Below are 864,115 nucleotides of genomic sequence, written 5' to 3'. Positions count from 1 at the left end.
TTCCTGCGCTACGATCACTGAAGCATCGGTAGCATTCTGAAAGCTGATGTTGTGTATCTTTTCAAAACGCGTTTCTTCAAACTTTCCCGCGGGTTCATATTTGATCAATGCTGAATCTTTAACCTGTAAATCCATATCTACTGAATGAGTTTTGCTGACTTTAAAAATGTTTAGAAAAGCTAACTTTTTTTGAAATTTCTACATCACCGCGCTACAATATCTAGCTTTCTAAGGATGAAATTCCCAATTTTCTTAACTATTTCAAAAAAGATTCGATAGACAACGGCTGTAAGAGGCTAAATAACATCAATTGCAGGGCTCTGGTATTTGCAATTTGTTATCAAATTGCAAAATATATTGAGCATCTTACTCAAAAATCACCTCCCCGGCATTCACCCATTCTTTATGCGTGATTGCTTGTTTTTTGATAGATTTTCCGCCGATTGAAAAACCAGCAGAGACCTTTGTTGGGTTTTCTGAAACATTTTGTATCACCAAGGTGTCGTTAGCATAAAAATCAGAATTCAAATGAATAGTCACCTTGTTGAATTGCGGTGCAGAAAGTGTATAGGTCGCTTCGCCCGGAGTCATCGGGTAAAAGCCCATCATCGCATAAATGAGCCAGGCGCTCATAGTTCCTGTATCTTCATTACCCGGAAGCCCGGCAGGATTATTAGTAAAATACGTATCGATCAAATCAGCTACTTTTTCACGGGTTTTATAACTCTTCCCCGGAAGATAATTGTATAAAAACGGATACGCAATATCAGGCTCATTAGCCATATCAAACTGATCTTCCGCAAAAAGTGCATCGAGCTTAGCCTCAAAATTTTTGGCACCTCCCATCAACTTGATCATTCCCTTGATGTCGTGTGGCTGCATAAATAAATACTGCCACGCATTACCTTCTATAAAGCCCGGATTCTCGGTAAAATTAGCTCCCGCAAGAGGATCAAATGGTTCGTACCAAGTGTCGTCAGACATTTTAGGTTGTAAAAATCCAGATGTTTTATTGAACAGTTTTTTATACGAAAGCGCGCGCTTCGTAAAACGCTTAGCATCTTCTTTTTTTCCTAGCGCTTCAGCCAATTGAGCGATACTAAAATCTGCAATATTATATTCCTGAGTGGTAGAAACAGGACCCGCAACGTCTGAGTCAACACTTACATAACCTTTATCAATGTACTCAGCTATACCCGGGCGCAACGGATTATTCTCTCTTGCGTCAGCACTTTTGAGCATTGCCGCGTATGCTTTTTCCACATCAAAACCAGTGATTCCTCTTTGGTATGTATCTGCTAAAACTACTGCTGCCGGATCACCAACCATCGTAAATGTTTCGGTTGCATTAAGTTCCCACTTAGGCAGCCAGTCATTTTGATCATAGATCTCAAGCATAGAATTCACCATATCTAACTGCTCCTGCGGATACAGCAAACTCATCAACTGGTGGTAATTACGATAGGTATCCCATAGCGAAAACACCGTATAACGGGTACCGTCTGTTTTTTTAGTCGCCCGGGTTTTCATCGCGGGGTACTCCCCATTACTGTCATTCAAAATACTTGGCGCTATCTGCGTATGATACAAGCCGGTATAGAAAATGGTTTTGTCGTCTGCATCATCCCCTTCTACTTCAACAACGCTCAATTTATCATTCCATGCATTTTTGGTTTGTTGATATACCTCATCAAAAGTAGCATCACCTACTTCCTTATCAAGATTCTCTCGCGCGTTTGCAATGCTCACGTAAGACACACCAATTTTCATCACGACCTGCGTGGGCTTTTCAAAATCATACTGCACATAGGCACCGATGCTATCTCCCACCACTTCGCGCATAAATTGTTCTTTGAGACGTGTCTTCCCGTTGTAACCCATCCACTGTGCTTCTACTCCTTCATAACTTGCCGGTTTATCCCATATTCCAAAATTCTCAGGTGCTTCAGAAATGCGCGCAACGAAATACACCGGATACGCACTTTCAGCATTATTGTAGCAAAACGCTCCAACCATTCGGTAGCCTTCAATCTCTGTAGGCGAATTGAATTTAAGCATCGCACCGTGCTCATTAGTAAGACCGAGACCTAAATTCAATAAAAGATTAGCCTTTCCGGCAGGAAAACTATACCTGCTCACACCCACGCGGGTGCTTGCGGTCAGCTCCGTTTTCACATCATATTTATCTAATTCAACCGAATAATATCCAGGTTTTGCTTCTTCGTTTTTATAGGTCGTTCCATACTGTAAATGCTCTGTTTTGAGTTCACCAGTGGTTGGCATACTCAAGATCACACCTAGATCAGGACAGCCCACACCGCTCATATTGAGGTGGCTAAAACCGGTTAAGAAGGTATTCTCGTTCACATAAGGATTAGACAACCAGCGGCTGTCTTTTTCTAATGCATTTTGACTTCCGGCGACATTAAACGGAGAAACGCTCGCCATCCCACGCGGAGCGATCGCTCCCGGATGCGTCGCCCCAAAATTAGAAGTTCCTATAAATGGGTTTACATATTGTGTGTAGTCTTTTTGTTGGGCCGTTGCTAAAAAACTAAAGCATAAAGCGAGCAACAACGCTACTCTTGAATACATCATGGGATTCTATGTTCTATTAATTCACTAAAATTTCATCAACAAATAACCAAGCGCCGCCTCCTTTTGGAGTTTCGCTCAATGGTTTTATAGTCACTCGAAGATACTGCGCCTGCTGCTTTTTAAAATCGAGTTTGAAATTTTCAATTTTTGCACCGGGATTCGTCTGATAATCTCGTGTTGTTTCAGCTACTTGCTGAAAATTTGTTCCATCCTGAGAAACTTCAACTTTCAGCTCCTCCGGAAAATAAATACCGGTTCCCTGCTCTTCTAAAGTTCCTACAACCACTTGCTGCACCTCTTTCAATTCCTGGAGATCGATCGTAACCACCGCAGAATTGTTAATCCATCCCTGCCAGCGGCCGTCTTTAAAATATTTGCTTCCGCGCAGCACATCGACCAAAGCCGTCTCACCCGTTGAGGGGTAACTCGCGCTGTATTCAAATTTATAGGTTACCGGCTTTGCAACCGCTTGATGAAAGTCAAAAAACTTATTCATCGTATCGCCCATTTGCTTTCCGTTTTCAAAAACTGCCGCTTTTACACGTGTCGTACTATCAATTTTTAAAGGTGTTTGATAAAGAGCTGCTTCTGGCGTCAGCTCTGCTTCACCCAAAACATATCTAATTTCAGTATCCGGGAATTCTGAATGTAAAGCCACGGTGATCTCTCCGGTTTCAAGATCAATGGTAGATTCTTGCTGAACGGCAAAGGCACTCTTAGCATAATTGATCTCCATCACATCAAAACGCTGCATCATTTTACGCACACGGTGTGTATAATTTTCCCAGTCAATCTTTTCTTTGGGACTCCAGATCACTTCTGCTAGAGCTGTCAATCTTGGGAATAGCATATATTCTGAATGTGCTTCAGTAGAAATATATTCTGACCATAAATTGGCCTGACCTCCCAAAACGTGTTTCTTTTGTTCGACGCTCATCGAATCTACCACCGGATTAAACTCATATACTTTCTCTAACGGAAGAAACGCATTAAAGGCTACCGGTTCGTGATCAGGACTGCCTTGATAATAATCAAAATACATATGGCTTACCGGCGTCATAATCACATCGTGGCCCGCCTTGGTTGCTTCCCAGCCTCCTTGAAAACCGCGCCAACTCATCACCGTTGCTTTTTGTGGTAAACCACCTTCGAGGATCTCATCCCAACCAATTAAGGTTCGATTATGCTCACTGAGAAATTTCTCGATTCGCTTCATAAAATAGCTTTGAAGTTCACCGGTGTCAGCAAGGCCTTCTTCTCGCATTAATTTTTGACAAGAAGGGCAAGTTTCCCAATTGGTTCTCGTGGCTTCATCACCGCCGGCGTGAATGTACTCTCCCGGAAAAAGCGCCATCACTTCAGTTAGCACATCTTCTAAAAATTCAAAAGTGGTTTCTTTACCGGGACAGTAAATGTCTGTAATAGGCCAAACGCCACCAGACGGAACCGCAATAGGCTCATCGGTGCACGATAACCACGGGTACGCCGCGATCGCACTCATCACGTGCGCCGGCATTTCAATTTCAGGAATTACGCGAATTCCTTTTGCTTGCGCGTAAGCGACAATCTCTTTAATATCTTCTTGCGTGTAAAAACCACCGTAAGTTCCTTTTTCCTCAGGGTCGTTTTTAGTACGGGCATTCCAATGTTTATCTTCTTGATCTACGCGATAAGCACCAACTTCAGTAAGCTTAGGATATTTTTTGATCTCAATGCGCCACCCCTGATCGTCTACAAGGTGAAAGTGAAACGTATTCAGTTTTAAAAACGCCATACGATCCAAATGCTTTTTGATGTATTCTTTACCAAAAAAATGTCGAGAAACATCTAAATGACTTCCACGATAGGAATATTGTGGTGCATCGTTAATGCTAACATTAGGAATATACAAGGCTAAATCTGAAACCTGCGTTTTGCTTTCTACCTCCTTCGGAAGCAATTGCCTGATGGTTTCTAATCCATAGACAAAACCCAATTTTGAATTGGCTTCTAAAAGTACTTTTTCTGCAGTCACCTCTAGTGTATATGCTTCTTCTTCCAATTCAGAATTAATACTTAGCTGAATGCTGTTAGCAGTTTCTTCTGAAACAACATCTAAGCTAAAGCCCGCAGAATTTGAGAGTAAATCATTGATGATCCCCGTCAATTCCTTTAAACTACCGTTTGCAATTACAAAGCGGGTTTCTCTAGTGATCTCAAAACTGCCCGAATGTAATTCCAAAGATTTAGGCTGTGGAATCAAAACCAGATCAGCTTCGGTGAACGATGGATTTTTACTTTCGGCACAGCCTAGTAAAGCGATACTAAAAAAGAAAAAGAGCGTTTTTATGAGTTTCATCAAAAAGAAATTTAGTGTTCTATTCTACTTATAAACCTGATCAGGTTTTGGTATTTCTAAACGTTGGTCAGTAGCGTCAGCGGTCATTTCAAAAAGCAGTTCGCCACCATTGGTTATTTCGCTATGCGTGATAAAGCCACGTTTTAAAGGTTTTCCGTTGAGAAAAATCCTCTTTACGTAGGTGTTTTTATCAGAAAAGTTTTGTGCTGAAATGATAAACTTCTTATTGCCAGGAAGCTTGATCTCAGCTCTTTCAAACAGCGGAATACCCAAAATATATGCGCCCTGCGCCGGATTTACAGGATAAAAACCCAATGCGCTAAAAACATACCACGACGACATCTGCCCACAATCTTCATTACCACAATGCCCGTAAGGTTCATTTTTATATTGCGTTTTTAAAATTTCGCGAATGCGTTCCTGCGCTTTTGAAGGCTTCCCTACATAATTATAAAGATATGCCACGTGATGACTAGGCTCGTTACCGTGGTTATACTGCCCGATCATCCCGGTACTAAAGATTGGGAGTTTATCGGTAGGCTTGGGATACAAGCTAAACATTGAATCAAGCTTTTGCTCAAAAGCAGTGCTTCCACCGGTTTTTTTAATCAAGCCTTGAATGTCCTGAGGCACAAACCAGTAGTACTGCCACGCATTACTCTCGCTGTAAAAACGGGTATATTCTTTAGCTACAAAGGGCTCAACAAATTTGTTTTCAACTGTTTTAGGTCGGAAGAAATTGGTTTTGTTATCGTGTAATTTTTTCCAGTTTTCCGCACGTTTACTGAAGTATTTATAATCTTCTTTTTTACCCAAAGCCTTTGCAAATTGTGCGATACACCAATCGTCATAGGCATATTCTAAAGTTTTAGAAACACTCCAATCTTCGTTTTCTTCCGTTGCCGGGACGTAGCCCAATTTGCTATAAATAGGAATGCTGCGATCTGCGGCAGTTGCACTCGCTTTGCAGGCTTCGTAAGCTAATTCCGCATCAAAATCAAAACCTTTAAAATAGGCATCAACAACCACAGGAACGGCGTGATAGCCCAACATCATATTCGTCTCGTTGCCTTGCATCGACCAAACCGGAAGCAAACCCGTTTCTTTATAATGTGCTAACAGCGACTGTACAAAGTCCGGCAGACGCTCTTGCTGAATGATCGTATATAAGGGGTGTGCTGCGCGAAAAGTATCCCACAAGCTGAAGGTATCAAAACGGTCAAAACCTTGAGCAGTATTCACCTCATTATCTGCGCCTTTATAAGCGCCCTTAGGATCGCTTAAAAGTGTAGGCGCCAACATAGATTGATACATCATCGTATAGAAGAGTGCCTTCTGATCTTGATCTTCGGTGGTGATCTTAATCTTACTCAACTGGTCTTCCCAGACTGCTTCGGTTTGTTTTCGGTAGGCATCAAATTCAAAATGCGAAGCTTCGGTGTTCATGGAAGCATAAGCACCTTTAATATTTGCCGTGGATAAAGCCGTTTTTACCACCAGCTGCTCCGCTTCCGCGGTAGCGTAATTGAGTATGATTTTAGTATTGACTCCCGTTGCTTCTTGATCTACTTTATTTTTTCCTTCAAAAAGGGTATAGCTCTTAAAAGGTTTAGAAAACTGCATCACAAAATAGATACGCTCGTCTTTAGCCCATCCGGTTGATTTGCGATAGCCTTCTAGCGTCGTATTGTTTACAACTTTAATATAGGTGTCAGTAGCACGATCCCAGTTGAGCGCATACCCCAGGTCTACATACACTTGCGAGGCGCTATCCTTTGGAAACGTATACCGCTGAATTCCCACACGCGGCGTTGCAGTAAGTTCGACGTTGATCTCATAATCGGTCAATTCTACCTGATAATATCCTGCCGAAGCCGATTCCTGCTGGTGATTAAACGCAGAAAACGGGCGATACCCGTTTGCTTCAATGCGTTTTGATGATTTACTATTGACAGGCATCACCAGGATATCATATAAATCTCCGGCTCCGGTGCCTGTTAAATGCGTATGCGAAAAACCGCTAATAATGCTGTCTTGATAAAAATATCCTGCAATGCGGTCCCAACCCGGCGTACCAATATCCGGACTCAGTTGCACCATCCCATAGGGTGCAGTCGCCCCGGGATAAGTATTCCCGGGGCCATCTGTACCTATAAACGGATTTACACTAGAAGTTAGGGATTTCTGTGTAAAGCCATACACACTAATAAAAAGACTTAAACTTAGAAGGAGGTATTTCATTAAATCTCGTTTGCTTCTTTAATCACCGCAAGGAGCTCTGGCGTAAGCGCATTACCATCAAAGAACGATGCGCCTTTTGCACCATTTTCTTTTGCTAGCTGAATCGCTTTTGCTAAGTCCTCCGCGCTCATTTCCGGCACATAGATACCGGTATGCAATTCGGTACCCGTTCCTTCAAGATCTTTTACACCCTGACCGGTAGCAAAGCCAATCCAGTCGATTTCTTCGTTATAAAAGTTGTGGTAGATCATTGGTAGAACCACATCAATATTCCATTTATCCCAACGTTGACGCACCATATGATCTGCCATTTCAGGATAAGGAAACACTGCTCCTGTTAATAATTTTCCATTTTTATGGGCTACTTCATAAGCATCATCAACTACGGCTTTGATCTGATTTAAACGGAATTGCTTCCATTCCATATCAATTGCAGTATTATGTGATTCTAACGGATTTTTATGATGTTCTTCTTCAAACTTTGCAATACAAGCATCGCAATAGCAGAAATCATATTCAGGCAACTCTGTATCTTGAACCAAGTCGTATTTTGGTAACAGACCTATTGGCAAGAACACATCTGGATAGCGAATGTAATCTAGATGAAAACTGCTCACTCCTTCTACCTTGGTCAGCTTATCGATCAAGCCTAAAATGTGATTACGCGATCCCTCACGAGTAGGGCATAAAAACTGGTAATAATCTACATAGGGTCGATGGTCAAATGTTGACTTTCCTTCTTTACTCACAGCATACCACTCCGGGTGTTTTAGCGCCACAGTGTCTCCGGGGCGGTTCATCGTAAACATCCACGCATGAACTTCGAGACCTTCAGCGGTTGCTAAAGGAGTAAGACGCGCCAATAACTCAGCATCTGCATTGGTGTTGATCAAAACGGCGTCAAGACCATTTTCGGCATATTTTTTAAATTCCTCTACATAAGAATCATCGCTGCGTTTGGGATCTGCAGTCGTCCAGGTCCAGAATTTAAAATCTTCAGAAACTGAAGAATCCTGCGTTTTTTCAGCTTGATCTTTATTTCCCGCAGGATGCATATTATCAATACAAGAAGTAGCCACTATCGCTACCAGCAGTACAATGAGGTGTTTTAGTTTCATAGGTTTCCTTAATTAAGTTTTGAATATTTGCCGTCTTCCTGAATACGGTAAACTGCATCTGAAAACGGACTTTCAACAGTAATTGACCAACCGTAGGTGTGGTTTTCTAAAACCGGAGTTATGGTTTTATTCTCTAACTGAAATGTTTCTGCTTTTAGCGCATCAAGCGAAGTAGCCCACGTTTTATTTTCAGAGAAATACGCTTTTTGAGCACGATAAAATTCATACAACTTCCAGCGGATCTGCTCATCTTGCGGAATCGTAAACGCAACTTCTTCCGAAACCGGCTTGGTAGAAAAATACACATACCCCCAATGCTCCGGTTCGTGCATATTGATCACGCCTTGTGGCGACCACACCCAGTTATATTCCGGTAGAAATTTCCCGGAAGCATCTTTTTTACGGCTGTAAGTGCTTCCATCTAAATCGTGATCCCAGTTGACCCTCGAGAAATTTATGCGCCAGAAACTATCTGCCGGTACGTCGTTACTACCGCTCGCTTCTTTTAATACTTCCCAAGGCATCGCGATCTCAACGCTCCAGCTTTTATCTGTATCTGTGGGGTCGTTTAAAGTACCATTGATTGATACCGCGGTTTGCAAGCCTTGAATATCCCAACTATCAACCACAGGAGCCGACTCGCGGTAAGGTTTTACTAAAAGTAAATCCCAAACCGTATTGAGCGCATTCATCTCAAACTCATAATAGTTGTGCGTATCACCATCAGGGTCTATAAAAATCTCAAAGTCATTATTATAAAAAATCACGGTGTCCCGCTGCTTTAAGGTCGCCCAAATATGAGGTTCTTTAAGCTCTGCATAGAAATACAGATTTTCATCATCCCACAACATTTTTACCCGTGTATCGTATTTGGGGATCTTGACACCTTCGATGTCTATAAACGATTCTGAAAATGGGGCTGCTTCCCAAACTTCTTCCTCTGCTTTTCCGTCAATTGTTAACGGTGCATCAATATGATGCGTAACATAAGAACGAGGTTTCACTTGGGCGAAACTTCCGTAGCTAATCAAAAGCAAGAATATAGAAAGGGCAGTTTTAATCATTTTACAGGCTGTTATTTTTAACGAAATCAATGATCTCGCTGAGTTTTCCAAAAGCCACCGAAGTTACGGTATCTGCCGCTCCATAATACAAGGCCACCTTATCTTCTTCTACTGAATGTAAAGTCGCACACGGAAACAACACATTAGGCACATCGCCTACCAACTCGTACGGTGCAGCCGGTGCCAGCAAATATGGCTGACTGCGGTACAATACTTTATCTGGGCTATCCTTATCTAAAATCGCCGCTCCCACCGAATATCTAAATCCGTTGCAGGTGTTGATCACGCCGTGATAGAACAGTAACCAACCTTCATCGGTTAAGATAGGCACAGGTCCTGCACCAATTTTTGTACACTGCCAAGCGCTATCTGTAAACGGCGCAACTTTCATCACACAACGGTGCTCGCCCCAATATTTCATATCAGGACTGTAGCTGATATAAATGTCACCAAAAGGCGTATGCCCATTATCACTAGGACGGCTCAACATTGCGTATTTCCCATTTATTTTCTGCGGAAGCAACACACCGTTTCTATTAAAAGGAAGAAAGGCATTTTCGCACTGAAAGAATTCTTTAAAGTCAAAAGTGTACCCAATACCAATAGTTGGCCCGTGATAACCGTTGCACCACGTGATCCAATAGCGGTCTTCAATAAAACAAACGCGTGGGTCGTATTTATAATCAGAATCGATCATTTCAGTATTTCCGGCACCAAATTCGATAGGATCGTGATTGATGTCCCAGTTGATTCCATCTTTACTGAAGCCGGCAAAAATATTCATTTGCACCGCTTTGTTATCGCATCTAAAAACTCCGGCGTAGCCATCTTCAAAAGGCACAACAGCCGAATTGAAAATACTGTTAGAACTGGGGATCGCATACCTGTCTATAATAGGATTTGCATCATAACGCCACATTACATCAGTGCTGTTTGCCGGTCTGTCTTGCCAAGGAATTTGCGTTGTACTCATATATTGTATTCTATATTTTTACCCGTTTCGGGTGTTTTGTATTGATTTTAATTGTTCAGTTTTTTGACTTTATCCAGCCAAGTAAATTTTAAAATAAGGGTAGTCACTCCAAAAACCAGTATGCTTATCGCGGTCTTCTCATAGTCGCGCACCACCAGATAAATAGGCAGTAAGATCATACTGGATTGCCAAACGATCCCCACGATACAGTTGAACATATCCAGGCCAAAATCTGTATTCTTGCCCACTTGTTCTTCTTCGGTTAACTGCTCGCGCACCGGTTTCCACCAACCCCAAGGATGTACAGAAGTGTAGAAACTTTTTAAGGTCTTTAATGCCGTAGGTGGAGTTAAATAAGTACCTAAGAACGAACCTAAAAGTGAAAATCCTAGAATTATGGGGAATAGATAAATCGCCGGAATATGCGAATACCAGAATAGGAAGCTTCCTTCGGTATAGGTTGATGCGCCTTGATCTATCATAAACTGAAGCGTAGCGATCACCAGACCGCTTAACATTCCCCAGAAATAACCCCAGCCGTTAAAACGCCACCAAATCCATTTTAGGAAATTAGCCGCAACGTAGCCACCATACAGCGAACTTGTAATCCACAACGTGATCGAGTTGATCGATTCTGCAAAGAAGCCCATAATCACTCCTAAAGTTACTACAGCGAAAGACGCGATGTGACTTGCTTTTACATAGTGTTTATCAGTCGCTTCAGGTTTAAAATATTTCTTATAAATATCATTAACGATGTAGGCAGGACCCGCGTTTACAAAAGCCGAAAAAGTTGACATAAAAGCAGCTAACAACCCGGCAAGCAACAAGCCTTTAATTCCTACAGGCACGTGATTATTGATCACTTGGGGAAGAATAACTTCAAGATCATTACTGGTTACGCCTCCTGCATTTGCAAGTTCAGGAGCGATGTAAACCAAGCCCAACACAACGATTGCCGCGATCATTAAATACCTAGGAATAAATAAAACGAGGTTGGTAAATCCGCTCATATAGGCCGCATCTTTTGCCGTGCGCGTTGATAAAATACGCTGCATATCATAGCTAGGCGTTGGCCCGGCGATACTGGCAAAAAAGCCCTTAAATAAACTCATACCTACAAAAGCGCCAAACATCTTGTAGCCCTGTGTATCAATAAGTCGGTTAAATTCTTCAAAGTCGCCCGACCAAAATCCGGTGAGTTGACTACCGAAGGTAACTCTGGTCCATTCTTCAGGAATCAGCGCTGTGATTTCCGCATCGGTAAAGGAGAAAAAAGTGTATCCTGCAACAAGTATTCCTGCCAGAACCATTATCCCAAACTGCAATACTTCGGTAGAAACTACAGAGAACATTCCACCTTTAATCGTATAAATCGTTGTGAGCAAGATCAAGATCAGCGCATAGACTTGTTCTGCATTCAGCAGCGTGAGATCACCAACAACGAGGCTTACATCCCAAGGTAAGATCACGGTCATAAATTTACCGGCACCTTCAAAAAAATAGGCTATAAATCCTACTGAAGCCACCACGGCAAAAATCGCCACGATCAAGTGTGAAGCGCGGCCGGCTTTATCGTCGCCAAAACGAGAAAGAATCCATTCTGAACCGGTCATCACATTAGATCTGCGAATCCAAACCGCCAAGAACATCATCACAAAGACTTGGTTAAAAATGGGCCACATCCACATAAACATGAAGCTCTTCACGCCATACAAAAACAGGATCCCCACCATCCAAGCCGTACCCGAAACATCAAACATTCCTGAGCCGTTACTCAAGCCCAGATAATACCATTTGATGCTTTTTCCGCCCAAAAAATAAGAATCGAGTCCTTTTGAAGCTTTTTTAGCCACGTAAACTCCAATCCCAATGGTGAGCAGCAGGTATATCGCAATTATGATTACATCAATACTCTCCATATTATTCTGCGTCTGCTGTCACACCCCAAGATTTGTTAGGTGTTGCTCCCATTACTAATTTGAGCTCACCACCAGCGGTGATCTGCTCGTGCGTAATGCTGGTTTGATTAAATTCCTCGCCATTCAAAGTAGCCGACTGGATGTAGAAATTTTCTTCGGAAACGCCTTCGGCTGTAATAGTAAAGGTTTTTCCTGACGGAAGATTGATCGTTGATTTTGCATAAACCGGACTACCTATTTCATAAGCGGCACTTGCAGGATTAAAAGGATATAACCCCATAGAACTCCACACATACCAAGCTGACATTTGACCGGCATCTTCATTACCACTCAAGCCATTTGGAGTAGTGTTGTATTGTGTTTTAAGAATGTGGTTGATCCAATATTGTGTTCTCCAGGGTTTCCCCGCACGGTTGAACAAATAAGCAATGTGATGACTTGGCTCATTACCGTGTGCGTACTGCCCAATTAATCCCGAAATATCTGCAGAAGTAAAATCTCCCGTGATCTCAGAACTTTCAGTAAAAAGCTGCTCAAGCATTCCGGTAAACGGCTCAGTGCCGCCGTGTAGTTTAATAAAATTATCAGTATCGTGAAGCACAAACCAGCTGTGTTGCCACGCGTTACCTTCGGTATAATCTGTGTTTTCACGGTGTCTCGAGAACTTAGGATCAAACGGCTCGTGCCACTGTCCTGTAGAAGATTTTCCGCGCATAAAGCCGGTTTCAGGATCGTATAGCTTTTCGTACGACTTAGAACGCTCGTTGAAGTACTGATAATCTTCTTCATGACCTAAAGCTTTGGCCATTTGCGCAACGCACCAGTCGTTATACGCGTATTCTAAATTAAAAGTGACGCTTTCATCAATTTTATCAAAAGGAATATAACCGTATTCTTTTAAGAATTCGAGTCCGCGCTCATCACGCATTTGGGTGTTTTTCATCGCCTCATACGCCTTTTCCGCATCAAAACCTTTAATCCCTTTAAAGTACGCATCAGCAATAACCGGAATCGCGTGATTACCCGTCATCGTGTTGGTTTCGTTTCCGTAGAGCGTCCAGACCGGCAAACTTTTATGCACCTCATAATAGGTAAGCATGGAGTTTATGATATCGCTAGTTTTTTCAGGCTCTAAAAGACTTAACAATGGATTTTCGGCACGGAAGGTATCCCAAAGCGATAAGGTAGAATATGCGGTAAAATCTGCGTCGATGATACTGTCATTTTCCTGACGGAATTGCCCATTAACATCGCTAAACGTTACCGGAGCGATCTGCGTATGATATAAGGCCGAATAAAAAATCGTCTTTAAAGAATCGGTTGGAGTTTCAACAACAATATGCTCAAGTTGCTTTTCCCAGATCTTTTTAGCTTCGGTTTTTGCAGTTTCAAAATCAACATCGGCAGCTTCAGCAAAATTCTCTTTGGCGTTAGCTACACTTACAGAAGAAACCGAAACCTTAACAGTAACATCGCGGCTTCCATCTATATTGAAGAAAAACTGTGCTGCGGTAGTTTTTCCGCTTACACTATCTGCGTCAACCACTTTTTTATCTGCAACCAAAATATGTCGCGCAATAGGTTTTGAGAATTGGGCTACATAAAACACTTTTTGATTTTTTGCCCAACCCGTACTGTGGCGGTAACCGCTAATCGTAGTTTCATTTTCGATCGTGATCGCGGTTTCTGTTGGTGCGTCCCAATTGATCGCAAAACCAAGATCTAACACTACCGAAGCTTCACCGGCACCTTCGTAATTGTATTTTTGAAAACCGGTGCGTTTAGTAGCAGTAAGCCCTACTTTAATCTGCGGATCTTCAAGGTAAACCGAATAATAACCCGGTTCTGCGCTTTCGCGCTTGTGTGAATAGGTCGAGGCATACGGGCGGTCTGCCGGCTTCTCATAACTTCCTGATAGATCAACCTCTTTGTTAGTAGGCATAAACAAGATGTCAGCAAGATCCCCAATTCCGGTTCCGCTTAAATGCAAGTTGCTAAACCCGGAAACAATAGAATCAGAATAGTGATAACCGGAACACCAATCCCAACCGTTAGTACCGTTATCAGGACTCACCTGAACCATCCCGAAAGGTACGGTAGCACCGGGATACGTGTGCCCGTGGCCGCCGGTACCGATGAACGGATCTACCTGCGCGGTAAGATTCAAGTCCGTTTCAAGTTCGGTTTGTGGTTCTGCATCATTCTTACACGAAGCAAGGGTTAAAATTGCGATTAAGAAAAAGGATTTCTTTAACATTTGAATACGTTTTTTAGCCTGCAAAGGGTTAATCTGTTAAGATTTTTAATAAATATGTGATATATTATCCCCGTTTCTGACTTTTATTAGACTAACGACAGTTCTCAAAAGCTAAACAGCTTAAAAACCAACTTTTGACTTATGCCCCTACGCAATTCTTTCAAAAATAACTTCTTGCTTAATGCAACTACGGGTTATAAAATTAACCTGACGCATCACGTGATTTTTTGGTTGGTCTATTTCCTGTTTAATTTTTTGCGTTGGGGAAGTTATTACAATGATTATTTCTACTCGTTTAAAGCGAATCTTCTAGGCTTTCCCATTCACATAAGCCTCACGTATTTTACGATCTATGTACTCATCCCGATGTTTATCTACAAGCGTAAATATGTACTTTTTACGTTGAGCCTTATCAGTGCTATTTTTATAATGGTGATCATAAAATACGAGCTTACCTATTTCTTGATTAGCAATAACGTATGGCCCGAAGGTCCCGAAGAAACTACCAGTCTGGGTGTTAATTATGTGGTGGTGATGATGCTGGGAGAATTGTATGTGATTTCCTTTGGTACTGCCATTAAGATCACTATAGATTGGCTTCGCGAAAGACAACTTGCAGCAAGTTTAGCTAAATCAAATCTGGAGACCGAACTGCGCTTTTTGCGCTCGCAGATCTCCCCACATTTTTTCTTCAATACTTTAAATAACATCTATTCTTTAAGTCTTGAAAAGTCTGAAAGCACTCCCGAAACTATCTTGAAACTTTCTGACTTGATGCGGTATTTACTGTATGAGACCAAAGAAAAAAGACAGCCTCTGGTCAAAGAGATCAAGTTTATTCAAAATTATCTCGACTTGGAGCGGATTAGATACAACAAAAAACTGGATCTAAAGTTTGAGGTTACAGGCAATCCTAAAGGCAAAAAAATTGCTCCCATGCTGCTCATTCATTTTATTGAAAACGGCTTTAAGCACGGTGCGAGTAAAAATATTGGCAAGGTAAAGATCACGATCGATCTCACGATAGAAGGTTCTTTTCTATATTTTAGAATGAGTAATACCCTGCCTCAAAAAGAGTTGCAAAACAAAATACCAAATGCCGGCGGAATCGGTATCGAAAATGTTGAAAAACGCCTTAAATTGGGCTACGGCGCTCAAGATTACGCGCTGAAGATTTACGAAGAAGACGGTGAATATAAAGTATATTTAAAATTAAGATTATTATGAGTTTAAGATGTGTGATCATAGACGATGAACCCCTAGCCATCAATGTGATTAAAAATCATATTGCACAACTTAAAGGTCTGGAAATTATTAAAACATTTGACAATGCGATCGAGAGCCTAGACTTCTTACGCACCACTGAGATCGATCTGCTGTTTCTAGATATCAATATGCCGGTACTTGACGGACTAAGCTTTTTAAAAAGCCTAGACAATAAGCCTATGGTGATTATAACCACGGCGCACGAGGAGTACGCCGTTGAAGGTTTTGAACTTGAAGTACTTGACTATCTCGTAAAACCCATCTCTTTGCCTCGCTTTTTAAAGGCTACCAATAAGGCGATCGCAAAAACTCAGGAGGCTCCTAAAAGCATTACGGAAAACGAATCGATCTTTGTTAAGGTTGATAAGAAGAAGATGAAAAAAGTATACCTTGACGACATTCTTCTAGTAGAAAGTCTCAAAGATTATATCAAGATAATTACCCTAAATGGCAACTACGTGGTCCATCAAACCTTGGGAAGTTTTACTGGCGAATTACCTAGCACTCAGTTTGTGCGTATTCACCGCTCCTACACCGCCAATATCAATAAAGTTGATGCCGTTGAAGGCAACAGTGTTGAGATTGCAAACAAGCGTTATACCATAGGTCGTAATTATTTAGAAGACGCAAAAAATGCCATACTTCGCAATCAGTCTGGCAATTAAATTGTTAAAGTTTTAAAGCTAAAGCAAAGAATTCAAAGGTTTTAGGATGTTAAAATAGTTAACATTCTGCCAAGGGTTATTTCGCTATTTTTGGTTTTAAACTTTAACCGTATGAATAACCTTAATAAACTATATCTAATTCTAGTCTGCACATTTTCAGCGCTTGGCGTGCAGGCACAAGATCAAGTTTCGTTACAAATTATAAAAGAGCGCGATTCGTTACTGCTTAACCTTAACAAGCAATTAGAAGATAATGCGATTAAACTGAAATCGCTTCAAGGCGAGTTTTCTGACCTCAACCCTAACCGCACCAGTCAACGTCTGGGAAGTTTAGACAGTATCATTTCTAAACAGGAAAACCGAATTACTCTACTTGAGAATTCAAGAAAAATTCAGCTAAAACTGAATGGTCAATTGGCCTTTACCGAATTGATGAGCATTCATCGCGATATAAAACCCAGTAACCTGTTACTGTCTTCTCAGGAATTTTTCAGCAAGATCGCGGCGATCAATAACCCAATGAATTATCCGGCCTATGAAGCATGGTTTAAAGAATATCAAGAATGGTATGAGCGCAAAAAAGGTAAAGACAATTGGCTAGATCTGATCAACAAAAGTATTACCGTGCTCAACGAACCGGCTAGTAATGTACCGCTTTACGGATCGCTTTTTCAGACGTTTTCTACCGGAATCACTTCAGCAATGGAAATTGTGGGCGGAACAGGCAGAGACTTACGTGATAAAACTCCAGAAATGCTCAACGTGCTCAACACGGCAAGTCAATTCAGCCAGCAACAAAGCATTATAGACAACGAGTGGAAAAGCATCAACGAGGAGCTTAATAAGCTTGAAAATGAATACAACCGCTTACTTGAAGAGCAAGCCAAATATTACGGCCTAGATATGAGCGCGGTAGCTCAGTATCAGAACGCGACTCTAGACAGCGAGCGTGAAACCCTTAAAAATAAATTCAGAAAATCTATCAATAACAAAATCTCTGAATGGGAAAAGCAAGGCAATAAAGACTGGCTAACCGAAGTAGAGCGTTTTATGGTAAAAACGCAGTCGTTGCGTCAACGCTTTGGCCAACTTACCCTGCGTATGAAAAGCAATATTGGCAAATATCAAGAGCTGATCACGCATTTTTCTAAAAACGACAGTTTTGCCGAAGAGTTCAGAACCAAACTAAGAGATCTGGAGAGCAGTATTGATCAGGTAGATTCTAACTTCAATGCAGTGTTTAATCCTTCAAAATATATCGAAGATTCTGCGGTAATGTATATCACACAATAAACAATCTGGCTATGAAAAAACTACAGAAAGAAGACATTAAACAAGAAGTTTTTGACCTTTATGATGCTTATGCACACAATAAATTAGAGCGAAGAGAATTTGTTGAACGGCTTTCTATGTTTGCCGTAGGAAGCATCACGGTGCCTGCCTTACTGAGTTTTTTGATGCCTGATTATGAAACCACCAGACGCATCGCTGCTGACGACCCTAATCTGGATTCTAAATTCATTACTTACAATTCACCAAAAGGCGGCGGGGAAATTAAAGCCCTGCTTTCTAAACCTAAAAACACTACTGAAAAATTAGGCGGAATTGTAGTTGTGCACGAAAACCGCGGTCTAAATCCGTATATCGAAGATACCGCCCGCATCGCCGCACTAGAGGGATTTATAACCATCGCACCTGATGCTTTGAGTCCGCTTGGTGGCTATCCCGGCAATGATGATGACGGTCGTGCGATGCAGCGCAAAAGAGACAGCAAAGAGATGCTTGAAGATTTTATTGCGGCTTATGAGTACCTGATGAATCACGAGGATTGCAACGGAAACGTCGGTGTGGTAGGTTTTTGTTTTGGCGGTTCTATCTCTAATATGATGGCGGTAAAAGTGCCTACTTTAAAAGCTTCGGTGCCTTTTTACGGCGGTCAACCTACAGAAGATATTGATCAAATTCAAGCCCCGCTTTTGCTACAGTATGCCGGGCTAGACGAGCGCATTAATGCCGGTTGGCCAGACTATGAAGCCAAACTGAAAGAGCACAACAAAGAATATGGGATGTTCTTATATCCTGATGTAAATCACGGTTTTCATAACAATACCACACCACGCTATGACAAAGCAGCCGCTGAACTGGCTTGGGAACGTACAATAGCCTTTTTTAAAGAGCATTTGTTTTAGAAGACCAAAATCAGAAATTGCTTATTTCTCATATTTTAAACGATTTCGTTTCCATTTATTAGCCAAAAAGCGCTATTAGTCGAATTAGTTCTCAGGTTTTAAGATGCTTTATAATATTTACAGCATCCTAATCAACCATCCCATGAGACGTAACTTTCTGTATTTTTCCTGTTTTCTATGCCTTTTAAGTATTCAAGTTTTAAGTGCTCAAGAGCGCTATGAATTGAATACAGATTGGTTTTGCAATCCTATCAGCGATACCAAAGAAAACGGCAACACAATCTCCCAACCTGATTTTAAGCTAAAAAGATGGATGCCTGCGACCGTTCCGGGAACAGTGCTAACTACGTTGCTTAATAATGAAAAAGTTCCTGATCCGTTCTACGGAATGAACAACAACAAGATCAAGGATATTTATGATACCGAACGGGAATATTACACCTACTGGTTCACTAAAGATTTTGAGGAAACCGCAGCTCCGGGCGAACAAGTCTGGTTAAAATTCAGAGGAATCAACTACAGCGCTGATGTATATTTAAATGGTAAGAAAGTAAATCAAACGCCCTTTAAAGGAATGTATCTGCGTAGGGAATTTAATATCACTTCCCTTCTCAATAAAAGCGGCAAAAACAGACTTGCTGTTTTAGTACATCCGGCAGATGAAGTGGGCAATCCTAACGGAGGTCAAGGTGGCGACGGAACCATTGCTAAAGGTGTAGCGCTGCAATACACCGCCGGCTGGGACTGGATTCAACCGGTACGGGATCGTAACACCGGGATTTGGGATAAAGTGTTTATCGAAAAAACAAAATCGGTAAACCTTAAGAATCCACATATTGTGACTTTGGTTCCCGGAAAACGCTTGCCGGGCGAAACGCAAGAACCTGCTACACTACAAGTTTCAGCCGAATTGCAAAACACACAAAACACACCGGTAAGCGGGACATTACAATACCAACTCAACGGTAAAACTATTAAGACACCGGTAACGCTTTCCGCGAAAGAAACTAAAGAAATCGCACTTCCTGATTTCAGTTTAGAAAACCCAAAATTGTGGTGGCCCAGTGGTTATGGCGCTCAAAACTTGTACGATTTAAATCTTGAATTTGTTGTCGCAGATCAAGTTTCTGATAGCGAACACTTACAATTTGGGGTACGTGAAATACAAACGAGCTGGAATGCGCATACCCGCAGTAAAGAGATCGCCGTCAATGGACAAAAAATCTTTATTAAAGGAGGTAACTGGATCATTTCAGATGCGATGCTTCGGTTTTCTGAAGAACGTTATGATGCAGAGATTCGTTTTCATAGAGATATGAACTTAAACCTGATCAGAATTTGGGGGGGAGCTTTGCCGGAGCGTCCTGAATTTTATGAGGCTTGCGACAAATACGGCTTGCTGGTGATTCAGGATTTCTGGATGTCTGGCGACTGCAACGGGCGCTGGGTTGACCCTATGAAAAAAGAAGATCAGTGGACGCGCAGACAATATCCTGACGATCATAATTTGTTTATCGAGTCGGCTGCAGATGCTATCAAAATGCTCCGCAATTACGCTTCATTGGCGATCTGGTGTGGCGGTAATGAGATCACTCCGCCAGCCGATATTTTAAGCGCGCTTAAAGATTCAATCTTGCCAAAATACGACAATACCCGTTGGTTTATAGACTACTCAAATTCTGATGAAATGTCGTACAATTTTAAAGGCGGAAACGGCGATGGACCCTACGGCATTCAAAACATCAACACCTTCTGGGGTGAGCGCACGTGGCCTTTTAATTCTGAAGTAGGCTCGGTAGGAACCGGTGACGCGGTCTCTTTAAAACGCTTTTTACCGGAAGATCATCAAGTGATTCCGCAGGAATTAGAAGGTACCGAAAAAGTGGAAGACGAAGTATGGAGCTACCATAAATACATAGATTATGGCGACGCTATGGAACCGTACGGAAGTCCGAAAGATATGGATGATTTTGCCACCAAAGCGCAACTGGTAAATTACAACCAATATCGCGGTTTAATGGAAGGCTTTTCTTCTCATATGTGGGATTGGTATACCGGTGTGATCATCTGGAAAACCCAAAACCCGTGGACTGCCTTACGCGGTCAGATGTATGATTATTATCTGGATCCTAACGCTTGTTTATATGGTTTACGTAGCGGGAGCGAACCTGTACACGCGATGTATGATCCTGTTGAGCAAAACATAATGATCGTCAACAACTCGTTTGTGCAACAGCACGATCTTATGCTGCGTTTAACTGCCTATGATATGGAAGGCAACAGCAAAATGATCACGCAAGTTTTTAATTACATTGAGCCTTCAAGCGTGCGTCAAATTATGTCTATAGCGCGTTATATTAAAGTACTTGGGGCTGAAGAGGGGATGTTTTTATCAGTTCAATTGCTTGATGTAGACCAGGAATTGGTGAGTGATAATTTTTACTGGCTGCCTGATGCTAGCGGAACTTATTCCGGATTACAAAGTATGGACAAGGCGCAACTTTCAGCTAAAGCAAAGAAAATCTCAGCTACTGAAATTGAATTAACGCTAACCGCTGCTGAAGAATTTCCGGTGGCATTTTTTAACAGAATTTCGTTGATCGATGCTAAAACCGGCGAGCGCTTACTACCCACATTTTTTAGTGACAACTATGTATCTGTAACCCCCGGCGATGAAAAGAAAATCACCCTGAGCTTTGATCAACTTAAAAATACTGACGCAAAAATTGAGATCGAAGGGTGGAATGTACCAAAACAAACCCTCGACCTCAACTAAAATATACGACACACTAAGATTTAAAAAGTCGGCAGCAACGCCGGCTTTTTTTTGTTGGCATTAAACTTTAACCTCAATTTAAAATAGAACAACTGCGGGCTGCATAACTTTAAATACAAAAGAAAACTTATGAAATTTAATTATGTAGGCGATACCGGTCTTATGGTATCTGAGCTGTGTTTTGGGACAATGACCTTTGGCGGAGTAGATGCCGGAACGTGGAGCCAGATCGCATCGGTACCTCAAAAGGAAGTAAACCAGATGCTCAAAGCAGTATTTGACGCCGGAATCAATTTTATTGACACGGCTAATGTGTATTCCTTTGGGCAATCAGAGCAATTACTAGGACAAGGACTGAAAGATCTGGGAATCAATCGCGATGAAGTTGTGGTCGCAACTAAAGTTTTGGGACCTATGAGTGAAAGTCCTAATGACGTAGGTCTTTCTCGCTATCATATCTTCAATTCGGTTGATGCGAGTTTAAAGCGTTTACAGCTGGATCACATTGATATTTTATATGTGCACGGTGTAGATGCCAAAGTGCCGGTAGAACAAATTTTACAATCGCTGAATGATATCGTCGCTACCGGAAAAGTGCGTTATATCGCCATTTGCAACTGGCCGGCGTGGATGGTGGCTAAAGCACAAGCCATCGCAGCGCATAAAGGCTGGCAAAAATTCATCGGACTGCAATATTATTACTCGGCTGTTTCAAGAGATATTGAGACCGAATTGGTCCCGATGGCTCAAGATCATAATCTGGCGATTTTTCCTTGGAGTCCGTTAGCGGGTGGTTTCCTTACCGGAAAATATTCTCGAGAAGGCAGCAGTGAAAAAGGATCCCGAAGAGCCGACTTTGACTTTCCGCCTATTGATAAGGACAAAGCGTTTAACTTGGTTGATGTGATGCAAGAACTCGCAACTGTGCATCAGGTTTCCGTAGCAGAAATTGCCTTAGCTTGGGTGCGCCATCAAAAAGGCGTGACCAGCACGATCATTGGCGCAAAAACCATAGACCAACTTCAATCAAACATCAAGTCTACCAAAATCAATTTAAGCAAAGAAAATCTAGAAAAAATAGATGCGGTAAGTCCAAAACCAAAGCTGTATCCCGGTTGGATGGTACAACGCCAATCTAGGTACAGACAGTAAGCTTTTATAAACAAAAAAACCTCTGATTTTCATCAGAGGTTTTTTTTGTACAGGCGGAGAGACTCGAACTCTCACACCTTGCGGCACTAGATCCTAAGTCTAGCGTGTCTACCAATTCCACCACGCCTGCATACTATTTTTAACGTACTTAGGACTCCCGTTAAAAACTTGCATCTTTATCTCTAAAAATGCGAGTGCAAATATAGGAAAGATTTTGAATATGAAAATCATTTTTGAAATAAATTTTTATGCTTTGTTTATATAATTTTTAGCAGTCTCTTATTCAGCAGCCTTCAAGACCTAATTAAGCTTTGTAGATTTGTTAGGAAATCATTCCTTAGCCATTCTGTATTTTTGCAACCAAGCACATAAAACATATGAAAGACATAAAAACTTACGTAGATAAACATCAAAAACGTTTTCTCGACGAACTTATAGCACTCCTCAAAATTCCTTCTATCAGCGCAGATAAAGCCTATAAAAAGGAGGTGTTTAACACTGCAGACGCCGTAGCAGAACGCCTTAAAGAAGCGGGTTGTGACCTTGTAGAAATTTGTGAAACTCCCGGTTATCCCATTGTCTATGGAGAGCTAATTAAAGACAAAAACCTACCTACCGTCTTGGTTTACGGGCATTATGACGTACAACCGCCAGATCCATTAGACTTGTGGGACAGCGCTCCTTTTGAACCCGTAATCAAAAAAACAGAGCTGCATCCCGATGGAGCTATTTTTGCACGTGGCGCCTGTGATGACAAAGGGCAGATGTATATGCACGTCAAGGCCTTAGAATATATGACGCAGAATGACGACCTGCCGTGTAACGTGAAGTTTATGATCGAAGGCGAAGAAGAAGTAGGTAGCGAAAACCTGGGTTGGTTTATTGCCCGCAATCAGGAAAAGCTAGCCAACGACGTGATCTTGATCTCAGACACAGGAATGATCGCTAAAGATACACCAAGCATCACCACCGGTCTACGCGGACTCAGCTATGTGGAGGTTGAAGTTACCGGGCCTAACCGCGATTTACATAGCGGACTTTACGGCGGTGCGGTGGCAAATCCTATTAACATTTTGACCAAAATGATTGCGTCACTTCACGACGAGAACAACCACATCACCATTCCCGGATTTTACGATAAGGTTGAAGAACTAAGCGCCGAAGAGCGTGCAAAAATGGCTGAAGCTCCTTTTTCACTAGAAAACTATCAGAAGGCGCTTGATATTGATTCGGTTTATGGGGAGGCCGGCTATTCAACTAATGAACGCAACAGCATCAGACCTACGCTCGATGTGAATGGTATTTGGGGTGGTTATATTGGTGAAGGTGCAAAAACCGTAATCGCCAGTAAGGCATATGCAAAAATAAGTATGCGCCTGGTTCCCGATCAGGACTGGAAAGAAATCACCGAACTTTTCAAAAAGCATTTTGAGAGCATTGCACCAAAAGGCGTGCGTGTAAAGGTTAAACCACATCACGGCGGACAAGCCTACGTAACCCCAATAGACAGTTTAGGCTATCAGGCTGCTGAGAAAGCGTACGAAAAAACCTTTGGTAAAACCCCTATCCCACAACGTAGCGGCGGAAGTATTCCAATTGTATCGTTGTTTGAGCGCGAACTCAACAGCAAAACCATTTTAATGGGCTTTGGTCTGGACAGCGATGCGATCCACTCGCCTAACGAGCATTTTGGCGTATGGAATTTCTTTAAAGGCATTGAAACGATTCCGCATTTTTACCACGAGTTTACCAAGCTTAAAATGGCAGAGAAGTAAATTAAAGATTTAGGCGTGACCCCTCGAAAATGCGGGGTCGGGCTTTTGGCAGTCGCTTTTTGCAAAAAAGCAAAAGAGCTCCAACAATGCCTCAATCCCTCACGCAAGGTTTCGGTAATCAGTGTCGGTTTTCAATTTTCGGCACTCAGATCCTTTAAACCTTGACTTGAAATAAAAATGGATCTCGACTGCGCTCGATCTGACATTGAATAACTGTAATACATCAGATTTCTAAACTAAAAAACCCGTATAATGTACGGGTTTTTTAATTTTCAATTTTGAACCTTGAATTCTAAATCCTTATCTGTGCATATTTCGCTTGGATAAACATAAACACGGCATAAGCGACAAGACCGAGCGCTACGATACCCATCACAGCAGCGCCAAAATTATCTTGTAAAAAATCAAAAGCAGCTACTTTTCCGCCGGCATCTGCTCCGTTTCCTAAGGCTACTTTGAAAAATAAAAAGGCTAAAATTCCGGAAACGATTCCTCTTGAAGTAAATCCGATTTTCCCGGCACGAATTAGAGCTTTACGCTCTTTTTGACTAAGACTGCTTTCTTTAACGTCTTCTCTAAATTTACCCGAGTAGGCTTTGTAAATTTGAAAAAGTGCTTTTCCTAAAAGACAAAGCGCCACAAAACCGATTATATAAGCTCCGTAAGGTTTTGACATCAAGGTAGAAACCGCAGAATTACCACCAGATCCAGAACTACCGGAAACAATCATTTTAGCAGCTGTAAAGCCTAAAGCTCCGTAGAATATTCCACTTACGATAAAACCGGCGCGTTTTATAAAACCTTTGGCTTCACTCCAAGAAGCCCCGGGACCATTGACCGGCTCATAAATACGATAGAACGCGTAGCCAAATAAACCAATCGCCAAAGCGCCTAACAAAACCTGACCAAAAGGTTGCCCCGCAAGAAATTGTAATGCATTATCACTGCCACTTTTAGAACCGCCTAAATTAAACGCGGCCATTGCAGTTAAAACACCTATTAGTGCATACACCGCACCCTTTGCTACCATCCCTGCTCGGGCAAGTTTTTCTTTTTTATTATTCATCGATTTGGAAATTAGTTAGTTACCGCCAAACTATTGATTGTCGTCAATATCTGCTCCCAATCCGATGTTATAATAAACTAAACGAAGTGCTAAATCTTCTTTACATAATCTGTCACCAAGACGATTTGCTGTCCGTCAACTTTACCTTCAATATATTTTTCATTTTCGTGATCTAGCGAGATTCGGCGTACAGCGGTACCTTGTTTAGCCACCATACTGCTACCCTTGACCTTAAGATCTTTAATCAACACCACAGAATCGCCTGCTTCTAAAACAACACCGTTACTGTCGCGATGTACCAAACCTTTGGTTTCCGTTTCATCAGAAATTCCGGCTTTTGCCCAATCTTTTACAGTTTCTTCCATATACATCATATCTAGCAAATCTTGCGGCCAACCTTCGGCTCTTAGTTGGTGTAGCATACGATAAGCTACGACTTGTACCGCCGGAACCGTGCTCCACATACTGTCGTTTAAACAGCGCCAATGATTGGGGTCTATTGCGGCTTTATCTTCAAGCTGCATGCGACATGTTTCTGAAATAAAAATATGGGTTTGCACCTCGGGTAGATCTGGCGAATTAGGAACCGCATAAATATCAAGATCCTCGGTGCTTCCACTCAATTCACATACATTACCACTACGGTCTCTTAAGTCTTGTTCTAGGCTCATAAATGAAATAATTGTTCAAAACGTAAAAGTACAGCTATTGTAAAAGTTGGCGTTAAGGAATGTATTTAAAAGCATCCAGCTTTTTTATGGTCGCCAATTTGCGGTTAAAAGTGCCTGTACTTCCTAAGCTTTTGCGAATTTCAAGAAGTAAAACCCTGTACATCAATAAAATATTTTACTCTACATTTGTAGAATTAAAATTTATTTCTACATTTGTAGAACACATTCTAAAAATGTAGAAGCTATGAGTCTTTCTAATGCCGAAGAACAATTGATGCAAATTTTATGGAAATTGGATAAAGCCTTTATGAAGGAACTCATAGAAGCCTACCCCGAACCTAAACCGGCAACTACCACTGTGGCCACTTTGCTTAAACGAATGCAAGACAAAGGTTTTGTAGATTATGTGCAATATGGGAGATCGCGAGAATATTTTCCGCTAGTAAAGAAAAACAAGTATTTCTCAAAGCAAGTCAATGGAATGATCAAAAATTTCTTCAACGACTCTGCCGCGCAGTTTGCTTCGTTCTTCACGCAAGAAACCGATTTGACGCAGCAAGAATTAGAAGAACTTAAAAAACTGATTGATGAACGCTTAAAATCTCAAAAGTAATGGCAGCCTACCTCATCAAATCTATATTGTGCCTTCTGGTTCTTTGGGGCTTTTATAAAGTAGCTCTAGAGCAAACCGCTGCGCACCACTTTAAACGCTTCTATTTATTGGGAAGTTTGGCAATCTCGGTCGCATTACCCTTAGTCACTTTTAGTTATACGGTTGAAGTTGCACCGCAACCCGTTGGAGCCGAGACCCATTTTGAACCGGCTGCTTTTACAGAAGCTCCAATTACCACACGAACTGCCCAATCAACAAATTGGCTGCTCCTTAGTTTAGCACTCGTTTATGGTGCAGGTGTGCTGCTTTTGGGTTTCCGGTTTTTGTGTAATCTGTTGCGCTTACGCGAAAAGGTGCGCCGTAACGAGCACATCAAAGCGACCTCGCATATCAATGTACTACTGCTAGAACAAGTGGTTCCGCATTCGTTTCTAAAGTATATTTTTCTACCGAAAACCGACTTTAAAAACAACACGCTTCCTGCCGAAGTCTTACACCACGAGCAAGCGCACGTTATTCAAAAACACAGTTGGGACATTCTTCTTATCGAATTTCTTCAGGTCGTGTTTTGGTTCAATCCGGTGTTGATGTTACTTAAAAAAAGTGTGGCGCTCAATCACGAATTTCTGGCAGATCAAGCTGCTCTAGACCAAAATAATAACCTTACTAATTATACCAATCTTTTATTTAACTATTCGGGAGGTGCTCATCACACCGCGTTAAGTAGCCCGATCAATTATTCATTAACTAAAAAACGAATTCTTATGTTATCAAAAACCCGTTCGGTCAAAAAGCTGACCGCCCGTATCGCACTCTTTGTGCCCGTTCTTGCGCTTTGCGTTTATTTCTTTAATCAAGAAATTGTGGCAAAGCCGGTAGTACTAAAAGAGTCTAGTTCTATGTTGGGAAAATGGATTGATCGAAAAAACGAGTTTACGCAATTCACAATCTACAATCAGAATGAACAACTCTGGATGAAGTTTCATAAAGATACTTTTGAATTGAGTCCCGAAGGGAAAAACCTTTATAATTTAGTTTGGAAGAATAAACCAAGTTCAGCTAGTAAAAAGCAGTTATTCTTAAGCTTTAAACCTGAAAACAACGAACTCCTCTTAAATGACAACAGCTTTATTCGCCCTGAAAATACCTATGGAAAAATTTTTACTGGTGATTGGGAGGGTATTGATATTGATCAGAAATTCTATGTACGTTCAGAAAACGGTAGCACCATCTGGACTATAGAAGATCAATTTGGCACAAATAGGTATTATCCAATCTTAACTTCCACAGGGTTTTATTTTACTTATGGCAACAAGGATGTTTACTTTACAGTTGATGGAAATCGTATGACGAGCTCAGAAGGCTTTACTTATAAAAAGGTCAAAGAAGCTCCTAAGCTTATAACGGTATATGTTATAAATAATCGCGTAAGTCTAATTAGCCAGTCAAGTTCAAAAGATAAACTTGTAGAGCATCTGAATGCAATTACAGCAGACTGGTCACCTGAAAGCTACAAAAACTATATCCTTGATGTAAAAGCACAGGACGGAATGAATCGATTTCTTAAAGAACTGAATAAGGAATTTCTAAAGACTAATCTATACAAAATCAATTCATCTCAAGACTTATTGTCTGAAACATCAACCATCCAAACTGAAAAAGTCCTTAACATCACCGTTACCGGCTCTGATGTTTATCTAAATGGAAAGGAAACTACCGTTGAAACTTTTGCAAACGACATTGATGCCTTGAGTAAAAACTGGACCTTAAGCGAAAAGAAAAATTACAGCGTACACGTGCGAACATCAAATCCTGCGGCCAATCTTTGGCAAAAACTACAAGAAGCTTTTGAAACAACTGCATTATATAAGGCTAATCCCAAAGGTTTGGTTCCACCTCCGCCACCACCTGCGCCTGCACCCCCAAAGGCCGGTTCTATTCCTCCGCCTCCACCACCGCCGTCAACTAATTCAATTTTTGAAGAGGTGACCGTACAAGGTCTTCCTGCACCACCACCTCCACCGCCTGCACCTAAAGAAATGGTACGCTTAGCGAAAGACAACATTTACTATAACGACAAAAAGATTTCTGCTGAAAAAGCTCAGGAACTTATTGAGAACAGTGATGCTTATAACTTAATGTTTAATTCTAACAAGGGTAGTCATGTATTGATCATCAAAGACAAGAATTAAAGCGTTCAACACATCGCAGTCGCATCAAAAACTTACCTCTTCTGGGGTAAGTTTTTTTTATCACAATACTTTCCTACGTTTCAGCGTTTTAGCATTTCACCATTTGCTTTGAATTTTAATTACTAATCGCGACTTTTAACACTCATCAATCATCATATCATGCTTAAAAAATTCTTTATTCTTTGCTCAGGAGCAGACCATGTGCTTCTAGATTCTTGTGCTCCCGGCGAGCAAAATAAATATGCCGGTATTGGCGCTACCGTATTTTTCACTGCGCTAATGGCGTTCATCGCTTCAGGCTATGCATTGTACACGGTTTTTGACAGTATTTCAATGGCAGTAGCTTTTGGTTTTGTCTGGGGATTACTCATCTTTAATTTGGATCGCTTTATTGTTTCCACCATTAAAAAACGGGATAATTTCTTAGACGAATTTCTCCAAGCATTGCCGCGTTTGATTCTTGCCGTAATAATCGCTGTAGTGATCTCAAAACCACTCGAACTTAAAATTTTTGAGAAGGAAATTGATCGTGTGTTATTAGAACAGAAAAACGACCTAACCCTCGCCAATCAAAATCAGATCGCGGACCAATTTACTCCGGCTGTCGCTGCTTTAGATTCCGAAATTGAACAATTAAAAGGCGAAGTCACTACCAAAGAAGCAGAAGTGAATGCGCTCTATGATATTTACATCACAGAAGCCGAAGGTACTTCCGGTACCGGAAAACTAGGTAAAGGTCCGGTTTATCAGGAAAAACGAGAAAAACACGATGCCGCTCTGGCAGAACTGCAACAGTTGAAGCAAACCAATGCTGAAAAGGTCGCTGCACTCGAACTCGAGAAAGACAACCTAGCTGCTGATTACGAAACCCGCGTAACCGAAACCCAGCCCATCATTGATAATTTTGACGGTTTAATGGCGCGTATTGACGCTTTAGAAACCTTGCCTTGGCTCCCATCATTTTTCATCTTTTTACTGTTTCTAGCCATTGAAACCACACCGATTTTTGCCAAGCTTATTTCCCCAAAAGGAGAATACGATCTTAAGCTATCAGATGCTGAAGGCGAACTCAAATCGTGGACGACGCAAAAAGCCAATCAGCGTAAAAACCTTATTGACGCAGACAACGTCATTAATGATAAAGTTTACGGCGACCTTACTGAGGAAGACGAACTCTACAATTACAAGAAGAAAATGGCTCGAGATCTGATGCAAAAACAGCAAGATGCGTTTTACAAGCGGCAGAGTAAATTACTTTAATTAATACTTTAGATCTATCTCCGGTCGCCCGATAAACAAAGCCTTCTCCATAAAGAGAAGGCTTTTAATTTTAGTAAACTACCTTAGGGCAAGCCTCGGAGTATTAAACCCTTTGGCGGCGCCAATAAAACTCCAGCTCTTAAAATCTACGATCAGGATTGTAAACGCTTAGATCTAACGAAGCTTTTTTGCCATCAATGATTTCTGAAACCAAGAGTCCGGTTCCCGGGCCTAAGCTCCATCCCATCATCGCGTGACCTGCGGCGATGGTTAAGTTTTTCCATTTTGAAGGTCTGCCTATGTACGGTAATCCATCTGGAGTTACCGGTCTCAAACCGCATTGGGCTTCGTCTTTTTCCTGCTCGGAGATCACTACATTATTAAAATACCGTGGCACCGCTTCGGCGATCGCTTCAACACGGGTTTTATTGATGTCGTGATTGATTCCAGCGATTTCCATGGTTCCTGCAAAACGCGTAAAACCATTCATAGGCGTTACCGCAACTTTTGCTTCGCACAAGATCGAAGGTAAGGTGATTCCGGTTTCGGTTGTAGAATTGATGCGGTAGCCTTTACCCGCTTGCATCAAAATTTTCAAGCCTAATTTTTTATTCAACTCGCCGGCCCAAGCTCCAGTTGCCAATATCACTTCATCAGCAACAAAAGTCTTTCCTGATGCGGTTTTTACATTAGAAAGCGTACCGCTTGACGAATCAAAACCGGTTACTTTTTCGTTCTTAACAAAGTGGACTCCTTTAGCCTGCAACAGTGTTTTCAGCTCTTCCATAAATTCGCCCGGAGTAGTATGATGATCGCACTCATAAAACGCCGCACCTTTGATATCTAATTTTGCATTAGGCATTTTTTGCTGAACTTCTTCCGCTGAAAGCATACGCGCTGGCAAACCTTCTTTATTGGCTAAAGCCAAAACATGTGCCTCTTCTTCGAGCATATGTTCGGTTTTGCACAACATAAGTAAACCGTCTTTCTTAAGCTGAAAATTGAAATGTTCTTCTTCTTTAATATCTGAATACAAGTCGCGGGACAACAAATTGATATCTCGAATCGCCGGAATGGCTTTAGTAACGTTTTCTTCTGAACACGAATTGTTGAACGCCATCGTCCACTTGAGAAAATCGGCGTTTAAGCACGGTTTAATATACAACGGACTCTTGCTGCTGAACATCCACTTGATGCCTTGTTGCATCACACCGGGAGCCGCTAACGGAATAATATGGCTAGGTGTCAAATACCCGGCATTCACGTAGGATGCACCAGAATCCATACTTCCTTGGTCGATCACCGTTACTTCGTGCCCCGCTTTTTGAAGATAATAAGCCGAAGACAAGCCTATAATTCCACCTCCAATAATCACACATTTTTTGCTCATAGTTAGTCCAGATTAAAGCCCCAAAGGGTTTGTTTGTCTAGTAAGTTCTCGATGAAATAATTCCATCTTTTTTTCTGAAAATAAGTACTGTATTTCCCGGTATAGCCGTGTCGCTGACTCGGGATGATCAACATATCAAATTGCTTATCGGCTTTGATCAAAGCTTCAGCCAATTTAAATGTCGCTGAAGGGTTTACGTTATCATCGATCCCGCCGTGCACCAGCAAGAGTTTTCCCTTTAAATTAGGTGCCATCGTGATGTTTGAAACTTCCTCGTAACGCTCATCAACAGGATATCCCATATACATTTCGGGCCACCAGGCTTTTTCCATTCTAAAATCGTGATCCCCGCTACTCGCCACTGCCACTTTATAAAAATCAGGAAAAGCCAATACCGCATGCGCCGCATCAAAACCACCTGCAGAATGCCCAAAAATCCCCACACGCTCAGCATCTACATAGGCGTACTTTTCACCCAAGTATTTAATAGCATTCACGTGATCGCGCAGATTATCTCCCATATTCATATAAGAAACATCCCGAAAAGCTTTAGATCTTCCCGCTGTTCCTAGGCCATCAATTGCCACCACGATAAAGCCCAAATTAGCCATCGCCTGATTGCTCAACGCCTGACTGAAACTTTTGGGGAAACGCTGTGTATGCGGACCAGTATAGGTTGCATCAATAACCGGATATTTTGTTGAACTGTCAAAGTTTACCGGCTTCCAAAAGGCGCCATAAATAGGAGTTTTGTCATCTTTACCGGTTAATGTAAATACTTCGGGCATCTGCCAGCCTTCCGCTTCAATTTGTGCTGTATTGGCTGTGGTTAGAGTTGCTGTGATCTTTCCATTCTTCTTGCTGCGCAATACCGTTTTTGTAGGTTGATCTACTTTGGAGATCGCGTCTACAAAATAATCAGCATCCTCAAAAAATGTGATCTCGTGATTTGCATTTTCAGGGGTTAGTTCGCTTATTTTTCCTTTTAAAGAAACCCGATACAATTTCTGATGGTACGGATTCATTGCCGCATCTACACCCGAAGCGGTGTAATAAATCACTTTGTCTTTTTCATCGATGTGCACAATATCGTTTACCACAAATTCCCCGTTAGTCAAAGGCGTGATTTTACCGCTATCCTTATTGACTAAATACAACTGCTTCCAACCCTCACGTTCTGAAATCACCACCAGATCATCCCAACCTTCGATCTCGCGATAGTTAAAATTATCAATACTGGTTTGAGTAGATTCTTCATAAAGCGGCTGTACGGTTTCTTCATCAAGATCAACCACTTTTAAAAATTGCTCTTTATAACCGCGAGAACGATAGGAAGCAATCATTTTATGCGGTTCCTTATCTTGAAATTTCAACCAAATCCCATTGACGTGCACTTTTTTAGGAAGGTCGATTGCCAGCTGCTTTTGGCTTTCTACATCAAAAAATACCGGTTTATACGTCACCATCGTCGTGTCTCCCGGAGAACCGCGATAGTAACTTAATAATTTGGGTTTGTATAAACTGTCTATGCTGTAATCCAGCAGGTACATTTTTTCTGCATTGCGCGTATCTACAACTTGCGTCACGAGGTATTTAGAGTCTGGCGACCATTGCACGCCAAAATGCTTAGGGCGCTCGGTTCCTTCGCCTTCTATGATGTCAAACCAGCCAATACTACTCGCATAATCATAACCCTTTTGACCATCGGTCGTTAACTGAATTTCCTCCTCTGTTTGAGCATCACGAATAAATAAATTATGATCTCGGGTAAAGGCGATCCACTTTTTATCTGGAGATGTGGACTCCATTTGATTGCGCCAATCACGAGAATTTTTAAAAGTTTTTTCTTTACTTTCCTCTAAAGATGTTCCATCCCAGGTGAAGCGTGTATTCTCAAATTCAAAGCTTAAGCCATCATTGGTTTTTTCAATTTTTGAGACCGAAAGCTGAGCTGCATCCTTATCTTCATTCAAAATTTCACTTAAAGCTTTTGCTAATTTTGACTGATCAAAAAGCGGTTGTACTTCAAGATTTTTGAAAGAGAGCGTTTTATATTCCTTACCTGCTTCGGTATAGTTCACAAACCAAATCCCCGAATGATCTTCAAATTCAGCTACTGAAGTCGACAGGTTAAAAACCTTTTTATTCCAAAGGTTAGCATATGTATACGCATTGGCTTGCTCATAATCTGCTAAAGTCATTTGCTCTTGGGCAACACTAGAAAAACTGCTGAACAACAGCCCCACAACAAAGAATAAACTGAATTTTACAAACTTCATAAGCTACATATTTATTGGCAACGCCATAAGATTTAATATTCCGAATTTGTATCCTTACAACACTTGAAAACCGAATGCGTAAGGATCTTCGGTATCAATAGTCATTGTATTGTGACCATACACTCTGGCCCAACCTTTTATACTTGGGATCACCGCTTCAAAATCCCCTACTCGGGTGACTTCTTCTACCCGACCTGTAAATTTTGAACCTATAAAACTCTCGTGAATAAAATCGGTATGCGGCTGAATGATCCCTTTGGCATGCAATTGTGCGATACGTGCCGAAGTTCCCGTTCCGCAAGGAGAACGATCGATGGCTTTATCTCCATAAAAAACCGCATTACGCCCCGAAGAAGAAGGATCGAGCGGGTTACCGGTCCACAACATGTGGCTTACGTCACGTATGGTTTCATTTTCAGGATGCACAAAATGATCTTTGTATTTTGCATTAATCTTTTCCCGTAAAATCTTGCTTAGGCTAATGATCTTCGAAGCATTATAATCGTGTACACCACTAAAATTCTCCTGTGGGTCAACGATCGCATAATAATTTCCTCCATAAGAAACATCAAATTTTAAAGTCCCTAATTCATCACAATCTATCGTCAAATCACGAGCAGCCAGATAACTTTTTACGTTGGTCAGTTTTACCCAATCTACCTTTTTACCGGTTTGTTGATATTCAATCTCTACCAAGCCGGCAGGAGCTTCCATTCTGATTTTACCGGGGGTTTTAGGGATGACTAGGCCTTCTTCAATGGCGATGGTAATGGTTCCGATGGTGCCGTGGCCGCACATAGGAAGGCAACCGCTGGTTTCAATAAACAGAATCGCAAAGTCATTTGCCGGGTCGTGCGGCGGAAACAAAATACTCCCGCTCATCATATCGTGACCGCGCGGCTCAAACATTAATCCGGTGCGAATCCAGTCATATTCTTTCAGAAAATGCTGGCGTTTCTCGCTCATGGTTTTGCCCGCTAATGCAGGGCCACCCGTTTTTACCACACGCACAGGGTTACCACAAGTGTGCGCATCTATACATTCAAAAGTGTGTACAGCCATTCTTTAATTCACGTATTATATGTTCTATTTTACTAATGCTTCTTTTGCTTTGCTTATGTACGCATTAACCTGTTCTTCTAAAATGGGTAAAGTCACCGTACCTTCACCTAAGATCACTTCGTGAAACGCACGTATATCAAAGTCTTCTCCCAATTCATTCTTCGCTTTTTCGCGCAGCTCACGTATTTTGAGTTCGCCTATTTTATAACTCAACGCCTGCCCCGGCCAACCGATATAACGATCAGTCTCCGTATTGATCTCGTGGATCGAAAGCGCGGTATTTTGCGACATATAATCTACCACCTCTTGGCGCGACCAACCCATAGCGTGAATCCCCGTGTCTACCACCAAGCGGCACGCCCGCCACATCTCATAGGTAAGCTGCCCAAATTTCTCGTAAGGCGTGCGATAAATTCCCATCTCATCAGCGAGGTATTCGGCGTATAAGCCCCAACCTTCACCGTAAGCAGACAAGTATAAATTGCGTCTAAACTGCGGAATACTATCACTTAACTCTTGGTTGAGCGCTCCTTGAATATGATGTCCCGGTGCGGCCTCATGCGCTGTTAATGCCGGAAGCGTATACAGCGTACGACTGTCTAATTTGTAAGTGTTTACTAAATAATGCCCCGCCTGTGTCCCGTTTATACTACTGCCAGAATATCTTCCGCCTGTGTATTTTGGAGCGATAGCGTCAGGAACTTTGATCACTCCGTAAGGTTGTCTGGGTAACTTGGAGAAAAATGCCGGTAACTCATTATCTACTCGCTTGGCAATATCTCTGGCGTGCATCAACAACGCATCTTCGGTAGTTACAAAAAACTGATCATCAGTGCGTAAAAACTCTAAGAAGTCTGCAAACGAACCTTCAAAATCTACTTCTTCGATGATCTTTTCCATCTCAGCTTTGATGCGCGCAACTTCTTTCAACCCTAATTCGTGAATTGATTGTGCAGTGTAGTCTTTTGAGGTTGTGTAAAAATCAATTCGATTCTGATAGAATTCCTTTCCGCCGGGACGAGAAGAAACACCAATTTCGTCTCGGGTTTGCGGCAAATATTCGGTTTCAAAAAAGGTTTTGATCTTTTTGAAACTCGGTACCACACTATCTGCAATCACTTGCTGCGCCGCATTTAAAAGCGAATCTTTTCGTGCTGCGGAAATACTTTCCGGCAAGGCTAAAAACGGCGAGTAAAAATAGCTTTCGGTAGGATCTTCAACAATATGCGTATTGTAGGTAGACTCGTAGCCGTTGAAAATAATCTTAGGCTGATTGATGCCTTCTTTTAAGCCTTTTCGCATCAGCGCAAATTGACTTTCCGTAAAGTAAGGAATGGCTTTCAACCGGTTTAAATAACCCACAGCCTGCTGATAGCTGTTGATAGGCCGCACCTGATAATTGAGATTCAAATGAAATCCCTGATCGGCTTGTAAAGGGTTAAGATACATCTTATATGTATACTCATCGATCTGATCTTGAAGTATAAACTGAAGTAATTTATACGATATGGTCTCACTTCTATTCAAAGCAGAAGCATCAACCTTTGTGAGCTTATTTAGCAATACTTGAGCAAAATCTGCTCTTTTTTTAGGCACTTCTTCATCATAGCGCCCTAACGGATAATCTTGCCAATTATAATCACGTTGACTTTGATACTCAGTAATGATGCTATCTAGGGAAACAGCATCCTGAGCTGAAACTGAAAGAGTTAAACTTGAAATAATAAAAAGAAGTAAATAGTGTCTCATACGTTTAATTATTTGATTAATAAGATACAGTAGTACTTTAAACTACTGTATCTCTTGTCTAACTCGTACTAGTTGAAGCTATCAAGCTTTACTATAGTTCCCATCAACCTTGCGAAAAATACCTAACGGATTCTCTTCTTTTAAAGCATCTGGAAGTAATTCTTGCGGCCAGTCTTGATACGAAACCGGACGTACCCAACGGTAAATCGCATCGTTACCTACCGAAGTAAATTTGGCATCAGAGGTAGATGGAAATGGCCCACCGTGATGCATTGCAGGACAAACCTCAACACCGGTAGGAACACCATTAAATAAAATTCTACCCACACGCGAACGCAAGGCATCAATCACATCTGTATATGCTGCAACTTCTGAAGTTTCCGCGATAAGCGAACCAGTAAGTTGGCCTTCTAATGCATTTAAAACCTCAAGCAGTTGTGCCTTTGAAGTACAGCTTACCAAAATTGAAAACGGTCCAAAAACTTCTGCATGCAGCATTGTATTCGCTAGAAAATCATCTCCTGTTACTTTTACCAATGCCGGTTTACCATCATTTGCACCTTCTGCTTCTAAAGTAACTGCAAGCACTTCGGTTCCTGCCGCGTCGATCATATTCTGTTTTCCGTTTTCATAAGCCGACTGAATATTAGGATGCAACATGCAATGCGCAGGTTGCTCGCCTAAATGCGCAGCCAGATTCTTACCAAACGTTTCTAATTCGTCTCCTTCAATCCCTAAGATCAAACCGGGATTGGTACAGAATTGTCCTGCGCCAAGATTGATGCTTCCTGCATATTTTTGCGCCCAGCTTTCACCATTGACTTTTAAGGCTTCCGGAAGGATCACCACTGGATTTATACTTCCCATTTCGGCATAAACCGGGATGGGCTCTTCTCTGTTCGCCCCAAGTGCAACTAAGGCTTTCCCCGCTTTTATGCTTCCGGTAAAACCAACACCTTTGATCGCAGGATGCTTAACCAGCTGCTCTCCTACTGCAATTCCTTTACTGTTCAGGTTAGAAAAAACGCCTTCTGGCATTCCTGTTTTCTGCGCTGCTTTGATAATTGCTGAAGAGACCAATTCGCCCGTCGCTGCGTGCATTGGGTGACTTTTCACCACAACCGGGCAACCAGCTGCAAGCGCGCTCGCAGTATCTCCGCCAGCGGTTGAGAACGCAAACGGAAAATTACTTGCCCCAAAAACAGCGACAGGTCCGGTCGCGATTTGCATTTTACGCAAATCAGGTTTTGGTGCAGGAGTACGCTCGGGATTACCGTGATCAATGGTGGCTTGCACCCAATCTCCTTGTTCTAACAAAGAAGCAAACGCATTAAGCTGACCTATAGTTCTACCGCGCTCTCCCATCGCACGACCTTCGGGAAGGCCCGATTCGGTGGTGTAGGTGTCGATCAATTGCTGACCTAAAGCTTCGATCTCTTCGCCAATTGCTCTTAAGAATGTTGCACGTTCTTTATCAGACTTATGTTTATACACTTCAAAAGCTTCCGCAGCTAATTGTGCGGCAGCATCAACTTCGCTCTCGGTAGCTTCGGTAAATTGCCACTCATTCTCAATATTGAGCTTTGGGTTGATCGTTGTATAAGTCGTTTTTCCCTCCGCAGAAATTTTACTTCCTATATAATTCTTTCCTGTAATCATTTGTATCAATTTCTTTTTAATCGCTTAAACTGCCTTAAGCTTGTTTACGCCAAAAGCACCACAGTTGCGGTGCTTTTAATTAAACTATAATTTGTGCTTTAAAAGGTTTTATAAAACCTCAAAAAAAATGAGTCGTCAGCTATTATGTCAAGTCTTGAAAATCGCCAAACCGTTGATAGCTAAACTTAAAATCTAATTTTAAACGAACGCAGCCTCCGACTCATTTTATCCACCAAATAATCTTTTAATTTATATTGAATTACGCCAGCTCTTGCTGCGTATTAAGGCCTTTGTATTCTGGTAAAGTAGGTCTGTTTGCTAAACCTTCTTCAATAATTTTTATCACTTCTTCGCGACGAGTACCAGCTAATGGTAAACGCGGTGCGCGCACGTGCTCAGAACCAATTTTAGTATACACTTCTGCAAGCTTGATATTTTGTACAAGTTGTGCGTCGATATCTAATTCTAAAAGTGGTAAGAACCAGCGATAGATCGCTAAAGCCTCATCAATACGACCTGCTTTTTGTAATTCGTAGATCGCAACCGTCTCAGCAGGGAATGCACAAACCAAACCGGCTACCCAACCGTCTGCGCCCATCAACAAGCTTTCTAACGCCAAAGTATCTACACCGGTCATAATCTTTAAACGATCACCAAAACGGTTTTTAATACGGGTTACATTAGAGATGTCTCGTGTAGATTCTTTCACCGCCTGAATATTTGGCTCTTCAAGCAACTCTTCAAACATATCAAGCGTCACTTCAATCTTATAGTCAACCGGGTTGTTATACACCATAATTGGTAACGACGTACTTTGTGCAACCGCTTTAAAATAAGCGACAACCTCACGATCGCTCGCTTTATAACGCATAGGAGGCAACATCATTAAACCTGCAGCTCCATCTTCTTCTGCTTGTTTTGCTGCAGCAATAGCCCCTTTTGTAGTTTGCTCTGCGATGTTCATCATTACCGGCACAGAACCCGCAACGATCTCAACAGTTTTACGTGTTAAAATACTTTTTTCCTCGTCAGTTAAAGTACTGGCTTCGCCTAGGGTTCCACCTAAAACAATTCCGTGAACGCCAGCATCAAGCTGGGCTTTGATGTTTACCTTAAATAAATCTAAATCCAGTTTATCGTCTGCTGTAAACTTTGTCGTTACTGCGGGCATCACACCCTCCCAATTGATCTGCATCGTTTCTTATGTTTATTATTGATGGTACAAATGTAGCAGGCTTCACTTCCTTTAGTTTTGTAGTATTTAACCAAAACATTGCATATTTTAGCGCAATTACACATTTTCGCTTAAAATCAACGTCAAATTCTAACCATTGAAGGTTTTACCATTTAAAATACCGAAGTCTGGCAATAACGCACTAATCCTTCAGGAAGATTTGGAGCCCTTGTTTTATGACAAGCTGCATCAGCATCCTGAAATCCAGATGAGCTATATTCTTTCAGGCACCGGGACGCTTCTTGTGGGCGATACAGTAAGTAGATTTAATCCGGGAGATGTTTTAATATTTGGTGGAAACTTACCGCACGTTTTTAGAAGTGATCCTAATCCCGAAGGACTATCCCATATGCTCACCATATTTTTTAACCGGGAAAGCTTTGGTGCGTCTTTTTTTGAGACCGAAGAATTAAAAGAGTTTGACCTGTTCTTTAAGCAAGCGGCTTCGGGTTTTAGAATTATTGATACGCAGTCACGCTTTAAAAACTACTTTACATCCATAGCCAGCGCACCCAATTTAGAGCGCTTTATGCGTTTTATGCAACTGCTTTATGCCATTTATAGCGCTCCCAAAGAACTGCTTTCTAACTTCACTAAAAACACTAAATATACCGACACCGAAGGGCAGCGTATGAGTAATGTGTTTGACTATTGCCTGAGCAATTTTAAAGAACGTATTAGTCTTGAAGAGATCGCAGACGTTGCGGTGATGAGCCCTACTGCCTTTTGCAGGTTTTTTAAAGAACGCACCAACAAAACCTTTAATCAGTTTCTGTTAGAATTGCGTATCGAGCACGCCTGCCAATTGTTGCGTACTCCAGATTCTGCGGAGTCGATTGCCAGTATTGCCTATGCGTGCGGTTTCAACTCGGTCTCTAATTTCAATAGGTATTTTAAAAAACAAAAAGGTGTGAGCCCGCGCACTTACAAAAGCGCTGAAACTACCGGATAATTTTTGTAACAATCTGAAATTCTGAGCTACTAACACCAAAACTTTTAATTATGAACAAAGGTGTTTTTGCGATGGTTATGAGTATTTCACTTTTTGCTGCAAATCTTATCGCGCTTCATTATTATCAAATTTCAGACTTCTTCTACGGAATAGGTATTGGTATCAGCCTTGGGTTGATGCTTGTCGCCTTAAAAAGGATTGCGCTTCTTAAAGGCTAATTGCAACGATTATTATTAATAATAGTCTTTATGGAAAACTTTTAGATGATACTTAACCTGCTGAATTTCTGTTATAGAAAACTTCTCCCTTTGATTATTATTTGTCTGGCCAACACAGATTTGCAAGCGCAAATTCATCCGGAAAATGAGAGCACCAAATCGAAACTAACTTTTGATCAAAATACCGATTTAACGATCTATGAAAATTTAGGGTTCTTCAGAAAATTTAAAAACACACTTACTTTTTATAATAATAAATTAGAAATGAGTTTCAGCGGAAATCTCGTTGAACAAGGACTTGCTAATTCATTTATCTCACCAGACCTTCAGTTACAGGCAGAACTTGAACTTACTTATAAATTAAGAGATAACCTTTCTATTAATAGTTTTGGGAAGTATATAACTAACCCTTTAAATAACGGCGGTAACGGACAAACGCGTTACAACCCCTTATTTGAACAAAGCGAGATAGGTTTAGAATTCAAAACCGAACTTCAAAAAAATATACAACTAGAAGTTGGCGACAAAATACTCTTAGATAACAACAATTTAAATCTTAAATCTCCGATGCGAGTGTATACTCGATTACTAAAAAAATTCTAGTATTTTATAAAGAATTAAGCTTGCCCCCATCAATAGGAATCTGCGTTCCCGTGATGTATCCCGCGCGATCAGAAGCCAAAAAGGCAACTAGATAGCCGTATTCGGCGGGATCTCCTATACGCTTAACAGGAACCGAAGCTTCTAATTGCTTTAAAATTTCTCCTTCAGAAACACCTTGCTCTTTTGCTTTTTTAGCATTTAGTGAAGTGATATTGAAATAGCCGGTTAAAATACTATTTACAGTAATGCCGAAAGTACCAGCTTCGGTAGCCAGACTTTTTGCCCAAGTCACTACAGCTGCTCGTATAGAATTGGATAATACCAAAAACGAAAGCGGTTCTTTTACAGATACTGAAGCTACATTGATGATACGTCCCCATTGCTTTTCTTTCATTGAAGCTAAAGCAAGTTCTGTAGTAAGCACCACCGTCTTAAACAACAGGTCAAAAGCCTGCTGATAATCTTCAACCTTTTTTTCAAGCGCTGTTCCCGACGGCGGACCTTGTGTATTATTTACCAGAATATCTACTGAATTCTTTACGAAATAAGCTGTAATGTTTGATTTAAACGCAGCATAATCAGTAAAATCAACCTGAAGGATTTGATGCTGCTGACCATTTTCAGTCGAGAGGCTTTGCTTAACGCTTTCTAATTTTTCTAACGAACGCGACATCAAGGTAACCCTCGCACCACTCGCCGCCAATTGCATAGCGATCGCTTTACCAATTCCTGAGGTACTCGCACCAACAAGTGCCTTCTTTCCGCTTAAATCAATATTCATAGTATTACAATTAGTAGTGTTACTTTCCAGCTTTCGATAAAACTGGTCTCGACTGCGCTCGACCTGACACGCATTTTGCTACTTATATTCTTCTCTTGTCGGACTAAACACATCTAGTAATTTACAAGGTGTTAAGGCTTTTCCGCTATGCGAAAGGTGCGGAGCGATCACCACAATATCTCCGGGATGATACACTTTGGTCGTTCCGTCAAGGGTGAACTCAAATTCTCCTTCAATCACGTGCATGATTTGCTCATTCATATGACTGTGCTCGGGTACTTGAGCCCCTTCCTCAACTTCCCAAAATGCGAGTGACGTATTTTGAGTATGTACGAGTTTGCCGTGATATCCCGGCATAATTTCTTTAGGTGCTATTTCTGAAAGTTTATACTGCATCGTATTATTTTTAATCAATGATATTTTAATTCTATATCTCAAGTCTAGTTTCCCCAGATCCTGCTCCACAAGCTCTTCAAAACCTGCTTCATCGCTTCGGGATCTCGTTCTGCTTCTTGTATTTTTAAATCGTCACCCGCAGGAATCAATTGATAACTGAAGACAAAGCGCAAATCTTTTGCATCCAGATCATAAACCCCAAACCGAAGATCATTATAATACAAATCGCCATCACGTTTCTCGATCGCATACCAACCATTTGAAATTTTATCAAGTCGCTCGATAGTTTCCGAATTCCTAAGATCACCTAATAACTGGGGATCTTTAGGTACGTATTTGAAGCTTATAGGTTGGCTATCAAAAAACGAATAATCGCCTAGCAAATACGCATCGCCTACATCAATATTGGCGTGCCACAAAATTGTATTAAACGCTGCCGGTCGCGTATCGATTTGTGTGTATTCAATCTTTTCATTTGCTAAGGCTTCTGTGAATTTCTGATAACTGATTCCTTTAAAAACTAAAGTCAGCACCATATACGCTGAACTTATTATGAGTCCGAGATTATTCCATTTTCGGCGTTTTCTGGAAGCTTTTGGTAAGCGCATTGCGAGAATTAAAAAGATCAAAAATGGCAAGGTATATAGCGGATCGATCACAAATATATTTTGGTACGCCAACCTAAGATCCAACGGCCAAAACAGCTGCGTTCCCCAAGTAGTATGCGCGTCCAAAAGCGGATGCGTCACCAATCCCCAGAAAAAGAGCCAGGACCAATCTTTCCAACCGGCTTGTGCTTTTTTATGTAGTTGCGCCACGAGCCAACCTAAAATGGGCGCCATCACAATACTAAAAATGATAGAATGACTTATTCCTCTGTGAATTTCTATCGCAGTAAGCGGATCGAGAAATTTACCCCAAATAGTATCAAGATCAGGAATTGTACCGGCGATTGCACCGTACAACATCGCTTTGTTGCCCACTTTTTTTCCTAAAACGGCTTCTCCTACCGCAGCACCCAGAACGATTTGCGTCAACGAATCCATCTATGCATCTATAATTTGCATCTTTCTGAGTAAGAAAGACGCGTTCATATTCTGGCAAATCCCTTTCTTAAAGGTGTAGTCAAAAAACAACTCGTCGTTGATGATCAGCGCATCAAAATAATAGTTCTTTACATCGTCGAGTTCGTCTGCAGCTTCACACAAACTCAGGTCGTGCGTAGCGATAATTCCGGTAGAGTTTGAAGCCACCAATTTCTCAATGAATTTTCGGGAGCCGATAGCTTTATCAGTACTGTTGGTTCCTTTTAAAATTTCGTCCAGAATGATAAAATAGGTATCCGTTTTTATCGCATTTACAATAAACTGCAAGCGCTTCAATTCTGAAAAGAAATACGATTCATCATCGGTAAGCGAGTCGCTGGTACGCATACTGGTGATCAATTTTATAGGATCATAAACCGCTTCTTTGGCACAAATAGGAAGCCCTGCATTGCTCATCACAATACTCAGAGACACCGTGCGTAAAAAGGTACTTTTACCAGCCATGTTAGCGCCGGTGATAATAAAGAACTGTTCGCTATCAATATCAAAATCGTTAGCAACCGCCTTCTTAGGATCGAGTAACGGATGCGCCAGCGCTTTTGCAGTTAGCGTATGTTTTCCTTTTTTGATTTCCGCGAAAGCGTAATCGGGATGATTAAAACTGAAATTGGCCAGGCTGTTTTGCGCATCAAAAAATGCAATCACTTCAAACCAGTTGGCAACCTCATCTGCATTCAATGCAATCCAGCGTTCTATGCGATACGATTGCCTTAAATCTGAAAGAAAAAAGGAATTTATAAATACGCCTACTAACATATTAGAGCGCTGATCAAGAATACCCAGCATTTTTGAAAACTGCTCAATTACCGCCGAAGCTTTTGCCTTTTGAGACTTAACCTTATCCTGCTCTTTTTTGAGGTAAACCGACGTAAACTCTTGCTCTTCTAACAACAGCATCAATTTGAAATACTGCTCAAAAGTGGTTTGCGTTTTACCGGCTTTGTCCCAAAGGTCATTTACTTTCTTTACAAAAAACCCGTTAAGGATAAGTCCGGCAAAAAACCAATACAACACCACGGTTCCTGGAATGAGATCAAGATACGCCAACACAAAAAGAATCAGTGAAATGCCGGTAAATATGTTAGGCAGCCACTGCATGATTTTAGGTGCAAAATTGGTGTAGCCTTTAAGCCAGTTTAAAATATGCCGCGTGTCATAATTGACTTTTACCAGCCGCGCCGTAGCTCTAAATTCTTGTCGCCAGTCAGATTGTGTTGCAAGTTCTTTAACCGCTTCCTGTTTCTGCGGAATATCATCGATGTCATTGGCGGTAAGCAAGGCTGCCAATTTTTGCGCTCCACTAGCTAATCCCGTTCTGTTTAAATATTGAAAGAAAGATCCTCGCCCAAAAAGATCAATATCCTGACTAAACTCGTGCCCCGGATCTTTAAACGTATCGCCATCTGGCAAATCATAAAAATCACGATCGAGCACTCGGAGTTCAGTTTCATTAATAGCTATCATCTCCTGTAGAAAATCCCGCTTGTATTTAAGTTGTGAATGCCTCGAAACCAAGAACAGAAACAGGGCGATCTCTGCAACAATAATCGCCAGAATAACGCGCGTGTTTCCCCATAAGAAGTAAATAGCTGCAACACCCATTAAAAACACTGCGAGCCGTATCATACTGCTCGAAAGCAGTAAGGCTTGCATCTTTTTTAGCTGCTCTTGATAAATGGTAATTTTTGAGGTATAGTGGGCTCTGGGATCTTGCTGCATGCGTTAGATTGAAAATGATTAGTGTAAAGCTATATATTCAGAATCAATCCAGCCTTTTTAATTCTTCTTTTAGCTTTTTGGTAAGACTGCTTACGATGAGCTCGTAACTGTGATCAATGAATTCCTGTAGCTCTTTTGTAGTTAATTCCCCATTAAGTACCACAGTATTCCAGTGTTGTTTGTTCATATGGTATCCCGGCAACACACTCTCAGGATATTTTTCTCGTAATAGAACGGCCTCTTCAGGATCGCATTTAAGATTGATGCGCGGCTCACCGTTTTCCCAACTCGTCAAACTGCTTAGCGCAAACATTTTACCCATCACTTTAAATACCAGCGTATCTTTATCAAAAGGAAAATGCTCGGTGGTTCCGAGTTTCTTAAGGCAGTAGGTTCTATAGCATTCGATGTTCATCTTAAAACGGGTAATACATTATATGATCTTCCATCAGATAACCCTTACCGATGTCAAAATCTTCAGAATACATATTTTTAAAACCGTAGTATTCATAAAACGAAGTAGCCTTGTTATCCCGATTAACGTTAAGCGTTACACCAAGGGCTCCCGTTTTTTTAGCTTGCGCGAAAGCAAAATCCATCAAAAATCGTCCGGCTCCGGTTCCCTGTGTTTTGGGCAACACATAGATCTTATCTACTTTAGTGATTGTACCTCTCGTAGTAAGTTTTTCATTTGTATACTGTGGAATGATCGCCAGATACCCACAAGGCGCATCATTACTGTAAAGAATATAAAATATGCTGCCGGTTTCGGTTTGTTTTTTTAATGAAGCGACGCTGTACATCATCTCCATCATATAACTGATCTGCGCTTCAGAAAGAATATCTTTAAAAGTAGCGGGCCAGACCTCATCGACCAGTTGCTTTAAGACCGGCCAGTCTTTTTCTTGAACCTCTTTTACGCTAAATTGCTTTGGACTCATTCTTGTCTTTTAATTGAGGTTTTGTTGCGGTCTCCAAGGCTTTGTAATCCAATTTCCAACCGATGGTTTGCACCAGATTTTCCATCAGAGCGACCGTGCTGAGCGCTTGATTAGATGCTTCGCCAAACAATCCACTTTGTGGAACTTTATCTACAATATGCTGTTTGGCTTCGCGGTTGATTTCGGTGAGATCTGTGGATGTAAAAGGGTTTGCCCAACCTTCCTTCTTATCGTAGTATTTAAAATCCGTTTCTATGCTGAGCAATTCCGGCTGCGGGAAATCGGTTAGAATGATCGTCCTGTTTTTAATATCGGGCTGCATTTTGATTTTGGTCAGATCAAAACCTACATAGGCTTTCGCATCAATAAGCACCAAAGCTTTTTTGCTCCCTAAAAAGAGATTGAGCCATTTATCTTTTACATTCTGGTAGTGATAGATCTCAGAGAAGTCACCTTCCACCGTAATGAATTTACACACGCTGCGTATTTTTTCCATCAAAACCACAGACTGCTCTTGAGCATTTTGCTGCTTTTTAGTTTTGTTGAATCGCGTGAATATAAAATAGGCTACAATGCTTCCTATTGCTAAACCAATGAATAAATATTCCATAAAACAAAGATAAGGCTAGTTGCCAATCTCACCCAAATGCGTAAACTTAAAACCACGCTCATATTTAAGCCCGTAACCCAATATGCGATCAAAAGCAGCGTGCGCAAAAAGAATGATCCCTGCCAACTGTAAATACTCAAAATCTAAAAGAATACCGATTAAGTAAAGTGCAACTCCTAAGCTTTTTAAGTGAAACATATTGTAGCACCAAGCGCCCACTTTAGGACTCACCAAATAGCCTAACATGCCTATATCTGGCACAAAGAATAAACCTATAAACCACCACCAACTTAAGTCCAGAGTAGAAAAGAGGTATACCGCTAGAAGCAGCGCGCCGAGTTCTTCAAGTTTCAGAAGTGTTTTCACCATTAGCTCTCTAAAGTATACAGGATAGGTTTACTTGGCGCAGCATCATTCTCAAAAGAGGCGATCTGCAAATTGAGAATATAGCTACCGTCTTTAACCGTATGAGGCACGTAGATCATTTCGGTGATTGTAGCGTCAAAACGTATTTTTCCCCCGGTATACCACCAGGCCTTATGACTTGCTAAAACACCTTCGTCACGCTCGCGATCTACACTAGGCAGATCTATAAGCAAATGCTTCACGCCACACTCTTTTATGTAAGCGGTTGCATCTGCCATAAGGTAGGGCCAATTAGTATGCGACCATTTTCTGCTTTTTTTACTGCTCGTATTAGGCAACGTGCGTATTACCAGTGCTTCGGGAGTATTTGATGCCAAAGCTTTTGCCACTTGCTTTTTAGTGAACACCAAATCGTCTGCAAAAGACTCCGGCACTAACGTGATCACTTCCGCAGTAAACATAAATGTTTTTAAATGCTCGTTGATGCTGTGTACCTTTTCGGTGATGTGCCCTACACACTCGGTATGTGTGCCGTGCGCGTGCGGATTGAGATATACATTATTAAAATTCACCACAGATCCCTGCTCTACAGCTGCCACCCATTTACCTTCTTTTACCGGTTCTATTTTCGGAGCCTCCAAATACCAGGCAACGGGATTTTCTTCACCGCTAATTACAGGTATGCTCAGGTCTATGGGTTTTGAAAAGTCTACGGAATATTCAGTCTGATTTATAGTAATTTTCGCTTGCATAGGCTTGTTCTGGCTGGTTCACCTGAATAAGTTACTATTTTCGCAGATTGTTACAGTAAAATCTCAGGAAAGATTGAGTATAAATAAGTCACTCGCTAGACCATCACTTAAAAACTTTCCTTTTTTAGTCACCACAATGCGGTCATCATCTAAAAACAATAGATGTTCCTCTATATGCTTTTGCGCTTGCTGCAACACATAGGTTCTAAATTTTAAACCGAAATCCTTCTCGATCTTTTCTAGCGAAACTCCCCAAATCGTGCGCAACCCGGTCATCACATACTCGTTATATTTATCTGTAGTTGAAAGGGTTTCTCGCTCTATCGGAAGCGAATCAGCAGCAATGGCTTTTATGTATTTAGGGTTGTTATTGATATTCCAGCTGCGGGTGTTACCATCGAAGCTGTGCGCCGATGGACCAATCCCCAGATAAGGCTTCCCGGTCCAATACGCCGTGTTATTCTGCGAGAAATAACCCGGTTTTCCAAAATTGGAAAACTCATAATTCTCAAATCCGGCTTGCTCCATTTTTGCGAGCAAAATTTCAAAATGCCGTTGTGCTACCGCATCATCAACCGGTTTTACCACACCTTTCTCAATAAACTTTTGTAACGCCGTATTAGGCTCTACCGTCAATGCATAACTTGATATATGCGGAATACCCAGTGCGAGGGCTTGATCTAGATTCTCTTGCCAGCGTGCATCGCTCATATCAGGCATTCCGTAAATAAGGTCTATCGAAATATTATCAAAATACTGCTTCGCAAGTTGCAAACAACGTAAAGCTTCAGTGGCATTGTGCGCACGATTCATCAACTTGAGATCTTCTTCAAAAAAAGACTGCACCCCAATACTGAGTCGGTTAATGCGAGAAGCTGCAAGCATTATAAGTTTAGCTTCGGTAAGGTCATCAGGATTGGCTTCGAGTGTGATCTCCGGTGCTTCTACTACCTCAAAATGATCGTCAATGGTTTTAAAAATCTGCTGAAGATCTTCAGCGTCTAATAAACTTGGCGTACCACCACCAAAATAAATGGTTTGCAAGGGCCCGCGGATTTCCTCCTTTCGCAGAACCATTTCTTTGCATAACGCATTGACGAGTTCGCTTTTCTTTTTTAACGACGTCGAAAAATGAAAATCGCAATAGTGACACGCCTGTTTGCAAAAAGGAATATGAATGTAAAGCCCCGCCATAACTACTAATCGCTACTTTTTTACACGCTTTTCATTCTGCTTTACAAAAGCCTCCCAACCGGTGTAACTTTTGCCGGCAACGGTTTTCCCAGAGTTGAAATGGTGACACACCGCAGCGGCCAGACCATCTGTACTATCCAAATTTTTAGGTAATGTTTTTAAACCTAAAAGGCTTTGTAGCATTTTTGCTACCTGTTCTTTACTGGAGTTTCCGTTACCGGTAATCGCCATTTTTATTTTTTTAGGAAGATATTCAGTCACCGGAATTTGGCGTGACAAGCCCGCAGCCATCGCGACGCCTTGCGCACGACCCAGTTTTAACATCGACTGTACATTTTTTCCAAAAAACGGCGCTTCGATCGCCATCTCATCAGGATGATAGGTATCAATCAGCTCCACCGTACGTTCAAAAATAAGTTTGAGCTTCACATACGGATCGTCATATTTTTTTAGCATCAACTCGTTAAGCTGCATAAACTGCATCTTTTTATCAACCACTTTGATCAGGCCAAAACCCATAATGGTCGTACCGGGATCGATTCCTAAAATGATTTTTTCTGATTTCAAACGCTAATTTTTTACATCTTTGAAGCTTTCGCAAAGCTAAACATTATAAGCGTGATCCTTGTTGCAGCCTTCATATTCCTATACACAATTCTCATTGCCGCACTTTGTGTTGGTTTTTTTAGATGGAAACCATTTTTACCAGAACAGGTTTCTACTGAAAACGCCACCTGCTTTTCGGTGATTATTCCGTTTAGGAATGAAGCCAAACACCTTCAGGCGTTATTAGAATCTTTAAATAATCTGAATTACAACGACCAACATTTCGAGGTGCTCTTAGTCAACGATGCTTCTACCGATGCTTCTTTAGCAGTGATTGAAGCATTCCAGAACACGAGCAAGTTGCACATAAAAGTTTTAGACAATGAGCGCTTTTCGGCTTCTCCAAAAAAAGACGCGCTTACCAAAGGAATCTCACAAGCCAAATTTGAGTGGATCATTACCACCGATGCAGATTGTACGATTGCTCCCGGCTGGTTAGCTATGTATCATCAGGCTATAATTCAAAAATCTGAATTGCAATTTATCGCCGGACCTGTACTTTTTTCAAATGCAAAAAACAGTCTTCTGGGGAGCTTTCAGCAATTAGATTTTTTAAGTCTGCAAGGCGCGACGATAGGCAGTTTTGGTTTAGGCCAGGCCTTTATGTGTAACGGCGCCAATCTTGCGTTTGCTAAAACCCAATTTCAGCAGTTGAATGGATATCAATATACAGATCACATCGCCAGTGGAGATGATGTATTTTTAATGCAAAAATTCATTAAAAATGATGCTAAGCAGGTAGGTTATCTAAAAACTTCAAAAGCTTTGGTGATCACAGCTCCTCAGCTGCATTTAGCTGCACTGATCGCTCAAAGAAAAAGGTGGGGCGCAAAAGCCAGCGCCTATACCAGTGTCTTTGCCATTTTGACCTCAATAGTTGTTTTCACAGGAAACCTTGCCGTTTTGTTGCTTCCTTTTTATGCTTCAGCAGGGTGGATTTTACTTTTGAAAGTTGGTATTGATGTGGTTCTAATCACACAAACTGCGCGTGAGTTCAATCAAAAAAAACCGCTATGGCATTTGATTTGGGTTGTTTTTGTGTATCCCTTTTTTACAGTGTTTATTGCACTTGCAAGTCAAACAGGAAGCTTTGTATGGAAAGGGCGTACTTTTAAAAAGTGAGATCAGTCCACTTTGACAACCACGGGCATTTTAAAAGCAGTTTTTACAGGAATACCGCGTTTATTTGCTGCGGAAATTTGAGGCAAAGAGTCCAGACTATCTTTAAGCCAGCGTTCTAATTCAGGGAGTTGTAGCGCAATGGTATCTGGTATTTCAGCACGGTCGATATTCAGGTTTCCTACTTCAGAAATACTTAAATACAACCAGATCGTATCGTTTAATTCTGACTCAACGATCACCATTTTGTTGGAAAGCTGTCGTTGAAAGTTAAGTGCCAATTCGGTTTTAAAGCACTGATATCTTGCATTTTGATCTTCTAACGTATCGCAACTCGCAAAAGAGGGATATTCATCCACCTCGCTCATATTGATCGCCTTGAGTTCTTCTTCTGCCAAAACCTCTGAAGACACTTTTTTGGTCTCAAGGTCTTTACAGCCTGTTACGCAAACGGCAATCGCCAAAAGAACTAGAAATCTAAACATGTAAAATCTCGAAAATCTTGCACAAAGATGTGAAAACGTGCGGTATAAAACTAAACAATATCTGTTTTAAAAACGATATCCCAAGCTAAATTCTACGCCTTCGGCCTTTGCGCCGTGTGCTTTTACCGTTACCGCAGCAAAAACATCATCGGTAAAATAACGCTTCAGCCCCAGGCGATTATACAATCGGTTTTCAAACTCGTAAGGATAATAAATATAATACCCCAAATGCGAAACAAACGCAACCTTATTAAAGCGCAGCTCGTGCCCGATAAAAAGCCCAACCCGTTTCCAATCTTCATCGCCGCTCACGCCCAACTCAGGGAACGATGCAGCCTGAAGCTTGATCAGCTCTTTAAAGAAATAGGCAAAAAACACATCTGTACCGGCGACCAGCGTGCTTTTGTGATTGATGCGTTTATCTGCAAATGCTGAAACCACAAAAAATGGAAACTGCCCCTGCCCTACAATATCGCTTTCATTAGCCCCGCCACGCAAAACCAAATTATAATGAACAGGTTCAGTAAATTTTGTACGCTCACCTTCTGGAATATGATCAGGAAATTCCTCGTAATCGAGATTGTAATTGACACCAACGTTAAAGGCAAACGTATTGGTACTATTATTAGGCGCACGCAAGTTTGCATTGCTATAGTGAATGATCGTAAAACCCGTATTCAAGCCAAATCCTTTGTACAAATTCTGCTTGTTGTATTGAAGCGCTATGTACGTTGAGCTAAGTAATTTGGTCCCATAAGCGTTGTTGATGTAATTGGTTTCAGGATCGTACGGGCTGCCGGCAATAGCAACACCCTGACCAATCCTGAAATACGCATTTCGGTTTAAAAAATAGAAATTGAAATGTCCATAGAAGCTTATATTCTCGCCCAGATATTCGTTATGCAGATCCTGATAGGCCATTGAAAATCCCCAATCAGGATAATTATAACGACGCTCCCATTCATTAAATCCGTAAGTTTTTCGGTTGTAACTTAAAATAAAACCTGTAGGATGTCCCGTGATCAAATGATTGATATCAGGATTATGCTCAAGAATGCTTCCATAGAAAAAAGAAGCATCTAGCGAAACCGGCTTTTTTTCTTCAGTAAAATCTAGTTCTTGCGCACTAAGGCCAAAAGAGAACATCAGGACAGCAAGAAAAAGAATTCTCATAAAGCGTTAATCTTCAAAAATTAATCGGCCCGTGTAGCGCTCTTCAACGTCTACTATTGGCGGGCGATTTACTGCGATCACATCACCGGTACCCGTGATAACTCCGGTTAAACTTTGCTGCGGATTCACGATCATTTTATTGGGAGCGCGGTGATAAATATCAATATTCTGAACCACAAAATCCCGACCTTCAAAACGCGGGTTCTCATTTTGAAACCCGAGATTCATATTTTCAGCTTCTCCTGTCATGTAAAACACACTTTTACCATTGGCATCAATGCGTAAATTTTCGGTATCCAGATCTAAGTGAAACTCCCCATTCTTTCGTAAAATCACATCAAGGTTGATCGAAGTATTGCTCACCAAATACAGTTCAGGAAACACTAAAGTCCCGTCGCTGTAAATCTCTCTTGAAGAATTATGACGGATTTCGGTAAGGTTAGGCACGGTTACAAAAACCTCAAAATTGCCATACTCGCGCACCAGATTGCAGCGGTTATCATTGCGCAGCACCAAAACCCCATTTTGCACTTCAATAAGTGCCTCGTTTACCAGATTTTTACCGGTGCGCAACAGCACTTTATACTCCTCGCCCTGTTTGATGTGCACGATCACCTCAGCCTCAGCTCTCAGCTTAGTAAACTCAGGAACTTCGTATTCAACTTCTACCGTCTCGCCAGAAGTCTGAAAGCAATCTTCGGCATTTTCAGAATTACATGAAACAAGCACTATAAACAGCACTAAAATGATCTTTTGCATGTATCAACAACTTTTGTGAGCAAATTACGGCAAAAAGAAGCAGAACCCCGCATTTATATTTTAAGCTCAAAAATAAAATGAGAATATAAACCCGCCTTTTAGGAGATTTATTGAAATTTGGCGCTGTAAATAGTTTTTATTTTGACGAAAAAATTCTACTTCGTTTTAGCCTCGATCTTTATCGTGATGCTCGTGGGCATCAGCCAAGGCGGACTCACAGAAAGCAGTGAAGCTCGCTATGCCGAAATTGGCAGAGAGATGGCATTAAGCAACGATTTTTTGCATCCTAGAATGTTAGGCATAGGCCATTATCATAAACCGCCCGTTACCTATGCGATAACGGCTCTTGGTTATAAGGTCTTTGGTTTTAATGAATTTGGAGCACGCTTTTTTCTAGCGGTCGCATTACTGCTTCAGCTGTTGCTTGTTTATAAAATGGGTAAACTTTGGTTTGAAGATCGCAAAACCGGAATTTTTGCCGCGCTGATCTATTTTACCTTTCCTATAGTACTGGCGAGTGTTTTAAACCTTACAACAGACGCCTATCTCAACACCTTTATTTTATCAAGTATTTACTGCTTTCTTGTTGCTAAACTCAAGAAGAAGAAAGGCTTTTTATATCTGGGCTACGCGCTTCTAGGTATCGCTTTTCTAATCAAAGGTCCGGTGGCATTTTTACCCGTCGCCCTATTTATGATCTGTTATAAAATAAGCACAAAAGAGCCGATAAAACCTTCTAAACACACGGTTTTAGGCATCCTTTTATTATTGGGTATTTCTGCATCTTGGTTTATCGCTATTGTTTTAGAAAAACCTAATCTGCTTGATCATTTTATTGAAGATCAAATCGTAAAACGCAGTGTTGATGCTTCGCAATTTAAACGCAGTAAACCCTTCTGGTATTACCTTGCTTTTGCGCCATTGCTCTGCCTACCTTGGACTGTACCATTTGTTTACGTACTTATCGCAAAGCGGAAGCGCTTAACTTTCACTCCACAACTCAAAACTTTAGGATTTTCCTGTTTAGCGATTCTTCTGGTGTTCTCACTGTTTTCTTCAAAACTCATTTTTTATATTTTACCGCTGTATCCTTTACTGGCGCTATTTTTTGCCGGTGTTTACAAACAGGTCTTAGAACACGAAAAAAACTATTTTCTACTAACTTACAAAGTAGGCTTTGGAATTTTAACCGGAATGGCAATCGAATTGCTCTGTATTCCCACATTTGAATACAAAATTTGGTTTAGCATACTTGCGCTAGCAGCAATAGGAAGCTATTTCTACTGGTGGAATTTTAAAACTAAAGCCTCAAAAAGCACACGGCTCTTTGCCTTAAGTACAGGGGCAACACTCATTTTATTGCTGTTGTATTTCAGTTTTGCACCTCAAAACGAACTCTTATTACGCAGTTTTAAACCGCAATATGCTTTTATCGAAAAGCAAAGAAAGGACACAAAGGATTACAAAGTGATTGTCTACGATTATCGCCTACCTTCTGCGGCATTTTATTTGGGAGATCGCATCGTCACTGTGACCAACACCAATTACGAGTCGTTACGCGATACGCGATTTGAAAGAGATTCTAGCTGGACGCAATCCTACATTGATCTTAGAGATCCAAACAACTATGAGCGTTTTAAAAGCTTACTGAAAGACTCTACAAATATTATAATCACAAAAGATCGCAGGCCTATTCCTGATAGTTTAGAATATCTGACCAAGCATTTTGAGGTTGAAGCATTTGGCGACTGGCGCGTGCACTATTAAAGTCTGATCCCTATCCCAAACTCAACAGCTTCGGCTTTTGCACCGTGAGATTTTAAAGTAATCGCTCCAAAAATATTCTCGGTAAAATGACGCTTGAGTCCGCCTCTAAAATATACGCGGCCCTCAAAATCATAATCGTAATAGGCATAATAACCAAACTGCGTCACGAAAGAGTTTTTATTAAAATGCAATTCGTGCCCTACAAAAACTCCGGCGCGCTTCCAATCTTCATCACCTTTAGTACCATATTGCTGGGCAAAAGCAATGGATTCATACTCGATCTGATCTTTTAAAAACGGACTCAAAAACAGATCGGCTCCTACCATTAAACTGCTTTTATGCGTTATACGCTTATCTAAGAAGGAAGAAACCACCAGAAATGAGCGGCGCCCTAAACCTATGTAATCACTTTCATTAACACCGGTACGCAAGGCTAAATTCCATTTTATGGGCTCAGTATACCGGCTTTTAACTTTAGGAATATATTCCGGGAACTCGTCATCGTCCAATTGGTAATTCAATCCAATATTGAAGGTAAAAGAATTGGTACTCGCATTAGGAGCCCGCACATTTGCGTTAGAGTAATGTACTAGCGTAATCCCTGTTTGCAAGCCAATACGATCAATGATATTAGGCTGCTGATAATTGAGCATCACATATGTTGAACTCAACAAAGTGGATCCGTAGGCATTATTTCTAAAGTTATCGTCAATATCAAAAGGCTTTGTGGTAAAGGCAATTCCTTGTGCAATACGCACCATCAAATGCCTGTTGAGCGCATAAAAATTAAAATGCCCGTACAAACCATAATTCTCTCCTAAATATGGATTCTTCTGATCTTGAGACACAAAAGAAAACCCATAATCAGGATAGTTATAGCGTGCTTCCCAATCATTAAAACCGTAAGTTCTTCGGTTGTAGGCTAAAATAAAACCCGTGGGATGCCCGGTTATAAGATGCGAAATATCTTTATTATGCTCGAGAATGCTTCCGTAGGTATAATTAAGATCAAAACTATAAGGTTTTACTTCTTCCTGGCTGTATACCGAAACAAAACACAATAAGGCAACAATAAACTTGTAATTCATTCTCTAAAAGATATCCGGCAAATGTATCAAATATTATGAGTATTCGATCTAAAACAATTCTGAAGCGATCGCTTTAATATTATCGCTTTTACCCATAGAGTAATAATGCAACACCGGCGCACCTCCATCCATCAACTCTTTTGATTGCTGAATCGCCCACTCAATACCCACCTGACGTACATCGGTATTGGTTTTACACGCTTCAACCGCATCGATCAACTCTTGAGGCAGATCTATTTTAAACACCTGCGGAAGCAATTGTAAATGGCGTTTTACCGCAATAGGCTTAATCCCCGGAATGATAGGAATATCAATACCTTCTGCACGTACCAGATCTACAAATTCGAAGTATTTTTTATTGTCAAAAAACATTTGAGTAACCACGTATTCTGCACCAGCCTCTACTTTTTGCTTCAGTCGTTTGAGATCTGTTTTTAGAGAAGGAGCTTCCAGATGTTTCTCAGGATACCCTGCAACACCAATGCAAAAATCAGAACAGTCTGAAGTTTCCACCATCCCGTTAAGGTAGCGGCCTTTATTCATCTCAGCAATTTGCTCTACCAAGCCTAATGCATACTCGTGACCGCCCGGCGTAGGCTTAAAATATTGCTCCTCACGCATAGCATCACCACGTAACGCCATAAGGTTGTGAATGCCTAAATAGTGACAATCTACCAGCAGATACTCGGTTTCTTCTTTAGTAAAACCACCGCATAACACGTGGGGCACAGTGTCAACATTGTACTTATGCTTGATCGAGGCACAAATACCAATAGTTCCCGGGCGCATACGGGTCACTTTTTTATCTAAAAGGCCGTCTTTCTCAATATACACAAACTCTTCGCGAGACGTGGTAACATCAATAAAGGGAGGTTTAAACTCCATCAACGGATCAATATTGTTATAAAGTTCTTGTATGCTTTTTCCTTTTCTAGGCGGAATCAACTCAAAGCTGAATAACGTCTTCCCGTTTGCGTTTTTTATGTGGTCTGTAATTTTCATAAGCATCTACCTGGTACACTTCAACGTGTTTTCAGGTTTTGTTTTGGTTGTATTAGTTGTTTTGGTTAATCGTCAGAAATATTAGGGTTGAGCCATTTTTCTGCGAGGCGTGTTTCAATATTTTTCCGATTTGCGAAATCACTTACTTGGTCCATTTTAATTTTCCCCAGCCCGAAATAACGCGCCTGCGGATTCGCAAAATAATACCCACTCACCGAAGCTGCCGGCCACATAGCCAAGCTTTCGGTCAATTCAACACCTATGGTTTCTTTCACTTGAAGCACATCCCAAATAGTTAGTTTTTCTAAGTGATCAGGACAAGCAGGATACCCCGGCGCAGGACGTATCCCTTTATATTCCTCTTTAATTAACTGATCATTATTTAAGGCTTCATCGCTAGCATAGCCCCAATGCTCCTTACGCACACGTTCGTGCAAGTATTCGGCAAAGGCTTCAGCAAAACGATCGGCCAGCGCTTTTACCATAATACTGTTATAATCGTCGTGTTCCGCCTCATATTTGACAGCCAATTCTTGTGTCCCAAAACCGGCGGTAACACAAAAACAGCCCATATAATCCTGTTTTCCGCTTTCTTTAGGAGCAATAAAATCTGAAAGTGCAATATTGGGTTTTCCGGAAGCCTTTTTGCTTTGTTGTCTCAAGGTTCTGAAAATGAATTTTTCTTCGTTCTCAACTGCGCCAGAAGTGACAATCTCGATATCGTCGTTATTGACCGTATTGGCAGGAAACAGTCCGAAAATTGCTTTAGCCTTCAGTAATTTTTCGTCTAAAATCTTTTTAAGAATCTCCTTTGCATCTGCGAATAATTCTTGTGCTTGAGCGCCCACAACATCGTCTTCCAGAATATCAGGATATTTTCCGTGCAGATCCCAACTGCGGAAAAACGGCGACCAGTCAATATACGGCACAAGTTTATCAAGGTCAAACTCTTCAATAACCTGTATTCCTAATTGATTAGGCTTATACGCTTCAAAAGCATCCCAATCTAACTTCCATTTATTTTCACGCGCCTGCTCGATCGTTAGAAAATCTCGCTTTTTTCCTCGTGTTAAAAAGCGCTCTCTAAATAGCGCGTATTCTTCTTTGATCCCGGCTTTATAGGTTACTGAAGAATCAGGATTGAGCAGATCGCCAACTACGGTAACGGCTCGTGAAGCGTCATTTACGTGAACAACCGACTCCGGATATTCAGGATCGATTTTAACTGCGGTATGCGCTTTACTTGTGGTTGCACCACCAATGAGTAATGGCACTTTAAAGTCTTGACGCTTCATCTCTTTTGCGAGAAAAACCATTTCATCAAGAGAAGGCGTGATCAGGCCACTAAGACCTATGATATCAACATTTTTTTCTTTTGCCGTAGCAATAATTTTTTCCGGCGGAACCATGACGCCAAGATCAATGATCTCATAATTATTGCAGGCCAAAACTACACTTACAATGTTTTTACCTATATCGTGCACATCGCCTTTTACGGTCGCCATCAACACAAGGTTGGACTTCTCTTTTTCTGAAGCCGGCGGCGGGTTTTTCAGCTTTTCTTCTTCGATATACGGCAATAAATAAGCAACGGCTTTTTTCATCACCCGTGCCGATTTTACCACCTGGGGAAGGAACATTTTTCCGTCACCAAAAAGATCACCCACAACGTTCATACCAGTCATCAAGTGCCCTTCGATCACGTGCAAAGGTTTTTCTGAAGCCAGACGGGCTTCTTCTACATCTTCAAGAATATAAGCGTCAATACCTTTTACCAAGGCTCGTGTAATACGATCTTGTAAAGGTTCTTCTCGCCAAGAAAGATCAACGGTTTTTTCTTTGGCCGTTCCTTTTACGCTTTCGGCAAAATCTAAAAGACGCTCAGTTGCATCATCACGACGGTCTAGAATCACATCTTCAACGTGTTCTAAAAGATCTTTAGGAATATCATCATAAACCTCAAGCATCGTAGGATTTACGATACCAATATTCATCCCGGCTTTAATCGCGTGATATAAAAACACGGAGTGCATCGCTTCGCGCACCACGTTATTTCCTCTAAAACTAAAAGAAACATTGCTCACCCCACCACTTACATGGGCGTGCGGCAAGTTTTCTTTCACCCATTTTGTAGCTCTGATAAAGTCAAGAGCGTTGAGGCGGTGTTCCTCCATACCGGTTGCTACCGGAAAAATATTTAAGTCAAAAATGATATCCTCCGGCGGAAAACCAACTTGGTCCACAAGGATGTCATAACTACGCTTAACGATCTCGATACGACGGTCATAATTATCGGCCTGACCTACTTCGTCAAAAGCCATAACGATAACCGCTGCGCCGTAGCGTTTTATTTTTTTTGCGTGATCAATAAATTCAGCCTCACCTTCTTTTAAACTTATAGAATTCACAACACACTTACCTTGTACAACTTGCAAGCCTGCTTCGATAATATCCCATTTTGAACTGTCGATCATAATGGGAACGCGTGAAATATCAGGTTCGGCGGCAATAAGATTTAAGAAAGTCACCATCGCCTTCTTTCCGTCGATAAGTCCGTCGTCCATATTGATATCAATGATCTGCGCACCACCTTCTACCTGATCACGAGCGATATCTAAAGCTTCGTCAAACTTTTCTTCATTAATAAGTCTTAAGAATTTTCTAGATCCAGCGACATTAGTACGCTCTCCAACGTTAACAAAGTTGCTTTCAGGAGTTACAATAAGCGGTTCTAGACCGCTTAATCTTAAGAACCTCGCCGTTTCATTCTTTTTAGCTTTATTCAAATCAGCTTCCATATTCAATCTTAATTCGTATCCGTTCGCTAGGCGTTAGTAGCCTGTGGCAACGGTCTTGGCTTATATTCTTTAACGAGTTGTGCAATCGCACTAATGTGTTCTGGAGTGGTCCCGCAACAACCGCCAATGATGTTGATCAATTGTTTGTCTAGATATTCTTTAATTTGCGCTGCCATTTCCTCTGGAGTCTCATCATATTCTCCAAAAGCATTAGGCAGACCGGCATTAGGATAAGCCGATATCGCAAAATTAGATTTGCCTGAAACCACTTCTAAATATGGTGTGAGTTGCTTTGCCCCTAGAGCGCAGTTGAATCCCACAGACAGTAAAGGAAGGTGACCCACTGAGATCAAAAAAGCCTCAGCAGTTTGCCCGGAAAGGGTGCGCCCGGAAGCATCAGTAATTGTACCGCTGACCATCACCGGAATTTCAATATTACGTTCTTCTTTAATCTCTTCAATCGCGAATAATGCAGCCTTTGCATTAAGCGTATCAAAAACCGTTTCAACCAGAAGAATATCTACGCCGCCATCAATTAAAGCTTTGGCCTGTTGCTTATAAGCAATGCGTAGCTCATCAAACGAAATTGCTCTAAAACCGGGATCATTTACATCTGGAGACATACTCGCAGTTTTATTGGTAGGACCAATAGCTCCTGCTACAAATCGCGGTTTTTCTGGCTCTAGCGCAGTAAACTCAAGCGCTACTTTCTTGGCAATTTTTGCAGATTCAAAATTGAGTTCGTACACAAATTCTTCCATCCCATAATCTGCCATGGCTATGGTGGTACCGCTAAAAGTATTGGTTTCTACAATATCTGCTCCCGCCTCAAAATATTTGGCGTGTACTTGCGCGATCGCATCGGGCTGGGTGATACTCAACATATCATTATTACCCTGTACAGGAGTAGGCCAATCTTTAAAGCGCTCTCCTCTAAAATCTTCTTCGGTGAACTTATAGCGCTGAAGCATGGTTCCCATTGCTCCATCTAAAATTAGAATGCGCTTTTTAAGTTCCTCTTGAATGTTATTCTTACTCATAATCATTTCCTCCAAAAGTCTTTAGACTATTACTAAGGTCTAAAAACACAACTTTCATTCTTGTATAAATCAATACTACTCTAGATCTTAGAGCAGTTTGCAAAATTAGGTTATTAAGAAAGCATATGGAAAGCCGATGAGACTTGTTTTTGTTATCTATCGCTGATGTAGCGTAGAATGTAGCACCTTCTCCAAGAGGAGGGTTGCTAAGGTTTCATCGGGTCTAATCCCTCTACCTTTCTTGATAACAGCAATAAATAATGAACTAGGATGCAAATATTGTAAATCGCATTGACAAAATGCAATTTTAAGAGCATAAATATTGTCATTTTTTAGGTCTGATTTTCGACGAAGAACGCTATAACTACGAGTAAAAAATAACTTGTAAATCTTAACTAAGTTAAAAAAACCAACTAACATTCTGATTTTTAGTAATTTAATTAATGATAATAAAATGTATATTTAAAAGTTAAATTTTGTTTCTTTACACAACCCAAATTCTAAGCTTATGAGCAATACAACTACCTCACAATCATCACGTTTTAAAATCGTTAACTATGAGGATGCCACTCCCGAGGTTCAGGCGATTTATGATGATACCAAACGAACGTTACAATTACCTTTTGTTTTAAATTGGTTTAAATGTCAAGGTTCAAACGCAACATTACTTAATGGAAACTGGACCAAGCTGAAGTCTACCCTGATGATGGGAGATGTGCCTAATGTTTTAAAGCAGCTTATCATCTACAAAGTTTCTAAGGAGCGTAATTGTGAATATTGTGCACATGCACACGGTATTTTTGCCGACAGTATGAGCGCTATGATTTCTGACAACCCTAGTTTTAGAGCGACAGAAGACCTGGAAAGCCCTCTTATTCCAGAAAGCTTTAAAACCGCAATCAAAATCGTGACCAAAGCTGCTTTACACGCTAATCAAATAAGCGATGCAGATTTTAAACAGCTACAAGAAGTAGGCTTTGACGAAGGTGAAATACAAGAGCTTATGGCGCAGGCTGATTTAGTCAATATGCTGAATACCCTTGCCGATGTTTCAGGTATTAAAATTGACAATGAGCTCATGGAAGCTCAGGCCTAATCATCTTTAGTTTTGAATCTTTCGGGCGCAAAGTATCGTATTACTTATGAAGCCTTTTCTAAATTCTCCGGAAACTTAAGTAAAGTTGAGTCGCTAGAAGAATTAGGCAAAATCATAAGTAGGCATTTAAAATATCTGTTTAACTACAAGGTATTTAAAATCATGATTTTACATGAGCAATCTCTTGCGGGGTATACTTTCCTCCCCGGCAAAACGATCACGCATACCCAGCAACAAGATCTTGAACCCTATGAGCGCCTATTGCTTAAGGACAAAATTCCCTTTGTAAATTCAATTGATTCAACAGAATTACCAGAATACCTTAAAGATGTAAAACTCAATAATGGCAATTTATGGGGTTGGTTTTTAGCGTATTCTGAATATCAGATCTGTATTTCTCTTGTCTCTGATGATGACACGTATTTTAGTAGTTCAGACGTAGATATAGTTCATCTTTTAGCCGATAGTGTTGCGTCAAAATACAGGCAAATCAGCCTAAGCGAGATCTTACAACAGAATAATATTCATTTGGAATCACTGGTTACAGAGATCGCTTGTAAAAACAAAGAGATCAAAGCGATTAATGACAATCAACAACTTGTCATTGAAGCACGTACGGAAGAACTTCTACAAAAGAATAAGAAACTTTTTGAACTTTCTAGATTGAATGCGCACGATTTGAGAGAACCCCTAAGCCGCGTTTTAGGCTTACTCGAACTGGCTGAACATTTACCACAAGACGAACTGCGCTCTTCTATATTACCAAAAATCAAAGAAGCCTCCGGGCATTTAGACCAAGTTATACAGCGCGTGGTCACTCAAAGTGAAAAAGAGCTCATCAATATTAAATCATCTCAACCCTAATGACTACAAAGCCCCTAAAAGTGATGCTGGTTGATGATCAGAAAATGGCCAACTTTATCAATAAAAAATTGATAGAGATCAGTGGTTTCTCTAGTCACATTATTGACTACACCATTCCTAATGCAGCGCTCTCAAATTTAGACAAAGACCAACCTGATCTTATATTTCTAGATTTAAACATGCCCGAAATTAACGGCTGGACGTTTTTAGATATTCTTGAAAAAGATGAGCGCCCTACGCGTGTAGTTATCGTCACTTCAAGTACGAGTAGTATTGACAAAGAAAAGGCTCAGAAGTATGCTCGGGTTATTGACTTTTTAACTAAGCCACTTACCAAGAACACCATTCTAAGCCTTAAATCTAAATTGGATCTAGCAGGGTAGACTACTCAATAGCCTGCACAACTGCTTTCTCTGCTTCTTTTCTTGATCCATCAAAACCATCTATACCACTCACCGTAGTATACTTCATCACATAGCGTTTTCCTGGGTTGATAATTTTATAGGCAGATTGACACATCATTGTTGCCTCGTGGAAGCCACATAAAATTAACTTTAATTTACCTGGATACGTATTGACATCACCAATGGCAAAAACACCGGGTATATTGGTTTGATAATCTAAGCTGTTATCTACTACAATAGCATTCTTTTCAATCTCAAGACCCCAGTTTGAAATAGGACCAAGTTTTGGCGAAAGACCAAATAAAGGAATAAAGGCATCTGCTTCTACCGAAATTTGCTCTTCGTTCTTCTCTATTACCACTTCTTTAAGTTCATCTACACCACCAAGACCTACAACCTCAGCCGGCGTGATCAAGTTGATCTTACCAAGCATCTTAAGCTCACGAACTTTTTCAACAGAATCTAAAGCTCCTCTAAATTCATTTCTTCGGTGTACTAAAGTCACCTCTTTTGCGATATCAGCAAGATAGATACTCCAGTCTAATGCAGAATCACCACCTCCGGCAATTACTACTTTTTTATCACGGTATACTTCAGGATCTTTGATCATATAAGCGACCCCTTTATCTTCAAACTCGTGAATATTAGGTATAACCGGCTTACGTGGCTCAAAACTTCCTAAACCACCGGCAATAGCCACTACAGGAGCCTGGTGTTTAGTTCCTTTAGTAGTAGTTACAATAAAACTACCATCTTCTTGTTTTTCTATTGTTTCTGCACGCTCACCCAGTGTAAAACCTGGTTGAAATTGCTTTCCTTGCTCAAGAAGGTTATCTACTAATTCTCCGGCTCCAACTTCTGGAAATCCGGGGATATCATAAATAGGTTTTTTAGGATATATCTCAGCCAATTGTCCGCCAGGTTGTGCCAAGGCATCAATCAAGTGGCACTTCAGTTTTAAAAGTCCGGCTTCAAATACAGTAAATAGTCCGGTTGGTCCCGCTCCAATAATGAGAATGTCTGTTTTAATCATCTTCTTTAATCTTTGAGCCGAAGCTCATCATTCAACTTAAACTTTAATTTTTGGAAATCAATCCTTTTGTAAATTCATTGAGGGTTTCAACTTTCTCTTCAAAATCCCCTTTAATCGTTTTTCTATATTCATTCAAATTTTGAACCAAATCATCAATGTTATCGGGAATGACTTCTTCAAAAAACTGTCTTAAACGCTTTGCTGTCGTTGGCGACTTTCCGTTAGTAGAGATTGCGATTTTCACGTTTCCTTTAGTAACGATTCCGCCCATATAAAAATCACAAAGTTCAGGTACATCTGCGATATTGCAAAGTAAGAACCGCTTTCTAGCCGCTCTATACACACGCTGATTAACCGCAGGGCTATCTGTAGTTGCTATGACCACGTGGCGCTTTTTAAGCATAGAACGCGTAAAGCGTTTCTTTGTGATTTTTACATTAAACTTTTTTGCCATTTCTAGAGTTTCTTCTCTAAAAAAAGGCGCTACCATTTCCACAACCGCATCCGGACTCGATTTTGTCAAAAACGTGAGTTTTTCTAAAGCCACGTTACCTCCACCTACAATGAGAACCTGCAGGTTACGTACTTTTAAAAAAACCGGATAAAGATTATTTCGCTCAGCAGCCATATTATGAGGTTTGCGCAAGTTCTACTTGCAAATTAAGCAATTGGGCTCTATTTCGTACCACCTCCCCAATAACAATAATTGCAGGATTGCTCAACTTTAACTTTTCAACTTCTTCCTGAATGCTATCTATCGTCCCCACAGCAACGCGTTCTTCGGGTGTTGTACCGTTCTGAATGATTGCAACCGGAATATCTTTTTTCCCGCTTTCGCAAAAAAGCTGTGTGATTTCAGGTAGTTTACTCATCCCCATCAAGATAACCACGGTAGCCGAAGACTGCGCCGCAATCTTTACGTCATTAGACAATTTATGATGTCGCGTAGTACCCGTGATTACCCAAAAACTCTCTGAACTCCCCCGTTTAGTAAGAGGTATATTCTGATACGCAGGCACGGCTAGCGAAGAAGAAATCCCAGGAACCATAGCAACTTCGAGTCCGGCTGCTGCGGCAACCTCCATTTCTTCAGCTCCACGGCCGAAAATAAACGGATCTCCACCTTTAAGTCGCACCACGTGACCATGACTTTTAGCTCTGGCAATGATCAAGTCATTGATTTGCTCTTGCTGATAGGCATAACATCCTTTACGCTTTCCAACAAAAATCAATTCTGCGTTGTTAGCATATTCCAACAATTCTGGATTTACCAAAGCGTCATACAGCACCACATCTGCACTTTCGAGCGCGCGAATACCTTTTAAAGTAAACAGCTCTACATCACCGGGTCCTGCTCCAACAACTGTTAATTTTGGATTCTTAATTTGCATGTGCTAATTGATTTTTTCTGAACGCATCTACACGATCAAAAAATGCATTGGCATTAGCGATGTATGCTTCTGCAAATTCCTGTGTAGGCTCATTATTTTGAATTTGGTAAACCAAATCTGCAAATGACGTTTCAGCTTTTAATACCGCATCTTCACCAAAAGTTTTATCAAACTCAGCGATGATATTGGCTTGCGTGTTGGTTTTTACATTTTCAGACAATAGAATTGCTTTTGCCCCATTAACCAGACTTGCATAAGTATGATAAATACTGTCTGCCCAATTCTTACTTTCAAAGGCTTCAATGGCGTTTCCTAGCTTTTCTTTAGCCTCAAGCAGCAAGGTTTGCACAAGATCGATCACGACTCCAGCACATTCTCCTACACCCACTTCCTGAATGTATTTTTCATCATTCCCCCAGTCAACGAAGTCTGATTCTACCAGATTATCAGTTTCAGAAAGGGGCTTTAAGAAATCATAAAAATAACGCTGTCCCTTCTCATCATAATAACTCAAGAAATCCTGACTGCCTGCATTTGCTTTAAAATCATCAAGAATTGCACGTAAGGCTTGTGGCCCACGTTTACTAGGTATCTTGATCACCTTATCTGCAAATCGGCCATCACCATTTCCTAAAACTCCACCACCTAAAAGCACTTGTAGTGCAGGCGCTACCAATTTTTCTGGCGTACGTACAGACATACCTTGAAAACCTATATGAGCCATATTATGCTGACCGCAGGCATTCATACAACCACTAATTTTAATAGTGATCTCTTTATTATTTAAATACTCAGGATATTCTTCTACAAGAACATCTTCAAGCTTATCTGCGATACCGGTACTACTCGCAATCCCTAAGTTACAAGTATCTGTACCGGGACACGCAGTAATATCTGTTGTTGTTTCATATCCCGGACGGGCAAAACCTAGGTTGGCTAGTTGTGAGTAGAAGAATGGAATTGCCCCTTCCGGTATATGTCTTAATAATATATTTTGACGCAGGGTAAGTCGCAGCTCATCTCCCCCGTATTTTTTGATCAATGCCGCTAATGCACGTGCTTTTTCAGTTGAAAAATCACCCAAACGCACTTTGATTCCAATAGCGTATAGACCTTCTTGTTTCTGTTTAAACACGTTGGTTGCTTTCCAAGCTTCATAAGCTTTAACATCCTCAATAATAACTTCCGGGGCTTCGGTTAAAGGTGCTGTAACCGGCTTATCATAAGCCGAAGTATCAATCTCGTAAGTTTTATAGGATAGCGCTTTTTTCTCTTCAGCAACCAAATCCATAAACCCTTCTAAACCGAGGTCTTTAATTAAGAATTTCATACGCGCCTTAAGACGTCTTGAACGTTCTCCGTGACGATCAAACACTCGTAATACTCCTTCGATCGTTGGAATAAGTTGGTTTACCGGCAAAAATTCGGTTAAAACATCTGCGTGACGTGGCTGGGATCCTAAACCACCCCCAAGCATCACTTTAAAGCCTTTTTCTCCGTCTTTGATTTTTGGAATAAACCCTAAATCGTGAATGAATGCTAAAGCGGTATCATCATCAGTTGACGAAAAAGACATTTTAAACTTTCGCCCCATTTCTTGACAAATAGGATTTCTCAAGAAAAACTGAAAAGTAGCGTGTGCATAAGGCGTTGCGTCAAAAGCCTCGTCAGGGTTGATTCCTGCATCAGGACTCGCCGTCACATTTCTTACGGTGTTTCCACAAGCTTCACGCAGAGTTACATCGCTCTTTTCAAGTTCTGCCCACAACTCAGGAGTTCTATCTAAACTCACATAGTGAATCTGAATATCCTGACGTGTGGTAATGTGAAGCTTTCCGCGAGAGTACTCATCAGAAACATCAGAAATACGCAACAACTGATCGCTGGTCACCTTTCCGTAAGGCAATTTGATACGTATCATTTGCACGCCTTCTTGACGTTGCCCGTATACTCCACGAGCCAAACGAAGACTTCTAAAACGTTCTTCATCTATCTTCCCATCCTTAAAAAGCTTGATCTTGCGTTCTAGCTCAATAATGTCGCGTTCTACAACCGGATTTTCTATTTCTGTTCTGAAGCTTTGCATAGCTTGTATTTTTTTATTTATTTCATTTTAATCCTATCGGAAAAATAGGATTTAGGTAAAAAAACTATTTAAACTGAATCCCGCACTCTAAGTTTGACTTTGGTTTTGTTGGGTCAAAATAAATGAACTCATTAGGCAAATTATGTTGACTTAAATAAGCTCTCAACTCTGTATCTGACCAATAATAAAATGGACTTACTTTTAAAATTCCATCATTTGTAAGGCTCAGTATATCTAAAGTGTCTCGATAAGCTGTTTGACCCCTTCTAATATTTGTAAACCACACATCAGGATTATGTTCGGTCAAGGCTCGCTTAAAAGGCTCCAGTTTTACATCGTTCACAAAACTTTGAAAAGCTTCTCCAGATTCTGAGGGCAATTCATTCTCACTATACCTTTTACTAGGCTGGTACCTTTTTAATTGAATTGGTAACGATTGTTTAATGCGATCAGCAAAACTCAAAGTTTGTTGCGTATTAAAGCCTGTATCGCACCAAATAAGAGGTATCCCATTCTTTTGTTTAGACACGGCGTGTATCAAACTTGCTGAATAAGGCCCAAAATTACTGGTTAAAATTGGCCTTTTTGAACTGCTCAAAATAAACCTAATAATATGCTCGGGACCTTTATCCCTTAGCATTTCATTATATTCATCTAAATGTGCCTTAATATATAGAAGCTGATCGTCAGTCATAACATAATATTTAAATCCTATCGGAATAGTAGGATTATAAAGCAAAAGTATATCTACTTCGCTTCTTGACCAAATCTTTTGGCGTTTTTTTGAAATTTTTAAGTGATTTTCAGCATTTAAGCTAAATCTTCGGAATTACTCAGCAATCAGGTCTGCAAGCGTGTTTTTATTCAATACCGCCAGATTGCTATCTCTCAATTGCACCATCAAACTGTGTACAGAACACGTTGTTTCATCAGGGCAATCATCGCATTTTTCGTAGAAATTGAGGCTTACACAAGGTACCATAGAAACAGGCCCCTCAAGTATACGCATCACTTCAACCATTTTGATTTCTTCAGGTTGTCTGCGCAAATAATAACCGCCGCCTTTACCCTTTTTGCTTCCCAAAAAACCGGCTTTACGCAATGTAAGCATGATACTCTCTAGAAATTTCTGAGAGATATTTTCGCTTTTAGCAATGGCTCCTATCTGCACAGGATCCTCTCCCTTATGCTTAGCAACATAAGCTAATGCTTTTAGGCCATATTTGGTCTTTTTTGATAACACGGCCTAAAAGTATGCAAAATTGTTAGAAATCTATGCGTTCAATGCTTGATCAAGATCGGCGATCACATCTTCTACATGTTCTAGACCGACAGAGCAACGCACCAAACCGTCAGTGATGCCAACTTCAAGACGATCTTCTTCAGCCAGTTTACTATGTGTTGTGGATGCAGGGTGCGTCACAATGGTACGCGTATCACCTAAATTCGCAGAAAGCGAACACATTTTAATTGAGTTTAAAAACTTACGGCCGGCATCGATTCCGCCTTTGACTTCAAAAGCAACGATGTTTCCGCCGTGACGCATTTGTTTTTTAGCCACCTCATACTGCGGATGCGACTTTAAGAACGGATATTTCACCATATTCACTTTGTCGTGCCCTTCTAAAAATTCGGCTACTTTTAACGCATTTTCGCAGTGCCGATCTGCTCTAACATGTAGAGTTTCCAGACTTTTTGAAAGTACCCAAGCGTTGAAAGGAGACAAAGCCGGACCAGTATTGCGTGAAAACAAATAGATCTCTCTGATCAAATCGGCACGACCAACACTCACGCCACCTAACACACGGCCTTGACCATCGATCATCTTTGTTGCAGAATGAATGACGATATCTGCACCAAATTTAATAGGCTGTTGCAAATAAGGGGTTGCAAAACAATTATCAACCACAAAAATGAGGTTGTGCTTTTTCGCAATATTTCCCAAATGCTCAAGATCTAAAACGTCGCAACCCGGGTTTGTAGGTGACTCTACATAAAGAATTTTAGTTTCCGGCTTAATTAGGCTTTCTACTTGATCTACTTCGTCCACTTTGAAATACGAGGTTTCAATATTCCATTTTGGGAGGAATTTTGTAAACAAAGAATGGGTTGAACCAAATACCGATCGGGCCGACACAATGTGATCGCCACTATCAAGCAAGGCAGCAAATGTTGAAAAAACCGCTGCCATCCCCGTTGCAAACGCATAACCGCTTTCGGCTCCTTCCATCTTGCAAATTTTATCTACGAATTCGCTGGTGTTAGGATTGGTAAAACGGCTGTAAATATTACGCTCCTTTTCTTCTGTGAAGGAAGCACGCATATCTTCAGCATCTTCAAATACAAAACTTGAAGTCAAATAAAGTGGCACAGAATGCTCTAAATATTCGCTTCGGTTCAATTGCGTGCGTATCGCTTCGGTTTCAAAATGTTTACTCATTGTATTTAGATGTTAGACTTTAGACGATAGATTTGAGATGACTTTTATGCTCAAATGCGTTGTTTAAAATCTGATATTGTTTTCTTAGTTATTAGGAGGTTCAAAATTCAATAGCTGTCTTACACTTCTTTTCTCTCTACTCTTATTTCTTTATTCTAAAATCTCATGTCTTAGATCTCAAATCTACTCCACTTCTTCCCCGTTTAAAAACACCTTGTAAGTCACTTCAACACCTGCCTGGAGTGTGATAGAAACCGAACAGTATTTTTCAAAACTAAGTTGTGCTGCGCGTAAGGCTTTTGCCGGCGGAATATCACCCTCAAGATACACGTGTACACGCATCGCACTAAAGGGCTTTGCCTGGCCTACCTCTTTGCGGTCTCCCTCAACCTCTACGTGATACGTGTCGATCTCGAGTTTTTGTTTTTTCAAAATCGAAATAATATCGATCGCACTGCAACCGCCAACACCCATCAACAAAAGCTCCATCGGGCTGCTGCCTTTTACTTCATCTACAGTTTTATTATCGATCATTACCGAATTGCCTGAAGCACCTTTAGCTTCAAACAGATAATCGTTGTTTTTACGGTCGAGTGTAACTTTCATTTTATTTATTATTATTTCTATTGCTATTAACTATTCCGTTCTGCGAGTTTTAAAATATCTCCAAAAACACCACGTGCTGTAACTGCTGCACCGGCACCGGCTCCTTGAATCACCAGCGGATTTTCGCCATAAGATTCGGTATAAATCTCAAAAATACTGTCGCTGCCTTTTACCTGGCCTAAAGCGGAGTTTTTTGAAACGGTCACCAATTTTACTTCGAGCGTACCGCCATCTTCCTGAGATAAATCTCCGTAAAGGTCGCCAACATAACGCAGAACTTCGCCTTCTTTTAAGGCTTTTTTACGCGCTTCAAAAACCGGGTCTAACTCTTTTAATCTTCCTAAGAAATCTGAAGCGGCTCCTTCACGCAATGGCTCCGGAATTAAATTTTCGATCTGCACATCGCTAAATTCTTTATGCAAGTCCAGTTCCCGAGCCAAGATCAATAATTTACGACCTACGTCATTTCCGCCCAAATCTTCACGCGGATCAGGCTCTGTAAATCCTTTGTCAATCGCTTCCTGTAGCACCTCTGAAAAAGATTTATCTTCCACAGAAAAGGTATTGAATAAATAACTTAACGAACCACTAAATACACCCTTAATACGTGTAATATTATCTCCGGAAAGATGCAACAACCTAATCGTATCAATCAATGGAAGACCCGCGCCTACGTTGGTTTCATATAAATAGCGCTTATTATTATCATCCAACACCCGACGCAGTTTTTGATAAAAATCAAACTCGACCGTATTGGCGATCTTGTTTGAAGAAACCAGATCAAAACCATTTTTGGCCAGATCAATATAATTTTTGATAAAAGTTGCACTCGCCGTATTATCGATCGCGATCAAGTTAGCCAGATGATTCGCTTTCGCGAAAGCGATAACCTCTTGAATCCCACCTTCTGTAGCTTGAGCATCAAAATCAGTTTTCCAGGATTCTGAAACGCCATCTTTATCGAACAAAATTTTCTTTGAATTGGCTACCGCAAAAATATTAAGCGCGATGCCTTTGCGGTCTTGAATAGCTGCCGCCGAAGCAACGATCTGGTCAATCAAAGTTCCGCCCACCAAGCCGTGACCGAAGATCGCAATATTGATCTTTTTAGCAATCCCAAAAATCTCACCGTGCACCACATTTAAAGCTTTGGTCAATTGCGGTTTGCGCACCACCACACTCACGTTTTTACCAGTCACGGTGTTGTTGAATAATAACGGCACAATTCCGTTTTTTATGAGTTCGCTATACGGTTTATGAAAACTGCTCAAATCCTGACCGACGATCGAAATCACCGCAACTTCGTCTATGATTTCGATACGGTTTACATCCTGATTCTGAAAATCGGCTTCAAACTCAAAACGCAAAGCGGAAATTGCCAATTGCGCTTGTTTTGCTTCAACCACAAGACCAATGCCGCGCTCAGAAGATCCCTGCGCAATGATGCTCACACTCACACCGCTGTTTCCAAGAGCTCTAAAAATACGCGCATCAACACCCACTTTTCCAAGGAGTCCGCGTCCTTCTAAGTTTATCAACGCCATTTCGCTTAAAACAGAAAGCGATTTAATTCCTTCTTTTTCTTCTTGAGCGGTGATCAAAGTTCCGCTGTCATCTGCGTTGAACGTATTTAAAATACGCAACGGAATATTCTTTTCAATTAGTGGAATAATCGTCTTTGCATGCAACACCGAAGTACCAAAATTTGCGAGTTCATTTGCTTCGCTATACGTCAATCGTTCGATCTTCTGCGCTCCCGGAACCAAGTCTGGATTTGCTGTGAAAATTCCGTCAACGTGCGTATAGTTTTGAAGTTCACCGGCATCTAAATAATTAGCAAGCAGAGAAGCGGTATAATTGCTCCCGTTACGGCCCAACGTGGTGGTTTGATTGTTATCATCACTAGCGATAAAACCGGTTACAATATTAACCGTATCGCCGTTATATTTAGTGAAGTGTTTTACCACTTGCTCTTTAGAAAGCTTGTCGTTAGGCTGCGCATTACCAAAAACGCCGTTGGTTTTTATAAGCTTACGCGAATCTGTAAACTGTGCCTTTACACCCTCTTTTTTCAATAAATGCGTCACTGTTTTTACCGAAATCAATTCTCCAAAAGACAGCACCTCATCTTTCACTTTTTTACTGTAATCGCCTAAAAGTGCGACGCCATCAAAAAGACGTTGCAGTTCTGAAAATTCTTCAGTAAGATCAACATCGAAGTCACTTTGTTGATACGACTTGAATGCTTCGATCTGATGTTTATAGGCTTGTCCTGAAGCTGCTGCTTCAAGAATCGCTTCCAACTCATCGGTAGCACCGCCACGTGCAGAAAGCACTGCCGCGATATGTTCGCCGTTGGCTACTTTCGATTTAATAATATTTAAAACGGTGTCTAGACCTTTTCCGTTTGCGAGAGATTTTCCACCGAACTTTAAGATCTTCAGCTTTGCCGTATCTTCTCTAAACACAGGATACAACAGCTGCTCGAGTTGCTCAAATTCGATCAAAAAAGCATCGTGACCGTGCACGGAATGAATCTCTCCATAAGTCACATTGTTTTTATGTTGCGCCAGTTGCTTGTAGGTTTCTCTGTTTTCCGCAGGTGTAAAAAACAAATCAGAATCCACACCAATGATATGAATATTCGCCTCAACCGTACTCAGAATTTCATTGAACCCTTCACGACCACGCGTCACATCAATCGTCTTTAAAAGCTGATTCATCAACTTATAAGCAGAAACCTGAAAGCGATCTTTCAGTTTATGGCCATGATGATCTAACCAACTCTCTACATTGAAAATATTGAGATCCTCATTGGTACTGCGCTGAAATTTGTTCTTGAACGATTCCGGTGTGCGGTAACATAGCATCGCATGCATACGCGCATCGTGAACCGGCTGTGAGGAATTATTCAATATCTGTTCTTGAATCTGGCAGTTTGCAATAAGCCAATCGGTAGATTTCCAATCGGAAGCCACAGGAATAAAATGCGCTGTGATTGCCGGCTGAAGCGTGAGCATTTCCCAACCGATTCCGCCTCCCAAGGAACCACCAATAATTGCAAAAAGTGATTCGATCTCAAGAAGCTCTAATCCCTTTAAGAAAACGCGGGCAACATCTTGCGCAACAAATTCTTTATAGTTTTCGATCAAAAAACCATCATAACCATTACCGGGAATGTTGAAGGAAAGTATGCTGTATTTACGCGTATCTATACACTTATCATCGCCTATAATCTCATTCCACCAGCCCTCTGGGCCGCTGACGTGAGAATTACCTGTTAAGGCGTGATTTACCAGAATTACAGGAGCTTCACCCAATTGTTGACCAAAAGTTTCATAGCTCAATTGCAAATCCAATTGATAACCCGATTGGGTTGTAAAATTTTCTATTTTCAGTTTTTGTAACATAATAATCTATCGTGGCTTTAGCCGCAAAACCGAAAAATGAAAGCAAGAAAGTGGTGAGGAAAATATCCTTTTGCGTTATCTATTCTGCAAAAACAGATAGAATGTAGCACCTTCTTTCGAGAGAAAGGGTTGCTAAGGCTTCATCGGGTCTATTCCCTCCGCCTTTCTTGATAACATCTCAGTACGTGTTTGAACTTTGTGAGCGCAAAGATTGCAAAACGTTTTAAAGATATGCAAGTAAAACACGGCAATTTTTTAAAGGGTCATAAAAAATCATAAGATTTCAAAACCCGTTTTGTAATATCTTCTAAAGTTATACATTTGTCCTCTCAAAAGAGGAAAGATTTGACTGATTGCAACCTCTTATGCTGAAACATCAGCGTAAAAAATGCTAAAGGCAGTACCTTACTACCATTTATCAGGCATTCGTCAAATCCTTTTGTATTAAAATTTCATCCCACTGGCGGGAATCAAAAAAATGCTGAAATGGCTTACCTATTTACCTCAGAAAGTGTGTCTGAAGGACACCCTGATAAAATCGCAGATCAAATAAGCGATACCTTACTCGATAATTTTTTAGCTTTTGACCCTGAATCAAAAGTTGCTTGCGAAACCCTTGTTACTACCGGCCAGGTGGTGCTTGCGGGAGAAGTAAAAAGCGACACGTACATCGATGTTCAAAACATTGCTCGTGGCGTGATCAACGATATTGGTTACACTAAAGGTGCGTATCAATTTAGTGGCGACAGCTGTGGTGTTATTTCTTTAATTCACGAGCAATCACAAGACATCAATCAAGGGGTTGACCGCGCTTCTAAAGAAGAGCAAGGTGCCGGCGATCAAGGGATGATGTTTGGTTACGCAACCAAAGAGACCGAAAATTATATGCCGCTTGCGCTTGACATTTCGCATCGCATTATGATCGAATTAGCTAAGCTGCGTAGAGAAAATAAAGACATCACTTATCTGCGACCTGATGCAAAAGCACAGGTAACGATAGAATATTCTGATGATAACGTGCCTCAAAAAATCGTAGCTATTGTAGTTTCTACGCAGCACGATGAGTTTGATGAGGATGAAAAAATGCTGGCTAAGATCAAGGAGGATATTATTTCGATTTTGATTCCGCGTGTGAAGAATGATCTACATCCGGAGCTTGCTAAGCTTTTTAATGATGATATTGTTTACCACATCAACCCAACCGGAAAGTTTGTAATTGGTGGTCCTCACGGAGATGCCGGACTTACAGGACGTAAGATCATCGTGGACACGTATGGCGGAAAAGGCGCTCACGGTGGTGGTGCATTTTCAGGAAAAGACCCTAGTAAAGTAGATCGTTCTGCGGCCTATGCATCGAGACATATAGCCAAAAATCTTGTTGCTGCCGGTGTTGCTGATGAAGTATTAGTTCAGGTTTCTTACGCGATTGGTGTTGTTAAACCTACTTCGATATTCGTTGATACTTACGGAACTTCTAAAGTTGAATTGAGCAATGGGCAAATCGCTGCAAAAGTACGAGAGCTTTTTGATATGCGTCCTGCGGCGATTGAAGACCGCTTGAAACTTCGTAATCCTATTTATAGAGAGACTGCGGCATACGGGCATATGGGTAAAGATCCTAGAACTATCACTAAGGTTTTTGAAAGTCCGTACAGCGGTCGAATCGAGAAAGAGGTTGAACTTTTTACCTGGGAAAAACTAGACTATGTAGATCAGGTTAAGGAAGCCTTCGGTCTATAGACGTTATCAAAATACTAAACCCTTAAAAATGCCACCTACAACGAGTGGCATTTTTTATTTTTACGGGACACCTAAATGTATACTATGGCACTTTTACTCATCAGAAATAATAAAGATTATCAACCGTGGATCGAGGCTTTACACAAGGCCGATCCTTCCATTGAAGTGGTTACCCCGGAAACTATTAAAGATCCCGCAGATGCGAAGATGGCGATTACCTGGAAAGCACCAAAAGGTAGTTATGCTAAGTATCCCAACTTAAAAGTAATAGGTTCTATGGGAGCCGGTGTTGACCACCTATTTGAAGATGAGTCGCTACCTAAAGATGTAATCCTTACCCGCGTGGTAGACGATAAATTGGCAAGTGATATGCAAGAATTTGTCGCTGCCCTGTGCCTAAATCACATCAGAAATTTAAAAACTTACGCTCGTTTACAGAAAGAAAACACCTGGAAACCTACTGACTATAAGCGCGCAAAAGATGTTACCGTAGGAATTTTAGGCTTCGGCACTTTAGGGCAAGCCGTGGGGACTATGCTGAAAGCAATCGGGTTTAATGTACTTGGCTGGTCTTCTTCAGCAAAAAATGTTGACGGTATTAAAAGCTACACTGAAGATGAACTCGACACTTTTCTTTTAAAATCTGAAATTTTGGTGTGTTTGCTTCCGTTGACAGAAAACACCAAGGGAATTTTGAATAAAGATTTATTCAAAAAACTTCCACAAAGTGCTTACCTCATCAATGTTGCACGCGGCGGTCATCTTGTAGATGATGACTTGATCGAAGCATTAAATAACAAGCAATTAAGCGGAGCTGCGCTAGATGTTTTTCATAACGAACCTTTACCTGAAGAACATCCTTTTTGGCAAACCGAAAATATTATTATCACCCCGCATATTGCAAGTATGAGCAATGCGGCTTCAGTATCTGGTCAGGTAACTGAAAACTACCAACGTATGCAAAACGGGGAGGAATTATTGAACCAAGTTCAGGCTAAAAAGGGATATTAACAAACTCTTAAATCAGGCTTTTTTCCGTTAAAAGCTGCAAAATTCCATTAAAACCGGGTTAAAAACCTCGGTTTCAGACCTCCTTACTGCTACCTTGTACTCACTAAAAATCAAAAATTATGGATCAAGCAAAGTATGATCAAATGGAAACGATGCTTCATAAGTTGGAAGATATTAAGAACAGCCAAGAAAGCATCATTGATAAAATTAACCACGTAATCACAGATCTTTTCCAAAATCCGGACAAGGATCTAGAAAAAGCGATGGAAGATGCGCATCAAAAAGCATCAGACAACGTTGAGAAAATCGCAGAAGCGACAGAAGAGTATCAAATGAAAATGAATAAACTTGAACAAGCGTAACCGTTTGTAGAAATTGAATAAAATTAAAACCCGAAGCCTCACAGCTTCGGGTTTTGTTTTAAACACAATAAACAAAGATAGCTTCCGCTATAAATTATACTTTACCGAAAGCATCACAATACGCGGCATCACAAAATACTCTGTAGTGGTACTGAAGGTTTCATTAAAACTGTCATTATTCAAAGAATCTACATTAAATAAGTTGGTTCCATCCAACCTAAATTCCCATTTACTTTCCGGTTTTTGATAGCGTAAACTGGCCTCAAAAAAGGAATATTCATTTTGTACGGTATCGTCTTTATCATAATAATTGTAATAACTCCAGTCTGCCGTAAGAGTAAATCCGTTTAAGAATTTCACATCCATATTGGCAAACGGGCGGTCTGTATAGAACACGCGATCGCTGTTTCCGTTTTGATAATTATTGATGCTTCGGTTATAACCTACTTCAAAATTGGGTGCGTTTTTAAAATTGGTTTCTACGCTTCCCTGATAATTCTGTGTGAAATTTTGAGATAGTGTAGGTTGCGTATTAATGATGTTATTCAATTCGCTATACGAAACATTCGCACTCAAGTTGGCCTTCCACTTTCTAAAAGTTTTTTGAAAACGCCCATTAGCACTCAACACCTCATCTACAAAATTACTGTTGATAGGCGACGAAGCCTGGTTGATCTGATCTATCGCAGTACTTGTTTTGATCGCATCAACACGCTTGGTATAACTCACGCCACCATTCAGATTGGTGAAGTTGAACATATTAAAATTGAAATAATTCAACCGAGCGGTATGAAAGATCGCATTCTCAATATTTCGGTTACCGCGAAACATCTGATTGTAGTTGTTAAACACATAACCTTCAGCAAAATTATTCACGTCTGTATAATCTGCAGTCATCTGATAATTGAGGCGTAAACTTTCGCTTTGCTTAAACTCGGCGATCGCATAAAGATCAGGTAATAGCTTCCACTCATTCTCGCTGGTTTCAATTCCTAATTGCTCAGAAGCTACATTGTAGTTGTGCAAAGTTACTCCCGGTGTAAAGGTGAAAATCCCGGTTTTAAACTTGTAGTGCGCTCCTAAAAACACATCGCTAAAGCGATAGACAACATCATTATTTAAGCTTGCATCTATGAACTCATTTTGATTTCCGTTATCAAGAATCTGAAAGATAGCCGAGTTGAAATCCTGACGACTTTGGGTAGTTCCTAAAGTTAAATTCAGGTTACTTTTGTCGTTGATCACATAATAGTAATCAATCTTACTGTCCAGTTTATTGGTCTCGATCATTTTATCCTGATTGATATTAAATCGATCCTGATTGGTATCCAAAGGAAGAATCTGTGCAAAAGGTTGCTGCGTCACGATGGCCTGATAGAACGGATCTTCTTTTTGATACAAATGCTGCACAAAACCGGCAAAAATATTCTTCTCATTCAGCGTGTAATACGCGTTAAGGTTTTGATTTAAACTGAACGGATTATTGTCTTTATTCTCGTCGATCGGGTTGTTGGTCACGCCATTCTCATCTGTAAAAACAGAGAGTGCATCGGTCAATTCTTCTTGCTGAGATTTTTTTGCAAGCACATCATAATCCAACTGAAGCTTATCGCTGGGCTTGTATATCGCACTGAATTTTGCCATTCCCAATTGATTGCTTTGATTGCTGTTTTGTGTATTCACCTCGGTCGCACCGGTAGCAATATAGTTGCGTAAGCTACGCTGAATAAAATCGGTTGAATTATCACTGAAGAGTAAAAATCCGCTTAAATCCAACGCATCTGAAGCTTCATAACTGAAGTTTGCCGCGCCAAAATTGGTTTTGATCTCATTGGCTCTATTGTTTTGAGAAACCAAAAATCCGAGTCCGCTGTCTGAAATATTAAATGAAGTTCCGCCACGCGAATTGAAATTTCTGAATCCACCGGTAAAATTGAAGTAATCCCTAAACGTAAACGGCACATCGCCGGTATTGTTAGAATTCCCGATCAAGTTGATGCTTCCTTTGGGGCTGTAGTAAAACAATTTGGCACTGCCCAGATAGCGCGTTTGTTCGCCATCACCGATTCCGCCTTGCAACTCCCCAAACCAGAAATTCTTTTTACCTTCTTTCAGCTTTAGGTTGATTGCGACATTATCTTGATCATTACCCAAACCGCGCATTTGATCTACTTCGTTATAATTTTTAAGCACTTCAACCTTTTTTAGAGCATCAGCAGGAATATTTTTGGTCGCCAATTTAGAATCGCCGTCAAAAAAGTCTTTCCCCTCGATCATTACTTTAGAAACGGTTTGCCCTTCAACCTCGATTTCACCATCATCGGTCACCGTAACCCCGGGAAGTTTTTTAAGTACGTCTCCTAATTTCTGCTCGGTTCCGTTAGTAAAACTATCGGTATTATAAACGATGGTATCACCACGAACCACTACCGGCATTTCGTAAACGATCTCTACATCATCCAGCTGATTTTCGGCAGGATACAAGACAAAATCCAATGAGATGTCATCAGCTCCGGGTGTAATATCAAGTTCTTGCGTAGTAGGCGCCAGCCCCAAAAAGCTCGCTACCAACGAATATTTTGCCCCTGTAGGAAGGTTGAATTGATAGCGACCTTGAGTGTTTGAGATCGCATACGACTCCATCTCTCCGGTATCAGTGCGGGTAGCGATCACATTAGCAAGTTCTAATGGAGTACCAATACTGTCTTTAACCGTACCACTCACACGCACGCTCTGCGCAGAGATTGAAAGGCTAAAGCCCATAACTAAAAATAAAAGGTATTTCATAAAGGTTAGTTGTTGTTTTTAGGTTGAAGTTTGGGTTTTTATCCGCGACCACCGGGACCACGGCGTCTGCCGTTGCCAAAGCGCTCTGCCATTTCTTTAGTTTTCTCGACAACTATTTCTTGATATTCTTCACGAGAAACTTCATCGCCTTTTTTAGGCTTTTCAATAGCAAGACCTTCTTTAGGATTGATCACGATTTTGTTGCATAAGATCACCGTGCGGCCGGCACTCACTTCAAGAATCAACCCTGGAAGTCCCCAATATTCATCAGGACCTTGACTTACGGGAATTTGCGGCGTGTACCAGGCGGTGATCACTTCTTCTTTTGGCGAGGTTGCAGTGGTATCTGCCTCAGCACCGGGACGCGGCGGACGCATAGCCTCAAAAGGACTGGTTTCTATTTTACGTACAGCGGTCGCCTTAAAAGCCGCATACTGGCCAATCATTTTGCTCTCTTTCTCTAACTTCCAATCTAGCTTGTTTAACGTATCTTTTACCAGAAAAGATTTGCCCATCAAGTCGTTTTCACGCGCATAGGTGTCTTCAGCAATGTTTTTATAGATTCCGCCTTGTGCAAAACCACCACCCATAAAACGCATACCACCACCGGCTCCGGGCGCTTCAAGTTTTTCCTCTTCCTCGTAAATAGACTCGTCTTTAGTAAACGTAAGCGTGAAGGTTTTTTCCAGACGGCTTTTCATGCGCTCGGCAAATTGCTTTTTCATTTGCTCGCTCATCTCGCGACCACCAAAGTTTTCAAAATCAAATGATGTTTTAGATTGGTAAGTGGCTACCCCTCCATCAAATTGTTGCGCATTAATCGCACTAGTCATTAAGGCTAGCGCCAAAGCCAGAAATAAAGATTGAAGTTTCATAAGTCAAATAGTTTATCGCTTTTTGACTTCACTACGCTTCAAAGGTTTAACGGTCTAAAAGATTTTATCCACCTATTTTTATGGTAAAGCTTTTACCATCTTCCCGAGTGCTGCTGTTACGCTCAATCCACTCTTTCATCTTCTCATCCTGAATGGTTTTCATTTCGGCTTCGCCTACTACTTTACCATTTTCAGGAGCTTTGATCTCGATTTTTTCTTCGGGATTGAGCACGATCTGATTGCATAAAATTGTTTGGTCTCCGTCTTGCACTTCTAAAATTAAGCCCGGCAATCCCCAATTCATACCAGGACCGTGGCTCACAGGGATTTGCGGCGTATACCATACCGTCACGGTTTTAGTAAACGAAGTGTCTACCGTTTTCATACTTTCTGAAGAAAATGTCTGACTGTTTACCTCCTCGATACGGGTAGCTTTAAAGCAAGTGTAATCCCCAATGGATTTTGTCTCTTTTTCCAGTTTCCACTGAGGTTTTGATAAGCTGTCTTTTACCAAAAAGATTTTTCCCAATACATCTTCTTGACGCTCGTAACGTTGCGCTGCAGTGTTTTTGTAAAGAATATCGCGACTCTGACTTATTTTAATCTGTATGCCGCTAGAAGAAGCCACATCAGGAGCAGCTAGTTTTTCCTCCTCCTTATACAAAGACTCATTACGGTTGAAAGTAAGCGTATAGGTTTTTTCAAATTGTTTTTTGAGTTGGGCTGCAATTTGCTCCTGCATCGCATCGGACATATTTTCTCCATTCATTTTGAGATCGACCTTGCGTCTGCTTTTATAGGTCGCAACCCCTTGAAAGTCCTGTGCCATTAAAGCTTCCGCGAAAGCGAGAAAAAAGACAACGATAGTTAAAAATCTAAAATTCATAACAGTTTGATTTGTGATTGATTACTGAAACAAAGATGCGCAGGAAAAAGATCGAAAAGCGTTAACCAGTGTTAACGAGTGTTAACTGAAAATCCGGCTGTCAATTTTTCGCTCTATTTTTGGTTTATGCAAAATCGAAAATATTCGTACCTCATCTATTTTATAGCAGCTGTGATTGTCGTCACACTTGCAATACAGATTTATTGGAACTATAAAAATTACCAAGCCTCCAGACAGCAACTCATCAACGAAATACAAACCAGCCTTGATTTTGCGATTGACAATTACTACATCGATCTGGCTGAGAAAAATACAATCGGACTTTCCTATGAAGGAAATATTTTAGAAAATAAAGGTCTGGATACCATTACCAAGCGTATTGATATTTCTTCTCAAGGTTTTAAAGGACTAGATAGTCTGAAACCCCAAGATATTCACGATATCAAAATTTTCAAAGGTGTTCAAGCCTTGAATATGGACACGCTTGCTTCAGAATTGAGGGTCTCATTAGATGAGCGCAGAGATGTTGTGAAATCGTTCTTAAACCCGCGTAATACAGACAGTCTTAAAGGCAAGTTTGCCTTAGCGAATCGTATTATTATTTCGATAAGTACTGATTCTATTGAAATTCCTGAAATGAACAACTACATTCAAGAACAGCTCAATCAGAAAAACTTAAGTGTAGATTATGGATATCGCTTTTTAAACAAAAAAGGACTGAAACAGTATTTCAACCTCTCACAAATAGACACTACAAATCTAAAGGCTGAAGCAAAATCAGGCTATTTACCTAACAAGAGTACATTCACATTATTTTACGACAATATTGAACAGGAAGTTTGGAAACGCAATCTTCTAGGAATATTGCTTTCTGCCCTATTAATGACTGCTGTGATCGCGTGCCTCCTGTTTTTACTTAAGATCATCAACCGTCAAAAACAACTTGCCGAAGTTAAAAATGATCTCATCAGCAACATCACACACGAGTTCAAAACGCCTATCGCGACCATAAGTGTCGCGCTCGAGGGAATCAAAAATTTCAATCGTGAAAATGATCCCGTCAAAACCGGCAATTATGTGAATACTTCCACCGCCCAACTCGACAAACTTACGATGATGGTCGAAAAACTTTTAGAAACCGCAACCTTAGATGGTGAAGAGCTCGCACTCAACAAGGAAGAGATCAACCTAAATGAGATCCTAGAAAATTTGGTTCAAAAGCATCAAACGCTCGCGCCTGAGAAAAGTATTCGTTTTACAGCTTTACGAGAAAACAATTGGATCTTGGGTGATGCTTTTCATCTGGATAATGCCCTGAACAATTTACTGGATAATGCCGTGAAATATGGCGGAGATACTATCGAAGTTACCCTGAATTCCCGCAACGGATCTTACAGCATTCTGGTTTCAGATTCCGGCACTTCGTTAAGCAAAGCCGAAGCAAAACAAATCTTTGAGAAGTTCTATCGCGTTCCTAAAGGGAATACGCACGACGTGAAAGGCTTTGGGATCGGACTCTATTACACTCAGAAAATTATTGAAAAACATGGCGGAAGCATCGATGTTTCTGTAACTTCTCAAACCACTTTTAAAATCGACTTGCCCAATGCCTAATACAACTCATTTACTTTTAGCTGAAGACGAAGCTGCACTGGGGCAAATTGTAAAAGAGAGTCTGGAAAGCCGTGAATTCACTGTAGACCTTGCCGAAGATGGCGAAAAAGCGCTAAAACTTTTTGAGCAAAAAAGCTATGATGCTTTGGTACTCGATGTGATGATGCCCAAGAAAGATGGTTTTACACTAGCTAAAGAGATCCGGGCAAAAGATGACAGCATTCCTATAATATTTCTCACGGCAAAATCACAGACTAGCGATGTTGTAGAAGGCTTTAGCATAGGTGGAAATGATTATCTTAAAAAACCTTTCAGTATGGAAGAATTGATCGTGCGCATTCACAATCTGGTCGCGCGTAAAAAACTTCAATCGCAATCTGAAGTGCTAACTTTAGGTGAGTATCAATTTAACTTCCCAAAACAAATCTTACAGTTCCAAACCGAAGAACCGGTTTTACTCACCCACAGGGAAGCGCATTTATTATTTCATCTCATCAAAAACAAAAATCAAGTACTCGATCGCAGCCTCATTCTCAACAAACTTTGGAATTCAGACGATTTCTTCGCAGCACGCAGTATGGATGTGTTTATCTCGAAACTGCGCAAAAAATTATCAAAAGACGAGCGTATTCAAATCATAAACGTGCGAGGTTTTGGTTATAAACTTACGTGTTGATTGCAGGAAACTACCTCAGGCAAGCTCAATATATCTTGGTTAAAAGCAAATTTTCAACTTTGAGTTTAACCTCACAGTGTAAAACCTTTTGGCGGTGCCAAAGTTATAGACCTTTCTAAAACAGCATTATTTTGTATTTTTCAAGAATGCGGAACGTGCTTCTTTTTATCTTCTTTTGTATCTCCACACTATGTGCCCAGGACAGTCTGGAAGTTTCTGCATTACCTTTAGACACTGCTGTATCGCTTAAAGCAGAAACTTTTATCGGTGTTGATTCATATAACAATTTTTATTACGTAAAAGACCGCGCGCTTTATAAAAAGAGCAAAGACAAAACCATTCAGTTTAGTGATTTGCGGCTGGGCGCAATCAGTACTGTAGATCTTTTAAATCCGTTGCTCATTACAGTTTTTTATGCCGAAACGAATACTGCGGTGATTCTCGACAACACCTTGAATGAAATCACCCGAGTTAATTTTAACGCCATCGAAAACTTCAGAAATGTAAGTCACGCACGCACGGCAAGCGATCGCCGACTCTGGATCTTTAATACTGATCTGCAACGTCTGGAACTTTTTGACTATCAAAACAACCGTGTTGACAGCAATTTTACTCCGCAGCCGGATATCGCCGTAGAACTTGCCAGTGATTTTAATACCTGCTGGGTACTTACAGAAAACAATCTATACCATTACAATCAATACGGAAGTTTACTTGAAAAACTTCCTGCGACATCATTAGCAAACATTGCGGTTCTTGATGAAAGTCTCTTCGGTATTCAAGATAAAAAACTATATATCAGAACCAAACAATCGGCTTCATGGCAAGAAATAAAAAACCTTCCGCAAGACACTAAAGCGTTTTATTTGAAAGCAGGAAACCTGTATCTTTACCGCTCAGAAAAAATCTCAACCTACACACTAAAGCTACCTAAATCCTAATCTCATGCACATCGCGATTGCAGGCAATATTGGCGCCGGAAAAACCACTCTCACAAGACTTCTAGCAAAACATTATAACTGGCAACCGCAATATGAAGATGTTGTAGATAATCCTTATCTGGACGATTTTTATAATGAGATGGAGCGCTGGTCTTTTAACCTTCAGATCTACTTCTTAAACAGCCGATTTAGACAATTATTAGAGATTCAAGAAAGCGGCAAAGACATTATTCAAGACCGTACGATCTATGAAGATGCGCATATTTTCGCGCCCAACTTACACGCGATGGGATTGCTTACCAATCGCGATTTTCACAACTACGCCTCGCTTTTTGAACTTATGGAAAGCGTGGTCCAAGGTCCGGACTTGCTTATTTACTTACGCAGCAGCATTCCTAATCTGGTAGCACAGATTCACAAGCGCGGGAGAGAGTATGAGAATTCGATTTCTATCGACTATTTAAGCCGACTAAACGAGCGCTACGAAGCCTGGATTCACGACTACAACAAAGGTAACTTACTTATCATAGATGTAGACAACATCAATTTTGTTGATAATCCTGAAGATCTGGGAGACATCATCAACAAGATCGACGCTGAGATCAACGGACTGTTTTAAGTATCAAATTTCGGGGACTTTCCTCGCAAAAATATATCTCGATTAACGAATACAATTCCTTTCAAAAAAAGGATCGAAAGCCTGCCTGAGCGCAGGCTTTTTTAATTCTGTGTTAAAGCAGTATCGCTTCCTGCCAAACTTCTCTTAAACCTTGATCTATTCCCTCGCAAACGTTTGCTAGCTGCGCTTCTTTCTGCTAATTTGATGTAGTAAATAGAGAAGCGCATTTAAAATGACCAGTGAAACAAGCGAACTTTTAGCTGATTTAGAACCCGGAAAACGCACGATGAGCGATTTGCCATACGGCGGATTTTTAGTTCTTGAACACGACGTCCCTGCATTGCTTATCTATCGAAAAAAACCGAAAGATAAGTCCACTATGCGCCTGGCGCGAACCGGAGCATCCTACCTCATTATCGGTGATTCTCATTTTGAATATTTCCGGGAGTTTATAAAAGAATTGACCACCAAAATGGCCGACAGGTTTGGGTCTTTTATTCTGTTAGAATTATACAAGGGAGAACCCGCAAGCACTGACTTTATCATTAAAGGACCCTCGCATAAATTACCGGCCTCGCTTGAAACGCTGTCTGAAGAACTTTCTGCGATTGACAGTCGCAGGTACGACTTAAAGCTAGGTGCACAAATCAATCACACCAAAAACCGCCAAAAACCCGGCGACGAACCTCTATTTGATATTGATGAATTGAAGGCTGCCGGTGGAACGCTTTTAGGACTCGAATTACCGCCTGTATATTGTAATAAAAGCGGTAAAATGTATCCGTTGTATTTTAGAATGTTCCGCGATAAGTTGGCTAAAGCTATTCAGAAAACGATCTATGAATTTATACGCGTACAAACCACTTCAGACATTCATAGCTATCACAATCTAGGCCGTCGTCGCATACATAAAGAGGTTTTAAAAATTGACCGTCAAATCACTGAAATTCAATCGAGATATCAATTTTTATTGCTGGTAGCACCGGTAAATATTCAGGCATTACGGTACAAGTTCTTTGAAACCAATTTTGAAGAAATCGATACCTATCACTATCGCTTGCTTCCGGTAGATCCTGATTTACTTAAGCGGGAACTTTATAATTTGCGTATAGATGAGATCGATGATCCTTCGCTCTCCTATTTGTATAATGAAAAACGCGAAGAATTAGATAAAGAACTTACGATGCTCAAAGAACGGGGTTCTAAAAACTTCTTTTACAGCAGCATCAGATTATATCAGGGAGTCCCCAGAAATGTTTTAGCCGAAGCCAAACTCATTCTAGAGACCATTCCTGAAAATCACGAAGAGTCTACAGAAAAGACTATTGACGCGCATCAGTTTCAAGAGTTGGCCAAAGTAGAATTTGAATATTTTAAAAAGCAAGCACCCCATTTTGAAAGCAACATCCACATTCGCGACGATGTGAATATCATTATGGTCTCTAATGGCGAATTGTATTTGCCGGCAGATTATAAAATGACGCAAATAGAAGCGCAGGCACTAATTCAGCATGAGTTGGGTACGCACGCACTCACGCATTTTAATGGAAGCCAGCAGCCTTTGAGTCAGCTCTCGGCCGGCTTTGCCGATTATGATGCAACTCAAGAAGGGATTGCGGTACTTTCAGAATATCTGGGCGGCGGTTTAACCGGTAACCGTCTGAGAATTTTGGCCGGGCGTGTGGTCGCCGGTGAAGATCTTATGAACGGAGCCGATTTCAAATCGGTTTTTCATCATCTCTATACCGACTATGGTTTTACAAAAGAGCGCGCCTTCAATATCACCTCTCGAATGTTTCAAGGCGGTGGTTTTCTAAAAGATATCATCTATCTCAAAGGTCTTGTAGAACTCAGGGATTACTTAGGCAATGGTGGCGACTTACAGCCTTTACTTGCAGGAAAATTTGCCCTAAAACACGTAGATATTATAAACGATCTCACGCAACGCAAGTTGCTCAATGCGCCTAAGATTATTCCACGGTATTTTGAGAATACCAACTTCTCAACCAAACTAAACGCCTTTAAAGAAGGCATTACACTATCTAAAATGATCTAATCATGAAAATATGTTTTGTAATAAGTGATGTTGCCACCGAGCCGGTAGGTACTTCAGTAGTATTAATGCGAAAAGCGCATCAGCGCGGCCACGAAGTTTATGTAATGAACGTAGGTGGTTTTAATTTTTATCAGGGTGGGCCCATCAAACTTACCTGTAAAAAAATACCCGAAGATCTAAAGTATAAAACACCTCAAGAATTCTGGGAGCAGGTTCAAGATGAACAATTAGCCTGGACCAAGGCAGATTCTTCTAAAATTGATGTGGTATTTCTGCGGAATAATCCCACCGAAGAAACAGACGACAGACATTGGGCAGAACACTCCGGCATTGCTTTTGGGCGTATGCTGCAAGAGCAAGGAGTTTTGGTGCTCAATGATGCTGATGCTATGTCTAATGCATTTATAGATAAGCTGTATTTTGAAGAATTACCGGCTTCAATCAAGCCCAAAAGTTTAATAACGCGAGATAAAGACGAACTCCTAAAATTCTGGAAAAAGTGTGACAAAAAGATCGTACTCAAACCTCTTGAAGGTTCCGGAGGGCAGAACGTGTATTTGATAGATGAAGAAAAAAAGAATTTCAATCAGATCATCACCAGTTTAACCGAATTGGGCTACGTTATCGCACAAGAATTTTTACCGGAAGTAAGTAAAGGTGATGTGAGAATCATTCTGGTTAACGGTCGCATTCTGGAAGAAAACGGGAAGCTCGCTGTTATACGACGGGTGAACAGTGATAAAACTGAGTTCAGAAGTAACCTCTCGCTAGGCGCGAAAGCAAAACCGGCAAAACTCACCAAGGCTATGGAACATATCGTAGAGATCACAGCGCCTAAATTGATAAAAGATGGGTTTTTCTTTGTAGGTCTAGATGTGGTAGATGATAAATTAATCGAGATCAATGTGCTGAGCCCCGGCGGCTTAGATTACTGTGAAGCTATTGGCCTTCCTGAATTTACAGATCCGGTGATCGAAGCGATAGAGCGTAAAGTAGCTTATAAAAAGCATTACACGCACGGCTTTTCAAACCGCGAATTAGCCTCAATGCACTAAACAGAAATTATGTCTTTAGAAAAAAAATATCCTAGAATTCTGGGGCAATACACAAGCAATAAAGCCGGACCGCTTCTTTTTATAACCGGTGGCGTTCACGGCAATGAGCCCAGTGGCGTTCAAGCGCTGCAAAAAGTCTTTGCTCAATTAAAAAAGGAGCAACCTGAGATCAAAGGTACCGTTGTAGGAGTTTCCGGGAATCATAAAGCGCTGCAAGAAAATGTACGCTACATTGACGAAGACCTCAACCGAACTTGGACAGAAAAAAATATAGCTAGCAAAAAACAAGACTCGCACGAGAAAAAAGAGATGTTTTCTATTATCGAAGTGTTAGAACAGTTTCCGAAAACTGATTTTGAGAAGCGCTATTTTCTGGATTGTCACACGACCTCATCTGCTAGCAAACCGTATATCTCAGTGCAAGAAGTACAAGACAATGATGCTTGGGCGCACCGGTTTCCACCTTATATAATCCGTGGGTTTTCAGATATCGTTTATGGATGTATCGATCATTATCTAAGCCGAATTGGCGTTACCGGTTTTGTCTTTGAAGGCGGTCAACATACAAGCCCAGATGCAGTAAAACATCACGAAGGAATGATCTGGCTTGCGTTATCTAAAGCTTGTGATTTAGATCTAAACACTTTAGAAAAATACCCTGAAGCTGCAACGTATATGGAAGCTATGCGTGCTGAACAGAAGACCTTTGAGATCGAATACCGTCACGAGATCAAAGACGGTGATTCGTTTAAAATGGAACCGGGTTACGAAAACTTTCAACCTATTAAAAAAGGAGAACTGTTAGCCACACACAACGGCTCTGAAGTTAGAAGTGAATGGGACGCTTTTATTTTTATGCCGCTGTATCAAGATCAGGGCAATGACGGCTTTTTTGTAGTGCGCGAAGTGTAATGCTTATTGGATAAGCCCTAATTCCCGAGCGTGCTCTGCTGCGGTTTGACTGTCTTTCACCAAAAGCGCAGGCGTTAGTTCAAAACGTTCTAGAAGTCCGCGTACGCGGAAAACACGCTTTTCGTGATTCACACTACGCAAGTAAATGGCTTTAATACGCTCAGGAAATTCTTCAGCGATCTCGATATAAATATCGGCGTCGTGCTCTCCACTATCTCCAATAAGCACAAATTGCAAATCTGGATAAGTGTTTAAAATATTTCGGATTTCTCTCTGTTTATGAGGTTTTTCGGGTTTTGGGGTTCGGTCAAAAGGCGTTCTAAAATCCCGTAACAAAATGGCTCCTTTAGGAAAATTGTTATGCTTAATGAACGCTTGCAAGTAATGATATAAATTCCACGGACTATTACTCACATAAAACATAGGATTAGAAGCATTGCCCGACTTTCCTAAATGCAGTTGCTTGTAAAAAGACGCCGCTCCTTTAAATGGGGTGCGTTTGCCCACACCGGTAAACAACGTATTAAAAATAACGCGCCATTTTAAAAGTGACGTTACTCCGGTTTTTAAAATGGTATCGTCGATATCGCTGATGACGCCAAATTCCGCTTTGCGAGAAGGGATCAACATCTGCCCCGGAAACCTGTTGTTGTTTTTAATCAGTCGTTTTTGATTTTCATCATCATATGCCAATTCTAGCTGCAACCAACCTTGCTCGTTCGTCAGGTCTTGCAAATCTTTAACCGCTTTATCAAATTTAAAATAGCCCTCAGCATTAGTTTCTACATAGAAAACGCGGTCATCCGGCAGTTTGATCTTCAGCTTTGCAAAGGGTAACTCATCACTTCTAAACTGTTTATACGCATTTTTAAATGCGTTGGCCAGGCCGGTCTTATCCAGATTGACGCCCTCATCTTCTAAGGCTCTACCCAGCAAATACAAATGCTCGTTAGTGCCATAGGTTTGATACCCGTGAATTTGCAAGGGATCTTGGGGGTGTAGTTTAAGTTTTTGTAGAACATCCTTCAGCATATCTTTAAATTAGAAAATCCCGATGAGGTCATCGGGATTTAAAATGATAAAGTTGTCTTAAGGATTCGTTATTCTTTTTCTTCAAATTTTATCTCCTTTACAACATGCTTTTCTGATGCACTATGTGATTTAGTATTGTACTCTGCTATTTGTTTCTTCAGCTCTTCTTCACTGCCCTGAAGTCGTTTTTCGGTAACCTGAAGTTTCCCGTCTATGGTTTTTGTTTCCGTAATTAAAGCGCTGTACAACCCGTTTGATTCTTGTTGCATTTGCACCTCGACCTTAACTTCCTGATTGGTTGCCAAACCTTCTGAATGCCCACCGAGAATCGGGGCGATCACAAGACCTACAAGACAGGTAAGTTTGATCAAAATATTCATAGAAGGCCCTGAAGTATCTTTAAAAGGATCTCCTACAGTATCCCCGGTAACCGCTGCTTTGTGCGCGTCGCTCCCCTTGTATTCTACTTTTCCGTTAATCTCAACTCCTGCTTCAAAAGACTTTTTAGCGTTGTCCCAAGCACCACCGGCATTATTCTGAAAAATCGCCCACATCACACCTGAAACACAAACCCCAGCCATATAGCCTCCAAGAGGTTCTGCCCCAAAAATAAGACCGATAATTATAGGAACGATAATCGTGATCAGTCCGGGAAGAATCATCTCGCGCAAGGCCGCTTGTGTAGAAATTGCGACACACTTGCCGTATTCAGGTTTGCCGGTTCCTTCTAAAATTCCGGGAATTTCTTTAAACTGACGACGGACTTCCTGCACCATTTGCATCGCTGCTTTACCTACAGATTGCATCGCTAACGCTGAAAAAATAACAGGGATCATTCCACCTACAAAAAGCGCAGCCAACACATCAGCTTTAAAAATATTGATTCCGTCGATTCCTGTAAAAGTTACATAAGCCGCAAAAAGCGCTAAAGCCGTCAATGCTGCTGAAGCAATCGCAAAACCTTTACCAACAGCTGCGGTAGTATTCCCCACCGAATCTAAAATATCAGTACGTTCACGCACATGGTCTTCCAGTTCGCTCATTTCGGCAACACCTCCTGCATTATCTGCGATGGGACCAAAAGCGTCTATCGCCAGCTGCATCGCTGTCGTTGCCATCATTGCTGAAGCTGCGAGCGCAACTCCATAAAAGCCGGCTAGCTCATACGAACCATAAATCGCCGCAGCGAATAAAATCACTGATAAAAATGTAGATTTCATTCCGACTGCGAGTCCTGCGATGATATTTGTCGCAGCACCGGTTGAAGAATTCTTAACTATATCAAGCACCGGACCTTTACCTAAACTCGTATAGTGGGCGGTAACCACAGAAATTAGCGCTCCCACCGCAAGGCCAATACAAGCGGACCAAAACACATTTAAAGATGGAATGTCTTTATACCCTTCACCAAAGAATTGCATCGACATCGTTTCAGGTAACATCCAATCGATTAAAAAGTAACTAGCGATTAAGGTTAGCACAATCGCTACCCAATTCCCCATATCTAATGCCTTTTGCACCTGTGATTCTTTGGCCTCGTTATTTTTAATACTCACCAAAAACGTCCCGATGATCGAAGCTAAAATCCCAACTCCCGCAATTACTACAGGTAGTAAAATGGGACCCATATTATTAAACGCATCAGTAAATAGAGCTCCTTGTGACATATCCTGCACGAGATAGTTACCCAATACCATAGCGGCCAAAACAGTAGCCACATAACTCCCAAAAAGGTCTGCACCCATACCGGCAACATCCCCTACGTTATCCCCAACATTATCTGCAATGGTAGCGGGATTTCGCGGATCATCTTCCGGGATACCCGCCTCAACTTTCCCAACAAGGTCTGCTCCTACATCTGCTGCTTTCGTATAAATACCACCACCCACACGCGCGAATAGCGCTATAGATTCGGCACCTAGAGAGAAGCCTGCGAGTGTCTCAAGAACGATGGTCATTTCGTTATAAAAATTTCCACCTTCGGTTAGAAAACTTCCCATCAAGAATAGAAAGATCAAACTCAGTCCTAAAACTGCGAGCCCAGCAACTCCAAGCCCCATTACGGTACCTCCACCAAAACTTACTTTTAGTGCGTTAGGTAAACTGGTTTTTGCAGCTTCGGCAGTACGTGCGTTAGCATCTGTTGCGATACGCATTCCTATATTTCCGGCTAATGCAGAAAAGAACGCCCCGATGATAAAGGCAGGTACAATCAACCAACTTGTCGTAGCTACAACGTTTGAGATAATATATAAAAGAACAGAAGCGATCACCACAAATACCAGAAGCAAGCGGTATTCTGCGGCTAAAAATGCCAGTGCACCTTCTTTAATACTTTTTGAAATGCTTTGCATTTTGTCATTTCCGGCAGGTTGTTTTTTTACCCAAGCCATTTTAATAAACATAAAAAGCAAGCCTAATACTGCCAGAACTATTGGCACATAAATAATGTTTGATTCCATAAAAAGTGAATTTATTAAGTCGAACTTATGTAGTGAAATTGATACTACTACATTGATTGCCTTAAATTACAGAAAATAAATCATAAAAAAAGACCGCATATTTGCGGTCTTTTAAAAATTGAAGCGTTTTACTGCTTACTCTATACTTACTTCCTCTTTTGGAACATCGCTATCTGCGTAACGATCGATGCATTGCTTGATGATTTCTTTAGCTTCATTTACATCACCGAAACCTCCTACATCAACTTTCTTTTTTTCAAGGTCTTTGTAAACTTGAAAGAAATGCCCAATCTCTTTGATCAAGTGTGGGTTTAACTCACTAAGATCTGAAATTCTGCTTGCGATAGGATCACTTACCGGCACGCAAATGATTTTCTCATCAGGACCTTTCTCATCGGTCATGTGGAAAACACCAATAGGCTTTACTTCCATAACGCAACCCGGAAAGGTAGGTTCTGTAACCAATACCAAAACATCAAGTGGGTCACCGTCAAGCGCTAGAGTTTCAGGAATGAATCCGTAGTCTGCAGGATACATCATTGAAGAAAAAATCATACGATCGTAGCGTATTTTCTTCAGCTTAAAATCGTACTCATACTTATTACGGCTCCCTTTTGGGATTTCAATTAAAACATCAAATGTCGAAATACTATCTGCTGTCATATTAGTTCTGGCTTTATAGTGTCTATTGTTTTTTAACCTAAATAGGGTGGCAAAAATACTCTAAATGTCAAGCTACCACAAGAAAAACCATTGAAAAGAAGCAACCTACAAAACTTATAACGTTTTCGTCTTTGATTCTTGAAATGAATTTAGATTTTGATTGTAAAATCCTTAGAATGAAAATTCTAAAGCTCCGGTAACCCCAAAACTTCTAGCGTCTGGCGTATCTAGGTAATTCCCTCTAAAGTTAAAATCAATACGCAGCACTTTTAAAATATTACCTACCCCAAAGCTATACTCGTAGTAAGGCTCATCATTGGGCGCTATATATTCAATATTTGATGCATTGATCAGCTGGTTTTCATCAGAAATAGAACCCCAAGCACCGCGGAAGCCAATAATCTCTCTAAGATTCAGCTTTCTCAAAAACGGAATACGGCCAAAAATTCGACCTCCAAAGTTATGCTCTAAATGTAGCGTGGCGTAGGTATCGGTCACAAACTCATAATAGTTCAACTGCGGAAACGTGCCATAAATAGAAAATAAATTCTGATTTCCCGGTACTACACTAAGCAAGCCCAGCGGCACTTCGCCAAAGGTTTTACCTGCTTCAATGGTAGAGCTAAACGTACCCAAACCTCCCATACGCCAAGGTTGGCGATACGACACCTGAAGCTTTTCGTAATCAAAATCACTATTTACAAGGCCCTTAACTCCTTTGGTGTATCCAAAATAAATGGTAGGAAACCATTCATTTGTAACTGTACGTTCTACTCCATATCCTGAAGTATGCTTACCCGGCTCAAAAATACCACTAAGTACAATCTCTGCTTGTTTAACGTCTGATCTTACTTCGGTTTGCGTAAAATCTGTATAATAATCTAGGTTGAATGTAGGCGATGCCGACTCTAAAGTGCGGTATGAAAGATCTCCTCTGATCTTTAAGTTCTTTAAAAATTCGGCTTCAATAGCAAAATTAGCCAGTTTAATGCTCGTGAGTTGGTCATTGTTCCCCACAGTAACTAAGGAAGATGAAGCAAGGTTTCGTCCCAGAACATCCGTTGAAGTGGTTAAACTCGCTGCGATTTGCTCAACGTCTTGACGGTAGCCTCCCGAGACAATCAAACGCGCTTTATGATCTAAAAGCACTTTACCCGAAAGCCCAAACTTGAATTTCTTATCTCTAAACCCATAGGCTCCAAAACCTTCTAATCGCCAGGGATCATTCTGATCAAAATAGGTACGTGCACCGCCTCGTAAACGCAAACCTTCAACATCATTAAAACCAAATGCAGAGAACAATGGACCGATATCAAGATTGGCCTTATCCCACTCATAATACCCGCTTACCATCGCCGAACTTACACTATAAAAAGCTTGGAATTTGGGCACTTTTTGAAGCGAATCGAGCATTACATAGACGCCTTTCTCATCTTTGCTTAAAGGCTCCATCCGGTTTTCATCCCAGAAGGTATCGGGTTGCGTGTACACCGATTCATCGTAACGCGTAACGCGCTCGTCGTAGAAGTCTTCTTCTTTGGGCTTATCAAAAACGTAGTTGTCGTAAAGCGTGGTTCGCTTTCCATAAACTCCGCGGCTTCCTTCTTTTTTCCGCAAAGCGAAATCTGATAAAAAGTAATCTCGGGTAATTAAGAAAACAGAATCATTAAGCACATCATATTCCTGCTCGATATAGATCTCCTTGACCCAGTTGATATTCGCGCTTTTGTTGACCTGCAGGTTAATTTCCTTGATCGCCCAAGTGGTATCATTCACCCAAAAATCACCTTTAAAAGTGAGTTCGTTAGAACGTCGGGGATAATAAATAATGTTGTAGCACCATTTATCTTTTATGTACGAACTGTCAGCAAGCACATAATTATAGGTGTCAATACCCGTGGTAGACAACGGACTCACAAAGCTTTTATCAAAAAACTTCAGGTAATTGTCATATATATTAAACTCATTATACAACTCCTGAATAAATGCAATTAAGGTTTGATTAGTACTGAAACCACTGTTGCGGTTTCCTTTTAATTCTTCTTTTTCCTTATCTAAAATATTATCCCCAAAAACCTCACTACTTCGTTCATTGATAAAAATGGGCAAGTAGGTTTTTCCGGTAATTCGGGAAGTATCCATCTGGTCAAAGATGAATTCCATTTTATTAAAGATCTTGCTATTGATCAGCGAACTATCAATTGTATTTAAGTCAAACTCAACCTTCTCGTATTTGTCATACGCATATTGATCAAACTGATTCAATCCATTAGAGCGTTTGTTGGCCCAAATCTTCCGCAGAATATCTATGGCGGGATTATTCTTCTTAGGCTGCTTTCCGCTATACACCACGACTTCGCTGAGACTTTCGGTTTCTTCTTCTAAAGTGATCTCCAGATTATAGTTTACGCGCTGCGGAAGCGACACCTCTTTAGCCCGAAAGCCTATAAAAGTTACTTTTAAAGCATCATAAGTATTATCTGATTGTAAATAAAACCTTCCGTCCTCATTGGTGATCGTACCTTCAGAAGAACCCGCAAACACTACATTGGCAAACGGCACAGGATTACCGGCACTGTCAAATACCAAACCTCCGGCCTTGGTTTGGCCCAGAAGTAAAACAGGTATAAATAAAAAGAGAAGTAGGTTTAAGGATTGCCTCATATAATAGGTAACGGTCTAGGGGAGTTTTTCTAACTCAAAAACTATTGAATTAGTATATTTTAAAGACGAACGAACACCGTATTTGTCGCAAATAAAATGACTACTAACAAAAAAGCTTCATTAGCCAATACATATTGACCAATGAAGCTTCAAAGATAGTAGTATCTAGTTATCTGTATAGTACTTTTTTAACAGCTTTAACAACATCATTGCTGTTAGGTATCCACTCTTTTAAAAGAACAGGTGAATACGGTGCTGGTGTATCTGCAGTGTTTATTTTTACAATAGGTGCATCTAGATAGTCAAAAGCTTTTTCCTGAACTTGGAAGGTAATCTCAGTAGATACATTTCCAAAAGGCCAAGCTTCTTCAAGAATCACCAATCTGTTTGTTTTCTTTACAGACTCGATAACCGTATTAATATCTAAAGGTCTCACGGTACGCAAGTCAATGATCTCGCAAGAAATACCATCCTTCTCTAATTCTTCGGCGGCAGCGTAAGCTTCTTTAATGATCTTACCAAAAGAAACAATAGTTACATCGCTTCCTTCGCGCTTCACATCAGCAACACCAATTGGAATTAAGTATTCTCCTTCTGGCACTTCGCCTTTATCACCATACATCTGCTCGCTTTCCATAAAAATAACCGGATCGTCATCGCGAATAGCCGACTTTAATAAGCCTTTTGCATCAGCTGGGTTAGAAGGTACAATTACCTTAAGCCCGGGAGTATTTGCAAACCAGCTCTCAAAAGCCTGAGAGTGCGTTGCTCCTAGCTGTCCTGCAGAAGCAGTAGGCCCTCTAAACACAATTGGACAATTAAATTGACCTCCAGACATCTGACGGATCTTTGCCGCGTTATTTATAATCTGATCTATACCTACTAACGAGAAGTTGAAGGTCATATATTCTACAATAGGACGGTTACCGTTCATTGCACTACCAATGGCGATCCCGGCGAAACCTAATTCTGAAATTGGAGTATCGATTACACGATCTGGACCAAACTCATCAAGCATTCCTTTAGATGCTTTGTAAGCTCCATTATATTCTGCAACCTCTTCCCCCATAAGATAAATGGCCTCATCACGGCGCATTTCTTCACTCATGGCTTCACAAACCGCTTCCCTAAATTGTATTGTTTTCATAAATAAAAGTGGATGTACGTGTACTGTTAAATCAAGTAAAAACCCCAATTTTGTGGGGACAGCAAAAATAGGAATTAAATCTTCCCTAAGAAATCGGATTTAACTAAATTTTGTTATGCACGCATAGCAAATTTCCGATTTTAATGCTTATTTTCGTAACGAAAACGAAATAGTTCACAAGATAAAAGTTTGATATATGAAAATATTAGTGTGCATCAGTCACGTACCTGATACGACTTCTAAGATTAATTTTACCGAAAATGACACCAAATTTGATACAAACGGTGTTCAATTTGTGATTAACCCAAATGATGAATTTGGTCTTACCCGCGCCATGTGGTTTAAAGAAAAACAAGGCGCTACTGTAGATATTATTAATGTAGGTGGCCCGGAAACTGAACCTACCTTAAGAAAAGCGCTTGCCATAGGAGCAGACACCGCGATTAGAATCAATACCGAAGCACTTGATGGATTTCAGGTGGCTAAAGAATTAAGTGCTGTTGCTAAAGAAGGTAATTACGACTTGATTATTGCCGGCCGCGAGTCTATTGACTACAATGGCGGTATGGTTCCCGGAATGTTGGCGAGTTTACTCGGTGCAAGTTTTGTAAATACATGTATCGGTCTCGAAGTTGACGGTGATACCGCAACTGCTGTTCGTGAGATTGACGGTGGTAAAGAAACCGTAACTGCAAAATTACCTCTAGTTGTAGGTGGGCAAAAAGGAATTGTTGAAGAAAGTGATTTACGCATCCCAAATATGCGTGGTATTATGATGGCGCGAAAAAAACCTCTTGAGGTTAAAGAACCACAAGGTGCTTCAACCGAGACCTCAGCTGTTTCTTTTGAAAAACCGGCTCCTAAAGGAGATGTAAAACTTATCTCACCAGATAATTTAGACGAACTCATAGATCTTTTGCACAACGAAGCAAAAGCCATCTAAAAGTTCTTTTAAGTCACATTTAATTCTTTCGCTTGCGCGAAAAAATCAAAAGCAAAAAATATGTCAGTTTTAGTATATACAGAATCAGAAGAAGGAAAATTTAAAAAGACAGCATACGAGGTCGTTAGTTACGCCCGCGGCATCGCAGATATGATGAGTACCACGGTAACCGCTGTTGCCGTTAATGCTGAAGAAACAGCCTCATTAGGCACTTATGGTGCAGATAAGGTAGTTCACATAAAAAGTGATAAACTAAGTAAGTTTACAGCTAATGCGTATGCTGCCGCAGTAACCGAAATCGCTAAAAACGAAGGTTCAAAAGTGGTGGTTTTAAGCAGCAGTGCAAATGCTAAATATTTAGCTCCACTACTCGCAGTAGATCTTGAAGCCGGTTATGCCTCAAATGTTGTGGCCTTACCAGAAAGTGCTTCCCCTTTTAAAGTAAAGCGTACCGCTTTTACAAACAAAGCCTTCAATCACACCGAAATCAGTACAGATGTAAAAATCATAGGCTTATCTAAAAACAGTTTTGGTCTTAAAGAAGCGCAAAAAGATGCTACGGAAACGTCTTTTGACCCTAGCCTTGATGATTCGCAGTTTAAAGTTGAAGTGCAGTCGGTTGATAAAGTAAAAGACAAAGTTACCATAGCTGATGCTGAAATCGTAGTAAGTGGAGGCCGCGGACTCAAAGGACCTGAAAACTGGGGAATGATCGAAGAAATGGCAGATATTCTAGGCGCAGCAACTGCGTGCTCTAAACCAGTTTCTGATATGGGCTGGAGACCGCATAGCGAACACGTAGGTCAAACCGGTAAGCCTGTTGCTTCTAATTTATATATCGCTGTTGGAATTTCAGGAGCGATCCAGCATCTTGCGGGGATCAACGCCTCTAAGACTAAAGTAGTCATCAACACAGACCCGGAAGCGCCCTTTTTTAAAGCCGCAGATTACGGTATTGTAGGAGATGCTTTTGAGGTTGTTCCTAAGCTAAACGAAAAATTAAAAGAGTTTAAGGCGAATAACTCTTAAATTTAGTATTTTCGAGCGCTCAAAGGGCTGTTTAAATTTGGATATCTGTCCTCATTTAAACAGCCTTTTTATATTTTTACAGCTTATGAGTTTAGTGCGTTTGAATATTAAGGGAATATCGTATAGCCAGACACAAAATGGCGCATACGCTTTAATACTTAGTGAAGTTGATGGTGACCGCAAGCTACCTATTGTTATAGGCGCTTTTGAAGCACAATCTATTGCTATTGCTCTTGAAAAAGAGATCAAGCCTCCGCGGCCACTTACCCACGACCTTTTTAAAAATTTTGCAGACCGTTTTGATATTCAGGTTAAACAGGTGATCATTCATAAACTGGTTGATGGTGTTTTTTACAGCAGTATCATTTGCGAGCGTGACAGTATTGAAGAGATCATTGATGCGCGTACCAGTGACGCCATTTCGCTAGCGCTTCGGTTTAACGCTCCTATTTTTACCTATAAAAATATTCTTGATAAAGCCGGCATTTATTTAAAAGGTACTGATCACGATGTTTCTAAAGAAGCAGAAGATGATGTTCTTGTAGACCAGCTGGTTGTTGAAGAGGAGGAAGAAAAACCTTCCGCTGCTTCTAACGATTATAAAAAATTATCTCTGAGCGAATTGAATTCTCTTCTAGAACAAGCTGTTGCCGCTGAAGACTATGAGGCTGCTGCAAAAATCAGAGACGAAATATCTAAACGCAATTAATTTATAGATGCGAAAACTACTTCTACTCCTACTCGTTAGTGTCATTTCTACCCTATCATCTGTAGCGCAAAGTGCCCAAGAAATTCTTCCGGTAGCTGAGAGCAAAGTAATTATACCCAACGCCGGATTTTCTTTTGACAGTCTATGGCGCGGAGTTTTAGGGATGATCTGCCTGCTGGTCATCGCTTATCTTTTTAGCACAAACCGTAAAGCAATCAATTGGAAAACTATCGGGATTGGTTTAGGAGCGCAACTCTTATTAGCAATAGGCGTATTAAAAGTTCCCTTTGTTCAAAAATCTTTTGAATTTGTAGGAAAGATCTTTGTAAAAATCCTTGATTTCACTGCTGCCGGAAGCGAATTTCTTTTAGGCGGAATGATGGATACCGAAAGTTATGGATTCATCTTTATCTTTCAGGTGTTACCCACCATCATCTTCTTTTCGGCGTTGACTTCAGTTTTGTATTACTTAGGAATCGTACAAGTTGTAGTTAAAGGAATGGCGTGGGTTCTTACAAAATTATTAGGCATTTCAGGAGCCGAAAGCTTATCGGTCGCCGGTAATATTTTCCTCGGGCAAACCGAAGCACCACTAATGATCAAAGCGTATCTTGAACGTATGACGCGTTCTGAGATCCTATTGGTTATGGTGGGCGGTATGGCCACTGTTGCCGGCGGAGTACTGGCAGCTTACATAGGGTTTTTGGGTGGTGATGACCCGGCCTTACGTTTAGAATTTGCACGACATTTATTAGCCGCATCGGTTATGGCAGCGCCCGGCGCTATTGTGATCTCAAAACTTTTGTATCCGCAGCAGATGCCTGTAGATCCTAATGTAGAAGTGTCTTCAGATAAAATTGGCTCTAATATTCTTGACGCCATCGCAACCGGAACGACCGAAGGTTTAAAGCTAGCGGCCAACGTAGGTGCAATGCTTTTAGTTTTTGTTGCCTTTATAGCTATGATCAATTGGGGCTTCGGAAAGATCGGTGAAGTAACCTCGTTAAACGACTTTCTAGCCGCTAATACTCCATACACCTCTTTTTCTCTTGAGTCTGTTTTAGGAACCATTTTTGCCCCATTAATGTGGCTAATTGGTGTCGCTTCAGAAGACATTATGCTTATGGGACAATTGCTAGGGATTAAATTGGCTGCAAGCGAATTTGTAGGTTACATTCAATTAGCCGAACTCAAAAATCCGGTAAATGGGTTAAGTTTTACCTATCAGAAATCGGTCATCATGGCAACCTATCTATTGTGTGGTTTTGCCAATTTTGCTTCGATAGGAATCCAGATTGGCGGAATAGGATCACTTGCGCCTGGTCAACGTAAAACACTCTCTGAATTTGGATTAAAAGCAGTATTAGGAGGAACTTTAGCCTCACTACTTTCTTCAACTATAGCCGGAATGATTATTGGGTAAAACCTATTAAAAGGTAAGTACCCACTCTTCTGCTGCTTTATACGTAGTAAAAAAAGCAAAAGAACCTTTGTAGTACCCTTGTTCAACAACAAGCTCTTCGCGACGTTGTGATCCTTCTGGAGAAACCACCGCTAACGCATACATCTTAGAAAGATTTAGCGACTTCATATTAATGGGATTAAAAGCTGTAGCAAGACCACGCTCAGAAATCAAAGCATATCTTGCTCCATCATAAAATGCCTCGATATCTTTAAAAATTTGCTTAGAGTATTCAAGCTTGACCTCATCTAAATCTTCATTAAATTTGATATGAACAAAGCTTTCAAAATATTTGGCCTCACCAAATGAATAAGAATTAGATTTTAAAACCATGTAATGGACTGTGCAATTTTTATGAGGCGAAAGTAGTCATATTTAGTTAATAAATTATTAAAAAAAATAATATCTTAAAAAATACAGTGTTTTTCAAAGCTGTATTTTTACCATAAATGTTACTCCTGCTATGAAACAATACCACGATCTTGTAAAACACATACTAGACCACGGCACTCAAAAAGGGGATCGCACCGGTACCGGAACTTTAAGTGTTTTTGGATATCAAATGCGATTTGATCTGAGCGAAGGCTTCCCAATGGTCACAACAAAAAAGCTTCATTTAAAATCTATTATCTACGAACTACTCTGGTTTTTAAAAGGGGACACTAATATCGAATACCTTAAAGAAAATGGCGTACGTATCTGGAATGAATGGGCTGATGAAGAAGGTAATCTAGGACCAGTTTACGGCCATCAATGGCGCAACTGGAATAGTGAAGAAATAGACCAGATCAAAGAGGTGATAGACACCTTAAAAAACAATCCTAACAGTAGACGTATGCTGGTAAGCGCCTGGAATCCCAGCGTGATGCCAGACACTTCAAAATCATTTTCAGAAAATGTAGCAAATGGTAAGGCCGCACTACCGCCTTGTCACGCATTTTTTCAGTTTTATGTTGCTCCCGGTGATCCCGAAGCAGAAGATAAACGCCCTAAACTTTCGTGCCAACTCTATCAACGTAGTGCCGATGTATTTTTGGGAGTTCCGTTTAATATTGCTTCTTATGCACTCTTCACGATGATGATGGCTCAAGTATGCGATTATGCTCCGGGTGATTTTATTCACACCTTTGGAGATGCTCATATTTACAACAATCATATAGAGCAACTTAATTTGCAATTGACTCGTGAATTACGCAACTTACCTACGATCAAACTAAACCCCGAGGTCAAGGACATCTTCAGTTTTAAATTTGAAGATTTTCAACTGGAGAATTACGATCCACACCCTCACATAAAAGGTAAAGTAGCCATATAAATTGTAACCCCAAATCTTCAATACCTATGAGATCTTTATTACTTATTACTTGTTTTTTAGTTTGCGCGTTCAGCTTTGCTCAAGAAGGCGTGCTTGTTTCCGGAAACGGAATCACCATTAACGAAATTCCTCCTGTTTGGCCGGGATGTACCGGTTCGACAGCAGAAAAAAAGGCTTGTTTTAAAAAACAACTGGTTCAACACGTAGTTTCAAATTTTCAATTCCCAAAAGGCTACAAAAAAGGAAGCGTTAAGGAAAAAGTGGTTGTAGACTTCGTGATCAACGAGGAAGGCAAACCACAAATTCTTGGTGTAAAAGGCGGCACAAAAGTGCTTCAGGAAGAAGCCAAACGCAACATTATGGCAATACCTCAAATGACTCCGGGTCAGGCAGGAGGCAAACCCAGAGCCATTAAATATTCTATGCCATTTACCTTTTAACTAGGGCTTAACACAGTCTAAGCTAGGGCATAGCAATAATTCCCGTACATTTAAAAAGCTTCTTTTTGAAGTATGTAAATTATTGATATGCTTACTACTACCACTACGCTTCTTGACTTTTTACTCGAAACTCGCACACATACCGAAACGCTGTGTAAACCTCTAGAAATTGAGGATTATGTAGTGCAACCCATTGTAGATGTTTCTCCACCTAAATGGCACTTAGGTCACACCACTTGGTTTTTTGAGGATTTTATTTTAAAGAAGTTTAAAACCGACTATAAGGAGTTTGACCCTAATTTCTCTTTTGTTTTCAATAGTTATTACGAAAGCATGGGTGCTCGGGTGGTTCGTACAGATCGCGGCAATCTTTCGCGTCCTACCGTGCGTGAAGTCTATGACTATCGTGCGTATGTAACGAATCAATTGCAAGAATTACTTGAACAGAATACAGCTTCAGATGAGCTCCAATCCCTCGTAGAAATTGGGATTCATCACGAAAAACAGCACCAAGAACTGCTGCTCACTGACATAAAATATATTCTCGGAAACAATCCGCTACAACCGATATATTCTGAGTCATTTTCAGAAAACCCAGCTTCTAACCAATCAACTACCTGGATAGAAATTCCTGAAGGAATCTACGAGATAGGTCATAATGGTGAGGGCTTTTGCTACGACAATGAGCTAGGAAAACACAAGGTATTTCTGAATGATTTTAAAATTTCAAACCAACTCGTTTCGAATAAGGACTATCTAGAATTTATAGAAGACGGTGGTTATGACCAAGTATTGCTCTGGCATAGCGAAGGCTGGGACTGGGTAAAAAGTTTGCATACAAAGGCTCCACAATATTGGCAACAACAAGATAATTTGTGGTTTTATTACGGTCTTGACGGTGTGCAACCGTTAAACCTTGAGGCACCAGCAACCCACATCTCGTATTATGAAGCTTTTGCTTTCGCTCAATGGAAGACTTGCCGTTTACCTACAGAATTTGAATGGGAAGTGGCTCATCAAACGCTTAACTGGGGTGCGCGTTGGGAATGGACCGAAAGCGCATACTTACCTTATCCTAATTATCAAAAAGCACCCGGAGCACTTGGAGAGTATAACGGTAAGTTTATGGTAAGCCAGAAGGTTTTACGTGGAGGCTCTATCGCAACTTCCAATAAACATACGCGTCCCACTTATCGCAACTTTTTTCACCCTCAATTGCGCTGGCAATTCACAGGAATTCGTTTAGCGCAATAACCGCATCTTATGAAAACTACAACTGCACTACATTTCAAAAATACCTTTGAAAAAGAGGTCTATGAAGGGCTTACAGCATTTCCTAAACGCCTGTCTTCAAAATGGTTTTACGACAAAAAAGGAGATAAATTATTTCAGCAGATAATGGATCTGCCCGAATATTATCTGACGGGATGTGAATTTCAGATCATTGATCAATATAAAAATGAGATCGCAACTTTATTTCAAGAATCTAAGGGTTTTGATTTAATTGAACTAGGTGCCGGTGACGGAAAAAAAACCAAAATCCTTTTAGAAGAATTTCTAAAACAGCAGTTGGATTTTACCTATAAACCCATTGATATCAGCCAGAATATGCTCGAGGAACTCGAGGGGGCAATTCTTAAAAAATGGCCAGAGATCAACATTAAAGTAAAGCAGGGAACATATTTTGAAATTTTAGAAAAACTAAATAATCAGCCTTCTGATCGCAAAAAGGTCATTCTGGTACTTGGGTCTAATATTGGGAACCTTACCCACCCTCAAGCGATTGATTTTTTGAAGAATATTAGAAATTCAATGGCTGAACAAGATTTGTTGTTCATGGGACTTGATCAGAAAAAAGACCCGGAAAAAATCTTAAAAGCCTACAATGATTCTCAGGGAGTTACTGAGGCCTTTAATAAAAACATCTTACATCGAATAAATAAAGAACTAGCGGGAGATTTTGACCCCGAAACCTTCAAACACTGGCCTACTTACGACCCTGAAACCGGCACTACCAAAAGCTTTTTAGTGAGTACAAAAAGTCAGCAAGTGACGCTCAAAAATTTGAATCTTCAGATCAATTTTGAGCCTTGGGAAAGTATTCATACCGAAATTTCCCAGAAATACGATGACGATGTTGTAAACTGGCTCGCGCAAGAGGCCGGGCTAAAAGTAGTCACCCAGTTTACTGATGCGCAAAGCCAGTTTACAGACTATATTTTTAAAACAGATTCCTAAAAGAAAGAAATACGTTTAAACCGAAAGCACGCTATTATCTGCTCCGGCAAAATCATTCCATTGATAACTATCTGCCTCAGGATCGTTCATCCATTGCCCGTCAACAGCATATTTAAACTCATAAGATGCATCTACGGGAATGTTTAATGCTCCTTTGAACGAGCCATTTTTTAGCTTTTTAAGCTCTACTTTTTCCCACTCATTAAAATCGCCTGCAACGGCAACACTGCTGGCGTCAGTATCTAAAACTGTGAAGGTTACCTTACACTCTGGTTTTGACTTTAAAAATTGTTTTGTAATTGGCATAACAGATTCTTTTTTGATTCCTAACAAATATATAATTGAAGAAATATAAAACACAACAAATCAGATATTTATGCGAATTTTTTTAGAAAACGCAGTGAATTAACCTATTGAAAATCAATATAAAAAAGCGAAAACGATTTCTCTAAAGGAATATGCACTTAATTAACAGTAGCCAATCTCAAAATAATGCTAAATTAACTTTAAAAGCTGCTCTAAATCACTTTCGGTATTAAAATAATGGAAACTAATCCGAATTCCATTACCTCGCTGAGAACAGATGATGTCTTTTGCCTTGAGCTTTTCAAATAACTTCTGATCGCCTTTAATATTAAATATCGAAGAGTGCACCTTGCGCTGCGTTACAAAATCATCCAGTAGCCCTCGGGAAGCAAACGCTTCTAAAGCCTGTTTCTTAAGTGTATTTATCTGCTCTGTAATGTTCGAATAACCTACTTTTTTCACCAGCTGAATAGCGGCTTGCAAACTACCCATATTGAGGGTATCTATATGCCCCGGTTCAAACTTACCTATGAGTGCGTGCTCATTTTCTTCTTTATACAATCCGCGAATGGAAGCAAATCCTACTGCTTTTGGTTTCAATACTTCTTGCATCGCTTCTTTAAAGAGAAAAAACCCATTTCCGTAGCCGGCATTCATCCATTTATACGTACTGGCACCAAGAATATCTAGTCCGCTTTGCTCAAAATCAAATTCTTCAACACCACAATACTGCGTGCCATCTCCACAAATTATAAGATCAGGAAAGTTTTCTTTAAGCTTCTTTAAAAACTCAAAGTCAATTTGAACTCCACTTACATACTGCACCAAACTCAAACAGAGTATTTGAGGCTTTTCCCTTTCCACAGCTTGGAGGATATTTTCTTCAAGATGCTCATCAATCGCTGCATAACAGATTTCAAAATCCCGAGCTTCAACAGGCCAGTTTATTGAAGGATAGTCTTCTTGCAGCAGTAAGACTTTGGTTTTTGAAGGCAAAGCATCTAACAAAAAATTAAAGCCAATAGAAAAACTAGGGACTAAAGCCACACGGCTGGGATGACACTTAAAAAAAGACCCAACGTCTTTACGTACCCCGCTTATAAATTTATCCTGTTTATCTTTTATCACACTACCATAAACCAGATAATCTAAGTCGTGATTTTGTCTAAAATCAAGCAAGGTTTCAGAAAGTAAACCCGAACCTGCCGTGTTGAGATGCGTATAATTTGCAGTGACCGGGAACTCCTTTTTTAAGTTTTTCATAAGGTTGAATAGCGATTAAATCTTGTAAATTTGATTTTCACACAATTTACTTTTTCTTATGTTCTCAAAAAAGCAGGAATCCACAAAAATAGACCGCGAACAGCGAGAACTTATAGAGCACGCACAATTTAGAATCAAGCAGAAAAAAAATCTCTTTAGACATTTTATCGTTTTTTTGGCAGGTGCGGTTCTTCTTATTATTCTGAATAAGTTTTTAGATTTTGGTACCAACTTCAGACCCGGTCAAGTCGATTGGTTTGTCTGGGCAGTGTTGCTTTGGTTTTTCTTATTTCTAATTCATTTTCTGAATGTTTTTCTCTTCAGCAGTTTTATGAATAAAAAATGGGAACATGAGCAATTAGATAAACTAGTGGCTAAACAGAAAGAGAAGATTGCTAAACTTCAGAACAAAGTTGATCAAGAACACCCATTGCCCAATTCAACTGAGCCTAAAGCAATAAACCCCAATCCTCCTTTAAATCCCTAACCGATGAAAATTACGCTTATTGCCGCTGCTGCAGAAAATAATGCGTTAGGTAAAGACAATGACCTTGTGTGGCATTTACCTGATGATTTTAAACGCTTTAAGAAGCTTACTTCGCATCATCATATCATTATGGGAAGAAAGACTTTTGAGTCTTTCCCAAAACCATTGCCTAACAGAACCCACATTGTTATTACCCGAAATTCAGAGTATGACGCCGGTGAAGGTATAATTGTGGTTGATAGTATAGACGCTGCTCTTGATGCTGTTATGAATGACGACAACCCGTATGTGATAGGTGGCGGTGAAATTTATAAACTCGCATTAGATCAGGCTACGCATATAGAACTTACCCGGGTGCATAGCAGTTTTGAGGCGGATGCCTTTTTTCCTGAAATTAATGAGAACGATTGGGAGCTTGTTGCTGAAACATTTCATCCCAAAGATGAGCGCCACGATTATGCATTCACGTATTTAACTTATGCTCGACGCTGATTTTACAATTCATCTAAACCAAAGCTTTTCATTTTCGATTAAACAAGCCACACCTTTGAGTGGTGGTGATATCAATGCTGTTTTTCTATTAACTACTGATCAAGGCAATTTTGTGATCAAGATCAATGATGCACAGCGTTTCCCGGAAATGTTTTCTTTAGAAAAACTAGGTTTAGAAAGCCTGGCGCAATCTAAAAGCTTTATCACACCAAAGGTTCTTGGCGTTGGTACGTTTGAGACAAAGAGCTATCTACTTCTTGAACACATAGAAAGCGGGAAACCTAGCGCTGACTTCGATGAAATTTTTGCACAAAATCTTGCTAAAATGCATCAGACTACGTCGGCTTTTGGTTTTCAAAAGGATAATTACATAGGTAGTTTACCGCAATACAATACCGAAGAAGCTTCAGCAGCAGATTTTTATATCAAGCAGCGTTTAATGCCACAATTTAAAATGGCGGCAGACCGTGGTTTTTCTTTTGGAAATGTAGATTTATTGTACAAATCCATTCCTGATCTAATTCCTGATGAACCGGCAGCGCTTATTCACGGTGATTTATGGGGCGGTAATTTTATGGTCAATTCTGATGGAAATCCTGTCCTAATAGATCCTGCTACTTGTTATGCACCCCGTGAAATGGATTTAGCAATGATGCGCCTTTTTGGCGGTTTTAATGAAAATATATTTGATAAGTATCACGAAGTTTTTCCACTTTGTGAAGGCTGGAAAGCGCGTATTAGACTCTGGCAACTTTATTACATTCTAGTTCATGTAAATCTTTTTGGGGGTCATTACTACAACACAGCAAACTCGATTCTCAAAACCTATATTTAATCTTCAACGGTTTGTGTGGTTATTAAAATAAGCATTCGTTTGCGATGAGAAGGATATCCCATAACACTGTCTATTCCTTTCACAAAATTGATGGCACGAGCTTGCTTCAATATGCTCTCTTTATATTCCTTAAAATCATTTACAGGTAAAACCTGACCATCTACAATATAGATGTAATTTTCAGCATCTTTCTGATTTAAATAAAAATCAACCTGCATTTTAGATTCCTTAATAGATGCCTTTTTGCTTTCATTAGCCCATTGATATTTAGGATTTTTCTGGAGCGGTAGATTACTGATCGCATCAAATTGAGCTGACACCGCATACGTTGAAAAGACGCAGACTAAAAAAGCTGCTATTTTGAAATATTGATTGTGTTTCATCATGAAGATCGTTTCCTATATCATTCAAAGTAAGCAACTTTATGAGAATAAATACCGCACTTTGTATTTATAATTTCTAAATCCATATGTGTATGTGTATTTTTACAGCACTATTTAGAAAAATCAAAATATGAAAGCATATATTTTTCCCGGACAGGGAGCGCAGTTTACCGGTATGGGTAAGGACGTTTATGAAACTTCTGATGTGGCTCGTGAATTGTTTGAGCGCGCCAACGAAATACTAGGGTTTGATATTACCAAGATTATGTTTGAAGGCTCTGCTGAAGAACTTAAAGAAACTAAAGTAACCCAACCTGCGATTTTTTTACATTCGGTTGCGTTGTTTAAGGCTTTAGGCCATAGCGCTGTGCCACAAATGGTAGCGGGACATTCTCTAGGTGAAATTTCTGCACTTGTTGCTAACGGCGTATTAAGCTTTGATGACGGACTAAGATTGGTTTCGCAGCGTGCTCAGGCTATGCAAAAGGCTTGTGATAGTGTACCTTCTACAATGGCTGCTATTTTAGGCTTAGAAGACGAACTAGTTGAAGCGGTTTGCGCTGATGTTGATGGCGTGGTAGTAGCTGCGAATTACAATTGCCCGGGACAATTGATTATTTCCGGGGAAATCGAAGCAGTAAACGAAGCTTGCGAACGTTTAAAGGAGCGTGGCGCAAAGCGTGCCTTGGTGCTTCCGGTGGGTGGTGCTTTTCATTCTCCTTTAATGGAGCCAGCGCGCGAAGAACTTGCAGCTGCTATTGAGAAAACAACTTTCAGTACACCTACGTGCCCTATTTATCAAAACGTAAGTACTACAGCAGTAACCGATCCTGCAGAAATTAAAAAGAACTTACTTTTTCAACTAACGGCTCCTGTAAAATGGACGCAAAGTGTTGAAAATATGCTTAAAGACGGTGCCACAGAATTTATTGAAGTTGGCCCAGGTAAGGTATTACAAGGTCTAGTCAAAAAAGTAGACCGTCAAACTGCTACCAGTAGCGCTACGATCTAACAAGTAGTATTCTATTTTTTCACATAAAAAAAGCCCCGAACTTACGTTCGGGGCTTTCCCTTTTAATCTCTTAGAGATTACATATCGTCGTTTCCTTCAACTTCGTCCTCAACTTCTTGAGCACCTTCTTCGATAGCGTCACCGGTATCTTCAGCAGCCTCTTCTACTGCATCACCAGCATCTTCCATTGCATCTCCCATATCGTCAGCAGCGCTTTCCATTGCGTCTTCAGTTTTTTCTTCAGTAGTTTCGCGACAAGCAGAAACAGAAACCATTAATAAAAGTGCGAATGCACTGTACATAAATTTTTTCATAATTGATGTAATTTTAATTAGCGTTAATTGCTGTCAAATGTATATAAATTAACAGCGCTTATTCTTAAATTTTATTAAATTTTTTATCGATTTATGTTTTTGCTAAAAAAACCGCAAGCATTACAATGAATTGATTATCAGAATCTCTGACAATTTTGAATTTTTCAATAAACCGGGTTAACGCTAAAAAGCAAAAAGGGTATTTTAAAATCACTTTTAAAATACCCTTTTTTTTAAATTATCAAAGCTTACTAATGATCGTCGTTACCTTGTATCTCATCATTAAGTTCATCTGCTCCTTCTTGAATAGCATCCCCGGCTTCTTCAGCAGCTTGCTCTACATCTTCACCAATAGCTTCAACTGCTTCCTCGGTTTTTTCTTGAGTGGTTTCTCTACACGAAGACACTGCTCCTAAAATGGCGAGTGCCATCACGCTGTAATATAATCGCTTCATAATTTGAATTTTGAGTTACTTAATTAAAAATAATCATTTATCGCTAAAGCGGATTTTTTTCATTTAAGTATTTCCAATAACGTTTAGGTACGTGTTGCTGATGAAGTTTCTTATTAATTCGGCTTTTAATACCTGTACTTATAAAATAATCTTGCCACATCTCATCGTAATACTGCTCCTCTTCGTGAAGGCCATCTTTTAAATTATTGGCGTCAAAATCTAGCGTAACGAATGTTATGCTCTTAAGATCGTAATAAATACCATAGTTGCGCTTATGATCAACGATAACAAATTGCTGATCTGCATAACGATTCTTAAAATGCTTCGCAATGAGTGGAAGCACGTTAAAATCAGGTGCGACTAGTGCGATATACAGGTCATCTTTTGTCCGTTTAAATCTCACAAAAGCTTCCATCCTGTGTTTTTCCCGTCCTATTTGTTTGGTCCATTGAGCCAACTTGAGTACCGCCGGTTCCCCATAATCTTTGGCATTTTTAGTTTTCAACACATATTGAATCGCTTTTAGAATGTAAGATTCTTTTTCTCGCAATTCTGTCAAGAACGAGCGATACACCGTTGCGCTAAATTGTGGAAATTGTTTTAGTTTATCCCAAACGCGCGCTGCTTTGGTCTCATCGGTATATATGTGATTTTTTTCGGCGAAAAAATCAGGTTCGTAAAAACGTTCTTCTACTATTTCAGCATTAGGAATTCGCTCTTCATATACCACAAAAATAGCAGTCAGCAATCCTTCAAAACTTCCATCATAAATAAGTTTTTGAGCTTGCATTAAAACAAGGTTAGCTGATTATTATACATTTTCTGATACTTACTTTGAGAACTTTGAAGAATCATACTTTTAATACGTGCCGGCTCTAGATCCCGTCGTTCCCAGTCGCGGGAATCACAGATCATAAAATATTTAGCTCGGTTAAATGCGATGCCAATGGCTTTTAAATTCTCCCAATTCAATCTTCGGTATTTTCTGGCGTTTAAGATCTTGTATACAGATTTCATCCCCAATCCCGGTATCCGGGCAAGCATTCGTTTTTCGGCAGTATTGACATCAACCGGAAACAGATGCATATTGCGCAAAGCCCAACTCAATTTAGGATCGATGTCCACATCTAAATTGGGATACTCTTTATTTAATAATTCGCGTACATCAAAACCATAAAACCGGAGTAACCAATCTGTTTGATATAATCTATTTTCTCTCAGCATAGGCACCTCAGTTCCTAACGCCGGCAGGCGCTCATCTTTTAAGACCGGCACATAACCTGAGTAGTACACACGCTTCATTTTATAGGTGCTATAATAATGCACAGCAGAATACATAATATCCTTATCACTCTCCCCCGTTGCACCTACAATCATTTGCGTGCTTTGTCCGGCAGGTGCATAAATAGGCGTTTTTCGGGAGAGTTTTTTATCTTCCTGATACTGTAAAATTTCATTCTTGACCTTTTCCATAGGTTTGATGAAATCCTTATGATTCTTTTCAGGAGCCAATAATTTGAGTCCGGAAACTGTGGGAATCTCAATATTGATCGAAAGTCTATCGGCATACAAACCGGCTTCACGCATTAGTTCGTCACTGCACCCGGGAATAGATTTTAAATGAATGTAACCGTTAAAATTTTCTTCTAAACGCAACTTTTTGGCCACCGCAATCAGCCGCTCCATCGTATGATCTGGACTTGAGAAAATACCACTGCTTAGAAATAAACCTTCAATATAGTTACGGCGGTAAAAATTGATCGTAAGATCTACCACTTCTTGAATCTTAAAAGCAGCGCGCTTGATATCATTGCTCTTTCGGCTCACGCAATAAGCGCAATCAAAAATGCAATGATTGGTAAGTAAGATTTTAAGGAGGGAAATACACCGGCCATCTTCAGTATAACTGTGGCAGATTCCCATTCCGGAACTATCCCCTAAACCTTTAGAAGTATTCTGACGCTTGCTTCCACTAGAGGAACACGAGACATCATATTTTGCTGCATCAGCAAGAATATTTAATTTTTCTTTTATTCGTTCAAAATTCATAGTAGGAATTTTTACAAAAATAAAGAATTTTTCCTATTGATGGATTTTTTCCTATCTTTAAATCGGATTTATTCCGAATTATTTTATTTTTACGCTATGGGAATCAATGAAGTATCTGGCGACATTCGTCGTTTTAAGCAAGTGCGCGAAGAACAAAACCTTACGCAATCAGAATTTGCCGAAGCTTTAGGCATCAAAAATTCAACTGCAGACATCGAGCGTGGTAGAACTAAACTTTCTGGTCAGGTAGTCACCGAATTATTACGGCTTTACAATATTAATCCCTTATGGTTATTCGGGTACAGCAATCAAAAATTGTTGCACGCTGGTAAAGGTGATGTGAGCCCTAAAGTGGTGACGGTTGATCTTGCCGACAACGAAAATCTTGTAATGGTGAATCAGAAAGCTGCAGCGGGATACCCACATAATGTTCAAGATGTAGACTGGTATCAACAGCTTCCTGCTTTTGATCTTCCTTTACCTCAATATCGCAATGCCACTTACCGTGGCTTTCAAATTGAAGGAGATAGTATGCTCCCTAATTTTATGCCCGATGACTGGGTTTTGGGGAAAGCTATCGCCAGTATGGACGAAGCTTCTACAAATAGAGTATATGTGGTGGTTTTACCGGATGCGGTGGTCGTAAAAAAGCTTCAGAAATTGCCAGACCCTTCAAAGGTGTTGCTCATTTCACTCAATCAAGAATATTTGCCATTTGAAGTTCAAGTGAGCGATATTCAAGAGTTATGGCAGGTAAACAGTAAACTTACCTTTCACTTAGACTCTCCTTCTGAGAGTAGTTTACTCAAAGAATTACAGCAAGGTATGGAAGAACTTAAAAGTCAAATGCGCAACCTCAAATAATTTTCTCGAGAATTATACTATAAAACAAAAAAATCCACCGTATACACGGTGGATTTTAGTTTGTTGTTTGTTGTCAGATGCTGATTAGTAGTCTACTTTTATTTTAGTATCTCCGTCTGCATCTTCTTTAATCTTTACCTCTTTTTCTTCAGACTCCATTTTGATCTTATAATTACCATCATCGTCTGTTTTGGTATCAATCTCAGCTCCTTCTTCTTTCATTTCTTCTACAAGTTTTTCCTTTTCACTTTGCTCACGACATGCCGTGAATGAAATAGAAACCACTAAAAGAAGACTTGCTAAAAAACTTATCTTTTTCATCTTTATATTATTTGTTATCATCACCAATATTTTCAATTTCTTCGTCAATCTCCTTATTGACTTCAGCATCTACTTTTTTTGCTGTACGTTCTAGAATTCCTTCATCGTCTTTCTCAACTTCTACTTCTTTAACGACTACAGTTTCTTTTTCTTCCTGTTCTCTACACGAGTAGGTGTTAAATGCTAAAAGACCTAAAACAAAAATTCCAATTACTTTTTTCATAATTTCATGATTTGGTTGAAGGGCAAATCTAGATAGAAATGCCTTTGGTATTTTAAAAGAATTGATAAATGATTGCTAAAAATTCTAAATAATGCGTTAAAGCAGAATAGTTTAGCAGGGCGTACCTCTTGAGAACAGTACCTTTAACCGAAAAAGATGAATTTTCAGAATTTATATGCGTTTTTAAGAGCTTTGCAAAAAAACAATGCAAAAGAATGGATGGATGATAACCGAAAATGGTATCACGAGATCAGAGATTCTTATATTGAATGGCTCACGCAAATGGATTTAAAATTGAGTGAGATCGATCCTAATTACACGCACACTCCAGGCAAAAAAGCGATCAACAGAATAAATAATAATTTGCTTTACCACCCTAACAAACCCATTTATAAAGATCATTTTGGTGCAGGTTTAGATCAGGAAACCAAACAGGGAGATTTTTATATCCACCTAGGCACTTCAGAGAGTTTTATTGCCGGTGGTTTTTACAAACCCAAATCTGCTTTACTTAAAAGTATTAGACAAGCGATCGACTACAATGGTGAGGAATTAAAAGCTATTCTCAACAAACCTAGCTTTAAAGAAGTCTTTGGAAATCTTGTAGATGACGGTGACAGTCTCCAAACAGCACCTAAAGGTTTCTCGCAAGATCACGAACATATAGATTTGCTGCGCCGCAAGACTTTTGCAGTTCAACATAATCTAACTCAAAAAACAGTAATGAGTGCTGACTTTGATAATCAGGTCATAAAGATCTATAAAGAAATGCTTCCGTTTAGAACCTATTTAAATCAAGCCGTCAGCGTCTGATCTATATAAGCCATAATCTTAGGCGTTGCACCGGTGTTGTTCGAGATAAAATTACCAGAGATGATTCCTGTTTTTAGTCTGAAATTGGCATCAGTCGTCAATTTCTGAAGCAGCGCAGTAGTTTCTTCAACATTCGCAACAGTAAATAGTCCGGCTAAGGTTCTCAGATCTTGAGCTTCCGGAAATTTTTCGATGTGGATCCCTGTGATGATGGGCACTCCAAAGGTTGCAGGCTCTAATATATTATGCAAACCGGTGGTTCCCGCTGCGCCGCCTACATAGGCAAGATCAGCATAAGCATAGATCTTAGATAAAAAACCTATAGCATCAACAATTAAAACATCTGCATCAAAGTTTTTATCAGATTGAAGATCTGAAAAGCGCTTAGAAGGCCTTTTTAAAACTTGTTCTAATTCCTGTATGCGGTCTTTATCCACTTTATGCGGAGCGATCAAAATTTTGATTCCGCTTGCGGTATTTATAAAACCCGACAGCAAAGCAATGTCTTCAGGCCAGGTACTTCCGCAAACTAACAAAAGGTCAGTTCCTTTAAAACGCTCGATTTCCTGTAGAAAATTATCATAACTCAATTGACGATGCACCCGGTCAAAACGGGTATCGCCACTCACTTCAGCATTCTTAAAACCCAATTGCTGCAATTGATTTAAAGAAGACGCGTTTTGAAGAAAAAAATAGTCAAAAGCCCGTAGCGACTGTGTCATCCACCGACCATAAAACTTAAAAAACGGCTGATCAGCTCTAAATATTCCAGAAACCAAAAGCGTAGGCACTTTTAATTTGTGAAGGGTATTGAGGTAATTGGGCCAAAACTCATACTTTATAAAAATTGCTAGTTCTGGTTTTACCAGTTTTAAAAAGCACTGAGCATTTCTTGAGGTGTCTAATGGCAAATAAGTCACTACATCAGCCAGCGGTGTTGCTTTCTTTACGGTATAGCCTGAAGGCGAAAAAAAAGTAAGTACAATTTTATAGTCTTCGTACTTCGCCCGAAGCTCTTCTAGAACAGGAACGGCTTGCTCATACTCTCCTAGAGAAGCGGCGTGCACCCAGATCGTTTGATCTTGAGCTGATAGTTTTTCCTCTAAAACATTAAAAATACCACGCCGAACTTGATAGAATTCTTTCAAGGATTTTACAAACACTCCCAACACCGGAAGCAACGCATGAAACAAGCTGATCAAAAGGGAATACAAGTGGCGCATAAGGACACAAAAGTAGCCTTTTCTACCTAAAAAATACATTGGCTAAAGCGGCTAGATTTCGTAATTTTGTAACACTAAAATAAAAGTCGATTTACACAAACTCCCACAACTTCAAAGGGTTTTGAAAAAGGTATTCGGCGTAAGATTCAGCTATGAGAAAAATACAAATGGTTGACCTTAAAGGTCAATACGAACCTATAAAAGAACAAGTAAACAGAACCATTCAAGAAGTAATAGACACAACTGCGTTTATCAACGGACCAGAAGTACACGGTTTTCAGAAAGATTTAGAAGACTACCTGAATGTAAAGCATGTGATTCCTTGTGCTAACGGAACTGACGCTTTGCAAATCGCAATGATGGGACTTGGGCTAAAACCGGGAGATGAAGTGATCACAGCTGATTTTACATTTGCAGCTACCGTTGAAGTAATTGCGTTGCTTCAGTTAACACCGGTCTTAGTTGATGTGGATCCTGTTGATTTTAATATTGATATTGAAGCGGTAAAAAAAGCCATTACTCCAAAAACTAAGGCGATTGTTCCTGTGCATCTTTTTGGTCAGGTTGCAAATATGGATGCGTTACTTGAACTTGCCGAGGAGCATAATCTTTTTGTAATTGAAGACAATGCCCAAGCCATCGGCGCTGATTACAAGCATAAAGACGGATCAACTTCTAAAACCGGAACCATTGGTCACGTGGGGAGCACTTCATTTTTTCCTTCCAAAAATCTAGGTTGCTACGGAGATGGCGGTGCAATTTTTACAAATGACGATGCTTTAGCACACACCATTAGAGGTATTGTAAATCACGGGATGTATGAGCGCTATCATCACGATGTCGTAGGTGTGAACTCAAGATTAGATTCTATTCAGGCGGCAGTATTGCGCGCTAAGCTTCCGCACCTTGATAACTACAATGCCCGAAGAAGAGCTGCTGCACTTAAATATACTGAGCATCTAGAAGACCATCCTAAAGTAATTACACCAAACATCGTAAGCGGTGATCCTAACGCGCACGTTTTTCACCAATACACTTTGCGTTTGCAAGGCGTAGATCGTGACGCTCTTGTAAAACACTTAAATGCTAACGATATTCCTTGCGGAGTGTATTACCCTATTCCGCTGCATAAACAGAAAGCTTATGCTGATGCTCGTTATAATGAAGAAGATTTTAGCATTACCAATCAATTAGTGAAAGAAGTGATCTCATTACCAATGCATTCTGAGCTAGATAATGAGCAAATTGAGTATATTGTAACTAAAATCTTAGAATTTATCGATTAAACAACTATCCACATGCGCATCACACTTCTCTCGCTGGCATTAGCTCTTTTAAGTAATATTGCTTTTGCTCAAAAAACGTATTTACACGTAGGTAAACTCGTTGACACCAAAAACGGAAAAGTCCTAAATGAACAAACGATTATCGTTTCGGGAGATGAAATTGAAGATGTAATTGATGGATATGAATCTGGTGCCGGAAAGGTCATAGATTTAAAAGACAAAGTTGTACTTCCTGGTTTTGCTGATTTACACGTTCATATTGAAACCGAAACCAGTCCTACGCGTTACCTAGAAGGTTTTACACTTAATGAAGCAGACATCGCTTACAAAGCGCAAGAGCTTGCATTACGCACCTTAAATGCTGGATTTACCACAATTAGGGATCTTGGCGGCAGCGGTGTAAATGTCTCGCTACGCAATGCGATAAATACAGGAAAAGTATTGGGTCCACGAATTTTCACCGCCGAAAAAGCGATTGGCACCACTGGCGGGCATGCTGATCCTACAAACGGATACCGCAAAGATCTAATGGGCGATCCGGGACCCAAAGAAGGTGTTGTGAACAATGTAGATGACGCCCGTAAAGCGGTAAGACAGCGTTATAAAAACGGTGCCGATTGGATTAAAATCACCGCAACCGGTGGCGTTTTAAGTGTAGCAAAAAATGGTCAGAATCCTCAGTTTACTGAAGAAGAGATTGAAGCTATCGTGACCACTGGTAAAGATTATGATTTGCAAGTGGCTGCTCACGCACACGGAGACGAAGGAATGCAGCGCGCCGTGCGAGCAGGTGTAAAGACCATTGAGCACGGCACTTTAATGAGTGAAGAGACTGCAGATTTAATGAAAAAGCACAACACCTACTATATACCTACTTTAAGTGCTGGTAAATATGTCGCAGAAAAGGCAAAAATAAAAGACTACTACCCTGCAGTGATCGTCCCTAAAGCATTAGAGATAGGACCACAACTTCAAAAGACCTTCGCGATGGCATACAACAAAGGAGTCAATATCGCCTTCGGGACCGATGCCGGTGTGTTTCCGCACGGGGAGAATGCTAAAGAATTTGGATATATGGTTGAGGCCGGTATGACCCCGATGGAAGCGATTCAATCTGCAACTATTGAGACTGCTAAAGTACTCAAAGCTGAAGATGCGCTGGGGCAATTAGCAGCAGGCTTTAAAGCAGACATCATCGCAGTTGACGAAGACCCTCTTCAAAATATCAATACCCTAAATGAGGTGACTTTTGTAATGAAAGCAGGTGAGGTAATTAAAGAATAATTTCCACCCCCCACCTTTTAAGTAAACCACCTCAGGGCAAACCAGAGAGACATTATTAATTGGAAACACGTTTCAATTTCTAAGCAAGCCTCTGAGTATTAAACCCTTTGGCAGTGCCAATAAATTTTAAAACCAAACTGTTTTATCTTCAATAGCGTCGCGCTCTCCAGCAAGCGGCTCTTCTTTATACGCGCCTAAATAAAAGAACCCTAAGCATTCTTCACCAGTATTTAGCTTTAGTTCTGTATGCATAGCTGTTCTATAACCCGGCGAACTCCAATAGCCACCAAGGCCTAATTCTCCCGTCATAAGCCATAGATTCTGTACAGCCATCGCAGTAGCAGCCACTTCTTCCCATTCAGGAACGCTCTCTTTAGGATCACGCTGCATACAGATCACAATGACCGCTGCACTTGTGGTCACTTTTTCAAGCGTTTTTTTCAGCTTAAATGCAGAAAATTGATGTTCAGGAGTGGTAGTCGTGTAGGCTTTCTCTATAAATTCAGCGAGTACGCTGAGTGAATCCTCTCTAAAAACTTTAAAGCGCCACGGTTGCGTTTTACGATGAGTTGGCGCCCAGTTCGCAGCTTCGAGTAATATTTTTATTTCTTCTTTTGAAACTGCTTTTCCTGAAAATTGATTCGGAAAAATAGATCTTCTATTTTTGATTATTTGGTCTAACATAGTTCAATTCTTTACTTCAAAGTTAGCAAGTATAACACAGCTAATCATCTGAAGCCCCAATTTCTATCTTAGAATTCTTCAGATAATTGAAAAAACACATCGAAAAAAGGGGATAAACCACCCCCTAATTTTTTAGCAATCAGCGGATTTAAAATTCCACAGGGTTAAAATTTAGTTATATTTGTACTCCCCTAGATCTCAATTTCAACCTATTATTTTTTAGCTATGCAGGTAATCTCAAGCAAGCGTTTTCTACATTTTTTTCTTTTTCTGTCACTTTCGCTCACATACGCTCAAGAAAAGGAATTAGACAAAGCCGCCAAAAAGTTTGAAAGTTATGCCTTTATCGATGCGCAAAAAATCTATTTACGATTAGCAGGGGAAGGTTATGAATCTGAAGAACTTTTTAAAAAACTGGGGGACAGTTATTATTTTAACGGCAAATACGAAGAAAGTGCCAAGTGGTACAAAAAGCTTTACGACAAATACCCGGAATCCTTAACACCAGAAGACCTATTCAGATACGCACAATCCCTCAAAGGGGTGCAACAATATGAAGCTTCAGATCGTATTATGGAGTTGTTCCGAAAGGAAAAAGGTGAAGATTCTAGGGCCGAATTATTTAATGAAGAGCCAGATTATCTTGAGGAAATAAGCTACAGTGAAAGCGAGTATGAAGTTGAAAATTTGAGAAGAACCAACTCACGATTATCTGACTTTGGCCCGATGATCTATGAGAACAAATTGATCTTTTCTTCCGCCAGAGATACAGGATCTACCGCACGCTACATTCACAAATGGAACAACGAACCTTTTTTAGATTTCTATCAAGCGCCCATAGATGTTGAAACCGGTGATCTTGGAGCGGTAGAAAAGTTTGGCGGCATCCTCAACTCCCGCTATCACGAGTCATCCCCTACTTTTACCAGCGATGGGAATACTATGTATTTTACCCGAAACAATTTCAGTCAAGGCGTAAAACGCAGTGATAAAAATGGCACTGTTAGACTTAAGATCTTTAAATCGGTTAAAAAAGGCGGCAACTGGAGTGCTCCGGTAGAACTTCCGTTTAATGATGATGATTATTCAGTCTCACACCCCGCACTTAGCCCGGATAATAAAAAGCTATACTTCGCATCTGATATGCCGGGAACTGTTGGTTTTTCAGACATCTGGGTGGTTGATATTTTAGGCGATAATGAATACAGCGCTCCAGAAAACCTAGGCCCCATCATCAATACCGAAGGGCGTGAGAATTTTCCTTACATCAGTAAAAAAGGAAATCTTTATTTCTCTTCAGACGGGCGACCCGGACTTGGAGGTCTTGACATCTATGTTGTTGCTACCAAGAAAAATGGAGATGTCGCTTATGTTATCAATCTAGGAAAACCGGTCAACAGTCCGCAAGACGATTTTGCTTTCATCGTTGATGATTACCGCAATATGGGCTACTTTTCAACCAATCGTTATTACGGAATGGGAAGTGATGATATCTTCAAATTCACTAGAAAACCGGTAGAGATCCCGGTTTGTGAATCACTCATCACAGGTACGGTTAGAGATAAAGAAACCGAACTTCCTATACCAACCGCTACGGTGAGCATTCTAGATCTGGAAGGAAATGTTCTTGCCAGTACGCCTGTAAATGAAAATGCAGAGTATTCATTGAGTGTCATCTGCGGCCAACAGATTCTTATTCGCGCCAGCGAACCGGAATACTATTCTGCGGAAGAACTCGTAACAGTGCCTAAAGATGGCGACGATATGGTTGTTGATCTTTATCTAGAACCTCGCATCACCAAGATCAACCAAGGTGATGATCTTGCTAAACTTCTAGATCTGAAGCCTATTTATTTTGATTTTGATCGCTTTAATATAAGACCGGATGCTGCCGAAGAATTGACTAAGGTGCTGGCAGTTATGGAGTCAAATCCAACTTTAGTTGTTGAAATACGCTCGCATACGGATAGTCGCGGAATCGATTCTTATAACCTAAGTTTATCTGACAAACGAGCAAAATCTACAGCAGACTGGATCGTAAGTAGAGGTATTGATCCTACTCGAATTTCGGGTAAAGGATTTGGAGAAACCGAACTCATTAATGATTGCGGAAATGGATCTGATTGCACCGAAGAGCAACATCAACTCAACCGTCGCTCAGAGTTTATTGTGATCAGTTTTTAATGCTTTAAAGAAAACTTGTTCAAGGCAATTTTTAACATAAACCCTTTAATGACAAATAAAAAAGGAGCGCTAAAAGCGCTCCTTTTTTATACCCAAAACTAAACTCTAATTATTGGTTTTGGTCGTGTCTTGCGTTGCCTTCTTCTTTCCAAAGAGACCGCCTAAAACATCCTTAACCACTTTTTCTGTAGTGGTTTTAGTTGTTGTAGAGACTGAATCTTTTCTGGTCTTAACTGCGGTAGAATCTGTAGTAGTTTTAGTTCCGCCTAATAGTCCGCTTAAGGCTTGTTTTACTCTATCTTCTCCTTGTTGTTTCAACTTATCTTTCTGTGTAGCTACAATTTGTTGGGTAAGATTTGTAACTGCTTGCTGTGTATTAAGCGATACTTGCGGACTCGTGAAATTACCGCTCAACGTCACCGGAAGGTCTACCGTATAGCTCTCAAGGTCTGCATTGCTCAGACTCGCCAATGTATTACCTACTTTAGACCCTAAGTAACTCCCCGGAACTTTTAAATTAAGCGTATAATTCATAGTATTTTCAAGACTATGCGTTCCGCTGACCCCTACGTTGATTCCTTTTATATTAAAGTCAAATGGTTTTACCGTAACCAAACCATTATCAAAACTCAGTTGAGTTTTTAAATTACTCAGATCCAGATTTTGAAGGTTTATAAAATCAAGTTTATCATCTAAAGCACTTATAAGCTTCATCTTCTCAGGCTTAACCTCTACAGTTAGCAACTGAGCAAGCGCGTTTCCGGCAAGCGAAGAAAGCACCGGTGTTAGATCGTCTGTTAAATTCCCTTTTAGCTGAATATTTGTATTCAATGCTCCTTGTAAAGCTTTTGCAATTGGGGTTAATTGCTGAAGCATTTCAAGACCTTCAAAAGATTGACTGATATCAACACTCTTTAGATCAAGCGCCATCTCAAAAGTAGGCGTAGCACTTTTGGTGCTCACATTCCCATTGAGCCCGATAGCTCCGCCAAAAATATCAGAGCGAATATTATTCAAGCTTGCTGTCTCATTTTGAACGGTAACATTTCCGCTTACATTTGACAAGGTAATATTGTCATAGATCACTTTGCCTGCCTTAAAGTCAAGCGTTGCGTCTAGAAATGAAGGAATTTTTATGGCAGTATCTCCAGAAGCTGTTGCACTCGTAGAAGCACTTTTCTCAGCTGTAGTTGCTGCAGCAGATTCCTCCTCAACCACGCTAAAGTCTGCGAGATTGATCACCTTAGAATTTACGGTAAAGCGCCCTTTTAAATCTTCTTTTGACAGCACAAACGGAATCAAGTTTTCTATACTTCCTTTTGCAGAAATATCAGTTTGGCCGGTCTGTGCATCCAGATTGTTTAGGGTGATTGTTCCGGGATTGAAAGTCACGTTAGCCGAAGCCATATTCAGCGCATTAGGCAATTCAGGAGAAACGTATTTAAAATCCTTTAAACTTGCCGTACCCGAACTTTTAATATTTTGATATCGTTCTTTCTCAACACTTTCCATATCAAAATTAGCAGTCATATCAACAGTTAATAGTCCGTTGATGTCCTGATCTAATTCTAATGGATACGCTTTCTCGAGATTGGCTAAATTCAATTTACCCTTCAACGCCAAATCAACAAGCGGATTTGTGGTAAGTCTATCTATTCTGCCTTTAGCGTTAAACACATCTTGATCAATTCTAAAGTTGAGATTCCCCAATCGCAGATAGGTATCATCAACATTACCTGTTTCATTCATAATCTGAGCGTCAATGATGATATCATTAACCGATTTTGGAAGATCTGGATATTTAAAAGACGCGTTATTAGATTGAATCGCAATATCTAGCATAGGTATATGCGTTTCATCAACCACTCCATTTATTCTACCATTCACTTTAAAATCGCCGGTTGTGGTCACGCCGTCCAGATTTTTAGCATAAACTTCAGGGATCACACCCAAGAAATTTTTAAAGTCACTAGATGGTGTTTCAAAAGCAAGGTCAAGTTCATTATTATTCTCATTGACCTGAATAAATCCTCTGAATACTAAAGGCAATTGATTGATTAAAGCCTCATTTTCTTTAAAAGTGTAGCGTTGCTCTTCAAGATTCATTTCGATTACTGCATCCAGAGCAATCTTATTGGCATTAAGGTAATTCACCCCATCAAAATCAAAAGATGCCAGCGCAGTCGTAGTCGTATTTAGGTTAGACACGGCTGCAGAAAAATCGCCGTCTCCTTCGTGATTGACTTCGGTTAACCTTAAAAAGGTTTGCGTACTTTCATCTAAATAATTTATTCTGGAATTATTTAATTCATAATGTTGTACATCAAAACTAAAACCACCAGAGCTATCCGCTAAAGTGTCTTGCGAAGCGGTAGTTGCCGGGCTTTCTTTGGCAATATCATAATTGGCATTGCCAAGGCTATCAACTTTAATGTTTACAAAACCTTCATCAAGCCGAATTGCATCAATTTGGATGGGTTTTCCCGATGAAGTCTTAAACAACTGCATCACGCCCATATCTAACTGAAGCGTTGCCCCGCTAGCAAGCGTATCGCCGGCAAAAGGCGCATTATTTACTACACTAAAATTTTGCACTTGCACGGCAGCATCAGGAAAACTGCTGAATAGCGTAAGATCAAAATCTTCCCAAGCCACAGTGGCATTGAGATTTTCGTTGATCGATTTCTTTAAAAGTTCTTCAAGCTGCCCTCTAAACAAGAAAGGAGCAGCGATCAAACCAATGATCAATACCAGAAGTACGATCCCTATAATTCTAAATACCTTTTTCATAATTCTATAATTTTTCTTCTTTCTGAAAAGCATTCAACTCAGCCCCGATCTCTTCCCCGGGCGCTAATTTGAAGCGTTTTCTAAACAAATAAACACCCAGATATAAAAAGGGTGTATCACAAACGGCAACCAATACTTTAAATAAAAAACCACTTAAAAGAAGCGTTCCAAACAGACTCCATTCAATCTTATTAAACGCACACAAAAGCAACAACACGGTAGCCGTATCTACAAACTGACTAAAAAAGGTAGAGAAATTATTGCGTATCCACAGGTGTTTTCCTTTAGTCAGGCGTTTCCAGAAATGAAAAAGTTGAATATCTATATACTGTGCAAATAGGTAAGCCATCATCGATGCCATCACCGCAACTACCGTAGCGCCAAAAACTTTATCAAACAACGCATTATCTACAGGAGACCAATCTGTCGCAGGCACCACTGCCGAAGTATACACGATAAGCAATGAAAAAATTGAGGCAAAAATACCGGCGGTCACCACTTGGTTGGCTTTCTTTTTTCCGTAAATCTCACTGATCAAATCGGTTATTAAGAACGTGATGGGATACGGCAAAATTCCAACGGAAATCTCAAACTTGTATAACCCAAAAAAATCCCAGTAAAAAAACTTCTGAAAGATCAAATTAGAAACCACCAGAGAGCATATAAATAAAGCTCCCAAAATAAAATAGATGCGGTAGGCTGCCAGCGCATCTCTCTGGCTCATTGATGCTTGCGTCAAACTCTCCTCTTTTAAAGGTTCTTTTGATCAAAATTAGCAGAATGCACGGGGCTTTTACTTAAATTGCTCTTAAAATATTTAAGGCCAAAATCTCATTAAACCGCTACAACACATACTCTTATCACTAGGCAGCAATCAAGGAGATTCGTTTGAAAATCTGCAACGCGCCGTTGATGGTATATTTCAAAATATAGGCAGCATAAAACAACTTTCTCCAGTTTATAAAACCAAAGCCTGGGGCTTTGAGGGCGCTGACTTTTTAAACTGTACCCTCTCAGCCACCACTACTTTAGCTGCCGAAGCCACCCTAGACGCGCTGCTCGCTATCGAAAAACAATTGGGCCGGGAGCGCAAACAACAAGCAGGTTACAGCGATCGCCCTATTGATATAGATTTATTGTTTTATGGAGACAGTATAGTTGAAACCAAAAAACTGACTCTTCCGCACCCGCAGTTACAAAAACGCAATTTTGTTTTGTTTCCGCTACGAGATATCGCCGCAACATTTAAACATCCTCTTCTCAAAAAAACGATTGAAGAATTAACCGCGGAAACCCCAGACGCAGAAATCCCTGAAAAACAATCTAAATGGCTTAAAAATCCGCAGGCCGCATATACCTTCAGCACGCATAATTATATTGCCATCGAAGGAAACATTGGCGCCGGAAAAACTACTTTAGCCACTAAAATTTCTGAGGATTTTAATGCTAAACTCATTTTAGAACGTTTTAAAGACAATCCTTTTCTACCCAAGTTTTACGAAGATCAGGCGCGCTATGCTTTTCCGCTGGAAATGTCATTTTTGGCTGATCGCTACCAGCAGCTGCTGGATGACATTGGTCAATACGACCTTTTTAAAGATTTTATGATCGCCGACTATGATAGTCAGAAATCATTGATTTTTGCAAAAGTCACACTGAGCGAAGAAGAATACAGTTTGTATCAAAAATTGCATGGAATCATGTATCGTGAAATCGCAAGGCCTGACTTATATGTTTACCTCTATCAAAACACCGAGCGCCTGCTTGAAAATATTAAAAAGAGAGGGCGTTCTTATGAACAGGATATTTCTGAAAGTTATCTTGTTGACATCAACAAAGGGTATCTAAATATGATCAAGAATAAACGAGGAAACAATGTCAAGATCATTGACATTTCCGGTTTAGATTTTGTTGAAAACAGAGCAGATTATTTAAAAGTGCTAGATGCACTACAGGCTATGGAATAGCAGAAGACAAAAAATAGTTTACAATTATAAGCTTAACAAATCACTGAAGAACAACGCTCTACCAGATCTCACTAGCCTTGAAAAGATTAAATTATACTGAAGCGCATCTTTAAATTTTTTACGAATTAAAGAAAAACAGGCTTCGTTGTAATTGCTTTAGTTTTTTGCAAATTAGTTTTAAGAAAAATAGATAATTCCGAGAACAGCGATCATTATAGCAAACCCTATAATCACGCCCATGAATATTCCGAAGCGTCGTCCATCCTTTATTCCTCGCACGTAAGACGCGTAATCAAAAGCTTTAGTTTTCATTTAAGTTGGGTTTTGGTTGAGAACGTAAAGATTCAAAGTTTAATTGCACCCCAACTGCATTTTAAAGAAACATTAATAAAGATTTATGATTAACAATTATACTTACTATTCACAATGTTAAAAATTAAGAGCTTTTAAGTAGCTTTGCATACATATCCCAAAGAACAATCCCCACACTTACTGAAATATTAAAACTATGTTTAGTACCCACTTGAGGGATTTCTAAAACCGTGTTGGCAGCATTCACAACATTCTGCTTCACTCCCTTAACTTCATTACCAAAGATCACCGCGTATTTTGAATGCGCCTCAACAACAAAATCATTCAACATCACGGCTTGCTCAGCTTGCTCAACAGCCACTACTTGATATTGATTTTCTTGCAATTCTTTTACCGCATCTAAAGTAGATTCAAAATAGCTCCAGCGTACAGATTCTGTTGCACCTAAGGCCGTTTTGGTAATATCTTTATGAGGCGGTTGTGCACAGATTCCGCAGAGATAAATTGCTTCGATCAAAAAGGCATCAGCTGTTCTAAAAACCGAACCGATATTATTTAAACTTCTAATATTGTCAAGCACCACAATAATGGGTGTTTTTTCGGCCTCCTTAAACGCTTCTACAGATTTACGATCGAGTTCGCTGTTCTTTAATTTTCTATTCATACCGCAAAAATAAGCTTCCGTAAGAAAAGCTCATAGTTAAGAATAGCATTGCTGTTGCTTATTGTTGAAAACAAATAAATAACTGGTTGCGTTTAACTCCTCTAAAACCTTGCGTATTTTTTAAATTTATCCCGCACAAACAGCAGCGAAAACTTACATTTAAAAGCGCTTCTGTGATGCTTCAATCCCTTTCAGATTTTTAAGATTTTATGGCAAAAAAGACCAAAGCAAAAAGTGTTACGCCACTGATGAAACAGTACAACAGCATCAAGACCAAGTATCCTGATGCAATGTTACTCTTTAGAGTAGGCGACTTTTATGAAACTTTTGGTGAAGATGCCGTCAAAGCTGCCGGGATTCTAGGCATTATCCTAACCAATAGAAACAACGGAAGCGAACGCTCTGAACTTGCGGGCTTCCCACATCACTCGCTCAATACATACCTTCCAAAACTGGTTAAAGCAGGCTGCCGGGTGGCGATTTGCGACCAGCTTGAAGACCCAAAACAAACTAAAGGAATTGTAAAACGCGGCGTTACCGAGCTAGTAACACCCGGAGTGTCTCTAAATGATGAAGTGCTACAGTCTAAAAGCAACAACTTCCTGGCCGCGATACATTATGGTAAACGCCACCTAGGCCTCTCTTTTCTTGATGTGTCTACAGGTGAATTTCTAACTGCGCAGGGCGATGTTGCCTATATAGATAAACTGTTGCAAAATTTCGCTCCCAGCGAATTGCTTATAAGCAAGAAAAATAAAGCTGATTTTAAGGAAGATTTTGGGACTGATTATCATATTTTTTATCAGGAGGATTGGGTTTTTAAGCCTGATTATGCGCAGGAAAGTCTCAATAAACATTTTGACACCAAATCTTTAAAAGGTTTTGGTGTTGAACATCTGGAAGAAGGGATCATTGCTGCCGGAGCGGCCTTACACTATCTAAGTGAAACGCGTCACGATAAGCTTCAGCATATTTCCAGCATTGGCCGTATCGCCGAAGATGCCTACGTGTGGATGGATCGTTTTACCATTCGCAATCTGGAGTTATATCAAGGCACATCGGTCAAGTCTATCACTCTACTCGACGTGATTGACAAAACCATCAGCCCTATGGGCGGGAGGTTGCTTAAACGCTGGCTGGCGCTTCCTTTAAAAAATCTTGAGCCCATTAAAGAGCGTCATGAGATTGTAGATTTTATACTCAATCATCCGGATTTCTATGACAAAGTTTCGGCGCATATAAAAAAGATTGGCGATGTTGAGCGGTTGATTTCTAAAATAGCAACCGGTAAAGTGGCGCCTCGAGAAGTCATTCTTCTAAAAAATTCGCTAGAAGCGATGATTCCAATAAAGGCGCTTGCTCAAAACTCAGAGAATAAAGCCTTGCAAATTCTTGGGGAAAAAATCAACAATCTTGAGCATTTAAGAGACAAAATTAAAGAAACTCTTACCGAAGATGCACCGGTTAGTGTTTTAAAAGGAAACACGATTGCTGAAGGTTTCCACACCGAACTTGACGAATTACGCAACTTGGCAACTTCGGGGAAAGATTATCTTGACAAAATGCTGGAGCGTGAAACCGAACGCACCGGGATCACTTCACTCAAAATTGCTTCTAATAATGTATTTGGCTACTATATTGAAGTGCGCAATACGCATAAAGATAAAGTTCCCGTAGAATGGATTCGCAAGCAGACCTTAGTAAACGCAGAACGCTACATCACCGAAGAACTAAAAGAATATGAGGCAAAAATTTTAGGTGCCGAAGAACGTATTCTTGGTATTGAGCAACAGCTTTTTGCGCAATTAGTAAGTTGGATCACGCAGTTTATTGAGCCGGTGCAAACCAATGCGCACACCTTGGCACAACTAGATTGTTTACGCTCATATGCCTGCCTGGCCAAAGAAAACGGCTATTGCAAACCCAGCATGGATGACACCTATGAATTGGAGATCACCGAAGGTCGCCATCCTGTCATCGAAAAACAACTCCCCATAAGTGAGCCCTACATTGCTAATGACACCTATTTGGATCGGGACACGCAACAAATGATTATGATCACCGGTCCTAATATGTCTGGTAAATCTGCTATTCTGCGTCAAACAGCTTTGATTGTGCTGCTTGCACAAATGGGTAGTTTTGTTCCGGCGAAAGCGGCCCGTATTGGTCTAGTCGATCGCATCTTTACCCGCGTAGGAGCCAGCGATAATATTTCAATGGGCGAATCAACTTTTATGGTTGAAATGAATGAAACGGCCAGCATTTTGAATAACATTTCTGAACGCAGCCTTGTGCTTCTTGACGAAATAGGTCGCGGTACCAGTACTTATGATGGGATTTCTATCGCTTGGGCAATCAGTGAATATTTACACGAGCATCCGGCGAGGCCTAAAACGTTATTCGCGACCCACTATCACGAACTGAATGATATGGGCGAAACCTTTAACCGAATCAAAAACTTCAATGTTTCGGTAAAAGAGCTTAAGGATAATGTCTTGTTCTTACGAAAACTTATTCCCGGTGGAAGCGCGCACAGCTTCGGGATTCACGTTGCTAAAATGGCCGGAATGCCCCAACAAGTACTACACAGAGCTAATAAAATGCTGGCGCAATTAGAACAATCCAACCGAAAAGAGGAACATCGCGATGCTTTAAGCACAGTTGAAGATGACGAAATGCAACTGAGTTTTTTCAACTTAGACGATCCGCTTTTAGAGGAAATCAAAGACGAAATCCTTCATACAGACATAGATACACTCACGCCGGTAGAGGCTTTAATGAAGCTCAATGAGATAAAGCGTATGCTCGTCAGAAACAAAAAAAATCAGGTTTCATAACCACTTTTATTTTTTTCTGAAAAATGCTTTGCAGATTAAAGAAATCTTGTAAATTTGCATCCGCATTAGACAACAGGTCTTATGTAATGCGAAAGTAGCTCAGGGGTAGAGCATCACCTTGCCAAGGTGAGGGTCGCGGGTTCAAATCCCGTCTTTCGCTCAAAACAACACTCCATTAGACAATGGGGTTTTTTATTGACAGCCCAAGCTCGGGTGGTGGAATTGGTAGACACGTTGGACTTAAAATCCAATGAACATTAGTTCGTACGGGTTCAAGTCCCGTCCCGAGTACAGAGAACCTCTAGTAATGCACTAGAGGTTTTTCTTTTTATATACACTTCTGAATGTCATTTCTTTAACTAATAAATTATGTTAAATAATATTTTAGATTTGAAAAATGCCTTTCAACTTCACTATCTTTGCTCTGATTTTAAATCTCATCCCTAACTTACATATATTATAATTCCACCCCCTACAATTGAGAATTATAAAATATTTACTTTAATTAAGGCACGCTTTTTGAGCATATCTTAACCAACAAGGAGACCTTGAGGTCCATGATTTTTAAAACCAAACGATAATCGCCCCGATTTCAGATTATGATTTTTTCTAAATTTTTCAACAAGTCGAGCAATCTCGATAAAGAGCTTGATCGCAACTTACTTTTCGCTCCTAATTACTTAATTCGAGAACAAAAAGTCAATAATAATACGCAATACATTTTTGGAGGTCACTCCATCATTACCATTGAGCAAACACAAGGCAAAAATGTAGGGTTATTCTTTAATCGTACACGCACGTCAAAATCAAACAAACTTAATCTCAACCCTAAGAATGAATTACACTTAGGCTTCCAAACTATCGCCGAAGTCAATTATTTAATCTTAGGTACGCGTCAACATTTATCGCACGTCAAACCAGGTGATCTGTTAGAGATCTGCTTTAATGATGATTCGAAAATCAACTTGACACTCGAGTCAACAGATGAGAAAGCAACAGTTAATAAAGGATACGCCTGCAATGTACGCGCAAAGATTAATGCTAAAGAATTAAAACATTTTCAGAAGAAAATGATGAACACCTATAAGCTTAGGCTTAATGCTTCGGGAGAAACTGTTGATGGTTCGTTTGATAAGGAGTTTTGTCAAAAATTCAGGGAAGTAGCGCAATCCTATGTGTTCTGCTTAGAGAATTACTACTAAACGTTTAAATTCATATACTACAAAAGACCTCTTTTCAGAGGTCTTTTTTCATTTATAATGGGTAAATTCAGCGTTTAAAATCAATCTAAATGCTAAAACGTTTTTCTCTTGTACTTGCAGCCGGACTCACTCTTTACGGTTGTAAAACACAAAAAGCTGCCACAACTCCCGCAGCAGAATCTTCAACAAGTCAAAAGTCAAAATTAAAGCCGTACAACAAAGTCATAACTGCCGAAGCTGAGTCAGACAATGGACTTTTTACAACGCACAGGCTAGATGATCATCTGTATTTTACCATCCCAGACAGTCTGATGGGAAAAGATATGTTGCTCGTAAGCCGCATAGCTAAAGTTCCTGCCGGCTACGGCGGCGGCTATGTGAATGCCGGATCTAAAGTAAATGAGCAAGTAATTCGCTGGTCTAGACGCGGTAACTTTGTAGATGCCAGAGTTATTAATTTTGAAAATCAAAGCGATCAAGACAGTCCCATCAACAAATCGGTTGAAGCGAATAACTTTTTTCCTATTCTATTTAGCGCCGAGATCAAAGCACTTGCCAAAGATTCTACCGGCGTAGTAATCGACGCAACTGATCTTTTTACTCAAGATATCACCGCAATCAATGCGGTTTCGCCAAGATTACGCAAGCAATACAAAGTAAAACGCCTTGACGATAAACGCAGCTATATCGAGTCGGCACACGCGTATCCTCAAAACATTGAGATTAAACACGTGATGACTTACGACACCGAAGAACCACCAGAGCGTGACCAAGCCAGCACGCTTACCTTTCTGATGAACCAATCTATGATTCTTCTTCCTGAAGATAAGATGCAACCACGTATCGCAGATGAGCGCGTAGGCTGGTTTACCCTTAGAAAATATGACTATGATTCTGATGCACTAAAATCTGATGATTACCGCATTTTAAGAAGGTGGAGATTGGTGCCAAAAGACATCGAAGCATACAAACGCGGCGAACTGGTAGAACCTGTAAAACCCATTATCTATTATTTAGATCCGGCAACACCGCTTAAATGGCGCCCCTATTTTAAACAAGGAATTGAAGACTGGAATGCCGCGTTTGAAAAAGCAGGATTTAAAAATGCCATTATCGCTAAAGATCCACCTTCTCCGGAAGAAGATCCTGAATTTAGTCCGGAAGATGTGCGCTACTCAGTAATCCGCTATGTTGCGAGCACCACACGTAACGCCGTTGGTCCTTCGGTTTCAGATCCGCGTACCGGTGAGATTTTAGAATCTGATGTGATTTGGTATCACAATCACTTACGCTCCTACCGCAACCGCTTTATGATCGAAGCAGGCGCTCAAAATCCCGCCGCAAGAACTTTAGAAACTCCTGAAGCCGAAATTGGCGAAATGATGCGCATGGTAATTGCACACGAAGTAGGTCACGCGATCGGTCTTCCTCACAATATGAAAGCCAGCTCTGCCTACCCAACAGACTCTTTACGTGTCGCTTCGTTTACACAGAAATATGGCTTAACGCCTTCTATCATGGATTACGCTCGAGTAAACTATGTTGCGCAACCCGAAGACAAAGGTGTACGCTACATCAGAATGATGGGACCTTATGATTATTATGCGGTAAACTGGGGATATCGCTACATTCCTGAAGCGGAAACTGCGGAAGAAGAAAAACCTACTTTAGACCAATGGATTTTAGAAAAAGCAGGAAATCCGTGGTATGAATTTGGAAGTTCTACCGGAGTTGACCCACATTCACAAACCGAAAGTTTAGGAGACGACAACATTAAAGCCAGCTTGTATGGTTTGGCAAATATGAAAAAAGTGATTCCTAATTTGATCGACTGGACTACCAAAGACGGTTATGGCTATGATGATCTTGATGAAGTTTATGGTGAATTAACACGCTTATGGAGAGGTTATGTTTATCACGTGATCACTAATGTGGGTGGAATTTACGAAACACGCAAAACTGCAGATCAAGACGGTGTGGTTTACGAGCCGGTTCCTGAAGCTATTCAAAAAGAGGCGGTGGCATTCTTAAATGAGCATGCTTTTACCACTCCTGAGTGGCTTCTTGACAAGGAGATTTTAAATCGAATTGAATCAGATGGTGCTATTGAACGCATTCAGAATTTACAAACCCGCGCTTTAAACAGCTTGTTAAGCGTAGATCGTATCAATCGCTTGGTGAGCACGGTAGAGCAAGAAGGAGCTGAAGCCTACTCGCCTATTGAGTTGATGACCGATTTGCGCAAAGGGATTTTCAGCGAATTATATGCCGCGCAGAAAACCGATGCTTATAGACGTAATCTGCAACGCGCATTTATAGATATCGCCTCAGAATACATCAAAAAAGAAAAAGCAGATGATGACGAAGTATTGAAGTCAGACGCAAGCGCATTGATGCGCGGCGTACTTAATCAAATGCGACGCGACCTCAATACCAGAAAGAATTATTCTGGAGACACGATCACACAGTATCATTTTGAAGATTTGATCGCACGCATCGACACCGCTTTTGACCGAGATTAAATTTTAATCCTAGGATAAATTTTCAACGCCCGACTTCTCCCAGTCGGGCGTTATTTTTTTAACAGAATTCTTCTTAAACCCGCTGTTAATTTGCCTTAAATCAGGTTAAACCCTGTTAATTGCGAGCATTAATGCGAATCCCTGAATACTTTAGTAATGGATTTCAGCATAAGCTGCGACCATCAACTTAAAAATTATAAGCTATGAGTTATTCAGATAAAATGGGCGAAAAGCTCAACGAATTACTAGAGAAAAATTATGATGCTGAAGCAGGTTATAAAAACGCTGCTGAGAAAGTTCAAAATTCAGCATTAAAGAACTATTTATTGAGTCGCGCACAAGATCGCTACGATTTTGGGCACGAATTAAAGGCTGAATTGAAAACTTTTGGTCAAGAACCAGAAAAAGGAACCAGTCTTGCCGGTGATGCACACCGCCTGTGGATGGATCTTAAAACTGCACTTTCTTCAGATAAAGATGAAGCTGTTTTAGAAGAAGCGATCAGAGGAGAGCGTGCAGCTGTTGACGAGTACGATGAGATTTTAAAGGAAGAGAGTCTCCCATCCTCTACGAAGTCAATTATCACTGCGCAACGCAATAGTGTAAAAGCCGCGTTGAATGAAGCCAAAGCACTTGAAGTATTAGCGTAAATCAAATTCTGGGCTTGAAATAGTTTGAGCCCAGAATTATAGTGTTAAACTAACCAACCTAACGTTAAATACTCTTAATGTATTTGTTTTCAGCATATTGAATCAATATATTAAGAATGGATGTTATCGAAACACATCCCACCAACCAAAAATTTGTTTCGTTAATTTAAAGAAGATAGAAGATGAAGTTTACTGAGAAAATATCGAACAATTTAAATGAATTACTAACTAAAAATTACGATGCCGAGGCCGGTTACAAATTGGCCGAAGAAAACGTAAAAGACAATACGCTAAAAGAATATTTTGGGCGTAAAGCCAAAGAGCGTTATGATTTTGGGCATCAGATCAAAAATGAAATAAAAGTGTATGGCGAAAGTCCTGATAAAGGAACGAGTGTAGCTGGAGACGCACATCGCTTATGGATGAATGTAAAATCAACCTTATCAAAGAATAGTGAGGAAGCGATTTTAGAAGAGACCATTCGCGGTGAAAAGAATGCGATTGAAGAGTATCAAAGTATACTAAGCAATCCAAATCTCCCACCAACCACTGAAGCCATTTTAAATACACAACTTGACTTGATTAAAGGCACATTAGAAGAAGTAAAGGCCTTTGAAGTTATGGCATAGATACATTTATTTGAATTAGCCAACCGAAAATAAATGTTGAAAAGCGCCTTGATCTCACGATCAAGGCGCTTTTTTATTGACACTAACAAAGGTTTACACCATGAAGCTTTCTCTGACATAATTTGTCTGAATTAGCCCGTTGATAACTCCCCAAAACTTAACTTTTTAAAGCCTCTGCTTTTCTTTAATTTTAAACTTTTCCGCGTTTGCGACTTCGCAAAAAATAACCCAAAGAGAACCAGAGATGTACCTGATATTTGATACCGAAACCACCGGCTTACCCAAGAACTGGAACGCTCCCATCACCGATTCTGACAACTGGCCAAGAGCCATTCAGATCGCGTGGCAGCTGCACGACGACATGGGTAATTGTATTGAGCACGAGGATTATTTAATTCGGCCTGACGGGTTTGATATTCCTTTTGATGCCGAGCGAATTCACGGGATCTCTACCGAACTCGCACAGCGCGACGGTTTACCTTTAGGTGAAGTACTGGGCAAATTCAAAGCGGCACTCGAGCGCACCAAATTTGTGGTGGGTCAGAACGTGGGCTTTGATGTTAATATTATGGGTGCGGAATTCCACAGATTAGATGTTTCTAATCAACTGCAAGAGCTTCCGGTTCTCGACACCTGTACCGAAACTACTGCACAACTCTGCCAGATTCCCGGTGGGCGTGGTGGTAAATTCAAATTACCCACACTTACCGAGTTACACCAGTATTTATTCAATCAACCCTTTGCGGAAGCACACAATGCAACCGCCGATGTGGAAGCAACCACGCGTTGCTTTTTTGAACTGGTGCGCAGACGCATTTTTACACAGGAAGAATTGGATGTTCCTGCTGGATATTTTGAGAATTTCTCAGAAGCCAATCCGCAGCCTATTGAGTTTATTGGCTTAAAACACATCAACCTCAAAAAAGCTTCTGACGAAATTCGCAAAGAGCTGCAAAAAGCAGATCAGGCCGATATTTCAAAAGAAGAAATAAAGGAGAATAAAGAGCAATTGGCCAAGGTAGATTTTGTGCATTTGCACAATCACTCGCAGTTCTCTATTCTTCAGTCTACCGCCAGCGTTCACGACTTGGTGGCGGCAGCAAAAAAACATAAAATGCCCGCGGTGGGAATCACCGATATGGGCAATATGATGGGAGCCTTCCACTTTGTGAAAGCCTTGACCGCTCAAAACAAAGCAGCGCAAAAGAAAAACGACGAACTTCTAGAAGCCGGCGAAGAACCTACCGAAACCATCATCAAACCTATTGTAGGTGCCGAGCTTAATGTGTGTCAGGATCATACCAACAAAAGCCAAAAAGACAACGGATATCAAATCGTTTTTCTGGCAAAAAATAAACGCGGCTATCACAACCTTGCAAAAATGGCATCCCTTGCCTACACCGATGGTTTTTACTACGTGCCGCGTATAGACCGCGAGATCGTTGAGCGCTATAAAGAAGACATCATCGTGCTCACCGGTAACCTGTATGGAGAAGTCCCGAGCAAGGTTTTGAATGTAGGTGAAAAACAAGCTGAAGAAGCCCTGCTGTGGTGGAAGGAAACTTTTGGCGACGACTTGTATATCGAGGTGATGCGTCACGGTCAGGAAGATGAAGATCGTGTGAATCAAACCTTGATCGAATTTTCTAAAAAACACGATGTAAAACTAGTCGCGACAAACAATACTTTTTACATCGACAAAGAAGACGCTCCTGCGCACGATATTTTGTTATGCGTGAAGGATGGCGAAAAAGTAGCTACGCCAAAGGGCCGTGGCCGCGGGTATCGTTTTGGTCTGGACAATGAAGAATACTACTTCAAATCGGCAGACGAGATGAAAGCGTTGTTTACTGATCTGCCGGAAGCCATAAGCAACGTAGATGAGATCGTTGATAAAGTGGAAGCTTTTGTTCTGGCACGTGACGTACTCTTACCGGCCTTTACCATTCCTGAAGAATTTCAGTTTGAAGAAGATAAACAGGATGGTGGTAAACGTGGGGAAAACAAATATTTAAAACATATCACGTTTGAAGGTGCACGCCAGCGGTATCCTGAGATCACTCCCGATATTGAAGAGCGCCTCAACTTTGAGCTCAGCGTTATTGAAAACACCGGGTATCCCGGATATTTCCTGATTGTGGAAGACTTTATTCGTGAAGCCCGAAATATGGGCGTTTCGGTAGGTCCCGGTCGGGGTTCTGCTGCCGGTAGTGCGGTAGCCTATTGCTTGGGAATTACCAATATTGACCCGATCAAGTACGACTTGCTTTTTGAGCGTTTCCTGAATCCGGATCGTGTGAGTATGCCCGATATTGATATCGACTTTGATGATGAAGGACGAAGCCGCGTTATGGATTATGTGATCGACAAATACGGTGCCAACCAAGTGGCGCAGATCATCACCTACGGTACGATGGCTGCAAAATCTTCGATCAGAGATACCGCGCGGGTTTTAGATCTTCCGCTGAGTGATGCCGATCGTATCGCCAAGCTGATCCCTAATATGTCGAAACTCGCCAAGATCTTTGGGCAGAGTGAAGCCGACTTAAAAAAGAAATTCCGTTCTGAAGATTTAGTCAAAGTCAACGAACTTTTAAACTTAGCGGAAGGTGACGATCTTGAGGGGCAAACCTTAAGACAAGCACGCCAGCTGGAAGGTTCGGTACGTAACACGGGGATTCACGCTTGTGGGGTGATCATCACACCTGATGATATCACCAATTTCGTTCCGGTTTCTATCGCTAAAGATTCAGACTTATACGTCACCCAGTTTGACAACTCGGTCGTAGAAGAAGCCGGTCTACTAAAAATGGACTTCTTGGGTCTGAAGACCCTGACCCTGATCAAAGACACGGTAAAACTGGTAAAACATAAGCACGGGATCGATCTGGACCCGGACAGTTTTCCACTAGATGATGAGAAAACGTATGAGTTGTTCCAGCGTGGAGATACGGTTGGGATCTTTCAGTACGAATCGCCGGGGATGCAAAAACACATGCAGGCGTTAAAACCTACGGTTTTTGAGGATCTTATCGCAATGAACGCCCTGTACCGCCCGGGACCTATGGAATACATCCCGAGTTTTATCGCGCGTAAACACGGGGAGGAAGAAATTCAGTATGACCTTCCTGCGATGGAAGAATATCTGGAAGAAACCTACGGGATTACAGTTTACCAAGAGCAGGTGATGCTGCTATCGCAAAAGCTGGCTGGCTTTAGTAAAGGTGATGCCGATGTTTTGCGTAAAGCGATGGGTAAAAAGATATTTGCCCTGCTGGAAAAACTGAAACCACAATTCTTAGATGGTGGTGAGAAAAACGGTCACGACCGAAAGATTCTCGAAAAGATCTGGAAAGACTGGGAAGCTTTTGCTGCGTACGCTTTTAACAAGTCGCACTCTACCTGTTATGCGTGGATCGCCTACCAGACCGCATATTGCAAGGCACACTACCCTGCCGAATATATGGCGGCAGTACTGTCTAACAATATGAACGACATCAAGCAGGTGACGTTCTTTATGGAAGAATGTAAACGTATGGGACTTGAAGTTTTAGGTCCTGACGTAAACGAATCGTTTAGAAAATTTACCGTTAACGATCAAGGTGCGGTGCGTTTTGGTATGGGCGCTGTAAAAGGTGTAGGTGCCAATGCCGTAAAAACCATTGTTGAAAATCGAGAAGACGGCCCTTATCGCAGTGTGTTTGATCTGGCGAAACGTATTGATCTGCGTGCTGCCAATAAAAAAGCTTTTGAATCCCTGGCACTTGCCGGCGGTTTTGACAGCTTTATGGCTACGCATCGTGCGCAATATTTCAAAGATGAAGGTGACGGAATCACTTTTCTGGAAAAAGCGGTGAAGTATGGCGCAAAATTTCAAGAGAATGAAAACTCAGCTCAGGTAAGTTTGTTTGGCGAAGCCAGTGAAGTTCAGATTCCCGAGCCGGTGGTGCCGCCTTGTGAAGAATGGGGAACGATGGAAAAACTACGCCGCGAGAAAGAAGTGGTGGGTATTTATATTTCGGGACATCCGCTGGATGACTTCAAACTGGAAATGGATAATTTCTGTAACGGTAAAATCAGTGATTTCAATAATCTGGAAATGCATCTCAACCGCGAACTCACCATTGGCGGAGTCATTAGCGACGTGCAGCACCGGGTTTCCAAAAACGGAAAAGGCTGGGCTGCCTTTACGGTTGAAGATTTTGACGAGTCGTTTGAATTTAGAATGTTTGGCGAAGAGTACCTCAAGTTCAGACACTTTCTGATTCCGAATTCCTTTGTGCATATGCGCGTATTTATTCGTGAGGGATGGACCAACCGCGACACGGGTAAAAAAGGCGACCCGAGAATGCAGTTCAACAACTTTATGCAGCTGCAAGACGTGATGGAAACCTTTAGCAAAAAGCTTACGATCAATCTGGATCTGCAAGAAGTGCAAGGCGACCGTATTGAGCAATTACGTGAAACTTTATTTAACCACCGCGGCGATCATAATTTGCATTTCTACGTGTTTGAGCCTAAAGAAAAGATTGCACTACAAATGCCAAGCAGAAAGAAAAAGGTAAAAATCAGCAGCGCATTGTTGAATGAATTAAAAGCGCAACGGTTTAGTTTTAAATTAAACTAGTAGATTAAAATTAATTAGGCTTTTTCTGGACGTCCCCTTCGGTCGGGCTATACGCTACAATCTGTCCCGCTGATTGCGGGACAGGATTTACGCTGCTATCCCTAACGCAGAGCATAAACCAAACTAAATTAAGATGAATTTATGTAAGCTTTGTAAAATTCGAAACGCAGATAAAGAAAACTCTCATATAATTCCAAAGTTTCTTGGAAAACCTTTATTTAAGAGCCCTAGTCATAGGGCGGCGATGGAAATAAATAAAGGCGGTAGAAATAAAAAAATTCAAGATATTCCAAAAGAAGATTTTATCCTTTGCTCTAATTGCGAACAAAAATTTTCTATTCTTGAGACTTACTTCGCTAGAAAATTAAAATCTATAAATGACTTTAAGAATAGAAAAAATGATTTTCGATTCACCCAAGTACATTCGAATAATTTATTAATCCCTGAAAATCTCGATCCAATATTTTTCAAATTATTTACGGTCTCGTTATTTTGGAGAGTCTCAATTTCAACATTGTTTTTATATGAAAAATATAAACTACCAGAATTAATTGAAGAAGAATTCAGAGTCTTTTTAAGCAAGAATTTGAAGGAAAAACACAGAGATCTTATTGAGGTTTTACCTAAAATAAAGAATACTCCTAACTATCATTTTGTTGTTTTTAAACCAGAATTTAATAATCGGGATTTTATAGGAGGACTGACTGCCTATCAAACTTCAAAAAATATATACACAATATTTACAAGTGATTTGGTTTTTCAATTTTATTCAGAATTGATTCAAACTGATCCTATTATAGATTTAATATCAAATCTTCAGGACGAAGAAGTCAGAATAATCCTAAGCTCTAATGAGAACTGGAAAGCACTTGGCAGCGCAGTAATAAAAAAGGTAATTAATTCCACACATTAGTGATTGCAGTAAAAAGTCCACAGCGTAGTGTGCGGACTTGCAAAGGAAAGCGTACTTTTTTGCATAACATTAATTTGACAAATCCCCTATTATAACTCAATCGTCAGTATGAGCTTTTTGAAGACTACTGTAAAACACCGGTTTCAACTTTAAACACCTGAGGATTCGAAACATTTTGACAGAATCCTGTACAATAACAGGTTGTATTTTTATACTTTATTTCACAGTTAAGCAATTCCTAATAAGGCAGTTTGGTGGCTTGGTTACCCCTAATTTTATATAAAAAACAAAACCAACGCTATGCAAACAACTATTGAAAAATCAGCCGGAATGGGCGCGGTCTATAAAGACGGCATCACCACCTTTAGGGTTTGGGCTCCAAACGCAGACAAGGTTAGTGTGGTGGGCGAATTCAACGACTGGGATGAGACTGCAAATGAATTGACCCTCGAAGAAAACGGCTACTGGTCTACTATATCTGAGCAAGCCAAAGAAGGCCAAGAATATAAATATAGGATTCAAAATGGTGATCAATCGTTCTATCGCAATGACCCCTATGCCTTTGAAGTAACTAACAGTAACGGCAATAGTCTCATTCGCACATTAGACTTTGAGTGGGACGACGCAGATTTTGAAATAGCTGATTGGAATAAACTAGTTATTTACGAATTACATGTAGGCACGTTTAATCGTAAACAAAAAGATCAAGTAGGCACGTTTGCTGATGTTGTTGAAAAATTACCTTACCTGAAAGAACTTGGCGTGAATTGCATAGAACTGCTTCCGGTTGCAGAGTTTGCCGGTGGCATTTCTTGGGGGTATAACCCGGCGCATCCTTTTGCAATCGAGCAGGATTATGGAGGACCTGAAGGATTAGCACATATAGTGAATGAAGCGCACAAGCAAGGCATTGCGATCATTATGGATGTGGTTTATAATCACTTTGGTCCTTCTGATGTAGATCTGTGGCAGTTTGACGGTTGGAGCGAAAACAACAAAGGCGGTATCTATTTTTATAACGATCACCGCAGCGCTACTCCTTGGGGAGACACCCGCCCAGATTACGGCAGACCCGAAGTGCGCCAATATCTACGCGATAACGCCTTGATGTGGATCGAAAAATACCATTGCGACGGTTTACGACTGGATGCAACCTCATACATTAGGTATGAAGGAGGCGGTCTGGGTGAAGACACAGCCATTGACGAGGGAAACCAGATGATGCGTGAGATCAATCAGGAGTTGCAAGCAAAATATCCTAAAGTGATCACTATTGCTGAAGACCTAAAAGGAGATGAATTTATCACTAACGGTATTGCTTACGGCGGTGTGGGCTACGGTGCGCAATGGGATATGCATTTTGTGCATCCGGTGCGCGAGGTTTTACAGAGCGTTAGTGATGATGGTAGAGATATTCAGAAGATCGTAGACGCATTAGAATATACCTATAGCGGAAATAAGTTTAAGCGCATTATTTATACCGAATCACACGATGAGGTTGCTAACGGAAAAGCACGCGTTCCTGAAGAAATTCAGCCGGGAGATGCTGAAAGTAAATTTGCTAAAAGACGTGCAGTTCTAGGGCTTGTGCTTACTCTTACCGCCCCGGGAATACCTATGTTATTCCAAGGACAGGAGTTTTTAGAAGATGAGTACTTTCAAGATACCGAAGCTTTAGACTGGGAGAAAGAAAATAGATTAAGCGGAATTAGAGAACTTGTAAGTGACCTTATAAAACTACGCATCGGAGCTAGTGGAGGCGCAAATGGTTTGCTGGGACAACATCTGGAGATCATTCATTTTAATCCGGAAAATCAAATTTTAGCTTATAAGCGCGGTGGCTCTGAAGAAGAACAAACGCTTGTGATTCTCAACTTTAAAAATCAAACCTATGAGCACTACGGAATTGGAATCGCTGAAGATAAAAATTGGAAACTGCGCATAAATGCCGATTGGAAGGGGTATGATATAGATTTCTCTGAATTAGAAGTTACGGATCTAAAAATAGAAAAAACCGAGACCGACGGCAGACCGCTCACCGGAAGCTTTAATATTCCTGCATATGGCGCATTAATTTATACCGCAGAGTAAATCGTGAAGTCTTTGCGTGAGGGATAGTAGCGGCATCCTTTTTTACGGCTCGTAAAGCCGTAAAAAAGATATAGCGTATAGCCCGACCCTTGGGGCACGCCCAAAAAGATATAACGGCAACTTTTAAAAATCAATTTAACTGATTAAAACATAGTCAAATCTAATTCGCTGGTTGTAAGCTTTGGAAAAATAATTGACTAATTTTGCATAATAATCTAATAATAGAATAAAAATGGCACTAGAAATAACAGACGCAAATTTTGAAGAAACCGTATTACAATCAGACAAGCCTGTATTAGTAGACTTTTGGGCTGCTTGGTGTGGGCCTTGTAGAATGGTAGGACCTGTAATTGAAGAGATCAGCACAGAGTATGACGGCAAAGCTGTTGTAGGTAAGCTTGATGTTGATGCTAACCAGGAGTTTGCTGCAAAATATGGCGTACGTAACATCCCAACTGTTTTGATGTTTAAAGACGGGGAAGTAGTAGGTCGCCAAGTAGGTGTTGCTCCTAAAAATGTATACACAGAAGCTATTGACGGTTTACTATAAGACTTATACTCTTGTTTGAGTAAACGTACATTATAAAAAAGGTCTGACGCTGCGTCAGACCTTTTTTATTAGCACTGTTAAAGGGTTTAATCCTCAAAGGCTTGTCTGCCTCCGTTTGCGAGGTATACTTTTAGCTAGTATTTAGCCAGTCTCTGCGAGATTTTACAAGCAATTCATATCTTAAATGCTTATACTTGTTAGACTAAAATTTGTACGTTAAAATGTAGAAAAAGCCTTAGAGCTATTTAAATAAAATTTAAAAAATGGAAAATAAAAAAGGAAAACCACAAGACCTCATCGACGCAAAATTACTTGAAGAACGTAAAGTGTTCTTATGGGGTCAGGTAGACGATAAAAGCGCAAAGCACGTTGTAGATCGCTTATTGTATCTAGACGCGTTGAGCAACGACGAAATTCAATTTTACATCAACAGTCCGGGTGGATATGTGACTTCAGGATTTTCAATCTACGATACCATCAAGTCGATTAAGAGTCCGGTTTCTACTATTTGTACTGGTCTTGCTGCGAGTATGGGAAGTATTTTGCTTTCGGTAGGTGAAAAAGGACGTCGTTTTATTCAGCCGCACGCCCGTGTGATGATTCATCAGCCTAGCGGTGGTGCTCGCGGCCAAGCGAGTGATATCGAAATTACAGCTCAGGAAATTTTAAAGACCAAAGAGTTGAGTGCAAAAATTCTTGCCGATAACTGCGGCCAGGACTTTGATAAAGTAATGAAAGATTTTAACCGTGACCACTGGATGGGCGCAGAAGAATCTGTTGCCTATGGAATCGTAGACGGAATTCTATAATCAATAAACAGCAGTCAGTCTCAGTAAGCAATTTTAAAATTTAAAAACGCTGCCTACTGAGGCTGAAAACTGCTAACTTCAACAAACCCCGATACCTAAACCATAAACGTGATCGATCTTCAGGCGCATCTTAACAGCATTGCAGGTTTCAATAATTTGGAACTGCTCGCCGGTCAAGTGGTGGAAGGTTTTATAAGCGGGATGCATAAGAGTCCGTTTCACGGGTTTTCTGCGGAATTTGCAGAGCACAAAGTTTACAATACAGGTGAAAGCACCAAACACATTGATTGGAAGCTCTACGCACGTTCAGATAAGTTATATACCAAACGCTACGAGGAAGAAACCAACCTGCGTTGTCATCTCATACTAGACAACAGCAGCAGTATGCACTACCCTGCACTGAAGCAAACCGATTTAAACAAACCTAATAAAATTGCTTTTTCTGTACTGGCCAGTGCAGCCATTATGCAATTGATGAAGAAACAGCGTGATGCGGTTGGACTCAGTATTTATGCCGAGCAGTTTGAATATTATGCCCCCGAAAAAGGTAGTGAGCGTCATCATCACATGTTGCTGGATCAACTGAATCAGGTTTTGATCAAATCTGAAAAATCACAAAAAACAGACACATACGCCAACTTGCATTTTATTGCTGAAAAGCTAAAACGGCGTTCACTGGTGTTTTTGTTTAGTGATCTTTTTCAAAACGAATTGCAACAGGAAAAGACTTTTGAAGCCCTGCAGCATTTGAAGTATAATAAGCACGAGGTTGTACTTTTTCATACCTACGATAGCGCTACTGAATTAAATTTTGATTTTGACAGTACACCTAAGCGTTTTGAAGATGTCGAGACCGGAAAATTTATAGATATCTTCTCAGACAATGTGAAAGAGGGTTACAGCAAAGCAGTAAAAGACTATTTCTCAGCGATTAAACTTCGCTGCGCGCAATACAATATAACCTATGTAAACGCTGATATACAGCGTGGCTTCGCTCCTATTTTGAGTACATTTCTAGTAGAACGGAAGCAGTTTTTATAAGAAATAAAAAAACTTTCATTTTTTGTTTGCACACTTAAAAAATGCGTGTATATTTGCACCCGCAAGAAAGGAAATGATCAACGCTTCTGCTCTTGCAAAGTTCATAAAATATTGGTCTGGTAGTTCAGTTGGTTAGAATATCTGCCTGTCACGCAGGGGGTCGCGGGTTCGAGTCCCGTCCAGACCGCTAGGAATCGGTCTAAATTCCTATAACAGCCTGTAAATCATATGATTTACAGGCTTTTTTATTTTCTATAATCTCATTTAAATTCAAATAATTGCAGAAAAAAGGTGCGCGATTCGGTGAGTCTTTTTTTTCTTCAAAAAGACTCACCGCGCAACCTCATAAAGCGTTAAAATAAAGGAGCTTACACTATTTCTTTAACACAATTTAAATATGCAGTTTGTACCTTGATTGCCTAATCAAAAGACAATCAGTTATGACTACTTCAATCTCTATCCTTTTCTACCCGAAAACTTCAGCGAGAAAATCTCTTAAAAATCCCACGATTTACGCCAGAATTACGGTTAATTCTAAACGCAGTGAATTTTCAACGCATCACAAAGCCTCAAACAAATGGGATCCTAAGCTAGGTAAAATGACCGGGTATAGCGCAGAGGCCCGTATGATCAATAGACACTTAGATGATATTCGAATAAAAGTCTATGAAATTTTTGATAGACTCTCAAGAGAGGGAAAACCTATTTCTGCTCAAATTATAAGAGATATTTATCAAGGAAAAGATGATGAGCAACGATGCCTTCTTGAAATATTTCAAGAACATAATGACCGTATTGAAAGCCTTGTTGGTAAAGGATATTCCCAAGGTACATTGCAACGCTATAAGGCTGCTAGAACTCATTTAGAAAACTATTTATTATTTCTGAAAAAAGCTGGTGATATACCGCTAAGAGAAATTGATTACCAATTCATATCAGGATTCGAGCATTATTTAAAATCCGAAAAGAATTGCGCACACAATACAGCGACAAAATACATCGTGAACTTTAAAAAAATTATGCGTATAGCCTTAGCAAATCAATATGTAGACAAAGACCCTTTCTTTCATTGGAAATCCAGTTGGCAAACTAAGGAACGAGAATTTTTGACTAGTGATGAATTAAATAAACTCGCTCATAAAGAATTTTCAATTTCACGCCTAGAACAGGTACGCGATATTTTTCTCTTTTGCTGCTTTACGGGCCTTGCGTATGCCGATGTTAATAAGCTAAGCCCTAATGATATCATTCCGGGAATTAATGGTCAACAATGGATAAAAACAAAACGGCAAAAAACCAATACTTTAAGCAGCATTCCGCTATTACCAACAGCGTTCGAAATTTTAGAAAAGTACAAACACCACTCTTGCAGAACGGAGCAGCAAAAATTACTTCCCGTACTTACCAATCAAAAGTCAAATGCATACTTAAAAGAAATAGCAGATGTTTGCGGAATCCATAAAAGTTTAACCACGCACTTAGCACGACATACATTTGCCACAACAGTAACTTTATCACGTGGAGTGCCAATGGAAACAGTGAGTAAAATGCTGGGGCATACATCCCTAAAAACCACTCAGATTTACGCTAAAGTTTTGGACTCTAAAATAAGTTCAGACATGGAACTATTAAAACAACAAGGAACATTAATCAATCCTAAAGGCGAAAAAATCAATTAAGCCAGCTCCATATAAATTTGATTTGATTTAGAACATCTTCTAAAATTTAGAAGATGTACCAAATTGCACCAAGTACTGCATCTAGAAGTGACCTACTACTGCACTAACCAGCGCACTAAGTAGTGAATCGTTATATAAAACATGTATAAACATTATAAAACATATATAAACATGCCATGGCAATTTAAATATAACTTTTTTATTTTCAGTGTGCTAACAATTTCAAATAAATGTCTCTCTTCGAAAATAACAGTGTTTTAAAGCCTCAGGATTGACGATCTAAATCGCCTGAATAACTTGCTTATGAAAAGAAAAAAAGCTTCTCAAAACAGCCTTAAAATACCGTTTTGAAAAATAAATTTAGATTCAATAAATTTTGTATCAGTTTGGTTTAATTTAGTTTTTTAACCCAAATTATAATATCCACCATTTTATAATATGTAATTAACCCCGGATATATATATCCAGGGTTAAACAAGAAACATACTTCAGGAAACACTTAGTAAATCAGAGTCTGAATACTATGGGCAGGTATATCTAAAGTAACTTCAGATTGATTTATATATAATGTATACTTGATCAGATCATTTGTTTTATTCATTACAACTGTAGCCATCGTTCCATTGTCATTTACAAAAGAGGTGCTTAACAAAACATTTCTACTTACAGCTGAACCTACGCGCTTGGCCTTAGGCCTAATAAATTTCGAGAAATGCCCCAAATAATAGTACGAAGGGGTATAGATTAAATCTCCTGTTATTGTATCTGCATGAATTGGTGCAAAGCAAAAATTACCCACGTGATTGGGACCTCCGTTTTGGTCTAATAGAATATTCCAATCTGTCCAAGCAACTGTCCCGTTGTTTAAATCGTTTATTATTTGTTCTCCATAACGTTCTCCATTAGGCCAATACTGATATTTTTCTGAATCAAACTTTTCAATGCAACCTTCAGTAAACATTAGATTTTTATCTGGAAATGCTTCTTTAACCCGATTTACGTTCTCAAACAAAGGTGCTGCTCCCGTCCAGGTTTCATACCAATGAAAACCTGTTCCCCAAGCATATTTTGCGGCCTCCTTATCCTCAAAAATCACTTTAGAACGATTTACCATTAAGTCTCTATTATGATCCCAAACCACAATATTTTTATCTCCCAATCCTTCCTTTTCTAAAGTAGGCCCCAGATAATCCTTTAAAAAATCTCTTTCCTCCTCTGCAGTGTAAATACACGACTCCCAAGTTTGAGTTGCCATCGGTTCATTTTGAATAGTTAGCCCCCATATTGGCATTCCTTCTGCCTCATATGCTTTTATAAATTTAGCATAGTAATTCGCCCAATTTTGACGAAACTCAGGCTTCAATTTTCCACCCCGTAACATCGACCCATTTGTTTTCATAAATGCTGGTGGACTCCAAGGGCTAACATATAGGGTTAATGTTCCTTCAGCCGTTTTGGTAGCCCGCTTAATCATAGGAATACGGTACTCTTTATCATGGGCTATTGAAAAAGACTTTAGTTCGGCATCACCTTCTGTTACATAAGTATAACTCTCAGGGCTAAAGTCTGAGCTATGAATTGTAGTACGCAACAAGGTGTAGCCGATACCTTTTTCTATATCATAATACGCATCTAACAATTCTTGTTGTTTAATCGAACTCAATCCATTAAACACTATTGCGCTAGCATCAGTAATAGCACCGCCAATACCCAAAATAGTTTGATAAGTTTTAGAAGTATTTACAAAAACAGAAATTTCTGTCTCTAAAGGTTGAGCGGCATCCACAAACTTAAGGGTTTGTGTTTCCGAGAGTCTTAAGTTTGAGTTTTCTGAAGTCGTATAAACTTTTATTTCTCCTTCTGCAAAATCTGAGCTCTGAGCACTTACTGATACGCAAATAACTAAGAACATCGTGATCAAAAAATAACTATAATTTTTCATAAATATTAAATTAAAACACCAGTGTGCCAATATCTCCTGCAGCAAGTTTAAGATGTATGTTAGCTTGATCGCTTTTAATTAGAATCTCCTTCTCTTCCTCAGAAGTATTCTGCAAAATTGTTACTATCTGACCATCTGGCGTTTTGTACGATACATTGGGTATTTCTTCAACTAAAGTTGAAGCTATTCTTACAGAACCTGGAGGAACAAACTTAGAGGCTTGCCCTATGATATAGTACGCGGGCTCTCTGGTTACTTTATCCCCATTTATAGTAACTGCTCCCAAACAACGATCACAGCCTCCCCGATCTGTGTGGGGATTCTGATTTTGATCTGCGGCTAAATTCCATTCTAAGACAGTTTTACTCCAATTGCGTGGTGCTCCAATGATGAGATTTTCTATATGCCAAGTAAGCTCTTTTGAGAAATCTCCTGGCGCTCCAACCCATTGCTCTGTAAAGTACAGGTGCTTATCGGGATGCGCTTGGTGAACCTCGCTTAAAGCTTCTATTTCACCTCCATAAAGATGAAAAGCAGAACCGTCTATAAACTTTGCTGCATCTGGGTCATTTAAAATATTAATAGGGTAATCAGGACGGTCTGCATTATGATCATAAATGATGATTTTAGTATCTATACCTTCATTCTTAAAAGCCGGCCCTAAATGATTTTTTATAAAATCTGCTTGTTGTGGGGCTTTCATCAATAAACTCGGATTATTACCAGGATGTAAAGGTTCATTCTGAATAGTAATCGCATCTATTTCAATTCCTTCCCCCCGCATAGCTTGAATATATTTGATAAGATAGTTGGCGTACACTTGATAATATTCAGGCAATAAACTTCCGCCTCTAGTATCTTGATTATCCTTCATCCAAACTGGTGGTGACCAAGGTGACCCTAAAAATTTTATTTGAGGATTAATGGATAAAATTTCCTTTAACACAGGTACCAAGTGCACTGTATCTTGAGCTAGTGAAAACTTTTCAAGATCCACATCAGTTTTACCTTTTGGAAGATCATTGTAAGAGAAAGGAGCAGAATCAAGGTCAGATGCTCCAATGCTTAATCGCAGATAACTAACTCCCAGACCTTCCTTAGAAAAAAGTTCATTCAATAATCCGCTTCGCGCTGATTTACTCATCTTATGAATTAGCATGGCGCTGCCTCCTGTTAAAGTGTAACCGAAACCATCCATAATTTGATATTGCACACTATCTGTAACCTTAATGACCTTATCAATCAGAGAAGTATCAATAGTATGCGCGTTAATCTCTTGTTTCTCTAAAAGTGATTTTTTATCAAGAGAAGTCAAATACAGGATTGCTTCGTCTGAATTATTTGTTTCTTTTGTACAACTCAGTACTATAAAAAAACACGCAAATAGGTAGGGGAATAGATTAAGTCTCATTGAGGAAATTACTTAGTTTTACTGATTTTGATAGTCTTTAGATTAAAACCTCCACTATCAATTAAAATCTTGATTTTATTTTGTCCACGTTTAAGAGGTATTGATACTGGTCTTGTCCAATCCCAATTGTTTAAAGTATTTGCTATAGAAATTTGCTTTGTAATTTCTGTATTAACCAAAGCTGATAATTTACCCTTCTCATTTGATGAGTTAACATTAAATACAATTGTATACAACTCTGGTTCCTTAACTTCTATAGTATATTGCATCCATTCTCCTTTTTCTAGATCGCCTACGTATTCTAAACCGGCAGAGTCTAAAAAGATATCCACTCCATCATTTCGGTACGTTCTACCCAAATTCCAACTTTGTCGATTACCGCCTGTAGAAATATGATAGTTTGCAGAAACATTATCTTGATAAGCTACTCCTTCTGCTCCCAAATCGTAATCAACAGCTTCAATTAGCAATTCATTTTCTAACTCATTTGAGGCCATCGGGATTGCCTGTTGACTATTAGGTTGCCGTAGCATAGCATCTAAAACATCATAATGCACGATACAGTTCTCAATTTTTAAATTCTCTGTTAATTGCATCAAAGCTGCGTAAGCTTCTTCTTCTGAAGGTTTTTGGGCCTTTTTTGACCAATACTTCAACAAGTGTTGATAGCCCTCATTAATTTTAATTTCTAAGGGGTTATTATGTCCAAGTTTTTTCAAGGGCCACCAACACCAACCGATTCTATTTTGCTCCATTAATGTTATAGCATCTTTAAACCAAACATTAGAATTCTCTCCGGATTCCCCTAGCCATATAGGCATATTATATTGTTTACGATAGTCTAAAAACTGCTGAATAGAAGAGGTGTCGTTATAATTCCAATATTTATGAAAACTAAGAACCATGTTATCATCCCATGGTGGTAACATTCCACGATAATTATTACCCCATCCGTTGCCCTCAATAATTACTATATGATTAGTATCAATTTTGCGAACTGCTTGAGTAAGCCTAACCAATAATTCTCGTAATGGCTTATTATGAGTATCCTCTATACCATTTTGGTTTTTATTAGGTTCAAAGGTCCAATTGGGTTCATTAAGCAAATCATACGCGCCAATCCACACTTCATCTTTATATCGCTCAGCTAATTTCTCCCACACTGCTACGAGTTTATCCTGATTTGCTTTACTCTCCCATAGTGATGGCTTATCTGGATCTCTATCTGAAATATTCACATCATGACCTTGCCCTCCTGGTGCTGCGTGCATATCTAAAATCAAATACATTTTATTTGCCTTACACCAAGAAAGTAATGAATCTGTTAATTTGAATCCTTCTTCAAGCCAAGTGTTTTCCCCCAATTCAATTTCATCCTCAACCGGAAGTGTAAACAAATTGTAATGTAAGGGTAAACGTATGGAATTAAACCCCCATTTTTTTAAAGAATCTACATCACGCTTTTGTATATGGTTTTCACGCCAGGCGTCATAAAACTCTTCTGTTTTCTCTTTTCCTATTAGCTTTTGTACATGTTCTTTAAATATATACTGTTGCCCAGAAAAAGGAACTTTGAGCATATATCCTTCTTGAAGCATGTAGCCTCCCAAACCAATTCCCCGAAGAATTACAGGATCTCCTTTAGCATTAACAATTTGGGTTTGTTCTGCTTTCAAAAAGCCTTGACTAGTCCCTTCAACTTGAACTAGAAGTAATATTATTAAACAAACTTTTAAAATTTTAATACTCATACTTACTCCCAGATATATGTTCCTACTGCCCCAGCGTCTAAGGAAGTCGTGACCCACTTACCATTTTCCTTTATATTAAAAGGTAAATTAGTATCCCCATCATTTTCAACAATGAGAACTTTTTTGCCATCTGGAGTGCTAAAAGCTACATTCTGTAACGCTCCCTGAATAGAACTTGCTATACGAGTTGAACCCGCAGGCACAAACTTTGAGGCTTGAGCTACTATATAGTATCCCACATTTCTAGTAATTGAAGATCCATTAATAGTCAAGGCTCCTTTGCATATGGTACAGCCGCCCTCTGTATGAGGACCAAAAGTAGCATCGTTCGCAAGATTCCACTCCAGCGCATTTTTGCTCCAGTTTCTCATAGAGCCAATGATCACATTTTTTAAATGCCATTTTAAAGTGCCTGCAAATTCATCTGTGGATGAATTGTATTGCTCGGTGAAGTAAACATTTTTTTCAGGAAATGCATTATGTACAGTAGATAAAGCAGCGATATCCCCAGCATAGAGGTGAAAGGCAGAACCATCTACGTAAGCATTGGCTTCTGCGTCATTAAGAATTAAAATGGGATACTGAGGATTATCGCAATTGTGGTCATAGATGACAATTTTAGTATCTATTCCTGCTTCTCTTAAAGCAGGACCTAAGTTATTTTTAATGAATTCAGTTTGCTCGCTGGCAGACATTTCCATACTTGGATTATTACCTCCGTGAAGAGGTTCATTTTGTGGAGTAAGCGCATCTATAGTAATTCCTTCAGCTTTCATAGCGTTTAAATATTTTACCCAATAAGCTGCATATACTTGATAGTATTCTTCTTTTAGTCTACCTCCAACAAAGCTATTATTATCTTTCATCCAGATAGGAGCGGTCCAAGGAGAAGACATAATTTTAATATTTGGATTTATTTCTAAAACTTCTTTTAGCAAGTCTATAACTCCGCGGTCCTTTTCTAAGCTGAATTCTGACAAATCCAGATCTGTCTCACCAGACGGTAAATCATTATAAGTAAATGGTTCTGCATTTAAATCAGATGCTCCAACACTTATTCTCAAATAACTAATCCCTATATCACTTGCATCTTGACCAAATAGCTCTTGCAGTAAATTTTGTCTGTCAGCTGCAGATAATGAATTGATAACCTCAGCACTACCGCCGGTTAAAGAAAAACCAAAACCATCAATGGTTTGATATGTTGTAGTTGCATCTACGCTAATAGTAGCATTACCATTAGGATTGCTGTTAAAACTAAGGATATCGTCTTGCTTCTTTAGCGTAACGCTTCGATCCCCTTTGGTTAACCAAAAATCCATATCGTTAGTTTCACTAGCTGGAGGACTAGGAGTTTCGGGCTGCTCTGGCTCTTCAGTGATTTCCTCTTCTGTTGAAGAAGAAGAGCACCCGAAGCCTATTACAGATAAAAGCATAAAAAAGCTCCATCGTATAAGATATATGCGTGTATTTTTCATATTCAATTTTTAGGTATAAAAAAATACACCACCGGCATAAGCCAGCAGTGTATATCTAAGGCTAATTCACACTACCTCTAAACTCTACGTTGGTGATTGAGATACCTGTAGACCCCATGTTTTCTCCACCACTTTTAATGACTAGATAAACAGTACCATCTTCGGAAAAATTTACCGTGTTACCTGATCCTACACAACCAACATTAGAAAGCTTTCCTTCAAAGGGGCCATTTGCACAACCATCCCAAGTACTAAGGCCCATTCTACGGCCCTCAGCAGAATAATCTTGATTTTGTACAGGAGGCGTTGATGAAACATATACTTCAAACCACGTGTTTGTGGCACCACTACCAAATACTTTCATATCAACGGTATAGTCCTTATTTGCTTCAACTTCAATAGCCTGATAAATACCCTGCTGATTATAACCAGATCCAACAACGTTTGCACTTCCTTCGTTAAAGGTCCAGTAAGTTCCCGAATCGCTAATCTGCAATATGGTCCACTCATCGTGATCAGCTTGTGTTTGAAAGCTACCGCCCTTAATTAAATTACCTGCTACTGGATCTGAAGTGGCCACTGTTACATCTTGTGATGTCTCATTTATAATTCCTCCACGGCCGTATGCTTGATGTGTTATTGAATAAGTACCAGCATCTGGCAAAAAGAGCTCTTCTGTAGCAGCTCCTTCATAAAACCCATCGCCGGTATTCCATAGAAATTTTAAAACATTCTCACGATTTGCGCTAAGCACAAAACGATTGGGTTCTCCGCTTACAGATTCAATGGTAAAAGAGGCGTCTACATTAGAATCACTCAAACCGTTACCATCAGTTACTTCTTCTGGTTGACAGGCCGAAAAGAATACCAACGCACCTAATAAAAAGTACAAATGTGATTTTATAGTATTTAATCTCATAACTTTAAGATTTTCAATTAGTAATTAGGGTTTTGAACAATAAGTGTGTTTTCTAATTCATTTAATGGAATAGGAAGGATTTCATTTTTACCCGCTGTAAATCCACGATCTGACAATGCTGATGCGGCTCTTCCGGTGCGCACTAAGTCAAACCATCTATGCCCTTCTCCTGCTAATTCACGTCTGCGTTCTAACATGATATTATCCATACTCACTGGTACCGGTGCCAGACCAACACGTGCTCGAACGGCATCAAGCAATGCTTGCGCTCTTGCTCCACTTGCACCAAGAGCTTCAGCTTCTAAAAGATAGGTATCAGCTAATCGAATGATGTAGACATTCTGTCTATAGTTCAATTCAACATTTCCACCACCAGTAGACTTATCAGCATTGAGAGGCATAAACTTTTTTAGAAAATATCCTGTATCCTTATTACCTGGAGTGTATGTTGCTTCCCCTGCTGCTTCTAATGCTTTTAGATCAGCAATGGTTGCGTCAAATCTAGGGTCGCCATCTAAGACATCATATAGGCCTTGAGTTACCGTATTAAAACTCCAACCACCCGCATAGTCAGGTGCATTAGAACCTGCTGTGCGTGAATATCCTCTAGGACCAACCATTTGGTTGACTGTATTACCTTCATTTTGACCTCCGCCCCATACATTGTAGTCTACATTTGCAAGACTTGTGGCTGCCAGTTCAAGTATTGATTCTGAATTAAACGTATTGTTCAGGTTAAAGAGATCTTCAAAGTTTGCTACCAGCTGATAACCATATTTACTGGTTCCTCCGGGAGTACCATTAACTTCTGATAATTCTTGTGCTGCCAATTGATTTTTGCCTTGATAGAGATATACTTTTCCCAAAAGAGCCTGTACACTACCTTGAGTTAAACGGCCTGCCTCATTTTCTAAATCAGTAATACGTGCAGGTAAATCTTGAAATGCTTCGCTAAGGTCTGTTTCTATTTGAGCATAAACAGCTTCAGGAGCCGCCTGTTCTACATTATAAATTTCACTAGTCAGGATAGGCTCAGTGAACAAGGGCACATTTCTAAAAAGTCTTACAAGCTCAAAATAATAATAACCGCGTAAGGCTTTTGCTTCAGCTGTAAATCTTGCTCGAAGTGCATCATCCATAGGCACTTCTGGCAATTTTTGAAGCAAAATATTTGCTCTAAAAATCCCTTGAAAATAATCATTCCAGAAGCTTCCCGGAATCGTTGCAGGATCAATAGTATAATTTGAAAAAGATTGAATACCAACACCATCTGATGGTCCACCCCCACCTGCAAAATGATCGTCAGAACCTGCGTTCATCATTGTAATCATATTCTCAAAACTCTTAGACTGCTTACCCATAATATCATAGACAGCTACTAAGCCTGAATAAGCTTCATCTTCATTTGAATAATAATTATCTACTAAGGGCTGCCCTAAAGGATCTAGCTCGATATAATCTTTAGAACATGAAAGCACTGATGCGGTAATTAAAATTCCAACAGCAGGGTATAAAATTGTTTTTAGTTTCATAACTCTAGTTTTAAAATTGAATATTAAGGCCTACTAAACCAGTTCGTGCCTGTGGGTAAAATCCTCGGTCTATTCCAAAAATTCCACCACCAATTTCCGGGTCGAAGCCTGTGTATTTTGTAAATGTGAATAGATTCTCTCCCGTTAGATATACCCTAAGTCTTGTAAGACCTACATTATCAATAACATTTCTAGGCAGAGAATATCCCAGTTGAATTGTTTTGATGCGCAGGTAATCTCCATTCTCTAAATAAAAATCTGAGGGATTTGTGAAGTTATTGTTGTTATCATCATTGCTTAAGCGTGGAAAAGAATTTGATGTTCCTTCACCAGTCCATCGGTTTAAAGCTTCTGTTTGATAATTTGCATTACTAATATCAAGTCGTCTTAAGCCTTGAAAAATTTTATTACCTGCCGCTCCTTGAGAGAACACTAAAAGGTCAAAGTTTTTATAGTCAAGGTTTAGTGTTAAACCAAATGTATATTTTGGAATTGAACTTCCTAAAAATTTACGATCGTCTGCATTAATAGAGCCACTGTCATCAATATCCTCATATCTAAAATCTCCAGGTACTGCATTAGGTTGAATAACCACACCTTCTGAGTTTACATAAGAATCAATTTCTTCTTGATTTTGAAAGATTCCTCGGGTTTGAAAACCGAAGAATGAATTATAAGGCTGCCCCACTGCAGTACGCGTGATTGGATAAGTACTCGACTGAAAACCTGCTCCACCCGATAAGAAGTCAATACCATTACCTAAATAAACAACTTCATTTTGAAGGTATGAGAGGTTACCACGAAGCGATACATTTAGATCTCCAAAACTATCAGAATATCCCATTTCAATATCAAATCCCTTATTAACCATATCAGCTACGTTAGCAGCAGGACTCCCTGTTGCACCTACATAACCAGGAAGACGTACATCCTGTAAAATTCCAACCGTTTTCTTGTTATAGAAGTCAACCGTCATGGTAAGCGTATTAAAGAAACGAGCATCAAAACCAATATTACTTTGTCTAGTCTCTTCCCATTTTAAGTCAGGATTAGCTGGCGCATTTGGGCTATTCCCAATAACAACTGCTGATACATTTCCGAAGGTATAATTACGGCCCGCACCTATGGTAGAAAGGTATCTAAAGTCACCAATAGCATCACTACCTACAACACCATAACCTCCTCGCAGTTTGAATTGATTAACAAAATCATTCTCTTTCCAGAAATCCTCATTAACAGGATTCCAACCTAGAGAGAATGACGGGAAATAACCATATTTATTATTAGCCCCAAAACGAGATGAGCCATCACGACGTATGATCCCGGTAAAAATGTACTTCTCCTTGTAGTTATAGCTTAAACGAGAGAATAAAGAGGTAACTCTATGTTCTGTGCCTATATAGGCGCTTGCAATTATTTGATCATCTGGCACCTGTATAAACGCAGCATCTTCTCTACTATTTACCGGGATGTCATTATAGGTTACATTCTCCCCTTTTGTATCATTTTCAGAATAGGAGCCTTGACCTAACAAAATAGTAAAATCGTGATCACCCAACTGCTTTGTATAAGAAAGCGTGTTCTCAATATTCCATCCAAAACCTCTGTTTGAACCTCTAGATATATTATTCTGAGCGGTTATAGTTGAAGTATTCAAAAACGATACTGGCGTAAAGCTTTCATATCCATAGTATGCGAGTTTACCTCCTAGTGTACTTCTTAAATTGAGTCCTTCAATAGGCTCAAGGTTTACATAAATATTACCTACAAAATTATCAGCCCAATCATAATTTCCTAATCTTGTTTGTGTATAGGCTAATGGGTTAGTCATTTCTTGAATTACAAAATTTGAAATTCCGTATGGGTTTCCATTAGGGTTTCTAATGATCCCGTCATTGGTATATAGTCCTGAGTTAGCCACAGCAGGATCTGTAATAACCACAGGTGTTATTGGGTCAAGATTGATTGCAGAACTTAAGGGACCTCCAAATTCGCTGTTAGTATTACCAATCCCCGTACTTTTCTCATTAGAATATCCAACCGTTTCTCCTACAGTAATAAAATCATTGATATGATGAGTTGAATTTAATCTTATATTTTGTCTACGGTATCTTGAGATATCCTTAGCTACAATACCTTCTTGATCAAAATAGCCAAAAGACATGTAGAACGTGGACACATCATTTCCTCCACTTAAACTAAATTCATGATTTTCTTTTTTTGCACTATTGTTAAATATAACCTCTTGCCAGTCAGTCCCCTCACCAAGACTTTCAGGGTTAGGAAAAGGTAAAGCAAAATCTTGTGGCGCTCCAGAATAATCATTTGCATATTTTTCATTGAAAAGCGTTGCGTATTCAGTGGCATTAAGCAGGTCAAGCTTGCGAGCAGGACCAGACAATCCAGTAAAACCATTATAACTTACCGATAGTTTACCTAGTTTTCCTTTTTTAGTGGTTACCAAAACCACACCTGCTGCAGCTCTTGCTCCATAAATCGCTTGTGATGCTGCGTCTTTAAGCACTTCTATAGACTCTATATCAGACTGATTTAGATAACCAATACCACCTGCATCTACGATAACCCCATCTACAACCCAAAGTGGCTCGTTGTTACCAAAACTGGTAATCCCACGCACGCGAATAGTTGATGATGATCCAGGCTGACCGGAGTTAGCGGCAATGGTAATCCCCGAAGTTCTACCTTGAAGTGATTGTTCAATACGGTTATTAGGTAGGTTTTCAATCTCGCTTGCTTTTACACTTGAGATTGCGCCGGTAACCACACTCTTTTTTTGAGTTCCATAACCCACGACCACTACCTCATCTAGAGCTGCTGCATCCTCAGCCAAGGTTATTTTCAAATCTGTTTGTTGTCCTACTGATATTTCACGAGTCACAAAGCCTACATAAGAAATAACTAGAATATCATCAGGGCTAGCCTCGACACTAAAATTACCATCAAAATCAGTTTGTGTACCTTGAGTACTTCCCTTTACCAAAATATTGGCACCAGGTAAAGGCATAGCATTTGCATCAAGAATAGTCCCAGTAATTGTATTTACTTGAGCACTCAAACCCGACACTGCTAACAAAAACATTACTAAAAAGTAGTTTTTAATTCTCATTCGATTAAATTTTTAAAAGTTGATTCTTGCAATCAAAAAGATTAACATTGTCATATTCTCAATAATATTGACAACGAAAACGTTTTCTTATTAAGATTGTATGGATCAAAATTAGGATGTAATAAACGTATGATTTAAAAAAGCACTACACTTGCGATACGTCACAATGTTAAACAACTACACCACAACTACTTCATTTTTTATTAACCACTGTATTTCAATACATTAAAAATGTAAAAAAGTATTAATTTTTTGAAAACACCATATTAATGCCTCAAGAACTACATAAATATCCTGATGCTTTCTTAAACTATATTATGTGCATGCTATTCTGCTGCACCTATAGCATTGCACAAGAGCAAACCAAATTGGATGGAGTTATACCCAAGATTACCCATTACGATCGAACAGATTTTGAAGCCGATGGACAATTTTGGACTATGACAGAAGACGATGATGGAATTCTTTACTTTGGAAATAATGATGGAGTTATAATCTATGATGGTGAACGATGGCAAAAACTAACCTTACCAAATCACTCTACTGTACGAAGCTTAGTAAAAGACAATAACAATGTCATTCACGTAGGTGGTTACAATGAAATAGGGGTTATAAAAAAAGATGAAAATGGAAACTACTTCTATGCCTCTCAAGTTGACGAATTACAATTAGAAACGGACAACTTAGAAAATTTTTGGCAAGCTCATAATTTTAAGGATGCTATAATATACAGAACATTTAGAGAATTAATAGTAGTTTCAGACAACACCACGACGCATATAAAAGCCAATTCTAATTTTTTATATTCAGGGACGGTCAACGGTCACTTATATGTGCAGGATCAAGGTACTGGTATATTTGAATACGACCCTAGCTCTTCTAATTTACAACTACTATTTAAGGCTGATAATTTGTCTTCCTCAATCATAGCGTTCTTACCCACAAAAGTTAAAGAAGAACTAGTGATACTTACCAAGAATGGCGAACTCTATCTTGCCAATCGTGCGACGAAGAAAATAACCTTTATTAAAAGTCTATTTAAAAAAGAACAACAAGAGCTAATTCTAACGGCAGTCTTTTTTAAAGATCATTATCTTTTAGGGACTTTATCAAGTAAAATTTTAAAAATCAATCAAAATTTTGAATTAGAAACTAATGACATTAGTTTTTCAAAACTTAACAATTCAACCATTCTTTCTATTTATCCACAAATAGATAAGGATCGTATTTGGGTTTTAATGAATAATGGTATTGATTTTGTCGAGTTCAATTCTCCTATATCTCAACTTTTCGACAGCTCTTCAATATCTGACATGCATATTTTTGAGGGTTATTTATACCTCGCCACAAATACTGGCGTTTACTATAGCCTATTTGACATCGACACCTATTCAACAAACGATCTCAACTTCAAAAAAATCCCTGACTTAGAAGGTCAAGCTTGGTCAATTCAACAATTAAATGGTGAAATCTTAGTTGGTCATGATAAAGGGCTTTTTCGCTTAGATAATTTTCGACCTAAACGGATTGGTACTATTCATGGTATTTGGAAAGTACTAAAACTCAAGGGTTATGATAATACCTTCTTAGCAGCAACATATTCCGGTATTTACCCATTATCTTATAATGAATCTTGGACCATAGGTAATAAGATTAAGGGCTTTGAAGAGTCTAGTAGGGACATTCTTCAAATTGATTCGTCTACAAACTTTTGGATCTGTCACGGATATAAAGGTGTTTATAAGCTTAAACTAAATCCAGAATTAACTAGGGTCTTTGCTGTTGAACATTATACTGACCAAAATGGTCTTCAATCCTCATTTAATGTTAATGTAACAGCCTTCGACAAGGATATTATTTTTACTACGAATACAGGAGTTTACACTTTTGACAATAAAAACACCCTGTTTACACCTCACGACTCACTGAATTCAATTTTGAACCCGAAACTTAACACGCGCAAATTGCTACAACATAGCGACAAAGTATGGTTTGTTCAAGATGATGAAGTAGGATATTTTAAGAAAAATGAAGAAAATAAATTACATAAAAACCTTTTCTTAGATTTAAAAGGTTATTTGAATAGAGGAATGGAAAGCATATTACCTCTTGATAATCATCACGTACTTATAGGTGCAACAAATGGTGTGTTTCTATTTGATTTATCAAAGAGAAACTTAAGTTCTGCAAAAACAATCCTTAGAAATGTAAGTTATAAAGAGAAAGGTCAAATTTCTAGTTCTATTGCATTAAAAAATACCGAGCAACTCCCTACAAATATTGAAATGCTTCGGTTTGAATTTGCTGCACCTCGTTTAACCCCATCATCTCAGAAAGAGTTTCAATATATGCTTGACGGCATAGACTCTAATTGGTCGTCTTGGTCGACCAATGCATTTAAAGAATATACGCATCCTGCTCCAGGGTCCTACACTTTTAAGGTTAGAAGTCGCAATTACCTTGGTCAAACTGCAGAAGAAGCCTCTCTGAGTTTTAGTATTCCTCAACCATGGTATAGCACCAGGTTGGCTTACCTTTTATATATACTCAGTTTTATAGTTGCCTTATTTATTACCAGGCGCCTAGTGAATAAAAAAATAGATCGAGAACGACAAAAAGAAAAACTTGCTGCGGCAAAGTCAAAAAAACTTCTCGAGTTAGAAATTGAACAGTTAAAGCTTGAAAAAGACAAAGCCCGTATAAAAAAACATAAGGAACAACTAGAACAAGACAATCTTACAAAAAGTAAAGAATTGGCAAATTACACTATGCTTTTAGTAAAAAAGAAAGAAATATTTACTGATACATTTAATGCTCTAAAAGATTTTAAAAATTCGCTTAAAACCCAAGCAGCACGTAAAAGACTTCAAGAAGTTTTGTTTAATCTGAATCAACATAGAATGGGTGAAGAGTATCTTAATGTCTTTGACGTACATTTTGAAAAAGTACACGAAAACTTTTTCAAAAAACTTAAAGAAATCGATCCCGGAATTTCAAAAAGAGAATTACGCTTATGCGCATTTGTAAAAATGAATCTTACAAACAAGGAAATTGCACCACTATTGAATATTTCCATTCGAGGAGTAGAAACAGCTCGATATCGCGTAAGAAAAAAACTAGATGTAAATGATGAAAACTTTAATAGCTTTTTAGAAAATCTTTCTAAATCGGCAGCCTAGACAATCATTATTTTAAAGGTGTATCGAAAATTCTTCAAATTATTTTCTACATCGTGTTGCTGTAAATCTTCACTAAAATCAACATCGTAAGACAGAACAACTAAAAATAAAAGTCGTTATTTCATAGTTTTCACTCAATAAATAAATTCAAAAAAAGCTTTTACAACGCCGTAATATCTAGTGAAAATTATTAATTCCTTTATCAAAATTTCCGCTCAACAAAGTTGGGTTGCTCCTCTTCCTTTTGGTTAAAAAGTCGATCCAATAATTCTTTAGTGGGTTTGGTTTGTTCCGTTTCTATTCTTCGCAATATAGCTTCTACCCCATCCATTCGTTTATTAATTAGTGTCTCCAATCGCTGTTTAGAATCATCAAAGGGCTCAAATGGATTGATGGAATTCTGCTCAAAAAAGTCTAAAATAGCATCTAAGGTTTCGGTATAATTCGCATCATTTGCTAAGGCGTACTTTTTAAAACGCTTCACTGTTTCGGTGTGAAAATTTATTCGGGAAAATCGTTTAGGCATCACTAGGTTTTTAAAGATTAGGATAATCAATCGCCCTATTTATAAGGGTTTTGAAGCGTTTCACGAAAAATCGCTACAAAGCAGTTATTTTCAACACTTTGCAAAGTTTAAACAACTCACTTAAAGACAGTTAATTACAAATAAAAATGAGCTATATAACCTCGCGCAGCGGGTTATCCTCTTGCTTCTCATTTTTGTCCGCTTCGCTACTCAAAATGATAACTTGTACACCCTAAGTTATCAATTAAAATCCGCATTAATTTTGATGTCAAATGCTTTCAAATTTTATGGAGAATCAAAACCATTTACTTGGTATATCTGGAGCGTTTTCTTGAAGTTTGATAGAAAAACAGAAGCTCCAAATCAGATAGATTTCAATATCCGCTCAAACGAAAAATAGCTGCTTCTAAGCATCCATTTACTTTCCATAGCGCCATCGCGTTTCCTTTTCGATTACCTCCATTTAAAATTAAGTTTTGAGGAAAGCTTTTATAAAAAGAGCGACAACGGAGCCTGGTTATGCAAAGCGGCTCAAACTAAATTTTAGTTCTTTCAAGAAAAAGAAATGAGCGTTTGAAAAAAGTGTGTTGGTAGAATTTTGAGTTTGACTCAGTCTCTTTTTGAGCAATCATTTTATTGTGCACTTGTATCAAGCGAACGTAATCCCTTTTTCCGGGATTGGGTTCAAGATTTTTTTGAATGAACCGCATTTACCGAAATGAAGCCTTTTTGCGGAATGAAGGGAAATGGGGTGAAGAATTACGGATCTAAAATTCTATTCTATAGATCCAATAAAATCAAGTTTCTCAATTCTGTTTTTTGCCCATTGGATTACTTGCTCTTTATCACTATCAACTAATCGATTATTTTCAAGCACCAGTATAAATTCCTTCAGATTTTCAACACGTTTCCATTGATCCGCTAATTGTAAAAGCTTTTCAAATTTTTGATCCTCTTCAATCCTTTTCCGTTTTAAAGCTTCAGCCTTTTCTGATTCGACTTTATTTCTTCGGTTTTTTACATCACGATATATAGACTCTGCACGTTCTTTCTTGGCTAAATATTCAAGTCTAGCAATAATGTCAGAAATTTTATGCTCTAGAGTTAGGGTCTTTTGGTCTTGCCATTCTTTACCGCTCCAGCTATCAATTTTTAAAGCAAGTTTTCCTGTAGGTATATAATCAGATCCCCAACCATCACTTCTAGGAACCCGTTTATTAACCTCACGAAGACTAAACGGATAGGACACCCCGTAAATACAAATTTCATAGTGGTAGTTCCGGATTTCGAAATGGTGTCCTCGCAATCTTAGATTTTTAATCAAGTAATCTATAAATCGCAGTGCACGAGCCTCTTGTTCTTTGGAGGTGTTAATAGAAATTGTAGGATTGTCATAACTGCTCAGGTATTGACCTCGCTTACGTGCCTTTTTTCGCTCTTCTGTTATCCTCAAATAGTCTTCGACCAACCTATCTGGTTTACTGAGTCTTTGAGACACATTTAGATCTAAGCTTTGATCCTCTTCTATTTCTTTTTTTATGTGTTTTTCTAAAGCCTTTCCTCTTAAATAGATCCAGGAATAAGGATCTTGTTCTTCATTAATAGCTCCCCAAATAATACGTTCATCATCAGGGTTAGGCAATTCTGGCTGAGCTGCTTGTTTGCCAAATTTTAATTTCAACCAATAATTAGATGGGGGTCGAGGTATATCGTGTTTTTTACAAAGCGCTACTATTGTATGGTAGTCAATCTCCAGCTCCTCTGTTATTTTGGTTAAGGGCTTAGACCAAACTAATTCATAAAACTTCTTACGAGTATAATGATCCATTTTACGCTTGTTCAACAATTCGAAGTTTTAAAATAAAGAATGAATGAGCCTGAAATCATTCGATTGAAGTTTAATAAACTATTTCAAGAATCTTACAAAAAATTGTTTATTCTTCAATTTTCAATAGGCAATTATTCATCCAAATTTTCAGGGTATAAGATTAAAGTCGCTTGATTCTTTGTAGTCAAATATTCTTTTAGTTTTTTACTAGCCTCACTAGTAGTCAATGAATTCAACTGTTTTTTATATTGTTTCAACCTATTTAAATCAAGATCATAATCATAACTATTTTTAATATAACTAAGCCAAAAATTATTATTCCTAAGGTTTAGTTCATGTTGCCTTAGTTCTTGTGCCTTAAATTTATTTAGGTCTTCTAAACTCACACCCGATTTGATAATTTTTCCTATTTCCTCTTTTGCTGCTGCAATTAAGCTTTCTGCTCTTGAGGAAGCACAGCTAAAAGAAATCGAAAGAGAATAATAAGGTTTAGGAATTCTGCTAAGGCTTAATCCTATAGAAGGGCTATAAACTCCAGCCTCTTTCTCTCTTAGCCTTTTTAAAATTTTATCCTCTAAAATTATCTTAGTTGCTTGAAGGGCCTTGATATTCAAATCTGAATACTTAAATAAATCATGATAGATTAAAACTACAGTTGCCTTATCCTCTAATCCTTTATAAAGCTTTTTCTCTACCTCACCTTGTAAAGCACCAATCCCTACATCCTTGTATGATTCTTTAATTCCTGAATCAGGAAGAGCTCCTAAATACTTTTGAATTAACGGTGTTATTTTTTCAATATCAAAATTACCTACAAAAACAAAGGTAAAGTCACCCGCATCATCAAATCGGTCCTTGAAAAAGGATAAAGCTTGTTGATGGTCCGCTTCATCTAACTCTTTTACAGTTAACGGTTTAACCCAAGAACTCTCCCCTTGCATTACTTTTGTCACTGTATCTTGAAATACCGCGATGGGGTTTATTGTTTTCGCTTTAAGTGAAACTTCATAGTTCTGCTTGAAGGTTGCAAATACCGTAGTATCAAATTTAGGCTGTGTCAAATAAAGATAAGTGAGTTCCAACGTTTGTTCAATGTCCTCTTGATTGGAAGCACCGCTTATACCTTCGGAGTATGTACTTATAAATGGTCGGATACTTATTGTTTTACCAGCAAGCATCTTTTGAACCTGGGTGGCATTGAACTTAGATATTCCTGAAGCAGGAATAATATTATCTGCAATTTTTGCTGCAGGAAGATATTCAGAATTTGCTAAAGAGGTTCCTCCTGCGCTAAAACCAGTAAATAGTATCTGATCATTTTTAAAATCTGTGGGTTTTAAGATAACTTTTAACCCATTTTCTAAGATAATTTCCTTTGCACCTATAGCATCTAACGTTTCTTCAGATCTGATAGAACTTTGAGGAAGCTTCTGTTCTAATAATGCCCCTTCAATTACATCATCTGTGTAAGCGTTTAACTGTTCAAACTCTCCATTAACCCATTCTTTTAGAGTTTCTTCATCAGGTAAAATATTTGCATCTGATGATGAAGCTTGCAAAAAAATAATCTGATTTTCGTCAGAGACCCATTCCTTTATAATCGAATTTAAATCCTCAACCGATATTTCATTTAATTTTTCATTGTAGAAAGAATGTGTAAAGTCAATACTTAAAATTGGTTCATCCTTTAGAAAATGATTCACATAGGTGTTTACATAAGATTCAGAAGGAATTTTATCCTTTTCTGCGAAGGTATTGTTAATGGAGGTTAAAAAATTTTCACGCACCCGTTGCCATTCTGTAACATTGAATCCATATCGTTCTGCTCGCTCCAACTCTTGCATTACCGCTTTCACTGCTTTCTTTATAGTAGATGCATCCTTAGCAACCACTTGTATATTAAATGCATCTAGCCCCCCAATTCCTCCTTGATAACCTCCATATTTCATACTAGCATTGAGAAATGGAGCATTCCCCTTTTGTATAATTTCGCGTATTCGTGCTCCTAACATAGCATTTACAGCACTCCTTTTTATCGCCTGTAAAAAATCAGCCTCTGTTTTTAATGGTTTTGAACGATGTTTATATACTACTGAGACAACATTATAGGAAAACTCTGGATCAGTTACTATTTTAACCTTTGAATTCTGATTATTTGGAATAGTATAATCCTTAGGGTAATTCCTTAAGTTTTTAGAACGTATTTCTCCAAAGTACTTTTTAATATAAGATTCAGCCTGATCTGTTTCTATATCACCAACCACTACTACAGCCTGAAGGTAGGGCTGATACCAAGTGTTATAAAAATCCCTTAATTGACTCGTTTTAAAATTTTTGATATTTTCTATTTTTCCAATAGGAATACGTTCTAGAAATCGTGAATCTTCTAAAAGAACCGGTAATAACTGTTTACTTAAGCGTTCATTTACATTCTTCCCACGTTGGCGCTCCTCTTCTATAATAATTCCGCGCTCACTTTCTATATCTTCCTCATTTAATAACATTTTGCTTGACCAATCCGAAAGAATCTTAAATCCGGACTCTAATAATATATTATCATCAGTTGGTAAGGGTAATTTATAAACCGTTTGATCAAAACCGGTATGTGCATTGAGATCTGCTCCAAAACGGACACCTGCACTTTGTAAATAATCAATAAGCTCATTTTTAGGAAAATGTTCTGTACCATTAAAGGCCATATGCTCAGTAAAATGTGCTAGCCCTGATTGTTCATCGGTCTCCTGAAGAGATCCAGCTTTTAAGACAAGGTATAAATAAGCTCTATTATTTGGCTCATCATTTTCTTTAATGTAGTATGTTAGACCATTATCAAGACTATCCATTAGAACCTCCTGATCCAACGGCAAAGTTTTCTCATTATTAGTTTCTTGAGCCTCTAAAACATTCGGCAAACTCAAGATAAGAAATAAGGCCTTAAGGATAATATTTTTCATTTTTTTAATTTCTTTTACGCTTAATTAATAACAGAAGTGCAATCACAGCAATAAATCCTGGAAAAAGTCCCATATAAACACCCTTTATCCATAATATTCCTGTACGATTTACTTTGATAGATTTATCTATAGCACTTGGCCTAGAACTTGAGAAGGGATATTTATCATCGTTAAGCCATTTAAATAAGCCCATTGTAAAAATAGAGTTACGTGTATTCAAATTATTACGTGCCATCTCTGCGTTACTCATAAAGTCGGCATCGGAGACAATCACTATTTTCTGATTATTGCCATTTTGCTTTCGTGTTATGGCTATTGCTAATGGTAACTCTACTTTCGAATTTCTTTCCGGATTAAATGTTACTTGTTCCTTTTCCAAATCAAAATCTTCTGTTTCACTCCATACCCTATTGGGATTACTTTTAAGTAGTGTTTTTATTTGATAACTCGCAGTAGAATCCTTTATGATCAATCCCGAAGCAGTTGGCATACTCACAATAAAATTGTCTCGAAATCGGATTCCGATATCACTGACTTCTTTTGTGTACTGCGCCTGAATTAAATCTGCTTCATAATCCTCACTTTCTTCTAAAAGAACACCAGGCTTAACTCCTAAACCTAAAGTATCTAATATAGAATTTAAATAAGGTGAATTTGGTTCGATAGCCAAGAGCATATTTCTCCCTGATGCAATATAGTTTTGTAGTATATCTAATTCTTTCTCATTATACGCAGCTCTTGGATCTGCAACAACCAGAGCTTCAACATCTTCTGGAATTGCAGCTACAGATTCAAGATTGATCGCCTTAGGCTTGAACCCTTGATTCACCATAGAACCCCTAATATTTGTCCCATTTGTAAAAATTTTATAGTCAGCGCTTTCAACACTTGTAATATCCCTCTCTCCATTGGATTCTGCAAAACCTATAACAGAAGGCCCATACAAAAGCCTCTTAATCGCAACTGAAATCTCTTTTTCATTTGGATACACTAATAAATCATCAAACATCCTTAATGGTGTCGTTTTTCCTTTATAAGAGATAAATCTTACGAGTCTATTTTGTTCTGGAAGCAAATCAATTTTTGATCTAATTTGCTTAGGACTTAGAACTTCATCGAAATTGAATTTATGAGCAGAAGCTGCTGTTTTAGCTTTCTGCAAAAGAGTCTTTGTTGTATCCGTCTTGTATGGAAGCGTATCATAATAAGAAATATAGGGCATTTCCATCTCTGGAATGAATCTGCGGTATTGATCAAAATGATGTAAATCATTTATCCTGTTCAAAGGACTTCCTTGTTTAGCACTATAATGTACCAAATTCACATATGTTGTAATTGTTATAGGTTCTTCTAGTTCCTCAATAAGTTCAATAGAGCTTTCAGTTAATGTGCGATCATCAAAGCGCGTTGAATCGAAGTAAAAAGTAAAAACAGGTCGTGAAGATAAATATCCCACAATAGTAACAACTAGAATAAGTAAACCATACCTGCTCCATTTTGCAAAACCTTTTTTAAGATTTCTCTCATCCTTAAGTTTTAAAATAGTAAAGCTTATGAACATTAGAATCACCAAAATAAAATAGATAATATCCTTACTAATAATAAGACCATTTACCATATTCTCAGACCTACCAGAAATAGCAAACCAATAGGTTAGATCCCTAACAAAATCATACTGCTGCCCAACGCCTCCAATAAAATTGAGAACCGCCAACACAGCCAAAGTACTTACGGCAGCGACTACCTGATAATTCGTAAGACTTGACATAAATAATCCAATTGCGGAATATGCACAGATTAATAAGAATACCCCTAAGATACCTCCCAGAACAAAAACTATATCCAAACCAGTTATCGAATAGTAAGCCGTTATAATAAATGTTGCAAGAACCAAACAAAGTAGAAAGGCATATCCGACCATAGAAAGATATTTACCCAAAGCTATCTGCACTACTGTTACGGGTGAAGAATATAGTAATTTTATAGAACCACTACTGGTTTCTCTACTCATCAGCCCCATAGTCAAAATAGGGATGTAAAGATAAAGAGTGCCTTGTATTTTTGCCAAAACACCATCTTCTCCAGCAAATAGAGCCTTGGTCATTACTGGTAAAGCCCTACCTAATTGTTGTCGTGTTTCCTGATCATAAAGCATTTCCGCATATATGACTCCAGATTGGATAATAAATAATATTAATACTAACCACGCGATAGGAGAATAAAACATAATGCTTAACTCTAATCGGGCTATTTTCAAAATCTTTTTCATGAGTTCCTTTTCAAGTAATATCTAAGTTCTTATGCCTTTCCTGAAAGTTGAGCAAATACTCCATCTAGATCTGTTTTTTCTAAATATATCTCTTTTAGATCCCAACCTTTTTCAACACTTTTATGAATGAGGGTCTGAGTGATATGATCTGCATTCGAGAATCGTAAACGGATTTTATTGGAGTTAATAATTTCAACTTTTTCAATATGTGGTACATTTAGCAACTCTTCTTTACTAGGCAAGACCTCCCCCTCCATAATAAGAGAGTTTGGCGCTATATAATTATTAAAGGCATACATAGAATCTGAAAAAACGATCGTTCCTTGTTCAATCATTACAATATGATCACAAGTTGCTTGAACTTCAGATAAAATATGGGTAGATAAAATTACAGCGCGATCTTCAGCAATTTCTTTAATCAATTTTCTAACCTCCTGTATTTGATTGGGATCAAGACCATTAGTAGGCTCGTCGAGAACTACCAATTTAGGGTTATGAATAATTGCTTGAGCAAGTCCTACCCGTTGTTGATATCCCCCCGATAAATTTCGGAGCACTCGTTTACTAAAATGACTTATTCCACATTTAGCTTTAGCTCGCTCTAATGCATCTGGTATCTCGACCTTAGGTATAGACCTCAGATGCGCACAATGCGTAAGATATTCATCTACAGTTAGTTCTATGTGCAGTGGTGCTTTTTGAGGCAAAAAACCAATTAACTTTTTTGCCTCAACAGGCTTTGACCGCATATTAATACCGTCGATAAAGGCATTGCCTTCTGTTTGATTAATTACTCCACAGAGAATATTCATAGTAGTAGATTTACCGGCACCATTTGAACCTAAAAGACCAAGAATCCCTCTATTAAAAACCTCAAAATTTATATCACGAATTGCCCAGTCTCTACTGTACTTATGAGATAGGTTTTCAACCTTTGCTATTACCTTATTCATTTTTATTGTCTTTTTCTTTTAATTAATAACCCAATCCCCCAAATACCTAAAACTACAGGCAGGATAATCGTAAAAAACAGTTGCAGAAATTGTATCCCCTTTTGATTAATTGTCACTGTATTGTCAATTGTTTCCTTTCTTGTCACATCAATAGGAAACCTATCGTTACTCAACCATCGAAAAAGCTGCTTTGTAAATGCACTATTTCTATTGGTAAGATTAAAACGACGTATTTCTCCATTACTCATAAAATCAGCATCTCCCGAAATTATAATTCGTTGGCTTTTTTTGTTTAATTGACGACTCATTGCCACAGCAAGTTGAGGTTCTATTTTTTTATTCTCCTCATAACTGAGAGAGTCACTCTTAATATCTAATGGCAAGTTCTCTTGCCATACTTTTGAATATTTAGGTTTTAAAATAGATGTGATCTCAAAATTTGTATCTGACAGAATTTTAATTCCTGTGGTTCCACTGAAGCTTATTACATCTTTTTCTTCCATATTAATTCCAAGCAACTTAGATTCTTGTGTTACTTCAGTCTGAACTAAATCCGGCTCAAATTTCTCTGACTCTTGCAGTAAAATGCCCTCGTCGAACTCAACTCCTAAGTACCTTAAGAATGGATCAAGCATTTGGTTTTTTCCTGGTTCTCCCGCGATTAAAGCATTTCCGCCACGATCCAAAAATTTTTTCACTTGAAGTATCTGATTTTCTGAGTAAGGTATTAAGGGATCAGCAATAACAAGAACATCTAGAGAATCCAATTCTTTGGAAGATTTATCCAAGTCTATTATATCCATATCGAAACCGTGATTTACTAATGCTGATCTATTTTGTAAAGCACTAGTTAACTCATAATAGGATTTATCCGCAGCCCTAGTAATATCGCGTTCTCCATTCCCATTTAAAAAACCTACTCGCACCGGATTTTCTAATAATCGTTTTATCGCAGCTGCTATTTCAGGTTCTTGTGGATAACCAATCTGATCGTAGAACATACGTAAACTTGTAGTTTTACCCTTATACCCCACCTTCCTAACAAAGAAGTTGTTCTCATCTCTAAGATCTACTCTAGAGCGTATTTCTTGAGGGCTTAAAACTTTATTAAAATCATAACCGTAGGCAACTGCTGATTTTCTGGCCTCCTTTTCAAAAGAATCAATAGTTGCATCACGAGAAGTATAGGTGGAGTCGTAATAAGCAATATAGGAAATATCAATTTCAGGAATAAAACGAGTAAACTTACTAAACTGATTAAATTCAAATATTCTGTATTTAGGGGCCCCTATGTGTGCATATCCATTGAGTACATTAACATATGTAGTTAAAGTTATAGGCTCTTCTAATCGATTAATAAGTTGCAGAGTAGTATCTGTTAACGTTTTCCTTTTGAAACGGGTTGTATCATAATACACATCTAAAAGGGGCAATGAACTAACATAACCAACAATTAAAACACCAACAATTAATATTGTATATGAGGAAAATTTAGTTGCTTGCGAAGTCTGCTTTCTACCTTTATCAAAACGCATAACGGTCAAGGATAAGAACAACCCGATAATAAGTAAAAAATAGATAAGGTCTTTAGAGCTAACTAACCCATTTATAAAGTTATCGGCTCTTCCTGCAATAGATATCCAGTAAGTAATATCTCTAACAAAATCTATACTCTGCCCTATTGTACCAACATAATTTAGTGCAGCTAATACAGCTAGTGTACTTATGGCAGCAACGACCTGATAAGAAGTAAGGCTTGACATAAACAGACCTATACTACTATAAGCACAAAGCAACAGATAAAGGCCTAATACACCCCCTAATAAGTATTGCACATCAAGATTATCAATGCTAAAAGCTGCGGCAATTATTATTAATAGTAGCACACCAACTAGAAGTAAGCCATAAAAAGCCATAGCCAAGAACTTTCCTAATATGATTTGCCTACTGGTCACAGGAGAAGAGAACAAGAGTTTGATTGATCCACTTTGGAGCTCCTTGCTAATTAACCCCATAGTCAAGAGTGGAATATATAAATAGAGTTTATTTTGAACTGAACTAAAGAACCCTTTATTTCCTCCAAAAACATCCTCTGATAATGACTTTAAATTAGACCCTAGCTGCTGGCTGGTCTCTCTAGCGTCTATTAAATCGACAAAAGTAAGTCCACATTGAAGAATAAATAAGATGAGTACTAACCAAGCAATTGGAGAGAAAAAGAGTATATTCAATTCAACTTTGGCTATTTTATAAATCTTTTGCATAAGACAAAAAAAGCTTGTACTGCAGATATTTCTATCTACGGCATCATTAAAAAATAAAGGGTTCTCCTTATCCTTTGAAAAGAAAAGGAGAGTGCCCTAGCTAATACAAATTAAAACTGACTGGTTAAAGCTGTAACCTGATCAAATCCTTCCCATATTTGAATATTATCTACATCTACGTTTCCAACACCTGTATTTATAAGAGGCATGAGATAAACTCGTCCTTCATTTTCATCATAAGTTGATGCTAAAAGAGCTCTATTATTTAATGGTAAATAATCTGATCCAAATGGATAATCTGCATCTTGATAAATTTGAAGGGTAGTAAATCGTTCACCCTCACTTAAAGTATAACGTTCCTGTATAGTAGCTGTTGCAGTGGAATAAAGAACAGCGTATAATTTTGTATCTGTAGTATAATATAAAATTCTCTGATTATCCACAAACACAAAGAACTTTGCATTTTGAATCTCTGGTGCTTCCGATAAATCATAGTATCCAATCGCTGAAGGTGGAATAACATCAGGATAAACACTTTCGCCACTATCGAATATATATAACCCAACGTCTCCGCTGTTTTCGTCCTTTAAAAGATGTCTAAAATTTCCATCAGTTCCTACACTTGCTGCTAAATTGATTTTATCATCCACAGTTGATGGATTGAACGCACCATCATTTGAATTAGGCATGGCGTACATATTGCTGTCCCCAAATTGAGTTATTGAAGGCTGGTATACAAATTCATCTACTTCTTCATCATAAAACATAATGGTTACAGGCGGGGATTGCACTGTCTTTCCAGCAATTATACCAGGGACGGTAAATTCAGAATCAAAGGCTACACCGAATTTTTGAGATGCCCCAAAATAAGTAGCGGTAAGGTTTCCATTATTAATGAAAAGACTCCCTTGATTTACCTGTCCTAAAGCTTGAGGACTGTAAACAGGTCTATCTACGTAAAATAATTCTCCATTTGTACCACCTAATGTAAAGTCGACCGTATTTATTTTGTAGATCGAATTATCGGTAATTCCTAATACAGCATCTTGACCATAAATTGAGTAGTATTTAAGCTGTTTAGTTACTCCGTTAATCGTCCCATCATTTAAGGAGCTATACACATTGTACTTTACATCTAAACCATCAAAATCTGATGTCACCTGTTCACTCATTATATGACTTAAGTCTGTTGACATACCATCGGAAGTTGTAGCCACTACAATACCTTGTCCAATATTATTTAATACTTTCAATGGCCAAGCCATAATATAGTCAATATCAGTTTGAGTATCAGTAACAGTCAATATCAATTCATGGTTTCTAATTGCGTCTGTAGGTCTATAAGCTATTGGGGCATCCAAATTCTTATCATTACTCAATATGTCAAAAATAGTATCTGTAGGTGCGATATTTATTTTCCACTCAAAGGCCAGGTTTTCTTCATTCCCAGCATAGACCACATTGGGCTCAACAACTAGATTATCAAATTGAAATACTGTGAGTTCACTATTCCCTGTGGTATCGATAACTACACCATCTATTGTATTAATATCGAAACCACTGTTGTCTTCAAAACAAGACTGTGCTACTATCGTAAGTAATAGCGCATAGGTTATTCTTAAAATTATTCTCATTGCTTTATTTGTTAAATAAGTTATATCGAAAATTTAATGCTTAATATACCGGAAGGATTTCCTCCCCTGCATTTGGCCCATCATCATGAACTAAAGGTTCTCCAGGATGCTCCGCATTATAAGCTCTAATATAATCCCCATAAGCCCTACCTAAAGCCTGAGCACCGGTAGGACCAACCTCTCTATAGTCTGCTAATGAAAAAGTGGTCATTCCTGTTACTTCAATGAAAATGCGGTAAGCACGACTGCTGGGATATGCTGTAAAAAAATATCTAAAATAAGTCCACGCTGGAATGACTATTTTATTAGTCCAAATTAATTTAGTCTGATTGCTTTCTTCAGCACCAGCAACAAAATCATCAGAGGAAACTATCAAAAGTTTAATAGCTACAGAGCTTTCATCAAGTGCAGGACTTTTCCTTACTTCAACCTTCAGATTTCCACTAAAGCTGCCAGAAGGAATGATTCCTTCAACAATTTCATATTGACTTTCTGAAGCTGTAGTTTCAGGATCGTTAAGAACTTCTACGTTAAAAAACCGGTCATAAGAAGTTGAATCCCCTGTAACAAAAACTGGAATTTCTACGATATGCTCATCCGCTGGTTCCTGTATAAAAGAATATTGAGTAGAATCGTTTATAAAATTTATAGCAGGTGCAGTCGAGAAACCAGTCAACTCATCCTTTTCACATGAGCTAAGTACTATTATAAATACCAAGCTAAATATTAATTTAAAGATTTTCATAATGTTAAAAGTTTATGGAGTACTAATTTCTATTTCCAAATTCTACTTCATTGTCTGGATATGGTAATACATATTCTTGATCATCAATAGTAATGGTATTGTCAAATACTCCAGGTATTTCTGCAATACCATTTCTTTTTAAATAATAAAACCACTGACCTTCACCTAAAAATTCTTTGTGGTATTCTTTATATACTTCTAAAAGAACATCCTCTTGAGAAGCATCACTTGGAATTTGTTCAATTATGCCTCTACTACTTCTAACCGTGTTAAGAAGTTCTACAGCTTGATCAAGCATATTGCTCTTAGCATAAGCCTCGGCAGCTATATAATACATCTCTGGAAGCTTAATAAGCGGTATTTGATTATAATTTTCTGCACGCATATTATTCTGGAATAACTTTAAATTCACAACTCCCCTTGCTTGAGTTTGCATCAAGGTATTAAAGCGTACATCCGGAACACCCACATTTACATTTTCTGTTTCAAATGTTTCATTTACATAATTGGATGTATAATACAAAGCATCATAATTAGCATTGTCTCCTTCTGCTCTAAGCAAAGGGTTTATATCATCTATAAGACCTTCGACATCTATCATAAACAACACCTCTTGATACAATATGCGATCTGTAGAAACCGGATGAGAATCTGAATCGATAAGCATCGCAAAAGAATCATCAATAATCTCTTGCGCTACGGTTCCAGCCGCTTCTTGATCACCCTGCCATTGCAACACTCTTGCTAATAAAGCTTTTACAGCAAAATAATTCATACGTTGCTCACGGAAATTGTAAAATCCATCTCGGTTAACCTCAGCATAATAATTATCTGACTGTTCTGAAAAAACAGGATCTTCCTCTAATAAGGATAGTGATTCCTGCAAGTCAGCTTCCATCATCTCAAAAGTTTCACTAAAGCTTAACTGAGGTTTAATTTCTTTATCAAAGGTGGTTACATAGGGTATGGCATATTCTTGAAATAGCTCTGGTCGATTTTCTAGATTACCTGCATTAAATAGGCGCATCATATCAAAATGAAGAAATACCCGAAGACCTAATAGTTCTCCTCTTATCAGTCTATAATTAATATCTCCGAGTACCGACCTGTTTTTTTCAGTCATTTCCAATGCTAAATTTACATTTGCAATTGTATTATATGCCCCACTCCAAGAAGCCTCAATTTGACCAGCCGACCTTAGTGTCTCATACTGAAATTGCTGTATCCCAGCATATTGAGCCTGAACAGGTAAGGCTGCATATTGTTGACTCAGCAAGTCAACAATATTCCAAGATAAATCTTTTCCATAAAGCTCTTCAGCAGTTAAACCTATATAAGAGCCTATTAATGCATCCTTAAATCCATCGATAGTTTCAAACTGCTCTTCTGCAGTAAGTTGGTTGCTAGATTGCTCATCTAACCAGTCATTCTCACACCCGGCCCCTAAAACCAGAACTAAGCACATCAGAAATTTTATATATATTTTGTTCATAGTAATTAATTTTAGAAAGTAGCAGTTAGACTAAATGACATTGTTCTTGAAAAAGGATACAAGGTTCCACGCTCTATTTCAATGGTTGAAAACTTCACAACGTTATTCATATTGAACCCTAATCGTAAACGCTCTAGGCCAAGAGCTTTATTAATAGATTTACCGAAGTCATAATATGCACTTATTGCTGCGATATCTAATTCATTACGATCCTGTACAAAACGTGAAGTAGGCTTAGTTAAGCTTCTATCAAAGGTATATCCATTAGTAGCGTAATTGAAAACACGTATACCTCTAAAATAACTTTGCTGACCTTGATACTGCCATCTTCCAGTAAGCACACGTTCATCAACGTTGTAATTCATATCAACATTTTCAACCTTATCTACAAGAGTTTGATTGTACAGCTGACCGCCACCTAGATATCGTGCTGTAACACTTAGGCCAAACCGCTCATATTCTCCAGAAATACCAACTACTCCTCGATACTTAGGATTATTATCTCCTACGACAACCATTTGGGTCGCATCCCATTCATAGGTTGTACTACCGTCTTTGTTGATGAAAATTTCACGACCACTGGCAGGGTCAATACCCGCAGATTGCACGGCCCAGATTGCATTCATAGACATCCCATCTTCATATCTTAGAACAGGAGTATTATTTTCCTCATCTGCAGCAAGTTCCTCTTGAGATTCATTAAAGCTTCGCATTGCATTAGATAGTTCAACAATTTTATTCGTGTTTGTAGCAATTCCAAAATTCACATTTAAAAAGTTGGTGCCGTTTGACCAAATGAGATAGGTAGCATTAGCATCTATACCACTGTTTTTTACCTTACCCAAATTTTCTTTAACACTATCAAACCCGTTAGAATAAGGTAAAGACACATCTGTTATTAAATTTTCTGTATAATTTTCATAATAATCAAAACGTAAACTCAATCCTCCTATCTTAGTATCTAGTCCAATATTGTAATCAAATTTGCTTTCCCACTGAAGATTAGGGTTACCTAGGTTAAATATATACGATCCTGGAAAATCTTGATAAAAAGCGTCCTGATAATAAGCATAGGTTACAATAGACTGATTGGTATTAAAATTCTGATTTCCCGTTGAACCTAAAGAACCCCTAACTTTCAATTGCTCGAATACACTTTTTCTAAAAACACTCTCATTGTGTAAATTCCAGCCGAGCCCTAAACTCCAAAAGGTAGACCATCTTTTGTCTGCTCCAAATTGAGAGGAAGCACTTGATCTTAGAGTAAGGTCACTTAAAAACCTATTGTCATACACATAGGATCCTACTGCAAGAAAACCCAGCTCTCTTGAAATCCCACTTATTCCTATAGGTCTTGAGTCGAGTGCGTAAGCTCTTGCAAAGGTTATGTTGTTAAGTCTACTGCTAGGAAAACCTTCTGCAAGATGTTGTAGTTCTTCATATTTACGCTCATTTATATCAAAAGAGGCATTCCCAAATACAAAATGTTTCCCAAAATTTCTAGAGTATTGCAGATTTAGATTTCCCGTTAGAAATGTGCTTTTACCATTATTTACTTGATAAGACCCCTTGCGCTCATCATCTACATAATTATCAAATTGTGTATGTTGCCCAGGGTAAAACTCGTCTGCGTCATTTCGTTTTACATCAACACCTATTCTAGCAATTGTTTTTAAAGAAGGAATCAGCTGCCACTCCAAATAAAAGTTGTTTATAAAATTGAAATAACTAGATTCATTTTTTACTCCAATTGTGGAATTATAAAGTGGATTGGTATAGTTATTATCGGCATCAAAAAACTCAGCATAATACGGTATAGTCCCATCTATATTTTTAGCCCTCCAGTACGGATTCATAATTGCATACTCATTGAAAGTACCATAAGGAGATTCTGCTGCTGAATTCGAAATAACCGTTGTAATATTTCTAAACTTTAAATTATCAATGGAATACATAGTAGTAATTCCACCACCTATATTTTCACGATAAGAATCCTTCATTACACCTGCTTTTTTTTGATAATTAAGATTTGCAAAAACTCTTAAATTTTGCCCTCCTAATTCAACACCTAATGAATGTCTTTGCCCTATTGCATTTCTCAACGGAAGAGCCATCCAATCGGTATTCAGCCCCTCCTTTGCAAGTTTTAGGCGGCTATTATATAATTGTTGTAACTCAATGTAATCTTCAACATTACGGGCCTCATAAAAACCATTTAACTGCTCTGCTTCCAGTTTTTGCAAAGAATTTGTTAGATTGTAACTAGAAAGATCTGGCAACTCTACATCCATCATAGCGTTATATGTAATGCGTGTCTCTGAATTTTTCAGTTGATCAGTTTCGATGACTACGACGCCATTTGCCGCTCTCGAACCATAGAGAGACTTAGAGGCTGCATCCTTTAAAATTGTAAGACTTTTAATTCGATTAAAATCCAGATCGAAAACACGTTCTACAGTAACTTCAAAACCATTGAGAATAAATAAAGGTTGATTGGGACTTTTTAAATAATTCCCTTTAAATCCATCAACCCCTTCACCCGGAAAAGTAGAAGTTCCACGAATCTGCATATCAGGTAATGCGTTAGGATTTGATCCTAACTCAAAATTATCCAGAATTGCAATTGACGGATCTATATTTTGAATAGTCTGAAAGATATTTTGATTCCCAACTCGGCTTAACTCTTCCTTAGTAAAAGTTACTGCTGAACCTGTGAAACTCTCTGCTTTTCTTTCAAAAATTCCATTAATAATAACCTCTGAAAGCTCTGAAGTACTCTGCTTCATTTGAACATTGATAGTCGATTGTTGACCTACAATCCTTGACGTAGTAGTATAGCCAAGATAACTGAATACTAAGGTATCCTGCGGAGAAACATTAATGGTATATTTTCCATCTAGATCACTTAATGTACCGTCATTAGTATTCTTCTTTACTATATAAACACCCGGAAATGGATTCCCCAAATCATTTGTTATAGTACCACTAACCGATTTTTGAACTTCTATATTATCAGAATAACTTATTGAAATATTTGTCTTGTTATCCTGCTTCAAAATTATCTGCTTACCATTTAAAGTGAAGCTGGTCTGAAGAGTGGCTAAAACATCAGTCAAAAGGGTTTCAATATCTTGATTCTTAGCATCTACATCAATCTTTTTTGTTAGGTCTATGTCTTGGACTTTATATACGAAGCGATAATCTGTAGACAATTCAATTTGATCAAATAGCTGCCCTATTGTAATATCACTTAACTTTAAAGTTATCAAGTTTTTAGGATTTTTCTCGCTGGCTTGAAATAGGGATGTGGTAGTCAAGAAATAGAGAAGAAGTATTTTCATAGAAAAACTTTTAGGGTAAGACAATACTTTTCTTCTTGTTCTAGTAAGAAGTTTTTTCATACATTTAAATAATTAGATAATGGATTAGTTTTATGAGCTGATCGATTTAATTCAACCGGAAAGTGCTGGAACCATTTTCCGGTTACTTTTTGTTCATAAGTATTTAGTTTTTAATTATAATTTTATTTCCACTTATTTGGTAGTCAATTTTGTGAATCTCATTGAAGTATTCAAAAACTTCGTCAATATTAGAATCCCCGAAATTTGCATTGAAAATTTCCTTTCCTAATTCAGCATCATCATTAACAATAGAAACATTATAATGCCTTTCTAATCGTGTTAGAAGTTCATCAAACTCAATATTTCTAAATATTAACTTATCATCCATCCAAGAGGTATAAATTTCAGGGATGACTTGATGAATTTCGCTTTTATTTACTTTGGCATCATGAATAGCCATTTCACCTGGATTTAGGATGGCACTAGGTTCTTTCGACTGAAAGTCGATTTGAACCAAACCTTCTACAAGAACAACATTAGTCTTAGATTCATTTTGAAATGCTGAAACATTAAACTGGGTTCCTAAAACTTGTACATCAAGATTTTTTGTTTCTACAATAAATGGATGTTCTTTATTTTTTGTGACTTCAAAATAAGCTTCTCCTATTAGTTCAACTTTACGAGCTCCTTTGAAAGAAAAATGATTTGGAAACCGAAGCTGAGATCCTGCATTTAAAACGACTTTAGTACTATCAGACAAAATCATTCTTGCTTTTTTACCGTACGGAACTTTTAACGTTGAGAATTCTATATTCTTAGCTAAGTTGCTTATTTGAGGAAGAATAATGGTATTATTACTTATTCTAGCGACCATCTTACCTGAAACAGATATACTATCTTCCTGACTATCAGTAAGTGTTACTTCGAATTGTGAATTTCCTGTTTCTAATAGAACTTCCTCATTAACGATTAGAGCGTCCAAACTTGGCCGTTCAATATTATTCAAAGAATTCTTCACCAAAATGAAAGATATAAGACCAACAAATACAGCTGCAACAGCTGAAATCAAAGCAACCCTATTTCGAAGTTTTATAACAGCATATTTCCTCTTATCACCAAGCCGGATTACTTCTTGATATATTTTCTCCGCTCTTCCCTTATCTAAATTGCAAGTGTCTCCCAAAGAATCTAAAATATGCACTACATCAATATCAGTTTCATCAATTTCATTTTGTTGAAATAACGTTGTTAACCGCGCTATTTCAACTGATGTGCATTTATTTAATGCGTACTTTTTTAGCAGATCCCTTATTTCTTGTTTGCTATCTGACATAAATTTTAATGGCTAGTCATATATAATACAACTGAGAACTACCTAAGTACTATTCCTTTTATTAAAAATTTTCACATATACACTCAATTTTTAGCAAAACGATAACAACAAAGCCCCGATTTACGGGGTTTTGTTAACACTTTATTAATTGAAATTTTTGTTTCTAAATTTGAAATAATACTAAAAGTAAAACTCCTATAGGTAGATCAGAATTCATATGAAGATATGTTCTTATATTCTCTAAAGCCTTACTCATTTGATTCTTTACTGTGCTTATGGATAAATTTAGTTCTCGACTGATATCTTCATAGCTCATACCCTCTTTACGAGACATCTCAAATATCAGTTTACGTTTAGGAGGTAAGCTATCTATAGCTTTTATACGTAATCTATTATAATCTTCAGTTATGAGGTTGTTTTCAGTAGTATTTGCACTTGACTCAATCTTTAGCTCTAGAGAACTCTTCAATTTATTTTCATATGCCTTTTTCTTTAGCGCATTAAATGCTGCATTTCTAACACAAGTAAATAAATACGACTTAAATGATTTTTTATGGTCAAGATAGCCTCTATTCAACCAACATTGTAAAAACACATCTTGAAGTATTTCTTCAGCATTTGCCGATGATTTTAATAGACTAAGAGAGAATCTATAAACATCATTATAATACTTATTATAGAGAAATTTGAATGCACGTTCATCCCCCTTAGCTAATTTTTGGACCATTAGCACATCTTCATTTTTATGGGGGTTAAATTGCAAGATTAAAAATATATTATAAATAATTCATCAAATAATAAATATCATTAAATAATATTTATCCAATAGAGTCAAATGTAATATTATTTTTAAAATAACAAAATTTGTATAAAAAATTTTGCTTTATAAAAAGCCAATTCAATTGTAAAATTGAGATGTAATATTCTATATTAAAGTCAACATTAGAAATTCTATTTGTGTTAAAAATGTTAAACTTTCAAATTAAGTGTACGATTCGGTGAGTCATTAAAAATTGGCAATTCTAAGGCTTTGAAAACACTGGTACTCACAGATTAGTTCGAGTCCCGTCCAGACCGCAAAAAGCGCTTCATCTGAAGCGCTTTTTTTGTTTATAGCTTTTTCAACTAGTTGAATTCTGCTACTTCAAAACATTGACCGGGTTCTTCTGCTCGTCAATGGCAACAAATGTGAACTCGCCTTGAATAGCTTTTTCACGATGTTCAGAATACATTTGCTCTACGTAGATCGAAACGCCTACTTTTAGACTTTTGGTTCCTAAATGAATGATCTGACCTACAAGCTCAATGATAGTCCCGGCAGGAATAGGCTTGTTAAAGTCGATTTTATCACTACTTACAGTTACCACAGTTTGCCGTGTAAATCGGGTAGCCGTAATAAAGGCCACCTCATCCATCAGCTGCATCGCAGTGCCTCCAAAAAGCGTATCGTAATGGTTTGTAGTATTCGGAAAAACCGCTTTAAATATTCGGGATTCGGCTTTTGCTATGCGTTGCTCTAAAGTCATTGGTTTTTTAAGATTGTAAGTTAAAGCTTAACTGATTGCATCAACAAATATTGTGACTTAAGAATGCTGAATATGCAATACGAATGCTAGCTTGTTTTAAAAGAAAATAAAAATAATTTTATTTGAATCTTTTAGGCTCCGGAAGCGGAACGTATTCTTCTGAATCTCCAGATATTTTAGGGAATGCTTCTAAATTTTGTTCTTTCCAGTTGGTTTTAGCCTGCTCTAACACGGCTTTATCTGAGCTCACAAAATTCCAGAACATAAAGCGTTCTTCTTCAAAGGGTGTGCCTCCAAACAAATACAAGGTCGTTGCTTGCGTAGTCTCAAAAGCGCATAAAGAAGCTTTTTTCGCCACGAGCAATTGTTTGGTTCCATAGGTATTTCCTTCAATACGCACTTCGCCTGACAACACATACATCGCGACTTCGCCAAAAAGCCGATCGCCAATAGCTATTCGCGCGGCATCTTCGGTTTGTATTTCGATAAAAAATAACGGACTATGCACCGGCACGGGTGCTTCTTTATCCTTGATTTTTCCGGCAATTAATTTGTAGTGTATTCCGTCTTCTTCCCAAGCGGGAAGGGCTTCTTTTTCAATATGAAAAAAGGATGGCGCTCCTTGCTCTAAGGCTTTGGGCAAGCCTACCCAAATCTGAAAACCATGCAAAAACTTTGATTCGTCTCTTAAATATTCCGGGGTACGTTCAGAATGCACCACTCCTTTTCCGGCGGTCATCCAGTTTACCGCGCCCGGTTTGATCTCCACAGCATTTCCTAAACTGTCGCGATGAAAAATACTTCCTTCAAATAAATACGTTAATGTGGAAAGCCCAATGTGTGGATGCGGTGGAACATCAAGATTTTGATACTCTTTTAAACACGCAGGCCCCATATGATCTATAAATAAAAACGGACCTACCGCACGTTTTTTTCTAAACGGAAGCAAACGCCCCACCATAAAATTCCCTATATCGGCCGCTTTCTCTTCGATGACCAGACCTACATTAGATTGCATTTTTTCTCTATTTAATTTAAATACTACTGAAGTATTAAAACTAAACAAGAATGGATTAAAACCCTAACGGCATTCCGCTTAAATCTATGGGTGCTTTTAAAATTATATGATTCCCTGTCGGGTAAGTTTTGCGATAAGATGGGTTGAGTTTTTTACATCAAACTGTACAAAAAGTTTACTCACACGCTTGTCTAGCGAACTCTCACTATTTGGCTTTACGCCGGCTTTAATGAGGCGATCACGTATTTCACGCTTACTAAAACCTTCGGCCATATCTTTGATCACAAGAAGATCTAGTTCTTCTAATTCTACCACATTATGCTGCGTATTCCAGTCGATCTGAGGAGAAATAAAAATCTCATCATTACAAACCGCATAAACCGCTTCTACCAGTTCGTTAAGACTTTTTCTCCCTTTGCAGACGTAACCATTGATCTGATCTTCTTCAACCAATTTTTTTATTCTCACCGGATTATCCTCAACAGAATTCACAATGATCTTAAGGTTCGGGTCAACCTTTCGCACAGCCTTTATGAGTTCGTAGCCAGAAGTTAGTTTACGAGGCAGCGTGCCGGGTTTAAAAGACAGATCTGTAATCAAAAGCTCTATAGGCGCGCCTTCGTTTAAAGCCACTTGCACTCTGCTAAATGCGGTATCACAATACAATGCCTCTTGAATTTCAGTAATGGCCATACGCTCTTTAAGGGTATCTACAATACTCTTATTATCTCCTTGAAAATCTTCGGCAATCAGTATTTTTTTAAACATCAACAGCGCTTTTAAAACGGAATTTTTATGTGGGATGTAAACCCAGATTGTTCATCGGTCTCAAAACTAATGCTTCCTCCGATGGCTTCAATACGCTTTTCCGTAATGCGCAATCCGTTTTTAAGCTGAAGCGCTTCGTGGCTTGCTCCTTTACCGTTATCTGAATACATGATTTTTAGATGTTTGGAGTGCATTTCAAACTTTAATGTCACGCGTTTTGCTGCGCTGTGCTTGCGCATATTCAACATCAACTCCCGTAAGATCTTGTATAACGTGATCTTATTTACCGGTCGCACCAAGTCCCAGTCTATCTTGTGAAAACCTAAAAGCAGCAAGTTAGTGTCCTGCGGAACTTGAGACCGAAGCATCAGCGACAAAGCGTCTTTAAAACCTGCGCCCGTATCAATATCATTGAGGCTTCGGGAAAAATCCCGACTTTGATTGTAAAGCTTTTCGAGCTGATCTAAAATGGCATCTATATTTTCTTGCCGCTGCAGCAAGAGCATTGCAGTATTGAGTCCAGATCCAAAGTCGTCGTGGAGTCTTCTGGAAATAGCGGCTTCCGTATCATAAATGGCGCTAAGCCTATCTATATTATGCTGAATTTTGAGTTGGCGCGCTTTGTAGCGCTGTACGTAATAAATCAATAAAATCAGTAGTATCGCAACTACCAAGGCCGCGATGATCCAAAGTTTAGTAAACCGTTCTTGAGCGAGTTCTAATTCTCTGAGATTTTTTTCATTCTCTAAGCGTAAAATAGACTGTTCTTTTAATTCATCGTCATATTTATACTTGGCAAATTGTGTTTTTACTTTAAGCTCGCTCTCATACAAACTGTCTCGTAGTTTGATATAGCGCTCTTTAAGTGCGGCATTTTGAGGCTCTAATTGCATTTTAAACACTAAAACCTCGAGTTCGCCTCCTGATGAATTAATCTCTTTAGCCTGAATTTTAGCACTATCTAAATATGCCCGCGCGAGCTCAGGTTGAGGCTTGAGATAAAACTCGCTTAAATGCAGGTAGCTAGAAATGATCCCGCGCTTATCATCTTGTAATTTTCGGACTTCTAGCGGTTTTAGAAAATCCTGTGGTTTTACAAAAACTCCAGAAGACCATCTGGCATACGTGAGATTGTCAAGAACTCTGGCTTGAGTGGTTTCTGAATTTGCCAGCGTATCTAGCACAAGAGGTTCTAGAATTGCAATCGCTTTTTGATACTTTTTTAAATCAATATAAACGGTAGCGTAGTTATTTTTATAAACAGAAAGATTGGCTTTAGGCGCCTCTTTTGTGATGTTTGCGTAAAATGCCAAAGCTTCCTCATAGTTATGCAAATGTCTGTGACTTTGAGCTATTCTATCCATCGCAGACCAATACGTCACAGAATCAGTTTCTTTTTTTATGTACTTTAAAGCTTCAGTCAGGGTTTCTTTACTGCCAAAATAATCACGTTTCTTATATTGTATACCTCCCATATTCAAGAGTGCAGTTCCTGTTCCACTGCTATCGTTCGCCTGCTGATAATAGGTTTTTGACCGGTTATAGCGTTTAAAAGCGCTATCTGATTGATGTTTTACTAACTCAAAGTAATATCCTAAAAGGTAATGCTGCATCCCCATTTCTTTGGGCGCAGTATTAACAGCCGCATTCTTTTGCATTACAGCATCATAATGCACCAAGCTATCATACTGTCCCAATGAATAATGCAACCAGTTTTTGTTATAGAGAATTTTAGTATAAAGTGGGTGCTTAGGTTGTTCTCGAACACCTTCAAATGCTCGATTGGCAAATTCCAAACGCTCTTGCATGCTGTATTGCGCTTCCCGGGCTTCATTGTTATAAAAAGCAAGGGAGTCGTTGTTTTTAGAAGTAGGATCTAAATGCTCATTAGATTGGGTACAGGCACAAAACCAAATCAGGGGCAAACAAAGTAAAAGTCTAAACAAAGGGGCTAATTTTAGTCTAAAGCTACTAAAAAGGAATAACCCCGCTATAATAATCAAGCACTCTTGATGTCAAAAGATAAGCATATCTGGCGTTTGTTAAGTTTATACGGGCGTTGTCAAGATTGTTTTTACTCGTGATATAGGCCACACTGGTAGAAACTCCCAGATTGAATTTCACTTCATTAATGCGGAAAGATTCTTCATAAGCCCTTACTTGATCCTCTAAAAAATGATAGTTTTTAGACGCTGCTTGTAGATCAGCATAGGTTTTTGAAATGTTCTGTTTTAAGGCACGTTTGGTCTGCTCTAAAACCACCGAAGCCTGATCGCGATTTACTTTTTGCAATTGCACCGCATTTTTTGCCTGAAATCCATTAAAAATGGGAATATTAACCGAAACACCCGCGGCACTATTGAGGTTATTATTAAACTGATCAGTATATGCAATAGGCAACGCATTAAATAAGCCTTCTTGTGTAAAAACAGCATAATCTGTTCCGGCAACGGTTACAAAATCTCCGGTTTGTACGGTTTGCGTTCCGGCATCCTGAAACAAACGCGCAGCGCTGGAATAATTGGTTCCAAAATTTGCAAACAAACTGATCTGCGGAGTGTATTGAGCGCGAGCGACCGCAACTCCTTTTGCTGCTGCTTCCTCGCGTAATTCTTTTGCTTTTACTGCTGCTAAATTGTGCAAAGCAGCTTCATAAACGCCATCTACAGTTTTTTCCCGAAGTTCGAAGTCGAGTAAAAGCACCAGTTGAGAAGCTTCGATAGAGCGCTCTGTGTTCAGTAAAAATTTTAAATCTGTGAGTGCATTGTTCAGACTGTTATTAGCATCATTTACCGCGCTTTGATCTAAAGCGACCTGACCCTGCAAATCGTGATAAGCCACCGGATCACCCGTTTCTTCCTCTTGTAATTTTTGCAGTCGGTTGAGTTGTTCTTTTGAAGTGATCAAACGTGTTTCGGCGAGTTTTACTAACTCCCGAAAGTTGAGCACCTGCAAGAAATTTAAGGTTACATCTAGCACTAAATTCTGCCGAGCTTCTTCAATTTCCATTTCGGCGGCAGCCTTATTGAGTCGGTTTTGCTTTAGCGTATTTAAAATTCTAAAACCGTCAAAAAGAGTTGTATTAATACTGAGTCCGGCGTTAGAATAAGTCAGCTCCTCATTCACATAACTGTTTGTGAACGGGTCGATACTTCGTCCGTTACTGAGCCCCAAATTATAATTGGCATTTACTGACGGAAGCAGCGCATTGCGGCTTTGCTTAAACTGAATGGTTTCGGTTTCTGCGCGTAGCCCCGCAGCTTTTAAATCCAGATTATGAGTCAGCGCGATTTCTACGCACTCTTGCAGACTGATGTTTTGCGTTTCTTGTGCATTTAACGTGTAGCTGCAAGCACAAGCTATAAAGGCGAGCTTTAGCGATTTGATAAACATACTAAAATTGATTGATGATGAATTTTACCAACAGCCCTGAATATGCCCAAGACTGCTGGTCTGTAATATTCGGAAAAGGTTGATTAGGCCTTGGTTTTACTTCCGTCTAACAGGTGAATGATTCGGTTACCATATTCGGCATTCGCTTCAGAATGCGTAGCCTGAATGATCGTCACCCCTTCTTGATTCAGTTCTTTAAAAAGCTGCATAATTTCTTCCCCTTGTTTAGAATTGAGGTTTCCGGTAGGTTCATCTGCCAGAATGAGTTTGGGTTTTGCGATCAAGGCACGCGCGATCCCCACTAGTTGTTGCTGGCCCCCGCTCAACTGACTGGGAAAAAGGTCTTTTTTACCGACAATATTAAACCGGTCGAGCATATCTGCTACCAAAGCTTTACGCTCTGAAGACTTGATGTTTTTGTACAAAAGTGGCGTTTCTATGTTTTCATATACCGTCAATTCATCAATTAAGTGGTACGCCTGAAACACAAAACCAATGTATTCCTTATAGAGTTTAGAGCGGTGTTTTTCCTTGAGCGTGTGCACCGACTCGTTCAGGAAATTATATTCGCCTTCTTGAAATTCGTCAAGCATCCCGATGACATTGAGCAAGGTTGATTTTCCCGATCCTGACGGACCCATAATCGAGATAAATTCGCCTTCTTCTACCTGAAGACTGATGTCATTCAAAAGGAAAACACGTTTTCCTCCTTGTTTGACCCACTTGTAAATATGATTGAGTTGTAAAAGCATTATCTATTGTTACTGTTATTGTTATTTCTATTCTTAGGGTTATTCAGTTCTGAGGGCTTTTACGGGATTAGCGATTGCGGCTTTTAGCGTTTTAAAACTCATAATAAGTACTGCAAGGAGCATCATTCCTAATCCGCTTAAGGCAAATACCCACCAGCTCATTTCGGTTTTATAGGCATAATCTTCGAGCCACTGATGCAATCCCCACCAAGCGATAGGCAGCGCGATCACATAGGCTACGATGACCAGTTTTAAAAAGTCGGTACACAGCAAGGCGTTAATTTGTAAAATGGAAGCTCCCAGCACTTTGCGAATCCCAATTTCTTTGGTGCGCCGCGACGTAGTATGAATCACCAATCCCAATAATCCCAGGCAACTGATGAGCACCGCGAGACCGGTAGCCCAGTTGAGTAAGGTTGCAATACGTTGCTCTTGCTTATAAAATCTTGAAATGCTCTCGTCTACAAACGAGAGCCTAAACTCCTCTCCGGGATACACCTCTTGATAAAGTTGCTCTACTTTTGCGATGGTATTTTGCCAACCGGAAGATGCACCGGTAAGTTTAACGTGCAGCGTTCTAAAGTTGGTTCGGCGATCTCGACTGGTATCTCCGGTAAGCATCAGTGGCATCACTTTATCTTTCAGCGAGCGCTGATTAAAATCCTGCATCACTCCAACGATCAATCGTTGATGCGAATTGAGTTCAAGATATTGACCTACAATTTCCTCCGGATCTTTAAAACCAAAAGCACGCATTCCGGTTTCATTGATCACATATTCTTCGATGGTATCATTAAGCGCTGGTCTTCCGGCAAGCAATTCGATATCATAAAGTTTCAGATACTCGGTATCGCCATTTAGAATTTGTAGTTCCTGAATAAGCTCCTGACCGTCTTTTTTAAAAATTCCCATTCGGGTTGCCATATTGAATGAAGCAGGCGGCATTCCACCCAAACTCACGTTTTGAATCTCAGGAATACGCTTCAATTCTTGTTCTAAAACAAGCCGTTTGTCTATTGAAAAATCATCCCAAGGCGTTTGCAGATACGCAACAGCTTCGGCATTAAAGCCTAAATCCTGATGCAGCATATAATAGATTTGCTTGCCTACAAGGAGCGTGGCGATCACAAAAACCTGTGCAATCGCAAACTGAGAAACGGTTAACACCTGACGTAAAACACCCTTTTCTTTGCTGCTTGAAACGCTTCCTTTAAGCACGCGTGCCGGTTTAAAACGGGACAACACGACTCCGGGATAGAAACCCGACAATAACGTGATCACTACAATAAGCACGACAACCAGTGCTGTAAACCAAGGAGTCACCATAAGGCTAAGGTCAATTCCTTCAGCCATAAAACTGTCAAAAGTTTTAAGCGCTAAGACGCAGAAAACAACAGAGCAGAAAGCGGCTATAAGCGTGAGCAGAAAGGTTTCGCCTAAAAACTGAAGCACCAATTGACGTTTAGAGCTTCCCATAGTTTTGCGCACTCCAATTTCCTTAGCACGACTTGCTGCCTGGGCCGTGTTCAAATTGATAAAATTAATGCTTCCCAAAAGCAACAGGAAAAGCGCCACAAAAACCAAGCTTATCAAAATACCTTTATCAGCTTCATAACCCGAATAGTCATAGGCACCGTACTCGTGGTCAAAATGCAGATCAGACAAGGCTTGTAGATTGAATATTCGCTTATTGTTGTACTTGATCATTTCGGAATCAACGTGCGCTTCGCTTAAAGCGGCTAATTGTGTTTTTATTTGCTCAGGCGTGCTGTTCTGCGCAATCTTGATGTACAATTGCGAAGCATTATTGGTGTTTTCCCATTCATCTCCTAAAATCTCATCGCTGCTTTCAGTTTGCTTTGCGGTTTCTAGCGAAATGAATTCGTTAAAATAAAAGTCGGTTCGCTTGTCATAATCTTCAACAATCCCGGAAACAGTTGCTGAAATGGTTCCATCATAAACCAAAGATTGTCCCATCACAGCTGCTAAAGGCAAATTCGGAAAATATGCTTCAGCACGCTTTCGAGTTAACACGACACTATTGGGTTGCTGCAGTGCCATTGCTTTAGAACCCGCGATCCAATTGTATTGAAAAATGTCAAAATAGCTTGCTTCGGCAAGAATAATGTGTTCTGGGTCTTTAAAGGTTTGCTTGTTTGCTTCGGCCTTAGCTTCAGAAATCCACCAATTATAAAAATAAGCCGATTGCTCAACACCGGTGAGTTGCTCCTTAGCAGCGATACGCATCGGCGGGGTTACTCCTCCGTTTTTATAATTGCCTTGCGGCGTTTCAAAATCGGTTACCACACGATAAATGCGATCGCCGTCCTCGTGAAAGGTATCAAAGCTAAAATCATAATATACCATGAGTCCGATCACAAACGAAGCACTCAGGCCAATGGCCAGACTAATGACATTGATCGCTGAGAAAAGTTTGTTTTTCCAGATGTTGCGCCAGGCGATTTTGATATAGTTTCTAAACATATTATTCTTATTATTCTGTACGCAGTGATTTTACGGGATTAGCGATTGCGGCTTTTATGGCTTGAAAGCTTACAGTAAGCATGGCTATGAGCAAGGTGATTCCGCCGGCTAATGCAAAAATCCACCAACTCATTGCTGTTTTATACACAAAATCCTGAAGCCACAATTGCATTACATACCAAGCTAATGGGATCGCCACTACCGCTGCTACAACCACAAGAATTAGAAAATCTTTCGACAACAGGCGCGTGACTTGAAACACAGAAGCTCCTAATACTTTTCGGATCCCTATCTCCCGTTTTTTTAATTGCGCGGCATAAGTGGTTAGTCCGAAAAGTCCCAAACAAGACACCAAGATCGCAATCACTGAAAAGAGGTTAAACAGTTTTCCGGTACGCTGATCTTCGCGGTACATCTTTTCATAGGACGCATCTAAAAAAGAATAGTCTAACGGAAAATCAGGGGTGTATTCTTTCCATAGTTCTTCGACCGCGGCGATAGTTCCTGTAGTGTTCGTTCCTGAAGTTTTGAGATATACACGATAGGCATCGGGAGCATAATACATAACCGCAGGGCCAATATCGCTTTTTAAATCTCTAAAATGATAATCTTCAACGACGCCTACAATGGTGCCTTTGGTTTCGTATAACTCTAAATTTTGCCCCACGGGATTGGTCATTCCCATCGCTTTAGCCGCGGTTTGACTGATGATAAAATGTGTAGAATCTGTACTAATGCCTTTAAAGTTTTCTCCGGCGATCAGATTCATTTTCAAGAGCGGAATAAACTGCTCATCTATCGCCATTGGTGTTACAACCAACTCGTGATCGACTTCCCCCGCTCCCCATTTGATGTCTCCGGTAGAATTTTGATTATCAATAATAGGATTAGAAGCAAATGAAACACCGGTGACTCCCGGAATGTTAGTCAAACGTTGTTTTACCGTTTCGGCGTGTTCTTGCATACTGCCGCTCATCCAAAAGTTAAGCACCTGACTGCGATCATATCCGGGATTCTTTTCGGTTAAAAAGTCAAGTTGACGGCCTATAACTAGCGTACCTATAATGAGCATCACCGAAAACACAAACTGTACGGTAACCAAAACTTTCCTTAGCGTTCCGCGACTAACGCCTCCTACTTTCCCTTTTATGGCTTCTAAAGGTTTAAAAGAGATAAGCATCAATGCAGGATAAATGGAAGAAACCACCAACGTAATTATAAAAATCCCCAAGATATACAGTGGCAGTGGCCCTTGAATCAATTCTAAACGCAACGACTTTTCGGAAAGCTGAGTGAACGTAGGAGCTAAAAGAAAAGCGAGCCCAACAGCTAAAAAGATCGCTATACTGAAAAACAAGATCGACTCCGCAATAAACTGCCCAAATAAACTGCGTTTACCTGCTCCTATGATCTTACGAATGCTCACTTCTCGTGCCCGCTGAAAAGCTCTTGCAGTAGCAAGATTCACATAATTGATACAAGCAATCGCAAGAATAAGTAACAAAACAATACCAAAAATCTTAACCGTATTGATTCCTCGTGGTTCGCCTGCTGAATTATACAAATTCATCGCGGTAATAGGCTGTAAATAATAGGCTGCTTTATCATCAAACAAGTCAGCATTAGGATCATTTTGCTGTTGAATTTGCGTAAGTTTTTGGGTAACCGCAGCAACATCATCTACAGATCGCAACTCGAGATAGGTGATGTAATTAAAGTTGCCCCAGTCGGTATCTAAAGATTTCCAATACTTGCTGGTTGCGTAACCGGCTTTAAGCGATTCTATAGAAAAAAACAGCTCATAGGCAACGCTCGAATTCTCCGGTACATCTTCAACCACACCGGTAATAATGTAATGTTCTTGATGATCTGCCTCTAAGGTTTTACCAACGACATCAGTGGTTCCAAAAAGCTTTTCAGCAATAGCTTTTGTAAGCACCACTGCATTGGCATCGTTAAGCAGATCTCCTTTGTTTCCTGCTAAAAGTTTTCGCGCAAAAAGATCAAAAAACGCTGCATCTACGTAAGCTCCGGTAAGCTCATAATCGGTATTTTTTACAGTATAGAGTCGGTTTGACCAATTTTGCCGAAGTCGAACTGCACGTTTAACCTCGGGTATATCGCTTAAAGCATACGCCGCCACCGGACCTGTTGAAGAGCCCCAGGTTTGAACAGTACCACCACTTTTAATATTACTCGAAACTCGGTAGACATGATTGTGATTGCCGGCAAAACTGTTATAGCTCAGTTCTGACTGAATCCAAATAACGATAAAAATGGCAATGGTGAGACCCATCGTGAGCCCCAACAAACTTATAAGATTGTAGAACTTATCTTTTTTGAGGTTCCGCCAGGCGATTTTGATATAATTTCTAAACATTTGTGCCCGTTTTCTGTTGCTTGTTTTCCTATTCCGTTTTTAGCGATTGGGTTGGATTTTGAAGTGCAGCTTTTATACTCTTAAAACTGATCGTAGCCATTGCTATAAAAAGTGTGATACAAGCCGCTAGCACAAATTGCCCCAACTCAAGATCCACGCGATATGCAAAATCCTGTAGCCATTTTTGCATTAAGTAATACCCTATCGGAAACGCGATCAGAAAGGCGATGGCTACCAACTTGATAAAGTCTTTGGCAAGCAGAGCAACTATTTCGGTAACACTCGCGCCTAACACTTTACGAATCCCTATTTCTTTAAAGCGTTGTTCGGTGGCAAAGGTGATTAAGCCAAACAAGCCCAGACAGGCCACAAAAATGGTTAGCATCGTGAAAATGCTTAGAATCACTCCCATTTTTTCTTCTTTGCGATAAGTTTCCTCAAAAGAATCTTCTAAAAACGAATAGATAAAAGCTTGCTCAGGATTGAATGTTGCCCACTTTTCTTCAGCAAAATCGAGAATTCCGGCAACGTCTGCATTCTTGGTTTTTACGATCAAACCGCCGTAAGGATTGTACGCCAGAACCAAAGGATCGATCTCGCTGTGTAAGGATTTAAAATGAAAATCTTTGATGATTCCTATAACCGTCAGGCGTTCATTTTCTGCATCGGCTGCACGTTCAAAAGTTGCTCCTATAGGATTTTCGCCCAGCCCTAAAATTTTTGCTGCCTGCTCGTTCAGGATCACTTTATCAGATTCATTTTTTAATTCCGTAGAAAAATTGCGTCCTTCAATCAATTCCAGTCCCAACGTGGGGATATACTGCTCATCTACATCATAAAAGAAGAATTTTCTCAGGTAGGTATTATTCTTAAAAATTCCGCGTAAATGATTGTCTGTTTCTCCCGCAGGAACAAATGCTGATCTGCTTATACTGGCAATTCCGGGATTTTGAAGCAATTCTTCTTTATACGCATTTACACGTTCTGATCCCATTTTATAGGCATCTCTCAGCACGATCACCTGACCTTTCTCATAACCTAATTTTTTATGCTGAATGAATTGCATTTGATTATACACCACTATTGTAGCAAGAATCAGAGAAGCCGAAATCACAAATTGAAAGATCACCATCCCGCTTCTCAAGCTTGTGGTACGACCGCTACGCGAAACCTTACTAGTAATAGCCGCCAGCGGTTTAAACCCAGACAATACAAACGCCGGATACGCCCCTGCAAAAAGACTTATACCCAAAATAAAGACTATAAGTAGCAAGATATTTTGAACGGAAATAAAATCGAGCAGCGCAAGTTCTTTTCCGGCCAGCGTATTGAACGCCGGTAAAAGCAAGGCCATGATGCCGATCGCCAAAAGGGTTGCAAAAGTTGTAGTGAGTATAGATTCGGTTAAAAACTGTGTGATCAATTGCTTTTTTGCCGAACCTAACACTTTACGAATGCCCACCTCTCTGCTGCGTTTTGTTGCGGTTGCCGTGGCGAGATTCATAAAGTTAACACAGGCGATCAACAGCATAAATAATGCGATCGCACTAAAAATATAGACGTATTTGATATCTCCCGTGGGAGACAGCTCAGTGTTCGGACTAAAATCTGAGTATAAGTGAATATCAGTAAGTGGCTGTAAAAACAAGCCTAATTTGTTGTTCTGCTGAAATTCTTCATAAGAAATCCCGATAGCCTGCTTAACCTGATCCCCAATATATTTTTCTAAAAGCGCAGGTATTTGTGCTTCCAGCTGTGCCAAGTCGGTCTCCGGCTGAAGCTCTAAATAAGTCGCAAAACCTGAGGTCACCCACGAATTTGATGTGCTGCGCGTATTGTGCTGCATCGGTATAAAAACATCAAACTGCAGATGTGTGTTTTGCGGAAGATCTTCGAGCACCGCGGTCACTTCGAGCGCTTCTTCAATATCTTGAAATTGGATGCGCTTCCCTATAGGATTTTCTGTGCCAAAATACTTCTTAGCTTCAGATGCGCTAAGTACAATGCTGTTGATATTTTCAAGCGCAGTTTTAGGATTTCCTTTGAGGAAATTCAAATGGAATAATTCAAAGAAATTAGGATCTACATAAGCGGCTTTCAACTCTTCATAGCTGGTATTCTTGTATTGCACCTGCGGATTGTACACCATACTCAATCGCGTGGCATTTTTTACTTGCGAAAAATCTGCTTTAAAAGATTTGGCCACCGGCGCAGCAACCATGGCTTCTTTAAGTTCCTCTCCGTTAACGTTTCCGCGAAGCACAACACGCGCTAAACGATCGGCATTATCAAAAGACTGTTCGTAGCTCAACTCATCCCAAACATAAAGCGAGATCATCAAGCAACTGGCAATTCCAATGGCAAGACCACTGCTATTCAAAAAGAACAGGGATTTGTCTTTTTTGAGATTCCGCCAGGCGATTTTGAAATAATTTTTAAGCATAACTGATGTTATATTGGGAGTGATGAAGTCCCGTTTTATTGATTGATTTTCGGCAGCTGCCGATTGATGAATGAATCCCCGTAAGGAATTTTAAACTTCTAATGTTTTGCTTTTATACTCGGTCAACACATTTTCGGTTACTTTTTGACCGTCGAGCATCCTGATGATGCGGTGGCTATATTTGGCGTCGTGCTCACTGTGCGTAACCATAATGATCGTCGTCCCGGCTTCGTTGAGTTCGGTTAGCAAATCCATCACCTCATTACCGTTACTGCTGTCCAGATTTCCGGTAGGTTCATCGGCAAGTATGAGTTTAGGGTTATTGACCACGGCGCGTGCAACGGCCACGCGCTGCTGCTGTCCTCCAGATAATTGCTGCGGAAAGTGTTTGCGACGGTGCATGATTTGCATTTTCTCAAGTACTTCGTCTACACGCTTTTTACGTTCTGCAGGTTTTACCCCGGTATAGATCAGCGGAAGCTCTACATTTTCAAAAACGGTAAGTTCGTCAATGAGGTTAAAGCTTTGAAAAACAAAACCGATATTGTGTTTACGCAAATCGGCACGTTTGCGCTCATTAAAGCCGGCAACTTCAATTCCGTTGAAAATGAAACTTCCACCGTCAGGATCGTCCAGCAAACCAAGGATGTTAAGCAAAGTTGATTTACCGCAACCCGAAGGTCCCATAACGGCTACAAATTCACCTTCCTGAACCTGAAAAGACAATTTATTTAAGGCGATCGTACGCACTTCTTCCGTAGCGTAGTATTTCTCTAAGTCTGTAATTTTTATCATTAGGAAACGATTAGTGTTAATACTGTGATGATTAGTGTTGTCATAGGTTTATATTTTAATCCTGAAGTACCAATTCTTGCACTTCTTCGTAGTTATCATAACTGCTGGTGATCACGCGATCTCCAGGTTCTAAGCCGCTTAAGACTTCGTAATATTCGGTGTTTTGACTGCCTAGTGAAATGTCTGCTTTATATGCGGAAGCTCCATCTTCACTTACTTTAAAAATCCAATTTCCACCGGTTTCTTGAAAAAAGCCACCTTTCGGAATCAATAACGCTTGCTTTTCCTGACTTAAAGCTACGCGTATTTGCAGCGTTTGCCCACGACGAATACCTTCAGGAACTTCAGATTCAAATTCCATATCCACCTGAAACCTTCCATTAGTTACTTGCGTGTATACTTTTTTGATAACTAAAGTGTAGGTCTTTCCGTCAAAATCAAAGCTTCCGGTCTGACCGGTGTAAATTCTGGAAATATAATGCTCATCGATATCTACACGCACCTTATACCCGCTCAGTACATCGATTTGCCCTAGACGCTCTCCTTTGTTTTTAGACTGACCAATTTCAGCATCCAGCGAAGTTAATTGCCCGTCAACCGGCGCTTTCACCACGAGATCAGCCACTTTACGACGCATCAACTCCAAGGCGTTTTGTGTACGCTGGTACGAACTGCTCACTTGATTTTTTTCCTGCTTTACCGCTAAAGAATCTTGCTCCAAAATTTGTTTGGCAAGCTGCATACGCTCCTTTTGATAGTTGTAATCATTTTGAGATTTGATCAAATCCTGACGCGCGATCGCATCCTTATCGTAAAGTTTTTTGTTGAGTTCGTATAAACGCTTGGCTTCAATAAGACTGTTCTCAACATCGGTATATTGATTGAGTTTATTAATGGTATTCTGGCGCGCTGCGTTTTGCGAAATCTGCATCTGCGTCAGCAAATTATACACTTGCGTTTCTTGATTGACCAAACTCAATTCTAAGTCGGTATTTGAAAGCTGTAAAATGGGTTCGCCTTTTTTCATAATCGCCCCATCTTCAACAAACTTTTCCTCAACGCGACCACCCTCTAAGGCATCGAGATAAATAGTTGTGATAGGCATCACCACCCCATTCACCGGGATATTTTCCTGAAAAACACCTTGCGTCGCAGTGGCAATACTTATGCGTTCTTTTTGCACATTGAGTTTTGCATTTCCGGTAGTGGATAGAATCACAAAAAGGATAAGCACCACGATACTCATAGCACCAACGATCATCAGTATTTTAGAAGTTGTAAAACGCTTTTTTTCTAAAGGGATGTCCATAAATAAATTGTTTGCACCTTCTAGTTAAGCAATACTGTGCCAAAATTTCAAAAACTTGATTTACAGTGTTTTAATCGATAAGTGCGATTTTAAAGTGTTCGGTTTTGATACACTTCATGTACGCCTATGATACAGTTTATTAACCTGCAGAAATAAGTCTTTTTATCCCAAAAACTGAAGCCTTATAAATTGTAATATTGTACGTATGCAACTCAAAGACGCTCATATATTAGTCATTGATGACGATGAAGATGTGCTCACCGCGCTACGGCTTTTGCTCAAACCCAAAGTAAAACAGGTGGTCGTGGAGAAAAACCCTAATGCGCTGCAAGGACTCCTCAATGCGCAGGATTTTGATGTTGTTATTCTCGATATGAATTACAACGGACTCGTAAATACGGGAAATGAAGGTATTTTTTGGCTGAATAAAATCAAATCTTGGAAACCGGCAACAGACGTAATTCTCATCACTGCCTATGGTGATATTGATCTTGCCATACGATCGCTAAAAGAAGGAGCCTCTGATTTTCTCGTTAAACCCTGGAAAAACGAAAAGCTTCTCGATGCGATCAGTGAAATCCTAACTAAAAAACGCAAGAACAAAAACCTTAAAATCAAGCTAGATTCGGCGACCGAGATCATTGGGGAAAGCGAACCGATGCAAGAGCTTTTTGTGAAGCTGAAGAAAGTAGCGCCTACCGATGCTAATATTTTGGTTTTAGGCGAAAACGGTACCGGTAAAGACCTGATCGCACGTTCTATTCACGAGAATTCGCTGCGTAAGGACAAACCTTTTGTAAAAGTTGACGTGGGTGCGCTCACCGAAAGTTTGTTTGAAAGCGAACTTTTTGGCTACAAAAAAGGTGCATTTACTGATGCACGCGAAGACCGAAAAGGACGTTTTGAAGCCGCCCACGGCGGAACCTTATTTCTTGATGAAATTGGCAATATCCCCTTGCGGCAACAGGCGCGGTTGCTTACGGTTTTGCAAAATCGACATGTGACGCCTTTGGGAGCCAATAAGGCGATCCCGGTAGACATCAGGTTGATTTGTGCAACCAATCTTAGCCTGAAGGATCTCGCGGATGAAAACACCTTTAGAAAAGATCTTATCTACCGCATCAATACAGTCGATTTGATCATTCCGCCGTTGCGGGAACGCCAATCTGACCTTAGCTTACTCGCGCATTATTTTGTAAAACTGTATGCCGAAAAATATGACAAAGCTTCCTTTGAACTTGATCCCGGCTTTATCAAAAAGCTTAAAGAGCACCCGTTTCCCGGTAATGTTCGGGAGTTGCAATATGCATTAGAACGCGCTGTGATTATGGCTGAAGGAGGAATTCTACACGCTGAAGACCTCGCTTTTTCCCCCATCGAGCAACAGCCTGAAACCGAACTCAAATTAAAAACGACCAATCTGGATGCGGTTGAAAAAAACACCATCCTAAAGGTGATCGAGAAAAACAAAGGCAACATTTCAAAATCGGCTAAAGAATTGGGTATTACGCGTACGGCTTTATACCGCAGACTCAACAAATATGACCTATAAACGCTATACCGCCGGACTCTTACTTAGGGTGTTGCTTTTGCTGGCAGCGCTGGTGGTCTTGGCTTTTGGCGTCGTAAAGTTGAATACTTATGCGATACTGGCTGGAAGTCTCTCAGGAATCGTTTTGCTCTATTTTTTGCATAAGTTTCTCATCAGGCGTTTTGTAGCGATGGATGATTTTTTTGAAGCCGTCAAGTACCGCGACTTTTCGCGATGGTTTTCAGAAAAACACGGTCCGCAGGATCTTAGAAATTTACACAAAGGCTTTAATGCGGTAAACAAAACCATTAAAGCGATCAACAATGAGCGCCAGGCGCAATTTGTCTATCTTCAGAAAATACTGGAGATGGTTGATGTAGGCATCATCGCCTACAATTTAGATTCAGGCGCTATTCTTTGGGCTAATGAATCTATACTGAGTACGCTTGATCTACCGGCGTTTAAAAACATTCATTTTGTTGAAAAAAGAAGACCGAAACTTTATGAGGAACTTTTTGATACGTATCGTACCGAAGCGACTTCCATAAGTATTACGCTGAAAAATGAGCATCTGAAGGTCTTGATCTCTGAAACGGTTTTTCAGGTAGAGGAAGATGCATTTAAACTGGTCGTGCTGCAAAATATTGAAGACACACTCAATCAGAATGAATCTGATGCCTGGAAGAAATTACTTAGTGTGATGACCCACGAAATTATGAATAGTATCGCTCCCATTTCTTCCCTCGCCGAAACCTTACAACAGCATATCGCAGCTTCAAAAACCAATCAAGAAACTACAATTGATCTGGATGATCTGCACGCCGGTATCAGCAGTATCAAAAAGCGAAGTGAAGGCTTGATGAAATTTGCAAAAACCTATCGTAGCCTGAGTAAAGTCACACACCTCAATCTAGAAACAGTAAGCGTCAACGAACTCTTTACAAATATAAACGACCTGCTCCAGCCTACACTTGCAGACAAACCTGTGGAATTAAGCTTTGCCATGGATCAGCCGGAAATGCTTTTAGAAATCGACAGTTACCTCATCGAGCAGGTTTTGATCAACCTTATTCTCAATGCCATTGACGCCACAAAAACGGTTGCACAACCTAAAATTTATGTCAACGCCACCCAAAATGCTAAAGGTCGTGTGCAACTGAAAGTTTTAGATAACGGTAGCGGCATTCCTGAGGAAATTAAAGAAAGTATTTTTATCCCCTTCTTCAGCACCAAAAAAACCGGTAGCGGTATTGGTCTGAGTTTAAGCAAACAAATTATGACTTTACATAAAGGAAAAATTCAGCTTAAAAGCGAACCTGACGCCGGAACTGAGTTTACGCTGCAATTCTGAAAAAGACAGAAACTTATTCATTAGGTACATTCTTTTTGGCAGTGCCAAAAAAAAAGCCTCGATCTCTCGAGGCTTTCCTATTATGTATGTTTCTGATATTAGAAAGCACCAATAAAGTGGCTTCCTTCAACATTTACTAATTCTGCTCCTTTAGTTACTTCACCGGTAGCAGTATTAACTACGTAAATATTTCCGTTTTGTCCAACAGGCGCTTGAGTTACATAGATCTCATCACCGTTTACCGCAAATCCTTGATACTGGAATAAGTAAAAATCAGGATCATAAGGAATCTCAGTAATTTGCTGTGCAGTTCTCGCTTCAAGATCTACCAATGCGAAGAAACCTTGTGCTCCTGCGACACCTTCAGCAGAACCTGCGTGGCGATATGCCAAAACAGCTTTACCATTGGCAGCTGGTCTCCAAGCTAAAATATAAGCTTCCTCAACACCTAAAGCCTCATCAAGATTGAATTCGTAAGAATCATCATATTGGTTATTTGAACCAATTCTTAAAATGTGCGACCCTTGTGGATCTCCTTGATTTGCCTGATATACGGCACCGTTATATTCAAAAGCATTGATGCTTCGGTAACCGTTAGTATTCCCAAGACCTACACCAGAAGTGATCACTACAGGATTCATTAAAGAAGGGTAATCTAAAACTATAGACTTTGATGCAAGAGTTTCACCATTACTATCACGTTCACCTGTTTCAGGATCCACTTTGCTTAAACGGGCTCCGATGTATAATTTATCACCTGCAGCATTTAAAGTTGGCATATCAATTCTTGAAATATAATACCCCTGTGCTTCTTCTTCAGCAGAAAGCGGCACACTGTGCTCCTGAAAGTTTAGAATTTGTGAGTTCACTAAATCTAATGTCACGATCCCCATAGTTGCTTCAGTACGCTCGTAAAAATCATCGGTTTCGTCTTCTGGAGTTCCGTTATCGTTAAATTGATTTTCTGTAGAAACATAAACTGCTGCTCCTGTTTGATCACCATCAAATAACTTGATCCAGCGCGGCGCAGAACCTACATAAGGAGCGATACTGATCTCTGACCCGGTTTGTACGAAATCCTGACCACCTTCTACATTGTATTTGGTGTAATTTCCACCAGTATCTCCGGCATAACTGATGTTAAAAATGGTAGTACCATCTTCTGATGCTTGTAATCGAGCTGTACGGTTAGAAGGTACGATAAAGCCATTATCAAAAGGCTCTATAGAAATAGTAGGATCTTTTGCTTCTTCACTATCTAAAGCATAGATCAAAGTTCCTCCGTTACCGTCGCCGGGATTGTCTCCCATTCTAGCTGCAGCTACGGTGATCCATCGTGATGCCTCTTCTTCAGGTTCTTCTCCTCCGGCATCTGCACTATCGTCTGTACTACACGCTGTCATAAGACCCATTGCTAAAGTCACAACAGCAAAAGCTTTAAAATTTAGATATACGCGTTTCATTGTTTATTGTGTTAAACGGTTAAAATTTATTGAATGAATAATTAAGTTTTAAATAGAATGCTCTTCCCGGTTTTTGTACCGAAAGATTATCATACACCGGCTTGTCAAAAATATTTTTGACGTCAAAACTGAGTACAAAACTCTTGTTGGGAAAGAAGTAACTCATCCCAAAATCTTGCGCCAATTGCTCAGGCACTTTAAAGAAATCATCTCCAACTGTATTGGATCCCTGCGGAACCAAATAGGAGAATTCCCCGGTATAATACAGCGTATAGAATAGATCTACACGAGATTGTTTCTGCAACAGATTTTTTAAAGAATAGCGCAAGTTTCCGTTCATCGTCAAAAACGGAGTGTTGGGCACAGCTACAGAAGTACCACGGTTTTCAATTTCTAAATCAAACTTTGAGATATTGAAATTCGCCGAAAGATTATTGTTGTACACATAATTTACCTGCGCATCAAAACCTTGCGAGGTACCACTACCCTGATTCACATAAACGATAAGTTCGTCATCAACATTCAGCGAAGTTTCAATAGGTAAACCTATGCGATCTTTGATATTACGAGTGAAAAAATTAGTAGACAAAGTCACCCGGTGCTTATTGAAGTTAAAGGCACCTAGTCTAAAACCAAGATTGTAATTATTGCTTTGTTCAGGATTGATACTTGAGTTGGCCACCACGTTATCTCCGTCGTTTCCGAAGATTTCGGTTTCGTTAGGTAGGCGTATTGCTTTTTCGGCAGAAGCCAGTAAGAAAACTTCTGGTGTTAAACCGTAAGATGCTGCAAAGCCATAGCCTTGAAACTCTTTATTGCTGCTCACGACCTCATCAACTATCACACGCTCACCTGCTTCATTGGTCACTACCGCAGGATCTTTGCTTATGGTTTTTTGCTGGTAGTATTTTCCAAATAAACTCGCTTTTAACCGATCATTAAAGGCATTTACCTCATAGGTTAAAGACACGATATTCTTATGCAGGTCGCGGGTTCCTACAAACGTATTTTCAAGCAAGGGACGCAGCGCATCACTGTCCTCCCGATCAATACCGCTGTAGACATGATTAAGCAGTACTTTGTGATTGTCGTTAAACGCATACGCCAAACCGGTTCTGATAGAGGCCACGTTTCTGCTGATCTTAGCTAGGGTTGGCCCGCCTTCTTGTTGAGAACCCCAAGTATACTCATACTCGTCTCCCCTAAAGTCGATCGCCCGTTCCCCATTCCAGCTATACGCTGCAGCAACTGTGTCGCTCAATTGCCGATTACGCGTACCATAATATCCGTTGATATTGACCTCAAAACCTTTGGTAAATAAGTCTTTCTTTTGGTAGGTTAAATTTGCAAGCGCCACATCAGACTCATAAAATCTTCCTTTATACGGCATAATCGTCATAAAGGCACCGTGTTGCACTTCGTTATAATCGTCAGAACCGGTAAACCCAAGGTAAAACTGGTCTGCCCAATCTACGTTAGTATAACCCACCTGTACAACACCACCGGTAGATCTGTAAGCATCATTAAAACGCCTTGCGGTAATAGGCGTTTGCACACCACCTAAACCGGTCACTACAATGCTTCTACCTGATACTTTATAATCGTTATCTGAATAGTTATGGAAACCGGAAGCTTTAATTGTAAATCCTGAATCTTCAAAACGATACAGCCCATTCACACTGGCTTGCAACGTATTAAATGATCCGTAAGATACCGAAGCATTAAGATTGGTTCCGGCAGATTTATCTAAAACAATATTTATGGCTCCTCCTAAAGCATCGTCAGAAAGATGCCCAGGAACCACCCCTTTGTAAACTTCGATTTGTTGAATCATCGATGGTGGAATGCTGTTCAAATTAAAGGCAGACCCAAACGTTGAAATAGGGATCCCGTCTATAAAAATGCGCACCGCACTTCCTGAAAGTCCGTTGAGGCTGTACTGCACTTGCGAGCCCAGACCACCATTCTGGCGAATTTTTACACCTACTGTGGTATTTAGTAATTCGTTTGTCTGAATATTGCGCTGTGCAGCTTCTTCGGTACTGACTACATTTACTGCAAAACCCTTTTTCTCCATAGTGGTTTTAATAGATTCTGCACGTACCGCTACCTCATCTAGCTCATAATCTTTCGCATTATCTAACCGAATATCTTTGCGCAAACTGGCACCTTCAATAAAGGCCTGATCAAATGCAATAAAATCTCCGCTAGCGATCTCAAGGAGGTAGGTTCCGATAGCGAGGTTTTTAAAATTGTAAAAACCTGCACTATTGGTACGGACTTCCTTTTTAAAAGAACCTTTACTTAGTTTAATTTGAGCTCCTTCTACTAGGTAGCCGTTAGCATCTTTTACGATACCGCTCAATGAATATTGAGCAACAGCAATTACAGGGAGTAAGAGAAAAAGAATGAGTAAATTTTGCTTCATCAGTAAAACTTGAAGGCGCAAAATAAAACCTATTTAGACTAAGTACAAATAAAAATAACACTCCTAAGCATTTATCGTTAAGCCCTTTAAACACTGCTATTAAAACGTTTTTCTGATCAAAAAAATACACGATTTAATTGTTAAAATTATGGCCGAAGCGCTATAAAGACGTCAAATCGTTAAACAGAAGGGGTGTTTTGTTTAACAGAATAGCTCGAGAAATGGTTATAAATCTTGAGCAAAATGCAGTAATCATAATGCATGCTCCATTATCGATACTGCAGATATATTTAAATTGTATAAATTACACTTAATTAGAAATTTCAAATCGCCTTTACCATGAAATCATCTTTTGCATCCTCCTTATTTTGGATGGTAGTTTTTACTTTTTCACTGCAGTGTGTTGCTCAAAAGCCTCTGGAAGCTTATCTCTTTGCCTACTTTGAAGGTTCTGGAGCTGACCAGGAAGCTATTCGATTTGCCGTGAGTGATGATGCTATTCATTGGAAGGCGCTCAATAAGAATAATCCAATTATTCCTTCCGCAGCCATTTCAAATACCGGTGGTGTAAGAGATCCGCATCTTTTAAGAGGTGCTGAAGGCGATGGCTTTTATATGGTGGCAACCGATATGTTTACCAAAAAAGACGGCTGGGATACCAACCCGGGAATTGTTTTAATGCATTCTGATGATTTGATAAACTGGCAATCAACTGCGATCAATCTTGAAAAATCGTATCCCAAATTTAAAAACACTAAATGGGTGTGGGCGCCTCAAACCTTCTATGATACTAAGAAAAAGAAATATCTGGTGTATTTTACCGTGCGCTCTCACGACAACCTCAAACTCGACTTTTACGCTGCTTATGCCAATAAAGATTTTACCGATTTTGAGGCTGAACCAAAATTACTGTACAGCGCAAAAGATGGCGCCATTGACGGAGATATCATTTATAAAGATGGAACTTATCACCTTTTTTATAAAGGCAACACCAAAGACGCAGCAGGCACCGAAATACAAAATGGCATAAAGCAAGCAACCAGTAAAAAGCTTCTAGGCCCCTACACGGAATCTTTTGAATATATCGACTTTTACGCCGATAAGAAAACAACTGTAGAAGGCAGTTCGGTTTTTAAACTGAATGATAAAGATGAATACCTTCTTATGTACGATTTATATTCTAGCGGAAGGTACGAGTTTCAGCGTAGCAAAGATCTCTATACCTTTACTAAAGAAACCGAATCTTTTACAAAAGATTTTCATCCCCGACACGGTAGTGTCATTAGTATTACCAAAGAAGAAGCGCAACGCCTCGATCAAAAATGGGATGGCGTTCCTGTTTCTTTGCTCACCGATGCAAAAGGACGCTATCGCTTTCAATCGCAAGGAAACCCTATAATTCAGCATAAATACACCGCAGACCCGGCAGCACTGGTAGAAAATGATACGCTCTGGTTATTTACCGGTCACGATTATGCGGGCGGACAAAAAGGTTACAAAATGAAAGATTGGCTGGTATATTCTACCACCGATTTAAAAAACTGGACCGAACACCCTATACCTCTCAAGATCGAAGATTTTACCTGGGCAACTAGTGGTGACGCCTATGCCGGTCACGTCGCTAAAAGAAATGGAAAGTACTATTGGTACATCAGCACCAACTGGAACGGGATAGGTGTCGCAGTAGCCGATAAACCTGAAGGGCCTTACAAAGACGCGCTGGGCAAACCGCTGCTTACGAATGAAGATTGTTTTGCATCGAGCCACTCTTGGACCTGCATTGACCCGGCCATTTTTATTGACAAGGACGACCAGCCTTGGATCTTTTGGGGAAATGGGGTTTGTTATTACGCAAAGCTGAAAGACAATATGATCGAGATCGAGGGCGAAATTAAAACCATAGATTTTGAAGGTCTAGAATTTACCGAAGCACCTTGGGTTCACGAGCGTAACGGTAAATACTATCTAACTTACGCTACGGGATTTCCTGAAAAGATCGCTTATGCCGTTGCAGATAAAGTTGATGGACCGTACACCTACAAAGGCATTCTCAATGAAATTGCCGGCAATAGTAACACCAATCATCAAAGTATTGTTGAATTTAAAAATGACTGGTACTTTATCTATCACAACGGTGGCATTCAACCCGATGGTAGCAGTTACAGCCGTTCGGTTTGTATAGATCCTTTACATTATAATGAAGACGGAAGTCTAGAGCGTATTCAAATGACTACGGAAGGTGTCCAGGCCAAAAACTGATGCTATTGGTATTACTTTCATAAAGAGAAAGCCCATCAAATGACGGGCTCTACTGTTTAAAATTCTATCTTAGGTCTTATTCTAAAGCTGCTAGAATTTTATGGAAGATTTCTGTGTTTTCGTATGCTCCTCTAAACTTTTCCGCCTGCGGACCATAGGCAAAAACCGGAACCATAATTCCCGTGTGGTTGGTAGTTAAAAATTCGCCATGTAGTTCTCCTCTATTTAGATCACCACTGATGATCCCAAACCCGGAAGTCTCGTGATCGGCGGTGATCACCACTAGCGTATTCTTAGTCTTGTCAGCGAACTTTAAAACTTCGGCAATGGTTTGATCAAAATCAAGCATTTCTTGTACAATTCCGCTGGTATTGTTAGCGTGCCCATTGCTGTCAATCTGCGCCGCTTCGATCATCATAAAGAAGGGTTTTTGATTGTTTTCCAGAATTTCTAGCGATTGTTTTACACTGTTAGGTAAAAGCGGTCCGCGACCATCTGCGATCGAAGGTACTTTCCCATCACCCACATAAATTGCGGTTTTTTCTTCAATGGAATTAAAATCGGCTAAGGTTTTTACTTGATACGAGTCAGGAACCAGCGCTGCTTTAGATTTTCCACCAGCGATAAAAAAGTCAATTTCACTTCCTTCCAGATCCGAAAGAATACCTTTTGCATCATCACGTTCTTTGCGGTGGGCAAAAAACGAAGCCGGAGTTGCCCCGTCAATCGCATCTGTTGTGATCAACCCGGTAGCAAAACCTTTTCCGCCCAAAAGCTCTGTAATGTTTTGAAGCGGCTGATCATCAGGATCTACGCCAATCGCGCGGTTATGTGTTTTAACTCCCGTGGCCATTGCCGTTGCTCCGGCAGCAGAATCAGTAACCAGGTCGTCTGTCGCAGCTGTTTTAGAAAAACCGATGTCTTTTAACTGCGTTACCGTGAGGTTTCCGCCGTTAGCAACCTGCGCGGAAGTGATCTGCGCTAGTCCGTTACCATCGCCGATCATCAAAATCACATTTACCGGCGTGCCCTCATAGTCAAACTGATATTCCGGTTGATACACTTCGATTTGCTGTGGATTCACATAGGTATTTTGATCAAGCGTTTTCAGATACGATACGGCTTCCGCAGGCTTATCAGTATTGATAAAATCCACTCCAAGATTGGCAAAACGCGTCCAGGCAATTTTGGTATCCGGACATGCCCAAAAGCGGAATGGCTTCTTCACTGCGTGAGCTTTTGCAATCGCTGCCTCTACCTTTTCAAGTTCGGGAGCAACCATATTTCCAAAGCCATTCCAAACGGAATAGTTTTTATAATTCACGCTTACCAAAGCAACTTTACTTAAATCAATGCTATCCAGATCCTCCAGATTTTGATGATCAAACCGAATAAAATCAGGATACTCTGAATAGTCTGTTGCCTTCGGCTTGTTGCCGGAAATCACAAAACGCAGCCCTTCAACCTCAGCTAAATTTTGCTTTTCGATAGTCTTTATGATGGATTTCAGCGTAGCTTCAGCATCAGATTTTATATCGATCAACAATTGAAGATTTCTCAATCGGCCTTCTGTTTGCAATTGTTTAAGCGGCTGTAAATACAGTTTATCAAGTGTATTTGCCTTATTGATTTCATTTTCGCTATGCGTTACAAAAAGCGTATTTTCTTTTAAAAATACATCCACTTCGATACTGCTGGCACCGCCGATGTAGGCTTCCCAAAACGGAAATTCCTGTGCATAATCGTTATGCGCGTGAACTTTATAATTGGACTTCTGCTGTGCAAAACTCAGGCAACACAGACAAAGGAAAAGGATTAAAATGCTGTTTTTCATATTCTTATTTTTGAGCCTTGATGGCGTTTAAAATTTTGTGATAAATCGCACTGTTTTGATAAATTCCTTTAAAATGATCAGCGCCTTTTCCGGCGGCGAAAACCGGGATCAACTCACCACTGTGTTGGTCTGTAATGAAATAGACTGCGACTTTTTCTGGCACTTCGGTTTTCTTACCGGTTTCTTCATCTACCTCATAATATTTACCAATGCTAGCCCCGCCGGTCTCGTGATCTGCAGTGATGACCAAAAGCGTGTTTGGGTGTGCTTCTACATAGTCTAAAACCGCACCGATGGTTTGATCAAAATCAGCAACTTCCTGTATCATCATTTCAGCATCTTTGGCGTGTCCGCCCCAATCGATGTACGAACCTTCGATCATTAAAAAGAAAGGTTTGTTGTTGGCGTCAAAATACGACAGTGCTTCTAAACTCGCGTCTTTTAAAAAGTCCCCACGCCCTTCGGTTTTAGAGGGAAGACCTTCTTCTTCGATAATAAAGGCGTTGCGCATACCTGGTTTTGATTTGCTAAGCGCGAGCGTATCTAAGTTATAATTTCGATTTAAAAGCGTTTGAAACAAATCTTGATCATCACTACGCTGACTGAAAAATTTACGACCACCGCCGGCTAAAAAATCTACATCAGCCGTAGCCAATTGCGCCGCGATCTCCTCGTGCATATCGCGATCCTTTACGTGCGCATAAAATGCTGCGGGCGTGGCATGCGTAATACTCGTTAAGCTGATGAGTCCGCTCTGGTAACCTTCTGCTTTCAGTTTTTCTAGAATCGTCTCCTTCGGAATGCTATCTTTTGAAACACCAATCGCACGTTTATAGGTTTTCTCTCCTGTAGAAAACGCTGTGGCTCCCGCGGCAGAATCGGTGATCAAATGACTTGTGGAATAGGATTTATGCAAGCCAATGGTCTCAAAACGTTCAAAGTTTGAATTTCGGTCTCCAAAATAAAAAGCACTCGACACCTGCGGAATTCCCATCCCGTCTCCTATCATTAAAATGACATTTAAAGGTTCGTCACTTGAGGCTTCCTGTTTTATGTTTTGTGTAGTACTACAACCCTGCATTATCAATGCACTGATTGCCACACTTGCGCTAATTAAATAGTTTTTCATTGTATATTTTTTAAAAAAGTACAACGGCAAGAGTTGCCTCTTGCCGCTGTTACTAACACACACTTAAAATTTAGTATCCTGCGTTTTGCTCTAGATATCCCGGAGTGTTTGACGCTCCGTCTATCGCTTCCTGAGGAATTGGGAATAATCTGTGATGTACATCACTGTCAGTTTTTGAGGTCCACGAATCTTCGTAAGTACCAAAACGAATTTGGTCGCTACGACGTGACATCTCCCAGTAGAACTCAAAGCCACGCTCACGCAATAATGTAGGCAAGGTGATTTGAGTAAGAGCAGCCGGAGTTTGCTCTGGTCGTGCATTTCTAGAGGTACGTACGGTATTCACATCAGTTAAGGCACCTGCCGCATCGCCCATTCTCAATTTAGCTTCAGCACGCATTAAATACACATCTGCAAGACGTAATAAAACCAAGTCTACATTGCTGTAATTGTTTCCATCATCTGAAGTTTTACTGAATTGCCACTTGGCAAAACGATAACCGCTTGCATAACCTGCACTTCCGTCCAGGCTAATGTCTAACGTGTGGTCAACGTAATACACAATGTCTTCAGGGTCTGAACCATTCTCACGCGCCTCAGCAAGCGGATAAATTCTAAATCCGCTGTTACCGTTACCATCGGTACCGGTCATAAAGCTTCCTGATCTAAAGTTTTCTTTACGTGGAGCCCACATCGTACCGCGAATGATTCCACGGTCGATCTCAAAATCTTCACCTGCAATGAAGTAATGGTCTTTATCTGTACTTAAGCCTAAGGTATCTTTAGAATACGGGGTCAAATCTGAAATATCTTCTAGTTCAGCGGGCACCTGCGCATTCTTTTGATAAAAGCGCGCATCTGCATCTGCAGGATCTACATTACCGTAAGCGTCTACCCAATTTTGATAAAACTCAGGCGTAGCGGCAGGACCATCGGTACCGTCCATACTTAAATAAAAATCACCCGGTCTTGGGAATAACGAACCAGACATAGACCAGTACGCCCAGCGGTTGTGATCGTTGTTCAATACCCCACGAAGATCAAGCGCAAAAATAAGCTCAGCATTGTCGTGATTCTCGTCATTAAAAAGATCGAAATATTCCGGTGAAAGCGCATAGCTTCCGTTATTGATGATGCGATCAGTATAACTTACCACATTAGCCATATCTTCATCAGTAAATACCGGAGTTCCGTAAGGATCTCTGTAAACTCCTGCATTCAGATATAATTTGGCTAAAAATCCATAAACCGCATCTTGCGTCATACGTCCGGGACCGTTAGTAGTACTCAGGTTTTCTAGCGCAGCAAGAAATTCTTCTTCGATATAGGTTACTGCTTCGGCACCTCTTAAAACTTCTGAAGTTTCTGAAGTGGCTTCCTTTCTAAAAGTAAGTCCCCAGCTGTCTAAAAACAACATGTTCTCATACGCACGTAGCGCACGCATTTCTGCCAATCCCTGAATCGCTTCAGCATCACCAGCTTCCGCAAGCGGTGTTAATACATCTATTGCTGCTACCGTTCTAAACAATGCGGTCGTAAGGTAACTCCAAGATTCTGTAACCAAACTATTGCTAGAAGACATCAGGTGTCTGTGCGCTGTGGTATAGGTATCGTTATCTGCCCACTGCGTTCCGCCAAGACCGGTACGCGGAGGAAGGATTGCTTCGTCAGAAGGAATTTCCTGTAACCCAAAATATCGCGTATGTCTAAAGGTTTGTGGTAAAATACCGTAAGCCGCAGAGATCGATCCTGTAACAGGCTCTGCGAGTCCGTCTGTTCCCGTTAGGGATTCGTCTAATATTTCTTCTTCAAGGTCTGTACAACTACTGAAGAGTAAAGCACTAAGCCCTAAAACCAGTGTGAAAATTCTATAATTCATTGTAAACAATTTTTAATTTTTTAGAAGGATACATTTAAACCAAATACCACCGTACGTGCTTTTGGATAGGTGTAGTAATCGATACCGTAGGATTTTGAATCGGTAGAGCTCCCGGTGTTCAATTCAGGATCAAAACCAGTGTAGTCTGTAATGATAAACAGGTTTTGCCCGGTTACTGATAGGCGTACATTGTCTAACCACTTATCCATCCCGATCACTTCAGGATTTAAGCTATAAGCAAGTGTCGCATTATTAAGACGTAAAAACGCACCATTCTCAAGAAAACGAGTAGAAACGGTATTGGTGTTACTTGGATCTTCATTTGCGAATTCTATCGCTTGATCTGTAGTATTCAAGGAGTTTGATAATTGTGTCTTATTAAACAAACTCATACGGGTATGGTTGTAGATCTCATTACCACTAACCCCGTTAAAGTTCAAGCCTAAGTCAAAGTTCTTGTACTTGAATTTTAAATAGAATGCATAAAGAATATCAGGTACTGCGCTTCCTGCAGAGATACGATCGCTATCATCAATCTGGCCATCACCATTAAGATCAGTATAGGTACTCAATCCATCAGCGCCAATTCCTGTAAACTCACGCAAGAAGAAATTACCTATTGGCTGATTGTTCATATATCCGTTGATGGTCGCTCCGGTTTGCCCTGCACCACTTGCGGTTCCTGTAGTTACAATGGTAAAAGGAGAATCCGTGATCTCATTTTTGATGTAGGAAATGTTTCCTCCTATATTGAATGAAAAATCACGGCTGCGATCACTTTGATAATCTAAAGCGACTTCAATACCGCTGTTTTTGATCTTCATATCAGGAATGTTCTGCCACTTATAGCCTACTTCGTCAATAGGATCTTGAGTAGAAAAATAAAGCAATACATCATTGGTTTCCTTTAAAAAATAATCTACCGAACCACTCAATTTATAATCCAGAAAACCGAAGTCTAAACCAATATTCGTCTGTGTGGTTTCTTCCCACTGAAGATCAGGGTTTGCCGTACGTGCGAATACTAAACCGTAGTCGTAGCCTTCTCGTGTGGTGATCCCCTCGTTTAAAGGATAGATATCATCATCTGCAAAGCTTTCGCCATAGCTTAAACGAGTTTGTTTAGATGGAATTTCCTGATTACCTGATTTACCCCAACTCGCTCTCAACTTTAAGTTGTTGATTCCTGAGTCTGCCATAAAATCTTCTTTGAAGATATTCCATCCTAAGGCTAAAGAAGGAAAAGTCGCATAACGATTATTCTCACCAAACTTGGTCGAACCGTCAGAACGCAAGGTTGCGGTTACCAGATATTTGTCTTGAAAGGTGTAGTTTACACGACCAAAAAACGACTGGAGTTCGTTACTAACCGCATCTGAATATTGCGTTGCATTCTCACCACGCGCCGCTTCAAGCTGGTAACGCGGTTCGATACCATTGTCTGGAAAGTTTTCAAAATAGAATCCTTTTTCGTGTATGTAGAACTTCTGGTACGAATGTCCTGCTAATACGGTTAATCCGTGATCGCCAAACGTATTATCGTAGGTTAGCGTGTTTTCAACCAGCGTATTTCTATTTATCGTAAACGATGTTGTGATCGAACCTTGCGCATAATCAGGATCTGCAGAATACGGAATATATTGAATATCACGATCTGTAGTAGAATAATCTACACCTAAGTTTAATTTATAGGTTAGATGATCTACAAATTCTAACGAAGGTGCGATGTTAGCGATCATACGGTTATTGTTAGAATAATCACCGTAGATATCCTCAATGATAAGCGGGTTAATCCCGGTACCAAACACAGTAGGTTCACCGTTAGTATACGCCGGCGTTGTTGGGTTTAGACTCAACATATTGCTCACCATGGTGCCGATGTTAGGGCGCGTATTTTCGGTGCGGGTTGCGGTAAGGTTCAGATCGATCTTTAAACGATCATCCCAGCCTTTTTGAGTTACATTAGCGCGTGCCGAATAGCGCTTCAAATCACTGTTGTTGATAATACCTTCTTGATCATCAACCCCAATAGACGCAAAATAAGAAGTTGTCGCCGTACCACCACTCATCGAAAAATTGATGTTGTTGGTAATTGCTGTACGCGTCAACTCATCTTGCCAATCTGTATTTGCACCATTGTCGCTAAGGCTTCCGCCTATTTGCGGTACGATAGTTCTAAACTCGTCTGCTGAGAACACATCAATTTTATTAGCGATAGTTGCAATAGCGGTAGAAGCCGAAAAGTTCATTTGTGTTCTTCCTGCTTTACCTTTTTTGGTAGTGATCACCACCACCCCGTTTGCTGCACGCGAACCGTAGATCGCAGCTGCCGAAGCATCTTTCAACACGTTGATCGATTCGATATCCTGAGTATTGATAAAGTTCAGCGGGTTTGTTGCCAGACCGTTCCCGGAGTTGTCCAAGACAAAACCGTCAACCACATAAAGTGGAGAAGTTCCGGAGCGTAGGGTTCCCACACCACGTATGATGATGTCTTGCCCGGCTCCCGGCTCACCACTCGCGTTAGTAACGTTTAAACCAGACACTTTACCTTGTAACAAGTTCCCTGGGTTGTTCACCACACCTTTGTTAAACTCATCGGCAACTACAGAGCTTACCGCTCCGGTTAAGTCTGATTTCTTCTGAGTACCATAACCTACAACAAGGACTTCATCTAATTCTGAAGTATTTGCGGCAAGCTGAATATTATAATTGGTTTGTTGAGAAACCGTGATGGTTTGCGTTTCAAAACCCACATAAGAGACTTCAAGCACATCGCCGGCACTGGCATCAATGCTAAAATTTCCGTCAAAATCTGTGGTGGTTCCTATAGAGGTTCCTTGCAACATTACTGAAGCTCCGGGTAATAATACCCCGTCACTATCAGTTACAGTACCGGTTATCGTTTGTTGTAGGGTTGCGCTTGCAACAGGAGCTATACTCGTTTTAAGTGCCAAATATGGCGTCTTCGCTTGGGTTTGTGTAGAAAAAAATACAATTGAAGCGAACGCAACTATATTTTTATACGTAATAGTATTATTTTTAAAATTCATGGTTAAGTAATTGATTGGACACAATGCTTAATAATGTACGGCGCAGTTGTTGATAGCAGCTGCGTTTTTTGTTGGGAGTGTTACATAGAAATTCGTTTTAGGGATGCTTATTTCAAGCCGCTAAATAATTGAATTTCTCGCTAAAAGGTTTTACGTAAGTATTAAGTAAGTTTTAACAGTCGCCGGTAAGGAAGGTAAGGGAGCAAGCACGCAGGTTTTTAAAGAATCATTGATTCTAGCAACCACTTTTAAAGGTATTCTCAGAAAAGCCGGCAAATTCATTCAGAAGACAGAATAAATGACATTTTCACACTTAAAAGCAGCATCCCGTGTTATTGTAGATTTAGTAACATAGCACGCTCTGGAGTTAATCTTAGCTTTACAGAAGCATAGTTTTAAGGTTACAGTACAAAAACCTTTCTTTTATAATAGAGCGATAAGCTATTAGAAGCCTTCTTTGATCTGGGTTAGGCCTTTTTTGTCCAGAAGCTTTATGCGTTTTCCCTTGGTCTCAAGCAGTTGTTCTTTTTTAAATTTAGCAAGGGTACGTATGCAGAGTTCGGTGGCGGTGCCCACCACATCAGCAATATCAGAGCGTGATAGAATAAGTGCGAGATAACCTTCATCGTCTTGACCAAAGGTTTTATCTAAATACAGCAAAACCTCAGCCAGTCGCTGGTTAACCGTTTTCTGCGCCATATTTACAATCACATCATCGGCGAGTTTGAGCTCCTGAGCCATATATTTTAATATAGCCTGAGTGAAAGCCGGATTGTCTTCTATACGTGCAGTGATGTTAGTCTTAGGAATAAAACACACTTCCATATCATTAAGTGCAACCGCGCTAAGATTGGTAGCTTCCTCTGCAATCACCGAACGTTGCCCCATCACCTCTCCTTTAGAAGCGATCTTGACAATCTGATCTTTTCCGTTGTCACTTATTTTAGAAAGTTTTGAGACCCCGTTACGCACGCAAAAAACCCCATTGAGTTTTTCTCCTTCTTTAAAAAGCGGTTCGCCTTTTTTAATGGTACGGGTTTCCTTACTATCAGATATGGCTTTAAGCTCTTCTTTTTTAAGAGCTTTTAGCGAATTCAACTGTCTGATAATGCAGTTTTCGCATCTGGATTCTTCGTGTGCAGCCATACTTCAAAAATACCACTATTTTTTTGAGAACTGACAAAAGTCATCTTTTAAGCCTCCCTTCTTTTAGTCCTTTGTATCAGGTATTTGAGCAAATTAGATTAAAATGGAAAACTGCTATCATTGTGGTGACCCGTGTTTAAGCGACAGCATAACGCATCAAGACAAGATGTTTTGCTGTAACGGCTGTAAAACGGTGTACGACATTCTTCACGAGAATGATCTGGAATACTATTACAACCTTGACCAAAATCCCGGGATCTCACCTAAAGCGGTGCAAGGCAAGTTTGACTTCCTCACCAACGAAACCATTCTTGATAAACTCCTGGAGTTTAACGAGCAAAACACACAGATCGTTTCATTTACGATCCCTGCGATACATTGCAGCTCCTGCATTTGGGTTCTAGAAAACCTCAACAAACTCAACGCTGCCATAAAAAATACGCAGGTCAATTTCCCGGAGAAAAGCATCCGTATTACATATGACGCTTCGGTGATCGCTTTAAAACAGGTGGTAGAACTGCTTTGTATGCTGGGCTATGAACCGGCGATCTCTCTTGAGGATTTTAATAAAAAAGAAAAGAAAACAGACCGTTCCCTAATTTACAAACTGGGCGTAGCCGGTTTTGCTTTTGGGAATATTATGTTTTTATCCTTTCCGGAATATTTTGAGGTCGAAGAATTCTGGCTCGACCAATACAAGCATCTTTTTAGAGGCTTAATGCTGGCGTTCTCGATTCCTGTGGTGGTGTATTCTGCTCAGGATTATTTCCGCGCTGCGTATAAATCCATACGCTCAAAACTGCTCAACATAGATGTACCCATCGCATTGGGTATTCTGGTGCTTTTTGTTCGCTCGTGCGCCGAAGTGCTTACCCAAACCGGAACGGGCTTTTTTGACAGTCTCGCCGGTCTGGTTTTCTTTCTCTTACTAGGGAAATTCTTTCAGCAAAAAACCTATGCATTTTTGTCTTTTGAACGGGATTACAAGTCCTATTTCCCCATCGCTGTCACCCTTCTGAAGCCGGCAAAGCATTTTAAAAACAGGTATTTAGAACAGCAAGTTCCTGTGTACGAACTTAAACCAGATGACCGTATTCTTATTCGGAATGGCGAACTCATACCCGTAGACGGAATATTGCTGAAAGGAGAAGGTTTACTCGACTACAGTTTTGTTACCGGCGAAGCCGAACCCGTTGCTAAAAATGCGGGCGACACGCTTTTTGCCGGCGGAAGACAGCAAGGCGGTATCATTGAAATGCGCGTAACCAAAGCCGTAGAGCAAAGTTACCTCACGCAATTATGGAGCAACGAAGCCTTTAAAAAAGAGAAACAAACCCACCTGAATAGTCTTACGGCACAAATAAGTAAACACTTTACTTGGGGAGTGCTCAGTATCGCTACGCTAGCCGGCTTGTTCTGGCTGATGTACGACCCCTCTATGGCGCTTAATGTGTTTACCGCGATTCTCATCGTGGCTTGCCCGTGTGCTTTGGCACTTTCGGCACCTTTCACACTGGGCAATTTGCTGCGCATCACCGGTAAACACAAATTATACCTTAAAGATGCGGCCATCCTCGAGCAGTTGGCAGACGTAGACCATATTGTTTTTGACAAAACGGGCACGCTTACCACTTCTGCCGAAACGGCGATTCGCTATGAAGGCTTGGCCTTAACCGAAGATGAAGAGTCGCTGGTCACCAGCACCCTAAGAGCTTCAAACCATCCGCTGAGTCGCAGCTTATATGCTATTCTTAAAAATCATGATATTCAGACGCTTGATGAATTTGAAGAAGAAGTAGGACACGGGATTTATGGGACAGCAAACCACAACAGCGTTAAAATAGGTTCGTATGATTTTGTAGGCGGAAGAAACGCCAATTGGATCTTCAAAAATGGCAAACGCACGGTGGTGCACATCAGTACCAATGCCACTTACAAAGGCTGCTATGTTTTTTATAATCGCTTCCGTGAAAGTTTACCTGCTGTTTTTGAGGCACTTTCAACCACCGCTGATCTGGCAATTCTCTCCGGTGACAACACCGCCGAAAAACAAACTTTAGAACGTCTCATAAAACAACCAGTGCAGATGCATTTCAATCAGAAACCAGACGACAAGCTCAATTTTATTAAAAGCTTACAACAACAGGGCAACAGGGTGTTAATGATTGGTGACGGTCTCAACGATAGCGGCGCTTTGGCGCAAAGTGATGTAGGCATCGCTATTTCAGAAAATATCAATGTATTCTCACCGGCTTGTGACGGGATTCTTGACTCTTCGCGCTTTAAGGATCTGCCCCAATTTATTCAACTGGCAAAACGAGGAAAACGTATCATTAAATGGAGTTTTGTATGCTCATTACTATACAATTTAGCCGGACTGGTGCTAGCGATCTCGGGTAATTTAAAACCGGTGTATGCCGCTATTCTTATGCCGCTGAGTTCTATAAGCATCGTCATATTCACTACGCTTAGCTCCTATTTCTACGGAAGTAAACTAAAACAACAAGAAAAAACCGAAGCAATTTCCAAAAGCTGATTTATGTCATCTTTTAAGCAAACACACCCCGGTAATTTTACAATATAAAATCAGGTAGGTATGAGTATCATTTATATGCTTCTCGCGATAAGCGTGGTGGTGGCTGTGGTCTTTTTTGTGGCCTTTATCCTCTCGGTAAGACAGGGACAGTACGATGACACCTATACCCCATCTGTACGTATGCTTTTTGAAGACGAACTCGTAAAAGCTGCTTCTAAAACTTCAAAAGCTACACCACAACCTAAAACCCAAAACAACGCTAATCGCAAACTGAAGTAATCATGCAAACAGAACAGTTTTATTACGATAACAAGATCGTAAGAAAGTTTATCAATGCCACCATCTTCTGGGGGATCATTGGTATGAGCGTAGGACTACTGCTCGCCTTTATGTTTTTATTTCCCAACCTTACAGATGGCATCTCGTGGCTCAGCTTTGGGCGCCTACGTCCCCTACATACCAATGCGGTGATCTTTGCCTTTGTAGGAAACGCTATTTTTGCCGGGGTCTACTACTCGACCCAACGCCTGCTTAAAGCACGTATGTGGCAAGACTGGCTCAGTAACTTTAACTTTTGGGGCTGGCAGCTCATCATTGTAGGTGCTGCGCTTACGCTTCCGTTAGGCTATACTACTTCAAAAGAATATGCAGAACTCGAGTGGCCCTTTGATATCGCCATCGCTTTGGTATGGGTAGCTTTTGGAGCCAACCTTATCGGTACGATCTTAAAACGTAGACAGCGTCACCTGTATGTTGCGATCTGGTTCTATTTGGGAACCTTTGTCACCGTAGCGGTGCTGCATATTGTAAACAGCATCGAGATCCCGGTAAGCGCTCTTAAAAGTTACTCGGTTTATGCCGGTGTACAAGATGCACTGGTACAATGGTGGTATGGCCACAACGCGGTAGCCTTCTTTTTAACGACCCCGTTTTTAGGCTTGATGTATTACTTTGTGCCTAAAGCGGCAAACCGCCCGGTATATTCGTATCGCCTTTCTATCGTGCATTTCTGGTCGCTCATCTTTATCTATATCTGGGCAGGACCACACCACTTATTGTATTCTGCATTACCCGACTGGGCACAAAACCTTGGGGTAGCTTTCTCAGTAATGTTGATCGCACCGTCTTGGGGTGGAATGATCAACGGATTATTAACCCTGCGTGGGGCGTGGGATAAAGTACGTACCGATCCTGTTTTGAAGTTTATGGTAGTTGCCATTACCGGTTATGGGATGGCCACTTTTGAAGGGCCAATGCTCTCACTTAAAAACGTAAACGCGATCGCACACTTTAGCGACTGGGTGATCGCACACGTACACGTAGGTGCTTTGGCGTGGAATGGTTTCCTAACCTTTGGTATGGTATACTGGTTAGTACCGCGCCTGTTTAAAACCAAACTCTGGTCTACCAAACTGGCTAACGTGCATTTCTGGGTAGGAACTTTAGGGATCATTATGTACGCGCTACCGATGTATGTTGCAGGATTTGTGCAAGCGTCTATGTGGAAACAATTCAATCCTGACGGAACGCTTACCTACGGAAACTTCCTGGAAACCTTAACCGAGATCATCCCAATGTACTGGATGCGTGCCATAGGAGGTAGCTTGTATATTCTGGGTGCTTTTGTAATGCTGTACAACGTGTTTAAAACCGTAAAAAGCGGAAGCAAAGTAACCGACGAACTTGCTGAAGCTGTACCGCTACAACGCGTGACCAGCAAGCGTACCGCAAAAGAAGGCTATCATACCTGGTTAGAGCGTCGCCCGGTAAAACTTACCATTTTTGCAACCATCGCTATTTTGATCGGAGGTATGGTTCAGATCATTCCATCCTTGATCGTTGACGATTATGTACCGGTAATCTCCACCGTAAAACCCTATACCCCGCTTGAATTAGAAGGTCGTGACCTTTACATCAGAGAAGGTTGTGTGTCGTGTCACTCACAAATGATCAGGCCCTTCCGTAGTGAAGTTGAGCGTTATGGCGAGTATTCCAAATCAGGAGAATATGTCTACGACCATCCATTCTTATGGGGTAGTAAACGTACCGGGCCCGACCTGTTACGTGTAGGCGGAAAGTACTCAGACAACTGGCATCTTAACCATATGTACGATCCGCAGAGTACCTCATCCGGTTCGATAATGCCTTCTTACAGTTGGTTGATACGCAGCGAACTCGACAAGTCGAAGACCGAAGATAAGATGAGAGCAATGCAAAAACTGGGCGTGCCGTACACGGTTGAAGATATCGAACGCGCACAACAGTGGATGCTGGAGCAGGGAACCCAAATAGAGCAAAACCTCTATACCGATCCTGATTTTGCAGACACCTATGAGTCTGATAAAGCCTATGCGCAAGAAAACGGTGAAGATTTCGTAGAAATGCGCAACCGGGAGATCGTTGCCCTTATCGCGTATCTACAACGCTTAGGAACCGATATTAAAATTAAAAACAGCCCTGAAGTAAGCGCTGCTAAAACCGAATAGCCATGTTGAAATTTGTAAAACAGAATCTAGAAAATATTGATGGGGTAAGCATCTACCCCACCATCTCCCTACTCATCTTTTTCCTCTTTTTTGTAGCGCTCTTCTTATGGGTATTTACAGCCAAAAAAGAGCACATCAACGAAGTGAGTAACATTCCGTTAGACGACCAACTAAAATCTGAACACTCATGAGAAGTATCGCATCACTTATACGCATTCTGGTTTTTGCCAGCTTTGCCTACCTCTTTTTAAATTATGTAGGAACGCCCGAAGACGAAGCTTCAGTATTCACCACACAAAACTGGTTGTGGGCCATTTATGCCGTACTGGTTTTTATGTACATCGCTTTTGAGATCTGTATAGAAAGCCTACGCGCTGTACTCTTTAAAACCCTAAAGCCGGAAGCTCAAGCACACTATCAGGCAGAAGTTGCGGCAAAAAAAGAGCAACGTACCGCTTGGTTTAAAGGTCTTTATGCAAAACTCACCCGAGTAAAAGCTATTGAAGAGGAAGACGAGATCATCCTAGACCATAACTACGATGGCATCAAGGAACTTGACAATAACCTCCCGCCGTGGTGGGTATACGGGTTCTATGCGACCATTCTATTCGCGGCCATTTACCTCATTCGTTTTGAAGTACTGGATGGCGACAACCAGATCGACGAGTATGAGCAAGCAGTGGCTCAGGCAAAAATAGAGATCGAAGCATACAAGAAAACCGCAAAAGATCTTGTAGATGAAAACACAGTAGAATTGCTTACCGATGCTTCAGACATCAAAGCCGGGGAGAATATCTTCAGCGGTAATTGTGTGGCATGTCATAAAGCCGGCGGTGGCGGTGGTATCGGCCCCAACCTTACAGACGATTACTGGATCTTAGGTGGAGGCATCAAAAATGTATTCCATACGATTTCTGAAGGAGGTCGTGCCGGTAAAGGGATGATCGCCTGGAAAACCGACTTGAAACCGAGTGAAATTGCACAGGTGGCTAGTTATGTATTGAGTCTGCACGGTACCAATCCCGCAGATGCTAAAGAGCCTCAGGGTGACCTTTGGGTTGATGAGAACGCTCCTATTGAAGAAGCTCAGGTAACGCAAGATTCGACACAGATCGAAGTGTTATTAGAAACAGAAACCGTAACCGGAGATATCATTCAGACTAAAGAATAAGCCATGGCTTCTCAGGATCAAGAACATTTTAGAGACAGTATAGGAACCATCAACGAGGAGGGAAAACGCTCGTGGGTGTATCCTAAAAAACCGGTGGGTAAACGCTATGAGTACCGCAAGCTGGTGAGCTATGTGCTCTTGATCTTTTTATTTGGCGCACCTTTTATATACATCAACGGCAATCAGTTTTTGATGTTCAATGTGCTGGAGCGCCGCTTTAATATTTTTGGGTTTCCCTTTTGGCCGCAAGACTTTCACCTGTTTGTGATCATTATGATCACGGGCGTGGTCTTTGTGGTACTCTTTACGGTCGCTTTCGGAAGGCTTTTTTGTGGGTGGATTTGTCCGCAGACCATTTTTATGGAGATGGTCTTCCGCAGAATTGAATACTGGATCGAAGGCGACCGCGGGAAACAAATGCGTCTGGATAAAATGTCTTGGAATGCTGAGAAACTAAGAAAACGCAGTATTAAATGGAGCATCTTTTTTGTGATCTCCTTTCTTATTGCCAATGTGTTTCTTGCGTATCTCATAGGTAGTGATCGTCTTATGCAGTACATCACAGACGGGCCGGCCAATCACGTAGGCACCTTGATCTCGCTGCTCATCTTTACCAGTGTATTCTACTTTGTGTTTGCCTGGTTTAGAGAACAGGTGTGCATCATCGTTTGTCCCTACGGAAGGCTGCAAGGCGTACTGCTCGATAACAAATCGATCGTTGTGGCCTATGACCACAAGCGCGGAGAAAAAGAAGCCGGCAGAGCCAAATTTAAAAAGTCTGAAGATCGCGCTGCAACCGGAAAAGGAGATTGTATCGACTGTGCACAGTGCGTGCAGGTATGTCCTACGGGTATCGATATTCGCAACGGCACCCAGTTGGAGTGTGTGAATTGTACCGCTTGTATCGATGCATGTAACCAGATGATGGAAGCAGTGAATCTACCTAAAGACCTTATTAGGTATGCGAGTGAAGAGAATATTGAGAAGAAGTCAAAGTTCACCTTCAATGCCCGCTTAAAAGGCTATACCGCGGTATTGGTGATCCTGCTGGGCGTACTTACAGGAATGCTGTTTTTGCGCAATGATATTGAAGCAACCGTATTGCGACTTCCGGGGCAATTGTATGAGCATAAAGGCGAAGACATCATCAGCAATGTGTATACCTACAAACTCATCAATAAAACCACCAAAGAGATTCCTGAGGTGCATTTTGAATTGATCTCTCATAAAGGAATCATACGCGTTGTATCACACGATCGCATTCAAGTGCCTGAGCAAGGCCTTGCCGAAGGAACGCTGTTTATTGAAGTAAACAGTCACACACTCAAAGACGAAAAGGAAAAACTGAAAATTGGGGTCTATAGTGAAGACCAACTTATTGAAACCACGACTACGGTGTTTTTAGGACCCCGCAGTTATAAATAATTAGAATTATGAGTACAAAATCAAACCAAAACTGCTGCTTAGGATGTAAAAGCGGCTACCCAGGACAAAATCACAATTGTAAAGTGCGCTTGCTTAAGGAAGCCGAAGAACGCAAAGCCTTGAGTCAGGAAGAACTGGCAGAAAAATATGCCTAACCCACACGGGGTCGCTTATACGTCAACTATAAAATTAGCAGTATGAAAATCAATTGGGGAACCGGTCTGGTCATGGGTATGGTCTTATTTATAGGCTTTATCATGTTTTTTGTGATCACCATGACCACAGACGATAAATACAGCCACGATCTGGTGGCCGAAGATTACTATAAACAAGAAATGCAATTGCAGGAAACTATTGATGCCGCTATCAATGAGGCACAGCTGGAAACTCCGGTGACCGGTAAAAAAACCGAAGCCGGTTACGCGCTTCAGTTTCCTGAAACATTTGATCCTAAAGAAATAACCGGAAAAGTGTTCCTATATAGACCGTCTGGCAAGCACCTTGATTTTGACATTCCGATAGCCTTGTCAACTTCTACTTTGCTCATACCTGACAGCCGCTTGCTCGACGGTCGCTGGAACATTACCGTAAACTGGGCGTATCAAGGCAAAAAATATCGCTTTGAGAAAGCCATAACCTATTAAACGATGATCTGGACGGCATTACTTTTTGGACTTTTGGGTAGCTTTCACTGCGTGGGTATGTGTGGCCCCATCGCTTTTCTTATGCCGGTAGATCGCAACAATCCTGTGAAACGCTTTTTTCAGGTGCTGAGTTACCACAGCGGCCGACTCTTTACCTACGCGATGCTGGGATTAGTATTGGGCTATCTGGGGCGCGGACTCCAACTTTTTGGCCTGCAACAACAAGTCTCTATCGCTGTTGGGGTTTTGATGATCCTCGTGATCCTTATACCCCAAAAGCGTATGGGAACCTACAGCTTTTCTAAACCTGCTTACCGCCTGGTAAGCCGACTCAAAACCGCGTTGGGCGTTCAGTTAAAAAAGAAGAAGGCTGCTACCTTTTTCACGCTGGGCCTCTTAAACGGTCTCCTTCCCTGCGGCTTGGTCTATATGGCGATCTTTGGAGCCATCGCTTCCGGTGGTGGGGTACAAGGCGGCGTCTATATGCTTTTTTTTGGATTAGGCACCCTACCGCTTATGACCACCGCCATTTACCTTGGTAATTTCTTAAAGGGAAAAACCAAACAGCTGCTCGTTAAAGCCATTCCCGTAGCCGTAGTGCTTATGGGGTGCCTGTTTATCCTACGCGGACTGGGGCTGGGCATTCCTTACATCTCTCCCTCCAATCAAGTCGCCGTAGCAGAAGTTGCAGCAACGCATAGTTGTCATTAACGTATGTTGTATATAACAATTTAGTTACCTCCTAATGTCGGTTTGAATACTTCTTATTTCATATCGTATTCTTTTCTTTTGTACTCAGGAGTTAGTTATTACAGAGGACTTCGTGAATCTGCGATTTGCATCGCCCAAAAAAGAAACAAAAAAGTCTAGGCTTATTTTTAGATCCTTGAAAACTACACGAACGCCTTTGCCTGCGGATAGCAAACCGCTGCGCTAAGCTATCCTCCACTGCCCATCACTGCGGCGCCCGCTTGTTTTACTACAGATCTAAAAAGTAGGCCAGTATTTCTCCTTAGACACTTTGGTATGTTATGTCACTTCGAGCGCAGTCGAGAAGCTATTGAAGCAATAACTCATTTCGACCATCGGGAGAAATCCCATCCTGTATCCCTCATCCCCAGCCCTTCTCTCCCGAAGCTTCGGGAGAAAAGAGTTAGCTTATTGTGTGATCTTCCCGATAGCAATCGGAACTAGTCGAGATGACTGATAACACCAATACCCGAAGGGTTAAACGGATCTGAAACTTCCCTCGGTTCAGAATAGCTGCAAGGGCAGAGCGTTAAGGAAAGGTCTAGTAGACCTTTTTAGCGAATGAGCCAGGTGGCGCATTGACTTTGGAATGGAATACTTTACTTCAAGTAAGAACTACTTTGAGAAAAATATGAGTAGCGACGCGGAGCTGACAAAGCGGTTTTTGCCTGATAAGGCAAAAAATTCCTAAGCGAGGGGGTCTTTTCTTTTGTTACTTTTCTTTGGACAAGACAAACCGAGGATACGAGGTTCACGAGCTCCCGTAAAATAGAAATCAAGCGAGTAAAGAAAATGAACAAAACAACATTCTAAAAACAAACATTCAAACCGACCTTAGGAGGTTAACGCCCTACAGAAAAATGAAAAAGAAAAAAGCCTGCTCCGGTCACAGGAGCAGGCTTTCACCAATCAAAAAAATCAAATGAGCCTGGCCTGACTCAAATGGTCATCGAAAAAAGCTTGGTTTCCGGTTTGTTACGCTGTAAACGCAAATCAAAAGGCAAACACACGTTGCGCACAAACGGCTTTCCTTTTTCGGTTACTCGTAAGCCTTTGTTCTCAAAAATCAGGAGTCCGTCAGCTTCCAGTTCTTTCAGTTTGATCAACACTTCAGGCAATTCGTCAAAATAAAGCGACGGCGTCTCCCAACTGGTTTTAAAATGACACATCAGGTTGAGGATGTGCTGCCGTATTTTTAAATCTTCTTCGGTAAGAAGATGTCCTCGAAACACCGGCAGGATCTCATTTTCTAACAGGTGATAATATTCTTGAATTCCCTTTACATTCTGTGCAAAGCCGTACCAGCTATCACTGATCGCCGACACGCCCAGTCCCAGCATCACCAGAGTTTTAGAAGCAGTATAGCCCATAAAGTTGCGGTGTATGCGCTCTTCCTGCTGTGCGTGATACAGATCGTCTGTAGGTAAGGCAAAGTGATCCATCCCGATCTCTACATAACCTGCTTCGGCAAGCAGCTGTTTGCCTACCTCATACTGCTCGCGCTTTGCTTCCGCCGTTGGCAAATGGGCTTCATCATATCCGCGTTGCCCATTCCCTTTGATCCACGGTACGTGTGCATAGCTGTAAAACGCAATACGATCTGGAAAGAGTTGTATGGTTTTCTCGAGGGTATTTTTTACGTGCTCCAGTTTTTGAAAGGGCAAACCGAAAATAATATCGTGTCCCACCGAGGTATACCCCGCCTGTCGTGCCTGATCTGTAGCGCGTTGTACATGCGCAAAAGGCTGAATGCGATTGATGGCTTTTTGCACGGTCTCATTATAATCCTGGACCCCGTAACACACCCGTTTAAAACCAAACGAAGCCAATGTCTCCAGATGCTCAAGCGTGGTATTGTTGGGATGCCCCTCAAAACTCATCTCGCACTGCGGCGCTTTATCGGCGTGTTTAAAAATGCCATTGATGAGACGGGCAAGATTCTCTTCTGAAAAAAAGGTGGGGGTGCCCCCACCTAGATGCACTTGTTGTAGTACAGGTCGCTCCCCTACAAAGCTTCTGTACAGTGCGAGCTCTTTTAGCACCGCATCGATGTATGGCGTTTCGACACTGTGATTTTTGGTAATGCGTTTGGTACAACCACAAAACGTACACATCGACTCACAAAAGGGTAAGTGAATGTACAGGCTGATACCCTCGCGTTTATTGCTTTCTAAAAAACTGGCTTTAAAGGTGGCTTTCCATTCTTTAAGGCTAAAGGTTTCCTGATCCCAATACGGCACGGTAGGATAGCTGGTATACCGTGGGCCGGGAACATTGTATTTACGTACTAAACTTGTCATTGCTACTGATCAAAAAACTCCCGGAAACCTAATATATAAGATTCCGGAAGCTTTGGTTAAGAATTGAATTACGGTTCTTGTAAGACCTCACCGTAGGTTGCTAAGCGCTTAAAGCAGCATTCCTCCAGCAATGATCAAGGTGTTCACCACCGTGCTTGCTACTAAGAGTTTAAAAATAAGCTGCGGCTTTTGCACCGTTAGAATCGACGCATTGTGCAAGCTGCAAAAAACCACCGTGATCATTACAAAAAGCATTTGTAACAGCGTATGCCCATGCATCAGGGTAGTCATAATAGCTACCGATCCTAAACATGTACTTAAAATGATTCCTATAGCGGAATAACCAATGATGTTGTGGGTAAAGTCGTTTTGAATTTTTGAAAAAGTGATCATACCTGAAAAATTTAATGGTTATTAAATTACAGGGTAAAAGTACCGGGAGGCAGGCAGCTATTTTATGACTTTTGTCAGTTCTCGTATTTTTTTCAAAAAAAGAAACATCCCAAACCTCATCAATTTGTCTCAACCCACTGCCAACCGCCAAAAAACAATCATTTTGAAACGATATATCGCAAGAATGAGCTAAGCCAACTTATTTTTTGAAAGCACTTTTCTCAATTTCGTCACTATAACGTTTTCGGTTACCTATGATGATCAACCCTTTATTAAAAACCAACATTTTTCAATACCTATCCCTGTGTATGTTGCTAAGCAGCAGTACGCTTGCTGCGCAGCAATTTCAAAACCCGTTGTTAGACTCGGGTGCAGATCCGTTTAGCGTATATGTAGACGGTTATTATTACTATACGCATACGATGGGCAATCGTGTAGTGCTTTGGAAAACTAAGAATCTAGCCAACTTACGTGAGGCTGAATCTAAGACCATCTGGACGCCACCGGCAGGCACGATGTACAGCAAGAACGTCTGGGCTCCCGAAATTCACTACATCAACAATACCTGGTATGTGTATGTCGCAGCCGATAACGGCACCAATGAAAACCACCGCATGTATGTGTTGCAGAATACGTCTGCCAATCCGCTGAATGACCAATGGGAATTTAAAGGAAAGCTCGCTGCGCCCTCCGACAAATGGGCGATCGACGGCAATGTATTTGAGTACAACAACCAACTCTATATGGCGTGGTCCGGTTGGGAAGGAGATACCAATGGACAACAAGATATTTTTATTGCCAAAATGAGCGACCCCACAAGCCTTTCAGGGAAACGTGTAAAGATCAGTTCGCCTACCTACCCTTGGGAACGTAACGGCGATCTGGGTACGGCAGGCAATCCCGAGCAGGTGTTTGTCAATGAAGGTCCGCAATTCTTAGAACACGACGGCAAGCTCTTTATCGTGTTCTCTGCGAGTGGCTGCTGGACAGATTACTATGCATTGGGCTTGCTGAGCCTTGAAGGAACAGACCCTATGGATGCTTCGGCCTGGACCAAAAAAGAAGAACCCATCTTTCAGCAAACACCGGAAAACGGCGTGTATGCGCCGGGACATAATTCCTTTTTTAAATCTCCTGACGGAAAAGAAGACTGGATCTTATACCACGCCAACTCCAATCCCGGAGAAGGCTGCGGCAATAAACGCGCACCACGCATGCAACGCCTGTATTGGAACGAAGACAGCACACCCTTTATAGGTACGCCGCTTCCTACTACAGTGCTTTTACCTATTCCATCTGAAAAATTTTAAAACGTATAATTCAAACCTATTATGAAAAAAACACTTTTAGTATTTGCACTCGCTCTTGGTTTTTTTGGCTTTAGCCAGAGCGGGGCAAATCTTGACGCCAACAAATGGTCTAAAGAAAAAGCAAAGGCCTGGTATGCCGAGCACGACTGGATCACCGGAGCCAATTTTATCCCAAGCACCGCCATCAACCAGCTGGAGATGTGGCAAGAGGCTACCTATGACCCGGAGACCATAGATCGCGAACTGGGTTATGCTGCCGGTATCGGCTTTAACACCATGCGCGTGTACCTGCACAGTCTAGCCTATAAGGCAGATAAAGCAGGCTTTAAAAAGCGTGTGGAAGACTACCTGAGTATTGCCGATAACCACGATATCAAAACCATCTTTGTGATCTTTGACGACGTTTGGGATGCGAACCCTAAAATAGGAACACAACGCGACCCCAAAACGGGAACACACAACAGCGGCTGGATGCAAGATCCCGGTTATCCTGCCTCTAACGAGATGGCCAACTCGCCTGAACTGAAGGCTTATGTGCAAGACATCATTAAAACTTTTAAAGACGACGACCGCATCTTATTCTGGGACTTGTATAACGAGCCCGGAAACAACGGTAAGAATACCGAGAGTCTCCCGCTGCTTACCAATGTATTCAAGTGGGCACGAGAGATCAACCCTAGCCAGCCGCTTTCTGCCGGTTTATGGAGTTGGGGATATAAAGAACTGAACACCTTTCAAGCGCAGCACTCAGACATCATCACCTACCACGATTATGAAAATGCTGATATGCACCGCCGCGTGATCGAACTCTTAAAAACCCACGACCGCCCAATGATCTGTACCGAATATATGGCGCGCACAAACGACAGCCGTTTTTCGACCACACTTCCTATGCTTGCTGAGAACAACATTGGCGCGATTAACTGGGGACTCGTAAACGGAAAGACCAATACCATCTATGCGTGGAATACCCCAATAGATTCTGGCGAAGAGCCGGTAGAATGGTTTCACGATGTATTCAGAAAAGACGGTACGCCTTACCGTCAGGACGAAGTAGATCTCATCAAAAAATTGAACGATGCTTACTAAGCGCACGACCCTCATACTACGTTACTGCCTGATTGCTGCGTTAGGCGTGAGTCTGTATTCCTGTAAAGAATCAGAAAACAAGACCACCGAACCCCAGAAACTCGTAGAAGAGCAGACGGAAACAAGCCTTCTGGACGCTGCTGCATTTGAGCAGACGATAAACGGAAAGAAAACCAACTTGTACTGGATCGAGAATAAAGACATCAAAGTGGCCTTTACCAACTACGGCGGCCGCATCGTAGGGCTTTGGGTGCCTGATCAGGAGGGCGCGATGACCGACGTGGTCGTAGGTATGGCCGGGGTGCAAGCTTTTGCTGATGCAAGCGAACCGTATTTCGGGGCGACCATTGGGCGCGTGGGCAACCGTATCGCCAATGGTAAATTCACCCTAGACGGTAAAGAATATCAAGTACCTACTAATAATGGCGACAATGCTTTACACGGGGGTGATCAAGGGTTTCAGTATAAGGTATGGGACGCGCGTAAACCTAATGCGCAGACGTTAATTCTTACGTATCGCTCTCCCGATATGGAAATGGGCTTTCCGGGGAATGTAGACGTAAAGGTGACCTATAGCGTGACGGCAGACCGCGAACTCAAAATGGAATATGAGGCGACTACCGATCAAAAAACGGTAGTGAACCTTACCAATCACGCCTTTTTTAACCTGAATGGCGAAGGCAGCGGGAGCATCCTAGACCACAGCCTCGTGATTCACGCCGATCAATATACCCCCGTAGATAGCGGGCTCATCCCTACCGGGACATTAGATTCGGTGGCGGGAACACCTTTTGATTTTACCCAGGCGCATACTATTGGCGAGCGTATAGCAACAGCAAATGAGCAACTTACCTTTGGTAAGGGTTATGATCACAATTATGTACTAAAAGAAGCTTCAGGAACACTCAAACCGGCAGCAAAGATCAGTGGCGACCAAAGCGGGATCGTAATGGAAGTCTTTACCGAAGAGCCCGGCCTGCAGTTTTATAGCGGGAATTTTATGGAAAGTAAAAATACTTTTAAAACCGGTGCTAAAGACGACTTTAGAACCGCATTTGCGTTAGAGACTCAGCATTTTCCTGATGCGCCTAATCAACCGGAATTTCCAAGTATTGTCTTGGAACCCAATGAAACCTATGCGACGACTTCGGTCTATAAATTTTCAGTAAAAGGATCGTAGTACTAAACCATACACACGCCCGGCGTGTAACAATAATTATTCGTGTGTGTTTAAGAGGGATAAACAATTGGGGCGGCCGCAACCTTCACAGCAGCCGCCCCATCACCAGAAACTGTTTATCTTCACCGGAGAACCCTTTCAGCAATGAAAGGGTTTTTTGTTACTTAGGTTACGCAAAAAATCTACGAGAGTTGCTACTTTTGAGCCTATGAGCACACGTCTAAAACGCATTTTACGCTATGCCTTGTTTGTGGGTATTCTGGTCTTGGTTTATACCCAAGGATGGCACATACCTGTGGTGACCACGTTGCAACGCGGCATTCTAAAAACGGGTATTATGAATCCGCAGCTTAAGGAAGTACCGGATACTAACGGAAAAACCCGCGTAAAAGGCACTAAAAGTGAGGCTGTAGTACCGGGCGACCTTGCAGACCTTAATGTGCAGTTCTTTGACGAGAACGACCAACTCGTTTCACTAAAAGATATGCCGAAGCAACCCTATTTTATTAACTTTTGGGCTACGTGGTGTCCGCCTTGCGTTGCCGAAATGCCGGGCATCGCCAAGCTGTATGCTGATACCAAAGACGAAGTGAACTTTGTGCTGGTCTCTTTTGATACCGATTTTGAAAAGGCAAAAGCCTTTAAAGCAAAAAAAGGTTTTGATTTTCCTATCTACCGCATCGCCTACGACCTGCCGGAAATGTACAACACCGGCAGCCTCCCCACCACCATCCTGATCAATGCCCAAGGCCAACTGGCACTCACCCATATGGGTATGGCTGATTATGATACCGAAGAATTTAGGGAATATCTGGAGGAGTTGAAGTAAGGATTTGCAGTAAATCCTTAGAAATACGAAAGTAGAAATACAAAATACAATGTTCCCGCGCTCTGCCTGTCCACAACGTTTCCGCGCGATTGCATCGCGTGTTCGTTAGATCTCAACTCGAAGATTTTTTTGAAGCAAACTCTTGAAGCAGGCAGTCATTTTGACCATCGGGAGAAATTGCACTCTCCATTAATTTCTTAACCTTTTTCCTCATCCCCTAATTGCATTAATGTAGATTGAGTGATAGTAACTTTAAATCATAAGCAGTTGGCAGTAGCAGTCTGCAGTTTGCGGTGGATAGACGGGAGACAAAAGAGAAGAGAACAAAGAGTAAAGACAGCATCAAATACGAAAGTAGAAATTGGAAATACAAAATACGCTTCGCCCTGTCACTTCGAGTGATGCTTAAGCACCTTAGCGCGAAAGGATTGTATCGAGAAGTTTTCGAAACAGCAATAAGGGTAACTATAAACTCACTGACTTCAAAGACTTCTCGATACAACTGAATCCCTGCTACCGCTGGTATTCAGTCACTCGAAGTGACAGTCTTCATACCCGAAGGGTTACACGAATTCCCTTGTTTTCGCGCTGCCTGTCCCAATGCATATAGGGAATTGCATCGCGTGTTGCTTAAACTTAAACTAATAGGTTTTTCTTTTGAGGTCGAATACTAGCACCCTTCCTTCGAAGGAAGGGTTGGGGATGGATGTTTTCAAACGAAATCTTAACATCCCTCTAAATCTCCCTTCTTCCGATAGTTATCGGAAGGGAGACTTGGCTTTATGATAGATGTTGAAACAGACAGTCATTTCGACCATTGAGAGAAATGCATCTTTGATCCCTCATCCCCGGCCCTTCACCTCCCGAAGCTTCGGGAGAGAAGAGAGTAAGCTTGTTATGTAATCTTCCCGATAGCTATCGGGACTCCTCGAGATGACTAGGTGTATTCACACCCGAAGGGTTAAACGTATCTTAAATTCCCTCGCTTCAGAATAGCTGCGAGAAGCTCCGAAGGACAGGAGCGATAGCGACGCGGAGCTGACAAGGCGGTTTTTGCCTAATAAGGCAAAAAATTCCTAAGCGAGGGGGTCTTTTCTTTTGTTACTTTTCTTTGGGCAAGACAAACCGAGGATACGAGGTTCACGAGCCCCCATGAAATAAACATTACGTGAGTAAAGAAAAGTAAGAAGGCTAACCCTTTATCATTATACCTCAAATTTTAGCACCCTATTAAGAAAGTTTCGCTGCACCTTTGCGTCTATAAAACCAGCGAAGTACAACTTTCGTATATTTTATAGTGTTATGAAAAACAGAATCATTCTTTCCGCATTACTGGCCGCAACGATCGCTTTGAGCTTGTTGTTTAACGGCTGTGCTGATGCGACGAAATCTAACGATACCGCACAGACTACTAATGCTGTTGCGCTCAACACCACGGGCACTGCCGAAGAAGCTGCAGTTCCTGCCGAAACACCGGTGCCTCAAGACCGTGCTGCTGCCTATTTTGCCAGCGGATGCTTTTGGTGTGTCGAAGCGGTTTATGAAAGTGTAAAAGGTGTAGACGAAGCCGTTTCGGGCTACGCAGGAGGGCATACCAAAAACCCAACCTACGAAGACAGCAACACCGGCCGTACCGGGCACGCCGAATCGGTTAAGGTGATCTATGATCCTAGTGTGGTCAGCTTTAGCCAACTCGTAGATGTGTATTTTGGTTCACAAAATCCAACGCAGGTAAACGGTCAGGGACCGGACCAAGGTTCGCAATACCGCTCGATCATCTTTTATCAGAATGATGCCGAAAAAGAGATCATCGAACAAAAGAAAGCCGCTTTAGCCAAAGAATTAGGCGAACCGGTAGCTGCTGAGGTCAAGCCTTTTGAGAAGTTCTGGATCGCGGAAGCTTATCACCAAAACTACGAGGTGCAGCATCCGGAAAACCCGTATATCCAAAACGTGTCGATACCCCGTTTAAACCGATTTAAAGCAAAGTTCCCCGAACTTTTAAAAGTTAACAGCCACTAGGCTGAACTATGAAGAAGAAAAAGAAAACCCAAGCCCTTTCAACACTGAGAGGGCTTTTTTATTGGCACCGCCAAAGGGTTTAATACTCCGAGGCTTATGTCGAATTTAAAAATTCGTTTCCAACCAACGCCTCATAGGTCTGCCCTGAGGTAGTGTAATGGCACCGCCAGACAGGCGCAAGCCGAGTCCTCCAAGAGCCTACAAAGCTTAAGACGATCAACACTTCCTTCTTCTTTATGTAGTAGCTTTGTGGCACCCTAACGTCAATACACCCTTTATTCATGCATTTACGCGACGCTTCACCCCAACGTAAAAAGATCGCTACGATACTTACCTTTTTATCGATTCCGCTTTCGGGCTTTATGACCGACATCTACCTGCCGTCGTTTCCATCGATGGCACGCAACCTCAGCGTTTCAGAACAGAGCATTCAGTTGACGCTCACCTGTTTTTTTCTGAGTTACGGGTTCTCCCAATTGTTTGTAGGCCCCGTTGCCGACAGTGTAGGCCGCCGTAAACCTATGCTGATCTCTCTGGCGGTGCTATTGTTAAGCAGCCTCGCCGTGACCTTTACCGGCGAAGTGCTCGTGATCAGTCTGCTGCGTATCGTACAAGGGATCGCCACCGCCTTTATTGTGGTCGCCAAACGCGCCTATTTTGTTGACCTCTTTGACGATGAACAACGCAAACACTACCTCAGCTACTTTACCATCGTCTGGAGCTGCGGACCCATCATCGCGCCTTTTTTAGGGGGTTTTCTCGAAGAGCATCTGGGCTGGCAGTCTAACTTTTACTTCCTGGCGATCTATGCGGCGATCCTGTTTGTAGGCGAACTCGTATTCAGCGGGGAGACCATACGGAACTATAAGAAATTCAACCTCAAGAAAACCGGCTTGCTGTATCTGGCAATGCTGAAGAACCCCGGCTTTATCTTAGGTATCGGGGTGCTGGGCTGTGCCTATTCGGTGGTGATGGTGTTCAACATCGCAGGGCCGTTTGTGGTAGAACAGCATTTTAACTACAACGCCGTGATCATTGGGTATTGCACCCTCGTGTTGGGCTTTGCCTGGATGATCGGTGGAATTCTAAGCAAACGCTTTACACCGGTGAACTTTACTAAAAAGATCCGTCTGGTCTCGCTGACGCAACTTGTATTGATAGGTCTCTTTATCGGCTTAGGAAGTATGATAGACAACCTGATACTGCTCGTAGGTTTTGCCTTTATCGTGCACATCTGCTCCGGGTTTTTGTTTACCAACTACTTTACGCAGAATATGGTATTCTTTCCCGGAAACGCAGGCATCGCCGGCGGTCTCATGGGCGGGCTCCTGTACATCATTACCTCGATGGGTAGTTTTGTGATCTCCCACTCCGGAAGCATCACCAACACCTTAGATATGGCCTTCCGCTACCTGCTCATCGCCGCTCCACTGGCCGTAGTGATCTTCTTTTCGCTACGCTACTTTAAAAAACGCGACCTAAGGAAACGCCAAAGCGTGTTGAAGGTTCAGGGGTAATACGGTTTTTGGTTTTCTGTTTGATGTTTTCTGTTGAACCTGTCACATCGAGTGTGTCACACTGAGCGCATCCCGATAGCTATCGGGAGAGATGCTGGCTAAAATTCAAAAGCTAAAATTCAAACTTGAAAGCAAACAAAAACAAAAAACTCCCCTCCTTACGGAGGAGGGGTGGCGTTTGCTTAAAAGCCTAAAGGCGTTAAGCGAATGACGGGGTGGTGCCACAGGCTATGCTCAATTCAAAATTCAAAGCCTAAAATTCAATATTAAAACTACAGCCTAATGTAAACGTCATGCTGTCCCGATACCCATCGGGATCGTTTCAGCATCTCATAAACCTGCTCGCAAAACGCTTCTTGTGAGACCCTGAGTCAAGCTCAGGATGACGGGTGCTATGTCACATCGAGCGCAGTCGAGATGCTATCCTAAATTCAAGGTTCAAAGTCTAAATTTCAATATTAAAGACTACTGTCTAAAGTTAAGGTCATGCTGGACGTGTTTCAGCATCCCATAAACCTACTCTACAGCATAAGGAATCATCAATACTAAATAACACAGGTTGTCATCGAGCGCAGTCGAGATGAAGTCGAGATACTATCGCGAGATATGCAAAAACGCCTACTCCTGTTTGTGCAGCTCCAGGTTATGCGCTGAAAAGACCAGGTGATCGTCTTCGACACGTATTACCCCTAAGAAGGTTTTGCTATGCTGCGGGTCTTCCTCATAGCTTAGCATAAGATCGAATTTAAAGTTGACCGGGCCGACTGCTTTTTTCTTTCCGGTGTTCCAGGTACCGCTGTGCTCGTGCCTGCCCGTTGCATCCACCAGATGAATGGTTGCTTGATTATTGGCTAAAAGATCTACTCCGGTAATACCCGTCCATTCATCTTGATGCTGGGGAATCTCCGTTTCCCAACTGCCCATCAGTTCGCCCTGCGTGTAGGGATAGCGGTCGACTTCCTTAACTTCTAAGCAACTGGTCAAAAGAACCAAAACGCCTAACAACAGGCTTACGCTTTTAAAGCTAAAACGATACATAAATTTGTTTTTGATTGATGCACTTTTAAACCACTAAAAGCCTAGGAATCAAAGGGAAAAATAGACTTTTTATTTTGTATTTAAAGATAGCCCTAAAGCCTGTATTGGGCACTGGCTAGTGACTTACGCCAGTGTTCCTTATTCTTTAATTACACCATACCAGTTAATAGCATGCTCATCATCTATTTCCTCAGTTGACTTTTTTGAGAGTTAAATATATAGGATTAAACCAAAGGTTTTAAAAATCTTGAAATTGTTTTTGCCTTATGGTCTCCCCAGGGCATTAATCGCTTTTTAGGATAACTTACATATAGAAAACGCTTAGCCCTAGTAAAAGCAACATAAGTATTATTCTTTTCTTGTTGTAATTCTTCACCCCCCTTATTTACAGCTCTAAAATCAGGAAATGTCCCATCGTCCATTCCAATTAAGAATACAATCTCACTTTCTTGTCCTTTCATTGTGTGAACTGTGCTTAAACAAATTCCAGTTTCTTTATTTGTGGAATTGTTTGTTAAACCAAGAGCTAATGCTGACTTAAATCCATCCAATGATGGTTTAAGGTTTTGCTTCTTATATTGCACTAGGTGATTCTCTAAGTCATTTAATTCATCAAGTGTTAATTTTTTTTCATCATCTTCTAAATCAGAGTTATTAAAAATAGATTTCAGTTCATTAATCTTTATGTGAAAATTGTCAATTGATGCGTTATCTAACAAGCATTTAATATCAGAAGCAATCGGAAGTTTTGAGGATTTTAATTCTTCTGAACTATTTATATCGCCTACTTTTAACATGTCCTCTAAACGTTTCTGGTGTAATTTGTCCAAAGGATTAATTTTTACTCTAAAAAACAAATCAAATGCCTTCATAGAGGCTGAACTAAATTTTATGCTAGCGTTGCCTGACTTATAGTAGAATGGTATGCTTTCAGCTCTAAGTTCTTCTTCAACTTGTGTGAAAACATACTTGTTTCTGCCTAGTATTGAAATTTTATCGAAAGTGATATCTCCTTCAATATCCTTATGTGTTGTTGCCTTAAGTAGCTTTTTGATAGTTCCAACCACAAATTGTGCTTCATCATTTTCAGAGGAAGCTTCGTATATTTCAAATACTCCTGGAATAACAAAATTTACAACTTCTACCTCAAGATTCATTAAGACATTTGATGCTTCAATTACAGATTTTGAACACCTATAATTCTCATCAAGCGTAATTTTATTCGCTGCAAAATCGCTAACAAAATCCTCTTCCATAAATGAAGCCGCAGAACCGTTAAAGCCATAAATTGCTTGATTAGGATCTCCCACCATCATAATGCTTTTAAAGGTATTTCCACAAAGTGATTTTAAAAGATAATACTGCAATTTGTTTAAATCCTGACATTCGTCAATACAGATGTAGGAGTATGATTTCCGATAAAGGTTAGCGACTGATTCGTTGTTTGTAAATAATTCATATACCAACCGAATTATGTCATCAAAATCAATTGCGTTGTTTGATTTCAATATATCTTGATAAGTTTCATATAAATATTCATACTCATTATTCTCTGAACCCTCTGCTAGTTCCTCAGCTGTTAATACTTCTCTTTTTACCGTTGAAATAAATTGCAAAGCATTATAAGTATATTGATTCTTTTTCTTTGGTTCTAAGTCATTGTAAATGGAATCAAAATAAGGTACAGACTTAATTGCCTGTTTTATTAATTCAATCCGGTCAGCATCATCCTCGAAAATATGAGGCATTTTGCTATAACCTAAAAGCTTAAACCTGAGTTCGAGTATGGATTGACAGAAGCTGTGAAATGTGCCAACGAAAACATTCTTTTTTATTCTGTCGCTTGTCCCGAGTCGCTCTCTGATTTCAGCAGCAGCTTTATTTGTAAATGTTATGGCTAAAATTTTTCCATTGGGAGATTCAGAAAGGCGTTTTATTCTTTCTGTAAGTACTCTGGTTTTTCCGCTGCCTGCGCTGGCTAAAATAAGAAACGCTCCTTCATTTAGTCCTACAATTTCTTGTTGCTTCGGCGATAAATTAATTTGCTGCATTCTCAGTAGGATTTATTATTAAATTAACTTTATCAAATAGCTCAACAATCTTTGGGGGCAAAGGCTTGTCAGATTTATATAACTCATATCCAATTACTGGAGCAAATTGGGTTTTTAAGCTTGTAACAAGATTATAATAATCGGCTTCTGGAATTTGGTCGAGTTCTGCTTTCTTAGCTTCTTTATGGTGCTCATTTGCACATTCGGATAAAATTAAATGGTAATAAGCTTTCTTTACTTCCTCAATGTAGCCATTATCACAAAGCTCCTTTTCAAAGTCGTTTCCTGTATTTAGAAAAACAACTTTGTTAATGTCATTTAGTTTAGATTTTGCTATTTGATTAGTTACTATTGCATTTGCCTCTGCTTCATTGTCACTAAAAATCAAATACGGAACATTAAAAGCCTCAAAGAATCTTATGAATGGAAGATAGTTTCCCGAGCCCCCAACACCTATAAAGTCAACACCTAGCTCAATTGGGTTTTTGTTTAGATGTCGTTTAATTGTAATTGGGAGAGCTTGTTCTTCTGTTTCTCCTTCAAAGAGAATGACGAGCTTTGAAAAAAAGAGCTCACCGCGAGTATTTATCACTTGACGATAAATTTTTCGTATATCTTCACTTTCAAAGTCTGATTCCAAAAATTTACCTATTGAGATATTTGATGTAATTTTATTAATACTTCGAACTTCTTTCAATTTTGCGCTACCTGCAATATAACTTGAATGAGTGGCGATTATTCTCTGACCAACTATATTCTTAATTTGTGAGTATAGTTTCTTTTGAGCGTTGGGATGTAAATGAGATTCAGGTTCCTCTATCGCGATAATTGGATAATAAGCCACTTGACTACTTTCAGCCAAACTTTGGTTTTGTAAAATAAAAGCCTTCAATATTAAAAGTGACGACCAACTGCGAGTTCCCATGCCATGGTATTCCATTGAAAACTGAGAGTAGTTGATTTTTACCCCTTTATTCAAGTCTCTTATCTTTTTTGTGAATGGAGTAATATCTACCGTGTTTTGTGGGTTGTCCATAGCAGTATCTAATTCTTCCAAAGTTGAATGAAGGTTTGTTAGTATTTCACTCCTGTCAATCGTCTCTTTATTAAGATCTTTAATAAGATTTTCTATTAGTTCTTTATCAGCTTGATCGTACGCAATTGATGATAAAATTTTACCTAAAAATGATGTCTTGCTTTTTAAGTCATCTAAAATATCTCTGTTGGCATCTAAATAGAAAAATGGTATTTCATCGAAATAGAAACTTAATTCATTTTCATATTCTTTTTGGTGCCAAAATCCCTCTGTTTCATCTTGGAAGTCTCCCCACTCATCAATTACATACTGTTTTTTCTTGTAGGTTTTTCTTATAAGGTTTTCTTTAATAACTGTTCTAAAAGCAAGAAACTGATTACCATCGGCATCAAAACTTATTCTTTCTGTCGTAAAAACTGTCGCCCATTTATCTTCGAATTCTGAAACAGGATTACCTTCGGCATCAATGCTTGTAAATAAGATATCAATAATTATTTTATCTCTTATTACCACATCTGAGAAATGAAAATCATCATCAGTGATTTGAAGGGTATTTGATAATGCTAATTGTAACGACTTTAAGAGAGTAGTTTTACCTGCATTATTAGTACCTACAAGTACCGTAGTTGGCTCGAAATCAATTTCAAGATTATCCAAACCTCTAAATCCATGAACCCGTAGTTGCTTTAATTGTATTCCCATATTTCTAATGTTCAGTTTTGAGTTGTTTCTTTTATTTTTTACTAATGTCAACTACTTTAAGGTAACAGACCTAAATAAACGTAGTTACGGGTTGATATATGTTAATATTCAGTTTAGTACTGACTCAGAAATAGTTAAATCCGCAATAATTGTGGTTATACTCGTTGTGCAACGTTATTTATTTTTTATAATATTTTTATAATCATTGTCAATTCTTTCCATTAATGTTTTTCCATGACAGTTTTTATAATTTTTATTCCCACCACAAATACATTTTGTCCTTAAATTTCCACCCCTGCTTATATAGAGTTCTAATTGCGATTTTAAATCCTCATATTCATAAATAATATTTCTAATATGAGACTCTATTTCTAATTCCCAATCGTTTTTTCGTTTTCCAAGAGAATAAAATTTACTCAAAGTTTCGCAGACTTTAATAAAGTGGTCTACAACTTTGTTTTTTGTAGTATTTACTCTGTAATTATCTATGATTTGACCTTTATATTCGAAATTATTGTCTGATACAAACATTATTTCTTCAAAATCAATTTCTCTTGGTGTAATATCAATTAATTCTTCATTCTCGTTTTCCCAAACTGCATGTCGTTCAGCTTCACATAATATATCCGTTTGGTAAATAACCCATCCGTAATGGACTTTTCCTCCGTCTAATTCTATTTTTTTATCAACATTTCCGAAACAATTTAAGGGTTCAGAATACTTTTCGATTTTTACTGGAACTTGTTCAGACTCAAATTCAGAGTCAATCTTTTCAAGAAGTTTCTCAACAAATTTGTTTTCTTCCTTCGGACTTATAATAATTGGTTCCAATAAAATCTTGAATTTTTGGGATTTGTAAATGTTGCTCAGCTATTTATATCACTAAAAAATATTTGTTAGCTCAAATTCCTGTCAGGATAAAAGCTTGGTTTTTAAATCTACCAAAACCCTTTCACTAAAACGTACGCAATCCCGTAAATACTTGTAGTTAATACATATAAAGGGGAAAAACACCCCTACTTTTTAAACCATCCTTCCTAAATAGGTAGAGTAGGCATAATCGGTTTCCGTAGCAGTGCTAAAGGTGGTATAGACTTCCAAAGGCAGTGTGCTTAGGGCTTCGGGGAGTTCGAGGGTATGTGTTCCTGCCGCCCGGGTGGTGCAGGCTTTGTAAAACACGAAGTCTTCGGTATCGGGAGCATACAGCAAGACGCTAAGCAAATCGCCGGATTCGGCAAAAGGCTGTTGGGTGGTTTCCTGCCAGTGCAACACCACCTGCTGTGCATCGCGCGACTGCGACACCGGCACATACGCCCGTACCCGCCCCGTACTGATCAATACCTTCTCATAGGCGATACGCCAGGCGTCCTGCTCTTGTACAATCACCTGCGCCATATAATAACTGCGCACCGCATCCCGCGCATTGTCCTTCCCAAGGAAGTCGGTATAACATTCCTTCAAAATGGGATAGAGCAACCCGGTAAAATGTTTCATGAGTGCGAACTTGTTCCGGGTTTGTTGTTGTTTAGGACTTGCGGGAGCTTTGCTGGGTGTGGGTTTGCTGCGTACAATACCTTTACCGTCATTTCCTTTTACAAACACCACCGGCCCTACCGCTCCGCTTATCATGCCGATTTGATCTTCAATAAACTGTCCCATAGCTTTAAGTTATTTAACTGGTTATCAATATTCTAAAGTACTTTTTACCCGGCTCATCTCCTAGTTTTCAAAGGAGTTTCTTCGGTCTTTGTACATAGTTTGTCCATTGTTTCTCCATTCATCCTCCATAAACACTGGGGTTTAATGGTAAAACAATGGAGGATCTATGAATGATCTATGGTTAAAGTGTGAAGGAGTTAAGACGGATTCTCTTTTTTTTATAAAGGTATTTTTTTAGGACTTAGTGAAGGGATTAATGCTTTTGCATACTTAATGGCGTTATGTTCTTTTTTAGCTCGTGCTCACTCCTATTTTCCGGGAACTCGTGAACCTCGCACCTCGGTTTGCATCGCCCAAAAAAGAACCAAAAAAGTCTAGGCTTATTTTTACATCTTTGAAAACTACGCAAACGCCTTTGCCTGCGGATGGCAAACCGCTGCGCCTGTGCATTCCTCTCGTTACACTCGTCGGATGCAAGCTCCACTGCCCACCGCTGCGACGCCCGCTTGTTTTACTACAGATCTAAAAAGTAGGCCGGTACTTACGTCAAAATAGACGTTAGATTTTAGAAATGAGACTTGAGAAAAAGTACTCATACCCGAAGGGTTTGGTTTCTTTTTCTTCAGTATAGGAAGAAGGCTCCGTCAAAAATTTTTGAAGCCTTGGAAAAAATTTAGGAGCCTTCTTGCGGTTTTTGCAATAGCAAAAAATACCTAAGAAAAAGGGTCTTTTCTTTTGGTTCGTTTTCTTTGGACAAGCAAAGAAAATGAACAAACACGAGTCAAAACGAGATTATACAATGCTCTACTCCGTTCAAAGCGGTCATAAGAAAAATTTTTAAGTTTAAAATTTAACCCGCACGCGATGCAATTCCCTATAAACATTGGGACAAGCAGCGCGCGATGCAATCGCGCGAGAACATTGTGGCAAGACAGCTCGGAAACAATGCGATGGCTTCTCTCCCGAAGCTTCGGGAGAAGGGTCGGGAATGAGAGCAACAGGATGTGATTTCTCCCGATGGTCGAAATGACTGTATGCTTCAACACCCATCAATAAAGCCAAGTCTCCCTTTGAAGGGAGATTTAGAGGGATGTTAAGTTTAGTCTGAAAACATCCATCTCCACCCCTTCCTTCGTAGGAAGGGCGCTAATATTCGAACTCAAAAGAAAAACCTTCAAGTTTTAAATTTAACCCACACGCGATACCATTCCCTATAAACATTAGGACAGGCAGCGCGGGAACAATGTCGTGCTGAACTTGTTTCAGCATCTCATCTAGTGAGACTTCTCGATACAATCCTTTCGCGCTCCGGCACTCAAGCATCACTCGAAGTGACAGAGCGTTGTACTTCGTATTTTGTACTTCTTACTTTGTACTTTCGTAGTTCACGCTGTCTTTACTCTTTATTCTATTCTCTTTTGTCTCCCGTCTATCAGCTCTAGTCTAATAGCTCAAAACGCACATCATCAACCCAAGCCTCCGCACCGGCAGCTCCTTTGACATAGATCCCAACAGTGACGCTGCCGTTAACTACGGCGACTTCGTCTATGGTGATGGTGGTCCATTCAGGGTTTGAAGTGTTGAAGGACGTTTTAAACGTTTGTGTGTCGCTTTGGGCGTAAAGGTTTAGTTCTTCAAAGCCGGTGGTGTTTTTGATGGTGGCGGAAAGGCGATACTTTCCGTTAGGTAAGTTTACATAGGGTGTGCTGCTTAGCTCTTGCGTAATGCGGCGTTCAAAAGGGACTTGATCGCTGATGTGCAAACTCTTTTCCCCAATCACATGCTGACGGTCTTTTTGGGTGTTGAAGTGATTCAGTACGGGTGAAGTAGCTTCGGTGGTGGAAATGGGGTTCCCTTGCAGAATCTCGGTATGCCAACCTAACAGCTGTTCCTGCACGGGTTTGTTGTTGCTAGGAATGTGGCGGCGGTCGGCTTCAAAACTTGGGTTCTTGATGTAATTGTTATCTGCTGCGACACTCCAAGTTCCGGTGGTTTCGTTGAGTTTCCAACTGTGTAACGAATTGAAATACGGCGTTTCCCCATCAAACGACAAGGGCACCCACTGGTTGTACCCCAGTCCGTTACCTGCGAACTCCGCCCAGCGGTCTCCGCAAAAGAGTACCGTTTCTTGTTCGCTTCCGCGCACAGTATAAAAAAATCCGGTTTGCGAAACATGGGCATAGTCTTGTTCGCTACCCGGCATCACCTGCATCTCATTTGTCGGTTTATACGGACCATAAATATCATCGGCTACGAGGTAATAGGCAAAAGAACCATCCCAACCGTAGATGTTGGAAGCCGCCATATAATACTTGTCGTTGTATTTAAACATACAATTGCCCTCGCGGCTCGCACCTCTAAAGATCTCGTGCACTTCAAGCAAATCTACCTTGCCGTCGCGTACGCCGATCTCGGAAATATAGATCTTATTACGCCCTTGCCCATACGAATAAACCAGATAGGAAACCCCGGTGTCGGGATCCGTAAAGACCGTCTGATCCCCTGTATTGGGCGTCCCAATACGCGAGGTCATATCAATATGTCTGTGTACTTTAAAATCTCCTAAAGGCGAATCGGCCAATGCGATCATTACATTTTTTCCATGTTGGATGAGCAAGGCATACTGCTCAAGTGCTTCGATATACGCCACGCCCATACGTCCCAACCACGTAGGGTTTTCTTCAAAGTTCACGGCCTCTTTAGTGAGCACGTGTTTTTCAAAGGTCCAGTTCACCAGATCGGTCGAAGTATAACAAGTCACGCCTTCAAAGTGGTTGCGCTCCAACGTCACGGAAGGGTCGTTTCGATAGGTTTCGGCTTCTTGATAATGCACCCCATACCAGTAGTATTTGGGGGTTCCGCTTTGCGGATCGGTAAACTGAAAGATGCCTCCGCCCTGCGAATAGATGGGTTCCCCGTCTACAGTATTCCAAAAACGGTCATTGGTGATCTTATGTTCCTGCGCCCGGGTGGTACAGGAAAGAACAGAGAAAGCTAAAAGCAATGCAAGGCTAAAGGGTTTCATAGGCTACAGATAAAGCAACAAAATACAAGAATGCCCAAGGCTCTTTATCCTGTGCTTGCCTGTTTTTTTCTTTGCTTGTGTGATTTTTTATTTCACGGGAGCTCGTGAACCTCGTATCCTCGGTTTGTCTTGTCCAAAGAAATCCTTCGACTATCGCTCAGGACAAGCTCAACAAAAGAAAAGACCCTCTCGTTTTCAGGTATGAAGCCTGTCACTTCGAGTGACTGAATACCAGCGATAGCAGGGATTCAGTTGTATCGAGAAGTCTTTGAAGTCAGTGCGTTTATAGTTACCCTTATTGCTGTTTCGAAAACTTCTCGATACAATCCTTTCGCACTAGGGTGCTCAAGAATCACTCGAAGTGACATTGCGCATCAAATGACTATGGAAGTAAGTAATGACATACTTTTTACATCTGTAGTAAAGCAAGTAAATGCCGCAGCGGTGGGCAGTGAAGCCCTGCATCCGACGAGTGCAACGAGAGGAATGCATAAGCGCAGCGGTTTGCTATCCGCAGAATAAGGGATTTGCGTAGTTTTCAAGGATGTAAAAATAAGCCTAGTCCCGATAGCTATCGGGATTGGTTCGTTTTTTCATCGATGGAAACCGAGGCACGAGGTTCACGAGTTCACGGGAAATAGGAACAAGCACGAGTTAAAAAATGAACAGAAACAACAATTGAAAATTTAGTCATACTATTTGACCTCAAAAGAAAAATGGGTACTTAGACTTTTATCCAGTACAAACAGGCGTCACTATTTTTGACTTGCCCTTTTCCCTAAAGTTTTACTTCATTGGCTTTAAGCACCCGTAACAGGTTTCCGCCTAGTATTTTATGAATATCCTCTTGGCTGTAGCCTTTTTCCACCAAAGCTTTGGTGATCAAAGGATAGCCGATAACATCATCCAACTGTTGCGGTGGAAACGAGATGCCGTCAAAGTCTGAACCGATGCCCACATAATCAACACCTACCAGATCAACGATGTAGTAGATATGCTGCATCAACACCTCAAAAGGTGCACGTAAGGCTTCGGCTTCTTGTGGAAACTGTCTGTATAAGGCTGCTTTTACCGCATAGTCGTTAAGACCTGCAGCCACTAAAGAATTTTGTTTATCCTGATGCTTGAGCATAAAAGCCTCGTGCTTGCGGGTAAACGTACTGTCTATAAATGCCGAATAAAAGTTTACTTGAACTACCCCGTTATTCTTGGCAATCGCTTTTAGCTGCTCGTCATTAAGATTACGGGGATGCGTATGCAGTGCCAGCGCCGAACTGTGCGAGGCGATCACCGGCTTGGTGGTCTCCTCCATCACATCCCAAAAGGTTTGTACCCCAATATGCGAAACATCGACAAGCATACCTAAGCGGTTCATACTCTGCACCACTTCCTTCCCAAATGCGGTGAGTCCTTTTTTACCCTCGCTGTTTCGAGCTCCTTCTATCTCCCACTCATCGGTCGCGCTGGTCGCCCAAGCGGTGGAGTTGTTCCAAGTAAGGGTCATATAACGTACTCCTCTGGCAAATAAACTATCTAATTTGTCAAGGCTGTTTTCGATATGATGTCCGCCCTCAACTCCGATCAATGCGGCCAGTTTCTGCTGGGCTACTGCTTCTTGTATCGTTGCCGTATTGGTCGCCTTGAGCATGGTATCTGGATTACGGGCGATCACGGCATCCAGACTATCAATCTGCCGATTGGCGTAGTCAAAGGGCGCCTCTAGCGTACCATCGCTCCACACCGAAAAGAATTGCGCGTCCAGACCACTGCCACGCATACGGCTTAGGTCGCTATGGGTGATTCCGGTGAGGTCGCTGTCGAGCATCAGGCTGTCTTCGACCATTTTGGTGAGCATATCATTATGCGTGTCTATAAACACGGCTGAGTCGTGAATTTGTTTATAATCCATTGTAGATTCGGGCTCTTGAGCAGTTTGTTTGCAGGCGACTACCGCCAGAAGCAGCACTAATAAATAACGCATTGGAGAAGGGTTTAGCGTAGTTGTTCCTTGTAAATTAGTGATTTTTAGAATGTAATCCGTAAGCTTTTAGGCTAAAGCTTGAATTATTTACGGCTTAATATATATACCCCGCTAGAATTTAGAATATCGTAATAGTTCTGGCGGTCTCTTACCAGAAAAGACGGTTACCGTTATCGCACCTTATAGAATTTGGCTGAGTAGTTTTACTTTAAGTTGAGCCGGTGTTAAGCGAAGGAGAGAAAACTCAAAATTTGTAGTTTTTTATGCTTTCTTCTTCGTTTATTTTCCAGTTCATACATTGAAAAGAGCCCCTAATTATGGTGTCATTAGGATTAAAACCAAATCCTTCCTGCACTATGATTTTAAATTCTCCATAAACTCTAGAAGCATTATGGTATTTGAATCGAGAAATTTTTATTTGATATTGATTAACCGTGTCTTTCTTAAAATCTTTACCATTATACTCCAACTCAGTAGAACGTGAAATAACGTTAGCTTTTAATACCGTACTGTCTTTAAGTTCAAAGTTGATGTATTTTAACTGTCCTTCGAAGCTTAAAGGATTGAGAGAAGGAGTATATAAGCCTTTTAGTTTATTATATCTATCGACGTGATCCTTGGGTAGGGTATTCAGTTTATTCTTTGTAGGTATGGCTGTTTTAATTTGAATTTTGATACTGTTGTTCTTTACATTGTTGTCACAACTGCATGCTGATGATAATGAATCAGAGACCTTTGAATTGCCTACTATTAAATCATTAAAATGACTTGGTTTAGTATAAAACGTGTCTATTTTTATATAGGTCGGAAATTTATCTCTAGGTTTCTTTTCTTCTTTCGATTTTTCAAATACTTCTTTTAGATTTTTATCTAGTTTTTTATCTGAATCATTACATCCAAGTAGCATTAAAGTCAATATGAAAAAAAAGATTTGTTTCATTGTTTAGTGTAACTATAATTAAAGGCCCGTACCCGGTCCCGATCTCCTTTAACAATAATAAACCAAGCCCAACCCGGTATTAGGAGCAGACCAAAGCATCCTGCAACAGCAAGGTTTGTGCTGTTTAAAAATGCATAATAACAGGCTACGCCGGCGATACCACTTCCTAGAGCAAAAATCAATCCTGCGGTAAGCAATAGCGCTTTGGAGCTTTTAGCATAGCGTTCGTTTACAAAAAAAGTGGTGTTCTTCCCGCAAGCCTTACACGTCTTCGAGTGGTACTTTCCTTCCCGCATCGCTAATGCTACGCGGGTTTCTACACTAATACGAAACTGAAGTTCATGTTTACAATGCTTACAAGCTCCGTATACCCTCATACTTCTTTGTTTTACTTCAAAAATAAGTCGTAAGCACTTAACGGCAAGCACTTAGTTAAAATTGGTTTTAGCCGGAATATAGCCGTACTTTTACCCTATTGAAACCAGACTATGGCAACACTCCCAGACTTGCGTCACGTTAACGTCACCCGCTACATCACGCCCTTGCGTGAAGGTGGTTCGCTCCCGGCTGTGGCTGATGCAGACGATGGCTTTAAATATGTGGTGAAATTTAGAGGTGCCGGGCACGGTCCCAAAGCTCTGATCGCCGAACTACTAGGCTGTGAAATCGCCAGGTTTCTCGGGTTTAAAGTACCCGAAGTGGTGTTTGCTGATCTGGATGAGGCCTTTGGTCGTACCGAAGGAGATGAAGAAATACAAGATCTGCTGAAGTTCTCTCAAGGGCTGAACATCGGACTCCATTTTTTATCGGGTGCGATCAACTTTGATCCGGTGGTGACGAGCGTAGACCCTCAACTGGCTTCTGAGATCGTATGGTTTGATGCCTTTATGACCAACATAGACCGCACGTTTCGCAATACCAATATGCTGATGTGGCATCGCGAGCTCTGGCTGATCGATCACGGCGCAACCCTTTATTTTCATCACAGTTTTACCAATTGGGAACAAAGTGCGGCGACGCCTTTTGCGATGATCAAAGATCACGTGTTGTTGCCTCAGGCTTCACAACTGGATGAAGCTAACATCAAACTGAAAGCCTTGCTTACCGACGACGTTTTGCAACATATGGTAAGCCTCATTCCCGATACTTGGCTCGACTGGGAAGGTTATGAGGAAAGTCCGAACGCCTTGCGACAGGTTTATTTTCAGTTTTTAAGCACCCGTTTAACCCACGCCGATTTATTCACTAAAACCGCTCAAGATGCACGACAAACACTTGTATGAATATGCGGTGATACGCCTGGTGCCTCAGGTAGAACGCGAGGAGTTTTTTAATGTAGGTGTGGTGCTCTATTGCAAACGCCCGCGGTTCATAGGGATGCGCTTTCAGCTAGATGCTAAAAAACTGGAAGCCTTTTGCCCTGAACTCGATGTGGAACAGGTGCAAAAAAACTTGGAAGCTTTTAAAGCGATCTGCGCCGGCGCTCAAAACGGCGGACCTATCGCTCAACTGGAACCTGCAGAGCGTTTCCGTTGGTTAACGGCGACTCGTAGTTCGGTGATTCAAACCTCCAAAACCCACCCGGGGTTTAGTGAAGATCTAGAAGCAACTTTGGAGTGTTTGTTTACGGAATTAGTGGTTTAATGATTCCAGGTTTAAAGTTTAAGATTCAAAATTGGGTGTTAGTAGTAATCGCCTAACGGCGATTTTAGTATTAGGTGGAACCTATCATGTTCTGTTCATTTTCTTTGCTTGTCCAAAGAAAACGAACCAAAAGAAAAGACACCCTCGCTTAGGAATTTTTTGCCTTATCAGGCAAAAACCGCCTTGTCAGCTCCGCGTCGCTATCGCTCCTGTCCTTCGGAGCTTCCTGCAGCTATTCTGAACCGAAGGAATTATGATTTCGTTAAACCCTTCGGGTATGAATATGTCTAGTCATCTCGACGATAGGAGAGATCACACAAGCTGCTATCCCCTTCTCTCTCAATAGCTGCCCAAGTATGCTCAAAGTGACAGCGCATTGCGTATTTTGTATGTCCAATTTCTACTTTTCTATTTAAACAGTCTTTGCTCTATTCTCTATATTCTATAGTCTTAGTCTTCAAACAACAACGGCACAAACTCACTTAAATACACCCTCCAGTTTCTCCAGATGTGTCCGCCTTCAGACTCTGTGTATTCATACGGCATATCCATCTTGTCGAGCATGGCACGGTATTCTTCATTGGCTTCGTAAAGGAAATCGGTTTTCCCTATAGCGATCCAGTAGAGCTGGTAGCCATTGTCTTTCTGGGTTTCTAAAGTCTCCTCAAAGTTATCGTAAACACCTGCTCCGCTTTTGTCCTCGCGTGCCATAATCGCTGCCGAGAACAGCCCTACATAGTCAAAGGTATTGGGATAATACCGTGAAATGTGCAAACTGTGATAGCCTCCCATAGAAAGACCGGCGATCGCGCGGTGAGCTTTATCGGCTTTTATACGGTAATTGCTTTCTACAAAGCTGATGATATCTTTAAACTGGGCTTCATATTTGCCATTCATCGTTTCCGGCGTCATAAACTGCGGGGTGTAGTAACCGTCACTTCCGGCTCCCGGAGCAGCATCCTGACCTACGTTCCCGTTGGGCATCACAACGATCATCGGTTCGGCTTTGCCTTGTGCAATGAGGTTGTCCATAATCTGCGCCGTACGGCCTAGCGACAACCAGGCTTCTTCATCTCCACCTGCACCGTGTAGTAAATACAGTACAGGATATTCAGCTGTAGAAGACTCATAGCCCGGTGGCGTATAGATCGATATTTTACGGTCAAAGCCCAAGGTTTTAGCATCATACCAGCGGCTCGCTACAGTACCATGAGGCACGTCTTGCACACGATACAGATCAGCTTGCTTCCCCGAAACAATAAAAATATTAGTTACCGATGCCACATCACGTATCAAAAACGGGTTGGCCGGATCTGTAGTTTTAAATCCGTCTACGATAAACGCATAGCTGTAGAGTTCGGGTGCTAGGACTGAAGTCGTAAACGACCACACTCCTTCTTCGTTCTTGGTAAGCAACGCTTTTCCCGGTCCGTCTACTTTTCCCATTGGAGTATCGACCTTAACCGAAGGTAAAAAATCGCCGGTAACCTGTACCGTATCGGCTTGAGGCGCTGATAATCGAAACGTCACCGTTTTATCGTCGTTCACCTGAGGCGAACTCACTTGCTGTCCGCTAAATAAGGCTTCCTGGGCTTGCACCAGACCTGTAAGACACAAGAGTGCAACAACTATATATTTTTTCATAAGGCTTTAAAAATGGGTTATCTCTCAAATTTAGGTATTCAAATGGATTTTTTGATTTGTTTTTAAACGCAATAGCATTAAAGATAATTTGATTTATTTCTTTTCCCTCATCCCCTAGCATTAGAGCTTGTAAAGCAACTATCGTATATTTGATAATATTTACTTCAAATCATGTTTATTCATTTTCTTTGCTAGTACTAATTCGACTACCACATTACATAGCACAACAGGTGCATTCCGCTCCCTGCGGTCGTCGGATGCAGAAAAGAAAAGACCCCCTCGCTTAGGAATTTTTTGCCTTATCAGGCAAAAACCGCTTTGTCAGCTCCGCATCGCTATCGCTCCTGTCCTTCGGAGCTTCCTAAAGCTATTCTGAAGCGAGGGAAGTTTAATTCCGTTTAACCTTTCAGGTATGAAAATTTCCAATAGTAAAGCAAAACGGCCTATTTTTAGATCTGTAGTAAAACAAGCGGGCGCCGCAGCGTTGGGCAGTGGAGGATGGCTTAGCGCAGCGGTTTGCCATCCGCAGGCAAAGGCGTTTGCGTAGTTTTCAAGGATCTAAAAATAAGCCTAGACTTTTTTGGTTCTTTTTTGGGCGATGCAAAAAAGAACAAGAATTCTATGTAAACACTTTATGCAATCTTCAATGACGTCATAGACAAGGACCCTCCAACGGGCTCATCGTTAAACAACTGTACCTCATCGTGATCGTCTTGTAAGGCCAAAGTATAAAGCAACGGCAGGTAATGCTCAGGGGTAGGGATCGAAAGGTCAAAGGCGGTGCCTTGCTTTCTAAAATCAATAAGGGTCTGATGGTCGTGAGTAAGGATCGCGTTGTTCATTGTTTCCCGAGCTTCCAGTGCCCAATCATAAGCATAGGGCGCATTGAGTTTATCCCAAGCCACGCGGCGCAGGTTATGGATCATATTCCCACTACCTACGATAAGCACGCCTTTGTGCCGTAAGGCTGCCAGTTCTTTAGCCAGATGATAATGGTAGCGGGCCGGCTGGGTGTAATCGATACTCATCTGGATCACGGGCACTTGCGCATCGGGATACATATGTTTGATCACACTCCACGAGCCGTGGTCGAGTCCCCATTTGTCATCAAGATGCACTTTGGTGCTTGTTACCAACTTTTGCGTGGCCAACGCCAGTTGCGGACTGCCCGGTGCGGGGTATTGCACGTCAAATAAGGCTTGTGGAAATCCGCCAAAGTCGTGAATGGTCTGTGGGTGTTCCATCGCTGTAACAAAAGTACCGCGGGTTTCCCAATGTGCCGAAATACATAAGATCGCCTGCGGGCGGGTCAACTCCTGCCCCAGTTTTCTAAATTCGGTGACAAACTGATTTTCTTCAATAGCATTCATAGGACTTCCGTGTCCTAAAAACAACACCGGCATTTTTTCGGTATTGGGTAAAGAAGCATTCCAGCGGGACAAATCTCTTAACTGCATAGGTCTCAACTTTAGCAGTAAGTCGTAACAACTTGGTAAAACGTACAGCAAAGCCCTCTAGAAAATACACCAAGCAATTTTGTATATTTCTATAAAAATCACAGCAGCTTATGTTTAAACCTAGTATTCTTTTGCTCGTAGGCTTACTTGTTCAGTTTTCATTTGGGCAACATACTCCAACCGACAAAACCTACAGTTTTGAGGATTGTGTGACTACCTATTCTGAAGAACAAGCGCAGGAAACTCAAGTGGGGCATCAATTCTATTTTGCCGATAAAAACTTTACCGATGGACGTACCATAAAACTCAGTGTGGTCGACCCCGGAAAATCTACTCACGCGCCGCACCAGCATCCGCAAGACGAGTTTTTCTTTGTGCTAGAAGGCACTGCCGAATTTTATCTGGACGGAAAAACTGTTGAAGTAGGCCCTTACACCAGTCTGTACTGCCCGTCAAACAGTATGCACGGCATCAGCAATGCAGGCGATACACAACTAAAGTATTTAGTAATGCAGAAATACGAGCAATAGATAACCTTTAGCGGTACCCATAAAAAACGGTCTAAGCCCAGACAACCTGAACTTAGACCGTTTAGAAAAGCAAACCTACCTCAGGGAAGGCCCAAGAGGTATTAATTGCGATTTCGAGCTATCCCGATAGCTATAGGGATGAAGTATTTCACCCTCTGGCGGTGCCAGCGTTTAAAATCTATAGGTGATCTTTCCTCTTAAATAAAACGGTGTTCCCGGAGTAAAGTGAATTTCTTCCACCGACGCCGGTTCATTAAACAAGCGACTTTCGGTTGCAAATTGGGTTTCATTCCACGAAGTGTCTAGCAGGTTTTCTACGATCACGCCCAGCGTCCAGTTCTCTATCGTATAGTTCACGTTGAAATCGGTTACGAAATAACCTTCAGCAACGATCGAATTGTCTTCATTGGCTGCGCGATCGCCCAACCAGCGGTAGCCTAAAGATCCTGAAAACCCAGATAGGTTATCTACACTCAACCCACCGGCTGAGGTAAACTTAGGCGCCAACGGGATGTAATCTTCGCCATCTGCTTCTTCGGTGCTTCGGGCGTGGGTATAATTAGCATCTGCAAACACATACAACCAATCGGTTAGTTGATAGCGTGCACCGGCTTCTACTCCCATTCGGCGGGTTTTTCCGCTAGGCTCTACAATTCCGGCATCGCCTACATATACAAATTCCTGATCCAGAAACAGCGTCCACAGCGTAGCATTCAGTGCCAGGCGTGGCATCGGCTTGATGATCGTCCCCAAGTCTGCACTATAAGCTGCAGGTAGAATTTCTTCCCCGCCATTTGCCACTACCACACGTGTGTCGTTAGAATGGAAACCAATACCCGTTTTGAGGAACAATTGCCAGTTTTGAGACGGTGCAAATACGGTATTGAACTTAGGACTGAAGGCTACTTTGCTTTCGCTCTGATTGTCGTAGGCCTCGGTGAGTTTGTTGTAGTAATCAAACTTAAAATAGTCAAGGCGCACCGCCGGATTGAAGGTAAACTTCCCGGTTTTAAATTCTGTGTTCAAAAACGCAAAGGCGTTGAGTTCGTCTACATCTCCAAAAGCCAAACGATCTAAAAGTGTCTGCCGGTTTACGGTGTGCGACAACGACATATCATCTACATTATCATAGCGAAAGCCCACACCCGCCTGATAGTCTAAACGGGTTTCACCTAAGGCGATATGTTTACGCTCATAAGTACTCTGCAAGCCTGCGATAAAACGTTCTTCCTGCTGTTTGATCTGATCGCCGTTCACCGGATCTTCCAAGAAAAAGGTGAAATTAGAATACAATTCAAAGTCGTATTTTGAGATATAGGCATTGGTCTTCAGCACGGCATTGTGCGCTAAGTTTTTTAAGTGCTGAAGCGTAAGATTGGTGCGGCTCGTTTGTCCGCCTTCGGTATCATCAATCGCACCAAAGCGACCTATCAATCCTTGATCTACCGCACGCTGTGGGATTTGTCCTGAAGCGTCCCATTTGCTTTGGAAATGCGAAGCGGTCAAGGTGATCTTGTCTTTGTTGGCATCGGTATAGGTGTATTTCCCTAAGACGTTGATGCGGTTAAAGTTCTGCGGACTATCAAAAGGGCCGTCAGTCAGGTACATTTCTGAAGCCAGGTAGGCTGAGTGGTTTTGCTCATCGATCAGATTGAACATTCCTGTAAGGCGTGATGTATTAAACTGCCCCGCTTCAAGCGAAAGACTGCTCGCATCCAGGCTTTCTTTAAGTCTAAGGTCTACATATCCCGCGGTATTAAAATTCCCTTTATCGGCATAGTACGCTCCTTTTCCAAAGTCGATGTTATCAATGGTTTCCGGGATCACAAAATGCAGGTCGGCATAACCCTGACCGTGCGCGTGGGAGACCATATTCACCGGCATCCCGTCAACACTGATCGCTACATCAGTACCGTGATCTACATCAAAGCCGCGCAAAAAGATCTGTTCGGCTTTACCGCCTCCGGCGTGCTGCCCGATGAAGAGTCCGGGTACTTTGCGCAAGATCTCTTGTGAGGATTTTACAGGATTCAGCTTGAGGTCTACCGCGACCACACTGCTCAGGCTGTTTACTTCAGAAGTAAGCACCACCTGATCTAAGGCAGTGCTGGCCTCTGCTAAACTGATGTTCAACCCATTAAGTTTTTTAACCACCAGATACTGCGTTGCAAAGCCCAGACGGGAAAAAGCAATAGAATCCTGAACGGCTACTGCCGGAAGTGAAAAAGTTCCATTGGCATTGGTGTGGGCGTGTTTGCCGTTGTTGAGGTTATAAATATTTACGTTTTCAAGCGCTTGACCGGCTTGATTGGTTACGGTTCCTGTTAGGTTTTGTGCCGAAAGCGACGCACAACATAACAGCAACACGATATACATGCTTTTCATTATAGTGTTTGTTAAGAATAGAAAATAGGGGTAAGTCGTAGCCGCACAAGAATGATGCTTCTTGGGCTATTGAGACCTACCTTATTAGAACCTGAATGCCGTTGCATCAGGTTTGCGTATGTAAACGCTATTCTTAAACTTCAGGAGGGGGTACCGGCTGCAGCAAACTCAAAGGCCGGTGTATACTTATTCTAAAATCGAAGTATTGCTTCTTAAAAGCTGTAGTCTTTTGCGTCGAATGCTCTATACGATCAGTACACAGATGCTTGTCTATTTTCAGTGGCTGTGACTGTTTTTTCTCCTTTTGAAGGTCGTCTTTAAAAGGTTCTAAAACCTGCTTGATGTATTCTAAAGTGCGGTGATCGTGGCCGGCCTCGGCAAGGAGTTTTTCGGCAGAAAAAAAATCGTGTTGATGTTCGCTTTGCGTGATGTGATCAAACTCGTGTTCCAGATCATGCACCCATTGAAGCACTTCGGTATGCACGGGAGCTGCCAGGTACAACACCGCCATAGCGATGGTACAACAACTTAAAATAAGCGCTTTAAAACGTGATGCGAGCATAAACCGACTTCAGAGCGCACAAAACTAAGAGCTTTGTGCAATAACGCCTCAAAGATGCGGCTAATTTTTAAAACTGCCTATATGCCATAAAATTCCAGACGGGTCGTGAACAAAAAACTCAGAACCCCAATCGTTGTGCACAATATCAGACACGCGAACTCCGGGAAAACGATCAGGAAGTGCTAAAGCCTTCAATTGAACTAAATGCGCTACCAGATCTTCTACTTCAAGAAACAGCATGGTATTGTCTACCCAATCTTTAGCATAATAATCTTGTAGGTAAAACCCAAAATCTCCTATACGGAATAGGGCCATTTTAGGCGGAAGCAAGACTTCTTCAAAACCCATTGCGCGATAAAACGCCCTGCTGATCTCAAAGTCTTTAGCACCTATAAACGGCCGGATGGATTTAGGTTTGTAGTTCATAGTTATTTTAATTGTTCAAGCACGCGCTCCGGATAATCGGTGATGATGGCATCTACTTCAAGAGCAATAACCTGCTCGATATCTTCCGGTTCATTAACCGTCCACGGAATGACTTTTAAACCGTCTTTACGAATTTGTGCTACTTCGGTAGCATCGAGTAATTTAAAATACGGACTGTAGATCTCGGGTTGAAATGTTAGATTGGTTTTATTTTCAGCATAGCTGTTTTCGCCCACCAAATACGCCAGTTCAATATCCGGGTAGTTTTTGTGCATCACCTCTAGAATCGCCGGATCAAAAGATTGCACATTTACCTGCGCTTCCATAGTATGTTTTTGAATGACCTGCATTACCAGAGCAACAAAAGCTTCGGGCTGAGGTTGAAAAACGTCGTATTCCTCAGGTACCGATTTGATCTCAATATTGAACTTTACCGGTTTTAAACTTTCGGCCTTTATGGTTGCCGCTACCGTTTCAAAAACCTCGCTCAGCAAAGGTTTATAGGTTTTCATTTTTTGTTGCTGCGGAAAGCGTACATTCCCTTTAGAACCGCCATCAAACTGCTTGATCTTGGCATAGTCCATAGTATACAAATTGTATTTTTCAGCATCTTCCGTAGCGATACTATCCCCTTCAGGTGTGAGCATATATAGCGGAAGCATCACCGGCTCGTGACTTACCACCACCTGCTGATCTTTGGAGATCACCACATCTAATTCCAGCACATCTACCCCTTTGCGCAATGCGCCTAAAAAAGCAGGTATTGAATTCTCCGGCAGATTACCGCGTTCCCCTCTGTGCCCTTGTACTTGAATGTTTAAACTGTCTTTTTGTGCGGTGCTCATTGTTTTTGTTTCTTCAGATTTTGATTTGCAGCTGCATAAAGTTGCTATGACAAGACCTGTTAAAAGTAAGGTTTTCATAAAAGGTAAGTTACGGGTTATTTGGCATTCAAAAGATAAAAAAAAGGACCCACCCGAGATTATTGATGAAGGTGGGCAGGCCCTCGAAACAAGCACGTTTAATATTATTCTAAGCGGTAGCTTGTGGTACCGGTATGTGTTTTTCCATATCTGTCTGTAGTACGTACCTCTACAGTATGTGTTCCTTTTTCCAGTTTTGCCGGAACGCTGCCGCGCCATAAATGGGTGCTCTTGATAGGATTACTAGATCGGCGCCCTGGTATCAACTGCTCTGCAGTATCCCACTCATACACGCTGAGTTCGTATGCCGGGTCTTGCTCTTCTACGTATTGCATAAGCTTCCATTCCCCCTGATCTACGCGATACTCCACAGTATCTGTGGCACTTCCCATAAAAAAGTTGGTATAAATCCCTGCTTTGGTATTACGTCCTTGCGCGACCACTTTAGGAGCGAATATTTCCATCTGAAAGTCTTCCGGTTTACCCGCTACTTTATAATCTACGGTGTACTGATTGCCTTCAAAATGAATAAATGCATAGCCTTTAGGCGTACCGTCTCGCATCGTAGAAACAGGAATCCCTGCTGCATTTAATTTTCCGGAATACCAGTCTCCTGAGGTTGTACCTACATTATACTCGTGGTGTGGTTTCTCGCGCAGCCAACCGTCTTCTTTGGTGAAAAAATCCTGACGTTGAATATGTGTATGCGCCGAAAGACTTAAGGTGTTTTCAAAAGGAGCCAGAGCTTTGAATAACCGCTCACGATCTGCATCTCTAAAAGGATCTCCCTCGGGCTCGCTTAGTGGAATATGAAATGCTAAAAGAATCAATTGATCTTTGGCCACGTGTTTCAAGTCGTTTTCAACAAAACGTAACTGGTCTTCTCTAAATCCGCCCCAGTAGCCCTTACCATCTCGTGGATCGGGGTAAAGAATATCATCAAGCACGATCACATGCACCTTACCGTAGTTGAAGGCGTAATTCGCCGGACCAAAATGCGCCTCATACGTCTCATCAGACAAGGCATCTTGCTCTGCATCAAAATTCATATCGTGATTCCCCATCAGGTTAAACCACGGAATACCCACACGCTTGATCGCATCAATATAGGGGTTGAACAAGTCTAGATCGTTACCAACAAGGTCTCCCAGACTTAGCCCGAACACTACATCCTGAATCCCTTCTACCTCAGCGACTACCCCTTGCGCAAAATAATCTACTTCTTGCTGTGTATAGGGTTGTGGATCCCCAAAGATCAATGCGGTAAACGATTGTTGCTCGTCTGTGGGAGTCAGTGCAAAGTCTAAGCTACGTGGTAATTTCCCTGTTGGAGCAATCCCTTTAAAATCTGATTGAGGAGAACCTTGCGGACGGTAACTGTAATAAAACTGAGGTAGGTTATTGGCATCCACCGGCAAGGCATAACCCGCAGGTTTGATCACTGAAATGGCATCCCCATCAGCAACAGGCAATGCATACCTTCCTTTAGCATCCGTAAGCACGACCGCTTCACCATTAGTCACCGCCACATTAGGAATACCTTTTTCTTTACGTTCTTTTTTACCGTTAGCATTAAGGTCTTCAAAAACATAACCTTTAGCTTGTTCCTGTGCCGTTAAGCCGGCGGTAAGTAAGCCGGCTAATAACGTTAGTTTTAATGTGTTTATCATCTGTATTGGATTGGCGTTTAGTTATTGTCCCACCAAACTTTGGTGTTGATATTATCAGGTCCTCCAAGCAGCTCCAAGGCTTGCTGGTAATTAGCCTGATTACTGATCTGTACATCTGACGGATAGAAAAAGCGCGACGGCATCATCGCATCGTTCAGCATAGCTTCAGTGGTAGGTAATTCTGGCAATCCCGTACGACGGAATTCAAACCACTGCTGATAATCTACAAAGTACAGCGCATAGTATTTCTGCAATAAAATTTGCTCGAGCGAACCATCATATGCAGCTACCGGATTATCAAAGTAGGCTTCGGTGGTTGTTGCACCCAGCTGAGTAATCGCGGCGGTCACCCCGGCCTCATAATGTTCTTGAGCATTGGTGGTATAACCGCGTTGCGCCATTTCAGCCTTGATGAATTCAACCTCAGCATAGGTCATTAAAAAGATCTGCATTGGGTTTTCAACCTGTGCCCGGTTTAAGGTGCTGGCATTAAACTCAAATTGAGATTCAGGTCCGGCATAGGCACTAGGAATCCCTTTATATCCAATGGGATTATTATCTAGATCTTGGGCTCCCGTTTGAATAATGGGACGGCGCGGATCTTCAAGTGCATTCAGATTATCAACAAAAAAGGCTGCCATCTTAACTCCTAACGGAAAGTCCTGCGGACGCCCCCAAGGAGAGATATTAGGCGTTACTCCGGTTACCTGAAGCACTGCAGATTCTTCAACCGTTTCAAATACCGGATAGGTTTCAGGATCGTTAATCATTGCGGTAAGCTTTTGAAACGCGTTGGTTTCTGTACGGTTTGAGATACGCAGCAACAGACGCATGTGCAGTGAATTAGTAAACTTCTGCCATAAGCTTACGTCGTTAGCAAAAAGGATATCTTCGGCATATACCATATCAAGATCTTGATCATAAAGCGTATTTGCCCGTTCTAGATCGGCTAAAATAGTCTCGTAGATCAATTGCTGACTATCAAAAGTCGGATACAAATTACCTGCTTCTCCGTTTACTGCTTCGGTCATAGGCACAGGACCAAAAAGATCAGTAAGGTTTGCATAAACCCAAGCTTTAAGCGTAAGCGCTACTGCCTCATAATTAGGATCTTCAGCAGCTAGTGAAGCGGTTTCCATCTCCTTGATGTTATTCAACCATCGGTAATAATTGTACCAAGAAGAGTTTCCTATATTCTGACTCACATCATACCTGTGCAATCCACCGGAAACGCTGGGGAATGGTAAGGTAACCTGCATTAAGTCAAAGGTGATCGCGTGCGCTCTGCCGGCGTTATGACTTGCCAGCCCATAGATAATAGGATTGATCAAGGTACCCGGACTGATCTCTGCAATGCGGTTAGGGTCTTCGTTGACCTCCTCAAAATTGCCGGTACACGCGCTTAGTAACCACAATACGCTAAGACCGGTAAATAGTGTTTTTAAATTTTTCATCGTAGTGAATTATAAATTTACTCTTAGATTAAAACCATAGGTTGCCGGCGAAGGCATTTGCCCCATCTCGATTCCCGGTAAGATGGTATCTCCGTTAAGCGCAGCGGTTTCAGGATCATAGATCGGGAAGTCTGAAATGGTCGCCAGATTACGCCCAAATACCGATAGGTTAAGTGCTGTGATACCACTGTTGCCCAACCAGCGTTTAGGAAACGCATATTGCAAGCTCACCTCACGCAACTTCAAGAAAGAAGCATCAAACGAGTTTGATTCTACATTGGCTCTACGGTAGTAGCGGTTGTACCAGTCAGGCGTAATAGCTTCGGTAGTGTTGGGGCTGTAGGTGCCATCGTCATTGAGTACCACACCGTCACCTACTATGAAACCTTCTTCACGCCCCATAAACGTACTGCGCAGTTTACCCTGTTGCGTAAGTTTATGATGAGATTGAGAATAGATGATTCCGCCGTATTGCCCGTCTAGCATTACATTAAGGGTTACGGGACCTAAACTAAAACTGTTGTACAGTCCGGCTTTCCAGTCTGGGCTGGCATCGCCTATGTATTGAATTTCATCAGGGTATGCCGGGAGTCCGCCGTTATCGTAAACGATCTCACCTTCCGGAGAACGTACAAAACCATAACCATATATCGCTGTGGTGGTCCCGCCTACTTTGGCTAATAAAGTAGCATTACCTCCTGAGCCAATTTCTTGTTGCCCATCAATACCGTCTGCTAACTCAAGTACTTTATTCCAGTTGCGAGAAAATGTAAGCGTGCTGCTCCACTTAAAGCTATCGGTGTCAAAAATCTTTCCGGTTAGGGTAAGTTCGACCCCACGGTTACGCACCTCACCAGAATTTAAAACACCAGAACTATAGCCTGTGGTAATGTCTAAGGGTACCGAAATGATCTGGTTCTTGGTAAGGGTCTCATACACGGTAGCATCCAGAATCAAACGGCTTTTGAGCAAACGTGCTTCAATACCCGTCTCATAACTCGTGGTGATCTCCGGTTTAAAGTTGGCATTGTATAAATTGGTAGGAACCGTCGCCGAGCTCGCAAATGCGCTTTGACTGTAGTATTTACTGGTTTTATACGGATCTGTATCGTTACCCACTTCAGCAAAAGAAAAACGGTATTTTAAGTAATCTACCGCTTTAGGCAGGCTAAACAGTTCTGAAAGGATCACACTGGCATTCGCCGAAGGATAAAAGAACGAATTGTTAGCCGTAGGTAAAGTACTTGACCAGTCGTTTCTTCCGGTAAGGTCCAGAAATAAAGAGTTATCAAGCGAAAGCGAAATCAAACCATAGAGGCTGTTCACCTTTTTATTGCGGTCGTAGGTTTGCACAATAGGATTGTTGATTCCGTTAGCGAGTTTATATACTCCCGGAACTACCAAACCGTTTACCGAAGCATCTGTTCTGCGGTATTTATAGTCCATCGCATTACCCCCGATCGAAGCATTTAAACCAATGTTCTGAGTCAGTTGATTCTTATAGCTTAATAAGAAATCAGTATTCACCTCCTGCTTCCAGATATCCTGAGTTTCATAAAAGCCTTGATTGTAGCGGTTGATGCTATACGGGCGCTGTTGCTCACGATCCTGATTGTAGGTGTTTAACGAGGCGCGTAACATTAAATCAAGATTAGGGGCGAGGTCAATATTTGTAAATACATTACCTACGATCTGGCTGCTGGCAAGCGGATTTGTAGCTTCATAAGCGATCAAAAACGGGTTATCAATATAGGAGCTGAAAGGCTGAATCTGCTGTATTTGATTTTGTCCTTCTTGCCAGATGGGACGCAACCAGTCTAAGTCTACGTTAGGATTCTGAAAAATCATAAAGTAAGCGATAGAACCGTTATTGTATCCTGTGCTCGGCAGGTTGTCACTACTGCGGTTGTTGTAGTTGATCACAGAACCTATTTTAATGTGTTCTGAAACCTGATAATTAGAATTCACCGAAGCAGTGATGCGCTCGTAACCGGTATTGGGCATAATCCATTCGTTTTTAGAATGCCCCACAGAAAGACGCATCGAACCTTTGTCGTTTCCTCCCTGAAGCGAAAGGTTATTAGTAAACGTCACCCCGGTTCTCCAGAAATCTTTACGGTTGTCCTTATAAGCACGCCACGGCTGACGTTCTAAGGATTGCCCTTCTACAGTAGGATCGTACTGAAAGTATTCCTGACCGTCAAAACGCGGTCCCCAAGCACTACTAGTGCTACCGGTATTGTTACCGTCTTCAGAACCCCCGTAAGAATAATAAGGCTCACCGGCGTCATTAAAACTTTTTCCGGTCCCCTGACCGTATTCATATTGCCAGTCTGGCCAACGCTGAATTACATCAAGGTTGACACTAGACGTGTAGGTAAGTCCTAAGCCACTTGTTTTTTTACCCGACTTGGTAGTGATGATCAATGCACCGTTTGCTGCACGGCTTCCGTAAAGGGCCGTGGCACCCGGACCTTTTAATACCGTTACACTTTCGATATCATCAAGATTGAGATCAGAAATAGCATTCCCATAATCAATAGGAGAATCTTCACCAATATAACTCGCAGAAGAGCCCGAAGTGGTCATCTCATTATTAACCGGAACGCCGTCAACCACAATTAGCGCATTGTTTCCGTTAGGATTTAAAGAGTTATTTCCGCGTAGCGTAATTTGCTGAGAATTTAAAGGTCCGCTTCCTGAAGAAACAATGTTCAACCCCGCTACTTTCCCTTTTAATCCTGATGACCAGTTTAAAGGTACCGCCTGCGCAAGATTATCTGATTGAATAGTCGCTTGCGAGAATCCTAAGCGCTTTTCTTCACGCTTGATCCCTAAAGCCGTCACCACGACTTCATTAAGCGCGTTTACATTTTCTTGTAAAACAATGCGGATTGCCGTCCCCGGATTTGCAGCAACGGTCTGGGTTTCAAAACCCACAAAGGACACCTCAAGCGTCGCATTTGCACCAACCGCCAAGCTGAACTCACCATCAAAATTAGTAGTCACTCCGTTTGAAGTTCCTTGTTCCATTACCGTAGCTCCCGGCAGCGGCACGCCTTCTTGATCAGTTACCGTACCGTTTACTTGTTGTTGCTGTGACGTTTTAACTACGGTAATCGTATTATTGATCTGGGTGAAGGATAGGCCTGTTTGCGTGGTGATCTGTTGCAGCACCGTGCTCAATCTAGCATCATTAACAATGAGGGTCACTGCTGCGGTTTCTTTAAGCAAGGCACTGTCAAATACGAAAGTAAAATCGGTTTGTGCCTCAATCGCAGCAAAGGTTTCTTTTAGTGACGCATCTTGTAATCGGGTGGTCACAAAAACTTCGTCTATAGCTTGGTTTTTAGTTTTGGCGCTGGTAGCCATACTGACAAACAGCAGTAAAAACGCCAAAAAGTGTACTTTATGAAAGGTAGACTTTCTTAAAATTTGTAGTTTAGTTTTCATTTTTATTATGGCTATAATTTTGGATTTGTAGTCTTTTTAAAATTCGACCCATTGCTGTTGCAGCAGCGATGGGTTTTTTATGGTGTAGTGTTGTTTTTTCGAATAACAAAGTGTTTTTGAGTTAGGGTATCTATTTTAAGGTTATTGATCAGTGCGATACTTTGCAGCACCGTCTCTAGTGGCTCCTCTTTAAATTTACCTGTGATCTTCAGCTCCTCTATAGTGGCATCTTCAAAATCAATCTCAACGTCGTACCAATTCTCTAGTATTCCGGCGGTTTTGGCTAGTGAGGTGTTATTGAGTGCTATGATGTTGCGCGTCCAAGCGCGTTGATCTTCACTGTTGGCAGCAGTAGCTACCGGTGCAGCTGTTCCTTTAAAGAGTACTTGCTGATCTTTTTTGAGAAGTACTTTTTGCTTGGTTTGCCTATTTTCAACAGCTACCTTCCCGCTGTTGACGCTCACACTGACTTCATCTGGCTGGTATGCATTGATATTAAAAGTGGTTCCCAAAACTTGGGTTTGTATGGCTCCTGTGTTGATGGTAAAGGGATGTGCAGTATCACGCTGCACCTCAAAATAGGCTTCCCCGGTTAAGTGTACCTGACGCGATGAGGTAAAGTCTTTAGCATATTGTACCGAAGAATTAGCATTGAGGATTATCACAGAACCATCGGCTAGGGTAAGACTGCGTTTTTCTCCTTTTCCGGTTTGTTTAGTCACCCATTGAGACTCAAACAGCGACGTGCTAAAAGCTGCCATACTAATGATCCCGACAAATACCGCAGCATACGCCAGTATTTTTTTATAGTTGACCGCAGGTTTTGTTGTGGTTGCGATTTTAGCCTCGATACCTTTTACAATACGCAAGCGGTTTTGAGCAGAAGGCTTAAACTGTTTTTTAGGCTGTTGTTGTAGCGTATCTACAAACTGGTGCAGTAGCTGTTCTTCTGCTTTGGTAGCGGTCCCCAGGCGGTGTTTCTCGGCTAAGGTTTTTAATTCGTTTTGCGTCAAAATATCTTGCTTTTACAAGAGAGTCCCATTTTGACCCTAACACACGTAGTACTAAAAACGCATTTAATGGTTTGTTTAAATTGCCTTTAACCTCTTTACATTACTGAAACATTAAGGTAACGATAAGCGAAAGCTCTTGCACGGGAAGATTTGATTTTAAATGCTTTAGCGCATCACTAATGTGTTTCTCAACAGTACGGATAGAAATATTAAGCTTTTGTGCGATTTCGGCGTTAGAAACCTCTTCAAACCTACTCAGCATAAATACCGTTTTACATTTTGGCGGAAGCTTATCAATTTCCCGGTGCACCAAATTTTCAAAATCATCATAATCTAAATTTGCCTCTGCACGTGCGGGCATCGCGATCTGCTCCAACACCTCCTGATGCTCCTGAGTGAATTTTAAATCGCGTAAATGGTTGAAGACTTTATATTTTACCGCTCTAAAAAGATAGCCTTCCAGATTGATAATACTGGTATGTTCAAGCTTTTCCCAAAGGCTTACAAACACTTCTTGAACGATATCTTCACAAATGCTTTCGTCTGCATAAATCTGATAGGCATAGCTAAACAACCGCTGCCAATAGGTTTCAAAAACACGGTCAAAACCCAGCTTAGGCTGCGTTCTAAGCAGTTGCTGTAGTTCTTGATCGTTGCTTTGTAAAACCTGATGTTGCATTTAAAATGTGCTTGTAACAAAAGAAACAAAATCTAAGTACTCCCGTCGCTCCTTCAGTTTAACATTGCGTTAAGAAACCTTAGCATTCCAATTTACCGCAATTTAAAACGGGTTTACCGCAAGCTTTAGTTGCACACCGCTTTTCTTAGTAGCTTTACGTGTTACTTGAGAAGCGCTCATTTAATTTAGAATTAATGCTTTTCAAATGTGAACCAAACTATTAAGTCTTGAAACTACGCACCCCACTTGCACAAATATTTATCGGGATCGTGCTGCTGAGCATTCCTTTTATCACTTCGCCTGATCTACAATCAGGGATCAAGCTGTTGCAGATCAAACCTTTTCAGTACAATTTTATAGGGTATTTATTGCTGCTGGTATTTTTCTACGTCAATTATTATGTCTTTATCCCGCACTACTACATTCCTAAAAAATACTGGATGTTTACGGGGTTTTTGATGATCTCCTATGTGATCATCACTTATGTTCCTGATCTGTTTTTTGATATTCCTAAACCTACAGGTCCCGGTGCCGGCGGGCCACCACCTCAAGGAATGCGCCCTCCTGACGGGATGCAACCGCCGGGTGGAATGCCGCCTGCAGGAGTTCCTAATCCTAATGAACCGTCCACCTTGTTTAGCTTTCGCGAAAGCTATATCATTCAATTTTTGATTGTGGCGGGACTTTCGTTATTGATGAGACTAAATGCCCACTTAAAGCAAATACAGCAAGAAAAACTCATCGCAGAAGTCTCGTATTTAAAGGCACAGATCAATCCGCACTTTTTATTCAATACGCTAAACAGTTTGTATGCCTTAGCGCTTCGGAAGTCTGATGAAGCCCCTGAAGCTATCCTGAAGTTATCAGGAATGATGCGCTATGTGGTGACCGAAAGCAAGCATACTAAAGTTCCGCTAAAGAAAGAATTTGCCTATTTAAAAGACTACGTTGCCCTGCAAAAATTGCGCTTGGCTCAAGATGTAAAACTGACTTTTAATATCACAGGAGACCCAAAACATCTGGAGATCGCGCCACTCATTCTAATTACTTACATAGAAAATGCATTCAAATACGGCATCAACCCCGATGAAGATTCAGAGATCATAATTAACGTTGAAGCCAAAGAAAAAGGAATAGCGCTACACGTAAGCAACCGCATTGTGGTAGATAAAACGTTGCTTCCTGAAATTTCTGAAGAAGGCCATAAAAACACCCGAAAACGTCTGGATCATTTATATCCTTCTAAATACAAACTATCTATTGATGAAGATGGGGAGATGTATCGCGTAAAGCTGTATATTGAATTACTATGATCAAAGCAGTTGCCATAGACGATGAGCCTCTCGCGCTCCAGATTCTGGAAGCCTTGTGCGCGCGTATTGAGTACGTCAAGCTCCTTAAAACTTTTACCAGTCAGGCAGAAGCGCAACGCTATCTCAATAAATTTGAAGTCGATCTGCTTTTTCTAGATATACAAATGCCGCGACAAAATGGAATAGACCTGTATAAATCGCTCAAGCAAGAGACCAAAGTTATTTTCACCACCGCGTATAGCGAGTATGCCGTAGAAGGTTTTAATGTAAGTGCCAGCGATTATATCTTAAAACCCATTGCTTTTGAACGGTTTGAAGAAGCAGTGGCCAAGGTAAAACGCACGCTAGATCTAGAACAACAGAATACCTCCGCAAATACGCATTTAACTATAAGAGCAGATTATAAACTGTATAATATTCCGCTAGAAGAGATCGTGTTTATTGAGGCGATGGATGATTATGTCAAGATCAATCGTGTAGATAAATCTACGGTGGTCGCACGTTCTACGATGAAAGCCATCCTAAAGAAACTTCCCGAAACCCTGTTTGCCCGTATTCATAAATCTTTTATTGTCAACACTGCTAAAGTGGAAGCCGTACAAGCCGGAAGCATTGAAATTGCAGGCAAAGAATTTCCTATTGGCACAACGTATAAAGATCAGGTAAATAAGAATTTCTAAGCACAACTTTCTGTTTACCGCAAACTTTACCTGCTTTACCGCATCTTTTTTCTCGTCCCAACCTACTCAGTTACATTTGATCTGTAATAAAATGTATTATGGATCGTAAAGAATTTTTAAAAGGAATCGGACTAATGGGCCTTGCGGCTACCGGTGTAGGTTTATTTGCATGTTCGTCAGATAATGATGCTCTTACAACCACCGATAGCAATACCGGCTCTTCTGGAGCTACAGATGTGACTTCGACCAGTTCTGAATGTGCGGTCACCAATTCTGAAACTGCGGGACCTTTTCCTACCAACGACCCCGAAGATCTGGAGCGTGTTGATATCACAGGAGATCGCACCGGCGTTGCTCTTGCCATCAACCTCGTAATTCGGGATGTGAATAATGCGTGTGCCGTCCTGCAAAATGCCATCGTAGATATCTGGCATTGTGATGCCGATGGGAATTATTCTGAATATGGCGGTAGTGGAATGCAAAGCACCAATTATCAAAACTATCATTTTTTAAGAGGAAGACAAATAAGCGATGCCGATGGTTTGGTAAAGTTTCAATCTATATTCCCGGGCTGGTATAATGGTCGTGCGACTCATATACACGTGCACATCTATAATACTACCGGCACTTCATTATTAGTAACTCAAATCGCATTTCCTGAGGGAGATGATAGTGCTGTGGTTGCCGTAAACGCAGCTTCAGATTATGGATATACCAAAGGAATGTCTGGCTATACTTATAATGCTTATGACAATGTATTTAGTGATGGCATCGCTAATGAACTCGCAACGCTTAGTGGTTCGGTGAGTGAAGGCTATACTCTGGATCATATAATAAATGTAAAAGCTTAACAATAGTTTTTTGATTGATAGTAATCTGTAGGGGATACATTCTTTTCTCCTAAAACCTCAAGTGTATCCCTGCAGATTCACCTTAAAACACCTAAAATCAGTTCTGCAATGATACCCACAGCTCAAGCACCCGCACAATTTTATAGAAAACGCCAAGCAGACGATCGCGGTCGTGAGATTCGTGCGATTGGTAATCCCAAAACTGCAACAACTTTTGAGCTTTTTGCTGATATTTTCATTCCGCCGGGGACTATGCACAACAAATGGATCACCACCACAGGAACCTTATTTATTGTACCGCTTTTTGGCGCAATAGAATGTAACATAAATACTGATGAAACCTTTATTCACATCAATCAGGTGGCTCAGGTTTCGGTAAAAGCAGGTACTAAACTTCGGTTTAAAAATGTGTATCCTGATCATAGTGTACGCTTCTTACTGTTTTTGATCAAAAGCGATTCCGAGGCGCCTTTCCAAATTCAAGACTATACGCTTAAGGCTATAAATAAACTGCACAATCTTGACGTTCAAGCTTCCGCAGCAGTACATTTAGGACAGTTTGAAGGTCGTGAAGAAACCGTTTACCATTATAAAAAGGAGAACACATCGGTCTTTGCGTACGTGTTACAGGGCGCTTTTGAATTTCAAAACCGACTCGTAGAAACTGGCGAAGGAATTTGCCTCTGGGATCAGCAAGCGATAGCCTTAGAAGCGCTGGCTAACAATGCCTACTTGGTTCTTATTGAATTTTAGTAAGATCGCTTAAGAAATATTAAGCTGTTTTAATACCTCTTCTTTATAGGTTTCCCCAATAGGAATGCGAATATCTCCTATTAAAATCTTGCTTTTCTGTACCGCTCTTATAGCGTTTATATTCACCACATAACTGCGATGTACACGTAAAAAGTGACTTCCGGGCAATTTATCTAAGAGCTCTTTAAAACTACTGAGGGTAAGAATGGCCTTATCGCCCTGATTGGTATAGATTTTTATATAATCTTTTAAGCCTTGTAGGTATTTAATATCTGCCGTATTGATCTTGATATTCTCATATTCAGATTTTACAAAAATAAAATCGGGTAGACTTTCCTGCGGAACCGCAAGCGTAGCATTTGCCTTAATTTCTGTAGGTTTTTGCCCGGCTTCGTGCTTTTCTTTTGCACGGGCTATTGCCTTAAGAAATCGTGGAAATGGTACCGGTTTCACCAAATAATCTGTGGCATTTAGATCGAAGCCTTCCAGAGCATATTGCGGATAAGCCGTAGTAAAAATAAACTGTGGTAAACGGTCAAGGGATTTCACCAGGTCAATGCCCGAAAGATTAGGCATCTCGATATCTAGAAATACGAGGTCTATCGCCTCTTCGCTCAAAATGCGTATCGCCTCAAGCGGATTAGTACATCGCGCTACCAGCTGCACCCCTTCTACTTTTTCTAAGTATGAAGAAAGCACATCTAATGCTAAAGGCTCATCATCTACCAGTATGCAACGCATTAATCTAAATTTAGTTTCAAATGTACCACAAATTTTGAGTCTTCTTCATACACCTTCAGGTGGTGTTTCTCTGCGTAAAGCAATTCGAGTCGGTCTGTGGTATTTTTCAATCCAATCCCAGAGTTATGTTGGTCGCGTTTTCTAGCGCCAATGAGGTTTCGGCATTCAAATTCTAGGGTTTGGTCTTTAACAGTGATCACGATGCGTACTTCGGTATTTCCTTTATAATCGGTGCCGTATTTAAACGCGTTTTCTATAAAAGAAATCAGCAGCAGCGGTCTGATTTTCTGGTGCGTTACCGCCCCGTGAATATTAAGGGTGACATTCTCATTATTCGCGATACGCAAGCGCTGCAGCCGCACATAATTTTGAGTATAAGCCAGCTCGTCAGCTAATGCTACAAATTCACTATCTGCCTGATACAACATATAGCGCATAAGTTCAGAAAGCATAATCACCGCTTCTGAAGCTTCTTCAGATTTTGCATTGATCAGCGAATAAATACTGTTTAAGGAATTGAATAAAAAATGCGGACTCAATTGATTTTTGAGGTAGTGCAGTTCGGTACGGGTTTTAAAAGCTTCGATCTCTTTTTCTTCAACCAAGCTTCGGTTCCACTCTTCATAAACTTTTACTGCAGTACCGATCACCACAAAACTCAAGGAAATAAAAAAAGGAAAAAGGAATTTTAAAATATTGAAAAATGGCGGTTCGGGGCCTAAAGGCCCTAAAGGTTTACGCATTCCTTCCGGCGGCTGATCTACAATTACAAACTCGCGGAAACACAGCGTTATCGCCAGTGCTAAAACGATACTAAGTATATAAGTTTTGGTTTTTTTTCGCAATAAAAACCGAGGCACTAATACCGAATAGTTTAAATAAAATAGCAGCATATTGAGCACTAATGCCGAAGCTGCAAACATAGGAAAGCGCTCTGCGTTCCAATAAATCTCAACGGTGAGCAGACTTAAAAATATAAGCCAGACTCCTGCGTGAAGTAGTACTTTTCTAGACATAAGCGCTGCTTGATTAAATTCTGTGGGTTTTCAAAAGTAACTACGAGCTAAAATCAAGCCTGTTACAAGCAATTGTTGATCACCAGATATCCGAGCATTCAATCTCGTCTATCGCCTAAGCTATTGATTACAATCTATACGTACACCCAACTCTTGAAGTTCTTTCTGGGTGATTGCTGGATTTAGCTTTCGGTTGATCTTTTGAAGTACTAAATCTCCTACTCGTTCTGCATCGGTTGCTGAGCAAAAGCCTTGTTCTTTAGCAATTGCAGGAATATGCTCTTGTCGTATGAGAATCTGACCGTGATCTATGATGGCATAACCAAAGCCACTTTCGGTCTCAAAAACGTGCGTGTACACGGTTTGCTCTTCATTAATAAACCACAACACACCTGCTATAAGCACAATGCATAAGGTTATCCCGATATAAAGTAATCCTGCTCGTAAACGCATTTTATTAGTGTATATAAAAAACCCGGGGTGCTAAAACTTCTCTGTACATTATAAAAAACACCCCGGGGAAACAAAAAAACTCAATTATTAATCTTCATCATCGTATTCTTCCTGCGGAAACAATTCATAGGCATCATCGAGGTACAAACTACCTGATCTTCCCAGAGCCACAAAGCCACGCGTTCCGGTAGTAAAGCTTACCGCATCTTGTCTCGCGGTGGCTTCAAGTGCTGTAATATTTTCCCATTCATCACTTAGTGGGTCGTACTCCCACGTACTGGCAATAGCACCACCGCTATAACCGGCCACTATATAGCCTAAACCATCTATGCTAAAGCTCACTGCATTAGATCTGGTGATGGCATAATCATCCTCTTCATCCAGATCGGTAAGGCGCGTCCAGGTATCTGCTGAAGTATCAAAACTCCAGAAATCAGTTAAATAAAGTCCGTTGCTTACGCCCGTTCCAAAGTAGATCAAACCGTTAAGTTCAAAAGCTGTTGCATCGCGGCGTTTATCGCCACCAAAACCTACTAACTCCTCCCAGCTGTCTGTTGCAGGATCGTATTTCCAGAAATCTTTTTTGTCGTTATCTCCGTCATAGCCTGTACCTAAATATCCATATCCAGAACCACTAAACGCGGTTGCTGCACGGCGTACTCCTCCGCCAAAATCTGCTTTCTGCGTCCAAACATTGCTGTCAGGATTGTACTCCCAGAAATCAGCGAGTTCAAAATCACCATCATATCCTGTGCCTACATAGCCCAAACCGTCAAGTTCAAAACCCTTTGCACTACTACGCGCAGTACCCGGAAAATCTGCTTTTTGCACCCAATAGTCATTCTCAATATCATATTGCCAAAAATCGGTTAGGTAATCGTCTCCGTCGTAGCCAGTACCCATATAACCGTAGCTTCCTATGGTAAATGCAGCCACATTACTGCGGGGAACACCGTCAAAAACAGAGCGTTGTTTCCAGTTTCCGCGATCTCCAGAATCATCACTGCTACAGCTTCCCAGAGCCAGAGCACAAAATGCGGTAAGCGTTAATACTATTCGATTGTTAGTCATGCGTTTCATGTTTATTGTTTTGAAAAATTGAATTTAATTCCGGTAGAAAAAACAGGCCCGGCGCCCATATTTAAGGTGTTTACTGTGTGCTGGGCACTATCGTAAAACTTCAACTCATTTTGAAATAAATACCCAGCGCTTAAAGAAAAAGACCACATGGAGTCTATGGTATATGCATAATCAAGCGCTAGTTTTTGACGGGCGATCCCTACTTGATTTGCTGTTTGGGCAGCAAAATCAACAGTTTGCGGCACATAGAAATAATCACCTTCAAAATCAAAATGCGTACTCAAGGTGCTGCTTTCGCTTAAAGCATAGCTGATACGACTCTCCGGGAAACCTAATTGTAAATAAAACTGATGGGTAGAGACGGCTAATTCTACCAAGGGTAAGAGTTCTCGATCTCCCAGAGGGGTATCATATTGTATACCCAGCCTCAAATGTGCCGGAAACGTTTTAAGAGTATATTGAAGCGCTGCTGCTCCTGTTAATACGGTTTCATTAGCGTTGATCCCCGAAGCCCAAGACGCTTCTCCCCAGGCATCAAGTTGCCATTGCTCATCAAGTGAATGAGTTGCATCAACACCTGCAAAAAAATTGTTTACATTATCAATCGGGTGTGTATTAAAAGTCATGCTCTCCCAGAATTCAAAATCATAATTGCGCAAGCCTATTGTGGGTTGCAATTGCACAGTACCAAAATCTAAGGGCACCTTCAATGCGGCCTCAACTTGTTGTGCTGAAACGCGCTGATTGCTCGCCGGTATAAGCGCATAAGCAAGTTCAGCTTGTAGTACGCTGTCCTGACTGTAGCTTATCGTATGTGCAATCAAAAAGATCATAATAAAATACCTGTGCATTTTTGAATTCTAATTTTGGCCAAAACTACCGGCGGAATTTCAGTCTAAAAAAAATAGTAGATGAGCCCAGCAAATGCCTCTACCCACCCCGGTATTTTACCGATTAACCTCGCTCTTCCTTGTTTGTAGTGTAAAACTTGGCGTTGAGGGTAGCTTTTTACCGATTGGTCTATTGTATTTGAGCAGCCCAAACCTGCCTGCTAGGTTTGCCCAAAATTCAACAGCCTATGTTTACTAAATGCATACAGATGCTTTGCCCGCTGGGCGTCTTGCTCTTGTTATTGACCTCTTGTGCGCAAGACGACTCGAGCTTTCCTGTAGGGGAAGATTGGGTAGAAAGTGATACACGCGTGCTTTATATAGACACGATGACGGTAAGCAGCAGCACTTTTAAATTTGATTCGGTGCAGGTTTCTTCTACAGATCGCCTTCTGCTAGGTGCGTATACCGATCCTATTTTTGGGAAAACCACCAGTAAGATCTACACCCAATTATCTAACAGCACCTATACTTTAGATAGTGATGCAGTGTTTGATTCTATAGCGCTGATTCTTAATTATGATGATTATTTCTATAATGACACTACCCAAGTGCAGCGCTTAAAGATCCACGAAGTGCTTCAGGATATTAAAGCGACAGAGGATGGTTATTTTTACAATACCACTTCTTTTAATTATGATGAAAATACGGTAGGCGATGTACAGTTTGTACCGCGCCCTATTGATGAAGATTCGCTGCATCTGCGCCTTGATGATGACTATGGCCAACTTTTGTTTTCAGAAATCCAAGAGAATGAGATCAACAATTCCGATGAATTTTTGCGCTATCATCGCGGACTCCTTTTAGATCCGGGAAGCGATAATACGACCATTCTAGGCATATTACCTACGAGTACTTTGCGCATTTATTACTCGCTTCCTAACGAAGTTGAAGTTGACGAAAGCGAGTCATTTGATATGACCTTTAACAGTAGTTATACCTTTCATAACATCAGTAGCGAGCGTAATGGCACCTATTTTTCAACATTAGAAGAACAGGAAGATGAGGTTGCCTCTAACGCTACCAATATGATGAGTTACGTGCAAGGAGGCGTAGGCCTGGCCACACGTATAGACATTCCTAACCTTGCCGGTCTGGATTATATAGAAGGCAAAGGCACCTTACTAAGTGCCAATCTTGTGATCTCTCTTAATACCGCTACTGAAAGCACATCGTTACCGGCACAAGAAACCTTGTCCTCTTATATTATAGATCAAAAAAATGTAGCGCTGGGAACCCTTTATGATTACGAAGGAAGTGAGGCTACCGCCAGCATTGCAGCAGAGTCTGATGAATTTTCGCAACGTACATATGCGCTTCCTATTCATTATTTCTTAGATGAAAAACGCACCGATTCTAATGGAGACAACTGGTATTTAGCCCTCGTTGATCCCGAAAACAACCAGTCTGTGAACCGCTATGCGTTCTTTGGAGAGCACGCGGCAGACGACGATCTCAAACTTCAAATCATACTTATATACGCGGTTTATGACGATGAATAAATGCTTTACAATCGCTTTTTTGATACTAGCAACAAGCAGTCTTTTGGCACAGACCAACGCACTTTCTAATTCCCCTTACTCCGTTTTTGGTATTGGTATCCCTAATACCTTTACCACCGGAAAAACAAATGCGTTGGGAGGTGCCGGGATTGCTTTAAAATCAGACAATTCGCTTAACAACCTCAACCCGGCCTCACTGGGTGCAATGCCTTTAAAACACTTCTATTTTGATATAGGTTATAAAACACAACTGTATAGTTTGAGTCAAGGCGCGGGGAGTTCTAAACAAAGCAATTCAACTTTTTCTAATCTGGCGATGGCGTTTCCGGTGACTAAGAAGTCGGCTGTGAGTGTGGTTTTATCGCCTTATTCAAATGTGGGTTACGACATCACCGGAATTTCTAGAAGTATTGAAGGCTCAACTTCATTTTATACCTCAGACGTCACTGCAAATGGTTCGGTCAATAGTCTTGATCTTAATTACGGGTACAACTTTTTTGACCGGTTGCGCCTAGGGGTGACAGGCTCTTATTTCTTCGGAAAAACAGAACAAACTGAGTACAACAGCATCGTAGGGTATGCGCTAGACATTCAGCGTGAAAATAGGTATAATGGTTTCCGTTTAGGTGCGGGTTTGCAATATGATGTAACCGAAAGTATTTCGATAGGATCAACCGTAAAATTACCCACTGCTTTAGAAGCAACACAAAACAGCATCATCACTCAAGATTATGATGATGCGATCACCGAAGAAACTTCGGTTAAAGATTTTGAATTACCGCTAGAAATGGGCTTTGGCACCGAATTTAAATTTGGTAAAAGCTATGCCGTATATGCCGATTATTCCAGAAAATTATGGTCGCAAACCGAACAAGAATCTTCGCTCAATACCTACAAAGATCAGGACAGTTTTAAAGCCGGACTCAATTTTACACCGCGTCCCGGTGGTTTATATTATTGGCAAAATGTAGAATATCGTGCCGGTTTTAATTACGACACAGGCTACCTGAACATAGCGGGTAGCGATGTCTCAAGTTATGCGGTAAGCGTAGGTCTGGGATTGCCGGTGAGCCGCAGCGGATCTAAACTAAACCTGATGTATTCCTACGGAAGAAATGGAGAAATCGCAAACGGACTCATTCGCGAGAATATTCATTCTTTATCGCTCAATTTTAGCTTAGACGGTATTTGGTTTATGAAACCTAAATACAATTAGTCTAACTCCACTTGATGAATATTTGCTGTACCTCCGTGTGCCTCATTTGAAATAAACAAAGTACCATCAGGACTAAAAGTAATGCCTTCGGGTTGCGCAAAATCGTCTTTATCCAATTCGTACACTTTTTTAATCGCATACGTCTTGTCTAAAGTTATGAGTTTTGGGTTGACCCCCTCTAGCATATAAATCTCACCGGTTTTTGGATGAATCGCTAAATCTGAAGGTCTGAAAGTTCGGTAGGCTTTATTCTTTTCAAATTTCTTAAACGCCTTGTCTTTCATATCTATTCTCGCTACCAGATCAGGCAACATTAAATGCTGTTTGAGATCAAAAGCATAAATCCCCTTGATATCTTCATCGTTAGGGTCCAGATCTTTGGGAGCGGTCAACAAGCGCTGGTTTTTTGCATCATAGGATAACGTCTCTACATTGTTTTTATGTGACATCGCAGATTGATAGGTTTTGGTCACGGGCTGCGCCGTTGCATAATTCTGAACTTCAAACAGCAAGCCGTCGCTGCGCATCACATAAGCATCCTCACCGGTAACAGCGATGCCCTCATAATCGCCATCGTCTGCAAACTCGATGGTTTTATCTATTTTATTTTTTGCCAAATCATAGATGTAGATCAACCCATCTTCATCTTCAACAGCGGCAATCTTAGCATCACTCACCCAAGCAATCCCCGAAACTTCTTCTAAAGCATCAGGAAGCTCCCATGTTTTTACAATCTCTAGGGTGTTTCCTTTTTTCTTTTTGGGTTTGGGCGTTTCAAAGGTTCCAAAAGTGAGTAGCGCGATTAATATTGCTGAAGTATAGGATATAAAATTCATTGTATTATAGTTTAAAGAAGCCTGAAAAATTCAAGGCTGTAAACCAAAAGCGCAATTCAGCTTCTCATAGGCTTACACGAACAAAGTTCGTAAGCACCGTTTTCAATTTTCTTAAAAGGTTGCAAATGTTGTGCCTTGCCGTACTAAATTCTCAAAAAGCCTGATTTTAAATACAATTGCTATAAAGTCTTTGAAAGATCGCGCTTTAAATTTCAGATTATATAAAAATGAAAAGCTGAACCTAAGTTTGACTCGTAACGTGTACACGTTTTTTAATTTTGTCATTACCAAGATGTAAATTCCATCGCGGTAGAAAACCTTTATCGACACCAAAAAAAGCAGCATTGTGAAAAGCCTGGCTTATTTTCTGAGAACTAATTTTAAGACAGTAAGTTTTGGTTGGGTGTTGACCTTTCTCTCCAGTTTTGGTCAAACTTTTTTGATCTCACTGTATGTTCCCGAACTCATCAAAACCTTTGCTATTTCAGAAGGAACTTTTGGAAGTATTTACGCGCTGGGTACCGTGATCGCTTCGGTGGTGCTCATAACCGTTGGGCATACCATAGATCATAAACCGGTAAAAAAAGTAGTATTTCTCAACTTTATAGGTCTTATTCTAAGTTGTTTGTTGCTGAGTTTTTCTGCGTATCACATCGCACTTTTAATCATCGCTATGATAGGTTTGCGTCTTACGGGGCAAGGTATGCTCAGTCACATTAGTCAGACGGTTATGTCTCGTTTTTATGGTGCAAATCGCGGAAAAGCGCTTAGTATTGCAGCTTTAGGATTCCCGATGGGCGAGGCCATTTTCCCAATATGCATCACCACTTTAATAGTAACATTTGGGTTTGAGGTCGCAGCACAGGCGAGTGCCGCTTTTTTGATCTTATACTTATTTCTGCTTTCCTTTAGAGATCTCAGTTATTTTGATACCGAACAAAGCATCGCGCAAAAACCTTCTTTAAAAGTATTGGCAAAAGATTTTGGCGGGATTATCAAAGACCGGCGGTTTGCTATTATGATGCCCTCTACATTTATGCTGAGCTTTACATCTACCGCAGTATTTTTATATCAATATACGTTTGTAGAAGAAAAAGGCTGGTCAGTATCGCTATACGCTGCATTTTTTACCGGTTATGCTATCACCCGCTTTGTGATGTCGATCGTTGGCGGGTTATGGGTTGACAAATTCACTGCAAAAAAACTCTATCGCTTTTTTCTGATTCCGCAGGCTTTAGGTCTCTTGCCGTTTGCTTTTATGGACAGTATTATCGGCGCACTTCTATTTTTGATCGCGACTGGTATTACAACGGGAGTAGCAGGTACGGTAAAATCTGCTGTTTTAGCCGAAGTATACGGAACTCAAAAATTAGGTGCCGTGAACAGCCTGTTCTCGATGTCTATGATTTTAAGTACGGCTGCAGCGCCACTGCTTATAGGCTTTTTAATTGATCAAGGAGTCGCTTTCCCTTATTTGATGATCACGCTCTTCGGCCTGCTCGTTTTAGCTATTTTGAACTCGCAACGCCTGGGTAGCGTTCCGCCGGCTAGTTTGTAGTCTTATAAAGTAGCGCCAAAAAGTGTAACAGGTTTTGGGGTTTTAATAATTTTGCCAAAACCGTATAGGAATTCCGTAGTACCATTCAGAATTCAATCGATATCGTAATTGTTCATTTTTGAGAATGTTTTTAAAACTCCATCATAGATTCGTATTTGTAGCGCTTGGTTTGCTTCTAAGCCTTTGCGCTTCTGCACAAAATTTTCTTCCGCCGGTTACCAACTACAACAGCACCACGTATAATGCTGCCAGCCAAAACTGGGGATTAAGCACCGATAATGACGGAACGCTTTATGCCGCAAATAACGATGGCTTATTGCGCTTTGATGGGGAACGCTGGGAAGTATTTACCTTGCCTAATAAAACCGCGATTCGATCTGTGTTTTGCATCAAAGACCGCATTTACACGGGCTCTTATGAAGAGTTTGGCTATTGGACCGAAGATGCCTACGGCAGCCTGCAATACACATCGCTTTCTAAACTCATCTCGACCACCTTTGCCAATGAAGAATTCTGGCAAATCACCGCTTGGCAAGGCGCGATCGTATTTAGATCTTTTGGTAATTTATACGTTTACAACGGGCAGACCATTACTACGCAAAGACCGCAAACCATCATTACAGCAATGCAAGTGCATAATGACAAGCTGCTGTTAGGTTCTAATTATGGGGAAATTTTTGAATTTGATCAAGACCGTTTTCAGTCTTATGCCGAGAACAGCATAAGCGCGAGTTCTATCATTGAGTTGAGTACCTATGATAATCAGCTCTTAGCAGGCACGCGACGCCAAGGTATTTATAGCTTAAAAAATGGTGTGTTCTCACCTTGGGGCTCAGAAGCCTTAAAGGCATTTCTGGCAGTCAACGAACTTAATAAAATTCAGCCGGTAGATCAGGATCTCGTCATTCTGGGAACGGTTAAAGGCGGTATTCTTTATTACAACCCAAAGACCGGAGCCTTAAAAAATCATTTTAGACAAAATGGTTTGCAAAACAACACCGTACTCTCTTTGCATAAAGACCGCTCCAAAATTTGGATTGGTCTTGACAATGGTATTGATGTGGTGGTTCCTAACACGGCGATTCAATATTTACTGGACAATACCGGCCAGCTGGGTGCTGTTTATGACATTGCTTCGCTTGGCGGAAGTTTATATGTTGGCAGCAATACCGGAGTACATAAAATAACCGAACAAGGTATTTTCTTCATTCCCGGGTCGCAAGGTCAGGTATGGAGTTTAACCAAGATTGAAGGGCGTTTGTTTGTAAATCACAATCTCGGTTTGTTTGAACTGAAAAACGATGCTCTAAAATTGGTTTCAGGAGTATCCGGAAGTTTTGGCCTTACCGCGATTCCACAATCGTCATCCTACTTTAATACTACTTATAACGGGTTGCGTAAATACACGTTGACCGAAGGTACGCTCCTAAATCAACCCCTAGCTGAAGGTGGTGGAGCGCCGGTAGAACACGTGATTTTTGAGGATCAAAACTACTTTTGGGCAGCGCATCCTTATAAAGGTTTTTACAGAGCACAGTTGAATAATCAGCAGCAACGTGTTGAAAACAAAGAGTCTTACATAGACTATGAAGCCCTTGCTGCTTACAAAACCGAAATACATAAGCTAGAAGGTGAAATCGCTTTTTATAATGCCGGTTCGTGGTACCGCTACAATAGTATAAGTGATACTCTTGAAGAATTTGAAGATCTCAAAGCCTATACTTCTTATGCCCTATTGAGCAATCAAGACAACAGTTATTGGTTTAAAAACCGAAACGGAGCCGGACTTATTTATACCAATTTTAGTTCAGACAGTATTTTTATCGAAGAACTGCTGCTGGAATCACGCATCATTAAGAATTATGAAAAAATCGTAAAGCGCAACGATAGCATCTATTACATCACCTTAAACGAAGGTTTTGCCCGACTCAATCTGGCTCAACTTCAGCGCGACAACGCAAACCAGAATCTAAGTACACCGCTTCTCAACGGCATCAAGACCAACAATAAAGCTTTGGCCCTTGATCAAAGTATTGAAATTCCGTTTAAAGAAGCAGGCCAGATAGAAATAGCAATCGCAGCACCTCAACTGCACAACCCTAAATTCTTTTACAGCCTATCAAATGGATTATCAGGTCAATCTAATGGAACTCTGAATTTTCAAAATTTACAGGCCGGAAGCTATACCTTAAAGATCTGGCCTGAACTTAACGGGCAACGCGGGGATCAGCCGTTAAACGTAACCTTTCTGATCAAAAGACCGTGGTACTTGTCTAATTTAATGATTGTAGTGTATGTACTCTTGTTGTTTGGTGTGATCTTCTTGGTGGCTTACATCAATAAACAAAAACTGAATAAGCACCGAAGAGAACTAGAAGAGCGACTGGTAAAAGAACAAGAGCGTAAAAATCAACTCGCTGAGCGCAATAGCCTTCTTGAAGAAATCAACGCTAAACGCAAAGAATTGGCCAACACTACATATTTAGCAGCCAAACGCAATAGCAGTCTAATCGATATTAAAAATGATCTGGAAGCCGTTAAAGATAAAGGTGACAATCAAAAGAAGGTAAATTCTATTCAGAATAAGATCAATCACATTATTGACGCAAAAGACAACTGGAAGGTTTTTGAGACAACATTTAAAGAAATCAATAATGATTTTTTCCAGCAGTTGTTAGAAAATCACCCTACGCTTAGCTCGAAGGATTTAAAGTTATGTGCCTATTTAAAAATGAATTTAAGCACTAAAGAAATTGCTCCGTTAATGGCAATTTCGGTTCGTGGAGTTGAAATTCATCGGTACCGTTTGCGAAAAAAACTGGACTTGAAGAGCGGTAAGAATTTATCAAAATATCTTATTAAAAATTATTAAATTCTCATACTTCAATTGCTTATTTCAAGCAATTATACTTTCTCATTACTACATCAAACTCTTTTACGAAAACGTTATAACTCGAAATTTAAATTTATAAATAATTAACTATCAATCATTTAATTCATTTTAACAGGTTGATGTATTTATTATGTACCAATATTAACTTATAACTCTGCTATATTGACCCAAATTTCACATAAAACAAACTCAAACTTTAGTGTATGAAACTTAAAATAACCCTTCTGTTTCTTTTGTCGCTGATCACATTTAGTGTGAGCGCACAGGAGACAAAAACAGTTACCGGTACAATACGCGATACGCGCGATGTACCTCTTCCGGGAGCAGAACTTAAAGTCGTTGACAAAAACGAATATGCTGTTACCGATTTTGACGGAAACTACTCCTTAGAAGTTGCTGTTGGAGATCAAGTACGCATCACGTATTTAGGCTTCCAAACGCAAACGTTTTCTATTACTAATGACGATGTTTATGACATCGCGTTGCAAGATGAGTCTAGCGAACTAGACGAAGTTGTTGTAGTAGGTTATGGTAATCAAAAGAAATCTGATATTACAGGAGCTATTGTTTCTGTTGACAGTGAAGAGATTACTAAGCAACCTGCAACTTCAGCATTGACCTCAGTGCAAGGTAAAGTTGCCGGTGTTAATATTATCGCAAACGATGCACCTGGTTCTACACCTACCGTTTTAATGCGTGGTTTAGGTACTGCAGAAGGTGGTAGATCACCACTATATATTGTAGACGGTCAGCCTTTATCAGACATCACAAGTATCAACCCTAACGACATTGAATCAATCGATTTCTTAAAAGGGGCTTCGTATGCTAACATTTACGGTATACGCGCTGCAAACGGGGTTATTTTAATCACCACAAAAAGAGGTAAACAAGGAAAAACCATCTTTAACTTTGAATCATATTATGGTGCTAAAACCATTTTGAACCCTGTTAAGATGGCTAATGCTGACCAGTACATTCAGTACTTCAATGAAGAAAGTGCTGCAAACGGAGGTTTCTTACTTCAGCAAAATCAGCGTTACAATACAGATTGGTATGACGAATTGCTACAAACCGGTACCATCAACAACAACAGCTTTTCGGTTTCAGGAGCAGGTGAAAATATTGACTACTTCTTAAGCTACAACCTGTATCAAGAGAAAGGTATCCTTGAAGATCAGAAATATAATCGCGGTACCATTCGTAGTAATAACACCTACCATTTATTTAACGACCGTTTACGGTTTGTACAAAACTTAAACGTAGCCTACACTAATGAAACTCCAAAACCTTTTGGGGCATTTAGTACAGCATATCGCCAGTCACCGTTAGTACCGGTACGTTATGACAACGGACGTTTTGGTCAATCTTTTGTAAACCAATCTACAGGAGTTGTAGGGTTTACTACGCAACCAGGAGAAACACTTGGCCGCTTAAATTCTCACGGAAACCCTGTTTCTCAGGTTTATTACCAAGATCAGCAAATCAATACCACCAGCCTGCAAGGGCAAATTGCTGCTGAATTAGACATTACAGATGACTTAATGTTGACCACCCGTTTTGGTGCAACAAAATACTATGCTACCAGCAAATCATTTACAGACATCAGAGATCAGTGGTTAAATGCAGATCCTAACCGTACCGAAGCATTTTTTGATGCACAGCGTGTTCCTGATGAAGATGGTGTGGTGTCTACAGAATACGCAAATAACTCATACACCATAAGACGTACAGAATCTTATCGTTGGAATATTGAAAGCTTCCTTACCTACGACAAGACTTTTGACAAGCACAACTTGAGCGCAACTGTAGGTATCAGCCGCGAGAACTATCAAGGTGGAGAATTCACTGAATCTCAGGCTTACGATGTGGAAGCTGATCCTAACCTGCGTAACTTCAATTTAAGAACAAGTCAGTTATTTAATGACAATGTAACCGGAGATACTTATCAGAGCACTAACCTACAGTCTTATTTTGGTCGTGTAGAGTATAACTACGATCAGCGTTATTATGTACGTGCAGTACTAAGACGTGATGGAACCAGTGATTTTGCTACCGGTGAAAACAATTTCTTCGGTTATTTCCCTGCGGTAAGTTTAGGTTGGACGATGACCAACGAAGCCTTTATGGAAGACAACGGCGTGTTAGACAACTTAAAGTTCTTTGCAGGTTGGGGTAAATTGGGTAACCAAGCGATTCCATTTAACGTACAGTCGATCAACAGAGGTGACGGAAGCCGAAATACCAACTATGTTTTTGGTCCTACACAGAGTTTAATCGTAGGTTCTGCATTAGGAACCCCGGCAGTACCGCTTTCTTGGGAGGTGACTGAAGAATTTGAAGCAGGTTTTGACTTTGCATTATTCAATAGAAAACTTTCGGGTACTATTGATTACTACAACCGTCTGAACACCAATGCCATTTTAAATGTACGTCCGCTTTTAAATTCAGAATATGCTAATAACTATTTTGATGAAGCGGCAGAGATCTCAAACTCTGGTTTTGAATTCTTACTGAACTGGAGAGATCAGATAGGTTCTGACTTTACCTATAATATTGGCGTAAACCTTTCTACAAACAAAAACCGCGTTCAGAACGTGAAGCCTGCTTACGATGGTGCTATTGGTGGTAGTTTAGGTAATGGTCGTATCACCAAACGTCTTTCTGAAGGCGAGCCTATTTTTGCGTGGTGGATGTATGAAGCAGATGGCGTATGGCAAACACAAGAGGAGATCGACAACAATACTTCTATTGCCGGTGCAGCACCTGGACACTTACGCTATGTAGATCAAAACGAAGATGGAATCATTGATGACCGTGATAAAAAGCACTTTGGGTCTTATATCCCTACCTACAATTACGGTATCAACATTGGAGCGAATTACAAAAACTTTGACTTAAGTGTTTCTGGTTTTGGTGTAGGTGGAAACAAAGTTTATAACGGTCTTTACAACACCAGAATTGGTGGTGAAAATATTTCAGAAGAGATCTTTAACAACAGATGGACAGGACCGGGATCTACCAATGTACACCCTGGAGCAGACCGTGATGTAGAAGCATCATCATACTACTTAGAAGATGGTTCTTACTTTAGAATCAACAACATCACCGTAGGATATACAGTGCCAGAGATCACTAATTTTATCAATAGTGCTCGCCTGTATGTAACGCTTCAGAATCCATTTATGTTCACTAAATACTCAGGATTCACTCCAGAGTTGAATCAAAATGGAGATCCTACGAATACAACGGGTATTGAGCTTTCTGCTTATCCTAACACCCGCTCATTCATTGTAGGAGCAAACTTCAAATTATAAAAACAAAGCACTATGAAATTTATATATAAAACACTCTTATTAAGTCTGTTTAGCGGACTTGTCTTTAGCAGTTGTGATGACTTTGTTGAAGACGTAGATATCGTTGATCCTACCGCCGAAAATAGCGATGACTATTTACCTGTTGAGTTTTTGACAAGCGTTTACGGGATGCACACTGATTTCTCTTATGCATTCTCTTACTTAGGCATCACCGATATGATTTCTGATAACTCAGATAAAGGTAGTTCGCCTACTGATACCGGTACAGACAAAAGAGCTTTAGATAATCTAGATTTTACCTCTTCTTCTGTATCAGTGACCGCAATGTGGACCCAGTGGTACAAAACTGTAGGTCGCGCTTCTCAGGCTATTGAGATCGCGCAAAACTATGAAGGCCAGACCGAGGTGCCTAATGCACGTGTAATTGGTGAGGCTAAGTTTTTACGAGCACTGAACTACTTCTGGTTAGTACGTTCTTTTGGAGCTATACCGATTCAAGAAGTTGACTTGGTAGAGCGCGCTCCGGTTGACGAAGTGTATGCCTACATCGAGCAAGATTTATTAGATGCAATTGATGCGCTTCCTCTTAAAAGTGACTATTCTAGCACAGACCTTGGTCGTGCTACTAAAGGTGCTGCTCAAGGTTTATTAGCTAAGGTTTATTTATACCAAGAGCGTTGGCAAGATGCTGCAGATATGGCAAATAATGTGATCACTTCTAACCAATACAGTCTTGATCCTGATTATGCAAATATCTGGAGAGAAACCGGTGAAAACGGTCCCGGATCTTTATTTGAAATTCAAGCAAGAGGTGAAATTCCTCAGCACGGGGTACAACAGTATTCTCAAACCCAAGGTGCCCGTGGTACTAACGGTTGGGGATGGGGTTTCAACTCACCTTCTCAAAATTTAGAAGATGCATTTAATGCTGCTGGTGATGAGATCCGTCGTGATGCAACAATCATTTTCGCAGGAGAAACTTTGTTTGACGGTCGCGAGGTTAACGCTGGTGTTGAAAATCCACGTTACAGCGAGAAAGCTTATTCTTCAATCAATGCAGGTCAAGGCGACGGAGATAAGAACATCAGAGTGTTGCGCTACGCGGAAGTATTGCTTATTCGCGCTGAAGCGTTAAACGAACTTGGTCAATCTAGTGCTGCTCTGGCACCGCTTAACCAAGTAAGAACACGCGTTTCTTTACCCGCTATAACTTCTACAGATCAGGGAAGCGTTCGCCAAGCGATATGGACAGAACGTCGCCTAGAATTAGCTATGGAGCACGACCGCTGGTTTGATCTTATACGTACCGGGCAAGCAGAAGCTGCAATGGCAGCAGATGGTAAAACCTTTGTAACCGGCAAGCACGAGTTATTCCCAATTCCTAATAACCAATTGGTACAAACTCCAGAAATGTCTCAGAATCCTGGGTACTAAACACATTAAAGAAGCTTTATGCGTTTTATTTTAATTGTAGTGATTTTTGCAGCCTTTGTTGCCTGCAAGGATCAAAATACTACGGAAGAAAACCGGGAAGTGGCTGCCACCACTTCCCAAACTTCCATAGATGAAGAACAACTTCTTGACGAAGTTCAAAAGCAAACCATTAATTATTTCTGGGATGGTGCCAATAAAGATTCGGGCTTAGCACCTGAGCGTATTCATATGGATGATATTTATCCATCTGATGATAAAAACGTGGTCACCATTGGTGGAACCGGTTTTGGCTTGATGGCGATCGTTGCCGGAGCAGAACGTGGTTTTATCGCAAAAGATTCGGCTTTTGTACGCCTTCAGAAAATGGTTGATTTTTTAGACAAAGCAGACCGTTTTCACGGGGCCTGGCCACATTGGCTAGAGGGCACGACCGGTAAGGTGAAACCTTTCAGTAAAAATGATGATGGTGGAGATCTAGTAGAAACCGCATTTTTAGTTCAAGGATTACTCACCGTTGCCGAATATTACAAAAATGGTTTTGAAGAAGAGCAGGCACTCGCAGCGCAAATTCAGCGTATGTGGGAAGAAGTAGAATGGGATTGGTATACGCAAGGCGAAGACGTATTGTACTGGCACTGGTCGCCTAATGTAGGTTGGAAGATGAACTTCCCCGTGGGTGGTTATAACGAAGCTTTGGTAATGTATGTTCTCGCAGCCGCTTCTCCTACCCACCCTATTTCAAAAGAAGTTTATGAAAAAGGCTGGGCTGTTGATGGTCAGATCGCAAAAGATACCACGATGTATGGGATGCGCACGATACTCAACCATTATGAGCATAATGATGACGCTCCGGTAGGCCCTTTATTTTGGGCACATTACAGCTACTTAGGTCTTAACCCAAAAGGCTTGACCGATCAATTTGGTGACTATTGGAAACTGAACGTCAATCACGCAAAAATTCAGTATGAGTACGCCGTAGATAATCCTAAGGAGTTCAAAGGCTACGGTCCTGACCTTTGGGGAATGACGTCTAGTTATTCTATGAAAGGTTATGCCGGTCACCGCCCGGGTAATGATCTTGGCGTGATCTCTCCTACTGCCGCTTTATCGTCTATGCCTTACACCCCTAAAGAAAGCATGGCCTTTTTAGAACACCTCTACACTGATCTGGATTCTCTCGTGGGAACTTACGGTCCTTATGATGCGTTTAGCCTTCAGGAAGATTGGTATTTACCACGCTATCTGGCCATTGATCAAGGACCAATTCCTGTAATGATCGAGAACTACCGAAGCGGATTACTGTGGGATCTGTTTATGAAAAATGAAGACGTCCTTAACGGACTTCAAAAATTAGGCTTTTCAAGCCCTTATTTAAAAACCGAAGAAGATTAAGTATTCAATCTACATAGCACTAACACTAGCACTACTTGGGTGTTCCAGCGACAGCGGCGATGCTGTCGCTGAACTTCCTGAGGAAACGCCCGAGGAAGGAAATGGTGGAGAAAATCCCACACCTGAACCGGAGTTGACTGATGACGAATTATTAGATCTCACTCAAGAAGAAACCTTTAAATATTTCTGGAATTTTGCTAACGCGGAATCTGGTGGTGCGCGAGAGCGTTACCTTCCGGCTAATCCTAGTCAGAATCAAAATATTGTTACCACCGGCGGAACCGGCTTTGGAATGATGGCAATCTTGGTAGGAATAGAACGCGGCTTTATCTCCAGAACCGAAGGTTTTAACCGACTTACAACGCTCCTAAATTTTCTGGAAAACGCAGATCGTTTTCACGGTGCTTGGCCACATTGGCTCAACGGAAGTACTGGAGAAGTGATACCGTTTTCAGATTTAGATGACGGGGCAGATTTAGTTGAAACTGCATTTCTTGCTCAAGGATTGATCACCGTGGGTGAGTATTTTAAATCCGGTTCTAGCGATGAACAAGCCTTGGCTACACAAGCTTTTGAACTGGTTTCCGCAGTAGAATGGGATTGGTTTACGCAAGGCGAAAATGTGCTGTACTGGCATTGGAGCCCCAATAATGAGTTTGCGATCAACCTAAAATTACAAGGCTATAACGAGACGCTCATCACCTACGTATTAGCCGCGGCCGCAGAAAATTTCAGTATTGAGCCTGAAGTTTATAATCAAGGCTGGGCACAAAACGGAGGAATCGCATCTTCAGCAAACGCCTACGGGTATCCGCTAGAAGTAAAACACGCGGGAGCAGAACAAACCGGTGGCCCACTTTTTTGGGCACATTATTCTTATTTGGGTTTAAATCCGTTTGGGCTTTCTGATGCTTATGTGAATTACGAGACCGCAACTGTTAATCACGCATTAAGTGACTACGCCTATTGTGTTCAAAATCCCTTAGGATGGCGTGATTATGGTCAAGATTTGTGGGGATTAACCGCAAGCTACACCTTAAATGCTGACGGAAGTTTAGGCTACAAGGCGCATCGTCCGGGTGATGATACCGGAGTGATTTCACCTACTGCTGCATTAAGTTCGTTTCCGTATACGCCACAAGAATCCATGGCAGCTTTACGCAGTTTTTATGATCTTGAAAACATCCTATTAGGACCTGCCGGCTTTTATGATGCTTTTAGTCCGCAACAAAATTATGCCGTAGCTGAAGCCTATCTCGCCATAGACCAAGGTCCAATTATCGTGATGATTGAGAATTACCGCAGTGGCCTACTTTGGCGTCTTTTTATGCAGAATGAAAGCGTACAAGCGGGGTTAGAAAAACTCAATTTTAACTACACCATACCTCAATAATATGAAGATCCAACTTTCTATACTCTTTTTGCTTTTCACTACTACGCTGGCAATAGCTCAAGACAGTTTTGAACAAGCGGTGTATCATAGTGAGGGAGACAGTTTGCAATACCGCATTCAATATCCTTTAAACTACGATCAAACAAAAAAATATCCTTTGGTTTTGTTCTTACACGGCGCGGGCGAGCGCGGGTCAGACAACCAATCACAGCTTACACACGGTTCTGCGCTTTTTGCAAATCCCGGAATGCGCAATGCTTTTCCGGCGATCGTAATCTTTCCGCAGTGTCCTAAGGATTCATACTGGGCCAATGTTGATGTTGACCGCAGCAATTATCCTATTGGGATCACCTTTCACCCAGATCAAAAACCTACGCCGCATTTAAAAATGGCCGGCGAACTCGTCTCTTCTTTTATTGAAGAAGGAAAAGTAGACACTTCTCGCGTGTACATTGCCGGACTTTCCATGGGCGGAATGGGAACCTACGAGATGGTGCAACGCCATCCCGACACCTTTGCTGCTGCGATCGCCATTTGCGGTGCCGGTAGTACAGAACCTGTAAAAAATTACGCCTTGAAAACCCCGTTTTGGGTGATTCACGGTGCCGATGATAATGTGGTAAAACCCACGTACAGTTTACAAATAGCAAACGCAATGCTTGAAGCTGGTGCCAAACCTCGTGTTACGGTTTATGAGCACGCCAATCATAACAGTTGGGATCCTGCTTTTGAAGAACCTGACTTTCTCCAATGGCTTTTTAGTCATACTAAAAACTAAAATACACACAAAGACAAAATTGCAACCCTAATGAAAAATAGACTCTCAAAACTCATTCTTGCTGCCGTTATTCTTATCGGAATGCAAACCTTCGCTCAGGAAGCACAACACATTCCTGAGGTTGAAGCCTTGCTTAAAAAAATGACCTTAGAAGAAAAAATAGGTCAGCTTAACTTGCTTACGCCCGGTGGCGGTGTCGCAACCGGATCTGTAGTAAGTAAGAATGTGGAAGAAAAAATAAAAGCCGGAAATGTAGGTGGCTTATTCGGTGTGACCGGCCCTGATAAAATTCGTCAGGCGCAAGAGATCGCTGTAAAAAACACCCGATTGGGAATTCCGCTTTTAATTGGTTCTGATATCATTCACGGGTACAAAACCACTTTTCCTATTCCGTTAGGATTATCCAGCAGCTGGGATATGGAATTGATCGAAAAAACCGCACAGATCGCTGCAAAAGAAGCCACTGCAGACGGGATCAACTGGAACTTCTCTCCTATGGTTGACATTGCGCGCGACCCTCGTTGGGGACGTATTTCTGAAGGTGCCGGTGAAGATCCTTATTTAGGTTCGGCGATCGCAAAAGCAATGGTTACCGGTTATCAGCAACAAGATCTTACCGAAGAAAACACGATGATCTCTACCGTAAAACACTTTGCCCTTTACGGTGCTTCTGAAGGTGGTCGCGATTACAACACCACCGATATGAGCCGTGTAAAAATGTTTAACGAATACTTGCCGCCGTACAAAGCCGCGATAGATGCCGGCGCTGAAAGTGTGATGAGTTCGTTTAACGACGTAGACGGCGTTCCTGCAAGTGGAAACAAATGGTTATTGACTGATTTGCTTCGCGAGCAATGGGGCTTTGAGGGTTTTGTAGTTTCAGATTACACCTCTGTAAATGAAATGATCGCTCACGGTTTGGGTGATTTACAAGCTGTTTCTGCGCTTTCTATCAATGCCGGTTTAGATATGGATATGGTGGGCGAAGGTTTCCTTACCACACTTAAAAAATCTGTGGACGAAGGTAAAGTTTCTGAAGCAACCATCACAAACGCATGCCGTCGTATTTTGGAAGCAAAATACAAACTCGGTCTTTTTGAGGACCCTTATAAATATTCAGACAGTAAGCGTCCAGAACGCGACATTTTAACTGCTGCAAATAAAGAAGTAGCGCGTGAAGCAGCCCGCAAATCTTTTGTGTTGTTAAAGAATGAAAATAAAACGCTTCCACTGGCCAAAACGGCTAAGATCGCTTTGGTTGGTCCTTTGGCTAACAATAAAAACAATATGTTAGGAACTTGGGCCCCTACGGGTGATCCACAGCTTTCAACACCTATTCTTGAAGGTTTAAAAAATGTAGCTCCTAATGCTGAAATCAGCTACGCAAAAGGTGCTAATATTTCTAATGATTCCGCTTTCGCGAAAAAAATAAATGTATTTGGTCCGCGTATTGAAATTTCAGAAGCAACTCCTGAAGCACTACTTGCCGAAGCTCTTGCAAATGCTAAAACTGCAGATGTGGTTGTAGCCGTTGTGGGTGAAGCTTCAGAAATGAGCGGTGAATCTTCAAGCCGTACCGACATCACTATTCCCGAAAGTCAAAAAACCTTAATTCAAGAATTAGTAAAAACAGGCAAGCCTGTAGTTCTCGTTTTAATGAGTGGAAGACCGCTAGACATCACTGAAGAATTAGCGCTTCCGGTAAGTATTTTACAGGTTTGGCATCCAGGAATTGAAGCGGGTAATGCCGTTGCCGATGTACTTTTTGGAGACCATAATCCATCGGGAAAATTAACAGCCAGCTGGCCGCAAAATGTAGGTCAGATTCCGGTTTATCACAGCATGAAAACCACCGGACGTCCTGCTCCATCTACTGAATTTCAAAAATTCAAGTCACAGTATCTTGATGCTGTTAACGCTCCTGCGCTTGCTTTTGGTTACGGATTAAGCTACACCACTTTTGAGTATAGCAATTTAAAATTGAGCTCAAAAAGCATCGGGCAAAATGAAGACGTTACTGTGATGGTTGATGTAACCAACACCGGAGCTTATGACGGTGAAGAAGTAGTACAGCTTTATCTTCACGATGTAGTACGTAGCATTACGCCACCTATGCGCACATTAAAAGGATTTCATAAAGTATTTATAAAGAAAGGCGAGACCAAAACCGTTACCCTAACTTTAAAAGCAGAAGACTTAAAATTCTATAACGGTTCGCTCGAATTCATTTCAGAACCGGGAGAATTTGAAGTTTTTGTAGGCGGAGACAGTAATGCCGCACTTAAAGAAACCTTTACGTTAAACTAATTTTTTAGCCAGATGAAACGCCAGATCAGCATTCTTTTTGTTTTCCTTTTTATCACTCTTGTTGCGCAAGCACAGGAAAAATTTGTCGGACAAGTATATGCCGATCTGGTTAAATCTACACACACCTACAGCGACACGCTGAAACTGGATTTTTATACCGCAAAACAAGCGGAGAACGACAGCGACCGACCTTTAGTTATTCTGGTTCATGGTGGTGGTTTTAGCGGCGGTAAACGCGATAACCCAATGGAGGTCAAATTTTCTCAAGCACTAGCTGCTAAAGGTTATGCGGTGGCTTCCATAAGCTATAATCTTACCCGAAAAGGAAAGCCTACCGGCTTTGGATGTGCGTGTCCTGCTTCAGAGAAAATGGACACCTTTAAGCAAACCACTTCAGATATTCTGAAAGCGATCGACTATTTAAAGTCGAATGCTGAATTCCATTTTGATGCTGAAAAGATCATTCTTGCAGGCAGCAGCGCTGGTGCAGAAGGAGTTTTGAATACGGCTTATATGGCCAATCACCCGGATTTTAAATATCTAGGCGACTATCCTAAAATCGCAGCTGTGGTTTCTCTTGCGGGAGCGGTAGTAGATGTACGTTACATAACCAAAGATAATGCCGTACCCGGATTTTTCATTCACGGAGATGCTGACAATTTGGTGCCATATAACAGTCAGCCGCATCACTTTTGCGCACCGGATACTCCCGGATTTCTTCCGCTGGACGGAGATGCTTTTATAGCAGCTCGATTAAAAGATCTGGATACCTCCTACACTTTGCTGACCGCATCTCAAGGTAATCACGACTGGGCAAATTTGGGTTATACTTTTGTAAATGAGATCGCGACATTCATCAATGCGGTGGTCAATGAAAATCAATTGATTCAGCACGAAGAGCAGGTTGAAAAAAAATAATTTTATGAAAAAGCTTCTTTCTTTACTCCTTATAATTTCGGCATTATATTCTTGTAAAACCGAAACGAAAAAAACCGAAGTCGCCGAAGCAAAATCCGAAAAACCCAACATCATTTTTATCATGTCTGACGACCACGCGTTTCAGGCAATAAGTGCCTACGGGCATCCCGTGAGCCAATTGGCTCCCACTCCTAATATTGATCGTATCGCTCAAAACGGAATGCGTATGAATCGCGCTTATGTTACCAATTCCATCTGTGGGCCAAGTCGCGCGGTGATTCTTACCGGAAAACACAGCCACATCAATGGGTTTAGACAAAATGGAGATCGTTTTGATGGCGACCAGCCTACACTGCCTAAAAAGCTTCAAGAATTAGGCTACACTACCGCCATTTTAGGAAAATGGCATTTACACGGATATCCACAAGGATTTGATCATTGGAAGATCATTCAAGACCAAGGAAATTATTATAATCCCAATTTTATTGAAGCTGGCGATACTACGCAGATTGAAGGGTACGCCACCGATATTATCACAGAAGATGCGATTACTTGGCTTGATCAACAGCGTGATACTACAAAGCCCTTTTTTATGATGGTGCACCACAAAGCACCGCACAGAAACTGGATGCCGGCGCTGCGTTATGCCAATAAATACGACTCGATAAACTTTCCGTTACCGGAAACTTATTTTACAGATCACGAAGGCTCAAAGGCTTCTAAGGAGCAACTACAGACGATTTATAAGGATATGTATGAAGGCCACGATCTAAAAATGACCAAGAAACTTGGAAGTCCTGAGTTGGCACACAATCCCTGGACAACCGATTTTGAACGCATGACTCCGGAGCAACGCGCAGCTTGGGATAAAGCTTATCAGCCGAAAAATGATGCGTTTCATAAAGCCGATTTGCACAGCAAAGCTTTAGCCGAATGGAAAGGACAGCGGTATTTACGCGATTATATGGCGACGATTGCGGCGGTTGATGAAGGCGTGGGGAATATTTTGGACTATCTGGAAGCAAATAATTTGGACGAAAATACTATTGTGGTCTATACATCTGATCAAGGGTTTTATTTAGGTGAAAAAGGCTTTTTTGATAAGCGGTATATGTATGAAGAATCTTATCGTACGCCTTTATTGATTCAATATCCTAAAGCGATCAAAGCCGGAAGTCACAGCGAAGCTTTGGTACAAAACTTAGATTTTGCCCAAACCTTTCTCGATTATGCCGAGGGTAACAACTTAGCTACCGACATGCAAGGACAATCTTTGCGACCTGTATTGGAGCAACACGTTGAAGCCGATGATTTTAGAGAGGTGCTGTATTATCATTATTATGATTTCCCGGCCTTTCATATGGTTAAAAAGCACTACGGAGTGAGCACCAAACGCTATAAGTTGATGCATTTTTATGATGATATCGACACTTGGGAATTCTATGATCTGGAAAGTGACCCGCAAGAAGTTCAGAATAAAATTGATGATCCTGCGTATGCAAATGTGATCAAAAGCTTACACAAAAAGCTTGATTCTGTTCAAGAGGTTTATGGCCTTACTGAAAAAGAATTTGAACGAGCTCCGGCAGAACGCGTTGCGCGTGAGTATAAAAACTTTGAGCGCCTGCGCGGCACGCCGATGCAGTAGTTTAATGATCTAATAACACGCCCTCGATATGTATTGAGGGCTTTTGTTTTAATTTTAATTGCTTAAATCCATTCGACTATGAAATCACTCCTTGCAGGCTTGGGTCTCTTCTTTTGCCTCAACCTACTCAGCGCACAAGAGGTAAGCTTAATGACTTATAATATTAGAATGTCAACTGAATCTGACGGAGCAGACGCCTGGAGCAAGCGCAAAGAATATCTTACCAGTCAAGTGTTGTTCTATGCGCCGGATGTGATGGGTGTGCAAGAGGCACTGCCTGAGCAAATGGATTATTTAGGCAAGCATCTTACCGGCTACAAGCATATAGGTGTAGGTCGGGAGGGAAAAAATAAAGGGGAATTTTCGGCTATATTTTATAACGCAGACCGACTTAAAGTCTTAGAAGACGATACCTTTTGGCTTTCTGAAACTCCGGAAAAAATCTCTACCGGTTGGGATGCGGCGCTTCCGCGTATTTGTACCTATGCGTTGTTTAAAGACAAAAAATCAAATGAAAAATTCTATGTATTCAACACCCATTTTGATCACGTAGGTATTGAAGCGCGCAAAAATGCTTCAGCTTTGATCTTAGCAAAAATCAAAGAATTGAATCCTAAAAATCTACCAGCTTTTGTAAGCGGCGATCTAAATCTGGAACCTGACAGCGCACCTATTGCTGTGCTAAAAACCGAACTTGACGACACGCACGATTTAGCGCCAAATGGTGCCTTTGGCCCAAAAGGAACTTTTAATGGCTTCAAATTCACTGAGCCCGTAACCCGAAGAATCGATTATATTTTTCAGGCAAAAAGCAACAACAGCAAAGTGTTAAAACACGCAACCTTAAGCGATTCTAAAGATTTACATTATCCATCTGATCACTTACCTGTTTACGTTTTGATAGACTTAAAACCTTAGTTTTTTGAATTATCTAATAAAAATTCAAAAACTAATACTACTTTTGTGCTTTATTCAAGAAATTAATCCGAACTCCCGTTTCGGTACTTTATAAAGAAGTTGTGTTGTTTTCGGGTAACACCGAAAACTGGTTTTGTAGTGAAACCTTTGAGAAGCTTTACCTTAAATGGTGAGGCTTTTTTGTTTTAAATACGATTCAAAAAAACCTCTAAGCTTTTATAATTGGTGCGTTGAACATAAAACTATCTAACCACCGCTCAAATCTGCTGTCAAATTCTTCTGCAAAAACCAAGTATTGACACTTCCCAATACTTTCAGGCGTGCGGGTTACTTCAGCAAGATTACTGTTTCTAAAAACAAAACCTGCGTCTTCTATTATGCACATTTTTAGCTTATTGAGGTTGATTCCGTTTAGGTAAAAAATCTTGTTGAGGCGCTTAGGAGTCGCAATGACGATATCAGTACCATCATAAATCTCATCGCGTTGATCGTCTATGTTTTTCTCATCGTATGCACAATAAACACGAAGATCTGTGCCTTGAGTATAACTGTGAAATTCAGATTCAAGATCTAAAGCTGCTTGCTTGTCTTTAACAAAAATGAGCACACGCGGCGCGTCTTCAAAAGCCTTTCCTTTCAATTTCTGAATTGTGCTAATGACAATAGTAGTGGTTTTGCCGGAACCTTCGGGAGCTATTGCAAACATACTCATACCTCCTTTTATTTTTGAAAAGATCTTTTTCTGAAAAGGTAAAGGAGCTGTAAAGCCTTTGCGTTGCAAAGTTTCTTTCAAGGGCTCTATCAATTTTTTAAACGACATAACGCGTATTTCTGGAATGAACGCAAATATAGTTGATGTAAACTAACTCAGACCAACCCCAAGAGGCATTGCTTAGAAACAAATTTTCAATTTCTAGGCATCCCTGTTGTTATCGGGACGGAATATTTAACCCTTTGGCGGTGCCAATAAAAAGGTTTCTGCCATTAGCAAGTTTACAATTAAGCCGTACTTTTTTTAGAGTATTCCAATCGATTGCTTTTGCAACTATTCTGTAACTTACCGCAACTAAAATTTCAATGACTTCTCTATGAACAAAACACTACACGCCTTGCTTTTTGCTTTTATAGCCTTAGGCAGTACGGCTCTTTTTGCACAGTCTAGTGCACTTTCGGTAGAAAAAATTATGCAAGACCCTAAATGGATGGGAACTTTTCCTGACCGGATTAATTGGGGGCCGCAGAGTAAAACCATTTACTTCAATTACAATCCTGAAGAAAATCCGTCAGACAGTCTTTATAAGATCGAAGTTTCAAATCTTGACAAAATCCAAAAAGTAAGTCTCGCCGAGCGCAAAGCGATGACCAGTCCGTATGGGACTTGGAATCAGGACAAAACTATAAAGTTATATTCTGAAGACGGCGCACTTCATCTTTACGATCTGAAAAAAGATACTTCTAAAGAACTTGTCAATCTTGGTGGGCGCTTAGGAAACCCCACATTTTTAGCTGACGAAGCGCAAATTGCGTTCGAATATGATGACAATGCCTATGTGCTGAATACAGAAACTGGGACGCTTAAAAAGCTGACCAACATTCAAGAAGGCAAAGCACGAGAAGATCGAGAAGAAAAACTTTCTGAAAAGAACCAATGGTTAAAAGATGAAAATTTGAGTTTATTGCAAATTGTGCGTGAGCGCGAGGAGCAAGATTCGCTTTCTAAAGCCTATCGCGAGATGACCGCAGATCCTGAGCCCTACACCTTTTATCACGGCGATAAACAAGTAGCGGGATTGCAAGTGAGCCCAAAAGCTGATTTTGTCACCATTATGTTGATGGAACGTGACCGCGGCGAAAGCACTGACGTACCCAATTATGTAGATGCGAGCGGATATACCAAAAACTTGCGCGCGCGCAGTAAAGTAGGTGAAGATAAAACCGTAGCTTCTTTGGCAGTTTACAACATTAAGAAAGACACGGTTTATAGCGTTGACACATCAAAGCTTCCGGGGATCACCGATTTACCCGATTATACCAAAGATTATCCTGATAAAGAATGGGAAGAAAAAGAGCGCGAGGTGATTGTTTCCCAAGCGATCTTTTCTGAAGATGGCAGCAAAGCCATCGTAAACATTCGCTCTAAAGACAATAAAGACCGCTGGATCGCATTGCTGAATCTTGACAACGGAAGTCTTGAAACCCTAGACCGTCAACGCGACGAAGCCTGGATCGCGGGTCCCGGAATTGGTTGGTCTTTTGGTGGTGGAACTTTAGGTTGGTTACCAGACAATAAGCATATTTATTTTCAGTCTGAGACAAGCGGGTATTCACACCTGTATTTGTTAGACGTAACCACAAGAACCAAAAAAGCACTGACCGAAGGTAATTACGAAGTGTTTGATCCTGTTTTGTCTAATGATAAAAAATCTTGGTTTTTGACCACATCTGAAATTGGACCGGGAGAGCGTCATTTTTACAAAATGCCGGTGATGGGTGGTACGATGCAAAAGCTCACCAACCTCCCTGGAAACAACGAAGTTAGTCTTTCTCCTGACGAAAAGTATATGGCGATTCGCAATTCCTTCAGCAATAAACCTTGGGAATTGTACTTTAAGAAAACTGGTTCGTCTAAAGATGCACAGCAATTAACTTCCGGGCAATCTGAAGCGTTTCAATCTTATGATTGGCGCGTAGCGGAGAACATCATGTTTAAAGCAGACGATGGCGCTATGGTGCCTGCACGTTTGTATGTTCCTGAAGCTTCTGTAAAAAATAACGCAGCGGTGGTTTTTGTACACGGTGCCGGTTATTTACAGAATGCACACAAGTGGTGGTCAAGCTATTTTAGAGAATATATGTTCAACAATATGTTGACTGATTTGGGTTACACGGTGATCGATATTGATTATCGCGCAAGCGCCGGTTATGGTCGCGATTGGAGAACCGGAATTTATCGCCATATGGGCGGAAAAGATCTTTCTGATCAGGTTGATGGCGTTGAATATTTAATCGAAAACTATGATATCGACCCTGAAAAAGTTGGCATCTACGGCGGAAGCTATGGTGGTTTTATTACACTAATGGCATTATTCAATGAGCCGGAAACTTTTAAAGCTGGAGCTGCACTACGCTCGGTGACTGATTGGGCACATTATAACCACGGGTATACTGCCAATATTCTTAACGAGCCCTCTCAAGATCCTATCGCTTACAAGCGCTCTTCGCCTATTTATTTCGCCGAAGGCTTAGAAGGAGATTTATTGATAGAACACGGAATGGTAGACACCAATGTACATTTTCAAGACGTGGTGCGCCTTACACAGCGTTTGATCGAGTTAGGAAAAGACAATTGGGAACTGGCAGTTTATCCGGTAGAAAGTCATGGTTTTATAGAACCCAGCAGCTGGACCGATGAATACAAACGTATTTTAAAACTCTTCAATGAAAGCTTATTAGAGAAGTAATTAAAAGAGCTAACTAAACATGCTAAAGGCTGTCTGAAATATTCTTTCGGGCAGCTTTTTTACATGAAGATTTTTCGGTAACGCACTTCGACTAAAACATAAAAGGAATACACAATAAAACCTAAAGCGATGATCCCTAAAATGAACGTACCAAAATTATACTGCATATACGTGAAAGCAGCTTCTTTATTGGCGCTAGAAATATCCCTGTTGGTAAAGGCAGCATCAAGCAGCAGCAATGCAGCCACTCCCAGCGTAAAGCCTCGGCTTGCATAGCCGACAATTCCAAAGGTTAAAGCCCACTTTTTAAAAGAATCAGGAATTTTGTCGTAATGTATGGTCTTTGTGAAGATTCGGGAGAATGCGATGTAAAATTCATTGCACGTGCCGCCAAGCATACCTATTGCAGCGCCAAGCACCACCACAGAACCCAAATCACTGTGTATAAAATCTTGAAAATCTGAAGAAGAAAACCAGTAAACGCCCGAAGCCTGCAGCGCCACCTGAATCGCATTTAAGGCAATAAAAGCATAAACCAAGCCTCCAAAACAGAAAGCGATGCGCTGTGCAAGACCGTTAAGACTGGTTCCGTAATTTTCGTTATCTACAATACTCTCGTATACCCGCCAAAACACGTAGCCAAAAAGCCCGGCAGCGAAAAGAATAAGTATGGCTCTACCATACTCTTCTTTGACAATCACATTGAGCAACGTAGAAGTGCCTGCTTTAAAACCACCAAGGCCAAAAGCCTCTAAAGCCGTCACCACACCTATGCATAGAAAAAATAAGGCTTTAGTTAAAAGCCCTAGACGTGCATAGATGTTTTTTTTTGATTTCAAAATAGAGCGCTGAACGTAAGCATTTAAAATTGAAACACAACGCCCAATTGATTTCCTCCAAAGGTCAGATTCCATTCAAAATCTGACTTTTTCATGGCCATTCCATCTTCATCAGGGTTGTATTTCTGGTCATATTTACGATCAAGATATTTGTCGATGGCTTCCACTATAAAAGCACTCATCGCCCAACTTAGCGCAACGTCACTCGCCCAGTGCGCTTCCTCATAAATGCGGCTTAATCCCGGGATCAAGCCCACGGCTATAATTCCGCCTTTTACCCATTTATTATCAAACTGCTTGGCGATGGCATACGAAGTGGTGAACGTCAATACTGCGTGACCCGAAGGAAACGAGCGATACGCTGCAGAACCTCCGTTAGGTTTAAAATGGTGGTTACCAAATCCCGCACCCGGTCGTGCACGCCCTACCAACGTTTTACTCAGTTGCTGTAAAAATCCGGCTGCTGTTGCTGCAGAGATCATCAAAACCCCGGTGCGGCGTAATTTCTCATTTTTGGTAACGAGCCCGGTTAAATAAATTGCACCGGTTAAACCATAATTGTTTTGTGGAGCCCCAGCATAGCGCCCATAACTGAGCAACACATCAGGAACGTCATCTTTATGCGATAAAAAATTATGACGTATTTCGTCATCAAGTAAAAAGAGGCCGGTGGTTCCCGCGGCCACACCGCCTAATCTAAGAAAATCATCTCCTTGCCAATGCAACGGACGCGAATAGGCAAACCCCACGCCAGCAAATACATTACCCATATCATAGGTAAAGTAATTCCATATATTTTTTTCTTTGGCAGTGTTGGGTTTATCAAAAAGATCTTCAACCGTATCCTCCTGAGAAAAAGACATTTGACTAGTAAAAAGAAGGATTAAAAGACTCAGAGGTAAAATTTTATGCATACGTACAGGTTTACGAATTGAATACCGCTCGTTAGAGTTCTTTGTAAAAATTATGGAAAACTCCAACTAGACTATTCGGTCAAAATTAAAATAAAAAGAGGTGCCTGTTGAAAAGCTTAACATTTCAGCATCAACTTATAACATTTGCTTAATGCCTTTTTTGACTAAATCCTAATCAGAAAGCCAAAAAGACAACTGTTAAACTGTTATAAACTTGTCATCCATTTACTCGATAACTTAATTTATATTCAATCAAAACAGCTCTGAAATTCAAAAGTTCGAATTTTTTAAGCTTGTAATTAACAAACAGAAAATTATTTAAAATAAATCTAAATAAACTTTGACCCTTTAATTCTACCTACTACATTTGCGCTCAAAATAATTTTAATTTAATCTAAATAGGTATGCGTAAATTTTTACAAGTGCTCCTTTTTCTAGGAATTACTTTAAGCGCAGCAGCACAAGATGCTACTCTAAAAGGTTTGGTAACAAGCCAAAATAATACTCCACTAACTGGAGCTACAATAGAATTAAATCAAACCACCTTAGGCACCACTACAGATAACACCGGTGCTTTTGAATTAAACCGTGTGCCTGCCGGCGCATATCGTTTAAGTATCTCTTACGTTGGTTTTCAAACACGTTATGTAGATGTTTCAGTAAGTGCAAATAACACAAAAGATCTTGGCACTATTCAGCTTGTTGAAGCTCAAGAAATGTTAGGCGTTGTAAGCATAAATGGTAAAAAACATAACAAGTTTACCCGCGAGACGAGCGTCAGTGTTTCAAAAATGCCATTGGCTGATATTGAAAATCCGCAGGTTTACAACACGATCACTTCAAGCCTTCTTGAAGAGCAAATCGTAACCAACTTTGACGATGCTCTTAAAAACGCACCGGGTATTGACAAGCTTTGGGAATCTACCGGTCGTGGTAACGATGGTGCAGGATATTACTCTTTACGTGGTTTTGCAGTTCAGCCTACTTTAGTAAATGGATTACCAGCCTTAACTAACGGAAGTCCGGATCCTGCTAATATTGAAAGTATTGAAGTGATCAAAGGTCCTTCAGGAACTTTATATGGAAGCAGCCTCATATCTTATGGTGGTTTGATCAACATCACAACAAAAAGACCTTATTATGACTTTGGCGGTTCGGTATCATATACTTCAGGAAGCTATGGTCTAAATCGTGTAACAGCAGATGTGAATACTACGTTAAGCAAAGAAAAAAATATTGCTTTACGTGTAAATACTGCTTATCACACGCAAAACAGCTATCAAGATGCCGGGTTCAGAAAATCATTTTTCTTTGCTCCATCACTTGCATATCAAGTAAATGATCGTCTATCATTTTACATCAATACTGAATTTTATAATGGAAGAAGCACAAACCAAACGATGTTGTTCTTAGATCGTGGTGCTCCTTTACGTGTAACCAATATTGACGAGTTAGGTTATGATATCAACCGCTCTTACACCGGAAATGATCTGTATATAGATACGCCTACATATAGTTTTCAAGGGCAAATGAATTATAAGTTAAGCGACAGCTGGACATCACAAACAGCATTCTCACGCTCTAATTCTAAATCTGACGGGTATTATTCTTATCTATACGAAGGAACTCAATACACAACCGTTGACGAAGGAATTGTGCTTAACCGTTACATCAGCAAGCAAAATTCTGAAACTATCGCTACTGACATTCAGCAGAATTTTATTGGTGATTTTAACCTAGGAACTATGCGCAATCGTATGGTTGTAGGTCTTGATTATTTAAAAACCAACGTGATCAATAACAACTCGGCTTATGTAAGTAACGGTGGAATTTACATTGGTAATAACCTTCAAGAGTTTAATGAAGAAGTTTTAGGCATTACAGATCCTGCAAATTACACCGATGACAGCGGAATCTTAAATCAGCCGGGTACAGATGCATTACTTGCCGGAAGCCCTATCAATCCTTCAACAACAGAACAGGAAATTTTTAGCGCATACGCTTCAGATGTGATCAACATTTTACCAGAACTTTCTGCGATGGCAAGTTTACGTATAGATCGCTTTAGTAATGCAAACCACGCGCAGACTGCGCTTTCGCCTAAATTTGGTGTGGTTTATCAGCCAATCCTTAATAAAGTATCGGTTTTTGCGAATTATATGAACGGTTTTAGCAATGTAGCGCCGGTAGACGAAGTTACCAATGGTGTAACTACCAACCGCGCATTAGATCCTGAGCACGCCAATCAATTTGAAGCAGGTACTAAATTCAATCTTTTAAACGGAAGACTTAGCGCTACTTTAAGCTACTATGATATTCAAGTTAAAGATCGCGCTTTGCGTATAGATGTTGATGCAACCAACTATTTCTACACGCAAGATGGAACGCAGGAAAGTAAAGGTTTTGAAGCCAGCTTTATCGCAAACCCTATAGACGGTTTAAACATCATTGCAGGCTACAGCTATAATGACAGCGAGTTGACTGAAGGCGCTGCAGATTTTGTAGGCTTACGTCCAGAAAGTGCAGGTCCTCAAAACCTTGCCAATCTTTGGGCCAGCTACCAGTTGACTTCAGGTACTCTTGATGGATTAGGCTTTGGTTTTGGTGGAAATTACGCCAGCGAAAACAAAATCTTCAACCGTAACCTTGGTGGAACTTTCACAATTCCAGAATACACCATCTTGAATGCTTCGGTTTTTTATGGCACTCCTGATTTTCGCATCAGCTTAAAACTTGACAACATTACAAACAAAGAATACTTTAAAGGATGGTCAACGATCAGCCCGCAAAACCAAAGATCTTTGCTTGCTAATTTCACCTATAACTTTTAATTAAAAGCTTTATGAAAACAGTTTATCTTCTAGTCCTTGCGTTGTTCTTAAGCGCTTCAAACAAAGCCTTAGCGCATTATTTATGGGTAGAAACAGCAGCGACCGGCAAACAAAACAAAAAACAGGAAGTACGTGTTTATTTTGGTGAGTACACCTACGGAGTAATCGAAGAAGTTGAAGGCAATGCATTTAAAGATGTTGCAGACTTTAAACTTTGGTTGGTTGATCCTTCCGGGAAAAAAATGCAATTGAATACCACTGCAAAAAAAGATCATTTTGCAGCTGCGTTCACTCCTACTGAAAAAGGCGCTTATCTGGTTTATCTTGAAAACCGAAACATCAATGTGCTGGATTATACCGAATATGATTTTGGGATTTTCAAACCAGAATATCAGTCGTTCAAGCAGGTGCTTGTAGGTACTGAAACGCCTGTAGAAGTAAAAAAATACACTGAAGGACTTATCATCAAAGAGATAAGCAATACTGCTGATGCGGTTAAATTACAGGTATTTTACAAAGGAAAACCACTAGCCGAAGGAGAAGGAACTTTATCTATGAAAGACCTTTGGACTAAAAAAGTTACCACAGATAAACAAGGATATCTAAATTTTGACAAGCCTTTTGACACTAAATATATTTTAGAGATCACGCATAACGAAAAAGTGCCCGGCAAGTTCAAAGGAGATGCTTATGAGTTTATCTGGCATTGCGCAACCTATTGTAATTTATAATGAGTTATCTGGCATTAGCACTACTTATTTGCGGCTTTTATGTGTTGTATAGTACTTCTACTAAAATGCAACCTAAAAAAAAGCACGTAAAACCTCAAGTGTTTTACCGATACCCAATAAGATCCAAAATCAGCGGAGTACTCCTGCTGATTTTGGCATTTATACTCTTTACCATCGCTATGGGATTAGCAACCGGAATTTTCACCTGGTTTGTTTGTCTAATGACCGTAGGAAGCTTAATTGTACTTTTAAAACCTCTTGACCTTTTTAAAAGATAATTTATGCCGGCAAATTCTAAATATCTTACCTCTTCGGGATGGCAACGTTTTGGCAAAATAAGCGCAGGTATTCTGGGCGGTTATTTGGTTGCTCAGACGGCGCATCTCGCACTGGCTGCTTATCTAGATCACGTGGTGATCTTGATCACAGCCACATTTAGTTTATTTATCGTTTGGGCGGTCTTGATCATTTTAGCTTTTTTAGCCAAAAATCCGTGGAAAATCTGGGGCTTATATTTGGCGATCAGTATTGTTTTTTCAGTTTTTGTTTATTTGGCTCCGCCATTAGCAACACTACCTTCTTAACTTATGGGGCAACGCGTTTATAATATTCTTTTCAACCTGCATACCGTTAGTGGTATTGTGATCAGTGTAGCGCTTTATGTGATTTTCTTTGCGGGTTCGTTTTCTTTTTTTAGAGATGAAATTGTCGCTTGGGAGCGCAATGAGCAAGCTTTAAATGAAGATAACCTTCCGCAAGACATTGACCAGATCTTAACCCATCTGGATGAAAAATATGTGCTAGAGGGAAGAGATGTCAATCTCAAAACCTACTACGCCGAACGTGCAATTGCTGTTAATCTAAGCGCTTCAAAAGATAGTCTGGCGCCTGAAAAGGCAAAACAGGCTGCATTTTTTTATATCGATCCTGTCTCTTTAGAAGAGCAATCTTATACTGACGCCTATAGCCTGGGAGAATTTTTATATCGCCTGCACTTTTTTGCTCAAATATATTACCCCGTGGGTTATTACCTCTCAGGCTTTGTGGCGTTTTTCTTTTTATTTGCGATCATCACCGGCGTTCTCGTTCATTGGAAAAAGATAGTTTCTAACTTCTATACCTTCAGACCGTGGGCTAAGTTAAAAACCTTATGGACCGATGCACACACTGCATTAGGGATCTTAGGATTGCCTTTTCAATTTATTTTGGCAGTGACCGGTGCCTTTTTTATGCTCAAAGCATTGCTCGTTGCGCCTAGTGTATTGTCGCTGTATCACGGTGATCAGGCGCAATTGTATAAAGATCTTGAGTACGATATCCCGGTTTACGAATTCACGTACCAGCCTATTCAAGCACTTCCTTCGATCAATACTTATATTGAAAAAACACAGCAAGAATGGAAAGATTATGATTTAAACGAAGTTGCCATCCACAATTATGGCGATGCCAATATGCAGGTTACGCTAAACGGAAAATTAGACTATCAATCTAAATTTAACGCTCTCGGAAGCATCGTTTACACCCCTGCTACTTCAGAGCAACGCATTGTTAAAGATCCGTATCAGCCGGCATCCTATCTCGACGCGGTAAAAAATGTGATGTTTCGACTTCATTTTGGAGACTATGGCGGCTATTTTCTTAGAGTCGTTTCTTTTATTCTGGGTGTTTTATCCTGTATAGTCATTATATCAGGAGTCTTAATTTGGCTGGTTGCCAGAGACCGAAAAAATCTTCCTGATAAAAAACGCAAATTTTACAATCGCGTAGCGCATATTTATATGGCAATTTGTCTAAGCATGTACCCTGTTACCGCAGCGGCTTTTATTGCTGTCAAGGTAAATCAAGGCGCCGGCCAATCGTTTCTTTATTGGTTTTACTTTCTCTTATGGGCTGTATTGAATGTTTTTCTTATTCTGAAAAAAGATCTCAAATATATGAGTGATTTCTGCTTACTTTCTGGTGGAATATTAGCATTCCTCATTCCAATCTGCAACGGAATCTTCAGCCAAGCTTGGTTCTGGCAAACCTTTGCTCAAGGCCATGTGCAAATCGCTTTTATAGATGTCTCGTGGATCGTGCTCGCTATCATTAGTTTTTTCGCATTTGCGAAATCAAAAAAGTCAAAAACGAAACTTGCTTACAAGTAATTGAACCCAAAGGTTCCCTGAGTTACTTGAATGGTAGATGCCCCTTGCGCGGTAAAAGAGAACGTACCTCCTATAGATCCTTCTTGCGTATTATGCGAAGTGATGGTCACCGTGCCTGATTGTACAAGCGTATTGAATCCGCTAAAATAAGCCGCTTGATACGGACTGTCAACAGTGAAATCTGTTAATGGATAAGTGCCTTTTTCTATCGTTCTGGGAAGTCGAAGTCTAATATTAGCGGTGTTGTTTGCTCCTGTTCCGGTTATAAAATTAGGCCCCGCCGAAGCGCTTACACTGGGTGGCGTAAAAGCCGTACCGTTTATTCTGCAATAAAAAGAATTAGGGACCACAGGATCTAACACCGGTGGTACAGGTTCAAAATAGTAGGGTACTTCATAAAAAACACCTTTGGTGAAATATACTTCGGTAGTATCTACAGAGGTTACTGCTCTAAACCTGAATGTGCCGGTATACGTACTGTCTGAAGCACGCTCTACAATCACCTCTCCTTCTCCATCAAAATTGGTAGAAAATACTTTTCCTCTTACGTTGGTATAATTTGCCCGCGCAGCATTTGTAGGACCTAATTCAAAAGTACCCTCGCCATAATTAGGCAAAACCAGTTGCACCGTTTGCGTTCCCAAAGACCCATAAATAGTTACTTCACCGGCATCGGTAAGTTCGTAACGCATCGCATCGGCTTTGTAAAAAACAGTGTCCCGAACCCCTTGAAAAGCCGGACTGTTAAACGTAATATCATCAGAGCACGAACAAAAAAGCAGCACGCTCATCGCAAATAAAAGGTACTTGATCATAGCGGTAGTACGGTTTAGCAAATTAATCTCAAAATGCACTTTATGCTTAAGAACAAATTTTTCAAATGCTAAGCAAAGTGACATTCTGGTTAATTGGGTTAAATTTAGAATTTTATCTTCCAAAAACATGTTGGCAGCCAGAAATTTGTGGTATATTTGCGCCCTCATTTAGAGAAGCTGTCTTAATATTATTCATTTTAAGATAGTTAATTACAAATTATAACCGGGGTCGGGTACCCCAAAAATTAATTTTTATGCCAGTAAAAATCAGATTACAGAGACACGGTAAAAAAGGTAAACCTTTTTTCTGGGTAGTAGCGGCAGATTCGCGCGCTAAACGTGATGGTAAATTCTTAGAAAAACTAGGTTCTTACAATCCAAACACAAACCCTGCGACTATTGACTTAGACGTAGATTCTTCAGTAAAATGGTTGCAAAACGGGGCTCAGCCTACCGAAACTGCAAAACGTTTACTTTCTTACACCGGTGTATTGCTTAAAAATCACTTAGCTGGTGGTGTGCGTAAAGGTGCATTAACAGAAGAGCAAGCAGAAGAAAAATTCAATGCTTGGGTAGAAGAAAAAGCTTCTAAAGTTGAAGCTAAAAAAGAAGGTCTTACTAAAGCTCAGGAAAAAGCACGCAAAGAGGCTTTAGCTGCTGAAAAAGCGGTTAACGAAGCTCGTATCGCTGCTGCACAACCTGAAGAAGAAGTAGCTGAAGAGGCTGCTCCTGAAGCAGAAGCAACTAATGAAGAAGCTCCTGCTGCTGAAGAAAGCAACGAAGAAGAGGCTAAGTAAATCGTACCACGATGCGCAAAGAAGAATGTTTCTATCTGGGCAAAATCGTGCGAAAATTTAGCTTTAAGGGCGAGTTACTAGCAAAGCTAGACACAGACGAACCCGAAATGTATGAAGAATTGGAATCAGTATTTGTCGAATTTAACGGCAATCTGGTTCCTTTTTTTATACAATCGTGCCAACTGCACAAGTCTACTTTATTACGCATAGATTTTGAAGATGTCAACACCGAAGAAGATGCAGAAGATCTTGTAAATGCTGAGCTGTATCTACCGTTATCTATGCTTCCCCAACTTGAAGGCAATAAATTTTATTACCACGAGATCATTGGCTTTAAAGTAAATGACATCTATTTTGGTGAAGTAGGCACCATTACCGGTGTTAACGATAATACCGCTCAAGCCCTTTTTGAGATCGATCACAAGGGCAAAGAAGTACTGATCCCCATTAACGATGATTTTATCAAAAAAGTAGATCGAAGCACTAAGACCATAACGCTGGATACACCCGAAGGGCTTATCGAGATCTATTTGTAATAGTATTCTCAACCGGTTACGTTTTGACAAAACCTTTTCAATTCAAACAATTTACTGTTCACCAGGATCGCTGTGCGATGAAAATAGGTACCGATGGCGTTTTACTCGGTGCCTGGACGCCGGTAGACCATAATCCACTTTCGATACTTGATATTGGCACCGGAACAGGGGTTATTGCACTGATGCTCGCCCAACGCTGTGATGCAGAACTTGTAGATGCGCTAGAGCTGGATGAAGATGCTTATGAGCAGGCGGTAGAAAATTTTGAAGCTTCGCCTTGGGGCGATCGCCTTTTTTGCTATCACGCACATCTCTATGAGTTTGCAACCGAAATCGAAGATACTTACGATTTGATCACCTGCAACCCGCCATTTTTTGAAGGAAATGCTCCACAAGCCGAGCAGCAAGGTTCTGCCCGGGAACAGGCACGTTTTGAAGAATCTATGCCGTTTGAACTGCTTGTAGCTTCAGCCAATCAATTGCTCAATCCTAACGGAATGTTCAGTGTGGTGATTCCTTTTAATCGTGAGCAAGAATTTATTGATCTCGCTGCCCGAGGAAATTTATTTCCGAAGAAAATTACCCGTGTAAAAGGAAATGCTCAGGTTGAAGCAAAACGCTCTCTACTGCTTTTCAGCAGAACACAAAACACTCCACAAAAGCACGAATTAATTATCGAAATTTCTCGTCATAATTACACTGACACTTATCAAGAACTGGTAAAAGATTTCTATCTTAAAATGTAAGCTTGTCTTGCGCTATTGAAAATTTTAAAGAATTGTTTCTGATGCTTTAGCAAAATGCTAAATTTAGATAGTTACAAAACACAATCTTTAAAGCATTAATAATTCAACAGCTTAGGCTGTTTTTCAATAAGCACTTTATGAAACCCGATCTTTTTGAAGCTCCCGATTATTACAACCTTGATGATCTTTTAACCGAAGAACACAAACTTGTGCGAAGCGCTGCTCGCGATTGGGTGAAACGTGATGTTTCTCCTATCATTGAGGAAGCTGCCCAAAAAGCTGAATTCCCTAAGGAAATCATTAAAGGTCTTGCCGAAATTGGTGCTTTTGGCCCGTACATTCCTGAAGAATACGGTGGCGCCGGTTTAGACCAGATAAGCTACGGTCTCATTATGCAAGAGATCGAGCGTGGCGATAGTGGTGTGCGCTCTACTGCTTCGGTGCAGTCGTCGCTGGTCATGTATCCTATTTTTAAATTCGGTTCTGAAGCGCAACGCAAAACGTATTTACCCAAACTTGCCAGCGGTGAATTTATGGGTTGCTTTGGCCTTACTGAACCTGATCACGGTTCTAACCCCGGCGGGATGGTAACCAATTTTAAAGACAAAGGCGATCATTACCTTTTGAACGGAGCCAAAATGTGGATCTCAAATGCCCCATTTGCAGATATTGCGGTGGTATGGGCAAAAGATGAATCCGGTAGAATACACGGCTTGATCGTTGAGCGTGGTATGGAAGGTTTTTCTACACCCACAACGCATAATAAATGGTCGCTGCGTGCTAGTGCAACCGGCGAACTCATTTTTGATAATGTCAAAGTTCCTAAAGAGAATTTGCTACCTAATAAGTCAGGGTTGGGTGCTCCTTTGATGTGTTTAGATTCGGCACGCTTTGGGATCGCTTGGGGTGCCATAGGCGCTGCGATGGATTGTTATGACACGGCGTTACGCTATGCAAAAGAACGAGAGCAATTTGGTAAACCCATTGGATCTTTTCAGCTTCAGCAAAAGAAATTAGCAGAAATGATCACCGAGATCACTAAGGCACAACTTCTTGCCTGGCGTTTGGGAAGTCTTAGAAATGAGGGCAAAGCAACTTCAGCACAGATCTCAATGGCCAAACGAAACAATGTAGAAATGGCACTTAAAATTGCCCGCGAAGCTAGACAAATACTGGGCGGAATGGGCATCACCGGTGAATATAGCATTATGCGTCATATGATGAATTTAGAAAGTGTGGTCACTTATGAAGGTACGCACGATATTCATCTCCTCATCACCGGAATGGATGTTACCGGCCTCAATGCGTTTAAATAATAGCAGTATAAGGATTATCACGGGTTAAAATAGCATATAGTCAAATTGGTTTTTTTAATTTTGCAAAAATTTGTTTTTGATGATTAAGTATATCAATAAGGCGATTGCACCGTATCAGGACGAACTGTTAAATCACACGCTCTATAAAAAATTACGCACTCCGGCAGATCTGCAATCTTTTATGCAGCATCACGTGTTTGCCGTTTGGGATTTTATGTCTCTTCTTAAAGCGCTACAATTTGATCTAACTAAGGTTTCAACTCCGTGGTACCCTATTGGTAATCCTGAGATTCGCTACTTGATCAATGAAATCGTTCTCGCTGAAGAAACAGACATCAATATGGAGGGTAAGCGCCAGAGCCATTTTGAAATGTATCTGGATGCGATGAAAAAATCTGATGCTTCTTTAGAACAAATAAGTAGTTTTTTAAACCACATCACGCACGGCACAGACGTTTTCTTAGTCATCGCCGTGAGTGACATTCCAGAAAGTGTAAAGGAGTTTTTACGCTTTACTTTTGAGATTATTGCTGAAGGAAAACCGCACAAGATCGCTGCTGCTTTTACCTTTGGTCGTGAAGACTTGATCCCAGATATGTTCAGTAAAATTATTACTGAAATACAAACCAATTTCCCGAAACAAGACTTGAGCTTGTTCAAGTATTATTTTGATCGTCACATTGAACTGGATGGTGACGAGCACGGCCCAATGGCTTTAAAAATGATCGAAGAACTCTGCGGAACCGATTCGCTTAAATGGGAAGAAGTAAAACATACAGCAGTCGAGGCGCTACGCAGACGCATCGTACTCTGGAGCGGTATTGAACAAGAAATAACCGATAAAATCACCGCTTAGGTTTTCACGCTCCTGAGGTCCCTTTTTATTATATCCTAAGTCGTATCTTAGCTTTAAAAGCTTAGATGTCTTCTACAACACGTTTTGATCGTGCCTTTGCTAATGCGCCGGTAATTCCGTTTTCAGACGAAAGCAAATTTATTCTGTTTAGCGATTGTCATCGCGGTGATAATAGTGGCGCAGACGATTTTGCTAACAACCGAAACATCTACTTTCACGCGCTCAAGCAATACTATCAAAACGGGTTTACCTATTGCGAACTTGGAGATGGTGATGAGTTATGGGAAAATCTTTCGTTTGATTCGATCTTTGAATCCCACAAAAATGTTTACGGTCTTATGCAGCAATTTTATGCTGAAGGACGCCTGCATTTAATTTGGGGAAATCACGATATGGTTTATAAAAATCAAAGCTACGTAGAAAAGCACCTTCACACATTTTTTGACCGAAAAACAGACAGCGATCAACCCCTGTTTCCGGGAATAAAAGTGCACGAAGCACTTATTTTAAAACATACCGAAACCAACCAAGAACTCTTTTTATGCCACGGGCATCAAGCCGACTGGATGAATTATGTTGCCTGGCAGTTTAACCGCTTTATGGTACGTGTTTTGTGGCGTCCTTTACAGGGCGCAGGAATTTCAGATCCTACGAGTCCCGCAAAGAATTATTACGAACTCATAAAAGTTGAACGCCGTACAAAAAAATGGATCACCCAACGCGACAATCAGTTTACGATAACCAGCCATACACACCGGCCAAGATTTCCAGAACCAGGAGACATTGCTTATTTTAATGACGGCAGCTGTGTGCACCCACGCAGTATTACGGGTTTAGAAATCGAAAATGGCGCAATAACGCTTATAAAATGGCAAATTGCGACTACTGAAGACGGCTTTTTAAGAATCATACGTATCCCGCTGGAAGGCCCGCAAAAACTGACAGCTTATCAAACAAAATAAAAAACATTATGCTTAAATACATAAGTGCTTTAGTAGCACCCGTTATCATCTTTGCCATTTTAGGCTGCGCTGATGGTGACGACAACACTAGTGAAATAGAAGAAATTCCTGTAAATACTTCTGAAGCAGATTATACCTATCTGGCTTTGGGAGATAGTTATACCATAGGGGAAAGCGTTTGTTCTACGTGCAGGTTTCCCATTCAACTTGAAGAACAAATAGAAGAGCAAACAGGCAGCACTGTTGAAACTGATATTATCGCAACTACAGGATGGCGCACCGATGATCTTATCAACGCGATCAATACCGAAAAACCTTCTGAAAATTATGATTTTGTCACCCTACTTATAGGTGTGAATAATCAATACCAAGGACGCAGCTTTAGTCAGTATGAGACTGAGTTTCCTCAATTATTGATGACAGCGATCAATTTGGCAAAAGGTAAAAAAAACCGAGTGATAGTCGTTTCTATCCCTGATTATGCGTACACCCCATTTGGTCAAAATAGCGGAAATCCTGAGCAGATCTCTGAAGAAATAGATGCGTATAACGCTTATGCCAGAGAAGTTGCAGAACGCCGTGGAGTGCGCTTTATAAATATCACCGATATTACCAGAAGAGGGATCGCTGAGCCTAATCTCGTTGCGCGCGATGGTTTGCACCCTTCAGCAGATGCTTATGCTGAATTTACCGAACGGCTCTCTCCTTTTGTTTTGAGCTTGCTTCGAGAACAATCTTAGATACGAAAAAAGGGACATTGAAAAACTCAAGTCCCTTTTTTAATGCTTTTATAACTGTGTTTTAACTCTCAGGTGCCAGTTTTACTTCTAGCCCGTGTAAGTCTGAAGTAATAGGAATCTGACATCCCAGGCGGCTATTTTCTTCTACATTAAAAGCTTCAGAAAGCATCGCTTCTTCATCATATCCCATTTCATTCAGCTTATGTTCAGAAAGCACGTAGCACTGGCAAGAAGCGCACATCGCCATTCCGCCGCAGGTACCTTCAACCGGAAGTTCATACATTTTACATACTTCCATCAAGTTTAAATTCATATCAGTGGGTGCCTCCAGTGCGTGAGCCACTCCTTCACGGTCTATTACTGTAATCGTAACATCTTGCATAGTGCTGTATTTTGACCTGCAAAATTAGTAAAAATCCTGCTTTAAACCGTTTAAAACCCTACTATTTTACTAGGATTATTTAAACGTCACAGATTTTGATTCCTTCTTTTAGGGCTTTGATCTTGTCTGGATAGGTTGGAATAAACTCCTGTGCCACAAATCCGTTATAGCCGGTGTCTTTGATAGCCTTCATAATAGCAGGATAGTTAAGCTCTTGCACCTCAGTAATCTCATTGCGACCGGGAACGCCTCCCGTATGATAATGCGCAAAATATTGATGATAATCCTGAATGGTGCGTATCACGTCACCTTCCATAATTTGCATATGATAGATATCGTACAATAACTTAAAATGCTCAGAGCCCAAGCGTTCGCAAAGCGCCACACCCCAGGGAGTATTGTCACATTGATAATCTGCGTGATCAATTTTGCTGTTAAGCAGCTCCATAATAAGCACAACATTTTTTTCTTCGGCTTGCTTTACCAAAGGCGCTAGACCTTCGGCACAGTTAACCAAACCTTCTTCCTCGCTCAATTCACGCTTGTTTCCTGAAAAAACGATCACATTTTTGATTCCGGCTTCGCTCGCCTGATCTATAAGCTTTGCATACTGCTCTTGAAGCGGTTTATGGTTTGCGGGATCATTAAATCCGTTAGTGATACTCGCAAAACTATCGGTAGCTACTGCACATTCTAAACCGTATTTCTTGGCGGTTTCCCATTCTTCAGGTTTGAGTAAATCAATTCCTTTAAGTCCTAAAGCTGCTGCTTCTTGTGCAAATTCTTCCAGCGGAAATGAATTATAACACCAGTAGCACGCCGAATGATTGATATTACCCTTAAGCGCCTGATCTTCTTCTACCGCAGTAGCCTGTGGTTTGTCTTGATTGGCATCTTTACAGCTTAAAGCTGAAATACCTAAACTAACACCTCCTGTAGTTAGCGCAATATTTTTCAAAGCGTTTCTTCGGCTTTTAGAGTGACTCATGGTTGTGATATTAAAATAACAAAAGCTAAATATACTATTTAAATGTAAATTTTACGTTTAAAATTCATTTCCAAATATGACTTAATCGGCCTTCCTGAGATCGTTAGGGTAAAAAAAAAAAAGCTGCGCAGTTTACCTGGCAGCTTTCACTTTAAAATAATGTATAAGGAAGCCTTTTAAGCCTCAATATTGATCACACGCTCAATTTGTGGCGCGTGCTTTTTTATCGTCATTTCAACACCGCTTTTAAGTGTCATCTGATTTACACTACACCCTACGCAAGCACCTTCTAGTTGTACTTTTACAGTTGTGCCGTCCTCGATAGAAAGCAACGAAATATCACCACCGTCATTTTGTAAAAACGGACGGATTTCTTCTAAAGCTGCTTCAACCTTGCCTTTTAATTCTGTGTCTGTCATATCTTATTTTTTAACGGCGGCACAGCCAGCCATAGTTGTAATTTTCACAGCCTCTGTTGGAGGCAAATTATCGTTACGCTTCACCAACTCCTCAACGCTGTTACGCGTCATCGTCTCAAAAGCTTCTGATAAGATGGTATCATCTTGTAAGGCTGCAGGTCGACCTACATCTCCTGCCTCACGAATACTTTGCACTAACGGAATTTGCGCCAGTAACCGCACATCTAAATCTTCAGCTAAATTACGTGCACCTTCTTTTCCAAATATAAAATATTTATTCTCAGGCAACTCCTCTGGAGTGAACCAAGCCATATTTTCTACGATTCCTAAAACCGGCACATTGATACTTTCTTGCTGAAACATCGCCACCCCTTTTTTAGCATCGGCTAAAGCTACATTTTGCGGTGTACTCACCACAACTGCACCGGTAAGTGGCATCGCCTGTACAATACTCAGGTGAATATCACCCGTTCCCGGAGGAAGATCTACTAAAAGAAAATCAAGCTCGCCCCAGGCAGCATCAAAAATCATTTGATTTAAAGCTTTTGACGCCATTGGCCCTCGCCAAACCACAGCCTGATCGGGTTTAGTAAAGAAACCAATAGACAAAATCTTCACCCCGTAACTCTCTACAGGTTTCATTTTCTGTTTACCATCTTCTTTTACCGAAAGGGGTTTTTCGTCTTGTACATCAAACATAATCGGGATTGAAGGCCCGTAAATATCTGCATCGAGAATCCCAACCTTAAAGCCCATTTTCTGCAAGCTCACTGCTAAGTTTGCCGTAATTGTAGATTTCCCAACCCCTCCTTTACCGGAAGCAACAGCAATGATATTTTGAATCCCGGGAATTGGCTTCCCTTTGATCTCATTTACCTGCTTTTTTTCAGGAGCATCTACACGTACATTAACCTTTACTTTAGCCTTCTGGTGCACTTCAGCGTGAATCGCTTTCATGATTTCAACTTCAGTTTTCTTCTTGGCTTGTAAACTTGGGTTTTTTATCGTGATATCAACAATAACTTCATCTCCAAAGGTAACTACGTTGGTCACCGCGCCGCTTGTCACCATATCCTCGCCTTCTCCAGGCACACTAATGGTTTTTAAAGCGTCATAAATTGCTAGTTTTTCTAACTTCACGTTGTCGTTCTTTCATTAATTCTATTGCTGCAAATATAGGCTGAAATCTTCAGAACTCGAAAGAGTTATTTGTTATCTGACCATTGAAAACCCTTATGTTTTCCACAGAAAAAACAAGCCTAGAATTGCGTTGTTAATTGGCCCTATCACAGCCTTGAGCATCCCGGTCTTCGCACTATCGCGCTATAATTAAAATTGTATTTCTAACAACTAGACATTGGGAGCTGCTTAAGCTAGTGTACTAGTCGGTTTACTCCTCAAAACCTATCACCTCCACCGGATCCCAAAAATGCTTTTTAAAATCCTGAAGTTGATCGTCTACCACGGTATGCCCTTCGCTCTCTAGTAATTGTTGCATTAAATGCGTTCCCGGGAAGTGATGTTTTCCGGTTAACAATCCGTTACGGTTTAATACACGATGCGCCGGCACATCTTCCATAGCTGAAGCACCATTCATAGCATAACCAACCATTCTCGCACTACGTGGAGCTCCCAGACATTTTGCAATAGCTCCATACGAAGTCACTTTTCCATAGGGAATCTTGCGAGCGACCTCGTATACTTTTTGAAAGAAATTAAGCGTTTCAGGTTTTGGCATACAGCATACGTATAAGCGTGAGAATTACCAGAACGATCATCAGCGCAGCCATAAAATAATTAGAATATTTGGCGAAGTTGCGCGGCTCGTGCTGAATGCGATTAAAGCCCACCACATAAAGATATAAAGCTGTAAACGTCCCTGAGGCAGCAGCCAGTGTAAACAAACCGATCTCTAACCAGCCGTTATTACTCACACTTGTGATATTAAATGCAGCGCTTAACGCACAGAAATACGGAATAGGCAACACGTTGATCACCGCAACAAAAAGTCCTTTTGCAAAACTTCGGCGCCCGCTGTGTTTAGGGATTTTTACTTTTTTTACGCGATTTTTTTTAGCTGCAACAAAAAAGTATACTGCTAAAATGCCAAAAATCACAATCCCGGTACGCAGCAACGTATTGCGCACCACCGGATGACTAAAAATATAGCGTGCTAATAAAATGGCCACAAAAGCCTGAATCAAGACCACGATTGACGCCCCTATAGCCACAAGCACTCCGTTACGCATCCCGCGATGCACGCAGGTTTTAGCAACAGACATGTTTACTAAACCCGGTGGCAAAACCCCTAAGAAGGCCGCAAAATAAGTAATGAAAAAGAGCTTGGTTATTTCCACAAATACTTAGTTTATCTTGAATTTAATGTAGGTAATAGGTTTCCCTTTTTCAAGATACTGTTTTTCATAAAAAGTCTGAATACCAACCACTTCCTTTGGCGCCTCGTGATTGATATAAATGTTATGGTGCGCATATAAAATCTCGTGCCCCAGCCCTTCTAAAAGCCCTAAGGTATAACCGTGCATATACTCACTATCTGTCTTTAAATGCATCAACCCATCAGGTTTTAAGATCGCTTTATAGCGTGCTAAAAACTCAGGGTTGGTCATACGATGCTTGGTGCGCTTGTACTTGATCTGAGGATCAGGAAAGGTGATCCAAATCTCTGAAATTTCGTTGTCGGCAAATGCTTTATCTACCAGCTCAATCTGCGTACGCAGGAAACCGGCATTGGTGATATTTTCCTCCAAAGCTGTTTTTGCTCCACGCCAAAAACGAGCTCCTTTAATATCAATACCCAAAAAGTTTTTTTCGGGAAAACGCTGGGCTAAACCAACGGTATATTCTCCTTTCCCACAGCCTAATTCTAAAACAATAGGCTTATCATTTTTAAAGAAGTCACGATTCCAATTTCCTTTTAAGGGAAACTCTTGATCAGTCAATTCTTCCCTTTTGGGCTGAATGACATTTTCAAAAGTCTCATTTTCGCGAAAGCGTTTTAATTTATTTTTACTTCCCAAAAGCTCTGATTTCTTATTCCTACCGTGGATGTTACTATTCTGACTACTAAAATGCCGTATAATAATCATCAGCCCGGCATTTTAAAAAAATCGGCTCAAATATACGTGTACTCTTACAAATGCACTGCGTATTATTTGGGATTATCGGGGCTAACATCTACGTAACATTTCGAGATTAATTTAAAACATTGAATAACAGTTATTTAAAAATTCAAATTTACTATACTAAACCGTAATTTTAATAGTTTGATAAACTAGCTGAAACATTTAGTTTTCAGTGATGTTACAACTTTGTATCAATGAAATTACACAAAACCATATTGGTCGCTCCGCTGAATTGGGGTCTTGGGCATGCTACCCGAAGCATCCCCATCATTTACGCGCTTATCGCCGAAGGTTTTGAGGTGATTTTAGCAAGCGACGGTATGGCGCTTAGGCTCTTGCAAAAAGAATTTCCGCAGTTAGAAAGCATCGAGTTGCCTTCTTATAAAATTGAATACGCAAAAAAAGCAAAACGCTTTAAATGGAAAATGCTTTTACGCAGTCCAAAAGTGCTCAAAGCCATCAGGCAAGAACGTGAGCAACTTAAAGGTTTGGTAAAGGCTAGGAAAATAGACGGTGTGATTTCAGACAATCGTTTAGGCTTATTTCATTCTGAGATTCCTACGGTATTTATTACACATCAACTTCAGGTTTTAAGCGGAAGCACTACCCGACTAACCTCTGCCATGCACCGCAATTACATCAAGAAATTTGATGAATGCTGGGTGCCTGATTTTGCTGAAGAATCAAACCTCAGCGGAAAACTTGGGCATCCTAAAAAGTTTGAGATCCCGGTAAAATACATTGGCGCTTTATCCCGTCTTGAGCCGGTAGAAACGACTTCTAGCTATGACATTATGGTGTTGCTTAGTGGTCCTGAGCCCCAGCGCACAGAACTAGAAGAGCTTTTAATGCACGAACTGAAGCATTACAAAGGTCAGGTACTTTTTGTGCGTGGTGTAGTTGAAGAAGAGCAAACAGTCACGCGTAAAGAGCAGGTTAAAATTGTAAACTTTATGGAAACTGAAGATTTACAAAAAGCCTTATGCGCAAGTGATCTTATCATTTGTCGTTCAGGATACACAACTGTGATGGATTTATATAAGCTGAAAAAGAAAGCTTTTTTTATTCCGACTCCCGGCCAAACCGAACAAGAATATCTTGCTAAACGACTGCACAATTTAGGCATCATCCCGTATAAGGATCAGGAAAAATTCAGTTTAAAAGATTTGAGTAAGGCTAAGGTGTATAGTGGTTTTACCTCATCATTTGACCAAGTCAGATTTAACCAGGGGAGCTTCAGGGAGCTCTTCGGCCTTTTCAAGGGTGAACGAAAACTCAGATCCCACTCCAAAGTCGCTTTCAACATAAATCTTTTCGTCATGGGCTTCAATAATGTGCTTGACGATAGAGAGCCCAAGTCCTGAACCACCTTCTCGCCTCGAACCACTTTTATCCACGCGATAAAAACGTTCAAACAGTCGTGGAATATGCTCTGAAGAAATCCCTTCACCATTATCAGTCACACGCACAATAACTTTATTCTGAATTAGGTTTTCTATCGAAATCTCTGTGGTTCCGTCTTGTTTTCCATACTTTACTGAATTTACGATAAGATTGGTCAACAACTGCTGAATACGCTCCCGATCGGCATTAACCATTATAGGATAATCATAATCCATATCTGTGGTGAGCGTAATGTTTTTCTTTGCAGCTTCCATCTCTAGCAATTCAAAAGTATCGTTGACCAACTCGACCATATCAAAATATTCATACCGGATATTAAGATCTCCAACTTCAAGCTTAGCGATCATATCCAGGTCGTTAACGAGATAAACCAGACGCTCAATAGATGCTCCTGCACGCTTTAAGTACTTTTTGCGTACCGATTTGTCTTTCATCGCGCCATCAAGAAGCGTCAAAATATAACCTTGCGCAGTAAACAAAGGTGTTTTGAGTTCGTGCGCCACATTCCCCATAAATTCCTTTCGGTATTCTTCTCTGATTTTAAGGGATTCAATCTCTAACTTCTTGCTTGCAGCAAAACGCTCTACCTCTTTGGTAAGGCTAGACATATCTGTCGTGATCTGACCACGACGCAAAGAGGTTACATCCAGAAGCGTAACGTCATCATAAATTTGCTTGACCCTGTTGTAGATAAATCTTTCTACCCGCACTTGGATCAACAAAAAAGACAACGCAAAACACACCAACGCAAATAGAATGGTAAATACCCAATCTATGCTGGCGGTCATATAGAAAAAAACGCTCACAAAGAGCGTTAAGGCTACCGTGATCATCAGTGATGAAAACACTGCAAAACGGTATGATTTTTTAAAATTTACTGCCATTTAAACCACAAATTTGTACCCTACGCCTTTAATGGTTTTAAATTTTTTATCGCCTATTTTTTCACGTAGTTTTCTAATGTGCACATCAATGGTTCTACCACCTACAACCACTTCATTCCCCCAAACTTTGTCAAGAATATCTTCTCGTTTAAATACTTTCCCGGGTTTAGAAGCAAGCAAAGAAAGTAGTTCAAACTCCTTACGTGGCAGTACCATCTCTTTTTTGTCTTTAATGATCTTGTATTCTTCGCGATTGATTACCAGATCACCTATTTTAACCGAACTATCACCTTCTTCTTCCTCTTTAAGACGACGCAATAGTGCCTTTACTTTACTTACTAAAACTTTGGGCTTGATAGGCTTAGTAATATAATCGTCAGCACCGGCGTCATAACCGGCAACTTGAGAATAATCCTCTCCGCGCGCCGTTAAGAACGTTATGATTGTTTCTTCGTGACCCGGTAGTTTACGTATTTGTTCACAGGCTTCGATACCATCCATCTCAGGCATCATCACATCAAGAATAATAAGATGCGGACTATTCTTTTTAGCTGCTTTTACCCCTTCTTTTCCGTTTGAAGCGGTAATGACTTGATAACCTTCATTACTCAGGTTATACCCTACAATCTCAAGAATATCCGGCTCGTCGTCAACAAGCAAAATCTTAATCTCTTTTTTCTTCATAAGACTAAAAATTTAATCGAATCGTAAAGATACATTTTAATATTTGGCACGGTCATGCTAACTGCATTGGTAACATTTAGATAAACTTAGCTTGCTTTAAAAATAATAAATGTTAGCCTGCTTTTTGATTTTAAATAACTTTACATCCTCTAAATTTATGTATGCTTCCAGATTCTATATTCCAAATTCAAACCCAAGATCAGTTTAAAGAACTTGCCTTAGCATCGTTTAACTATCAGTGGGAGCATAACACCATTTACCGTCAATTTTGTGATCATTTAAAAGTTGATCCTGCTGACATTACTGAGCTTGATCAAATTCCGTTTTTACCCATTCAGTTTTTTAAAGAATTTAAAATCATAGCTTCAGATGAATCTGTTCAAACGATTTTCACCAGTAGCGGAACCACCGGAAGCATCACCAGCAAACATTATGTCACCGATCTAAAAGTCTATGAGAAAAGCTTTCGCGAAAGCTTTAAACTTCATTATGGCGCTATTGAAGATTATACGGTGCTTGCGTTGCTCCCGTCTTACTTGGAGCGCGATGGTTCGTCTCTTATTTATATGGTTGACTGTTTGATCAAAGACAGCAAAAAACCGGATAGCGGCTTTTATCTGAATGATTATAATGCTTTGAGCGAAAAATTAAAACGTCTTGATGCCGCAGGCGAAAAAGTGCTTTTAATTGGGGTTTCTTTTGCGTTGCTTGATCTTGTTGAGCAATTTGAATTTACGCTGAAAAATACCATTGTGATGGAAACCGGCGGTATGAAAGGCCGAAGAAAAGAACTCATTAGAGAGGAATTACACGCAATTCTAAAAGAAGGCTTTGGTGTAACTGAAATTCATAGCGAATATGGGATGACCGAATTGCTTTCGCAAGGCTACTCTAACGGAAACGGGATTTTTACAAATCCGCCTTGGATGCAGGTTTTTATGCGCGATACCGAAGATGCGTTAAATTATGTAGCTCCCGGAAAAACCGGCGGAATCAACGTGATCGATCTCGCCAATCACTATTCGTGTCCTTTTATCGCGACTCAAGATTTAGGTAAAAAACTCGATGAAAACCGCTTTGAGATTTTAGGTCGTTTTGACACTTCTGACATTCGCGGTTGTAACTTGATGGTTTTGTGATTTTTTTGAAAAAAAGATGTAAGGTATCTCCTCTATAACCGACTCAATAAATGTTCATAATTGGTTGGTTAGTTAAGTTGGAAAACCCGGTTACTTGATAAGAAAGAGTGCCGGGTTTTTTATTGGTTCCGCCAAAGGGGTTCAAGAGCTTTAAGGCTTCTTTCTGAATCTCTTAGATCTGAATCTGACGTTCTATCTGCTGATTTAACGAGATAAACGTTTCGGTTCTTGAAACGCCATCAATCGCCTGTACTTTTTTATTGAGCAGGTGCATTAAGTGTTCGTTATTCTTACACAGGATCTTGATAAAAATTGACCAGTTTCCGGTCGTGTAATGACACTCCAAAACTTCCGGGATTTCTTCAAGCTGTTTTACGGCTTTAGGGTTGCTCATCGCCCGATCTAAGTAAATCCCGATAAATGCCATCGTGTTATAGCCTAAAATCTTTGGGTCTATGGTAAACTTAGAGCCGGTGATCAAACCCGATTTTTCTAATTTTCTGAGACGTTGATGTATCGCAGCTCCAGAAATCCCGACTTGACGTGCAATCTCTAAAATGGGTTTACGTGCATCATCCATCAATTGACGAAGAATAATTTTATCAATCCCGTCTATTGCTATTTGTTCGTTTACAATTTTCATAACCTATAGTATTTCAACTAAAAATAGCAATTAACTCCATTACTATAAGCACAAGCCTGTAAAAAACTTTAAATTTTTAATCAGTCTGATTTATTGATGGTGCGGATTGTACCCTAAATAAGGCACTTCATATTCCTTAAAAACAATACCATTCTCTTCCAACTCATCTAAAATTGGATTGTAAACTTCACGCCATATCGGCAACTGAACACCGGGAGTCGTGATCTCTTTGTTCAGTATTTTGAGTGCTGCAATACCTACCGGCAATCCAACGGTTTTGGCCATTGCGGTATAGGTTTGATTAGTGCCAACACTCACCATTGTCGCATCAATTTGTTTCTTTTCGCCATTGATCTCGTAACCAAACTTATGATACATCACGATCATATCTTTATCGGTTTCCGCTAGCGTCCATTGATCTTCCAGAATTCGCTGCAAGCATTGCGCGGGCGTCGCTTCTTTTAACCCTATCCTTCTATTATCATCAAACAAGTTAAGCTCTAACAATTTATCCCAAAGCAAATCATCCTGATCAATTTTAAGCATATGACGCAACTTGAGCTGCACAGAATCTGTAGGTGAATACGGCAAAAAGAGGTTGGTGAACTCGCGATAGCTCATCGCTTCGGTGTCTTGTAAGGTATAGCTATCATCAGTCATTCCTAATTGCACAAAAAGATTCCAGGCGCGAGAAAATCCTACACGACGTATCGTACCGCGATACAGGGTCAAAATATCCTCCAAACCATAAATGCTTCGGTATTTTAGTGAGTTTCGGTTAGCATAGGCTTCAAATCTTCCGTAGCCTTCCACATCAAGAAATTCGGTTCTTCTGAATAACCGCTGATACGGAATATACTTATAAGTACCTTCTTGAATAAATTCTGCAGCGCCACCTTGACCGGCAAGCACCACGTTTCTGGGATTCCAAGTGAATTTATAATTCCAAAGATTCGTATCACTTTCGGGAGCGACTAAACCACCACAAAAAGACTCAAATAACAACATTTTGCCGCCTGCATCACGAACCCGATCAATCACCCGCATTGCGCTCATATGATCAATCCCCGGATCAAGACCTACTTCATTCATAAAGATAAGCCCTTTCATTTTTACCTCGTTATCAAGCTCTAGCATCGCATCACTTATGTAGGAAGCCGTGACCAGATTTTTATTAAGAGCCAGGCAATCGCGCGCCACGTCAATATGCAAACGTGCCGGAAGCATACTTATAACGATATCGGCTTTGCTGATTTGCTGCTGGCGTTCTTCAGCATTCGCGATATCTAGTGTAATCGCATTAGCACAGGCAAGATTTCCCACCAATCGTTTTGCCTGAGCCGGATCACGATCTGCAACCGTGAGTTGTAATTGTTCTTCGGAAGCCTTGTCTGCCAAATATTTTATGAGTTGCGCAGTAGATTTTCCTGCACCAATAATCAAGATGTTTCGCATAATAAAAGCGTATTTTTACATAGTATAATTTAAACATTTGATCGCATATTTTAAACTGAAGCTATGCAAAGAACTCTTCTGATCACCGGTGCACTTTTAGGACTAACTGCTGTAATCTTGGGCGCATTTGGCGCGCATGGACTCAAAGAAAGTTTAACCCCTGAAGCTATTGATTCGTTTGAAACCGGAGTGCGTTACCAAATGTATCACGCTTTTTTACTTCTGCTAGTAGGAACTGCATTGCCTTTATCGCAAAAAGCACAGAAAATCAGTTTTTATCTGATTTTAATCGGCGTGATTTTATTTAGCGGCTCTATTTACTTACTCACCACAAAACCTATCACAGGTATTGATATTTCGGCGATCGCCTGGATCACTCCAATAGGTGGTGCTTTGCTTATTTCAGCCTGGATTGCAATCACTTATAATTTTATCAAATTACTAAAATAATTATCATTTTTTAACTATTTGATAATTTTAAAGCATTAGCTTTACATCGTATTTCTAAAAATTCAAATTTATGGCTCCAACTGCCTTATTTACGAAAACGATTGCGATGACGCAATATGGAATCAAAAATGCAACAATTCATTATCAATTGCCTCCAGAAGAACTGCATCAAATATGCGTACTTTTAGGTCAAGGCACCACTACAGACTCTGGCGCTTTAGCAATTGAAACCGGGAAATTTACCGGAAGATCCCCAAAAGATCGCTTTATTGTGATCGATGAATACACCCGAGACAAGGTCTGGTGGGGTGCTATCAACATTCCTTTTGATAAAGCCAAATTTTACCGTTTAAAGGAAAAAATGACCACCTACCTTTCTGACCGTAAATTGTATGTACGCGATGCTTTTGCCTGCGCTGATGAGCGCTATAAAATGGGCGTGCGTGTGGTGAATGAATTCCCCTGGTCTAACTTGTTTGTCTACAATATGTTTTTAAGACCAAGTGAAGATGAACTCGAGAATTTTAAGGAAGACTGGCTGGTGCTCAATGCGCCCGGCTTTAAGGCCGATCCTGAAATTGACGGTACGCGTCAAGAAAATTTTGCGATCATCAGTTTTGAAGAAAAAACGATTTTGATTGGTGGTACCGGCTACACCGGCGAAATCAAAAAAAGTATTTTTTCTGTACTAAACTTTGTACTGCCTACCGAAAAGAATACGCTTCCTATGCATTGTTCAGCCAATGTGGGTGAGGATGATCAAACAGCAATTTTCTTTGGCTTGTCAGGCACCGGTAAAACCACGCTTAGCGCAGACCCTAACCGCAAGTTAATAGGTGATGATGAGCATGGTTGGACAGCTGACGATACCATTTTCAATTTTGAAGGAGGATGCTATGCCAAAGTGATCAATTTATCTGAAGCGCAAGAACCCGATATTTTTAATGCGATAAAACGGGGCGCACTTTTAGAAAATGTGATCGTAGATCATCAGAAACAGGTGGACTATAGCAATACATCGATCACACCCAATACACGCGTGAGTTACCCAATACATCATATTGAAAATATTCAAAAACCTTCTGTAGGTAATAATCCAAAGCATATTTTCTTTCTCACAGCAGATGCTTTTGGAGTATTGCCTCCTATTTCAAAATTGACACCGGGGCAAGCTGCTTATCATTTCATTAGCGGCTACACAGCTAAAGTTGCGGGTACAGAAGCTGGTGTAAATGAACCGGTACCTTCATTTTCTGCGTGTTTTGGAGCTCCCTTTATGCCTTTACACCCCACGCATTATGCTGAAATGCTCAGCGCAAAAATGAAAAAATCCGGGGTTAATGTTTGGTTAATCAATACAGGATGGACCGGCGGACCCTACGGTATTGGTAAGCGTATGGAATTAAAATATACGCGCGCGATGATCAATGCGGTATTAAACGATTCTTTTAGCCCTATCAATCACGAGGACTATCATACGCATTCTGTTTTTGGAGTAGCACAACCACGCTCCTGCCCGGGAGTTCCTGATGAGGTGTTGAGTCCGCGTCAAACTTGGGGCAATGATGAGGCCTACTATGCAACAGCACACAAACTAGCCGTTTCTTTTAAAGAGAACTTTAAAAAGTTTGAAGCCCATGCAAATGAAGAAATTCTAGAAGGACAACCTCCGCTAGGATAGTTAATTGAAAACAAAAGGCTCCTAATCAGGAGCCTTTTAATTTTTTCTCAACCAGAAGATTATTTTTTATTGACGTCGTCAATATACTTCTCTAAAGCCATCGTCATCGATGGGGTTTCTGGTGTAGGTGCTTTGATGTTTACTTTGAGTCCGGCTTCTTCTACCGCTCTAATTGTAGAGTTTCCAAATACCGCGATGCGGGTGTCATTTTGTTTAAAATCAGGAAAGTTTTCAAACAACGACTTGATTCCACTTGGACTAAAGAACACAAGAATGTCATAAGTCACGTCTTTTAAGTGCGACAGATCACTTACAACAGTTCGGTAAAAAATACCGCGGTCCCATTTTAAATTCAGATCGTTAAGAACATTAGGCACTTCAGGTTTTAAAGAATCTGACGATGGAAGTAAAAACTTCTCATTCTTGTATTTCTTTAAAATTGGTGACATCTCAGTAAAAGTACGTTTCCCAACATAAATCTTACGTTTACGATACACAACATACTTCTGCAAATAGTAAGCTACCGCTTCACTCTGGCAGAAATACTTTAGGCTGTCTGGCACCTTAAAACGCATTTCCTCAGCAATTCTGAAAAAATTATCTACCGCATTACGGCTGGTTAAGATAATCGCAGTGTATTTACTAAGGTCAATTTTTTGATGTCTAACCTCCTTGCCTGATACACCTTCAACGTGGATAAACGGAATGAAGTCAACTTTTACCTTCTTCTTTTCCTGTAACTCAAAATAGGGGGAATTCTCAACTTTTGGTTCTGGTTGCGAAACCAAAATAGTCTTCACTTTCATAGACATGCTAAATTTGTGTTTATTTCACGCTTCATGTTCAAACTATATAAAACTAAACACCTTATATAAAATGAAGTAGGGCGCAATTTCAAGTGCGCAAAGGTACAAAATAAAATAAAACAGATTATTGTAAATCATATTTTCATACCTGCGGTACGTGTTAAAAAGGCTGATTACATTAAAAATCAGAAACAAAATCACTATGATCACAATCGCTATAAAACCCGGCGCGAGTGCATAAATAAAAATGGCATTTACGGGTAAAAGAAGCAACGCAAAGTAACTGCGGTAGCTAAGCTTAGAGAACTGGTATGAATTGAGCTCTTGCTCCCCATTAAAAAGTACGCCCAGCATACGTTCTATAAAAAACTTAAGCGATACAAAAACCACATAAGCCAAGACAATACGCACGTACAGCAAAAAATTTGAAGCGTCTGTGAGTACGTTTAACTCATTAAAAACAATGTAGATAAACAAAGAAATCGAAAAAAACTGAATGGTAAACAAGATCAGGTTAAACGGGTTCTCAAACCTGATGTCTTTATTCGCCTTCAGCAAGTATTTTTCATTGATCAAGAGCTCTACAAAATCTACAAATCGGGTTTCATAAACAGCCTTTGCCACGGCAATTAAAACCAAGCATGTCACAAAGACAATCGTGATCCAGTCATTACTAATAAAACTGCGTTCTAAGGCTTGCAAACTCTTCAATTTTTATGGATTCAAAATTACTATAAATACAAGAGTTTATAGAAATGCCGAAACAAATAACCTTCAAAATCTTTACATTTGCGCATAAATCACACAACGATGGCAGGTTCGCTCGTCATAATTCCCACCTACAACGAAGCTGAAAATATTGAAAAGTTGGTGCGTAATATTTTTGCGCAGCAACGCGCGTTTGAGGTTTTGGTTGTTGATGACAATTCGCCAGACGGAACCGCCGCATTGGTCAAGAATTTACAGCAGGAATTTATAGGTCAAATACACCTGCTTGAGCGTCCCGGCAAAAATGGCTTAGGCACGGCATACATCGCAGGATTCAAATGGGCTCTGGAACGAGATTATGCATACATATTTGAGATGGATGCAGATTTCTCTCACGCCCCCAATGACCTGATCAGACTGTATAACGCTTGTGCTAAAGGCGGTGCAGATCTAGCCATTGGTTCGCGATACAAAACCGGAGTCAATGTAGTAAACTGGCCTATGGGACGCGTCTTAATGTCATACATCGCGTCAAAATATGTTAGATTTATAACTGGCTTAGATATTGCAGATACGACCGCAGGTTTTATTTGCTATAAACGTGAAGTTTTAGAAAAAATAACGCTCGACAAAATCAAGTTTGTAGGTTATGCGTTTCAGATTGAAATGAAATTCAAAGCGCATTTACTTGGTTTTAAAATTATTGAAGTACCGGTAATATTTGTTGATCGCACTAAAGGCACCAGCAAGATGAGCACCGGTATTTTTAGTGAAGCCGTTTTTGGCGTTTTAGGAATGAAGTTTAAAAGTCTTTTTAAAAGTTACGATATATAGATGGAAAAGGTACTGATCAAAGATGCACATATCGTAAATGAAGGCACCATTATGCGTGGCGACGTTTACATAGAACACGGAATTATTGTTGAAATAAGCCAAAACCTTAGTGTTAAAGGTCCGGATGTACATGTTTTTGATGCCGAAGGAAAACACCTTTTACCCGGGGTGATCGATGATCAGGTACATTTTAGAGAACCCGGCCTCACGCATAAAGCAACCATTGGGTCTGAATCTCGCGCAGCCGTAGCCGGCGGAATCACTTCGTTCATTGAGATGCCTAATACGATTCCTCAGGCAACCACTATCGAAAAATTAGAGGAAAAATTTACGCGTGCTGCCGAAACCTCACATGCCAACTACTCGTTTATGTTTGGCGGGACTAACGATAACCTTTCTGAAATAAAGAAGGTTGATAAATCAAAAGTTGCCGGCCTCAAACTTTTCTTAGGAAGCTCTACCGGAAACATGCTCGTTGATGATGAAGAAGTGCTACGAGAAATCTTTAAGAGCACAGATCTTGTAATTTCGGTGCATTGTGAGGATGAAGAAACGATCAAGAAAAATCTTGCGATTTATAAAGAGCGCTATGGTGACGATATTCCTATTAATATGCATCCTATTATTCGCAGCGAAGAAGCCTGCTATCTATCTTCTTCAAAAGCGATCGCTTTAGCTAAAGAAACCGGTGCACGTCTGCATGTTTTTCACCTTTCTACAGCGAAAGAAATGGAGCTTTTCAGCAATAAAATTCCATTAAAGGATAAAAAGATCACAGCCGAGGTTTGTATTCACCATCTTTGGTTTTCTGATGAAGACTATGAAGACAAGCAAACCCTCATAAAATGGAATCCGGCAGTAAAGAAAAAAACAGACCGGGCAGCGTTATGGGAAGCTTTACTTGATGATCGCCTAGATGTGATTGCTACAGATCACGCCCCGCATACGTTAGAAGAAAAGCAAAACGTTTACACTAAAGCACCTAGCGGCGGACCTCTAGTACAACACGCGTTACCGGCAATGCTTGAAAAGTATCACGAAGGCAAAATTAGCCTGGAGAAGATCGTTGAAAAAATGTGCCACAATCCGGCCATTCTTTTTGAAGTTGAAAAACGTGGGTATATCAAACCCGGTTATTATGCTGATCTTGTTTTAGTAGATTTAAACAATCCGTGGACGGTAACCACAGACAATATTCTCTATAAATGCAAATGGTCTCCTTTTGAAGGAAACACTTTTAAATCCCGCATCTCTCATACTTTTGTCAATGGCCAATTGGCGTATAAGAATTTTAAGGTATACGATGAGAAGCACGGCAAGCGTTTAACTTTTAATCGATGATCAAAAAAGGCTACATTTTGCTTTTAGTTGTTTTGGCAGTCGTGAGCTGCCACGATATTGAGCGCCCAAAAAAGCCTGACAATTTTATTGAGCGGGAGAAAATGACGGATATCTTATATGATATTTCGCTCTTACGTGCTTTAAAAACCTATAGCGTAAACGATATGCGTGCTTTAGGCTTAGAGCCAGATACTTTTATCTATGACAAATACGACGTTGACAGTCTACAACTCGCTCAAAGTATTGACTACTACAGCGTAAACTTTAATGAATACACGTCGATTTGGGAAGAGGTCAATGCGCGTTTGACCGCACAACGTGATGAGATTCAGTTTGAGCAAAATGATCTAGACAGCATACGTATTGAAGAAAGCAAACGCAGAAGAGATTCCATTAAAAAAGCCAATCAACCTCGCCCTGATATCGAACTCGAAAACGATTCTATTTTAGCTCCTGTGAGTAGTTAAAATGTTTTGCAACTCGGCTGAGTGTAGTTTCTATAGGAGTGTACTCAAATTCAGGAAAGGGAGTTTTTAGTTTTTCCGCCTCATAAACGGTTTTTGTATACCCAGATTTAGCGGTGCTTTTGGTAAGCTGACGCCGTTTACCAAAAAGACTTAAAAACCAATCTATTTTCCAAGCGAGATCAAGCTGCCATTTCTTAAGCATTTTAGACGGAGCCTTTACTCCTAAGGCTGTCGCTGTTTTTTTCAATACGGTTTCAAAAGCAAGATTATGTCCTACCAGAATGAAACGTTCATTAAGCACATCGCTTTGCATTAAAGCGATCATCGCGCGCACTACATCAACGACATCAACAAATCCTGTAGCACCGGGAACTGTAAATTTTAGTCCGTTTGCAATTTGTTTAAATATCGTACCGCTTCCACTGTCGTAAAAGCCTTCTCCCAAAATCACTCCCGGATTCACGATCACCACGTCGAGACCCTCTTGGGTACCGCGCCAGACTTCCATTTCTGAAGCGAATTTTGAAATACCATAAACGCTATTTTCTTTATTGGCTTCCCAGTGCGTTTCTTCAGTAATTGCTTTTACACTATCTCCCAAAGCCGCCACAGAGCTCACATAACAGCATTTTTCAACTTGATGCTTTAAACATAAATTGATAATATTCGCCGTACCTTCAACATTGTTCTTTTGAAGTTCGTCAAAACGTTTAGGATTAAAAGAAACCAGCGCAGCACAATGGTAAACTCTAGTTATTTCCGCGAATGCTTCGGTTAATGCAGGAATATCAGTTACATCTGCCTGAAGCCATTCGATCTGCCAAAAATCAGCCTTAAACTCATCAGTTCCTTCACGTTCATTTTTCCATTGAAAAAGCGCTTCTACCGCTTTAATTTTAGCTTCGGTTCTGTAAATCGCACGAATCTTATTTTCGCCTTGCGCAACCAATTGCCACAACAAATGCGAGCCCACTAAACCGGTACCTCCCGTTACTAAAATCATAGCTACGAAGTTAGGCATATTCTTCTATTCTTGCTGCCAAGCTTTGCGCATTATATTTATATTTGCAGGCTTATAAATGGTCACGAGTTGACTCGTCGTTACGATTTTAGAAACTGAATTATTTTCGTCAATAATCGTAGCACTAAGAAAAAAAGATTTTAAATCGCGTTTGGCGCGTAAACTAGCAATTATGATTACCAATTTTGTTGAAGAACTGCAATGGCGTGGGATGATTCACGATGTGATGCCCGGGACTGAAGAACACCTTATGGAACAGATGCGATCTGCTTATGTGGGGATCGACCCAACTGCAGACTCGCTTCACATAGGTCACCTTGTGGGCGTTATGATGCTCAAACATTTTCAGGCAAGCGGTCACAGACCTATTGCGCTTGTAGGTGGTGCCACGGGTATGATTGGCGATCCTTCAGGAAAATCTGATGAGCGTAATCTGCTTGATGAAGAAACCTTGCGTCACAATCAGGAAGCCATTAAAGAGCAATTATCGCGCTTTCTGGATTTTGATTCTGATGAAGAAAACGCAGCGGTTCTTGTGAACAACTACGACTGGATGAAAGATTTTAGCTTTCTGGAGTTTATACGCGATGTGGGTAAACACATCACCGTAAACTATATGATGGCTAAAGATTCGGTTAAAAAACGTCTATCTGCAGAATCTGCGGAAGGAATGAGTTTTACTGAATTTACCTACCAACTCGTTCAGGGTTATGACTTTTTACACTTATATCGTGAGAAAGATCTAACGCTGCAAATGGGTGGAAGCGACCAGTGGGGAAACATCACTACAGGAACCGAATTGGTACGCAGAATTGGCGGCGGAAAAGCGTATGCAATGACTTGCCCGCTGATTACCAAAGCAGACGGAACAAAATTTGGGAAAACTGCCGGTGGTAATATTTGGTTAGATGCAGAACGCACTTCTCCGTATAGATTTTACCAATATTGGTTGAATACCAGCGACGAGGATGCAGCAAAATACATTAAGATTTTCACGTTCTTAGGAAAAGAGGAAATTGAGAATCTTATCGCAGAGCATCAGGAAGCGCCGCATCAGCGTGCTTTGCAAAAGCGCCTGGCAGAAGAAGTAACCATAAGCACTCATGGTGTTGAAAATTATGAGAACGCGGTAAAAGCTTCAGAAATTCTCTTCGGAAAATCTACAGCTGCAAACCTAAAAGCGCTTAACGAGAAAACCTTTTTAGATGTTTTTGAAGGAGTTCCGCAAGCGGAAGTAAGCCGTGGTGAGATTGAAGCAGGCTTAGATATGGTAAATGCACTTGCAGAAAAAACCGGATTTTTAAAATCTAACGGAGAAGCAAGACGCGCTTTAAAACAGAATTCAATTTCTGTAAATCAGGAAAAAGTAGCCGAAGATTTTACCATCACTACAGATGATTTGATCAACGATCGCTTTGTACTCTTACAACGCGGAAAGAAGAATTACTTTGTGATTCGCATTCTTGATTAAATAGAGAATATAAGTAGAAGCGAAAAGCCTCAAACAGGATTCTTGTTTGAGGCTTTTTTGTTATTTATAAATTTCTTCTCGTCAAGTCTCTTGATGAGTGATGAACAGTCAAAATATCAATCCTAGAGTCTGAAACAATCTTATAAATTATTCTGTAATTACCTTCAATTAATTCCCTCAAATCATCTTTGGGAATTTCGATAATAACTTTTCCCGAATAAGGCAGTTTCTTTAATATTTGAGTCCGTTTCAAAATTCTCAAAATTTGTATTTGAGCATATTTTTTTGAGTCTCTTGAGATATAATCAAAAATATCTTCTAAATCAATTTTGCTTCGATATGTCCAATTTATTTGAACCAATTGTTCAATTCTTGCATTAATTGATTTTCAGTTAACACCTCACCAGCTTCAGACTGCCTGTCTGCATTTTCAATTTTTTCAATTAAGAATAACCGCTCTACAAGCTCATCAATAGAAAACTCGTCAGGAAGACTATCTATTTGCTTTTTTAAGTGTGCTTTTGTCAACATCATCCTTTCTTTATTTAGTAAGTTACACAAAAAACCCATTCCGTTTAAATGGAATGGGTTTTAAATTTTTATAGGCGTTACGTGCTTAACGTCTTCCGCCAAAAATTTGTAAAGCGAAATATAACAAGGTTGCAAGTGAACCAATCGCAGCTACAACATAAGTTCTGGCAGCCCATTTTAAAGCATCTTTGGCTCCGTCGTGTTCTCTTGGCGTTAACATATTTGCCGATTCTAACCAAGCCAATGCACGATTACTTGCATCATATTCAACCGGAAGGGTAATGAATGAAAACAAGGTTCCCATAGCAAATAAACCAAGCCCGATAATCGCAACGGTCATTCCTAAACCAGAGCCAATGATCGACATCAAAACGATTCCTCCAATGATCACAAACATAGACATACGCGATGCAACACTCACCACAGGCACCAGTTTTGAACGCATCGTTAGCCAGCTATAGGCCTTTGCGTGCTGCACTGCGTGACCGCACTCGTGTGCAGCAACGGCAGCTGCAGCAGCATTGCGCTGATTATATACAGGTTCACTCAAATTAACGGTTTTCTTGGCAGGATTATAATGGTCTGTCAACTGCCCTTGCACCGAGATCACTTTTACATCAGTAATTCCATTATCGCTAAGCATTTTACGCGCGATCTCTGCCCCACTCATTCCATTTTGTAGATGAACCTGAGAGTATTCTTTAAACTTACTTTTTAATTTATTGCTTACTAGCCAACTTACCAATGCAATCGCACCAATAAGTATATAATATCCCATCATAGCTTTGTATTTAAGTTGTTTTTAAAACTAACCAATATAAACAAAAAATAAGCCGAAAATTTCTGCTGCCGTTTTGACAAAACCTTTCACTGTCAGTTCGAGCGCAGTCGAGAACTATGTACTGTTGAACAAATAAGCATCTCGACTGCGCTCGATGAGACCTTAAGAATTACAAAATACTAAAACTTCGTATTTCTAATTTTGAATTTCTGATTTCAAAAATCAGCCTACGAAGTTCACGATTTTACCGGGAACCACGATCACCTTTTTCGGTTCGCGACCGCCTAAATACTCCTGTGTTTTCTCGTGCGCACGAACTGCTTTTTCGATTTCTTCTTTTGAAAGATCTAACGGAAGTTCCATCGTAAAACGCATTTTACCGTTAAACGAGATCGGATATTCTTTACTGCTTTCTACCAGATGCTTTTCATCAAACTCCGGGAAGGCAGCAGTAGCGATCGACTCGTCGTGACCGAGTAAAATCCACAATTCTTCTGCGATGTGTGGCGCATAAGGCGAAATCAAAACAGCCAACGGCTCCAACACTTCACGGTTATTGCATTTTGCAGCTGCGAGTTCGTTAACTGCAATCATAAACGTAGAAACCGAAGTATTAAAACTGAAGTTCTCAATGTCTTCCTGTACCTTTTTGATGGTCTTGTGCAAGGTTTTCATCGCCTCCCTAGAAGCCCGAGCATCGGAAACCTCAAAATCGCCTAAATTTCCAGCTTTATCTACTTGATGGTACAGCTTCCATAATTTTTTAAGGAAGTTATGTACTCCCGTAATTCCTGCGGTATTCCAAGGTTTGGCCTGCTCTAACGGACCTAAGAACATCTCGTACATGCGCAGTGTATCTGCCCCGTACTCCTCACAAATATCATCGGGATTCACCACGTTGTATTTGGATTTAGACATTTTTTCGACTTCGCGTGATACTTTTACTGTTTGATTATCATAAGTAATGAATTTTGCCGAATGATATTCTGGTTGCCAATTTCTAAATTCTATTACGTTAAGACAGTTCGAGGTATCAACAAGATTTACATCAACGTGAATCTTATTAAAGCTAATAGAATTATCTCCTGTGTATGACAAGATCGTATTCACAGCTTTCTTATTAGTTTCGTCATTCAAATAATCCTTTACTATTTCAAACGAAACAAAAAATTCCGGATTTGAACTTAGCCTATATAAAAAAGCACTCTCCCCCAAAATCATTCCCTGATTGATCAGCTTTTTAAAAGGCTCTTCAACCGGAGCAAAACCACGATCTTTTAAGAATTTCACCCAAAAACGGCTGTATAATAAATGCCCAGTGGCGTGCTCGCTACCTCCAATGTAGAGGTCTACATTTTGCCAATACTCCATCGCTTCTTTTGAAGCAAAAGCTTCGTCGCGTAAAGCTTTCTCCATATACCTAAAGAAATACCAGCTACTTCCTGCCCAACCCGGCATCGTATTCAATTCTAAAGGAAAAACAGTCTCGTGATCGATCTTGTTATTGCTCACGACTGCATGGGTTTTGGTATCCCACGCCCAAACTTCGGCGCGGCCTAGTGGCGGCTCACCTTCTTCGGTAGGCAAATATTTTTCTACTTCCGGCAGGTGAATAGGTAAATGCGCTGCATCAATCATTTGAGGCATTCCATCTACATAATACACCGGGAACGGCTCTCCCCAATAACGCTGACGGCTAAACACCGCGTCGCGCAAACGGTAATTTACTTTCCCTTTTCCGGCACCTAATTTTTCTAATGCTTCAATCGCTTTTGGCAACGCTTGCTTGTATGCCAGTCCATTTAAGAAATCTGAATCTTTTAAAGGCGTTTTATCCTTTTCAGCATAGGCTTGCTCGCTGATATCGACTCCGTCAAAAATATTCTTGATCGGAATGTTGAAATGCGTTGCAAAATCCCAGTCGCGTTGATCTCCACAAGGAACCGCCATTACAGCACCGGTTCCATAACCGGCCAACACGTAGTCACCTATCCAGATCGGAATCGGCTCTTTTGTAAACGGATGCTCGGCATAGGCACCGGTAAATGCACCCGAAATGGTTTTTACATCGGCCATACGCTCGCGCTCGCTGCGCTTTGCAGTCGCTTCGATATAGGCATCAACCTCAGCTTTTTGCTCTGGAGTTGTTATTTCTTTTACAAGATCTAACTCTGGCGCAAGCGTCATAAACGTCACCCCAAAAATAGTATCGGGGCGGGTGGTAAACACCTCAATTTTGAATTCTGAATTCTGAATTTTGAATTGAACGGAGGCACCTTTTGAACGCCCGATCCAGTTGGTTTGCGAGTCTTTAAGCGGCTGTGGCCAATCGATATCTTGCAAACCGTCTAGCAAACGCTGCGCATAAGCGCTGATGCGCATACTCCACTGCGTCATTTTTTTGCGCACCACAGGATGCCCGCCACGTTCTGAAACGCCGTTTACGATCTCGTCGTTTGCCAAAACCGTACCCAACGCAGGGCACCAGTTTACTTCGGTTTCTGCCAGGTAGGTTAATCTATATTTTAAAAGAAGTTCTTGTTTTGCTTTCGCGGAAGCAGAATTCCAATCTTCAGCAGTAAAAGCTTCAACATCCTCGTCGCATACTGCATTTACCGAAGCATTTCCTTCGGCCTCAAACTTAGCGATCAGCGTGTCAATATGCTCTGCCTGATTGGTATCGTTGTTATACCAACTTTCAAAAAGCTGAATAAAAATCCACTGCGTCCATTTATAATACTCAGGATTTGAAGTGCGCACTTCGCGCCTCCAGTCGAATGAAAATCCTATTTTATCCAATTGCTCGCGATAACGTGCAATGTTAGTTTCGGTAGTAATTGCCGGATGTTGCCCGGTTTGAATGGCATATTGCTCAGCCGGAAGTCCAAACGAGTCATACCCCTGCGGATGCAACACATTAAAACCTTGATGACGCTTGTAACGCGCATAAATATCACTGGCAATATATCCCAGCGGATGCCCTACGTGCAGTCCTGCACCTGATGGATATGGAAACATATCGAGCACATAATATTTTGGCTTTTCGCTGTTATTTTTTGCCTGAAAAGTACCCTGATCACTCCAGTACTTTTGCCATTTTTTTTCTATCGCGTTAAAATCGTAGTTCATTACCGTGTATTGCTTTGCGCACTGCGCATTTTAATGAGCGGCAAATTTAACGATTTAAAAGCGATTTAAGCAGACCGGTTTTTTGGCACCGCCAAGGGGTTAAATACTCCGTCCCGAAAGCTTTCGGGATGCCAAGAAATTGAAAATTTGTTCGGAACGAATGCCACGTGAGTCAGCCCTGAGGGAGTTTACTCGAGGTTTTCTAGGATCTTGCCTCTTTTTCCATTGGCAATAAACACTCAAAGATCATCTCGTTTACCGGCACAGAAACGCCGAGACGCTTTCCTTCGCGCACAATGTAGCCGTTAAAGTTGTTGAGTTCGCTGGGTTTGCCTTCCATAATATCGCGTTGCGTAGAAGCGGTCACCTCTGCTCCTTGATTCTGGATCGCCTCAAAAACTGCCTCCATATGCTTTTCGGTAAGTGCAATTCCTTTTGCTTTGGCGACATTAAAAATCTCCTTTGCGGTGTCTTGCATCATTTTAAACAAATAGGCGCTCGAACGTATTTTACCCATAGGCACGCGTGTCAAACCGCCAATCCCGCTTATGGTGCAAATGAATAAGAATTTCTTCCAGATCTCTACTTGAATATCTTCAACCAAATGGGCTGTAAAACCTGCTTCTTCAAAAAGTGCTTGAAGTTCTTTTGCGCGTTCAGAAAGGCTTCCGTCGAGTTCGCCAAAGGTGATGCTTGGTTCAAAAGTGGGATGCTTAATTTTTCCGGGACCGTCTTTAAAAGCAACTATTCTACATAGACCGCCCAAAACTTGAGCATCAGGCAACACCTCAAGGATTTTTTCAGCATTTGAAGCTCCGTTTTGTAACGGCAGAAATAATGTTTCGGCTTTTACATATGGCTTCAAAGCTTCGATGGTTTCGGGAACCTGCCAAGATTTTACTCCTAAAATCACAAGATCAGGCGTTGGAATTTCGTTTAAATCGTCAGTAGCCAAATCGGGTTCAGCTACAAAATCACCTTTATAACTTGTGACTTCTAATCCGTTTTTTTGAATTGCTTCCAGATGTTTTCCGCGGGCGATAAACGTCACGTGATTTTTAGTTTTAGTGAGTTTTCCGCCAAAATAGCCTCCAACGCCACCTATTCCGTAGATTAAAATATTCATAAACCAGTACAATTTAGAGTTAAACACTTCATTTTTAACAGCTAACGCCAGTGCTGGTGCTAAACGCGTGAAATGCTTCAGTATAAAAATACAAAATGCGCCAAGTGTACGTTTAAGAAGCACGAACTTTAGTATTTTTGTCCTCTAATCGCATTAAATTTTACGCAGCAGCATGGCATCATCTTTTGAAAAGTTTCAACGTCGCAGACTGATCTCCTCGTATTTTTCGGTGATTTTAAGTATTGCGCTGGTACTTTTCTTATTGGGATTGCTAGGCCTTCTTGTGCTCAACTCTAAAAAAGTTGCCGATCATTTTAAAGAACAGATCGCATTGACGATCTACCTAAAAGATGACGCCAAAGATGTTGAGATCAAACAACTTGAAAAAACGCTTGCACTAGCCGATTACACTAAGTCGACGCAGTTTGTTTCTAAAGATGAAGCTGCCGAAGAACACAGCAAAGAAATAGGTGAGAATTTTATGGACTTTTTGGGCTACAACCCGCTGCAAAATTCCATTGACGTATATCTCAAAGCCGATTTTGTCGATGCGGCTCAGGTTAAAGAAATCGCAGATAATTTGCTCGCCAAAGACTTTGTAGAAGAAGTAAATTATGACCAGCCTCTGATCTCGCTGCTTAACGATAACATCAAAAAAATAAGTTTGTGGGTGATGGTCATTAGTGGTGTGTTTACACTTATTGCGGTATTGCTCATCAACTCTGCGATACGTCTTTCAGTATATTCTAAGCGTTTTACGATTAAAACGATGCAAATGGTGGGCGCGACCAAAGGATTCATTCGCCGCCCGTTTATCTGGCTGAGTATGAAATTAGGAATGGTAGGCGCAGTAATCGCACTCGCAGGTATGGCCGCTGTTCTTTATTATTTAAACCAAACCTTCCCTGAGTTAGAATTGCTGGCAGACCCCGTGATTCTGGCTATATTGTTCGTAGGTGTTTTTCTGGCAAGTGTACTGATTACTTGGTTCAGTACCTTTTTGGCTACTCAGCGTTTCTTGAATTTAAGAACAGACGAACTTTATTATTAGAGAAGAGCTTTTAGATCAAAAGCCCTTTCAAAACATAATTTTAACCCTTTTAAGCATGGGAGAACAAAAACGAAAAAAACAAAATGAACTGCACCGTAGCAGTTTTATTTTTAAGAAGAAAAACTACAAGGTGATGTTGATAGGCCTGGGTGTGATCGCTCTTGGTTTTATCTTGATGTCTGGCGGCGGTAGTGATGATCCTACGGTATTTAATCCGGAGATTTATAACTGGAGACGTATACGTCTTGCTCCGGCGCTGGTGTTGATTGGTTTTGGGATTGAAGTATATGCGATCTTACTGAATCCTGATAAGAAGAAAAACGCCAATTAACAAGAATTAAATGGATATAATTGACGCGATAATCCTTGGGATCATTCAAGGTCTTACCGAATTTTTACCGGTTTCTTCAAGCGGTCATCTTGAACTAGGAAAAGCCATTTTAGGCGACAGTACTCTGCCAGAAGAAAGCCTTCTTTTTACTGTAGTTTTACACTTTGCAACAGCACTCAGTACGCTGGTAGTTTTTAGAAAAGATATTCTTGATATTCTTAAAGGCTTGTTTCAGTTTAAATGGAATGAAGAAACGCAGTTTGCTGTAAAAATCATCATCTCGATGATTCCCGCTGTGATCATCGGGTTGTTTTTTGAAGAACAATTAGAAAGTCTTTTTGGCGGAAACATTCTGCTTGTAGGAATGATGCTTATCATTACCGCGCTTTTATTATGGCTGGCAGATAAGGCTAAAGACACCCAAAAGCCGGTTAGCTACAGCAATGCTTTTACCATTGGTATCGCGCAAGCTATTGCTATGCTTCCGGGGATTTCCAGAAGTGGCGCTACGATCTCGACTTCGGTTTTATTGGGGAATGACAAAAGCAAAGCCGCACGTTTTTCCTTTTTAATGGTGGTTCCGTTGATCTTCGGGAAGATCGCAAAAGACCTGCTAAGCGGAGAGATCACTACCGAATCTGGTAATTTTACTGCGCTGTCTATAGGTTTTGTTGCTGCCTTCGTTAGCGGACTTATCGCTTGTACCTGGATGATCAAATTGGTTAAAAAGAGTAAGCTCTCGTGGTTTGCCATATATTGCCTTATCGTTGGGATTATCGCGGTTGGTTTTGGGTACTATAACCTTTAGAAAACCGAAGAATTACAAAAACATTTTATGCAGTTTACCGAAGAATATTTTAAAGAAGGTCAGGTTTTACTTTTTGACAAGCCGCTCAATTGGACCTCATTTCAACTGGTAAACAAAGTGCGCTGGTTGATCCGCAAAACCTTTAAGATCAAAAAGATCAAAGTAGGCCACGCAGGTACTTTAGACCCTTTGGCCACTGGTTTGCTTATCATTTGCACCGGTAAATTCACCAAACGTATTGAAGAATTTATGGGACAAGAGAAAGAATATACCGGCACCATTGTATTAGGTGCTACGACGCCTTCTTATGATCTGGAAACGGAGATTGATCAAACCTTCTCTACAGCTCATTTGAATGACGAACTCATAAAAAAAACTACCGCTCAATTTACAGGAAGCATACAGCAGCAACCGCCGGTTTTTTCTGCGTTGAAGAAAGACGGAAAACGCTTATATGAGTTTGCACGCGCCGGGGAGGAAGTTGAAATTCCCAGCAGAACCGTTGAAATTTCAGAATTTGAAATCACCCGAATCGAAGTTCCTGAAGTTGATTTTAGGGTGCGTTGTAGTAAAGGAACGTACATCAGGTCATTAGCACACGATTTTGGAAAAGCATTAAATAGCGGCGGACATCTTTCCGCTTTGCGAAGAACAAAAATTGGTGATTTTAATGTAAAAGATGCTACCTCTTTAGAAAGCTTTGAGGCCGCTTTAAAACAAGCTGAAACTTCAAACAATTAGTTAACAGCTCTTCCGTTTTGTTTAACAGCCACGCATACTACGTTTTTGTAATTTTGCATTGATGAAACTGTCTCCTCAAGATAAAGCGATGTTGATCACCTTTAGCGGTGCCAGTATTCTTGCGGTAGTTTTTCTATTTTTTACCATCAAGCCTTACGACACGTCACAGGTAGAAGAATTTATTCCCATCCCGATTATTGCAGAGGAGCTGCCAGAAGAAGAACTTCTGGAACAAACCGAAGAAGAACAGCCACAATCCCAAGAAATCACTAATCAAGCGCAAAGCAGTAGTCGCTTGGTGCGCGAAGCTAATAGATTTTTTAGCCAGCAAAATGAAGTAGAAAATGCCTTAAAAAGCGACACGGAAACTGCAGACCCTTCTGAGGATACAGACGGCGATGACGAGGCATTTCCTGATTATCGGGAACGCATCGCAATGTTGCGTCAAAAGCGTGCTGCGCAGCAGTCTGCCGGCACATCAGACGACGCTAAAGAAGTTTCTAAAGTAAATACCTCAAGCTATCGACGCAGTACGGTTACTTATCAACTCAAAGAGCGCAATGCGATTCAAATTCCTAATCCCGTGTATACGTGCGATGCTACCGGGCGCGTGGTGATCAATATTCAGGTGAACGGCGTAGGCGGTGTGACTAAAGTCACGTTTAATAAGAGCGCCTCAACCACCGCAAACGGTTGCCTTGTAGATCAAGCTTTAGAATACGCGCAACAAGCTATTTTTAACAAAAGCACACGCGATTCGCAATTAGGCTCGATCAGTTTTGAGTTTCAAGGTTAAATTCTTTTAAGATCGCAAGCAGTTCTTCAACCACAGCTTGTCCTTTATTATCATTATACCATTTCTGAAGCGTGTTAATAAACTCCGGTGTTATCGTTTCATTTTCCGCTTTAAAATCTGTCACAAGTTGCTGTGCAGCCTTAGAACGCGAACCCCAACTTGTCACCACAGCATTATTCTCTGGATTCTGCACGATCAATTTTGGTATGGCTTTTCCACCATTGGTCAAGAAGGCATCCATCAATTGCGGGTGATCATCACGCAAGACCAACTTGAAATTTATGGCCGGCTGTAGTTCAGCCATTTTATGCATTACGGCCACTGCCGCAGGAGCATCGCCACACCAACTTTCAGTAAGCACTAACCAATTTACCGGTCTTGTATAGTTTTTCAATTCATCTTCTTGGGCCGGAGTGAACTTTAAAGTTTTATCCCAGCGCTTCATACGGCGGTCATTAAGTACGGTATAATTTGATAAAGCTTCGGTTTGCGTATGCCCGGTGCTTGTGAAAGATTGGGCGTGTTTGGCTACCAAAATTCGGTAATCTGCGTAGGTTAAGGCATTTTTGCGAGCTTCAGTTACCAGCTCTTGTCGTTCTAAGGTTGTAATCGTCATAAAGCAAAAGTCGGTGTTTTTTGAATCAACTTACAAAGCGCAGTACCTAAGAACAACTCAAAATGTCTACCTTTAATTTTCAATTGGCTCCGCCAAAGGGATTAATACTCGGAGGCTTGCCTTGAAGTAATTTACTTTGAATTATGACAAAACACAGATGTGGCTGGTGTGTGGGCGATCCACTTTATGAAGCGTACCACGATCAAGAATGGGGCGTCCCCGTCTATGACGATCAAACCATCTTTGAATTTTTGATCTTAGAAACTTTTCAGGCAGGGTTAAGCTGGATCACTATTTTGCGCAAGCGCGAAAACTTTCGTGAAGCGCTTGATGCTTTTGACTATAAAAAGATCGCAGCGTATTCTGATGTCAAGCTTGAAGAACTTCTTCAAAACCCCGGAATCATCAGAAATAAATTAAAAGTAAAAGCTACGGTGAGCAATGCTCAAGCTTTTATAAAAATTCAAGAAGAATTCGGTAGTTTTTCTAAATACATCTGGAGTTTTGTAAATCACAAGCCTGTTCAGAATTCGGTAAAAAATTATAAAGAAGCGCCGGCAACTACCGCAATTAGTGATGCCTTATCAAAAGACCTAAAAAAGCGTGGTTTTAAATTTACCGGTTCAACTGTGGTTTATGCGCATATGCAAGCTACCGGTATGGTTAACGATCACGAAGTGAATTGCTTTAGATATGCTGAAGTAAGCAAACTCCAATAAAGTTTGTAAGTCATTTATTAGAACATTACCGGTTAGTTCATAACTAGGCTCAGAGCTTTTTCGACGAATAAAACCTAACGTAAATAAGACAGAAACGCTTCTCTGGTAATTTCTCTTGCTCCTAAACTTTCCAGATGAGTTGTATATACTTGGCAGTCGATAAGTTTATAGTCTTGCTGTGCAAGCTTGTGCGCTAAAGAGATTAGCGCAACTTTGCTGGCATTACTTGCTTTTGCAAACATACTTTCACCACAAAAAACCTGTTTTTCTTTGAGATTTACGCCATACAACCCTCCTACGAGAACCTCATCCTGCCATACCTCTACAGACTCTGCATAACCCAATTTATGTAGGTTTAAATAGGCTTCGACCATTTCGTTTGTGATCCACGTACCGTCTTGATCATCTCGTTTGATGCGCTTACAATTTAAAATTACGTCTAGAAAATGCGTATTGTAAGTCACCTTAAACTTTGCGTCGCGCAACACTTTTCTCATTGACTTTGAAATGTGTACTTCCTGAGGTTTCAACACCATTCTGGGATCAGGCGACCACCATAAAACCGGCTGACCATCATTATACCAAGGAAAAATTCCTTGACTATACGCATCGATCAAGCGCGCCGGACTCAAATCTGCACCCACGGCAAGGAGACCATCTTCATCAGCAAGATGATGATCAGGAAACGGCTGAGACGAATTAATAAAAATGATGCTTTATGATTTTAATAAAAACAAGTATAATATTTTGAATAATTCCGATTTTTTGCCGAAATTTATGAGAGCCTATTTAAAATTTTGTTCATCATTGCTTTTTTAGTTTATAAATAGGTTCACCTAAAACCAATTAAAAGCTCTTAATTTCAAGAGCTTTTTTTTATGCTCTGAACTGTCTTAAGGCTAACAGCGCATAAAATTTGATTATCAAAAAAAACTCAAAACCCCCGAAACTTACTAAAAGTATCGAGGGTTTTACATGTGTTTAACGTGCTTTTTAGAAAGGCAGATCGTCGTGATCGTCATCATCAAAATCTGAAGCAGGCTCAAACTGGTCTGCCGGTGGTACCGGAGGTATTCCAGCAGAAGGCGCAGCGCTTTCAAGACTTTCAATTCGCCATCCTTGAATGCTATTAAAATATTTTGTCTCACCTTGTGGATTCACCCACTCGCGACCTCTTAAGTTGATGCTTATTTTTACGTTTTGCCCTACATTAAAGTTGTTTAGCAAGTCGGTTTTATCTTGCACAAACTCAACCATTATAGGCTGTGGATATTGCTCTTCGGTAGTTACAACAACTTCGCGCTTTCTAAAACCATTGTTCCCAAAGGTTTGTACGTCTCCAATCAATTTAATTTTTCCCTGTACTTCCATTTCTGTTGTTTTGTTTATATGATAAGCCTTTTAAAATTAGGCTAAAATTAATTTCCAGGCATCGCCCGTTCTATCTTGATTTACTAATTCTTTAATTGCTTGATGCAATTGCTCTTGATTTCCAGAGCTCACCACTTCTTTTAAATCCTCATTTTCTGATAAAAATGCCTTTACAGCTTCTTCATCTGGTAAAGCCTCAATATTACCTAGCCTTCCCAAGTCGTTTCCGCTAAGCACGGTGCTTAATCTTATAGCTTCCGGCAAGGCATCTACACCTACACCAAGATTGCGCAGCGGCTTTGGCACTTCAAACATACCTTCTATCGCCCGTGTGTACCAGTTGCCTCCCATACGCGCCACAAGATCAATTTTGTGCTCGTCAATGGTTTCTGCTTCGGTCAGCACAGCCTTTTGAATATGAATTCTAAGCACCTCGCAAACGACTAAGTTTCCCGCACCACCTTCAGTTCCTAAAGCCACAACTTCATTTACCTTGCACTCCAATTGCACAGGCGCTTCTTTCACACGAAAAGGCTTTACCGCTTCTGAAAGCTCTTTACTGAAACCTGCTTTTATAAATTCGTCTACACCGGTTTCATATTCAGTGCTGGCCAGCGACATCTGGTGTACCATAGCATAATTCACCACATTGATCACCACTTCTTTGGTTGCAAGAATATTATCTAGCGTATGTTTTGTGGTGTTATCTCTCCCCCTACGCACCGGAGAAAACACAACAATTGGCGGATTAGAGCTAAACACATTAAAAAAGCTATACGGCGCCAGATTAGGTTTACCCTCGGCATCTAAAGTACTTGCAAAAGCAATAGGGCGTGGCCCCACAGCAGCAGATAAAAGACCATAAACTCTGGCATTTTCTGAAGTTTTAGGGTCTATAGAAAGTGTTTCGGTGCTCATTTGGCAAAGGTAGGCATACGATAGTATTCTTAAAACCGTTTTGAAAACAATAATTGTATTCAAAATACTTTATATTTATTTCAAATGCCAAGTTGTATCTGCTTTAGAACAGCGCAGCTAAACAAAGGCTTTTTGTTAACACGAGCTTCAAAGAAACGAACCCTATGAATTTTAATAAAGATCAGCGTTTTATCCGCTGGTTTATCATTTTTGCAGCGGTAGTTATAACCGCGCTTATTCTTTGGAATGTCTCCTTATTTTTTGACCAACTCAAGCAGGCAGAACGGGACCGTATGGAAATCTGGGCCACTTCTATGGAAGCCTTTAATACTGAAGACATCAACCAGTATTACGCCCTGAGCCAGAAGATAAATTCTAAAAATCAATACATTCCCATAATCATTACAGATTATAAGGACAGTATTGTAAACAGCATCAATATCCCCGAAAATATTCTTGAAAACCCTATTAGATCTCAAGAATTACTGCTGGAAATGGCCACCGAAAATGATCCTATACGCATTGATATTTTGGGTGGTGAACTCTGGTATGCGTATTATGGGCACTCCCCGGTGATCAATCAATTGAAGTTTTTCCCGGTGGTATTGGTGATTATTGTAATTCTTTTTATCGCGGTAATTTATTTCTTTTACGCCACCTCAAAAGCTTCAGAACAAAACTCGCTTTGGGCAGGAATGGCTAAAGAAACTGCGCATCAAATAGGCACGCCGCTTTCTTCACTTGTAGGATGGACCGAAATTTTAAAAGCCGAACAAGTAAACCCCGATTATATTGAGGAGATCAATAAAGATATAAACCGCCTAGAAACCATCACCGGAAGGTTTTCTCAAATAGGCAGTATCCCGAAGCTTGATCCCAAAAACATCATTACCGAAACCCAAGAAGCCTTTGAATATTTAGCTAATCGCAGTTCTAAGCTCATCGATTTTGAGATCGATGTTCCGCAGGGGCAACTTTTTGTAATGCTCAACAAAGAACTCTATGCGTGGAGTATTGAAAACCTGGTAAAAAATGCCATTGATGCCATGAAGGGTAAAGGAAAGCTCACACTAACCGTTAAACGCGACACCCGCTTTGCAAAAATCTTGATAAAAGACACCGGTAAAGGAATCCCAAAAATGAACTTCAATACCATTTTTGAACCGGGTTATACTACAAAAAAACGAGGTTGGGGTCTTGGCCTCTCGTTAACCAAACGTATAATTGAGGAATATCACGACGGACAAGTACGCGTGTTGCATAGCGAACTCAACAAAGGGACCACCTTTCAAATAGCGCTTAAACTTATAGACGAATGAATGATAAGGTAAGAAATATGAAAGTCAGTATACTTTCTGACAATTGGTATACGCTAAACAAAGTAGACTTTGAATATCTCAACAATCAGAACACTTGGGAACACCAATCGCGCGAAGCTTATGATCGCGGAAACGGTGCGGTAGTGCTGTTGTATAATCCAGATCAAAAAACCGTGATTCTCACGCGGCAGTTTAGAATGCCTACCTATCTCAACAAAAACAGCGATGGGATGATGATCGAAGCCTGCGCCGGATTGTTAGACGAAAATGACCCAAAAACGGCAATCATTAAAGAAATCGAGGAAGAAACCGGCTACAGAATCAAAACAGTTGAAAAAGTCTTTGAATCCTATATGTCTCCGGGATCTGTAACCGAAATTTTGCATTTCTTTATCGCAGCATATTCTGAAAGTCAAAAAGTATCAGAAGGCGGTGGTGCCGTTGATGAAACCGAAAATATTGAGGTTCTTGAATATAGCTTTCAGGATGCCTTAGCATTGATAAAAACAGGAGAAATTAAAGATGCCAAAACTATAATGCTCCTGCAATACGCACAAATTAATCTGGCAGATCTTATGAAATAGGTTATTTTTGCGCCACCAACCAACCTCTGCATATGGCTTCTTCTTTCGTAAAATTTGGCGAGTCTAAACTGCGCAATAACTGCCCAAAATGTTATGCGCAAGATGGGTTAAGCTTTACGTTTTATAACAAGATCGAAGATAACAAGTTGCTTACTAAAGCCACTAAGGAAGTAAAAGGCGAACTGCATTGCAGTCACTGTTCATCACAAATTTATCCGGGATTGTGGACAGACGAAATTGACCGCGTATACCTTTACAACTTAAAAAGGATAGGCAATCCTGAGACGTATACGCGTTTTAAACCTCTAGCAATTATCATTCTGATTGCAATTGTAGTGGTTGCTGCGGCTGCCGCTTTTGCTATTTACAGATTGAAAATGGCCGCTTAAAAAGCTGCTTGAATCTGCTGCGCAAGCGCCTCAAATTCTTCTTGAGCAAGTTTTGTTTTACTAATAAAGCGCGCGTCTTCCATTGTTGTAAGCGGAATCAAATGCACGTGAACGTGTGGTACTTCTAGACCTATCACAGAAACACCAATGCGCTCACAAGGCACTACTTTTTCTAAAGCCTTAGCTACTTTTCGGCTAAATGCCATAAGTGCCATATATTCTGCTTCGGGCAAATCAAAAATCTTGTTGACCTCCTTCTTAGGAATACATAGCGTGTGCCCTTTTGCGTTAGGGTTAATGTCTAATATTGCAATATGTTGCTCATCTTCGGCAACAATATGTCCAGGAATTTCGCGATTGATGATCTTTGTGAAAATAGAAGCCATAGTAAGTCTTAATCTCTGGTTATTTCTAAAATATCAAATTTCATCGTTCCGTTTGGAACACTGATTTCTGCTACTTCACCTACTTTTTTACCAAGTAAGCCTTTACCTATAGGAGAATCTACAGAGATCTTTCCGCTTTTTAGATCGGCTTCACTTTGCGCAACCAGTTTATAGGTCATCTGCATTCCGTTAGTTTGATTTTTAATTTTTACGGTAGAGTGTACTAAAGCTTTAGAAGTATCTAGCTGAGACTCATCAATGATACGGGCATTAGCTACAAGCTCTTCCATCTTAGAAATGCGCATTTCTAGCATTCCCTGAGCTTCTTTAGCAGCATCATACTCAGCATTCTCACTCAAATCTCCTTTATCACGCGCTTCGGCAATTGCCTGAGAAGCCTTTGGGCGTTCAATATCTTTAAGCTGATTCAGCTCGTCTTTCAATTTTTTTAATCCTTCTGCTGTATAGTATGATACTTTACTCATAACTTCGTTTATTAATGCACAATGACTGTGTGTATTTTTCGTTTAAAAATTTAATGTTTACAGAGCTGAAGTTTCGAGCTCGCTTATAAACACAAAAAATCCCATTAGAAACGGGATTAAGTGTTGCTAATATACGAATTTATTAATTGTTACTTCTAAATTTTTCTAAATTGATAAACCCTAATTTTTTCTTTCGCACCAAGTTGCTGCTTTGTTTTTTGGCTTTTAGCGTGGTTTTACAAAGCTGTAGTTCTGATGATAACCGCATCAACAATCCCAATGTAAATCCTATTTCTTTTAGCGTAAATCTTAATACCAACCTTCCGGAATATAGTCAGTTGCAATTCCCCGGGAATTCGGTTTACGTATCTGGTGTAGGCATCCGCGGAATATTTGTTATCAATACCGGTGCAGGAATTCGCGCTTGGGAGGCAACAGACCCCAATCACGTTCCTAATAGCTGCTCGACGATGACTTTAAATGGCACCGAAGCTACATGCCCTTGTGAAGAAAATACCTATACTCTTTTTACCGGGCAAGATACCGCTCAGGAATTACCGTACACCCTTATTGAATATCGGGTTGCAGAGAACGGCAACCTCATCAACGTGTCTTATTAAATAGAAAAAGCCGGCAATTGCCGGCTTTTCAGCTTCTGGTACGAACCCCTAAAATCGTACCGTGGCTCCTATTAAAAAGTTGATTTTTGCCTGCGGATAATATCCCGCTCCTTCAATGGTAGTCACCGTTCCCGGATTTGAGAAGTCGTCATCGTAGGTAAAGAAATACCCGTTAGAAACATATTCTTCACTAAAGATATTATTGACCAACGCTGTTAGCGTAACGCGTTTTGCAAAGCCTATATTCTTCAGGTCATACTGCACGTTAAAATCATTGATGAAGTACGCATCAAGCTTAGAACTTTCCGCATCAATGTTTCCTAAATATTGTTCGCCCACATATTTAGAAAGTAACGACAAGCGCAAATTTTGCACCGGAAAGAAATCAAGTCGGTTTCCGGCTATGATTTCGGGTGAAAATGAAATATTGGTATTCCCTAAATTCTGTAATTCTCCATCTCGCTGAAAGAAAAAGTCTCTGTTTTTATTGGTACTCAAAGCGATATTCGGCGTGATCGCAAATTGACGACCCAACTGAAATCCTGCTTCTACCTCTAATCCTAAACGATAGCTCGAACCGCTATTTTGACGAATGGGCGCTCCCACATCATCAATCGCACCGGTAAGCACCAGCTGATCGCGATAGTCCATAAAATACAGATTGGCAAAAACACGCGCACGTTCTTTAGTAAAACGGTAGCCCAACTCAAAATCATTTAAAGTTTCCGGCACCGGATTTCCATTTTCAAAATCGGTACGACTGGGTTCTCTATTGGCTCTGGCGTAAGAGGCATAAATTTTATTTTCCTCATTCAGCGTAAGCGTTAGTCCCGCTTTTGGATTGAAAAACGAATAGTTTTCATCGATAATAAATTCGTCAATATCGCTATTGATCCCATCAGTCTCATAACTAATAAAACGTCCTTGAAGGTCACCAAAAACACTCCACATATCGTTAATACGCCAGGTCGCTTTAGCAAATGTGGTAAACTCATTTTTATCTGCGGTACCAAAATAATAGCGGTAACCCGCCTCTTCATCTTGAGCAAAATAACGTGCCCAAGTGATCTCACCATAATGATCACCACTGTAAATACTACCAAAAACTCCGGCATCAAAATCAACTGAATTTGACTTATAATTGGTTGTCAGGTTTGCCACATAATAACGGTTATCTAGCCAGCGACGGCGAATAAGGTCAGTATCAGTTTGTAATTCACCATCAACCTCATAAGGCTCCCAGCCGATAAAATCAAAAGTAGCATCGCTAGAAAAATTGACATTGGCATAATACCACGAGTCTACATACTCTTCAAAAAAGCCACGTCCCATAGTGTAGTTTAAACTCAGCTGTGTTGACCAGCCTCCGCCATATTTTTGATTCCAATGCAATTGTACGTGATCTTGCTTGTAATTATCAACTTGATCTTCGTAAAAACCTTGAAAATTACCGTCGTCATCGTATTGAAAACCTATAGGATTATAGGTTCTGTCCATCGCTAAAGTCTGTGCATCGATACCGTTCCATGACTGGTAAGTCACCTCGTGACCGCCAAAAACAACAGCTTTAAGTAAGGTTTTCTCATTGCGATATTCTCCCTGCAGGTAATAGGATTTTAAGTCTGAACTGGCGCGATCTACATACCCATCAGACTTTATAGCAGAAAGTCTTCCGGAAAAACTAAAATGATCATTTATAAGTCCGGTGCCAAATTTCACATTAGCTCGACGTGTATCAAAAGATCCTCCCGAAGCATTTACTTCCGCATAAGCTTCCGGCGTAGCCGCATCGGTTAAAATATTCAAACTGGCACCAAAAGCTCCGGCACCATTGGTTGATGTTCCCACCCCACGCTGCAACTGTACGCTCTCGATAGAACTACTAAAATCCTGCAAGTTCACAAAGAACGTTCCCAGACTTTCAGCATCGTTATACGGGATTCCGTTAATAGTGACGTTGATGCCACGGTTACCGGTACCACGCACTCTAAAACCGGTATAGCCCACACCGGCGCCGGCGTCTGAAGTGGTAACTACACTAGGTAAATAATTGAGTAAAATAGGCAGGTCTTGTCCCAGATTGCGCTCGTTGATCTCGGCTTTAGACAGGTTGCTGTACGTAATGGGCGAGTCTGCATCTACACGTACCGATTGTACCAGCACCTCATCTAGTTTTTCTACATCGGTAGAATCTTGTGGTGTTTGTTGTGCGAGTGCGCCAAAAGTCGTTAATGTGGCAGCACAGGCGAATAAAAGAGTTTTCATTCGTAAAAAGTTTTACGAATAAAAGGGGCAATTATTCTGTGTTACTAAAAGTTAATATACAATGTTGCTTAAAAACACGCAGGTCGTCACCCGCCTTTTTAAGCGATTCCCTTGGCAGCATTATCTGCCCAGGTTCATTGGGTATGATCTCAGCTCGCTTTCTGCATAAATACAGAAGTTTAAGCACCCCTTTGAGATTTAGGGCGCAAATGTAATACAATATTTATGCTTTTATAAAAAAATTAAGGGCTTTTGTAAAAGCGAATATTAATTTTAAAATTCTATGAAAAACACCAAGCGATCAATTACCCTCAAGGTCCTTACCGGCTATATCATGATTGGTCTGCTGGTTGTAGTTGCTATTTATTTTATCTACCCGCAGATAAAAACCTTTATTTATCCTCCTAAAAAAGAACAAGCAACAAATCAAAAACTCACCTTTACCAGCAATGCGCTCAGTTATCTGTATGAGGCAGAGACTATAGGCAGAACCGCTATGGCTACCGGTTCTCAGCGCCAATTTAAAGAATATCAGGTGCTGGTAGATAGTATAAAAATTGAACTGGATTCGCTACAGCGCATAACAGACACTAAAGAGCAAAATGAGCAGTTAGACAGCATAAAAATGTTACTTTCTAACAAGACTAGTAACATTAGAGCAATGGTGCGCCTGCGGGACGAGCAATACTCCCGCAACTACTATGATGAAGCGCTTGACGAACTCGTTAAAGAGGATATCTATTTTGAAGATTATGCTAATGATCCGCGGTTAGATTCGGTGGACCCGTATATCAAAAGCGTGATCGTTGATTTTAATGAGTACATCCGTAAGGATACCCGGGATGAAGATCAAGGTCTGAAATCTATGGCTGAAACCGTGCGCAAAACGCTTTCAAATATTGAAGCGCGCAAGAAGGAGCTTGAGATCGATATCATCAACCGCGAAAACACTCTACTGGCTAACGACCGAAACATCAACCTAAAAATACGCAATCTCTTAAGCACCCTTGAGCGCGAAGGAAGTTTTAGCGCAAGACAGCGTGAGGCATTTTTGAACAGCAGAATTCAAGAGATCACAAAAACGCTCAAGATCATTGGGATCATTAGTGTTGTGCTGGCCATTGGGTTTGTAATTATGATTTTTAAAGACGCTTCTCGCAGTCAGCAATACAGCAAAAATCTAGAGCAAAGTAATGCCACAGCACAGTCGCTTTTGAAAAGTAGAGAACAGTTGATGGCGACCATAACCCACGATATGCGCTCACCGCTCAATACCGTTCTGGGCTTTACAGATCTGCTGAAAAAAACCGCTGTAGATGCTAAACAAATGCGCTATCTGGATACCGTGCAGAAGTCTGGCGATTATATTCTAAAACTGGTCAATGATCTGCTGGATTTTGCTAAGCTGGAAGCCGGAAAAATCAGCATTGAAAAAATCCCGTTTAACCCTAAAAAGTTAATCGAGGATGTCATCGTAGTGAGTCTCCCGCAACCTTTAAAACAAGGTGTTGAGATTCGTACCGAAATTCCTGATGAACTGGACGCGATTTTTTTAAGCGACCCTTTTAGGATCAAGCAAATTCTAGCTAACCTCATCACCAATGCTTATAAATTCACCGAAGAAGGAAGCATCACCATTGCACTTCATAAAAACGGAAAAAACCTGAGGTTTAAAGTGATCGATACCGGTTGCGGGATTCCTAAAGAGAAACAACAGCTGATCTTTAAAGAGTTTTCTCAGGCTGAAGAAACCACGCAGCGCAAGTATGGTGGTTTTGGTCTCGGACTATCGATTTCGCAAAAATTAACCGAATTACTCAACGGTAAACTTCAGCTGAAAAGTATTCCGGGGAAAGGGAGTACGTTTACTTTGATCGTTCCCGTAGAGCAAACCGAACAACAAGAACCTGCCGATTTTGAAGAAGATCTTTCTGAAGTTAAATTTGACGCACTGCGACGAATTTTGATCGTAGATGACGAACCCGTGCAGCAGCAACTTACCAAAGCTACACTGGCTCCCTTCAATTTAAAAATAGACACGGCTTCTAACGGAAAAGAAGCGCTTCAACAGATTGAAAAAAATGAATATGACCTCATTCTTTCTGACATTCAAATGCCGGTAATGAATGGTATTGAATTTATTAAAGCCTTAAAAGCAAATAGCCGATCTCAAGACATTCCGGTGATTGCTTTAAGCGGAAACGAGACCCTAAAACAAGCCGATTATAAACATTTTGGCTTCGCTGCAAATCTCAGAAAACCCTATAAACCTGCTGCGCTGATCGCAATCTTAAAAGGTTTAAGCACGGCGCAAATTGAAGAAAAGCAAAATATTCCTTCAACAGCAACAACTGCAACAACGTCGGGCAGGTTATATGATCTGAAACAGCTTAAAGCCTTTACTGCTGACGATGATGCATCTCTAAAAAACATTCTTATCGTTTTTGCCGAAAGTACTGCAGAAAGTTTAAGTCAGTTGAAAGAGCATCGTGAAGATCCAGAACAACTTAATCAGGTTGCACATAAAATGCTGCCAATGATGCGGCAACTAGAAGCTGATGATGTCGTACAGCCTCTGGTAATTTTAGAAAAACCAGATTTGGAAGACAGATCGGCGATCGCTATTCAAGATCTAGTGCAACAAGCCATTGAGCAAACTGAATTACTTTTAAAGCAATTAAAAGAAGATCAAGATCTATAGTTTAATGTCGTATTGCTTGAGTTTATTGTAAAGAGTTTTTCGATCAATATCAAGCAGTCTAGCAGCTTTGCTTTTATTTCCGCCGGTTTTTTCCAAAGCATCTAAAATGCGTTCCTGCTCATTTTTTGCATTAAATAACGCATAATCGTCCTTCTTATCTTCGACCTTAGCCATGCGGATTTCGCGAGGCAGCAATTCTTTAGGAATAAGTGACGAAGGAGCCAAAAGAACCATACGTTTTACAATATTCTTCAACTCCCTTAAATTACCCGGCCACGCGTACTGAATCAAAGATTCAACAGCATCGGGACTAAAACCTTCTACATCTTTCTCAAGTTCTTTATTGGCCTGATCTAAAAACAGGTTTATGAAAAGCATCAAATCTTCCTGACGTTCACTTAACCGCGGAACTTCAATTGAAAATTCGTTGAGACGATGATAAAGATCTTCCCTAAATTCCCCTTCTTTTACTGCTTCTTCAAGGTCCTCATTAGTCGCAGCAACCACACGAATATCAACTGCTATTTCTTTATTGCTTCCTACAGGTTTGATTTTTCGCTCTTGCAAGGCGCGCAGTAATTGCACTTGTAATTCATACGAAAGATTACCTATTTCATCTAAAAAAAGCGTGCCGCCGTTTGCGGCTTCAAAATGCCCTACTTTATCGTTAACGGCTCCTGTAAACGAACCTTTCACGTGTCCAAAAAATTCACTTCCGGCGATCTCTTTAGGAATTGCGCCGCAATCCACCGCAATAAACGGTTCGCCATTGCGCTTGCTTTTATCGTGAATGCTTTTGGCTACATACTCTTTTCCTGTGCCGCTATCTCCGGTAATAAGAATAGACATATTTGTAGGCGCAACCAAATCTATATATTGATTGAGTTTTGCCGAAGCATCACTCACGCCCTTTATAAATCCGGAGGTAGGCTGCAGGGGTTCATTTGGCGTTGTTGTTGAAGAGACTTCCGGTTTGCTTTTAGGAATTTCAGGCTTTGACACCGTTTCCGTTTGCAAAGCCTTATCCACGATTTTTAGGAGTTCGTCTGGGCGTACCGGCTTTGAGATGTAATCAAAGGCTCCTTCTTTCATCGCTTCGACCGCCTTGTTTACTTCAGCATATCCTGTCATTAGAATTACAGGGATGTTACCGTGATCTTCCTTAATGTGCTTAAGAATACTTAGACCATCATCATCAGGTAAACGCACATCTGTAATCACGAGATCAACAGTATCTTTCGCAAGAATTTTATAGGCTTCAGCAGCTGCAAAAGCGCTGGAGAGTTCATATCCTTTTTTTGATAAAAAGGTCTCTAGCATTTTGCAAAATGCTACGTCGTCTTCAATGAATAAGATTTTTGACAAATCGAAAAGTTTTGATTAAAAGTACAAATACCCTGTACTGCGCTACAGTTAAAAATCATAAAAAAAGTTAACACTTTTTGACCAAAACGCATAAAAAAGCCCCGACTCGCGTCGGGGCTTAATTTTGAATTTTTAACCACTCTACAATTAAAAATTCAAATTAGGGAAACCTAACCTACTCTTTTGGCTCAATCCATTCACCTGCTGCATTGATGTATGCAGTTTCTGGTTCTGCCTCTTCAGCTTCTAAGGTTAACTTAAAAGTCTTGTTTTCAGCATCAACCCAAGCTTCTGTTACTTTGGCCCCTTCTTTATCTTCTGCTACCGCATCAGTTACGGTCACCGGTAGATCTGCTACTTCAATTTTAGTATATCCTTCTACTGGTGCTTGTAATTCTGTTGTAGTTACTGCAACATCTTGTGTTTCTTGTGCAGTTACATTTTCTGCTGCAAACAACATGGTTGCTGCGGCTGCTACGGTCATCACTAAATTTTTCATAATTCAAATATTTTAATGCACGTGTTGTGCGTTCTTATCCATTTTGGTTTTCGAGATTATCTAATCTCTTTTTATTTCTGGATTTTCACCCATTTACCTTCCTCGTTAATGTATGCTGTTTCTGGCTCAGCACCTTCAGCTTCTAACACTAACTTGTAAACCATTAGTTCTTCGTTATAGTAGGCTTCTGCTACAGTTGCTCCTGCTTTATCTGTTGCTACAGCATTGGTTACCATTTCTGGTAGAGCTGAAGCTTCAATTTTCTCAAATCCGTCTTGTACGGGTGCTTCAACTTCAGTTTGCATCATTGCTACATCTTCGGTAGTTTCTTGTGCTTTTATATTCTGAGTAGCGAAAAGCATTGTTGCAGCTGCTGCTACGGTCATCACTAAATTTTTCATAATCAATATGTTTTGTTGTTTTTAATCTGTTTTTAAAAAGCCTTTATCATCAAAAGCTCGATTAGATAAGTAGCAAAATCATACCATCATCAAAAAAGCCCTGACCAAACGAACTAAAACCTTGTAAATGTGCATTTTGATCAAAAATGAGACCTTACCCATTTTTGTAGAAAAGAGATATTTCCACAAAAAAAGTGTGGATATAATCCACACTTTTTAGAAAATCACTTAAAATATTTTGAATCCCTCAGAAAGAAGGCGGCTTGCGATTGGCTTTTTTCTCAGCATTTCGCTTTTTAGAATCCAGTCTGCGTTTTTTGGATGCCAGAGTTGGTTTTGTTTTTTTGCGACGCTTTGGTTTTAGGAGTCCGTTTTCTAAAAGCCTGACAAGATTTTTGAAAACCTCATCTTTATTTTTATGTTGACTGCGACTCTGATCATAAGACAAAACCAATTGATCATCACTCGTAAGTTTAGACTTTAACCGCTTAAATAAACGCTCTTTTTCTTCTTCAGAAAAAACATTGGAGTCCTTAAGACTCCAATGCAATATAACTTTTGTAGATGTTTTATTTACGTGTTGCCCTCCGGGGCCGCTACTACGCACAGCTTTAAAATCACATTCTTTTAAGAGCGCTTCTTTATTCATTCCGCTTGTGCCTGATGCGAAGGTTTTAGTAAATCATTTACTGTTTTAACCGGATTGAAGGTTTCCAACGGCACTTCAACAAACAGCGTGTTCCAGCGTGCCATTGCACCATTCCATAATCCCGGAAGCTCTAAAGCTTTGATCTCGTTACCACCGTCGGTTTTGTAGGCAATAAAAGCAAGATCAGGATTTACATAATCAAGTAAGTTGTATTTTTCACCTTTATAATTACGCACTCCGGCAACAATATCCACCGGATTAAAATGCGTAGAGTTCTTAAAGATCTCCTCCTGCTTTGCGTCTTTGTCATTTACCTGAGCGCTTTCAATAATTTGTAAAGCCACTTTACCGCTTTCATCTTCAACCCAAAACGGACCACCACCAGGCTCGCCTTCGTTTTTAACCATTCCGCATACGCGAATAGGACGATCTAAAAGTTCTTTTAAATAGCTTTTCTTTTCTTCGGTAGAAAAAGATGCATAGGCCTCATCAATACGCGTACTGAAATCTTCTTGTAAGAACGTTACCAGCTCTTCCAGCTCACCTTCAGCAATAGAATCTTTGTCTAAAAGTTCGGCGTACTTAAATATACTTTCTTGTTTTTTCAGTAGTAACCCTGCTAAAAAACGCTTAGTTCTAGACAACGCTTGAATATTATCCTGCACTAATACATTGTCAATATTTTTAATGAAAACCACATCTGCATCAACATCATTCAGATTTTCGATAAGTGCACCGTGGCCACCTGGTCTAAAGAGTAATGAACCATCGCCTTTTCGGTATAATTTGTTATCCATCGTAACCGCCACAGTATCAGTTTCCGGTTTTTGAAAGGAATAATCTACATCAAAACTCACATTGGTCGTATTACTTACCGAAGCGTGAATTTTATCGAATTCCTTTTTAAATGCGTCTTTATGCTCTGGTGAAACTGTGAAGTGCAAATCGGCTTGGCCATTTTTTGCCGCATAGGCCGCTGCTTCGTGTAAATGCTCTTCAAAAGCTGTTGCCATATACGAGCCGTAGTAATGAAAAGGAATCAAACCTTTAGGCAGATTGCCGTAGTTCTCTCCATCTTCAGCCATCATCGTTTTGATAAACGCATATTTAGTAGCGTTCTCATCTTTTTTGGTTTCCTCGTCAAGACCATCGATAATATGATTATAAAACGGGAACTTTTTATAGCCCGCAAAGAAGTTTTTCATATGCTTATCGCCCGTACGCTCCAGATACTCGTCAATGGTATCTTTGGAAGCATCATAATCCTCTAAAAACTGATAGATCTTTTTAAACATACGGCTCGCAGCTCCCGAAGCCGGAGTAAACTTCAATAGATCAAGCTCTTTTTTATGGCTCTCATAAAAATCCAGATATTTGAGCTCTTCCTCTTCCGTGAGTTTAAAAATCCCGTCTGCCACTGTCGCCGGAGCAACCAGTTTAACATTAGGAACCCCATTAGTAAATAGATCAATTTGTGATTTGACTTGTTCTATAGTCAAACCGTGATCTTTGATTTCGTTGATTTCTTGGTCGGTAAAATTCAATTTAAAATAGAATTTAGGTGGTTAGTTATTCGTTTTATGCGTTCTTCAATTGAGCCTTTTACTAAAATATAGGGGCGGTTATTTTTGATCAAGGCATTTTCAAAAAGAGCAAACATTTCTTCACGCTGCTCAGGACGATCCCGTAGATCATCTGCTTGCCAAGGGGTATCAATATAGGTCAGGACATACAGATCGTACTCGTTTTCTAAAGCAGCTGCCACTACTTGCTCGTCGCACCATCCGTCATAATAGGCCTCACTATATACCTTGGTTTCTAAAAGGTCTGTGTCACAAAATACTAATTTTTTCCGGGAATTTGCAGCTGCATTCTCCAGCTTCATCTGGCCAATTGCAATAGGCAAGATATCTTTAGGTTCGCAGATCTTTTGCTCTTGATCCCATTTTTGCTGAAGATATTCCCGGGCAAATTCTGGCACCCAAGCAGCTTCATATTGCTTAGCTAAAGCCTTAGACAAGGTCGTTTTCCCGGTACTTTCGGGACCAAAGAGTACAATTTTTATGCAGTTTCCGGAGTGTTGTTGAGGTATTTTTTCCACGCGATTAAGCCATAAATAGCAAGCACAGTAAAAATAAGATATTGAAAACTGGTAAATGTGAAACCTTTGTAAAAATACAGCGGTACTGAGATTATGTCTCCCACGATCCAGTAGATCCAGTTTTCGATTTTACGTTTTGCCATGAGCCACATTCCAACAAAAAATATGGCTGTGGTCAGCGTGTCTACATAAGCGGTCCAGCTCGTCCATTTTTCAAAATAGGTGTAAACCGCAAAAACAAATAGAACGGTAGCCACAAAGATGATCCCAGACCAAAGATGATCTTTCATTGTAGCTCTCGCAATGGGTGTCACGTGCGTTGCATCTACTTTGCGCGTCCAGACATACCAACCGTAAACACTCATGGAGAAATAGTACACGTTGATCATCATATCTCCCAGCAGTCCCCATTTAAGTAATAAGTACACAAAAATCGAAGTGCTGATCATTCCGGTTGGATAAACGAGAATATTATTCTGTTTAGAATACCACACAGAAAGCAATCCAAAAATCACAGCGATAATCTCAAGGATTATCGATGAAGTCTCATACTCTGCATATTGCCCAAAGAAAAAATCAAACACTGCATTCATACTAAAAATCACCTTTTTCAAAAGCCGTCCCTACCACAACGAGATCTGCTCCTGCAGCATAAATAGCTTCAAGTTTTGATTGACTTCGTATGCCACCACCTACGATTAGCGGAATAGAAATCGCGTCTTTTACGGCTTGAATGATTTCTACGGAAACAGGATTCAACGCGCCGCTTCCGGCCTCGAGGTAAATGAGTTTTTTACCTGAATATTCTCCCGCCAGCGCCGTATCTACAATACGTTGCACCATCTCTTGCGGAATCGCCTGCGTTTGACTCACACGTTCCACAGTAGTTTGCTTTCCGCCATCGATTAAAATATATCCGGTAGGTATGATCTCTAAGGCTGAAGCACGCAATTTTCCCACAGATTGAATTTGCTGCCGAATCAAATACTCCGGATTTTCCCCTGATAAAAGACTTAAAAACAAAATCCCATCTGCCTCTGCGGTTATTTGCCGGTAATCTCCGGGAAACAAAAGCACCGGTAAGGATGTTTTTTGTTTGATCAAATTAACTGCGACCTGTGTTTGTGCTTGCGTAGCAGTGCTTCCACCAACGAGAATGTGTGTGGTGAATACGGGTAGCTTTGAAAGCTGCTGCGTCAAAAGCGTTTCAGAAAGCTCTTCGGGATCAAAAAGTATAGCAAAAAGCGGTTTTTCGGCTTCAATCGATTTTAAAAGCGCTGAATAAATACTGGTTCCGCTATGCGCTAATTTTTCGATCATAATGCCTGAGCATAAACACATGTAAAGCCTTCAAATTCCAAGAAATCAATAGCGTATTTGCTGTGCTTTCCGTGGTAATTAATTACGGCATCAGTTTTATAATCCTCAAAATCAAAATCGGTAACGTTGATGTGCTGAAGAAAACTCAAGCCTTTCACTCCATAAATTTTATACAATGCTTCTTTTGCGCCCCAAACGATCGTAAGTTTTCTAATCACTGCATCGTCGTTGGCCAAAGTACGATATTCTTTAAGCGGTGTAAAACGGGAAGCGATGCGCAAGATCTTATCGCGCTGCATTTCGATATCAATACCAACCTCAACGGTTTCACTCACGATAATCGCGGTAAAGTTGTAAGAATGCGTTATCGAAATGTATTTACCGTCTTTAAGATGCGGCTTTCCATTTTCGGTGTAATACAGGTCCTGATCGGTGTAACCCGCAACGTGCAACAAGTGTCGTATACTTAAAAATCCACGTTGGTGCAGTTGCGATTTCATACTCTCAAAACGCGCTTGACAATGCGGTGTAAGGTTCACATTTTCAGACAAGGCCTCAACAGATTCTTCCACCTTCCAGATGTAAACCTGAGTGCTAGGATTGGGCGTTATAGTTTTGAAAAGTGGCACGTTAACTAGTAGATATTACGTATTTTTGCAAAAAATAAGAATTGTAAATATAAGATTATGTCAACGAAAACCGTGCAGTACGTTCCTTATAAAGTCAGAGATATTTCTTTGGCAGCTTGGGGAAGAAAAGAAATAGAACTTGCCGAAGCTGAAATGCCTGGCCTTATGGCTTTGCGTGAAGAATATGGTGCAGAACAACCTTTAAAAGGCGCTCGTATTGCGGGTTGTTTGCATATGACCATTCAAACCGCTGTTTTAATCGAAACGCTAGTGGCGCTTGGTGCTGATGTTACTTGGAGTTCTTGTAATATTTTCTCTACCCAAGATCACGCTGCCGCTGCTATTGCTGCTGCAGGAATCCCCGTTTATGCCTGGAAAGGGATGAACGAGGAAGAGTTTAATTGGTGTATCGAGCAGACGCTATTCTTTGGAGAAGAGCGCGAGCCGTTAAATATGATTCTTGATGACGGTGGAGATTTAACCAATATGGTTCTTGATGAATACCCAGAACTTGCTGCTGCAATTAAAGGTCTTTCTGAAGAAACCACTACCGGAGTTCACCGTTTATATGAGCGTATGAACAAAGGCACGTTGCCTATGCCTGCAATCAACGTGAATGACAGTGTAACCAAGTCTAAGTTTGACAATAAATTTGGTTGTCGTGAGAGCGCAGTAGATGCGATACGTCGTGCTACTGATGTTATGCTTGCCGGAAAACGCGTTGTGGTTTGCGGTTATGGTGATGTTGGTAAAGGTACCGCAGCTTCTTTTAGAGGCGCTGGCTCTATTGTAACTGTTACCGAAATTGATCCTATTTGTGCGCTACAAGCGGCGATGGACGGTTTTGAAGTAAAACGTTTAGAAACGGTTCTTGACAAAGCTGATATTGTGATCACCACTACCGGAAATAAAGATATCGTACGTGCTGAGCATTTTAAAGCGATGAAGGATAAAACCATCGTGTGTAACATTGGCCACTTTGACAATGAGATCCAGGTTGCTTGGTTAAATGAAAACTACGGCGATACTAAAGATGAGATCAAACCTCAGGTTGATAAATATACCATCGACGGAAAAGATATTATCCTTCTTGCTGAAGGTCGTCTAGTAAACCTTGGTTGCGCAACTGGTCACCCAAGTTTTGTGATGAGTAACTCGTTTACTAACCAAACTTTGGCACAGATCGAACTTTGGAAAAACAGCGACAACTACGAGAATAAAGTGTATATGCTACCAAAGCATCTTGATGAGAAAGTTGCTGCGTTACACTTAGAAAAAATAGGCGTTGAGTTAACGCAACTTAACGAAGAGCAAGCTGAATACATTGGTGTAACGGTTGAAGGACCTTACAAGCCGGAGTATTACAGATACTAATTAAAGACTTAAAATCTCAGAGATTAGATTTAAGGTATACTAACCCTCGCAGTATTTGCGGGGGTTATTTTTTTACAAGCGTCATTTGCGCGTGTTCTCCTTCTTTTAAGTTGGTGATGGTACGCACAAAATTGCGACTGTCTTCTACTTCTAATCGCACAGTATTTGGAGAAGAAGTTCCTTCACTTACTGCTTCTACTCTAATTTTAGTTTCTGCATTTTTTAGATCAAATTCTAAGTGTTTAATCTCATGCAGCACGGTATAGTTTTCTAAAACCGGTTTATCGTCTACAAACAAATTGATCACATCGCCATCTTCCTTTCCGGCATCGTAGATCGCTAGTTTTATTTTTTGATCACGAGTGAAGATATTCAGGTTTTCATTTTTTGCGATGATGTTACGCGTGAGGGTGTCAAGCACCTTCACCACCTTGATATTTTTCTTAATAGAATCTGAAAATTTACGGGAGCGCTGCACCACTTTGTCGATTTTCTCAACACGCTTTTTTACCTCCTGACCAGAGTTTACAATGATCATTCCGTCGAGGCAAGAAGTACCGTCTGCATATAGTCCTTTAAAATCCCCACTGAAGGCTTTCACACGATCTAAATTGCGCACCTTTCCTTCAAAATTTACAAAGCAAAAATCCTTTTGTACGACAGGCGATTTGGTATATACAATGTCATACTCTTCAAAGCTTAGCAGATTTTCGGCTTCATTATAATAGCCTTTAATATTGGATTTAGTTTCGTGTTTTCCGGCAAAATCGGTAAGAGAATAGCCTTGTATAGAATCGTTGACACGGTCAAACAAAACCTTATAACTGATGAACGAAGTATCGTTCAATTTGATGACGCCAAAGAACTCATATTCTTGCGCTTTTAAACTGCTGCCAAAAGTTAAACATATCAAAAACAAGAATAATCGAAAGGAAGGGTTTCTCAAAATAGCGTACTTTTTAGGTAGTTTAATTAACCTTAGATCTTATGAATTTCAAAATTATCTTTTCACTGGCACTTCTGCTAATGATTTCAACAACAACTTTTGCCGGCTTTCCTGTAGAGCGTGTTGCAAAAGCAACCACCGAAGTTAACGCTGCTGATGAAGCTTCAAGCGAACTTATTTCTCCTGCTGCGGTAGCGGCAGACCGTCAAACCGTAGCGATCTTGCTTTGGTTATTTTTAGGAGCCTTTGCTGCACACAGATGGTATTTAGGTAGTCCGATTTTATGGAACATCGTCTTTATCTTAACCGCCGGATTCTTTATCGTAGGTTGGGTTATTGATGGTATCGAGATCATTACCGGCACGTACCCAGGATTGTAATCCTTATTATTTTTAAAACACAAAAACCCGCCTCTGTGGCGGGTTTTTTTATTCATTATGATTTGGGGTATCTTCTATTTCAGCTTACCCAAATCGTAATAATAAAAGGTTCCGTCGTCATTCATTGCGACAAACAAACCGTTTTTGAACGTGTCATTTAAAGGTACGGTCACCACCTCACAACCATCGGTCTCTGTTGTGGTCAGATTTACAGCTCTAATCAGCTCATTGGTTTTACGATCATAAATATTGAACTGACCGTATTGCTGATCTGAAACAATGATCATTCCGCTGCCGTCCTCGTATGCTGCGATCGCGATCCCTTCAATATCTTCTAAGAAATCTTCTTGCCCAAAAGCAGCAAGTTGCTCATTTCCTTTAGCAGGTTCTGCATAATATTTCTTTACGCTATCTCCTTCATCAGAATAATACACAAACCCCATAGCATCATCAACAGCAATGGCCTCGATCTCTTTTTTACCACTGAAGTTCCCAAACTTGCGTACCAAATCAAAACCTACCAAACTATCGGCTTGCGTTGTGATTTTGTACTGATACAAGTAATTCTCGGTTGGTCCCGTTTTACGGCCAACAATCGCATAGAATGCTCCGTCAACAGCCGATTTATACAAGCTCACACCCATAGGATACTGAAACGCTTCATTAGCGTCATCAGCAAACACCGGAAAACCACCACCATCTAAAGGCTTCATATCAGGCACTGAATAAATACGCAACATTTTACGCTCTCTTTCGGTGAACGCGATGATATCGGTTTGCGTTGAATCGGTTACCGGAAAACCGTAACGCAAATCCACATTATTAGGGCGCTGAATATTGGGAATTGATTTCTCAGGAATAATCTTTCCTTCGAGATCAAAGGCAAAAATTCCGCCATCTGTATCCTTATCGGTACCAAAAACGATACTCTGCGATGCATCTTCCGGATTGATCCATATCGCAGGATCATCGGTATCATACTTTACGTGTTCGGTAATAATATCAGGTTTAATTTCCGGCAATTGCGACTTTTTGCTTCCGCAGGAAAATAAAACCACTGCCGCGCCTATACCGGCGATATACTTTAAATTTTTCATTCTAGAATAAATCATATTTTACACCAAAAGTTAAACGCGTGCTGTAGTATTCCATTTGCATGGTACGGTTTTTAACACCTTGGTAATAACGTAAGGGTTGATTGGTAATGTTGTTCAAGTTAGCATAAACCTGAAGGTTTCTTGACAAGAAAACAGTTGCATTAAAGTCTAAGAAAAACTGCTCGTCATAAAAACGATCTTCAAAAGCGTTACCTCCTAATTCGTCTATGTACGCATCAGAGTAATTTCCTGAAAGACGCGCGCTAAACCACTTGTCTGCATACGAGAGTGACGCGTTAAACATATTAGGCGAAGAACCAGGGAGATCAAGATCACCACGCATATCACCGTCTTCATTAGCGATACCTTTTGCTTCAGAGTTTAAGTAGGTATAATTAACATAGATGCCAAAATTCTTTAGGAAACCTGGAAGGAAATCCAACTGACGCTGAAACGCGACTTCTGCACCAAAAATACGTGCTTTATCTCCGTTAAGCGGTTGGTACAATTCATAACCGGTACTTTCTTCTTCTGAAACGCTGGTGTAGATAAAGTCGTTTAAGTCTTTATAAAATACCCCTCCTGAAAGAATCCCCACAGAACTAAAATACTTCTCAGCCATAAAATCAAAGTTCATCGCTGTGGTAGGATTCAACTGTGGGTTACCTATGGAAACCTCATCATCTTCTCGCTGTCTGTAAGGCACAAGATCGATGTAATTAGGTCTAGCTAACGTATTGGTCCAGGCAAAGCGCAATACTGTATTTTCTGAAGCATTGTATTTGAAATGTACCCCAGGCAACACGTTAGTATACGAACTCTCGTCGTTGATCTGCGTAAACGCTTCCGGCTCGTCAACATCAAAGTTGTTACCCGTACTTTCTATTCGTGTATTTTCAACCCGAAGACCTACAAGTACACTCAATTTATCTGAAAGTTTCTGATTGGTCATTACATAACCGGCGTATACATTTTCGGTCACATCAAAGTTGTCTCCAAGATACTCATCAGGAAGCGCTTCACCTTCAAAAGCAGCAGCATCGTTGAGATTAAGACTTCCTAAAAATTCTGGTGAAGCAAAAACGCCCGGTCTGTATTTTGCACCTGCTAAGAAATCATCACCCGTATACGCACGCTGATCTACCATTGCCAAATTATCTAACGCACCGGTAAGCGGTGAATACTCAAAGAAGTTATTAGCTCTATTTTTGTTTTTAAAACGGCCTCGTACACCAAATTTCACAGTACCATCACCTTGAGCAAAGAAATCTGCTGGAAGCTCAAAATTTGCAAAGAAGTTGATGTCTTTTTCTTCAGTAAACTGGTATTCTTCAGTAAGCTCGTCTAATTCAAATTCGCTTAAATCTTCAGCAGCAACAGGCGTATGAATAGGCTTACGCGTATCGTTGATTTCGTTATTGACACCATATTCGGTAGCATACACTAGGTAACGCTCGTTAGGGCGCTCTTCTGAAGCTTTTGCGAAAGAACCCATCCAGGTGAACTTCAGGTTTCCAAAAAGGTGATTTCCGCCTAAACTGTAGTTTTGCATACGCTGATCTTCAAGACGTCTGTTTTGAATTCTTCCACCGGGAATACCTCCTTTAGTCTCGCGTTTTGCTTCTACCGGAAAACGAGAAGGTGTGCCGTTTACGATCTCAAAATCTCCTTCCATAATGTCTTCGGCATCTAAAACTTCGCTAGAATACGCAAAACGATTCTCGCGGTCATCGCGCCAGTTATACATGGTTTTTAAGTAGATCTCGTTGTTTTCGTCAAAATTATAATCAAAATTGGCCGAAAAACTACGTCTCACACGCTGCACCAAGTACTTGCGGTTTTCATAAACGCTCGCATACGGATTCACATCTTCTTCAACCTCTTCACCCGCGGCATTCGTATAAGCAAACGTATCTGTCCATTCTGCTTCTACGTTGTCACTACCAAAGTCATTATCATTGATCGATGCTGAAACCATCCACCCAAACTTTTTGTCTTTAGAGCGGTCACCTACTAAGAACGATCCGCTTAAAATGCGTTTATCTGTAATAAAATTGATTCCTGAACCACCTGTTGCCGAAAGTCTAAAACTCTGCGGCGTAGAACGCGTAACCAAGTTTACAGACCCACCTAAAGCGTCTGCATCCATATCTGGAGTTACCGCTTTATTCACTTCAATGGTCTGGATCATATCAGAAGGAATAAGGTCCATCTGCACGTTACGATTATCTCCTTCTGCCGAAGGAATACGGCTACCGTTTAAGGTTACCGAGTTTAATTGTGGCGCAAGACCACGCACGATTATATTACGCGCTTCCCCTTGATCAACTTGCATCGTGATCCCCGGAATACGTTTTGTCGCGTCACCAATATTAGCATCAGGGAATTTCCCAATTTGATCTGTAGAAACCACATTGGTGATGTTTACATTGTTCTTCTGCGTATTTAATGCTCTGGCCTGACCGCCGGCACTAAATCCCACAAGTTGCACATCGTCTAGCTGGGTTTCTTCGGAAGCTAATAAAATAGAAACCGAAGTGGTTTTGCCCGCAGTAACCATCACCTCTTTGGTAAAATCTGCAAAACCTAAATATTTTATGGTAAGTGTGTGATTGCCTTCAGGAATTTCAACAAAGGTAAATTTCCCATCTTGGTTAGAAACAGCTCCTTTATTAAGGTCATCAATCATCACCGCGGCACCCGGAACATTGATACCATATTCATCTGTAATTACTCCCTGAATAATGCCTTCCTGAGCAGATAATCCGGAATAATTTAAGGTAAAAAGCAGCGTTACAACAAGCAACTTTAGACTAGTAATTATTTTCATTTTTTTGATGTTTTGTTTGCACCAAATTTACCTGAGCCCTTTAAACACGGGCTAAATTAAAGTCTAACAAATTGTAAAGAATCCAGAATTTAGAGGCTACAACAAGGCAACAATTACCTAAACTTTACACACGCGTAACCTTGAAGAAAAACTCGAGGTGTTTCTATAACTTTAGCATAAAATTCACGAGTTCATCTTCTCGTTCTAGCGGTAATTTTTTACGCAGACGGTAACGCGCCACCCGAACACTGTCTGGAGTTATGCGCAATACCGAAGCGATCTCTTTAGACGAAAGATCAAGACGAAGTAACAAACACAAGCGAAGTTCTGTAGCCGATAATTTTTGTAGTGCTGCCTGATTGAGCTTTCGAGTAAAATCAGGATGAATCTCATTAAACAGCCCCATAAACTGTTCCCATTCATTCTCCTCTTGCAAATGCGTATTCAGATCGTTAGAAAGTTCATGGAGTTTCGCAGGAATATCCATTCGTTTACGTGTGCTCAGTTTTTGTAAAGTTCCTGAGACTTCTTCAAGCAGCTTGTTCTTTTGAGCCAGACTCAAACTGTATTTGGAAAGCGTGGCCGTTTTAAGCTGAATTTGGTTTTGTAGGTTTTGCTCCTGAGCGGCTTTTGTTTCCAACTCGGCTTCTAGCGCTCGTTGTTTGTACAACTCAACAGCTAACCGCGCTTGTCGCTTTCTTTTCTGTATGTAAAAAAGCAATCCGGCAGTAGCAACTAGCACAAAAATGGTCAGTATAAGCGCTATAAACTTGATTTGTGCCGTTTTGTTTTTCGCCTGAAGCAAATCGATCTTTGCTTGTTTTTCTTTGGTGTCATACACCGTTTGCAATGCGTTAAGCTGATTAAAGTTTTGAGAGTAAAACTGCTGTTCTACCAGATCTTGATAGGCTAAGGCATAGTGATGCGCCTGCTTAAAATCTTGTGCTAAAGCAAAAGCTTTTGCCAAATCTTTATAGGCGCTTTCAATCTGATGCGCATTTTGAAACATTTCAGCAAGCTCCAGGGCTTCTGTGGTCTTAACAATGGCTTGCGCATAGTTTCCTTTTTTTCGGTAGACATCGGCCAGATTGTTTAATGCGTTAACTTGCCTTTCGTCTTCGGTATTTTTAAAATAACTGAAGGCTTTTTCAAAATAGGTATAGGCTTTATCGTAATCCTTCAGGTCCTCATAAATGCTACCGATGTTTTCAAGAACAATAGCTTCACCCGTGACATCAACTAGATCTTGATAGATTTGCAGACTTTTTTGCTGAAATTCAAGGGCTTTTTGAGGTTGCTCCTGTTTTTCCCAGCAGGTACCAAGCAGTTGATAACTCTTCGCCTGAAGTTGTAAAAACTGCTGTGCTTCTGAATAGCCCAAGCTACTGTTTAAAAACTCTATCGCCTTTGAATAGTTATTGAGCGCTATGTATAGTTCAGCGAGTTCGTTCTGTATTGTTGCGGTAGTCTGACTGCTTTGCTGCGTATTTTCAAGCGCTGCGTTATAATGTGTGACCGCTTCTGTGTAGATCTGACTTTGCTTATAAAACCGGGCTAAATTGAAATGCGCAAGACTCAATTGCGCTGCATCTTGGCTATTTTTGGCAGAGTCCAGTTCGTTTTTGTATGCATAAAAAACAGAATCTTCAAAAACCTGAAAACGCTCTTCTATTTGCTGCGCCTGAATACTGCCGGCTACGCAAGAAAAAAGAATAAAAAATAAATACCTCAACATTGCTTCTGCTTAATCAAGCAATATAATGGTCTAATGTTACCGCATTATTAGATTAAGTTTAAATCAAGGCATAAAAAAAGCCTCATTATCTTAACGATAATGAGGCTTTTTAGATCTTAAACAAAGTTCTTAAGCTTCTGCAGTAGGTACTACAGATACATAAGATTTGTTGTCTTTCTTTTTAGTAAACTTAACGATACCGTCTACTTTAGCGTGTAAAGTATGATCTTTTCCACCATAAACGTTATCACCTGGATGGTGCGTGTTACCACGTTGTCTAACGATGATGTTACCAGCTACTGCTGCTTGACCACCAAAAATCTTAACACCTAGACGTTTCGATTCTGATTCTCTACCGTTCTTAGAACTACCTACTCCTTTTTTGTGAGCCATCTTATTCTAGTTTTATGGTTATACTTAATTCAGCGATTATTTTTCTACTCCGCCGTCTAATCTATCTTGTAATTCTTTAAGCTCATCCCACTTACCTTCAGCAGCTAAAGCAGCTTGCTTTGGCCAAGTTTCAGTAACGATGTGGCTTAATCTTGAGCTCGCTTCAGAAAGAACTTCGCTCAATTTTTCTGGAGAAGTCTTAGCAACTTTAGCGAAAGTATCAATTCCTGCAGCTACTAATGCTTCAGCAGCTTTTGGTCCTGCACCTTCAATCTTTTTAAGATCATCTCCCTTTGAAGAAGCTTTTGCTTTTTTAGCCTTTGGCTCTTCAGCTTTTACTTCTTTCTTTTCGGTCTTAGGAGCAGCTTTCTTACCTCCTTTTAAAGAAATATCACCAATTATAATCTCAGTTAAAGATTGACGATGACCATTTTTCTTCTTGTAACCTTTACGTCTTTTCTTTTTGAAAACAATTACTTTGTCTCCTTTTAAATGACGTGAAATCTTTGCTCCTACTAGAGCTCCTTCTATAGCCGGGGCGCCTAAAGTGATGTTGTCACCATCTCCTGCCAAAAGAACTTTATCAAAAGAAACTTCGTCTCCTTCTTCTCCTGCCAAGCGGTTCACAAAAACCTTCTGGTCTTTTGCAACTTTAAATTGCTGCCCTGCTATCTCTACAATTGCGTACATAGCGTAATTATTAAAAAATAGTTTTAAAAATTCTTAAACCTTCTGATTTAAGAGGGCGCAAATATACAGCTATTTACTTACAATACAAACCAATAATGTAAAATTACGCTTGAGTAGTTTTTGGTTTCTTTTTTAAATTCCAGCTGGGCTTAAATAATTGCATAAAACTCAAAGTCAGCACTGTACTAGTTGCAAACCCCATAATGGCCACTACAAAAATCACGCTACCCAAACTGGTATTGTACGTCGTTTCCCAAGCCGCGATCATATTGCTTAAAAAATCGGGATTGAGATTACCTGCATATAGTGCAAAGAAAGCGGTAAAAATGATCGTCGCAACAAAACCGGTCACAACACCAACAGAAAAACCATCACCGTACTCAAAATCTTTTCCTTTACTCAGTTTGTAGTATTTAATGGCTTCATAAATTCCAAAACCGGTTATCACGCCATTAAACAAACTGAACAACGGATTGGTGTGTAATTCAAATAAGGCTAAAACGAGAAAGTAGGCGATTAAGCCAGCAGATATGGCGATGCCAAAACGTATAGGAAGTGCGATCTTAAGCATAACTTTATTTTTTTGATTCCTACTAAATTTCATAATTAAAACGCTCAATGTCAGCTAACATCTTGTTAAAATTAGAAATTCAAAAATTCATTTTGCAGTACCTTAACTTTATTGCTAATTAAAAATTACTATGAATGTTAAAATTGAATCAGTATGTAACATTCGCTCCATATCCATTACTTATTACCGAAACAAAATAAAAACTCTATTCATGAAAAAAACGCTTTTTTCACTGGCTTCAATTTTTGCGATGAGCCTTTCAATTCAGGCGCAAGAGGTAGAATTTGAAGAATATGATCTTGATAACGGCTTACACGTTATTTTACATCAGGATAACACCGCTCCTGTAGTCACTACTTCAGTAATGTATCACGTAGGAGGAAAAGATCGCGAGGACAGCCGTACCGGCTTTGCTCACTTTTTTGAGCATTTACTCTTTGAGGGAACCGAAAATATTGAAAACGGAAAATGGTTTGAAATCGTAAGTTCAAACGGTGGGACCAACAATGCCAACACCTCTCAAGACCGCACTTATTATTACGAAGTGTTTCCGTCAAACAACCTTGAATTAGGTTTATGGATGGAGTCTGAGCGTATGCTTCACCCGGTCATCAAGCAAGACGGTGTAGATACACAAAACGAAGTAGTCAAAGAGGAGCGCCGTTTACGTTATGACAACTCGCCTTATGGTCAGTTTCTATTTGCAATCAGCGAGCAACTTTTTGAAAACCATCCTTACAAAGATCCAAACGTAGGTTATATGGAAGATCTTGACGCAGCTTCTTTACAGGAGTTCAAGGATTACTTTGATAAATATTACAAGCCTAGCAATGCTGTTTTAGTTGTTGCCGGTGATATCGAAGTTGATGAAACTAAAAAATTAATCGAAGACTATTTTGGTCCTATCCCAAGTGGACCAGCGCTTGAGCGCAGTTATCCTACCGAAGAGCCAATTACCGAGGCTACACGTAGCCAATTTTACGACTCTAACATTCAAGTTCCTGCGATTCTAACCGCATACCGCACCCCGGGATATGGTGACCGCGACGCTTATGTTCTCAATATGATATCCTCTTATTTAAGCGACGGAAAAAGTTCTAAGCTTTACAAAAAGATGGTTGACGATGAGAAAAAAGCGCTTCAAATTGGTGCTATAAACCTTGAGCAAGAAGACTATGGTATGTATATCATTTTTGGTCTTCCGCTTGGCGAAACAAGCCTTGACACGCTTATAGAAGGTATGGAAGAAGAAATAACCAAATTGCGCAACGAACTTATCTCTGAATCTGATTACGAGAAATTGCAAAACAAAGCCGAAACTAATTTTGTAAACTCAAATTCTAGCGTAGAGGGTATTGCAAACACTTTGGCGCGCAATTACATGCTTTATGACGACACTAATTTGATCAACTCTGAAATAGAAATTTACCGTTCGATCACCAGAGAAGAGATCAAAGAAGTTGCTAATAAATACCTGAAGCCTAACCAACGCGTAGAAGTAGAATATTTACCTAAAAAAGAAGATCAGTAATCTTCAGTTTATAATCCGCTTTAAACTTCAGAAACAGAATTAAAATACGATTTAGATGAAAAATATATTCTTTAGCTTACTATTTATCTGCAGCTTAAGTGCAGTAGCTCAAATAGACCGAAGCACTCAACCTAAGGCTGGTCCCGCTCCGGAAATCAATCTAAGTGAGCCGGAAACTTTTACCTTAAAAAACGGACTCAAAGTTATCGTGGTTGAAAACCACAAATTACCACGAGTTGCCTACACGCTTACTTTAGACAACCCACCAATCGCCGAAGGGGATAAAACAGGCGCTGCTGCCTTAGCCGGTTCTTTATTAGGCCAAGGTTCGCAAAGCATTAGTAAAGATGACTTTAATGAGGAAGTTGATTATATGGGTGCTCGTATGAGTTTTGGCTCACAATACGCATCTGCTAGCGGACTTTCGCAATATGCAGAGCGCATTTTAGAATTACTCGCAGACGCTGCTATTCATCCTAATTTTACTCAGGAAGAATTTGAAAAAGAGCAAACCAAATTGATCGAAGGTTTAAAAACCAACGAAAAAAGTGTTGCTGCTGCAGCTGGTCAAGTAAGTCGTGCACTACTTTATGGTAAGAACCATCCTAAAGGAGAGTTTGAAACTCAAGAAGGCTTGGAAAAAATAACTTTGGCAGACGCTAAAGCATTTTACAAAAAGGCTTTTATTCCTAACAATGCTTACCTCGTAGTGGTTGGGGATGTTGATTATAAAGACATCAAAAAATGGGTTTCAGCCGATTTTAAAGATTGGAAAAAAGGTACTACATTAAGCAATGATTTTGCAACTCCTCAAAACGTTTCTACTCCAGAAATTGATTTTGTTGATATGCCTAACGCCGTACAATCTCAGGTGATCGTGCAAAACCTTGTAGATTTAAAAATGAGCGATCCTGATTATTTCCCGGTACTGATCGCTAACCAAATTCTAGGCGGCGGCGGAGAAGGTCGTTTGTTCTTAAATCTTAGAGAAGATAAAGGCTATACTTATGGTGCGTATTCAAGCATTAGCGACAGTAAATATGGTAAAACTTCGTTTAGCGCTTCGGCAAGTGTGCGTAATATGGTAACAGACAGTTCTGTTGTTGCTTTCTTAGAAGAAATTGACAAGATTCGTCAAGAGCCTGTTTCAGCAACAGATCTTAAAAATGCTAAAGCAAAATATGTAGGAAGCTTTGTACGCTCATTAGAGCAGCCAAGCACTATTGCGCGCTTTGCATTAAATAAGGAAACCGAAAACCTACCAGATGATTTCTATCAGGATTATCTAAGTAAAGTAAACGCAGTAACGGTTGCAGATGTGCAGCGTGTTGCTAATAAATATTTCTTAGGTGATAATGCACGCATCGTGATCGCGGGTAAAGGAAGCGAAGTTCTTGAAAACCTTGAAAAGGTAACCTATAAAGGAAAAACCATTCCGGTGAAGTATTTTGATAAAAAAGCCAACGCAGTTGAAAAACCTACCTATGAAGTAGCGCTTCCTGAAGGTGTCACAGCAACCACCGTTTTTAATAATTATATTGAAGCTATTGGTGGTAAAGAAGCTGTTGCAGGAATTAATTCGATCGTTATGATGGGAGAAGGCAGCGTTCAAGGCACGCCTTTAAAACTGACCATCAAGAAAACTAATAAAGACCAGTTTTTACAAGAAATTTCGGTAATGGGCAATGTGATGTCTAAGCAGGTCTTAAATGGAGACAGCGCTTCGATCTCTGCGCAGGGACAAACTATGAATCCGTCTCCGGAGCAAGTTGAAGCATTGAAAAAAGAAGCTGCGATCATCCCGGAAGTCAATATGATCAACGACGCTTCTATAAAACTTTTAGGTATCGAAAAAGTTGACGGTAAAAATGCGTACGCAGTAGCACTTACTGATACTAAAAAAGCATTTTATGACACCGAAAGCGGTTTAAAAATCAAAGAAGAGACCACACAAGAAATGCAAGGTCAAACCTTTGTACAGACTATTCAGTTTGATGACTATAAGCCGGCGGGAGCGATTGTTGTTCCTTACAAATTATCTCAATCTATGGGGCCTCAAAACATCGAATTTACATTCTCTGAAATCAAAGTGAATGAAGGTGTGAGTGACGCAGACTTTCAATAGAAAGATGCTTTAAACGTAAGCGCTAAGGGTTTTTAAATCCTTTGGCGGTGCCAATAAATCAAGAAAGACCAACTTAACCGTTGGTCTTTTTTTGTTTTCTATTCGCATTCACCAAATACACGCCGGTTAAAATGACGCCGGCACCAACAAGATGAATTAAGGTAAAACGCTCTCCATCGAGTAAGCCCCAAAAGATCCCAACAATAGGAATCAAATAGGTCACTGAGGTCGAGAACACCGCCGAAGATATTTGCACCAATTTGTTGAATAAAATTTTAGCCAGTGCAGTCCCAAAAAATGCCAGGATCAATACATAGATCAAAGAACTTTTAATTTTAGGATCTTCGATATTCAATTGCGTTCCGCCGGAAAAATAAAGCACGATTACCGCAGGAATGAGCATTACGCTAAAGTTCCCCACCGCAATTGCCAAAGAAGAAACTTCCTGTAGTTTAGCTTTTAGAATATTAGCGTTGCCCGCATAACACAGCGCGGCAATCACAACAAAACCGGCAAAAAGATAATTTTGTTCAGGGTTCACTTCAGCACCTTGAAAAATGAGTATTCCGGCTCCTAAAAGCCCCAAAACAACTCCGATGATTTGATTACGAGTAAAAGCGATCTTAAAGAGTAAAAATCCTAAAACAATCGTGAACAGTGGGACTAACGAATTTAAGATCGAAGCGATACTGCTGTCTATTTGCGTTTCGGCATAAGCAAATAGAAATACCGGTAGAAATGTACCCAGTAGCGCGCTCAAAGCTACCCAACCCCATTGCTGCTTTGAGATTTTAAACAGCTTTTTAAAACCGATTAGGAATAGAAAAATTGTGGTGAAAATAATTCTGAATGCGCCTAATTGCAACGGTGTTAAACCCACCAAACCTTTCTTGATCAAAATATACGAAGTACCCCAGATCAACGAAAGTATAAAAAGATACAGCCACTTTTTATTGGTCTCTTGCATAGCTCAATTTTGAGCTGCAAAATTGGGATTTAATACGCAGAAAAGTATCGAGAAACGCTTATTTCTTCCATTTTAAAGACTCCATCAAATGTCTGATGTCGTATTTAAGATAGGCCGCAGCAGGAAGAATACTGTCGTAATTGGGCGTCACATTAAAGTAAATAGAACCGGTTATGAAGTGTGAAGTACTATCGGTTACGTAAAACTGGGATTGAGAAGCCGCATTACCAGCCACATCATAAAACATCCCATATACGCCGTGATAGTCATTTACATACTTTTCTTCGGCAATATTATCTGCTTTTACAACGTGCTCATACGTTAGCTTTTGAGCGTCAACCAGCAACTCTTTAATATTATTATCAACCGGTCTATACGTAAGGTATAAAGCACCGTTCATTTCGGGATATTCCAACACCGCAGAACAGTCATTTTTATAACGCACGACCGCCTTGGTATTTTTCATAAACTCATAAGGGCAATCTGTACTCGTATAAGCGGTGTAGTCAGGTTTATCGTAATCGAGCGCGAGAAAACCATCAGGTTTAGGGAGCACTTCTTCTTTGCAAGAAAAGAGAATTCCGCAACAAAATGCTATAAAACAATATTTTCTGAATTGCTTCAAGGAAATGGATTTACGCCTAATCTATATCTTTAATAGTAAGCTTGATTTGCTTGATACGCTTTTGATCAATTACTTCAATAGTGAACGCGTAATGCTCAAAATTTAGTATTTCGTTCTTCCGCGGAAAACCTTTAGAAATTTCAAGTAAAAAACCGGCAAGCGTTTCGGCTTCGCCTTTGTTATCTTCAAAAGCCGTATTATCCTCAAGCCTGATCACTTTATAAAAATCCTTCAGTGAAGTTTTACCCTCAAATATGTAGTTATTATCATCAAGTTTTGAGAAGATAATATCTTCGTCATCAAACTCATCGCTGATATCGCCCACGATTTCTTCGATGATATCTTCCATAGAGATCAAACCGCTGGTTCCGCCATATTCATCAACGACGATTGCAAGGTGATTACGCTTGTCTTTAAACTCATTAAGCAAATCATCAAGCTTTTTGTTCTCAGGAACAAAGTAGGGGTCCCTCAACAGGCTCGTCCACTCAAAAGTCTCTTTATCTATATGCGGAAGCAAATCTTTTACATAAAGAATTCCGGCAATATTGTCGATGTTTTCTGTAAAAACAGGAATTCGCGAATACCCGTTTTCAATGATCAACGGAATCACTTCTTGATAAGTCAGCTCCTCATTGAGCGCAAAAATATCCATCCGCGGTTTCATCACCTGCTTGGTATCTGTGTTACCAAAACTTACGATTCCCTTTAAAATCTTTTGCTCTTCTACCGATGTATCATCCTCACTCGTAAGCTCTAAAGCCTGACCAAGGTGATCTATACTAATATTTGCTTTCTGTTTCCCAAAACGATCCTGAAGAAACAAAGTAACTGCGCGCATAGGAATACTCAAAGGCGAGATGATCACATCAAGAACCAGCATGGGATAAGCCATCTGACCTGAAAACGCTACTTTATTTCTACTTGCGTAAACCTTAGGCAGAATCTCACCAAACATCAAGATTAAAAAAGTTACCGCAACTACTTCAACAAGAAATCTAAGGTTGATGATCCAGAACTGGTATTGCTCAAGACCTGCAAAAAGGGTTTCGCCAAGACTGGCAAAAATGAGTACGATCGCAATGTTGATGAAATTATTGGCAACCAAAATAGTAGCAAGCAGCTTTTTTGGCTTCTCAAGTAGGCGCACCACAAGACTTTCTTTCTTGGTTTGCTTTTCTACATCAAGCTCAAGATCTGCCGGAGTAAGCGCAAAAAATGCGACTTCTGTACCACTAATCAGTGCAGAACAAATAAGTAAAACAATCACAGCAACAATCTCTATAACCGTAGTTACCGAAAAGCTTTGCTGAATAATTAATAAACTTGGGGGGTCAGGATCCAATGCAATTAATTTGTTTAGTCGGTATAATTAAAATGGTAAATCGTCTTCATCGTCATCTTCATAACCGGGAGAGACCGGTGATGGAGAAGGTTTAGGAGTGCTTGCAGGAGCAGTGCTTTGTGCCGGCTGCGCACCTGTAGACTGCGAGGTCATTCCGCTAGCATCTTTAGGCGTTAAAAAAGTGAAGTCTGTACATTGAATTTCTGTACTGTAACGCTCAGCGCCAGATTCATCTTGCCACTTACGCGTTTTGATTCTTCCTTCGACATACACTTTATCTCCTTTTTTGAGATACTTTTCGCAAATCTCAGCTCCTTTGTTACGCACGACGATGTTATGCCACTCAGTATTACTTACGCGCTCTCCCGTAGTACGGTTAGTATACGTCTCATTTGTCGCAAGTGGAAAACGACCAATCGCTCCACCGCCTTCAAAATAGTGCATCTTTACATCATCACCCGTGTGCCCTATGAGCATTACTTTATTTAGCGTACCAGACATATTCTCTAAGTTTTAGAGGTCAAAAGTAACTAAAATTAAGGAGTTGCTCAACTAAAATGGCGTTAACACCTCACAATAAATACGGGTCAAAATTCTTTATTTTATTCTAAAAAGTCTTTAAAATCAAAGTCTTCTAAAAAACGATCTATTACTCGCGGAACCGCAAAATCACCTAAACGCTCATAAGCGATCATCTGCAAACCAGATGCTTCACTAAGCTTTATTACCCAAAACTTCACGTGTAGCTTTTGATGCGATAGCTTATGTATAATAGGCGCTCGTTGTTGCAGAATAATCTCTTCTACCGGCAACGCTTCAAATTTGACCGATTTATCCTTTCCTAAGATCATCAACTTGTTTACGCTTTCGCGAAAGTGTTCTTTCTGCAAGTCCTTTTCAGTTTCTAAAAGCGGAAAGTCAAATAGTCCGCGCCAAATTCCTTTTTCTTTACGTTGTTGAATCAGGGTTTCACCTTTAGGAGTGATAAAAATCAAATAATTAAAAAAGCGATCCCGCACTTTGATCTTTCCTTTCTTTACGGGTAAATCTGCAATCCTCCCTTGCTGAAAAGCGACACAGCTTTCGCTGAAAGGGCAATGCAAACAATACGGATTCTTAGGCTTACATTGTGTGGCGCCAAATTCCATAATCGCTTGGTTGAATGTAGCCGGATCCTTCTTATCTATAAGCTCTTGAGCCAAAGCTTTAAATTCTTTCGCCCCGGGTGTACTATTAATAGGAGTGTCTATCCCATAAATTCTAGAGAGCACGCGATATACATTACCATCAACCACAGCAGTTGCTTCATTAAAACATATAGAAGCAATAGCACTGGCGGTGTAGTCCCCCACTCCTTTAAGCTTCTTTAATTCTTTATACGTATCAGGAAAAACACCATTAAGATCATAAGCTACCTTTTTTGCCGTGGCGTGCAGGTTTCTGGCGCGTGAATAATAACCTAAGCCTTGCCATAATTTAAGGACGTCATCTTCTCGAGCAGCAGCCAGTGCTTTTACGTCAGGATAGGTCTCCACAAAGCTAAAATAGTAGGGCATTCCCTGCTCTACACGCGTTTGCTGAAGTATGATTTCAGACAACCAAATGCTATAAGGGTCTTGAGTTTGTCGCCAGGGCAGTTCTCGCTTATTTTGTAAATACCAGTGTATGAGTTTTTTAGAAAAGTTTAACACAAAAAATACCTTTTGGTCAAATTAACCGTTTATCTAGTTATATTTTAATCTTTTACGCTTGAAATATTGATTTATTAATATGTATATTTGCACCCTTGAAAATTTTTAACCCCCTAAAATAACAAGCAATGACAAAAGCAGATATTGTTGCCAAAATTTCTGAGAAACTAGGAATCGAGAAAAACGATGTACAAGCAACTGTTGAAACCTTCATGACTGAAGTAAAAAATTCTTTAGAAGGTGGTGACAACGTTTACCTAAGAGGTTTTGGAAGTTTTATCATTAAAACTCGTGCTGAGAAAACCGGCCGTAACATTTCTAAGAATACTACAATCAAGATACCAGCTCATAACATCCCTGCATTTAAACCTGCAAAGGTATTTGTTGAAGGTGTTAAGTCAAACGTATCTGTAGACGAAAACTAACTATTAATTTTAAATTGAATTCTTATGCCAAGTGGTAAGAAAAGAAAAAGACACAAGGTAGCGACGCACAAGCGTAAAAAACGTCGTCGTGCTAACCGTCACAAGAAGAAAAAGTAGTCTAGCACTACTTTTTCTTTTATTATACGTTTAGTATAATACCGTTCATTGACATCAGGAGCCGTTTTCTAAGTTTTTAGAAAAACAGACCCTCCTATCGCAAACACAAATTCCTGTGAAAAATAATGTTTAATCTTTTGCAGCACTCCATTGTGGATGATGCTGTGGATATAATTTAATGAAGCGTGAATAATGAATTAATAATTCGATCCAGTTCCACTTCAGTTGATTTTGCCCTTTTAAAAGATGGTAAACTAATAGAATTACATAAGGATGAGGAAGATAACCAGTTTAGCGTAGGTGATATTCTTATCGCTAAAATACGTAAAACGGTTTCTGGTCTTAACGCCGCATTTGTCAATGTGGGCTACGAGAAAGATGCATTTTTGCACTATCACGATCTAGGACCTCAGCTTCCCACTCTTTTGAAATTTGTAAAACGTGTAAGCACAGGTAAACTCAAGGATTTTTCCTTAAAAAACTTTCCTACAGAAAAAGATATTGACAAAAACGGAAAAATAGCAGATGCTGTTAAATCTAACCAGTCAATTCTTGTTCAAGTGGTAAAAGAACCCATCTCAACTAAAGGCCCAAGAATTAGCAGTGAGCTTTCTATCGCCGGGAGATATGTGGTTCTCGTTCCTTTTTCTGACCGAATTTCTATTTCTCAAAAAATTGAATCCCGAGAAGAAAAAGCAAGACTTAAACGCTTGATGCAAAGCATTCGCCCCAAAGGTTTTGGTGTGATTGTACGCACCGTCGCTGAAGGAAAAATGGTTGCAGAGCTAGACAAAGATCTACAAAACTTGGTGGACCGTTGGACCGCCATGTGTAAAAAATTACACAATGCTCATTTGCCCAGTAAAGTTTTAGGCGAGATGAATAGAGCCTCTTCTATGTTAAGAGACCTCTTTAACGACTCGTTTACAAACATCTGCGTAGATGATGAAACATTGTACTACCAAATCAAAGATTACTTGCAAGAGATTGCACCTAATAAAGAAAGTATCGTAAAACTCTATCAAAACACTGTGCCTATTTATGAAAAGCACGGCATAGAGCGTCAAATAAAAACTTCGTTTGGCAAGACCGTTTCTATGAGTAGAGGAGCCTATCTGGTAATAGAACATACCGAAGCTCTTCACGTAATAGATGTAAATAGCGGTAACCGCTCAAGCAAAGCAAAAAGTCAAGAAGACACTGCTTTAGAAGTGAATTTGATCGCTGCCACCGAAATCGCACGGCAGCTACGTCTGCGCGATATGGGTGGGATCATAGTAGTAGATTTTATCGATATGAGCAAAGCCGAAAATCGCAAAAAACTGTTTAATCACCTACGTGATGAGATGAGCGACGATCGTGCCAAGCATAAAATTTTACCGCCTAGTAAATTTGGTCTTATCCAAATCACACGTCAACGTGTGCGTCCCGAGATGAATATAAAAACTCGAGAAAAAGACCCTAACGGAGACGGTGAGATCGAAGCGCCTATTAGTGTTGTAAATCGCATACAAGCAGATTTGATCAAATTATTCAAAAAAGACTATAAAAAGATCACGTTACACACGCATCCGTTTATAGCAGCCTTCTTGACAAAAGGCTTCCCTTCAGTACGTTCTAAATGGTTTTTAGAACACAAAAAATGGGTTAAAATAATGCCCAGAGATGCTTACACGTATCTCGAGTACCGTTTTACAAAAGACGGGAAAGAAATTAGATAAACTGAAACAACCCTCATCGTGCAAACGGTGGGGGTTTTTTATTGGACCCTCATTGCCCTGACGGGCATTTCTCCCAAAGGGAGAAAAATTAGAAGCTTTGAACTAAATTGGTCTGTAGTGGATTAAAAAGACCTTAAATTTGAAATCTCAACCTAGAATTTTGAATCAACAACCCACAAAAACCTACACTGTAGAAGAAGCCAAGCGCAAGCTTGAAGCATATTGCGCCTATCAAGATCGCTGTCACAAAGAGGTGCGTGAAAAGTTGATTCAAATGCGGATGATACCCGATGCCGTAGACGCGATCATTTACCACTTACTCCAGCATAAATTTCTAGATGAAGAACGCTTTGCGCGTAGTTTTGCCCGTGGAAAATTTCGTCATAAAAAATGGGGGAAAAACCGCATCAAACAAGAACTGAAGCAACGCGAAATAGGCACTTACCTCATCAACAAAGCCTTTACCGAAATCCCCGAAAAAGAATACAGAAATACGTTTGACAAACTAGCTCTAAAACGCTTTGACCAACTCACCGAAAAAGACAAATACAAAAAGCGTAAAAAACTAGCTGATTACCTCCTTTATCGCGGCTGGCCGGGAGATTGGGTTTATGAAAAGGCAAAAGAGTTGATTCCTTAAACCGCCAACCCGTGTTTTTTATGGGTATCTGCAATAGCACGCTCGTTTTTCTCATCAATCCACGCTTGTCCTTTACGGCGACGCATTAGGTTATCGTAATGACGCATGATAAAGACGTTATACACGGCTTGTAAGAGGTGTTTAGGCTTTCTTGGTAATGCACGCAAGCTCATGCTAAATCCGGGCGTTACATACTTCATATAATGCCAATAGCCTTCAGGCATATATAAAGTTTCTCCGTGTTTTAGATCGCACACTAAACCTTCAGCTTTTTTAAGTACCGGAAATTTCTCATAATCAGGATGGTCAAAATCTATATCCTCTCTTGTGATCAACGAGTGTGGTACTTTATACAGATTTTCGGTTTGATCTGGCGGAAATAAAATACAGCGCTTTTTTCCGTGGAAATGAAAGTGTAAAATATTGGCCCAGTCAATATCGTGGTGCATAAATACTTTAGAGTTCTCACCCCCAAAAAATACCATCGGGATCTGCTTGATCAACCGCAATCCTATCTTCGGAAATTTAAAATCCTTCTTAAGCGAAGGCACTTCCTTCATAATATTATACAAGAAAATGCGATAGTTGGTAGGTTCACGCTTCAACAGATCTACATAATCTGCCATTTTCATTTTGGCGTGTGCCTGATTAAAACCATCTTCGTGCGTTACCGGACGATCATCATAGAGCGGCACTTCTTTATCGCCGGCGATCTCTTTGATATAATCCAAACTCCACTTGTCGTACGCCGGCCAATCTCCTATGAGATTCTCTATAACCACCGGCTTTTGTGGCTTTAGGTAGTTTTTTACAAACTCCGCTTTGGTAATGCTTTTTACCCTATGTATTTCGGTAAGTTTCAAGTATGCTCTAAATTTAATTAAGCTTTAGCCTTTGCTTTCGCTTCTTCATTACGCGGAATGGTATGCCCCGGTCTTGACCATTTTGGTTTTTCGCCTTTAGGCAAATGTTTAGAATCTGCTGCTTCAACAGTTTCCGGTTGTGCTTTTTTCACAAAAGGCGCTTGTGGATTTAATCCTAACAGCTTGAACATTTCCATATCCTCGTTCACATCAGGGTTAGGCGTGGTAAGCAGTTTATCACCCGCAAAAATCGAATTTGCCCCGGCAAAGAAACACATGGCTTGCCCTTCTCTGCTCATCTGTGTACGTCCTGCACTTAGTCGCACTTGAGTCTGCGGCATTACAATACGGGTAGTGGCAACCATACGCACCATTTCCCAAATAGAAATAGGTTCTATATCTTCCATCGGAGTTCCTTCAACTGCTACAAGCGCATTGATAGGCACACTCTCTGGCTGTGGATCTAAAGTAGCCAGCGCTACCAGCATTCCTGCGCGGTCTTCTACTTTTTCTCCCATTCCTATGATTCCTCCACTACAAACCGTAACGTTGGTCTTACGCACATTGCCTATCGTATCTAAGCGATCCTGAAAGGCACGCGTAGAGATCACATCTTTATAATAATCTTCTGAAGTATCTAAGTTATGATTGTATGCATACAAACCGGCTTCTGCGAGACGCTGCGCCTGATTTTCGGTGATCATACCTAGCGTGCAGCACACTTCCATATCCAGTTTATTTATGGTACGCACCATTTCTAAAACCTGATCAAACTCTTCACCATCTTTTACATTTCTCCAGGCAGCACCCATACAAACGCGTGAGCTACCGGCCGCTTTTGCACGTAAGGCTTGCGCTTTTACGTGACTTACTCGCATCAAGTCGTTACCTTCAATATCAGTATGGTATCGGGCTGCTTGCGGGCAGTACCCACAATCTTCTGGGCAACCCCCTGTTTTTATAGAAAGTAATGTGGAAACCTGTACCGTATTTGGGTCGTGAAATTCACGATGTACCGTTGCGGCTTCGTAAAGCAATTCCATCAACGGTTTATTGTAAATCTCTAGAATTTCTTCGCGGGTCCAATTGTGTCTCATGTAATTCAATTTTTTACTTAAACCTAAATCTTCAAAATCAAACGCTCTGAAGTTTAAGTTCTGGAAGCGGTTTCAAAAATACTAAATATGTTGTTTATAAATAGTGCAAACTACGCCTTGCTTACTAAAATACTCACAGCGTTGCCACCAAAACCCACCGCATTAACCAAGATATTTTTGATTTGTTGAGGCGGCTTTTGCGCCGAAATAAAAGGAACTTCCTCATATTCGCCACGTTGAACCATGTGCATCGCTGTATCAAAACTGAGCAAACCACTCGCTCCAAAGGTGTGTCCAATTTTCCACTTATTGGTTGTTAATAACGGAAGACGTTCTCCAAATATTTTTTTGATAGCCAGATATTCAGTTTTATCACCAGCAATTGTGCCCGGTGCGTGCATCACCACAGCATCTACTTTCTTGGTCATTTCCGCGAATGTCAAAATCTGATCGTCATTTTTCATTTCCGCGAAGGCGGAAATCTCATCATCTTGACCAGTTCCAAAAGCATCCTCGATCGCCATACGCATCGATTTTTGAAAACATAGCGCTTCCGCAGAAATCGATACCGCGTGTTTGAGCTTTTCGGTCGCATAACCTACACCGGTGATATACGCCAGTGCATTTTCATTCATTCCTTTTTCAAGACAAACTGCAGCAGCACCTTCACCCAAAACCATTGTATTTTCAGTTTTATCGAGATCTAAAGCTAAACACGGAAATTGTGCATCTGCCGGAGCTCGCGAGTAGGTTTTGATGGCTTTCATCTGTGCGATGGTAAACGGCGTCAATGCGGCCTCACTACCACCAACCAAAAACTTATCGCACATCCCGGCTTGCAACCAAGCAACACCGTTAAGCATCGCATGCAAAGCCGTTGAACAAGTGATGGAGTGGGAAATATCCGGACCGTTATTTTGTAAATCCTGCGCGACCCAAGATGAAAGATTTCCCAAGGTTGTCGTTGGAGAAGCCAATGGTTCACTTTTATTATTTTGAAGGAAATGCTCAAAATATTGCTCAAAAAGCTGCGTAGCACCACGTGACGACCCTATGTTAATCCCAAAATCACTTCCTTGTTGCCAACCCGCTTGTTGCGTCGCCAATCTTGAGACATACATCGAATACAATACCGAAGCATCCAAAGCCTGATAATTTCGGTTTTCAGCACGAATGGCTTCAATCTCAGCTTTAAGCGCTGACGGAAGTTTACCTACCCAAGCCTCAAGTTGGTCGTCGTAGGATAGGGCGTGTTTTCCAAGCTGGTTTTCAGTGGTATCTGCTGCAGAAATTGCAGCCATTCCGGTAATTGCGATCACGTGCTTCACATCTTCAATCTTTATCTGCACCGCAGATATTATTCTATTGCTGTTTCCCAAAAGGAAGACAGAATTCCATTTAATCTGCTGCAAAAATAAGGCATCAAAAATGGAGAATGATCAAAAACGCTTAGTTTAGTAGCATCAATCAAAAAGAAGTTAAGATGAACGAACTCGTAACGGAAGAACGCAGCTGGTGGTCAAGAAATTGGAAATGGGTGGTGCCCGTAGGAGGCTGTTTCACCTTCATTGTTATAGGTGTTTTGGTTCTTGGTGGCGCCATTTTTGGCTTTGTGAAAAGTGTTCAAAATGACAGCGGCGGCAATGATGCTCTGGAAATTGCAAAAAGCAACCCGCAATTAATAGAAGTCCTCGGCAAACCCATAACCAAAGATGGAATGGGCAGTTACTCGGTAAACTATAAAAACGGACACAAAACCAGCGAAGCAACCATTCCTATTGAAGGGCCTAACGGCACCGCTACCTTACACGTAAAAACCTCAGGAAGTGATGATGCGTTGATCTACGAGATCTTCGAGGTTCAAGTTGATAACACCGGAGAACTTATCGATTTAAACCAAAACCAGTTGGATCAAGGAGCATATTAGAAACTATCTAAAACCTTTTTAATCGCAGCATAAACCTTCTGCATTTGCTCTTGAGTAGTCACAAAAGGAGCCAAAATATAAATTGTTGAACCCAGCGGTCGCAAATACACACCTTCGGCCATACAGCGCTCATAAATTTTATAACGTAAATTTCCGTAGCGCTCCATCGGCACATCAAGCTCTAGGGCAAAAATGGTTCCTTGTTGTCGCGTCGAATGCACTTTGGGATGCTTTTCAATCTCTGTAGCAAACGCAGCGTGCCAGTTTTGAATCTGTTTTATGTTTTGCTGAATTTCTTCAGACTGAAGCAGGTCTAGCGCAGCAATTGCAGTAGCACAAGCAATAGGATTCGCCGAATAAGTATGCGCGTGAAACAAGCCTTTGCCTATATCATCATCATAAAACGCATCAAAAATAGCCTGTGTACACGTGGTGACGCCCATAGGCACCAAACCGGCTGTCAGCGCTTTTGAAAGACAGATGACATCGGGTTTCACTTCAATAAAGTCTGAAGCGAAAAAACTTCCGGTTTTACCAAACCCGGTCATCACCTCATCAGCGATCAAAATAATACCTAGTTCTTTACATTTCTGTAAAATCGATTCCAGATGCGCTGCCTGATACATTTTCATCCCTGCTGCACCTTGAACCAATGGTTCGTAGATGAATCCTGCCAGCGGAGTTTCTGCGTGAAATGCTTCAATAGCTTTTATGAGTTCTTCCTGATTAGCTGCGGTAGGCAACGGAATACGCTTTACATCAATAAAAAACTCCTCAAACGGACCGTTATATATCGACAAACCACTTACAGACATCGCTCCAAACGTATCCCCGTGAAAACCTTCTTCAAAAGCCAAAAGCGTCTTGCGGGTTTGACCTTTATTATAATGATACTGCAAGGCCATTTTGATCCCGATTTCGGTAGAAGTAGAACCGTTATCGTTAAACATCAACTTCTGCTGATTCTCAGGTAAAATGGCCATCAATTTTTCTGAGAGTTCTATCGCCGGCTCGTGGGTAAATCCGCTGAAAATGATTTGATCCAGCTGCTGCATTTGACGATGCACACGCTCCACAATAAAATCATTACAATGCCCATACATCGCCGTATACCAGGAAGAAACAGCATCTACATAGGTATTACCTTCCTCATCATACAACAAAGCGCCCTTAGCTTTCACAATAGGTTTTGCTTCAGGATGCAATTTATGTTGCGTTAAAGGATGCCAAATATGTTGTTTATCGCGTTCTGTTAGATTCAAAATTCTAGGATATATTTAATGAAGACGTCATGCTGAACTTTTTTCAGCATCACATCTTGTAATTTATTTTAACTAAAAATATTCAATGTTTGAAGTTTTGGGTTTTTCTCCTTGATCAAGTTCAATTTCCAATCTTTCTTCCAGTTCTTCAATTGTTTCTCTCTCAAAATAGCCTGATTAATATCTGAAAACTCTTCGAAGTAAATTAAACCACAAACATTATATTTTGATGTAAAAGCGGAACCTTTTTTCTCCTTGTGATCCACAATCCGCTGCTGCAAATTTGAAGTAACACCTATATAAAAAGTTGTTCTGTAGGTATTGGTTAGAATATAAACATAGCTCTGTTTCATACTTAACAACATTTGCTTGTGAGACCCTGAAACAAGTTCAGGGTGACCAAAAAACAACAACCTACTGAAGCCTTGCTCTCAAAAGCTCTGCATATTCTTTGACCACCATTTTATCAAAATAGGGCTCTTCATCTATTCGCCCTAAAATGACTACACCGCTCATTTTTGCAATGACCGATTCGGTTGTGGGATGTTCTTCGCCGCTAAACAGGATTCCGTGAATGGTTTTACCGGCTTGTTTCAGTTTATCAATCGTAAGCAACGTGTGATTGATGCTTCCCAGATAATGTCTCGAAACAACGATCACTTTATCTTCCGGCTGAATCAAATCGAGAATCGTTTCGGTTTCACTAATCGGTACAAGCAATCCGCCGGCTCCTTCGATAACCAAATTATTTTCGGTTTCCGGTCTTTTGATTTCTGAAGCTTTTATGGAAACACCATCAATGTCTGCCGCCGCATGCGGACTCATAGGTGTATGCAACTTAAAGGCGTTATCATGAAAAACGGTTTTATCATTCCCAACAAATTCTTTGACTTTGTGCGTATCAGAATGGTCTAAATCGCCTGCCTGAATAGGCTTCCAATAATCGGCCTCTAAAGCTTCGGTCACAATTGCCGAGGCTACTGTTTTTCCAACTTCGGTTGAAATTCCTGTGATAAAGAACGTTTGTTTTTCCATAGTGCTGCAAAGGTAAAGCGGCGAACTTTATCTACAGAAAATCATTCTAAAGATTTTGCCAGAAGCGCAAGCAGGATTTTTATCTCATTTTGAGAATTATAACTGTGTAAACAAATTCGCAAGCGCTCCTGACCTGCCGGAACTGTAGGCGAAAGAATGGCTTTTACATCAAATCCTGCTTCTAGTAATGTAGCAGAAATATGCTTTACGCGCGCATTACCCGGAAGAATCGCACAGTGTATCGCCGAATCACTCTTAATAAAAAACTCTTGAAGCTGTTGCTTTTTGAGCTCTTCACAGAAATATTGGATGTTTTTACGCAGCTTTATTAAAGCGGAATTTGACTTTTTTGCGTCAGACGCCGCGTGTTCGTAGGCGGCCAATATGGTCGCCACACTATGTGGTGGCAATGCAGTGGTGTAGATCAAGCTTCGGGCAAAATTAACGAGATAGCTTTTTAAGATTTCAGAACCTAAGATCGCTGCGCCGTGACAGCCCATCGCTTTACCAAAAGTCACTAAACGCGTAACTCGATTTCCTAGCCCCAAATCATCTATAATCCCTGTACCAAAAACTCCAATGGCGTGCGCCTCATCTATAAAAACCTGAGCTGAAAACTGCTCGCATAGACCTACCAACTTTAAAAGGTCCGGACTGTCTCCATCCATTGAAAAAACCGATTCGGTGACTACATAAATCTGGCTATCATTGGCTTTCTCTAAGCTTCTCGACTGCGCTCGAAGTGACAATTTTGATTCTAAATCATTTAGATCGTTGTGCTTGAATTTATAGGCTTTTGCGTGACTCATTTGGATGCCATCACGGATGCTGGCGTGAATAAATTCATCATACAAGATCACGTCACCGCGCTGCGGCACAGATCCAAAAAATCCCACATTGGCGTCATAACCCGAATTGAAGATCAACGCTGCTTCTACCTTGTGTGTTTTAGCAATAAAACGTTCAGTCAGCTCATAAAGCTTATGATTTCCCGACAATAAGCGTGACCCCGCTGCACCGTTCAACTCCAGATTATGCTCTTTTAAAATTTCGCCTGCACGAGAAAAAATTACCGGATTCTTAGAAAACCCCAGATAGTCATTGGATGAAAAATCAACCAACTCGGCATTGGGTACTTTCAGTTGGCGCAAGGCATTTGTTTCGCGACGTTGATTGAGTTTCTCTTGTAATTTTTTGGGCAGCATTGGGCAAAGATACAGTTTGGGTAGAAACAAAAAGTAAAGAAAAACCACCCAAAGGCAAACCCATAAGCAGTGCTAAAAAATTATTGTTTTTCAATAATTATCCTATATTTGTTATTGAAAAACAATAATAAATGAAACTGAATTCTATTTTTAAAGGGCTCATCGATCTGGCGTTTTACCTTATGGTGCCCATTGTGGTGTTCTTCCCGGGGACAATCCTGTATATTTTGATTTTCCCACAGCAGAGTATTATTAAAGTGAACTTACCTTATACCGAGCAAGGCTTTGGAAGCGGGGCACTACTTTTTACGATTTGCTTCTTTATACTTTTTCTGTTGTTTTTTGCCGGTTTCTTTCAACTGAGAAAATTCGCAGGTCAACTCCTAAAAAAGAAGCTATTCTCATCAGAAGTTATCAAAAGCACCAAGAAAGTCGGTCAATTTTTTACAGCTTGCGGACTGGGCTCGTTGATTTTTGTAGTGATAAATGCGCTATTAACGAATGAAGGAACGATCAGCATCTCATTTGGAACTTCAAATTTGAGTCTACTCCTGTTCTTACTCATTGTAGGCGTATTGTTTTTATTGCTTAGTGATGCTTTTGCAAGAGCGCTAAAGCTGAAAGAAGAAAATGATTTAACTGTATAATTATGAACACTATTCGTCCACATTTGCGCTCTATCTCAATAGTTCTCAGTCTTGCGCAACTTTATTTTGTCTTTAAATCAGCAAGTCTAGTTATTTTAGCAATCTTAGGTACCTCTTCAGGGGATGAGGTCTTAGTTGATATACTTAAAAACGATTTCTTTACAAAAAGCAATGATACTCCTTCTAATTATTTAGCAGCAGTATTTCTACTTCTCATAATTGGACTTAATATATTTCTAATCTTTAGGTTGTGGTTAGCTTCAAAAATTATAAGAAAATATCAAGTTGGAAAGTTATTGACTTTGGGACACTCCAAAGATTTAGAAAAAGTAGGTAAAGGTTTTGATTACTATAGTTTCTTATGGTATGCAACTCATTTAATTTTTGGCACTTTCTTTTTCAATGATTTAACCGCTTTCTATAAAACCCTTCCGTATGCACTAATTTTTTTCCTATTAGGGAAAGTGATTCTCATTCTGAGTAGTATTTCAGCAAAAGCCGAAATCTTAAAAGAAGAAAACGATTTAACTGTTTAGCTATGCCCATCATCATCAACTTAGATCAGGTATTGGCAGACCGCAATAAGAAGAGCAAAGAGCTGGCAGAAATGGTAGGCATTACTGAAGCTAATCTTTCCATCCTAAAATCAGGGAGAGCCAAGGCGGTGCGTTTTTCAACTCTGGAAGCAATTTGCAAAGCTTTAGATTGCCAGCCGGGAGATATTTTGGCCTATACTGAGGAATAGTTTTGCCGCAGTTTGAGTACTTTTAAAGCTCATTCTTAATTTCCTTTAAATGAAACTCTGGATTGCCCTCCTGCTTTTAAGCCTTTCTCTACAGGCACAAACCAATTCTTACGAAATATCTTTTGACAATGCCGTTCATCACGAGGCCGTGGTTAAGGTGCAATTTCCACACGTAAAGTCTAAAAATCTTCGTGTACAGATGAGCAGATCTTCTCCTGGTCGCTATGCGATTCACGAGTTTGCTAAAAACGTTTACGGTTTTAAAGCGACAAACGGAGCGGGTGAATCTCTAGAAGTTAAACGCGACGATCCCTATAGCTGGATCATCACCAATACAGACGGAACGATCAACGTAGAATATATTCTTTTTGCTAATCGTGGTGGCGGGACGTACTCTCAAGTAGATCTCACTCACGCGCACCTTAATATGCCAGCAACATTTATGTATGCAGAAACTTTACAGGAACGCCCTATCGAGATCACTTTTGATGCTCGAAAAGACTTGGATTGGAAAGTTGCCACTCAATTAAAACACGAAGAAGACAATACCTTTTCGGCCCCTAATCTGTATTATTTTATGGACAGCCCTACGGAAATAAGCAATTTCCGAGAGCGCGAGTTTAAGGTAGATGGGCAAACCATCAAATTTGTATTGCACGATCCTGATCCTGAGAGTGATTTTGATACCTACTGGGAAAAAGTGAAAGCGATTGTGCTTCAAGAAAAAGCTGTTTTTGGCGAATTACCAATCTATGATTTTGACGAGTACACTTTTCTTGCGTGTTATGCGCCTAACGTTTCGGGAGATGGTATGGAACACCGCAACAGCACTATTCTTACCGATACCGAAACGCTTGCTAATGGTGGAATGACCGGCAACATCGGCACCGTTTCTCACGAATATTTTCACAGCTGGAATGTGGAACGTATACGCCCTGCAGACCTCGAGCCCTTTCAATTTAATCAAGCCAATATGAGCGATTGCCTTTGGTTTGCTGAAGGGTTTACGAGCTATTATACCAACTTGATTCTGGAGCGTGCAGGAGTTATAAGCGCCGAAGATTATGTAAACGGATTGAACGGCACTTTTAATTATGTCTGGAATTCACCAGCTTTACAGTATTTCAATCCTATTGAAATGAGCAATCAAGCGCCTTTTGTAGATGCGGCGACTTCGGTTGATCCTGTGAATCGCGAGAATATGTTTATCTCGTATTATTCTTATGGAAGTGTTTTAGGCCTGGCTTTAGATCTAAGCTTACGCGAAAAGAATTTGAATCTAGACGAGTTTATGCAATTGATGTGGAAACGCTTCGGAAAGACCGAAGTTGCCTATACCGTTAAAGATATTGAAGCTACACTTGCTGATTATGCAGGTGCAGCATTTGCACAGGGGTTCTTCGCAAAATATATTTACAACAGTGAAATGCCTGACTACAAAAACCTTTTTGAGCAGGTTGGCTTACAATTGGATCGCGCTTCTGAGAAGCCTTACTTTGGAGCTTCCTTTAAAGCAACCGAGAACGGACTAGAAATCTCTAGAAATACGTTTAAAGACAGTCCGGCTTATCAAGCTGACTTAGATAAAGGCGATGTGATCGCCAGCATAGATGGTATTGCAATGAATTCTAATGACGCATTTAAAAACTTGCTTAACAGCAAGAATATTGACGATGTGCTTCAGGTTACCTTTGAGCGCTTTGATGAAGTATTTACAACCCAAGTTAGACTTACTGCTGATCCCACATATACAATAAGCATTGCTCCTGATGCTAAAAAATCGGCTATACAAATCCGAGAAAAATGGCTAGCAAAGAAATAATAGACCTAAGTCAAGAAATTTATGACGGGATGCCGGTGTACAAAAGTCTGTCACCAGTTTCTATGCAGGTTTACGCAACACACGAGCAATGGGATGGGGACGAAAATCCTACAACGCAAACACCCAGCGTGCATCAAATCACAATGAGTGAGCATACCGGCACACACGTAGATGCGCTCAATCATATGGATCGAAAGAATGCCGGCGAGTCCATTGATACTATGCCGCTTTCGATGTTCTTTACCGAAGGAATCTGTCTTGATTTTTCATATAAAGGTTTGCAAGAACTCATCACAACCGAAGATATTAAAGAAGCTTGTCTGAAAGCTGATGTAAACATCAAAAAAGGAGACACTGTGCTTCTTTGCACAGATCACTACCGAAAGCATTTTAATACCGAAAACTGGCCCAAAGGCCCCGGAATCACCGCCGAAGCAGCCCAATATTTAGGACGTCTGAAAATTGCGGCGTTTGGTGTAGAAACAATGTCGCCGGGAGTACCAAAAGTCTCGAATACTGAGGTTCACAAATTATGCGGTGAGTTGGGCTTTACCCATTATGAAAATATGATCAACTTGCACAAGTTGGTAGGTCGTGGCAGGTTTCAGTTTATTGCCCTTCCTTTAAAAATAAGAGGCGGCACCGGATCACCTGTGAGAGCCGTGGCTGTATTTGAAAACTAGCTTTTAATCTAAATAATATCCCTTTTTAGGGTCTGAAGCATTCCATACTTTAAGAGTAAATAGTTCAGCAATATATTTTGCTTCGGCTAGCGCATCTTCTTCATTGTGGAATCGTTCAAATTTTAAGTGTCTCGAATTCGTAAACCAAATATTCACTTCGTAGATCCCTTTTGAATTCTTGAAGATCCCAACCATCTTCAGCGCTTCGTAATCAGACCAATGGCCCCAATAAAACGGTCCTAAATAATATTCAACCTTGTATTTATGAGTTTTGGTATTGAAAATGATCCGCTTTCGCTTTACTAAATAAAAACCTAAACCTATAGCAAGGATTAGAAAAACCAACACTGATTTTAGATCTTTTCCCCAGCTTACAAAATCACGTTCCTTGCTTAAATCATAACCGATTTTAAAGGTGATAAAATAGATTAGGAAAAGCAAAAAGCAGGCAAACGTGAATAGCAATGCAGCTAAGATCCTAACGATCAAAGATCGGTTCATTTGATTCAAAATCAATGTATCTGCTGATTTCATCGTTGCTAAAATACTTTTACAATGCCAATAAAAAAAGCGCTTAATCAAAATAGATTAAGCGCTTTTTTATTTTCTTGTTTTTGGCGTTAGTCTGCCAAAACAATTACTTTATTATCCTTCATTTCAACCGTCCCAGATTTGATAGCGAGTACAAACTCACCAGCTTCTTTACCGGCAGTGAAATGCTTTTTAGCTTTATCTGAAAGCGTAGCTCCTTTAACTTTCACAACACCTTCTTCTAAAAGAGAAACGATAGCTGCGTGATTGTCTAACAACTGAAACGCTCCGTCAGTTCCCGGTAAAATAACCGAAGTAGCTTCTCCACTATATAAGGTTGCTTCAGGGCTTACTATTTCTAAATGCATATTTTTCAGTTTACAGTAAACAGTTTACAGTTTGCAGTACCTAATACTGAGACTGACAACTGCACACTCATTTTTTACGCTTCCGCAAGCATTTTCTCACCAGCTTCGATCGCTTCTTCAATAGTACCCTTAAGGTTGAATGCTGCTTCTGGAAGATGATCTAATTCACCATCCATAATCATATTGAAACCTTTGATAGTTTCTTTGATATCAACCAATACACCAGGAATACCGGTAAACTGCTCTGCTACGTGGAAAGGCTGTGATAAGAAACGCTGTACACGACGTGCGCGGCTTACTGCAAGCTTATCTTCTTCAGAAAGTTCTTCCATACCAAGAATCGCGATGATATCTTGTAATTCTTTATAACGCTGTAAAAGCTCTTTTACGTTTTGAGCACAGTTATAGTGATCTGCACCTAGGATTTCTTTAGTTAAGATTCGAGAAGTAGAATCTAGCGGGTCAACCGCAGGATAAATACCTAGCTCAGCAATCTTACGAGAAAGTACGGTTGTTGCATCAAGGTGGGCAAAGGTTGTAGCCGGTGCCGGGTCAGTAAGGTCATCCGCAGGAACGTAAACCGCCTGTACAGATGTAATAGAACCTTTTTTAGTTGAAGTAATACGCTCTTGCATCGCACCCATTTCGGTTGCTAATGTAGGTTGGTAACCTACCGCAGATGGCATACGACCTAAAAGTGCCGATACCTCTGAACCTGCTTGCGTAAAACGGAAAATGTTATCAACGAAGAAAAGAACGTCTTTTCCTTGACCGTCTCCTGCTCCATCTCGGAAATACTCAGCGATAGTAAGACCAGAAAGCGCCACACGAGCACGTGCTCCCGGTGGTTCGTTCATCTGACCGAATACGAAAGTTGCTTTAGACTCCTTCATTGCAGCCTTGTCAACTTTAGTAAGATCCCAACCGCCTTCTTCCATAGAGTGCATAAAGTCTTCACCGTATTTAATAATACCAGACTCAAGCATCTCACGAAGTAAATCGTTACCCTCACGCGTACGCTCACCTACTCCGGCAAATACAGAAAGACCACCGTGACCTTTTGCAATATTGTTAATCAACTCCTGAATCAATACGGTTTTACCAACACCTGCACCACCAAAAAGACCAATTTTACCCCCTTTTGCGTAAGGCTCAATCAAGTCGATAACTTTGATACCAGTGAATAAAACTTCGGTTGAAGTTGATAAATCTTCAAATTTTGGAGCTTCGCGGTGAATTGGAAGACCGTCTTTTCCTGCTTTAGGAAGATCACCAATACCGTCGATAGCATCGCCAATTACATTAAATAAACGCCCGTAAACGTCGTCACCAATAGGCATTTGAATTGGCGCTCCAGTAGCAACTACCTCAGCACCTCTGCTCAAACCATCAGCAGAATCCATCGCGATCGTTCTTACCGTGTTCTCACCAACGTGCGATTGTACCTCAAGTACTAAAAGGCTTCCGTCTGCTTTTGTAATTTCTAGCGAATCATAAATTTTTGGAAGATCTGCATTGTTTGCAAATTCAACATCTACAACAGGGCCGATAATCTGGGCAACTTTACCTGTAACTTTTGACATTCTTAACTATTTAATGTTTAGCAAAATATGTAGCCGAAAAAAACAAAACAAACCTAAATATCCCTTATTTTTTTCGTCGTGCAAAGATAGTTTTTAATATTTAAAAACCTAAAAGACTTTTATTGAATTTCTTCAGCGTTAACAAAAGCATAAAACCACTTGATAAACCTCAGAATTACAGCCCTCTAAAAACACCTGCGTTTTATGCGAAAATCAGCTATTCTACAGTGACACTTTTAGCCAAATTACGAGGCTGATCAACGTTTTTACCAAGCATTACCGCGATATGATACGATAACAATTGAAGCGGAATCGTAGTTAATAACGGAGACATAGAATCCATCACTTCTGGAACCTCGATCACGTGATCTGCAAGCCCTTTTACCGTTACATCGCCTTTAGTAACAATTGCAATAATTTTCCCCTTACGACTTTTGATCTCTTGAATATTGCTCACCACTTTGTCATAATGACCGCGGCGCGTAGCAATAACAATCACCGGCATATGCTCATCAATAAGCGCAATTGGACCATGCTTCATCTCAGCTGCAGGATAACCTTCTGCGTGGATGTATGAAATCTCTTTAAGTTTTAAAGCACCTTCTAAAGCAACCGGGAAATTGAATCCGCGACCTAGATACAAACAGTTAGAAGCATTTTTATATACCGAAGCAATCTCTTTGACGTGATCGTTGCTTTTTAACGCCTCTTCGACCTTTTCAGGGATCAGGCGTAACTCTTCAAGATGCATATGCAAGTCTGAAGTTGAAATACGTCCTTTGGCTTTCGCTACTTTCAATCCTAATAACGTAAGCACTGTAATTTGCGTGGTAAATGCTTTTGTTGAAGCAACACCAATTTCAGGACCAGCGTGGGTGTATGCGCCGGCGTGTGCCTCTCGAGAAATCGACGATCCTACTACATTACATACACCAAAAACAAAAGCTCCTTTTTCTTTAGCCAGCTTCATCGCAGCCATGGTATCTGCGGTTTCACCACTTTGAGAAATAGCGATCACGACATCATCTTTATCAATAACCGGATTGCGGTATCTAAATTCTGACGCATATTCTACCTCAACAGGTACGCGCATCAATTCTTCAATGATATATTCAGCAACTAGCCCTGCGTGCCAAGAGGTTCCGCAAGCTAAAATCACTAACCGTTTTGCATTGATGAATTTATCAATATGATCATCTACACCAGCCATCTTGATAACTCCTTTATTCTCACGCATACGTCCTCTAAACGTATCACGTATCGCTTGAGGCTGCTCGTAGATCTCCTTAAGCATAAAATGAGGATATCCTCCTTTTTCTATCTGCTCAAGATTGAGTTTTAATTCTTGTATGTAAGGCTGACTTACCAGTGCGTCATCTTGAATATTGAAAACTTTCACCTCTTTACCTCTGCGCACAATAGCCATCTCACCATCTTCTAAGTAAAGCGCGTTGTTTGTATATTCAATAAAAGGAGAAGCGTCTGATGCGATAAAATACTCATCTTCCCCAATACCTATCGCAAGCGGACTACCCAAACGAGCGACGACAATTTCGTTTGGTTTTTTCTTATCAAAAACCGCAATGGCGTATGCGCCCACGGTCTCGTTTAAAGCAATCTGAACCGCTTTACCTAATTTAACTTTTTGATTGCTCTGTACATCTTCAATAAGATTAACCAACACCTCTGTATCTGTGTCAGATTTGAAGGTATACCCACGCTTGGTCAACTCTTGCTTTATAGCATCATAATTCTCGATGATCCCGTTATGAATAATGACTAAATCTCCGGAATTTGAAAAATGTGGGTGCGAGTTAACATCATTAGGAACCCCATGTGTTGCCCAGCGCGTATGCCCAATACCCAAAGTACCTTCGGCAGTAATGGTTGACTCAACCTTAGTTTTGAGGTCATCTACTTTACCTTTAGTCTTACATAGTTGAATCTCTTCGCCATCAAACAAAGCAACCCCGGCGCTGTCATAACCGCGATACTCCAGTCGTTGCAAGCCTTTTATCACAACAGGATATGCTTGTCTATGACCAATGTAACCTACAATTCCGCACATAAAATGATATTAATTTGAAGCTTCTGAATAGAAAACTTTTAGCTTCAGTCGTTTTGCTTCAGGAACATTTACACTGCTTCCGTAGAGGATAGTACCGCGATTAGCAATTACCGAAGCATAAGGCACTCTATTAGGAATATCGCTATCAGTTTTACCTTCTATCGCAGCTGTGGCTGTAGAAAGTACATTTTGTGTAACTACTAACCCAAGTTTGGTTGTTGGAGTATCATTTTCAGGATCTAGCAATGCTTTATAAAATTCTGTGATTCTGATTTTATAGCTCACACCTTGCCCGTTATCATCAGTCTCTAACGGACCTAAATGCGTAGTGCCAACCGCTGTTATGGTTCCTGACGAACTAATAGTAGCATCACCTGAAAAATCACGCAAAGGCAAGTTGGTCTCCAGGTCATAAATATAAACGCGTTGTGGCTCAGATACTGAAGCACCAGCATATTGCTGAATCTTATCTTGATCTACAAAAAATTCTAAATTAGCTTCTCGAATAAGACGAGGTTGCGCACGCAGGGCATCAAGCTCATCGGGAATTCCGTTAGCGTCATCATCTACATCTTCAAACAGCTCAATAACAGCCATACTTCCCTGACCGCCTTTTAGATAAAGATTTTCTTCTCCGTTTTCTTTATCAATACCGGTCAGTTCTGTTTTGATCTCAGATTTAAAATCATTCTGATATCCAACCACACCATTTCCGGCAAGGCTTAAAGTTACACTTGATTGATTTCTTGAATCTTCTTCTCCCGAAGTGTAGTAAATCGCGATAGAAGTATTGGCTTTGTCAAAGAGAAAATAAGAACCACTACCATTTACTGGCTCGGCTTTTAAATAAACCCCTCTAAAGTAATTTCTAAACGAATTAGCATTAAACAGTACATCTTCGCCTCCCCGGTCTAAAATATTTTCTTGCCAATACGTTTCACCGTAAGCAGTCTCATCAAGACGAATGCGTAATCTAGGCGAATTACTGGTCACCTCATCATCCTCTCCATCTGTGGTAGCCGGCACTGTGGTCACCACAGTTTCATTAGATGGAACAAAGGTTTGCTGCATAAGCGTATCACCTTCTACCCCATTAAATTCAGTTAAATCATTAGAATAATATACCGCGCCGTTTTCAAAATCAGGTCCGTTATTAGAATTCAAGAAGTAATTAGATCTGAACGCTGTAACACGAATAGGATCTGAACCGTAAACCGAATCAAGTTCGTAAACGGTCTCATTCTCACTATTTACACTTCCGGTGCTAAAATAAGGCATTGTAAAAACCACCGAATCAACAACCGGATTGGTTCCAAAAGTAGAATTATAAGTACTCAAACTCACTTGACTAAGTGTCGAAGCCGTAGTAGAACCATATATTGAATCTTGATAATAACCTAAAACGCCGGCACTAAGTCCGTTTGTTTGCACGCCTAAAGAATCAAAAAAACGCTCGCTATATGCAGTTACCGGATAACTCTCGTTACCCGAAGTGAAGTTGCTGTCATCAACTAAACCGCTTCCCACCTCCAGAAAATCGTCTTCACAAGAAAAGAAGACAAATAGAAGCATTAGTAAACCTAATGTTCTTGTCAACACCGTATTCAATTTCATTCGTTTTTTTGTTTTTTTAATCTAGCACCTTGGTGGTATAGAACTCTTCGTACGCCTGCGCAAATTCTTCTCTCTTTTTATAAGGAAGCACAGGGATTTTAGTAACATTCAAATACTTGGAAAGATCTTCACTAAGTTCGGCAGAACCTACAATGGCAGCGTCAGAGTTTTTGATCGCTATTTTCATTAGATTCTCATAAGAAGGCTTTTCAAGCTCAGAGATTGAATCTTTGTCTATTCCGTCAAAAGCTATTTTATCAATTAATTGCTCATTTAACGTGTCATCAAACCCGGTATTATAAACAGAAGTCACAATTTTGCTTTGCTTAAAAAGCGGTTCGCTTGCATAAAACTGCTTTAAATATAAAGGCAGTAGTGATGCTAACCAACCATGAACGTGAATGATGTCTGGAGCCCAATTAAGCTTTTTAACCGTCTCTACTACACCCTTTGCAAAAAATATTGCACGCTCATCGTTGTCTGCAAATAAGTTTCCGTCCTCGTCAGTAAACGTAGCTTTTCTTTTAAAATACTCTTCATTATCTATAAAGTAAACCTGAATACGCTCTTTAGGTATAGAGGCAACTTTAATGATAAGCGGCATGTCAAAATCATTTATGACCAAATTCATTCCGGAAAGCCGTATCACTTCGTGAAGCTGGTGCCGTCTCTCATTAATATTGCCATAACGTGGCATAAAAATGCGAATTTGACCTCCTTTACTATTTACCATTTGAGGAACCTCAAACGACATTGATGCGATCTCTGTCTCTGGCAAATAAGGTATAACTTCAGATGATACGTACAATATCCTCTTATTTTTCATAAATGTGCTTCTAAGTTTCTGTTAAGGCTAAAAAACACGCAAAATTACGAAATTTTATGCAGATTGCCAGTAATATAGTAATTTTGCCGCCTGTTAATTTAATCGGGATGCACGTATATACCAATAGACCAGAAATTTCTAGTGCTGTTGCAAAACACAAAGAAAAGGGCCTTAAAATAGGTTTTGTACCTACTATGGGCGCTTTGCATAGAGGTCATGGAAGTCTATTTAATTTTGCTTTAGAAAACTGCGATGTAGTCGTTGTGAGCATCTTTGTAAATCCTACACAGTTCAACAATCCCGCAGATCTTGAGACCTACCCTAGAGATTTACAGGCAGATCTTGAATTTTTAGAGCACATCAACCCCAACCTGCTTGTTTTTGCCCCGAGCACGACAACGATTTATGGAAGCCAAATTAAAGCCTTAGATTTTAATTTTGACGGATTAGATCAAGTGATGGAAGGCGCGTTCAGACCCGGTCACTTTGAAGGTGTTGCCACCGTATTAAAATATCTATTTGAAATTGTAAATCCGGATATGGCTTTCTTTGGCGAAAAAGATTATCAACAGCTTCAAATCGTAAATAAATTAGTTGAGATCGAAAACCTACCGGTACAGATCGTAGGTTGCCCTATCAGCCGCCACGATGATGGCCTTGCTGAAAGCTCAAGAAATAAAAGACTCACTGTAAAACAGCGTGAAGCCTCGCCTTTTATTTACAAAACCTTAATGCAAGCAAAAGAACATTTTAACGACCAAAGCGTCGAAGATGTCGTACATTTTGTTGAGCAAGAATTTAAAGGAAAAGAGCATCTTGAACTTGAGTATTTTGAAATCGCAAACGCAACTACACTGAAGCACGCCACGACCAAAAAAGCCGAAGACAAATACAGAGCATTCATCGCTGTTTTTGCCGGTGATGTACGACTCATAGATAATATCGCCCTAAATTAAAAACCTTATTTTTACACCATGTTAGTTAACGTTGTAAAATCAAAAATACACCGCGTAAAAGTTACCGGCGCCGAACTTCATTATATAGGTAGTATTACCATTGACGAAGATCTTATGGATGCAGCCGGTGTTATTGAAGGAGAACGTGTACAAATCGTAAATGTTACCAACGGTGAACGCCTGGAGACTTATGCGATTCCCGGGCCACGCAAAAGCGGGGAAGTCACCTTAAATGGTGCTGCTGCTCGTAAAGTCGCAAAAGGCGATATCCTTATTCTTATCACCTATGCTTTTATGGAGCTGGAAGAAGCTAAAGCGTTTAAACCTTCTCTAGTTTTCCCTAACGAAGAAACTAATTTGCTCAATTAACTTGAGCAAAAAATCCCTCATAAAATTATTGAAAGTTGCCATCCCGTTGGGGATCGGGATACTTTTGATCTATTATTCGTTAAGTTCGGCCACAACACAAGAGCGCGCCATCCTTTGGAACAACATTAAGGACGCACCTCCAGTTTACATCGCTGTTTCGCTCATGTTTGGCGTTTTAAGCCATCTATCCCGAGCTTATCGCTGGCAGTATCTTTTGCAACCTATGGGCTACCACCCCAAATTAAGCAATAGGTTTATGGCGGTTATGGCAGCTTATTTGGCTAATTTAGGCATTCCTCGAAGTGGAGAATTGTTGCGCGGGGCGCTGCTTACCACTTATGAAGATGTCCCTTTTGAAAAAGCTTTTGGCACTATAATTTCAGAACGTATTGCCGATTTTTTGATGCTTCTTTTAGTAGTAAGTATTGCTATTGTTTTGCAAACCGACACCTTATTAAGCTACCTACACGAACAAAATATCAATCCGCTATATACCGTATTGTTTTTAGCTGCCGGCGTACTACTCATCGCTCTGGGCTTTAAAATTATACAACGAGCCAAAACAGGAATATTAGCTAAGCTCAAAGACTTTATGGCCGGCCTCGTAGAAGGCATGAAAAGCATCTTAAAAATGCGGAACAAATGGGCGTTTATAGGACACACCTTCTTTATTTGGATCATGTATATTTTGATGTTCTGGGTGATCAAATTCACGATTCCTGAAATATCTTATGCTTCTACAGGTGTTATTCTTGCTGCGTTCGTGATTGGTTCGTTTGCCATTTCTGTAACTAACGGCGGGATCGGGGTATATCCTATAAGTATTGGCGCCTTATTTATTTTCTTCGGCTTTAGCAAGGAAGGTGGTGAAGCTTTTGGGTGGATCGTTTGGGGATCTCAAACCTTACTCGTGCTGGTTTTGGGAGCTCTTTCTTTTTTATTGCTTCCTATTCTCAACAGGAAAAAATAAGCATCTTCGGTTTGATTAATAGGCGGTAGTTAACTTGAGAATAATGTTTAACTTCACCTTGCCTTAATCTACTTTTCCATGAAAAAAATACTACTCCTGATATTGCTTGCATACAGCAGTATCAATGCTCAGGTGCTTTATGAATCTGTACCTTCTTCAAAATTCAACGAACCCCGAAATGTAAAAATTCAGCTTCCGCGTAATTACGAAGCAAACGAAGATAAATATTACCCGGTCATTCTAGTTCTCGACGGTGATTACCTTTTTGAGCCGGTAGCCGGAAGCGCTGATTATTATAGCTATTGGGAAGACATGCCACAGGCGATCATCGTTGGCGTGATGCAACCTGACCGCATGGAAGACACCGTTTATGACGATGCTAATTTTTTACCTACCGGTCAAGGAGCTGACTTTTTCGAGTTTTTAGGAATGGAACTTTTACCATGGCTCAACAAACAATACCGTTTAGCACCGTTTAATGTAGTTGTAGGTCACGACGCCACCGCCGGTTTTGCTAATTATTATTTGATGAAAAATCCGCCATTATTCAATGCTTATATTTCGTTGAGTCCCGACTTAGCTCCGCAGATGAATGAGCGTCTTACAACCATTTTGAAGCAAACCGAACAACAAATTTTTTATTATCAAGCAACAGGAACTGAAGATATTCCTTCGTTAAGAGAAGAAACTTTAGCGCTTCACCAAGCCCTAAGCGGAATAGAGAATGAAAAGTTTCATTATTATTTTGACGATTTTCAAGATGCCACCCATTATTCTTTGGTAGGGCGTGCTATTCCTAAAGCTTTAGAAAAAGTGTTTGCGGTTTACCGCCCCATCAGCAAAAAAGAATTCACCGAAAAAATACTTAAAGTTGATTCCCCGTTTGACTACTTGATCGAAAAATACACGGTGATGCAAAATCTTTTTGGTCTAGACGACAAGATCAGGATCAACGATTTTATTGCGATTGCAGCAGCCCTCGAGAAAAAATCTGATTGGGATGGTTTTGAAAACCTTGGTAAATTAGCAAGTAAAGAATACCCGGAAACCATTTTAGGCCCCTACTATTTGGGACGCTCCTATGAGGGTAATGGCGAGCCTAAAAAAGCTATGCGCACGTATGAAGGCGCTCTCGTTCTAAAAGAAATAGGCGATATAAATAAAGATATTCTTGTTGCGCGATCGCAACAGATTAAAGATGATTTTGGATATTAATGGCAAAAGTAAAAACAACCTTTTTCTGTCAAAACTGTGGTGCCCAATTTGCTAAATGGCAAGGGCAATGCACTTCGTGTAAAGAATGGAACACTATTGCAGAAGAAGTTGTACAAAAAGTTGAAAAAACAGGCTGGAAATCAGAGCCGCAGTCCACTAAACGTGTAGCTAAACCACAACGCATCAAAGAGATTGACACCACTAAAGATGCTCGGTTGAACACAGAAAACAACGAACTCAATCGCGTTTTAGGAGGCGGGCTCGTTCCCGGTTCACTCACACTATTGGGCGGTGAACCCGGTATAGGTAAAAGTACACTGATGCTGCAAATAGCACTAACCTTACCGTACACCACGCTTTATGTTTCTGGGGAAGAAAGTGCGCAACAAATTAAAATGCGTGCAGAACGAATTAATCCTGCTGCTGAAAATTGTTTGATTCTTACCGAAACCAAGACGCAAAACATTTTTAAGCAAGTTGAAGCGGTGAATCCAGACATTGTGATTATCGACTCGATACAAACGCTGCATAGCGATTATATTGAAAGCGGAGCGGGAAGCATCTCTCAAATTAGAGAAACCACCACAGAACTCATTAAATTCGCTAAAGAGACCGCCACCCCGGTTATTCTCATCGGTCACATTACAAAAGATGGAAACATCGCCGGCCCAAAAATTCTGGAACATATGGTTGATACCGTGCTTCAGTTTGAAGGAGATCGCAATCACGTTTATCGCATTTTGCGCGCACATAAAAACCGTTTTGGATCTACCAGCGAACTTGGGATTTATGAAATGCAAGGCAGTGGTTTGCGTGAAGTTTCTAATCCTTCAGAAATACTGATCTCTAAAAATGATGAGGATTTAAGCGGAACAGCGATCGCTGCAACTTTAGAAGGAATGCGGCCGCTTATGATAGAGATACAAGCACTTGTAAGCACCGCGGTATATGGCACCCCACAGCGTAGCGCAACGGGGTATAATGCTAAACGCTTAAATATGATCCTCGCCGTTTTAGAAAAACGCGCAGGCTTTAGACTGGGCGCCAAAGATGTGTTTTTAAATATCACCGGTGGAATTTCAGTAGACGATACTGCGATAGATCTTGCCGTGGTTGCTGCTATATTATCGAGTAACGAAGATATTTCGGTTGCTAAAGATATTTGCTTTGCTGCTGAAGTAGGCCTTGCCGGAGAAATACGCCCGGTTACCCGTGTAGAACAACGCATACTTGAAGCTGAAAAGTTAGGCTTCGGTACAATTATGATTTCTAAATACTGTAAAGTTCCGAAGAACAACTACGGAATCACCATCGTACGCGTTGCTAAAATGAACGATGTGGTAGAATGGTTATTTGGCTAAAAAGAAATCCTTATGCATAAAAAAAGCGCCTTGATCAAGGCGCTTTTCTTTTTATCTGCTCTGTGGTTCCATTATCCTTTTGCGGTCGCACTTAAGTATTCACGGTTCATACGCGCGATGTTCTCTAAAGAAATTCCTTTAGGACATTCAATCTCACAAGCTCCGGTATTGGTACAGTTACCAAAACCTTCCAGATCCATCTGGCGCACCATATTCTCAACGCGCTCCACAGCTTCAACCTGACCTTGAGGTAACAAAGCATATTGCGAAACTTTAGCTGAGGTAAATAACATAGCACTTGCATTTTTACAAGCAGCAACGCAAGCTCCACAACCAATACAAGTAGCTGCTGCAAAGGAATCGTCTGCGTCGTGTTTATTTACAGGAATGCTGTTCGCATCAATGGTATTCCCCGAAGTATTTACTGAGATATACCCTCCTGCGTGCTGGATACGATCAAAAGAAGAACGGTCAACGATCAAATCTTTTATAACCGGAAATGCAGTTGCTCTAAATGGCTCAATAACAATGGTATCGCCATCTTTAAATTTACGCATGTGTAATTGACAGGTAGTCACTAGACGGTCTGGACCGTGTGGTTCTCCGTTGATCTGTAAAGAACACGCCCCACAAATTCCTTCACGACAATCGTGATCAAACTCTACCGGATCATCTCCTTTAGCAATAAGCTCCTCATTTAAAACGTCTAGCATTTCAAGAAAAGACATATCATCTTCAATCCCGTCAATAGGATAAGTGACCATCTTTCCTTTTGCGTTAGCGTTTTCTTGGCGCCATATTTTAAGTGTAAGTTTCATATTTCTTTAGATTTTAGTATTGAGTATTGAGTCGCTAAGCATTAACACTTCGTAGCTCAACACCGGCATCTATTTATAACTTCTAGTTTTTAATTCAATATTCTTGAATTCTAAATCTTCTTTGTGCAGTTGGGCTTCTTTAGGCTCGCCTTTGTATTCCCAAGCAGCTACATATTTAAAGTTCTCGTCATCTCTGAGCGCTTCACCTTCTTCGGTCTGGTATTCTTCTCTAAAGTGACCTCCACAAGATTCATTTCTATGTAAAGCATCTTTTGCGAAAAGCTCACCTAACTCAAGGAAATCAGCTACTCGACCGGCTTTTTCCAGTTCGGCATTTTTGCTTTCAGCAGCTCCGGGAACTTTTACATTTGCCCAGAAATCCTTACGCAGCTCAGCAATTTCTTCAATCGCTTCTTTTAAGCCTTGTTCGTTACGCGCCATTCCACATTTGTTCCACATGATTTTACCCAATTTTTTGTGGTAATAATCAACCGAATGTTGCCCTGAAGCATTCATTAGACGTGCGATTCTATCTTTCACATCTTTTTCTGCTGCATCAAATTCTGGAGTTTCAGTAGAGATTTTTCCGGTTCTAATATCTTTTGAAAGATAATCTCCTATCGTATATGGAAGCACAAAATAACCATCAGCAAGACCTTGCATCAATGCCGAAGCTCCTAAACGGTTAGCACCGTGATCTGAAAAGTTTGCTTCTCCTACAGCATAACAGCCAGGAATCGTAGTTTGTAAGTTATAATCAACCCAAAGACCACCCATAGTGTAATGCACCGCAGGGTAAATCATCATAGGAGTCTCGTATGGATTTTGATCTACGATCTTCTCATACATTTGAAAAAGGTTACCGTATTTAGCCTCAACAACCTCTTTTCCAAGCTTTATAATCTCTTCCTTAGACGGATTTTTATGTCCTGAAGTATACGCTTTTTCCTTTCCGTAGCGCTCAATTGCACTAGAGAAATCAAGATACACAGCCTCTCCTGTTTTGTTCACTCCAAATCCGGCATCGCAGCGCTCTTTTGCTGCTCGTGAAGCCACATCTCGAGGAACCAAGTTACCAAAGGCAGGATATCTACGCTCTAAATAATAATCTCTATCTTCTTCTTTAAGCTGTGTTGGTTTTAGTTTTCCGGCACGAATAGCTTCTGCATCTTCTTTCTTCTTCGGAACCCAGATACGACCATCATTACGCAAAGATTCTGACATCAACGTCAACTTTGACTGGTGATCTCCCGTTACCGGAATACACGTAGGGTGAATTTGCGTGTAACAAGGGTTTGCAAAATATGCTCCGCGACGGTGTGCTCTCCAAGCTGCCATCACATTACAACCCATTGCATTGGTTGATAAGAAAAATACGTTTCCATACCCACCACTTGCTAATACTACCGCGTGCGCCGAGTGACGCTCGATCTCACCGGTAACCATATTACGAGCGATGATTCCTCGTGCTTTGCCATCAACAAGAACCACATCCATCATTTCGTGACGGGTATAAGATTTGATCTTTCCACGGTTAATTTGACGGTTCATTGCAGAATAGGCTCCTAAAAGCAATTGCTGCCCTGTTTGTCCTTTAGCGTAGAAGGTTCTGGATACCAAAACCCCACCAAAAGAACGGTTATCTAAAAGACCACCATATTCACGCGCGAAAGGAACTCCTTGCGCCACACACTGGTCTATAATATTTGCTGATACTTCCGCAAGACGATATACGTTAGCCTCACGTGAGCGGTAATCACCACCTTTTACGGTATCGTAAAATAAACGATAGTTAGAATCACCATCTCCCTGATAATTTTTTGCCGCGTTGATCCCTCCTTGTGCTGCAATAGAGTGCGCACGACGTGGAGAATCCTGATAGCAAAAAGTCTTTACATTATATCCTAACTCTGCCAGTGTTGCCGCAGCACTACCTCCTGCAAGACCGGTACCCACAACGATAACATCAATGTTACGTTTGTTAGCTGGGTTTACCAGGTTGATATCGTTTTTATGTTGTGTCCACTTATCTTTAAGAGGACCTTCTGGAATATTTGATTTGAATGCTGACATCGTCTAGTGATTAAAATGATGAAACAACGCGATGAAAATAAATCCGGCAGGAATCACGATTGCATAAACTTTTGCAAACTTTTTAAGCCCTCTCGCATACTTGTTATTGAAGCCTACAGACTGAAATGAAGAAGCAAAGCCGTGATACAAGTGCAATGCTAAAAAAACAAAAGAGAGCACGTATAAACCTGTTCTTACCGGGCTGTGAAATTTCTCAACTAATTCCCCGTAATAACGCGTCGCGTCGCTCGGGTTTGCTTCGATATACTTGTAGGCAATTTCCGGAAACCAGAAATCATAAAAGTGAAGTCCTAAAAAGGCTAAAACAACAATACCGGTATAAATCATATTACGACTTACCCAGCTCGAATTTGTGTTTCCTTTGTAGCTTACATAACTCACCTTTCTTGCCGAACGGTTACGCGCTTCTAGAATGAAACCCATCACAAAGTGAAAGATAACCCCAAAAATAAGTACCGGCTGAAGAATCGCCTGTACTAAGAAATTAGTCCCCATAAAATGAGAAAACTCATTAAAGGTTTCAGGGCTAAAGGTCGAAGTAAGGTTAATTGTAAAATGCTGACCTAAAAACAATACAAGGAACAAACCTGAAAGTGCCATAGCTACCTTTCGGGCGATAGAAGAGGAAATGATTCCCATTTATTTACGTTTTTAATTTAGTGGCACAAATTTACGGCTCAGCGGTTTGTTTCACAAACATTGTGGCTGCTTTTGGAATCGTTATAAATAAGAAGAAAAATGTTCAACAAAGCCTTCGAAAACCTTTGAAATCAAGGGTTTTTGTTGAACAAAAAATTTAAAGAATGTTTAAAATCTATCTTCCTCGACCAATCTGAATAAGATATACACGCCGATAAAAGCAATCGATTTCCTACTAAGCTTTTGGTTAAGCGCTTCGGTCAATCATCCATATCATTCAACTGAATTTCTAATGCTTGTGTGCTGAGCTGCACTTCAGTAAAAGAAAGCGCCAGTGAAATCATTAGCGCCACCAAACTCACCCCAAAAACAACATTAGCCCAAACTGATTTTTCGATATAGATAAAGAACATCGTGATCACTGCCAGCAAAAAACTTACGATCGCCATAGCCTGCATCGCTTTGATGATACCTAATCTACGTCTCAATTGATAGATCTGGGCTTTTATAGGACTTGAGGATTCTTCCTGATAGCGTTTATATAACTCCCTAATGAGCGCTGCGATTGCCAGATATCGTGCGTTATAAGCCAGCATTGTTAGCGATATCGCCGGAAATAACAATGCCGGTATACTTAAACTTAATTCCATTTGCATTGACTTTAGTCTTCTTCTGGAGCGTTAGCTGCCGCCTCAGCACGATCACGGCGTCTGCTTCCTTCATCGATTTTAAGCGGTGTCGTTTGCGATTTCCCATTAAGACTCACCTGAACTTTGTAGGCGCCCGGCGCAATGTAGAATACCTCGTTCTGAGCTTTTGAAATTTTAAGATCTTTAGTCTCTCTTTCCAGTTGTTTCTTTCCTGCTTCAGAAATGCTTAAATCATAAGGGATATAGTTAAAGCCTTTCTCTACATCTACCTGCCAAGATTTAATTGATTTTTCTTCGGAACTCAAAATTTCAAGAGTTGCTTTTCCGCTTTGCGGGGCATAGACAGCGATTTTAATTTCGGGAGTATTCGCTGCTCTCCAAGCGCTCCAAGAACGTCCCCAATTGGTAGAATAATCAACCGCATCTAGTTCAAAAAGCTGTAAAGCCGAAGCGTTTTTTGTGTCAAATTTCTGGATTTCATCAAGGTTGGTTATATAAATAGATCTTCCGTGAGTCCCTATCACAAGATCATTTGCTTCGGTTTGTACCACCATATCGTGAACCGCCACGTTAGGCATGCTTCCATCTAAAAGCTCCCAACTTGCCCCCTGATCAAAACTGATATAACTCGCATCATCAGTACCTAAATACAAGATGTTTTCTTTTACCGGATCTTCTATGATCACATTCACCGGAGACAAGGGAAGATCACTACTGATGTCTTTCCAGTTTTTCCCGTAATCATCACTCACATAAACATAAGGCTTGAAGTCATCATAACGATAGCCATTAAGCGTTGCGTAAACCCAACTCTTTTTGTGGGACGAAGCAATTACTTTACTCACCCACAAATTCTGAGGTAATCCTGCGGAAATAATGTCCCAGCTGCCGCCCGCATCTTGAGTAACCTGAATAACACCATCATCGCTACCCGTATACAGTAAACCAAACTGAAAAGGCGATTCTGAGATATTGGTCAATGTCCCATAAGGCACATTTCCTTTTTTACCGCCAGCGGTTAAGTCTGGAGAAATTGGCGTCCAATCATCACCTTGATTCATAGATCGCATCAGTTTATTTCCTCCCATATACAAGATATCTTGATTGTGTGGTGAGAGTAAAATGGGCGTTTCCCAATTGAAACGATAAGGCGCTTCTCCTAAATCGTGACTTGGTTTTATAAAGCTGCGCTCGCCGGTTTCTAAATTCATACGGTTATAATACCCAAACTGCGACCCGGCATAAACAATATTGCTGTTGCGGCGATCTATCTGCACTTGCATCCCATCTCCGCCTCCAATAGATTTGTATGGATATTGCCCTTCGGCCTCATAGTCTTTAGAATAAGAATACGTATGTGGACCTTTCCAAGTACCGTTATCCTGCAAACCTCCATAGACATTATAGGGTTTTTCATAATCTACGTTAATCGCATAGAATTGTCCCAAAGGTATTGAGTTAAGCTTGTTCCAGCTTTTCCCGGCATCGTAAGACATGTTGAGTCCGCCATCATTACCATTAATCAAATGATTCGGCATTTTAGGATCTACCCAGATCACGTGATGATCAACGTGTACATTAGGCTCATCGATATAAGTAAACGTTTTTCCTCCGTCTGTAGATTTGATTAACGGAACACCTACGAGATAAATTTCGTCTTGATCTTGAGGATTTACATCCATCTCTGCAAAAACATATCCATACGAAAAGAAGAAATCGTCAATGTATCCGTCGTGAGTGCGCTTCCAGGTTTTTCCTCCATCTTTGGTCAAGTAAATTTCAGCCCCGATCACTTCGCCGTCCGCATCCGCGGCATTTTTATCGTACGTGTATAAAAATAGATCAGAAGGCTTCAGTTCGTCGCCCTCTACCATCGCTTTTACTTTGGCCACCTCATATTGTCTTGGAAAACGATAGGAGCGTAGGTAATCAGCAAGACTTTCATTCTCTAAAGCCAAAAATTCACCTTTAGACATTCCTTTAAACGTCTCTGGCGTAAGTGCCTTATCATCGCGCTCTGCTCCTCGCTCTTTAGCTTCTTCTCGAATATCTTGATTGTCGTGAACGGCATACACTGTGTTTTCATCAACCACAGTAACCCCGATACGACCAACGCCTTTGCCTTGCGGAAAACCATTACCCGTGGTCACCAACTCCCAGGTATCACCGGCATCTGTAGATTTGTAAATTCCTGAATTTTCTCCTGAACCTATAAAATCCCAAGCGGCACGCTCGCGCTCCCAAGCCGTAGCATACAGCACCGAAGGATTCTCCGGAGCTTCAGCCAGACTTATAATTCCTGTTTTATCATTGATAAAAAGCGTTTTCTCCCACGTATCACCACCATCTGTAGTCTTGAAAATCCCACGCTCTTCGTTATCAGAATATAAATGCCCTAAAGCACCTACCACAGCAACATCAGGATTGGTAGCATCAAGAACGATATCGCTAATGTGATGCGAATCTAAAAGACCTTTTTGCTCCCAGGTTTTACCACCGTCAGCACTTTTTAAAATTCCGATACCGGCATAAGAAGAACGAGAAGAAATGGTTTCTCCTGTTCCTACCCAAATGATATTTGCCGACCAGTTTACCGCAATATCCCCCACATTTTGAGTAGGTGCGGTGTCAAAAACAGAGTCAAAGGTATTTCCGTTATTAGAAGTGTGCCACACTCCACCTGTAGCATACGCCACATAAAATTCTGTGCTGTTTTCAGGATTGACTTCGATGTCTACCACACGGCCGCTCATAATTGTGGGTCCAACATTTGTAAAGGGAATATTTTTTACAATAGAATTTTTAAGCATTTGATCTTTAGCTTCAAGCGATGTTTTAACCTGCTGGGCAGCGGTAGCCGTCTGCTGCGCTTGTGTGGAAAAACAAATACCTAAAAGAAAGAGGGAGAAGAATAATCGTGTTTGCATAGAGAAAAGTTTTATGCTTCTAAAAATAGCCATTTAGTTAAAGAATTGCTAAGTAAATTAAATGGAGTTTAACAGGCTTTGGGCAACAGAGTTTTTAAATTTGGCAAAATTCAATTTAGATATGAAATACGACCTTATAGATCGCCAACTGTTTATTAAAAATCGCAAGAATTTTATGGAGGCTATGAAGCCCAGCAGTCTTGCCGTTTTTAACAGTAACGACATTTATCCCATAGGTGCAGACAGCACGATGCCTTTTCAGCAGAATAGAGATTTATTCTACCTAAGTGGCGTAGATCAAGAAGAAAGTATATTGGTTCTTTTTCCATACTGCCCGAAACAAAAGCATCGCGAAATACTATTTTTAAAAGAAACTAACGATCATATTGCGGTGTGGGAAGGCGAAAAGCTCACCAAAGAAAAAGCGCTAGAAGTAAGCGGCGTTGAGACGGTATACTGGCTTCAGGAATGGGACAAAGTTTTTTACGAACTCATGACTCAGGCTGAAACTATTTACATCAACACCAACGAGCACTATCGCGCTAATGTGGAAACGGAAACACGCGAAGCACGTTTCAACAAGAAAATCAAGGAGCAATATCCTGCGCATAGTGTTGCTAAGAGCAATCCTATTTTACAGCGTTTACGCTCCGTAAAAGATGCCATTGAACTTGATGTGATGCAGCAAGCCTGTAACATTACAGAAAAAGGCTTTAAACGCGTTTTGCAGTTCACTAAGCCGGGCGTAATGGAGTATGAGATCGAAGCTGAATTTATGCACGAATTCCTGCGCAACCGCTCCAGAGGCTTTGCATACACTCCAATTGTAGCTTCCGGAAATAATGCTAATGTATTGCATTATGTAGTGAATAACGCCGAATGTAAAGCCGGAGATCTAATCCTACTAGATATCGGTGCAGAATATGCAAACTACAGCAGCGATATGACACGTACTATTCCGGTTTCAGGAAAGTTTACAGAACGCCAGAAAGAAGTCTACAACGCTGTTTTACGCGTAAAAAAGGAAGCAACTAAAATGCTCACTCCTGGAACACTTTGGGGACCTTATCACGAAGAAGTAGGAAAACTGATGACTTCTGAATTGTTAGGACTTGGCTTATTAGATAAAGCAGATGTTCAAAATGAGAACAAAGACTGGCCGGCTTATAAAAAATACTTTATGCACGGTACGTCGCACCATATTGGTTTAGATACACATGATTACGGATTGCTTCATGAACCTATGCAGGCAAACAACGTTTTTACGGTAGAGCCGGGTATTTATATTCCTGAGGAAGGATTCGGAATACGCTTAGAAGATGATGTCGTTATCCAAGAAAATGGCGAACCTTTCAACTTGATGCGCAACATTCCTTTAGAAATTGATGAAATCGAAGATTGGATGAATCGCTAGTTAGACGTTAGACGTTAGACGTTAGACGTTAGACGTTAGACAAAATTAAAAATCCCTTGATTAGTCAGCTAATCAAGGGATTTTTTTATCTCAATACTTATTTCTAAAGTCTTAAATCTAGTCTAAAACCAGTTTGACCAAGGAATTCTGGTAAGCATCACAAGAAGTCCTAAGGTATAAAATATAGCTAGCAATTTAAATTTCGGTTTTGAGGTCAATTTCTTTTTATGCTTGCTGTACCCCACAGTCACAAAAACAATAGTAATAATCATCGCCAGTGGATGCTCTACAACATATAAACGCAAGTTAGGATCACTCATCGCAGCACTCATACCTTGAGATGCGATCGCTTTTGCCCCTAATGGTGAAACAAAATACAAAACGATCCCTATAAGTAATTGAATATGCGTTACGATCAGCGTGAACAATGCTAATCTGAAATCTCTAGCACCAAACTCTTTACCTCCAAAATAAGATATCAGCGAGTTGATGGTTGTTAATGTGAGTACAATGAGTACTAGATAAGCCCAGTACGAGTGTACAAATTGAATGGTAGTATACATAGCCTAATATTTGAGCCTCAAAGATACTTTTTTAGCTTGAAACACGCTCTTTAGACCATTGCATAAAAATAGCCCCTTCTCCAAATGGAGAAGCGGCTATTTAAAATCATTTTGATCAGTAATCTGCTATTCCCAAGTATTTTCAGCTGGAGTTCCTCCCCAGATCAAAGTAGCTAGATAAGGATTATCAATAAACGGATTACGAACACCCTGAGCACCTTCAATTACTTCATTACGTTGACGCTCAAAATCAGAAACCGGATCTTCACGGTTCCATTTGAGGAATAAATCTAACGTGCCCACTTTTGTATAATCTTCGCCGTAGCGCACATTCAAATAAAGTACCATACGCGCAACATCTCCTTTCCATTCGTCTCCCGGAAACCACGAATTACCATTTACTAATTGATAAGCACCACTACCATCAGTGTACGGATAATTCAATCGTAAAGAGTTGACTTCGTCATCTGTAGAACGTAAGTGATGTAAATCTGTCACCGCTTCTTCGGTTGATAATCGCGATTGCGGAAAAATATGTTCGGTATTGAATGTCTGTGGTGTATGAGAGTTACTTCCTGAAGTGTATTCTCTTCGGTCTCTACTTTCGCCGGAATACATCAAAATCACATTAGCCTGATTATCTAAGTCAGCATCTGCATCGTATAAATATTCATGGCGTTCAAAATAGGTTAGGATCGTAGTGTGTTTACTTACAGTTAAAGCGGTTAGGCTTGAAGACGTTAAACCCCCATCTTGAAAAAAACTGGCATCACTATAATAATCAACTAATTCTGATGGAATATTAAAAGCTATTGCTTCAACAATATTTACTGTAACCGTCGCTGTAGAACAGGTTGGCACAGCGTCATTGTCACAAATAGCATAAGTAAACCTATCCTCTCCAATAAAATTAGAAGGTGGTGTATAGGTAACCAGTCCATTATCATCTAACTCCACTAGTCCCGCTCCAGCGGTCACACTTGTTAAAACAGCACCATCTATTAACTCGTCGTTGCCAAGTAGATTAGATAAAATTATGCTTTTATTCTTAGCGACTGAGACTTCGTCATCATTAGCTACTGGATCACCAGCGTCTTCGATCGTAAGATTTACAGTACCGGTTGAGCAGATAGAGGTATCAGCGATTAGGCAGAGTTCATAAGTAAATGTATCTTCACCCACATAATTAGACTTAGGAGTATACGTATAGGAGCCATTGCGGTTATCTACAATTGTTCCGCCTGCCGCTGAAACATCAACTACAGAAGTAATACGCGCACCTTCGGCAACATCGTCGTTATCAATAAAACCTTCAAGAACTATCTCTTGATTTTCTGTAAGACTAAAAGAATCTTCCACCGCTATAGGTTCTTGTAATTCCGGTACTGGTTCTGGCTCTGGATTCTCAACAGAATCGTCCCCACTACTGCAGCCCCAGTAAAGAACAAGAAGCAAAGCACTTATAAATTTGACAATAGCTTTAGAGGTATTTTTATTTTTCATGACTTATAATAAATTCTCGTTTAAGATAGGTATAGAAAAGAAAACCTCCTACTTGAGGTAGGAGGTTTAACTTTTAAACCAGATTTAGATTATTGCATAACCCAAACACCATCAGTCTTGATTAAGAAAAATGTTTCGGTTGTATTTGAACCATTATAAATATCAAAGGTAACCGCATATTTCTGCCCTTCTTCTGCTGAAGGATCTAAATCATTAAGAAGTAGGTTAAAAGCTTCGAGAATCATATCGTCTGACCAAAAAGCTGCATTACCACTACGGCGATCCATATTACCATACTGAGTCATACTAGAGGTTTGCGCAGGATACGTATCTCCAAGTTCTGATGCAATAAATGCATAATCTGCCGCAACAAGACTGTATGAGATTGTGTTATCTGGAATCCAAGTACTTCCATCATTTCCAAACTGAAGCGTTTGTGAAACAACATTATTATAAACCTCCCACTCAGAACCTATAAGAATAAAATTAGCTATATAGCTATATGTTGCTCTATCCTCAACACTTCCATCATTATCAATATCATCTTCATCTGTAGTGTATAACTTATACATAACAGATTTAATGGTCCCTTCGGCAACATCATCATATTTAAATTTATCTTTCAGAAAGATTGGAAGTTTTCTAAGCGCCTCATCCTCTGTATTAAAATTAGCAAATCCTTGACCTACTTCATTGTATTCTGCATTAGTAAGTCCCAATGCAAATTGCCAACTTCCGTTAACTCTTAGAAATCCATTGTTTAATGTTTGAGCTGAACCATCATAAAACTTATAAGTAAGTGATATTAAAGTTCTGTTATCAACATCTCCATACTTATCATCTAAGAAAGTATAAATCTGATCTTCATCGTCGAAGTTGTCAAATTCTTCAGTATCAGGATAAGAGTCATAGTCTTCAGTAGTTACCGTATATACTATTAAAGATCGTTCTGTTTGTACCGGCTGATATAAATCATAAGTAACTGTTGATAGAGAATTTGCTCCTAGAAAAGGAAAATTTTCTTCTAAAACTTGAGGTATTAAATCTCGAGCATCATCGATAGTATTGAAGTTTGCATAATCTAAACCTAATGTCTCTTTGTAATCATCTTCAGTTAATGTATAACTAAATTCATCTACAATTCCTGCCTCATTTTCGGCAAGACTATCATTGATATCCTCTACAGGATCACAACCTAAGGCTAAAACAGCCATAATGATTGTGGTAAATAAATAATTTAATTTTTTCATCTTAATTTTTTTAGAAATTAATTATTGCTCCAATGGTGTACGTTCTACCCGGACCATAATATACTAAAGCAGTTTCTGCTACAGAACCATCACCGTCCTGTGCATCAGAGATATACTCAGTTCCTAATACGTTAAATACGTTAGCATTGATTTGCGTATTGAAACCACCAAAATTGAATCTGTGAGTCAAACCTAAATCGAATACTCCGTAATCTGGCATTTTCCAAGTTTGAGGAAGTCCTTCAACACTACGACCGGTTACATCATAATCTGCGTAGTAATCAGCTGCATAGTTAAAAGAGGCTCTCACAGTTGTTGAAGCAAGCACTGCGTAATCTGCTCCTAATGCAAATGTGGTTTGTGCAGAGTTACCCACTTTTACACCGTCAAGATAAATATCAATTGGATCACCAATTGGGTTTTGCTGATCGTCAAATACCTGTACATTATTTACATTATTAGCCCACTGCCAATCTCCGAGAGAAGCCATACCTGTTAAGGTTAAAGTTTCTACAGGGCGGTATTGTAATTCTAGCTCAACACCTTGGTGTAAGGCGTCAACCCCTAAAATATTTGCTGTATACTGAATATTATCCGCGGTTCTTGTCAAAGTATAAGATCTATCCATCCATTGTGTACGATATACGTTAAGATCTGCTCTAAACTTGTCTCCTCTATAACCGTATCCTAATTCAGCACTAAAAATCTTTTGATTTTCTGCATCCTCATTTACATTGTTTCTATTGTTTATGAATACAGCTTCATTAAATGGAGCACGCTCAAAGTAACCAAGGTTTCCAAAAACATTATGCTTTTCATCAAGACGGTAATTTACACCACCTTTAGTACTGAAAGCTGTGAAGTTTACCCAGTCAGTCTCTCTAAGCGGATCGTCTGGAGTGTACTTGAAGTAATCCTCTCTTTTATATGAAGTATTGTTAGCCGCAACAGAGATTACAGCAGAAAGAGCGTCTTTATCATACTCAGCTTGAGCAAATAAACCTTGCCAGTTAGTATAACCAGTATCGTAATAGTTATACTTATCCCCTTCTCTAACCACTTTGTTAGGATTGTTTACATCATTATTGTCAATGTAGAATGCAGCACCTAATAAATCAGTTAATTCTGTATAATGATCTCCTTTATAGAAACGTAAATCTATTCCTGCAGTTAAATCAATATATTCAGATAATTCAGTGTTATACGTAGAAAGTGCACCATACCACTGGTGGTTATTTCTTGACGCTCTTAAGAATGTTTCAGCACTTGTTGCCTGACCTAAAGCTTTATTTTCAGCAACAATTTTATCAAGGTCTACTGGACCAAATACTTCATCACGGTAGTTAGTATCGTATTTGCCAAATTTGTTAGTACCTGCAGTACCACCACCTCCTCCGGTACCAAATGAATAGTAAACCGCAGTAGTTAAAGATGAAATGTCATTAATCGTCCAATAGTGGTTTAATGACATTTGTGGTTTGTGATAGAAGTTGTCTTCAATATTAACAAGCTGACCGTTTTTATACCCCCAGTCAGTGTTGGTACGTATTCCACGCTCACTTCTTCTATAGTCATCAATTAAAAGTCGGTTTTGACGCTGTCCGTGACGTTGTGGAGCGCCAAAAGCTGTAAACGATAATTCGTGGTTATCACCTAGTTTCTTAGCAACATTCAAGAAGTAAGAATATGCATCAATTGTAGTTGCATCTACAAATTGCTCACCAGTAGTTCTTGACAAACTTACAGTAGCAGCCCAGTCATTTTCTAAAAGTCCGGTAGAAAGTTTAAAACCATATTTGGTGTACCCATCGTTACCGGTAGTCATCATTACATTCCCACCTTTTTCGATGTCAGTAGATTTTGTTACGATGTTTACAGTACCCCCGATAGAAGGAAGACCTATCATCGCAGCACCGAGACCTCTTTGTACCTGCATAGAGCTTGCTACATCAGAAAGACCTGCCCAGTTACTCCAGTATACACGACCGTTTTCCATATCGTTAACCGGAATACCGTTGATCATTACAGCAACGTTTTCAGAGTTGAAACCACGAATACGTAGTTCTGCATCTCCAAAACCACCACCACCTCTGGTCACATAAACACCAGGAGTAGTTTTTAAGATCTCAGGAAATTCTTGACTACCTAACTCGTTTTGAATAGTCTCTGCTTTAATGGTAGAAACCGCAACAGGAGTTTTACGGTCAATTGCAAGAGAGTATGCTTTAACGATTACTTCGTCAAGCGCATCAGAATCCATCTCTAGATTGATGGTTCCTAAGTCAACCACTTTTTTACCAGATAAATCAAAAGCCAGTGTTGACGGCTTAAAACCTACGTAAGAAACACGTAGTGAACCTGTATTCTCAACAACTTGGATTTCGAAAACCCCATCAAAGTCTGTTGATACTCCGTTAGTTGTCCCTTCAACAACAACGTTTACTCCAGGTAGCGGTGTTCCATTTTCACCGTCTACTACAGTACCACGAATAGTTCCTTGAGCTTGCATAAAAGCTGTAAGCAAAAGAAACACAAGTGTTAGCGAACTTGTAATTTTTTTCATTGTGCTTGTTTAAATTTAGATTTTGCGCAAAAGTCTTAATAAAGACCTAATTAAATATTAACGCAATGTTAAGGATTAGATCTTGACATAAAATGTCAACATTTAACCCTTAACTATTCTATTTTAACCTTTAACTGTTAAAAAACTAAATCTAAATAAGCTGGTAATTTTTAGCTTTTGAAGGCTTTAATCAAAGCGGTGGTAGAAGCATCGTGCGACGCAATACTATCTGAATTTAAGTCGGTTAGCACATTTTTAGCCAATTGCTTACCTAACTCAACACCCCATTGATCATAGCTAAAAATATTCCATAGAATACCTTCGGTGAAGATTTTATGCTCATATAACGCGATCAAAGCACCCAAACTTTCTGGTGTTAGCTTATCAATAAGAATGGTTGTTGTAGGCTTATTTCCATCAAAAACCTTGAATGGAACTAGCTTCTCAATCGCAGCTACATCCATACCTGAAGCTTCTAATTCAGCTTTAGCTTCAGCCTCGGTTTTCCCATTCATCAATGCTTCGGTTTGCGCAAAAAAGTTTGCCATCAACTTATTATGATGGTCTTTATCTCCGTGCAATGCTTCTTTATATCCAATAAAGTGGGTTGGGATAATTTTAGTTCCTTGATGAATTAGTTGGAAAAACGCGTGCTGCGAATTGGTTCCAGGCTCACCCCAAACGATCTGACCGGTTTGGTAATCCACGTGTTTACCGTTTCGATCCACACTTTTACCGTTACTTTCCATAATCGCCTGCTGAAGATATGCAGGAAAACGGTGCAAGTATTGTGTATACGGAATAATCGCTTCGCTTTCGGCACCAAAGAAATTGTTATACCACACCGTCACCAGCGCCATCATTACCGAAATATTCTCCTCAAGAGGTGTATTCTTGAAATGCTCATCTGCTTTATGCGCCCCGGCAAGCATACTTTCAAAATTGTTGTAACCCACAGCTAAAGCGATAGAAAGTCCTACTGAACTCCATAGTGAGAAACGACCACCAACCCAGTCCCACATCGTGAACACGTTATTTGGGTCAATACCAAAATCCTTAACCGCAGTTTCATTAGTAGAAACCGCCACAAAGTGTTTAGCTACTGCCTCACCATCTTCTACAGCTCCAGCCACTTTACTTAAAAACCATTTTCTCGCAGTAGTTGCATTAGAAAGCGTCTCTTGTGTAGTGAACGTTTTTGAAACGATTACAAAAAGTGTCGTTTCCGGATTTAGGTCTTTTAATGATTCGTGAACGTGATCGCCATCTACATTAGAGATGAAATGTACGTTGAGATGATTGTGGTAATACGCTAGAGCTTCTGCAACCATCACCGGCCCAAGATCAGATCCACCAATACCAATGTTCACTACATCTGTAATAGCTTTACCGGTATAGCCTTTGTGCGCTCCGCTGATCACTGTATCACAAAAACCTTTAATTTTTTCCTTTACAGCATTTACTTCAGGAATAACGTCTTCACCGTCAATCGTTACACTAGCAGTGCTTGGCTGACGCAATGCCGTATGCATCACTGCACGATCTTCGGTCTCATTGATGGCTGCACCATCAAAATAAGCTGCCTTAGCTTCTTCAAGATTCATCTCTTTAGCAAGATCAAGAAGCAAGGATTTAGTTTCTTCAGTAATTCGGTTTTTACTGTAATCCACATAAAAGTCTTCCCACTTCAAAGTAAAAGCTTCAGCCCTTGACTGATCTTCAAAGAGGTTTTTCATTTTGACATCTTTAATGTCTTCAAAATGTGCCTGAAGCGCTTTCCAGGCTTTAGTCTGTGTGGGATTTACTTTTTGCATTTTATGTTGATTTTTGGAAGGTTATAGCATCTAGTTCTGCTCGCAGTGGAGCGATATATTCAAAATAGGCCGGCTGCAATTCTTCGGCAAGCGGCTCTGATGTAGGTAAATCTATTGAAAAAGGATCAACTTGCTTTCCATTTTTCCAGAAACGATAGCACACGTGAGGACCACTGGTATTCCCCGTCATCCCTATGTAGCCTATCACTTCACCTTGGCGCACATAATCACCACGACTCACGGCACGTTTGCTCATATGCAAATACTGCGTATCATACGTTCCATTATGTCGAAGCTTTACATAATTACCGTTTCCGCCACGATATTCTGAAGCGATTACGGTACCGTCTGAAGTTGCCATAATTGGGGTTCCTACAGGCGCTGCAAAGTCGGTACCTTTGTGCGGACGAATGCGGTTTCCATAATAGGCAATACGGCGTTTTAAATTGTAGCGCGAAGAAATACGGCCAAATTTAAGCGGACTCTTTAAAAAGGCTCTTCTTAAGTTATCGGCATCCTGATCGTAATAATCTCTTCGACCTCCGTTAATAGAATCAGCTTGATAAGCGAAAGCATAAACAGGCTTGCCTTTATGTTCAAACCAGCTCGCCTTGATCTCACCAAATCCTGCCGGGATGGTATCATTTATATATTTTTCGGTATAGACTACTTTAAACTTGTCACCAGGTTGCAGTCGGAAGAAATCAATAGTCCACGCATAAATATCAGCCATCCCATAGGCTACAAGAATATTTACGCCCAGATCATCAAAAGTACTTGATAAGTTATCATTGATTACCCCGTGCGCCACGCGTTCTTTTATAGTTACCGGACGCTTTTTTGCTGCAGCTTTTACTACCTCATCTTTAAAATCAAGAACCACGTAATCAATTCTGTTTTGCTCATAAATAAAAACCTGAGCTTGATTGGTAGAATCTTTGCTTTTTAAAAGCGTATACGGTTTACCTACAACGATTTTACGGGTATCAAACGTATTTTTTACAGAGTCTGTTATTTGCTGAATAGTACCGTAATCAATCCCGTTTTCAAAAAGAATCTGACCAAAACTATCTCCAGACTGTACCGTATCAGAAACTACTTCATAGTCGTCAAGCACATAACCAAACCGCTTATTAACTGGCTTTTTAACTTCCTTTTTAACGGGTTCTTTCTCTTTACTTTCATCGTCTGCACAGCTCATTAATGTGAGCATTGCTAGTAGTACAATACTTAGTTTTTTCAATTTAGGGTATGTTGAAAATTTATCTTTTGTTTAAATGTTTTGGCCCCATTCTGCACGCTCTTGCTCCGACCATAAGTCTGGGAAAAAAATGCGTTTTTGATATTTGGGATGCATATATTTTACCCAATCACTTCCTCCTGTGGCCTCTAGAGGCTCTTTACCTTGGTTTAGATAATGCAACGCCGTATGGTAATGTGACATTACCCACGTGATATTAACCGTATAATCGTAGTGACGCATTGCGGCAAGCAATGTTGCATCCTTTTGATCAGAAAGAGGTAAGGTTTTAAATCTGGCCCACAAATTTAAGGTTTTGTAACGTTTTAGAAAACGAATGAAATCTTCCTTATATTTTAATTCAAATGCTTTTAACGTATAGGATTTATCGCCGGTTTGAAAATCTTTACCGGCTGCTTGCCAATACAAATGCTCTACAGCCTTGTCATAATACAATGGGTCTGTCTCATCTTCTTGAGCAAAATCCTTCCGGAAGCGTGCATCAATAAGATTTAAAAGCTCAGTCGAGCCAAATTCTACAAACCGGTACTGAGCACTCTGAAAACCACTAGCCGGACTCAAGGTTCGTCTAAATTTAAGGTACTGCTCCATATTCATACCCTCTCGCATGATGGTGAATGAAGAGGTGAGCATATCAAAATACCTGCTGATGCGATTTAATTTTTCAGAAAATAACTCCGTGGTTAACTCAGGTTCATAAGCCACCTGTTCTATTTCCCACAGAATCATTTTAAAAAGCAGTTCGTTGATTTGATGGTACATAATAAACACCATCTCATCAGGCAATAACGTGCGTTGATTTTGAAGACTTAGCAGCGCGTCAACCTGAATGTAATCCCAATAATTTACCGGTTTGCTATGTACAAATCCTTCAAGCTGATGATCCAGGTTTTGCCCCATTGCATCAAATTTGTCCTTTAGCGCATCTAGTTGTTCTTGGGTCTCTCGACTGCTTTTTGAAGTCATTAATCTTGTATAATATAGAATGGGTGTTTAAGCCCTTTATAAGCGTCAATATCAGCTTTTAAAGAACCCACCGCCAAATCTGCTTTGATTTGCAAAGGTATTTTATTTTGGTCGTCGCTAATCCAAACTGTAAGACTTTCTTTCTCTTTAAAAACGCGACCTGCTTGCACATAAGGTCTAAAGATTAGCGCCTTTACTTTTCCAAATTTAGTCTTCACCTCTTCCCGACCTAAAAACTTCAATTTGAATTTGAAATTTTCCTGATCAAAAAACATGTTGATCACGGTCTCATCACCATCCTTCAAGTTTTCTGAATCAATACTGTTGCGCAAATAATAGAACGCCGAAACCATATCGTGAATATTGGGCTCGGTCTGAAACGTTTTAACCTCATTATGCTTCTTATCATTTACGGTGGCTACGTTAGATTGCTGATTAAAATCAATGATTTTATCTTTAGTATGCCCACCTTCATCGATCTTTCGGATAAAGCGGTATGGTAATGTCGTTTTTTTATCGATATAGGTCTCGTAATAATCCTCAACCCCAAAAAAGAGTTTGGTCATCCCTGTGGTAACACCCTTCCCTTTTACGTGATACACAGGCTTTCCTTTAAGGGTTTCGTTAGTTACTGATAAAGTTGCTTCCCCGGCTTTCCACCAGCCGCTATAACTGATCCTAAACCGAAACCATTCTCCATCTTGAAAAGCAGCATCCTGTGCATAGGTCAAACCTGAGACTAAAAGCATCAACAATACTAAGTATTTATTTTTCATAGCGACATTACTTTAAAGCACAACAAAGGTGTTGTATACCATGCTTTTACAAGAGTTGTTCCAAAAGTAGCAAAAGCTAAAAATCCCTGCTTGAATACAAACAGAGATTTTTAAAATTTATTGGCATAGCCAAAGGATTTAATATCCCAACCCAATAGCCATTAAAATGGAGAATTTCTTTCTCAACGAAAGCTTTTCAATTTTGTCCGAAGAAAGTTTCTTCTGTTGATTATCAAAAACTAAAGCGTACCACGCTGCGCCTGTTCGCGCTCAATAGATTCAAAAAGTGCTTTAAAGTTACCGGCACCAAAACCTTTTGCCCCCATACGCTGAATGATCTCAAAAAACAGTGTAGGCCGGTCCTGAAGTGGCTTGGTAAAAATTTGCAGCAAATAGCCTTCTTCATCAGCATCTACTAAAATTGAAAGCTCCTGGAGCTTGGTCAAATCTTCTTTCATCGTATCCATATGCGCACCTAAACGACGCGGAATATCATCATAATAGGCTTGCGGTGGCGGTGGTAAAAATTCTACGCCCCGGGCTTTTAAAGCAGCTACGGTTTTTACAATATCATCGGTAGCAACAGCCAAGTGCTGTACTCCCGGACCTTCGTAAAAATCCAAATATTCTTCTATTTGTGATTTTTTAATGCCTTCTGCCGGCTCGTTAATCGGGAATTTTATTCGCCCGTTACCGTTGCTCATCACTTTACTCATCAATGCCGAATATTCGGTTGTGATTTGCTTATCGTCAAAGGTTAGGAAGTTTACAAAGCCCATCACATCTTCATACCATTTTACCCAGGTGTTCATCTCGCCCCAACCCACATTGCCCACCATATGATCAATGTATTTTAAACCGGTAGGCTCCGGATTATAATCTGATTCCCACTTGCGGTAGCCTGGCAAAAACTGCCCATTATAGTTTTTACGCTCTACAAACATATGTACGGTTTCTCCATAGGTGTAAATTCCGCTACGCACGACTTCGCCGTGCTCGTCTGTTTCTGCCTGAGGTTCCATAAACGGTTTTGCACCACGTTTTGTGGTTTCTTCAAAGGCACTGCGCGCATCTTCTACCCAAAGCGCAACGACTTTCACCCCATCGCCGTGCTTAACAATATGCTCATTGATAGGTGAAGCACTTCCTAAAGGAGAGGTCAAAACGATTCTTATTTTATCTTGTTTGAGCACATAGCTTACGCGATCTTTTTTTCCGGTCTCGAGACCGCTGTAGGCGAAAGATTGAAAACCAAAAGCCGTCTTGTAAAAATGTGCTGCCTGCTTGGCATTGCCCACATAGAATTCTACATAATCGGTTCCTAAAAGCGGTAAAAAGTCTTGCGCTCCTTCAAATATTTTTTCTAGTCCGTAATCGACTGATTTCAATTCTTTACTCATTGTTTTTATGTTTTAGCCCTGATTGCAGCGGCATCCTTTTTACTGGTTGAGCCTAAAGGCGAAAGCATTAAAAAGATACAGCGGAAAGCAGGAAATAGCTTCTAATACTCATTTAATAATTAATGCTCTAGCCACGATTTATAGTAGGTCTCATCTGCAATTGGCATCGCGTCTTCACAGATTTGCAGCGGTTTAAACGTATCTACCATAACCGCGAGTTCTTCGGTTTCTGTTTTGCCGATACTGCGCTCTGTAGCTCCCGGATGCGGCCCGTGCGGGATGCCCGCCGGATGCAATGAAATATGCCCGGCTTCAATATCATTTCGGCTCATAAAATCACCGTCAACGTAGTACAACACCTCATCGCTGTCGATGTTGCTGTGATTGTATGGCGCCGGAATACTCTGAGGATGATAATCGTATTTACGCGGACAAAAGCTGCACACCACAAAAGCATCAGTCTCAAAAGTTTGATGCACCGGTGGTGGTTGATGCACGCGCCCCGTAATGGGTTCAAAATCGTGAATAGAAAACGCATAAGGATAATTGTACCCGTCATAACCCACCACATCAAAGGGATGCGATGCGTACACCATATCAAAAAGGTCGTCTTGCTTTTTGATTTTCATTAAAAATTCACCCGATTCGTTGTTAGTTTCCAATTCGTACGGGCGGCGCAAATCGCGCTCACAAAATGGGGAGTGCTCCAGCAATTGACCAAACCAGTTGCGGTAGCGCTTAGGCGTGTAAATGGGTCTTCTAGATTCAACGATAAAGAGCCTATTATCTTCAGTATCAAAATCTAATTTGTAAATAGTTCCCCGCGGAATCAACAGATAATCGCCATATTTAAAATCAAGATTCCCCAGATGACTGCGGAATTTACCACTGCCGCGATGCACAAAAATCAGTTCGTCTGCATCACTATTCTTATAAAAATAATCTTGCGTTTTGCTCTTTGGCGCAGCTAAAATAATTGTGCAATCGCTGTTGGTTAAAACCGGTTTACGGCTGTCTAAATAATCAGCTTCGGGCTTGATCTCAAAACCTCTAAAGCGATACGACTGAATATGATTGGCCTTAGCTACCTTAGGTTTGACGCTTTTGCTGCTTTTGATTTCTTTTACTTGTGTAGGCCGCTGCTCGTGGTACATATTGCTGTACATTCCGTCAAAACCAATGGTACCAAAAAGCTGCTCGTAATACAAGCTCCCGTCTGGTTTTCTAAACTGCGTATGGCGTTTATGAGGAATTTTACCTAATTGATGATAGAAAGGCATAGCGTTTCAATTTTAAAGTTCTAGAAACTACATCTTTTGAATCATTCTTCGAAAACGATATAGTTTTTCACAAATATCGTAAAATACACAGCTAAACAGACTAATATTTTCTTAAAACCAAAATCCTAAACTGAAGTTCCAGAATACATCTTCGATCTCTGGAGAATACGAGATTTTAGTTTGCAAAGGGCCTACAATAGTTTCCAGACCATACCCCACATAATATCCTGTAAAGTCAGGAGCGCTAAGCCAGTTTCCGGTAGTAAAAAGATCGTTCTCAAGATTGGCAAAGTTTGCCCCAAAGTTGAGGTGATTCTTTCGGTAAAAATTATAGTCAAACGTAATTTCAGATTTTACGAGTCCGTCGCCATTACTGCTTATCAATTCGTAACCGTAAAACGGAACGATGTTATTGATAAAATCATTTCCCCAACCGCCTAAAACGAAGTTAAGCGTACCATTTCCGGTCGCACCAATTTTAAATCCTCCCATAGCCGAAAGCTGCATAGAAAATTTAGGAAACAACTTTTTAGCATATTTTACTTCGGCTTTGCCAATAGAAAACTCTTCAAAATTCTCATTATAATCAGAGGAGAATAGATACAAATGAAAATCTCCATTAAAATACCATCCCGAAGTAGGAAAGTATTTATTATCAAATGTATCTAGCAGAAGTTGGCCGTAAGTACTATAATAATGACTGTTATCAAAGTATAACTTCCCCTCATTGTCTTCATCAACCCGAATACTTTCGGTATCTATTTTAAGAAATTTATGCTCGAGCCCCAGACTTAAAGCAAATTGTTTCTGAAACAGAGTTTGCAAATAGACTTGATTAGTAAAATCTGTATAATCGATTTGCAAACTGTTGAAATTCTCCAGTGGCAGATCGCTCACTTCCTCAACAAAACGGGCATCTACGCGGCTTTCAAAACTGTTATAACGCGAGCGCAGACCAAAACCTATATAAAATCCATTATCGCTATAGTAATCAAAGTTATACCGAATATTATCTCCTAAAGCCAGATCAAACGAAGCAATGTCGTTTTTAAACAGCAAGCGTTTTTTAGTAACATTGATCAGCGCTGCACTTTTATAAATATCATCATAATGAATGCCCGCTTTTGCATACGTGGTTGTCTCACTTTCAGTAAGGTTAATGATCAGATGGCTTTCGCCTGAATCATATTGTTCTAACCGGTGATTTATACGCTGAAAGTTGTTAGTCGCCGCGAGATTATTAATCCCATCAAAAAGTTCTTGATAGGTCATTTTTGCCGGCGTTTTGATCTTTAGCTTTCCTAAAATATACGAGCGGGTATAGTACACATTGCCGTTGATCGCAACGCTTTTAATACGCAATGTATCGTGCTGATTGAGTTTGAGCTCCGGTTTTGTATAGGTTTCATGCTGAAGCGCTGCCAACTTTCTAAAGGCATCATCATAAGCTTCGGCTTTTTCCTGACCACCTTTAATGATTTCCGCTCCGCGATCAAAATCAACAACCGTGTAGCCCTCAATATTGGGCTTTATGTAAATATCAGTTTGTGCAACTTTATCCCGCATCGCTTCAATGGTACGATAGTTATTGATCTGCAAAAGCATTTCAGGTGCGCTTTTTAATTCGTCCTTGCCACGTAAGCCATCTTGTACATCAACACCGATGATAAAATTAGCGCCGCGTTTGCGCAATTCTTCCACCGGATAATTATTTACCACACCACCATCAATAAGCACGCGATCATCAAGCAACACCGGACTGAATAACGATGGAAGCGCCCCACTGGCGGTTATCGCTTCGGGCAAACAGCCTTTATCCAGAATGATCGCCTGGCCTTTTTCGGCATCGGTAGCCACACAAAAAAACGGAATGTCAAGCGCTGAAAAATCATCGGTTTCTTTTACGTGATGCGTGAGTTTAGTAAACAGGTTGTAAATATTTTGACCTTTAGATAAAGCCGAAGGAAAAGAGACTTTAAAATGCTCAAAAGGAAGCGCGATCGCATAACGCTCGCGATCTGCTCGCTCATAAAATGACTGTGCACTTCGTGGCAAATCATCCTGAATGAGTTTTTCAAAATCAACCGACTCAAAAATAGAATCTAACTGATGCGCGTTATAGCCTGAAGCGTATAAACCACCAATGATAGCGCCCATACTGGTACCACCAATGTAATCAATTTCAATACCTGCGGCTTCAATTTCTTTTAAAACGCCTATATGCGCCAAACCTTTAGCGCCACCGCCACTAAGCACAAGACCAACTTTTAATTCTTCACCTTGCGGAATTTTTGAAAAATCTACAGCCGTGCTGTCTTGAGCGATCACTGCCCAATGCACGAGTACTAATAAAAGTAAACTGTAATTAATTCTCATTTGTGGTTTGCTGATAATGTTTAATGATGATTTTGGCTTTAGCCGGACCTATAACTTCGCTCAATGCGGTTTCTGAAGCTTTTTTCACTTTGCTTACCGATCTAAAATGTCTTAATAATTCTATCACCGTTTTTTCTCCAATTCCGGGAATGGTTTCAAGTTCGGTGTTAATTGCTGCTTTACTGCGTTTGTTTCTATGAAAGGTAATCCCAAAGCGATGCGCCTCATTACGCAATTGCTGAATCACTTTTAACGTTTCACTCTTCTTATCTAAATACAACGGAATCGAATCTCCAGGATAAAACAATTCTTCTAAGCGTTTTGCTATCCCAATAATTGCGATCTTTCCGCGTAAGCCCAAGGTCTCTAAAGCTTTAACTCCAGACGACAATTGGCCTTTTCCTCCATCCACAATAATCAATTGCGGTAACGGTTCATCTTCATTAAGCAGGCGCCTGTATCTTCTAAAAACCACCTCTTCCATAGACGCAAAATCGTTAGCTCCCGTTACAGTTTTTATATTAAACTTACGATAATCTTTTTTGCTGGGTTTCCCATCTTTAAAGACCACACAAGCAGCAACAGGATTGGTTCCTTGAATGTTTGAGTTGTCAAAACACTCTATGTGGCGTGGCTCTACTGAAAGGCGCAAATCTGATTTCATCTGTGCCATCAGGCGATTTACGTGACGATCAGGATCAACGATTTTAGTTTGCTTGAAGCGCTCCATCCTGAAGTATTTCGCATTGCGTTCAGAGAGTTCCACAATGCGTTTTTTGTCTCCCAACTTAGGCACGGTAACCCGAATGCCATCTCCCAGATCAAGTTCAAACGGAACATAAATTTCTGAAGATTGCGAGTTGAAGCGTTGTCGAATCTCAATGATCCCAATGGCGAGCAACTCTGCATCAGACTCGTCTAATTTCTTTTTGAGTTCTAAAGTGTGTGATCTAATGATCGCCCCGTGCGAAAGTTGTAAAAAATTGACATAGCCGTAGCCTTCATCAGACACGATACTAAAAACATCAACATTATTGATCGACGGATTTACCACGGTGCTTTTGGCTTGATATCCCTCGAGCACCTCGATTTTTTCTTTAATGCGTTGCGCATCTTCAAACTCCATCGCTTCGGCATGCGCCTTCATTTGTGATCTGAAGCGATGCAACGAATCTTTAAAATTCCCCTTAACGATCTCCCGAATCGCATCTATATTATCGTGATAGGTTTTCGCCGAAATTTTATCCTCGCAAGGCCCTAAACAATTCCCTAAATGGTATTCTAAACATACTTTGTATTTACCTGATTCTATCTTTTCTTTAGACAAATCATAATTACACGTACGCAGTGGATACAAGCCTTTTATAAGATCAAGCAAGGTGTGCACGGTTTTCATACTGGTGTACGGACCATAATATTCACTGCCATCTTTTATTAATCTTCGGGTAGGAAACACTCTGGGAAACCGCTCATTTTTAATGCAAATCCAAGGATAACTCTTATCATCCTTAAGCATCACGTTATAGCGCGGCTGATAATTTTTAATCATATTGTTTTCCAGCAGAAGCGCATCGGTCTCGCTGTTAACTACAATATGCTTAATGTTTGCAATCTTTTTTACCAGTAAATGGGTGCGGGCATTGTCGTGCTTTTTATTGAAATAAGAGGAGACACGCTTTTTTAAGTTTTTGGCTTTGCCCACATATAACAATTTCCCCTTTTTATCGTAATACTGATAAACGCCGGGACTGTTGGGTAAAGTTTTAAGTTGTATTTCTAATTCAGGGGTTTCCATACCAACCAAATTTACGGCTTATCGCGCGCTAAAAAAATTTATTAACCTGCCTTTACAGAACCCGAGACAAGCATCAGATAATCCTTTCATAACAAGCCCATAAGACGTTTGATGGCGACACATTTTAATTTCAAGACATCACGCTAGTTTTCAGGATAGAATATTTAAACCTTTGGCGATGCCAATAACATAGTATATTTACGCCTTAATGGCCGCCGCTTATCACGATGTCGCATTGTTTAACCTAGTTTTAAATGGGAGCCTTAAAAAAAGAAATATGCTTTTAGTAAATTGCAGTATATGGAAAAAGTTGTCATAGGCCGAACCGACCGAGCAGATTTCCCTGCATTGGGATTATCAGATATTGATGTTAAGATTGATACCGGTGCCTATACTTCGTCTATTCATTGTAATCATATACGCGAAGAAGACAACATATTACGCTGTACGTTTTTAGACCCTAAACATCCAGAATACAACGGGAAAGAAATGCAGTTTGAGTCTTATGACATCACTGCCGTTAAAAGTAGTAATGGTGAGATTCAGTATCGTTATGTGGTGCAAAGCAACATCCGACTATTTGGTAAAGTTTATAAAATATCACTTACCTTAAGTTCTCGTGAGGATATGCGTTTTCCTGTATTGATTGGTCGTAAATTTCTCACCAAAAAATTTATCGTAGACACAGAACTGACCGATGTGTCCCATGCTCAACAAACCCTATGAACATAAAAATATTATCTAGAAACTCTGGTTTATATTCTACCGCACGCCTTATTGAGGCCGCAAAAAAGCGCAAGCATAATGTAGAAGTCATAGACCCGCTGAAGTGCGATTTAATTATCGAAAAGAAAAAACCTTCAGTATACTATAAAGGTCGCTATCTTTCTGACACCGAAGCGATCATCCCACGTATTGGTGCATCTATAACGTACTACGGTACTGCTGTGGTACGCCAGTTTGAGATGATGGGTTGTTTTACCACGACAGAATCTCAGGCTTTAGTGCGCAGTCGCGACAAGTTGCGCAGTTTACAAATATTATCCCGTGCACGTTTGGGCTTGCCTAAAACAGTTTTTACTAACTATAGCCGTGACGTTGCTGAAATTATCGATCACGTAGGCGGCGCTCCTCTTATCATTAAATTACTTGAAGGAACGCAAGGTCTGGGTGTGGTTTTAGCAGAAACTAAAAACGCGGCAGAGTCTGTGATCGAAGCCTTTAATGGATTACAAGCACGGGTGATCGTGCAAGAATTCATCAAAGAAGCAAAAGGTGCAGACATCAGAGCTTTTGTGATTGATGGACAGGTTGTAGGTGCAATGAAACGTCAGGGAAAAGAGGGCGAGTTTCGCTCTAATCTTCACCGTGGCGGTACTGCCGAGGTGATCACACTTTCTGATGAGGAAGAAAACGCGGCGATCAAAGCAGCAAAAGCTATGGGACTTGGCGTTGCCGGCGTTGATATGCTACAAAGTGCCCGCGGACCTCTAATTCTTGAGGTCAATTCGTCTCCGGGATTAGAAGGCATCGAGAAAGCTACAGGAAAGGATATCGCTAAAAGCATTATTAGATATATAGAACGCGGAGTATAATAGTATGACTGGTTTTGACGACAATGATGTGCTGCACATTCTGGGCGAAAAAATCGCTCCGGGACAACGGCGCACGCTAAATTTTAATCTGGCTAAGCTGTACACTACTACTTCGGTTGAAGTGCCTATCATCATTCAACGCGCAAAAAAACCGGGGCCTTGTATTCTAATTACCGCCGGAATTCACGGCGATGAGATCAATGGAGTAGAGATCGTACGACAAGTAATTTCAAAGAAAATAAACAGACCGGCACGCGGAACGATTATCTGTATCCCGGTAATCAACGTTTTTGGTTTTCTCAATATGGAACGCGCATTTCCTGACGGCAGGGATCTAAATCGCGTTTTTCCCGGAACCCAAAATGGTTCTTTAGCAAGTAGGTTTGCGTATCAATTCACCAATAAAATTTTGCCGCTAGCAGATTTTTGTATGGATTTTCATACGGGTGGCGGAAGCAGATTTAATGTTGCGCAAATACGCGTAGATCCTGACAAAGAAGAATTAATGCAATACGCTAAGCTCTTTGGGGCGCCTTTTATTGTTTATTCTAAAAACATTTCAAAATCCTATCGCTCTACCTGCGAGAAAATGAATATTCCGGTGTTGCTTTTTGAGGGTGGAAAATCTCAAATAAGTGATAAAGATATTGCCCGTGCCGGCGTGCACGGAGTAATGCGTATTCTTAGTCATTTTAAAATGCTTTCTAAAGATTTTGAAGCGCCACAACAGAGTAAAGATTCTATCACGATCAAAAGCAGTTCTTGGCTTAGAGCTAAATACAGCGGCTTGCTGCACCTTAAAAGCACTTGTGGCGATTTTGTAGAAAAAAACGAAGTTATTGCCACGATTACAGATCCATACGGAACTTTTAGACACAAAGTGAAGGCTTCTAATGACGGCTACATCATCAATACTAACGAAGCTTCTTTAGTATATCAAGGAGACGCTATTTTTCATATCTCTACCGAATTGGTTTAATATGGAAAAAAAAGAACTTCGGGCTAAATACAAACAACTGCGAGAAGCTTTAACGCCTGTGGCTTGTGATGAAAAAAGCCTGGCTATTGCAAATAAACTGCTTCAGATGGATATTTGGGGTTTTGAAACCTATCACGTGTTTCTCACTATTGAAAAATTAAAGGAGATCAATACCGAATATCTTCTCAACATACTCAACGGTAAAGACAAGAATATTGTGGTTTCAAAAAGTGATTTTGAAGCGTCGACGATGCAGCATTTTTTACTTACCGATAACACGACGCTCAAGATCAATAGCTGGGGAATTCCCGAGCCCCAAAATGGTTTTGAAGTGCAGCCGCAACAACTAGATGTAGTTTTTATTCCGCTACTGGCTTTTGATAAACAAGGGAATAGATTGGGGTATGGAAAAGGTTTTTACGATAGGTTTTTAGCTTCCTGCAAACCCGATTGTTTAAAAATCGGACTTTCCTTTTTTGAGGCGGAAGATGCATTAGAATTTTCAGGCTACGATATTCCGCTAACACACTGTGTTACACCCAACAAAACCTACAGGTTTTAACGTCACAGCATTTTTTTTACTATATTCAGCCTCCCATTTCAAAAAATACTTAGCGCATGTCTGAAAAATCTCAAAACGGATTTTTTTCATTTCTGAATAAAAAGCCTACTACGACCACTAAAGATCAAGAAGAAAGCTTTTTTTATGAGCAAATTGCCGCAATGGTAGGTGCCGGAAGTTGGCGTATAGACTTTATCAACAAAAAGAGTTTTATAGATGATCAAATGCGCAATATTCTGGAAACACCCGAGAATTACACACCTTCTTTAAAACACACGCTGCATTTTTTTGACATGGAATATCACGATGTTGTGGTAAACAGTTTTAATCAATTATCTTCAGGAACACCCTCTTTTGATAAAGTGATCAAAATGGTGACGTACACTAACAAGACGTTTTGGGCACACGCCATTTCTAAACCTATACAAGATAAAAAAGGTAAAGTCATAGGACTAAGAGGCGTTGTTGTTAATGTTGACAAAGAAAAAGAACGCGAATTGATGCTTGAAAAAGCCATCGAGACTGTGGAAGCCAACAATTCGCGCTTATTCACTTTTGCAGATTATGTTTCGCACAACATCAAATCGCATGTAAACAACCTAGAACTAACAAGTCAGTTAGTTGATGTGACAAAACTACCTCAGGATCAAAAAGAGCTTTTTAATAATTATAAGGAAATTGCTGAAAGTCTCAACGGTACAGTCGCACGCTTAAAAGAGGTGGTTTCCATACAAAATAGGGCAGCGCAGCCTTTAGAAGCTATCAATCTAGAAGAAGCTTTTGAGCGGGCTAAAACTAAATTACGCACGCTTATAGAACAAGAAGAAGCCTATTTATACTGTGATTTTTCTGAAGTTCCTACCATTGAATACAATCCTTCTTTTTTAGATAATATCTTATTTACGCTTATCAAAAACGGAATCATCAATAAAAGTCCTGCGCGTAAGCCTGAAATAAAAGCCTACTGTTTAGAAAATAAGAAGAAACTGTCTCTGATCATTGAGGATAACGGCAAAGGCTACGATTTAGATCGAAACAAAGACCAACTCTTTCATATGACACGCAGTTCAGACAATAATGAGAACAGCCAGTCTGTTGGTTTATTCATCGTCAAAAATGAGATTGAAGCGTTAGGCGGTAAGATTGAGGTAACGAGTAAATTAGGATACGGAACCAAATTTATTATCACCTTATAACGCCGGTTAAGCTTTGTCTTTCGCAAAAGCGCGCTTGTTAAAAACCAGCAGTAAACCTACTCCTGTACTGATCGCCATATCTGCAATATTAAATACAGCATTAAAGAAGGTAAAGTAATCTCCGCCCCAGATAGGAAGCCATTCGGGCAGGTAACCCTCCCAAATAGGGAAATAAAGCATATCTACCACGCGACCGTAAAATACGTTCGCATACCCACCATCTTCAGGCAAAAAGGTTGCCAGCTGGCCAGCACTGCTGTCAAAAATCACCCCGTAGAAAATAGAGTCGATAATGTTACCAAAGGCACCCGCAAAAATGAGTGCGATCCCCACGATAAGAATGCGCGAACCATTTTTCTTGACGCTGTCGTAAAGCCAATAACCTATAAGCGGAAGAATCCCAATTCTAAAAAGCGTCAATATTATCTTACCGTAGTTTCCGGGAATTTTAGCACCCCAGGCCATTCCTTCATTTTCAACAAAAAGAATTCTGAACCAATCAAAAACTACAATTTGCTCCTGTAACTGAAAATGCGTTTTTATGTAAATCTTACTAATCTGGTCTATAAGAAGAATAAGAACGATAATGCCTACGGCCTTTTTTAATGACATGTGCTGTATTTAAGAGCGGTAAAAATACTTAATTTATTCAGATTGGGTGACGCTTATACTTCCGTCAACACTTTTTAAAGTGAGTTTGTAAAGCGACACAGGGCTTGTCGCTACGTGAAGGCTTCCGTTGCGGCTTGAAGCTTCTATTTTAGTAGTTCTCGTCTCTACGTCAATGGCCCCTCGAAGCGTGTTAACCACTCCGCTTCCGGTAAAATCTAAAAGGTTAACCCTTCCGCCGGAAAGGTTTAAATTCAGATAAGAAAATGCGCCTTGCGCTTCAACCGAAGCCAACGATGAATTTACCCACAATTCTTTATTCGCCGGTAATTCTATATGCAAAACAACTGACAAGACCTTGTGCGCCGCCAACTTATCATCAAACGCTTTAAAGCCTACCGATCTTCCGGTGGTGATGTATAACAGATCATTTTGAAGCGAAGTGTCGATCTCAAGGGTTTCAAAAGTTTCTCCCTCAACCTCTGTGCTGATAACCAGTTGGTCAGAATTTGTAGCTTTCACATAGATCTGAAAAATTTGATCAGACTCTATAAAAATACCTTTGAGATGTTCCGCAGGCTCCGTCAATACCATCTTCTTTTGCGCAAAAGCGGAATTCAAGCAAGCAAGCAAAGCAAAAAATAAGGTAATGTGATTAATAGATCTCATAAGGCGCTATAAACAAAAAACGCTCCAGATTCTACTGAAGCGTTTTTGTAAACAATGATGACGTGTCTTATTTCTGCATGTTCTTTGCCTCAATGCTCAATGTAGCGTGAGGAACTAGCTTTAAACGCTCCTTATTGATAAGTTTACCGGTAACGCGGCAAATACCATAAGTTTTGTTCTGTATGCGGTTTAATGCGTTCTTTAAGTCACGTATAAATTTTTCTTGACGGATGGCGAGCGCAGAATTTGCTTCTTTACTCATAGTCTCACTACCTTCTTCAAAAGCTTTAAAAGTAGGTGAAGTATCATCAGTACCGTTATTACCATCATTCATATAAGCACTTTTAATAAGGTCAAGATCATTTTGAGCCTTATCTATTTTCTGCTGAATGATCACGCGAAATTCTTCTAATTCTGCATCGCTGTAACGTTCTTTAGTGTCTGTCGCCATTGTTGTTTACTGTTTTTTTATAGCCAGCTTTGTTTCTACATCATCAAATGCTATGGCTATACCGTTAGTAACTTGCTCTGCAACGTCGAGTTTTGCGGTGAGCGTTTCCCTTTTAATATATTCTAAGTTGTCGTTAACGGCTTGCTCGACCTTACCGTCACGTTGTAATTGTACTTCAATTTTATCAGTAACCTCAAATCCTGAATCTTTTCTCAAATTCTGAATTCTGTTTACTAATTCTCTTGCGATACCTTCTTTTTTCAATTCGTCTGTCAAAGTAACGTCTAAGGCAACGGTGAGTGAGCCGCTGCTTGCAACTAACCACCCCTCAATATCTTGTGAAGTGATTTCTACGTCTTCGGGCGCCAAAGTAACACTTTTTCCATTAATGTCCACAGTGATTTCGCCCTCATTTTCAATTGTTGAGATGTCTTGAGCGCTCATCGCGTTTATAGCGTTTGCCACCACTTTCATATCTCGACCAAAACGCGGCCCCAGCACTTTAAAGTTCGGTTTGATATTTTTGACCAAAATACCTGAGGCGTCATCGATCAACTCGATCTCTTTGACGTTTACTTCTGATTTGATCAAATCTTGTACCGCAATAATTTCCTCGCGTTGCGCTTCATCAAGCACCGGAATCATAATACGCTGCAACGGCTGACGTACTTTTATTTTTTCTTTAGCGCGAAGCGAAAGCGTTAACGATGAGATCGTTTGTGCTTTCTGCATTTTATGTTCTAAAGTCGTATCTATAAACGCGGTATTGCTTTCAGGGAAATCTGAAAGGTGTACGCTTTCTGCAGCTTCCTTGTTGGTTAATCCATTCAGGTCCTTATACAAACGATCCATAAAGAATGGCGCTACAGGAGCTCCCAACTTTGCAACAGTTACCAGACATTGATATAGGGTTTGATACGCCGAAATCTTATCGTGTGCATACTCGCCTTTCCAGTAACGGCGACGACTTAAACGCACAAACCAGTTACTTAGATTTTCTTGAACGAAGTCTGAAATTGCACGTGTAGCTTTAGTAGGCTCGTATTCTGAATAAAACTTCTCTACCTGCGCGATCAACGTGTGTAATTCTGAAAGAATCCAGCGGTCGATTTCCGGTCTGTCTTTCCATTCTATATCAGCTTCCGCATAGGTGAAATTATCCAGATTCGCATACAGCGAGAAGAACGAATACGTGTTATACAAGGTTCCGAAGAACTTACGCTGAATCTCTGTGATTCCGTCTAGATCAAACTTAAGGTTATCCCAAGGATTTGCGTTACTGATCATATACCAACGCGTCGCATCAGGCCCAAAAGTATTCAGCGTCGTAAACGGATCTACCGCATTACCCAAACGCTTAGACATCTTCTGACCGTTCTTGTCTAAAACGAGTCCGTTTGAAACTACGTTTTTATACGCAACATCGTCAAAAGTCATCGTTGCGATGGCGTGCAGCGTATAGAACCAACCGCGGGTCTGGTCAACTCCTTCTGCGATAAAGTCGGCTTTACGCCAGGTTTCTTCAACCATTTCTTTATTCTCAAAAGGGTAGTGCCATTGCGCATACGGCATACTTCCGCTATCAAACCACACGTCAATCAAATCTGCTTCACGACGCATTGGTTTACCGCTTGGCGAAACCAGTTTGATCTCATCAACCACATTTTTATGCAGGTCGATCAAGTCATAATTGGCTTCGCTCATATCACCCGGCACAAAATCAGCAAATGGATCGCTGTCCATGACACCGGCTTCAACAGCTTCTGCTATTTTTTCTTTTAGTTCGGAAACCGAACCAATGATGATTTCTTCTTTACCATCCTCAGTTCTCCAGATTGGTAATGGAATCCCCCAATAACGCGAACGCGATAAATTCCAATCGTTGGCATTGGCTAACCAGTTACCAAAACGGCCTTCACCGGTTGCTTTTGGTTTCCAGTTGATGCCTAGATTCAACTCGTGCATACGGTCACGCACATCGGTTACTTTGATGAACCAGGAATCTAAAGGATAGTATAAAATAGGTTTATCGGTACGCCAGCAGTTTGGATAACTGTGTACATACTTTTCAACCTTAAAAGCTTTATTTTCTTCTTTGAGTTTGATCGCGATTTCAACATCTACACTCTTCTCAGGTGCTTCTCCTTCATCGTAATACTCGTTTTTCACATACTTACCACCAAACTCTTTCAGTTCAGGACGGAAACGCCCTTGCAAGTCAACAAGCGGCACCAAATTACCGTTCTCATCTTTAACCAACATCGGCGGAATTTGAGGTTCGGCTTGTTTAGCCACCATCGCATCATCTGCACCAAAGGTTGGTGAGGTATGAACGATACCCGTACCGTCTTCGGTAGTTACGAAGTCTCCTGCGATCACGCGATACGCATCCTGCGGATTGTCGTGCGGCTGTACATAATCGATCACCGGTTCATATCGTAATTCTAATAATTCGCTTCCTTTAAATTCAGAAAGGATTTGATAAGGAATCTTCTTATCTGCTTCACTGAAGTTTCCAAAATCTCCTTCACTTTCTGCAGCAAAGAATTTCTTGGTAAACTGCTTTCCAACCAAAGCTTTCGCGATCACCACCTGAATAGGCTCAAACGTATATTGGTTGAAGGTTTTTACTAAAACATAGTCTATTTTCTTACCAACCGTCAATGCCGTGTTTGAAGGCAAGGTCCACGGAGTGGTCGTCCAGGCCATCAAATATTTTGTTCCGTCAAAAGCAGCAAGCGGAGAAGCTTTATAGGTTTCATCCTCAACCACTTTAAACTGCGCGGTTACCGTAGTATCCGTAACATCCTGATACGTCCCGGGTTGATTGAGTTCGTGCGAACTTAAACCGGTACCGGCTTTTGGTGAATACGGCTGTATCGTGTAGCCTTTGTAAATAAGGCCTTGGTTATAAATATTCTTAAGCAGCCACCATACCGTTTCCATGTATTTTGGCTTGTAGGTGATATAGGGATCTTCCATATCTACCCAATATCCCATCTGCTCGGTAAGGTTGTTCCACACATCGGTGTAACGCATTACCGCATTTTTACAGGCTTCGTTGTATTCTGAAACGCTGATCTTGTTCCCGATATCTTCTTTGGTAATACCCAATTCTTTCTCCACACCAAGTTCTACCGGAAGTCCGTGAGTATCCCAACCGGCCTTACGTTTTACCTGCTTTCCTTTTTGGGTTTGAAAACGGCAAAAAATATCCTTGATCGCACGCGCCATAACATGGTGAATACCAGGCATTCCGTTTGCAGATGGCGGACCTTCAAAAAAGATATAAGGTTCATTGCCTTCACGCGTAGAAATACTTTTTTCAAATATGTCGTTTTCCTTCCAATAGGCTAAAATTTCTTCAGCTACTTTAGGCAGGTCAAGTCCTTTATATTCAGGGAACTTTGTGCTCATGATATGCGTTTTCTAATAAGTGTGCAAAATTACGGAATTTAGATTAGAAAAAACCTTTAAAAAGAATGCCTTAACATAGCCATAATTTCAGACTTCATCCTACTTGGTTAATTGCAACTCTTGGTAAAAAACGTGCATCAATCGTGGCCGTACATTAAGATCATAAATGGCCGTATGCGTGCGTGTGGGATACACCCGATTTGACAGAAAAACAAAAACCAATTCGTGCTCGGGATCTGCCCAAACGAAAGTTCCTGTAAAACCGCTGTGACCAAAACTAGATGCGCTCACCTCTGGATTAGGGTATGAATCCGGCAGGGCATTTTCAGCATTATTGAGATAGGGCTTGTCAAAACCTAGACCGCGACGGTTATCATTCTCAGGATATTGCACCCGAGTAAATTCTTTCAATGTCGCTTCAGAAATATATCTTTTGTTGTTATAAACACCCATATTTACATACATCTGCATCAATTTTGCCAGATCTTCTGCGGTGGCAAACAGCCCGGCATTTCCTGACACACCACCTAACAGACTTGCATTTTCATCGTGTACCCAGCCTTTAACATAAGCCTTTCGGTAAACCGAATCTTCTTCGGTGGGAATGATACGTGATTCAGGAAAGTGATGCTTTTCAGGATTAAACATTAGGTTTTTTGCACCTAGCGGAGTATAAAAATTTTCCTGTACATACTGCTCGTAGGGAATGCCGGTAAGGTTTTCCACAATTTGCGGATAGAGCAAAAAGGTTAAGCCTGAGTATTTATATTTTTTTTCTTCGGAAACTTCAGAGCGATTGATCTTTCTATACATTTTACGCACAAAACGCTTGTTAAGAAAAAGTCCGTTATAGGTTTCTACAGAAAATCTTCGGGATTTTTCCGAACGCACAAAACGGCGCTTGAAGCTTCCATCTTCTTTCAAAACATCATTCAAAAAAACAATATACGGTTCCAAACCGGCTTGATGTGCCAGTATTTCTCTTAGCGTTAAATCCCGCTTATCCTTTCGGCGTTTCCAAGGTTTCCAATAGGTGCTGAATTTCTCATCTAGATCAAGTTTTCCTTCATCAATCAGTTTCATAATCGCGGGTAAGGCGGCGGTAACTTTAGTAACCGAAGCCAAATCGTAGAGATCGCCTGGCGCTACCTTTTGAACACTATCATAGGTATGAAATCCATAAGTTTTATTAAAAATGATGTTTCCGCTTTGTGCAACCAAAAGTGTTGCTCCGGGAAACGCCTTTGCTTCGATCGCCTGTATCATAATCGAATCTACCCGAGCGTCAATAGCTGCATTTGTGACCGGTTGAGTATCTAAAGGCGCTGTAAAAGTTCGATTTTGAGCCAGGGCTCCAAGCGTAAAACACAACAGCATAAAAGTCGTAAACGTATTCATAGAAAGAGTCAGATCCCTGAGAGCATTTAGTTAAAAAAAAATGAGGCAAACCTCACGCTATTCGACCTCATTTGTCGCGTAAAATAATCGCGATCTAAAATATTCAATCTCGACTTCACAAGCGACGATTTCTTGTATTTATATGGAAGGTATCGCGGTATTTATCAAAATAAAAATTCTAGATATCTAAAATTTACAAATTCATAAAAATGCTGCGAGAACGTACAACTGCGATCGGTTTTTAAGCATAATGCGATAATTTGTAAAGACTTAAAACCCGATGCCTTTTGAAAACGCTCACCGCTCCTAAAATTTCGCTAGATCTTTTACAAGAAATTCTGCCTACCGGCCAACTCGTTACACACCATAAAGGCGATACGCTTTGTACGATTCATAAAAAAGTAAAGCATCTTTTCTGGCTCATTGACGGGAATCTGGATTTTTATACGCAACAACAAAATCCGCAACAAGAAATACAAGTAGCGCATTGCGAAATTCCTTTTACCACTCTAGGTTGGAATGGATTTTTCACTCCTGAACGTTATACCTTCAGCGCAAAAATTGCCAGTGATCAGGCGCGTTTTTATAAAGTGCCTTTAAAGGATTTTAAAGCCGATATTCCTCAAGTTAACAGCTTGCTTCTCACTATTGGTCAAAACAATTATCACTTGCTCAAAAATGCCTTGTGCAAACAGGCTTCGCTTTTACAACCACGTAATTTTCAAATCCCGAAAGACGAACATTATTATGTAAATGCATCTATCGAGAAATCTGAGATCGTTCAATTGATGCGGCGCTCCCCGTTTCTTGATCAGTTTTCTGAACTGCATTTAGGTAAACTCGCCAAACTTGCGCAACGCCGCGATTATGAGCCTAACGAAATCATTTATGCGCAAGACAACGCTTCAGAGGGTTTGTACATCTTGATTCACGGCGAAGTGGCCATCAAGCGCATAGAAGGTAAAGTAGATATCAGTCAGCGTAGTATCTCTAATTCGGGATTTATTTTTGGCTGGTCTTCCCTGCTCAATCTTCCTGATATTTGCAATGCCATCACCACTGAAAAAACAGCGGTATACTTTATCAATCATCTGGATTTACACCAGCTTCTGGAAGAAGATGACCGACTCAAAAAACGCTTTTACCACCGCCTCATTTGGCTCATAGGCAATCAAATTAATGCGGCGTTCATTAGGTATACTTCGCTCTTAGGCAAACACAGCATTGATGCCGTATATCAACTGATCGAAAATAACCGCTCGCGGCTTACCGTGAATTCGGGATTGCATTCGGTATTTCATTTGTTGAAAGATCAAACCACCAAAGCGTTTGCGTATGAAACCTTACAAAATTTAGTAACGCAAGGCTCAAGCTTAGAGCGACACATCGCATCGCTGAGTCTCGAGTTTTTAAAACACGATCGGCGTGAACATCAGTTTAAAAATGCGTTGCGCAATATTTATGAGGCGGTCGCCGAAAAAAATCCTGAAACCAGTCCGCAATACAAACGCAAAGCTTGTGCGCAAGCCACACGCGAAACGCTAAAACAGGTTATGGTGCACGTGGAAGGTTTAGAGAATCTACCTGAGGATTCCGGGCATATTTTTATTTACAACCACTTGTTGAATCATCCATTTTATACGCTGAATAATCAATTTCAGATCACTTTAGACTCGCACTTTATCAGCGTTTTGCTTGATGATAAATACGGTGAGCCCGGCATACGCACGGTGCGCATCGCTCAAGGTCAGGAATACGGACATCAAAATTATTATGAAAATCTAGGCTACATCAATGTGTACACCAAAGAATCTGAACTACCGGAAGCCGCTGCTAAAACCAGCAACCGAAGTATTTTTTATACGGCGGCGAGCGAATTTTTAAAAAACAAAAAGAATCTCATCATCAGTCCGGAAGGCACTTCATACACTTCTGAAGAATCTCCCGGAGCTTTTAAAACAGGCGCCTTTAACCTCGCTCTAAATCTCAAAACCGAACCGCTCATCGTCCCGATCGTTTTGGTGAATTTTGATAAACGCATCAACGACACCTTGTTTTACTGCAACATCCTGAAGCCTTTTAAAATGAGTGATCACGTGGCTAAAAATGATCCTGTTTTGGTCAAAGCTTTTGTAGAAGATTATCAAAAAAAGTATGCAGACTATGTGGCCGAAGCTCGCGAAAAAGTAAAAAGGTTGATGACCAGTAATTTTTCGGCGGTGCCGGAAGAAGAACCACCGGTAATGTGGGCCAACGAGATCAAACGCCTGCGTCGTCGTGTTGAAAAACTGAAAAATCAAGAAGATTTGTACGTTTTCTACGGCAGTTCTTCGGTGCGGTTGTGGGTGCATATGCAAGAAGATCTTGCACCCATGCACACTTTAAACTTGGGATTTGGTGGCTCTACGTATGCTTGGTGTTTGCACTATTTTGAGGAAATCTTTCAAGATGTGAATCCGTCGAAGCTTGTTCTATATGCCGGTGAAAACGACATTACACAAGGCCGCACGCCACTTGAAGTTTTAGCCGACTTTAAAGAGCTTATCAAAGCGGTTAAAACAAAATACCCTAAAGTTCCCCTGGCGGTCATCAGCTTAAAACCCAGTGTGGAACGCGCGCATCTCATCCCGCAATTTATGGAGCTTAACGAACTGCTTTCAGAATATGTGATCACAGGCTTGGATGCGCAATTCATCAACGTGTTCTCACAAATGATCTCGCTAGACGACAAACCCAACCCCGAACTCTATATGTCAGACGGCTTGCACCTCAACAAAAAAGGTTATGCGATCTGGAGTGAGGTGATCAAGCAGGCATTGCAAAAACCAGTTTAGAAAGTATTACTACTGGATTGAATCACCAAATAGGCTTCTTATCAAATCTTTAAATGTAGGATCGTATTGATTGTCTTTGGAATAATCGATCAACTTAAAAAATAGTGTATCGCTTTTTTTAATAACGATTAGCGTATCGTTACCCCTGTTTTTAATAAGCGAATATGGCGGTTCTATATCTCCCAACTGAATAAGCTCATCATTTGAAATGGACTTTGTGTTTTGAGAAATATAATACTGTTTATTTAATTTTATAAAGCCTCGGTTAAATGATTCTTCATTTTTTATTTCAGAATTTATAGCAGTCTCTTTACTTACTATTTTTCTTTCATTTGAAATCTCACAACCTGCAAAAACCAAAAAAAACACAACAAAAAATAAATGTTTCATCTTCTTTAGATTTCTTAACTATTAAAACGTATACTTCAACGCCATAATTAAATTACGTCCCGGTGCTGAAATCCCTGAAGAATAGGGGCGGTAGCGCTGATCTGTGATGTTTTCTAAGGCGGCGGTCGCTTTCCAGTTTTGAGCGATCTGGTATTCACTGTATACATTCAAAGTGTACCAGCGCGGTGAGTAGGGATTACCATCGGCATCCAGCGCGTACAAATAAGCGTTACCCTGTTGCGATGGGGCGAGTTCGTCATAATCAAATTGCCCATTATATTCTGCAGAAGCGTCAAACTTCCAGCGCTTCATACGGTAAATCAGGTGCGTATTTCCAAAGAGTGGTGCAGCGTGTCTCAACGGCGCATCGCTGCCATCATCTTCTTCCTGACTTCCTTCAGTAACTGTGACCTGAGAGGTGAGTTTAATGTTTTTGGTAAATAAATATTCTAAACCGGCTTCAACGCCATACACCTCAGCACTTGCAGCATTTTGAATTGCCTGTACATTACTCGGCTCGCCTTGATAATCTACGGTTGTCTCCCCGTTTAGACTAAAATCACGACGCACAAGTGCATTGTTCAAATGCGTGTAATAGGTTGCCACATCCAGACGTAACTTTTCATCAATACGCCACGCGGCACCCAACTCGGCATTATATGCATATTCTGCTTTAAGATCGGGATTAGGCACCACCACAGACCCGGGTTCGCTGTCAAAGATTTTCCCGATATCATCAATATTAGGCGCTCTAAAGGCTGTGCCCAGATTCAGTTTAAGATTGAAATTTTCTGCCGTTTGCCAATTCAAGCCGGCGTTTCCGGTGAAATTTCCGAAGCTTACATCTGCCTTTTCAAACGGAAAATCATAAAAGTTATCATCAAAAGTCGCATCGATCAATATATGATTGTACCGCACGCCGGTTTGCAAGGTTAAACTTTCAGCCAAATTGAACTGTCCACTTAAATAGGCTGCCAGTGATTGCCAGCTGGAATCATCAGGATAGCGGGTTGCAGTTGCTGCCTGGTCGCCGGTGTTGATATCGGTTTGCTTTCCGTAGGAACCAATTTTGTTATACACATATTCCAACCCATAAAACAACTGATTTGAGCCCATTTTCTTAGTAAAATCAAGATCTAAAGAATAGGCGTTCACCTGCTCTTGCGTGGTATATAAAGTAGTTGCTCCAAAATCACGATCGTTTCTACTTTCTTCAAAATATTGAATTGCCGCAGTAAGCTTAGCATCGTCATAAAAATCGCCGTTTCCTTTTTTATCGATTTGAAGATTTCCCATAAACCACAATTGCGGGCCGTAGTACCATTCTGCAGAGCGCAGCTGCCCGTTTCTGGTTCGTGTAAGCCTATCGTAACGCGCGTAGTCTGACGTATTGCTATAATGCAACCCAAGATTAAAATCCCAAATACTGTTGGGCATATAGCGCACTTTTTGAGTAAGGTTGATCATATCAAAACCTGTAGGCGTTTGCACATTGGGATCGTCATTTTCTACCACCGTATCCACACTGTTTTGTGTCACCACATATTCGGGCCGTAAATAATCTTCAGGGCCATGACTTCCCATACGCAGATCGTCAAAATCAGAATAGCTTACGCTGGTTAAAAACGCCCACTTCTTAGCACCAATATTGAAGTCGATGTGACCGGTTTTTTCGTTATTTGCTGTAGCATATCGAGTAAGCGCCATTCCTGAAAATGCAGTACCTTCTTCAAAAGAAAAGGCCGGTTTTTTAGTATAAAAATTCATCACACCGCCAACCGCGTCACTACCATACACCACAGATCCCGGACCTAAAATAACTTCGGTTTGATCAATGGTAAAAGGATCGATATTGATCACATTCTGAAGGTTTCCTGATCTAAAAATCGCCGTATTCATACGCACACCATCTACCGTCAACAACAATCGATTTGTTGAAAAACCACGTATCATAGGGCTACCGCCACCCAACTGACTCTTTTGAACAAAAACCTGCCCACTCTGACTTAGAAAGTCTGCCGCTGTTTGCGGATTTTTAAGTTCAACATCTTCAGCATCCAGACTTACTATTTTTTGAGCGATATCCTTAGACTCCTGCTCAAATTTTGACACCGAAAGCACCACCTCGTTAAGTTGGTTCTCATTATCATCCAGATAGACCACATTACCTTCAGCAACGATCGCCGCCTTTGTGGTTTTTAAGGTGATGTGGGAGACGTGCGTGATAAAAATAGTTTCAGATTTTGTGAAGGCCGATACATCTGCATTTCCTTCTTCATCACTTACCACATAGGTTGCCTTTGAGGTATTATAGAGCGCGGCATTGGCTACCGGCGCTTGGGTGTCTTTATCCAGCAGTTTGATCGTTTGGGCGTGAAGGGTCAACGAAAAAACACAAAAAAGCAACAAAGTAAGGGGTAATCTCATAAATGTGGTTAGTTAAATAATGCGGTTAGCACCGCAAGTGACTTTGGTTTTTTAAAGCCGTGTAAATGTAATTCATAATAAGCGAGCAGCATATTTACAAAGTCTGCGCGTCGTTTTTGGTTCAGTTTTACCGTAGCAAGTGCATCAAAATTTATACCCAAGAGCTGTTTGAGCGTATGTAAATTTTCTTCGGAAATACTGTAAAAACTCTCTACCGGTTCAAATATTCCGGTTTCTAAGTTGAAGTGTGCGTGATGCAACTCTGAAGTATCTGGATAAAAACCTAAATATTTGGTCAACTCTAACAGAAACAACAGATGAAAATTGGCTGTTTGTTCGTGCAGATCGAACCATAAAAATGCGTGTTCTAAAAACGCATAGAGCGCTCGGTTCTCTTCTTCCTCTTGAATAGCATTCCGCAGCATTTCTGAAAGAAAAAGCACCACACTGGACTTCAAAACATCAGTATGTAAACTTAGATAAGGCTGAGTCACTTTTGCCTCACGGATACTCTCAAGCGTGCCTTTGTCTTTATGCACCGCTACCAACTCTAACTGACTTGCAGGCTGAAACATCGCCGTACGCAGTTTACCTTTTTTTGACTTTAATATACGCCGCAGAATGTACGATTTGAGTCCGGCTTCTTCCGTAAAACAGCGCACAATAAGATCTGCTTCTCCGTACTTAATTGCCGAAATCACTATGGCTTTTGTAGTTACCAGCATCAGCGAATGATCATAAGTTTGACAATTTTAGTTTCCACAGCATCTTCGGCGGTGATCAATATAAAATAGACACCCGAAGCCACGCGGTATCTTCCAAAAGCGGTTGTATCCCATTGAATGCTTCCGCCTTCTGAGACTTCTTCATAGACTAAATTTCCGTTTAAATCCGTGATTTTCACATTGGCGTTTTCGGTTAAACCATCAATGGTTACACTGCCGGTAAATGAAGGTCGCACCGGGTTAGGAAAAACCCGAGCATTTTCTAGAGTTTCTTTAGGAGCCACCGCACTTCCCGAAAAAGAAACCAAGCCCAAAGGCGTTGCAAAAAACACCTCTCCTGATTCTTCATCAATGCTTATGTCCTGAATATTATTTGAAGGAAGTGGCGAATTTGTTGTACTAAATTGTTGTAAGGTTTCCTGACCATTAGCGCTAAAGTAAAACACACCGCTAGATACGGTCCCCACCCACTTATTATTATTTCCGTCAACGGCAATGGCCCGAATAACTTGGTCGTTAAGCAATTCTACAGTGCTTCCTGATTCTTCAATGATGATGGGTTGCGTTTGAATTTCGGCATTTTCAAACATCTGCGCCGGACTAAAAAGTCGTCTAAGTCCTAAGCTGGTACCAATCCATAACGCGCCATTATTATCAACCGCAAGCGACTGCACATTATCTGACGGCAAATTAGATCGCTCGGCATTGAGTAGCCTAAAGCTATTCGCATCTGGATCGTAACCAATAAGACCCCGGTTTGAAGAACCAAAATAGATATTTCCTAACCTACCAATCACCAATTCTGAATAACCATTTACCGCATCAAAGTCGGGCAAAATTGAAGCTATGGAAATCCCATCAATTTGATTCCCGGTTTTGCGTGCTAGGGCATTTTCGACCAAACTATTAGTCATCCATAAAGTTCCATTACGGTCAAAAGCGGCTCCGTTTATACGTACATCAGTTGGTGCGAAAGGAATATCACTCAAGCCACTATTCGTTTCATCATATAATTGCAGTGGCACTTCTTCTATAATTTCAAGGAGACCGGCATTAAACGAACTCATAAAAACCTGAGCATTGTCCTCGGGATTATAGGTAATGTTAGTGATACTATTAGTTTCCAAAAGCGACTCAAAAGGAAGGTTATACCAACCGGAATCTACCACAAAATGACTCAGTCCGCGCTGCTTTAAAGGAAATGGATTATAGGTATCTGAATAATCTCCGTACGCCACCCAAAGTTGGCCCGGCGCGGCTTCAATACTAAATGGATCATTGCGCAGCGGACCATCGGGCAACACTTGAAGCGCTGCTGTTGTATTTGCGGTTGAAGAAATTAAAAGACCGTTAGCGTCAGTGCCTAAATAGATTTGACCTTGAGAAGTAAATGCCGAAGTATAGCTGCCAGGATAATCAGCAAGAGCAGCCACTGTTGTCGTCAAATTCCCTGATGCATCATAGATCAGAATTTGACTATCTAAACTTATCGTAAGCGCATCTTCTGAAGCTAAAAAAGAAACCGGAAGCCGGTCTAACGTGGTTTGTGTATTAAAGTTGGCTCCGTCAAAACGTTGCAAGCTTTGATCGCTTTTTACACCCCATAACGCTTCGGCAAAAGTTTGAATGCCTTCCCAACCGGTAGGATCTAAGGTTTCCCAATTTTGAAAATCAATTAAATTATCATCTGCTTTCAGTGCACGTCGCAGTCCTCCATTAGGTGAGGCCGCATAAATGTACTCCTCTAAAATTGCAGTTTGCTTGATGTTTAGGCGGGCTCCGTTATTTCCTATAAAATACGAGTCATCAAATTCTAAACGCGAAAGATCAAATAGCGAAATCCCAAAACCTGTAGCGATGTACAGCGTGTTGTTGTGTTCATCAAAACTATTAATCATCTTTTCTGAAGGAAGAATCGCCGGTTTGTCCCGAATAGCGACCAGAGTGGTAACGCTTTCATCCGGCATCACCACATCTATAAGCCCCGAAGTGTAACCCACAAATAAAATGCCGGTAGCTTCACTGAAATGTATAGCGCTAATCGCTTCCCCCGAAAGCCCTTGAATAGTGCTGTACAACTGTGTTTCATTAGTGTTCAGATCGTAACTAAATACTGAATTCTGCGCAGCTGCAAAGATCTTGTCATTACCCTCTGCAAGTGCGGTAATCTGATTGTACGAAAAATAAGCCGTCCATGCTTCTGAATACTCCTGAGCAAATACACAGCATATATTTAGTAGGAAGAGAAGTAAGTATGGATTCTTTTTAAACATAAACAGCGCACAAGTCTTGTGCTAAAAATACAATATAAGGTGCAGTATGTTTATAAAAAAAGGCTTCGGTTGTACACCGAAGCCTATGGCTAAATCTTTTATATAATTTTCAACCTTTACACAATTCCTTGTGCAAGCATCGCTTCGGCAACCTTAACAAAACCGGCGATATTTGCTCCTTTTACATAATCTACAAAGCCATCTTCCTGCTTACCATACTCTACACACGCGTTGTGAATATCGTACATAATCTCGTGCAGTTTTTTATCTACTTGCTCGGCAGACCAGTTATAGCGCATACTGTTTTGAGACATCTCAAGACCTGAAGTCGCTACGCCACCTGCATTAGACGCTTTACCCGGAGAGAATAAAATTTTATTCTCTAGGAACACAGCAACAGCATCTGGAGTACAAGGCATATTTGCACCTTCTCCCACAGCCATCACGCCATTTTTAACGAGCAGCTCAGCATCTTCTTTGTCTAATTCGTTTTGCGTAGCACAAGGCAATGCGATATCGCACTTGATTCCCCAAGGTGCTTTACCCTCGTGAAATTCTGCTTCAGGATACTTCTCTATATATTCCTTAATACGACCGCGACGCTCATTTTTGAGCTCCATTACAAAAGCAAGTTTCTCTTTATCAATACCGGCCTCATCATAAATAAATCCGTCTGAGTCAGAAAGCGTCACCACTTTTGCATCAAGCTGTGTTGCTTTTTCTGCAGCGTATTGCGCAACGTTACCAGATCCTGAGATAACGATGGTTTTTCCCGCCAGCTTTTCGCCAACATTATTCAACATATATTTTGTGAAATACACGTTACCATAACCTGTTGCTTCAGGACGAATCTTAGAACCACCATAAGACAATCCTTTTCCGGTAAGAATTCCTGTAAATTCGTTCTTGATACGCTTATACTGGCCAAACATGTAACCAATTTCACGACCACCAACTCCAATGTCACCAGCAGGCACATCAGTGTTAGGACCAATATGACGATATAATTCTGTCATAAAGCTTTGGCAAAACCGCATCACTTCAGCATCGCTTTTTCCTCGCGGATTGAAGTCAGAACCTCCTTTACCACCACCCATAGGAAGTGAGGTAAGGCTGTTTTTGAAGACTTGCTCAAAACCTAAAAACTTAAGAATACTCAAGTTAACCGAAGGATGAAAACGCAAACCACCTTTGTAAGGTCCAATAGCCGAATTAAATTCAATACGATATCCTTTATTAATCTGAGTTTCTCCTTGATCATCAACCCAAGGCACTCTGAACAAGATCGCGCGCTCAGGCTCAACCATACGCTCCAGAAGCTTTTTGCCTTGGTATCTAGGATTATTTTCTATAAATGGAATAACAGTTTCTGCGACTTCCTGTACTGCCTGAATGAATTCAGGCTCGTTTGGATTAGCTTTCTCAACAGAATCAACAAAATTTTTAATGCTATCTGTCATTATATGATTTTTTTGAATTTATAATTTTTAACATACGAAAACGATGCAAATATATGATATTAATAAAAAATGGTATGTTATTTTTAGATATTCTTAATATTGATATTTCGTTTTTACGACATTTATGATAAAATTAGTAGCCCAGGCATAATTCTAGGTTAAAACCTCAATTTTACTATATTTGTTGCACCATAAGTCCCCAAAACTAATGAATACCAAAATCCTATTTTCGGTATTAATCATCTGCTTATCAATCCCTTTTGCAGGTAAAGCACAGCTTGCGTTTTCTAACGAAGTTGGTGTAATTGCGGGACCGTTACTTTTTCAATCAGATTTTGGGCTTAGAAACAACGTAGACACCAACATTAACAATCAAGGTTGGGGTATTGGTATCGTGCATTATTTTAACTTTTCTTACCGCGCAGATTGTAACTGTTATACCCGTGATCGCTATTTTAACGACCATTTCAAATTACGCTCTGAAGCCGATTTGCATTATACTAAATTTACCCACGAAGGTATAGAGTCTCAGAAAGACACCGAAGAAGGTCGTGATCTACGTGACCATACAGGAAGTTCCCTTGTGTTTGAACTGGGTATGCAACTAGAATATTTTCCGTTGAGTATTAGGGATTTTCAAGCCGGCGGATTCAGAATAGCCCCGTATATTAGTTTAGGCGCTCACTATGTAGGCTTTAACCCCTCCTACGAATCCTCACAAGATGTACCCGGAGCCACACCAGAGGATATCTATTTTGATGATTTTCTCGTGGGTGACGGCGGAGAGCTTGGCGGCATCAGCGACGCTTCTGGAAACACCTGGGCATTAACCGGAAGCGTAGGAATTAGATACAAACTAACGGTTTTAAGTGACCTTAATCTTGAATTGAGATACCATAAATACTACTCCAATTGGGTTGACGGCTTAAATCCTGATCCCGAGTTTTACCCTCCAAACAAATACGATGATTCTATCGTATGGCTGAATATCGGCTATATTTATTACCTTAATTTTTAAGAACGTCTAGCTAATAGTATTAGCCTAAAGCTTGTTTTAAATCTTCTAGCAAGTCATCAATATCCTCGATACCAACACTGAGTCGAATAAGCGAATCTTTAATCCCTGTCTTCTGGCGCTCTTCTTTAGGGATGCTCGCGTGTGTCATACTTGCGGGATGCCCGGCAAGACTTTCTACACCACCTAAACTTTCGGCAAGGGTGAAAACTTTTAACTTTTCAACTACCTCAACAGCTCCATCAAGGCTATCTTTTTTTGTGGTAAATGAAACCATTCCACCAAAATCCTTCATTTGCTTTTTTGCAATCTCGTGGTTGGGATGGTTTTCAAAGCCCGGCCAATAAACCTGATCTACTTTAGGATGCTCCTTTAAATAATGCGCAACCGCTTTACCATTTTCACAGTGGCGTTGCATACGCACGTGTAGTGTTTTGATTCCGCGAAGCGCAAGAAAACTATCTTGAGGTCCGCAAACTGCACCGCTTGCATTCTGAATGAAATAGAGTTTATCTGCAAGCTCTTTATCGTTGACCACTAAACCTCCCATTACAAGATCGCTATGACCACCTAAATATTTGGTGACGCTATGCATCACGAGATCAGCTCCCAGATCAAGAGGTTGTTGCAAGTAAGGCGTGGCAAACGTGTTATCTACCGCCAATAAAATTTTATGCTTTTTAGCTACCTGAGCGACCGCTTCGATATTGATGATATTCATCATTGGGTTGGTAGGCGTCTCTACCCAGATCATCTTTGTTTTTTCTGAAATAACAGCTTCAATTGCTGAAGTGTCCTGCATACTCACAAAATGAAACTTCAAACCAAAATCTTCAAAGATCTTTGTAAATAAGCGATATGATCCGCCATAAAGATCGTTAGTCGAAATGATCTCATCTCCCGGTTTAAACAATTTTAAAACTGCGTCTATAGCAGCAAGACCAGAACCAAAAGCCAAACCGAATTTGCCATTCTCTAAACTTGCCAGTGCATCTTCAAGGGCTTTACGCGTAGGGTTTCCGCTTCGCGAATACTCAAAGCCTTTATGACCGCCCGGAGTAGATTGCGCATAAGTAGAGGTTTGGTATATAGGCGGCATAACGCTTCCGTAAGCAGGATCTGTATTGTGTTGACCGCCGTGTATGGTTTTAGTATTGAATTTCATTTTCTTAATCTTTCATTAAATGTCTTAGTAAAGTTAGGAAGCCAAAGACCTATTCCCAAAATTGCGTGTACCTTTATTCTTTGTTTAACACGAAACCCTAATTGCTTTGAAAAAAATCGCATTGCTTCTGCTTACAATAATTAGTATCAGCAGTTGCCAAAAGAGAACGACTCCATTAACGTTTAAAACCGAAACCTTAAAAGCAGAAACTTTAGACCACTGCGCTGACGGTATATGCCCAATTATAGAAATCGAAAAGATCAAAGTTTTTGGTCGTGAGCATTTTGCTGACACTATCAACAATGCGGTTGATCAGGTATTGCTGAATAACCTCGTGATCGCTCCCGAAGAAGAGCCTGATATCAAAACACTAGATCAAGCTTTAGAGCATTTTATTTCTAGCTATCGCGTATATAAAAGTGATTTTCCCGAGGCCGGTACAGAATATGAGATTAACAGCACATCTCAAGTAAGCTATAACGGTGCGCAATTGTTGAGTATAAAATTTGAAAATTACACTTATTGGGGAGGAGCGCACGGATACGGCAGTACCACGTATCTTAATTTTGATAAAGATGCTGAAACCTCACTGAACAATGAGGCTTTATTTAAAGATTACACCGGCTTTTTAAAATTGGCTGAAACCCAATTTAGAAATCAAAAAAAGCTAAGTGCCGAAGAAAACATCAACAGCACCGGCTTTTATTTTGAGAATGACGTTTTTGCATTACCCAATACCATTGGGTTTACTGAAAACGAAATGGTGTTGGTGTACAATCCGTATGAAATTGCATCCTACGCTGACGGCCAAACCATTTTAAGATTTAAGTTTAGCGAAGTGCAAGAATTTCTTAAACTAGACCTATAGCGTGACGCAACGCCAGCACAGAACCTAAATGAATACCTTCGTGGAAGTTGTTGTAAGCGATTGCTTCATCAACATTAGAAAGTGTACTGTCCATCGAGGTGGTGATGGTGTTATAGGTTTTAAACTTTCCGGCTTTATAGTCTTCTTCAGTTTGCTCTAGCGTGCTAAAAAGTAAGGTTTTGATCTCATCTACTTCTGCCTGAGTAGCATCTGCCTCGGGCTTTGTTCCTTTTCGGTACTTATTGATGATTTCATCAGAAACCAAAGCTGGCACTTCTGAAAATTTATAAACCAAAATCTGTTGGGTTGCGACCAAATGTGCAATGTTCCAGAAAATATTATTGTTGTATCCTTTAGGGATTTTATTCAGATCTTCTAATGCGATAGTCTCCAGATAATTCTTGAGAATAACACGTGTTTTATATGTGATTTTTAAGGTATACGCTATTGATGCTTCCATGAAAAGTTTTTAGTCTATAACCTCGAGTTATGTCTCGAAGTATTTAATCTCGATTATCGAGTCAAAAATACCTTTTTATACCGAAAAGCGGTTACTTTGCAAGCGTAAACAAGACCACTAAATTTACTCAATTACTAAAAATATAAGTTTTGAAAAAAATATATTACCTCTCTACTTGTGACACCTGCACACGCATTATGAATGAGATCGAATTGCCTTCTGCGTTCATCAAGCAGGATATAAAAACTGATCCTATTACCGAAGAGCAATTAGACGAACTTTACAACCTTAGCGAAAGTTATGAAGCTTTGTTTAACAAACGCGCCAGACTCTATCGCGAGCGTGGTCTAAACAATGAAAAGCTAGAAGAAGGGAACTATGCCGAACTGATTCTGGAGCATTACACATTTTTAAAGCGTCCTGTGATTGTAAATAACGATCAGATCTTTATAGGAAACAGCAAAAAAACGGTTGCCGCCGCTAAAGAAGCTATTCACCCTTAAAGCCATTTATGAACCAACGCGTACTTGCACTTGCTGCAGCTACCGGAGCCAGCACCATCTACGGAATTAACCACACACTTGCTAAAGGGGTGATGCCGGTGTACATTGGGGCTTTTGGATTTATTTTACTACGCGTTTTAGGAGCCTCTGCGCTATTCTGGCTACTGAGTATCTTCAGCAAATCTGAAAAAATCGATCGTGCTGATTATTGGAGATTTTTGGGCTGTGCAGTATTTGGCATGTTTGTAAATATGCTGGCCTTTTTTAAAGGATTAAGCCTTTCTACACCCATCAACAGCTCGGTGATCATCACGTTAAGCCCGGTGATTTTACTCATTTTATCTGCGCTATTTTTAAAAGAGCGTATCGGGTTAACTAAGATCATAGGGATCCTCATTGGGATGTTTGGCGCGCTGGTATTGGTGTTGTTTGGTGCTGCAGAACAACCCAATGCACCTAATATTCCGCTAGGAAATCTGTTGTTTTTTGTAAATGGCGCGACTTACGCCGTTTATTTGATTCTGGTAAAACCTATTAGCAACAAGTACAGCACGATCACGTTGATGAAGTGGCTGTTTCTTATTGGAGTGCTTTTAAACCTCCCTTTTACACTTACTGAGTTCACTGCTGTAGACTGGCTCAATCTACCGGCAAAAGCTATTTGGGTGATGGTATTTGTAGTGGTGGGCACTACTTTTTCTACCTATCTTTTAAATCTGTACGCGCTCAAAACGCTTAAAGCTTCAACCATTGGCGCTTTTATTTATTTGCAACCGGTGATCGCGATCTTATTTGCAGTTCTTGTAGGTGCAGACCACTTAAGCTGGGTTCGCGCAGGTGCCGCAGCATTTATTTTTCTAGGAGTCTATTTATCTACCCGAACAAAGAAAACCGCCTAAGCTAAATCCTTAGGTTTCTTGCCAAACTTACGTGTATCTTCTTTGGTAAGTACTTTAAAATTTTCGGTTTTACTTAGGGAGGAAAGATTAACAAACAAGGCTTCCGGCAGACCAATAAGTTTGCGTTCTTTAAGATCGATCCAGGCGCCCATCATTTCGCAACTGGCAAAATTTCGCCCTTTATGATCATAAAAATTATGTATGAATTCAAAATACATCCCGTCTTCAGAAAGTCCTTTTAATTGAAGCGTCACCTTTACCGGATTTCCGGCAAAAACTTCCTTAAAATAATACATATGCTCATAAAACACCACCGGGCCAATATTGTGCTTGGCCATCTCCCGCTGCCCAAAACCATTTTCCATCAAAAAAGCCATACGCGTATGACTCATAAAGTTGATGTAAGCACTATTCGCTAAATGTCTATTTGCATCTATATCACTCCAGCGTATCTCAAATTCTTTAGTATACATAGTTTTAAAAGTAAACTACCTCAGGGCAAACTCGTGAGGCATTAGTTGAAAACAAAATTTCAATTTCGAGGCATCCCGATAGTTTTTGGGACTGCATAATCAATTCCTTGGCAGCGCCAATAAATTTTGAGCAAAGATACCTAAAAGCCTTATGCGCGCATAATATTTTAAAATTCCCTTAATACGATGAGCTGTTCTCTTGTTTACATTTATCTTTAAATCTCAAATAGAACTTTATGCTGATTAAAAGGAATATAAGCTGGAAACTCATCATACGTCTAACCTGGCGCAACCTGATCTTCTTCCTCATTTATTCTCTGGTTATATTTTATGCATACCACGATTTAGGCTTTGAAGATATAGACATCCCGTTTGAACCTCTTACCGTGATTGGTATTGCGGTTTCTTTTTATTTGGGTTTTAAAAACAGTCAGAGTTACGATCGTTTTTGGGAAGGCCGAAAAATTTGGGGAATGATCGTTAACTGGAGTCGTACTTGGGGAATTCGTACGCTGAGCCTTATAAAATTAGATGACGCAGAAGCCGAAAAGGAAATCAAACGCGATCTGATCTATAGGCATATCGCCTGGCTTAATGCGCTACGCGTACAACTAAGACAGCCCAGATCTTGGACGTTACAAGAAGGCCGGTATGTAGAACGGCTATTTGACCGTCATAACGAGCGTAATATTGAGAGCAATCAAGCCTATCAATTTGTAGGTCACGAGGAATACGATGAAATTAAAAAAAGGGTAAATCCCGCAACACACCTTATTAAAAATCAGGGTTTGATCGTACAACGCTTACGCAAAGACGGTGTGATAGATGGTTTCCAAGAGATGCAATTGCAAGAAGCTTTAGCCAAATTCTATGACTTTCAAGGTATGTGTGAACGCATCAAAAACACTCCGTTCCCCAGACAATACGGGTATTTCTCAAAAGTATTTACATGGATATTTGTGTTGTTGCTGCCTTTAGGCTTGCTCAATATTTTTGAAAATCACGTGACAGATACTGTGCATCCATCACAGCAAATTTCTATTATGTTTTTACAAATGATCCCGTTTACAATTCTGATCATGTGGATTTTCACCACGATGGAATATGTAGGCGATGCTAGTGAAGACCCTTTTGAAGGAAAAGCAAATGACGTACCTATGACTGCGCTTTGCCGTACCATAGAAATTGATTTGCGCGATATGCTGGATGAAGAAGATCTACCCGCAGGAATAGAACCTAAAGACGATATTTTATACTAATGCCTATAATCGCTTCGTCATACAAGCCAAGAGTTCCTTTTACCAATGGTCATTTTAACACCATTTACGCTGCAAAAATCAGAAAGATCAGAGGCTTAACTTATGAACGCGAACGCATCGCTTTGAGTGATGGCGACTTTCTGGATATCGATTTTAGTTTTGCGCCAGAGCGATCTACTCAAAAAATTGCGATCATCGTTCACGGTTTAGAAGGTCACGCAAAACGACCTTATATGCAGGGTACAGCCCGCATTCTCAATTCCAACGGCTTTGACTGCGCATCCATCAACCTACGAGGTTGCAGCGGGGAAGACAACTCTAAAATACGCTCGTACCATTCGGGCGCTTCTGAAGATCTTAGTGATGTTGTTAATTACATTCTTACTAAACAAAAATACCACCAACTCTTTCTGTGCGGATTTAGCCTTGGCGGAAATCTAATTCTGAAATATTTAGGCGAAAACCGAAATCGTCCGGGCTGTATTACTGCTGCGGTTGCAGTATCAACTCCGGTAGATTTGTATGATTCTTTAGGTGCCTTAGAACAACGAAAAAACTGGGTGTATCGCTGGTCTTTCTTAAAAGATCTTAGAAAGAAATATCAAGCTAAACTGAAGGTTTTTCCTAACGAATTAAGCAAAGAAAATCATCGTAAAATCAAATCCTTGATGCTTTTTGACGAACTATACACCGCTCCGGCTAATGGCTTTACAGATGCGCTTGATTATTATACTAAAAGTAGCAGTCGGCAATTTTTACCACAAATTGAAGTTCCTACTTTGCTAATCAATGCTTTAGACGATTCATTTTTAAACGAAAAATGCTACCCTACTGAAGAAGCTTCTCAAAGCGAACTCCTTTTTTTAGAAACCCCCGCGTTTGGCGGTCACGTAGGATTTATTGAAAATCAAGAGCATACCTATTGTGAACATCGCACCTTGCAGTTTTTTCAAAAGTATTTAGACTAAAAAGCCCAAAAATACTGTTGCAGTGCGGGTAGAACTTGTGTATATTAGCATTTATCTAAACAATTTCTAATGAAAACTTTAAAAATCACACTTCTTTTTGCGCTTTCGCTAATATTAGTAAACTGCGGAGACGATAAAAAGAAAGAAGAAAAAGAGACGGTTAAAATAGGTTCCAATTCTTCTTCAACTTCAAAAAAATCTGATGAGAATGTTACTGAAGTAGTACTTCTTGCAACAGATATGATGCAATTTGATAAAAATGAAATTCGCGTTCCTGCCGGCAAAAAGGTAAAACTAACCTTGCGCCACACCGGTAAACAAGCCGTGGAAGTTATGGGGCATAATTTTGTGCTTTTAACCCAAGGAACCGAAATTCCTGCTTTTGGCGCTAAAGCTTCAGCAGCACGAGATAATGCATATATTCCTCAAGATACAGACGCGGTAATCGTACATACTAAAATGCTTGGCGGTGGCCAGTCTGACACAATTGAGTTCGACCCACCGGCACCAGGAACGTATGACTTTATCTGTAGCTTCCCAGGGCATTATAGTGTAATGAAAGGTAAATTCATCGTAGAATAACCCGATTCTCAGTAAAGAACCTTATGGCAAGCTGCGAGGATTAAAACCTTTTAGCGATGCCAATAATTTAAGCGCCCAAAAACTTATCGATTCAGATAATTTTTTGGGCGCTTTTAGCTTATTTAGTAAAATGCCTTAGAGCAGTAAACTACCCCAGAGCAAACCCTTGAGACATTCGGTAGAAATAAATTTTCAATTTTAAGGCAAGCCTCTGACTTTTAAACTTTTTGGCAGCGCCAATAAACCTCGAAAATCGAGTAAATGTTATGGTTAAATCTTATTCTAAAATATTCGTCCTCCTAGCAATGATTTTTGTTTCTTCTTGTAAAAACGAGCAGCAAGATACCGCGGTATCCACAACACAATTTCCAGATAAAGACCTCAACCCCATTGACCGCTATGGTGAACTTCTGGTCGCTGTACAAACCAATCACGTTTTTGCAGATGGAAAAACTTTTGTGGACTGTGAACCCAAAATTCCTTCAGAGAAAATTCTTGAGAAGTATCAAGAGCAAAAAGAGCAGCCAGATTTTGATCTGGAGGCTTTTGTTTTAGAACATTTCACATTACCGGTCACGCCAACCTCAGGTTTTGAAGCAGACACTACCCGTACTACCGAAGAGCATATTAACGCATTGTGGTCATATCTAAAGCGTGACGCAGATAGTGTTGAAAACGGCTCAAGAATCGCTTTACCTAATGCATATATCGTTCCCGGCGGAAGGTTTCAAGAGGTGTATTATTGGGATAGTTATTTTATTTTATTAGGGCTCAAAGAAGCCGGAGAAATTGATCTCATCGAAAATATTCTTGACAATTTTGCCTATCAGATCAATACCATTGGCTTTATCCCCAACGGAAATCGCACCTATTATTTAGGGCGCTCGCAGCCGCCGTTTTTTGCAGAAATGGTAAATCTTTTGGCAGAGATCAAAGAGGAAAAAAGCGTCTATCTAAAATACCACGATGTTCTAGAAAAGGAGTATGCATTCTGGATGAAAGGCGCACAAAGTATTAACCCTTCTGAAACCGAAGCGCGCGTTGTAAAAATGCCCGACGGTCACGTTTTGAACCGTTATTTTAGTAATACGCAAACACCGCGTGCAGAAAGTTATTTTGAAGACATTACCACTGCTCAAGAAGCTGATCGCGACGCCCACGAAGTTTACCTCAACATAGCTGCGGCTTGTGAAAGCGGTTGGGATTTTAGCAGCAGATGGTTTGCAGATCCTAACAAGATAAGCACGATACAAACCACGCAAATTGTTCCGGTAGATTTGAATGCGCTGATGTATAACTTAGAGCAAACTTTGGCCAAAGTGCGCCGGTATGCAGACGATGTAGAAGGCGCTGAGCAAATGGTGAAAGCTGCGGCTTCCCGCAAAGACGCCATTGACAAGTGGTTATGGGATGCAACGCAACAAACGTACACTGACTATGACTTAAAAGCCGAAGCCCTGTCGCCGATACTTTCTTTGGCGATGGTCTACCCTTTATATTTTAAAGTAGCCTCTCCGCAGCAAGCAGAACACGTTGCTACAACTTTAGAAAGTCAGTTTCTTAAGCCGGGCGGTTTAGTCACCTCGCTGATCAATAACAAGCAACAATGGGACAGCCCTAATGGCTGGCCTCCACATCAATGGTTAGCGATTAGAGGACTGCAAACCTACGGATTGAACGATCTTGCTAATGAGATTACCAGCCGCTGGTTACACCTCAATGACCGCGTTTATAAACGCACCGGTAAAATGCTGGAAAAATACAATGTGATCGATACCACCCTCGTCGCCGGAGGTGGAGAATATCCTACTCAAGATGGCTTCGGGTGGACTAACGGAGTCTATCTTGACTTGAAGAAATAATCTAAAAGGCTTCCGTTTCCGGAAGCCTTTTATCTTTAGAATTTATGGGTAAGATTCAATCTTCAATTAAAAAGCTCTGGGACGCATTTACCAATGAACATCCTGAGTATCGCGACAATAATATTCCGCCTTCCTTTTACTTCTGCGATAATGAAAAGGATGCAAATACTTGTGCCCATTTAGTATTGAAAAGAATCAAACAAGCCACGGCTACTTCGCTGTGGTGGTTTGAAACCCATAAGGAATCTCTTCCTGAAATAAATGATCTCAACATTGTTACCGATTGGGACGGAAACGCAGTTGCGGTAATTAAAACCACACAAATCGATCTGGTTCCTTTTAATCAAGTAACCTCAGAATTTTCCAAGATTGAAGGGGAAGGTGATGGTTCTCTAGCCTATTAGAAAAAAGTTCACCAAGCGTTTTACACTCGGGAAATGCAAAATTCACCCGACTCATTTGATGAGGAAATGCCTATTGTATGTGAACAGTTTGTAACGCTCTATCCCTGATCTAAAGGAAATCGTCGCAACTCACATAAGCATCAATCACCGCCTGCTCTCCTTTTGGACCAGGCATTGAATTGCCGTGCTCCATCCCTAAGACTCCTTTAAAACCTTTTTTATGTATGTGCTTAAAAATGTTTTTGTAATTGATCTCACCAGTTGTAGGCTCTTTTCTCCCCGGGTTGTCTCCCATCTGAAAATAGCCGATTTCCTCCCAACACGCATCAATATTAGGAATCAGGTTTCCTTCCTGAATTTGCTGATGATACACATCAAATAATATTTTACAAGCAGGACTGTCAACTGCTTTACAAATTTGATACGCCTGCGGACTTTCTTTCAAAAATAAACCGGGATGATTAAAAAAGTTAAGCGGCTCTAAAACCATAGTTAGACCGTGTGGTTCTAACAAAGCCGAAGCTTGCCTTAGACTTTCTACCACGTGTGCGGTTTGGTAATTGATATCCTGAGTCATATCAACGTAACCCGGCACAACGGTCATCCATTTCGCATTTACCCGCTTAGCAACTTCAATTGATGCTTCAATATCGGCTAAGAATTCTGCTCTTAGATCTTGTTTACCGCTGGTGAGATTTGGGGCGGTCCAATAGATCTTGTGCGCTACAAACACGCCCATTTGCATAGAATGCTTTTGTAATGCAGCACCTATTTTATTTTGCATATCAACCGGCCTGTTGCGCATTTCGTTATCTTCAAATGCGGTAAAGCCCTGATCTGCCATAAAATTAATTTGAGCTATAGGATCATCGCCTGCCAGATTCTTAAACATACCCAAATGTGGAGCATAGTTTAAGTTGAAGTGATGTTTAGGCATAGCGGCAAGCCTATGTTGCATCGCAAATAGTTCGGGCCCTCCTAAAGCCAAAAAGGAACCACTTAGGGCTCCTTTTTGTATAAAACTTCTTCTTTTCATTAGAGTGACATCGTTTTTCCACCGCCGGCTTCTTCCGTAGAGATACAGCCGAGATACGCACCTGGAATTGGATCATACCAAAGTACGTTTTCCCCTACAGCTTCACTGTTTTTCCAAGCCCAGATTCCTAAATCTCTTACTGCATTCAGGTAAGCATATGAACCTGCATGCGCATCAAAATCAGCCTCTGGCGCTTCGGGATCTTGCGTTTCAGAAATACGCTTTAAATATCCATTACGCGTTTCTTCATCTGCACCAAGGTACTTAGCAACTGCCTGCTCAAAATCTTCGGCATCACCATCTTCGAGTTCTTTATCAAAGTTCTCTTTAAAGCTTAATGCAAAAGCATTAGCACCTGCTTTAAACTCTTCACGTTGTTTATCTCCAGCAACCTCATCCATGTAACTATCAATAAATTGAGCAATATTCAATTCTGAAGCTCCCGGAGTATCGGTTTTTGGTAGAATCACATCAAGTACTTGAGTTAATGCATACCCATTAGCCGCATTCATAAAAACCGGCTCCCAATCGCTTTTTGGTTCGCTTTTACAGCTCTGTAAAATATTAAATACCGCCGGAGCCGCTATCACATAACCAGCACCCAGACCTAAATTTTTTAATACCTGTCTCCTTTTCATAATTAAGCGAATTTTCCGTTTTTAAATTGTTCTGCTGCGTGGTTTGCTGCGCGCGCCGTAAATGCCATATAGGTTAGTGACGGGTTCACACAACTTGCAGAAGTCATAAATGATCCATCTGTTACATAAACGTTAGGCACCGTATGTACTTGATTGTTTCCGTTAAGTACAGATGTTTTAGGATCACGTCCCATACGAGCAGTTCCCATCTCGTGAATACCTAGACCCGGAGCTCCTGGATTATCATAGGTTTGCACATCTTTAAAGCCGGCATTGGTAAGCATTTCTGCTGCCTGCTGCTTCATATCTTTACGCATTTCCCACTCGTTCTCTTTCCACTCAGCATCAAATGTAATAGTAGGCAATCCCCATTTGTCTAATTTATCATAGTCAAGGGTCATTTTATTTTCGTGATACGGAAGACATTCTCCAAAGGCATTGATTCCAATCGTCCAACCTCCAGGTTCAGAGATCGCTTTCTTAAGATCTTCACCATATTTCATTTCAGAGATCGCTTCGGTCCAATCACCGCGGCTTGCACCACCTTGGTAACCATAACCACGCTTAAAGTTCTTTTGGTCAGAATCACCGCCTACGTTTCTAAAACGAGGTATATACAATCCATTTGCGCGACGACCTTTATAATATTGGTCTTCAAAACCGTCAAATTTTGCTGAAGCACCTACATTAAAGTGATGGTCCATAATATTGTGACCTAATTCGCCACTATCATTTCCTAATCCGTTAGGAAAACGGTCTGACTTAGATTGCATTAAGATAGAAGCCGAAGCAATTGCAGATGCACATAAGAAAACAACCTTTGAATTGAAGATCATTTCTTCTTTAGTTTCGGCATCAATTACTTTTACTCCCGTAGCAAGTTTTGTGTTGTCATCATAGATTACTTCACTCACAATACTAAAAGGTCTCAACGTCATATTTCCTGTACGTTCTGCAGCAGGTAATGTAGATGAGTTAGAGCTAAAATAAGCCCCAAACGGACACCCACGCATACAACGGTTTCTATATTGACACGCAGAACGCCCTTCAAAAGTCTTATCTGTATAGGTGATGTGCGCTGTACGACCAATGGTTAAAAGACGATCTTTATAATTTTGCGCCATGTTCTTCTTAAGGTGCTCTTCAACACAGTTAAGCTCCATTGGCGGTCCAAAATTACCATCAGGAAGTTGTGGCAATCCAAGGTTTTCACCACTCACTCCTATATATTCTTCAACCTTATCATACCAAGGTGAAATATCTTTGTAACGTACCGGCCAATCTACGGCAATACCTTCTTTTTTATTGGCTTCAAAATCAATATCGCTTAAACGATAACTCTGACGACCCCACATAATTGAACGACCCCCCACGTGATACCCACGCATCCAGTCAAAACGCTTGGTCTCGTTATAAGGGTGCTCTAAGTCGTTTACAAAGAAGTGACTATGCGCCTTGTTTGTAGTATACCCTGTACGGGCTTGCTTAAACTGTTTAGCCTCTTCTTCTTTGGTTGGCTGTCCTTTGAATTTAAAATCCCAAGGATCCATATTCATGGTGGGATAATCTTCAATATGTTTTACCATACGACCACGTTCAAGAACAAGTGTCTTCAGACCGTTTTCGCATAATTCTTTGGCAGCCCAGCCACCACTAATTCCTGTACCTACCACGATGGCATCGTACATCTCTTCAGGTTTAATACTACTCACTTTTTATTTAGTTTTTAATAATATAATCTAGCCTATGCTATCAAATATATAAATTTTAAGTTATTTTTTAGATAAACCAAAAAAAGTATAATTTAGAGAACTTATATATTTATCGGGGGTTAAGCAGGTTTTTCAACCCACCAACAACAACCTAAATTGCTTATTCAATGAACGTTAAACTCGCATTGACAGCTCTTTTTGCAGTAGCTGTCTTCTCGTGTAAAAGCGAAAAAAAAACTGAAAAAAATTCTAATGAAAGCGTTGTAGTAGCCCAAAAACAGCCATTTTTTAAAATTTCACTGGCGCAATGGTCACTCAACGAAGCCATAAGAAATGGCGAAATGAACCCTTTGGATTTTGCCGAAAAAGCACACGAAATGGGTTTTGAAGGGATTGAGTACGTAAGTCAGCTGTATACCCCAATGATGGAAACTTACGACAACGATCAAGTTGCACTAGATTCTATTCTTCCTAAGTTAAAAGCTAAAAGCGCCGAGTTTGAAGTAGAAAACGTTCTTATCATGGTTGATGGTGAAGGAAACCTTGCCGCCGAAAGTGAATCTGAACGCGATCAAGCTGTTGAAGACCACAAAAAATGGGTGGATGCCGCAAAATACTTAGGCTGTCACGCCATTCGTGTTAACCTCATAGGCTCCCCCGACCGTGAAATTTGGAAAAACAGCGCAATAGACGGACTCAAAAAACTTGCTGAGTACGGTGCGTCACAGAACATAGAAGTTACCGTAGAAAATCACGGAGGCTATTCGTCTGATGCTGCTTTACTGATGGAAGTGATCAATGCGATTGATATGGACAATTGCGGTACGCTGCCCGACTTTGGTAACTTTTGCCTAGAACGCGAAAACGGCGAAATGTGGGGAGCTCCATGTGTTAAAGAGTATGACAAATACAAAGGTATCGCAGAGTTGATGCCAAAAGCACTTGCCGTAAGCGCCAAGACCTACGACTTTAATGAAGCTGGTGAAGAAACCTCAATGGATTTTACTAAAATTCTTCAGACAGTAAAAGATGCCGGATACACCGATTTTATAGGTGTAGAATATGAAGGCGAAAACCACACACCAGAAGAAGGCATTATGCTCACTAAAGAGCTTTTGATCAATACCGCTCAAAATTTAAAATAATCTCAAAATACCATACATGAAACCACTTGTTCGATTTCAATTATCACTAATGATGTTCCTCGAATTCTTTATTTGGGGAGGCTGGTTTGTAACCCTGGGAACATTTTTAGGAAACAATTTAGAGGCCTCCGGCGCACAAAGCGCAATGGCATTCTCAACCCAATCTTGGGGAGCAATCATTGCACCCTTTATCATTGGGCTTATTGCCGATAAATTTTTTAATGCAGAACGCATCTTAGGCGTGCTGCATCTCGTGGGTGCATTTTTAATGTATCAAATGAGTCAGACTACAGATTTTGCAGTGTTCTATCCGTATGTTTTGGGGTATATGATCGCTTATATGCCAACCTTGGCCTTAGTAAACTCGGTTGCTTTTAGACAAATGAACAACCCATCAAAAGATTTTGGATGGATTCGTGTTTTTGGAACCATAGGTTGGATTGTTGCCGGATTCATCATCAGCCTTTTAGGTTGGGATTCGCAAAGCGGAATTCAAGAAGGTTTATTGAGCAACACCTTTACAATGACCGCTATTGCTTCAGCATTTTTAGGAGTTTTCAGCTTTTTATTACCTAAAACACCACCTATTAAATCTGACGAAAATCAATCAATTCTTGAAAAAACAGGGTTGAGTTCGGTTACGATGCTAAAGAATAAAAACTTCTTGATCTTCTTTATTTCTTCGATCTTGATCTGTATTCCATTAGCGTTTTATTATCAAAACACCAATCCTTTTTTAACCGAATTGCAAATGGAAAACCCAACCCTTAAACAATCTATCGGGCAAATTTCCGAAGTATTGTTTATGCTTTTAATTCCAGTTTTCCTGTTACGCTTCGGTATCAAAAAAACATTGCTTTTTGGGATGTTGGCTTGGGTTATTCGTTATGTCCTCTTTGCATTCGGAAACGCAGACGAACTTTCCTTTATGCTTCTAATCGGTATCGCCCTTCACGGCGTTTGTTATGATTTCTTCTTTGTTTCGGGACAAATTTACACCGATTCAAAAGCAGGATCGAGCAACAAGAGTGCTGCTCAGGGACTTATAACATTAGCCACTTACGGGGTAGGAATGTTAATAGGATTTTGGGTTGCAGGCCAAATCACAGATAATTATCTTGTGGGAGAAACTCACGATTGGAAGACCATTTGGTTGTATCCTGCGGCCTTTGCTGCTGCGGTATTTGTGTTCTTCCTGATCGCATTCAAAAACGAAAAAATAGAATACAAAGGCGAAAAAGTATAACGATGAAAAAATTAAAAATGGGAATGGTCGGTGGCGGCCAAGGCTCTTTTATAGGCGATGTACACAGACGTGCCAGCCGAATAGATGGAATGGTAGATTTAGTTTGTGGTGCTTTTAGCAGCAACGCAGAGCGCAGTCTAAAATCTGCCGAAGCTTTAGGTGTTGCTCCTGAGCGCGCATATAAAAGTTTTGAAGAAATGATCGAAAAGGAAGCCGAACTTCCTGAAGACGAGCGTATGGATTTTGTGTCAATCGTAACGCCAAATCATATGCATTTTCCACCGGCAAAAATGGCTTTAGAGCACGGCTTTCACGTGATTTGTGATAAACCTGTAACACTTAGTCTTGAGGAAGCGTTTGACCTACAAAAAGTAGTTAAGCAAAGTGGAAAAGTGTTTGCGCTTACCCATAATTACACCGGTTACCCAATGGTAAAGCAAGCGCGTTTGATGATCCAGAACGGAGAGCTTGGCGATATTAGAAAGGTTGTTGTACAATACCTACAAGGTTGGATGTCAACCGCTGTTGAAGAAACCGAGCATAAAGGAGCTTCTTGGCGTGTAGATCCTAGCAAATCTGGTATAGGCGGTGCGCTTGGCGACATTGGCACCCACGCAGAAAACTTAACCGAATACATCACCGGAAAGAAAATCGTAGAACTTGCGGCAGATCTTACCAGTTTTGGTGCCGGTCGCGTGCTAGATGATGATGGTAATATTCTTTTGCGTCTAGAGGATAATGCTAAAGGAACCTTGAGCATTTCGCAAATCGCAACAGGAGAAGAGAACAACTTAGCCATCCGCGTTTATGGAACCAAAGGAAGCATCGCTTGGGGACAAGAAAATCCTAACGAACTTACCGCATACTGGCTCGATAAACCAAAACAGATTTACACACCTGGTGGAAATGGCACATATGAAGCTTCTACAGAATATACGCGTGTTCCTCCGGGGCACCCTGAAGGCTACTTAGAAGGTTTTGCAACCATTTACCGAAGCTTTGCAAAAGAAGTGCTATCGGTTAAAGATGGAGCAGCAATTAGCGAGCGACCCGATTTCCCGACAATTGATGACGGGTTAAGAGGAATGCAATTTATCTATGCTGCTGTGGCGTCAAATGACAACAATTCGGCTTGGGTAAGTCTAAAAGAATAATCTTAAAAAAGCGTCTCTTAGGAGGCGCTTGATTTTTTATAAAATAAATCAACTACTATGAAAACCATTAAAGGCCCCGCTGTCTTTCTTGCACAATTTATGGATGATAAAGAACCTTTCAATTCGCTTGATGGGTTATGTAAATGGGCAAGTGATCTAGGCTACAAGGGCATTCAAATACCCACTTGGGAAGGTCGCTTGATCGATCTGAAAAAAGCTGCAGAAAGCAAGACCTATTGCGATGAATTAAAAGGAAAAGTGCAAAGCTACGGCCTAGAAATAACCGAACTTTCTACGCATCTGCAAGGGCAACTGGTTGCCGTGCATCCTGCTTATGATGAGATGTTTGACAACTTCGCACCTGACGATTACAAGAACAATCCTAAAAAGCGTCAGGCTTGGGCGGTTGATCAGTTGATGAGTGCTGCAAAAGCCAGCAGAAATTTAGGGATTGACGTGCACGGTACCTTTAGCGGTTCTTTACTTTGGCATACCTTTCACCCGTGGCCACAACGCCCGCCGGGATTGGTAGAAATGGGCTTTAAAGAGTTAGCAAATAGATGGACTCCTATTTTAAATACTTTTGACGAGCAAGGGGTTGATGTATGCTATGAAGTGCATCCGGGAGAAGATATTCATGACGGGGTAACTTTTGAACGTTTTCTGGAAGCTACCGGAAATCACAAACGTGTTAATATTCTTTACGACCCCAGTCATTTTGTGCTTCAGCAATTAGACTACATCGAGTATATAGACAACTACCACGAGTTTATAAAAATGTTCCACGTTAAGGATTCAGAATTTAATCCTACCGGAAAAAAGGGCGCATTTGGAGGCTATGGTGATTGGCGAGATCGCGCAGGCCGCTATCGTTCCCTTGGTGATGGGCAAATAGATTTTAAAACCATTTTTACTAAACTCACCGAATATAGCTGCGATGTCTGGGCGGTGATGGAATGGGAATGTTGTATAAAATCTCCGGAGCAAGGAGCACGCGAAGGCGCACCTTTTATCGCTAGTCACATCATTGAAGCTACAGAAAAGGCATTTGATGATTTTGCAGGAGCAAAGACCGATGAAGCCAAATTAAAACGAATTTTAGGACTTTAAACCACAAACAATGAAACAATTAATACTGTCGGTAGCCCTTGCTATGGCGTTTTTTACCTCGTGTAAAGAAAAAGCTCAAGAGGCAAAAACTGAAGAAGTAGCAGTAGCTACCACCGAAACAACCCAGCCTGAAGATGGCGAATGGGAAGTGCTTTTTGACGGGACTAATCTTGACAAATGGCATGCCTACAACGGCGAAGCTCCCACGCAATGGGAAATTGTTGATGATGCCCTTGTATTTACTCCTGCGGAAAACAGAGATGGGTCTGAAAATCTTGTTACTAATGAAGCCTACACCAGCTTTGTTTTAAAAATGGATTGGATGATCTCTGAAGGTGGAAACAGCGGAATTATGTGGGCTGTAGAAGAAGACCCAAAATACCACGAGCCCTACGCTACCGGACCTGAAATTCAGATTCTAGATGACGAGCGTCACCCGGACACTAAAGCTGGACCAAGCCATAGATCAGGCGCTTTATATGATATGATAGGTGCTCCAGAAGGTATTGTAAATCCTGCGGGAGAATGGAACAGCTACGAGATCACTATTGATTACAATACTAATCAAGGCATTATTGTACTGAATGGTGAAGAAGTCGTGACCTTTCCTGTAAAAGGAGAAGGATGGGAGGATTTAGTGTCAAATTCAAAGTTTGCCAGCTGGGAAGCTTTCGCTAAAACAGACACCGGTCTTATCGCATTACAGGATCACGGACATCAAGTTTCCTTTAAAAACATAAAAATTAAAAAACTCTAATTATGAATAAAAAATTTATAGTTCCGTTTGTAGCAGCTGGTTTGCTTTTTTCTTGCGATACTTCAGAAAAGAAAAGCGAAGAAACCACTGCACCGGTTGAAGATACTACTGCCGTAGAAGAAGAAGCTCCTATCACAGATCCTGAAGCTACCGAAGTTTGGGAACCGGAACCTGAGGTGGTTTCTTTTGATGAAAATAACGTACCCTCTGATGCTGTGGTTCTTTTTAATGGAGAAAATCTGGATGCTTGGGAAAGCACAAAAGATTCTGTGGTTAATGCGCCTTGGCAGATCAATAAAGACGGTTCTATGACCGTTGTGGGCGGCACAGGAGATATTCAGACCAAAGAAAGTTTTGGCGATATGCAATTGCACGTTGAGTGGCAAGCGCCGCAAGTTGTAGAGGGTGAAGGTCAAGGCCGCGGAAACAGCGGTATTTTCTTGCAAGGTTTATACGAAGTTCAGGTATTGAATAGCTTTGAAAACCGAACCTATTCAAACGGACAAGCAACTGCGATTTACAAGCAAAGTATTCCGTTAGTCAATGCAACTAAACCTACCGAACAATGGCAAGCTTATGATATCATCTATCATCAGCCGGAATTTGACGCAGATGGAAACAAAACCAAAGCGGCTACAGTAACGGTTTTGCACAACGGAGTGCTAGTACAAGATAATACCGAAATTCAAGGTACTACCGAATACATAGGAAAACCGAAAAATCCGGCGCACGGTGAAGGCCCTATCAAACTTCAAGATCACGGAAACCCGGTGAGCTTTAGAAATATTTGGGTGCGCAAGCTGTAGGCTATGCTCCCTAAACGAATTGAAAACCCGTAAGCCTGCTTACGGGTTTTATTTTTGTAGGATAAACTTACACCTCACGAGCAACCCAATAGGTTTTCCTATCTTTGCCGTTTTAAATTAAGTGCATGATTAAATCTATGACTGGCTTTGGGAAATCGGTGACCCAATTGCCCACAAAAAAAATAACGATCGAGATTAAGTCTCTTAACAGTAAAAATCAAGATCTAAACGCGAGGATTCCTTCTTTTTACAGAGAGAAAGAACTGGAGCTACGCAACTTGGTTGCTCAGAGACTCGAGCGTGGTAAAATAGACTTTAGTCTTTATGTTGAGCTTAATGGCGAAGAAACCAGCAGCTCGATCAATGCAGATGTGGTTAAACAATATATGAAACAACTGCGTGAGGTTACTCCAGATGCAGCTGATATCGAATTGCTAAAAATCGCTACCCGCCTTCCTGATGCGCTTAAAACCGAACGCGATGAGATTGATGACGAGGAGTATAAATCTATTCTTGCTGGTGTAGAAGAAGCGCTCAACGCTATTGACACCTATCGTGTAGACGAAGGCAAGGCGCTTAAAAAAGACTTTGAATTACGCATAAAAAACATCGCGACTAATCTTGATGAAGTGATCACTCTAGATCCGGAACGGATGACCGGTGTACGCCAGCGTCTAACCAAAGCGGTGAGCGATCTAAAGACAGAAGTTGATGAGAATCGTTTTGAACAAGAACTCACCTACTACTTAGAGAAATACGACATCACCGAAGAAAAAGTACGTCTTAGCAATCACCTAAAATACTTTCAAAAATCTCTGGATTCTGCTGATTCTAATGGTAAAAAACTGGCTTTTATCAGTCAGGAAATGGGACGTGAGATCAACACTATAGGTTCAAAATCTAATTATGCACCTATGCAACAGGTTGTTGTGCGTATGAAAGACGAACTGGAGAAGATCAAAGAACAACTTTTAAACGTACTTTAAAATGGCTGATACGGGTAAACTCATCGTTTTTTCTGCACCTAGCGGAAGTGGCAAAACTACTATCGTAAGATGGCTTCTGGAGAAAAAAGAACTTAATCTAGAGTTTAGTATTTCGGCGGCTTCTCGCGAGCCCAGACCTACTGAAAAAGACGGCGTTGATTATTATTTTCTTTCGCTTAAAGAATTCAAACGTCGCATCAAGGAAGATGAATTTTTGGAATGGGAAGAAGTCTATCGCGACAATTTCTACGGAACCTTAAAAAGCGAAGTAGAGCGCATCTGGAAAGAAGGTAAGCACGTTATTTTTGACATTGATGTTGTGGGCGGTTTAGACATCAAAAAGCTGTATCCTGAGCGTACCTTAGCTGTTTTTGTAAAACCACCGAGTATCGAAGAATTAAAGATCAGATTAAAAAAGCGTAAAACCGAAAGTGAAGACCGTATCAATATGCGTGTTGCCAAGGCCAGTATTGAACTTGCTACCGCTCCGCAGTTTGATTATATCATAGAAAATAATGATCTGGATACTGCGCTTGCTGAAGCTTACGAACTTGTAACCAAGCACATCAACGCGTAATATGAAAATCGGGCTTTATTTTGGCACATTCAATCCGGTGCATATAGGGCACTTGATTATCGCAAATCACTTTGCTGAATATAGCGATCTTGACAAGATCTGGATGGTCATTACGCCGCACAACCCGTTTAAGAAAAAAAAGACATTACTTGATAATAATCACCGGTATCAGTTGGTTCTTGAAGCTGTTGAAGAATATCCAAAGATTGAAGCAAGCACAATAGAATTTAATCTACCCCAACCCAATTATACTTCAAATACACTTGCACATCTGCAAGAAAAATACCCCCAGCATGAGTTTTGCTTGATTATGGGAGAAGATAATTTGCGCACCTTGCACAAGTGGAAAAACTACGAGGTTATTTTAGAACGTCACGAGATCTATGTATATCCTCGTATAGGGGAACAAGAGACTAAACCTGAGTTGCTTGCTCACCCTAACGTGCACGTGGTTGATGCACCTGTGGTAGAGATATCTTCAACTGCCATACGCAAAGCGATCAAAGCCGGTAAAAACTGCCGCCCGCTACTACCACATTCGGTATGGATTTATATAGATCAAATGAATTTTTACAGATAACCACATCAAAAAAATTACTTCGTGGGTTTTGTTCTCTACGATGGCACACATAAAAAAAGGGCTTCAGTAATATTGAAGCCCTTTTTTTTGAGATCGTATAATGCTTAATCCAAATTTGGAATTCTAAGCATTTGCCCCGGATAGATCTTGTCTGGATCTTTTAGCATTGGTTTGTTTGCTTCAAAAATCACAGGGTATTTCATAGCGTTTCCGTAGAACTTTTTAGCGATTTTACTAAGTGTATCACCAGAAACTACGGTGTGAAACTGTGCCTCAGGCTCTTTATGCTCTACACTCATTTGATCATCAACTTGAGCGATTCCGTCTACATTACCTACAACAAGTACTACCTTTTCTTTAGTTGCCTGATCTTTTGCTTTACCGGTTACCGTTGCGGTTTCTCCGTCAATCTTAATATCTAGCCCTTCAACTTCAAGACCTAAATCTGCAACAGTTTCTTTAAGCGAAGCTTCTGCCTTTTTGGTTGCAGCAGCAGCGGCTGCAGCAGCCTCAGCTTTCTTTTCGGCAGCTTCTTCGGCAGTGCTTTTACCAATACCTATTTTTGCTCCGGCATTTTTAATAAATGAAAATAATCCCATGTTTTTATTCTTAAGTTAGTCTTAGTTTTAAAGATTCAATTTACAAAATACCTATTTAACCCTTTATGTATTGGACTTTAAAACTATGTGAATGTTTTTGCAGTGACTACCATTAAGCAACGCCCAAAAAATCGCCCCGCGAATAACTCAACGGGGCGATCTCAACTAACCAACCAAAAAATATTTATTGCTTATAAGGCTAACGCTTTGATCGCCTTAATATTTTGTTCGATCTCGCTTTGCTTTAATCTGCTCTTTCCTTCTGAAGGCGTTTTGTATTGAATATACCCACGACCTCTAAAACGATACTCACTCCCTGAAGCAGGATGATAAAGCGCTATAGTCGCATCATCAAGTATAGAAAGTTCAAAATACTCGTTAGCAAAATAGTCATAATCTAATGTCAATGTTTTTAAATAGGCATTGTTAACGACATTATTCACTTCATAAATCCCGCTATAATCCCAATATAAATTAGTAGTTGAGCTACCTCTAGGATCTTGCGAACTTCTAAAATATAGGCCTGAATTTGCCGGTAAGAACTGCAGGTAATTTTCTGCATCAAACGCATTAGAGGTTCCACTTAGGCTGGTATGAACCTTTTCCCAAACTGCATATTCCTGCAAGAAAAAATGAATGTTGTCATAAAACAAGCGATCATAATCAAAATTGCTTCGTTGATAACCTATCAAGACATACGACGTATTAGTATATCGATTATACAGTTCGATCGCATTATTAGAAAGCAGGGAAACCTCAAATGAATAGAAACCATCAATATCGTGACTTATGTCTAGATCGTAGTCAAAAACATCATAATAGCCCACCTCGATACCAAAACCACTGCCCTGATCGCCAATTCCGGCGAGGTTATTATTAGCCATTACGGTTCCGTTGAGGAAAGAAAAGGTAAAGGCCTTATCCATAAAAGGGATGCTCCCATTGCCTTGTGTTTGATCAATATCTACATACCACAACTCATAATCCGCTAGCACTGAAGATAGCGGCGCCACAGGTGTTGCAAGATCGTCCTCGATAAATACATCAGTGTAGCACGAGGTAAATACGGCAAGCATTAAAAAATAGGCACTAAGTAATTTTATCGTTCTCATAATCGTTCGGTTTTAAAGATGAATATGTTCTGAATACATTCAGATTAAACAGCCCTCGGAAAAATGTCTTTGAGCGATGTCAATTAAAATTCTTAGCGGTGACGTCAGAGCTGTAGAATTGCATTTTAACATATCCAAACCGCGTGCCAAAAAAATACTAAAGTGACTTTCAGCATTTTACGAGCCTTCTAAAATGAGTATCTTTGAAAGAGGCAAAACAGCCCTAAAACTGAGGTTTTATAAGGCTTTACAAATGCCTTCATAAATTGAAAAATAATTCTGTACCTACAGAAAAATAAAATAATATGTCTTTAAAATTTGGTGTTATCGGCGGCGGAAGCTGGGCAACTGCGATCGTAAAAATGCTTACTGAAAACTTAGAAGAAGTAGGCTGGTATATGCGCAGTGTATATGCTTTAGAACATCTAAAAAAAGAAAAACATAACCCCAATTATCTAAGCGCTGTAGAGTTTGATACTGCTCATTTAAAACTGAGTAATGACATCAACGAAATCATCGCCTATGCAGATTACCTCATTTTTGCCGTGCCTTCTGCTTTTGTAGGAAAGGAGCTTGAAAAAGTGACCGCAAGTTTTAAGGGTAAGATCATTTTTTCGGCCATAAAAGGGATCGTACCGGAAACCGGTCAGATCGTTGGAGCGCATTTTCACCATAAATATGATATTCCATTTGAAAATATCGGAGTGATCACCGGTCCTTGTCACGCCGAGGAAGTCGCTTTAGAACGACTATCCTACCTTACCATCGCTTGTGCAGACGAGCAACACGCCCAGGTAGTCGCAGATCACCTTAAAAGTTGGTATATCAATACCACGATAAGCGACGACACCATAGGTACAGAATACGCCGCAATGCTTAAAAATATCTACGCCATAGCCGCCGGAATTGCTCACGGCTTGGGTTACGGTGATAACTTTCAGAGCGTGCTAATGAGCAATGCCATTAGAGAGATGAAAAAGTTCATCAAGAAAGTGCATAAAATGAAGCGAAACATCAATGATTCGGCGTATTTAGGAGATTTGCTCGTTACGGGCTATTCTGTATTTAGCCGAAATAGAATGTTTGGAAATATGATTGGTAAAGGATATACCGTTAAAAGTGCTCAGATGGAAATGAGTATGGTTGCTGAAGGTTATTATGCTGCCGAAAGTGCTTTTAAGATCAATCAGGAGTTGGGCGCCAAAACCCCGATAATAAATGCTGTTTATAACGTGCTTTACAAAGGGAAAGATCCCAAAAGTACCTTTAAAAAATTAACCGAAAAACTTACTTAAATCATTCGGCTAGAACGCCTTCTTTAAGCATAGAAGGCAAAGGTCCCGCCTTGCTATCTTGAATACTATTTGCCGGAAAAATGAACTTCTTGTCAAAGAGTTTTCCGTTTTTAAAAAAGGTTACCGCAAACTCATTAGTAAGTTTAAGTACGCTATCTTCAATAAACTCGATCTTGGCAAATGCTTTTGCCGGTAAGGTCTGCAACTTGTGTCGCATTTGGCTGGTCGTCTGTTTAGCGCTATAGCCTTTAGATACGATCAAAACCATTTCTAGAGGTTCGCCGGTATCATTAATGAGATATGCATTCCAGTCATTGGTGCGATGTGTTTCATTAAACTCTTTTACCGCTGCGACGTACACCCCTTCAACTTCAGGTATTATGATGTCTTTTTTCATGATTAGTCGTCGTTAACCTTCCACATAATCCAAAGCGCAAGAATAGCGATCGCCATAATTCCTAAGAAAATACTACCAATGATGATCTTAATCGCTGCGATCACAAACGTAAGATACGCGACAAGCGCAAGAGCGATTAGAAGTACGGCGATAACTACATATTTTTTCATAGCCTAGATGGATTATAAAGCGCTTTTAAACTGATTTAAGAAGCGTAAGTCATTTTCACTTAACAGACGAATATCTGAGATTTGATGTAATAATAAGGCGATACGGTCAATACCCATACCAAAGGCAAAACCGCTGTATTCTTTAGAGTCAATACCACAGTTTTCAAGCACATTAGGGTCTACCATCCCGCAGCCCATAATCTCTAACCAACCGGTTCCTTTGGTCATTCTATAATCGGTTTCGGTCTCCAAGCCCCAATACACATCTACTTCGGCACTAGGCTCAGTAAACGGGAAGTAAGAAGGTCTTAACCGAATTTTACTCTTCCCAAACATTTCTGTGGTAAAATGCTGAAGCGTTTGCTTAAGGTCTGCAAACGAAACATCTTTGTCGATGTACAAACCTTCAACCTGATGAAAAAAGCAGTGAGAACGCGCTGAAATCGCCTCATTACGAAAAACTCTACCAGGAGAAATGGTGCGTATGGGTGGCTTGTTTGCTTCCATATAACGCACTTGTACAGATGAAGTATGCGTACGCAATAAGACATCAGGATTAGTCTGAATGAAAAACGTATCCTGCATATCACGCGCCGGGTGATGTTCCGGGAGGTTTAATGCGGTGAAATTGTGCCAGTCATCTTCAATTTCCGGTCCTTCTGAAACATCAAAACCTATTCTGGAAAAAATATCAATGATCTGATTCTTGACAATAGAAATGGGGTGGCGTGAACCTAAAGTGATCGCATCTCCGGGACGTGTAAGATCGCCGTAAACACTTTGCTCTTCAGCCGATTCCAGACCCGATTTTAAGGTGTCAATCTTATCCTGAACCGTAGTTTTTAATTGGTTCATCGTTTGACCAAAAGCTTTCTTTTGCTCGTTAGGAATGTTCTTAAATTCAGAAAAATACTGATTGAAAAGTCCTTTTTTTCCTAAAAATTTAATTCTAAAAGCTTCTACTTCATCAAGCGAACTCGCCGTAAATGCTTCAGCTTCGCTAATAAGCTCCTTAATTTTATCTAACATAATGCTAATTGAATCCCTTTTGGGTTATTGTATGCTGCCCACCGGCCTTATCAAAATTTCCCTGAGCAACTGACATTCTTCAAAAAAAATGACCAGTGTATCAGAGGCACAAATTTATGAAATATCGGCGGCTTGGGCTTTGTTGTCCCTGTAAATATATTGCAGAATAAAAAATACAGCGGTTCCGCCAAAAATATGCCAGAGCCAGTGCGTTCCCATCCAGAAGAACTCAAAATCCAGACGGTTGTCCAGCACTCTAAACAAAACGGCAAAACCAAAAATCACAAAAGCGGTTAAAGCCGATTTTGCATAGCGCCATTTGGTTTTTATGAGGTAGCCCAAAATTGGGATTAGAATGCTTAATGCACTGATCAAATACCCGATGCTATGTTCTAATTGCTTAGGCAACGGTAAATATCTTAAGCCTATAAATGCCAAGCCTATGCTTAAAACAAAAATCAAGCGTTTGCCCCAGGTGTCTTGCCATTTAAAAATGAAATAAAGCAAAGCTGCAAAGCTCAGTCCGCGAATAGGAACCCAATCCAGCAAAAGCCAAGCTTCTTCGTTGCGCAACCCGTGATAGAGCGTTCCGCCCACGTAGCCAATAAAAATGAACGGCAAGGCGATCATTAAAAACCATTGTTTTTTAGGCTTGCGGTAAATTTTGATCCCAAAATAAACCACGATAAACAAAAAAATAAGATTGCTGTAGGTATTAAACGGCTCCACCGGAAAGCGCCCGGCTATGGTTTCTTTGTAAATAGGTCCCGTATCATTAGGGAACAGCTCTTGTAAAATGCTTAGCAACATAGCCTTAAAACCGCAAAAAAAGTTTATTGAACGAGTTCTTTCTCTAGAAAATACTGTACGATGGCCTCTTTCATGAGCAAAGATTGCTCACCAGCTTTTAAGGCGGGTAATGGCTCAATTATTTCATAGTGCGGCCAGCCGTCTTCATCCTGATAATCAAAACGATAATACCCAAAAGGTTCTAAAAGTCTGCAAATTGCAATATGCATCAAATTGATCTTATCATCTTTTTTAAAGCGCTTATCTGGCTTGCCCAATTCTTGCACTCCTATCAGATAAATAATTGCGTCGAGATCTAAGACCTCACCATCAGCAAAACGTGCAGATAGTTTGCTTACCACCTGCTCCCAGCGTTCTTTAAGTTGTTCGTCTCTAGCCATGGCGCAAATATAATCAAGATCAAACAATACCTGTACTAACATAAAGCCAACTCCTAAAAAGATTATTTAGCCCTAAATAGTATCTTTAACCAATGAATTATCTGGACATTATAATCGGAATTTTACTTCTTTTAGGTCTTTTTAAAGGACTTAAAAACGGACTACTCATTGAAGTGGCCTCTTTGATCGCTTTGATTTTAGGAATTTATGGTGCCATCCACTTCTCCTATTATGCGGTAGATTTTTTAACCGAAAAGGTAGATTGGAGTATTCAGGCGATTAACCTCGCAGCATTTGCGGTGACCTTTATCATTATTGTTTTGGTCATTACGCTAGCCGGAAGAATTCTAACCAAAGCCGCTTCTTTAGCGATGCTGGGCATCGTAAACCGAATTCTAGGCGCAGCATTCGGTCTTTTAAAATCTGCTTTTATCCTGAGCGTGATTCTGATGTTTTTAGCTGCAATGACCAGTAGTCTTAATCTTATTGATGAGGAAACACGAGAATCTTCAATTCTATACAGCCTGATCAAACCTATCGCTCCTGCAGTTTTACCAAGTATATTAGAAGAGGTAAAAGAGTTTCGAGAGAATGAAGACACTGATAAAAGCAAAATTGAGTTACAATCTGTTTAAAATGGATCTCTAAAAAATGCTTGGGATTTAAAATAAAATAGCGCTGCAATGCAGCGCTATTTTTATGCGTTAACAAACTCATTGCTAATCATCTAACCTGTAAATTTCCATGATATTTTCTAAGATTGCATCAAAGTCTATTTTGAGATCAATAAGCTTTCCTGAATGTATATCAAAAACCCACCCGTGCACGCTGAGATTACGTTTACGTATTGCCTTTTGTACATCAGCAGTTTTAATAACATTCACACACTGCTCTTGAACGTTTAGCTCTACAAATTTCTTATAACGCTCGTCTTCATCCTCAATTAGACTTAACTCTTCCTTATGTATTCTATAAACGTCACGAATATTTCTCAACCAAGGATTTAAAAGTCCCAAATCTGAAGATTGCATCGCAGCTTTAACACCACCACAATAATAGTGACCACAAACTACCACATGTTCCACTTCAAGATGCTCAACCGCATAATTAATAACAGACATAGAATTAAGGTCTGTATTAGGTACCATATTGGCAATATTACGGTGTACAAACACATCTCCGGGACCTACACCCATCAATTCTTCAGAAGAAACACGGCTATCACTACAACCTATATAAAGAATTTTTGGCGATTGACCCTGTGATAATTTTTTAAAATATTCAGGCTCTGCGCTTAACCGCTCTTGAACCCACTCTTTGTTGTTCTCAAATATCTTCTTAATATCCATCTATCTTTGGTTTTTAGTTAAAAATCAAGCTAATGCAATCCTAAAATTAGTGAAACTAAGCATTACTTGTGTCTTCCTATATTAAAGAGACGCTAAAAATAGAAATTAAGTAGCTCTCAAGCTAAAAAAGCCAATTTGAATATCTAAATGGTTCATGAAGTTGCTTGAGTGGTAAAACTACCTCTTGTTCGTTCCCGGAGAATAAAGCGAGTTTATAATATTTATAAAATTTTAATATCTGTAGTAGGAATCCAACCTTCTTTACCGTCTGCCAGTCGAATCATTTGCCAATCACCTTCGGTCTCCAGCACGCGGACTTTGGTACCTTCGTGTAAGACAAAAGCTTCTTCGCTTGCCATTGAAGGCTCACTTTTAATTTCAGCTTCTGCTGAAAAAACAATAGCAAACTGCTTGTTATTTTCATTGGATTGCGCCTGAAATGCCAAAGTAAGACTCAATAATCCAAATCCCAAAGCCACAAAAGCCATAGTAAAAAAACCGCGTTTTAAAGTTGTGGTTTTTCCGAAGTAATAAATGATTAAACTAACGGCAAAAAGGAGCAGACACACCACCGTAACGATCGCCCATCCGTCTAGCGAGAACATGTTGAGCAATTGATTCCACCACCTTTTAAAGGTGTTTTCAGGCAAAGGCGTAATAGCATCAATGGTCATATTTTGAGCAAACTCCAGATTGTTTTTGATCTCTTTATCATTAGGCTTCAATTCAAGAGCCTTCTCATAATTATAAACGCTTGGTGCAATACGATTTAGTTTATAATTGGCATTAGCCAAATTATAATACACAGCCGCCGACTCGTAACCGGCGTCAAGAACTTTCTCATAATTCTTGATAGCTTCCTCAAAATTATTTTGAGCATACTGCGAGTTTCCGGTTTCAAAAAGCTGTTGCGGCGTTTGTGCATTTAAGCTCAACGCGGCCATAAACAGCACAAGAACTACAAAACGATAGCTTGATCTTATCATTGTTTTCATAACTGTTTATCTATTTCTGAAATTACACGCGACGCCTGCTCATAATCGTGTTGCATTGCGTCACTGCTTGAAGGTGTGTAGCGCGCAAATTCGCAGCTTTCTAAAAGCTTCAAGAATGCCGCAGTAGTTTCTACGGTTACACCACGATCCTGAAGCAACTGGCTGATGCGTTCTTTGCTCATTTCGCTCGTCTGAATATTCAACCGTGCTTTTAAATAATTATGTAAACACTTTTCTAAGGCTAAATAGAATGCGGTTTGATCGCCCAAACTCTTTTTGGCATCGCCTAAGTATTTTCGGGCCAACTTATCGGCCTTGCGTAAGCGATTTCCTTTCACATCATTTTGATAAGCTCTGCGTTTACGCCCGAATAAAATCGCTAACGGAATCAACACCACTGGTGTCGCCAGTAAACTCCAGAATGTAGTGGAACCAAAAAACCGGTCTTGGTTCATCGACTTTAGCTTTGCATCAGATTTGATGTAGGCAAATTGTTTGGTTTCTTCCACAGGGATTTTATCAGCCTTATCTGAAGTCGCTAGAGTTGCAGGACCATTTTCTACATCAATCACGATCTCGTCGCTACTCAACGTTTTATACTGTTCTGTCGCAGGATCAAAATAAGAAAAGCGAATAGGCGGAATAGGATAGCTTCCCTTTTGTTGTGGAACAATCGTATAACGTGCATTGTTAGAACCTGCCATACCATTAAGCGAAACACGAACATCTTGCTCGTTTTCTGGCTCATAAACTTCAAGTGCACTAGGCAATTTAGGCTTCGGAAGCGTAAAGAGTTTTAGATTCCCATTTCCTTTTGCAGTCAAAGTAAGGTCTAAAGCTTCTTGAGCATCTAATGTTGTTTTACTCGCTGTGACTTCAAAATCAAAATTACCTACAGCTCCTGTAAAACTTTCGGGCTTCCCATCTTCCGGTAAGGCTTTTACGTTTACTTTGCGGGTTGGCGCCGTAACCGTAATTTTTGCCGGTCTTGTGATGCGCATTCCAAAAATATCTCTGCGATTGGTTGGTGCTTCCACATTGATATTTAACGCTAGAGGCTCAATGGTAAGTTCTCCCGTTTTTTGCGGATAAAGCAGCGTTCTTCTTAAGATCACATACCGATAGGGCTTACCGTCATAGGAGCCGTCATACACTTTAAATTGCTTCTCGTCTATACTCTGACTCCAGAAATCTGCAAACTTAGGTGCGTCGAGTTCGTTCCAGCCATTTACAGCGGTTTCCCGACTTACATACAGCTTGTACACCACGGTAAACGCTTCGTTCAGATAAGGATCATTCTTAGAAACTTCAGCGACCAGATGAACATTATCTTCTGCAGCAGCAACAGGATCATTAGGGTCTTTGGGTTTTTCGACCGCACCGGTCACGGTGATTTCTATAGGAATCGTTTTATACACTGTTCCGTCGATCTCAATTTCTGCCTGACCGATTTTTAAAGTACCTGTAGCATTAGGCTGAAGAAAGTAAGAGAAGGTTTTAGAGAAACTCGCCTTACCGTTAATCCACTGCTTACTGATGGATTGGTTAGGACCACCAACTACCGTAAAACCTTGAAAACTGGGCGGCCTAAAATTGTCTCCGTCTTGATTCATTTCAAAATCAACACGTAAACGTTCATTGACTCCTAGTCGTTGCTTACTAACGACAGCGTCAAATTCTACCTGAGACCACGCACTGAATCCGGCAAATAAAACAATCAGCAAAAATTTTAGCTTCATCTTCATTATAACTTCTGCTTTTTACTGGCTTAAATTACCAATCTTTATCTGTTTTTACTTTTGCTCCTTTAACCTTTTGAGCATTAATTTTATCCTGAACTTTATTCTCTTCGTTTTTCATCGCTTCAAGCAAACTCTTTACTTGCTGAGGAGATAGTTGGCCCTGACCAGGCTGCGGCTGTTGTTGTTGCTTCTCTTTATCGCCATCTTTACCCTGATCTTTTTGATCTCCATCTTTATCTTCGGGCTTGCCTTTATCGTCTTTATTCTGATCGCCCTGATCTTTCTTTTCATCACCTTGATCGTCTTGATCCTTAGGCTTACCATCGTCGCTTTCTTTGTCATCACCTTCACCATCCTGATCTTTTTGATCTTCATTCTGGTCTTGGTTCTGATCCTGATTCTCATCATCACCGCCGCCACCGCCGTTTTTCTCTTCTTCCTTTTTAGCAAGTGCCAGATTATACCGCGTTTCTTCATCGGTAGGATCATTGCGCAACGCATTTTTATAAGCTTCAACGGCTTTTTTAAAATCCTTTTGCTGATAAAAGGCATTACCCAGATTATGAAACGCCTTATGTTTTTCAGCCTTTGTTTGTGCTACCTCAGCCGCCTGAATATAGCGATTCATCCCCTCTCCATATTTTTTGTTTCGGTAGTAGTTATTCCCCATATTGTATTTGGCCGCCGTATTAGCAGGATCTTTAGCAACTGCTTTTCGGTAGGCAGATTCTGCCGCTGCAAACTCGTTTGAAGCAAACTCATCGTTAGCTTCTGCCACAAAATCCTGCGCTTCTAAAATAGCCGGATCAGGTTTTTCGCTTTGCGCAAATACCACACCAGTGACCAAAATAAAGGTCAAGCTCAAAAGATTATTTATAAAATTCTTCATCATTAAAAAGATTAAGATTTAGACTTATTTTCATTGAATAGATTCAGTTTTCTCACCCAAGCGGTTTTACGCTCCAGTAAGAACACATCTATAATTAGCAAGAATAGTGCCGCAGCAACAAACCACTGAAACTGGTCTTTAAAATCTGCAAATTGCTTGGCTTCAAATTCTTTTTTATCCATTTGATTTAAAGCGGAAGCCATTTTGTCAACCACTTCTTGCGTACTGTTCCCGTTGATGTATTCCCCATCAGCCTCGGCCGCGATCTCCTGAAGCGTTGCCGGATCAAGCTTAGTGATCACCGTCTCCCCATTCTGATCCTTTTTATACGACTGAACAACGCCATTTCTTTTAATAGGAATACGATCACCCGTTTCTGAACCTACACCAATGGTAAAAATGCGAATGCCTTGCTCAGTAGCCGATTCTGCAATAGAAGCCACCTCCCCCGCGTGATCTTCCCCATCAGAGATAATTACTAAAACTCTGTTTGTTTGCTCCTCATCATTGTAATAGGTTTTTGCCAACTCGATCGCATCTCTGATGGCTGTTCCCTGGCTCGACAACATATCTGTATTCATCGAATTAAGGAACATTTTTGCGCTGCTGTAATCTGTAGTGATGGGCAACTGCGGATAAGCGCTTCCGGCATAAGCAATAATTCCCACACGGTCGCTGCCCAAATTGTTAATGATCTGCGTTACCAGCTGTTTTGCTTTATCGATTCGGCTGGGTGCGATATCTTCAGCATCCATACTTTTAGAAACATCAACCGCAAAAACCACATCAACACCTTCCCGCTTTACCGTTTCTAATTTGGTACCGATCTTTGGATTTACCAAAGCCACGGCCATACAGGCCAAGGCGAGACATAAAACAATTAGCTTCAACACTGGTTTAAACACCGAACGCTGCGGCGTTAATTTCTCCAGCAATTCACGGTTGGTCACAAAGCGCTTTTGCGCGCTGCGTTTCCAAAGGGTGACTGCAAAGTAAAGCAGTACCACCACCGGAATTGCCAGCAACGCCCAAAACCATATTTTTTCTTCTAGTAAATACACAAATTAACTATTTAGTATTCAATCTATATTTTAAACAAAACTTCTAAACACCGTATACCTCAACAGCAATTCAAACAACAAAAGCAAACCTGCCAGAATAACCAGCGGTCTGAATTTCTCCTCATAATTGGTATACTTAAACTCTTCAACATCTGTTTTTTCAAGCTTGTTGATCTCGGCATAAATCTCCTCTAAAGACTCATTATCGGTCGCTCTAAAATAGAGCCCGCCGGTTTTGTCTGCGATCTCTTGCAGTAAGGTTTCATCAATCTCAACAGGAATACTTCCGTATTGAAAACTTCCGTCAGGGCGTAAAGCAACAGGAGAAAGCGCTGTCCCATTAGTTCCCAGGCCTATCGTGTAAACTTTGATTCCAAATTCCTGAGCCAGTTCACTTGCGGTAGTGGGCTCTATAAATCCGGCGTTATTCACACCATCAGTCATCAAAATGATCACCTTGCTTTTTGCCTTACTGTCTTTTAAACGGTTCACCGAAGTCGCCAATCCCATTCCTATTGCGGTACCGCCTTCAATAATACTGTTGTACTCAATATCATTGAGCGAACTCAACACAATACTTTTATCGCTGGTAATGGGCGTTCTCGTGTAACTCTCTCCCGCATATTCTACCAGACCGATTCGGTCACTGGGACGATCTGCAATAAACTGCGAAGCCACCTCTTTAAGTGCTTCCAGACGGTTAGGCTTTAAATCACGCGCCAACATACTCGCCGAAACATCAATGGCGATCACAATGTCAATTCCACGAGTGGTGTTTGTTCGCGTAGAAACATCAACATTGCGTGGTCTTGCCAAAGCTGTAATCAAACAGGCTAATGCTAAAAGACGTAAAACGAATAAAACAGGTCGAAATTTTGCAAGCAAACCACTGCCTGCTTTAAAACCCTTTAAACTTGAAAGTTTTACCTGAGCTGTAATTTTATTTCGTTTAAAGAAATACCACACAGCAACTACCGGAAGTAGGAGAAACAACCAGAAAAATTCAGGACTTTGAAATTCAAAATTACTTAACATCGGTAGGTACAGTTTTTTGAAGTTCTACTGAATTTATAATGCGCGCGCTCATCTCTTTTGCATAGGTGTCATCTTCACGATGGGCTACTAAAATTTGCTGTAAAACCCCGGGCGCCGTAAATAGAAGCATCTCATATTCTCCTTTACTGAATTCGTCTTTGTTCAAGGTTTCTGGGAAATCTCCTGTTCCGTAAACGCGTAAACCTTCGGTTCCTTCTGGTGTGGTGTACTTTTCGGTTTTTACGATCAGGTTTTTAGCGCCGTTGGCTTCAATCGTACTAATAAATCCTTGCGCCGAAGCTTCTAAATTGGCTTCATTCTTTCCGCCAAAACGGGTATTATTCACCACCACATAAAAGTCGTCGATCAAGCTTCCGTAGGTAAAGGTGCTCATATCCATCTGTTGCTTGAGCGAATCTGGCAATGCGATCTCATTACGCTCTAAAACTCTAGGAGTACTGATGATTACCGGCGGATACCCGTATTCACTGCGCACCCAATCGCTTTCAAGCAAATCTTTTGAAGGATGCCCGATGAAATTATCTTTTACAAAATCAAAACCTTTGGTGGCAATCAAAATTCCGGTGGCGATCACTAAAATCCCGAAAACCCCAATGATCGAAGTCAAAATGAGCTTACGCTTGCGACGTTTTGCTAAGGCTTCACGGTAAGCTGCATCACGCATCAATTCTTCTTCCGTAGGTGGTGGAATCGCTTCTTTAGTCTCTTTTACGATCTCTTCAGCTACAATACGGTCTGCTTCAGCCTGACCCGCTCCAGGAGAAGTACGAGCGAACTTGGTAAGGTCGGCACGTTTTAAGATTTGGTCTAGCTTAAGAATGGTTTCTTTGCTCAAATCAATTTTACCTTCCTCTTTTTCGAGCATTAAACGCTCGATCAATTCTGAAGAAGTACTTTCCATAGAACGGTCATAAACCTCTTCATCAAGATACCTTCTTACAATATCAGTAAGTTTTGAGTAATATGCTTTAGTCGCGTCACGCTCATCAATGCCGCGCGCCGGTTCTTTGTACTCTTCGTCAAGTTGCTTTAAAGAAAATAGTGCCTGCTCAAACGGCGGAAGCTTTTGTTCTGCTGCTGCTTTTTTACGACTACGTCGAATGATAAAAAACAGGAATCCACCTATTACTGCAGCAAGCAATAAAAAGTACAGTAAATACTCCCAGAATTTACTGGTTGCGCGCTCTACAGCCACAATATCTTTAATATCGTAAAGGCCTTGTTTGGTCGTGTCGATGACTACATTGTTTACTTCAATCGCTACCGAATCTGTATAAAAAGGTTGTTGATTGATAGACACCAATTGCCGTGGAATCGTGTACGAACCACTATCAAACTGGGTTAGGCCGTAGCGTTTGATCAAGTTCATTTTTGCACCGGCGTAGGAAGTGTCAACCTGGTAGGCTTCGATCATTTCTAAAGGCTGAAAGGTTTGCCCTTCAGGAAACAGCACCAAATCTGTAGAATCTGCTTCTACTTGAAATTCATAGGTGATTTGCTCACCAATACGAATTGACGTGGTGTCAACCGCTCCTTTAACCTGCTGCGCTTGCACATTCAATGTGGTTAAAAAAGCAATAATCATTGCGAAAGCAAACGCTCTTATGTTATAAAAACTTGATTTAGGAATATGATTATTAAGGTTACTGTTCATTGTTGTGTTATCCTCTTCGTTTAAAATAACCTAGTAATTTTTTGACATAGCTTTCATCGGTACGCACATCGATTACTCCGGCACCGCTTCTTGTAAAACTATCTTTATAATATGCCACGCGATCGCGGTAATATTTTGCGTAACTGTTACGCACCTTTCTTGATGTAGTATTGACTAGCAATAATTCCCCGGTTTCTTCATCTTCCATCTGCACAATTCCCAAACTCGGAATTTCTTCCTCACGCTGATCGTAAATACGTATGCCTGTAATATCGTGACGCTTGGCGGCGATCTTCATTGTGTCCTGATAGTCGTCTGCAATAAAATCTGAAAGCACAAAGACAATGGCTTTTTTCTTCATCACTCCAGAAAGGAATTTCAAAGCCTGTGCCACATCGGTCTTTTTACTTTTCGGTTTGAATTCTAAAAGTTCGCGAATGATGCGCAGTACGTGCGACTTACCTTTTTTAGGCGGAATGTACAATTCGATCCCATCAGAAAATAAAATGAGCCCGATTTTATCATTATTCTGCAATGCCGAAAATGCCAATGTTGCGGCAATTTCTGTAACCACTTCAGACTTCAACTGCTGATCTGTACCAAAGAATTCTGAACCACTCACATCTGCCACGAGCATCATGGTAAGCTCGCGCTCTTCTTCAAAAACCTTTACAAATGGCTCATTGTAGCGCGCGGTAACATTCCAATCTATATTACGCACATCATCACCAAACTGGTATTGACGCACTTCACTAAAGGTCATACCACGCCCTTTAAACGTAGAATGGTATTCCCCGCCAAAAATATGATCAGACAGTCTTCTGGTCTTGATCTCAATTTTGCGTACTTTTTTTAGAAGTTCTTTAGTGTCCATGAGTAATCAATCAAAAAAGAAAATCAGTAGGCAGTAGTTGCTATTTTTCAAGCAAGAACTGCGAACTGATTTCTAATGCTTAGTTTATGGTACTTCGATCTCGTTTACGATCTTGTTTATAATTTCAACAGTAGTTACGTTTTCGGCTTCCGCTTCATAAGTGATCCCGATACGGTGACGCAATACATCGTGTACTACCGCACGCACATCTTCAGGAATCACATAACCGCGACCTTTAATAAACGCATAACATTTTGAGGCCGTTGCTAAGTTGATACTACCCCGTGGAGAAGACCCAAAACTGATCAAGGGTTTTAAATCTGCCAACTTATAATTCTCAGGATAACGCGTTGCAAAGATAATATCAAGAATATATTTCTCGATCTTTTCATCCATATACACCTCTTTTACAGCCTCCTGCGCACGCAAGATCTGCTCTATAGAAACCACCGGATTCACTTTCTCAAAAGAACCTTTTAGGTTGGCTCTAATGATGAGTTGTTCTTCGGCATGTTTAGGATAGTCAATTACAGTTTTAAGCATAAAACGGTCAACCTGCGCTTCAGGAAGCGGGTACGTTCCTTCTTGCTCAACCGGGTTTTGAGTTGCCATAACCAAAAACGGTCTGTCTAGCTTAAACGTCTCATCACCAATGGTCACCTGTTTCTCCTGCATCGCTTCAAGCAATGCACTCTGTACTTTGGCCGGCGCACGGTTAATCTCATCTGCGAGGACGAAATTGGCAAAAATAGGTCCTTTTTTTATACTGAAATCATTCAGTTTCATATTGTAAATCAAGGTACCCACAACATCAGCCGGAAGTAAATCTGGCGTAAACTGAATACGGCTAAAGCTTCCGTGAACTGCTTGAGATAGCGTATTAATCGCCAAGGTCTTTGCCAGACCGGGAACTCCCTCCAGCAAAATATGCCCACGTCCTAAAAGGCCTATAAGCAAGCGTTCTACCATATGCTTTTGCCCTACGATGACTTTGTTCATTTCCATCGTAAGTATTTTTACAAAAGCACTCTCTTTTTCGATCTTTTCGTTAATCGCTCCTATATCAACAGATGCGCTAGTATCTTCCATACTTTTATTTTATGTGCGTTTTATATGACTCTGAGGTCTACAAGGTTATACTTTATTACTAACCATTTTGTTAAGCAATGGTTAAAATCCCCTGTAAGCACGGCTTATGGAAGGCTTTTAGGGGTAATTCTAATGACGACATTTCACGAGAAATGTTGCAAAAAAAATGCAACCTTTTCAGATTGCTCCTCAAAGATACAGGATTTAGTATTTTTTATCAATAAATGAATCTGGATTAAAGCAGGCATTCAAAAAACATTCTTGTAATTTTCAATTTGTATTACAACCCTAAACTATGACGACTAAAACAGCATTTATTACCGGTGCCACAAGCGGTATCGGAGCAGCAACAGCAACGTATTTTGCCAAAAACGGAATCAACCTCATTCTCTGCGGAAGACGTCAAGAACGCTTAGATGCGCTAAAGGCTGAACTGCAAAATCAAGTAAACGTACACACCTTGACTTTTGATGTGCGAAATAAAAAAGATGTAGCAAATGCGATCAATGGATTACCGGAAGCTTTTCAGCACATAGATATTTTGATCAACAACGCGGGTAACGCGCACGGTCTTGACCCTATTCAAGAGGGAAACACAGAAGATTGGGACGCGATGTTGGACATCAATGTAAAAGGCTTACTTTATGTGAGTGATATGATCATCCCAAAAATGATTGCTCAAAACAGTGGTCACATTATCAACATCGGTTCAACCGCCGGTAAGGAAGTGTACCCCAAAGGCAACGTGTATTGCGCTAGTAAACATGCTGTTGATGCAATTAATCAAGGAATGCGCATAGACTTAAATGGCCATAACATACGTGTGGGAGCGGTTAATCCGGGAATGGTTGAGACTGAATTCAGCGAAGTGCGTTTTAAAGGTGACTCAGAAAAAGCAGATAAAGTGTATCAAGGGTTTAAACCTTTACAAGCAGAAGATATAGCAGATATCATTCATTTTGTTGTCACCCGCCCTTACCACGTAAACATTGCAGATCTGGTAGTTATGAGTGTAGACCAAGCATCTTCTACAGTGGTGAATAAGCAATAATTATTATTGTGATTACTATTGTTGACTTGCGAGATAGCACATCACATCTCATTTAAAAATCTAGAAGTTTTTAAAACGAATGATCGTTCAACTTTAAACAGGTAACCCGTAACTTTATGCTATGATCAACAAACGCCTGCTCATTAAAAACTTACTCGCGCATAATGACGAGAACAGTTTTTATGACAAAAAGCGAAAAGTTGACATCAGCACCAAAGAGGGCAAGGCCAAGTTTTTAAAACACGTCTGTGCGCTATCTAATTCAAACCCCAAAAACAACAGTTATATTGTGATTGGAGTTGAGGATGAAACTAACGAAATCCTAGGTGTTCCGTTTTTTGATGATAGCAAAATTCAAAATTTGGTGAACGCCTATTTGACCAATCCGCCGCTGATTTCTTATGAAAACATTCCGTTTCCGCATTTGCCTTCAGATCAGGTGATAGGTTTGGTCACCATTAGACCCATCAATAAACTCACAGCGCTAAAGAAAAACATCTGGAAATACTGGGGCGGCACTGCCTTTTTTAGAGACGGAAGCATCTCGATGCCTAAAATCTTTCAAAGTGAGATTTTAGATGTAAATAGCGAGATCGTCGCCACGATTGAAAAACACGCACACAACAGTATTGAGCTGACTTTAGATGGTGTGATCGATTTTATTAACGTGCGACATGCAGACCTCTTCACACAGTACAAAGTGTTTAAAGAGCAATTTGTGGTATGCTGGGCAGGGAATAAAAAAGAGGTTAAGGGCAACACCTATTTTAGTCGTGTGGATATCGAATTGATCAACGAGCAAGTGCGGCTTTTTTATTCGGCTTTAGACGAAGTTTCGATCACGATGACCAGCGATCATTTTACCATTTTAGAATACGTATTGTTAGGGCTTCAAAATGAATACAAATATTACCCGTTAGAAGAATTGACGATCAATTTTAATGAAAATGGTTCGTACACCATTGACAGTAATCTGGTTTTTGAGCCGCCACAATTTGACCGAAAATTGCTCTATCACATTTATAACAATAACAATACGATTCTTAAGAAAGTATTGGCTAATAAAGAGCTCAACAAAGGCGAACTTGAAGACCTTTACAATCTGCCGGCAACGTATTTGATTTGCTATCTCAATGGCTTTGAACCGGCGCTTGACAAGCTAGAAAGTATTCGGCCTTATCTTAGAAAATACGGAACCAAACTTTATAATGCATACAAAGAAAACATTCGCATTTTGCGAAAAGTAAAATACAATTCATGACACGTACCCTCGCCATAGGCGACATTCACGGCGGCCTGAGAGCACTTAAACAAATTCTTGAGCGCGCTAAAACAACCCAAGACGACTTACTGATTTTTTTAGGAGATTATGTTGACGGCTGGAGCGAAAGCGCACAAACAGTTTCCTTTTTAATCGAATTATCAAAAACCCACAACTGCATTTTTATGCGCGGTAACCACGATGATCTGACCTATCAGTGGTTGCGGGACAATACTAAAAATGACACTTGGCTCAATCACGGCGGTAGAAGTACGCTAAAGTCTTACGAAGATCTTTCTCGAGAAACCAAAGAAAAGCATATAGAATTCTATAAAAACCTGAAAGATTACCATATTGATAAACAAAACCGCATGTTTGTTCACGCAGGTTTTCAAAACCGAAACGGTCCCGAGTTTGAACACTACAGCACGGCTTTTTATTGGGATCGCACCTTTTGGGAGATGGCAGTAAGCCTAGACAAACGCATTAACAAAGAGGACCCGGAATATCCTATGCGACTACAGTATCATAAAGAGATCTTTATTGGTCATACCCCTGTAACGCGTATAGCCAGAGACGAACCTACACAAATGGCCAATGTTTGGAATGTAGATACAGGAGCCGCCTTTAAAGGAAAGCTTTCGATCATAGATGCTGATACTAAGGAATTCTGGCAAAGTGATCCTGTTTACACCTTGTATCCTAATGAAGAAGGCCGAAATGGATAAACCTAGAGCAAACTTTAGAGCATTTAAATCTCGATTATCGAAAAAATAGTTTGAAACAAAATATAGACTTTTGATACTCATAAGCATACAGCTTTATTAAAACCGAAACATCCTATGGGAATATTTGATAAGATTAAAGAAAAACTCAGCCACGAATTTATCGATATCATCGAGTGGCTCGATTATACGCCAGATACCATTGCACATCGTTTTGAGCGCTATCAAAACGAAATTAAAAACAACGCAAAACTCATCGTTCGTGAGGGGCAGACTGCTGTTTTTGTAAACGAAGGCCAACTTGCCGATGTTTTCACACCCGGAACCTACACCTTAAACACACAAAACCTTCCTATTTTAACAACGCTTAAAGGCTGGAAATATGGTTTTGACAGTCCGTTTAAGGCTGAAGTATATTTTGTGAACACCCATTTATTTACTGACGAAAAATGGGGAACAAAAAACCCAATTACCTTAAGTGACGATCGTTTTGGCCTGGTAGAAATCAGAGCCTTTGGAACCTACGCGTTTAAAATAAGCGACGCCGGAACGTTCATTAAAGACATTGTAGGCACTGATAATAACTTCACCAACTTTGAGATCAACGAGCATCTCAAAAGCCTGATCGCAACGCGATTTACAGACACCGTTGGAGAAGCCAACCTTCCGATAGAATTGTATGCTGCAAACACTACAGAACTTTCTGAGACGTGTAAAGAAGTGATGCAACCCGAGTTTACTTCGGTGGGAATTTCGCTTGAAAAATTCTATATCGAAAATGTATCGATGCCCGAAGAGCTCAAAAAAGAGATCTTCGAATACAGCCGAATCGATAAACTCGACCTTGATAAATTAACCAAATTTAAAACTGCAAAAGCTATTGAAGCTGCTGCAAATAACGAAGGAGGTACCGCCGGTGCCGGTATGGGAATGGGAATGGGCTTTGCGCTTGCCCAACAAATGGGAAATGCAATGAGCAAGCCACAAGCTCAGCAACCGCAAGCCGCTGCAACGCCTCCTCCAATGCCAGTCGCTACACAGTATTATTATGCACAAAATAATGCACAGCAGGGACCTGTGAGTTTTGATCAGTTACAGGCACTTTTCGCCTCGCGTGCGATCAATAGAAATTCCTTGATCTGGAAACAAGGCATGAGCGAATGGAAAGCACTTCAGGAGATCGAAGAATTGAAACCCTTTTTAGGCGGAAACACACCACCGCCACTTCCGGGTCAATAATTAATTTCAAAGCTGCTTTGACCGAACCTTCCATTCAAAAATCTGAACTCAAAAAAGCCTGTAAAAATTGTGGTGCCGAGCTTAAATACAAACCAGGCACCACAACGATTACGTGCGAATACTGCGGAAACCAAGAGCAAATCGCACTGGAAACCGATCCTATCAAAGAATTACCGCTTCGGCAATTTCTTCAGGAAAAAGGAGCTCAGGCAAACAGCGAAGAAATAAGCATACTGCACTGTAAAAATTGCGGCGCCAATCAGCACGTTGAAGAGAATTATAAGTCTTTGCATTGCGTGTATTGCGGCACGCCGCTAATCAGAGAAGATGCAAAAACCGAACAGTGGATTCTTCCGGGCGCGGTGTTGCCTTTTCAGCTTACACAACAAGAAGCGATTCTTCGGTTTAAAAAATGGGTAAACGGACTTTGGTGGGCACCCAACGATTTAAAAAAAGCAACGCTAGACCCTCAGTTCACTAAAGGTTTGTATTTACCGTATTGGACGTTTGACGCGCAACTTTATGGTCAATATAGCGGTGCTCGGGGTGATTATTATTACGAAACACAATCCTACAAAGACAGCAAAGGCCGGAGACAAACACGTCGCGTGCGCAAAACTCGTTGGATTCCCATCAGCGGAAACATTAGCGGTTTTGTAGATGACACCCTTATCAACGCCTCAAAGCAACACACCGGCAAAGTACCTCGTGGTGTCGCACTGTGGAATTTAAAAAAGCTACAGTCTTTTGAAAGCAGCTTTCTCGCAGGATTTGTTACCGAAAAATATACGATTCCGCTTAAGGATGGGCATCTCGAAGCTCAGGAAGAAATGCGTCGCATTGCAGACACCTGGGCGCGTCGCGATATTGGCGGTGACGAGCAACGCGTAAATACGTTAAACATCAATCTGGAAGAAGAAACCTTCAAACATATTTTGCTACCGGTTTACATTTCGGCGTATCGTTATAAAGGAAATGAATACAGCTTCTTTGTAAATGGAGAAAACGGAAGCATTTCGGGAAAACGCCCATATTCCTTCTGGAAGATTTTCTTTGCGGTATTAGCGGGCATCCTTCTTTTTGGATTGGTGTATTTGTTCAGCAAGTAAATGAGAATATCAAACCTTTGGCAACACCAATAAAAAAAAGCCGCTACTTAAGCGGCTTTTTTAGTTATCATAGTTTCTATTACAAATCAAACTTGATTCCCTGTGCCAGCGGCAATTCAGTGGTATAATTGATGGTGTTGGTCTGGCGACGCATATACACCTTCCAGGCATCAGAACCGCTCTCGCGCCCGCCACCGGTTTCTTTTTCACCACCAAAAGCACCTCCAATTTCTGCACCACTGGTACCAATGTTTACATTGGCGATCCCGCAGTCACTACCGGCAACACTTAAGAAGCGTTCTGCTTCACGCAGGTTATTGGTCATAATCGCTGAAGACAACCCTTGGCGTACACCGTTTTGCAGTTCAATCGCATTCTCCACTTCTCCACTGTATTTCATTAAATAAAGTACCGGAGCAAAAGTCTCGTGCTGTACAATCTCATAATGATTTTCTGCTTCTGCAATGGCTGGTTTTACATAGCAACCACTCTCATAACCTTCACCTTCCAGGACGCCACCTTCCACTAAAATTTTACCACCTTCTTCAACCACTTTAGTCAAAGCATTTTGATAATTTTTCACTGCGTCTTTGTCGATTACCGGCCCCACGTGATTGTTTTCATCCAACGGATTCCCAATGCGTAATTGGCCATATGCATCTACAATTGCATTTTTTACTTTATCATAAATGCTCTCGTGAATGATCAATCTTCGGGTTGAAGTACAGCGCTGACCGGCAGTTCCCACCGCGCCAAATACAGCACCGATCACCGTCATTTTAAGATCAGAATCCGGAGTAACGATAATCGCGTTGTTTCCGCCCAATTCCAGAAGTGATTTTCCTAAGCGAGCACCAACAGTCTGCGCTACTTGCTTTCCCATTCGGGTAGAACCGGTGGCCGAGACCAGCGGTACACGCTCATCTTTAGTCATCAATTCGCCTACAGTATAATCGCCGTTGATGAGACACGAAATTCCTTCAGGCAGGTTATTCTTTGCAAACACACGTGCTGCAATTTTTTGACAAGCAATCCCCGTAAGCGGCGTTTTTTCTGAAGGTTTCCAGATACATACATCACCACAAACCCAAGCCAAAGCCGTGTTCCAGCTCCATACCGCAACTGGAAAATTAAATGCTGAAATAATCCCTACAATCCCTAAAGGATGATACTGCTCATACATACGATGCCCGGGACGCTCAGAATGCATCGTCAAACCATGAAGTTGGCGCGAAAGTCCTACTGCAAAGTCACAGATATCTATCATTTCTTGAACTTCTCCCAGACCTTCTTGATAACTTTTACCCATCTCATAAGAAACGAGTTTTCCCAGCGGCTCTTTAAGTCGACGCAGCTCTTCATTAAACTGGCGCACCACTTCGCCTCGCTGTGGTGCTGGTATCACGCGCCATACTTTGAATGCTTCAGCTGCAGTTTGAACCACTTGCTCATATTCTTCCGGAGTGGTTTGCGTCACTGATGCAATGTTTTTTCCGTCAACGGGAGAAACGGAAGTAATCAATTTACCCGAATTACTCGTTTGTAAACCGGTTGAAGTTCCTGCATTTTCAGAAGTGATCTCTAATGCTTTTAGCGTTTCAGCTATTGCTGCGTTATCAGTGATATGAGCCATTATATTGTAGTTTTCTTATAATTTATGTTTGTATTCTTCGAAGTTAACAAATACCAACCTCTATTTAAAGTGAAAATTAGAAGATTAGCAAACTAAAAATGCGCCTAAAACAGCGCATTTTTAAATCATATAGCATTCCTACTATTCTACAAATCGAGCATCAGCTTCCATCATCGTACCGCAATTATCGCAGGTACGTAATTCTTCGCTTCCATAGAATACTTTAAAGTGTTTTAAAAAGTCTTTCTCGATATCATTCAGCGGAAAATAAACCTCATAGAGTTTGTGATTGCAATTATCACAAAACCATAATAAACCGTCTTTTCCGTAAAGATCTGCGCGTTTTCGTTCAACAACAAGACCTATAGAACCAGCTTTACGCACCGGAGAATGAGGCACTTTTGCAGGATGCAAATACATATCGCCAGGACCTAATTTCATCTTTCGCTTTTCGCCTTCGTCTTGCACGTGTACTTCGATTTCACCTTCTAGTTGATAAAACAACTCTTCGGTCTCATTATAATGATAATCTTTTCGGGCATTAGGTCCCGCAACCACCATCACGATATAATCATCTGCGTCTTTATATAAATTTTTATTCCCAACCGGTGGTTTTAATAAATCCCGGTTTTCTTCAACCCATTGGATTAAGTTAAAAGGTTTTGCAATAGCCATAATCTCGTATTTAGGCTAAAATTACAACATAATAAAGTGGGATAAAACAATAGTGACACAGAGTTTCTCGAAGGTTTTTCTGTATTTTAGAAGCTTAAAATTCAATTTTTATGAAGTCATTGCTAACTGTTTTATTGCTAAGTTTTTTGTGTTTCGCTTGTAAACAAGAAAACGCTCCTCAAACAACTGTTAAACCAACTCCCCAACAACAAGAATTTGCCATCATCATACACGGCGGAGCAGGCACGATTCTTAAAAAGAATATGACTGATTCTATGGAACAGGCTTATAAAGCTAAGCTTACTGAGGCCATCAAAACTGGCTATGAGATCCTTAAAAATGGTGGAAACAGTCTTGAAGCGGTGCAACGCACTATAAATGTGATGGAAGATTCTCCGCTGTTCAATTCGGCTAAAGGTGCGGTGTTTACTCACGATGGTAAAAATGAACTAGACGCTTCTATTATGGATGGTGCTACTTTAAATGCGGGCGCGGTTGCCGGCGTTACCACAGTGAGAAACCCAATCAATCTGGCCTATGAGGTAATGACAAATTCTGAACATGTGATGCTTAGCGGCAAAGGCGCAGAAACTTTTGCTAAAGAAAAAGGCATTGAACTCGTTGACCCGTCTTACTTTTTTACTCAGAATAGATACGATGCACTGCAACGTGCGCTTGATCGCGAAAAGCAAGATTCATTGAGTAAAGCAACTGCTTTTTATGATCCTTATATTAAGGATGAAAAATTTGGTACTGTTGGCTGCGTAGCATTAGATAAAAACGGAAATATTGCCGCAGGAACTTCGACCGGAGGGATGAGCAACAAGCGTTATAACCGCATCGGTGATTCGCCAATCATTGGCTCCGGGACGTATGCAAATAATGCAACTTGCGGTGTGTCTTCAACCGGCTGGGGGGAGTATTTCATCCGTGGTCAGGTGGCTTACGATATCAGCGCGCAAATGGAATATGCTGAAAAAAGTCTGTCTGAAGCTACAGCAAATGTAATTCAAGAAAAGCTGACCAAACTTGGTGGTACCGGCGGGATCGTAGCACTAGATCACTACGGAAACCCTTCGATGGAATTTAATACCGAAGGAATGTACCGTGCTTATATGAATGACCAAGGCGAATTGACTCTTGGTATTTACAAAGAAAACGAAAACTAGTTCTCGTGGAGCTCACCGAAGATCAATCGTATTACGCGGTAATTTTTACATCAATTCAAACTGAAAATACTTCCGGCTACGCCGAAATGGCTAGCAAAATGGAAACCCTTGCACAAGAGCAACCGGGTTATCTGGGAATGGAACACGCCCGAAGCGAACTAGGGATTACCATATCCTATTGGAAAACCGAAGCCGCCATCGCCGGCTGGAAAAATCAAGTAGATCATCTCGTAGCGCAACAAACCGGAAAGGACAAATGGTATTCAAAATATTCGGTACGCGTGTGTAAAGTAGAACGTGAATATCATTTTAATACGGAAAACTAAGGTAGTAACCTACCTCAACTATTTTATCATGAAAAAACCCTTAAGTAAAAACTTAAGGGTTTTTCAGTAAGTAATTCTCGCGAGGAGAAAAGCGAAACAGCAGGCCCCCACCTGCTGCATCTAACATAACAAAACCAACTTAAAGCTGTAAATTTTGTAAATATGTTGTGTGTCGTAATTGATTTTGCGACCTGTTGGGTCAGGTCATTGGGGGATTTAAGATTTTTTGGGGGGGTAAACTGCTTAAAATTATAAGCGTTTTATTTTGTGATGAAAATTTGAGTAAAGAATGCAATACCTTTTTCATTCTTCACAACCGAAAGACCGCTATGGGTAAAGTTACCTTCAATCGCTTCTTTATGGCTTTCACTCTTCAACCAAGCAGCAACTACTTCTTGTGCGCTACGGTATCCGTAAGCTACATTTTCACTTACACGTGCTGCACCCTTTGCTTTTAAATAATCTGAACGTTGAAAGAAATTATCATGGCTGATCTCATTTTTAGTAGCCATATATTTTGAATGCTCAATCGCCTTCACTTTAGAATCGTTGTTAAAGGCTAATTCAGAAAGGCCAATGCTTGAGCGGTGTTTGTTTACTTCCACAAGAATTTCTTGTGCAAAAGCGTCTTCAACAGTTAGATCTGCAGAAACTTCTAATGTTGCTTCATCATTAGTAGTCATTAGCTCTTCATCTTGTGAACAGCTGGTAAGGAAAATGGCAAAAGTAATCGCCAACAAGTTGGTTGTAAAAGTTCTCATGATTTGGGGTTTATGAGTTATGTTGGCACAAACATAAGTAGGATTTTTTGTTCCTACAACACTTCAACCGTTATTTTGTGTATTTCATCGATGTTTTGTCTAATTTTAACAAATTTAAGCTAAAATTTAACACTTTATAGCGTTCTAAAATGCACTTTATCGATGATTTAAAAATGTACTTTATCGATTACCAATGCAAAACTATGCATTTCATCGATAATTAAATGTATTTCTTCGTTGTTTGTTTTATCAACTCTTATTTTGTAAGACAAATTGAGTCGCATTTGGATATAAATTTTATACAAGTACAATAAAACAAGACCTTTAGCAACGCTCTTCTTGCTAATGCCCTAGTAAAATCTGTAAACAATTACAGTACTTCCACGATAAATACAGTAATTTTCAGTTCTTAAAGTATTCTGATACTTCTTCCTATGAAAACCACTAAATTTCTCTATATCGCTCTCGTCTTTATTTCTGTACTTTCCTGTACAAAAACAAAACCTGAGCCCGATAATATTTTTCGTTTCAAAGAATATATCGCCTTCAATACGTTTGGCGAGGTTTCTATTGCCTCACCCATTCGCGTGGTTCTAGCTCAGCCCACTGACCAGTACCAAAATAATCAAGAAATTCCGTCAGAGTATCTGATAATCAATCCTAAGACTGAAGGTTCCTTTTATATAGAAAATGGCTCAACCCTGCTTTTTAAGCCCGAAGAACCTTTACGCCCGGACACAGAATACAGCGTAACACTTAAATTGAGTCGGTTTTTTGAAGACATAGATCCCGAATACAAAAATTACACGTTTGGGTTTAAAACCATCACCCCTAATTTTAAGCTGAACTTAGGCAATCTTCAGTCGTATTCTAAAGAATGGCAGTACCTCACGGGCTCTGTAGAAACCTCAGATCAGGTTGATGCTACACTAGCCAGTCAACTCGTGCGCGCTTCTCAAGAAGGAAAAAATCTGCACATCGACTGGCCGAATGAGCAACAAAACGGCACCTTTTTCAATTTCACTATAGACAGTATTCACCGTAAAAAAGAGAATTCGCAAATACGCATAGCTTGGGATGGTGAACCTATTGAAAGTACTACGCAAGGTCAAAGTACCTTAAATATTCCCGGCCAAGCTCAATTTACTGTGGTTGATGTAGTAAGTGCTTTAAGTCCGGAAAGTGCAATAACCGTTAATTTTTCTGATCCGCTGATGATGGAACAGAACTTTGAAGGGCTGGTTCAGTTAGACAGTTTGACAAATTTGCGTTACGAAGTACAGGGTAATGTGCTCAATATTTATCCCAAGCAACCGGTTTCTGGCACGTTAGACCTCACGCTAAATAGAGGAATTAAAAATGCAGAAGGAGCGGCACTACAAGCTACTTACGCTCAAAAAATATCTTTTCAACAACTCAAACCTCAAGTACGCCTACTCTCTAAAGGAAGCATTTTACCCGCTTCGATGAAAACACCACTTTACTTTGAGGCAGTAAATTTATCTGCGGTTGACGTGCGTGTGATCAAAGTTTTTGAAGATAATATGCTTCAGTATTTACAGGAGTCAAATCTGAACAGCACTTCGACTTATGATTTACAGCGCGTAGGAAGACGCGTCGCTAAAAAAACCATTCCTCTAATCAATAACAGCATTGGCCAAACCGGATTATGGAAAGCCTATGCCGTAGATCTTTCAGAATTATTTAAAGCAGATCCCGGGGCTATGTATCGGGTTGAATTCAGTTTTGATCAAAAATACAGCCTGTACCCGTGTAGCGATGACGCTGAAGAAATTACCAGAAGTAAAGAAGACATCTATCTTGAAGAATCTTATGAAGATTATTACAAGACCAATCTAGATAACGAGGAAGAAGAACGAGAAGAGCGTTATTGGGATAACGAATTGTATTCTTGGCGAAATAGAGTATACAACTGGGAAGAAGAGGACAACCCTTGCCACCCGGCTTATTACAATGAAGAGCGATTTGCACAGACTAACATTATAGGTTCTGATCTTGGTTTAATCGTAAAAGAAAGTGACAACGGCTCCTATGACTTTGTGACCAGTAACCTCCTGACCGCTGCTCCGGAAATAGGGGTAGACATCAGAATTTACAACTATCAACAGCAACTTATTAAAAATCTAAAAACAGATTTAAAAGGTTTTGCTTCATTTAAAAGTGATAAAAATGCAGCCTTTGTGGTCGCACAACAACGCAACAATTTTGCTTATGCCAAGCTAGATGATGGGAATGCGCTATCGTTAAGTAATTTTAATATTGCCGGAACACAACTGCAAAAAGGTCTGCGCGGTTTTATATATACTGAACGCGGCGTACATCGCCCAGGAGACAGCATCCATCTTAGCTTTGTTCTCAACGACATTGCCAACCCATTACCAAAAGAACACCCTGTAAAACTCGAAGTGACAGATGCGCGAGGAAAACTAGTGCAGCGCACCTTGTTGAGTTCAACCTTGACTAATAAAAATGTTTCCGGCGGAAGCAGCCACGGATTTTATTATTTTCCAATCCCAACTCAAAGCACTGATCCTACAGGAAATTGGCACGCGACCATAAGCGTGGGAGGAGTTCAATTTTCAAAAACCCTACGCATTGCTACAGTAAAACCCAACCGATTAAAAATCGCTCTTGATTTTAATTCTGAAATACTATCGACTAAAGAACCACTTACCGGAAGCATTTCTGCCCAATGGCTTCATGGCGCCGCAGCCCGAAACTTAAAAGCTGAGCTAACTACGACCTTAACAGCTACCGAAGCTTCCTTTAAAAATTATGAGCAGTATCGTTTTATAGATCCTGTGCGAAAGTTTTCTGAAGTAGAGTTACCGCTGCTTAAAGACAAAACGCTTGATGCCAATGGTAAACTTAACTTCAATCAAAAAATTGAATTGAGTAACAAAGCTCCGGGAATGCTAAAAGCCAACTTTTTGACCAAGGTCTTTGAAGGAGGTGGCGATTTTTCGGTAGATGTTTTTTCTAAAACGATCGCTCCATACACCCATTTTGTAGGGCTTAAAGCACCTGAGCCTCAAAAATATGATGCTTATTTTACAGATGAAGACATTCAATTTGATCTCGTAAACCTTACTGAAACCGGCAAACCTTCCCCTAATCGCAGCCTGCAGGTTCAACTGTTTAAAATGGAATGGCGCTGGTGGTACAGTCGCGGCTACGATAATCTATCGCGGTATGACAATACTTCGGTGTATAAACCTGTTCAAGATTTTGAAGTAACCACTAACGCTAAAGGAAAAGCCACAGCAAAGATCAATGTTCCCGAGAAAGATGGTGGCCGTTATTTACTGCGTGTGATAGATAAAGAATCCGGGCATGCTACCGGACTCATCACCTATTTTTACCGTAATTGGAGCAATGCACCTTCGGCAAATGCCGAAAGCGCAAAAATGCTGATCTTCAATGCAGATAAAGAACAGTACACTGTAGGCGAAGAAGCCGTGATAAAATTTCCTTCCGCAGAAGCCGGAAACGCATTGGTAAGTTTAGAAAATGGTACTGAAGTTCTTTCAAAACAATGGGTAAAAACCACCAAAGAAGAAACGGTAGTACGCATCCCGATCACCAAGGCGATGGCTCCAAATGTTTACGTACACATCAGCCTGCTGCAACCACACGCACAAACATTGAATGACAGGCCCATACGCCTTTATGGCGTCATTCCGCTATTAGTAGAAGATCCGCAAACTGTATTGCGACCTCAACTTAGCATGCCGCAAGAATTAAAACCCGAAACCGATTATACCATCAAAGTCAGCGAAGCGTCAAATAAAGAGATGACTTATACTTTGGCCGTGGTTGACGAGGGATTGCTTGATCTAACACGTTTTGCAACACCTGATATTCACAAAGCATTTTATGCCCGCCAGGCTTTAGGGGTTAAAACATTTGATATTTATGATTATGTTATTGGCGCTTACTCGGGAAGTGTTGATAATATTTATGCCATAGGTGGTGGTGATATGGCCGCAGGTGCTAAAAACCGAAAAGCACAGCGTTTTAAACCGGTAGTACAATTTTTAGGCCCGTTTCATTTAGAAGCAGGCAAGACCGCCTCTCATAAATTGCATATGCCTAATTATGTGGGCTCGGTACGCACGATGTTAATTGCAGGAGATAACACCACCGGCGCCTATGGAACCACCGAAAAAACAACTCCGGTGCGTAAACCTCTAATGGTTTTAGCGTCTATTCCTCGCAGATTGGCTCCCGGAGAACAACTCACATTGCCCGTCACGGTTTTTGCAATGGACGATAAAGTGAAGCAAGCTACCATAACCGTCAAAAGCAGCAGCGCCCTCAAAGCAATTGGCAGTAAATCGAAAACAATCACGTTTAGCCAGCCCGGCGAAACTATGGTGAATTTTGAGTTTGAGGTACTTGAAGCCCAAGCACCTCAGCGTTTTGAGATCGTCGCAAAAGGAGGCGGTGAACAGGCCAGTTATGAGGTGACTCTTGATGTAGAAAACCCAAACCCTATTTCACAGAAAGCGACCTATTATACGCTGGAGCCCGATGCCAAATTGTCTGTAGATTTTACGCCCTTTGGTGTTGCTGGAAGCAATGGTGCAACCCTAGAGTTCTCTACCTTACCTCAAATAGACTTTACCAAACGTCTTCAATATTTGATAGATTACCCTTATGGTTGTGCTGAACAAACAACCTCAAGTGGCTTCCCGCAGCTGTATCTTGCATCGATCTTTGATTTAGAAACCTCTCAAAATCAAGAAACCGTGAAAAATATCAAAGCGACGTTAGATCGTCTTGGTATGCTGCAAAATCCATCAGGTGGTGTAAGCTACTGGCCGGGTGAACGAGAGTCTGATGCCTGGGCTACCAGTTATGCCGGTCATTTTATTTTAGAAGCCCAAAAGCAAGGATATGCTCCGCCTATAACCTTTCTTTCTAACTGGCTGAACTATCAGAAAAATGCAGCTAAACAATGGCGCAATGTTGCTACCGCATACAACAGCAGCTTGACTCAAGCATACCGACTTTACACCTTAGCTCTAGCCGGGCAGCCGGAATTGGCTGCGATGAACCGCTTGCGAGAATCGGGTGAATTGAACAATGATTCCAGATGGCGCTTGGCAGCTGCCTATGCGTTAGCTGGTAAAAAACAAGTGGCACAAGAACTCGTTAATAACGCATCTTTAGATTTTGCTACAAAAAGAGAACTTCAGTACACTTATGGTTCTGTCTTAAGAAATAAAGCGATGGCTTTAGAAACAATGGTTTTACTGAATGACACCAGACAAAATGAGTTGGCTAACAGTATTGCTAAAGAACTAAACGCCGCCACTTGGCACAGCACACAAACTACGGCCTTTGCGTTATTGAGTTTGTCTAAGATGTTAATCGCCAACGGCGGAAAAACCATTAACGTAACGGCAGCAGATCAAACCTTAAGTTCCGCTAAAGGATTTGCTCGAAAAGCGCTAAAGGTTACTGAAGGAAAGAATACCCTGACTATTAAAAACAAAGAAAGCAATCGTGTCTATGTAAGCTTGATCCAACAGGGGCAATTACCTTTAGGCAAGGAGCTAGCAAGCCAAAACAACTTGATTCTAAACACCCAATTCTTAGACGGAAACGGCAAGAAAATAGACGTCAGCAATCTGCGACAAGCCACCGGAATTACCGCAAAAATCACGGTGACCAATCCTACGTTAAACGCCGTTGACAATGTGGCTTTATCTCAAATTTTTCCGAGTGGATGGGAAATTGTAAATACAAGTTTCACCAGTCTAAATGGTGGTGCCAGTGGTCAAGCACGCTATAAAGACATTAGAGATGATCGGGTGAATTTCTACTTTGATCTAAAGCCTAATGCAACGCGCACCTTTACGGTAGACCTCAATGCTTCCTTCTTAGGAACCTATTATCTTCCGGGTACTCAAGTAGAGGCGATGTACGATCGGGATTATTTTGCACGTTCAAAAGGGCAATGGGTTGAAGTAAAACAATAAGAGTCGGTTTGAAGTTCAGAAGCCTTCGCGGTAACCTCTACGCTTGGTGCAACAAGTATAAAATTGCGCTAGCAGTGCTTTTAGTTGTTTTTACCTTGTGGTTATTTGCGTTACCCAAACCTCTTTTTAATACCCCAACCGCCACCGTGGTTACCAGCGCCGAAGGTCAACTTATGGGCGCGCGTATTGCCCAAGATGGACAATGGAGATTTCCGCCGATTGATGAAGTTCCTCCTCGTTTTGAGACTTGTATTTTAAATTTTGAGGACGCCTATTTTTATAAGCACCCCGGATTTAATGCTGTTTCCATGGCTAAAGCTTTTTGGCAAAACCTAACCACTTCTAAAAGACGTGGAGGAAGCACCATAACCCAACAAGTCATACGGCTTTCCCGCAACAATCCTGACCGCACATATTTTGAAAAACTTCTTGAAACCTTTCTTGCTACACGTTTAGAGGCCGGTTACTCTAAAAAAGAAATTTTAAATTTTTACGCTTCCCAAGCTCCTTTTGGTGGTAATGTCGTGGGCCTGCAAAGTGCCAGTTGGCGGTATTTTGGCATTGAGCCTAGCGAGCTCAGCTGGGGCCAGGCAGCGGCACTCGCGGTGCTTCCCAATGCTCCGGCGCTTGTATTTCCGGGGAAAAACGAATTGATTTTTGAAGCTAAGCGAAACCGCCTCTTAAAAAAACTAAATAAAGAAGGCATTATTGATGCAACCACTTACGAGTTGGCTATTGCAGAAAGTCTTCCCGGAAAACCTTTAGAGCTTCCGGATATCGCCTCGCATTTCACCGAAAGACTGGCCCGGGAACATCAAGGCGAGCGCATCAACAGCACGTTGCAATTCAATCTTCAAAAACGCGTGAATCAAATCACCGAAGAAGCCCATTATAGACTGAATCAAAATCAAATACACAATTTAGCTGTTCTGATTCTTGACGTAAATACCAGAGAGGTGTTGAGTTATGTAGGCAACGCTCCTACCACTAAAGAACACGCAAACTATGTAGATATCATCAGCAGCAACCGCAGCACCGGCAGTACATTAAAGCCTTTTTTATATGCGGCTTTAATGGGTGAAGGCCAATTGTTACCTCATAGCTTGGTCGCTGATGTACCCACGAGTATCAACGGGTACAATCCGCAAAATTTTGATCAGAGTTATCAAGGTGCTGTGCCTGCCTCTCAAGCTTTAGCGCGCTCCCTCAATGTTCCCGCTGTAACGCTTCTTCAAGAATACGGACTCCAAAAATTTTACAATAAGCTGCATCAGTTGCATTTTAAAACCATCAAGCGACCGGCAGATTATTATGGATTATCCTTGATTCTTGGCGGTGCCGAAAGCAATCTTTGGGACCTTACCAACGCTTACGCCGGATTAGCAGCAACACTCAATCACTTCAATAATACTTCGAGCGAATATCCGCAGCAGGCATTTCAAGAGCCTGTGTACATTCAAGATTCAAATTATGATTATGGCGAAAAAATGCCGAATCCTGAAGTGCTTGACGCGGGAGCGATATACAAAACTTTAGAAGCTTTAAAAGAAGTGAACCGCCCTCAGGGCTCAAAAAACTGGGAGTTTTTTACCGATGCGCAACCGCTAGCCTGGAAAACCGGAACCAGCTATGGATTTAAAGATGCCTGGGCAGTAGGGGTGACTCCAAAATATGCTATTGGGGTTTGGGTAGGTAATGCAGACGGAGAAGGCAGACCGGGAATCACCGGCGTCGAAGCAGCAGCGCCCATTCTTTTTGACGTGCTCAACCTTTTGCCTAATGCTTCTTGGTTTGAAACACCTTATGACGAACTTGTAGAAGCTTCAGTTTGCACGCAAAGCGGAAATCTTGCCGGGTTGTATTGCCCAGAAACCACAACAGAATGGATTCCTAAAAATGGAACGCGCACAATGGCCTGCTCCTACCATAAGCAAGTAATTTTAAATGAAGCGCGTAGTTTACAAGTCAACGCGAACTGTTACCCCATAGGAAAACTCATTGCAGAACCCTGGTTTGATCTGCCAACCGTTTGGGAATATTATTACGCACCGCTACATCCGGAATATAAAACCCTACCTCCTTTTGCGCCGGGATGCTCCCCTGAAGAACAAGCTGTGATGGCCTTTATTTTTCCTAAAAAAGGAGAGCAAATTTTACTTCCGAAAGATTTCAGCGGCACACAAGAAGTAGTTTTCAAACTTGCACATCGTGATCCTGACATTACGGTTTATTGGTATTTAGATGGCATTTATGTGGGGTCTACAACTACATTTCATGAGCTTTCCATGGCTTTAAAGCCCGGAAAATACACGATTTCGGCAACTGACGCGCAGGGCAACACGCAGGCGCAAACGTTAGAAATAAGGCCTGCCTAGTTTTAACTTTTCTCTTAACAAAATTTTATAGTACGCTTGGTTCGGTTTTTTCCGAACCAATACTAATTTTGCTCGTTCAAATGATCAAGACATGGAGTTGGAAGCGCTGAATGAAGAAAAACAATTGTTGATAGAACGCCTAGGTGTTCATATAGAGAAAAAGGATAATATACCGCCACTTGCTGCGCGTATTGTTTCGACTTTGATCCTAACCGGAAAAAAAGGCTGCACTTTTGAAGAATTGGTCACCAATCTTCAAGCCAGTAAAAGCACGGTTTCTACCCATCTTAACAACCTTCAGCATTTAAAAACCATCACCTATTACACAGTTTGTGGAGATCGCAAGAAGTATTTCATCATGAACCCGAACAGTATGATCATTCATATGGGGGAAATGCTAGATACTTGGGAGAAAGAAAAGCATCTTCATATCGCAATAATGAATTATAAAGAGAAGATAAATCAAGTAGATCCTGAAAACATCGATTTGCATTTTGACCTCGAGTTTCATCTGGATTACCTCAACTATCTAGAGCAAGCGAGTGAATCTTTAAAACGCATACGCGAAAGACTTTTAGAAAAGAACAAACAATAAATAAATCCTCAACCATGAAAAAAAGAATATTTAATTATCTCATTCCCGCCCTACTGGGAGTTCTTGTTACTACCTCCTGTGGAGAAGACAAGTCATCTGGTGAGGGTCAGGCGCAAGCACAACAAGCGCAAAAATTACCTGTAATTAGTATCCCGCAACAAACGCTTACCGGTTACAGTTCATACCCTGCCAGTATAGAAGGTATTGTAAACAGCGGCGTGCGTGCTAAAATACAAGGTTATATTTCTAATGTACTTGTTGATGAAGGAGCAAAGGTGCGCAAAGGTCAGGCGCTCTTTAAACTAGAGACTCAATCTTTGAGCCAGGATGCCAATGCTGCACGAGCCAATGTAAATGCTGCTCAAGTAGAAGTTGACAAGCTAAAACCTCTTGTAGATAAAGGCATTATTAGTAATGTGCAATTAGAAACTGCTAAAGCTCAACTAGAGCAGGCTAAAAGTAATTATGAAAGTATCGCAGCAAACATTAGCTATGCTACGGTAAAAAGTCCGGTAGACGGTTATGTAGGAGCGATACCGTATCGCGAAGGAGCATTGGTAGGACCTACTGATACTACACCACTTACCACAGTTGCTGATATTGAGCAGGTATATGCTTTCTTCTCAATGAATGAGTCTGAGTATTTAAACTTTATTCAGAAAACTGAAGGTGCCACACTTCAGGAAAAAATTGAAAATTTCCCGGAGGTTACTCTCGTTCTTGCCAATGGTAAAGAATATGAGCAAAAAGGTAAGATTCAGACGGTTACAGCGCAAGTAGATCGTACTACCGGTACGGTTAGCTTTAGAGCTATTTTTGACAACCCTAACCAACTTATCACTAACGGTAACAGCGGGACCTTAAAAATTCCAATCGAATATAGAGATGTACCTGTAGTACCGCTAAACTCTACTTTTGAGCAACAAGGTAAAATAATTGCATACAAAGTTAGCGATGACAACAAAGCCCAGACAGCCGAAATAATTACGCGTGCTACCATTGGAAATTTATATGTGGTAGAATCTGGCGTACAAGCCGGAGACAAAATTATTGCGAAAGGGGCTAACAAAGTACGTCCCGGCACAGCACTCGAACCTCAAGAAGTTCCTTTTGACAGTATTGCCAAACCTGTGGAGAAATTATTTCAATAAAAAGAAGCTGAAATCATGTTAAAAACATTTATAGAAAGACCTGTACTTTCTACCGTAATCTCTATTATCATAGTGATTCTGGGAGTACTAGGACTTACCTCATTACCGGTAGAACAATATCCTGATATTGCTCCGCCTACCGTTCAGGTGACTGCTACCTATACCGGTGCCAGTGCCGAAACCATTCTAGAAAGTGTGATAATCCCTATTGAAGAACAAATCAACGGGGTTGAAGGAATGGACTATATTACTTCTACTGCTACCAATAATGGTACTGCTGAAATCACGGTATATTTTGATCAGGACACAGACCCAGATATTGATGCGGTAAACGTACAGAACCGTGTGGCACTTGCTAGTCCGCTTTTACCGCAAGAGGTAACACAAGCGGGTGTTGTTACTCAAAAACGCCAGACAGGATCATTGATGTTTATGTCTATGTATTCAACAAACCCTGAATACGACGCGACCTTTATCAACAACTACCTTAACATTAACGTAGTGCCTGCCTTTAAGCGTATTAATGGTGTAGGTGATGTTAACGTATTCTCGCAGCAAGATTATGCAATGCGTATTTGGTTAAAGCCAGATCGTTTGAAAGCTTATAATCTCGTACCTGCCGATGTTACTGCAGCACTTAACGAGCAAAGTTTAGAAGCAGCTGCCGGTACCTTAGGACAAAACAATGGGGAAACCTTTTCATATACCATTAAATATCCCGGGCGCTATAAAGAAGAAGGTCAATATCAAGATATTATCATTAAAGCTCTTGACAATGGCCAATTCTTAAGATTAAAAGATGTTGCAGATATTCAGCTTGATGCACAAACGTATAGTGCGAGTTCGCAGACAAAAGGATACCCAAGTGTAAGTTTTGCGATCTATCAAACTAAGGGTTCTAATGCTCAGGAAATTATTGAAACCGTAATGGGCGAATTAGAAACCATTGAGGCCAACCTTCCGGAAGGGCTTGAGGTTTTTATTCCGTATAACACCAATGAATTCTTAGAAGCTTCTGTTGAAAAAGTGGCACATACCTTAATCGAGGCCTTTATTCTGGTATTTATTGTGGTATTTATCTTCTTACAAGATTTTAGATCTACCTTAATTCCTGCAATTGCGGTACCAGTATCTATTGTTGGTACGTTCTTCTTCCTGAATCTCTTTGGGTACTCTATAAACCTACTTACGTTATTTGCACTGGTACTGGCTATTGGTATTGTGGTTGATGATGCGATTGTAGTTGTTGAAGCCGTTCACGCAAAGATTGACGAAGGAGCAAAAAGTGCCAAATCTGCGACGACGACTGCTATGCACGAAATTTCGGGAGCGATCATCTCGATTACGCTGGTAATGGCTGCGGTATTTATTCCGGTGACTTTTATCACAGGACCTACCGGGGTTTTCTATGAGCAGTTTGGTATTACCCTAATCGTTGCGATCATAATTTCAGCGATTAACGCATTAACGTTGAGTCCGGCTTTGTGTGCACTTTTCTTAAAAGCACATGATGAAGAGGAAGAACATAAGAAAAAAAGCTTCCTTCAGCGTTTTTATGACAAGTTCAATAAAGGTTTTGACGCCACAATTAAACGCTACGGAAGTTCGCTTCAATTTTTATACAAAAGAAAGTGGATCACTTTTGCTATGCTTATTTTAGCTGGTGTAGGGATCTATTGGTCTGCCACTACTACACGTACAGGATTTGTTCCTAATGAAGATCGTGGAGTATTGTTTATAGATCTTTCTCTTGCTCCGGGGTCGTCTCTTGACCGTACTAATGAAGCGGTAACCGACTTATACAACAAGATTAAAGATGTGCCGGGTATTGAAGGTGTAAGTACCGTTGCAGGGCGTGGTTTGATCAGTGGTCAAGGTAGCAACAACGCTTTAGGATTTATCAAACTTAATGACTTCTCAGAACGTGGAGAAGATTCGCTTTCTGTAGATGCGATTACTGCAAAACTCTTTGGAATTGCAGCAGGATATCCTGACGCCAACATAATTTTCTTTGCGCCTCCGAGTATTCCAGGTTTTAGTATTTCTTCTGGAGTTGAAGTAAATCTACTTGACCGTGCTAGTGGCTCAATCACAGATCTTGACCAGGCTAATCAAGAATTTATGGGTAACATTATGGCGCACCCTGAAGTTCAATATGCACAGTCTTCGTTCAACACCAGATACCCACAATATCAAATGGATATCAATGTACCGCTGGCAAAACAGACCGGTGTTGCGATCAGCGATATATTCTCTTCGCTACAAGGCTACATTGGTGGAATTTACGCAGCAGACTTTTCTCGCTTTGGTAAACAATACCGTGTGTACATCCAGGCGTATCCTGACTACCGCGCAGATACTGATGATTTGAACTCTATGTATATCAGAACCAGTGCCGGCGATATGACACCATTGAGCGAATATGTAAGTTTTGAACGTGTATATGGGCCACAAGCGGTTACGCGTTTCAACCTATTCAATTCAACAAAAGTGAATGTTTCGATGAACCCGGGATACAGTTCGGGAGACGGTATCTCTATTGTTGAAGCCGAAGCAGCAAAACTTGCCAATAATTATGATATCGCGTATTCAGGTCTTACACGTGAAGAAGTAAGTGCCGGAAGCCAAACTATAGTGGTATTCTTACTTTGTGTGGTTTTTGTATACTTCTTACTTTCGGCGCAGTACGAGAGTTACCTGCTGCCGTTAGCCGTGATCTTATCGCTTCCGTTAGGTATTTTTGGAGCCTTTTTCTCTACTAAAGTAATGGGTCTTGAGAACAACATCTACTTCCAGATTGCACTGATAATGCTGGTGGGGCTGCTGGCCAAAAATGCGATTCTAATCGTAGAGTTTGCCATACAGCGGCGTAAAAACGGGGAGTCTATAGTAGACTCTGCTATTGATGGTGCTAAGGCACGACTACGACCTATTCTAATGACTTCTTTTGCCTTTATTCTAGGTTTAATGCCTTTAGTACTCGCTACTGGTGTTGGTGCCGAAGGTAACCGTTCTATTGGTACCGGTGCGGTAGGTGGTCTTTTGATAGGAACCCTGCTTGGTGTTTTTGTCATCCCTATCTTATACATCATGTTCCAGTGGCTACAAGAAAAGATCTCAGGAACTCCAACTCAAACCGAAGAAACTCATTAATATGAAAAAGCAATTAATATATAGATTATTGTTAATCGCTTCTGTTCCTATGCTGCTGGCCTCTTGCTTTGCAGCTAAGGAATATGAGCGTCCTCAAGAATTGATCGATGAAACCTACTACCGCACCGATGCTATTAAGCAAGACAGCACAAATATGGCGGTGGTTTCCTGGAAAGAGTTATTTTCTGATCCTACCTTACAGTCTTATATCGAGACTGGTCTTGAGAACAATATAGACATCAGAGTTGCGGTACAACAGATTCTTGCCGCAGAGGCTTATTTTAAACAAGGTAAGGCAGGATATTTCCCAACACTTGATGCTACCGCACAATTGACGCACCAAGAGCTTTCTTCTAATAGTCAGTTTGGTGGTTTGTTCTCTTCTCTTGATCAGTATGAATTAAGCGGAAGCCTTTCTTGGGAAGCCGATATCTGGGGAAAAATCAGAAGTAATAAGCGCGCATACGGAGCGCAGTATTTGCAAACTGTAGAAGCGCACAAGGCTGTAAAAACCCAGTTGGTGGCGATGATCGCTTCCTCATATTATCAGCTTTTGGCTTTAGATGAGCAATTGCGCGTTACCGAAGAAACCATTGAAACGCGCAGCAGCAGTCTTGAAACTACTAAAGCCTTAAAAGAGGCTGGTAATGTAACCGAAGTAGGTGTTAAACAAACCGAAGCGCAACTCTATACTGCTCAAGCTTTACGAATTGATTTATTGAATCAGATACGCTTGCTAGAGAACAGTTTTTCTATTCTTTTAGCACAGCAACCGGGCGCTATCACTCGCGGAAGTTTACGTGAGCAGCGCATAGAAACTCCCTTAAAAACCGGAGTTCCTTCTCAGTTGTTAAGCAATAGACCTGACGTGCGCGCTTCAGAATTTGCACTTATCAACGCTTTTGAACTTACTAATGTAGCGCGTAGCAGCTTTTACCCCTCGCTTACCTTGAGTGCGACCGGCGGTTTGCAAGCGCTACAGTTAGATCAATTGTTTGATACAAATTCGCTTTTTGCTACACTTATTGGCGGACTAACGCAGCCTATTTTTAACCGAAGAGCTATTAAAACGCAATATGAAGTGGCTCAAGCACAACAGGAGCAAGCACGCCTTCAATTTAAGCAAGCCTTGCTCACTGCTTCTCAGGAAGTTTCTGACGCGTTATACACCTATCAGGCTTCAACTGAAAAATTAGAAGTAAAGCGCAACGAGTTTGAATCTTACAATACGGCTACCGAATATTCTGAAGAGCTGTTAAACAATGGTCTTGCTAATTATTTAGAGGTGTTAACCGCGCGAGAAAACGCGCTCAACTCAAGTCTTGACCTAATAGATACACGATTAACGCAACTACAATCTGTAGTTGATCTTTATGAAGCCTTAGGCGGAGGCTGGCAATAAATCTAAAATCGCCTTTCATTCCTGAATTGTAAAAAATCCGAAGTGCCTCATAGTACTTCGGATTTTTTTATGGGTGTCACACAAGTAGATTATTACCGTAACGGAAAGCCTTTTGCTGCCCACCACGGATGAATTTCAATCTGCAACCTTCCGGCTTGCACCATAGGATCAAGGTTCGCCAGACTATCTGCCATCTGTTGTGTTGGAGTATTATAAATTGTAATTCCGCGGATTTCTCCATCGTCACCAAAAGGCCCCGAAATATCCGCGTAGCCCAACTCATACATTCTGCCTAAGTGTTCTAAATGTAGGTTCTGAAGACTGTCTGCAACATCTTTTGGCTGATCCCGATTAGGACCACTTTTTAAAAATGCGATAAAATACTGCTGCATAATCACAGTATCTCTAGTCTTCTCATCAACATAATTCATCGTCAGATACCCCGCTTCTTTAAGTTCTGCTTGTAGTTCATAAACCGTTTTGCTATTTTCTTTCTTCAACACAGGAACCTCTTTTTCGGCTTCCTTTTCCTTACACGCCCATAACAGAAGGCTCAAAAGTCCTATTTTAACCATAATTTTTACTTCCATAATACAAACGGATTTTTACTGAGTTGCGAGTTGTAATAACGTGGATCTCCTGTTACCTCTTCCCCTAACCAGTCTGGTTTATTAAAATCTTCGGTAGCTGACTGCAGTTCAATCTCCGCCAGATACAAGCCTTGGTTTTCTTCAAAAAACTCGTCTACCTCAAAGGTGTGCTGCCTCGCTTTCACGAGAAATCTCACTTTAGAAATAACTCCCGGTTCGCATAATTTGAGCAGGGCTTCGGCCTCTTCCCTACTTATCTCCTTTTCCCACTCAAATCGCGTGGTTCCTGTGTCATCTGATTTCCCTTTAATAGTTAAAAAACCCGAGTCGTCTTTAATACGCACGCGCACGGCACGCTCAGGATTACTGTTGAGATAACCTTGTTTTATCACGTGCTCACGGAATGCTTCCGCCTTAAAAGCATCAGTTTTGACTAAAAATTTTCGTTCGATTTCAAGCATTATCAGCTATTTTTTGAATTTCATCTGAAGTGATTCGGGCGTTTTCATAGGAATTGAAACTTAAATAGAGCATCGTTTTCACTAAAGCTTCCGGTTTGATACTTCTAAATTTTTTCAGCGGGCCAATCAAAAACGGATTGAGTACCTTAAAGACCATAATTCCTATTTTTTCTGAGGTTCGTTTTTCCTCTCGCTCTGCAGCTAGCAATGCCGGTTCTAACAAATACGTGTTATTTGGTTTTTCGGCTAAAACATCACGCTCCATCTCACCTTTTGTTTTGTTATAAAACACCCTACTTTCAGGATCTGCCCCCAAGGCCGAAATCACAACCAAGCGCTCGATACCATTGGCTACGCAAAGTTTTGCCGCCGCCAGCGGAATTCCGTAGTCGATCTTTTTGTAGGTTTCTTTATCGCTGGTTTTAGATTGCGTAGTGCCTACACAGCAAAAAACCACATCTGCCTTAAACCTATCTTGATGTTTGTCTAACTCAAACATATCAACAATATGCTCTTCTAATTTAGGGTGCTGCAAACCCGATTTACGGCGATGAAAACTGATTACCTTTTCAAAACGATCATCATCAAAAAGATGTCTCGCAAGTAGCGTACCTGTAACGCCGGTAATACCGAGAATGAGTGCTGTTTTTTTCAAAGTCTGTATCTAAATATGAGTATACAAGGTACAATTTGATTTTATAATCGCACAAGTATCAAATGGTCGCGCAGTTTGGCTGAAGTTTTGTAGTTAAATTTGCAGAATTGATGGAAGAACCTCCTAAAAGTAGAAAGATCATACACGTTGATATGGACGCGTTTTACGCTTCTGTAGAGCAATTGGACAACCCCGATTTGCGCGGAAAGCCTGTTGCTGTTGGCGGCGGCTCTGAACGCGGAGTAGTAAGTGCTGCAAGCTATGAGGCGCGTATATTTGGTGTTCGTAGTGCGATGGCCGGTGCGCTGGCTCGTAAACTTTGCCCTGATCTTATTTTTGTAAAAACGCGTTTTGATCGCTATCGTGAGATCAGCGGACAAATTCGAGAGGTGTTTCACGAATATACAGACCTTGTAGAACCGCTTTCCCTCGATGAGGCTTATCTGGATGTCACCGAGAACAAAAAGGGAAATCCCAGCGCCACGTTGATCGCAAAAGAAATCCGTGCTAAAATCAAAGAGAAGACCGGACTCAATGCTTCCGCAGGAATTTCTATCAACAAATTTATTGCTAAAGTTGCCAGTGATGTAAACAAACCCAACGGACAAAAAACGGTCAATCCAGAAGAAGTGCTTCCGTTTTTAGAGGCTTTAGACATCAGAAAGTTTTATGGTGTAGGTAAGGTTACCGCCGAAAAAATGTATCAACTGGGTATTTTTACAGGAAATGACCTAAAAAGCAAAAGTCTAGAATTTTTACAGGAGAAATTCGGTAAGAGTGGAAACCACTATTACAATGTGGTGCGTGGTATTCACCTGAGCGAAGTGAAACCGCATCGCATTAGAAAATCTTTAGGTGCAGAGCGTACCTTTAGCGAGAATATTTCTTCGGAAATTTTTATGCTTGAACGCCTGGAGAATATCGCTGAAGAAATAGAACGCCGACTCAAAAAATCTAATGTTGCCGGCAAAACAGTGACGCTCAAAATAAAATACAGCGATTTTACGCTGAAAACCCGAAGCAAAACACTTCAATATTACATCAGGTCTAAAGAAGTGATCTACGAGACCGCAAAAGAACTTCTGTATCAGGAAAAGATGGAAAACAGCGTGCGCTTATTAGGTATAACGCTAGCCAATTTAAATACCGAAGATAAACGCGAGAAACCCGCTGAAAAAAAGGAAATCGCAGTACAACTCAAGTTTGAATTTTAGCCAGCGGCACCAATAAAAAAGCTCTTTCCGATCAGGAAAGAGCTTTGAATTTTTAAGAGATTAGGAGTAATTAATTTCCTTGAATCTCACGTACTCTAAGCGTGTTTACCATACCTTTTTCGCTGATAGGCATCGCCGCAAGGCTAATGACCATATCACCTACGTTGAGGTAACCGCTGTCGCGAGCGATACGGTTTACATCACGCACAGTTTCGTCGGTTGAAACAAACTTATCGTAATAAAATGCTTTAACACCCCAAAGTAAATTAAGCTGACTTAAAATATTTCGGTTTGAGGTAAAGACTAAAATATGCGCATTAGGCCTCCACGCTGAAATTTGAAATGCAGTATAACCACTGTTAGTAAGTGTGGTAATGGCTTTAGCATCAATATCATTTGCCATAAGCGCCGCGTGATAACAAATAGATTTTGTGATGTAGCGCTTGGTACGAATGTGAGGTGGATTCTGAGGTACTTTGATCAATGGTGAATCTTCAACCTTAGCTAAGATAGAAGCCATACGCTCAATAACCTGAACAGGATATTTACCTACAGAGGTTTCTCCACTCAACATTACCGCATCTGCACCGTCCATAACAGAGTTTGCAACGTCATTCACCTCAGCACGCGTAGGCGTAAGGCTGTCGATCATTGTTTCCATCATTTGTGTTGCGATGATTACCGGAATACGTGCTTTTTTAGCAGCAAGTACCAATTGCTTTTGAATAAGCGGAACTTCCTCAGCAGGAACTTCCACACCAAGATCACCACGCGCAACCATAAGACCATCACTATAAGCTACGATCTTATCTATATTTTTTACTGCCTCTGGCTTTTCGATCTTAGAAATGATAGGGATTTTATGCTCAGAGTGTTCTTTAATTAAATCCTGAAGCTGAATTAGATCACCTTCGTGACGCACAAAAGAAAGGGCGATCCAGTCAACCTTTTGATTGATCGCAAAAATGGCATCTTCGACATCTTTTTCTGTAAGTGCAGGAAGCGAAATATTAGTATTAGGAAGGTTTACCCCTTTTCTTGACTTTAAAGGTCCGCCTTGAATTACGACAGTCTCAACTTCGTTTTCATTATCTGTCTTTAAAACCTCAAAGATCAATTTACCGTCGTCCAGAAGTATGCGCTCTCCCTTATTTACATCGCGAGGAAAGTGCTGATAGTTCATATAAACACGCTCCTTAGTGCCCTCAAATTCTTCTTTTGTTGAAAAGATAATTTTGTCTCCCGGGTTAACTACAACTTCATCTTTCATAATCCCAACTCGCAATTTGGGACCTTGTAAATCTGCTAATATTGCTGTGTTATAACCAAACTCTTCGCTAAGGCTGCGTATCATATCTATACGCTCTTTTACCGCATCATAGTCGGCGTGAGAAAAGTTAATTCTAAAAACATCTACACCTGCTTTGATCATATTGTGAAGGACTTCCTTCTTACTGGTAGCAGGACCTAGTGTAGCAACAATTTTAGTTTTCTTTGTGTTTGACATTATTCAAAAATTAAATTTTGTTTAGATTTTAACGCGCTTACCTCAACCTCGTAAGCGGTAATTATTTGTGGTATTTGATTCAAGTGAGCAAGCAATTTTAATCTGGGAGACTTGCCGTTGTCACTCTCTATTTTTAAAAGATAATCTGCATTTTTAACTTCTGGAATCAAGTTAACTGTTTTGTAGTGCTCTGACTCAGAATCTGCAAACAAATCGCTGGTTACCAAGCGTTGTGCTTGTTTTAATTTATATTTATTAGCTATCAAAGTAAAGGTTTGATAGTTTTTTTGATCATCATATTTAAACGAGGCAAAGCTATATTTTAGTTTTTTGATGTAAAAGTCAACGTCTTTTGAACTTTTTAAGCGTAAGCCCGCATATTTATTAGCCATAAAAGCAAGCCTATAATCTTCTAAAGAACAGTGTATTGCTATTAAGCTAAAGTCAAAATCAAACGCATCATCTAGCAAAAGTTTGAGGGCAGCCATACTCTTAAATAAGCGTTAAATATAATCAAACTATAAGAGATATAATAGGCTTAGGCTTTATCTAAATGTAAAAATGACTAGTAGTAGCCTGCCATTTTAGTTAAAGCGATGCACATCTATTTTATTTTGAAACACATAGTAGGCGCGCTTTGCCGCTTTTTCTTCAGCTTTCTTTTTTGAAGTTGCTCTGGCTTTCGCCACTTGCTTCTCATCTATTGACAACCGCACCGAAAAATGACGTACTACATCCTGACCAGTGTCTTCATACGTATCAAAATCAAAACTGTGCTTTTCTTTCTGACACCATTCAATAAGTAAGCTTTTATAACTTATAACACGGCCTTCTAACTTTTCAATATCAACATAAGGGTCTATCACTCGTTTATTGATAAACTTTTTAGCATAATTATAGCCTTTATCTTGATATATAGCTCCGACGAGCGCTTCAAAAAGATTCCCGTGAATGTTGGCTCCAAAATTCTCTTTAGGAATAGCCGATTTCACCAAGCCTAATAGTCCGAGATCCCGACCTAATTCATTAAGATGCTCTCTACTTACTACTTTAGAGCGCATTTTTGTCAAATAGCCTTCATCGCCTTTGCCCACTTCATCAAATAAATAGGCGGCAATCACAGCACCCAGCATCGCATCGCCTAAAAATTCTAACCGCTCATAATTAAAGGCATTGCCTTTATCATCTTGAAGCGCCATAGACCTATGGGTAAATGCTTCTTCATAATGCCTTAGCGTATTTGGTTTAAAACCTATGATTTTTTTGACGGTAACAAAAAAATTCCCGCCCTTTTCAGGACGGGAAGTAAATATGTTGCGAATTACACTCATCTGAGATTATTCGCTATACTTTTTAAATAAGACACAAGCGTTGTGACCTCCAAATCCAAAAGTATTGCTCATCGCCACATTAACCTCGCGCTTTTGTGCTTTATTAAGCGTAAGGTTTAAAGAACTATCAATGTTCTCATCAACAGTCGTATGATTGATGGTTGGTGGTACAAGACCATGCTCCATCGCAAGGATTGAAGCAATCGCTTCAATAGCTCCTGCTGCACCTAAAAGATGTCCCGTCATTGACTTTGTTGAATTGATATTGATGTCCTTAGCGTGCTCTCCAAATACTTTGGTAATCGCTTTAAGCTCGGCCACATCTCCCAGTGGAGTTGACGTACCGTGAGTGTTTATGGCATCTACCTCTTCCGGTTTGATGTTTGCGTCACGTAAGCAATTAAGCATTACGCGCTCTACACCTATTCCGTCAGGGTGCGGTGCGGTCATGTGATGTGCATCACTAGACATTCCGCCTCCTACGACCTCGGCATAAATTTTGGCGCCACGTGCTTTTGCGTGCTCATATTCTTCAAGAATAAGCGCACCGGCACCTTCACCTAAAACAAAACCGTCTCGTGTAGCGTCAAAGGGTCTTGAAGCGGTTGCGGGATCTTCATTACGGGTCGAAAGGGCATGCATTGCATTAAAACCACCCATACCCGCTTTTGTTACCGCTGCTTCACTACCTCCTGTTACAATGATATCACAATGCCCTAAACGTATGTAGTTTAGTGCATCTATCAATGCATTGGCAGATGACGCACATGCAGAAACCGTGGTATAATTTGGCCCCATAAATCCATGTTTGATCGAGATGTTACCCGGGGCAATATCTGCGATCATTTTTGGAATAAAGAAGGGATTAAATCTAGGAGTACCATCACCTTCGGCAAAGTTTATTACTTCGTCCTGAAAAGTCTCTAGGCCGCCGATACCGGCTCCCCAAATCACACCAACTCTAAATTTATCTACGACATCAAGATCTATTCCTGCATCCTTAATCGCTTGATCAGAAGACACTAATGCATATTGTGCAAAACGGTCTAACTTTCGAGCTTCTTTTCGGTCAAAATAGTCCTGAGCGTTAAAATTTTTGAGCTCACAAGCGAATTTGGTTTTAAACTTTTCTGTGTCAAAATAAGTAATAGGAGCACAGCCGCTTTTACCTGTACTCAACCCTTCCCAATATTCTTCAATATTGTTCCCGATTGGCGTAAGCGCACCAAGACCTGTTACTACAACTCGCTTTAACTCCATATGGTAATTTGCTTTCTTCTTACTTTGCTTCTTCTATGTAGGAAATAGCTTGACCTACAGTCGCGATATTTTCTGCCTGGTCGTCTGGAATCTGAATATCAAATTCTTTTTCAAACTCCATAATAAGCTCAACTGTATCTAACGAGTCTGCTCCTAGGTCGTTTGTGAAGCTAGCTTCTGCAACAACCTCGTTCTCATCAACGCCAAGTTTATCTACGATGATGGCTTTTACTCTTGATGCAATGTCTGACATAATATTTAATTTTAAATTTTAATTAGGAGGCAAAAATAGCAAACTTTACCGTTTTACCACATTACCTATCTAAAATGTGTCGTTAATTTAAACATTTCCTCCTGAACATAAAACGCAAACTGCACTTTTAAAACAATAATAATGCGTTGTTTTGTAGTCTCGCAACACCTATAATATATGAAACGAATCATAATTTTTGCTTCTGGAAGCGGCTCTAACGCACAACGAATAACAGAGTTTTTTCAAGACCGAAAAGATGCGCAAGTTGTTCAGATTTTAAGTAATAAAAGCACTGCAAAAGTTCTTGAACGGGCAAATAATCTTAAAATTAGTGCCTTCAGTTTTAACCGAAGCGCCTTTTATGAGACAGATCAAGTTTTAAATCTTATTAAAGCTACACAGCCCGATCTGATCGTATTGGCCGGGTTTTTATGGTTGTTCCCTAAAAATATTATCGCAGCCTACCCCGGCAAGATCATAAATATTCATCCGGCACTGCTGCCTGCTTATGGCGGAAAAGGCATGTATGGGGCGAACGTACATCAAGCTGTGGTAGCGGCCGGCGAAAAAGAATCTGGCATCACTATTCATGAAGTGACTGCTGAGTATGATAAAGGAGCGGTCATCTTTCAGGCTAAAACTCAATTAGAGCCTGAGGAGACCGCAGCTAGTCTGGCAGCAAAAATTCACGAACTGGAATACGAGCACTTTCCGCGTGTGATCGCAGAGATTCTAGAAAACCAATAACTGCATAGCGTTGAAGGGATTTCCGCCTTCGCGGAAATGAAAGAGATTAATTATTTATGGCGAAGAAAGAGAAATTTTATGTGGTCTGGCAAGGCAAAAAGCCCGGCATTTACACCTCTTGGAAAGACTGCAAAGCAATGATTGATGGGTTTGCAGGGGCACAATACAAATCTTTCCCAACCTTTCCTGAAGCTAAAGCTGCTTATAATAAAGACTACAAAGACGTAAAAGGTTCTGCTAAAAAGAAAAAAACGCTCACTGCCGAAGAAAAAGCTAAATATGGCGAACCTAATTTATATTCGATTGCTGTTGATGCAGCAAGCTCCGGCAATCCCGGCATAATGGAATATCGTGGTGTAGACACCCAAACCGGCAAGCAACTCTTTCATCAAGGTCCGTTTAAACAAGGCACTAACAATATAGGAGAGTTTCTTGCGCTCGTACACGGTCTTGCGCTACTCAAACAAAAAAACAGCGACCGCATTATTTATTCAGATTCGCGTATTGCCATTGGCTGGGTAAAAAAGAAAAAATGCAATACCAAACTCTCAGAAAATTCAAAGAATAAAGATGTGTACGATCTGGTACGTCGTGCCGAAAACTGGCTTCAAAACAACACTTATAAGACGGTAATTGTCAAATGGGAAACGAAAGCCTGGGGCGAAATTCCGGCTGATTTTGGCAGAAAATAAAAAACCTAAGACCCTATTCGTAATAGCATCAACATATTACGCGTTCTACTTTTAAGGCAAAAGCGCACCGTAAGTTTAGAAACACTCTAACGACCATAGTTTAAAATTGCATTATCAAAACTGTATATTTGCATAAAATTTTTGGATGCATAAACTGGTAATTGTAGGCACGTGTGCCTTTGATGAAATTGAATCTCCGTTTGGAAAAACCGGAAAAATTCTTGGTGGAGCCGGAACCTTCATCGGTCTAGCCGCCTCTAATTTTGAGGTTGACCAAGCGATCGTTTCTGTTGTAGGATCAGATTTTCCTCAGGAATATATTGACCTGCTTAAAAATAGAGGTATCAATATGGAAGGACTTGAAGTTGTAAAAGACGGCAAAACCTTCTTCTGGAAAGGCCGCTACCACAACGATCTGAATTCTAGAGATACGCTTATTACAGAGCTAAATACTTTGGCCGACTTTAATCCGGTAGTTCCTGAAGCTTATAAAAATGCTGAAATTGTTATGCTGGGTAACTTACACCCGCTCGTTCAGCTTTCTGTATTAGATCAAATGAACAAAAAACCTAAGCTTGCCATTTTAGACACTATGAACTTCTGGATGGATAGCGCTCTTGAAGATCTTAAAAAAGTGATTGCTCGTGTAGATGTGATCACAATAAATGATGAAGAAGCGCGCCAGCTAAGTGGAGAGTATTCTTTAGTGACTGCAGCACAAAAAATCTCAGCAATGGGACCTCGCTTTGTGGTTATAAAAAAGGGAGAACACGGCGCATTGCTTTTTGAAAAGGATAAAATTTTCTTTGCTCCGGCTTTGCCGCTTGAAGAAGTTTTTGACCCTACAGGCGCGGGCGACACCTTTGCCGGCGGTTTTGCCGGTTATTTAACCAGTACCGGAGACCTTTCTTTTGAAAATATGAAAAGAGCAATCATACACGGTTCTAACCTCGCATCGTTTTGCGTAGAGAAATTTGGAACCGAGCGTATGCAAAATTTAAAACCCGAAGAAATCGAAAAGCGTTTGCTGAAATTTAAAGCCTTAACGCAATTTAATTTAGACCTATAAAACAACGCGCGCCCTCTTCTTAACCAGAAGGGGGCGCAAACATTTAAACAAGCTATGAGTGACGCAATAAAGCACGAATGCGGAATTTCAGTAATACGTCTTTTAAAACCCCTAGAGTATTATAAAGAAAAATATGGCACTGCATTTTATGGTGTAAATAAAATGTACCTAATGATGGAAAAACAGCACAACCGTGGTCAGGATGGTGCAGGTTTTGCCAGCATTAAACTAGATATGGAACCCGGAGAGCGCTATATAAGTAGACAGCGCTCTATCGCGCAACAGCCTATTCAAGATATTTTTGCGCAAATAAATTCGAGAATCAATCAGGTTTTGTTAGAAAACCCCGAGTATGCAGACGATGTTGCTTTGCAAAAAAGACACGTTCCATATGTGGGCGAACTGCTTTTAGGTCACGTGCGCTATGGTACTTTTGGTAAAAATAGTGTGGAGAGTGTTCACCCATTTTTACGTCAAAACAACTGGATGCATCGTAACCTTATCGTTGCCGGTAACTTCAATATGACTAATGTTTTTAAGCTTTTCAATAAGCTTGTAGAGCTCGGTCAGCACCCTAAAGAGAAAGCAGATACCATCACCGTGATGGAAAAGATAGGCCATTTTCTCGATGACGCGGTAGCTAAGATTTATAAGAAATTAAAAAAAGAAGGTTTCTCTAAATTTGAAGCTTCTCCTCAAATTGCAGAACGTCTTAACATTGCAAAAATCCTGAAGAAAGCTTCAAAAGAATGGGATGGTGGTTATGCGATGGCAGGTCTTTTAGGTCATGGCGATGCCTTTGTATTGAGAGATCCTTCAGGGATTCGCCCGGCGTATTATTATAAAGACGACGAGGTTGTTGTAGTTGCCAGTGAGCGCCCGGTGATTCAGACTGTTTTTAATGCGAAATTTGAAGATGTAAAGGAGCTTGATCCCGGTCACGCAATGATCATTAAAAAGAGTGGGAAAACTTCTATTGAAAAGATTCAGGAGCCGCACGAGCGTAAAGCTTGCTCTTTTGAACGCATCTATTTTTCGAGAGGTAGCGATGCCGAAATTTACCAAGAACGAAAAGAATTAGGTAGATTATTGATGCCTGAAGTGCTTAAGCATATTGATCACGACACGCAGAACAGTGTGTTTAGTTATATTCCTAATACTGCCGAAACTTCATTCTACGGAATGGTCGAAGCAGCTCAAGCCGAATTAGATAAGCAGAAAGCAGCAGAAATTTTAGAGCGCAGAAACGAATTAGACAAGCAAGGGCTTGAAGCGATTCTGTCTAAAAAATTGCGTACCGAAAAAATCGCAATAAAAGACGTAAAACTACGCACCTTTATAACAGAAGACAGCAGTAGAGACGATCTTGTAGCACACGTATATGACGTGACTTATGGTGTGGTTAAAGAGTCTGACAATCTTGTAATTATTGACGACAGTATCGTACGCGGAACTACACTTAAAAAGAGTATTATAAAAATGCTTTCTCGTCTAAATCCTAAGAAGATTGTAGTGGTTTCTTCTGCGCCGCAAATTCGTTATCCTGATTGCTACGGAATTGATATGGCTAAACTTCAAGACTTCATTGCCTTTAGAGCTGCTATTGATTTGCTCAAAGAAAATGGTAAAGAAGAGATCATCAATCAGGTTTATGAGAAATGTGTAAGTCAGGTTGATTTTGAAGATGTAGATGTAATTAACTATGTCAAAGAAATTTATGAACCCTTTACAGATGAAGAAATTTCTAATAAAATTGCTGAGCTTTTAAAAGATGAAACCATCGCTCCAGAGGTTAGCGTGATTTATCAAAAAGTAAGCGATTTGCATAAGGCGTGTCCTAAGAATTTGGGTGACTGGTACTTTACAGGAGATTACCCTACCGTAGGAGGAAATCGTGTGGTAAACCGTGCTTTTATCAATTATGTAGAAGGAAATTTAAAGAGAGCGTATTAAACAGGCGCTTTAACTAATAATTCAGCACTTTATCTAAAAGATTTGGTTGCACCCCGCAACATATAATATTTTAGTGACTGCCATAACATAAGTAGGTTAAGTTCATGGTAGATTTGGTGCAAATAAAAAAGGTGGATTTTTTCCACCTTTTTTATTTGCACCAAATCGGGGTGGCGAGCATCAATCTAAATAATAGAATACCTAAACTAGCGGAAAACAATTCTTACTCTAGTAGTACTAAACCTACGCTGCGAGCCGTTTTTACTCCTTGCGATTTTCCACCTTTTTAGGGTGGCGAGCTATCATCTGAATAAAAGAATTCCTAAACAAACTGAAAACAATTCTTGCTCCTGCAATGTCAAATCTGCGCTGCGAATCGTTTACACTCCTTGAGTTTTTCCACCTTTTTTTGGCACCATCAAAGGGTTTAATACTCTGTCCCGTTAACTATCGGGATGCCTCAAAATTGAAAATTTATTTAAAAAATAAACAGGAATATATCTTGATGGTACCAATAAAAAAAGCCCGGATCAACCGGGCTTTTCATCAGAAACTTAGTACTTCTTATTTATTTTGTGCGTATCTGCTAGAAACTTCTTTCCAGTTGATTACGTTAAAAAACGCATCAATATATGCAGGACGCTGGTTTTGATACTTTAAGTAGTATGCGTGTTCCCAAACATCAATACCTAAAATTGGAGTACCTCCGCAACCTACTTCAGGCATTAGCGGATTGTCTTGATTAGGAGTTGAGCAAACCTCTACTTTTCCACCTTCGTGAACACAAAGCCAAGCCCATCCTGAACCAAATTGAGTACCTGCTGCACTACTGAATTTATCTTTGAACGCTTCAAAAGAACCAAAAGCAGCATCAATAGCTTCTGCTAATTCTCCTGTAGGCTCTCCCCCTCCGTCTGGAGACATTACTTCCCAAAACAGGCTGTGGTTATAAAAACCACCTCCGTTATTGCGCACTGCGCTGTTGGTCATATCAAGATTTATTAGGATATTCTCTATAGTTTTTCCTTCTAAATCAGTTCCTTCGATTGCTGCATTTAATTTGCTTGTATATCCAGCATGATGCTTGTCATGATGAATTTCCATAGTTTTTGAATCAATATGCGGCTCTAAAGCATCTTTCGCATATTTTAATTCTGGAAGTTGAAAAGACATATTTTAATATTTTTTCGTTAATAGAATAGTTGATAATCAAAGATAAGACTTCATACGCCTTATCTAAAGCTTAGCGTGTTATAATAGTCTTAAGGTTTTGTACTATTCTAATTTTATTTTGTGTAATTCTTTTCTCTACAAACAAAATTTTCTCAGACAGAAAATATTAACTTGACCTAATGCAAGATCATCATTCCATCTCTGTTTATAACGCCTCTGCCGGCGCAGGTAAAACTTTTGCGCTCGTCAAAAATTACCTCACCATTCTTTTTAGCAGTAAAAACGACTTTAAATACAGACGCATTCTGGCAATTACCTTCACCAATAAAGCGGTGGCCGAAATGAAGCTTCGAATTATTGAAAATCTAGAAGCTTTTGCTCAAAGTGATGAGCAAATTGAAGAAGATGCGATGTTTAACGCCATTGTTGAAGCCACCGGTCTTGCTCCGGGGGAAATTCAGCTTAAAGCAAAACGTATTCTAAAACATATTGTTCAAGATTACGCTTCTTTTGACGTGGTGACTATTGATAATTTCACGCACCGCATCATTCGCACGTTTGCATACGATTTGAAAATTCCACAGAATTTTGAAGTCGAATTGAACACTCAGGACATCTTAGAACAAGCTGTAGATAACCTTATTGATAAAGCCGGTAGGGATCAGTTGATCACCAATGTACTTCTGGACTTTGCCTTTGAGAAAATAGATAATGACAAAAGCTGGGACATCTCAAGAGATTTTTATGAGATCAGTAAACTTTTGCTCAGCGAAAACGACCGTGAGTATCTAAAGAAAATTCAGTCGAGGTCCCTGGAAGATTTTGCTGCTTTAAAGAAGCATTTCAACACATCCCGAAATGAGAAATCAAAAGTAATCGTTGATAAAGCACAGCGCTTGCTGCAGTTTATTGCTGAAAACCAATTGGAACACGCTCATTTCACAAGAAAATATTTACCCAACGCCCTCAGCAAAATAGCTGAAGCTGATTTTAACGTGAATTTTGATACGAAATGGGTGCAAAACTTAGGGCAAGAACCTTTATATACAAAAACCCAAAAGGAAGGCATCAAAGCTATTTTAGACCAAATTGCACCAGAAATCACCTTACAGTTTAATGCAATAAAGGCGTTGATCCTTCAGCTGAAATTAGAAGACGAACTTTACAAAAAAATCACGCCGCTATCTGTACTGCAAAGTATTCAGCAAGAAGTGGAAAAGATCAAATCTGAAAATAATTTGGTTTTGATCTCAGATTTCAACGAACTCATACATAAAAATATAGCGAATCAACCCACACCTTTTATTTACGAGCGCTTAGGAGAACGTTATGAAAATTATTTTATAGATGAATTTCAGGACACTTCGGTTTTACAATGGTCTAACATAGTGCCTCTGATAGACAATGCCGTTAGTACCGCTCAAACCGAAACACTTGCTAATAGCCTGATGATCGTTGGCGATCCTAAACAAGCTATTTATCGCTGGCGCGGTGGTGAAGCTGAGCAATTTATAAGTCTCTCAAAAAATGAGAATAATCCCTTTCAGAATCAAGATAAAAAAACCATTACCCTTCCCCATAATTACCGCAGTTATGATCAGGTGATCGATTTTAATAATTCGTTTTTTACTCAAGTGGCAAACAACTTTGCCTATCCGGAATATAAAGAGCTCTATCTATCGGGTAATTCCCAAAAACATAATCATCGCAAAGGAGGTTATGTGTCAATAAATTTCATTGAAGCTGACAAGGCTGAAGAAGCAAAACCTTTATATCTGGACGAGGTAGTGAAAACCGTAAACAGTTGTGTTGAAAACGGATTTCAATTACACGAACTGTGCATATTAGTTCGTCGCAACGCAGAAGGTATTGAAATCGCACAGCGCTTACAAGAAGAAACTATCCCGGTGATCTCCAGTGAAAGCTTATTGCTGAAGCAATCACCACAAGTTCAATTTATTGTTGATGTTTTACACTATACCGTAGAGCCGAATTCAAGGGCCATTAGCATTAAAATATTGACCTATTTGGCCGAAAACTATTTTGATCTTGCAGATAGCCACACGTTTTATAAAAACCATTTAGAATCAAACGGCCCAACTCTATTTAATCAAATTTTTCCTGATACTTCGCGGTTTGATTTTGAACAATGTGCGTTGCTTCCTATTTATGAATCTGCAGAGTATATCATCAGAGCCTTTGATCTTCATCAAAAAGGCGGAGCCTATCTTCAGTTTTTCTTAGATGCTGTATATGATTTTTCTCAAAAGCATTCGGGCGGAATTCCAGAATTCATCACGTGGTGGGACCGCAAGCAAGATAAATTGAGCATAAGCACTCCGCCCGCATCCCAAGCGGTACAAATTATGACCATTCATAAAAGTAAAGGTTTAGAATTTCCGGTGGTAATTTACCCTTTTGCTCACACCGAATTGTATGATAACCGCTCAGACTCCTACAATTGGTATCTCCCGGAACCAGAAGAATTCTTAGGCTTTGAGGCTTTATTAATTGGTCAAAAAGCAGAGCTCACCTCCTATAATGAGCAAACCGCAATGTTGTATGAATATAAGCGTATGCAGCAGCAACTGGACACCATCAATGTCTTATATGTCGCACTCACGCGAAGTGTAGAGCAACTGCACATCATTACCAAAACCAGTAAAACAAAAGGAGAACCAAAGAATTTCTCTGATCTGTTTATTCAATTTCTAGAACAGCAACAGCTCTTTGATAGCAATCAAAACGTTTACACATTTGGAAGCGCTTCTCGCGTTTCTCAACCGAAGCGTTTAAAACAAGATGCTGCGTTTCTTGATTTAATAAGTACTGCGAAGGAAGATCATAATCTAGCGATTGTAACTCAGGCTGAAGCCCTGTGGGATTTTGAAAGAAAGGAAGCCATAACTTTTGGAAACATTATTCACGAACTGATGGCTGACATAAAATCTGAAGCAGATATTGAAATAGCCATCAAACGGGCACTCACCAGAGGAATGATTGAAAACGATCAAAAAGAAACCTTGCAGGCACAGCTACATCGTCTTATTTCAGACTTAAAAGCGCACGGATTTTTTGATAACAGGCATACGGTTTTAAATGAGCGCGCAATACATTTAGAAGGTCAGATGATACGACCTGATCGTGTAGAAATTGATAAAGACAATAATGTTTGGCTGCTGGATTATAAAACCGGAAGTCCTAATGTTTCCCATAAGGATCAATTAGAATTATATGTAAAAAGCTTGCAAAAAATGGGGCTTCACATTAAAAAGAAAGCTATAATTTACTTAAATGCACCAGAATCTGTAGTGTTGATTTAACAATTTATAAGTATTCCTACAAAGTAAATCGCTCATTTTCAACATCATCCATAGAATTACCTAACTACCTTATTTTTAGGTGTTAAGGATGTGAATCCTCATTAATTTTACTATGAACTTCTGTTAAACAGCTATTTGTGCTTGGGTATTACTCACAATAAAGGTTTAATAAAACTTTATCACTTGTCGTTTTGTCGGTAGATTTTAACAAACTACTTTTACCCCGATAATTGTTAACACAACCAAACCGATATGATTAGAAATACAAGTTTGCTACTTATACTTGTTGCCTTATTTGTGGGTTCACAAAACGCAACAGCACAAGACGAAAATAATCCTTGGTATTTAAGTGTTGGTGTCAATGCAGTCGATACATACCCTGTATGGCCTGGAGAACGCCCAACGACCGGAGGATTCCCAAATGAATTTTACAATGTAGATGATCACTGGAATATACTTCCTTCGATTTCTACAATTTACGTAGGCCGCTACATTGGAAGCGGTTTTACTTTTGGAGTAAGAGGTTCTCTTAATAAGATTGAAAAATTAGGAGACGCTCCAGCTAACGACCTTGCATACTACGCAGTTGATGGTATGTTCTCTTACAGTTTCAAAGATCTACTTTTTGGAGAGGACAGCTGGTTTGACCCATACCTAGGCGGTGGTGGTGGTTACGTGTTTATTGGTGATATGCCAAGCCACGGAACTTTAAACGGTACAGCCGGATTAAAACTCTGGTTAAGCGACAACTTCAACATTAACCTTTCATCTACTTACAAGCACGCAATGGAAGGGTACTATACCAGACATATGCAGCACACTGCAGGTATAGGTTTCTCTTTTGGCGGAACTGATACTGATGGTGACGGAATTTATGATGACGTAGATGAATGTCCAGATACTCCAGGTTTAGAAGAGTTTAATGGATGTCCTGATACTGACGGTGACGGAATTAAAGATTCTGAAGATGAATGTCCTGAAGTTGCTGGTCTTCCAGAATTTAACGGATGTCCTGATTCTGATGGTGATGGTATAGCTGACCCGGAAGATGAATGTCCAGATGTTGCTGGTATTGCTGCTTTAAACGGATGTCCTGACGCTGATGGCGACGGAGTTAAAGATTCTGAAGATGAGTGTCCTAACGAAGCAGGTCCTGCTGAGAACAATGGTTGTCCTTATGAAGATCAAGATAACGATGGTGTTTTAGATAAAGATGATGAGTGCCCAACTGTACCAGGAACTGTTGCAAACAATGGTTGTCCAGAAGTAACTGTTGAAGTACTTGAAGAAATCAATGTTCAAGTAAGAACTGTATTGTTTGACTTGAATAAAGCAACCATTAGAGCTGAGTCTTACGAAACTTTAAATGCAGTTGCAGAAACTATGAAAGAATATCCTAATACGAGATTCTTAATTGAAGGTCATACTGACAGCCAAGGTTCTGATGCTTATAACTTGAAACTTTCAGATGAAAGAGCTGCTTCAGTTAAAGATTATTTAATTAAACAAGGTTTACCTGCATCACGATTATCTTCAGAAGGATTTGGAGAATCTAAGCCGGTTGCAACTAATGCTACTGCCGCTGGTAGACAGCAAAATAGACGTGTAGAACTTTCACTTATAGAATAATGTAAAACAACTGTTATAATTCTAGCAACAGATTCAGGTCTAAAATGATTCAATTTTAATGTGCACTGATGATTTTTATTAAATTTGACTTTGTTGCTAGATTTTAACAAATTACATTTGCTTCAATTAACACTTAAATTTTACTTACTTAACATGAAAAATCTTACTAAATTATTTCTGTTTGCAGTTTTGACCTTCGTGGGTCTTAACACTGCAAACGCACAAGACAAAAACAACCCTTGGGCTGTTAGTATTGGTGTAAATGCAGTGGATACTTATCCTGTATACCCACCAGACAACAGACCTTTAACTGGAGGTTTCCCTGATGAGTTTTACAACGTAGAAGATCACTGGAACATTCTTCCATCTGTATCTACACTTTACGTAGGTCGTTACATTGGAGCAGGTTTTGCTCTTGGTGTTAGAGGATCTATCAACAAGATTGACAAAATGGGAGATCTTCCTGTTGATGATTTAGCGTACTACTCTGTTGACGGTATGTTCTCTTACAGCTTCCGTGATGCTCTTTTTGGAGAAGGCGGTTGGTTTGACCCATACCTAGGTGGTGGTGGTGGTTACGTGTTCATTGGTGATATGCCAAGTCACGGAACTCTTAACGGTACTGTAGGTTTAAAGATCTGGTTAAGCGATAACATCAACCTTGATTTATCTTCTACTTACAAGCACGCAATGATGCCTGGTACTTACTACACAAGACACATGCAACATATCGTAGGTGTAGGTTTTGCATTTGGCGGAACTGATACTGACGGTGATGGTATCTATGACGATGAGGATGAGTGCCCAGAAACTCCAGGTTTAGAAGAGTTCAACGGATGTCCTGACACTGACGGTGACGGAATCAAAGATTCTGAAGATGCTTGTCCTGAAGTTGCTGGTCTTCCAGAATTTAACGGATGTCCTGATTCTGACGGTGATGGTATTCCTGACAATGAAGATAACTGTCCAGATGTTGCTGGTCCTGCTGCAACTAACGGTTGCCCAGATGCTGACGGTGACGGTGTAATTGATTCAGAAGATGAGTGCCCTAACGAAGCTGGTCCTGCTTCTAACAATGGTTGCCCATTTGCAGATAGAGACGGTGACGGTGTAGCTGACAAAGATGATAAGTGTCCAGATGTTGCTGGTCCTGCTTCTAACGACGGCTGCCCAGAAGTTGATGCTGCTGTATTAGAAACTTTAAATGGTGAAGCTGGTCGTATCTTATTTGATACTGATAAAGCTACAATCAGAAAGAGCTCTTACGAGACTTTAACTAGAATTGCTAACATCGTTAAAGAATATCCTACTGCTTCTTTTGAAGTTGAAGGTCACGCTGATAGCCGCGCAAGTAACGCTTACAACATGGATCTTTCTGAAAGAAGAGCTCAATCTGTTGTTGATTACTTAACTAGTAAAGAAGGTGTAAACGGTAGCCAGCTTTCAATCAAAGCTTACGGTGAAGAGAAGCCAATTGCTCCTAACACTACTGCTGCTGGTATGCAACTTAACAGACGTGTAAAACTTACTTTAAAGTAAGAAACACTTCAGATTAAATTCTGAAATATATAAATGGAAAACGCCCTGAATATTCAGGGCGTTTTTTATTTTTAGTCTATGACTACATTTATTGATGAGGTAATCTCAAACCTTTTAGAGGCCTCTCCTTCTCTTACTCAAACCGTAGTGGTGCTTCCTTCTCGGCGTGCCGGAAACTTTTTTCTGCAAAGCTTACAACAGCAATTAGGTGATACGGTTTGCTTTCTTCCGCAGGTTATAAGTATCGAAGAACTTGTTGAAGAAATCTCCGGTTTAACTAGTGCCTCGCAAACGCAATTACAAATTGAGTTATACCACATTTATCAAACGGTTTATGAGGGTGAAACTCCCGATCCCTTTTTAAACTTTTTAGGATGGGGACAAACCTTATTAGGCGATTTTAATGAAATTGATCGCCACTTAATCGATACGAAACCCTTTTTTAATTACCTCTCTGCAGTCAAAGAATTAAACCACTGGTCTACAGATCAGGATTCTCAACTGATTTCAAGTTATCTGACTTTTTGGAAGTCGATCAATAAATATTACGATCGCTTTCAAGAACATCTGTTGCGCTTAGGCTTAGGCTATCAAGGAATGCTTTATCGCAAGGCGGTTGAAAATTTAGAACCTTTTCTAAATGCAAATCAATCGCAGAATTATTTGTTTTGTGGATTCAACGCTCTTAATGCTGCCGAGCAAAAGATCATCACCCGATTTCTAGAAATTCCTTCGACTAAAATTTATTGGGACATAGATCCTTATTTTTTAGATGACGATAATCACGTTGCAAGCAAATTCATCAAATCTTATATGAAACGCTGGGCAACAAATGCTAAACAAAATCTATTTTTCCCAAAATCTGAAAGCAATTTTAATACGACCAAAACCATAACTGCAACAGGAGTTGCACAAAACATTGGCCAGGTTAAATACGTAGGACAATTATTAAATTCATTAGATGCCACAGCATTAAACAACACAGCAGTTATTCTTGGCGATGAGGCGCTCCTTCTGCCCTTACTAAATTCCTTACCGGAATCTGTAACACATTTGAATGTTACTATGGGATTACCTCTAGAACAAGTTGCTCAGGCCGCTTTTTTTGAAAGCTGGTTTCAAATGCACATCAATCGTCAAAATAACGGCTATTACTATAAAGATATTCTTGCTGTGTTAGACCAGCAATATGCCATCCTTTTACTCGATAAGGAACGCGAACTTTTAAAAAAATCAATCACCGAAAAAAACCTAATTTACCTAGATCCACTGCAGCTTTTAGGTGATCAGGCATCTGCACATTGTGAGTTGTTATTTAAAGATTGGGTAAACGATAGTAGCATCGCAATACAGCAAATTCTAAGTAGTATTCAAGAGCTTAAAGAGCTACTTTATCCTAAAAAGAACTGGCTACAACTTGAATTTCTCTATGCGTTTCTGGAAGTTTTTACTCGTTTGAAAAACTTAAACGAAACCTACGCTTACCTCGGCGATTTAAAAACCTTAAAACAGTTTTATAAAGAAATCCTGAGTCAAGAAACGCTGGATTTTAAAGGCGATCCTTACAAAGGATTACAGATTATGGGAGTGCTAGAATCTCGCGTGCTCGATTTTGAACACATCATCATTACCTCCCTTAACGAAGGCACTTTTCCGTCTGGTAAAAGTCAAAATAGTTTTATTCCGTTTGATTTAAAGATCGAATCCAAGCTTCCAACCTATCGCGAGAAAGACGCAATCTATGCCTATCATTTTTTCAGAATCCTGCAACGTGCAGCTTCTGTAAACCTGATCTACAATAATGAAGCAGGCGGACTCAATAGCGGTGAGAAAAGTAGGTTTTTATTACAGCTGGCCACAGACACTTCTGCTAACTATAATTTTGTTGACCAGAGTGCTGCAGCTTCGGTAGCTGTTGAACCTGTAGCCCTAAAACAGATCAAAAAAACTGCGGAAATTATTGAAGCCCTGAAGAAGCACGCGGCTTCCGGATTTTCACCTTCGGCTTTATCCACCTACATTAGAAATCCTATTGATTTTTATTACAATTATGTCCTGGGCATTGAAGAATTAGATGCTGTTGAAGATGTCATTGCCCACAACACATTGGGTACTGTTGTGCACGAAACATTAGATCAGTTGTATCAACCTTATTTGAACACCCAACTCAGCAAACCTATACTGCAAGCCATTCGAGCCAAAGTTGATGCCGAAGTAAGCCGGCAATTTGAAAAAAACTACAATGCGGTTAATATTAAAACCGGTAAAAACCTCATCATTTTTAATGTAGCCAAGCAGTTTGTACATAATTTCTTAAATCAAGAATTGCAACGCATTGAAGCCGGAGATGAAATCATCATTAAAGCCCTCGAAGCAAAACACGTAGCACAATTAACCCCTGAGATTAAATTGAAAGGAACCGTTGACCGCATAGATGCCGTGAACGGAATAACTCGAATTCTGGATTATAAAACCGGAAAGGTCGAAAAAGGCCAACTTGTTATTAAAGATTGGGACGAATTAATTACAGATTACAAAAAGCAATCTAAGGCCTTTCAAGTTTTGTGCTATGGGCTTATGATCGCCAAAAATGAGGGGCTGCCCGCCAATTGTGAGGCCGGTATCATTTCCTTTAAAAATTTAAAATCAGGCTTTTTAAAACTTACGGAAGACCGAAACACCATACTCTCCCAAGAACTTCTACAAACTTTTGAAAAATACCTGCTACAACTCATCGATGAACTCTTGAATATTGATATGCCATTTATGGAAAAGGAGGTCTAGCCATCTCATAATTTAAGAGAGAAGTTGGCTTTAGCTGCTGCTTAAATTTTAAATTTGGATCAGCAGATCCTTTCAAGTGGTTTTCGGTGGGATAACTTTTTTAAAGTTCAACTACCGGCAATACTTGCAACGAATCGTCTGAGTAGAGCTCCAAAACCGCTATAAATTGAATGGATCTAACAATTAAAGTAAAACCTTTTAGTTAATGAATAAAATGAAAAACAAAATCGCTGCGGCCCTTCTCATAATTGGCGGATATGCAGGAATCAACGCGCAAGAAGTGCAAAGCAATCAATCGCTTTTTGATGAATTTTTAGATCACAACGGAAATGAATTCCGCACAGCTACCGGTAAACCGGGAGAAGACTATTGGCAAAATGAAACCGATTATAAAATCGAAGCTACGCTTGATGATCAAGCGCACACGATCACCGGGAAGCTCACTTTAGAATATACCAACAACAGTCCTCAGGAGCTTGATTTCATCTGGATGCATCTAGAGCAAAATCGCTTTACAGCAGATTCTCGCGGAACGCTTACCACTCCTATTAACGGCAATCGTTACAATGGGGATGTAGATGGCGGATACACCATCACCAATCTAGAGGCTAAAGTAAAACGCAGTTCTTCATCAAAACATATCATTACAGACACGCGTATGCAGGTCTTTTTTGACGAACCCATTCCGGCAGATGGTGGTAAGGCGACCGTTTCTATGAACTTTACCTATAAAATTCCGGTGAAAGGAATGGACCGTATGGGCCGTCTGGAAACTGAAAACGGTACCATCTATGCCTTGGCGCAGTGGTTTCCACGCGCGGCAGTTCTTGACGATATTGAAGGATGGAATATCGAGCCGTATCTAGGTGCCGGTGAATTCTATCTCGATTATGGAGATTATGATTTTAAAATCACTGCTCCTTACAATCACATCGTAGTTGCTTCCGGCGCTTTGCAAAATGAAAGAGACGTACTTTCAGCAACACTTCGCGATCGTATGGAAAAAGCAAAAAACAGCGACGAGACGGTGATGCTGGTAAAAGCAGACGAACTCGACGATATGTCGTTGAGAGCAAAACAAAGCGGTACACTCACGTGGCATTTTAAAATGGAAAACACCCGCGATGTTGCTTTTGCTTCTTCTAAAGCCTTTATTTGGGATGCAGCAAAAATCAACTTACCTAGCGGAAAGAAAGCGTTGGCACAATCAGTTTACCCTATTGAAAGTGATGGTCAAGGCGCTTGGGCACGTTCTACAGAATACACCAAACATTCGATTGAAAACAACTCTGAGATGTGGTTTGAATACCCTTATCCTGTAGCTGTAAATGTTGCTGCAGACATCGGCGGAATGGAATATCCCGGTCTTAGTTTTTGTAGTTGGAAGTCTACCGGAGCCGGATTATGGGGAGTAACCGATCACGAATTTGGTCACAACTGGTTCCCGATGATCGTTGGTACAAACGAGCGCCGCTATGCTTGGATGGACGAAGGTTTCAATACGTTCATCAATCACTACAGCTCAAACAAATTTAATAACGGCGAATATCCTTCTAACCTCAATCAAACCCGAAATGCGCTAGGTTGGTATACAAATCCTAATCGTGAAGGGATTGACACCTATCCTGATGTAACTAACTTAAGAAACTTAGGGATGATCGCTTATGCAAAACCAGCACAAGGTTTATTTATGCTGCGCGAGTATATTTTAGGACCGGAGCGCTTTGACAACGCCTTTAAATCTTACATTAAAACTTGGGCATACAAGCATCCACAACCACGTGATTTCTTCAATCATATGGAAAATGTGGCCGGTGAAAACCTAGCTTGGTTCTTTAAAGGTTGGTTCTATGGAACCGGTAATATTGATTTAGCGGTAAATAGCGTGCGTCAATATCAAGGTAATTATGTGATTAGCCTTTCAAACAATGGTGATATCCCAATGCCGGTAAAAATGCAAGTTACTTTTGCTGATGATACTACTCAAATGGTAGAACTTCCTGTTGAGATCTGGCAAAGAGGTAACGACTGGAACTATCTTTTGGAAACAAATAAGGAGGTTTCTAAAGTAGTTATTGACCCTAGCAAAATGCTTCCAGATGTCAACTTCTCTAACGACAGTTGGCCGGTAGCACAGTATCAAAACTAAGTTTAATTTTTAAAAGTAAAACCCCGAAGGCTTAAACCTTCGGGGTTTTTTATGCGATTACAAGAAGTGTAACAATTTTCGTTTTTACCTACCTATAGTTTAAATCATCAACATCAATCAAATTATGGAAACTCAAACCAACAACCTTAACACCTACCGCATACTTTACATCATAAAAGGCATCTTCAACCTTCTAGGTGCAGTTTTCTTTATAGGTTATGGCTTCTTTATGAATTTTATTTTTACTGAAGTAAACCAAAATGCCGAGACGCCTTTTGATATGTCTACCTTTTTCGGCATCATTTGCGGAATAGGCTTTGTCGTGAGTTTAATTTTTGGGATTGTAACCCTTATGGGCGCTAAATACATTGGTGAAGCACGTAATTATACCTTTGTGCTTATTGTTGCCATTCTCAATTGCCTTACCGGTATTTTAGGAATTCTTCTGGGAATCTTTTCAATTATTGAGATCAACAAGCCGCACGTAAAAGCCTTATTTGACCAGAATAAATAGAATCGAAGCTTTTAAATCTTGATTATTCAGTAAAAGCTGTTTTCATAAAGCGCTTTAAAGATTTATTTTATCTTTGTTGCTTCAATCACAGGCAATGAGGTCTGCCTCAAACCGCTTCTTAGCAAGCTGATGACTTCTACTTAACCGGCCCGCAAACGCGAGGTCAAAGTAGAATCATTTATATACGGCAGTATGAACTTAGACAAATTCAAGCGCTCACTCACTTCAATCGAGCAAATTCCTTCTCTGGTTTATCTTTTTAAATGGATTATTATCTGCACCTTGATCGGGGCGATTGCAGGCAGTATTTCAGCATTTTTTCTCCTCAGTTTAGAATGGGCGACCAATTATCGAGAAGCACATTTATGGATTATTGCGTTGCTTCCTATTGGCGGTTTCCTTGTTGGTCTTTCTTATCATCTCTATGGAAACAGCGTCGTAAAAGGAAATAACCTGTTGCTGGAAGAATTTCATACGCCTAAAAAAGTGATTCCGTTTAAAATGGCGCCATTAGTACTATTTGGCACCATCGCTACGCATCTTTTTGGAGGTTCGGCCGGTCGTGAAGGTACCGCAGTACAAATAGGTGGCGCAGTGGCCGATCAGTTTACCAAAATTTTTAAGCTGAATAATCAAGACCGAAAAATTCTACTCATCGCCGGGATAAGTGCCGGTTTTGCTTCGGTTTTTGGAACACCGCTCGCCGGAGGGATTTTTGCTCTGGAAGTACTTATTCTTGGAAGAATTCGGCTAGATGCTATCGTACCGAGTTTTCTTGCCGCCGTGCTTTCCGATTATTTCTGCCAAGCCTGGAATGTGGGTCACACGCATTATCATATCAATTCAATTGCCGAAATGAACCCGGCCAATCTATTATGGGCGCTTCTCGCCGGAATTATTTTCGGTTTGGTGAGTATGCTGTTCTCAAAAAGCACACATTTTTGGAGTTCGCAATTCAAAAAATATATTAAGTATCCGCCGCTAAGACCTTTTATTGGAGGTGTTGTGATCGTCATTGCAGTGTATTTAATAGGCACCACAAAATACATAGGTCTTGGAGTTCCCACCATTGTGGATTCGTTTAGCGAAGCGATGAACAAATATGATTTTCTAGTCAAAGTATTGTTCACATCATTTACGCTTGGAGCTGGTTTTAAAGGTGGCGAGGTAACTCCCTTGTTCTACATTGGTGCAACTTTAGGAAATGCATTGATCTGGTTTATTCCCTTACCGATGGATCTTCTCGCAGGTATGGGCTTCGTTGCTGTTTTTGCCGGCGCGACCAACACACCGATTGCATGCACCATTATGGGTATCGAACTTTTTGGGATTGAATCTGGCGTGTTTATCGCCATCGCGTGTAGCACGGCTTACCTCTTTTCTGGTCATTCAGGAGTTTATGCTGCGCAAATCATCGGAAGCCCTAAGAACAAGAACTACGATAGCGAAAAAGGCAGTTTGCTTTCTGAAATCAGCGAGAAAAGAGCAAATAAAGAGCTTTAATTCTTCGCAAACACTTCCGGCTTTCTAAGGTATGCCGCAAATAGCGTACTCATTAGAATAAGCATTAATACTTCGGCGGGTTTACCTTTATACAGGTGAATGCCAATAACCGGAAGCATATAAAGCGAAAGCATCGTTACGCCCCACAGCATTGTTTTATGATAATAGAATAAGGTAAGCCCCGTAAGAATAAAAACTCCTGCGGTAAGCATCACCGCACTGCTTTGTACAATTTTCCCTGTTTGATTAGGATCAAGCAATTTGTCAAGCGCCGTTGGAACATAAAAAACAGCGAGCAACACTGAGGGTAAGTAAATTAATATGGAAATTAATACGGGTTTGGGGTTCATCTTGCGTGTAGGTTAGTTTACGAGCTGCTAATACCAGCTCAAAATGTATAACGCAAAGTAAATCAACATCGTATAAAATCAAAAACCTGAAGCAGAACTGCTTCAGGTTTTCTTTTGTGGAGAAGATGGGATTCGAACCCACGACCTCTTGACTGCCAGTCAAGCACTCTAGCCAACTGAGCTACATCCCCATTTTTTTGCGCCAACGCCTTCCGGCAGCGCTCTTTAAGTATTTCTCACGCGTGCGTGCCTCTATTTGGGTTGGTTGCTCTTCAGAGTAAATTCTCTTCCAAGGCCGGAAAGGCTTAGTGGAAGTTACATTTCCTCTATTGTGTTCTAAAAGTCTAGCATCTAAATTTTGGGTAAAACCTACATACTTTCTTCCAGAGCTTAAACTCTCTAAAATATATACAAAATACATTCTACATACAGTCTTGCACTCCCCGCCCGAACCGAAAAGGTACGTTCGGGCGGGGAGCCAACTGAGCTACATCCCCATTTGGAGGGCGTAAATATAACCAAATTCCTTAATAAACATTCCAATTATCATTTTTGCTGCTGATGCTTTTTACATTCAGCGTAAATGCCTCATTTTTGCAAAAAACCTCCCTAAATGATACGACCCGCTACTTCTGCAGATGTTGATGAAATCTTACAAGTTACTGCCGCCTGTGCAAAAGCAATGATCGCCAATGGTATTTACCAATGGAATGAACACTACCCGTCGCGCGCAGCTTTTGAGGAAGATATTAAACGCAACGAACTTTACATCTACACGCAGCAAGAGCGTATTCTGGGTACTGTTGTAGTTTCCACTTTGAAAGATGAGATTTATGAGGAAATTACCTGGCTGACGCCTGCTGACGCCCGCTGTATCTACATTCATCGGCTGGCGGTTCATCCTGAAGCGCAAGGTCAGGGAATCGCACAGCAAATGATGCAATTTGCAGAAGATTATGCTCGAGAGCATGGTTTTGCTTCCGTTAGGCTAGACACCTTCAGTAAAAATGAGAGGAACAATATTTTTTATACTAAACGGGGTTATCAAAAGCTTGACCCGGTCTATTTTCCTAAGCAAAGTGAATTTCCGTTTTACTGCTACGAACTCGTGCTGTAAATACCGGCTTTAGAAATCTTATTTTCGCTTTACGCTAAAACTCATGACCGCAACCAATCCGCTTTCTTTTAAAAATATAAACCGTCTTGCTGTTCCGGCATTATTGGCGGGTATTGCAGAACCTATACTTTCTGCTACAGATGCGGCTGTGGTGGGCAATGTGCCCGATAATGCTACGGAAGTCCTCGCCGCTGTGGGTATTGTGGGTTCGTTTTTGTCAGCGCTTATTTGGATTTTAGGCCAAACGCGTAGCGCATTGCAAGCCATCATCGCCCAGTATTATGGCGCTGATAAAATTGACGAGATCAGTACACTTCCGGCGCAGGCGATCTATTTCAATATCCTGTTGAGTATTGTGATCTTGGTCACCACACTTCCCTTTATTGAAGCTATTTTTTCACTTTACAACGCATCCGGACTCATTCTCGACTATTGCGTGCAGTATTATTCCATTCGGGTTTGGGGCTTCCCACTCACCTTATTCACCTTTGCTGTTTTTGGCATTTTTAGAGGATTACAAAACACCTTTTGGCCCATGGTCGTAGCGCTTATTGGAGCCGGCGTAAATATTCTGCTTGACTTTATTTTGGTCTATGGAATCGAGGGCTACATTCCCACAATGCAGATTGAAGGTGCTGCGTATGCAAGTCTAGGCGCACAGGCGTTAATGGCGGTTTTATCACTCATTCTTGTGCTTATCAAAACCGATGTAAGCCTAAAACTCCGCTTCCCAATTCATTCAGAATTATGGAGGCTCGTGGGTATGGCGCTCAACCTTTTTGTGCGTACCATCGCTTTAAATCTCGCCTTGTATCTCGCCAATTCGTTTGCCACAGATTATGGCGCTTCCTACATCGCGGCACAAACTATTTTGATCAACATCTGGCTATTTTCGGCATTTTTTATTGACGGATATGCCGCTGCCGGAAATATTCTTGCAGGCCGTTTTCTAGGCGCTAAAGATTACACAAGTCTTTGGGAAATGAGCAAAAAGCTGAGCAAATATAGCTTGATCATCGCCGGCGGATTGATGCTTATCTCCGCCTTTTTATATGAACCTATCGGATTAATTTTCAGCAAAGAACCCGAAGTGATCGCACGATTTACAGCGCTGTTTTTTGTGGTAATTCTTATGCAGCCTTTAAACGCCCTCGCCTTTATTTTTGACGGAATCTTTAAAGGAATGGGCGAAATGAAATACCTGCGCAACGTGCTGATGGCCGCCACATTTCTGGGCTTTGTTCCCGCTATTTTTATAGGAGATTATTTTGGCCTGAAACTCTACGCGGTCTGGATCGCCTTTTCCGTTTGGATGATGGTGCGAAGCGGCGCGCTGATTCTCAAATTCAGAAAACGCTTTAAACCAAAAGTCGCTTAAAAAGCTATCGGGTCTTTAACCAGCCTGTAATGCTCAAGCGCTCTGAAGCCAATACCGGCTTTACCTCGTGCTCCAGAATTTGACTTTCAAAAATCACCACGCGCCCGGGTTTAGGAATAATATCAAGCGCACGTTCTCCGTTTCCTTCAGGTAAATAGATCGTGAGTTCGCCTCCATTGCTCGCCACCCAACTGTCGTCGTTTAAATAACAAACCATCGAGAGTTTACGGCGATCGTCATTTTGAAAGGTATCCAGATGCCTTTTATAGAAAGTACCTTTGGGGTAAATCGCATAGTGAAATTCCGTCTGAAGAATTCCTAAAAAACACGTGCGGTTTAGATAAGCAACGAGATCATTGATCTTCTCAAAAAACAGACGTTCTTTAGGTCTCGCTTCGGCTTCATTGATCCATTTAATAAAGTCTCCTCGAATGGTCTTATCGGTCTCTTCATTAAACTTGTTGCCAATGGCTGCCTTTTTAAAACTGTCTGCCTCGTAAACTTCCTTTAGCGATTGTCTTAATTCGTCAATTTCTTCCGAAGAAAAAAAGTCATCAACAATAGCATAATTACATTCTAGTAAATCTGTGATTACCTGCTCGTAGGCTGGGTTTTCAATAAAATCTACCTGCTCAAAAAGCTGCGTGTTCATAGGCGTCAAAATCCTCAAAAATGAGATCGAGAATTGCGCGCAAATAACGCACAAAAAACATTGCGAAATTCGCAATTTTCAAGCCCTTGATTATTTTCTAGGTACGGCGCTTAGACTTTGTTACTTTTGCCTAATTAATCATATCATTTATGGATATTTTACAGTTTTTAAGCGGAACCGGCATATACTTGATCTTTGCGATTGCGCTCATAGTAGTGGTTTTGGTTAGAAAATTTAAAAAGTAATTATGAGCAACATACGCATCACCAAACAGTTTTCTTTTGAAACCGGTCACGCGCTTTACGGCTACGACGGTAAGTGTCGCAATGTGCACGGGCACAGTTATAAGCTTTCGGTAACAGTGATTGGGACGCCTATTTCAGACAACAACAATGTGAAGTTTGGGATGGTGATCGACTTTGGTGACCTAAAAAAAATTGTGAAAAGTGAGATCGTAGATGTGTTTGACCACGCCACGGTTTTTAATAAAAATACGCCGCACGTTGAGCTGGCCAAAGAGCTTTCAGACCGTGGACACAATGTGTTGTTAGTTGATTATCAACCCACCAGCGAGATGATGGTGATTGATTTTGCTGAAAAAATAAAGAAACACCTTCCGGAAAACATCACATTATTTTCACTGAAATTACAAGAGACCGATACCAGTTTTGCCGAATGGTATGCCGCTGATAACGCATAAATAATTGCACGGCTTTCACCCTCTATTATGAGTCAACCCATAGTACAAATAAATATTCCTGAAGGGAAAAAGGTGTATTTCTCAAGTGATAACCATTTGGGCGCACCCACTGCTGAAGCGAGTAAACCCCGCGAGAAAAAGTTTATCGCTTGGTTAAGCGCAATCGAGACGGATGCTGCAGCGATTTTTCTATTGGGCGATCTGTTTGACTTTTGGTTTGAATATAAAACCGTGGTTCCTAAAGGCTTTGTACGTGTGCTAGGCAAACTGGCACAACTTCGCGATAAGGGTATCCCGATCTATTTTTTTGTGGGTAATCACGATTTGTGGATGAAGGATTATTTTAAGACCGAACTCGACATTCCTGTTTTTCACGAGCCACGCATTTTTAATCTGAATAACAAGCGCTTTTTTATAGGCCACGGCGACGGTCTGGGCCCTGGAGACAAGGGCTACAAACGAATGAAAAAAGTGTTTACTTCGCCGTTCTTTCAGTGGTTGTTTCGTTGGGTGCATCCTGATATTGGAGTGCGGGTCGCGCAGCATCTGTCCGTAAAAAATAAGTTGATCAGCGGAGAAGACGATCAAAATTTCCTTGGTGAAGAAAATGAATGGTTGGCTGCATACGCAAAGCGGAAATTAGAAAGCGCACATTACGATTACTTCATTTTTGGTCATCGGCATTTGCCTATGGAAATCCAGGTAGGTCCTCAATCAACCTACTACAATCTAGGCGATTGGATCTCACATTACACTTATGGCGTTTTTGATGGGAGCTCTTTTCAGCTGAAAGAATACAGCATTTAGTTTAAAGCCGTTTGCATAAAGAAATGCATTTCCATTCTTAAAATGGTCTGATCTAAAAGATCTTGAATCTCATAAACCTCATCACGACTTACCGCTAAATCTACATCCGGAGACGGAGTTTTGAGCAATAAGGAACGACATTCTCTTGGAGCAGGACAGTCTTTACAGGTGTATTGCGCTAAAGTATCTTGAGTTAAATGTGCAAATTCTTTAAGCTGATCTAGTGAGAAATAAAAACCCATATCCCTAAAAACGACCTGCGCTTTAATACTGCTATATTTTGAAGTTTTCCAGTAGAAGGAAATGCCACTATCGTTGCGGTAAATGATATCAATATGCTTCATAACCTAAGGTTTGAAACAAATATACTAAAGTTATTTAGAACAAATCTAAATAGAATGCTAATTATTCTTGTAGATCCCGAAGCTTCAACTGAATACTCTTAGTGCCATTCCATTCGTTGATATCTAAAGAATAAGCAGCTTTAAATGGCTTTCTATGCTGAATTAAATCACATTTGGAACCTAACCCAAAACCTATGGCGCCAATAGTCTGACTGTCATTTTGCTTTACGCTACACTTTAAATGCGTTTCATCTGCGCCTACGCATTTACCAAAACCGGTATCGGTAAGGTTTTTACTCATAAACACCGGTGTCATATTTCCCGGGCCATACGGCGCAAATTGCCGAAGAATACGGTAAAATTTTAGAGTGATGTCATCAAGTTCTAGCTCCGCATCAATAGTAATTTCAGGAATAAGCAAGCGCTCATCTATAGAACTGCCCACAACCTCCTCAAATTTATTTTTAAAACCCTCATATTGATGTTCGGCAAGAGTAAGTCCGGCAGCATATTTATGCCCACCAAACTGCTCTATATGCTCGCTACATTGCTCTAAAGCATCATACACATCAAAACCTTTTACTGAACGTGCGCTCGCGGCTAATTTTTCGCCGCTTTTCGTGAATACTAAGGTTGGCCGGTAATAGGTTTCGGTTAGTCTGGAAGCTACAATACCAATGACTCCTTTATGCCAATTCTCTTGAAAAACCACGGTGGTTTTTCGGTTTTCTTCCTTATTCGTTTCGATCTGCAATAAGGCTTCTTGTGTAATTACTTTGTCAAGATCTTTCCGCTCTGCGTTAAAACCTTCGATCCCTGAAGCCATTTCTTGAGCACGCTCATAATCTTGTTCTGTAAGTAACTCTACTGCGTGTAAACCATGTTTGATTCTCCCGGCAGCGTTGATGCGTGGTGCGATGATAAAAACAACATCGGTAATGGTGAGTTCGTCTTTATTCACATTTTCGATCAAAGCCTGAATTCCGGTACGTGGCAGCGTATTGATCACGTCAAGACCGTAAAATGCCAACACTCGGTTTTCGCCGGTAATGGGCACAATATCAGCACCTATTGCGGTTGCCACAAGATCCAGATAAGGTACCAAGGTTTTTACCGGAAGCCCTTTCTCCTGTTCCATTGCTTGAATCAATTTAAAACCCACACCGCAACCGCAAAGCTCTTTGTACGGATAATCGCAATCCTCTCGTTTTGGGTCTAAAACCGCAACAGCCTCCGGGATTTCAGCACCGGGGCGGTGGTGATCACAAATAATAAAATCGATCCCGAGTTTTTTAGCATAAGCTATTTTTTCGATCGCTTTTACACCACAGTCGAGCGCAACAATGAGCGTAATATCATTGTCGTGCGCATAATCAATACCCGTATAAGAAACACCGTAACCCTCGGCATAGCGATCTGGAATGTAGGTCGCCACTTGTGGGTGCAACGTCTGGAGATAACTACTCATCAGCGCAACACTTGTTGTCCCGTCTACATCATAATCCCCGTAAACCAAAATATTTTCATTTTGAGCAATTGCAAGATTAAGTCGAGCAACGGCCTTATCCATATCTTTCATCAAAAACGGATCGTGCAAATCATCAAGCGAAGGTCTGAAAAACGCTTTGGCTTTGTCATATGTGTCTATTCCGCGCTGAATTAAAAGCTGCGCGATTTTCTCAGGAATCGACAGTTGCTTTGCAAAAGCATTGATTTTTTCGGTTTCGGGAATAGGTTTGAGTGTCCATCGCATTGCTGCAACAAGTTTTAAGCGGGATTCGTATTCTCGTTGGTCTCAACCAACAACTATTTGATTACAAATTTACTTTTATAATCCAAGCATCTTCAAAATCATTCAATTTTCTAAAATCAACCAATCGCTCGTATAAGGCATCAGGATCGGTACTGTAATCAATATAAATGTAGTGATAGTTGTTTGCCGGATTTACAAACCTGACGGGCGTAAGACCTCTTAATTTCATCTTATCTTGCCAACGCAATGCATTATCACCTTGCGCAAAAACGTGATTTACGATGTAATAACCTTGATCCATTCCCGGTACGGTTAAAGGTTTTGAAGCCAGCATATCTTGCAACACCTGAGATCTTGTACTATTTTTAATAGTGCTCAAAGACTTAGACGGTATGGGTTCCCCGTCTTTACCGTACTGTTGTACATCATCTTCGGTTTCCGAAGGACTTTCGGTTTGAGGAAGAGGTTCTTCTACTATATCTTGTTTGGTCTGCGGAATTTCCACCGGCATTTTTGATGGAATACTATCAGCTTTCCCTTCTACAACCACGCGCTGATAATAAGCAGGGCTTATTTCGGTTTGAAAAGCATTAAAAAACACAAACAATCGGTCTGATTCTGTTTTGAACTGAAGTTTTACTTGGGTTGCATCGTTAGCAATCAACGCATTGTTTTCATTCGGAATATCCACTTTAGCCAGATCAAAGCCTAACGTGTTGGAGCTCTTAGGAGTTCTGTTTACATACTTTTTGTCTTTGACCGTGATACTGCTGTTAAAAAAGTTATTGGCATAACGCACCCGGCTCTGAAGCGCTACATATTCGTTTTCTTGTTCGCTAAAAATTGAAACCGCATCTCCGGGCAATACCAGATCACCTTCTAAAGCCGCCAGCATGATCGAGGTTTTTACGGCACCGCTTTCGACTACTCTAAAATTATTAAAGTCTATCTCCTGTGAATTATTCGGATTGATAAAACTAAACCCATGATACCCCGTAAAATACTGCAAAGGTGCTTGCGCATCTTCATAAATAATATACAGCATCCATCCGGCAGAACTTCCGCCGTACATATAGCCTTCCAATGCAGTCACATTTGCAAGAGTGTACGTGCCTGACGAAGCTTTTTGAGATTTTAAAAGTGATGTAATTTCGCTGTAACACACATAAGGCGCGGCATTCTGTAGTTCGATAACTTCATCCCGCATCCCATCGTATAAGACTTCCCCTTGAATGCTATGGTAGGTTTTGCTGTTGGGCAGCTGTAGTTTTACAAGGTCAAAAGGTTTACTTCGTTTTTTATTGAGTTTATATTCAACACGGTCATTGCGCACACGTTGTTTACCGCGCTCTCCGGGATACGTAGCCACCCAGTAAAGCCCGGCATATTTAATAGTGGCATCTTTAGGCATTGTAAGCGTGGCACTACTGGAACTAAAGGTGGCAGCATTTTTATCTACGTCAACATACACCATTTCTGTACGATCGTTTAAGCCCTTAGGACGCACATAAGCACGGGTAGGATGATCGCCTAAAATAGTATTGCCTATAACTCGTGTATCGCCTTTTAAGTAAAATTCATTTACTTTTTTAAAAGCTACTCCTTGAGCAAAACTCAAAACAGAAAAAAACAAAAAGCTTACGAGTAATTTTATATGCATAGTGCCAGATTAATGAGAGTTGCGCCAAGTTACAAATAACCCCTTTTATTTTTGGTCAAGATCAGGTAAATTGTAAACCTATACTATACAGATGCAGCGCATTAAATTTTATAAAACCTTGTCTACAAGCAATCTACTTATTTTAGGAGTCGTTCTGCTGGCTATGGGCTTTTCTAGTTATAAAATTCTTTTTTCAGAAACTGAAGATGTAAGCACCTACGTCATTATTAATAGCCTGGTTAGTGTACTGCCCGTTATCATCTATAGTTACCGCAAACAAAAAGCACATTGGGTTCAATATGACCAAAAACGCATTAATCTGCAGCTCGCCGGGGTTCAACAAATCATAAAAAGAAAAGCGATCTCAAAAATTAAAGTAAACGGAAAATCCATTGAAATCCTATTTAAAGCAAGTCCGGGATTAGTACTCGACCTCGAGTCTTACGCTACTGAAGATGTTCTTTTTTTCGAGAAGATTTTAAAAAACAACTATTCATGAGCGCTAAGAAAATCACATTTATCAATCAAAATGAGCCTTGGCGACTAGCTGTTCCTGCAGTAGGTTTTGTTCTGTTTTTAGTGGGAATGCTTGCTTTAAAAGAAACTGCATTAGGGATGGTGATTCAACCTCTGGGTATGCTGCTTATGTTTGTTCCGCATTTTATTCCTTTTAAGCTGAAGAACTATGTACGGTTTACCAGGCGGATGATTTCCTTTAAATTAGAAAAAGGCGGAAGTTACCACTACAGGTTTTCTCAAATAAAATATGTGGAGGCTTACGAAGATCGTTTGGTCATTTATACCTCAAGAAAGAAGTCTGAAAAAGTCAGGATTAAAGGTTATGCAAAAGCTGACCTAAACCGACTTCTAGACTTATTACAGCCCGAAACTGAACACACCGCGGAAACCGTTTAGCCTTTAGGCTTCCCTCCTACGATGATCACAATTTCTCCCTTAGGTGCTTTGGCCTCAAAATGTTTTAACACCTCAGCTGCAGTACCACGCACGGTTTCTTCATGAAGTTTTGAGATCTCTCTGGAAACCGAAATGCTTCGGTCTTCGCCAAAAAATTCTACCATATTTTTTAAGGTCTTTACCAGCTTATGCGGACTTTCATAAAAGATCATCGTGCGCTCTTCTTCCGCCAAAAGTAAAAATCGGGTTTGTCGCCCCTTTTTTACCGGAAGAAATCCTTCAAAAACAAATTTATCATTAGGTAAACCGCTATTAACCAACGCCGGAACAAAAGCAGTAGCACCCGGCAAACAATCAACCTCCATACCTGCTTCTACACAAGCGCGTGTTAATAAAAATCCCGGATCTGAAATCGCCGGAGTTCCTGCATCACTTATCAAAGCAAGAGTTTGCCCGTTTTTGATACGGTCTACAAGACCTTCAACCGTTTTATGCTCGTTGTGCATATGATGGGAGTGCATCTGTGTGGTGATCTCAAAATGCTTAAGCAACTTTCCACTAGTGCGGGTATCTTCGGCAAGAATAAGATCTGCCTCTTGCAGTACTTTAACTGCTCTAAAGGTCATATCCTCCAGATTGCCAATGGGTGTGGGTACAAGAAATAGTTTACCCATTAGGAGTCAAATTTGCGGGCTACCAGCTCTTTAAAGCGTGTCTCATACATCTCTTTTCCGTCCCAATTGTTATAGTCTGGTTTTACCATCTGGTCGATAAGGGTAAACGCTTCTTCTTCAGAATTTGCCGTGTTGAGTTGTGAAAGCACCCGATTATAATCCGTATCGCTTCCGTTAAAAAGATGTTTTATAAATGCAATGCGGTCATTAAGGCCAAAAGAAAGTCCGCGAGAGATACGGTCGTTCAGTTTTCTAGGCTTGCTTTCCTGTGGTTTTGCATCGTCTTCAAACTCGGCAATTCGACCATATTCACCAATCTCGTCTTTATCGTTTTTAACCACATCAGGTTTTTGGGTGATTTGCTGAAACATCGCCTCAATAGCATCTGCTTCAGGCGGCATTTGAGCGACAATATCTTTGATCTTTTCAATCACCGGCTCGTGTAACGAAGCCTGATTGATCTTGGGCTCTTTTTGTTTTTTCGGTTCAGGGTCTTCTGCTTTAGGCTGTGTTTCTTGTGGTGTTCTTAAGCGCTCAAAGAGTTCTTCGTTAGCAGCGGCTATACGCGCAATACGCTCTAATTCGGTTTCTTCTTTTTGAGGTGCTTCAGCCGGAGTTTCTTCAACTTGCTCTTGTTGAATTTCCTGAATACTTTCAGCAATCACTTCGCTATCTTCTTCCTCTAAAGCTTTGATGATTTCGGCTTTGCCTATGGTGGGTTTTGCAGTGTCAAAATGCGCTTCTACATAAGCTAAAATTGATAGTGCTTCATAAATCTTCTGAGCTTCAATTTTTAGGGTCTCGTAATCACTCTCTGAGTCAAGTTTTAAAATCTTGTGCGCCAGGCTCACCAAGTCAGATTTTAATTTCTTCTTCATAAGTTTTTTGTTTGCTCTGTTTATTTGCTGGGGTTTTTAATAAATTTGCTAAGCCCTCTAAGAATAGCACCTTTGCCCTTTAAGAGGTTGAAAAGTACGAAATGTTTCTCGAAAATACCGTTAATCATAAAGAGCAATTTGGATGGATAGAAGTCATATGCGGCTCTATGTTCTCGGGTAAAACCGAAGAATTAATTCGCCGACTAAAACGCGCCAAGTTTGCTAAACAAAAGGTTGAGATCTTCAAACCTGCAATAGATACCCGCTATGATGACGAGCTGGTCATCTCTCATGATGCTAACGAAATCAGATCTACTCCGGTACCTGCCGCTGCTAATATTCCTATTCTTGCAGACGGTTGCGACGTGATAGGTATTGATGAGGCACAATTTTTTGATGAAGAAATCGTAAAGGTGTGTAATGACCTTGCCAATCGCGGAATCAGAGTCATAGTTGCCGGACTTGACATGGATTTTAAAGGAAATCCTTTTGGCCCAATGCCTGCGCTTATGGCTACCGCCGAGTATGTCACTAAAGTACACGCTGTGTGTACACGTACGGGAAATCTGGCGCAATTCAGCTACAGAAAGGCTACCAGCGATGATCTTGTATTGCTGGGTGAAACCGAAGAATACGAACCCCTAAGCCGTAGTGCTTATTATAAAGCAATGCTTCGAGAGCGTCTAAAAACTATAGAAGTTAAGGACCCCGAAGAACTTAAAAACCCAAAAACAAAAGACTAAATGCCGCACACTGTTCTCGAAATAGACCTAAATGCCTTAAGCCATAATTATGACTATCTACGGTCTAAACTAGAACCAGATGTAAAAATGCTCGCTGTTGTAAAGGCTTATGCTTACGGAAGCGAGTCTGTAGCTGTTGCCCGCAAACTGGAAGAAAAAGGTATAGATTATTTTGCTGTCGCTTATACCCCAGAAGGTGTTGCTTTACGCGATGCAGGAATTAAAACACCTATTCTTGTTTTACACCCGCAGATTGAAAATTTTGATCAGGTGATTGAGCATAAACTAGAGCCAAGTATTTATAGTTTTAGAGTACTAAAAGCTTTTACCGAGATCGCTGAGTCAAAAGGTTTAAAAGATTATCCCATTCATATAAAATTCAATACCGGTTTAAACCGGCTAGGGTTTAAAGATGTGAATGAGAAAGATATCCTAGAACAATTGCACGCCACTGAAGCACTAAAGGTTAAATCGCTGTTCTCACATCTTGTAGCTAGTGAAGATCTGAATGAGCGCACGTTTACCCAGCAGCAAATTGACGCCTTTGAAAGCAACGCAAAACATATGATTGCCGGTTTAGGCTATACCCCAATGTTGCATCAAAGCAATACTTCGGCGATTATAAATTATCCTCAGGCACAGTTTGATATGGTGCGCACCGGAATAGGCCTTTATGGCTACGGAAACATTCAAGCTGAAGATTTAAAACTAAAACCGGTGGCTACCTTAAAAACGGTTATTTCGCAAATTCATGATATTGCCATTGGAGAAACGGTAGGATACAATCGTGCGCATACTGCTGCAAAACTAGGCCGAAGCGCAACACTACCTATTGGCCACGCTGACGGTATTTCTCGCGCTTACGGTAAAGGTCGCGGCTATGTGATGATCAAAGGAAAGAAAGCACCAATCATAGGCAATGTGTGTATGGATATGATCATGGTTGATGTTACCAAGATTGATTGCGAAGAAGGTGACGAAGTGATTATTTTTGGGAAGGATGCTTCGGCAGTAGCCTTAACAGCACGCATAAAAAGTATTCCGTATGAGTTAATTACAGCGATCTCTCAACGCGTTCAACGAAAAATTATAGAATAACTAACAGCTTCTGCTTTTAGTCTTTTTAATATTTACCTATATTAGAACTTTATTTAACTACTTAAACCAACGAAATAATGGCATTTTTTAAAGATTTTAAAGCCTTTTTAATGAAAGGTGACATCGTTGCTCTAGCAACTGCGGTAATTATAGGTGGAGCATTCAACAAAATTGTAGGCTCCTTAGTTAAAGATGTGATTATGCCCGTAATAGGTGTGATTATGGGAGGTAAAAACGTTAACAACCTCTTCTTTTCTCTGGATGGAGGAGAATATGAAACGGTTGACGCTGCCATTGAAGCCGGAGGAGCAATTATGACCTACGGTAACTTCCTGCAAGCTGTGATTGATTTTATCATCATTGGTTTTGTGATCTTCTGGTTATTGAAAGGTTATGAGAAAACCAAGAAAAAAGAAGAGCCTAAACCAGCTGCTCCTAAAGGACCTACTCAAGAAGAATTACTTATAGAAATTCGCGACGAATTGAGAAAGAAATAATGACTCGTGTGCCTTGAGGCACAAACCGCTGCACTGCAGACTAATTTTAACTAAACCCTCGAAGAAATTCGGGGGTTCTTTTTGTTATATAAATAACATAATGTTTATAAAACATACAAAATGTCACTTTTTAAACAAATGTGTATATTTTTAATAAGATAGTCTGCTTTTTTATAAAGTGTTGCTACTTTTGGCGTCCGCAAGCTAAAAGCCTTCAGGCTGGCTGATTTTCAGCGGAACTAACAAACTAAATTTTCTCAACGATATTGAGATTGACACACGCTAAAGATTAAAATTATGAAAGTAGCTGTTGTAGGTGCCACCGGGATGGTAGGCCACGTAATGTTGCAAGTATTAGCAGAACGCAACTTCCCCATAACCGAATTAATACCTGTTGCCAGCGCACGCTCAGTAGGTAAAACGGTTACCTATAAAGACAAAGAATACACCATTAGTTCTATGGAAGATGCAATCGCAGCACGTCCTGATATTGCGATTTTTTCAGCAGGTGGTGGGACTTCGTTAGAGTTTGCTCCTAAGTTTGCTGAGGTAGGTACTACCGTTGTAGACAACTCTTCTGCGTGGAGAATGGATCCTGACAAAAAACTTATTGTTCCTGAGATCAACGCTTCAGAATTAGAAGATTCAGATAAAATTATCGCTAATCCTAACTGTTCTACCATTCAGATGGTTTTGGCTTTGGCGCCTTTACACAAGAAATATAAGATCAAACGTCTTGTGATTTCTACCTATCAGTCGATTACAGGAACCGGAGTTAAAGCGGTTCAGCAGTTAGAAAATGAATACAAAGGTGAGCAAGGTGATATGGCTTACGCGTATCCTATTCACCGCAATGCAATCCCCGCTTGTGATGTATTTACCGAAAACGGTTACACTAAAGAAGAAATGAAACTCGTTAACGAGACTCAGAAAATCTTAGGTGATAACACGATTGCAGTTACTGCTACAGCGGTGCGCATCCCGGTTGTGGGTGGCCATTCTGAAGCGATCAACGTGCAGTTTGAAAATGATTTTGACCTGGCGGAAGTTCGCCAACTGCTTCAAGCGCAAGATGGAGTTACCGTTCAAGATAACCCGGATACCAATACCTACCCAATGCCTATTTATGCTGAAGGTAAAAATGATGTGTTTGTAGGTCGTATACGTCGTGATTTTTCTCAAGAAAACACTTTAAATATGTGGGTCGTTGCAGATAACCTAAGAAAAGGCGCAGCAACCAATGCGGTTCAAATCGCTGAATATCTAGCAGCTAAAGAATTGGTTTAGTTTAAAAGAACCTAATAATTTCACAAACCTCTGAGACCTGGCGTTTCGGAGGTTTTTTTATTGGCACCGCCAAAGGGTTTAATACTCCATCCCGATAGCTATCGGGATGCCTCGAAATTGAAAATTCGTTTCCAAGCAATGCCTCAAGGGCTTGCTCTGAGGTAGTTTACTGACTATATTTGGAAGAATTCAATTTTGTTTCAAATGAAAAAAATAGCGTATGTGGGCGCACTTACGATTCTCTTCAGCGCCTGTGAAACCAATGAAAAAAAATCCCCTGAAATGGCAGTAACTTATCCTGAAACGAAAAAGGTTGATACCGTTGACACCTATTTCGGCACCGAAGTTCCCGACCCGTATCGCTGGCTCGAAGACGATCGCAGTGCCGAGACTGAGGCTTGGGTAAAAGCAGAAAACAAGGCTACGTTTGGCTATTTAGATAAGATTCCGTTTAAAGATGAAATCAAGCAAAAGCTTGAGAAAATCTGGAACTACGAGAAAATTGGCGCTCCTTTTAAAGAAGGTGATTACACCTATTTCTACAAAAATGACGGACTGCAAAATCAATATGTGATTTACCGTTATAAAACCGGTGAAGATCCTTCAACTGCAGAAGTATTTTTGGATCCTAACACCTTTGCCGAAGACGGTACGGTTTCACTAGGCGGTCTTAGTTTTTCAGATAATGGAAAACTGGCTGCGTATAGTATTTCTGAAGGTGGAAGCGACTGGAGAAAGGTTTTAGTAATGGATGCTGAAACCAAAGAGATCACCGAAGATACTTTGGTCGATATTAAATTTAGCGGAATCTCTTGGCGCGAGAATGACGGTTTTTACTACTCGAGTTATGACAAGCCAGACGGCAGCGAACTTTCAGCAAAAACAGATCAGCACAAAGTGTATTATCACAAGCTGAATACGGCTCAAAAGGAAGACAAACTGATCTTTGGCGGTACGCCTGAGCAAAAGCATCGCTACATTGGTGCCGGAACTACAGAAGACAATAAATACTTGATCTTAAGCGCTAGTAATGCAACTTCAGGAAACAAGCTTTATATCAAAGATCTGAGCAAGCCAAATGCCGATTTTGTTGCGATTGTTGATACGGAAGAGACCAATACTTCTGTGATCGAAAATGTAGGCTCTAAACTTTACATTGTGACCGATAAAGATGCGCCCAACCGCAAGATCGTTACCGTTGACGCTGCTAACCCAACTCCCGAAAACTGGGAGGATTTTATTCCGGAAACCGAAAATGTGCTTTCGCCTTCTACCGGTGGTGGTTACTTTTTTGCAGAGTATATGGTTGATGCCGTTTCGCAAGTAAAACAATACGATTATGAGGGTAAACTTGTACGTGAAGTAGAACTTCCCGGTATCGGAAGCGCAGGCGGTTTTGGAGCTAAAAAAGAAGATAAAGAACTTTATTACAGCTTTACCAACTATACCACTCCAGGAAGTATTTACAAATACGACATCAAGTCTGGAGCTTCTGAATTGTTCCGTAAACCGGCGATCAATTTCGATCCTGAAAATTACGAGAGCAAGCAAGTATTTTATACCTCAAAAGACGGTACAAAAGTTCCTATGATCATCACCTTTAAAAAAGGTTTAGAACTTAACGGAAAGAACCCAACCATTCTTTATGGTTATGGTGGCTTTAATATTTCGCTTACGCCTTCATTCAGCATCACTAATGCGATCTGGATGGAAATGGGCGGTGTGTATGCCGTGCCTAACCTGCGTGGTGGTGGAGAATATGGTAAAGAATGGCACGACGCTGGTACCAAAATGCAAAAACAAAACGTCTTTGATGACTTTATCGCTGCCGCAGAATACCTGATTTCAGAAAACTATACGTCAAGCGATTATTTGGCAGTTCGCGGGGGTTCTAACGGCGGTTTGCTCGTGGGTGCAACAATGACACAAAGACCCGATTTAATGAAGGTAGCGCTTCCTGCAGTGGGCGTGATGGATATGCTGCGTTATCATACATTCACCGCTGGAGCTGGCTGGGCGTACGACTACGGAACTTCAGAAGACAGCAAAGAAATGTTTGAGTACATTAAAGGTTATTCTCCTGTTCATAATGTAAAAGCCGGAACTGAATATCCTGCCACTTTAGTAACAACAGGAGATCACGATGATCGTGTGGTTCCTGCACATAGTTTTAAATTTGCTGCAGAATTGCAAGAAAAACAAGCCGGTGACGCACCTGTTTTAATACGTATTGAGACAGATGCCGGCCACGGTGCCGGAACTCCGGTAAGCAAGCAAATTGAGCAAACAGCAGATATTTTTGCCTTTACGCTTTATAATATGGGATTTGACGTGCTTCCTGAAAAAACTAAATCAGAGATTAAAGGCTAACTGCAGAGCCTCTTGTAACCACTTAAATTAAGACCTCAAAGGCTTTGATAACTTTTGAGGTCTTTTTATATTCTATTATGCTAAAAGTAGACATAACCGACTTCGGCTATACCGAAAAAACCGTTTTAAAAAACCTTGATTTCACGGTAGAAAAAGGAAAGCACATTTCTATTTTAGGGGAAAGTGGCTGCGGAAAAAGCACTTTGCTCAAAATCATCTATGGCTTGCTTCACGTTGAAAACGGGACTGTTTTCTGGAACGACATCGAACTTTTAGGCCCCAACTTTAACTTGGTCCCGGGAGAGCCTTTTATCAAATATCTCGCTCAGGATTTTGACTTGATGCCCTATATTTCTGTGGCAGATAATATTGGGAAACATCTGTCGCGTCGTTTTATGCGGCAGCGGGAAGAACGCATCAACGAACTTCTTGAAGTGGTTGATATGACCGCTTTTGCAGATGTACACGTAAAATTACTGAGCGGCGGGCAAAAACAGCGTGTTGCACTCGCGCGTGCGATTGCCAAAGAACCTGAATTGCTTTTGCTGGACGAACCCTTTAGCCACATCGACAACTTTAGACGGAATGCCTTACGCCGAAATCTCTACGCGTATCTAAAAAAAGAAAATATTACCTGCATTACTGCCACGCACGACAGCGAAGAAGCACTTTCATTTTCAGACGAAATTAAAATGATGCGTGAAGGCCAATTTATACAAACCGCAACTCCGGAAGCTTTGTTTGAAAATCCAAAGAATGCTTATGTCGCTTCGTTTTTTGGTGATGTGAATACGCTAGAACTTGATGGTGAAAAACATTTGATTATGCCGCATCAACTTGAGGTTTCTGAATCTGAAACCGGTTTAAAAGCCACCGTGATTAAATCGTATTTTAAAGGAAGTTACTATCTCGTGGAAGCTGAAGCTCAAGGACAAAAGATCTACTTTAATACTGTTGATGATTTAGATAAAGACACTTTTGTTTATTTAAAACTGAAGCTCTAATCTAGCGCTATACTTTCATATTTTTTGGCGGGTCCAATAAATCAGCCAGCTCCTTCCCTATCTGGCTGCCAATAGCTACACCCATTCCTCCTAGTCGAACACCGCAAAAAACGTGTTCTGAAAGCGGTTTTAGGATGGGCTTCTTTTGAGCTCCAACACCCAGAATTCCGCTCCAGCGATAGTCGATTTCAACTTGAGTTTGCGGTAGAATTATTTGACTGAGTTTCTTTTCTAAATGCGCTTGAATGATTGCAGACGTGCCGAGCGCATCGGTTTGTTCCCCGGTTAAATCCAGGTTACGGCCGCCTCCTAAAAGGATTCGGTTATCGATATTTCTGAAATAGGTATAGCCCTTATCCAGGTGAAATGTACCTTTGATTTTTAAATCGGGGATAGGTTTGGTCACCAATACTTGATTGCGCGCAGGCTGTACTTGAGTAATTCCCAAATGTGCTGCAAAACCATTGGTTGCTATAAACAGCTTTTTTGTTTTGAATGAGATGGAATTTGCTCGGACTTCTACGCTGTTCGATAGCGTTTCAAAACCGGTAACCGTCCAATTATTTAAGATCAGAATATTTTGCCGAAGTGCTTTTTGAAGCAGACCTTGCATCATTTTGCCCGTGTCTATCGCACCTTCTTCAGCATTAAATAACAATCTATCTTGAACATTCTTAAAATGAAATCTGTTCGCAACACTACTGAAAACGGGCTTTTCAAAAACCGGTGCAAGCAATTCATTTAGATATTCGATCTGACTGAGGCAGTTTTCAAAAAGCTCAAGGTTTGTATTTAGAAATAGTTCGTAGCCGCCACACTTCTGAAAATCGATAGCGCGATCGCCAAGGGTTTCTCTCAAAACCTTCAGCCCCTCTACGCGCATTTTAACCAGTTTTAAAACTTCGTCTTCGCTATGCCGTTCTAAATCTGACAAAAGCTCAGAAACGCTCCCGAAACAAGCGAAACCAGCATTCTTTGTACTCGCTCCCTGCGGAAGACTTCCGCGCTCAAGAATTAGAATTTTTGCCTCGGGAAAGCGTTTACGCAGCTGCAATGCACAATTGAGTCCGGTAATGCCACTTCCCACAATAGTAAAGTCGACGTCTGCTAGCCAGGATTTGTATTCCCAATACGAGAGATTAGAATAGGGTTCTTGCATAACTGCTTAAAGATAGCAGAATTTTGCATTAAGGATTGAAGGATTTGTTTGAGCTCTTCTGACCCCTTCGGCAGAAAGCGAGTCCTGAAAGCCCGACCTAAGCGCTAGCGCAGGTAATGCCCAAATGAAACTTCTTTAAGGTACAAAACCCTTTGTAAATACCCATAAAAAAACCCCGAACAAACGTTCAGGGTTGATATCTATTGAAAGGTAGACGTTATTCTTCTACAGGTGGATTCATTTTAAAATCATCCATAAAGGCAGTGGTGTAGTTTCCTGAAATGTATGCAGGATCATCCATCAACTGTCTGTGGAATGGGATCGTTGTTTTAATTCCTTCAATAACAAACTCATCTAAAGCACGCTTCATTTTATTGATCGCCTCTTCACGGGTTTGCGCGGTAGTGATCAATTTTGCGATCATAGAATCGTAGTTAGGAACTATTGAATACCCGCTGTAAACGTGCGTATCGATACGAACCCCGTGACCGCCCGGCGCGTGTAAGTTAGTTATCTTACCCGGTGAAGGTCTAAAGTTGTTATAAGGATCTTCCGCGTTGATACGGCACTCGATAGAATGCAATTGCGGATAGTAGTTTTTACCAGAAATCGCAACTCCAGCAGCAACCAGAATTTGCTCGCGAATCAAGTCATAATCTACTACTTGCTCGGTAATAGGGTGCTCCACCTGAATACGCGTATTCATTTCCATAAAGTAGAAATTGCGATGCTTATCTACCAAAAATTCTACAGTACCGGCTCCTTCATATTTAATAAATTCTGCGGCACGAACGGCTGCAGCTCCCATTTTCTCACGAAGTTCATCGGTCATAAATGGTGAAGGTGTTTCTTCGGTAAGTTTTTGGTGACGACGCTGAACGGAACAATCACGCTCAGAAAGGTGACACGCCTTACCGTTGCTGTCTCCTACAACCTGAATCTCGATATGGCGTGGCTCTTCAATAAGCTTTTCCATATACATCCCGTCATTTCCGAAAGATGCAGAAGCTTCCTGACGCGCAGAATCCCAAGCTTTACGCAAGTCTTCTTTTTTCCAAACCGCACGCATACCTTTACCACCACCACCGGCAGTAGCTTTAAGCATTACAGGATATCCAGTCTCTTCTGCGATGCGCTCACAAGATTCAAAATCTTCAATAATCCCGTCACTTCCTGGAACACAAGGAACTCCGGCTGCTTTCATCGTAGCTTTTGCGGTTGCCTTGTCTCCCATCTTTGAAATCATATCCGGAGAAGCTCCGATGAATTTCACATCGTGCTCTTGACAAATTTTTGAAAAACGAGCATTTTCAGAAAGGAATCCGTAACCCGGGTGAATGGCGTCTGCATTTGTAATTTCGGCAGCAGCCATAATATTTGCGATTTTCAAATACGATTCACTACTTGGAGCCGGCCCAATACAAACCGCTTCATCTGCAAAACGTACGTGCAAACTTTCGGCATCTGCAGTAGAATAAACCGCTACAGTTTTGATGCCCATTTCTTTACAAGTTCGTATTACACGTAGTGCAATCTCCCCTCTGTTTGCTATAAGTATCTTTTTAAACATATCTGTTGTCTTTATAGTTTAAGCCATAAGGCTTTAATCTATAGTATTTGATCTTTTTAAACGCCGAGTTTCAGCGTATGCTTACCATTAATGGAAACTTTAGATCAAATAAATAATTATGCAGGGTCTACCAAGAATAATGGTTGGTCAAATTCAACCGGAGAAGAATCATCAACAAGAACTTTAACGATCTTACCGCTAACTTCACTTTCGATCTCGTTGAATAATTTCATTGCTTCAATAACGCAAAGTACGTCACCTTCTTTGATACTTGCTCCAACTTCAACAAAAGTAGGTTTGTCTGGTGCTGGTTTACGGTAGAATGTACCAATGATTGGCGACTTTACAGTAATGTATTTGTCACTATCATCTGCCTTAGGCTTTTCAGCTTCTGGAGCTACAGGGGCAGGTGCCGGTGCTGCTGGTTGTGCTGCAGGAGCTGCTTGCTGTGGCATTGCAGAACCCATCATAGGTACTTGCTGAAGGATTGTGGTCTCACCTTTACTGTCTTCACCAGTTCTAATGGTGATTTTCACATCGTCCATCTCAAGTTTAACCTCGCTTGCGCCAGATTTAGCAACAAACTTGATAAGATTCTGAATTTCTTTTAAATCCATAATTAATAACGTTAGTTAGATTAAAAATTAAGCATTGTAGGCCCATTTCAAATAAATGGAACCCCAAGTAAAACCGCCTCCAAAAGCGGCAAATATTAAATTATCCCCTTTTTTAAACTGCTTTTCAAAATCGCTTAAAAGCAAGGGAAGTGTCGCAGATGTTGTATTTCCGTAACGTGCAATATTCATCAGCACTTTACTGTCGTCAAGCCCCATACGTCGGGCAGTTGCGTCAATAATACGTTTGTTTGCCTGGTGTGCTACAAGCCAACTAACATCATCGTGACTCAAATTATTGCGCTGCATAATGCGCTCGCTCACATCTGCCATGTTTGATACGGCAAATTTAAATACTGTTTTACCGTCTTGAAAAACGTAGTGTTTTTTGTTTGCTACCGTTTCTTCTGAAGCCGGCATCAAGGATCCTCCCGCTTCAATACGCAAGAAATCTCTTCCTATACCATCAGAACGTAAAAATTCGTCTTGAAGTCCTAGGCCTTCTTCATTAGGTTCAAAAAGGACAGCGCCACCGCCATCACCAAAAATGATGCAGGTAGTACGATCTGTATAGTCTATAATAGAAGACATTTTATCTGCTCCTATTAAAAGTACTTTTTTGTATTTTCCTGAAGCTACATATGCAGAAGCTGTAGACATTCCATATAAAAAGCTAGAACACGCAGCTTGTAAATCGTAAGAAAATGCATTTGTTGCACCTATTTGTGTGGCAACATAAGCTGCGGTAGATGCTACGGGTAAGTCGGGAGTTGCGGTAGCCATAATCACCATATCAATTTCTGATGGTTCAATACCGCTTTTGTTGATCAGGTCTTCGGCAGCTTTAATACCTAAAAAAGAAGTTCCTTTATCGGGATCTTTTAGGATTCTGCGCTCTTTAATTCCTGTTCTGGTTGTGATCCATTCATCATTGGTCTCAACCATGGTTTCCAAAATTTCATTGGTAAGCACATATTCTGGCACATAAGCGCCAACAGCAGTTATGGCTGCAGTGATTTTACTCATATAAATCTGGTTTCTACGAAAAAACAAGTTTTTCGCTTAAAAAATGGGAGGAAAAGTACTAAAAATAGAACAATTAAAGCCTACAATTAACGTTTTTTGCTCCTTCTAAAAAATAAAAAAAACTCCCACTTTGATGGGAGTTTAATCTTTTTATAAGTCTTTGTTAAGCAACTTCTTCGCCAGCTGTTGCATCAATTACAACCTGCCCTCTGTAATAAAGTTTGCCCTCGTGCCAGTGTGCACGGTGATAAAGGTGAGCTTCACCAGTAGTGGCGTCTACACCAATTTTAGGCATTGCAGCTTTGTAATGTGTTCTTCTCTTATCTCTTCTTGTTTTCGAGATTTTTCTCTTAGGATGTGCCATTACCGTTAATTATTAATTATCTGTTAAAAAATCTTTTAGTTTGTCCCAACGGGGATCTATTTCTTTTGGTTGAGGTTCTTGTTCCTCTTCCTCTTGATTATCTTTTATACTTAATTCTTCAAGTTTATCTAATATGTCTGACTTTAAAGTACCGTCTTCAACTCCCGGATGCACTCTTTTTGCAGGCATCGCCAGAACCAAAGTTTCATAAATGTACTGTGCGATATTCACTTCGTATTCACCGTGTGGCAAAATTAAAATATCATCAATCTCATCATTGTACTCCTGACCAAACTTAACCACCAACTTATACGAAGTTTCTAATGGATTATCGTAAGGTTCATTAGTTAAATCACAATTTACATTTACAGTACCTTCAGCATCAAAGTAAAACTCCATCAAGGTTGACTTTTTAATCAAAGTTACCTTTAAGTCTACTGCGATGCTATTGAAGTCATCATAATCAAAATGCTCAAAGAACGTATTGTCAATATCATATTGAAAATCGTGTTCCCCTTGTTTTAAACCAACAAATTGTATGGTATACGTTTTCAAATGCTTCATTACCTTTCTCTTTCCTAAAATCTCCACTTCCGCAAAAGGCGGGTGCAAAGATATAAATTTTTATTTAGCTGTTAATTAAGTGTGGATAAATTTTTTAAATATGTTTATTTTCCACGAGAGCGACCGGAATATTGTTTTTTTCGCGGTTGTTTTTGCAAAATATTTTCGGTCAAGACAGCATATTCTTCTCTTTTCTTATAAATATCTAACGCCATATATACTGCTTCTTTAAACGAATTGATGTCAGCAGTGCCTTTTCCGGCAATTTCAAATGCGGTTCCGTGATCTGGAGAAGTACGTACTTTGTTCAATCCGGCCGTGTAATTAACCCCTTTTCCAAAAGCTAATGTTTTAAAAGGAATTAAGCCCTGATCATGATAGGCTGCAATGATCGCATCGAAATTCTTATAGTTTCCGCTTCCGAAGAAACTATCTGCAGCATAGGGCCCATACGTCAGATTTCCTTGATCGCGCAGTTCTTCTAATGTAGGAATCAGAACCTCATCATCTTCCTTACCGATGACGCCGTTATCTCCAACATGCGGGTTGATTCCTAAGAATGCGATTTTAGGTTTACTCACGCCAAAATCTTGAACCAGCGAATGATGAATTGTTTTAAACTTCTGTTTGATCAAATTGGCTGTAATTTTAGTAGTCACATCTTTCACAGGCACATGGTCTGTAAGTAAACCAACCTTGAGTTTTTGTGATACCATAAACATAAGGCTATGACCTTCTAACTCCTGATTCAAATAATCGGTATGTCCCGGGAAATTGAATTCCTCTCCCTGAATATTTGCTTTATTGATAGGTGCGGTCACCAAGGCATCGATTTCTCCTGACTTCAATGCAGTTACCGCTGCTTTCAACGATTTTATCGCATAACTACCCGCTTCAGGAGTTTCTGAACCAAAATTAATTCTAGGATTATCTTTCCAAACGTTGACCACGTTGATTTTACCTTCGATCACATTGCTTGCTTCTTTCACTCCTTGAAAGTTTATATCCAATTCAAAATGTTTCAGAAGGAAACTTACTGTTTTAGCCGAAGCAAAAATCACAGGTGTACAGAAATCAAGCATTCTTGCGTCTTCAAAAGTTTTGAGAACAACCTCTCCGCCAATTCCATTTAAATCTCCTATGCTAATTCCTAATTTTATGCTTTGTTCTTTCATGTGAAACCGCTTTGGTTTTCTTTTGTAAATTATAATGTAAAAGTACTTAATTAAAACGCAAACATGTTTACCGGCATTATTGAAGATTTAGGGAAGGTTGAAAAATTAGAACGCGAGGGAGATAATTTACATATTACAGTTTCTAGTAGGCTTACCGCCGAACTGAAAATTGATCAGAGTGTTGCACACAATGGAGTGTGTCTGACCGTAGTAAGTTTGAACGATAATTCGTACACCGTTACTGCAATTGAAGAAACGCTGAATAAGACTAATCTTAACGAGCTTAAAGAGCAAGATCTTGTGAATCTAGAACGTGCTATGATTCTAGGCAGCCGCTTAGATGGCCATATTGTTCAGGGTCATGTGGATCAAACTGCTACTTGTATAAATAAAGAAAATAAAGATGGAAGCTGGATATTTACATTCAGTTATAATCCTGATTTAAATAACGTTACCATTGAAAAAGGATCTATAACCATCAATGGAGTAAGTCTCACTGTAGTGAACTCTAAAATCAATGAATTTAGTGTCGCTATTATCCCTTATACTTATGAACATACCACATTTAAATTCATTCAAAAAAACACAGAAGTAAATTTAGAATTTGACGTAATAGGGAAATATGTAAAGCGCCTTATGAATTTGTAACTTTTTGACGCTCTGCTTTATAAAAGAAATACCCACCCATAAAAACGCCAAATATCAAAAGATGCGGAATATAGTCGTCTATTGGTGTCGGAAGTCCAAACGGAGGAGCATCGCCAGTTCTTACTTGAGGCTCAGGAGGTTCTTTAGCTCCTTGACCATAACCAATATGCGCAGCACCTGCAATGAGGATTAACGTAACTACATATGTATATAGTTTTGAACGCATAGAAGATGGGGGCTTCAGTTGAATGAACAGCGCAATATTAAGAAAAAATACATTATTTCAACTAATTAACACTACATTTTATCGGCCATTGTAGGTTTTTAACCTTAATAATATGCTAAATTAACCGATTCTAGAATAACACCTTGTGCATTTTACATATAAACCCTAAATGACTTTAAATAAATTACTTGCAAATTAAAAAAGCCTCAGAAGACAAAATCTTCTGAGGCTTAGTGTTTACTTGTGGTCCCACCTGGGCTCGAACCAGGGACCACCTGATTATGAGTCAGGTGCTCTAACCAACTGAGCTATAGGACCGGCTTTCAATATCAATTAGACATTAAAGCGGGCGCAAAAATAAGATTAATTTTTATTTGTCACAAGCATTTTATCACGGCTCGGCTCTGAGCTAGTCAATATCCTGACATAACTCTATTAAAACACCTCCTGTTGTTTTGGGATGCAAAAAAACGACCCACTTATTATCAGCGCCTTTTTTTGGGGTTTCGTTTAAAATGGTAAAGCCTTCAGATTTCAATCTATTTATTTCGGCTTTGATATCGTCAACCGCATAAGCGATATGATGTATACCCTCTCCCCGCTTTTCAAGAAACTTGGCAATAGGACTATCTTCTTTAGTTGCTTCAAGCAATTCAATTTTTGAATCACCCATTTCAAAAAATGAAGTATTTACAGCTTCAGAAGCTACGGCTTCGGTTTTGTAAGGTTGCTTTCCAAATAGCTTCGTATACATTTCATTAGAATCTTGCAGACTTTTAACTGCAATTCCTATATGTTCTATTTTTTTCATTATTAAAGTTTCATTCTATTTTATGCGGTATGCATTTCCATCTCATGCTAAAGGTAGCGCATTTATAAAAAATGTATTTTTGCCGTATGGAAACAAATAGACAAAAGAAAGTAGCCGGAGTACTTCAACGCGATTTGGTTGATATTATTCAAAAGGCATTGATGCAGGCAGGTGTAAAAAATATTATTGTCTCTGTGAGTAAAGTAAATGTAACTACAGATCTGTCACAGGCCAAAGTCTATCTAAGTATTTTTCCTCACGATAAAGCTTCTGAAATCTTAAAAGAAGTCAGTGCCGTAAAGCCTTTTATAAAACATGAGATCGCAAATCGTACGCGTCATCAATTGCGTCGTATGCCTGAATTGCAATTTTATGTTGACGATTCTCTAGAATATATAGATGGGATAGACAAATCTCTTAAAGGCTCTGAAGATCCAATTCAAAATCCAGATTTACTTCCGCGAAGAAAAAAATCATAAGTCACCTCACTATTGAAATTTCCTGTATTTATAGCAAAACGTTACCTGTTTACTAAGAGCAGTAATAATGCTATAAATATCATAACACTTATTTCGGCGATAAGTATTATTGCAGGTTCAGCGGCCTTGTTTGTCGTACTTTCCGGATTTTCGGGCTTAAAGGATTTTAGTTTGTCTTTTGCGTCCATTTTTGATCCAGATTTAAAAGTGCTTCCCGCAAGCGGAAAAACCATAAAATTCACTTCAGAGCAAGCTACTGAACTTGAAGATAATCCTGATATCGCTAGCTATACTCAGGTTATTGAAGAACGCGCTTTTTTAGAATTTAGAGGGAAAAACCACATCGCCTATATTAAAGGTGTTGATGAAAATTACCGAAGCGTAAATAGTATTGACAGCACCTTACTTTATGGTAATTGGATCACTCCCGAAGAGCCTGTAGCCGCCATAGGCTTTGGGATTTCTCGCATTCTTTCATTAGGAGTAAATAATTATACCGACTTGCTTCGTGTGATGGTGCCCAGACCCGGAACCGGTCAAATCACAGATCCTACGCAAGCTTTTAATAGTTCGCAATTGGTCGTTTCTGATATTTTTCAAGTAAATGAAGAACTTGATCAGAAATATATATTTACCAATATTAATTACGCCCGTAAACTGCTCAACTACAAGGATACGACCTTAAGTGCTATCGAAATTAAAATCAATCCTAATGCAGATCCTTTAAAGGTTCAGCGTGAAGTTCAGCAAATTTTTGGTCCTACAACCCAAGTAAAAACAAGGTTTCAGCTAAATGATAAGCTTTACAAAATGCTGAATGCTGAAAATTTAGCCGTTTACTTAATTTTTACCTTGGTATTGATCATAGCGCTTTTCAATCTGGTAGGAAGCATCATTATGATCATCATCGATAAAAAAGCCAATATTAAAACGCTGCATAGCCTAGGCGCGTCTTTAAAAGACATCAAAAAGATTTACTTTTTACAAGGAGCGATGATGAGTGTTTTTGGCGGTATAATCGGCTTGGTTTTGGGGAGTTTGATTGTGGGAGCGCAATTGCAGTTTCAGCTTAAAATGATCACGCCAACACTTCCCTATCCCATGGAATTTACACTCGTAAATTTCTTAGCGGTTTTCTTAACTATTTCTGTTTTGGGAATTTTAGCATCCTACCTCGCAGCTTCGACCATTAGACCGAAGCTTTTAGATGATTAATGCGTTCTCTACTCTAGTACGTTTGTTGTGCAAAATCATAATCAGCAAACAGTTCTTCAACCTCATCAAAAGCAGCAAAAACATCCTCCGGCGCATCGCTGGTTACCATTTTCATACGATACGGCTTAAACCCGGGAATTCCTTTAAAGTAATTTGTGTAGTGACGGCGCGTCTCAAATACGCCTAGTTTTTCCCCCTTCCAATCTATAGACATTTGTAAATGTCTGCGAGCAGCATCCACACGCTCTTGCATGGTTGGTGGCGCCATATGCTCACCGGTGTTGAAAAAGTGTTTTACCTCTCTAAAAAACCAAGGATAACCAATACTTGCCCGACCTATCATCGCACCGTCAAGTCCATAGTGATCTCGCATTTCTACAGCACGCTCGGGAGTGTCAACATCACCGTTTCCAAAAACAGGAATATGCATACGCTGATTATTTTTTACTTCAGCAATAGGTTTCCAGTCGGCATTGCCTTTGTACATCTGCGCTCGCGTTCTTCCGTGAATCGCAATCGCCTTACAACCTACGTCTTGCAAACGTTCGGCAACCTCAACGATTTTGATCGAGTCGTGATCCCAGCCTAAACGGGTTTTAACGGTAATTGGTAAGTTAGTATGTTTAACCATGGCTTTCGTAAGCGAAACCATCAGATCAATGTCTTTTAAAATTCCGGCGCCGGCACCTTTAGAAACTACTTTCTTTACCGGACAGCCAAAGTTGATATCAATAATATCTGGCTTTGAAGCTTCGACAATTTCAACACTTTGAAGCATCGACTCGAGATTGGCTCCAAATATCTGAATACCCACAGGACGTTCTTTCTCATAAATATCAAGCTTCATCACACTTTTTGCAGCGTCACGTATGAGGCCTTCACTCGAGATGAACTCGGTATATACCACATCTGCCCCCTGCTCTTTGCACAGCGCGCGAAAAGGTGGGTCACTCACATCTTCCATAGGTGCTAAAAGCAACGGGAAGTCTCCTACATCTATATCTCCTATTTTAGCCAAAGCAATACTTTTTAAAATAAATTCTTGGAATACTTAAAAAATTTCAGTCAGGTTTGTCCAAGACTTTCTGGGGCAAAATTAAGGAATAGTTTATTAAGTAGTATGCCGTTAGTTAGCACCGAGTTCTTGTAATCTGGATTCTTCATCAACTGAAGTTTCTCTGTTATTATCACTTAGCTTAAAGTTTCCGAAGTTATACCGCAATCCTACACGAATCTTTTGGAACTCCGGCATTGCAAAGAAGGTGTTGTTTTGATTTAAATAACGCGACTTAAGGGGTGTTTTCATCGTATTGAATACATCTTCAGAACTTAAATTAAGTATCAAGCGCCCATCTAAAAAACGCTTCTGAATATCGACATTAAGACGGTATTGAGGACGATCATATTCATAAGAGCCCACAAGATAATTTGTGGTGAAATTATTTGAAATAGTCACATTAAGGGTAGAATTGATAATGAGATAGTTTACGCTTTGAAAGAAAAATCCATTTATCTCATTTTCAATTTTACTTTGATTTCCATCTAGACTGGTAAATTCATTCTGCATATTAAAGAAGGATGCATAGATACTCATCCACATCCAGTTATTAACAAATTCTGAATAGCTAACGTCCAGACTGTATTGTTGCTCATAATTGAGGTTGGTATTTACACTTCTCAAGGTTAAATTTTCATTGTCCTGAAAGGGTAATCTACTCATCGCATTGTCGATACGATCCCAATAAAGGTCAAAACTCAACTTGTTTTTATACGTGTAATTAAAATTAACCCTGTTTGCAATTGCCGGTTGAATATTGGGGTTTCCTTCTTGAAAGTTGTTTTCATTTAAAAAATAGCGAAACGGATTTAAACTTTGAAAACGAGGACGATCAATTCTTCTGCTGTAGTCTATGCCAAAAGAATGATTATCAAAAGGATTATGCATCAAGTAAACCGTAGGAAACAACTCTAAATATTCCTGCGTATTCACAACGCCTAAGGTTCTCGAGTTCCCATTAGCATCTGTGTATTCTCCACGCAGACCGGCTTTAAAACTCCATTTTTCCCAATCCTTAGCAACGCTGAAATATGATGCATAAATAGCTTCGGTATAATCAAAATGGTCATTCAAGATCGCATCAGCATCGCTTACATTTCCTGCAGTATTGAAGAACTCCTGTCTACTTTCAGAATTGATCCCAGAATATTTTGCTCCGGCCTCAAATGCCCAGCTTCCCAAATTACCTAAATAATCTAATTGCCCCGTATATATCTGGGATTTTTGAGTTGGGATGGTGTTGAATGCATTAGAATTTGAAAGATTGCCTTGAGCCGAAACGTAACGCGTAGCCACAGCTTGCATTTGATCGTCTGTATAATCTATGTAATTGGCGTTGGCCGAAAGCGTTGCTCCATTTTCGCCCAACTGCTTCTCATAATTTAAATTGAAAAGCAAATTGTCACGCTGGTTTTCTAATCGGCTTTGCGTGGTATAAAGAGAATCTAATTGACCTTGCGGATTATAGGTTTCCGTTCTTCCGCTAATGTCTGAATTGGCTTTTGGCGTATGCAGAATATTAGCCGTAAAACTCAACAGTTCTGTCTCACTTAATGTGAAATCTAAGATCGTATTTAAACTGTGCGAAATGGTTCGGGTTTCTCGCTGGAATAAATCTTCCCAAGTTGCTTTTTCACTTCCGTTAGGGTTGTAAAATTGAACAAATCCTTCATCGGTTTTGACATCAAAACGCGAATTGAAATTATAACTCGCAAATGCATTTAACCAATCGGTTTTATAATATTGGCTGGTTCCTGCATTGTATTTGGGTTTGATCCCAACCGTATTTGAAGCGTTGATGCTTCCTTTATATCCTATGGAAAGGTTTTTTGAGGTTACAATATTTAAAATCGCGCCACCTTCAGCATCATACCTCGCCGGTGGATTGGTAATCACTTCAACTGATTTTATGTTAACTCCGGCAAAACCTTCTAGTAGTTGCTGCAATTCTTCATTAGTCAAATACACCTTACGGTCATTGATATAAACCTGCGCAGGTCTATTTTTTACCAGGAGTTGCCCCTGATTGACAACCACCCCGGGAGTTCGCTGTAAAATATCATACGTGGTACCTGAAGAAATCGCAGTATTCTCCACATTAAAAACCATTCGGTCTATCCCGCGTACGATGGTAGGTTTTCTATAGTTAACCGTGACAGCCTCTAAAGCTTCAGAGTTTTCTTGAAGTATTAAATCTGAGATACGAATTTCATCTTTCAGCTCAAACGAACTGCTGTAACCATCTTTAAAACCAACAAAACTGGCTTTGATCAAATACCTTCCGGAAGGTATTTCAGCAAAAAGAATTGCACCATTTTCTTCACTCACCGCTCCTTTTACAAACGTAGAATCTGCTGCTTTAAGCAACAAGACGTTAGCATAAGACACCTCTTGTTTATTGGTGTCAACAATTTTACCGGTTATACTTCCGGTCTGAGCAACAGATACAAATGAGAATAATAAAACGGAGAGTAATATCGGGTGCTTCATATATGCTCAAAACTAATGTAAAATCTTTGTTAAAATAAATTTAAAAGAAAAGAATTTCTGTTGAAAGCCTATTGTTTGAACTAAAATTTATTTATTAGAAAATGCATAACCTAAACTGTATATTTGCAGGCTAAAGTTCGCTTACTGCGAACATTGATGAAGTACGTTTATGAAGAACATTCGCAATTTTTGCATTATCGCTCACATTGATCACGGAAAAAGTACGCTGGCAGACCGCTTACTTGATTTTACCGGTTCGGTAACCGAACGTGAAAAACAAGAGCAACTTTTAGATAATATGGATCTGGAGCGCGAGCGTGGTATTACCATTAAATCGCACGCGATACAGATGAATTATATCCATAATGGAGAGCCGTTTATTTTAAATCTAATCGACACTCCGGGCCACGTGGATTTCTCTTATGAGGTTTCGCGTAGTATTGCTGCTTGTGAAGGAGCCTTACTTGTGGTTGATGCTGCTCAAAGTATTCAAGCGCAAACCATTTCTAACCTGTATTTGGCATTAGAGAATGATCTTGAGATCATTCCGGTATTGAATAAAGTAGATCTACCTAGTGCAAACCCTGAGGAAGTTACAGACGATATTGTTGATCTTCTAGGTTGCGATGCAGCAGATGTAATTCCGGCTAGTGCAAAAACTGGTATAGGAATTCAAGAAATTCTTGATGCGATCATTACGCGTATTCCGGCGCCAAAAGGAAATCCCGATGAGCCGTTACAAGCACTTATTTTTGATTCGGTTTACAACCCGTTTAGAGGAGTTGAGACCTATTTTAGAGTTATTAACGGTGAGATCACAAAAGGTCAGCATATTAAATTTATGGCGACCGGAAAGGATTATCACGCAGATGAAGTAGGGACATTAAACCTCAAACAATCTCCTAAAAAAGTTATCAAAACCGGTGATGTAGGTTATTTAATTACCGGAATCAAAGAGGCCAAAGAAGTAAAAGTTGGTGATACTATCACAGATGCGAAGAGCCCTACAACCAATATGATCTCAGGATTTGAGGATGTGAAACCTATGGTTTTTGCAGGAATTTATCCTGTAGATACTGAAGATTATGAAGATTTACGTTCATCGATGGAAAAGCTTCAGCTTAATGATGCGTCACTTGTTTTTCAGCCGGAAAGTTCAGCAGCTTTAGGTTTTGGTTTCCGTTGTGGGTTTTTGGGAATGTTGCACTTAGAGATCATTCAAGAACGTTTAGAGCGTGAGTTTGATATGACAGTGATCACTACGGTTCCTAACGTATCTTACCAGGCCTATACCATAAAAGATAAGCAAACACCTATTTTGGTGAATAATCCTTCAGATCTTCCAGATCCTGCGGGAATGGATCGTGTTGAAGAACCTTTTATAAAAGCTTCGATCATTACTAAAGCTGATTTTGTTGGTCCGGTAATGTCATTGTGTATCGAAAAACGCGGTCAGATCACTAACCAAACTTATTTGACACCAGAGCGTGTGGAGTTGAGTTTTGATATGCCGCTTGCCGAGATCGTTTTTGACTTTTATGATCGTCTGAAAACGGTTTCTAAAGGTTATGCTTCGTTTGATTACGCACCTATAGGTATGCGTGCTTCACACTTGGTTAAAGTAGATGTTTTATTAAACGGAAACACTGTAGATGCACTTTCTGCTTTGCTGCATAAAGACAACGCCTACGATATTGGTAAAAAGATGTGTGAGAAGCTTAAAGAGCTTATTCCGCGTCAGCAATTTGATATTCCTATTCAGGCTGCAATTGGAGCCAAGATCATCGCCAGAGAGACTGTAAAGGCCCTTCGTAAAGACGTTACAGCAAAATGTTATGGTGGAGATATTTCGCGAAAGCGAAAACTCTTAGAAAAGCAGAAAAAAGGGAAGAAGCGTATGCGTCAGGTAGGTAATGTTGAAATTCCTCAGGAAGCATTTATGGCGGTACTGAAACTTAATGACTAGATGAAACGTATTCAGTTTATAGGTTTAGCCTTGATCATTATCTGCGGAATGATCAGTCAGTATACAAACGCAACACAAAATCAGTTTTTAGTCTGGTTGCTAGCAATAGGAGCCGTCGCCGGAATCCTGATGGTAATCTCTGACTATTTTACTTCCAAAGAGAAAAAATAACGTATCAAAAACCTCGCATAAATTGCGAGGTTTTTTGTTTAATACTGTTTCAATGCTATTCTTTCGCCATTATTGCGGCCTGAAGCCAAAGCGGCTTCAACAATTTGTATATCGCGTAAACCTTCGATTCCCGGAGCGATCATAGGTTTATCATTCATAATCGCAAGCGCGTCATCATCCATCTGGATCGCTTGTTGATTACACTCGCAAGGAGCCAAATACTTACCATCACTCGTGCTTCCGCTTACGCCATTATAACTTTGAAAAGGAGCCAACTCATAATTTCCATCAGCGCAATTCACTTTTAAAAAATTGACATTATCAGCATAGGTCACGCGCCCTTTAGCAGTAATTCCGTTAGGAAATTCAAGATCAAAATACGTGATCTCAGGAGCTCCGTTTAAAAATAGATTGGGTCTTTGCGTCTCGTGTGAAGCAGTGAGCGAAATAGGCTCTAATCCCGTAGCGTATCGCATAGCATTGATAGGGTAAACGCCCATATCATAGATAGCGCCGCCGCCTTTTGCACCATCTAAACGCCAACCACCCGAGCTTCCAATTCTAAAACCGGCTTCGGTATGAACGTTCTGCAACGCACCATACGGATTGATTTCTGCCCAATTGATTATGGTTTGGGTGTTTTGCTCGTGTTGCATACGATATCCTATCGCCAAGCGCACATTATTCTTCTTACAAGCGTCTATGATTTCTTGACACTCACTTACAGTCATCGCCATGGGTTTTTCACAAAACACATGCTTACCAGCGTTTGCAGCCATCACCGCATATTTTTTATGCAAAAATGTAGGAGTAACGATATACACTACATCAATATCTTCATTATTAGCAATTTCAGGAAGCGTTTCATAACTGTAAATATTTTGATCTTTGATGCCGTATTTCTCCTGCCAGACCGGTATTTTTTCCGGACTTCCGGTTACGATTCCGCGTAGTTCAATATGCTTGGTTTGCATAAGGGCAGGAGCCAGATTATTAGTAGCATAACCTCCTAAACCTAAAAGTGCAACACCAAGTTTCATTTGAGGATTTCCATAAGCAAAATGGGGTAGTGGTAAAGTGCTCGCGGCAAGCGCTAGACCGGTAGTTTTGAGAAAGCTGCGTCTGTTTTTCATAAGAATGTTTTGTAGAAAGTTACAGAACAATCTTTTACAAAATTCTTAAAAAGAACGCATTAGTATAATTTTAATAGACTGTAATCATAGCACTTAGCATATAAAAAGGAGATCAAAAATGATCTCCTTTTTTGTGTTTCAACAAGGCTTTTAATCTTCAGTCTCTGTCTCTTCAGCTTCTTTTTTAGCGACAGCGACTTCTTCTGGATCAAAAGGTTTCCCTAAGTAAACCAACTTGGTATTAGCAAAACTTTCAACATCAACCTCATCAAGATTTGACTTTAAAATTTCTAGTTCGCCCGATTCCTTTTTCAGAAAAATAGGAACGATATTTTCATCGGCACGGGTGCTTTTAACCAGTTTAACAAAGGCTTCCTTAGATTCAATATCAATTTCCTGAATAGTAGGGTGTGCCCGCGCGACTTCAGTTAGGCGAATAAAATCATCAGTAGGAGAGAAGAGCCCTTCGTGTGGAGATGCCTGTGGACTTCGCATTTCATCAGGAGTAATAAGTCTGAACGAACCATTTTCTCCAAATATATTTTTAAAGCGATTGATCGCGTATTCATTGATGTCCCCATTACCCGTCAACGCCATTAAATAGCCTACGTCATTCAATTCAATATTATTCATCAAGCTGTCTGAATAAATACTTTCTTCAATAGCTTCGAGGCCACGATCTTTAGCTTTTTCAATATTATAACTATTGCTATCTACAAGCACCACGTGACGCCCATTTTGCATTAAATACTCGCCAATAATTCGTGAGGCTTTAGAAGCACCGATAATGACAATTCCTTTAGATTCTTTAAGGAATACGCCAACAATTTTAGCAAACAACCGGGCTGTAGTAGCATTGAGCAAAACTGTACCCAGCACGATCATAAATACCAAAGGCGTAATATATTCTGCACCTTCAACGCCTTCACTCACCAACTGTAATCCAAAGAGCGATGCAATACCCGCGGCAACAATACCACGTGGTCCCACCCAGCTCACAAAAAGTTTTTCATTAAATTTTAAGCCCGAACCTTTTGCGCTGAGAAAAACTCCAATAGGTCGCAGTACAAAAACCACTACAGCAAATAGTAAGGCTGCCTTCCAGGTGTAAACCAAATACAGATCTTGCATTTCAATATTTGCCGAAAGCAAAATAAAAAGTAGCGAGATCAACAATACACTCAATGATTCTTTAAAGTACAGTAATTCTTTAATGTTAGGAAGTTTCATATTACCCATCACCATACCCATCACCACTACAGAAAGTAATCCACTCTCGTGTGCAAAAAGGTCTGAAAGCACAAAAACACCCAGTACACAGGCTAAGGTAAAAACATTTAATAAATAATGCGGAATGATGTTTCGTTTGATACAAATCGCTAGTGCGTGCGCAAAAGTGAATCCGAAAGTAAAACCAAATAATACAATCTTACCAAACTCTTCAAGCGCTGTAAGGGTAAATTCGCTTCCGGCACCAACGCTAATAAATTCAAATACCAATACCGCCACTAAAGCTCCAATGGGATCAATAAGAATACCTTCCCATTTAAGGATGGCAGAAATATCTTTCTTCAGTGGAATATTACGTAAGATCGGTGTGATCACTGTAGGTCCTGTAACGATGATCAAAGCAGCAAACAAAAACGAGATACGCAGGCTTAGATCAAAAATATAATAGGCCGCAGCCCCAGCACCAAAAAAGGTTACCAGAGAACCAATAATGATCAACTTTGTAATTACTGGACCTACATTTTTTATCTCGCTAAAGCGTAAGGTAAGACCCCCTTCAAAAAGGATGATCCCAATGGCAAGCGATACAAAGTTAAAGAGCCGCTCTCCCGGAAAAATACCTACTTCTCCGTCCCAGATGGGTTCAATCCACTTTGAACCATCGTAGGTAAACAACGTAGAAATAGGCCCCACAAAGAGCCCAATTAAGATTAAGGGTAAGATGGCCGGTATTTTAAATTTCCAGGCGACCCATTGCGCCAAAATACCAAGAATGATGATTCCTCCCAGTTCTAACATGAATTCAATTTTTTTGCTATGATACGGCTTTATTGTATGATGCTAAAGCCCTGACTAGCGATTCTTTGTTAAATATAGCTTAATTACTCGGGGCAAAAAATTTGATTTAACGTGCTTTTAGTAATTTGCAAGACGCGTCTTGATAATCGAGTTTACATTATTTGTCTGCTTTATTAAGCCAGATGAAGTTGAAATTCTTTACCGTGGGACCTGAAGCTAAATGAATCTATTACAAATTTCCTTTAGGAACGTTTTACTCGATAATCGAGATTTAATGCTTCAAAGCCTTACCACAAAGTATTTGACTCAAAACGTTTAAGATTAAAAATTTATGACAATACACGCTATAGATGCCGGCAGTTTTAAGCTTGACGGCGGTGCTATGTTTGGTGTAGTTCCAAAATCATTATGGACGCGCACTAACCCCGCAGATGCTAACAATATGATTGATATTGGCGCACGCTGTATGCTTATTGAAGAAGGTGATCGCCTGATTTTAATAGATACAGGAATGGGAGATAAGCAAAGCGAAAAATTTTTCAGCCATTATCATCCTTGGGGAGGTGCAACTCTTGAAAATTCGTTGCTAGAAAAAGGATTTCATCCAGATGATGTGACCGATGTTTTTCTTACACACTTGCACTTTGATCACAGTGGGGGTTGTATAAAATGGGCTAAAGATGGTAAAACCTTGGTGCCTGTTTTTAAAAATGCAACCTACTGGAGTAATAAAGACCATTGGGAATGGGCGACCAAACCCAACGCTCGTGAGAAAGCCTCCTTTTTAAAAGAAAACATTCTGCCTATTGAAGAAAGTGGTCTGTTGAGATTTGTTGATAGACCTGATACGGCATTTACTGCAACATCGGCGTTAGACTTTGGTATTTTGTTTGTAGATGGTCATACTGATAAACAAATGATTCCGCATATTGAATATCAGGGCAAAACCATTGTATTTGCAGCAGATCTCTTGCCTACCGCAGGACATTTGCCATTGCCGTATGTGATGGGGTTTGATACGCGTCCGCTATTAACACTTGGCGAAAAAGAAAACTTTTTAAAAGATGCTGCTGATAAAAACTATTATTTATGGCTTCAACACGATGCGCACAATCCTATTATTACGGTAAAACACACAGAAAAGGGCGTGCGCTTGAATGAAAAATTTAATATTGCAGATATTCTTTAAACCTGAGGAATTAAAGAATAGTTATAACCCATTTCCTCAGCAACCCGGCAGCAATGCCACAACATAAAATAACTCCTAAATATGAAAAAAATAGTTCTTGCAGCTTTTGGAGCTGCATTGCTTCTCTCAAGTTGTGATTCCACAGCGCCATTAATCAGTATTCCTGCTGAAAATGTAGACCAACTTCCTTTAAAAGTTTCTGAGCTTAACGAAACTCAAGAAAAAGCCTGGCCTACAAAAGATATTACGGCAGATACCATTCCCGGTATGAGTGTAGCTAAAACCTATGATGAGATCATTAAAGGTACCGGATCTTCAGTAATCGTGGCGGTTATAGATAGCGGGGTAGACATTGAGCACGAAGATCTTGACGGAGTGATCTGGACCAATGAAGATGAAATTCCCAATAACGGAATAGACGACGATAAAAATGGCTACATCGATGATGTACATGGATGGAATTTTCTAGGCGACGTTGTAAATGAGCAATTAGAAAAAAGCCGTATTGTTCAAAAATATGATGCACAGTTTAAGGGTAAAACTTTAGATCAAATTCCTGCTGCTCAAAAAGAACTTTTTAAGACTTATACCGAAGCTAAAAAGCAAGTAGAAACTGAAAAAGACGAACTTATTCAGCAAAAAATGCAATACGATCAGATCGTTGCAGCGGTAAAAAGCGCACATACTGCGGTTTCTCAAAAGTTAGGAAAAGAAGATTATACTGCAGAAGAACTTCAGGCTCTTGAAACAACCACCGAAATGGATCAGCGCAACAAGGCTATACTGACTCAGATGCTTAATTATGAAGATTCTATTCCAGAATTTCTGGTAATGATCAACGAGCAGCTAGAAAGTATGACGAATCAAATTAATCACAACTACAATCTTGAGGGTAATTACAGAGCAGTAGTTGGTGATGATCCAGACGACATTAAAGACACTGATTACGGAAATAATAATGTTATAGGTCCTGATCCTGATGCTGCCAGACATGGTACTCACGTAGCCGGTATTATCGCTGCAGAACGTAATAATGGTATTGGTATGGATGGCGTTGCCAACAATGTAAAAATTATGGTAGTACGCGCGGTTCCTGATGGTGATGAGCGCGATAAAGATATTGCTCTTGCTATACGTTATGCTGTAGATAACGGTGCAAAAGTGATCAATACTAGCTTTGGAAAATACTTCGCCACAAATCCTGAATGGGTTTATGACGCTATCAAATACGCAGCAAAAAAGGATGTTTTGATCGTAAACGCTGCAGGTAATGAAGGTATAGATTTAGATACCGGTGACACGGTTTATCCTAATGATCAATTGGATAACGAAACTGAATTTGCAGATAATTTAATTTCTGTAGGTGCACTTAATGAAACCTACGGCGGTAAACTAGTTGCTAGTTTCTCAAACTACGGTAAATCAAACGTTGATGTTTTTGCTCCGGGTGTTCAGATCTATTCAACCGTACCGGGTAATGAATATGAATTTTTGCAAGGAACTTCAATGGCTTCTCCAGAAGTTGCTGGAGTTGCAGCAATGTTGAGATCCTATTTTCCACAATTTAGCGCAGCACAGATCAAACAGATCATCCTGCAAACTGGTGTAAGCACAAACATTCAGGTTTCTGCAGGCGGTGATCCAGAAAACGTAAAATCATTTTCTCAGCTTTCTAAATCAGGAAAAATGGTTAATATGTATAACGCCTTTAAAATGGCCGAATTATCAAGTAAGTAATTAACACTGCTCGAGATACCACATTTCTTGGTGGTTCCAATAATGGGTGTTTCGAGCATTTTTTATCGTTTATTGCGTAAAAACTAAACTAAAATATGAACTTAAAAACTCTAGTAGGTCTTTCAATCTTAGGCTTTTTTAGCTTTGCACAAGCACAAAACAATACTTCATACTGGCAACAACATGTTGATTATACCATGGAGGTTGATATGAATGTTGAAGATTACAATTACACCGGTAAACAAGAATTGGTGTACACTAATAATTCGCCTGATACTCTAGATCAGGTTTTTTATCATCTTTATTTTAATGCTTTTCAACCGGGAAGCGAGATGGATGTGCGTTCTTTAACTATTCAAGATCCTGATCGTCGCGTGGTAGATCGCATTTCAAAATTAGAACCAGATGAGATCGGCTTCTTAAAAGTAAGTACATTGACTCAAGATGGAACCGCACTAACGTACAACGTAGCTGGGACTGTACTTGAAGTAAGTCTTGCAGAGCCTATTGCTCCGGGCGAAAGCACCACCTTCAACATGGATTTTAACGGTCAAGTACCGGTACAGATCAGAAGAAGCGGTCGCAATAATGCCGAAGGAGTAGCCCTGTCTATGACACAGTGGTATCCTAAATTAGCTGAATATGATTTTCAGGGTTGGCACGCAGATCCTTACATCGCACGTGAATTTCATGGCGTTTGGGGAGACTTTGATGTGAAAATCAGCATCGATGCAGACTATACCATTGGTGGTACCGGTTATCTACAAAATCCTGAAATAGGCCATGGATATGGAGCACCTGATCAAAAACCTGTCAAGCCAACAAAAGGAAAATACACCTGGCATTTTGTGGCGCCTAACGTACACGATTTTACTTGGGCAGCTGATCCTGATTATATTCACGATAAAATCACAGCAGAAGACGGTACGATCTTGCATTTCTTTTACAAAGACAACAAGGAAATCATTGAAAACTGGAAAAATCTTCAGCCTAAAACAGCAGAGCTTTTAGCTTTTTATAACAAGCACGTAGGCCAATATCCTTACGATCAGTACTCAGTGATTCAAGGTGGTGATGGTGGTATGGAGTATGCAATGTGTACTTTAATTACCGGTGAACGTAGTTTTGGAAGTTTAGTAGGGGTAACCGCGCACGAATTTGCTCACAGTTGGTTTCAGTTTTTAATGGCTACCAATGAGCAAAAATACGAGTGGATGGATGAAGGTTTTACCACCTACATCTCTACCGAAGCAGAAAATGTGGTAATGGGAGAGAAGAAAGAAAATCCTCAAGCGGGTAATTATTCTTCTTACTTCAGATTAGCAACCAGCGGTATAGAACAACCGCAAACCACCTATGCAGACCGTTATGCACTGAATGCTGCATATGGTGCTTCGGCGTATTCTAAAGGTGCTGTGTTTTTAGCACAATTAGGTTATGTCATTGGTCAGGAGAATTTAGCAAAAACGCTAACAAGATATTTTGATGAATGGCATTTTAAACATCCTACGCCTAACGACTTTAAGCGTGTTGCAGAAAAAGTAAGCGGTATGCAGCTTGACTGGTATTTAGTAGACTGGACAGAAACTACCAATACCATTGATTACGCAATAAAAAACGTTGAAGAAGTTGATGGAAAAACTCAAGTTACTTTAGAGCGTAAAGGCTTAATGCCAATGCCGGTAGATTTCTATATCAACACAACAGATGATGCTACAGAAGCCTATTACATTCCGTTACGTATGATGCGCGCAAGCAAGGTAAATCCGTTTCCTACTATGCCACGCACGCAGTTAGAAGACTGGCCGTGGGCGTACCCAACGTATACTTTTACGATAGACAAGCCGCTTTCTGAAATTAAAGCGATGACTATAGACGCACAACAGTTAATGGCTGACATAGACCGAAGCAACAACAGCTGGTCTAAAGATGCTGAATAAATCTTGAAGCCTAATTCCTTAGGATTATATATCCTTTGGTGATGCCAAAAAAGAAGTAATTAAAGCCGTTTTCACCTTTTGAAAACGGCTTTTTTTATAGGCATTGGCATGCATTGCAGCGTTTTCCCGATATTTAACCTTTCAAATATCAAGCACCCTTTAATGACCACACGCGTATTTGTCTCCATTTTGGTACTGAGTCTTTTCTCTTGTAAACCTTCAACCGAAGATTATAATTTACTCAGTACAGGAATTTCAAGAGAATTAGCCGATTTTAGAAAGCAACAGCTCAGCGATATTGTTTATGATCTCAATTTCTCTATCCCTGAAAAATTAGAAGATTCGATACCCGCCTCTCTAGATCTTACGCTTACCATTCACGATAGTTCTCAACCGCTTTATCTTGATTTTAATGTGGAAAAAGGTCACGTAAGTAATGTTATAGCCAATACCGAAGCCATTGATATTATTCACGAGCAGGAGCATGTGATCATTCCTTCAGAATATTTAAAAGAAGGTAAAAATCATATTGAAATAGCATTTACTGCCGGCGAGCAATCTCTTAACAGAAACGAAGATTTTTTATACACGCTCTTGGTTCCTGATAGGGCAAGTACCTTATTTCCTTGCTTTGATCAACCTAATGTAAAGGCAACTTATAATTTAAGCATCACCGCACCCCAGGATTGGGAAGTTCTGGCCGGAGCACCGGAGCAAGAGCAATCAAAAAATGGAAATTTCATCACGCATACCTTTGCCACTTCAGACTTGATGAGTACCTATTTATTCTCTTTTGTAGCCGGAAAATTTAAAACCGCAACAAAAGATCTTTCAGGATTTGATATGAAGTTACTTTATCGCGAGACAGACAGTACCAAAGTGCAATCTAGTCTTGATCCAATTTTTGAATTGCATAAAGGCGCGGTAGATTATTTAGAGGACTATACTGCATATTCTTTTCCGTTTCAAAAGCTTGATTTTGCTACGATTCCCATTTTTCAATATGGCGGAATGGAGCACGTGGGCGCTATTCAATACCGGGAATCTACCTTGTTTTTAGATCAGACCGCTACCGAAAGTCAGTTGTTAAGCAGAGCCAAACTCATCGCGCATGAAACCTCGCATATGTGGTTTGGCGATTTGGTCACGATGAACTGGTTTAATGATGTTTGGATGAAAGAAGTTTTTGCCAATTTTATGGCAGATAAGATCGTTAATCCCGAATTTCCTGAGGTAAATCACGACTTGCTATTTGTATTGAGTCATTACCCCAGTGCTTATGGTGAAGACCGCACAAAAGGTGCTAACCCCATACGGCAAGAGCTTGATAATTTAAAAAATGCCGGTTCTCTTTACGGCGGAATCATCTATCACAAAGCACCTATTATGATGCGTCAGCTTGAGCTTGCTACGGGTAAAAAAGCTTTTCAAGAAGGTATTCAAGAATACATAAAGACCTATGCTTATGATAATGCTGTGTGGGATGATCTGGTTTCTATTTTAGATACTAAAACAAATTTAGACCTCAAAAAATGGAGTGAAGTCTGGGTTAATCAAAGCAGTCGCCCTGTGTTTTCTGAAGAAATTACCTATGATGCTCAGAATACTATTGAAAAACTTCAACTCATTCAAAGTGCTGAAGACGGAAGTGCTAAAATTTGGCCGCAAACCTTTAAAATTGGGCTTGTATATGCCGACTCTACCCACATACTCACAGCTGCTTTTAAAGAAAAACGCTTACTTCTAGAAGGTGCTCAAGGTTTGCCAAAACCTCAGCAAATTATCTACAATTACGACGGAATGGGTTATGGTATTTTTCCGCAGAAAGATGATTTGCTTCAAAGTCTTCCGCAGGTTCAAGATGAGGTGGCCAGAGGATACAGCTATATCAATGTTCATGAAAATTTATTAAATGCAGGTCTTAATCCTATTTCAGTATTTGAACTGTATAAAAAAGGCTTGGTTAACGAAAAAAATGCATTGATCTTAAACCGAATTAGTAGTCAGATGCAAAATTTATACTGGACCTACCTCACCGATATACAACGCGAATCACATCAGAAAGAGTTGGAAGATCTGGTGTATAATCAGTTGCAGCAAGCGCTTCCGGCGAATATTAAAAAAACATTTTTTGGGCTTTTTGAATCTATTGCCTATTCACCTTCAGGTAAAGACCGCTTATATGCAATATGGAATAAAGAAACACAGATAAATAACCTAAAACTCAACGAAGATGATTATACCGGCATCGCTATGCAACTTGCATTATTTGGGCATGAGCATACCGATATCATTCTCAAAGAAGCTGCAGCCGCCATTACCAATCCTGATAAAAAACGCAGATTTGAGTTTTTACAACCCACACTGTCTTCTGACGAATCTACCCGCGCCAACTTTGTAAACAGTTTACAGGATGCTAAAAACAGAGAGAAAGAATCCTGGGTACTTTCAGCATTAGGTTATATCAATCATCCATTGAGACAAGAAAGTGGTTTAAAACACCTTAAAACGTCTTTAGAATTGCTCGAAGAAATACAACTAACAGGAGATATTTTCTTTCCAAAAAATTGGTTAAATGCTACCATTGGGCGTTATTCTTCAGCAGAAGCATATACCATTAGAGAAAATTATTTAAAAGCACATCCTGACCTCAACAAGGTGCTCAAAAACAAATTATTACAAGCCACTGATGATCTCGAACGTGTGCACGTGATGCAAGCTTCTTTAGAAAATTAAAAAGTTATGGATCAAACTTTCCCTAAAAAGGAGCATTTAAAACGTAAAAAACTGCTGGATAAATTATTTTCCGAAGGTCAAAAGATAAACAGTTATCCGCTGTTATTGTTTTACGTCCCAACGGCTTTGCCAGAAGAACAGGTACCCATACAAGCCGGCGTTTCTGTAGCAAAACGCAATCATAAAAAAGCGGTAACACGCAATAGGTTAAAGCGCTTAATGCGCGAAGTTTATCGAAAAAACAAAACACAGTTTCAAACAAATGATAAGACTTTTGCGTTTATGTTTATCTATACCGGCAAAGAAATAGCTTCTTATACCGAATTAGAAAAAGCCATGTTGAAGCTTATTGCAAAGTTTAATGCTAAAACAGCCGCAACAGATCAAGAGGCCGGTTTTTAAATTTCTTTGCTTTCTTAGTATCTTTCTAAAAGCAATACCTAAAAAATAATTTCTATGAAAAAGCGCATACTCATCTCAGTAACAGCGGTCCTCATTTTATTTACAACCGTAAGTTTTAAAAGTGACTTTTTTGAAATCGCCAAGCAGATAGAAATCTTTACCACTTTGTTCAAAGAGCTCAATATGAATTATGTAGATGAGGTAAATCCGGCGGAGCTAATGGATAGCGCTATTGAAGGAATGCTGGCAGATTTGGATCCTTATACTAAATACTGGACAGAGCAAGAGGTTGAAGATGCGCGTATAAGTAACAGTGGAGAATATACGGGGATTGGCGCTTCGGTGTTAACGCGTAATAAAACCATCACAATTTTAGAAGCTTATAAAGATTATCCTGCTGATAAAGCCGGTTTACAAGCGGGAGATGAGTTGATAAAGATAGGAGATATCAACATCGCAGACTTTGAAGAAGATGCCGGTGATCTGTTACAAGGAGCTCCGGGAACAAGTATTCCTATCACCTACAAACGTCAAGGTAAACTTCAAACCACCAGTCTGACCAGAGAAGAAATTGATATCAACGCGGTGCCGTATTACACGCTTATTGATGGAAAAATAGGGTATGTAGTGCTATCAAAATTTAATAAAAAAGCTTCATCAGAGACTGCTGCAGCCATTAAGGATTTAAAAGAGCAAGGAGCAACTTCGCTTATTTTAGACTTGAGAGGTAATCCCGGCGGACTTTTAACCGAAGCGATAAATGTGAGTAATTTATTTCTTCCGAAGGGTAAATTGATCACCAACACAAAATCGGTTATTGAGAAATACAATCAGGAATATTATACGCCAAAAGAGCCGTTGGATACGGAAATTCCGGTGGCAGTTTTGATCAATGGTCGCAGTGCATCGGCGAGCGAGATTGTATCAGGCTCATTACAAGATTATGATAGAGCAGTGGTGGTGGGTGCACGTAGTTTTGGTAAAGGTTTGGTGCAGCGGCCCAAAGAGCTTACTTACGGCACGCAATTAAAGATCACCATCTCTAGATATTACACCCCAAGTGGTAGATGTATTCAAGCTTTAGATTATTGGAATCGGGATGATAACGGTAATGCGATACGCACAAATGCCGAAGATTACAACGAATTTAAAACGAGTACCGGTCGCAAAGTCTATGATGGCGGCGGAATTTTGCCCGATATTCAAATTGAATCAGCAAGAATGAGCGCGATCACCGAAGCACTACTACGCGATCAGGCGATATTTGATTTTGCTACTGATTATTTTTATAAACATAAGTATAACGACATCTCTGATTTTAAATTCACCAATGCAGATTATACGGCATTTAAAACGTACTTAGACAAGCAAGGTTTTGAGTATCAAACCCAAACTGAAAAAGATCTTGAAGAAGTTTACCTAGACGCATCTAAAGATAATTTACAGGATGATATCAGCAGTGAGTACGCTAACTTAATGCGTACCATTGATGTTGCTAAAAAGGAGCAACTGAATAGAAAAGAACGTGAGATTTCTAAATTGATCATTGACGAACTTGTAAAGCGGTATTTTTATCGCGAAGGTTTGTATGAATATCAACTTTCACACAATGAGGAAATTGAAGAGGCTAAAAAAGTACTCCAAGATCCACAGCGCTATGCAAAAATTCTTAACCGATAGATTTTCAGGGTTATACTTAATTAACCAAAAATCTTTAATATACTATTATTTTACTACAAAATACTACATTTAAGAAATGGTTTAACATTAATAACCAGTTCTTTAACTTTAAATTAGTAGTAATTTAATCGCTATCTCTTATGTTATATGTATGATAACTATAGATAAGGATACCGATAAGAACACAGAAATTTTAGGAACAGCGATAAGCTATTTAGAAGACCGAGGATATGAAAATATCAAAGCCGATACAGACGGTTTTGAGTCTCCTAAATCGTATATCAGACGCGGAAGCGAAGTATCAATCACACCAGATATTGTAGCGGAACGTGATGGCGAAAAACATATTTTTGAACTGAGTTTAAAATCTAAAAAACCTAGACTACTGAAGTCAAAATGGTTATTTTTAGATACTTTGAGTTCGATGAAGAATTTTAAGTTTAAAATCTTTACCACTAGAGGTCATTATAAATTTACCGATGATACCTTGAATAGTATCAATCTTGATATGACTCCGGTGAAGATTTAAACATCCCCAGTTATAAACATATTAAAAGCCGCGTATTGCGGCTTTTTTTATTGGCGGTGGCGAAAGATATAGGATTTCTTAGTCGTTTATTTTTTTATCATACGTATATGCGGAATATCATCTTCTAGATAACCTTCTCCAATTTCTTGAAATCCAAGGTCATTATAAAACTTCTTTAAATAGGTCTGTGCAGACAATTCTATCGTGCTCAGATCTAAGGTATCTTCAATAAAGGCAATAGAAGCTTTCATAATATCTTTTCCAAAACCGTATTGTCTCGCATTTTCTTTTACAACAACGCGACCTATGCTAGCGTTATCAAAATAATATCCGGGTTTAAAAACCCTAGTATAGGCTACCAGTTGCTCCTTATGATAACCTAGAATGTGCATGGCCTTTTGATCTTTACCGTCAACATCTTGATATGGGCAATTTTGTTCTACCACAAATACTTCAGTGCGCAATTGGAGTACTTCGTATAAACTGTTTAAGGTAAGCTCATTAAACGCTTTAATTTCAATAGTCATCATTGGGGTTCTAAGTTTTAGTTTTGTTGCAATATCTAATTTTTAGAGAGAACTTCTTTATCTAGCTTCATATCTTCGAATCCTTTGATGAAAACTTTCAAAAGCTCGCTTTATAGATATGATTAAAGCTCCAAAACAAACCCAAAAAGCAGACTGTTATTAGCGGTTGAACATTAAAAAATAGTAAGCTATCTGATTAAGAATACAATGCAGTTTACAAAACACGTGATAGTGCTCGTTTTCAATAAGTTAACATTTAGTTAACATGACTGTTTATAAGTTGTCGTCAAAAAAGTAAAATGAAAATTGCTTAAATGAGAAAAAATTACAAAGCAGATCTTAAGTAATATCTTGCAAGAAAATCTTGTAGAATTTTCTTTTCAAATTATGAGCATAAAAAGAATTCATTTTTAATAAGTGTTGATAACGTTTTATTCAAAAAATGCATTTAATTCAGGTTATCAACAATTGTTAACAGTGTTTACTAAAAGCTTATAAATCAAGTAAAAGTTGTATTTAAAAGTATGGAATAAAGCGTTAATATCTACCCATAATTAAAAAACCAAATTTTAAGATCCCCAAGTTATACCGCTATTAACAGACTATAATAACCATCAATTTTAATTTAAATTTTTAAAAAAAAAATGATATATATGTATACTGTTGAAAACTGTTTTTGAAGACTATTTTGAATTGGGAAACTTAGCTTACTCTACTTGAAATGTATTTATAATAAAAAAGGAACCCTTTTTAGAGTTCCTTTAGTACTTTTAAAAGTGATTGATTGTATTAAAAAATTGAATTGACGTAGGATAAAACAGCTACGAATCCTAGGATGAATATTCCTATAAAGAGCAGTGCTATTCTATAGCGTTTCAATTTAAACGTTTTCATAAAGAAAAGTTTTGATTAATGAATAGAACAAAATTAAGGTTTTTTTAACAAAAACAATTGTTTTGAAATTAAATCTTGGTCATGTTACTGTTAAATATGTATTTGTTTGATAATGAAATACTAAGATTAACTAAAAGTTCACCTAAACACGACTTATGTTAATACGATTAACGCTAATTTTGCACTAATTAATAAAAGCATTTGATGCCAAATAAAAAGAGAAGAAGAAGATCAAATACTCAAATCGGTGATCTCACTCAAAAGATTTTAAAAATTTTAAAAAGAGAACCCGGTAAATTATTCAATCATAAACAAATTGCGGCTAAACTTCAAGTGGATGACCCCAACAGCCGTAACGAGATCGTAAAAAAGCTCTCACAACTTACTGCAAAAAAACATATCGAAGAGAAAGAGCGTGGCAAATACAGCTTTAACGCGACCTCTCATTATCATACAGGAACACTAGATGCTACATCTCGTGGAGATGGTTATGTTGTTGTAGAAGGAATGGAACAGGATATTTATATTCCTAAGAACAACATGAATAAGGCTTTGCACGGTGATACGGTAAAAGTATATGTTTACAAACAACGCCGAAGCAAAAAGCACGAAGGGGAGATTGTAGAAATTCTGGAACGCAAAACAGACGAATTCGTAGGTGTAGTGCAGATGCAAAAGAACTTTGCTTTTGTAAATACTTCCGCAGAAGGAAAAATGCGTACCGATATTTTTGTTCCGAAGAATAAATTGAATGGAGCACAGGATGGTGAAAAAGTGCTCGTAAAGATTGAAGATTGGCCGGAGAAAGCAGATTCGCCCTTCGGAAAAGTTATTAAAGTACTGGGCTTACCAGGCGAACATAATACAGAAATTCATTCTATTTTAGCGCAGTACGGCTTGCCCCATGATTTCCCTGAAGAGGTTGAAGCCTATGCTAATAACATTGATACAAGCATAAAAGCAGAGGAGATTGCTAAGCGTCGCGACATGCGGGAGGTGCTCACATTTACTATTGATCCTAAAGATGCAAAGGATTTTGATGATGCGTTGAGTTTTCAGGTTTTAGAAAATGGAAACTACGAGGTAGGAATTCACATTGCAGATGTTTCGCACTATGTTATTCCGGGAACTATATTGGATGAGGAGGCGTATGAACGTGCGACTTCGGTGTATTTGGTAGATCGCGTAGTGCCTATGCTACCCGAGATCTTATCTAATAACGCTTGTTCGTTACGACCTAACGAAGAGAAATATACCTTTTCTGCAGTATTTGAATTAGACAAATCTTCGGGTAAAGTTAAAAAGCAATGGTTTGGGCGCACAGTAACTTATAGTGATGCACGATTTGCTTATGAAGAAGCGCAACAAATCATAGAAACCAGAGAAGGATTGATTCCTGAGGACATTTCGCTTACCGGAAAGTCATATAACGTAGATCCTGCTATTGTAAAAGCTACTTTAGAACTAGACAGAATCGCAAAAATTATGCGTAGGCAACGTATGAAAGATGGTGCGATTTCTTTTGATAAAGTGGAAGTAAAATTTGAACTCGATCAAGAGAATGATCCGGTTGGAGTTTTCTTTAAAACTTCAAAAGATGCTAATAAGCTAATTGAAGAATTTATGCTTTTAGCCAATAGAAAAGTAGCTGAGTTTATAGGAAAGCAATCCCCAAAGAAAACATTTGTTTATCGTATTCACGACGAACCCAATGACGAGAAGCTTGCAGCTTTGCAAACCATCGCAGGTCGTTTTGGTTATAAAATGAATCTTAAAGATAGAAAAAGTACAACCGCTTCTTTAAATAACCTTCTTACTGATGTTGTTGGTAAAAAAGAACAGAACCTGATAGACACACTTGCTATTCGTACGATGAGCAAAGCGGTATATAGTACAGACAATATTGGACACTATGGGTTGGCTTTTGAGTATTATACGCATTTTACTTCGCCAATACGCCGTTATCCTGATTTAATGGTACATCGCCTTTTACAGCATTATCTAGATCAAGGTAAATCTGCTTCAGAAGAAGAATACGAATCTAAATGTAAACATAGTAGCGATATGGAATATCTGGCTACTAGTGCTGAGCGCGATTCTATCAAGTATATGCAAGTGAAGTTTATGCAAGATCATAAAGATGAAACCTTTTTAGGTGTGATTTCCGGAGTAACCGAATGGGGTATTTATGTAGAGATCATAGACAATAAATGTGAGGGGATGATTCGTTTAAGAGACATTAAAGGCGATCATTTTGATTTTGATCAGGAGAAATATGCTATTGTAGGTCGCAAAACCGGAGCCACGATTACTCTTGGGGACGAGGTTTATGTAAAAGTAAAAGAAGCAGATCTTGTTAAAAAACACTTGGATTTTACTTTGGTTGACGTTAAAGAGGCGATTCAATAAGATAGCTACTGTAACAAATCCAAAACCGATTGGTCTTTTAAATACGAAAAATCAATTCTTATGAAAAAACTAATCATGGCAGTGCTATTTGTAGCTGCAGGTGCAACGTATGCACAAGACGATACCAAAGACGTTGGCGATTTTACCGAAGTAAAAGTTTTTGATCGCATGCGCGTCAATCTTATTAAAGATTCTGAAAACAAAGTTTATTTAAAAGGTAAAGACACTGATTATATAGAACTTGTTAATAAAGACGGCGTTTTAAAAATACGTATGGATCTGGATAAGATCTTTGATGGTAACGAGACTTTTGTTGAAGTTCATTATAACAACCTAAGAGTTATTGACGGTAATGAAGGCGCCGAAATTGTGGTAAACGAATTGCTTAAACAACCTAAAATTGAGATTAGAGTACAAGAAGGCGCTCAAGTCACTGCAGGTCTAAAGGTAGAAAATGCCGAAATGCGTGCTGTAACCGGTGGAATTATTACCGCAAGCGGAAGCGCTGTAAATCAAAATGTAGAAGTAAATACAGGTGGAGTTTTTGAAGGAAAATCTCTAGAAACTACTGATACCACGATACGCATTCAGGCGGGGGGAGAAGCAGATATTTTTGCCCGAAGAACTGCCGAAGTTAAGATCAGAGCTGGTGGTGACGTAGACGTTTACGGAAATCCCACAGAGCTCATCAAAGATAAATTTATAGGGGGTCGCGTACGTGTGATGAAGTAGTTTAGTTCAATTTGGTTACTTTTGTAATCTAATCGTCGGTTAATAACCGGGGGTAGAATCTTAATAAAATACTTCATAGTGCTATTTCTAGAAGATCTAGTTTACTAATAAGTAAAAAGACTTCCTACTTCTAAATGCTACAAGACATTTCAACAGCAATACCACTGGGTTTTCTACTTGCCTTTCTTGTAGGACCTGTGTTTTTTGTACTATTAGAAACAGCTGCTCTAAAGGGTTTTAGAGCAGCTGTTCTATTTGATATAGGTGTCGTTACTGCAGATACCTTATTTATTTTTATAGCGTACTTTAGTACTAATCAGCTACTTGATAAACTTAAAGACGATCCTGCACTTTATATTTTTGGTGGGATGTTACTAGCAGTTTATGGGATTATGTCATTCTTAAGGGTTAAAAAGAACAAACTTGATGATGATGAGCACCCTACTGTTGTGATGAGTAAACGCAACTATTTTGGGCTTTTTGTAAAAGGTTTTTTACTCAACTTTATTAACATTGGAGTACTAGGGTTTTGGTTGGTAATTCTTATTTCAGCCGGGCCACAGTTAGATATGAATTCAGAGCGATTAACGGTATTCTTTGGTACCATTTTGCTCACTTATCTAATCATTGATATTATTAAAATTCTACTTGCTAAAAAATTACGCAGCAAACTAACGCCAACACGTATTGCTATAATTAAGCAAATTATAAGCGTGTTGATGTTCTTATTCGGTTTGTTATTGATCTCAAAAGGTTTATTTCCTTCAAAAATTCATCAGATTGAAAAGCGTATTGAGGAAATTGCGCCAGAGAATGAGTTTATCGAAGGAGATACGATTCCGTTTTAGAATTCTTTGAAAAATCAAGTCATAAAAAAAGACCCTTCAATTGAAGAGTCTTTGTTGAGGTGTCGAGCGGATTCGAACCGCTGTAGATGGTGTTGCAGACCACTGCCTAGCCACTCGGCCACGACACCCTTTTTAATTAGGACTGCAAATTTAAGGTTTTTCTTTAGATATAAAAGCTATTAACGTTTTTTAGTCATTGAAACGCCTACCGAAGCAACATCACCACCAATCGGCGGATTGATTTTACGCACAGTAACTTTAGCTTTGGTAATTGTTGAAATCTCTGATAAAGAACGATTTAAAATACGATCGCATACGTGCTCTAAGAGCTTAGAACGATGCGCCATTTCTTCTTTAATAATTTTATTGAGATGTACATAATCTACGGTATCGCTCAAGTTATCAGATTGAGCCGGTATGGATAGGTCTGTATTTATTTTTAGATCTACGAGATAATCAGAGCCTATCTGACCTTCTTCTACCAGACAGCCGTGGTATGCATATACTTTTACGCGATTGAGTTTTATAACGCCCATTACAACTTCATTTTATAGGGTAAAGATATTATTTATAAAGCAGAGCAGGAACTTGATTATCGAGGTTTAAATAGGTTGTTAATCACGTTTCAGCACACGTATTTTTAGTATTTTTGGCAACTTATAGGGTATATTATTTAAACAATAGTGTACTGCAGTTTAAGCTCGATAGACGAGTAATTCTATTTTTCAGCATTTATTAAGCTATGGCAGAAGATTATGTAGCTCTTAATTTTTTAGAGCAAATAGTAGAAGAAGATATTACAAACGGATTTCCCCAAGAAGATTTACGCTTTAGATTTCCACCGGAACCTAATGGTTATTTACACATTGGGCATTGCAAGGCTATTTGCATCAGTTTTGGACTGGGGGAGAAGTACAACGCTCCGGTAAACTTAAGATTTGATGATACTAATCCTTCTAAGGAAGAGCAGGAATATGTAGATGCGATTCAGGAAGATATAAAATGGTTAGGCTTCAAGTGGGATAAAGTTTGTTATTCTTCAGACTATTTTCAGCAGTTATACGATTGGGCGATTCAGCTTATAAAAGATGGCAAAGCGTATATTGATTCACAGTCTAGTGAAGCCATGGCTGAGCAAAAAGGAACCCCTACAGAACCCGGAACTAACAGTCCGTACCGGGAGCGTTCCGTAGAAGAAAATTTAGAGCTGTTTGAGAAAATGGCAAAAGGTGAATTTGCCGAAGGTGTACACGTTCTACGGGCCAAAATAGATATGCAATCGCCTAATATGTTATTGCGTGATCCTATAATGTATCGCGTTATTAACAAAGCGCACCACCGTACAGGTAATACCTGGAATATTTATCCAATGTATGACTGGGCACACGGAGAGAGCGATTATGTAGAGCAAGTTTCACACAGTTTGTGTTCGCTTGAATTTAAGCCGCACAGACCGCTTTATGAGTGGTTTGTGGATAATGTGTATACAAACGGTATCAAACCAAAACAACGCGAATTTGCGCGCTTAAACCTAAGCTATACGATTATGAGCAAGCGTAAGTTGCTTAAGCTCGTGCAAGAAGGTATTGTAAGCGGTTGGGATGATCCTAGAATGCCTACCATTTCGGGGATCAGAAGACGTGGGTATACGCCGGCTGCGATACGTAATTTTATAGATGCTGTAGGAGTTGCAAAACGCGACAATGTGATTGATGTTTCGCTTTTGGAATTCAATGTACGTGAAGATCTTAATAAAACAGCGCCACGTGTAATGGCCGTTTTGGATCCGGTAAAATTGGTAATCACCAACTATCCTGAAGATCAGGAAGAATGGCTAGAAGCTGAAAATAATCAGGAAGATGAAAATGCAGGCTATAGAAAAGTGCCTTTTTCCAAAGAATTATACATCGAGAAGGATGATTTTAAAGAAAATGCAAACAGCAAATACTTCAGACTTACTTTAGGTAAGGAAGTGCGTTTAAAGAATGCGTATATCATCAAAGGAGAATCTGTAGTTAAGGATGCTAACGGAAACATTACTGAAATTCACTGTACATACGATGCCGATTCTCGAAGTGGAAGCGGTACCGAAGCAAGTCTGCGTAAAGTAAAAGGAACCTTGCATTGGGTTTCAATTAAGCACGCTATTAAAGCTGAGGTGCGTTTGTATGATCGTCTGTTCAATCACGAGTCTCCCGATGGTGATAAAGAGGTTGATTTTATGGAGCATCTTAATCCTAATTCTTTAGAAACTATTACCGGATATTTAGAGCCAAGTCTTAGCGAGGTAGAGCCGATGGATATTTTTCAGTTTCAGCGCTTAGGCTATTTTAATGTTGATAAAGATAGTACTCCAGAACATTTAGTCTTCAATAAAACTGTGGGATTACGCGATACTTGGGCAAAGGTTGAATCAAAATCAACAAAAAAAGAGCAGCCTAAAGCGGCACCAAAAAAGCAAATTCCACAAATCCCTGCGTTAAACGAAATCAAAAAAGTAGGGAAGAAGCTGGCGCAAATTCCAGATGAAAAGCGGGTAAAAGCGATTGCGAGAATTCGCGAACTAGCTAAAGATGTGCATTATGAAGAACTTAAAGAGTTGTTTAATACTTCAGCTAAGAAGATAGGTACCCGTCTAGCGGTTTTAGAAACCTTGATTGTTTTAATTCAGTTGAATAAAGTTGACCAAAAGAATGAAGAAGTGGCAGCTTATCTTGAAGAAATGAAAACCTCAGGAAATGAACTCTTAGAAAATTCGGTTAACAACCTATAATATTATCTAAGCATAGTTATAGAAAAAGGGCCCTCGTGGCCCTTTTTTAGCATACCTTTAAGGTTAATAGTCAATTTATTAACCGGTTATTAACGGAGATTAGATTTTAACATTATTACTTTTGAGCATAACAAAAAACAATCACCATGTCAAAAACAAGTAATACCATTTTAGCATTAGTAACGGGAGCAGCAATTGGAGCAGGACTTGGCTTATTATATGCACCGGAAAGCGGCGATAAAACAAGAAAGAAAATTTCTAAAAATGCCAAAGAAGCTAAAAAGAAATTAGAAAAGCAGATTCAGGAAACTTCAGATCATTTATCTGCATCAGCAAAAGAGGCTAAAAAATCTTTTGACGCTAAGCTTGAAGATACTTTAAAGACTGCGAGCTCAAAGGCAGATAACATTTTAGTTTCTATGGAAAAGAAGCTTGAAGAATTAAGAAAGAAAAATGCTAAAGCGACTACAGAAGTAGTTGAGGAAGTAAAAGATATTGATGTACCAACTGCAAAAGCATAAGGGTGCATGTCTATATTTAATCTTTCAGAACATATTAGTAAAGTATCAGACGATGCTAAAAAGTATCTAAACAGTAGTCTAGAATACTACAAATTAGATAGTTTTAAAAAGATGATGGATGGTGCTGTATCCTTAGTAAATCTAATGGTTAGCGGCAGCATCTTTTTAATTTTTATACTTTTTATCTCGGTTGGAGTTGCTATAGTAATTGGAGAATCACTGGGTAGTTTGAGCTATGGTTATTTTATCGTAGCAGGTATTTATCTTGTGATTTATGTGCTGTATAAATTATTTGGTAAACCATTTATTACTGAAATTGTACTCAGAAAATATTCTAAAGTATTTTTCAATGAATCTTCTCAAGAAGATGTGTTAGATGAAGAATTTAAACACTTACAAGAATAGTTATGAAAGTATACAAATCATTTGATCAGATAGAACAAGATCTTAGAATATTAAAGTTGCAACAGCAGATTGATGAAGAGCAACTTAAACTAAGTATAAATGATACTAAAGCAGCATTTTCTCCGGTAAGTTTAGTTGCGGGATCAGTAGGAGCAATCGTTCAAAAAACCATCGTTCTTAAAGCTGTGAACAAGATTTTAGGTATTAAAAAAGTCAAGGTTAAAAATATAGACGACAACAAATAAATTGTTATAGAAAAAGAAAAATAAAAAAAACCGGAGTTTGTGCTCCGGTTTTTTTATTGTCCGTATCAAGGTTTAGAACACCTTGAATTTGCTTTTCAGTCTACAAAGTAGAAAGATCGTCGTCTGCATCAAAGTCATCATCATAACCTGATTCTTGTTTTGGCTTGTCTTTTTTCTTAGGTGTCTTTAAACCCAATTGTTCGTTACGTTTTTTCATCTCTTCACCTATTTGATTTGAAGCCACAAAACTTGCGATCATATTATTCAACATATCGCTACCTGCTTGTGGAGAATTAGGTAATAGAATTAAATTACTATTAGTTTCTTCACCTATAGATTGTAAGGTGTCGTAATGCTGAGTAACCACGATTAGGGCAGAAGCTTCTTGAGAATTAATTCCCACATTATTTAAAACCTCTACAGACTCCTCTAGACCGCGTGCAATCTCTCTACGCTGGTCTGCTATACCTTGACCCTGTAAACGCTTACTTTCGGCCTCTGCGCGTGCCTTAGCAACGATTTTAATACGTTCTGCTTCGGCTTCGTACTCTGCAGCTACTTTTTCACGTTCTGAAGCGTTAATACGGTTCATTGCAATTTTTACCTGCTGATCAGGATCAATATCGGTAACGAGAGTTTTGATGATATCATAACCATAATCGGTCATCGATTGATTCAATTCGCTTTTAACAGCAATTGCAATATCATCTTTACGCTCAAAAACGTCATCCAGTTTCATCTTAGGAACTTCAGAACGTACTACATCAAAGACATAAGAAGTGATCTGGTTTTGCGGATCTTCTAATTTGTAAAATGCGTCATACACATTAGATTTCACCACCTGAAACTGTACCGAAATCTTTAAACGAACAAAAACATCATCTTTAGTTTTGGTTTCGACGATCACATCTAACTGCTGAATACGCAAGTTTACACGACCGGCAACCTTATCAATTAATGGAATTTTTATCTGAATTCCTGAATTTCTAACACTGGTAAATTTACCGAAGCGTTCAATAATTGCGGCAGTCTGTTGCTTTACAATAAATACTGCTGAGATTAGGATAATGATCCCAAAAAACAGCAAAATCGGAAGGAAGTAAGTCATATTTTAAGTTTTAATTATTTGAAAAGTATACGGGTACTGACTATTAAAAATACAATACATTTGTCGCCCATTTTAAAAATTCGTAACACTTTGAAGCATTTTTTATTATTCCTATTGATATCAACAACGTTTGCAGCAAATGCACAGCGTAATTCTAAATATGCTTCAAACCGTATTGGCGTACAAGGGCAATACGCGCTTTTGGATCTCAACACCTCAAACTTTCATACCAATCAAGAAGCTGGATTTTTAGCCGGATTATCTAAACGTTCTGCATTTTATAACAACTTCGATTTGATCTTTGGTGTAGATTTTATGCAAACTTCACTAAGTCTAAATGCTAGTGGTGCCGCTTCTGAAATTGAAAAAGTAAAGTATACGTGGAGTGGGGCGCAGGTAAAAATGTTATTGAGTTACCTGATTGCAGGGGATCATTTTAGCGTCGAATTTGGACCCATTTTTCAGGTTAATGGTAAAATGGAGTTAAATGATGAGAATCAACGTGCGCTGGTACTAGATGGTTACACCAGCTTACGAGCAGAAGATATTCAAGAGTGGTCGCGTGTGAATGGTTTAGTAACCTTGGGATTGAGCGCCGGATTTACACGCGTTAGATTTACAGCAAATTATCAATACGGTTTTACCAATGCGCTAAAGAGATTAAATGATGAAGGATTGACCTTAAAAGATCCTGCAGCAACAAATTTTAAAGGAAATCTGGGACTTATTACTGCAGGAATCGTGTTGTATTTATAAGGTTTCTATTGCAAAGCGAATGCGCTCTAAAGTCTTTGCTTTACCAATTGTTGAAGCAATATCAAAAACATCTGGGCCAGACATAGAGCCTACTAGGCTAAGGCGTAAAGGTTGCATTACTTTACCGAATCCTAAACCTTCATTCTGAATCCAGCCTTTTACATTAGCTGAAAGATTTTCGGCAGAAAAATCTTCGGTTTCTGATATGATTTTAGAAAGGTTGATCATGATTTCACCGGTATCATCTTTCCAGGCTTTTTTAGCTGCTTTTTCGTCGTAAGAAGTTGGTCTTTCAAAAAAGAAACTTCCTTGATCAAATAAATCAGAAACAAAAACCGCACGCTCTTTTACTAAATGAATGATCTGCTTTACATAAGCATCATCGTAATCCAAGTGTTTTTCTTTCAAAATACCTTGTAGACCAGAAACCAGAGAAGCATCAGAAGCTAGTTGCAAGTGCTGTTGTTGAAACCATTTTGTTTTTTCAGGATCAAATTTAGCACCAGATTTATGCACACGAGTCAATTCAAAATCTTGTACCAGTTCTTCAAGCGTATAAATTTCCTTTTCAGTACCAGGATTCCATCCTAAAAATGCAAGCATATTGATAACCGCTTCCGGTAAATAACCATCTTCGCGATATCCCGAAGCGATGTCGCCAGATTTAGGATCTTTCCATTCTAATGGAAATACCGGGAAGCCCATTTTATCGCCATCGCGTTTACTTAGTTTGCCTTTTCCTACAGGTTTCATAATCAGCGGTAAATGTGCAAATTGAGGTGCTTCCCAGCCAAATGCACGGTAAAGCATCACGTGTAATGCTAGCGATGGAAGCCACTCTTCTCCACGAATTACGTGCGTGATTTCCATAAGATGATCATCAACAATATTAGCTAAATGATAGGTGGGCATACCATCTGCTTTGAATAAAACCTTATCATCAAGCAAACTCGTATCTACTTCAACAGCGCCGCGAATGATGTCATCAAGTTCAAGAATTTCGCTTTGCGGCGATTTAAATCGAATTACATAATCCTCACCTGCATCAATACGTTTCTGGGTTTCTTCCGCAGAAAGGTTTAATGAATTATCTAACTTCTCGCGATTGTGCCAGTTGTAAATAAAGGTTTTACCTTCATCTTCGTGAGATTTACGATGTGCATCTAAAGCTTCGGCAGTGTCAAAAGCATAATAAGCATCACCCGAAGCAATTAATTTTTCGGCAAAAGCAAAATATTTATCCTTGCGTTCACTTTGCCGATAAGGACCAAAACCACCTTCTTTGCCCGGGCCTTCATCATAAGGTATTCCACACCAGTTTAGCGCTTCAACAATATAATCTTCGGCACCTTCAACGTATCTATTTTGATCAGTATCTTCAATTCTAAGTACAAAGGTTCCGCCGTGTTTTTTAGCAAATAAATAATTATAAAGTGCCGTTCTTACACCGCCTATGTGCAAAGGTCCGGTAGGGCTTGGTGCGAAACGCACGCGTACATTTTGATGCATAGTAAAATTTTAGGCTGCAAAGGTACTCAATATGAGAATGTGACACACATTACATTTTTGGGGTTTCAATAGCTGTTTTTAGTCAAAATCATTTTAGGCTTGTATGTTAAGCCTGTAGCAGCTATAATATATTGTTGTAGTTTTAGTTATTGAAATAACACAGGTTTAAAATCAAGGTACTTTTGCAAGAATTAGAAGCCAAATTAGAGCGTTTTATTCGTAAATATTATAAGGATGAACTCCTTAGAGGACTCTTATTTTTTGTTGCGATCGGTCTGGCTTATGTCCTTTTAGTTTTAGTGATCGAATATTTTTTCTGGTTGAGTACGTGGGGCAGGGCATTTCTATTTTGGTCATTTGTGGGCCTCGCCGGTTTGTTGCTGTTTAGATTTGTGTTGATTCCTATAGCACGGCTGTTTAAGCTTTCAAAAGGTATAGATTATACTCAAGCTTCTAGATTGATCGGAAATCATTTCCCCGAAGTTCAGGACAAATTGTTAAATACGCTACAACTACAAACAAGTGCGAGCAATTCTGATTTGGTTCAAGCCAGTATTCTGCAAAAATCCAAAGAATTAGAACCTATCCCGTTTTCACTTGCTATTGATTACAGGAAAAATCTGAAATACTTAAAATATGCGTTGATTCCAGTTTGCATCTTTTTAGGAATTAGCCTGAGTAAGGGAACTACGTTTTTTAAAGAGAGTGCAACTCGGGTGATGGATTATAAACGGGTTTATGCGCCGCCTGCACCTTTTTCTTTTGAATTACAAAATGAAAACACTTCTATCGTTGAGGGTCAAACCTTAGAAATTAGTGCAAAAGTGAACGGGCAAGAATTACCTGAGGAAGTTGAGGTTTCGCTAAATGAAGTTTCTTATTTTATGAAAAATAGGGGAGGAGGTAATTTTAGTTATACTGTAGAACAGCCTACTGAAGATCTAAATGTATATTTTGAAGGAAATGGTTTTGTTTCTGATCAGTATCAATTTGAATTGATCAATACGCCTAGAATTTCAGAATTTAAAATCGAATTGAACTATCCTAAGTATCTTAATCGTACTGATGAGATTATAGAGAATACCGGAAATATTACCATTCCTGAAGGCACGCAGGTGCGTTGGCTTTTAGCTACAGAGCAAACGAATTTAGTAGAGTGGATAAGCGATACCGTATTCCAATTTGAAAAAGAGAATCAACAGTTCAGTTTTTCAGAACGGTTCTTTAATCCAACTGCTTATAGTATCGCTACAAGTAATGCTCATCTCAAACGCTTTGAACGGCTAAATTATGAGTTGGCTGTCATTAAGGATGCTTATCCTGAAATGAATCTCGAGGTACGAAAAGACAGTCTAGATGATGCTGAAACATATTTTCAAGGAAATTTGGCTGATGATTATGGCTTATATGATCTTAACTTGATTTATTATACTGAAAATCAAATAGATAATAGTAAAAAAGTAAGTATTCCTGTGAATTCTTCTACCGTAGATCAATTTTATTACGCATTTCCGGGAAATTTAGATTTATCAGCTGGCGTAAGTTACTCTTACTATTTTGAAGTGCGTGATAATGATGTGTTACACGGGCATAAAGCAACACGTTCTGAAACATTTTCGTTTCAATCTTTAACCACAGAAGAGGCTGTTGATAAACAGCTTGAGATACAAGAAAACTCGTTGCAAGGTTTGGATAGATCTGTAAAGCAAATGCAAGAACAGGAACGCGATTTAAAAGAACTTCAAAATCTTCAGAAGGAAAAGAATGCACTTGATTTTAATGACAAACGTAGAATTCAATCCTTTCTTGAACGTCAGAAAGCGCAAGAACAAATGATGCAGAATTATTCTGAAAAATTAAAAAAGAGTATTAATGCATTAGATGAACTTTCGGAATCTAAATCGGAGAAGAATGAGTTGCTCAAAAACCGGTTAGAAAAGAATGAGGAGCAACTTAAAGAACAGGAAAAATTGGTTGAAGAATTAAATAAACTCCAGGGTTTAATGGACGATGAAGAGCTTAAGGAAAAGCTTGACGAATTATCTAAAAAATCAAAGAATTCCAGCAGATCGATGCAACAATTGCTGGAACTTACAAAGCGTTTTTTTGTACAAACCAAGGGGGAGCGTATTGGTAGAGCGCTTGATAAATTAGGCCAGGATCAAGAGGAAGAAAGTAAGAAGCAAAACCCGGAATTGAACAGGCAAAAGGAATTGTCAGAATCTTTTGAAAATTTGAAAGAAGAACTTGAAAATTTAAAGGATGAAAATAAGCAGTTAAATAAACCTATAGATATTCCCGAAGATTCAAAGACTGAAGAAGAAATCAGTCAGGAACAAAAATCGGCAGAAGAAAATTTACAGAAACAAGAAGATTCAAAAGCGCAAGAAAATGCTAAATCTAATCAGCAGAAAGCCGGTAAGAAGATGCAGCAAATGGGTCAAAAGATGATGCAGCAAATGTCTAGCGGTGGTGGTGGAGATGTCGAACAGTTGCAAGAAGATGTTGAAATGCTCAGACAGATTTTAGATAATTTGGTTATTTTCTCATTTGATCAAGAAGCGTTAAAAGACAAATTTTCAAGTATAGATAATGGCAATCCGTCGTTCTCAAAATATCTTGTTAAGCAGAATGAATTACGCGACAATTTTGAGCATATAGACGATAGTTTATTTGTTCTGTCCTTACGGAATCCTATGTTGCAAGAAGATATTAATGAGCAGTTAACGGAAATCACCTATAATTTAGATCAGAGTTTAGAGCGTTTAGCTGACAATGATATTATCAAAGGCGTTGCGAGTGAGCAATACGTTTTTGCCGGCGCCAATACCCTTGCAGATATGTTATCTGATATTTTAGATAATATGCAAGCGCAATTGTCTTTTGCGATGGGATCAGGGAGTTCCGGTATGCCCATGCCCATGCCAAGTGGCGGACAGGGTAGTGGTAAACAGTTATCTGATATTATTATGTCTCAAAAGGAACTGCAGGAGCAATTGGGAGAAGGTAAGAAGGATGGTAAATCTGGTCAAGAAGGTGAGAATGGCAAAGAAGGAAATTCTGGAAGTCAAGGGGACTCTGGCAAGCCATTTGGAGAAGGTGACGGAAATGGAGATAGTGGAGAAGGAACTTCGGAAAGCGAATTGGCTAGACAATATGAGATTTATAAGCAACAGGAAGCGATCCGCAATCAATTGGAGAATTTGTTGCAAGGTTCAGGATCCACTGAAGAGACTGAGCGTTTATTAAGAAGTATTGAAGCAGTAGAAAATGATCTATTGAATGGAAATGCTGAGACAGCGCGGAGAAGAATGAATAATGTTATTCAGCAATTCTTAAAGCTTGAAGAAGCCGAACAAGAAAAGGATAAGAATACCCAGCGTGAAGCAAATGCTAATCGTAAGGAATTTAATAATAACACGTCAAACAGCATTCCTGACGCGAAGCGTTATTTCAATGCAAAGGAGATTTTGAATCGGGATAAACTTCCGCTGCAGGAACAGTATAAGATTAAAGTTAAACAATATTTTCAGAGGCAGGATGATTGAATTTAGTAGCCAAAATGATTTTAATTTAGAAGACGAAGAGCGTGTTGAGCATTGGCTAAAAGCTGCTGCTGTGAAGGAATCTTTTGGCATAGAAAGTTTGGGTTATGTCTTTTGCTCTGATGATTTTCTGTTGGAAATCAATAAACAATTTTTAGATCACGATACACTTACAGATATTGTGACTTTTGATTATACAGAAGGGAAGATTCTCAATGGGGAAATTTATATAAGCACAGATCGCGTTGCCGATAATGCTAAGGATTTTAATGTTGGCTTTGATGTAGAATTAAGGCGTGTCATCATACACGGTTTATTGCATATGTGCGGTTACGGTGATAAGACTTACGAGGAGAAAGAAATGATGCGTGCTAAGGAGGATGAGTATCTTGTCTTATGGAATGCATAAGCTATGGTTAGGCGTTTAATTTTGAGTACCTTTGCGCCCATTTTTAAGGAAGTGTAATTAAATGTTTCACGTGGAACAATGAGTTTTTTTGAAGATATATACGATGTAATTGTAGTTGGTGGTGGCCACGCAGGATGTGAGGCGGCGGCGGCGGCAGCAAATACAGGAAGTAAAACCTTGTTGGTTACGATGAATCTGCAAACTATTGCACAGATGTCGTGTAATCCCGCGATGGGAGGTATTGCAAAAGGTCAGATCGTTCGAGAGATTGACGCATTGGGAGGTTATAGCGGGATTGTTTCAGATAAGACCGCGATACAGTTTAAGATGCTCAATAAAAGTAAAGGACCTGCAATGTGGAGTCCACGCGTGCAAAGTGACCGTATGCGTTTCGCAGAAGAATGGCGTTTGATGCTCGAGAATACTCCTAATTTAGATTTCTATCAGGAGATGGTAAACGGTCTTTTGATCGAAGGTGATCGTGTTGCCGGGGTACGCACTTCTTTAGGAATTGAGATTAAAGGTAAATCCGTTGTACTGACTAATGGAACTTTTCTTAATGGTTTAATTCATATTGGCGAGAAACAATTTGGTGGAGGTAGAGCAGGGGAGCGAAAAGCAACTGGTATTACCGAACAGTTGGTAGATTTAGGTTTTGATTCGGGAAGGATGAAAACTGGAACGCCACCACGTGTAGATGGTAGGAGTCTAGATTTTTCTAAAATGATCGAGCAACCAGGTGATGATGATCCACAAAAATTTAGTTACAGTGATGTGACAAAACCGCTCACAAAACAACGGTCTTGTCAAATGAGTTATACAAGTCCTGAAGTGCACAATTTATTGCGCGAAGGTTTTGACCGTTCACCTATGTTTAATGGTCGAATTAAAAGTACCGGACCCAGATATTGCCCTTCAATAGAAGATAAAATCAATCGCTTTGCAGATAAAGATCGGCATCAATTATTTGTAGAGCCTGAAGGATGGAATACTATTGAGTATTATGTAAACGGGTTTTCTACATCTTTACCGGAAGAAGTTCAGTTTAAAGCATTACGTCAGGTAGCAGGCTTTGAAAATGTCAAATTCTTTAGACCGGGTTACGCGATCGAATATGATTATTTTCCACCCACGCAATTGAAGCACACGCTAGAAACAAAACTGGTTGCTGGATTATATTTTGCCGGTCAAATTAATGGAACTACCGGTTATGAAGAAGCAGCTTCCCAAGGATTGGTTGCCGGGGTAAATGCGAGTTTAAAAGTTCAAGAAAAGGATCCGTTTATTCTAAAAAGAGATGAAGCTTATATAGGTGTTTTAGTAGATGATCTAATTACAAAAGGGACTAAAGAACCTTACCGAATGTTTACTTCTCGTGCAGAATATAGAACCTTATTACGCCAGGACAATGCTGATGCACGTCTTACACCGCGTTCTTTTGAAGTGGGATTGGCGAGTGAAGAACGTATGCGCGCTCTGGAGAAAAAGGAAGCGCAAGCGGTAAATCTTGTTGAATTTTTTAATACTACAAGTATTCAGCCAGAAGAAGCAAACCCAGTTTTGGCCGAAAAAGGAACAACTCCGATGAAGCAATCTGATAAAATGGTTAAGATTTTTAGCCGTCCTCAAATTGCTTTAGACGACATGCTTTCTTTTAAGGATGTAAAAGAATATGTCGCGGAACACGATCTGGATACTGAAGTTTTAGAACAAGCGGAAATAAGAATTAAATATTCGGGTTATATCGAAAAGGAAAAAGCCAATGCTGATAAATTACAGCGCTTAGAGAATATTAAAATTCCAGATAATTTTGATTACAGTAAACTGAAATCGCTTTCTTACGAGGCCCGCGAAAAACTATCTAAAATCCAACCTACAACTATTTCGCAAGCTTCACGTGTTAGTGGAGTATCGCCAAGTGATATTTCTGTAATGTTAGTTTATATGGGACGCTAATTTTTAGTTCCACGTGAAACACTTTTAATTCATTTTGAAAAAATTTAATTCGTTGACTAAAAAAGCTAATCTGAAAATCAAAGATTATTCAATTTCTCAAGAAGAATTTACTTTGGTTTATGATGAAGTATTAGATATGTTTTCGACTGATCCAGTTCCGGATAATTTAGGAAAGTATTACTTGAGCGAAAATTACATTTCTCATACCGATTCGAATGACGGACTTTTTGAAAAAGTGTATCAGTGGGTTAAAAATTATATGCTTAAGAAAAAGGTGAAGCTGATTTCATCCTATGTGGAAAAAGGTACACTTTTAGATATTGGCGCCGGAACCGGTGATTTTTTAAATCAAGCTAAAAAATCCGGTTGGAAAGTTACAGGAATAGAACCATCACCTGCGGCAAGAAAACGAGCTTTTGAAAAAGGGATTAATTTATTTGAAGAGGAGGCAGAAGTAGGAGATCGGAAATTTGATGTAATTACTATGTGGCATGTTTTAGAACATGTACCAGATGTAGAAAAGCAAATTGAATGGATCAAAAATCATTTATCGACTGACGGAGTTTTGATTGTAGCAGTTCCCAACTTCAATTCTTACGACGCTAAGTATTACAAAAGTTTTTGGGCTGCTTGGGATGTTCCTAGACACCTGCATCATTTTTCATCCAAGAGCATCAAAACGCTTTTTGAAACAAATGGTTTTAATTTAATAGAACAAAAACCACTGATTTTTGATTCGTTCTATGTCAGTTTACTTTCCGAAAAATATAAGTCTACTTCTTTAATAAAACCAGTTTCCGCTTTTATGATCGGATTGCGGTCAAATTGGAGAGCACAACAGAATAAAGAATATTCTTCTATAATTTATATCATTAAATCAAGAAATACGCAAAATAAGACGTTTTAAGCGCTTTTAAGCAACACTCCTTTGTGATATTATTGGTTTTCTATAAAAGTGCCTAAGAACGTCTTATATTTATACAATTTTAATAGGAATTAGTGATGAACTCAAGTTTAAGTATTGATTATTGTAATACTTAAGAATTTGAGTAAAAAGAGCGCTTATCTCGAGCAACTATTTACATTTGTACCAAAATCTTAAAATCTCTTATGAAAACTAAATTGAGTCTTTTTGTAATTGCAGTTGCATTTACGTTGGCAAGCTGTACAAAATCAAAATCTGCATTTGTAGATACACAAAAGCTTTTTGAAGAATATTCTGAAATGACAGAAGTTCAAGATAAGTATACAAAACTTACAGACGAAGTGCGTGAAGAGCTTCAGCCAAAAATACAAGCCTTTCAAATTAAAGTAGATCTTTATCAGAAAAACGCAAGCACTATGAGTCCGGCTGAGCGTCAATCAAAGGAGCAGGAACTGGGAGTTTTACAACAAGAAATTCAGCAAATGCAGCAAGCGCGTGGTGGTCAGATTCAGCAGGAAAGTCAAGCTGCAATAGACTCTGTCATCAGCAAGGTGCGCAAGTTTATAGATACTTATGGTGAGGAGAACGGCTATGATTTTATTTACGGTAAAAATGAAAGCGGTAACGTACTCTATGGAAATAAAGAATTAGATATCACTGATGATATTCTTAAGGCTTTGAATACCTCTTACAGTTCAGGTGAAACGACTTCGACATCTGAGGCGCAAGAAGAAGAAAGTGATACGGTTTCCGCTGAATAAACAGTGAATATTAGAATAAGTAAAAAGCAACCCGCGGGTTGCTTTTTTTATGCTTTAGTATGAAGTAGGCGGGTTAATTTTATAGATAAATCAGTAAGAACAATTTTTGCATTTCCGTTGCGCTCAATATGATACGCAGCAGTTTGAAGCTCCTCAATGATGGCTATTATATTATTTCCGTGAATGAAAGGTGCAAATTTAGCGAGCTCAAATTGCGTAACCGGCTGAAGATACACTAATTGATCTGCTTTGTAATTCAGGAACATGGCTTGCCTAAAAAAATCTTCACAGTAGCCTAAAAAACTCTTTTGTGTCTCTCTTCCTTTGGAAGCAATATTTTCACTCCACGCGATTAAATCTATAATGGCTTTTTTGTTTCCGCGGGCTTTAAAAGCTGTACGTACCCAACTTACAAACCAAGTTTCAAACTCTTCTTCGTCGCTGCTATGATCTAATAGATGTAGCGCCAGATTGTAATCGCCGTGCGCTTTAATAGCTAGTTTTTTTGCCTCAGAAGGATTGCAATGGTGTGTATTTATCAGCGCTTCTTCTAAAGCTTCGGCAGCAAGCGGAGGAAAGCGCAACACTTGACACCTTGACTTAATCGTGTCTAAGATTTGATCTTCATTTTCGGCAATGAGTATAAAAACGGTTTTTTTTGGCGGTTCTTCAATAAGTTTTAAAAGCTTGTTTGATGCAGCATTATTCAACTTATCTGCCATCCAAATAATCATTACTTTAAATCCGCCTTCATATGATTTAAGCGAAAGTTTTTTTACAATATCTTGGGCTTCATCGACGCCAATTTTCCCTTGTTTTTTTTCAATCCCTATGTGTCGGTGCCAATCGTATAAGCTACCATATGGATTTTCTTGAATAAAAGCACGCCATTCCTTAGCAAAGTTGTCAGAGACAGGATGTGATTTTACATTTTCGTTAGGCGCTACAGGATAGGCAAAATGCAAATCTGGATGAGCAAGATGATCAAACTTAAGATTACAGGCAGATGAGCCTCCAGAATTTTCACCGTCAACATTATTACAGATCAAGTATTGCGCATAGGCAAGCGCGCACGGTAAAACACCGCTACCACTAGGCCCTACAAACAATTGAGCGTGAGCAACACGACCACGATCTACACTGGTGGTGAGATGTTTTTTAATGAAATTTTGACCGAGAATTGATTGAAATTGCATTGGCCAAATATAACAGAAATGTAACGTATTTTTTGGCGCTATCCGTTATATTTGTTTGTTCAGTACAGCCTTAAATGCGGTGCTGCTTAGTAACACAACCAACTAATTAATTACCAAAATCACAAATAATAAAGATTACATGAAAACCATCGACGATTTTAATTTTGAGAATAAAAAAGCATTAATCCGTGTAGATTTTAATGTGCCTTTAGATGATAATCATCAGGTAACAGATACTACACGTATTGAAGCCGCAAAACCCACAATTTTAAAGGTTTTAGAAGATGGTGGATCTGCGATTTTAATGTCTCACTTAGGAAGACCAAAAAACAACGAACCTGAATTTTCTTTAAAACATATTGTTGCCAAAGTTTCTGAAATCATTGGTGTACAGGTAAAATTTGTTGAAAATTGTGTTGGTGCTGCTGCCGAGAAAGCAGCTTCAGAATTGGAACCTGGGGAAATTTTACTTCTAGAGAACCTACGTTATCACGATGAGGAAACCGCTGGAGATAAAGGTTTTGCAGAGCAATTGGCTCAGTTAGGAGACATTTATGTGAATGATGCCTTTGGTACAGCGCACAGAGCACACGCTTCAACGACTATTGTAGCACAGTTTTTTCCTGAAAATAAATGCTTTGGCTACCTTTTAGCAAAAGAAATTGAGAGTATAGATAAAGTACTTCACGACAGTGAGAGTCCGGTCTTAGCCATTTTAGGAGGCGCAAAAGTTTCTTCAAAAATCACCGTGATCGAGAATGTTCTTGATAAAGTTGACGATTTGATTCTTGGAGGTGGAATGGCGTATACATTTATCAAAGCACAAGGAGGTCAAATTGGGAGTTCGATCTGTGAAGATGATAAACAAGAACTTGCTTTAGATATACTGAAAAAAGCTAAAGAAAAGAATGTAAATGTTCATTTACCGGTTGATGTTTTAGCCGCAGATAGTTTTTCAGAATTTGCGAATACTAAAGTGGAGCCTATTGACAAGATTCCTGATGGATGGCAAGGTCTTGATGCAGGACCAAAATCTTTAGAGAATTTTGCTCAGGTTGTAAAAAACAGCAAAACCATTCTTTGGAACGGACCTTTAGGTGTTTTTGAAATGGAGCCTTTTGCTAAAGGAACCATCGCACTAGGTGATGCAATCGCTGAAGCGACTAGCAATGGTACGTTCTCTCTTGTTGGAGGAGGTGATAGTGTTGCTGCTGTAAAACAATTTGGCTTTGAAAATAAAGTAAGTTATGTGTCTACCGGTGGCGGTGCGATGCTAGAAATGCTTGAGGGTAAAGAACTTCCCGGTATAGCAGCTATCAAAGAATAGTATAAAATGATTTAGGCTTTCTTCCGGGCGTTTTAGATTTTAATTAAAAAATACGACTTTAGCGTTTGCATCGTTGTAAACACATATGAAAAAACGTTATTGTCTCGGTTATGCTTTTGCGATCATGACCTCGTTGGCATCTTACGCCCAGAAGAAAAACCCTAATGCAGCAACACTGCAAATTTCTCAATCCCTACCCATTGTAGATACGGTAGAACTCAAGAATCTCATGCGCGAACTTAACAGCGCTAATGCTCATGTGGTTCAAAAAGTTCCTGAGCCTTTTCTTTTTAAAGAAGTTAAGTGGGACAGCACTTCAAAAAAACTCAACGACCGTAAATTTCCGGCTAAGGTTGATAAACTTTGGTTAGAAGAACTTACCACAAACACGCTATACGACGATATGGCGGCTTTAGTGGAAGATACAAACTATGAAGAGGTAGATTATCCCGAACTCACCACAGAAACGCTTAAAAAGCGTTTAGCAGACCTTAATGCGCGCACTCCGTTTAATGTTGAGTATAATCCTTCCTTAGAAAATGTCATTAAAGGATATTTAAAGCGGCACAAACCCACGTTAGAGCGTTTAATGGGTTTGTCCCAGTTTTATTTCCCCGGGTTTGAGCAAACCTTTGATAAATACGATATGCCGCTTGAGCTTAAATATTTGGCAATCGTAGAATCGGCATTACGTCCCAGAGCTAAATCCAGAGTTGGAGCTACGGGCATGTGGCAATTTATGTTCAATACAGGAAAATTGTATGGTCTAGATATCAGTTCGTACGTTGATGAGCGTATGGATCCTATTCTTTCTACTGAAGCTGCCGCACAATACTTATCTAAGTTATATGAGATTTTTGGCGATTGGGATCTGGCGTTAGCAAGTTATAATTCAGGACCCGGAAATGTGAGCAAAGCCATTCGTCGTAGTGGCGGAAGAACCAATTATTGGAATATCAGGCATCATCTTCCTCGCGAGACAGCAGGGTATATTCCGGCATTTTTAGCAACCATGTATATCTTTGAATATGCTGAAGAACACGGCTATCACCCGGCACAACCTGATGTCAATTATTTTGAAACTGATACCATCAAGGTGAAAGAGACCATTACTTTACAGCAAGTTTCGTCATATACCGGTGTTTCCCTTGAAGAAATTCAGTTTTTAAATCCAGCATATAAACTGGATGTAATCCCGTTTGTAGCAGATGAAAACTATTATTTGCGCTTACCTATCACCGCGATTGGACCTTTTGTAGCGAATGAAAATAATATTTATCAAACAGCTAAAAAAGAATTAGAACGCGATGAAAAAACATTGCCTGAATATCTGGAAGTTCCGTCAAGCATTAGTTACAGAGTGCGCAGCGGTGATTATCTAGGAAAAATTGCAGAGCGTTATGGAGTTGGTGTTTCTCAGATCAAACGCTGGAATAATTTACGCTCTAACAACTTACGTATAGGGCAGCGATTAACCTTGTATCCCAGTAAACCGTCAGCTTCAGTGGCTTCATCGCAAAGCAGCTCTGGGAGTTCTCAGAAGAAATATGTGGTGCGCAAAGGAGATAGTCTATGGAAGATCGCACGCAAATTTCCCGGAGTAAGTGCAGAGAACCTTAAAGTTTGGAACGATATTAGCGGTACAAAACTCAAACCGGGAATGACCTTGGTTATAGCTAACTAACTCTAAACCTATTTATGTTATGCAAAAACTAATCCTAGCCTTTTTAATTTTTGCGCTGGTGGCTTGTAACGATAAGCCTTCAAGCAAAATCTTATCAGCTTCCTCCGGAGCCTTAAACAACCTTACTGTGGTGATGCCTAATACGATGTGGGAAGGTCCGGTAGGGGAGAGCATTCGGGAGAAACTCGCGGGGCCCATAAATGGTTTGCCACAAGTAGAGCCTATGTTTGCGATCAATCAGATGCCTGATGAAGCTTTTTCTGGCTTTATGCGAAAGCAACGTACGTTTTTAAAGATCGAGCAGGCTGATACTGCAGCTTTAGAAATTATTAAAGATGAATATGCCCGCCCGCAAACGGGAATTTTAGTTAAAGGTCCTACTGAAGAAGCGATCATTAATCTGATCAAGCAGGACAGTGCTCAAATTGTAAACACCATTAAGGAAACCGAGTTTACTGAAAAAGTTAGAAGAATTAGTCTTTCGCTTAAAGAAGATAAACCGCTCACCGAAGCTTTTGGGATCACAATGAAATTCCCCACAGCTTATCGCTATGCTAAAGAAGATGAGGACTTTTTCTGGATCAGAAAAGACATTCCTAACGGCGATATGAACATTACGGTATATGAGGTGCCTTACAATCTTATCGATCGCGACTCTAACACCATTGGCTCATTGATCAAAATGCGAGATTCTATAGGCGGAGATAACATTACTGTAAGTGAAGGTATGCGCTTTATTACCGAAGCTGCATTTGCTCCTTACCTTTCTGAAACTACAATTGCAGGAAGACCGGCGTATCAAATGAATGGTATTTGGGAAGTTAAAGGGCGTTATATGGCGGGGCCCTTTGTTAACTTTACTGTTGATGATAAAGAGAATGATAGATATCTTGTGCTAGAAGGCTTTGTATTTAAACCTTCGGCGAATAAAAGAGATAATCTTTTTGAGCTGGAATCTATTTTAAGATCGGTAAAGTTTGTAGATAAAAAGTAAACGCATTACAATCCATAAAAAAACCGCTTTAGTTTTCTAAAGCGGTTTTTTTATTTCTTTTATTTCAGAACTTAAGATTTCTTTTCTTCTAAAGTTTCATCAGATTTATGAGATGCTTCCTCATCTTTAGAGGCATCTTTAAACTCTTTGATACCGCTACCAAGCCCTCTCATCATCTCCGGAATTTTCTTTCCTCCAAAAAGTAAAAGAATTACAACCACGATAAGTCCTATTTGCCAAGGCCCTACCATTCCTAAAAATATTGCTAATGCATTCATATCATGATAATTTAGATGGTAAATATAACAAGAAATCATAAGAATAGACCGTTCCTTAAGAAACTTTAGCAATAGGCATACACCTATTAAATTTTATATTTGTTGATCGATTGACGTTTATGGCAAAATCTAAAGAAAAAAAGAAGCTAAAAAAGCGCCTGCTGCATAAATACAGGCTCCTTATTTTAAATGAAGATACTTTTGAAGAGCGCGTTTCTTTTAAACTGACGCGGTTAAATGTATTTATCGTTGTAGGTTTTTCGGTTATCATTTTAATCGCATTAACCACTTTGCTTATTGCGTACACACCGCTTCGCGAATATATTCCCGGGTATTCTTCGGTTAAACTTAAGCGTCAGGCAACCGAGTTGATGTTTGAGACCGATTCTTTAAAACGACAACTAGACATCAATCAGCAGTATTTTGCGAGTATCAAGAAAGTGCTTACCGGTGATGTTGAGGAGGTAAATTTCAATAGAGATTCTATTTTGCTTCTAGAACCCAGAGATACTAGTGGTCTCAATATGAGGATCTCTCGAGAGGATAGTTTATTGCGAGAGCAAGTGGCCAATGAAGACCGGTATAACCTATTTGAGCCTGCATCTTCAACGGTAAGTTTTTCATTATTCCCGCCCGTGAAAGGAAGCATCACAGAAGGTTTTGATGCCGAAGAGAAACACTACGGGACAGATGTTGTGGTGCCTAAAAATGAAGCGATCAAAGCGGTGGCAGACGGCACCGTTATTTTTTCTGAATGGACTGCCGAAACCGGTTATGTCATCATTCTGGATCACGGAAATGATTTACTATCTGTTTATAAGCATAACGCCTCACTTACCAAAGACCAAGGAGATTTAGTAAAAGCAGGCGAAGTCATCGCAACCGCCGGCTCTACCGGAAAATTTTCAACAGGGCCACATCTGCATTTTGAATTATGGAACAGCGGTTACCCTGTAGATCCTACTAATTATATTTCGTTTGAATAATGTCTATAAAGTCGTTTTCAGCAAAAATTTTTGCAAAATACATTGTCTCAAAAACCTGGAAATGGAGCGCGAACCCGGTGACTACACAAAAAGCGGTTTTTCAACATTTGATTAAAAATGGAGCGCAGACGCGATTTGGTCAGGATCACGATTTTCAGCACATTGATTCCTTTGAGGCGTTTGCCAAAAAAGTTCCTGTTAGAGATTATGAAGCGTTAAAGTCCTATGTGGAAGAGGCGGTTGCCGGTAAGCCAGATATTTTATGGCCCGGTAAGCCCGAATATTTTGCAAAAACGTCAGGCACAACTTCGGGAGCTAAATATATTCCGATTACCAAAGCGTCTATGCCTATGCACGTCAACGCTGCTCGGGATGCGATTTTACATTATATCGCCGAAAGCGGAAATAGCGATTTTGTAGACGGAAAAATGATTTTCTTACAAGGAAGTCCTGAACTTCAGATTAAAAACGGCATAAAAACCGGAAGGCTTTCAGGAATTGTAGCGCATTATGTTCCCGGGTATTTGCAACGAAATCGAATGCCGAGCTGGTCAACGAACTGCATTGACGATTGGGAAGCCAAGGTTGATGCCATCGTTGAAGAAACCTTGCCAGAAAATATGACGGTCATCAGCGGAATTCCGCCTTGGGTACAGATGTATTTTGAAAAACTTCAGGAAAAAACCGGAAAAAATATAGGTGATATTTTTCCAGAGTTTAACCTCTTTATATATGGTGGGGTCAATTATGAACCTTATCGCAAAAAGTTTGAAAATCTCATCGGTAGAAGAGTAGATAGTATTGAGCTTTATCCTGCCAGCGAAGGGTTTTTTGCCTTTCAGGATTCTCAAAAGGAAAAGGGAATGCTGTTATTGCTGAATTCTGGGATTTTCTATGAATTCATAAAAGCAGATGAATTTTTCACCGAAAAGCCACAACGTTTAACCATTGGGGAGGTAGAAGTTGGTGTAAACTATGTGATGCTCATTTCTACCACAGCCGGGCTTTGGGCGTACAATGTGGGGGATACTGTGATGTTTACTTCAACAAAACCGCATCGTGTAGTGGTTACAGGAAGAATTAAGCACTTTATTTCGGCTTTTGGCGAGCATGTGATAGGCAAGGAGGTAGAAGAAGCTTTAACGAGCACTGCAAGCCAATTTAAAGCACAAGTGAGTGAGTTTACGGTAGCGCCGCAAATAAATCCTGATCAGGGCTTACCTTATCACGAATGGTTCATCGAATTTGATGCACCACCCGAGAATTTAGAGACCTTTGCTCAAGCAATTGACCTGGCACTCCAAGAACAAAACAGTTATTATAAAGATTTAATAACAGGAAACATTTTAAAAAGATTAGAAATCAGAGTAATTCCGCAGGGAGGTTTTACGGCATATATGAAATCAAAAGGCAAACTTGGCGGTCAAAATAAATTGCCCAGACTTGCTAACGATCGTAGTATTGCTGATGCCCTTAATCAACTTGATTTTTAAAAAAAGTATATTTGATTTAATGAGTTTAATAAAACAACAAGATAGAACACGATCTCAGGAAAGCTCTGCAGCAATAGAGCGCATGTATATAACCATGCGTCACTTGTTTAACAGAGGCTTTTATAAACCTATGGGCGTTTCGGGTGAAACCCTGCGCGAAGCCTTGCTTATTTTACGCCCCGAGATTTACGGTACCATTGCAGAAGAAAAAGTTGAACTCAATGGTTTATTGTATGTAATTGACCGCCTTCCGGAAGGAATAGAAGAGTGTAGATACATCAATCTCACCAGTGACGAAGGCTATAAGAATTCGCATTTTAAACCTATTGTTCCCCCAAAGCGTCGTCGTAATTGTTATCGTATTGACGATGAGCAAATGAATATAGAGATCACACGGGGCCGTTCTGAGATCTACGACATCTTAACGCACCTGACGTTCTTGTTTGTGGAGTCTCATAAAATTATGAAACGCGTAGTGATCAATGAAGAAGGTCATACCACGCGCGATTGGCAAAAATTAGAGAAAGCCGTATTGACCGAAGAACCGCTTTCACAGGCTGAGCGCGAGATCGCATTAACGCATACTGCAAACATTTTGGGGCGTACTTTTCACGAGGTTACTTCTATTTACAGCAAGTTTTCAGCGCCAAATAATGAAAAACGCTTTTTAAAGTTGGTCTATTGGTTGGGCAAGCGGGCGATTGAAGAGATTGTAGAAAGCGATAAGCGTCTGGTTACTTTTTCACCGGTTTTAAGAGAGCGTTTGGGCCATCATATTCATGGCGAAGTTTGGGCCGATTCGATCAAAAAAGAGTTGGATGCTAAAGACCTTTTGCGACGCCCCATACACATCATCAGTGCCAATATGCACAGTGTGATGAATACGCTTTTTGCGCCTGTTGCTTTAGAAAAGGAAATGGCAAAAAAGTCCAATCTTGAGATTTATGAGACGTTGAGTAACGCCAGCAGCGGAAAATTGCGTGCACGGGTTGAAAAAACAGCACAGCAACACGGAATGCTCTTTATTCCTGATCAAAGTGGGACCAATATTGATGTACAGATTTTTGATACGGCTAAGCTAGATCTGAAACAAAATAACTTTTGCTCAAAAACCTCTTACCCAGAAGGGAAGGAGCCGGTGATCATCGTGATGGATTATGCGTTTGGGGAGCAAGCCTATGAAACGATGGAAGAGCTGCTTAAACCTTATGAAGACAAGAGAGAAACGGTACATCTTGATGTTAAATCGGTTTCTATAATGGGAAAAGCCGGAATTCTCGAAGGAGGAAAAGGCGATATTATGATTCCTACTGCGCATTTGTTTGAGGGTACCGCAGATAATTATCCGTTTGAAAACCAACTGAAGAAAGAGGATCTTGAAGGGCACGGAATTTCAGTTTACGACGGTGCGATGATCACGGTGTTGGGGACCTCATTGCAAAACAGAGATATTTTGCGCTTTTTCTATGAAAGCACGTGGAACGTTATTGGTCTGGAGATGGAAGGCGCGCATTATCAAAAAGCGATTCAAGCTGCTGCAAAATTACGCGGAAGCATTAGCGATAGCGTTAAAGTGCGCTATGCGTATTATGCTTCAGATAATCCGCTTGAAACCGGGAGTACGCTGGCCTCAGGTGGTCTAGGAACCACAGGAGTTAAACCTACCTATTTGATTACCGAGCAAATCTTAGAACAAATTTTTAAAGACTAATGCCTCAGAACAATAATCAGGATATCGATGTTTTTGATCTATTCAGAGGGCTTAAAAGCCAGATGAAAAAGCTCCTGATTTTTGGGTATCGCTTTGTCAAATTTTTACTGAGGAATAGTCTGATATTGGTAGCGCTTATCGTCTTAGGCGCTGCGTTAGGTTATGGCTTGTCAAAACTTTTTAATCCGCTGAAAACCGCTGAAATTTTAGTAGCTCCTAACGTTCAAAGCACTTCTTATCTCTACGGAAAAATTGAAACCCTCGACCGTAGCATTTCTGAAAATGAAGCAGATTTTACTGGATATTTTTCTGCAGAAAAACTGAAAAAAATTGAGATCGAACCGGTTGAAGACATTACCAGTGTACTCAAAAATCTTCAAGCCTTTCCCGTAGATATAGTTCCCAGAATTTCTGAAAGTTATGATGATGAATCTAGCTTTTTTGAAAAACCCTTGTATGCACCGGCCTATGACTTGCACAAAATTGTAGTGGTCGCTACTGATACCATTAGGGCACAAGGAATCTTAGATTATCTTGAAGCAAACACTTTCCTCCAAAACAAACGGAAAGCAGCCTATAAAAGCATAGAAACAGAAATTCAAGCCAATAGATTTTCGATCAACCAACTAGATAGTATTTTGACCGTTGTACCTTCAGCGGTTGCTCAAGACCATCGCAATCTTGCGCTACTAAATAGTGCCGAAAATAATGAGGTCAGCGCCATCATCAATTCAAAAACTAAACTATTAGAACGCAACGCAGAGCTCGTGCAGCAACTAGAAAGTTTAGATGCCGTTTTTAAGGTTTATGGGGTGTCTAACTGGGTTGATAAGACCTCGTTGAGAAGTTTTCTGATGTACATCATTCCGCTGATACTTGTACTAATTTTTATCTTTTATCATCTCGCTTTGAGAATTCATAACAGATTGAAAGACCAGCATTAAATAACCTGCTATCCCCAACTGTTGAAATGTATTTATGGTTAAAAAACTTCAGGAATACTTCAATAGATTTAACCTGCATAATGTGCTTGGTGGTGCGCTGCGCGTTCTTATTTTACGGGTTTTGGGCGTGATTTTCCTCTTTGGAATCACACTTTATCTAACAAATTTCTATTCAGCTGAAGTCGTAGGCGCCTATGAATTTACACGTTCCTCTTTATTCTTGATCGGTGGTGTTACGCTACTAGGAACAGATCAATCCATTTTGTTTTTTTCAGGAAGGTTTTCAAAACCTGAGCAGGCAGGTACTTTGTTTCAAGTCTACCTAAAAATGCTCGCGTTACTTCTTGGAGTTTCCATCGTTTTATTGGGGATCATTTTAGTAATTCCGAAAGAATATTACAATTTGTTTTTTAACGATCAGAGGTCAGGAACTTTATTGATCAAAATGGGCTTCTGCTTATTTTTTTATGCGGTGACACTCTTCAATACCGAATTTTTCAGAGCTTTTGACCTGCACGAGAAGTCTGAGTTATATCGCGGTATTTTAAAACAATTGCCTTTTGGTTTTGGTCTATTAATTCTTTTCCTGTTTAATAAGCACGACTATGTCGTTGAGGTTTTTTTACTGAGTTTTCTCTTTTGCGCGTTGCTCTCAGGATTGGAGGTTTACATAAAGTATAAACGCTTGAATCCCGTGGTTTCTAGGCAAACATCCATACGATTTAAAACCGTTTTAAAAGCTACGATTCCTATTACGATAAGTGCTTTTGGTTTTTATTTACTCATCAGTATTGATGTCTTTTTTTTAAAGCGCTACACCAATTTTGAGACTTTAGCGTATTACGGAACTTCGATAAAAATCATCTTTTTGATCTCAACTTTAATCAATGTTATGGGTTCGTACTTATCGGTACGAATTGCCGATTTATTTGTGACCGATCAAGTCGCCTTACAAGCTGTTTTAAAAAAAGGAGTACGGGTTATTGTAGGTCTTGCATTAGGACTTTCGGTAATTTTATTTGTTTTTGCGGCAGAAATTCTTGGCGTTTTTGGTGCCGCATATCAAGAAGCCGTTCCGGCATTGCGTATATTGATCGCCGGGCATTTTATGAGTACGTTGTTTGGCGTCACTCAAGTGTATCTCAATATGACTAAAAAACAAGTGGTTTTACAATATATCCTGATCATTGCTGTGGTGATCAACGCGATTATAAATGCGATACTTATCCCGAAATATGGGATGCTGGGAGCTGCAGTTGCTTCAGCATTTAGTGTGATATTCTGGAACGGCTGCGCTGTGATTTGGGTCTATAAAAAAGACCGAATTAAATTGTTTTTACACTAATGAGATTGCTTATCCCAAGATCTACCTTGCTTTACCTCCTTTTAGGGCTGGTAGTTGTCGTATTGGGAGTATTGGCACCAAGTTATCTTCCCGAACGTTTCTTTTTTGATGCCATCGTTATTGCCGAAGATTTTTACAATGAAAAAGGCTTTTGGCGTAGCTACCCGGTGACGATGTTGATTTATGATAAGACGGGTTTAGGCAGTTTACCTTTTGAACTTGTTGCAATTATTCAACTTCCTATTTTGCTTTGGGTAATTTATAAAATCGGGATTCCAGAACAGTTTGCTAAACTTACGGTACGTAATATTTTGGCCTACTCTTTAGTGCTTATGCTGGCGTTTTTCATCTCAATGCCTTCCAAAGAATTTATCACCTTTCTATTTATCGCTTGGATGCCTTGGCTATTGATTAAGCGCAGGTGGAGTCTGCGAACTACTCTTACTTTAATCGTTTTGGGGCTTTTCTTTTTCGGTATTTGGTATCGGCCGTATTATGTTTTGATTCCCATAGTTGCAGGAGTTATTTATTTAATAACCTTGATCAGTTTTAAGCGCAAAGCCCTCACAGGCATTTGCTCCGGACTACTTATGGTGATTTTTATAAGCCTTTCCTACGGAATGGTAAAAGGAGAATACCTGTCGCAAAGCACGCGCGAAGCCCTCAATGAAGAGCGTTTGGGCGAAGAAGCAACCAATTCGGTTATTATATCGCCTATAGACCCCGAAACATGGTACGGAGAGGCCTATGGTATTCTTTATGGTTTTGCTTCGGTAAATGTACCTGTAAATGGCTTGAAACATCTATTTCGGCCTCAAATTGTACTTTTTGTCTTCTGGCAATTGATACTCTCTCTGTATTTGTTGTATTTGTTCAAAAATTGTCTCAGTAATAAAAACGCTTACCGGTATGAGCTTTGGGCGTTTTACTTCGTTTTTGCCTATTTTATCATCCAAGGTGTTTTTGAACCCGATCTAGGTTCGGCGGTTAAGCATAAAATTGGCATCTTACCATTTATTTACGTCGCATTGTATTATGATAGTTTCAGAAAGAACATACCGGTTTAGCTACAATGCGTGGCTCACAATTCTAGCCGTATCAATTCCTTTTCGAATTCCGGCTACGGTGTTATTGATCTTGTTTGCCGTGTATAATCTCGTATTCTTCAACCAGCTGAAGTTCACTCGACGCCGCGTTTTTTTTATGTTTTTAATCGCTGCACCCTTTATACTCGATCTCTTGTTTTTATGGAATAACACCAGTATTGCTGAAGGTATAAAACATGGCGAAAAGCGGTTAAGCCTGCTTTTGCTTCCCTTTTTTATTTTAAGTCAAAACCACCGTTTTAATACGGTGCTTATTCTCAGATATTACGCACTGGCGACAACTGCAATTTTAAGTCTGTGTTTGATGAGGTTTGCAATAATTGAACCAGAATTATTCAGCAAATATCTTAACGGCGTTGATCTTTGGGAAATGGGTTATGCCTTCGCGCGCTCCATAAAGATGCACGCTCCGGCACTCAATATGCACGTTGCTTTTGTAGTAGTGATCAACTTTTATTTTTTTAAAGAAGCTTTAGGGCAGATCAGAAAAACTCACGTGATCTGGCGCTTGGTGTTCTTTTTAATTTCAGTGATACTGCTGCAGTATATAAATACAAGGCTAGCTATTGTAAATGCGTTCTTCGGAATCATTTTAATAAGTCTGGCAGATGTGCGAAAATTGAAAACAAAAGGCTTACTCAAACGGCTTGTCATCGGGGTATTCGGGTTTGCATTACTTTCCTACGGATTTGTAAAAATCTTTCCTTACAGTGTCGAAAAATTTTCTGAAGTGACTTTTGCGCACCTTGATAAAGTAGGAAAACTAGATAGCCTTGAAAATCCGGAAGCTTCTGCATATAATGGTCTTGTAACCCGTTTGAGTATCTGGAAAACCAGTCTTGACGTAGCCTTAGAACACCCGGTGATAGGCGTAGGAGCCGCCGATGGAAAACAAGCAGTGATCAATAAATTTGAAGCAACCAATCAGCAGTTTTTAGCAAAATATAAGTTTCCGGTGCATAATCAATTTCTTGATTTCTGGATCAAATTTGGGATTTTAGGACTGCTTGTCGTTGCGGTTTATATTGGCCTGTTTGCGTATATCGGGTTTAGCTCTCGGCAGATTTTGTGCGTGTTTTTCTTTGTACTGTTTTTGACAGCAAACCTGGTGGATGATTTTCTAATACGTTTTGATGGTATCGTGTTTAGCGCACTATGGTTGTCGATTTTTACTAAAAATGCGCTGGATATTAAGCTCGATAAAGCCTAATAAGCTTTTCAAAATTCACCTCGCTGTTAAATAAAATTGCCGTGCGTTTCTTGGCAGCGTTCCCCAATACTATTCGTGTAGATTGATTTTTAGATTTTTGTAAAATCTGGTCAAATTCGTGTTCAGCATCAAAGAGGAAGCCGGTTTTTCCGTCTGCAACAATGTCTTTATTTCCAATAATATTTGTGGCGACAATGGGAATTTCCCGGGCGGAAGCTTCTAAAATCGCAATAGGCAAACCTTCCCACAAGGAGGTCTGAAGATAAAGGTCTAATGCTTCTAGCTTTTGCAAGCCTTGCTCATAGTTATTAAACCAACCGGTAATGAAAATATTGGGCGCGGTGAGTTGATGACGCAATTCACCATCACCAATCCATAAAAATTCGAGCTCAGGATGGTTTAGTGCGAGCTGATTAAAATAGGCCGGATTTCTGGCGTAGGTGATTCTGCCTAAAGTTCCTATACATTTAATTTGCGGCCGGTGTTGTTTCTCAAAGTTTGTTAGCCCCAGTTGCTGAATACCATTGCGCACTAAAAGCGCCGGACCAATTTTCTTAGCATAGCGCAATTCGGTATCGCCGCAAGCGATTAGCGTTCCGCCGGTAAGCTTCTGACTTAAAAACTCAATACTAAAAAATAAATGACGTTTTATACTACTAATATCCTTCCGAAGAAAAGAAAATCCGTGTGGGGTATAAAAGAGTTTTGCTTTTAAACGCGGAGAAAATAAATAGGCAAACCTACCCAAAATACCCGATTTTGAAGAATGCAAGTGAAGCACATCAGGCTCAATTTGCTTCAAGGTAGTTTTGAGTGCTTTAAACGCCTTAAAATCTTCTTTAAAACGTATTTCGCGATGCATTGAGATACAGATCAAGCGGGTTTTAGGATGAAAATCAGCAGCGACCTGATCGTTGTTGATTTCATCTCGATTTCCGCTGTAAATCACTGTTACCTCTAGATCTGGTGCTTCGCATAAAACCTGAGTGAGGTTTTTAAAATATGTGTAAACACCACCACCCAAGGCTTCCACAATGTGAACGATTTTTAATGTACTCATGAGCAGTAACTTGGGGTGTTTTAGCGCTTTTGAAGGATAGCAAGATAGCATCATAAATTCAATTAAACCATTATCTAAAGCCATTACTTAGAGATGCGCTTTATAAAAATTTTAAGAATACTCCTCAAGTAGCACTCAACTTGTTTGCTAAATTTGTCCAGTTGACTCTGTCCCAAGTCAGCTCAACTAACCGAATTTGTATGAACGAAAATGGAACGAAACATAGTTTTGTCCTTCAACCCCTAGTTGGTTTTTGTGATCTTCTCATTTTGATGCTGTGTGCGCTTTTGTTTGAATTTTCAAAAGCAGAATACACTTATTTTATTCCTTTTTTAATTTTCAGTTGGCTGATTACATCCGTGGGAATTGGTTTCTACAAAGTATATAGGTTTACGCCATTGGTAAATATTTTAGGCTTGGTGCTCAAGCAGGCGTTTCTTCTTTTAGTTTGTTGTTTTTCTTTTTTTGGAATCTTCAACGAAATCGATGTAGTTGCTTCTGCTGTTCTAGAATATGTGTGTCTCAGCATAGGTTTTATAGCGCTTTTAAAGCTTGTGGTTTTTAATCTGCGAAAAAAGTTTAGAAAGCAGCTTGGAAGAGATACTATTAGAGTAATTATCGTGGGCCGAAACGCAAAAACCGAGCAACTCAAAAACTTCTTCAATTTTAATCCGGCGTATGGCTTTCAGTTTATCGCCAATTTTGATCTTCGCCTTGATACCATCGAGCTGGAAGAGGTGACGCGATTTGCTATTGGCCAAAGAATTCATCAAATCTATTGCTCGGTCGCCGAATTGAAAAACAAGGAAATTCAAGAACTGATTCAGTTTGCTGATAATAATCTCATCGCATTGAAATTCTTACCGGACAATAAGGATATTTTTACCAAGAAGATGGACTTTCAATACTACGGTATTACGCCTATACTGGCGTTGCGCACGCTGCCTATAGATACCCCTATTAACTTGTTTTTAAAGCGCTTATTAGACATCGTGTTTTCACTAGTGGTGATCTTAGGGATTTTATCGTGGTTGACGCCAATTTTGGCACTTATAATTCCCTTGACCTCAAAAGGCCCTTTGTTTTTTAAACAGAAGCGTAACGGTATTGATGGCAAAGAGTTTTATTGCTACAAATTCAGGTCCATGACCATCAATAAAGATGCAAACGACAAACAAGCGAGTAAAAATGATATGCGTACTACTGAACTGGGTAAATTTTTAAGAAGAACGAGTATAGACGAGTTACCGCAATTTTATAATGTATTGCTCGGCGATATGTCTGTTGTTGGTCCGCGGCCGCATATGGTGAGCCATACCCATTCGTTTAAACAGCAAATAGATAAATTTATGGTACGGCATCTGGTAAAACCGGGAATCACCGGTCTCGCTCAAGTGAGCGGGTATCGTGGCGGAATTGAAACCGAACATGATATCAAAAGTAGGGTGCGTTTTGATATCTTTTACGTTGAAAACTGGTCTATCCTGATGGATCTGCGTATTATAGCAAAAACATTTTTTCAAGTGATTTATGGCGATAAAAAAGCCTATTGATGCCCGGCCGTTAGTTTCTATTGTAACCCCCTGTTATAATTCTGAAAAGTTTATTTCAGAAACCATCGCCTCTGTTCAAAAACAGACCGTGACCGACTGGGAATTGCTCATTATTGATGATGCTTCTTCAGACGAGACGGTTGCCTGTGTTCAAAAATTACAAGAAAAAGATTTCCGTATTGACTGCATTGCGCTTAGCGAAAATAAAGGTCCCGCACACGCTCGTAATCTGGGTATTCAAAAGGCTAGAGGAAAATACCTGACCTTTCTAGATGCCGATGATCTCTGGTTTCCCAAATTTTTAGAGCGAAGTATCATCGAAGCAAAAAAGCATCCGTTTGTGTTCGCTTCTTATAAACGCCTAGATGAAAATTTAGAGCCTTATCTCTCAGATTTTATTGTTCCTAGAAAGGTGAGTTATACTGATATTTTAAAAAGCAATGCTATAAGTTGTTTGACGGCTTTTCTCGATATCGAGGTTTTGGGTAAAAAATATATGCCGCTTATCAAAAAACGCCAGGATATGGGGTTGTGGCTGCAATATTTAAAGAAAATCGATTATGCATACGGTATTCAAGAACCCTTGGCAATTTACCGTATTCGACGGAATTCACTTTCGCGCAATAAAACCGGATTGATCAAACATCAGTGGAAATTTTATCGGGAGGTTGAGCAATTATCAGTATTTGCGTCTGCCAACTATTTGATGTGCTGGGCGTATAAAGGTTTTGTAAAATACCGCAATTAAAACGTTCTGGTAAACTGTTTTAATTTCCCGCGCTTGCTTCGGTCAAGAATGGGTTTTTTATTGAAAGAAAGCTGAATTTCTGTGCCTAAATAATTCAGCATAGCGCGCTTGATCTTTTCAACATCCTGAGTAGAAAATTCAGCATCTGCAACATAATTGATACTGAAATGATTCGGTTTATTCTGAATGATCTTGAATTCTTTTACGCTCGCCGTATCGTTCATAATTTCTTTAGTCACATAGTAAAACGCCAAAGCCGGAATTTTTTTTCCGTCAGGAAGCAGCGCAAAATCACCCACGCGACCTTCTAATTTCGTGAGAACTGACAAGCCGTTTTGATAGGACAAAACACCGAGATCGCCAATTTCATACCTGATAAATGGATGCGCCTTATTGAATAACGAAGTAACCACGATTTTCCCCGAAGTGCCCGGATCGACTGGTCTGTTGACCTCATCAAGAATCTCGACATAGAGTAAACTCGAGTCAATATGAAGGATGTCCCCGGCTTTTCCTAAAGCAATGATTCCGGTTTCTGAAGCGCCATATTCATTGATCACCGGCACGCCAAACTGCTTCTGAAGCAGTTCAATATCTTCTTTAAACAACATTTCGGCAGTAGCTATGCAATGCGTAAGACTCGGGCAGAGGTCTTTTAAAACGAGCTTTTTTCCAGCTAGATACCGTGCAAAAAGTACCAAAGCGCTTGTGTAGCCATTTAAATGGCCAAATGGTTCTTTTTTAAATCTTGAGATGAAGCTTTCAAAATTGGCATCCGAAGTGTCAAAAATTGAAAATCGATAGCGATTGCTTAATCTGTCTTTCAAACGCTCTTTCAATCGGGCAGCGCCGTGCTTGGGAATTCCATAAAATCGCGCTTCATACGAATTGTGTAAATCGATTCCCGAAGTTGAATAAAGCTGAGTGATAGAAGCCCAGGTTAACGCGTGACAGAACTTATCTTTTGCAAAAATAAAAGGCGTTCCGGAAGATCCTGAAGTTTTATGAACGTGTACGTTTTTAGTTGAAAACTCTTTAGATAATCTACTTTTTAAAGCTTGTTGTAAATTCTGCTTCGTTAAAACCGGTAAGTCTTCCCAAGTCTGGTATTGATCACCTACTAAGTTCTTGTAAAAAGGGGTGTTTTTTAAATGATGCTTTAAAATTTCGGTCTTTTTCGTTTCAATATAAGCGGCATAATTATGTTCAACCTGTTGTTTGAGTTCCTGAAGTTGCTTCTGCGCAGTAGCAATAGCATAACCATTAAGGTGCAGGCTGAGGTTGATTAAATTCACAAGACTAAAATTAGTAGGTCAATTTACAAACATTTATTTTTGACGCTTAAACAAATCTTAAGCTATTACGATGAATATCCTCATTCTGGGTTCTGGTGGCCGTGAGCACACTTTTGCCTATAAAATTGCACAAAGTTCAAAATGTGAGCGTCTTTTTGTAGCTCCCGGAAACGCCGGCACAGCAGGTATAGCAACCAATGTTGCCATTGGCGTGACCGATTTTGAAGCGATCAAAAAACTGGTTCTGGATGAGCAAATCACAATGGTGGTTGTAGGTCCTGAAGATCCATTGGTTCAAGGGGTTTACGATTTCTTTCAAAATGATAAGGAATTAAGCGAAATAGCAGTTATTGGTCCGTCAAAACGAGGGGCTTTACTTGAAGGAAGCAAAGAGCGCGCTAAAGAATTTATGGCGATGTATGATATCCCAACTGCTGCTTACGAAAGCTTTAAAGCCGAAAGTTTGGAGGCGGGAAAGGCATTTTTAGAAAAACTCAATGCACCATACGTTCTTAAAGCTGATGGTCTTGCAGCCGGAAAAGGAGTGGTGATCTTGAATGATCTCGAGGAAGCAAAAGCGGAATTGACCGATATGTTGACCAATCAAAAATTTGGCACAGCTAGTGAAACCGTGGTGATTGAAGAGTTTCTTGACGGAATCGAACTCAGCGTTTTTGTATTGACCGATGGTAAAAATTACATCACTTTGCCAACAGCAAAAGATTATAAGCGTATTGGAGAAGGAGATAAAGGTTTAAATACCGGCGGAATGGGAGCGATCTCTCCCGTGCCTTTTGCTGATGATGCCTTTATGGAAAAAATAGAAAACCGAATCATTAAGCCAACGGTAGATGGTTTGAAAGCTGAAGACATAGATTATAAAGGCTTTATTTTTATTGGTTTGATCAAAGTAGGGGACGAGCCTAAAGTGATCGAATACAATGTACGTATGGGCGATCCTGAAACCGAAGTGGTGCTGCCACGTATCAAGAATGATCTTGTTGAGGTTTTTGAAAAAGTGGCAGCGCAAAAGCTTGACGAGGTTACTTTAGATCTTGATGCACGTGCTGCAACTACAGTAATGCTCGTGAGTGGTGGTTATCCTGAAGCTTACGAAAAAGGAAAAATGATCACAGGGACTGAAGAAGTTGAAGATGTTTTGGTATTTCACGCCGGAACGACTTTAAAAGACGGAGAAGTGGTTACTGCCGGAGGCCGTGTGATGGCGGTTACTTCGCTAGATGCCGACTTTAGGGCAGCACTTAAAAATTCCTATAAAAATATTGAGAAGATCAAGTTTGATAAAATGAATTATCGCAAAGATATTGGCTTTGATCTTTAAAAATCACGCATAAAAAAGCCTGCTGAATAGCAGGCTTTTTTATATCTAAAACGGTTGGTGATTAACCGTGAATGTTGTGATGCTCGTCTTTGTCAAACTTATTAAGTTGTACACACCAGTAAGTAAACGCTACCGATACGATAATAATAAAAACAAAGTTAAGAAGGTTTGCGGCAACCCAGCTGCTGTCTTGCAATTCACGAATTGCATCTAACGGTGCAAAAGCAACGTTGACAAAAAAATCTTGAATACCGTAAAATAAATCTTTCAATTCCATAATTGTATACTTTTACAACGTGATTACCACGGTCACACCCTTAATTTTGACGTGTGCTGTGCAAAAATAGAAAAAACTAAAATGCTAACAAGCTTTTTCGGCGGTTCAAAACCAATAAATTTTGCGATGATTGTATTGGCAGTCATCGTTTACTTCACAGGATTCTATCTGGTATCAGATGTTTATGAGTTTACTTCATTAGAGGCGTTAGGTCAGTTTTTTGTGCTTCTAGCTTATTTGTTCTCTTTGGGAGTGCTCAATTTTGTGGTAAAACGCAATACACTTTCTAAGCGAACGACCTATATTTTGTACTTCTTTGTGTGTTTCACTTTTGCCGTTCCGGTTTCTTTTTTCAACTACGATATCGTATTTTCAGGGCTTTTTGTTTTGCTGGCTTTGCGGCGCATCATCAGTATGAAAACAGAAAAAGATTTTAAAAAGAAAGTCTTTGATGCGGCTTTTTGGATCACCATCGCATCCTTGTTTTTCTTTTGGAGCATCCTATTTCTGGTTGTGCTCTATTTTTCGATTTTATTTTACGGCCGAAGCGAATACCGAAACTGGCTAATGCCCCTTGGCGGAATCTTTGTCGTACTGCTACTCACGTTTACATTCAGTTTATACTATGAAGGTGCAAAGGAGTTTGCTTTAAGTTATTTTGAATTACCAACGCTAGATTTTAGAGCGTATAGCTCTTTGAAGCTACTGTTGCCTACGTCCTTTTTTCTAGCACTTTATATTTGGTGCGGTTTGCGCTACATTAAACAAGTTTCTGATGCTCCTCAAAAGCTAAAAGCCTCGTTCATTCTGATTATAATTAGTTCGCTTGTAGCGCTGTTTATAGCAATTTTTGTAGCTCCTTTACGCGATGGAAGTGAGCTGTACTTTCTTTTTGGACCGCTTGCGATCATCACGGCCACCTACATAGAAACCAGCAAGAGTTTTTGGTTTAAAGAGATGATGATGTGGCTAGCACTTCTTATTCCAATTCTTTTAATATTTTGGCGCGTGTAGTTTTAGAACATATAGAAAACGAACTCAAAAAGCGCTGGCCATACAGAGATGTTTGGTTTAGAAGGCAAAATAACATCTGGGATAATCAGAGCAATTTTATTTACAACATACAGGATTTTGACGAGCTCATAGAACGCATTAAAAGTCAGCTACAGCACAATCAGTTTAATAAAAAGGAATTTTTCTACTACAGTTTAAATCGCTGGTACAATTACTGGAGCGCACGAGCGGTAGAGCAGCTTTTTATTGATCAACCTAATGTAAATGCGGTTTTAAATGAAAAAGATCGTCTTAAAGACTTCAGTATCCAAGGAATTAGTTTTGACTTAAAAACCACCAAATTTCCCAAAGGTTTTCAAAAGGATTTTGCCGATGCACAAAAGTATCCTGAAATGCTTATAAAGTGGCTTTATAAAAACCAAAGCAAAGGACGACGTTTCCATTTGGAAAACAGACTGTTTCTGGTGGTGTTTGCCGCCAACGGCGAGCATTATAAATTGAAAGCTGAAATTTCTTGGCTTCGGGCTTTAATTGAAAATTATGTGAGTACTTTTGAGCCCGAAAAATTAATTAGCGTCACCACCGCAACAAATAAAACGGCCCTTTCAGACATCATCTGGGCGACACGATGAATTATATCGGTTCAAAACATAAACTTTCAGATTGGCTGCTAGAGAACATTAAAGTCGTGTGCGGCGATGATCTTTCTCAGTTGGTGTTTTGTGATCTTTTTGCCGGAACCGGAGCCGTGGGACGCACGTTTAAACCTTATTTAAAAAGTGTTATTGCAAACGACTTGGAGTTTTATAGCTATGTTTTAAACCGAAATTACATCGGGAATAATTCAGCAATTGACGCTTCAGCTTTGATTGAAGAGCTTAATGAAATTCCTTCTAGAAAAGGCTTTATCTTTCATCAGTATAGTGAGACCGGTTCAGAAAACCGACTTTATTTTTCCGCAGAAAACGGTCAGAAAATTGATGCGATTCGGGCTAAAATCGAGGAGTGGTTGGAGCAGTCCAGAATCGATGAAGACACTTATTTTTTCCTTTTAGCAAGTTTGTTAGAAAGTGCTGATAAGGTTGCCAATACTGCTTCGGTTTATGGCGCTTACCTTAAAAAGCTTAAAAAATCGGCACAAAAAACTTTAGAATTAGCACCGGCTAATTTTGAGATCACTGCGGGAAGTCATTCCGTTTACAACACCAACAGCAACGCGTTGATTAATGATATTGAGGGAGATATCTTGTATCTCGACCCGCCATACAACGCCAGGCAATATGGAGCTAATTATCATGTGCTCAATACTATTGCAAAAAAAGATACCTTTGTACCCAAAGGAAAAACCGGTTTACGAGCGTATACAAAAAGTGCTTTTTGCAGTAAGCTTGAAGTTGAAAATAGCTTTGAAGAACTCATCGCAAAAGCGCGCTTTAAAACTCTGTTTTTAAGTTATAATAACGAAGGATTGATGCCTGCTGCAACAGTAAAAGAAATTATGCAGCGCTACGGAAAATATGATTTGGTCACCAAAGAATATCAACGTTTTAAGGCTGACAAAACCGAAAACAGAAACCATAAAGCAAACGCCACCACCGAATATTTACACATTTTAGAAAAACACCAGAAATGATTACTCATACCGCAAAACGTATATTTCAGAGCGCCGTTGACGATTACCACATCAAAGATCGCGTTGATCAACCCTTTAGCAATCCTTATGATACTGACGTTGACTTTTTAGAACACTTACTTTATCGTAAAGCGTGGATTGATACCGTGCAGTGGCACTATGAAGACATTATACGTGATCCGCAAATTGATCCTGAAGCAGCGCTGAAATTGAAACGTCAGATTGATGCGTCGAACCAAGAGCGTACCGATATGGTCGAGTATATTGACAGCTATTTTCTGAATGAATATAAAGACATTGAGCCTAAAGAATCTGCTATAATCAATACCGAAAGTCCGGCGTGGGCCTTAGATCGTTTGGCAATTTTAACGCTTAAGATCTATCATATGGAGGAAGAAGCTACGCGCGAAGATGCTTCTCAAGAGCACAAATTGGCCTGCCAGCAAAAGCTTGATGTTTTACTAGAGCAGCGTACCGATTTATGTACAGCAATAGACCAATTGATCAAGGATATTCGCAACGGTGATAAGTACATGAAAGTCTATAAGCAGATGAAAATGTACAACGACGACGAGCTCAATCCGGTACTACGCGGGCAAGCAAAAAAGTAGTTGATGCCTTCTCCAAAAGCAGCGCATATTTTATGCATTCGGTTTTCAGCGATGGGCGATGTGGCGATGACCGTACCCGTGCTAATCGCGTTAACGCGCGCTTATCCAAAGCTGGAAATCACGGTGGTTTCTAAACCTTTTTTTGAGCCTTTTTTCTTAGGAATTGAGCGCGTGCATTTTTTTGGTGCCGAGGTAAAAACCAAATTCAAAGGCGTTGCCGGTTTATATAAACTTTATAAAGCACTTAAACCCGAACAATTTACTGCAATTGCAGATTTACATAATGTGATTCGGTCTAAAGTGTTGTTGTCTTTTTTTCGCTTACGCGGAAGTCAAACAGCACAAATAGATAAAGGTAGAGCCGAAAAAAAAGCACTTACACGAGAAACAGATAAAGTTTTTAAACCGCTTAAAACCACGCATCAGCGTTATGCTGATGTGTTTGGAGCTTTGGGCTTCCCGGTGCAATTAAAAGGAGATGAGTTGCTACCGAAGCGTAAGCTTAACGACACGATACAGAAAGCCATAGGTCAAGAGCCATACAAATGGTTGGGTTTTGCACCTTTTGCAGCTCACGAGGGTAAGAAATATCCTTTACACCTGATAGATCAAGTACTGTCTAGTTTAAATAAAAACCCGTTAAAAATCATTCTTTTTGGAGGAGGAAAGGAAGAAGAGCAGCTGCTGAATTCCTTTGCTGCCAAATATGAGAATTGCATAAATGTCGCGGGTAAATTCAGTTTTAAAGAAGAATTAGCTTTGATCTCCCATCTTGATGCGATGCTCGCGATGGATAGCGGCAATGGTCATATGGCTGCGCTTTTTGGCGTTCCTGTGGTGACGCTTTGGGGCGTTACGCACCCGTATTTGGGCTTTGCACCCTATGGGCAGCCGGAGGAAAACCAAATTACCGCAGATCGTAAAAAGTTCCCAGCAATACCCACTTCAGCATACGGAAACAAAGTTCCTGAAGGCTATGAACGCGCGATGCATAGCATTCAGCCGGAGACTGTGCTTCAGCGGCTTTCGGAGATTTTAGATTAGTTTTCATTTCAAGCTTTTCGCGTTAGCGTACAATATTTAGGTATCTTTCTTTTCTAAATTTCGCTAATGAAAACGCCGCTTACGCAACTACTAAATATCAAACATCCAATCATTATGGCGCCTATGTTTTTGGTGTCTAACGTTGCTATGGTAAAAGCCGCAATGCAAGCCGGAATCGCGGGTTGTATTCCAGCGTTGAATTACCGCACCTTACCCGAATTACGAGAAGCCCTAACCGAATTGAAGACCGCTAAAACCGAAGGTGGAGCGTTTGGTTTCAATTTAATCGTCAATAAATCAAATCTGAAATTCCCCGAGCAACTCAAGGTCTGCTGCGAGCTAGGTTGTGATTTTATCATTACTTCTTTGGGTAATCCCAAACAAGTCATTGAAGAAGCTCATAAAAAGGGGATTCTGGTGTTTTGCGATATTGTTAACCTTGAGCAAGCCAAAAAAGTAGAGGCTTTGGGCTGTGATGCGGTTATTGCCGTAAACAATGAGGCCGGCGGTCACCGTGGCAATATTGCTCCAAAACAATTAATAGAAGAACTAAACGCAGCTTTAAAGATTCCGGTAATTTCAGCGGGTGGCGTAGGAACTAAAACTCAACTTGAAGAAAAACTAAGCTTTGGAGCAGTTGGCGTAAGTGTTGGGAGTCCGTTTATTGCTTCAGAAGAAGCGGGGGTTTCTAAAGAGTATAAAGAGGCCTGTGTGAATTATGGAGCTGAAGATATTGTGCTTACTCAAAAAATCAGCGGAACGCCGTGTACGGTCATCAATACGCCGTATGTACAAGAAATAGGCACTGAGCAAACCTGGCTCGAAAAGATTCTCAATAAAAATAAATGGTTGAAGAAGTACGTAAAAATGCTCCGCTTCTTGAAAGGAACCAATATGGTTACCAAAGCCGCAACCGAAGCTACGTATAAAACCATTTGGGTCGCGGGGCCAACTATCGAGCACAGCAAAGCCATAGAACCGGTAGAAAAAATTATTAGGCGTTTCATTTAGAATCTATTCAAACTAAAAAATCCCCTGAACATTTCAAATGTTCAGGGGATTTTCGCTTAATAATGCAAGTTCTTATATATCGTCATAATCTACTACCAAATTAGCTGAGGTTGCCAGCGCTTGGCAGGTTAAAATGAGTCCTTCTTCAACTTCATCGTCGGTAAGGATCTGGTTTTTACGCATTACTGCGGTTCCTTCAGTTACGCGAGCAATGCAGCTACTACAAATACCACCTTGGCATGAGTGTGGCGCGTCAATATCATTGTCTAATGCGGCGTCAAGAATAATTTTATCCTGAGGAATCACCAACTCAAACTCTTCGTCATCGCAAACAATTTTTAGCGTTGTTTGTCCGTCTAAAGCTTCGGCAATCTCCTCGCCATCATCTGATGAAGTAAACAACTCAAACTTTACTTGTTCTTTAGCTACGCCGTTTTCTTCTAGAACGCCACGTACTCCGTTGATCATCTCTTCTGGTCCACAAAGGAAATACTGATCAAAATCATGTGCTTTAAACTTATTCTTCAGCACAAAATTTACAGTAGCCTTTTCAATTCGGCCAAAATGCGCATCGGTTTCCTGCTTCCGGCTGTAGATGAATTCGATGAATAAGCGGTCAGGGTACTTCAATTGAAGCTCTAAAAGCTCTTTATGAAAAATGGTTTCTTCAACGGTTCTGTTTCCGTAAGCAAGCACAAAACGACTTTTAGGCTCTTCTTCAAGAACGGTTTTTACGATAGAAAGTACGGGTGTGATTCCGCTTCCTGCGGCAAAAGCCACGTAATCTTTTTGATTTTCGCCGTTAGGCTCAACAATAAACTTTCCTTCCGGTGGATGCACTTCTAATGATTCTCCTACAGTCAATTTATTGTTTGCCAGCACAGAAAATGTACCTCCTTGAACTTCTTTCACCGCAACTTTTAAGTTTCCGCTTTTTGGTGTAGAACACAGCGAGTAGGCTCTGCGCACTTCTTTGCCATCAATTTTGGTTTTTAAGGTGATGTATTGACCGGCTTTAAAAGTAAATGCCTCTTTTAAAGCATTAGGCACACCAAAAGTGATGCTTACAGCTTGCTGAGTTTCGCGGGTAATGTCTTGAATAGTAAGTGCGTGAAAATCGCTCATTGAATAAAATTTTGGCAAAAATACAAAGCGATGCGGTTTTGCAACGTAACATTTTTATAATTTTCATACCAATGAGGTGTGCCCACACAGAAAATCAATTCTTTATGATAAAATATTTCCTCACACTCGAGTGGAAGAGTTTTTTTAGATCTGCCGCTTTTCAGACCAATCTTATTCTAAAAATCTTTATGGCGCTGGGAGCGCTATATTTTATTGGACTTTTTACACTGGCGGGTGTTGGTGCTTATTTTGGTCTTGAAAAAGCCGGTCTAGAGCCACTAGAAACCGTAAATCGCTTTATGATTTATTATGTGGTGCTTGATCTGGTGATTAAGTATATGCTGCAAAAAATGCCGGTGGTTAATATTAAACCGCTGCTTTTGATGCCGTTTAAAAAATCGAAGATCGTAAACTTTGCATTGGGCAAAACGATATTCTCATTTTTCAACATTGTGCACGCATTTTTCTTTATTCCGTTTAGCGTGGTGTTGTTGACACAGGGGTATGACCCGCTTCACGTGATCACCTGGCATTTGGGAATGATGGCGATGATCTACATCAACAACTTTATCAATGTATTTTTGAACGACGCCATGCCGCTGGTAGTAGGCGTAGCCTCGGTGCTTATTGGTCTAGGCGCGCTGCAGTATTACGGGATTTTTGATGTTACACCGTATACTGGCGTGTATTTTCAAGGTTTATTTGAACAATTATGGATGTTCGCCATTCCGGTTTTAGTCTCGATAGCGTTGTATAAAGTGGCGCACAGCTATTTCTTAAACCGACTGTACCTCGACGCCGGACTTTCAGCAAAAACTAAAGAAGCTTCTACCGAAAATCTAGATTGGTTAGATCGTTTTGGTAAAACGGCTATTTTCCTTAAAAATGATATTAAGCTTATTAAGCGTAACAAGCGTTCAAAAACTACTGTGATTATGAGCGTCCTGTTTTTATTCTATGGATTACTCTTTTTCTCCGGCGGAATTGACAGCTACGACAATCCGTTTATGAAAATCTTTGCCGGGATCTTTGTCACCGGTGGGTTCCTGTTCAGTTTTGGGCAGTTTGTACCCAGTTGGGACAGCTCGTACTATCCGCTTATGATGACTCAAAACATCAGTTATGAAGAATATTTACGGTCTAAATGGATGCTTGTCGTGTTAGCTTCGGGGATCTCTACGATTCTAGCTTTGGGCTATTTATATTTTGGTTGGGAAGCGTATGCAGCTGTTTTTGTTGGCGGAATCTACAATATGGGAGTAAACGGGCACGTGGTGCTTTGGGGCGGTGCTTATATCAAAACACCCATCGATTTGACGAGTAATAAAAAAGCCTTTGGCGATAGTTCTTCTTTCAATGTTAAAACTTTATTGATCACAATGCCGAAGCTGTTATTGCCCATTGTACTGTATACCATAGGGCATTTTACACTCGGGCCCGTATTTGGCTATGCGCTAGTAGCTTTAGCCGGAATTGCCGGTTTTGCGTTTAGAGATTTTATGTTCAAAAAGATTATTGGCATCTACAAGACCGAAAAATATAAAACGATAGCAGCTTACAAACAGAAAAACTAAGGCTCTTCCTCAATCCCTCCCTGTGGGAGAAAAACCTCACTAACCACTAAAAATTGATATTATGATACATATTCACGATTTATCAAAAACTTACAACGGCGTTACCGTTTTAAAAATAGACGAACTTCAAATTCCTAAAGGCGAATCTTTTGGTTTAGTAGGAAATAACGGTGCCGGAAAAACCACTTTATTTAGTGCATTGCTCGATTTGATTCAGCCTACTACGGGATATATTCAAAATGGCGAAGTCAAAGTACACGAGAGCGAAGCCTGGAAATCACATACGGCATCGTTTATAGATGAGAGTTTTTTAATTGGCTATCTCACGGCGGAAGAATATTTCTATTTCATAGGAGAATTGCGCGGGCAGAACAAAGCTGATGTAGATAAGTTGCTTGCCGGATTTGAAGATTTCTTTAATGATGAGATTTTAAATAAACGCAAGTACCTACGCGATCTTTCTAAAGGAAATATGAAAAAGGTGGGTATCGTCGCAACCTTGATCGGAAATCCTGAAGTGGTAATTCTTGACGAACCTTTTGCAAATTTGGATCCAACCACCCAAATACGACTAAAAGGCATCATCAAAAAATTGGCAGCAGAAACCGGTGTTACGGTTTTGGTCTCGAGTCACGACCTGATGCACGTTACCGAAGTTTGCGAGCGCATTGTAGTCTTAGAAAAAGGAAGTGTTGTAAAAGACATCAAAACTTCTGAAGCTACGCTTAAAGAGCTTGAGGCCTATTTTAGCAAGGAGGAGCCTTTGGTAGAGTAGGAGCTTAATAAGTACTCAGTTGGATGTTAAATGAATTCATTTGATATTCAAGCTGTCTTTGATTATTGATTTGGGCTTTAATTTGTTCTAATAGGTCACCAGACCTATTGTTCAAACTAAGGATAGCGTTCTCCTGAGAATAAAATATAATATTCTCTTTTTCGATTGAGACACGGTCGATTCTTATTTCTGAGAAATACTTATTTTTTAGAATCGAAGAATTTAACTCTAACCATATTTCATCTTGATTTTCATTTTTAATAGACCTATGAATTGTATTGGTGGTCGCAGATTTTAAATTGAGCTCTTTGAGCAGCCTTTGTTCATCTAAGCGGGAATGAAAAAGCTCTGAAAGTAAAACCTTGGTTCCAGAATTAATATATACTAACCAACTGATTAAACCTTGAATTAGAAAGCTATCAGAACTATAAATATAGGATAGCTTGTCTGGAGGAAAGTCGCTGTAGGTGTAAATTAAACCATCAACCACATTAGTATTGGTAACTACTTCTTCTAAAGTACCAGTTTTTACAATAGCTTTTTCTTCCTTTCTAAATTGAATTAGTAAATCTTGATTTTGTCTGTTAATTTGTCTAATTAAATCTGGGGCTTGGCTTCCCACTCCAGAAGTCATAATTTTTTGCCATTGATTATTTGTAATTCCATCTGCACCTAAACGCTCTTCAAGCATTTTAGACTTTCTCACCTTTTTTATCAGGCTCGCTTTAGCAAAATAAGGGTTGTTAATATGTTCTCGATAACGAACTATTTCCTCACAATAAGTATTAGCAAGTTCAACTAATTTTAAGAGATTAATCAGGTTATAGCTTGTTGAACGGGCCTCAAGCTGAATAAGCTTACTTTCAATTTCTTTAAGGTTGAGTAGCGTTAATTGTCTGATTTGATTAAATGAGCTATTCTCTTTCAGGACCCTTGTTTGATCAGCTGTAGAAATTGATTGAAGAATAACTTCTGTTACTTGATGAAAATCATTTAGGAGAAATTTTAATCTGCTAAGTTCAAAATTTGCTTCAAGCTCTTCATTTAATAGGTTTTCGGTGATATCAAAATAATTATGTTCGAGAGTGCTTATTAGATTAATTAAAGGATTTTTGCTATCACCTTGCCTATGAGCGGCAAATAATAAATTGCTGCCAACTAAAGAAAAGAGCGATATAAGTAGAATTATTTTTTTCATAGCACAGCCGTTATTCTAAAAATATGAAATGAGTGCTTCACATTCTACGAAAAATTATTTTAACGTCTTTTTAACCCCTTCATACTAATTTTGCTACTTTGCAGTTATTGCTATATAATCTAAATCGATTTGCAAACTCAGGTACAAAAATTACTCGCTATTCTGGTGCTTTTGACTGTTCTTGTGGGCTGCTCCCGTAAGAAGGACAAATTTTTATCGCGCAATTTTCATGCGATCACCGCAGAATACAATACCCTTTTTAATGGACGCCAGGCCTTTGAGCAAGGGCGTGATGCACTTATTGAGGGCTATCAAGATAATTTTTGGGCCATCTTACCCATCGAACGTTTAGATTCTCCAGATTTTGTGCCCTTACCGGGAGAAGCGATTGACCCTAGTTTTAAAATTGCCGAAGAAAAAGCCGTAAAAGCCATACAAAAACACAGTATGGAAATTAACGGGACTGAGCGCAATCCGCAGATTGATGAAGCATTTATGCTGCTCGGAAAAGCGCGATATTATGATTTGCGTTTTTTACGTGCGTTAGAGGCCTTCAACTACATTTTATCCTATTATCCGGCAAGTGATAACATTGCCCAAGCCAAGATATGGAAGGCGAAAACTCAAATTCGTTTGGACAATACCAAACTGGCGATAGCGAGCCTGCATAAACTTCTGGAGGAAGAAGACGCCCTTGATCGCCAGGATTTTGCCGATGCTTCTGCGATGCTGGCACAAGGATATATTTTTGAAAACCGTCTGGATAGCGCCTTGGTTTATATTGAAAAAGCAGCCTACCTCACCCGTAAAAACGAAGAAAAAGGCCGGTATTATTTTATCAAGGGTCAGCTTTATGACAACATCGGGCAGAACCAGTTGGCCAATGCAAATTATGACAAGGTTATTGATCTCAACCGTCGTTCTCCGCGCCGCTATATGATCAATGCATACATTAACAAGATTAGGAATTTTGATTATGAGACGGGAGATCAAGAACGCCTTTTTAAGCTACTTACAGATTTAGAGGAAAATCGAGAAAACAGGCCGTATCTAGACATCATTCAGTATCAGTTTGCAGAATTCTACCGCAATGTAGGTCGCGAAGATTCGGCGGTAGCCTACTATAATAAATCTATTGCCTCGCAAGGGGAAGATAAATACCTGACTTCGCGCGATTATTTAAGTCTGGGGGATCTCAATTTCAACAATTCAGAATATTTGATCGCGGGCGCTTATTACGACAGTACGTTAGCTTTTATTCCGGAAAATACTCGAGAATACCGCAACATCAGTAAAAAGCGCGAGAATCTTAGCGATGTGATTTTATATGAAGGAATCGCCACGCGCAACGACAGTATTCTCAATTTGGTTTATATGAACGATGCAGATCGGCAGGCATATTTTGAATCGTATATCACAGCGCTTAAAGAACAAAAAGCAAAAGACTCTATCGCTGAAGCAAACGCCGAAGCAGCTATTGCGAACAACGAATTTTTTGTCGCAAATAATCCAAACTCCGGACCCAATCCACCAGGCGGAAGCAGTGGGTTTTATTTCTACAATCCGGTGCAGGTGGCACAAGGAAAACTTGATTTTAAACAGCGTTGGGGCTCTCGTGAAAATGCTGATAACTGGCGTGTTTCAAGCAGTGTAGGCAGTGCACTCGCTTCTAATGAGATTGCAGGTGAGAAAGATCTCCTTGAAGAAGTGGATAACGGGATTTACAATGCAGACAATTACATCAGTAAAATTCCTTCGGAACAACCTATCATCGATAGCATCAGTACAGCACGCAATTTTGCTTACTATCAGCTAGGCTTGATCTATAAAGAAAAATTAAAAGAACCGCAGTTGGCCATTCAGCGTTTAGAAGCATTGCTGGCAGCCAATCCTGAAGAACGTTTAGTGCTTCCGGCAAAATATAATTTGTATCAGCTTTATGAAGCGAGCGGCGATACCTTCAACAGCGATAAATATAAATTTGATATTCTTCAGAATTACGGGGACACCAGATATGCGAGTATCATCAACAATCCTGATAAGGCCTTAGAGCAAGATCAGAATAGTCCTGAAGTGCTTTATAACAACCTATATCGGGATTTTGAGAATCAAGAATATGCTCGGGTCATTACGCAAGCTAATCGCTACATAGACGAGTATGCGGGAGATGCTTTTGTTCCGAAGTTTGAATTGCTAAAAGCAACCGCAATTGGCCGCTCAAAAGGTTATGATGCTTATGAGCAAGCCCTAAATTATGTGGCGCTGAATTATCCCAACCAAGAAGAAGGGAAGAAGGCTAAAGAGTTATTAGAAAAAGCTTTACCACAGCTCAAAAACAATACGTTTGTTGCTGATGCTGAGGCTAAAAAATACAATTTGCTGTATACTTTTAAAACCAGCGAAAAGAATACGTTGTTACAAAAGCAAGATTCGATCAGCAACTATTTAAAGCAAAATAATTTTACACAATTGAGCGTATCAAGAGACGTTTATGATGAGGCAACGCAGTTTTTGGCCCTTCACGGATTTAAATCAAAAGTCGAGGCTTTATATTTTGGTGAGCGACTGAAAGAGGCTAAGCTCGTTGTGATTGAAGAAGATCAAGAACCTGTTGTGATAAGTTCTGCCAATTATAGAATTATACAACTGCATAAAAACTTGGAAGCATATAAAAATTTAGATTCACAATAATGAGAAAAGACAGATCTGTAAAAGCTCCTGAAACAGGCAATAAACAAAACAGAATAAGTGATGGAACTTCGATTACCGGAGAAATCAAGTCTGAAGGTGATTTTAGAATTGATGGAAAGTTAGAAGGAAAAATTGAAAGCACCGGCAAGGTGGTTATTGGTAAATCTGGAGTTTTAATCGGTACGCTCGAGTGTAAGGAAGCAGATATTGAAGGTAAAGTAGATGGCACAGTAGCTATTAGTGGTTTATTAAACCTGAGAGCTTCGGCGGTCATCAAAGGAGAAGTCGCTACCGAAAAACTTGCGATAGAACCCGGTGCCGACTTCAATGCGAGTTGTGTTATGGGAAGCGGTGTAAAAAACCTGTCTAAAGATGTCAGAAAAGAAACCGGAAAGTCCGCTTAAAAGCTGGGCAAAATTTTCTACCGTTGCCATCCAAATGGGGGTCACCATTTATTTGGGGAATCTTTTGGGCTCTTGGCTCGATGGAAAATTTAATACTACATTTTTAGAACCTGCGGTTACGTTACTCGCCGTATTTTTGTCGATGTACGTGATTATTAAAGCCGTCAAAGATCTAAATTCATGAATCTTACAAAACCTCTTCTTACCACAGCAGGAACGATCATCGGCCTGGCTGTAGTTTTTTATGGCCTGCATTTAGGTATACTCCATCTTCTTGATGTAGAACTTCCTTACAATCTGCTCAATTTTTATTTGTTTGGTGGTGTCAGCAGCTTGATCATTTGTCTCACATTTATTACCCTTCCGGCACTGCTTCCGGAGCTTCACGATAAGGTAGGATATATGTTTTTGTTTACCATTTTTGGTAAACTCTTTTTGTGGGCTTTAGTTTTTAAGAATTTGCTCTTTTCTGAAACTGTTTTCACGCGAATGGAGCGTCTTAGTATGTTGATACCCATATTTATATTCTTGATTTATGAGGTGTTGGTAATTGTTAAAATCTTAAAAAAAGAATCTTAAGTCTATTTCTTGATAAAAAAGGTGCAATTGTGAATAAATTGATTAGTTTTGCACCAAATTTTAGCAAGCCTGATTTTTTAAAAAATAATAATGAAGATAACTTCTTTACCCATTCATTTTCTAGCTGTTATCAGTTTTCTATTGTGCGGAACGCTGTTAAATGCGCAAGAGCATAGTGTCGCGGAAGCTAATGACGAAGGCCCTGTAAATACCCAGCAGGAAATCACAGATTACACCAATCATCACTTAAAAGATTCTCATGACTTTCACTTGTTCTCGTATCAAGGGAGCGATGGAGAGCGTCACAGTTTTGGTTTCTCATTACCCGTAATTTTATGGGCGAGTAACGGTCCTGTTGCATTTATGTCTTCAGAATTTCATCACGATATTGACGGTGGAGTTGTTGTTGAAAAAGGAGGAAGCCGTTTTGTAAATCTTCACGATAAAATTTACGAATTAGAAGATGGTGCAGAGGAGATCGTGATGGGAGAAGATCATCATCCGGTAAATGCTCACAAACCTTTTGACTTATCCATCACCAAGAGTGTATTTGGAATCTTACTTGTAGGATTACTGTTATTATTCTGGTTTGGTTCTTTAGGAAAACAATACAAAAAGAAAAATATCCCAACCGGTTTTGGCCGTGCATTAGAACCGCTAGTGATCTATGTACGTGACGAGATCGCACGTCCTAATATTGGAGAGCATAAGTATCGTAAATATATGAGTTTCTTGCTTACTGTATTTTTCTTCATCTGGGTTTCAAACCTTTTGGGTATGACACCTTTCGGTTTCAACATCACGGGGCAAATTGCAGTTACTGTTTGTCTTGCATTATTCACATTCTTTATCGTTCAGTTTAGCGGTAATAAAGATTACTGGAAACACATTTTCTGGATGCCGGATGTACCGGTAATTATGAAAATCATATTAATACCTATCGAAGTTTTAGGTATGTTGACTAAGCCTTTTTCCCTTCTAATTCGTTTGTTTGCAAACATCACCGCAGGTCACGTTGTGGTAATGGGGTTGATCGCATTAATGATTACTTTAAAAGCCCAGTTTGGCGCAGTAGGTTCTACAGGATTATCTCTGGTTCTTACCTTGTTCATCTCGGTTATTGAAATATTAGTAGCATTCTTACAGGCATTTATCTTTACAATGCTCTCTGCGTTGTTTATTGGTATGGCGGTTGCAGAACATGACCATCACCACGAGCACGATGAAGAGGGGCATGAAGTGGATGACGTAGAGGATGTAAGAGAAAGTTTTGTTTAATTTTTAAATCAATTGTTATGTACAATTTAATTGGAGCTGGATTAATCGTTATCGGTGGTGGTATCGGACTAGGTCAAATCGGTGGTAAAGCGATGGAAGGTATCGCGCGTCAACCTGAAGCGGCTGGTAAGATTCAAACTGCGATGATTATCATTGGTGCACTTTTAGAAGGTCTTGCTTTCGGTGCGTTGATCTTAGGTAAATAATCAAGCTTAAACAACTAAGCAATTCCTGTAACGGTTGGTTACAGGAGTTGTTTTATTTAAAACATTAAATTCAAAGATGGATCAGTTATTAAATGATTTTTCGCCGGGCTTGTTTGTAATGCAAGCTGTTATATTAATTATCCTCATCTTATTGATGAAGAAATTTGCTTGGAAACCTATCTTAAGTTCTTTAGATGAGCGTGAGCAAGGAATTCAAGGTGCATTAGAAGCAGCAGAAAAAGCGCGTTTGGAGATGAAAAATCTTCAGGCAGACAACGAAAAAGCATTGCAGGAAGCACGTGCAGAGCGTGATGCTATGCTGAAAGAAGCTCGTGAGATCAGAACAAAAATGATCGCAGAAGCTGAAGGTGATGCAAAAGCGCAAGCCGATAAAATTATCACTCAAGCACAAGAGGCTATCGCAGCAGAAAAGCGTGCGGCAGTGGCTGAGTTAAAAGGTCAAGTTGCAGAACTTTCTCTTGAAATTGCAGAGAAAGTGGTTAAGCAAGAGCTTTCAGATAAAGAGAAACAGCAGCAGTATGTAGATAAAATGCTGCAAGACGCTACCCTTAATTAATAAAACAAGCAGTTCATGTCATCAAGAGCAGCAATACGTTACGCAAAGGCAATTTTAGATCAGGCCAAAGAAAAAGGTACTGAAGAAGTTGTTTTTGGTAATATGAAATCTATTGATGCTACACTAAACGCAAGTAAAGAATTGCGCAGTGTGCTTAAAAGTCCTGTTATAAAGCCCGAAGATAAAAGAGCTTCGTTAAAGGCTGTTTTTGCGGATTATGACCCAAGCACACTAAGCCTTATCGATCTTTTGGTTGATAAAAAGCGTAGCGCTCTTTTAGGTCAGGTAGCTCAAAGCTATGTGAGTTTATATAATGAGTCTAAAGGAATTGTTGTTGCTCAGGTAACAACAGCTGTGGAGTTAGACGCTAGTTTAGAAGCAAAAATTTTAGCTAAAGTAAAAGAGCTTACCAATAGCAGTGAGGTTACTTTAGAACAGCATATTGACCCAAGTTTAATAGGAGGGTTCATTCTTCGTGTAGGAGATGTACAGTACGACGCAAGTGTTGCAAATCAACTTGTGAGCGTACAAAAAGAATTTAGTAAACGTTTATAATTACAACTTAGCTTTGAGTTGTATCAAAGCTTACTTAGATATCAAACAAAATGGCAGAAGTAAAACCAGCTGAAGTTTCAACGATTTTAAAGAAACAACTTTCAGGCTTTGAAGCATCAGCTTCATTAGATGAGGTAGGAACAGTACTCACCGTGGGTGATGGTATTGCCCGTGTTTATGGTCTTTCTAACGCACAATACGGAGAGCTCGTTGAATTTGACGGAGGTCTTGAAGGTATTGTATTGAACTTAGAAGAAGATAACGTTGGGGTTGTACTTTTAGGTCCTTCTAAAGAAGTTAAAGAAGGTGCTACAGTAAAACGTACACAACGTATCGCTTCGATCAACGTAGGTGAAGGTATTGTAGGACGTGTTGTTAACACCCTAGGACAACCTATCGATGGTAAAGGAGCAATTGAAGGTGAAACTTATGAGATGCCACTTGAGCGTAAGGCGCCTGGTGTTATTTATCGTCAGCCGGTAAATGAGCCTTTACAAACAGGTATCAAATCTATCGATGCGATGATTCCTGTAGGTCGTGGTCAGCGTGAGCTTGTAATTGGTGACCGTCAGACAGGTAAGACTACTGTTTGTATTGATACCATTTTGAATCAAAAAGAATTTTATGATGCTGGAGAGCCTGTTTATTGTATCTACGTTGCTGTAGGTCAAAAGGCTTCTACTGTAGCTGGTATCGCTAGTGTACTTGAAGAAAAAGGTGCAATGGCTTATACTACAATTGTAGCTGCAAATGCATCAGATCCTGCTCCTATGCAGGTTTATGCTCCATTCGCAGGTGCTGCAATTGGAGAGTATTTCAGAGATACAGGTCGTCCTGCTTTAATCATCTATGATGATTTATCTAAGCAAGCGGTTGCCTATCGTGAGGTTTCACTTTTATTACGTCGTCCACCGGGTCGTGAGGCGTATCCTGGAGACGTTTTCTTCCTACACTCTCGTTTATTAGAGCGTGCTGCAAAAGTGATTGCTGATGATGATATCGCAAAGAACATGAATGATCTTCCTGATAGCTTGAAGCCTATCGTTAAAGGTGGTGGTTCATTAACAGCGCTTCCAATTATCGAAACTCAAGCAGGGGACGTTTCAGCATATATCCCAACAAACGTAATCTCGATTACTGATGGTCAGATCTTCCTTGATGGTGACTTATTCAACTCAGGTGTACGTCCGGCGATTAACGTAGGTATTTCAGTGTCACGTGTGGGTGGTTCTGCTCAAATCAAGTCGATGAAGAAAGTATCTGGTACGCTTAAGTTAGACCAAGCAGCTTTCCGTGAACTAGAAGCATTTGCTAAATTTGGTTCAGACCTTGATGCCGCTACGTTAAGCGTTATTGAAAAAGGTAAACGAAACGTTGAGATCTTAAAGCAAGCGGAAAACACGCCTTATACTGTAGAAGATCAAATCGCAATTATCTACGCAGGTTCTAAGAACCTATTGCGCAATGTGCCTATCGATAAAGTAAAAGAGTTTGAAACAGACTATCTTGAACTTTTAAATGCAAAGCACAGAGCTACTTTAGATACGTTGAAAGCAGGTAAGCTTACAGATGAGGTGATCGACACCTTGACTACTGTAGCAAATGACCTTGCCGCTCGATATAAGAAGTAATTCTAAATTCTGAATGTAGAATTTAGATGGCTTATGTTCCTAGAAATAATGCGATAGTTGATAAATCCTTTCATTTTGCGTGTGAAATAGTTGTTTACACACAACAATTAAAAGCCCAAGGTTTTTATGAGATAGGATCACAACTTTTAAAATCTGGAACAAGTATTGGTGCTAATGTGCGTGAATCGCAACGCGCAGTAAGTACCAAAGATTTTAAGAATAAATTGAGTATAGCTTTAAAAGAAGCAGAAGAAACTCAATATTGGTTGCAAATTATTGAACATACTGAAATAGCTGAAGTATCTAAAGCTCTTTCGGAAAACTGTGAGGAATTAATTAGGTTGTTGGTTAGTATAATCAAAAACTCATAATTCTCAATTCAACATTTTGAATTAAATAAATGGCAAATTTAAAGGAAATACGTAACCGAATTTCATCAGTATCTTCAACGATGCAGATCACAAGCGCTATGAAAATGGTGTCTGCTGCTAAGTTGAAGAAGGCTCAAGATGCTATTACAGCAATGCGCCCTTATTCTGATAAATTAACCGAGTTGCTTCAAAATCTTAGCGCTTCGATGGAAGGAGACAGCGGAAGCCGTTTTGCTGAAGAGCGTCCTGTTGAAAAAGTGCTTGTAATTGCGATCTCTTCAAATAGAGGTCTAGCAGGTGCTTTCAACTCAAACATCGTAAAAGAAGCTAAGAACATTGCAGATACTGTTTACGCCGGTAAAGAAGTTCACTTCTTAACCATTGGTAAAAAAGCAAATGACATTCTGAAAAAATCACATACCGTGATTTTTAATGACAGTGAGATCTTTGATGATTTAACGTTTGAGAATGTTGAAGCAATTGCTGAGCGTGCAATGAATTTATTTACCGAAGGAACTTATGATAAAGTTGAATTGCTTTACAATTCCTTCAAAAATGCTGCTACACAAATTGTTACCCGTGAGCAGTTTTTACCTATTGTTCCTTTAAAAGAGCAATTTGAAGAGGTAGCTCCGGCAAACACTACAGATTATATCTTTGAACCATCAAAAGAAGAGATTGTAAAACAGCTTATACCTAAAGCTTTAAAAACACAATTCTTCAAAGGAATCAGAGATTCTGTAGCAAGTGAGCACGGTGCACGTATGACGGCGATGCATAAAGCAACAGATAATGCGACCGAGTTGAGAGATCAGCTTAAACTAACGTATAACAAAGCGCGTCAGGCTGCAATTACTAACGAAATTCTTGAGATCGTAGGTGGTGCAGAAGCATTAAACAACTAGAAATTATTTTATTTCATATCTTAAAGCCTTGCAATTGCTGCAAGGCTTTTTTGTTGGTACAATCGCAGCGCTTAATATCCAGTTCTGATAGCTATTGCGATAGACAGAGATAGTTTATCTGTTGTATACGACCTAAACAATCCATACGTTAGCTTTGTAAACCCAATCTAAGCACTTATGAAAAAAATGTTATCAGCTTTGTTCTTATTTACCTTATTCTCTTGTGGAGGAAGCAACCAACTCGTTAAGAACCCGCCTTTTGAGATTGAAAAAACGACTCGTAAATCTGGGGTTAAGGGCCTCGAAAACATTCGTTTTGTAGCCAAAAATATTCCGCAAGAGGTAAGCTTTGAATCTTTATATTTTCAGCAGAAAAAATCTAAAGTACTATGGGAAGATACCAACTTGTATTACGCAACCTTCTCGACAGTGCCCGCGAATAGTAAAGACCGCGTATTGTCAGTAAATCGTGAAGATGAGGCAAAAAATCCTCTACCTCAAATTCCGGTTGAAGTTCCCTTTAAAATAAAAGCAAATGAAGCCTTATTAGAATACAAAGTAGGAGATAAGACCTTTTATACCGTTCTGGAGGTTAAATAGGAGAAAGCGTTGCAGTCTCGGTTTTGGATTGCTTCCGAATAGTTAATTTTGAATGGAAAAAATCGAACTTCTTTGAGCGTACTTAAAGGTTTTGTAAAAGATACGGCGGTTTATGGGCTGGCCACTATTCTCCCCAGATTGATGAACCTGTTTCTGATCAGTCTGCACACCGATAGTTTGGAAACTTCGGGCTATGCGGATAATACAGCCTTTTATGTGGGGGCGGCATTTTTAAATGTCTTGTTGGCTTACGGTATGGAAACGGCCTTCTTCCGTTTTTTTTCTAAAGCCGAAGATGAAAATAAGGTGTACAGCACGGTGCTGATCGCACTTACTGTAACCTCTTTAATTGCGTTCACCCTACTTTATGCATTGCGTGTACCCATTTGCGAGGCTCTAGAGCTTCCTGTAGAATATTTTGGATACTTGTTAGGTGTCACCATTTTAGATGCGCTTGTAGTAGCTCCTTTTGCGTATTTGCGAGCAAAAGGTAAAGCGTTGCGCTTTACAGGAATAAAACTTACCAACCTTGCGATCTATGTTGTGCTCAATATCTTTTTCCTTTGGGCAATTCCAGAATTTAATATGCAGTTTAGTTGGTACGATCCAACTGCTTTACTCACGTATATTTTTGCGGCCAATTTAGCTGCGAGCGCGGTGACGTTTCTCTTGATCGCGCCTGATTTTTTTAGGATCAAACTTGTATTTGATAAGCAGTTATTCGGTCAGTTGTGGCAATATGGTTGGCCGGTGCTTGTTGCGGGTTTGGCTTTTGTAGTAAATGAGAATTTAGACAAGCTTCTAATTGGGAATATGCTCGATAAGGATATTATGGGCGCCTATTCAGGATGTTATAAGTTGGCGGTTTTTATGACCATTTTTATACAGGCATTTCGCTTGGGAGCTGAACCTTTTTTCTTCAGTCATGCTAAAAACAAAAATGCTCCAACTACCTATGCCACCATTCTAAAATATTTTGTGGTTGTGGGTGCTGCCGGATTACTTTTTATCGTGTGCTTTATCGACTTTTTTAAAGCACTTCTCATTAGTGACTCAAGCTATTTTAAAGCCATTGAGATAGTTCCTTATATTTTATTAGCCAATTTATTTTTAGGAATCTATCACAACTTATCAGTGTGGTATAAGCTTACCGATAAAACCAGGTATGGAATGTATTTCTCAATTCTAGGCGCAGCACTTACCATTGCGCTCAATTGGTATTTTATACCGCTCATTGGTTTTATGGCTTCGGCATATACGACGGTGGTAGCTTATGGTACGATGATGCTGATTTCGTACTTTTACGGCCAAAAATATTATCAGATCCCCTACAACGTAAGCAGAATAAGTATGTATCTTCTTCTGGCTACCAGCGGAGCTTTGGTCTCCTTTTATTTTTTCAGATCAAATTATGGCGTGAATGGTGTAATTTTTCTGGCTTTTATGGGATTAACACTCTTGCTGGAACATAAGGAATTAAATGCCATTTTAGGGCGAAATAAAAAATAGAAATTCCACAGCGTGGAACTTAAAAGCACATTATGCAAATAAACATTATCAATACATCTAATCACGCATTACCGCATTACGAGACCGAAGCTTCTGCAGGAATGGATCTGCGCGCAGCACTTGATGCACCGGTGACCTTAAAACCTTTAGAACGCGCGATCATCAAAACAGGTTTGTTCATTGAACTCCCTGTGGGAATTGAAGCCCAGGTGCGCCCCAGAAGTGGTCTGGCAGCAAAAAAAGGTATTACTGTGCTTAACGCTCCGGGAACGATTGATGCAGATTATCGTGGGGAAATCGGCGTGATTTTAGTCAACCTATCTAACGAAGATTTTACGATCGAAAATGGCGAACGCATTGCCCAACTAGTCATCGCAAAACACGAGCGTGCTGATTGGAATGAAGTTGAAGTTTTAAGTGAAACAGCTCGCGGCGCTGGAGGTTTTGGAAGTACCGGAACCAAATAATGAGCTAATGATTTAAGAGGCATTCACCCAAAACACGCCTTTTAAATTCTAATAACGGTTCTTTTTGCAGAGAACAACCAGAAATTTAAACGTATGAAAATCATAGTCCCTATGGCAGGTCGTGGATCACGACTACGGCCGCATACCTTAACCATTCCAAAACCCTTAATCCCTATTGCGGGCAAACCTATTGTGCAGCGTTTGGTGGAAGATATCGCAAGCGTTCTGGATGAGAAAATCGAAGAAGTAGCGTACGTGATCGCAGAGGATTTTGGTAAAGAAACCGAAGATAACCTCAAACAAATCGCACAAAATTTAGGCGCAAAAGGAAGCATTTATTATCAAGATAAACCCTTAGGAACCGGGCACGCCATTATGTGCGCGCAACAATCTTTGAGCGGCCCTTGTGTAATTGCTTATGCAGACACACTCTTCAGAGCAGATTTTACGTTAGATAAAGAAGCAGACAGTGTGATCTGGGTAAAACAGGTTAAAAATCCAGAAGCCTATGGCGTAGTTTCGCTAAATGAAAACAATGAGATCGAAGGTCTGGTAGAAAAACCCAAAGATTTCGTTTCAGATCTTGCGGTTATAGGCATTTACTATTTTAAAGATGGAGCTGTGCTCAAGAGCGAATTGCAGGCGGTTTTAGATGCTAAATTGATGCACGGTGGCGAGTATCAGATCAACGACGGGATCAAGCAAATGCAGGCGAAAGGCTACACTTTTAAACCCGGTAAAATCGATGAGTGGATGGACTGTGGCAATAAAAATGTAACTGTAGAGACCAACGGAAGAATGCTTCAGTTTTTGCACAAAGAAGGTGCGCACCTAGTTGCTTCTTCAGCTCAACTAGAGAATGCATCGGTGATTCCGCCGTGTTATATTGGTGAAAATGCAGTGATAAAGGATGCTACCATTGGCCCAAATGTCTCTATAGGTGAAGGCACGGTTATTGAAAATAGCACCATTGAAGAAAGTTTGATTCAGAATTATAGTCAGGTTACTAATGCGCAGTTAAAAAATGCTATGATTGGTAATTATGCTAAATTCGATGGTAACTTTACGGCAATCAGCATAGGAGACTATTCTGAGTTGGTTTAAAAGATCAGAATGAAAAGATTCGCGTTTTTAGGAATGTTGCTTTTGTTTTCGCCTTTGGCGGAAGCCCAAGAGCCTACACCTTTGCAAGACGTGAATGTAGATCAGTTGGAAGATGTTACAGACGCTTTTCAAGAATCTTTTTTTGAAGCGCTGAAGCAAAAAGGAATCGAGAACTATGATCGCGCGATCGCAGCATTAGATAAATGCATCGCATTACGGCCGCAAGAGTCCATTTTATATTTTGAAAAAGGTAAAAATGAGGCGGCTTTGGGCAACACTCAAGAAGCCGAAAACAATTACCTGAAAGCACTTCAGCTTAAAGCCAATCAGCGGGATATAATGGAGGCTTTATACGAAGTGTACTATGCGCGTCAGGATTTTGATAAAGCGATAGATCTCGTTCAAGACCTGGCTAAGTTTGACATTAAGTATAAAGAAGATCTAGCGCGTATTTATGTGCGTAAGGGAGCCTTTAAAGAAGCCTTAGACGTTTTAGATGAGCTGGATGAAGCGTTGGGTAAAGATGCTTATCGCAATCAGATCAGAAAACAGGCTATGGCATTGAGCGGAGGTGATTATAAAGAAAAAATGCTTCTAGACGCGATTGCTCAAAATCCGCAAAACGAAAAAAATTACCTGAATCTTATTTATATCTATAGTGAACAAGGTAAAACACAACAGGCTTATGCTACTGCACAAAAGTTACTTAAAGTAAATCCAAAGGCAGATGAAGTGCATTTGGCGCTGTACAAATTTCATTTAGAACAGAATGATGTAGCGCGCGCTTTTCAATCTTTAGAACGTGTGATGAAAAGTTCAAAAGTTGAAGCCAAAGCAAAACATAGCGTCCTTAATGATTTTTTAATCTTTGTAGATCGCAATCCAGAGTTTGAACCAGAATTAGAACAAGCGATCGCTTTATTTTCTGAGGAAGAGGCGACTGATGTTAATGAAGAATTAGGAGCTTATTATCTAAAGAATAATGATAAAACAAAGGCGTTGTCTTATTATGAGGCTGCTTATAAAAAAAATCCTGACGATGTAAATGTGCTGCGTAATTTGGTACTCTTGCAATTACAGGCACAGCAGTTTGAGAATGCTGCTGCGTTAAGTGAAGAAGCGCTGGCATTATATCCGGCGCAGGCGGTATTTTATTTAGTTTATGGGGTAGCGCAAAACGCTTTAGGAAAAGCGCAGAACGCGGTAGATTATTTAGAGATGGGGATTGATTATGTAATTGAAAATCCTCAAATGCAAGCCGATTTTTATAGCGAACTTGCGCGCGCTTACGAAACGCTGGGAAATGCCGAAAAGGCCGCAGTGTATCGCAAGCGATTAACAAATTTGACACAATAGTATGCAATTGATATATCGAGGAATTTTAGTGCTAACGCTTATAGGTCTTGTGGGATGTAAGGCGACCAAAAATGCAGCATCTACAGAAGATTTAGCTTCGGCAAAAATCATCAAAGCGCATTATGACACGCACCCTGAGTTTCAGACGTTGGCAGCACGGCTTAAAATTCGTTATTCAGATCCTGAGACCACACAAAATGTAACCGTAAGTCTAAGAATGAAACAAGGAGAAACCATCTGGATGAGTGCTTCGGTTTTGGGAATTTCTTTAGCGAAAGCAATGATTACTAAAGACCGTGTTCAATTCTACGAGAAAATAGACGGTACTTACTTTGACGGCGACTTTGAATTATTAAGTGATTTACTAGGCACAGAGCTAGATTATGACCAAGTGGAAGCTTTACTGCTGGGGCAACCTATTTACGATTTAAGAAGTGGGGGTTTTAGCGCCGGCGCAACCTCTTCGCGTTATTTGGTAGCACCACGCAAGCAATCTGCCTTGTTTGATTTGTTTTTCTATCTTAACAGCGGGGCGTTTACGCTGCAAGAACAGCGACTGGCGCAGCGGGAAGCTCAGCGCGACCTCACCATTTCCTACGGAGATTATATCGAGGAGCAACAAGGCTTTTTTCCTTCAGAAATCCACGTGAAAGCACAAGAGGCAGAAAAAACCACAACTATTGACATCACATACCGCGGTTTAGATTTTAATTCTGAAGTGAGTTTTCCGTTTAATATTCCCGGTGGTTTAAAAGAAATCGAACTTTAATGCAGTTGAAGCTGAAATTGAAATACACCCTATTTTTTGGACTTTTGCTAAGTTCGTTACTCGCTGTTGCCCAAAATGACAAACAAGCTGAGCTGGAGCGCCAGCGTCGCGCGCTGATGAGTCAGATTGAAGAGTTGAGCAAGTTGCGACAAAGCAATAAAAAGAAGGAGATTAACGTGCTGAGCCAGGTTGAAGATTTAGCTTCAAAAATTAAAACCCGGGAAAACCTCATAAGGGTAACCAACAGTCAGGCGAATTTGCTCACCCAAAAGATCAATCAAAACATCAATAAAATTAGTGAGCTGAGAGCCGAATTATCAAAGCTTAAAGAAGATTACGCGGCGATGGTACAAAAGTCATACAAGAGTAAAAGCAGTCAGAGCCGTATTATGTTTTTGCTGTCTTCAGAGAGTTTTTTACAAGCTTATAAGCGGGTGCAGTATATGAAACAGTACAGCAATTACCGCAAAAAACAAGGCGACCAGATTAAAGAGCGTACAACACTTTTACAAGAAACTAATACCAAGCTCATAGATCAAAAAGAAGAAAAACAGCAATTGATCGCTCAAAACAAAAGAGAGCAAGAAAAGCTTGAAGATGAGAAAAAACAGCAAGATGCGTTGATCGCGACCATACGTGAGAAAGAATCCTCTTATGCTGCGCAGATCAATAAAAAGCAAGCCGAAGCCAATCGCATTGACCGGGAAATAGACCGATTGATTCGGGAAGCGATCGCTGCTTCTAAAAAGGAAAGTGGCGCTACCACTACTTCTGAAACAGAGATCAAAAAGGGAGCGATGCCTACTTTTGCGTTGACTCCGGCGGCAAAAGCACTTGCTAATGATTTTGCCTCTAATAAAGGGAGAATGGACTGGCCTGTGGAACGAGGCAGGGTGTATAAAAAATTCGGAACCTCAAAGCATCCTACGCTTCCTAATATTACCACATACAATAGTGGTGTCGAGATTGAGACTGCACCCGGTAGTGTTGCGCGTGCAGCATTTAAAGGCACCGTACAACAAGTGCAATTAATACGAGGCGGTGGTTATACTATACTCATTCGTCACGGTAATTACCTCACAGTGTATCAAAACTTAAAAAACCTTAAGGTTAAGGTGAACGATCAAGTTTCAACAAAACAAGCCTTAGGAGAAATTGCTGAGAACTCATTTAATGGAAAAACCATTTTGAAATTTTTAGTTTATAAAGATTCAGAGCGCTTGAATCCTGAAGACTGGATTTACAATATGTAGTAGAGTATAGTTCGTAAAATCAGATTGTTGTATTTTAGAAGTGCACAAATTCTTCAAACTGATTTTATATGAAAAAAACTACCTTCCTTTTTACGTGTTTACTCTCCACGATTCTTTTCGCCCAAAACAAACAAGAGCAAGTTTTAGAACAGCTTGATCAAAACACCCAAGCCTACGGCGAGATCGCCCATAAAATATGGTCTTTTGCCGAAATGGGATATCAAGAAGAACAAAGCGTTGCTTTACTTCAAAAAACTTTAAAAGAAGAAGATTTTACCATTGAAGCCGGCGTGGCGGGAATGCCTACTGCTTTTGTTGCGAGTTATGGTTCGGGTAAGCCGGTGATCGCGGTTTTAGGAGAATATGATGCCTTGCCTGGTTTATCGCAAAAGGCCGTTGCGCATAAAGAATCAAACGGCGGTGTGGCCGGACACGCGTGCGGGCATCATTTGTTTGGTACAGCATCTGCGGCCGCGGCGATTTCAATAAAACACTATCTGGAAAATACAGGAACATCAGGAACCATTCGTTTTTACGGATGTCCTGCCGAAGAAGGAGGTTCGGGTAAAGTATATTTAACGCGCGCCGGACTTTTTGACGATGTGGATGCGGTGATCAATTGGCATCCGGGAAATTCTAACGGCGCTGATCCCGGCGCGGCATTAGCAAACAAATCGGCTAAATTTAGATTTCACGGAATAGCCGCACACGCAGCTGGCGCTCCTGAGAAAGGGCGTTCTGCATTAGATGGCGTGGAAGCGATGAATTATATGGTCAATATGATGCGCGAGCATGTGCCCGAAGATACCCGTATTCATTACGTGATCACTGAAGGAGGAAAGGCGCCCAATGTTGTTCCTGATTTTGCTGAGGTATATTATTATGCGCGCCACACGACCCGAGATGTGGTGATCGATGTGTTTGACCGAATGGTTAAAGCAGCTGAAGGAGCAGCACTAGGAACCGGTACAACAATGGATTATGAAATGATTGGCGGAACGCACGAATTACTACCCAATCTTACGCTACAGAAACTTATGTATGACAACTTGAAAGAGGTTGGTGGATATACCTATACGCCCGAAGAACGTGAGTTTGCCGAAGAAATTGCTACAAGCTTGAATACAGACCTTGATGTAAAAAATGTAGAAGGTATAAGTGAGTACAACCCTATTCCTGAAGCGGGCGGCTCTACAGATGTGGGAGACGTGAGTTTTACCGTACCTACCGTTGGCCTGTATACGGCTACTTGGGTACCGGGAACACCTGCACACAGTTGGCAAGCAGTGGCAGCGGGTGGAACCAGTATAGGCACCAAAGGAATGATGGTAGCGGCAAAAACTATGGCTAAAACCGGTATGGACTTATTTGACCAACCCGAAATTCTTAAAGCAGCTTGGACTGAATTTGAAGAAAAGCGCGGCGAAGATTTTGAATATATCCCTTTATTGGGAGATCGAGAACCGGCACTAGATTATAGAAACTAGTATACGTACTAAACAAAAAACGGGAAGCAACTGCTTCCCGTTTTTGTTTTATGATTGAACTGGCTTACTCAAAAAGCGCTTTTAATTCAGTAGCTTCTTTAGCTTCCATTTTTCCGGCGAGAACAAGACTGAGTTGTTTTCTGCGTAAAGCGGCATCATAACGCTGGATTTCTTTTTCGGTTTCCGGTTTAATTTGAGGGATAGGCACGGGCATTCCGGTTTCATCTACGGCAACAAAGGTGTAAATTGCATCGTTTGCTTTTGATTTAAGGCCATTTTCGCGGTCTTCTACCCACACATCGATCACAACTTCCATAGAGGTCTTAAAAGCTCTGGAAATCGAAGCTTCTACAGTCACTACACTCCCCAACGGAATCGCTTTATTAAACGCCACGTGATTTACCGATGCAGTAACTACAATTCGGCGCGAATGTCTTCTGGCGGTAATACTCGCAACACGATCCATACGTGCAAGAAGTTCGCCTCCAAACATATTGTTTAAAGGGTTCGTTTCATTCGGCAAAACCAGATCGGTTTGCGTGGTACGCGATTCAGAAGGCGTTTTTGCTTTCATAGTTTGATTTTCGGCAAAAATAGGAAGAAAAAGCCGGTAGAAAATCAAAAAAGCCTCCTAGTTTGGAGGCTTTTGCATATTAATCGTAAAAATAAACCTTTAATTCAATTCCTGGATCAGCATCCAAGCATTAGGATTATCTGTGTTACGTATGTTGCGTAATTCTTTTAGAGCTTCGGTGCGATCTGTGTAACTTCCGTAAACCACTTGATGCAAGCCGTATTTGTTTTCACCTAAAGTGCGTGCTTTATAACCGGCTTCGCGCAGTTGATTTACACGTGTTTCAGCATTTTCAGGAATTCTAAAAGCTCCTGCTACGATGTGAAAATTTCCTTTTGGTTTAAAGGCATTCAAAGTAACGGCAGGCAACGGATTATCAATCGTGAAGGTCGCGTGCTGAATGGTATTTTCGATCTGACTTTCTGCCTTTTGTTTTTCGGCAAAATTATGATCTGCAATATCCTTGAAATATAAAAAGCCTAATGCTCCAGATAAACCTATGGTAAGCAATCCTACTGCGGCATACTTCATCCAGCCGTTTGAGCGGCGGGCAGGAGTGAGGTGTATAGGCGCTTTCTCTTCAAGAGCTTCGGCTTCTTGCGCTAATACTTCGCGTGTCACCGGTTGAGCGGTATACGAGGCAAGACCAAAAGCTTCGGTTAAATAATTGGTAGATTGCTCAGGCTCAAAACTCAAGTTTCCGGCTTCATTTTGAGACAAGGTACCAATTTTATCAAATACAAGCGTTTCTTCAGCATTCAATTTTTGCTGAATATTCACAGCGAATTCTTGCACTTTTAGTAATGCACTTTCATAGCTTAAATGCTCTGCCGAAGCGACATAATTAGCTAATAGTCCATCATTTTCTTTCAATTGTGCATTAAAAGAAATACGTTTTTTAGGTGGGAAAAAGGCCTGTGCGCTTTCGTCGTGATATGCAGAAACGCGGTGTGCTAAAAACGCTCCAAAGCCGGGAACGATCACACACTCGTATCTATAAAGTAAGTCGCTGATGTAGTTTGAAAAATGCATAAAGTAAAATTAAAAAAAAATGCTACCGCCTTTAGAAAGTTGTTCGTGATTTGTTAACAATTTTGCAATACCTTTATTAACAGCAATTTAAAATAATGAAAGAAGACGAACTTCACGCATTTCTGACCTTACAGCGTATTCCTAATTTAGGCGACACATCGATCAAAAGACTTATTGCGCGATTTGAAACTGCACAACAAGTGCTAGATCAAAAGAAAGAAAGCCTTTTAAAACTAGACGGAATCGGCGCTTTTAAATTGAAAGCTTTTTTTGAAAAGGAACACAGGCTTGCGGCAGAAGAAGAATTAAAATTCATTCAAGAGCATAACATTGATTACTGCAGTTATAAAGATCAAAACTATCCTGAGCGATTAAAGCATTGTATTGACGGGCCAATTTTACTCTTTAAACGCGGAAGTAAAGATTTTTCTCAGCAGCGAATGATCTCTATTGTAGGAACGCGTAAAGTCACCAATCACGGAGTAGACTTTATAAAGCAGTTTGTAGAGGATCTTGCACCTTTAAATCCGCTTGTGGTTTCGGGGTTTGCTTACGGAGTAGATATTACTGCGCATCGCGCAGCGCTAGATCAAGGTTTAGATACGATTGCGGTGTTAGCCCATGGTTTGAACCAGATCTATCCTAAGGTTCATGCTAAGTATGTAAAACCTGTTGAAGCGCAGGGCGCATTCATTACTGATTTTTGGAGCAGTGACGCGTTTGACCGAACGAACTTTTTACGTAGAAACCGCATCATTGCCGGGATGAGTGAAGCTACGGTAGTTATCGAAAGTGCCGAAAAAGGAGGCTCGCTCGTAACTGCAGATATCGCAAATTCTTACAACAGAGATGTTTTTGCAGTCCCCGGAAGACCGGGAGATGCGCAAAGTTTGGGATGTAATAACCTGATCAAAACGCAGAAAGCACAGTTGATCACCAGCGCAGCAGATTTAATTTATCTGCTCAATTGGCAAATAGAAGAAGAGCTCAAACCTGTGCAAAAGCAACTTTTTGTAGAACTCAATGCAGAAGAAAAAGTGATCTGCAATTTTTTATCAGACGTGGGCAAAGAGCAACTCGATTTGATCGCACTGCATTGCAAAATGCCCACGTTTAAAGTAGCCAGTATCTTGCTTAATATGGAATTAAAAGGAGTAGTAAGACCCTTGCCGGGAAAACAGTTTGAACTGACTTAGTATCCTACTTTCTTACGTACGCGATCTAGAACTTCGTTTGCAATTACTCGAGCTTTTTCTGCTCCAACACGTAGTGCGGCATCCAATTCGTCAAGATTGTCCATATAATGGTTGTACAATGCGCGCTCTTTTTCAAACTTGTTTAGGACAAGTTCATATAAAGCCTTTTTAGCGTGACCGTAACCATAACCTCCGGCTTCATAATTTTTACGCATTTGAGCAACTTCATCTTTTGAAGCTAATAATTTATAAATGCCAAAAACGTTACAGGTATCAGGATCTTTAGGATCTTCAAGCGGCGTGCTATCAGTCTCGATACTCATAATTTGTTTTTTCAATGCTTTGTCAGATTGAAAAATTATGATGGTGTTGCCTTTGCTCTTACTCATTTTGGCACCATCTGTTCCTGGGATATACATCGTTTCCTCGTGAAGTTTCAGCTCAGGAATTACAAAAGTTTCACCCATTTGCGCGTGAAAACGAGAAGCGACATCGCGCGTCATCTCTAAGTGTTGCGATTGATCTTTACCTACCGGAACAATTTCGGCATCATATAACAAGATATCAGCGGCCATAAGCATCGGGTAGGTGAAAAGTCCGGCATTTACATCTTCCAGTCTATCTGCTTTGTCTTTAAAACTATGTGCTAATGTTAAGCGCTGATACGGAAAAAAACAGCTTAAATACCAAGTAAGCTCTGTGGTTTGTGGGATATCGCTCTGGCGGTAGAAAACCGTTTTTTCAATATCAAGACCACAAGCAAGCCATGTCGCGGCAGTAGAATAGGTGTTGTGTCTTAAGGTTTCGCCATTTTTAATCTGAGTAAGCGAGTGCATATCTGCGATGAATAAAAAGGATTCATTTTCAGGCTGATTAGCCATATTGATCGCAGGGATTATAGCTCCTAATAAGTTACCTAAATGTGGTGTTCCCGTACTTTGAACACCTGTTAAAATTCGTGACATGGTTCATTTAAATTTTGCGTAAAGTTACCCCTTTTCAAGTATTAACTCCTTTTAAAATGTCTATTTTTGAGACGTCGGTTTGTATCTGCAAGTCGGCAGAAATCCTATACTGTTGATGTTAAGACTGCTTCAGAAATTACTGATTTTACTTTGGCGCATATGGTTCTATGTGCTCATCATAGTGCCCATTATCATATTGCTGCCCTTCCTACTTATTTCGGTAGCTAAAGACTCCTGGTATCCTTACTTTTTTAAAATGGCTAGATTGTGGGCGCGCATTATTTTATATGGAATGGGCTTTTGGCCAGAGGTAAAAGGTCTTGAAAAAACAGAACAGGGTAAAAGCTATATGTATATCGCTAATCACACTTCAATGACAGATATAATGTTGATGTTGAGTAGTGTACGTAACCCTTTTGTGTTTGTTGGAAAACAAGAGCTGGCAAAATTTCCACTGTTTGGATATTTCTACAAACAAACGTGTATTCTGGTAGACCGCGGGGATCCCAAAAGTAGAAGAGCGGTATTTGAAAGTGCTCAAAACAGACTCAACCAAGGGCTTAGTATTTGTATTTTTCCTGAAGGTGGTGTGCCCGATGACACAAGCATAGTGCTTGATACCTTTAAAGACGGAGCATTCAGGCTAGCGATAGATCATCAAGTGCCTATTGTGCCAATGGTGTTTTATGATAATAAAAAGCGTTTTTCTTATGAATTTTTCACCGGTACGCCGGGATTGATGCGCGTAAAAGTCTTGCCATTTATTCAAACTAAAGGCCTAAAAGCGATAGATCGAAAAACTGTAAAAGAGCAGGCTTTTAAAGCCATTCATGCCGAATTGCTAAAAGACCAAGCCTACGCGGAAACCTAAAAAAGTCGCCCTAACCACAAGGCGACTTTTCTTCATCATTGCATATGCAATAATTAACCTAACCAACTAAAAAACTAACCTAACTTCCTGTGCACTGTTAGTTGGCAGTACACAGTTTCTTTTAAAGTTTGAAGATTAAACCAAAGTCCGGCCGGTTGAAATACAGCCAAACTTTGGTTATCTCATCTTCCCCTTTCATATATTTTAAAACCGAATGCTTAAACCGGTGTAAAGACCTAAATAATATGGTCTGAAATCGCTCACCGATTTGGTATAGGCATTCAGTTGGTATTTAAACATAGGTTCCAGATTGAATTGAATGTGAGGCGTGAATTTATAATCTAAGCCCAAACCAACGTTGGTACTGAAACTAGTATTATTAAGACTGTTTGACGACCCGATGCGAGAAACCAAATTATTATTTTCTTCAAGTGAAATGGAATTATCGTTTAAGAATAGGGTGCTAAAACCACCAATCACTTGAATGCCGAATTTACGATTGAGCAAAGCATATTCAGCTTCAAAAGGAACCTCAATGTAGCCTAATTCTTGACGCAAGGCATTGTTGATACTCGTACCCGCAACTGAAGCATTACTTGCAAATTCTGCTGCTGAAGAAGCCAGACTTTTATTAGCATCTGCCACCTGAATCAACTGGGAATTTTGATTATAATCTATACTACTAATAGATTGCCCCTGAATGCTGGGGGCAAAGTTTACTTGTTCCGTACGGTAGCCCAAATCAACTTTATTTACTCCGGAGCGCACCGTAAGCCTGTCGTTAATGGCATAACTTACTTGAACCCCATAACTGAAATTCACATCGCCACTTTTCTTGTTATCGGCAAATTCTGCTGCGATCCCTGAGCCACCAAAACTGTTGTAATACACAGGAGCCACCATAGGCGTAATACCCCAGCGTGATGCGTCTTGAGATGCTGTATTTGAAGTTTCAGTATCCGCTAGAGCTTCTTCCTCATTTTGCGCGTTTGCAATTTCTTCCAATGAGGGTAATTCATCTGCCGCAGCATTTTCTTGGGATTCGTTTTCAGTGGCGGCTATAGCGGTTGTGTTCTGCTCTGTGTTTGAAGTTTTGTCGTCCTGTGTAGCATTTGCATCATTGCCTTGGTCAGCGGTAGCAATGCCTGTTGAAGCAGCAGTGCTGCCAGATTTTTTCGACTCCGAAGTGTTTCGGTTTTGAGTTGTGTTTAATGCTTTATGTTTTTCTTGATTTGCTTCCGTGGCTGAAGTAGAAGCAACAGTAGTAGCTTTAGTACTTGAATTAGATTCAGCCTTCTTTAGCGAATTAGAATCTTCAGTGCTTTTTTCTTCGGAAGAAACTACGGCATTGTTCGCAGTTTGCTCAATAGTTTTAGGTGCGCGCTGCTCTTGCTCAGGCGTTTCAGTTTCCTCTAAAACCACTTCTACATCTTGCGCATCTGATGTTGAGAATATAAAGTTACCGGCCAGAAGGATTAGGGCTAAGACAGCTGCTGCGCCGCTCAATTGAAGCCATAGCGGGATTATTGCGCGTTTTTTCTGCTGCTTGTCTACAATGCCAGCCCAGACTTTGTCATCAGGCATTGCCTCAAAGTCTTTAAACTTTTCCTGAAACAGGCGGTCTATGTTTTTTTGCTCTTTCACCGTGTTGAGGATTGTAGGGTTTCACTCTGCTGATAATTTTCAACTTTTTCTTTTAAGATCATTCGGGCACGCGCCAGATTAGATTTACTGGTTCCTTCGCTTATGCTTAGCATTTGCGCGATTTCCTTGTGCGGGTAACCGTCTAGAACATAAAGGTTAAACACCAGCCTATAGCGGTCTGGTAATTCTTGTATTATTTTTAATAGAAATTGAAGCGGGATCTCATTGGTGTCAACAAGAACCTCTTCCTGCTCAATCTGTTCTTCATTTACAAGTTCAAACAAACTCTGTTTACGATACCGTTGCAAAGCGGTATTGATCACAATACGCTTTAACCATCCTTCAAAAGAGCCTTTGCCTTTGTACTGATGTACTTTTTTAAAAATGGTTAAAAAAGCATCTTGAAGGTTATCTTCGGCCTCCTCATAATTACGAGAATACTTAAGGGAAACCCCAAAGAGCGTGCGAGCGTACAAAGTGTACAACTCGGCCTGCGCTTTGGGTTTTTCCTTAGTTAAACCTTTTAAGAGCTTTTCTAAACTCACATTGTTACGTGCTTAAATTACGGTTGCTCTACAGGAACTTCTTGAGTTTCATAAATAGGCTCACCATTTTCATCATCACCTTTATACATTTTAAAGACGTAGGTGTAGCGGTAAATTACATCGAAATTTAAAAAAGTGGAAATCGTGTCGTTTGGTGTGTCAGTACACATATCACTTTCTAAAACCTGACTTATGGCATACACAAAACGGGTGCTGTCTTCTCTAGCGGCTTCAAAATTGTAAAACTCGTGGCACGTTGTAGGTAATACAAACGAAACCGGCAATTGATAGCGCTCGCCGTAGACAAAACTTTCGGGTAACTCATAATCTGCAATCGGGAGCGCTTCATAGCTCACCACTTGCCCTTCATCATCCAGTGAACAACTGGTTATTAAACCTAATAAACCAATTAATAAAAAAACCTTTTTCATCATTAAAATTATCTGCTTTTTGTAAGTAGATACTTTAAGATGAAAAAGGTTGCGTAAGCCGTTTAAAATTTTTTCTAAGCTTCTTTAGCTATTTTAATGGCTTCTTTGATTTTAACTTCGAGTTCTTCTAAGAGATCCGGGTTGTCTTTCAAGATGGCTTTTACTGCATCACGTCCTTGTCCTAGTTTGGTATCTTGATAACTAAACCAAGAACCGCTCTTTTTGATGATTTCATAATCAACACCAATATCAAGGATTTCACCAACTTTAGAAACGCCTTCGCCATACATTATATCAAATTCTGCCTGACGGAACGGAGGCGCAACTTTATTTTTAACCACTTTTACACGGGTTTTGTTTCCTTGTACTTCGCCGTTAGAATCTTTGATCTGTGTAGAACGACGAATATCAAGACGTACCGAAGCATAAAACTTAAGTGCATTACCACCGGTAGTTGTCTCTGGGTTACCAAACATCACCCCGATCTTCTCACGCAATTGGTTGATGAAGATAACAGTACAGTTGGTTTTGCTGATAGATCCCGTAAGTTTACGTAAGGCTTGAGACATCAAACGAGCATGTAATCCCATTTTAGAATCTCCCATTTCTCCTTCGATCTCACTCTTTGGGGTTAATGCAGCAACAGAGTCAACAACAATAATGTCAATAGCTCCGGAGCGAATTAAATTATCTGTAATTTCTAGTGCTTGCTCCCCATTATCCGGTTGTGAAATGATGAGGTTTTCTATATCTACACCAAGTTTTTCAGCATAAAAACGATCAAAGGCGTGCTCCGCATCAATAAAGGCTGCAATACCACCTTTCTTTTGCGCTTCTGCAATAGCGTGTAAAGTCAGGGTTGTTTTACCTGAAGATTCAGGACCATAGATCTCGATGATTCTACCTTTAGGCAAACCACCAACGCCTAATGCCATATCAAGACCAAGCGAACCTGTAGAAATAGATTCAACTTCAACGATCGCGTTATCACCCATCTTCATTACGGTACCCTTTCCGTAGGTTTTATCCATTTTATCAAGGGTAAGCTTCAGGGCTTTTAATTTAGCTTCTTGTTCTTTGCTCATAGTTTTTGTCTTTAACGCTGATTTTGAGTGCATTTTTAAAGAATCACTACTAACTATAGCTTCTTTATTTACACGCTGCTAAAGTACTATTTCTTTTAATGCACACCAATGAAATCAATCCTAATTATTGGAAAAATTCCTATTTAATTGAATTTTTAAAGAGATTGAACACCTTGAGACGGAATATTTCCGAATAAAATTTAACATCTACCAAAGCAACCTCTTGCGTAAGTATGTATCTAAATGTAAAACCTTATGTGCTATGGTGCAGAAAGTTAAGCAAATACATTGCGTAAATAAGGGCTGTGTCGGCATTCCTTATTTTTGCAATATCAGATTGGACGGCGGTTAGCGGTATTATGTTGATGAAATCAAATAATATATAACCTGAATTAGCCGTTCAAGAAAAATGCCCCCGAGAAAACTCGCGGGCATTTTTTTGTTTATAGCGAGACAAGTTTTAAAACACGCGCGGCTATTCTTGCAGCTAATGACTTAAAAATGCTACTTTTGCGCCACTTTTAACCTTAAAATTAAGTATAGCATGCAACTGTACAACAAATTAAGCGCAAAAGAACGAGCAGCATTAATTGATGAGGCAGGCGAAGACCGCTTGACGCTCTCGTTCTATCAATATGCCAAAATCGGCAATCCGCAACTTTTTAGAGATCACCTATTTTTAGCTTGGAATCAAATGGACGTCCTGGGCCGTATTTACGTGGCTCAAGAAGGAATTAATGCCCAACTTTCGGTGCCGGCAAAACGTTTTGAAGAATTTAAAACCTTTTTAGACGGAATTAATTTCTTAGAAAATGTACGTCTCAATATCGCCATCGAGCAAGACGCAAAATCCTTTTTAAAACTCAAAGTTAAAGTGCGTCCTAAGATCGTAGCAGACGGTCTTGATGACGAGACTTTTGACGTTACCAATAAAGGTGTTCACGTAGATGCTGCAACCTTTAACGAACTCATTGAAGCAGATGATGTGGTGCTTGTGGATATGCGCAACCACTATGAGAGCGAGATCGGGCATTTTAAAAATGCAGTAACACCAGATGTTGATACCTTTCGCGACAGCTTAGATCTTATTGAAGAAGACCTGCGCGATCACAAAGAAGACAAAAAATTGGTAATGTATTGCACCGGTGGAATTAGGTGTGAAAAAGCCAGTGCGTACTATAAACACAAAGGTTTTAAACAAGTCTATCAACTAGAAGGCGGAATTATTGAATACGCACGTCAGGTTGAGCAGTTAAAGCTTGAAAATAAATTTAAAGGGAAAAACTTCGTATTTGACCATCGTCGTGGCGAGCGAATTTCAGAAGATATTATTTCAAATTGCCACCAGTGTGGAAAGCCTTGCGATACGCACGTAAACTGTGCTAACCAAGCTTGTCATTTACTTTTCATTCAATGTGACGAGTGTGCCGAAGCGATGAATCACACCTGTTCAGACGAATGTAAAGAGGTGATCGCTTTGCCTTATGAAGTGCAAAAAGAATTGCGAAAAGGCATTCCTAACAGCAATAAGATCTTTAAAAAAGGAAGATCTGAAAAGCTGAAGTTTCAGAAGAAAGTATAAGAATTGAAGAAACAAAGCAGAAAAAGTCGGTTTTAGGTAACCGACTTTTTTTATGCGCAACAGCTTCCAAAATGCAAAATGCCGCACATTTGCTTTAATCCCCAATTAGAATTACTATATTTTTGCATAGCTAAAATGTTATCTTTAGCAGCAATTAAGACGGAAGCTTTCCGTTGTCAACATATATAAATCATCAAATCCCGGAGTTTTTTAATCTGGAGATTTACAAACATATAGGATCTCATGGCGTGTGGAAATTGTGGTACGACCAAAAACGGTCAACCACGTGGTTGTCAAAATAATGGTACCTGTGGTACCGACGGATGTAACAAACTAACAGTCTTTGACTGGCTTTCAAATATGAGTCTGCCTGACGGGCAGGAACCCTTTGACTTTGTTGAAGTTCGCTTCAAAAATGGTCGCAAAGAATACGTGAAGAACGTAGATAAATTACAGATCAACGTAGGCGAAGTGCTAGCAGTTCAGGCGGCTTCGGGTCACGATGTGGGTATCGTTTCATTGACCGGCGAGTTGGTACGCATTCAAATGAAAAAGAAGAAGATCTCCTACACTTCAGACGATTTTCTAAAAATCTACCGCAAAGCCAATCAAAAGGATATTGAAGTTTGGGAAAGCGTAAAAGAGCGTGAAGAAGGCATTAAAGTACGTTCGCGTCAGATCGCTATTCGTTTAGGACTTCAGATGAAAATCTCTGATATTGAGTTTCAGGGCGATGGCTCTAAAGCGACTTTTTTCTATACCGCAGAGGAGCGCGTAGATTTTAGACAACTGATCAAAGAATTTGCGCAGGAGTTTAGAACCCGTATCGAAATGCGTCAAATAGGCTTTAGACAAGAAGCGGCGCGTTTAGGCGGAATAGGCTCTTGTGGGCGCGAGCTGTGTTGCTCAACCTGGTTAACAGATTTTAGATCGGTGACCACAAGCGCAGCACGCTATCAGCAACTTTCTTTAAATCCGCAAAAATTGGCAGGTCAATGTGGGAAGCTAAAATGCTGCTTAAATTATGAGTTGGACGCCTATTTAGATGCGCTAAAAGATTTCCCAAAAACAGAACAAAAACTGTATACAGACAAGGGTACAGCGGTTTGCCAGAAGATTGATATTTTTCAAGGACACCTTTGGTATGCTTATGAAGGCGAGTGGATGAACTGGCACAAGCTCACCACCACGCAGGCCAATGAGATCATTGAAGCCAATAAGAATAAAAACAAAGTAGCAAGTCTAGAAGAGTATGCTGCAGAACTTATTACAGACGCTAAAGTAGATTTTGGAAACGTTGTAGGGCAAGACAGTTTAACCCGTTTTGACAAACCTAAAAACAGCAGAAAGCGTTCAAAAAACCGTCGTAAAAAAGGAAATTTCCGAAAAAAGGGACCTAAGAAAAATGCATAAATTCCTCTGTGCGCTTTTAGTTTTAAGCTGTTTTTGGTCTTGCGATAAAACAGCTGCTTTTCACGAATATAAATCGCTGCCCAAGCATTGGAAAAGCGATTCTGCGGTAACGCTAAAAGTCGATAACTTAGACACTTTAAGTACGTATAATGCGTTTATAACCTTGCGCAATGACAATTCATATGCCTTTAGCAACGTGTTTTTGATTGCTTCGATGCAATTTCCTAACGGAAAAACCATTACAGATACGCTAGAGTACAAGATGGCAAATCCTGACGGAAGCTGGCTAGGCACCGGTTTTGGCGATATTAAAGAAAATAAACTTTGGTATAAAGAACATATACAATTTAGCGAAGCAGGCAGCTACACCTTTAAGCTGAAGCAGGCAATGCGTCGCAACGGGGACGTAAATCCTATTGCTGATTTAGAAGGAATCAGAGATGTAGGTTTGCGTATAGAAAAAACAAACGAATAGAGATAAAATGGCTCAAAGTAAAAAGAAGCCTGCAAAACAGGCGAAAACTTCAAATCATAAACCTTATATCAAAGGGTTTTGGATTTTGTTTTTAAGCGGATTAGCTGCTGTAATTTTAGTGTTTCTTCTTGCTTCTTGGGGAGCTTTTGGTAAACTGCCCACCTTTGAAGAGCTTGAAAACCCAGAAAGCAATCTCGCTACTGAAATTCTTTCTTCTGACGGAAAAACCTTAGGTAAATTTTATAATGAAAACCGAACTCCGGTTAAATATGAAGACTTGCCGCAAAACCTTGTTGATGCTGTAGTTGCAACCGAAGATAGACGTTTTTATGAGCACTCCGGGATCGATATGCGAGGTACGGCTAGAGCTGTAGCCTTTTTAGGTTCAAAAGGAGGAGCAAGTACTATCACGCAGCAGTTGGCCAAACTTCTATTTTCTGACACTCCTAGCAGTAAGTTTGAGCGTGTGCTGCAAAAAGTAAAAGAGTGGATTATTGCCGCGCGTTTAGAAAGCCAGTATACTAAAGAAGAGATTATTACAATGTATCTCAACAAGCAGGATTTTCTGTTTCAGGCGGTGGGAATTCGTTCTGCTTCAAAGATCTATTTTGACAAAGAGCCTCGTGAGTTACATCCCGAAGAATCTGCGATCATCGCCGGGATGCTCAAAAACCCAAGACAGTTTAATCCGTATCGGGAGATTTCAAGAGATAAGTCTTTAGAGCGCAGAAATACGGTTTTAGCGCTTATGGCCGAAACTGGAAAAATTACTGAAACCGAGCGCGACAGTCTGATCGCAATGCCTATGGAGATCAAGTTCTCTCCTGAGGGTCACGCAGATGGGATTGCAACCTATTTTAGAGAATACTTAAGAGCCTTTATGTCTGAATGGATCGAAGAAAATCCAAAAGGTGTAGATGCTGATGGTAATGAAGAATATTACAACATCTATCGCGACGGACTCGTAATTACCACAACGCTTGATTCTCGTATGCAACGTTATGCAGAAGAAGCGGTAACCGCACATATGGAAAATCTTCAACGCGAGTTTGACCGTCAAAACGAAAAGAATAGTACGGCACCCTTTAGAGATATTAGTAAAGAGGAAGAAGAAGTAATTATTAATCGCGCAATGCGTAATTCTGACCGTTGGAGAAAGATGGCCGCTCAGGATATTTCGGTAAAAGATATCAAGGCTTCCTTTGATAAAAAAACTGATATGCGGGTTTTTGTCTGGAAAGACGGTGCAAAAGAAGTGGATACCGTGATGACTCCACGCGACAGTATTTTGTATTACAAACGTTTCTTACGCGCAGGTTTGTTGAGTATGACTCCGCAAACAGGAGAAGTTAAAGCTTGGGTAGGAGGAATCAATTACAAGCATTTTCAATATGATCACGTAAAAACGGGTAGACGACAAGTAGGTTCTACATTCAAGCCGTTCTTGTACGCCACAGCCATAGATCAATTGCACCTTTCGCCTTGCGATACGGTTCCAGATATTCCATACTGTATTCCTGCAGGAGAAATGGGGGCTCAAAAAGCTTGGTGTCCAGAAAATTCTAGCAGTGGCTTTAAGGGAATGGTAACACTAAAGTCGGCTTTAGCAAACTCGATCAATACCGTTTCAGCGCGTTTAATGCATCGTGTAGGTCCTAAACCGGTTATCAATCTTATTGAAAAACTAGGAGTGGATACAGAAAATATCCCGGAAGTGCCTTCTATTGCTTTGGGTACAGCAGACTTGAGTTTGTTTGAGATGGTCTCGGCATATTCAGCTTTTGCAAATAAGGGCGTTCATGTAGAGCCACAGATCGTTTCGACTATCGTAGATAAAAACGGTACTGTTTTATATCAGAGTGTTCCTAAAGCTAAAGATATTATCAGTCAAGAGTCGGCTTACGTAACCGTTAATCTGATGGAAGGGGTGACCCAGTATGGTTCTGGTGCTAGATTACGCTCAGGAGCGATCAATAACTATGTGTACAACAATGTAGTTACGGGGCATCCTTATGCGTTTAAAAATCCAATTGCCGGAAAAACAGGAACTACACAAAATCAAAGTGACGGTTGGTTTATGGGTATGGTTCCTAACCTGGTTAGTGGTGTTTGGGTAGGAGGCGATGACCGCTCGGTGCACTTCCCTTCAATTACCTATGGTCAGGGAGCAACAATGGCATTACCTATTTGGGCGGTTTTTATGAAAAAATGCTACGAAGACGAAGAGCTTAAAATTTCAAAAGGAGATTTTGAGCGACCTGAAAACTTATCAATCCGTGTAGATTGTTCGGCCCCGGCAGAAGGCGCAGCACAAGAGGTAGACTTGCCAGATGAGTTGGACTTTTAATCCTTTTTAGAATACCATAAATTACTGCTAAAAGATTGTGGTTAGAAAACGTATTTTGTAATTTTCTTAAACTAAAATGAGAAAATGATAACAAAAACGGTAAACTCGGTTACAGAAGCATTAACGGGCATTGAGGACAATATGACCTTGATGTTAGGTGGTTTTGGGCTGAGCGGTATTCCGGAAAAAGCGATCGAGCAACTCGTTAAACTTAACGTGAAAAATCTAACCTGTATTTCTAATAATGCCGGAGTAGATGATTTTGGCTTGGGCTTACTGCTTCAGAAAAAGCAGATCAAAAAAATGATCTCGTCTTACGTGGGCGAAAATGCTGAGTTTGAACGTCAAATGTTAAGTGGCGAACTTGAGGTCGAATTGATTCCGCAAGGAACTTTAGCAGAACGTTGCCGCGCTGCACAGGCAGGTTTTCCGGCGATCTACACCCCGGCAGGCTATGGAACCGAAGTAGCTGAAGGCAAAGAAACCCGAGAATTTGATGGTAAAATGTATGTACTGGAACATGCTTTTAAAGCCGATTTTTCATTTATAAAAGCCTGGAAGGGAGATACCGCAGGTAATCTCATTTTTAAAGGAACGGCGCGCAACTTCAATCCGCCGATGTGTGGAGCAGCAAAAATCACAGTTGCTGAGGTTGAGGAGCTCGTGCCTGCCGGCGAATTAGACCCTAACCAAATACATATTCCTGGAATTTTTGTTCAACGCATTTTTGAAGGTAAAAACTACGAGAAACGCATTGAGCAGCGCACCGTAAGGAAACACAACGACTAACAACTAAACATATATAACAACCAAAAATTAATTTAATAATGGCACATTTAAGATTAGGTGATGTTGCACCAGATTTTACAACAGATACCACAGAAGGAACTATAAATTTTCACGAATGGCTTGGCGACAGCTGGGGGATTTTATTCTCGCATCCGGCAGATTATACTCCGGTTTGTACAACAGAGTTGGGAACAGTAGCCAATTATCACAACGAATTTAAAAAGCGTAATGTGAAACCTATCGCACTCAGCGTAGATGGCGTGGCATCACACAGAGAGTGGATCAAAGACATCAACGAAACTCAAAATACCACTGTAGATTATCCAATCATTGGCGATGAAGACCGTAAAGTTGCAGAGCTTTATGATATGATTCATCCTAATGCAAGTGAGAAAGCTACGGTACGTTCGGTTTTTGTGATAGGACCAGATAAGAAAATCAAACTTACGTTGACATATCCCCCTTCAACAGGTCGAAACTTTGACGAAATTGTACGCGTGATCGATTCGCTTCAGTTGACAGCATACCATAAAGTGGCTACGCCGGCCAACTGGAAGGATGGGGAAGACTGTGTGATCTCGCCAAGTGTAAGTAATGAACAAATTCCGGAGTTTTTCCCTAAAGGGCACACAGAAATTAAGCCTTACTTGAGAATGACGCCACAACCAAACAAATAAGATGCTAGACAAAAACGGAATCGCCAGGCGTATCGCACGTGAAGTTCAAGACGGTTTTTATGTGAATCTCGGTATTGGCATACCTACACTGGTTGCCAATTATGTGCGAGATGATATTGAAGTCGAATTTCAAAGTGAGAATGGGGTTTTAGGAATGGGGCCTTTTCCTTTTGAAGGGGAAGAGGATGCTGATATTATTAATGCCGGTAAACAGACCATTACTACGCTCCCGGGCGCTTCGTTTTTTGATTCGGCTTTAAGTTTCTCCATGATCAGAGGGCAACACGTTGACCTTACTATTTTAGGTGCGATGGAAGTTGCTGAAAACGGGGATATTGCTAACTGGAAAATTCCGGGTAAAATGGTGAAAGGTATGGGCGGCGCGATGGATCTTGTCGCGAGTGCCGAAAATATCATTGTCGCAATGATGCATACCAATCGTGCCGGGCAGTCTAAACTCTTAAAGCGTTGTACACTGCCGCTTACCGGTGTGGGTTGTGTTACTAAAATAGTCACCAACCTGGCGGTGTTAGAAGTTACTGCTAAAGGGTTTAAGCTTTTAGAACGCGCCCCTGGAGTTTCTGTAGAAGAAATCAAGAAAGCGACCGAAGGAACACTCGAAATACCGGATGAGGTTCCCGAAATGATTCTAGCATGAATAATTTGTAGTTTATCGATATAAAAGAGCCTTTAAAGAGGCTCTTTTTTTGTCTTTGAACGATGTATGTTATTCGTTGAAATACTTGTTTCAGAATTTTCAACGCTGAAAAACACTTAAATTCGGTTGAAAAGCAATAATTTTTAACATTGTTTTGATAAAATCAACTGATTTTGTTTGGAGCAATGAAAAAAAATCCTACATTAGCAGCATTCCAACTCGGTAAGATTTTATAACAACCCTAGGAATTGCAAACAGAGGTTGTTGTTTAGCTTCAAAATAGGAGTATTTTGATGTTATGATTTGTTAAAAAAACCGCGAGGGGAGCCTTGCGGTTTTTATTTTATAGAAACCCTGAATCGTAAGATTCCAATTATAAAAACAAACACCTTTACTATCAAAGGTGTTTTTTAGTCTTAATAATCTATGTTTCATTAAAAGCATCGCCCAATGCGTACACTTACCCAACCCGTGTCTTTCTTCCAAAAAATAACATATAGCTTTAAAGCAACCGTAGCGGTTATTGCAATGCTGTGGTACTTGGTACGTAAAGTGTTTTTCTTTATGTTTTAAATCCCTTTTGGGATTGCATTAATAAGTGCTTGCGTATAATCGCTTTGAGGAGCAGCGTACACCGCATCGGCCTCTCCCATTTCTTCAAATTGTCCATTGCGCATTACTAGTAAACGATCTGAAATGTATTTTACCACAGCCAGATCATGAGAGATAAATAAATACGTAAAATTATACTCTTCTTTTAAGGTGTTCAGAAGATTGAGCACTTGAGCTTGCACCGAAATATCTAAAGCGGAGACCGACTCGTCACAAACAATAAATTTAGGCTTTACAGCGATGGTACGTGCGATACCTATACGCTGGCGCTGACCTCCGCTAAACTCATGCGGATAGCGGTCATAATGTTCGGGAAGTAAGCCTACCTGCTCCAGCAATTTTAAGGCTTCTGCTCTGCGCTCTTTTTTTGATGCATAAAGTTTATGAACTTCCATCGCTTCGGTGATCGCTTGACCCACTGTTAATCGCGGATTTAAAGAGGAATAAGGGTCTTGAAAAATGATTTGAATATCTCTGCGCAGTTTCCGCAATTCACGGGTTTTTAAACGAGTCAAGTCGGTACCCTGATAAAAGATATGACCGGAAGTCACTTGATCTAATTGAAGAATTAAATTACCTAACGTAGACTTTCCGCAGCCGCTTTCACCCACGAGCCCTAAGGTTTCGCCTTCGTAAATCTTAAAACTCACATCATTTACAGCTTTTATGGTTTCTTTTTTACCAAAGAATGAAACGTTACTATAATACTCCTTTTGAGCATTTTTAATCTCAAGCAACGGAGTTTTTGAATACAGTTTTTGGTGTTTCGCTGTTCTTACCGCCTCGCTTACCGCTGGCGCCATTGGCTTTTGATTTAAAAAATCAGCAACCGTAGGGAGTCGCTCCAAACGCTCTTTTGTAGAGGGCCGGGCATAAATAAGGGCTTTAGTGTATTCTTCTTGAGGATTTTTAAAAATAGACGCCGAACTCCCACGCTCAACGATCTTCCCTTTATACATCACGATAACACGGTCGGCGATCTCGCTCACAAGCGAAAGGTCGTGCGAAATAAACAGGATACTCATTCCTGTTTCCTTTTGCAGCTCCTTTAAGAGCAAAATAATTTCTTTTTGCACCGTTACATCAAGTGCGGTCGTAGGCTCGTCTGCGATGAGCAATTTAGGTTTACAGGCAATTGCCATTGCGATCATCACACGTTGTTTTTGACCGCCGCTTATCTCGTGCGGATAGGCTTTAAAAACGCTCGCCGGTCTTGGTAATTTAACCTGTTCAAAAAGTTTGAGTGTTTCGGTTTTGGCTTCTTGGGCAGATAGTTTTTTATGACGTTGCAATATTTCGGTGACTTGTTTTCCGCAGCGCATTGAAGGGTTGAGCGAACTCATAGGCTCTTGGAAGATCATCGAGATCGCGTTGCCGCGTATTTCCTGAAGTTTTTTGGTAGAATAGTTGAGTAAATCTGCGCCTTCAAAAAGAATTTCTCCGGAAGAAATATTGACACTTTTTTGAGGTAACAAGCCTAAAACAGCAAGATTGGTTACCGATTTTCCGGAGCCTGATTCCCCAACGATTCCTACAATTTCATTGGCAAGAACATCAAAGCTAATGTCGTGTAAAACTGCATTAGTCGTGTTGCGGGATTTAAATCCCAGACTTAGATTTTTTACCGAAAGAAGTGGTGTTTTATTCACATTTTAAAAGTACAATTTATCTGAAGCAATCTAGACGGAAGTTACCTCGTTTTCTTGTAGCAATTGCTCGTTACGCAGACGCAGTACGATCTGTGCGACAGCAACCACATCGCGCTCACAATATTCTACAATGCGTTGGATATCTTTATCTTTGTAGAAGACTTCACAGACCTGGCTGCCGTCTATATCGGTTTTGGGAGATGGAATATTTAAAATCTTGGTGAGTAATTTTAAAGAGGTGTAATGTTTGTAGTCGCCAAATTTCCATTGTTCTAACGTATCCAAATGCGGAACTTCCCAGGGTTTCTTGCCAAATAAATCCAGCTTAAATGGAAGCTTTATTCCGTTAATGATCATTCTTCTTGCAATAAATGGAAAATCAAATTCTTTCCCATTATGGGCACAAAGTACATGTTGGGGTTTATTGTAATGCTCGGTCAGTAATTTTTTAAAAGCCAGCAGCTGCTGCTTTTCATCCCCGTGAAATGAAGTCGTTCTAAAGCTTCGGCCTTGTTCTGTGTTGTGAAAATATCCTACAGAAATACAAACGATCTTACCAAATTCTGCCCAGATTCCGGCACGGTCGTAAAAAGCTTCAGCGGTAAATTCGTCTTTTCGTTGATACTCTGTTTTATCGGCGTAGAGTTGTTGTAATTCGGGATCCAAATCGCTGAAATGCTCTTGCTGCGGAACCGTTTCAATATCTAAAAAAAGAATGTTTTCAAGCTGAAGTCGGGAGATCATAGTTAATTCATTTTATAAGCTTCTTCAAGATAGGCGTCCATTTCGTCAGGATAACCGGTCGCATTGGTTTCACCCCGGCTGTGGCCCAGGCGCACTACTATAAGATCATCTTCAGGAATCACCACCACATACTGACCCAAGTGCCCACGCATCATAAATACCTTTTTATCCTTAAAATCTTTCAGCCAAAACCCGTAGCCGTAAGGTTCGCCTTCAAATCTTGGTGTGATCGATTTAGCTACAAACGCTGAGTCTAAAATTTGTTGGCCATTCCATTCACCATAATCTTTATACAGTTTTCCTAAACGCGCAAAATCGCGAGCGTTAGAAGCGATACAGCAATAGGCTTTGACGAGGCCGCCTTCTTCACTGTCTAATTGCCAAAGCGCATTTTGATTGGCGCCCAGAGGTTTCCATAAACTTTCAGAAAGATAATCGGCTAGTTTTTTACCAGTGGCGCGCTCTAAAACCATAGCGAGTAATTGCGTGTTTCCGCTGAGGTATTGATATCCGGTTCCCGGTTTTTCTTTCATTCCCAACCCGAGCATCACGGGTTCTAGATGGTCATCAAAATACGCACGCGTCGTCACAGAAAACGGACTGTAATACGACTCGTCCCAATTGAGTCCGCTAGCCATCGATGCTAAATCGCCCACGGTCATTTGCGCTGCAGTTCCTTCTGAATATTCTGAAATAAAATCACCTACAGTCTGATCTAAACTTTTTATGTAACCATCTTTTATAGCTTTTCCCAACAATGCCGAAACATAACTTTTGGCCATCGAAAAAGAATTGCTATTAGAATCCTGACCAAACCCATCATAATAATCTTCAAAAACAATACTGTCGTTTTTGATCACCATATAGGCGATTGAACCAAACTCTTTATGAATCTGCATCAGTTCATCGCTCAGGGTGTAGTTGTTGTAGTTTTTAGCATGCGGCCAAGGTTGCGCAGTTCCGGCTTTAATGGTGGTGTTGTCAAACTTTTTATAATCCTCAAGATAGGCAGTGGTGTGACCCGTGAAATATATGGTGTGCACGGCTTTGATCAAATAGTCATAATCAAATACATACAATGCGATGATGAGTATGAGGATCAGGCTGATTAAGCTTAAAAAGATGCGTTTGAGTATTTTCATAACTTAAAGATACCCAAAAAATTAAATGCGGAACGTTTAGAAAAGCGATTGCTGCGTCACCGGACTTTCGTGCGCTAATAGCCATTTTTTACGCCAGATGCCGCCAGCGTAGCCGGTCATAGATTGATCGCTGCCAATGACGCGATGACAAGGAATGATGATTGCAATAGGATTTTTACCATTTGCCGAAGCAGCTGCGCGAATCACTTTAGGGTCGCCCAGATTTTTAGCCATTTGTAAATACGAAGTGGTTTTTCCAAAAGGAATCTGGCTGAGTTCTTGCCAAACGCGTTTTTGAAAATCAGTGCCTTGAGGATTCAGTTTGAGTTCAAAATCAGTGCGATTTCCATCGAAATATTCTTGTAGTTGAATCACAGCTGTTTTTAAAACATCCGGAATTTTTTCGCTCTGCGGAAATTCCTCCTCCAAAAAAGTTACCGCTGAGATTCCGTTTAGATCACCGCTGATTTCAAGCGTTCCCAGTGGAGAAGCTACTAAGACTTGATTCATTCTGAAGGTTTATCAGTATCCGGTCTGTCTTCGTGTTTGACATCGGTGTCGTGCTGCGGAGAAAGTTTTACCTCTTTAACCGGTTCTGGAGCTCGGTCTAAAACGATCCCCATACGTTTTGCGCGTCGTTCCCAGTTTTTACGGGCTTGTACCTGCATATCTTCGATGTCGTCGCTCTCATCCATAATCTCGAGTCCAAGAAGGGTCTCGATGATATCTTCCATAGTGACGATACCAATGGTGTTTCCAAATTCATCGGTCACTAAAGCCAAGTGACCACGGCTCGAAACAAAGGTGTCAAAAAGCTGCGGAATAGGTTGGTCTGCATCTACAATCAAAATATCGCGTCTGATGTCTGCTAGCGTTTTTTCACCGCGTTCTTCAACAATTTCTTCAAGAACATCGTCCTTAAGAATAAAACCGGTGATGTTGTGCGATTTGTCTTTAAAAACCGGAATTCGTGAGAATTTTAAATGGGGATGTTGCTTCTGAAATTCTTTGAGGGTAATGGTTTCATCTTCTGAAATAACCACCGGAAAAGGCGTCATCACGTCTTTGGCCATCACCGATTTAAAAACCAGCAAGTTCTTAATTACAGTAGTCTCATTGTCTTCAAAAACCCCTTCTTTTTCGGCAGCATCAGTGAGCGCCATAAACTCTTCACGACTCATCGTGCCTACGTGTGCAGATTTCCCTACGAGTTTGGTCACTTGCATTAAAAGCCATAAAACGCCGGTGTATTTTAAAAGAAGCAAAATGATCTTAAGGGATTTTGCGGTGAAATTCCCTAAGGATTTCCAGTAGGTTGCGCCAATGGTTTTCGGGATAATTTCTGAAAGAACTAAGATCGCCAAGGTCATTACTGTTGAAACCAAACCAACAAAATTGATTCCTAAGATGTTGACATCGTAGCCAGATTCTGCAGCCATTTTACCGGCTTGATCGCCCACTAAAATTGCACCTACGGTATGCGCGATCGTGTTTAAAGTGAGAATAGCGATAAGCGGCTTGTCAATATCCTTTTTAAAATTGGCTAAGGTTTCGGCATATTTTTTTCCTTCTTTGGTTTTTATTCGGATAAAACTAGGCGTTATACTGAGTAAAACAGCCTCAAGAATAGAGCAGAGAAACGAGAAAAAAATCGATATAAATGCAAAAGCGATGAGTAGCAGCATAGTGTCTTAAGATATAGGCTAATATACCATATTGAAAAACGTGCGCCAAAATCTTATGAAAAGCTTAGGGGAAAACATAAAAAAAGAGGCTCCTAAAGCCTCTTTTTATTTTCAGTCTAAGAAATCAATTTAACGACATCTTTTGCAAAATAACTCGCGATAAGGTCTGCGCCGGCACGTTTGATCGCGTAGGTTTGTTCAAGAACTACAGCGTCGTGATCAAGCCAACCTTTTTCGGATGCGGCTTTGATCATTGCATATTCACCACTTACCTGATACACAGAAACCGGAATATTCACCGCATTTTTAATATCGCGTACGATATCCAGATAGCAAAGACCCGGTTTTACCATCACAATGTCTGCACCCTCGTCAACATCCATCAAGGTTTCTTTAATCGCTTCTTCACGGTTGGCGTAATCCATCTGATAGGTCTTTTTATCTTTAGGAACATCTTTAAGATCTACCGGAGCACTGTCAAGCGCATCTCTAAACGGACCGTAAAAAGCCGAAGCATATTTCGCAGAATAACTCATAATCCCAACATCGTGATGTCCTTCATCTTCAAGAAGGGTGCGCATTTCAAAAATGCGACCGTCCATCATATCGCTGGGCGCAATAAAGTCAGCACCGGCATTGGCGTGTGATAATCCCATCTCGGCAAGAACGGCACTCGAGTCGTCGTTGATGATCTTTCCGCCGCCTACTATTCCGTCGTGACCAAAAGAAGAGAAGGGGTCAAGGGCTACATCAGTCATGACTACCATTTGCGGCTCGGTTTCCTTAACCGTTTTGATGGCGCGTTGCATCAATCCGTCTGGATTTAGCGCTTCGGTACCGGCGTTGTCTTTTAATTTATCGTCAACTTTCACAAAAAGCAAAACGCTTTTGAGGCCTAACTTCCAGAGTTCTTTAATCTCTTTCTGAAGATTATCTAAACTTAAGCGGTAATAGCCCGGCATTGATGCGATTTCGTCTTTTACACCTCTTCCTTCAACCACAAAAAGCGGGACGATAAAATCACTCGGGGTTACTATGGTCTCACGCACCATTGCGCGTAAAGCTTCTGAAGTACGTAATCTTCTATTTCTTCTTAATGGGAACATAATATTCTTTTTTCTTAATTCTTATTTCAATTTTTTACACCCAATCCTTAGGATTTTCTAAAACGTCTACCAGTTGCGCTTCGGGGCTTCCCGGCTCTGGATGGTGATCGTAGCGCCACTGTACCGCCGGCGGAAGACTCATCAAAATACTTTCAATTCTTCCGTTAGTTTTTAACCCGAAAAGTGTGCCTTTGTCGTGCACTAGATTGAATTCTACATAACGACCGCGGCGCACTTCTTGCCAATCACGCTCTTTTTCGCCGTAGGCTAGATCTTTACGCTTTTCTAAAATAGGAGCGTAGGCCGTGAGAAAACTATCGCCAACCTCGGTCACGAAGTTGTACCAGTCTTGCATTGAGCGTTCATCGGTAGCTTTGAGATAGTCAAAAAATAAGCCGCCAAGACCGCGGGCTTCCCCGCGATGACTGTTATAAAAATACTCGTCACAGCGCTTTTTATACTGCGGATAAAAAGCAGCATCGTGCGCATCACAAGCTGTTTTACACGTCTGGTGAAAATGCTGTGCATCTTCTTCAAAAAGATAATAAGGCGTTAAATCTTGCCCGCCACCAAACCAAGAATCTACAAGGTTTCCGGCTTTGTCGAGCATTTCAAAATACCGCCAATTGGCGTGCACTGTTGGTGCATACGGATTTTTAGGATGAATGACGAGACTGAGTCCGCACGCAAAAAAATCAACGTCACCTACCTTAAAATATTGTTGCATCGCCGGGGCTAGTGGGCCGTGCACTTCAGAAATATTAACGCCGCCTTTCTCAATCACATTTCCGTTCTCGATCACTCGGGTGCGGCCACCGCCACCTTCTTCACGTTGCCAAAGATCTTCTTTAAAGGTAGCCTTGCCGTCAATCGCTTCAAGCTTTGCGGTAATCTGGTCTTGCAGGTTTTTTATATAGCTAACAAACTGTTCTCTCATAAAATTTTATTTGTGGTCTTAACGCGTGGCAATAGAAGATTTTTGTGCACGATTAATGAGTTTGACCTCAATTAATGCTAGAATTAAATAATAAACACAACCAAGACATAAAGCTGTTTTGGGATCTTCGTTGAAAAGTCCGCCACTACTGTTTTGTTCAAAATACCCCGATTGTTTTAAAAAGGGTTCATTTAAACCTAAATCGGGTAAAATAGATTGGCTAAACAGGACTACAAATATCAAAACAAAATAGATGCCTGCCGCCAGAATAGAGGTTAAAATAGCCCGGGAGCGTATAGCTTCGGAAACATCAGAAAACGCAAAACGCATTCTGTTTAGCATAATGAGCAAATAGCTGACAATGATAAAAGGATTGTTTCCTGCTTTAAAAAATCCGTAAGCGAAAACACCGTAAAAGGGGAAAAACAGAAACAAGGACATTTTACGGGGTGCCAGCGCCATAAAAACACCACTATGTACCAGAATAAATTCAAAAGTTATAAAAAGCGTAAGCGTGGTGATGGTATCGATATCCCCATACTGCGGCCAGCACCAGAATTTAAAATATTGAAAGGCCAGCAAAAGATTCATGGCCACGCCGGTGTAGACTAATGAAGTGTCATATTTTTCTAAAATGCGCATCATAGACTTTGCTTTTTAAGAAGCTGAAGGGTAGTCGTACTTGCGGCAGTTACCGAAATAGGCAACACCAAAATAATTCCCACAAACGGAATGAGCAGAAACAGCATAAAAACGATACCGTTTCCGGTGGCAAAACCGCGATGTGCTTTAACAAAATTGATGCTTTCGCGATAGCTAAAATGGCGCTCCAGCGTATAATCCATATTCCCAAAACCGGCATAATAGGCCTGAATCAGAAAGAGACTTGCAGTTGCCAAAACACCAACAACAGGAATTAGACTCAAAAGCAAAAAAGGAATGCTCAAAAGTAGTTCCCAGGCTAAATTGCGGAGGTTGATCTTAAGACCGCGTAAAAGCTGACTCGCATTTGAAGTGTTGCGATGTTGATGCACATTAGCATATAAATGAGCTTCTATTTTCTCTGAAACCGGACTCATAAACGGAGCGGACAAGGCCATTACAATGTGTTTGTAAGCGATGAGGCCGAGAGCAATGATGAGGAGCGCGCCGGCGATATCGCTTATAGTGCGTACAGTGCTGGCTCCCCATTCCCAGATCCATAAGGAAGAGATCAGGCCTCCAAGATCGTCAGAAAAGCCATAAGCACTAAAGCCAATACTTAAAGCCGTAATTAAGCTAATGAGCATGGGGACTGCAAAATATTTCCACAGGTTTAGCTTACTTATGAGCGGCAGCGCATCTTTGTAAGCTAAGAGTCCGTTGAGCAAAGCTTTAATCATGACTTAGGAATATAAACCAATTTATTTTGGTGATTTTCTGCTTCGGCAGGGCTGGCTATTGCGATCGCATTTTCTGCAGCTTCCCGTAAAAAATGAATTGCTTCAGCTTCGGGTCTGTTTGCAAACATGCGAAGGGCTTGAATACCAAACGCATTGTTGTGCAAATCCATCACACGATCCATTTTTCGGTTTACAAAAAGTTCTTCATGTAAATCTGTAAAACGCTGAGCCCAATCTTGCGCTTGGCGCAGGCTTTGTGTTTTTTTGTACACCGCCTGGCCTAGAAGAACATTCCAAACGGCGTGTCTAAACGCATTTGCTTTATTGCTTTTATGGTGGGTGTTTCCGTAGTATTTAGTGGCGATGCTCAAGGCTTTTTTTGAGGCCTTCGCCGTCAGAAAAACGTATCCCGGGTTTTGAACAAAAAGACCTGCCAGCTTAAAAAGCTGAGAAAAACTCAATCCTTTTAAACGGGCAAGTATGCTCATCGTTCAGCTTTGTATTCTTTTACGGCTTCAATAAACGCACCGGCATTTTCTAGCGGAATATTTGGTAGAATACCGTGGCCTAGATTCACAATGTATTTGTCTTTTCCAAAAGCGTCGATCATTTCGGTAACCATACGTTTGATTTCCGCCGGAGGCGAAAACAAGCGCGTAGGATCAAAGTTTCCTTGAAGCGTAATGTTGCCACCGGTTAGGTAGCGTGCATTACGAGGGCTGCACGTCCAATCTACACCTAATGCCGAAGCACCACTTTTTGCCATTTCGCCTAGCGCAAACCAGCAGCCTTTTCCGAAGGCAATCACCGGAATTTCTTCTTTTAAAGCATCAATGATCTGCTGAATATATTGCCAGCTGAATTCTTGATAATCCACGGGAGAAAGCATTCCGCCCCAGCTGTCAAAAACCTGAACGGCATTAACACCGGCTTTTACTTTTTCTTTTAAATATAAAATTGTGGTGTCTGTGATTTTCTGAAGCAGCGCGTGTGCAGCTTCGGGCTGGGTAAAGCAAAACTCCTTTGCGATATCAAAGTTTTTTGAACCTTGACCTTGCACGCAATAGCATAAAATCGTCCACGGACTACCGGCAAAACCAATCAACGGAATCTCGTCGTTGAGTTTTTCCTTAGTCATTTTAATGGCGTCCATTACATAACCCAGTGTGTCGTTAATGTCCGGTACGATCACACGATCTAGGTCTTTGTGAGAACGAATAGGATCTGGCAACCACGGCCCAATGCCAGGTTTCATCTCTACGTGAATATTCATCGCCTGCGGAATCACCAAAATATCACTGAATAAAATCGCGGCGTCCATCCCATAACGGCGTATGGGTTGCACGGTGATCTCACTGGCAAGCTCCGGAGTTTGGCAACGGGTAAAGAAATCATATTTTGCTTTGATCTCTTGAAATTCGGGTAAATAACGTCCCGCTTGACGCATCATCCACACCGGAGGGCGCTCTACCGTTTCTCCCTTTAATGCTCTTAAAAATAAATCGTTCTTGATCATAATAGTTTCTTGTCGTCTCGAGCGCACCCGAGGTTAGTTTAAAGCCTTTACCGCCCGCGCAATAACACTCTCAATGGTAGTGGTATTGGCAACGGTAACGTTTTGGGTATGTTTTTGAACTTCGGCAGCAGTGGTGTTACCAATGCAAACCGAAAGCATATTCTTAAAATGATTTACAGCCGAAAAACTTTGTACTCCAGACGGACTGAAAAAAAGAACGGCGTCAAATTCCTGTTTAAATTCTTGCGGATTACTTTTTGTTTTATAGCAAACGATTTCCTCAAAAGACACTTGATTTTTAGTTAAATAATCTGGAAGTTCGTCTCTTCTTATTACACTGCAAAAGAATGAAAAATGCGCATTTTTATAATTTTTCACGATAAAATCAGCTAAATCTGCTGCATTTTGTGCAGTTTTTACCACATTCAAACCTTTTTTGATCAAGGAACTTTCGGTTTTAGAACCTACGCAAAAACAGCTAAAAGATTCGGTATTCAGATCGGGTTGCATCTTTAAAAAAGCCTGAACCCCATTTTTACTCGTGAAAATCAGATTTTCTAAGTTTTTTGGAAAATCAACATCCAGAAATTCAATTTGAATCGCATCATATTCAACCACCGAAAAACCAGCGCCCAAGATCAAATTCTTCTGGGCAGAGGTGAGTTTTTTTGTGGAAAGAATGCTTTTTCCCTCACCCCCGGCCCCTCTCCCGACGGAGAGGGGAGGGGAACGATTCACTTTAGAATTTTTATACTCTGCAATTGTATCTGTAATAACCTTAGATTCTTTTAAAACTGTTGTATTTGAAAAACGCAGTACCTTGTAGCCAAGAGCTTTCAGATGTAAATCTCTCAGTTCATCCTTTTCCTTTTGCTCTGGATGGTTATGATAACCACCATCCAACTCGATGACTAGTTTTAATTCATAACAGAAAAAATCAACGATATAACCTTTAAGAGGATGTTGTCTTCTAAATTTTAGTCCGTTTATTTTACGATCACGAAGCAATTCCCAAAGCACCTTTTCTACTTCGGTTGAGTCTTGTCTAAGCAAGCGAGCAAGTTTTATGTGATTGCTTCTTTTCATAAGGGCTTCCTTCTCCTTTGGGAGAAGGATTGAGGATGAGGGTTTTAAATTTCTTTCTTAATAGCTTCCATCAATTCGCGGCCGCCTTCTTCCAGAATTTTTAAAGCACATAGCGCACCAAAATCCTGACATTCTGAAACGGGAATACGTTCTTTAATCTCCAATTTTTGACTTCCATCCAGACTGAAAAGTGCGCCGTGAAAATGAATATGGTCGTCTTCAATTTTTGCGATCGCACCGATAGGAGCGGTACATCCTCCTTCTAATTTCCGAAGAAATTCGCGCTCTACTTTTGTGGTTAGCGCTGCATCAGCATCATTGAGTTTTGCACAAGCTTCTTTGCAAAAAGCATCATTGTCCATCACAGCGATCACCATTGCGCCTTGTGCCGGAGCAGGAATCATCCAGTCTAAAACTTCGTGATTTTCGGGCTTCAAGTTAATGCGTTCTAAACCAGCTTTTGCAAACACCGCTCCCGCCCAATCATTATCGGCTACCTTTTGCAGGCGGGTGTTCACGTTTCCGCGGAGATCAACCACCTGATGCTTTGGGTACTTATTAAGCCATTGCGCTTTGCGGCGTAAACTTCCCGTTGCAATAGTAACAGAATCTGAAAAATATGTAGTGTTTTTATCACCTTTAAAAACAAAAATATCTTCGGTAGCAGCGCGAGGTAAAACCGCTCCTTGCACAATACCTTTTGGGAGTTGCGTGGGAACATCTTTCATAGAATGCACCGCGATATCTACGTCGCCGTTGATCATCGCAACATCAAGAGTTTTGGTAAAAATACCGGTTATTCCTAGTTCGTAAAGCGGTTTGTCAAGGATAAGATCTCCGGTTGATTTTACCGAGATCAACTCGGTTTTATAACCTAAAGATTCCAATTGATTCTGTACGGTGTGTGCCTGCCAAAGCGCTAGTTCGCTATCGCGGGTACCTATGCGTATGGTTTTTGCCAAAGCTTAGTTATTTTGAAGTTTAAACACTTTTTGAATCAACTCCAGACTTTCGGTATTTGAAAAATCCTCGGTTTTTAAGTGTTTTGCAAACTGAGTAGTAATTTTTTGAATGATGCGCTCGCTTATGATTTCGGCTTGTTCTTCATTAAAACCATCAATTTTTTTGCGCTGATTGTCGATCTCTCCATCTTTAAAATCAGCCAATTTCATCTTTAAAGCGCGAATGGTAGGAGCAAATTGACGCGCGGTTAACCACTCGTAAAATTCCTCTTGAATTTCCTCGATGATGGCTTCAGCCTGCGGCAATTGCTTTTTGCGGCGATTGAGTGTATCGTTGGTGATTTTTGAAAGTTGGTCAAGATGCACCAGGCTTACGCCGTTTACTTCTTCAACGTTTTCATTCACGTTTTTCGGAATGCTCAGATCAAGAATAAGTAAGGGTTTCTTGAGGTATAAAAGCTCTTTTGAAATGGTTGGTTTTTGAGCGCCTGTTGCTACAATGAGCACGTCTGCTTGAGCGATTTCCGACTGAATATCAGCGTAATCCTTTACAATAAGATTGAATTTCCCCGCGATGCGTTCGGCTTTATCTTTAGTGCGGTTGATGAGTGTGATGTGATCGTTTTTGGTGTGTTTTACCAAATTTTCACAGGTGTTACGCCCAATTTTCCCGGTGCCGAATAGCAAAATGTTTTTTTCTGAAATAAAAGGTACACGGGATAACATATATTGAACCGAAGCAAAACTCACTGAAGTTGCCCCGCTCGAAATATTGGTTTCATTTTTTATGCGCTTACTCGCCTGAATCACGGCATTGATCAATCGCTCCATAAACGGATTGACCAGATTGAGTTTTTTAGCGCGTTTAAAGCCGCTTTTTAACTGACTTATAATTTCAAAATCTCCTAGAATCTGACTGTCAAGACCGGTGCCCACTTTAAAAAGATGCTCAACGGCTTGCTCGTTTTTATATTCGTAAGAGACCGCTTTAAACTCTTCAATGGTGCCGCGCGTGTGCTCGCATAACAATTTAATGAGGTCTAAAGGTTCTTGAGCAAAACCATACAATTCGGTACGGTTACAGGTGGAAATAATACTCAAGCCTTCAATACCTTCTTCGTGAGCGCGACTTAAAATCGCTTCTTGAATGGTACTATCAACACTAAAATGCCCGCGCGTTTCAGCATCAGCTTTTAAATAGCTTAAGCCGATGGCGAAAAAATCACCGGGATAAGCCGGGTAAAAATGTCGTTTGCCGTTTGTATTCATAAGTTCGGGTGCAAATGTATTTCGGTCAAGCTTCAAAAAATAACGCTAGAGGTATGATTTTTAACGATGACCGAATAAATTGCTCTTTTTTTGATGAAAATGCGACAAATGGGCTAATTTAGTGAGGTGTTGTAAGATGAAGAAACGACACTGTTTAGAATAAATCTAAATAAAGTTTATTTTTAATGTTATGGAAGGAGTCAAAAATATCGCTACAGGTTTATATAGTGAAACCACTATTGAAGAGGGATTTTTTATTCTAAAATTTAATAATGAAACCACTGAAGCCCAACAGATAGCCCGTGAAGTTGATAGTAGTTTTATTCAATTTCATTTTTGTGCAAAGGGTAATTCGGTCTTTCAATTTAATGAAGGGAATTACAAACTTCCGCTTGCGGAGGAGCATTCTTTGTTGCTGTATAATCCGCAACGGGATTTACCCATTAATCTGGAGATCGCTCCCGAGAGTTGGGTGATTTCGGTGTTTATTTCGATCAAGAAATTTCATTCCCTCTTTTCAAGAGAAGCAGATTTCATTACCTTTTTAAGTGACGAAAATCGAGACCGAAAATATTACAAGGACGGTTTGATCTCACCTTCCATGGCGATTGTGCTCAACCAATTGATGAATTATAACCTGCATCCTTCGGTCAAAGCGCTGTACTTTAAAGGGAAGGTTTATGAATTGATCAGCTTGTATTTTAACCGTCCGTCTGAAGCTGATGTGGAGCAGTGTCCGTTTTTGGTAGATGAGGATAATGTAGCAAAGATCAAACGCGCTAAAGACATCGTGATCGCACGAATGGCCGAACCGCCATCGCTACAGGAACTCGCCGATGAGATCAATCTTAGCCTCAATAAACTCAAAGAAGGTTTCAAACAGATCTATGGGGATTCGGTTTATAGTTTTTTATTCGATTATAAGATGGAAGTTGCCCGCCAATTATTGGCAAGCGGTTCGCACAATGTAAATGAAGTAGGGCTGCGAATTGGGTACAGTACTGCAAGCCATTTTATCGCGGCTTTCAAAAAACAATACGGGACTACGCCCAAAAAATACATTCAATCTTTAAGCTAATTATGAGAAAATTAATCCCGGTTTTAGGTCTATTGCTGATTCTTTCGAGTTGCAATTCGACCAGAACTACAAACCAACCTGTAACAAAACAGGTTTTAGTTTTTACCAAAACGATGGGCTGGCGTCACGGTTCTATTGAAAAAGGAGTGGCAACGCTCAAAGAGATAGGAGCTCAGGAAGGTTGGCAAATTACGCAAAGCGAAGACTCTTTGGCTATCAATACTGAAAATTTAGCTAAAACCGATCTTGTTATTTTTTTAAGCACCACAGGAGATATTTTAGGTCCCGATCAGGAAGCAGCTTTCAAGAAGTACATTCAAAACGGCGGTGCATTTATGGGAATCCACGCGGCCACAGATACCGAATTTGACTGGCCATGGTACGGTAAATTAGTGGGTGGTTATTTTAAAGATCACCCTAACGATCCCAATGTGCGCAAGGCTTCTTTAAAGAAAGCGGCTCCACATGTAACCACCAGTATGTATTCTAAAACTTTTGAGCGCACAGACGAGTGGTATAACTACTACAATTTAAGTGACGCGGTGACTCCTACATTGTATTTGGATGAAAGCAGCTATGAAGGCGGAACTAACGGCGATTATCATCCCATTGCTTGGTATCAGGATTTTGATGGTGGTGGAATGTATTATACCGGCGGCGGCCACACCGACGAAGCGTATGATGAGGTGGCATTTAAGGCACATCTGGAAAGTGTGATGCGCTGGTTGATGGAATGAATCACAATAAATTTTTCTGATAAAGTTTCACATAAGCTTTATAGTTATCGTATTTCTAAAAAATTGATAAGTCGTAATTTTGACGCACTAAAAAAAAGGCATGAAAAAAGGAGTACTTCTAGTGAATTTGGGATCGCCTAAAAGCACCGATCCTAAGGATGTAAAAGAATATTTAGGAGAGTTTTTGATGGATGAGCGCGTGATCGACGTCCCGCTTTGGGCGCGCACGCTGCTTGTAAAAGGAATCATCTTAAATACCCGACCAAAAAAATCTGCTGAAGCCTATTCAAAAATTTGGTGGGACGAAGGTTCGCCTTTGATCGTGTTGAGTGAACGCCTGCAGGTAAAAGTTTCAGAGAAAGTTGATGTTCCTGTGGCATTGGCGATGCGCTACGGCACACCTTCCCTAAAAGAAGGTCTTGAAGAGTTGAATGCAAAAGGTGTAGATGAGGTTTTGATTCTTCCCTTGTATCCTCAGTTTGCTATGGCGACAACAGAAACCATTCTTGTTTTAGCTGAAGAGTTGCGTAAAGCACATTTTCCGCATATGCGTTTTTCAGATATTCCTGCGTTTTACAACAAGCCGGAGTATATTGAAGTACTTTCAAAAAGCATTCACGAGAAAATTGAAAACCTTGACTATGAGATGTTGGTTTTCAGTTATCACGGAGTTCCTGAGCGACACATTCGCAAAAGCGACGTTACAAAAAGTCATTGTAATATAGACGGCAGCTGTTGTCAAACGCCTTCTCAGGCACATCAGTTTTGCTACCGCCACCAGTGTTATGAAACCACACGCCAGGTTGCTGAAAAACTCAATTTAAAAGAAGGAACCTATTTCACTTCTTTCCAATCTCGTTTAGGTTTTGACCCGTGGTTGCAACCCTATACCGATCGTACCATAGAACGTTTTGGTAAAGAAGGCATCAAAAAAATGGCAATTGTTACTCCGGCTTTTGTGAGTGATTGTCTTGAGACGCTGGAAGAAATCGCGATGGAAGGTGAAGAGATCTTCCACGAGATGGGCGGTAAGGAATTTACCACTATCCCTTGCTTAAATGATCGCGACGATTGGGCGCACGTTGTTGCTACCTGGATCAACGATTGGGCGCTAGTAGAAGCCTCAAAAACTATAGCATAACATCATTCCCGCGTAGGCGGGAATCTTTTTTTGTAAGCATCTGGAATTTTTATTTTCGAGAATACTTACAAGCATGAATCTTTTTAACCTGATACAAATTGCTAAAAACCGAACGTTCTGAAGCTTTAGGAAACGAACCTATCAGCACGCTGCTTATCAAGCAAGCAGTGCCGGCATCTATAGGGATTCTAGTGATGTCGCTCAATATTCTTGTCGACACCATTTTTGTGGGCAATTGGATTGGGAGTATTGCTATCGCAGCGATCAATGTGGTGCTGCCGGTTTCTTTTTTTATTGCAGCTTTGGGGATGGCAATCGGGATAGGTGGTTCTTCTATTATTTCTCGCGCGTTAGGAGCTAATGATAAGAGCAAGGCGCTAAAAACCTTTGGTAATCAAATAACCATAACCTTGCTGTTGACCATCAGTATGGTGATTTTAGGCTTGGTTTTTATCAATCAGTTAATTCCTGCCTTCGGAGGAAAGGGCGACATCTTTGAGCCCGCAAAGATCTATTACCGAATTGTACTTTACGGAGTGCCGGTGCTAGCGCTGTGTATGATGGGCAACAATGTGATCAGGGCCGAAGGCAAACCTAAATTTGCAATGATCGCGATGATCATTCCGTCGCTGGGGAACTTGATTCTTGACTATCTCTTGATCAACATCCTAGATATGGGGATGGAAGGCGCCGCCTGGGCAACCACAGCATCATATATCTGTTGTTTCTTTTACGTGTTATGGTACTTCCTAAGCGACAATTCTGAACTGAAAATTGATGTCAGCCATTTTGGTCTTGACTGGCCTATTTTAAAAGAAATGTCTGCTTTAGGTTTTGTGACCCTTGCGCGACAAGCAGTGGTAAGCTTGACCTATTTGTTGATGAACAATATTCTGTTTGAACTGGGCGGCGAAGCTTCGGTCACAGTGTATGCGATCATAGGGCGTATGCTTATGTTCGCTTTGTTTCCTGTTCTTGGGGTTACCCAAGGTTTTCTACCGATCGCCGGTTACAATTACGGAGCGCAAAATTATGATCGGGTGCGCCAAAGTATTAAGCTAGCGATTTATTATGCTTGCGGGGTTGCCGTACTGATCTTTATAGCAATTATGGCGTTTCCCGAAGCCATTGTTTCGGTTTTTACGCAAGACGAAGCGGTGCTGCGCGATACACCATGGGCAATGCGCTGGGTGTTTGCGGCGATTCCTATTATAGGGATTCAGTTAATTGGTTCGGCGTATTATCAAGCGATTGGTAAAGCAACTCCGGCATTGCTTTTAACGCTCACCAGACAAGGATTTTTCTTTATTCCGCTGGTGCTTATACTTCCTAATTACTTTGGCGAATTAGGCGTTTGGATTTCTTTTCCCATTGCTGATACCTTATCAACAGTAGTTACGGCTTACTTTTTATGGCGAGAAACACGCCTAAAATTAGACTAGAGGTATTCAAAAAAGATTGTAATGATTAACTTAGTTAGCTACTAACTAAGTCTTTTAATTATGCACAAACTTTTACTCGTTAATCGAGGGTCAAATGCCGCAAGTGGTTACACTCCAACAACGCGAAGCGCGCACAATGCATTTCGCAGTGTATCTTGTTTGCTTGGGTTATTTTGCTCCTTGTTCTTTCTTTCATCAACCAATATTCAAGCACAGGAGGTTGATGAAGCTCTTTATGAAGCTTTAGAATATCGTCTTATAGGTCCGTTTAGAGGCGGTCGTAGTGCGGCGGTGACCGGCGTTCCGGGCAAACCCAACTTATTCTATTTTGGAGCTACCGGTGGTGGCGTATGGCGTACCAAAGATGGTGGTCGTTCTTGGGACAATATTTCTGATGGTTATTTCGGCGGAAGCATAGGCGCGGTGGAAATTGCTCCTAGCGATCACAATATCATTTACGTGGGTGGTGGTGAAAACACGCTGCGCGGAAATGTTTCTTCCGGTTACGGAATGTGGAAATCTACAGATGCCGGTAAAACCTGGGAAAAAGCAGGCTTACCTAAAAGCCGACACGTTTCAAAAATACGTGTACATCCTACCAATCCAGATATTGTTTATGCTGCGGTTTTGGGAGATATTTATAAACCTACGCAAGAGCGTGGAGTTTACAAATCTACAGATGGTGGCGCCAATTGGGAGCGCGTACTTTTTGCTACCGAAGATGCCGGTGCAGTCGACTTGACATTCGACCCTAACAATCCACGTGTTTTATATGCTTCGACCTGGCATTCGCGCAGAACGCCATACAGTTTTATCAGTGGTGGTGAAGGTTCAGCCTTATGGAAATCTACCGATAGCGGTAAAACATGGAAAGAGATTTCAAAAAACGACGGATTTCCAACAGATACATTAGGAATTATTGGAGTTGCGGTTTCGCCTGTAAATTCAGAACGTGTTTTTGCGATGGTTGAAAATAAAGATAAAGGTGGTCTCTACCGAAGCGAAGACGGCGGTACCAGCTGGAAACTCATCAACGACGATCGCAACTTAAGACAGCGGGCGTGGTATTATACTAAAGTATATGCAGATACTCAAGATGAAGATGTTGTGTATGTGCTTAATGTAAGCTACCATAAAAGTACCGATGGTGGTAAAACTTTTGAAAGCAATAATGCGCCGCACGGCGATCACCACGATCTTTGGATCGCTCCAGAAAATCCTATGCGTATGGTAATGGGAGATGATGGTGGCGCTCAGATCACTTATGATGGTGGAGAAACCTGGAGTACTTACGGCAATCAGCCTACTGCGCAGTTTTATAGATTAGCGACAGACAATCAGTTTCCGTATCGTATTTATGCAGCGCAGCAAGATAACTCTACGGTGCGCATTCCGCATAGAACAGATGGCTACAGTATTAGTGAAGAGGATTGGGAAAGCACAGCCGGTGGCGAAAGTGCGCATATTGCGGTAGACCCAGAAAATCCAAATATCGTTTATGGTGGAAGCTACGACGGTTTCTTAACCCGAGTGAATCACGAGAACAATACAGTGCGTTCAGTTTCGGTTTGGCCGGATAACCCAATGGGCCACGGTGTTGAAGATATGAAGTACCGTTTTCAATGGAATTTCCCCATTATGTTCTCCCGTCACAATCCAGATGTGCTGTACACTTTCAGTAATCACGTGCATAAAACCACAAACGAAGGACAAAGTTGGGAAGTGATTAGCCCGGACCTTACGACCGATGACAAATCAAAACAGGGTTCTTCCGGAGGGCCGATTACGCAAGACAATACTTCCGTAGAATATTACTGTACCATTTTTGCTGCTAATGAAAGTCCGTTGAAAGAAGGCTTGCTCTGGACGGGTAGCGACGACGGTTTGGTTTATGTGTCGCGCGACGGCGGTGAAAACTGGGAGAATGTGACGCCAAAAGGAATGCCCCAGTGGATGATGATCAACAGCATTGAGCCGAGCTATTTTGATGAAGGTACCTGCTACATCGCCGGAACCAAATATAAAACCGGTGATTTTGCACCATATTTATACAAGACCACAGATTACGGTAAAAGCTGGGAAAAGATCACTGACGGAATCGAAGCAGAACACTTTACGCGTGTCGTACGGGAAGACCCTGAAAAAGAAGGTTTATTGTATGCAGGTACCGAAACCGGAATGTACATTTCGTTTGACGCCGGTGAAAACTGGAAACCATTTCAGCTGAACTTGCCTATTGTTCCCATCACTGATTTGGTGCTTAAGGAGAACAATTTGATCGTAGCGACACAAGGGCGCAGCCTTTATATTATTGATGATTTAAGTATGTTGCATCAGGCGATCGAAGCAGAAGATACCGATGCGGTGCATTTGTACAAGCCAAAAGACACTTATAGAATGGACGGTGGTAGCCGTAAATCAAATTCGGCGGGGACCAATCACCCAAGCGGCGTGATGACCTATTTCTACCTTCCGGAATATGATGCTGAAAAAGACAGCATTGCGTTGACGTATTTTGACGCTAAAAACGATACGATCAAATCGTACAGCAGTAAAGGAAGTGACGATAAATTAAAAGTCAAAGAAGGTGCGAATCAGTTTAACTGGGATATGACCTATGACGGTGCAGAGCGGCTACCGGGAATGATCTTATGGTGGGCGAGTACGCAGGGGCCACAGCAAATCCCTGGTGAATACACTGTAAAATTGAACGTAAACGGAACCAATTATGCGCAACCCTACACCGTTCTGGCAGATCCACGTTCTGAAGCGACTGTTGCAGACATGCAGGCGCAATTTGATTTTATTTCAGATGTAAATGAGACTGTAGATCACGCGCACCAGAGCATCAAAAAGATCAGAAATATTAACACGCAGTTGAGTGCTTTTGAAAAGCAGTACAAAGACAATCCCGATACTGAAGAACTTCGGGAAAAGTCCAAAACCCTGCGGGAAGATCTTGAGGAAATTGAAAAAGCGCTGTATCAAACCAAAAACCGAAGTGGGCAGGATCCGCTTAACTTTCCGATCAAGTTGACCAATAAATTGGCGCATTTGAATTCATTAGTGAGCATGGGAGATTTTGCGCCTACAGATCAGGATGTCGCGGTGAAAAATGAACTAACGGCTAAAATAGATGCGGAATTAGACAAGTTTGATACGCTGATAAACGATGAGGTTGCCGCGTTTAACAAAGAATTCAATGCGATGCAGCTCAATTATCTGTTTGTAGCAGAAGAATAGATAAAGCGCTTCAATATAATAGAAATTAAAAAACGATTCTCGCCTTTCGCTTAGGCGACGAATCGTTTTTTATTATTTCGGGTTACCTTTGACTTATGGAATACTACAACTACTTTAAATCGCTGCACCTCATATTTATCGTGACGTGGTTTGCGGGCTTATTCTATGCGCCACGCTTGTTTATGTATCAGATTGAAGCTTCCCAAAAACCCGAACCAGACCGAAGCATTCTGGGCGATCAGTTGGCTTTGATGACTAAACGTCTTTGGAAGATCATCACCTGGCCTTCTATGATTTTAGCTAGCCTTTTTGCATTTGTGATGTTGCATTTTAATCCGGGGCTTTTGTATGCACCTTGGATGCAAATTAAATTAGCATTTGTCGTGTTGTTGTATGCCTATCACTTCAAAAGTCATCAAATATTTAAGCAACTGCAACGCGGTGAGATAAATTATACGACCAGATATATGCGCATCTGGAATGAGGGCCCAACCTTAATTCTATTTGCGGTGATCTTTTTGGTAATTACTAAAAGTGCTACCAACTGGATTTGGGGATTAGCCGGTTTAATCTGTCTAGCAGTGCTTTTAATGTTGGGAATTAAACTTTATAAAAGCATTCGCGAAAAAAATCCTAATGCCTAACGGCTCGATTTTTGATAACTAGTTTTCGATGAAATTTAATAAGCTTTCTTTACGCCTGCGTATCTTTTTTGGGATGGTGTTGCTCATTTTAGGAGCTTCTATTCTCATCGGGATCATCAGCGTGGTTCAGTATAAAGAGGAAGCAAAAGAGTATCATCGCGACCGTTTATTGCGTAAGGAAGATCAGATACGCGCAGAGATCGATTATGTACTGGACCAGACCACTTATGAGGTTATCTCTAAGAACATTCCGTTTATTTTAAAGTATAACAATGATATTTACCGCATTGCAGATGTTCACGAACTGCCTATAAATATCTATGATCTTAACGGAAAACTGCTTGTCAAATCTAAAGAAACTTTTACCGAAGACACTCTGGAAACCAGCTTGAATCCTTCGGTTTTAGAAGGACTCGCCAACACGCCCACAAAACGATGGATCGTACAATCTGAGATCGATGGCGTAAAATACCAATCTTCCTATACCTATATCAACGATAACAAATTCAAGCCGCTGGCAATAATGAATTTGCCCTACATTCAGGATGATGATTTTATCACGCGCGAACTTGACGAATTCTTACGTAGACTGGCAGAAGGGTATTTATTTATGTTGCTCATTGCGACGGTACTCTCTTATTTTTTATCTCGCTATATAACTTCCAGCTTAAAAACCATAAGCGATAAGATGATCCAGACGCGGCTTGATAAACGTAACCAGCGTATTGAGATCGATGATGCCAGCGAAGAGATTAGCAACCTGGTGCGCTCGTATAATGGAATGATCGACGAACTTGAAAACAGTGCGGCAAAATTGGCACAAAGTGAGCGAGAAGCGGCCTGGCGTGAGATGGCAAAACAGGTGGCGCACGAGATCAAAAATCCGTTGACACCAATGCGTCTTACCGTACAGAGTTTTCAAATGCGTTTTGATCCCAACGATCCGGACATTCATAAAAAGTTAGATGAATACAGTAAAACCTTGATTCAGCAGATAGATACGATGAGTTCGATTGCTGAAGCGTTTTCCAATTTTGCTAAAATGCCGGCGCAGCAAAACGAGACGCTAAATGTGGTTTTCGTGACCAAATTGGCACTGGATATTTTTACAGAACATTACCTTACTTTTGGCACCGATGCTGACGAGATCACGGTAAAATTAGACCGCACCCAACTCATACGGGTAATCACCAATCTGGTTAAAAATGCAATTCAGGCGACAGAAGGGGTTGAGGATCCTAAGATTCGTGTGGAGATCAAAAGTGATGAAGACCAGGTTTGTATTTTGGTTTGTGACAATGGTCACGGAATTCCGGAAGAAAATATCGAAAAGGTCTTTGAGCCAAAATTCACCACCAAGTCAAGCGGAATGGGGCTTGGGCTAGCAATGGTTAAAAATATTGTGGAAACCTATAACGGAACCATTACCTTTACTTCTAAGGAAGATCGAGGCACTGTTTTTAAAGTGACCTTCCCTAAAGCTGAAGCTTAATTTCCGCGCTGCGGAGCAAAAATATTGACTATGAATTTTGAGAATCTCATCTATGAGGTTGATGATCACTTGGCGATCATCACCATAAACCGACCTAAAAAATTAAACGCACTCAATAAAGAAACCATTCAAGAACTGCACGACGCATTTGCTGAAGCTGATGCCGATGAAGACATTGGGGTGATCATCTTAACCGGAAGCGGCGAGAAAGCTTTTGTGGCCGGTGCAGACATCAGCGAATTTGCTGATTTTGAAGAGGAAGAAGGCGCTTTGCTGGCGCGAAAGGGCCAAAAAATACTTTTCGATTTTATTGAAAATCTAAGCACACCGGTCATTGCGGCGATTAACGGTTTTGCTTTGGGTGGCGGCCTCGAACTCGCGATGGCAGCACACATACGTATTGCGAGTCACAACGCGCGCATGGGCTTGCCGGAAACTTCGCTGGGCTTGATTCCCGGGTATGGCGGCACGCAGCGATTGCCGCAGTTGGTAGGCAAAGGCCGCGCTTTTGAAATGATTATGACTGCCGGAATGATCGATGCCGATCAAGCTTTTCAATCGGGCTTAGTGAATCACGTGACTTCGCAAGAAGAGTTGATGGCACTTGCCGAAAAAATTGCGGGTAAGATCTTAAACAATAGCGGTGTTGCCATTGCCACCGCGATACAAGCGGTAAATGCCGGTTTTAAACCCGGAGTAAACGGTTACGACGCCGAGATTGAAGGTTTTGGTGCCTCTTTCGCCACTGAAGATTTTAAAGAAGGAACCACCGCATTCTTAGAAAAACGCAAACCGGAGTTTCCGGGGAAGTAAAAGGCGCTGCCTTAGAGAATTTAAAAACCCGCTTTTCAGCGGGTTTTTGTTTACTTAATTGTTTTGTTCATAACATATTTAAATTAACCTTATGATCTGATTATTAACTTGGTGTTCGATTATATTTGTTTGGCGTATTAGTTTAGCAAAAATTTAGATTAGAATGAAAAGTATTACCTGCATCTTATTTCTTTTTTCCTTAATCTCTTATTCACAAAATGAAGACCAGCTTATAGAGGATAACTGCAATTGTGTGAAAACAATTGAAAAAAACATTTCATTAGAACAAAAGAGAAAGCTAATAATGGACTGTAGTTTGAATGCTTTTAAGGAAAATAGATTATATACTGAAAAAGTTGTGAAGGAATTCACAGGTAAAAATTCTGTAAATGGATATGATGTTTTCAATTATCTACAGGAAGTTTTTGACTATACAATGACTAATAATTGCTCTGAATATAAAGATTTGATGGCAGAAATATTAGGAGCAACCTCAATTAATCCAACTGTCAAAGAAATCGGCCTAAAAGTTTGTTCAGAATTAAGTCAAGATTTCTCAGAAGAAGAAGCAAATACAATTATTGAAAAGCTTACAAAAGAAAAAGGGCAAAAGTTAATCAAGCTATATGGGCCAAATTTCAAAGAGAATTATAAAAATGAGTTGAACTTATTTCTTTTTTATAATTGTGAGGTTTATAGACTTAATACTAATAAGTAATAAAGAAAATCCGATTCTGAAAACCCAAAATTTGAGTATCACGTTTTAGCTGATGCAATTGTTTGGGAAGATGAAGGAATTGAAAAGTGCAATCCTAAATTGCAAAATTGAGAAGATTAAATAATATTTTAATTCTTTAATTTAAAAATAAACCACTTTGAAGAAAATTACGTTATTCATACTTTTATTTGTCAATTTATGCACTGCTCAAAGCAAGGATAATCTAGAGTTTGGGATTATCACCGCATTGTCTATCAGTAATGTTTCTGATAGTTATAATCAAAGGACTAAGTCATTGGTCGAATTTAGTGGTGGAGCTTTTGGAAACTATTATTTGAGCGACCAATGGAGCTTAAAATTAAAAGCTATCTATGAGAGAAAGGGTTATGCAGAGGGATTATATGAAAATAGAGAAACCGATGTTGCTTTTAATATGATATCGGTCCCTGTCACCGCTAATTTCTATTTTGGAAATAATAACAATTGGTATATTAATTTAGGACCATACATAGGCTTTATGATTGCTGCCAAAGCAACTTCTTTCAACGTTGACGTAACGAGATTATTTAATTCTACTGATTTCGGAATTGCTGGAGGTATTGGCTACAAACTTCCTATTGGAGAAAACCTAGATGTATTTGCAGAAATTGATAATCAAACTGGTTTATCAGATATTCTCATTGACAATCCTGGCTCTGCTGTTAGAAACAACAGGCTCAGCTTTAATCTTGGAATTATCTTCTAAATTTATAAAACGTAAAACTCATGATTTAACCGAACAAATTTCAATGGTAAATAAATAGGAAATATTCCATATATTTGTAATAAATCCTATTTTATGCAAGCCGAAGGAGAACACTTAAAAGGGCGTGGTGCACAGCGTCATATCGCTAATAGATTTGATGTAAATAGCCACGAGCTGCGAGATGATTTTCTCAATTACTGCGCGCAGGAAGGGGACGAGCCTCAAAATCTGAAAACCCTTTTTATAGACACCTTTCCTAAGACCATCGTCAATAAAGTAGAAAGCCCCGATGTAGGAATGGGTTATTCTTTAAATCCGTATCAGGGCTGTGAGCACGGTTGTGTATATTGTTATGCGCGTAACTCGCACGAATATTGGGGCTACGATGCAGGCTTGGATTTTGAAAGTCGCATTCTCGTAAAACGCAATGCGGTGCGCCTGCTCGAAAAGCACCTGGCTAAAAAATCCTGGCGAGCGTCACCCATTGTCCTTTCGGGAAATACCGATTGTTACCAGCCTGCAGAAAAGCAATTTAAGATCACCCGTAAATTGCTTGAGACCTTTCTCAATTATCGGCACCCGGTGGCTATCATTACAAAAAATGCATTGATTCAGCGGGATTTAGATATCATTAAGGAATTGGCTTCTTATAACCTGATTCAGGTCAATATGTCGATCACCACTTTAGAAGAAAAAACGCGTCGCTTGCTGGAGCCGCGTACTGCCAGCATTAAAAAACGCCTAGAAACGGTAAAGAAACTTGCTGAGGTTGGAGTTCCGGTAAATGTGATGACCGCGCCCATCATTCCGGGGATCAACAGTCACGAGGTATTGCCTTTGATCAAAGCTGCGGCAGATCACAGTGCAAAATCGGTAGGATATACCGTGGTGCGTTTGAATGGTGCGATAGGAAAGATCTTTGAGCAGTGGCTTAAAACCGCGATGCCAGACCGCGCTGATAAAGTGCTTAATCAGATCGCTGCGTGTCACGAGGGCAACTTGAACGATTCGCAATTTGGTCGCCGTATGCGCGGTAGCGGTGAATTTGCAAAGCAAATTGCAGCACAGATGGAGCTCGGCAGAAAGAAATATCTTAAAGGCCGGAGTATTGCTCCGCTCAATTGCGAACTTTTTGAGCAATACCGCCCGGGACAACTCTCGCTATTTTAGCGCAATTGGCACAGTTTCTGATTATTATCAGAAGCTATGAAAAATCATTTTTTAAAATTTATTGGGATTGCTTTAGTATTCCTTTGTTTTTCCTGCGGAAAGCTTACCAAAGTGACCGATGTGATCACACAGCCTACTGCACGCGAAGTCTACGCGCGTAATTTTGATGCAGATTCAGTACCGTATCGCCTGTGGATGAACGCTTTTCAAAACGCACTGAATGATAGTTTGCAAGTTGCTTCTCCCTATCAAGAAACCGGAATATTCAATCCGGAAATTGAACCGGTGTATGGCTATGATCTTGACCTGGAGCGCGGGCGTAGGTATACCTTCAGTATTCAGACAGATACGCTTCAACCGAAGGTTTTTATCGATCTCTATGAAAAGACTTCAGACAGTATCCGGCCGTATAAATTGGTACAGCAAGCCGATGATAAGGCTACCACTTTAGATTTTTCACCTAAAAATTCAGGAACTTATAAAGTGCTTTATCAGCCAGAATTGAATACGAGTTCAAGTTTTGCAATACGCATTCAGAGCAAACCTTCGTATTATTTTCCGGTAAGTGGCGCTTCAGCAAAATCCATTCAGAGCTTTTGGGGAGCAGCGCGTGATGGTGGTAAGCGCAGCCACGAGGGGATAGATATTTTTGCCAAGCGGGGTACGCCGGTAGTCGCAAGTGTTGACGGCTATATAAGCAGAACCGGAAATCGCGGTTTGGGCGGAAAACAGGTTTGGTTGCGTGAGGGCTTATTTGGCAACAGTCTGTATTATGCGCATTTGGATAGCATTATCGCAACCAGCGGCCAACGTGTAAAAGTGGGGGACACTTTGGGGCTCGTGGGCAATACAGGGAACGCACGTACCACTCCGCCACATTTACATTTTGGCGTGTACAGCCGTGGAGCAATCAATCCGTTGCCGTTTGTAAAAGAAGAGCCGGAGTTACCGGCCCTTAATGCTTCAACTGAATTTTATAAAACCTATGCGATCAAAACTGCACAAGCCAATTTGCGAAGTAGCGCTTCGGCGAAATCACAAAAAGTTGGTACGCTTTCGCGAAAAGATACTGTGCATTTATTAGGCAAAAGTGCCGATTGGCTGCATATTGAAACGTCTACTGCCCAGCGAGCTTTTGTGCATCAGAGTTTAGTAAAAGCTTTGTAGCTTCTTGATACTGCGGGATAATTTATGCGGTAGCTTTTGGGAAGTATTTCTTTCTAAACCAAAACGAAACACGCACCAAAAAGATCAACGCGGGAACTTCAACTAACGGACCAATAACACCTGCAAACGCCTGCCCGGAATTGAGTCCGAACACAGCGATGGCTACTGCGATTGCCAGTTCAAAATTGTTACCGGCTGCGGTAAATGCTACAGAAGCCGTCTTGTCATACGTTGCGCCCATTGCTTTAGTAAAAAAGAAACCTATGATAAACATCAAGGCAAAATAGATCAAGAGTGGGATGGCCACGATCAAAACATCCTGTGGAATTTCGACAATGAGTTCGCCTTTAAGCGAGAACATCACTACGATGGTAAAAAGCAGAGCGATCAAGGTAATTGGTGAAATCGTTGGGATGAACTTTTCGTTATACCAAGTTTCGCTTTTTAGGCGTACCAAAATTGACCGACTCAAAATCCCCAAAACAAACGGAATTCCTAAATAGATGGCTACACTTTCTGCAATGGTAGCGATGGAAATATCTACGATAGCACCTTCAAAACCAAAATAGGGCGGAAGCACGGTGATAAAGATCCAAGCATAAAAACTGTAAGCAAACACTTGAAAAATGCTGTTTAACGCTACGAGTCCTGCGCCGTATTCACTGCTTCCATCTGCGAGGTCATTCCATACCAGAACCATTGCGATACAACGCGCAAGACCTATTAAAATCAATCCTACCATATATTCAGGATAGTCTTGAAGAAAGGTAATGGCAAGGATAAACATCAGTACTGGGCCAATGATCCAATTCAGGATTAAAGAAATGGAAAGAATTTTTACATTTTTAAATACTTTGGGTAATAGGGCGTAATTTACTTTTGCCAGCGGCGGATACATCATCAAGATTAACCCTATCGCCAGCGGAATATTAGTGGCGCCGCTACTCATCGTATTGACCACTTCGGGGAAGGATGGAACAAAGTAGCCAATCGCAACGCCAAGTGCCATCGCGACAAAGATCCATAAAGTTAAGTTTCGGTCTAAAAAGCTTAGTTTTTTAGTACTCATATTACTAGCTTATTTTTGAGAATACATAGAATAATTCTGTAGCGATCTGTTCACTACGCTCTTGGTATTTTTCAGCTTGCTGCGGCGTATTATCAAAGGCTTTAGGATCGTCAAATGTGATGGGAATACGTTTTTCTGCTCCCGGCACAAATGGGCAACCGGCATCGGCTTGCGAACACGTCATGATTGCTGCAAAGGCTGAAGTAGGATTAAACGCATCATCTAGCCGCTTTGAGAATCCAATTACCGGATGCGCATTTTCGGCATATTTAATACTGTAAACCGGATTGTTTTCTTGAGAAAGTTTTGCAATCTGAAAACCTGTATTTGATAAGGTTTCTGCGACCATCGGGAACAGAGCCGTTGCTTCGGTTCCTCCGGAAAAACAAACTACATTATCAATATTAAAGTGTGCAGCCAGGGTTTGTGCCCAAACTTGAGAAAGGTGACTTCTGCGCGAATTGTGCGTACAAATAAAATTGATGCGTACGGCTGCATTGGCACTCACTTTTTCTTGAATAAAAGCGATTAAAGGCTCAAGCGTCTCTTTGCGTTCTTCGGAAATAGTTTCCGGCTTTAGCGTGGTTATAAATTGGTCGATTTCCGGAAATAAAACAGTGTTCATCATAACGTGATTAAATGGGTTAACAACAGTTGCCATCAGGCCCGCAACAAGGCTCTTGGTTTAAATCTGATAGTTTTACTTTAGGTTTTTCAGCAGGAATTCCGCAGGCGTCTTTAGCAAGACAATCGGTTTGTTTGGTAGTCAGAAGGAAATTTGTTCCGTCAAAATCGATCCCAAATTTTCTAATGGTTTCGCCTTGATACTCCACTTCAACCTCGTGGTCTTCAATCTTCAATACTTTTTCAGAAAGCTCAATGATGCTGAGCAATTTTTCAGGATGCAGTCGGTGATCGTAGTCATCAGCATTCCATAATTGAAAATTCACAACCTCTTCTTGGCGCAATGTGCCGCCACAATCAATAAAATGTTTAGATACTTTGCCTACTTCGGTTACGTGAAAATGATTAGGAACCAGACTTCCGTCTGGTAATTGAAACCCTATTTGTTCTAAGTTTTTTAAAACGGTTTTGACCTGTGATAGTTTCATATTATTTATTGTTATATCGTAATATTACGATGATTGATTTTAAATTTTTTTTAGCAGCAATCTGCGCTGTTAGATAGATCTTGGTCGAGAAAATGAGTCATTAACTTTTTCATCTCTGTCCAGTTTTCTTTGTCAATACAATAGCAAACACTAGTGCCCTCAACGCTTCCTTTGATCAAACCAAGATGCTTAAGCTCTTTGAGGTGTTGTGAAATGGTAGGTTGCGCAAGACCAATCTCATTAACCAGATCACCACAAACACAAGAATCTATTTTAAACAGGTGTTGTAAAATAGATACCCGCGCAGGGTGCGCAAATGCTTTTGCAAACTTGGCGATCGCATTTTGGTTATCTGAGAATATTTCGGTTTTGGCTAAGCCCATTGTTTAATTGTTACATTGCAATATTACGATGAATGAAATTCACGACCAAGAAATGCTCTCATTTTTTTTACGCAGCGCTGTGATCATCTTGTTATTAACAGTTTTTTGGCTGCACACACGAGTAAAGCTTGGTATTTTTAGGTTGAAATTTTAAACCGCAAACGATGTCGTTATTTGGAAAAGTAAAGAATACCATAGGCCTTTTAAAGTCGGTTGACTTAGAAGCGCTTAATAAATTATCTCAAAAAGTAGATTTGTCGCAAGTTATGGCCGCGGTGGGCAACTTAGATGACCGTCAATTGAAAGGCTTGATGAAGATGCTGAATTCGCAAGCGAAAAAAGGGCAGCACAAACTGCCGCCAATTGATGGCGATTTTTACAATCTGGCCCAAAAACTCACCCCTGAAGAGCGTGAAATTCAAATGAAGATGCGCAATTTTATGGAAGATGAGGTTAAGCCAATTGCTAACCAATATTGGAATAGAGCCGAATTTCCACACGAGATCATCCCAAAGTTTGCCGAATTAAATTTAGCAGGAATTGCTTATAAAGGCTACGGTTGTCCCGGACAATCCTTTTTGCTTGAAGGAATTTTAGCAATGGAGTTGGCGCGTGTAGATGTGTCTATCTCTACCTTTTTTGGTGTGCATAGCGGTCTCGCCATGGGATCAATTTACCTCTGCGGAAGCGAGGAGCAAAAGCAAGAGTGGCTGCCTAAAATGCAAAAGTTTGAAAAAATTGGAGCTTTTGGTCTTACCGAACCTGAAGTAGGCTCAGGAGCTGCCGGCGGTCTGGGAACCAGCTGTAAAAAAGTAGGAGATGAATGGGTTTTAAATGGTGAGAAAAAATGGATTGGGAATGCAACCTTTTCTGATATTACGATCATTTGGGCACGCGATGAAGATAGCGGTAGGGTTAAAGGCTTTATTGTACGTAAAGAAAACCCCGGTTTTCACGCGGAGAAAATGAAAGATAAAATGGCGTTGCGTACCGTACAAAACGCTTTGATCACCTTAACTAATTGCCGCGTACCGGAAAGCGATCGCTTACAAAACGCAAACTCCTTTAAAGATACGGCCAAAGTACTGCAAATGACGCGTGCAAGTGTGGCTTGGCAGGCGGTGGGTTGTGCGCGCGGAGCGTATGAAGCCGCATTGAAGTATACAAAAAAACGAGAGCAATTTGGTAGACCTATTGCAAGCTTTCAGCTGATTCAGAATCATTTGGTAGAGATGGTTTCCAATCTTACGGCTATGCAAACTTTATGTTTTCGCCTTAGCGAAATGCAAGACGGTGGTCAGTTGACCGACGAGCACGCATCTCTTGCTAAGGTATTCTGTTCTATGCGCACGAGAGATGTGGTGAGTAGAGCACGTGAAGTTATGGGTGGTAACGGTATTTTATTAGAATATGATGTAGCGCGTTTTGTGGCTGATGCCGAAGCGATCTATAGTTATGAAGGCACAAAAGAGATCAATTCGCTCATCGTAGGTCGAGCAATTACAGGCTACAGCGCATTTGTGAGCTAGAAAACACAATCAACTCTAAAAGATTTTTATAGGTGTTTTAATATGCCGTTATTTGCATCTGAAATTTTTAAAAACTATAAAATGAAATTCAATAGATTATTTCTGGCGTTACCTGTTGCGCTTACTTTGGTGAATTGTAACGATTCAAAAATGGGTTCAGGAAGCGATGTTGAGCTTAAAACCTTTAAAGATTCTGTTTCATATATCATCGGTGCTAATACCGGAGCGCAATTCAAGCAAGCTTTAGGAGATAATGCTGAAGAGTTTTTTGATGCAGATGTATATTATAGCGGAGTACAAAAAGCACTTACTGATAGTGTTGAAATTCCGCAGGCAGATATGCGTCGCATTATGAATCAGTTTCAAACGCAATTACGCGAGAGACAACAAGAAGAGCAAGCTGCAGTTGCTGCCGAAAAGAAAGAAGCAGAGCAAGCATATTTAGCTGAAAATGCTAAGAAAGAAGGCGTGCAGACTACAGAAAGCGGTCTTCAATACAAAGTGATCGAAGAAGGAAGCGGGGAATCTCCTGCAGAAACAGATCAGGTTCAGGTAAATTACGAAGGTAAATTACTTGACGGAACCGTTTTTGACAGTTCGTATGAGCGTCAGCAGCCGGCTACTTTTGGTGTAAACCAAGTAATCTCAGGTTGGACTGAAGGACTTCAGCTAATGAAAGAGGGTGCAAAATATGAATTCTACATCCCTGCAGATCTTGCTTACGGTCAGCGTGGTTCTGGACCTAAAATTGGTCCTGGTGAGACTTTGATCTTCACTGTTGAGCTTCTTGACGTAATCAAACAATAAGTAGATTTTGACATATCTTGTAATTGCCGTAGTCTCGGGAGCCCTTATTTTAGGAGCGATCTGGGGCATTTACGGAAATTTACAAAAGAAAACAGAGGGCTTTCTCGTTGCTTTAGCAGGAGGAGCCCTTATTGTTTCTACCGTATTAGAGTTGATCAATCCGGCTGTAGAAAAGGCTAATGTATTGATTGCGCTCGGTATTGTTTTACTGGGAGCAGGTGTATTTACGGGCCTTGATTATTTGGTAAAGCAAAAATGGGGATCAGACAGCGGTGGCGGTTTGCTTGCCGCGATCACGCTTGACGGTATTCCCGAAAATTTAGCTTTAGGCGTGGCGCTCATAGGTGCTGATGCTTTGACAGTGGCCGCACTTTCCGGGTCTATTTTTCTATCTAATCTTCCTGAAGCCGCCGGTGGCGCAAAAGAAATGACCGAAAACGGGGTATCAAAAAAGAAGATTCTTCTGCTTTGGGCAGCCACCGCTTTAATACTCTCTTTAGCGGCTTTAATAGGAAATTGGGCACTTGCAGATGTTTCTGAAGAACTCCTTGCTTACATTCGCTGTTTTGCCGGTGGGGCCGTAGTAGCTTCGCTTGCGATTGAAGTGTTTCCTAAAGCGTATAAACAAGATTCATACTGGGCCGGTATCGCTAACGCGATTGGGTTGGTGTTGGCATTTTATCTCAATAGTTTGGGATAAATGAATCAGTTGAATAAAACACCTAGTAAACTGCGCATTATTGAGTAGTTTAGTAGCATAACTAACGAATTTAAGTTCAATGAAAAAATTAGTGCTTGCAGGAGCTGCAGCAATTGTATTAGCAAGCTGTGGCGGAACTAAAAAATTACCAGAAACTCCAGAGCCGCCTTTATTACAATCGTTTCAAGATTCGGTGGCATATTATATGGGTGTTTCTATTGCTGAAAACATCAAGAAAGACAAAGCCACATATGAGAATTACTTCGACAAAAAAGTGTTTTTAACCGGTTTTCAAGAAGCCTTAAAAGACAGCGCGCAAATTTCTGAAAAGGAAGGGCGTCAGGTAATGGGCAGATATTCTCGCGAGTTGCTGGAACTTCAAGAAAAGCTGAAAGAAGAGCGCATTGCCGCGCAAAAGGCTTTTTTAGAAGAAAATGCTGCAAAAGAAGGTATAATTACTACCGAAAGTGGTTTGCAGTATGAGATTATCACCGCAGGCTCAGGCGCTTCACCAGAAGCTTCAGATCGTGTAGAAGTGCATTATGAAGGCACCTTAACAGACGGAACCGTTTTTGATAGTTCGTACGAGCGAGGTGAATCGATCACTTTTGGTGTTGGTCAAGTCATCGCAGGCTGGACGGAAGTCTTACAATTGATGAAAGAAGGCGCAAAATATCGTGCATACATTCCGGCAGATCTGGCGTATGGAGATCGGGATATTGGTGAAATTCCACCGGGATCGACTTTGATTTTTGATATCGAATTGATCAAAGTGAAATAACCAGAAAATTAAAAAAGCCGCGTTTAGCGGCTTTTTTAGTGGTAGTACCAAAAGTTATATTTCGGTTTCAAACGAATATCCCAAAGGTTTGCCCATAGTTAGCTTACAGCTTTGCTTAAGGAGCAGGATTGGGTACAGCGTTATGAATGGTTTCAATCTCTTCTAGAAGCTCTGGGGAAAGCTGAATATTCACACTGTCAATATTCTCTTTCAATTGTTCTAGGTTCGTTGCACCTATGATATTTGCGGTCATAAAAGGTCTATCGGTTACAAAGGCTAAGGCCATTTGGGTAAGCGACAAATCGTGTTTTTTGGCTAGGTCAAGATAGCGTTTGGTTGCTTCAACAGCTTGCTCGTTAGAATACCTGCTGTACTGCGGAAACTTATTGATACGTGAAGCTTCGGTATCTTTTTGCTCAATATACTTTCCTGATAGCGTTCCGAAACCTAAAGGTGAATAGGCCAGATAGCCCACATCTTCGCGTTGCATTACTTCGGTAAGGCCAATTTCATCTTTTCGGTTTAATAAATTATAAGGATTTTGAACCGTGATCATTTTAGGAAGTCCTTTTCGGCTTTCTTCCATATAACGTGATAATCCATAAGCGGTCTCGTTGCTCACTCCTACGTGACGAATGAGTCCTTCACTTACAAAGTCTTGCAAATACCCTAAAACTTCAGCAAAGTTATCTTTCCATTTTTCATCAGGATTGTGCGTATAGCCTAGTTTACCAAAATAGTTAGTATTGCGCTCCGGCCAGTGCAATTGATACAAATCAAGATAATCTGTTTGCAAGCGCTTTAAGCTTTTATGAATAGCGTCTTTAAATTCTTCTTTAGTATAGCCACCGGTGCGAATGTGTTTTGACATAGCTGCCGGTCCCACAATCTTTGAAGCGATGATAAGATCATCACGTTTGCCTCTGTTTTTAAGCCAAGAGCCAATTATACGCTCGGTGCTGCCATGGGTTTCCGCGCGTGACGGAACGCTGTATAATTCTGCAGTATCTATAAAATTGATGCCTTGATCTATTGCATAATCAAGTTGTGCGTGTCCTTCTGCTTCGGTGTTTTGCTCGCCCCAGGTCATAGTGCCCAGGCAAATTTTACTTACTTCAATGGAAGTTCCGGGGAGTTTTGTGTATCGCATAATTAAAAATTGATGTTGCGAAAGTATTGTAAAAATGCAAAAGCCCCACCCAATTGGTGAGGCTTAAGATTTTTATAACAGGAAGTGCTTAAATATCGTTGAGCAACTTGGTCACTTCATCTAGTTTTGGTGTGAGAATTACCTCGATTCTTCGGTTTTTAGCTTTTCCTTCTGCGGTACTGTTGGTCGCTACGGGAGCAAACTCGCCTCTCCCCGCTGCAGTAAGGTTTTTAGGGTCAATCTGCGCATTTTGGCGTAAGATCTCAACAATTGCTGTAGCCCGTTTAGTAGACAGATCCCAGTTGTCTTTTAATGGTCCGTTTCCGCCGTAAGGCACATCATCAGTATGACCTTCAATCAAGACCGCGATTTCTGGATTTTGAGCCAGTACGCTTCCCAACTGATTCACGGCTTGTTTTCCTTTAGCACCTACATTCCAGCTTCCGCTTTCAAAAAGGAGTTTATTTTCTAGAGAAACATACACTTTGCCATCACGCTGCTCAACGGTGAGACCGTTACCTTCAAAATCTACTAGAGCTTTAGAAATCGCATCTTTTAACGCGCGCATTTTTGCATCTTTTGCAGCGATCATCGCCTCTAATTCTTCAACACGGCGAGAACGTTCGGTGAGGTCACGCTGCATTTTTTCAAGACGGGTTTGTTCAGCAGCAAGATCAGCTTGTTTCTCATCTAACTGCGCGAGAAGCTCCCGGTTTTGTTTAGAATTTTCGGCTAGTGCCTTAGAACTATTGGCTTCAAGTGCGTCGTAAGACTCCTGAAGGTTTTTAAGGTTGGTTTGTGCAGCGGTGTATTTGCGCTGCAAATCATCACGCTCGCTAGTGGCCTGAGCCAGGTCTCTTTCAAGCTGTGCCGCCTGATCTTCAAATTGTTTTCTCAAGCGTTCTTCTTGAGAAAGCTCTTGTTGTAATTCTTGATTTTCGGCTTTGAGACCGGCAAAACGAGATTCTAAGTCTTTATAGACTTTAGCCGAAACACACGAAGATAAGGTAGCTGCGGCGCCTGCAATGATGCAAAATTTTCTAAACATAAGGTTGAGTTGTTTTTTAATAATCAACGCCGGCTATGTAAAAATATTGGCACGGCTTTGACTAAAAAAGCAGCAATTTTAAGATTGATGATCAAGTTCTAAAAGGGCAGGGCAGTGGTCACTGTGCTTGGCTTCAGGCAAGATCACTGCGCGTTTTATTTTATCTTTTAAAGGCTCACTGACCATATTATAATCAAGGCGCCAGCCCTTATTATTTGCGCGAGCATTTGCGCGATAACTCCACCAGCTGTATTGCTCAACATCGGGATTAAGGTGTCTGAAGCTGTCTGTAAACCCGCTGTTGATAAACCCGCTCAACCATTCACGTTCTACCGGCAGAAAACCGCTTACATTTTTGAGCCTAACAGGGTCGTGAATATCTATAGGTTCGTGACAGATGTTGTAATCGCCGCTCACAATAAGGTTAGGTCTGGTTTTGCGTAATTCTTCAGCATATTCCTGAAAATCTGCCATATATCTTAGTTTGTGCTCTAGGCGGTCAATGTTGGTTCCGCTGGGTAAATACATACTCATAATGCTCAGATCACCAAAATCTGCTCTTATATTTCGGCCTTCGTGATCCATATAATCAATTCCGGTACCGTGCACGATATTGTCTGGTTCTTTCTTGCTTAAAATAGCAACGCCGCTATAGCCTTTTTTTTGAGCACTAAACCAATAATCGTGGTAACCGGTTTCTTTAAAAAGATCAATATCTAATTGTTCTTTATGGGCTTTGGTTTCTTGTAGTAAAAGCACATCTGGGTTGGCTGCTTTTAACCAATCAAGGAGCCCTTTGCGTATTGCAGCCCGAATTCCGTTTACGTTATAGGTGATTATTTTCATGCTAAAATTTTGGATTTTGGCGAAGTTAGGTATTTCGGTATAAAATGGGTGTTGGCGGTTGCAATACAATTCTATTGAGCATAGTAGGTTTTAGGCTTTTTCCCGTAGTTTTATAGCCGATGCGTCACCTTGTTTTGATATTGTGCTTTGGGATTGCTGCAACCGGTTTTGCGCAGGATTTTCAATTTAGTGACAGCAGGGTCAAACACCTGGCGGTGCGGGACACGATGCTGATAGATTCGGTAAGTATCAATCCGGTGGAATTTGCCGTTTATACACTTTCAGGAATGCAACTCGATAGTACCGCCTATGCTATTGATTATGGGCGGGCTCTTTTCAGCTTAAACGCGCAAGCGCCTAAAGTAGATTCTTTAAAGTTTAAGTACCGGGTGTTTCCTGATTTTTTGACCAAAACCTATTTTGAATATGATCCTGATCGCGTAGTTAACAGTTCGGGTAATCTGAATAAAGTCTACGCGCTAAAGGAAGAAAAAAATACAGCGGTTTTTACTCCTTTTGACGGTTTGACCACTTCCGGGAGTTTGGTGCGCGGTGTGACTGCCGGAAACAATCAAAACAGTACTTTAACTAGTGAATTAGATCTACAGATCACGGGGAAATTGAGTGAAAAGGTATCGCTGCGCGCGTCATTGCAAGATGCTAATCTTCCGCAGCAAAATGGAGGTTACTCTCAACGGCTTGATGAATTTGACCAGATTTTTATTGAATTGTTCAGCGACGATTGGAACATCAGAGCCGGTGATATCAATCTCGAAAACAACACCTCTTATTTTGGAAGATTTACAAAAAAAGTTCAGGGGTTATCGCTTTACGGGCGCATCAATCACGAGTCTTCACAAACCGAAGCTTTTGCCACAGGAGCGCTCGTACGCGGCGTTTTTACACAAAGTAGATTTACCGGGCAGGAAGGCAATCAAGGTCCTTACAAGCTTACGGGTCCCAACGGCGAACTGTATGTACTCATCGTTAGCGGAAGCGAACGCGTTTTTGTGAATGGGGTTTTATTAGAACGCGGAGAAACTGCAGATTATGTGATAGATTATAATGCGGGAGAACTACGTTTTAATCCCACATTTCCCATAACCAGCGAGATGCGTATTTCGGTTGAATATCAGTATAGCGAGCAAAATTTCACCCGAATTATCGCGTATGCTGGTGGCGGGCATCGCAGTGATGATGGCAAACTGGAGTTGAACGCACACGTGTATTCTGAGAATGATGCTAAAAACCAACCTTTGTTGCAAAACTTAAATCAAGAGCAAGTTGCTGTTTTGCAAGAAGCCGGCGATAACAAGGAGCTGATGATCGCCCCAAGTGCCAATCTTGACTCGTATAATGAAAACAAGATTTTATACCGAAAGTTTTTTCAAGATGGAAGAGCGGTTTATGAGTTTTCAAATAATCCTGAAGAGGAGTTATACAATGTGCGGTTTACTGAGGTTGGTGCTAATCAGGGAAATTATGTGTTGACCAATGCTTCGGCGATCAACAGGATTTATGAATATGTCGCTCCGATCAACGGTGTTGCACAAGGCAATTATGCTCCTGTATCGCGTTTATTTGCGCCTACGCAATTGCAAATGGCGGTAGTGCAAGGAGCGTATAATCCTTCAGATAAAACGAGTGTCTCCTTTGAAGGCGCGGCAAGCAAAGAGGATCTCAATTTGTTTTCAGATTTGGATGATGGCGATAACAAGGGGTTTGCAGGTCGATTAAACCTGGCGCAGACGCTTTATGAACAAAACCAAAGCAAGCAGCTTACGGCCTTTGGGACGCTTGATTATATTCAAAATACCTTTCAAAATGTAGAGCGTACCTACGCAATTGAGTTCAGTAGAGATTGGAATTTGCCACTGCTTCCTCAAGGCGATCAAACCTTGATCACTTCAGGAATACAATATCAAGATACCGCAGTAGGGGTTGTGAATTATAGCTTTGAACACTTACAGTATCGTCAGAACTATTCAGGAAATCGAAATATGCTGAGCGGAGCGCTTCGGTTTAAAAAATTACGCACGCAATTTAATGCCAGCTATTTAAAGTCTGAAGCAGACACCGCAAACACCCGATTTTTTAGATTGAATGCCGCAACAATTTATGGATTCAAAAAAGCCTGGGTGGGAGCCAAAGTTCAAGCAGAAGACAATGTGAGCCGGAATCCGGTTTCTGGGATTTATGACCCATTAAGTCAAGGTTTTAAAGCGCATCAAGGTTTTGTGGGTAATGGAGATAGTACAGCCGTTTTTGTGGAATTGGGCTATCGCTATCGCGTGAATGATAGTTTAAGAGGCAACAGCTTGCAAGAGGTAAACCATAGCAACACGTATTATTTAAAATCCCAACTGATACAGAATGAAAACACGTCTTTAGGGGTATATGCCAATTACCGAAAACTACGTTATACAGACCAAAGTTATGAAGATGAGCAATCGTTAAACTCTCGGATTTTATATGATCAAAAGCTGTTTAAAAACCTGATACGTCTAAATACGGTTTTTGAAACCAGTAGCGGAACCTTACCCCAACAAGAATTTACCTATGTAAAAGTAGATGAGGGTTTGGGAACTTATACGTGGATAGATTACAACGCAGACGGCGTTCAGCAACTTGAGGAGTTTGAGGTGGCGCAATTTCAAGATCAGGCAGACTTTGTGCGAGTATTATTACCCAATCAGGTTTTTGTGAAAACCCATCAAAATAAATTGAGCCAGATCATCACCTTCAATTTGCAACAGTGGAGTGGTAAAAACGGATTCAAAAAATTTGCTTCTCATTTTTACAATCAAACCAGTTATTTAATTGACCGCAGGGTCTTGCGAGAAGGTGATACTTTTAACCTGAATCCTTTTAAAGAAATAGATAATACGCTGGGATTAAACCTCAATTTTAGAAATACGTTTTTCTTTAACAGAGGGAAGCAAAAGTATACCTCAAGTTATACTTATTTAGCAAATTCAACGCGAAATTTGATTTCGTTAGGATTACAAACTAATGAATTGCGCAGTCATCAGTTCACCTTTTTACACAAGATAAAATCCAGCTATCTGTTTAATTTTAATGCAGATTTGGGAACCAACAGCAGCACATCAGAGAATTTTGAACAGCGAAATTACAGTTTAGAAACCATGGCGCTAAATCCAAAACTTTCTTATTTGTTTAATGACAATACCCGTTTAGAAGCTTTTTACACGCTTAATAGGAAAGAAAATACGTTAGGTGAATTGGAGCAATTAAACCAGCAAAATTTTGGGATGGCTTTTGCATATAGCAACGCCGAAAAAGTCTCCTTTAATATCGAAGCTAATTATATCAAAAACTCATTTAGGGGTAGCGCGTTTTCGCCAGTAGCTTACCAGATGCTCGAAGGCTTACAGCCCGGATCTAATTTCACTTGGAATGTTTTAGCGCAGAAACGGCTGACCAAATTTTTAGATTTGAATCTGGCCTATTTCGGTAGAAACAGCGAGGATTCAAGAACGATTCACACGGGCACCGTGCAACTGCGTGCTATTTTTTAAACTTCAGTATAAAATTTAAAACCTTACTTAACGATGATTTTTTTTGATTGTCCGCCGGTTCTGTTACCAATACGAACGATATAAACTCCACTTGAGGCGTAAGACATATCTAAATCATAAACATAGCTGCCGTATTCATTTTCGATCCAGTTTTCGGCTAATTTTTGACCAAGAATAGAATAAACGCTTACTGCCATTTTTTCGGTGGTTTCTTCGGTGCTTAAAGAGATCTGAAAATGATTTTGTTCCGGCTCAAGAATTACGAGTTCGCTCTCTGGAAAAATATTCTCTTCAACCGAAAGGCTATTAAAAATACGCACGCTATAATCATTGGTACGACCATACGCGAGTTCGCCACAGGGATCATTGAGATCACCTTCTTCATTGTTGTCTTTTCCGCGAATGCGCATTCTATATGTTCCCAGCTCAACACCTTCAGGTAAGTCTATAGTAAAAACTGCATCAGTATCTGCTGTCTCAACCGTACCGCTAGAAACCAGTTCAGAAGCTTCAAAGCCACCATTGTTATTAAAATCAATAAAGATTACGTAACCAGAATTTTGATAGCCCATTTGTAAAGTTCCCATATGGGAGTCTTTTTGAACATTTAAGTTAAAAGTAGTTTCAAGATTTGCACTATATCCCGTACTTGAGCAAGGAGGTGTTACCAAAGTACCTTCAAGTGTAAATAATGTCACACCATCGCCAAAACCACTACAATTAGAGACGGGTTGACAATAATCATTGGTAACCGTTACCGAAGCGATGTCGTTTGAAGTATCGCTATCGGTTTCTAAAGCGGTACCGGCGGTAATCTCATAAGTACCAATTGCCGAAAAATCTTCTGTGGTGCTGAAGGTAAATGTTTCTGAAGTCTGTGCCGCGATGCTTCGATCAAAAGTTTCTGTAACCTGCTCGCCATCATTCAATTGATAATATACGGGGAAATTGCTCTGAGCATCCTGCCCGTAATTAGTTACCGTAACCGAGATTGCGATTGCAGCGCCTAAACCTGAGTCAGATTCAGGAGTGTCTATAGAAGCCACACCAACATCATTTTGCCAAAGATTTTTTACAGTAATCGACATGGTGTCGTTGCTGGTATCTTCATCATTTTCAAGGTTGGTAGACGCTTCAATGGTATAATCTGCACCAATGGTAGATAGATCTGCGGTTTGTGTAAAGGTGTAGCTTGCCGTTTCGTTAAAAGCAAGTGATCCTGTGTAGGTTTCTTCAACCGTTACGCCATCTACAGTGTAACTTACCGGAATACTGGTTTGCGTGGTATTCCCGGCGTTTCTAATGGTTATGCTAATGCTTTCGGTGGCAGAGAGCGCACCATCTTGTGGACTATCAATAGCAATAACCTGAACGTCATTAGCATTGTCTGGCGCTAATTTAAAAACACTTACAATATCGGTGCGCTGCGGATTAAAATATTCTGAAATAAACCAGAAGGTTTCATCATCAGCCGGGTCAATCGTCAGATGTGTATAATCTGCATAACGCTCTGAAGTGCTTACGCCTGTACTGCTCGCTAAAAATGCTTCAGGGACAGACATTTCACCTAATGGATCATTGGTATATCTTCCGGTAAAGTTTAAGGTAACCGGCAGGTCTGCACTTACGGTGGTATAACCCATTGCAATGCTGCCGGCGCCATCCATTGCCATACTAGCACCAAAGGCGTTGTTTCCGGTAGGAGAAACATAAGTGCCTTCCTGATAAATCGTCCACGGTTGGCCATCGCCTGTTTGCCGTAGTTCATACCAGCGAATTCCGGCTTGTTCTTCGCCAAGAGGGGCAACATTGACCACAAAATTGAAAATAGCCGAATTGTGATCGTCAAACTTTCTAAACTGTGCCTGATTCATCACGGTCCCTTGCATCGCATCGATCTCTGCGCCTGCAGGCTGAGGTAAGTTAGAAAAACTTCCGCCGTCAAAAACACCGTCAAAATCGCTTACGGTAAGAATTTCAGGTTGAGAAATGCTTGAATTTTCCGGTGTGTCCCAGTCGACGTCCACCGTCCATAATTTTAAGTGATCATCATCAACTCCAGACCAGCCGTCATCCTGAAAATACAAAACAGTAGCCCCGCCGGTGGTTGGAGCGTTAGCAGTGCTTACATTGAAAAATTGCGGACTATAAAAACCGGTTCGTTGCAGGGTAGGTAACGGAAATCCTAAAAAGCCTGCGTCGCTCAACCCTTGCAGCATTTTTTCACGCTCCATTACAAAAACGGCATCTCCCGTCGCATCGCCACCCGAAATAGCAATATTTGATGTAATATAATAGCCATCGTGCCACACAGAATATTTAGGATAATCAGGGAAAGCACCGGTTTCAAAACCGGCGGTATAAACATACCAGCCGTCATTTACAGGGTCAGAACCTTGACAAATAGCAATGTTTAAACCATTGTCAAAGTCGTTGTCTGCATCGCTTTCATCCTCATTTTCAAATTGGGTAATGATAAAGCGATCTGCGGGTGCGTCGTACAACACAATTGGATCACCGGCTTCATTTCCTTCAAAAAGAGTTCCCAGACTGGCGGCTTCGGTTAATGCGTTTCCGTCTTTGTCAAAAATTGCAAAACCTACATTCCAAGCAGCTACATAATGGTTGGGGCCAGCAGCGCCTGTAGGGTCAGAAGGCGTAAAGTTTGAAACATTAGCTTCAAATACGTTGATGGGTTCTAACATGTAGGATTTAGAGTCAGACTTGTTTTTGTGGTCTCGTTTCTTAATCAGTGGGTCACCATCTTTTGGGAAACCCTTTCCCGGAACCACTTGATTTGCGCGGCGTCGCTTCGGGTTAATTTCTTCTGGATTGTGGGATCTATCAGCGGCCTTGAACGTACCATTTTTAAGCTGTGAAGCAAGGCTTGGAACTTCGCGCACAAATCGCATTTTACCGTAAAGTGTAGGCTTTTCTTTTTCCTGACCGAAAGCGGTAGTGTCTAAACTGCTAATAATAAATACAATAAAAAAAGCTAAAAGAGTAGTATGATGGAATTTCAAGGTGTAGCGTTGTTTCATTTTCAGTGTATTAGGTCTTTAAATGTACGAAAGTTTAGCCTATAAGGTTCAAAAAAAGCCCCTTGCGGAGCTTCTTTTTTATCTATTAAAATGAGACGTGATTATTGCGCCCAATGTTTAAAATCTATCTTTTCGTGTAAGATTGTAGCCAGTTCACTGATTTTTACACGCTTTTGTTCCATGGTGTCGCGATCGCGAATGGTTACGCTTTCATCTTCTAAAGTATCGTGATCTACAGTGATACAAAATGGCGTTCCGGCAGCATCCTGACGGCGATATCTGCGCCCTACAGCATCTTTTTCGTCATAGGTTACATTGAAGTCGTATTTTAAATCGTCGATGATTTTTTGAGCAACTTCAGGTAATCCATCTTTTTTAACTAGTGGAAGAATCGCAGCTTTTACAGGCGCTAAAATCGCAGGAAGTTTTAAAACGGTACGGGTAGAACCGTTTTCTAATTCTTCTTCTTCTAAAGATTTTGAGAATACCGCTAAGAACATACGGTCAAGACCTATTGAAGTTTCCACCACATAAGGCACGTAATTTTCATTCAATTCAGGATCAAAGAACTGAAGCTTTTTACCTGAGAATTCTTCATGTGCTTTAAGGTCAAAGTCGGTACGGCTGTGAATTCCTTCTAATTCTTTAAAGCCAAATGGAAAATCAAACTCGATATCTGCTGCTGCATTTGCATAATGTGCTAGCTTCTCGTGATCGTGAAAACGATAATTTTCTTCACCAAGCCCTAGCGATAAGTGCCATTTTAGACGGGTTTCTTTCCAGTGCTCGTACCATTTAAGTTCGTCACCTGGACGTACAAAAAACTGCATTTCCATTTGTTCAAACTCACGCATTCTAAAGATAAACTGGCGCGCTACGATCTCATTTCTAAAGGCTTTACCAGTTTGTGCGATCCCAAATGGAATCTTCATTCTTCCGGTTTTTTGCACGTTCAGGAAGTTTACAAAAATTCCCTGAGCGGTTTCTGGTCTTAAGTAGAGATCGGTCGCAGTTTCTGCAGAAGCTCCTAGTTTAGTCCCAAACATCAAATTGAATTGACGCACGTCTGTCCAGTTTTTTGAACCGGTATCCGGGTCTGCGATGCCTAACTCTTCGATCAAAGCTTTTACATCAGCAAGATCTTCTGCTTCAAGAGAACGCGCCATACGTTGTAAAACGGTTTCCTGCTCTTTGCGATAGCGTAAAACACGTGGGTTTGTGGTTACAAACTCCTGCTCGTCAAATTTGTCTCCGAAGCGTTTTTTTGCTTTTGCTATTTCTTTAAGCGCTTTTTGATTCAGCTTTTCAGCATAATCCTCGATCAATACATCGGCACGATAGCGCTTTTTAGAATCCTTATTGTCAATAAGTGGGTCATTAAATGCATCAACGTGCCCGGAAGCCTTCCACGTAGTGGGATGCATAAAGATCGAAGCATCGATACCCACGATATTATCGTGCATTTGCACCATACTTTTCCACCAGTAATCACGTATATTTTTTTTGAGTTCGGCTCCGTTTTGACCGTAGTCGTAAACAGCGCTCAAGCCGTCATAAATCTCGCTACTCCCAAAGATGTAGCCGTATTCTTTTGCGTGTGATATTACCTTTTTAAAATGATCTTCCTGTTGTGCCATTTGGTATGTTGCTTTTGTATTTGATTTTGGTTGTTTGGCCGTTGCGAAACAAGGAGGTAAAAATAAAAAAACCGCAGCAATGCAGCGGTTTTTTATACGATGATTTTTGAAGCTGAATTATTCTAACTCAACTACACTATTGCTAAGTAAGCGGTCATTTTCAAACAAATTAATACGGTATATTCCGGGGTCAAATTCTTCTGCCATCGGGTTGATCCAAACGCAACTTTGTAGTTCTTCGTTTTGATAATTGATCTGCTGGTATGCGCTGTAGATCAAAATATTCTCACCAAAAGCAAGCGAAACGTGCTCGCCCATCACATTATTTTTGGGGTTGATCACCTGAATGTAGAAATCGTGAATTCCGGGTGCGGCTAGCACATTCTCGTTGATGGTGTAACAAATTTCAATTTTATCAATGCGTCCTGCGCGGTCGTTAGGCACTGTTTTTCCACTGCGGCGCAAGATCACCCCGCTGGTTCTAAATTTGCTAACCGTAAGTTGAGCGCCTTTTGTGAGGTTTTCTTGTAGCGCTTCATTTTGCTGTTTTAGAGAATCCCGTTCTACAATGCTTTCATCAAAAGCAGCTTCGGCATTGGTTTTTTGAGTTACTAATAGGGCGTTTTCGAGCAGCAGGCTGTCGGCTTTTTTGCGCAACGCATCACGCTCGTCACGCAAGATGGCCAGCTCGCGTCTGTAATTTTGAAGCGTACTTTGTGTACTGTTTGATTGCTCTAAACGATACAGTAAGTTTTGAATACGAGAGCGGGCTTCTTTCAATTCTGAAGTGAGCAATTTATTCGTCTCAATTTCAGAATTGTAATTGGTTAACAGGTCACTCAACTCTTCTTTGAGAAGTTCTTTTTCTTCAGACAGTGCCACTTTACTGGCGCTTAGCTCGTGGTAAAATTTGTAGGTGTAGCCACCCATCCCCAGGAGCAATAGAAAAAGTATACCGATAAGAATCTTTAAAGCATTGTTATTGCGAGTAGCACTCATGCAGCCTATTTTGATATCTTAGTGCGAAAGTTATAATAATTAATCAAAATGAGATGAAGTCTTTGCTGAAACTCTTCTTTCCTGATCAATGCAGCGCCTGTGACGAACTGTTGAGCGAGGGAGAAGCGTTTGTTTGTACTTCGTGCAGGCACACCCTGCCTGTGACTCATTTGCATACTACAACGCTCAACCCTATACAAAAATTATTATACGGTAGAACAACTATTCACCTTGAGGCGGCTTTGTTCTATTTTGATAAGAAAACACGGGTTCAGCAACTTATACACAATTTAAAATATCGCAGGCAAGAACAACTTAGCCCATTTATGGGAAACTGGTTGGGGAGTCAGCTTGCTGAAGCTCCTGCATTTACTGCGATAGACTGCATCATCCCGGTACCTTTACATAAATCTCGATTACGAGAACGCGGCTATAATCAGGTGGCGGGATTTGGCAAAGCGATTGCGCACTGCTTAAATAAGCCGTATCTTGATGCTATTTTATACCGAACAAAAGCAACGCGTACACAGGTATTCTTAAACCGTGTTTTTAGAGGAACCGAAGTTTTAGACTCTTTTGCAGTTACCGAAACCGCAAGCCTTCAAGGGAAGCATATTTTGCTGGTAGATGATCTGATCACGACAGGAGGAACCATCGAAGGTTGTGCGCTCGCATTGCAGCAAATACCAGACATTAAATTGAGCGTTGCCGTTATGGCAATAGCGCAGTGATTTCTTCGTTTTAGAACGCAGCTTCTTTTCTGATGATTATCAAAAAGCACTGCTGTCTCATCTTTAAAAATAATCGTTACTTTGCGCTGTTATGTCAAAAAAGGTTTTACAGCTCGTTTCTGTTTCTATTTTACTGCTTTTTGTAGTACAATGTGCTAAGCGTGGTACTCCTACAGGAGGGCCCAAAGATGAAACACCACCGGTTTTGGTGCGTGCCGATCCTCCCAATTACACCACAAATTTTGACCGAAAAGAGATCAGAATCTATTTTGACGAGTATATCAAACTTAAGGATATAAGTAAAAACCTTATCGTTTCTCCTCCGATGGATCCTAAAGCGCAGGTGAGTCCGCAGGGGAGCGCATCGCGGTATATTGATATTCAGATCACAGATACGCTTACGCCAAATACTACCTATCAATTTAATTTTGGAGAAAGTGTTACAGACAATAATGAAGGTAATGCGTTTCCGTTTTTTAAATATGTTTTTTCTACCGGGGATTATATAGATTCTCTTAATGTAACCGGGGTTATCAGAGATGCGCTCTTGCAAAAACCAGATGAGTATGTGACCGTGATGCTTTATGAGGCCGACTCGACGTATTCTGATTCTATCGTTTATAAAGATGTGCCGCGCTACATTACTAACACTTTAGACAGCACTGTGGTTTTTGAACTTACCAATGTGAAAGAGGGGCGTTATAAGTTGGTAGCGATGAAGGACGATGCAAACAACTATACCTTTCAGCCAGATAAAGATAAAATCGCTTTTTATGATGGTTTTATTGAGGTGCCTACAGATAGCGTATATGTTTTGCGCTTGTTTAACGAGCAATTAAAAAGTGAAACCGGAAGACCAAAACAAGCATCAGCACAGCGCATTGCGTTTCCGTTTACCGGAAATCCAGATAGTATAGACATAAAATTAATCAGTGCTAAACCCGAAGGTTTTGAACGTCTGGTAACGCTTAAAAAAGGTCAAGATTCGTTACAATACTGGTACAAGCCTCAGGTGGAAACAGATTCGTTGATTTTTGAAACCTACGGAAACAAGCAGTTGCTAGATACGATGTACATCAGAAAGCGCGGTTTAAAGCCAGATTCGCTTCAGATTCAATCGGTGTCCAGCAGCTTGATCTTAGAAGAGCCTTATCTGTTCAACACAACCATCCCTGTAGTGGCGGTTGACACTTCAAAAATCAGAATCAGCCGAAAGGACTCAACACTGGTTGAAGCGTTTCAGGTGAAATTATTCCCCGAGAAATTGCAGATGTCGCTCAAATTTGAAACGGAAGAAAATGAATCGTACAGCATTCAAATGCTTCCGGAAGCGCTTACAGATTTCTACGAATCTAAGAACGATACGCTCAATTTTAGTGCTTCAACAAAAGCCTACGGCGATTATGGTGAGTATGATTTAACGTTGCAAGGCGCCGCAGACGTACAACACATTGTGCAATTAGTTACTGAAAAAGGTGATGTAAAACGTGAAATAATTGGAGTACCGGGCACCACAGTATTTCAGTTTAACCGCATTGAACCCGGAAAATACTATGCACGTGTGATCGTAGATCTTAACGAGAATGGTAAATACGATACCGGAAATTATTTGGAGCAAAAGCAACCGGAAGAAGTCTTATACTATCCAGATTTGCTGGATTTACGCTCGGGCTGGTATCCTAAAAATACTTTTATTCTAACTCAGGAATAAGCTGCACGTCACATTAAAATTTTGCTATTTCAATATGAATGCATCCTGATCGGCGAGAAAATTCAGTTGATTGCGGGTTTCTTCTAAATGGGCTTTGCTTAAGGTTGCATAAATAGTTTTTTCTTCCGCTTCCGCGAAAGCTAAAGTAGCGCCCAGACTGTCGTATATTCCGCTATAGCCGTTGTATTCATAATTGCCGCCATCAACGCCTACACGATTTACGCCTATACAGTAACTCATATTTTCTATTGCCCGTGCTTTAAGCAAAGTATCCCACGCAAAAACTCGTTTTTTAGGCCAATTGGCTACATAGAGCATCACATCATAATTAGATGTATTGCGCGCAAAAACAGGAAAACGTAAGTCATAACACACCTGCAATAAAAATTTAAAGCCTTTATAGGTAGCGATTACTGGTTTTTCGCCGCGTTTGTAAACCTTGTGTTCACCCGCAAGGGTAAAGGTGTGGCGTTTATCATATGTAGTGCTGGTGCCGTCAGGAGTAATAAAATAGAAGCGGTTGTAATAGTTGTCGTGTTCTTGAATCATCAAGCTTCCGGCAAGAGCGGCTTGTTTAGCTTTTGCAGTAGCTTTCATCCACGCAACCATAGCGCCGGTATCAGCAATGCCTTCAGGATTCATACTAAAACCTGTTGCAAACATTTCGGGTAGAACAATGAGGTCTACACCATCTATCTCGCTTATTTTTTGATCAAAATACGCACGATTAGTTTCCGGGTCCTCCCAAGCGAGATCCGCTTGAATTGCTGCTATTTTTAAGGTGTCTTGCATAACTTAAAAGTACAAAAAAGCTGATGAGGTTAGGGCAAAAAAATACCCGCTGCAATGCAGCGGGTATTGGAATCTTAAATATACTTATATATATCTTGGCTTATAGTACGCGTACTTGCGCAGCTACCATACCTTTTCTTCCTTCTTCTTCGATGTACTCAACTTGGTCACCTTCTTCTAACACTTCACCGTTAAGACCGGTTGCGTGTACAAAGATGTCCTTGCCTGTGTCATCGTTAGTAATGAATCCGTAACCTTTTGATTCATTGAAAAATTTAACTGTACCTTTCATTATAAAGTTGTAAAAAAATTAATATTGATACAAAGCTACGTGTTTAAACAACACAAAAGTTAACTTAAGGTAAATTTATTTTTACAAAAGTTATTGATTTTCAGAATTTTTGCGCGATTCTTTACTTTCATTGAAGTCTCTCATCTTCCTTATGTTATCTTCATCAAGCATATAATCTTTCACGTTGCGGTCTTTCCAACGGTGATATAAAAACATCGGCATCAAAATAAAGGCAACGGCCAAAATAGTTAGGCCTAAAAACCGATCACCCGTTAAGGTGTCTTCAGTAAAATATCTGAGATAAAAGCCGTAACCTAAGGTTAAACAAAGAATGCAAAAAAGTATGATAATCGCGTTGCGCATAGTACTTAGGGATAATTTATTTTTTACTGAAATGATATTCAAGACTTACACCTATTCCTAAGCTGCTGTTCTTTTCAGGAATGGGGCGTCGCCCGGTTTGCGTAAATGAAAGTTGATCAAAATCTTGACGTAAGTCTAAAGTCGTATAAACCAAGTATGCCGAAATTAAAAAACGCTGATCAAAGTCAAGATAACCTTCAAGACCTAACGCAAAATCAAAGTAATCCTGTTGGTTCTTATAATTAACTGATTCTTGCAGCTGCAATCGTGCGGGGTTATTTTCAGTTTTAAAATACGAACTGGTATACTTAAAGTTTCCAAAGCTATATTCGGGCCAAAAGAAGAGCCAAACGTCTTCAGGCTTTGAGAGCCTGATTTTAGTTCCTACGCTTACAAGATTACCTGTGTAATTGGTGCGTAGCTGTTCTTCTGTAGTTTCCGTAAAAACCGAAGCATCGTTTAGCGCCCCAATGTTATGCTTAAAAGCCAGTTTAGGAGCGATCCAAAAGTCTGAGAATAAAACAAAGCCTAGCTGAATATCATAAAATCCATTTTCTTTAAAACTCTTGTTTCTAAAGCCGTTGAGTTTGGCAAAAACTGACGGACTGATATCTTGAGCGTATGCCGAAAAACAAAAAACGCAGCATATAATGATAACGTACTTTTGTTTGAACATGGCTTACTTTCTTGAAAAGCTCACCAGCATACGTCTATAAGCGGTAAGGAGTTTTGATTTTGAAATGAAGCCGTGGTATTTTCCGTCTTTGATCACGGGTAAATTCCACGCGCCACTGTCCTGAAACTTGCGCATCACTTCTTTTGCAGGATCAGATTCTAGGTAAATATATTCAGGAGCGGCGTGCATTAAGCTGCCCACTTTTGTCGTGTCATACAGCGACGCATCAAACATAATTTCTCTGATATCATCAAGGGTGATTACGCCTACGAGTTCGTCTTCTTCGTTCACCACTGGAAATAAATTTCGGGTAGATTTAGCAACTGCACATTTTACCATTTCGCCTAAAGTCATATTCGGTTTAACCCGAATAAAATTAGACTCAATGATTTGATCAACATTGAGTAAGGTAAGCACCGCCTGATCTTTATCGTGTGTGATGAGTTCGCCTTTTACGGCAAGTTCCATCCCGTAAACCGAATGCGGCAAAAAGTATTTATTAATTCCATAGGCGATGGCCGCAGTGATCATCAGCGGAATAAAAAGCCCGTAACCGCCTGTAATCTCTGCAATAAGGAAAATTGCAGTAAGTGGTGCGTGAAGTACTCCCGCAAGTAAACCGGTCATTCCCACAAGTGTAAAGTTACTTTCTGAAATATGAACACCGTTAATGCCCAAGTTGTTGATGACTTTGGCAATGCAATTGCCCATCACGCTGCCCATAAAAAGAACTGGAGCAAAAATACCCCCTATTCCACCACCGGCAAAGGTTATGGCAGAAGCGATCACTTTAAAAAGCACTAGGCCTGCAAGCAGTGCGATTACCACCCAAATGTTTTCAAGATAATCACTAAAAAAAGTTTCACCCAGAGCACTTATCGTGTTGCCCTCAAGCAGCTGGTTGATAATGTCAAAACCTTCACCATACAACGGAGGAATAAAAAACAGAAGCACACCTAGCGAAGCGCCTGCAATGATGAGTCTGGTGGTAGCTGAGGTCCACCTGCTGTAGAACTTTTGAGTCGCAAAATAGGCTTTACTAAAATACACCGAAGTCAATCCTGCAACTACGCCCAGAACCATATAGTATGGAAAATCTGCTATAGTAAAGGCGTCCTTAAGCTCAAAAGGTAAAATAGTATCTGAACCAAAAAAGAAATAAGAGGTTAAGATCGCCGAAAGTGATGCCAAAAGTAACGGCATCAGCGATAACAAAGTAAGGTCTAGACTAAAGACTTCTACCGCAAATATGATCGCTGCAATGGGTGCCTTAAAAATACAAGACATAGCACCCGCTGCCGCACAGCCTAACAGTAAATTGCGGTGCGCTTGATCCATATGAAAGATGCGGGAGAGGTACGAACTAATTCCTGCACCGGTAACCACTGTGGGGCTCTCTAACCCTACAGATCCTCCAAAACCTACGGTGATCGGTGCGGTAATTAAAGAAGCGTAAACCTGATAATTGCGTAATAAACCTTTTCGCTTTGCGATAGCGCGCAGTGTCATAGGAACCCCGTGACTCAGCGGATTTCTAATGATAAATTTTACGATAAGTACCGTAAGAGCAAGACCTATAATCGGGAACAAAAAGTAAAACCCATACCTGTAATTCTCAACGAGCTTTCCTTCAAGAAGATTTTGAATTACGTGAGTAAAGTTCTTGATCAAAACAGCTCCCAGACCGGCAAGAAGCCCTGTGATCACACTTAAAAAATAGATAAATGTGGTCTTAGAAATATGCTTGTAGCGCCAGGCGTGAAAGCGATGTAAAAGAGGTTTTTTACCAGGCATTATCACTCGATTTATTGCCGCAAAAGTAAGGTGTATAAATCAAAATATAGTATAATTAGAAATTAATTATATAAAACAGAAAACCCCGCCAAAGAGGCAGGGTTTCAATATTTTAGCAAGCTTGCGTTACTGGCAATACTCGTTAAAAGCATCTACAAGATTATCTGCAATAAGTTCTGCAGGACGCCCTTCAATATGATGACGCTCTAACATATGTACTAATTCACCATCTTTAAATAATGCCATTGAAGGTGAAGAAGGAGGAAACGGCACCATAAAATTACGTGCAAGCTCTGTTGCTTCGCGATCAACACCGGCAAAAACAGTGTATAAATTATCTGGAGTTTTTGCATTTTGTAAAGCCATACGCGCTCCCGGTCTGGCATTTGCCGCTGCACAACCACATACTGAATTTACCACAACAAGCGTGGTTCCTTCTTTTTTCATAGCTGCCTGTACATCGTCTGTTGTATGTAATTCTGTGAAACCTACAGAAGTAAGGTCTTCACGCATAGGTTTTACTAATTCTGCTGGATACATAAGTTCTTTTTTAATTTTTGGTTTACAAAGATATAAAATAATAGTCGGGCATAAGTTGTAAACCCTACGTTGAGCATCTGCTTTTTTATTTGGGCGCATCTTTGCCTAGGGGCAAATTCAGGCTTTCGGCCGTCGCTGTTTGCAATGTTGCTCATTGCAAACGAGCTCCACAAGGCCTCAATCCTTTGCGCATACGTTTAAAGTCTATAGCGCATCTTGACCAAATACGTGACATACAATCCTATCACTGCGAGTAACAATTTGTCATATTTGCGACCTACCTGTAGCAAAGGCTTTATTTTTGCACGGGTTTATAAACACTGCCAAAAGGTATAAAACTCTGTCCCGATGATCATCGGGTTGGCTAGTAATTAAAAAGTAGGAGGGTTGTTTGCAACAAGCAGATAAACCAAAACCGAATAAAAAAGATTAAATGATACGATGGATAGGAGCCATCATAGGCTTTGCTTACCGAGGATTTCTAGGTGCGGTTGCAGGCTATGTGATTGGGATGCTCATAGATAATTTGTTTTTCAATAAAAGTGACAGTCAAGCTTCGGGCAGAAGTCGCTCGCCGTTTAGTGGTGGGCAGCAGACTGTAACTCCGGGAGATTTTGAGCTGAATTTACTTTCGCTTTGCTCTATAGTGATCAAAGCAGATGGGCAAGTGAGTCAGCGGGAGATGGATTATGTGCGCCAGTATTTTGTGCAAGCTTATGGTAAAGAGCGCGCCAATGCGACTTTCAGAACCTTTAATGAGGTGGTGAAAAAGCGTGAGGTAAATGCGCAGCGTATTTGTGCGTATTTGGTACAGCGTACACGTAGAGAAGTTCGATTACAAATTGTTCACTTTTTATTTGGGATCGCTCAGGCAGACGGAAACGTTTCTACCGCAGAGGTGAATAAAATCTCAAGTATTGCGGGGTATTTAGGATTAAGCCGCAATGAGTTTGAAGGACTTAAAGCGATGTTCTTTAAAAATTCTGATAGTGCGTATAAAATATTAGAGATTGATAAATCTGCAACAGATGCAGAAGTAAAGAAAGCTTATCGCGATATGGCAAAAAAATACCATCCAGATAAACTACAGCATATGGATGAAGCCTATCGCGCCGGAGCAGAAGAAAAGTTTAGAAATGTGCAGGACGCGTATGAAACCATTCAAAAAGAGCGCGGGATGTAGTATTTGCTAGAAGTTAATCCGTACAACTAAAAAGCCCTTTAATTATTGAAATTAAAGGGCTTTTTAGTTGTGCGTATAGTGTTTTGATTTTCAGATTTTTAAGTGTTATTTTTAATGTGAAGATTTTTATGGTGTAACTTTTTTGAAGGCCATACTTTTTAAAGTTTCTATACGTTACACTGTTGTTAATTAACGCTTTAATGCCCCCTCTGATGAACAAGTACTACCTACTTGTCTTAGTTTTTTTATTTACCTACCTAGACGGTTATACGCAGCAGGTAAGTGTTGATAGTCCGCGACCTGCGCAGGATTTGGTGAACACTCTTGTAGGTGATGCTTGCGCTGAGATCAGCAATATTGCTATTTCTTCAACTCAAGCCGCAGGATTATTCTCTAATAATGGCGGTCCGTTTCCATTGGCTAACGGTGTGGTTTTACGTACGGGTAATGCACAATTAAGCGGCGGGGCTTACACAGGAAATGAAGCTCAATTGAGCAGCGAACTCAACACCAACGGAGATGCCTATTTACAGAGCATCAACGATGCTACCGGTACAAGTGCACCTATTGAAGAAACGGCTTTTTTAGAATTTGATTTCGTACCGCTTTCTAGCGATTTTAGCTTTGATTTTATTTTTGCTTCTAATGAATATGGAGAATGGCAGTGTTCCTCACAGGATGTAGTGGCATTTATCCTTACTGATCTGAGCACCGGAACTTCACAAAACTTGGCACTCACACCTTCGGGAGAAGAGGTTTCCGTGCGCAATATTCGGGATGACCAGAATAATGCGAGCTGTAATTCAGTCAATCCGGGGCTTTTTGATTCGTATGAGGTGACCAATGCACAATCTACCATCAATATGCGTGGCTATACCCAAGTGCTTACGGCTTCTAGTACATTAACGCCGGGTACTTCCTATAATATTCGCATTGTGATAGGAGACTCTAATGATACCAACTTTGATTCGGCAATTTTTTTGGCCGGCGGAAGTTTCAATACCAGTGTTGATCTAGGCCCTGATCTGGTTTTATGCAGTGGAGATTCAACAACACTTTCTACAGGTTTAGACGCTACGGTCTATACGCATCAATGGTTTTTAAGCGGAAGTGCAATTCCCGGCGAAACCGGAAGTACGTTAACCGTTTCCAATAATGGTATGTACCGCGTAGAAGTTTCTAATAATGGCTGCGTGATCGCAGACGAAGTTGTGGTAAGTCCGCTTTCAATTACTGCTCCCGAAGATCTAATCGCTTGTTACAATAATGGAAATCCTTCAAGTTTCAATTTGACCCAAAACGATGCGAGTGCTTTGGGGCTGAGTAATGCCCAATTTGAGGTGGTGTATTATGCCAGCACAACAGCTTTAAGCACAAATCAACCTATTCCAGATTCTGAATTGAACGCGTTTCAGAGTGCCGGTCAGCGCATATTTATTCGTTTGCGTAATTTAAATACGGGTAACTTTTGTGGAGGCAGCTATTCTTTTATGCTCGAGCAACGCCCTGAAATTCGAGTTACTACTCCCAATCCTTTACAAGCCTGTGCACGGCCCGGAAATGACGTGGCAGTCGATTTGACGCAGCTTAATAACGAAATCTTAAATGGTCAAAATCCGGCACTTTTCAATATTACCTATTATGAAAATCAAGCCGATGCAGATGCGATGAGCAACGAAGTCTTTTCACCTTATGTGATTTCCGAAGGCACTACAACGCAAAACTTTGTGGCAAGGATTTCATTTGCAGACGAGGATGCCTGCTACGAGACGGTAGAGGTTACGGTTGAAGTTAATGATCTACCGCCGGTAGATCAATTGGCAGATGTGATCACGTGTAATGCATATGAATTGGAGCCTTTGACAAACGGAAATTACTTCTCAGGCTCCAACGGAAGAGGCACTCCGTATAACGCAGGAGATATTATTACAGAAGATATGGTCTTATTCATTTATACCGGTCCGGATGCTAACGGTTGTAGTAATGAGACCTCTTTCAGTATTACTTTTGTATCTGAATACGACTTGTCAGACCGGGAGTCTTGTGGTGCTTTTATCATTCCTTCAACCTTAGCCGGTGGTTTTTATACGGCAGCAGGTGGACCCGACGGGGGCGGAACACGCTTAAACCCAGGAGATGCGCTTACCACTTCACAAACCATTTATTTTTATTTTGAAGAAAATGGTGCGGTATGTCGTGATGAGGCTTTTAATATTACTGTTTATCCGCTTCCTCCTGTTGACGAGCCGGCAGATGTAGTGGCTTGTAATGACTATACCTTACCCGCATTAACTAATGGAAGTTACAACACCGAGCCCGATGGCACCGGTACTACTCTCAACGTGGGCGAGGTCATCACTACTACGCAAACCATCTATATCTTTAACGACGATACCAGGTGCACCAATTCTCACGAATGGCGGGTTTTTATCGTTCCTGAATTTGACAATCTGGATGCCTGTGGTTCTTATACCGTTCCCGAAGTAGAGGAGGGTGCGTTTTATACCGCGGCTGCGGGCGGAGGAAGTGTCATCCCAGAAGGGACGGTGTTTACCACCTCTCAACGTATCTATTATTATGTGAATACAACTACAGGATCTAACTGTACCACAAATGCATTTTTTGATGTCAACGTGATCGCGATTCCGCCGGTAGATACGTTGCCAGATCAATTGTTGTGCGAGGGCGAAACATACACCCTACCCACTTTAACCGATGGTGAATATTTTACTGAAACCGAACGCGGCGGCACGCAGCTTTTCGCCGGAGATGTGATCGATGAATCGCAAATTATTTATATCAATAATGAGGTAAGTGGTTGCCAGAATCAAACTCAATTTGAAGTTGAAATACGACCGTTACTTCCTGTAGATAATTTGACCTTCGTGTACAGTTGTGAACCGTATGTGCTTCCTGAATTAGAGAATGGACAATATTTTACGCAGCCTATGGGAGTGGGAGATCAGCTTTTTGCGGGAGAGGTCATTACCGCTACGCGTACGATTTATGTGTACAACGCGTATGATGATTTTACTTCTTGTTATAGTGAAAATACGTTTACGATAAATATTCTTGGGGTGGAGGTCGAGGAATTTAACGACACGGCGCAATGCGACAGCTACACGTTACCGGCACTGGCTGTAGGTGATTATTTTACTGAATCTGGCGGGCAGGGAACCCAACTGAACCCCGGAGATGTATTGACCACAACTCAGGAAGTTTTTGTTTACGCGCGTAATGGAACCCGCTTTTTCTGTGAAGATGAAAGCAGTTTTACAGTCACTATTTCGCAAACTCCGGTTTTGGTTCCGGAGCCCGATGTGGAGCAATGTGGTAGCTACATGCTTCCAGCCTTATCTCAAGCTACTTTTACACAAGGCTATTATTTGGGGCCAAATAAACAAGCTCCTATTGATCCTGCTGATTACGAACTGATGCCGGGTACCTATACGATTTACAAGTATGCCGAAGCCACTGATAATACTAACTGCTTTGCCGAAGATGTATTTGAAGTCACCGTTTATCCGCTTTTAAATTTTTCTGTGGAAGGAGGAACACTATGCCGCAATGCTACTACCGGAGCAGTAGAAAATCCTGTACTTCTCGATTCTGGTCTTGATGCTTCAGAGTTTTTGGTGAGTTGGTTTTTAGATGGGCAGTTAGCAGGGCAGGGCAGCACGTATACAGCTGTCGAAGCTGGTGTTTACAGCGTTTCTACCCAAAAATTGAATCCTGAAGTAGGAGCAGCCTGTAATTATAATCCCACTACAGTTGAGGTTTTTGAGTCGGCTGAACCTGTTTTTGATGTTGAAGTTTCTCAACCTTTTGAAAATGTCTCTGAAATTGCTGTTACGGTAACGGCCGGCTTTGGAGAATATGAATATCGTTTGGACGATCAAGCATTTCAAAACACGCCACGCTTTATAAATGTTTCTCCGGGCACGCATCTCATCACCGTACGCGGAGTTAACGGTACTTGTGGTGCTGCTTCGGTAGAGGTTCAAGTGATTGATTTTCCAAAGTATTTTACACCCAATAATGATGGTTATCACGACACCTGGAACATTACTTCACTTGAAGATTTCCCTGAAGCGCAGATCTTTATTTTTGATCGCTTCGGAAAGTTATTAAAAAGCTTATCGCCTCAAGGTCCCGGCTGGGACGGAACGTATCGCAATCAGAATATGCCGTCTGACGATTACTGGTTCAGGGTAGAATATACATTTGAAGATACTCCGGCAGTATTCAAATCACATTTTACACTTAAGAGATAGAAAGACTTGATTTGAGAGCTTTCGACCCTATGCATTTTCATAGACCTATCGTAAACCGAATTTTATCAGTAAGTTAGAAGGGTTGAAGATTAACCAAATTCAGAATACCTTTCTTATGAAAAATACAATTTTAGCGCTGCTTTTATTAGTAGTTGTCAATGCTTTTGCCCAAAACGCGGAAGAACGCAAGATCATTAAGGTTTTAGAGAAAGAGTCGGCTACTTGGCGCGCAGGCGATGTGGAAGGTCACGCAAGCTGCTGGGCGGTCAAACCCTATAGTCGAATTTTGATCTCTACGGGAGATGGGGAGGTGATTGATCTTGATCCTCAACTGATGATCAACCCACCCAAAGGTATGATGGGCAACGGAGGAACTTCGGTGAATTCAAATTATAAATTTCATATCAATGGGAATGAGGCTTGGGTGAGTCACGACGAGCAATCAACATCAGCAGATGGTAGTGTGAGTAAAACCATTGAAATACGAATGCTCGAAAAAATCAATGGCAGTTGGAAGCTTACCGGGCAGTCTATTCACGTAAAAAAGGATAGAACTAATTTGACCGCTATTGATGCTATCAGGCTGAGTGATCCCTATATTTTAGCAGATGAAGCGACCCAAACCTATTATTTGACCGGCACCGGCGGTAAAATGTGGAAAAGCAAAGATCTGGCATATTGGGAAGGTCCGTTTGATGTTGTAGAAACCGATCCCAATTCGTGGATGGGGCCTAAACCTATAATCTGGGCGGCAGAATTACATCAATACAAAGACAGGTATTATGATTTTGCGACCTTCACTAACAGGGCGGTGAAGATCGATACCGTTGACGGAAATATCATCGAGCGACGTGCAAGTCATATTTTGGTTAGCGACACTCCAGATGGACCGTACAAACCTATGGAGGACGACATTTATCTACCGGCAGATATGCCAACCTTAGATGGAACTTTTTGGGTAGATGAAGACGGTAAACCGTATATGGTGTATTGTTACGAATGGTTGCAAAATGGCAACGGAACCATAGAAAAAATTGAACTGAAACCCGATCTAAGCGGTTCGGTGGGTGAAGCCGAATTGTTATTTAAAGCGAGTGATTCTCCCTGGTCTCGCGAAAAAGATAAAGATGGAAATGACAAACCCAACAAAGTTACTGATGGTCCATTCCTATTTAAAACCGAAACCGGAAAACTCGGAATGTTATGGACCAGCTGGATCTATGACGAGTATGTGCAAGGCGTTGCCTATTCTGAAAGTGGCACGTTAAACGGACCCTGGATTCAGGAAGAAAAACCAATCACGCCACGCAATTATGGTCACGGTATGTTATTTAAAACTTTTGATGGTAAAATACTTATGGCAGCGCACAGTCACGCGGTGGTAAATGGTAACTATCACAGAGTTCCGCATTTGTTTGAGGTAGATCTTTCAGGAGATAAACTCAAGGTTGTTGCGCCGTATACACCTTGATAGTAGGATTTTTAATGAATGTTTAGTTGTACATTTAAACCGCAATTCAACTTTAAAATTATGAGACGAGTAGTAGTGATCCTTTTTCTTTTAGTTCAAACTATTTCTCAGGCACAAGATTATAAATCAAATATTAAAGCATCTTTTTCAGACTATCTAGACGCTATTGTAAATCTAGAATTCGAGAGATCAATGGATTATATGTTGCCTGAGTTTTTTGAAATTGTTCCTAGAGAACAGTTAGTGGGTTTAATGGAGCAGACCTTCAATAATCCTGATATTCATTTTAAAATAAAAAATCCTGAAATTTTAAAAGTTGAAGATGCACAAAAGATCGATGGGAAGTACTACGCTTTGTTGACCTATGCTAACGATATGGAAATACAATTACAAGCAGCAGCAGATGAAACAAGCGAGGAGAAGGGTATGCGGGTGAGCTTAACGCAAGCTGCTTTTGAGCAATCTTTTGGTAAGGATAATGTGGTTTATAATGATAGCCTTGATCAATACTTGATTCATTCAGAAACAGATGTTTATAGCATTTCTGAAAATGGGGTTACAGATTGGAAATTTCTAGTGCTAGAAGAAAAGCAAAAGGCAATTTTAGAAAAGCTACTTCCAGCTCAACTAATTGAAGATTAAATTAAACAGCACAAAGACCGTTAAACAATCTTTGTGCTGTTTTAATATGTGCTGAACTTACAAATTCATTCCGCCTGAAACTTCTATGCGTTGGCCGTTGACCCAGCGTGCTTCCGGCGAACATAAAAAGGCAACAACACCGCCAATATCTTCCGGTAATCCTGCGCGACCTAAGGCCGTCATTTGAGCGACCATTTCGTTGGTTTTGGCATCATCACGTACGTGTCCGTTTCCAAAGTCGGTTTCAATAGCGCCCGGTGCGACCACATTTGCTGTAATTTTTCGATCACCCAATTCTTTAGCGAGATAGCGCGTGAGTACTTCAATTGCACCTTTCATAGAAGCATAGGTTGAAGATCCCGGTAAACTGAAACGCGCCAATCCTGAAGAAATATTAATGATTCTTCCGCCGTCATTCATATACGGTAATGCTTTTTGCGTTAGAAAGAAAACACCTTTGTGATGTATGTTCACCATCTCATCAAATTGTTCTTCGGTGGTTTGCATTATTGGGGCATACAGTGCAGTTCCGGCATTATTGATCAAAAAGTCAATATTGGGATGGCTTTCCTGCTCTTTTAAATGATTGGTAATTTGTGCGATAAAATCATCAAAAGACTTAACGTTGGCAGTATCTAGCTGAAATGCCGCAGCTTTTTGACCTAAGGCTTCGATTGCAGTCACCACCTCTTGTGCTTTATCTGCGTTACTGTGGTAAGTGATCAGAACATCAACACCGGTTTTTGCAAGGCTAAGCGCCATATCTTTGCCTAATCCACGGCTTCCGCCGGTTATCAAAGCGATTTTGTTTTTAGTTTCCATAGTTGTAGTATTTAATTATACTGCAAAGTTGCGGGAAACTAAAGGCTATTGCTTTGCAAGCATCAAAGCATAGTTTGTAAAATTCAAAGTTATCTAGGTTCTGAAGTTGAGCGGAGACAGTTGAGTTTGCTTTTTAAAGAAGTTAGAAAAATGAGCTACCTCTTCAAAACCAAGGCTAAATGCGATCTCAGATACTGTCCAGTCGGTTTGTTTTAGCAGAATTTTAGACTCTTGAATAATGCGTTTTTTGATAATATCTGTTGTAGTGCTGCCTAAGCTTTCTTTTAATACTTTGTTGAGGTGATTCACGTGAATCGCAAGCCGATCTGCGTAGTCTTTAGCCGACCGTAATTGCAAGCGTTGCTGAGGTGATTCAATGGGAAATTGACGTTCAAGAAGCTCAATGAATAAAGAAATAATCCGCTTAGCGGCATTCTGATTGTTACTCACCTGATGCGCCGGACGCAGCTTTTGCCCGTAATGAATCAATTCAAGTAAATAGGTGCGCAGCAAGTCGTACTTAAACTCATAATCAGAAGCGATTTCTGTTTTCATTTTGCTGAAAATAGGCGCAATAGCCTCAGCTTGTTCATCTGAAATCTCAAATACGGGAAGACTTCCGGGCTGAAAAATAGGAAGTTTTTCAAGATCGATACCGCTTTTACTTTGCATTAAAAACGCATCGGTAAAAACACAAAAAGAGCCGTTTTGATCTTCATCTAAGGGAACCCAATGATAGGGCACGTTAGGCGTTGCAAAGAGCAATGCATTTGATTTTATCTCGATCACTTTATCAGCATATTCTGCTCTGTTTTCACCGCGTATCAAGCTGATTTTGTAATAGGCTCTGCGGTTATACGGCATTTCATTTTTTTCTTTTACCGCCCTGATCGTTTCAGAAATATCAAAGACATTAAAATGCCCGATCTCTTTGTTGATGCCCGGAGGCAACAGCGTTTCTATTTCTTTGCCGGTAAAAATGGCGGCTTCCTTATAAAATGCTTCCAGACTGGTGTGCTGCATGATTTGAATTTACCTAATTGTAAAATTCAAAGGTAAGAAGATCTAGGTAAGTTTGAGCTAAAGATTACTTTAACCCGAAAAATGACTTGATAAATTCCTTTTTTGGCATACTTAAAATGATGCTCAAATCATCTTTCAGGCTGCTTTCTCCGTCCAGAAATCTAAAAATTGCATCCACGTTATTTTTTTTGAACATTCGGGTAAACAACTGCGCTCCCATTTGATTTTTTCGGTAAAGCACATCCAGAAAAATTGCATCGTACCAGCGGTAACGATCCTTGATGCTAAACTTAGAAAGATCACTTTCCGTCCTTAAAAAAGCAATAAGTTGTTTTGTGCGTTTTGTGGTGTAGGTAAAAGTATAACCGGTGCTTCCGCGGGTCCAGCCGCCTGCAGTACCAATGTGAAGTATGTTTTTTGAATTGAATTGTTCAAATGGAAAAGCCGTCATAGGGATGCTGCCCTGTTCTGTAGCGTGAATGGTATACTCGGGAACACCTAATTCTTCAAGATATTCTTTAATTGCGACTTCATATTCTGCTTTTGGAAGCAGTTTTTCTGAGAAAAGCGTGTACTCTACCAGCGCTTTATTTTTCTCCGTAGGCAACACATACATAAAACGTGTATTACGCCGCTGCGGAATATCAAAATCCATAAATGTGGCAATCTCTGGTTCAAAAACTGACGATGGAGTTTTAACTTCCCACCCTATAAAATGCTGTTGTAAAACAGGAAATTGCGTTTGCTTTTCAAGACGCTCCGGAGGAAGAATGCTAGTAAAGAGTTTTGCTGCGGAATATGTGTTGTTTTTTGTTTGGACTTCAACCGAAACATTATGTTCACGATGACTCAGGTACGTTTCCGTTCTAAATTGGAAATTTTTCGAAGCCTGAAGCTGTTCAAAAATTTGGTTGTAAAAATCGAGTCCTTCAATTTTACTGTATGTGTACTTTTTTAGCGGAATTTCAGCATCAAATCCTGCACTTTTAAACCGAATAGTATTCCATTTTTTGCTGATCACCGTATCCCATTCTGCGGTATGTTGACTCCAGAAACACCAGGTGCGATCATTGATTTTTTTGTCAGACTTATCAAGAATCAAAACCGATTTATCCTTAAAAAAAGCATCTTGACTCATGCGATAGGCAAGCATCAACCCCGAAAGTCCGGCGCCGAGAATGATGTAGTCAAAGTGATTTGTGGCATCTTGCATCTGAGTTTAAAACTAGGATTAAAAATGCGTCCCGGCAACGGTCTACTGGTTTAAATACTTTAAAAGTTCTTTTGAAGTGTAATACTCAAAGATCCTGCGTTTTACCTTGAACTGTTTATCAAAAATCAAAGTTACCGGTAGCGAAAAATCCTGATCTTCTCGCGATCCCAAAAGTGCAGCCAGTTGATGCACTGCATTACGCTGCGTTTTAGCCAGTGGATTGGTAAACACCTTTCCATCAAAAGTGATGGTGTCTGTGGTTTCAGCGTTCATTCTGACTGCATAGAAATCTCGGTTAACTTTGGCGATGACTTCAGGTTTAGTAAAGACCACCCGGTCAATTTTTTTGCAATACGCACACCAATCGGCGTGAAAAAACACCAAAGTCTTCTTGGGGTTTTCTGTCAGCGCTTCCTCAAGTTCTTCCCAACTTAACCAGTTGATTTGCTGATCACTCTTTTGAGCAATAAGGCTTCCGCAAGAAAGAAATAGAAAAAAGATTAATTGTTTCATAAACAAATTTTTGACTGTCCTGCAAGGACTAGAAGTCGCCGAAGCGAATTCCAAAGAAAAATGTTCGCGGACGATTGGGACCATAAATATAATCTGAATCTCTAAGAGGCCCGCGGTCAAAATCATCCTGATAGCTGTTAAACACATTTTGAATACCGGTACTCAACTCTATGTGAAAGGTATCTTTGAGGTCAAAATGATAGGTGACTTTTGGGGTCACATCAATAAATTGTGGCGTTTCTTCAAGGGCGATAAACCCGCTGTCGCTCACCACGTGCGGAGCAATCATACTGCCCGTGTAACTTGCGGCAAGGTCCATTTTAAAGGCTTCACTAATCACCCAGTTGACATTAAAAAAACCGTAAAGATTAGGCGCGCGTGTAAACTCAGAGATAACCACGTTGTTTTCTCCGGGTACGGTGCCGTCGCTTTCAAAGAGTACTTGATCTTCTTTGTAGATCGACTTTTGGTAGGTGATTCCGGCTTGAAAATATAAGTCTTGACTGGGCGAGACCGTAAGTTCTACGTTAGTCCCAGCAACATAAGCGCCACTACCATTGCGAGATTCTTCAAGGATAGCGCCGTTAGGTAATGAAGCACCTGTGCTTACCAGTGTAAACGGATTCTGCAAGGTGGTGTAAAAGCCTTCAACTAGCAATGAAGTCTGAGTTTTGTTGAAATTTTTAGTGAGATTCAGCGAGGCAGTATAGGCATTAGAAAATTCGCTTTCCAGGTCATCGCTCAAAATAGCAAAGCGCTGTTCGCCACCTACGGAGCTGATGTGTAAATCTTCATTAAACGCTTGCGGCGCTCTAAAACCCCGAGCATAACCTCCTCTAAATTGCAGTTCGTGTGTAATGTCATAAAGCAGCGTAATACGCGGACTCAAAACGGTTTCTGAGACTTCTGAAGTACGCTCAATATTCTGTATGGTGTAATATCCATCTACCGAAATATGATCAAGGCGTGCGCCTAAAAGGGTGGTAAAATCTTTTAAAGGTTTCCACTCATATTGACTGTAGAGCCCAAAACTATTTACTTGCTGATCTACAACACGGTTGTATCCTAGTATTGCATCTTCAGTATCATTCAATTGATATTCAACACCGCTGGTTAAAACATCTTTATTTTTAAAGGTATGACTGAATTTTGCTCCGGAAACCAGCCCGAGATCTTTAGTGTTTCCAAAAGCATTGTTAGCAGCGATAGAGTCTGCAGCCGTGCGCCCGCCACCTAAACCACCGTAATAGCTTTTGCGATCAGTATGTTGTAGAGAAGCGTACACCGAAAGATTATTTGTGCGTTCGTCATTGTACAACTCATAATCTGCCCCGGTAAATATCGTGTTGTGATCTAATTCTTCGGTAATGTCTGTAAACTGGGGCGCCAGCTCAATACGGTCTCCGCCGCGGCGGTATTCTTTTATTGCCGTAAAATCTAAACCAATCCTGCTGTTATCATTTGGTCTGTAAAAAGCTTTAGACCCAAAAGAATGATTGGTGAGTTTGGTGATTTCGCTAAAACCATCTCCATTGGCATCAAATGCATCACGATCGCGGTACATTCCATAAAGGGTAACTCCTGTAGATAGATCCTCGCTCACAATTGATGTATTCATATTCAATGTACGATCTGCGGTTTTACCATCTATTAGACCCAGATTACTGTTTACTTCCCAACTGTTATTTACCGGTTCTTTGGTTATGACATTTACAGTTCCTGCAATCGCGTTAGACCCAAAAAGCGCCGAACCACCACTACGCACAACTTCTACCCGGTCAATGATGCTCACCGGAATTTGCTCCAGACCATACACGCCGTTGAGCGCACTAAAAACAGGTCTGCTGTTGACCAAAATTTGGGTGTATTGGCCTTCAAGTCCGTTTAGGCGCACTTGCGTAAAACCACAATTCTGACAGTTGGTTTCCACGCGCACTCCGGGCTGGTAATTAAGACCATCAGCGAGCGAAATAGATTGCGTTGCCTTAAACAATTTTGGGCTAAGCACTTTTACAATCACAGGAGCCTCCTTTTTACTGATGCGATTACGGGTGGCGCTCACCACAACTTCTTCCAGACCTAGGAGATCTTCTTGAAGTTCAATGGCCAGCGGTTTATTTCTAAAATTTTCAGGTTGAATCGCTTTACGCTGGGTTTTAAAACCAACAGCTTTAAAAACTAAAGTAGCTTCTTCAAGAGACAAAGTGATTTCAAAAGATCCGTTCTCATCAGCGGCAACACCATTTGTGGAGCCTTCTACTATGATATTAGCAAACGGAACCGGAGTAGTACCATCTGTAATTACACCAGTAATTGTGGTTTGCTCTTGTGCTAAAACCAATTGTGTGATGAACAGAAAAGCGATTTTAAGGTAATTATTTAGAGACATTTACAGTTTTAAAAAATTAAAATTTAGGCAAACCTAAAAAATATATTTGATATATTTTGCGTATTATTGCGGTATATTTAAAAATGAATATGACTTTTTCTGAAGAAAATTATTTAAAATCTATTTATGCCTTACAAAAGGAGCATCCTAAAGGTGTAAGTACCAATGTTTTATCTAAGTACCTGGATACCAAGCCTGCTTCGGCTACAGAAATGATTAAAAAGCTAGATGAGAAGGGGTTGGTGCATTATCAACCTTATCAAGGTGTGATTTTAAAAGATTCGGGAGCAGTTTCCGCATTAAAAATTATACGTAAACACCGTTTGTGGGAAACTTTTTTGGCCAATAAGCTTGATTTTAGTTGGGATGAAATTCACGACGTTGCCGAACAGTTAGAGCATATAAAATCTGATAAGCTTATACGCGAATTAGATAAGTTTTTAGGATATCCTAAGCACGACCCGCACGGTGATCCCATACCTGATGAAGAAGGAAATGTAGTCAAAATGGAAAAAAAGCGGGTTTCACAATTAAATCCGGGCGATATCGGGACGTGTATTGGCGTGAACGATACCTCGTCTTCGTTTCTTCAATTTTTAGATCAGCAAAACATACGTTTGGGCAGTGTGATTCATATTCTTAGTGTGCAGGAATTTGATAAAAGTATGACGGTGCGCATCGACGATCGCGAACTTCTACTTTCTCAAATCGCGACAGAGCACATCTATGTACGTGTATAGTTTAATCCGTTTAAAAAGTTAGCATTTTAATATTATGAATGAAATCATCAATTATTTTGAAACCTTGAGTCCGGTTACCGGAGCCTTTTACGCAACCCTTTTTACTTGGGGCGTGACTGCATTGGGAGCAGCTTTAGTGTTCTTTTTTAAAGGAATGAACCGCGCATTGTTTGATGCTATGCTGGGTTTTGCCGGTGGAGTGATGGTGGCAGCCAGTTTTTGGAGCTTGCTCGCACCGGGAATTGAAATGAGCCCGGGAGAAGGTTTTGTTAAGGTGATTCCTGCTGCGGTTGGTTTTGCTTTGGGTGCAGCTTTTTTGTTTGGTCTTGACAAGGTGTTACCGCATTTGCACGTTAATTTTAAGGAAGAAGATAAAGAGGGAATCAGAAGTCCTTGGCACAAATCGGTATTGCTTACGCTGGCGATCACGCTGCATAATATCCCTGAAGGTTTAGCTGTGGGCGTTTTGTTTGGTGGAGTAGCAGCCGGTTTTGATGGTGCTACCATTGGAGGTGCAGTAGCACTTGCAATAGGTATAGGATTACAAAATTTTCCGGAAGGTTTTGCGGTGGCGATGCCCTTACGTCGACAAGGTTTCAGCCGTTGGAAAAGTTTTAATTACGGGCAACTTTCGGCTATTGTAGAACCTATTGCGGCGGTGGTTGGCGCCTATGCGGTGATGACTTTTCAGCCTATATTGCCTTATGCTTTAGGGTTTGCAGCAGGGGCAATGATCTTCGTAGTAGTAGAAGAGGTCGTGCCGGAAACCCAACAAGGCAATCATACAGATATTGCTACAATGGGCTTTATTGGCGGCTTTATCTTGATGATGACGCTTGACGTAGGTTTGGGCTAATTTGCAACAGCAGTCTGTTTCTGAAGTCTTTAAGAAACAGATACACTACATTATGATGCGATTTCTCGTTGTTTTATTTCTATTGGTTTTCAATTGTAGACTGAGCGCTCAAGCGCAACAAGGTCAAATCGTCATTGGTGAGGCAGTACACGAACCACAGCTCGTGGTTCAAGTTCCTTTTGGGGAACGGGTTGCGTTTGGTGATGTTGAAATAGAACTTACCCGAGTGATCGACTCCCGTTGTCCACAAAACACAACTTGCGTTTGGGCAGGTATTGTAGAAATAGAGGCTTTAGTCTTCAAAAATGGAAAACCCATTGAAAGCCGAAAAATCAATTTAAACAGTCCGGCTAAAACACTCTTTAATTCTTCAGCTCAAGAATTGATGGGTCAGTCTGTTTTACCTTATCCTGATGCTTCTCAACCAAAAATCAAACAAGAAGATTATGTGCTGAATGTGGTTTGGAGTCAGTTTTAAAGTTTGGACACACCAATATTAAAGAATGCTGCAGTGCGTGTTGAAGCGGATGCGCCTTTTAAGATATATCCAATATTTATAAGATCATTAGTCTGTAGAATTAAAAGAATATTTCCACTAGTACCCCAATAATCTGATCCCGGTAAGTTTACTTCACCGTTTGTAATAATTGACGAAGTTGTGTTATTTAAGGAAACCTCAAGACGATAGGTTAAACTTCCTGGGGGGAGATTAGTCGTTGAAAATCCCGCGGAAATCAAATACGTTCCACTTCTTAAAATGCGTATTTCTCCGTTATTCTCTGTGGCTTCATAAAAATCAATATCTGAAACGAGTGTATTATCCTGATTTAATGGAAAAGGTGTAATGTTAGTGGTGTCAGTTATGATAATTGCGTTATTTGTTTGACCACGGTTGAGTATTATTGAAGGGGTCTGCACTCTCACAAAAGTCTGCCATGAGCCCTCTTTATGAATGTACCAAGCATTTTCGGTAGTATTAAAAATAAATGCGCCATCAAGAGGTGTAGGGATTGCATTCATTTCAGAAGAGGTCATTCGTGGTTGAACCATTGCCCCAGTAGTACTTTCAATTTGAAACGCGGAACCCGGAGCCAGGGTTGAGGTGCCAATACCGACACCTACCTGATTTTCTTCAGTTTCTTGACTAAACAGAGGATTTAGAAAAAAAGGAATTAAAAAGACTGTGAAAATTCTACAAAGCATAGGTTATAATTTAACGATACCTATGTTAAAATATCTAGCATTTAGACTAGTTCCTGAATTATTAAGTACATAGCGAAGACTAACTACATCATTAGCATTAAAGCTAAAAACGAGAACACCGCTCGTTCCCCATTCGTTAGTTCCCGAGGGAAAATTGACATTACCACGCACTAAATAACCTATAAGACTATTATTTCTATAGACACCAATGATATACTTTCTGTTCCCAGAGGGTAAATTGCTTACAGCGAAACCTGAAGATACCATGTAGTTTCCTCCTTCTAATATTCTTAAGGTCCCATTACCAGTGATTTGAAAATATGAGTTGTCAATCGAAGTAACATCTGCTGTATTCAGTGGGAAATTGTAATAGGTATTATTCCCAGTGGCTACGATGCCATTGGTTGACTCTGAAGGATATTCTCTTCGTAAAACGGCAGACGGAAGGTCTGGTCGTGTTAAATCATTCCAAGTTCCTGAGGAATACAGAAATAATGAAGAAAAAGTATTGTTGTAAACAATTGAGCCGTCTAATGGAGATGGTATAGCAAGCATTTCAGAATTCGTCATTCTAGGTGGAACCAAAGCTCCAACTTTGCTATCTATTTGAAAAGCGCTACCATCGTCAGGATTAGTGGTACCAATAGCTACTTGGCTAAGTACAGGCTGACAAAAAACCAGAATTAAAAGGAAACAGAAAATATAATAATATCTTCCGTTGGGTGGTAATACGCGCACTTTAATACTTTTTCACAAGTATAATACTTATTATTTGGTATTTGAATAAAATTATTAAAAATAAAGGATAATTTTTAATAAAATCAGTGACACCCGCAATTATCGCTTCCGCAGGATTTATCGTTAGACTTTCCGTTTAAGAAAGCCGGTTTCCAGATGTATTTAGTTACTAAATATCCTACTGCGATTAGAAAGATCAATACGACTAATATATTCTGTAACATAGCTTTTAAATTATAAGTTGATAAGCCACTAGAGCTACAACATAAGCAAAACCACTCATAACCACAAGTTGTAGTATGGGCCACTTCCAAGTGTTGGTTTCCCGCTTTACGATCGCGAGCGTACTCATACATTGCATAGCAAAAGCATAAAAGAGTAACAGCGAAATCCCACTGGCAAGATTAAATAATGGTCCGCCAAGTATAGGGTTAACCTCACCCGCCATTCGGTTTTTAATGGTTTCTTCTTCTTCACTACCCACGCTGTAAATGGTTGCAAGAGTACCTACAAAGACCTCACGCGCTGCAAACGAACTCACAATAGCTATACCAATTTTCCAATCGTAGCCTAAAGGTTGAACTACCGGCTCAATCGCTTTACCCATATAACCTATATAACTATACTCGAGCTTTTGAGAAGCGATATGCTTGTCGAGTTCGCTTTCAGGAAACTCGCCGGCTTCCATTCTTGCGATGCTGTTTTCTTCTGCATTGTCAAACTGATCACCGGGACCGTTAGAAGCAAGAACCCAGAGCACGATAGAGATCGCTAAGATTATTTTTCCGGCACCCACCACAAAAGATTTGGTCTTTTCGATCACATTATACGCCACATTTTTAAAAAGCGGAAGCTTGTAATTAGGCATTTCAATCACAAAAAAGCTACGGCTCTTTATTTTTAAAATTCGGTCTAAAATCCAAGCTGAAAGCACTGCGGTTCCAAAACCTATAAGGTAGAGCAGCATCAGCACTAAACTCTGTAAGTTGAAGATATACAGCACGCGCTCATCAGGAATCACAAGCGAGATGATGATCAAATATACCGGTAAACGCGCACTACAGGTCGTAAAGGGTGTAACTAAAATCGTGATGAGGCGCTCTTTCCAATTCTCTATATTTCGGGTGGCCATAATCGCAGGAATCGCACATGCAGTTCCTGAAACGAGGGGCACCACGCTTTTTCCGCTAAGGCCAAAACGGCGCATGATTCGATCCATTAAAAAGACCACGCGACTCATATAGCCACTTTCTTCTAGCAGCGAAATGAATAAAAACAAAAAGGCGATCTGTGGAATAAAAATCACAATTCCTCCAAGTCCCGGGATGATTCCTTCAGCAATTAAATTAGTAAAGGCGCCGGGAGGCATCGTGTTGCGCACCCATTCTCCCATCGCGGCAAAACTCTCATCGATCAAATCCATAGGATAAGACGACCAGTCATAGATCGCTTGAAAGATGAGAAGTAAAATCGCAAAGAAGATCACATATCCCCAAACCTTATGAGTAAGAATGCGGTCAAGACGACTGCGTAGATCTTTTGCTGCCAAATGATCTATGCTCAAAGTTTCTTTTAGAACCCCGTTGATGAATTGATAGCGAACAATAGTTTCTTTCTGTTGAAGCCGCTTGAGGTTTGATTTGCTTTCGGTTTTAAACGTGCTGATGCTTTGCATCTCATTGCGATCAAGTTTTCCAAAATTCACATCTTGGGTAATGACCAGCCACAATTTATATAAATCCTGCTTTGGAAAAGCGTTGCGCAACCGTTCAAAATATTCAGGAGCGATCACCGAAGCATTCACGCAAGGTTCCGTCGTAATGTTTTTATAATTGGCAATAAGTTCTTTCAGCTTATCGAAGCCTGTGTTTTTACGCGAACTTACCAAAGCAATTTTAGTATTCAGGCGCTCTTCGAGCTTCTCGATATCTAGACTTATCGCCTTGCGATCCATACGATCTGCCATATTTATCGCAAGGATCGTGGGGATGTTAAGATCTTTAATCTGGGTAAACAGGAGTAGATTGCGCTTTAGATTTTCAACATCTGCGACGACTACAGCAACATCAGGATAATCCTTATCATTTTTATTGAGAAGCAGTTCAATGACTACATTCTCATCAAGCGAACTTGCGTTAAGACTGTACGTGCCAGGAAGGTCAAGAATATGTGCTTTTACTCCGCGCGGAAGTTTACAAACCCCTTCTTTTTTTTCGACGGTGATTCCCGGGTAGTTTCCTACCTGCTGTTTTAGTCCGGTTAATTGGTTAAATACAGAGGTCTTACCGGTGTTGGGATTTCCTATAAGGGCTACATTGAGCTGTTTACTCATGAGAGAGCTTTTCTACTGTGATAAAACTAGCAGTCTCGCGGCGTATCGCTAAGTGACTGCCATTAATATTGAGGTACATGGGGTCTTTAAAAGGAGCGATCTGTACCAATTCTACTTCATTGCCGGGAAGGCACCCCATTTCTAATAATTTAAGAGGGACATTATCAAGTTCAAATGAAACGATAATTGCTTTTTCCCCACGTTTAAGTAAGTTGAGTGAAGTAGTCAATTTATTTAGATTGAATTTAAACAAGGCAAAAGTAAACGAAAACCAATAGAAGCGAAAAGATTTTAGCCACAAACTGGGCTAAAGCGGCATGTTTTAAGAGTTTTCGTCACCTTCTATCGCTTTTAAGATGGCGATATCTTCTAAAAGTTTTTCTATGGCTTCAGGGTCTGTACCATCATAAAATCCACGGATGCGCTTTTTAGAATCAATAAGCATAAAATTCTCGGTATGAATCATATCATATTTACCGCCGTCTCCTTGTGTTTTGACCGCCAGATAACTTTTGCGGGCCAGCTCATAAATTTGCTTTTTGGGACCGGTAACGAGATTCCATTTGGAGTCATTCACGCCTTTTTCTAGCGCATAACGTTTGAGTTGTGCGACGGTATCAGTTGCCGGTATCACGGTGTGTGATAGTAATTTAACCGAAGGATCGTCTTTTAATTTTTCTTGAATTTGCACCATATGTTCCGTCATAATCGGGCAAATCGTCTGGCAGGTAGTAAAGAAAAAATCGGCTACATAAATCCCGGGATAATCTTTTTGAGTAATGGTGTCTCCATTTTGATTCACCAATTCAAAATCGGCTATTTTATGGTATTTTTTTACAAACTGAACCGTGCTATCTACTAAACTGTTGTCAACCATGGTAGGTTGATACACAGGTAGGCTGGGCGCCGGTTTCATCAATGTATAAAAGGTATAAAGGATCACTGCGGAAAGGATCACCATCACAATGGCAAACTTTTTGTATTTAGCAAAAAACTGAAGCATAACACGTGTTTTGTATCTACAAAATTACGCCGTGAACGCTGGTTAGCAAAGCCAGAATGCTTCAATCTTTGCATTTTACATTAAGCTTTACTATCAAAGTTTCTAATGCGAATGTAAAAGGTTACTTTTGTGCGTTTTTTAATTGCAGTGCGATCACCAAAAGTTAAACTACCCTTAGGTAGAACCACTGATGATCGACTTCTATTAAAAAATTTTTTTTGCTACTAATAAGGAGGTGGTTAGTTGCCACTAGTTAGATAAATTTTATGGATCCATTTTTTGTAAAAGGAGCTCAGCTGTTTTTGAGCCTTTCACTTTTGATTGTACTTCACGAGTTTGGGCATTTTATTCCCGCCCGACTTTTTAAAATTCGCGTAGAAAAATTCTTCCTCTTTTTTGATGTTAAGTTTTCGCTTTTCAAAAAGAAAATAGGAGAGACCGTTTACGGTATTGGCTGGCTTCCGCTAGGAGGTTATGTAAAAATCGCCGGAATGATCGATGAGAGTATGGATAAGGAAGCGATGGCCCAGGAGCCTAAAGAGTGGGAATTTCGTTCTAAGCCGGCCTGGCAGCGTCTTATCGTGATGATTGGTGGGGTTACTGTGAATATTATTTTGGGCTTTTTTATCTACATAATGATCATTGCCTATTACGGAAATCCGGTGGTAGGTCCTGAACAAATGCCTGACGGAATTGAGGTTTCTGAAGGATTCAAAGAATACGGTTTTAGAGACGGAGATCAGATTTTAGCCGTTAACGGAGCACCTTACGAAAACAATTTGGCGATCAATCGTGATATGATGTTGCGCGATGTGAGTTCAATTACCGTTGCACACACTGACGGAAGCGAGGAGACGATCACGATCCCGGAGGATATAGGGACTACAATGTTTCAGTCTGGAGAGTCCGATGCATTAGCGCCACTTATTAAGCCGGTTTTAGATAGTGTTGTTCCTGAATCTGCAGCGGCAAAAGCCGGACTCAAAAAAGGGGATGTGCTTACTCAAATTAATGATGAGCCAATTAATACGTGGACTGATTTTAAAGGAAGTAAGAAGGAAGGTGTTAACGAGTATGCTGTGACCTACTCTCGTGATGGGCAATTGGCAAACACCACCGTAACCTTAGACGATAACGGAAACTTTGGTGTGTATCCTAAAGCTAATTATAAATCAAAAGTGATTAAGTATTCTTTTGGTGAAAGCATCGCAAAAGGAATCAATCACGGGTATTGGAAGCTGCACGACTACGTGGCGCAGTTTAAATATGTGTTTACTAAAAAAGGAGCGTCTCAAGTAGGTGGTTTTGGTGCGATCGCAGGATTATTTCCAGATACTTGGAACTGGTTATCATTTTGGGAAACCACAGCTTTTATTTCGATCATACTGGCGTTTATGAATATTCTGCCAATTCCTGCTTTAGATGGAGGTCACGTAATGTTCTTATTATATGAAATCATCACCGGAAGAAAGCCTAGCGATAAATTTCTTGAGTATGCGCAGATGATAGGGTTCTTCTTGCTAATTGCCTTAGTATTATACGCTAACGGAAATGATATTTACCGCTGGATTACCGGTAGCTAAGCCACAAAACACGACGATAAAAAATCTATCAAATATTTTTTAAAATTAGTTTTGTGGGTTTAAATAGTTGTGTATATTTGCATCCGCTTTCAGCAAATAAGCGAAACGTTCTTTAAGGCACAACAAAAACAGAAGTATTGCGATACGCTGTGTGAATTTAAAAATTGAAAGATTAAATTCCTCCTTAGCTCAGTTGGTTAGAGCATTTGACTGTTAATCAAAGGGTCCTTGGTTCGAGCCCAAGAGGGGGAGCAAAATTAAGCCTTAACTACCTGTAGTTGAGGCTTTTTTGTTTTTGGAGGATTCGTTTTATCCAACCGTTTATCCATCAAAAGGCCGAATACACACTATACGCACAAAACAGAATGACAAAGCCGACGACTCCTTGTAGTAGCGTTCCTAAAGTGTGTTTACGATAGGCTTCTTTAACCGGCATTTCTCCCAGTTGACTTACAATCCAGAAATACGAGTCATTAGCGTGCGAAACAGTAAGTGATCCTGCGCCGATGGCCATTATGACCCATACTTTGCCCAGTTCAGAGTCAAAACCTAATGCGGGTAGTAATGGCAACATTATAGAACTTATGGTGATAATTGCAACGGTAGACGAACCTTGGGCCGATTTAAGTAATGCGGCTAGTAAAAACGGAATCGCCAAGCCCAATCCATTGCTAAAAGATTCTAAGTTGATCCCGTCAGTAAGGTTTGCGGTTTGAATAACGGTTCCTAAAGCACCGCCCATCGCTGTGATCAAGAGAATAGGCGCGGCTTGCGTCATTCCTTTTTTAATGATTTCAGAAATATCTTGTTGTTGTTTTTTGCATATGCTAAAAGCAACCAGCACCCCTGCGAGAAGCGCAATTGCAGGATCTCCCAAAAATAGAAGTATATCGATGAATAGATTGGATACTTCAAACAACAATGGGATGATCGAAGCTGCTGCCATTAATAGAATGGGAAGGGCTAAAGGCCAAATGGCTGCCGAAAACGAAGGGAGATCGGTGTATTGGTCAAAAAAGTTTTCCAAATTGTTACGATCAAAGGCATCCTGTTGATTACTTTTTCTGAAAAAGTAATACGAGAAACATGCACCGATAAGCATCAGTACAAGACCAAATATTCCGCCTGCTAAAAGCAGGAGATATAAATTTTCTAGCTGAAGGTTTCCAGCTGCGGCTAAAGGTCCCGGAGTTGGCGGTACCAATACATGAGCAGAAAACAATCCGGTGGAAAGCGCAACCGTTAAGGCATTGCGTCTTGCAGTATTGTTGAGCGCCAGTTTTTTGGTCAACGGAGCCAAAATAACAAAAGCCGCATCACAAAAAACAGGAATTGAAACGAGATATCCCAAAGCACTAATCACAAAAGGCAGCGGTAGAATAGTCAGTTTTTTAATGATGCCTTTGGCAATTGCCGTGGTCGCGTTTGTTGTTTCTAAGGCAACGCCAATCCACGCGCCAAAAAGAATCAACAGGCCGATGTTTTTAAACATAGCTCCAAACCCGGTGCTTATCGTTTCCGGGATTTCTTCTAACGGAATCTGTAGGAGAAAGGCCAAACCTAAGGCGCTAATGAGCAACACAAAAAAGGGATGCCAGCGCAGGTAACTCGTACCTGCAATGATCCAAACAACAACGAGTACAATATAAAGTAGATCTAGTCCCATAATTACAGTTCGGTGTTTAGGTATTGTGCAACCGCAGTTTTAAGCAATGCAAAGGCGTTGCTTTTTGCATATTCCAGAGACATCGTTTCCGTTTTTATCGCGATAGCTTTGGTAATTCCGGCGGCGGTTAATACTTCTAGGTCTGCTTGAACACTTCCGGCAAAGAGGTAAAGCGGTTTGTAGTGTTTGCGCGCCAATTCTGCAAGTTTAAAAGGCACTTTGCCATACTGACTTTGATTATCGGTTTTTCCTTCTCCTGTGATGATCAAATCGGCTTGTTTTACGCGTTCTTCCAAGTTCGCCAGTTTGCTGAGCAATTCAAAGCCGGGCTCGAGTTTGCTGTTAAAGAAGCCAAACATTCCTGCGGAAGTGCCTCCGGCAGCGCCACCACCGGTAATGCTCGTTATAGTCCTTCCTGTTTTTTGTTGAATTATTTGTGCTAGATGTTCGGCACCTTGTTCTAGGGCTGTAACCTGTGCCGGCGTAGCACCTTTTTGCGGAGCGTAGATCGTTGCCGCTCCCGTTGCGCCAAGCAGCAGGTTAGACACATCGCAAGCCACGGTGATTTGTGCCGAAGCGATTTGGGGTACGAGACTGTCAAAATCAAGATCGGTTATAGCTTTGAGATGTGCTCCACAGGCTTGAACCGAATTCTGGTTGTGGTCTAAAAGTTTTCCGCCTAAAGCGATAAATATACCCGTCGCGACATCATTTGTAGCGCTTCCACCAATGCCTAAAATTATATTTTGATAACCGTTTTCTAAAGCATGCTTCAGTTGTAATCCGGTACCGAATGTAGATGTGCGCATGGGGTTTTTCTCTTCATCTTTTAAAAGCGCGATTCCTGAAGCCTGCGACAATTCGATCCAAGCGGTTTTTCCATCTTTAAATCCGTAATAAGCAGCAGTCAAAGGTCGACCCAAAGGATCACAAACTTGACATTCAATTGTGTTTCCCAGTTGCAATGCTTCAAAAAGTTCAAATGCACCCTCGCCACCGTCAGAAAACGGTAATTGATCTAGATGTACGTTAGGGTCAATGCTTTGCAATCCTTCGGCGATGGCCTTGCAAACTTGTGTAGCGCTAAGACTTTCTTTGAAGGAATCTGGTGCAATAAGAATTCTGGACATAAGATGGTGCTATGAGTGTCTCGTAGAAATTTAGTGTTTTTCTTGAAATAAAATTTAAATGTAAAGTTTGCTTTACATTTAAAAAAGTGTACTTTTGTCAAGTGAACTTTACATTAATCAAAAATCAAATAGTATGAATTCAAAATTTATTGCTTCAAGAAATCGTTTGGCTAAATGGTCTTTAGCTTGGGTATTTACAACTGCTCTGGTCACCTTTGGGTCACAGTTTTTATGGGATTCCCAAATCATTACAGTTTTAAGTATTAGTATTAGCCTTGCTGTTGGCGTTGGGATGGTGTTGGCCAATCGCAAATTTGTGAATGATGGAGATGAGTTGCAGCGCAAGATTCAATTAGAGTCTATGGCGCTTACTTTGGGGCTCGCGGTGGTTGTGGGCATCGCGTATTCTCAATTAGATACCACTAATCTCATTAAGGCTGACGCCGAAATTAGTGTACTCATTCTCTTTATGGGGATTACTTATATTTTTTGTGTGTTTTTCAATTCGCGTCGTTACTCATGAAAAATAATATTAAAACGTTACGCGCAGCATTTCAGCTTACGCAAAGTGATTTGGCTGAAAAAATAGAGGTTTCCCGTCAGACGGTTAACGCGATCGAAAAGGGTAAATTTGACCCTAGTTTGCCCACAGCTTTTAGGCTTGCTGCAGTTTTTAATTGTAGTATTGAAGAACTTTTTATTTATGAATCTGAAGAATAAGAGCAATTTATGCGCAACTTCTTAGTAAAGAATTTACCCAAAATACTAACAGTATTTGTCGTGCTTTGCGGTGTAGCTGCCTATTTTACACTGCCTGAAGTGCAGCATTTTTTAGATGAAGCTTGGCGGGTGCTTACCGGCGGTGACGAGCAGGAAATTAAAAATTGGGTAGATTCTTTTGGTTGGGCGGGTCCCGTTGTGCTGATCTTAGCGATGGTGATCCAGATGTTCTTAATAGTGATACCTTCTATCGCGCTGATGGTTGTTTGCATTTTAGCTTACGGTCCTATCTGGGGAAGTTTACTGGTTGGGATTGCCATTAGCTGTGCTTCTACAGTGGGTTATTTTTTAGGCCGAAAGCTAGGCGATGGAGTAGTAAAAAACCTAGTAGGTGCTTCAACCGAAGATAAACTTGAGGATTTCCTTAACGATTACGGGTTTTGGGCAATTGCCATCACTAGGTTGAATCCGTTTTTATCTAATGACGCGATCAGTTTTGTAGCCGGAATTTTAAAGATGAATTATTTCAAATTTTTAGGCGCTACCCTTGCAGGAATTGCTCCGCTGACACTATTCATCGCGATTATGGGTGAAAGCACAGACGGACTCAAAAACGGACTGCTGTGGGGTTCTATAGTGAGTTTAGTTATTTTTCTAGGTTATGTTTTTTGGAGTAAAAAGCACAAGAAAAAGAAACAAAAGGCTTGAGTTGTAGGTGTTCTACCAAAGTTTTAAAAACAGCAATAGGGCAAGAATGATCAGATTATAAAACACAAATTCAGAAAGTAGAAAACCGGTAAAAAATCCTCTAAATCTTCCGGTATATTGATCGATCCCTATTGAAGTTTTAGTATAAAACGACTCAAAGGGCCAAAAACCATCTTGATCCTGCAAAAATCCCCCAACTTGTGACAGTGAAGATTTTGTACCGGGTTCCCTATCTGTAAATAAGAATATTTCAAAAGTTTCTCGCTCAGAAACCGCTTGTATTTTCGGCGAAATTCCAAAATAATTTACGCCAAAGGCAATGCAATTAAAACCAATTAACGCAATGGTAAGCCGTATTATGAGCGATTGCTTCACGTTTTAATTTTTCCCAAATGTACTTGTCGGGTTTTAGGTAGAGTAGGGGAATTTCCCCCATTATATAGTTTTGTTTAGGGGAATGTATGTCATTATAATTTGTCACTTCAAGTTGATGTGTTTTCTTTGCTGTTAAGTTTTAAACTCATGAGAAAGTTTTTTGCATATCCGCTAAGTGTGATTTTTTATCTGGCTTTTGGTTTGACCATTTGTATTTTTCACCCCGTGCAATGGGTGTGCTATAACTGGTTTGGTTATCAAGCGCATAAAAAGAGTGTAGATTATCTTAATTTTTGCATTTTAAAGTGTTTGAATCTTCTGGGAACGCGCTTCACTTTTGAAAACCCATACACTATAACGCGCAATCAGCCTATAATTATCGTTGCTAACCATCAAGGGCAATGGGATATTTCACCTATAATCTGGTATCTGCGACGCCTGCATCCCAAATTCATTAGTAAAATTGAATTAGGAAAAGGTATTCCCAGCATCTCGTATAATTTGAGAAAGGGAGGTTCTGCATTAATTGATCGTAAAGACAAGCGCCAATCTATTATGGCGATACGTGATCTCACCAAAACTTTAAATAAAACCAACAGATCTGTGGTTATTTTTCCTGAGGGAACGCGCAGCAAAGATGGAATCCCAAAACAGTTTGCCACAGGTGGTTTGGTAACGCTTTTTAAATTTATGCCTGATGCGATTGTCGTACCGGTGACTATTAACAATTCGTGGAAATTAATGCGCTGGGGCGGATTTCCGCAAGATATAGGAGTACACGTAAAGCATACCGTTCATAAACCTATTCCGGTTGCAGGGACCGCACCTGAAGAACTGGTAAAACAGGTGCAAGATATTGTGCTGGCTGATTTTCCCAAAATTAAAGAGCATACCCGAAAATCAAAATTGATTTAAGCTATGACCGAATCTCTGAAGTTGCATAAGTCAGATATCGCACTGATCGAAAAGACCAGCGATTATGTCAAGAAAACGCTTTTAGAAGCCGAAGGAGGGCATGATTGGTTTCATACGCTTAGAGTGTATAAAAATGCGCTGAATATCGCTAAGGGCGAAGATCAGGCAGATGTGGTGATCGTAGCTTTGGGAGCGCTTTTGCACGATATTGCCGACTCTAAGTTTAACAAAGGTGATGAGCGTATTGGTCCTAAACTGGCAACAGCGTTTTTGCAATCTCAAAATGTGACCTTTTCAAGGGTTGAGGCGGTGGTTAAGATTGTTGAGAATGTATCTTACAGAGGCGGAAATCCTAAATCTGACTATTCAAGTATTGAACTTCAAATCGTGCAGGATGCAGATCGTCTTGATGCCATTGGCGCAATTGGAATCGCACGCACGTTTAACTACGGCGGATTCAAAAACCGTAAACTTTATGATCCTGCTATCGCGCCTAAACTAGATATGACCGCAGAGCAATACAAAAAGTCTGAAGCTCCTACCATCAATCATTTTTATGAAAAGCTTTTGTTGCTCAAAGATAAAATGCACACAAAAACCGCTCAGGCTATAGCGCAAGAGCGCCACACTTTTATGGAAACTTTTCTGGAGCAATTTTACGCGGAGTGGGAAGGGAAAAAATAGTCTTGTTTTAGAATTTTGAAGGTTATAAGACCTCAAGCTTTGAGACTTCTAATACGCTCAATGAGCGATTTTTAAATCTTTTTGGGTAATTTAGGTAACCAGCTTAGTGCAGGAAGTATAGTCTTGTGATTAGCTGGTTCACAATATGCTTTTGCATTAGTGATCTTGTTAGATACGCTATGCGTTTAAAGCAATAAAATTATTCTCAGAGATTTTACAGCCTATGAAACCCTCAATTCTTTTTGCATTCTTACTCTTCATTTGTTTTGGTTGTTCAGATAATGAACCGGGTTTTATTGAGGAGGAAGAGACTGATCAAGAGACACCGATAGAAAATCCAGAAAATCCAGAAACTCCAGAAGAACCTGAAGAAACTTATGAGGTTGCCGGTGAGATCGAATTCTATGACGAGAACCTCATAAGCGAAGGCTATGTTTTAGTCAATGATGTGGGATTTAATCGGGTGTATATGATCAATAAAGATAAAGCCGAAATACGTTACGAATGGGAGCTTGAGCAAGGCATAGGTAATGATGCAGAACTCCTTGAAAATTCAGACTTATTGGTAAGCCTGATTGCCGAAGATGTAGCGTTCAGTTTTGGAGGGTTTGGAGGTTTAGTACAGTTGGTGGCTCCAGATAATACAGTAAAGTGGGAGTACGAGATCAATACCACATTTGAATTAGGGCATCACGATGTAGAGGAATTGCCTAACGGAAATATTCTCATATTGGTCTGGGAAGGTAAGCTGAATGATGAAGCGCGTGAGAACTTTGGATATGCTTATGATGATGAAGTAATTTATGCTGAAAAGCTCATAGAAGTCAATCCGGCAACCAACGAGATTGTGTGGCAGTGGAGTTCGTGGGATCATACCATACAAGAAGACGATGTAACCAAGTCTAACTATGGGTTGATTTCTGAAAACCCTCAGCGTATTGACCTCAATTACCGGGACGCGCTTCGTGACGGCAGTTATAACGGCGATATCATGCACGCTAACGGAATTGAATATGATGCTCAGAATGATCTGATCTATATAAGCGTGAATTTTTATAGCGAAGTATGGGTGCTTGATCACAGCACAACCACCGAAGAAGCTGCGCTCAATACCGGCGGTAACAGAAACAAGGGAGGTGACCTCGTGTACAGGTTTGGGAATCCTGAGGCTTATAATAATTCACAAGGAACACGAACGTTCTTTTATAATCACGGCATCAATAAAATAGCAAATACAGAGCATATATTGATCTATGCCAATGGTGGCCTAGGTGGTGTTACGCAATCTGTGGTTTATGAATTGGCATTACCTGACGCGTTTGTAATGCAAGCTGATACTGATAATGAATTAGAAGAAGTATGGAGTTTTACAGACCCTGATTTGTTTGCACCCCGAGTTTCCGGAGCTTATAGATTGTCAAACGGAAATACGCTAATTACTGAAGGAGATTATGGCTGTTGGGAAGTTACCGAGAACCAAGAAATCGCTTGGAAGTATAAAGGAACGGGATTCACGTGGCGTGCTTATGCCTATGATAATGATGATACTGTCTTAGATCCTTTCGACCTACAATAAATACAAAGCCCGAAGCTTTAAAACTTCGGGCTTTGCTAGTATATGAATGTTTCTACATATGCTTTTTGTGCTCTATGTAATAATGCTCGAGCAGATTCATAGTTGCTTTGATCAGATCTTCAGTTTCTTGAAGAATACTAAAATAAAGCATGGTATTTTTTGGACTGGAATCAGCACTACGGGTGCGCTCTACTTGTTTTTCGATCTTTTGTGAAACGCTATCCAACAGATTTTGTTTTTCCTCTAATATAGCCACCAGATCGTCAAAGTTTTTAGCATTGAAGGTGTCTTCAATTTTTGAAAACAATTTATCCAGTTTGTCTTCGATTTCTTTTAGATCCTTAAGCTGTGTGAACTTTAACCCTTTGTGGTTGTTGTTGAGGTGATTGTAGCTTGAGGTCGTAACAAAGTCTATAGACTGCGTTACATCTTGTAAATACCCTAAAACATCAATGTAGAAACGACTGGCTTGAACGTGGGTTTCATCTAGATTTTTGATGAAATAATACAAGCTGTTACGAAGTTCTTCAACCTCATTATTGAGTTTTGCAATCCCTTTTTTACTCTTTTTGAGTTTGCCTAGATCTACTTTAGCCAAACCTTCAATCGTACCAACATAAACCTTGCTTCCGCGTCTAAATGCTGAAGCCACATTGGTCGTACTTTCATTGATAATTCCTTGGATAGAATTACTCACAGCGCGCATTAATCTGCCCTCTTCAGCTTCGGCTTCAGAACGTTTTTTGTGGTTCATATAGTTGCGCACCAAAATTGCGATCGCAGCAGCAAACAATAAGAACAGTGCAATGCTTCCGCCTTTGTATAGAAGAAAAGCCATTATAGCAGCGGCTGTAAATGCGCTAAGTGCCGTCATAAACCACCCACCGATGACATTAAGAACTCCGGCAACACGATATACGGCGCTTTCGCTTCCCCAAGCACGGTCTGCAAGCGAACTACCCATAGCCACCATAAAGGTTACATAAGTTGTAGAAAGTGGAAGTTTAAGCGAAGTCGCTACCGAAATAAGTACACTGGCGATCATTAAGTTTACCGAAGCACGAACCAAGTCAAAAGCTGGCATATCAATAGTAGCAACGCGCGAAGTAACTTTAGGTTTCGCGAAGCGTTTTTCCATCATTTGCTTAGCCGAATCCGGCAATATTGACATAATTCCCGCATTGAGTTTCATAGCGCCACGCACCAAGGCACGAGAACCGGCATTGGCTTTAAAACGCTCCTGGCCTTCATCCTGACGGGATAGATCTACCGACGTTTTTACAACACGACGGGCTTTTTTAGAAAACCATAGGGTTAAGATCATTACTAAGCCGGCTCCTAAAAGTAACAAGGGTTGTGTAGGTACTTTTTCTGCCAGAGATTCCATAGTGAAACTAGTAGCAGGTTCACCACTTGCCAGCCAAATCTCATACGAGTTGTAGGCTGCCATAGGTACACCGATGAAGTTTACGAGGTCATTTCCGGCGAAAGCCATCGCGAGGGCAAACGTACCAAAGATGATAACCATCACATAGACATTGAGCTTAAAAGCTTTAATCAGGATGTATGAAATAAGGAACCAAACGATGAAGCTTAAACCAATGAAAGGCCATACATTAGCATTAGCCCAATCTAAGAAAGCTCCCTGAACAAAATCGGCACTTTTTAAACCTTTAATGATAATGAAGTAGCTGATCGCCGCAGTGGCAATTCCGCTAAATGCCGCAGCATTCCAAGTAGGACGCTTAGCGAAGTTGAAGGTTAAGAGCAAACGGGTAATAAACTGGACTAAAGCACCCACCGTAAAGGCAATGGCGACCGAGAGCAGAATACCCACAATAATTTCTATAGCTTTGTCTGAGTTGATGTATTCCCCAAGATGTAATAACGTGTCCGAGTTTCCAGAAAGCTTAATGAATGTCATACAGAAAGCCGCGCCTAAAAGTTCAAATACAATGGAAACCGTAGTTGAAGTAGGCAATCCCAGCGTGTTGAAGAAATCCAGCAATAAAATATCAGTAATCATGACGGCCATGAAAATGACCATGATTTCGTCAAAATAAAATTTCTCAGGGACGAAGATACCTTTACGAGCAACCTCCATCATCCCGCTAGAAGAGAGGGCTCCAAAAGCAATACCAATACTGGCAACGATCATAATGGTCTTAAAACTCACCGCTTTTGAACCAATCGCTGAATTCAAGAAGTTAACAGCATCATTACTCACTCCCACTACTAAATCTGCAATGGCTAAAATGGCCAAAGCGATAAGCATAATCAAGTATATATTATCCATAAAAAGGGTCTGTCTTTTAAATGTGCAAATTTGATATTTATTTTAAAGTTGAATGTTACGCGAAGGTTATAAGTACGGTAACAAAATGCATATTCTAGGTTTGAAAAGCGTTTAAACAGTGGGGGAAAGCGTGTATTTTAAGTTAAAAAATAATATCAAATACTTGTAAATCAGTGTTTTGTATTTTTAATGTTAACTCAATGTTACGTAAATGTTTCTTTATGTTTACTAATTTCATATATTTGTAAAGTAAAGTTTAACCCAAATACTGTTTATTATGAAAAAGTTACTAGTTGCCGTTGCCTTTTTAGGAGCTGTAAGTTTTGCTTCAGCACAGGAAAAGAAGAACATTTATGTTAAAGAAGGTAATTTAATTAAAGCAACTTTGTTTCACGATAATGGGCAGGTTAGTCAAAAGGGTTACTACACAGCAGATGGAAAGCTTCAAGGTGAGTGGATCAGCTACGATAAAAGCGGAATTAAAACTGCAGTAGCTAACTATGAAAATGGCGCGAAAACCGGAAAATGGTTTTTCTGGAATGACGACACCTTAAGAGAAGTAGACTATAGCCAGTCTCAAATTACCAGCGTTAACACTTGGAAAATTGAGGGTGAGCGTGTAGTGAGCAATGAGTAAACCTAGCTTTTTATTAAAAACAAGGTCTTAAAAATTATAAGTCCGCTGAATATTCAGCGGACTTTTTTTTGCTTTAAACCGTCTGAGGATGCTGCACTTAAGCATTTTATGGTTTAGAGCGTCTATTATAAATCTAAATGCTTTTCTGTAAATTGGTATTCCAGTTAATAGAAGTTGTACTGCATTTACCAAGATGACCGAAAACAATCAAAAAATAGTTGTTTTATCAATTATTGGACTAATAATCCTGTTACTATTTTTATTCCAAGAAAATAAGGAAAGTAGTCTTTCCGAAAATCAGTTGACAACAATCGGAAAAGTTGTAGATATTAAAATGTGTGGAAAACCAGCTTCCGGTTGTATAACATTTGCATATCTCATTGATGGAAAATGGATTGACGGGACTGACCCTGAAAGTGCAGCATATCCCGAATTTGTTCGCGAGGGAAAACCTGAAATCGGAAAATATTATAAAGTTGTTTATGACAAAACGGATATTAACAACTCTAAAATTTTGATTACAAAAAAACCTCTGACTGAAAAACAGACCGAAAAATATTTGAACTGAATAAAAAATTGCTAATTCCAGCCAACTTACAAAAATTATTGAGGATTTTCTATTTGGTTTTTATTTGCAAAATTACGTTCTAATTCACACAACAAAACCACAGCCAAGACCGTAAAAAGGCTAACAACAAAAAAGGGGATGCTCCATAAAGAGCATCCCCTTGACCAAAACAAAATAACTAGATAATTACTGGTTAGTTATAGGGTGTGGCGCATCCCACCAAAGGTTTGTGCCTAAATTGTCTTCTCCTTGTGTGCTTACTGCGGCTTCATAATTAGCTGAGTTTGATTGTGACCAATCTAAATCATAACCGTGGCGCACAGGAATATCGCTTCCATTTAAGGGCTCTGCAGCCGGGGTAAGCTTAGGATATCCTAATCTTCTCCATTCTGCCCAAGCCTCATAGCCTTGTAAGAATAACGCTTTCCATTTTTCTTCTGCAATTTGCTGCATTGCTGTTGCATCGTTAGTGCTTAAAGGTACCGTTGCGATATAGGCATCTGCATCTGCTGCACCCCATTGCTCGTAAGAAGCTGTAATTGCTGCCTCATAATAATCGCTTGCGCTGCCGCTAATCCAGCCTAATTTTACAGCTTCGGCATAAGAGAAAAGTACTTGAGCATAGCTATAGATCACTCCGGGAGCCGTTTGATCATAAATAATATCGCTTGTGATAAAAGAAACATCGCTAGCCGCATAGCTTGATGTGGTCAAACCATAAGGCATTCCAATATATTGCGGGTCTCCTGCGACTACTGAACTTCTTGTATATTCTGCGTAAACGTCGATTCTGCTGTCGTCATCAGCTAATAAGCGGTTTACAAAAACGTCACTTACTGCATAATCCTCACGAGTTTCAAAACGATCTTCCCAAGGGTTATCATACGACTGATCTGCAATAAAAGGATAAAGCAGATTTTCGGCATTAGAAGAGATAGCGCCGCTCATCGCTTCTTGAAATTTAGTAGCTGCTACACCACTTGCTCCAGGGTATACGTTAGAAAGACGTAAAGCCATACTCAGCTTTAAGGTATTTGCAAACTGAATCCATCGCGTCATATCTCCGTCAAAAATCAAATCACCGGTAGGTCCTGCTTCTGAGGTATTTATCAGGGCAAGAGCATCATCAATCTCATCAAAAAGAGAAAGATAAATCTCCTCTTGAGAGTCAAATACCGGAGTGGTGTTGTCTAAACCTTGTAGCGCTTCAGAATACGGAAGCATTCCCCAGCGGTCTGTCGCAAACTGGTAGAAATACGCTTTAAGTAATTTGGCCACAGCGATCTGATTATCGTTAAAACCGTAGGCAACTTGAGTTAATGCGGTTTCCTCATCGCTGTTAAGATCAATAATGGTTTGCAAGTTTATTAATGGGCCATAGTAGAGGTAGTCAATATCCCAGTTTCTTGTACCATAACGTGAACCTTCGGTATAGGTAATGTTTGAAATGTATTGTACATATAAATTACCTGTCTCTGCGGTAACTGCAGAACCTATTTGCGATTCGGCATAGGTTAAGAGACCACTACTAATTGCAGCTGTAGTAGCATCTGGATCAATATTGGTGTCGTTAAAATCAACAGTGTCACAAGAAGAGACTTCAAATAACAGAATTGATAACAACGTAAGTTTTAATATATAGTTCTTCATAATAATTTTGTTTCTAGAAGGTTAGTTTAATATCCATACCAAAGGTTCTTTGACTTGGATTTTGTCCTGCTTCTACCCAACGGGCGTTTCCACTAGAATAATAATCTTCAATTTCAGAAGGGTCAATTCCTTTTACGCTAGAATAAATAAGCCAAAGGTTGTTTGCGTAAACACTTACTTTCACATTTTCAAAAGGAAGATTTTCGATCATAGATTTTGGGAAATTATAGCCTAGAGAAGCTTGTCTTAATTTGATATATGAAGCATCATAAAGCCACTCTTCAACAACACCATATAGATTTCCGAAGTACGTTCTAGGATTCACATAGTATGAAACGAGTTCGCCTGTAGTCGCATCTGCGCCATCTACACGAATACCTCCAGAAGAGCTTTGCGCGTTGTTCACGTTTACAGAAGTCACTTCGTTTCCGCTGGCATCAATTACGACATCACGTATTGGGTTACCTAAGTCGTTAGTACCTACGGTCTGAATACCTACCCCTGAACTCGCGTTAAACATTTTTGTAACCGAATAGAATTTTCCGCCTTTTTGAAAGTCAAAAGAGAAGTTTAAATCAAAGTTCTTGTACGACATTTGGTTGTTGAAACCACCCGTGAAATCAGGCTGAATGTTTGCGATCTTCTCGATAGCATTGGTGTATTGTGGGGTTCCTGCTTCGTTTAAAAGAATGTTGCCATCTTCATCACGCTGCCATTTGTAACCATAAATATTACCCCAATCGTCACCTTCATCTGCGTATAAATAACCTCTCCAAACGCTAGCTAATAAGGTCTGATCTGTAAGATCATTGATCTTAACCACTTTCTTATTGTAGTTGGCGATGTTAAAGGCCATATTCCATCTAAAATCAGGTCCGTCAAACGGCGTTGCGGTAATTCCTAATTCCCAACCGTTAGTTTTAGTGATTGACTCGTTTCCGGTAGTTGCAGTATATCCTGTTGCACCATTAATGGTCAATGATGAAGGAAGCTCACTGTCTTTACGAGCGAAATACGTAAAGTCAAGGCCTATGCGGTTTCCAAAGAAACGAAGCTCTGTACCTAATTCTTTTTCTTCACGAATTCCTCCTTTAAGCGTAAGGTTAGCTAATGTATTAGGAGTAGAGATGCTTAGCTTGTCTTCGTAAGAATTCTGAATAGAATAGGTGTTGTTTAAGGCGTATACTCCCGGAAATGATGGAGCTTGCGCCAGACCGGCACGAAGTTTACCGAAGCTTAATACGTCATTGTTCTCAAGAACATTAGTAAAAATGAAACTTCCTGAAACCCCGTAGGTATCTACACTGTTGTCATTTACATCTGCAGTAGAGCTCCACTCTTTTCTGTAAGAACCGTCTAAATACAAATAGTTTTCATAACCAATGGAAGCAGTAGCAAACATTGAATAGTTCTTTTCTGAAGAGTGATCTCTCGAATAATTAATGTTTCCAACCGAAGTTCTGATGCTGTAATAATCTGGAATTTGCAGTCCACCTGTGGTGTTGGCGCCTATGTAAGAATATTTTCTTTGATTCCATTGTGCACCTACGTTTGCCACTACATCAAAAGCGCCAAATTTGTTCTCATAGTTGATTTGTGTGTACAATTCGTTAAACTCATTCGTCGTCGTATTTTCAGAATAGCCTGGCTGACTTAAACCGTACCAACCTGTTTTGCTTTCATACTCATAGCTGTTAAATGTGCGACGAAGATCTACAAGACCGCTCAAGTGCTCGTCATATTCATATTCTAAACCAATACTACCATACACTGCATTTTTGATTTGAGAATTGGTGTTTTCATAAACATCAAAATAAGGAGAGTTCCAGTATAGTGGTGTTGGATCTGAAGCAGACTTCATATTCCAAGAATAAACTTGCCCGTTTTGTCTGTAATTTTTTAGACGGTTAATGTCTAATTGACGTTGCCACCACTGGTTGAAGTTAGAACCGATACTACCATAACCTTGTACAGGGAAATTGTCTGTTAATCGATACTGATAGTTAAAGTTTCCGTTGAATTTTAATTTAGGAGCTACATTATAAGATCCTTTAAAAGAAACTGTAGTCTGCTCTCTGTTTGTGTTTGGAGTGATCAACGACGTCTTAAGATTGTTGATCGTAGTTTTAATATTATAATCGTCTCCTCCTTTTAGTAAAGAGAACGTAAGGTTGTTAGTAGTTGCTGTTTCATAAAAGTCTCTTACGTTATCAGGATTTGCAGACCAAGGTCTTAGTTCGCCGTAGGTGTCAGAATTAGGAATCCAACTATCCCAATGTCTTACAAGGGTTCCATCAAGTTCAGGACCCCAAGATTCATCTGCAGAATAGTTAGGGGTTAATTGACCTTCAAAAGTTGAAAACTCTTGAGAGTACCCACCACCGTACTGATTTTGATATTCCGGCAACAGATAAAGAGAAGACATAGAAACTGCTTCGTCAATAGAGATTCTCGTTTCTCCGTTTTTAGCTGATTTTGTGGTGATGATAACAGCACCGTTACGCGCTTCTGTACCATAAAGAGCTGTACCGGCAACACCTTTAAGAACAGAGATGTCGGCTACATCTTCCATGTTGATATCAGAAACCGAATAGATTTTTACACCATCCACTACATAAAGTACTCCAGTTTCTCCTCTTAATCGTATTAAAGCATTGTCAAAAGTAGAACTTGGTGAACCAATGAGCTGAACCCCTGCGATCTTTCCTGCAAGAGCGCTGTTGATATCAGTATCTTTTGCTTGAACTACAGAAGAACCATCTATAGATTGTTGTGAATAACCAAGACTCTTTTTCTCACGTTTAATCCCATTTGCTGTAACAACGACCTCATCAAGGCTTTCTCCTGATTTCAGGCTTATAGAATATGTTGTCTCTTCTGTAACGGGTATTTCTTGATCATTAAAACCCATAAAGCTTACTACAAGTATATCTCCGGTAGACGCGTTAAGGCTAAAATTTCCGTCAAAGTCGGTTGAGGTACCTGTGCTTGTACCTTTAATAACCACAGATGCACCCGGTAAAGGCAATCCGGTATCGTCAACTACGGTACCTGTGATTGTTTGCGTTTGCGCAAGGGCCATCTGTACAACTAATGCAAAAAAGAGCATTAGAAATCCTTTTGTTTTGATTTTCATGTTAGTGATTTAGTTAATAGAAATTTTCGGTGGCAAAACGTTTTACTTTTTTACCAAATCGAATCGACCAATTCGACGTTTTCGAAAATAGCGGTACTAAATCGCCTCTGTTATGTAAATGTTAACCCATTGTTATACTATCGTATTTATTAGTTAAGGATTTTAACACTAATTAATACGATATCGTTGTAATAAGATTCTAATTGATGAGAATTATTAGCCAAAAAACTAAAAAACCGTCAATAAATGACAGTCTTTTAAAAATACTGTTGCAGAAAATTAGTCTTTGGCGCGTTTAGAAGCATTTTTAAAAAAAATATACTTCTAGTAGATTTGTCCGGAAATCTAATATCTACAGTGACAGGAATAGATTATCGTTTGCTGATTTTATTGTGGGTGATCTGCTTTTGTCGGGAGCTTTTAAAAGTGCCTTTTTCAAAAGTTCTTTTGGCCGCGTGCTTGGTAGCTCTACCTTGTACTCGAGCGCGCCACATTCTAAAACTAGAAGGTTTCATTTCACGACGCATAAGTTCTATCACCTCTTGTTCTTTTAAACCAAACTGAAATTCAATAGCATCAAAGGTTGTGCGATCTTCCCACGCCATTTCAATAATTCTATCTAATTCTCGATCTGATAAGTTTTCGGTACTCATAGCAAAAGTTTTTAGTATAATTTAAACGAATCACTTTCTAATGTCAAGCAGTTTCTAATAAAATTAACGTTCTGCTATTTCGCTTTAACAATAGAGCCGTAGCACGTTAAAATCAAACCAAAAGTTTAAGTATAATTTATCGTATCGCTTTATAAACGGATGCTTTTCGCTGCTAAATTTGTTCTTCAATTAAATGATAACTACTTATGAAAACAATAAAAATCGCAGTGAGCGCTTTGTTGATCGCATCACTTGCAAGCTGTAAAACAGATAAAGATAAAGAAGCACAAGTTGAAGAAAACCAAGAGGTGCAGGTTGTAGATAGCACAGCTCCTGAAAAGGCGCGTTACGCAGATGCTGTAGTTACGCCAAAAAAACCTACCATGCCCGAAAACTACGAGATAGATTGGGAAGGTGTTGAAGCTGACGCTGACAAAAAGCTTGATTTTGACGGCTGGTTAGAATATCAGACGTTCTCTGGAAGCCTAGGCAAGCTTGAACTTAAAGAAGTTCCTGAAGAAGAAATTACAGATTATATCACACAATTAGAAAATGAAACCACAGCTCTTGAAAGTACGATACCTGCTAGCCTATTAACCGAAGAGGTTCAGGAGGATATTAAGGATATCAGAGAAGAAGTGGCAGATTTGAGACGCGTTGTAGAGCAACCGGGTGTTGAAACCTCAAAAATTGATAACCAAGTAGAAGAACTTGTTGAAGCGTATCAAGACCTTAATGAAGAGTTGAAAGAAACGATGACTAAAAAAGCATCGTAATACGATAGAAAATTTAATAAAGAAGGCCTCTAAATAGGAGGCCTTTTTTTGTATTTGTTAATTTTTTAGTAGCATTGCCGCAAATTCAATAAAGTTTTAGCAATACTTTAAGCTACGCAACTTTATATAAGCGATTGACTGTCATAAATTTGCAATGTTAATCCCCAATGCAATGAAATATTACCTGCTTCAAATACTACTTTGTGTGGTGCTGTGCGTGTCCTGTAAAAAAGGCGCTTCTTCCACAACGCAAGATTTTGCGATCAAAGCTCATGTAGAAGAATTAGAACCTAATGTCAAAGAAATGATTAAAGACTGGGACGGCTACTGGGCACTTAAACGCAATATTGCTATGATCGAAAATACTAATGCGCTCAACGCAATAGATTTTATGGATAAGATGGCCAATAATTGCAACGCAATGATCTTACAAATCCCTGATGCTATTGAAACTCCAGAGATCAAAAATCGCGTTGAAAAAGTAGATACTAGAATTAATCAGTTCTATACAGAAGTCAACCGCAACGAAATGCGGGAGCGTATTGTACAGAATCATATTGAGACGATCGTTCAAGCTTTTGATACGCTAAATAAAGAACTCAACCGCACCTTATAATTGTGAAAAAGAAGAATAAATAAGTAAGCTCCCTAAACAAGGAGCTTTTTTTGTGCGTACCTTTGTGTACATTTGAAACTATGAAGTTTTACGCTACCGCACTACTGCTTGTATTGATGCTTTTTTCTTGTAAAGAAGAAACGAAAGTTACTGTGAATCCGCGCAATGCAACTGATACGCTACAAGTCAACTTTGATGAAAATAAAAAAGGCAATATTGCACTTACTCCTGCTGCGGTAACGGCAATTGAAGGTTGGGAAAGTTTTCCGGAACTTCAGGCTCATATAGCTGCTCTTGATACGGTTAGAATTCAGTATTTAAGAGTGAATGGCGAAGATTGGATCAGTACCGCAAGTTTGGCTCAATCTAAGGTAAATGACAGTCTCGTAAATAATGCGATGCGCTCCAGACTTACGGTGCTTTTTACAAAGATGAATACCACCATTCAAGAAGCTTCAAAACTCGAGGTGGATACCGTATCTTATTATAAAGAAGCAACTGAACTGTATAACGCGTTTCAAAACCTTAAACTGCAGATCAATCTTAAATTTCAAAAGTCTATTGAAGAACTTCTGGAGCAATATGAGGTTGAGGCTGATTCACTTTCTGCGGTACGCGACTCTACGCAAGTGCGCAAAGACAGCTTGTTGCGCGCAAACCGCGTTCCTGTTAATTAAAAATTTCTTATGAAACATCTCTTTCTAGGACTTTTGCTTTTAAGCACGATAAGTCTTACCGCCCAAAAACAAGACAAAATAGAAATGGCCATCAACACCCAGCTTGAGGCTTGGCATAAAGCTGCGGCAGACGCAGATTTTGATGCGTATTTTGATTTAATGACTGAAGATGCTGTTTTTATTGGTACAGACGCCGAAGAAAACTGGCAGTTAGATCAGTTTAAAGCATTTTCGAAACCCTACTTTGATCGTGGAAAGGCGTGGAGTTTCAGTACACTGGAGCGCACCATTTATCATCCTAAAAAGGCCAAGATGGCTTGGTTTGATGAATTACTTGATACGCAAATGGGAATTTGCCGCGGTTCAGGAGTGATGCTTTTGGACGGTAAAGAATGGAAAGTACAGCATTATGTGCTGTCTATTGCTGTTCCTAATGAAAATGTTGACGAACTCACCCAGCTTAAAAAAACGCACGATGATGCTTTGATCAAAGTGTTTCGAGCAAATTAAATTTACATAACCCCTTTATTTTTATATTATTATATGAATTCAATGTTTAAAATGATTGTCCCGGTTTCTCTCGGGATTTTAAGTTTGACCGCGTGTAAACAAGAGTCAAAAACTGATGCCGTAGCCGAGGCCAAAATACCGGCGCTCGATATGGCTAATATGGATACTTTAGTGAAGCCGCAAGATGACTTTTACAATTTTGTAAATGGAAATTGGATGAAAGCCACAGAGATTCCTGAAGAAGAATCGGTGTGGGGAGGCTTTAGTGTATTGCGTAAAACAACACGTGAGGATGTTTTAACCATCATTAATGATGCGCGTAAAAGCAACACGTATGCCGCAGACTCAGATCAGGCCAAAGCACTTGCCCTATATGAAAGCGAGTTAGACACGGTTGCACGTAATGAAGCCGGACTTCAACCGCTTCAACCTGCATTAGACAGCATTGCATCTATAGCTTCGGTGGCCGATATTCAGCGTGTAGGACAATTGCGCAATGGTACCGGAACTCCATTTTTTAACTTCAGAGTATTTTCAGATTTTTCAAACAGTAAGATGAATGCCGGGTATATTGCTCCGGGAAGATTAGGATTGCCTGATCGTGATTACTACATCGAGCAAGATGAGAAGTCTAAAGAAATTCGCGAGCAGTACAAAGAATACATTAGCTGGGTACTAGAATATGCGGGTGATGATGCAGCTACTGCAAAAGAAGAAGCAGAGCGCATTCTTGCGTTAGAAACGAAATTAGCCGAGCCTAAATTAGATAAAGTTGAACAGCGTGACGCACGTAACCTCAATAATCCAAAGAGCGTTGCTGAGTTACAGAAAATCACACCGGCGGTTAACTGGGAAGTCTTTTTTGAAAATCAAGGTCTTGCTAAAGAAGTAGATACAGTGATCGTGCTTCAGCCTAAATATATGAGCGCGTTGCAAAATGTGCTTACAAAGACTTCTTTAGAAGATTTAAAGCTACTTATGCGTTGGGCAACTTTGAATTCGTGGTCAGATAAATTGACAACCGACTTAGAATATGCTAATTGGGAATTCTATAGCAAAACACTTAATGGAACACCAAAACAAAAACCTGCAGACGAGCGCGCTCTTGCCACAGTAGATGGTACTTTAGGAGAAGCTGTAGGTAAATTGTATGTAGATAAAGTGTTTCCGCCGGAGGCGAAAGAAAAAGCCGAGGCAATGATCGCAAATATCAAGGAAGCCTTCAGAGACCGTATCAATGCACTTGAATGGATGACTGACTCTACGAAAGTTCAGGCCATTGAAAAGCTTAACAAGTTCACGGTAAAAATAGGTTACCCTGACAAATGGGAGGATTATTCTACGCTTGAGATCGATGCAGAACAAGGCTATTTTGAAAATATGCTGGCTTACGGAAGCTGGTCTCTTGACAAGAATAATGCAGATTATAAAGAGCCGGTAGATAAGACCAGATGGGGAATGTCGCCGCAAACGGTAAATGCGTATTTCAATCCTTCATTTAATGAGATTGTTTTTCCGGCGGCAATTTTACAGCCTCCATTCTATAATTATCAAGCAGATGAAGCTGTAAATTACGGTGGAATCGGAGCCGTAATAGGGCACGAGATATCACATGCTTTTGATGATAGTGGAGCGCGTTTTGACGGCGACGGAAACTTAAAGAACTGGTGGTCTGATGCAGATCTTGAAGCCTTTACTGCTCGTAGTGGGGCCTTAGCAGAGCAATATAGCAATATCGAGGTTGCAGACAGCTTGTACATCAACGGGAAGTTCACTTTAGGAGAGAACATTGGTGATCTTGGCGGTTTACTAGCTGCTTATACCGGTTTGCAAAAATTCTATGAGAAAAACGGAAGACCAGAGAACATTGATGGTTTTACTCCAGAACAGCGTTTCTTTATCAGCTGGGCGACGATCTGGCGTACTAAAATGCGGGATGACGCATTACGTACACGTATTAAAACAGATCCGCACTCTCCGGGAATGTATCGCGCATATGTGCCACTTCAGAATATTGATGCATTTTACGAAGCCTTTAATATCAAAGAAGGTGATCCTATGTTTGTACCGGAAGAAGACCGCGTACGCATTTGGTAATACGATGTTTATCTAAATACAGAATCCCGAAAGCCATTGCTTTCGGGATTTTTTTTAGCCTTTAATTTCGTTAACCAAAGCAAAAGCTTGATTTACGTATTCCTTTTCAAGAAAAAGGGTAAAGTAGTTTGAGGTGGAAATAGCTTCAAAAATGGGAATTCCTTCATACGCGAGTAACTTGAATATATAAAAGTAAAGTCCGACGGTTTTAGAGTTATTTGCGGGAAGTGCGATAGAAAGCGAAGAAAGATCGTGCTTGACCATCACACAGGTTTCATCTTGAAAACAGCGCTCTACAAGGTCTGTCAAGTCATTTGAAACCAAAATATTACTCTCGTGAAACGTACTGGAATACGTTAAATAGGCTTTAGGAATGGTCTTGGTTTCTTCTAAAAGCTTAGACTGACTCTCTAAAATCGTATTGGAGTTGAGAAAGGTAAAGTCAGTAATCCCGCTGCGCACGACAATATCTCCCAGATCGCGCATCATACGCTCATCTACGCGCTTTTGAGGATAATAACGGCGCAATGCCATTACAATGGAACCCACATTAACCGGTTTACCCAGTTCTTTTTCTATGCGTGGCTGAAAATCTTCGGCAAGGGCACTGTAGTTAATGATCTTGCGCATCAAAGCATCTTCGGTATAGGGTTGATGTTTTATAAGTTGTTCAACAACAGAAGTTATCGTTTTCAATGTTATATATTTAACAATTTGTACAAATTTATATAAAATTGTTGAATTTTTTTCGGCGGAGTTTTTTTCGGCTTAACTATGCAGCAATAATCGGTTAAGCATAAGCGATTTATTTAAATGTTATCCCCAACGGAATTAATTTGACGATGATGAATGTTTTAAAATTTGGAGGAACTTCAGTAGGAAGCGCTCAAAACATTAGAAAGGTAGTAGAAATTTTAGCTGTTACCGAAAAGCCAAAAATTGTGGTTCTCTCTGCAATGTCTGGTGTTACCAATTTATTAGTAAGCCTTAATCAGGCAAGTATAGATAAAGATTTAGCACAAATCACCAATGTGCTAGAGCAGCTTCAAGCTAAACATTTTGAAGCAATCGAAGATCTGTTTACCGCAGAGAATCAACCAGAAACAAAAGCTCAAATTGAGACGTTTGTAGCTGCTTTACAAGAAATCGCAACAGGTGGTCGCACGTTGACTACCTATGCAGAACTTGTTACGTATGGCGAAACCATGCTTACCTGGATGTTTTCGAGATTCTTAGATCAAGAAAACGTAAGCAATGTGTTGCTCAATGCGAGTACCTTTATGAATGTAGGTTCTGTTGAGAATCCAAATATTGATGCTGTTGCTGAAGCTTTGGCACCTCAATTAGCAGAAAATCCATCTGAACTTTACATCACTCAAGGTTTTGTTTGTCGCGACGAGCGCGGCGCTCTGGCAACTTTAAAGCGCGGAGGAAGTGATTTTAGTGCGACCATTATAGCAGCTGCGGTAGATGCCGCAGGCGTTCAAATCTGGACAGATATTGACGGATTGCACAATAACGATCCACGTTATGTACAAGAAACACAACCCATTGAGCATTTGACCTATAATGAAGCGGCAGAACTAGCTTATTTTGGAGCAAAGATTTTGCATCCACAAACGGTAGCACCGGTTATAGATCGTGATATTCCGGTATGGTTAAAAAATACGTTTGAGCCATCGGCGCCGGGGACTAAAATTTCTAATGAGTATCACAACCGCGGTCTAAAAGCGATCTCAGCAAAAGATGGTATTACCGCTATAAAAATCAAATCAAACCGCATGCTCGGGGCACACGGTTTCTTGAGAACGATATTTGAGGTTTTTGATCGTCACGAGACTTCTATTGATATGATCACCACTTCTGAGGTTGCTATCTCGTTAACGATAGATGACACGCGTAATTTAAAAGCGATCATCACAGAACTTTCTGTTATTGCTGAAGTTACTGTTGAAGAAGATCACAGTATTATTTGTATCGTAGGAGAAAACCTTATTGCAGATCACGAGTCGTACAAAGCTTTTGGCATTTTAAATTCTATCCCGGTGCGTATGATCGCTTACGGAGGTAGTAACAATAACATTTCGCTTCTTGTTCCAACTCGCGAAAAGATTAACACATTACAATATTTAAACGCGCAATTGTTCCAACTAGAGGGAGCAATAGCTTAGACTTTTGTTAGTTAGTGTTAGCCTTCTTCTGACCAACCAGAAGGAAACATGGAAAACCCGGTGTGTGCTTGCCGGGTTTTTTTAGTTATAAACTTTTCTGAAACGTGTAGCCCAGTAAAGGCTTCAAAGTAACCGAATCTACTTTTTTATAGGTTTCCTCTGCTTCTTCGGTATCATACTGTGGAGGCTCTAGACCTAAGGCAATCGCTTGTTTGGTGTAGTACTCTGCTTTTTTGGGATGCTCGGGATGCACCGCATTTATAATGTGGCCAAAAGCATTTTTATAGATCACCCCTAGAATGATGCCCATACAATCCTGTCTGTGAATCAAATTTACAGGGGCATTTCCGTTAGATAACCCGGTGCGACCGGCAAGATATTTTACAGGGTTTCGGCTTCCGCCAAAGAGTCCGCCAAAACGGATCACCGTAGTTTCTAACGTAGGAGATTTAAAGAAAATCTGCTCGACCTCAAGTAGTTGTTTGCCTTTGTTGTCTTGAGGTTGTGGAAGGTCTTTTTCGGTAACAGCGCCTTGAGCGTCATCATAAACGCCCGTGCTGCTTATTAAAATCACCTTTTTAACCGAAGCTTTTTCGGTAGCATCCAACAGTTGCGCCATTCGCAACGCGTGATTATGCCCTGTATTGCGGCGTAGTCCCGGCGGAATCAAGATGATCAGGATTTCAGTATCAGCAAGAAAGGATTGTATTTCTCCACGTATTTCATCTTCAGCAATTTCAACTTGATAAACATCTAAGCCGTGGTTGCGCAATTCGGCTTGTTTATTTTTTGAGGTGACCGAACCCTTAACGCGATGTCCTAATTCTTGTAATTGTGCGGCAAGGGGTAACCCTAGCCAGCCTAATCCTGCGATTGCAATGTTGCTCATAGCTCAAATTTTTCCGAAGCCTTAAAACTGAATGTGCTGCTTGGTCACTAGCGCATCTGTATTTACAAAAGGCATCGGCATACTGTTCTTGGGTCGCGAAGGTAGGTCAAAGCTGCTGTTTTCTAAAAGATCGTAACTATAATCAAAAAGTGTAAAGCTCAAAGCAGCGTCTTCAGCAATGCTTAAATGAACTTCCAGTGGTTCGCGATCTACCAGACGATAACTCAGTAAATAATCACTGTTGCGGTTTTCTAACGGATGAGTTTCTCCGCTTCGCGGAAACACTTCCTGCCCGTTAAAACTGAGTCGGTTAAATAGCGTCCCTTGCGGACACATCAAGATCATATCGCCCACATTGCGCTGCGGAAAGATCACAAAATCAAGTCGGCGCTCGCCACTGATCACGGTGTCTTTTTCGGTATAGACTTGAGACGGAGCGACAAAATTTTTAGGCGCTGCGGTGATATAATTGTATTGGCTACCGTATTTACCAGATGGCGGATTGATCTCTAGTGGTGTATCATCGGTGGCATTTTGAACCAAGATCTCGTGAAGCCAAGGGTCGAGTTGGGTATTGTATGTAGCATAGAATGCCTGCTCTTGATCTACGTCATAGACATAGTTCAGACTCGTAGGAAAGGGACGTTCTTCGGTAAAATCTGCTTTGCCATAGGCGGCAATAAAAGCTCCAATACTTACCAAAGTGAAAAGTCCGGCAATCTTAGCGTTCATCTTGTAAAATCCAATTACCGGAAGTAGGAGACCAAAAAGTAACACCGTCAAGATCGTTGCGGCGGCCAGCATTTTAAGACCGAGACCCACCGGAAATTCTTTGATGTAATGCGTGATTATAAAAAGCGCAGGAGCACAAAGCAGCGTTAAGATAAAGAACTTCGGTTTTGAGAACTCAATAAGTAAAAATACAGCCAGCAATCCAAAATACACTGGGATGATAAAAAACGAAGCTCCCGGAAGATACACGGCGACTCCGGTAGCAATCAATAACCAGAAAAATAAAGGTGCAAAACTAAGGGAAGCAGCACTATTGGGGCGGTAAAATAGTTTGTAAATAAAAAAGTCAACAGCCAATGTTAGCGCAACAAAACCGGCAAGCAGTTCGTAACCGTTGTAAGGAAAACCTTGTAAGATATCGGCTTGTTTAGGGTCTAATGCCAGGATTAACTTCCATCCTAAGCTGATGACATAAGCGAGAACAAGGGCAATAAGCAGCGGTAGGAATCCGCGTAAAACCTCAATCAATTTGAAAGACTTGTTGCGCAGGCCATAAATAAGCACCGCAAAAAATAAAATCCAACCTAAAATTAGCATAGGGAAAATCCAACTGAATGGATAATACAGCATTTTGATTAGGGGCATATTCAGATAAATATAATCCTGGTCTGCCTTTAAATTGAGATCAGCATTGCTGAAATGATCCAGTAATGCAGTCAGATAGCTACCTTGATGTTCTAAAGATTGCGGGTCTAAACGAGATGGGATGTCGTTTGCCGTATGATAGTCAAAATGATCCCCGATGAAGGCAAAAAAGAAGCCGTCAATATCGCCGTTTTCGCGCAGCACAGTGCTATCAGTATCATTAGGCAGCAGTTTATAAACGCTGTACATTAATGAATTGGCATAAGGATGCGACGGATTTGCCTCAGCAAAAGCCTTGATCAATGCACCGTTTCCACCATTGGTTTCTACGATCATATTTGATGGGCCGCCGCTTCCGCGCGCTTCAAAATTCAATGCCAGAGCAACCTCTTTTGCCCAAGGGTGCTTGTTGACAAAGACAGAGGCGCCGTTGAGCCCCAATTCTTCCGCATCGGTAAAAAGAAGAATGATATCATTTTTTTGTTTTTCGCCTTTGGCTAAAAATGCGCGAATGCTTTCTAGAATAGTGACTACGCCGCTTCCGGCATCGCTGGCGCCTTTTGAGGCCGTATGCGGCGCACTATCGTAATGCGTCATCGCTAATAAGGTCTCACCTTCACCCGTACCGGGAATTCGAGTAATTATATTTTCGGCTCTGCTTAATGCGCCCCAACCCGGCTTGTAAGCAAAATCACTTTGTAACTCTACTTCAAGACCGTACCCTTCTAAAGTTGTAACTATAAAATCTTGCACTTCTTGATGTGCGGGCATTCCTACCGCGTGGGGTTTTTGAGCGATCGAATCTAAAAGTTGAAAAGCTCGGGCAGTAGAAAATTTAGTTTCGGGAGTGTCTAGACCTGAAACTTGTTGAGGTTTATGAGTATAAAAACTGAAATAGGTAAGCCCTAAAAGCAATAGAAACGAGAGGACGGCAGCGTAGGTTGTTTTCATAAGCACGTATAGTTAAGCTAAAGGTAGTGGGAAACTAGGTTTTGCACAAGGTTGATGTTAATATGCTTTTTAGTTAATGCAAACGTTTTCGTTAATTCAAATAATTTTTCTAATTTAAAGAGTCTAAAATATAAGCGTATGGGAATCAAGAGTTTTATGGGTAAACGATCAAAAGTCGTTGCCGAAGAAGTAAATATCAAAGTGTCTGATTATATGACGACCAAACTGATCACGTTTACCCCAGATCAATCGGTTATGGACGTGATGCAAAAGCTGATCAAACATCGTATTTCTGGTGCGCCGGTGGTGAATGAGAATAACGAACTGCTCGGTGTGATCTCTGAGGGAGATTGTATCAAGCATATTTCAGATAGTCGCTATCACAATTTACCAATGGATAATGCTACGGTAGGTCAAAATATGGCGATTGATGTGGAAACCATTGATGGAAATATGAATGTTTTTGATGCAGCCCGTTTCTTTATCGAGCGCAAACACAGACGTTTTCCCATTGTTGAAAATGGAAAATTAGTAGGGCAGATCAGTCAGATGGATGTGATTAAAGCTGCCTTAAAACTTAGAGGAAATACCTGGAAGTAATCAGTTGCGTTTTACCAAAGCATAATAATCACCTTCTAAAGGTAAATAGCCTTGGTCGTAAACGAAGTAGTACACCGTGCCGGCTTTTGTAGTGTAAATACTCGTGAAAAGATTAAAATCAAAGCCCAAAGAAGTGAGCTTGTCACGCGTGGTTTTGGTTTTGTCTTCGGGATTGAGCGACTCTAGAATGCGATAATTTTTTCGCAGGTGGTTGTTAGTATTGCGTATTAGATTTTTAGTGTCGCTGTTGAGTTTATTGTTAGCGGCATTGCGGCAGGCGTCGCTGCAGTATTTTTTATCTGCTCTGCCTATAATTTTATCTCCACACTCGGGACAGGTTTTTTGCATATGCTCTAATTAACTAAACCAAAACTTTTCTAAGATACTGAATTTCTAGTTTTTAAGCGCTATTTGCACATGTGCTAAATGATGCTCACAGTGCCAAGCGTACATCCCAATAGTTTCAGACAGGCTGAAGCGTTTGCCGTGTTCCGGATGTATGTATTCTCTAATCAAATCTTCAGAATGTAAAGATTGAAGGAGCGTTGTCCAACGCGCGTGTAAGCCTTCAATCAATTTTAATGAGGAGGTAATTGCAGCAGATCGTGTGTCGGGTAATTCGGACCATTTATCTTCAAAATAAGGTTTGATCTTGGGCGCTTCTTCAGTGAGTGCCAACTTAAACCGAATAAACGCATTCATATGGCTGTCGGCACAATGATGTACAAGTTGTCTGATCGTCCAACCATTAGGCCTGTACGTTTTTGAGAGTGCGTCTTCTTCAAGGTTTTTGGTTAACGCCGCAATCTTTTGTGGAAATTCAGCAATAGTCGCAATCCACGATGTAATATGATTTGCCGTGATGGCTTCCAGCTTTTGAAAGTGGCCAATGGGATATTTCAGCTGTTCTAAATTCATAAGAAGATATATTTAGTAATTCCGGCGCTTGCCTTAAGATAGTTCAGATTTTTTGAAAACCGAGGGTTATGCATGTCAAACCTCAATAATACGGATACTGTGGTTTTCAAAATCATAAAATAAAAGACCCTCTTGATCTTTCGAGAGCGCCGCGATCAAGTCACCTTTTTCATTCCAAATAGCGCTTTGACCAGTTCCGTAAAAGTTATCACAAAAGCCAATGTTATTTACGCAAGCCACCGGAAAGGCGTGCTTTTTTGCGATTTTAGGATAATGCGCATATGCTTTTTTCATTCCGGTTTCTGATTTTGCTACACTTGCTAAATAAATTGCTGCGCCCAAATCAAATGCGTTTTCTGCGTGTTCATTCTGTAAAGATTCAAAGCAGATCGCGGGAGCAATTGGTGTCTGGTTCACCTTAAAAATAAGTTGCTCAGTGCCTGGTGTAAAAAAGGGGAGTTCGTCTACGTGTAAGTGCTGTTTTGAGTACATTTTGCGCTCCTGCTGCGGCTGAAAAATAAACATGCTAATATGAAGCCCAGTTTTAGAGGTTGTAGGAACTCCAATAGCGATCGTTATTTTATACGTGTCACTAAGCTGTTTGAAAAGATCTAGTCGCTCATCATGTTCAGAAAATGCCAAGGCTTTTGACTTTTGGGGTTCATAACCGGTAAGAGAAAGCTCAGGAAAAGCGATCAGATCTGCTTGTTCATGAATCGCGCGTTCAATCCATTTTTTATGGATCTCCATGTTTTTTTGAACGTTGCCTCGATGAGGGGCTATCTGTGCTAAGCAAATCTTCATAAACCTGATAAGTTTTTGCTTTGGTATAAGTGTTTTATAACGAAGTTAAGCTTTATTTGATGTGCTTAAGACTCAAAATTATTTATGCTACTTTGACTCATATCCATTTACAAACGGTTACAAACATTTATAAACGAAAGTAACTATTTCTTAACCGAATATAATTTGGCTCTCATTTCATCTTTGCAGTGCAATTAATCATTAACTGTTTAACCAAAAATTTGAAAATTATGAGTACGCTAAGAAACAAAGTACAGTTGATCGGAAACTTGGGAAATGACCCTGAAATCGTGAATCTTGATTCGGGTAAGAAACTGGCGAAATTCAGCATTGCCACAAATGAAACGTATAAAAATAATAAAGGCGAGCGCGTGACCGATACGCAATGGCACAATGTGGTTGCCTGGGGAAAAACGGCTGAGGTTATAGAAAACTATGTAACTAAAGGAAAAGAAGTAGCCATTGAAGGTAAACTGACCTCTCGTAGCTATGAGACCAAACATGGTGAGAAGCGCTATCTCACTGAAATTGTCTGCAACGAATTACTGCTGCTCGGGAAGTAACCAGGATAGGAGATTGTATCAAAAAAGCCGCATTATCTTAATAATGCGGCTTTTGGATTTTATGATAAATGCTATTATTTAATCACATTATCCATTATTTCCTGCACGATTTCAGGATTTAATAGCGTACTGGTATCTCCAAGATTTGAAGTGTCGTTAGAAGCGATTTTGCGTAAAATACGACGCATGATTTTTCCGCTTCGGGTTTTGGGCAATCCACTTGTAAACTGAACTTTATTCAGTTTGGCAATGGGTCCAATACGATCTGAAATCATCTGGTTGATTTCTTTTCTCAGGTTGTCCTGATTACGAGTTTCCCCGGTTTCTTTTAAGATCACATAACCATAAAGCGCATTTCCTTTTACTTCGTGCGGATACCCCACAATCGCACTTTCTGCAACTGCCGGATGCTCGTTAATGGCGTCTTCAATTGGCGCAGTGCCTAAGTTATGACCACTTACTATAACCACATCATCTACGCGGCCGGTAATTCGGTAATAGCCCACGCTATCGCGTAAAGCCCCGTCACCGGTGAAATACATATTTTTAAAAGCTGAAAAATACGTGTCTTTATAACGTTGATGATTGCCCCAGATAGTGCGCGCCATCGACGGCCAAGGGAATTTTATACACAGTCTGCCATCTACTTGATTTCCTTTTATTTCTTTTCCTTCTTCATCCATCAACGCGGGTTGAATTCCCGGTAACGGAAGCGTTGCAAAGGTTGGTATCGCCGGAGTAGAGTAGGGAATAGGTGAGATCATAATTCCACCGGTTTCGGTTTGCCACCAGGTGTCTACAATGGGACAATTTCGTTTGCCGATATTTTCATCGTACCAGTGCCAAGCTTCCTCATTAATAGGTTCACCTACTGTTCCAAGTACTTTTAAAGAAGATAAATCATGTTTTTCTACAAAATCTAGATTCTCTTTTCCGAGCGCTCTGATGGCTGTTGGCGCTGTATAAAATTGCGTCACTTTATGCTTTTCTACAATTTCCCAAAAACGGGCGTGATCAGGATAGCTAGGCACACCTTCAAACATTACGGTTGTGGCGCCATTCGCCAGCGGACCATAAACAATATAACTGTGTCCGGTTATCCAACCGATGTCTGCCGTACACCAATAAATATCATCCTCCCGATACTGAAACACATTTTTAAAGGTAAATGCGGTATACACCATATAGCCTGCGGTAGTATGCACCATTCCTTTTGGCGTCCCTGTAGAACCCGAAGTGTATAAAATAAACAATGGATCTTCGGCATTCATAATCTCAGGAGCGCAGGTTTCTTCTGCCGCATCCAGTAAAGGTTGTAGCCAGTGATCGCGGCCTTCTTCCATAGGAATTTCAGCATTGATGCGTTTAACTACGAGTACGTTTTCAACGCTTTCACAGCTTTTTAAACCTTCATCAACAATACCTTTTAGGTCGATGGTTTTGCTTCCGCGATAGGAGCCGTCGCTAGTAATCACCATTTTACAGCTCGCATCGTTGATTCTTGTGGCCAAGGCTTTTGAAGAAAAACCCGCAAACACCACAGAATGTATGGCGCCAATACGCGCACAAGCTAATAATGAGATAGCAAGCTCAGGAATCATTGGTAAGTAGATGCACACGCGATCTCCCTTTTTTATTCCCTTTGCTTTAAGAACATTAGCCATTTTGGCAACGCGCTTATGCAGTTCGTTATACGTAATATGTTGTGCTTTTTCCTTGGGGTCGTTAGGCTCAAAAAGAATCGCCGTTTTATCTCCGCGGGTGCGTAGGTGACGGTCGATGCAGTTTTCGGTAATATTCAATTGGGCACCTTCAAACCATTTAAATTCAGGTTTGTCAAAATCATAACTTAGCACATTATCCCAGCGTTTATGCCACATAAAATGCTCCTCGGCTATTTCTTCCCAGTAGCTTTCGGGGTTTCTTACAGATTTACGGTATACTTGAAAATATTCTTCTAAATGTTTTATGTGATAATTACTCATGGTTGAATTGTGCTTTTAGTCCTCACTAAATTACTAAATCGTTATCGGTTTAGGTTTGAACAATTCTGCAGTTGCCGCAAAATTTTAATAAAAATGCGTTAAACTTCTATCATTTTAATGATGCTGAGCTTCACCGGCGCCACTAGGAATACGTATACGCTCTACGATTTCCTGTACATCCTTTGGTGGTGCAGGTGTGAGTCGGCTTATGGTTATCGAAATGACGACATTGATCAACATGGCAAAAGTGCCAAAACCTTCTGGTGAAGTGCCAAACCACCATTCTGAAGCAGGAAGCGGCTCAAGAACGCCTATCAATCCGGTTTTAAACCGAATCATATAAAAGAGCATTAATACCGTACCTACGATCATTCCGCTGATGGCGCCTTGTTTGTTCATGCGCTTATCAAAAATCCCTAGCACAATTGCCGGAAAAAAGGAAGCTGCAGCGAGCCCAAAAGCCAGTGCGACCACCGCGGCTACAAATCCCGGCGGATAAATACCGAATAGTCCCGCAACGATGATAGCAACTAAAATGCTCAAACGAGCTGCGAGCAATTCACCTTTTTCAGAAATATTAGGCTTAAGTTGTTTTTTGATCAAGTCGTGAGAAACCGAAGTCGAAATTACAAGCAGTAAACCTGCAGCTGTAGAAAGCGCTGCTGCCAATCCACCCGCTGCTACGAGTGCGATCACCCAAGAAGGAAGTTGGGCAATTTCAGGATTGGCGAGTACCATAATATCCCGATCTACATAAAGTTCATTCGTTTCAGTCGAAGCGTTAGCGATAAGACGTTCTCCACTGGCGCCACGCGCCTCAGTAAATTCCGGTTTTCCTGTGGTGGCATCGCCGTTCACATATTGAATTTTTCCATCTTCATTTTTATCAGACCAGGCGATCAATCCCATATTTTCCCAGTTTTTAAACCATTCAGGAAGCGATGTGTATTCTTGATCGCTTACCGTCTCGATGAGGTTGGTACGTGCAAAAACAGAAACCGCAGGTGCCGTAGTATACAAAATTGCAATAAGTAAAAGTGCGAGGCCGGCTGATTTACGAGCATCCTTTACATTTGGTACCGTAAAAAACCTTACGATCACGTGTGGTAAACCCGCAGTACCCGCCATCAATGCGAGGGTGATTGCAAAGACATCCCAAGTAGATTTGGTGCCTTCGGTATACTCTTTAAAGCCTAATTGAGTATGCAGGTTGTCTAACTTTTCAAGTAGAAAGGTGCCGTCTTCTACACGAGATCCCATCCCAATTTGGGGAATAATATTTCCCGTCATTTGAATTGAAATAAAAATCGCAGGAACCATAAAGGCAAAAATGAGTACACAATATTGCGCGACCTGCGTATAGGTGATTCCTTTCATTCCGCCTAAGAAAGCAAAAACGAGAACCACCGCCATACCGATGATCACGCCGGTAGTAATTTCCACCTGAAGAAACTGAGAAAATACAATGCCCACGCCGCGCATTTGCCCAGCCACATAAGTAAACGAAACGATAAGCGCACAAATCACCGCTACGGTACGCGCGGTGTTGGAGTAATAGCGATCGCCAATAAAATCAGGAACCGTAAACTTCCCGAATTTACGCAAGTACGGCGCCAGCAAAAGCGCGAGTAGGACGTAGCCGCCGGTCCAACCCATTAAGTACACGGAGCCGTCATAACCTGCAAAAGAAATGATCCCGGCCATTGAGATAAACGAGGCAGCACTCATCCAGTCGGCTGCGGTGGCCATTCCGTTTGCCAGCGGAGAAACCCCGCCTCCGGCGACATAAAATTCTTTGGTAGAGCCCGCCCGAGCCCAAATAGCAATTCCAAAGTATAAGGCAAAGGTGATGCCTACTAAAATCCAGGTCCAAAGTTGAACGCTCATAATGTAAAGGTTTAATTTGCAGCGAGAATCTGCTTAAATGGATGGTAAAGGCATTTATTGGCACCGCCAAAGGGTTTAATACTCCGAGGCTTGCCCTGGGGTAGTTTACTCATTATAGCCGTATTTTTTATCAAGCCGGTTCATGAGCCAGACGTAAACAAAGATGAGTACTACAAAAACATAGATGCTTCCCTGTTGAGCAAACCAGAATCCTAATTTAAAACCCCCTAAACTATATCGATTGAGTAAGTCTTTAAAAAGAATACCGCAACCAAAGGAAACCACAAACCAAATGCTGAGTAAAATAGCTAGGTATTTTTTGTTTTCGCGCCAGTAGGCTTCAGATTTATCTGGTTTTGTCATAGGATAATGATTTAAAACGCTTTCTAATATAGCTTATAAAATTTAATACGGTTCCCTGTACTTACCTGTTTCTGAGAAAATTTGCATTAAAAAACCCGGTGCCTCAGCACCGGGTTTTTTAATTTTAAATAATCCTTAGTTTATAAAACATCAATTAAGAATGTCCAGGTTGGAGTAATTTCTAAGGTAAAATTTGCACCTTCATCATTACTCAAAGATCCGTCAATATCGATGGTAACCTTACCATTTGATTTTAAGCTTGAACCTAAAGAGTTTAAAAAAGCTGCTTCTGATGAACTTACTGTTCCAGTCGTTCCATTGGCAACAGCAATATTACTTAAGGTTACTGATTGTCCTCCAGAAGATAACGTACCTGAGAGTGTAGTTCCAGCTGCAGCCTCAACATCTTTGAAAACATATGTAAACCCTGAGATATCCACTGATTCTATTTTGTCTAAGTTATCTCTTACATCAGAATTACTTGTAGCATCAAGAGAAATAGCAGAATTAACTGATGAAGATCCCTCTGGGATAGAAACATCAACTTCCGCTTTTAAATCTGGACTTACTCTAATCTCTGTTAATTCATCAACCGCGTCGCACGAGTTGAATGCAAATACAAAAAGGCTTAGGGCAAAAAAGGTGGTGAATTTTTTCATCTTTAAGAAGTGTTAATTGTTTTAACAAAAATAAGCATAAATCACTATTAGCCAAGTTTTTAATGTAAATAGGGTGAAAAAACCCTTAGGCATTCTAAGCTTTGATTTATGGGGTATTGAAATTCAACCAAATCTAAGCGAGCTTGAAGATTTAGCTTTAAAGCGATTAGAAATAAAGTTCTTGAGCCAGCCTATAGGTGTTTGCGTGTGCTTCGATGATGATTTTAATATCGGGCGAATAGCCGCCACCCATACTCACTTGAACGGGAATTCCGCTTTCGCGAAAGCAGGATAGTGCAAACCGATCTCGTTCTTTACAACCTTCAACCGTACACGAAAGTCTACCAAGTTTATCGGTTTCTAAAATATCTACGCCGCTGAGGTAGAAGATAAAATCAGGCTTCACCTGTTTGATGAGTTTGGGAAGTGTTTCTTTCAGCTTTGCTAAGTAAACTGCATCGCCACTTTTATCGGGAACGGCAATATCAAGATCTGAAGTTTCTTTTTTAAAGGGATAATTGCCCGCGCCGTGCATCGAAAATGTAAATACGGAAGGATCGTCCTCAAAAATCTCGGCAGTGCCATTGCCTTGATGTACGTCGAGATCTACAACAAGAATCTGCTTTGCCAACTCCTTAGATTGAAGAAACCGCGCTGCAATTGCTTGGTCGTTAAGTAGGCAAAAAGCTTCGCCGTGATCGGAATAAGCGTGATGTGTACCGCCGGCAATATTAAAGGCGATCCCGTGTTTTAGGGCTAACTCACAACCCATCATTGTACCCTGTGCGATGATCTGCTCACGATCGACCAACTCCTGAGAGAGTGGAAATCCCGTTTTTCGAATTGCCCTTCTGTCTAGATCCAGCGCTTTTAGATTGCTGACATATTCTTGCGTATGAACAGCCGTCAGGTATTTTTCCTCTGGAAAGCCGGGTTCAAAAAAATTAGCTTCAGTACAGGTGCCTTCGTAAAGCAATTGCTTTGGGAGTAGATCATATTTTTCCATCGGGAAGCGATGTCCCTCAGGAAGCGGATGTTTGTAAATAGGATGGTAGGCGATTTTAAGCATTCAGTCTATGCAATTTAAGCTGGATGCGCTTACGCTTGATATCTACCTCAAGTACTTTAACCACAACTTGTTCTTGTAAACTTACGTGCGCATTTACATCACTCACAAAACCATCAGCCAAGTTAGAAATGTGAATTAGTCCACTTTCTTTGATGCCGATATCTACAAAGGCGCCAAAGTTTGTGATGTTATTCACGATCCCGGGAAGTAATTGACCGGGCTCAAGATCTTCGATCTTATGTATATTTTGATTGAAGGTAAATGCCTTTGCCGGTTCTCGTGGATCCAAACCGGGTTTTTCGAGTTCGTCTAAAATATCTTTCAGCGTAAGTTCGCCCACTTCATCAGAAACATAATCCTCGAGACTTAATTCTTTGATCACGGTTTTATTGCCTACCAATTCTGCTACGGAAAGCTTTAGGTTTTTAGCCATTTGTTCAACCAAAGCATAACGCTCAGGATGCACGGCGGAATCATCCAATGGGTTTTCAGCATTCTTAATACGTAAAAAACCGGCAGCTTGCTCGTAAGCTTTCGCACCCAAACGTGGAACGTTTAAGATTTCTTTCCGCGAAGCGAAAGCACCATTTTCATCTCTGAAGGTTACAATGTTTTCAGCCAGTTTTGGTCCAATTCCAGAAACATAACTCAGCAACGGAATGCTGGCAGTATTGATGTTTACACCTACCGTGTTTACACAGCTTTCAACAACGCGATCGAGTTCGTTTTTCAATTTGGTTTGATCCACATCGTGTTGATATTGTCCCACGCCGATGGATTTTGCATCGATTTTTACCAACTCCGCAAGTGGATCTGCAAGTCGGCGACCAATAGAAACCGCACCGCGAACCGTCACATCATAATTGGGGAACTCGTCTCGCGCGATCTTTGAAGCCGAATAAATACTTGCACCGGCTTCGCTCACCACAAACACTTCAAGATCCCGATTGAATTGCATACGCTTGATAAACTGCTCGGTCTCTCTGCTGGCGGTCCCGTTACCTATGGCGATGGCTTCGATCTTATGCGCATCTACCAGAAAACTGATCTTACGCATTGCACCTTTAGTATCGTTTTTAGGAGGATGTGGGTAAATGGTTTCATTATGCTGCAAACCGCCATTTTCGTCAAGACAAACCACTTTACAACCTGTTCTAAAACCCGGATCGATCGCGAGGATGCGCTTTTCGCCAAGTGGCGAACCTAAAAGCAGTTGGCGTAAATTTTTTGCAAAAACACTGATCGCTTCTGCGTCAGCTTTTTCTTTAGCAGTGCTTAAAGCCTCGTTGCTCAATGCCGGAAACAGTAAACGTTTATAAGCATCAGCAACGGCAAGCTCAATGTGCTCAGCACAGTCTCCGCGTGATTTTACCATTCTATTGGCGATGTGAGCTAAAGCGCGATCGGTGTCAATATCCAGTTTTAAACGAACAAAACCTTCATCAGCGGCACGAGAAAGTGCCAGAAAACGATGTGAAGGAATGCGGTTTAAAGCCTCCTCCCAATCAAAATAATCTTTGTATTTAAGCGCTTTTTCATCGTCTTTTTTAGACTTCACTACCTTAGAAGCAATCTGTGCGTAACGTTCTATTTGGTTCCTTAAATAGTTGCGCACATCGCTGCGCTCATTCACCCATTCTGCAATGATGTGGCGAGCGCCTTCAAGAGCTTCTTCGATCGAAGCAACTTCGTTGTTTAAAAACCTTCCGGCAGCTTGTTCCAGATCGCGCGTGTTTTGCGCCATAATAATTTTGGCGAGCGGTTCTAGTCCTTGTTCACGAGCGGTATCTGCTTTTGTTTTTCGCGTCTTTTTATACGGAAGATATAGATCTTCTAAGGCAGTAGTATCTGTAGTGTTTTCTATTTGCTTCTGAAGTTCTGCAGTCAAAACCTCTTGCTCTTCTAAAGCTTTTAGAATGGTCGCTTTCCGCTTTTCTAAGGCCTCAAATTGTTCTTTGAACTTTACAATTTCGCCCAGTTGCACTTCATCTAAATTCCCGGTGCGTTCTTTACGGTAACGTGCAATAAAAGGGATGGTCGCATCTTCATCAAGAAGTTGCAACACATTCTTGATACCCTTTTCCGGAAGATTGGTCGAAGATTTTAGGTAGGAGAGAAGTGCAAGCATGCTTTTAAAATTATATTTTCACTGAGCATCTCGACTGCGCTCGATGTGACACGGGAATGGCTGATTTGTATTATTTTATGTCCTGTCGAGCGCAGTCGAGACATTAATCAGGTTTAAATTTATGGTGTGTTTCATTTCGACATTCCGCTAAAATTTGAAGTAGATCGAAATCCCCATCAATAAGGGCTTTCTTCTTTTTTGCACTCCATTTTTTAATCTTTTTCTCAAACAGAATGGCTTGATTTACATCACTAAAATCTTGATTAAAGGCTAAAAATACTGGCCTACGTCTATAGGTATAACTAGCAGGGTTTGTCCCAGAATTATGTTGTTCAAGTCGCAATTCAAGATTATTAGTCAGTCCGGTATAATATGAGCCATCAGCGCATTGAAGTATGTAAACAAAATAAGTTTTCATAATAATGTATTAGATGGCATCTCGACTGCGCTCGATGTGACAAAATAAAGTACTTATTAATTCAAATCTTGTCCTGTCGAGCGCAGTCGAGACATTAACTCACCGCTTCACCGTTCTTTACTCCGGCCGTATCGGGATTCATAAACACGAGTTTTCCTTGTTTATCTTCGGTCATTAAGATCATTCCTTGACTTTCTACGCCACGCAATTTACGCGGAGCTAAATTGGCGACAACGGTTACTTGCTTACCTATGATGTCCTCCGGTTTAAAGCTTTCTGCAATACCAGAAACAATGGTGCGCACATCAAGACCGGTATCTACTTTTAGGATTAAAAGTTTTTTAGTTTTAGCCATTTTTTCAGCTTCCAGAATAGTTCCTACACGTAAATCCAACTTGGTAAAATCATCAAATTCGATCGTGTCTTTTTGTGGGGTTACCGGAGTGTTTTCGGCTTGATTACTCATTTTAGTCGCTTCTAATTTGTCAAGTTGTTTTTGTATTTGCTCGTCTTCTATTTTTCTGAATAAAAGCGCGGCTTTGTTGATGCTGTGACCTACAGGAAGTAAATCTATTTTCTCTCCCAGAAGCTCCCAGCTCAACGGCTCAGGAAGTTGCATAAGCGGATCTTCACTCTCTATATTAAGCATGTGCTTAAGCGTTTTTGCCGTGTGGGGTAAAAACGGTTCGCTCAAAACAGCTAGTGTTCCGGCGATTTGCAGCGCGATGTACATCACCGTTTTTGTGCGTTCAGGATCAGTTTTAACCGATTTCCACGGCTCAGCATCTGCCAGATATTTATTTCCTAAACGCGCAACATTCATCAGTTCGTTTTGCGCTTCGCGGAAACGGTAGCGTTCAATTGAACTAGCGATCACCGCCGGATAGGCTTTCATTTCGGCCAATACGCGCTCATCTTCCGCATTAAATTCAGAAGGTTGCGGGATTGCTCCTTCATAATATTTATTGGTCAACACCACCACACGGTTGATGAAGTTCCCAAAAATTGCAACTAGCTCATTGTTATTTCTAGCCTGAAAATCTGCCCAAGTAAAGTCGTTGTCTTTCGTTTCTGGAGCATTGGCCGTAAGCGTATAACGCAATACATCTTGCTGCCCCGGAAATTCTTCAAGATATTCGTGCAACCAAACCGCCCAGTTTTTTGAAGTAGAAAGCTTGTTGCCTTCTAAGTTTAAAAATTCGTTTGCCGGTACATTATCGGGTAAAATATAGCTTCCTTCGGCTTCCAGCATACTTGGGAAAATAATACAGTGAAACACAATATTGTCTTTCCCGATAAAGTGAACGAGTTTAGTATCATCTGCTTTCCAGTAGTCTTCCCAGTTTTTGCCTTCGCGCGAAGCCCATTCTTTGGTTGAGGAAATATAGCCTATTGGGGCATCAAACCATACATAAAGCACTTTACCTTCGGCACCGTCTACCGGCACAGGAATTCCCCAATCGAGATCACGGGTTACTGCGCGAGGTCGTAAACCTTCATCGATCCACGATTTACATTGCCCGTAAACATTCGGTTTCCAATCGCTTTTATGCCCGTCAAGAATCCATTTTTTCAGAAAATCTTCATAGCGATCCAGCGGTAGGAACCAGTGTCTGGTTTCTTTTAAAATGGGTTTAGAACCAGAAATGGTTGATTTCGGATTAATTAAATCGGTTGCATTTAAAGAAGATCCGCAATTTTCGCACTGATCACCGTAAGCTTCTTCGTGGCCACATTTTGGGCAGGTTCCGGTTACGAAACGATCGGCTAAATACTGATTGGCTTCGGCATCAAAAAGCTGCTCGGTCACTTCCTCAATAAAATCTCCTTTTTCATAAAGCGTTTTGAAAAATTCTGAAGCTGTATCGTGATGCACTTGTGCCGAAGTACGCGAGTAATTGTCAAAGGAAATCCCAAAATCTTCAAAAGAATCTTTGATAATCTTGTGGTATTTATCTACCACTTCTTGTGGAGTGATTCCTTCTTTTTTGGCTTTGATGCTAATGGCAACGCCGTGCTCATCACTACCGCAGATGTAAGCAACATCCTTACCCATACCTCTTAGGTAGCGGGCATAAATATCTGCAGGAACATAAACTCCGGCTAAATGCCCAATGTGAATTGGCCCATTGGTATAAGGTAATGCGGCGGTAATTGTATATCGTTTCGGACTCATAATGCGAATAAAATTTCAGCGGCAAAGATACCATTTATGCATATAAACAAAACCAGACTAGCACTTCATTTAATAAGTGCGTATATTGGTATTTTACAAGGAGAAAATTTAAGACTGCTTTCTCCGTTTTTTCTTATAGTGGTCTGTTGTTTTCTTTTTCTAAAATTAGAAAACCCCTAAACGGAATAATGAATTTAAAGCCCTCAGGCTAAAAAGAATTGCTATGTTAACCCCGCCCTATTTAAAAGAAGGAGATAAAGTTGGTATCGTGTGCACTGCTCGCAAGGCAGATCGCGAGGATCTCGAAAACGGAATTGCGCTATTGAAATCTTGCAGACTAGAACCTGTGCTGGGGAAAACCATTGGCGCTTCAGACAATCAATATGGTGGTACTGATGCATTGCGCGCAGCAGATTTACAAGCGATGCTTGACGACGAAGATATCAATGCGATCTGGTGTGCAAAAGGCGGTTATGGAACGGTGCGTATCATCGATGAGATCAACTTCTATAAATTCATTAAATATCCTAAATGGATCATAGGGTATAGCGATGTGACGGTGCTGCATTCCCAAATTCATAAATTAGGTTTTGAAACCATTCACGGAGTCATGCCTGTGGGAATTGCACGAAATACTGCGGTTGCCAAACAAACTTTAGAGAATGCCTGGTCTGGCAAACCGGTACATTATCACATAGAAAGCGCTCCTTTAAACCGATTGGGAACGGCCAAAGGCGAACTGGTAGGCGGAAATATCTCTATTTTATATTCGCTTTGCGGAAGTCACTCTGCGATAGATACGACCAACAAGATTTTGTTTCTTGAAGACCTGGACGAATATTTATACCACGTAGACCGAATGATGGTCAATCTAAAACGCAATGGCTTGCTGCGGAATATACGCGGCTTGGTAGTAGGCGGACTTACCAGTATGCACGACAATTCTACACCTTTTGGGAAAACCGCTAAAGAAATTGTTATGGATGCTGTTGCTGAATACGATTACCCGGTATGCTTTGATTTTCCGGCGGGGCATTTAAAAGATAATCGTGCACTTATTTTGGGCCGAAGCGCTTCACTTGAGGTGAATGAGCGTGGTGCTAAACTCTATTTTGACCAATTGGAATAAGGCTTATGAATCATAACGAACTCGGGAAATGGGGTGAAGAATATGCTGCGAACTATCTCGAGAAAAAGGGTTATGAACTTTTAGAACGCAATTGGTTTTTTAACAAAGCTGAATTGGATATTATTGCGCTAAAAGATGATCAATTGGTCGTTGTTGAAGTCAAAACACGCAACTCTGATTTTTTTGGTGATCCACAAGATTTTGTGACGCCGGCAAAGATCAAATTGCTGGTAAAAGCTGCCAATGAATACATCATCTCAAACGATCTGGATCTTGAAGTTCGTTTTGACGTCATTGCCATCTTAAAAAATAAAACCCAAGAACAACTGGAGCATTTTGAAGATGCGTTTTATTATTTCTGAAACATTATTATGGCTAATCAGTGGGGTATTCCGGAAGACGTTGAAAAATTTGTTTTAATTCGTGATAAGACGTGTGTGTATTGCGGCGTTGATTTTTCAATCACTCATGTATCAAGAAAAACCAAGCCATCTTGGGAACATATAATAAACGATATTCATCTTTCCTCAGTAGATAATATTGCGCTCTGTTGTACTTCTTGTAACGCGAGCAAAGGAGCTAAGAAATTACAAGAATGGCTTAAAAGTAACTATTGTTTATCAAAAAATATAAACGAGAATACGGTAGCAGAAGTAGTTCAAAATGTAATCAGAAAGAGCATCTCTAAAACTTAAAAAAGAGGAATCAAACTTGAATTGATTCCTCTTTTTTAAAAGTTAGGCTTTCGCAGTAATTTGTTGTTTTATGGTCGCTATCGCCCTCAAAATTATCGCTACATAAAATCCTTGAACCAGAATGCTTGCAGGACCAGCTATGGCCACCATAATTATGGTTAAGAACATAAATCCTAAAACCAAAGTGATTATCCCGGTTACTTTGGGCAGTTGGCCAAGATGATTAGTTTTATACAGTCCAATTCCCATACAGATAAAAACAATTCCAAAAAGTACGCTGTAAATCAATGCAAAAGCTTCAAGCTTGATGTATTGAAAATGGAGATCAATGATCGAGTAGATCGCGATCAAGGTGTTGATCGCAATGGCGATAAGCGCACTGGTTTTTAGAAAGCCGGCTTTAAACAATTCGCCGATCAAAACAAAAGCGCGCATATGCAACGCAAAAGCGATGGCGGCAAGTATCGTGATGGTTACATAGAATACTTCGCCAAAATAATAACCGCCGGTAGCAAGAAAGGTGGTTTCTTCAATAAGTTGAAAAACCAATAAGATCATACTCAGAATCCCCGCAATCCAACCGAGATGGAGTTGATAGAACAAAAACGACACCTTTTTATTCTTATCGATTTCGATCAAAAAAGCCTTTTTCACTTTCTTTTCAAAAACAGATTCCTGTAAGTCGTCGAGGTCGCGATCTAGTGCAGCGAGAATGGTTTTTACGGTGTAAACACGCGGCATAACTTCGCCGGCTTCTATACGCTGAATGGTGCGCACCGAAATATTACACTGTTCTACAAGTTCTTCTTGAGTAAATCCTTTTTGCTGACGTAATTCTAAAATTTTCAGCCCTAATTGTGGTTGTTTCATGAGTGACATAAGATTGCTCTTGTAGTGATGCGCATCTAAAAATACAAGAATGTTAGACCCTGCAATACTAAAAACAGCAACCTATTTCAGACGATTTTTCGGCACACAATTTACCCGACATTCACCCGACATTTCAAGTATAATAAGGGCTGAGACGAATTGATAATTTTAGAAATTCTAATAAACCTGTATCGGTTTTAACCTATTCTGAAACCTGTTCTACCATTTTAGGCATTAGAGGTCTCAAGATATCCAAAGCTTTTTCTACTGAAGAAACCCCGGACGCGGTCAACAACAAGCGTAAACCTTTGCTGGTTTTTTTCTCTTTAAGCGTGACCTTGTTTGAATGGGTTTGTACAAACTGAAGCACTCTGGAAAACGCCGGGCTTTGATAAAATTTAGACTGCTGATCAGCAATAAAGAACCCGATAAGTTTTTTGTTTTTCATCACCACTTTTTCCAGACCATAATGTGTAGCGATCCATTTAATACGCACCGAATTCAACAAGTCTTCGGCTTGCTTAGGCAATTCTCCAAAACGGTCGATCAAACGCGCTTCAAAATCCGCAAGTTCTTCTTCGGTTTTAAGGTTGTTTAATTCGGTATAGAGATTTAAACGCTCTGTAATATTGTTGATGTAATCATCTGGAAACAACAATGAAAAGTCAGAATCTATGACGGTGTCTTTGACGTATTCTTTGTTTTCGTCATCAACATTCTCGTGTGCATAGAGCTCTGCAAACTCATTTTCTTTCAGCTCTTCAATCGCTTCGTTGAGGATTTTCTGGTAGGTATCAAAGCCTATTTCGTTGATAAATCCGCTTTGCTCACCACCTAATAAATCTCCGGCACCGCGTATTTCTAAATCTTTCATCGCAATATTGAAACCACTTCCCAAACTTGAGAATTGCTCTAAAGCCGTGATTCGTTTGCGTGCATCATCAGTCATCGCCGAAAGTGGCGGCGTGATGAAATAGCAAAATGCTTTTTTGTTGCTTCGGCCTACACGTCCGCGCATCTGGTGCAAGTCAGATAGACCAAAATTATTGGCATTATTGATAAAGATCGTATTGGCATTAGGCACATCGAGACCACTTTCTATAATGGTTGTAGAAACCAAAACATCAAAAGCGCCATCCATAAATTGCAGCATTAGCTCTTCAAGCTTTTTCCCGTCCATCTGCCCGTGACCGATAGCCACTTTAGCATCAGGAACCAGACGCTGGATCATTCCCGCAACTTCCTTAATATTTTGTAGTCTGTTGTGTATAAAGAATACCTGACCGCCACGCTGAATTTCATAAGAGATCGCATCACGTATCGTTTCTTCAGAAAGTCTGATGATGTGCGTTTCAATAGGGTAGCGGTTGGGCGGTGGAGTGGTGATCGTACTCAAATCACGCGCCGCCATCAAACTGAATTGCAGCGTACGCGGGATAGGCGTCGCCGTTAAGGTCAACGTATCAACATTTTCCTTAATGGTCTTCAGTTTATCTTTAACCGCAACACCAAATTTTTGTTCTTCATCAACGATCAGCAGCCCGAGGTCTTTAAACTTTACGTTTTTGTTGGTGAGTTGGTGCGTACCAATGATGATATCTAGACGTCCATTTTCTAGACGTTCGAGGGTTTCTCTTTTTTCTTTCGCAGTGCGGAAACGATTCAGATAATCTACCGTGACCGGTAAATCTTTTAGTCGTTCACTAAAGGTTTTATGATGCTGAAAAGCCAAAATCGTGGTGGGTACAAGTACGGCAACCTGCTTCCCGTTATCCACAGCTTTAAATGCGGCTCTGATGGCAACTTCAGTCTTACCAAAGCCTACATCACCACAAACCAAGCGATCCATCGGGCGCGGACTTTCCATATCGGCTTTTACGGCTTCGGTGGCGCTGCTTTGATCTGGCGTGTCTTCGTAAATAAAACTCGCTTCGAGTTCGTTTTGCAAATAGGTGTCGGGGCCAAAAGCAAAACCTTTTTCAAGGCGGCGCTTGGCGTATAATTTAATGAGGTTAAAGGCAATTTCCTTAACCTTGGTTTTGGTCTTTTGCTTCAGCTTTTTCCAGGCAGCACTTCCCAGTTTGTAGATCTGTGGCGGCTTCCCGTCTTTGCCGTTGTATTTGGTCACTTTATGCAGCGAGTGAATACTTAAGTAAAGTACATCGCGCTCGCCATAAATAAGTTTTATGGCTTCTTGACGTTTTCCTTCTACTTCAATTTTCTGGAGTCCGCCAAATTTCCCAATCCCGTGATCAATATGCGTGATATAGTCGCCCACTTGAAGACTGGTCAATTCTTTAAGCGTGATCGCTTGTTTTTTGGCGTAGCCGTCTTTCAGTTTAAACTTATGATACCGCTCAAAGATCTGATGGTCTGTATAACACACCATTTTTAGATCGTCATCAATAAAACCGCGGTAAAGGGAGACAATAATAGTCTCGTACTGCTTTACGTTGAGTTCGGCATCGTTAAAAATATCCTGAAAACGTTTGGCTTGTTGCTCGCTGGCGCAGCAAATATAATTGGTGTAACCAGCCTCGTGATTTTCATTGAGATTTTCGATAAGCAAATTAAATTGCTTATTGAATGCGGGTTGCGGCTGTTGATTGAAATCAATACTTGCGGAAGCTTTATCGCTCGGTAAGGATAAGCCTTCGCTCACCCGCACCAGCGTAAAATCCAGAAGTTGTTTTTTTATGCTTGTAGCGTCGCAAAATAACTCTGAAGGTTTATGCCTTTTGATTTCACTGTCTAGCTTTTGAAAGGCTTCTTCCGCTTTGCTAAAATTGGTATCGATACGTGTAGCCAATTGCTCAATATCCTGAGTAAAAATCACCGTATCTGCAGCAATATATTTTAAGAAGCTTTCCCGGGTTTCCTGAAGCGCCTTGTTTTCTACATTAGGCATCAGGCTTATTTTGTTGATCTTATCAACGGAAAGCTGCGACTCTACATCAAACGTCCGGATGCTGTCTACCTCATCACCAAAAAATTCAATACGATAAGGCTGATCGTGTGAAAAAGAAAACACATCGATTATTCCCCCACGTACCGAAAATTCGCCAGGTTCGGTCACAAAATCAACACGCTTAAACTTGTACTCAAAGAGCATTTCATTAACAAAGTCTAGCGAAAGATTATCGTTGACTTTTACTTTGAGCGTGCTTTTATCAAGCTCCTTTCGGGTGACAACTTTTTCAAAAAGTGCATCAGGATACGTGACAATGAGCGCCGGTTTTTTGCGACTGTTGATGCGGTTAAGCACTTCGGCACGCAATAAAACATTGGCGTTATCAGTTTCTTCAATTTGATAAGGTCTGCGGTAACTTCCGGGATAAAACAGCACGTGATCCTCTTTGACCAATTGCTCCAGATCATTTAGAATATACGCCGCTTCTTCCTTGTCGTTTAGAATAACCAGAAAAGGCTTATCTGCAGTTTTAAAACTTTCGGCAATGGTGATAGAAAGCGACGAACCTATGAGTCCGTCGAGATTGATTCTATTTTGAGAAACGGCAATAGCGTTCCCGAGTTCTTGCAGTTGTGCAGACTCTAAAAAAGGCTTGGTGATCGTGGTTTTACCCATAGGTGGGCAAAGATACTGCGTAAAACTTGGTTTTAAAACAGCTTTTGAGATTTAGCATTTTGGTAACAAAAATGCTTTTGGCAAACGCATAACAGGGATTTACAATTTCACTAACATAAAACCCACGCACTCCCCTGTATCTTTATAAAAATTCAATATTATGGCGATAGCGCACTACGATCTTTTTGTAATTGGTACCGGGAATGCCGGTAAACACGTGGCTTATGACGCGGTTGAAGCGGGCTTAAATGTTGCGATTGCAGACAATCGGGAATTTGGCGGAACCTGTGCCAATCGAGGTTGTGATCCCAAAAAGGTTTTAGTAGGCCTCACCGAAATCATCGAGCGCAGCCAAAATTTAAAAGGAAAAGGAATAAAAGAGCTTCCTGAGGTAAGTTGGTCTGATCTGATGGAATTCAAAAAAACATTTACCGGAGCCGTACCGTTCACTACGGAAGAGAAACTGAAGGATCAAGGAATTACGTTGTACCATCAATCCCCAAAGTTTTTAGACGAAAACACGTTGTCTGTGGAAGGGAAGACCGTTACCGCCGATAAAATTGTGATCGCTACCGGTAATACTGCGTTGAATTTGAATATTCCGGGAGACGAACTTGCACAAATTAGTGATGATTTTCTCAAGCTCGAAGCACTGCCTGAAAGTATAATTTTTATTGGCGCCGGTTATATCGGGATGGAATTTGCCCATATTGCTGCACGCTGCGGGGTAGATGTTACCGTTGTTGATGTGAATGCGCGTATACTATCTAATTTTGACGAAGACTTAACGCTTCAGCTTCAAAAAAAATCAGAAGAAATAGGGATAAAATTCCTCTTTAACGCTGAAGCAAAAGCGATCGAAAAATTGCGCAAAAACTATAGATTAACAGTAGATCACAACGGGAAATCAGAAGGACTGAAAGCAGAATTGATCTTTAATACTGCGGGTCGCGTCCCAGCCGTAGACGAACTCGATCTGGATAAAGGCAATGTTGCGTTTTCAAAGAAAGGAGTTGCCGTAAATTCATTTATGCAAAGCACGACGAATCCAATAGTGTATGCTTGCGGAGATGTTTCAGATACGAGTAATTTACCATTAACTCCGGTGGCGCATCAGGAAGCCTATTATGTCTCCAAGAATATTTTAAACGGAAACACCGCAGAGGTCAATGTGCCTGCAACACCTTCGGCAGTTTTTACCATTCCGCAATTGGCGAGTGTGGGACTCACGGAGCAGGAAGCTCAAGAGCAAGGCTATGATTTTATGGTTAAAACCGCTTCGGTTGAAGATTGGTATAACGCCCAGCGCTTGAATGAAAAGTTTTATGCGTATAAAACGCTAATAGATAAGAAAACCGGACAAGTTCTAGGAGCACATTTGCTAGGCAGTGAAGCCGCAGAAACCATCAATCTTTTTATGATGGCGATGCACAGCAAACTTGAGGTAAACACCATAAAAGGAATGGTTTTTAGCTATCCCAGTTGGGCAAACGATGTAAAATCGATGATTTAAGAATTTAACCGCTCCCCGAGTTTATTAAACGGATTGGTCGCTCGATTGCGATAGCCATGTAACCCTGCAGTAACAACAAGTAAGACGCAGCCCGCCAAAGCGAAAAAAGCCACACTTTCTAAACTGTCTTTATGCCTGATAAATATGGCAAAAAGTGCCCAGGCACCCACCATTGCAAACTCCCGCATATTACGAAGATTTGTGATCAATAAATTGATGTAAACCGCGATCGTAATTAAAAGCATTGTGAAAATGATTTGTGTTAACTGGCTTCCGGCAAATCCCAGCTTGACCAAAAACGCCGAAATATTTGCAATAGTTGCCACAGCGATCCAACCGCTGTAAATACAAACAGGCCACCATACCAAAGCGATGATCTCTATAGGTGCATCCCAGCGCTCCATATTGGTTTTAAAAACGATTTTTAAAAGCGAGATCAACATCCCGATGATGATCAAAACCGAAAGCCAGACGTAGTCATAGGTAAAAGCAACCACCCAAGCCGTATTTAAAAAGTTGGTTAACGCAAACCAATAACCGGTTTGTTCAATATGCGGCGTTTCTTTTTTACTGAAAAATGCGCGTTTAATTCCGAAAAGGGCATAGGCTATCAGTCCTAAAAAAATCACACCCCAAATCGCAAAAGCATAGCCGGCAGGCGTAAAGAGATTATCGTATTTAGCGCTCATCTCGCCAATGGTCGTATTGTTCCAGCGTTGTGTTTGAGAAAGATAATTGACTACAACGGCGGTAATCACAGATACCAAATTGATTAGGGCTAATTTTTTTTTCATTGAATGGGGATTACCTCATTTTTAGTTATTGCAAAAACCTGATTTCCCGGTTGAGGTTCGAGATAATAGTTTCCGGTAAAGGTACCAAACGCAGGTAAAATCAATTGATTTTCAGTCTTAAAGAAACACGAAAGTTTTAGCACTTGTCGGCCAATTCCGCCCAACCGAATTCCGGGATGTATGTGTCCGCAAAAATTGAAAAAACCTTCACGCTCCTCGGGGTGATGCGTCAATAAAAATCCATTTGATTGAAATTCGCTGTAAATATCAATATCCAAATTCTCATATTTTACAGGCGAAATGATATCGTGATTCCCGGCGATGAGTATCAAGGTTTCATCGCGAGATCGCACCCATTTCTCAAAAAGTTTCCATTCGGTATTTAAACTGCTGTGAAAAAGATCCCCCAAAAAACAAATGGACTGCGCCTGATAATAATCGGCCACGCGTGTGAGTTGGTCAAAATTGGCAGCAACCGCTCTAAGTGGCACTGCGCTTCCATGTTTTCTAAAATGCGAAACCTTCCCAAGATGTACATCAGCGATCAACAGCATGCGCTTCTCATGCCAAAGCATTCCTCCCGAAGGATGCATCGTAAATGTGTTATTCTGTATACTGATCTCTTGCGTCATTGCTTGACAAATTTCAAGTTTTCTTGATCAAATGGCTGTTTATAAAAACAAAAAATCTGCTCGTGATGAGCAGATTTTTCTAGTCGTTCTGTGATGAAATATCTTAATTCATTTGATAATTGAGCATCCAAGTTACGCCAAATTGATCGCGCAATCTTCCGTAGTATGCATTCCAGCTGGTTTCTTGCAATTGAGTTACAACTTGTCCGCCGGCAGAAAGTTTTTCAAATAATTCGTCGGTTTCTTCCTTACTCTCTAAATCCACGCTTAATTGCACCTGATTTCCTTCGGTAAGTGGCGTATCTGGTGCCGCGTCATACGCCATAATATGAATCCCTTTTCCTTCTAATTCGGCGTGCTGCAATTTGTTGCGATAATCTCCGGGAATATCAATTTCTTTGCCTTCATAGGTGTCTTTATTTTTGATCTGACCGCCAAAGCAGTTCTGATAAAAATTCAAGGCTTCCTGACAATTTCCTCTAAAGGTTAAATACGGTTGTACACTTTTCATAACTTTATTTTTTTGGTTTTCCGCAAAGCGGAAAGGATTAGTTTTCTTTGTATTAAAGATACAGAGAACCACTAGTGTTTACAGGCAATAAGCTGTTATTTTAGGCTTAAGGAAAGACTAAAGTTTGTTAAGATCAAAAAGGTACTTCTAGTATTTATCGAGGTACTTCAGCATATTTTTAATGCGATCTTCAAGTTTCTCGCTGCTTAGTTTTTCGCGAAGGCGATCGGTGATGATCGGGAAGGAAAATGGGGTTGCTTTTTTACAGTTTTTGACTACGATCTCTTGTTGTTCAATTCGCTCCAGGGCGATGCGTAAACGGCCTTCTTCCAATTGATGTTCAAAAGTCTCGCGATAGGCTTGTTGAAACAAGAGATTCTCCGGTTCATAATCTCTGAATACTTCAAACAACAACTGACTGTTGCTTTGCAAATGTTTGTTTTTAATGATTTTCCCCGGAAATCCTGTAAAAACCATACCGCTGATCACCGCAATATCTCTGAATTTACGCCGTGCCATTTCGGTGCTGTTTAAGCTTTTCTGCAAGTCTTCAAATAAATAAGCCGAAGTAAACAAGTCGTTATCGAGCACTTGCTGCATGTCTATTTGTTGATCAGAAAGAATTTCAAAACCATAATCGTTAAAAGCGATGCTGAAGGTAATTGGGGACAGTAAACTAATGCGATAGGCGAGCAAACTGCCCAAAGCCTCGTGCACAAAACGTCCTTCAAACGGATAAAAAATATGATGATAACCTTCCCGACTTTTAAAGGTTTCGATCAAAAATTGATCATCAGTCGGTACGATAGATTCTACGCGTTGCCGCGCAAAAATATCTTTGAGGGCTTGCAGTTCGCGTGTTTGTTGTTCAAAAGGCAGGTTTGCTGAGTACAACTCTTCGCGCAGCAATTCGCTCATTTGCGCAGAAAGTGTGAGTCGGCCGCCCATCCAACTCACCACGCGCGCTTGTTTTTTGGTTTTGGCTTTTTTGACCAAAACCTGCATTCCTTTAATGCGGTAGAGCTCGAGATTTCTTCCCGCAAAAGTAAAGACGTCGCCGGGCTTCAGTTTAGAAATAAACCATTCTTCGACTGTACCGATGTAGCCACCTTTTAAATATTTTACCTGAAGCGCCGCATCGCCAACGATAGTGCCAATTTGTAGACGGTGGCGCATCGCTACCGATCTGCTGTTTACTTTGAACTTTCCGTCTTCTTCGATCTCAATTTTTTTATACTCGTCATAGGCTTGCAACGACTGACTGCCCTTGGTAATGAAATTTAAGATCCAACGCCATTGCTCGTCTGACATTGCCTGAAAGCAAAAGGTTTGCTTGACTTCCTGATAAATTTCCGAAGGATAAAAACCGTCTGAAACCGCTAAAGTCGTCAAATACTGAATCAACACATCAAAGCTCAACAAATACGGAATACGATCTTCTACCACTTGATTGATCGCCGCCTTGCCTAGTGCCGAAGCTTCGATCAACTCGATAGCGTGCGTGGGTAAAAAGTAGATCACACTTTCTTTACCGGGCTGGTGACCGCTACGTCCTGCACGTTGTAAAAAGCGCGCAACCCCTTTGGGACCACCAATTTGAATAATGCTTTCCACCGGAGCAAAATCAACACCCAGATCTAGACTCGAAGTACAAATCACGGCTTTAAGGCTTTCGTTGCGAATGGCTTCTTCAACCCATAATCGTGTTTCTTTATTGATGCTGCCATGATGCATCGCCATCTCGCCGGCAAATTCGGGGTGTTTGTGCATCAACTTTTGAAACCACAACTCACATTGCGCCCGTGTATTGGTAAAAAGCAATGTGGTTTTGCTATTATTGATGATGGGAACCACTTCTTCAAGCAAATGCAAACCCATATGCCCACGCCACGGAAATTTTTCCATAGTCTCCGGGATGATGCTTTCTACTTTATAAGTTTTTCCAAGATTGGCTTTAATTAATGCGGAATTTTTAAATGCTTCAGATTCGGGTCCTAGAAGCACCTCGCGTGCCTGGTTGAGATTTCCTATCGTTGCCGAAACACCCCAAGTACGCAACTGCGGCGCGATTGTTTTGAGTCGGGACAAGCCGAGCTCTACTTGCACACCGCGTTTGCTTCCTAAAAGTTCGTGCCACTCGTCAATAACGATAGCAGATGTATTCTTAAAAACCTTGTCATATCCTTTTGAAGTCAGCAATAGCTGAAGACTTTCGGGAGTGGTAACCAGCAAGTCTGGCATTTTCTTTTTTTGCTTCGCTCGTTCGGCTTGGGGTGTGTCTCCAGTACGAATTCCAACCGTTAGTTGGGTTTCCAAACCATCGGCAAAACGTTGGGCTGCCTGTGCAATTTCAATAGAAAGCGCGCGAAGAGGTGTGATCCAAATCGCTTTTAGACCGGGCTTGTGTTTGGTTTTATAATCGGGATTATTTTTGATATAGTCCAATACGAAGGCTACCCATAAGGCGTATGTTTTTCCACTACCCGTAGGCGCATTCAGCAATCCGTTTTTACCTTCTAAGAAAGCATTCCAAGTTTCTTCCTGAAAGGCAAAAGGTTTCCAGCCTTGATCCTTAAACCAAGAAGTGGCAAGTTTATGAAGTTGTTTATGGGTCATTAGGCTTTCTCAGGCTTTGGGATCAATTGTTTTAAATCTTCAAGGGTATTGGCATCCTCAATTTTTTTGTCCTTCCGCCAGCGTAGCATCCTTGGGAAACGGGTTGCAACCCCACTTTTATGACGTTTAGAAGGGGCGATGCCTTCAAAAGCGATCTCAAAAACGTGATGTGGAGTCACGCTGCGCACAGGACCAAAACGTTCTAAAGTATTCTTTTTGATCCATGCATCGAGACTGCGAAATTCTTTATCAGTCAATCCTGAATAAGCTTTGGCAAAAGTCACAAGTTCTTCTTTATTATCGTCCCAAAGTCCAAAAGTATAATCAGTAAATAAGTTGCTGCGACGTCCGTGCCCGCGCATCGCATAGGTAAGCACAGCATCAATGGTAAGGGGGTCAACCTTCCATTTCCACCAGTCTCCTTTTTTACGTCCTACCAGATAGGGCGAATCTTTACGCTTCAGCATTAAACCTTCAGACATCACTTCGCGGCTGCGTTCGCGTTCTTGAGCAGCAGCGTCCCAGCTGTCAAATTCCATGGTTTCAGAAAGATGCAGTGGTAGTGATTCAGTTGTTACTTCAGTATATAATTTTTCAAGGATTTTACGCCTTTCGGCGAAAGCCAGATCGCGAATGTCTTTGTCTTTCCATTCTAAAATATCATAAGCTTTGAGGATAACCGGCGTTTTTTTGAGCAGTGCTTTGGAAACATTTTTACGACCTATACGCGTTTGTAAATCATTAAAGGTGCCAATCACCCCATTTTTAAACGGAAGAATTTCGCCATCTAAAACGGTTCCGTTGGGTAAGGCTTCGACCAAAGCCTCAAACTCGGGATATTTATCGGTAACCAATTCTTCACCACGACTCCATACAAAAAGTTCGTTGTCTCGAATGATCACTTGCGAGCGAATGCCGTCCCATTTATGTTCTGCAAACCACTCAGACACATTTCCTAAATCTTCGGGCTCATCTTCAATCGCATAAGCGAGGTAGAACGGGTAGGGTTTGCTGAGATAATCTGCTTTGTTTTCTTCTAGAATTAGCTCTTGAAAACTTATGGTTTTGGGATCCCAATTCCCCATAAGTTTATAGGCCAAAATATCAACGTCAATGCCGGTAGCCTTGGCGAGCGCCCGCGTCATCAGCTTCTGGCTCACGCCAATACGGAAACTTCCTGTAATGAGTTTACTAAATACAAAACGCTCATAATAGTTGAGGTCGGTCCAGTTTGATCGCAGGTACGCTCGTTTTTCTTCTTCGGGTTTTTTCTTGAGAGCAATAATTTCTTCTAGAAACTGCGTGAGGCTTTTATCGGTACTTTCTTCTGAAGCGGGAATGACCAAAGCAATCGTCTCAGCGAGATCGCCTACAATGTGATAACTTTCTTCAAACAACCACAACGGAATGTTTGCAAGCTCTGAAGCCCAAGTGCGCAGCAACGTTGTATTTACCGGTCGGGGAGGCCTGCGGTGTGAAAGTATCGCGATCGTCCATACTTTATCCTGCGGCGGAGCCACTTTAAAATATTCGGTGAGGGCATCAACCTTGATGTTGGTTTTGTTGGTGCTGTCTATCTTTTTAATAAGTTGGGCAAATGCTCTCATTCCTGTTCTTTTTCAGTTTCTTCTCCTAATTCGCCTTCGTATTGTGTTGCTTCGGTACGCGCATCATACCCTTGTTCTAGCAAATACCGTGTGAAAATATCGGTATAGCCGTGCGTGCTGATGATCTTTTCGGCGCCTGTAGCCTCAACACTTTCTAGTAAACCTTGCCAGTCGCAATGATCGCTTAGGATAAAACCTTTATCGATCGCCCGGCGCCTTCTGGCTCCTCTAAAGGCCATCCAACCACTAGCAGAAGCGGTAACATAAGGCACCATTTTACGAATCCATGTACTGCCATGTGCGCTAGGCGGAGCGACTACAATATTGCCCAGAAGTTCTTCTTTTTTGGTCTCGCGGGTCACGCGCGTGGTTTCTGGCATTGGGCTGAGGGGGCGTATTACTTCCGTCATATTTTCGATAGCACCGTGCGTATAAATTTTACCGATGTCTGTGTCTAAATACCGCAGCAAACGTTGCGCTTTTCCCAGAGAATATCCAAAAATCACCGAGGTTTTACCTTCAGCCTTATTGTCTGACCACCATGTGTTGATATCGTTAAACACTTCGCTTTGCGGTCGCCATTTAAAAGCAGGAAGTCCAAAGGTACATTCAGTAATGAACGTGTGACATTTGATGGGTTCGTACGGAGTGGCGACGCCGTCATCTTCGGTTTTATAATCGCCGGTAAATACCCAGACTTCGCCTTTATGTTCTACGCGAATTTGCGAGCTGCCAATGATATGCCCCGCAGGGTGCAAACTGAATTTTACATTTTTAATCGTAAAGGTTTCGCCCCATTCCTTACCGGTTACGTTGATTTCGCCCAACCTGTGTTTGATTATGGGCACATTGATGTGGTGCGTGATGTAAGCCTTGTGACCCCAGCGGCTATGATCTGCGTGACCGTGTGAAATAATAGCTTTGTCAACCGGTTTCCAGGGGTCGAGATACACATCTGCGGCGGCGCAATAAATGCCTTTGTCATTAAATTGAAGAAGTGGCGCTTTAATGGTTTATTAGTTTTTAAAGGATTCAAACGATTGAATTTTAAAGGTATAAAGTAAGCCTGTAAGCCATAAACCGATTAAGAAAACATTAGCAGGATTTAGCAAAGCTTAGGCTTTTGGCGAGCTGTGACGGTTTTTTGGTTATCCGTTTCCGACAGAGATAAACTGAATTTTAAATTTTAATAAGCGGCTTAAATAATTATCTTTGACCACTTAAAAATTAAACCATGTCTTTTACAGATTTATTTGATAGTGGCGAGCATAGACGTAACCTTGGGCATTTTGCAGCAATTGCAAATATGGCTACGGTAGACGGAGAGTTGAATGCCGAAGAAATTAAACTTTTAAAGCGTTTTGCTGTAAAACTCGATATTGACGAGACTGAGTATGTTGATATTGTAGAAAATGCACGCAGATATCCTATCAATCCTCCTAACAATTCAGAAAAGCGTTTAGAGCGCTTGCACGATTTGTTCAGAATGATCTTTGTAGATCATACGATTGATGATCACGAGCGTTTTTTAATTGAAAAATATGCTATAGGCCTAGGCTTTAGCGCTGAACGTGCAAAACAGTTGATAGAGCGTTCTATTCAGATTTTTCAAGGTGGTATAGACTTTGACGATTACCTATATCTTTTAGATAAGAAATAGATTTAGCATATAAAAATTGCAATGCCCGCTTTAGTCCTTCTAGAGCGGGCATTTTGATTTTTTAGAATTGTAAAGAAGTATAAACTTTTTAAAGGTACTTTCTCTGGGCAGCGCACAAATATTTTATCGTGATTCTAGGGTAAAACGTATATTTAGCTAGAAAACCTATTACTATGCAAGCAACAATTCGCAAAGCCGAAGCCGATGATATGGCACAGGTATTACGCCTTATTAAAGAATTGGCAGTTTATGAAAAAGAACCTTATGCTGTTGAGGTTACTGTAGATGATCTTATTGCGTACGGTACCGGGAACAATGCCGATTTTACCTGCTTTGTTGCAGAACGAGACACGGAGATCCTTGGTATTGCACTGGTTTATTATCGTTTTTCTACTTGGAAGGGACGCACTGTGCATCTTGAAGATCTCATCGTACGCGAGCAGTATCGTGGCGAAGGATTAGGGATGGCGTTATATACCGAAGTGATCAAATACACGTACGAGCTGGGTCTAAAACGCGTAGAATGGGTGGTTCTTGATTGGAATACTTCGGCGGTTGATTTTTATGAAGCTTCAGGAGCAAACGTGATGAAAGAATGGAACACAGTGCAAATGGATACTGAAGCAATGAAAACATTTCTAAGCAAAAAAGGATTGGCATAACTACAGCCTATGGGATTTCAGGTTTATAAATTTGGTGGAGCTTCGGTTCAAAATGCAGAGGGAGTAAAGAACTTGGTGAAGGTTTTAGAGCAAACGCAGGTTGAAGATCTTGTGATTGTTGTTTCGGCGATGGGCAAAATGACTAACGCGCTTGAAGACTTCGTAGCGTCCTACTTTGATGCCAATGCTAAAACCGATACCATCGAGACCGTTGAAGCTTTTCATCACAATATTGCCTTAGAACTATTTGAAAATCCTTCGGCTCCGGTCTTTAAACAAATTCAAGCTTTACTTGAAGAATTAAAAGGCTTTTTACAACGCAACAAGTCACCCGACTATAATTTTGTTTACGATCAGGTAGTGATCTATGGCGAATTGTTAAGTACTACCATCGTAAATGCATTTCTGGAAAAAGAAGGCTACCGAACTACTTGGCACGATGTGCGCGATTATCTAAAAACGGATACCAATTACCGCGAGGGAAAAGTAGATTGGGAGCTTACGATGCGTAACTTAAGTAGAAAACTTCCTAAAAAAGGAATACAGCTTACGCAAGGTTTTATCGCTTCAGATCCTAACGGGTTTTCAACCACCTTGGGCAGAGAAGGAAGTGATTACACGGCTGCAATTATTGCCTACTGCCTCAATGCTGAGCGCGTAACGATCTGGAAAGATGTCCCCGGAGTGTTAAGTGCAGATCCGCGTTATTTTGAACAGGCGACGCTGCTCAACTTTATTTCCTATCAAGAAGCGATAGAGTTGGCTTTTTATGGGGCTTCGGTAATTCATCCTAAAACGCTTCAGCCATTGCAGCGTAAAGAAATTCCGCTTTTTGTAAAGTCTTTTTTGAATCCGGAGCAGCCCGGTACCCAAGTAAGTGTAGGAACTTTAATCGAGCCGTTGATTCCGTGTTATATTAGAAAAACCGATCAGGTACTCATTGCGCTATCTTCTTTAGATTTTTCTTTTATGGCGGAAGAAAATATCGGAGAGATCTTTAAACTGCTGGGAATGTTTAAAATGAAAGTGGATCTGATTCAGAATTCAGCGATTAGTTTTTCGGTGTGTGTAGATAATAAATATAAAAATCTAGATGCGTTGGTGGCTAAGTTGCGTGCCGATTTTAAAGTAACGGTACACGAGAATGTATCCCTATACACACTGCGTCACGCCACAGATGAAGCGCTGGCTAAATTAGAGAAAGACAAAGAAATTCTATTAAAACAAGTGATGCAAAATACCGTTCAGCTGGTGTCTTTATAGCGCGCTTGCTGCGTTTTTTGCTATCTTTGTTTCCTACTTATAAAGTGAGGTTTTGCAAAACGTAAGACCTTGCATCAAAGAAATTATAATATATCATCTTTGCCGGGTGCAAAGATTTTTTTGAATACACAAAGTTCATGGGATTAGTTACCGCAAAAGAAGTTGCAAAGGCAATCAACGTAGATAAATTTGGTTTTGCGGGTACGTTTATGGGATGGACCTTGATGAAAGTGCTCAAGATTTCTAAAGCAAACGAGATCTATGACCGCAACAAACACTTAAGCGATCTTGAGTTTCTCAATGCGATCTTAAACGAATTTGAGATCGATTTTGAAATCCCCGAAGAAGATTTAAAGCGCTTGCCAAAAGCCGGAAGCTACATTACCATAAGCAACCACCCGTTAGGTGGAATTGATGGGATTTTATTACTGAAACTACTCATAGAGCAGCGTCCTGACTTTAAAATTATCGCAAATTTTCTGCTGCATCGCATTAAGCCATTAAAGCCTTATGTGATGCCGGTAAATCCTTTTGAAGATCATAAGGATGCACAATCAAGCATCGCTGGATTCAAACAGGCGATCAGGCATTTGCGCGACGGGCATCCGTTAGGGATTTTTCCTGCGGGGGAAGTTTCTACGTATAAAGATGACAAGCTTATCATTGATAAACCCTGGGAAGAAGCTGCGATGAAACTCATTAAGCGCGCAGAAGTTCCTGTGGTTCCTATTTATTTTCACGCAAAAAACAGCAGGTTGTTTTACCAGCTGTCGCGCATTAGCGATACCTTGCGTACGGCTAAACTTCCTTCGGAATTGCTTACGCAGAAAAAACGTACCATTCACGTGCGTATTGGGAATCCTATTTCGGTTAAAGCACAAAAAGAGCACGAAAGCTTAGAGGATTTCACGGAATTCCTAAGACGTAAAACCTATATTCTTGCGAAGACTTTTGAGAAAAAATCATCGCTTTTGAGCACTATTCCGCAATCTTTAAAAACTCCTAAAGAGCCTAAGAAGATCGCCAACGAAGTTAAAGCCGAACTCATTGAGCAGGAAGTGAACAAGCTTCGTGAGAACGAGAAAAGGCTGTTGCAGAGCAAAAATTATGAGGTGTTTTTGGCTTCCGCAGAGATTATTCCTAATATCTTAAATGAGATTGGGCGCTTGCGCGAGATAACCTTTAGAGAAGTGGGAGAGGGCACTAACGAACCTACAGATCTGGATCGCTATGACCACCATTACCATCATTTATTTCTTTGGGATGAGGATAGCAAAAAAATCGCCGGAGCCTATAGAATGGGGCTTGGAGCGCATATTATGCCAGAACATGGTATCAACGGTTTCTACTTACAAAGCTTATTTAGGTTTGAACCTGAGCTGCATAAAATGATGGGCGAAAGCATAGAAATGGGTCGCGCATTTGTGATCAAAGAGTACCAACAAAAGCCGATGCCGCTCTTTTTATTGTGGCGTGGAATTGTACATACCACTTTGCGTTTTCCTGAGCATAAATACCTTATTGGTGGCGTGAGTATCAGCAATCAGTTTTCAAATTTCTCTAAGTCGCTGATGATCGAGTTTATGCGTTCGCACTATTACGATCCGTATATCGCGCAGTACATAAGACCGAAAAAAGAATTTAAGGTCAAGTTGAAAGATGCCGATAAAGAATTTGTTTTTGATGAGACTGAAGCAGATCTCAATAAGTTTGACAAGATCATTGAAGAGATGGAAACCGGTAATCTACGTCTCCCGGTGTTGATCAAAAAATACATCAAGCAGAATGCAAAAGTGATCGCTTTTAATGTAGATCCCTTGTTTAATGACGCTATTGATGGTCTGATGTATATCAAGATCGAAGATCTTCCGGAAAGTACCGTAAAGCCGGTTCTGGAAGAATTTCAAGCTGAATTAGAGCAGAAGCTGGAGCAGGCACGCAACGAGGACGAGTCGGCTAAAGAATCTTAGTGCTTCGTCGTTCTAGAAGCGCATTATCTTGCCATTTACCATTGCGTTGAGCGATCTTATCGTGAACTCCCAAAAGCTTGAAACCTAACTTTTGATGCACGTGAATACTGGCTTTATTCTGTGGAAAAATATGTGCAGTTAGCGTCCAAAAACCTGCTTGTTCACTCGCTTGAATAAGCGCGTCAAGCAATTGAAAACCTATTCTTTTATTTTGGTGTTGCGGTGCGACATACACTGTGACTTCCGCAACCCCGCGATATACTTCTCGTTTAGAAACCAGACTTAACGCTGCCCAGCCTGCAACCTTATGATCAACCTCAGCAACCAGTCTACACGCTTTGCAAAAACGTAAATCCCAAGCTGCAAATGCTGGAGCCTCCGTTTCAAAAGTTGCAATTTGAGTGTCGATGCCTGCTTGATAGATTTTAGCGACTTCAGGATAATCCTTGGGTTTAAAAGGTCGAATTAGAAGATCCATAGTTTCAGGAATATGGAATGTTATTTTTCACTCTCATCTAAGAATACGGAATCAACAGGCTCCCAAAGTTCAATTTTATTGCCTTCAGGATCTAAGATCCAACCGAACTTGCCGTAATCATATTCTTCCATTTCCCCCACGATCTCGACACCTTCTTGTTTAAGTACTTCTAGCAATTCAACCAAATTTTCAACTCTGAAGTTCATCATAAACTGCTTCTCACTTGGAGAAAAATAGGAGGTGTCCTGCTGAAAAGGACTCCACTGTGTCGAGCATTTATTTCCGTGTTCATCGCGCCACCAAAACGTCCAGCCGTATTGGTCTGTAGGAATGCCTAAATGCGTTTTATACCAGGCTTTAATTGCATCTGGATTTTGAGTTTTAAAGAAAAATCCGCCTAATCCGGTTACTCTGTTTTTCATACTGTATTATTTAGGTTGATGTTTAGGACAATCTATTCTTCGATTTTCAGGGTGAAGTTGCGTGCGTAATTCCATACAAAAAGCATGATTGATTCCGTCTGAGCGGTAGGCTTTGCAATCGTGACACGACCTGCTTAAAGCGACCGTATTTTCTTTCTTCAATTTAGATAGTATGGAAAACAAACTAGTATAAAGCTGCTTTAAATCTTCAGAGGATTCTGTTTCTAAAGCATTGTAGACGGGTGTTGCAGGTTCGTTAAGTTGTGCAACGACTTCTTTACCTTTTTCGGTGAGTGTAATGTGAAAACGCCTGTTGTCTTTATGGTTGAGTACTTTGGTTAAAAGTTTACGTTGCTCAAGCGTTTTTATACAATCACTAATTGTTGCTTTAGTAACCTGAAATTCTTTAACCAGTTGACTTACGGTGTTTTCTGTGGGACCGTGATAGGCAATAAAGAATACTAATTTTTGTTGAAGCGGGGAGAAACCATTTTCTTTTTGGCTCGCCCACTGCAATGTTTTAAAAGCATCAGCCAGCTTATCTAAGGCAGCCGTTGTTTTAGCAGCTAAATCTTTGTTTTGAAAATCAGGATCGTAAATGTGTTGCATAGAAGTGTGTTACCACTCCTAAGTTACAAAAAAGCCTTAAAACCAACGATTTTGCGCCGGTAGTATGGAATCCTATTTAATTGCTAATGCTAGAATTTTGTCAACAATAGTCTGAGCAAGTTTAATCTTGCTTTCGACTGTCCAGCCTGCGATGTGTGGTGTGAGCACTACATTTTCAGCTTGAATTAAGTATTGTAGCGGTTCAGGCATTTGCTCGGTGTCTGTAAATAGATTTTCAAAAGAGAGTTTTTCGTATTCGAGTACATCAAGTCCCGCACCTAAGATCTTTCCACTTTTTAAAGCATTGGTAAGTGCTTCAGTCACTACACTTTTTCCGCGAGCGGTATTGATAAGCCAAAACGGTTTCTTGAATCCGTTAATAAATTCAGTATCTACCATTTTATCGGTAAGGGGTGTCCACGGTGTATGTAAACTCAAAACATCTGCACGTTGCTGAAGTTCTTCTAAACTCACTTGAGTGGCATTCTCATTTCCTAAATTGGGGCGAATATCATAACAAAGCACCTCGCAGTCAAAGCCTTTCAACTTCTTAGAGAATGCATTACCCATATTCCCATAACCTATGAGTCCTACCGTTTTACCTTCAAGCTCCAAACCGCGGTTTTTTTCACGATTCCACTGCCCGGCGCGAACTTCGGCATCGGCTTGCTTTAGTTTATTGAAAAGCATCAGTAACATCCCTAAAGCGTGTTCACCAACTGCATTGCGATTACCCTCTGGTGCTGCGATTAGAGCGATTCCTTTAGACTCCGCATAAGGAATATCTATGCTCTCCAGACCGGCACCCACACGGGCAATGAATTTAAGATTGGTGGCAGCATCAAGAAACTGCTTATCGATCTTAAATCTGCTGCGAATGACTACGCCTTCATACTGCTCGATTTTAGCTTCGATTTCCTCTTTTGAAGATGTATAGTCCTCCTCATTGATATGACCTGCGGCTTGGAGTTGCTCGATCATCAAGTCGTGGTTGCTGTCTATATGTAGAATTCTCATAGTTAAAAGTTGGATGCTTATTGATTAACCTCTTCGTAGTAAGCAGTAAATGTCTCGGGCACACGCATTGGTTTACGGGTTTGCATATTCAGCAGACACCAGTTTGTGATGGAGGTTGCAAGAATTTTGTTGTCTGAAGGTCTAAAGATTTTAGTCCGGCGAATAGAACGAACACCTTCAAACTTTTCTACCCAGGTTTCTATAGTGATCTGTTCGCCTTCAAATGCGGGAGCGTGATATTTAATTGTGTGCTCTAAGGCTACCCAGGCATATTTTTCAAGCATTTCTTCGGTGGAATTATGCTGCCAATGCGCTTCAGCGACATCTTGCACCCATTGTAAATAGATCACGTTATTTACGTGGCCTAAGCCGTCAATTGCTTCGGCAGGAACTGTAATATTGAGCTTAAACGTTTTTGCATTCATCATTGCTCAAAAATACGAAACTCTTAAGGGAGCGTGACTGTTATTAGTGGTTTTGAGAAGAATTTAATACCATTAAAAGCCCAGAATGAGCTTGGCGATTAAAAAGTAGGTGAGAATACCGAAGACGTCATTGCTGGTGGTGATAAACGGACCTGTAGCTACAGCGGGATCGATACCTCTTTTGTCTAATACAATCGGAATGAAAGTACCGATCAAGGCGGCTAAAATAATAACGGCAATGATCGCAACGCCTATGCTTACCGACTCTAAATAGGTGGTTTCAAAGAAAAAATGACTGATAACGAGAACAACCGTTGCGATGGCAAGACCATTAATAATTGCCAAAGCACATTCTTTGAGTAAACGACCTGCAATGTTGCCTTTAAGCGAATCGTTTGCCAATCCTTGAACGACGATCGCACTAGATTGAACGCCTACGTTTCCGGCGGTTGCCTGAATAAGCGGAACGAAAACGAGCAGTTTAGGAAAGGTTTCAAAAATACTGTTGAAACCGGTAATAATACTTGCAGCCCCAAGACCGCCAAACATCCCGATCATCAACCACGGCAGTCGCGCTCTGGTGAGTTTAAACAGGTTATCGTCAGCCTCTACCGTCTGAGAAATACCTGCCGCCATTCGGTAATCTTCATCGGCCTCATCTCGTATAAAATCGAGAATATCATCAACCGTAATACGCCCGAGTAGCACACCGGCATCATTCACGACCGGTACCGCTTCAAGATCATATTTTTGCATAATTCGGGCTACATCCTCGCCGGTATCGTGCACGTTTACCGAATCTACATTGGGTATATAAATGTCTGAAATTTTAGACTTGGCTTCGGCGGTCAGCAGGTCTTTTAAAGAAAGCCTTCCGATGAGATGATCATTTTTATCAACCACGTAAACCGAATGTACCCGAGTCACGTTCTGCGCCTGCGCCCGCATTTTGCGTACACAACCGGCAACCGTCCACGTTTCGCGCACGCGTACGAGCTCTTTTGCCATCAAACCACCGGCAGAATCCTCATCATACCGCAACATCTCAATAATGTCGCGCGCATGCTCTTCATCTTCAATCGCATCAATAACCTGACGCTGAATATCTTCATCTAATTCAGATAAAAAGTCAACCGCATCATCGGTGTCTAGTTCGTTAAGTTCATCTGCAATTTCTTGAGGGGATAGGTTGTCCAGAATTTCTTCCCGATAGCCTTCGTCAAGCTCCATCAGCGCTTCAGAAGTTTTCTCACTATCCAGAAGTTTGATCAGGTAGGTGGCCTCTTCGGTAGAGATCTCATCAAGGATCTCGGCGATATCAGCGTGGTGAACTTCCTCTAAAAGTGCAAGAATACTGGTGTCATCACCAACCTCGATAAAGTTTTCAATTTGCTCTATAAGGTCTTCGGTAAGTTCAAAAGCCATAGTCGCTACTTTATTGAGGGTTTGTATTTTTTTGAGTCAGGCAAATATAAATAAACTCAACACAGATTGCGTGGGGTTTAAGATACATTTACCGCCCGGCTAAGCCCGAAAACGATATTGTTGTTGGCTTGGGATAAGACCTACTTTTCTAAATCTTCGGCAATATCTTGAGTGAGTTTTATAAAGGCGTCGACGCTTAGTTGCTCAGGACGTTTATTAAAAATTTCGCTTTCGCGAAAGCTGTCGCTGAGTTCTAATTGTTTAAGGCTGTTTCTAAGGGTTTTGCGCCGTTGCTGAAATGCCATTTTAACCACTTTGAACAATTGATCAGGATCGCAAGCAAGATCTTTGTAATTGGCTTTACGGGTGAGTTTTAGAACTCCGCTGTCTACCTTAGGCGGCGGATTGAAAACACCGGGCGGAACGGTAAATAAATATTCGGCATCATAAAAAGCCTGTGCTAATACCGAAAGAATGCCGTAAGCTTTGCTGCCTTCTGGCTCACAAATGCGCTGCGCCACTTCTTTCTGGAACATTCCGCTAAATTCAGGCACCTGATCGCGCCACTCCAGCATTTTAAACACGATTTGCGTTGAAATATTATACGGGAAATTCCCGGTGATGGCAAAAGCTTGATCCCCATATAATTTGCTGAGATCAAACTTGAGAAAGTCGGCTTCTACAACATTTAAAGTACAGCCTTCCATAAGTTGTGGATGTTCTAATGGAAAGCTGTGATTGAGATACACGATAGACTCGCTGTCAAGGTCTATCGCGGTTACGTTGCTGTCTTTGCGCAACAAATATTTTGTGAGCACACCGGTGCCAGGGCCTATTTCTAAAACTTCAGAATACCCGTCATAGCTTAAGGTTTCAGCTATTTTTTTTGCAATAGTTTCATCCTTCAAAAAGTGTTGACCCAAATGCTTTTTGGCCTTCACAGGATCTTCTGAAGCGGCTTTTTTATGCGTACGGGTAAACTTTTTTTTCATCAATAGGATTTAAAAATGCAGGCTTAAATGATTACTGCGGTTTAAATTCGGTTTGCTCGGTGATGATCTCAAGCTCTGTTCTAAACGAAAGTACTTTATCACCAAAACGCCCGGCTTCTTCACGAAGTTTTGGCGCGTCTTCTTTATAATAGCGGGCAAGAGAATCTTTGCTTTTTGCAGTGTATTGTATCGAGTAGCTCTGGCCACCCATTTCTTCTTTGACTAAAACTTTGGTCATTAAAGCTTTTACAAATTTTCCGGTAGCAAGCATATCTGGGATGTGCTCATTGCGAATCCAGTACAACCAATCGCTGTGTACACTGTCATCAACATTTACCGTAACATTATATATAATCATAGCGCAATTTTATTTAGCACCACCCTAGGGAATAATACCCTAAGGCAGGTCATCTTTTTTTGGTCGGCAAAGATACACATCAGTTGATCGCGTCCCCTCTTAATTTGCGGTATTTTTGCTGCGCATCTACATAAAAAATACTGTCAGCAAAATTAAAAATGATCTTCTCGTACTGCTCTTTTGCTTTTTCGGGCTGATCTAGTTGGTTTGCATATAAATTACCCAAGCGATAATGCGCATCATCTGCAAGAATATCGTCACCGTGTCTCTCTAAAATAAGCAGGTAATTTTGCGCTGCACGATCATATAAGCCTTTATTTTCAAAGATTTTAGCTTGTTCTAGCAAGGTTTCATCCTCAATGGCTTTATCCTTATGTTCAGCTAAAAGCGTGTTGTAAACCTCTAGCGCTGCATCCTGTTTGTTCTGAAAAAGTAACAGATCTGCTTTAGCAAAAGTCTTTAGTGCCGTTTGTGTAGAATCACCCACAGTATTGTCTGTAATCAGTAAATACAAGTCTTGAGCATCGTTAGCGATCAATTGCTCAGCAGAAGATTTTAAAACCTTCAGCTGTGTTTTTGCCCACTCAAAGTCACCTTTGTAATAACTGGTTTTTGCGACTTTAAAACGTGCTTCTTGGGCTAAAATATTGTCTTTTAAATTCTTCTGAATTTGAGAATAATAGATCAATGCTGCGTTGAAGCGTTCCTCGAGAACCAAAATATCAGCAAGTTCCATCTTAACGCGGGCTTCTTGAAACCGATTCAGTTTTAAATTGAGTGTTTCTTTTAAAAATGCCGAAGCTTCTTCCTTTTTATTTTGATTGAAGGCTAAAAAGTGTGCGTATTTAGTTTGTAGATCAAGCGTTTCGGCAGCCGTACCAAATTGATTAAGCAAACTTTTATATGTCGCTTCAATGCTAGCAAAATCTGCCTGATCGTTCTTTTGAACCCTGAGATCCAGTAATTCTTGATGTGCAAATAGGCGCATCTCGTCGCTTGGCGCTTGCTCTACCAGGTATTGATAAATCGTGCTTGCCAGCTCAAAAGCTTCATTTTCCTTGGCTACACTTGCAAGGGTAAAAATGCCATTAAGATCATTTGTGCGTCGTGCGATCGCTTTTTCTTGAATAAATGCTTTGCTGTATTCTTTCTGCTGAATGAACAACCAACTTAACAAACGGTTGTAAAGCAGGTTGGGATCGTCTTGAAGTCTTTTTAGCAGCAGGGTTCTAAAAATGCCGTTGGCTTCATTTTGAGGATCATCAGTGATAAAATCATTAAATGCGCGCTGTGCAAGACTTTGATACCGGTCACTTTCTAAAATAAGGTTGATATATGCATCAAACATCTGCTCAATGTTGCCCTGCTCGCCATAAATGCGGGCCAGTTCCACATTGATATAAACACTGTTTAAGCCGGCGTCTTTTGCTAAAGTATAAGTTGTGGCAGCCTCGTCTAGCAGGTTGTATTTTTTAAACGTTCGGCCTACCATACTTGCTAGCGGCGGATTTGCTCTTACCTGCTCAATAACCTCTGTATACAGTTGTTGCGCTTTAGCATCCAAGCCTTGCAATTGATAATTGTAAGCCAAATCAACTTTGATGTAGACAAGATTTTTAGACAGTTCAAGCGTTTCTAACAGTACTTTCTCGGCTTTGTCGTACTGTTCTAATTGCTGATACGCTTCGACCAAGCTGGTGACCAGATTGGTGTTTCCGGGAGTTTTTGCTACCAAGCCTTCATATAAAAGCGCGGCTTTTTCATAAGCTCCTTGTTGCATATAATTGCGCGCAAGAAGATCTTCTTGAGCCTGAAGCGGCAAAAAGCCAAGTAGAGAAAGAGCTAAGAAAAATATGCGTAACACAGGCTTTCGATTTTAGTTAAAGATACTAAAGTTCAAGCAGTCTCCTGCTTCTAAAACGAAAGCCCGGTTATGCTAGTATTTGTTGCTTAAATTTTATCAAAACCGCAATACGGTACAAGTACCTCAGGAATGGTGATTCCATCTTCGGTTTGATAATTTTCTAGAATTCCGGCAAGTACGCGGGGTAATGCTAGTGAGCTACCATTAAGGGTGTGCGCAAGCTGTTTATTGCCTTCTGCATCTCGGTAACGCAATTTTAAACGATTTGCCTGAAAGGTTTTAAAGTTTGAAACACTACTGATCTCTAACCAACGATCTTGAGCGGTAGAAAACACTTCAAAATCATAAGTAAGACTTGAAGTAAAACCGAGATCACCACCACAAAGGCGTAAAATTCTATACGGTAGCTTTAACTCGTCTAAGATCATTTTTACGTGTTCTACCATTCCATCAAGGGCAGCGTCGCTATCTTCAGCTTTCTCAATGCGAACGATCTCAACTTTATCAAACTGGTGCAGGCGGTTAAGGCCACGTACGTGCGCCCCGTAAGAACCTGCCTCACGGCGGAAACACGGCGTATACCCGGTGCACGTGATAGGTAGATCTTTTTCTTCAAGTAAGCTGTCGCGGAACATATTGGTCACCGGTACTTCAGCGGTTGGAATCAAATAAAGATCATCAACGCCTACGTGATACATTTGACCTTCTTTGTCAGGAAGCTGGCCTGTACCAAAACCAGAAGCTTCATTTACTAGGTGTGGTACTTGCACTTCGTTGTATCCGGCTGCGGTATTCTTATCGAGAAAATAGTTGATAAGCGCGCGTTGTAATCGAGCTCCTTTTCCTTTATAAATAGGAAATCCGGCTCCGGTTACTTTAGTTCCTAATTCAAAATCGATGATGTCATACTTTTTTGCCAATTCCCAATGCGGAAGGCTGCCTTCAGCTAGAACAGGAACATCACCCTTGCGGAAAACTTCTTCATTATCCTCGTCGCTTTTTCCTGCAGGAACGCTTGCTTGCGGAATATTAGGAATCGTATATAGCAACTGATCAAGTTCTTCGACAGTTGCATTAAGTACCTCTTGAAGGTTTTTTGAATCTTCTTTTAACTTACCGGTGCGCTCTTTAAGCAAGTTTGCTTTTTGAGCTTCACCATTTTTAAAAAGCATCCCGATCTCTTTAGAGAGTTTGTTGCTTTCAGCTAGAGTATTGTCTAAGGAGGCTTGCGTGCTACGGCGTTTTTCGTCAAGTGAAAGCACTTGTTCAAACATTTCAGTTGCATCAAAATTACGCTTAGTAAGCGCATTTATGTAATCTTCTTTGTGGTCACGAATGTCTGTAACGTGTAGCATGGCTTTAAATTTTAGACGGCAAAAATACATAAATGCCACTGAAAACAAACCAAGTTTAAACAAACAAGTCTAATCGTATACAACCTAAATTTTTGAAGGTTTACTACGCAGACTTCTCCTCTTTAAAAATGCTTCAAAATATTACTGAAGACCTTCAGGAGCGTACGGTGGTTTTCTTTTTTCGTTGTGCAATGGAGAAGGAAGAATCCACTCATTGTGCCAGAAATAATCCCAAGATGCAGAAGCCATATCGACTTTAGGGTCTATCAAGGTGTGAAAGTCACTATCGTTAACCTTGATCCTACAATTCACATAAATGGCAACCTCTTTGCCTTTTTTGGCGAAATCTTCTTTTATGCGCTGGCAGAATTGCCAAATTACATCTGGTTTTGTGGCTACCACACGCTGTTGTTTCCGAGAGAGCATTTTGCGATAATTGAAACTTTGCTCAAGACCGGTTTTTTTATCGATGACTTTAAAACTTATTCTTCCGCCTTTAGAGCGCAACATCATACGCCAACTGAGGCGATGGCCTTCTTCGGTCCATAATACATCGTCTTTAATGATCCAGTGTCTCAAAGGTAGCGCGATCTGAATTACAAAGTAGAGGCCAAAAAGCGCTACGATGGGTTTGTACGTTTTGGGCTTGATGATTTCATTACCCGAGTATAATTCTTTTCCTTTTAAAAATATATTACGCACAGTTTCCGCAGGAAAAAAGAAAAGCGTGAACGCAAGTGACATATACGGGAAAATCCCGATGTGGAAGATAAAGGAGTTGAACAGGTGAAAAAATATAGATATAAAGAAGGCCATTTTCCGTGTAGGCTTGAATAACAAAGCCGGAATGATCAGACCGTCAAATAAAATACCTACATAAGCGATGCTCCAATGCACCCAATTTTGTTGCAGAAAATCACCCACTAACCAATAGTCTTTGCGTGCTGCCATAAGTTGCGCAGCCATACTTGCATCAAGCCAATCTGGATATATTTTAGCGATAGAGGCGTAGGTGTACACAATCCATAACTGAGCGATAATGATGATATACACCCAGCGAGGCATACTTATTTTTTTCAATTTAGGATTGAACTTGACATCTAGGGATAAGTACCGATGTGCCGGGAGGCAGGCCATGATTCCCAGTAAAAGCATTAAAAGGTAATAATGGTTGTTGTATGAGGATTTTTGCATCAAATAGACGCAAGTCCACATCAAGCCGTAAGCGATTACGCTAAAACGGTATTTAAAACCAAGCATCACAAAAACGCCAAAGAGTCCCATCAGGCCGTAATAGTAATACATCCCATCACCGGGAAGCGGCTGCAAAAAGTCAAAGCCTATAAAGTTAAAGGTAAATTCTCCCTCTAGAAGTGTGTGTTTGATCCATCCTGTGGCGATCGCGCCCCAGGCTTCGGCGGTAATTAGAAAGCCAAAAATCGCCCTGAATACGATGAGGGCACTATTGTCTACACGTTTATACAACCACCGTTCAAGCATCTAATTTTTGGATAAAATCACGCGAAAATCGTTCATCAGCCTGCATAGCAGCGATAAGTTCGTCAACCGAATTGAACTTTTTCTCATCTCTAATGCGGGTGAGCAATTCTATTTGCAAATGTTGATCATAAAGATCAGCTTCAAAATCAAAGAAAAATGTTTCAATAGTAAGATCGCTTCCACCCACTGTGGGGTTAGTGCCAATGCTCATCATACCGTAAACCTCTTTGCCGTTGATGCTAGCTCTAGCGACATAAACGCCTTTTGCCGGAATGAGCTTATAGGTTTCTTCGATCTTTAAATTGGCTGTAGGATAATTGAATTTTTTACCCAATCCTTTTCCGCGAGATACAATACCGTTAAGCATAAACGGGTAGCCTAAATACTCGTTAGCTTTTGTAAGATCACCTTCATTTAAAGCCTTTCTGATTTTAGTAGAACTAACTGCAACGTCATCTACGTCCTGCTTAGAAATCTCTTCAACTTCAAAATCATACTGTGTTCCAAAAGCCTTTAGGTCTTCAATATTGGCATTGCGGTTACGGCCAAAACGATGATCATAACCTATAATGACTTTTCTGGCTTTTAACTGATCTACTAAAATATCTTTTACAAACTCTTCTGCGGTAAGGCGCGAGAAAGCTTTGGTAAACGGGTGAATGATCAAATGATCGAGGCCCGAAGCTTCTAAAAGTGCAATGCGCTCGTCTATGCTGTTTATGAGTTTGATGCCTGTATCTTTTTGCAGCACCATACGCGGATGCGGAAAAAAGGTAAGAACTACAGATTCTAGGTCGTTACTCTGTGCGCTCGCCAAAAGGCGATCTATGATTTTACGATGTCCCAGATGCACGCCGTCAAAAGTTCCGATAGTGACTACCGTGCCTTTGAGACCGTCAAATGTATCTGCTGAAGTATGCTGTTTCAATTTATTTTCCGTTGTAAGCGTTCATCGTATTTGCTATTCCCGAAGCTATAAAACTTTCGATTACTTTGCACGAGATGTCTAGTCTTTCTGGCATATCAAGCTCTTCATCTTTATCCCATTCGCCCAAAACATAATCTATTTGCTTGCCTCGGCTAAAGCGATCTCCAATACCAAATCTAAAGCGCGGGTATTTAGTTGTAGAAAGCTGGTTTTGAATGTCTTTCAACCCGTTGTGTCCGCCATCACTGCCTTTGCTCTTTACCCGAATGGTGCCAAATTCCAGATTGAGATCATCCGTGATCACCAGAATATTTTCAATACTGATGTTCTCTTTCTGCATCCAGTATTTAACTGCTTTACCGCTAAGGTTCATATAGGTGTTGGGCTTGAGCAAAACTACGGTGCGACCTCGTACTTTAGTGTAGGCGATATCGCCAAGTTTTTCGGTTGACCAGGAGGTTTCTTTTTCGCTGGCATAGGCATCAATGATCTTAAAGCCGATGTTATGCCGTGTGTTATCATATTTGGGACCAATGTTCCCCAAACCTATAATTAGGTATTTATTCATAGGATCAATGCTTTCTTTTTTTGAACCGAAAAGCTTGCTGAAAAAGCCTGATGTCATTTTAGAGAATCGTGTTTTTAAAGCTTTTAAAAGCACTTGCCGAAGCGTTAAAGCAAAGCAAGTAAACCTTTGCGCAAATTTATGATTTTGTTGCGTTTTGGACGCAGAATAGGGTTAAGCTTATCAGAAAATTGCAAAACCAAGGTGTTTAAGAAAAGTCAAAAAAAAACACCCGCACTGGCGGGTGTTTTAAGATCAGATAGGTTTTTCAACTTATTCTGCAGCGTCAGCAGCTTGTTCAGTAGCTTCTGTACCTTCTGCAGTTGCTCCTTCTTCATCTTCATCCTCGTCATCAAGGTCTTCAACCATGTTACGTGAAGTTCTAACTTGACAAACAACAGTGTTGTCTGGATGAAGGTATTTCCATTCTCCTTGCTCGATTCCTGTGATGTATAATTTATCACCAATTTTAAGTTTGGTAATATCTGCAACAACATAATCAGGAAGGTTTTTAGGCAATGCCTTAACGCGAAGTGTACGATAAGTTTTACGTAATACACCACCGTTACGTACACCTCTAGAGTTACCCTCGTAGTGTACAGGAATAGTCATAGTTACCTCTTTACCTTCAAAGATTTGATAGAAATCGATGTGAAGTATGCGATCTGTAACCGGGTGAAATTGGATGTCCTGAAGGATTGCCATGTAGGTAGTTCCGTCAAGCTCCAACGTCGCGGTATGCGCATCTGGAGTATAAACCAAACCTTTAAACGCAAGCTCTGGTGCGCTAAAATGAACTGGCTCGTCTCCTCCGTATAATACGCAAGGAACCTCTCCAGCATTACGTAGGGCTTTAGTTGCCTTTTTGCCCACGCTTTCTCTTTTAGATCCTGTGATCGTGATTGACTTCATTTAATTATATATTAAGTATTAATAAATTACATTAAAAATTTTGATGCAATCGATGTGTTACTGTGAACACGATGCATTACATCGGCAAACAATTCGGCGCAACTTAAAATACGCACTTTGCTGCTTTCCTGTTTTGGCGGAATACTGTCTGTAACTATAAGTTCTTGAAGTTTACTGTTTTCAAGACGCTCATAAGCATTACCACTTAACAGTGCGTGTGTACATATTGCTCTCACGCTAAGCGCGCCGCGTTCCATCATTAGGTCTGCAGCTTTAGTTAAGGTTCCGGCAGTATCTACCATATCATCTGCAAGAATCACATTGCGCCCTTTTACATCCCCAATAAGTTCCATATGACTTATTACGTTTGCCTTCTCGCGCTGCTTGTAACAGATAACCACATCACAATCTAAAGCTTTAGAATAGGCGTAAGCTCTTTTAGAACCACCCATATCTGGCGATGCGATTGTTAAGTTTGGCAAATTAAGCGACTCTAAATACGGTAAGAACACTGTTGAAGCAAATAAGTGATCTACCGGACGCTCAAAGAATCCCTGAATTTGATCAGCGTGCAAGTCCATCGTAATGATCCGGGTTGCACCTGCCGTCTCTAACAAGTTAGCCACCAACTTTGCTGCGATAGGAACGCGAGGTTTGTCTTTACGATCTTGACGTGCCCAACCAAAATACGGTAATACTGCTGTAATATGACGTGCCGAAGCGCGTTTTGCAGCGTCTAACATAAGCAACATTTCCATCAGGTTTTCACTGCTTGGCATTGTAGAACCAATAATAAAAACGCGTGAACCGCGAATAGACTCTTCAAAAGAAGGCTGAAACTCGCCGTCACTATAGGTTGATGTGATTATCTTGCCCAGCGGTTGCCCGTAAGCCTTCGCTATTTTTTCGGCTAAATCCCGGCTTTGTGTGCAGGGAAAAATTTTCGCATCAGGGGCTGATAATGACATGGTTATCTTATGTTTAGATTTGCTAAAAGTATAAGAGGCTGCAAAAGTATAAATTAAATTGGCTTCTAAGTATTTATTTGCTATTTATTTGATCGAAGATTGAGAAATTTTATTACTTTTGCGGTCCATTAATGCCTCGGTGGCGGAATTGGTAGACGCGCTGGATTCAAAACCCAGTTCTTAGGAGTGTGGGTTCGATTCCCACCCGGGGTACAAAAGCCTTTAAGCATTGCTTAAAGGCTTTTTTAGTTTTGATTATATTTAGCTTCTAAGCGCATCAAAATAACATATGAATTTCACGACAAAACATACTGCACTTATTTTTAGTTTTTGCTTGGTCTTGTTTTGCGGTGAAATCTTTGCTCAAAAAAATGATGTTTTAGACGAGCTGCTGCAAACCATTGAGCAATCTGAAGCCTACGATCGTATTAAAGTGGAGCGCATCAATGACTTGTCAAAACAACTCTATGCACTTGATGGTGCTTCGGTACAGCAGCAATTTGATTTAAACAGAGCTCTTTTTTTTGAATACCGAATTTTCAAGCAAGATTCGGCTTTTAAGTATGCAATACAATCTAAGCTTCTTGCTGAGCAGTTGGGCGATGAACGTTTAATCGCCGAAACGACACTAGATCTGGCCAATGTTTGTGTTTCCGCAGGAATGTTTAGTGAAGCGCTGGCTTACTTAAATGATGCTGATCTTGAGGATATTCCCAAAGACATTCGTTTTTCCTTAAATGGTTTGTTAGGGCGCTGTTACAGTGATATGGCAGACTACAGTACCATTTCCTATTACTCTGATCTTTACCGTAAGCGCGCTAAAGACTATCATCAGAAATCTTTAGAACTGGCAGTTCCTGATACGTGGGATTTCATTATGCTACGCGGCTACTTAAATTTTAAATACGGAAATCTTGAAGAAGCGCTTAAAGATCTAAAGCCGTCGTTAGCTATGCGGGATGACCTGAGATCACAAGCGGTGGTCAATTCGGTTTTAGGAGATATTTACGTGCAAATGGGGGCAGAGGAACTGGCTATAAAGCACCTTGCTCAATCTTCTATAGCAGATATAAAGTCTTCGGCTAAAGAAAACCTGTCGATGATTCAGTTGGCTGAATTTTTATTTAAAAAAGGTGATGTTAAGCTAGCCTCTGTATTTATTAAAAAAGCCAACGCAGATGCTGAAGCTTATGGCGCACAGCAACGTAAAATACGCGTAGGCGCCATTTTGCCCAATATCGAAGAGCAAATTATTAATCAGGTCGAAACGCAGCGCGCGAGGTTATCTAAGCAAAATATCATGTTGAGTATTCTACTGGTGGTGTTGCTGGCTTTGGCTATAATTACCTACGTACAACTACGTCGACTTAAACGTGCTAGAAAGGCGCTGCTCGTGGCGCACAATGATCTGCAAGTCAAAAACGATCGCATTGTAGAGGTTAATGAGACGGTACACTCTCAAAATGAAGAACTCAATCGGGTTAATGATCTTTTGCTGGAAGCAAATACGATTAAAGAGGAATACATCGGTTTTTTCTTTACACAGGATGCTGATATTTTTGAGAAGTTCAAAGAATTCAAGACCGGGATTGAGCGCAACCTAAAGTCTAATAATTTAGAGCGCATTAAATATTTGACCACGGTTTATGACTTGAAGAAGGAAAAGAAAAAATTGCTTGAAAGTTTTGATGAAGCGTTTATAAAACTCTTTCCCAATTTCATTGCAGAATTCAATGCGTTGCTCAAACCGGAAGAGCAAATCAAGTTGAAAAAAGACCAATTGTTAAATAAAGAGCTTCGCATCTTCGCACTGATTCGTCTCGGGATTAAGCATAATGAAATTATAGCCCAGATTTTAGGGTATTCTGTTAATTCGATCTACGCATACAAGACTAAAATTAGGAATAAATCATTTTTAGATAAGAAGGATTTTGATCAAATGTTGCTCGAAAAAACCCGAATCAAGCAATAAAATTCGGTAATTTTACTATATAATTTCTATATAAAAAATGCTAAGATTAAATTACAATTATTTAATATTCAGTTTTTTATAGTTGATATTCTGCTTTTATTTTCTATATAAAATTTTCTTCACGTAATATCAGCATCTAAAATCTTCAAATTTGCTCTGTATGTGGATTATTGACCTAATCTGATACACAATTAACTTTTAGATTCATTTTAAGAATACGATTTCGTAATAAGTCATTCCGCTTGACGCAAACGTTTTCAAAAAAATGGGTCTTAAAACAGAAACAAGCATTAGCAACTATTTAATGAATGTAAATTTTATGAGAGAACTTTTCAAAAGCTTAAGGTTTTTGCTCTTTATGGTTCCTGTCGCACTCTTTGCGCAAAACTCAGTAACGGGAGTAGTGACCGAGAAGGCAACAGGAATGTCTATTCCCGGAGCAAATATCATTGTACAGGGTACCAGCAATGGTACTACTACAGATTTTGACGGAAACTACACCATCAACAACGTGAATGAAGGTGATGTTTTGTTGTTTTCGTTTTTGGGCTTTACCGAGCAACAAATCACGTATACCGGGCAAGCCACAGTAAATGTCGCGTTAGAAGAAAACCAGACCAGCCTAGATGAAGTCGTGGTAATTGGTTATGGTAGCGTGACCAAAAAAGATGCGACCGGTGCGGTAAATCAGGTGTCTACCGAAGATTTTAATAAAGGTCAGGTGAACACTGCAGGGCAGTTGATCACCGGTAAAATTGCCGGGGTTACAGTAACCTCAGGAGGTGGAGCACCTGGTGAGGGGCAGAACATCAATATTCGAGGTATTGGTTCGATTTCTTTAAACAGTTCGCCTTTGTATGTTGTTGACGGGATTCCGTTAGATAACAGCAATGTGGGTGGATCGCGTAACCCGTTAGATTTTATCAACCCGGCGGATATTGAAAGTATGACCGTGCTTAAAGATGCATCTTCTACGGCGATTTACGGTTCGCGAGCAGCAAACGGGGTGATTTTGATCACAACCAAAAAAGGAAAAGGAACCGAATTCAAATTCAACTATAGCGGCGCAACTACGGTGTACAGACCTACAAATTATGTAGATGTGATGAATGGCGATGAGTTTAGAACGCTGGTGAACAGAGTAGGTAATGATGCGGCGAGAGCGCGTTTAGGAAACGCTTCTATAAACTGGCAAGAAGAGATCTATACTGAGGCGATGGGTGCAGAGCACAACATCAGCACCACCGGGAATGTAGGTAATTTTATGCCGGTACGTGCCTCATTAGGATATACCAATCAGGATGGGGTTTTACGTGGTGATAACTTTACCAGAACTACAGGTTCGGTAAGTTTAAGACCTAGTGTGCTTGACGGTTATTTAAAGGCTGAAATCAACGCCCGCGGAATGTACACCGAAAACGAATTTGCCAATCGTGATGCGATTGGAGCTTCGGTAGATTACGATCCTACAAAACCTATCTATAGTGCAGATTCACCATTTTCAAACTACAACGGTTGGTATATTTATAATGCTGAAGCAGATCGCTTTATTCAGAATAGCCTTTCCCCCACAAACCCAATCGCGTTGATCAATGAAAAGGACGATTCTGCAGAGATCAGAAGGTTTATAGGAAATGCTAAAATCGATTATAAACTGCATTTTTTCTCAGATATCACTGCTACGGTTAACATTGGTCTAGATAAAACCAATAGCCACGGAAGAACTATTGTTTCAGAAAATATGCCTTCTTCGCAATTAGATTGGAATGGTTCATATTCTAATTACATCAACAGGGCGACTAACCAACTTTTTGATGCTTACTTGACGTACGACAAAGATTTTGGGAAGAGTTCGTTAAATGCTGTTGCCGGGTATTCTTACCAAAGTTTTGAGTACGATAACTACAGCTTTGATAGCGAAGCACAAGAAGAAGGTAATGATGCCGAATTTATTGATAAATGGAGAAGCACCTTGCTTTCTTATTTTGGTCGTGCAAACTATAACTATGACGACCGCTATTTATTAACCGCTACGATGCGTGCGGATGCCTCTTCTAAGTTGAATCCGGATGATCGCTGGGGATATTTCCCATCATTTGCAGTAGCTTGGAATATCAACAATGAGGATTTCTTCAATTCTGAAACCATCAACCAGCTGAAATTACGCGTAGGTTATGGTGAGATCGCTAACGTAAACGGTCTTGGAGATTATCTTTTCTTGACCAATTATACCGGAAGTAGATCAAATGCCAACTATCAGTTTGGAGATACTTATTATCAAACCTACCGTCCAGATGCATACAATGAAGATTTGCGTTGGGAAGTAGGTAAGACCTTTAACGCAGGTATTGATTATGCCTTATTCAACAACCGTGTAACGGGTTCGTTAAACGCTTATCTTAAGAAAACCGAAGATCTGATCAGTTTTGTAACGGTAGATCCATTTACCAATTTCTCTAATAAGATCAACAAGAATATTGGAGATATGGAGAATAAGGGTATCGAGTTTGAACTGAACGTAACTCCTGTTCAAACTGAAGATTTTACTTGGAGAATAGGCTATAACGTTGCTTATAACGATAACGAAATCACCAACCTTCCTGATCAAGTTGAAGTAGGTGGGATTTCAGGAGGAACCGGTAATACCGTGCAACTTCACAAAGAAGGGTATACTCCGTTTAGCTACTGGGTTTACAAGCAAGTGTATGATGATAATGGTCGTCCTATTGAGGGTGCTTTTGTAGACCGCAACGGTGATAGCCAGATCAATGATGAAGATCGCTACTTGTATAAAGATCCGTTTGCAGATGTTACAATGGGGCTTAATACAAACCTTAACTACAAGAGCTGGGATTTGGCGATCGTAACGCGTGCGAGCTTAGGAAATTATGCATACAACAATATGGCTTCGAGCAGATCGTATGAAGTACGTGCTACCGAAAACAGCATTCTTACCAATTTACACAGAGATTATTTCAATACAGGTTTTCAGACCATTACAGAGTCTAGTTTGCAGAGTGATTACTATGTGCAAAATGCCTCGTTCTTTAAACTTGATAACATAACTCTTGGGTACACGTTTCCGCAGTTATTTGACGATGCTTCGTTGAGACTGTATGGTTCTGCGCAAAACGTGTTGATCATCACCGAATATGACGGATTAGATCCTGAAATAAGCGGAGGTATCGATAACAACTTCTACCCAAGACCACGAATTTTCACATTTGGTGTAAATCTAAATTTCTAAAAAACTATGAAAATGAATTACATTAAAAAAATAGCGCTTCTTATTCCTACGCTTTTGCTCATTGCGTGTCACGATGATTTAGATCAGACACCCATTGATCCAGATAGTTTTACTGAAACTAACGTGTTTGCAAATGCTGACGAAGCAAAAGGAGCTTTGGCAAAATTATATGCCAGTCTTGCGCTAACCGGTCAGCAAGGGCCTGCAGGACAAGCCGATATTACAGGTATTGATGAAGGTACTTCACAATACTCGAGATTATTATTCAGTTTAAATGAATTAACCACAGACAATGCGGTGGTAGGTTGGGGAGACCCCGGTTTGCCTAATTTGCACGCAATGAACTGGGGTGCGGGTAACGACTTTACTACCGGTATGTATTACCGTCTGGCGCAAGAGGTTTCGTTTACCAATTCGTTTATTGAAAATGCACAGCTGTTAAACGATAATGCTGAGGTTGAGGCATACATCGCCGAAGCGCGTTTTCTAAGAGCTTTTGCGTATTTCAATTTGATGGATCTGTTTGGCGATGTGCCATTAGTGACTGTAGTTTCTACAGATCTACCTGAGCAAAGTACGCGTTCTGAAATTTTCAATTTTGTTGAAGGTGAACTCCTTGAAATTCAAGATCTGTTAAAAGAAAGCGGAGCTAATGAATATGGGCGTGTAGACCGTGTTGCTGCCTGGGCGTTGCTTTCTAAATTGTATTTGAATGCTCAAGTTTGGACGGGAACAGAACGGTATACTGATGCGATTACATATGCTGAAATGGCGATCAACTCAAGCTACAGCATCAACACAACAGATGCTAACGGAAATGGCTCAGCCTACGACGAACTTTTCTTAGCTGATAACAATTCAAACGGAGCACAAAACGAATTTATTTTCGCTCTCAATTTTGACGGAAACAATTCACGTACCTACGGTGGAACCACCTTTTTAGTTCACGCTGCAATTGGTGGCTCTATGGACGCATTCAACTTTGGTGTGAATGGCGGCTGGAGCGGTCTACGTACGACCAAAGCTTTGGTAAATAAATTTGATGCTTCAGTGACCGAAAGTGATGCTGACGGCAATCCTACCGCTTGGGCAGACTCGCGTGCGATGTTCTATACAGACGGGCAGAGTTTTGAAATCAACACCATTGCTAACCAGTTTACCGATGGCTATGCGGTAACAAAATTCACCAATATTGATTCTAACGGCGCTGCCGGAAGCGATACCGGTGGGGATTTTGTAGATACTGATTTGCCTATCATTCGCCTTGCGGAAATCTACCTTACCTATGCAGAAGCCGTGCTTAGAGGCGGTGCAGGAGGTGATGTGAATACCGCTGCAGGATACATCAATGAGCTGAGAGCACGTGCCTATGGCAATACTAGTGGAAACATCACAAGTGCGGCATTGACATTAGATTTTATTCTTGATGAGCGCGCTCGCGAACTGTACTGGGAAGGACAGCGCAGAACAGATTTAATTCGCTTTAACGATTTTACTACTGGCAATTATCTATGGCCATTTAAAGGCGGTTCGCGTTCAGGAACGGCGGTAGATGAGTTTAGAAACTTATTTCCGTTGCCAAGTAATATAATATTGATTAACACCAACCTTACTCAAAATCCGGGGTACTAATACATAAAAGAAACGATGAAAAATTTAACACTTGTTTTTATTGCGCTTATTGCAGCTTTAAACTTTACAGCTTGTACAGATGATGACGGTTTTACATTTACCGCAAAGCCAGATCCTGAGGGGGTAGTTTTTACAAACTCAACACTAGAAACTTATAATTTGATGGCTTCTAGTTCAGATAATTTAGCAGAACGTTTTGTATGGAATGAAGTAGACTTTGGTGTACAAACTCCGGTGAATTATGAGATTCAGGGTGCTACAACTGAGAGCTTTGAGACTTTTTCTGTTATTGGTGTAGGTACACAAACCAATCTTCCGGTAACGGTAGGTAATATGTTGAGTTTAGCGCGTGAAGCCGGTTTGGATAACGATCCGCTTACTCCTGAACCTAACACCGGGATGATCTACTTTAGAGTGCGTGCTTATGTAGGTGCTGATGCAGGAAATGTGGTAGAACAATTTTCTGATGCGCTAGCGATTTCAGTAACCCTTCCGGAAGCTGAAGAAGAGGAGGAGATTCAATTGCCTCAAATCTTTGTGGTGGGTAACTTCTTAACTGGAGGTGGTTATGGTTCAGACTGGACTCCTGCTGATGCAGTTCCGCTTGCCGCTTCTGCTGAAGGAAACACAGATTATGAAGGTTTCGTTTTTGTAAACTCAGATACTCCTGAACTTAAATTCTTACCTACTAACGAAAGTTTTGACGGGGATTACGGAGATACCGGTGAAAATAACGGTGACTTTTCAGGAACTATCGAGCAAGAAGGTGAAGTAAATGCAGGAACTCCTGACGGAACCGGCGGCTATTACTTGATCAATGTAGATACCGAAGCATTAACCTATGCGATGACTAAAACCAGCTGGGGAATCATTGGTAACGCAACACCAACAGGATGGGACAGCGATACCGATATGGTTTACGATCCTGCTACAAAAATCTGGTCACTTACCTTAGATCTTACCGAGCAAGAAGCTCCTGATAACGGTATCAAATTCAGAGCAAATGATGCTTGGGACTTAAATATAGGTGATAACGATGCAGACGGAACAATGGAGTTTGGTGGTCAGAACATCGGTATTCCGGAAGATGGAAATTATACCATCACGCTTGATTTGAGCAATCCTAGACAATACAAGTACTCGATTACTAAAAATTAATCACCCATACGAGCTGATGCTGTTTTTAGGCATCAGCTTGTTTTGAAAATCTTATAACTATGAAACAGTATTTTTTTAAATATCCGTTTCTGCTTTTGCTGTTGCTTGCTATCAGCATAAGCTGTTCATCAGACGATGATGCAGCGGTAGAGGCAGAGGAAGGTCAGGAAACCCCGGATCCGGTAGCGTATCAAGCGCTTAATTTAGCCGAGTATGATAATGGAAGCCGCGTGATGATGCAAGCGTTTTACTGGGATGTAGAACCGCGTTTTGAATGGTGGAACACGATTTCTTCTCAGTTAGAAGATTGGAGTGCAGCCGGAGTCAATCGTATCTGGTTACCGCCGGCGACCAAAGGTCAATCAGGTGGATACTCTATGGGGTATGATGTTTCAGATTATTTTGATTTTGGTGATTATGAGCAGCACGGTACGGTGGCAACACGCTTCGGGACACGTACTGATCTGGAGAACCTTATCGCTACCGCACACGATAACAATATCGAAGTGATCGCAGATATCGTGTTGAATCACAATTCGGGTGGTGGCTTAGAGTACAATCCGTATCGCGGTTATGATACATATAGTCTTTTTGATGAAACACACGGGAATGCTTCGGGTATGTTCAACAGAAATTACGAAGATTTTTATCCAAATAGTGTGAGTAATTACGATCCGGGCAGCTTGTTTTACGCGGAGACCAATCTGGATCATCACAGAGAGCGCGTGCAAAACTGGTTGTGGAAAGATGAGAATTCCGTAGCAAAATATTATAAGAATGTGATGGGCTTTGACGGCTGGAGATTTGACTATGTTTTAGGATTCGAGTCATTTGTGATCAAAGATTTCTTGGCGGAAGTTGGTGGTTTTTCTGTGAGCGAATTATGGGACGGCGATCCTGATCTTATTCGCGAGCATATTGAAGCTACAGGAAGTGGTGCATTTGATTTTGCAGCCTTTTACCGTATGGAGCAGGCGTTTGATCGTTACAGCGATTTGACCTATTTGACCAGAGATCAGGTTTGGCAAACGCATCCTGACAAGGCAGTGACTTTTACCGCAAATCACGATACCGAAAAAGACGGGAACATCGATAACTACATTGAGCGCGAAAACAAACTCAAGGCGTATGCATTTATTATGACGCATCCCGGGTATCCTACCTTGTTTTATTCAGATTATCAAAACGAAGCTTTTAAAGCACAATTGGATAAGTTAGTGAGTATTCACAATTCGCTTGCTGTTGGAGACCTAGAAGTACTTTATACCGATGAGGATGAATATATCGCAAAGCGAAAAGGAACCGACGCTAATCCCGGTCTTATCATTTATATCACGACCAATACAAGTACTAAGCGCCGTACTATAAACACGGGATGGAGTAGCCGTCAATTGATGGATTACACAGAAAATTCAACTTACTATCCGGCGACAGCCGAAGATGGAAGCACCCAGCTGGAAGCTCCGGCTAACGGTTACGCGATCTGGTCTGTGATGGAAGAGTAAACGCTTTAATACAGCGTATGTGAGTACAAGAAGAAATCCTTCAGCCGGATATTATCCCCTAAAATATTCGGCTGTTTTTTTAATTCAATTCCTATGAAACTTTTTTTTAATTCAATGCTCTTTTTGTTTCTGTTTAGCGCTCCGTTGTGCGCGCAAATAGATCGGGTAGAGCCACCGTACTGGTGGGCCGATATGGAAACTTCTGAAGTGCAAATTCTTTTTTACGGAGAAAATATCGCAGCCTACGATGTTTCCACCGAAGATGAGGTGCTCATCACGGGGGTGACAAAAACCGAAAATCCCAATTACCTTTTTGTCACTATCGAAACCGATGGACTTCAGGCGGGAACGTTTCAGTTTAACTTCAGTAAAAAAGGGAAAAAGTCGTTTACACGAACTTATGAATTAAAAAAGCGCGAAGCAGGTTCGGCACAGCGCCAAGGTTATGACAGCAGCGATGCGATGTATTTATTAATGCCCGATCGCTTTGCTAACGGGAATCCGGATAATGATTCTGTTGAAGGATTAACCGATACCTATGATCGTGAAGCAAGCGGCGGTAGACACGGCGGCGATTTACAGGGGATTACAGATCATTTAGACTATCTCGAAGATTTAGGGGTGACTACTATTTGGAGCACGCCTTTGCTTGAAGATAACGACCCGGGATATTCGTATCATACTTATGCGCAAAGTGATGTATATAAAATAGATCCGCGCTACGGAACCAATGCAGACTATAGAAATCTCGCAGACGAACTGCATAAACGCGAGATGAAGCTGGTGATGGATTATGTGACCAATCATTGGGGCGCAGAACACTGGATGATCAAAGATTTGCCTACCTATGATTGGATCAATCAGTTTCCCGGTTACGCCCAATCTAATTACCGCATGGAAACGCAATACGATATGCACGCGGCAGAGCGTGATCAGCATTATTGTGTAGATGGCTGGTTTGTAAAAACGATGCCAGATCTCAATCAGAAGAATCCATTGGTGTTGCAATACTTAATTCAAAATGCAATCTGGTGGATCGAGTATGCCAATCTTGACGGATTTCGAGTAGATACCTACAGCTATAATGATAAAGAAGGAATTTCAAAATGGACCAAAGCCATTATGGATGAGTACCCCAATTTCAATATTGTTGGAGAGGTCTGGTTACATGATCAGGCGCAAATCGCTTATTGGCAAAAGGATAGTAAAATAGGTGCCATTCAAAATTACAATACCCACTTACCCTCGGTGATGGATTTCACGCTGCACGACGGCCTCACCTCAATGTTTTCTGAAGGTGCGGGTTGGGATACCGGGATGATGAAAGCCTATAACAACTTTGTAAACGACTTTTTATATCCGGATATCAACAATCTTTTAGTCTTTTTAGAGAATCACGACACCGGGAGATTTAATGAGATCTATGACCAAAACCTCGACAATTATAAGTTGGGACTTGCCTTGATCGCAACCACACGCGGCATTCCGCAGTTGTATTACGGCTCTGAAATAGGTATGCGTGGCGATAAAGGAAAAGGTGATGGGGATATTCGTAGAGATTTTCCGGGAGGCTGGAAAGATGATGCGCAGAATGCCTTTGAAGCAGCATCCAGAACCCAGCAGCAGGAGGCTTTTTTCAGCTTTACTAAAAAACTAATGAATTGGCGTAAAACCGCCAAAGCCGTTCATCAAGGATCTTTGACGCAATTTATTCCTGAAAATGATGTGTACGTGTATTTCAGGATTCTTGGAGATGAAAAAATTATGGTCGTGCTTAACAACAGCTCAAGCGATCAAACTTTAGACTTAGGACGTTTCCGTGAAGTCTTACCGGACGCCGGCAACGGTTTCGAGATTCTTTCTGGCCGTAGTATCAAACTGGAGGAAACGCTCGAAGTTTCAGCAAAAACACCCTTGATCATTCAACTAAATTAGAATATATACAATGAGAAAAAACAGCATGTTATTTCTTGCGCTGCTTTTTGTGAGTTTTCAGCTTTCAGTAGCGCAAACCTCAAGCCTTGTTCAACCTGATGTTGCGATCTTTTACCCAAAAGATTTTAAGGCCTATAAAACCCTACCGTCTTTAGCGGTTACGCAAGATGTATCACAAGAAAAACCGCTTCCTGCCAATTGGGCTGTGAAGCCGCAGTTTTTGCAAATAGAAGGTAAAAATGCCGTGCAATTTATGTTTCCGGAACACGTAGATCTCTACGGAACCGGAGAAGTATTGGGTGACTTGCGTCGTAATGGAACCGATGTTACCCTATGGAATACCGACAATTATGAATACGGAAAATTTGAAGGAAAGCAATTGTATCAAGCGCATCCTTGGGTTTTGGGCGTTCGCAAAGACGGAACCTCATTTGGTATTTTAGCAGATCACAGTTGGCGCCAGCAGATCGTTCTCGACGATAAAGTGACTTTCATAAGTGAAGGGCCTACCTTTAGAGTTTTAGTGATCGAGAAAGATTCGCCTCAAGAAGTGATGAAAGCTTTAGGGGAACTTACAGGAACGATTGCGATGCCGCCACTCTGGGCTTTGGGCTATCAGCAATCTCGTTATTCTTATTATCCTGATACTAGTGTAAAAGAGTTGGCAGATGAGTTTAGAGCGCGTAAAATCCCGGCAGATGTGATCTGGATGGATATTGATTATATGGACGGTTTCAGAGTATTTACCTTTGATAAAGAAGGTTTTCCTGATCCTAAAGGCTTAAATGATTACCTGCACGACAAAGATTTTAAATCAGTCTATATGATCGATCCCGGGGTAAAACAGGACTCGTTATATACGATTTATCAGCAAGGTACAGCCGGTGATCATTGGGTACAGACTGCCGGTGGAAAAGAATTTAATGGCGAAGTTTGGCCGGGTCAGGTTGCTTTTCCAGATTATACCCAGCCACGCACGCAAAAATGGTGGGCGTCGTTGTATACCGATTTTATGAATTTAGGTATTGACGGCGTTTGGAACGATATGAATGAGCCGGCGGTTTTTGACGGCCCGGGGGGTTCTATGCCAGATAGCAACTTGCATCGAGGCGGTGGCGCTTTACCTATGGATAAACACTTACGTTATCATAATGTATACGGACTTTTAATGGTACGCTCCAGCCGTGAAGGAATTATGGCAGTAAACCCAGAAAAAAGACCTTTTGTGCTTTCAAGAGCCAACTTTTTAGGTGGGCAGCGCTATGCAGCTACGTGGACAGGAGATAACTCTTCTACTTGGGAAAACCTTAAAATGTCTATCCCAATGTCTATCAATTTAAGTTTGAGCGGTCAGCCTTTTAACGGTCCCGATATTGGTGGATTTACTAAGAGTCCAACCCCTGAAGTTTTTGCCAATTGGATCGCTTTAGGTGCGTATTATCCTTTCAGTAGAAATCACACCTCAAACGAGACCGAAGCGCAAGAGCCTTGGGCTTTTGGTGAAGAAATTGAGCAGGTATCACGTACAGCGATCAATCGCAGATACCGCCTATTGCCGTATTTATATACTTTATTTCACGAGGCTTCTCAAACCGGAATGCCCATTATGCGTCCTGCATTTTTTGCAGACATCACCGATACTTCTTTGAGAGGGGAGCAGCAGAGTTTCCTTTTAGGGGAAGATTTGATGGTTATTCCGCAATGGGCAGAAGATCTTAAGATGCCTCAGGGAGACTGGCAAGATCTTACGCTCGAAGAAAACACAGATAAATATCAGGCTACCGTTAAATTGAGAGACGGGGCAATTCTTCCCGTGGGTCCTGTAATTCAAAGTACCGTAGATTACAGCACTTCAGAAATCACCTTATTTATTAATCTAAATGCCGAAGGAAAAGCTTCAGGAAGTCTTTATGATGATGCAGGAGAAGGTTACGGGTATCAATCAGGCGATTATTCTATATTAGATTTTGAAGCTACCACAGTTGATGGTCAGGTTGAAGTACATATTGAGCAAACTGAAGGTTCTCGTAAGCTGGATCGTAAGTTTAAGATCGCTTTAGTGCAAGACGGAGCTGTAAAGTATTCTGAATGGCAATCTGGCGACACCATTAGATTGAATTAATTTTTGAATTAGATCTAAATCAAGAAGCTTCTCATTAGGGAAGCTTTTTTTATGCTTTGATTTTTATGTTGAAAAATAGACCGGGTCATAAATCTAAAAATCAATTTTTGTAAAAAAAATGCCCCTTGGCTATTCTGTTTTAATTTTTGAAAAATTCATGGCTTGTCAAAGCCTAAAAAATCACTTGCTGACCGATTTTTTAACAGTTCTGAGAGCTAAAAATCTTCGGTTTTTTGGACTGTAAAAGTGCTTGAATTTTAAATCTTAACATTTACAAATTAGGCGCTTAAGTTTCTGTTGTTCAGTATTTTAAAAAGTTTTCAAAAGAATCGTTGATAAATCGTTGAAAACCTTTTGAGCCACACTTCAAATTGTATTGAACAAAATTTAAACTTTACAAGTAGTTAAAAGATACTCACACTCAATTTTTTAGTTGCCTGTTTTTAAGACGGGTGTCGGCTTTTTAGTCGGTGCTGACGTGAGGATTTTTGACTTCAATTTTTACGATATAAGCGTTTCAATAGACATTTTAAGGAGATATCATGAGTTCACAAGAGATTAAAAAAATTATCAAAAGGGATTACAGCACGGCACCTTTTGTATTAGAAAAAATTACGAATGCGATAAGCAATGCGATGGCAGCTTTAGGACACGGGTCTGAGCAAGATGCTAAATTGATCTCAATGCAGGTGTATGAGGCTTTGTTGATCAATAAAGACAGTGAAGCAGACTATATCCCAACGGTAGAGCAAGTGCAGGATATGGTTGAAGAAAAGCTGATGAGCAGTGAATTTCATGATGTGGCTAAAGCGTATATCATCTACCGTAACAAGCGTGCGATAGAGCGCAAAACCAATATTTTTGAGAAGCGCATTAACCTTAAACCATACGAGTACCCAGAGCTGAATGAATATGTTGCCGCGATCAGACACTCGTATTGGATTCATACTGAATTTAATTTCACCAGCGATATCCAAGATTTTAAAACCGGTCTAAGCGAAGTAGAGCGCAACGCGATCAAAAACACGATGCTTGCTATTTCTCAGATCGAAGTTGCAGTGAAAACCTTCTGGGGTGATGTTCACCATCGTTTACCAAAACCTGAGATCGCGGCTGTAGGGGCGACCTTTGCAGAAAGTGAAGTTAGACATCACGATGCCTATTCACACCTGCTTGAGATTTTAGGTCTTAACGAAGAGTTCAAAGAACTTAAGAAGAAGCCGGTAATCATGAAGCGTGTGCATTATTTAGAGACTTCGCTCAAGCACGCTAAAAGTGATGATGATAGAGAATACACAGAGTCTATTTTGCTTTTTGCTTTGTTTATCGAGCACGTGTCGCTGTTCTCTCAATTCTTGATCATTATGGCGTTCAACAAGCATAAAAATATGCTTAAGGGAATTTCAAATGCAGTAGAAGCAACTTCAAAAGAAGAGCAGATTCACGGAGATTTTGGTGTAGATATCATCAACATCATTAAGAAAGAAAATCCAGAGTGGTTTGATGAAGACCACAACAACTTGATCAAGGACATGTGCTTGAGATCATTTGAGGCAGAAAGCAAAGTGGTAGATTGGATTTTTGAAAAAGGCGAACTAGACTTCTTACCAAAAGCAGTGATCAATGAGTTTGTTAAAAACAGATTCAATAAATCACTTGAAGCCATCGGTCTTGATAAACTTTTTGATATCGATGAAGCATTACTTCAGGAAACCGAATGGTTTGATGATGAAATTATAGGAACCAAGCACGGCGATTTCTTCGTAAAACGCTCGATCAATTATAGCAAAAGAACACAAAGTATAACCAGTGACGATTTATTTTAAGCCATGAGAGAAAACACTACAGATTTCCAAAACACAACAGAGACCCAAGTTCAACCTTCAAAAGAAAGCGATCTTTTAAAGGCGCGTCGTGACGCATTGCACGATGCTACCGAAAAGACCGAAGAAACAGAAGGATCATTTAAATGGCTTACAGAGCACAGCCGTAGCTTTTTAGCGGCAGGTTACCTTTCTGAAGGGGTGAGCGCAGAAGAGCGTATACGTGAGATTGCAGATCGTGCTGAAGAGATTTTAGAAATGCCAGGCTTTTCTGATAAGTTCTACAAATATATGGGCGAAGGCTATTTCTCATTGGCTTCTCCGGTTTGGTCAAACTTTGGTAAAAAGCGTGGTCTTCCTATCAGTTGTTTTGGGTCGCATATCGATGATGATATGGGTAACATTCTATACACACAGTCTGAGGTGGGTATGATGTCAAAACTTGGTGGTGGTACTTCTGGGTATTTTGGGAAAATACGTCATCGTGGTGCTGCGGTGAAGAACAATGGTTATGCAAGTGGAGCAGTACACATTATGCAACTGTTTGATAAGATGGTTGATGTAGTGAGTCAAGGTTCTGTGCGTCGTGGTAGATTCTCTCCTTACTTACCAATCAGTCACCCGGATATCAAAGAATTCTTAGAGATTGGTACCGAAGGGAACTCGATTCAGCAATTGACGCACGGGGTTACTGTAGATAGCACGTGGATGCAGGAGATGATCGATGGAGATACAGATAAACGTGAGGTTTGGGCCAAAGTATTACAGCGTCGTGGTGAGATGGGTTATCCGTATATTTTCTATACTGATAATGCGAACAACGGAAAACCGGATGTTTATAAAGATAAAGGGCACGATATCTATGCAAGTAACCTGTGTACTGAGATCATGTTACCTTCTAGTGACGAGTGGTCTTTTGTATGTGTACTTTCTTCAATTAACGTATTGCATTATGATAAGTGGAAGAATACAGATGCTGTAGAAACTATGGTGTGCTTCCTTGATGCAGTACTTACCGAATTTATTGACAAGCTTGAAGAGTATCGTGATTCAGACAATCGCGACCACCGCCAGACTTTTATGTTTATGGAGCGTGCGTATAACTTCGCAAAATCAAACAGAGCTTTAGGTCTAGGAGTATTAGGATGGCACTCGTTACTTCAGTCTAAGAGACACGCGTTTGACAGCCAGGAAGCTTACGACCTGAACAGTGAGATCTTTAGAGAGATCAAGCAACGTTCCTATAAAGCTTCAGAAGAGCTTGCAGAGAAATTTGGTGAGCCAGAAGTTTTAAAAGGCTACGGAAGACGTAACGCAACGCTTAATGCAATTGCACCTACTACTTCTTCAGCATTTATTTTAGGACAGGTTTCTCAAGGTATCGAGCCGATCTGGTCTAATGTTTATGTAAAAGATATCGCTAAGATCAAGACGACCATCAAAAATCCATTTTTAGAAGAGCTTTTTGAAGAAAAAGGTATGAATACTCCAGAAGTGTGGAGAAGCGTACGTGATAACGACGGTAGCGTTCAGCATCTTGAATTCTTAACGGAGCAGGAAAAAGACGTATTTAAAACCTATGCAGAGATCGATCAGATGGCGATCATTTATCAAGCTGCAAACAGACAAAACCATATTGATCAAGGACAATCAATAAACCTTTTAGTGCATCCTGATATGCCTATTAAGGAGATCAATAAAATTCATATCACCGCCTGGAAATTAGGTTTGAAGTCGCTTTACTATCAGCACAGTATGAATGCTGCGCAGAAGTTTAAGCAGAAAAAAGAGTGTGTAAGCTGTGAAGCTTAACTAATTGAAGCAACTAAAAAACCCGCCAATTGGCGGGTTTTTTTATTTAAATCTTTGAGTGTTTTATACCGTAACTGAATAGAAAAACCTAATGATGACGAGCTCAAAACATTAAATTTACTCGACGATCTTAATATAAGTGGAGGTTTAGGCTTTGCTATCTTGTTTTATCTGCCTAAAAACCAGTAATCTCAAATTCTATATACTTAAATGTGCTTAGATTATAAGTCGTATTTGTGTAAACATAACCGTAGTAATACGTGCCATTCTCCCAGGCCTTATTTCCCGTTACGAGATTAGAATTTGGTAAGTTATTATCTGCGTCAGCACCTATTTTGTACGCAGCGCCATACATATAATGATTATTGAAGTTTGTATTATAACTACTTTGAAAGGCTCTGATTTCATCATAGTCTGAGTGTTGTTTTAAATCAGTAACAATGGCTTTCGAAAAATCTATGTCTTCTACCGTTTCGGGTTTGTGATCAAAACTCTTTTTGATCAATAAACCATACATGATTCCATCGCCTTTTATATTACCAATTTGAACTGATGCCCAGATAGATTCATCCTTTCTAAATGAGGGGTTTTCAGTGTTTCTAAACTCCCCGTTGTTATAGAAGTTATTGAAGCCTCCTTTTCCATCGATGTCAATTTTGTCTACTCCAAAAGCGCTTACGTGTGGGAAAACATCAAGATAGTCTTCAATGTCAATCAAGCTGATCTTCCTTGTTTCCTCCAGACTCGTCCCGTTCATATCCTCAACGGTAATTTTAAAATCGTAGAGCCCTTTAGGAGCCTCTTCAGGAATGTCAAAATGTCGATGTAGCGTTGCGTTCTTTAATCCTGCGATTCTTTCAGTAAAAATCACTTCAAGCGTCCACTCATCTTCATAGGTTTCCTCATTCTTTTGTACAATGTTTATTCTAACAGCTTAAAGAAGGTCGCCTGCTAAAACTTCGGCATTAAAATGGAAATCACCGCCAACAACACCAATTTCATTATTGTGAAGACCAACTTCAATATCTGAAATGGTAGGCTCTGGTTTAGGACCTTCTATATTAGTTTCGTCCTCACTACACGAGGTAATCATCAGGCTAAAAAAAGCTGAAAAAAGGAACAGGGTAATTCTCGTTATAAAGTGTTGATTTATAATCTTCATTTTTGTTGATGCTAATCTGTTATTTTAATATCTATGGAGGTCCTGCTTTGCCATCCGGTTTCATCGGTAACAGAATATGCGCAGTGGTAATCGCCGGTGTCAATATCTTCAGGGATGCTCACTTCAATTTGAATTTCATATTCCGTAGGCCTGTTATCTAAACTGAAGTTTTCCATGTAGATCAACGGGTTTACTGCCGTTTTTACGGGTTCCAGATCGCAAGTAGCCGCTTGGTCGTCATGTGTGTGATGATCAAAGTTGTGATGTAAATCAAGACTGTATGAAGCCAGTGCGAGATTGTCTGTTACTCTTGCAGTAAAGGTGTAGGTCTCGCCGCGCTGTAGGGTTTCGCAACCTTGCGGAAAACCGGCACTGTAGTCTACTGTAATGGTTGGGCGTTCTTCATCTCTAACCGAATCACTATCTGACGAACACGATGCGATAAAAAGACTGCCAAAAACGAGTGTTATTAAAGCTATTCTTTTCATAAAAATTCATTTTTTCTCAACGATTGAGTAAGGTTTACTGAGCATAAGCTCAGGGTAATGCTATGTGTGGCTCAAAGCCACAAAAGCGATTAAAAACTAAATGCCTGCGCTTTGCAGGCATTTAGTTTTAATGCAGTTTAGGCAGTCACGTCAAGATGCGTGTCAATTTCAGAGATGTTACCCTCTTCATCTTCAATAGTGATAACCATGTGGTATTCACCTACTGGCGCAGTAGCGGGAACATCAATATGCTCGTGGAATTCTACTGAAGTTTCCCCGTGGTAACCTTCTTCAAAAATTTGCTCAAAATCCCATTCTGCTTCACCTTCTCCTACGGTGAGTCCGTGCGCGTGAATGTCAACGGTGATGTTGTGTACTCCGTGTACCGCTTCGATCAAAAATTCAGCATGAAAATCAGAACCGCGCGCTACGCTTTCATCAATTGAAAGGTTGCTGGTAGTAACAGGATCTAATACTTGAATGTGACCTTCAACTTCTGTGCTGTTTCCGTTAGTATCAGTAACAGTCAGTGTGATGTGGTATTCTCCCGCCGGAGCTGTCGCAGGAACATCTACGTGCTCGTGAAAAGTAGGGTTGATTACCAGATAGCTTTCATCTGTAAATTCTTGCTCAAAATGCCATTCTTCTTCGCCTTCACCAACTTCTAGATCGTGTGCGTGAATGTCTAAGGTAATACTGCTTACAGTAGCTTCTGCAACGATCTCTGCTTCCAAATGAATGTCAGAACCTTTGTAAGCTACCTGCTCATCGCCGTGCGTGCTTCCTTCTCCAAACTCAAAATTTGAGATGAGAGGAGCTTCTTCTACAATGACATCTGTGTCATCATCACTACACGAGCTTAAAGTAATACCCGCAAGTACAAATAGTGCTAAGTGTTTCATGTTTAGTTTCATAAAATTTAGATTTAGTGTTTATTGATTAATTAATAAAAGAGTTTAAAAAGGCAGGGTTAACGAAACCGATAGGTTCCTTCCGGCTTCCGGCACGTCGATGAGCCTGTAGAAGCTGGTATGATCATAATATTCTGTATTGAACACATTGTTGAGTTTTACGCGCAACAACGTGGGGTTTTGATTGTTAAACAGGTTGAGTTTGCTCATCACCGCGAGGTTGAGCATTTGGTAACCTGCTGTGATTTCTTCGGGGGGTACTATATCTGTTTGCGCTGCCGCAACACGCAAGTCGGCATTAAGATTCACGTCTTTAAAAAGGCTCCAATTGCCCAGATTATAATTTGCGGAAAGCATCCCGATCAACGGGGGAGAGAACGGTATGGTGAATCCTTCTTTTGGTCCGCTCGTTTGTCTTGAATACACATATTCTGCGGAAGCGTCTAAACGAAAATCTTGAGAGACCTGCATTCCTGCGGTTACTTCACCACCGGTCCGGAATACTTCAGCCTGTGTGTATTCATACACCTGAAGCGTTTCAACATAACTTGAAGTTGGGTTGAGGTAGATGTAATTTTCAAAGTAGTTGAGAAACGGACTAACCCCAAAATTGAATCTGCCGGCAGTATGGGTAACTTCGGCGTCTAGTTGATACGAAGCCTCCGGGTCCAGATCAAGATTTCCGCGCTCGTAGCGATACATATGATAATTCACCCCATCTGAAGCGAGTTCGTGCGCGAGCGGCATTCTAAAGCTCTTGCCGGCGTTCAGTTTATAGGTGGTGTTCCCGCGAATGTAACTGACGCCCACCGAACCGCTAAAACTTCCAAAATCAAGGGTTCTGTTTTCGGCGCGTTGTAGATATACGTTTGAGGTAGACCCATCAGGATTGTCCCGTGGCGATCGGTACCAATCATAATGCGCTTGGGTTGCTACGCGTCCCGCATCAAACCGCAACCCGCCTTGCAAGTGAATGTCTTCGGTTAATTCAAAATGATCAAATAAATAAGCTCCGGCAGTGTAGCGGTCATACGCCGGAATCAAGAATCCCCAGCCGCCAATGTTGTTGTTTTGTAATTCGGTATTGATTCCGGCAGAAAGGGTATGATTTTCAACTTTAAAAATATCTTTTGCATTTAGGGAATATGTGTTTTTTGTAAACACGCGTTCTCTACTGTTAGGCGGCGTAGGCATATAACCGTGAGGCACCGGCTCAGAATGTTCTTCACGCTGGTTATTTTGATAACCCAGGTCAAAATGCAAGGTGTGTTCATTCAGGTTTATCGTGGTATTATTGGTGACTTTAACGTGATTTACTTTATGAAAAGGCAGGTCGATATCACGATTTGAGGCGTCATAATCAATGGTTGAAGAACGCACTTCAAGTCCGTGCGCATTGGCGAAGAATCCGTTTTTTGCATTGACGTTGCTTACAAAGGTTTCAGACCTGAAATTGTCGCTTACATACCCAAAACTGAAACTTCCGTTAGCTTCTCGACCGGCGGTATTTCTCAAGTCGTTATCATACAACTCAAAGACATAATTCTCATAATTAATACGGTCAGTAGGTACTTTAAAGTCGGCATAATCCCGATAGGTAAGCCGCGCCCTATAATACCATTTTTCTTTTCTGCCTTGTACTCCTGCTGAGACTGCGAGAAGGTCATTATTGGTTTCACCCAGAACATTGACTTCTCCGCCAAACGAATTGATCGCAGGTGCTTTTGAAGGCTGAATATCTACCACACCGGCGATGGCATCAGAACCGTACATCAAGGAAGCCGGTCCTTTAATAATGCGAATATCTTGTATGCCGTATTGGTCGATCTCAAGGCCGTGATCGCTACCCCATTGTTGTGCCTCGTGCTTGATCCCGTTTTGAACCACGCTTACCCGATTAAATCCAAGTCCCCTGATCGTAGGTTTAGATTGCCCCGAACCAATGGTCATCGTGCTGACGCCAGGTATTTTTCTAAGGGTTTGCATCAGGCTGTTTTCGCGATTGGCGTGAAGAAATTCTTCATCAACGGATACGGAAACAGTAGCCGATTCTTTCTCGATACGCGAACTGGTCTTTCCTTGTACCGAAACTTCGTCTAGCGAGGTACTGCTAGGCTTGAGTTTGATGACTAAAGGTGTGCTTTGATTGGCGTTAAGTGTGAATTTCGCGGAAGCATAACCCAAATGCGAAACTTCAAAAACCGTTGAATTTTTAGGACTTTTCAGTTGAAAGGCACCCGAATCATCAGTAACGGCATACGTGTTTTCGCCCAGAATGGTAACTCCGGAAAGTGGCTTTAGTGAAACTGAATCTACAACAGAACCTTTAACGATCGAGGTTTGCTGCGCAAAGGAATATGTGCTAAGTACAAGACTTAGACATACAACCAGTAGTCTGAATAGCATGCGTAAAAAGAATAAGGATTAAACTTCCTTAGAAAAGGGAAATAGGGAAATCAGAGGGTTATCCTTCTCATACAATACAAGTGTTCTATAGGAATCAATACCTAACGACAAGCCACAAGAGCGCTATGCTTTTGAGGTCGTATTCTAATAAAAGAGGATAAGATTATGCTGCCGGTGGAGGCCGGGAAAATAGGTGATAGGAATATGATGTTCCTTGGTAAAAAACAGCAGTAGTAATAGGCTGTTTTTCTTGATATTCCGGGTAAAATGAATCAGGAACAAATGCTTCAGGCTCTTGTAAGATTACAGCAGTCTTATGCTCTGTTACCAAAACGTGACAAATCGCACAGTCGTCCTTTACGTCTGTATCTTCGTGAGTAAGCACGTGAAGACCGGCCATTTTCGTAGTAAGAAAAAAGGCTAGGAATAAAAGCGAGATGTACTGTTTTATTCGTGCGTTCATAGTGCGATACAATCACAATGCTACCTAAATACTGCGATAGCGCGGCAAAAATAGGAATTCCGTCTCAACTTTATGCAACAAAGTTGCGTTAATTTGAAAACGGAGTTCCGTGTGCTGGTTGTTCGATTTTATTTAGCAGCCACCAAAGAGAATACACTCGAGAGCAATTACTGCTGGAGCTGAACATCTAAATAAACCGAATGTCTATCATAGGTTTCAAAAAAGGGCTTAAAAGTTGTGTCGTCTATAGTGAACTCCAGTGCTTTTGGATCTCCGGAAATGGTTTTTCCGAGATCTTCGGCGTTGAGGGTGATTGTTCTAAAATCGGTGCGTGGGGCTTCTTCTTGTGCCGCTAAAAGTACGGGCCCATAAAACAGACTTGCGATATTTTCTTGGTCCATAATAGGGTCTAACCTAAATCCAAATGGAATTTTTAGTGCTACAGTATCCCCATTTTTCCAGCTTCGGCTAAGCTTCAGGTAGCTGCCGGGTATAGCATTTGTTTTTTGAATTTTTCCGTTGATTTTGACCTCGATGCCATTGGTTGCCCAACCGGGAATTCTCAAGTGTAGATCAAACTTTGCTTTTCCGTTGATGATCAATTTGGTTTGATCTTCTTGCGGATATGCCGTCACTTGTTGAATACTGATCTGCTGTTCGCTCCACTGTAAAGTAGATGGAACAAAGAGATTTACATAAAGCGCTTTATTATCCTTACTTTTAAAATAGATCGAATTTTGAAGCTTGGTGCTGCTTTCTATCGCGGTTCCGTTACAGCAGGTAAAACCACTCATATCTGCATTGCTAAACTGTTTTTTAGAGCCGGGACGCAACGGAATATGATAGGTATTCGCCGGAGTATGCTCTGCCACCGAAGCCAAGATCTGATTATAAAGCGCTTGCTCATAATAATCCATCAACTCGGGTTGCTGATTGTAGAGAAATAAACCACGACTTAATTTGAGCATGTTGTAAGTTCCGCAGGTTTCGTTTTGACCACCGGCTGATAACCCATTTTCATACAAGGTAGCAGGCTGTGCTACAAAACATTCTGCATTAGCCGGATTTCTAGCACCCGCGACACCGCCAATGCTGTACATGTAATCGTTTTTAGTTTTATACCAAAAATTATCGGCGATATGATAATAGGCAGCATTTTTTGAGTTTCGATATAATTCTAGCGCGCCCATAATCTGTGGAATGTGTTGATTGGCGTGTAGACCGCGATAAGTGTCTACATTTTTTGCGAGTCCGTGATTATGTTCAGCATCGCCATAAAATACCTTGATATTGTCAAACAACTGCGCTGCTTTCAGATAGTTTTCATTCTCGGTTATACGGTATAATTGGGCAAGCGACTCGTTGATGCCGCCAAACTCTCCGGCGATATAGGTATTCCACATTGTGATGAGCGTTTCCGTAGGGAGTTGGCTCAGGCGGGCATAGACCCAACTCGCCATTCCCTCTGCGGTATGTAATGCTTTTTCATTTCCGCTTACTTCATACACATCCAGAAGTCCGGCTAGAATTTTATGTAAGGTGTAATAAGGAGCCCAAACCTGTGTTTCCTGACCACCATATTTTGCGCCGTGCTCAAGCATTATAAATTGATCTGGTGGATAAGCGCTAATGTACCCTTCACCCCAATTCCAATAATCGGTACGAATACCCGCTTCGCTTAGATCTGATGAGTAAATCTCTTTATTTGGACCGGTAGGAACGGCAGTAGGATCGCTGACGAAATTTGCGCTTGCAGTTGCGGGTTTTCCCGAGCGTTGTGATAAATCATAAAGCGTATTTACCATATATTTCATCTTTGCTTCAAAATTTTGCTGAAGCGCGCTGTCATAGCCTGTACTCGCATAGGCTTGGGCGATTGCGGTTAAATAATGCCCGGTTGCGTGGCCGCGAAGTTTTGTTTCTTGCGTATCCCAAACGCCAAGAGGCATTGCTCCCTCAGGTTGTGGCTGCCCAAATGCATTTCTAAACATATACAAAAACGAGTCAGGGTTGGTGCCGGCCAGTGTAGTGATAAACTTATCGCGATTCTCAATAAATTTTGACTTTTGGCCCAAACGGTTTGCATCAAGGCTTACCTCATTTAAAGCAAACGCTTCAAGGGTGCGTTGCGGTGTTTCTTGGGCATTACCTTTTTTAACCACCACGGTCGCTTTAGGCTGAAAAGAAGTACCTAAAACTTGGCCTGTAATTTCATAAGTTCCCGGTTGTAGCACACTGCTGTTATCTGTTGGAGCCGGCCAGATCACACGAACTTTAGTCGTATTTACCGGTATTTTATACGTTGCGTCAACAAAACGAGGCAAGCGGGGAAGTTGGCCCACTACGGTTTCTACTGTAAGATCTGAAACACCTGTTAAGTAATGATTATACAATTGCGGCACATCATCAGCAAACTGCGGAAGGTTATCTTCAGGCTCGTGACGCTCATTGACCACACTTTCTTCTTTTCCGGTGGCGATGGCGTAAATGTTTTTAACTTGATTCTGACTCAGTGGTATTCGGTAGATTCTAAAATCGTGCAGCTTGGCTTGTAAGTTAGCCTCAGAAGCAGCAAGTGATTTGCCTAAGTACAGGGTATTATTTTCAGTATTGATTATGGTGTTCAAGTCAAATGCGCTCAACGTTTTTTGAGAAGCCAAAGCTCCATTGAGGTAGATTTCTAAGCGCTGAGCCGTAACATCTACAATTAATGCAAGATGCGCCCAAGTACCACTATTTAATTTTGAAAAAGTACCGGTGACAGCGTTAGCGTTTGATTTTAAAACAACATTTCCTGAGACCGGATTAACATAAAAATGCCGGGCTGAATCTTTACCAAAATCAAACAGTGTTTGGTTTTCAGTATTTTGATCGAGTTGAATCCAAGTGGAGATCGACAAGGATTCCATACTGTTTAAGGTGGTTTTCGGGAGTTGAACAAACGCCGCGTCAGTTAAAGAAAGCACCTTATTAAAAGTGGAGTCAGTGGTAAATTCAGCATTTTCTGATAAAGTGGCGTGCAGATTATTTCGCGACCAATCTTTAGCATTTCCATCAAAAATATAGCGTGCAATAAGCGCAGTTTCACCTATTCCGTCAAGCATTTGATCCCCATTTTGAGCAACTAATGTGGTGCTGTTAAGGCTTAAAACAGAAAGTAAGAAAACATAAAATATTCTGGAGAACTTCATAATAATAGGCATGACGCATTGTGATTGTGTTGTAAATATATCGTATTGAATTACTTGCTTTTGCTCATAATTTAGTCAATACTGGTATTTTTTTAGCAAAGATGCCGGAAAGCCATTTTTCTGTTGCGGTTTATAGAAGTGATAAAGTTTTAATGGTTAGAGGTTATTGATCTAAAGTGGTTCGGTTGTATCCAAAGCGGGTAATTTTTACGCAGAGTAACTTCTGAATCAAATTGATATTTGTCTGTAAATTGTTGTTTTTCAGTTTTTTAAATTTTTCAAAGGTATTTCGGATAGCTTTTTGATTTTAAGCGTGTTGACGTTCATCACATTTTAAAATTTTTGAGTTTATGGCACGTAGAATACATACATTTTTAGCGCTTTTGGTCGTGTTTTTAATGGTGTTAGCAACCAATAGAATCGATCAGCATCATTTTGAAAAAGCACAGGAAACCGTCAACGAAGTTTTTAAAGATCGTGTCTTAGTTCAAGGCTATATTTTCTCAATTGCCCAAGCTTTACACGAGAAAGAATTAATGCTGGTGCAGCAAACCTATAATCAATCTAAAACTACCAATGCCGCTATTGAAGACTTGATAGCCGATTTTGAAACCACCAAGCTCACGCGTTCTGAGGCAGAACTTCTCAGTCAGTTTAAAAGCGATTTTGTCGCCTTACAGAAGTTAGAAACGCGGTCAGAACAGCCTGAAATGGTTGCTCAACAACAACGTCAGATCGCAGACTTAAAAGAGTATTTAAGCAAGTTGTCTGAAATTCAGATCACCGAAAGCAGAAACCTCACAACTAGCGCGCAAAAATCGCTTGATATGAGTAATATGATCGCCAATTTTGAAATCTTCTTTCTCATTTGCATTGGGATCGCATTGCAGATCATTGTTTTTTATAAAGCTAAAAAGAGTGTTAAGGCTTAATTAATCGCACAGTCTTAGACGGCCGATTCTCATATTGTAAAAAGGTTAACTAACTTAGTAGAAATCTAAATGGATTCAATGAGCACTATTGAGGCAGCGTTAAAAGAACGTATTAAAGAATTGACGTGTTTGTATGAAGTTTCTTCAATTTTAGTTGATGCAGACCCTAAAGAACATATAAAAACATTTACGGCGATCGCGCAAAGTATAAAAGTGGGGTTTCAGTATCCTGAAGATACCGAAGTCGTGATTGAGCAAGGTTCGATACATGTTGCGACAGGAACTATTTTAACCGATAAATTTCTTTCCACAAAAATTAAAGTTTTTGATGCGGTTGAAGGGTTTATTAAGGTTTATTTGAACAAGGAATCTTTAGACTTTTTGCCCGAAGAGCAACCGCTTATAGATAACATTGGGATTAAAATTGGCGATTATCTGGATCGTGTAGCCAGTAAACAAAATGCAGCACGACTGCGGCAACAGATGGAACATGCTGACCGATTAGCGATCATTGGAGAGCTGACAGCTGGCATTGCGCACGAACTCAACACGCCGCTGGCTAATATTTTAGGCTTTGCCGAATTGCTCAAAGAAGATCTGGAAGAAAACTTTTCGGTAGCTGCGGATTTAGATAAAATTATCAAGAACGCGATTTTCTCAAGAGAAGTGGTTAAAAAGCTTATGTTTTTCTCCAGAGCGATGCCTCAAGAAAAAACTTTGGTCAATATTGTGCCACAGGTCAGGGAGGCGATGAATTTACTAGACGCAACTTTTAGGAAAGAAAACGTGCGTTACACGGTGACCATCGCTGATGAAGAAATGCTGCTTGAAGTAGATACGGTGCAGCTTACCCAGATTTTGTTTAACCTGACCATCAATGCGATCTATTTTTCACCACCTGATGGCTTGGTGCAAATCAAAGTAAATCAAGATGCCGAAACGATTTATCTTGAAATTATAGATGAAGGTCCGGGCCTTTCAGATGAAGGATTTGAGAAAGTGTTTCAACCCTTTTTCACGACAAAGCCTACAGGTTCAGGTGCCGGATTAGGATTAAGCGTGGTTCACGGAATCGTAACCAGCCATAACGGAAGCATTTCGGCAAAAAATAATGAGGATAAAGGTGCAACCTTTAAAGTAAGTTTACCCAAATAATGAGATTACGTAAAGAAAATATATTGATCGTAGATGATGATTTGCACATTCTAGAATTGCTGCAACGGCATCTGCATAGCTGGAATTATCATACGTACAGAGCGGTCTCTGTAAAAGAGGCGGTGGCGATTTTAAAAGATACGCACGTAGATCTGCTGATCACTGATTTAAAAATGCCTCAAATAGATGGTTTTGAACTCATCAAATTTGTTACCGAGCATTATCCTGATTTGCCTAAACTGGTGGTTACTGGGTTTCCTTCGGTGCAAGATTCTTTAAAGGCGATTAAGTCTGGCGTAGTAGAATACCTCACTAAACCGTTTACCAAAGGTGAGTTGCAGGCCGCCGTGGCTAAGGCATTGCCCAAGTCAGTTAAGGAGGTTGTCAAAAACGATACGGCAAAGCCCAAGCAACATGGGGAAATTATAGGTGCTTCAGAAAAGATAGAAGAAGTTTTACAGATCATAGATCGGGTAAAAGATAACAAAGCCACCATTTTTATCAATGGTGAAAGTGGTACTGGTAAAGAGCTTGTTGCCCGGGCAATTCATTACGAAGGTAAGTTTAGCAAAGCACCATTTATCCCTGTCAATTGCGGTGGAATACCTGAAAATCTTCTTGAAGCCGAATTGTTTGGGTATACCAAAGGGGCTTTTACAGGTGCTGATAAAGACCGAAAAGGAGCGTTTCAAGCTGCGCAAGGCGGAACTATTTTTTTAGATGAAATAGGTAATGCTTCGTTGGCGGTACAAGCACGACTGCTTAGGGTTTTGCAAGAAAAGGAAGTGGTTCGCGTGGGCGCACAAAAGCCCGAAAAAATAGATGTCAGGGTCATCGCAGCTACAAATAACAATCTAAGGGAAATGATTAAAAAACAAACCTTTAGAGAGGATTTGTATTACCGGCTGAGTGTTGTAGAGATTCCTTTGCCGGCCTTGCGCGAGCGTATGTCTGATATTCCGCTATTGGTAGATAAATTTCTATTTAAATATGGTGTAGAATATAAAGATCGCTTTATACGTATTGATCCAGAGGCACTAGAGATACTCAAGCGGTACACCTGGCCCGGAAATATTAGAGAATTAGAAAATATAATTCAGCGGGCGGTGATTATGTGTGATAAAGCCGTAGGCGTTAAAGATCTTCCTGATCATTTAAAATACAACCTTGAAATGCCGGAAAACAAATTGGTTTCTCTGGCAGAAATGGAACGCGACTACATCAAAAAAGTGCTTCGATCTACCGGAAATAACAAAACAAAGGCAGCAGAAATTCTTCAGATAACTCGCAAAACCTTGCGACATAAATTAGATAATTAAGCAATGAAAATCGGATAATTTTTACCCGTATCGTGTAAAAATTATCCGAATGTATTCTTCGACTAAAAATGTTTAAAGACATGTAAATAACTGAAATTCAGTTTATTGAAAACTGGTATTGATAGGTTTTTATAGTATTGGCACGTGCCTTGCCTTTATATAGGCAAGAAAATCAAATAATTAATAACTATAAATATCAATACTATGAGAACTTTATTTTTAATAGCCGCGTTGGCCCTGGGAACTGTATCTGTACAAGCACAAGAAACGTGTGAAACTCCAAAAGTAAAAGCAGGAGATGTTCTCAAAATTGCTGAGCCGGCGCACAGCTCTTATGATCATTTTAATTTTCCAAAAAGCAATTTTATCATCAAACGCGGAGGTATTGCAAATTACCGAGCGCTTATCAATCAAGAAGTTGAAGTGACCGATGTGACTATGAAGAATGGTTGTATCGCAAAAGTAGATGTAAAGCTCGCAAACGGAAAAAAATTCTTCAATACCGTAAATACAGTAAGTGTAGATTTTAAGGAAGCGCTTGCTGCCGGAGAGCTTAGGTTGAAGTAGTGTTTAGTTAATTAGCCATAAACTAAAACGAAAAAGAGAGAAACATATAGTCAGTTAGTTAGTGTGCGCTTGTTAAGGCAGTTTGGAATCTTCTGTTATAACGGGCGCGTTTCTCTCACTTTTTACGAGCTCTTTGCTTAAAGCTTTGTTTTGAATTAAACCACCCATTCCTGACAGCGTGTTGTAGGGATTACCTGTCTGGGAGTGGGTTTCTTTTTGAACTAGAAGAAAAGAATACTAATGCCTAAAAAGACGGTAAAACGCACGTTTAGAATTTCGAAATATATTATTTACAGAGAAACTTTTGTGGATTACAAAGAATATTTCTGGTCATTTCTAGGCGCTTTTATGGGGATTGGGATCATTGCCTATATTCAGTCGCGTTATTTGCTAGAAGTTGAGAATATATTTTTAATAGGCTCATTTGGAGCATCAAGTGTACTAGTCTACGGGGCGATAAATAGTCCGATGGCACAGCCGCGTAACCTTTTAGGAGGTCACCTGATTTCAGCACTTATTGGTGTGAGTGTAGCCAAGTGGATTCCTGATATTGTTTGGATCGAAGCACCACTAGCAGTTGCGCTATCTATTTTAGCGATGCAATTCACAAAAACACTACATCCTCCCGGTGGAGCCACGGCGCTCATTGCAATTATAGGAACATCCAAAATACAAGAACTGGGTTATTATTACGCGCTTTCACCAGTATTATCCGGTGCTCTCATTTTATACCTCACAGCACTCGTATTTAACAATCTTACCAAGCATAGAAGTTATCCGCTTAAAAAGCGATAGTACCTACTTAAAAGCAAATTGATTTTTGTGGTGAATTTCAATAAAAAACGGGCTTTACCTTGCGGTAGCCCGTTTTTATTTATGCTGCTAAGGAGCTAAAACTCGCAAGTTTTGTTTACTTAGAGCATATAATTTAAGTGTAAACCTAAGCGGTACTTGGCTTCAACGTTTCCGGCATTGAGACTTTGATACACCGGAAGCATAACATTCACTCCGGTTCCTAATTTTCCGAATGAGATCTCTGCGCCTAATCGGGCAAACATAACATTCCCTTTAGTGTCAGCCACAGGCAAGCCGTAACTTTCATTTTCGGCGTAAACTTCGCCTGCTAATCCCGCATAAGGAATGATCTTATCAATACTTAAGGTGTTGTATACTTTAGAAACATTAACACCATACGTAAATTGATTACCAAAATGATAATCCACATTATTTTCGGTTTTAAAAGTATAATTGGCCAGAACGCCCAATCCCCAAGTCTCATATCCCACCGAATAATTTGCGGCAAGAATATAATCCCAGCTACCTGTTCCTACCTGAAAACTTGGATTTACACTACCTTCATTATTGGCACGGTCGTAAGCGCCGGTAGGCATTTTAACACCACCACCAATCTCAAGCATATGCTTAATGCTGGTTTGCTGATTGGCATAAAGCCCATCTACTTTAGGAGTGATGAGTGAATAGAAAGCAAGAACACTAAGATCACCTATCCCATTGATGCTTTGGGATGAGCCGTCAACAAAATTACGGTTGTGAAAATGATAGGGTAAAATCGCGGTTACGCTTAACTTTTCGGTCACGGGAATTTTCCCCCAAAGCTGTAACGTATTGAAATTTTCCTCAACCCAAGGCGAGTTATTAAAAATTCCGTCGCGTGATTGATAGCGCTGATAGATGTAACGGATACCGATGAAATTTTCATTTCCGATAGTGCCGTAGCCCATTCCACCACCGGTGCTTCCGCAGCCGCAAAAGTCACATTCTTCATAATCATATTTGTAGAATGGATTAACAGCTGAAGCTATTGGATCTTCAATGGGTGTATTTGCATTAACCATTAAAGTTGCCAATAGTATAAAACAAGAACTTATATATTTTAGCATGTTTCTATTGATTTTAATATTCTGCAAAACGCTCGTCTTCCAGAAACTCATTATCGGTAAGGGTATTTAGAAAAGCGATCAGTGCTTCTTGCTCATCTGTGGTGAGCGCAATTCCCAAACGTTCATTTTGTTTTAAAATAGGATCTAAGGTCTCAGATTCCTGTACTCCCGAATTATAAAAATTGAGTACCGACTGTAAACTTCCAAAGCGGCCGTCATGCATATAAGGCGCAGTAATTGCTACATTGCGCAAACTGGGAACTTTAAATTTATAATTGTCTGCTGCGCTTCCGCTTACCTCAGCACGCCCAATGTCATCAATGCCCGGATAGGGTGGGAGCCCATTATTTCTAAATGAATTGTCAGTAAACAAATCGGTTGCATGACATGTAGCACATTTTGACTCAAAAACAGCGAGACCTTCTTTTTCTAAGTCTGAAAATTCGCCACCTTCCTCATTGCGAACATACTTGTCATACTTGGAGTTTGAAGAGATCATCGTTACCATAAACTGAGCGAGTGCTTTTAAGAAGTTTTCATTAGAAACTTCAGCATCTTCAAAAGCCGAAGCAAACAAGCGCTGATACTCGCTATCTGCCTGCAGCTTGCTCAGCACATTAGTCATCGTTTCTCCCATTTCTACTTCGTTAGTTATAGGAATAATAGGAAACAGGTCAAGATGTGAGGTCGCACCATCCCAGGCAAATTCGGTTTGAAAAGCCATGTTCTGAATTGCCGGAGCGTTGCGCGTTCCTTCAAGATCATCGATCCCGTGACTAAATTGGTGCCCGTGATGCGTAAAGGCAAAACGCTGCTCATGACAAAAACCGCAAGAGATAAATCCGTTAGCAGAAAGCTTTCCGTCATAAAATAACTTCTTACCCAGTTCTACTCCGTTTTTGGTAGGCGGATTCGCGCTGAGGTCATAATTGATCTCCGGAAAATTATCAGGAAGCTCTAGCACCAAAGCTTCGTCGATTGCAGTGTATTCTGCATCATCATTGCTGCTGCACGAAGCAAAAATGCATAGCAAAGCACAGCAGCTTATAAGCAATGATTTCATAGTATAACTTTAATTGAAACCTGTATGTACAGGAATCTAGTTAGATCTAATGCTCGATGTTTTCGCCGTTATGCACGTGGTCTACACGAAACATTCCTGTAGCATTCACCGCAATTTGCGGACTCTTAACTTCATCGATCATTACCACTGCTTTTTCTGAAAGAAGAATTTTAGTATTCCCGTCTAGAATTTCGTTAGCATCTACAGCAAAGTGCACGATAGGACTTAGCGATTCACTCACTAAAGCCGTTGTAGGTAGCTCAACAGTTACTTCTTTATAATTGTCAAGGCTGCTACCGTGGCTTCCCATGTGAATTTGAAAATTAGTAGCTTCGGTTACGGTAGCTGAGGTAAAGATCCCTTCAAAATTCAAGAATTTATAACCGGCTTGCCAGGACCACATCATTTCGGTTTCTTCAGCGATTTGTAAAAAATCTCCTTGACCTTCGGCGCCCTGAAGGTATTTTTCTTGATCTACTCCAACACCAAAACGCATTGCGACATAATCACCCGCAGGAATGTTCTCAAGTACTACTTCGTTCATCGCTTCTTCTTCAGAAACCACAAAATAGCTATCATCTTTTGGGTAAACATATTCATTACCTTCGGCATCAATAAGCACAAAGTTGCTTACGATATAATTGAAGCGATTTATGGTAAGGGTTTCGCCATTACTATTGGTGTATGATGATGTGCCTAGCAGCAAATCGTCACCATTTACACTGTTATCAAACTCAATGGTCAGGTTGTTTTCGCCAGATAATTCTTGAGTTGCATCATCGTCTGAAGAGCACGAAATTACACTAAGTGCTAGGGTTAAGATTAATAATTGAAGTTTTATTATAGTTTTCATTTCTTAATAAATATGGATTAATAGAATCCCAATAGGGAAGTGTAGGCGATAACTCGCCTTTAAAAAATAGCGCGACGTAGTATTGTAATCCACGTGCGCAAGAAGAATAGAATATTAAGAAATGGGAGGTTTTAGTAAAGCGGCTGTAAAGCCCTCAATTTTTTTGAAAAGATAATGATCTGTAGGTTGCGTTTTGGTGGCAGCTTGCGGCAACTCAAAACTCCAATCTGTTTCAGATACAAAATAGGTGATGCTCAACTGAAAGTTAAGTTTTCCTTCGCGTTGTTGCGCATCTTTTTTCTTTGAAGCTTCTTCGGCAAGGGCGTTCATGAGGTAGCAGCGTCCATTACAATTAAGTTCGGGACGGTCGCGGTTTACGCACAGCTCATCGGCTATATAGTCATAATTGACCATATAGTCGAGTAGGGGCGCAACCGGGCGAAACACCATCAGCGCAGTAAAAAGAAACCAGAATATTTTCAACCTGCTTACTTAAGGGTAGTTGTAGCCTCGTCTAAGCTCTTATGCGTAAAATCGCGTAAGTCTTTAACTTCCTGAAGTTCGCCTTGCAAGCCTTCAATGCCTTGCTCAAGTTCCTGAGCAGTCATTTTAGCCACGGGAGTGCGGTCTTTTACATAAGTATCTGTAAAATCATGCATCCAGTCCATCATACGGGAATCAGCCTTTTTTAGGTTTTCTAGAATTTGTTGGTCTGCCTGGCCAAGCGAGTCCTTAGCCTCTAGTTGCTCTTCAAGATTAGTGAGTTCGCTCATTTTAGGCATAAGTTCGTCATGAAGATCAATAACTTCAGTAAAAAGAGCATTGTATTGGTCGCGCAGTACAGCATTCTCATCACAAGAAATCAAGCTTGTTGCCATAAGAATACACAACAAAACGACGCGACATTTATTAAAAATGTACATTGTAAAAAGTTTAGTTTGAATAAAAAATAGATTTATGTAAACTAAACAATAGGAGGGCGGAAGAGACCGGTTGCGGTTTCTCTAGCGGAAAGATTAGGATAGAATGAAAAAGTAACTTGTGTTTCTTCAGCAAATACAATTGGGATCGAGAGCTCGTTTACTTCAATGATAAAAGGAAGCAACTCAATTGAAGACATAGTACTCTTTTTCTTTTGAGTAGACTCTTTTTCTGAAGCATCAGCGAGCGCTTGCATCAAGTAACATTTACCGTTACAATTTAATTGCGGTTTGTCTTTATTCTCACAAAGTACGGTACTGATATACTCATAATCAAGCGCATATTCTAAAAACGGAAATGCTGGGCGCAAAACCATTAGAAAGGCAAATATGATTACGAGATTTTTCACAGCGCAAAATTAATCTTTACGACTGAAAAAACACCTGAAAAGTAATTTTTAACGCAGTGAGGCTATTAAGTTTTTAAAAGAATCGAGGCGTTAGCATACGGTTGTATTCCTTAAATAATTCAAACCGAAGAAAAACTTCATAGGTCCCATTATTGTAAGTCGCATTTCCTAAATCTGTTGATTCTCTGTCATATGCGAAGCCAATAAGCAAACCATCATTCACCTGAAAAGCCGCCAAAGCACTCAATGCAGCACTCCAACGATAGGAAGCTCCTAAGGTCAATTTATCGTACAATAAAAAGTTTGCATTCACATCTACCGAAAGAGGTGCTCCTGCAACCATCTTAACCAATGTCGAAGGCTTAAATTTCAAATTTCGGTTGAGATCAAATACATAACCTGCTAAACCATAATAGTGAATTTCTTCCTCAGAAACAAAAGTTTGTGCTCCTTGTGAACCGCTTCGGTCAAAATGATCAGTACGCAATAACTGCGGAGCAGATAATCCACCGTAAAACTTGGCATCGTGATAAAAGATACCAACACCTACGTTTGGCGAAAGCTTATTATCAATACTCACTAAAAACGGATCATTCTGGTTAAATGGATTGGTTCGGCTAAAATCGACATCTAATAAATTCAAAGAACCTTTCAATCCAAAACTGAATTTACCCTCAGCACCCGTATCTATGGTATAACTAAAATCAGTATTAAAATAGGTTTCTCGTGCCGGTCCCAAAACATCATTAACCAAACTAAAACCCAGTCCGACTTTTCCTAAACCAATAGGACTATGTACTGATAGGTTTTGAGTGCTGGGCGCACCATCAAGACCTACCCACTGACTGCGGTGTAACAGCAAAATACTGGTTACCCCGCGGTTCCCCGCATACGCGGGGTTGATCACCAAAGGGTTGTACATATATTGCGTGTATTGCGGATCTTGCTGGGCTATACCTAAAGAATAGCTCAGCAAGAAAACCATCAATAAACTTATTTTAATTAAACTCAATTTCATGTGTTATTAAGATTTGGGTTGGGCATTTCGTTCATTATAGCAATTTAATTGATATAAATGTATCCTGCTTTCTGACGGGTATTGCCACGCTGAGTAACATATTCTAATACATAGAAGTATGTACCGGTAGGTAATAACTCGCCACTATCTATAACCACGCGACCATTAGAATATCCTCTAAAAGGTTCACTGCCGGGTTGACCGTAGTTTTCCTCTTTAAAGACTTCAACACCCCAACGGTTAAAGATTCTCAGGGTATTGTCTGGGAAGCGCTCAATTGCACCAATCACGAGTTGATCGTTAAGACCGTCTCCATTAGGCGTGATCACGTTGTAAATAAATACATCCTCAATTGAAAGCACTAGTCGCGTTGGGTCGTCTGGATTTCCGTCGCCATTAGCATCCTCATTCGTACTGTTAGTAGGATCATCAGAAATATCAGTCACAATAGTACTTCTCTGCGTAGTACCATATACGCTAGCGGTGTTATCAACATAACCTGTCATCACATCGCTGCGTGTTATTGCGTACTCTGCATAGAATGTAGTAGCATCAGATTCTCCCGGAGCCAGACTTATAGGTCCGCCAATCACGGTAACTAATTCATCAGTAATTGTGATATTATTGATCGTAGTATTACCTGTGTTGGTCACTACAAACGTATATCTGATAATATCACCTAAATCAGGTATGTTACTGCTGTTAGCATCTACATACTCAGCCATCTTTAACAGTTCGATACTTGCATCTTCATTGATGACAAATACTGTAGGATCTTCAAAATCACCGTCATTGTCTTCGTCAACATTTAAAGCATCAGTAGGATCGTCAGAGAAATCATCAATCAATACACCATTAGTGTCAACACCTGTTGCCAGCGCAATGTTGATTACTTCTCCAGCTTCAACATCGGCAGGAGTTATAGTGTATTCTGCACTAAAACTACTAGCATCAGACTCACCCGGAGCAAGATCTATCGGTCCGCCCGTTACAGTAACTAAGTCATCAACGATAGTGATGTCATTAATAGTAACGCTACCATTGTTATTAACGGTAAAGTTGTAGATCAGATTGTCTCCAGAATTCACAAGACCATCACTATTGGTGTCTTCATAACGTACGACCTTAAGTAATTCAAGATTAGAATTTCCATTCAGAAGCGTAACTGTTGCATCGTCATCACGACCGGTGTCATCTGCCGCATTTCCACTATCGGAAACATCACTGATCGTGTTGTCGTTCTCATCTATACCTGAAATACTTGCGGTATTGATCACCCTTCCAAAATCAATATCAGATTGAGTAATGCTATAGTCAATCGTTAATGATGCACTTTCTCCAGGAGCTAAGCTTGAAGGTGTAATTGCAAGATCAGCGATGCCTAATTCTGAATCAGTAAGTCTAAGGTCATCAATAACGTAACTGCCGGTATTTGTTATACTGAACGTGTACGTAATGATATCACCAATATTTACCGAAGCATTTGCGTCAGTGTCAACAAAGACAGCATCTTTAATAAGTGCTAATCCTGATTCTTGTACTACAATGGTGATCTGTGCACTATCACAGTTGCCCGGATTGAGTGTTTCACAAATACTGTATGCTACGGTATAGGTACCTTGTGGTGTATTTGGTGGTACGATCAGGTTACCATTGGCATTGATTGCCACACCGTTAAGTCCACCATTGTTCACGATATAAATATCCGCATCATCTACTGGTGCACCATCTAAGGTATCGTTAAGGGTTACATCACCTGCGATACCACCGTCAACCCCATTTACCGGAGTCAGACTAAAGTCATCATCCTCTGCTACTAAAGTACCTGCTGCGACGCTAATGGTTACACTAGCAGTCTGACAGTTACCAGGATTCAAGTTTTCACATACCGAGTAGGTGAAGGTATAGTCTCCTGCTACGGTATTTGGCGGCACGATGATGTTTCCGTTATCGTTGATTGC

747 protein-coding genes, 9 tRNA genes, 1 pseudogene and 3 riboswitches are annotated in these 864,115 nt (G+C 40.5%); of the genes and pseudogenes, 357 read left to right on the top strand and 400 right to left on the bottom strand.

Annotation, left to right across the window (positions count from 1 at the left end):
* Positions 1-366: 366 nt before the first annotated feature.
* Genes BUA96_RS07255 through BUA96_RS07220 form a run of 8 tightly spaced genes read right to left on the bottom strand, consistent with a single transcriptional unit; the run spans position 367 to position 14,511 of the window.
* Complete coding sequence (locus BUA96_RS07255; RefSeq protein ID WP_072981732.1) at positions 367-2,598, bottom strand: GH92 family glycosyl hydrolase; 2,232 nt, start codon at positions 2,596-2,598, stop codon at positions 367-369.
* Positions 2,599-2,614: 16 nt separating this feature from the next.
* Entirely contained in the window at positions 2,615-4,936 is a 2,322-nt protein-coding gene (locus BUA96_RS07250) for a glycoside hydrolase family 20 protein (protein ID WP_072981730.1), read from the bottom strand.
* A 24-nt stretch (positions 4,937-4,960) separates the two neighbouring features.
* Positions 4,961-7,177: a GH92 family glycosyl hydrolase gene (locus BUA96_RS07245; protein ID WP_072981728.1), complete on the bottom strand. Its 2,217-nt coding sequence runs from the start codon at positions 7,175-7,177 to the stop codon at positions 4,961-4,963.
* On the bottom strand, positions 7,177-8,295 hold the full coding sequence (locus tag BUA96_RS07240) for a glycoside hydrolase family protein (RefSeq protein WP_072981726.1): 1,119 nt from the start codon (positions 8,293-8,295) through the stop codon (positions 7,177-7,179). Before BUA96_RS07240 ends, BUA96_RS07245 begins: the two co-directional genes overlap by 1 nt.
* An 8-nt stretch (positions 8,296-8,303) precedes the next feature.
* Positions 8,304-9,359, bottom strand: coding sequence for a carbohydrate-binding family 9-like protein (locus BUA96_RS07235; RefSeq protein WP_072981724.1), 1,056 nt, complete (start codon positions 9,357-9,359; stop codon positions 8,304-8,306).
* A gap of 1 nt (position 9,360) precedes the next feature.
* The gene (locus BUA96_RS07230; protein WP_072981722.1) at positions 9,361-10,332 is read right to left on the bottom strand and encodes a glycoside hydrolase family 130 protein; all 972 of its coding nucleotides are present in this window, start codon (positions 10,330-10,332) and stop codon (positions 9,361-9,363) included.
* Positions 10,333-10,379: 47 nt separating this feature from the next.
* Positions 10,380-12,254 carry a sodium:solute symporter family protein gene (locus tag BUA96_RS07225; protein WP_072981720.1) on the bottom strand — a complete coding sequence of 625 codons (1,875 nt, stop codon included), beginning with the start codon at positions 12,252-12,254 and terminating at the stop codon, positions 10,380-10,382.
* Position 12,255: 1 nt separating this feature from the next.
* Complete coding sequence (locus BUA96_RS07220) at positions 12,256-14,511, bottom strand: GH92 family glycosyl hydrolase (protein WP_072981718.1); 2,256 nt, start codon at positions 14,509-14,511, stop codon at positions 12,256-12,258.
* Positions 14,512-14,652: 141 nt separating this feature from the next.
* Between BUA96_RS07220 and BUA96_RS07215 the strand changes: the two genes are divergently transcribed.
* The 6 genes from BUA96_RS07215 to BUA96_RS07190 all read left to right on the top strand — a co-directional run bounded on the left by BUA96_RS07215 (position 14,653) and on the right by BUA96_RS07190 (position 22,559).
* Positions 14,653-15,738 carry a sensor histidine kinase gene (locus BUA96_RS07215; protein WP_072981716.1) on the top strand — a complete coding sequence of 362 codons (1,086 nt, stop codon included), beginning with the start codon at positions 14,653-14,655 and terminating at the stop codon, positions 15,736-15,738.
* Positions 15,735-16,442 carry a LytR/AlgR family response regulator transcription factor gene (locus BUA96_RS07210; RefSeq protein WP_072981714.1) on the top strand — a complete coding sequence of 236 codons (708 nt, stop codon included), beginning with the start codon at positions 15,735-15,737 and terminating at the stop codon, positions 16,440-16,442. Before BUA96_RS07215 ends, BUA96_RS07210 begins: the two co-directional genes overlap by 4 nt.
* A gap of 111 nt (positions 16,443-16,553) precedes the next feature.
* Positions 16,554-17,735 (top strand): hypothetical protein, encoded by a 1,182-nt coding sequence (locus BUA96_RS07205; protein WP_072981712.1) that lies wholly within the window; start codon positions 16,554-16,556, stop codon positions 17,733-17,735.
* Between the two features lie 11 nt (positions 17,736-17,746).
* A complete protein-coding gene (locus BUA96_RS07200; RefSeq protein WP_072981710.1) occupies positions 17,747-18,631 on the top strand; it encodes a dienelactone hydrolase family protein in 885 nt (294 codons plus the stop codon).
* A 142-nt stretch (positions 18,632-18,773) separates the two neighbouring features.
* Positions 18,774-21,407, top strand: coding sequence for a glycoside hydrolase family 2 protein (locus BUA96_RS07195; RefSeq protein ID WP_072981708.1), 2,634 nt, complete (start codon positions 18,774-18,776; stop codon positions 21,405-21,407).
* A gap of 129 nt (positions 21,408-21,536) precedes the next feature.
* Positions 21,537-22,559 (top strand): aldo/keto reductase, encoded by a 1,023-nt coding sequence (locus tag BUA96_RS07190; protein WP_072981706.1) that lies wholly within the window; start codon positions 21,537-21,539, stop codon positions 22,557-22,559.
* Between the two features lie 48 nt (positions 22,560-22,607).
* Here the strand turns inward: BUA96_RS07190 and BUA96_RS07185 are convergent.
* Positions 22,608-22,689 (bottom strand) — tRNA-Leu (locus tag BUA96_RS07185).
* Positions 22,690-22,936: 247 nt separating this feature from the next.
* Here BUA96_RS07185 and BUA96_RS07180 point away from each other — a divergent pair.
* Positions 22,937-24,334, top strand: a complete 1,398-nt coding sequence (locus BUA96_RS07180; RefSeq protein WP_072981704.1) for a dipeptidase — start codon at positions 22,937-22,939, stop codon at positions 24,332-24,334.
* A gap of 292 nt (positions 24,335-24,626) precedes the next feature.
* Here the strand turns inward: BUA96_RS07180 and BUA96_RS07175 are convergent, their stop codons facing one another.
* Positions 24,627-25,400 carry a DUF1206 domain-containing protein gene (locus BUA96_RS07175; protein ID WP_072981702.1) on the bottom strand — a complete coding sequence of 258 codons (774 nt, stop codon included), beginning with the start codon at positions 25,398-25,400 and terminating at the stop codon, positions 24,627-24,629.
* An 89-nt stretch (positions 25,401-25,489) separates the two neighbouring features.
* Positions 25,490-26,071, bottom strand: coding sequence for a PhnA domain-containing protein (locus tag BUA96_RS07170; RefSeq protein ID WP_072981700.1), 582 nt, complete (start codon positions 26,069-26,071; stop codon positions 25,490-25,492).
* Between the two features lie 244 nt (positions 26,072-26,315).
* Between BUA96_RS07170 and BUA96_RS07165 the strand changes: the two genes are divergently transcribed.
* From BUA96_RS07165 to BUA96_RS07155, 3 genes are all read left to right on the top strand, one after another.
* Positions 26,316-26,684 carry a BlaI/MecI/CopY family transcriptional regulator gene (locus BUA96_RS07165; protein WP_072981698.1) on the top strand — a complete coding sequence of 123 codons (369 nt, stop codon included), beginning with the start codon at positions 26,316-26,318 and terminating at the stop codon, positions 26,682-26,684.
* Positions 26,684-28,876, top strand: coding sequence for a M56 family metallopeptidase (locus BUA96_RS07160; protein WP_072981696.1), 2,193 nt, complete (start codon positions 26,684-26,686; stop codon positions 28,874-28,876). The genes BUA96_RS07165 and BUA96_RS07160 overlap by 1 nt, the downstream gene beginning before the upstream one ends.
* A 159-nt stretch (positions 28,877-29,035) precedes the next feature.
* Complete coding sequence (locus tag BUA96_RS07155) at positions 29,036-30,136, top strand: DUF4407 domain-containing protein (protein ID WP_072981694.1); 1,101 nt, start codon at positions 29,036-29,038, stop codon at positions 30,134-30,136.
* A 139-nt stretch (positions 30,137-30,275) separates the two neighbouring features.
* Here BUA96_RS07155 and BUA96_RS07150 read toward each other — a convergent pair whose 3' ends face one another.
* From BUA96_RS07150 to BUA96_RS07125, 6 genes are all read right to left on the bottom strand, one after another.
* On the bottom strand, positions 30,276-31,526 hold the full coding sequence (locus BUA96_RS07150; protein WP_072981692.1) for an NAD(P)/FAD-dependent oxidoreductase: 1,251 nt from the start codon (positions 31,524-31,526) through the stop codon (positions 30,276-30,278).
* Between the two features lie 2 nt (positions 31,527-31,528).
* Positions 31,529-33,805, bottom strand: coding sequence for a S9 family peptidase (locus BUA96_RS07145; RefSeq protein ID WP_072981690.1), 2,277 nt, complete (start codon positions 33,803-33,805; stop codon positions 31,529-31,531).
* Positions 33,806-33,859: 54 nt separating this feature from the next.
* Positions 33,860-34,867, bottom strand: coding sequence for a 4-hydroxyproline epimerase (locus tag BUA96_RS07140; protein ID WP_072981688.1), 1,008 nt, complete (start codon positions 34,865-34,867; stop codon positions 33,860-33,862).
* Between the two features lie 24 nt (positions 34,868-34,891).
* Positions 34,892-36,616, bottom strand: coding sequence for a DUF885 domain-containing protein (locus tag BUA96_RS07135; protein ID WP_072981686.1), 1,725 nt, complete (start codon positions 36,614-36,616; stop codon positions 34,892-34,894).
* A gap of 81 nt (positions 36,617-36,697) precedes the next feature.
* Positions 36,698-38,275, bottom strand: coding sequence for an aldehyde dehydrogenase (NADP(+)) (locus BUA96_RS07130; protein ID WP_072981684.1), 1,578 nt, complete (start codon positions 38,273-38,275; stop codon positions 36,698-36,700).
* A 259-nt stretch (positions 38,276-38,534) separates the two neighbouring features.
* Positions 38,535-39,470, bottom strand: coding sequence for a dihydrodipicolinate synthase family protein (locus BUA96_RS07125; protein ID WP_072981682.1), 936 nt, complete (start codon positions 39,468-39,470; stop codon positions 38,535-38,537).
* Between the two features lie 136 nt (positions 39,471-39,606).
* Between BUA96_RS07125 and BUA96_RS07120 the strand changes: the two genes are divergently transcribed.
* Genes BUA96_RS07120 through BUA96_RS07115 form a run of 3 tightly spaced genes read left to right on the top strand, consistent with a single transcriptional unit; the run spans position 39,607 to position 41,282 of the window.
* Positions 39,607-40,461, top strand: a complete 855-nt coding sequence (locus tag BUA96_RS07120; RefSeq protein WP_072981680.1) for an AraC family transcriptional regulator — start codon at positions 39,607-39,609, stop codon at positions 40,459-40,461.
* A gap of 50 nt (positions 40,462-40,511) precedes the next feature.
* Positions 40,512-40,679, top strand: a complete 168-nt coding sequence (locus BUA96_RS17270) for a hypothetical protein (RefSeq protein WP_164916917.1) — start codon at positions 40,512-40,514, stop codon at positions 40,677-40,679.
* Positions 40,680-40,724: 45 nt separating this feature from the next.
* Positions 40,725-41,282: a hypothetical protein gene (locus BUA96_RS07115; RefSeq protein WP_128755662.1), complete on the top strand. Its 558-nt coding sequence runs from the start codon at positions 40,725-40,727 to the stop codon at positions 41,280-41,282.
* 4 nt (positions 41,283-41,286) lie between these two features.
* On the opposite strand, the gene BUA96_RS07110 is transcribed toward BUA96_RS07115, so the two are convergent.
* From BUA96_RS07110 to ruvC, 11 genes are all read right to left on the bottom strand, one after another.
* On the bottom strand, positions 41,287-42,063 hold the full coding sequence (locus tag BUA96_RS07110) for an SDR family oxidoreductase (RefSeq protein ID WP_072981676.1): 777 nt from the start codon (positions 42,061-42,063) through the stop codon (positions 41,287-41,289).
* Between the two features lie 78 nt (positions 42,064-42,141).
* On the bottom strand, positions 42,142-42,459 hold the full coding sequence (locus BUA96_RS07105; RefSeq protein WP_072981674.1) for a cupin domain-containing protein: 318 nt from the start codon (positions 42,457-42,459) through the stop codon (positions 42,142-42,144).
* 44 nt (positions 42,460-42,503) lie between these two features.
* On the bottom strand, positions 42,504-43,505 hold the full coding sequence (locus BUA96_RS07100) for a metal-dependent hydrolase (RefSeq protein WP_072981673.1): 1,002 nt from the start codon (positions 43,503-43,505) through the stop codon (positions 42,504-42,506).
* Positions 43,506-45,284, bottom strand: coding sequence for a MutS-related protein (locus tag BUA96_RS07095; protein ID WP_072981671.1), 1,779 nt, complete (start codon positions 45,282-45,284; stop codon positions 43,506-43,508). It lies immediately after the preceding gene.
* A gap of 43 nt (positions 45,285-45,327) precedes the next feature.
* Entirely contained in the window at positions 45,328-45,699 is a 372-nt protein-coding gene (locus BUA96_RS07090) for an MmcQ/YjbR family DNA-binding protein (RefSeq protein WP_072981669.1), read from the bottom strand.
* A 1-nt stretch (position 45,700) separates the two neighbouring features.
* Positions 45,701-46,225 carry a GNAT family N-acetyltransferase gene (locus tag BUA96_RS07085; protein WP_072981667.1) on the bottom strand — a complete coding sequence of 175 codons (525 nt, stop codon included), beginning with the start codon at positions 46,223-46,225 and terminating at the stop codon, positions 45,701-45,703.
* Positions 46,206-46,835, bottom strand: a complete 630-nt coding sequence (locus BUA96_RS07080) for a DUF4230 domain-containing protein (RefSeq protein ID WP_072981665.1) — start codon at positions 46,833-46,835, stop codon at positions 46,206-46,208. Before BUA96_RS07080 ends, BUA96_RS07085 begins: the two co-directional genes overlap by 20 nt.
* Positions 46,836-46,850: 15 nt before the next feature.
* Complete coding sequence (locus tag BUA96_RS07075; RefSeq protein ID WP_072981836.1) at positions 46,851-47,201, bottom strand: DUF4260 domain-containing protein; 351 nt, start codon at positions 47,199-47,201, stop codon at positions 46,851-46,853.
* Between the two features lie 2 nt (positions 47,202-47,203).
* Positions 47,204-47,953: a cyclase family protein gene (locus tag BUA96_RS07070; RefSeq protein ID WP_072981663.1), complete on the bottom strand. Its 750-nt coding sequence runs from the start codon at positions 47,951-47,953 to the stop codon at positions 47,204-47,206.
* 63 nt (positions 47,954-48,016) lie between these two features.
* Complete coding sequence (gene hemW, locus BUA96_RS07065; RefSeq protein WP_072981661.1) at positions 48,017-49,147, bottom strand: radical SAM family heme chaperone HemW; 1,131 nt, start codon at positions 49,145-49,147, stop codon at positions 48,017-48,019.
* A 12-nt stretch (positions 49,148-49,159) separates the two neighbouring features.
* Entirely contained in the window at positions 49,160-49,714 is a 555-nt protein-coding gene (ruvC, locus tag BUA96_RS07060; protein WP_072981659.1) for a crossover junction endodeoxyribonuclease RuvC, read from the bottom strand.
* A 51-nt stretch (positions 49,715-49,765) separates the two neighbouring features.
* Between ruvC and BUA96_RS07055 the strand changes: the two genes are divergently transcribed.
* The gene (locus tag BUA96_RS07055) at positions 49,766-50,875 is read left to right on the top strand and encodes a glycosyltransferase (protein WP_164916916.1); all 1,110 of its coding nucleotides are present in this window, start codon (positions 49,766-49,768) and stop codon (positions 50,873-50,875) included.
* A gap of 2 nt (positions 50,876-50,877) precedes the next feature.
* On the opposite strand, the gene BUA96_RS07050 is transcribed toward BUA96_RS07055, so the two are convergent.
* The 3 genes from BUA96_RS07050 to BUA96_RS07040 all read right to left on the bottom strand — a co-directional run bounded on the left by BUA96_RS07050 (position 50,878) and on the right by BUA96_RS07040 (position 53,289).
* Positions 50,878-51,357 (bottom strand): hypothetical protein, encoded by a 480-nt coding sequence (locus BUA96_RS07050; protein WP_072981656.1) that lies wholly within the window; start codon positions 51,355-51,357, stop codon positions 50,878-50,880.
* 66 nt (positions 51,358-51,423) lie between these two features.
* A complete protein-coding gene (locus tag BUA96_RS07045; RefSeq protein WP_072981654.1) occupies positions 51,424-52,530 on the bottom strand; it encodes an acyloxyacyl hydrolase in 1,107 nt (368 codons plus the stop codon).
* A gap of 6 nt (positions 52,531-52,536) precedes the next feature.
* Entirely contained in the window at positions 52,537-53,289 is a 753-nt protein-coding gene (locus tag BUA96_RS07040) for a head GIN domain-containing protein (RefSeq protein ID WP_072981652.1), read from the bottom strand.
* A gap of 141 nt (positions 53,290-53,430) precedes the next feature.
* Here BUA96_RS07040 and BUA96_RS07035 point away from each other — a divergent pair, with 141 nt between their 5' ends.
* Positions 53,431-55,056, top strand: coding sequence for an ArnT family glycosyltransferase (locus BUA96_RS07035; RefSeq protein ID WP_072981650.1), 1,626 nt, complete (start codon positions 53,431-53,433; stop codon positions 55,054-55,056).
* Here BUA96_RS07035 and BUA96_RS07030 read toward each other — a convergent pair.
* From BUA96_RS07030 to BUA96_RS07015, 4 genes are all read right to left on the bottom strand, one after another.
* On the bottom strand, positions 55,053-56,144 hold the full coding sequence (locus BUA96_RS07030; RefSeq protein ID WP_072981648.1) for an acyloxyacyl hydrolase: 1,092 nt from the start codon (positions 56,142-56,144) through the stop codon (positions 55,053-55,055). The two genes, BUA96_RS07035 and BUA96_RS07030, sit on opposite strands and share 4 nt — an antisense overlap.
* Positions 56,145-56,192: 48 nt before the next feature.
* The gene (gene metF, locus BUA96_RS07025; protein ID WP_072981834.1) at positions 56,193-57,146 is read right to left on the bottom strand and encodes a methylenetetrahydrofolate reductase [NAD(P)H]; all 954 of its coding nucleotides are present in this window, start codon (positions 57,144-57,146) and stop codon (positions 56,193-56,195) included.
* Between the two features lie 65 nt (positions 57,147-57,211).
* A complete protein-coding gene (metH, locus tag BUA96_RS07020; RefSeq protein WP_072981647.1) occupies positions 57,212-59,944 on the bottom strand; it encodes a methionine synthase in 2,733 nt (910 codons plus the stop codon).
* 26 nt (positions 59,945-59,970) lie between these two features.
* Positions 59,971-60,984 carry a homocysteine S-methyltransferase family protein gene (locus BUA96_RS07015; protein WP_072981645.1) on the bottom strand — a complete coding sequence of 338 codons (1,014 nt, stop codon included), beginning with the start codon at positions 60,982-60,984 and terminating at the stop codon, positions 59,971-59,973.
* 149 nt (positions 60,985-61,133) lie between these two features.
* A riboswitch (SAM riboswitch) is annotated at positions 61,134-61,235 on the bottom strand.
* A gap of 257 nt (positions 61,236-61,492) precedes the next feature.
* Here BUA96_RS07015 and BUA96_RS07010 point away from each other — a divergent pair.
* The 3 genes from BUA96_RS07010 to BUA96_RS07000 are packed head-to-tail and all read left to right on the top strand — an operon-like array spanning position 61,493 to position 63,327.
* The gene (locus tag BUA96_RS07010; RefSeq protein ID WP_072981643.1) at positions 61,493-62,080 is read left to right on the top strand and encodes a carboxymuconolactone decarboxylase family protein; all 588 of its coding nucleotides are present in this window, start codon (positions 61,493-61,495) and stop codon (positions 62,078-62,080) included.
* A 12-nt stretch (positions 62,081-62,092) separates the two neighbouring features.
* On the top strand, positions 62,093-62,944 hold the full coding sequence (locus tag BUA96_RS07005) for a phytochrome family protein (protein WP_072981641.1): 852 nt from the start codon (positions 62,093-62,095) through the stop codon (positions 62,942-62,944).
* The gene (locus BUA96_RS07000; protein WP_072981639.1) at positions 62,944-63,327 is read left to right on the top strand and encodes a response regulator; all 384 of its coding nucleotides are present in this window, start codon (positions 62,944-62,946) and stop codon (positions 63,325-63,327) included. The genes BUA96_RS07005 and BUA96_RS07000 overlap by 1 nt, the downstream gene beginning before the upstream one ends.
* A 1-nt stretch (position 63,328) precedes the next feature.
* Here BUA96_RS07000 and BUA96_RS06995 read toward each other — a convergent pair whose 3' ends face one another.
* The 9 genes from BUA96_RS06995 to thrA form a co-directional block, all read right to left on the bottom strand.
* Positions 63,329-64,381, bottom strand: coding sequence for an NAD(P)/FAD-dependent oxidoreductase (locus tag BUA96_RS06995; protein ID WP_072981637.1), 1,053 nt, complete (start codon positions 64,379-64,381; stop codon positions 63,329-63,331).
* A gap of 43 nt (positions 64,382-64,424) precedes the next feature.
* A complete protein-coding gene (locus tag BUA96_RS06990) occupies positions 64,425-65,009 on the bottom strand; it encodes a precorrin-2 dehydrogenase/sirohydrochlorin ferrochelatase family protein (RefSeq protein WP_072981635.1) in 585 nt (194 codons plus the stop codon).
* Between the two features lies 1 nt (position 65,010).
* Positions 65,011-65,772, bottom strand: a complete 762-nt coding sequence (cobA, locus tag BUA96_RS06985; protein WP_072981633.1) for a uroporphyrinogen-III C-methyltransferase — start codon at positions 65,770-65,772, stop codon at positions 65,011-65,013.
* Positions 65,762-67,858: a nitrite/sulfite reductase gene (locus BUA96_RS06980; RefSeq protein WP_072981631.1), complete on the bottom strand. Its 2,097-nt coding sequence runs from the start codon at positions 67,856-67,858 to the stop codon at positions 65,762-65,764. Before BUA96_RS06980 ends, cobA begins: the two co-directional genes overlap by 11 nt.
* A 64-nt stretch (positions 67,859-67,922) precedes the next feature.
* Entirely contained in the window at positions 67,923-68,552 is a 630-nt protein-coding gene (locus BUA96_RS06975) for a phosphoadenosine phosphosulfate reductase domain-containing protein (protein ID WP_072981630.1), read from the bottom strand.
* 135 nt (positions 68,553-68,687) lie between these two features.
* A complete protein-coding gene (locus BUA96_RS06970; RefSeq protein ID WP_009778805.1) occupies positions 68,688-69,101 on the bottom strand; it encodes an RrF2 family transcriptional regulator in 414 nt (137 codons plus the stop codon).
* A 30-nt stretch (positions 69,102-69,131) separates the two neighbouring features.
* Positions 69,132-70,298, bottom strand: a complete 1,167-nt coding sequence (locus tag BUA96_RS06965) for a trans-sulfuration enzyme family protein (RefSeq protein ID WP_072981628.1) — start codon at positions 70,296-70,298, stop codon at positions 69,132-69,134.
* 183 nt (positions 70,299-70,481) lie between these two features.
* Positions 70,482-70,904: an OsmC family protein gene (locus tag BUA96_RS06960; protein WP_072981626.1), complete on the bottom strand. Its 423-nt coding sequence runs from the start codon at positions 70,902-70,904 to the stop codon at positions 70,482-70,484.
* 26 nt (positions 70,905-70,930) lie between these two features.
* Positions 70,931-74,314, bottom strand: a complete 3,384-nt coding sequence (gene thrA / locus BUA96_RS06955; protein WP_072981624.1) for a bifunctional aspartate kinase/homoserine dehydrogenase I — start codon at positions 74,312-74,314, stop codon at positions 70,931-70,933.
* A 72-nt stretch (positions 74,315-74,386) separates the two neighbouring features.
* Positions 74,387-74,491, bottom strand: a riboswitch (SAM riboswitch).
* A gap of 309 nt (positions 74,492-74,800) precedes the next feature.
* Here thrA and metK point away from each other — a divergent pair.
* From metK to BUA96_RS06940, 3 genes are all read left to right on the top strand, one after another.
* Entirely contained in the window at positions 74,801-76,054 is a 1,254-nt protein-coding gene (gene metK, locus BUA96_RS06950) for a methionine adenosyltransferase (RefSeq protein WP_072981622.1), read from the top strand.
* Positions 76,055-76,138: 84 nt separating this feature from the next.
* Positions 76,139-77,065, top strand: a complete 927-nt coding sequence (locus BUA96_RS06945; RefSeq protein ID WP_072981621.1) for a 2-hydroxyacid dehydrogenase — start codon at positions 76,139-76,141, stop codon at positions 77,063-77,065.
* Between the two features lie 119 nt (positions 77,066-77,184).
* A complete protein-coding gene (locus tag BUA96_RS06940; protein WP_072981619.1) occupies positions 77,185-77,427 on the top strand; it encodes a hypothetical protein in 243 nt (80 codons plus the stop codon).
* A gap of 87 nt (positions 77,428-77,514) precedes the next feature.
* Here the strand turns inward: BUA96_RS06940 and BUA96_RS06935 are convergent, their stop codons facing one another.
* The 3 genes from BUA96_RS06935 to BUA96_RS06925 form a co-directional block, all read right to left on the bottom strand.
* Entirely contained in the window at positions 77,515-80,214 is a 2,700-nt protein-coding gene (locus BUA96_RS06935; protein WP_072981617.1) for a carboxypeptidase-like regulatory domain-containing protein, read from the bottom strand.
* A gap of 38 nt (positions 80,215-80,252) precedes the next feature.
* A complete protein-coding gene (locus BUA96_RS06930; RefSeq protein WP_072981615.1) occupies positions 80,253-81,089 on the bottom strand; it encodes a GLPGLI family protein in 837 nt (278 codons plus the stop codon).
* Between the two features lie 64 nt (positions 81,090-81,153).
* The gene (locus BUA96_RS06925) at positions 81,154-81,975 is read right to left on the bottom strand and encodes a GLPGLI family protein (protein ID WP_072981613.1); all 822 of its coding nucleotides are present in this window, start codon (positions 81,973-81,975) and stop codon (positions 81,154-81,156) included.
* Between the two features lie 126 nt (positions 81,976-82,101).
* On the opposite strand from BUA96_RS06925, the gene BUA96_RS06920 reads away from it, so the two are divergent.
* The 7 genes from BUA96_RS06920 to BUA96_RS06890 all read left to right on the top strand — a co-directional run bounded on the left by BUA96_RS06920 (position 82,102) and on the right by BUA96_RS06890 (position 89,848).
* A complete protein-coding gene (locus tag BUA96_RS06920; protein ID WP_072981832.1) occupies positions 82,102-83,589 on the top strand; it encodes a sensor histidine kinase in 1,488 nt (495 codons plus the stop codon).
* Positions 83,582-84,265, top strand: a complete 684-nt coding sequence (locus BUA96_RS06915; protein ID WP_072981611.1) for a response regulator transcription factor — start codon at positions 83,582-83,584, stop codon at positions 84,263-84,265. Before BUA96_RS06920 ends, BUA96_RS06915 begins: the two co-directional genes overlap by 8 nt.
* A gap of 131 nt (positions 84,266-84,396) precedes the next feature.
* Positions 84,397-85,206 carry a hypothetical protein gene (locus tag BUA96_RS06910; protein ID WP_128755660.1) on the top strand — a complete coding sequence of 270 codons (810 nt, stop codon included), beginning with the start codon at positions 84,397-84,399 and terminating at the stop codon, positions 85,204-85,206.
* 4 nt (positions 85,207-85,210) lie between these two features.
* Entirely contained in the window at positions 85,211-85,825 is a 615-nt protein-coding gene (locus BUA96_RS06905; protein ID WP_072981607.1) for a deoxynucleoside kinase, read from the top strand.
* 232 nt (positions 85,826-86,057) lie between these two features.
* Complete coding sequence (locus BUA96_RS06900; RefSeq protein WP_072981605.1) at positions 86,058-87,881, top strand: peptidase MATCAP family protein; 1,824 nt, start codon at positions 86,058-86,060, stop codon at positions 87,879-87,881.
* Positions 87,882-87,883: 2 nt separating this feature from the next.
* Positions 87,884-88,936 carry an ATP-grasp domain-containing protein gene (locus tag BUA96_RS06895; RefSeq protein WP_072981603.1) on the top strand — a complete coding sequence of 351 codons (1,053 nt, stop codon included), beginning with the start codon at positions 87,884-87,886 and terminating at the stop codon, positions 88,934-88,936.
* Positions 88,937-88,945: 9 nt separating this feature from the next.
* Positions 88,946-89,848, top strand: coding sequence for a M14 family metallopeptidase (locus BUA96_RS06890; protein ID WP_072981601.1), 903 nt, complete (start codon positions 88,946-88,948; stop codon positions 89,846-89,848).
* Positions 89,849-89,851: 3 nt separating this feature from the next.
* Here the strand turns inward: BUA96_RS06890 and BUA96_RS06885 are convergent, their stop codons facing one another.
* The 5 genes from BUA96_RS06885 to BUA96_RS06865 all read right to left on the bottom strand — a co-directional run bounded on the left by BUA96_RS06885 (position 89,852) and on the right by BUA96_RS06865 (position 97,816).
* Entirely contained in the window at positions 89,852-90,880 is a 1,029-nt protein-coding gene (locus BUA96_RS06885) for an App1 family protein (RefSeq protein ID WP_072981599.1), read from the bottom strand.
* Between the two features lie 68 nt (positions 90,881-90,948).
* Complete coding sequence (locus tag BUA96_RS06880; protein WP_072981597.1) at positions 90,949-93,342, bottom strand: sodium-translocating pyrophosphatase; 2,394 nt, start codon at positions 93,340-93,342, stop codon at positions 90,949-90,951.
* A 135-nt stretch (positions 93,343-93,477) separates the two neighbouring features.
* The gene (locus BUA96_RS06875; protein WP_072981595.1) at positions 93,478-94,005 is read right to left on the bottom strand and encodes an inorganic diphosphatase; all 528 of its coding nucleotides are present in this window, start codon (positions 94,003-94,005) and stop codon (positions 93,478-93,480) included.
* 171 nt (positions 94,006-94,176) lie between these two features.
* Positions 94,177-96,669 carry a DUF5686 family protein gene (locus BUA96_RS06870; RefSeq protein ID WP_072981593.1) on the bottom strand — a complete coding sequence of 831 codons (2,493 nt, stop codon included), beginning with the start codon at positions 96,667-96,669 and terminating at the stop codon, positions 94,177-94,179.
* 169 nt (positions 96,670-96,838) lie between these two features.
* Positions 96,839-97,816, bottom strand: a complete 978-nt coding sequence (locus BUA96_RS06865) for a pyruvate dehydrogenase complex E1 component subunit beta (RefSeq protein WP_072981591.1) — start codon at positions 97,814-97,816, stop codon at positions 96,839-96,841.
* Positions 97,817-98,012: 196 nt separating this feature from the next.
* On the opposite strand from BUA96_RS06865, the gene BUA96_RS06860 reads away from it, so the two are divergent.
* The 4 genes from BUA96_RS06860 (at position 98,013) to BUA96_RS06845 (ending at position 101,920) form a co-directional block, all read left to right on the top strand.
* The gene (locus BUA96_RS06860) at positions 98,013-98,759 is read left to right on the top strand and encodes an electron transfer flavoprotein subunit beta/FixA family protein (RefSeq protein WP_072981589.1); all 747 of its coding nucleotides are present in this window, start codon (positions 98,013-98,015) and stop codon (positions 98,757-98,759) included.
* Between the two features lie 60 nt (positions 98,760-98,819).
* Positions 98,820-99,788: an electron transfer flavoprotein subunit alpha/FixB family protein gene (locus tag BUA96_RS06855; RefSeq protein WP_072981587.1), complete on the top strand. Its 969-nt coding sequence runs from the start codon at positions 98,820-98,822 to the stop codon at positions 99,786-99,788.
* Positions 99,789-99,873: 85 nt separating this feature from the next.
* Positions 99,874-100,497: a bifunctional nuclease family protein gene (locus BUA96_RS06850; protein ID WP_072981585.1), complete on the top strand. Its 624-nt coding sequence runs from the start codon at positions 99,874-99,876 to the stop codon at positions 100,495-100,497.
* Positions 100,498-100,504: 7 nt separating this feature from the next.
* Positions 100,505-101,920 carry a NupC/NupG family nucleoside CNT transporter gene (locus tag BUA96_RS06845; RefSeq protein WP_072981583.1) on the top strand — a complete coding sequence of 472 codons (1,416 nt, stop codon included), beginning with the start codon at positions 100,505-100,507 and terminating at the stop codon, positions 101,918-101,920.
* Positions 101,921-101,926: 6 nt separating this feature from the next.
* Here BUA96_RS06845 and BUA96_RS06840 read toward each other — a convergent pair whose 3' ends face one another.
* Entirely contained in the window at positions 101,927-102,292 is a 366-nt protein-coding gene (locus BUA96_RS06840; RefSeq protein ID WP_072981581.1) for a hypothetical protein, read from the bottom strand.
* A gap of 130 nt (positions 102,293-102,422) precedes the next feature.
* Here BUA96_RS06840 and BUA96_RS06835 point away from each other — a divergent pair, with 130 nt between their 5' ends.
* The 4 genes from BUA96_RS06835 to egtD all read left to right on the top strand — a co-directional run bounded on the left by BUA96_RS06835 (position 102,423) and on the right by egtD (position 105,952).
* The gene (locus BUA96_RS06835; protein ID WP_072981579.1) at positions 102,423-103,274 is read left to right on the top strand and encodes a thymidylate synthase; all 852 of its coding nucleotides are present in this window, start codon (positions 102,423-102,425) and stop codon (positions 103,272-103,274) included.
* Between the two features lie 26 nt (positions 103,275-103,300).
* Positions 103,301-103,714, top strand: a complete 414-nt coding sequence (locus tag BUA96_RS06830) for an energy transducer TonB (RefSeq protein ID WP_072981577.1) — start codon at positions 103,301-103,303, stop codon at positions 103,712-103,714.
* Positions 103,715-103,801: 87 nt separating this feature from the next.
* Positions 103,802-104,968, top strand: coding sequence for an ergothioneine biosynthesis protein EgtB (gene egtB / locus BUA96_RS06825; RefSeq protein ID WP_072981575.1), 1,167 nt, complete (start codon positions 103,802-103,804; stop codon positions 104,966-104,968).
* Between the two features lie 9 nt (positions 104,969-104,977).
* Positions 104,978-105,952, top strand: a complete 975-nt coding sequence (gene egtD, locus BUA96_RS06820) for an L-histidine N(alpha)-methyltransferase (RefSeq protein ID WP_072981574.1) — start codon at positions 104,978-104,980, stop codon at positions 105,950-105,952.
* A 15-nt stretch (positions 105,953-105,967) separates the two neighbouring features.
* On the opposite strand, the gene BUA96_RS06815 is transcribed toward egtD, so the two are convergent.
* Both BUA96_RS06815 and BUA96_RS06810 read right to left on the bottom strand, forming a co-directional pair.
* Entirely contained in the window at positions 105,968-106,258 is a 291-nt protein-coding gene (locus BUA96_RS06815) for an isoamylase early set domain-containing protein (RefSeq protein ID WP_072981830.1), read from the bottom strand.
* 189 nt (positions 106,259-106,447) lie between these two features.
* The gene (locus BUA96_RS06810; protein ID WP_072981573.1) at positions 106,448-107,521 is read right to left on the bottom strand and encodes an aminotransferase class V-fold PLP-dependent enzyme; all 1,074 of its coding nucleotides are present in this window, start codon (positions 107,519-107,521) and stop codon (positions 106,448-106,450) included.
* A gap of 58 nt (positions 107,522-107,579) precedes the next feature.
* On the opposite strand from BUA96_RS06810, the gene BUA96_RS17385 reads away from it, so the two are divergent.
* From BUA96_RS17385 to BUA96_RS06800, 3 genes are read left to right on the top strand one after another with little or no spacing between them, the layout of a single operon-like run.
* On the top strand, positions 107,580-108,008 hold the full coding sequence (locus BUA96_RS17385; RefSeq protein ID WP_225597490.1) for a 2TM domain-containing protein: 429 nt from the start codon (positions 107,580-107,582) through the stop codon (positions 108,006-108,008).
* A gap of 3 nt (positions 108,009-108,011) precedes the next feature.
* Complete coding sequence (locus tag BUA96_RS17380; protein ID WP_233430617.1) at positions 108,012-108,500, top strand: dihydrofolate reductase; 489 nt, start codon at positions 108,012-108,014, stop codon at positions 108,498-108,500.
* Complete coding sequence (locus BUA96_RS06800) at positions 108,487-109,335, top strand: fructosamine kinase family protein (protein WP_072981572.1); 849 nt, start codon at positions 108,487-108,489, stop codon at positions 109,333-109,335. The genes BUA96_RS17380 and BUA96_RS06800 overlap by 14 nt, the downstream gene beginning before the upstream one ends.
* Here BUA96_RS06800 and BUA96_RS06795 read toward each other — a convergent pair.
* Positions 109,332-109,721, bottom strand: a complete 390-nt coding sequence (locus tag BUA96_RS06795) for a hypothetical protein (protein WP_128755659.1) — start codon at positions 109,719-109,721, stop codon at positions 109,332-109,334. The two genes, BUA96_RS06800 and BUA96_RS06795, sit on opposite strands and share 4 nt — an antisense overlap.
* A gap of 127 nt (positions 109,722-109,848) precedes the next feature.
* On the opposite strand from BUA96_RS06795, the gene fabD reads away from it, so the two are divergent.
* Positions 109,849-110,730 carry an ACP S-malonyltransferase gene (fabD, locus tag BUA96_RS06790; RefSeq protein ID WP_072981570.1) on the top strand — a complete coding sequence of 294 codons (882 nt, stop codon included), beginning with the start codon at positions 109,849-109,851 and terminating at the stop codon, positions 110,728-110,730.
* Positions 110,731-110,807: 77 nt separating this feature from the next.
* On the opposite strand, the gene BUA96_RS06785 is transcribed toward fabD, so the two are convergent.
* From BUA96_RS06785 to BUA96_RS06770, 4 genes are all read right to left on the bottom strand, one after another.
* Positions 110,808-111,044 carry a hypothetical protein gene (locus BUA96_RS06785; RefSeq protein ID WP_072981569.1) on the bottom strand — a complete coding sequence of 79 codons (237 nt, stop codon included), beginning with the start codon at positions 111,042-111,044 and terminating at the stop codon, positions 110,808-110,810.
* Between the two features lie 251 nt (positions 111,045-111,295).
* Entirely contained in the window at positions 111,296-111,499 is a 204-nt protein-coding gene (locus BUA96_RS06780; RefSeq protein ID WP_072981568.1) for a hypothetical protein, read from the bottom strand.
* Positions 111,500-111,542: 43 nt separating this feature from the next.
* Complete coding sequence (locus tag BUA96_RS06775) at positions 111,543-112,289, bottom strand: TIGR03915 family putative DNA repair protein (RefSeq protein WP_072981567.1); 747 nt, start codon at positions 112,287-112,289, stop codon at positions 111,543-111,545.
* Complete coding sequence (locus BUA96_RS06770; RefSeq protein ID WP_072981566.1) at positions 112,289-113,548, bottom strand: putative DNA modification/repair radical SAM protein; 1,260 nt, start codon at positions 113,546-113,548, stop codon at positions 112,289-112,291. The genes BUA96_RS06775 and BUA96_RS06770 overlap by 1 nt, the downstream gene beginning before the upstream one ends.
* Before the next feature lie 96 nt (positions 113,549-113,644).
* On the opposite strand from BUA96_RS06770, the gene BUA96_RS06765 reads away from it, so the two are divergent.
* Entirely contained in the window at positions 113,645-114,412 is a 768-nt protein-coding gene (locus BUA96_RS06765; protein ID WP_072981565.1) for a LexA family transcriptional regulator, read from the top strand.
* An 84-nt stretch (positions 114,413-114,496) separates the two neighbouring features.
* On the opposite strand, the gene BUA96_RS06760 is transcribed toward BUA96_RS06765, so the two are convergent.
* Together BUA96_RS06760 and BUA96_RS06755 are read right to left on the bottom strand one after the other, a co-directional pair.
* A complete protein-coding gene (locus BUA96_RS06760) occupies positions 114,497-114,733 on the bottom strand; it encodes a hypothetical protein (RefSeq protein WP_072981828.1) in 237 nt (78 codons plus the stop codon).
* Positions 114,734-114,740: 7 nt separating this feature from the next.
* Positions 114,741-114,956, bottom strand: coding sequence for a hypothetical protein (locus BUA96_RS06755; RefSeq protein WP_072981564.1), 216 nt, complete (start codon positions 114,954-114,956; stop codon positions 114,741-114,743).
* 156 nt (positions 114,957-115,112) lie between these two features.
* On the opposite strand from BUA96_RS06755, the gene BUA96_RS06750 reads away from it, so the two are divergent.
* The gene (locus BUA96_RS06750; RefSeq protein ID WP_072981563.1) at positions 115,113-115,769 is read left to right on the top strand and encodes a DUF2461 domain-containing protein; all 657 of its coding nucleotides are present in this window, start codon (positions 115,113-115,115) and stop codon (positions 115,767-115,769) included.
* On the opposite strand, the gene BUA96_RS06745 is transcribed toward BUA96_RS06750, so the two are convergent.
* Positions 115,751-116,992, bottom strand: a complete 1,242-nt coding sequence (locus tag BUA96_RS06745) for a 3-deoxy-D-manno-octulosonic acid transferase (RefSeq protein WP_072981826.1) — start codon at positions 116,990-116,992, stop codon at positions 115,751-115,753. The two genes, BUA96_RS06750 and BUA96_RS06745, sit on opposite strands and share 19 nt — an antisense overlap.
* Before the next feature lie 152 nt (positions 116,993-117,144).
* Here BUA96_RS06745 and BUA96_RS06740 point away from each other — a divergent pair, with 152 nt between their 5' ends.
* Together BUA96_RS06740 and BUA96_RS06735 are read left to right on the top strand one after the other, a co-directional pair.
* Positions 117,145-118,278 carry a DegT/DnrJ/EryC1/StrS family aminotransferase gene (locus tag BUA96_RS06740; protein WP_072981561.1) on the top strand — a complete coding sequence of 378 codons (1,134 nt, stop codon included), beginning with the start codon at positions 117,145-117,147 and terminating at the stop codon, positions 118,276-118,278.
* A 12-nt stretch (positions 118,279-118,290) separates the two neighbouring features.
* Entirely contained in the window at positions 118,291-119,562 is a 1,272-nt protein-coding gene (locus tag BUA96_RS06735) for a metal-dependent hydrolase family protein (protein ID WP_072981559.1), read from the top strand.
* Positions 119,563-119,688: 126 nt separating this feature from the next.
* Here the strand turns inward: BUA96_RS06735 and BUA96_RS06730 are convergent, their stop codons facing one another.
* The gene (locus BUA96_RS06730) at positions 119,689-120,246 is read right to left on the bottom strand and encodes a nitroreductase family protein (RefSeq protein WP_072981557.1); all 558 of its coding nucleotides are present in this window, start codon (positions 120,244-120,246) and stop codon (positions 119,689-119,691) included.
* Positions 120,247-120,471: 225 nt separating this feature from the next.
* Here BUA96_RS06730 and BUA96_RS06725 point away from each other — a divergent pair, with 225 nt between their 5' ends.
* The gene (locus BUA96_RS06725; RefSeq protein WP_072981555.1) at positions 120,472-122,430 is read left to right on the top strand and encodes an OmpA family protein; all 1,959 of its coding nucleotides are present in this window, start codon (positions 120,472-120,474) and stop codon (positions 122,428-122,430) included.
* Between the two features lie 105 nt (positions 122,431-122,535).
* On the opposite strand, the gene BUA96_RS06720 is transcribed toward BUA96_RS06725, so the two are convergent.
* Together BUA96_RS06720 and BUA96_RS06715 are read right to left on the bottom strand one after the other, a co-directional pair.
* Positions 122,536-125,220: an AsmA family protein gene (locus BUA96_RS06720; RefSeq protein ID WP_072981825.1), complete on the bottom strand. Its 2,685-nt coding sequence runs from the start codon at positions 125,218-125,220 to the stop codon at positions 122,536-122,538.
* 4 nt (positions 125,221-125,224) lie between these two features.
* Positions 125,225-125,944, bottom strand: a complete 720-nt coding sequence (locus BUA96_RS06715) for a queuosine precursor transporter (RefSeq protein ID WP_072981553.1) — start codon at positions 125,942-125,944, stop codon at positions 125,225-125,227.
* A 109-nt stretch (positions 125,945-126,053) separates the two neighbouring features.
* Here BUA96_RS06715 and folK point away from each other — a divergent pair, with 109 nt between their 5' ends.
* On the top strand, positions 126,054-127,187 hold the full coding sequence (gene folK, locus BUA96_RS06710; RefSeq protein WP_072981552.1) for a 2-amino-4-hydroxy-6-hydroxymethyldihydropteridine diphosphokinase: 1,134 nt from the start codon (positions 126,054-126,056) through the stop codon (positions 127,185-127,187).
* 436 nt (positions 127,188-127,623) lie between these two features.
* Here the strand turns inward: folK and BUA96_RS06705 are convergent, their stop codons facing one another.
* A complete protein-coding gene (locus tag BUA96_RS06705; protein WP_072981550.1) occupies positions 127,624-128,163 on the bottom strand; it encodes a TrmH family RNA methyltransferase in 540 nt (179 codons plus the stop codon).
* 209 nt (positions 128,164-128,372) lie between these two features.
* Between BUA96_RS06705 and mutS the strand changes: the two genes are divergently transcribed.
* From mutS to BUA96_RS06630, 15 genes are all read left to right on the top strand, one after another.
* Complete coding sequence (gene mutS, locus BUA96_RS06700) at positions 128,373-131,000, top strand: DNA mismatch repair protein MutS (RefSeq protein WP_072981548.1); 2,628 nt, start codon at positions 128,373-128,375, stop codon at positions 130,998-131,000.
* Positions 131,001-131,088: 88 nt separating this feature from the next.
* A tRNA-Gly gene (locus BUA96_RS06695) sits at positions 131,089-131,160 on the top strand.
* A 47-nt stretch (positions 131,161-131,207) separates the two neighbouring features.
* Positions 131,208-131,291: transfer RNA gene (locus tag BUA96_RS06690), tRNA-Leu, on the top strand.
* Between the two features lie 308 nt (positions 131,292-131,599).
* The gene (locus BUA96_RS06685; RefSeq protein ID WP_072981546.1) at positions 131,600-132,202 is read left to right on the top strand and encodes a hypothetical protein; all 603 of its coding nucleotides are present in this window, start codon (positions 131,600-131,602) and stop codon (positions 132,200-132,202) included.
* Positions 132,203-132,291: 89 nt separating this feature from the next.
* The gene (locus tag BUA96_RS06680) at positions 132,292-134,724 is read left to right on the top strand and encodes a zinc-dependent metalloprotease (protein WP_072981545.1); all 2,433 of its coding nucleotides are present in this window, start codon (positions 132,292-132,294) and stop codon (positions 134,722-134,724) included.
* A 203-nt stretch (positions 134,725-134,927) separates the two neighbouring features.
* Positions 134,928-135,374 carry a ferritin-like domain-containing protein gene (locus BUA96_RS06675; RefSeq protein ID WP_072981543.1) on the top strand — a complete coding sequence of 149 codons (447 nt, stop codon included), beginning with the start codon at positions 134,928-134,930 and terminating at the stop codon, positions 135,372-135,374.
* A 182-nt stretch (positions 135,375-135,556) separates the two neighbouring features.
* Positions 135,557-136,003: a ferritin-like domain-containing protein gene (locus BUA96_RS06670; RefSeq protein ID WP_072981541.1), complete on the top strand. Its 447-nt coding sequence runs from the start codon at positions 135,557-135,559 to the stop codon at positions 136,001-136,003.
* Between the two features lie 244 nt (positions 136,004-136,247).
* On the top strand, positions 136,248-140,630 hold the full coding sequence (dnaE, locus tag BUA96_RS06665) for a DNA polymerase III subunit alpha (protein WP_072981539.1): 4,383 nt from the start codon (positions 136,248-136,250) through the stop codon (positions 140,628-140,630).
* Between the two features lie 133 nt (positions 140,631-140,763).
* Positions 140,764-141,543: a hypothetical protein gene (locus BUA96_RS06660; protein WP_072981537.1), complete on the top strand. Its 780-nt coding sequence runs from the start codon at positions 140,764-140,766 to the stop codon at positions 141,541-141,543.
* 300 nt (positions 141,544-141,843) lie between these two features.
* Complete coding sequence (locus BUA96_RS06655; RefSeq protein ID WP_072981535.1) at positions 141,844-143,634, top strand: alpha-amylase family glycosyl hydrolase; 1,791 nt, start codon at positions 141,844-141,846, stop codon at positions 143,632-143,634.
* 232 nt (positions 143,635-143,866) lie between these two features.
* A complete protein-coding gene (trxA, locus tag BUA96_RS06650; protein ID WP_072981533.1) occupies positions 143,867-144,184 on the top strand; it encodes a thioredoxin in 318 nt (105 codons plus the stop codon).
* 263 nt (positions 144,185-144,447) lie between these two features.
* Positions 144,448-144,993, top strand: coding sequence for a ClpP family protease (locus BUA96_RS06645; protein ID WP_072981531.1), 546 nt, complete (start codon positions 144,448-144,450; stop codon positions 144,991-144,993).
* Positions 144,994-145,104: 111 nt separating this feature from the next.
* Positions 145,105-146,034 carry a DUF58 domain-containing protein gene (locus tag BUA96_RS06640; RefSeq protein WP_072981823.1) on the top strand — a complete coding sequence of 310 codons (930 nt, stop codon included), beginning with the start codon at positions 145,105-145,107 and terminating at the stop codon, positions 146,032-146,034.
* A 113-nt stretch (positions 146,035-146,147) separates the two neighbouring features.
* A tRNA-Asp gene (locus BUA96_RS06635) sits at positions 146,148-146,221 on the top strand.
* Positions 146,222-146,474: 253 nt separating this feature from the next.
* The gene (locus BUA96_RS06630) at positions 146,475-147,713 is read left to right on the top strand and encodes a site-specific integrase (protein ID WP_072981529.1); all 1,239 of its coding nucleotides are present in this window, start codon (positions 146,475-146,477) and stop codon (positions 147,711-147,713) included.
* A 499-nt stretch (positions 147,714-148,212) separates the two neighbouring features.
* Here the strand turns inward: BUA96_RS06630 and BUA96_RS06625 are convergent, their stop codons facing one another.
* From BUA96_RS06625 to BUA96_RS06595, 7 genes are all read right to left on the bottom strand, one after another.
* Positions 148,213-149,655, bottom strand: coding sequence for a glycoside hydrolase family 30 protein (locus BUA96_RS06625; protein WP_072981527.1), 1,443 nt, complete (start codon positions 149,653-149,655; stop codon positions 148,213-148,215).
* Between the two features lie 10 nt (positions 149,656-149,665).
* Positions 149,666-151,066 carry a glycoside hydrolase family 30 protein gene (locus tag BUA96_RS06620; protein ID WP_072981525.1) on the bottom strand — a complete coding sequence of 467 codons (1,401 nt, stop codon included), beginning with the start codon at positions 151,064-151,066 and terminating at the stop codon, positions 149,666-149,668.
* Between the two features lie 8 nt (positions 151,067-151,074).
* The gene (locus tag BUA96_RS06615) at positions 151,075-152,817 is read right to left on the bottom strand and encodes a cellulase family glycosylhydrolase (RefSeq protein ID WP_072981523.1); all 1,743 of its coding nucleotides are present in this window, start codon (positions 152,815-152,817) and stop codon (positions 151,075-151,077) included.
* 2 nt (positions 152,818-152,819) lie between these two features.
* Positions 152,820-154,295: a glycoside hydrolase family 30 protein gene (locus BUA96_RS06610; RefSeq protein WP_084673075.1), complete on the bottom strand. Its 1,476-nt coding sequence runs from the start codon at positions 154,293-154,295 to the stop codon at positions 152,820-152,822.
* A gap of 61 nt (positions 154,296-154,356) precedes the next feature.
* Positions 154,357-155,214: a hypothetical protein gene (locus BUA96_RS06605; protein WP_072981521.1), complete on the bottom strand. Its 858-nt coding sequence runs from the start codon at positions 155,212-155,214 to the stop codon at positions 154,357-154,359.
* A gap of 17 nt (positions 155,215-155,231) precedes the next feature.
* Positions 155,232-156,746 (bottom strand): RagB/SusD family nutrient uptake outer membrane protein, encoded by a 1,515-nt coding sequence (locus BUA96_RS06600; protein WP_072981519.1) that lies wholly within the window; start codon positions 156,744-156,746, stop codon positions 155,232-155,234.
* Between the two features lie 10 nt (positions 156,747-156,756).
* Positions 156,757-159,873 (bottom strand): SusC/RagA family TonB-linked outer membrane protein, encoded by a 3,117-nt coding sequence (locus tag BUA96_RS06595; protein ID WP_072981517.1) that lies wholly within the window; start codon positions 159,871-159,873, stop codon positions 156,757-156,759.
* A gap of 269 nt (positions 159,874-160,142) precedes the next feature.
* Here BUA96_RS06595 and BUA96_RS06590 point away from each other — a divergent pair, with 269 nt between their 5' ends.
* Positions 160,143-163,052: a triple tyrosine motif-containing protein gene (locus BUA96_RS06590; RefSeq protein WP_072981515.1), complete on the top strand. Its 2,910-nt coding sequence runs from the start codon at positions 160,143-160,145 to the stop codon at positions 163,050-163,052.
* A 202-nt stretch (positions 163,053-163,254) separates the two neighbouring features.
* Here BUA96_RS06590 and BUA96_RS06585 read toward each other — a convergent pair whose 3' ends face one another.
* From BUA96_RS06585 to BUA96_RS06475, 23 genes are all read right to left on the bottom strand, one after another.
* Positions 163,255-163,578, bottom strand: a complete 324-nt coding sequence (locus BUA96_RS06585; RefSeq protein ID WP_072981513.1) for a BfmA/BtgA family mobilization protein — start codon at positions 163,576-163,578, stop codon at positions 163,255-163,257.
* A 775-nt stretch (positions 163,579-164,353) separates the two neighbouring features.
* Complete coding sequence (locus tag BUA96_RS06580; protein WP_072981511.1) at positions 164,354-165,406, bottom strand: hypothetical protein; 1,053 nt, start codon at positions 165,404-165,406, stop codon at positions 164,354-164,356.
* A 131-nt stretch (positions 165,407-165,537) separates the two neighbouring features.
* Positions 165,538-168,360 carry a M16 family metallopeptidase gene (locus BUA96_RS06575; protein WP_072981509.1) on the bottom strand — a complete coding sequence of 941 codons (2,823 nt, stop codon included), beginning with the start codon at positions 168,358-168,360 and terminating at the stop codon, positions 165,538-165,540.
* A 4-nt stretch (positions 168,361-168,364) separates the two neighbouring features.
* Positions 168,365-170,629 (bottom strand): Gldg family protein, encoded by a 2,265-nt coding sequence (locus BUA96_RS06570; protein WP_072981507.1) that lies wholly within the window; start codon positions 170,627-170,629, stop codon positions 168,365-168,367.
* Positions 170,630-170,658: 29 nt separating this feature from the next.
* On the bottom strand, positions 170,659-171,582 hold the full coding sequence (locus tag BUA96_RS06565; RefSeq protein ID WP_072981505.1) for an ABC transporter ATP-binding protein: 924 nt from the start codon (positions 171,580-171,582) through the stop codon (positions 170,659-170,661).
* A 2-nt stretch (positions 171,583-171,584) separates the two neighbouring features.
* Positions 171,585-173,846 (bottom strand): Gldg family protein, encoded by a 2,262-nt coding sequence (locus BUA96_RS06560; protein WP_072981501.1) that lies wholly within the window; start codon positions 173,844-173,846, stop codon positions 171,585-171,587.
* A gap of 110 nt (positions 173,847-173,956) precedes the next feature.
* Positions 173,957-175,480 carry a PKD-like family lipoprotein gene (locus BUA96_RS06555; RefSeq protein WP_072981499.1) on the bottom strand — a complete coding sequence of 508 codons (1,524 nt, stop codon included), beginning with the start codon at positions 175,478-175,480 and terminating at the stop codon, positions 173,957-173,959.
* 40 nt (positions 175,481-175,520) lie between these two features.
* Entirely contained in the window at positions 175,521-176,225 is a 705-nt protein-coding gene (locus BUA96_RS06550; RefSeq protein ID WP_072981497.1) for a DUF4843 domain-containing protein, read from the bottom strand.
* 22 nt (positions 176,226-176,247) lie between these two features.
* Positions 176,248-177,717: a RagB/SusD family nutrient uptake outer membrane protein gene (locus tag BUA96_RS06545; RefSeq protein ID WP_072981495.1), complete on the bottom strand. Its 1,470-nt coding sequence runs from the start codon at positions 177,715-177,717 to the stop codon at positions 176,248-176,250.
* 11 nt (positions 177,718-177,728) lie between these two features.
* Positions 177,729-181,118 (bottom strand): SusC/RagA family TonB-linked outer membrane protein, encoded by a 3,390-nt coding sequence (locus BUA96_RS06540; RefSeq protein ID WP_072981493.1) that lies wholly within the window; start codon positions 181,116-181,118, stop codon positions 177,729-177,731.
* A 103-nt stretch (positions 181,119-181,221) separates the two neighbouring features.
* Entirely contained in the window at positions 181,222-182,391 is a 1,170-nt protein-coding gene (locus tag BUA96_RS06535) for a FecR family protein (RefSeq protein WP_072981491.1), read from the bottom strand.
* Positions 182,392-182,554: 163 nt separating this feature from the next.
* Positions 182,555-183,118, bottom strand: coding sequence for an RNA polymerase sigma factor (locus BUA96_RS06530; RefSeq protein WP_072981489.1), 564 nt, complete (start codon positions 183,116-183,118; stop codon positions 182,555-182,557).
* A gap of 412 nt (positions 183,119-183,530) precedes the next feature.
* Positions 183,531-183,917, bottom strand: coding sequence for an acyl-CoA thioesterase (locus BUA96_RS06525; RefSeq protein WP_072981487.1), 387 nt, complete (start codon positions 183,915-183,917; stop codon positions 183,531-183,533).
* 118 nt (positions 183,918-184,035) lie between these two features.
* The gene (locus tag BUA96_RS06520) at positions 184,036-184,935 is read right to left on the bottom strand and encodes a pirin family protein (RefSeq protein ID WP_072981485.1); all 900 of its coding nucleotides are present in this window, start codon (positions 184,933-184,935) and stop codon (positions 184,036-184,038) included.
* A gap of 102 nt (positions 184,936-185,037) precedes the next feature.
* Positions 185,038-185,703, bottom strand: coding sequence for a response regulator transcription factor (locus tag BUA96_RS06515; RefSeq protein WP_072981484.1), 666 nt, complete (start codon positions 185,701-185,703; stop codon positions 185,038-185,040).
* An 11-nt stretch (positions 185,704-185,714) separates the two neighbouring features.
* Positions 185,715-187,649, bottom strand: a complete 1,935-nt coding sequence (locus BUA96_RS06510; protein ID WP_128755658.1) for a tetratricopeptide repeat-containing sensor histidine kinase — start codon at positions 187,647-187,649, stop codon at positions 185,715-185,717.
* A 25-nt stretch (positions 187,650-187,674) separates the two neighbouring features.
* A complete protein-coding gene (locus BUA96_RS06505) occupies positions 187,675-189,096 on the bottom strand; it encodes a TolC family protein (protein WP_072981480.1) in 1,422 nt (473 codons plus the stop codon).
* Positions 189,097-189,179: 83 nt separating this feature from the next.
* On the bottom strand, positions 189,180-189,848 hold the full coding sequence (locus BUA96_RS06500) for an ABC transporter ATP-binding protein (RefSeq protein ID WP_072981478.1): 669 nt from the start codon (positions 189,846-189,848) through the stop codon (positions 189,180-189,182).
* A 39-nt stretch (positions 189,849-189,887) separates the two neighbouring features.
* Positions 189,888-192,332 (bottom strand): ABC transporter permease, encoded by a 2,445-nt coding sequence (locus BUA96_RS06495; protein ID WP_072981477.1) that lies wholly within the window; start codon positions 192,330-192,332, stop codon positions 189,888-189,890.
* Positions 192,333-192,342: 10 nt separating this feature from the next.
* The gene (locus tag BUA96_RS06490) at positions 192,343-194,712 is read right to left on the bottom strand and encodes an ABC transporter permease (RefSeq protein WP_072981475.1); all 2,370 of its coding nucleotides are present in this window, start codon (positions 194,710-194,712) and stop codon (positions 192,343-192,345) included.
* Between the two features lie 28 nt (positions 194,713-194,740).
* Positions 194,741-197,155, bottom strand: coding sequence for an ABC transporter permease (locus tag BUA96_RS06485; protein WP_072981474.1), 2,415 nt, complete (start codon positions 197,153-197,155; stop codon positions 194,741-194,743).
* 90 nt (positions 197,156-197,245) lie between these two features.
* Positions 197,246-197,950 (bottom strand): ABC transporter ATP-binding protein, encoded by a 705-nt coding sequence (locus tag BUA96_RS06480; protein WP_009778714.1) that lies wholly within the window; start codon positions 197,948-197,950, stop codon positions 197,246-197,248.
* A gap of 55 nt (positions 197,951-198,005) precedes the next feature.
* A complete protein-coding gene (locus BUA96_RS06475; RefSeq protein WP_072981472.1) occupies positions 198,006-199,259 on the bottom strand; it encodes an efflux RND transporter periplasmic adaptor subunit in 1,254 nt (417 codons plus the stop codon).
* A gap of 205 nt (positions 199,260-199,464) precedes the next feature.
* Between BUA96_RS06475 and BUA96_RS06470 the strand changes: the two genes are divergently transcribed.
* On the top strand, positions 199,465-200,811 hold the full coding sequence (locus tag BUA96_RS06470; protein WP_072981470.1) for a sigma-54-dependent transcriptional regulator: 1,347 nt from the start codon (positions 199,465-199,467) through the stop codon (positions 200,809-200,811).
* Positions 200,801-202,141, top strand: coding sequence for a sensor histidine kinase (locus tag BUA96_RS06465; RefSeq protein WP_072981468.1), 1,341 nt, complete (start codon positions 200,801-200,803; stop codon positions 202,139-202,141). The genes BUA96_RS06470 and BUA96_RS06465 overlap by 11 nt, the downstream gene beginning before the upstream one ends.
* A 98-nt stretch (positions 202,142-202,239) precedes the next feature.
* Here BUA96_RS06465 and BUA96_RS06460 read toward each other — a convergent pair whose 3' ends face one another.
* A complete protein-coding gene (locus tag BUA96_RS06460) occupies positions 202,240-203,604 on the bottom strand; it encodes a hypothetical protein (protein ID WP_072981466.1) in 1,365 nt (454 codons plus the stop codon).
* A gap of 19 nt (positions 203,605-203,623) precedes the next feature.
* Positions 203,624-206,032: a TonB-dependent receptor gene (locus BUA96_RS06455; RefSeq protein ID WP_072981465.1), complete on the bottom strand. Its 2,409-nt coding sequence runs from the start codon at positions 206,030-206,032 to the stop codon at positions 203,624-203,626.
* A gap of 339 nt (positions 206,033-206,371) precedes the next feature.
* On the opposite strand from BUA96_RS06455, the gene BUA96_RS06450 reads away from it, so the two are divergent.
* Complete coding sequence (locus BUA96_RS06450) at positions 206,372-208,291, top strand: family 43 glycosylhydrolase (protein WP_233430616.1); 1,920 nt, start codon at positions 206,372-206,374, stop codon at positions 208,289-208,291.
* Positions 208,292-208,367: 76 nt separating this feature from the next.
* Here the strand turns inward: BUA96_RS06450 and BUA96_RS06445 are convergent, their stop codons facing one another.
* The 5 genes from BUA96_RS06445 to BUA96_RS06425 all read right to left on the bottom strand — a co-directional run bounded on the left by BUA96_RS06445 (position 208,368) and on the right by BUA96_RS06425 (position 217,332).
* Positions 208,368-210,125, bottom strand: a complete 1,758-nt coding sequence (locus BUA96_RS06445) for an alkaline phosphatase (protein WP_084673074.1) — start codon at positions 210,123-210,125, stop codon at positions 208,368-208,370.
* 4 nt (positions 210,126-210,129) lie between these two features.
* Positions 210,130-211,254 (bottom strand): alkaline phosphatase, encoded by a 1,125-nt coding sequence (locus tag BUA96_RS06440; RefSeq protein ID WP_072981463.1) that lies wholly within the window; start codon positions 211,252-211,254, stop codon positions 210,130-210,132.
* A gap of 70 nt (positions 211,255-211,324) precedes the next feature.
* A complete protein-coding gene (locus BUA96_RS06435; protein ID WP_072981461.1) occupies positions 211,325-213,133 on the bottom strand; it encodes a RagB/SusD family nutrient uptake outer membrane protein in 1,809 nt (602 codons plus the stop codon).
* Positions 213,134-213,153: 20 nt separating this feature from the next.
* Positions 213,154-216,186, bottom strand: a complete 3,033-nt coding sequence (locus tag BUA96_RS06430) for a SusC/RagA family TonB-linked outer membrane protein (protein WP_072981460.1) — start codon at positions 216,184-216,186, stop codon at positions 213,154-213,156.
* A gap of 444 nt (positions 216,187-216,630) precedes the next feature.
* Positions 216,631-217,332, bottom strand: coding sequence for a Crp/Fnr family transcriptional regulator (locus tag BUA96_RS06425; RefSeq protein WP_072981458.1), 702 nt, complete (start codon positions 217,330-217,332; stop codon positions 216,631-216,633).
* Between the two features lie 103 nt (positions 217,333-217,435).
* Here BUA96_RS06425 and BUA96_RS06420 point away from each other — a divergent pair, with 103 nt between their 5' ends.
* The 9 genes from BUA96_RS06420 to BUA96_RS06385 are packed head-to-tail and all read left to right on the top strand — an operon-like array spanning position 217,436 to position 226,305.
* The gene (locus BUA96_RS06420; RefSeq protein WP_072981457.1) at positions 217,436-219,868 is read left to right on the top strand and encodes a heavy metal translocating P-type ATPase; all 2,433 of its coding nucleotides are present in this window, start codon (positions 217,436-217,438) and stop codon (positions 219,866-219,868) included.
* Between the two features lie 60 nt (positions 219,869-219,928).
* Positions 219,929-220,147 carry a cbb3-type cytochrome oxidase assembly protein CcoS gene (gene ccoS / locus BUA96_RS06415; RefSeq protein ID WP_072981455.1) on the top strand — a complete coding sequence of 73 codons (219 nt, stop codon included), beginning with the start codon at positions 219,929-219,931 and terminating at the stop codon, positions 220,145-220,147.
* Positions 220,148-220,149: 2 nt separating this feature from the next.
* Positions 220,150-222,354: a cytochrome-c oxidase, cbb3-type subunit I gene (gene ccoN, locus BUA96_RS06410; protein WP_072981453.1), complete on the top strand. Its 2,205-nt coding sequence runs from the start codon at positions 220,150-220,152 to the stop codon at positions 222,352-222,354.
* A 2-nt stretch (positions 222,355-222,356) separates the two neighbouring features.
* A complete protein-coding gene (locus tag BUA96_RS06405) occupies positions 222,357-222,545 on the top strand; it encodes a CcoQ/FixQ family Cbb3-type cytochrome c oxidase assembly chaperone (protein WP_072981451.1) in 189 nt (62 codons plus the stop codon).
* Entirely contained in the window at positions 222,542-223,525 is a 984-nt protein-coding gene (locus tag BUA96_RS06400; RefSeq protein ID WP_072981449.1) for a cbb3-type cytochrome c oxidase N-terminal domain-containing protein, read from the top strand. The genes BUA96_RS06405 and BUA96_RS06400 overlap by 4 nt, the downstream gene beginning before the upstream one ends.
* Positions 223,526-223,528: 3 nt before the next feature.
* A complete protein-coding gene (gene ccoG / locus BUA96_RS06395) occupies positions 223,529-224,950 on the top strand; it encodes a cytochrome c oxidase accessory protein CcoG (RefSeq protein ID WP_072981447.1) in 1,422 nt (473 codons plus the stop codon).
* Positions 224,951-224,958: 8 nt separating this feature from the next.
* Positions 224,959-225,105 (top strand): hypothetical protein, encoded by a 147-nt coding sequence (locus BUA96_RS17265; protein ID WP_164916914.1) that lies wholly within the window; start codon positions 224,959-224,961, stop codon positions 225,103-225,105.
* Positions 225,106-225,147: 42 nt separating this feature from the next.
* A complete protein-coding gene (locus BUA96_RS06390) occupies positions 225,148-225,594 on the top strand; it encodes a FixH family protein (RefSeq protein ID WP_072981445.1) in 447 nt (148 codons plus the stop codon).
* Between the two features lie 3 nt (positions 225,595-225,597).
* Positions 225,598-226,305 carry a sulfite exporter TauE/SafE family protein gene (locus BUA96_RS06385; RefSeq protein WP_072981443.1) on the top strand — a complete coding sequence of 236 codons (708 nt, stop codon included), beginning with the start codon at positions 225,598-225,600 and terminating at the stop codon, positions 226,303-226,305.
* A 977-nt stretch (positions 226,306-227,282) separates the two neighbouring features.
* On the opposite strand, the gene hemN is transcribed toward BUA96_RS06385, so the two are convergent.
* Positions 227,283-228,644 (bottom strand): oxygen-independent coproporphyrinogen III oxidase, encoded by a 1,362-nt coding sequence (gene hemN / locus BUA96_RS06380; RefSeq protein WP_072981441.1) that lies wholly within the window; start codon positions 228,642-228,644, stop codon positions 227,283-227,285.
* Positions 228,645-228,752: 108 nt separating this feature from the next.
* On the bottom strand, positions 228,753-229,037 hold the full coding sequence (locus tag BUA96_RS06375) for a hypothetical protein (protein ID WP_072981440.1): 285 nt from the start codon (positions 229,035-229,037) through the stop codon (positions 228,753-228,755).
* Positions 229,038-229,291: 254 nt separating this feature from the next.
* Between BUA96_RS06375 and BUA96_RS06370 the strand changes: the two genes are divergently transcribed.
* The 6 genes from BUA96_RS06370 (at position 229,292) to BUA96_RS06345 (ending at position 236,984) form a co-directional block, all read left to right on the top strand.
* Positions 229,292-230,347 (top strand): glycoside hydrolase family 43 protein, encoded by a 1,056-nt coding sequence (locus tag BUA96_RS06370; protein ID WP_233430615.1) that lies wholly within the window; start codon positions 229,292-229,294, stop codon positions 230,345-230,347.
* A gap of 21 nt (positions 230,348-230,368) precedes the next feature.
* Positions 230,369-231,436 (top strand): cellulase family glycosylhydrolase, encoded by a 1,068-nt coding sequence (locus BUA96_RS06365; protein ID WP_072981436.1) that lies wholly within the window; start codon positions 230,369-230,371, stop codon positions 231,434-231,436.
* Positions 231,426-232,616, top strand: a complete 1,191-nt coding sequence (locus BUA96_RS06360) for an aldose epimerase family protein (protein ID WP_072981434.1) — start codon at positions 231,426-231,428, stop codon at positions 232,614-232,616. Before BUA96_RS06365 ends, BUA96_RS06360 begins: the two co-directional genes overlap by 11 nt.
* Positions 232,617-232,824: 208 nt before the next feature.
* Positions 232,825-233,445 (top strand): TlpA family protein disulfide reductase, encoded by a 621-nt coding sequence (locus BUA96_RS06355; RefSeq protein WP_072981432.1) that lies wholly within the window; start codon positions 232,825-232,827, stop codon positions 233,443-233,445.
* 1,302 nt (positions 233,446-234,747) lie between these two features.
* Positions 234,748-235,467: a peptide-methionine (S)-S-oxide reductase MsrA gene (gene msrA / locus BUA96_RS06350; protein WP_072981430.1), complete on the top strand. Its 720-nt coding sequence runs from the start codon at positions 234,748-234,750 to the stop codon at positions 235,465-235,467.
* 281 nt (positions 235,468-235,748) lie between these two features.
* Positions 235,749-236,984: an MFS transporter gene (locus BUA96_RS06345; protein ID WP_072981428.1), complete on the top strand. Its 1,236-nt coding sequence runs from the start codon at positions 235,749-235,751 to the stop codon at positions 236,982-236,984.
* A gap of 618 nt (positions 236,985-237,602) precedes the next feature.
* Here BUA96_RS06345 and BUA96_RS06340 read toward each other — a convergent pair.
* The 10 genes from BUA96_RS06340 to BUA96_RS06300 form a co-directional block, all read right to left on the bottom strand.
* Positions 237,603-238,022: a hypothetical protein gene (locus BUA96_RS06340; RefSeq protein ID WP_072981426.1), complete on the bottom strand. Its 420-nt coding sequence runs from the start codon at positions 238,020-238,022 to the stop codon at positions 237,603-237,605.
* Positions 238,023-238,246: 224 nt separating this feature from the next.
* The gene (locus BUA96_RS06335; RefSeq protein ID WP_072981424.1) at positions 238,247-240,073 is read right to left on the bottom strand and encodes an ATP-dependent helicase; all 1,827 of its coding nucleotides are present in this window, start codon (positions 240,071-240,073) and stop codon (positions 238,247-238,249) included.
* Complete coding sequence (locus tag BUA96_RS06330) at positions 240,060-241,811, bottom strand: AAA family ATPase (protein ID WP_072981423.1); 1,752 nt, start codon at positions 241,809-241,811, stop codon at positions 240,060-240,062. Before BUA96_RS06330 ends, BUA96_RS06335 begins: the two co-directional genes overlap by 14 nt.
* Positions 241,812-241,985: 174 nt before the next feature.
* A complete protein-coding gene (locus tag BUA96_RS06325; protein WP_072981422.1) occupies positions 241,986-242,642 on the bottom strand; it encodes a hypothetical protein in 657 nt (218 codons plus the stop codon).
* A 192-nt stretch (positions 242,643-242,834) separates the two neighbouring features.
* Positions 242,835-243,470, bottom strand: a complete 636-nt coding sequence (locus BUA96_RS06320; RefSeq protein ID WP_072981421.1) for a DUF6266 family protein — start codon at positions 243,468-243,470, stop codon at positions 242,835-242,837.
* Between the two features lie 458 nt (positions 243,471-243,928).
* Positions 243,929-244,066: a hypothetical protein gene (locus BUA96_RS17260; protein WP_164916913.1), complete on the bottom strand. Its 138-nt coding sequence runs from the start codon at positions 244,064-244,066 to the stop codon at positions 243,929-243,931.
* Positions 244,067-244,908: 842 nt separating this feature from the next.
* Entirely contained in the window at positions 244,909-246,495 is a 1,587-nt protein-coding gene (locus BUA96_RS06315) for a family 43 glycosylhydrolase (RefSeq protein WP_072981420.1), read from the bottom strand.
* A gap of 778 nt (positions 246,496-247,273) precedes the next feature.
* Positions 247,274-248,476 (bottom strand): dipeptidase, encoded by a 1,203-nt coding sequence (locus tag BUA96_RS06310; protein ID WP_072981419.1) that lies wholly within the window; start codon positions 248,474-248,476, stop codon positions 247,274-247,276.
* 244 nt (positions 248,477-248,720) lie between these two features.
* The gene (locus BUA96_RS06305; RefSeq protein ID WP_072981418.1) at positions 248,721-249,416 is read right to left on the bottom strand and encodes a hypothetical protein; all 696 of its coding nucleotides are present in this window, start codon (positions 249,414-249,416) and stop codon (positions 248,721-248,723) included.
* Positions 249,413-249,793, bottom strand: coding sequence for a hypothetical protein (locus tag BUA96_RS06300; RefSeq protein ID WP_072981417.1), 381 nt, complete (start codon positions 249,791-249,793; stop codon positions 249,413-249,415). The genes BUA96_RS06305 and BUA96_RS06300 overlap by 4 nt, the downstream gene beginning before the upstream one ends.
* 111 nt (positions 249,794-249,904) lie before the next feature.
* On the opposite strand from BUA96_RS06300, the gene BUA96_RS06295 reads away from it, so the two are divergent.
* Together BUA96_RS06295 and BUA96_RS06290 are read left to right on the top strand one after the other, a co-directional pair.
* On the top strand, positions 249,905-250,699 hold the full coding sequence (locus BUA96_RS06295; protein ID WP_072981416.1) for a HipA family kinase: 795 nt from the start codon (positions 249,905-249,907) through the stop codon (positions 250,697-250,699).
* Positions 250,677-251,060, top strand: a complete 384-nt coding sequence (locus BUA96_RS06290) for a DUF3037 domain-containing protein (RefSeq protein ID WP_072981413.1) — start codon at positions 250,677-250,679, stop codon at positions 251,058-251,060. Before BUA96_RS06295 ends, BUA96_RS06290 begins: the two co-directional genes overlap by 23 nt.
* Positions 251,061-251,510: 450 nt before the next feature.
* On the opposite strand, the gene BUA96_RS06285 is transcribed toward BUA96_RS06290, so the two are convergent.
* The gene (locus BUA96_RS06285) at positions 251,511-252,704 is read right to left on the bottom strand and encodes an esterase (protein ID WP_072981411.1); all 1,194 of its coding nucleotides are present in this window, start codon (positions 252,702-252,704) and stop codon (positions 251,511-251,513) included.
* Positions 252,705-253,116: 412 nt separating this feature from the next.
* Here BUA96_RS06285 and BUA96_RS17430 point away from each other — a divergent pair, with 412 nt between their 5' ends.
* Positions 253,117-253,251: a hypothetical protein gene (locus BUA96_RS17430; protein WP_262490500.1), complete on the top strand. Its 135-nt coding sequence runs from the start codon at positions 253,117-253,119 to the stop codon at positions 253,249-253,251.
* 85 nt (positions 253,252-253,336) lie between these two features.
* Here the strand turns inward: BUA96_RS17430 and ygiD are convergent, their stop codons facing one another.
* Positions 253,337-254,161, bottom strand: coding sequence for a 4,5-DOPA-extradiol-dioxygenase (gene ygiD, locus BUA96_RS06280; protein WP_072981409.1), 825 nt, complete (start codon positions 254,159-254,161; stop codon positions 253,337-253,339).
* Positions 254,162-254,271: 110 nt separating this feature from the next.
* Here ygiD and BUA96_RS06275 point away from each other — a divergent pair, with 110 nt between their 5' ends.
* Positions 254,272-254,691, top strand: coding sequence for a cupin domain-containing protein (locus BUA96_RS06275; protein ID WP_072981408.1), 420 nt, complete (start codon positions 254,272-254,274; stop codon positions 254,689-254,691).
* A 171-nt stretch (positions 254,692-254,862) separates the two neighbouring features.
* Here the strand turns inward: BUA96_RS06275 and BUA96_RS06270 are convergent, their stop codons facing one another.
* The 9 genes from BUA96_RS06270 to BUA96_RS06230 all read right to left on the bottom strand — a co-directional run bounded on the left by BUA96_RS06270 (position 254,863) and on the right by BUA96_RS06230 (position 267,256).
* Positions 254,863-257,076: a TonB-dependent receptor gene (locus tag BUA96_RS06270; RefSeq protein WP_072981406.1), complete on the bottom strand. Its 2,214-nt coding sequence runs from the start codon at positions 257,074-257,076 to the stop codon at positions 254,863-254,865.
* Positions 257,077-257,209: 133 nt separating this feature from the next.
* Positions 257,210-257,638, bottom strand: a complete 429-nt coding sequence (locus BUA96_RS06265) for a hypothetical protein (RefSeq protein WP_072981404.1) — start codon at positions 257,636-257,638, stop codon at positions 257,210-257,212.
* Between the two features lie 60 nt (positions 257,639-257,698).
* Positions 257,699-258,064 carry a VOC family protein gene (locus BUA96_RS06260; protein ID WP_072981402.1) on the bottom strand — a complete coding sequence of 122 codons (366 nt, stop codon included), beginning with the start codon at positions 258,062-258,064 and terminating at the stop codon, positions 257,699-257,701.
* Positions 258,065-258,066: 2 nt separating this feature from the next.
* A complete protein-coding gene (locus BUA96_RS06255; protein WP_084673073.1) occupies positions 258,067-258,987 on the bottom strand; it encodes a glycerophosphodiester phosphodiesterase family protein in 921 nt (306 codons plus the stop codon).
* Positions 258,988-259,091: 104 nt separating this feature from the next.
* Entirely contained in the window at positions 259,092-260,657 is a 1,566-nt protein-coding gene (locus tag BUA96_RS06250) for a calcineurin-like phosphoesterase C-terminal domain-containing protein (protein WP_072981400.1), read from the bottom strand.
* Positions 260,658-260,674: 17 nt separating this feature from the next.
* Positions 260,675-262,111, bottom strand: coding sequence for a SusD/RagB family nutrient-binding outer membrane lipoprotein (locus tag BUA96_RS06245; protein WP_072981398.1), 1,437 nt, complete (start codon positions 262,109-262,111; stop codon positions 260,675-260,677).
* 9 nt (positions 262,112-262,120) lie between these two features.
* Positions 262,121-265,564, bottom strand: coding sequence for a SusC/RagA family TonB-linked outer membrane protein (locus BUA96_RS06240; protein WP_072981396.1), 3,444 nt, complete (start codon positions 265,562-265,564; stop codon positions 262,121-262,123).
* A 77-nt stretch (positions 265,565-265,641) separates the two neighbouring features.
* The gene (locus tag BUA96_RS06235) at positions 265,642-266,577 is read right to left on the bottom strand and encodes a FecR family protein (RefSeq protein WP_072981394.1); all 936 of its coding nucleotides are present in this window, start codon (positions 266,575-266,577) and stop codon (positions 265,642-265,644) included.
* Between the two features lie 100 nt (positions 266,578-266,677).
* Entirely contained in the window at positions 266,678-267,256 is a 579-nt protein-coding gene (locus BUA96_RS06230; protein ID WP_072981393.1) for an RNA polymerase sigma-70 factor, read from the bottom strand.
* Positions 267,257-267,483: 227 nt separating this feature from the next.
* On the opposite strand from BUA96_RS06230, the gene BUA96_RS06225 reads away from it, so the two are divergent.
* From BUA96_RS06225 to BUA96_RS06210, 4 genes are all read left to right on the top strand, one after another.
* On the top strand, positions 267,484-268,569 hold the full coding sequence (locus tag BUA96_RS06225) for a sensor histidine kinase (protein WP_072981391.1): 1,086 nt from the start codon (positions 267,484-267,486) through the stop codon (positions 268,567-268,569).
* Positions 268,566-269,249, top strand: coding sequence for a LytR/AlgR family response regulator transcription factor (locus BUA96_RS06220; RefSeq protein WP_072981389.1), 684 nt, complete (start codon positions 268,566-268,568; stop codon positions 269,247-269,249). The genes BUA96_RS06225 and BUA96_RS06220 overlap by 4 nt, the downstream gene beginning before the upstream one ends.
* A gap of 98 nt (positions 269,250-269,347) precedes the next feature.
* Positions 269,348-270,100, top strand: coding sequence for a dioxygenase family protein (locus BUA96_RS06215; RefSeq protein ID WP_072981387.1), 753 nt, complete (start codon positions 269,348-269,350; stop codon positions 270,098-270,100).
* A 108-nt stretch (positions 270,101-270,208) separates the two neighbouring features.
* Positions 270,209-270,853 carry a pirin family protein gene (locus tag BUA96_RS06210; protein ID WP_072981385.1) on the top strand — a complete coding sequence of 215 codons (645 nt, stop codon included), beginning with the start codon at positions 270,209-270,211 and terminating at the stop codon, positions 270,851-270,853.
* A gap of 9 nt (positions 270,854-270,862) precedes the next feature.
* On the opposite strand, the gene BUA96_RS06205 is transcribed toward BUA96_RS06210, so the two are convergent.
* The 5 genes from BUA96_RS06205 to BUA96_RS06185 all read right to left on the bottom strand — a co-directional run bounded on the left by BUA96_RS06205 (position 270,863) and on the right by BUA96_RS06185 (position 274,994).
* Positions 270,863-271,594: a LytR/AlgR family response regulator transcription factor gene (locus BUA96_RS06205; RefSeq protein ID WP_072981383.1), complete on the bottom strand. Its 732-nt coding sequence runs from the start codon at positions 271,592-271,594 to the stop codon at positions 270,863-270,865.
* Positions 271,594-272,610 carry a sensor histidine kinase gene (locus tag BUA96_RS06200; protein WP_072981381.1) on the bottom strand — a complete coding sequence of 339 codons (1,017 nt, stop codon included), beginning with the start codon at positions 272,608-272,610 and terminating at the stop codon, positions 271,594-271,596. The genes BUA96_RS06205 and BUA96_RS06200 overlap by 1 nt, the downstream gene beginning before the upstream one ends.
* 120 nt (positions 272,611-272,730) lie before the next feature.
* Positions 272,731-273,063 (bottom strand): DUF4907 domain-containing protein, encoded by a 333-nt coding sequence (locus BUA96_RS06195; protein WP_072981379.1) that lies wholly within the window; start codon positions 273,061-273,063, stop codon positions 272,731-272,733.
* 87 nt (positions 273,064-273,150) lie between these two features.
* Complete coding sequence (locus tag BUA96_RS06190) at positions 273,151-274,143, bottom strand: Kelch repeat-containing protein (RefSeq protein WP_072981377.1); 993 nt, start codon at positions 274,141-274,143, stop codon at positions 273,151-273,153.
* 2 nt (positions 274,144-274,145) lie between these two features.
* Complete coding sequence (locus BUA96_RS06185) at positions 274,146-274,994, bottom strand: hypothetical protein (RefSeq protein ID WP_128755657.1); 849 nt, start codon at positions 274,992-274,994, stop codon at positions 274,146-274,148.
* A gap of 248 nt (positions 274,995-275,242) precedes the next feature.
* Between BUA96_RS06185 and BUA96_RS06180 the strand changes: the two genes are divergently transcribed.
* Positions 275,243-276,535, top strand: coding sequence for a DUF4270 family protein (locus BUA96_RS06180; protein ID WP_072981373.1), 1,293 nt, complete (start codon positions 275,243-275,245; stop codon positions 276,533-276,535).
* A gap of 19 nt (positions 276,536-276,554) precedes the next feature.
* On the top strand, positions 276,555-277,751 hold the full coding sequence (locus tag BUA96_RS06175) for a BamG family beta-barrel-assembly machinery protein (RefSeq protein ID WP_128755656.1): 1,197 nt from the start codon (positions 276,555-276,557) through the stop codon (positions 277,749-277,751).
* Here the strand turns inward: BUA96_RS06175 and BUA96_RS06170 are convergent.
* Positions 277,748-278,587 (bottom strand): SdiA-regulated domain-containing protein, encoded by an 840-nt coding sequence (locus BUA96_RS06170; RefSeq protein WP_072981369.1) that lies wholly within the window; start codon positions 278,585-278,587, stop codon positions 277,748-277,750. The two genes, BUA96_RS06175 and BUA96_RS06170, sit on opposite strands and share 4 nt — an antisense overlap.
* A 346-nt stretch (positions 278,588-278,933) precedes the next feature.
* Between BUA96_RS06170 and BUA96_RS06160 the strand changes: the two genes are divergently transcribed.
* From BUA96_RS06160 to BUA96_RS06110, 11 genes are all read left to right on the top strand, one after another.
* A complete protein-coding gene (locus BUA96_RS06160; RefSeq protein WP_072981365.1) occupies positions 278,934-280,145 on the top strand; it encodes an MFS transporter in 1,212 nt (403 codons plus the stop codon).
* Positions 280,146-280,269: 124 nt separating this feature from the next.
* On the top strand, positions 280,270-283,017 hold the full coding sequence (locus BUA96_RS06155; RefSeq protein ID WP_084673070.1) for a helix-turn-helix and ligand-binding sensor domain-containing protein: 2,748 nt from the start codon (positions 280,270-280,272) through the stop codon (positions 283,015-283,017).
* Between the two features lie 224 nt (positions 283,018-283,241).
* Positions 283,242-286,352, top strand: a complete 3,111-nt coding sequence (locus BUA96_RS06150) for a SusC/RagA family TonB-linked outer membrane protein (RefSeq protein WP_072981363.1) — start codon at positions 283,242-283,244, stop codon at positions 286,350-286,352.
* 12 nt (positions 286,353-286,364) lie between these two features.
* Positions 286,365-287,786, top strand: coding sequence for a RagB/SusD family nutrient uptake outer membrane protein (locus BUA96_RS06145; RefSeq protein ID WP_072981361.1), 1,422 nt, complete (start codon positions 286,365-286,367; stop codon positions 287,784-287,786).
* 18 nt (positions 287,787-287,804) lie between these two features.
* Positions 287,805-289,178 carry a glucoamylase family protein gene (locus BUA96_RS06140; protein ID WP_072981360.1) on the top strand — a complete coding sequence of 458 codons (1,374 nt, stop codon included), beginning with the start codon at positions 287,805-287,807 and terminating at the stop codon, positions 289,176-289,178.
* Complete coding sequence (locus tag BUA96_RS06135) at positions 289,174-290,571, top strand: glucoamylase family protein (protein WP_072981358.1); 1,398 nt, start codon at positions 289,174-289,176, stop codon at positions 290,569-290,571. The genes BUA96_RS06140 and BUA96_RS06135 overlap by 5 nt, the downstream gene beginning before the upstream one ends.
* Before the next feature lies 1 nt (position 290,572).
* Positions 290,573-291,349: a carboxylesterase family protein gene (locus BUA96_RS06130; RefSeq protein ID WP_072981356.1), complete on the top strand. Its 777-nt coding sequence runs from the start codon at positions 290,573-290,575 to the stop codon at positions 291,347-291,349.
* Between the two features lie 30 nt (positions 291,350-291,379).
* Positions 291,380-293,656 (top strand): beta-glucosidase BglX, encoded by a 2,277-nt coding sequence (gene bglX / locus BUA96_RS06125; protein WP_072981355.1) that lies wholly within the window; start codon positions 291,380-291,382, stop codon positions 293,654-293,656.
* Positions 293,657-293,668: 12 nt separating this feature from the next.
* Positions 293,669-294,574: an alpha/beta hydrolase gene (locus BUA96_RS06120; protein WP_072981354.1), complete on the top strand. Its 906-nt coding sequence runs from the start codon at positions 293,669-293,671 to the stop codon at positions 294,572-294,574.
* A 4-nt stretch (positions 294,575-294,578) separates the two neighbouring features.
* Entirely contained in the window at positions 294,579-296,222 is a 1,644-nt protein-coding gene (locus BUA96_RS06115; protein ID WP_072981813.1) for a sulfatase family protein, read from the top strand.
* A gap of 78 nt (positions 296,223-296,300) precedes the next feature.
* Entirely contained in the window at positions 296,301-297,140 is an 840-nt protein-coding gene (locus tag BUA96_RS06110; RefSeq protein ID WP_072981352.1) for an endonuclease/exonuclease/phosphatase family protein, read from the top strand.
* A gap of 208 nt (positions 297,141-297,348) precedes the next feature.
* Here BUA96_RS06110 and BUA96_RS06105 read toward each other — a convergent pair whose 3' ends face one another.
* Complete coding sequence (locus BUA96_RS06105) at positions 297,349-297,960, bottom strand: DEAD/DEAH box helicase (protein ID WP_072981350.1); 612 nt, start codon at positions 297,958-297,960, stop codon at positions 297,349-297,351.
* 268 nt (positions 297,961-298,228) lie between these two features.
* On the opposite strand from BUA96_RS06105, the gene BUA96_RS06100 reads away from it, so the two are divergent.
* Complete coding sequence (locus tag BUA96_RS06100; RefSeq protein ID WP_072981348.1) at positions 298,229-300,601, top strand: S9 family peptidase; 2,373 nt, start codon at positions 298,229-298,231, stop codon at positions 300,599-300,601.
* A 59-nt stretch (positions 300,602-300,660) separates the two neighbouring features.
* Here the strand turns inward: BUA96_RS06100 and BUA96_RS06095 are convergent, their stop codons facing one another.
* Together BUA96_RS06095 and BUA96_RS06090 are read right to left on the bottom strand one after the other, a co-directional pair.
* Complete coding sequence (locus tag BUA96_RS06095; protein ID WP_072981347.1) at positions 300,661-301,440, bottom strand: DUF1206 domain-containing protein; 780 nt, start codon at positions 301,438-301,440, stop codon at positions 300,661-300,663.
* A 23-nt stretch (positions 301,441-301,463) separates the two neighbouring features.
* Positions 301,464-302,354, bottom strand: coding sequence for a phosphatase PAP2 family protein (locus BUA96_RS06090; protein ID WP_072981345.1), 891 nt, complete (start codon positions 302,352-302,354; stop codon positions 301,464-301,466).
* 404 nt (positions 302,355-302,758) lie between these two features.
* On the opposite strand from BUA96_RS06090, the gene BUA96_RS06085 reads away from it, so the two are divergent.
* From BUA96_RS06085 to BUA96_RS06065, 5 genes are read left to right on the top strand one after another with little or no spacing between them, the layout of a single operon-like run.
* The gene (locus tag BUA96_RS06085) at positions 302,759-305,185 is read left to right on the top strand and encodes a TonB-dependent receptor (protein ID WP_072981343.1); all 2,427 of its coding nucleotides are present in this window, start codon (positions 302,759-302,761) and stop codon (positions 305,183-305,185) included.
* A gap of 11 nt (positions 305,186-305,196) precedes the next feature.
* The gene (locus BUA96_RS06080) at positions 305,197-305,916 is read left to right on the top strand and encodes a DUF4198 domain-containing protein (RefSeq protein WP_072981341.1); all 720 of its coding nucleotides are present in this window, start codon (positions 305,197-305,199) and stop codon (positions 305,914-305,916) included.
* Positions 305,916-306,194, top strand: coding sequence for a hypothetical protein (locus BUA96_RS06075; protein ID WP_072981339.1), 279 nt, complete (start codon positions 305,916-305,918; stop codon positions 306,192-306,194). The genes BUA96_RS06080 and BUA96_RS06075 overlap by 1 nt, the downstream gene beginning before the upstream one ends.
* A gap of 3 nt (positions 306,195-306,197) precedes the next feature.
* Positions 306,198-306,500 carry a hypothetical protein gene (locus BUA96_RS06070; protein WP_072981338.1) on the top strand — a complete coding sequence of 101 codons (303 nt, stop codon included), beginning with the start codon at positions 306,198-306,200 and terminating at the stop codon, positions 306,498-306,500.
* A gap of 3 nt (positions 306,501-306,503) precedes the next feature.
* Positions 306,504-308,063 carry a PepSY-associated TM helix domain-containing protein gene (locus tag BUA96_RS06065; RefSeq protein WP_072981336.1) on the top strand — a complete coding sequence of 520 codons (1,560 nt, stop codon included), beginning with the start codon at positions 306,504-306,506 and terminating at the stop codon, positions 308,061-308,063.
* On the opposite strand, the gene BUA96_RS06060 is transcribed toward BUA96_RS06065, so the two are convergent.
* A complete protein-coding gene (locus BUA96_RS06060; RefSeq protein ID WP_128755655.1) occupies positions 308,054-308,878 on the bottom strand; it encodes a DUF6252 domain-containing protein in 825 nt (274 codons plus the stop codon). The two genes, BUA96_RS06065 and BUA96_RS06060, sit on opposite strands and share 10 nt — an antisense overlap.
* Positions 308,879-309,132: 254 nt before the next feature.
* Between BUA96_RS06060 and BUA96_RS06055 the strand changes: the two genes are divergently transcribed.
* From BUA96_RS06055 to BUA96_RS06025, 7 genes are all read left to right on the top strand, one after another.
* A complete protein-coding gene (locus tag BUA96_RS06055) occupies positions 309,133-309,675 on the top strand; it encodes a 30S ribosomal protein S16 (RefSeq protein ID WP_072981333.1) in 543 nt (180 codons plus the stop codon).
* An 11-nt stretch (positions 309,676-309,686) separates the two neighbouring features.
* Complete coding sequence (gene rimM, locus BUA96_RS06050; RefSeq protein WP_072981331.1) at positions 309,687-310,211, top strand: ribosome maturation factor RimM; 525 nt, start codon at positions 309,687-309,689, stop codon at positions 310,209-310,211.
* 77 nt (positions 310,212-310,288) lie between these two features.
* The gene (locus BUA96_RS06045) at positions 310,289-310,957 is read left to right on the top strand and encodes a tRNA1(Val) (adenine(37)-N6)-methyltransferase (RefSeq protein WP_072981327.1); all 669 of its coding nucleotides are present in this window, start codon (positions 310,289-310,291) and stop codon (positions 310,955-310,957) included.
* 137 nt (positions 310,958-311,094) lie between these two features.
* Positions 311,095-312,273 (top strand): acyl-CoA dehydrogenase family protein, encoded by a 1,179-nt coding sequence (locus BUA96_RS06040; protein WP_072981326.1) that lies wholly within the window; start codon positions 311,095-311,097, stop codon positions 312,271-312,273.
* 79 nt (positions 312,274-312,352) lie between these two features.
* Positions 312,353-313,129 (top strand): DUF3050 domain-containing protein, encoded by a 777-nt coding sequence (locus BUA96_RS06035; protein ID WP_072981323.1) that lies wholly within the window; start codon positions 312,353-312,355, stop codon positions 313,127-313,129.
* A 65-nt stretch (positions 313,130-313,194) separates the two neighbouring features.
* A complete protein-coding gene (locus BUA96_RS06030; protein WP_072981321.1) occupies positions 313,195-314,091 on the top strand; it encodes a metallophosphoesterase family protein in 897 nt (298 codons plus the stop codon).
* 8 nt (positions 314,092-314,099) lie between these two features.
* Positions 314,100-314,831 (top strand): SGNH/GDSL hydrolase family protein, encoded by a 732-nt coding sequence (locus tag BUA96_RS06025; RefSeq protein ID WP_072981319.1) that lies wholly within the window; start codon positions 314,100-314,102, stop codon positions 314,829-314,831.
* Positions 314,832-314,892: 61 nt separating this feature from the next.
* On the opposite strand, the gene BUA96_RS06020 is transcribed toward BUA96_RS06025, so the two are convergent.
* The 7 genes from BUA96_RS06020 to trmB all read right to left on the bottom strand — a co-directional run bounded on the left by BUA96_RS06020 (position 314,893) and on the right by trmB (position 319,658).
* A complete protein-coding gene (locus tag BUA96_RS06020) occupies positions 314,893-315,213 on the bottom strand; it encodes a 2Fe-2S iron-sulfur cluster-binding protein (RefSeq protein ID WP_072981317.1) in 321 nt (106 codons plus the stop codon).
* Positions 315,214-315,292: 79 nt separating this feature from the next.
* On the bottom strand, positions 315,293-316,201 hold the full coding sequence (locus BUA96_RS06015) for a hydroxypyruvate isomerase family protein (protein WP_072981315.1): 909 nt from the start codon (positions 316,199-316,201) through the stop codon (positions 315,293-315,295).
* Between the two features lie 176 nt (positions 316,202-316,377).
* Positions 316,378-316,620, bottom strand: coding sequence for a NifU family protein (locus tag BUA96_RS06010; protein WP_072981313.1), 243 nt, complete (start codon positions 316,618-316,620; stop codon positions 316,378-316,380).
* A gap of 3 nt (positions 316,621-316,623) precedes the next feature.
* Positions 316,624-317,760, bottom strand: a complete 1,137-nt coding sequence (locus BUA96_RS06005; protein ID WP_072981311.1) for an Mrp/NBP35 family ATP-binding protein — start codon at positions 317,758-317,760, stop codon at positions 316,624-316,626.
* A gap of 250 nt (positions 317,761-318,010) precedes the next feature.
* Positions 318,011-318,358: an MGMT family protein gene (locus BUA96_RS06000; protein WP_072981309.1), complete on the bottom strand. Its 348-nt coding sequence runs from the start codon at positions 318,356-318,358 to the stop codon at positions 318,011-318,013.
* Positions 318,345-318,977 carry a LysE family translocator gene (locus BUA96_RS05995; RefSeq protein ID WP_072981307.1) on the bottom strand — a complete coding sequence of 211 codons (633 nt, stop codon included), beginning with the start codon at positions 318,975-318,977 and terminating at the stop codon, positions 318,345-318,347. Before BUA96_RS05995 ends, BUA96_RS06000 begins: the two co-directional genes overlap by 14 nt.
* Positions 318,978-318,983: 6 nt before the next feature.
* On the bottom strand, positions 318,984-319,658 hold the full coding sequence (gene trmB / locus BUA96_RS05990; protein WP_072981811.1) for a tRNA (guanosine(46)-N7)-methyltransferase TrmB: 675 nt from the start codon (positions 319,656-319,658) through the stop codon (positions 318,984-318,986).
* Positions 319,659-319,957: 299 nt separating this feature from the next.
* Between trmB and BUA96_RS17450 the strand changes: the two are divergent.
* Positions 319,958-320,878 (top strand): annotated as a pseudogene (locus BUA96_RS17450) (glycosyltransferase); the annotation flags it as partial.
* Positions 320,879-320,965: 87 nt separating this feature from the next.
* Here the strand turns inward: BUA96_RS17450 and BUA96_RS05980 are convergent.
* Positions 320,966-322,051, bottom strand: coding sequence for a sensor histidine kinase (locus BUA96_RS05980; RefSeq protein WP_072981303.1), 1,086 nt, complete (start codon positions 322,049-322,051; stop codon positions 320,966-320,968).
* Entirely contained in the window at positions 322,052-322,735 is a 684-nt protein-coding gene (locus tag BUA96_RS05975; protein WP_072981301.1) for a response regulator transcription factor, read from the bottom strand. It lies immediately after the preceding gene.
* A gap of 161 nt (positions 322,736-322,896) precedes the next feature.
* Here BUA96_RS05975 and BUA96_RS05970 point away from each other — a divergent pair, with 161 nt between their 5' ends.
* Complete coding sequence (locus BUA96_RS05970) at positions 322,897-323,874, top strand: LuxE/PaaK family acyltransferase (protein ID WP_072981299.1); 978 nt, start codon at positions 322,897-322,899, stop codon at positions 323,872-323,874.
* A 172-nt stretch (positions 323,875-324,046) separates the two neighbouring features.
* Here the strand turns inward: BUA96_RS05970 and BUA96_RS05965 are convergent, their stop codons facing one another.
* Positions 324,047-324,517 (bottom strand): Lrp/AsnC ligand binding domain-containing protein, encoded by a 471-nt coding sequence (locus BUA96_RS05965; protein ID WP_072981297.1) that lies wholly within the window; start codon positions 324,515-324,517, stop codon positions 324,047-324,049.
* A gap of 90 nt (positions 324,518-324,607) precedes the next feature.
* Positions 324,608-325,972, bottom strand: coding sequence for a saccharopine dehydrogenase family protein (locus BUA96_RS05960; RefSeq protein ID WP_072981296.1), 1,365 nt, complete (start codon positions 325,970-325,972; stop codon positions 324,608-324,610).
* 63 nt (positions 325,973-326,035) lie between these two features.
* On the opposite strand from BUA96_RS05960, the gene BUA96_RS05955 reads away from it, so the two are divergent.
* Together BUA96_RS05955 and pckA are read left to right on the top strand one after the other, a co-directional pair.
* A complete protein-coding gene (locus tag BUA96_RS05955; protein WP_072981294.1) occupies positions 326,036-326,422 on the top strand; it encodes a DUF423 domain-containing protein in 387 nt (128 codons plus the stop codon).
* A gap of 70 nt (positions 326,423-326,492) precedes the next feature.
* A complete protein-coding gene (pckA, locus tag BUA96_RS05950) occupies positions 326,493-328,103 on the top strand; it encodes a phosphoenolpyruvate carboxykinase (ATP) (RefSeq protein WP_072981292.1) in 1,611 nt (536 codons plus the stop codon).
* A 59-nt stretch (positions 328,104-328,162) separates the two neighbouring features.
* On the opposite strand, the gene BUA96_RS05945 is transcribed toward pckA, so the two are convergent.
* Both BUA96_RS05945 and BUA96_RS05940 read right to left on the bottom strand, forming a co-directional pair.
* Positions 328,163-328,909: a uroporphyrinogen-III synthase gene (locus BUA96_RS05945; protein ID WP_072981809.1), complete on the bottom strand. Its 747-nt coding sequence runs from the start codon at positions 328,907-328,909 to the stop codon at positions 328,163-328,165.
* A gap of 42 nt (positions 328,910-328,951) precedes the next feature.
* The gene (locus BUA96_RS05940; protein ID WP_072981807.1) at positions 328,952-329,611 is read right to left on the bottom strand and encodes a DUF4271 domain-containing protein; all 660 of its coding nucleotides are present in this window, start codon (positions 329,609-329,611) and stop codon (positions 328,952-328,954) included.
* Positions 329,612-329,719: 108 nt separating this feature from the next.
* Between BUA96_RS05940 and BUA96_RS05935 the strand changes: the two genes are divergently transcribed.
* Genes BUA96_RS05935 through BUA96_RS05925 form a run of 3 tightly spaced genes read left to right on the top strand, consistent with a single transcriptional unit; the run spans position 329,720 to position 332,259 of the window.
* On the top strand, positions 329,720-330,451 hold the full coding sequence (locus tag BUA96_RS05935; protein ID WP_072981290.1) for a polyprenol monophosphomannose synthase: 732 nt from the start codon (positions 329,720-329,722) through the stop codon (positions 330,449-330,451).
* Entirely contained in the window at positions 330,452-331,792 is a 1,341-nt protein-coding gene (locus BUA96_RS05930; RefSeq protein ID WP_072981288.1) for a dihydroorotase, read from the top strand. It begins immediately after the preceding gene.
* A complete protein-coding gene (locus BUA96_RS05925) occupies positions 331,789-332,259 on the top strand; it encodes a DUF4296 domain-containing protein (protein ID WP_072981286.1) in 471 nt (156 codons plus the stop codon). The genes BUA96_RS05930 and BUA96_RS05925 overlap by 4 nt, the downstream gene beginning before the upstream one ends.
* Here BUA96_RS05925 and BUA96_RS05920 read toward each other — a convergent pair.
* Positions 332,234-333,262, bottom strand: a complete 1,029-nt coding sequence (locus tag BUA96_RS05920; RefSeq protein ID WP_072981805.1) for an NAD-dependent epimerase/dehydratase family protein — start codon at positions 333,260-333,262, stop codon at positions 332,234-332,236. The genes BUA96_RS05925 and BUA96_RS05920 overlap by 26 nt on opposite strands.
* A 190-nt stretch (positions 333,263-333,452) precedes the next feature.
* Here BUA96_RS05920 and tyrS point away from each other — a divergent pair, with 190 nt between their 5' ends.
* Positions 333,453-334,751 (top strand): tyrosine--tRNA ligase, encoded by a 1,299-nt coding sequence (gene tyrS, locus BUA96_RS05915; RefSeq protein WP_072981285.1) that lies wholly within the window; start codon positions 333,453-333,455, stop codon positions 334,749-334,751.
* A 64-nt stretch (positions 334,752-334,815) separates the two neighbouring features.
* Here the strand turns inward: tyrS and BUA96_RS05910 are convergent, their stop codons facing one another.
* From BUA96_RS05910 to BUA96_RS05890, 5 genes are all read right to left on the bottom strand, one after another.
* Positions 334,816-335,112, bottom strand: coding sequence for a type II toxin-antitoxin system RelE/ParE family toxin (locus BUA96_RS05910; protein WP_072981283.1), 297 nt, complete (start codon positions 335,110-335,112; stop codon positions 334,816-334,818).
* Positions 335,100-335,285 carry a hypothetical protein gene (locus BUA96_RS05905; protein ID WP_206633730.1) on the bottom strand — a complete coding sequence of 62 codons (186 nt, stop codon included), beginning with the start codon at positions 335,283-335,285 and terminating at the stop codon, positions 335,100-335,102. Before BUA96_RS05905 ends, BUA96_RS05910 begins: the two co-directional genes overlap by 13 nt.
* Positions 335,286-335,367: 82 nt before the next feature.
* Positions 335,368-336,063 carry a zinc metallopeptidase gene (locus BUA96_RS05900; RefSeq protein ID WP_072981281.1) on the bottom strand — a complete coding sequence of 232 codons (696 nt, stop codon included), beginning with the start codon at positions 336,061-336,063 and terminating at the stop codon, positions 335,368-335,370.
* 222 nt (positions 336,064-336,285) lie between these two features.
* Positions 336,286-339,192 (bottom strand): leucine--tRNA ligase, encoded by a 2,907-nt coding sequence (gene leuS / locus BUA96_RS05895; RefSeq protein ID WP_072981279.1) that lies wholly within the window; start codon positions 339,190-339,192, stop codon positions 336,286-336,288.
* A gap of 202 nt (positions 339,193-339,394) precedes the next feature.
* A complete protein-coding gene (locus BUA96_RS05890; protein WP_072981801.1) occupies positions 339,395-340,318 on the bottom strand; it encodes a ketopantoate reductase family protein in 924 nt (307 codons plus the stop codon).
* A gap of 172 nt (positions 340,319-340,490) precedes the next feature.
* On the opposite strand from BUA96_RS05890, the gene BUA96_RS05885 reads away from it, so the two are divergent.
* The 5 genes from BUA96_RS05885 to BUA96_RS05865 all read left to right on the top strand — a co-directional run bounded on the left by BUA96_RS05885 (position 340,491) and on the right by BUA96_RS05865 (position 344,045).
* Positions 340,491-341,369: a cell division protein FtsX gene (locus tag BUA96_RS05885; protein ID WP_072981277.1), complete on the top strand. Its 879-nt coding sequence runs from the start codon at positions 340,491-340,493 to the stop codon at positions 341,367-341,369.
* Between the two features lie 55 nt (positions 341,370-341,424).
* Positions 341,425-341,700 carry a DUF3098 domain-containing protein gene (locus BUA96_RS05880; protein WP_072981275.1) on the top strand — a complete coding sequence of 92 codons (276 nt, stop codon included), beginning with the start codon at positions 341,425-341,427 and terminating at the stop codon, positions 341,698-341,700.
* A 10-nt stretch (positions 341,701-341,710) separates the two neighbouring features.
* Positions 341,711-342,508 (top strand): undecaprenyl-diphosphatase UppP, encoded by a 798-nt coding sequence (gene uppP, locus BUA96_RS05875; protein WP_072981274.1) that lies wholly within the window; start codon positions 341,711-341,713, stop codon positions 342,506-342,508.
* 27 nt (positions 342,509-342,535) lie between these two features.
* A complete protein-coding gene (truB, locus tag BUA96_RS05870; protein WP_072981272.1) occupies positions 342,536-343,249 on the top strand; it encodes a tRNA pseudouridine(55) synthase TruB in 714 nt (237 codons plus the stop codon).
* A gap of 61 nt (positions 343,250-343,310) precedes the next feature.
* Positions 343,311-344,045, top strand: coding sequence for a hypothetical protein (locus tag BUA96_RS05865; RefSeq protein ID WP_072981270.1), 735 nt, complete (start codon positions 343,311-343,313; stop codon positions 344,043-344,045).
* Here the strand turns inward: BUA96_RS05865 and BUA96_RS05860 are convergent.
* A complete protein-coding gene (locus BUA96_RS05860) occupies positions 344,023-344,661 on the bottom strand; it encodes a thioredoxin family protein (protein ID WP_072981269.1) in 639 nt (212 codons plus the stop codon). The two genes, BUA96_RS05865 and BUA96_RS05860, sit on opposite strands and share 23 nt — an antisense overlap.
* Before the next feature lie 143 nt (positions 344,662-344,804).
* Here BUA96_RS05860 and BUA96_RS05855 point away from each other — a divergent pair, with 143 nt between their 5' ends.
* Positions 344,805-345,380, top strand: a complete 576-nt coding sequence (locus BUA96_RS05855) for a DNA-3-methyladenine glycosylase I (RefSeq protein WP_072981267.1) — start codon at positions 344,805-344,807, stop codon at positions 345,378-345,380.
* 74 nt (positions 345,381-345,454) lie between these two features.
* On the opposite strand, the gene aat is transcribed toward BUA96_RS05855, so the two are convergent.
* The 3 genes from aat to BUA96_RS05840 all read right to left on the bottom strand — a co-directional run bounded on the left by aat (position 345,455) and on the right by BUA96_RS05840 (position 347,669).
* Positions 345,455-346,093: a leucyl/phenylalanyl-tRNA--protein transferase gene (gene aat / locus BUA96_RS05850; RefSeq protein ID WP_072981265.1), complete on the bottom strand. Its 639-nt coding sequence runs from the start codon at positions 346,091-346,093 to the stop codon at positions 345,455-345,457.
* 280 nt (positions 346,094-346,373) lie between these two features.
* Positions 346,374-346,751, bottom strand: coding sequence for a DUF3127 domain-containing protein (locus tag BUA96_RS05845; RefSeq protein WP_072981263.1), 378 nt, complete (start codon positions 346,749-346,751; stop codon positions 346,374-346,376).
* Positions 346,752-346,787: 36 nt separating this feature from the next.
* Positions 346,788-347,669 (bottom strand): flavin reductase family protein, encoded by an 882-nt coding sequence (locus BUA96_RS05840; protein WP_072981261.1) that lies wholly within the window; start codon positions 347,667-347,669, stop codon positions 346,788-346,790.
* 164 nt (positions 347,670-347,833) lie between these two features.
* Between BUA96_RS05840 and BUA96_RS05835 the strand changes: the two genes are divergently transcribed.
* The 3 genes from BUA96_RS05835 to BUA96_RS05825 are packed head-to-tail and all read left to right on the top strand — an operon-like array spanning position 347,834 to position 349,961.
* Positions 347,834-348,988: a sensor histidine kinase gene (locus BUA96_RS05835; RefSeq protein WP_072981260.1), complete on the top strand. Its 1,155-nt coding sequence runs from the start codon at positions 347,834-347,836 to the stop codon at positions 348,986-348,988.
* Positions 348,985-349,572 (top strand): NUDIX domain-containing protein, encoded by a 588-nt coding sequence (locus BUA96_RS05830; RefSeq protein WP_072981258.1) that lies wholly within the window; start codon positions 348,985-348,987, stop codon positions 349,570-349,572. Before BUA96_RS05835 ends, BUA96_RS05830 begins: the two co-directional genes overlap by 4 nt.
* Before the next feature lie 32 nt (positions 349,573-349,604).
* Complete coding sequence (locus tag BUA96_RS05825) at positions 349,605-349,961, top strand: hypothetical protein (RefSeq protein ID WP_072981256.1); 357 nt, start codon at positions 349,605-349,607, stop codon at positions 349,959-349,961.
* Here BUA96_RS05825 and BUA96_RS05820 read toward each other — a convergent pair.
* Complete coding sequence (locus tag BUA96_RS05820) at positions 349,958-350,347, bottom strand: HIT family protein (protein ID WP_072981255.1); 390 nt, start codon at positions 350,345-350,347, stop codon at positions 349,958-349,960. The two genes, BUA96_RS05825 and BUA96_RS05820, sit on opposite strands and share 4 nt — an antisense overlap.
* An 8-nt stretch (positions 350,348-350,355) precedes the next feature.
* Positions 350,356-350,832, bottom strand: a complete 477-nt coding sequence (gene greA, locus BUA96_RS05815) for a transcription elongation factor GreA (RefSeq protein ID WP_072981253.1) — start codon at positions 350,830-350,832, stop codon at positions 350,356-350,358.
* 170 nt (positions 350,833-351,002) lie between these two features.
* On the opposite strand from greA, the gene BUA96_RS05810 reads away from it, so the two are divergent.
* Positions 351,003-351,452: a Rieske (2Fe-2S) protein gene (locus BUA96_RS05810; protein WP_233430613.1), complete on the top strand. Its 450-nt coding sequence runs from the start codon at positions 351,003-351,005 to the stop codon at positions 351,450-351,452.
* A 48-nt stretch (positions 351,453-351,500) separates the two neighbouring features.
* Here BUA96_RS05810 and BUA96_RS05805 read toward each other — a convergent pair whose 3' ends face one another.
* The gene (locus BUA96_RS05805; RefSeq protein WP_072981252.1) at positions 351,501-353,717 is read right to left on the bottom strand and encodes a TonB-dependent receptor; all 2,217 of its coding nucleotides are present in this window, start codon (positions 353,715-353,717) and stop codon (positions 351,501-351,503) included.
* A gap of 283 nt (positions 353,718-354,000) precedes the next feature.
* Between BUA96_RS05805 and BUA96_RS05800 the strand changes: the two genes are divergently transcribed.
* Positions 354,001-356,418 carry a hybrid sensor histidine kinase/response regulator gene (locus tag BUA96_RS05800; RefSeq protein WP_072981250.1) on the top strand — a complete coding sequence of 806 codons (2,418 nt, stop codon included), beginning with the start codon at positions 354,001-354,003 and terminating at the stop codon, positions 356,416-356,418.
* Here BUA96_RS05800 and BUA96_RS05795 read toward each other — a convergent pair.
* From BUA96_RS05795 to BUA96_RS05755, 9 genes are all read right to left on the bottom strand, one after another.
* Positions 356,413-357,783 carry a sigma-54-dependent transcriptional regulator gene (locus tag BUA96_RS05795; protein WP_072981248.1) on the bottom strand — a complete coding sequence of 457 codons (1,371 nt, stop codon included), beginning with the start codon at positions 357,781-357,783 and terminating at the stop codon, positions 356,413-356,415. The two genes, BUA96_RS05800 and BUA96_RS05795, sit on opposite strands and share 6 nt — an antisense overlap.
* Before the next feature lie 175 nt (positions 357,784-357,958).
* The gene (locus BUA96_RS05790) at positions 357,959-358,282 is read right to left on the bottom strand and encodes a hypothetical protein (protein ID WP_072981246.1); all 324 of its coding nucleotides are present in this window, start codon (positions 358,280-358,282) and stop codon (positions 357,959-357,961) included.
* A 71-nt stretch (positions 358,283-358,353) separates the two neighbouring features.
* Positions 358,354-358,683 (bottom strand): hypothetical protein, encoded by a 330-nt coding sequence (locus tag BUA96_RS05785; RefSeq protein ID WP_072981244.1) that lies wholly within the window; start codon positions 358,681-358,683, stop codon positions 358,354-358,356.
* 247 nt (positions 358,684-358,930) lie between these two features.
* Entirely contained in the window at positions 358,931-359,332 is a 402-nt protein-coding gene (arfB, locus tag BUA96_RS05780) for an alternative ribosome rescue aminoacyl-tRNA hydrolase ArfB (protein ID WP_072981242.1), read from the bottom strand.
* Entirely contained in the window at positions 359,329-360,876 is a 1,548-nt protein-coding gene (locus BUA96_RS05775; RefSeq protein ID WP_072981240.1) for a DUF4301 family protein, read from the bottom strand. The genes arfB and BUA96_RS05775 overlap by 4 nt, the downstream gene beginning before the upstream one ends.
* Positions 360,873-361,433: an AAA family ATPase gene (locus BUA96_RS05770; RefSeq protein ID WP_072981238.1), complete on the bottom strand. Its 561-nt coding sequence runs from the start codon at positions 361,431-361,433 to the stop codon at positions 360,873-360,875. The genes BUA96_RS05775 and BUA96_RS05770 overlap by 4 nt, the downstream gene beginning before the upstream one ends.
* The gene (pnuC, locus tag BUA96_RS05765; RefSeq protein WP_072981236.1) at positions 361,394-362,026 is read right to left on the bottom strand and encodes a nicotinamide riboside transporter PnuC; all 633 of its coding nucleotides are present in this window, start codon (positions 362,024-362,026) and stop codon (positions 361,394-361,396) included. The genes BUA96_RS05770 and pnuC overlap by 40 nt, the downstream gene beginning before the upstream one ends.
* Before the next feature lies 1 nt (position 362,027).
* Entirely contained in the window at positions 362,028-362,753 is a 726-nt protein-coding gene (locus BUA96_RS05760) for a phosphoglycerol geranylgeranyltransferase (protein ID WP_072981234.1), read from the bottom strand.
* On the bottom strand, positions 362,750-363,382 hold the full coding sequence (locus BUA96_RS05755) for a 4'-phosphopantetheinyl transferase family protein (RefSeq protein WP_072981232.1): 633 nt from the start codon (positions 363,380-363,382) through the stop codon (positions 362,750-362,752). Before BUA96_RS05755 ends, BUA96_RS05760 begins: the two co-directional genes overlap by 4 nt.
* 57 nt (positions 363,383-363,439) lie before the next feature.
* On the opposite strand from BUA96_RS05755, the gene ahcY reads away from it, so the two are divergent.
* Positions 363,440-364,756 carry an adenosylhomocysteinase gene (gene ahcY / locus BUA96_RS05750; RefSeq protein WP_009778569.1) on the top strand — a complete coding sequence of 439 codons (1,317 nt, stop codon included), beginning with the start codon at positions 363,440-363,442 and terminating at the stop codon, positions 364,754-364,756.
* Positions 364,757-364,820: 64 nt separating this feature from the next.
* Here ahcY and BUA96_RS05745 read toward each other — a convergent pair whose 3' ends face one another.
* Complete coding sequence (locus BUA96_RS05745; RefSeq protein ID WP_233430612.1) at positions 364,821-365,702, bottom strand: hypothetical protein; 882 nt, start codon at positions 365,700-365,702, stop codon at positions 364,821-364,823.
* 41 nt (positions 365,703-365,743) lie between these two features.
* Between BUA96_RS05745 and BUA96_RS05740 the strand changes: the two genes are divergently transcribed.
* On the top strand, positions 365,744-366,082 hold the full coding sequence (locus BUA96_RS05740; RefSeq protein ID WP_072981230.1) for a TM2 domain-containing protein: 339 nt from the start codon (positions 365,744-365,746) through the stop codon (positions 366,080-366,082).
* A 74-nt stretch (positions 366,083-366,156) separates the two neighbouring features.
* On the opposite strand, the gene BUA96_RS05735 is transcribed toward BUA96_RS05740, so the two are convergent.
* The 6 genes from BUA96_RS05735 to BUA96_RS05710 all read right to left on the bottom strand — a co-directional run bounded on the left by BUA96_RS05735 (position 366,157) and on the right by BUA96_RS05710 (position 373,398).
* Positions 366,157-367,179: a phytase gene (locus tag BUA96_RS05735; RefSeq protein WP_072981228.1), complete on the bottom strand. Its 1,023-nt coding sequence runs from the start codon at positions 367,177-367,179 to the stop codon at positions 366,157-366,159.
* Between the two features lies 1 nt (position 367,180).
* On the bottom strand, positions 367,181-370,009 hold the full coding sequence (locus BUA96_RS05730; RefSeq protein WP_175546495.1) for a TonB-dependent receptor: 2,829 nt from the start codon (positions 370,007-370,009) through the stop codon (positions 367,181-367,183).
* 163 nt (positions 370,010-370,172) lie between these two features.
* Entirely contained in the window at positions 370,173-371,744 is a 1,572-nt protein-coding gene (locus BUA96_RS05725) for a tetratricopeptide repeat protein (protein WP_072981226.1), read from the bottom strand.
* A 129-nt stretch (positions 371,745-371,873) separates the two neighbouring features.
* Positions 371,874-372,137 carry a 50S ribosomal protein L27 gene (rpmA, locus tag BUA96_RS05720; protein WP_072981224.1) on the bottom strand — a complete coding sequence of 88 codons (264 nt, stop codon included), beginning with the start codon at positions 372,135-372,137 and terminating at the stop codon, positions 371,874-371,876.
* 36 nt (positions 372,138-372,173) lie between these two features.
* Positions 372,174-372,827 carry a 50S ribosomal protein L21 gene (gene rplU, locus BUA96_RS05715; protein ID WP_072981222.1) on the bottom strand — a complete coding sequence of 218 codons (654 nt, stop codon included), beginning with the start codon at positions 372,825-372,827 and terminating at the stop codon, positions 372,174-372,176.
* A gap of 103 nt (positions 372,828-372,930) precedes the next feature.
* On the bottom strand, positions 372,931-373,398 hold the full coding sequence (locus tag BUA96_RS05710; RefSeq protein ID WP_072981220.1) for a DUF4199 domain-containing protein: 468 nt from the start codon (positions 373,396-373,398) through the stop codon (positions 372,931-372,933).
* 211 nt (positions 373,399-373,609) lie between these two features.
* Between BUA96_RS05710 and BUA96_RS05705 the strand changes: the two genes are divergently transcribed.
* Together BUA96_RS05705 and BUA96_RS05700 are read left to right on the top strand one after the other, a co-directional pair.
* On the top strand, positions 373,610-374,929 hold the full coding sequence (locus tag BUA96_RS05705) for a M16 family metallopeptidase (RefSeq protein ID WP_072981218.1): 1,320 nt from the start codon (positions 373,610-373,612) through the stop codon (positions 374,927-374,929).
* A gap of 55 nt (positions 374,930-374,984) precedes the next feature.
* On the top strand, positions 374,985-377,054 hold the full coding sequence (locus BUA96_RS05700) for an insulinase family protein (protein WP_072981216.1): 2,070 nt from the start codon (positions 374,985-374,987) through the stop codon (positions 377,052-377,054).
* A gap of 73 nt (positions 377,055-377,127) precedes the next feature.
* Here the strand turns inward: BUA96_RS05700 and BUA96_RS05695 are convergent, their stop codons facing one another.
* From BUA96_RS05695 to mutY, 5 genes are all read right to left on the bottom strand, one after another.
* The gene (locus BUA96_RS05695; RefSeq protein WP_072981214.1) at positions 377,128-378,021 is read right to left on the bottom strand and encodes a DMT family transporter; all 894 of its coding nucleotides are present in this window, start codon (positions 378,019-378,021) and stop codon (positions 377,128-377,130) included.
* A gap of 58 nt (positions 378,022-378,079) precedes the next feature.
* Positions 378,080-378,646, bottom strand: a complete 567-nt coding sequence (gldD, locus tag BUA96_RS05690) for a gliding motility lipoprotein GldD (protein ID WP_072981212.1) — start codon at positions 378,644-378,646, stop codon at positions 378,080-378,082.
* A gap of 16 nt (positions 378,647-378,662) precedes the next feature.
* Entirely contained in the window at positions 378,663-379,991 is a 1,329-nt protein-coding gene (locus BUA96_RS05685) for a gliding motility-associated protein GldE (RefSeq protein ID WP_072981210.1), read from the bottom strand.
* 27 nt (positions 379,992-380,018) lie between these two features.
* Positions 380,019-380,492 (bottom strand): single-stranded DNA-binding protein, encoded by a 474-nt coding sequence (locus tag BUA96_RS05680; protein ID WP_072981208.1) that lies wholly within the window; start codon positions 380,490-380,492, stop codon positions 380,019-380,021.
* 101 nt (positions 380,493-380,593) lie between these two features.
* Positions 380,594-381,682, bottom strand: coding sequence for an A/G-specific adenine glycosylase (gene mutY / locus BUA96_RS05675; RefSeq protein ID WP_072981206.1), 1,089 nt, complete (start codon positions 381,680-381,682; stop codon positions 380,594-380,596).
* A gap of 128 nt (positions 381,683-381,810) precedes the next feature.
* Between mutY and BUA96_RS05670 the strand changes: the two genes are divergently transcribed.
* The 3 genes from BUA96_RS05670 to BUA96_RS05660 all read left to right on the top strand — a co-directional run bounded on the left by BUA96_RS05670 (position 381,811) and on the right by BUA96_RS05660 (position 384,585).
* Positions 381,811-382,107 carry an HU family DNA-binding protein gene (locus BUA96_RS05670; RefSeq protein ID WP_009778552.1) on the top strand — a complete coding sequence of 99 codons (297 nt, stop codon included), beginning with the start codon at positions 381,811-381,813 and terminating at the stop codon, positions 382,105-382,107.
* Positions 382,108-382,409: 302 nt separating this feature from the next.
* A complete protein-coding gene (locus BUA96_RS05665; RefSeq protein ID WP_072981205.1) occupies positions 382,410-383,945 on the top strand; it encodes an Rne/Rng family ribonuclease in 1,536 nt (511 codons plus the stop codon).
* Positions 383,946-384,105: 160 nt separating this feature from the next.
* Entirely contained in the window at positions 384,106-384,585 is a 480-nt protein-coding gene (locus BUA96_RS05660) for a regulatory protein RecX (protein ID WP_072981794.1), read from the top strand.
* Here BUA96_RS05660 and BUA96_RS05655 read toward each other — a convergent pair.
* The 3 genes from BUA96_RS05655 to BUA96_RS05645 all read right to left on the bottom strand — a co-directional run bounded on the left by BUA96_RS05655 (position 384,582) and on the right by BUA96_RS05645 (position 387,957).
* Positions 384,582-385,448 carry a cupin-like domain-containing protein gene (locus BUA96_RS05655; RefSeq protein ID WP_072981203.1) on the bottom strand — a complete coding sequence of 289 codons (867 nt, stop codon included), beginning with the start codon at positions 385,446-385,448 and terminating at the stop codon, positions 384,582-384,584. The two genes, BUA96_RS05660 and BUA96_RS05655, sit on opposite strands and share 4 nt — an antisense overlap.
* Before the next feature lie 17 nt (positions 385,449-385,465).
* The gene (gene bioB, locus BUA96_RS05650; RefSeq protein ID WP_370176016.1) at positions 385,466-386,545 is read right to left on the bottom strand and encodes a biotin synthase BioB; all 1,080 of its coding nucleotides are present in this window, start codon (positions 386,543-386,545) and stop codon (positions 385,466-385,468) included.
* A gap of 110 nt (positions 386,546-386,655) precedes the next feature.
* Positions 386,656-387,957 carry a beta-ketoacyl synthase N-terminal-like domain-containing protein gene (locus BUA96_RS05645; RefSeq protein WP_084673065.1) on the bottom strand — a complete coding sequence of 434 codons (1,302 nt, stop codon included), beginning with the start codon at positions 387,955-387,957 and terminating at the stop codon, positions 386,656-386,658.
* 71 nt (positions 387,958-388,028) lie between these two features.
* On the opposite strand from BUA96_RS05645, the gene BUA96_RS05640 reads away from it, so the two are divergent.
* On the top strand, positions 388,029-388,472 hold the full coding sequence (locus tag BUA96_RS05640) for a cytochrome c oxidase assembly factor Coa1 family protein (protein WP_072981199.1): 444 nt from the start codon (positions 388,029-388,031) through the stop codon (positions 388,470-388,472).
* Here BUA96_RS05640 and bioA read toward each other — a convergent pair.
* From bioA to BUA96_RS05620, 4 genes are all read right to left on the bottom strand, one after another.
* On the bottom strand, positions 388,469-389,734 hold the full coding sequence (bioA, locus tag BUA96_RS05635; protein WP_072981198.1) for an adenosylmethionine--8-amino-7-oxononanoate transaminase: 1,266 nt from the start codon (positions 389,732-389,734) through the stop codon (positions 388,469-388,471). The genes BUA96_RS05640 and bioA overlap by 4 nt on opposite strands.
* 68 nt (positions 389,735-389,802) lie before the next feature.
* Positions 389,803-390,087 carry a GIY-YIG nuclease family protein gene (locus BUA96_RS05630; protein WP_072981790.1) on the bottom strand — a complete coding sequence of 95 codons (285 nt, stop codon included), beginning with the start codon at positions 390,085-390,087 and terminating at the stop codon, positions 389,803-389,805.
* A 61-nt stretch (positions 390,088-390,148) separates the two neighbouring features.
* Positions 390,149-390,769 (bottom strand): dethiobiotin synthase, encoded by a 621-nt coding sequence (gene bioD / locus BUA96_RS05625; protein WP_072981196.1) that lies wholly within the window; start codon positions 390,767-390,769, stop codon positions 390,149-390,151.
* A 41-nt stretch (positions 390,770-390,810) separates the two neighbouring features.
* Entirely contained in the window at positions 390,811-391,974 is a 1,164-nt protein-coding gene (locus BUA96_RS05620; protein WP_072981194.1) for an aminotransferase class I/II-fold pyridoxal phosphate-dependent enzyme, read from the bottom strand.
* 131 nt (positions 391,975-392,105) lie between these two features.
* Between BUA96_RS05620 and BUA96_RS05615 the strand changes: the two genes are divergently transcribed.
* The 5 genes from BUA96_RS05615 to BUA96_RS05595 are packed head-to-tail and all read left to right on the top strand — an operon-like array spanning position 392,106 to position 395,871.
* Positions 392,106-392,621 carry a DUF2975 domain-containing protein gene (locus BUA96_RS05615; protein WP_072981193.1) on the top strand — a complete coding sequence of 172 codons (516 nt, stop codon included), beginning with the start codon at positions 392,106-392,108 and terminating at the stop codon, positions 392,619-392,621.
* 2 nt (positions 392,622-392,623) lie between these two features.
* Positions 392,624-393,157 carry a DUF2975 domain-containing protein gene (locus tag BUA96_RS05610; protein ID WP_072981191.1) on the top strand — a complete coding sequence of 178 codons (534 nt, stop codon included), beginning with the start codon at positions 392,624-392,626 and terminating at the stop codon, positions 393,155-393,157.
* Positions 393,158-393,159: 2 nt separating this feature from the next.
* Entirely contained in the window at positions 393,160-393,366 is a 207-nt protein-coding gene (locus tag BUA96_RS05605; protein ID WP_072981189.1) for a helix-turn-helix domain-containing protein, read from the top strand.
* Between the two features lie 49 nt (positions 393,367-393,415).
* The gene (locus BUA96_RS05600) at positions 393,416-395,188 is read left to right on the top strand and encodes a M61 family metallopeptidase (RefSeq protein ID WP_072981187.1); all 1,773 of its coding nucleotides are present in this window, start codon (positions 393,416-393,418) and stop codon (positions 395,186-395,188) included.
* On the top strand, positions 395,170-395,871 hold the full coding sequence (locus tag BUA96_RS05595) for a cyclase family protein (protein ID WP_072981185.1): 702 nt from the start codon (positions 395,170-395,172) through the stop codon (positions 395,869-395,871). The genes BUA96_RS05600 and BUA96_RS05595 overlap by 19 nt, the downstream gene beginning before the upstream one ends.
* Before the next feature lie 3 nt (positions 395,872-395,874).
* Here BUA96_RS05595 and BUA96_RS05590 read toward each other — a convergent pair whose 3' ends face one another.
* The 6 genes from BUA96_RS05590 to BUA96_RS05565 form a co-directional block, all read right to left on the bottom strand.
* On the bottom strand, positions 395,875-396,405 hold the full coding sequence (locus BUA96_RS05590) for a hypothetical protein (RefSeq protein ID WP_072981183.1): 531 nt from the start codon (positions 396,403-396,405) through the stop codon (positions 395,875-395,877).
* A gap of 86 nt (positions 396,406-396,491) precedes the next feature.
* The gene (locus BUA96_RS05585; RefSeq protein WP_072981181.1) at positions 396,492-396,770 is read right to left on the bottom strand and encodes a F0F1 ATP synthase subunit delta/epsilon; all 279 of its coding nucleotides are present in this window, start codon (positions 396,768-396,770) and stop codon (positions 396,492-396,494) included.
* Positions 396,771-396,844: 74 nt separating this feature from the next.
* Positions 396,845-398,353, bottom strand: a complete 1,509-nt coding sequence (gene atpD, locus BUA96_RS05580) for a F0F1 ATP synthase subunit beta (RefSeq protein WP_009778532.1) — start codon at positions 398,351-398,353, stop codon at positions 396,845-396,847.
* 217 nt (positions 398,354-398,570) lie between these two features.
* A complete protein-coding gene (gene glmS / locus BUA96_RS05575) occupies positions 398,571-400,421 on the bottom strand; it encodes a glutamine--fructose-6-phosphate transaminase (isomerizing) (protein WP_072981179.1) in 1,851 nt (616 codons plus the stop codon).
* A 9-nt stretch (positions 400,422-400,430) separates the two neighbouring features.
* On the bottom strand, positions 400,431-402,035 hold the full coding sequence (locus BUA96_RS05570) for a BamH family beta-barrel-assembly machinery protein (protein WP_072981177.1): 1,605 nt from the start codon (positions 402,033-402,035) through the stop codon (positions 400,431-400,433).
* Positions 402,036-402,051: 16 nt separating this feature from the next.
* Complete coding sequence (locus tag BUA96_RS05565) at positions 402,052-402,861, bottom strand: glycogen/starch synthase (protein WP_072981175.1); 810 nt, start codon at positions 402,859-402,861, stop codon at positions 402,052-402,054.
* Positions 402,862-402,968: 107 nt separating this feature from the next.
* Here BUA96_RS05565 and panC point away from each other — a divergent pair, with 107 nt between their 5' ends.
* The 5 genes from panC (at position 402,969) to radA (ending at position 407,732) form a co-directional block, all read left to right on the top strand.
* Entirely contained in the window at positions 402,969-403,817 is an 849-nt protein-coding gene (panC, locus tag BUA96_RS05560) for a pantoate--beta-alanine ligase (protein ID WP_072981788.1), read from the top strand.
* An 18-nt stretch (positions 403,818-403,835) separates the two neighbouring features.
* Positions 403,836-404,186, top strand: a complete 351-nt coding sequence (gene panD, locus BUA96_RS05555) for an aspartate 1-decarboxylase (RefSeq protein WP_072981173.1) — start codon at positions 403,836-403,838, stop codon at positions 404,184-404,186.
* Positions 404,187-404,214: 28 nt separating this feature from the next.
* Positions 404,215-405,156, top strand: coding sequence for a lysylphosphatidylglycerol synthase transmembrane domain-containing protein (locus tag BUA96_RS05550; protein ID WP_233430611.1), 942 nt, complete (start codon positions 404,215-404,217; stop codon positions 405,154-405,156).
* A 78-nt stretch (positions 405,157-405,234) separates the two neighbouring features.
* The gene (locus tag BUA96_RS05545) at positions 405,235-406,371 is read left to right on the top strand and encodes an alpha/beta hydrolase (protein ID WP_072981170.1); all 1,137 of its coding nucleotides are present in this window, start codon (positions 405,235-405,237) and stop codon (positions 406,369-406,371) included.
* A complete protein-coding gene (radA, locus tag BUA96_RS05540; RefSeq protein WP_072981168.1) occupies positions 406,371-407,732 on the top strand; it encodes a DNA repair protein RadA in 1,362 nt (453 codons plus the stop codon). The genes BUA96_RS05545 and radA overlap by 1 nt, the downstream gene beginning before the upstream one ends.
* Before the next feature lie 71 nt (positions 407,733-407,803).
* Here the strand turns inward: radA and BUA96_RS05535 are convergent, their stop codons facing one another.
* The 5 genes from BUA96_RS05535 to BUA96_RS05515 form a co-directional block, all read right to left on the bottom strand.
* Positions 407,804-408,550, bottom strand: a complete 747-nt coding sequence (locus BUA96_RS05535; protein WP_072981167.1) for a succinate dehydrogenase/fumarate reductase iron-sulfur subunit — start codon at positions 408,548-408,550, stop codon at positions 407,804-407,806.
* A 69-nt stretch (positions 408,551-408,619) separates the two neighbouring features.
* Entirely contained in the window at positions 408,620-410,623 is a 2,004-nt protein-coding gene (locus tag BUA96_RS05530) for a fumarate reductase/succinate dehydrogenase flavoprotein subunit (RefSeq protein ID WP_072981165.1), read from the bottom strand.
* A 3-nt stretch (positions 410,624-410,626) separates the two neighbouring features.
* Positions 410,627-411,283, bottom strand: a complete 657-nt coding sequence (locus BUA96_RS05525; protein WP_072981163.1) for a succinate dehydrogenase cytochrome b subunit — start codon at positions 411,281-411,283, stop codon at positions 410,627-410,629.
* Positions 411,284-411,543: 260 nt separating this feature from the next.
* Positions 411,544-411,933, bottom strand: coding sequence for a DUF2721 domain-containing protein (locus BUA96_RS05520; RefSeq protein ID WP_072981161.1), 390 nt, complete (start codon positions 411,931-411,933; stop codon positions 411,544-411,546).
* Between the two features lie 11 nt (positions 411,934-411,944).
* On the bottom strand, positions 411,945-414,860 hold the full coding sequence (locus tag BUA96_RS05515) for a WD40/YVTN/BNR-like repeat-containing protein (protein WP_072981159.1): 2,916 nt from the start codon (positions 414,858-414,860) through the stop codon (positions 411,945-411,947).
* A 121-nt stretch (positions 414,861-414,981) separates the two neighbouring features.
* Between BUA96_RS05515 and BUA96_RS05510 the strand changes: the two genes are divergently transcribed.
* Positions 414,982-416,274 (top strand): aminopeptidase P family protein, encoded by a 1,293-nt coding sequence (locus BUA96_RS05510; RefSeq protein ID WP_072981786.1) that lies wholly within the window; start codon positions 414,982-414,984, stop codon positions 416,272-416,274.
* Between the two features lie 122 nt (positions 416,275-416,396).
* Here the strand turns inward: BUA96_RS05510 and BUA96_RS05505 are convergent, their stop codons facing one another.
* The 12 genes from BUA96_RS05505 to uvrC form a co-directional block, all read right to left on the bottom strand.
* The gene (locus BUA96_RS05505; RefSeq protein WP_072981157.1) at positions 416,397-416,837 is read right to left on the bottom strand and encodes a hypothetical protein; all 441 of its coding nucleotides are present in this window, start codon (positions 416,835-416,837) and stop codon (positions 416,397-416,399) included.
* A 126-nt stretch (positions 416,838-416,963) separates the two neighbouring features.
* Positions 416,964-418,340, bottom strand: a complete 1,377-nt coding sequence (locus tag BUA96_RS05500; protein WP_072981154.1) for an endonuclease — start codon at positions 418,338-418,340, stop codon at positions 416,964-416,966.
* Between the two features lie 89 nt (positions 418,341-418,429).
* A complete protein-coding gene (locus BUA96_RS05495) occupies positions 418,430-419,554 on the bottom strand; it encodes a hypothetical protein (RefSeq protein ID WP_233430610.1) in 1,125 nt (374 codons plus the stop codon).
* Positions 419,555-419,600: 46 nt separating this feature from the next.
* Positions 419,601-422,153, bottom strand: coding sequence for a TonB-dependent receptor (locus BUA96_RS05490; RefSeq protein WP_072981151.1), 2,553 nt, complete (start codon positions 422,151-422,153; stop codon positions 419,601-419,603).
* Positions 422,154-422,323: 170 nt separating this feature from the next.
* Positions 422,324-423,967, bottom strand: a complete 1,644-nt coding sequence (gene pgi, locus BUA96_RS05485) for a glucose-6-phosphate isomerase (protein WP_072981149.1) — start codon at positions 423,965-423,967, stop codon at positions 422,324-422,326.
* A 1-nt stretch (position 423,968) separates the two neighbouring features.
* Positions 423,969-425,210, bottom strand: a complete 1,242-nt coding sequence (locus BUA96_RS05480) for a M23 family metallopeptidase (protein WP_072981148.1) — start codon at positions 425,208-425,210, stop codon at positions 423,969-423,971.
* Between the two features lie 30 nt (positions 425,211-425,240).
* Complete coding sequence (locus BUA96_RS05475; RefSeq protein WP_072981146.1) at positions 425,241-426,194, bottom strand: tryptophan 2,3-dioxygenase family protein; 954 nt, start codon at positions 426,192-426,194, stop codon at positions 425,241-425,243.
* Complete coding sequence (locus tag BUA96_RS05470; RefSeq protein WP_072981145.1) at positions 426,194-426,970, bottom strand: DUF3108 domain-containing protein; 777 nt, start codon at positions 426,968-426,970, stop codon at positions 426,194-426,196. Before BUA96_RS05470 ends, BUA96_RS05475 begins: the two co-directional genes overlap by 1 nt.
* Before the next feature lie 239 nt (positions 426,971-427,209).
* Positions 427,210-428,370: a 4-hydroxyphenylpyruvate dioxygenase gene (gene hppD / locus BUA96_RS05465; protein WP_072981143.1), complete on the bottom strand. Its 1,161-nt coding sequence runs from the start codon at positions 428,368-428,370 to the stop codon at positions 427,210-427,212.
* 119 nt (positions 428,371-428,489) lie between these two features.
* Positions 428,490-429,650 carry a homogentisate 1,2-dioxygenase gene (locus BUA96_RS05460; protein WP_072981141.1) on the bottom strand — a complete coding sequence of 387 codons (1,161 nt, stop codon included), beginning with the start codon at positions 429,648-429,650 and terminating at the stop codon, positions 428,490-428,492.
* Positions 429,651-429,761: 111 nt separating this feature from the next.
* Positions 429,762-432,026, bottom strand: coding sequence for a patatin-like phospholipase family protein (locus BUA96_RS05455; RefSeq protein ID WP_072981139.1), 2,265 nt, complete (start codon positions 432,024-432,026; stop codon positions 429,762-429,764).
* Positions 432,016-433,821 carry an excinuclease ABC subunit UvrC gene (gene uvrC, locus BUA96_RS05450; RefSeq protein WP_072981138.1) on the bottom strand — a complete coding sequence of 602 codons (1,806 nt, stop codon included), beginning with the start codon at positions 433,819-433,821 and terminating at the stop codon, positions 432,016-432,018. The genes BUA96_RS05455 and uvrC overlap by 11 nt, the downstream gene beginning before the upstream one ends.
* A 300-nt stretch (positions 433,822-434,121) precedes the next feature.
* On the opposite strand from uvrC, the gene BUA96_RS05445 reads away from it, so the two are divergent.
* Genes BUA96_RS05445 through BUA96_RS05425 form a run of 5 tightly spaced genes read left to right on the top strand, consistent with a single transcriptional unit; the run spans position 434,122 to position 438,153 of the window.
* A complete protein-coding gene (locus BUA96_RS05445) occupies positions 434,122-434,547 on the top strand; it encodes an ATP-dependent zinc protease family protein (RefSeq protein ID WP_072981136.1) in 426 nt (141 codons plus the stop codon).
* Positions 434,544-435,416: a 30S ribosomal protein S6--L-glutamate ligase gene (rimK, locus tag BUA96_RS05440; protein ID WP_072981134.1), complete on the top strand. Its 873-nt coding sequence runs from the start codon at positions 434,544-434,546 to the stop codon at positions 435,414-435,416. Before BUA96_RS05445 ends, rimK begins: the two co-directional genes overlap by 4 nt.
* 4 nt (positions 435,417-435,420) lie before the next feature.
* Positions 435,421-436,395: a succinylglutamate desuccinylase/aspartoacylase family protein gene (locus BUA96_RS05435; protein ID WP_072981132.1), complete on the top strand. Its 975-nt coding sequence runs from the start codon at positions 435,421-435,423 to the stop codon at positions 436,393-436,395.
* A 1-nt stretch (position 436,396) separates the two neighbouring features.
* A complete protein-coding gene (locus tag BUA96_RS05430; protein WP_072981130.1) occupies positions 436,397-436,957 on the top strand; it encodes a 5-formyltetrahydrofolate cyclo-ligase in 561 nt (186 codons plus the stop codon).
* Between the two features lie 56 nt (positions 436,958-437,013).
* The gene (locus BUA96_RS05425; protein WP_072981127.1) at positions 437,014-438,153 is read left to right on the top strand and encodes a sensor histidine kinase; all 1,140 of its coding nucleotides are present in this window, start codon (positions 437,014-437,016) and stop codon (positions 438,151-438,153) included.
* A 6-nt stretch (positions 438,154-438,159) separates the two neighbouring features.
* Here BUA96_RS05425 and BUA96_RS05420 read toward each other — a convergent pair whose 3' ends face one another.
* The 5 genes from BUA96_RS05420 to BUA96_RS05400 form a co-directional block, all read right to left on the bottom strand.
* On the bottom strand, positions 438,160-438,765 hold the full coding sequence (locus tag BUA96_RS05420) for a lipoprotein signal peptidase (RefSeq protein ID WP_072981125.1): 606 nt from the start codon (positions 438,763-438,765) through the stop codon (positions 438,160-438,162).
* A 33-nt stretch (positions 438,766-438,798) separates the two neighbouring features.
* Positions 438,799-439,431 (bottom strand): DUF4097 family beta strand repeat-containing protein, encoded by a 633-nt coding sequence (locus BUA96_RS05415; RefSeq protein ID WP_072981124.1) that lies wholly within the window; start codon positions 439,429-439,431, stop codon positions 438,799-438,801.
* A gap of 67 nt (positions 439,432-439,498) precedes the next feature.
* Positions 439,499-439,882 carry a TraR/DksA family transcriptional regulator gene (locus BUA96_RS05410; protein WP_072981122.1) on the bottom strand — a complete coding sequence of 128 codons (384 nt, stop codon included), beginning with the start codon at positions 439,880-439,882 and terminating at the stop codon, positions 439,499-439,501.
* 6 nt (positions 439,883-439,888) lie between these two features.
* On the bottom strand, positions 439,889-443,299 hold the full coding sequence (gene ileS, locus BUA96_RS05405) for an isoleucine--tRNA ligase (RefSeq protein ID WP_072981120.1): 3,411 nt from the start codon (positions 443,297-443,299) through the stop codon (positions 439,889-439,891).
* Between the two features lie 99 nt (positions 443,300-443,398).
* Positions 443,399-444,697, bottom strand: a complete 1,299-nt coding sequence (locus tag BUA96_RS05400) for a serine hydrolase domain-containing protein (protein ID WP_084673063.1) — start codon at positions 444,695-444,697, stop codon at positions 443,399-443,401.
* A gap of 287 nt (positions 444,698-444,984) precedes the next feature.
* On the opposite strand from BUA96_RS05400, the gene BUA96_RS05395 reads away from it, so the two are divergent.
* Positions 444,985-447,531, top strand: coding sequence for a cyclic nucleotide-binding domain-containing protein (locus BUA96_RS05395; protein ID WP_072981119.1), 2,547 nt, complete (start codon positions 444,985-444,987; stop codon positions 447,529-447,531).
* A gap of 9 nt (positions 447,532-447,540) precedes the next feature.
* Here BUA96_RS05395 and BUA96_RS05390 read toward each other — a convergent pair whose 3' ends face one another.
* The 5 genes from BUA96_RS05390 to gdhA all read right to left on the bottom strand — a co-directional run bounded on the left by BUA96_RS05390 (position 447,541) and on the right by gdhA (position 454,806).
* The gene (locus tag BUA96_RS05390; protein ID WP_072981117.1) at positions 447,541-447,921 is read right to left on the bottom strand and encodes a hypothetical protein; all 381 of its coding nucleotides are present in this window, start codon (positions 447,919-447,921) and stop codon (positions 447,541-447,543) included.
* A 21-nt stretch (positions 447,922-447,942) separates the two neighbouring features.
* Positions 447,943-450,348, bottom strand: coding sequence for a TonB-dependent receptor plug domain-containing protein (locus BUA96_RS05385; RefSeq protein ID WP_072981115.1), 2,406 nt, complete (start codon positions 450,346-450,348; stop codon positions 447,943-447,945).
* Positions 450,349-450,356: 8 nt separating this feature from the next.
* Positions 450,357-451,073, bottom strand: coding sequence for a DNA repair protein RecO (recO, locus tag BUA96_RS05380; protein WP_072981113.1), 717 nt, complete (start codon positions 451,071-451,073; stop codon positions 450,357-450,359).
* A complete protein-coding gene (gene porZ / locus BUA96_RS05375; protein ID WP_072981111.1) occupies positions 451,073-453,346 on the bottom strand; it encodes a type IX secretion system anionic LPS delivery protein PorZ in 2,274 nt (757 codons plus the stop codon). Before porZ ends, recO begins: the two co-directional genes overlap by 1 nt.
* Before the next feature lie 116 nt (positions 453,347-453,462).
* Complete coding sequence (gene gdhA / locus BUA96_RS05370) at positions 453,463-454,806, bottom strand: NADP-specific glutamate dehydrogenase (protein ID WP_072981109.1); 1,344 nt, start codon at positions 454,804-454,806, stop codon at positions 453,463-453,465.
* Positions 454,807-455,014: 208 nt separating this feature from the next.
* Between gdhA and BUA96_RS05365 the strand changes: the two genes are divergently transcribed.
* Entirely contained in the window at positions 455,015-455,824 is an 810-nt protein-coding gene (locus BUA96_RS05365) for a THC0290_0291 family protein (protein WP_072981107.1), read from the top strand.
* A 19-nt stretch (positions 455,825-455,843) separates the two neighbouring features.
* Here BUA96_RS05365 and BUA96_RS05360 read toward each other — a convergent pair whose 3' ends face one another.
* Positions 455,844-456,986 (bottom strand): cystathionine gamma-synthase, encoded by a 1,143-nt coding sequence (locus tag BUA96_RS05360; RefSeq protein ID WP_072981106.1) that lies wholly within the window; start codon positions 456,984-456,986, stop codon positions 455,844-455,846.
* A 106-nt stretch (positions 456,987-457,092) separates the two neighbouring features.
* Between BUA96_RS05360 and BUA96_RS05355 the strand changes: the two genes are divergently transcribed.
* A complete protein-coding gene (locus BUA96_RS05355) occupies positions 457,093-457,854 on the top strand; it encodes a DUF3298 and DUF4163 domain-containing protein (protein WP_072981103.1) in 762 nt (253 codons plus the stop codon).
* On the opposite strand, the gene BUA96_RS05350 is transcribed toward BUA96_RS05355, so the two are convergent.
* On the bottom strand, positions 457,838-458,314 hold the full coding sequence (locus tag BUA96_RS05350) for a DinB family protein (protein ID WP_072981101.1): 477 nt from the start codon (positions 458,312-458,314) through the stop codon (positions 457,838-457,840). The genes BUA96_RS05355 and BUA96_RS05350 overlap by 17 nt on opposite strands.
* Before the next feature lie 149 nt (positions 458,315-458,463).
* Here BUA96_RS05350 and BUA96_RS05345 point away from each other — a divergent pair, with 149 nt between their 5' ends.
* Positions 458,464-458,817 (top strand): arsenate reductase family protein, encoded by a 354-nt coding sequence (locus BUA96_RS05345; protein ID WP_072981099.1) that lies wholly within the window; start codon positions 458,464-458,466, stop codon positions 458,815-458,817.
* Between the two features lie 8 nt (positions 458,818-458,825).
* Positions 458,826-459,716 carry a DMT family transporter gene (locus tag BUA96_RS05340; protein WP_072981098.1) on the top strand — a complete coding sequence of 297 codons (891 nt, stop codon included), beginning with the start codon at positions 458,826-458,828 and terminating at the stop codon, positions 459,714-459,716.
* On the opposite strand, the gene BUA96_RS05335 is transcribed toward BUA96_RS05340, so the two are convergent.
* Positions 459,713-460,189 (bottom strand): acyl-CoA thioesterase, encoded by a 477-nt coding sequence (locus tag BUA96_RS05335; RefSeq protein WP_072981096.1) that lies wholly within the window; start codon positions 460,187-460,189, stop codon positions 459,713-459,715. The two genes, BUA96_RS05340 and BUA96_RS05335, sit on opposite strands and share 4 nt — an antisense overlap.
* Positions 460,190-460,425: 236 nt before the next feature.
* On the opposite strand from BUA96_RS05335, the gene BUA96_RS05330 reads away from it, so the two are divergent.
* The 5 genes from BUA96_RS05330 (at position 460,426) to BUA96_RS05310 (ending at position 465,264) form a co-directional block, all read left to right on the top strand.
* Positions 460,426-461,448, top strand: a complete 1,023-nt coding sequence (locus tag BUA96_RS05330) for a bestrophin family protein (RefSeq protein WP_072981094.1) — start codon at positions 460,426-460,428, stop codon at positions 461,446-461,448.
* A complete protein-coding gene (locus BUA96_RS05325; protein ID WP_072981092.1) occupies positions 461,448-462,416 on the top strand; it encodes a YheT family hydrolase in 969 nt (322 codons plus the stop codon). The genes BUA96_RS05330 and BUA96_RS05325 overlap by 1 nt, the downstream gene beginning before the upstream one ends.
* A 69-nt stretch (positions 462,417-462,485) precedes the next feature.
* Positions 462,486-462,998 (top strand): plastocyanin/azurin family copper-binding protein, encoded by a 513-nt coding sequence (locus BUA96_RS05320; protein ID WP_072981090.1) that lies wholly within the window; start codon positions 462,486-462,488, stop codon positions 462,996-462,998.
* A 266-nt stretch (positions 462,999-463,264) separates the two neighbouring features.
* Complete coding sequence (treF, locus tag BUA96_RS05315; protein ID WP_072981782.1) at positions 463,265-464,860, top strand: alpha,alpha-trehalase TreF; 1,596 nt, start codon at positions 463,265-463,267, stop codon at positions 464,858-464,860.
* Between the two features lie 44 nt (positions 464,861-464,904).
* Positions 464,905-465,264 (top strand): ASCH domain-containing protein, encoded by a 360-nt coding sequence (locus tag BUA96_RS05310; protein WP_233430609.1) that lies wholly within the window; start codon positions 464,905-464,907, stop codon positions 465,262-465,264.
* A gap of 109 nt (positions 465,265-465,373) precedes the next feature.
* On the opposite strand, the gene BUA96_RS05305 is transcribed toward BUA96_RS05310, so the two are convergent.
* The 3 genes from BUA96_RS05305 to BUA96_RS05295 are packed head-to-tail and all read right to left on the bottom strand — an operon-like array spanning position 465,374 to position 468,626.
* Complete coding sequence (locus BUA96_RS05305) at positions 465,374-466,300, bottom strand: hydroxypyruvate isomerase family protein (protein ID WP_072981088.1); 927 nt, start codon at positions 466,298-466,300, stop codon at positions 465,374-465,376.
* On the bottom strand, positions 466,300-466,938 hold the full coding sequence (locus BUA96_RS05300) for a gluconate 2-dehydrogenase subunit 3 family protein (RefSeq protein ID WP_072981086.1): 639 nt from the start codon (positions 466,936-466,938) through the stop codon (positions 466,300-466,302). The genes BUA96_RS05305 and BUA96_RS05300 overlap by 1 nt, the downstream gene beginning before the upstream one ends.
* A gap of 2 nt (positions 466,939-466,940) precedes the next feature.
* Positions 466,941-468,626 (bottom strand): GMC oxidoreductase, encoded by a 1,686-nt coding sequence (locus tag BUA96_RS05295; protein WP_072981084.1) that lies wholly within the window; start codon positions 468,624-468,626, stop codon positions 466,941-466,943.
* 191 nt (positions 468,627-468,817) lie between these two features.
* On the opposite strand from BUA96_RS05295, the gene BUA96_RS05290 reads away from it, so the two are divergent.
* From BUA96_RS05290 to nadD, 9 genes are all read left to right on the top strand, one after another.
* Positions 468,818-469,795 (top strand): sugar phosphate isomerase/epimerase family protein, encoded by a 978-nt coding sequence (locus BUA96_RS05290; protein ID WP_072981082.1) that lies wholly within the window; start codon positions 468,818-468,820, stop codon positions 469,793-469,795.
* 16 nt (positions 469,796-469,811) lie between these two features.
* Entirely contained in the window at positions 469,812-471,041 is a 1,230-nt protein-coding gene (locus tag BUA96_RS05285; protein WP_072981080.1) for a nucleoside permease, read from the top strand.
* Positions 471,042-471,043: 2 nt separating this feature from the next.
* Positions 471,044-472,195 (top strand): Gfo/Idh/MocA family protein, encoded by a 1,152-nt coding sequence (locus BUA96_RS05280; protein WP_072981078.1) that lies wholly within the window; start codon positions 471,044-471,046, stop codon positions 472,193-472,195.
* 57 nt (positions 472,196-472,252) lie between these two features.
* On the top strand, positions 472,253-473,305 hold the full coding sequence (locus tag BUA96_RS05275) for a sugar phosphate isomerase/epimerase family protein (RefSeq protein WP_072981077.1): 1,053 nt from the start codon (positions 472,253-472,255) through the stop codon (positions 473,303-473,305).
* A 10-nt stretch (positions 473,306-473,315) separates the two neighbouring features.
* Positions 473,316-474,062, top strand: a complete 747-nt coding sequence (locus BUA96_RS05270; RefSeq protein ID WP_072981075.1) for a DUF1080 domain-containing protein — start codon at positions 473,316-473,318, stop codon at positions 474,060-474,062.
* A gap of 2 nt (positions 474,063-474,064) precedes the next feature.
* Positions 474,065-474,868, top strand: a complete 804-nt coding sequence (locus BUA96_RS05265) for a 3-keto-disaccharide hydrolase (protein WP_072981073.1) — start codon at positions 474,065-474,067, stop codon at positions 474,866-474,868.
* Positions 474,869-474,993: 125 nt separating this feature from the next.
* Entirely contained in the window at positions 474,994-475,854 is an 861-nt protein-coding gene (locus BUA96_RS05260; RefSeq protein WP_072981071.1) for a YicC/YloC family endoribonuclease, read from the top strand.
* A 1-nt stretch (position 475,855) separates the two neighbouring features.
* Entirely contained in the window at positions 475,856-476,431 is a 576-nt protein-coding gene (gene gmk / locus BUA96_RS05255) for a guanylate kinase (RefSeq protein ID WP_009778464.1), read from the top strand.
* A 1-nt stretch (position 476,432) separates the two neighbouring features.
* Positions 476,433-477,011, top strand: coding sequence for a nicotinate (nicotinamide) nucleotide adenylyltransferase (gene nadD / locus BUA96_RS05250; RefSeq protein WP_072981069.1), 579 nt, complete (start codon positions 476,433-476,435; stop codon positions 477,009-477,011).
* A gap of 104 nt (positions 477,012-477,115) precedes the next feature.
* Here the strand turns inward: nadD and lysM are convergent, their stop codons facing one another.
* Positions 477,116-477,610: a peptidoglycan-binding protein LysM gene (gene lysM / locus BUA96_RS05245; RefSeq protein WP_072981067.1), complete on the bottom strand. Its 495-nt coding sequence runs from the start codon at positions 477,608-477,610 to the stop codon at positions 477,116-477,118.
* 191 nt (positions 477,611-477,801) lie between these two features.
* Positions 477,802-478,722, bottom strand: a complete 921-nt coding sequence (locus tag BUA96_RS05240) for a nicotinic acid mononucleotide adenyltransferase (protein WP_072981066.1) — start codon at positions 478,720-478,722, stop codon at positions 477,802-477,804.
* A gap of 305 nt (positions 478,723-479,027) precedes the next feature.
* Here BUA96_RS05240 and BUA96_RS05235 point away from each other — a divergent pair, with 305 nt between their 5' ends.
* Positions 479,028-480,017: an NAD(P)H-dependent glycerol-3-phosphate dehydrogenase gene (locus BUA96_RS05235; protein WP_072981065.1), complete on the top strand. Its 990-nt coding sequence runs from the start codon at positions 479,028-479,030 to the stop codon at positions 480,015-480,017.
* 1 nt (position 480,018) lies between these two features.
* On the opposite strand, the gene BUA96_RS05230 is transcribed toward BUA96_RS05235, so the two are convergent.
* From BUA96_RS05230 to BUA96_RS05215, 5 genes are all read right to left on the bottom strand, one after another.
* The gene (locus BUA96_RS05230) at positions 480,019-480,414 is read right to left on the bottom strand and encodes a hypothetical protein (RefSeq protein WP_072981064.1); all 396 of its coding nucleotides are present in this window, start codon (positions 480,412-480,414) and stop codon (positions 480,019-480,021) included.
* A 2-nt stretch (positions 480,415-480,416) separates the two neighbouring features.
* Complete coding sequence (locus BUA96_RS17255) at positions 480,417-480,584, bottom strand: hypothetical protein (RefSeq protein ID WP_164916912.1); 168 nt, start codon at positions 480,582-480,584, stop codon at positions 480,417-480,419.
* Between the two features lie 12 nt (positions 480,585-480,596).
* Positions 480,597-481,613, bottom strand: coding sequence for a phenylalanine--tRNA ligase subunit alpha (gene pheS, locus BUA96_RS05225; protein WP_072981063.1), 1,017 nt, complete (start codon positions 481,611-481,613; stop codon positions 480,597-480,599).
* A gap of 114 nt (positions 481,614-481,727) precedes the next feature.
* Positions 481,728-482,423, bottom strand: a complete 696-nt coding sequence (locus BUA96_RS05220; RefSeq protein ID WP_072981062.1) for a hypothetical protein — start codon at positions 482,421-482,423, stop codon at positions 481,728-481,730.
* Positions 482,424-482,446: 23 nt separating this feature from the next.
* On the bottom strand, positions 482,447-482,803 hold the full coding sequence (locus BUA96_RS05215; RefSeq protein ID WP_072981781.1) for a hypothetical protein: 357 nt from the start codon (positions 482,801-482,803) through the stop codon (positions 482,447-482,449).
* A 92-nt stretch (positions 482,804-482,895) separates the two neighbouring features.
* On the opposite strand from BUA96_RS05215, the gene BUA96_RS05210 reads away from it, so the two are divergent.
* A complete protein-coding gene (locus BUA96_RS05210) occupies positions 482,896-483,438 on the top strand; it encodes a CvpA family protein (protein ID WP_072981061.1) in 543 nt (180 codons plus the stop codon).
* Positions 483,439-483,522: 84 nt separating this feature from the next.
* Here the strand turns inward: BUA96_RS05210 and BUA96_RS05205 are convergent, their stop codons facing one another.
* The 9 genes from BUA96_RS05205 to BUA96_RS05165 all read right to left on the bottom strand — a co-directional run bounded on the left by BUA96_RS05205 (position 483,523) and on the right by BUA96_RS05165 (position 493,512).
* On the bottom strand, positions 483,523-484,152 hold the full coding sequence (locus tag BUA96_RS05205; protein WP_072981060.1) for a carbonic anhydrase: 630 nt from the start codon (positions 484,150-484,152) through the stop codon (positions 483,523-483,525).
* A gap of 221 nt (positions 484,153-484,373) precedes the next feature.
* Complete coding sequence (locus tag BUA96_RS05200) at positions 484,374-485,147, bottom strand: SH3 domain-containing protein (RefSeq protein WP_072981059.1); 774 nt, start codon at positions 485,145-485,147, stop codon at positions 484,374-484,376.
* A complete protein-coding gene (locus BUA96_RS05195; RefSeq protein WP_072981058.1) occupies positions 485,144-486,892 on the bottom strand; it encodes a BatD family protein in 1,749 nt (582 codons plus the stop codon). Before BUA96_RS05195 ends, BUA96_RS05200 begins: the two co-directional genes overlap by 4 nt.
* A 28-nt stretch (positions 486,893-486,920) precedes the next feature.
* Positions 486,921-487,781, bottom strand: coding sequence for a tetratricopeptide repeat protein (locus BUA96_RS05190; protein WP_233430608.1), 861 nt, complete (start codon positions 487,779-487,781; stop codon positions 486,921-486,923).
* Between the two features lie 8 nt (positions 487,782-487,789).
* Positions 487,790-488,839, bottom strand: coding sequence for a vWA domain-containing protein (locus BUA96_RS05185; protein WP_072981057.1), 1,050 nt, complete (start codon positions 488,837-488,839; stop codon positions 487,790-487,792).
* Positions 488,840-488,869: 30 nt separating this feature from the next.
* On the bottom strand, positions 488,870-489,874 hold the full coding sequence (locus BUA96_RS05180; protein ID WP_072981056.1) for a vWA domain-containing protein: 1,005 nt from the start codon (positions 489,872-489,874) through the stop codon (positions 488,870-488,872).
* Positions 489,864-491,549, bottom strand: a complete 1,686-nt coding sequence (locus BUA96_RS05175; protein ID WP_072981055.1) for a hypothetical protein — start codon at positions 491,547-491,549, stop codon at positions 489,864-489,866. The genes BUA96_RS05180 and BUA96_RS05175 overlap by 11 nt, the downstream gene beginning before the upstream one ends.
* Before the next feature lie 7 nt (positions 491,550-491,556).
* Complete coding sequence (locus tag BUA96_RS05170) at positions 491,557-492,423, bottom strand: DUF58 domain-containing protein (RefSeq protein WP_072981054.1); 867 nt, start codon at positions 492,421-492,423, stop codon at positions 491,557-491,559.
* An 84-nt stretch (positions 492,424-492,507) separates the two neighbouring features.
* A complete protein-coding gene (locus BUA96_RS05165; protein WP_072981053.1) occupies positions 492,508-493,512 on the bottom strand; it encodes an AAA family ATPase in 1,005 nt (334 codons plus the stop codon).
* A 295-nt stretch (positions 493,513-493,807) separates the two neighbouring features.
* Between BUA96_RS05165 and BUA96_RS05160 the strand changes: the two genes are divergently transcribed.
* The 5 genes from BUA96_RS05160 to BUA96_RS05140 all read left to right on the top strand — a co-directional run bounded on the left by BUA96_RS05160 (position 493,808) and on the right by BUA96_RS05140 (position 498,897).
* Positions 493,808-494,563: an SDR family NAD(P)-dependent oxidoreductase gene (locus tag BUA96_RS05160; RefSeq protein WP_072981052.1), complete on the top strand. Its 756-nt coding sequence runs from the start codon at positions 493,808-493,810 to the stop codon at positions 494,561-494,563.
* Between the two features lie 121 nt (positions 494,564-494,684).
* On the top strand, positions 494,685-495,824 hold the full coding sequence (locus BUA96_RS05155) for an ATP-binding protein (RefSeq protein WP_072981051.1): 1,140 nt from the start codon (positions 494,685-494,687) through the stop codon (positions 495,822-495,824).
* The gene (locus tag BUA96_RS05150) at positions 495,821-496,552 is read left to right on the top strand and encodes a metallophosphoesterase (protein WP_072981050.1); all 732 of its coding nucleotides are present in this window, start codon (positions 495,821-495,823) and stop codon (positions 496,550-496,552) included. Before BUA96_RS05155 ends, BUA96_RS05150 begins: the two co-directional genes overlap by 4 nt.
* 114 nt (positions 496,553-496,666) lie before the next feature.
* Entirely contained in the window at positions 496,667-497,788 is a 1,122-nt protein-coding gene (locus BUA96_RS05145; protein ID WP_072981049.1) for an SPFH domain-containing protein, read from the top strand.
* 17 nt (positions 497,789-497,805) lie between these two features.
* Positions 497,806-498,897 carry a TFIIB-type zinc ribbon-containing protein gene (locus tag BUA96_RS05140; RefSeq protein ID WP_072981048.1) on the top strand — a complete coding sequence of 364 codons (1,092 nt, stop codon included), beginning with the start codon at positions 497,806-497,808 and terminating at the stop codon, positions 498,895-498,897.
* Positions 498,898-498,976: 79 nt separating this feature from the next.
* On the opposite strand, the gene amaB is transcribed toward BUA96_RS05140, so the two are convergent.
* Positions 498,977-500,530 (bottom strand): L-piperidine-6-carboxylate dehydrogenase, encoded by a 1,554-nt coding sequence (gene amaB, locus BUA96_RS05135; RefSeq protein ID WP_072981047.1) that lies wholly within the window; start codon positions 500,528-500,530, stop codon positions 498,977-498,979.
* 141 nt (positions 500,531-500,671) lie between these two features.
* On the bottom strand, positions 500,672-501,205 hold the full coding sequence (locus BUA96_RS05130) for a 3-hydroxyanthranilate 3,4-dioxygenase (protein ID WP_072981046.1): 534 nt from the start codon (positions 501,203-501,205) through the stop codon (positions 500,672-500,674).
* Positions 501,206-501,315: 110 nt separating this feature from the next.
* On the opposite strand from BUA96_RS05130, the gene BUA96_RS05125 reads away from it, so the two are divergent.
* A complete protein-coding gene (locus BUA96_RS05125; RefSeq protein WP_072981045.1) occupies positions 501,316-502,374 on the top strand; it encodes an isoaspartyl peptidase/L-asparaginase family protein in 1,059 nt (352 codons plus the stop codon).
* Between the two features lie 5 nt (positions 502,375-502,379).
* Positions 502,380-502,700 (top strand): antibiotic biosynthesis monooxygenase family protein, encoded by a 321-nt coding sequence (locus BUA96_RS05120; protein ID WP_072981044.1) that lies wholly within the window; start codon positions 502,380-502,382, stop codon positions 502,698-502,700.
* 260 nt (positions 502,701-502,960) lie between these two features.
* On the opposite strand, the gene BUA96_RS05115 is transcribed toward BUA96_RS05120, so the two are convergent.
* Positions 502,961-503,461, bottom strand: a complete 501-nt coding sequence (locus BUA96_RS05115) for a CAP domain-containing protein (protein WP_072981043.1) — start codon at positions 503,459-503,461, stop codon at positions 502,961-502,963.
* Positions 503,462-503,895: 434 nt separating this feature from the next.
* On the opposite strand from BUA96_RS05115, the gene BUA96_RS05110 reads away from it, so the two are divergent.
* The 6 genes from BUA96_RS05110 to BUA96_RS05085 all read left to right on the top strand — a co-directional run bounded on the left by BUA96_RS05110 (position 503,896) and on the right by BUA96_RS05085 (position 518,145).
* Positions 503,896-509,469, top strand: coding sequence for an alpha-2-macroglobulin family protein (locus BUA96_RS05110; RefSeq protein WP_072981042.1), 5,574 nt, complete (start codon positions 503,896-503,898; stop codon positions 509,467-509,469).
* Positions 509,470-509,477: 8 nt separating this feature from the next.
* Positions 509,478-511,844, top strand: a complete 2,367-nt coding sequence (gene pbpC / locus BUA96_RS05105; protein WP_084673061.1) for a penicillin-binding protein 1C — start codon at positions 509,478-509,480, stop codon at positions 511,842-511,844.
* Between the two features lie 91 nt (positions 511,845-511,935).
* Positions 511,936-512,439: a GbsR/MarR family transcriptional regulator gene (locus BUA96_RS05100; RefSeq protein WP_072981041.1), complete on the top strand. Its 504-nt coding sequence runs from the start codon at positions 511,936-511,938 to the stop codon at positions 512,437-512,439.
* Between the two features lie 14 nt (positions 512,440-512,453).
* Positions 512,454-513,590, top strand: a complete 1,137-nt coding sequence (locus BUA96_RS05095) for an efflux RND transporter periplasmic adaptor subunit (protein WP_072981040.1) — start codon at positions 512,454-512,456, stop codon at positions 513,588-513,590.
* A gap of 15 nt (positions 513,591-513,605) precedes the next feature.
* Positions 513,606-516,743, top strand: coding sequence for an efflux RND transporter permease subunit (locus BUA96_RS05090; RefSeq protein WP_072981039.1), 3,138 nt, complete (start codon positions 513,606-513,608; stop codon positions 516,741-516,743).
* 1 nt (position 516,744) lies between these two features.
* Positions 516,745-518,145 carry an efflux transporter outer membrane subunit gene (locus BUA96_RS05085; protein ID WP_072981038.1) on the top strand — a complete coding sequence of 467 codons (1,401 nt, stop codon included), beginning with the start codon at positions 516,745-516,747 and terminating at the stop codon, positions 518,143-518,145.
* A 92-nt stretch (positions 518,146-518,237) separates the two neighbouring features.
* On the opposite strand, the gene BUA96_RS05080 is transcribed toward BUA96_RS05085, so the two are convergent.
* From BUA96_RS05080 to BUA96_RS05070, 3 genes are read right to left on the bottom strand one after another with little or no spacing between them, the layout of a single operon-like run.
* Positions 518,238-518,735 (bottom strand): YciI family protein, encoded by a 498-nt coding sequence (locus BUA96_RS05080; protein WP_072981037.1) that lies wholly within the window; start codon positions 518,733-518,735, stop codon positions 518,238-518,240.
* Positions 518,726-519,196 carry a CYTH domain-containing protein gene (locus BUA96_RS05075; RefSeq protein WP_072981036.1) on the bottom strand — a complete coding sequence of 157 codons (471 nt, stop codon included), beginning with the start codon at positions 519,194-519,196 and terminating at the stop codon, positions 518,726-518,728. The genes BUA96_RS05080 and BUA96_RS05075 overlap by 10 nt, the downstream gene beginning before the upstream one ends.
* Positions 519,189-519,851, bottom strand: a complete 663-nt coding sequence (locus tag BUA96_RS05070) for an NAD(P)H-binding protein (protein WP_072981035.1) — start codon at positions 519,849-519,851, stop codon at positions 519,189-519,191. Before BUA96_RS05070 ends, BUA96_RS05075 begins: the two co-directional genes overlap by 8 nt.
* 110 nt (positions 519,852-519,961) lie before the next feature.
* Between BUA96_RS05070 and dinB the strand changes: the two genes are divergently transcribed.
* Positions 519,962-521,065 carry a DNA polymerase IV gene (gene dinB / locus BUA96_RS05065; protein WP_072981034.1) on the top strand — a complete coding sequence of 368 codons (1,104 nt, stop codon included), beginning with the start codon at positions 519,962-519,964 and terminating at the stop codon, positions 521,063-521,065.
* 70 nt (positions 521,066-521,135) lie between these two features.
* On the opposite strand, the gene pyk is transcribed toward dinB, so the two are convergent.
* The 5 genes from pyk to BUA96_RS05040 all read right to left on the bottom strand — a co-directional run bounded on the left by pyk (position 521,136) and on the right by BUA96_RS05040 (position 525,416).
* A complete protein-coding gene (gene pyk / locus BUA96_RS05060) occupies positions 521,136-522,572 on the bottom strand; it encodes a pyruvate kinase (RefSeq protein ID WP_072981033.1) in 1,437 nt (478 codons plus the stop codon).
* On the bottom strand, positions 522,572-523,060 hold the full coding sequence (locus BUA96_RS05055) for an IPExxxVDY family protein (protein WP_072981032.1): 489 nt from the start codon (positions 523,058-523,060) through the stop codon (positions 522,572-522,574). Before BUA96_RS05055 ends, pyk begins: the two co-directional genes overlap by 1 nt.
* Before the next feature lie 96 nt (positions 523,061-523,156).
* On the bottom strand, positions 523,157-523,903 hold the full coding sequence (gene rnc, locus BUA96_RS05050) for a ribonuclease III (protein ID WP_072981031.1): 747 nt from the start codon (positions 523,901-523,903) through the stop codon (positions 523,157-523,159).
* A 6-nt stretch (positions 523,904-523,909) separates the two neighbouring features.
* Positions 523,910-525,163 carry a beta-ketoacyl-ACP synthase II gene (gene fabF, locus BUA96_RS05045; RefSeq protein WP_072981030.1) on the bottom strand — a complete coding sequence of 418 codons (1,254 nt, stop codon included), beginning with the start codon at positions 525,161-525,163 and terminating at the stop codon, positions 523,910-523,912.
* 19 nt (positions 525,164-525,182) lie between these two features.
* On the bottom strand, positions 525,183-525,416 hold the full coding sequence (locus tag BUA96_RS05040; RefSeq protein WP_009778413.1) for an acyl carrier protein: 234 nt from the start codon (positions 525,414-525,416) through the stop codon (positions 525,183-525,185).
* A 177-nt stretch (positions 525,417-525,593) separates the two neighbouring features.
* On the opposite strand from BUA96_RS05040, the gene purN reads away from it, so the two are divergent.
* From purN to BUA96_RS05020, 4 genes are all read left to right on the top strand, one after another.
* Positions 525,594-526,163: a phosphoribosylglycinamide formyltransferase gene (purN, locus tag BUA96_RS05035; protein WP_072981029.1), complete on the top strand. Its 570-nt coding sequence runs from the start codon at positions 525,594-525,596 to the stop codon at positions 526,161-526,163.
* Between the two features lie 56 nt (positions 526,164-526,219).
* Positions 526,220-526,855: a ribonuclease H1 domain-containing protein gene (locus tag BUA96_RS05030; protein WP_072981028.1), complete on the top strand. Its 636-nt coding sequence runs from the start codon at positions 526,220-526,222 to the stop codon at positions 526,853-526,855.
* A 145-nt stretch (positions 526,856-527,000) separates the two neighbouring features.
* Positions 527,001-527,924: a PfkB family carbohydrate kinase gene (locus BUA96_RS05025; RefSeq protein ID WP_072981027.1), complete on the top strand. Its 924-nt coding sequence runs from the start codon at positions 527,001-527,003 to the stop codon at positions 527,922-527,924.
* A 54-nt stretch (positions 527,925-527,978) separates the two neighbouring features.
* Positions 527,979-529,877 (top strand): amidophosphoribosyltransferase, encoded by a 1,899-nt coding sequence (locus tag BUA96_RS05020; RefSeq protein ID WP_072981026.1) that lies wholly within the window; start codon positions 527,979-527,981, stop codon positions 529,875-529,877.
* Between the two features lie 564 nt (positions 529,878-530,441).
* Here BUA96_RS05020 and BUA96_RS05010 read toward each other — a convergent pair.
* Entirely contained in the window at positions 530,442-531,050 is a 609-nt protein-coding gene (locus tag BUA96_RS05010) for a superoxide dismutase (protein ID WP_072981024.1), read from the bottom strand.
* A gap of 179 nt (positions 531,051-531,229) precedes the next feature.
* On the opposite strand from BUA96_RS05010, the gene BUA96_RS05005 reads away from it, so the two are divergent.
* The 7 genes from BUA96_RS05005 to BUA96_RS04975 all read left to right on the top strand — a co-directional run bounded on the left by BUA96_RS05005 (position 531,230) and on the right by BUA96_RS04975 (position 544,491).
* Positions 531,230-534,373 (top strand): UvrD-helicase domain-containing protein, encoded by a 3,144-nt coding sequence (locus tag BUA96_RS05005; protein WP_072981023.1) that lies wholly within the window; start codon positions 531,230-531,232, stop codon positions 534,371-534,373.
* Positions 534,374-534,628: 255 nt separating this feature from the next.
* The gene (locus BUA96_RS05000; protein ID WP_072981776.1) at positions 534,629-536,002 is read left to right on the top strand and encodes an OmpA family protein; all 1,374 of its coding nucleotides are present in this window, start codon (positions 534,629-534,631) and stop codon (positions 536,000-536,002) included.
* A gap of 153 nt (positions 536,003-536,155) precedes the next feature.
* Positions 536,156-537,541, top strand: a complete 1,386-nt coding sequence (locus BUA96_RS04995; RefSeq protein WP_072981022.1) for an OmpA family protein — start codon at positions 536,156-536,158, stop codon at positions 537,539-537,541.
* A gap of 78 nt (positions 537,542-537,619) precedes the next feature.
* On the top strand, positions 537,620-540,325 hold the full coding sequence (locus BUA96_RS04990; protein ID WP_072981021.1) for a PD-(D/E)XK nuclease family protein: 2,706 nt from the start codon (positions 537,620-537,622) through the stop codon (positions 540,323-540,325).
* Between the two features lie 205 nt (positions 540,326-540,530).
* Positions 540,531-542,474 (top strand): M1 family metallopeptidase, encoded by a 1,944-nt coding sequence (locus tag BUA96_RS04985; protein WP_084673060.1) that lies wholly within the window; start codon positions 540,531-540,533, stop codon positions 542,472-542,474.
* A 124-nt stretch (positions 542,475-542,598) separates the two neighbouring features.
* Entirely contained in the window at positions 542,599-542,988 is a 390-nt protein-coding gene (locus tag BUA96_RS04980) for a hypothetical protein (RefSeq protein ID WP_072981020.1), read from the top strand.
* Between the two features lie 81 nt (positions 542,989-543,069).
* A riboswitch (Fluoride riboswitch) is annotated at positions 543,070-543,134 on the top strand.
* A gap of 46 nt (positions 543,135-543,180) precedes the next feature.
* Entirely contained in the window at positions 543,181-544,491 is a 1,311-nt protein-coding gene (locus BUA96_RS04975) for a voltage-gated chloride channel family protein (protein WP_072981019.1), read from the top strand.
* On the opposite strand, the gene BUA96_RS04970 is transcribed toward BUA96_RS04975, so the two are convergent.
* The 3 genes from BUA96_RS04970 to BUA96_RS04960 all read right to left on the bottom strand — a co-directional run bounded on the left by BUA96_RS04970 (position 544,488) and on the right by BUA96_RS04960 (position 545,262).
* Positions 544,488-544,841 carry a hypothetical protein gene (locus tag BUA96_RS04970; RefSeq protein WP_072981018.1) on the bottom strand — a complete coding sequence of 118 codons (354 nt, stop codon included), beginning with the start codon at positions 544,839-544,841 and terminating at the stop codon, positions 544,488-544,490. The genes BUA96_RS04975 and BUA96_RS04970 overlap by 4 nt on opposite strands.
* Before the next feature lie 117 nt (positions 544,842-544,958).
* Positions 544,959-545,032, bottom strand: a tRNA-Ala gene (locus BUA96_RS04965).
* Positions 545,023-545,262 (bottom strand): GIY-YIG nuclease family protein, encoded by a 240-nt coding sequence (locus tag BUA96_RS04960; protein ID WP_072981017.1) that lies wholly within the window; start codon positions 545,260-545,262, stop codon positions 545,023-545,025. Before BUA96_RS04960 ends, BUA96_RS04965 begins: the two co-directional genes overlap by 10 nt.
* A gap of 192 nt (positions 545,263-545,454) precedes the next feature.
* Between BUA96_RS04960 and BUA96_RS04955 the strand changes: the two genes are divergently transcribed.
* Together BUA96_RS04955 and BUA96_RS04950 are read left to right on the top strand one after the other, a co-directional pair.
* Complete coding sequence (locus BUA96_RS04955; RefSeq protein ID WP_072981016.1) at positions 545,455-545,958, top strand: GNAT family N-acetyltransferase; 504 nt, start codon at positions 545,455-545,457, stop codon at positions 545,956-545,958.
* A gap of 43 nt (positions 545,959-546,001) precedes the next feature.
* On the top strand, positions 546,002-547,336 hold the full coding sequence (locus BUA96_RS04950) for an MATE family efflux transporter (protein WP_072981015.1): 1,335 nt from the start codon (positions 546,002-546,004) through the stop codon (positions 547,334-547,336).
* A 4-nt stretch (positions 547,337-547,340) separates the two neighbouring features.
* Here BUA96_RS04950 and BUA96_RS04945 read toward each other — a convergent pair whose 3' ends face one another.
* Positions 547,341-547,988 carry a 2OG-Fe(II) oxygenase gene (locus BUA96_RS04945; RefSeq protein WP_072981014.1) on the bottom strand — a complete coding sequence of 216 codons (648 nt, stop codon included), beginning with the start codon at positions 547,986-547,988 and terminating at the stop codon, positions 547,341-547,343.
* A gap of 247 nt (positions 547,989-548,235) precedes the next feature.
* On the opposite strand from BUA96_RS04945, the gene BUA96_RS04940 reads away from it, so the two are divergent.
* The gene (locus BUA96_RS04940; protein WP_072981013.1) at positions 548,236-548,688 is read left to right on the top strand and encodes a 6-pyruvoyl trahydropterin synthase family protein; all 453 of its coding nucleotides are present in this window, start codon (positions 548,236-548,238) and stop codon (positions 548,686-548,688) included.
* 27 nt (positions 548,689-548,715) lie between these two features.
* Positions 548,716-549,495 (top strand): UDP-2,3-diacylglucosamine diphosphatase, encoded by a 780-nt coding sequence (locus BUA96_RS04935; RefSeq protein WP_084673059.1) that lies wholly within the window; start codon positions 548,716-548,718, stop codon positions 549,493-549,495.
* On the opposite strand, the gene BUA96_RS04930 is transcribed toward BUA96_RS04935, so the two are convergent.
* From BUA96_RS04930 to BUA96_RS04920, 3 genes are all read right to left on the bottom strand, one after another.
* On the bottom strand, positions 549,492-549,839 hold the full coding sequence (locus tag BUA96_RS04930) for a hypothetical protein (RefSeq protein ID WP_072981012.1): 348 nt from the start codon (positions 549,837-549,839) through the stop codon (positions 549,492-549,494). The genes BUA96_RS04935 and BUA96_RS04930 overlap by 4 nt on opposite strands.
* A 61-nt stretch (positions 549,840-549,900) precedes the next feature.
* On the bottom strand, positions 549,901-551,592 hold the full coding sequence (recJ, locus tag BUA96_RS04925) for a single-stranded-DNA-specific exonuclease RecJ (RefSeq protein ID WP_072981011.1): 1,692 nt from the start codon (positions 551,590-551,592) through the stop codon (positions 549,901-549,903).
* Positions 551,593-551,653: 61 nt separating this feature from the next.
* Positions 551,654-553,252 (bottom strand): hypothetical protein, encoded by a 1,599-nt coding sequence (locus tag BUA96_RS04920; RefSeq protein ID WP_072981010.1) that lies wholly within the window; start codon positions 553,250-553,252, stop codon positions 551,654-551,656.
* A gap of 91 nt (positions 553,253-553,343) precedes the next feature.
* On the opposite strand from BUA96_RS04920, the gene BUA96_RS04915 reads away from it, so the two are divergent.
* On the top strand, positions 553,344-553,751 hold the full coding sequence (locus BUA96_RS04915) for a hypothetical protein (protein WP_072981009.1): 408 nt from the start codon (positions 553,344-553,346) through the stop codon (positions 553,749-553,751).
* Entirely contained in the window at positions 553,748-554,167 is a 420-nt protein-coding gene (locus tag BUA96_RS04910; protein ID WP_072981007.1) for a hypothetical protein, read from the top strand. Before BUA96_RS04915 ends, BUA96_RS04910 begins: the two co-directional genes overlap by 4 nt.
* On the opposite strand, the gene rsmI is transcribed toward BUA96_RS04910, so the two are convergent.
* Positions 554,164-554,841, bottom strand: coding sequence for a 16S rRNA (cytidine(1402)-2'-O)-methyltransferase (rsmI, locus tag BUA96_RS04905; RefSeq protein WP_072981005.1), 678 nt, complete (start codon positions 554,839-554,841; stop codon positions 554,164-554,166). The genes BUA96_RS04910 and rsmI overlap by 4 nt on opposite strands.
* Positions 554,841-555,719, bottom strand: coding sequence for a hypothetical protein (locus tag BUA96_RS04900; RefSeq protein ID WP_072981003.1), 879 nt, complete (start codon positions 555,717-555,719; stop codon positions 554,841-554,843). Before BUA96_RS04900 ends, rsmI begins: the two co-directional genes overlap by 1 nt.
* A 101-nt stretch (positions 555,720-555,820) precedes the next feature.
* Here BUA96_RS04900 and BUA96_RS04895 point away from each other — a divergent pair, with 101 nt between their 5' ends.
* The 6 genes from BUA96_RS04895 to BUA96_RS04870 all read left to right on the top strand — a co-directional run bounded on the left by BUA96_RS04895 (position 555,821) and on the right by BUA96_RS04870 (position 562,718).
* Positions 555,821-556,462, top strand: coding sequence for a thymidine kinase (locus BUA96_RS04895; protein WP_072981001.1), 642 nt, complete (start codon positions 555,821-555,823; stop codon positions 556,460-556,462).
* Positions 556,463-557,560 carry an alanine racemase gene (gene alr, locus BUA96_RS04890; protein WP_072980999.1) on the top strand — a complete coding sequence of 366 codons (1,098 nt, stop codon included), beginning with the start codon at positions 556,463-556,465 and terminating at the stop codon, positions 557,558-557,560.
* Positions 557,561-557,637: 77 nt separating this feature from the next.
* Complete coding sequence (gene mscL / locus BUA96_RS04885; RefSeq protein WP_072980997.1) at positions 557,638-558,057, top strand: large conductance mechanosensitive channel protein MscL; 420 nt, start codon at positions 557,638-557,640, stop codon at positions 558,055-558,057.
* A 297-nt stretch (positions 558,058-558,354) separates the two neighbouring features.
* Entirely contained in the window at positions 558,355-559,344 is a 990-nt protein-coding gene (locus BUA96_RS04880; protein WP_072980995.1) for an aspartate-semialdehyde dehydrogenase, read from the top strand.
* Between the two features lie 204 nt (positions 559,345-559,548).
* Complete coding sequence (locus tag BUA96_RS04875) at positions 559,549-561,714, top strand: prolyl oligopeptidase family serine peptidase (RefSeq protein ID WP_072980993.1); 2,166 nt, start codon at positions 559,549-559,551, stop codon at positions 561,712-561,714.
* A 77-nt stretch (positions 561,715-561,791) separates the two neighbouring features.
* Complete coding sequence (locus tag BUA96_RS04870; RefSeq protein ID WP_072981770.1) at positions 561,792-562,718, top strand: ABC transporter ATP-binding protein; 927 nt, start codon at positions 561,792-561,794, stop codon at positions 562,716-562,718.
* Positions 562,719-562,725: 7 nt separating this feature from the next.
* On the opposite strand, the gene BUA96_RS04865 is transcribed toward BUA96_RS04870, so the two are convergent.
* The 7 genes from BUA96_RS04865 to pdxA all read right to left on the bottom strand — a co-directional run bounded on the left by BUA96_RS04865 (position 562,726) and on the right by pdxA (position 569,190).
* Complete coding sequence (locus BUA96_RS04865) at positions 562,726-563,877, bottom strand: NAD(P)/FAD-dependent oxidoreductase (RefSeq protein ID WP_072980991.1); 1,152 nt, start codon at positions 563,875-563,877, stop codon at positions 562,726-562,728.
* Positions 563,878-564,094: 217 nt separating this feature from the next.
* Positions 564,095-565,447, bottom strand: coding sequence for an acetyl-CoA carboxylase biotin carboxylase subunit (gene accC / locus BUA96_RS04860; RefSeq protein WP_072980989.1), 1,353 nt, complete (start codon positions 565,445-565,447; stop codon positions 564,095-564,097).
* Between the two features lie 116 nt (positions 565,448-565,563).
* Positions 565,564-566,064, bottom strand: coding sequence for an acetyl-CoA carboxylase biotin carboxyl carrier protein (gene accB, locus BUA96_RS04855; protein ID WP_072980987.1), 501 nt, complete (start codon positions 566,062-566,064; stop codon positions 565,564-565,566).
* A gap of 27 nt (positions 566,065-566,091) precedes the next feature.
* Positions 566,092-567,087 (bottom strand): beta-ketoacyl-ACP synthase III, encoded by a 996-nt coding sequence (locus BUA96_RS04850; protein ID WP_072980985.1) that lies wholly within the window; start codon positions 567,085-567,087, stop codon positions 566,092-566,094.
* 163 nt (positions 567,088-567,250) lie between these two features.
* A complete protein-coding gene (gene rpmF / locus BUA96_RS04845) occupies positions 567,251-567,451 on the bottom strand; it encodes a 50S ribosomal protein L32 (protein ID WP_040533061.1) in 201 nt (66 codons plus the stop codon).
* A 12-nt stretch (positions 567,452-567,463) separates the two neighbouring features.
* Positions 567,464-568,015, bottom strand: a complete 552-nt coding sequence (locus BUA96_RS04840; protein ID WP_072981768.1) for a YceD family protein — start codon at positions 568,013-568,015, stop codon at positions 567,464-567,466.
* Between the two features lie 104 nt (positions 568,016-568,119).
* Entirely contained in the window at positions 568,120-569,190 is a 1,071-nt protein-coding gene (gene pdxA / locus BUA96_RS04835) for a 4-hydroxythreonine-4-phosphate dehydrogenase PdxA (protein WP_072980983.1), read from the bottom strand.
* 63 nt (positions 569,191-569,253) lie between these two features.
* Here pdxA and BUA96_RS04830 point away from each other — a divergent pair, with 63 nt between their 5' ends.
* The gene (locus tag BUA96_RS04830) at positions 569,254-569,838 is read left to right on the top strand and encodes a riboflavin synthase (RefSeq protein ID WP_072980981.1); all 585 of its coding nucleotides are present in this window, start codon (positions 569,254-569,256) and stop codon (positions 569,836-569,838) included.
* Here the strand turns inward: BUA96_RS04830 and BUA96_RS04825 are convergent.
* The 3 genes from BUA96_RS04825 to mce form a co-directional block, all read right to left on the bottom strand.
* The gene (locus BUA96_RS04825; protein WP_072980979.1) at positions 569,825-570,064 is read right to left on the bottom strand and encodes a hypothetical protein; all 240 of its coding nucleotides are present in this window, start codon (positions 570,062-570,064) and stop codon (positions 569,825-569,827) included. The genes BUA96_RS04830 and BUA96_RS04825 overlap by 14 nt on opposite strands.
* Before the next feature lie 244 nt (positions 570,065-570,308).
* Positions 570,309-570,382 (bottom strand) — tRNA-Ile (locus tag BUA96_RS04820).
* A gap of 91 nt (positions 570,383-570,473) precedes the next feature.
* A complete protein-coding gene (gene mce, locus BUA96_RS04815; RefSeq protein ID WP_072980977.1) occupies positions 570,474-570,875 on the bottom strand; it encodes a methylmalonyl-CoA epimerase in 402 nt (133 codons plus the stop codon).
* Between the two features lie 86 nt (positions 570,876-570,961).
* Between mce and rbfA the strand changes: the two genes are divergently transcribed.
* Both rbfA and BUA96_RS04805 read left to right on the top strand, forming a co-directional pair.
* The gene (gene rbfA, locus BUA96_RS04810) at positions 570,962-571,354 is read left to right on the top strand and encodes a 30S ribosome-binding factor RbfA (RefSeq protein WP_072980975.1); all 393 of its coding nucleotides are present in this window, start codon (positions 570,962-570,964) and stop codon (positions 571,352-571,354) included.
* Positions 571,355-571,366: 12 nt separating this feature from the next.
* Positions 571,367-572,569 (top strand): ABC transporter permease, encoded by a 1,203-nt coding sequence (locus tag BUA96_RS04805; RefSeq protein ID WP_072980973.1) that lies wholly within the window; start codon positions 571,367-571,369, stop codon positions 572,567-572,569.
* Between the two features lie 13 nt (positions 572,570-572,582).
* On the opposite strand, the gene dusB is transcribed toward BUA96_RS04805, so the two are convergent.
* Together dusB and BUA96_RS04795 are read right to left on the bottom strand one after the other, a co-directional pair.
* The gene (gene dusB, locus BUA96_RS04800) at positions 572,583-573,587 is read right to left on the bottom strand and encodes a tRNA dihydrouridine synthase DusB (RefSeq protein ID WP_072980971.1); all 1,005 of its coding nucleotides are present in this window, start codon (positions 573,585-573,587) and stop codon (positions 572,583-572,585) included.
* A gap of 108 nt (positions 573,588-573,695) precedes the next feature.
* Positions 573,696-576,116: an outer membrane beta-barrel family protein gene (locus BUA96_RS04795; protein ID WP_072980969.1), complete on the bottom strand. Its 2,421-nt coding sequence runs from the start codon at positions 576,114-576,116 to the stop codon at positions 573,696-573,698.
* 169 nt (positions 576,117-576,285) lie between these two features.
* Here BUA96_RS04795 and lepA point away from each other — a divergent pair, with 169 nt between their 5' ends.
* Both lepA and BUA96_RS17250 read left to right on the top strand, forming a co-directional pair.
* Positions 576,286-578,082, top strand: a complete 1,797-nt coding sequence (gene lepA, locus BUA96_RS04790) for a translation elongation factor 4 (protein ID WP_072980967.1) — start codon at positions 576,286-576,288, stop codon at positions 578,080-578,082.
* Positions 578,083-578,253, top strand: coding sequence for a hypothetical protein (locus BUA96_RS17250; RefSeq protein WP_164916910.1), 171 nt, complete (start codon positions 578,083-578,085; stop codon positions 578,251-578,253).
* A 38-nt stretch (positions 578,254-578,291) separates the two neighbouring features.
* Here the strand turns inward: BUA96_RS17250 and BUA96_RS04785 are convergent, their stop codons facing one another.
* Together BUA96_RS04785 and BUA96_RS04780 are read right to left on the bottom strand one after the other, a co-directional pair.
* Positions 578,292-579,386 (bottom strand): Gfo/Idh/MocA family protein, encoded by a 1,095-nt coding sequence (locus BUA96_RS04785; RefSeq protein ID WP_072980965.1) that lies wholly within the window; start codon positions 579,384-579,386, stop codon positions 578,292-578,294.
* A 150-nt stretch (positions 579,387-579,536) separates the two neighbouring features.
* Positions 579,537-581,414 (bottom strand): cation:proton antiporter, encoded by a 1,878-nt coding sequence (locus tag BUA96_RS04780; RefSeq protein ID WP_072980963.1) that lies wholly within the window; start codon positions 581,412-581,414, stop codon positions 579,537-579,539.
* Between the two features lie 331 nt (positions 581,415-581,745).
* On the opposite strand from BUA96_RS04780, the gene BUA96_RS04775 reads away from it, so the two are divergent.
* The 7 genes from BUA96_RS04775 to BUA96_RS04745 all read left to right on the top strand — a co-directional run bounded on the left by BUA96_RS04775 (position 581,746) and on the right by BUA96_RS04745 (position 591,627).
* On the top strand, positions 581,746-582,603 hold the full coding sequence (locus BUA96_RS04775; RefSeq protein WP_072980961.1) for an MBL fold metallo-hydrolase: 858 nt from the start codon (positions 581,746-581,748) through the stop codon (positions 582,601-582,603).
* An 81-nt stretch (positions 582,604-582,684) separates the two neighbouring features.
* Positions 582,685-584,340 carry a S8 family peptidase gene (locus tag BUA96_RS04770; protein ID WP_072980958.1) on the top strand — a complete coding sequence of 552 codons (1,656 nt, stop codon included), beginning with the start codon at positions 582,685-582,687 and terminating at the stop codon, positions 584,338-584,340.
* Positions 584,341-584,435: 95 nt separating this feature from the next.
* Positions 584,436-586,280, top strand: a complete 1,845-nt coding sequence (locus BUA96_RS04765) for a M1 family metallopeptidase (RefSeq protein WP_072980956.1) — start codon at positions 584,436-584,438, stop codon at positions 586,278-586,280.
* A gap of 162 nt (positions 586,281-586,442) precedes the next feature.
* Positions 586,443-589,016 (top strand): M1 family metallopeptidase, encoded by a 2,574-nt coding sequence (locus BUA96_RS04760; RefSeq protein WP_072980954.1) that lies wholly within the window; start codon positions 586,443-586,445, stop codon positions 589,014-589,016.
* Positions 589,017-589,022: 6 nt separating this feature from the next.
* Positions 589,023-589,418: a ribonuclease P protein component gene (gene rnpA / locus BUA96_RS04755; RefSeq protein ID WP_072980953.1), complete on the top strand. Its 396-nt coding sequence runs from the start codon at positions 589,023-589,025 to the stop codon at positions 589,416-589,418.
* 54 nt (positions 589,419-589,472) lie between these two features.
* On the top strand, positions 589,473-591,098 hold the full coding sequence (locus BUA96_RS04750) for a S41 family peptidase (protein WP_072980951.1): 1,626 nt from the start codon (positions 589,473-589,475) through the stop codon (positions 591,096-591,098).
* A 151-nt stretch (positions 591,099-591,249) separates the two neighbouring features.
* Positions 591,250-591,627, top strand: a complete 378-nt coding sequence (locus tag BUA96_RS04745; RefSeq protein ID WP_072980949.1) for a hypothetical protein — start codon at positions 591,250-591,252, stop codon at positions 591,625-591,627.
* Between the two features lie 86 nt (positions 591,628-591,713).
* Here BUA96_RS04745 and BUA96_RS04740 read toward each other — a convergent pair whose 3' ends face one another.
* A complete protein-coding gene (locus BUA96_RS04740) occupies positions 591,714-592,154 on the bottom strand; it encodes a GNAT family N-acetyltransferase (protein ID WP_072980947.1) in 441 nt (146 codons plus the stop codon).
* Positions 592,155-593,252: 1,098 nt separating this feature from the next.
* On the opposite strand from BUA96_RS04740, the gene rnr reads away from it, so the two are divergent.
* The 3 genes from rnr to BUA96_RS04725 all read left to right on the top strand — a co-directional run bounded on the left by rnr (position 593,253) and on the right by BUA96_RS04725 (position 597,037).
* Positions 593,253-595,457, top strand: a complete 2,205-nt coding sequence (gene rnr / locus BUA96_RS04735; RefSeq protein WP_072980945.1) for a ribonuclease R — start codon at positions 593,253-593,255, stop codon at positions 595,455-595,457.
* A gap of 60 nt (positions 595,458-595,517) precedes the next feature.
* Positions 595,518-596,189 (top strand): head GIN domain-containing protein, encoded by a 672-nt coding sequence (locus BUA96_RS04730; protein ID WP_072980943.1) that lies wholly within the window; start codon positions 595,518-595,520, stop codon positions 596,187-596,189.
* 134 nt (positions 596,190-596,323) lie between these two features.
* The gene (locus BUA96_RS04725; RefSeq protein WP_072980941.1) at positions 596,324-597,037 is read left to right on the top strand and encodes a LysE family translocator; all 714 of its coding nucleotides are present in this window, start codon (positions 596,324-596,326) and stop codon (positions 597,035-597,037) included.
* 57 nt (positions 597,038-597,094) lie between these two features.
* Here the strand turns inward: BUA96_RS04725 and BUA96_RS04720 are convergent.
* Together BUA96_RS04720 and folB are read right to left on the bottom strand one after the other, a co-directional pair.
* Positions 597,095-597,165, bottom strand: a tRNA-Cys gene (locus BUA96_RS04720).
* 51 nt (positions 597,166-597,216) lie between these two features.
* Entirely contained in the window at positions 597,217-597,573 is a 357-nt protein-coding gene (gene folB, locus BUA96_RS04715; protein ID WP_072980939.1) for a dihydroneopterin aldolase, read from the bottom strand.
* Positions 597,574-597,779: 206 nt separating this feature from the next.
* On the opposite strand from folB, the gene BUA96_RS04710 reads away from it, so the two are divergent.
* From BUA96_RS04710 to BUA96_RS04695, 4 genes are all read left to right on the top strand, one after another.
* On the top strand, positions 597,780-599,810 hold the full coding sequence (locus tag BUA96_RS04710; RefSeq protein ID WP_072980937.1) for a glutamine--tRNA ligase/YqeY domain fusion protein: 2,031 nt from the start codon (positions 597,780-597,782) through the stop codon (positions 599,808-599,810).
* Between the two features lie 146 nt (positions 599,811-599,956).
* Entirely contained in the window at positions 599,957-600,331 is a 375-nt protein-coding gene (locus BUA96_RS04705; protein WP_072980935.1) for a YtxH domain-containing protein, read from the top strand.
* A gap of 6 nt (positions 600,332-600,337) precedes the next feature.
* Complete coding sequence (locus BUA96_RS04700) at positions 600,338-600,736, top strand: hypothetical protein (RefSeq protein WP_072980933.1); 399 nt, start codon at positions 600,338-600,340, stop codon at positions 600,734-600,736.
* A gap of 2 nt (positions 600,737-600,738) precedes the next feature.
* Complete coding sequence (locus tag BUA96_RS04695) at positions 600,739-600,981, top strand: DUF6327 family protein (RefSeq protein WP_072980931.1); 243 nt, start codon at positions 600,739-600,741, stop codon at positions 600,979-600,981.
* A 100-nt stretch (positions 600,982-601,081) separates the two neighbouring features.
* Here BUA96_RS04695 and BUA96_RS04690 read toward each other — a convergent pair whose 3' ends face one another.
* The gene (locus BUA96_RS04690; protein WP_072980929.1) at positions 601,082-602,089 is read right to left on the bottom strand and encodes an SPFH domain-containing protein; all 1,008 of its coding nucleotides are present in this window, start codon (positions 602,087-602,089) and stop codon (positions 601,082-601,084) included.
* Between the two features lie 90 nt (positions 602,090-602,179).
* Between BUA96_RS04690 and BUA96_RS04685 the strand changes: the two genes are divergently transcribed.
* A complete protein-coding gene (locus BUA96_RS04685) occupies positions 602,180-602,845 on the top strand; it encodes a hypothetical protein (RefSeq protein WP_128755654.1) in 666 nt (221 codons plus the stop codon).
* On the opposite strand, the gene gltX is transcribed toward BUA96_RS04685, so the two are convergent.
* Positions 602,840-604,354 carry a glutamate--tRNA ligase gene (gltX, locus tag BUA96_RS04680; protein ID WP_072980925.1) on the bottom strand — a complete coding sequence of 505 codons (1,515 nt, stop codon included), beginning with the start codon at positions 604,352-604,354 and terminating at the stop codon, positions 602,840-602,842. The genes BUA96_RS04685 and gltX overlap by 6 nt on opposite strands.
* A 182-nt stretch (positions 604,355-604,536) precedes the next feature.
* On the opposite strand from gltX, the gene BUA96_RS04675 reads away from it, so the two are divergent.
* The 5 genes from BUA96_RS04675 to BUA96_RS04655 all read left to right on the top strand — a co-directional run bounded on the left by BUA96_RS04675 (position 604,537) and on the right by BUA96_RS04655 (position 611,950).
* Entirely contained in the window at positions 604,537-607,902 is a 3,366-nt protein-coding gene (locus BUA96_RS04675) for a hypothetical protein (RefSeq protein WP_072980923.1), read from the top strand.
* Positions 607,895-608,308, top strand: a complete 414-nt coding sequence (gene ybeY, locus BUA96_RS04670; RefSeq protein WP_072980921.1) for an rRNA maturation RNase YbeY — start codon at positions 607,895-607,897, stop codon at positions 608,306-608,308. The genes BUA96_RS04675 and ybeY overlap by 8 nt, the downstream gene beginning before the upstream one ends.
* Positions 608,309-608,386: 78 nt before the next feature.
* Positions 608,387-610,264 carry a tRNA uridine-5-carboxymethylaminomethyl(34) synthesis enzyme MnmG gene (mnmG, locus tag BUA96_RS04665; protein ID WP_072980919.1) on the top strand — a complete coding sequence of 626 codons (1,878 nt, stop codon included), beginning with the start codon at positions 608,387-608,389 and terminating at the stop codon, positions 610,262-610,264.
* A 34-nt stretch (positions 610,265-610,298) separates the two neighbouring features.
* On the top strand, positions 610,299-611,171 hold the full coding sequence (locus BUA96_RS04660; protein ID WP_233430607.1) for a class I SAM-dependent methyltransferase: 873 nt from the start codon (positions 610,299-610,301) through the stop codon (positions 611,169-611,171).
* Positions 611,172-611,374: 203 nt separating this feature from the next.
* Positions 611,375-611,950, top strand: a complete 576-nt coding sequence (locus BUA96_RS04655) for an OmpH/Skp family outer membrane protein (RefSeq protein WP_072980917.1) — start codon at positions 611,375-611,377, stop codon at positions 611,948-611,950.
* Between the two features lie 47 nt (positions 611,951-611,997).
* Here the strand turns inward: BUA96_RS04655 and BUA96_RS04650 are convergent, their stop codons facing one another.
* Positions 611,998-613,146: a DNA polymerase III subunit gene (locus tag BUA96_RS04650; protein ID WP_072980915.1), complete on the bottom strand. Its 1,149-nt coding sequence runs from the start codon at positions 613,144-613,146 to the stop codon at positions 611,998-612,000.
* Between the two features lie 139 nt (positions 613,147-613,285).
* On the opposite strand from BUA96_RS04650, the gene BUA96_RS04645 reads away from it, so the two are divergent.
* The 3 genes from BUA96_RS04645 (at position 613,286) to BUA96_RS04635 (ending at position 617,151) form a co-directional block, all read left to right on the top strand.
* Positions 613,286-614,473 carry a phosphoglycerate kinase gene (locus BUA96_RS04645; protein WP_072980913.1) on the top strand — a complete coding sequence of 396 codons (1,188 nt, stop codon included), beginning with the start codon at positions 613,286-613,288 and terminating at the stop codon, positions 614,471-614,473.
* 85 nt (positions 614,474-614,558) lie between these two features.
* Complete coding sequence (locus BUA96_RS04640; protein ID WP_072980911.1) at positions 614,559-616,157, top strand: lytic transglycosylase domain-containing protein; 1,599 nt, start codon at positions 614,559-614,561, stop codon at positions 616,155-616,157.
* Positions 616,158-616,176: 19 nt separating this feature from the next.
* Positions 616,177-617,151 (top strand): DUF4837 family protein, encoded by a 975-nt coding sequence (locus tag BUA96_RS04635; RefSeq protein WP_072980909.1) that lies wholly within the window; start codon positions 616,177-616,179, stop codon positions 617,149-617,151.
* Positions 617,152-617,222: 71 nt separating this feature from the next.
* On the opposite strand, the gene BUA96_RS04630 is transcribed toward BUA96_RS04635, so the two are convergent.
* A complete protein-coding gene (locus BUA96_RS04630) occupies positions 617,223-617,429 on the bottom strand; it encodes a Sec-independent protein translocase subunit TatA/TatB (protein ID WP_072980907.1) in 207 nt (68 codons plus the stop codon).
* Positions 617,430-617,548: 119 nt separating this feature from the next.
* Here BUA96_RS04630 and BUA96_RS04625 point away from each other — a divergent pair, with 119 nt between their 5' ends.
* From BUA96_RS04625 to BUA96_RS04595, 7 genes are read left to right on the top strand one after another with little or no spacing between them, the layout of a single operon-like run.
* Positions 617,549-618,415 carry a M23 family metallopeptidase gene (locus BUA96_RS04625; protein WP_072980905.1) on the top strand — a complete coding sequence of 289 codons (867 nt, stop codon included), beginning with the start codon at positions 617,549-617,551 and terminating at the stop codon, positions 618,413-618,415.
* Entirely contained in the window at positions 618,415-619,908 is a 1,494-nt protein-coding gene (locus tag BUA96_RS04620) for a GH3 auxin-responsive promoter family protein (RefSeq protein WP_072980903.1), read from the top strand. The genes BUA96_RS04625 and BUA96_RS04620 overlap by 1 nt, the downstream gene beginning before the upstream one ends.
* A 19-nt stretch (positions 619,909-619,927) precedes the next feature.
* Positions 619,928-621,619 carry a DUF6909 family protein gene (locus tag BUA96_RS04615; RefSeq protein ID WP_072981765.1) on the top strand — a complete coding sequence of 564 codons (1,692 nt, stop codon included), beginning with the start codon at positions 619,928-619,930 and terminating at the stop codon, positions 621,617-621,619.
* Positions 621,619-622,563, top strand: a complete 945-nt coding sequence (locus BUA96_RS04610; RefSeq protein ID WP_072980901.1) for a hypothetical protein — start codon at positions 621,619-621,621, stop codon at positions 622,561-622,563. Before BUA96_RS04615 ends, BUA96_RS04610 begins: the two co-directional genes overlap by 1 nt.
* A gap of 34 nt (positions 622,564-622,597) precedes the next feature.
* Entirely contained in the window at positions 622,598-623,908 is a 1,311-nt protein-coding gene (locus BUA96_RS04605) for an oligosaccharide flippase family protein (RefSeq protein WP_072980899.1), read from the top strand.
* Positions 623,908-624,975, top strand: coding sequence for a hypothetical protein (locus tag BUA96_RS04600; protein ID WP_072980897.1), 1,068 nt, complete (start codon positions 623,908-623,910; stop codon positions 624,973-624,975). Before BUA96_RS04605 ends, BUA96_RS04600 begins: the two co-directional genes overlap by 1 nt.
* Entirely contained in the window at positions 624,944-626,224 is a 1,281-nt protein-coding gene (locus BUA96_RS04595) for an O-antigen ligase family protein (RefSeq protein WP_072980895.1), read from the top strand. The genes BUA96_RS04600 and BUA96_RS04595 overlap by 32 nt, the downstream gene beginning before the upstream one ends.
* Here the strand turns inward: BUA96_RS04595 and BUA96_RS04590 are convergent.
* Entirely contained in the window at positions 626,205-627,284 is a 1,080-nt protein-coding gene (locus tag BUA96_RS04590) for a glycosyltransferase (protein ID WP_072981763.1), read from the bottom strand. The genes BUA96_RS04595 and BUA96_RS04590 overlap by 20 nt on opposite strands.
* Positions 627,285-627,484: 200 nt before the next feature.
* Between BUA96_RS04590 and BUA96_RS04585 the strand changes: the two genes are divergently transcribed.
* Positions 627,485-628,837 carry an exopolysaccharide biosynthesis polyprenyl glycosylphosphotransferase gene (locus BUA96_RS04585; RefSeq protein ID WP_072980893.1) on the top strand — a complete coding sequence of 451 codons (1,353 nt, stop codon included), beginning with the start codon at positions 627,485-627,487 and terminating at the stop codon, positions 628,835-628,837.
* Positions 628,815-629,585 (top strand): glycosyltransferase family 2 protein, encoded by a 771-nt coding sequence (locus BUA96_RS04580; RefSeq protein ID WP_072980891.1) that lies wholly within the window; start codon positions 628,815-628,817, stop codon positions 629,583-629,585. Before BUA96_RS04585 ends, BUA96_RS04580 begins: the two co-directional genes overlap by 23 nt.
* Here the strand turns inward: BUA96_RS04580 and BUA96_RS04575 are convergent.
* Complete coding sequence (locus BUA96_RS04575; protein ID WP_072980889.1) at positions 629,582-630,880, bottom strand: phenylacetate--CoA ligase family protein; 1,299 nt, start codon at positions 630,878-630,880, stop codon at positions 629,582-629,584. The genes BUA96_RS04580 and BUA96_RS04575 overlap by 4 nt on opposite strands.
* Before the next feature lie 70 nt (positions 630,881-630,950).
* Between BUA96_RS04575 and purD the strand changes: the two genes are divergently transcribed.
* Positions 630,951-632,222, top strand: coding sequence for a phosphoribosylamine--glycine ligase (gene purD, locus BUA96_RS04570; protein ID WP_072980887.1), 1,272 nt, complete (start codon positions 630,951-630,953; stop codon positions 632,220-632,222).
* Positions 632,223-632,283: 61 nt separating this feature from the next.
* On the opposite strand, the gene BUA96_RS04565 is transcribed toward purD, so the two are convergent.
* Complete coding sequence (locus BUA96_RS04565) at positions 632,284-632,499, bottom strand: DUF6341 family protein (protein WP_009781986.1); 216 nt, start codon at positions 632,497-632,499, stop codon at positions 632,284-632,286.
* Between the two features lie 81 nt (positions 632,500-632,580).
* On the opposite strand from BUA96_RS04565, the gene BUA96_RS04560 reads away from it, so the two are divergent.
* From BUA96_RS04560 to BUA96_RS04535, 6 genes are all read left to right on the top strand, one after another.
* Positions 632,581-633,513 carry a DUF6427 family protein gene (locus tag BUA96_RS04560; protein WP_072980885.1) on the top strand — a complete coding sequence of 311 codons (933 nt, stop codon included), beginning with the start codon at positions 632,581-632,583 and terminating at the stop codon, positions 633,511-633,513.
* The gene (locus tag BUA96_RS04555; protein ID WP_072980883.1) at positions 633,465-634,145 is read left to right on the top strand and encodes a hypothetical protein; all 681 of its coding nucleotides are present in this window, start codon (positions 633,465-633,467) and stop codon (positions 634,143-634,145) included. Before BUA96_RS04560 ends, BUA96_RS04555 begins: the two co-directional genes overlap by 49 nt.
* Positions 634,142-635,146 (top strand): DNA adenine methylase, encoded by a 1,005-nt coding sequence (locus BUA96_RS04550; RefSeq protein WP_072980881.1) that lies wholly within the window; start codon positions 634,142-634,144, stop codon positions 635,144-635,146. The genes BUA96_RS04555 and BUA96_RS04550 overlap by 4 nt, the downstream gene beginning before the upstream one ends.
* Entirely contained in the window at positions 635,143-635,757 is a 615-nt protein-coding gene (locus BUA96_RS04545; RefSeq protein ID WP_072980878.1) for a DUF4254 domain-containing protein, read from the top strand. The genes BUA96_RS04550 and BUA96_RS04545 overlap by 4 nt, the downstream gene beginning before the upstream one ends.
* A gap of 3 nt (positions 635,758-635,760) precedes the next feature.
* Positions 635,761-636,801, top strand: a complete 1,041-nt coding sequence (locus BUA96_RS04540) for a glycosyltransferase family 9 protein (RefSeq protein WP_072980876.1) — start codon at positions 635,761-635,763, stop codon at positions 636,799-636,801.
* Positions 636,802-636,867: 66 nt separating this feature from the next.
* Positions 636,868-637,812, top strand: a complete 945-nt coding sequence (locus BUA96_RS04535; protein ID WP_072980874.1) for an NAD(P)H-dependent flavin oxidoreductase — start codon at positions 636,868-636,870, stop codon at positions 637,810-637,812.
* Between the two features lie 72 nt (positions 637,813-637,884).
* On the opposite strand, the gene BUA96_RS04530 is transcribed toward BUA96_RS04535, so the two are convergent.
* On the bottom strand, positions 637,885-638,937 hold the full coding sequence (locus tag BUA96_RS04530; RefSeq protein ID WP_072980872.1) for a ferredoxin--NADP reductase: 1,053 nt from the start codon (positions 638,935-638,937) through the stop codon (positions 637,885-637,887).
* 104 nt (positions 638,938-639,041) lie between these two features.
* Between BUA96_RS04530 and BUA96_RS04525 the strand changes: the two genes are divergently transcribed.
* Together BUA96_RS04525 and BUA96_RS04520 are read left to right on the top strand one after the other, a co-directional pair.
* Positions 639,042-640,511 carry a DUF5687 family protein gene (locus BUA96_RS04525; protein ID WP_072981761.1) on the top strand — a complete coding sequence of 490 codons (1,470 nt, stop codon included), beginning with the start codon at positions 639,042-639,044 and terminating at the stop codon, positions 640,509-640,511.
* Between the two features lie 61 nt (positions 640,512-640,572).
* Entirely contained in the window at positions 640,573-641,286 is a 714-nt protein-coding gene (locus BUA96_RS04520; RefSeq protein ID WP_009781974.1) for an ABC transporter ATP-binding protein, read from the top strand.
* Between the two features lie 4 nt (positions 641,287-641,290).
* Here BUA96_RS04520 and BUA96_RS04515 read toward each other — a convergent pair whose 3' ends face one another.
* Positions 641,291-642,484 (bottom strand): hypothetical protein, encoded by a 1,194-nt coding sequence (locus tag BUA96_RS04515; RefSeq protein WP_072980870.1) that lies wholly within the window; start codon positions 642,482-642,484, stop codon positions 641,291-641,293.
* 129 nt (positions 642,485-642,613) lie between these two features.
* Here BUA96_RS04515 and porW point away from each other — a divergent pair, with 129 nt between their 5' ends.
* The 19 genes from porW (at position 642,614) to BUA96_RS04420 (ending at position 660,226) form a co-directional block, all read left to right on the top strand.
* Positions 642,614-645,175, top strand: a complete 2,562-nt coding sequence (gene porW, locus BUA96_RS04510) for a type IX secretion system periplasmic lipoprotein PorW/SprE (RefSeq protein WP_072980868.1) — start codon at positions 642,614-642,616, stop codon at positions 645,173-645,175.
* Positions 645,175-645,579, top strand: coding sequence for a bactofilin family protein (locus BUA96_RS04505; RefSeq protein ID WP_072980866.1), 405 nt, complete (start codon positions 645,175-645,177; stop codon positions 645,577-645,579). Before porW ends, BUA96_RS04505 begins: the two co-directional genes overlap by 1 nt.
* On the top strand, positions 645,548-645,763 hold the full coding sequence (locus tag BUA96_RS04500; RefSeq protein ID WP_072980865.1) for an AtpZ/AtpI family protein: 216 nt from the start codon (positions 645,548-645,550) through the stop codon (positions 645,761-645,763). The genes BUA96_RS04505 and BUA96_RS04500 overlap by 32 nt, the downstream gene beginning before the upstream one ends.
* Complete coding sequence (locus BUA96_RS04495) at positions 645,760-646,158, top strand: DUF6168 family protein (protein WP_072980863.1); 399 nt, start codon at positions 645,760-645,762, stop codon at positions 646,156-646,158. Before BUA96_RS04500 ends, BUA96_RS04495 begins: the two co-directional genes overlap by 4 nt.
* A 90-nt stretch (positions 646,159-646,248) precedes the next feature.
* Positions 646,249-647,436 carry a F0F1 ATP synthase subunit A gene (gene atpB / locus BUA96_RS04490; protein ID WP_072980861.1) on the top strand — a complete coding sequence of 396 codons (1,188 nt, stop codon included), beginning with the start codon at positions 646,249-646,251 and terminating at the stop codon, positions 647,434-647,436.
* 17 nt (positions 647,437-647,453) lie between these two features.
* Positions 647,454-647,642, top strand: a complete 189-nt coding sequence (atpE, locus tag BUA96_RS04485) for an ATP synthase F0 subunit C (RefSeq protein ID WP_004569351.1) — start codon at positions 647,454-647,456, stop codon at positions 647,640-647,642.
* Positions 647,643-647,718: 76 nt separating this feature from the next.
* Positions 647,719-648,219: a F0F1 ATP synthase subunit B gene (locus tag BUA96_RS04480; protein ID WP_009781967.1), complete on the top strand. Its 501-nt coding sequence runs from the start codon at positions 647,719-647,721 to the stop codon at positions 648,217-648,219.
* Positions 648,220-648,234: 15 nt separating this feature from the next.
* Entirely contained in the window at positions 648,235-648,774 is a 540-nt protein-coding gene (gene atpH, locus BUA96_RS04475; protein ID WP_009781966.1) for an ATP synthase F1 subunit delta, read from the top strand.
* A 50-nt stretch (positions 648,775-648,824) separates the two neighbouring features.
* Positions 648,825-650,405 carry a F0F1 ATP synthase subunit alpha gene (gene atpA, locus BUA96_RS04470; protein WP_072980859.1) on the top strand — a complete coding sequence of 527 codons (1,581 nt, stop codon included), beginning with the start codon at positions 648,825-648,827 and terminating at the stop codon, positions 650,403-650,405.
* 26 nt (positions 650,406-650,431) lie between these two features.
* On the top strand, positions 650,432-650,776 hold the full coding sequence (locus tag BUA96_RS04465) for a four helix bundle protein (protein WP_072980857.1): 345 nt from the start codon (positions 650,432-650,434) through the stop codon (positions 650,774-650,776).
* Positions 650,777-650,805: 29 nt separating this feature from the next.
* The gene (atpG, locus tag BUA96_RS04460; protein ID WP_072980855.1) at positions 650,806-651,681 is read left to right on the top strand and encodes an ATP synthase F1 subunit gamma; all 876 of its coding nucleotides are present in this window, start codon (positions 650,806-650,808) and stop codon (positions 651,679-651,681) included.
* 177 nt (positions 651,682-651,858) lie between these two features.
* On the top strand, positions 651,859-652,281 hold the full coding sequence (locus BUA96_RS04455; protein WP_072980853.1) for a hypothetical protein: 423 nt from the start codon (positions 651,859-651,861) through the stop codon (positions 652,279-652,281).
* A 72-nt stretch (positions 652,282-652,353) separates the two neighbouring features.
* A complete protein-coding gene (locus BUA96_RS04450) occupies positions 652,354-653,790 on the top strand; it encodes a lipopolysaccharide biosynthesis protein (RefSeq protein WP_072981759.1) in 1,437 nt (478 codons plus the stop codon).
* Positions 653,791-653,822: 32 nt separating this feature from the next.
* A complete protein-coding gene (gene dut, locus BUA96_RS04445) occupies positions 653,823-654,257 on the top strand; it encodes a dUTP diphosphatase (protein WP_072980851.1) in 435 nt (144 codons plus the stop codon).
* Positions 654,258-654,350: 93 nt separating this feature from the next.
* Positions 654,351-655,361, top strand: coding sequence for a sugar phosphate nucleotidyltransferase (locus BUA96_RS04440; protein ID WP_072980849.1), 1,011 nt, complete (start codon positions 654,351-654,353; stop codon positions 655,359-655,361).
* A gap of 9 nt (positions 655,362-655,370) precedes the next feature.
* Entirely contained in the window at positions 655,371-656,717 is a 1,347-nt protein-coding gene (locus BUA96_RS04435; RefSeq protein WP_072980847.1) for a tetratricopeptide repeat protein, read from the top strand.
* 1 nt (position 656,718) lies between these two features.
* Entirely contained in the window at positions 656,719-657,486 is a 768-nt protein-coding gene (locus BUA96_RS04430) for a lipoprotein insertase outer membrane protein LolB1 (protein WP_072980845.1), read from the top strand.
* On the top strand, positions 657,486-658,739 hold the full coding sequence (locus BUA96_RS04425) for a murein hydrolase activator EnvC family protein (RefSeq protein ID WP_072980843.1): 1,254 nt from the start codon (positions 657,486-657,488) through the stop codon (positions 658,737-658,739). The genes BUA96_RS04430 and BUA96_RS04425 overlap by 1 nt, the downstream gene beginning before the upstream one ends.
* Before the next feature lie 68 nt (positions 658,740-658,807).
* Complete coding sequence (locus tag BUA96_RS04420; RefSeq protein WP_072980841.1) at positions 658,808-660,226, top strand: amidohydrolase; 1,419 nt, start codon at positions 658,808-658,810, stop codon at positions 660,224-660,226.
* 64 nt (positions 660,227-660,290) lie between these two features.
* Here BUA96_RS04420 and BUA96_RS04415 read toward each other — a convergent pair whose 3' ends face one another.
* On the bottom strand, positions 660,291-660,800 hold the full coding sequence (locus BUA96_RS04415; RefSeq protein WP_072981757.1) for an acyl-CoA thioesterase: 510 nt from the start codon (positions 660,798-660,800) through the stop codon (positions 660,291-660,293).
* Between the two features lie 99 nt (positions 660,801-660,899).
* On the bottom strand, positions 660,900-661,832 hold the full coding sequence (locus tag BUA96_RS04410) for an HU domain-containing protein (RefSeq protein ID WP_072980838.1): 933 nt from the start codon (positions 661,830-661,832) through the stop codon (positions 660,900-660,902).
* A 95-nt stretch (positions 661,833-661,927) separates the two neighbouring features.
* Between BUA96_RS04410 and dprA the strand changes: the two genes are divergently transcribed.
* Positions 661,928-663,028 (top strand): DNA-processing protein DprA, encoded by a 1,101-nt coding sequence (dprA, locus tag BUA96_RS04405; protein ID WP_072980836.1) that lies wholly within the window; start codon positions 661,928-661,930, stop codon positions 663,026-663,028.
* Here dprA and trpS read toward each other — a convergent pair.
* On the bottom strand, positions 663,025-663,993 hold the full coding sequence (gene trpS / locus BUA96_RS04400) for a tryptophan--tRNA ligase (RefSeq protein ID WP_072980833.1): 969 nt from the start codon (positions 663,991-663,993) through the stop codon (positions 663,025-663,027). The genes dprA and trpS overlap by 4 nt on opposite strands.
* A gap of 66 nt (positions 663,994-664,059) precedes the next feature.
* Here trpS and BUA96_RS17370 point away from each other — a divergent pair, with 66 nt between their 5' ends.
* Both BUA96_RS17370 and BUA96_RS04395 read left to right on the top strand, forming a co-directional pair.
* Entirely contained in the window at positions 664,060-664,221 is a 162-nt protein-coding gene (locus tag BUA96_RS17370; RefSeq protein WP_233430625.1) for a hypothetical protein, read from the top strand.
* A gap of 28 nt (positions 664,222-664,249) precedes the next feature.
* Positions 664,250-664,864 carry a lysophospholipid acyltransferase family protein gene (locus BUA96_RS04395; RefSeq protein ID WP_394365240.1) on the top strand — a complete coding sequence of 205 codons (615 nt, stop codon included), beginning with the start codon at positions 664,250-664,252 and terminating at the stop codon, positions 664,862-664,864.
* A gap of 204 nt (positions 664,865-665,068) precedes the next feature.
* Here the strand turns inward: BUA96_RS04395 and BUA96_RS04390 are convergent, their stop codons facing one another.
* The 4 genes from BUA96_RS04390 to recA form a co-directional block, all read right to left on the bottom strand.
* Positions 665,069-666,508 carry an outer membrane beta-barrel protein gene (locus BUA96_RS04390; RefSeq protein ID WP_072980831.1) on the bottom strand — a complete coding sequence of 480 codons (1,440 nt, stop codon included), beginning with the start codon at positions 666,506-666,508 and terminating at the stop codon, positions 665,069-665,071.
* Positions 666,505-667,053, bottom strand: coding sequence for an RNA polymerase sigma factor (locus BUA96_RS04385; protein ID WP_072980829.1), 549 nt, complete (start codon positions 667,051-667,053; stop codon positions 666,505-666,507). Before BUA96_RS04385 ends, BUA96_RS04390 begins: the two co-directional genes overlap by 4 nt.
* 17 nt (positions 667,054-667,070) lie before the next feature.
* Positions 667,071-667,487: a hypothetical protein gene (locus tag BUA96_RS04380; RefSeq protein ID WP_128755653.1), complete on the bottom strand. Its 417-nt coding sequence runs from the start codon at positions 667,485-667,487 to the stop codon at positions 667,071-667,073.
* Positions 667,488-667,558: 71 nt separating this feature from the next.
* Positions 667,559-668,569, bottom strand: coding sequence for a recombinase RecA (recA, locus tag BUA96_RS04375; RefSeq protein ID WP_072980825.1), 1,011 nt, complete (start codon positions 668,567-668,569; stop codon positions 667,559-667,561).
* A 544-nt stretch (positions 668,570-669,113) separates the two neighbouring features.
* Here recA and trhO point away from each other — a divergent pair.
* The 7 genes from trhO (at position 669,114) to BUA96_RS04340 (ending at position 676,510) form a co-directional block, all read left to right on the top strand.
* On the top strand, positions 669,114-670,151 hold the full coding sequence (gene trhO / locus BUA96_RS04370) for an oxygen-dependent tRNA uridine(34) hydroxylase TrhO (protein WP_072980823.1): 1,038 nt from the start codon (positions 669,114-669,116) through the stop codon (positions 670,149-670,151).
* A gap of 243 nt (positions 670,152-670,394) precedes the next feature.
* The gene (locus BUA96_RS04365) at positions 670,395-671,564 is read left to right on the top strand and encodes a PSP1 domain-containing protein (RefSeq protein WP_072980821.1); all 1,170 of its coding nucleotides are present in this window, start codon (positions 670,395-670,397) and stop codon (positions 671,562-671,564) included.
* Positions 671,557-672,039 carry a gliding motility lipoprotein GldH gene (locus BUA96_RS04360; RefSeq protein WP_072980819.1) on the top strand — a complete coding sequence of 161 codons (483 nt, stop codon included), beginning with the start codon at positions 671,557-671,559 and terminating at the stop codon, positions 672,037-672,039. Before BUA96_RS04365 ends, BUA96_RS04360 begins: the two co-directional genes overlap by 8 nt.
* Before the next feature lie 7 nt (positions 672,040-672,046).
* On the top strand, positions 672,047-674,386 hold the full coding sequence (locus BUA96_RS04355) for a penicillin-binding protein 1A (RefSeq protein ID WP_072980817.1): 2,340 nt from the start codon (positions 672,047-672,049) through the stop codon (positions 674,384-674,386).
* 84 nt (positions 674,387-674,470) lie between these two features.
* A complete protein-coding gene (locus BUA96_RS04350; RefSeq protein ID WP_072980814.1) occupies positions 674,471-675,175 on the top strand; it encodes a CoA transferase subunit A in 705 nt (234 codons plus the stop codon).
* A gap of 38 nt (positions 675,176-675,213) precedes the next feature.
* Positions 675,214-675,852: a peroxiredoxin gene (locus BUA96_RS04345; RefSeq protein ID WP_072980812.1), complete on the top strand. Its 639-nt coding sequence runs from the start codon at positions 675,214-675,216 to the stop codon at positions 675,850-675,852.
* Position 675,853: 1 nt separating this feature from the next.
* Entirely contained in the window at positions 675,854-676,510 is a 657-nt protein-coding gene (locus BUA96_RS04340; RefSeq protein ID WP_072980810.1) for a CoA transferase subunit B, read from the top strand.
* A 569-nt stretch (positions 676,511-677,079) separates the two neighbouring features.
* On the opposite strand, the gene BUA96_RS04335 is transcribed toward BUA96_RS04340, so the two are convergent.
* From BUA96_RS04335 to hemA, 14 genes are all read right to left on the bottom strand, one after another.
* On the bottom strand, positions 677,080-678,771 hold the full coding sequence (locus BUA96_RS04335; protein ID WP_072980809.1) for an ABC transporter ATP-binding protein: 1,692 nt from the start codon (positions 678,769-678,771) through the stop codon (positions 677,080-677,082).
* Positions 678,772-678,801: 30 nt separating this feature from the next.
* On the bottom strand, positions 678,802-679,515 hold the full coding sequence (locus tag BUA96_RS04330; RefSeq protein WP_072980807.1) for a 3'-5' exonuclease: 714 nt from the start codon (positions 679,513-679,515) through the stop codon (positions 678,802-678,804).
* A gap of 2 nt (positions 679,516-679,517) precedes the next feature.
* Positions 679,518-680,657, bottom strand: a complete 1,140-nt coding sequence (locus BUA96_RS04325; RefSeq protein ID WP_072980805.1) for a serine hydrolase domain-containing protein — start codon at positions 680,655-680,657, stop codon at positions 679,518-679,520.
* Between the two features lie 36 nt (positions 680,658-680,693).
* Entirely contained in the window at positions 680,694-681,167 is a 474-nt protein-coding gene (locus BUA96_RS04320) for a methylated-DNA--[protein]-cysteine S-methyltransferase (RefSeq protein WP_072980803.1), read from the bottom strand.
* Positions 681,164-682,342, bottom strand: coding sequence for a CNNM domain-containing protein (locus tag BUA96_RS04315; protein ID WP_072980800.1), 1,179 nt, complete (start codon positions 682,340-682,342; stop codon positions 681,164-681,166). The genes BUA96_RS04320 and BUA96_RS04315 overlap by 4 nt, the downstream gene beginning before the upstream one ends.
* Before the next feature lie 116 nt (positions 682,343-682,458).
* The gene (gene hemB / locus BUA96_RS04310) at positions 682,459-683,448 is read right to left on the bottom strand and encodes a porphobilinogen synthase (RefSeq protein ID WP_072980798.1); all 990 of its coding nucleotides are present in this window, start codon (positions 683,446-683,448) and stop codon (positions 682,459-682,461) included.
* 34 nt (positions 683,449-683,482) lie between these two features.
* Positions 683,483-684,385, bottom strand: a complete 903-nt coding sequence (gene hemF, locus BUA96_RS04305) for an oxygen-dependent coproporphyrinogen oxidase (RefSeq protein WP_072980796.1) — start codon at positions 684,383-684,385, stop codon at positions 683,483-683,485.
* Positions 684,386-684,403: 18 nt separating this feature from the next.
* On the bottom strand, positions 684,404-685,030 hold the full coding sequence (locus BUA96_RS04300) for a hypothetical protein (protein ID WP_072980794.1): 627 nt from the start codon (positions 685,028-685,030) through the stop codon (positions 684,404-684,406).
* Positions 685,027-685,767: an EI24 domain-containing protein gene (locus BUA96_RS04295; RefSeq protein ID WP_072980792.1), complete on the bottom strand. Its 741-nt coding sequence runs from the start codon at positions 685,765-685,767 to the stop codon at positions 685,027-685,029. The genes BUA96_RS04300 and BUA96_RS04295 overlap by 4 nt, the downstream gene beginning before the upstream one ends.
* Positions 685,764-686,255, bottom strand: coding sequence for a DUF6973 domain-containing protein (locus BUA96_RS04290; protein ID WP_072980790.1), 492 nt, complete (start codon positions 686,253-686,255; stop codon positions 685,764-685,766). Before BUA96_RS04290 ends, BUA96_RS04295 begins: the two co-directional genes overlap by 4 nt.
* A complete protein-coding gene (gene hemE / locus BUA96_RS04285; RefSeq protein ID WP_072981753.1) occupies positions 686,252-687,283 on the bottom strand; it encodes a uroporphyrinogen decarboxylase in 1,032 nt (343 codons plus the stop codon). Before hemE ends, BUA96_RS04290 begins: the two co-directional genes overlap by 4 nt.
* Before the next feature lie 33 nt (positions 687,284-687,316).
* Positions 687,317-688,369, bottom strand: a complete 1,053-nt coding sequence (locus BUA96_RS04280; RefSeq protein WP_262490499.1) for a DUF559 domain-containing protein — start codon at positions 688,367-688,369, stop codon at positions 687,317-687,319.
* Between the two features lie 44 nt (positions 688,370-688,413).
* Entirely contained in the window at positions 688,414-689,331 is a 918-nt protein-coding gene (gene hemC / locus BUA96_RS04270; RefSeq protein ID WP_072980788.1) for a hydroxymethylbilane synthase, read from the bottom strand.
* A gap of 3 nt (positions 689,332-689,334) precedes the next feature.
* Positions 689,335-690,600 carry a glutamyl-tRNA reductase gene (gene hemA / locus BUA96_RS04265; protein WP_072981749.1) on the bottom strand — a complete coding sequence of 422 codons (1,266 nt, stop codon included), beginning with the start codon at positions 690,598-690,600 and terminating at the stop codon, positions 689,335-689,337.
* Between the two features lie 190 nt (positions 690,601-690,790).
* Here hemA and BUA96_RS04260 point away from each other — a divergent pair, with 190 nt between their 5' ends.
* The 12 genes from BUA96_RS04260 to BUA96_RS04205 all read left to right on the top strand — a co-directional run bounded on the left by BUA96_RS04260 (position 690,791) and on the right by BUA96_RS04205 (position 704,990).
* On the top strand, positions 690,791-691,678 hold the full coding sequence (locus BUA96_RS04260; protein WP_072980785.1) for a helix-turn-helix transcriptional regulator: 888 nt from the start codon (positions 690,791-690,793) through the stop codon (positions 691,676-691,678).
* Positions 691,679-691,680: 2 nt separating this feature from the next.
* Positions 691,681-692,415 carry a ThuA domain-containing protein gene (locus BUA96_RS04255; RefSeq protein WP_072980783.1) on the top strand — a complete coding sequence of 245 codons (735 nt, stop codon included), beginning with the start codon at positions 691,681-691,683 and terminating at the stop codon, positions 692,413-692,415.
* A 100-nt stretch (positions 692,416-692,515) separates the two neighbouring features.
* Positions 692,516-693,556, top strand: a complete 1,041-nt coding sequence (gene hemH, locus BUA96_RS04250) for a ferrochelatase (protein WP_072980781.1) — start codon at positions 692,516-692,518, stop codon at positions 693,554-693,556.
* A gap of 98 nt (positions 693,557-693,654) precedes the next feature.
* Positions 693,655-694,998: an MATE family efflux transporter gene (locus tag BUA96_RS04245; protein ID WP_072980779.1), complete on the top strand. Its 1,344-nt coding sequence runs from the start codon at positions 693,655-693,657 to the stop codon at positions 694,996-694,998.
* Between the two features lie 60 nt (positions 694,999-695,058).
* The gene (locus BUA96_RS04240; RefSeq protein ID WP_084673054.1) at positions 695,059-698,241 is read left to right on the top strand and encodes a VPS10 domain-containing protein; all 3,183 of its coding nucleotides are present in this window, start codon (positions 695,059-695,061) and stop codon (positions 698,239-698,241) included.
* A 95-nt stretch (positions 698,242-698,336) separates the two neighbouring features.
* Positions 698,337-698,885: a CopD family protein gene (locus BUA96_RS04235; protein WP_072980776.1), complete on the top strand. Its 549-nt coding sequence runs from the start codon at positions 698,337-698,339 to the stop codon at positions 698,883-698,885.
* A gap of 28 nt (positions 698,886-698,913) precedes the next feature.
* Positions 698,914-700,377, top strand: coding sequence for a sensor histidine kinase (locus BUA96_RS04230; protein WP_072980774.1), 1,464 nt, complete (start codon positions 698,914-698,916; stop codon positions 700,375-700,377).
* 30 nt (positions 700,378-700,407) lie between these two features.
* Entirely contained in the window at positions 700,408-701,190 is a 783-nt protein-coding gene (locus BUA96_RS04225; protein ID WP_072980772.1) for an enoyl-CoA hydratase/isomerase family protein, read from the top strand.
* Between the two features lie 163 nt (positions 701,191-701,353).
* A complete protein-coding gene (locus BUA96_RS04220) occupies positions 701,354-701,908 on the top strand; it encodes a hypothetical protein (protein WP_072980770.1) in 555 nt (184 codons plus the stop codon).
* Between the two features lie 157 nt (positions 701,909-702,065).
* Positions 702,066-702,653 (top strand): porin family protein, encoded by a 588-nt coding sequence (locus tag BUA96_RS04215; protein WP_072980768.1) that lies wholly within the window; start codon positions 702,066-702,068, stop codon positions 702,651-702,653.
* Positions 702,654-702,746: 93 nt separating this feature from the next.
* Positions 702,747-703,823: a PA0069 family radical SAM protein gene (locus BUA96_RS04210; RefSeq protein WP_072980766.1), complete on the top strand. Its 1,077-nt coding sequence runs from the start codon at positions 702,747-702,749 to the stop codon at positions 703,821-703,823.
* Between the two features lie 36 nt (positions 703,824-703,859).
* Positions 703,860-704,990 (top strand): M23 family metallopeptidase, encoded by a 1,131-nt coding sequence (locus tag BUA96_RS04205; RefSeq protein ID WP_072980764.1) that lies wholly within the window; start codon positions 703,860-703,862, stop codon positions 704,988-704,990.
* A gap of 22 nt (positions 704,991-705,012) precedes the next feature.
* On the opposite strand, the gene arsB is transcribed toward BUA96_RS04205, so the two are convergent.
* From arsB to BUA96_RS04185, 4 genes are read right to left on the bottom strand one after another with little or no spacing between them, the layout of a single operon-like run.
* Positions 705,013-706,059 (bottom strand): ACR3 family arsenite efflux transporter, encoded by a 1,047-nt coding sequence (gene arsB / locus BUA96_RS04200; protein WP_072980760.1) that lies wholly within the window; start codon positions 706,057-706,059, stop codon positions 705,013-705,015.
* Positions 706,060-706,063: 4 nt separating this feature from the next.
* Positions 706,064-706,684, bottom strand: coding sequence for an arsenate-mycothiol transferase ArsC (locus BUA96_RS04195; RefSeq protein WP_084673081.1), 621 nt, complete (start codon positions 706,682-706,684; stop codon positions 706,064-706,066).
* Between the two features lie 19 nt (positions 706,685-706,703).
* Positions 706,704-707,171: a DUF6428 family protein gene (locus BUA96_RS04190; RefSeq protein ID WP_072980758.1), complete on the bottom strand. Its 468-nt coding sequence runs from the start codon at positions 707,169-707,171 to the stop codon at positions 706,704-706,706.
* Between the two features lie 50 nt (positions 707,172-707,221).
* A complete protein-coding gene (locus tag BUA96_RS04185) occupies positions 707,222-707,554 on the bottom strand; it encodes an ArsR/SmtB family transcription factor (RefSeq protein WP_072980756.1) in 333 nt (110 codons plus the stop codon).
* 164 nt (positions 707,555-707,718) lie between these two features.
* Here BUA96_RS04185 and BUA96_RS04180 point away from each other — a divergent pair, with 164 nt between their 5' ends.
* The 4 genes from BUA96_RS04180 to BUA96_RS04165 all read left to right on the top strand — a co-directional run bounded on the left by BUA96_RS04180 (position 707,719) and on the right by BUA96_RS04165 (position 711,371).
* Entirely contained in the window at positions 707,719-709,083 is a 1,365-nt protein-coding gene (locus tag BUA96_RS04180) for an acyl-CoA dehydrogenase family protein (RefSeq protein ID WP_072980754.1), read from the top strand.
* Positions 709,084-709,164: 81 nt separating this feature from the next.
* The gene (locus tag BUA96_RS04175) at positions 709,165-709,890 is read left to right on the top strand and encodes a BamJ family beta-barrel-assembly machinery protein (protein WP_072981744.1); all 726 of its coding nucleotides are present in this window, start codon (positions 709,165-709,167) and stop codon (positions 709,888-709,890) included.
* Between the two features lie 7 nt (positions 709,891-709,897).
* Complete coding sequence (locus BUA96_RS04170) at positions 709,898-710,590, top strand: ZIP family metal transporter (protein ID WP_084673052.1); 693 nt, start codon at positions 709,898-709,900, stop codon at positions 710,588-710,590.
* Positions 710,591-710,669: 79 nt separating this feature from the next.
* A complete protein-coding gene (locus BUA96_RS04165; protein ID WP_072980750.1) occupies positions 710,670-711,371 on the top strand; it encodes a BamJ family beta-barrel-assembly machinery protein in 702 nt (233 codons plus the stop codon).
* A gap of 115 nt (positions 711,372-711,486) precedes the next feature.
* Here the strand turns inward: BUA96_RS04165 and BUA96_RS04160 are convergent, their stop codons facing one another.
* The 3 genes from BUA96_RS04160 to BUA96_RS04150 form a co-directional block, all read right to left on the bottom strand.
* Positions 711,487-712,521, bottom strand: coding sequence for an NADP(H)-dependent aldo-keto reductase (locus BUA96_RS04160; protein WP_072980748.1), 1,035 nt, complete (start codon positions 712,519-712,521; stop codon positions 711,487-711,489).
* A gap of 88 nt (positions 712,522-712,609) precedes the next feature.
* Positions 712,610-713,569 (bottom strand): OmpA family protein, encoded by a 960-nt coding sequence (locus BUA96_RS04155; RefSeq protein WP_072980744.1) that lies wholly within the window; start codon positions 713,567-713,569, stop codon positions 712,610-712,612.
* Positions 713,570-713,647: 78 nt separating this feature from the next.
* Positions 713,648-714,415 carry an exodeoxyribonuclease III gene (locus BUA96_RS04150; RefSeq protein ID WP_072980742.1) on the bottom strand — a complete coding sequence of 256 codons (768 nt, stop codon included), beginning with the start codon at positions 714,413-714,415 and terminating at the stop codon, positions 713,648-713,650.
* A gap of 119 nt (positions 714,416-714,534) precedes the next feature.
* Between BUA96_RS04150 and BUA96_RS04145 the strand changes: the two genes are divergently transcribed.
* Positions 714,535-717,954 (top strand): hypothetical protein, encoded by a 3,420-nt coding sequence (locus BUA96_RS04145; RefSeq protein WP_072980740.1) that lies wholly within the window; start codon positions 714,535-714,537, stop codon positions 717,952-717,954.
* A 23-nt stretch (positions 717,955-717,977) separates the two neighbouring features.
* Here the strand turns inward: BUA96_RS04145 and BUA96_RS04140 are convergent, their stop codons facing one another.
* The 3 genes from BUA96_RS04140 to BUA96_RS04130 form a co-directional block, all read right to left on the bottom strand.
* Positions 717,978-720,995 carry a GEVED domain-containing protein gene (locus BUA96_RS04140; RefSeq protein WP_072980738.1) on the bottom strand — a complete coding sequence of 1,006 codons (3,018 nt, stop codon included), beginning with the start codon at positions 720,993-720,995 and terminating at the stop codon, positions 717,978-717,980.
* 101 nt (positions 720,996-721,096) lie between these two features.
* Entirely contained in the window at positions 721,097-722,632 is a 1,536-nt protein-coding gene (locus BUA96_RS04135) for a glycine--tRNA ligase (RefSeq protein ID WP_072980735.1), read from the bottom strand.
* A gap of 117 nt (positions 722,633-722,749) precedes the next feature.
* Positions 722,750-723,631, bottom strand: a complete 882-nt coding sequence (locus BUA96_RS04130) for a hypothetical protein (RefSeq protein ID WP_072980733.1) — start codon at positions 723,629-723,631, stop codon at positions 722,750-722,752.
* Between the two features lie 53 nt (positions 723,632-723,684).
* On the opposite strand from BUA96_RS04130, the gene BUA96_RS04125 reads away from it, so the two are divergent.
* Together BUA96_RS04125 and BUA96_RS04120 are read left to right on the top strand one after the other, a co-directional pair.
* On the top strand, positions 723,685-724,362 hold the full coding sequence (locus BUA96_RS04125) for a ComF family protein (protein WP_072980731.1): 678 nt from the start codon (positions 723,685-723,687) through the stop codon (positions 724,360-724,362).
* 91 nt (positions 724,363-724,453) lie between these two features.
* The gene (locus BUA96_RS04120) at positions 724,454-726,073 is read left to right on the top strand and encodes an Ig-like domain-containing domain (RefSeq protein WP_072980729.1); all 1,620 of its coding nucleotides are present in this window, start codon (positions 724,454-724,456) and stop codon (positions 726,071-726,073) included.
* 24 nt (positions 726,074-726,097) lie between these two features.
* Here BUA96_RS04120 and BUA96_RS04115 read toward each other — a convergent pair whose 3' ends face one another.
* The 6 genes from BUA96_RS04115 to BUA96_RS04090 form a co-directional block, all read right to left on the bottom strand.
* Complete coding sequence (locus BUA96_RS04115) at positions 726,098-726,865, bottom strand: amidohydrolase (RefSeq protein ID WP_072980727.1); 768 nt, start codon at positions 726,863-726,865, stop codon at positions 726,098-726,100.
* A 100-nt stretch (positions 726,866-726,965) separates the two neighbouring features.
* On the bottom strand, positions 726,966-727,157 hold the full coding sequence (locus tag BUA96_RS04110; RefSeq protein ID WP_009781881.1) for a cold-shock protein: 192 nt from the start codon (positions 727,155-727,157) through the stop codon (positions 726,966-726,968).
* Positions 727,158-727,247: 90 nt separating this feature from the next.
* The gene (locus BUA96_RS04105; protein ID WP_072980725.1) at positions 727,248-727,520 is read right to left on the bottom strand and encodes a hypothetical protein; all 273 of its coding nucleotides are present in this window, start codon (positions 727,518-727,520) and stop codon (positions 727,248-727,250) included.
* A 16-nt stretch (positions 727,521-727,536) separates the two neighbouring features.
* Positions 727,537-728,196, bottom strand: coding sequence for a hypothetical protein (locus BUA96_RS04100; RefSeq protein WP_072980723.1), 660 nt, complete (start codon positions 728,194-728,196; stop codon positions 727,537-727,539).
* A gap of 3 nt (positions 728,197-728,199) precedes the next feature.
* Positions 728,200-729,990, bottom strand: coding sequence for a chloride channel protein (locus BUA96_RS04095; RefSeq protein WP_072980721.1), 1,791 nt, complete (start codon positions 729,988-729,990; stop codon positions 728,200-728,202).
* A 126-nt stretch (positions 729,991-730,116) separates the two neighbouring features.
* The gene (locus tag BUA96_RS04090; protein WP_072980718.1) at positions 730,117-730,530 is read right to left on the bottom strand and encodes a BrxA/BrxB family bacilliredoxin; all 414 of its coding nucleotides are present in this window, start codon (positions 730,528-730,530) and stop codon (positions 730,117-730,119) included.
* Positions 730,531-730,963: 433 nt separating this feature from the next.
* Between BUA96_RS04090 and BUA96_RS04085 the strand changes: the two genes are divergently transcribed.
* From BUA96_RS04085 to BUA96_RS04070, 4 genes are all read left to right on the top strand, one after another.
* On the top strand, positions 730,964-731,713 hold the full coding sequence (locus tag BUA96_RS04085; RefSeq protein WP_072980716.1) for a TerB family tellurite resistance protein: 750 nt from the start codon (positions 730,964-730,966) through the stop codon (positions 731,711-731,713).
* A gap of 212 nt (positions 731,714-731,925) precedes the next feature.
* Positions 731,926-735,987, top strand: a complete 4,062-nt coding sequence (locus tag BUA96_RS04080; RefSeq protein WP_072980714.1) for a T9SS type B sorting domain-containing protein — start codon at positions 731,926-731,928, stop codon at positions 735,985-735,987.
* Between the two features lie 115 nt (positions 735,988-736,102).
* Positions 736,103-737,458 carry a glycoside hydrolase family 43 protein gene (locus BUA96_RS04075; RefSeq protein ID WP_233430606.1) on the top strand — a complete coding sequence of 452 codons (1,356 nt, stop codon included), beginning with the start codon at positions 736,103-736,105 and terminating at the stop codon, positions 737,456-737,458.
* Between the two features lie 60 nt (positions 737,459-737,518).
* A complete protein-coding gene (locus BUA96_RS04070) occupies positions 737,519-738,100 on the top strand; it encodes a hypothetical protein (protein ID WP_072980712.1) in 582 nt (193 codons plus the stop codon).
* 57 nt (positions 738,101-738,157) lie between these two features.
* On the opposite strand, the gene BUA96_RS04065 is transcribed toward BUA96_RS04070, so the two are convergent.
* From BUA96_RS04065 to BUA96_RS04045, 5 genes are all read right to left on the bottom strand, one after another.
* Positions 738,158-738,922, bottom strand: coding sequence for an SDR family NAD(P)-dependent oxidoreductase (locus BUA96_RS04065; RefSeq protein ID WP_072980710.1), 765 nt, complete (start codon positions 738,920-738,922; stop codon positions 738,158-738,160).
* A gap of 93 nt (positions 738,923-739,015) precedes the next feature.
* Positions 739,016-739,945 (bottom strand): helix-turn-helix domain-containing protein, encoded by a 930-nt coding sequence (locus tag BUA96_RS04060; RefSeq protein WP_175546494.1) that lies wholly within the window; start codon positions 739,943-739,945, stop codon positions 739,016-739,018.
* A 64-nt stretch (positions 739,946-740,009) separates the two neighbouring features.
* Positions 740,010-741,158: a lycopene cyclase family protein gene (locus BUA96_RS04055; RefSeq protein ID WP_072980706.1), complete on the bottom strand. Its 1,149-nt coding sequence runs from the start codon at positions 741,156-741,158 to the stop codon at positions 740,010-740,012.
* A gap of 42 nt (positions 741,159-741,200) precedes the next feature.
* Entirely contained in the window at positions 741,201-741,671 is a 471-nt protein-coding gene (locus BUA96_RS04050; RefSeq protein WP_072980704.1) for a thioredoxin family protein, read from the bottom strand.
* A gap of 28 nt (positions 741,672-741,699) precedes the next feature.
* Positions 741,700-744,060 (bottom strand): TonB-dependent receptor, encoded by a 2,361-nt coding sequence (locus BUA96_RS04045; RefSeq protein ID WP_072980701.1) that lies wholly within the window; start codon positions 744,058-744,060, stop codon positions 741,700-741,702.
* 89 nt (positions 744,061-744,149) lie between these two features.
* Here BUA96_RS04045 and BUA96_RS04040 point away from each other — a divergent pair, with 89 nt between their 5' ends.
* Genes BUA96_RS04040 through BUA96_RS04030 form a run of 3 tightly spaced genes read left to right on the top strand, consistent with a single transcriptional unit; the run spans position 744,150 to position 746,134 of the window.
* A complete protein-coding gene (locus BUA96_RS04040; RefSeq protein ID WP_072980699.1) occupies positions 744,150-744,800 on the top strand; it encodes a metal-dependent transcriptional regulator in 651 nt (216 codons plus the stop codon).
* Positions 744,801-744,834: 34 nt separating this feature from the next.
* Positions 744,835-745,656 carry a ZIP family metal transporter gene (locus BUA96_RS04035; protein WP_072980697.1) on the top strand — a complete coding sequence of 274 codons (822 nt, stop codon included), beginning with the start codon at positions 744,835-744,837 and terminating at the stop codon, positions 745,654-745,656.
* 52 nt (positions 745,657-745,708) lie between these two features.
* Positions 745,709-746,134, top strand: a complete 426-nt coding sequence (locus BUA96_RS04030; RefSeq protein ID WP_072980695.1) for a hypothetical protein — start codon at positions 745,709-745,711, stop codon at positions 746,132-746,134.
* Here BUA96_RS04030 and BUA96_RS04025 read toward each other — a convergent pair.
* From BUA96_RS04025 to BUA96_RS04005, 6 genes are all read right to left on the bottom strand, one after another.
* On the bottom strand, positions 746,131-746,859 hold the full coding sequence (locus BUA96_RS04025) for a hypothetical protein (RefSeq protein WP_072980693.1): 729 nt from the start codon (positions 746,857-746,859) through the stop codon (positions 746,131-746,133). The two genes, BUA96_RS04030 and BUA96_RS04025, sit on opposite strands and share 4 nt — an antisense overlap.
* A gap of 3 nt (positions 746,860-746,862) precedes the next feature.
* Positions 746,863-747,597, bottom strand: a complete 735-nt coding sequence (locus BUA96_RS04020) for a hypothetical protein (RefSeq protein WP_072980691.1) — start codon at positions 747,595-747,597, stop codon at positions 746,863-746,865.
* 83 nt (positions 747,598-747,680) lie between these two features.
* Complete coding sequence (locus BUA96_RS17245) at positions 747,681-747,821, bottom strand: FeoB-associated Cys-rich membrane protein (protein ID WP_164916909.1); 141 nt, start codon at positions 747,819-747,821, stop codon at positions 747,681-747,683.
* A gap of 5 nt (positions 747,822-747,826) precedes the next feature.
* Complete coding sequence (feoB, locus tag BUA96_RS04015; RefSeq protein ID WP_072980689.1) at positions 747,827-749,929, bottom strand: ferrous iron transport protein B; 2,103 nt, start codon at positions 749,927-749,929, stop codon at positions 747,827-747,829.
* Complete coding sequence (locus BUA96_RS04010; protein ID WP_072981740.1) at positions 749,922-750,158, bottom strand: FeoA family protein; 237 nt, start codon at positions 750,156-750,158, stop codon at positions 749,922-749,924. Before BUA96_RS04010 ends, feoB begins: the two co-directional genes overlap by 8 nt.
* Positions 750,159-750,251: 93 nt before the next feature.
* Positions 750,252-750,932 carry an SCO family protein gene (locus tag BUA96_RS04005; RefSeq protein ID WP_072980687.1) on the bottom strand — a complete coding sequence of 227 codons (681 nt, stop codon included), beginning with the start codon at positions 750,930-750,932 and terminating at the stop codon, positions 750,252-750,254.
* A gap of 266 nt (positions 750,933-751,198) precedes the next feature.
* Here BUA96_RS04005 and rseP point away from each other — a divergent pair, with 266 nt between their 5' ends.
* Together rseP and BUA96_RS03995 are read left to right on the top strand one after the other, a co-directional pair.
* A complete protein-coding gene (gene rseP / locus BUA96_RS04000; protein ID WP_072980685.1) occupies positions 751,199-752,515 on the top strand; it encodes an RIP metalloprotease RseP in 1,317 nt (438 codons plus the stop codon).
* 178 nt (positions 752,516-752,693) lie between these two features.
* A tRNA-Asn gene (locus tag BUA96_RS03995) sits at positions 752,694-752,767 on the top strand.
* A 76-nt stretch (positions 752,768-752,843) separates the two neighbouring features.
* On the opposite strand, the gene BUA96_RS03990 is transcribed toward BUA96_RS03995, so the two are convergent.
* Both BUA96_RS03990 and BUA96_RS03985 read right to left on the bottom strand, forming a co-directional pair.
* Entirely contained in the window at positions 752,844-754,181 is a 1,338-nt protein-coding gene (locus BUA96_RS03990) for a GntP family permease (protein WP_072980683.1), read from the bottom strand.
* A 2-nt stretch (positions 754,182-754,183) separates the two neighbouring features.
* Complete coding sequence (locus BUA96_RS03985; RefSeq protein ID WP_072980681.1) at positions 754,184-755,311, bottom strand: glycerate kinase; 1,128 nt, start codon at positions 755,309-755,311, stop codon at positions 754,184-754,186.
* A 133-nt stretch (positions 755,312-755,444) separates the two neighbouring features.
* Between BUA96_RS03985 and BUA96_RS03980 the strand changes: the two genes are divergently transcribed.
* The 3 genes from BUA96_RS03980 to BUA96_RS03970 are packed head-to-tail and all read left to right on the top strand — an operon-like array spanning position 755,445 to position 756,739.
* Positions 755,445-755,834: a hypothetical protein gene (locus BUA96_RS03980; protein WP_072980679.1), complete on the top strand. Its 390-nt coding sequence runs from the start codon at positions 755,445-755,447 to the stop codon at positions 755,832-755,834.
* Positions 755,831-756,031: a helix-turn-helix transcriptional regulator gene (locus BUA96_RS03975; RefSeq protein WP_072980677.1), complete on the top strand. Its 201-nt coding sequence runs from the start codon at positions 755,831-755,833 to the stop codon at positions 756,029-756,031. Before BUA96_RS03980 ends, BUA96_RS03975 begins: the two co-directional genes overlap by 4 nt.
* 9 nt (positions 756,032-756,040) lie before the next feature.
* Positions 756,041-756,739, top strand: coding sequence for a TVP38/TMEM64 family protein (locus BUA96_RS03970; protein ID WP_072980675.1), 699 nt, complete (start codon positions 756,041-756,043; stop codon positions 756,737-756,739).
* 12 nt (positions 756,740-756,751) lie between these two features.
* Here BUA96_RS03970 and BUA96_RS03965 read toward each other — a convergent pair whose 3' ends face one another.
* The gene (locus BUA96_RS03965; protein ID WP_072980674.1) at positions 756,752-757,114 is read right to left on the bottom strand and encodes a hypothetical protein; all 363 of its coding nucleotides are present in this window, start codon (positions 757,112-757,114) and stop codon (positions 756,752-756,754) included.
* Between the two features lie 147 nt (positions 757,115-757,261).
* On the opposite strand from BUA96_RS03965, the gene BUA96_RS03960 reads away from it, so the two are divergent.
* The 3 genes from BUA96_RS03960 (at position 757,262) to BUA96_RS03950 (ending at position 760,289) form a co-directional block, all read left to right on the top strand.
* Complete coding sequence (locus BUA96_RS03960) at positions 757,262-758,029, top strand: lysophospholipid acyltransferase family protein (protein WP_072980673.1); 768 nt, start codon at positions 757,262-757,264, stop codon at positions 758,027-758,029.
* A gap of 3 nt (positions 758,030-758,032) precedes the next feature.
* Positions 758,033-758,713 (top strand): HD domain-containing protein, encoded by a 681-nt coding sequence (locus BUA96_RS03955; protein WP_072980672.1) that lies wholly within the window; start codon positions 758,033-758,035, stop codon positions 758,711-758,713.
* 223 nt (positions 758,714-758,936) lie between these two features.
* On the top strand, positions 758,937-760,289 hold the full coding sequence (locus tag BUA96_RS03950; protein WP_072980671.1) for an aryl-sulfate sulfotransferase: 1,353 nt from the start codon (positions 758,937-758,939) through the stop codon (positions 760,287-760,289).
* A 52-nt stretch (positions 760,290-760,341) separates the two neighbouring features.
* Here BUA96_RS03950 and BUA96_RS03945 read toward each other — a convergent pair whose 3' ends face one another.
* Entirely contained in the window at positions 760,342-762,585 is a 2,244-nt protein-coding gene (locus BUA96_RS03945) for an inorganic phosphate transporter (RefSeq protein WP_072980669.1), read from the bottom strand.
* A gap of 277 nt (positions 762,586-762,862) precedes the next feature.
* Between BUA96_RS03945 and BUA96_RS03940 the strand changes: the two genes are divergently transcribed.
* Entirely contained in the window at positions 762,863-763,222 is a 360-nt protein-coding gene (locus BUA96_RS03940) for a toxin-antitoxin system YwqK family antitoxin (RefSeq protein ID WP_072980667.1), read from the top strand.
* Positions 763,223-763,415: 193 nt separating this feature from the next.
* The gene (locus BUA96_RS03935; protein ID WP_072980665.1) at positions 763,416-763,790 is read left to right on the top strand and encodes a hypothetical protein; all 375 of its coding nucleotides are present in this window, start codon (positions 763,416-763,418) and stop codon (positions 763,788-763,790) included.
* A 186-nt stretch (positions 763,791-763,976) separates the two neighbouring features.
* Here BUA96_RS03935 and BUA96_RS03930 read toward each other — a convergent pair whose 3' ends face one another.
* From BUA96_RS03930 to BUA96_RS03920, 3 genes are all read right to left on the bottom strand, one after another.
* Complete coding sequence (locus tag BUA96_RS03930) at positions 763,977-765,440, bottom strand: SusD/RagB family nutrient-binding outer membrane lipoprotein (protein WP_072980663.1); 1,464 nt, start codon at positions 765,438-765,440, stop codon at positions 763,977-763,979.
* 13 nt (positions 765,441-765,453) lie between these two features.
* Entirely contained in the window at positions 765,454-768,576 is a 3,123-nt protein-coding gene (locus tag BUA96_RS03925; protein ID WP_072980661.1) for a SusC/RagA family TonB-linked outer membrane protein, read from the bottom strand.
* Between the two features lie 371 nt (positions 768,577-768,947).
* Positions 768,948-769,229: a TIGR03643 family protein gene (locus BUA96_RS03920; protein WP_072980659.1), complete on the bottom strand. Its 282-nt coding sequence runs from the start codon at positions 769,227-769,229 to the stop codon at positions 768,948-768,950.
* Positions 769,230-769,435: 206 nt separating this feature from the next.
* Here BUA96_RS03920 and BUA96_RS03915 point away from each other — a divergent pair, with 206 nt between their 5' ends.
* The 5 genes from BUA96_RS03915 to BUA96_RS03895 all read left to right on the top strand — a co-directional run bounded on the left by BUA96_RS03915 (position 769,436) and on the right by BUA96_RS03895 (position 773,905).
* Positions 769,436-770,005 carry a hypothetical protein gene (locus tag BUA96_RS03915; RefSeq protein ID WP_072980657.1) on the top strand — a complete coding sequence of 190 codons (570 nt, stop codon included), beginning with the start codon at positions 769,436-769,438 and terminating at the stop codon, positions 770,003-770,005.
* A 172-nt stretch (positions 770,006-770,177) separates the two neighbouring features.
* Positions 770,178-770,621: a hypothetical protein gene (locus BUA96_RS03910; RefSeq protein WP_128755650.1), complete on the top strand. Its 444-nt coding sequence runs from the start codon at positions 770,178-770,180 to the stop codon at positions 770,619-770,621.
* Between the two features lie 80 nt (positions 770,622-770,701).
* Positions 770,702-771,298: a hypothetical protein gene (locus BUA96_RS03905; protein WP_072980653.1), complete on the top strand. Its 597-nt coding sequence runs from the start codon at positions 770,702-770,704 to the stop codon at positions 771,296-771,298.
* Between the two features lie 9 nt (positions 771,299-771,307).
* Entirely contained in the window at positions 771,308-771,808 is a 501-nt protein-coding gene (locus BUA96_RS03900; RefSeq protein WP_072980651.1) for a nuclear transport factor 2 family protein, read from the top strand.
* A 33-nt stretch (positions 771,809-771,841) separates the two neighbouring features.
* The gene (locus BUA96_RS03895; protein ID WP_072980649.1) at positions 771,842-773,905 is read left to right on the top strand and encodes a M13 family metallopeptidase; all 2,064 of its coding nucleotides are present in this window, start codon (positions 771,842-771,844) and stop codon (positions 773,903-773,905) included.
* 54 nt (positions 773,906-773,959) lie between these two features.
* Here the strand turns inward: BUA96_RS03895 and BUA96_RS03890 are convergent, their stop codons facing one another.
* Positions 773,960-774,601 carry a hypothetical protein gene (locus BUA96_RS03890; protein ID WP_072980647.1) on the bottom strand — a complete coding sequence of 214 codons (642 nt, stop codon included), beginning with the start codon at positions 774,599-774,601 and terminating at the stop codon, positions 773,960-773,962.
* A 146-nt stretch (positions 774,602-774,747) separates the two neighbouring features.
* On the opposite strand from BUA96_RS03890, the gene BUA96_RS03885 reads away from it, so the two are divergent.
* Positions 774,748-776,076, top strand: a complete 1,329-nt coding sequence (locus BUA96_RS03885) for an aspartate kinase (protein WP_317041289.1) — start codon at positions 774,748-774,750, stop codon at positions 776,074-776,076.
* Positions 776,077-776,161: 85 nt separating this feature from the next.
* On the opposite strand, the gene BUA96_RS03880 is transcribed toward BUA96_RS03885, so the two are convergent.
* Together BUA96_RS03880 and BUA96_RS03875 are read right to left on the bottom strand one after the other, a co-directional pair.
* Complete coding sequence (locus tag BUA96_RS03880) at positions 776,162-776,965, bottom strand: SDR family oxidoreductase (protein WP_072980643.1); 804 nt, start codon at positions 776,963-776,965, stop codon at positions 776,162-776,164.
* A gap of 21 nt (positions 776,966-776,986) precedes the next feature.
* On the bottom strand, positions 776,987-779,293 hold the full coding sequence (locus BUA96_RS03875; protein WP_072980641.1) for a M20/M25/M40 family metallo-hydrolase: 2,307 nt from the start codon (positions 779,291-779,293) through the stop codon (positions 776,987-776,989).
* 138 nt (positions 779,294-779,431) lie between these two features.
* Between BUA96_RS03875 and BUA96_RS03870 the strand changes: the two genes are divergently transcribed.
* Entirely contained in the window at positions 779,432-779,893 is a 462-nt protein-coding gene (locus BUA96_RS03870; protein ID WP_072980639.1) for a CBS domain-containing protein, read from the top strand.
* Here BUA96_RS03870 and BUA96_RS03865 read toward each other — a convergent pair whose 3' ends face one another.
* The 3 genes from BUA96_RS03865 to BUA96_RS03855 form a co-directional block, all read right to left on the bottom strand.
* On the bottom strand, positions 779,894-780,241 hold the full coding sequence (locus BUA96_RS03865) for a hypothetical protein (protein ID WP_072980637.1): 348 nt from the start codon (positions 780,239-780,241) through the stop codon (positions 779,894-779,896). It abuts the gene before it with no gap.
* Between the two features lie 45 nt (positions 780,242-780,286).
* Positions 780,287-780,811: a YfiT family bacillithiol transferase gene (locus BUA96_RS03860; protein WP_072980635.1), complete on the bottom strand. Its 525-nt coding sequence runs from the start codon at positions 780,809-780,811 to the stop codon at positions 780,287-780,289.
* Positions 780,812-780,886: 75 nt separating this feature from the next.
* A complete protein-coding gene (locus tag BUA96_RS03855) occupies positions 780,887-781,615 on the bottom strand; it encodes a carbon-nitrogen hydrolase family protein (protein WP_072980633.1) in 729 nt (242 codons plus the stop codon).
* A gap of 230 nt (positions 781,616-781,845) precedes the next feature.
* Here BUA96_RS03855 and BUA96_RS03850 point away from each other — a divergent pair, with 230 nt between their 5' ends.
* Entirely contained in the window at positions 781,846-782,178 is a 333-nt protein-coding gene (locus BUA96_RS03850; protein ID WP_072980631.1) for a single-stranded DNA-binding protein, read from the top strand.
* Between the two features lie 74 nt (positions 782,179-782,252).
* Here the strand turns inward: BUA96_RS03850 and acs are convergent, their stop codons facing one another.
* From acs to metG, 8 genes are all read right to left on the bottom strand, one after another.
* The gene (gene acs / locus BUA96_RS03845) at positions 782,253-784,163 is read right to left on the bottom strand and encodes an acetate--CoA ligase (RefSeq protein ID WP_072980629.1); all 1,911 of its coding nucleotides are present in this window, start codon (positions 784,161-784,163) and stop codon (positions 782,253-782,255) included.
* Positions 784,164-784,277: 114 nt separating this feature from the next.
* A complete protein-coding gene (locus BUA96_RS03840; protein WP_072980627.1) occupies positions 784,278-786,050 on the bottom strand; it encodes a sodium:solute symporter family protein in 1,773 nt (590 codons plus the stop codon).
* Positions 786,051-786,155: 105 nt separating this feature from the next.
* Positions 786,156-786,413, bottom strand: a complete 258-nt coding sequence (locus BUA96_RS03835) for a DUF4212 domain-containing protein (RefSeq protein ID WP_072980625.1) — start codon at positions 786,411-786,413, stop codon at positions 786,156-786,158.
* A gap of 140 nt (positions 786,414-786,553) precedes the next feature.
* Positions 786,554-787,072, bottom strand: a complete 519-nt coding sequence (locus tag BUA96_RS03830; protein ID WP_072980623.1) for a hypothetical protein — start codon at positions 787,070-787,072, stop codon at positions 786,554-786,556.
* A 166-nt stretch (positions 787,073-787,238) separates the two neighbouring features.
* Entirely contained in the window at positions 787,239-788,141 is a 903-nt protein-coding gene (locus BUA96_RS03825; protein WP_072980621.1) for a histone deacetylase family protein, read from the bottom strand.
* Positions 788,134-790,269 carry a Tex family protein gene (locus tag BUA96_RS03820; RefSeq protein WP_072980619.1) on the bottom strand — a complete coding sequence of 712 codons (2,136 nt, stop codon included), beginning with the start codon at positions 790,267-790,269 and terminating at the stop codon, positions 788,134-788,136. Before BUA96_RS03820 ends, BUA96_RS03825 begins: the two co-directional genes overlap by 8 nt.
* Before the next feature lie 103 nt (positions 790,270-790,372).
* Complete coding sequence (locus tag BUA96_RS03815; RefSeq protein WP_072980617.1) at positions 790,373-790,687, bottom strand: GIY-YIG nuclease family protein; 315 nt, start codon at positions 790,685-790,687, stop codon at positions 790,373-790,375.
* A gap of 94 nt (positions 790,688-790,781) precedes the next feature.
* Positions 790,782-792,863, bottom strand: a complete 2,082-nt coding sequence (gene metG, locus BUA96_RS03810) for a methionine--tRNA ligase (protein WP_175546493.1) — start codon at positions 792,861-792,863, stop codon at positions 790,782-790,784.
* A gap of 223 nt (positions 792,864-793,086) precedes the next feature.
* On the opposite strand from metG, the gene BUA96_RS03805 reads away from it, so the two are divergent.
* From BUA96_RS03805 to BUA96_RS03795, 3 genes are read left to right on the top strand one after another with little or no spacing between them, the layout of a single operon-like run.
* A complete protein-coding gene (locus BUA96_RS03805) occupies positions 793,087-793,992 on the top strand; it encodes a S66 peptidase family protein (RefSeq protein WP_072980613.1) in 906 nt (301 codons plus the stop codon).
* Between the two features lie 5 nt (positions 793,993-793,997).
* A complete protein-coding gene (locus BUA96_RS03800; RefSeq protein WP_072980611.1) occupies positions 793,998-794,354 on the top strand; it encodes a YraN family protein in 357 nt (118 codons plus the stop codon).
* A 9-nt stretch (positions 794,355-794,363) separates the two neighbouring features.
* Positions 794,364-794,687, top strand: coding sequence for an HNH endonuclease (locus tag BUA96_RS03795; protein WP_072980609.1), 324 nt, complete (start codon positions 794,364-794,366; stop codon positions 794,685-794,687).
* A gap of 42 nt (positions 794,688-794,729) precedes the next feature.
* Here the strand turns inward: BUA96_RS03795 and BUA96_RS03790 are convergent, their stop codons facing one another.
* A complete protein-coding gene (locus BUA96_RS03790) occupies positions 794,730-795,557 on the bottom strand; it encodes a helix-turn-helix domain-containing protein (RefSeq protein WP_072980607.1) in 828 nt (275 codons plus the stop codon).
* A 202-nt stretch (positions 795,558-795,759) separates the two neighbouring features.
* Positions 795,760-799,143 (bottom strand): transcription-repair coupling factor, encoded by a 3,384-nt coding sequence (gene mfd / locus BUA96_RS03785; RefSeq protein ID WP_072980605.1) that lies wholly within the window; start codon positions 799,141-799,143, stop codon positions 795,760-795,762.
* A 160-nt stretch (positions 799,144-799,303) separates the two neighbouring features.
* Here mfd and BUA96_RS03780 point away from each other — a divergent pair, with 160 nt between their 5' ends.
* Entirely contained in the window at positions 799,304-800,656 is a 1,353-nt protein-coding gene (locus tag BUA96_RS03780; protein WP_072980603.1) for a dihydrolipoyl dehydrogenase family protein, read from the top strand.
* Here the strand turns inward: BUA96_RS03780 and BUA96_RS03775 are convergent.
* From BUA96_RS03775 to BUA96_RS03750, 6 genes are all read right to left on the bottom strand, one after another.
* Positions 800,653-801,450, bottom strand: a complete 798-nt coding sequence (locus BUA96_RS03775; protein WP_072980601.1) for a hypothetical protein — start codon at positions 801,448-801,450, stop codon at positions 800,653-800,655. The two genes, BUA96_RS03780 and BUA96_RS03775, sit on opposite strands and share 4 nt — an antisense overlap.
* The gene (pdeM, locus tag BUA96_RS03770) at positions 801,447-802,082 is read right to left on the bottom strand and encodes a ligase-associated DNA damage response endonuclease PdeM (RefSeq protein ID WP_072980599.1); all 636 of its coding nucleotides are present in this window, start codon (positions 802,080-802,082) and stop codon (positions 801,447-801,449) included. The genes BUA96_RS03775 and pdeM overlap by 4 nt, the downstream gene beginning before the upstream one ends.
* Positions 802,083-802,185: 103 nt before the next feature.
* Complete coding sequence (locus BUA96_RS03765; RefSeq protein WP_072981738.1) at positions 802,186-802,593, bottom strand: VOC family protein; 408 nt, start codon at positions 802,591-802,593, stop codon at positions 802,186-802,188.
* 147 nt (positions 802,594-802,740) lie between these two features.
* The gene (locus BUA96_RS03760; RefSeq protein WP_072980596.1) at positions 802,741-805,209 is read right to left on the bottom strand and encodes a ligase-associated DNA damage response DEXH box helicase; all 2,469 of its coding nucleotides are present in this window, start codon (positions 805,207-805,209) and stop codon (positions 802,741-802,743) included.
* Complete coding sequence (locus BUA96_RS03755) at positions 805,209-806,816, bottom strand: ATP-dependent DNA ligase (protein ID WP_072980595.1); 1,608 nt, start codon at positions 806,814-806,816, stop codon at positions 805,209-805,211. The genes BUA96_RS03760 and BUA96_RS03755 overlap by 1 nt, the downstream gene beginning before the upstream one ends.
* Positions 806,813-807,826 carry a ligase-associated DNA damage response exonuclease gene (locus tag BUA96_RS03750; RefSeq protein WP_072980593.1) on the bottom strand — a complete coding sequence of 338 codons (1,014 nt, stop codon included), beginning with the start codon at positions 807,824-807,826 and terminating at the stop codon, positions 806,813-806,815. Before BUA96_RS03750 ends, BUA96_RS03755 begins: the two co-directional genes overlap by 4 nt.
* Before the next feature lie 224 nt (positions 807,827-808,050).
* On the opposite strand from BUA96_RS03750, the gene BUA96_RS03745 reads away from it, so the two are divergent.
* The 4 genes from BUA96_RS03745 to BUA96_RS03730 all read left to right on the top strand — a co-directional run bounded on the left by BUA96_RS03745 (position 808,051) and on the right by BUA96_RS03730 (position 812,371).
* Entirely contained in the window at positions 808,051-808,476 is a 426-nt protein-coding gene (locus BUA96_RS03745) for a tellurite resistance TerB family protein (protein ID WP_072980591.1), read from the top strand.
* A gap of 173 nt (positions 808,477-808,649) precedes the next feature.
* Positions 808,650-809,138, top strand: coding sequence for a GNAT family N-acetyltransferase (locus BUA96_RS03740; protein ID WP_072980589.1), 489 nt, complete (start codon positions 808,650-808,652; stop codon positions 809,136-809,138).
* 9 nt (positions 809,139-809,147) lie between these two features.
* The gene (locus BUA96_RS03735; RefSeq protein ID WP_072980587.1) at positions 809,148-810,401 is read left to right on the top strand and encodes an aspartate kinase; all 1,254 of its coding nucleotides are present in this window, start codon (positions 809,148-809,150) and stop codon (positions 810,399-810,401) included.
* A 137-nt stretch (positions 810,402-810,538) separates the two neighbouring features.
* A complete protein-coding gene (locus BUA96_RS03730) occupies positions 810,539-812,371 on the top strand; it encodes a lysophospholipid acyltransferase family protein (RefSeq protein ID WP_072980585.1) in 1,833 nt (610 codons plus the stop codon).
* On the opposite strand, the gene BUA96_RS03725 is transcribed toward BUA96_RS03730, so the two are convergent.
* From BUA96_RS03725 to BUA96_RS03655, 15 genes are all read right to left on the bottom strand, one after another.
* Positions 812,358-812,849, bottom strand: a complete 492-nt coding sequence (locus BUA96_RS03725) for a GNAT family N-acetyltransferase (RefSeq protein WP_072980583.1) — start codon at positions 812,847-812,849, stop codon at positions 812,358-812,360. The genes BUA96_RS03730 and BUA96_RS03725 overlap by 14 nt on opposite strands.
* Positions 812,850-812,869: 20 nt before the next feature.
* Positions 812,870-813,271, bottom strand: coding sequence for a VOC family protein (locus BUA96_RS03720; protein WP_072980581.1), 402 nt, complete (start codon positions 813,269-813,271; stop codon positions 812,870-812,872).
* Positions 813,272-813,277: 6 nt separating this feature from the next.
* A complete protein-coding gene (locus tag BUA96_RS03715; protein ID WP_072980579.1) occupies positions 813,278-813,880 on the bottom strand; it encodes a MarR family winged helix-turn-helix transcriptional regulator in 603 nt (200 codons plus the stop codon).
* A 72-nt stretch (positions 813,881-813,952) separates the two neighbouring features.
* Complete coding sequence (locus BUA96_RS03710; RefSeq protein WP_072980576.1) at positions 813,953-814,897, bottom strand: 2-hydroxyacid dehydrogenase; 945 nt, start codon at positions 814,895-814,897, stop codon at positions 813,953-813,955.
* Between the two features lie 17 nt (positions 814,898-814,914).
* Positions 814,915-815,325: an acyl-CoA thioesterase gene (locus BUA96_RS03705; RefSeq protein ID WP_009781801.1), complete on the bottom strand. Its 411-nt coding sequence runs from the start codon at positions 815,323-815,325 to the stop codon at positions 814,915-814,917.
* A gap of 69 nt (positions 815,326-815,394) precedes the next feature.
* Entirely contained in the window at positions 815,395-816,747 is a 1,353-nt protein-coding gene (gene mgtE / locus BUA96_RS03700; RefSeq protein WP_072980574.1) for a magnesium transporter, read from the bottom strand.
* Positions 816,748-816,887: 140 nt separating this feature from the next.
* Positions 816,888-817,739 carry a 16S rRNA (adenine(1518)-N(6)/adenine(1519)-N(6))-dimethyltransferase RsmA gene (gene rsmA / locus BUA96_RS03695; RefSeq protein WP_072980572.1) on the bottom strand — a complete coding sequence of 284 codons (852 nt, stop codon included), beginning with the start codon at positions 817,737-817,739 and terminating at the stop codon, positions 816,888-816,890.
* 31 nt (positions 817,740-817,770) lie between these two features.
* Positions 817,771-818,097 (bottom strand): DUF4286 family protein, encoded by a 327-nt coding sequence (locus BUA96_RS03690; RefSeq protein ID WP_072980570.1) that lies wholly within the window; start codon positions 818,095-818,097, stop codon positions 817,771-817,773.
* A 79-nt stretch (positions 818,098-818,176) separates the two neighbouring features.
* Positions 818,177-819,961 (bottom strand): tetratricopeptide repeat protein, encoded by a 1,785-nt coding sequence (locus BUA96_RS03685; protein ID WP_072980568.1) that lies wholly within the window; start codon positions 819,959-819,961, stop codon positions 818,177-818,179.
* A gap of 86 nt (positions 819,962-820,047) precedes the next feature.
* Entirely contained in the window at positions 820,048-821,316 is a 1,269-nt protein-coding gene (serS, locus tag BUA96_RS03680; RefSeq protein WP_072981736.1) for a serine--tRNA ligase, read from the bottom strand.
* Between the two features lie 141 nt (positions 821,317-821,457).
* Positions 821,458-822,816, bottom strand: coding sequence for an HTTM domain-containing protein (locus BUA96_RS03675; protein ID WP_072980566.1), 1,359 nt, complete (start codon positions 822,814-822,816; stop codon positions 821,458-821,460).
* Complete coding sequence (locus BUA96_RS03670) at positions 822,809-823,744, bottom strand: bifunctional riboflavin kinase/FAD synthetase (protein ID WP_072980564.1); 936 nt, start codon at positions 823,742-823,744, stop codon at positions 822,809-822,811. Before BUA96_RS03670 ends, BUA96_RS03675 begins: the two co-directional genes overlap by 8 nt.
* A 1-nt stretch (position 823,745) precedes the next feature.
* A complete protein-coding gene (gene pth, locus BUA96_RS03665) occupies positions 823,746-824,312 on the bottom strand; it encodes an aminoacyl-tRNA hydrolase (RefSeq protein WP_225599551.1) in 567 nt (188 codons plus the stop codon).
* 270 nt (positions 824,313-824,582) lie between these two features.
* Complete coding sequence (locus tag BUA96_RS03660) at positions 824,583-825,221, bottom strand: 50S ribosomal protein L25/general stress protein Ctc (protein WP_072980560.1); 639 nt, start codon at positions 825,219-825,221, stop codon at positions 824,583-824,585.
* 26 nt (positions 825,222-825,247) lie between these two features.
* Positions 825,248-826,189 (bottom strand): ribose-phosphate pyrophosphokinase, encoded by a 942-nt coding sequence (locus BUA96_RS03655; RefSeq protein ID WP_072980558.1) that lies wholly within the window; start codon positions 826,187-826,189, stop codon positions 825,248-825,250.
* Between the two features lie 133 nt (positions 826,190-826,322).
* Between BUA96_RS03655 and BUA96_RS03650 the strand changes: the two genes are divergently transcribed.
* The 10 genes from BUA96_RS03650 to BUA96_RS03605 all read left to right on the top strand — a co-directional run bounded on the left by BUA96_RS03650 (position 826,323) and on the right by BUA96_RS03605 (position 843,395).
* Positions 826,323-826,402: transfer RNA gene (locus tag BUA96_RS03650), tRNA-Leu, on the top strand.
* Between the two features lie 76 nt (positions 826,403-826,478).
* On the top strand, positions 826,479-828,161 hold the full coding sequence (locus tag BUA96_RS03645) for a DUF6377 domain-containing protein (RefSeq protein ID WP_072980556.1): 1,683 nt from the start codon (positions 826,479-826,481) through the stop codon (positions 828,159-828,161).
* A 319-nt stretch (positions 828,162-828,480) separates the two neighbouring features.
* Positions 828,481-831,408 (top strand): SusC/RagA family TonB-linked outer membrane protein, encoded by a 2,928-nt coding sequence (locus tag BUA96_RS03640; protein WP_128755649.1) that lies wholly within the window; start codon positions 828,481-828,483, stop codon positions 831,406-831,408.
* A 6-nt stretch (positions 831,409-831,414) separates the two neighbouring features.
* Entirely contained in the window at positions 831,415-833,040 is a 1,626-nt protein-coding gene (locus BUA96_RS03635; protein ID WP_072980553.1) for a RagB/SusD family nutrient uptake outer membrane protein, read from the top strand.
* Positions 833,041-833,055: 15 nt separating this feature from the next.
* Positions 833,056-834,198, top strand: coding sequence for a SusE domain-containing protein (locus BUA96_RS03630; RefSeq protein WP_072980551.1), 1,143 nt, complete (start codon positions 833,056-833,058; stop codon positions 834,196-834,198).
* Positions 834,199-834,257: 59 nt separating this feature from the next.
* Positions 834,258-835,703: an alpha-amylase gene (locus BUA96_RS03625; protein ID WP_072980549.1), complete on the top strand. Its 1,446-nt coding sequence runs from the start codon at positions 834,258-834,260 to the stop codon at positions 835,701-835,703.
* A gap of 93 nt (positions 835,704-835,796) precedes the next feature.
* Positions 835,797-837,638, top strand: a complete 1,842-nt coding sequence (locus BUA96_RS03620) for a glycoside hydrolase family 13 protein (RefSeq protein ID WP_072980543.1) — start codon at positions 835,797-835,799, stop codon at positions 837,636-837,638.
* 10 nt (positions 837,639-837,648) lie between these two features.
* Positions 837,649-839,760, top strand: a complete 2,112-nt coding sequence (locus tag BUA96_RS03615; protein WP_072980541.1) for a TIM-barrel domain-containing protein — start codon at positions 837,649-837,651, stop codon at positions 839,758-839,760.
* Between the two features lie 542 nt (positions 839,761-840,302).
* Positions 840,303-841,586 (top strand): ribonucleotide-diphosphate reductase subunit beta, encoded by a 1,284-nt coding sequence (locus BUA96_RS03610; protein ID WP_072980540.1) that lies wholly within the window; start codon positions 840,303-840,305, stop codon positions 841,584-841,586.
* A 3-nt stretch (positions 841,587-841,589) separates the two neighbouring features.
* Positions 841,590-843,395, top strand: coding sequence for a ribonucleoside-diphosphate reductase subunit alpha (locus BUA96_RS03605; RefSeq protein WP_072980538.1), 1,806 nt, complete (start codon positions 841,590-841,592; stop codon positions 843,393-843,395).
* Positions 843,396-843,570: 175 nt separating this feature from the next.
* On the opposite strand, the gene BUA96_RS03600 is transcribed toward BUA96_RS03605, so the two are convergent.
* From BUA96_RS03600 to BUA96_RS03570, 7 genes are all read right to left on the bottom strand, one after another.
* The gene (locus BUA96_RS03600) at positions 843,571-844,314 is read right to left on the bottom strand and encodes a DUF4625 domain-containing protein (protein WP_262490502.1); all 744 of its coding nucleotides are present in this window, start codon (positions 844,312-844,314) and stop codon (positions 843,571-843,573) included.
* A 15-nt stretch (positions 844,315-844,329) separates the two neighbouring features.
* The gene (locus BUA96_RS17240; protein WP_164916908.1) at positions 844,330-844,488 is read right to left on the bottom strand and encodes a hypothetical protein; all 159 of its coding nucleotides are present in this window, start codon (positions 844,486-844,488) and stop codon (positions 844,330-844,332) included.
* A gap of 80 nt (positions 844,489-844,568) precedes the next feature.
* Entirely contained in the window at positions 844,569-845,045 is a 477-nt protein-coding gene (locus BUA96_RS03590; protein WP_072980532.1) for a DUF4625 domain-containing protein, read from the bottom strand.
* A gap of 137 nt (positions 845,046-845,182) precedes the next feature.
* Positions 845,183-845,959 (bottom strand): DUF4625 domain-containing protein, encoded by a 777-nt coding sequence (locus tag BUA96_RS03585; RefSeq protein WP_072980530.1) that lies wholly within the window; start codon positions 845,957-845,959, stop codon positions 845,183-845,185.
* A gap of 42 nt (positions 845,960-846,001) precedes the next feature.
* A complete protein-coding gene (locus BUA96_RS03580; RefSeq protein WP_072980528.1) occupies positions 846,002-848,362 on the bottom strand; it encodes a TonB-dependent receptor in 2,361 nt (786 codons plus the stop codon).
* Positions 848,363-848,525: 163 nt separating this feature from the next.
* Entirely contained in the window at positions 848,526-848,825 is a 300-nt protein-coding gene (locus tag BUA96_RS03575) for a hypothetical protein (protein ID WP_072980526.1), read from the bottom strand.
* A gap of 167 nt (positions 848,826-848,992) precedes the next feature.
* Entirely contained in the window at positions 848,993-852,028 is a 3,036-nt protein-coding gene (locus tag BUA96_RS03570) for a beta-L-arabinofuranosidase domain-containing protein (protein ID WP_233430604.1), read from the bottom strand.
* 338 nt (positions 852,029-852,366) lie between these two features.
* Here BUA96_RS03570 and BUA96_RS03565 point away from each other — a divergent pair, with 338 nt between their 5' ends.
* From BUA96_RS03565 to BUA96_RS03545, 5 genes are all read left to right on the top strand, one after another.
* Positions 852,367-852,948, top strand: coding sequence for an MCP four helix bundle domain-containing protein (locus tag BUA96_RS03565; RefSeq protein WP_072980522.1), 582 nt, complete (start codon positions 852,367-852,369; stop codon positions 852,946-852,948).
* Positions 852,949-853,026: 78 nt separating this feature from the next.
* A complete protein-coding gene (locus tag BUA96_RS03560) occupies positions 853,027-854,103 on the top strand; it encodes a sensor histidine kinase (RefSeq protein WP_072980520.1) in 1,077 nt (358 codons plus the stop codon).
* Complete coding sequence (locus tag BUA96_RS03555) at positions 854,103-855,422, top strand: sigma-54-dependent transcriptional regulator (protein WP_072980518.1); 1,320 nt, start codon at positions 854,103-854,105, stop codon at positions 855,420-855,422. The genes BUA96_RS03560 and BUA96_RS03555 overlap by 1 nt, the downstream gene beginning before the upstream one ends.
* Before the next feature lie 204 nt (positions 855,423-855,626).
* Positions 855,627-855,989, top strand: coding sequence for a hypothetical protein (locus BUA96_RS03550; RefSeq protein ID WP_072980516.1), 363 nt, complete (start codon positions 855,627-855,629; stop codon positions 855,987-855,989).
* A 240-nt stretch (positions 855,990-856,229) separates the two neighbouring features.
* Complete coding sequence (locus tag BUA96_RS03545) at positions 856,230-856,784, top strand: HPP family protein (RefSeq protein ID WP_072980514.1); 555 nt, start codon at positions 856,230-856,232, stop codon at positions 856,782-856,784.
* 119 nt (positions 856,785-856,903) lie between these two features.
* On the opposite strand, the gene BUA96_RS03540 is transcribed toward BUA96_RS03545, so the two are convergent.
* The 8 genes from BUA96_RS03540 to BUA96_RS03505 all read right to left on the bottom strand — a co-directional run.
* Positions 856,904-857,890 (bottom strand): transporter, encoded by a 987-nt coding sequence (locus BUA96_RS03540; protein ID WP_072980512.1) that lies wholly within the window; start codon positions 857,888-857,890, stop codon positions 856,904-856,906.
* Positions 857,891-857,903: 13 nt separating this feature from the next.
* A complete protein-coding gene (locus BUA96_RS03535; RefSeq protein WP_072980510.1) occupies positions 857,904-858,953 on the bottom strand; it encodes a cytochrome-c peroxidase in 1,050 nt (349 codons plus the stop codon).
* Positions 858,954-858,999: 46 nt separating this feature from the next.
* Positions 859,000-859,806: an MbnP family protein gene (locus BUA96_RS03530; protein ID WP_072980508.1), complete on the bottom strand. Its 807-nt coding sequence runs from the start codon at positions 859,804-859,806 to the stop codon at positions 859,000-859,002.
* A 114-nt stretch (positions 859,807-859,920) separates the two neighbouring features.
* Positions 859,921-860,289, bottom strand: coding sequence for a hypothetical protein (locus tag BUA96_RS03525; protein ID WP_072980506.1), 369 nt, complete (start codon positions 860,287-860,289; stop codon positions 859,921-859,923).
* A gap of 5 nt (positions 860,290-860,294) precedes the next feature.
* On the bottom strand, positions 860,295-860,729 hold the full coding sequence (locus BUA96_RS03520; protein ID WP_128755647.1) for a hypothetical protein: 435 nt from the start codon (positions 860,727-860,729) through the stop codon (positions 860,295-860,297).
* Positions 860,730-860,770: 41 nt separating this feature from the next.
* The gene (locus BUA96_RS03515) at positions 860,771-861,136 is read right to left on the bottom strand and encodes a hypothetical protein (protein ID WP_128755646.1); all 366 of its coding nucleotides are present in this window, start codon (positions 861,134-861,136) and stop codon (positions 860,771-860,773) included.
* 73 nt (positions 861,137-861,209) lie between these two features.
* Positions 861,210-862,154 carry a PorP/SprF family type IX secretion system membrane protein gene (locus BUA96_RS03510; protein ID WP_072980500.1) on the bottom strand — a complete coding sequence of 315 codons (945 nt, stop codon included), beginning with the start codon at positions 862,152-862,154 and terminating at the stop codon, positions 861,210-861,212.
* 44 nt (positions 862,155-862,198) lie between these two features.
* Positions 862,199-864,115: DUF7507 domain-containing protein (locus tag BUA96_RS03505; RefSeq protein ID WP_139248994.1), on the bottom strand; the 1,917-nt coding region annotated here is incomplete at its 5' end.

The organism is Leeuwenhoekiella palythoae, from assembly GCF_900130045.1.
Taxonomy (GTDB): Bacteria; Bacteroidota; Bacteroidia; order Flavobacteriales; family Flavobacteriaceae; genus Leeuwenhoekiella; species Leeuwenhoekiella palythoae.
Note: the sequence above shows the minus strand (reverse complement) of the source record. Positions and strands in the feature narration are given on the sequence as shown.

Excerpts from the sequence above, each read along its gene's own strand:
- BUA96_RS07100 (WP_072981673.1), bottom strand. The coding sequence starts at position 43,505 with ATGGATTCGTTGACGCAAATCGTTCTGGGTGCTGCGGTAGGAGAAGCC.
- BUA96_RS04110 (WP_009781881.1), bottom strand. The coding sequence starts at position 727,157 with ATGAAAGGTACAGTTAAATTTTTCAATGAATCAAAAGGTTACGGATTC.
- BUA96_RS04410 (WP_072980838.1), bottom strand. The coding sequence starts at position 661,832 with ATGCATTTTTCAAACTACATCAGCGACTTACTTTATAGATACGAGTGT.
- BUA96_RS06570 (WP_072981507.1), bottom strand. The coding sequence starts at position 170,629 with ATGAAAAAGATTTTGAAAATAGCCCGATTAGAGTTAAGCATTATGTTT.
- BUA96_RS05615 (WP_072981193.1), top strand. The coding sequence starts at position 392,106 with ATGAAACTGAATTCTATTTTTAAAGGGCTCATCGATCTGGCGTTTTAC.
- BUA96_RS04330 (WP_072980807.1), bottom strand. The coding sequence starts at position 679,515 with ATGATCTCCCGACTTCAGCTTGAAAACATTCTTTTTTTAGATATTGAA.
- BUA96_RS03570 (WP_233430604.1), bottom strand. The coding sequence starts at position 852,028 with ATGCCTATTATTATGAAGTTCTCCAGAATATTTTATGTTTTCTTACTT.
- BUA96_RS03710 (WP_072980576.1), bottom strand. The coding sequence starts at position 814,897 with ATGAGAATTCTACATATAGACAGCAACCACGACTTGATGATCGAGCAA.
- mce (WP_072980977.1), bottom strand. The coding sequence starts at position 570,875 with ATGAAAAAAATAGAACATATAGGAATTGCAGTTAAAAGTCTGCAAGAT.
- BUA96_RS06370 (WP_233430615.1), top strand. The coding sequence starts at position 229,292 with ATGATGATCAACCCTTTATTAAAAACCAACATTTTTCAATACCTATCC.
- BUA96_RS06835 (WP_072981579.1), top strand. The coding sequence starts at position 102,423 with ATGAAACAATACCACGATCTTGTAAAACACATACTAGACCACGGCACT.
- BUA96_RS05845 (WP_072981263.1), bottom strand. The coding sequence starts at position 346,751 with ATGGAAGTACAGGGAAAAATTAAATTGATTGGAGACGTACAAACCTTT.
- BUA96_RS04495 (WP_072980863.1), top strand. The coding sequence starts at position 645,760 with ATGAATCTTACAAAACCTCTTCTTACCACAGCAGGAACGATCATCGGC.
- BUA96_RS05890 (WP_072981801.1), bottom strand. The coding sequence starts at position 340,318 with ATGAATATTTTAATCTACGGAATAGGTGGCGTTGGAGGCTATTTTGGC.
- rnc (WP_072981031.1), bottom strand. The coding sequence starts at position 523,903 with ATGAGTGTAATTCGCAACATATTTACTTCCCGTCCTGAAAAGGGCGGG.
- trpS (WP_072980833.1), bottom strand. The coding sequence starts at position 663,993 with ATGTCACGAATTTTAACAGGTGTTCAAAGTACGGGAACACCACATTTA.
- BUA96_RS06200 (WP_072981381.1), bottom strand. The coding sequence starts at position 272,610 with ATGTCTAGAAAAGTACTACTTCACGCAGGAGTCTGGCTTATATTTTTA.
- BUA96_RS05325 (WP_072981092.1), top strand. The coding sequence starts at position 461,448 with ATGCCTATAATCGCTTCGTCATACAAGCCAAGAGTTCCTTTTACCAAT.
- BUA96_RS05840 (WP_072981261.1), bottom strand. The coding sequence starts at position 347,669 with ATGAGCACCGAAACACTTTCTATAGACCCTAAAACTTCAGAAAATGCC.
- BUA96_RS06260 (WP_072981402.1), bottom strand. The coding sequence starts at position 258,064 with ATGAACTACAAACCTAAATCCATCCGGCCGTTTATAGGTGCTAAAGAC.
- BUA96_RS04160 (WP_072980748.1), bottom strand. The coding sequence starts at position 712,521 with ATGCGATACACAAAACTCCCCGGAACTTCCATTGAAGTAAGTAAAATT.
- BUA96_RS04610 (WP_072980901.1), top strand. The coding sequence starts at position 621,619 with ATGCCTCAGAACAATAATCAGGATATCGATGTTTTTGATCTATTCAGA.
- BUA96_RS04180 (WP_072980754.1), top strand. The coding sequence starts at position 707,719 with ATGTCGTTATTTGGAAAAGTAAAGAATACCATAGGCCTTTTAAAGTCG.
- radA (WP_072981168.1), top strand. The coding sequence starts at position 406,371 with ATGGCAAAAGTAAAAACAACCTTTTTCTGTCAAAACTGTGGTGCCCAA.
- BUA96_RS05590 (WP_072981183.1), bottom strand. The coding sequence starts at position 396,405 with ATGAAATCAGCAGATACATTGATTTTGAATCAAATGAACCGATCTTTG.
- rsmI (WP_072981005.1), bottom strand. The coding sequence starts at position 554,841 with ATGGGTAAACTATTTCTTGTACCCACACCCATTGGCAATCTGGAGGAT.
- BUA96_RS03765 (WP_072981738.1), bottom strand. The coding sequence starts at position 802,593 with ATGAAAAGTGTACAACCGTATTTAACCTTTAGAGGAAATTGTCAGGAA.
- BUA96_RS03620 (WP_072980543.1), top strand. The coding sequence starts at position 835,797 with ATGAAACTTTTTTTTAATTCAATGCTCTTTTTGTTTCTGTTTAGCGCT.
- BUA96_RS05455 (WP_072981139.1), bottom strand. The coding sequence starts at position 432,026 with ATGAGAATTAATTACAGTTTACTTTTATTAGTACTCGTGCATTGGGCA.
- BUA96_RS06465 (WP_072981468.1), top strand. The coding sequence starts at position 200,801 with ATGACCTATAAACGCTATACCGCCGGACTCTTACTTAGGGTGTTGCTT.
- BUA96_RS04320 (WP_072980803.1), bottom strand. The coding sequence starts at position 681,167 with ATGAATCAAGTCTTAGTAGCTTCTCCACTGGGAACGCTTGAAATCAGC.
- BUA96_RS04190 (WP_072980758.1), bottom strand. The coding sequence starts at position 707,171 with ATGAAACTATCACAGGTCAAAACCGTTTTAAAAAACTTAGAACAAATA.
- BUA96_RS06430 (WP_072981460.1), bottom strand. The coding sequence starts at position 216,186 with ATGAATTTTAAAAATAATACTATTACGTATAAAAATATAGTTGCGTTC.
- BUA96_RS04140 (WP_072980738.1), bottom strand. The coding sequence starts at position 720,995 with ATGAAACAACGCTACACCTTGAAATTCCATCATACTACTCTTTTAGCT.
- BUA96_RS07010 (WP_072981643.1), top strand. The coding sequence starts at position 61,493 with ATGAGCAATACAACTACCTCACAATCATCACGTTTTAAAATCGTTAAC.
- BUA96_RS06520 (WP_072981485.1), bottom strand. The coding sequence starts at position 184,935 with ATGCAATCTAATGTAGGTCTGGTCATCGAAGAGAAAGCGGCCGATATA.
- BUA96_RS04915 (WP_072981009.1), top strand. The coding sequence starts at position 553,344 with ATGCAGCGCATTAAATTTTATAAAACCTTGTCTACAAGCAATCTACTT.
- BUA96_RS03945 (WP_072980669.1), bottom strand. The coding sequence starts at position 762,585 with ATGGATAATATATACTTGATTATGCTTATCGCTTTGGCCATTTTAGCC.
- BUA96_RS05340 (WP_072981098.1), top strand. The coding sequence starts at position 458,826 with ATGAACCAACGCGTACTTGCACTTGCTGCAGCTACCGGAGCCAGCACC.
- BUA96_RS06515 (WP_072981484.1), bottom strand. The coding sequence starts at position 185,703 with ATGTTTAAAAAAATACTGATTGCCGAAGATTTTCAAGGAGATAATAAG.
- BUA96_RS06865 (WP_072981591.1), bottom strand. The coding sequence starts at position 97,816 with ATGAAAACAATACAATTTAGGGAAGCGGTTTGTGAAGCCATGAGTGAA.
- rsmA (WP_072980572.1), bottom strand. The coding sequence starts at position 817,739 with ATGAAAAAAAAGTTTACCCGTACGCATAAAAAAGCCGCTTCAGAAGAT.
- BUA96_RS03745 (WP_072980591.1), top strand. The coding sequence starts at position 808,051 with ATGTCTTTTACAGATTTATTTGATAGTGGCGAGCATAGACGTAACCTT.
- hemA (WP_072981749.1), bottom strand. The coding sequence starts at position 690,600 with ATGAATACAAACGGCAAACGACATTTTTACCCGGCTTATCCCGGTGAT.
- mutS (WP_072981548.1), top strand. The coding sequence starts at position 128,373 with ATGGCAAAAAAGACCAAAGCAAAAAGTGTTACGCCACTGATGAAACAG.
- BUA96_RS04230 (WP_072980774.1), top strand. The coding sequence starts at position 698,914 with ATGAAATTTAATAAGCTTTCTTTACGCCTGCGTATCTTTTTTGGGATG.
- BUA96_RS05945 (WP_072981809.1), bottom strand. The coding sequence starts at position 328,909 with ATGAAAGTGAAGACTATTTTGGTTTCGCAACCAGAACCAAAAGTTGAG.
- dinB (WP_072981034.1), top strand. The coding sequence starts at position 519,962 with ATGGAAGAACCTCCTAAAAGTAGAAAGATCATACACGTTGATATGGAC.
- BUA96_RS05640 (WP_072981199.1), top strand. The coding sequence starts at position 388,029 with ATGAACGAACTCGTAACGGAAGAACGCAGCTGGTGGTCAAGAAATTGG.
- BUA96_RS03575 (WP_072980526.1), bottom strand. The coding sequence starts at position 848,825 with ATGAACGCACGAATAAAACAGTACATCTCGCTTTTATTCCTAGCCTTT.
- BUA96_RS06915 (WP_072981611.1), top strand. The coding sequence starts at position 83,582 with ATGCCTAATACAACTCATTTACTTTTAGCTGAAGACGAAGCTGCACTG.
- BUA96_RS06530 (WP_072981489.1), bottom strand. The coding sequence starts at position 183,118 with ATGGTCCAAAAATTAGCTAAGGGGGATGAACGTGCATTCAAATTTCTC.
- BUA96_RS03895 (WP_072980649.1), top strand. The coding sequence starts at position 771,842 with ATGAATTCAATGTTTAAAATGATTGTCCCGGTTTCTCTCGGGATTTTA.
- BUA96_RS04340 (WP_072980810.1), top strand. The coding sequence starts at position 675,854 with ATGCTAGACAAAAACGGAATCGCCAGGCGTATCGCACGTGAAGTTCAA.
- BUA96_RS03690 (WP_072980570.1), bottom strand. The coding sequence starts at position 818,097 with ATGATTATATATAATGTTACGGTAAATGTTGATGACAGTGTACACAGC.
- BUA96_RS04165 (WP_072980750.1), top strand. The coding sequence starts at position 710,670 with ATGAAAAAATTAGTGCTTGCAGGAGCTGCAGCAATTGTATTAGCAAGC.
- feoB (WP_072980689.1), bottom strand. The coding sequence starts at position 749,929 with ATGAGTAAACAGCTCAATGTAGCCCTTATAGGAAATCCCAACACCGGT.
- BUA96_RS07195 (WP_072981708.1), top strand. The coding sequence starts at position 18,774 with ATGAGACGTAACTTTCTGTATTTTTCCTGTTTTCTATGCCTTTTAAGT.
- BUA96_RS04630 (WP_072980907.1), bottom strand. The coding sequence starts at position 617,429 with ATGAATGCATTAGCAATATTTTTAGGAATGGTAGGGCCTTGGCAAATA.
- BUA96_RS05160 (WP_072981052.1), top strand. The coding sequence starts at position 493,808 with ATGACGACTAAAACAGCATTTATTACCGGTGCCACAAGCGGTATCGGA.
- BUA96_RS03775 (WP_072980601.1), bottom strand. The coding sequence starts at position 801,450 with ATGAAAAAAAAATTAGCCCTAATCAATTTGGTATCTGTGATTACCGCC.
- BUA96_RS06140 (WP_072981360.1), top strand. The coding sequence starts at position 287,805 with ATGCGTTTTATTTTAATTGTAGTGATTTTTGCAGCCTTTGTTGCCTGC.
- BUA96_RS03545 (WP_072980514.1), top strand. The coding sequence starts at position 856,230 with ATGCCTAAAAAGACGGTAAAACGCACGTTTAGAATTTCGAAATATATT.
- BUA96_RS06765 (WP_072981565.1), top strand. The coding sequence starts at position 113,645 with ATGGGAATCAATGAAGTATCTGGCGACATTCGTCGTTTTAAGCAAGTG.
- BUA96_RS05385 (WP_072981115.1), bottom strand. The coding sequence starts at position 450,348 with ATGAGATTACCCCTTACTTTGTTGCTTTTTTGTGTTTTTTCGTTGACC.
- BUA96_RS03840 (WP_072980627.1), bottom strand. The coding sequence starts at position 786,050 with ATGAGCGTTCAACTTTGGACCTGGATTTTAGTAGGCATCACCTTTGCC.
- BUA96_RS04795 (WP_072980969.1), bottom strand. The coding sequence starts at position 576,116 with ATGAAGCACCCGATATTACTCTCCGTTTTATTATTCTCATTTGTATCT.
- BUA96_RS04255 (WP_072980783.1), top strand. The coding sequence starts at position 691,681 with ATGAGAAAATTAATCCCGGTTTTAGGTCTATTGCTGATTCTTTCGAGT.
- BUA96_RS05700 (WP_072981216.1), top strand. The coding sequence starts at position 374,985 with ATGAAAAATATATTCTTTAGCTTACTATTTATCTGCAGCTTAAGTGCA.
- BUA96_RS06480 (WP_009778714.1), bottom strand. The coding sequence starts at position 197,950 with ATGATAAAAATTACAGACTTAGAGAAATACTACGCTACGGAAGAAGTG.
- BUA96_RS06605 (WP_072981521.1), bottom strand. The coding sequence starts at position 155,214 with ATGAGATTAAATACTATAAAATCACATTTGTACTTTTTATTAGGTGCG.
- BUA96_RS05215 (WP_072981781.1), bottom strand. The coding sequence starts at position 482,803 with ATGGCTAGAGACGAACAACTTAAAGAACGCTGGGAGCAGGTGGTAAGC.
- BUA96_RS06120 (WP_072981354.1), top strand. The coding sequence starts at position 293,669 with ATGAAACGCCAGATCAGCATTCTTTTTGTTTTCCTTTTTATCACTCTT.
- BUA96_RS04895 (WP_072981001.1), top strand. The coding sequence starts at position 555,821 with ATGTTTCTCGAAAATACCGTTAATCATAAAGAGCAATTTGGATGGATA.
- BUA96_RS03585 (WP_072980530.1), bottom strand. The coding sequence starts at position 845,959 with ATGAAACTAAACATGAAACACTTAGCACTATTTGTACTTGCGGGTATT.
- BUA96_RS06760 (WP_072981828.1), bottom strand. The coding sequence starts at position 114,733 with ATGAAAAAGATAAGTTTTTTAGCAAGTCTTCTTTTAGTGGTTTCTATT.
- BUA96_RS06345 (WP_072981428.1), top strand. The coding sequence starts at position 235,749 with ATGCATTTACGCGACGCTTCACCCCAACGTAAAAAGATCGCTACGATA.
- BUA96_RS05900 (WP_072981281.1), bottom strand. The coding sequence starts at position 336,063 with ATGATGGGATATTATATACTTATTGGTGCGATTGCATTGGTAAGTTGG.
- BUA96_RS06565 (WP_072981505.1), bottom strand. The coding sequence starts at position 171,582 with ATGAATAAGGTAATAGCAAAGGTTGAAAACCTATCTCATAAGTACAGT.
- BUA96_RS05100 (WP_072981041.1), top strand. The coding sequence starts at position 511,936 with ATGGAGTTGGAAGCGCTGAATGAAGAAAAACAATTGTTGATAGAACGC.
- BUA96_RS06655 (WP_072981535.1), top strand. The coding sequence starts at position 141,844 with ATGCAAACAACTATTGAAAAATCAGCCGGAATGGGCGCGGTCTATAAA.
- BUA96_RS05270 (WP_072981075.1), top strand. The coding sequence starts at position 473,316 with ATGAAACAATTAATACTGTCGGTAGCCCTTGCTATGGCGTTTTTTACC.
- BUA96_RS06445 (WP_084673074.1), bottom strand. The coding sequence starts at position 210,125 with ATGAAAAACAGCATTTTAATCCTTTTCCTTTGTCTGTGTTGCCTGAGT.
- BUA96_RS06945 (WP_072981621.1), top strand. The coding sequence starts at position 76,139 with ATGGCACTTTTACTCATCAGAAATAATAAAGATTATCAACCGTGGATC.
- BUA96_RS06680 (WP_072981545.1), top strand. The coding sequence starts at position 132,292 with ATGCTAAAACGTTTTTCTCTTGTACTTGCAGCCGGACTCACTCTTTAC.
- BUA96_RS07115 (WP_128755662.1), top strand. The coding sequence starts at position 40,725 with ATGATACTTAACCTGCTGAATTTCTGTTATAGAAAACTTCTCCCTTTG.
- BUA96_RS06505 (WP_072981480.1), bottom strand. The coding sequence starts at position 189,096 with ATGTTTATCAAATCGCTAAAGCTCGCCTTTATAGCTTGTGCTTGCAGC.
- BUA96_RS06960 (WP_072981626.1), bottom strand. The coding sequence starts at position 70,904 with ATGAAAGTTACACTCGACCGTAAAAACAACGATTATCTGTTTGAAGCT.
- BUA96_RS05190 (WP_233430608.1), bottom strand. The coding sequence starts at position 487,781 with ATGATGAAGAATTTTATAAATAATCTTTTGAGCTTGACCTTTATTTTG.
- BUA96_RS06670 (WP_072981541.1), top strand. The coding sequence starts at position 135,557 with ATGAAGTTTACTGAGAAAATATCGAACAATTTAAATGAATTACTAACT.
- BUA96_RS05570 (WP_072981177.1), bottom strand. The coding sequence starts at position 402,035 with ATGAAATTGAATACGGTGTTGACAAGAACATTAGGTTTACTAATGCTT.
- BUA96_RS03530 (WP_072980508.1), bottom strand. The coding sequence starts at position 859,806 with ATGAAAACTATAATAAAACTTCAATTATTAATCTTAACCCTAGCACTT.
- BUA96_RS06535 (WP_072981491.1), bottom strand. The coding sequence starts at position 182,391 with ATGTCAGATAGCAAACAAGAAATAAGGGATCTGCTAAAAAAGTACGCA.
- BUA96_RS06555 (WP_072981499.1), bottom strand. The coding sequence starts at position 175,480 with ATGAGAATAATTTTAAGAATAACCTATGCGCTATTACTTACGATAGTA.
- BUA96_RS06895 (WP_072981603.1), top strand. The coding sequence starts at position 87,884 with ATGAAAATATGTTTTGTAATAAGTGATGTTGCCACCGAGCCGGTAGGT.
- BUA96_RS06590 (WP_072981515.1), top strand. The coding sequence starts at position 160,143 with ATGCCTCAAGAACTACATAAATATCCTGATGCTTTCTTAAACTATATT.
- BUA96_RS03535 (WP_072980510.1), bottom strand. The coding sequence starts at position 858,953 with ATGAAATCATTGCTTATAAGCTGCTGTGCTTTGCTATGCATTTTTGCT.
- ccoS (WP_072981455.1), top strand. The coding sequence starts at position 219,929 with ATGAGTATCATTTATATGCTTCTCGCGATAAGCGTGGTGGTGGCTGTG.
- BUA96_RS04505 (WP_072980866.1), top strand. The coding sequence starts at position 645,175 with ATGAGAAAAGACAGATCTGTAAAAGCTCCTGAAACAGGCAATAAACAA.
- BUA96_RS06100 (WP_072981348.1), top strand. The coding sequence starts at position 298,229 with ATGAACAAAACACTACACGCCTTGCTTTTTGCTTTTATAGCCTTAGGC.
- BUA96_RS03800 (WP_072980611.1), top strand. The coding sequence starts at position 793,998 with ATGAATCATAACGAACTCGGGAAATGGGGTGAAGAATATGCTGCGAAC.
- BUA96_RS06105 (WP_072981350.1), bottom strand. The coding sequence starts at position 297,960 with ATGTCGTTTAAAAAATTGATAGAGCCCTTGAAAGAAACTTTGCAACGC.
- BUA96_RS06870 (WP_072981593.1), bottom strand. The coding sequence starts at position 96,669 with ATGAGGCAATCCTTAAACCTACTTCTCTTTTTATTTATACCTGTTTTA.
- BUA96_RS06040 (WP_072981326.1), top strand. The coding sequence starts at position 311,095 with ATGAAACCCGATCTTTTTGAAGCTCCCGATTATTACAACCTTGATGAT.
- BUA96_RS05530 (WP_072981165.1), bottom strand. The coding sequence starts at position 410,623 with ATGTCAGCATTCAAATCAAATATTCCAGAAGGTCCTCTTAAAGATAAG.
- BUA96_RS17260 (WP_164916913.1), bottom strand. The coding sequence starts at position 244,066 with ATGAGTACTTTTTCTCAAGTCTCATTTCTAAAATCTAACGTCTATTTT.
- BUA96_RS05855 (WP_072981267.1), top strand. The coding sequence starts at position 344,805 with ATGACAAAACACAGATGTGGCTGGTGTGTGGGCGATCCACTTTATGAA.
- BUA96_RS04055 (WP_072980706.1), bottom strand. The coding sequence starts at position 741,158 with ATGCAAGATGCCACAAATCACTTTGACTACATCATTCTCGGCGCCGGA.
- BUA96_RS03580 (WP_072980528.1), bottom strand. The coding sequence starts at position 848,362 with ATGCTATTCAGACTACTGGTTGTATGTCTAAGTCTTGTACTTAGCACA.
- BUA96_RS06360 (WP_072981434.1), top strand. The coding sequence starts at position 231,426 with ATGCTTACTAAGCGCACGACCCTCATACTACGTTACTGCCTGATTGCT.
- BUA96_RS03715 (WP_072980579.1), bottom strand. The coding sequence starts at position 813,880 with ATGCAACACATTTACGATCCTGATTTTCAAAACAAAGATTTAGCTGCT.
- truB (WP_072981272.1), top strand. The coding sequence starts at position 342,536 with ATGCAGTTTACCGAAGAATATTTTAAAGAAGGTCAGGTTTTACTTTTT.
- BUA96_RS06615 (WP_072981523.1), bottom strand. The coding sequence starts at position 152,817 with ATGAGTATTAAAATTTTAAAAGTTTGTTTAATAATATTACTTCTAGTT.
- gdhA (WP_072981109.1), bottom strand. The coding sequence starts at position 454,806 with ATGACAGATAGCATTAAAAATTTTGTTGATTCTGTTGAGAAAGCTAAT.
- BUA96_RS05180 (WP_072981056.1), bottom strand. The coding sequence starts at position 489,874 with ATGTTAAGTAATTTTGAATTTCAAAGTCCTGAATTTTTCTGGTTGTTT.
- BUA96_RS05960 (WP_072981296.1), bottom strand. The coding sequence starts at position 325,972 with ATGCGAAACATCTTGATTATTGGTGCAGGAAAATCTACTGCGCAACTC.
- BUA96_RS04300 (WP_072980794.1), bottom strand. The coding sequence starts at position 685,030 with ATGATGCGCATTTTAGAAAAATATGACACTTCATTAGTCTACACCGGC.
- BUA96_RS06920 (WP_072981832.1), top strand. The coding sequence starts at position 82,102 with ATGCAAAATCGAAAATATTCGTACCTCATCTATTTTATAGCAGCTGTG.
- mfd (WP_072980605.1), bottom strand. The coding sequence starts at position 799,143 with ATGGGTAAAACCACGATCACCAAGCCTTTTTTAGAGTCTGCACAACTG.
- BUA96_RS07190 (WP_072981706.1), top strand. The coding sequence starts at position 21,537 with ATGAAATTTAATTATGTAGGCGATACCGGTCTTATGGTATCTGAGCTG.
- BUA96_RS04655 (WP_072980917.1), top strand. The coding sequence starts at position 611,375 with ATGAAAACTAAATTGAGTCTTTTTGTAATTGCAGTTGCATTTACGTTG.
- BUA96_RS06195 (WP_072981379.1), bottom strand. The coding sequence starts at position 273,063 with ATGCGTTTACGAGCAGGATTACTTTATATCGGGATAACCTTATGCATT.
- BUA96_RS03560 (WP_072980520.1), top strand. The coding sequence starts at position 853,027 with ATGAGCACTATTGAGGCAGCGTTAAAAGAACGTATTAAAGAATTGACG.
- BUA96_RS06930 (WP_072981615.1), bottom strand. The coding sequence starts at position 81,089 with ATGAAACTTCAATCTTTATTTCTGGCTTTGGCGCTAGCCTTAATGACT.
- recJ (WP_072981011.1), bottom strand. The coding sequence starts at position 551,592 with ATGCGATGGACACTCAAACCTATTCCCGAAACCGAAAAAATCAATGCT.
- BUA96_RS04980 (WP_072981020.1), top strand. The coding sequence starts at position 542,599 with ATGGAAACTCAAACCAACAACCTTAACACCTACCGCATACTTTACATC.
- BUA96_RS05595 (WP_072981185.1), top strand. The coding sequence starts at position 395,170 with ATGGCTAGCAAAGAAATAATAGACCTAAGTCAAGAAATTTATGACGGG.
- BUA96_RS07200 (WP_072981710.1), top strand. The coding sequence starts at position 17,747 with ATGAAAAAACTACAGAAAGAAGACATTAAACAAGAAGTTTTTGACCTT.
- BUA96_RS06770 (WP_072981566.1), bottom strand. The coding sequence starts at position 113,548 with ATGAATTTTGAACGAATAAAAGAAAAATTAAATATTCTTGCTGATGCA.
- BUA96_RS04130 (WP_072980733.1), bottom strand. The coding sequence starts at position 723,631 with ATGAGTGCTACTCGCAATAACAATGCTTTAAAGATTCTTATCGGTATA.
- alr (WP_072980999.1), top strand. The coding sequence starts at position 556,463 with ATGCCGCACACTGTTCTCGAAATAGACCTAAATGCCTTAAGCCATAAT.
- BUA96_RS06385 (WP_072981443.1), top strand. The coding sequence starts at position 225,598 with ATGATCTGGACGGCATTACTTTTTGGACTTTTGGGTAGCTTTCACTGC.
- BUA96_RS05790 (WP_072981246.1), bottom strand. The coding sequence starts at position 358,282 with ATGAAAAATTTAGTGATGACCGTAGCAGCCGCAGCAACCATGTTGTTT.
- rseP (WP_072980685.1), top strand. The coding sequence starts at position 751,199 with ATGGATCCATTTTTTGTAAAAGGAGCTCAGCTGTTTTTGAGCCTTTCA.
- BUA96_RS07145 (WP_072981690.1), bottom strand. The coding sequence starts at position 33,805 with ATGAAGTTTGTAAAATTCAGTTTATTCTTTGTTGTGGGGCTGTTGTTC.
- BUA96_RS05005 (WP_072981023.1), top strand. The coding sequence starts at position 531,230 with ATGCAAGATCATCATTCCATCTCTGTTTATAACGCCTCTGCCGGCGCA.
- greA (WP_072981253.1), bottom strand. The coding sequence starts at position 350,832 with ATGAGTAAAGTATCATACTATACAGCAGAAGGATTAAAAAAATTGAAA.
- BUA96_RS04950 (WP_072981015.1), top strand. The coding sequence starts at position 546,002 with ATGACCGCAACCAATCCGCTTTCTTTTAAAAATATAAACCGTCTTGCT.
- leuS (WP_072981279.1), bottom strand. The coding sequence starts at position 339,192 with ATGAACTACGATTTTAACGCGATAGAAAAAAAATGGCAAAAGTACTGG.
- BUA96_RS06810 (WP_072981573.1), bottom strand. The coding sequence starts at position 107,521 with ATGAAAAACTTAAAAAAGGAGTTCCCGGTCACTGCAAATTATACGCAT.
- BUA96_RS05165 (WP_072981053.1), bottom strand. The coding sequence starts at position 493,512 with ATGGAAGATACTAGCGCATCTGTTGATATAGGAGCGATTAACGAAAAG.
- BUA96_RS06725 (WP_072981555.1), top strand. The coding sequence starts at position 120,472 with ATGCAGGTAATCTCAAGCAAGCGTTTTCTACATTTTTTTCTTTTTCTG.
- BUA96_RS03855 (WP_072980633.1), bottom strand. The coding sequence starts at position 781,615 with ATGAAGATTTGCTTAGCACAGATAGCCCCTCATCGAGGCAACGTTCAA.
- BUA96_RS04590 (WP_072981763.1), bottom strand. The coding sequence starts at position 627,284 with ATGAGTACATTAAAAATCGTTCACATTGTGGAAGCCTTGGGTGGTGGT.
- BUA96_RS03590 (WP_072980532.1), bottom strand. The coding sequence starts at position 845,045 with ATGAAAAGAATAGCTTTAATAACACTCGTTTTTGGCAGTCTTTTTATC.
- BUA96_RS06550 (WP_072981497.1), bottom strand. The coding sequence starts at position 176,225 with ATGAAAATCTTTAAATTAATATTTAGCTTGGTATTTATAATAGTACTT.
- BUA96_RS05110 (WP_072981042.1), top strand. The coding sequence starts at position 503,896 with ATGAAAACCACTAAATTTCTCTATATCGCTCTCGTCTTTATTTCTGTA.
- BUA96_RS04185 (WP_072980756.1), bottom strand. The coding sequence starts at position 707,554 with ATGGGCTTAGCCAAAACCGAAATATTCTCAGATAACCAAAATGCGATC.
- BUA96_RS06925 (WP_072981613.1), bottom strand. The coding sequence starts at position 81,975 with ATGAATTTTAGATTTTTAACTATCGTTGTCTTTTTTCTCGCTTTCGCG.
- BUA96_RS07135 (WP_072981686.1), bottom strand. The coding sequence starts at position 36,616 with ATGAGACACTATTTACTTCTTTTTATTATTTCAAGTTTAACTCTTTCA.
- BUA96_RS07175 (WP_072981702.1), bottom strand. The coding sequence starts at position 25,400 with ATGAATAATAAAAAAGAAAAACTTGCCCGAGCAGGGATGGTAGCAAAG.
- BUA96_RS05830 (WP_072981258.1), top strand. The coding sequence starts at position 348,985 with ATGAATGATAAGGTAAGAAATATGAAAGTCAGTATACTTTCTGACAAT.
- BUA96_RS17255 (WP_164916912.1), bottom strand. The coding sequence starts at position 480,584 with ATGAAAAAATATGTAGTTATCGCCGTACTTCTAATCGCTCTTGCGCTT.
- BUA96_RS06295 (WP_072981416.1), top strand. The coding sequence starts at position 249,905 with ATGGCAACACTCCCAGACTTGCGTCACGTTAACGTCACCCGCTACATC.
- folB (WP_072980939.1), bottom strand. The coding sequence starts at position 597,573 with ATGGGCGTTATAAAACTCAATCGCGTAAAAGTATATGCATACCACGGC.
- BUA96_RS06785 (WP_072981569.1), bottom strand. The coding sequence starts at position 111,044 with ATGAAAAAATTTATGTACAGTGCATTCGCACTTTTATTAATGGTTTCT.
- BUA96_RS04970 (WP_072981018.1), bottom strand. The coding sequence starts at position 544,841 with ATGAACCCCAAACCCGTATTAATTTCCATATTAATTTACTTACCCTCA.
- pgi (WP_072981149.1), bottom strand. The coding sequence starts at position 423,967 with ATGCAAAAAGTAAATCCCACACAGACTAAAGCCTGGAAAGCGCTTCAG.
- BUA96_RS04500 (WP_072980865.1), top strand. The coding sequence starts at position 645,548 with ATGTCAGAAAAGAAACCGGAAAGTCCGCTTAAAAGCTGGGCAAAATTT.
- metF (WP_072981834.1), bottom strand. The coding sequence starts at position 57,146 with ATGAAAATTACAGACCACATAAAAAACGCAAACGGGAAGACGTTATTC.
- BUA96_RS04225 (WP_072980772.1), top strand. The coding sequence starts at position 700,408 with ATGAATTTTGAGAATCTCATCTATGAGGTTGATGATCACTTGGCGATC.
- BUA96_RS07095 (WP_072981671.1), bottom strand. The coding sequence starts at position 45,284 with ATGCAGCAAGATCCCAGAGCCCACTATACCTCAAAAATTACCATTTAT.
- metH (WP_072981647.1), bottom strand. The coding sequence starts at position 59,944 with ATGGAAGCTGATTTGAATAAAGCTAAAAAGAATGAAACGGCGAGGTTC.
- BUA96_RS07220 (WP_072981718.1), bottom strand. The coding sequence starts at position 14,511 with ATGTTAAAGAAATCCTTTTTCTTAATCGCAATTTTAACCCTTGCTTCG.
- BUA96_RS03610 (WP_072980540.1), top strand. The coding sequence starts at position 840,303 with ATGAGTTCACAAGAGATTAAAAAAATTATCAAAAGGGATTACAGCACG.
- BUA96_RS04975 (WP_072981019.1), top strand. The coding sequence starts at position 543,181 with ATGAACTTAGACAAATTCAAGCGCTCACTCACTTCAATCGAGCAAATT.
- rnr (WP_072980945.1), top strand. The coding sequence starts at position 593,253 with ATGCCAAATAAAAAGAGAAGAAGAAGATCAAATACTCAAATCGGTGAT.
- ahcY (WP_009778569.1), top strand. The coding sequence starts at position 363,440 with ATGTCAACGAAAACCGTGCAGTACGTTCCTTATAAAGTCAGAGATATT.
- BUA96_RS05935 (WP_072981290.1), top strand. The coding sequence starts at position 329,720 with ATGGCAGGTTCGCTCGTCATAATTCCCACCTACAACGAAGCTGAAAAT.
- BUA96_RS05695 (WP_072981214.1), bottom strand. The coding sequence starts at position 378,021 with ATGCAAGAGACCAATAAAAAGTGGCTGTATCTTTTTATACTTTCGTTG.
- BUA96_RS06285 (WP_072981411.1), bottom strand. The coding sequence starts at position 252,704 with ATGAAAAAATATATAGTTGTTGCACTCTTGTGTCTTACAGGTCTGGTG.
- BUA96_RS06320 (WP_072981421.1), bottom strand. The coding sequence starts at position 243,470 with ATGGGACAGTTTATTGAAGATCAAATCGGCATGATAAGCGGAGCGGTA.
- BUA96_RS03905 (WP_072980653.1), top strand. The coding sequence starts at position 770,702 with ATGAAGTTTTACGCTACCGCACTACTGCTTGTATTGATGCTTTTTTCT.
- BUA96_RS04725 (WP_072980941.1), top strand. The coding sequence starts at position 596,324 with ATGCTACAAGACATTTCAACAGCAATACCACTGGGTTTTCTACTTGCC.
- BUA96_RS05170 (WP_072981054.1), bottom strand. The coding sequence starts at position 492,423 with ATGGACACTAAAGAACTTCTAAAAAAAGTACGCAAAATTGAGATCAAG.
- BUA96_RS05010 (WP_072981024.1), bottom strand. The coding sequence starts at position 531,050 with ATGTCTTTTCAACTTCCAGAATTAAAATATGCGAAAGATGCTTTAGAG.
- BUA96_RS04150 (WP_072980742.1), bottom strand. The coding sequence starts at position 714,415 with ATGAAAATAATCACCTATAACGTAAACGGAATTCGGGCTGCAATACGC.
- BUA96_RS05260 (WP_072981071.1), top strand. The coding sequence starts at position 474,994 with ATGATTAAATCTATGACTGGCTTTGGGAAATCGGTGACCCAATTGCCC.
- BUA96_RS05280 (WP_072981078.1), top strand. The coding sequence starts at position 471,044 with ATGAAAAAATTAAAAATGGGAATGGTCGGTGGCGGCCAAGGCTCTTTT.
- BUA96_RS05075 (WP_072981036.1), bottom strand. The coding sequence starts at position 519,196 with ATGCTTGAAATCGAACGAAAATTTTTAGTCAAAACTGATGCTTTTAAG.
- BUA96_RS04995 (WP_072981022.1), top strand. The coding sequence starts at position 536,156 with ATGAAAAATCTTACTAAATTATTTCTGTTTGCAGTTTTGACCTTCGTG.
- BUA96_RS04930 (WP_072981012.1), bottom strand. The coding sequence starts at position 549,839 with ATGAAGCATATTGATATCATTTACCGCAACGATAGTGGCATTTCCTTC.
- BUA96_RS04730 (WP_072980943.1), top strand. The coding sequence starts at position 595,518 with ATGAAAAAACTAATCATGGCAGTGCTATTTGTAGCTGCAGGTGCAACG.
- BUA96_RS03955 (WP_072980672.1), top strand. The coding sequence starts at position 758,033 with ATGACCGAATCTCTGAAGTTGCATAAGTCAGATATCGCACTGATCGAA.
- BUA96_RS05680 (WP_072981208.1), bottom strand. The coding sequence starts at position 380,492 with ATGTCTGGTACGCTAAATAAAGTAATGCTCATAGGGCACACGGGTGAT.
- BUA96_RS05955 (WP_072981294.1), top strand. The coding sequence starts at position 326,036 with ATGCAAAGAACTCTTCTGATCACCGGTGCACTTTTAGGACTAACTGCT.
- BUA96_RS07165 (WP_072981698.1), top strand. The coding sequence starts at position 26,316 with ATGAGTCTTTCTAATGCCGAAGAACAATTGATGCAAATTTTATGGAAA.
- BUA96_RS05305 (WP_072981088.1), bottom strand. The coding sequence starts at position 466,300 with ATGAAAAGAAGAAGTTTTATACAAAAAGGAGCCCTAAGTGGTTCCTTT.
- BUA96_RS04105 (WP_072980725.1), bottom strand. The coding sequence starts at position 727,520 with ATGCGCAACGCGATTATCATACTTTTTTGCATTCTTTGTTTAACCTTA.
- BUA96_RS06800 (WP_072981572.1), top strand. The coding sequence starts at position 108,487 with ATGCTCGACGCTGATTTTACAATTCATCTAAACCAAAGCTTTTCATTT.
- BUA96_RS03920 (WP_072980659.1), bottom strand. The coding sequence starts at position 769,229 with ATGAGTACCGAAAACTTATCAGATCGAGAATTAGATAGAATTATTGAA.
- BUA96_RS05235 (WP_072981065.1), top strand. The coding sequence starts at position 479,028 with ATGTCTTTAAAATTTGGTGTTATCGGCGGCGGAAGCTGGGCAACTGCG.
- BUA96_RS06080 (WP_072981341.1), top strand. The coding sequence starts at position 305,197 with ATGAAAACAGTTTATCTTCTAGTCCTTGCGTTGTTCTTAAGCGCTTCA.
- arsB (WP_072980760.1), bottom strand. The coding sequence starts at position 706,059 with ATGAGTACTAAAAAACTAAGCTTTTTAGACCGAAACTTAACTTTATGG.
- BUA96_RS03675 (WP_072980566.1), bottom strand. The coding sequence starts at position 822,816 with ATGCTTGAACGGTGGTTGTATAAACGTGTAGACAATAGTGCCCTCATC.
- BUA96_RS04700 (WP_072980933.1), top strand. The coding sequence starts at position 600,338 with ATGTCTATATTTAATCTTTCAGAACATATTAGTAAAGTATCAGACGAT.
- BUA96_RS05420 (WP_072981125.1), bottom strand. The coding sequence starts at position 438,765 with ATGTCATTAAAAAAGGCCGTAGGCATTATCGTTCTTATTCTTCTTATA.
- BUA96_RS04175 (WP_072981744.1), top strand. The coding sequence starts at position 709,165 with ATGAAATTCAATAGATTATTTCTGGCGTTACCTGTTGCGCTTACTTTG.
- BUA96_RS06420 (WP_072981457.1), top strand. The coding sequence starts at position 217,436 with ATGGAAAACTGCTATCATTGTGGTGACCCGTGTTTAAGCGACAGCATA.
- BUA96_RS05920 (WP_072981805.1), bottom strand. The coding sequence starts at position 333,262 with ATGATTTTAGTAACGGGAGGTACCGGTTTAGTGGGCTCGCATTTGTTG.
- BUA96_RS05600 (WP_072981187.1), top strand. The coding sequence starts at position 393,416 with ATGAAACTCTGGATTGCCCTCCTGCTTTTAAGCCTTTCTCTACAGGCA.
- BUA96_RS06265 (WP_072981404.1), bottom strand. The coding sequence starts at position 257,638 with ATGCTCGCATCACGTTTTAAAGCGCTTATTTTAAGTTGTTGTACCATC.
- BUA96_RS05240 (WP_072981066.1), bottom strand. The coding sequence starts at position 478,722 with ATGAGAACGATAAAATTACTTAGTGCCTATTTTTTAATGCTTGCCGTA.
- BUA96_RS05880 (WP_072981275.1), top strand. The coding sequence starts at position 341,425 with ATGGGAGAACAAAAACGAAAAAAACAAAATGAACTGCACCGTAGCAGT.
- BUA96_RS04985 (WP_084673060.1), top strand. The coding sequence starts at position 540,531 with ATGAATAAAATGAAAAACAAAATCGCTGCGGCCCTTCTCATAATTGGC.
- BUA96_RS06830 (WP_072981577.1), top strand. The coding sequence starts at position 103,301 with ATGAGATCTTTATTACTTATTACTTGTTTTTTAGTTTGCGCGTTCAGC.
- BUA96_RS06030 (WP_072981321.1), top strand. The coding sequence starts at position 313,195 with ATGTCTTCTACAACACGTTTTGATCGTGCCTTTGCTAATGCGCCGGTA.
- BUA96_RS06815 (WP_072981830.1), bottom strand. The coding sequence starts at position 106,258 with ATGCCAATTACAAAACAATTTTTAAAGTCAAAACCAGAGTGTAAGGTA.
- BUA96_RS07170 (WP_072981700.1), bottom strand. The coding sequence starts at position 26,071 with ATGAGCCTAGAACAAGACTTAAGAGACCGTAGTGGTAATGTATGTGAA.
- BUA96_RS04875 (WP_072980993.1), top strand. The coding sequence starts at position 559,549 with ATGAAAAAAATAGCGTATGTGGGCGCACTTACGATTCTCTTCAGCGCC.
- BUA96_RS04205 (WP_072980764.1), top strand. The coding sequence starts at position 703,860 with ATGAAAAATCATTTTTTAAAATTTATTGGGATTGCTTTAGTATTCCTT.
- BUA96_RS07140 (WP_072981688.1), bottom strand. The coding sequence starts at position 34,867 with ATGGCTGTACACACTTTTGAATGTATAGATGCGCACACTTGTGGTAAC.
- dut (WP_072980851.1), top strand. The coding sequence starts at position 653,823 with ATGCAAATAAACATTATCAATACATCTAATCACGCATTACCGCATTAC.
- BUA96_RS05195 (WP_072981058.1), bottom strand. The coding sequence starts at position 486,892 with ATGAAGATGAAGCTAAAATTTTTGCTGATTGTTTTATTTGCCGGATTC.
- rimK (WP_072981134.1), top strand. The coding sequence starts at position 434,544 with ATGAACATAAAAATATTATCTAGAAACTCTGGTTTATATTCTACCGCA.
- BUA96_RS07110 (WP_072981676.1), bottom strand. The coding sequence starts at position 42,063 with ATGAATATTGATTTAAGCGGAAAGAAGGCACTTGTTGGTGCGAGTACC.
- BUA96_RS05290 (WP_072981082.1), top strand. The coding sequence starts at position 468,818 with ATGAACGTTAAACTCGCATTGACAGCTCTTTTTGCAGTAGCTGTCTTC.
- BUA96_RS05310 (WP_233430609.1), top strand. The coding sequence starts at position 464,905 with ATGGGTAAGATTCAATCTTCAATTAAAAAGCTCTGGGACGCATTTACC.
- BUA96_RS05505 (WP_072981157.1), bottom strand. The coding sequence starts at position 416,837 with ATGTATACTACCATTCAATTTGTACACTCGTACTGGGCTTATCTAGTA.
- BUA96_RS04395 (WP_394365240.1), top strand. The coding sequence starts at position 664,250 with ATGGCTAGATTGTGGGCGCGCATTATTTTATATGGAATGGGCTTTTGG.
- BUA96_RS07250 (WP_072981730.1), bottom strand. The coding sequence starts at position 4,936 with ATGAAACTCATAAAAACGCTCTTTTTCTTTTTTAGTATCGCTTTACTA.
- BUA96_RS06460 (WP_072981466.1), bottom strand. The coding sequence starts at position 203,604 with ATGAAACGCGTATATCTAAATTTTAAAGCTTTTGCTGTTGTGACTTTA.
- BUA96_RS06170 (WP_072981369.1), bottom strand. The coding sequence starts at position 278,587 with ATGAATTTTATATCCTATACTTCAGCAATATTAATCGCGCTACTCACT.
- BUA96_RS03960 (WP_072980673.1), top strand. The coding sequence starts at position 757,262 with ATGAGAAAGTTTTTTGCATATCCGCTAAGTGTGATTTTTTATCTGGCT.
- BUA96_RS05525 (WP_072981163.1), bottom strand. The coding sequence starts at position 411,283 with ATGGGAATCATTTCCTCTTCTATCGCCCGAAAGGTAGCTATGGCACTT.
- BUA96_RS05835 (WP_072981260.1), top strand. The coding sequence starts at position 347,834 with ATGAATTTTAATAAAGATCAGCGTTTTATCCGCTGGTTTATCATTTTT.
- BUA96_RS04070 (WP_072980712.1), top strand. The coding sequence starts at position 737,519 with ATGAGACGAGTAGTAGTGATCCTTTTTCTTTTAGTTCAAACTATTTCT.
- BUA96_RS05605 (WP_072981189.1), top strand. The coding sequence starts at position 393,160 with ATGCCCATCATCATCAACTTAGATCAGGTATTGGCAGACCGCAATAAG.
- BUA96_RS06335 (WP_072981424.1), bottom strand. The coding sequence starts at position 240,073 with ATGCAGCAAATTAATTTATCGCCGAAGCAACAAGAAATTGTAGGACTA.
- BUA96_RS05285 (WP_072981080.1), top strand. The coding sequence starts at position 469,812 with ATGAAACCACTTGTTCGATTTCAATTATCACTAATGATGTTCCTCGAA.
- BUA96_RS03985 (WP_072980681.1), bottom strand. The coding sequence starts at position 755,311 with ATGTCCAGAATTCTTATTGCACCAGATTCCTTCAAAGAAAGTCTTAGC.
- BUA96_RS04280 (WP_262490499.1), bottom strand. The coding sequence starts at position 688,369 with ATGAAAAGAAGCAATCACATAAAACTTGCTCGCTTGCTTAGACAAGAC.
- gmk (WP_009778464.1), top strand. The coding sequence starts at position 475,856 with ATGGCTGATACGGGTAAACTCATCGTTTTTTCTGCACCTAGCGGAAGT.
- BUA96_RS06435 (WP_072981461.1), bottom strand. The coding sequence starts at position 213,133 with ATGAATTATAGAATTTTCACACTGGTTTTAGGGCTTAGTGCTTTACTC.
- rpmA (WP_072981224.1), bottom strand. The coding sequence starts at position 372,137 with ATGGCTCACAAAAAAGGAGTAGGTAGTTCTAAGAACGGTAGAGAATCA.
- mnmG (WP_072980919.1), top strand. The coding sequence starts at position 608,387 with ATGAGTTTTTTTGAAGATATATACGATGTAATTGTAGTTGGTGGTGGC.
- BUA96_RS04750 (WP_072980951.1), top strand. The coding sequence starts at position 589,473 with ATGAAAAAGCGCATACTCATCTCAGTAACAGCGGTCCTCATTTTATTT.
- BUA96_RS06575 (WP_072981509.1), bottom strand. The coding sequence starts at position 168,360 with ATGAAAAATATTATCCTTAAGGCCTTATTTCTTATCTTGAGTTTGCCG.
- BUA96_RS05365 (WP_072981107.1), top strand. The coding sequence starts at position 455,015 with ATGAATACCAAAATCCTATTTTCGGTATTAATCATCTGCTTATCAATC.
- BUA96_RS05275 (WP_072981077.1), top strand. The coding sequence starts at position 472,253 with ATGAAAACCATTAAAGGCCCCGCTGTCTTTCTTGCACAATTTATGGAT.
- BUA96_RS06735 (WP_072981559.1), top strand. The coding sequence starts at position 118,291 with ATGCGCATCACACTTCTCTCGCTGGCATTAGCTCTTTTAAGTAATATT.
- BUA96_RS04695 (WP_072980931.1), top strand. The coding sequence starts at position 600,739 with ATGAAAGTATACAAATCATTTGATCAGATAGAACAAGATCTTAGAATA.
- BUA96_RS04770 (WP_072980958.1), top strand. The coding sequence starts at position 582,685 with ATGAAAAAAATAGTTCTTGCAGCTTTTGGAGCTGCATTGCTTCTCTCA.
- trhO (WP_072980823.1), top strand. The coding sequence starts at position 669,114 with ATGCAACTGTACAACAAATTAAGCGCAAAAGAACGAGCAGCATTAATT.
- BUA96_RS04145 (WP_072980740.1), top strand. The coding sequence starts at position 714,535 with ATGCGTCACCTTGTTTTGATATTGTGCTTTGGGATTGCTGCAACCGGT.
- BUA96_RS04195 (WP_084673081.1), bottom strand. The coding sequence starts at position 706,684 with ATGAACACTGTTTTATTTCCGGAAATCGACCAATTTATAACCACGCTA.
- acs (WP_072980629.1), bottom strand. The coding sequence starts at position 784,163 with ATGAGTAATTATCACATAAAACATTTAGAAGAATATTTTCAAGTATAC.
- pth (WP_225599551.1), bottom strand. The coding sequence starts at position 824,312 with ATGAATAAATACCTAATTATAGGTTTGGGGAACATTGGTCCCAAATAT.
- BUA96_RS04095 (WP_072980721.1), bottom strand. The coding sequence starts at position 729,990 with ATGCCTGGTAAAAAACCTCTTTTACATCGCTTTCACGCCTGGCGCTAC.
- porZ (WP_072981111.1), bottom strand. The coding sequence starts at position 453,346 with ATGTTTAAAAAGAATCCATACTTACTTCTCTTCCTACTAAATATATGC.
- BUA96_RS04065 (WP_072980710.1), bottom strand. The coding sequence starts at position 738,922 with ATGGAAACTAAAAACAAAATCGCTTTGATAACCGGCGGAAGCCGTGGA.
- BUA96_RS05265 (WP_072981073.1), top strand. The coding sequence starts at position 474,065 with ATGAATAAAAAATTTATAGTTCCGTTTGTAGCAGCTGGTTTGCTTTTT.
- BUA96_RS06630 (WP_072981529.1), top strand. The coding sequence starts at position 146,475 with ATGACTACTTCAATCTCTATCCTTTTCTACCCGAAAACTTCAGCGAGA.
- atpD (WP_009778532.1), bottom strand. The coding sequence starts at position 398,353 with ATGTCAAAAGTTACAGGTAAAGTTGCCCAGATTATCGGCCCTGTTGTA.
- BUA96_RS06940 (WP_072981619.1), top strand. The coding sequence starts at position 77,185 with ATGGATCAAGCAAAGTATGATCAAATGGAAACGATGCTTCATAAGTTG.
- BUA96_RS05500 (WP_072981154.1), bottom strand. The coding sequence starts at position 418,340 with ATGAAAAATAAAAATACCTCTAAAGCTATTGTCAAATTTATAAGTGCT.
- BUA96_RS07225 (WP_072981720.1), bottom strand. The coding sequence starts at position 12,254 with ATGGAGAGTATTGATGTAATCATAATTGCGATATACCTGCTGCTCACC.
- BUA96_RS03980 (WP_072980679.1), top strand. The coding sequence starts at position 755,445 with ATGAATTCAAAATTTATTGCTTCAAGAAATCGTTTGGCTAAATGGTCT.
- BUA96_RS06595 (WP_072981517.1), bottom strand. The coding sequence starts at position 159,873 with ATGAGAATTAAAAACTACTTTTTAGTAATGTTTTTGTTAGCAGTGTCG.
- BUA96_RS06600 (WP_072981519.1), bottom strand. The coding sequence starts at position 156,746 with ATGAAACTAAAAACAATTTTATACCCTGCTGTTGGAATTTTAATTACC.
- BUA96_RS06880 (WP_072981597.1), bottom strand. The coding sequence starts at position 93,342 with ATGGAATCAAACATTATTTATGTGCCAATAGTTCTGGCAGTATTAGGC.
- BUA96_RS04315 (WP_072980800.1), bottom strand. The coding sequence starts at position 682,342 with ATGCTGCTACTCATCGCTTTTGCATTTATATCGATTTTTTTCTCGTTT.
- BUA96_RS03975 (WP_072980677.1), top strand. The coding sequence starts at position 755,831 with ATGAAAAATAATATTAAAACGTTACGCGCAGCATTTCAGCTTACGCAA.
- BUA96_RS05055 (WP_072981032.1), bottom strand. The coding sequence starts at position 523,060 with ATGGCTGCCCTCAAACTTTTGCTAGATGATGCGTTTGATTTTGACTTT.
- BUA96_RS06400 (WP_072981449.1), top strand. The coding sequence starts at position 222,542 with ATGAGAAGTATCGCATCACTTATACGCATTCTGGTTTTTGCCAGCTTT.
- BUA96_RS06755 (WP_072981564.1), bottom strand. The coding sequence starts at position 114,956 with ATGAAAAAAGTAATTGGAATTTTTGTTTTAGGTCTTTTAGCATTTAAC.
- BUA96_RS17240 (WP_164916908.1), bottom strand. The coding sequence starts at position 844,488 with ATGATTACCTCGTGTAGTGAGGACGAAACTAATATAGAAGGTCCTAAA.
- lepA (WP_072980967.1), top strand. The coding sequence starts at position 576,286 with ATGAAGAACATTCGCAATTTTTGCATTATCGCTCACATTGATCACGGA.
- BUA96_RS04355 (WP_072980817.1), top strand. The coding sequence starts at position 672,047 with ATGGCTCAAAGTAAAAAGAAGCCTGCAAAACAGGCGAAAACTTCAAAT.
- BUA96_RS04455 (WP_072980853.1), top strand. The coding sequence starts at position 651,859 with ATGAAAAAAATGTTATCAGCTTTGTTCTTATTTACCTTATTCTCTTGT.
- BUA96_RS05295 (WP_072981084.1), bottom strand. The coding sequence starts at position 468,626 with ATGTACGATGCCATCGTGGTAGGTACAGGAATTAGTGGTGGCTGGGCT.
- BUA96_RS07245 (WP_072981728.1), bottom strand. The coding sequence starts at position 7,177 with ATGAAATACCTCCTTCTAAGTTTAAGTCTTTTTATTAGTGTGTATGGC.
- fabD (WP_072981570.1), top strand. The coding sequence starts at position 109,849 with ATGAAAGCATATATTTTTCCCGGACAGGGAGCGCAGTTTACCGGTATG.
- BUA96_RS04075 (WP_233430606.1), top strand. The coding sequence starts at position 736,103 with ATGAAAAATACAATTTTAGCGCTGCTTTTATTAGTAGTTGTCAATGCT.
- BUA96_RS07160 (WP_072981696.1), top strand. The coding sequence starts at position 26,684 with ATGGCAGCCTACCTCATCAAATCTATATTGTGCCTTCTGGTTCTTTGG.
- BUA96_RS05620 (WP_072981194.1), bottom strand. The coding sequence starts at position 391,974 with ATGCTGCCCAAAAAATTACAAGAGAAACTCAATCAACGTCGCGAAACA.
- BUA96_RS05085 (WP_072981038.1), top strand. The coding sequence starts at position 516,745 with ATGAAAAAGCAATTAATATATAGATTATTGTTAATCGCTTCTGTTCCT.
- rbfA (WP_072980975.1), top strand. The coding sequence starts at position 570,962 with ATGGAAACAAATAGACAAAAGAAAGTAGCCGGAGTACTTCAACGCGAT.
- BUA96_RS05735 (WP_072981228.1), bottom strand. The coding sequence starts at position 367,179 with ATGAAAAATTTAAAGTATATCGCCGGTATAGGCGCGGCAGTGGTTTTA.
- BUA96_RS06150 (WP_072981363.1), top strand. The coding sequence starts at position 283,242 with ATGAAACTTAAAATAACCCTTCTGTTTCTTTTGTCGCTGATCACATTT.
- BUA96_RS03880 (WP_072980643.1), bottom strand. The coding sequence starts at position 776,965 with ATGAGCAACATTGCAATCGCAGGATTAGGCTGGCTAGGGTTACCCCTT.
- BUA96_RS07015 (WP_072981645.1), bottom strand. The coding sequence starts at position 60,984 with ATGAGTAAGAATAACATTCAAGAGGAACTTAAAAAGCGCATTCTAATT.
- BUA96_RS06205 (WP_072981383.1), bottom strand. The coding sequence starts at position 271,594 with ATGCGTTGCATACTGGTAGATGATGAGCCTTTAGCATTAGATGTGCTT.
- BUA96_RS06705 (WP_072981550.1), bottom strand. The coding sequence starts at position 128,163 with ATGAATAGAAAATTAAAGAACAGCGAACTCGATCGTAAATCTGTAGAA.
- BUA96_RS04025 (WP_072980693.1), bottom strand. The coding sequence starts at position 746,859 with ATGCTTTGTAGAATTTTCACAGTCTTTTTAATTCCTTTTTTTCTAAAT.
- BUA96_RS04900 (WP_072981003.1), bottom strand. The coding sequence starts at position 555,719 with ATGAAGAAGAAATTAAAATCTGACTTGGTGAGCCTGGCGCACAAGATT.
- BUA96_RS06070 (WP_072981338.1), top strand. The coding sequence starts at position 306,198 with ATGCCGGCAAATTCTAAATATCTTACCTCTTCGGGATGGCAACGTTTT.
- BUA96_RS03900 (WP_072980651.1), top strand. The coding sequence starts at position 771,308 with ATGAAACATCTCTTTCTAGGACTTTTGCTTTTAAGCACGATAAGTCTT.
- BUA96_RS06470 (WP_072981470.1), top strand. The coding sequence starts at position 199,465 with ATGCAACTCAAAGACGCTCATATATTAGTCATTGATGACGATGAAGAT.
- rnpA (WP_072980953.1), top strand. The coding sequence starts at position 589,023 with ATGGATCAAACTTTCCCTAAAAAGGAGCATTTAAAACGTAAAAAACTG.
- BUA96_RS04295 (WP_072980792.1), bottom strand. The coding sequence starts at position 685,767 with ATGATTAAAGCTTTGCTCAACGGACTCTTAGCTTACAAAGATGCGCTG.
- BUA96_RS04940 (WP_072981013.1), top strand. The coding sequence starts at position 548,236 with ATGAGCAACATACGCATCACCAAACAGTTTTCTTTTGAAACCGGTCAC.
- BUA96_RS05400 (WP_084673063.1), bottom strand. The coding sequence starts at position 444,697 with ATGAATACGTTTACGACTTTTATGCTGTTGTGTTTTACGCTTGGAGCC.
- amaB (WP_072981047.1), bottom strand. The coding sequence starts at position 500,530 with ATGGCTCATATCACTGATAACGCAGCAATAGCTGAAACGCTAAAAGCA.
- BUA96_RS04605 (WP_072980899.1), top strand. The coding sequence starts at position 622,598 with ATGGTTAAAAAACTTCAGGAATACTTCAATAGATTTAACCTGCATAAT.
- BUA96_RS04240 (WP_084673054.1), top strand. The coding sequence starts at position 695,059 with ATGCACAAACTTTTACTCGTTAATCGAGGGTCAAATGCCGCAAGTGGT.
- BUA96_RS04865 (WP_072980991.1), bottom strand. The coding sequence starts at position 563,877 with ATGCAAGAACCCTATTCTAATCTCTCGTATTGGGAATACAAATCCTGG.
- BUA96_RS04690 (WP_072980929.1), bottom strand. The coding sequence starts at position 602,089 with ATGACTTACTTCCTTCCGATTTTGCTGTTTTTTGGGATCATTATCCTA.
- mgtE (WP_072980574.1), bottom strand. The coding sequence starts at position 816,747 with ATGGCTTTTGAACTTACCGAAGACCTTATAGAGCAAATTGAAAACTTT.
- BUA96_RS03565 (WP_072980522.1), top strand. The coding sequence starts at position 852,367 with ATGGCACGTAGAATACATACATTTTTAGCGCTTTTGGTCGTGTTTTTA.
- BUA96_RS03870 (WP_072980639.1), top strand. The coding sequence starts at position 779,432 with ATGGGAATCAAGAGTTTTATGGGTAAACGATCAAAAGTCGTTGCCGAA.
- BUA96_RS05805 (WP_072981252.1), bottom strand. The coding sequence starts at position 353,717 with ATGAAAACTCTTTTATTCGCCTGTGCTGCCACATTAACGACTTTTGGC.
- pheS (WP_072981063.1), bottom strand. The coding sequence starts at position 481,613 with ATGTTAGATAAAATTAAGGAGCTTATTAGCGAAGCTGAAGCATTTACG.
- BUA96_RS05155 (WP_072981051.1), top strand. The coding sequence starts at position 494,685 with ATGATCAACAAACGCCTGCTCATTAAAAACTTACTCGCGCATAATGAC.
- BUA96_RS05025 (WP_072981027.1), top strand. The coding sequence starts at position 527,001 with ATGCATAAACTGGTAATTGTAGGCACGTGTGCCTTTGATGAAATTGAA.
- BUA96_RS03725 (WP_072980583.1), bottom strand. The coding sequence starts at position 812,849 with ATGGATCTTCTAATTCGACCTTTTAAACCCAAGGATTATCCTGAAGTC.
- BUA96_RS06405 (WP_072981451.1), top strand. The coding sequence starts at position 222,357 with ATGTTGAAATTTGTAAAACAGAATCTAGAAAATATTGATGGGGTAAGC.
- rplU (WP_072981222.1), bottom strand. The coding sequence starts at position 372,827 with ATGTACGCAATTGTAGAGATAGCAGGGCAGCAATTTAAAGTTGCAAAA.
- BUA96_RS04550 (WP_072980881.1), top strand. The coding sequence starts at position 634,142 with ATGAATTATATCGGTTCAAAACATAAACTTTCAGATTGGCTGCTAGAG.
- pnuC (WP_072981236.1), bottom strand. The coding sequence starts at position 362,026 with ATGAATGCAGTGTTTGATTTTTTCTTTGGGCAATATGCAGAGTATGAG.
- atpE (WP_004569351.1), top strand. The coding sequence starts at position 647,454 with ATGTACAATTTAATTGGAGCTGGATTAATCGTTATCGGTGGTGGTATC.
- BUA96_RS03540 (WP_072980512.1), bottom strand. The coding sequence starts at position 857,890 with ATGCTAAAATATATAAGTTCTTGTTTTATACTATTGGCAACTTTAATG.
- BUA96_RS03755 (WP_072980595.1), bottom strand. The coding sequence starts at position 806,816 with ATGAGAGCATTTGCCCAACTTATTAAAAAGATAGACAGCACCAACAAA.
- atpG (WP_072980855.1), top strand. The coding sequence starts at position 650,806 with ATGGCAAATTTAAAGGAAATACGTAACCGAATTTCATCAGTATCTTCA.
- BUA96_RS05145 (WP_072981049.1), top strand. The coding sequence starts at position 496,667 with ATGGGAATATTTGATAAGATTAAAGAAAAACTCAGCCACGAATTTATC.
- BUA96_RS03645 (WP_072980556.1), top strand. The coding sequence starts at position 826,479 with ATGAATTTCACGACAAAACATACTGCACTTATTTTTAGTTTTTGCTTG.
- BUA96_RS06905 (WP_072981607.1), top strand. The coding sequence starts at position 85,211 with ATGCACATCGCGATTGCAGGCAATATTGGCGCCGGAAAAACCACTCTC.
- BUA96_RS17270 (WP_164916917.1), top strand. The coding sequence starts at position 40,512 with ATGAACAAAGGTGTTTTTGCGATGGTTATGAGTATTTCACTTTTTGCT.
- BUA96_RS06475 (WP_072981472.1), bottom strand. The coding sequence starts at position 199,259 with ATGGACATCCCTTTAGAAAAAAAGCGTTTTACAACTTCTAAAATACTG.
- ccoN (WP_072981453.1), top strand. The coding sequence starts at position 220,150 with ATGCAAACAGAACAGTTTTATTACGATAACAAGATCGTAAGAAAGTTT.
- BUA96_RS06645 (WP_072981531.1), top strand. The coding sequence starts at position 144,448 with ATGGAAAATAAAAAAGGAAAACCACAAGACCTCATCGACGCAAAATTA.
- BUA96_RS06975 (WP_072981630.1), bottom strand. The coding sequence starts at position 68,552 with ATGACTGACGATCAGCTTCTATATATTAAGGCACATTTAGATGAATAT.
- BUA96_RS04585 (WP_072980893.1), top strand. The coding sequence starts at position 627,485 with ATGAACGAAAATGGAACGAAACATAGTTTTGTCCTTCAACCCCTAGTT.
- BUA96_RS04125 (WP_072980731.1), top strand. The coding sequence starts at position 723,685 with ATGAAGTCTTTGCTGAAACTCTTCTTTCCTGATCAATGCAGCGCCTGT.
- BUA96_RS04060 (WP_175546494.1), bottom strand. The coding sequence starts at position 739,945 with ATGCAGCACACCAGTCTGGAAGCATTTTATAAGGAAGCCGCCATTTTT.
- BUA96_RS03930 (WP_072980663.1), bottom strand. The coding sequence starts at position 765,440 with ATGAAGAACTATATATTAAAACTTACGTTGTTATCAATTCTGTTATTT.
- atpA (WP_072980859.1), top strand. The coding sequence starts at position 648,825 with ATGGCAGAAGTAAAACCAGCTGAAGTTTCAACGATTTTAAAGAAACAA.
- bioD (WP_072981196.1), bottom strand. The coding sequence starts at position 390,769 with ATGGAAAAACAAACGTTCTTTATCACAGGAATTTCAACCGAAGTTGGA.
- BUA96_RS03910 (WP_128755650.1), top strand. The coding sequence starts at position 770,178 with ATGAAATATTACCTGCTTCAAATACTACTTTGTGTGGTGCTGTGCGTG.
- BUA96_RS03825 (WP_072980621.1), bottom strand. The coding sequence starts at position 788,141 with ATGCTTAAAATCGCCTACCATCCTATTTACAAACATCCGCTTCCTGAG.
- BUA96_RS06625 (WP_072981527.1), bottom strand. The coding sequence starts at position 149,655 with ATGAAAAATTATAGTTATTTTTTGATCACGATGTTCTTAGTTATTTGC.
- BUA96_RS05230 (WP_072981064.1), bottom strand. The coding sequence starts at position 480,414 with ATGAAAAAAGACATCATAATACCTGAAGTTGAAGGGGTGTACGTCGCA.
- BUA96_RS06610 (WP_084673075.1), bottom strand. The coding sequence starts at position 154,295 with ATGAAAAATACACGCATATATCTTATACGATGGAGCTTTTTTATGCTT.
- BUA96_RS06270 (WP_072981406.1), bottom strand. The coding sequence starts at position 257,076 with ATGAAAAGCATGTATATCGTGTTGCTGTTATGTTGTGCGTCGCTTTCG.
- BUA96_RS06585 (WP_072981513.1), bottom strand. The coding sequence starts at position 163,578 with ATGCCTAAACGATTTTCCCGAATAAATTTTCACACCGAAACAGTGAAG.
- BUA96_RS05460 (WP_072981141.1), bottom strand. The coding sequence starts at position 429,650 with ATGCCTTTCTATCATCAATTAGGTAAAATTCCTCATAAACGCCATACG.
- BUA96_RS06315 (WP_072981420.1), bottom strand. The coding sequence starts at position 246,495 with ATGAAACCCTTTAGCCTTGCATTGCTTTTAGCTTTCTCTGTTCTTTCC.
- BUA96_RS05350 (WP_072981101.1), bottom strand. The coding sequence starts at position 458,314 with ATGGAAGCATCAATAGCGTATACCTTAAAAATCACATATAAAACACGT.
- BUA96_RS07085 (WP_072981667.1), bottom strand. The coding sequence starts at position 46,225 with ATGAGTCCAAAGCAATTTAGCGTAAAAGAGGTTCAAGAAAAAGACTGG.
- BUA96_RS06995 (WP_072981637.1), bottom strand. The coding sequence starts at position 64,381 with ATGATTAAAACAGACATTCTCATTATTGGAGCGGGACCAACCGGACTA.
- BUA96_RS06085 (WP_072981343.1), top strand. The coding sequence starts at position 302,759 with ATGCGTAAATTTTTACAAGTGCTCCTTTTTCTAGGAATTACTTTAAGC.
- tyrS (WP_072981285.1), top strand. The coding sequence starts at position 333,453 with ATGATTACCAATTTTGTTGAAGAACTGCAATGGCGTGGGATGATTCAC.
- BUA96_RS05410 (WP_072981122.1), bottom strand. The coding sequence starts at position 439,882 with ATGGCGACAGACACTAAAGAACGTTACAGCGATGCAGAATTAGAAGAA.
- BUA96_RS03510 (WP_072980500.1), bottom strand. The coding sequence starts at position 862,154 with ATGAAATTGAGTTTAATTAAAATAAGTTTATTGATGGTTTTCTTGCTG.
- BUA96_RS04440 (WP_072980849.1), top strand. The coding sequence starts at position 654,351 with ATGAAAATCATAGTCCCTATGGCAGGTCGTGGATCACGACTACGGCCG.
- BUA96_RS04005 (WP_072980687.1), bottom strand. The coding sequence starts at position 750,932 with ATGCTTCAGTTTTTTGCTAAATACAAAAAGTTTGCCATTGTGATGGTG.
- BUA96_RS07150 (WP_072981692.1), bottom strand. The coding sequence starts at position 31,526 with ATGAGCAAAAAATGTGTGATTATTGGAGGTGGAATTATAGGCTTGTCT.
- dnaE (WP_072981539.1), top strand. The coding sequence starts at position 136,248 with ATGTACCTGATATTTGATACCGAAACCACCGGCTTACCCAAGAACTGG.
- BUA96_RS05205 (WP_072981060.1), bottom strand. The coding sequence starts at position 484,152 with ATGGATATTAAGAAGATATTTGAGAACAACAAAGAGTGGGTTCAAGAG.
- BUA96_RS04350 (WP_072980814.1), top strand. The coding sequence starts at position 674,471 with ATGATAACAAAAACGGTAAACTCGGTTACAGAAGCATTAACGGGCATT.
- BUA96_RS05905 (WP_206633730.1), bottom strand. The coding sequence starts at position 335,285 with ATGATGTTGACAAAAGCACACTTAAAAAAGCAAATAGATAGTCTTCCT.
- BUA96_RS06560 (WP_072981501.1), bottom strand. The coding sequence starts at position 173,846 with ATGCAAAAGATTTATAAAATAGCCAAAGTTGAATTGAATATACTCTTT.
- gltX (WP_072980925.1), bottom strand. The coding sequence starts at position 604,354 with ATGCATCAAAATGTACGCGTGCGTTTCGCACCAAGCCCTACCGGACCT.
- BUA96_RS05975 (WP_072981301.1), bottom strand. The coding sequence starts at position 322,735 with ATGAAGAAAAAAGAGATTAAGATTTTGCTTGTTGACGACGAGCCGGAT.
- BUA96_RS17385 (WP_225597490.1), top strand. The coding sequence starts at position 107,580 with ATGTTCTCAAAAAAGCAGGAATCCACAAAAATAGACCGCGAACAGCGA.
- BUA96_RS05740 (WP_072981230.1), top strand. The coding sequence starts at position 365,744 with ATGAATTTCAAAATTATCTTTTCACTGGCACTTCTGCTAATGATTTCA.
- BUA96_RS07050 (WP_072981656.1), bottom strand. The coding sequence starts at position 51,357 with ATGTTTAGATTTCTAGTTCTTTTGGCGATTGCCGTTTGCGTAACAGGC.
- BUA96_RS05445 (WP_072981136.1), top strand. The coding sequence starts at position 434,122 with ATGGAAAAAGTTGTCATAGGCCGAACCGACCGAGCAGATTTCCCTGCA.
- BUA96_RS03885 (WP_317041289.1), top strand. The coding sequence starts at position 774,748 with ATGATGAATGTTTTAAAATTTGGAGGAACTTCAGTAGGAAGCGCTCAA.
- BUA96_RS06900 (WP_072981605.1), top strand. The coding sequence starts at position 86,058 with ATGACCAGTGAAACAAGCGAACTTTTAGCTGATTTAGAACCCGGAAAA.
- BUA96_RS03740 (WP_072980589.1), top strand. The coding sequence starts at position 808,650 with ATGCAAGCAACAATTCGCAAAGCCGAAGCCGATGATATGGCACAGGTA.
- BUA96_RS04085 (WP_072980716.1), top strand. The coding sequence starts at position 730,964 with ATGATACGATGGATAGGAGCCATCATAGGCTTTGCTTACCGAGGATTT.
- BUA96_RS07235 (WP_072981724.1), bottom strand. The coding sequence starts at position 9,359 with ATGATTAAAACTGCCCTTTCTATATTCTTGCTTTTGATTAGCTACGGA.
- BUA96_RS07240 (WP_072981726.1), bottom strand. The coding sequence starts at position 8,295 with ATGAAACTAAAACACCTCATTGTACTGCTGGTAGCGATAGTGGCTACT.
- rimM (WP_072981331.1), top strand. The coding sequence starts at position 309,687 with ATGCGCAAAGAAGAATGTTTCTATCTGGGCAAAATCGTGCGAAAATTT.
- BUA96_RS06935 (WP_072981617.1), bottom strand. The coding sequence starts at position 80,214 with ATGAAATACCTTTTATTTTTAGTTATGGGCTTTAGCCTTTCAATCTCT.
- BUA96_RS03605 (WP_072980538.1), top strand. The coding sequence starts at position 841,590 with ATGAGAGAAAACACTACAGATTTCCAAAACACAACAGAGACCCAAGTT.
- BUA96_RS06855 (WP_072981587.1), top strand. The coding sequence starts at position 98,820 with ATGTCAGTTTTAGTATATACAGAATCAGAAGAAGGAAAATTTAAAAAG.
- BUA96_RS03925 (WP_072980661.1), bottom strand. The coding sequence starts at position 768,576 with ATGAAAATCAAAACAAAAGGATTTCTAATGCTCTTTTTTGCATTAGTT.
- BUA96_RS04740 (WP_072980947.1), bottom strand. The coding sequence starts at position 592,154 with ATGACTATTGAAATTAAAGCGTTTAATGAGCTTACCTTAAACAGTTTA.
- BUA96_RS06660 (WP_072981537.1), top strand. The coding sequence starts at position 140,764 with ATGAATTTATGTAAGCTTTGTAAAATTCGAAACGCAGATAAAGAAAAC.
- BUA96_RS05930 (WP_072981288.1), top strand. The coding sequence starts at position 330,452 with ATGGAAAAGGTACTGATCAAAGATGCACATATCGTAAATGAAGGCACC.
- BUA96_RS06580 (WP_072981511.1), bottom strand. The coding sequence starts at position 165,406 with ATGGATCATTATACTCGTAAGAAGTTTTATGAATTAGTTTGGTCTAAG.
- BUA96_RS04710 (WP_072980937.1), top strand. The coding sequence starts at position 597,780 with ATGGCAGAAGATTATGTAGCTCTTAATTTTTTAGAGCAAATAGTAGAA.
- BUA96_RS04090 (WP_072980718.1), bottom strand. The coding sequence starts at position 730,530 with ATGTATCCAGCAGAATTAGTAAAACCTATGCGTGAAGACCTTACTTCT.
- accC (WP_072980989.1), bottom strand. The coding sequence starts at position 565,447 with ATGTTTAAAAAGATACTTATAGCAAACAGAGGGGAGATTGCACTACGT.
- BUA96_RS06780 (WP_072981568.1), bottom strand. The coding sequence starts at position 111,499 with ATGAAGCGATTATATTACAGCGTGATGGCACTCGCCATTTTAGGAGCA.
- BUA96_RS06425 (WP_072981458.1), bottom strand. The coding sequence starts at position 217,332 with ATGGCTGCACACGAAGAATCCAGATGCGAAAACTGCATTATCAGACAG.
- arfB (WP_072981242.1), bottom strand. The coding sequence starts at position 359,332 with ATGAATAAAGAAGCGCTCTTAAAAGAATGTGATTTTAAAGCTGTGCGT.
- BUA96_RS05730 (WP_175546495.1), bottom strand. The coding sequence starts at position 370,009 with ATGAAAATAATTACTAGTCTAAAGTTGCTTGTTGTAACGCTGCTTTTT.
- BUA96_RS05220 (WP_072981062.1), bottom strand. The coding sequence starts at position 482,423 with ATGTTGCTAAGCATTTTACAAGAGCTGTTCCCTAATGATACGGGACCT.
- BUA96_RS03835 (WP_072980625.1), bottom strand. The coding sequence starts at position 786,413 with ATGACAAAACCAGATAAATCTGAAGCCTACTGGCGCGAAAACAAAAAA.
- BUA96_RS04620 (WP_072980903.1), top strand. The coding sequence starts at position 618,415 with ATGTCTATAAAGTCGTTTTCAGCAAAAATTTTTGCAAAATACATTGTC.
- BUA96_RS05200 (WP_072981059.1), bottom strand. The coding sequence starts at position 485,147 with ATGAAAACAATGATAAGATCAAGCTATCGTTTTGTAGTTCTTGTGCTG.
- BUA96_RS03860 (WP_072980635.1), bottom strand. The coding sequence starts at position 780,811 with ATGAATTTAGAACAGCTGAAATATCCCATTGGCCACTTTCAAAAGCTG.
- hemB (WP_072980798.1), bottom strand. The coding sequence starts at position 683,448 with ATGTTCCCATTAAGAAGAAATAGAAGATTACGTACTTCAGAAGCTTTA.
- BUA96_RS07230 (WP_072981722.1), bottom strand. The coding sequence starts at position 10,332 with ATGAGTACAACGCAAATTCCTTGGCAAGACAGACCGGCAAACAGCACT.
- BUA96_RS05885 (WP_072981277.1), top strand. The coding sequence starts at position 340,491 with ATGGCATCATCTTTTGAAAAGTTTCAACGTCGCAGACTGATCTCCTCG.
- BUA96_RS03520 (WP_128755647.1), bottom strand. The coding sequence starts at position 860,729 with ATGTACATTTTTAATAAATGTCGCGTCGTTTTGTTGTGTATTCTTATG.
- BUA96_RS05710 (WP_072981220.1), bottom strand. The coding sequence starts at position 373,398 with ATGCTTAAGATCGCACTTCCTATACGTTTTGGCATCGCCATATCTGCT.
- cobA (WP_072981633.1), bottom strand. The coding sequence starts at position 65,772 with ATGCAAATTAAGAATCCAAAATTAACAGTTGTTGGAGCAGGACCCGGT.
- BUA96_RS03550 (WP_072980516.1), top strand. The coding sequence starts at position 855,627 with ATGAGAACTTTATTTTTAATAGCCGCGTTGGCCCTGGGAACTGTATCT.
- BUA96_RS06965 (WP_072981628.1), bottom strand. The coding sequence starts at position 70,298 with ATGAGTAAACATTTTGAAACCGAAGCGATACGCACGCAATTGAACCGA.
- BUA96_RS07090 (WP_072981669.1), bottom strand. The coding sequence starts at position 45,699 with ATGAACATCGAATGCTATAGAACCTACTGCCTTAAGAAACTCGGAACC.
- BUA96_RS05470 (WP_072981145.1), bottom strand. The coding sequence starts at position 426,970 with ATGAAAAATAAATACTTAGTATTGTTGATGCTTTTAGTCTCAGGTTTG.
- BUA96_RS03815 (WP_072980617.1), bottom strand. The coding sequence starts at position 790,687 with ATGAAAACTTATTTTGTTTACATACTTCAATGCGCTGATGGCTCATAT.
- BUA96_RS06375 (WP_072981440.1), bottom strand. The coding sequence starts at position 229,037 with ATGATCACTTTTTCAAAAATTCAAAACGACTTTACCCACAACATCATT.
- BUA96_RS05095 (WP_072981040.1), top strand. The coding sequence starts at position 512,454 with ATGAAAAAAAGAATATTTAATTATCTCATTCCCGCCCTACTGGGAGTT.
- BUA96_RS06455 (WP_072981465.1), bottom strand. The coding sequence starts at position 206,032 with ATGAAGCAAAATTTACTCATTCTTTTTCTCTTACTCCCTGTAATTGCT.
- BUA96_RS05080 (WP_072981037.1), bottom strand. The coding sequence starts at position 518,735 with ATGGAAGTAAAAATTATGGTTAAAATAGGACTTTTGAGCCTTCTGTTA.
- BUA96_RS05670 (WP_009778552.1), top strand. The coding sequence starts at position 381,811 with ATGACAAAAGCAGATATTGTTGCCAAAATTTCTGAGAAACTAGGAATC.
- nadD (WP_072981069.1), top strand. The coding sequence starts at position 476,433 with ATGAAAATCGGGCTTTATTTTGGCACATTCAATCCGGTGCATATAGGG.
- uppP (WP_072981274.1), top strand. The coding sequence starts at position 341,711 with ATGGATATAATTGACGCGATAATCCTTGGGATCATTCAAGGTCTTACC.
- BUA96_RS06730 (WP_072981557.1), bottom strand. The coding sequence starts at position 120,246 with ATGTTAGACCAAATAATCAAAAATAGAAGATCTATTTTTCCGAATCAA.
- BUA96_RS06110 (WP_072981352.1), top strand. The coding sequence starts at position 296,301 with ATGAAATCACTCCTTGCAGGCTTGGGTCTCTTCTTTTGCCTCAACCTA.
- BUA96_RS06065 (WP_072981336.1), top strand. The coding sequence starts at position 306,504 with ATGGGGCAACGCGTTTATAATATTCTTTTCAACCTGCATACCGTTAGT.
- BUA96_RS04530 (WP_072980872.1), bottom strand. The coding sequence starts at position 638,937 with ATGAGCGATTTTCACGCACTTACTATTCAAGACATTACCCGCGAAACT.
- BUA96_RS03640 (WP_128755649.1), top strand. The coding sequence starts at position 828,481 with ATGAGAGAACTTTTCAAAAGCTTAAGGTTTTTGCTCTTTATGGTTCCT.
- BUA96_RS07125 (WP_072981682.1), bottom strand. The coding sequence starts at position 39,470 with ATGCAGATCAATTGGGAGGGTGTGATGCCCGCAGTAACGACAAAGTTT.
- BUA96_RS03915 (WP_072980657.1), top strand. The coding sequence starts at position 769,436 with ATGAAAACAATAAAAATCGCAGTGAGCGCTTTGTTGATCGCATCACTT.
- BUA96_RS06850 (WP_072981585.1), top strand. The coding sequence starts at position 99,874 with ATGAGTTTAGTGCGTTTGAATATTAAGGGAATATCGTATAGCCAGACA.
- BUA96_RS05115 (WP_072981043.1), bottom strand. The coding sequence starts at position 503,461 with ATGAGAACTTTTACAACCAACTTGTTGGCGATTACTTTTGCCATTTTC.
- hemE (WP_072981753.1), bottom strand. The coding sequence starts at position 687,283 with ATGATCAAGAACGATTTATTTTTAAGAGCATTAAAGGGAGAAACGGTA.
- hemH (WP_072980781.1), top strand. The coding sequence starts at position 692,516 with ATGAAAAAAGGAGTACTTCTAGTGAATTTGGGATCGCCTAAAAGCACC.
- BUA96_RS06750 (WP_072981563.1), top strand. The coding sequence starts at position 115,113 with ATGAATTTTCAGAATTTATATGCGTTTTTAAGAGCTTTGCAAAAAAAC.
- BUA96_RS05610 (WP_072981191.1), top strand. The coding sequence starts at position 392,624 with ATGAACACTATTCGTCCACATTTGCGCTCTATCTCAATAGTTCTCAGT.
- BUA96_RS17250 (WP_164916910.1), top strand. The coding sequence starts at position 578,083 with ATGAAACGTATTCAGTTTATAGGTTTAGCCTTGATCATTATCTGCGGA.
- BUA96_RS06795 (WP_128755659.1), bottom strand. The coding sequence starts at position 109,721 with ATGATGAAACACAATCAATATTTCAAAATAGCAGCTTTTTTAGTCTGC.
- BUA96_RS05515 (WP_072981159.1), bottom strand. The coding sequence starts at position 414,860 with ATGCAAACACGATTATTCTTCTCCCTCTTTCTTTTAGGTATTTGTTTT.
- BUA96_RS04780 (WP_072980963.1), bottom strand. The coding sequence starts at position 581,414 with ATGTTAGAACTGGGAGGAATCATCATTCTTGGTATTTTGGCGCAATGG.
- msrA (WP_072981430.1), top strand. The coding sequence starts at position 234,748 with ATGAAAAACAGAATCATTCTTTCCGCATTACTGGCCGCAACGATCGCT.
- BUA96_RS07045 (WP_072981654.1), bottom strand. The coding sequence starts at position 52,530 with ATGAGAATTCTTTTTCTTGCTGTCCTGATGTTCTCTTTTGGCCTTAGT.
- pdeM (WP_072980599.1), bottom strand. The coding sequence starts at position 802,082 with ATGACGCAAGAGATCAGTATACAGAATAACACATTTACGATGCATCCT.
- BUA96_RS04115 (WP_072980727.1), bottom strand. The coding sequence starts at position 726,865 with ATGCAAGACACCTTAAAAATAGCAGCAATTCAAGCGGATCTCGCTTGG.
- BUA96_RS06075 (WP_072981339.1), top strand. The coding sequence starts at position 305,916 with ATGAGTTATCTGGCATTAGCACTACTTATTTGCGGCTTTTATGTGTTG.
- BUA96_RS06310 (WP_072981419.1), bottom strand. The coding sequence starts at position 248,476 with ATGCGTTATTTATTAGTGCTGCTTCTGGCGGTAGTCGCCTGCAAACAA.
- BUA96_RS06495 (WP_072981477.1), bottom strand. The coding sequence starts at position 192,332 with ATGTTTAGAAACTATATCAAAATCGCCTGGCGCAACATCTGGAAAAAC.
- pckA (WP_072981292.1), top strand. The coding sequence starts at position 326,493 with ATGGCTCCAACTGCCTTATTTACGAAAACGATTGCGATGACGCAATAT.
- glmS (WP_072981179.1), bottom strand. The coding sequence starts at position 400,421 with ATGTGCGGAATTGTAGGTTACATTGGTCATAGACAAGCATATCCTGTT.
- BUA96_RS04945 (WP_072981014.1), bottom strand. The coding sequence starts at position 547,988 with ATGAACACGCAGCTTTTTGAGCAGGTAGATTTTATTGAAAACCCAGCC.
- BUA96_RS07215 (WP_072981716.1), top strand. The coding sequence starts at position 14,653 with ATGCCCCTACGCAATTCTTTCAAAAATAACTTCTTGCTTAATGCAACT.
- BUA96_RS04050 (WP_072980704.1), bottom strand. The coding sequence starts at position 741,671 with ATGAAACAATTAATCTTTTTTCTATTTCTTTCTTGCGGAAGCCTTATT.
- BUA96_RS06060 (WP_128755655.1), bottom strand. The coding sequence starts at position 308,878 with ATGATCAAGTACCTTTTATTTGCGATGAGCGTGCTGCTTTTTTGTTCG.
- BUA96_RS03990 (WP_072980683.1), bottom strand. The coding sequence starts at position 754,181 with ATGGGACTAGATCTACTTTATATTGTACTCGTTGTTGTTTGGATCATT.
- BUA96_RS04825 (WP_072980979.1), bottom strand. The coding sequence starts at position 570,064 with ATGCGTTCAAAACTATATACATATGTAGTTACGTTAATCCTCATTGCA.
- BUA96_RS04080 (WP_072980714.1), top strand. The coding sequence starts at position 731,926 with ATGAACAAGTACTACCTACTTGTCTTAGTTTTTTTATTTACCTACCTA.
- BUA96_RS06545 (WP_072981495.1), bottom strand. The coding sequence starts at position 177,717 with ATGAACAAAATATATATAAAATTTCTGATGTGCTTAGTTCTGGTTTTA.
- BUA96_RS06440 (WP_072981463.1), bottom strand. The coding sequence starts at position 211,254 with ATGAAAAACTATTTAATTAGCGCAAGTGTGGCAATCAGTGCATTGATA.
- BUA96_RS04775 (WP_072980961.1), top strand. The coding sequence starts at position 581,746 with ATGACAATACACGCTATAGATGCCGGCAGTTTTAAGCTTGACGGCGGT.
- BUA96_RS06980 (WP_072981631.1), bottom strand. The coding sequence starts at position 67,858 with ATGCAAAGCTTCAGAACAGAAATAGAAAATCCGGTTGTAGAACGCGAC.
- BUA96_RS06540 (WP_072981493.1), bottom strand. The coding sequence starts at position 181,118 with ATGAAAAAACTTCTTACTAGAACAAGAAGAAAAGTATTGTCTTACCCT.
- BUA96_RS04420 (WP_072980841.1), top strand. The coding sequence starts at position 658,808 with ATGAAAAAAACTACCTTCCTTTTTACGTGTTTACTCTCCACGATTCTT.
- panD (WP_072981173.1), top strand. The coding sequence starts at position 403,836 with ATGTTAGTTAACGTTGTAAAATCAAAAATACACCGCGTAAAAGTTACC.
- BUA96_RS05040 (WP_009778413.1), bottom strand. The coding sequence starts at position 525,416 with ATGTCAGACATTGCATCAAGAGTAAAAGCCATCATCGTAGATAAACTT.
- BUA96_RS06130 (WP_072981356.1), top strand. The coding sequence starts at position 290,573 with ATGAAGATCCAACTTTCTATACTCTTTTTGCTTTTCACTACTACGCTG.
- BUA96_RS06620 (WP_072981525.1), bottom strand. The coding sequence starts at position 151,066 with ATGAGACTTAATCTATTCCCCTACCTATTTGCGTGTTTTTTTATAGTA.
- atpH (WP_009781966.1), top strand. The coding sequence starts at position 648,235 with ATGTCATCAAGAGCAGCAATACGTTACGCAAAGGCAATTTTAGATCAG.
- BUA96_RS04515 (WP_072980870.1), bottom strand. The coding sequence starts at position 642,484 with ATGAAAAAAATAATTCTACTTATATCGCTCTTTTCTTTAGTTGGCAGC.
- BUA96_RS04830 (WP_072980981.1), top strand. The coding sequence starts at position 569,254 with ATGTTTACCGGCATTATTGAAGATTTAGGGAAGGTTGAAAAATTAGAA.
- BUA96_RS07070 (WP_072981663.1), bottom strand. The coding sequence starts at position 47,953 with ATGCAAGCGAAAATTACTATAAATCAGACTGAATATTCCGTAGACTTT.
- BUA96_RS05490 (WP_072981151.1), bottom strand. The coding sequence starts at position 422,153 with ATGAAAAAAATTACAAGTTCGCTAACACTTGTGTTTCTTTTGCTTACA.
- BUA96_RS07105 (WP_072981674.1), bottom strand. The coding sequence starts at position 42,459 with ATGCAGTATAAACTTTCAGAAATAGCACCTAAAGAAATTATGCCGGGA.
- BUA96_RS06845 (WP_072981583.1), top strand. The coding sequence starts at position 100,505 with ATGCGAAAACTACTTCTACTCCTACTCGTTAGTGTCATTTCTACCCTA.
- BUA96_RS04120 (WP_072980729.1), top strand. The coding sequence starts at position 724,454 with ATGTCAAAAAAGGTTTTACAGCTCGTTTCTGTTTCTATTTTACTGCTT.
- BUA96_RS04535 (WP_072980874.1), top strand. The coding sequence starts at position 636,868 with ATGAAAACGCCGCTTACGCAACTACTAAATATCAAACATCCAATCATT.
- BUA96_RS06245 (WP_072981398.1), bottom strand. The coding sequence starts at position 262,111 with ATGAAAAATTTAAAAACACTATTTACCGGTCTTAGCGTATTGTGGTTA.
- BUA96_RS03805 (WP_072980613.1), top strand. The coding sequence starts at position 793,087 with ATGTTAACCCCGCCCTATTTAAAAGAAGGAGATAAAGTTGGTATCGTG.
- BUA96_RS06025 (WP_072981319.1), top strand. The coding sequence starts at position 314,100 with ATGCTTAAATACATAAGTGCTTTAGTAGCACCCGTTATCATCTTTGCC.
- BUA96_RS06330 (WP_072981423.1), bottom strand. The coding sequence starts at position 241,811 with ATGGGAATACAATTAAAGCAACTACGGGTTCATGGATTTAGAGGTTTG.
- BUA96_RS04705 (WP_072980935.1), top strand. The coding sequence starts at position 599,957 with ATGTCAAAAACAAGTAATACCATTTTAGCATTAGTAACGGGAGCAGCA.
- BUA96_RS04100 (WP_072980723.1), bottom strand. The coding sequence starts at position 728,196 with ATGTTCAAACAAAAGTACGTTATCATTATATGCTGCGTTTTTTGTTTT.
- BUA96_RS06250 (WP_072981400.1), bottom strand. The coding sequence starts at position 260,657 with ATGATAAACACATTAAAACTAACGTTATTAGCCGGCTTACTTACCGCC.
- BUA96_RS06180 (WP_072981373.1), top strand. The coding sequence starts at position 275,243 with ATGCTTTGCCCGCTGGGCGTCTTGCTCTTGTTATTGACCTCTTGTGCG.
- BUA96_RS05545 (WP_072981170.1), top strand. The coding sequence starts at position 405,235 with ATGAAAAAAATACTACTCCTGATATTGCTTGCATACAGCAGTATCAAT.
- atpB (WP_072980861.1), top strand. The coding sequence starts at position 646,249 with ATGAAGATAACTTCTTTACCCATTCATTTTCTAGCTGTTATCAGTTTT.
- BUA96_RS06740 (WP_072981561.1), top strand. The coding sequence starts at position 117,145 with ATGAGAAAAATACAAATGGTTGACCTTAAAGGTCAATACGAACCTATA.
- BUA96_RS05965 (WP_072981297.1), bottom strand. The coding sequence starts at position 324,517 with ATGAAAATTGTAAACGAACAAATAGCAATAGACGGGATTGATAAAATT.
- BUA96_RS04030 (WP_072980695.1), top strand. The coding sequence starts at position 745,709 with ATGATGCGATTTCTCGTTGTTTTATTTCTATTGGTTTTCAATTGTAGA.
- BUA96_RS05090 (WP_072981039.1), top strand. The coding sequence starts at position 513,606 with ATGTTAAAAACATTTATAGAAAGACCTGTACTTTCTACCGTAATCTCT.
- BUA96_RS03635 (WP_072980553.1), top strand. The coding sequence starts at position 831,415 with ATGAAAATGAATTACATTAAAAAAATAGCGCTTCTTATTCCTACGCTT.
- BUA96_RS05020 (WP_072981026.1), top strand. The coding sequence starts at position 527,979 with ATGAGTGACGCAATAAAGCACGAATGCGGAATTTCAGTAATACGTCTT.
- BUA96_RS05585 (WP_072981181.1), bottom strand. The coding sequence starts at position 396,770 with ATGCATTTAGAAATAGTAAGCCCTGAAGCAACCTTATATAGTGGAGAA.
- BUA96_RS03790 (WP_072980607.1), bottom strand. The coding sequence starts at position 795,557 with ATGAAACAACCACAATTAGGGCTGAAAATTTTAGAATTACGTCAGCAA.
- BUA96_RS03935 (WP_072980665.1), top strand. The coding sequence starts at position 763,416 with ATGACCGAAAACAATCAAAAAATAGTTGTTTTATCAATTATTGGACTA.
- bioB (WP_370176016.1), bottom strand. The coding sequence starts at position 386,545 with ATGAGACACAATTGGACCCGCGAAGAAATTCTAGAGATTTACAATAAA.
- BUA96_RS03940 (WP_072980667.1), top strand. The coding sequence starts at position 762,863 with ATGAAAAAGTTACTAGTTGCCGTTGCCTTTTTAGGAGCTGTAAGTTTT.
- bglX (WP_072981355.1), top strand. The coding sequence starts at position 291,380 with ATGAAAAATAGACTCTCAAAACTCATTCTTGCTGCCGTTATTCTTATC.
- BUA96_RS06215 (WP_072981387.1), top strand. The coding sequence starts at position 269,348 with ATGGATCGTAAAGAATTTTTAAAAGGAATCGGACTAATGGGCCTTGCG.
- BUA96_RS04560 (WP_072980885.1), top strand. The coding sequence starts at position 632,581 with ATGCTAACAAGCTTTTTCGGCGGTTCAAAACCAATAAATTTTGCGATG.
- BUA96_RS03970 (WP_072980675.1), top strand. The coding sequence starts at position 756,041 with ATGCGCAACTTCTTAGTAAAGAATTTACCCAAAATACTAACAGTATTT.
- BUA96_RS05800 (WP_072981250.1), top strand. The coding sequence starts at position 354,001 with ATGAAAAACACCAAGCGATCAATTACCCTCAAGGTCCTTACCGGCTAT.
- BUA96_RS17245 (WP_164916909.1), bottom strand. The coding sequence starts at position 747,821 with ATGTTACAGAATATATTAGTCGTATTGATCTTTCTAATCGCAGTAGGA.
- trxA (WP_072981533.1), top strand. The coding sequence starts at position 143,867 with ATGGCACTAGAAATAACAGACGCAAATTTTGAAGAAACCGTATTACAA.
- BUA96_RS04210 (WP_072980766.1), top strand. The coding sequence starts at position 702,747 with ATGCAAGCCGAAGGAGAACACTTAAAAGGGCGTGGTGCACAGCGTCAT.
- BUA96_RS06185 (WP_128755657.1), bottom strand. The coding sequence starts at position 274,994 with ATGCACAGGTATTTTATTATGATCTTTTTGATTGCACATACGATAAGC.
- BUA96_RS06020 (WP_072981317.1), bottom strand. The coding sequence starts at position 315,213 with ATGCAAGATGTTACGATTACAGTAATAGACCGTGAAGGAGTGGCTCAC.
- BUA96_RS03730 (WP_072980585.1), top strand. The coding sequence starts at position 810,539 with ATGGGATTAGTTACCGCAAAAGAAGTTGCAAAGGCAATCAACGTAGAT.
- BUA96_RS04615 (WP_072981765.1), top strand. The coding sequence starts at position 619,928 with ATGAGTTTAATAAAACAACAAGATAGAACACGATCTCAGGAAAGCTCT.
- BUA96_RS04955 (WP_072981016.1), top strand. The coding sequence starts at position 545,455 with ATGATACGACCCGCTACTTCTGCAGATGTTGATGAAATCTTACAAGTT.
- BUA96_RS06745 (WP_072981826.1), bottom strand. The coding sequence starts at position 116,992 with ATGCGCCACTTGTATTCCCTTTTGATCAGCTTGTTTCATGCGTTGCTT.
- BUA96_RS06990 (WP_072981635.1), bottom strand. The coding sequence starts at position 65,009 with ATGGCTGCTGAGCGAAATAATCTTTATCCGGTTTTTTTAAAAGTACGT.
- BUA96_RS03950 (WP_072980671.1), top strand. The coding sequence starts at position 758,937 with ATGAAACCCTCAATTCTTTTTGCATTCTTACTCTTCATTTGTTTTGGT.
- BUA96_RS05535 (WP_072981167.1), bottom strand. The coding sequence starts at position 408,550 with ATGAAACTTACACTTAAAATATGGCGCCAAGAAAACGCTAACGCAAAA.
- BUA96_RS05785 (WP_072981244.1), bottom strand. The coding sequence starts at position 358,683 with ATGAAAAATTTAGTGATGACCGTAGCAGCAGCTGCAACAATGCTTTTC.
- BUA96_RS04840 (WP_072981768.1), bottom strand. The coding sequence starts at position 568,015 with ATGAAGCATTTGAAAACGTATACCATACAATTTGTTGGTTTAAAACAA.
- BUA96_RS07255 (WP_072981732.1), bottom strand. The coding sequence starts at position 2,598 with ATGATGTATTCAAGAGTAGCGTTGTTGCTCGCTTTATGCTTTAGTTTT.
- BUA96_RS05860 (WP_072981269.1), bottom strand. The coding sequence starts at position 344,661 with ATGACGATTACAACCTTAGAACGACAAGAGCTGGTAACTGAAGCTCGC.
- BUA96_RS04920 (WP_072981010.1), bottom strand. The coding sequence starts at position 553,252 with ATGCATATAAAATTACTCGTAAGCTTTTTGTTTTTTTCTGTTTTGAGT.
- egtB (WP_072981575.1), top strand. The coding sequence starts at position 103,802 with ATGCTTACTACTACCACTACGCTTCTTGACTTTTTACTCGAAACTCGC.
- BUA96_RS05825 (WP_072981256.1), top strand. The coding sequence starts at position 349,605 with ATGGCTTCTTCTTTCGTAAAATTTGGCGAGTCTAAACTGCGCAATAAC.
- BUA96_RS06885 (WP_072981599.1), bottom strand. The coding sequence starts at position 90,880 with ATGCTGAAGGATGTTCTACAAAAACTTAAACTACACCCCCAAGATCCC.
- BUA96_RS05630 (WP_072981790.1), bottom strand. The coding sequence starts at position 390,087 with ATGAAACAGAGCTATGTTTATATTCTAACCAATACCTACAGAACAACT.
- BUA96_RS06190 (WP_072981377.1), bottom strand. The coding sequence starts at position 274,143 with ATGAAACGCATGACTAACAATCGAATAGTATTAACGCTTACCGCATTT.
- BUA96_RS03865 (WP_072980637.1), bottom strand. The coding sequence starts at position 780,241 with ATGCAAAAAACCTGTCCCGAGTGTGGAGATAAAATTATAGGCAGAGCA.
- BUA96_RS06485 (WP_072981474.1), bottom strand. The coding sequence starts at position 197,155 with ATGCTTAAAAATTATTTCAAAATCGCCTGGCGGAATCTCAAAAAAGAC.
- BUA96_RS04910 (WP_072981007.1), top strand. The coding sequence starts at position 553,748 with ATGAGCGCTAAGAAAATCACATTTATCAATCAAAATGAGCCTTGGCGA.
- BUA96_RS05300 (WP_072981086.1), bottom strand. The coding sequence starts at position 466,938 with ATGAAAAGGAGACAGGTATTAAAAAATTTAGGTCTGGGTGCTGGTTAT.
- BUA96_RS05210 (WP_072981061.1), top strand. The coding sequence starts at position 482,896 with ATGAATTATCTGGACATTATAATCGGAATTTTACTTCTTTTAGGTCTT.
- fabF (WP_072981030.1), bottom strand. The coding sequence starts at position 525,163 with ATGGAGTTAAAGCGAGTTGTAGTAACAGGTCTTGGTGCGCTTACGCCA.
- BUA96_RS06015 (WP_072981315.1), bottom strand. The coding sequence starts at position 316,201 with ATGAGTCACTCTAAAAGCCGAAGAAACGCTTTGAAAAATATTGCGCTA.
- recA (WP_072980825.1), bottom strand. The coding sequence starts at position 668,569 with ATGAGCAAAGAACAAGAAGCTAAATTAAAAGCCCTGAAGCTTACCCTT.
- BUA96_RS03625 (WP_072980549.1), top strand. The coding sequence starts at position 834,258 with ATGAAACAGTATTTTTTTAAATATCCGTTTCTGCTTTTGCTGTTGCTT.
- ileS (WP_072981120.1), bottom strand. The coding sequence starts at position 443,299 with ATGAGCACAAAGTTCCCTGAATATAAAGGACTTGACCTGCCTAAAGTA.
- BUA96_RS06255 (WP_084673073.1), bottom strand. The coding sequence starts at position 258,987 with ATGAAAACCTTACTTTTAACAGGTCTTGTCATAGCAACTTTATGCAGC.
- BUA96_RS05725 (WP_072981226.1), bottom strand. The coding sequence starts at position 371,744 with ATGTTGAGGTATTTATTTTTTATTCTTTTTTCTTGCGTAGCCGGCAGT.
- BUA96_RS04045 (WP_072980701.1), bottom strand. The coding sequence starts at position 744,060 with ATGTCTCTAAATAATTACCTTAAAATCGCTTTTCTGTTCATCACACAA.
- metG (WP_175546493.1), bottom strand. The coding sequence starts at position 792,863 with ATGAGTCCGAAACGATATACAATTACCGCCGCATTACCTTATACCAAT.
- BUA96_RS06875 (WP_072981595.1), bottom strand. The coding sequence starts at position 94,005 with ATGACAGCAGATAGTATTTCGACATTTGATGTTTTAATTGAAATCCCA.
- BUA96_RS06145 (WP_072981361.1), top strand. The coding sequence starts at position 286,365 with ATGAAATTTATATATAAAACACTCTTATTAAGTCTGTTTAGCGGACTT.
- BUA96_RS05125 (WP_072981045.1), top strand. The coding sequence starts at position 501,316 with ATGAAGTCATTGCTAACTGTTTTATTGCTAAGTTTTTTGTGTTTCGCT.
- BUA96_RS04425 (WP_072980843.1), top strand. The coding sequence starts at position 657,486 with ATGCAGTTGAAGCTGAAATTGAAATACACCCTATTTTTTGGACTTTTG.
- BUA96_RS04345 (WP_072980812.1), top strand. The coding sequence starts at position 675,214 with ATGGCACATTTAAGATTAGGTGATGTTGCACCAGATTTTACAACAGAT.
- BUA96_RS04520 (WP_009781974.1), top strand. The coding sequence starts at position 640,573 with ATGATACATATTCACGATTTATCAAAAACTTACAACGGCGTTACCGTT.
- BUA96_RS05980 (WP_072981303.1), bottom strand. The coding sequence starts at position 322,051 with ATGGCAGTAAATTTTAAAAAATCATACCGTTTTGCAGTGTTTTCATCA.
- BUA96_RS04220 (WP_072980770.1), top strand. The coding sequence starts at position 701,354 with ATGAAAAGTATTACCTGCATCTTATTTCTTTTTTCCTTAATCTCTTAT.
- BUA96_RS04640 (WP_072980911.1), top strand. The coding sequence starts at position 614,559 with ATGAAAAAACGTTATTGTCTCGGTTATGCTTTTGCGATCATGACCTCG.
- treF (WP_072981782.1), top strand. The coding sequence starts at position 463,265 with ATGGTTAAATCTTATTCTAAAATATTCGTCCTCCTAGCAATGATTTTT.
- BUA96_RS04380 (WP_128755653.1), bottom strand. The coding sequence starts at position 667,487 with ATGATGAAAAAGGTTTTTTTATTAATTGGTTTATTAGGTTTAATAACC.
- BUA96_RS04595 (WP_072980895.1), top strand. The coding sequence starts at position 624,944 with ATGATAGTTTCAGAAAGAACATACCGGTTTAGCTACAATGCGTGGCTC.
- BUA96_RS04645 (WP_072980913.1), top strand. The coding sequence starts at position 613,286 with ATGAAAACCATCGACGATTTTAATTTTGAGAATAAAAAAGCATTAATC.
- BUA96_RS04850 (WP_072980985.1), bottom strand. The coding sequence starts at position 567,087 with ATGAGTAAAATCACTGCAGCCATAACTGCTGTTGGCGCTTATGTGCCA.
- BUA96_RS04480 (WP_009781967.1), top strand. The coding sequence starts at position 647,719 with ATGGATCAGTTATTAAATGATTTTTCGCCGGGCTTGTTTGTAATGCAA.
- BUA96_RS04325 (WP_072980805.1), bottom strand. The coding sequence starts at position 680,657 with ATGAAAATACTCAAACGCATCTTTTTAAGCTTAATCAGCCTGATCCTC.
- BUA96_RS05175 (WP_072981055.1), bottom strand. The coding sequence starts at position 491,549 with ATGAACAGTAACCTTAATAATCATATTCCTAAATCAAGTTTTTATAAC.
- BUA96_RS04580 (WP_072980891.1), top strand. The coding sequence starts at position 628,815 with ATGGCGATAAAAAAGCCTATTGATGCCCGGCCGTTAGTTTCTATTGTA.
- BUA96_RS04635 (WP_072980909.1), top strand. The coding sequence starts at position 616,177 with ATGCAAAAACTAATCCTAGCCTTTTTAATTTTTGCGCTGGTGGCTTGT.
- BUA96_RS03660 (WP_072980560.1), bottom strand. The coding sequence starts at position 825,221 with ATGAAGTCAATCACGATCACAGGATCTAAAAGAGAAAGCGTGGGCAAA.
- BUA96_RS05820 (WP_072981255.1), bottom strand. The coding sequence starts at position 350,347 with ATGGCTTCTATTTTCACAAAGATCATCAATCGCGAAATTCCTGGACAT.
- BUA96_RS06240 (WP_072981396.1), bottom strand. The coding sequence starts at position 265,564 with ATGAAAACTAAACTACAAATTTTAAGAAAGTCTACCTTTCATAAAGTA.
- BUA96_RS04415 (WP_072981757.1), bottom strand. The coding sequence starts at position 660,800 with ATGAAAGCAAAAACGCCTTCTGAATCGCGTACCACGCAAACCGATCTG.
- BUA96_RS05320 (WP_072981090.1), top strand. The coding sequence starts at position 462,486 with ATGAAAACTTTAAAAATCACACTTCTTTTTGCGCTTTCGCTAATATTA.
- BUA96_RS03780 (WP_072980603.1), top strand. The coding sequence starts at position 799,304 with ATGGCGATAGCGCACTACGATCTTTTTGTAATTGGTACCGGGAATGCC.
- BUA96_RS05150 (WP_072981050.1), top strand. The coding sequence starts at position 495,821 with ATGACACGTACCCTCGCCATAGGCGACATTCACGGCGGCCTGAGAGCA.
- mscL (WP_072980997.1), top strand. The coding sequence starts at position 557,638 with ATGGCATTTTTTAAAGATTTTAAAGCCTTTTTAATGAAAGGTGACATC.
- metK (WP_072981622.1), top strand. The coding sequence starts at position 74,801 with ATGGCTTACCTATTTACCTCAGAAAGTGTGTCTGAAGGACACCCTGAT.
- BUA96_RS06230 (WP_072981393.1), bottom strand. The coding sequence starts at position 267,256 with ATGCAACATCAGGTTTTACAAAGCAACGATCAAGAACTACAGCAACTG.
- BUA96_RS07155 (WP_072981694.1), top strand. The coding sequence starts at position 29,036 with ATGCTTAAAAAATTCTTTATTCTTTGCTCAGGAGCAGACCATGTGCTT.
- pyk (WP_072981033.1), bottom strand. The coding sequence starts at position 522,572 with ATGTCAAACACAAAGAAAACTAAAATTGTTGCTACACTAGGTCCTGCT.
- BUA96_RS06500 (WP_072981478.1), bottom strand. The coding sequence starts at position 189,848 with ATGCTTTTACAACTCAATCATATTTACAAGTGGGTCAAACAAGGAGGA.
- BUA96_RS03795 (WP_072980609.1), top strand. The coding sequence starts at position 794,364 with ATGGCTAATCAGTGGGGTATTCCGGAAGACGTTGAAAAATTTGTTTTA.
- BUA96_RS06775 (WP_072981567.1), bottom strand. The coding sequence starts at position 112,289 with ATGCAAGCTCAAAAACTTATTTATGATGGAAGTTTTGAAGGATTGCTG.
- BUA96_RS04525 (WP_072981761.1), top strand. The coding sequence starts at position 639,042 with ATGATAAAATATTTCCTCACACTCGAGTGGAAGAGTTTTTTTAGATCT.
- BUA96_RS03630 (WP_072980551.1), top strand. The coding sequence starts at position 833,056 with ATGAAAAATTTAACACTTGTTTTTATTGCGCTTATTGCAGCTTTAAAC.
- BUA96_RS06300 (WP_072981417.1), bottom strand. The coding sequence starts at position 249,793 with ATGAGGGTATACGGAGCTTGTAAGCATTGTAAACATGAACTTCAGTTT.
- BUA96_RS05495 (WP_233430610.1), bottom strand. The coding sequence starts at position 419,554 with ATGGCTGTTTTAGCCTTAGGTTGTGATCCTGTAGAGGATATCAATGAT.
- BUA96_RS05565 (WP_072981175.1), bottom strand. The coding sequence starts at position 402,861 with ATGAAAAATAAGAGGATATTGTACGTATCATCTGAAGTTATACCTTAT.
- BUA96_RS06365 (WP_072981436.1), top strand. The coding sequence starts at position 230,369 with ATGAAAAAAACACTTTTAGTATTTGCACTCGCTCTTGGTTTTTTTGGC.
- BUA96_RS07030 (WP_072981648.1), bottom strand. The coding sequence starts at position 56,144 with ATGAATTACAAGTTTATTGTTGCCTTATTGTGTTTTGTTTCGGTATAC.
- BUA96_RS05425 (WP_072981127.1), top strand. The coding sequence starts at position 437,014 with ATGTCTGAAAAATCTCAAAACGGATTTTTTTCATTTCTGAATAAAAAG.
- BUA96_RS04545 (WP_072980878.1), top strand. The coding sequence starts at position 635,143 with ATGATTACTCATACCGCAAAACGTATATTTCAGAGCGCCGTTGACGAT.
- BUA96_RS06525 (WP_072981487.1), bottom strand. The coding sequence starts at position 183,917 with ATGACTTTAGAGCAACGCATAGCAAAAGCCGAATCCCGAATATTTAAA.
- BUA96_RS07130 (WP_072981684.1), bottom strand. The coding sequence starts at position 38,275 with ATGATTACAGGAAAGAATTATATAGGAAGTAAAATTTCTGCGGAGGGA.
- BUA96_RS06715 (WP_072981553.1), bottom strand. The coding sequence starts at position 125,944 with ATGAGCCAGAGAGATGCGCTGGCAGCCTACCGCATCTATTTTATTTTG.
- BUA96_RS06045 (WP_072981327.1), top strand. The coding sequence starts at position 310,289 with ATGAAAATAGGTACCGATGGCGTTTTACTCGGTGCCTGGACGCCGGTA.
- BUA96_RS06290 (WP_072981413.1), top strand. The coding sequence starts at position 250,677 with ATGCACGACAAACACTTGTATGAATATGCGGTGATACGCCTGGTGCCT.
- BUA96_RS04155 (WP_072980744.1), bottom strand. The coding sequence starts at position 713,569 with ATGTTTAGAAAATTTTGCATCATTGCAGGCGCCGCAGCTACCTTATCT.
- BUA96_RS05415 (WP_072981124.1), bottom strand. The coding sequence starts at position 439,431 with ATGAGATCTATTAATCACATTACCTTATTTTTTGCTTTGCTTGCTTGC.
- BUA96_RS06000 (WP_072981309.1), bottom strand. The coding sequence starts at position 318,358 with ATGCCAAAACCTGAAACGCTTAATTTCTTTCAAAAAGTATACGAGGTC.
- BUA96_RS03850 (WP_072980631.1), top strand. The coding sequence starts at position 781,846 with ATGAGTACGCTAAGAAACAAAGTACAGTTGATCGGAAACTTGGGAAAT.
- BUA96_RS06720 (WP_072981825.1), bottom strand. The coding sequence starts at position 125,220 with ATGAAAAAGGTATTTAGAATTATAGGGATCGTACTTCTGGTATTGATC.
- BUA96_RS06890 (WP_072981601.1), top strand. The coding sequence starts at position 88,946 with ATGTCTTTAGAAAAAAAATATCCTAGAATTCTGGGGCAATACACAAGC.
- purN (WP_072981029.1), top strand. The coding sequence starts at position 525,594 with ATGAAACGAATCATAATTTTTGCTTCTGGAAGCGGCTCTAACGCACAA.
- BUA96_RS05130 (WP_072981046.1), bottom strand. The coding sequence starts at position 501,205 with ATGGCTATTGCAAAACCTTTTAACTTAATCCAATGGGTTGAAGAAAAC.
- BUA96_RS17430 (WP_262490500.1), top strand. The coding sequence starts at position 253,117 with ATGAAAATTTCCAATAGTAAAGCAAAACGGCCTATTTTTAGATCTGTA.
- BUA96_RS04565 (WP_009781986.1), bottom strand. The coding sequence starts at position 632,499 with ATGGAATTGAAAGATTTATTTTACGGTATTCAAGATTTTTTTGTCAAC.
- BUA96_RS07210 (WP_072981714.1), top strand. The coding sequence starts at position 15,735 with ATGAGTTTAAGATGTGTGATCATAGACGATGAACCCCTAGCCATCAAT.
- BUA96_RS07000 (WP_072981639.1), top strand. The coding sequence starts at position 62,944 with ATGACTACAAAGCCCCTAAAAGTGATGCTGGTTGATGATCAGAAAATG.
- ygiD (WP_072981409.1), bottom strand. The coding sequence starts at position 254,161 with ATGCAGTTAAGAGATTTGTCCCGCTGGAATGCTTCTTTACCCAATACC.
- BUA96_RS03735 (WP_072980587.1), top strand. The coding sequence starts at position 809,148 with ATGGGATTTCAGGTTTATAAATTTGGTGGAGCTTCGGTTCAAAATGCA.
- BUA96_RS06090 (WP_072981345.1), bottom strand. The coding sequence starts at position 302,354 with ATGCATAAAATTTTACCTCTGAGTCTTTTAATCCTTCTTTTTACTAGT.
- BUA96_RS06685 (WP_072981546.1), top strand. The coding sequence starts at position 131,600 with ATGATTTTTTCTAAATTTTTCAACAAGTCGAGCAATCTCGATAAAGAG.
- serS (WP_072981736.1), bottom strand. The coding sequence starts at position 821,316 with ATGCTACACGTTACAGACATTCGTGACCACAAAGAAGATTACATAAAT.
- BUA96_RS06210 (WP_072981385.1), top strand. The coding sequence starts at position 270,209 with ATGATACCCACAGCTCAAGCACCCGCACAATTTTATAGAAAACGCCAA.
- BUA96_RS05435 (WP_072981132.1), top strand. The coding sequence starts at position 435,421 with ATGACTGGTTTTGACGACAATGATGTGCTGCACATTCTGGGCGAAAAA.
- BUA96_RS05925 (WP_072981286.1), top strand. The coding sequence starts at position 331,789 with ATGATCAAAAAAGGCTACATTTTGCTTTTAGTTGTTTTGGCAGTCGTG.
- BUA96_RS04435 (WP_072980847.1), top strand. The coding sequence starts at position 655,371 with ATGAAAAGATTCGCGTTTTTAGGAATGTTGCTTTTGTTTTCGCCTTTG.
- rpmF (WP_040533061.1), bottom strand. The coding sequence starts at position 567,451 with ATGGCACATCCTAAGAGAAAAATCTCGAAAACAAGAAGAGATAAGAGA.
- BUA96_RS05865 (WP_072981270.1), top strand. The coding sequence starts at position 343,311 with ATGAAACTGTCTCCTCAAGATAAAGCGATGTTGATCACCTTTAGCGGT.
- BUA96_RS06115 (WP_072981813.1), top strand. The coding sequence starts at position 294,579 with ATGAAAAAGCTTCTTTCTTTACTCCTTATAATTTCGGCATTATATTCT.
- BUA96_RS04745 (WP_072980949.1), top strand. The coding sequence starts at position 591,250 with ATGATAACTATAGATAAGGATACCGATAAGAACACAGAAATTTTAGGA.
- BUA96_RS06390 (WP_072981445.1), top strand. The coding sequence starts at position 225,148 with ATGAAAATCAATTGGGGAACCGGTCTGGTCATGGGTATGGTCTTATTT.
- purD (WP_072980887.1), top strand. The coding sequence starts at position 630,951 with ATGAATATCCTCATTCTGGGTTCTGGTGGCCGTGAGCACACTTTTGCC.
- BUA96_RS04760 (WP_072980954.1), top strand. The coding sequence starts at position 586,443 with ATGACCACACGCGTATTTGTCTCCATTTTGGTACTGAGTCTTTTCTCT.
- BUA96_RS03760 (WP_072980596.1), bottom strand. The coding sequence starts at position 805,209 with ATGACCCATAAACAACTTCATAAACTTGCCACTTCTTGGTTTAAGGAT.
- pdxA (WP_072980983.1), bottom strand. The coding sequence starts at position 569,190 with ATGAAAGAACAAAGCATAAAATTAGGAATTAGCATAGGAGATTTAAAT.
- BUA96_RS06035 (WP_072981323.1), top strand. The coding sequence starts at position 312,353 with ATGATTAAGTATATCAATAAGGCGATTGCACCGTATCAGGACGAACTG.
- hemF (WP_072980796.1), bottom strand. The coding sequence starts at position 684,385 with ATGAGAGAACAGTTTGTTAGCTATATAAAAAACCTGCAAGACCAGATT.
- BUA96_RS04465 (WP_072980857.1), top strand. The coding sequence starts at position 650,432 with ATGGCTTATGTTCCTAGAAATAATGCGATAGTTGATAAATCCTTTCAT.
- BUA96_RS05705 (WP_072981218.1), top strand. The coding sequence starts at position 373,610 with ATGAAAAAAACGCTTTTTTCACTGGCTTCAATTTTTGCGATGAGCCTT.
- BUA96_RS04540 (WP_072980876.1), top strand. The coding sequence starts at position 635,761 with ATGCCTTCTCCAAAAGCAGCGCATATTTTATGCATTCGGTTTTCAGCG.
- BUA96_RS17265 (WP_164916914.1), top strand. The coding sequence starts at position 224,959 with ATGAGTACAAAATCAAACCAAAACTGCTGCTTAGGATGTAAAAGCGGC.
- BUA96_RS06340 (WP_072981426.1), bottom strand. The coding sequence starts at position 238,022 with ATGTATCGTTTTAGCTTTAAAAGCGTAAGCCTGTTGTTAGGCGTTTTG.
- BUA96_RS06355 (WP_072981432.1), top strand. The coding sequence starts at position 232,825 with ATGAGCACACGTCTAAAACGCATTTTACGCTATGCCTTGTTTGTGGGT.
- hppD (WP_072981143.1), bottom strand. The coding sequence starts at position 428,370 with ATGAGTAAAGAATTGAAATCAGTCGATTACGGACTAGAAAAAATATTT.
- BUA96_RS03820 (WP_072980619.1), bottom strand. The coding sequence starts at position 790,269 with ATGCTTGCACTTCTCTCCTACCTAAAATCTTCGACCAATCTTCCGGAA.
- accB (WP_072980987.1), bottom strand. The coding sequence starts at position 566,064 with ATGGATTTAAAAGAAATTCAGAATCTTATCAAGTTTGTTGCTAAATCT.
- BUA96_RS05360 (WP_072981106.1), bottom strand. The coding sequence starts at position 456,986 with ATGAAATTCAATACTAAAACCATACACGGCGGTCAACACAATACAGAT.
- recO (WP_072981113.1), bottom strand. The coding sequence starts at position 451,073 with ATGCTGGTAACTACAAAAGCCATAGTGATTTCGGCAATTAAGTACGGA.
- BUA96_RS04960 (WP_072981017.1), bottom strand. The coding sequence starts at position 545,262 with ATGTATTTTGTATATATTTTAGAGAGTTTAAGCTCTGGAAGAAAGTAT.
- BUA96_RS07080 (WP_072981665.1), bottom strand. The coding sequence starts at position 46,835 with ATGGAATATTTATTCATTGGTTTAGCAATAGGAAGCATTGTAGCCTAT.
- BUA96_RS04765 (WP_072980956.1), top strand. The coding sequence starts at position 584,436 with ATGAACTTAAAAACTCTAGTAGGTCTTTCAATCTTAGGCTTTTTTAGC.
- BUA96_RS03555 (WP_072980518.1), top strand. The coding sequence starts at position 854,103 with ATGAGATTACGTAAAGAAAATATATTGATCGTAGATGATGATTTGCAC.
- BUA96_RS04035 (WP_072980697.1), top strand. The coding sequence starts at position 744,835 with ATGAATGAAATCATCAATTATTTTGAAACCTTGAGTCCGGTTACCGGA.
- BUA96_RS04785 (WP_072980965.1), bottom strand. The coding sequence starts at position 579,386 with ATGAAAAACAGACGCAGCTTTCTCAAAACTACCGGTCTAGCGCTTGCC.
- thrA (WP_072981624.1), bottom strand. The coding sequence starts at position 74,314 with ATGTTACAAAAACTGAAAATAGAAAATTTTACAACCCAATCGGGTTAT.
- panC (WP_072981788.1), top strand. The coding sequence starts at position 402,969 with ATGCACGTATATACCAATAGACCAGAAATTTCTAGTGCTGTTGCAAAA.
- BUA96_RS07205 (WP_072981712.1), top strand. The coding sequence starts at position 16,554 with ATGAATAACCTTAATAAACTATATCTAATTCTAGTCTGCACATTTTCA.
- hemW (WP_072981661.1), bottom strand. The coding sequence starts at position 49,147 with ATGGCGGGGCTTTACATTCATATTCCTTTTTGCAAACAGGCGTGTCAC.
- BUA96_RS06275 (WP_072981408.1), top strand. The coding sequence starts at position 254,272 with ATGTTTAAACCTAGTATTCTTTTGCTCGTAGGCTTACTTGTTCAGTTT.
- BUA96_RS04235 (WP_072980776.1), top strand. The coding sequence starts at position 698,337 with ATGGAATACTACAACTACTTTAAATCGCTGCACCTCATATTTATCGTG.
- uvrC (WP_072981138.1), bottom strand. The coding sequence starts at position 433,821 with ATGGAAACCCCTGAATTAGAAATACAACTTAAAACTTTACCCAACAGT.
- BUA96_RS04260 (WP_072980785.1), top strand. The coding sequence starts at position 690,791 with ATGGAAGGAGTCAAAAATATCGCTACAGGTTTATATAGTGAAACCACT.
- BUA96_RS07180 (WP_072981704.1), top strand. The coding sequence starts at position 22,937 with ATGAAAGACATAAAAACTTACGTAGATAAACATCAAAAACGTTTTCTC.
- BUA96_RS04625 (WP_072980905.1), top strand. The coding sequence starts at position 617,549 with ATGGCAAAATCTAAAGAAAAAAAGAAGCTAAAAAAGCGCCTGCTGCAT.
- BUA96_RS06055 (WP_072981333.1), top strand. The coding sequence starts at position 309,133 with ATGCCAGTAAAAATCAGATTACAGAGACACGGTAAAAAAGGTAAACCT.
- BUA96_RS04430 (WP_072980845.1), top strand. The coding sequence starts at position 656,719 with ATGCAATTGATATATCGAGGAATTTTAGTGCTAACGCTTATAGGTCTT.
- BUA96_RS05335 (WP_072981096.1), bottom strand. The coding sequence starts at position 460,189 with ATGTATACTAAAGAATTTGAGATACGCTGGAGTGATATAGATGCAAAT.
- BUA96_RS05390 (WP_072981117.1), bottom strand. The coding sequence starts at position 447,921 with ATGAAACATTTATTTTTTGTTGTGTTTTTTTTGGTTTTTGCAGGTTGT.
- BUA96_RS04040 (WP_072980699.1), top strand. The coding sequence starts at position 744,150 with ATGACTTTTTCTGAAGAAAATTATTTAAAATCTATTTATGCCTTACAA.
- BUA96_RS06155 (WP_084673070.1), top strand. The coding sequence starts at position 280,270 with ATGTTTTTAAAACTCCATCATAGATTCGTATTTGTAGCGCTTGGTTTG.
- BUA96_RS04990 (WP_072981021.1), top strand. The coding sequence starts at position 537,620 with ATGACTACATTTATTGATGAGGTAATCTCAAACCTTTTAGAGGCCTCT.
- BUA96_RS03705 (WP_009781801.1), bottom strand. The coding sequence starts at position 815,325 with ATGATGAATGCAAAAACGTTTAAGCTCAATATTACAGTTCCTGCCGAA.
- BUA96_RS04600 (WP_072980897.1), top strand. The coding sequence starts at position 623,908 with ATGAGATTGCTTATCCCAAGATCTACCTTGCTTTACCTCCTTTTAGGG.
- egtD (WP_072981574.1), top strand. The coding sequence starts at position 104,978 with ATGAAAACTACAACTGCACTACATTTCAAAAATACCTTTGAAAAAGAG.
- BUA96_RS04135 (WP_072980735.1), bottom strand. The coding sequence starts at position 722,632 with ATGGCACAACAGGAAGATCATTTTAAAAAGGTAATATCACACGCAAAA.
- lysM (WP_072981067.1), bottom strand. The coding sequence starts at position 477,610 with ATGGGATTATTTTCATTTATTAAAAATGCCGGAGCAAAAATAGGTATT.
- BUA96_RS04870 (WP_072981770.1), top strand. The coding sequence starts at position 561,792 with ATGCTAAAAGTAGACATAACCGACTTCGGCTATACCGAAAAAACCGTT.
- BUA96_RS04360 (WP_072980819.1), top strand. The coding sequence starts at position 671,557 with ATGCATAAATTCCTCTGTGCGCTTTTAGTTTTAAGCTGTTTTTGGTCT.
- BUA96_RS04365 (WP_072980821.1), top strand. The coding sequence starts at position 670,395 with ATGGCGTGTGGAAATTGTGGTACGACCAAAAACGGTCAACCACGTGGT.
- BUA96_RS04650 (WP_072980915.1), bottom strand. The coding sequence starts at position 613,146 with ATGCAATTTCAATCAATTCTCGGTCAAAATTTCATTAAAAAACATCTC.
- ybeY (WP_072980921.1), top strand. The coding sequence starts at position 607,895 with ATGATTGAATTTAGTAGCCAAAATGATTTTAATTTAGAAGACGAAGAG.
- BUA96_RS03615 (WP_072980541.1), top strand. The coding sequence starts at position 837,649 with ATGAGAAAAAACAGCATGTTATTTCTTGCGCTGCTTTTTGTGAGTTTT.
- ccoG (WP_072981447.1), top strand. The coding sequence starts at position 223,529 with ATGGCTTCTCAGGATCAAGAACATTTTAGAGACAGTATAGGAACCATC.
- BUA96_RS06490 (WP_072981475.1), bottom strand. The coding sequence starts at position 194,712 with ATGTTTAGAAATTATATCAAAATCGCCTGGCGGAACCTCAAAAAAGAT.
- BUA96_RS05475 (WP_072981146.1), bottom strand. The coding sequence starts at position 426,194 with ATGACTTCAAAAAGCAGTCGAGAGACCCAAGAACAACTAGATGCGCTA.
- BUA96_RS06840 (WP_072981581.1), bottom strand. The coding sequence starts at position 102,292 with ATGGTTTTAAAATCTAATTCTTATTCATTTGGTGAGGCCAAATATTTT.
- BUA96_RS04290 (WP_072980790.1), bottom strand. The coding sequence starts at position 686,255 with ATGAGCATACTTGCCCGTTTAAAAGGATTGAGTTTTTCTCAGCTTTTT.
- hemN (WP_072981441.1), bottom strand. The coding sequence starts at position 228,644 with ATGACAAGTTTAGTACGTAAATACAATGTTCCCGGCCCACGGTATACC.
- BUA96_RS03720 (WP_072980581.1), bottom strand. The coding sequence starts at position 813,271 with ATGAAAAACAGAGTAACCGGATTAGGCGGATTTTTCTTTAAAACTCAA.
- BUA96_RS03830 (WP_072980623.1), bottom strand. The coding sequence starts at position 787,072 with ATGAAAAAATTCACCACCTTTTTTGCCCTAAGCCTTTTTGTATTTGCA.
- BUA96_RS06860 (WP_072981589.1), top strand. The coding sequence starts at position 98,013 with ATGAAAATATTAGTGTGCATCAGTCACGTACCTGATACGACTTCTAAG.
- BUA96_RS06450 (WP_233430616.1), top strand. The coding sequence starts at position 206,372 with ATGAAATCATCTTTTGCATCCTCCTTATTTTGGATGGTAGTTTTTACT.
- BUA96_RS05430 (WP_072981130.1), top strand. The coding sequence starts at position 436,397 with ATGGAAAAAAAAGAACTTCGGGCTAAATACAAACAACTGCGAGAAGCT.
- BUA96_RS06305 (WP_072981418.1), bottom strand. The coding sequence starts at position 249,416 with ATGAAACAAATCTTTTTTTTCATATTGACTTTAATGCTACTTGGATGT.
- BUA96_RS03875 (WP_072980641.1), bottom strand. The coding sequence starts at position 779,293 with ATGAAAACAACCTACGCTGCCGTCCTCTCGTTTCTATTGCTTTTAGGG.
- BUA96_RS05520 (WP_072981161.1), bottom strand. The coding sequence starts at position 411,933 with ATGGAATTAAGTTTAAGTATACCGGCATTGTTATTTCCGGCGATATCG.
- BUA96_RS03655 (WP_072980558.1), bottom strand. The coding sequence starts at position 826,189 with ATGTCATTATCAGCCCCTGATGCGAAAATTTTTCCCTGCACACAAAGC.
- BUA96_RS04880 (WP_072980995.1), top strand. The coding sequence starts at position 558,355 with ATGAAAGTAGCTGTTGTAGGTGCCACCGGGATGGTAGGCCACGTAATG.
- BUA96_RS04935 (WP_084673059.1), top strand. The coding sequence starts at position 548,716 with ATGAGTCAACCCATAGTACAAATAAATATTCCTGAAGGGAAAAAGGTG.
- BUA96_RS06010 (WP_072981313.1), bottom strand. The coding sequence starts at position 316,620 with ATGACAGACACAGAATTAAAAGGCAAGGTTGAAGCAGCTTTAGAAGAA.
- BUA96_RS17380 (WP_233430617.1), top strand. The coding sequence starts at position 108,012 with ATGAAAATTACGCTTATTGCCGCTGCTGCAGAAAATAATGCGTTAGGT.
- BUA96_RS05330 (WP_072981094.1), top strand. The coding sequence starts at position 460,426 with ATGCTGATTAAAAGGAATATAAGCTGGAAACTCATCATACGTCTAACC.
- BUA96_RS05030 (WP_072981028.1), top strand. The coding sequence starts at position 526,220 with ATGGCGAAGAAAGAGAAATTTTATGTGGTCTGGCAAGGCAAAAAGCCC.
- BUA96_RS05970 (WP_072981299.1), top strand. The coding sequence starts at position 322,897 with ATGCTTCCAGATTCTATATTCCAAATTCAAACCCAAGATCAGTTTAAA.
- BUA96_RS07040 (WP_072981652.1), bottom strand. The coding sequence starts at position 53,289 with ATGCAAAAGATCATTTTAGTGCTGTTTATAGTGCTTGTTTCATGTAAT.
- dprA (WP_072980836.1), top strand. The coding sequence starts at position 661,928 with ATGAAAGAAGACGAACTTCACGCATTTCTGACCTTACAGCGTATTCCT.
- BUA96_RS06675 (WP_072981543.1), top strand. The coding sequence starts at position 134,928 with ATGAGTTATTCAGATAAAATGGGCGAAAAGCTCAACGAATTACTAGAG.
- BUA96_RS05510 (WP_072981786.1), top strand. The coding sequence starts at position 414,982 with ATGAAATACGACCTTATAGATCGCCAACTGTTTATTAAAAATCGCAAG.
- BUA96_RS05760 (WP_072981234.1), bottom strand. The coding sequence starts at position 362,753 with ATGATCGAAAAATTAGCGCATAGCGGAACCAGTATTTATTCAGCGCTT.
- BUA96_RS06220 (WP_072981389.1), top strand. The coding sequence starts at position 268,566 with ATGATCAAAGCAGTTGCCATAGACGATGAGCCTCTCGCGCTCCAGATT.